General features: G+C 69.3%; 783 protein-coding genes, 2 tRNA genes, 6 pseudogenes and 1 riboswitch (2 of these 792 cut by a window edge). Of the genes and pseudogenes, 400 read left to right on the top strand and 391 right to left on the bottom strand.

Annotation, left to right across the window (positions count from 1 at the left end):
• The 4 genes from QFZ27_RS36715 to asnB all read left to right on the top strand — a co-directional run.
• Positions 1-8,091, top strand: the 3' portion of a protein-coding gene (locus QFZ27_RS36715) for a type I polyketide synthase (protein ID WP_429231783.1). Its footprint begins 7,629 nt before the window's first position; only the last 8,091 of its 15,720 coding nucleotides appear in the window; the start codon falls outside the window, past its left edge; its stop codon occupies positions 8,089-8,091.
• Positions 8,081-12,448, top strand: coding sequence for an amino acid adenylation domain-containing protein (locus QFZ27_RS36710; RefSeq protein ID WP_429231782.1), 4,368 nt, complete (start codon positions 8,081-8,083; stop codon positions 12,446-12,448). The genes QFZ27_RS36715 and QFZ27_RS36710 overlap by 11 nt, the downstream gene beginning before the upstream one ends.
• Positions 12,449-12,844: 396 nt before the next feature.
• Positions 12,845-14,293 carry a serine hydrolase domain-containing protein gene (locus QFZ27_RS36705; protein WP_429231780.1) on the top strand — a complete coding sequence of 483 codons (1,449 nt, stop codon included), beginning with the start codon at positions 12,845-12,847 and terminating at the stop codon, positions 14,291-14,293.
• Between the two features lie 72 nt (positions 14,294-14,365).
• Positions 14,366-16,252: an asparagine synthase (glutamine-hydrolyzing) gene (asnB, locus tag QFZ27_RS36700; protein WP_429231778.1), complete on the top strand. Its 1,887-nt coding sequence runs from the start codon at positions 14,366-14,368 to the stop codon at positions 16,250-16,252.
• Between the two features lie 15 nt (positions 16,253-16,267).
• Here asnB and QFZ27_RS36695 read toward each other — a convergent pair whose 3' ends face one another.
• Both QFZ27_RS36695 and QFZ27_RS36690 read right to left on the bottom strand, forming a co-directional pair.
• Complete coding sequence (locus QFZ27_RS36695; RefSeq protein ID WP_429231777.1) at positions 16,268-17,215, bottom strand: prohibitin family protein; 948 nt, start codon at positions 17,213-17,215, stop codon at positions 16,268-16,270.
• Positions 17,212-18,843, bottom strand: a complete 1,632-nt coding sequence (locus QFZ27_RS36690) for a cyclic peptide export ABC transporter (protein ID WP_429231775.1) — start codon at positions 18,841-18,843, stop codon at positions 17,212-17,214. The genes QFZ27_RS36695 and QFZ27_RS36690 overlap by 4 nt, the downstream gene beginning before the upstream one ends.
• A gap of 695 nt (positions 18,844-19,538) precedes the next feature.
• On the opposite strand from QFZ27_RS36690, the gene QFZ27_RS36685 reads away from it, so the two are divergent.
• Both QFZ27_RS36685 and QFZ27_RS36680 read left to right on the top strand, forming a co-directional pair.
• Complete coding sequence (locus QFZ27_RS36685; protein ID WP_429231774.1) at positions 19,539-21,719, top strand: type I polyketide synthase; 2,181 nt, start codon at positions 19,539-19,541, stop codon at positions 21,717-21,719.
• Positions 21,716-28,246 carry an SDR family NAD(P)-dependent oxidoreductase gene (locus QFZ27_RS36680; RefSeq protein ID WP_429231773.1) on the top strand — a complete coding sequence of 2,177 codons (6,531 nt, stop codon included), beginning with the start codon at positions 21,716-21,718 and terminating at the stop codon, positions 28,244-28,246. Before QFZ27_RS36685 ends, QFZ27_RS36680 begins: the two co-directional genes overlap by 4 nt.
• Before the next feature lie 57 nt (positions 28,247-28,303).
• Here QFZ27_RS36680 and QFZ27_RS36675 read toward each other — a convergent pair whose 3' ends face one another.
• The 5 genes from QFZ27_RS36675 to QFZ27_RS36655 form a co-directional block, all read right to left on the bottom strand.
• On the bottom strand, positions 28,304-29,416 hold the full coding sequence (locus QFZ27_RS36675; RefSeq protein WP_429231771.1) for a serine hydrolase domain-containing protein: 1,113 nt from the start codon (positions 29,414-29,416) through the stop codon (positions 28,304-28,306).
• A gap of 5 nt (positions 29,417-29,421) precedes the next feature.
• Positions 29,422-31,011 (bottom strand): ABC transporter substrate-binding protein, encoded by a 1,590-nt coding sequence (locus QFZ27_RS36670; RefSeq protein ID WP_429231769.1) that lies wholly within the window; start codon positions 31,009-31,011, stop codon positions 29,422-29,424.
• A gap of 103 nt (positions 31,012-31,114) precedes the next feature.
• Positions 31,115-32,344 carry an NAD(P)/FAD-dependent oxidoreductase gene (locus tag QFZ27_RS36665; RefSeq protein ID WP_429231767.1) on the bottom strand — a complete coding sequence of 410 codons (1,230 nt, stop codon included), beginning with the start codon at positions 32,342-32,344 and terminating at the stop codon, positions 31,115-31,117.
• A gap of 12 nt (positions 32,345-32,356) precedes the next feature.
• Positions 32,357-32,674, bottom strand: a complete 318-nt coding sequence (locus QFZ27_RS36660) for a MocE family 2Fe-2S type ferredoxin (protein WP_429231765.1) — start codon at positions 32,672-32,674, stop codon at positions 32,357-32,359.
• 24 nt (positions 32,675-32,698) lie between these two features.
• On the bottom strand, positions 32,699-33,784 hold the full coding sequence (locus QFZ27_RS36655) for a fatty acid desaturase family protein (protein WP_429231763.1): 1,086 nt from the start codon (positions 33,782-33,784) through the stop codon (positions 32,699-32,701).
• Between the two features lie 143 nt (positions 33,785-33,927).
• Between QFZ27_RS36655 and QFZ27_RS36650 the strand changes: the two genes are divergently transcribed.
• The 3 genes from QFZ27_RS36650 (at position 33,928) to QFZ27_RS36640 (ending at position 36,874) form a co-directional block, all read left to right on the top strand.
• Positions 33,928-34,959: a LacI family DNA-binding transcriptional regulator gene (locus QFZ27_RS36650; RefSeq protein ID WP_429231761.1), complete on the top strand. Its 1,032-nt coding sequence runs from the start codon at positions 33,928-33,930 to the stop codon at positions 34,957-34,959.
• A gap of 41 nt (positions 34,960-35,000) precedes the next feature.
• The gene (locus tag QFZ27_RS36645; protein WP_429231759.1) at positions 35,001-35,837 is read left to right on the top strand and encodes a TIM barrel protein; all 837 of its coding nucleotides are present in this window, start codon (positions 35,001-35,003) and stop codon (positions 35,835-35,837) included.
• Positions 35,838-36,040: 203 nt separating this feature from the next.
• Positions 36,041-36,874, top strand: a complete 834-nt coding sequence (locus QFZ27_RS36640) for a sugar phosphate isomerase/epimerase family protein (RefSeq protein WP_429231758.1) — start codon at positions 36,041-36,043, stop codon at positions 36,872-36,874.
• A 242-nt stretch (positions 36,875-37,116) separates the two neighbouring features.
• Here the strand turns inward: QFZ27_RS36640 and QFZ27_RS36635 are convergent, their stop codons facing one another.
• The 5 genes from QFZ27_RS36635 to QFZ27_RS36615 all read right to left on the bottom strand — a co-directional run bounded on the left by QFZ27_RS36635 (position 37,117) and on the right by QFZ27_RS36615 (position 44,318).
• Positions 37,117-37,887 (bottom strand): hypothetical protein, encoded by a 771-nt coding sequence (locus QFZ27_RS36635; protein WP_429231757.1) that lies wholly within the window; start codon positions 37,885-37,887, stop codon positions 37,117-37,119.
• 298 nt (positions 37,888-38,185) lie between these two features.
• The gene (locus tag QFZ27_RS36630) at positions 38,186-39,214 is read right to left on the bottom strand and encodes a 3-oxoacyl-[acyl-carrier-protein] synthase III C-terminal domain-containing protein (RefSeq protein ID WP_429231755.1); all 1,029 of its coding nucleotides are present in this window, start codon (positions 39,212-39,214) and stop codon (positions 38,186-38,188) included.
• A gap of 41 nt (positions 39,215-39,255) precedes the next feature.
• Positions 39,256-41,046 (bottom strand): thiamine pyrophosphate-binding protein, encoded by a 1,791-nt coding sequence (locus QFZ27_RS36625; RefSeq protein ID WP_429231753.1) that lies wholly within the window; start codon positions 41,044-41,046, stop codon positions 39,256-39,258.
• A gap of 35 nt (positions 41,047-41,081) precedes the next feature.
• A complete protein-coding gene (locus QFZ27_RS36620; protein WP_429231751.1) occupies positions 41,082-42,692 on the bottom strand; it encodes a flavin monoamine oxidase family protein in 1,611 nt (536 codons plus the stop codon).
• A 51-nt stretch (positions 42,693-42,743) separates the two neighbouring features.
• Positions 42,744-44,318: a flavin monoamine oxidase family protein gene (locus tag QFZ27_RS36615; protein ID WP_429231750.1), complete on the bottom strand. Its 1,575-nt coding sequence runs from the start codon at positions 44,316-44,318 to the stop codon at positions 42,744-42,746.
• 253 nt (positions 44,319-44,571) lie between these two features.
• Between QFZ27_RS36615 and QFZ27_RS36610 the strand changes: the two genes are divergently transcribed.
• Entirely contained in the window at positions 44,572-45,321 is a 750-nt protein-coding gene (locus tag QFZ27_RS36610) for a response regulator (protein ID WP_429231748.1), read from the top strand.
• Here QFZ27_RS36610 and QFZ27_RS36605 read toward each other — a convergent pair.
• Positions 45,285-51,302 (bottom strand): AAA family ATPase, encoded by a 6,018-nt coding sequence (locus QFZ27_RS36605; protein WP_429231746.1) that lies wholly within the window; start codon positions 51,300-51,302, stop codon positions 45,285-45,287. The genes QFZ27_RS36610 and QFZ27_RS36605 overlap by 37 nt on opposite strands.
• Positions 51,303-51,692: 390 nt before the next feature.
• On the bottom strand, positions 51,693-52,697 hold the full coding sequence (locus tag QFZ27_RS36600) for a LacI family DNA-binding transcriptional regulator (protein WP_429231744.1): 1,005 nt from the start codon (positions 52,695-52,697) through the stop codon (positions 51,693-51,695).
• 165 nt (positions 52,698-52,862) lie between these two features.
• Here QFZ27_RS36600 and QFZ27_RS36595 point away from each other — a divergent pair, with 165 nt between their 5' ends.
• The 6 genes from QFZ27_RS36595 to QFZ27_RS36570 are packed head-to-tail and all read left to right on the top strand — an operon-like array spanning position 52,863 to position 59,609.
• Positions 52,863-54,404: a sodium:solute symporter family protein gene (locus QFZ27_RS36595; protein WP_429231742.1), complete on the top strand. Its 1,542-nt coding sequence runs from the start codon at positions 52,863-52,865 to the stop codon at positions 54,402-54,404.
• Complete coding sequence (locus QFZ27_RS36590) at positions 54,397-55,689, top strand: AGE family epimerase/isomerase (RefSeq protein WP_429231740.1); 1,293 nt, start codon at positions 54,397-54,399, stop codon at positions 55,687-55,689. The genes QFZ27_RS36595 and QFZ27_RS36590 overlap by 8 nt, the downstream gene beginning before the upstream one ends.
• 6 nt (positions 55,690-55,695) lie before the next feature.
• On the top strand, positions 55,696-56,460 hold the full coding sequence (locus QFZ27_RS36585; protein ID WP_429231738.1) for a 6-phosphogluconolactonase: 765 nt from the start codon (positions 55,696-55,698) through the stop codon (positions 56,458-56,460).
• Positions 56,453-57,223 carry a sugar isomerase domain-containing protein gene (locus QFZ27_RS36580; RefSeq protein WP_429231736.1) on the top strand — a complete coding sequence of 257 codons (771 nt, stop codon included), beginning with the start codon at positions 56,453-56,455 and terminating at the stop codon, positions 57,221-57,223. Before QFZ27_RS36585 ends, QFZ27_RS36580 begins: the two co-directional genes overlap by 8 nt.
• Complete coding sequence (locus QFZ27_RS36575) at positions 57,220-58,350, top strand: N-acetylglucosamine-6-phosphate deacetylase (RefSeq protein WP_429231734.1); 1,131 nt, start codon at positions 57,220-57,222, stop codon at positions 58,348-58,350. Before QFZ27_RS36580 ends, QFZ27_RS36575 begins: the two co-directional genes overlap by 4 nt.
• Entirely contained in the window at positions 58,347-59,609 is a 1,263-nt protein-coding gene (locus QFZ27_RS36570; RefSeq protein WP_429231732.1) for a neutral/alkaline non-lysosomal ceramidase N-terminal domain-containing protein, read from the top strand. The genes QFZ27_RS36575 and QFZ27_RS36570 overlap by 4 nt, the downstream gene beginning before the upstream one ends.
• 285 nt (positions 59,610-59,894) lie before the next feature.
• Here the strand turns inward: QFZ27_RS36570 and yghX are convergent, their stop codons facing one another.
• The 5 genes from yghX to QFZ27_RS36545 form a co-directional block, all read right to left on the bottom strand.
• The gene (gene yghX, locus QFZ27_RS36565; RefSeq protein ID WP_429231730.1) at positions 59,895-60,782 is read right to left on the bottom strand and encodes a YghX family hydrolase; all 888 of its coding nucleotides are present in this window, start codon (positions 60,780-60,782) and stop codon (positions 59,895-59,897) included.
• Between the two features lie 93 nt (positions 60,783-60,875).
• Positions 60,876-62,135, bottom strand: a complete 1,260-nt coding sequence (locus QFZ27_RS36560) for an ABC transporter substrate-binding protein (RefSeq protein ID WP_429231729.1) — start codon at positions 62,133-62,135, stop codon at positions 60,876-60,878.
• Between the two features lie 59 nt (positions 62,136-62,194).
• Positions 62,195-63,247 (bottom strand): aldo/keto reductase, encoded by a 1,053-nt coding sequence (locus QFZ27_RS36555; protein WP_429231728.1) that lies wholly within the window; start codon positions 63,245-63,247, stop codon positions 62,195-62,197.
• Between the two features lie 7 nt (positions 63,248-63,254).
• Positions 63,255-63,611 (bottom strand): TIGR04076 family protein, encoded by a 357-nt coding sequence (locus QFZ27_RS36550; protein WP_429231726.1) that lies wholly within the window; start codon positions 63,609-63,611, stop codon positions 63,255-63,257.
• Positions 63,604-64,314 (bottom strand): GntR family transcriptional regulator, encoded by a 711-nt coding sequence (locus QFZ27_RS36545; RefSeq protein ID WP_429231724.1) that lies wholly within the window; start codon positions 64,312-64,314, stop codon positions 63,604-63,606. The genes QFZ27_RS36550 and QFZ27_RS36545 overlap by 8 nt, the downstream gene beginning before the upstream one ends.
• 152 nt (positions 64,315-64,466) lie before the next feature.
• Here QFZ27_RS36545 and QFZ27_RS36540 point away from each other — a divergent pair, with 152 nt between their 5' ends.
• Genes QFZ27_RS36540 through QFZ27_RS36520 form a run of 5 tightly spaced genes read left to right on the top strand, consistent with a single transcriptional unit; the run spans position 64,467 to position 69,351 of the window.
• The gene (locus QFZ27_RS36540) at positions 64,467-65,267 is read left to right on the top strand and encodes an ABC transporter ATP-binding protein (protein WP_429231723.1); all 801 of its coding nucleotides are present in this window, start codon (positions 64,467-64,469) and stop codon (positions 65,265-65,267) included.
• A complete protein-coding gene (locus tag QFZ27_RS36535) occupies positions 65,267-66,004 on the top strand; it encodes an ABC transporter ATP-binding protein (RefSeq protein WP_429231721.1) in 738 nt (245 codons plus the stop codon). Before QFZ27_RS36540 ends, QFZ27_RS36535 begins: the two co-directional genes overlap by 1 nt.
• Entirely contained in the window at positions 66,001-66,912 is a 912-nt protein-coding gene (locus QFZ27_RS36530) for a branched-chain amino acid ABC transporter permease (RefSeq protein ID WP_429231720.1), read from the top strand. Before QFZ27_RS36535 ends, QFZ27_RS36530 begins: the two co-directional genes overlap by 4 nt.
• A complete protein-coding gene (locus QFZ27_RS36525) occupies positions 66,909-67,904 on the top strand; it encodes a branched-chain amino acid ABC transporter permease (RefSeq protein WP_429231718.1) in 996 nt (331 codons plus the stop codon). Before QFZ27_RS36530 ends, QFZ27_RS36525 begins: the two co-directional genes overlap by 4 nt.
• Positions 67,888-69,351, top strand: a complete 1,464-nt coding sequence (locus QFZ27_RS36520; protein WP_429231717.1) for an aldo/keto reductase — start codon at positions 67,888-67,890, stop codon at positions 69,349-69,351. The genes QFZ27_RS36525 and QFZ27_RS36520 overlap by 17 nt, the downstream gene beginning before the upstream one ends.
• A 13-nt stretch (positions 69,352-69,364) precedes the next feature.
• Here the strand turns inward: QFZ27_RS36520 and QFZ27_RS36515 are convergent, their stop codons facing one another.
• Positions 69,365-70,039 carry a GntR family transcriptional regulator gene (locus QFZ27_RS36515; RefSeq protein ID WP_429231715.1) on the bottom strand — a complete coding sequence of 225 codons (675 nt, stop codon included), beginning with the start codon at positions 70,037-70,039 and terminating at the stop codon, positions 69,365-69,367.
• 165 nt (positions 70,040-70,204) lie between these two features.
• Here QFZ27_RS36515 and QFZ27_RS36510 point away from each other — a divergent pair, with 165 nt between their 5' ends.
• From QFZ27_RS36510 to QFZ27_RS36495, 4 genes are all read left to right on the top strand, one after another.
• Positions 70,205-71,224: a 4-hydroxythreonine-4-phosphate dehydrogenase PdxA gene (locus QFZ27_RS36510; protein WP_429231714.1), complete on the top strand. Its 1,020-nt coding sequence runs from the start codon at positions 70,205-70,207 to the stop codon at positions 71,222-71,224.
• 39 nt (positions 71,225-71,263) lie between these two features.
• Entirely contained in the window at positions 71,264-72,247 is a 984-nt protein-coding gene (locus QFZ27_RS36505) for a Bug family tripartite tricarboxylate transporter substrate binding protein (protein ID WP_429231712.1), read from the top strand.
• A gap of 114 nt (positions 72,248-72,361) precedes the next feature.
• Positions 72,362-72,865, top strand: a complete 504-nt coding sequence (locus tag QFZ27_RS36500) for a tripartite tricarboxylate transporter TctB family protein (RefSeq protein WP_429231710.1) — start codon at positions 72,362-72,364, stop codon at positions 72,863-72,865.
• Positions 72,866-72,881: 16 nt separating this feature from the next.
• Entirely contained in the window at positions 72,882-74,393 is a 1,512-nt protein-coding gene (locus QFZ27_RS36495) for a tripartite tricarboxylate transporter permease (RefSeq protein ID WP_429231708.1), read from the top strand.
• A 4-nt stretch (positions 74,394-74,397) separates the two neighbouring features.
• Here the strand turns inward: QFZ27_RS36495 and rhmD are convergent, their stop codons facing one another.
• The 3 genes from rhmD to QFZ27_RS36480 are packed head-to-tail and all read right to left on the bottom strand — an operon-like array spanning position 74,398 to position 77,514.
• Positions 74,398-75,588 (bottom strand): L-rhamnonate dehydratase, encoded by a 1,191-nt coding sequence (gene rhmD / locus QFZ27_RS36490; protein ID WP_429231706.1) that lies wholly within the window; start codon positions 75,586-75,588, stop codon positions 74,398-74,400.
• 28 nt (positions 75,589-75,616) lie between these two features.
• On the bottom strand, positions 75,617-76,372 hold the full coding sequence (locus tag QFZ27_RS36485) for an SDR family NAD(P)-dependent oxidoreductase (protein WP_429231705.1): 756 nt from the start codon (positions 76,370-76,372) through the stop codon (positions 75,617-75,619).
• A 14-nt stretch (positions 76,373-76,386) separates the two neighbouring features.
• On the bottom strand, positions 76,387-77,514 hold the full coding sequence (locus QFZ27_RS36480) for a mandelate racemase/muconate lactonizing enzyme family protein (protein WP_429231704.1): 1,128 nt from the start codon (positions 77,512-77,514) through the stop codon (positions 76,387-76,389).
• A gap of 147 nt (positions 77,515-77,661) precedes the next feature.
• On the opposite strand from QFZ27_RS36480, the gene QFZ27_RS36475 reads away from it, so the two are divergent.
• The 9 genes from QFZ27_RS36475 (at position 77,662) to QFZ27_RS36435 (ending at position 85,263) form a co-directional block, all read left to right on the top strand.
• On the top strand, positions 77,662-78,852 hold the full coding sequence (locus tag QFZ27_RS36475; RefSeq protein WP_429231702.1) for a sugar ABC transporter substrate-binding protein: 1,191 nt from the start codon (positions 77,662-77,664) through the stop codon (positions 78,850-78,852).
• Positions 78,853-78,859: 7 nt separating this feature from the next.
• Positions 78,860-80,398 (top strand): sugar ABC transporter ATP-binding protein, encoded by a 1,539-nt coding sequence (locus QFZ27_RS36470; RefSeq protein ID WP_429231700.1) that lies wholly within the window; start codon positions 78,860-78,862, stop codon positions 80,396-80,398.
• The gene (locus tag QFZ27_RS36465) at positions 80,395-81,381 is read left to right on the top strand and encodes an ABC transporter permease (protein ID WP_429231698.1); all 987 of its coding nucleotides are present in this window, start codon (positions 80,395-80,397) and stop codon (positions 81,379-81,381) included. Before QFZ27_RS36470 ends, QFZ27_RS36465 begins: the two co-directional genes overlap by 4 nt.
• 2 nt (positions 81,382-81,383) lie before the next feature.
• Positions 81,384-82,103, top strand: coding sequence for a FadR/GntR family transcriptional regulator (locus tag QFZ27_RS36460; RefSeq protein ID WP_429231696.1), 720 nt, complete (start codon positions 81,384-81,386; stop codon positions 82,101-82,103).
• Positions 82,100-83,140, top strand: coding sequence for a Gfo/Idh/MocA family protein (locus QFZ27_RS36455; protein ID WP_429231694.1), 1,041 nt, complete (start codon positions 82,100-82,102; stop codon positions 83,138-83,140). The genes QFZ27_RS36460 and QFZ27_RS36455 overlap by 4 nt, the downstream gene beginning before the upstream one ends.
• Positions 83,140-83,286 (top strand): hypothetical protein, encoded by a 147-nt coding sequence (locus QFZ27_RS36450; RefSeq protein ID WP_429231692.1) that lies wholly within the window; start codon positions 83,140-83,142, stop codon positions 83,284-83,286. The genes QFZ27_RS36455 and QFZ27_RS36450 overlap by 1 nt, the downstream gene beginning before the upstream one ends.
• 74 nt (positions 83,287-83,360) lie before the next feature.
• The gene (locus tag QFZ27_RS36445; protein ID WP_429231690.1) at positions 83,361-84,173 is read left to right on the top strand and encodes a sugar phosphate isomerase/epimerase family protein; all 813 of its coding nucleotides are present in this window, start codon (positions 83,361-83,363) and stop codon (positions 84,171-84,173) included.
• Positions 84,170-84,934 carry an acetoacetate decarboxylase family protein gene (locus tag QFZ27_RS36440; RefSeq protein WP_429231688.1) on the top strand — a complete coding sequence of 255 codons (765 nt, stop codon included), beginning with the start codon at positions 84,170-84,172 and terminating at the stop codon, positions 84,932-84,934. The genes QFZ27_RS36445 and QFZ27_RS36440 overlap by 4 nt, the downstream gene beginning before the upstream one ends.
• 14 nt (positions 84,935-84,948) lie before the next feature.
• Positions 84,949-85,263 (top strand): L-rhamnose mutarotase, encoded by a 315-nt coding sequence (locus QFZ27_RS36435; protein WP_429231686.1) that lies wholly within the window; start codon positions 84,949-84,951, stop codon positions 85,261-85,263.
• Positions 85,264-85,273: 10 nt separating this feature from the next.
• Here the strand turns inward: QFZ27_RS36435 and QFZ27_RS36430 are convergent, their stop codons facing one another.
• The 5 genes from QFZ27_RS36430 to QFZ27_RS36410 all read right to left on the bottom strand — a co-directional run bounded on the left by QFZ27_RS36430 (position 85,274) and on the right by QFZ27_RS36410 (position 88,273).
• Positions 85,274-85,462, bottom strand: coding sequence for a DUF6726 family protein (locus QFZ27_RS36430; RefSeq protein WP_429231684.1), 189 nt, complete (start codon positions 85,460-85,462; stop codon positions 85,274-85,276).
• On the bottom strand, positions 85,459-85,602 hold the full coding sequence (locus QFZ27_RS36425; protein WP_429231682.1) for a hypothetical protein: 144 nt from the start codon (positions 85,600-85,602) through the stop codon (positions 85,459-85,461). The genes QFZ27_RS36430 and QFZ27_RS36425 overlap by 4 nt, the downstream gene beginning before the upstream one ends.
• 33 nt (positions 85,603-85,635) lie before the next feature.
• Positions 85,636-86,325, bottom strand: coding sequence for a DUF3313 domain-containing protein (locus tag QFZ27_RS36420; RefSeq protein ID WP_429231681.1), 690 nt, complete (start codon positions 86,323-86,325; stop codon positions 85,636-85,638).
• Between the two features lie 350 nt (positions 86,326-86,675).
• Positions 86,676-87,275 carry a TetR/AcrR family transcriptional regulator gene (locus tag QFZ27_RS36415; protein ID WP_429231679.1) on the bottom strand — a complete coding sequence of 200 codons (600 nt, stop codon included), beginning with the start codon at positions 87,273-87,275 and terminating at the stop codon, positions 86,676-86,678.
• 110 nt (positions 87,276-87,385) lie between these two features.
• A complete protein-coding gene (locus tag QFZ27_RS36410; RefSeq protein WP_429231677.1) occupies positions 87,386-88,273 on the bottom strand; it encodes a hypothetical protein in 888 nt (295 codons plus the stop codon).
• Positions 88,274-88,549: 276 nt separating this feature from the next.
• Between QFZ27_RS36410 and QFZ27_RS36405 the strand changes: the two genes are divergently transcribed.
• The 7 genes from QFZ27_RS36405 (at position 88,550) to QFZ27_RS36375 (ending at position 96,130) form a co-directional block, all read left to right on the top strand.
• Complete coding sequence (locus tag QFZ27_RS36405; protein WP_429231675.1) at positions 88,550-89,692, top strand: ABC transporter ATP-binding protein; 1,143 nt, start codon at positions 88,550-88,552, stop codon at positions 89,690-89,692.
• A gap of 15 nt (positions 89,693-89,707) precedes the next feature.
• Complete coding sequence (locus QFZ27_RS36400) at positions 89,708-90,814, top strand: extracellular solute-binding protein (RefSeq protein WP_429231673.1); 1,107 nt, start codon at positions 89,708-89,710, stop codon at positions 90,812-90,814.
• Between the two features lie 3 nt (positions 90,815-90,817).
• Positions 90,818-91,699: an ABC transporter permease gene (locus QFZ27_RS36395; protein WP_429231671.1), complete on the top strand. Its 882-nt coding sequence runs from the start codon at positions 90,818-90,820 to the stop codon at positions 91,697-91,699.
• Positions 91,699-92,496, top strand: a complete 798-nt coding sequence (locus QFZ27_RS36390; protein ID WP_429231669.1) for an ABC transporter permease — start codon at positions 91,699-91,701, stop codon at positions 92,494-92,496. The genes QFZ27_RS36395 and QFZ27_RS36390 overlap by 1 nt, the downstream gene beginning before the upstream one ends.
• 114 nt (positions 92,497-92,610) lie before the next feature.
• Positions 92,611-93,573 (top strand): aromatic ring-hydroxylating oxygenase subunit alpha, encoded by a 963-nt coding sequence (locus QFZ27_RS36385; RefSeq protein WP_429231668.1) that lies wholly within the window; start codon positions 92,611-92,613, stop codon positions 93,571-93,573.
• Positions 93,574-93,603: 30 nt separating this feature from the next.
• Positions 93,604-95,247: a phytoene desaturase family protein gene (locus QFZ27_RS36380; protein WP_429231667.1), complete on the top strand. Its 1,644-nt coding sequence runs from the start codon at positions 93,604-93,606 to the stop codon at positions 95,245-95,247.
• Positions 95,248-95,509: 262 nt separating this feature from the next.
• Positions 95,510-96,130, top strand: a complete 621-nt coding sequence (locus QFZ27_RS36375; RefSeq protein ID WP_429231665.1) for a cupin domain-containing protein — start codon at positions 95,510-95,512, stop codon at positions 96,128-96,130.
• 13 nt (positions 96,131-96,143) lie between these two features.
• On the opposite strand, the gene QFZ27_RS36370 is transcribed toward QFZ27_RS36375, so the two are convergent.
• From QFZ27_RS36370 to QFZ27_RS36345, 6 genes are all read right to left on the bottom strand, one after another.
• On the bottom strand, positions 96,144-96,347 hold the full coding sequence (locus tag QFZ27_RS36370; protein WP_429231664.1) for a hypothetical protein: 204 nt from the start codon (positions 96,345-96,347) through the stop codon (positions 96,144-96,146).
• A gap of 64 nt (positions 96,348-96,411) precedes the next feature.
• The gene (locus QFZ27_RS36365; RefSeq protein WP_429231662.1) at positions 96,412-96,630 is read right to left on the bottom strand and encodes an acyl-CoA carboxylase biotin carboxyl carrier protein subunit; all 219 of its coding nucleotides are present in this window, start codon (positions 96,628-96,630) and stop codon (positions 96,412-96,414) included.
• 164 nt (positions 96,631-96,794) lie between these two features.
• A complete protein-coding gene (locus QFZ27_RS36360; RefSeq protein ID WP_429231661.1) occupies positions 96,795-97,769 on the bottom strand; it encodes a 5-oxoprolinase subunit C family protein in 975 nt (324 codons plus the stop codon).
• Positions 97,770-97,779: 10 nt separating this feature from the next.
• Positions 97,780-98,649 (bottom strand): 5-oxoprolinase subunit B family protein, encoded by an 870-nt coding sequence (locus QFZ27_RS36355; protein WP_429231660.1) that lies wholly within the window; start codon positions 98,647-98,649, stop codon positions 97,780-97,782.
• Positions 98,650-98,673: 24 nt separating this feature from the next.
• Positions 98,674-100,032, bottom strand: coding sequence for an acetyl-CoA carboxylase biotin carboxylase subunit (locus QFZ27_RS36350; protein ID WP_429231659.1), 1,359 nt, complete (start codon positions 100,030-100,032; stop codon positions 98,674-98,676).
• Between the two features lie 10 nt (positions 100,033-100,042).
• The gene (locus tag QFZ27_RS36345) at positions 100,043-100,771 is read right to left on the bottom strand and encodes a LamB/YcsF family protein (RefSeq protein WP_429231658.1); all 729 of its coding nucleotides are present in this window, start codon (positions 100,769-100,771) and stop codon (positions 100,043-100,045) included.
• A 367-nt stretch (positions 100,772-101,138) separates the two neighbouring features.
• Here QFZ27_RS36345 and QFZ27_RS36340 point away from each other — a divergent pair, with 367 nt between their 5' ends.
• From QFZ27_RS36340 to QFZ27_RS36330, 3 genes are all read left to right on the top strand, one after another.
• Positions 101,139-102,050, top strand: a complete 912-nt coding sequence (locus QFZ27_RS36340; protein WP_429231656.1) for a LysR family transcriptional regulator — start codon at positions 101,139-101,141, stop codon at positions 102,048-102,050.
• 269 nt (positions 102,051-102,319) lie between these two features.
• A complete protein-coding gene (locus tag QFZ27_RS36335) occupies positions 102,320-102,967 on the top strand; it encodes a hypothetical protein (RefSeq protein ID WP_429231655.1) in 648 nt (215 codons plus the stop codon).
• A 144-nt stretch (positions 102,968-103,111) separates the two neighbouring features.
• Positions 103,112-104,308 (top strand): DUF3644 domain-containing protein, encoded by a 1,197-nt coding sequence (locus tag QFZ27_RS36330; RefSeq protein ID WP_429231653.1) that lies wholly within the window; start codon positions 103,112-103,114, stop codon positions 104,306-104,308.
• A 142-nt stretch (positions 104,309-104,450) separates the two neighbouring features.
• On the opposite strand, the gene QFZ27_RS36325 is transcribed toward QFZ27_RS36330, so the two are convergent.
• From QFZ27_RS36325 to QFZ27_RS36310, 4 genes are all read right to left on the bottom strand, one after another.
• Positions 104,451-104,933: a cell envelope integrity TolA family protein gene (locus tag QFZ27_RS36325; protein WP_429231652.1), complete on the bottom strand. Its 483-nt coding sequence runs from the start codon at positions 104,931-104,933 to the stop codon at positions 104,451-104,453.
• A gap of 197 nt (positions 104,934-105,130) precedes the next feature.
• A complete protein-coding gene (locus QFZ27_RS36320; protein ID WP_429231651.1) occupies positions 105,131-105,355 on the bottom strand; it encodes a hypothetical protein in 225 nt (74 codons plus the stop codon).
• Positions 105,352-106,041 (bottom strand): COG4280 domain-containing protein, encoded by a 690-nt coding sequence (locus QFZ27_RS36315; protein ID WP_429231650.1) that lies wholly within the window; start codon positions 106,039-106,041, stop codon positions 105,352-105,354. Before QFZ27_RS36315 ends, QFZ27_RS36320 begins: the two co-directional genes overlap by 4 nt.
• A gap of 61 nt (positions 106,042-106,102) precedes the next feature.
• Complete coding sequence (locus QFZ27_RS36310) at positions 106,103-106,996, bottom strand: MurR/RpiR family transcriptional regulator (RefSeq protein WP_429231648.1); 894 nt, start codon at positions 106,994-106,996, stop codon at positions 106,103-106,105.
• A gap of 165 nt (positions 106,997-107,161) precedes the next feature.
• Here QFZ27_RS36310 and QFZ27_RS36305 point away from each other — a divergent pair, with 165 nt between their 5' ends.
• Positions 107,162-108,004 carry a hypothetical protein gene (locus QFZ27_RS36305; protein ID WP_429231647.1) on the top strand — a complete coding sequence of 281 codons (843 nt, stop codon included), beginning with the start codon at positions 107,162-107,164 and terminating at the stop codon, positions 108,002-108,004.
• A gap of 192 nt (positions 108,005-108,196) precedes the next feature.
• Here QFZ27_RS36305 and QFZ27_RS36300 read toward each other — a convergent pair whose 3' ends face one another.
• The 11 genes from QFZ27_RS36300 to QFZ27_RS36250 form a co-directional block, all read right to left on the bottom strand.
• Positions 108,197-109,420 (bottom strand): ABC transporter substrate-binding protein, encoded by a 1,224-nt coding sequence (locus tag QFZ27_RS36300; protein ID WP_429231645.1) that lies wholly within the window; start codon positions 109,418-109,420, stop codon positions 108,197-108,199.
• A 99-nt stretch (positions 109,421-109,519) separates the two neighbouring features.
• Positions 109,520-110,560 carry a CobW family GTP-binding protein gene (locus QFZ27_RS36295; RefSeq protein ID WP_429231643.1) on the bottom strand — a complete coding sequence of 347 codons (1,041 nt, stop codon included), beginning with the start codon at positions 110,558-110,560 and terminating at the stop codon, positions 109,520-109,522.
• Positions 110,557-110,877, bottom strand: coding sequence for a hypothetical protein (locus QFZ27_RS36290; protein WP_429231642.1), 321 nt, complete (start codon positions 110,875-110,877; stop codon positions 110,557-110,559). The genes QFZ27_RS36295 and QFZ27_RS36290 overlap by 4 nt, the downstream gene beginning before the upstream one ends.
• Positions 110,878-111,040: 163 nt before the next feature.
• The gene (locus QFZ27_RS36285) at positions 111,041-111,922 is read right to left on the bottom strand and encodes a polysaccharide deacetylase family protein (RefSeq protein WP_429231640.1); all 882 of its coding nucleotides are present in this window, start codon (positions 111,920-111,922) and stop codon (positions 111,041-111,043) included.
• 34 nt (positions 111,923-111,956) lie between these two features.
• Complete coding sequence (locus QFZ27_RS36280) at positions 111,957-113,054, bottom strand: ABC transporter ATP-binding protein (RefSeq protein ID WP_429231639.1); 1,098 nt, start codon at positions 113,052-113,054, stop codon at positions 111,957-111,959.
• Between the two features lie 24 nt (positions 113,055-113,078).
• The gene (locus QFZ27_RS36275) at positions 113,079-114,314 is read right to left on the bottom strand and encodes an ABC transporter substrate-binding protein (RefSeq protein ID WP_429231638.1); all 1,236 of its coding nucleotides are present in this window, start codon (positions 114,312-114,314) and stop codon (positions 113,079-113,081) included.
• Between the two features lie 57 nt (positions 114,315-114,371).
• Positions 114,372-115,130 (bottom strand): SDR family NAD(P)-dependent oxidoreductase, encoded by a 759-nt coding sequence (locus tag QFZ27_RS36270; protein ID WP_429231637.1) that lies wholly within the window; start codon positions 115,128-115,130, stop codon positions 114,372-114,374.
• A gap of 8 nt (positions 115,131-115,138) precedes the next feature.
• The gene (locus tag QFZ27_RS36265) at positions 115,139-115,885 is read right to left on the bottom strand and encodes an SDR family NAD(P)-dependent oxidoreductase (protein ID WP_429231635.1); all 747 of its coding nucleotides are present in this window, start codon (positions 115,883-115,885) and stop codon (positions 115,139-115,141) included.
• Positions 115,882-116,733 carry an ABC transporter permease gene (locus QFZ27_RS36260; RefSeq protein ID WP_429231633.1) on the bottom strand — a complete coding sequence of 284 codons (852 nt, stop codon included), beginning with the start codon at positions 116,731-116,733 and terminating at the stop codon, positions 115,882-115,884. Before QFZ27_RS36260 ends, QFZ27_RS36265 begins: the two co-directional genes overlap by 4 nt.
• Before the next feature lie 3 nt (positions 116,734-116,736).
• Complete coding sequence (locus QFZ27_RS36255) at positions 116,737-117,621, bottom strand: ABC transporter permease (RefSeq protein ID WP_429231631.1); 885 nt, start codon at positions 117,619-117,621, stop codon at positions 116,737-116,739.
• Positions 117,622-117,638: 17 nt separating this feature from the next.
• Complete coding sequence (locus tag QFZ27_RS36250) at positions 117,639-118,721, bottom strand: ABC transporter ATP-binding protein (protein WP_429231629.1); 1,083 nt, start codon at positions 118,719-118,721, stop codon at positions 117,639-117,641.
• 369 nt (positions 118,722-119,090) lie between these two features.
• Between QFZ27_RS36250 and QFZ27_RS36245 the strand changes: the two genes are divergently transcribed.
• Positions 119,091-120,101, top strand: a complete 1,011-nt coding sequence (locus QFZ27_RS36245; protein WP_429231627.1) for a GntR family transcriptional regulator — start codon at positions 119,091-119,093, stop codon at positions 120,099-120,101.
• Between the two features lie 297 nt (positions 120,102-120,398).
• On the opposite strand, the gene QFZ27_RS36240 is transcribed toward QFZ27_RS36245, so the two are convergent.
• Entirely contained in the window at positions 120,399-121,328 is a 930-nt protein-coding gene (locus QFZ27_RS36240; RefSeq protein WP_429231626.1) for a LysR family transcriptional regulator, read from the bottom strand.
• Positions 121,329-121,813: 485 nt separating this feature from the next.
• On the opposite strand from QFZ27_RS36240, the gene QFZ27_RS36235 reads away from it, so the two are divergent.
• The 6 genes and pseudogenes from QFZ27_RS36235 (at position 121,814) to QFZ27_RS36210 (ending at position 129,338) form a co-directional block, all read left to right on the top strand.
• Positions 121,814-122,785, top strand: a complete 972-nt coding sequence (locus tag QFZ27_RS36235; RefSeq protein ID WP_429231624.1) for an ABC transporter permease — start codon at positions 121,814-121,816, stop codon at positions 122,783-122,785.
• Positions 122,782-123,696, top strand: a complete 915-nt coding sequence (locus QFZ27_RS36230) for an ABC transporter permease (protein ID WP_429231622.1) — start codon at positions 122,782-122,784, stop codon at positions 123,694-123,696. Before QFZ27_RS36235 ends, QFZ27_RS36230 begins: the two co-directional genes overlap by 4 nt.
• Positions 123,697-123,706: 10 nt before the next feature.
• Positions 123,707-124,681 (top strand): ABC transporter ATP-binding protein, encoded by a 975-nt coding sequence (locus tag QFZ27_RS36225; protein ID WP_429231621.1) that lies wholly within the window; start codon positions 123,707-123,709, stop codon positions 124,679-124,681.
• The gene (locus tag QFZ27_RS36220) at positions 124,678-125,667 is read left to right on the top strand and encodes an ABC transporter ATP-binding protein (RefSeq protein WP_429231619.1); all 990 of its coding nucleotides are present in this window, start codon (positions 124,678-124,680) and stop codon (positions 125,665-125,667) included. The genes QFZ27_RS36225 and QFZ27_RS36220 overlap by 4 nt, the downstream gene beginning before the upstream one ends.
• A gap of 37 nt (positions 125,668-125,704) precedes the next feature.
• Positions 125,705-127,461 (top strand): annotated as a pseudogene (locus QFZ27_RS36215) (ABC transporter substrate-binding protein).
• The gene (locus QFZ27_RS36210; RefSeq protein ID WP_429231618.1) at positions 127,458-129,338 is read left to right on the top strand and encodes a CocE/NonD family hydrolase; all 1,881 of its coding nucleotides are present in this window, start codon (positions 127,458-127,460) and stop codon (positions 129,336-129,338) included. Before QFZ27_RS36215 ends, QFZ27_RS36210 begins: the two are co-directional and overlap by 4 nt.
• 217 nt (positions 129,339-129,555) lie before the next feature.
• Here QFZ27_RS36210 and QFZ27_RS36205 read toward each other — a convergent pair whose 3' ends face one another.
• The 10 genes from QFZ27_RS36205 to QFZ27_RS36160 form a co-directional block, all read right to left on the bottom strand.
• Positions 129,556-130,368, bottom strand: coding sequence for a transporter substrate-binding domain-containing protein (locus tag QFZ27_RS36205; protein ID WP_429231617.1), 813 nt, complete (start codon positions 130,366-130,368; stop codon positions 129,556-129,558).
• A 39-nt stretch (positions 130,369-130,407) separates the two neighbouring features.
• A complete protein-coding gene (locus tag QFZ27_RS36200) occupies positions 130,408-131,136 on the bottom strand; it encodes an amino acid ABC transporter ATP-binding protein (protein WP_429231615.1) in 729 nt (242 codons plus the stop codon).
• 37 nt (positions 131,137-131,173) lie between these two features.
• Entirely contained in the window at positions 131,174-131,845 is a 672-nt protein-coding gene (locus tag QFZ27_RS36195; RefSeq protein ID WP_429231613.1) for an amino acid ABC transporter permease, read from the bottom strand.
• A 13-nt stretch (positions 131,846-131,858) separates the two neighbouring features.
• Complete coding sequence (locus QFZ27_RS36190; protein ID WP_429231611.1) at positions 131,859-132,542, bottom strand: amino acid ABC transporter permease; 684 nt, start codon at positions 132,540-132,542, stop codon at positions 131,859-131,861.
• Positions 132,543-132,553: 11 nt separating this feature from the next.
• The gene (locus QFZ27_RS36185; protein WP_429231609.1) at positions 132,554-133,462 is read right to left on the bottom strand and encodes an NAD(P)-dependent oxidoreductase; all 909 of its coding nucleotides are present in this window, start codon (positions 133,460-133,462) and stop codon (positions 132,554-132,556) included.
• A gap of 3 nt (positions 133,463-133,465) precedes the next feature.
• On the bottom strand, positions 133,466-133,903 hold the full coding sequence (gene rpiB / locus QFZ27_RS36180) for a ribose 5-phosphate isomerase B (protein WP_429232526.1): 438 nt from the start codon (positions 133,901-133,903) through the stop codon (positions 133,466-133,468).
• Between the two features lie 46 nt (positions 133,904-133,949).
• Complete coding sequence (locus QFZ27_RS36175; protein ID WP_429231607.1) at positions 133,950-134,693, bottom strand: FadR/GntR family transcriptional regulator; 744 nt, start codon at positions 134,691-134,693, stop codon at positions 133,950-133,952.
• A gap of 205 nt (positions 134,694-134,898) precedes the next feature.
• Positions 134,899-135,780: a transglutaminase family protein gene (locus tag QFZ27_RS36170; RefSeq protein ID WP_429231605.1), complete on the bottom strand. Its 882-nt coding sequence runs from the start codon at positions 135,778-135,780 to the stop codon at positions 134,899-134,901.
• Positions 135,781-135,940: 160 nt separating this feature from the next.
• The gene (locus tag QFZ27_RS36165) at positions 135,941-138,430 is read right to left on the bottom strand and encodes a circularly permuted type 2 ATP-grasp protein (RefSeq protein ID WP_429231604.1); all 2,490 of its coding nucleotides are present in this window, start codon (positions 138,428-138,430) and stop codon (positions 135,941-135,943) included.
• Positions 138,431-138,458: 28 nt separating this feature from the next.
• On the bottom strand, positions 138,459-141,758 hold the full coding sequence (locus QFZ27_RS36160; protein WP_429231602.1) for a transglutaminase family protein: 3,300 nt from the start codon (positions 141,756-141,758) through the stop codon (positions 138,459-138,461).
• A 153-nt stretch (positions 141,759-141,911) separates the two neighbouring features.
• Between QFZ27_RS36160 and QFZ27_RS36155 the strand changes: the two genes are divergently transcribed.
• The 7 genes from QFZ27_RS36155 (at position 141,912) to QFZ27_RS36125 (ending at position 149,619) form a co-directional block, all read left to right on the top strand.
• Complete coding sequence (locus tag QFZ27_RS36155) at positions 141,912-142,856, top strand: GlxA family transcriptional regulator (RefSeq protein ID WP_429231600.1); 945 nt, start codon at positions 141,912-141,914, stop codon at positions 142,854-142,856.
• Between the two features lie 95 nt (positions 142,857-142,951).
• The gene (locus QFZ27_RS36150) at positions 142,952-144,202 is read left to right on the top strand and encodes a sarcosine oxidase subunit beta family protein (RefSeq protein ID WP_429231598.1); all 1,251 of its coding nucleotides are present in this window, start codon (positions 142,952-142,954) and stop codon (positions 144,200-144,202) included.
• 10 nt (positions 144,203-144,212) lie between these two features.
• On the top strand, positions 144,213-144,482 hold the full coding sequence (locus QFZ27_RS36145) for a sarcosine oxidase subunit delta (RefSeq protein WP_429231596.1): 270 nt from the start codon (positions 144,213-144,215) through the stop codon (positions 144,480-144,482).
• Positions 144,479-147,439: a sarcosine oxidase subunit alpha family protein gene (locus QFZ27_RS36140; protein ID WP_429231594.1), complete on the top strand. Its 2,961-nt coding sequence runs from the start codon at positions 144,479-144,481 to the stop codon at positions 147,437-147,439. Before QFZ27_RS36145 ends, QFZ27_RS36140 begins: the two co-directional genes overlap by 4 nt.
• Complete coding sequence (locus tag QFZ27_RS36135) at positions 147,432-148,025, top strand: sarcosine oxidase subunit gamma (RefSeq protein ID WP_429231592.1); 594 nt, start codon at positions 147,432-147,434, stop codon at positions 148,023-148,025. The genes QFZ27_RS36140 and QFZ27_RS36135 overlap by 8 nt, the downstream gene beginning before the upstream one ends.
• 99 nt (positions 148,026-148,124) lie before the next feature.
• On the top strand, positions 148,125-149,150 hold the full coding sequence (locus QFZ27_RS36130; protein ID WP_429231590.1) for a calcium-binding protein: 1,026 nt from the start codon (positions 148,125-148,127) through the stop codon (positions 149,148-149,150).
• Complete coding sequence (locus tag QFZ27_RS36125; protein ID WP_429232525.1) at positions 149,095-149,619, top strand: M10 family metallopeptidase C-terminal domain-containing protein; 525 nt, start codon at positions 149,095-149,097, stop codon at positions 149,617-149,619. The genes QFZ27_RS36130 and QFZ27_RS36125 overlap by 56 nt, the downstream gene beginning before the upstream one ends.
• A 39-nt stretch (positions 149,620-149,658) precedes the next feature.
• Here QFZ27_RS36125 and QFZ27_RS36120 read toward each other — a convergent pair whose 3' ends face one another.
• Entirely contained in the window at positions 149,659-150,360 is a 702-nt protein-coding gene (locus QFZ27_RS36120) for a response regulator (RefSeq protein ID WP_429231588.1), read from the bottom strand.
• A gap of 138 nt (positions 150,361-150,498) precedes the next feature.
• On the opposite strand from QFZ27_RS36120, the gene QFZ27_RS36115 reads away from it, so the two are divergent.
• The 8 genes from QFZ27_RS36115 to QFZ27_RS36080 all read left to right on the top strand — a co-directional run bounded on the left by QFZ27_RS36115 (position 150,499) and on the right by QFZ27_RS36080 (position 159,678).
• On the top strand, positions 150,499-153,330 hold the full coding sequence (locus QFZ27_RS36115; protein WP_429231586.1) for an ATP-binding protein: 2,832 nt from the start codon (positions 150,499-150,501) through the stop codon (positions 153,328-153,330).
• Entirely contained in the window at positions 153,327-154,085 is a 759-nt protein-coding gene (locus QFZ27_RS36110) for a response regulator (protein ID WP_429231584.1), read from the top strand. The genes QFZ27_RS36115 and QFZ27_RS36110 overlap by 4 nt, the downstream gene beginning before the upstream one ends.
• Before the next feature lie 117 nt (positions 154,086-154,202).
• Positions 154,203-154,889 (top strand): N-acetylmannosamine-6-phosphate 2-epimerase, encoded by a 687-nt coding sequence (locus tag QFZ27_RS36105; RefSeq protein ID WP_429231582.1) that lies wholly within the window; start codon positions 154,203-154,205, stop codon positions 154,887-154,889.
• Between the two features lie 35 nt (positions 154,890-154,924).
• The gene (locus QFZ27_RS36100; protein ID WP_429231581.1) at positions 154,925-156,250 is read left to right on the top strand and encodes an ABC transporter substrate-binding protein; all 1,326 of its coding nucleotides are present in this window, start codon (positions 154,925-154,927) and stop codon (positions 156,248-156,250) included.
• Complete coding sequence (locus tag QFZ27_RS36095; RefSeq protein WP_429231579.1) at positions 156,250-157,152, top strand: carbohydrate ABC transporter permease; 903 nt, start codon at positions 156,250-156,252, stop codon at positions 157,150-157,152. The genes QFZ27_RS36100 and QFZ27_RS36095 overlap by 1 nt, the downstream gene beginning before the upstream one ends.
• Positions 157,149-157,970, top strand: a complete 822-nt coding sequence (locus tag QFZ27_RS36090) for a carbohydrate ABC transporter permease (protein WP_429231577.1) — start codon at positions 157,149-157,151, stop codon at positions 157,968-157,970. The genes QFZ27_RS36095 and QFZ27_RS36090 overlap by 4 nt, the downstream gene beginning before the upstream one ends.
• A gap of 9 nt (positions 157,971-157,979) precedes the next feature.
• Positions 157,980-158,825 carry a MurR/RpiR family transcriptional regulator gene (locus QFZ27_RS36085; protein ID WP_429231576.1) on the top strand — a complete coding sequence of 282 codons (846 nt, stop codon included), beginning with the start codon at positions 157,980-157,982 and terminating at the stop codon, positions 158,823-158,825.
• A complete protein-coding gene (locus QFZ27_RS36080; RefSeq protein WP_429231574.1) occupies positions 158,815-159,678 on the top strand; it encodes an N-acetylmannosamine kinase in 864 nt (287 codons plus the stop codon). Before QFZ27_RS36085 ends, QFZ27_RS36080 begins: the two co-directional genes overlap by 11 nt.
• A 15-nt stretch (positions 159,679-159,693) precedes the next feature.
• On the opposite strand, the gene QFZ27_RS36075 is transcribed toward QFZ27_RS36080, so the two are convergent.
• Entirely contained in the window at positions 159,694-160,899 is a 1,206-nt protein-coding gene (locus QFZ27_RS36075) for an MFS transporter (protein ID WP_429231572.1), read from the bottom strand.
• Positions 160,900-161,064: 165 nt separating this feature from the next.
• Here QFZ27_RS36075 and QFZ27_RS36070 point away from each other — a divergent pair, with 165 nt between their 5' ends.
• Positions 161,065-162,003 carry a cupin domain-containing protein gene (locus QFZ27_RS36070; RefSeq protein WP_429231570.1) on the top strand — a complete coding sequence of 313 codons (939 nt, stop codon included), beginning with the start codon at positions 161,065-161,067 and terminating at the stop codon, positions 162,001-162,003.
• Here QFZ27_RS36070 and QFZ27_RS36065 read toward each other — a convergent pair.
• On the bottom strand, positions 161,985-163,058 hold the full coding sequence (locus tag QFZ27_RS36065) for a tartrate dehydrogenase (RefSeq protein ID WP_429231568.1): 1,074 nt from the start codon (positions 163,056-163,058) through the stop codon (positions 161,985-161,987). The two genes, QFZ27_RS36070 and QFZ27_RS36065, sit on opposite strands and share 19 nt — an antisense overlap.
• 173 nt (positions 163,059-163,231) lie before the next feature.
• Here QFZ27_RS36065 and QFZ27_RS36060 point away from each other — a divergent pair, with 173 nt between their 5' ends.
• From QFZ27_RS36060 to QFZ27_RS36050, 3 genes are all read left to right on the top strand, one after another.
• A complete protein-coding gene (locus QFZ27_RS36060) occupies positions 163,232-163,942 on the top strand; it encodes a transcriptional regulator NanR (RefSeq protein ID WP_429231566.1) in 711 nt (236 codons plus the stop codon).
• Positions 163,943-164,250: 308 nt separating this feature from the next.
• A complete protein-coding gene (locus tag QFZ27_RS36055; protein ID WP_429231564.1) occupies positions 164,251-164,580 on the top strand; it encodes a hypothetical protein in 330 nt (109 codons plus the stop codon).
• 215 nt (positions 164,581-164,795) lie between these two features.
• Entirely contained in the window at positions 164,796-166,205 is a 1,410-nt protein-coding gene (locus QFZ27_RS36050) for an adenylate/guanylate cyclase domain-containing protein (protein WP_429231562.1), read from the top strand.
• A gap of 35 nt (positions 166,206-166,240) precedes the next feature.
• Here the strand turns inward: QFZ27_RS36050 and QFZ27_RS36045 are convergent, their stop codons facing one another.
• Together QFZ27_RS36045 and QFZ27_RS36040 are read right to left on the bottom strand one after the other, a co-directional pair.
• On the bottom strand, positions 166,241-166,681 hold the full coding sequence (locus QFZ27_RS36045) for a response regulator (protein WP_429231560.1): 441 nt from the start codon (positions 166,679-166,681) through the stop codon (positions 166,241-166,243).
• A 187-nt stretch (positions 166,682-166,868) separates the two neighbouring features.
• On the bottom strand, positions 166,869-167,258 hold the full coding sequence (locus QFZ27_RS36040) for a response regulator (protein WP_429231558.1): 390 nt from the start codon (positions 167,256-167,258) through the stop codon (positions 166,869-166,871).
• Positions 167,259-167,476: 218 nt separating this feature from the next.
• Here QFZ27_RS36040 and QFZ27_RS36035 point away from each other — a divergent pair, with 218 nt between their 5' ends.
• On the top strand, positions 167,477-171,007 hold the full coding sequence (locus tag QFZ27_RS36035) for a chemotaxis protein CheB (protein WP_429231556.1): 3,531 nt from the start codon (positions 167,477-167,479) through the stop codon (positions 171,005-171,007).
• Between the two features lie 65 nt (positions 171,008-171,072).
• On the top strand, positions 171,073-172,083 hold the full coding sequence (locus QFZ27_RS36030; protein ID WP_429231554.1) for a chemotaxis protein CheB: 1,011 nt from the start codon (positions 171,073-171,075) through the stop codon (positions 172,081-172,083).
• Between the two features lie 9 nt (positions 172,084-172,092).
• On the opposite strand, the gene QFZ27_RS36025 is transcribed toward QFZ27_RS36030, so the two are convergent.
• From QFZ27_RS36025 to QFZ27_RS36000, 6 genes are read right to left on the bottom strand one after another with little or no spacing between them, the layout of a single operon-like run.
• Positions 172,093-173,118, bottom strand: a complete 1,026-nt coding sequence (locus tag QFZ27_RS36025; RefSeq protein ID WP_429231552.1) for a Gfo/Idh/MocA family protein — start codon at positions 173,116-173,118, stop codon at positions 172,093-172,095.
• Between the two features lies 1 nt (position 173,119).
• Positions 173,120-174,187: an ABC transporter permease gene (locus QFZ27_RS36020; RefSeq protein WP_429231550.1), complete on the bottom strand. Its 1,068-nt coding sequence runs from the start codon at positions 174,185-174,187 to the stop codon at positions 173,120-173,122.
• The gene (locus QFZ27_RS36015) at positions 174,184-175,725 is read right to left on the bottom strand and encodes a sugar ABC transporter ATP-binding protein (protein WP_429231548.1); all 1,542 of its coding nucleotides are present in this window, start codon (positions 175,723-175,725) and stop codon (positions 174,184-174,186) included. Before QFZ27_RS36015 ends, QFZ27_RS36020 begins: the two co-directional genes overlap by 4 nt.
• Positions 175,722-176,375 carry a DUF2291 family protein gene (locus tag QFZ27_RS36010; protein WP_429231546.1) on the bottom strand — a complete coding sequence of 218 codons (654 nt, stop codon included), beginning with the start codon at positions 176,373-176,375 and terminating at the stop codon, positions 175,722-175,724. Before QFZ27_RS36010 ends, QFZ27_RS36015 begins: the two co-directional genes overlap by 4 nt.
• Positions 176,376-176,401: 26 nt before the next feature.
• Positions 176,402-177,340 (bottom strand): D-ribose ABC transporter substrate-binding protein, encoded by a 939-nt coding sequence (locus tag QFZ27_RS36005; RefSeq protein WP_429231544.1) that lies wholly within the window; start codon positions 177,338-177,340, stop codon positions 176,402-176,404.
• A gap of 60 nt (positions 177,341-177,400) precedes the next feature.
• On the bottom strand, positions 177,401-178,228 hold the full coding sequence (locus QFZ27_RS36000; RefSeq protein WP_429231542.1) for a phosphogluconate dehydrogenase C-terminal domain-containing protein: 828 nt from the start codon (positions 178,226-178,228) through the stop codon (positions 177,401-177,403).
• 102 nt (positions 178,229-178,330) lie between these two features.
• On the opposite strand from QFZ27_RS36000, the gene QFZ27_RS35995 reads away from it, so the two are divergent.
• Together QFZ27_RS35995 and QFZ27_RS35990 are read left to right on the top strand one after the other, a co-directional pair.
• On the top strand, positions 178,331-179,575 hold the full coding sequence (locus tag QFZ27_RS35995) for a ribulose-bisphosphate carboxylase large subunit family protein (RefSeq protein ID WP_429231540.1): 1,245 nt from the start codon (positions 178,331-178,333) through the stop codon (positions 179,573-179,575).
• Positions 179,576-179,849: 274 nt separating this feature from the next.
• On the top strand, positions 179,850-181,205 hold the full coding sequence (locus QFZ27_RS35990) for a four-carbon acid sugar kinase family protein (RefSeq protein WP_429231539.1): 1,356 nt from the start codon (positions 179,850-179,852) through the stop codon (positions 181,203-181,205).
• Here the strand turns inward: QFZ27_RS35990 and QFZ27_RS35985 are convergent.
• From QFZ27_RS35985 to QFZ27_RS35945, 9 genes are all read right to left on the bottom strand, one after another.
• Entirely contained in the window at positions 181,186-182,994 is a 1,809-nt protein-coding gene (locus QFZ27_RS35985) for a glycoside hydrolase family 36 protein (RefSeq protein ID WP_429231537.1), read from the bottom strand. The genes QFZ27_RS35990 and QFZ27_RS35985 overlap by 20 nt on opposite strands.
• Positions 182,994-183,980 (bottom strand): Gfo/Idh/MocA family protein, encoded by a 987-nt coding sequence (locus QFZ27_RS35980; RefSeq protein ID WP_429231535.1) that lies wholly within the window; start codon positions 183,978-183,980, stop codon positions 182,994-182,996. The genes QFZ27_RS35985 and QFZ27_RS35980 overlap by 1 nt, the downstream gene beginning before the upstream one ends.
• Complete coding sequence (locus QFZ27_RS35975; RefSeq protein WP_429231533.1) at positions 183,977-185,020, bottom strand: zinc-binding dehydrogenase; 1,044 nt, start codon at positions 185,018-185,020, stop codon at positions 183,977-183,979. The genes QFZ27_RS35980 and QFZ27_RS35975 overlap by 4 nt, the downstream gene beginning before the upstream one ends.
• Before the next feature lie 2 nt (positions 185,021-185,022).
• Entirely contained in the window at positions 185,023-186,306 is a 1,284-nt protein-coding gene (locus QFZ27_RS35970; RefSeq protein WP_429231531.1) for an amylo-alpha-1,6-glucosidase, read from the bottom strand.
• 37 nt (positions 186,307-186,343) lie between these two features.
• Positions 186,344-187,384 (bottom strand): ABC transporter ATP-binding protein, encoded by a 1,041-nt coding sequence (locus QFZ27_RS35965; protein WP_429231529.1) that lies wholly within the window; start codon positions 187,382-187,384, stop codon positions 186,344-186,346.
• A 27-nt stretch (positions 187,385-187,411) separates the two neighbouring features.
• The gene (locus tag QFZ27_RS35960) at positions 187,412-188,260 is read right to left on the bottom strand and encodes a carbohydrate ABC transporter permease (protein WP_429231527.1); all 849 of its coding nucleotides are present in this window, start codon (positions 188,258-188,260) and stop codon (positions 187,412-187,414) included.
• Complete coding sequence (locus QFZ27_RS35955) at positions 188,257-189,102, bottom strand: carbohydrate ABC transporter permease (protein ID WP_429231525.1); 846 nt, start codon at positions 189,100-189,102, stop codon at positions 188,257-188,259. The genes QFZ27_RS35960 and QFZ27_RS35955 overlap by 4 nt, the downstream gene beginning before the upstream one ends.
• Positions 189,103-189,323: 221 nt before the next feature.
• Positions 189,324-190,598 carry an ABC transporter substrate-binding protein gene (locus tag QFZ27_RS35950; protein WP_429231523.1) on the bottom strand — a complete coding sequence of 425 codons (1,275 nt, stop codon included), beginning with the start codon at positions 190,596-190,598 and terminating at the stop codon, positions 189,324-189,326.
• Positions 190,599-190,662: 64 nt separating this feature from the next.
• On the bottom strand, positions 190,663-191,724 hold the full coding sequence (locus QFZ27_RS35945; protein ID WP_429231521.1) for a LacI family DNA-binding transcriptional regulator: 1,062 nt from the start codon (positions 191,722-191,724) through the stop codon (positions 190,663-190,665).
• 204 nt (positions 191,725-191,928) lie between these two features.
• Between QFZ27_RS35945 and QFZ27_RS35940 the strand changes: the two genes are divergently transcribed.
• A complete protein-coding gene (locus tag QFZ27_RS35940; RefSeq protein ID WP_429231519.1) occupies positions 191,929-193,080 on the top strand; it encodes an ISAs1 family transposase in 1,152 nt (383 codons plus the stop codon).
• A gap of 163 nt (positions 193,081-193,243) precedes the next feature.
• Positions 193,244-193,543 carry a hypothetical protein gene (locus QFZ27_RS35935; RefSeq protein ID WP_429231517.1) on the top strand — a complete coding sequence of 100 codons (300 nt, stop codon included), beginning with the start codon at positions 193,244-193,246 and terminating at the stop codon, positions 193,541-193,543.
• 337 nt (positions 193,544-193,880) lie between these two features.
• Here the strand turns inward: QFZ27_RS35935 and QFZ27_RS35930 are convergent, their stop codons facing one another.
• From QFZ27_RS35930 to paaZ, 9 genes are all read right to left on the bottom strand, one after another.
• Positions 193,881-194,498 (bottom strand): glutathione S-transferase family protein, encoded by a 618-nt coding sequence (locus QFZ27_RS35930; protein WP_429231515.1) that lies wholly within the window; start codon positions 194,496-194,498, stop codon positions 193,881-193,883.
• 132 nt (positions 194,499-194,630) lie between these two features.
• Positions 194,631-195,809 carry an IS481 family transposase gene (locus QFZ27_RS35925; RefSeq protein WP_429231513.1) on the bottom strand — a complete coding sequence of 393 codons (1,179 nt, stop codon included), beginning with the start codon at positions 195,807-195,809 and terminating at the stop codon, positions 194,631-194,633.
• Positions 195,810-196,089: 280 nt separating this feature from the next.
• On the bottom strand, positions 196,090-197,217 hold the full coding sequence (pqqE, locus tag QFZ27_RS35920) for a pyrroloquinoline quinone biosynthesis protein PqqE (protein WP_429231511.1): 1,128 nt from the start codon (positions 197,215-197,217) through the stop codon (positions 196,090-196,092).
• The gene (gene pqqD / locus QFZ27_RS35915; protein ID WP_429231509.1) at positions 197,214-197,498 is read right to left on the bottom strand and encodes a pyrroloquinoline quinone biosynthesis peptide chaperone PqqD; all 285 of its coding nucleotides are present in this window, start codon (positions 197,496-197,498) and stop codon (positions 197,214-197,216) included. The genes pqqE and pqqD overlap by 4 nt, the downstream gene beginning before the upstream one ends.
• Positions 197,495-198,232: a pyrroloquinoline-quinone synthase PqqC gene (pqqC, locus tag QFZ27_RS35910; RefSeq protein ID WP_429231507.1), complete on the bottom strand. Its 738-nt coding sequence runs from the start codon at positions 198,230-198,232 to the stop codon at positions 197,495-197,497. The genes pqqD and pqqC overlap by 4 nt, the downstream gene beginning before the upstream one ends.
• Positions 198,233-198,245: 13 nt before the next feature.
• On the bottom strand, positions 198,246-199,163 hold the full coding sequence (gene pqqB, locus QFZ27_RS35905) for a pyrroloquinoline quinone biosynthesis protein PqqB (RefSeq protein ID WP_429231505.1): 918 nt from the start codon (positions 199,161-199,163) through the stop codon (positions 198,246-198,248).
• A 58-nt stretch (positions 199,164-199,221) separates the two neighbouring features.
• Entirely contained in the window at positions 199,222-199,302 is an 81-nt protein-coding gene (gene pqqA, locus QFZ27_RS35900) for a pyrroloquinoline quinone precursor peptide PqqA (RefSeq protein ID WP_034852526.1), read from the bottom strand.
• A 551-nt stretch (positions 199,303-199,853) separates the two neighbouring features.
• Positions 199,854-200,117 carry a type II toxin-antitoxin system prevent-host-death family antitoxin gene (locus QFZ27_RS35895; protein ID WP_429231503.1) on the bottom strand — a complete coding sequence of 88 codons (264 nt, stop codon included), beginning with the start codon at positions 200,115-200,117 and terminating at the stop codon, positions 199,854-199,856.
• An 80-nt stretch (positions 200,118-200,197) separates the two neighbouring features.
• Complete coding sequence (gene paaZ / locus QFZ27_RS35890; protein ID WP_429231501.1) at positions 200,198-202,222, bottom strand: phenylacetic acid degradation bifunctional protein PaaZ; 2,025 nt, start codon at positions 202,220-202,222, stop codon at positions 200,198-200,200.
• A 117-nt stretch (positions 202,223-202,339) separates the two neighbouring features.
• On the opposite strand from paaZ, the gene paaG reads away from it, so the two are divergent.
• The 3 genes from paaG to paaK are packed head-to-tail and all read left to right on the top strand — an operon-like array spanning position 202,340 to position 204,906.
• The gene (gene paaG / locus QFZ27_RS35885; RefSeq protein ID WP_429231499.1) at positions 202,340-203,134 is read left to right on the top strand and encodes a 2-(1,2-epoxy-1,2-dihydrophenyl)acetyl-CoA isomerase PaaG; all 795 of its coding nucleotides are present in this window, start codon (positions 202,340-202,342) and stop codon (positions 203,132-203,134) included.
• A complete protein-coding gene (gene paaI, locus QFZ27_RS35880) occupies positions 203,131-203,583 on the top strand; it encodes a hydroxyphenylacetyl-CoA thioesterase PaaI (RefSeq protein WP_429231497.1) in 453 nt (150 codons plus the stop codon). The genes paaG and paaI overlap by 4 nt, the downstream gene beginning before the upstream one ends.
• A gap of 21 nt (positions 203,584-203,604) precedes the next feature.
• A complete protein-coding gene (paaK, locus tag QFZ27_RS35875) occupies positions 203,605-204,906 on the top strand; it encodes a phenylacetate--CoA ligase PaaK (RefSeq protein WP_429231495.1) in 1,302 nt (433 codons plus the stop codon).
• A gap of 23 nt (positions 204,907-204,929) precedes the next feature.
• On the opposite strand, the gene QFZ27_RS35870 is transcribed toward paaK, so the two are convergent.
• The 12 genes from QFZ27_RS35870 to QFZ27_RS35815 form a co-directional block, all read right to left on the bottom strand.
• Positions 204,930-205,199, bottom strand: coding sequence for a type II toxin-antitoxin system RelE/ParE family toxin (locus tag QFZ27_RS35870; RefSeq protein WP_429231494.1), 270 nt, complete (start codon positions 205,197-205,199; stop codon positions 204,930-204,932).
• Entirely contained in the window at positions 205,190-205,357 is a 168-nt protein-coding gene (locus QFZ27_RS35865) for a hypothetical protein (RefSeq protein ID WP_429231492.1), read from the bottom strand. The genes QFZ27_RS35870 and QFZ27_RS35865 overlap by 10 nt, the downstream gene beginning before the upstream one ends.
• 63 nt (positions 205,358-205,420) lie before the next feature.
• Positions 205,421-206,503 (bottom strand): 1,2-phenylacetyl-CoA epoxidase subunit PaaE, encoded by a 1,083-nt coding sequence (paaE, locus tag QFZ27_RS35860; RefSeq protein WP_429231490.1) that lies wholly within the window; start codon positions 206,501-206,503, stop codon positions 205,421-205,423.
• A gap of 16 nt (positions 206,504-206,519) precedes the next feature.
• Positions 206,520-206,963 (bottom strand): 1,2-phenylacetyl-CoA epoxidase subunit PaaD, encoded by a 444-nt coding sequence (paaD, locus tag QFZ27_RS35855; RefSeq protein WP_429231489.1) that lies wholly within the window; start codon positions 206,961-206,963, stop codon positions 206,520-206,522.
• A 248-nt stretch (positions 206,964-207,211) separates the two neighbouring features.
• Positions 207,212-207,988, bottom strand: coding sequence for a 1,2-phenylacetyl-CoA epoxidase subunit PaaC (paaC, locus tag QFZ27_RS35850; protein WP_429231487.1), 777 nt, complete (start codon positions 207,986-207,988; stop codon positions 207,212-207,214).
• Positions 207,988-208,275: a 1,2-phenylacetyl-CoA epoxidase subunit PaaB gene (paaB, locus tag QFZ27_RS35845; RefSeq protein WP_429231486.1), complete on the bottom strand. Its 288-nt coding sequence runs from the start codon at positions 208,273-208,275 to the stop codon at positions 207,988-207,990. The genes paaC and paaB overlap by 1 nt, the downstream gene beginning before the upstream one ends.
• 14 nt (positions 208,276-208,289) lie before the next feature.
• Positions 208,290-209,273: a 1,2-phenylacetyl-CoA epoxidase subunit PaaA gene (paaA, locus tag QFZ27_RS35840; protein ID WP_429231485.1), complete on the bottom strand. Its 984-nt coding sequence runs from the start codon at positions 209,271-209,273 to the stop codon at positions 208,290-208,292.
• Positions 209,274-209,455: 182 nt separating this feature from the next.
• Positions 209,456-210,322, bottom strand: coding sequence for a phenylacetic acid degradation operon negative regulatory protein PaaX (gene paaX, locus QFZ27_RS35835; RefSeq protein WP_429231484.1), 867 nt, complete (start codon positions 210,320-210,322; stop codon positions 209,456-209,458).
• A gap of 12 nt (positions 210,323-210,334) precedes the next feature.
• Entirely contained in the window at positions 210,335-210,973 is a 639-nt protein-coding gene (locus tag QFZ27_RS35830; protein ID WP_429231483.1) for a TetR/AcrR family transcriptional regulator, read from the bottom strand.
• 121 nt (positions 210,974-211,094) lie between these two features.
• Positions 211,095-212,087 carry a YihY/virulence factor BrkB family protein gene (locus QFZ27_RS35825; protein WP_429231482.1) on the bottom strand — a complete coding sequence of 331 codons (993 nt, stop codon included), beginning with the start codon at positions 212,085-212,087 and terminating at the stop codon, positions 211,095-211,097.
• A 66-nt stretch (positions 212,088-212,153) separates the two neighbouring features.
• A complete protein-coding gene (locus tag QFZ27_RS35820; RefSeq protein ID WP_429231481.1) occupies positions 212,154-212,765 on the bottom strand; it encodes a LysE family translocator in 612 nt (203 codons plus the stop codon).
• A gap of 218 nt (positions 212,766-212,983) precedes the next feature.
• The gene (locus QFZ27_RS35815; protein WP_429231479.1) at positions 212,984-213,457 is read right to left on the bottom strand and encodes an Lrp/AsnC family transcriptional regulator; all 474 of its coding nucleotides are present in this window, start codon (positions 213,455-213,457) and stop codon (positions 212,984-212,986) included.
• Between the two features lie 157 nt (positions 213,458-213,614).
• Between QFZ27_RS35815 and QFZ27_RS35810 the strand changes: the two genes are divergently transcribed.
• Both QFZ27_RS35810 and QFZ27_RS35805 read left to right on the top strand, forming a co-directional pair.
• On the top strand, positions 213,615-215,705 hold the full coding sequence (locus tag QFZ27_RS35810; RefSeq protein WP_429231478.1) for a transketolase C-terminal domain-containing protein: 2,091 nt from the start codon (positions 213,615-213,617) through the stop codon (positions 215,703-215,705).
• A gap of 1 nt (position 215,706) precedes the next feature.
• Positions 215,707-217,089, top strand: a complete 1,383-nt coding sequence (locus QFZ27_RS35805; RefSeq protein ID WP_429231477.1) for a dihydrolipoamide acetyltransferase family protein — start codon at positions 215,707-215,709, stop codon at positions 217,087-217,089.
• Positions 217,090-217,246: 157 nt separating this feature from the next.
• On the opposite strand, the gene QFZ27_RS35800 is transcribed toward QFZ27_RS35805, so the two are convergent.
• From QFZ27_RS35800 to QFZ27_RS35765, 8 genes are all read right to left on the bottom strand, one after another.
• Positions 217,247-218,296 carry an S-adenosylmethionine:tRNA ribosyltransferase-isomerase gene (locus tag QFZ27_RS35800; RefSeq protein WP_429231476.1) on the bottom strand — a complete coding sequence of 350 codons (1,050 nt, stop codon included), beginning with the start codon at positions 218,294-218,296 and terminating at the stop codon, positions 217,247-217,249.
• The gene (locus QFZ27_RS35795) at positions 218,293-219,012 is read right to left on the bottom strand and encodes an SDR family NAD(P)-dependent oxidoreductase (RefSeq protein ID WP_429231475.1); all 720 of its coding nucleotides are present in this window, start codon (positions 219,010-219,012) and stop codon (positions 218,293-218,295) included. The genes QFZ27_RS35800 and QFZ27_RS35795 overlap by 4 nt, the downstream gene beginning before the upstream one ends.
• A gap of 224 nt (positions 219,013-219,236) precedes the next feature.
• Positions 219,237-220,337, bottom strand: coding sequence for a 5-methyltetrahydropteroyltriglutamate--homocysteine S-methyltransferase (locus QFZ27_RS35790; RefSeq protein ID WP_429231474.1), 1,101 nt, complete (start codon positions 220,335-220,337; stop codon positions 219,237-219,239).
• A gap of 17 nt (positions 220,338-220,354) precedes the next feature.
• The gene (locus QFZ27_RS35785; RefSeq protein ID WP_429231472.1) at positions 220,355-221,074 is read right to left on the bottom strand and encodes an ABC transporter ATP-binding protein; all 720 of its coding nucleotides are present in this window, start codon (positions 221,072-221,074) and stop codon (positions 220,355-220,357) included.
• Positions 221,067-221,819 (bottom strand): ABC transporter ATP-binding protein, encoded by a 753-nt coding sequence (locus QFZ27_RS35780; RefSeq protein ID WP_429231470.1) that lies wholly within the window; start codon positions 221,817-221,819, stop codon positions 221,067-221,069. The genes QFZ27_RS35785 and QFZ27_RS35780 overlap by 8 nt, the downstream gene beginning before the upstream one ends.
• Positions 221,816-222,787: a branched-chain amino acid ABC transporter permease gene (locus QFZ27_RS35775; RefSeq protein ID WP_429231468.1), complete on the bottom strand. Its 972-nt coding sequence runs from the start codon at positions 222,785-222,787 to the stop codon at positions 221,816-221,818. The genes QFZ27_RS35780 and QFZ27_RS35775 overlap by 4 nt, the downstream gene beginning before the upstream one ends.
• Positions 222,784-223,644, bottom strand: a complete 861-nt coding sequence (locus QFZ27_RS35770; RefSeq protein WP_429231466.1) for a branched-chain amino acid ABC transporter permease — start codon at positions 223,642-223,644, stop codon at positions 222,784-222,786. The genes QFZ27_RS35775 and QFZ27_RS35770 overlap by 4 nt, the downstream gene beginning before the upstream one ends.
• Positions 223,645-223,648: 4 nt before the next feature.
• Positions 223,649-224,818 carry an ABC transporter substrate-binding protein gene (locus QFZ27_RS35765; RefSeq protein WP_429231464.1) on the bottom strand — a complete coding sequence of 390 codons (1,170 nt, stop codon included), beginning with the start codon at positions 224,816-224,818 and terminating at the stop codon, positions 223,649-223,651.
• A 144-nt stretch (positions 224,819-224,962) separates the two neighbouring features.
• On the opposite strand from QFZ27_RS35765, the gene QFZ27_RS35760 reads away from it, so the two are divergent.
• On the top strand, positions 224,963-225,748 hold the full coding sequence (locus QFZ27_RS35760; protein WP_429231462.1) for an IclR family transcriptional regulator domain-containing protein: 786 nt from the start codon (positions 224,963-224,965) through the stop codon (positions 225,746-225,748).
• A gap of 7 nt (positions 225,749-225,755) precedes the next feature.
• Here QFZ27_RS35760 and QFZ27_RS35755 read toward each other — a convergent pair whose 3' ends face one another.
• Genes QFZ27_RS35755 through hppD form a run of 3 tightly spaced genes read right to left on the bottom strand, consistent with a single transcriptional unit; the run spans position 225,756 to position 227,893 of the window.
• The gene (locus QFZ27_RS35755; protein ID WP_429231460.1) at positions 225,756-226,337 is read right to left on the bottom strand and encodes a histidine phosphatase family protein; all 582 of its coding nucleotides are present in this window, start codon (positions 226,335-226,337) and stop codon (positions 225,756-225,758) included.
• A gap of 42 nt (positions 226,338-226,379) precedes the next feature.
• Positions 226,380-226,775 carry a Rieske (2Fe-2S) protein gene (locus QFZ27_RS35750; protein ID WP_429231458.1) on the bottom strand — a complete coding sequence of 132 codons (396 nt, stop codon included), beginning with the start codon at positions 226,773-226,775 and terminating at the stop codon, positions 226,380-226,382.
• Positions 226,772-227,893, bottom strand: coding sequence for a 4-hydroxyphenylpyruvate dioxygenase (gene hppD / locus QFZ27_RS35745; protein WP_429231457.1), 1,122 nt, complete (start codon positions 227,891-227,893; stop codon positions 226,772-226,774). The genes QFZ27_RS35750 and hppD overlap by 4 nt, the downstream gene beginning before the upstream one ends.
• 378 nt (positions 227,894-228,271) lie before the next feature.
• On the opposite strand from hppD, the pseudogene QFZ27_RS35740 reads away from it, so the two are divergent.
• Together QFZ27_RS35740 and QFZ27_RS35735 are read left to right on the top strand one after the other, a co-directional pair.
• A pseudogene (locus QFZ27_RS35740) lies at positions 228,272-228,445 on the top strand (helix-turn-helix domain-containing protein); the annotation flags it as partial.
• Positions 228,446-228,489: 44 nt separating this feature from the next.
• On the top strand, positions 228,490-229,461 hold the full coding sequence (locus QFZ27_RS35735) for an integrase core domain-containing protein (protein ID WP_429231455.1): 972 nt from the start codon (positions 228,490-228,492) through the stop codon (positions 229,459-229,461).
• A gap of 266 nt (positions 229,462-229,727) precedes the next feature.
• Here QFZ27_RS35735 and QFZ27_RS35730 read toward each other — a convergent pair whose 3' ends face one another.
• Positions 229,728-230,501, bottom strand: a complete 774-nt coding sequence (locus QFZ27_RS35730) for a ferredoxin--NADP reductase (protein WP_429231453.1) — start codon at positions 230,499-230,501, stop codon at positions 229,728-229,730.
• A gap of 218 nt (positions 230,502-230,719) precedes the next feature.
• On the opposite strand from QFZ27_RS35730, the gene QFZ27_RS35725 reads away from it, so the two are divergent.
• Positions 230,720-231,919 carry an amidohydrolase family protein gene (locus QFZ27_RS35725; protein ID WP_429231452.1) on the top strand — a complete coding sequence of 400 codons (1,200 nt, stop codon included), beginning with the start codon at positions 230,720-230,722 and terminating at the stop codon, positions 231,917-231,919.
• 4 nt (positions 231,920-231,923) lie between these two features.
• Here QFZ27_RS35725 and QFZ27_RS35720 read toward each other — a convergent pair whose 3' ends face one another.
• A complete protein-coding gene (locus QFZ27_RS35720) occupies positions 231,924-233,687 on the bottom strand; it encodes a calcium-binding protein (RefSeq protein ID WP_429231450.1) in 1,764 nt (587 codons plus the stop codon).
• Positions 233,688-233,920: 233 nt separating this feature from the next.
• Between QFZ27_RS35720 and QFZ27_RS35715 the strand changes: the two genes are divergently transcribed.
• Positions 233,921-235,432, top strand: a complete 1,512-nt coding sequence (locus QFZ27_RS35715) for a calcium-binding protein (RefSeq protein WP_429231449.1) — start codon at positions 233,921-233,923, stop codon at positions 235,430-235,432.
• Positions 235,433-235,442: 10 nt separating this feature from the next.
• Here QFZ27_RS35715 and QFZ27_RS35710 read toward each other — a convergent pair whose 3' ends face one another.
• From QFZ27_RS35710 to QFZ27_RS35640, 15 genes are all read right to left on the bottom strand, one after another.
• Complete coding sequence (locus tag QFZ27_RS35710) at positions 235,443-235,889, bottom strand: MarR family winged helix-turn-helix transcriptional regulator (RefSeq protein ID WP_429231448.1); 447 nt, start codon at positions 235,887-235,889, stop codon at positions 235,443-235,445.
• A 12-nt stretch (positions 235,890-235,901) separates the two neighbouring features.
• Positions 235,902-236,606 (bottom strand): ABC transporter ATP-binding protein, encoded by a 705-nt coding sequence (locus tag QFZ27_RS35705; RefSeq protein WP_429231447.1) that lies wholly within the window; start codon positions 236,604-236,606, stop codon positions 235,902-235,904.
• Positions 236,603-237,382, bottom strand: a complete 780-nt coding sequence (locus QFZ27_RS35700) for an ABC transporter ATP-binding protein (protein ID WP_429231445.1) — start codon at positions 237,380-237,382, stop codon at positions 236,603-236,605. Before QFZ27_RS35700 ends, QFZ27_RS35705 begins: the two co-directional genes overlap by 4 nt.
• A complete protein-coding gene (locus QFZ27_RS35695) occupies positions 237,379-239,265 on the bottom strand; it encodes an ABC transporter permease (RefSeq protein ID WP_429231444.1) in 1,887 nt (628 codons plus the stop codon). Before QFZ27_RS35695 ends, QFZ27_RS35700 begins: the two co-directional genes overlap by 4 nt.
• A gap of 174 nt (positions 239,266-239,439) precedes the next feature.
• Positions 239,440-240,642, bottom strand: a complete 1,203-nt coding sequence (locus tag QFZ27_RS35690) for an ABC transporter substrate-binding protein (RefSeq protein WP_429231443.1) — start codon at positions 240,640-240,642, stop codon at positions 239,440-239,442.
• A 52-nt stretch (positions 240,643-240,694) separates the two neighbouring features.
• Complete coding sequence (locus QFZ27_RS35685) at positions 240,695-241,279, bottom strand: amino acid synthesis family protein (RefSeq protein WP_429231442.1); 585 nt, start codon at positions 241,277-241,279, stop codon at positions 240,695-240,697.
• Positions 241,276-241,860 (bottom strand): amino acid synthesis family protein, encoded by a 585-nt coding sequence (locus QFZ27_RS35680; protein WP_429231441.1) that lies wholly within the window; start codon positions 241,858-241,860, stop codon positions 241,276-241,278. The genes QFZ27_RS35685 and QFZ27_RS35680 overlap by 4 nt, the downstream gene beginning before the upstream one ends.
• Complete coding sequence (locus QFZ27_RS35675) at positions 241,853-242,734, bottom strand: UPF0280 family protein (RefSeq protein WP_429231440.1); 882 nt, start codon at positions 242,732-242,734, stop codon at positions 241,853-241,855. Before QFZ27_RS35675 ends, QFZ27_RS35680 begins: the two co-directional genes overlap by 8 nt.
• Before the next feature lie 174 nt (positions 242,735-242,908).
• Entirely contained in the window at positions 242,909-244,393 is a 1,485-nt protein-coding gene (locus QFZ27_RS35670; RefSeq protein ID WP_429231439.1) for a 6-hydroxynicotinate reductase, read from the bottom strand.
• Position 244,394: 1 nt separating this feature from the next.
• Positions 244,395-247,151 (bottom strand): molybdopterin-dependent oxidoreductase, encoded by a 2,757-nt coding sequence (locus QFZ27_RS35665; RefSeq protein ID WP_429231437.1) that lies wholly within the window; start codon positions 247,149-247,151, stop codon positions 244,395-244,397.
• 1 nt (position 247,152) lies between these two features.
• Positions 247,153-247,989, bottom strand: coding sequence for an FAD binding domain-containing protein (locus QFZ27_RS35660; protein WP_429231436.1), 837 nt, complete (start codon positions 247,987-247,989; stop codon positions 247,153-247,155).
• 148 nt (positions 247,990-248,137) lie between these two features.
• On the bottom strand, positions 248,138-248,395 hold the full coding sequence (locus tag QFZ27_RS35655) for a hypothetical protein (protein WP_429231434.1): 258 nt from the start codon (positions 248,393-248,395) through the stop codon (positions 248,138-248,140).
• A gap of 128 nt (positions 248,396-248,523) precedes the next feature.
• On the bottom strand, positions 248,524-250,872 hold the full coding sequence (locus QFZ27_RS35650; protein ID WP_429231432.1) for a penicillin acylase family protein: 2,349 nt from the start codon (positions 250,870-250,872) through the stop codon (positions 248,524-248,526).
• Positions 250,873-250,886: 14 nt separating this feature from the next.
• Positions 250,887-251,999, bottom strand: a complete 1,113-nt coding sequence (locus tag QFZ27_RS35645) for an NADH:flavin oxidoreductase/NADH oxidase (RefSeq protein WP_429231430.1) — start codon at positions 251,997-251,999, stop codon at positions 250,887-250,889.
• Between the two features lie 120 nt (positions 252,000-252,119).
• Positions 252,120-252,812 carry a TetR/AcrR family transcriptional regulator gene (locus tag QFZ27_RS35640; protein WP_429231429.1) on the bottom strand — a complete coding sequence of 231 codons (693 nt, stop codon included), beginning with the start codon at positions 252,810-252,812 and terminating at the stop codon, positions 252,120-252,122.
• Positions 252,813-252,964: 152 nt separating this feature from the next.
• Between QFZ27_RS35640 and QFZ27_RS35635 the strand changes: the two genes are divergently transcribed.
• A complete protein-coding gene (locus QFZ27_RS35635; RefSeq protein WP_429231427.1) occupies positions 252,965-254,167 on the top strand; it encodes a multidrug effflux MFS transporter in 1,203 nt (400 codons plus the stop codon).
• Positions 254,168-254,291: 124 nt separating this feature from the next.
• Positions 254,292-254,654 (top strand): SPW repeat protein, encoded by a 363-nt coding sequence (locus QFZ27_RS35630; protein WP_429231425.1) that lies wholly within the window; start codon positions 254,292-254,294, stop codon positions 254,652-254,654.
• Between the two features lie 620 nt (positions 254,655-255,274).
• Here the strand turns inward: QFZ27_RS35630 and QFZ27_RS35625 are convergent.
• Positions 255,275-256,015, bottom strand: a complete 741-nt coding sequence (locus QFZ27_RS35625; RefSeq protein ID WP_429231424.1) for an SDR family NAD(P)-dependent oxidoreductase — start codon at positions 256,013-256,015, stop codon at positions 255,275-255,277.
• Positions 256,016-256,115: 100 nt separating this feature from the next.
• Between QFZ27_RS35625 and QFZ27_RS35620 the strand changes: the two genes are divergently transcribed.
• The 7 genes from QFZ27_RS35620 (at position 256,116) to QFZ27_RS35590 (ending at position 265,287) form a co-directional block, all read left to right on the top strand.
• Complete coding sequence (locus QFZ27_RS35620; protein WP_429231423.1) at positions 256,116-256,736, top strand: TetR/AcrR family transcriptional regulator; 621 nt, start codon at positions 256,116-256,118, stop codon at positions 256,734-256,736.
• 97 nt (positions 256,737-256,833) lie between these two features.
• Complete coding sequence (locus tag QFZ27_RS35615) at positions 256,834-258,705, top strand: ABC transporter ATP-binding protein (RefSeq protein ID WP_429231421.1); 1,872 nt, start codon at positions 256,834-256,836, stop codon at positions 258,703-258,705.
• A gap of 32 nt (positions 258,706-258,737) precedes the next feature.
• Positions 258,738-260,267, top strand: coding sequence for an ABC transporter substrate-binding protein (locus tag QFZ27_RS35610; protein WP_429231419.1), 1,530 nt, complete (start codon positions 258,738-258,740; stop codon positions 260,265-260,267).
• Positions 260,268-260,404: 137 nt separating this feature from the next.
• A complete protein-coding gene (locus QFZ27_RS35605) occupies positions 260,405-261,610 on the top strand; it encodes an integrase core domain-containing protein (RefSeq protein ID WP_429230682.1) in 1,206 nt (401 codons plus the stop codon).
• Positions 261,611-261,772: 162 nt separating this feature from the next.
• Positions 261,773-262,696, top strand: coding sequence for an ABC transporter permease (locus tag QFZ27_RS35600; RefSeq protein ID WP_429231417.1), 924 nt, complete (start codon positions 261,773-261,775; stop codon positions 262,694-262,696).
• A 3-nt stretch (positions 262,697-262,699) separates the two neighbouring features.
• Entirely contained in the window at positions 262,700-263,551 is an 852-nt protein-coding gene (locus tag QFZ27_RS35595; protein WP_429231415.1) for an ABC transporter permease, read from the top strand.
• Between the two features lie 2 nt (positions 263,552-263,553).
• Positions 263,554-265,287: a M14 family zinc carboxypeptidase gene (locus tag QFZ27_RS35590; RefSeq protein ID WP_429231413.1), complete on the top strand. Its 1,734-nt coding sequence runs from the start codon at positions 263,554-263,556 to the stop codon at positions 265,285-265,287.
• A gap of 155 nt (positions 265,288-265,442) precedes the next feature.
• On the opposite strand, the gene QFZ27_RS35585 is transcribed toward QFZ27_RS35590, so the two are convergent.
• Both QFZ27_RS35585 and QFZ27_RS35580 read right to left on the bottom strand, forming a co-directional pair.
• Positions 265,443-266,207 carry an SDR family oxidoreductase gene (locus QFZ27_RS35585; protein ID WP_429231412.1) on the bottom strand — a complete coding sequence of 255 codons (765 nt, stop codon included), beginning with the start codon at positions 266,205-266,207 and terminating at the stop codon, positions 265,443-265,445.
• 98 nt (positions 266,208-266,305) lie between these two features.
• Complete coding sequence (locus QFZ27_RS35580; RefSeq protein WP_429231410.1) at positions 266,306-267,847, bottom strand: serine hydrolase; 1,542 nt, start codon at positions 267,845-267,847, stop codon at positions 266,306-266,308.
• Between the two features lie 204 nt (positions 267,848-268,051).
• Between QFZ27_RS35580 and QFZ27_RS35575 the strand changes: the two genes are divergently transcribed.
• The gene (locus tag QFZ27_RS35575; protein ID WP_429231409.1) at positions 268,052-268,975 is read left to right on the top strand and encodes a S1/P1 nuclease; all 924 of its coding nucleotides are present in this window, start codon (positions 268,052-268,054) and stop codon (positions 268,973-268,975) included.
• A 9-nt stretch (positions 268,976-268,984) separates the two neighbouring features.
• Here the strand turns inward: QFZ27_RS35575 and QFZ27_RS35570 are convergent, their stop codons facing one another.
• Positions 268,985-269,590, bottom strand: a complete 606-nt coding sequence (locus QFZ27_RS35570) for an NAD(P)H-dependent oxidoreductase (RefSeq protein ID WP_429231407.1) — start codon at positions 269,588-269,590, stop codon at positions 268,985-268,987.
• A 153-nt stretch (positions 269,591-269,743) separates the two neighbouring features.
• Between QFZ27_RS35570 and QFZ27_RS35565 the strand changes: the two genes are divergently transcribed.
• Positions 269,744-270,280 (top strand): TetR/AcrR family transcriptional regulator, encoded by a 537-nt coding sequence (locus QFZ27_RS35565; protein WP_429231406.1) that lies wholly within the window; start codon positions 269,744-269,746, stop codon positions 270,278-270,280.
• A 258-nt stretch (positions 270,281-270,538) separates the two neighbouring features.
• Here the strand turns inward: QFZ27_RS35565 and QFZ27_RS35560 are convergent, their stop codons facing one another.
• Both QFZ27_RS35560 and QFZ27_RS35555 read right to left on the bottom strand, forming a co-directional pair.
• Positions 270,539-271,858 (bottom strand): IS4 family transposase, encoded by a 1,320-nt coding sequence (locus QFZ27_RS35560; RefSeq protein ID WP_429225272.1) that lies wholly within the window; start codon positions 271,856-271,858, stop codon positions 270,539-270,541.
• Between the two features lie 301 nt (positions 271,859-272,159).
• Positions 272,160-273,047: a LysR family transcriptional regulator gene (locus QFZ27_RS35555; protein ID WP_429231404.1), complete on the bottom strand. Its 888-nt coding sequence runs from the start codon at positions 273,045-273,047 to the stop codon at positions 272,160-272,162.
• A 110-nt stretch (positions 273,048-273,157) separates the two neighbouring features.
• Here QFZ27_RS35555 and QFZ27_RS35550 point away from each other — a divergent pair, with 110 nt between their 5' ends.
• A complete protein-coding gene (locus QFZ27_RS35550; protein ID WP_429231403.1) occupies positions 273,158-274,321 on the top strand; it encodes a mandelate racemase/muconate lactonizing enzyme family protein in 1,164 nt (387 codons plus the stop codon).
• 1,175 nt (positions 274,322-275,496) lie between these two features.
• Here the strand turns inward: QFZ27_RS35550 and QFZ27_RS35545 are convergent.
• The 12 genes from QFZ27_RS35545 to QFZ27_RS35490 form a co-directional block, all read right to left on the bottom strand.
• Positions 275,497-277,302 carry a gamma-glutamyltransferase family protein gene (locus QFZ27_RS35545; protein ID WP_429231401.1) on the bottom strand — a complete coding sequence of 602 codons (1,806 nt, stop codon included), beginning with the start codon at positions 277,300-277,302 and terminating at the stop codon, positions 275,497-275,499.
• A gap of 9 nt (positions 277,303-277,311) precedes the next feature.
• On the bottom strand, positions 277,312-278,184 hold the full coding sequence (locus QFZ27_RS35540; protein ID WP_429231399.1) for an ABC transporter permease: 873 nt from the start codon (positions 278,182-278,184) through the stop codon (positions 277,312-277,314).
• Complete coding sequence (locus tag QFZ27_RS35535; protein WP_429231397.1) at positions 278,181-279,128, bottom strand: ABC transporter permease; 948 nt, start codon at positions 279,126-279,128, stop codon at positions 278,181-278,183. The genes QFZ27_RS35540 and QFZ27_RS35535 overlap by 4 nt, the downstream gene beginning before the upstream one ends.
• Before the next feature lie 199 nt (positions 279,129-279,327).
• Positions 279,328-280,830: an ABC transporter substrate-binding protein gene (locus tag QFZ27_RS35530; protein WP_429231396.1), complete on the bottom strand. Its 1,503-nt coding sequence runs from the start codon at positions 280,828-280,830 to the stop codon at positions 279,328-279,330.
• Positions 280,831-280,854: 24 nt separating this feature from the next.
• Positions 280,855-281,928, bottom strand: coding sequence for an ABC transporter ATP-binding protein (locus QFZ27_RS35525; RefSeq protein ID WP_429231395.1), 1,074 nt, complete (start codon positions 281,926-281,928; stop codon positions 280,855-280,857).
• Positions 281,925-282,980: an ABC transporter ATP-binding protein gene (locus tag QFZ27_RS35520; RefSeq protein WP_429231393.1), complete on the bottom strand. Its 1,056-nt coding sequence runs from the start codon at positions 282,978-282,980 to the stop codon at positions 281,925-281,927. The genes QFZ27_RS35525 and QFZ27_RS35520 overlap by 4 nt, the downstream gene beginning before the upstream one ends.
• Complete coding sequence (locus QFZ27_RS35515) at positions 282,964-283,752, bottom strand: FadR/GntR family transcriptional regulator (protein WP_429231392.1); 789 nt, start codon at positions 283,750-283,752, stop codon at positions 282,964-282,966. The genes QFZ27_RS35520 and QFZ27_RS35515 overlap by 17 nt, the downstream gene beginning before the upstream one ends.
• 347 nt (positions 283,753-284,099) lie before the next feature.
• Positions 284,100-285,026: an aldo/keto reductase gene (locus QFZ27_RS35510; RefSeq protein ID WP_429231390.1), complete on the bottom strand. Its 927-nt coding sequence runs from the start codon at positions 285,024-285,026 to the stop codon at positions 284,100-284,102.
• Between the two features lie 10 nt (positions 285,027-285,036).
• Positions 285,037-286,977, bottom strand: a complete 1,941-nt coding sequence (locus QFZ27_RS35505; RefSeq protein ID WP_429231388.1) for a beta-galactosidase — start codon at positions 286,975-286,977, stop codon at positions 285,037-285,039.
• Between the two features lie 32 nt (positions 286,978-287,009).
• Positions 287,010-287,849, bottom strand: coding sequence for a carbohydrate ABC transporter permease (locus tag QFZ27_RS35500; protein WP_342239960.1), 840 nt, complete (start codon positions 287,847-287,849; stop codon positions 287,010-287,012).
• A gap of 11 nt (positions 287,850-287,860) precedes the next feature.
• Entirely contained in the window at positions 287,861-288,814 is a 954-nt protein-coding gene (locus tag QFZ27_RS35495) for a carbohydrate ABC transporter permease (RefSeq protein WP_429231386.1), read from the bottom strand.
• A gap of 27 nt (positions 288,815-288,841) precedes the next feature.
• Positions 288,842-290,152 carry an ABC transporter substrate-binding protein gene (locus tag QFZ27_RS35490; protein WP_429231384.1) on the bottom strand — a complete coding sequence of 437 codons (1,311 nt, stop codon included), beginning with the start codon at positions 290,150-290,152 and terminating at the stop codon, positions 288,842-288,844.
• 166 nt (positions 290,153-290,318) lie between these two features.
• Between QFZ27_RS35490 and QFZ27_RS35485 the strand changes: the two genes are divergently transcribed.
• Complete coding sequence (locus QFZ27_RS35485; protein ID WP_429231382.1) at positions 290,319-291,179, top strand: helix-turn-helix domain-containing protein; 861 nt, start codon at positions 290,319-290,321, stop codon at positions 291,177-291,179.
• 31 nt (positions 291,180-291,210) lie between these two features.
• Here the strand turns inward: QFZ27_RS35485 and QFZ27_RS35480 are convergent, their stop codons facing one another.
• Positions 291,211-291,975 (bottom strand): SDR family oxidoreductase, encoded by a 765-nt coding sequence (locus QFZ27_RS35480; RefSeq protein ID WP_429231381.1) that lies wholly within the window; start codon positions 291,973-291,975, stop codon positions 291,211-291,213.
• A gap of 127 nt (positions 291,976-292,102) precedes the next feature.
• Here QFZ27_RS35480 and QFZ27_RS35475 point away from each other — a divergent pair, with 127 nt between their 5' ends.
• On the top strand, positions 292,103-293,014 hold the full coding sequence (locus QFZ27_RS35475) for a LysR family transcriptional regulator (RefSeq protein ID WP_429231379.1): 912 nt from the start codon (positions 292,103-292,105) through the stop codon (positions 293,012-293,014).
• On the opposite strand, the gene QFZ27_RS35470 is transcribed toward QFZ27_RS35475, so the two are convergent.
• Positions 293,015-293,914 carry a phytanoyl-CoA dioxygenase family protein gene (locus tag QFZ27_RS35470; protein ID WP_429231377.1) on the bottom strand — a complete coding sequence of 300 codons (900 nt, stop codon included), beginning with the start codon at positions 293,912-293,914 and terminating at the stop codon, positions 293,015-293,017.
• A gap of 189 nt (positions 293,915-294,103) precedes the next feature.
• Here QFZ27_RS35470 and QFZ27_RS35465 point away from each other — a divergent pair, with 189 nt between their 5' ends.
• The gene (locus tag QFZ27_RS35465) at positions 294,104-295,036 is read left to right on the top strand and encodes a cation diffusion facilitator family transporter (RefSeq protein ID WP_429231375.1); all 933 of its coding nucleotides are present in this window, start codon (positions 294,104-294,106) and stop codon (positions 295,034-295,036) included.
• Here the strand turns inward: QFZ27_RS35465 and QFZ27_RS35460 are convergent.
• Complete coding sequence (locus tag QFZ27_RS35460; RefSeq protein ID WP_429231374.1) at positions 295,033-295,827, bottom strand: 2-keto-4-pentenoate hydratase; 795 nt, start codon at positions 295,825-295,827, stop codon at positions 295,033-295,035. The two genes, QFZ27_RS35465 and QFZ27_RS35460, sit on opposite strands and share 4 nt — an antisense overlap.
• A gap of 84 nt (positions 295,828-295,911) precedes the next feature.
• On the opposite strand from QFZ27_RS35460, the gene QFZ27_RS35455 reads away from it, so the two are divergent.
• The 5 genes from QFZ27_RS35455 to QFZ27_RS35435 all read left to right on the top strand — a co-directional run bounded on the left by QFZ27_RS35455 (position 295,912) and on the right by QFZ27_RS35435 (position 299,346).
• Positions 295,912-296,613 carry a GntR family transcriptional regulator gene (locus QFZ27_RS35455; protein WP_429231372.1) on the top strand — a complete coding sequence of 234 codons (702 nt, stop codon included), beginning with the start codon at positions 295,912-295,914 and terminating at the stop codon, positions 296,611-296,613.
• A 26-nt stretch (positions 296,614-296,639) separates the two neighbouring features.
• Positions 296,640-297,488, top strand: a complete 849-nt coding sequence (gene kduI, locus QFZ27_RS35450) for a 5-dehydro-4-deoxy-D-glucuronate isomerase (RefSeq protein ID WP_429231370.1) — start codon at positions 296,640-296,642, stop codon at positions 297,486-297,488.
• The gene (gene kduD, locus QFZ27_RS35445) at positions 297,485-298,240 is read left to right on the top strand and encodes a 2-dehydro-3-deoxy-D-gluconate 5-dehydrogenase KduD (protein WP_429231369.1); all 756 of its coding nucleotides are present in this window, start codon (positions 297,485-297,487) and stop codon (positions 298,238-298,240) included. The genes kduI and kduD overlap by 4 nt, the downstream gene beginning before the upstream one ends.
• Positions 298,241-298,422: 182 nt before the next feature.
• The gene (locus QFZ27_RS35440) at positions 298,423-299,013 is read left to right on the top strand and encodes a phage tail protein (protein ID WP_429231368.1); all 591 of its coding nucleotides are present in this window, start codon (positions 298,423-298,425) and stop codon (positions 299,011-299,013) included.
• 12 nt (positions 299,014-299,025) lie between these two features.
• Positions 299,026-299,346 carry a DUF6916 family protein gene (locus QFZ27_RS35435; RefSeq protein WP_429231366.1) on the top strand — a complete coding sequence of 107 codons (321 nt, stop codon included), beginning with the start codon at positions 299,026-299,028 and terminating at the stop codon, positions 299,344-299,346.
• On the opposite strand, the gene QFZ27_RS35430 is transcribed toward QFZ27_RS35435, so the two are convergent.
• Both QFZ27_RS35430 and QFZ27_RS35425 read right to left on the bottom strand, forming a co-directional pair.
• Positions 299,339-299,842: a hypothetical protein gene (locus QFZ27_RS35430; RefSeq protein WP_429231365.1), complete on the bottom strand. Its 504-nt coding sequence runs from the start codon at positions 299,840-299,842 to the stop codon at positions 299,339-299,341. The genes QFZ27_RS35435 and QFZ27_RS35430 overlap by 8 nt on opposite strands.
• Positions 299,839-300,645, bottom strand: coding sequence for a 6-phosphogluconolactonase (locus tag QFZ27_RS35425; protein ID WP_429231363.1), 807 nt, complete (start codon positions 300,643-300,645; stop codon positions 299,839-299,841). The genes QFZ27_RS35430 and QFZ27_RS35425 overlap by 4 nt, the downstream gene beginning before the upstream one ends.
• Positions 300,646-300,820: 175 nt before the next feature.
• On the opposite strand from QFZ27_RS35425, the gene QFZ27_RS35420 reads away from it, so the two are divergent.
• Positions 300,821-301,870: an aldo/keto reductase gene (locus tag QFZ27_RS35420; RefSeq protein ID WP_429231361.1), complete on the top strand. Its 1,050-nt coding sequence runs from the start codon at positions 300,821-300,823 to the stop codon at positions 301,868-301,870.
• Positions 301,871-302,043: 173 nt separating this feature from the next.
• Here the strand turns inward: QFZ27_RS35420 and QFZ27_RS35415 are convergent, their stop codons facing one another.
• A complete protein-coding gene (locus QFZ27_RS35415; RefSeq protein WP_429231359.1) occupies positions 302,044-303,252 on the bottom strand; it encodes an MFS transporter in 1,209 nt (402 codons plus the stop codon).
• 110 nt (positions 303,253-303,362) lie between these two features.
• Here QFZ27_RS35415 and QFZ27_RS35410 point away from each other — a divergent pair, with 110 nt between their 5' ends.
• Positions 303,363-303,965 carry a TetR/AcrR family transcriptional regulator gene (locus QFZ27_RS35410; protein ID WP_429231357.1) on the top strand — a complete coding sequence of 201 codons (603 nt, stop codon included), beginning with the start codon at positions 303,363-303,365 and terminating at the stop codon, positions 303,963-303,965.
• Between the two features lie 66 nt (positions 303,966-304,031).
• Positions 304,032-304,463, top strand: a complete 432-nt coding sequence (locus tag QFZ27_RS35405; RefSeq protein ID WP_429231355.1) for a GFA family protein — start codon at positions 304,032-304,034, stop codon at positions 304,461-304,463.
• 181 nt (positions 304,464-304,644) lie between these two features.
• Here QFZ27_RS35405 and QFZ27_RS35400 read toward each other — a convergent pair whose 3' ends face one another.
• Positions 304,645-304,998 carry a DUF1428 domain-containing protein gene (locus tag QFZ27_RS35400; protein ID WP_429231353.1) on the bottom strand — a complete coding sequence of 118 codons (354 nt, stop codon included), beginning with the start codon at positions 304,996-304,998 and terminating at the stop codon, positions 304,645-304,647.
• 86 nt (positions 304,999-305,084) lie between these two features.
• Positions 305,085-306,032: a LysR family transcriptional regulator gene (locus tag QFZ27_RS35395; RefSeq protein ID WP_429231351.1), complete on the bottom strand. Its 948-nt coding sequence runs from the start codon at positions 306,030-306,032 to the stop codon at positions 305,085-305,087.
• Between the two features lie 215 nt (positions 306,033-306,247).
• Between QFZ27_RS35395 and QFZ27_RS35390 the strand changes: the two genes are divergently transcribed.
• Positions 306,248-307,510 carry a VTT domain-containing protein gene (locus tag QFZ27_RS35390; protein ID WP_429231349.1) on the top strand — a complete coding sequence of 421 codons (1,263 nt, stop codon included), beginning with the start codon at positions 306,248-306,250 and terminating at the stop codon, positions 307,508-307,510.
• Here QFZ27_RS35390 and QFZ27_RS35385 read toward each other — a convergent pair.
• Positions 307,479-308,117, bottom strand: a complete 639-nt coding sequence (locus QFZ27_RS35385) for a TetR/AcrR family transcriptional regulator (protein WP_429231348.1) — start codon at positions 308,115-308,117, stop codon at positions 307,479-307,481. The genes QFZ27_RS35390 and QFZ27_RS35385 overlap by 32 nt on opposite strands.
• A gap of 101 nt (positions 308,118-308,218) precedes the next feature.
• Between QFZ27_RS35385 and QFZ27_RS35380 the strand changes: the two genes are divergently transcribed.
• Positions 308,219-308,959, top strand: a complete 741-nt coding sequence (locus tag QFZ27_RS35380) for an SDR family oxidoreductase (RefSeq protein WP_429231346.1) — start codon at positions 308,219-308,221, stop codon at positions 308,957-308,959.
• Between the two features lie 170 nt (positions 308,960-309,129).
• Positions 309,130-310,662, top strand: a complete 1,533-nt coding sequence (locus QFZ27_RS35375; protein WP_429231345.1) for an MFS transporter — start codon at positions 309,130-309,132, stop codon at positions 310,660-310,662.
• A gap of 178 nt (positions 310,663-310,840) precedes the next feature.
• On the opposite strand, the gene QFZ27_RS35370 is transcribed toward QFZ27_RS35375, so the two are convergent.
• Both QFZ27_RS35370 and QFZ27_RS35365 read right to left on the bottom strand, forming a co-directional pair.
• Positions 310,841-311,395 carry a hypothetical protein gene (locus QFZ27_RS35370; RefSeq protein ID WP_429231344.1) on the bottom strand — a complete coding sequence of 185 codons (555 nt, stop codon included), beginning with the start codon at positions 311,393-311,395 and terminating at the stop codon, positions 310,841-310,843.
• 164 nt (positions 311,396-311,559) lie between these two features.
• The gene (locus tag QFZ27_RS35365) at positions 311,560-312,441 is read right to left on the bottom strand and encodes a YihY/virulence factor BrkB family protein (protein ID WP_429231343.1); all 882 of its coding nucleotides are present in this window, start codon (positions 312,439-312,441) and stop codon (positions 311,560-311,562) included.
• 130 nt (positions 312,442-312,571) lie between these two features.
• Between QFZ27_RS35365 and QFZ27_RS35360 the strand changes: the two genes are divergently transcribed.
• Together QFZ27_RS35360 and QFZ27_RS35355 are read left to right on the top strand one after the other, a co-directional pair.
• Positions 312,572-314,899, top strand: a complete 2,328-nt coding sequence (locus tag QFZ27_RS35360) for a molybdopterin guanine dinucleotide-containing S/N-oxide reductase (RefSeq protein WP_429231342.1) — start codon at positions 312,572-312,574, stop codon at positions 314,897-314,899.
• A gap of 140 nt (positions 314,900-315,039) precedes the next feature.
• Positions 315,040-316,428 (top strand): M20 family metallopeptidase, encoded by a 1,389-nt coding sequence (locus tag QFZ27_RS35355; protein ID WP_429231341.1) that lies wholly within the window; start codon positions 315,040-315,042, stop codon positions 316,426-316,428.
• Positions 316,429-316,546: 118 nt separating this feature from the next.
• Here the strand turns inward: QFZ27_RS35355 and QFZ27_RS35350 are convergent, their stop codons facing one another.
• The 4 genes from QFZ27_RS35350 to gnd are packed head-to-tail and all read right to left on the bottom strand — an operon-like array spanning position 316,547 to position 320,166.
• On the bottom strand, positions 316,547-316,798 hold the full coding sequence (locus QFZ27_RS35350; protein ID WP_429231340.1) for a hypothetical protein: 252 nt from the start codon (positions 316,796-316,798) through the stop codon (positions 316,547-316,549).
• A 25-nt stretch (positions 316,799-316,823) separates the two neighbouring features.
• The gene (locus QFZ27_RS35345; RefSeq protein ID WP_429231339.1) at positions 316,824-317,654 is read right to left on the bottom strand and encodes an HAD family hydrolase; all 831 of its coding nucleotides are present in this window, start codon (positions 317,652-317,654) and stop codon (positions 316,824-316,826) included.
• Complete coding sequence (zwf, locus tag QFZ27_RS35340) at positions 317,651-319,180, bottom strand: glucose-6-phosphate dehydrogenase (RefSeq protein WP_429231338.1); 1,530 nt, start codon at positions 319,178-319,180, stop codon at positions 317,651-317,653. The genes QFZ27_RS35345 and zwf overlap by 4 nt, the downstream gene beginning before the upstream one ends.
• Before the next feature lie 2 nt (positions 319,181-319,182).
• Positions 319,183-320,166, bottom strand: coding sequence for a phosphogluconate dehydrogenase (NAD(+)-dependent, decarboxylating) (gene gnd, locus QFZ27_RS35335; RefSeq protein ID WP_429231337.1), 984 nt, complete (start codon positions 320,164-320,166; stop codon positions 319,183-319,185).
• Between the two features lie 141 nt (positions 320,167-320,307).
• Here gnd and QFZ27_RS35330 point away from each other — a divergent pair, with 141 nt between their 5' ends.
• The 7 genes from QFZ27_RS35330 to QFZ27_RS35300 all read left to right on the top strand — a co-directional run bounded on the left by QFZ27_RS35330 (position 320,308) and on the right by QFZ27_RS35300 (position 327,677).
• Positions 320,308-322,782, top strand: a complete 2,475-nt coding sequence (locus QFZ27_RS35330) for a glucan 1,4-alpha-glucosidase (protein WP_429231336.1) — start codon at positions 320,308-320,310, stop codon at positions 322,780-322,782.
• Positions 322,783-322,821: 39 nt separating this feature from the next.
• On the top strand, positions 322,822-323,640 hold the full coding sequence (locus QFZ27_RS35325) for an ROK family protein (protein WP_429231334.1): 819 nt from the start codon (positions 322,822-322,824) through the stop codon (positions 323,638-323,640).
• Positions 323,641-323,745: 105 nt separating this feature from the next.
• Positions 323,746-324,138, top strand: a complete 393-nt coding sequence (locus QFZ27_RS35320) for a hypothetical protein (RefSeq protein WP_429231333.1) — start codon at positions 323,746-323,748, stop codon at positions 324,136-324,138.
• A 74-nt stretch (positions 324,139-324,212) separates the two neighbouring features.
• Positions 324,213-324,437, top strand: coding sequence for a hypothetical protein (locus tag QFZ27_RS35315; protein WP_429231332.1), 225 nt, complete (start codon positions 324,213-324,215; stop codon positions 324,435-324,437).
• Entirely contained in the window at positions 324,428-324,835 is a 408-nt protein-coding gene (locus tag QFZ27_RS35310) for a hypothetical protein (protein ID WP_429231331.1), read from the top strand. Before QFZ27_RS35315 ends, QFZ27_RS35310 begins: the two co-directional genes overlap by 10 nt.
• 401 nt (positions 324,836-325,236) lie before the next feature.
• A complete protein-coding gene (locus QFZ27_RS35305) occupies positions 325,237-326,085 on the top strand; it encodes a hypothetical protein (RefSeq protein ID WP_429231330.1) in 849 nt (282 codons plus the stop codon).
• A 35-nt stretch (positions 326,086-326,120) separates the two neighbouring features.
• A complete protein-coding gene (locus QFZ27_RS35300) occupies positions 326,121-327,677 on the top strand; it encodes an ABC transporter substrate-binding protein (RefSeq protein WP_429231329.1) in 1,557 nt (518 codons plus the stop codon).
• Between the two features lie 7 nt (positions 327,678-327,684).
• On the opposite strand, the gene arfB is transcribed toward QFZ27_RS35300, so the two are convergent.
• A complete protein-coding gene (gene arfB, locus QFZ27_RS35295; RefSeq protein ID WP_429231327.1) occupies positions 327,685-328,101 on the bottom strand; it encodes an alternative ribosome rescue aminoacyl-tRNA hydrolase ArfB in 417 nt (138 codons plus the stop codon).
• 78 nt (positions 328,102-328,179) lie between these two features.
• Between arfB and QFZ27_RS35290 the strand changes: the two genes are divergently transcribed.
• The 5 genes from QFZ27_RS35290 to QFZ27_RS35270 all read left to right on the top strand — a co-directional run bounded on the left by QFZ27_RS35290 (position 328,180) and on the right by QFZ27_RS35270 (position 332,301).
• Positions 328,180-329,088: a LysR family transcriptional regulator gene (locus tag QFZ27_RS35290; RefSeq protein WP_429231325.1), complete on the top strand. Its 909-nt coding sequence runs from the start codon at positions 328,180-328,182 to the stop codon at positions 329,086-329,088.
• A 95-nt stretch (positions 329,089-329,183) separates the two neighbouring features.
• Positions 329,184-329,912 carry a gamma-glutamyl-gamma-aminobutyrate hydrolase family protein gene (locus tag QFZ27_RS35285; RefSeq protein WP_429231323.1) on the top strand — a complete coding sequence of 243 codons (729 nt, stop codon included), beginning with the start codon at positions 329,184-329,186 and terminating at the stop codon, positions 329,910-329,912.
• Complete coding sequence (locus QFZ27_RS35280) at positions 329,909-330,787, top strand: serine hydrolase (protein WP_429231322.1); 879 nt, start codon at positions 329,909-329,911, stop codon at positions 330,785-330,787. Before QFZ27_RS35285 ends, QFZ27_RS35280 begins: the two co-directional genes overlap by 4 nt.
• A 3-nt stretch (positions 330,788-330,790) precedes the next feature.
• Positions 330,791-331,792, top strand: a complete 1,002-nt coding sequence (locus tag QFZ27_RS35275) for a peptidoglycan-binding domain-containing protein (protein ID WP_429231321.1) — start codon at positions 330,791-330,793, stop codon at positions 331,790-331,792.
• Between the two features lie 62 nt (positions 331,793-331,854).
• Positions 331,855-332,301: a hypothetical protein gene (locus QFZ27_RS35270; RefSeq protein WP_429231320.1), complete on the top strand. Its 447-nt coding sequence runs from the start codon at positions 331,855-331,857 to the stop codon at positions 332,299-332,301.
• Here QFZ27_RS35270 and QFZ27_RS35265 read toward each other — a convergent pair.
• Genes QFZ27_RS35265 through QFZ27_RS35255 form a run of 3 tightly spaced genes read right to left on the bottom strand, consistent with a single transcriptional unit; the run spans position 332,298 to position 338,677 of the window.
• Positions 332,298-335,687 carry a DEAD/DEAH box helicase gene (locus QFZ27_RS35265; protein WP_429231319.1) on the bottom strand — a complete coding sequence of 1,130 codons (3,390 nt, stop codon included), beginning with the start codon at positions 335,685-335,687 and terminating at the stop codon, positions 332,298-332,300. The genes QFZ27_RS35270 and QFZ27_RS35265 overlap by 4 nt on opposite strands.
• Positions 335,688-335,741: 54 nt before the next feature.
• The gene (locus QFZ27_RS35260) at positions 335,742-336,407 is read right to left on the bottom strand and encodes a hypothetical protein (RefSeq protein WP_429231318.1); all 666 of its coding nucleotides are present in this window, start codon (positions 336,405-336,407) and stop codon (positions 335,742-335,744) included.
• A 14-nt stretch (positions 336,408-336,421) separates the two neighbouring features.
• Positions 336,422-338,677: an ATP-dependent helicase gene (locus QFZ27_RS35255; RefSeq protein WP_429231317.1), complete on the bottom strand. Its 2,256-nt coding sequence runs from the start codon at positions 338,675-338,677 to the stop codon at positions 336,422-336,424.
• Positions 338,678-338,781: 104 nt separating this feature from the next.
• Between QFZ27_RS35255 and QFZ27_RS35250 the strand changes: the two genes are divergently transcribed.
• Positions 338,782-339,264 carry a GNAT family N-acetyltransferase gene (locus tag QFZ27_RS35250; RefSeq protein WP_429231316.1) on the top strand — a complete coding sequence of 161 codons (483 nt, stop codon included), beginning with the start codon at positions 338,782-338,784 and terminating at the stop codon, positions 339,262-339,264.
• Between the two features lie 9 nt (positions 339,265-339,273).
• Here the strand turns inward: QFZ27_RS35250 and QFZ27_RS35245 are convergent, their stop codons facing one another.
• From QFZ27_RS35245 to QFZ27_RS35200, 10 genes are all read right to left on the bottom strand, one after another.
• The gene (locus tag QFZ27_RS35245; RefSeq protein WP_429231314.1) at positions 339,274-339,675 is read right to left on the bottom strand and encodes a nuclear transport factor 2 family protein; all 402 of its coding nucleotides are present in this window, start codon (positions 339,673-339,675) and stop codon (positions 339,274-339,276) included.
• Positions 339,676-339,783: 108 nt separating this feature from the next.
• Entirely contained in the window at positions 339,784-340,302 is a 519-nt protein-coding gene (locus tag QFZ27_RS35240) for a hypothetical protein (protein ID WP_429231313.1), read from the bottom strand.
• A 42-nt stretch (positions 340,303-340,344) separates the two neighbouring features.
• The gene (locus tag QFZ27_RS35235; protein WP_429231312.1) at positions 340,345-340,866 is read right to left on the bottom strand and encodes a pentapeptide repeat-containing protein; all 522 of its coding nucleotides are present in this window, start codon (positions 340,864-340,866) and stop codon (positions 340,345-340,347) included.
• A 57-nt stretch (positions 340,867-340,923) separates the two neighbouring features.
• Positions 340,924-341,856, bottom strand: coding sequence for a DMT family transporter (locus QFZ27_RS35230; RefSeq protein ID WP_429231310.1), 933 nt, complete (start codon positions 341,854-341,856; stop codon positions 340,924-340,926).
• 160 nt (positions 341,857-342,016) lie between these two features.
• Positions 342,017-342,943, bottom strand: coding sequence for an ABC transporter substrate-binding protein (locus QFZ27_RS35225; protein WP_429231308.1), 927 nt, complete (start codon positions 342,941-342,943; stop codon positions 342,017-342,019).
• A gap of 80 nt (positions 342,944-343,023) precedes the next feature.
• On the bottom strand, positions 343,024-344,019 hold the full coding sequence (locus QFZ27_RS35220; RefSeq protein WP_429231306.1) for an ABC transporter permease subunit: 996 nt from the start codon (positions 344,017-344,019) through the stop codon (positions 343,024-343,026).
• Positions 344,020-344,033: 14 nt separating this feature from the next.
• Complete coding sequence (locus tag QFZ27_RS35215) at positions 344,034-345,581, bottom strand: sugar ABC transporter ATP-binding protein (RefSeq protein WP_429231305.1); 1,548 nt, start codon at positions 345,579-345,581, stop codon at positions 344,034-344,036.
• Positions 345,562-346,821: an ROK family transcriptional regulator gene (locus tag QFZ27_RS35210; protein WP_429231303.1), complete on the bottom strand. Its 1,260-nt coding sequence runs from the start codon at positions 346,819-346,821 to the stop codon at positions 345,562-345,564. Before QFZ27_RS35210 ends, QFZ27_RS35215 begins: the two co-directional genes overlap by 20 nt.
• Positions 346,822-346,982: 161 nt before the next feature.
• Complete coding sequence (locus QFZ27_RS35205) at positions 346,983-348,371, bottom strand: sensor histidine kinase (protein ID WP_429231301.1); 1,389 nt, start codon at positions 348,369-348,371, stop codon at positions 346,983-346,985.
• Between the two features lies 1 nt (position 348,372).
• Entirely contained in the window at positions 348,373-349,032 is a 660-nt protein-coding gene (locus tag QFZ27_RS35200; protein WP_429231299.1) for a response regulator, read from the bottom strand.
• 143 nt (positions 349,033-349,175) lie between these two features.
• Between QFZ27_RS35200 and QFZ27_RS35195 the strand changes: the two genes are divergently transcribed.
• The 4 genes from QFZ27_RS35195 to QFZ27_RS35180 all read left to right on the top strand — a co-directional run bounded on the left by QFZ27_RS35195 (position 349,176) and on the right by QFZ27_RS35180 (position 354,552).
• On the top strand, positions 349,176-349,991 hold the full coding sequence (locus tag QFZ27_RS35195; RefSeq protein WP_429231298.1) for a MipA/OmpV family protein: 816 nt from the start codon (positions 349,176-349,178) through the stop codon (positions 349,989-349,991).
• Between the two features lie 136 nt (positions 349,992-350,127).
• Entirely contained in the window at positions 350,128-350,691 is a 564-nt protein-coding gene (locus tag QFZ27_RS35190) for an efflux RND transporter periplasmic adaptor subunit (protein WP_429231297.1), read from the top strand.
• Positions 350,642-351,295, top strand: coding sequence for an efflux RND transporter periplasmic adaptor subunit (locus QFZ27_RS35185; RefSeq protein ID WP_429231295.1), 654 nt, complete (start codon positions 350,642-350,644; stop codon positions 351,293-351,295). The genes QFZ27_RS35190 and QFZ27_RS35185 overlap by 50 nt, the downstream gene beginning before the upstream one ends.
• A gap of 14 nt (positions 351,296-351,309) precedes the next feature.
• Positions 351,310-354,552 carry an efflux RND transporter permease subunit gene (locus tag QFZ27_RS35180; RefSeq protein WP_429231294.1) on the top strand — a complete coding sequence of 1,081 codons (3,243 nt, stop codon included), beginning with the start codon at positions 351,310-351,312 and terminating at the stop codon, positions 354,550-354,552.
• On the opposite strand, the gene QFZ27_RS35175 is transcribed toward QFZ27_RS35180, so the two are convergent.
• Entirely contained in the window at positions 354,549-355,160 is a 612-nt protein-coding gene (locus QFZ27_RS35175) for a TetR/AcrR family transcriptional regulator (protein ID WP_429231293.1), read from the bottom strand. The two genes, QFZ27_RS35180 and QFZ27_RS35175, sit on opposite strands and share 4 nt — an antisense overlap.
• A gap of 156 nt (positions 355,161-355,316) precedes the next feature.
• Here QFZ27_RS35175 and QFZ27_RS35170 point away from each other — a divergent pair, with 156 nt between their 5' ends.
• The gene (locus QFZ27_RS35170; protein ID WP_429231292.1) at positions 355,317-356,072 is read left to right on the top strand and encodes an SDR family NAD(P)-dependent oxidoreductase; all 756 of its coding nucleotides are present in this window, start codon (positions 355,317-355,319) and stop codon (positions 356,070-356,072) included.
• 68 nt (positions 356,073-356,140) lie between these two features.
• Here QFZ27_RS35170 and QFZ27_RS35165 read toward each other — a convergent pair whose 3' ends face one another.
• The 4 genes from QFZ27_RS35165 to QFZ27_RS35150 all read right to left on the bottom strand — a co-directional run bounded on the left by QFZ27_RS35165 (position 356,141) and on the right by QFZ27_RS35150 (position 359,474).
• Positions 356,141-356,869 carry a class I SAM-dependent methyltransferase gene (locus QFZ27_RS35165; protein WP_429231291.1) on the bottom strand — a complete coding sequence of 243 codons (729 nt, stop codon included), beginning with the start codon at positions 356,867-356,869 and terminating at the stop codon, positions 356,141-356,143.
• A 10-nt stretch (positions 356,870-356,879) separates the two neighbouring features.
• Positions 356,880-357,791, bottom strand: a complete 912-nt coding sequence (gene metF, locus QFZ27_RS35160; RefSeq protein WP_429231290.1) for a methylenetetrahydrofolate reductase [NAD(P)H] — start codon at positions 357,789-357,791, stop codon at positions 356,880-356,882.
• Positions 357,788-358,738, bottom strand: a complete 951-nt coding sequence (locus tag QFZ27_RS35155) for an ArsR/SmtB family transcription factor (protein WP_429231289.1) — start codon at positions 358,736-358,738, stop codon at positions 357,788-357,790. Before QFZ27_RS35155 ends, metF begins: the two co-directional genes overlap by 4 nt.
• A gap of 109 nt (positions 358,739-358,847) precedes the next feature.
• Positions 358,848-359,474 carry an HAD family hydrolase gene (locus QFZ27_RS35150; RefSeq protein WP_429231288.1) on the bottom strand — a complete coding sequence of 209 codons (627 nt, stop codon included), beginning with the start codon at positions 359,472-359,474 and terminating at the stop codon, positions 358,848-358,850.
• Positions 359,475-359,540: 66 nt separating this feature from the next.
• On the opposite strand from QFZ27_RS35150, the gene maiA reads away from it, so the two are divergent.
• Genes maiA through QFZ27_RS35135 form a run of 3 tightly spaced genes read left to right on the top strand, consistent with a single transcriptional unit; the run spans position 359,541 to position 362,368 of the window.
• Positions 359,541-360,182 carry a maleylacetoacetate isomerase gene (maiA, locus tag QFZ27_RS35145; RefSeq protein WP_429231287.1) on the top strand — a complete coding sequence of 214 codons (642 nt, stop codon included), beginning with the start codon at positions 359,541-359,543 and terminating at the stop codon, positions 360,180-360,182.
• Positions 360,183-360,225: 43 nt separating this feature from the next.
• Positions 360,226-361,491 carry an MFS transporter gene (locus QFZ27_RS35140; RefSeq protein WP_429231286.1) on the top strand — a complete coding sequence of 422 codons (1,266 nt, stop codon included), beginning with the start codon at positions 360,226-360,228 and terminating at the stop codon, positions 361,489-361,491.
• Positions 361,478-362,368 (top strand): amidohydrolase family protein, encoded by an 891-nt coding sequence (locus QFZ27_RS35135; protein WP_429231285.1) that lies wholly within the window; start codon positions 361,478-361,480, stop codon positions 362,366-362,368. The genes QFZ27_RS35140 and QFZ27_RS35135 overlap by 14 nt, the downstream gene beginning before the upstream one ends.
• 2 nt (positions 362,369-362,370) lie before the next feature.
• Here the strand turns inward: QFZ27_RS35135 and QFZ27_RS35130 are convergent, their stop codons facing one another.
• Positions 362,371-362,781, bottom strand: coding sequence for a VOC family protein (locus QFZ27_RS35130; protein ID WP_429231283.1), 411 nt, complete (start codon positions 362,779-362,781; stop codon positions 362,371-362,373).
• 73 nt (positions 362,782-362,854) lie between these two features.
• Here QFZ27_RS35130 and xth point away from each other — a divergent pair, with 73 nt between their 5' ends.
• Entirely contained in the window at positions 362,855-363,634 is a 780-nt protein-coding gene (gene xth, locus QFZ27_RS35125) for an exodeoxyribonuclease III (RefSeq protein WP_429231282.1), read from the top strand.
• A 50-nt stretch (positions 363,635-363,684) separates the two neighbouring features.
• Entirely contained in the window at positions 363,685-364,245 is a 561-nt protein-coding gene (locus QFZ27_RS35120) for an SOS response-associated peptidase (protein WP_429231281.1), read from the top strand.
• Between the two features lie 34 nt (positions 364,246-364,279).
• Here the strand turns inward: QFZ27_RS35120 and QFZ27_RS35115 are convergent, their stop codons facing one another.
• The 5 genes from QFZ27_RS35115 to QFZ27_RS35095 all read right to left on the bottom strand — a co-directional run bounded on the left by QFZ27_RS35115 (position 364,280) and on the right by QFZ27_RS35095 (position 368,431).
• On the bottom strand, positions 364,280-364,732 hold the full coding sequence (locus QFZ27_RS35115; protein WP_429231280.1) for a hypothetical protein: 453 nt from the start codon (positions 364,730-364,732) through the stop codon (positions 364,280-364,282).
• Positions 364,733-364,889: 157 nt separating this feature from the next.
• Positions 364,890-366,191 carry an O-acetylhomoserine aminocarboxypropyltransferase gene (locus QFZ27_RS35110; RefSeq protein WP_429231279.1) on the bottom strand — a complete coding sequence of 434 codons (1,302 nt, stop codon included), beginning with the start codon at positions 366,189-366,191 and terminating at the stop codon, positions 364,890-364,892.
• Positions 366,192-366,195: 4 nt separating this feature from the next.
• Complete coding sequence (locus tag QFZ27_RS35105; protein ID WP_429231278.1) at positions 366,196-366,684, bottom strand: CoA-binding protein; 489 nt, start codon at positions 366,682-366,684, stop codon at positions 366,196-366,198.
• Positions 366,685-366,691: 7 nt separating this feature from the next.
• A complete protein-coding gene (locus QFZ27_RS35100; RefSeq protein ID WP_429231276.1) occupies positions 366,692-367,504 on the bottom strand; it encodes an enoyl-CoA hydratase in 813 nt (270 codons plus the stop codon).
• 105 nt (positions 367,505-367,609) lie between these two features.
• On the bottom strand, positions 367,610-368,431 hold the full coding sequence (locus tag QFZ27_RS35095) for a hypothetical protein (RefSeq protein WP_429231275.1): 822 nt from the start codon (positions 368,429-368,431) through the stop codon (positions 367,610-367,612).
• A 370-nt stretch (positions 368,432-368,801) separates the two neighbouring features.
• Between QFZ27_RS35095 and QFZ27_RS35090 the strand changes: the two genes are divergently transcribed.
• The gene (locus tag QFZ27_RS35090) at positions 368,802-370,289 is read left to right on the top strand and encodes a calcium-binding protein (protein WP_429231273.1); all 1,488 of its coding nucleotides are present in this window, start codon (positions 368,802-368,804) and stop codon (positions 370,287-370,289) included.
• Positions 370,290-370,412: 123 nt separating this feature from the next.
• On the top strand, positions 370,413-370,835 hold the full coding sequence (locus QFZ27_RS35085) for a PaaI family thioesterase (RefSeq protein WP_429231272.1): 423 nt from the start codon (positions 370,413-370,415) through the stop codon (positions 370,833-370,835).
• A gap of 7 nt (positions 370,836-370,842) precedes the next feature.
• Here the strand turns inward: QFZ27_RS35085 and QFZ27_RS35080 are convergent, their stop codons facing one another.
• Complete coding sequence (locus tag QFZ27_RS35080) at positions 370,843-372,690, bottom strand: calcium-binding protein (protein WP_429231270.1); 1,848 nt, start codon at positions 372,688-372,690, stop codon at positions 370,843-370,845.
• A 314-nt stretch (positions 372,691-373,004) separates the two neighbouring features.
• Here QFZ27_RS35080 and QFZ27_RS35075 point away from each other — a divergent pair, with 314 nt between their 5' ends.
• The 3 genes from QFZ27_RS35075 (at position 373,005) to rpsI (ending at position 375,291) form a co-directional block, all read left to right on the top strand.
• On the top strand, positions 373,005-374,147 hold the full coding sequence (locus QFZ27_RS35075) for a helix-turn-helix transcriptional regulator (protein ID WP_429231268.1): 1,143 nt from the start codon (positions 373,005-373,007) through the stop codon (positions 374,145-374,147).
• 201 nt (positions 374,148-374,348) lie between these two features.
• Entirely contained in the window at positions 374,349-374,807 is a 459-nt protein-coding gene (rplM, locus tag QFZ27_RS35070; RefSeq protein ID WP_429231267.1) for a 50S ribosomal protein L13, read from the top strand.
• 4 nt (positions 374,808-374,811) lie between these two features.
• Positions 374,812-375,291 carry a 30S ribosomal protein S9 gene (rpsI, locus tag QFZ27_RS35065; RefSeq protein ID WP_429231265.1) on the top strand — a complete coding sequence of 160 codons (480 nt, stop codon included), beginning with the start codon at positions 374,812-374,814 and terminating at the stop codon, positions 375,289-375,291.
• Here the strand turns inward: rpsI and QFZ27_RS35060 are convergent.
• A complete protein-coding gene (locus QFZ27_RS35060; RefSeq protein ID WP_429231263.1) occupies positions 375,209-376,153 on the bottom strand; it encodes a hypothetical protein in 945 nt (314 codons plus the stop codon). The two genes, rpsI and QFZ27_RS35060, sit on opposite strands and share 83 nt — an antisense overlap.
• A 91-nt stretch (positions 376,154-376,244) precedes the next feature.
• Positions 376,245-376,802: a helix-turn-helix domain-containing protein gene (locus QFZ27_RS35055; protein WP_429231262.1), complete on the bottom strand. Its 558-nt coding sequence runs from the start codon at positions 376,800-376,802 to the stop codon at positions 376,245-376,247.
• A gap of 85 nt (positions 376,803-376,887) precedes the next feature.
• Between QFZ27_RS35055 and QFZ27_RS35050 the strand changes: the two genes are divergently transcribed.
• The 3 genes from QFZ27_RS35050 (at position 376,888) to QFZ27_RS35040 (ending at position 379,809) form a co-directional block, all read left to right on the top strand.
• Positions 376,888-378,009, top strand: a complete 1,122-nt coding sequence (locus QFZ27_RS35050) for an aminotransferase class I/II-fold pyridoxal phosphate-dependent enzyme (RefSeq protein ID WP_429231260.1) — start codon at positions 376,888-376,890, stop codon at positions 378,007-378,009.
• 283 nt (positions 378,010-378,292) lie between these two features.
• Complete coding sequence (argC, locus tag QFZ27_RS35045; RefSeq protein ID WP_429231258.1) at positions 378,293-379,252, top strand: N-acetyl-gamma-glutamyl-phosphate reductase; 960 nt, start codon at positions 378,293-378,295, stop codon at positions 379,250-379,252.
• Positions 379,253-379,257: 5 nt separating this feature from the next.
• Complete coding sequence (locus QFZ27_RS35040; RefSeq protein WP_429231256.1) at positions 379,258-379,809, top strand: gamma carbonic anhydrase family protein; 552 nt, start codon at positions 379,258-379,260, stop codon at positions 379,807-379,809.
• 3 nt (positions 379,810-379,812) lie between these two features.
• Here the strand turns inward: QFZ27_RS35040 and QFZ27_RS35035 are convergent, their stop codons facing one another.
• Complete coding sequence (locus QFZ27_RS35035; protein ID WP_429231255.1) at positions 379,813-380,928, bottom strand: lysophospholipid acyltransferase family protein; 1,116 nt, start codon at positions 380,926-380,928, stop codon at positions 379,813-379,815.
• Positions 380,929-381,061: 133 nt separating this feature from the next.
• On the opposite strand from QFZ27_RS35035, the gene QFZ27_RS35030 reads away from it, so the two are divergent.
• Positions 381,062-381,262, top strand: coding sequence for a hypothetical protein (locus QFZ27_RS35030; RefSeq protein WP_429231253.1), 201 nt, complete (start codon positions 381,062-381,064; stop codon positions 381,260-381,262).
• 34 nt (positions 381,263-381,296) lie between these two features.
• On the top strand, positions 381,297-382,667 hold the full coding sequence (locus QFZ27_RS35025) for a tetratricopeptide repeat protein (protein ID WP_429231252.1): 1,371 nt from the start codon (positions 381,297-381,299) through the stop codon (positions 382,665-382,667).
• Between the two features lie 249 nt (positions 382,668-382,916).
• Here the strand turns inward: QFZ27_RS35025 and QFZ27_RS35020 are convergent, their stop codons facing one another.
• Entirely contained in the window at positions 382,917-383,645 is a 729-nt protein-coding gene (locus QFZ27_RS35020) for a DUF6065 family protein (RefSeq protein ID WP_429231250.1), read from the bottom strand.
• A gap of 100 nt (positions 383,646-383,745) precedes the next feature.
• Between QFZ27_RS35020 and QFZ27_RS35015 the strand changes: the two genes are divergently transcribed.
• Positions 383,746-384,516 (top strand): transporter substrate-binding domain-containing protein, encoded by a 771-nt coding sequence (locus tag QFZ27_RS35015; RefSeq protein WP_429231248.1) that lies wholly within the window; start codon positions 383,746-383,748, stop codon positions 384,514-384,516.
• A gap of 41 nt (positions 384,517-384,557) precedes the next feature.
• Here the strand turns inward: QFZ27_RS35015 and QFZ27_RS35010 are convergent, their stop codons facing one another.
• The 5 genes from QFZ27_RS35010 to coaA all read right to left on the bottom strand — a co-directional run bounded on the left by QFZ27_RS35010 (position 384,558) and on the right by coaA (position 387,234).
• Positions 384,558-384,788: a hypothetical protein gene (locus tag QFZ27_RS35010; RefSeq protein WP_429231246.1), complete on the bottom strand. Its 231-nt coding sequence runs from the start codon at positions 384,786-384,788 to the stop codon at positions 384,558-384,560.
• 25 nt (positions 384,789-384,813) lie between these two features.
• Positions 384,814-384,996 (bottom strand): hypothetical protein, encoded by a 183-nt coding sequence (locus QFZ27_RS35005; RefSeq protein WP_429231245.1) that lies wholly within the window; start codon positions 384,994-384,996, stop codon positions 384,814-384,816.
• Positions 384,997-385,098: 102 nt separating this feature from the next.
• On the bottom strand, positions 385,099-385,308 hold the full coding sequence (locus QFZ27_RS35000) for a cold-shock protein (protein ID WP_034847508.1): 210 nt from the start codon (positions 385,306-385,308) through the stop codon (positions 385,099-385,101).
• 214 nt (positions 385,309-385,522) lie between these two features.
• The gene (locus tag QFZ27_RS34995) at positions 385,523-386,272 is read right to left on the bottom strand and encodes a phosphotransferase family protein (protein ID WP_429231243.1); all 750 of its coding nucleotides are present in this window, start codon (positions 386,270-386,272) and stop codon (positions 385,523-385,525) included.
• Between the two features lie 2 nt (positions 386,273-386,274).
• Positions 386,275-387,234, bottom strand: coding sequence for a type I pantothenate kinase (coaA, locus tag QFZ27_RS34990; protein WP_429231241.1), 960 nt, complete (start codon positions 387,232-387,234; stop codon positions 386,275-386,277).
• 104 nt (positions 387,235-387,338) lie between these two features.
• A riboswitch (SAM-I-IV-variant riboswitch) is annotated at positions 387,339-387,448 on the top strand.
• A 44-nt stretch (positions 387,449-387,492) separates the two neighbouring features.
• Here coaA and QFZ27_RS34985 point away from each other — a divergent pair.
• Entirely contained in the window at positions 387,493-387,768 is a 276-nt protein-coding gene (locus tag QFZ27_RS34985) for a hypothetical protein (protein WP_429231239.1), read from the top strand.
• A 121-nt stretch (positions 387,769-387,889) separates the two neighbouring features.
• Here QFZ27_RS34985 and phaC read toward each other — a convergent pair whose 3' ends face one another.
• Positions 387,890-389,620 carry a class I poly(R)-hydroxyalkanoic acid synthase gene (gene phaC, locus QFZ27_RS34980; RefSeq protein ID WP_429232524.1) on the bottom strand — a complete coding sequence of 577 codons (1,731 nt, stop codon included), beginning with the start codon at positions 389,618-389,620 and terminating at the stop codon, positions 387,890-387,892.
• Between the two features lie 354 nt (positions 389,621-389,974).
• Between phaC and QFZ27_RS34975 the strand changes: the two genes are divergently transcribed.
• The 6 genes from QFZ27_RS34975 to QFZ27_RS34950 all read left to right on the top strand — a co-directional run bounded on the left by QFZ27_RS34975 (position 389,975) and on the right by QFZ27_RS34950 (position 396,661).
• Positions 389,975-391,003 carry an OmpA family protein gene (locus tag QFZ27_RS34975; RefSeq protein ID WP_429231238.1) on the top strand — a complete coding sequence of 343 codons (1,029 nt, stop codon included), beginning with the start codon at positions 389,975-389,977 and terminating at the stop codon, positions 391,001-391,003.
• Positions 391,004-391,046: 43 nt separating this feature from the next.
• Positions 391,047-392,270, top strand: coding sequence for an LL-diaminopimelate aminotransferase (locus QFZ27_RS34970; protein WP_429231236.1), 1,224 nt, complete (start codon positions 391,047-391,049; stop codon positions 392,268-392,270).
• Positions 392,267-393,559, top strand: coding sequence for a homoserine dehydrogenase (locus QFZ27_RS34965; RefSeq protein WP_429231234.1), 1,293 nt, complete (start codon positions 392,267-392,269; stop codon positions 393,557-393,559). The genes QFZ27_RS34970 and QFZ27_RS34965 overlap by 4 nt, the downstream gene beginning before the upstream one ends.
• 144 nt (positions 393,560-393,703) lie before the next feature.
• Entirely contained in the window at positions 393,704-394,675 is a 972-nt protein-coding gene (gene glpX, locus QFZ27_RS34960) for a class II fructose-bisphosphatase (RefSeq protein ID WP_429232523.1), read from the top strand.
• A gap of 66 nt (positions 394,676-394,741) precedes the next feature.
• Entirely contained in the window at positions 394,742-396,547 is a 1,806-nt protein-coding gene (recJ, locus tag QFZ27_RS34955) for a single-stranded-DNA-specific exonuclease RecJ (RefSeq protein WP_429231233.1), read from the top strand.
• 38 nt (positions 396,548-396,585) lie between these two features.
• Positions 396,586-396,661, top strand: a tRNA-Glu gene (locus tag QFZ27_RS34950).
• A 394-nt stretch (positions 396,662-397,055) separates the two neighbouring features.
• Here the strand turns inward: QFZ27_RS34950 and QFZ27_RS34945 are convergent.
• From QFZ27_RS34945 to QFZ27_RS34930, 4 genes are read right to left on the bottom strand one after another with little or no spacing between them, the layout of a single operon-like run.
• Positions 397,056-397,898 carry an N-acyl homoserine lactonase family protein gene (locus QFZ27_RS34945; RefSeq protein ID WP_429231232.1) on the bottom strand — a complete coding sequence of 281 codons (843 nt, stop codon included), beginning with the start codon at positions 397,896-397,898 and terminating at the stop codon, positions 397,056-397,058.
• 11 nt (positions 397,899-397,909) lie between these two features.
• Positions 397,910-398,905 (bottom strand): ABC transporter permease, encoded by a 996-nt coding sequence (locus QFZ27_RS34940; RefSeq protein WP_429231230.1) that lies wholly within the window; start codon positions 398,903-398,905, stop codon positions 397,910-397,912.
• Positions 398,902-400,476 (bottom strand): sugar ABC transporter ATP-binding protein, encoded by a 1,575-nt coding sequence (locus tag QFZ27_RS34935; protein WP_429231228.1) that lies wholly within the window; start codon positions 400,474-400,476, stop codon positions 398,902-398,904. The genes QFZ27_RS34940 and QFZ27_RS34935 overlap by 4 nt, the downstream gene beginning before the upstream one ends.
• Before the next feature lie 49 nt (positions 400,477-400,525).
• Complete coding sequence (locus tag QFZ27_RS34930) at positions 400,526-401,470, bottom strand: sugar ABC transporter substrate-binding protein (protein WP_429231226.1); 945 nt, start codon at positions 401,468-401,470, stop codon at positions 400,526-400,528.
• Between the two features lie 170 nt (positions 401,471-401,640).
• On the opposite strand from QFZ27_RS34930, the gene QFZ27_RS34925 reads away from it, so the two are divergent.
• A complete protein-coding gene (locus QFZ27_RS34925; protein WP_429231224.1) occupies positions 401,641-402,651 on the top strand; it encodes a LacI family DNA-binding transcriptional regulator in 1,011 nt (336 codons plus the stop codon).
• 42 nt (positions 402,652-402,693) lie between these two features.
• A complete protein-coding gene (locus QFZ27_RS34920; protein ID WP_429231222.1) occupies positions 402,694-403,017 on the top strand; it encodes an SMP-30/gluconolactonase/LRE family protein in 324 nt (107 codons plus the stop codon).
• On the opposite strand, the gene gcvA is transcribed toward QFZ27_RS34920, so the two are convergent.
• A complete protein-coding gene (gene gcvA, locus QFZ27_RS34915; RefSeq protein ID WP_429231221.1) occupies positions 402,959-403,864 on the bottom strand; it encodes a transcriptional regulator GcvA in 906 nt (301 codons plus the stop codon). The two genes, QFZ27_RS34920 and gcvA, sit on opposite strands and share 59 nt — an antisense overlap.
• Before the next feature lie 226 nt (positions 403,865-404,090).
• Between gcvA and leuC (QFZ27_RS34910) the strand changes: the two genes are divergently transcribed.
• The 9 genes from leuC (QFZ27_RS34910) to QFZ27_RS34870 all read left to right on the top strand — a co-directional run bounded on the left by leuC (QFZ27_RS34910) (position 404,091) and on the right by QFZ27_RS34870 (position 414,368).
• A complete protein-coding gene (leuC, locus tag QFZ27_RS34910; protein ID WP_429231219.1) occupies positions 404,091-405,539 on the top strand; it encodes a 3-isopropylmalate dehydratase large subunit in 1,449 nt (482 codons plus the stop codon).
• On the top strand, positions 405,536-406,159 hold the full coding sequence (leuD, locus tag QFZ27_RS34905; protein ID WP_429231217.1) for a 3-isopropylmalate dehydratase small subunit: 624 nt from the start codon (positions 405,536-405,538) through the stop codon (positions 406,157-406,159). The genes leuC (QFZ27_RS34910) and leuD (QFZ27_RS34905) overlap by 4 nt, the downstream gene beginning before the upstream one ends.
• Positions 406,160-406,169: 10 nt before the next feature.
• Positions 406,170-407,048, top strand: coding sequence for an isocitrate lyase/PEP mutase family protein (locus tag QFZ27_RS34900; RefSeq protein WP_429231216.1), 879 nt, complete (start codon positions 406,170-406,172; stop codon positions 407,046-407,048).
• A 61-nt stretch (positions 407,049-407,109) separates the two neighbouring features.
• On the top strand, positions 407,110-408,108 hold the full coding sequence (locus QFZ27_RS34895; protein ID WP_429231214.1) for an ABC transporter substrate-binding protein: 999 nt from the start codon (positions 407,110-407,112) through the stop codon (positions 408,106-408,108).
• Entirely contained in the window at positions 408,105-408,932 is an 828-nt protein-coding gene (locus QFZ27_RS34890; RefSeq protein WP_429231213.1) for an ABC transporter ATP-binding protein, read from the top strand. Before QFZ27_RS34895 ends, QFZ27_RS34890 begins: the two co-directional genes overlap by 4 nt.
• On the top strand, positions 408,929-409,681 hold the full coding sequence (locus tag QFZ27_RS34885) for an ABC transporter permease (RefSeq protein WP_429231211.1): 753 nt from the start codon (positions 408,929-408,931) through the stop codon (positions 409,679-409,681). The genes QFZ27_RS34890 and QFZ27_RS34885 overlap by 4 nt, the downstream gene beginning before the upstream one ends.
• Complete coding sequence (locus QFZ27_RS34880; protein WP_429231209.1) at positions 409,678-410,427, top strand: ABC transporter permease; 750 nt, start codon at positions 409,678-409,680, stop codon at positions 410,425-410,427. Before QFZ27_RS34885 ends, QFZ27_RS34880 begins: the two co-directional genes overlap by 4 nt.
• 183 nt (positions 410,428-410,610) lie before the next feature.
• Positions 410,611-412,476, top strand: a complete 1,866-nt coding sequence (locus QFZ27_RS34875) for an ABC transporter ATP-binding protein (RefSeq protein WP_429231208.1) — start codon at positions 410,611-410,613, stop codon at positions 412,474-412,476.
• 92 nt (positions 412,477-412,568) lie between these two features.
• Positions 412,569-414,368 (top strand): ABC transporter ATP-binding protein, encoded by a 1,800-nt coding sequence (locus QFZ27_RS34870; protein WP_429231206.1) that lies wholly within the window; start codon positions 412,569-412,571, stop codon positions 414,366-414,368.
• 88 nt (positions 414,369-414,456) lie between these two features.
• On the opposite strand, the gene QFZ27_RS34865 is transcribed toward QFZ27_RS34870, so the two are convergent.
• A complete protein-coding gene (locus tag QFZ27_RS34865; RefSeq protein WP_429231205.1) occupies positions 414,457-415,158 on the bottom strand; it encodes a GntR family transcriptional regulator in 702 nt (233 codons plus the stop codon).
• A 152-nt stretch (positions 415,159-415,310) separates the two neighbouring features.
• On the opposite strand from QFZ27_RS34865, the gene QFZ27_RS34860 reads away from it, so the two are divergent.
• From QFZ27_RS34860 to QFZ27_RS34845, 4 genes are read left to right on the top strand one after another with little or no spacing between them, the layout of a single operon-like run.
• Positions 415,311-416,462: an ABC transporter substrate-binding protein gene (locus QFZ27_RS34860; RefSeq protein ID WP_429231203.1), complete on the top strand. Its 1,152-nt coding sequence runs from the start codon at positions 415,311-415,313 to the stop codon at positions 416,460-416,462.
• A 2-nt stretch (positions 416,463-416,464) separates the two neighbouring features.
• On the top strand, positions 416,465-418,207 hold the full coding sequence (locus QFZ27_RS34855) for an ABC transporter permease (RefSeq protein ID WP_429231201.1): 1,743 nt from the start codon (positions 416,465-416,467) through the stop codon (positions 418,205-418,207).
• A 28-nt stretch (positions 418,208-418,235) separates the two neighbouring features.
• Complete coding sequence (locus tag QFZ27_RS34850) at positions 418,236-419,360, top strand: ABC transporter ATP-binding protein (RefSeq protein WP_429231199.1); 1,125 nt, start codon at positions 418,236-418,238, stop codon at positions 419,358-419,360.
• A gap of 11 nt (positions 419,361-419,371) precedes the next feature.
• The gene (locus QFZ27_RS34845) at positions 419,372-420,529 is read left to right on the top strand and encodes a mandelate racemase/muconate lactonizing enzyme family protein (RefSeq protein WP_429231198.1); all 1,158 of its coding nucleotides are present in this window, start codon (positions 419,372-419,374) and stop codon (positions 420,527-420,529) included.
• Between the two features lie 361 nt (positions 420,530-420,890).
• Here QFZ27_RS34845 and QFZ27_RS34840 read toward each other — a convergent pair whose 3' ends face one another.
• A complete protein-coding gene (locus QFZ27_RS34840; protein ID WP_429231196.1) occupies positions 420,891-421,019 on the bottom strand; it encodes a hypothetical protein in 129 nt (42 codons plus the stop codon).
• 324 nt (positions 421,020-421,343) lie between these two features.
• On the opposite strand from QFZ27_RS34840, the gene QFZ27_RS34835 reads away from it, so the two are divergent.
• Together QFZ27_RS34835 and QFZ27_RS34830 are read left to right on the top strand one after the other, a co-directional pair.
• The gene (locus QFZ27_RS34835; protein ID WP_429231194.1) at positions 421,344-422,375 is read left to right on the top strand and encodes a Gfo/Idh/MocA family protein; all 1,032 of its coding nucleotides are present in this window, start codon (positions 421,344-421,346) and stop codon (positions 422,373-422,375) included.
• Positions 422,376-422,405: 30 nt separating this feature from the next.
• Complete coding sequence (locus tag QFZ27_RS34830) at positions 422,406-423,134, top strand: GntR family transcriptional regulator (protein ID WP_429231192.1); 729 nt, start codon at positions 422,406-422,408, stop codon at positions 423,132-423,134.
• Here QFZ27_RS34830 and QFZ27_RS34825 read toward each other — a convergent pair.
• Positions 423,131-424,738, bottom strand: a complete 1,608-nt coding sequence (locus QFZ27_RS34825; protein ID WP_429231190.1) for a GH39 family glycosyl hydrolase — start codon at positions 424,736-424,738, stop codon at positions 423,131-423,133. The genes QFZ27_RS34830 and QFZ27_RS34825 overlap by 4 nt on opposite strands.
• Before the next feature lie 390 nt (positions 424,739-425,128).
• Between QFZ27_RS34825 and QFZ27_RS34820 the strand changes: the two genes are divergently transcribed.
• The 7 genes from QFZ27_RS34820 (at position 425,129) to QFZ27_RS34790 (ending at position 432,435) form a co-directional block, all read left to right on the top strand.
• Positions 425,129-427,033, top strand: coding sequence for an ABC transporter substrate-binding protein (locus QFZ27_RS34820; RefSeq protein ID WP_429231188.1), 1,905 nt, complete (start codon positions 425,129-425,131; stop codon positions 427,031-427,033).
• Between the two features lie 69 nt (positions 427,034-427,102).
• Positions 427,103-428,107: an ABC transporter permease gene (locus tag QFZ27_RS34815; protein WP_429231186.1), complete on the top strand. Its 1,005-nt coding sequence runs from the start codon at positions 427,103-427,105 to the stop codon at positions 428,105-428,107.
• A 4-nt stretch (positions 428,108-428,111) separates the two neighbouring features.
• A complete protein-coding gene (locus QFZ27_RS34810; protein WP_429231184.1) occupies positions 428,112-428,966 on the top strand; it encodes an ABC transporter permease in 855 nt (284 codons plus the stop codon).
• Between the two features lie 40 nt (positions 428,967-429,006).
• Positions 429,007-430,002: an ABC transporter ATP-binding protein gene (locus tag QFZ27_RS34805; protein ID WP_429231182.1), complete on the top strand. Its 996-nt coding sequence runs from the start codon at positions 429,007-429,009 to the stop codon at positions 430,000-430,002.
• Positions 429,999-430,850, top strand: a complete 852-nt coding sequence (locus QFZ27_RS34800; protein WP_429231180.1) for an ABC transporter ATP-binding protein — start codon at positions 429,999-430,001, stop codon at positions 430,848-430,850. The genes QFZ27_RS34805 and QFZ27_RS34800 overlap by 4 nt, the downstream gene beginning before the upstream one ends.
• Before the next feature lie 387 nt (positions 430,851-431,237).
• On the top strand, positions 431,238-431,474 hold the full coding sequence (locus tag QFZ27_RS34795) for a hypothetical protein (RefSeq protein WP_429231178.1): 237 nt from the start codon (positions 431,238-431,240) through the stop codon (positions 431,472-431,474).
• 73 nt (positions 431,475-431,547) lie between these two features.
• A complete protein-coding gene (locus QFZ27_RS34790) occupies positions 431,548-432,435 on the top strand; it encodes a GntR family transcriptional regulator (protein WP_429231176.1) in 888 nt (295 codons plus the stop codon).
• A 176-nt stretch (positions 432,436-432,611) separates the two neighbouring features.
• Here the strand turns inward: QFZ27_RS34790 and QFZ27_RS34785 are convergent, their stop codons facing one another.
• Entirely contained in the window at positions 432,612-433,592 is a 981-nt protein-coding gene (locus tag QFZ27_RS34785; RefSeq protein WP_429231174.1) for a hypothetical protein, read from the bottom strand.
• A gap of 730 nt (positions 433,593-434,322) precedes the next feature.
• On the opposite strand from QFZ27_RS34785, the gene QFZ27_RS34780 reads away from it, so the two are divergent.
• Together QFZ27_RS34780 and QFZ27_RS34775 are read left to right on the top strand one after the other, a co-directional pair.
• Positions 434,323-435,054, top strand: a complete 732-nt coding sequence (locus tag QFZ27_RS34780; RefSeq protein ID WP_429231172.1) for a class I SAM-dependent methyltransferase — start codon at positions 434,323-434,325, stop codon at positions 435,052-435,054.
• Positions 435,055-435,116: 62 nt separating this feature from the next.
• Positions 435,117-436,988: a hypothetical protein gene (locus tag QFZ27_RS34775; RefSeq protein WP_429231170.1), complete on the top strand. Its 1,872-nt coding sequence runs from the start codon at positions 435,117-435,119 to the stop codon at positions 436,986-436,988.
• A 526-nt stretch (positions 436,989-437,514) separates the two neighbouring features.
• On the opposite strand, the gene QFZ27_RS34770 is transcribed toward QFZ27_RS34775, so the two are convergent.
• The 4 genes from QFZ27_RS34770 to QFZ27_RS34755 all read right to left on the bottom strand — a co-directional run bounded on the left by QFZ27_RS34770 (position 437,515) and on the right by QFZ27_RS34755 (position 441,327).
• Positions 437,515-439,053, bottom strand: a complete 1,539-nt coding sequence (locus QFZ27_RS34770) for a calcium-binding protein (protein ID WP_429231168.1) — start codon at positions 439,051-439,053, stop codon at positions 437,515-437,517.
• 1,238 nt (positions 439,054-440,291) lie between these two features.
• Positions 440,292-440,507, bottom strand: a complete 216-nt coding sequence (locus tag QFZ27_RS34765) for a cupin domain-containing protein (RefSeq protein ID WP_429231166.1) — start codon at positions 440,505-440,507, stop codon at positions 440,292-440,294.
• Positions 440,507-440,707 carry a hypothetical protein gene (locus tag QFZ27_RS34760; RefSeq protein ID WP_429231165.1) on the bottom strand — a complete coding sequence of 67 codons (201 nt, stop codon included), beginning with the start codon at positions 440,705-440,707 and terminating at the stop codon, positions 440,507-440,509. Before QFZ27_RS34760 ends, QFZ27_RS34765 begins: the two co-directional genes overlap by 1 nt.
• An 11-nt stretch (positions 440,708-440,718) precedes the next feature.
• Entirely contained in the window at positions 440,719-441,327 is a 609-nt protein-coding gene (locus QFZ27_RS34755) for an isocitrate/isopropylmalate family dehydrogenase (RefSeq protein WP_429231164.1), read from the bottom strand.
• Between QFZ27_RS34755 and QFZ27_RS34750 the strand changes: the two genes are divergently transcribed.
• A complete protein-coding gene (locus tag QFZ27_RS34750) occupies positions 441,314-441,907 on the top strand; it encodes a GDSL-type esterase/lipase family protein (protein WP_429231162.1) in 594 nt (197 codons plus the stop codon). The genes QFZ27_RS34755 and QFZ27_RS34750 overlap by 14 nt on opposite strands.
• A 2,051-nt stretch (positions 441,908-443,958) precedes the next feature.
• Here QFZ27_RS34750 and QFZ27_RS34745 read toward each other — a convergent pair.
• Both QFZ27_RS34745 and QFZ27_RS34740 read right to left on the bottom strand, forming a co-directional pair.
• Complete coding sequence (locus QFZ27_RS34745) at positions 443,959-444,594, bottom strand: PIG-L family deacetylase (RefSeq protein ID WP_429231160.1); 636 nt, start codon at positions 444,592-444,594, stop codon at positions 443,959-443,961.
• On the bottom strand, positions 444,581-445,789 hold the full coding sequence (locus QFZ27_RS34740; RefSeq protein WP_429231158.1) for an ROK family protein: 1,209 nt from the start codon (positions 445,787-445,789) through the stop codon (positions 444,581-444,583). The genes QFZ27_RS34745 and QFZ27_RS34740 overlap by 14 nt, the downstream gene beginning before the upstream one ends.
• A 157-nt stretch (positions 445,790-445,946) precedes the next feature.
• Here QFZ27_RS34740 and QFZ27_RS34735 point away from each other — a divergent pair, with 157 nt between their 5' ends.
• The 6 genes from QFZ27_RS34735 to QFZ27_RS34710 are packed head-to-tail and all read left to right on the top strand — an operon-like array spanning position 445,947 to position 452,557.
• Positions 445,947-447,218 carry a sugar ABC transporter substrate-binding protein gene (locus QFZ27_RS34735; protein ID WP_429231156.1) on the top strand — a complete coding sequence of 424 codons (1,272 nt, stop codon included), beginning with the start codon at positions 445,947-445,949 and terminating at the stop codon, positions 447,216-447,218.
• A 52-nt stretch (positions 447,219-447,270) separates the two neighbouring features.
• Positions 447,271-448,167 carry a carbohydrate ABC transporter permease gene (locus QFZ27_RS34730; protein WP_429231155.1) on the top strand — a complete coding sequence of 299 codons (897 nt, stop codon included), beginning with the start codon at positions 447,271-447,273 and terminating at the stop codon, positions 448,165-448,167.
• On the top strand, positions 448,167-449,009 hold the full coding sequence (locus QFZ27_RS34725; RefSeq protein ID WP_429231154.1) for a carbohydrate ABC transporter permease: 843 nt from the start codon (positions 448,167-448,169) through the stop codon (positions 449,007-449,009). Before QFZ27_RS34730 ends, QFZ27_RS34725 begins: the two co-directional genes overlap by 1 nt.
• Before the next feature lie 2 nt (positions 449,010-449,011).
• Positions 449,012-450,514: an argininosuccinate lyase gene (argH, locus tag QFZ27_RS34720; RefSeq protein WP_429231152.1), complete on the top strand. Its 1,503-nt coding sequence runs from the start codon at positions 449,012-449,014 to the stop codon at positions 450,512-450,514.
• 1 nt (position 450,515) lies between these two features.
• Positions 450,516-451,613, top strand: coding sequence for an ABC transporter ATP-binding protein (locus QFZ27_RS34715; protein ID WP_429231150.1), 1,098 nt, complete (start codon positions 450,516-450,518; stop codon positions 451,611-451,613).
• Complete coding sequence (locus QFZ27_RS34710; RefSeq protein ID WP_429231149.1) at positions 451,601-452,557, top strand: carbohydrate kinase family protein; 957 nt, start codon at positions 451,601-451,603, stop codon at positions 452,555-452,557. Before QFZ27_RS34715 ends, QFZ27_RS34710 begins: the two co-directional genes overlap by 13 nt.
• Before the next feature lie 49 nt (positions 452,558-452,606).
• Here the strand turns inward: QFZ27_RS34710 and QFZ27_RS34705 are convergent, their stop codons facing one another.
• A complete protein-coding gene (locus QFZ27_RS34705) occupies positions 452,607-454,346 on the bottom strand; it encodes a D-apionate lactonase family protein (RefSeq protein WP_429231147.1) in 1,740 nt (579 codons plus the stop codon).
• 144 nt (positions 454,347-454,490) lie between these two features.
• On the opposite strand from QFZ27_RS34705, the gene nanR reads away from it, so the two are divergent.
• The 8 genes from nanR to QFZ27_RS34665 all read left to right on the top strand — a co-directional run bounded on the left by nanR (position 454,491) and on the right by QFZ27_RS34665 (position 462,130).
• Positions 454,491-455,198 carry a transcriptional regulator NanR gene (gene nanR / locus QFZ27_RS34700; protein ID WP_429231145.1) on the top strand — a complete coding sequence of 236 codons (708 nt, stop codon included), beginning with the start codon at positions 454,491-454,493 and terminating at the stop codon, positions 455,196-455,198.
• Positions 455,198-455,503: a putative quinol monooxygenase gene (locus QFZ27_RS34695; protein ID WP_429231143.1), complete on the top strand. Its 306-nt coding sequence runs from the start codon at positions 455,198-455,200 to the stop codon at positions 455,501-455,503. The genes nanR and QFZ27_RS34695 overlap by 1 nt, the downstream gene beginning before the upstream one ends.
• 60 nt (positions 455,504-455,563) lie before the next feature.
• A complete protein-coding gene (locus QFZ27_RS34690; protein ID WP_429231141.1) occupies positions 455,564-456,352 on the top strand; it encodes an HpcH/HpaI aldolase family protein in 789 nt (262 codons plus the stop codon).
• A gap of 4 nt (positions 456,353-456,356) precedes the next feature.
• Positions 456,357-457,412, top strand: coding sequence for an NAD(P)-dependent oxidoreductase (locus QFZ27_RS34685; RefSeq protein WP_429231139.1), 1,056 nt, complete (start codon positions 456,357-456,359; stop codon positions 457,410-457,412).
• A gap of 85 nt (positions 457,413-457,497) precedes the next feature.
• Entirely contained in the window at positions 457,498-459,153 is a 1,656-nt protein-coding gene (locus QFZ27_RS34680; protein ID WP_309793877.1) for an extracellular solute-binding protein, read from the top strand.
• A gap of 64 nt (positions 459,154-459,217) precedes the next feature.
• Positions 459,218-460,156 (top strand): carbohydrate ABC transporter permease, encoded by a 939-nt coding sequence (locus QFZ27_RS34675; RefSeq protein WP_429231137.1) that lies wholly within the window; start codon positions 459,218-459,220, stop codon positions 460,154-460,156.
• The gene (locus QFZ27_RS34670) at positions 460,156-461,016 is read left to right on the top strand and encodes a carbohydrate ABC transporter permease (RefSeq protein ID WP_309793879.1); all 861 of its coding nucleotides are present in this window, start codon (positions 460,156-460,158) and stop codon (positions 461,014-461,016) included. The genes QFZ27_RS34675 and QFZ27_RS34670 overlap by 1 nt, the downstream gene beginning before the upstream one ends.
• Before the next feature lie 13 nt (positions 461,017-461,029).
• Positions 461,030-462,130, top strand: a complete 1,101-nt coding sequence (locus QFZ27_RS34665) for an ABC transporter ATP-binding protein (protein WP_429231136.1) — start codon at positions 461,030-461,032, stop codon at positions 462,128-462,130.
• Between the two features lie 48 nt (positions 462,131-462,178).
• On the opposite strand, the gene QFZ27_RS34660 is transcribed toward QFZ27_RS34665, so the two are convergent.
• From QFZ27_RS34660 to QFZ27_RS34635, 6 genes are all read right to left on the bottom strand, one after another.
• Positions 462,179-463,807, bottom strand: a complete 1,629-nt coding sequence (locus QFZ27_RS34660) for a GMC family oxidoreductase (RefSeq protein WP_429231135.1) — start codon at positions 463,805-463,807, stop codon at positions 462,179-462,181.
• 7 nt (positions 463,808-463,814) lie between these two features.
• Positions 463,815-464,903 carry a mandelate racemase/muconate lactonizing enzyme family protein gene (locus QFZ27_RS34655; RefSeq protein ID WP_429231134.1) on the bottom strand — a complete coding sequence of 363 codons (1,089 nt, stop codon included), beginning with the start codon at positions 464,901-464,903 and terminating at the stop codon, positions 463,815-463,817.
• 28 nt (positions 464,904-464,931) lie between these two features.
• Entirely contained in the window at positions 464,932-465,924 is a 993-nt protein-coding gene (locus QFZ27_RS34650; RefSeq protein WP_429231132.1) for an ABC transporter permease, read from the bottom strand.
• Positions 465,917-466,915 carry an ABC transporter permease gene (locus QFZ27_RS34645; protein ID WP_429231130.1) on the bottom strand — a complete coding sequence of 333 codons (999 nt, stop codon included), beginning with the start codon at positions 466,913-466,915 and terminating at the stop codon, positions 465,917-465,919. Before QFZ27_RS34645 ends, QFZ27_RS34650 begins: the two co-directional genes overlap by 8 nt.
• Complete coding sequence (locus tag QFZ27_RS34640; protein WP_429231129.1) at positions 466,912-468,474, bottom strand: sugar ABC transporter ATP-binding protein; 1,563 nt, start codon at positions 468,472-468,474, stop codon at positions 466,912-466,914. The genes QFZ27_RS34645 and QFZ27_RS34640 overlap by 4 nt, the downstream gene beginning before the upstream one ends.
• An 82-nt stretch (positions 468,475-468,556) precedes the next feature.
• Positions 468,557-469,741 (bottom strand): ABC transporter substrate-binding protein, encoded by a 1,185-nt coding sequence (locus QFZ27_RS34635; protein ID WP_429231127.1) that lies wholly within the window; start codon positions 469,739-469,741, stop codon positions 468,557-468,559.
• An 81-nt stretch (positions 469,742-469,822) separates the two neighbouring features.
• On the opposite strand from QFZ27_RS34635, the gene QFZ27_RS34630 reads away from it, so the two are divergent.
• Positions 469,823-470,617: an FCD domain-containing protein gene (locus QFZ27_RS34630; protein WP_429231125.1), complete on the top strand. Its 795-nt coding sequence runs from the start codon at positions 469,823-469,825 to the stop codon at positions 470,615-470,617.
• 383 nt (positions 470,618-471,000) lie between these two features.
• Here the strand turns inward: QFZ27_RS34630 and QFZ27_RS34625 are convergent, their stop codons facing one another.
• The 7 genes from QFZ27_RS34625 to leuC (QFZ27_RS34595) are packed head-to-tail and all read right to left on the bottom strand — an operon-like array spanning position 471,001 to position 477,656.
• Complete coding sequence (locus QFZ27_RS34625; RefSeq protein ID WP_429231123.1) at positions 471,001-471,768, bottom strand: SDR family NAD(P)-dependent oxidoreductase; 768 nt, start codon at positions 471,766-471,768, stop codon at positions 471,001-471,003.
• A 41-nt stretch (positions 471,769-471,809) separates the two neighbouring features.
• A complete protein-coding gene (locus QFZ27_RS34620; protein WP_429231121.1) occupies positions 471,810-472,616 on the bottom strand; it encodes an ABC transporter permease in 807 nt (268 codons plus the stop codon).
• A complete protein-coding gene (locus tag QFZ27_RS34615) occupies positions 472,597-473,451 on the bottom strand; it encodes an ABC transporter ATP-binding protein (RefSeq protein ID WP_429231120.1) in 855 nt (284 codons plus the stop codon). Before QFZ27_RS34615 ends, QFZ27_RS34620 begins: the two co-directional genes overlap by 20 nt.
• Positions 473,448-474,470 carry an ABC transporter substrate-binding protein gene (locus tag QFZ27_RS34610; protein ID WP_429231119.1) on the bottom strand — a complete coding sequence of 341 codons (1,023 nt, stop codon included), beginning with the start codon at positions 474,468-474,470 and terminating at the stop codon, positions 473,448-473,450. The genes QFZ27_RS34615 and QFZ27_RS34610 overlap by 4 nt, the downstream gene beginning before the upstream one ends.
• Before the next feature lie 57 nt (positions 474,471-474,527).
• Positions 474,528-475,643, bottom strand: coding sequence for a 3-isopropylmalate dehydrogenase (gene leuB / locus QFZ27_RS34605; RefSeq protein ID WP_429231117.1), 1,116 nt, complete (start codon positions 475,641-475,643; stop codon positions 474,528-474,530).
• Positions 475,624-476,223, bottom strand: coding sequence for a 3-isopropylmalate dehydratase small subunit (gene leuD, locus QFZ27_RS34600; protein WP_429231115.1), 600 nt, complete (start codon positions 476,221-476,223; stop codon positions 475,624-475,626). Before leuD (QFZ27_RS34600) ends, leuB begins: the two co-directional genes overlap by 20 nt.
• 2 nt (positions 476,224-476,225) lie before the next feature.
• A complete protein-coding gene (gene leuC, locus QFZ27_RS34595; protein WP_429231113.1) occupies positions 476,226-477,656 on the bottom strand; it encodes a 3-isopropylmalate dehydratase large subunit in 1,431 nt (476 codons plus the stop codon).
• A 217-nt stretch (positions 477,657-477,873) separates the two neighbouring features.
• On the opposite strand from leuC (QFZ27_RS34595), the gene QFZ27_RS34590 reads away from it, so the two are divergent.
• The 3 genes from QFZ27_RS34590 to QFZ27_RS34580 all read left to right on the top strand — a co-directional run bounded on the left by QFZ27_RS34590 (position 477,874) and on the right by QFZ27_RS34580 (position 480,861).
• A complete protein-coding gene (locus QFZ27_RS34590; protein ID WP_429231111.1) occupies positions 477,874-478,767 on the top strand; it encodes a LysR family transcriptional regulator in 894 nt (297 codons plus the stop codon).
• A gap of 133 nt (positions 478,768-478,900) precedes the next feature.
• Complete coding sequence (locus QFZ27_RS34585) at positions 478,901-479,920, top strand: ABC transporter substrate-binding protein (protein ID WP_429231109.1); 1,020 nt, start codon at positions 478,901-478,903, stop codon at positions 479,918-479,920.
• A 17-nt stretch (positions 479,921-479,937) separates the two neighbouring features.
• The gene (locus tag QFZ27_RS34580; protein WP_429231107.1) at positions 479,938-480,861 is read left to right on the top strand and encodes an SMP-30/gluconolactonase/LRE family protein; all 924 of its coding nucleotides are present in this window, start codon (positions 479,938-479,940) and stop codon (positions 480,859-480,861) included.
• A 629-nt stretch (positions 480,862-481,490) separates the two neighbouring features.
• Here QFZ27_RS34580 and QFZ27_RS34575 read toward each other — a convergent pair.
• Positions 481,491-482,549 (bottom strand): LacI family DNA-binding transcriptional regulator, encoded by a 1,059-nt coding sequence (locus QFZ27_RS34575; protein ID WP_429231105.1) that lies wholly within the window; start codon positions 482,547-482,549, stop codon positions 481,491-481,493.
• A 281-nt stretch (positions 482,550-482,830) separates the two neighbouring features.
• Here QFZ27_RS34575 and QFZ27_RS34570 point away from each other — a divergent pair, with 281 nt between their 5' ends.
• Genes QFZ27_RS34570 through QFZ27_RS34560 form a run of 3 tightly spaced genes read left to right on the top strand, consistent with a single transcriptional unit; the run spans position 482,831 to position 489,210 of the window.
• Positions 482,831-484,441 carry an ABC transporter substrate-binding protein gene (locus tag QFZ27_RS34570; RefSeq protein WP_429231103.1) on the top strand — a complete coding sequence of 537 codons (1,611 nt, stop codon included), beginning with the start codon at positions 482,831-482,833 and terminating at the stop codon, positions 484,439-484,441.
• Between the two features lie 43 nt (positions 484,442-484,484).
• A complete protein-coding gene (locus QFZ27_RS34565; RefSeq protein WP_429231101.1) occupies positions 484,485-486,590 on the top strand; it encodes a beta-galactosidase trimerization domain-containing protein in 2,106 nt (701 codons plus the stop codon).
• Positions 486,591-486,633: 43 nt separating this feature from the next.
• Complete coding sequence (locus tag QFZ27_RS34560) at positions 486,634-489,210, top strand: hypothetical protein (RefSeq protein ID WP_429231099.1); 2,577 nt, start codon at positions 486,634-486,636, stop codon at positions 489,208-489,210.
• 274 nt (positions 489,211-489,484) lie between these two features.
• Here the strand turns inward: QFZ27_RS34560 and QFZ27_RS34555 are convergent, their stop codons facing one another.
• Entirely contained in the window at positions 489,485-490,492 is a 1,008-nt protein-coding gene (locus tag QFZ27_RS34555) for a LacI family DNA-binding transcriptional regulator (protein ID WP_429231097.1), read from the bottom strand.
• Positions 490,493-490,653: 161 nt separating this feature from the next.
• Here QFZ27_RS34555 and QFZ27_RS34550 point away from each other — a divergent pair, with 161 nt between their 5' ends.
• The 8 genes from QFZ27_RS34550 to QFZ27_RS34515 all read left to right on the top strand — a co-directional run bounded on the left by QFZ27_RS34550 (position 490,654) and on the right by QFZ27_RS34515 (position 500,509).
• Positions 490,654-493,029, top strand: a complete 2,376-nt coding sequence (locus QFZ27_RS34550; protein ID WP_429231095.1) for a CaiB/BaiF CoA transferase family protein — start codon at positions 490,654-490,656, stop codon at positions 493,027-493,029.
• Positions 493,030-493,031: 2 nt separating this feature from the next.
• On the top strand, positions 493,032-493,838 hold the full coding sequence (locus QFZ27_RS34545; RefSeq protein WP_429231094.1) for a MaoC family dehydratase: 807 nt from the start codon (positions 493,032-493,034) through the stop codon (positions 493,836-493,838).
• A 74-nt stretch (positions 493,839-493,912) separates the two neighbouring features.
• The gene (locus tag QFZ27_RS34540; protein WP_429231092.1) at positions 493,913-495,025 is read left to right on the top strand and encodes a mandelate racemase/muconate lactonizing enzyme family protein; all 1,113 of its coding nucleotides are present in this window, start codon (positions 493,913-493,915) and stop codon (positions 495,023-495,025) included.
• A gap of 43 nt (positions 495,026-495,068) precedes the next feature.
• Entirely contained in the window at positions 495,069-496,670 is a 1,602-nt protein-coding gene (locus QFZ27_RS34535; protein WP_429231090.1) for an ABC transporter substrate-binding protein, read from the top strand.
• A 23-nt stretch (positions 496,671-496,693) separates the two neighbouring features.
• The gene (locus QFZ27_RS34530) at positions 496,694-497,629 is read left to right on the top strand and encodes an ABC transporter permease (protein WP_429231088.1); all 936 of its coding nucleotides are present in this window, start codon (positions 496,694-496,696) and stop codon (positions 497,627-497,629) included.
• Positions 497,629-498,510: an ABC transporter permease gene (locus QFZ27_RS34525; protein WP_429231086.1), complete on the top strand. Its 882-nt coding sequence runs from the start codon at positions 497,629-497,631 to the stop codon at positions 498,508-498,510. The genes QFZ27_RS34530 and QFZ27_RS34525 overlap by 1 nt, the downstream gene beginning before the upstream one ends.
• Complete coding sequence (locus QFZ27_RS34520) at positions 498,507-499,520, top strand: ABC transporter ATP-binding protein (RefSeq protein ID WP_429231084.1); 1,014 nt, start codon at positions 498,507-498,509, stop codon at positions 499,518-499,520. The genes QFZ27_RS34525 and QFZ27_RS34520 overlap by 4 nt, the downstream gene beginning before the upstream one ends.
• Complete coding sequence (locus QFZ27_RS34515) at positions 499,517-500,509, top strand: ABC transporter ATP-binding protein (protein ID WP_429231082.1); 993 nt, start codon at positions 499,517-499,519, stop codon at positions 500,507-500,509. Before QFZ27_RS34520 ends, QFZ27_RS34515 begins: the two co-directional genes overlap by 4 nt.
• Before the next feature lie 28 nt (positions 500,510-500,537).
• Here QFZ27_RS34515 and QFZ27_RS34510 read toward each other — a convergent pair whose 3' ends face one another.
• Positions 500,538-501,554 (bottom strand): LacI family DNA-binding transcriptional regulator, encoded by a 1,017-nt coding sequence (locus QFZ27_RS34510; protein ID WP_429231080.1) that lies wholly within the window; start codon positions 501,552-501,554, stop codon positions 500,538-500,540.
• 247 nt (positions 501,555-501,801) lie between these two features.
• On the opposite strand from QFZ27_RS34510, the gene QFZ27_RS34505 reads away from it, so the two are divergent.
• The 6 genes from QFZ27_RS34505 to QFZ27_RS34480 all read left to right on the top strand — a co-directional run bounded on the left by QFZ27_RS34505 (position 501,802) and on the right by QFZ27_RS34480 (position 512,035).
• On the top strand, positions 501,802-503,730 hold the full coding sequence (locus QFZ27_RS34505; RefSeq protein WP_429231078.1) for an ABC transporter substrate-binding protein: 1,929 nt from the start codon (positions 501,802-501,804) through the stop codon (positions 503,728-503,730).
• Between the two features lie 47 nt (positions 503,731-503,777).
• Positions 503,778-505,886 (top strand): alpha-amylase family protein, encoded by a 2,109-nt coding sequence (locus QFZ27_RS34500; protein WP_429231076.1) that lies wholly within the window; start codon positions 503,778-503,780, stop codon positions 505,884-505,886.
• Between the two features lie 24 nt (positions 505,887-505,910).
• Positions 505,911-506,897 (top strand): ABC transporter permease, encoded by a 987-nt coding sequence (locus QFZ27_RS34495; RefSeq protein WP_429231074.1) that lies wholly within the window; start codon positions 505,911-505,913, stop codon positions 506,895-506,897.
• Complete coding sequence (locus QFZ27_RS34490; RefSeq protein ID WP_429231072.1) at positions 506,897-508,072, top strand: ABC transporter permease; 1,176 nt, start codon at positions 506,897-506,899, stop codon at positions 508,070-508,072. The genes QFZ27_RS34495 and QFZ27_RS34490 overlap by 1 nt, the downstream gene beginning before the upstream one ends.
• A gap of 11 nt (positions 508,073-508,083) precedes the next feature.
• On the top strand, positions 508,084-509,832 hold the full coding sequence (locus tag QFZ27_RS34485; RefSeq protein WP_429231070.1) for an ABC transporter ATP-binding protein: 1,749 nt from the start codon (positions 508,084-508,086) through the stop codon (positions 509,830-509,832).
• Positions 509,833-509,920: 88 nt separating this feature from the next.
• Entirely contained in the window at positions 509,921-512,035 is a 2,115-nt protein-coding gene (locus QFZ27_RS34480; RefSeq protein ID WP_429231068.1) for a beta-galactosidase, read from the top strand.
• Positions 512,036-512,118: 83 nt separating this feature from the next.
• Here the strand turns inward: QFZ27_RS34480 and QFZ27_RS34475 are convergent, their stop codons facing one another.
• The 3 genes from QFZ27_RS34475 to QFZ27_RS34465 form a co-directional block, all read right to left on the bottom strand.
• Positions 512,119-512,871, bottom strand: a complete 753-nt coding sequence (locus QFZ27_RS34475) for an SDR family NAD(P)-dependent oxidoreductase (protein WP_429231066.1) — start codon at positions 512,869-512,871, stop codon at positions 512,119-512,121.
• Between the two features lie 218 nt (positions 512,872-513,089).
• Positions 513,090-514,157 (bottom strand): glycerol dehydrogenase, encoded by a 1,068-nt coding sequence (locus QFZ27_RS34470; protein ID WP_429231064.1) that lies wholly within the window; start codon positions 514,155-514,157, stop codon positions 513,090-513,092.
• 18 nt (positions 514,158-514,175) lie between these two features.
• Positions 514,176-515,192 (bottom strand): LacI family DNA-binding transcriptional regulator, encoded by a 1,017-nt coding sequence (locus QFZ27_RS34465; RefSeq protein WP_429231062.1) that lies wholly within the window; start codon positions 515,190-515,192, stop codon positions 514,176-514,178.
• A gap of 113 nt (positions 515,193-515,305) precedes the next feature.
• On the opposite strand from QFZ27_RS34465, the gene QFZ27_RS34460 reads away from it, so the two are divergent.
• From QFZ27_RS34460 to QFZ27_RS34440, 5 genes are all read left to right on the top strand, one after another.
• Entirely contained in the window at positions 515,306-516,400 is a 1,095-nt protein-coding gene (locus QFZ27_RS34460) for a sugar ABC transporter substrate-binding protein (protein ID WP_429231060.1), read from the top strand.
• Between the two features lie 10 nt (positions 516,401-516,410).
• Complete coding sequence (locus QFZ27_RS34455; RefSeq protein WP_429231058.1) at positions 516,411-517,433, top strand: ABC transporter permease; 1,023 nt, start codon at positions 516,411-516,413, stop codon at positions 517,431-517,433.
• 4 nt (positions 517,434-517,437) lie between these two features.
• Entirely contained in the window at positions 517,438-518,940 is a 1,503-nt protein-coding gene (locus QFZ27_RS34450; RefSeq protein ID WP_429231056.1) for a sugar ABC transporter ATP-binding protein, read from the top strand.
• A 268-nt stretch (positions 518,941-519,208) separates the two neighbouring features.
• Entirely contained in the window at positions 519,209-520,159 is a 951-nt protein-coding gene (locus QFZ27_RS34445) for an ABC transporter permease (RefSeq protein ID WP_429231054.1), read from the top strand.
• Between the two features lie 19 nt (positions 520,160-520,178).
• Positions 520,179-520,970: an SDR family NAD(P)-dependent oxidoreductase gene (locus QFZ27_RS34440; protein ID WP_429231052.1), complete on the top strand. Its 792-nt coding sequence runs from the start codon at positions 520,179-520,181 to the stop codon at positions 520,968-520,970.
• A gap of 255 nt (positions 520,971-521,225) precedes the next feature.
• On the opposite strand, the gene QFZ27_RS34435 is transcribed toward QFZ27_RS34440, so the two are convergent.
• Positions 521,226-522,086 carry an amidohydrolase family protein gene (locus QFZ27_RS34435; RefSeq protein ID WP_429231050.1) on the bottom strand — a complete coding sequence of 287 codons (861 nt, stop codon included), beginning with the start codon at positions 522,084-522,086 and terminating at the stop codon, positions 521,226-521,228.
• A 13-nt stretch (positions 522,087-522,099) separates the two neighbouring features.
• Entirely contained in the window at positions 522,100-523,086 is a 987-nt protein-coding gene (locus QFZ27_RS34430) for an aldo/keto reductase (protein WP_429231049.1), read from the bottom strand.
• Positions 523,087-523,433: 347 nt separating this feature from the next.
• On the opposite strand from QFZ27_RS34430, the gene QFZ27_RS34425 reads away from it, so the two are divergent.
• The 5 genes from QFZ27_RS34425 to QFZ27_RS34405 all read left to right on the top strand — a co-directional run bounded on the left by QFZ27_RS34425 (position 523,434) and on the right by QFZ27_RS34405 (position 528,081).
• Positions 523,434-524,642, top strand: coding sequence for an ABC transporter substrate-binding protein (locus QFZ27_RS34425; RefSeq protein WP_429231047.1), 1,209 nt, complete (start codon positions 523,434-523,436; stop codon positions 524,640-524,642).
• Between the two features lie 109 nt (positions 524,643-524,751).
• Positions 524,752-525,621 carry a branched-chain amino acid ABC transporter permease gene (locus QFZ27_RS34420; RefSeq protein ID WP_429231046.1) on the top strand — a complete coding sequence of 290 codons (870 nt, stop codon included), beginning with the start codon at positions 524,752-524,754 and terminating at the stop codon, positions 525,619-525,621.
• Positions 525,622-525,626: 5 nt separating this feature from the next.
• Positions 525,627-526,634, top strand: coding sequence for a branched-chain amino acid ABC transporter permease (locus QFZ27_RS34415; RefSeq protein ID WP_429231044.1), 1,008 nt, complete (start codon positions 525,627-525,629; stop codon positions 526,632-526,634).
• Positions 526,635-526,636: 2 nt separating this feature from the next.
• The gene (locus QFZ27_RS34410; protein ID WP_429231042.1) at positions 526,637-527,356 is read left to right on the top strand and encodes an ABC transporter ATP-binding protein; all 720 of its coding nucleotides are present in this window, start codon (positions 526,637-526,639) and stop codon (positions 527,354-527,356) included.
• Positions 527,353-528,081: an ABC transporter ATP-binding protein gene (locus QFZ27_RS34405; RefSeq protein WP_429231041.1), complete on the top strand. Its 729-nt coding sequence runs from the start codon at positions 527,353-527,355 to the stop codon at positions 528,079-528,081. The genes QFZ27_RS34410 and QFZ27_RS34405 overlap by 4 nt, the downstream gene beginning before the upstream one ends.
• Positions 528,082-528,097: 16 nt before the next feature.
• Here QFZ27_RS34405 and QFZ27_RS34400 read toward each other — a convergent pair whose 3' ends face one another.
• A complete protein-coding gene (locus tag QFZ27_RS34400) occupies positions 528,098-528,880 on the bottom strand; it encodes a FadR/GntR family transcriptional regulator (RefSeq protein WP_429231040.1) in 783 nt (260 codons plus the stop codon).
• Between the two features lie 4 nt (positions 528,881-528,884).
• Complete coding sequence (locus tag QFZ27_RS34395; protein ID WP_429231038.1) at positions 528,885-530,234, bottom strand: FAD-binding oxidoreductase; 1,350 nt, start codon at positions 530,232-530,234, stop codon at positions 528,885-528,887.
• Between the two features lie 240 nt (positions 530,235-530,474).
• Here QFZ27_RS34395 and QFZ27_RS34390 point away from each other — a divergent pair, with 240 nt between their 5' ends.
• Both QFZ27_RS34390 and QFZ27_RS34385 read left to right on the top strand, forming a co-directional pair.
• The gene (locus tag QFZ27_RS34390) at positions 530,475-530,645 is read left to right on the top strand and encodes a VOC family protein (RefSeq protein WP_429231037.1); all 171 of its coding nucleotides are present in this window, start codon (positions 530,475-530,477) and stop codon (positions 530,643-530,645) included.
• 490 nt (positions 530,646-531,135) lie between these two features.
• Positions 531,136-531,687, top strand: a complete 552-nt coding sequence (locus QFZ27_RS34385; protein WP_429231036.1) for a YbhB/YbcL family Raf kinase inhibitor-like protein — start codon at positions 531,136-531,138, stop codon at positions 531,685-531,687.
• 288 nt (positions 531,688-531,975) lie between these two features.
• On the opposite strand, the gene QFZ27_RS34380 is transcribed toward QFZ27_RS34385, so the two are convergent.
• Complete coding sequence (locus QFZ27_RS34380; RefSeq protein ID WP_429231034.1) at positions 531,976-533,394, bottom strand: isochorismatase family protein; 1,419 nt, start codon at positions 533,392-533,394, stop codon at positions 531,976-531,978.
• On the opposite strand from QFZ27_RS34380, the gene QFZ27_RS34375 reads away from it, so the two are divergent.
• Genes QFZ27_RS34375 through QFZ27_RS34365 form a run of 3 tightly spaced genes read left to right on the top strand, consistent with a single transcriptional unit; the run spans position 533,377 to position 534,433 of the window.
• The gene (locus tag QFZ27_RS34375) at positions 533,377-533,520 is read left to right on the top strand and encodes a hypothetical protein (RefSeq protein WP_429231032.1); all 144 of its coding nucleotides are present in this window, start codon (positions 533,377-533,379) and stop codon (positions 533,518-533,520) included. The genes QFZ27_RS34380 and QFZ27_RS34375 overlap by 18 nt on opposite strands.
• Positions 533,521-533,547: 27 nt before the next feature.
• Positions 533,548-534,114 (top strand): dihydrodipicolinate synthase family protein, encoded by a 567-nt coding sequence (locus QFZ27_RS34370; RefSeq protein WP_429231030.1) that lies wholly within the window; start codon positions 533,548-533,550, stop codon positions 534,112-534,114.
• Positions 534,098-534,433, top strand: a complete 336-nt coding sequence (locus QFZ27_RS34365; RefSeq protein ID WP_429231029.1) for a dihydrodipicolinate synthase family protein — start codon at positions 534,098-534,100, stop codon at positions 534,431-534,433. Before QFZ27_RS34370 ends, QFZ27_RS34365 begins: the two co-directional genes overlap by 17 nt.
• Positions 534,434-534,586: 153 nt before the next feature.
• Here the strand turns inward: QFZ27_RS34365 and QFZ27_RS34360 are convergent, their stop codons facing one another.
• The gene (locus tag QFZ27_RS34360) at positions 534,587-535,498 is read right to left on the bottom strand and encodes a LysR substrate-binding domain-containing protein (RefSeq protein ID WP_429231027.1); all 912 of its coding nucleotides are present in this window, start codon (positions 535,496-535,498) and stop codon (positions 534,587-534,589) included.
• 135 nt (positions 535,499-535,633) lie between these two features.
• Here QFZ27_RS34360 and QFZ27_RS34355 point away from each other — a divergent pair, with 135 nt between their 5' ends.
• The 6 genes from QFZ27_RS34355 (at position 535,634) to QFZ27_RS34330 (ending at position 542,821) form a co-directional block, all read left to right on the top strand.
• Entirely contained in the window at positions 535,634-536,323 is a 690-nt protein-coding gene (locus tag QFZ27_RS34355; RefSeq protein WP_429231025.1) for an SDR family oxidoreductase, read from the top strand.
• 280 nt (positions 536,324-536,603) lie between these two features.
• Positions 536,604-538,706 carry a type VI secretion system Vgr family protein gene (locus QFZ27_RS34350; RefSeq protein WP_429231023.1) on the top strand — a complete coding sequence of 701 codons (2,103 nt, stop codon included), beginning with the start codon at positions 536,604-536,606 and terminating at the stop codon, positions 538,704-538,706.
• A gap of 27 nt (positions 538,707-538,733) precedes the next feature.
• On the top strand, positions 538,734-539,255 hold the full coding sequence (locus QFZ27_RS34345; protein ID WP_429231021.1) for a hypothetical protein: 522 nt from the start codon (positions 538,734-538,736) through the stop codon (positions 539,253-539,255).
• A 12-nt stretch (positions 539,256-539,267) separates the two neighbouring features.
• Entirely contained in the window at positions 539,268-540,449 is a 1,182-nt protein-coding gene (locus tag QFZ27_RS34340; RefSeq protein ID WP_429231019.1) for a hypothetical protein, read from the top strand.
• Positions 540,439-542,052, top strand: a complete 1,614-nt coding sequence (locus QFZ27_RS34335) for a PAAR domain-containing protein (protein ID WP_429231017.1) — start codon at positions 540,439-540,441, stop codon at positions 542,050-542,052. Before QFZ27_RS34340 ends, QFZ27_RS34335 begins: the two co-directional genes overlap by 11 nt.
• A 4-nt stretch (positions 542,053-542,056) precedes the next feature.
• Complete coding sequence (locus QFZ27_RS34330; RefSeq protein WP_429231015.1) at positions 542,057-542,821, top strand: SMI1/KNR4 family protein; 765 nt, start codon at positions 542,057-542,059, stop codon at positions 542,819-542,821.
• Positions 542,822-542,947: 126 nt separating this feature from the next.
• On the opposite strand, the gene QFZ27_RS34325 is transcribed toward QFZ27_RS34330, so the two are convergent.
• The 24 genes from QFZ27_RS34325 to QFZ27_RS34210 form a co-directional block, all read right to left on the bottom strand.
• Positions 542,948-543,337, bottom strand: coding sequence for a DUF3060 domain-containing protein (locus tag QFZ27_RS34325; RefSeq protein WP_429231014.1), 390 nt, complete (start codon positions 543,335-543,337; stop codon positions 542,948-542,950).
• A gap of 187 nt (positions 543,338-543,524) precedes the next feature.
• Positions 543,525-545,024, bottom strand: a complete 1,500-nt coding sequence (locus tag QFZ27_RS34320) for a M23 family metallopeptidase (RefSeq protein ID WP_429231012.1) — start codon at positions 545,022-545,024, stop codon at positions 543,525-543,527.
• Positions 545,024-546,301 carry an ImcF-related family protein gene (locus QFZ27_RS34315; RefSeq protein WP_429231010.1) on the bottom strand — a complete coding sequence of 426 codons (1,278 nt, stop codon included), beginning with the start codon at positions 546,299-546,301 and terminating at the stop codon, positions 545,024-545,026. The genes QFZ27_RS34320 and QFZ27_RS34315 overlap by 1 nt, the downstream gene beginning before the upstream one ends.
• 17 nt (positions 546,302-546,318) lie before the next feature.
• A complete protein-coding gene (locus tag QFZ27_RS34310; RefSeq protein ID WP_429231008.1) occupies positions 546,319-547,947 on the bottom strand; it encodes a formylglycine-generating enzyme family protein in 1,629 nt (542 codons plus the stop codon).
• Entirely contained in the window at positions 547,940-549,154 is a 1,215-nt protein-coding gene (locus tag QFZ27_RS34305; RefSeq protein WP_429231006.1) for an ABC transporter permease, read from the bottom strand. Before QFZ27_RS34305 ends, QFZ27_RS34310 begins: the two co-directional genes overlap by 8 nt.
• 7 nt (positions 549,155-549,161) lie before the next feature.
• A complete protein-coding gene (locus QFZ27_RS34300) occupies positions 549,162-549,896 on the bottom strand; it encodes an ABC transporter ATP-binding protein (protein WP_429231004.1) in 735 nt (244 codons plus the stop codon).
• Positions 549,893-551,896 (bottom strand): vWA domain-containing protein, encoded by a 2,004-nt coding sequence (locus QFZ27_RS34295; RefSeq protein WP_429231003.1) that lies wholly within the window; start codon positions 551,894-551,896, stop codon positions 549,893-549,895. Before QFZ27_RS34295 ends, QFZ27_RS34300 begins: the two co-directional genes overlap by 4 nt.
• 5 nt (positions 551,897-551,901) lie before the next feature.
• A complete protein-coding gene (locus tag QFZ27_RS34290) occupies positions 551,902-554,184 on the bottom strand; it encodes a bifunctional protein-serine/threonine kinase/phosphatase (protein WP_429231002.1) in 2,283 nt (760 codons plus the stop codon).
• On the bottom strand, positions 554,181-554,891 hold the full coding sequence (gene tagF, locus QFZ27_RS34285; RefSeq protein ID WP_429231000.1) for a type VI secretion system-associated protein TagF: 711 nt from the start codon (positions 554,889-554,891) through the stop codon (positions 554,181-554,183). The genes QFZ27_RS34290 and tagF overlap by 4 nt, the downstream gene beginning before the upstream one ends.
• Positions 554,873-558,520 carry a type VI secretion system membrane subunit TssM gene (gene tssM / locus QFZ27_RS34280; protein ID WP_429230998.1) on the bottom strand — a complete coding sequence of 1,216 codons (3,648 nt, stop codon included), beginning with the start codon at positions 558,518-558,520 and terminating at the stop codon, positions 554,873-554,875. Before tssM ends, tagF begins: the two co-directional genes overlap by 19 nt.
• A 7-nt stretch (positions 558,521-558,527) precedes the next feature.
• On the bottom strand, positions 558,528-559,946 hold the full coding sequence (gene icmH, locus QFZ27_RS34275; RefSeq protein ID WP_429230996.1) for a type IVB secretion system protein IcmH/DotU: 1,419 nt from the start codon (positions 559,944-559,946) through the stop codon (positions 558,528-558,530).
• Between the two features lie 3 nt (positions 559,947-559,949).
• The gene (tssK, locus tag QFZ27_RS34270; protein WP_429230994.1) at positions 559,950-561,290 is read right to left on the bottom strand and encodes a type VI secretion system baseplate subunit TssK; all 1,341 of its coding nucleotides are present in this window, start codon (positions 561,288-561,290) and stop codon (positions 559,950-559,952) included.
• Positions 561,291-561,770, bottom strand: a complete 480-nt coding sequence (gene tssJ / locus QFZ27_RS34265; RefSeq protein WP_429230993.1) for a type VI secretion system lipoprotein TssJ — start codon at positions 561,768-561,770, stop codon at positions 561,291-561,293.
• A 161-nt stretch (positions 561,771-561,931) separates the two neighbouring features.
• Complete coding sequence (tagH, locus tag QFZ27_RS34260; protein ID WP_429230992.1) at positions 561,932-563,266, bottom strand: type VI secretion system-associated FHA domain protein TagH; 1,335 nt, start codon at positions 563,264-563,266, stop codon at positions 561,932-561,934.
• A gap of 48 nt (positions 563,267-563,314) precedes the next feature.
• Positions 563,315-565,975: a type VI secretion system ATPase TssH gene (tssH, locus tag QFZ27_RS34255; RefSeq protein WP_429230991.1), complete on the bottom strand. Its 2,661-nt coding sequence runs from the start codon at positions 565,973-565,975 to the stop codon at positions 563,315-563,317.
• 29 nt (positions 565,976-566,004) lie between these two features.
• Entirely contained in the window at positions 566,005-567,039 is a 1,035-nt protein-coding gene (gene tssG / locus QFZ27_RS34250; protein ID WP_429230989.1) for a type VI secretion system baseplate subunit TssG, read from the bottom strand.
• On the bottom strand, positions 567,036-568,847 hold the full coding sequence (gene tssF, locus QFZ27_RS34245) for a type VI secretion system baseplate subunit TssF (protein ID WP_429230987.1): 1,812 nt from the start codon (positions 568,845-568,847) through the stop codon (positions 567,036-567,038). The genes tssG and tssF overlap by 4 nt, the downstream gene beginning before the upstream one ends.
• Positions 568,840-569,334, bottom strand: coding sequence for a type VI secretion system baseplate subunit TssE (tssE, locus tag QFZ27_RS34240; protein ID WP_429230985.1), 495 nt, complete (start codon positions 569,332-569,334; stop codon positions 568,840-568,842). The genes tssF and tssE overlap by 8 nt, the downstream gene beginning before the upstream one ends.
• Entirely contained in the window at positions 569,321-570,145 is an 825-nt protein-coding gene (locus QFZ27_RS34235; protein WP_429230984.1) for a type VI secretion system accessory protein TagJ, read from the bottom strand. Before QFZ27_RS34235 ends, tssE begins: the two co-directional genes overlap by 14 nt.
• Before the next feature lie 28 nt (positions 570,146-570,173).
• Complete coding sequence (gene tssC / locus QFZ27_RS34230; protein ID WP_429230982.1) at positions 570,174-571,727, bottom strand: type VI secretion system contractile sheath large subunit; 1,554 nt, start codon at positions 571,725-571,727, stop codon at positions 570,174-570,176.
• Between the two features lie 9 nt (positions 571,728-571,736).
• On the bottom strand, positions 571,737-573,233 hold the full coding sequence (gene tssC, locus QFZ27_RS34225) for a type VI secretion system contractile sheath large subunit (RefSeq protein ID WP_429230980.1): 1,497 nt from the start codon (positions 573,231-573,233) through the stop codon (positions 571,737-571,739).
• Positions 573,234-573,238: 5 nt separating this feature from the next.
• Positions 573,239-573,772: a type VI secretion system contractile sheath small subunit gene (gene tssB, locus QFZ27_RS34220; protein WP_429230978.1), complete on the bottom strand. Its 534-nt coding sequence runs from the start codon at positions 573,770-573,772 to the stop codon at positions 573,239-573,241.
• Between the two features lie 54 nt (positions 573,773-573,826).
• Complete coding sequence (tssA, locus tag QFZ27_RS34215; RefSeq protein ID WP_429230976.1) at positions 573,827-574,957, bottom strand: type VI secretion system protein TssA; 1,131 nt, start codon at positions 574,955-574,957, stop codon at positions 573,827-573,829.
• Positions 574,958-575,102: 145 nt separating this feature from the next.
• Positions 575,103-575,582 (bottom strand): hypothetical protein, encoded by a 480-nt coding sequence (locus QFZ27_RS34210; RefSeq protein ID WP_429230974.1) that lies wholly within the window; start codon positions 575,580-575,582, stop codon positions 575,103-575,105.
• A 381-nt stretch (positions 575,583-575,963) separates the two neighbouring features.
• Here QFZ27_RS34210 and QFZ27_RS34205 point away from each other — a divergent pair, with 381 nt between their 5' ends.
• From QFZ27_RS34205 to QFZ27_RS34195, 3 genes are all read left to right on the top strand, one after another.
• Entirely contained in the window at positions 575,964-576,440 is a 477-nt protein-coding gene (locus QFZ27_RS34205) for an Hcp family type VI secretion system effector (RefSeq protein WP_342238667.1), read from the top strand.
• A gap of 75 nt (positions 576,441-576,515) precedes the next feature.
• Positions 576,516-577,346, top strand: coding sequence for a hypothetical protein (locus tag QFZ27_RS34200; protein WP_429230973.1), 831 nt, complete (start codon positions 576,516-576,518; stop codon positions 577,344-577,346).
• A gap of 11 nt (positions 577,347-577,357) precedes the next feature.
• On the top strand, positions 577,358-577,873 hold the full coding sequence (locus tag QFZ27_RS34195) for a hypothetical protein (RefSeq protein ID WP_429232547.1): 516 nt from the start codon (positions 577,358-577,360) through the stop codon (positions 577,871-577,873).
• A 44-nt stretch (positions 577,874-577,917) separates the two neighbouring features.
• Here QFZ27_RS34195 and QFZ27_RS34190 read toward each other — a convergent pair.
• The 13 genes and pseudogenes from QFZ27_RS34190 to QFZ27_RS34130 form a co-directional block, all read right to left on the bottom strand.
• Positions 577,918-578,139, bottom strand: a pseudogene (locus QFZ27_RS34190) (PAAR domain-containing protein); the annotation flags it as partial.
• A gap of 96 nt (positions 578,140-578,235) precedes the next feature.
• Positions 578,236-578,796, bottom strand: a complete 561-nt coding sequence (locus QFZ27_RS34185) for an SMI1/KNR4 family protein (protein WP_429230971.1) — start codon at positions 578,794-578,796, stop codon at positions 578,236-578,238.
• Positions 578,797-578,901: 105 nt separating this feature from the next.
• Complete coding sequence (locus QFZ27_RS34180; protein ID WP_429230969.1) at positions 578,902-579,090, bottom strand: hypothetical protein; 189 nt, start codon at positions 579,088-579,090, stop codon at positions 578,902-578,904.
• A gap of 78 nt (positions 579,091-579,168) precedes the next feature.
• Positions 579,169-579,561, bottom strand: a complete 393-nt coding sequence (locus QFZ27_RS34175; protein ID WP_429230967.1) for a T6SS immunity protein Tdi1 domain-containing protein — start codon at positions 579,559-579,561, stop codon at positions 579,169-579,171.
• Positions 579,562-579,585: 24 nt separating this feature from the next.
• Positions 579,586-579,978 carry a GAD-like domain-containing protein gene (locus QFZ27_RS34170; RefSeq protein WP_429232522.1) on the bottom strand — a complete coding sequence of 131 codons (393 nt, stop codon included), beginning with the start codon at positions 579,976-579,978 and terminating at the stop codon, positions 579,586-579,588.
• Positions 579,979-580,043: 65 nt separating this feature from the next.
• The gene (locus QFZ27_RS34165) at positions 580,044-580,517 is read right to left on the bottom strand and encodes an SMI1/KNR4 family protein (protein WP_429230965.1); all 474 of its coding nucleotides are present in this window, start codon (positions 580,515-580,517) and stop codon (positions 580,044-580,046) included.
• Between the two features lie 14 nt (positions 580,518-580,531).
• Entirely contained in the window at positions 580,532-582,148 is a 1,617-nt protein-coding gene (locus QFZ27_RS34160; RefSeq protein WP_429230963.1) for a PAAR-like domain-containing protein, read from the bottom strand.
• Positions 582,141-583,220, bottom strand: coding sequence for a DUF2169 family type VI secretion system accessory protein (locus QFZ27_RS34155; protein ID WP_429230961.1), 1,080 nt, complete (start codon positions 583,218-583,220; stop codon positions 582,141-582,143). Before QFZ27_RS34155 ends, QFZ27_RS34160 begins: the two co-directional genes overlap by 8 nt.
• 10 nt (positions 583,221-583,230) lie before the next feature.
• The gene (locus tag QFZ27_RS34150) at positions 583,231-585,555 is read right to left on the bottom strand and encodes a type VI secretion system Vgr family protein (RefSeq protein ID WP_429230959.1); all 2,325 of its coding nucleotides are present in this window, start codon (positions 585,553-585,555) and stop codon (positions 583,231-583,233) included.
• 187 nt (positions 585,556-585,742) lie between these two features.
• Positions 585,743-587,056 carry a PQQ-dependent sugar dehydrogenase gene (locus QFZ27_RS34145; RefSeq protein ID WP_429230957.1) on the bottom strand — a complete coding sequence of 438 codons (1,314 nt, stop codon included), beginning with the start codon at positions 587,054-587,056 and terminating at the stop codon, positions 585,743-585,745.
• Between the two features lie 151 nt (positions 587,057-587,207).
• A complete protein-coding gene (locus QFZ27_RS34140) occupies positions 587,208-589,487 on the bottom strand; it encodes a transglycosylase domain-containing protein (RefSeq protein ID WP_429230956.1) in 2,280 nt (759 codons plus the stop codon).
• Positions 589,488-589,690: 203 nt separating this feature from the next.
• Positions 589,691-595,438, bottom strand: a complete 5,748-nt coding sequence (locus tag QFZ27_RS34135) for an alpha-2-macroglobulin (protein ID WP_429230954.1) — start codon at positions 595,436-595,438, stop codon at positions 589,691-589,693.
• On the bottom strand, positions 595,438-600,555 hold the full coding sequence (locus QFZ27_RS34130; RefSeq protein ID WP_429230953.1) for a hypothetical protein: 5,118 nt from the start codon (positions 600,553-600,555) through the stop codon (positions 595,438-595,440). Before QFZ27_RS34130 ends, QFZ27_RS34135 begins: the two co-directional genes overlap by 1 nt.
• A gap of 494 nt (positions 600,556-601,049) precedes the next feature.
• On the opposite strand from QFZ27_RS34130, the gene QFZ27_RS34125 reads away from it, so the two are divergent.
• The 3 genes from QFZ27_RS34125 to QFZ27_RS34115 all read left to right on the top strand — a co-directional run bounded on the left by QFZ27_RS34125 (position 601,050) and on the right by QFZ27_RS34115 (position 610,056).
• The gene (locus QFZ27_RS34125) at positions 601,050-603,347 is read left to right on the top strand and encodes a FecR domain-containing protein (RefSeq protein WP_429230951.1); all 2,298 of its coding nucleotides are present in this window, start codon (positions 601,050-601,052) and stop codon (positions 603,345-603,347) included.
• Positions 603,348-603,451: 104 nt separating this feature from the next.
• Complete coding sequence (locus tag QFZ27_RS34120; protein WP_429230949.1) at positions 603,452-608,281, top strand: PKD domain-containing protein; 4,830 nt, start codon at positions 603,452-603,454, stop codon at positions 608,279-608,281.
• The gene (locus QFZ27_RS34115; protein WP_429230948.1) at positions 608,278-610,056 is read left to right on the top strand and encodes an adenylate/guanylate cyclase domain-containing protein; all 1,779 of its coding nucleotides are present in this window, start codon (positions 608,278-608,280) and stop codon (positions 610,054-610,056) included. The genes QFZ27_RS34120 and QFZ27_RS34115 overlap by 4 nt, the downstream gene beginning before the upstream one ends.
• Positions 610,057-610,132: 76 nt before the next feature.
• On the opposite strand, the gene QFZ27_RS34110 is transcribed toward QFZ27_RS34115, so the two are convergent.
• On the bottom strand, positions 610,133-610,501 hold the full coding sequence (locus tag QFZ27_RS34110; protein WP_429230946.1) for a YciI family protein: 369 nt from the start codon (positions 610,499-610,501) through the stop codon (positions 610,133-610,135).
• 345 nt (positions 610,502-610,846) lie between these two features.
• Positions 610,847-611,557, bottom strand: coding sequence for an SDR family NAD(P)-dependent oxidoreductase (locus QFZ27_RS34105; protein WP_429230944.1), 711 nt, complete (start codon positions 611,555-611,557; stop codon positions 610,847-610,849).
• Between the two features lie 135 nt (positions 611,558-611,692).
• On the opposite strand from QFZ27_RS34105, the gene QFZ27_RS34100 reads away from it, so the two are divergent.
• From QFZ27_RS34100 to QFZ27_RS34055, 10 genes are all read left to right on the top strand, one after another.
• Positions 611,693-612,616 (top strand): LysR family transcriptional regulator, encoded by a 924-nt coding sequence (locus tag QFZ27_RS34100; RefSeq protein WP_429230942.1) that lies wholly within the window; start codon positions 611,693-611,695, stop codon positions 612,614-612,616.
• Positions 612,617-612,702: 86 nt separating this feature from the next.
• The gene (locus QFZ27_RS34095) at positions 612,703-613,719 is read left to right on the top strand and encodes a LacI family DNA-binding transcriptional regulator (RefSeq protein ID WP_429230941.1); all 1,017 of its coding nucleotides are present in this window, start codon (positions 612,703-612,705) and stop codon (positions 613,717-613,719) included.
• A 59-nt stretch (positions 613,720-613,778) separates the two neighbouring features.
• Positions 613,779-614,720 (top strand): ABC transporter substrate-binding protein, encoded by a 942-nt coding sequence (locus QFZ27_RS34090; protein WP_429230940.1) that lies wholly within the window; start codon positions 613,779-613,781, stop codon positions 614,718-614,720.
• A 67-nt stretch (positions 614,721-614,787) separates the two neighbouring features.
• A complete protein-coding gene (locus QFZ27_RS34085) occupies positions 614,788-615,579 on the top strand; it encodes an ATP-binding cassette domain-containing protein (protein WP_429230939.1) in 792 nt (263 codons plus the stop codon).
• A 20-nt stretch (positions 615,580-615,599) separates the two neighbouring features.
• Positions 615,600-616,595, top strand: a complete 996-nt coding sequence (locus QFZ27_RS34080; RefSeq protein WP_429230938.1) for an ABC transporter permease — start codon at positions 615,600-615,602, stop codon at positions 616,593-616,595.
• An 8-nt stretch (positions 616,596-616,603) separates the two neighbouring features.
• Entirely contained in the window at positions 616,604-617,698 is a 1,095-nt protein-coding gene (locus QFZ27_RS34075) for a phosphotriesterase family protein (protein WP_429230937.1), read from the top strand.
• 3 nt (positions 617,699-617,701) lie between these two features.
• Entirely contained in the window at positions 617,702-618,466 is a 765-nt protein-coding gene (locus QFZ27_RS34070) for a glutamine amidotransferase (protein ID WP_429230935.1), read from the top strand.
• A gap of 170 nt (positions 618,467-618,636) precedes the next feature.
• On the top strand, positions 618,637-619,680 hold the full coding sequence (locus QFZ27_RS34065; protein ID WP_429230934.1) for an IS110 family RNA-guided transposase: 1,044 nt from the start codon (positions 618,637-618,639) through the stop codon (positions 619,678-619,680).
• A gap of 353 nt (positions 619,681-620,033) precedes the next feature.
• The gene (locus QFZ27_RS34060; RefSeq protein ID WP_429230932.1) at positions 620,034-620,954 is read left to right on the top strand and encodes a ribokinase; all 921 of its coding nucleotides are present in this window, start codon (positions 620,034-620,036) and stop codon (positions 620,952-620,954) included.
• The gene (locus QFZ27_RS34055) at positions 620,951-621,790 is read left to right on the top strand and encodes a BtpA/SgcQ family protein (protein WP_429230931.1); all 840 of its coding nucleotides are present in this window, start codon (positions 620,951-620,953) and stop codon (positions 621,788-621,790) included. Before QFZ27_RS34060 ends, QFZ27_RS34055 begins: the two co-directional genes overlap by 4 nt.
• 17 nt (positions 621,791-621,807) lie before the next feature.
• Here the strand turns inward: QFZ27_RS34055 and QFZ27_RS34050 are convergent, their stop codons facing one another.
• The 11 genes from QFZ27_RS34050 to QFZ27_RS34000 form a co-directional block, all read right to left on the bottom strand.
• The gene (locus QFZ27_RS34050) at positions 621,808-622,566 is read right to left on the bottom strand and encodes an SDR family NAD(P)-dependent oxidoreductase (protein ID WP_429230930.1); all 759 of its coding nucleotides are present in this window, start codon (positions 622,564-622,566) and stop codon (positions 621,808-621,810) included.
• Positions 622,567-622,602: 36 nt separating this feature from the next.
• A complete protein-coding gene (locus QFZ27_RS34045) occupies positions 622,603-623,376 on the bottom strand; it encodes an SDR family NAD(P)-dependent oxidoreductase (protein WP_429230929.1) in 774 nt (257 codons plus the stop codon).
• A complete protein-coding gene (locus tag QFZ27_RS34040; protein WP_429230927.1) occupies positions 623,373-624,656 on the bottom strand; it encodes a glutamine synthetase family protein in 1,284 nt (427 codons plus the stop codon). Before QFZ27_RS34040 ends, QFZ27_RS34045 begins: the two co-directional genes overlap by 4 nt.
• A gap of 96 nt (positions 624,657-624,752) precedes the next feature.
• Positions 624,753-626,165 carry a transaminase gene (locus QFZ27_RS34035; RefSeq protein WP_429230926.1) on the bottom strand — a complete coding sequence of 471 codons (1,413 nt, stop codon included), beginning with the start codon at positions 626,163-626,165 and terminating at the stop codon, positions 624,753-624,755.
• A gap of 179 nt (positions 626,166-626,344) precedes the next feature.
• Positions 626,345-627,016: a GntR family transcriptional regulator gene (locus QFZ27_RS34030; protein WP_429230924.1), complete on the bottom strand. Its 672-nt coding sequence runs from the start codon at positions 627,014-627,016 to the stop codon at positions 626,345-626,347.
• A gap of 26 nt (positions 627,017-627,042) precedes the next feature.
• Entirely contained in the window at positions 627,043-628,296 is a 1,254-nt protein-coding gene (locus QFZ27_RS34025) for a M20 family metallopeptidase (protein WP_429230923.1), read from the bottom strand.
• A complete protein-coding gene (locus QFZ27_RS34020; protein ID WP_429230922.1) occupies positions 628,296-629,489 on the bottom strand; it encodes an alanine racemase in 1,194 nt (397 codons plus the stop codon). Before QFZ27_RS34020 ends, QFZ27_RS34025 begins: the two co-directional genes overlap by 1 nt.
• 14 nt (positions 629,490-629,503) lie before the next feature.
• Entirely contained in the window at positions 629,504-630,274 is a 771-nt protein-coding gene (locus QFZ27_RS34015) for an ATP-binding cassette domain-containing protein (protein ID WP_429230920.1), read from the bottom strand.
• Entirely contained in the window at positions 630,271-631,227 is a 957-nt protein-coding gene (locus QFZ27_RS34010; protein WP_429230919.1) for an ABC transporter permease, read from the bottom strand. Before QFZ27_RS34010 ends, QFZ27_RS34015 begins: the two co-directional genes overlap by 4 nt.
• A 37-nt stretch (positions 631,228-631,264) precedes the next feature.
• On the bottom strand, positions 631,265-632,365 hold the full coding sequence (locus tag QFZ27_RS34005; protein WP_429230918.1) for a substrate-binding domain-containing protein: 1,101 nt from the start codon (positions 632,363-632,365) through the stop codon (positions 631,265-631,267).
• 14 nt (positions 632,366-632,379) lie between these two features.
• Positions 632,380-633,480: a substrate-binding domain-containing protein gene (locus QFZ27_RS34000; protein WP_429230917.1), complete on the bottom strand. Its 1,101-nt coding sequence runs from the start codon at positions 633,478-633,480 to the stop codon at positions 632,380-632,382.
• A 177-nt stretch (positions 633,481-633,657) separates the two neighbouring features.
• On the opposite strand from QFZ27_RS34000, the gene QFZ27_RS33995 reads away from it, so the two are divergent.
• On the top strand, positions 633,658-634,881 hold the full coding sequence (locus tag QFZ27_RS33995) for an ROK family transcriptional regulator (protein ID WP_429230915.1): 1,224 nt from the start codon (positions 633,658-633,660) through the stop codon (positions 634,879-634,881).
• Between the two features lie 24 nt (positions 634,882-634,905).
• On the opposite strand, the gene QFZ27_RS33990 is transcribed toward QFZ27_RS33995, so the two are convergent.
• From QFZ27_RS33990 to QFZ27_RS33935, 12 genes are all read right to left on the bottom strand, one after another.
• Positions 634,906-635,844, bottom strand: coding sequence for an ABC transporter ATP-binding protein (locus QFZ27_RS33990; RefSeq protein WP_429230913.1), 939 nt, complete (start codon positions 635,842-635,844; stop codon positions 634,906-634,908).
• Positions 635,845-635,860: 16 nt separating this feature from the next.
• Positions 635,861-636,496, bottom strand: coding sequence for an ABC transporter permease (locus tag QFZ27_RS33985; RefSeq protein WP_429230911.1), 636 nt, complete (start codon positions 636,494-636,496; stop codon positions 635,861-635,863).
• Positions 636,493-637,116 (bottom strand): ABC transporter permease, encoded by a 624-nt coding sequence (locus tag QFZ27_RS33980; protein ID WP_429230909.1) that lies wholly within the window; start codon positions 637,114-637,116, stop codon positions 636,493-636,495. Before QFZ27_RS33980 ends, QFZ27_RS33985 begins: the two co-directional genes overlap by 4 nt.
• Before the next feature lie 22 nt (positions 637,117-637,138).
• Complete coding sequence (locus tag QFZ27_RS33975) at positions 637,139-637,954, bottom strand: phosphate/phosphite/phosphonate ABC transporter substrate-binding protein (protein ID WP_429230907.1); 816 nt, start codon at positions 637,952-637,954, stop codon at positions 637,139-637,141.
• A 6-nt stretch (positions 637,955-637,960) separates the two neighbouring features.
• Positions 637,961-638,965, bottom strand: coding sequence for an ornithine cyclodeaminase family protein (locus QFZ27_RS33970; protein WP_429230905.1), 1,005 nt, complete (start codon positions 638,963-638,965; stop codon positions 637,961-637,963).
• Positions 638,966-639,030: 65 nt separating this feature from the next.
• Positions 639,031-639,918 carry a glycine betaine ABC transporter substrate-binding protein gene (locus QFZ27_RS33965; RefSeq protein ID WP_429230903.1) on the bottom strand — a complete coding sequence of 296 codons (888 nt, stop codon included), beginning with the start codon at positions 639,916-639,918 and terminating at the stop codon, positions 639,031-639,033.
• A gap of 35 nt (positions 639,919-639,953) precedes the next feature.
• The gene (locus tag QFZ27_RS33960) at positions 639,954-641,450 is read right to left on the bottom strand and encodes an HAL/PAL/TAL family ammonia-lyase (RefSeq protein ID WP_429230901.1); all 1,497 of its coding nucleotides are present in this window, start codon (positions 641,448-641,450) and stop codon (positions 639,954-639,956) included.
• A complete protein-coding gene (gene hutC / locus QFZ27_RS33955) occupies positions 641,447-642,199 on the bottom strand; it encodes a histidine utilization transcriptional repressor HutC (RefSeq protein ID WP_429230899.1) in 753 nt (250 codons plus the stop codon). The genes QFZ27_RS33960 and hutC overlap by 4 nt, the downstream gene beginning before the upstream one ends.
• A complete protein-coding gene (locus tag QFZ27_RS33950) occupies positions 642,196-643,047 on the bottom strand; it encodes a MaoC family dehydratase (RefSeq protein ID WP_429230897.1) in 852 nt (283 codons plus the stop codon). Before QFZ27_RS33950 ends, hutC begins: the two co-directional genes overlap by 4 nt.
• Positions 643,048-643,049: 2 nt before the next feature.
• Positions 643,050-643,850 (bottom strand): SDR family NAD(P)-dependent oxidoreductase, encoded by an 801-nt coding sequence (locus tag QFZ27_RS33945; protein ID WP_429230895.1) that lies wholly within the window; start codon positions 643,848-643,850, stop codon positions 643,050-643,052.
• On the bottom strand, positions 643,847-645,394 hold the full coding sequence (locus tag QFZ27_RS33940; RefSeq protein ID WP_429230893.1) for an acyl CoA:acetate/3-ketoacid CoA transferase: 1,548 nt from the start codon (positions 645,392-645,394) through the stop codon (positions 643,847-643,849). Before QFZ27_RS33940 ends, QFZ27_RS33945 begins: the two co-directional genes overlap by 4 nt.
• Positions 645,395-645,557: 163 nt before the next feature.
• The gene (locus QFZ27_RS33935; RefSeq protein ID WP_429230892.1) at positions 645,558-647,342 is read right to left on the bottom strand and encodes a trimethylamine N-oxide permease; all 1,785 of its coding nucleotides are present in this window, start codon (positions 647,340-647,342) and stop codon (positions 645,558-645,560) included.
• A 246-nt stretch (positions 647,343-647,588) separates the two neighbouring features.
• Here QFZ27_RS33935 and QFZ27_RS33930 point away from each other — a divergent pair, with 246 nt between their 5' ends.
• The 13 genes from QFZ27_RS33930 to QFZ27_RS33870 all read left to right on the top strand — a co-directional run bounded on the left by QFZ27_RS33930 (position 647,589) and on the right by QFZ27_RS33870 (position 662,596).
• Complete coding sequence (locus QFZ27_RS33930) at positions 647,589-649,958, top strand: trimethylamine N-oxide demethylase (protein ID WP_429230891.1); 2,370 nt, start codon at positions 647,589-647,591, stop codon at positions 649,956-649,958.
• Between the two features lie 92 nt (positions 649,959-650,050).
• Positions 650,051-650,731, top strand: coding sequence for a helix-turn-helix domain-containing protein (locus QFZ27_RS33925; RefSeq protein WP_429230889.1), 681 nt, complete (start codon positions 650,051-650,053; stop codon positions 650,729-650,731).
• Between the two features lie 66 nt (positions 650,732-650,797).
• Positions 650,798-651,694 (top strand): class II glutamine amidotransferase, encoded by an 897-nt coding sequence (locus QFZ27_RS33920; protein ID WP_429230887.1) that lies wholly within the window; start codon positions 650,798-650,800, stop codon positions 651,692-651,694.
• A 43-nt stretch (positions 651,695-651,737) separates the two neighbouring features.
• Positions 651,738-652,424, top strand: coding sequence for a GltB/FmdC/FwdC-like GXGXG domain-containing protein (locus QFZ27_RS33915; protein ID WP_429230885.1), 687 nt, complete (start codon positions 651,738-651,740; stop codon positions 652,422-652,424).
• Between the two features lie 12 nt (positions 652,425-652,436).
• Positions 652,437-653,765, top strand: a complete 1,329-nt coding sequence (locus tag QFZ27_RS33910) for an FMN-binding glutamate synthase family protein (protein WP_429230883.1) — start codon at positions 652,437-652,439, stop codon at positions 653,763-653,765.
• A 73-nt stretch (positions 653,766-653,838) separates the two neighbouring features.
• Entirely contained in the window at positions 653,839-655,146 is a 1,308-nt protein-coding gene (gene glnT, locus QFZ27_RS33905) for a type III glutamate--ammonia ligase (RefSeq protein ID WP_429230881.1), read from the top strand.
• A gap of 72 nt (positions 655,147-655,218) precedes the next feature.
• Positions 655,219-656,352, top strand: a complete 1,134-nt coding sequence (locus QFZ27_RS33900) for an aminomethyl transferase family protein (RefSeq protein ID WP_429230879.1) — start codon at positions 655,219-655,221, stop codon at positions 656,350-656,352.
• An 8-nt stretch (positions 656,353-656,360) separates the two neighbouring features.
• Positions 656,361-656,966, top strand: coding sequence for a dimethylamine monooxygenase subunit DmmA family protein (locus QFZ27_RS33895; protein WP_429230877.1), 606 nt, complete (start codon positions 656,361-656,363; stop codon positions 656,964-656,966).
• Positions 656,963-657,928: a PDR/VanB family oxidoreductase gene (locus QFZ27_RS33890; RefSeq protein WP_429230875.1), complete on the top strand. Its 966-nt coding sequence runs from the start codon at positions 656,963-656,965 to the stop codon at positions 657,926-657,928. The genes QFZ27_RS33895 and QFZ27_RS33890 overlap by 4 nt, the downstream gene beginning before the upstream one ends.
• A 23-nt stretch (positions 657,929-657,951) precedes the next feature.
• Entirely contained in the window at positions 657,952-658,992 is a 1,041-nt protein-coding gene (locus QFZ27_RS33885) for a heme-dependent oxidative N-demethylase family protein (RefSeq protein ID WP_429230873.1), read from the top strand.
• A gap of 47 nt (positions 658,993-659,039) precedes the next feature.
• Positions 659,040-660,377 (top strand): NAD(P)-binding domain-containing protein, encoded by a 1,338-nt coding sequence (locus QFZ27_RS33880; protein ID WP_429230871.1) that lies wholly within the window; start codon positions 659,040-659,042, stop codon positions 660,375-660,377.
• A 319-nt stretch (positions 660,378-660,696) separates the two neighbouring features.
• The gene (locus QFZ27_RS33875; protein WP_429230869.1) at positions 660,697-661,116 is read left to right on the top strand and encodes an FAD-dependent monooxygenase; all 420 of its coding nucleotides are present in this window, start codon (positions 660,697-660,699) and stop codon (positions 661,114-661,116) included.
• Positions 661,109-662,596 carry an FAD-dependent monooxygenase gene (locus QFZ27_RS33870; RefSeq protein WP_429230867.1) on the top strand — a complete coding sequence of 496 codons (1,488 nt, stop codon included), beginning with the start codon at positions 661,109-661,111 and terminating at the stop codon, positions 662,594-662,596. Before QFZ27_RS33875 ends, QFZ27_RS33870 begins: the two co-directional genes overlap by 8 nt.
• A gap of 83 nt (positions 662,597-662,679) precedes the next feature.
• Here the strand turns inward: QFZ27_RS33870 and QFZ27_RS33865 are convergent, their stop codons facing one another.
• The 3 genes from QFZ27_RS33865 to QFZ27_RS33855 all read right to left on the bottom strand — a co-directional run bounded on the left by QFZ27_RS33865 (position 662,680) and on the right by QFZ27_RS33855 (position 665,528).
• Positions 662,680-663,936, bottom strand: a complete 1,257-nt coding sequence (locus tag QFZ27_RS33865) for a cysteine desulfurase-like protein (RefSeq protein ID WP_429232521.1) — start codon at positions 663,934-663,936, stop codon at positions 662,680-662,682.
• Positions 663,937-663,970: 34 nt separating this feature from the next.
• A complete protein-coding gene (locus tag QFZ27_RS33860) occupies positions 663,971-664,648 on the bottom strand; it encodes an amino acid ABC transporter permease (RefSeq protein WP_429230865.1) in 678 nt (225 codons plus the stop codon).
• Positions 664,649-664,736: 88 nt separating this feature from the next.
• Complete coding sequence (locus QFZ27_RS33855) at positions 664,737-665,528, bottom strand: ABC transporter substrate-binding protein (protein WP_429230863.1); 792 nt, start codon at positions 665,526-665,528, stop codon at positions 664,737-664,739.
• 349 nt (positions 665,529-665,877) lie between these two features.
• Here QFZ27_RS33855 and QFZ27_RS33850 point away from each other — a divergent pair, with 349 nt between their 5' ends.
• Together QFZ27_RS33850 and QFZ27_RS33845 are read left to right on the top strand one after the other, a co-directional pair.
• Positions 665,878-666,669 carry a cyclase family protein gene (locus QFZ27_RS33850; protein WP_429230862.1) on the top strand — a complete coding sequence of 264 codons (792 nt, stop codon included), beginning with the start codon at positions 665,878-665,880 and terminating at the stop codon, positions 666,667-666,669.
• A 38-nt stretch (positions 666,670-666,707) separates the two neighbouring features.
• Complete coding sequence (locus tag QFZ27_RS33845; RefSeq protein ID WP_429230861.1) at positions 666,708-667,211, top strand: MarR family winged helix-turn-helix transcriptional regulator; 504 nt, start codon at positions 666,708-666,710, stop codon at positions 667,209-667,211.
• Positions 667,212-667,492: 281 nt separating this feature from the next.
• On the opposite strand, the gene QFZ27_RS33840 is transcribed toward QFZ27_RS33845, so the two are convergent.
• Together QFZ27_RS33840 and QFZ27_RS33835 are read right to left on the bottom strand one after the other, a co-directional pair.
• A complete protein-coding gene (locus tag QFZ27_RS33840) occupies positions 667,493-669,031 on the bottom strand; it encodes an indolepyruvate oxidoreductase subunit beta family protein (protein WP_429230859.1) in 1,539 nt (512 codons plus the stop codon).
• A gap of 5 nt (positions 669,032-669,036) precedes the next feature.
• Complete coding sequence (locus tag QFZ27_RS33835) at positions 669,037-671,190, bottom strand: thiamine pyrophosphate-dependent enzyme (protein ID WP_429230857.1); 2,154 nt, start codon at positions 671,188-671,190, stop codon at positions 669,037-669,039.
• Positions 671,191-671,368: 178 nt separating this feature from the next.
• Here QFZ27_RS33835 and QFZ27_RS33830 point away from each other — a divergent pair, with 178 nt between their 5' ends.
• From QFZ27_RS33830 to QFZ27_RS33755, 16 genes are all read left to right on the top strand, one after another.
• Complete coding sequence (locus QFZ27_RS33830) at positions 671,369-672,361, top strand: ABC transporter ATP-binding protein (protein ID WP_429230855.1); 993 nt, start codon at positions 671,369-671,371, stop codon at positions 672,359-672,361.
• 3 nt (positions 672,362-672,364) lie between these two features.
• Positions 672,365-673,198 carry an ABC transporter permease gene (locus QFZ27_RS33825; protein WP_429230854.1) on the top strand — a complete coding sequence of 278 codons (834 nt, stop codon included), beginning with the start codon at positions 672,365-672,367 and terminating at the stop codon, positions 673,196-673,198.
• A 3-nt stretch (positions 673,199-673,201) separates the two neighbouring features.
• Positions 673,202-674,005 (top strand): ABC transporter permease, encoded by an 804-nt coding sequence (locus QFZ27_RS33820; protein ID WP_429230853.1) that lies wholly within the window; start codon positions 673,202-673,204, stop codon positions 674,003-674,005.
• A 152-nt stretch (positions 674,006-674,157) separates the two neighbouring features.
• Positions 674,158-674,868: a GntR family transcriptional regulator gene (locus tag QFZ27_RS33815; RefSeq protein WP_429230852.1), complete on the top strand. Its 711-nt coding sequence runs from the start codon at positions 674,158-674,160 to the stop codon at positions 674,866-674,868.
• A 279-nt stretch (positions 674,869-675,147) separates the two neighbouring features.
• Positions 675,148-676,938, top strand: coding sequence for an ABC transporter substrate-binding protein (locus QFZ27_RS33810; RefSeq protein WP_429230851.1), 1,791 nt, complete (start codon positions 675,148-675,150; stop codon positions 676,936-676,938).
• Positions 676,939-677,197: 259 nt separating this feature from the next.
• Positions 677,198-678,196, top strand: a complete 999-nt coding sequence (locus QFZ27_RS33805; protein WP_429230850.1) for an ABC transporter permease — start codon at positions 677,198-677,200, stop codon at positions 678,194-678,196.
• A 12-nt stretch (positions 678,197-678,208) separates the two neighbouring features.
• Positions 678,209-679,117, top strand: a complete 909-nt coding sequence (locus QFZ27_RS33800; RefSeq protein ID WP_429230849.1) for an ABC transporter permease — start codon at positions 678,209-678,211, stop codon at positions 679,115-679,117.
• A gap of 47 nt (positions 679,118-679,164) precedes the next feature.
• Entirely contained in the window at positions 679,165-680,151 is a 987-nt protein-coding gene (locus QFZ27_RS33795; protein WP_429230848.1) for an ABC transporter ATP-binding protein, read from the top strand.
• A 1-nt stretch (position 680,152) separates the two neighbouring features.
• Positions 680,153-681,157: an ABC transporter ATP-binding protein gene (locus tag QFZ27_RS33790; protein ID WP_429230847.1), complete on the top strand. Its 1,005-nt coding sequence runs from the start codon at positions 680,153-680,155 to the stop codon at positions 681,155-681,157.
• A gap of 52 nt (positions 681,158-681,209) precedes the next feature.
• Positions 681,210-682,172: a mannonate dehydratase gene (locus tag QFZ27_RS33785; RefSeq protein WP_429230846.1), complete on the top strand. Its 963-nt coding sequence runs from the start codon at positions 681,210-681,212 to the stop codon at positions 682,170-682,172.
• Positions 682,173-682,186: 14 nt separating this feature from the next.
• The gene (locus tag QFZ27_RS33780) at positions 682,187-683,032 is read left to right on the top strand and encodes an NAD-dependent epimerase/dehydratase family protein (protein ID WP_429230845.1); all 846 of its coding nucleotides are present in this window, start codon (positions 682,187-682,189) and stop codon (positions 683,030-683,032) included.
• A 9-nt stretch (positions 683,033-683,041) separates the two neighbouring features.
• Positions 683,042-684,250 (top strand): D-mannonate dehydratase ManD, encoded by a 1,209-nt coding sequence (gene manD / locus QFZ27_RS33775; RefSeq protein WP_429230844.1) that lies wholly within the window; start codon positions 683,042-683,044, stop codon positions 684,248-684,250.
• 5 nt (positions 684,251-684,255) lie between these two features.
• Complete coding sequence (locus QFZ27_RS33770; protein ID WP_429230843.1) at positions 684,256-685,407, top strand: mandelate racemase/muconate lactonizing enzyme family protein; 1,152 nt, start codon at positions 684,256-684,258, stop codon at positions 685,405-685,407.
• Positions 685,408-685,551: 144 nt separating this feature from the next.
• Complete coding sequence (locus tag QFZ27_RS33765) at positions 685,552-687,525, top strand: hypothetical protein (protein ID WP_429230842.1); 1,974 nt, start codon at positions 685,552-685,554, stop codon at positions 687,523-687,525.
• A gap of 42 nt (positions 687,526-687,567) precedes the next feature.
• Complete coding sequence (locus QFZ27_RS33760) at positions 687,568-688,293, top strand: LolA-like protein (RefSeq protein WP_429230841.1); 726 nt, start codon at positions 687,568-687,570, stop codon at positions 688,291-688,293.
• A 23-nt stretch (positions 688,294-688,316) separates the two neighbouring features.
• On the top strand, positions 688,317-690,305 hold the full coding sequence (locus QFZ27_RS33755; protein ID WP_429230840.1) for a vWA domain-containing protein: 1,989 nt from the start codon (positions 688,317-688,319) through the stop codon (positions 690,303-690,305).
• Positions 690,306-690,346: 41 nt separating this feature from the next.
• On the opposite strand, the gene QFZ27_RS33750 is transcribed toward QFZ27_RS33755, so the two are convergent.
• The 3 genes from QFZ27_RS33750 to QFZ27_RS33740 are packed head-to-tail and all read right to left on the bottom strand — an operon-like array spanning position 690,347 to position 694,588.
• On the bottom strand, positions 690,347-691,963 hold the full coding sequence (locus QFZ27_RS33750; RefSeq protein ID WP_429230839.1) for a serine hydrolase domain-containing protein: 1,617 nt from the start codon (positions 691,961-691,963) through the stop codon (positions 690,347-690,349).
• A 22-nt stretch (positions 691,964-691,985) separates the two neighbouring features.
• Positions 691,986-693,449, bottom strand: a complete 1,464-nt coding sequence (locus QFZ27_RS33745) for a M81 family metallopeptidase (protein WP_429230838.1) — start codon at positions 693,447-693,449, stop codon at positions 691,986-691,988.
• Positions 693,446-694,588, bottom strand: coding sequence for an NAD(P)/FAD-dependent oxidoreductase (locus QFZ27_RS33740; protein WP_429230837.1), 1,143 nt, complete (start codon positions 694,586-694,588; stop codon positions 693,446-693,448). The genes QFZ27_RS33745 and QFZ27_RS33740 overlap by 4 nt, the downstream gene beginning before the upstream one ends.
• Before the next feature lie 142 nt (positions 694,589-694,730).
• Between QFZ27_RS33740 and QFZ27_RS33735 the strand changes: the two genes are divergently transcribed.
• Positions 694,731-695,342, top strand: a complete 612-nt coding sequence (locus tag QFZ27_RS33735; RefSeq protein ID WP_429230836.1) for a helix-turn-helix domain-containing protein — start codon at positions 694,731-694,733, stop codon at positions 695,340-695,342.
• On the opposite strand, the gene QFZ27_RS33730 is transcribed toward QFZ27_RS33735, so the two are convergent.
• Positions 695,332-696,204 (bottom strand): M55 family metallopeptidase, encoded by an 873-nt coding sequence (locus QFZ27_RS33730; RefSeq protein WP_429230835.1) that lies wholly within the window; start codon positions 696,202-696,204, stop codon positions 695,332-695,334. The genes QFZ27_RS33735 and QFZ27_RS33730 overlap by 11 nt on opposite strands.
• A 108-nt stretch (positions 696,205-696,312) precedes the next feature.
• On the opposite strand from QFZ27_RS33730, the pseudogene QFZ27_RS33725 reads away from it, so the two are divergent.
• The 8 genes and pseudogenes from QFZ27_RS33725 to QFZ27_RS33690 all read left to right on the top strand — a co-directional run.
• Positions 696,313-696,453, top strand: a pseudogene (locus QFZ27_RS33725) (ABC transporter ATP-binding protein); the annotation flags it as partial.
• A gap of 166 nt (positions 696,454-696,619) precedes the next feature.
• Positions 696,620-697,228: an ABC transporter ATP-binding protein gene (locus tag QFZ27_RS33720; protein ID WP_429230834.1), complete on the top strand. Its 609-nt coding sequence runs from the start codon at positions 696,620-696,622 to the stop codon at positions 697,226-697,228.
• Positions 697,225-698,151 carry an ABC transporter ATP-binding protein gene (locus QFZ27_RS33715; protein ID WP_429230833.1) on the top strand — a complete coding sequence of 309 codons (927 nt, stop codon included), beginning with the start codon at positions 697,225-697,227 and terminating at the stop codon, positions 698,149-698,151. The genes QFZ27_RS33720 and QFZ27_RS33715 overlap by 4 nt, the downstream gene beginning before the upstream one ends.
• Positions 698,152-698,326: 175 nt before the next feature.
• Entirely contained in the window at positions 698,327-700,258 is a 1,932-nt protein-coding gene (locus QFZ27_RS33710; protein ID WP_429230832.1) for an ABC transporter substrate-binding protein, read from the top strand.
• 97 nt (positions 700,259-700,355) lie between these two features.
• Complete coding sequence (locus QFZ27_RS33705; protein ID WP_429230831.1) at positions 700,356-701,393, top strand: ABC transporter permease; 1,038 nt, start codon at positions 700,356-700,358, stop codon at positions 701,391-701,393.
• A complete protein-coding gene (locus QFZ27_RS33700; protein ID WP_429230830.1) occupies positions 701,390-702,262 on the top strand; it encodes an ABC transporter permease in 873 nt (290 codons plus the stop codon). The genes QFZ27_RS33705 and QFZ27_RS33700 overlap by 4 nt, the downstream gene beginning before the upstream one ends.
• A gap of 14 nt (positions 702,263-702,276) precedes the next feature.
• A complete protein-coding gene (locus QFZ27_RS33695; protein WP_429230829.1) occupies positions 702,277-703,935 on the top strand; it encodes a serine hydrolase domain-containing protein in 1,659 nt (552 codons plus the stop codon).
• Positions 703,936-703,991: 56 nt separating this feature from the next.
• Positions 703,992-705,047 carry an Ldh family oxidoreductase gene (locus QFZ27_RS33690; RefSeq protein WP_429230828.1) on the top strand — a complete coding sequence of 352 codons (1,056 nt, stop codon included), beginning with the start codon at positions 703,992-703,994 and terminating at the stop codon, positions 705,045-705,047.
• Between the two features lie 23 nt (positions 705,048-705,070).
• Here QFZ27_RS33690 and QFZ27_RS33685 read toward each other — a convergent pair whose 3' ends face one another.
• Entirely contained in the window at positions 705,071-705,409 is a 339-nt protein-coding gene (locus QFZ27_RS33685) for an O-methyltransferase (protein WP_429232520.1), read from the bottom strand.
• Entirely contained in the window at positions 705,409-705,735 is a 327-nt protein-coding gene (locus QFZ27_RS33680; RefSeq protein ID WP_429232546.1) for a hypothetical protein, read from the bottom strand. Before QFZ27_RS33680 ends, QFZ27_RS33685 begins: the two co-directional genes overlap by 1 nt.
• An 86-nt stretch (positions 705,736-705,821) precedes the next feature.
• Between QFZ27_RS33680 and QFZ27_RS33675 the strand changes: the two genes are divergently transcribed.
• The gene (locus QFZ27_RS33675; protein WP_429230827.1) at positions 705,822-706,454 is read left to right on the top strand and encodes a TetR/AcrR family transcriptional regulator; all 633 of its coding nucleotides are present in this window, start codon (positions 705,822-705,824) and stop codon (positions 706,452-706,454) included.
• Positions 706,455-706,513: 59 nt separating this feature from the next.
• On the opposite strand, the gene QFZ27_RS33670 is transcribed toward QFZ27_RS33675, so the two are convergent.
• From QFZ27_RS33670 to QFZ27_RS33655, 4 genes are read right to left on the bottom strand one after another with little or no spacing between them, the layout of a single operon-like run.
• Positions 706,514-707,620 (bottom strand): autoinducer 2 ABC transporter substrate-binding protein, encoded by a 1,107-nt coding sequence (locus QFZ27_RS33670; RefSeq protein WP_429230826.1) that lies wholly within the window; start codon positions 707,618-707,620, stop codon positions 706,514-706,516.
• Positions 707,621-707,675: 55 nt separating this feature from the next.
• Entirely contained in the window at positions 707,676-708,620 is a 945-nt protein-coding gene (locus tag QFZ27_RS33665; RefSeq protein ID WP_429230825.1) for an ABC transporter permease, read from the bottom strand.
• A gap of 10 nt (positions 708,621-708,630) precedes the next feature.
• Positions 708,631-709,620, bottom strand: a complete 990-nt coding sequence (locus QFZ27_RS33660) for an ABC transporter permease (protein WP_429230824.1) — start codon at positions 709,618-709,620, stop codon at positions 708,631-708,633.
• Positions 709,620-711,149, bottom strand: a complete 1,530-nt coding sequence (locus tag QFZ27_RS33655; RefSeq protein WP_429230823.1) for a sugar ABC transporter ATP-binding protein — start codon at positions 711,147-711,149, stop codon at positions 709,620-709,622. The genes QFZ27_RS33660 and QFZ27_RS33655 overlap by 1 nt, the downstream gene beginning before the upstream one ends.
• 357 nt (positions 711,150-711,506) lie before the next feature.
• Between QFZ27_RS33655 and QFZ27_RS33650 the strand changes: the two genes are divergently transcribed.
• The 8 genes from QFZ27_RS33650 to QFZ27_RS33615 all read left to right on the top strand — a co-directional run bounded on the left by QFZ27_RS33650 (position 711,507) and on the right by QFZ27_RS33615 (position 718,688).
• On the top strand, positions 711,507-712,148 hold the full coding sequence (locus tag QFZ27_RS33650) for an SGNH/GDSL hydrolase family protein (protein ID WP_429232519.1): 642 nt from the start codon (positions 711,507-711,509) through the stop codon (positions 712,146-712,148).
• A gap of 151 nt (positions 712,149-712,299) precedes the next feature.
• Entirely contained in the window at positions 712,300-713,802 is a 1,503-nt protein-coding gene (locus QFZ27_RS33645) for a mechanosensitive ion channel family protein (RefSeq protein WP_429230822.1), read from the top strand.
• Positions 713,803-713,925: 123 nt separating this feature from the next.
• Complete coding sequence (locus QFZ27_RS33640) at positions 713,926-714,462, top strand: RrF2 family transcriptional regulator (RefSeq protein WP_429230821.1); 537 nt, start codon at positions 713,926-713,928, stop codon at positions 714,460-714,462.
• A 13-nt stretch (positions 714,463-714,475) separates the two neighbouring features.
• The gene (locus QFZ27_RS33635) at positions 714,476-715,126 is read left to right on the top strand and encodes a response regulator transcription factor (protein ID WP_429230820.1); all 651 of its coding nucleotides are present in this window, start codon (positions 714,476-714,478) and stop codon (positions 715,124-715,126) included.
• A gap of 74 nt (positions 715,127-715,200) precedes the next feature.
• Positions 715,201-715,617: a response regulator transcription factor gene (locus QFZ27_RS33630; RefSeq protein WP_429230819.1), complete on the top strand. Its 417-nt coding sequence runs from the start codon at positions 715,201-715,203 to the stop codon at positions 715,615-715,617.
• Between the two features lies 1 nt (position 715,618).
• On the top strand, positions 715,619-717,298 hold the full coding sequence (locus QFZ27_RS33625) for a sensor histidine kinase (RefSeq protein WP_429230818.1): 1,680 nt from the start codon (positions 715,619-715,621) through the stop codon (positions 717,296-717,298).
• A gap of 160 nt (positions 717,299-717,458) precedes the next feature.
• A complete protein-coding gene (locus QFZ27_RS33620) occupies positions 717,459-718,220 on the top strand; it encodes an SDR family oxidoreductase (protein WP_429230817.1) in 762 nt (253 codons plus the stop codon).
• Positions 718,221-718,259: 39 nt separating this feature from the next.
• Positions 718,260-718,688 carry a hypothetical protein gene (locus QFZ27_RS33615; protein ID WP_429230816.1) on the top strand — a complete coding sequence of 143 codons (429 nt, stop codon included), beginning with the start codon at positions 718,260-718,262 and terminating at the stop codon, positions 718,686-718,688.
• 39 nt (positions 718,689-718,727) lie between these two features.
• Here the strand turns inward: QFZ27_RS33615 and QFZ27_RS33610 are convergent, their stop codons facing one another.
• Positions 718,728-719,681 (bottom strand): LysR family transcriptional regulator, encoded by a 954-nt coding sequence (locus QFZ27_RS33610; RefSeq protein WP_429230815.1) that lies wholly within the window; start codon positions 719,679-719,681, stop codon positions 718,728-718,730.
• A 187-nt stretch (positions 719,682-719,868) separates the two neighbouring features.
• Between QFZ27_RS33610 and QFZ27_RS33605 the strand changes: the two genes are divergently transcribed.
• Positions 719,869-720,801, top strand: coding sequence for a ring-cleaving dioxygenase (locus QFZ27_RS33605; RefSeq protein WP_429230814.1), 933 nt, complete (start codon positions 719,869-719,871; stop codon positions 720,799-720,801).
• A 74-nt stretch (positions 720,802-720,875) separates the two neighbouring features.
• Entirely contained in the window at positions 720,876-721,520 is a 645-nt protein-coding gene (locus QFZ27_RS33600; RefSeq protein WP_429230813.1) for an alpha/beta hydrolase, read from the top strand.
• A gap of 489 nt (positions 721,521-722,009) precedes the next feature.
• Here the strand turns inward: QFZ27_RS33600 and QFZ27_RS33595 are convergent, their stop codons facing one another.
• Together QFZ27_RS33595 and QFZ27_RS33590 are read right to left on the bottom strand one after the other, a co-directional pair.
• Positions 722,010-723,350: a hemolysin family protein gene (locus QFZ27_RS33595; protein WP_429230812.1), complete on the bottom strand. Its 1,341-nt coding sequence runs from the start codon at positions 723,348-723,350 to the stop codon at positions 722,010-722,012.
• Between the two features lie 101 nt (positions 723,351-723,451).
• Entirely contained in the window at positions 723,452-724,294 is an 843-nt protein-coding gene (locus QFZ27_RS33590) for an HTD2 family dehydratase (protein ID WP_429230811.1), read from the bottom strand.
• Between the two features lie 221 nt (positions 724,295-724,515).
• Between QFZ27_RS33590 and QFZ27_RS33585 the strand changes: the two genes are divergently transcribed.
• Positions 724,516-725,835: an epoxide hydrolase family protein gene (locus tag QFZ27_RS33585; RefSeq protein ID WP_429230810.1), complete on the top strand. Its 1,320-nt coding sequence runs from the start codon at positions 724,516-724,518 to the stop codon at positions 725,833-725,835.
• 46 nt (positions 725,836-725,881) lie between these two features.
• Positions 725,882-726,547, top strand: a complete 666-nt coding sequence (locus QFZ27_RS33580; RefSeq protein WP_429230809.1) for a VOC family protein — start codon at positions 725,882-725,884, stop codon at positions 726,545-726,547.
• A 24-nt stretch (positions 726,548-726,571) separates the two neighbouring features.
• On the opposite strand, the gene QFZ27_RS33575 is transcribed toward QFZ27_RS33580, so the two are convergent.
• The 7 genes from QFZ27_RS33575 to QFZ27_RS33545 form a co-directional block, all read right to left on the bottom strand.
• A complete protein-coding gene (locus QFZ27_RS33575; RefSeq protein ID WP_429230808.1) occupies positions 726,572-728,359 on the bottom strand; it encodes an autotransporter domain-containing protein in 1,788 nt (595 codons plus the stop codon).
• Between the two features lie 353 nt (positions 728,360-728,712).
• A complete protein-coding gene (locus QFZ27_RS33570; protein WP_429230807.1) occupies positions 728,713-730,998 on the bottom strand; it encodes a beta strand repeat-containing protein in 2,286 nt (761 codons plus the stop codon).
• A gap of 157 nt (positions 730,999-731,155) precedes the next feature.
• A complete protein-coding gene (locus tag QFZ27_RS33565) occupies positions 731,156-731,284 on the bottom strand; it encodes a hypothetical protein (protein WP_429230806.1) in 129 nt (42 codons plus the stop codon).
• A 209-nt stretch (positions 731,285-731,493) separates the two neighbouring features.
• Positions 731,494-733,791, bottom strand: a complete 2,298-nt coding sequence (locus QFZ27_RS33560; RefSeq protein WP_429230805.1) for a beta strand repeat-containing protein — start codon at positions 733,789-733,791, stop codon at positions 731,494-731,496.
• 122 nt (positions 733,792-733,913) lie between these two features.
• Entirely contained in the window at positions 733,914-736,400 is a 2,487-nt protein-coding gene (locus QFZ27_RS33555) for a response regulator (RefSeq protein WP_429230804.1), read from the bottom strand.
• A gap of 43 nt (positions 736,401-736,443) precedes the next feature.
• On the bottom strand, positions 736,444-737,151 hold the full coding sequence (locus QFZ27_RS33550) for a response regulator (RefSeq protein ID WP_429230803.1): 708 nt from the start codon (positions 737,149-737,151) through the stop codon (positions 736,444-736,446).
• Positions 737,152-737,273: 122 nt separating this feature from the next.
• Positions 737,274-737,645 carry a hypothetical protein gene (locus QFZ27_RS33545; protein ID WP_429230802.1) on the bottom strand — a complete coding sequence of 124 codons (372 nt, stop codon included), beginning with the start codon at positions 737,643-737,645 and terminating at the stop codon, positions 737,274-737,276.
• Positions 737,646-737,820: 175 nt separating this feature from the next.
• On the opposite strand from QFZ27_RS33545, the gene QFZ27_RS33540 reads away from it, so the two are divergent.
• The 3 genes from QFZ27_RS33540 to QFZ27_RS33530 all read left to right on the top strand — a co-directional run bounded on the left by QFZ27_RS33540 (position 737,821) and on the right by QFZ27_RS33530 (position 742,496).
• Positions 737,821-740,454, top strand: a complete 2,634-nt coding sequence (locus QFZ27_RS33540) for a PAS-domain containing protein (RefSeq protein ID WP_429230801.1) — start codon at positions 737,821-737,823, stop codon at positions 740,452-740,454.
• A gap of 564 nt (positions 740,455-741,018) precedes the next feature.
• Positions 741,019-741,813: a reverse transcriptase domain-containing protein gene (locus QFZ27_RS33535; protein WP_429230800.1), complete on the top strand. Its 795-nt coding sequence runs from the start codon at positions 741,019-741,021 to the stop codon at positions 741,811-741,813.
• The gene (locus QFZ27_RS33530; protein ID WP_429230799.1) at positions 741,810-742,496 is read left to right on the top strand and encodes a reverse transcriptase domain-containing protein; all 687 of its coding nucleotides are present in this window, start codon (positions 741,810-741,812) and stop codon (positions 742,494-742,496) included. The genes QFZ27_RS33535 and QFZ27_RS33530 overlap by 4 nt, the downstream gene beginning before the upstream one ends.
• 150 nt (positions 742,497-742,646) lie before the next feature.
• Here QFZ27_RS33530 and aac(6') read toward each other — a convergent pair whose 3' ends face one another.
• Positions 742,647-743,093 carry an aminoglycoside 6'-N-acetyltransferase gene (aac(6'), locus tag QFZ27_RS33525; protein ID WP_429230798.1) on the bottom strand — a complete coding sequence of 149 codons (447 nt, stop codon included), beginning with the start codon at positions 743,091-743,093 and terminating at the stop codon, positions 742,647-742,649.
• Between the two features lie 196 nt (positions 743,094-743,289).
• Here aac(6') and QFZ27_RS33520 point away from each other — a divergent pair, with 196 nt between their 5' ends.
• The 3 genes from QFZ27_RS33520 to QFZ27_RS33510 all read left to right on the top strand — a co-directional run bounded on the left by QFZ27_RS33520 (position 743,290) and on the right by QFZ27_RS33510 (position 744,951).
• On the top strand, positions 743,290-743,565 hold the full coding sequence (locus tag QFZ27_RS33520; protein WP_429230797.1) for a hypothetical protein: 276 nt from the start codon (positions 743,290-743,292) through the stop codon (positions 743,563-743,565).
• Between the two features lie 82 nt (positions 743,566-743,647).
• Positions 743,648-744,061 (top strand): NAD(+)--rifampin ADP-ribosyltransferase, encoded by a 414-nt coding sequence (gene arr, locus QFZ27_RS33515; protein ID WP_429230796.1) that lies wholly within the window; start codon positions 743,648-743,650, stop codon positions 744,059-744,061.
• A gap of 140 nt (positions 744,062-744,201) precedes the next feature.
• Positions 744,202-744,951, top strand: a complete 750-nt coding sequence (locus tag QFZ27_RS33510; RefSeq protein ID WP_429230795.1) for a DUF899 family protein — start codon at positions 744,202-744,204, stop codon at positions 744,949-744,951.
• Positions 744,952-745,037: 86 nt separating this feature from the next.
• Here QFZ27_RS33510 and QFZ27_RS33505 read toward each other — a convergent pair whose 3' ends face one another.
• Genes QFZ27_RS33505 through QFZ27_RS33475 form a run of 7 tightly spaced genes read right to left on the bottom strand, consistent with a single transcriptional unit; the run spans position 745,038 to position 751,576 of the window.
• Entirely contained in the window at positions 745,038-746,030 is a 993-nt protein-coding gene (locus tag QFZ27_RS33505; protein WP_429230794.1) for a Gfo/Idh/MocA family protein, read from the bottom strand.
• On the bottom strand, positions 746,027-746,911 hold the full coding sequence (locus QFZ27_RS33500) for a sugar phosphate isomerase/epimerase family protein (protein WP_429230793.1): 885 nt from the start codon (positions 746,909-746,911) through the stop codon (positions 746,027-746,029). Before QFZ27_RS33500 ends, QFZ27_RS33505 begins: the two co-directional genes overlap by 4 nt.
• A 29-nt stretch (positions 746,912-746,940) precedes the next feature.
• Positions 746,941-747,777: a carbohydrate ABC transporter permease gene (locus QFZ27_RS33495; protein WP_429230792.1), complete on the bottom strand. Its 837-nt coding sequence runs from the start codon at positions 747,775-747,777 to the stop codon at positions 746,941-746,943.
• Entirely contained in the window at positions 747,777-748,694 is a 918-nt protein-coding gene (locus QFZ27_RS33490; protein WP_429230791.1) for a carbohydrate ABC transporter permease, read from the bottom strand. The genes QFZ27_RS33495 and QFZ27_RS33490 overlap by 1 nt, the downstream gene beginning before the upstream one ends.
• A 16-nt stretch (positions 748,695-748,710) precedes the next feature.
• The gene (locus QFZ27_RS33485) at positions 748,711-749,925 is read right to left on the bottom strand and encodes an ABC transporter substrate-binding protein (RefSeq protein ID WP_429230790.1); all 1,215 of its coding nucleotides are present in this window, start codon (positions 749,923-749,925) and stop codon (positions 748,711-748,713) included.
• A 17-nt stretch (positions 749,926-749,942) separates the two neighbouring features.
• Complete coding sequence (locus tag QFZ27_RS33480; protein ID WP_429230789.1) at positions 749,943-750,896, bottom strand: alpha/beta hydrolase fold domain-containing protein; 954 nt, start codon at positions 750,894-750,896, stop codon at positions 749,943-749,945.
• Positions 750,893-751,576 carry a GntR family transcriptional regulator gene (locus tag QFZ27_RS33475; RefSeq protein ID WP_429230788.1) on the bottom strand — a complete coding sequence of 228 codons (684 nt, stop codon included), beginning with the start codon at positions 751,574-751,576 and terminating at the stop codon, positions 750,893-750,895. The genes QFZ27_RS33480 and QFZ27_RS33475 overlap by 4 nt, the downstream gene beginning before the upstream one ends.
• A 113-nt stretch (positions 751,577-751,689) precedes the next feature.
• Here QFZ27_RS33475 and QFZ27_RS33470 point away from each other — a divergent pair, with 113 nt between their 5' ends.
• From QFZ27_RS33470 to QFZ27_RS33455, 4 genes are all read left to right on the top strand, one after another.
• Positions 751,690-752,490 carry a creatininase family protein gene (locus QFZ27_RS33470; protein WP_429230787.1) on the top strand — a complete coding sequence of 267 codons (801 nt, stop codon included), beginning with the start codon at positions 751,690-751,692 and terminating at the stop codon, positions 752,488-752,490.
• A 107-nt stretch (positions 752,491-752,597) separates the two neighbouring features.
• Positions 752,598-753,104: a ferritin-like domain-containing protein gene (locus QFZ27_RS33465; RefSeq protein WP_429230786.1), complete on the top strand. Its 507-nt coding sequence runs from the start codon at positions 752,598-752,600 to the stop codon at positions 753,102-753,104.
• Positions 753,105-753,127: 23 nt separating this feature from the next.
• Positions 753,128-754,171, top strand: a complete 1,044-nt coding sequence (locus QFZ27_RS33460; protein WP_429230785.1) for a manganese catalase family protein — start codon at positions 753,128-753,130, stop codon at positions 754,169-754,171.
• Positions 754,172-754,218: 47 nt separating this feature from the next.
• Positions 754,219-754,491 carry a hypothetical protein gene (locus tag QFZ27_RS33455; RefSeq protein ID WP_429230784.1) on the top strand — a complete coding sequence of 91 codons (273 nt, stop codon included), beginning with the start codon at positions 754,219-754,221 and terminating at the stop codon, positions 754,489-754,491.
• A gap of 55 nt (positions 754,492-754,546) precedes the next feature.
• Here QFZ27_RS33455 and QFZ27_RS33450 read toward each other — a convergent pair whose 3' ends face one another.
• Positions 754,547-755,002 carry an NUDIX hydrolase gene (locus QFZ27_RS33450; RefSeq protein WP_429230783.1) on the bottom strand — a complete coding sequence of 152 codons (456 nt, stop codon included), beginning with the start codon at positions 755,000-755,002 and terminating at the stop codon, positions 754,547-754,549.
• Positions 755,003-755,104: 102 nt separating this feature from the next.
• Between QFZ27_RS33450 and QFZ27_RS33445 the strand changes: the two genes are divergently transcribed.
• Positions 755,105-756,364 carry a mandelate racemase/muconate lactonizing enzyme family protein gene (locus QFZ27_RS33445; RefSeq protein ID WP_429230782.1) on the top strand — a complete coding sequence of 420 codons (1,260 nt, stop codon included), beginning with the start codon at positions 755,105-755,107 and terminating at the stop codon, positions 756,362-756,364.
• 15 nt (positions 756,365-756,379) lie between these two features.
• Here the strand turns inward: QFZ27_RS33445 and QFZ27_RS33440 are convergent, their stop codons facing one another.
• Positions 756,380-757,963, bottom strand: a complete 1,584-nt coding sequence (locus QFZ27_RS33440; protein WP_429230781.1) for an ABC transporter substrate-binding protein — start codon at positions 757,961-757,963, stop codon at positions 756,380-756,382.
• A 159-nt stretch (positions 757,964-758,122) separates the two neighbouring features.
• On the opposite strand from QFZ27_RS33440, the gene QFZ27_RS33435 reads away from it, so the two are divergent.
• The 4 genes from QFZ27_RS33435 to QFZ27_RS33420 are packed head-to-tail and all read left to right on the top strand — an operon-like array spanning position 758,123 to position 762,243.
• Positions 758,123-759,130, top strand: coding sequence for an LLM class flavin-dependent oxidoreductase (locus tag QFZ27_RS33435; protein ID WP_429230780.1), 1,008 nt, complete (start codon positions 758,123-758,125; stop codon positions 759,128-759,130).
• Between the two features lie 25 nt (positions 759,131-759,155).
• Positions 759,156-760,505 carry an LLM class flavin-dependent oxidoreductase gene (locus QFZ27_RS33430; RefSeq protein ID WP_429230779.1) on the top strand — a complete coding sequence of 450 codons (1,350 nt, stop codon included), beginning with the start codon at positions 759,156-759,158 and terminating at the stop codon, positions 760,503-760,505.
• The gene (locus QFZ27_RS33425; RefSeq protein WP_429230778.1) at positions 760,505-761,080 is read left to right on the top strand and encodes a GNAT family N-acetyltransferase; all 576 of its coding nucleotides are present in this window, start codon (positions 760,505-760,507) and stop codon (positions 761,078-761,080) included. The genes QFZ27_RS33430 and QFZ27_RS33425 overlap by 1 nt, the downstream gene beginning before the upstream one ends.
• Positions 761,077-762,243 (top strand): M20 aminoacylase family protein, encoded by a 1,167-nt coding sequence (locus QFZ27_RS33420; RefSeq protein ID WP_429230777.1) that lies wholly within the window; start codon positions 761,077-761,079, stop codon positions 762,241-762,243. Before QFZ27_RS33425 ends, QFZ27_RS33420 begins: the two co-directional genes overlap by 4 nt.
• A 126-nt stretch (positions 762,244-762,369) precedes the next feature.
• Here QFZ27_RS33420 and QFZ27_RS33415 read toward each other — a convergent pair whose 3' ends face one another.
• The 3 genes from QFZ27_RS33415 to QFZ27_RS33405 form a co-directional block, all read right to left on the bottom strand.
• Positions 762,370-762,879, bottom strand: coding sequence for a GNAT family N-acetyltransferase (locus QFZ27_RS33415; RefSeq protein ID WP_429230776.1), 510 nt, complete (start codon positions 762,877-762,879; stop codon positions 762,370-762,372).
• 63 nt (positions 762,880-762,942) lie between these two features.
• Positions 762,943-763,893 carry an ABC transporter substrate-binding protein gene (locus QFZ27_RS33410; protein ID WP_429230775.1) on the bottom strand — a complete coding sequence of 317 codons (951 nt, stop codon included), beginning with the start codon at positions 763,891-763,893 and terminating at the stop codon, positions 762,943-762,945.
• A gap of 96 nt (positions 763,894-763,989) precedes the next feature.
• The gene (locus QFZ27_RS33405; RefSeq protein WP_429230774.1) at positions 763,990-765,828 is read right to left on the bottom strand and encodes an amino acid ABC transporter permease/ATP-binding protein; all 1,839 of its coding nucleotides are present in this window, start codon (positions 765,826-765,828) and stop codon (positions 763,990-763,992) included.
• Positions 765,829-766,022: 194 nt separating this feature from the next.
• Between QFZ27_RS33405 and QFZ27_RS33400 the strand changes: the two genes are divergently transcribed.
• Together QFZ27_RS33400 and QFZ27_RS33395 are read left to right on the top strand one after the other, a co-directional pair.
• On the top strand, positions 766,023-766,952 hold the full coding sequence (locus QFZ27_RS33400; RefSeq protein WP_429230773.1) for an ABC transporter substrate-binding protein: 930 nt from the start codon (positions 766,023-766,025) through the stop codon (positions 766,950-766,952).
• 13 nt (positions 766,953-766,965) lie between these two features.
• Positions 766,966-768,042: an LLM class flavin-dependent oxidoreductase gene (locus tag QFZ27_RS33395; RefSeq protein ID WP_429230772.1), complete on the top strand. Its 1,077-nt coding sequence runs from the start codon at positions 766,966-766,968 to the stop codon at positions 768,040-768,042.
• A 9-nt stretch (positions 768,043-768,051) separates the two neighbouring features.
• On the opposite strand, the gene QFZ27_RS33390 is transcribed toward QFZ27_RS33395, so the two are convergent.
• Together QFZ27_RS33390 and QFZ27_RS33385 are read right to left on the bottom strand one after the other, a co-directional pair.
• Entirely contained in the window at positions 768,052-768,882 is an 831-nt protein-coding gene (locus tag QFZ27_RS33390; protein WP_429230771.1) for a phosphoenolpyruvate hydrolase family protein, read from the bottom strand.
• 16 nt (positions 768,883-768,898) lie between these two features.
• Positions 768,899-770,095 (bottom strand): Tm-1-like ATP-binding domain-containing protein, encoded by a 1,197-nt coding sequence (locus tag QFZ27_RS33385; RefSeq protein ID WP_429230770.1) that lies wholly within the window; start codon positions 770,093-770,095, stop codon positions 768,899-768,901.
• Positions 770,096-770,177: 82 nt separating this feature from the next.
• Here QFZ27_RS33385 and QFZ27_RS33380 point away from each other — a divergent pair, with 82 nt between their 5' ends.
• From QFZ27_RS33380 to QFZ27_RS33355, 6 genes are all read left to right on the top strand, one after another.
• Positions 770,178-770,837, top strand: a complete 660-nt coding sequence (locus QFZ27_RS33380; RefSeq protein WP_429230769.1) for a GntR family transcriptional regulator — start codon at positions 770,178-770,180, stop codon at positions 770,835-770,837.
• A 72-nt stretch (positions 770,838-770,909) separates the two neighbouring features.
• Positions 770,910-772,169 carry an ABC transporter substrate-binding protein gene (locus QFZ27_RS33375; protein ID WP_429230768.1) on the top strand — a complete coding sequence of 420 codons (1,260 nt, stop codon included), beginning with the start codon at positions 770,910-770,912 and terminating at the stop codon, positions 772,167-772,169.
• Positions 772,166-773,107, top strand: a complete 942-nt coding sequence (locus tag QFZ27_RS33370; protein WP_429230767.1) for a carbohydrate ABC transporter permease — start codon at positions 772,166-772,168, stop codon at positions 773,105-773,107. The genes QFZ27_RS33375 and QFZ27_RS33370 overlap by 4 nt, the downstream gene beginning before the upstream one ends.
• The gene (locus QFZ27_RS33365; RefSeq protein ID WP_429230766.1) at positions 773,104-773,931 is read left to right on the top strand and encodes a carbohydrate ABC transporter permease; all 828 of its coding nucleotides are present in this window, start codon (positions 773,104-773,106) and stop codon (positions 773,929-773,931) included. The genes QFZ27_RS33370 and QFZ27_RS33365 overlap by 4 nt, the downstream gene beginning before the upstream one ends.
• Before the next feature lie 4 nt (positions 773,932-773,935).
• Entirely contained in the window at positions 773,936-775,012 is a 1,077-nt protein-coding gene (locus QFZ27_RS33360) for a Gfo/Idh/MocA family protein (protein WP_429230765.1), read from the top strand.
• A 23-nt stretch (positions 775,013-775,035) separates the two neighbouring features.
• Entirely contained in the window at positions 775,036-775,416 is a 381-nt protein-coding gene (locus QFZ27_RS33355; RefSeq protein ID WP_429230764.1) for a cupin domain-containing protein, read from the top strand.
• 370 nt (positions 775,417-775,786) lie between these two features.
• Here the strand turns inward: QFZ27_RS33355 and QFZ27_RS33350 are convergent, their stop codons facing one another.
• Positions 775,787-776,002: a hypothetical protein gene (locus tag QFZ27_RS33350; protein WP_429230763.1), complete on the bottom strand. Its 216-nt coding sequence runs from the start codon at positions 776,000-776,002 to the stop codon at positions 775,787-775,789.
• Positions 776,003-776,267: 265 nt separating this feature from the next.
• Between QFZ27_RS33350 and QFZ27_RS33345 the strand changes: the two genes are divergently transcribed.
• On the top strand, positions 776,268-777,038 hold the full coding sequence (locus QFZ27_RS33345; protein ID WP_429230762.1) for an SDR family oxidoreductase: 771 nt from the start codon (positions 776,268-776,270) through the stop codon (positions 777,036-777,038).
• A 148-nt stretch (positions 777,039-777,186) separates the two neighbouring features.
• Here QFZ27_RS33345 and QFZ27_RS33340 read toward each other — a convergent pair whose 3' ends face one another.
• A complete protein-coding gene (locus tag QFZ27_RS33340) occupies positions 777,187-778,494 on the bottom strand; it encodes an efflux RND transporter periplasmic adaptor subunit (protein WP_429230761.1) in 1,308 nt (435 codons plus the stop codon).
• Between the two features lie 5 nt (positions 778,495-778,499).
• A complete protein-coding gene (locus QFZ27_RS33335) occupies positions 778,500-781,676 on the bottom strand; it encodes an efflux RND transporter permease subunit (protein WP_429230760.1) in 3,177 nt (1,058 codons plus the stop codon).
• Between the two features lie 476 nt (positions 781,677-782,152).
• Between QFZ27_RS33335 and QFZ27_RS33330 the strand changes: the two genes are divergently transcribed.
• Complete coding sequence (locus QFZ27_RS33330; protein ID WP_429230759.1) at positions 782,153-782,452, top strand: hypothetical protein; 300 nt, start codon at positions 782,153-782,155, stop codon at positions 782,450-782,452.
• 209 nt (positions 782,453-782,661) lie between these two features.
• Here the strand turns inward: QFZ27_RS33330 and QFZ27_RS33325 are convergent, their stop codons facing one another.
• The 9 genes and pseudogenes from QFZ27_RS33325 to fdnG form a co-directional block, all read right to left on the bottom strand.
• Positions 782,662-783,474 (bottom strand): endo alpha-1,4 polygalactosaminidase, encoded by an 813-nt coding sequence (locus QFZ27_RS33325; protein WP_429230758.1) that lies wholly within the window; start codon positions 783,472-783,474, stop codon positions 782,662-782,664.
• Positions 783,475-783,639: 165 nt separating this feature from the next.
• Positions 783,640-783,735 (bottom strand) — tRNA-Sec (locus tag QFZ27_RS33320).
• Positions 783,736-783,852: 117 nt separating this feature from the next.
• A pseudogene (gene selB, locus QFZ27_RS33315) lies at positions 783,853-785,637 on the bottom strand (selenocysteine-specific translation elongation factor); the annotation flags it as partial.
• A 44-nt stretch (positions 785,638-785,681) separates the two neighbouring features.
• Positions 785,682-786,476, bottom strand: a complete 795-nt coding sequence (locus QFZ27_RS33310) for a tetratricopeptide repeat protein (RefSeq protein WP_429230757.1) — start codon at positions 786,474-786,476, stop codon at positions 785,682-785,684.
• Positions 786,463-787,881 carry an L-seryl-tRNA(Sec) selenium transferase gene (gene selA / locus QFZ27_RS33305; RefSeq protein WP_429230756.1) on the bottom strand — a complete coding sequence of 473 codons (1,419 nt, stop codon included), beginning with the start codon at positions 787,879-787,881 and terminating at the stop codon, positions 786,463-786,465. The genes QFZ27_RS33310 and selA overlap by 14 nt, the downstream gene beginning before the upstream one ends.
• Before the next feature lies 1 nt (position 787,882).
• Positions 787,883-788,800, bottom strand: a complete 918-nt coding sequence (fdhE, locus tag QFZ27_RS33300; RefSeq protein WP_429230755.1) for a formate dehydrogenase accessory protein FdhE — start codon at positions 788,798-788,800, stop codon at positions 787,883-787,885.
• 49 nt (positions 788,801-788,849) lie between these two features.
• Positions 788,850-789,560, bottom strand: a complete 711-nt coding sequence (locus tag QFZ27_RS33295; protein WP_429230754.1) for a formate dehydrogenase subunit gamma — start codon at positions 789,558-789,560, stop codon at positions 788,850-788,852.
• Positions 789,557-790,501 (bottom strand): formate dehydrogenase subunit beta, encoded by a 945-nt coding sequence (gene fdxH / locus QFZ27_RS33290; RefSeq protein WP_429230753.1) that lies wholly within the window; start codon positions 790,499-790,501, stop codon positions 789,557-789,559. The genes QFZ27_RS33295 and fdxH overlap by 4 nt, the downstream gene beginning before the upstream one ends.
• Before the next feature lie 12 nt (positions 790,502-790,513).
• Positions 790,514-793,597, bottom strand: a complete 3,084-nt coding sequence (gene fdnG / locus QFZ27_RS33285) for a formate dehydrogenase-N subunit alpha (protein ID WP_488168141.1) — start codon at positions 793,595-793,597, stop codon at positions 790,514-790,516.
• A gap of 406 nt (positions 793,598-794,003) precedes the next feature.
• Between fdnG and QFZ27_RS33280 the strand changes: the two genes are divergently transcribed.
• From QFZ27_RS33280 to QFZ27_RS33225, 12 genes are all read left to right on the top strand, one after another.
• The gene (locus QFZ27_RS33280) at positions 794,004-795,125 is read left to right on the top strand and encodes a transglutaminase-like domain-containing protein (protein WP_429230751.1); all 1,122 of its coding nucleotides are present in this window, start codon (positions 794,004-794,006) and stop codon (positions 795,123-795,125) included.
• A gap of 16 nt (positions 795,126-795,141) precedes the next feature.
• A complete protein-coding gene (gene selD / locus QFZ27_RS33275; RefSeq protein WP_429230750.1) occupies positions 795,142-796,218 on the top strand; it encodes a selenide, water dikinase SelD in 1,077 nt (358 codons plus the stop codon).
• 165 nt (positions 796,219-796,383) lie between these two features.
• Positions 796,384-798,201: a S9 family peptidase gene (locus QFZ27_RS33270; RefSeq protein WP_429230749.1), complete on the top strand. Its 1,818-nt coding sequence runs from the start codon at positions 796,384-796,386 to the stop codon at positions 798,199-798,201.
• 15 nt (positions 798,202-798,216) lie between these two features.
• Positions 798,217-799,644, top strand: a complete 1,428-nt coding sequence (locus QFZ27_RS33265; protein ID WP_429230748.1) for a M20 family metallopeptidase — start codon at positions 798,217-798,219, stop codon at positions 799,642-799,644.
• A gap of 103 nt (positions 799,645-799,747) precedes the next feature.
• Positions 799,748-801,382, top strand: coding sequence for an ABC transporter substrate-binding protein (locus QFZ27_RS33260; RefSeq protein ID WP_429230747.1), 1,635 nt, complete (start codon positions 799,748-799,750; stop codon positions 801,380-801,382).
• Positions 801,383-801,425: 43 nt separating this feature from the next.
• Positions 801,426-803,060 carry an ABC transporter substrate-binding protein gene (locus tag QFZ27_RS33255; protein WP_429230746.1) on the top strand — a complete coding sequence of 545 codons (1,635 nt, stop codon included), beginning with the start codon at positions 801,426-801,428 and terminating at the stop codon, positions 803,058-803,060.
• A 4-nt stretch (positions 803,061-803,064) separates the two neighbouring features.
• Positions 803,065-804,135, top strand: coding sequence for an ABC transporter permease (locus tag QFZ27_RS33250; RefSeq protein WP_429230745.1), 1,071 nt, complete (start codon positions 803,065-803,067; stop codon positions 804,133-804,135).
• 8 nt (positions 804,136-804,143) lie between these two features.
• Complete coding sequence (gene nikC, locus QFZ27_RS33245; RefSeq protein ID WP_429230744.1) at positions 804,144-805,064, top strand: nickel transporter permease; 921 nt, start codon at positions 804,144-804,146, stop codon at positions 805,062-805,064.
• Positions 805,057-805,920, top strand: coding sequence for an ABC transporter ATP-binding protein (locus QFZ27_RS33240; protein ID WP_429230743.1), 864 nt, complete (start codon positions 805,057-805,059; stop codon positions 805,918-805,920). Before nikC ends, QFZ27_RS33240 begins: the two co-directional genes overlap by 8 nt.
• Entirely contained in the window at positions 805,917-806,705 is a 789-nt protein-coding gene (locus tag QFZ27_RS33235) for an ABC transporter ATP-binding protein (RefSeq protein WP_429230742.1), read from the top strand. The genes QFZ27_RS33240 and QFZ27_RS33235 overlap by 4 nt, the downstream gene beginning before the upstream one ends.
• Positions 806,702-807,745 carry a serine hydrolase domain-containing protein gene (locus QFZ27_RS33230; protein ID WP_429230741.1) on the top strand — a complete coding sequence of 348 codons (1,044 nt, stop codon included), beginning with the start codon at positions 806,702-806,704 and terminating at the stop codon, positions 807,743-807,745. The genes QFZ27_RS33235 and QFZ27_RS33230 overlap by 4 nt, the downstream gene beginning before the upstream one ends.
• A 12-nt stretch (positions 807,746-807,757) precedes the next feature.
• Complete coding sequence (locus QFZ27_RS33225; protein ID WP_429230740.1) at positions 807,758-809,212, top strand: MmgE/PrpD family protein; 1,455 nt, start codon at positions 807,758-807,760, stop codon at positions 809,210-809,212.
• Here QFZ27_RS33225 and QFZ27_RS33220 read toward each other — a convergent pair.
• From QFZ27_RS33220 to mdcA, 8 genes are all read right to left on the bottom strand, one after another.
• Positions 809,110-810,039 (bottom strand): LysR family transcriptional regulator, encoded by a 930-nt coding sequence (locus QFZ27_RS33220; protein ID WP_429230739.1) that lies wholly within the window; start codon positions 810,037-810,039, stop codon positions 809,110-809,112. The two genes, QFZ27_RS33225 and QFZ27_RS33220, sit on opposite strands and share 103 nt — an antisense overlap.
• Before the next feature lie 268 nt (positions 810,040-810,307).
• A complete protein-coding gene (gene mdcH / locus QFZ27_RS33215; protein WP_429230738.1) occupies positions 810,308-811,237 on the bottom strand; it encodes a malonate decarboxylase subunit epsilon in 930 nt (309 codons plus the stop codon).
• Positions 811,234-812,139 (bottom strand): malonate decarboxylase holo-ACP synthase, encoded by a 906-nt coding sequence (locus QFZ27_RS33210; protein ID WP_429230737.1) that lies wholly within the window; start codon positions 812,137-812,139, stop codon positions 811,234-811,236. The genes mdcH and QFZ27_RS33210 overlap by 4 nt, the downstream gene beginning before the upstream one ends.
• 1 nt (position 812,140) lies before the next feature.
• Positions 812,141-812,971 carry a biotin-independent malonate decarboxylase subunit gamma gene (gene mdcE / locus QFZ27_RS33205; protein ID WP_429230736.1) on the bottom strand — a complete coding sequence of 277 codons (831 nt, stop codon included), beginning with the start codon at positions 812,969-812,971 and terminating at the stop codon, positions 812,141-812,143.
• A complete protein-coding gene (locus tag QFZ27_RS33200; protein ID WP_429230735.1) occupies positions 812,968-813,810 on the bottom strand; it encodes a biotin-independent malonate decarboxylase subunit beta in 843 nt (280 codons plus the stop codon). The genes mdcE and QFZ27_RS33200 overlap by 4 nt, the downstream gene beginning before the upstream one ends.
• Positions 813,807-814,100, bottom strand: a complete 294-nt coding sequence (locus QFZ27_RS33195) for a malonate decarboxylase subunit delta (RefSeq protein WP_429230734.1) — start codon at positions 814,098-814,100, stop codon at positions 813,807-813,809. Before QFZ27_RS33195 ends, QFZ27_RS33200 begins: the two co-directional genes overlap by 4 nt.
• On the bottom strand, positions 814,088-815,158 hold the full coding sequence (locus QFZ27_RS33190) for a triphosphoribosyl-dephospho-CoA synthase (RefSeq protein ID WP_429230733.1): 1,071 nt from the start codon (positions 815,156-815,158) through the stop codon (positions 814,088-814,090). Before QFZ27_RS33190 ends, QFZ27_RS33195 begins: the two co-directional genes overlap by 13 nt.
• A gap of 6 nt (positions 815,159-815,164) precedes the next feature.
• Positions 815,165-816,805, bottom strand: a complete 1,641-nt coding sequence (gene mdcA, locus QFZ27_RS33185; RefSeq protein ID WP_429230732.1) for a malonate decarboxylase subunit alpha — start codon at positions 816,803-816,805, stop codon at positions 815,165-815,167.
• A 131-nt stretch (positions 816,806-816,936) separates the two neighbouring features.
• Here mdcA and QFZ27_RS33180 point away from each other — a divergent pair, with 131 nt between their 5' ends.
• Together QFZ27_RS33180 and QFZ27_RS33175 are read left to right on the top strand one after the other, a co-directional pair.
• Positions 816,937-817,620 (top strand): GntR family transcriptional regulator, encoded by a 684-nt coding sequence (locus QFZ27_RS33180; protein WP_429230731.1) that lies wholly within the window; start codon positions 816,937-816,939, stop codon positions 817,618-817,620.
• Positions 817,621-817,670: 50 nt separating this feature from the next.
• Positions 817,671-819,023 (top strand): SLC13 family permease, encoded by a 1,353-nt coding sequence (locus QFZ27_RS33175; RefSeq protein ID WP_429230730.1) that lies wholly within the window; start codon positions 817,671-817,673, stop codon positions 819,021-819,023.
• Between the two features lie 18 nt (positions 819,024-819,041).
• Here QFZ27_RS33175 and QFZ27_RS33170 read toward each other — a convergent pair whose 3' ends face one another.
• The 12 genes from QFZ27_RS33170 to QFZ27_RS33115 all read right to left on the bottom strand — a co-directional run bounded on the left by QFZ27_RS33170 (position 819,042) and on the right by QFZ27_RS33115 (position 831,839).
• Positions 819,042-820,004 (bottom strand): ABC transporter ATP-binding protein, encoded by a 963-nt coding sequence (locus QFZ27_RS33170; protein ID WP_429230729.1) that lies wholly within the window; start codon positions 820,002-820,004, stop codon positions 819,042-819,044.
• Positions 820,001-820,987 (bottom strand): ABC transporter ATP-binding protein, encoded by a 987-nt coding sequence (locus tag QFZ27_RS33165; RefSeq protein ID WP_429230728.1) that lies wholly within the window; start codon positions 820,985-820,987, stop codon positions 820,001-820,003. Before QFZ27_RS33165 ends, QFZ27_RS33170 begins: the two co-directional genes overlap by 4 nt.
• Positions 820,977-822,530, bottom strand: coding sequence for a gamma-glutamyltransferase (locus QFZ27_RS33160; RefSeq protein WP_429230727.1), 1,554 nt, complete (start codon positions 822,528-822,530; stop codon positions 820,977-820,979). Before QFZ27_RS33160 ends, QFZ27_RS33165 begins: the two co-directional genes overlap by 11 nt.
• On the bottom strand, positions 822,527-823,417 hold the full coding sequence (locus QFZ27_RS33155; RefSeq protein WP_429230726.1) for a polysaccharide deacetylase family protein: 891 nt from the start codon (positions 823,415-823,417) through the stop codon (positions 822,527-822,529). Before QFZ27_RS33155 ends, QFZ27_RS33160 begins: the two co-directional genes overlap by 4 nt.
• Before the next feature lie 9 nt (positions 823,418-823,426).
• Positions 823,427-824,212, bottom strand: coding sequence for an SDR family NAD(P)-dependent oxidoreductase (locus QFZ27_RS33150; RefSeq protein WP_429230725.1), 786 nt, complete (start codon positions 824,210-824,212; stop codon positions 823,427-823,429).
• Between the two features lie 7 nt (positions 824,213-824,219).
• Positions 824,220-825,074 carry an ABC transporter permease gene (locus tag QFZ27_RS33145; RefSeq protein ID WP_429230724.1) on the bottom strand — a complete coding sequence of 285 codons (855 nt, stop codon included), beginning with the start codon at positions 825,072-825,074 and terminating at the stop codon, positions 824,220-824,222.
• Positions 825,071-825,997, bottom strand: coding sequence for an ABC transporter permease (locus QFZ27_RS33140; RefSeq protein ID WP_429230723.1), 927 nt, complete (start codon positions 825,995-825,997; stop codon positions 825,071-825,073). Before QFZ27_RS33140 ends, QFZ27_RS33145 begins: the two co-directional genes overlap by 4 nt.
• Positions 825,998-826,016: 19 nt before the next feature.
• Positions 826,017-827,510: an ABC transporter substrate-binding protein gene (locus QFZ27_RS33135; protein WP_429230722.1), complete on the bottom strand. Its 1,494-nt coding sequence runs from the start codon at positions 827,508-827,510 to the stop codon at positions 826,017-826,019.
• 2 nt (positions 827,511-827,512) lie between these two features.
• Positions 827,513-829,012 carry an ABC transporter substrate-binding protein gene (locus QFZ27_RS33130; RefSeq protein ID WP_429230721.1) on the bottom strand — a complete coding sequence of 500 codons (1,500 nt, stop codon included), beginning with the start codon at positions 829,010-829,012 and terminating at the stop codon, positions 827,513-827,515.
• The gene (locus QFZ27_RS33125; protein WP_429230720.1) at positions 829,009-829,788 is read right to left on the bottom strand and encodes a GntR family transcriptional regulator; all 780 of its coding nucleotides are present in this window, start codon (positions 829,786-829,788) and stop codon (positions 829,009-829,011) included. Before QFZ27_RS33125 ends, QFZ27_RS33130 begins: the two co-directional genes overlap by 4 nt.
• A gap of 69 nt (positions 829,789-829,857) precedes the next feature.
• On the bottom strand, positions 829,858-830,865 hold the full coding sequence (locus QFZ27_RS33120; protein WP_429230719.1) for a Gfo/Idh/MocA family protein: 1,008 nt from the start codon (positions 830,863-830,865) through the stop codon (positions 829,858-829,860).
• Positions 830,862-831,839 (bottom strand): Gfo/Idh/MocA family protein, encoded by a 978-nt coding sequence (locus QFZ27_RS33115; protein ID WP_429230718.1) that lies wholly within the window; start codon positions 831,837-831,839, stop codon positions 830,862-830,864. The genes QFZ27_RS33120 and QFZ27_RS33115 overlap by 4 nt, the downstream gene beginning before the upstream one ends.
• A gap of 85 nt (positions 831,840-831,924) precedes the next feature.
• On the opposite strand from QFZ27_RS33115, the gene QFZ27_RS33110 reads away from it, so the two are divergent.
• From QFZ27_RS33110 to QFZ27_RS33075, 8 genes are all read left to right on the top strand, one after another.
• Positions 831,925-832,641, top strand: coding sequence for a FadR/GntR family transcriptional regulator (locus QFZ27_RS33110; RefSeq protein WP_429230717.1), 717 nt, complete (start codon positions 831,925-831,927; stop codon positions 832,639-832,641).
• A gap of 26 nt (positions 832,642-832,667) precedes the next feature.
• On the top strand, positions 832,668-834,236 hold the full coding sequence (locus QFZ27_RS33105) for an ABC transporter substrate-binding protein (RefSeq protein ID WP_429230716.1): 1,569 nt from the start codon (positions 832,668-832,670) through the stop codon (positions 834,234-834,236).
• A 146-nt stretch (positions 834,237-834,382) separates the two neighbouring features.
• The gene (locus QFZ27_RS33100; RefSeq protein ID WP_429230715.1) at positions 834,383-835,342 is read left to right on the top strand and encodes an ABC transporter permease; all 960 of its coding nucleotides are present in this window, start codon (positions 834,383-834,385) and stop codon (positions 835,340-835,342) included.
• 1 nt (position 835,343) lies between these two features.
• Complete coding sequence (locus tag QFZ27_RS33095) at positions 835,344-836,228, top strand: ABC transporter permease (RefSeq protein ID WP_429230714.1); 885 nt, start codon at positions 835,344-835,346, stop codon at positions 836,226-836,228.
• A 17-nt stretch (positions 836,229-836,245) separates the two neighbouring features.
• Positions 836,246-837,172: a dihydrodipicolinate synthase family protein gene (locus tag QFZ27_RS33090; protein ID WP_429230713.1), complete on the top strand. Its 927-nt coding sequence runs from the start codon at positions 836,246-836,248 to the stop codon at positions 837,170-837,172.
• Positions 837,173-837,179: 7 nt separating this feature from the next.
• On the top strand, positions 837,180-838,196 hold the full coding sequence (locus QFZ27_RS33085; protein ID WP_429230712.1) for an ABC transporter ATP-binding protein: 1,017 nt from the start codon (positions 837,180-837,182) through the stop codon (positions 838,194-838,196).
• A 2-nt stretch (positions 838,197-838,198) separates the two neighbouring features.
• The gene (locus QFZ27_RS33080) at positions 838,199-839,167 is read left to right on the top strand and encodes an ABC transporter ATP-binding protein (RefSeq protein ID WP_429230711.1); all 969 of its coding nucleotides are present in this window, start codon (positions 838,199-838,201) and stop codon (positions 839,165-839,167) included.
• Complete coding sequence (locus QFZ27_RS33075; RefSeq protein WP_429230710.1) at positions 839,164-840,096, top strand: dihydrodipicolinate synthase family protein; 933 nt, start codon at positions 839,164-839,166, stop codon at positions 840,094-840,096. The genes QFZ27_RS33080 and QFZ27_RS33075 overlap by 4 nt, the downstream gene beginning before the upstream one ends.
• A gap of 268 nt (positions 840,097-840,364) precedes the next feature.
• Here the strand turns inward: QFZ27_RS33075 and pdxR are convergent, their stop codons facing one another.
• Entirely contained in the window at positions 840,365-841,876 is a 1,512-nt protein-coding gene (gene pdxR, locus QFZ27_RS33070; protein ID WP_429230709.1) for a MocR-like pyridoxine biosynthesis transcription factor PdxR, read from the bottom strand.
• Between the two features lie 263 nt (positions 841,877-842,139).
• Between pdxR and QFZ27_RS33065 the strand changes: the two genes are divergently transcribed.
• The 10 genes from QFZ27_RS33065 to QFZ27_RS33020 all read left to right on the top strand — a co-directional run bounded on the left by QFZ27_RS33065 (position 842,140) and on the right by QFZ27_RS33020 (position 863,056).
• Entirely contained in the window at positions 842,140-844,407 is a 2,268-nt protein-coding gene (locus QFZ27_RS33065) for a calcium-binding protein (protein ID WP_429230708.1), read from the top strand.
• Positions 844,408-844,460: 53 nt separating this feature from the next.
• Positions 844,461-847,151, top strand: coding sequence for a beta strand repeat-containing protein (locus QFZ27_RS33060; protein ID WP_429230707.1), 2,691 nt, complete (start codon positions 844,461-844,463; stop codon positions 847,149-847,151).
• A gap of 251 nt (positions 847,152-847,402) precedes the next feature.
• Positions 847,403-851,557, top strand: a complete 4,155-nt coding sequence (locus QFZ27_RS33055; RefSeq protein ID WP_429230706.1) for a beta strand repeat-containing protein — start codon at positions 847,403-847,405, stop codon at positions 851,555-851,557.
• 254 nt (positions 851,558-851,811) lie between these two features.
• On the top strand, positions 851,812-855,906 hold the full coding sequence (locus QFZ27_RS33050; protein ID WP_429230705.1) for a beta strand repeat-containing protein: 4,095 nt from the start codon (positions 851,812-851,814) through the stop codon (positions 855,904-855,906).
• Positions 855,907-856,299: 393 nt separating this feature from the next.
• Complete coding sequence (locus tag QFZ27_RS33045) at positions 856,300-857,892, top strand: ABC transporter substrate-binding protein (protein WP_429230704.1); 1,593 nt, start codon at positions 856,300-856,302, stop codon at positions 857,890-857,892.
• A 2-nt stretch (positions 857,893-857,894) separates the two neighbouring features.
• Positions 857,895-858,872 (top strand): ABC transporter permease, encoded by a 978-nt coding sequence (locus QFZ27_RS33040; RefSeq protein WP_429230703.1) that lies wholly within the window; start codon positions 857,895-857,897, stop codon positions 858,870-858,872.
• Entirely contained in the window at positions 858,872-859,699 is an 828-nt protein-coding gene (locus tag QFZ27_RS33035) for an ABC transporter permease (RefSeq protein WP_429230702.1), read from the top strand. Before QFZ27_RS33040 ends, QFZ27_RS33035 begins: the two co-directional genes overlap by 1 nt.
• Positions 859,696-861,309 (top strand): ABC transporter ATP-binding protein, encoded by a 1,614-nt coding sequence (locus QFZ27_RS33030; RefSeq protein WP_429230701.1) that lies wholly within the window; start codon positions 859,696-859,698, stop codon positions 861,307-861,309. The genes QFZ27_RS33035 and QFZ27_RS33030 overlap by 4 nt, the downstream gene beginning before the upstream one ends.
• Entirely contained in the window at positions 861,306-862,253 is a 948-nt protein-coding gene (locus QFZ27_RS33025) for a 2-hydroxyacid dehydrogenase (protein WP_429230700.1), read from the top strand. Before QFZ27_RS33030 ends, QFZ27_RS33025 begins: the two co-directional genes overlap by 4 nt.
• A gap of 14 nt (positions 862,254-862,267) precedes the next feature.
• Positions 862,268-863,056 (top strand): class II aldolase/adducin family protein, encoded by a 789-nt coding sequence (locus QFZ27_RS33020; protein ID WP_429230699.1) that lies wholly within the window; start codon positions 862,268-862,270, stop codon positions 863,054-863,056.
• Here the strand turns inward: QFZ27_RS33020 and QFZ27_RS33015 are convergent.
• Positions 863,044-863,769: a GntR family transcriptional regulator gene (locus QFZ27_RS33015; protein ID WP_429230698.1), complete on the bottom strand. Its 726-nt coding sequence runs from the start codon at positions 863,767-863,769 to the stop codon at positions 863,044-863,046. The genes QFZ27_RS33020 and QFZ27_RS33015 overlap by 13 nt on opposite strands.
• A gap of 101 nt (positions 863,770-863,870) precedes the next feature.
• Here QFZ27_RS33015 and QFZ27_RS33010 point away from each other — a divergent pair, with 101 nt between their 5' ends.
• From QFZ27_RS33010 to QFZ27_RS33000, 3 genes are read left to right on the top strand one after another with little or no spacing between them, the layout of a single operon-like run.
• The gene (locus QFZ27_RS33010; RefSeq protein ID WP_429230697.1) at positions 863,871-864,902 is read left to right on the top strand and encodes a histone deacetylase family protein; all 1,032 of its coding nucleotides are present in this window, start codon (positions 863,871-863,873) and stop codon (positions 864,900-864,902) included.
• Positions 864,875-865,927, top strand: a complete 1,053-nt coding sequence (locus tag QFZ27_RS33005; protein WP_429230696.1) for a phosphotransferase — start codon at positions 864,875-864,877, stop codon at positions 865,925-865,927. Before QFZ27_RS33010 ends, QFZ27_RS33005 begins: the two co-directional genes overlap by 28 nt.
• Complete coding sequence (locus QFZ27_RS33000; RefSeq protein ID WP_429230695.1) at positions 865,920-867,200, top strand: aspartate aminotransferase family protein; 1,281 nt, start codon at positions 865,920-865,922, stop codon at positions 867,198-867,200. The genes QFZ27_RS33005 and QFZ27_RS33000 overlap by 8 nt, the downstream gene beginning before the upstream one ends.
• Positions 867,201-867,412: 212 nt before the next feature.
• On the opposite strand, the gene QFZ27_RS32995 is transcribed toward QFZ27_RS33000, so the two are convergent.
• Positions 867,413-868,441 carry a LacI family DNA-binding transcriptional regulator gene (locus QFZ27_RS32995; RefSeq protein ID WP_429230694.1) on the bottom strand — a complete coding sequence of 343 codons (1,029 nt, stop codon included), beginning with the start codon at positions 868,439-868,441 and terminating at the stop codon, positions 867,413-867,415.
• A 146-nt stretch (positions 868,442-868,587) separates the two neighbouring features.
• Between QFZ27_RS32995 and QFZ27_RS32990 the strand changes: the two genes are divergently transcribed.
• The 10 genes from QFZ27_RS32990 to QFZ27_RS32945 all read left to right on the top strand — a co-directional run bounded on the left by QFZ27_RS32990 (position 868,588) and on the right by QFZ27_RS32945 (position 880,908).
• Positions 868,588-870,504 (top strand): ABC transporter substrate-binding protein, encoded by a 1,917-nt coding sequence (locus QFZ27_RS32990; protein ID WP_429230693.1) that lies wholly within the window; start codon positions 868,588-868,590, stop codon positions 870,502-870,504.
• A gap of 316 nt (positions 870,505-870,820) precedes the next feature.
• Positions 870,821-872,257, top strand: coding sequence for an IS1182 family transposase (locus QFZ27_RS32985; RefSeq protein ID WP_429224230.1), 1,437 nt, complete (start codon positions 870,821-870,823; stop codon positions 872,255-872,257).
• A 137-nt stretch (positions 872,258-872,394) separates the two neighbouring features.
• Positions 872,395-873,381, top strand: a complete 987-nt coding sequence (locus QFZ27_RS32980; protein WP_429230692.1) for an ABC transporter permease — start codon at positions 872,395-872,397, stop codon at positions 873,379-873,381.
• Between the two features lie 10 nt (positions 873,382-873,391).
• On the top strand, positions 873,392-874,522 hold the full coding sequence (locus QFZ27_RS32975; protein ID WP_429230691.1) for an ABC transporter permease: 1,131 nt from the start codon (positions 873,392-873,394) through the stop codon (positions 874,520-874,522).
• Entirely contained in the window at positions 874,500-875,558 is a 1,059-nt protein-coding gene (locus QFZ27_RS32970) for an ABC transporter ATP-binding protein (RefSeq protein WP_429230690.1), read from the top strand. The genes QFZ27_RS32975 and QFZ27_RS32970 overlap by 23 nt, the downstream gene beginning before the upstream one ends.
• Positions 875,551-876,606, top strand: coding sequence for an ABC transporter ATP-binding protein (locus QFZ27_RS32965; RefSeq protein ID WP_429230689.1), 1,056 nt, complete (start codon positions 875,551-875,553; stop codon positions 876,604-876,606). Before QFZ27_RS32970 ends, QFZ27_RS32965 begins: the two co-directional genes overlap by 8 nt.
• Positions 876,599-877,447: a 5-deoxy-glucuronate isomerase gene (locus tag QFZ27_RS32960; RefSeq protein WP_429230688.1), complete on the top strand. Its 849-nt coding sequence runs from the start codon at positions 876,599-876,601 to the stop codon at positions 877,445-877,447. Before QFZ27_RS32965 ends, QFZ27_RS32960 begins: the two co-directional genes overlap by 8 nt.
• Entirely contained in the window at positions 877,444-878,208 is a 765-nt protein-coding gene (locus QFZ27_RS32955) for an SDR family oxidoreductase (protein WP_429230687.1), read from the top strand. The genes QFZ27_RS32960 and QFZ27_RS32955 overlap by 4 nt, the downstream gene beginning before the upstream one ends.
• 136 nt (positions 878,209-878,344) lie before the next feature.
• Positions 878,345-880,195: a GH39 family glycosyl hydrolase gene (locus QFZ27_RS32950; RefSeq protein WP_429230686.1), complete on the top strand. Its 1,851-nt coding sequence runs from the start codon at positions 878,345-878,347 to the stop codon at positions 880,193-880,195.
• A gap of 530 nt (positions 880,196-880,725) precedes the next feature.
• Positions 880,726-880,908, top strand: coding sequence for a CsbD family protein (locus QFZ27_RS32945; RefSeq protein WP_429230685.1), 183 nt, complete (start codon positions 880,726-880,728; stop codon positions 880,906-880,908).
• Between the two features lie 231 nt (positions 880,909-881,139).
• On the opposite strand, the gene QFZ27_RS32940 is transcribed toward QFZ27_RS32945, so the two are convergent.
• Positions 881,140-881,844, bottom strand: a complete 705-nt coding sequence (locus tag QFZ27_RS32940) for a DUF899 family protein (protein WP_429230684.1) — start codon at positions 881,842-881,844, stop codon at positions 881,140-881,142.
• Positions 881,845-881,988: 144 nt separating this feature from the next.
• A complete protein-coding gene (locus QFZ27_RS32935) occupies positions 881,989-882,603 on the bottom strand; it encodes a sulfite exporter TauE/SafE family protein (protein WP_429230683.1) in 615 nt (204 codons plus the stop codon).
• Between the two features lie 578 nt (positions 882,604-883,181).
• On the opposite strand from QFZ27_RS32935, the gene QFZ27_RS32930 reads away from it, so the two are divergent.
• Positions 883,182-884,387 carry an integrase core domain-containing protein gene (locus QFZ27_RS32930; RefSeq protein ID WP_429230682.1) on the top strand — a complete coding sequence of 402 codons (1,206 nt, stop codon included), beginning with the start codon at positions 883,182-883,184 and terminating at the stop codon, positions 884,385-884,387.
• A gap of 216 nt (positions 884,388-884,603) precedes the next feature.
• Here the strand turns inward: QFZ27_RS32930 and QFZ27_RS32925 are convergent, their stop codons facing one another.
• Both QFZ27_RS32925 and QFZ27_RS32920 read right to left on the bottom strand, forming a co-directional pair.
• Positions 884,604-885,230, bottom strand: coding sequence for a hypothetical protein (locus tag QFZ27_RS32925; RefSeq protein ID WP_429230681.1), 627 nt, complete (start codon positions 885,228-885,230; stop codon positions 884,604-884,606).
• A 31-nt stretch (positions 885,231-885,261) separates the two neighbouring features.
• A complete protein-coding gene (locus tag QFZ27_RS32920; RefSeq protein ID WP_429230680.1) occupies positions 885,262-885,534 on the bottom strand; it encodes a hypothetical protein in 273 nt (90 codons plus the stop codon).
• Between the two features lie 630 nt (positions 885,535-886,164).
• Between QFZ27_RS32920 and ltrA the strand changes: the two genes are divergently transcribed.
• Positions 886,165-887,643, top strand: a complete 1,479-nt coding sequence (ltrA, locus tag QFZ27_RS32915; protein ID WP_429225542.1) for a group II intron reverse transcriptase/maturase — start codon at positions 886,165-886,167, stop codon at positions 887,641-887,643.
• A gap of 221 nt (positions 887,644-887,864) precedes the next feature.
• Positions 887,865-889,163: an NAD-dependent epimerase/dehydratase family protein gene (locus tag QFZ27_RS32910; protein ID WP_429230679.1), complete on the top strand. Its 1,299-nt coding sequence runs from the start codon at positions 887,865-887,867 to the stop codon at positions 889,161-889,163.
• Between the two features lie 59 nt (positions 889,164-889,222).
• Here QFZ27_RS32910 and QFZ27_RS32905 read toward each other — a convergent pair whose 3' ends face one another.
• Complete coding sequence (locus QFZ27_RS32905) at positions 889,223-889,558, bottom strand: hypothetical protein (RefSeq protein WP_429230678.1); 336 nt, start codon at positions 889,556-889,558, stop codon at positions 889,223-889,225.
• Between the two features lie 169 nt (positions 889,559-889,727).
• On the opposite strand from QFZ27_RS32905, the gene QFZ27_RS32900 reads away from it, so the two are divergent.
• Entirely contained in the window at positions 889,728-892,595 is a 2,868-nt protein-coding gene (locus tag QFZ27_RS32900) for an ATP-binding protein (protein WP_429230677.1), read from the top strand.
• Between the two features lie 332 nt (positions 892,596-892,927).
• A complete protein-coding gene (locus tag QFZ27_RS32895; RefSeq protein WP_429230676.1) occupies positions 892,928-893,737 on the top strand; it encodes a sensor histidine kinase in 810 nt (269 codons plus the stop codon).
• Positions 893,738-893,745: 8 nt separating this feature from the next.
• Here QFZ27_RS32895 and QFZ27_RS32890 read toward each other — a convergent pair whose 3' ends face one another.
• Positions 893,746-894,105, bottom strand: coding sequence for a hypothetical protein (locus QFZ27_RS32890; RefSeq protein WP_429230675.1), 360 nt, complete (start codon positions 894,103-894,105; stop codon positions 893,746-893,748).
• A 180-nt stretch (positions 894,106-894,285) separates the two neighbouring features.
• On the opposite strand from QFZ27_RS32890, the gene QFZ27_RS32885 reads away from it, so the two are divergent.
• The 5 genes from QFZ27_RS32885 (at position 894,286) to QFZ27_RS32865 (ending at position 899,362) form a co-directional block, all read left to right on the top strand.
• Positions 894,286-894,657 carry a response regulator gene (locus tag QFZ27_RS32885; RefSeq protein ID WP_429230674.1) on the top strand — a complete coding sequence of 124 codons (372 nt, stop codon included), beginning with the start codon at positions 894,286-894,288 and terminating at the stop codon, positions 894,655-894,657.
• A gap of 244 nt (positions 894,658-894,901) precedes the next feature.
• Positions 894,902-895,954, top strand: coding sequence for an ABC transporter substrate-binding protein (locus QFZ27_RS32880; protein ID WP_429230673.1), 1,053 nt, complete (start codon positions 894,902-894,904; stop codon positions 895,952-895,954).
• A complete protein-coding gene (locus tag QFZ27_RS32875; protein ID WP_429230672.1) occupies positions 895,951-897,480 on the top strand; it encodes a sugar ABC transporter ATP-binding protein in 1,530 nt (509 codons plus the stop codon). The genes QFZ27_RS32880 and QFZ27_RS32875 overlap by 4 nt, the downstream gene beginning before the upstream one ends.
• Positions 897,477-898,418: an ABC transporter permease gene (locus QFZ27_RS32870; RefSeq protein ID WP_429230671.1), complete on the top strand. Its 942-nt coding sequence runs from the start codon at positions 897,477-897,479 to the stop codon at positions 898,416-898,418. The genes QFZ27_RS32875 and QFZ27_RS32870 overlap by 4 nt, the downstream gene beginning before the upstream one ends.
• On the top strand, positions 898,415-899,362 hold the full coding sequence (locus QFZ27_RS32865; RefSeq protein WP_429230670.1) for an ABC transporter permease: 948 nt from the start codon (positions 898,415-898,417) through the stop codon (positions 899,360-899,362). Before QFZ27_RS32870 ends, QFZ27_RS32865 begins: the two co-directional genes overlap by 4 nt.
• Here QFZ27_RS32865 and QFZ27_RS32860 read toward each other — a convergent pair.
• Positions 899,359-900,267 (bottom strand): amidohydrolase family protein, encoded by a 909-nt coding sequence (locus QFZ27_RS32860; RefSeq protein WP_429230669.1) that lies wholly within the window; start codon positions 900,265-900,267, stop codon positions 899,359-899,361. The genes QFZ27_RS32865 and QFZ27_RS32860 overlap by 4 nt on opposite strands.
• A gap of 106 nt (positions 900,268-900,373) precedes the next feature.
• Between QFZ27_RS32860 and QFZ27_RS32855 the strand changes: the two genes are divergently transcribed.
• From QFZ27_RS32855 to QFZ27_RS32835, 5 genes are all read left to right on the top strand, one after another.
• A complete protein-coding gene (locus tag QFZ27_RS32855; RefSeq protein WP_429230668.1) occupies positions 900,374-901,687 on the top strand; it encodes a type III PLP-dependent enzyme domain-containing protein in 1,314 nt (437 codons plus the stop codon).
• Between the two features lie 102 nt (positions 901,688-901,789).
• Positions 901,790-902,803, top strand: coding sequence for a succinylglutamate desuccinylase/aspartoacylase family protein (locus tag QFZ27_RS32850; RefSeq protein ID WP_429230667.1), 1,014 nt, complete (start codon positions 901,790-901,792; stop codon positions 902,801-902,803).
• Positions 902,804-902,837: 34 nt separating this feature from the next.
• Positions 902,838-903,872: a LacI family DNA-binding transcriptional regulator gene (locus QFZ27_RS32845; RefSeq protein WP_429230666.1), complete on the top strand. Its 1,035-nt coding sequence runs from the start codon at positions 902,838-902,840 to the stop codon at positions 903,870-903,872.
• 146 nt (positions 903,873-904,018) lie between these two features.
• Positions 904,019-904,519 (top strand): AP2/ERF family transcription factor, encoded by a 501-nt coding sequence (locus tag QFZ27_RS32840; protein WP_429230665.1) that lies wholly within the window; start codon positions 904,019-904,021, stop codon positions 904,517-904,519.
• A 296-nt stretch (positions 904,520-904,815) separates the two neighbouring features.
• Complete coding sequence (locus QFZ27_RS32835; RefSeq protein WP_429230664.1) at positions 904,816-905,907, top strand: peptidoglycan-binding protein; 1,092 nt, start codon at positions 904,816-904,818, stop codon at positions 905,905-905,907.
• 107 nt (positions 905,908-906,014) lie between these two features.
• Here the strand turns inward: QFZ27_RS32835 and QFZ27_RS32830 are convergent, their stop codons facing one another.
• From QFZ27_RS32830 to QFZ27_RS32805, 6 genes are read right to left on the bottom strand one after another with little or no spacing between them, the layout of a single operon-like run.
• Positions 906,015-906,698 carry an RraA family protein gene (locus QFZ27_RS32830; RefSeq protein ID WP_429230663.1) on the bottom strand — a complete coding sequence of 228 codons (684 nt, stop codon included), beginning with the start codon at positions 906,696-906,698 and terminating at the stop codon, positions 906,015-906,017.
• On the bottom strand, positions 906,685-908,325 hold the full coding sequence (locus QFZ27_RS32825; protein ID WP_429230662.1) for an ABC transporter ATP-binding protein: 1,641 nt from the start codon (positions 908,323-908,325) through the stop codon (positions 906,685-906,687). The genes QFZ27_RS32830 and QFZ27_RS32825 overlap by 14 nt, the downstream gene beginning before the upstream one ends.
• Positions 908,322-909,134 carry a creatininase family protein gene (locus QFZ27_RS32820; protein WP_429230661.1) on the bottom strand — a complete coding sequence of 271 codons (813 nt, stop codon included), beginning with the start codon at positions 909,132-909,134 and terminating at the stop codon, positions 908,322-908,324. Before QFZ27_RS32820 ends, QFZ27_RS32825 begins: the two co-directional genes overlap by 4 nt.
• Positions 909,135-909,139: 5 nt before the next feature.
• Positions 909,140-910,717 carry an ABC transporter substrate-binding protein gene (locus QFZ27_RS32815; protein ID WP_429230660.1) on the bottom strand — a complete coding sequence of 526 codons (1,578 nt, stop codon included), beginning with the start codon at positions 910,715-910,717 and terminating at the stop codon, positions 909,140-909,142.
• A gap of 31 nt (positions 910,718-910,748) precedes the next feature.
• Positions 910,749-911,585, bottom strand: coding sequence for an ABC transporter permease (locus QFZ27_RS32810; RefSeq protein WP_429230659.1), 837 nt, complete (start codon positions 911,583-911,585; stop codon positions 910,749-910,751).
• Positions 911,586-911,595: 10 nt separating this feature from the next.
• Complete coding sequence (locus QFZ27_RS32805; RefSeq protein WP_429230658.1) at positions 911,596-912,516, bottom strand: ABC transporter permease; 921 nt, start codon at positions 912,514-912,516, stop codon at positions 911,596-911,598.
• A 161-nt stretch (positions 912,517-912,677) separates the two neighbouring features.
• Between QFZ27_RS32805 and QFZ27_RS32800 the strand changes: the two genes are divergently transcribed.
• The 4 genes and pseudogenes from QFZ27_RS32800 to QFZ27_RS32785 all read left to right on the top strand — a co-directional run bounded on the left by QFZ27_RS32800 (position 912,678) and on the right by QFZ27_RS32785 (position 918,455).
• A complete protein-coding gene (locus QFZ27_RS32800; protein WP_429230657.1) occupies positions 912,678-913,586 on the top strand; it encodes a LysR substrate-binding domain-containing protein in 909 nt (302 codons plus the stop codon).
• Positions 913,587-913,606: 20 nt separating this feature from the next.
• Positions 913,607-914,149 carry a MarR family winged helix-turn-helix transcriptional regulator gene (locus tag QFZ27_RS32795; RefSeq protein WP_429230656.1) on the top strand — a complete coding sequence of 181 codons (543 nt, stop codon included), beginning with the start codon at positions 913,607-913,609 and terminating at the stop codon, positions 914,147-914,149.
• Between the two features lie 83 nt (positions 914,150-914,232).
• The gene (locus tag QFZ27_RS32790) at positions 914,233-915,345 is read left to right on the top strand and encodes an efflux RND transporter periplasmic adaptor subunit (protein ID WP_429230655.1); all 1,113 of its coding nucleotides are present in this window, start codon (positions 914,233-914,235) and stop codon (positions 915,343-915,345) included.
• Positions 915,342-918,455 (top strand): annotated as a pseudogene (locus QFZ27_RS32785) (efflux RND transporter permease subunit). Before QFZ27_RS32790 ends, QFZ27_RS32785 begins: the two are co-directional and overlap by 4 nt.
• Before the next feature lie 19 nt (positions 918,456-918,474).
• On the opposite strand, the gene QFZ27_RS32780 reads toward QFZ27_RS32785, so the two are convergent.
• Positions 918,475-919,704, bottom strand: coding sequence for an MFS transporter (locus tag QFZ27_RS32780; RefSeq protein ID WP_429230654.1), 1,230 nt, complete (start codon positions 919,702-919,704; stop codon positions 918,475-918,477).
• Positions 919,701-920,345 carry an ArsR/SmtB family transcription factor gene (locus tag QFZ27_RS32775; RefSeq protein WP_429230653.1) on the bottom strand — a complete coding sequence of 215 codons (645 nt, stop codon included), beginning with the start codon at positions 920,343-920,345 and terminating at the stop codon, positions 919,701-919,703. Before QFZ27_RS32775 ends, QFZ27_RS32780 begins: the two co-directional genes overlap by 4 nt.
• A 669-nt stretch (positions 920,346-921,014) precedes the next feature.
• Between QFZ27_RS32775 and QFZ27_RS32770 the strand changes: the two genes are divergently transcribed.
• Together QFZ27_RS32770 and QFZ27_RS32765 are read left to right on the top strand one after the other, a co-directional pair.
• Positions 921,015-922,013, top strand: coding sequence for a LacI family DNA-binding transcriptional regulator (locus tag QFZ27_RS32770; protein ID WP_429230652.1), 999 nt, complete (start codon positions 921,015-921,017; stop codon positions 922,011-922,013).
• Positions 922,010-922,746, top strand: partial view of an ABC transporter substrate-binding protein gene (locus tag QFZ27_RS32765; protein ID WP_429230651.1) — the 5' portion only. 289 nt of this gene lie beyond the right edge of the window; only the first 737 of its 1,026 coding nucleotides appear in the window; the start codon lies at positions 922,010-922,012; its stop codon lies off the right edge, out of view. The genes QFZ27_RS32770 and QFZ27_RS32765 overlap by 4 nt, the downstream gene beginning before the upstream one ends.

The following is a 922,746-nucleotide window of genomic DNA, read 5'->3' as shown; positions in this document are numbered from 1 at the left end:
GTGATCGGCACGGCCGAACTGACGGCCGTCGGCCTGCGCCAGCATCTGGCCGAGGCGCTGCCCGACTACATGATCCCGAACCACTTCGTGGCCCTGGACGCGCTGCCGCTGACCGCGAACGGCAAGGTCGATCGGGCGGCCCTGCCGCCGCCGGAACAGACGCGGCTGGCGCCGGGCAGCAGCTTCGTGGCGCCGCAGGATCCGACGGCGATCACGATCGCCCGCATTTGGCAGGAGGTCCTGGGCCTGGACCGGATCGGCGCCGACGACAATTTCTTCGCGCTGGGCGGCGATTCGATCAAGGCGCTGCAGATCGTCAGCCGGCTGCATCGGGCCGGCGTGCGCCTGACAGCGGGTCAGATCTTCTCGGCCAGGACCGTGGCCCGCCTGGCCGCCCTGGCGGCCCCCGCAGCGCCCGCCGCCGAGCCGGCCGCGCGACGCGACCAGGCCAGGCTGACGCCGATCCAGCACTGGCTGGTGAGCGATCTCCGGCGCGATATCGGTCACTTCAACAACACCGCCCTGCTGGCCAGCACCGACCCGGTCGATGCGGAGGCCCTGCAGCGTTCGGTCGACGCGGTGGTGGCTCACCACGATGCCCTGCGCCTTGCGCTCGACCTCACGGCGACGCCGCCGCGCCAGATCGTGACGGCGGCCGCCGCCGTGACAGTCGAGATCGTCGCACTCGGCGGCGTCGCGGAGCTGACCGCCCATGCGACGAAGCTGCAGCGCAGCTTCGATATCGCGCGGTCACCGTTGCTGCGGGTGGTGATCTACCGGCTGCCGGATGGCGACCGGGTTCTGGTGCTGTGTCACCACCTGGTGGTCGACGGGCTGTCCTGGCGCATCCTGCTGGAGGATCTGACCGAGGCTTATGCGGCGGCGCGCGACGGTCGCGCGATCGCGCTGCTGCCGACCAGCCGGGCCTGGCTCGACTGGGCCGGGATGCTGGAGGCCCATGCCGGAAACGCCGAGCTCCTGGCGGAACTGCCTTATTGGACCGCGGTCGACGCGACGCCGCTGCCCGCCTGGCCGCAGGATTTCGAGGACCCCATCAATGAGACGGGCGATGCCCGCCGGGTGCGATTCACACTCAATGAGCGGCAGACCCATGCGCTTCTGACCGAAGCGCCGCGCCGCCACGGCGCCCGGATCAATGCGATCCTGCTGACCGCCGTGGCGCGCGCGTGCCGCGACTGCTTCGGCATCGAACGGATCCGGGTCAGGCTCGAAGGCCATGGCCGGGAAGAGATCGTCCCCGGCGTCGATCTCAGCCGGACCATCGGCTGGTTCACCTCGATGTTTCCGGTGGTCCTGGACATCGCCGGTGCTGCGGACCTCGCGGCCGAGTTGCACCGCGTGGCCGAGACCCTGGACCGGGTGCCGAACAAGGGCATCGGCTACGGGATCCTGCGCTACCTGACCCCGGACGGCGCCAAGGCCCTGCGCGGGTTCGGCGGGGCGCCGGAGATCAGCGTCAACTATCTCGGCCAGTTCGATGCCGAGTCCGGCGGCGGCTTCAGCCTCTCCGACGAGAAGACGGGCCCGAATATGGGGCCGTCGGTGCCCCGCCAGGCGCTGATCGAGATCGAAGCCGTCGTGGTCGGCGGCCGGCTCGCGGTCGAGATCGGCTATGGCAGCCGGATTCACGCACAGCCGACCATCGATCGGCTGACGGCGGCCCTGCAGGCAGCGCTCGGCGCCCTGGCCGGCGATGAAGGCGGAGCCGGGTTGCCGGACCCGGTGCTTGCCGTTCTGGGTATCGACGAGCGCATGGTCGAGGCGGTGCTGCCGCTGTCCTCGCTTCAGGAGGGCATGCGGTTCCATGCCCTCAGCGGCGACCGCGCCTCCTATGTCCAGCAATTCACCTATCGCCTGACCGGTGACCTCGATCTCGGCTGCTTCGATGCCAGCTGGCAGGCATTGGCCGCCCGCCATCAGTCGTTGCGGGCCGCGATCGTGGAGTTGCCCGACGGGCGGCCGGTCCAGGTGGTGCTGCGGCAGCGTCCTTTGCCGGTCCTGGTCCGGGACATCAGCCATCTGCCGGCGGCCGGGCAGGCGGCGGCGCTCGCCGCGATGACCGCCAACGACCGCGCCCGAGGCTTCGATCTGGCGCGCGATCCGTTGATGCGGCTGAGCGTGCTGCGTCTCGGCCCGCAGGAATTCGAGGTGCTGTGGACCACGCATCACATCGTCGTCGACGGCTGGTCGCTGGGGATCCTGCAGCAGGAGCTGATGGCGATCTACGGAGCCCTCGCCGATGGCGGAACGCCGAAGCTTCCGCCGGCGCCGCAATTCGCCCGCCATCTGGGCTGGCTGGCGGCGCGCGACCCGCAGGCCGGCCGCGGCTATTGGGAGAAGGTTCTGGCGGATTGCCCGCCGCCGTCGACCCTGCCCGGGATCAATCCCGCCGGACGTCGCGCCGGCATCGCCGTGGAGGAGTATCGCTTCGAGCTGGACCTGGCTGAAACGGCCAGGCTCAGGGGCCTCGCCGCGCGCCTCGAGGTCACGCTCAACACGCTCGTTCAAGGCCTCTGGTCGGTGCTGCTCTCGGGCTTCGCCGGCTCGGACGACGTCGTTTTCGGCGCCGTGGTCTCCGGCCGTCCGCCCGAGCTTCAGGGGGTCGAATCGATCGTCGGCCTGTTCCTGCAGACGATCCCTGTCCGTGTCAGGTTCGAAGCCGACGACAGCTTCGCCACGCTGTGCCGCAGGGTGCAGCAGGCGGCCACCGAGGCCGAGCCCTTCCACCACCTGCCGCTGGCCGAGATGCAGCGCCTGGGCGGGCTGCGCCGGACCCTGTTCGACCATGTGCTGGTGTTCGAGAACTACCCGCTCGGCGGCGACGCCGGCGGCCGCTTCCGCATCGGCGAGGTCAAGGTCGCCGAGCACATGCATTACGATTTCAGCCTGGTGATAGATCCGGGCGAGGCGCTGCTGGCGACGTTCACCTTCAACCGCAACGTCATTTCGGCCGCCGAGTTCACCAGGATCGAGCGGGGGATCCGCGCTCTGGTCGCCGCCGTTCTGGCGGATCCCGACCAGCCGCTCGACCGGATCGACTTCGCCGCCGCGGAACCCCTGTCCGCGGACCCGCCGATGGCGGCCCCCGGGACGGTCCTCGATCTGATCGAGTGGCAGGTCGCCCTCGATCCGCAGCGCAGCGCGGTGGAGGAGGAGGGCAGGGGCATCAGCTACTGCGCCCTCGATGCCCGCGCCGCTGACCTCGCCCGAATCCTGAAGGCCCTGGGGGTCGGTCGCGGCGTGCCGGTGGCGCTCTATCTCCGCAACGGCATCGACTATGTGGCCAGCATTCTGGCGGTGCAGAAGGCGGGCGGCATCTTCGTTCCCCTGGACGTGGACTCGCCCAGCCGCCGTCTGGTCCAGCTGATGGAACGGGTCGTCCCGGCCGCGGTGGTGACCGACCTCGAGCTGCGCGATCACCTCGGCGAAGCGCTGGGCACCTTGCCGGACGGTCTGGTCGCCTGGGCGGCCGACGGCACGCTCCAGCACGCCGCCGAAGGGAGTGCGGACCAGAGCCTCGCCGAGCGGCCGCAGCCCGGCGACCCGATGTATGTTATGTTCACCTCGGGCTCGACCGGAGAGCCCAAGGCGATCCTCTCCGGCCATGAGGGGCTGCACCATTTCATCGCCTGGGAGCAGGCGGAGCTGGGCGTCGGCCCCGGCGCGCGGGTCAGCAATCTCGCGCTGACCACCTTCGATGTCAGCCTGCGCGACATCTTCCTGCCGCTGGCGTCGGGTGGAACGATCTGCGTGCCGCCGCCCGCCGCCCGGCGCGATGCCGCGCTGCTCGCCGCTTGGCTGGCCGAGGCGGAGGTGGAGGTCGGCCATGTCGTGCCGAGCCTGTTCCGCTCGACCCTGAAGGAGCTCGAGCAGAAACCGCGACCGCTGCCGCGGCTGAGGCATCTCCTGTTCGCCGGCGAGACGCTGTGGGGCAGCGACGTCGAACGGGCCCGCCGGGTGCTCGGGCCCGATGTGGCCCTGCGCAATCTCTACGGCCCGTCCGAGACGACGCTGGCCAAATGCTGCATGAGGATCGGCGCGGCGCCGCTCGATCCCGCCCGGGCCGTGCCGGTCGGCAGGCCGCTGCCGGGAGTCCAGGTGCTGGTGCTCAAGGACGGCCGGCCGGCACCGGCGGGAGCCCTGGGCGAGCTGCACATCGTGCCGCCCTTCCAGCCGCTCGGCTATTTCCGCGACGAGGCCCGGACGGCGGAGAGCTTCGTCGCGGCTCCGGAGGCCTTGGGCCTGGCGGCCCTCATGTACCGCACCGGGGATCTCGGCCGGGTTCTGGCCGATGGCACGATCGAGGTCTGCGGCCGGCTGGACGGCCAGGTCAAGGTCAACGGCGTCCGCATCGAGACGGCAGAGATCGAGAGCGCGGCCAGGGCCAGCGACGAGATCGACCAGGTCGCGGTGGTCGCCCATCGCCGGGCCGACGGCGACAGCGCGCTGGCCTGCTACTACACCGAAAAACGCCCCCTCGATGAAGGCGTGCTGCGCGAGCGTCTGGGACAGGTGCTGCCCCAGGCCATGGTGCCGCATTTCTTCCTGCGGCTGGACGCCTTCCCGCTGAACATCAACGGCAAGATCGACCGTCGCGCCCTGCCCAAGCCCGAGGAACTGATCACCGACCGGATCCGCTACGAGGCGCCGGAGGGACCTGCCGAGACCCGGATCGCGGCGATCTGGGCCGAGGTGCTGGGGCTCCCCCGCGTCGGCGCCAATTCGCCGTTCTTCGAGATCGGCGGCGATTCACTGCGGGCGATCCGGCTGCTGTCGCGGGTCAACCAGGCGTTCGAAGGCGACCTGTCGATCGCCGCGTTCTTCGAGCAGCCGACGGTGCGCGGCATGGCTGCGGCCCTGAGCGGCGTCTCCGTTGCCGCGGAAGGGCGGATTCCGGCGGTGGCGCCGGCCGAGGCCTATCCGCTGTCCCATGCCCAGCGCCGGCTTTGGGTCCTGGACCAGTTCGGCGGCAACCCGGCCGCCTACACCCTGCCGGCAGCCTATCTGCTGGACGGGCCGCTGGATGCCGCGGCGCTGACCGGCGCCTTCGAGGCGCTGGTGGCGCGGCATGAGGCGCTGCGGACCGTCTTCGTCGAGATCGACGGCGAGCCGTACCAGACGATCCTGGCCGAGCCCGGCTTCCGGGTGGAGTGCGTCGATCTCTCCCATGACTCCGACCCGGAGGCGGCCGCACGCGGGCTCGCCGCTCGCCATGCCGCCCACCGCTTCGATCTCGCCCGCGGCCCGCTGCTGACGGCCAGCCTGCTCGCGCTCGGGCCCTCGCGGCACGTCCTGCTGGTCAATGTCCACCACATCGTCAGCGATGCCTGGTCGGTCACCGTGATGGTCGAGGAGCTGCTGCGGCTGGTCCGCGGCGAGGCGCTGCCGCCGCTGCGGATCCACTACAAGGACTATGCCATCCAGGAGGCCGCGGCCCTGCGCACACCTACCGCCGTGGCAGCCCGGAGCTGGTGGCATCGCCAGCTCAGTGATCTGCCCGAGCGGGCCGAGCTGCCCAGCGACCGGGCGCCGCCGAGCCTGCCGAGCTTCGACGGCGATCGGGTCGGCGTCGTACTGGATTCGGCGGTGCTGGGGCGGCTGCGCGAATTCGCCCAGGCCGGCCGCAGCACGCTGTTCACCGGACTTCTCACCGCCGTGCTGGCTTTGCTGCATCGCTACACCGGCCAGAGCGACCTCGTGGTCGGGACTCCGGTGGCCTGCCGCGACGATCCCGATCTCGAGGCCCAGGTCGGCTTCTACGTCAACACCCTGGCCCTGCGCGTGGCGTTGGCCGAGGCAGAGACCTTCGAGGGGCTCTTTGCGAAGGCCAAGGACAGCCTGACCGGGGCGCTCGACCACCGCAGCCATCCGTTCGATCTGCTGGTCGATGAGCTCGACCTGCCGCGCGACAGCCGCCGGCCGCCTCTGTTCGATGTCATGGTGGTCTTTCAGGACAGGCTGCAGCGCAGCTTCGCCCTGGACGGCATCGAGATCTCTCTTTTCGCCGATGACGGCAACGTTGCAAAATTCCCGCTGGTCTTCGAGTTCGTCGAGACAGCGGCGGGCGTCGTCCTCAATCTCGAATATTCCACCGATCTGTTCGACCGGGATCGCATCGAGCGGCTGGCCGGTCACTTCCAGCGCCTGTTGGCGGCCGCGGTCGCCGATCCGGCGCGGCCGGTGACGGCGCTCGACCTTTTGGAAGAGGAGGAGCGGCGCCTGCTGCTCGGGCCCGACACGGCGACCGCGACGCCGCCGGACGCGACCGTGCCCGCTGCCTTCGCGGCGGTGGCCGCGGCCCGGCCCGCCAGCCTGGCGGTGATCCATGAGGATGTCGGCCTCACCTATGCCGAGCTGGAGGGCAGGGCCAACGCGCTGGCGCGGGCCCTGGTCAAGGAGCACGGCGTGCGCCCCGGCGACATCGTGGCGGCGCTGCTCGATCGTTCCGAGCGTCTGGTGGTGGCCTTTCTCGGCATCCTCAAATGTGGGGCGGTCTATCTGCCGCTTGATCCGACCTACCCCGAGGAGCGGCTGCGCTACATGCTGGGCGATGCCGCGGCCAAGGTGGTGGTGACCGAGGCGGCACATGTCGCCCTGGTGGCGGACGGGGAGCACCGCACGCTCGACATCGGCCGCCTGGGCTCGGTGGCGGTCGCCCGGGCGCCGCGCCCGGCGCCAAGTGCCGGCGATCCGGCCTATCTGATCTACACCTCCGGCTCGACCGGCCAGCCCAAGGGTGTGGTGCTGGAGCATCGCGGCGCGGTCAATCTGGCGGCCGCCCAGCATCTGAGCCTGGGCATCGAGCCGCGTCATCGGGTGCTGCAATTCGCCCCGTCCTCGTTCGATGCCTCGGTCTGGGAAATGCTGATGGCGCTGCTGAACGGCGCCACGCTGGTGATCGCCGGGCCGGACCGGATTCGCGATCCGCTCGTCTTCGCCGACTATCTGCGCCGGCACCAGGTGACGGTCGCGACCTTGCCGCCGACCTATCTCGCCGAGCTTGACGACGCAGCGCTCGATCCGCTGGAGCTGCTGATCACCGCGGGCGAGCCGCCCAGGCCCGACCAGGCGTTGCGGCTTGCCGGCCAGCTTGCCTATGTCAACGCCTACGGGCCGACCGAGACCACCGTCTGCGCCACCTGGCATCGCGTGGATCCGGTACTCGACCGCGACCGGCCGATCCCGATCGGGCGCGCGATCGCGAACACCCAGGTCCTGGTGCTGGATCCGCACGGCAATCTCGCCCCGATCGGGGTGCCGGGCGAGATTCATATCGGCGGCCTCGGCCTGACCCGAGGATATCTCGGCCGGCCGGCCCTCACCGAAGCCGCGCTGGTCGCCCATCCCTTCGCCGCGGGCGAGCGGCTGTATCGCAGCGGCGACCAGGGCGTGGTGACGGCGACGGGCGAGATCCTCTACCTCGGCCGCAAGGACGGCCAGGTCAAGCTGCGCGGCCACCGGGTCGAGCTGGGCGAGATCGAGCGGGCGATCGAACGTCATCCGCAGGTCGCCCATGCGGTGGTCAGCCTGTACCGCAACGGCACCGGCCCCGATCTGGTGGCCTATGTGGTGCCGGAGGGGCAGGCGTCGGCCGCGACCCTTCGCGACAGACTCGTCCGCAGCCTGCCCGACTATATGGTGCCGGCCCATTGGGTGTTGCTGGACGCGCTGCCACTGCTGCCGAATGGCAAGCTCGATCACGCCGCCCTGCCGCCGCCCACCGCTGCCGCGGCGGATGATGGCGAGGTGGCCGACGGCCCGTTGGAGGCGCTTGTGGCCCAGACCTGGCGCGACGTGCTGGGCCGCAACGGCTTCGGGCGGCATGACCGCTTCTTCGAGCTCGGCGGGGATTCGATCAAGGCGATCCAGGTCGTCGGCCGGCTGCGCCAGGCCGGACACCGGATCGACATGCGGGAGTTCCTCGAAGGCCCGACCGTGGCGGCGGTGTCCGCGCGGCTCGCTGCAGCCGCGCCGGCACCCGAACCGCCGACGTCCCGCGGTCCGGCTGACCTCGCTGCGCATGTCTCGCTGAGTGCCGAAGAATTCGAGGGGCTGCTCGGTGGCGAATGACACGGCGCCCAGGCTGTCGCGGGAAACAGTCGAGCGGATCTACCCGTTGCGGCCGCTGCAGCAGGGCATGCTGTTCCATGAGCTGTCGACGCCGGAGGCGCCGCCCTATTTCCGGCAGGTCTCGTTCACGATCGACGGCGCCTTCGACCCGGCCCTCTGCGAGGCGACGTGGAACCGGCTGATGGAGCGGCACGAGCTGCTGCGGTCGGCTTTCGACTATGAAACCACGTCGCAGCCGCTCCAGATCGTGCTGAAGCGGCAGACCGTGGAGTTCGGCTTCGAGGATCTCGAAGGGGCCGATACGGCGGCGCGGATCCAGGCATGGCGCAGCGCGGATGAGAGGCGGGGGTTCGACCTGCGCCGCGACCGGCTGATGCGGATCCAGCTGTTCCGCCTGGGGCCCGATCGCTTCGAGATGATCTGGAGCCACCCGCATATCCTGCTCGACGGCTGGTCCGGCGCCATCCTGCTCGATGAATTCGCCCGGATCTATGCCGCCGCCCGATCGGGCAGATCGCCGGATCTGCCGGCGCCGCCGGACCCAGGGGACTACCTGGCGGCGCTGGCGGACCGCGATCCGGCCGCAACGCGCCGCCATTGGGCGACCCTGCTGGCGGATTATGACGAGCTCGCCACCCTGCCGCGGCCGCCCCACCGCCGCGCCCGGCCGCAGCCGGCGATGCATCGCTTTCGCATCGGTGAGCGCGAGACTGCCGCCGCAGCGACTCTGGCGGCGCGCAGCGGTGTCACGCTCGGCACCGTGCTCCAGGCGCTCTGGGGCATTCTGCTCGGGCGCTGGGTCGACCGCCGGGATGTCGTCTTCGGCACGGTGGTCTCGGGCCGCTCGGTTGCGATACCGGGTGTGGAGCGCCTGGTCGGCTGCTTCATCAACACCGTGCCGGTGCGGGTCCGCCTGTCCCCGCGGCAGGGTTTCGCCGGATTGCTGCAGGCGCTGCAGCGCCAAGCGCTGGACGGCCTCGCGCATGACCACGCCGGCCTCGCCGAGATCCAGGCGGCCTCTGCGGTGCCGGACGGGCTGCTCGACCATCTGCTGGTCCTCGAGAACTATCCGGCGGCGGAGGACGGCACGGGCGATACCGGATTCCGGGTCACCATGGCCGAGCCGCTCGAACAGGCCAATTATGATTTCGGCCTGATGGTGCATGCCGGCGCCGCGCTCGATGTGACCCTGCCCTATGATGCGGCCGTCTTCGCTCCTGCCCGGATGTGGCAGATCGAGGCGCAGCTGCGTGCACTGGTGACGCAGGTGCTGGCCGATCCCGATCGGCCGGTGGACGACCTGGACGTGCTGGGTGCCGAGGAGCGGCAGGCGCTCGCGGCCGGCGCTGCCGGGCCGGCCGTGCCCTGGCCCGAGACGGCGACGCTGGTCGACCTCTGGCACGCCCAGGTCGATCGCACCCCCGACGCTGTGGCCGTGTCGGCCGGCGATGAGCGGCTGAGCTATCGCGAGCTGGACCGGGCGGCGGACGATGTCGGCCGCCGGCTCCTGGCCGACGGACTTGCGCCGGAAGAGGTGGTGGGCGTGCTGGCGGATCGCGGGATCGGCCGGATCGCCGCCCTGCTGGGCATCCTCAAGGCGGGTGGCGTTTACCTGCCGCTGAGCCCGGCTTTCCCCGACGGGCGCATCGGGTTCATGCTCGACGACACCGAATGCCGCAAGGTGCTGACCGACACGGCCGGGGCCGCGCGGCTGGCGCCGCTGCGCCCCGGCGTCGCCCGTCCGATTGCCGGCGTAGCCGCAGCCGGGGGACGGTTGGGCCGAGCGTCGCCGCGGAGCCTGGCCTACATCATCTTCACCTCGGGCTCGACCGGCCGGCCGAAGGGCGTGGCGGTCGAGCATCGCGGCTTCGTCAACATGATCCTGGCCCAGATCGCGGGGTTCGGTGTCGGTCCCGACGATGCTGTCGTGCAGTTCGCCTCCTGCTCCTTCGACGCCTCGCTCTCCGAGATCTTCATGGCGCTGCTGGCCGGCAGCCGGCTGGTGCTGGCGCCGGAGGCGACGATCCGCGACGGCGCCAGGCTGCTGGCGCTGATGGCGGCGGAGCGGGTGACGGTGGCGACGCTGCCGCCCTCCTATCTGCGGGCGCTCGACGGCGCCGATCTGGGCGGCCTGCGCGTGCTGCTCACGGCAGGCGAGCCGCCCGACGAGCGCGACGCCAGGCACTATGCCCGCAGGCTGCGCTACTTCAACGCCTATGGTCCGACCGAAGCCTCGGTCTGCGCCAGCTGGCACGAGGTCGATCCGGACGCGGCCTATCCGGACGGGATCCCGATCGGCCGGCCGATCGCCAACACCCGGATGATGGTGCTGGACCGGGCCGGCCGATCGATGCCGGTCGGCGCGGTCGGCGAGATCTGCCTCGCCGGGCCGGGGCTCGCCCGAGGCTATTTCGGCCGGCCGGGCCTTTCGGCGGAGCGCTTTGTCGAGCTGGACGGCCGCCGGGTCTACCGCACCGGCGATGCCGGGCTGGTGCAGCCCGACGGCACGGTGGTCTATCTCGGCCGCCGCGACAACCAGGTGAAGTTTCACGGCTATCGGGTCGAGCTCGGCGAGATCGAGAGCCTGCTGCGCGGTCACCCGGCCGTGGCCCAGGCCACCGCCGTCGTGCGCGACGAGCCGAAGCGGATCGTGGCCTATGTCGTCCCGCGGAGCGAACTCGATCCGGCCGCGCTGCGGCACGCCCTGGCGGCGGAGCTGCCGCCCTGGATGGTTCCGGCCGCAGTGGTCCTGCTGTCCGAACTGCCGCGCACCGTCGCCGGCAAGATCGACCGCAACGCCCTGCCGGCGTTCGAGCGGCAATCTGCCGTCGACGAGGCGCCGATGACCTCGGCGGAAGCGGCCGTGGCCGAGGCCTTCGCCGCCGTGCTGGGCGGCGGTCCGGTCGGCCGGCGTGGCTCCTTCGTCGGATCGGGGGGCGATTCCCTGCGCGCCATCCAGCTGCTGGCGCGGCTCCGCCGGGACGGCTTCGCGCTCAATCTTCGGGATCTGCTCGCTGCCGATACGGTCGCCGCGGTCGCGGCCGTGGCGGCGACCGCGGAGGCCGGCGGGGATGATCGACCGGTCACGGGATCGCTGCCCCTGACCCCGATCCAGCGCTGGCTGTTCGGCGCGCACAGCCGGGGGTTCGAGCATCTCAATCACCTTGTCCTGCTGCACGCCACGGCGCCTTTGGACCGGGAGGCGCTCGCCGCGGCCGTGGATGCCGTCTGGCGGCATCACGACGCGTTGCGCCTGCGCAGCCGCCAGGACGCCGGCGTCCGGATCCAGGAGATCGCCGCCCCGGAGCCCGGGCCTGGTGTCCGGGAGGTTGACCTGCGCCAGCTGTCGGATCCCTGGCCGGCGCTGACGGCCGACGCCACGGCGCTCCAGGCGGGCTTCGATCTCGGCCGTGGGCCGCTGTTCAAGGCGGTGCGCTACCGGCTGGCGGAGGGTGACCTTCTGCTGCTGACGGCGCACCATCTGGTGGTGGATGCGGTGTCGTGGCGCTTCATTCTCGAGGATCTGTTTGCCGGCCTCTGGCAAGCAGCGGCGGGCAAGCCGATCGTCCTGCCCGGCAAGACCACCTCCTACCGCGCCTGGGCGATGGCGCTGGACGGCTGGAGCCGGAGCGCGGCGCTGGAGGCGGAACGGCCTTATTGGGCGGAGATCGATGGGGCCGTCGTGCCGCCGCTGCCGGCCGACGCTCCGGTGGTCGAGCATGGCTACGCCGAAACCGAGACCATAAGCGTGGACCTCGCCGCAATCCCGTCCGGCGTTCCGGACACGCGGATCGTGGCGCGGCTGCTGGCCGCCCTGGCCGATGCGCTGCATGGCTGGGATGGCCGGAGGACGGCGCGGGTCATGCTGTCGAGCCATGGCCGCAACCCGCCCGTGCCCGGCATCGATCCCAGCCGCACGGTTGGCTGGTTCACCGCGGATTTTCCGTTCCTGATCGACTGTCCCGGCGGCCCGGCCGCGGTGCCGCGGATCGAGGCGGCTCTGGCTGCCGTGCCGTCGAAGGGACTGGGCTGGGGTGTGCTGCGGTGGCTGTCGCCGAACCCGATCGGCGGGATCGAGGCGGAGCTCAGTCTCAACTATCTCGGCACCGCCGTGCCGGAGCTCGACCCGGCGTTCCGGCTCAGTGATCGGCTGCCGAATGCGTCGATCGGCACCATGGAGCGCCGCCGCCTGATCGAGCTGGAGGCTTGGGTGGCGGCGGGACGGCTCCGGCTCGGGCTGCGCTACGTCCCCGGACTCCATGCGCCGACAACGATCCGCGCATTGGCGCAACGGCTCGCCGCGAGCTTCGCTGCCGGATCAAAAACCGAAGTGGATCGTAAGATATCGGCGCGTTGAAGAAGATTAAGACAGGCGAACGTCAAGATCTTTGTGCTTTTGAGAAAGAACGCCTTGGACGATCGATATTGCCACCATGGGGAGACGCAGATGAAACCCGGAATGTCGAATAAGTCACCCTGGCTTTTGCCGCTGGCTCTATCCGTCGCAATGACGCCAGCCGCGCCCAGTTGGGCCGAGGCGCTGCCTCTGACCACATCAAGGGCCGCGCCGGCGATTGCCGGTCCGACTGCGACCCTGGCCGCCCCTCGAGGCTCCGCCGAGGAGGTCAGCCCGATCGTCCCCGGCTATCCGCCGGCAGTCTGCGCTGCGCCGCCGATCTCCGGGCCAATCGTCGAGAAGAAGACGGCATCCAATGTACAGCCGAGCCGACCCTTCCCAGCGACCTGGCAGAAGGTGCTGGACAGCTTCACCGCCAATGGCCGCGTCCCCGGCGCCGTGATCCTCGTCAAATCGCCGGACTGGGGGGTAAGGGTCGGCACCACCGGCTATGCCAATCTGGAGACCAGGACCCCGATCAGGCCCGACATGCAGTTCCGCGTCGGCAGTGTCTCCAAGATCTTCACCGCGCAGACGATTCTGCAGATGGAACAGGAGGGCAAGCTCAAGCTCACCGATCCGGTGCTGAAATACCTGGACGACGACGGCATCGTCGCCGGAATCCCGTATATCGACGAGATGACCATCGGCATGCTGCTGCAGATGACCACGGGCATCACCAACTATCTGGCCGACAGCGATATTGGCTTCTCGCCCCAGATAACGCCGCAACGGCACTTCGATCCCGATCAATTGATGAGCGGGTTGAGCAACAACGGCCCGAATCCGCCGCTGCCGTCCGACTTCGCACCCGGCGCGACTTATCCCAATCCTTATTGGGCGACCCTCTACGGGAGCGCGCCGCCGGAGCCGCCGCAATATCCCTACTGGTACTACTCCAACTCGAACTACATCCTGCTGGGCAAGATTGCCGAGAAGGTCAGCGGCCAGAAGGCGGAGCAGGTGATCCAGCATTACGTCATGGATAAGCTCGGCATGCGGGACACCTATTTCGCGACCAACGATCAGCAACTGCCGCAGATGCATGGCTATACCAAATGGGGTTCGATCCCCTATCCGCAGCAGGTCTACAAGGATTGGTGCGACGTCACCGCGACGAATCCGACCTATGCCTGGACGGCGGGGGCCATTGTCTCGACGCCCTGGGATCTGCTGAAGTTCGGAGAGGGGATGTTCCAGTCCGACCAGTTGCTGAACCAGGGCACGAAGGAGAAATGGTTCACCTTCGTCTCGGCTGACATCCATATCGGCTGGCAGCCGATGGACTACGGCGTCGGCGGGCTGATGCAGCCGGCGCGGTCCTATGGCAGCGCCCGCGGCCATGGCGGGGCGTTTCCGGGCTACAAGACCCTGCTCTACTACTTCTTCGACGCGGACACGTTCTTCGTGCTGGCCTCCAACACCTGGGACCAGGAATGGGAGGCCAACATGCTCGACCAGATCATGCCGCTGGTCTCGTCGGCCGTGACCACGCCGCAGCCGAGCGAGGACATGCAAGGGGTGCACCTCACCAAGTTCGGCGGGGCGAACCTGGCCTGGCAGGCCGGCCGAATCTACGGAACGAGCTACAACGTCTATTGGGGGACGGACGCCGACCAGGTCGATCGGGCGAGCCCCGACGCCCATGACGGAGTGGAATTCAGGAACGTCCCGGGAGTCGGGACCGACGTGATGCTGAAGCCGGGCACCACCTATTACTGGCGGGTCGACACGGTCGCGGAGGACCAGGTGATCCCGCTGGTGAACGGGCCCTTGTGGAAATTCACCACAGCTGCCGCCCAGTAAGATCTGAAGGAGGCGCCGTCCTCGACACCCGGTGTCGGGGACGGCGCCGTTGTGCGGGTTCAACAAGGCGGGATGGCGGCCAGGATGTGCGGCATCGTCGGACTCTTCAGCTCGGACCGGGACCGTCCGATCGACCCCGGCCATCTGGGTGCCATGACCGGCAGGCTGCGCCATCGCGGCCCGGATGACGGCGGCTCTTTCGCCGCCGGGGGAGTGGCCCTCGGCTTCACCAGGCTCTCGATCGTCGATCTTGCGACCGGCAACCAGCCGCACCACAGCGAGGACGGCCAGATCACCTCGGTCTGCAATGGCGAGATCTTCAACCATCGTGAATTGCGGCAGGAGCTGGAGCGGCGCGGTCACAGCTTCCGAACTCGCTGCGATGTTGAGGTCCTGGTTCACCTCTACGAAGAATACGGCAGCGACTTCGTCGGCCGGCTGAACGGTCAGTTCGCCTTCGCCCTCTATGACCGTCGCCGGCATCGGCTGCTGCTCGGCCGCGACCATGTCGGCATCGCCCCCCTGTTCTATACCGAGGTGGGCGGCGAGCTCCTGTTCGCCTCCGAAATCAAGGCCTTGCTGGCGCATCGCGGCGTCGAACGGCGCGTCGATCTCGCCGGTCTCGACCAGATCCTGACCTTCCCGGGCATGGTCAGCCCCACCACCATGTTCCAGGGTATCCACGCCCTGCCGCCGGGCCATGTGCTGGAGGCCGGCTCCGGCCGCCCGGCCCGCACCTGGCCCTACTGGGATCTGGTCTATCCCGAGGCCGCCCGGCCGGCCGAACGGCGCGATCCGGCGTTCTATGTCGCGCGGCTGGAGGAACTGCTGCTGGCGTCGGTGCGCCGCCGGCTCGATGCCGATGTCCCGGTCGGGTTCTATCTGAGCGGCGGCCTGGATTCGAGCCTGATCGGCGCCCTGGCGCAGGCGGCGGCACCGGACCGGCGGTTCCATTCCTACTCGATCACCTTTCCGCAGGCCGACATCGACGAGCGCCGGCCGCAGCGGCTCATGGCCGAGCAGTTGGGCACCCGGCATCACGAGATCGAGTTCCCGCCGGCCGAGATCATCCGCCGGCTTCGTCAGGCGGTGGCGGCAGCCGAGGCACCGCTGAAGGAAGCCTACAACACCTGCTCCTTGGCGCTGTCGGCCATGGTGCGCGAGAGCGGCCACAAGGTGGTCCTGACCGGGGAAGGGGCGGACGAGCTGTTCGCCGGCTATGTCGGCTATCGCCTCGATGCCACCGGCGGCCGGATCCCGGGGACGGCCGACCCCCTTGAGGCGATGCTCGAGGAGGAGGTCCGGGCGGAGCTGTGGGGCGATCCGGCCTTCTTCTACGAGCGAGACTACCGCCTGTTCCGCGAGACCAAGGCGGGGCTCTATTCGCCTGCCGCCGCGGCGGCGCTGCCGCAGTTCGAATGCACGCTGTGGTCGCCCATCGACCGGTCATGCCTCGCCGGGCGCCACCCGCTGCACCAGCGCTCCTATGCCGATTTCAAGCTGCGGCTGGCCGACCATCTCCTGGCCGATCATGGCGACCGCGTCTCCTACGCCAATTCGATCGAAGCCCGCTATCCATTCCTCGATATCGAGGTCGTGGAGTTTGCTCGCTCGATCCCCCCCGACCTGTTGGTCCGGCAGGATACCGAGAAGTGGCTGCTGCGGGAGATCGCCAGGAAATACCTGCCGCCGGCGGTTGCCGGGCGCGAGAAATTCAGCTTCGTGGCGCCCGGTTCGCCCTATCTCCTGGCCCAGCGGGTCGACTGGATCGACGATCTGCTGTCGCCCGCGCTGATCCGCCGGCAGAATTATTTCGACGCCGAGACGGTGGAGCGCCTGCGCCGGCAGCATCTGGCCGGGAACACGCGGATCAACACCACCTTCGACACGGACGTGCTGATGCTGGTGCTGACCTTCGGGCTCTTCCTGGAAGAGTTCGACATGCCGGGCTATGCCTAGAGCGGCGCCGGGCGATCACTTCTCTCCATTCAGCAGCACCGGCAGCTGATTTTCGCCGGCGCCCATGACGATGATCTTGGCGTTGGGTGACGCAGCGAGGCGCTCGGTCGCCTGGATGCCGCGCCATTTCAGCATCGAGATGCGCGATTTCTCCTCGAACTCGCGAATGCCGTCGGCCTCGATCGACCATTTCTGCCGTTCCATGTCGGCCTGCTTCAAGATGAACTCGTAAGCGAGAGCCTTCTGCTCCTGGGCCAGCTTTTCCTGGATCTCCGCCGCCAGCCGTTCCGGCAGGGCGATGCGCGTGATCAAGACCCGGTCGAGGTCGACCCAATGGGACTGCACGGCGCTCCTCGCGGCGTCGTCGACCTTGGCGGAGAGGCCGGTTTCGCCCAACACCCGAAGCTCGTCCGGCTTGAATTGACGGATCACCTGGCGCAGCGCGGCGACCACGTCCGGCCAGACCACGGTCTCCCGGTAGCGCGGGCCGACCGATCTGTGCAGCATCGGCAGATCGGCCGCCCGTGGCGCGAAGCGCGCAGTGACGTCGAGCGAGACCTCCAGCCCATCGGCGGTGAGGACCGCCACGGTATTGTGCATCTCCTGCAGGCGGGTGTCGTAGACCGTCATGGTGTCCCACGGCCAGATCGCCGGATAGCCCTCGCCATAGACATGGCCCATATCGGTGCCGCCGTCGAAGCGGGACCAGCGTATGCCCAGCTGGCCGGAGCCGATCGGGATGAAGATGCTGCGCCACAGGTAGAACAGGACCAGCGCTGTCCCCAAGCCGGCCAGCCACAGCCGCAAGGCCCGGCGCGACATGCCTGGCGGGAGGGGCGGCGAGTCCGCCTGGGTGTTCGCGGGCGCGGCCTGGCGATCCGGCAGCCGGCCGAACCATCGCCGCAGGCTGCGGCACAGGAGGCGGATCGCCGTGTGCAGATCCGACCGAGGGCGGGCGTTCATGATTCGGGGTTCCGCCGGACTGACTGCACCTTGCCGAGCTCCATCTTCACCACGGTGTCGGCGATGCGGAAATACTGGTCGTCATGGGTGGCGACGATCAAGGTCTTGCCGCGGTTCTTGAGCTCGGGCAGCAGCGCTTCATAGAAGTAGCGCCGGAAATCGGGATCCTGGTCTGCCGCCCATTCGTCGAAGATCAGCACCGGTCGATCCTCCAGCAGGGCCACGACCATGGCGATGCGCTTACGTTGTCCGGTTGAGAGGTCGAGGGTGCTGAACGTGTCGCCGCCATAGCGCACCTTCTCGCCGATGCCCATGTGCCGCAGCTGGTCTTCGACCGCCTCGACCTCCACGGCAAGGCCATAGAGCTTCCGGAACAGATGGAAGTCGGTGTAGATCGCGCTGAAGAGTTCGCGATAATCCTGCAGATTGCTGCGTTCCAGCGCCACTCCGTCGATCGAGATGCCGCCGCCGGTCGGCTGGTACAGGCCGGCGAGCACCTTCAGGAAGGTGGTCTTGCCGCTGCCATTGCCGCCGATGATCATCGTGATCTCGCCGCGTGGCACGGCCAGATCGATCGGGCCGATGCGGAAGGCCTGGGGATCCGCCGCCGCATAGCTGAATCCGAGGGCGTGGCATCGAATCTCGCGATGGAATTGCAGCGGCTGCTCGCTGGCGACGACCCGGCCGACCTCGGCGTTGACGCGGTCGATTTCGGCCTCGATCCGGGCGATCGAATCCGCCGCCTGGTTGCATTTGGCGAAGGCGGGCATCGCGGTGACGATGGTCGACAGCGGCCCGATGATGAACAGGACCGCTGCCACCAGCTGCGGCACGGCGGGGGCGAAACCTTGCACGATCCTCGGCAGGAAGAAGACGATGATCGCGATCAGCACGTAGAAGAAGCACTGCGAGAAGACGGCGTTCTTATTGTAAAGATCGGTCGTCTTGATCTTCAGGTCGCGCATCACCTGCGCCACCTGGCGAAGGTCCAGGAGGACGGCCCGGCCGCGCGCCTGGTTGAGCTTGACCTCCTTCAGGCCGTCGACCAGATCACTAGTCATGCCGAAGAAGCGCACTTCCTCGCCGACGCTGGCCTGAATCAGCCGCATCATCTGCTGCTGCCGGGAGATGTAGATCATGATCCCGGCCCCGATCACGCCCAGGATGGTGAGGAATGCCGGCAGCGAAACCGTCATGACATAGATCGCCGTGCACAGCACCATCACCACGGACTGCGCCGCCGCAACCAGCAGCCCTTGGGATTCCGAGATCAGGGTCGTGTCCTGAGTGATGCTCTGGAAGATCCGGGCCTTGCCGACCTGGTGCAGCAGCAGCAGCTCCGATCCCGCGATCTTTTCGACCAGGCGGATTCTGATCCGCGTGATCATCTGCTCGAAGATCCGGGTGGCGGAATCGAAGGTGTATTTCAGCCCGACCACGTAGAGCGCCATCGCGATGGCGAACAGCACCAGGTAACGGAAATTCAGGGTCTCGTAGGAGGCGGTTTGGGCGGCCTCATTGATCACCGCCAGCATCATGGCGTTGGCCGCGCCCGACACCACGACCGCGATGATCATGTCCCGGCGCGACCCCGCCGCTTCGCGGTTCAGGAGATCGATCAGTGCCATCGGCCAGACGCCCGCGCGCGCGCCGGAACCGTCGACAGGAAGGCTGAGATCGTCATGATGTCATCGATTGCATGAGAGCCGTTCCAGAACCTGGCTGCCGGGCGCGTTCCGGCGGTGTAATGCCGATGAGGATTGCCTGAGAATCTTCGGCCAAAGCCACGACGGCCGGGCCCTTCAAATCCGCTTTCGCCCGGCGGCGGCTGCGCCCCCGACCCGACATCGATCAAGATCACCATCCTCAAGGTCTTTTCAACCAATAAATGGTCGTCCACGTCGGGAATGTAATATAAATCCATAAACATTGCTTCAATTTAGACGCGATATTGTGCCTTACAAATACACTTGTCGGGAAACGCGATGTGCGTTAGTCAATTCGGTATAGACTGAGATCGCGGCGCCGGTTCGCCGGAAGCTGTCCGGGATGCCCGTATTGATACCGATTCGATAAGATCGGGGGCAGGTGAGCTATTGTCCTGAAAATTGCATAGGGAGATTCGTTGCGAATACGGACTTCAATACAGACTTCAATACAGACTTCATTATAGCGATTAGGAAGGATTGATGGTGTCATGTATTGATGCCGTGCGCTCCTTTGAGGGGCTGCCTGGTCGTCGCGCGATACTCGCACATCTTCGGCCGACGTGGGCCCTTCAATGTGACATCGACGGACCGACAGTCCGCCGGCGGGAGCGGTCATGCTAGAGCGCTCGGTGCCAGCGCCCGGCGGGCGCGAGATTGTGCCGGACGAGGTCATCGCCATCGTCGGCGCCGCCTGCCTCTATCCCGGTGGGTGCGACGACCCGGACGCGTTCTGGGATTTTCTGCGGCGCGGCGGGTCCGCCGTGAGCGAGGTCCCGGCCAGCCGCTGGGCGCGTGATTTCTACGACCCCGACCCGGACCGGCCCGGCAAGACGGCCTCGCGGTGGGGCGGGTTCCTGCCCGACCCCTTCCCTGGCGCCTTCGATGCGGCGTTCTTCGACATCTCACCCAAGGAAGCCGCGGCCCTGGATCCCCAGCAGCGGCTGCTGCTCGAAGTCGGCTGGCGGGCGCTGGAGGATGCGGGGGTCGCGCTCGACCCCGACCGCGGCAAGCCGTTCGGCGTGTTCGTCGGCATCAGCACCACGGACTATCATGGCGCGAAGCTGTGGCAGCCCGGCAGCACCACGATCGACCCCTTTACCGCGACGGGCGCGTCTTTCGCGGCCGCGGCCGGTCGGCTCTCCTATGCGTTCGGCTTCGACGGCCCGAGCCTCGCCGTCGACACCGCCTGCTCGTCCTCGCTCGTCGCCCTGCACCTGGCGTGCCAGGCGATCCGGCAGGGGGAGTGCGAGGCGGCGCTGGTCGCCGGCGTCAACGCGCTGCTGACGCCCAACCTCTTCATCTGCCTGACCAAGATGGGCCTGCTCTCGCCCGACGGCCGCTGCAAGGCGTTCGACGCCGCGGGCAACGGCTACGTCCGGGCGGAAGGCTGCGGCGCCGTCGTCCTGAAGACCCTCGGCCAGGCGCAGCGTGACGGCGACCGGATCCTGGCGCTTTGCCGCGGTTCCGCGGTCAACCAGGATGGCCGCAGCAATGGCCTCACCGCGCCCAGCCGCAAGGCGCAGGAGCGCGTGATCGGCCAGGCGCTGGCCCGGGCCGGCGTGTCCGGCGACAGCATCGCCTATGTCGAGGCGCACGGCACCGGCACGCCGCTCGGCGACATGATCGAGCTGAGTGCGCTCGCCGGCACCTACGCCGCCGGCCGCGACCCGGACTCCCCGCTGCTGGTCGGGTCGGTCAAAACCAATATCGGGCATCTCGAAGCCGGTGCCGGCATGGCCGGCCTGATCAAGACAATGCTGTGCCTGCGCCGCGGCGAGATCCCCGCCCATCTGCACCTGCAAACGCCGACCCCGCATCACCCCTGGGACGAGGTGGCGCTCACCGTCCCGACGGCACTGACGCCGTGGCCGGGAATGGCCGGGCCGCGTCGCGCCGGGATCAGTTCCTTCGGGTTCAGCGGCACGAACGCCCATGTCATCCTGGAGGAACCGCCGGCACCCGAGGCACGGGAGATGCGACGGTCGGACGCCGTGCTGCTGCCGCTGTCGGCCCGCAGCCCGGCCGCACTCGAGGAATTGGCCGCCGCCATGGCCGGCTGGCTCGAAGCCGTTCCGCGCAACCTTGCCGATGTCGGCTTCACCCTCGGCGCCGGCCGCACGGCCTTTGCCCACCGCCTGGCCGTGGTCGGCAGCACCGCGGCGGAACTGGCCGCGGCTCTGCGCGGCACCGCTCCCATTCCGGCCGACGGGGATTCCTGGCGCCGGCGGCTGAGTGAGCTGGCTGCGCTCTGGACCGCGGGCGAGGAGGTCGACTGGGCGCGGCTCTACCGGCCTTTGGGGGCCGGCAAGATCGCACTGCCCGGCCATCCATTCCGGCGCCAGCACTATTGGATCGACCCGGTGGTCGGCGCCCCGATCGCTGCCGGCGCCCGGGCCGCAGCCGCGCCGCAGCCGCCGGCACCCCGGCCGGCGATGTATGACGGGCCGGACGGGATGCGGCGGCGGATCGACGATATCGCCCGCAGGGTCCTGAGCGACCAACCGCTGGCATCGCTCGATCCCGAGCTCCCCCTGGTCGAGCAAGGTTTCACGTCGCTCATGGGGCTCGAGCTGCGGCGGGAGCTGGAGGCGGAGCTGGCCACGCCGGTGCCGGCGACGTTCCTCTACAACTATCCGACCATCATCCGCATGGCGGAGTTCTTCCTGGCGGACCGGTCGTTCCCGGCCACGGCCGCCGCCGCTCCCCCGCCGGCGGACGGGGACTACGATTTTCTCGATGAGCTTTCCGTTGAAGATCTGGCCACCTTGATCGAACGCGAGGTCGATTTGCCATGAACGATATCCAGACGCCTGCGAACCCCGCGGAAGCCCTCAAGAAGACCTTCATCGCACTGAAGCGAAGCCAGGCCCGGGTGCAGGAGCTGGAGGCCCGGCAGGGCCAGCCCGTGGCGATCGTGGGCATGGCCTGCCGGCTTCCGGGCGGCGCCAATGATCCCGAGGCGCTGTGGGCGCTGCTGCGCCGGGGTGAACACACCTGCACGTCGGTGCCGCCGGAGCGCTGGGCGACCGATCGCTTCTACGACCCGGCCGCGGATGCGCCGGGCCGCACCCATGCCGGCCGCGCCAACTTTATCGACCTGCCGGTCGACGGCTTCGACGCGCCGTTCTTCGGCATTTCCGCCAAGGAAGCGACGAGCCTCGACCCGCAGCAGCGGCTGCTGCTGGAGGTGAGCTGGGAGGCCATGGAGGATGCCGGCCTCGACCCGGCGGGGCTGCGCGGCAGCAAGACCGGTGTCTATGCCGGGATCTCCAGCGACGACTATGCCCAGGCGCATCGCCATTCGGGCCGGCTCGACCTGATCGACGGCTATGCCCTGACCGGCACCTGCTTCGCCCCGGCGGCGGGCCGGCTGTCCTACACCTTCGGATTCGAAGGGCCGAGCATGGCGGTCGACACCGCCTGCTCGTCCTCGCTGGTGGCGGTCCATCTCGCCTGCCAGAGCCTGCGCAGCGGCGAAACCGACCTGGCCCTGGCGGCCGGCGTCAATCTCATCCTGTCGCCGGTGTTCCACATCGCCTCCTCGAAGCTCGGCACGATCTCGCCCGACGGGCTGTGCAAGACCTTCGATGCCTCGGCCAACGGCTATGGCCGCGGCGAGGGCTGCGGCGTGGTGGTGCTGAAGCGCCTGGCCGACGCCCAGGCGCAGGGCGACCGGATCCTGGCCGTGATCCGCGCTTCGGCCGTGAACCAGGACGGCAAGAGCAACGGCCTGACCGCGCCCAACGGGCTGGCTCAGGAGAAGGTGATCCGGCAGGCGCTCGCCAGCGCCCAACTGACCCCGGCCGACATCGGCTATGTCGAGGTGCACGGCACCGGCACAGCGCTCGGCGATCCGATCGAGGTCGAGGCGATCGGCCGTGTCATGCAGAACAATCGCCCGGCCGAGGATCCCGTCATCCTCAGCACGGTGAAGGCGAATATCGGTCATCTCGAAGCGGCGGCCGGCATCGCCGGCCTGATCAAGGCGGTGCAATGCCTGCGGCACGGCGAGATCCCGCCGCATCTCCATCTGAACAACCCCAGCCCGCACATTCCCTGGGGACAATATCCCTTCAAGGTCGCGACCGAGCTCACCCCCTGGCCCGCTGCCGGCAAGCCGCGCCGGGCCGGCATCAGCTCGTTCGGCTTCAGCGGTACCAACGCCCATGTCATCCTCGAGGAGGCGCCGGCCCGCCCGGACGCCGTCACGGAAGCGGCCGGCAGCCAGCTGCTGCCGCTCTCGGCCCGCACCCCGGAGGCGCTGCGCGAGGCGGCCCAGCGCTGGGCCGACTGGCTCGAGGCGCCGGACCAGCCGCTCGCCGACGCCTGCTTCACCGCCGGCGCCGGGCGCAGCCATTTCGCCCATCGCCTGGCGGTGACCGGGACCGGCGCCGACGACCTCGCCGCCGCGCTCCGCAGCCATCTCGCCGGCACCGCCAGGCGCCAGGTCGCCGTCGCCACCGCGCCCGGCAACAGGCCCAAGGTCGCCTTCCTCTTCACCGGCCAGGGCTCGCAGCGTATCGGCATGGGCCGGGCGCTGTATCAGAACCAGCCGGTGTTCCGCCGGGTCATCGATGAGTGCGATGCGGCGCTGCGCGACCCGCTCGGCCGCTCGCTGGTCGAGCTCCTCTACGGCGGCGCGGCGACCGAGGAGGAGTTGAAGCAGACCGGCCTGGCCCAGCCGGCGATCTTCGCGGTGGAGCTCGGCCTCTGCCGGCTGTGGCAGTCCTGGGGCGTCGAGCCCGACATCGTGTGCGGCCACAGCATCGGCGAATATGCGGCCGCCCATGTCGCCGGCATCCTCAGCCTGGCCGACGCGCTGGCCCTGGTCGCCGAGCGCGGCCGGCTGATGCAGCTGTTGCCGCCGGGCGGCGCCATGGCCGCGGTCTTCGCCGACGAGGCCGCCGTGGCGGCCGTGCTGGAGACAGCGGGCGGCGACGTCTCGATCGCGGCGATCAACACGCCGCGCGAGGTGGTCATCTCCGGCCCGGCGGACGCGGTGGCGGAGGCCCTCCGGCGGTTCGAGGCGGCCGGGGCGATGGCGCAGCCGCTCCGCGTCTCGCACGCTTTCCACTCGACTCTGATGCGGCCGATGGTGCCTGCCTTCGCGAGCACGGCTGCGGCGAGATCCTATGAGGCGCCGCGGCTGCCGGTCGTGTCGACGGTGACCGGCCGCAAGATCGAGGCGGGCGATCTCACCAGCGCCCGCTATTGGGCCGGCCAGATCGAGGCGCCGGTCCGGTTCGCCGCTGCCACCGAGACGCTGGCGGCCGAGGGCGTCACGGTCTTCCTCGAGGTCGGGCCGACCCCGATCCTCACCGGCCTGGCCCGCCAGACCCTGGCGGCCGAGGGCCATCACTTCCTCGGATCGCTGAAGCCGGGAGAGGATGACCGGCGCCAGCTTCTGCAGAGCCTGGCGGTGCTGTATGCCGAGGGCGCGGACATCGATTGGGCGGCCGTCGCCATCGGCACCGAGGCCCGCAAGGTCGCGGTGCCGGGCTATCCGTTCCAGCGCAGGAGCTACTATCTCCCGCCGATCGTCGATGCCGCTGCGGGCGACACCGCCGCTCCGGCGCGCAACGCCCATCCCTATCTCGGCCAGCGCATCCGTTCGGCGGTGCTGCCGGCCGGTACGGAGCTGCACCAGGCGATCTTCACCGCCGAGCAGCCGAAGTTCCTGAAGGACCACCAGATCTTCGGTGAGATCATCTCGCCGGCGGCCGCGCATCTGTCGATGGCCTTCTCTGCCGCCGGGGCGGGGAGGGCGCTGGAGGATGTCGCCTTCACCGCTCCCCTGGTGATCCAGCCGGACCAGCCCCGCACGGTCCAGCTCATCGTCGACGGCGGACCCCAGCCGGCATACCGGCTGGTGAGCCAGGCGGCGGACGAGCCTGGCGACCCCTGGGTCACGCACAGCACCGGCCGGATCGCAGCGTCGGCGGCCGAGCCGCCGGCGCGGGCCGATCTTGCGGCCCTGCGCGATCGCTGCCCCGACAGCATGGCGTCGTCCGACTTCTATGCCCTGATCGAGACGTTCGGCTATCGCACCGGGCCGACCTTCCAGTGCGTTCGCGAGATCCGCAAGGGCGAGAACGAATCCGTCTGCCGGGTCGAGGCGCCGTATCGGATCGACGAGGGTGCGATCCATCCCGGCCTGATCGACTCGCTGCTGCAGACCGTGCTCCCCGCCTGTGAGACCTCGGCGGCCCGGATGCTGACCGGCGAGAGCGTGCTGATCCCGCTGCACATGGCGACGGTCCGGATTCTCGGCCCGCTGACCCAGCCGCTGCACTGCCACACCCGCGTGACCGTGACACGTGACCTGGTGAAGAGCGAAATCACGGCCTATGACGGCGAAGGCGCGCCCCTGCTGGAGATCACCGGCTTCCTGCTGAAGCAGACGAACCGCGACACGCTCTATCAGGGCCTTCGCGCGGACGACCGCGGCGTGATCCACCTGCAGGACTGGCGGCCGGTGCCGCTCGCCGACCAGCCGGCGCCGCAGGACGGGCTCGGCTGGGTCGTGGTCGGCGGCCCGGACGGTTGGGGCGAGGCCCTGGCATCGCAGCTGCGCCGGCAAGGGGCGGATTGCCTGGAGTTGATCCCCGGCAAGGCGCTGGAGCGCGTCGGCGACAGCCGCCATGCCTTCGATCCCGCCGATCCGGACGGGCTGCTGGGTGTTCTCCTGCCCTGGCTCGCCGGACATGGCGCCCGCGGCATCAACCTGCTCTTCGCCCATCGCGGCACGGGCGAAGGGCCCGGCGCGGAGTGCCAGGATGCCTGCGGCCTGCTCCTGCCCATCGTTCAGGCGATCGGCGCGGCCGAGGGGCGCGAGCGTCTCCGGCTCTGGCTCCTGACCAGCCAGGCGCAATCGGTGGCGCGCGAGGATCACGGCGCGGCGTCGCCGTCGGATGCGGCGCTCTGGGGCTTCGGCCGGGCGATCTCGCGCGAGATGCCGGAGATCTGGGGCGGCCTGATCGACCTCGAAGCCGGGCCGTCACCCGCCGGGGTCGCGTCCGTGCTGGGCCTGGTCCAGGCGCCGGCCGGCGAGGACCAGCTGGCGCTGCGCCGCGGCAACCAGGCCTTCGCCGCCCGGATCGTCGGCGCGTCGGCCGGCGCTGCCGGCAAGGACGGGGCGCGCCGGCTGCCGCAGACCGGTGACGACGACGCCTATTTCCTCGACAAGGGGCCGCGTCAGACGCTCGACGACCTGGTCTTCCGGACCCGGCGGCGGCGGCCGCCGGCGGCCGGCGAGGTCGAGGTCGCCATTCTCGCCGCCGGGCTCAATTTCCGCGACGTGCTGAACGCGCTGGGCCAGTACCCGGGAGAGGCCGGGCTGCTGGGCTTCGAGGCCGCGGGCACGATCGCTGCCCTCGGCGAGGGGGTCGACGATCTTGCCGTGGGCGACGTCGTGATCGTCATGGCCGCTCCCGGCTGCATCGCCAGTCATGTCACGGTCGCCCGCCACCTGGTGGTGCGCAAGCCCCGGTCGCTCAGCGTGGTCGAGGCGGTGACCCTGCCGGCCACCTTCCTCACCGCGCATTACGCCCTGAACCACCTGGGCGGGATGCGGCGGGGCGACCGCGTGCTGATCCACGCCGCGGCCGGCGGCGTCGGGCTGGCCGCCGTGCAACTCGCCCTCCTGGCCGGGGCGGAGGTCTTCGCCACGGTCGGCTCGGCCGAGAAGCGCAGGCATCTCGAGGCGATGGGCGTCACCCATGTGATGAACTCCCGCACCACCGATTTCGCGTCCGAGATCCGCGACCTGACCGGCGGCCGCGGGGTGGACATGGTGCTGAACTCGCTGTCCGGCGATTTCATCCCGGCCAGCTTCTCGGTGCTGGCGCCGAATGGCCGCTTCCTGGAAATGGGCAAGATCGGCATCTGGGACGAGGCCCGGGTGCGGGCCCAGGATCCCAGCTGGCTGTACCGGCCCTTCGATCTGGCCGCGGTGGTGGTGGAAGATTCGGCGCTGGTCACCGGCATGTTCGACGACCTGCTACGGGTGTTCGAGGACGGCCGGCTGCGGCCGCTGCCAAGCACGGTCTTCCCGCTGGTCGAGGCCGAGGAGGCCTTCCGCTTCATGGCCCAGGCCAGGCATATCGGCAAGATCGTGCTGAGCCGGGAGGAAGAGTACCGGTGCGAGGTGATCGAGGCGCATGGGCTGGTGCGGCCGGACGCCGCCTATCTCGTCACCGGCGGTCTCGGCGCGCTGGGCCTGCGGGTCGCCGGCTGGCTGGTGGCCGAGGGCGCCCGGCATGTCGTCCTGACCGGACGCCGGGGACCCGGCGAGGCAGCACAGCGGGCGCTGGCGGAGCTCGAGGCCCAGGGCGCGACGGTCACGGTGGTGGCGGCCGATGTGGCATCGGCGGCGGATGTCGATCGCGTGCTGGCCACGATCTCGGCGGATCTCCCGCCGTTGCGCGGCATCATCCATGCTGCCGGGGTGCTCGACGACGGCATGATCGCCGATCTCGACCGGGCGAAGTTCGACCGGGTCTTCGCGCCCAAGGTCGCGGGGGCCTGGAACCTGCACCGGGCGACCCTCGATCTCGACCTGGACTTCTTCGTGCTGTTCTCCTCGGTGGCCGCGGTCATCGGCAATCTTGGCCAGGCCAACTACGCCGCGGCCAACGCGTTCCTGGATGGTCTGGCAGTGCTCCGCCGCCGCAGCGGGTTGGCTGCGACCAGCATAAACTGGGGGCCATGGGCCGAGGCGGGCATGGCGGCGGAGCTCGACACCGACCGGTTCGCGGCGCAGGGCATCCGGGCCCTGGCCCCGGCGCAGGGCTTGCGGGTGCTGAAGCATGTCCTGAAGGAAAACCTGGTGCAGCCGATCGTGGCCGACATCGATTGGGCCGCCTACGGCGCGCATCACGGGCTCGACGGCAAGGCCGGGCTGTTCGCCGCCCTGGTCGCCCAGGCCGATCGGCCGGCGGCGGGCGCGGCGCCGGCGGTCGCGGTCCGCGCCATCGTCGAGGAGCTGGGCGCGGCGCTGCCGATCGAGCGCGAGGGGCTGCTGCTCGCCTATCTCAAGGATCTGGCCCGCCAGACCCTGGGCTATGGCGATGCGGAGCCGATCGCGCCGGACCAGCCCCTGGTCGAGCAGGGGTTCGACAGCCTGATGTCCGTCGACATGCGCAACCGCCTGAACAAGAGCCTCGGCTGCGCGCTGCCGGCCTCGCTGCTGTTCGACTATCCGACGCTGGAGAAGATTGCCCGCTACCTGCTCAAGGATGTGGTCAAGCTCGAGGCCGAGGCGGCGTCCGCCCCGGCTTCGGCGGCCGCGCTGATGGATGAGCTCGATCGGCTGATCGGTTAGGGGAACGGACCAGGGAGGAATCGGTCGAGCGACGGTTGATCCGGAAAGGGGCGGTCCTCAGGCGAGGGCCGCCTCCAGGATCTGGTCGAACGTCTCGTGCAGTCCGGAGGCCCGGAAGCTCAGCCGGTTGCCGGCCCCGGTGTTGGTCAGCAGGGCCGCGCTGATCCCGCTGTCGCGATGATGCTGCATCAGGGAGACGTAGCCCGGGATGCTGCCCTGGTGGCCCAGGGTCTGCCGGCCGGCATAGGCCGACAGGAACAGCCCGGCCCCCGATTCCCGCATCCGGGTGCCGGGGAACCCGGCCGGCCAACGGTCATCCGCCATCTGCGTCAGCCACTCGGCCTCGAACAAGCGGCCGCCGAACAGCCCGTCCAGGAACAGCGCCATGTCCCGCGGCGTCGACACCATGTCGCCGGCGGCATAGGCGCCGGAGAACGGGAACAATTCGGTGGAATCCTGCAGCTCGTCCGAATAGGGCAGGATCCCGTCCATGGCCCACATCTCGCCGCCCTGCTCCAGCGACAGGGCCGCGCCCGTGGCCGGCGGTGGACGATGGTAGTGGCCCCGCGCCAGCCGGTCCTCCGGAAACGGCTCGCCGGCGGCGCAGAAGCTGTCGGACAGGCCCAGCGGCTGCAGCACCTCGCGGCGGATCTGGCCGGCCAGGCTGTCGCCGGTCGCGGCCTCGATCACCATGCCGGCCAGGACATAGCCGGTGTTGCTGTAGCTCGCGACCCGGTGCGGCTCGTCCTGCGGCCGTGCCCGGAACGCCAGGTCGATGATCGCCTGCGGCGTCCATTGGAGACCGGGCGTCATCGGCATGTCGAACTCGAACTCCGGCAGGCCGCTGCGGTGGTTGATCAGGTCGCGCACGCGGATCCGGTCGCCCTTCGGCAGGTCCGGGAACCAGCGCGCCGCCGGATCGTCCAGCCGCACCTTGCCCGCCCGGGCCTGCCGCAGCAGCGTGGCGGCGACGAAGGTCTTGGTGCAGCTGCCGTTCTTGAACAGATGCGACGGGCTGACCGGGACGCCGCGCGCGCGGTCCGCCAGGCCGGCCACGGCCGTCACGGGCGCGCCGCCGCCCGCCATCACGGCGGCGGAAGCCCCGACGATGCCCTGCGCCACGAAGGCGTCGAGGATGCGCTGCATCCGCGCCTGCAGATCTTCCGACATGCGCGCTACTCCGCCAGATCAACCTTCGCGAAATTCTGGCGCCCGAACGGGTCCAGCACGTAGTTCAGCACGCCCTTGCGGATCGGCATCGAGACGATCGAGCTGGCGATCGGCACCAGCGGCACCTGCTCCTCTACGATCGTCTGGGCCTTGACGTACAGCGCCGCCCGCTTAGCCTGGTCGGTGAGTGCGCGGGCCTGGTTCAGCAGGTCGTCGAACGGCTTGTCGCACCACTTCATGCGGTTCTGTTCGCCGCAGGCCAGGACGAAGGTCAGGGTGTTGTCCGGGTCGCCGTTGTCGCTGGTGCCGCCCAGCAGCAGAGCATCATGCTCGCCCGCCTGGGTGCGGTTGAGATAGGCGCCCCATTCCATGCTGACGATCTCGGCCTTCACCCCGATCGCGGCCCAGTCGGCCTGGATCATCTCGGCCATGCGGCGGGCGTCGGGGTTGTAGGGCCGCGACACCGGCATGGCCCAGAGCGACAGGGAGAAGCCGTCGGGATATCCCGCCTCGGCCAGCAACGCCTTGGCGGCTGCGGGATCATAGGGATAGCCCTTGAGGTCCTTGGCCGCCCCCCATTCGACCGGCGAGAGCGCGGAGTTCACCAGCGTGCCCGCCCCCTGGTAGACGGCATCGACGATCGCCGGGCGGTTCAGCGCCATGGCCAGGGCGCGCCGCACCCGGACATCGCCCAGGGGCTTCTTCCCGACGTTGAAGCCGAGATAGCCGAGATTGTCGCCCGGCCGCTGCAGTACCTCGATGGCCGGGTCCTTCTTCAAATCCGGCACTGCCGTGGCCAAAGGCTGGGTGGTGACCTGGCATTCCCCCGCCTGCAGCTTGGACACCCGGACGGTCGCGTCCGGCACGATATCGAACACCAGCGTGTCGATCGGCGGCTTGCCGTCCCAGTAATGCGGGTTCGCCTTGAAGCGGATGCGGGAATCCGGGTCATAGGCCTGCAGCACGAAGGGCCCGGTGCCGACCGGCGTGTTGTCCAGCACCTCCGGCGTGCCCTTCGCCACCATCGCCTCGGCCATCTCCAGCGACTGGATCGACGCGAAATCCAGGGCGACGGTGGCCAGGAAGGTGGCGTTCGGCGCCTTCAGGGTGAAGCGCACGGTCAGGTCGTCGACCTTCTCGACCGACTGCAGCATCGCCCCAAGGCCCAGCGCCTCGAAATACTCGTAGCTGGAGCCGCCGAGGGCGTGGAACGGGTTGTCAGCCTGCCACTGCCGGGCGAAGGAGTAGACGACGTCGTCCGCGTTCAGGGGCCGGGTCGGGGTGAAGGTGGCGTTCGGCTCGAACGCCACGCCCGATCGCAGATGGAAGGTGTAGATGCGCCCGTCATCCGACACCTCCCACCGCTCGGCCAGCGACGGCGTGACCTCGGTGGTGCCGGGCTTGAACCGGACCAGGCGGTCATAGATCGTCCGCGCCACCGCATCCATGGTGGAATCGGCGCTGGCGAACATCGGGTTGAAGCTCTCGGGGCTGGCCTCCGAGCAGTAGACCAGCGTCTTCGCCGCGGCCGGCGCCGCCCCTGCCGCCAGCACCACCGCAACCGCGGCAACCAGCCGATGCTTCAGCATCGCCATCATCTTCTCCCTGCCCATTGCATCGCGCTGCCAGACCGGAAGTCGGCAACGATTTTTCTTAAGCGCTAATTTTTTCGACTATGGGAGAAGCCGTTTCAGCCGGTCAAGCGACCTCAGGGGCCTTGGTTCGGGCGGCCAGCAGGGTCTTCAGCCGGACCGCCGGCGAGGCGAGCGCGTCGGGATCGGGGGCCGCGCGATGCGCGATCAGCATCTCGGCCAGCCGGATCTCGCGGGCGATCTTGCCCAGGGGCCCGACGCCGCTGGCGGCGACCAGCCTTCCGTCCGCCGCCAGGTGGAACAGCAGCTGCGCCCCGTCGCCAAGGTCCCGCGCGACCATCGTCCGCCCTACATCGGCCAGGCCGGCGATCTGCAGCGTCAGCTCGTATTGGTCCGACCAGAACCAGGGCACCGCCGCGATCGCCTCGCCGCGGCCCAGCATGTTGCGCGCGGCCAGCGCCCCCTGGTCCTGGGCGTTGCGCCAGGCCTCGATCCGGATGCGGCGGCCGGCATACAGCGGATGGGCGCAGGCGGCGCAGTCTCCGGCCGCGAAGATGACGGGATCGGCGGTCGCCAGCGTCGCATCGACGGCGATGCCGTTATCGACCGCCAGGCCGGCGGCCTCCGCCAGCGCAGTCTCCGGCACCACGCCGATGCCGGCGATCACCGCATCGGCCGTGATCCGGCTGCCATCAGCCAGCACCACGGCGTCCGGCTCGATCCGCTCGATGTCGATGCCGGTGCGGAGGTCGATTCCGGCGGCGCGGTGCCGGTCGGCGATCACCGCGGCGATCTCGGCCGGGACGCCGCGCATCAGGATGCGGGGCTGGGCCTCGACCAGGGTCACGGCGCAGCCGCGCGCGACCGCGGCCGCCGCCAGCTCCAGCCCGATGAAGCCGCCGCCGATGATGACCAGCCGCACCCCGGGGCGCAGCAGCGGACGCAGCGCCAGGGCGTCGTCGAAGCGGCGCAGATACAGGGCCTGCTCATGGCCCGGCAGGGTCAGCCGCCGCGGCCGCGCCCCGGTCGCCAGCAGCAGCCGGGAATAGGGCAGGGCGCGCCCGTCGGTCAGCACGACGGCGCGGGCTGCGCGGTCGATCGCCGTGGCCTCGGTCCCCAGCACCAGCGCGATGTCCAGCGCGGCGGCGCGATCCTGGCTCAGGACGGTGGTCGCAACCGGCTCCGTCTCCGCCAGCAGCGCGGCCTTGGAGAGGGGCGGGCGCTCGTAGGGCGGATGGATCTCGCCGCCGACCAGCGTGATCGGGCGGTCCCAGCCCTCCTCGCGCAGCGCCGTCGCCGCCCGGGCCCCGGCCTCGCCGGCGCCGACGATCACCATCCCGGCCATCCGTCAGGACCCGAGCCGGAGGAAGACCTGCCCGCCCTCGACCTTCACCGGATAGGTGTTGAGGGCGACGCAGACCGGGGCGCCCTTGGCCGCGCCGGTGGTGAAGTCGAAGCGGCCGTTGTGCTTGGGGCATTCGATGATCGTGCCCATCACCAGCCCGTCGGCGAGGTGCACCTGCTCATGCGTACACAGCCCGTCGGTGGCGAAGTAGCGGTCGTCCTCGGTGCGGTAGATGGCGAAGCTGCGGCCGCCATGGTCGAAGCGGATCACGTCCTCCTCATCGATCTCATCTGCCGCGCAGGCCGCGATCCAGCCATCCATGCTCTATTCCCTCGTCTATGCGCGTCATTCGGCCGGCGCGGCCTGGGCGGCCCCGATCGCCGGCCCGGGCGTCGCGCCGGCGGGCAGCCGCCGCACGGCATGGTGGCGCGGGTCGCGCAGCTGCCGCAGCAGGGTCGGGATGATCTCGCGATAGGCGGCCCAGCAGCTCGGATAGGGCGGCGGGCAGTCATGCTTCATCGCCGCATGCAGCTTCGGCAAAGCGTGGTAGGGCACCATCGGGAACATGTGGTGTTCCACATGGTAGTTCATGTTCCAGTACAGGAACCGGAACACCGGGTTCATGTAGACGGTGCGGCTGTTCAGCCGATGGTCCAGCACGTCCTCGGCCAGGCCGGCATGCTGGGTCAGGCCGAAGAACAGGACCATCCCGCCGCCATACAGGGTCGGCAGCCCGACAACCATGGCGGGCAGGATGCTGCGCAGCGCCAGGCAGGCGGCGATCACCGCGGCGAAGATGCCGAGGTAGATCCGGGCGATCAGGAACACCTTCCAGCGCTCCATCTCCGGGATGAAGGTCTCCTCCTCCGCCGTCAGCCGCCCGCCCGCGTGCACGAACAGCTTGCGGATCGCGACCTCGCTGCTCTTCAGCATGAAGAGGTTGAGGACGATCTTCAGGACGCTGGGCGGGCGCGGCGCGGCGATCTCGGGGTCGCGGCCGACGATGATGGTGTCGGTGTGGTGCCGGGTGTGGCTCCAGCGCCAGACCGTCGGCTCGCGCAGGATCATGAAGCAGGCGATGTGGTAGACGGCGTCATTCATCCAGCGCGTCTTGAAGGCGGTGCCGTGGCCGCATTCGTGCCAGCGGCTGTCCGAGGCCGAGCCGTACAGCACGCCATAGGCCGCGAAGAACGGCACGGCCCACCAGCTGCCCCAGAAGACCCCGCCAAGCCCGCCGGTGATCGCGAGCGCCGCGAACCAGATCAGCGTATCGCGGATCGCCGGCCCGTCCATCCGGCGCATCAGCTCCTTCATCTCCTTGCGCGGGATCGGCGAGGCGTACCAGGCGGCCCCGGGCAGCCCGGCCTCGACCGCGCGCCGGCTCTCCACCCCGACCAGGCTGTAGTCCCTCCGGCCGATCTCTCCCGGCATGGCGTCCTCCTGCACCGCTTGTCCGCGGATGTGCAGGGAGCGTAACCCGCGGCTCCGCCTGTCTCAATGCGGTGATGATAGAATCTATCATTTCCCATCATCACGTGGCAGGCTGCCATGATCGGATCTGACAGCGGAAGCAGATGAGCAGGCGCCCCACCATCACCGACCTCGCCACAGCGGCGGGCGTCAGTGTCGCCACCGTCGACCGGGTGCTGAACCAGCGCCACCCCGTGCGTGAGGGCACGGCCGAGCGGGTACTGCGCGCCGCCGAGGCGATCGGCTACCACGCCACCACGCTGCTGCAGCAGCGGCTGCGGGGCGAGTTGCCGGTCCGCACCTTCGGCTTCCTGCTGCAGAAGCGTGAGGTCGCCTTCTATCAGCAGCTCGCTGCGGATCTTCAGGCCGCCACCGCCGCCTGTACCGCGGTGCGCGGCCGGGCGGTGGTCGAGTTCATGGAGGAGCTGTCGCCGGCGACCATCGTCGAGGCCCTGCGCCGGGTCGGCGCCCGGGTGGACGCGCTGGCCGTGGTCTCGGTCGACCATCCGCATGTGTCGGAAGCGATCGCCGATCTGCGGCGCGACGGCGTTCCCGTCTTCGCCATCGTGACCGACCTGATGGCCGAGGAGCGGGCCGGCTATATCGGCCGCGACAACCGGAAGGAGGGCCGCACCGCCGCCTGGATGGTGGCGAAGACGGCACGGGCACCCGGCAAGGTCGGCATCATCGTCGGCAGCCACCGCTATCTGTGCCAGGAGACGGCGGAGATCTCGTTCCGCTCCTATTTCCGCGAGCACGCGCCGGAGTTCCGGCTGCTGGAGCCTTTGATCAACCTCGAGGATGCGCGGATCGCGCGCGAGGCGACGCACGACCTGATGGCCGGGAACCCCGATCTGGTCGGCCTCTACATCTGCGGCGGCGGCACCGAGGGCGTGATCGACGCGGCGCGGCAGGAGACGGCGCATGCGCCGGTGGCGATCGTGTGCAACGAGCTGACGGCCAAGACCCGCGCCGCCCTGATCGACGGCGTGCTGACCGCGGTGATCTCGACCCCGACCCCGCTCCTGGCGGCGCGGGCGGTGGACGCGATGGTGCGCGCGATGGAGGCGCCCACCCCCGAGCCGCCGGGCCAGATCCTGGTACCGTTCGAGCTGTATGTGTCGGAGAATATTTAGGGTCGGCGTGCCTGCCGGTTGAACAACCAGACGGTGACGGGATGGAGACGGATGTCGTCGTGGCGCTGAACCACATGGTGGCGCCGGCCTCGGATGTGCCGCGGTTCTTCGACCTCGCCGCGGGCCTCGGTTGCCGCGGCGTCGAGATCCGCAACGATCTTGGCGACGGCACTGTCGCCGGCGGCCTGGCGGCGGCGGAGGTGGCGCGGCTGGCGGCCGGGCGCGGCCTGACCATCCTGTCGATCAACGCGCTGCAGCGCTTCAACGACTGGACCGAGGCGCGGGCCGAGGAGGCGCGGGCGCTCGCCGATTATGCTGGCCGTTGCGGCGCCGGGGCGCTGGTGCTGGTCCCGGTCAACGACGCCGGCTGGCAGCCGCCGCCGGAGGAGCGGCGCGCCGGGCTGTGCCGGGCGCTGTCGGGCCTGGCTCCGATCCTGGCCGGGGCCGGCATCCTCGGCCTGGTCGAGCCGCTCGGCTTCGAGATCTGCTCGCTCCGCTCCAAGCGCGAGACCGTGGCTGCGATCGATGTGCTTGGACTCGGCGACCGGCTTCGGCTGGTGCACGACACCTTCCACCATCACGTGGCGGGCGAGCCGGATCTGTTTCCCGATCGCACCGCGCTGGCCCACATCTCCGGCGTCGAGGATCGCCGCGTGCCCCTGGCCGAGTTGCGCGACGCGCATCGGGTGCTGGTCGGGCCGGCCGACACTATCGACAATCTCGGCCAGGTTGAGGCGCTGCGCGCCGGCGGCTATCGCGGCCCCGTCTCCTTCGAACCCTTCGCCGCCAGCGTCCACGCCGATCCCGACATTGCCGGTGCGCTGCGGGGCAGCATCGACCATCTGGCTGCAAGACAGGCTCGGACAGCGACCGAATGAAGGAGATCCATCAGCGAGATCCGCGAGCCTGTGAGAGGATTTGCGAGATTCCATCATCGACTGATTGAGCCGCCCGGCGGCGCGATCTACCGTCGCCGGCATCGACGCCTGCTGTCAGGACATCGTGAAGGGCGGCGTCATCGCGCCGAGCAATACTGCCAGCGCCGCCGGCGCAAGGCCTGAACGCAAGGAGGGGCAGGGGAATGCAGCGGCTATTGGTGCTTCAGTCGCTCTGGGCGATGGAGCGGCGGCACACCGACGGGTTCGAGCGCACGGTCGAGGCCAATATCGAAATGATCGCCGGGGCCGGCTTCGACGGCATCAGCACGCCCTGGACCGATCGGGATCTGGTCCGCCGCATGGCGGGCGGCCTGCGCTCCGGCATGGTCGCCGAGGGCGTGTGCTTCCCGAAGACGGTCGACGAGCTGAAGCCGGTGCTCGAGATCGCGGCGCAGTTCCCGGTGCACCACATCAACCTGCAGCCGGATGTCCGGCCGCGGCGGCTGGAGGACTGTGTGCCGCTGATCGAGGGCTGGCGGCGCCTGGCCGAGCAGGTGGAGTTTCCGGTGCTGATCGAGACCCATCGCGACCGGATGACCACGGATCTGTACTTCACCCTCGACCTGCTCGACCGCTATCCGGAGCTGCCGCTGCTGGCCGACCTGTCGCATTTCCTGGTCGGGCGGGAATTCGCCTGGCCGGTATCGGACGAGAACCACGCCCTGATCCACCGGATCCTGGAGAATTCCTGGGCCTTCCACGGCCGCGTCGCCTCGCGCGAGCAGGTGCAGATCGAGATTTCCTTTCCACACCACAAGCCCTGGGTGGACCTGTTCCTCGACTGGTGGGGCGATGGCTTCCGCAGCTGGCGCCGCCGTGCCGCGGCGGATGCGACCCTCTCCTTCACCTGCGAGCTGGGGCCGCAGCCCTATGCCATCACCGGGCGGGACGGCAACGACACCACCGACCGCTGGGCCGAATCCCTGACCCTCGCCGGGCTGGCTCGTGACCTCTGGGCCGAGACGGCCGCAAGGTAGCGGGCCGCACCGCGCGGAGACGGGCCGATGGTGTCATGCCAGTGGCCCGAAGTATTGACCCGTCATGGCGAGCCGCGCGGGGGCGTGGCATCCAGCGGCACCAGCCCCCTGGATGGCCACGTCGGCTTCGCCTCCTCTTGAAGAAGTTAAAACTTTCTTTCCATTCCGGGGCCGCGCAGCGGCGTGAGATGCTCGCCATGACGGGGAAGGGAGGGAAGAGTCGGTCTCAACGCCCGCCGGCGTCAGCCGGTCGCGGCCATGGCGTTCTTCTGCCAGGAGGACAGCGACGTCAGGGTCGCACCGGCCTGCGCGACCAGAAGCTTGTCGAGCTCCGCTGCGATCCGAGCCAGGCCGGGCACGTCGTCGGACCAGGATTTGATCCAGCCGACCATCGCCCGGGCCAGGTCTGGGCGCTGCTCGCGAAGCAGCGAGGCGATGGCGCATTCGGTCTGAAGGGCCTGCTCGACGACCGTCATCGCGCGGGACGGCAGGTCCCGCATGCTGTCCAGCGACGTCTCGACGGGCTGGCGGCCCGGCAGATGGATTCGGGTGCCTCCCATCGCCGGGGCGGCATCGAAGATGAAGGCCGCCGGCTGCGGCCCGTCGGGCGCGGTCATGGCGATCGCCTGGAACCGGCCGTCCACTTCCTCGGCGAACACGGTCACGCTCGCCGTCGTGCCGTCGCGATAGTCGAGATTCAGGGAGGCATAGCCGTCCGACTGGATCCGGCGGGCCACGATCACCAGCTCGGTCCGGCGCAGGGTCCAGTCGAACCGGTCGGGGATGCGCAGCACATCGGCGCAGATGGTCACCAGCGGGGGATCGAGATCGGCGGCTCGCAGCGCCGCATGGATCTCGCCGAGGTCGAGATGCATGGCGCGGAACGCGGCTTCGTTCGCTCCGACCGCCCGGCTCGAGACACCGGCGATGCCGCCGCGGGTCTCGATGGCATCGAACAGTGCCGCCAACCCGTCCGATGGCGGCTTTCCCCCCGGCGCGATTCTGTTGTGCATGAAGGCCTCCAATTTTTTCGGCCGCCAATCGGCGGCCCACCGCCGTCCGCACGCTCCAGTCGCGCGACAATATTCCGCCGATGCCACCCGGGGAACTTGGCGCAGTATTGCGCGGCTCAGCTTATGCTCGTGTATAGGCGCCGCAACGTTCACAGCTGTGACTGGGGTATGAACCACCATTCGCACCGGACGACATAGCGAATAACTGGCGGCGGAAACGACGGTGGGCTTCGACCGCATCGATCGAACCCGGCCCTGGTCGAAGCTGGAGGAGGGCCCGACGCCAGCGCCCGCCGGATCAGACGGCGACCTGTCCCCGGGCGCAGCGGCGGCGCAGCAGCACAGCCGAGGTCTGCTGCTGCAGGCCGATGGTCAGCAGCACCAGGTTGTCGCGGGCGATCTCGGAATAGAGCGCCGCCAAGGTCACCGGCACCGAGGCCGAGGTCATGTTGGCGTATTCGGTCAGCGTCGACAGATACTGGCCCGGCCGGATCGCCTCGGCCCAGGCGCCGCTCAGCACCGACGAGGCCTGGTGTGTGATCAGCGTGATCTCGTCGGCCGCCAGCCCGTTGCGGCGCAGCAGCCGGTCGACGATCCGCGGCGGGATCTTGGCGCCGTACTCCTTGTACGACGCGGCCCCCTCGTCGCCGATATACATCAGCGGGGTGGTGAAGCTCTCGGCCAGATAGGGCGGCGGCGGGTCGATCGTGCCGGCCGGCCGGGCGCTCATATGCATGGCGCCGAAATAGCCGGTGTCGGTGTCGGTCACCACGTCGACCAGGGCGAAGCGCTGAGGGTCGTCGCTCACCGCCATCACCGCGGCGCCGGCGCCGTCGGCGGCGCCGATGCAGGTCGCCTCGTGGTAGCTGACATGCCGGCTCCAGTTGCAGCCGCAGACGACCAGCGCGTTGCGCAGGCCGCGGCCGGTGCGGATCAGCGCCTCGGCCAGGACCAGCCCGTCATTGAAGATGGTGAACTCGGTCCCCAGCGGCAGCACCTGGCAGCGCGGCGGCAGGTTCAGCGTCTGGTGCAGCGCCACCAGGTCGTTCGGACTGATGTAGTCGGCCACCGAGGCGGCGCCGACAAGCAGGTCGATGTCGCCGGCACCCAGCCCGGCATCGACCAGGGCGGCGGCGGCGGCCTCGGCCATCAGCCCGATCAGACTCTGGCCCGGCGCCAGGATCCGGCGCTGGTCGAAGCCCTGGAACAGGTCGGTGTGCGGCGGCGGATGGGCCTTGATCCAGTCGAAGACCGGCGCATCGTTGGTCCGGACCTGCTCCGGCACCGCGAAGCCGACGCCCTTGATGCGGGCGGTGTTGTCAACCATTCACGAATCCTTCCGCGAAGTCTGGGGTGCGACGGGCATGCTCAGGCCTGCGGCGGGGTGCGGTAATAGGGCGGCACCTCGGACCGGTCGATCTCCAGCACGATCACCTGCGGCCGGCGGTACAGATCGGCCTGGCCGATCGCCTTGGTCAGGGCGGCGCGCAGCTGCTGCGGGTCGCGCACCGTGTAGGTCGTGGCGCCCAGCCCGGTGGCGAAGGCCACCAGGTCCGGCGCGCCCAGCTTATAATAGTCGGTCCAGGACGGCTCGGGCGGCTCGGGGAAGAAATGCGCGTTGCCCTGGCTGACCATCGCCAGGTCGTTGTTGTCCATGACAATCCAGACGGCGCCGATGCCGTAGCGCGCGGCGGTCGACACCTCGCTGCCATGCATCAGGAAGGCGCCGTCGCCGGTGATCGCGACGCAGGTCCGGTCCGGCGCGCCGAGCTTGCCGCCGACCACCGCGCAGGTGCCGAAGCCGAGCGGCCCGGTGTCGAGCGATAGGTGGAGTTGGGTCGGCGGGTCGATCGCCAGGTCGTTCAGCGTCCAGCCGACGCAGTTGGCGCAGTCAATGAAGATGTGGCTGCCGGTGGGCACCACCTCGTTGATCACCCGCATCGCCGATTGCGGCAGGATCGGGCTGGCCTGGGACTCGCGCTTTTCCGGGTCGTACCACGGCGCATGGTTGTCCCGGATCCAGCGGATATAGGTCTTCCGCTCCGCCACCGCGGCCTCGTCCGGTTGGCGCCGCGCCGCCAGCTCGCACAGATCGTCGATGAACTGGCCGAGCTCGCTGACGATGCCGAGTTCGATCGGGAAGACCCGGCCGATCACCGCCTGGTCGGCATCGACCTGGATCAGCGGCCCCTGCGGCAGCAGGGCGGTGTTCCAGTTGCCGGTAGCCAGGTTGCCCAGCACTGACCCCATCACCATCAGCGCGTCATAGGCCAGGCCGCCGCCGGCCGCGGCGAGATACAGGCTGGGCCAGATGCAGCCGGCCAAGCCGGTGTTGCGCAGCGCCAGCGGATGGGTCTCCGGAAACAGCGCCTTGCCGTCGGGCGAGGTCATCACCGGGATGCCGAAGCGCTCGACGAAGGCGATGAACTTGTCCCGGCGCTCGCCCTGCATCGCGAAGCGGTTGCCGTTGCCGAGCATGATCAGCGGCCGCTTCGCCCGCAGCAGCAGGTCCAGCGCCTGGTCGGTGCGGGCGCGGTCGCTGGCCTGCGGCACGGTGCGGTAGTTCCGCCAGCTGTTCGGGAACGGGACCGGCTTGGCGGGCGTCTCGTTCGAGACGTCGACCGGCAGGCTGATATGGGTGGCGCGGAACGGGATCGACAGCGCGTCGCGCAGCGCCTGGGTGAACAGGGTGGCGAAATCGTCCGGGCTGGCGATCATGGCGCTGTACTGCACCGAGGCCTGGTACACGGCGTCGACGTTCAGCGTGCCGTCGACGCCCTGCTGCAGATAGCCCTTGCCGAAATAGCTCTCGGCCACCTCGCCGGTGATGGCCAGGACGGCGGAATGGTCGGCCTGCGCGTTCATCACCCCGGTCAGCGCGTTGACCGCACCCGGGCCGGTGGTGGCCAGGACCACGCCCAGCCCGCCGGTGACGCGGTGCAGCCCGTCCGCCATGTAGGCGGCGCCGGTCTCGTGCCGGCAGACGATGTAGGTGAATTCGTCCTCGCGTAGCCGCAGATCGTTCAGCAGATACATGATGCCGCCGCCGGGAATGCCGAACAGGTAGCGGACATCCTCGAGCTTCAGATAGTCGAGCAGCAACTGCGACACCGTCCGGTCGGTCACTGTGCGGTAGTAGGTCGTGCTCTGCTGCAGCATCACGAGGGTCTTTCCGGGCGAGAGAGGACTGGAGGTCAGGCGGCGGAGGCGGGGGTGAAGTCCGGGGCGACCAGGCCGAAATGCGTGGTCAGCATCATCTCGGCGGTCTGCAGCGCGCCTTCGACCCAGCCCTGGTAGGTCGAGTAGGACTCGCCGCAGATATAGACCTCCTCGTCGAGCACTGGCTTGACGATCAGCGGCATCACCGCCGCGGTGTCGACGCCGATGTTCCAGGAATGCCAGCCGCCGCCATAGGGGTCGTCGCCCCAATCGCGGAAGGCGGCGGCATAGGGCTCCGGCGCGTCGGTCACGCCGTGCACCTCCTGCAGTTGGCGATGCGCCTCGGCCACCATCAGCGCGCTGATCCGGTAGATGTCGCCCAGCTTCGGCTCGCCGCCGGTGACGAAGGGGTTGTGGCGGCCCTCGAAGGGCGGACCGCTGTCGCGCACCCCCTCCCAGTAATCGACCGAGATGCCGTCGGTATAGGCCGCAACCAGCAGCGAGTTGTGGTTCCGCGGGTCGCCGCCGGGCATGTCGCCCTCGGTCTCGAAATAGTAGATCTGGCGCAGCGGCAGGTCGGTGACTGAATCGCCTGAGGTCAGGCCCAGCTGGTGCCACCAGGGCCGCGGATAGGCCAGGGCGAATTTGTACAGCGCCTGGCCGGTGACGGTGGCCAGCAGCTCGGCCACGCCGGGCTTGGCGAAGAACTCGCTCGGCCCGGCACGGTCCAGCGGATGCTCGGCGATGCGGTCCAGCGACCGGCGCGGCATGGCCAGGATCAGGCGGCGCGCCAGGACGACGCGGTCGTGGCCGGCGAGGTGGTCGTGTATGATCAGGGCGTACAGCCCGTCCTCGCGCCGGCTGAAGGCGATCAGCTCCCGCCGCAGATGGACATGGCCGCCGGCCGCCGCGAACTGGTCGCGCAGGCGCCAGGGCAGGGCCTCGTAGCCCTCGGGCAGGTGGACATAGGGGGTCTGATCCGGCGGGATCGACCAGTCCTCCATGTACCAGGGGATGGCCTCGGCCGCGTTCCAGTTGGTCAGCACCGTGTTGAAGCCGCCGCCGGCGAGGGCGAGGTTGTAGGCCTCGACGCTCAGCAGGTTCAGCAGCACCTGCCAGAAGCCGTGCTGGCGCAGCGGAAAGCCGTTCAGGGTGGCGGCGGCGCAGGCGGCGCGCAGCTCCGCGCTGCTCATCTTGGTGGCGCCGGGGATGATCGTCTCGATCGCCTGCACCACCAGCTGCGACGGCGACTTGCCGCGCTCCTGCTCGGTCAGCCAGTACGGCACCGTCGCGGCGTCGTCATACTCGCGAATCTGGAAGCGGTGACTGCGCAGATAGGCCAGGTTCTGCGCCCCGCCCATCGGGAAGGGCTCGGTCTGGAAGCCCAGATGCTTGACCAACCCCATGACCAGCAGTTGGGTGGTCATGATCCGCATCCCGCCCAGCTCGGCCGGCACATGCGGCATGCCAGGCAGGCGGACCGTGTCGAGCCGCCCGCCGATCCGGTCGCTCATCTCGAACAGATGGATGCCGGCTGCCGGGATCTTCGAGTCCGGCGCGGTGGCCAGCCGCCAGGCGCTGTACACGCCGCCCATGCCGCCGCCGATGATCGCACAGTCGATGACGCTCTCGGATTCTGCGCCCATGATCATCGCTCCGTCTGCAAGGATGGTTGTGCGGCCGCTGCGGCGGCCATGTCAGATGCTCACGATCTGGTCGACCGCCTCCAGCGAGGCGATCAGCGAGCCCTGGATCCAGGCCTGGTCGAGCGAGCAGTGCTCGCCCGCGAAGAACACCCGGCCCTCCGGCTTCTTGCCGTCGAGCCAGATCGAGCCGAGCTGTCCCGGCAGCAGGAAGGCGAAGGCGCCGGCCGACCATTTGTGCGACTGCCAGCAGATCGACGCGGAATCGACCACCAGATTGTCGTCCAGGATCTCCGGATGGTACCGGGCGATGCCGCGGCGCACCGCCTCGACCTGCGCCGCCGGCTCCATCAGCCCGAGGCGCAGCGCGTCCGAGCCCCAGCAATAGGCACCGAGCAGCGCCCCCGGCATCGAGGCATCGGCGTTCGGCGCGGGCCCGGTGCGCTCGTCATGCGCCGGGCCGGTGTGCGGGTTCGACCAGGGGCGCGGCGGCAGCGGGCCGCGCTCGACCTGCAGGTGGTCCATCGGATAGTAGGTCTGGCGCTGCAGCCCGTCGGAGATCGAGGCGCCGCCATAGATACCGTAGCGCGACTGCCAGAACCGCTCGCGGCAGTCGAGGATGACCTTGGTCGAGGCGGCATAGGCCATCTGGCTGATTGACAGGCGCTTGCCGTAGCTGAAGCCATCCAGCTGCATCCGGCGCATGACGCCGAAGGGCAGGGTGCACAGCACGTAGTCCGCGGTCAGCGTCTGCGGCCCTTCTGGCCCGGTGTAGCCGATCTCGACGCTGGTCTCGGAGGCCAGGCTGATGCGGGTGACCTCATGGTTCGGCAGCACGGTGCCGGGGCGCAGCATCGCTGCCAGCGTGTCGGGCAGCTGGCTCATGCCGTCCTGCAGCGTGGTCAGGTTGTTGCCGGTGCCGACGATGGTGTCGCGGATGAACATCGTCACCGCCTTGTCGAACCAGACGGCAAGGCTGGTATAGGCGCCCACCAGCTGCTTCACCGACTGCGGCAGCACCGTGTCGAGGAAGGCGCCGAGCGACAGGTTGTCGAGGTAGCGCAGCCGGTCGGTGGTCATCTCGCCCTTGAACAGGCTGTCCTGCTCGAATGGGGTCAAGGGCGCGATGGCGTTGGCCAGCACCCAGCCGAAGATGGCGCCGCCGGGGTCCTGCGGATAGGCGCCGTCGGGCGACGGCGGGGTCTCCGGCAGGCCGTAGCGCGGATAGATCCGGCTGCGGTCCTCGCCCAGCCGGCACACGACGTCATGGATGTCGAGGAAGTTCTGGTCGACGCTGTTGACGAACGGGATCAGCCGGCCCGTCAGGCCGGCCCGGTCGATGTAGTAATGGGTGTAGTCGTGCGAGCCGGGGACGCGCATCGCCCCGAGCTCGTTGTAGCTGCCATCCTTGAAACGGTGGGTCAGGATGCGGCCGCCGACGCGCTCGCTGCCCTCGAGGATCGTGGCGATGTGGCCGAGCTGCTGCAGCTCATAGGCCGCCACCAGGCCGGCGATGCCGGCGCCCAGGATCACCACATGCTTGGTGCCGTGCCCGGCATTGTCCTTCCGGATCCGCTGCAGCATCTCGGCGATCGGGACATGCGGATAGGTGCTCTGCTGCTGGGACATGCTGGCCTCCGCCGATTCGAGCGGGGGACCCAATAGATCCACCCCGTTCGCATTAAATTTTAGGAAAAATCTTCCGAATCCTGCTTCGGCCGGCGACTGTTTCCTGCCGCCGCGACACGTTCGGGTGCCGAATCCTACTGACTCTGGTAGCATGCCGGACGGGGCGGGATGTAAACCAGATTTGAACGGCCGTTCGCATTCATCCGCTACGCGCCTCGACAAGGAACGGCTGCGGGGCAGGGCAGGATCGTTGATGAGCACCAGGATGGTGGAGATGACGGGCGGCGCCGCACGGCGCGATCGCCTGATCGTGGTAGAGGACGACCCGGTCACGCGCACCATGATCGCGCGCTATTTCGCGGAAGAGGGCTTCGAGGTGGAGGAGGCGGCCACGGGCGCGGAATGCCGCCGCGCCATGAAGCGCATGCCCGCCGACCTGCTGTTCATAGACATCCAGCTGCCGGACGGCGACGGCTTCGACCTCGCCCGCGAGATCCGGTCGACCAGCGCCGTCGGCATCATCTTCGTCACCCAGAAGGACAGCGAGGTCGACCGCGTCGTCGGGCTCGAGCTGGCCGGCGACGACTATGTGACCAAGCCGGTGAAGCTGCGCGAGCTGCTGGCCCGGTCGCGGGCGCTGCTGCGCCGCCGGGGGCTGGAGCGCGACGCCGCGCGGCACAACCCCGTGGTCACCTTCGATTCCTGGCTGCTGGACCAGACCCGGCGCGAGCTGACCACCCGGGACGGCACGCCGGTGCGGGTGACGCGCGGCGAGTTCGACCTGCTGGCGGCGCTGGTGCAGGCCAATGGCCGGCCGCTCAGCCGCGACTACCTGGTCGAGGTGATCAGCAACCGCGACACCGAGGTCGGCGACCGCACGGTCGACGCACTGGTCGCCCGGCTGCGGCGCAAGCTGCAGACGCCGGCCGGCGGGCCGCCGGTCATCGTTACCGTGACCGGAGTCGGCTACAAACTGGGCGTCCGCACCGACGCGCGGGGCTGAGCCGACCGCCGCATCTCCGCCATCAGGGCGTCGACCGACAGGCGGCGGAGCGGCCCCAACGCCGCCGCCATGTCCATCAGCCCGTCGATCGGCGCGTCGTTGCCGGCGCAGACCTCGATCGCGGAGGCGTGACGGGCCAGGCGGATCAAGCCCAGCGCGCCGGCCGAGCTGCTCAGGCGATGGGCCAGGCGGGCCAGGTCGCGGCGGTCGCCGGCCTCGGCCGCGGCGCCGATCGCCCCGATCAGCGGCCGCGAGACCCGATGGAACATCAGGGCCAGCCGCGCCAGCTCGCGGATGCCCAGGATCTCATGGCGCTCGTCGTAGAACTCCTGGTCGACCAGGGTGGTCGGATCGGCCGACGCCAGCGGTGATTCGGCCGGCGGGCGGGAGTCCGAGACGGCGGCCAGCATGCGCTGCAGCGCGGCCAGTTGCAGCGGCTTGCCCAGGATGCGCTCGATCCCGGCCAGGGCGCAGCGCTGCCGGCTGCCGTCGGTCAGGTCGGCGGTCAAAGCCAGGATGTGCGGCGGCTCGCGGTCGCCCGGCAGGGCCCGGATCCGCCGCGTGGCCTCCAGCCCGTCCATGCCCGGCATGTGCAGGTCCATCATCACCACGTCGAAGGCGGCGGCCGCTGCCGCCTCGATCGCGGCCTGGCCGCCATCGGCCAGGGTGACCCGGTGGCCCAGCCGGCCGAGCAGCCCGGCGGCCACGGCCCGGTTGATTGGATCGTCGTCGACCACCAGCACCGACAGCGCCGGGCCGGCCACGACCGGCGCCGGCGTCTCCGGCTTGGCCGTGCCCAGCGTCACCGGCACCGCCAGCCGGAAGGTACTTCCGGCGCTCGGTGCGCTCTCGACCGTCAGCGTGCCGCCCAGCAGGTCGGCGATCCGGCGGCAGATCGCCAGGCCCAGCCCGGTGCCGCCGTAGCGCCGCGCGATCGACGAATCGGCCTGGATGAAGTCGCCGAAGATCCGCTCGTGCATGTCGGGAGCGATGCCGATGCCGGTGTCCGTCACCGCGACACGCAGCATCGACCGCCCACCCGGCATCGGGGCGAGCCCGACCGTCACCTCGATGCCGCCTTCCGCGGTGAATTTGACGGCGTTGCTGAGCAGGTTGATCAGCACCCGGCCGAGGCGCCGGGGATCGCTGCGCAGGATCGCCTCCGGCGGCGCGTCGATCGACAGGGTCAGCCCCAGCCCCTTGGCCGCGATCTGGGGACGGATCAGCTCGACCGCGTCGGCCACCAGCCGGTGCAGGTCGAAATCATGCAGGTCGAGCGCCTCCTGGCTGTTCTCCAGCCGGGCGTAGTCCAGGATTCCGTCGATCAGGTCGAGCAGGGACTTGCCCGAGTTCTCGGCGATCTCCAGGTAGCGGCGCTGCTCCTCGCCCAGGCGGTCGCGGTCGAGGATCTGCAGCATGCCGAGCACGCCGTTCATCGGCGTCCGGATCTCATGGCTGACCACCGCCAGGAAGCGGGACTTCGCCTGGTTGGCGACCTCGGCGGCGCGCTTGGCCCGGCGCGCCTCGCGCTCCTTAGTCACCGCGCGGTTGCGGGCGGCGGCGAGTTCCGCGGTGCGCTCGTTCACCTTCTGCTCGAGTCCTTCATTCGCCCGCAGGAGATCCGTGCGCGCACCGTCCAGGGCGGTGAACAGCCGGGCATTCGCCAGGGCGATCGCGGCCTGCCCCGCCAGGACCTGCACCACCTCGAGCCGGCGCGGACTGAAGACGCCGGTGGCGAGGTTGTTCTCGAGATAGATCAGGCCGTCGACCTGGCCGCGCTCATCCAGCGGGGCGCACAGGATCGAGACGACGCGGTTGGCCTGGATGTAAGGGTCCCGCAAGAATTCGGCCGAATGCTGTGCGTTGTCCAACACCAGGGCTTCGCGGGTGCGCAGCACATAGGACAGGACCGATCGGGGCACGGCGCTGCTCTCCTCCAGCCGCCCATACCCTTCGCCGGCCGGCACCGAGATCTCCCGGTCGCGGCCGATGGCCTCGACATACAGGCCGTCGTCGCGCCGCAGCACCAGGACGCCGTAGGACGCGCCGGCGCTCTCCTGGATCGCCCCCAGCACCCGCTGCACCAGCTGGCCCAGGTCGATCTCGCGCGAGATCGAATGCGCCGCCCGCAGCACCGCCCGGAAATCGATGTCATCCTCGCCGGCCGGGCTGCCGGCCTCGCGCAGCGAGGCGCGGCCGGCGCGCGACCGCATCGCGAGCCGCGGGAATTCCCGCTCCAGCGCGGCTACCTTGGCGGCGGCGCCCCAATAGCCGTACAGCGTCGCCGCCTCGCGCAGATGGGCCGTGCCGGCGACGTCGTTGCCCAGGCCCAGGCAGAAGCGCCCGGCATATTCGTTCGCCAGCGCGGCCTGATGGGTCAGCTTGGCGGCCTCGGCCCGACGGATGGCGTCGCCATAGAGGCCGAGCGCGTCGGCGGTGCGCCCCTCGGCCCGCGCCAGCTCCGCCTCGACCAGGCTGTTCATGGCGCCGAAATTGTGCGGGCTGAGCTCGCTCCAGCCCCGCAGCCGACTGTGCTGCGCTGCGAAGTCGTCGCCGCGGTCGCCGTCATCCGCCAGCGCCGCCAGCAGCAGGAAGGCGACGCCGTCGGCTTCGGCCGCGAGGCCGGCCGCGCCGGCCAGGTTCGCCAGCGTCGGGCCGATCAGGCGCCGGGCCGCCGCGAGATCCCGGAACAGCAGGGCCAGCTGCAGCCGGCGGATCAGGTAGTTGGCGCGGGCGACCAGATCCAGCGCCTGCAGATGGGCGTCTTCCTCCGCCTCGCTCCGGACCCGGTCGCGAGCCATGCTGGTGGGCGCCGGCGTCCGGCCCATCAGCGCGGCGGCGAAGTCGACCTGCATCCGGCAATGCTCGGCCGCCGTCCGGTTGCGGTCGCCGATCAGCTGCAGATGCTCCTCGCCGATGCGGGTCACTTCGGCCAGCCCCCCGCCGCTGCCGAGCAGGTGGATGACATAGGCCGAGGCGTGATAGGAGCCGAACTGGATGTCGCCCATCTCGAATCCGGCGCGGATGCCGTCGAGGTTGAGCTGCAGCGCCCCCGCCAGCGGGTGCAGCCAGTGCCGCAGGAAATAGGCGTAGACGAAGGTCACGCTGGCGGTCAGCGGGTGGCCGAGCCGGGCGTCGAGGGCGATCGCGGTCCGGGCGAAGGCGTCGGCCATCACGCTGTCGCCGGTCATCCCCCGCAGCGTCAGTGCCAGGGTGACGATGATCCCGGGCGCCAGCGTGTCGCTGCCGTGCTGCAGCATCAGATTGGCGTTGCGCAGCGCCATCAGCGCGAACAGCGCCGGCTGCAGCGTGTTGTGCGCGTCGGGGGCCAGGCGGAACAGGATCTGCATCGCTGCCGCCAGGCGCCGGTCTTGCAGGGGCGGCAGGTCCAGCAGCACCTCGGCCGGGCGCCCGGCCATCAGCCGCTGGAACTCTGCGAATTCTGCACCGACGGCCTCGCGCTGCTGCTCCACGGTCACCGGCAGCTCGATGCCGACCAGGCGCAGCGCCCGGCGGCCGACCTCGATCGCCTCCCGCTCCATCAGCCGCGCGTCGAGCGACACCAGCTGCAGCATGGCCAGCTGCAGCCGATGCTCGTCGTCCTTGAGCCGGGCGGCCAGCACCTCGACCTCGCGGTCGAAGGCGGCGTGGTCCTGGGTCAGCATCCGGCATTCGGCCAGCAGCAACGCCGCCTCGGCAATGTCGGCATAGCGGGTGTCCCAGAGCTCCGGGTCGCTCAGGCGCAGCCCGGTCTCGGCGTAGTCGCGGGCCGGGGCGAAGGCGGCCGCCATCCGGGCCTGCCGGGCCGCGATCAGGTTGATCTCGGCGCAGCGCGCCCGCAGCGCCGGGTCGTCGTCCAGCCCGCCCGCGGCATTCAGGTGCCGGGCGATGGCGAAGGCGGCGCCGGGCAGCTGGGCCTCGCCGGTCCGCTCCAGCAGCAGCAGGGCGATGCGGCGATGCAGGACCTCGGGATCCTCGGCCAGCCGGTCGGCGGCCTCGCGGATCCGGTCATGGGCGAAGCCGACGCCGCCGTCGCGGACCACCATCAGCCCTTCCGCCACGGCGTCATCGAGGATTCGCCGCAGCGGCGCGTCGTCGAGGCCGAGCACGGCACCGAGCAACTCGGCATCGACCTGCATGCCGAGGCAGGCGCTGGTGGTCACCACGCGCCGCAGCTCCGCCGGCAGATGGCCAATGCGGTCGGCCAGGAAGCCGACCACGTTGTCGGTCGCCTCCACCGCCGCGATGCGGTCCAGGTCCCAGCGCCCGGACGGGCCGATCGCGCCGGTGTCGCGCAGATGGCCCAGCAGCTGGCGGGCGAACAGCGGGTTGCCCAGGGTCTTGGCGTGCACCAGGGCGGCGGCCGCCGCCGCCTGGTCCGGCTGGCCGCGATAGGCGGCGACCAGCATGGCCTCGATATCCGCCGGCGCCAGCGGCTGCAGGCCGATGCGGCGCAGCCCGGGCAGCGCGTCGAGCACGTCCTGCAGCGCCGGTTCCAGATCCCCGTCGCGGCAGGTGCCGATCAGCAGCAGCCCGCCGGCGGGCGCGGCGGCGCAGATCGGGCCCAACAACTCCAGGCTGGCGCCGTCCGCCCATTGCAGATCGTCCAGCAGCAGCACCAGCGGATGGTCCGGCGCGGCGAAGGCGGCGACCAGGTCCTGCACCGCCTGCGCCAGCCGGCGCCCGGCCTCGGCCGGGGCCAGGACGGCCGCCGGCGGCTGCGGCCCGATCAGCCGGTCCAGCCCCGGCACCAGCTCGGCCAGCGCGCTGGCGCTGCGGCCCGTCCGGTCCAGCAGCTCGGCGCGCCAGGCCGCGACCATGGCGTCGGGTTCGGTCAGCACGCCGCGCACCAGCCCGGCGAAGGCCTGGACCAGGCCGAGATAGGGTTCGTCGCGCTGCTGCTCGAACTTGCCGGCGGCGAAGCGGCCGCCGGCCTCGGCCACGCGGTCGCGCAGCCCGGCCGCCAGCGTGCTCTTGCCGATGCCGGGGGCGCCGGTGACCAGCGCGGCGCCGCTGCGGCCGGACCGCGCGGCGTCGAACGCCGCCTGCAGCTCAGCCAGGGGGGCGGCCCGGCCGTACAGGATCGTGCCGTCGCCGAAGCTGTCGCCGCCGGCGGCGAGGGCAAAGGCGGCGATACGCCCGCTCGCGGCACCCGCGGGCGCGAAGCCGGCGCGGCAGCGTCCCAGATCGGCCGCCAGGTCGGCGGCGCTGCGGTAGCGGGCGGCGGCGTCCTTCAGCAGCAGCGTCGCCACGATCTCCGCCAGCACCGGCGGAAACCCCGGCAGCAGCGCATCCAGCGGCTCCGGGCGCCGGGTGAGATGGGCGTGCAGCAGCTCCAGCCGCTCCTCGCCAGCGAAGGGCGGCCGGCCGGCGAACAGCTGGTACAGCACGGCGCCGAGCGAATAGAGATCGGCACGGTGGTCGATCGGCCGGTTCATCCGGCCGGTCCGCTCGGGGGCGACGGTGGTCAGGTCCTCCACCGCCGGCAACGCCTCGGCCGGAACGGAATCGCCGCGGTCGAGCAGTACGGCGCCGCCGAAATCGATGTAGTTGACCCGGTGATCCGCCGGGTTGAGCACGATGTTGTGGGCCGACAGGTCGCCGTGCAGCACGCCGCGCTCATGCACATGGGCGAGGCCGATGGCCAGGGCCTCCGCGACCGCGATCCGGCCGGCGAGGTCCGGCGGCGCCATGGCGATCCAGTCGGACAGCGTGATCCCGCCGATATCCTCCAGCACCAGGGCCGGCCCCTCCGGGCCGTCCGGTTGCAGCCCGACCGGACGGACCACGAGATCGGAGTCGAAGCGGGCCAGGATCTCGTGCTCGCGCCGCAGCCGGTCGACCAGGCCGACCGCCGGCTCGCCCAGCGCCTGCTTCAGGATGACCGGGCGGCCATCGTCGAGGACGGCCCGGATCACCGTGGTGGTGGCGGTGCGGTGGATGACCTCGCGGCGACGAAGGCGATGGGCGGCGTCCGACACGGCTGTCATCTCCCCGGGGCGAGGCTGGCGCTGCCCTCGATCAACCTAGAGTAGCACTCCGTCGACGCTCCCGCGATCCGGCGGCTTTTCGCTGGAGGAGCGGCGACGGCAGTGTCATGCTGGACGGTATAGTCCACCTGCATTCGACGACGCCATGATTACGCCCCGGCCTCAGGCCAACGACAATTGCAACCCCGCAGATGCTTTCGAGCTGCAGCTGGACGAGGTGAAACGCCGCTTCGTCGCCAAGATCGCCAGCACCGTGCGGGGAGACCGGATTCCGGGCGTTCCATGCGCCGCCATGCCGGATCGGTTGGTCCCGGAATCGTCCGACCATCTCTGACAAGGCGCCGGAAAGGGCTTCGGCGTGGGGATGCGGTCGCCTGCCGGTCAGCGGCGGCCGGGCGGCTCCGCCGTGGTCGCGCGGACGATCAGCTTCGTCGCCAGCCGTCGCGCCGTGCCCGAAGATGAGCCGGACTCGATCTGCGCCAGCAGCATCTCGATGGCCGCCCGGCCGGCGTCGTTCGAGCGTGAGGAGATGGTGGTCAGCGGCGGGTAGGTGCGGGCGCCCAGCACGTCGTCGCAGCCGATCACGCTGAACCCGGCCGGCACCTCGATCCCCAGCCCGGCCAAGCCGGCCAGCAGGCCCTGCGCCACCAGGTCGTCGAAGGCGATCGCCGCGGTGGTCCGGGCCGACAGCACCGCCGCGGCTGCCACCATCCCGCCCTCATAGGACGGCCGCTCGGCAGCGACTTCGACGGCCTCGATCCCGAGCTCCCCCGCCGTCCGCAGCACCGCCGACCGCCGCTGCTGGTTGGACCAGGAGGAGGGGGGGCCGCCGATATAGGCGATGCGCCGGTGTTCCAGCGCCTGCAGGTGGCGGACCGCCGCGGCGGTGCCTGGGGCGCTATCGATCAGCACCCGGTCCAGCCCCTCGATGTCGCGATTGACCAGCACCACCGGCCGGCGGCCGCGCAGCGCCCGTATCGCATCGTCGGCCAGGCGCGACGAGGCCAGGACGAAGCCGTCGACCTGCGCCGCCATCTTTCCGGTCAGCCGTTCCTCCCGCGCCGGGTCCTCGTCCGAATCGCCGAGGAAGACGCACAGGCCGGCGGCATCCGCCCGCGCCTCCGCGGCCCGGATCAGCGGCGGGAAGAACGGGTTGGCGACGTCCGGCACGATCAGCGCGATGTTGCCGTAGCGGCCGGTCGACAGCGCCCGCGCCACCAGGTTCGGGGCATAGCCCAGCCGGACGGCCACGGCCATGACATGGGCCACGGTCGCCGGGCTCAGCATCCCGGGCCGGCTGAAGGCGCGCGACACGGTCGACCGCGCCACGCCCGCGGCGCGGGCCACCTGCTCGATCGTCGGGATGGATTTCGGCGGCTGGTCCATGGGTGCCCGCTGGTTCGCTGCCACAGTCTTAGCGCGGCGGAGCGAAATGGTACATCGCTTGAAAATTTGATCGTGCAATCGGTTGCGGCTTGACATGCAACCGGTTGCATAACACCTTTGCGCCAGAAGGCCCGCAACGATCGGGCCGGCAGCAAGGGGGACTTCATGGGGACGTTCGACTGGGTGGTGCTGTGGGCCTATTTCCTGCTGATGATCGGCATCGGCGTCTGGGCCCGCAGCCAGATCAAGACGGCGGCCGACTTCTTCACCGCCGGCGGCCGGATGCCCTGGTGGCTGTCCGGCGTGTCGCACCACATGTCCGGCTACAGCGCCGCGGTGTTCGTCGGCTATGCCGCGATCGCCTACACGGCAGGCTTCACCCTCTATGTCTGGTGGGCGATCGGCATCGCCTTCGCCATGGTGGTCGGGTCGGTGCTGTTCGCGCCGCGCTGGTCGCGGCTGCGGCAGCGCCTGGCGATCATCTCGCCGCTGGAATACCTGTCGACCCGCTACAACGTCCCGACCCAGCAGGTCCTGGCCTGGAGCGGCGGGGCGCTGAAGGTGTTCGATGTCGGCGCCAAATGGACCGCCACGGCCCTGCTGCTGAAGGTCTTCGCAGATGTGCCGCTGGTCTGGGGCGTGCTGCTGACCGGCGGCGTCACCCTGATCTATTCCACCATCGGCGGGCTGTGGGCCGATGCGCTGACCGATTTCAGCCAGTTCGTCATCCAGCTGCTGGCCGGGGCGGTGATGTTCTTCGCGGTGCTGGCCAAGCTGGGCGGCGTCTCGGCGCTGTGGACCATCTGGGACCAGCTGCCGCCCGGCCATTCCCAGCCGTTCAACGGCCAGTACACGATGGTCTTCGTGCTGGTCTATCTGCTGATCAACACCCTGTCCTACAATGGCGGCACCTGGAACCTGGCGCAGCGCTTCATCGCCGCGCCGACGGGCGGCGATGCGCGCAAGGCGGCGCTCTTGTCCGCGGCGCTGTATCTGGTGTGGCCGCTGATTCTGTTCTTCCCGATGTGGGCGGCGCCGATCCTGCTGCCGAACCTGGACCAGCCGCAGCAATCCTATGCGCTCTTGACCCAGAGCCTGCTGCCGACCGGCCTGGTCGGGCTGGTGCTGGCGGGCATGTTCGCGCACACCATGGCCATGACCTCCTCCGACGCCAACGCCGTCTCGGCCGTGGTCACCCGCGACATCCTGCCGGTGATCTGGAAGGGCGCGCGGACGATGTCCGGCCGGACGGAGCTGTTCGTCGGCCGGCTCAGCACCTTCCTGTTCATCGCCCTGTCGATGGGCATCGCGCTGACGGCCGACAGCTTCGGCGGCGTGCTGGGGCTGATCATCCTGTGGTTCGGCGCGCTGGTCGGGCCGATCGCGATCCCGATGCTGTTCGGCATGCTGCCGGCCTTCCGGCGCTGCGGCCCGACCGCGGCGCTGGCGTCCTGGGCCACCGGCCTGATCGTGTTCGTTCTGGTGAAATACGTCTTCGTGGGCGAGATCAAGGCGCTGAACCCGGACTGGACCACCTCGATCACCGTGGCCGGGCCGGTGCTGTGCTCGCTGGCCGTGTTCATCGTGATCGGCCTGGTGGCGCCGTGGCGGAACGCCGAGGCCGATGCCCTGATCGACGCGCTGGAGAGCGACGAGACCGCGGTGGCCGGCATGCCCGCCCAACGCCCGAGCGCCAGCCGTGCCTGAGGCCGTCTCCATCGCCGACCCGGCGGCGCTGCGCCGGGCCACCGCCCGCCACCTTGTCGACGACGTCCTGGCCTGGTGGCTGGCCAACGGCCCGGACGACCGCCATGGCGGGGTGTTCACCTGCTGGTCGAACGATGGCGGCCGGATGCTGTCGCGCGACAAATACACTTGGTCGCAGGGGCGGTGGGTCTGGCTGATGGCGCGGCTGGCCCGTGCCGGGCGGCTCGGTCTGGTCGAGATCGACCGGGTCGCCTGCCTCGACCGGGCCCACCGCACCGCAATCCTGCTGCGCGACCACGCACTGCTGCCGGACGGCAGCACCGCCTATCTGCTGGCGCAGGACGGCACGCCGAAGCCGCTGGCGCCGGGGCAGGATCTTCACGCCAGCGTCTTCGCCGACCTGTTCACCACCCTCGGCTTCGCCGCACTGGCGGCGGAGAGCGGGGAGGGGGAGTGGGGCGAGATGGCGGAGGAACTGCTGGCGAATGCCGCCGGCCGCATCGCTGCCGGCACCGCGCGCACCGAGCCCTATCCGATCCGGGCCGGCTTCCGCGGCTTCTCGCTGCCGATGATCCTGGTCGGCGTCGGGGCCGAGGTGGTGGACGCGACCGGCTCCGCAGCCGCCGCCGAAACGGTGCTGGGCGCGGTGCGCGAGATCGAGGCGGACTTCCTGGCCGGCGACGACATCGCCGAGATGGCGCCGGCGTCGGCGGACGACGCCGACACGCTGCTGGCCCGCCATCGGACCCCGGGCCATGTCCTGGAGGCCTGCTGGTTCCTGCTGCGGGCCGGGCAGTCCCTGCGGCGCCGGGGCATCGCGGCCGAGTCCCGGCTGTTCGATGCCGGTATCCTCGCCGACATCGCCATCCGCGCCGCGGCGCTGGGCTGGGACGAGGACCAGGGCGGGCTGCTGCGCTATGCCGACCGCGACGGCGGCGCGCCGCGCGGGCGGCGGACCGGCGACCGCTATGAGGACCTCGTCATCGACACCTGGGATACCAAGCTGTGGTGGCCGCACGCCGAGGCGCTGTACACGCTGGCGCTGCTGCATATCGAGACCGGGCGGGCCGACCTCGCCGCCTGGCACGACCGGCTGGCAGCCTATACGTACCGCGTCTTCCCCGCTGGCCCGGGCGGCGAATGGGTGCAGATCCGCGACCGCGCCGGCGCGGCGCTCGACAAGACGGTGGCGCTGCCGGTGAAAGACCCGTTCCATATCGCCCGGGCCTTGCTGCTGATGATCGAAAGGCTGGCGGAGGTCCTGCCGCCGGGCCAACGGAGCTAGTTGCACATGACCCTGCCCGCACCCGCCCCGATCGGCGGCATCGATGTCCAGGTCCATCCCAGCCGCGCCGCGATGGGCCGGGCCGCCGCATCCGTCGTGGCGGCGAAGCTGCGGCGGCTCCTGCGGGATGGCGGGTCCGCCCGCATGATCTTCGCCGCGGCGCCGAGCCAGGCCGAGATGCTCGACGCGCTGGTGGCGGAGCCCGGTATCGACTGGGGCCGCGTCACTGCCTTCCACATGGACGAGTATATCGGCCTGGCGCCGGATGCGCCGGCGCGCTTCGCCCTGTGGCTGCGCCGGTACCTGTTCGACCGGCTGCCCTTCGGCGCCGTCCATCTGATCGACCCCGGCGACGATCCGGCAGCGGCCGCCGGCGCCTATGCCCGGCTCCTGTCGGAAGCGCCGATCGACATCGTCTGCCTCGGCATCGGCGTGAACGGCCACCTCGCCTTCAACGATCCACCGGTGGCCGACCTGACCGACCCGCTGGACGTGAAGGTGGTCGAACTCGACAAGGTCTGCCGCCAGCAGCAGGTCGATGACGGCTGCTTCCCTCGGCTCGACGCCGTGCCGACCCATGCCATCACCCTGACGGTGCCGCGGCTGCTGCGGGCCGATCGCCTCGTCTGCGTGGTGCCGGGCGCTGCCAAGCGCGAGGCGGTGCGCCGCGCCCTGCACGACCGCATCGGCGCCGCCTGCCCGGCGACGGCGCTACGCCGGCACCCTGCCGTCACCCTGTTCCTGGACCCGGAGTCGAACCCCCATGGCTGACATCGACGCCGACGCCCTCTGCGCCGCCTATCTCGACCGTACGCATGACCTGATGCGCGCGATCCTGGAGACCGAGCGCGACAGCCTGGACCGTGCGGCCGCCCGGCTGGCCGACCAGATCGAAGCCGACCGGCTGGTCCATGTCTTCGGGCCCGGCGGCCATTCCAACCTGGCGGCGCAGGAGATCTTCTTCCGCGCCGGCGGGCTGATGCATGTCTCGGCCATCCTCGACGAGGGCACGCTGCTATCGAACGGTGCCCTGCGGTCGATGGCGATCGAGCGCACGCCCGGATACGGCCGGGTGGTGATCGCCGACCGCGGCCTGGGGCCGGACGACCTGCTGATCCTGGTCAACGCCTACGGCATCAACGCCGCGCTGATCGACGCGGCGATCGAGGCGAAGACGCGCGGCGCCTTCGTCATCGGCGTCAGCTCGCGCGGCCATGCCGACCAGACGGCCGCAGACCATCCCGCCCGCCACCCGACCAAGCAGAACCTGCACGACCTGGCCGACATCGCCATCGACACCAAGGTGCCGGTCGGCGACGCCGTCGTGCGGATCCCGGGGGTGGGGGAGCCGGTGGCGGCCGTGTCCACTTTCGCCAACGCCTTCGCGCTGAACTGCCTGGTCATCCGCACCATCGCCAGGCTGGCCGAGCGCGGCATCGAGCCGCCGGTCTGGCGCAGCGGCAACGCGCCCGGAGGCGACGAAGCCAATGGCCGCTTCATCGGCCGGTTCCGCGGCCGGGTCCGGTCGCTGTGATCACCGGCCGCGACCCGGCCACCGGCCGCAGCCTGGCGGTCACGGTCGCGGACGGGCGGGTGGCCGCGATCGAGGACGGCCCAGCGGGCGAGACGGCCTGGCTGTCGGCCGGGCTGGTCGACCTGCAGGTCAACGGCTTTGCCGGGCACGACCTGAACGGCGGCGGCCTGGTGCCGGAGACGGTGGCGCGGCTGGCGGCGGTGCTGCGGGAGGGCGGCGTCACCAGCTTCCTGCCGACGCTGATCACCGCGTCCGAGGCCTCGATCACCGCGGCGCTGTCCGCCATCGCCGCCGCCCGCGCGGCCGACCCGCTGGTCGCCCATGCCATCCCGGCGGTGCATGTCGAAGGGCCGCACATCTCGCTGGACGACGGGCCGCGCGGGGCGCATCCGCGCGACCAGGTGCGGCCGCCGGACCTCGCCGAGTTCGACCGCTGGCAGGCAGCCTGCGGCGGGCTCCTCGGCCTGGTCACCCTGTCGCCGCACCATGACGGCGCGCCGGACTATATCCGCGGCTTGGCGGCGCGAGGTGTGCATGCCGCGATCGGCCACACCGACGCCTCGCCGGCGCAGATCGCGGCGGCGGTGGAGGCCGGGGCGACACTGTCGACCCATCTCGGCAATGGCATCGCCGCGACGCTGCCGCGCCATCCGAATCCGATCTGGTCGCAACTGGCCGAGGACCGGCTGACCGCCAGCTTCATCGCCGACGGCCACCACCTGCCGGCCGAGGTGCTCAAGGCGATGCTGCGAGCCAAGGGGCTGAACCGTGCCGTGCTGGTTTCCGACGCTGCGGCGTTGGCCGGCCTGCCGCCCGGCCTCTACGACCAGCCGATCGGCGGCCGGGTCGAGCTCACGGCCGACGGGCGGCTCGGCCTCGCCGGCACGCCCTTCCTCGCGGGCGCCGCCCGGCCGCTGAAGCAGGACGTTGCCCTCGCCATCGAGGCGGCCGGTCTCTCGCTGGCCGATGCCCTGCGCCTCGCCACCGTCAATCCCGGCCGTTTCGTGGGCGGACGCGGCGTGCTGGCCGTGGGCGCGCCGGCCGATTTGATCCGCTTCTATTGGGCCCCGGGCGACCGGGACCTGGTGATCGACACCGTCCTGGTGATGGGCGAGGAGCGGCCGTGAGCGAGCTGGTGCCAGCCGGCGCGGCGGTGATCGACGTGACGCCCCCGGCCGGCCTTGCGATGTCCGGCTTCGCCGCCCGCACCAGCCCCGCCACCGGCATGCATGATCCGCTGACCGTCCGCGCCGTGGCGGTCGGCGAGACGGCGCTGGTGGTCGCCGACGCCATCGGCCTGCATGAGGACAGCTGCCGCCGGATCCGCGACCGCGCCGGCCTTGCCGACGGCCATCTGATCGTCGCCGCCACCCACACCCATGGCGGCCCCGTCGCCATGCCGGGACGCCTCGGCCCGGGGCTGGACCCGGCCTGGCTGCAGCGGCTGGAGGATGCCTGCGTCCGCGCCGTCGCCGAGGCCCGTGCCGCGCGGCGGCCGGCCCGGCTGGGCTTCGGCCGGGGCACGGACCCGGGCATCGCCCGCAACCGACGCCACGCCGGCGGCCCGGTCGATCCGGCGCTGCCGGTGCTGCGCATCCGGGAGGAGGGCGGGGCGCCGATCGCGGTGCTCACATGCCACGCCCTGCACCCGGTGGTGCTGGGCGCCGACAACACGCTGTTCACCGCCGATTATCCCGGCGCGGTCCGTCGTCACCTGGAGGCGGCCCATCCAGGCGCCGTCGCGATCTTCCTCACCGGCTGCACCGGCGACATCAACACCGGCCATCCGGCGCATGCCTCGATCTCGACCGCGCCGCGGCTGGACCGAACCTTCGCCGAGGCCGAGCTCATCGGCGCCCGGATCGCGCAATCGGCGCTGCAGGCCTTGGAGCAGCCCCTCGGCAACGACATCCGCGCCGCCTGCACCGAGCTGATGCTGCCGCTGGCGCGCACCGAAACCGAGGCGCCGGTTGTCCTGGCGGATGCCTGGCGTCGGGAGGCTGCGGCGGCAGATCCGGCTCGGGCCGCCCTGCTGCGCTGCTGGATCGACTGGGCCGAACGGGTGGCGTCCCGTCCGCTCACGCCATGGTCGGCGCGGGTCACCCTGTTCGACTGGAGTGGCGCGCGGCTGATCGGCCTGCCGGGCGAGATCTTCGCCCGGACCGGGCTCGACCTTCGTCGCGCGCTGGACGGCGATTCCTTCGCCGGCCGCACCATGACCTTCGGCTTCGCCGATGGCTGCCCCGGCTACATCCCGCCCGCCGGCGAATACCGGCACGGCGGCTACGAGGTGGATGAGGCGCACCGCTATTACGGCCTGCCGGCCGCCTTCTCGCCGGGTGCGGCCGAGAGGCTGGTCGAGGCCGCGATCGAATTGGCAAGGTGACCGTATTGCACGGCGAGACCTTTTCAGACCATCGCGCCATCTGGGCCTGATCTATCCCTTCTATCCTCCCCCTCCCCCTGCGGGAGGGGCAGGGGGAGGGGCTGCGCGCGTCCGCGCGCAAATGTAAGGGGCACCGAACTCGCCGTCCGTGCCGGTGTGCGACAGTCTGGGCCGGCTCGAGCCGAGAGAACCCCCTCCCCCAACCCCCTCCCGCGAGGGGAGGGGAGGGGGAGAGTGGAAAGCAAGGGGCGGTTCAGGCAGTCAAATTTGAAAGGTCTTGCAGCCTCAAGCCAGGTACTTCTTGAACCAGGCGATCGTCCGGTCCCAGGCCAGCTTCGCCGCCGCCTCGTCGTAGCGCGGCGTGGAGTCGTTGTGGAAGCCGTGATTGGTGCCGGGATAGATATAGGCCTCGTAGGTCTTGCCCGCCGCCTTCAACGCCGCCTCATAGGCGGGCCAGCCCTGATTGATGCCGGTGTCCAGCTCGGCATAGTGCAGCAGCAGCGGCGCCTTGATCCGCGGCACGTCCTCCGCCTTCGGCTGCCGGCCGTAGAAGGGCACGGCGGCGGCCAGCTCGGGATAGGCGACGGCCGCGGCATTGGCGACGCCACCGCCATAGCAGAAGCCGGTGATGCCGACCTTGCCGGTGGTCAGGTCGCTCTGCATCAGGAATTCGACCGCGGCGAAGAAGTCGTTCATCAGCTTCGCCGGGTCGACCTTCTGCTGCAGGTCGCGCCCCTTGTCGTCATTGCCGGGATAGCCGCCGACCGAGCTCAGCCCGTCGGGGGCGAGCGCGACGAAGCCGGCCTTGGCCACGCGCCGCGCCACATCCTCGATATAGGGGTTGAGGCCCCGGTTCTCATGAACCACGACCACGCCGGGGACCTTGCCGGTGGCCTTGGCCGGGCGGACCTGGTAGGCGCGGACGTCGCCATTGCCCTTGGGCGACGGGTAGGTGATGTACTCGGCGACGATATCCGGGTCGGTGAACTCGACCTGCTGTGCCATGGCGTAGTTCGGGCTCAGCGAGGCGAGGATCCCCGCCGCGCTCAGTCCGGCGACGGCAAAGGCGCCGGCGCGGTCGAGGAACTCCCGTTTCGTGATCCTGCCATGGACGTAGTAGTCGTAGAGCTCGAGCAGCTCGGGCTGGAAGTCCTGTGCGGTAAGACGGGTCATGCAGCGCTCCCCTTTCCGTTCGGGCCGCCTCGCGACTCCTGAAGCGGCTCCACGTCCTCACGTTCGTCGCGGCCGGACCCGTCGGTTACAAAATCATTTCGCCAGCTCGGCCCGGATCTTGTCGACCTCGGCGGCGCTCATCTCGCCGACCGTGGTGACCTTGCCGTCCTGGATCCGCCACAGCCGGAACGGGCCGGTGATGTCGCCATACTTGTCGAAGCTGACCGGGCCGATGACGCCTTCGTATTTGATCGGCTTGCCGTCCTTGATCAGCTGCAGCGCCTTGGCGAACTCCGCCTTGCCGGCATGGATCGGCGTGCCGCCTTCGGCCACCACCTGCGGGATCGCGGCCTTGATCGCCGCGGCGTCGGCTTTGCCGGCCTTGGCGATGGCCAGGCCGACGATGGCGCCGGCGTCGTAGGAGCGGTCGGCCGCCGGCGCGTCCGGCTTGATGCCGCCGGAGAACGCCTCGTAGGCGCCGTAGAAATAGTCGGTCGAAGCCGTCTTGCTGGTGCCGGAGGAGGTGCCGTAGGTGTCGTTCAGATACTGCGCGCCGACGGCTTCGATGAAGTCGTTCGAATTCATGCCGTCATTGAGCAGCAGCTTTTGCGGGCCGCCGCCCGAGATCCAGGCGCGGGCGATGGTGGCGCCATCGACCGGGGTGCTGACCAGGTACAGCGCCTCCGGCTCGCCCGCCATCGCCGCGCTGGCCTCGGCGGAATAGCTCGACTGCTGCTCGTTGTAGGGCGTGGTCGAGGTGATGGTGCCGCCCAGCTTGGTGTAGGCGGCCGAGAACTCGCGGACGATGTTGACGCCGAAATCGTTGTTGACGTGGATGATGGCGATCTTCTTCAGGCCCTGGTCGAGAGCGTATTTCGCCGCTGCCGTGCCCTGCAGCGCGTCCGAGGTGATGGTGCGGAAGAACACGCCGTTGGTCTTGCCGTCGCGGCCGAGCGCGGTCAGCGTCGGCGAGGAGGAGGCGGGCGACACCTGCACCACCCCGGCCGGTGCCGTCACCGAGGTCAGGATCGGGATCGACACCGAGGAGATGATGCCGCCGATGATCACCGGCACCTTCTTGATGTTGACCAGCTGCGTCGCCTGGTCGACGGCGACGGTGCCCTGGCTCTGGCTGTCGCGGGTGTCGGTCACCAGGTTGCAGCCGGCAGCGCCGCCGGCCTCGTTGATGTCGCGGAACGCCATCTCGACGGATTTGGCGCCGGCCTGGCCATAGGCGCCGGCCGGGCCGGTCAGCTCCATCACCAGCCCGACGGTGATGTCGCAGGCGGCGGCCGGCAGCGCCGGCGTGCCGATAACCGCCACCAGGGCGGTGGTCAGAAGGATCCGTTTCATTGTTGTACTCCCTGTTTGATTGGACCGGCGACCTGCCGCCGGCAGTTGTTTGACGAAGCTCACGCGGCACCCTTGTTCAGATTGTACTTCATGATCGCGCCGTGGCGGCCGTGGCGGTCGCGCTCCAGCGCGAAGACGTCGCCTTCGATCTCCCGCGCCCCCGCCAGTGCCTCGGCGATCAGGGCATGGTCCTCCTCGGTCAAAGCGAGGCTGGCGACGGCGAGGTTCGCGGCCAGGTGGTCGCGGTTGCGGGCGCCGACGATCACCGCCGCCACGCCCGGCCGCCCGAGCATCGCGGCGCTGGCCACCGTGGCGATGTCGGTGCCGTGCCGGTCGGCGACCCGGCGCAGCGCCTGCAGCAGGGCCTGGAACAGGTCCCAGCCACCGAAATCGTCGATGATCAGCTTGTATTTGACCAGCGACCGGTTCTCCAGCGCCTCCACCGCCGGCTCCGCCACGCCGAGCCAGCGATCGCCCAGAAAGCCGCCGGCGACGGTGCCGTAGCACAGGAAGGAGACGTTGTGCTCGGCCGCAGCCCGGGTCATCCGCCGCTCCGGCCGGCGGTCGAGCAGCGAATACTGCACCTGCATGGTGGCCAGCTTCACGCCGGCCTGCACGATCTCCAGCATGTGGTCGGTGTCGAAATTGGTGCCGCCGATCTTGTGGATCTTGCCGGCGCGGTGCAGCTCCTCCAGCCACAGTGCCGCCTCGCGCCAGCGCGGCGCGTCGTAGTCCCACCAGTGGAACTGCACCAGGTCCAGCCGCTCCACCCCCAGCCGCCGCAGCGACTGGTTGATCACGCTCTCGACATCGGCCTTGCGGATGTGCGGCAGCACCTCCAGGTCGGGCACGAATTTGGTGTGCACCTTGATCCGGTCCAGCGCCTCCGCCCCGCGCAGGTCGCGATACTGCCGCCGGAAGCGGCCGATCATCTCCTCGACGCCGGTGTAGATGTCGGCGCAGTCGAAGGTGGTGATGCCGGCATCGGCAAAGGCCATCATGTCGGCCACCGGGTCGTCGCTGCGCACTGCGCCATGGCCGCTCGACAGCTGCCAGCCGCCGCGGATCACGCGCGAGATCTCGTAGTCCGGGGCCAGCGGGAATCTTTGCATGGTCGCCTCACTCGTCCTGGAGCGGCAAGGGCACCGCCGTGGTCGCGGCATGGCTGAACCGGCGCTTGCCGGTCCGGGTGATGCGGAAGCGCGACGAGCAGTTCGGGTCGGGGCAGGCGACCTCGGTATCCGTCGTCATCCAGTCATGGGCATGGGTCGGCCGCTGCTTGGCCGGCAGCAGCGGCAGCAGCGCCGCCAGCGAGTAGATCGAGAAGCCCTGGCCGGGCGGCAAATGCAGCATCTCGCCACGCAGCTCGAAATGGTCGCCGACCTTGGCGCCGCAATAGATCGGCCCGTCCTCGGGCGCCACCACCTCGACCCGCAGGTCGTACAGCTCGAAGCTGTCGTCGGGCGTGTCAGCCATAGGCTCTCTCCTCGGCATCCGCGGCATCCAGCCGCCCGCGGATCAGGCGGAAGGACCGGGTGATGTCGTCGGTCAGCGCCCGGGTCGACCCGCCGGCATCGCCGCGCTCCAGCGCCGCGATCAGCTCCCAGTGGAAGTGGGTGGCCGGGATGTCGCGCTGCTCGTCATGGATCTGCGCCGCGGCGCGGACATAGGGGCCGGATTGCAGCCACAGGCTCTCGACGATCGGGATCAGCACGGCCGACCCGGCGGCGCGGTAGATGGCGAAATGGAAGTCGTGGTTCAGCTCCGATGTCCGGTGCGCCTTGTCCACCTCGTCGCTGCGGAACGCCTCCTCGCACGCCACCGTCAACTGCCGCAGCCGGTCGAAATCCGCTGCCGACAGGTTGGGCAGCGCCAGCGCCGTCACCTGGCCCTCGATCAGGCAGCGGGCGCGGGCCAGGTCGTCCAGCCGCTCGCGGGTGATCAGCGGCACCCGCACCGAGCGGTTTGGCAGTGCCTCCAGCGCCTGCTCGGAGACCAGCCGACCGAGCGCTTCGCGCACCGGCATGGTGCTGGTCTGCAGCGTCTCGGAAAGCTCGACGATGCGCAGCACCTCGCCGGCATCGAACATGCCGTGGATCAGCGACCGGCGCAGCTCTGCATAGACCCGGTCGTGCAACGTCTCGCGCCCGACCGGCGACAGCGTCCGGCGCCGGCTCATGCGGTCGCGTCCGTGCTGGGCACTGTGGGCTGGTCCCGATCGGGCAATGAACCCTCCAGGCTGTCGTTCTGACTGCCCCCAATTTTCTACTTGCCAACCAGCCGCGTGTAAACTTTGATCAAACATCATCGATCAAAATTGGTCCGAGGCGGATGCAACCAGCCGCACATGCCCCGAACGCTTCCGCCGGCGCGCCCGTGATCGAGGGGCGCGACCTGGTCAAGCAGTTCGGCGGCCTGCGCGCGGTGGACGGCATGTCGATCGCGCTCGGCCGCGGCGAGATGCTGGGGCTGATCGGCCCGAACGGGGCCGGCAAGACCACGCTGTTCAACCTGTTGGCAGGCAGCCTGGCGCCGAGCGCTGGCACGATCCGGATCGCCGGCCGCGAGCTGTCGCGCCGGGGGCCGGAGCAGCGCATCGCCCATGGCGTCGCCCGCACCTTCCAGATCCCGCGCCCCTTCGCCGAGATGACGGTGCTGGAGAATGTGCTGACCGGCGGCCAGCGCCAGGCAGGCGAGCGGATCTGGCTGAACCTGGTCCGGCCCGGCCGCGTCGCCGCCGAGGAGCGAGCGGCGGTGGCGAAGGCGCGGGCGCTGCTCGACTTCGTCACCCTGTCGCATCTCGAACATGAGCCGGCGCGGGTGCTGTCCGGCGGCCAGCGCAAGCTCCTGGAGCTGGCGCGGGTGCTGATGGCCGACCCGCAGGCGATCCTGCTCGACGAGCCGGCGGCCGGGGTGAACCCGACGCTGCTCGAGCTGATCATCGACCGGATCCTCGAGCTCAACCGGCAGGGCCGGTCGATCCTGCTGATCGAGCACAATATGGAGATGGTGGCGCGGCTGTGCGGCCGCGTCGTGGTGATGGCCTCGGGCCGCTACCTGACCGAGGGCGCGCCGGAGGAGATCGCGCGCAACCCGGCCGTGGTCGACGCCTATCTCGGCGGGGTGGCCTGATGGACACCGCCGCCCTGTCGACCCGGGGCATCGTCGCCGGCTACGAGCCGGACCTGCCGATCGTGCGCGGCGTCGATTTCGGGGTGGCGCGCGGCGAGCTGGTGGTGCTGCTGGGGCCGAATGGCGCCGGCAAGTCGACCCTGGTCAAGGCGATCGCCGGGCTGGTGCCGGTCCATTCCGGCACGATGGCGCTGGGGACCACGGACATCACAGTCGTGCCGGCGCATCAGAAGATCCGCCACGGCCTGGCCTTCGTGCCGCAGACCGAGAACATCTTCGCCACCCTGTCGATCCACGACAATCTGCGCGCCGCGGCCGACATCCTGCCGAAGGACCGGCGCGCCGGTCGCATCGCCGCGCTCTATGCGATGTTCCCCGACCTGGCGGCGCGGCCGTCGCTGCGGGCCGGGCAGCTGTCGGGCGGCCAGCGCCAGATGCTGGCGGTGGCCCGCGCCCTGGTGGTGGAGCCCTCGGTGCTGATCCTGGACGAGCCCTCGGCGGGCCTGTCGCCGAAGATCGTGGCCGAGGTCTTCGCCCGGCTGCAGGCGATCAACCGGGCCGGCGTCACCATCGTGCTGGTGGAGCAGAACGTGAAGGCAGCCCTGGCTATCGCCGACCGCGCCGTCATCCTGGTCGAAGGCCAGGTGCGCCACGAGGGGCCGGCCGCCGGCCTCGCCGACGACCCGATCGTGGCCGAACTCTATCTCGGCGCCCGCCGCCACGGGGCTTCGCCATGAGCCCGCAGGTGCTGATAGACGGGCTGATCACCGGTGCGATGATCGGGCTCGGCGCGATCGGCGTGACCCTGACCTACTCGATCCTGCGCTTCGCCAATTTCGCGCATGGCGAGCTCTTGTCCTGGGGCGCCTATGCCGCGCTGGCCGCCGCCGGCGCGCTCGGCAGCGTCTCCGGCGGACTGCTGACCCCGATCGGCCCGTTCTCCTTCGGCTGGGCGCTGCCGATCGCGGCCGTGATCGCCGTGGTGCTGACCGGCGGGCTGGCGCTGCTGGTCGACGCGCTGCTGTTCGGCCGCCTGCGCGACAAGCGCAGCAGCATCATCATCCTGGTGATGGCCAGCTTCGGCGCCGCGCTGACGCTGCGCAGCCTGCTTGAATTCATCTTCACCTCGAAGCCGGCCTACTACACCAAGGCGCTGCAGATCGCGTTGCCGCTCGGCGGCGGCCTCAGGGCCACGCCGGACCAGCTGCTGTCGCTCGGCGTCGCCGCGATCCTCGTCCTCGCCGTGCACCTGATGCTGACCCGCACCGCGACCGGCCGGGCGATGCGCGCGGTCAGCGAGAACCCGCAGCTGGCCGGCGTCGTCGGCATCGATGTGCGCAATGTGGTTCGCACCGTCTGGCTGATGGGGGCGGGGCTGGCCGCAATCGCCGGCATCTTCGCCGGGCTCCTGGTCCAGATCCGGCCGCAGATGGGGCTCGACCTGCTGCTGCCGCTGTTCGCCGCGGCAATCCTCGGCGGCATCGGCAGCGTGCCGGGCGCCATGCTGGCGGGGCTGGTCGTCGGCCTGGCCGAGGCGGTGGCCGTGCCGCTGGTCGGCGGGGAATGGCGCGCCGCCGTCGCCTTCGTCGTGCTGGTGCTGGTGCTGCTGGTCCGCCCGCAGGGCCTGTTCGGGAGGGCGGAATGAGCGTCGAGCTGGTCGCCTATGGCTGCTTCTTCCTGACCATGGCGCTGACCTATGCCGTGATGTGCCTGGGCCTCAATCTCCAGTGGGGCCAGACCGGGCTGTTCAATGTCGGCGTCGCCGGCTTCGTCGCCATCGGCGCCTATGTCTCGGCGCTGCTGACCACGCCGGACGCGCCCGACCGGCTCGGCGGCTTCGGCCTGCCGATCGTCGTCGGCTGGCTCGGCGGGGCGCTGGCCGCGGCGCTGATCTCCTTCCTGATCGGGGCGCTGACCATCCGGCTGCGGGCCGACTATCTCGCCATCGCCACCTTCGGCGTCGCCGTCACCGTGCAGCTCTGTGCCCTCAACCTGATCCCGGTGACCGGCGGGCCGTTCGGCATCGGCTTCATTCCGCGGCCCTTCGCCGATCTGGCCGGCGACCCGCTGCTGTTCGGCCTGGCCAATCTCGGCGTGCTGGCCGCGGTCGTCCTCGGGCTCTACCTCGCGCTGGAACGCCTGGTGCGCAGCCCGTGGGGCCGGGTGCTGCGGGCGATCCGCGAGGACGAGACCGCGGCCCGGGCCCTGGGCAAGAACGCGCGGGCGTTCCGGCTGCAGGCCTTCGCCATCGGCGGCGGCATCATGGGCCTGGCCGGGGCGGTGCAGGCGCATTTCATCGGCTTCATCGCGCCCGACAACTATCTGCCCCGGCTGACCTTCCAGGTCTGGGCGATGCTGATCGTCGGCGGCTCCGGCAACAACCGCGGCGCCATCCTGGGCGCGGTCTTCGTCTGGGGCCTGTGGGCGGCCTCGGGCGGCGCCATTTCCGCGCTGTTCCCGCCCGACCAGCAGGCCCGCGCGGCCGCGCTGCAGATCGTCATGATCGGCGTCGCCCTCTGCGCCGTCCTGCTGCTGCGCCCGCGCGGCATGCTGGGCGAGGACCGGGTGGTGTCGCGCCATCTCGGCCGGCTGTCGCGCCGGACCACCAAGGAGACATCCCGTGCCGGCAACCCCTGAGCGCATCGATCTCGGTCCCGGCCTCTCGATCAGCCGCCTGGTCTGCGGGCTGTGGCAGGTGGCGGACCTGGAGAAGGACGGCACGATTCTCGACCCCGAGCGCGGCGCCGATGCCCTCGATGCCTATGCCCGGGCCGGCTTCGACAGCTTCGACATGGCCGACCATTACGGCAGCGCCGAGCTGATCGCCGGCCGGCTGCTGGCCCGCCACGGCAAGGGCGCCGGGCGGCCGCTCGCCTTCACCAAATGGTGCCCGGAGCCGGGGCCGATGACCGCCGAGGTGGTCCGCCGCGGCGTCCAGGAGCGGCTCGACCGCCTGGGCGTCGACCGGGTCGACCTGCTGCAGTTCCATTGGTGGAGCTTCGAGCATCCGGCCTGGCTCGACGCGCTGCACGAGATGGCGCGGCTGCGGCAGGAGGGGCTGATCGGCGCCATCGGCGTCACCAATTTCGACGCGGCGCATCTGGCGGTGGCGCTGGCCGATGGCGTGCCGGTGCTGACCAACCAGGTGTCGTTCTCCCTGGTCGACCGCCGCGCCGCCGGTGCCCTGTCCGAGCTGTGCCGGGCGAAGGGCGTGAAGCTGCTGGCCTATGGCACGCTGTGTGGCGGCTTCCTCTCCGACAAGTGGCTCGGCCGGCCGGAACCCGCGGCGATGCCGGATTGGAGCCGGTCGAAATACAAGCGCTTCATCGACACGGCGGGTGGCTGGGACGTCTTCCAGGGCATCCTGAGGGCCGCTGCCGACATCGCGCGGAAGCACGGCGTCTCGGTCTCCAACGTCGCGACCCGCTGGGTGCTGGAGCATGAGGCGGTGGCCGCCGCCATCATCGGCGCGCGGCTGGGCGAGAGCGAGCACCGCGACGACAATCTGAAGGCTTTCGGCTTCGCCCTCGACGCCGAGGACAGAGGGCGGCTCGACGACGCCTTCGCCGCGGCGACGGCGATCCCCGGCGATTGCGGCGACGAGTACCGCCGGCCGCCCTATCTCACCGCCTCGGGCGACCTCAGCCACCATCTCGACGCCATCCCGTCGATCTTCACGGCGGAGCCGGTGCCCGGCCGGCCGGACCGGCTGCGGGTCTCCTCCGGCAGCGTGTGGGAGCCGATCGCCGGCTACAGCCGCGCCGTGCGGGTGAAGGACACCATCCGCGTCTCCGGCACCACCGCCACCCATGGCGGCGACCGCTGCGTCGCGCCGGGCGATCCCGGGGCGCAGACCACCTACATCCTCGACAAGATCGCCTCATCCATCACGGCGCTCGGCGGGTCGATGGAGGACGTGGTGCGCAGCCGCATCTATCTGCGCGACGCCGAGAAATGGGAGCCGGTGTCGCGCGCCCATGGCCGGGTCTTCGGCGCGATCAAGCCGGCCAACACCCTGGTCCAGGCCGGTGCTCTGGTCGGCGACTACGAGGTCGAGATCGAGATCGAGGCGGTCGTTTCCTGACGGGGCAGGGCAGTCAGATCGAGTCCCGCACCCGGTTCCAGCTCTCCGCCATATGGCGGCTGAGGATCGCGGCCAGGCGCTCCGGGTCGCGGGCTTCGAGGGATGCAATCATCTCCTCGTGATCGGCCACGGCCGCGGCCCATTTCTCCTCGCTGCCGTTGCCGATGAAGCGGATCCGCTTCAGCCGCGACTGCAGGATGCCGTGCACCGTCACCAGCGCCGCGTTGCCGGACAGGCGCAGGATGGCGGAGTGGATGGCCTGGTTCAGCTTGAAATACTCCAGCCGCTGGCGCCGGCCGTAATATTCGAGCATACGGTCGTGCAGGCCGCGGACCTCGCGGATACCGTCGTCTGACGCATCGGCGCAGGCCAGCCGGCCGGCCTCGGCTTCCAGCAGGCCCAGCACCGCCAGCATGTCCTGGATCTCCTTGGCGGAAAAGCGCTTGACCACGGCGCCGCGGCCCGGGACCAGGTCCAGCAGCCCTTCGCTGGCCAGGTATTTCAGCGCCTCGCGCAGCGGCGTGCGCGACACGCCGAGCTGCGCCCCCAGATGCCCCTCATGGATCCGCGCGCCCGCCGGCAGCACGCCTTCGATCACCATGTCGCGGATGCGGCCCACGATCTGGTCGTGCAGCGACGGGCGGGCGATCGGGCCGCTATCGGCCAACGCGTCCTGCAGAAGTTCCATCCCGTCCTCGCACCCCGCCGGCGGCATCGCCCGGCCAGCCCAAGCATGGCGAATAAGCCCCACGAAGGTCAATCTCAGCATTCTGTATGCAGAGTGCAGCATGCTTGATGTGTGCATGCATGACTGCTACGGTCCCTCCAGAAGCAAGAAGATTTGGGGAGCACCGTGGCAGCCCAGCCCGACATCCGCCGTCCCGTCATCGCCCTCGCCATGGGTGATCCCGCCGGCATCAGCCCGGAGCTGACCGCCCGCCTGCTGGTTCTGGACGAGCTTCGCGCCGCGGCCCGGTTCGTCGTGTTCGGCGACCGCCGCATCCTCGACGTCGGGGCCCAGGTGGCCGGCGTGACGCTGGACCTCGAGGTGACCACCGAAGAGAAGGCGCCGGGCGACCGGCCCGTGCTGGTCGATCTCCGCCATCTCGACCCGGCCGAGGTGACGCCGCGCGAGGCGACGCTGGCCGGCGGGAAGTTCGCGTCCGAGAACTTCCGCCACGCGCTGAAGCTGGCCGCCGCCGGCGGGGCCGACGCTGTGTGCTTCACCCCGTTCAACAAGCAGGCGATGCGCTACGCCACGCCCGGCTATGACGACGAGATCCGCTTCGTCGCGGATGCCATCGGCTGGTCCGGCGCCGCCCGCGAATTCAACATCCTCGACACGATCTGGAACGCGCGGGTCACCTCGCACATCCCGCTCTCGGCCGTGGCCGCGGCGATCACCGCGGACGGCATCCGGGCCGAGCTGGCGCTGACCGCCGGCTGCCTGCGCGGCGCCGGGATCGATCGGCCGCGCATCGCCGTGGCCGGGCTGAACCCGCATGCCGGCGACGGCGGCAATTTCGGGCGCGAGGAGATCGAGGTGATCGGCCCGGCGGTCCGCGCCGCGGCGGCGGAGGGCCTCGACGTCGTCGGCCCGTACCCCGCCGACACCGTCTTCCTGCGGGCGCCGAAGGAAGGCTGCCACGCGGTGCTGACCATGTATCACGACCAGGGGCAGATCGCGATGAAGCTGATGGGCTTCGACCGCGGCGTCACCATGCTCGGCGGCTTCCCCTTCCCGATCTGCACCCCCGCCCACGGCACCGCTTACGACATCGCCGGGAAGGGCATCGCCGATATCGGCGCCAGCCGCGCCGCGGTGCTGCTGGCCGTCCGCATGGCGGCGCGGCGGCACGTCCCGCCGGGCTGATCCGGCCCATCAATCACAAGCAAAGGGAGGAAACGGAACATGCTCAAGAAACTGACCCTGGCCTTGGCAGCGTTGCTGCCGATGGCATCCGCCCAGGCCTGGGAACCGCAGAAGCCGATTGAATTCGTCGTCACCTCCGGCCCCGGCGGCGGCACCGACAGTTTCGCCCGGGCGGTGCAGGCGATCATCGTCAAGCACAAGCTGGTGGACCGGCCGATCATCGTCAGCAACAAGGGTGGCGGCAGCGGCGCCGAGGGCTTCGTCTACGGCAAGGGCGCTGCCGGCGACCCGCACAAGCTGGTGTTCGGCACCAACAATGAGTACCTGCTGCCCTACGTCGCCAATCTGCCCTATGCGCCGGAGGACTTGACCCCGGTGGCGGCGATGGCGATGGACGAGTTCGTGCTGTGGGTCAACGGCGAGTCGCCGTACAAGTCCGCCGCTGAGCTGCTGGCCGCGGCCAAGGAGACGCCGGGCGCGATCCAGTTCGGCGGCAGCCAGTCCAAGGATGTCGACCAGACCCTGGTCACCATGGTCGGCGAGGCCACCGGCACCCGCTTCACCTACATCCCGTTCAAGAGCGGCAACGAAGCCGCGGTACAGCTCGCCGGCGGCCATATCGCCGGCAACACCAACAACCCGAACGAGAATCGCGGCCAGTGGCAGGCCGGGATGGTGCGGCCGCTCTGCGTCTTCGCCACGCAGCGCCTGCCGGCCGGCCCGAAGGTATCCGGCGATCTCGGCTGGGCCGACATCCCGCTGTGCCGCGACGAGGGCATCCCGATCGACAGCTACCAGATGCCGCGCGCGGTCTGGCTGCCCGGCGGCGTGCCGGCGGAGGCGACTTCCTTCTACACCGACCTGCTGCGCAAGGTCAGCGAGACGCCGGAATGGCAGGACTATCTGGCCAAGAGCTCGCAGAGCGGCCGGTTCCTGACCGGCGACGAATGGCAGGCCTATATCCGCGCCGAGCAGGACCGGGTGCGCGCGGTCTACCAGAAGCAGGGCTGGCTCGCCGGCTGACGGGGAGGCCGCTCCGCAAGGGGAGGCTTTCTCAGAGTTCGATCACCAGAACTGACGCGTGTTTTCCACTCTCCCCCTCCCGCAAGGGGAGGGGGAGGATGCCGGGGATAGCCGATGTCTGAACATCATGGACCTGAAACCGGCCGCATCTCCCGCTTCGCGATAGAATGCGCGGCCTCGGCGGCCACCGGCGCGGTCGGCGTCGCGGTCGCCATCGGCGGGCTGCAGGGCGGCATCGGCTGGAACGAGGCGGGGCCCGAGCCCGGCACCTTCCCCTTCGCCGTCGGCCTGATCATCGTCGCCGGCAGCCTCGGCACCCTTGTCCAGGCGATCCGGTTGCGCAGCCGCGACGTGTTCCTCGACAGCGTGCGGCTGCGCCGGGTGGCGGCCTTCTTCGGTCCGATGGCGGCCTTTGTCGCGCTGTCGCTGCCGCTCGGCCTCTACGTCGCCTCGGCCCTCTACCTCGCCGGGGTGATGGCATTGCAGGGCGGCTACCGGCTGCGGACGGCCGTGCCGGTCGGGCTCGGCGTCGCCGCGCTGCTGTGGCTGGTGTTCGAGACCTGGTTCCAGGTGCCGCTGCTGAAGGGCCCGGTCGAGACCTGGCTCGGCCTGGCCTGACATCCGGAGACGCCTCGTGGACAACCTCGCTCATCTCGTCGACGGCTTCGGCACGGTGCTCAGCGGCTACCATCTGATGCTGATGGTGCTGGGCGTGATGCTTGGCATCCTGGTCGGGGTGCTGCCCGGCCTCGGCGCGCCGAACGGCGTGTCGCTGCTGCTGCCGCTGACCTTCGCCATGGACCCGGTCTCGGCCATCATCCTGCTCAGCTGCATGTATTGGGGCGCGCTGTTCGGCGGATCCACCACCTCGATCCTGTTCAACATCCCGGGCGAGCCGTCCTCGGTCGCCACCACCTTCGACGGCTATCCGATGGCCCGGGCCGGCCAGGCGGCGCGGGCGCTGACCCTGGCCTTCCTGTCGGCCGGGTTCGGTGCCCTGGCCGGGGTGGTGGTCATCACCCTCCTGTCCGGCTGGGTGGCGCAGTTCGCGTTGCGCTTCAGCTCGCCGGAATTCTTCGCCGTCTACTTCCTGGCCTTCACCTCCTTCGTCGGCATGGGCAGCGGGTCGCCGGCGAAGACCCTGGTGTCGATGATGCTGGGCTTCGCCTTCGCCACGGTCGGGATGGACACCGTCTCCGGCAACCTGCGCCTGACCTTCGGCCTCGCCGACCTGATCAAAGGGATCAGCTTCCTGGTCGCGGTGATCGGCCTGTTCGGCATCGGCGAGCTGATCCTGACCATGGAGGAGGGGCTGCGCTTCGACGGCATCCGCGCCCGGGTCGGGCTGCGCGATGTCGGCCGCGCCATGCGCGAGCTGCCGCGGCACTGGCTGGCGCTGCTGCGCAGCGTGCTGGTCGGCTGCTGGATGGGCATCACCCCGGGCGGGCCGACCGCCGCCAGCTTCATGAGCTACGGCCTGGCCCGGCGCTTCGCCCGGCGCAGGGAGGCCTTCGGCAAGGGCGACCCGGCCGGCATCGTCTCGCCCGAGGCCGCCGACCATTCCGCCGGCACCTGCGCCATCCTGCCGATGCTGGCGCTGGGCGTGCCCGGGTCGGCCACCGCCGCGGTGATGATGGGCGGGCTGATGATCTGGGGCCTGACGCCCGGCCCGATGCTGTTCATCGACCAGCCGGACTTCGTCTGGGGCCTGATCGCCAGCATGTATCTCGGCAATGTCGTCGCCGTCGCCCTGGTGCTGGCGACCGTGCCGCTGTTCAGCGCCATCCTGCGCATCCCCTTCGCCGTGATCGGGCCGGTGATCGTGGTGGTGTGCTTCGCCGGCGCCTATACGGTCGCCAACTCGCCCGTCGACATGGGGCTGGTGCTGGCCTTCGGCATTGCCGGCTACGTCTTCAAGAAGCTGGACTACCCGATCGCACCCCTCGTGCTCGCCATGGTGCTGGGCGACAAGGCCGAGGATGCGTTCCGCCAGTCGATGATCATGTCCGGTGGCGACCTGTCGGTGTTCTGGTCGAACGCCCTGGTCGGCAGCATCACCACGCTGGGCCTCGCCATGCTGGCCTGGCCGTTGATCGCCCGCGTGATCGGCATGGCCCGGCGTCCGGCTCCGTCCACTCCGGCCTGATGGGTCAGAATCCGGAGGCGTCGAACCGTCTCAGCGGGGCGTCCGGATTGAGCTCCAGCCCGAAGCCGGGGGCGTCAGAGACGTCCAGCCGGCCGTTCTGCGGCACCGGCTCGTTTCGGAACAGGCTGCCGAACACCGGCTGCACGCTGCGCCCGTCCGGGCTGTTCGCCACATACTCGCAGAACGGCGCGTTCGGCTGCGACATCACATAGTGGTAGCTGTACGGGCCGCTGCCATGCGGCACCACGGGAATGTCGTAGGCGGCGGCGTGGGCGGCGATGCGCAGCAGCTCGGTCAGCCCGCCGGCCCACATCACGTCGGGCTGCAGGATGTCGATGGTCCGGCCCTCGATCAGCCGGCGGAAGCCATAGCGGGAATATTCGTGCTCGCCGGTGGTGAAGCGCGTGGCGGGCAAAGCGCGCTTGAGCAGGCCGTAGCCCTCGACGTCGTCGGGGTGCAGCACCTCCTCCCACCAATGGATGCCGAGATCGGCGCAGGCGGTGGCCAGCTCAACCGTGTACGGCACGTCGAGCGCCATGTAGCAGTCGACCATCAGCGGGAAGTCCGGCCCCACGGCGGTGCGGTGCCCGGCCAGGAATTCGCGGTTCGCCCGCACCCCCTGGCGGCCGTCGGCGGGACCGTGCGGCAGCGGCACCTTGCCGCCCCAGAAGCCCATGCGCTTGGCCTCGGCCGGCAACGGGCCGGTGCAGTAGAAGCTCAGCTCCGGCTTGGTCCGGCCGCCGATCAGCTTGTAGACCGGCTCCTGCCGGATCTTGCCGACCAAGTCCCACAGCGCCAGGTCGACGACGCTGATGGTGGCCAGGGGCAGGCCCTTGCGGCCATAGAACATGCTGGCGCGGAACATCTGGTCCCACAGCAGGTTCAGGTCGCGCGGGTCGGCGCCGACCAGGAAGCGGCGGAAATGCTTCTCGATCAGCCAGCAGGCCGGCGGGCCGCCGAAGCCGGTGGCGAAGCCGATGCGGCCCTGGTTGTCCTCGATCTCGACCAGGATCGAGCCGAGCACGTCGATGCCCCAGCTCAGCCGCGACGCCTTGTAGGGCGCATAGCCCGACATCGGGTTGGCGATCAGCGAGTCGATGATCCAGTGGCCGCCCTTCTGGCGGTGATAGTCGCCGCCGTCCCCGGTGCCTTCGATCAGATGGGTGCGGATATCGGCGATGCGCGGTGCGGTCATGATGGTGTCCGGAGGGTGGCGGGAACGGCTAGCGCATCAGCTGGCCGCCATTGACGTCGAGGGTGTGGCCGGTGACGTAGCCGGCCCAGTCGCTGGCCAGGAAGGCGACGCAGCGCGCCACCTCCTCCGGCGTCGCGGCGCGGCCGAGCGGGATGGTCGCCAGGAAGCGGGCCAGCGCGTCCGGGGCCACGCCGTCATGCAGCATCGGCGTGTCGGCGGCGCCCGGCGACACGACATTGACCGTGATCCCCTCTGCCGCCCACGCCCGGGCGAAGGATTTGGCCAGCGCGATCACTCCGGCTTTGGTCGCGGCGTAGATCGCGGAGCCGACATAGCCGCCGGTGTGGGCGCCCTGGCTGGCGAACAGCACGATCCGGCCGCGCCCCTGCGGCGCCATCGCGGCATGGGCGGCGCGGCAGAGATGGAACGGCCCGGCCAGGTTGACCCGCATCTGCCGGTCGATGGCGTCGTCGCCGACCTCGTCGATCGGCTGCCGGATCATCAGCGCCGCCGCGTTCACCAGGATGTCCAGCCGGCCATAGGTCTGGGCGGTGGTCTCGACCAGCGCGCGGCAGGCCACCGGATCGGCCAGGTCGAACACGGCCGGCGCGATCCGGCCCTCCGCCCCCTGCCGCGCGGTCTCGGCCACCCCGGCGGCGTCTCGGTCGGCGGCGGTGACGACGCAGCCCCGCCGGGCCAGCAGCAGCGCCGTCGCCCGGCCGATGCCGCTGGCCGCGCCGGTGACGATGGCGATGCGCCCCGCCAGGCCGAGATCGTCGGTCATGTCCGGTCGCTCCGTCACAGTGGCAGCCGGTATTTGTCGATGCAGGCGGGGCGCGGTTCGACGCCCAGGCCGGGGCCTTCGGGCGGGCGCACCAGCCCATCCGTGTGCCAGATCGGCGTGTCGACCAGCTCGTGCTGCATCGGGTTCTCCAGCGGCTTCAGCTCGAACAGCCGCGCCGCCGGGCTGGCGACCGACAGATGCAGGCTGGCGGCGCTGGTGACCGCCGTGCTCCAGGCATGGGCGTTGACGGCGATGCGCGCGGCCTCGGCCAGCGCCGCCACCTTGCGGAAGCCGGTGATGCCCTCGGCCCGGGCCGGGTCGACGCCCAGCACGTCGACCAGCCCGGTGCGGATCAGCCGGGCATAGCCGGCCACGGTCCATTCCCGCTCGCCCGTCGCGATCCGGGTGGTGACGGCGGCGCGCAGCCGGGCCAGGCCGTCGAGGTCGTCGGGATGCAGCGGCTCCTCCACCCAGTCGATGGCGAAGGCCTCGAAGCGGCGGATGGTGGCGATGGCGGTGGCGGTGTCCCAGCGCACGCCGTTGCCGATATCGATCATCAGCCGGGCGGCGGGCCCGGCAGCCTGGCGCACGGCGCGGACATAATCGACATCGTGATCCGGGTCCTGGCCGACCCGCGACAGGCCGCGCTTGCCGAAGCCCAGCTTGGCGCCCTTGAAGCCGCGGGCGATGTGGCCCGCCACCTCGGCCGCGCCCTCCTCGATGGTGGCGCGATTGACATGCATGCTGGCGATCGCCGGCAGCGACTCGTGCACCCGGCCGCCGAACAGGCGCCACAGCGGCAGCCCGGCCGCCTTGCCGCAGGCGTCCCACACCGCCATGTCGATACCGGCCAGCGCCATGGTGGCCAGCCCACCTTCGCCGTACCACCAGGTGTGCCGCTTCAGCGCCAGCCACACCGCCTCGGGCTCGCGCACATCCATACCGGCAACCACATCGGCCAAGCCGCTTTGGATCAGCGCGGCGACGGCGCGGCAGGCCTCCGGCCACATGGCGATGCATTCGCCCCAGCCGGTCAGCCCGCCCTCGGCCTCCAGCCGCAGCAGCACGGTGTGCCGGATGTTGCCGTGGTCGTTCGGCTCCGGATAGCGCAGCACGATCGGGGTGATGCCCTGGATGCGCATTGGTCTCCTCCCACCGGCCGCTTCGGCGGCTCCTTCGCCCAGGTTCCGAACACCCTCTTGCCAGGGCGACGGAACCGACACTAGGATGCCTCAAAAGAATTGGCCTGTCCAATTTACCAGTGGACCGGAACTGAGGGGAGGAAAGGGATGATCCGCGCGCACCGCTTCCGGGGTTTCGCCGTCGCCGCCGTTGCCCTGCTTGCCGCCGGCGCCACGGCCCGGGCCCAGGATTTCCACGGCTTCGACCCGACCGCGTTCTCCGGCGCCATGCTGTCGGCCGACCAGCTCAAGGCCATGGTGGCCGATGCCAAGGCGGCGACTCCGCCGCGCAACGGCTCCGGCTACGTCATCGGCTTCGCCAACCTGCAGCGCGACATCTCCTTCGGGGTGAAGGTCGAGGGCGGCATCAAGGCCAATGCCGACGCCGCGGGGGTCGAGCTCGCCGTCGCCGATAACCGGCTGGACGGGCCGACCGCCCTGGCCAATGCCGAAAGCTTCGTCCGCCGCAACGCCGATTTCGTCATCGAATTCCAGACCGACGTGAATTTCGGCCCGACGGTGATGAACCAGTTCGACACTGCCGGCATCAAGGTCGCGGCGATCGACATTCCGATGCCGAACGCCACCTTCTTCGGCGCCAACAACCCGCGCTCCGGCTTCATGGGCGGGTCCTACCTGGCCCAGGCCGCGGTCGCCGAATACGGCGCCGACAAGGTGGCGCAGGGCTATCTGGTGGTCGGCGAGCTGCCGCAATCCGGCGCCATCCCGGCGATGCGCACCGGCGGCCAAGTCGCCGGCTTCCAGGCCGAGCTGCCGGATTTCCCGGCCGACCATATCCTCAAGATCGACACCAAGAACACGCTGCAGGAGAGCTTCCAGCAGATGAGCAACCTGATCGGCCGCATCCCCGCCGGGGTGCCGATCATGGTGACCGCGATCAACGACCAGGCCGCGACCGGCATGCTGCGCGCCGCCCAGCAGGCCGGGCGCGAGGCCGACACCATCGTGGTCGGCATGGGCGCGGACGAGACCGAGACCCTGGCGAAGGAACCGCGCTTCGTCGCCTCCGTCGGCTACTTCCCGGAGCGCTACGGCAACTACCTGATCCCGATCGCCCTCGCCACCCTGGCCAACAAGCCCCTGCCGCCGGCGGTGCTGGTCAACCACGTCATGGTGACCAAGGCGAACATCTGCGAGTTCTACCCAGACGCGGCCTGCGCCAAGGACGCCAAGGTCCTCGACTACAAGTTCCCGCAGGAGGCTTTCGCCAAGCACCTCGCCGCCCTGCGTGGGCTGGAGGAGCTGAAGGGCTACGAGACCCTGATCCCGAGGGAGTGACCCACGCATGGCCAGCCCCGCCCCCCGTCTCGAAATGCACGGCATCCGCAAGGCCTTCGGCGGTGTCGACGTGCTGCGTGAGGTCGAGCTGACGGTCGCGGCGGGGGAGGTGCTGGCGCTGCTCGGCTCGAACGGCGCCGGCAAGTCGACGCTGGTGAAGATCCTGGCCGGCAGCTACGGCCGCGACGCCGGCACGGTGCGGCTGGACGGGGCCGAGGTCAGCTTCGACCAGCCGCGCCAGGCCGTCGCCGCCGGGGTGCGCCTGCTGCCGCAGGAGATCTCGGTGATCCCGGACATGACCGTGGCCGAGAACATCTGCATCGGCGATCTGCCGATGCGCGGCGGCCCCGGCTTCCGGGTGGTGGACACGGCGGCGATGCGCTGCCGGGCCGAGGAGCTGCTGCAGCAGCTGGGCTATCCCGGCATCGACCCCGCCGCCCGGGTCAAGGGCCTGAGCGTGCCGGAGCAGCGGATCGTCGAGATCGCCCGCGCCCTGGCGGGCAAGGCGCGCGTGCTGATCATGGACGAGCCGACGGCGTCGCTGACCGAGCAGGAGGCGGCGACCCTGTTCGCCATCATCCGCCGGCTGAAGGCGCAGGGCGTCGCGGTGATCTACATCTCGCACTATTTGTCCGAGGTGTTCGCGGTGTCCGACCGCATCGCCGTGCTGCGCGACGGCCGCAACGCCGGCTGCTTCCGCACCCATGAGGCGACGCCGGCCGAGGTGCTGCGCGCCATGCTCGGCGGCGTGGTCGACGACCTGTATGGCGCCGGCCCCGCGGCACCGCCCGGCGAGGCCGTGCTGGCGGTCGAGGGCTTGAGGATCCCCGGCGAGATCGAGGATGTCGACCTGACCGTCCGGGCCGGTGAGATCGTCGGCCTGTTCGGGCTGGTCGGGTCCGGGGTCGAGACTCTCGGCCGGGCGCTGTACGGCGCGCTCGGGCCGGTGGCGGCGCGGCGGGTGGCGATCGGCGGCACGCTCTACGCGCCGCGCAATCCGCAGGCCGGCAAGGCCGCCGGCATCGGCTTCATCGCGGCGGAGCGCAAGCGCGAGGGCATCGTCGCCGAGCTGACGGTGCGCGAGAACATCGCTTTGCCGTTCCTGGAGCGCTTCCACGCCGGACCGCTCATGGATGTGGCGGCGGAACGGCGTCATGCCGAGGGCTGGATCGATCAGCTCGGCATCCGCACGCGCGGCAGCGAGCAGCGCCTGCGCACTTTGTCCGGTGGCAACCAGCAGAAGGTCTGCATCGCCCGCTGGCTGGTCGACGGCATGCGCCTGCTGATCCTGGAGGAGCCGACCCGCGGCGTCGATGTCGGGGCGCGGCGCGAGATCTATGCCGAACTGCGGCGGCTGGCGGATGCCGGAAGGGCGATCCTGGTCCTGTCCTCCGATGTCGAGGAGGTGGCGGGCCTGTGCGACCGCGCCATCGTGCTCGACCGCGGCCGGGCGGTGGCGGAATTTTCGCGCGGCCGCGAGCCGGCGGAGCTGATGGCCGCAGCCGGCGGACCAGCCGTGGCGGAACACGGGGAGCTGAGGGCATGACGACGATCGACACTTCCCGCCACTCCCGGAGCTTCGCCCGCGGCGCGCTCGGCCGGTCCTGGTCCGGCGTGGTGGTGCTGCTCTTGTTCTACGTGGCGCTGCTGGTCGCCTTCTCGCTGCTGTCGCCCTGGTTCCTGTCGTTCAACAACATGATGAGCATCGGCTCCAACGTCGCCTTCATCGGGCTGATGGCGGCGACCGGCACGCCGCTGATCATCGCCGGCGGGCTCGACCTCTCGGTCGCCGCCGTGGCCGGGCTGACCGGGGTGGTGCTGGCCCTGCTGCATGGGGCCGGCCTCGACATCTGGGTGGCGGCCGTGGCGGCCGTGCTGTGCGGCGCCGCGATCGGCCTGGTCAACGGCATCTTCACCACCGGGCTGCGGCTGAATCCGCTGATCGTCACCCTGGCGACCATGAGCATCATCACCGGCAGCGCCCTGGTGATGACCGGCGGCCTGACCCGGCCGCTGATGGTGCCCGGCTTCAACTGGATCGGCAGCGGCCGGCTGTTCGGCGTCCCGGTGCCGCTGATCCTGATGCTGCTGTGCTACGGCGGGCTCTGGGTGGTGCTGGCGAAGTCCCGCTTCGGCCGCTTCGTCTACGCCTCGGGCGGTAATCCGGAGGCCAGCCGCCTGGTCGGCGTGCCGGTGGCGCGCACCCAGATCACGCTCTACGTCCTGTCCGGCATCAGCGGCGCCGTCGCCGGGCTGGTGCTGGCGGCGATGCTGGGCGCGGCGGCGCCGGATGCGGCGGGCAAGCACCTGCTGACCGTGATCGCCGCCATCATCCTCGGCGGCACCAGCCTGTTCGGCGGCCGCGGCAGCGTCTGGGGCACGCTGCTGGCCGTGCTGATCCTGGGCACGCTGAACAACGGGCTGACGCTGCTCGACGTCTCCAGCTTCTGGCAGGACGTGACCCGCGGCATCGTGCTGCTGCTCGCCGTCAGCCTCGACCAGATCCGCAGCCGGGCGGCGGGGGATTGAGCATGGTGACGGGCCTCGACACCGTCGCCCCGATCGAGCGGCAGTCGGTCGCCGAGCAGGTGGCGAAGAAGCTCATGGAGCTGGTGCGCACCGGCAGCCTGAAGCCGGGCGACCAGCTGCCGCCGGAGCGCGAGCTGGCGCAGATCCTGCAGGTCAGCCGGCCCAGCGTGCGCGAGGCGCTTCGGGGCTTGCAGATCCTCGGCGTGGTCAAGATGCGGCAGGGCGGCGGCGTCTACGTCACCGCGCTGGAGGCGCTGGACCTGCTGGCGCCGCTGCAGTTCCTGCTCGAGCTGAACGCCCCCACGGTCGATGCGCTGCACGAGGCGCGGATCCTGGTCGAGGGCACCATCGCCGGGCTGGCGGCGCAGCGGATCGACGCCGCCTCGCTGGCCCGGCTGCACGCCCTGCTGGCGGTGCAGCGCAGTGTGCTGCGCGACCCGGTCGGCTTCCGTGTCTCGGACATGGAGTTCCACCGCATCATCTACGCCGCCTCCGGCAACCCGTTCCTGGAGCGTGTCGGCGGCTCCTTCTTCGTCCTGGGCATGGAATACCGGCGCATCGCCTCGGAGACGCCGGGCGTGCTGGAGCGCAGCTTCGCCGACCATGAGGCGATCCTGGCGGCGCTCGACGACCGCGACGCCGCGGCGGCGGGGGAGGCGATGCGGCGCCACATGACCAGCGTCTACGAGACCACGCTGGCGGCGATGGAGAAGGCGCGATGACGAGGAAAGCGCGGATCGCGGTGGTCGGCGCCGGCTGGTGGGCGGCGCAGAACCACATCCCGGTGCTGCAGCGGAATCCCGATTGCGAGCTGGTCGGGGTGAACCGGCTGGGCGCCGCGGAGCTGGCGGCGCTGCAGCAGCGCTTCGGCATTCCGGACGCCTCGGAGGACTACCGCGAGCTGCTCGACCGGGTGAAGCCGGACGGGGTGGTGGTGGCGTCGCCGCATGTGCTGCATCACGAGCACGCCGCCGCGGCGCTCGACCGCTTCTGCCACGTGCTGGTGGAGAAGCCGCTGGCGACAAGCTCTGAGGACGCCCGCGACCTGGTCGCCCGGGCCCGCCAGGCCGGTCGCGCCATCCTGGTGCCCTATGGCTGGAACTTCCTGCCATGGGTGCGCCAGGCACGCCGGCTGGTCGGCGAGATTGGCACGGTCGAGCATGTCGTGCTGCAGATGGGCTCGGCGCTGGAGGACCTGTTCGCTGGCCAGCCGATGGCCGAGACCCATGGCCACATGTTCCGGCCGCCGCCCTCGACCTGGGCCGACCCGAAGCGTGCCGGCGGCTATGGCTGGGGCCAGCTGGTGCATGCGCTCGGCCTGCTGTTCCGCATCGCCGACCTGGCGCCGCGCGAGGTCTTCGCCATGACCGGCGCCTCGCCCACCGGGGTCGACTACTACGACGCCGCGACAGTGCGGTTCGAGGGCGGCGCCACCGCGGCTCTGTCCGGCGCCTCCACCGTGCCGAAGCATCGCGGGCCGCATATCGACCTGCGCATCTACGGCTCGGAAGGCCTACTGCTGCTCGACATCGAGCGCGAGCGGCTGGAGGTGCGGCGCCGCGACGGCCGCGACACCACCGTGCCGATGGCGCTGGGCGCCGGCGAATACGGCTGCGAGCGGCCGGTCGACGTCTTCGTCGACCTCTGCCTCGGCCGCGATGTCGAGAACGACGCACCGGGCGAGGTCGGCATGCGCGCGGTCGAAGTGCTGGACGCCATGTACCGCTCCGCCGCCAGCGGCCAAGTCGAGAGGGTGTGATGCTGACGGCGCATTTTGCGTTGCCTCTTCCGCTCGCAAAACCTTTTCAGCTTCCAAACACCGTCATTGCGAGCGAAGCGAAGCAATCCCAGGGGCCGCTCGCACCGGCCCTGGATTGCTTCGTCGGCTTCGCCTCCTCGCAATGACGGCGAGGGTCTTCGGCCGGTGGACTGGCGTGTTTCGCCTTGAAACGATCGTGCTTTAGGGGAGTGGCATCACCGTGAAACTCTCGCTCACCTCCTGGTCCCTGCGCGCCTGCTCGCTGCACGAGGCAGCCGGAATCGCCCGGGCGCTCGGCATCGGCGCGCTCGATCTCGGCTATTTCTATGGCCCGGCGCTCGACAAGGCGGCGCTGCTGGCCGATCCGGATGGGATGGCGGAGACAATGCGGGCGCTCGGTGTGCACGTGCCGAGCTTCTACCACCTGTTCGGCGACAGCCTGTCCGACCGCAACCTGGCCGATCCGCGCCACCGCGACCGCAACCTCGCGGATTTCCGCAAGGCGGTGCAGTTCTGCGCCCGGGCGGAGATCGACACCATCTTCGTCCTGCCCGGCGTGTGCAACCCGGGGCAGGGACGGGCGCAGGCGCTGGAGGAATCGGCCCGCTCGCTCAACGCCCTGGTGCCGATCGCCCTCGAGGCCGGTGTGACGCCGACGATCGAGGCGCATGTCCACTCGTTCCTGGAAACCCCAACGCTGGTGGAAGAGCTGCTGGGCCGGGTCGAGGGGCTCAAGCTGACGCTCGACTACGCCCATTTCGTCTGCCTCGGCTACCGGCAGGAGGAAATCGACCCGCTGGCCCGCCACGCCGCGCATGTCCATCTGCGCCAGGCCCGGCCGGGGGCGCTGCAGGCCAAGGGGCATGAGGGCACGATCAACATCGAGGCCCAGCTGGCCACCCTGCGCGACGCCGGCTTCCAGGGGCATCTCGCGCTCGAATATGTGCATCAGGACTACATGGCGACCCTCCATGACGACGTGCTGACCGAGACGATCCGGATGCGCGACCAGGTGCTGGGGTGGCTGGCATGACCGGGCGCCGGCTGACGGTCGAGCAGATCCTGCAGGGCGGCTTCTCGACCCCCTGGGATGCGCCGATGGTGCCGCCCTTCCCGTTCAGCTTCCGCGACGTCGAGGTGCTGACCCTGGCCTGGCGCACCGATCCAGAGGCGGTCGAGCGGCTGCTGCCGCCGCCGCTGGAGCCGACCAGCGACGTGGTGCTGGCGCATATCTACAAGATGAACGACACCGACTGGCTCGGCCCTTACGGCGAGTCCAACATCATGGTCGGGTGCCGGCTGCCCGGGACCGGCGAGGCCGGGTCCTACTCGCCCTATCTGTTCCTGTCCTCCGACATCGGCGTCGCGCATGGCCGCGAGGTGCACGGCCAGCCGAAGAAGTCCGGCATCCCCACGCTGGAGGCGCGCGGCGACGCCTGGGTCGGCACCGTCGCCCGCAACGGCATCGACGTGATCACTGGCACGCTGGCCTACAAGCAGCGGCGCGACCGGATCGAAAGCCTGGCCGCGCATTTCGACTTCGCCACCAACATCAACCTCAAGGCGATCGACCATATCGACGGCCGGCCGGCGATCCGCCAGCTCACCGCCCGGCGCCTGGCCGAGGTGGCGGTGCATGAATGCTGGAGCGGGCCCTGCACCGTCGAGCTCAGGCCCAACATCCAGGCGCCGGTCTACCGGCTGCCGGTCAGGGAGATGCTCGACGGCTTCTACTGGCGCGCCGATTTCACCCTGGCGCCGGGCCGCATCCTGCACGATTACCTCGCCGCCTGACGACGGAGACCGCGATGACGCAGCACGCCTGGATCCTGGAAATCCGCCCCGGCTATGAGGAGGAGTACAAGCACCGCCACGACGAGATCTGGCCGGAGATGGTGGCGGCGCTGCGGGCAGCCGGGATCCGCAACTACTCGATCTTCAAGCACGGCCTGGCCCTGTTCGGCCATTTCGAGACCGACGACCTCGACCGCACCGTCGCCGCGCTGCGCGACGACCCGGTCAACCGGCGCTGGGGCGAATACATGGCGCCGATCATGAAGGTCGAGATCGACAGCCGCACCGGCTTCCCCTTCCTGCTGCCGCTGCAATGGCACATGGATTGAGTGGGCCTGCTCAGTCGATGGCGTCCGCGGTGACGTCCAGCGGCGCGGCAGCGACATGGCCGGCCACCGGCACCACCTTGACCACGGCGCCGGTGGTGCGGAAGGGCAGGGCGACAAGGCCGCAGCCGGACAGCCCGGCGGCCACGGCCAGGATCAGCAGCGCGGCCATGGGGCGGCCGGATCGAGGGCGGCGGGTCACCGGCTTTTCTCCTTGCCGGCGGCGGCCCGGGGCGTGTGCGGCAGGCGCCGCCGCCGCGGCAGGACATTCGCGGCATAGCCCCACAGATACAGCCCGGCGCACAGCAGGATGCTGCCGAGCCAGAGCATCTCGAAGATCATGGTGAACCTCCTGTGTGACGATGGCGGTTGCGGTCACTTCAGCTGTGCGACCAGGGCGTCCGCGCCCTTCTCGAGGCCGGTCTTCGCCGCCGCCAGCGAGCCGAAGGTCGCCCCGATGTTGAACGACCCCGGGTATTGCTTCGAGACGAAGGCGTTGAGCAGGCGGTTGCTCGGCGCGTCGTAGATCTCGACCGCGTAGATCACGGCCCCGGTGAACGAGCCTTCGCCGCCGCGCACCGCCTGCACCCCGTTGTAGAGGCCGCCGCCGATATCGATGCGCGAGACGGTGCTCAGCACCGGCGTGCTGGTCGACGCCCCGGTCAGCGTCAGCCGCAGGCGTAGGGTGCCGGGGGCGGGATCGCCGGCCAGCGTGAAGCGGGTCTTCAGCTTCTCCACGAACGCGGTCTGCATGGTATGGGCCAGTTCGACCTTGTCCGCCTCGGACATGTCGCCGAACTGGTTGTCCGGACCCCGGTAGATCACGATCGGGTCGATGATCATCCGGTTGTAGCTGCGCCAGTCCACCGGGGTGGCGTAGCGGAACGGGATGTGCCCGGTGTCGTCCTGCGGGTTGGGCGCCAGCTGCGCCGACGACGACGCGATGCCGGAATAGGGCACCGGATCGGCGCTGCCGCAGCCGGCCAGGGCGATGCCGACGGCCGCGAGCGACAGCCACGCCCCGGCAGGGATCGGCCGTCGCGGCCTCTCGGGGAACGCATGCATTCAAGTCTCCATGTCGAAGTCTGCGGCCGGCCGGTGCGCCGGGCCGTGAGGCGCCGTTCTCCGCCGGGAAGGCCCGGAGAGTGCGTTACCGCCGATGCGAGGAATGGGGTGCCGACGGCGCCGCCGTCGGGGTCAGGCCGGTGTGGTGATCAGGGCCGCGGCTGCCTCGGCCCGTCCGGGACGCTCTCTAGCGGGAACCGATCGCGCCGAAGCCGGCCCGGGCTGGCTGTCCCCCGGTTCCGCCGATGCCGCGTTCCCCTGCCGGGTGCGGAGCACGCTGTGCCATGCCGTCGTCCTCTCGATCTCGTGTGAGGACACCTTAACAACGGATTTCCGAATTTGCAAACCGTCTAGTCGGTTTTTTTGATGGATGCCGATCGGCGTCGGGGCGGGAGAGCGGGCGACCGCACGTCGTCGATCAGGCGGTCGAACAGCCGGTCGCGCTCCTCCGCGGACAGGGGGCAGGTCCCCAGCAGCGTCGTGATGTGCAGGCCCCTGGCCGCCATCCAGCGCAGGACCGCCAGCTCCGGATCGGCGGCCTCGGCCTTGACGGCCTTGAGCGCCTCGGCCTCCGCCTCTCGGTTGATGGAGAGGAGGTCTGGGTTCTCGGCCACCGCGCCGAGGATGGCGAGGAAGGCCGAATGCGGCGTGGCGATGGATTCGCGCAACGTCGCGATCTGCGCTTCCAGAAAGGCACCGGGCCTGTCGGGGCCGATCCCGGCCAGATAGTCCTGGGTGAACTTGCCGAAGCGCTCGGTCAGGTGTTCCAGCAGGGCGGTCACCACCGCTTCCTTGGTGCGGAAATGATGCATCACCCCGCCCTTGCTGATGCCGCTCTCACGCGCGATGGCGTCGAGCGTCAGCCGCCCGGGACCGTCGCGGGCGATGATGGCGAGCGCCGCCTGAATGGCGGCGGCGCGGGACCGTTCGGAACGGGTGGCGTTGTCCATGCTCTCTCACAGGGCCGGGGCGGCTCCGGGCCGCCGGGCGGATCTCGTCCGACAGACATAGCGCGCCGGGTGGGGAAAAAACAGACTGTGAGGTCGGTTTGTGCGTCCGGCTAGGGCGCCGCTTCGGCGTCCAGCCGGCGGCGCTCCTGCAGCCGCTCGCGGATTCGGGCGGTCCGCCGGGCCTGGCGCAACTCCTCGCGGGTCGGCTGCCACCAGCCGCGGGTCTGCTCGGCCGGCCCGGCCTCCACGCGGGCGGGCCAGACGCCGATCAACTCTTCCAGCGACGGACGGCGCCAGCGGGCCCAGACATAGTCGCCGGCGGCCGGGTCGGCATGGGCGTAGATGCCGGCCGGGTCGGGGACATCGGCGATCTCGCCGTCGGTTTCGGTGAACACCAGCATGCCGAACCGATCGGTCATCACCGGCAGCTCCAGCGGCGGCGGGTCGCCGGCCAGCACCGGATAGCGGTGGCGGCGGCGCTCGGCGGCCAGGATGGCGGCGCGGCGCTGACGCTCCGGGGTCCATTCGGCCAGCCGGCGCTTGCGGCGCTCCTCCGGCTCGTTGCGGCGGGCCGCGGCCTCGATCTCCGGCCAGCGCCGCCACAGCTCGTCATAGGACCGGAACGGCACATGCCAGGTCTTTGTCTCGGCGTCCCACCGCGACCAGGGGATGGCGTGCATCTGGTCGACGACGGTGCGGGAGTAGGGGGTGCGGACCAGCAGCTCGTCGGCTATCTCGAGATAGCGGCTCTCGATCGGGTCGAATTCATGGGCGTCGCGGCCCTTGGCGTCGGCATGGTCGGCGCCGTCCGGCAGTTGGTCGGCCAGGAAGCGGGTCAGCCGGCGCTCGGCGGTGGTGCCGGGGATGAACCACACCCCCTCCGCCTCGCGCCAGCGGGCGCGGGGGAACGCCGCCATCAGCCGCTGCATCATGGCCCGGTCATAGGGCAGCCGCGCCTCGATCCCCGGCTTGTCGCCCTCGACAGGCCGGATCGTCACCCGGCTCAGGATCCCGCTTTCCGCTTGCATGCCGATTTAGATGGGGGCGCCGCGCCGTTCCGTCGATGAAACCGCAGCGGACGGGGCGAGTCCAGCCTAAGCCGATTGCCCTATTTTCACAGGATTGAAAATGAGCATTTGCCCTGGACGGAAGCAACGATCCTCCGCGGCGATCAGAACTCCGCATCTATGCAGTCTTTCTGACCCTTGACACGCTCCGCCATCGCCTTCAGGCTTATTTCACAAGAATGAAAAAGATCGCAGGAGGCAGGATCGATGCTGATGCGGGCCGACCGATCGCAAGCCCCCAAGGCTGCCGCGAGGGCACATGGCCTGGCGCTGACCCGGCTGTCGCGCCGCTACGGCCCGGTCCGCGCCGTCGACGACGTCTCGCTCGACATCCCGGGCGGTCAGTTCCTGACCCTGCTCGGCCCCTCCGGCTCCGGCAAGACCACGCTCTTGATGATGATCGCCGGCTTCGTTGCGCCCAGCGCCGGCCGGATCGCGGTCGATGGTCGCGACGTCACCGCTGTGCCGCCGGAGAAGCGCAATTTCGGCATGGTGTTCCAGGGCTACGCCCTGTTCCCGCATATGACCGTGGCCGAGAACATCGCCTATCCGCTGCGGGTGCGCGGCGTGTCGCGGGCGATGATCGCGGAGAAGGTCGCCGGCGCCATCGCCCGGGTGCGGCTGGACGGCTTCGACGACCGTTACCCCAGGCAGCTCTCCGGCGGCCAGCAGCAGCGCGTCGCCGTGGCCCGCGCCTTGGTGTTCGACCCCGACATCGTGCTGTTCGACGAGCCGCTCGGCGCGCTCGACCGCCAGCTGCGCGCCGAGATGCAGCTGGAGCTGAAGACGCTGCACCGCGACCTCGGCGCCACCTTCATCCTGGTCACCCACGACCAGGACGAGGCGCTGTCGATGGCCGACCGGGTGGCGGTGATGAATCGCGGCCGGCTGGTCCAGGCCGGCGCGCCGGACGAGCTGTATGAGCGGCCGCGCACCCGCTTCGTCGCCGAGTTCCTGGGCAAGAGCAACTGCATCGCCGGCCGCATGGCCGGCCGCGACGGCGAGCTGATCCGGCTCGAGACCGGCGGCGCCGCCGTGCTGCATCGAGGGTCGGCGACGCCGCCACAGGGCCGCGGCGTGCTGCTGGCGCTGCGGCCGGAGAAGCTGCGCGTTGCGGCACAAGAGCCGCGCGAGATGGCGAACCGCGTGCCCGGCCGCATCCTCGACATCGCCTATCTCGGCGCCACGCGCCAGGTGGTGGTCGGCACTGACGCCTTCGGCCCGCTGACCGCGACCGGCTTCGCCTGGGAGGCGGCGCCGGATCTCGGCCTCGGCGCGGCCGCCTGGGTCGGCTGGGCGCCGGAGGCCACCGTTCTGATCGAAGACGAAGCCGACGACCGATCGGCCTGAAACAGGGGGCACATCATGACGGCATCACGGTATCGCGCGGATCTTGCGGCCATCGCGGCGGAGCGGTTCGCGGCAGGACACATCGACCGGCGCAGCTTCCTGGCCGTGCTCGGCGCGCTCGGCGTTACGCCGCTGCTCGTTTCCGGCCCGGCCAGGGCCGCGGCGCAGGAGGTGGTGGTGGTCAATTTCGGCGGTGACGCCGTGCCGGCCTGGGGCAAGGCCTGGGGCGACCCCTTCACCAAGGACAGCGGCATCAAGGTCACGGTGCTGGGCGCCGAGCCGACGCCGGGCGCGATCAAGGCGATGATCGAGAGCGGCAACGTGGTGTGGGACTGCACCGACGCCGACGGCTTCTACCTGCCGATCCTCAGCAAGCAGGGGCTGATCCAGCCCTATGACTATTCCAAGATCGACAAGGCGAAGGTGCGGCCGGAATTCACCTTCGAATATGGCTGCGCCGCCTACATGTATTCGACCGTCAACGCCTTCAGCCTGGAGAAGACCGGCGGCAAGACGCCGAACGGCTTCAAGGACTACCTGAACTTCAAGGACTTTCCGGGCAAGCGCGCGATCTACAAATGGCTGGTCGGGTCGCTGGAGGCGGTGCTGCTCGGCTCCGGGGTCGAGCCGGACAAGCTGTACCCGCTCGACGTGAAGAAGGCTTTCGCCATCATCAAGGACAACCGCGACCAGTTCCTGCTGTGGGGCGGCGGGGCCGAGAGCCAGCAGCTGTTCCGCGAGGGCGAGGTGACGATGGGCCCGATCTGGTGCACCCGCGCCTCGGTGCTGGACCGGGATTCCGGCGGCAAGATCACCTGGACCTGGGACCACGGCATCGTCGCCCCCGGCGTGCTGCCGGTGCTGGTGAAGAACCCGGCCGGCCAGGCGGTGTTCGACTTCATCGCCTCGACCCAGACCCCGGAGCGGCAGGTCGAGCTCTTGAAGCTGCTCGGCAACGGCCCGGCCAATCCGGCCGCCAGCGCCAGTCTGTCGCCCGAGCTGCAGAAGATCGATTGCGGCTACGAACCGAACTACAAGCGCCAGATCCCGATCGACAGCGCCTGGTACGCCGAGAATTACGACACCGTGCAGAACGACTTCCTCGACCTGATCGCGAGCTGAGGGATGACGGCACGCGCCGCCTTCGACAGCGCACCCCCGGCCGTCGCCCGGCGCCGGACGCCGGCGTCGGCCTGGGGGCTGGTGCTGCCGCTGATGGCGGCGCTGCTGCTGCTGTACCTGCTGCCGCTGGCCAACATCCTGTGGATCAGCGTCACCGACCCGGCGCCGGGCCTCGGCAACTACCAGCGGCTGGTGGAGTCCGGCGCCATGCAGCGGGTGCTGTGGACCACCTTCCGCGTCGCCGCCTGGACCACGCTCTGCGCCGTGGTCCTCGGCTACCTCGTCGCCTATGTCATGCTGCACGCCTCGCCGCGGCACCGGGTCTGGATCACCGCCTTCGTGCTGGTGCCGTTCTGGGTCTCGGTGCTGGTTCGCGCCTTCGCCTGGCTGACGCTGCTGCGCAGCGAGGGGCTGGTGAACGGGGCGCTGGCCGGGCTCGGCCTAGTCACCGAGCCGCTGCCGCTGGTGCGCAATGAGTTCGGCGTGCTGGTCGGCATGGTGCACTACATGGTGCCCTACGCCGTGCTGCCGCTCTATGCCGGGATGAAGGGCATCGACCCCGCCCTCGGCGCCGCCTCGCGCTCGCTGGGCGCCGGGCCGCTGCGTACCTTCGCCCGCGTGTTCCTGCCGCTGTCGCTGCCTGGGATCTTCGCCGCCAGCCTGCTGGTCTTCGTGCTGTCGCTCGGCTTCCTGGTGACGCCGGCGATCCTCGGCGGCGGCAAGGTGGTGATGATCGCGGAGTATGTCCGGCTGCAGATCTTCCAGACCGTGCGCTGGGGCGTCGGCACCATGATGGCCTCGGTGCTGCTGCTGTCGGTCCTGGCGCTGATCGCGGCGCTGTCCCGCGTCGTCGATGTCCGCCGGCTGTTCGGGGGAGGGGCCTGATGCGCTGGTCTTTCCTGGTCGCCCTGTGCTGGGCCGTGCTGCTGTTCCTGATGCTGCCGACCCTGGTGGCGATGCCGCTGTCGGTGACGCCGAACCGCTATCTGTCGCTGCCGACCGACGGCATCTCGTTCCAGCACTACGAGACCCTGTTCGGCGACGACCAGTGGCGCTCGGCGATGCTGCAGAGCCTCGGCATCGGCCTCGCCGTCACCGCGCTGTCGGTGGCGCTGGGCACGCTGGCGGCGATCGGGCTGTGGCGGCTGTCCTCGGCGCTGGGCGAGTTCGCCCGGATTCTGGCCCTGGCGCCGCTGATCGTGCCGCCGGTGGTCTCGGCGCTGGCCTTCTACCGCTTCTTCGCCGGCATCGGGCTGCTCGACAGCTTCGCCGGGGTGATCCTGGCGCACACGCTGCTGGCCGCGCCCTATGTCCTGGTCACGGTCTCGGCCGCTTTGGCCTCGGTCGACCCGCGCCAGGACCAGGCGTCGCGCTCGCTCGGCGCCTCCCAATCCCAGACCATCCGCTGGGTGATCCTGCCGCAGATCCTGCCCGGCATCCTGGCCGGCGGGGTCTTCGCCTTCCTCACCTCCTGGGACGAGATCGTGGTCACCCTCTTCATCGCCGCCCGCGCCGTCTACACCCTGCCGCGCAAGATGTGGGACGGCATCAACGAGCGGGTCGACCCGACCATCGCGGCGGCGGCGACGGTGCTGCTCGCCGTCACCCTGCTGCTGGTTCTTCTGCAGTTCATGCGCGCCGGCCGCGAGCCGGCGGCGACCGACCGAGAGGTTGCGCCATGACGATGACGAGCCCCGCCGCGCCGGACGGCTTCACCTGGACCCTGCCCGCCGCCTGGTACCGCGACCCGGAGCGCTACGAGCAGGAGCGCCAGCGCATCTTCGCCCGGCCACTGGATGCTGTTCACCTGGTCCGCCCGGCTGCGCAACCCGGGCGACTACGTCACCGGCACGGTCGCGGGCTATCCGGTCTTCGCGATCCGGGGCGAGGACGGGCAGGTCCGCGCCTTCCACAATGTCTGCCGCCACCGCGGCGCCCAGCTGCTGACCAAGCCGGAGGGGCAGTGCCCGCGCCTCGTGGTCTGCCCCTATCACAGCTGGAGCTACACGCTGGACGGCAAGCTGAAGCGGTCGCCCGATTTCGGCTCCGCCCCCGCCTTCGACCCGGAGGAATGGGGCCTGTACCGCATCGCCGCCGAGGAGTGGCGTGGTCTGGTCTTCCTGCGCATCGCGCCGGAGGGCGAGGGGCTGCGCGAGTGGCTGGGCCCGATCGACGCTCTCGCCGCCGATTATCCGCTGGAGCAGCAGCACTGGTTCGCCGAGAAGAACCGCGACTGCGAGGTCGACTGGAAGACCTATGGCGAGAACTATCTCGAATGCTACCACTGCCGGACCATGCATCCGGGGCTGTGCGCGTCGCTGGACATGGAGCGCTACCGCATCGACGTGCATGACGGGATGTTCCACCTGCACGCGCCGAAGCGGGACGGCGGGCTGACCCGCGGCGTCTATTTCTACCGCTTCCCGTTCCTGATGCTGAACCTGTACGACTGGGGCAGCTCGATCGCGACGCTGGAGCCGCTGGGCGCCGGCCGGCTGCGCCACATCAACTGGTATTTCTTCACCGATGTGTCGCCCGGGAAGGCGGCGGAGAACCGCCAGTCGATCGAATGGTCGGCCCAGATCGTCAGCGAGGACCTCGACATCATCACCGGGGTGCAGCGCAACCTGAACGCCGGCATCTACCAGCGCGGCCCGCTGTCGCCGAAGCACGAGCACGCCGTGCACGCCTTCCAGGACATGGTCCGCCGCGGCATGGCAGACCATCCCGCCCCGGCCCACCGCGCCGCCGCCGAATAGCCGCCCTTTCGCCGAGAGACCGATCGCACCATGACCACGACCGCCATCCCCCAGGGCAGCAGCACGACGGCCAAGCGCTACGACGCCATCATCATCGGCGCCGGCCACAACGGCCTGGTCTGCGCCAACTATCTCGCCCGCTCGGGCCTCAAGGTGCTGGTGCTGGAGCGCCGCAAGGTCCTCGGCGGCGCCGCGGTGACGGAGGAGATCGCGCCCGGCTTCCGCGCCTCGATCTTCTCCTACCTGATGAGCCTGCTGCACCCGCGCATCATCCGCGACTTCGAGCTGAAGCAGCATGGGCTGGAAGTGCTGCCCTGCTCGGACATGGTCTCGCCGGTGTCGAACGACGACTACATCGTCTTCTCCGACGACATGGCCAAGACCCAGGCCAGCTTTGCCAAGTTCTCCAAGAAGGACGCCGCGATCTATCCCGAATTCGACCGCTACCTGCAGGAGGCGGCGCAGATCGTGCGCAAGCTGCTGTGGGAGACGCCGGTCGACCCGGCGCGGCGCGACTGGCGCGGCTTCCGCGACGGCGCGTCCCTGCTGTGGCGGCACCGCAAGATCGGCCGCAAGATGTATCGCGTCGCCGACATGCTGAGCATGAGCGCCTACGACTTCCTGCGCGAATGGTTCGAGGACGACCGGGTGATGGCGGTCCTGGCCTATTACGCCTCGATCGGCACCTTCGCCGGGCCGAAGACCCCGGGATCGGCCTACGTCATCATGCACCACATCATGGGCGAGCATGAGGGTGCGGGCGGCTGGGGCTTCATCAAGGGCGGCATGGGCGCGATCACCCAGGCGCTGGCCTCCTACGGCCGGACCATCGGCGTCGACCACGTCACCGAGGCCGAGATCAAGGAGGTGCGGCTGACCGGCGACCGCGCCACCGCGGTGACGACGACCAAGGGCGACACCTATTCGGCCCGGATCATCGTCTCCAACGCCAGCGCCAAGACGCTGTATCTCGACATGATCGGCGAGGCGCATCTGCCGGCCGAGGTGCTGCGCGAGATCCGCGGCTACCGCAGCTTCTCCACCGCCTTCAAGATGAACATCGCCTGCGAGCGGCCGCCGCAATACCGCATCCTCGACAAGGTCAGGGCCGACGGCGCGCTGGGCAATTTCAGCTACCCGACCTACATGCACGTCGCGCCCGACATCGACTATCTCGAGCGCGCCTATGACGATGCGAAATACGGCTGGTATTCCAGCCGCCCGTTCCTGACCCCGGTGGTGCCGACCATCGTCGACGACAGCCTGGCGCCGCCCGGCAAGCATGTCGTCAACCTGTTCGGCGGCCACGCCCCCTACACGCTGAAGGGCGGCGACTGGGCGACGGAGAAGGAGAATTTCCGCAAGACCGTGTTCGACACGATCGAGGAATACGCGCCCGGCTTCTCCAACGATGTGATCGAGGCCCAGCTGCTGGTGGCGCCGGACATCGAGCGCATCGTCGCCCTGCCGCAGGGCCACATCTTCCATGGCGAGCTGTCGACCGACCAGCTGTTCTTCCAGCGCCCGGTCTCCGGCTATGCCGATTACCGCACGCCGTTTCGCGGGCTTTACATCTGCGGCTCGTCGATGCATCCGGGCGGCGGCGTCTCCGGCATCCCGGGCCACAACGCCGCGCGCGAGATCCTGCGCGACGTCAAGGCCCTCCGGGCGTGAGGCGGAGACGGATATTGGCCGACGAAAGCAACAGGCGGCTCCTCTCATTTAAGTCCCCCCTCCCCTTGCGGGAGGGGGGCAGGGGGAGGGGTCTGCGCGCGTCCGCGCGCGAATGCGCAGAGGACCGGACTTGCCAGCCGTATCGGTTTGCGACAGTCCAGGCCGGGTCGAGCCGAGAAAACCCCCTCCCCCTAGCCCCCTCCCGCGAGGGGAGGGGGGACTCGTTCTGCTTCAGCTGGGCGGCAGGGGCAAAGGTGGGGCCATGACCGAAGGCGAGAACAGCGATCCGGAGCTGAGGGTGGCGGACTCCGATCCGGCCTCCGGCGACCCGGTCGACACGATCGGGCCGCAGATCCGCGAGCTGCGGCAGCAGCGCGGCCTGACCCTGACCAGGCTGGCGGCCACCACCGGCCTGTCGGTCGGCCACCTGTCGCAGGTCGAACGCGGGCTGTCGACGCCGACGATCCGCCAGCTGCAGCTGATCAGCAGCGCCATGGGCGTGACCATCGGCTGGTTCTTCCGCGATCCGACGCCGCGCGAGGACGAGGACCGGGTCGTGGTCCGCGCCGGGCGGCGCAAGGTGCTCGACATGGGCGGGCTCGGCCTGACCGACGAGCTCCTGGTGCCCAACCTCGAGGGCAAGCTCGAGCTGCTCCTGTGCACCATCCAGCCCGGCGCCGGCAGTCCGGACAGCTACACCCATGAGGGCGAGGAGGCGGCCTTCATCCTGTCCGGCGCGCTGGAGCTGTGGATCGACGAGAAGCTCTACGTGCTCGGCGCCGGCGACAGCTTCGCCCTGGCCAGCACCCGGCCGCACCGCTACCGCAACCCGGGCCCCGGCATCACCCAGGTGATCTGGGCGATCACCCCGCCCAGCTTCTGAGCCTGCCGCGCCGTCACTCCGCCCGGCGCCGCTTCTCGCTGTGGTTGACGACATCGCCGACATCGCCGAAGGCGATGGCGTTGCCCTGCTCCGGGATGATCTGCTGCTTCTCCAGATCGACCTGGGCGACGACGATGTCGTCCGTGTCGCCGTTGGAGTTCGTCACCTCCAGCCGGTCGCCGGGCCGGCTGCGCTTCAAGATCACGAGCGGATCCATGGTGGGCTCCCTTGCGGTGCGTTCCACCAGTCAACACGCCCAACGCCATCCCGGTTCGGCCCGGTCAGCCGATCACCACCACCGTCTGGTCGGCATCCAGCCCCTCGGCGCCTTCCTCGACATGGACGGAGGCGACGGTGCCGGCCACCGGCGCCTCGTGCGGCACCTCCATCTTCATCACCTCCATGATGAACAGCGTGTCGCCGGCCGCCACCGCGTCGCCGGGCTTGACCAGCACCTTCCACATATTGCCCGCGGTCTGGGTCTTCACTTCGGTCGCCATGGTCTTCCCTGTCGTCAGATGTGTTCTCTGGGTGTCATCACCGGGCTTGACCCGGTGATCCAGGGGCCACGAAGAACTGCTCGGGCCGCCCTGGATTGCCGGGTCAAGCCCGGCAATGACAGGAAAAGTGCAGCAGCCGGGACGGGTCCCAGCCGCTTGCCCGCCTACGCGGTCTCGATCGATGCCTCAGTGCACAGCTCGCGCAGCCGGCGGGCCATGGCCTGGGCCTCGTCGACCGAGACCGCCTTGAAGTTGTAGATCTCGCCCGGCCGCGACTGGCCCAGCTTCCAGAACGCGGCCTGCGGCACGGTGTAGGGGTTGATGAAGCCGCCCATCGACGGGCCGTCATTGACCAGGATGATCGGCGTCTGCCCGGCCAGGTTGATGGCGCCCAGCGGATAGCCCTGGTCGATGATGTTGGACGGCAGCGACCCGTGCTCCGGCGCCTTGTCCGTCGCCTTGTCGGTGAAGCTCCATTGCGGCCCGTCCAGGCGGAAGCCGGTGCGGTCGGATTTGGCCGAGAGCTTCCAGTCGGCCGACAGGAAGCGCTCATGCCCGGCGGCGTCGATCCAGTCGTCGTTCGGCCCGGCCACCACCTCGACGGTCCAGCGCTTCGCCTTGGCGAAGTCCGGCCGCGCCTCGGCCTTCACCCGGCGTCCGGGCTTGCCGGCAGCGTCCGCCACCGGCACCGACTGGCCCTCCTTGATCGCCCGGCCGTTCATGCCGCCGACCCCGGCCTTGTGGAAGGTGGCGCGGGCGCCCAGCCAGGGCTCCGTCTCGATCCCGCCGGCAACCGCGATGTAGGTCCGCGCCCCGGTGCGGGCGAAGGCCATGGCCAGGGTCTGGCCGGCCTTGACCGCCACCGACTGCCACATCGGCAGGGGCTCGCCGTCCAGCGCCGCCTGCATGTCGGCGCCGGTCACGGCGATCACGCCGTCGCGCTGGAACTTCAGCGTCGGGCCCAGGAACTGGCATTCGAGGCCGGCCGCGCCGGGCGCGTTGCCGACCAGCACATTGGCCAGGCGGAAGGACCAGGAATCCATCGGCCCGGAGGGCGGGAAGCCCTGGTTCCAGAAGCCGATCCGGCCCGGCCAGTCCTGCACCGAGGTCTCGAGCCCCGGCTTGATCACCTCGAGCATGCGGGCCTCCTCAGAACCGGCGGGCCAGGTCGAGCGACCCGACCCAGCGCTTGTACTGGCGCACGGAGAATTTCTGGTATTCCACGACGTTGTAGACGTAGCTGCCGTCGGCGACGCGCCGCTCGGCCTCCTCGAACTCCTCGACCGTGCAGGGCACGAACTTCACCCGGTCGCCGGGGCGGAACAGGCAGATCGAGTCCGTGAACACGTCGAAGCGCTTCTCCGGGTCCCAGATCGGCACCGGGATGCGGCCGAAGATCTGGTAGCCGCCGGGCAGGTGCTCCGGGTAGATCGCGGTCGAGGCGCCGCCCATCCCGACCGTGCCCTTCGGCGTCCAGGTCCGTGGCGGGTTGTATTTCGGCGCGGTCAGCTTGCAGCGCGGGTCCAGCGCCATCATGAAGGGCAGCCCGGGCCAGAAGCCCAGCGACGCCACCCAGTATTCGGTGCCGGAATGGACCCGGACGAACTGGGCCACATCCGACAGCCCGTTCAGCTCGGCCACGAATTCCGGGTCGGTCTGCTTCGGCGCGATCTTGGCGATGTAGTCCTGCACGCACTCCCGGGTCCAGGGGTCGAGATAGACCGTCGGGAAATAGAAGATCCTGCTCTCCAGCTCGATATCGTCGGACGGGCCCAGGGCGGCGATCAGCCGCTCCAGCTCGCGCGACAGGTCGGCATAGGAGATCTCGTCCGGCTCGTAATGGATCAGCATCGAGGCGAAGCAGGGCGCGGTCTCGATCACGCCCTTGGTCTTCTGCTCGGCGATGGCGGTGGCCAGGCCCTGGGCCATGAAGTTCAGCTCGAGATTCATCTCGTTGCCGAACTCGATCAGCATGTACCGGTCGCCCCCGGGCCGGAATGCCGGCGTCTCGTAGATCATCCCTGTCTCCCTGCCTGCCCTGGCTCAGCCGATCAATTCGGCCTTGTAAGTGTCGACGAAGCTCGTGGTGGTGCGGCCCGCGCGGAACGCCGGGTGGCCGATCACGCGCGCCAGGAAGGGCGCGTTGGCCACCAGCCCCTCAACCTCGACCCGCTCCAGCGCCGCCAGCATCCGGTCGATGGCGGCGGTGCGGTCCGGCCCGTGGGCGATGATCTTGGCGATCATCGGGTCGTAGAACGGCGTCACCGCATCGCCCTGGCGCACGCCGGTGTCGACGCGGATGCCCGCCATGCCCTCCGGCAGGGCCAGCCGCGCCAGCGTGCCGGGCTGCGGCAGGAACATCTTCGCCGGGTTCTCGGCATAGAGCCGGCATTCGATGGCGTGGCCCTGCTGGCGGATGTCCTCCTGCTGCAGGGAAAGATCCTCGCCGGCGGCCAGGCGGAGTTGCAGCGCCACGAGGTCCAGCCCGGTCACCGCCTCGGTCACCGGATGCTCGACCTGGATGCGGGTGTTCATCTCCAGGAAGAAGAAGGCCTCGCTGTCGGCATCGACCACGAACTCCATGGTGCCGGCGCCGCGATAGCGCACCGCCTCGGCCAGCGCCGCCGCCGCCGCGGTCATCCGGGCGCGGGTGGCGGCGGAGATGCCGGGCGAGGGGCTTTCCTCCACGATCTTCTGGAACCGGCGCTGCACCGAGCATTCGCGCTCGAACAGATGGATGGCGCGGCCGTCGCCGAAGCCGAACACCTGGACCTCGACATGGCGGGCGTTGCGGACGTAGCGCTCCAGGAACACGGCGCCGTCGCCGAAGCTGCGCGCCGCCATGCCCTGGGTCGATTCCGCCACCTTGCGCAGGTCGGCAGGCGCGTCGACCATGCGCATGCCGATGCCGCCGCCTCCGGCCGAGGCCTTGACCAGCAGCGGATAGCCGACCGTATCGCCGGCCGCCTCGATGCCCTCCAGATCTCCCTCGGCGAAGCGCCGGCTGCCGGGCAGCACCGGCACCCCGGCGCCCTCGGCCAAAGCCCGGGCGCGGGCCTTGTCGCCCATCGCCTCGATCGACTCGGGCGTCGGCCCGACCCAGGTGAGGCCGGCCTCGGCCACCGCCCGGGCGAAGCCCTCATTCTCGGCCAGGAAGCCATAGCCGGGATGGACGGCATCGGCGCCGCTGCTGCGGGCGGCTTCCAGGATCACACCGATCTTCAGATAGCTCTCGGCCGGCTTGGATGGGCCGATATGAACCGCCTTGTCGGCCAGGGCGACATGCAGCGCGTGAGCATCGGCGTCGGAGTGCACCGCGACGGTGGCCAGGCCCAGCGCCCTGGCGCTGCGGATGATGCGGCAGGCGATCTCGCCGCGATTGGCGATCAGCAGCGTCTTCACCGTCCCGCCCTCACGCTGCGCGCAGAAACGGGCCGATGGCGTCGCGCACGGCGCGCGCCACCTCGACCGCGTTCGGCGTGTCGGAATGGATGCAGATCGAATCCGGCGTCACCGCGATGTCCTTGCCGCCCTGCGACGCCACCTTGCCCTCGGTCAGCGCCCGCAGCGACCGCTCCGCCGCGCGCTTCGGGTCGATGGCGCCGCGCGACCGCACGATCACCAGGTACCCGTCGTCGCCGTAGTCGAGATCGGCATAGAACTCCGACACCATGCGGTGGCCGCGGCTCTGATACACCGTCTCGTGCAGCGTCCCGGCCATGCCCAGGATCGGCACCCGGAACACGTCGGCGGCATCGCAGATCGCATGCGCGATCGGCTCCTGCTGCGCCGCCATGCCGTACAGCGCGCCATGCGGCTTGATGTGGTTCAGCCGCATGCCCTCGGCATCCAGAAAGCCCTTCAGCGCGCCGATCTGGTAGATGATGCAGTTGGCCAGCTCGTCGCGGCCGATCTTCATCTCGCGCCGGCCGAAGCCCTGCAGGTCCGGCAGCGACGGATGGGCGCCGACCCGCACCCCATGCTTGCTGGCCAGTTGCACCGTGCGGCGCATGTGGTTGAAGTCCGAGGCATGGAAGCCGCAGGCGACATTGGCGACCGAGATCAGCGGCATCAGCGCGTCGTCGTCTCCCATCCGGTACAGGCCGAAGCCCTCGCCCATGTCGCAGTTGATCTCGGTCATGCGTCAGGGCCTTTCAAACCGCCTAAGGGCACGCCGGTGCGGTGGCGCGGACCGCGCATCGAGGCCTCTCTGTCTGGATCCGGCCGCTTGGCCGAAGGGCGATGCCGTTCGGGTCCGGGCCGGTTGCTGGCCTATCATTGCTCTGCGCCGCGCCCCTGTGAAATAGTATCTTCTTCAGACCGATATCTGATTTTCCGATATCACTCGACTTATGGCTGTGGAGAGATCGCTTGAGAATGCGCTGGCGTGAGTCGGCTGGTGGTGGTTTCGAGAACCGGCGCGCAGCGGACGTTAAAGTCCGTGAGCACCGGAAGCGGAGAAAACGCCATCAGACGGCCGCGCCAGTAGCATTATCGGGCGGTCTCTCGTGAGTTTCTCGTTTAGGCAAGTCCGCTACTTCATCGCCGCGGCGGAGCTCGGCCAGATCAGCCAGGCAGCGGTGGAGCTGAACGTCTCCCAATCGGCGGTCACGGCGGCGATCCGCCAGCTCGAGGACCTGCTCGGCACCCGGTTGCTGTTCCGCCACGCCAGCGGCGTGTCGCTGACCCATGAGGGCGGGCGCTTCCTGCCGCAGGCCCGGGCGATCGCGGCGGCGGTGGCCGAGGCGATGCGTGTCTCCGGCGACGCCGCGCCGGTCGAGGGCCGGGTGCGGGTCGGCGTCACCTACACCGTGGCGGGCTATTTCCTGCCGCCCTACCTGGCCCGCTTCCGCCGCGCCTATCCGCAGGTGACGGTGGAACTGCGCGAGGCCCACCGCACAGCGATCGAGGACGGGCTGGTGCGCGACGAGCTCGACCTCGCGGTGATGCTGACCTCGAATCTGGAGAACACCGACCAGATCGCGGCGGAGACGCTGTTCCGTTCCGCCCGCCATCTCTGGCTGCCGGTCGACCACCCGCTGCAGAAGGCGGAGCGCGTGTCGCTCGCCGACGTCGCGCGCGAGCCCTACATCATGCTGACGGTGGACGAGGCCGCCTTCACCGCCAAGCGCTACTGGGAGCGCACGCCGCACCAGCCGACCATCATGTTCCAGACCTCCTCGGTCGAGGCGGTCCGCTCGATGGTCGCGGCCGGGATGGGGGTGACGATCCTGTCCGACATGGTCTACCGGCCCTGGTCGCTGGACGGCCAGCGGATCGAGAAGCGCGCTTTGGCCGAGCCGGTGCCGACCATGGATGCCGGCCTGGCCTGGAAGCGCGACCTGGCGATGACCCCGGCGGTGCGCGCCTTCCGCGACCATCTCGGGCTCGCGTTCCACCTGCCGGCGGCGGGGGGATGAACGGCGGCAAAGGGCGGATTGCGGGCCTAGGGAACAGCCATGAGTCGCCACGCGCCTCGTGTCCGCAGAGCGGCAATTCCGATCACTGGACAGGTGCCATTGGCCGCACTTGGGCCAGTTCGAAACTCAGAACGGCTCGTATGAACAGAAATATCTCCACTCGCCTACAATAGCACCGATCTGCTAATAAGTGATTCGTTAGGTATCCGAATATAAAATGACCACATAGGATGTAAATTAATTTGGTAACTCCCGGGGGGCGAAGAAAAGTGACGTTCGATGACGCTATGCGAGCTGCTGCTTTGGTCGCAGAGAACGCAGTTGAGACCACTACGGCGAAATATGCAGCGGGTGGATTGCCGGCGGAGCCGGAGATTAGCACATATCTGATCGCGCAGCTCGATGCAAGATTTGGAGGAAGACGGATCGGCGGCTTGAGTTGGTCCAGTTCCATCGTAAGCAACGGTAGTGGCAAAGCGGCCGATGAAAAGCGTATCGGTGCTGACATACTACTTCATGTCAAACTGGATACGCCCACGCAGAAGTATAGTAAGGGCGTTCTAATTCAGGCAAAGAGGGTTGGTGCATCCGAAGACACCTCATCCACCAAGCTTGCTGAGCTACACGGCCAGTGTCTGCGGATGCTCGACCACACGTCTGCATCCTTTGTGATCAACTACACGAAGTCGGAGATGCGGGTCGGCCCAGCGACGCGATTCGCCGGCACCACAAATCCACAAATCCATAAGCAGTGCACTTGGACGTCGTATCGATTCTTCTTAGAGATTTTTAGATGCCCAGTGGGTGACCCGCGCATCCACAGTGGGAGCGTATTGGACCTCCCTCCGCCGCACATCATCCACCTTGAGGCAAAGGGGCACCTCACGCACCATAGTGAAGGCCAGGAAGTATTTTGATCGCGCCAATCGCGACATCGAGGATACTGAGGGGTGACGCAAGGGCGACTCCATAGCTTGGACGGGGACATCCTTGCTGGCGTGTTGCCGCGGAAATCAGTCTCAGTTCTTCACAGATAGACAGATGGATTGCGGGAGACGCGAATGGCGGGGGAACAAAAAAAGGGGCTGACGGACCTCGAAAAACGCATAGTAAAGGCGCTGTTTGCAAAGGGCCGGCGCAATCAGGATATCCATGCTTGGATCAACAGTGGTCGGCAGACGGCCGTCAACTTCGGCCGTGTCTCAAACGTAAAGAGCGACGCGAACCAGAAGCCAGCGACCGACGACGAGGTCGCCTACTTCATGCTCCACCGGCAGGCGTACGACAGCCAGACCGGTCTCAATCGGTATGACGATGAGCGGCTCATTCGCGCGCGTGAGGCGATGATCCTCGCGGTGCAGGTGTTCAACAGCGCCGGGCTAAAGTTCAAGACTGAGGTTTTCACCATGCTTGCGAACGTGGCATGGACCTATCTCATGCACGAGTACTACATGCGCAAGACGACGGTACAGATCGTCAACGAGCAAGGCCAGTCCATGGCGCTTAGCGAGATGATCGCCCGGCAGGATTGCCCGCTGAAGGACGGCGTGAAAAAGAACCTCAACGCATTGAAGATCCTCCGAGACCGGGTCGAGCATCACCTGCTTGGCAAGGCAGATCTAAAATGGCTCGGCATGTTCCAGGCGTGCTGCCTCAACTTTGATCGGACAATCTGCGAGATCTTTGGGGACAGGCTCACGCTGGCAAACGATCTCTCATTCGCACTGCAGTTCGCGCGCATGAATCTCGACCAGGTGACGCAGATCAATAAGTACGAGCTGCCGGAGCATATCGCGGCGGTCGACGCGCTGATCACCGAGGGCATGACGTCGGAGCAGATCAACGACACCGATTTTCAGTTCCAGGTCGTCTACACGCTTACCGCGGCGCCGAAGTCGAAGGCTCATATCCAGTTCGTGAACCCTGACTCGGCTGAAGGCAAGGAGATCCACAACGTCCTTTCAAAGAAGGTCGCGGCGGATGAGCTCTATCCATATAAGCCGAGCAAGGTGGTGAAGCTGGTCGCGGCGAAGACCAAGAAGGGTTTCACTTCACACAATCATCTGCAGGCGATTCGCAAGTACAAGATTCGACCGAAGAACGGCTCGGCTCAGCCGGAAAATACCGACAAAGCGTATTGCATCTATCATGCGGCCCATAAGGACTACACCTACTCAGATGCGTGGATGGAAAAACTGGTCGAAGCGGTGAAGGACGCGCAGGAGTTCGCCGCCATTAGGGCGGTGAAGGTGAAATGATGGCTCTATGACAATGTCATCGGCGACGTTTCCTTCCGCAAGATAGAGGGCAGGTGCCAAACTCATGACGTGCTTCCGGTCGTGAGGCTGCAGTGGCCGCTCAGGATCGAATCCGGCCAAGCCGCCCCTCCGCTCGACCAGGTCAGAACAACTCCCTCGCGTCGAAGACCAGGATGAAGCTCCCGTCCGGCCACCCGCCCTGCGGGACCGGCCAGGGCTGGCAGACAGGGTTGACCACCGCCCGCAGGGCGGCACGAGCCCAGGCCGGGCTGCCGCCCTCATCGGCGATGGAGGCCGCGCCGGGCGGGATCGTCCCGTCGGGGTTGATCCGGGTGACGCGGATGGAGACGACGGATCTGGTGGGACCCTCGGGGGAGCCGACGTTCCAGCACTGTCTGACCTTGTCGCGGATCGCGCCTTCATCTCCTTTCGACAGGACCGGCTGCGGCTGCGCCCGAGGGGTCGGGAACGCGTACGGCGCTTTGCCGACATTGGTGGCGATCGCCGTCGGCGCGCCCGATGCCGGCGACATCGGCGCCGGGAGCAGCGGCGCGGGCTGCGCCTGGACGCAGGCCGTCAGGATCAGGCTCAGCGCGACGCAGCGCGGGATCGTGGACAACGGCATTGCGGTTCGCCCTCCTCGTCATGCCGCCGCGATCGGCGCGGGCGACCGGTGAGTATGGCCGACCCCGCGGTGCCCAGGAATGGATCCTCATGCGCCGCGGCCCGGCGGAGCCGCCCGCCCGAATGGCGGTGACAGCGCTTTTAGCAGGCCTTCGCCTTACCACTGCGCCGGAGTTGGCTGTCGCATGGCGGCTCCGATCACCCCCCGCCGCGGCGCTTCGCCCGCGCCGCCCGGGCCAGGCTCTCGGCCAGGATCAGCAGGCAGCCGAAGAGGATCAGCAGCCCGCCCTCCAGCCCCGGCAGCCCGGCCCAGCGGACCGCCGCGGCGACGGCGGCGATCAGCGCGATCGCGGCCAGCGCCAGGGCGCCGTCGTCGATGAACAGGCCCAGCAGCTCGGCCAGCACGCCCTTGATCGCGGTCATGGCGCCACCTCCCGGGCCGGCGCGCCGGCGGGCGGCCGCAGCAGCCGGACGGCGGCGAAGGACACGGCCGCGACCACCGCCAGGATGCCCAGCAGCGACAGGTCGGCACCCGGCCAGTCGGCGCCCAGCCCCTCGCCGGTCCAGAACACGCCGAAGGACGTGAGCAGCAGGCCGACGGCAAATTTCAGCGTGTTCTCCGGCACCCGCGACAGCGGCTTGTGCACCGCCAGCCCGATCACCAGCACCAGCAGGCACGCGGCTGCGGCGCCGAGGCTGGCATAGCCGGTCAGGCCGCGCCCGGCGCCAACGGCGACGACGATGAACACGACCTCGGTGCCCTCCAGCAGCACCGCCTTGAACGCGGCGATGCCGGCCAGCCAGTCGGCGCGGCGCTCGGCGCTGCGGCGGCGCAGCTGGTCGGTTTCGGCGGCGAAGGCGCGCGCCTCGTCGCGCAGCGCGATCAGGCCCGACGCCCGCAGGATCGCCTTCCGCAGCCAGCGCAGCCCGAACAGGATCAGCAGCGTGCCGATGACGAATTGCAGCGCCTCGATCGGGATCAGCTCCAGCAGCGGGCCGAGCAGCAGGACCAGCACCGCCAGCACCCCGAGGGCGGCCGCGGTGCCGATGAAGGCCGGCCGCCAGCTCTGCGACAGGCCGACGGCCAGGATGATGGTGAACGCCTCCACCACTCGACGAAGGAGCCGAGGAAAGCGGCGGTGACGGTGGAGAGGATGGCGGTGGTATCGGTCATGGCGTCCGTTTCGGCCCCCGTCTCAGCCAGAGCTTGTCGATCTCGCCGCGCAGGGCGCCCAGCGTCTCGAGGCCGGCCAGCGCGCGCTCGCGGTCGCGGGCGGCCAGGGCGACGACCAGCGCCTCGATCAGCAGCATGGTGCCGGCATGCATCGATAGATGGTCGGCCCGGCCGCGCGGCACCGGCAGGATCTCGGCGACACGGTCGCGGACGAAGGGGCCGAGGCTGTCGCTGACCAGCAGCACCGGCACCCGGTGCCGCTCGGCGACATCGAGTGTCACCGCCACCTCGCGGTAGATCGGCGCATAGGCGATCAGGATCAGCGCGTCGCCCTCGGCGACCCGCAGCAGCCGGTCGGCCAGGCCAACGCCGGTCGCGGCCAGCGCTTCGCTGGGCAGCCCGATGCGGCTGAACTGCAGCGCCGCATATTCGGCCAGGCTGCCGGACGGCCCGATGCCGAAGACATGCCGGCGCCGGGCGGCGGCCAGGATCTCGACCGCATGCGCAAAGGGCTGTTGGAATTCCGGCCGGGCCAGGACCTCGGTGGCCTCGCGATGGATCGACAGCACGTGCTGCAGCGCGCCGGCCGCGTCGCCGCCGACGTCATCGAGGGTGCGGCGCATGCGGCTGCCCGGCGTCGTCGTCCCGGTGAGGTCGGCCAGCAGCGCCTCGCGCAGCTGCGACAGCCCCTCGAAGCCGAGCGACCGCGCCGTCCGCACCACCGTCGCATCGCTGGTGCCGGCTCGCGCCGCGATCTCCGCGGCGGAGGAGAGCAGGGCGGTTTCCTTCTGCGCGACGAGGAAGCGCGCGACCCGTTGCTCCGCCGGCGACAGCCGCTCGAGCGCCGCCTCGACGCGCTGGTCGATCGGGAGTGGGGCGGAGTCGGTCACGTCTGGACACGCTGATGTTGCGATTGCTACAAACACTCATACACGAAGCAGTTGCTACAGAGAAGTGTGGCGATCCAGCCTGGCGCCGCCTGCACCGGCCCCTGGACCGGTTGTTAACGCAATGTTCATTGCGCGCCCGCCTCGATCTCGTTCATGCTATGTTCTATGGAAAGAGGTGCAGAGTCCGAGCTCGACGTCCAGGCCCATTGCCGCAGCCTCGCGCTGCAGCAGATCGGGATGCTGACGCGCATCGCCGAGATCGGCATGAGGCTGGTCGAGGCGGAGGGCGCCAAGGCCATCGCCCAGGCCGAGCGGCCTGAGACCGTACCCGAGGCCGAGGCGCCCCGGGCCGATGCCCCGGCGGCCGTGGATCACGGCCTCGCCTTCGCCCGCCATGCCCGCACGGTGCAGCGGGCCCTGGCGCTGCGCAGCCGCGCCGCCGCCGATCTCTGCGCCCGCGACAAGGCCGACCGCAAGGCCCGCCGCGCCCGCCAGCGCGACCATGTCACCGGCGCTCTTGAAGCCCTGATCTGGAACCCCGCCCAGTCGACCCGGAAGCTCGACGAGGCCGATCAGTACACCAACAAGCTGCACGAGCGGCTCGACGAGCTCTACCGCGACGAGGAGGACCGGATCGAGGACCGGACGGTCGGTTCGGTGATCATGGGCCTGGCCTGCGGCCTCGGGCTGTCGGACGAATGGCGCCGCCGGGCCGCCGACTGGTCCGATGCGCCGTACCCGCCGCCGCCGACCGGCACGCCGGACGAGGTCCGGCAGCGGCGCCGGGCCAGGCTGGTCGAGTTGATGCAGCAGACGCTCGACGCCATCTCCGACCGTAAGAAGGCCGCGGCCCTCCAGGCCGGGCTGGAGGGCTGGCTCAAGGAACCCGATGTCGAAGCGTTGATCGACGCCGAGCCGCCCGCCCCGGCCGCCGAACGCCTCTGCCGATCGCTCGGCATCGACTTCCCCGGCGACTATGAGGAGCCGGTCGAACCCGACACCGGGTGACCGGCCGCGAGGCTGGTCGGATAGGCCGGGCCACCCCCTCACTCGAAATCGCTGCGCGATTTCGACCTCTCCCCAAGGAGAGGTGAATGGAGCGCCGTGCTTTTTTCCCTCTCCTCGGGGAGAGGGAGGGGCCCGTCGCGTTGGCGACGGGAGGGTGAGGGGGCCGGCCGCGCCGCTGCGCGGAATCCGGCCTCAGCTCCCCGTCAGCTCCGACCAGCGGCGGGCGAGGTAATTGTGCTCGTCCATCACCGTGTTCCACACGGCGATGCGGCTGGCGCGGCGCCAGTAGGAGCCGCCGGAGCGAACGGCACCGGCCTTCACCGCCACCCGGCCGTCGGTGCCTTCCAGATCCTTGGCCGCCGGCTTGCCCTCGTACCAGTAGTCCCACTCGGCCGGGTCCAGGAACGGGCGCACCCGCTTCGGGATCGACATGTAATAGCCCTGCCGGGCCATCACCGCGCCGGGCCAGCCGGACAGCCACCAGTTCAGATAGGCATAGGCGACATCCAGCGCCCGGCCGGACAGGGGCGCCGCGATGCACAGGCCGCCATGCCAGGCGCGATAGCCCTCGCGCGGCGCCGCCTCGCGCACCGGCACGCCCAGGCCGGACAGGGCGACCGCGGCCGGGGCCCAGCTGCTCTGGATCGCGGCGCGATGGTCGACCATCAGCCGCTTGGCGTCGGCCATGGTCTGCCAGAAACCGCAGAAATGACCCTGGCGCTTGCGCGCGATCAAGATGTCGATCAGCCGGTCGATCTCCGCCAGCGTCATGTTGCCGATATCGGCGAAGCTGGCCTCGCCGCGGGCCTGCAGCGCCAGCGCCGCGTCGAACACGCCGATCGCCGGCTCGTCGACCAGGGCGACCCGGCCGCGCCAGCGCTCGTCCAGCAGCCAGCCCCAGCTCTCGGTGTCGTAGGGCTGGCCCGGCGGCACCACGGTCGGGTCATAGGCGAAGGCGTCGACATTGTGCACCGCCGGCAGCATGCTGATGTGGCGCGACGGCTGCGGCCCCAGCGACCGGTCGGGCTGGACGTACAGCTTCTTCACCGGCGCGTCGCCGCGGCCGATCATGGCGTCGGCGCTGAGGCGGCCGGTCTTGGTCAGGTCGTTGACCTCGGCCCAGTGGGTGATACGGCCCGTGTCGATCGGCTGGATCGCCTTCCAGAACCAGACGATGTCGAGGCTGTGGAAGCACTGGTCGTAGATGTCGAAGGCGCCGGGCTGGGTCGCCGCCTTCTGCTGCGCGCCCAGGAAATCCAGCGTCTCGTAGCCGATGGTGATGCCCAGGTCGGCCTCGGCCCGCTCGCGGATGCCGTCGAGCAGTGTGATCTCGGTGCCGAGCACGCGCAGATGCGGCCGGCCCTCGGTGTGCACCGCCGGCTTGCTCAACACGATGTCGGCTGCGTCCGCGGCCATGGTCCGTCCCCCGGGCGAAGTCGTATTAGAAGCGGATTTGCCGGCGGCTGGCCAGTGCGGCGGAGGGTCCGCCCCCGGCGCTGGGTCCGTTCGGCCGGGTCACGCTGCGACCGTCGCGGGGTCGGCGAAGGCGGCCTGGAAGGCGGCGAAGGACCGCTCGATCTCGGCCCGGGGAATGCCGCGGGTGATGAACACCAGCCGCGACCGCCGGTCCGCGTCCGGCCAGGCATCGAGATGGCTCGGCGCATGCACGATGTGCTGTGCGCCCTGGACCACGACCGGCGTGTCGGTGCCGGCGACGCGCAGCAGCCCCTTGACCCGCAGCACGTCGTCGCCGCGGCTGTGCAGCAGCAGGGTCAGCCACAGGCCGAACACGGTCCAGTCGACCCGATCCTCGACCTCCAGCACGAAGGCGGCGATGTCCGGGCCGTGCCGGTTGATGTCGTGGCCGTGATGGTGGTCGCCTCCGGCCGCGCGCGCCAGGTCGAACCAGCGGCGGATCTCGGCCGGCTTGGTGGCGGGGTCGAAGGCGTCGCCGCCGACCAGCTCCTCCGCCGGCGGCGGGGCGTTGGCCGACCGCCACAGCGGCACCGCCGGGTTGATGGCCTGGAGCCGCACCTCCAGCGCCGCCACCGCCTCGGGCGACGCCAGGTCGGTTTTGGTTACCAGGATGCGGTCGGCCACCGCCGCCTGCTTCGCCGCCTCGGGCTGGCGGTCCAGCTGCGCCAGACCGTTCACCGCATCGACCGTGGCGATCACGTTGCCCAGGCGGAAATGGTGGCGGATCACCGGCTCGCTCATCACCGTCGCCAGGACCGGGATCGGGTCGGCCAGGCCGGTGGTCTCGACGATCAGCCGACCGAAGGCGGGAATGGTGCCGGCCTCGCGCCGGTCGTACAGGCCGCGGATGGCGCGGCCCAGGTCGCCGCGGATGGTGCAGCAGATGCAGCCGCTCTGCATCAGCACCACGTCCTCGTCCACCGCCTGCAGCAGGTGGTGGTCCAGCCCGACCTCGCCGAACTCGTTGATCAGCACGGCGCAGCCGGCGAAGCCCGGATCGGCCAGGATGTGGCGCAGCAGCGTGGTCTTGCCGCTGCCCAGGAAGCCGGTCAGCACGTTGACCGGGATCGCCCTGCTCATCTGCCGGTCCCCGCGATGCGGTCGAGCAGGACGGGGTCGAGCGGGTCGATGGTCCCGCCCCGCATCCGTGCCGCCGCCGCCCACACCGCCGGTAGCGTGTCGACGATCTCGCGCTGGCCGGTCGGGCCGCTCAGCACGAAGGCGCTGCCCTGCCAGTCGTCCAGCCGCAGCCCGAACAGGGTCAGGATCCGGTTGGCGGCGGCGGCGCGGTGCAGCCGCTCGGCCCGGCGGGTGCGGCCGGCGCCGAACACCTCCGGCCGGGCCGATTCCGCCGTCCAGTGCTCCTCGCCCCCGAGCATGCCGCACACGCCGCACATGGTGACCTGCTCCTCCTGGCCGACAGTACGCCCAATCCCAAGACTGTCATGCCCGTCCTCGGACTTGATCCGAGGATTGACCCGGGCATCCAGAGACTGTCGACATACTCTGGATTGCCGGGTCAAGCCCGGCAATGACAAGATAAGGGAAATGCCTTCCGGATTACTTCTTCCTCGGCGACCTTTTGGCGAAGTCGTCGGCCATCTCGTCCATGGTGACGAAGCGCACGCCGGGGTGGCGGATCATGTGGTTGTACAGCCGCTCCAGCATCAGCAGCACCTGCGGCCGCCCGGCGACGTCCGGGTGGATGGTGATCGGGAACACGGCGTACTCGTACTCGCGGTAGACCCAGTCGAACTGGTCGCGCCACATCTCCTCGATGTGCCGCGGATTGACGAAGCCGTGGCTGTTCGGCGACTTCTTGATGAACATCATCGGCGGCAGGTCGTCGAGGTACCAGCTGGCCGGGATCTCGATCAGGTCGGTCTCGACGCCGCGCTTCAGCGGCACCATCCACTCGCTCGGCTTCTTCGCGAAGTCGATCTTGGTCCAGCTGTCGCCGACGCGGACATAGTAGGGCTCGAAGTCCTTGTGCATCAGCGAGTGGTCGTACTTGATGCCCTTCTTCAGCAGCAGCTCGTTGCTGACCTGGCTGAACTCCCACCACGGCGCGACATAGCCGGTCGGCCGGCGGCCGGACAGCTGGGTCACCAGCTCGATGCACTTGTCGAGGACCTCCTCCTCCTGCGCCGGGGTCATGGCGATCGGGTTCTCGTGGCTGTAGCCGTGGATGCCGATCTCGTGCCCGGCCTCGGCCACCGCCTGCATCTGCTCCGGGAAGGTCTCGATCGAATGGCCGGGGATGAACCAGGTGGTCTTGATCCCCAGCCGGTCGAACAGCTTCAGCAGGCGCGGGCTGCCGACCTCGCCGGAGAACAGGCCACGCGAGATGTCGTCCGGCGAATCCTCGCCGCCATAGGAGCCGAGCCACCCGGCCACCGCGTCGACATCGACGCCGAAGCCGCACAGGATCTCTTTCGCCATCAGGGGTTCCTCCTCTTGCTGGGCTGCCGCCGCGTCACGCGGCCGCCCGGATCACGGTCGCCTCGCCCGGCTGCCAGCCGAGCACGATCTCCTCGCCCGACCAGCCGGCGGCGTATTTGTCGACATGGCTCTCGACCCCGATCTCGCGCCCGTCCGACAGGCCGATGGTCAGGTGCAGCGCATGGCCGGTGACGGCCTGGCCGATCAGCCGGCCCGGCAGGGTGTCGCCGCGCCCGGCCAGCGCCGCGCCCTGGGCGGCGCCGACCACGTCGATCGCCTCGGACGGCACCACCACCGCGGCGGCGTCGCCGACCTTCAGCGTCGGGTCGTTCAGCGTGCCGTGCAGCGGGCCGAAGCCGGTCACGACCCGGGCCACGGCGCCGTCCCGCGCCTCCAGCCGGCCCGGCAGCACAGTGTTGCGGCCGATGAAGCGGGCCACGAACTCGGTCTGCGGCCGGCGGTAGATCTCCTCCGGCGGGCTGATCTGCTCCACCCGGCCGCGGTTCATCACCACGATGCGGTCCGACAGCGCCAGCGCCTCGGACTGGGCATGGGTGACGAAGACGAAGGTGATGCCGATGTTGCGCTGGAGCAGCTTCAATTCGGCCTGGATCGACTTGCGCAGATTGGCGTCCAGCGCGCCCAGCGGCTCGTCCAGCAGCAGGATGTCGGGCTCGACCACCAGGCCGCGGGCCAGGGCGGTGCGCTGGCGCTGGCCGCCGGACAGGCCGCTGCTGCGGCGGTCGGCGATGTCGGTCAGGTCCAGGACCTGCATCATCCGGTCGGCCTTGGCCCGACGCTCCGCCGCCGGCAGACCCTTCACCCGGAGGCCGTATTCGATGTTCTGGCGCACGCTCATGTGCGGGAACAGGGCGAAGTTCTGGAAGATGGTCGAGGTCGGGCGGCGCTCGGGCGGCAGGTCGTTGATCCGCCGCCCGCGCACCAGGATGTCGCCGGCGCTGATGTCCTCGAAGCCGGCGATCATCCGGAGCGTCGTGGTCTTGCCGCAGCCCGAGGGGCCGACGAAGGAGATAAACTCCCCCTTCGCCGCGCGCAGGTCGAAATCGATCACCGCCGGCGTGCCGTCCGGATAGGTCTTGCCGACGCCGGCGAGCTCGAGATCGTAGGTCACTGTGCGTCCCCTCGCTTCACCGCGTCAGGCGTTCAGGAACTCGTCCCATTTCTGGGTCACGTGGTCGTACTGGTCCGGCCACTGGTGCCAGTAGGCGACATGGGCGGCGCGGGTCTCCAGCGAGCCGCCGTCGCGCAGGTCGCCCTCCTTGATGCCGCGGTCGGGCGCCCCGACCCAGGGCTTGCCCTCGTACCAGAAGCCGTATTTCTCCGGCGCCATCACCGATTTGATGTTGGTGGTGGGGGAGTAGTAGCCCTGCTCCGACACCGTGATCGCCGGCGGGCCGGACAGCCAGTAATCGGCATAGGCCGAGACCGCCGCCTGGTTCGGCGAGCTGGCGATCAGCGACACGCCGATGGCCCAGGCGCGGTAGCCCTCCTTCGGCACGGCGTATTTGCAGGGCTTGCCCTGCGCCTTCACCGCCATCACCGCCGGCTGCCAGGCGTCGCACACCACCATCTCGCCCGAGGCCATCAGGTTGACCAGCTCGCCGAAATCGCCCCACAGGGCGCGGAACTGGCCGTCCTTCTTCTTCGACACCAGGAACTTCATCGCCTCGTCGATCTCGGCCTCGCTCGGGTTGCCGGGATTGGCGACCTGCGACAGGCCCAGCGAGTTCATCGCCATGATGGCCTGGCCCAGCGCGATCAGCGGGTCGGTGTTCAGCCCGGACCGGCCCTTGAACTTCGGGTCGAAGATCGCGGTCCAGGTGTTGGCCTCCTCGTCGGACACCACCGACGGGTTGAAGCCGATCGAATCGTAATTGTAGACCGCCGGCACCATCCACAGCTCGGTCTGCGCCTCGTCCTTCCAGATCTGGCCGACGATCTGGGCGCCGCGCGGCCATTTCGGATTCGGCTTGGTGAAGGTGTCGCGGATGTTGGCCCAATTCTTGAGACCCGAGGCGGGGATGGCGGTGACGTTGTTCGTCTGCACCACCGAGGGCAGCCGCTCGCCGATCACCTCCCAGCAGTCGTAGTCGGTGGCGCCGGACAGGATCTTGGTCTGAGCGTCGGGGAAGGTCGCCGCCGTGCCCTGGGTGCTGCCGACGCCGGAGGCGGTCTTGAAATCGGCCAGGATGCGATCCTGCACCGTGACCGACAGGCCGATCGTGCGCAACTGCTCCTGCGCCAGGGCGCCGGCCTGGGCATAGGCGCGGCGCGAGTTGAGGAACGGCGTGCCGCCGCCCATCGCCAGGGCGGTGGCGCCGATCGTGCCCTGCAGGATCTGCCTGCGGCTCAGATGCGGAAACTGTGCCATGTGTGCTCTCCCGTTATCGTGAAAACCACCCGAAACCGGCCCTTCTCAACGGGGCCGTCAGTAGCGTCCGACCAGCAGGCCGCCATCGACGACGATGGTCTGGCCGGTGATGTAGCGGGCGGCCGGCGAGGCCAGGAACAGCGCCACATCGGCGATGTCGTCCGGTTCGCCGACCCGGCCCATGGGGATGAACGCGGCCGCCTTCTCCAGCCCCTCGGGCCCCAGCGAATGCTCGCGCGACAACGCCTGGGCGGTGCGGATGTAGCCGGGGGCGATGCCGTTGACGCGGATGCCGCTGCGCGCCAGCTCCACCGCCAGGCCGCGCACCAGCCCGACCACGCCGGATTTGGCGGCGGAGTAGTGGACGTGCTCGTCCCAGCCATAGGCCACGCCCATGATCGAGGACAGGGCGACGATGGCGCCCTGGCCGCGGGTGCGCATCCCGGGCAGGGCGGCGCGGACCACGCGGAAGATGCCTTTCAGGTCGACGTCGAAGGTGCGGTCCCACTTGGCGTCGGTCATCTGCGACAGCGGCACGCGGTGGGCGATGCCGGCATTGGCGACCAGCGCGTCCAGCGCGCCGTGCCGCGCCTCGACATCGGCGACCACGGCGTTGACCCGCTCGGTGTCGGTGACGTCGAGATGCTGGAACTCGCCGCTGCCGCCGGCATCGCCGATCGCCTTGGCGGTGGCGCGGCCCTCGGCCTCCAGCACGTCGGTCACGACCACATGGTGGCCGGCGCCGGCGAAGGCCAGGGCCGTGGCCCGGCCGATGCCGATGCCGCCGCCCGTGATCAGGGCAACCTTGCGGGTCATCATTCCTCCTACAGCATCACGTCGCCGGAATTGGGCCCCAGCGTCTGGCCGACATAGATCCCGGCGGCGGGGGAGGCGAGAAAGGCCACGGTCTCGGCCACATCCTCCGGCGCGCCGAAGCGGCCGAGCGGCAGCTGCGCCTTCTTCGCCGCCCGCCACTCCGCGGACAGGGCGCGCACCAGCTCGGTCTCGATCGGCCCGGGCGCCACCGCGTTGACCCGCACGCCGCGCGCGCTGACCTCGCGCGCCAGCGCCTTGGTCAGGCCGATGATCCCGGCCTTGGCGGCGCTGTAATGCACCAGGTCGACCCCGCCGATCTGGCCCAGCTGCGAGGCGATGTTGACGATCACCCCGTCGCCGGCCGCCAGCATCGCCGGCAGGGCGGCGCGGCAGCACAGGAAGGTGCCGCGCAGATGCACCGCGATCATCCGGTCCCAGTCGGCCACCGCCAGCGCCTCGAAGGGCGACTGGTGGACATGGCCGGCGTTGTTGACCAGCAGGGTGCAGTCGCCGAAGGCGTCGCGACCGGCGGCGAAGACGTGCTCTACGGCCTCGGAGTCGGAGACATCGGCCCCGACGGCCTCGGCCCGCCCACCGGCGGCGCGCAGGGTCGCCGCGACGGCCTCGGCCCGGTCGACATGCAGGTCGGCGATCAGCACGGCGGCGCCCGCCGCAGCCAGCCGCTCCGCGATCGCCTTGCCGATGCCGCTGGCGGCGCCGGTGACGATGGCGACGTGCTCGGCCAGCGCCCTCATCGCAGCTCCTCCTGGATCGCCATGCGCTTGGCCCGGCGGACCGACAACGCCATCAGCACCCCGTAGACGGCGAGCAGGGCGAAGGAGAACAGGGTGGTCAGCACCCCGAAGGCGAAGATGTTCGGATGGATCTCGACCGAGAAGGTGCCGTAGATCGTCAGCGGCAGGGTCTGGCCGCCGCCGGCGGTGAACAGGGTGCGCGGGAACTCGTCGTAGCTCAGGGTGAAGGCGAACAGCATCGCGCTCAGTACGCCCGGGAAGATCAGCGGGAAGGTGATCTTGCGGAAGGTGCGGGCGGGGCTGACGCCCAGGCTCCACGACGCCTCCTCGATCGACCGGTCGAAGCGGTTGAAGATCGCCAGCATGACCAGGAAGGCGAAGGGGAAGGTGTAGACCACATGGGTGACGAAGGACGTCCCCCACCACGCCCGCGGTATGCCCAGCTCATTGGCGACCAGGGCGACGCCCAGCCCGACCAGCACGCCGGGTACCATCATGCCCAGCACGATCAGGTAGAAGATGATGCCGGAGCCGCGGAAGCGCGACCGGAAGGCCTGGGCCGACAGGGTGCCGAGAATGGTGGCCACGACCATGGTCATGAAGGCCAGGGTCAGGGACCGGACCAGCGCGTCGCCGATCGCCAGCGGCGCCACGCGCGACGGCGGCGCCCAGCCGAACAGGTGCTGGTACCAGTAGGTCGACCATTCGATGATCGGGAATTGCGGCCCGCCCTCGGGCCCCGACTGGAAGCTCAGCGTCGCCAGCACCGCCAGCGGGCCGTACAGGAACACGATGAACAGCGCCGTGAACGTGATCAGCGCGGTGCGGAGAAGCGGCTGCCCCTGCATGGCCTACAGCTCCTTCCGCAGGTCGACCAGGCGCAGCAGCCCGGCGACAACGATGCCCATCACCACGGTCAGGATCACGCCGACCACGGCGGCGAAGGCCCATTTCAGCGACCCGACCTGGGTGACGATGATGTTGCCCAGCATGTTGACCTTGCGGCCGGACAGCGCGGCGGCGGTGGCGAACTCGCCCAGCACCATGACCGACACGAAGATCGCGCCGACGATCACGCCCGGCAGGCTCAGCGGCAGGATCACGGTGCGGAAGATGCGGCCGGTGCCGGCGCCCAGGTCCCGCGCGGCCTCGATCAGGCTGGGCTCGATCCGCGACAGCATGAAGGCGATCGGCCCGACCATGAACACGACATAGATCTGGGTCATGCCGATGACGACGCTGAGCTCGGTGAACAGCAGGCCGGCCACCGGCTCCGACACCACGCCCAGCTTCATCAGCAGGATGTTGACCGCGCCCTCGGTGCCCAGCATCGGGCGCCAGGCCAGCACCCGGATCAGGAACGAGGTCCAGAACGGCACGACGCAGACCACCAAGAGGACGGTCTGGACCGTCTTGTTGCGGACGAACAGGCCGATATACAGCGCGACCGGGTAGCCCAGCGCCAGCGTCGTCGCCAGCACGATCAGCCAGATCCGGACCGTGGTCCACAGCGCCGACAGATAGGTCGAGGTGCCGAAGAAGGTGGCCCAGTTCTTCAGGGTCAGCGTCGGTTCGATGGTGAAGGTCTTCTGGGTCCAGAAGCTGACATAGACCATCATCGCGATCGGGACGACCAGGAAGGCGGTCATCCACAAGGCGCCTGGCGCCGCCAGCAGCGCCGCCACCCGCCGCCCGGTGCGCCGCCGCGGGATCGGGGCCGGTGCGGTCTCGGTCATGGTCTCCGCTCCGGCGCTCATCGCCGCCCCTCGCGGAACACGAGGGCCTCCGCCGCCGGCCAGCGCAGCGTATAGCGGCGCCCGGCGTCGAAGCTCCCCGGCCGGCGGTGGCTCAGATGGTATTCGACCTCGACCGGCCGGCTGCCGGCGACGTCGAACAGATAGGTCACCCGGGCGCCGGAATATTCGCTGGCGATGAAGCGGCCGGGCAGGGCGGCCTCGCCCGGCGCCGCCGGATCCGTCTCCTCGACCACCGTCACCTTATCGGCGCGGATGCAGTAGGCAGCGGCGCCCGCGGTGGATTCGCCCGGCAGCGGCAGGGCGGCCTCGGCGAAGCGGAAGGCGCCGTCGCCGACAATGCCTTCGAAGATGTTGTAGCAGTTCAGGAAGCGCGCGACGCGGACCGAGCCGGGCCGGTTGTACAGGGTCTGCGGCGGGCTGATCTCGGCGATCCGGCCGCGGTCCAGCACGGCGGTGCGGTGGCCCATCGCCAGCGCCTCCTGCTCGTTGCCGGTGACGTGCAGGAAGGTGCCGCCGAGCTGGGCCTGGATGCGCTTCAGCTCGATCATCATCCGCTCGCGCAGATTGGCGTCGAGCGCGCCCAGGGGCTCGTCCAGCAGCACGATCTTCGGATCGGTGACCAGGGTGCGGGCCAGGGCGACGCGCTGCTTCTGGCCGCCGGAGATCTGGCTGACGGCGCGGCCGCCCAGGCCAGTCAGGCCCAGCAGCTCCAGCGCCTCGCCGACCCGGCGGCGCACCTCCGCCTCGTCCGCCACCGGGCCGCGGCTGCGGTGGCGCAGGCCGTAGGCGACGTTGTCGAAGACGGTCATGTGCGGGAACAGGGCGAACCCCTGGAACACGAAGCCGATGCCGCGCTCATGCGCCGGCATCGACAGGATCGACCGGCCCTCCAGCCGCACATCGCCGTCATCCGGCGTCTCGAAGCCGGCGACCACCCGCAGCATGGTGGATTTACCCGAGCCGCTGGGGCCCAGGATGGACAGATACTCGCCCGCGCCGACCGCCAGCGACAGGTCGCTCAGCGCCGGCGCGCCGCCATAGGCCTTGGTGATGCCGCTCAGTTCCAGGAGCAGAGTCATGCGTCCCCGAATCTCCCCAAGCCGTGCCCTGAGCCCCGCCATCTTGTCCGCGTCGTTCGGCGTCGCCGCTGTGCGGTTTCGATGCGAGGCTCGCGAAGCCTAGTCAAAAATGATTTTGGTATGCAATAGTCTTTTTGTGGTGACTGAAAGCTTCGCCATGTCGCGCGATTTGGTTCCTATCAGCCTCGTCAGGGCTGTCTGTCCAAGTTTCGGGCAAGCTCTGAGACCCAGCGTGGCGCTTTGGGTATGCGATAGTCATTTTTGCTGCGCCGGTGCCTGCGTGATGGGCAGCGGGCTCTTGCGCCGGGGCGCCGCGGGGGCCATCAGAGGACGGGGATCACCGGGACTGGCGGGACGCTGCTGCAGGACATGACGGACACGGCGACGAACGCGTCCCCGCCGCGGCTCTACGAGATCGTCGAGCGTGCGCTGCGGTCGTCGATCGGCGTCGGGCGGCTGCCGGCCGGGCTGGTGCTGCTGGAAGGCCCGATCGCCGAGGTCTTCCAGACCAGCCGCGCCCCGGTGCAGCGGGCGCTGGCCCGGCTGGAGGCGGACGGGCTGATCCACCGCTTCGAGGGCCGCGGCTTCCTGGTCGGGCCGGAAGCCGCCGGCGTGGCGCCGCTGCGCGCCGACATCCGCGGCTTCGGCCTGGACGCGGCGGAGGAGATCGACGAGGCGCAACAGTCCCGCGCCTCGTGGGAGCGGATCTACGCCACCGCCGAGCGCCAGATCGCCTCCTGCCTGGTGTTCGGCCGCTACCGCATCGTCGAGGCCGAGATGGCCGACCATTTCGGCGTCAGCCGGACCGTGGTCCGCGACGTGCTGGGCCGGCTGCAGGAGCGCGGGCTGATCGAGAAGAACGCCAGCTCGCACTGGATCGCCGGGCCGCTGACGGCGCGGGCGATCCGCGAGCTCTACGAGATGCGCCGGCTGCTCGAGCCGCCGGCCCTGGTCAGCGCCGCGCCGTCGCTGCCGCATGGCGAGGTCGAGGCGATGCTGGACCGGCTGCGCCGGGCCGAGGCGGCCGGGCCGTTGCCCGAGATCATGGACGCGGTCGAGGAGGACCTGCATGTCCGCTGCGTGCTGGCGACGCCGAACGCCCGGCTGGCCGACGCGCTGCGCCACAACCAGCTGCCGCTGCTGGCGACCCACGCCTTCACCCGCTCGCTCGGCATCGCCGACGACCAGCCGATCCTGACCGAGCACCGCCTGGTGCTGGAGCTCTTGGCGCAGGAGGCCTGGCCGGCTGCCGCGGCGGTGCTGGAGACGCATCTGCAGGCCGCCGAGCGCCGCGCCGTCGCCCGGCTGAAGACGTTGGCGGTGATCCCGGTCCCGGCCAACCTGGCGCCGTACCTGACCAAGACGTCGGAGCATGGGTAGGCGCGATACGCAGGCACTTTGCCCAACCGCATCAACGTGTTGCCTCTCCCGCTTGCGGGAGAGGTCGGAGACGCGAAGCGGCTCCGGGTGAGGGCGTGCGGCGGCAACGCCGGGATCACTGTTTCAGGACCGGGCAGATCGCGCGCTCGCTCATGGCGAGGTCCGCGAGCTTGGTGAGGCCGCTGGCCCTCACCCGGAAATCCTCCGGATTTCCGACCTCTCCCGCAAGCGGGAGAGGCAATGTGCTTAAAATGCCCTCCGTCGTTCTTGCCCATCATTGCAAAGACCTTGCGCCCTCTATCCGGCCTCCGGCCGGAACTCGCTTTCCAGCCCGCGCAGCAGGTCGAGCAGGCGGCGGCGGAAATGCTCGGCGAAGCGGTCGGCGGCGCGGGAGCGGGGCTGGCCGGCGGCGAAGGCCAGGCCGAACTGGTTCCACAGCCGCGGCCGGAACGGCCGGATGGCGATCGGCAGCTGCCGGAAATGGCTGGCCATCAGGGCGTTGACGATGGTCACCCCCAGCCCCTGCGCGGCGAAGGCGCAGGCCGAGCCGACCGAGTGGGTCTCGACCCGCACCTGCGGCCGGAAATGCACGCGCCGGAACATCTGGTCGATCTCCGCCCGCGCCGGGCGCTGCCGACCCAGCAGCACCAGCGGCTCGCCTTCCAGGTCCTCGACCGACACTACCGCCTTCTCGGCCAGCCGGTGGCCTTCCGGCATGACGCAGACGCTGGTGGTGCGGGCGATCGCGACCGTGTCCATCCCGGCCTCGCCGGTCGGCAGCCGGACGAAGCCGAGATCGGCCTGGCGGGTCAGCACTGCGCGCTCGGTCTCGTGATAGGCGCCGGACAGGATCTCCAGCGCGACATTGCCGTGGTCAGCCAGGAACTCCTCGACGATCAGCGGCAGGATGGTCTGCGACATGCTGTGCGGCACGCCGATGCGCAGCAGGATCTGGTCGGAATTGCCGGTCCGCAGCGCCTCCGCCACATGCTGCACCCGCTGCACCCCGTCGACCGCGTCCTCGACCGAATCGAGCAGGCCGATCGCCTCCGGCGTCGGGATCAGCCGGCCCTTCTCGCGGGCGAACAGCTCCAGCCCAAGCTCGGCCTCCAGCTGGGTCAGCAGGCGGCTGACCGCCGATTGCGACAGGTCCAGCCGGGCGGCGGCGGCGGTGGTGGAGCCGCTGCGCATGATCGCCTTGAAGGCCTCGAGCTGCTTGACGTTCATGCCGTCTGGACCGATATCCGCGACACGAAGCATGGAGTCGGGCCCGGCCAGCGCATGAAATGCGCATAGCCTGATGCGGATTCCGCATGATGTTGCGGGCTGTTCTCTCCCACGCCTAACGTCCCCCTCGCCACGCCGGGTCCACCCGGCAGGCCCATCATAAGCGAAGCAGGGACGCAGATGCGGGATTCGCGCGCCGGGACGGGTACCAGCATTTCTCACACTGCCTGCGTCCTGCGCCGTCGCCACAGGCCGGCAGGGCAGGAGAGCGGCGCAGCGCGATGCGGTGGCATCGGGCAAGCCGTTCGACGCACCCTGCCGGCCTGTGGCGACGGCCCGGAGGGTCGCCTTGCGACGGCCGCCTGCGAGGGCGGGCCGCTCAACCGTATGGCCAGATACGCTTTTCGCGTCCCGCCCCCGCATTCGACTCGTCGCAAGGCGACGCAGGGCGCAGGCAGTGTGAGAAATGCTGGCTGGGGCCGGCCATGACCGTCTTCATCATCCGCCGGCTGGTGCAGAGCGGCTTCGTGCTGCTGGTCACCTCGGTCCTCGTCTTCCTTGGCGTCTATGCCATCGGCAACCCGATCGAGATCCTGGTGCCGGCCGACGCCTCGCAGGCCGAGATCGCCCAGGCGGTCCAGTCGCTCGGCCTCGACCAGCCGCTGTGGCGGCAATACCTGACCTTCCTCGGCAACGCGCTGCATGGCGACCTCGGCCGGTCCTTCGTCTTCAACCAGCCCTCGATCAGCCTGATCTTCGAGCGACTGCCGGCGACGCTGGAGCTGGCCTTCATCGCCCTGCTGCTGTCGCTGGTGATCGGCATCCCGCTCGGCGTGCTGTCGGGGCTGAAGGCCGGCAGCGGCTTCGACCGCACGGTGATGACCGGCTCGATCCTCGGCTTCAGCCTGCCCAGTTTCTGGCAGGGCATGATGCTGATCATGGTCTTCTCGGTCATGCTCGGCTGGCTGCCCTCCACCGGCCGCGGCGCCACCGGCGAGATCCTGGGCCTGCACACCAGCCTCGCCACCTGGGACGGTTTCACCCATCTGATCCTGCCGGCAATCAACCTGTCGCTGTTCAACGTCTCGCTGATCATCCGCCTGACCCGCAGCGGCATGCGCGAGACCCTGCCGCTCGACTTCGTGAAGTTCGCCCGGGCCAAGGGGCTGACCGAGCGGCGGGTCATCTTCGTGCATGTGCTGAAGACCATCCTGATCCCGATCGTCACCGTGATCGGCATGGAGTTCGGGTCGCTGATCGCCTTCGCCACGGTGACCGAGACCATCTTCGCCTGGCCCGGCGTCGGCAAGCTGATCATCGACAGCATCATGCGGCTCGACCGGCCGGTGATCGTCGCCTACCTGCTGATCGTCGTCGCCATGTTCATCGTCATCAACCTGGTGGTCGACATCTTGTACTCGGTGCTCGACCCCCGCGTCCGGCTGTCCGACGCATGAGCGACATCGCCACCCCGAAGATCCGCCGGCCGCTGCTCGGCGACGGCATCCTGGCCCAGGCGCTGCGCGGCATCCTGGGCAGCAAGGCCGCCACGCTCGCCGCCATTGCCTGCCTGGCGCTGGTCGCCGTGGCGATTCTGGCGCCCTGGATCGCGCCGCAGGACCCCTACGACCTGGCCTCGCTCAGCATCATGGACGGCCGCCTGCCGCCGGGCAGCGAGAGCATGGACGGCTGGACCTACTGGCTGGGCACCGACGCCCAGGGCCGCGACATGCTGTCGGCGATGCTGTACGGGCTGCGCACCAGCCTGGGCGTCGGCGTGCTGTCCGGCGTCTTCGCCCTGGCCGTCGGCACCACGCTCGGCCTCGTCGCCGCCTATTTCGGGGGGAAGATCGACACGCTGGTCATGCGCGTCGTCGACCTGATGCTGGGCTTCCCCACCATCCTGGTCGCCCTGATGATGCTGGCCGTGCTGGGGCAGGGGGTGGGCAAGGTCATCCTGGCCCTGGTGGTGGTGCAATGGGCCTATTTCGCCCGCGCCGTCCGCGCCGCGGCGCTGGTCGAGCGCGGCAAGGAATATGTCGAGGCGGCGCAGTGCCTGGGCTTGAGCAAGGCGCGCATCCTGTTCAGCCATTTGCTGCCGAACTGCCTGCCGCCGGTGATCGTGATCGGCACCATCCAGGTCGCCCATGCGATCGCCGCCGAGGCGACGCTGAGCTTCCTCGGCATCGGCCTGCCGATCACCGAGCCGTCGCTGGGCCTGCTGATCGCCAACGGCTACCAGGTGCTGCTGGCCGGGCTGTACTGGATCAGCGTGTTCCCGGGCCTGCTGCTGCTGGCCCTGATCTTCTCGATCAACATCGTCGGCGATCGCCTGCGCGAGGCGCTGAACCCCCGGCTGCAGAAGTGAGGGCGCGGAGATGACCGTGCCCACGCTCAGCGTCGAGAACCTGCAGACGCATTTCTTCACCAAGGCGGGCGTCGTGCGCGCCGTCGACGGGGTCAGCTTCCGGGTCGACCGCGGCGAGGTGCTGGGGCTGGTCGGCGAATCCGGCTCCGGCAAGTCGATCACCGGCTTCTCCATTCTTGGCCTGGTCGATCCGCCGGGCCGGGTGGTCGGCGGCCGCATCCTGTTCAAGGGCGAGGATCTGGCGGCGCTGCCGGCGGAGCGGCTGCGGCAGCTGCGCGGCAACCGCATCGCCATGATCTTCCAGGACCCGATGATGACCCTGAACCCGGTCCTCAGGGTCGAGACCCAGATGGTCGAGACCATCCAGGCGCATGAGCGGGTGTCGCGGGCCGAGGCCGTGGCGCGCTGCCGCGACGCGCTCGGCCGGGTCGGCATCCCGTCGCCGGAGGAGCGGATGCGCGCCTATCCGCACCAGTTCTCCGGCGGCATGCGCCAGCGCGTGGCGATCGCCATCGCCCTGCTGCACAAGCCCGACCTGATCATCGCCGACGAGCCGACCACGGCGCTGGACGTCACCATCCAGGCGCAGATCCTGGCCCAGGTGCAGACCTTGTGCCGCGAGACCGGCACGGCGCTGATCTGGGTCAGCCACGACCTCGCCGTGGTCGCCGCCTTGGCCGACCGGATCTGCGTCATGTATGCCGGCCGCGTGGTCGAGACCGGCACGGTCGACGAGGTGATCGACCGGCCGGCGCATCCCTACACCATCGGGCTGATCGGCTCGGTCCCAGGCGACCGGCCGCGCGGCGCGAACCTGTTCCAGATCCCCGGCATGGCGCCGTCGCCGCTGTCGCTGCCCGAGGGCTGCGCCTTCCGCCCGCGCTGCGGTCATGCCAGCGAGGCCTGCCTGGTGGCCCCGGAGACGACCCGGCGGGGCGACCGCGCCTTCCGCTGCTTCCACCCGCAGTTGGAAGAGCGCGCATGACCACGCCCCTGATCGAGGCCGCAGGCCTGGGCAAGCGCTTCACCAAGCGGCTGGACTATGCCGAGAAGGCGGCGCGCTTCCTGGGCGCGAAGGTCGAGGAGCGGACGGTGCACGCCGTCGACGGCGTTGACCTCGCCATCGCGCCCGGCGAGGTGCTGGGGCTAGTCGGCGAATCCGGCTGCGGCAAGTCCACGCTGGGCCGGATGATGGCCGGCATCCTGCCAAAGAGCGACGGCGTCCTCCGCTGGCGCGGCGGGGACATCGACGGGCTGGCCGGCGAGGCGGCGCACGACGCCCGGCTGAAGGCGCAGATGATCTTCCAGGACCCCTTCGCCTCGCTGAACCCGCGCAAGCGGGTGCGCGACATCATCGGCGAGGCGCCGCGGGTGCACGGGCTGGTGCGCCGGCGCGAGGCCGATGGCTACGTCCAGGAGGTGATGCGCCGGGTCGGGCTGGACCCGGCCTATCGCGACCGCTTCCCGCACCAGTTCTCCGGCGGCCAGCGCCAGCGCATCGGCATCGCCCGGGCCCTGGCGGTGAAGCCGGACTTCCTGGTCTGCGACGAATCCATCGCGGCACTCGACGTCTCGATCCAGGCCCAGATCCTGAACCTGTTCCTGGAGCTGCGGCAAGATCTGGGCCTGACCTACCTGTTCATCAGCCACGACCTCGGCGTGGTCGAGCATATCAGCGACCGGGTGGTGATCATGTATCTCGGCCGGGTGGTCGAGACCGCGGCGACCGCCGAGCTGTTCGACCGGCCGCTGCACCCCTACACCGTGGCCCTGCTGAACGAGGTGCCGCGGCTCAGCAACCGCAAGCGCAAATTCGAGACGATCAAGGGCGAGATCCCGTCGCCCCTGCATCCGCCGAGCGGCTGCCATTTCCACCCGCGCTGCCCGATGGCGACCGACCGCTGCCGCACCGAGCGGCCGGCCCTGCGCCCGGTCGCGCCCGGCCACCAGGCAGCCTGCCACCTGATCTGAGGCGCAAAGCGCCCGAAACCGAACAGAGGAGAGTGAGATGATGTGGACGCCGGCATGGATGAAGCAGAGAAACGCGTTGCCTCTCCCGCTTGCGGGAGAGGTCGGAGCCGCGTTGGCGGCTCCGGGTGAGGGCTCTTTGTCGAGGCCCGGGCCAGCCCTCACCCGGTCGTCCTGCGGACGCCCGACCTCTCCTGCCACGCGGGAGAGGCAACGCAAAGATGGCCGGCTGTTGCACACGATGGCCTTGGCTCTGGCGCTCTGCTGCACCGGCTTCGTCTCAGCCCAGGCCGCCGACCTGACCATCGGCACGGCGACCGAGCCATCCGCCATCGACCCGCAATTCTCGCGCACCGGCAACAACCAGTCGATCTCGCAGCACATGTTCGACCGGCTGGTGCAGACCGACCAGAACCTGCAGGTGCAGCCGGCGCTGGCCCTGTCCTGGACCTCGGTCGACCCGACGACCTGGGAGGTCAAGCTGCGCCCCGGGGTCAAGTTCAGCGACGGGTCGGAGCTGACGGCCGACGATGTGATCTTCTCGATGGACCGCGCCAAATCGGTGCCGAACAGCCCGGCGCCCTTCACCGGCGCGGTCGGCAGCATCGCCGAGATGACCGCGGTCGACCCGCTGACGGTCCGCTTCAAGACAAGGCGCCGACACCGCAATTCATCGAGCAGGTCGGCCTCGTCTACATCGTCTCGAAGAAAGCATCCGAGGGGAAGGCGACCAGCGACTTCAACTCCGGCGCCGCCGCTGTCGGCACCGGGCCCTATGTGTTCAAGCAATGGGTGCCGGGCGACCGGCTGGTGCTGGCGCCGAACCCGAACTACTGGGGCGACAAGCCGGCCTTCGAGAACGTCACCATCAAGTTCATCTCGAACGACGCGGCGCGGATGGCGGCGCTGCTGTCCGGGTCGGTCGACCTGATCGACGGCGTGCCGCCGAACGACGTCGCTACGGTCGAGAGCAGCGGCAAGGCCAAGGTCTACTCCACCACCTCCGGCCGGCTGATCTACCTGGCGCTGGATTCGGCGCGGGACCAGAGCCCCTTCGTCACCGGCAAGGACGGCCAGCCTTTGGCCGCCAACCCGCTGAAGGACAAGCGGGTGCGCCTCGCCATCTCCAAGCTGATCAACCGCGACCTGATCATACAGCGCCTCTTGAACGGCTCCGGCACGCCGGCCGGACAGATCGTGCCGGAAGGGCTGGGCGGCTATGCGGCCGATGTGAAGCCCGAGGCCTATGACGCCGCCGGCGCCAAGGCCCTGCTGGCCGAGGCCGGCTACGGCGACGGCTTCGGGCTGACGGTGCATTCCTCGAACGACCGCTTCGCCGGCGACGCCGACATCGCCCAGGCGATCGGCCAGATGCTGGCGCGCGGCGGCCTCAAGATCGACGGCGTGGTCACCCAGCCCTACAACGTCTATGCCGGCGCCGCCTCGAAGCAGGAATACAGCGCCTTCATCTTCAGCTTCGGCAACAGCAACAGCAACTCCGCCAACGCCCTGACCAATGTGCTGGCGACCTATGACAAGGAGGCCGGCAAGGGCGCCTTCAACCGCGCCCGCTACTCGAACCCGGAATTCGACGCGGTGCTGAAGCAGGCGCTGGCGGAGTTCGACGAGGCCAAGCGCAACCAGCTGCTGGAGCAGGCGGCGCGGATCGGCTTCGGCGATGTCGGCATCGTGCCGCTGTACTTCCCGACCGTGCACTGGGCGGCACGCAACGGCATCACCTACCGCGCCAACAAAAACGAATGGACCCTCGCCACCTATGCGGAGGCGGCCAAGTGAGTGAGATCCAGGTGCTGCGCGACCGGATGGTGACGCTGCGCGACGGCGTGCGGCTGGCGACCGACGTGTACCTGCCAGCCGGCCATCGCATCGGCGTCGACGCGCCGCTGCCCACGATCCTGGAGCGCACGCCCTACGGCAAGACCGAGCTGTCGCGCTCCGAGATCGGGGTCGGGACGGACGGGCCGATGACCCGGCCGCAGGTGGCGGCGCATTTCGTCCGCGCCGGCTACGCCGTGGTCTACCAGGATTGCCGCGGCCGCCATGGGTCCGAGGGGGTATTCACCAAATACACCTCCGAAGGGCCGGACGGTTACGACACGGTCGAATGGATCACGGCCCAGCCCTGGTCGAACGGCAAGGTAGGCACCATGGGCCTGTCCTACGCCGCCCACACCCAGTTCGCGCTGGCCTGCCTGAACCCGCCGGGCCTGGCCTGCATGGTGGTGGATTCGGGCGGCTTCTCGAGCGCCTTTCAGTGCGGCATCCGCCAGGGCGGCGCCTTCGAGCTGAAGCAGGCGACCTGGGCCTTCAACCAGGCCAAGGAAAGCCCGGCGGCGCTGGCCGATCCCAAGGTGATGGCGGCGCTGGAGGCCGAGGACATCCGCGCCTGGTTCGCCGCCATGCCCTGGCGGCCCGGCCATTCGCCGGTGCGCGCCGTGCCGGAGTACGAGGCCTATCTGTTCGAGCAATGGACCCAGGGGTCGTTCGGCGATTACTGGAAGCAGCTCGGCATCTATGCCGAGGGGTATTATGACCGCTTCCCGGACGTGCCGATGGTGCTGATGTCCAGCTGGTACGACGCCTATGTCCGCACCACGATGGAGAACTACGCGGCCCTCAGCGGCCGCACGGCCCCGGTGCAGCTGATCATGGGGCCGTGGCTGCACGGCAACCGCAACACCACCTTCTCGGGCGACACCGAATTCGGGCCGGCGGCGACGATCGACGGCAACGTCACCGAAAGCTGGCTCGACTTCCGTCGGCGCTGGTTCGACCGCTGGCTGAAGGGCATCGGCAACGGCGCCGAGGCAGAACCGGCGGCGCGGCTGTTCCTGATGGGCGGCGGCAGCGGCCGGCGCACGGCAGAGGGCCGGCTGGACCATGGCGGGCGCTGGATCGCGGCGCCGGACTGGCCGCTGCCCGGCACCGCCTTCACCGATTACCACCTGCACGAAGACGGCCGGCTGGACCCGGCGGTGCCGGAGGCGGCGGAGGCGTCGATCGCCTATCAGTCCGACCCGGCCGACCCGGTGCCGAGCATCGGCGGCGCCTTGACCTCCGGCCAGCCGGTGTTCGAGGGCGGCGGCTTCGACCAGACCGAGGGCGACCGCTTCTTCGGCAGCCGCCGGCCCGGCCTGCCGCTCTCCGCCCGGACCGATGTGGTGGTGTTCGAGACCGAGACTTTGGCGGAGGACCTGGCGGTGATCGGGCCGATCGAGGTCCGGCTGTTCGTCTCCTCCGACGCGCCGGACACGGATTTCACCGCCAAGCTGATCGACGTGCATCCGCCGACCGCGGACGACCCGAAGGGCTTCGCCCTGAACCTGACCGACGGCATCCTGCGCTGCCGCTATCGCGGCAGCTGGGAGAACCCGTCGCCGCTGGAGCCGGGCCGGGTCTACGCCATCACCATCGAGCCCTTCGCCACCGCCAACCTGTTCAAGGCGGGCCACCGCATCCGGCTCGACATCGCCTCCAGCAACTTCCCGAAATACGATGTCAACCCGAACAGCGGCGAGCCGGAGGGAACCGGCCGGCTGAAGCGGGTGGCGACCAACCGGATCCATCTCGACCGCAGCCACCCGTCGCGGATCGTGCTGCCGGTGGTGCCGGTGGAGAGCCTGACGGACCTGCCGAAGCCGGGGGAGGGGTGATTTCAGAGGGCGCCGCCAAAAGAAAAATAGTCCCCCTCCCCTAGCGGGAGGGGGCTAGGGGAGGGGGTTCTCTCAGCTCGATTCGGCCCCGACTACGGCGGTCTCAACCCGACGGCAAGGTCGGTCTCTAGACTCATCGCGCGCGGACGCGCGCAGACCCCTCCCCTGCCCCCCTCCCGCAAGGGAAGGGGGGACTAAAATTGGGTAGTACTTTGCCCTACTGCAGCATCGCCTCGGGCAGGGGCGAGCCGTGATATTTCTGGTAGATGTCGTTCAGCTTGCGGTTCTTCAGGTTGGCCGAGATCCACTCGTTCAGCTTCTCCATCAGCTTCGGCTCGCCCTGGCGCACGCCGATGGCGAGGTCGAAGGTGCGGATCAGGAACTTCGGCTCGAAGGCGCGGTCCGGCGCCTTCGCCTTGATCTGGTTCACCAGCGTCGCCGAGGTGGCGACGATCTGGGCCTGGCCGGAGACGGCGGCGGTCACCATGGTCGCGTCGTCGTCGTAGCGCACCACCTGGAAGCCCTTCTCCGCCGCCAGCTTGGTCAGCTCCGTGTCCTGGGTGGTGCCGCGGGTGACGGTCACCGATTTGCCCTGCAGGTCCGGCCAGTCCTTGATCGGCGCGTCCGCCGGGGCGCCGATCACCGATTGCAGCGCGGCATAGGGCTTCGAGAAGTCGATCACCTTGGCCCGCTCCGGCGTCACCGACAGGGTCGAGATGATGATGTCGGCCTTGCCGGTCTGAACGTTCGGGATGCGGGTGGCGCCGGTGGTCTGCACGAACTCCAGCTCCAGCCCCCAATCCTTGGCCAGCAGTTGGGCGGTCTCGACGTCGGAGCCGGTCGGCTTCATCTGGTCGTCGATCATGCCCGAGGGCGGGATGGCCAGGTCGGTCGCGATCCGGATCTTCTTGGCGGCCATGATGTCGTCCAACAGGTCCGCGCGGGCTGCCCCGGCGCCCAGGGGCAGGGCTCCCAGGCTCAGGGCGCAGGCCAGGGCGATCGCCCGGCCCCAGCGGATTGACGGCTGCATCTGCGTCTCCTCCATGTCTGTGTTGGTTGGTCGCCGGGCCTACAGTTCGTTGGCGACGAACTGCTGCAGCTCCGGCGTTTCGGGGGTGGCCAGGATCCCGGCCGGTCCCTGCTCGTGCACGCGGCCGCGATGCATGAAGACGATCCGGTCCGCCACGCGGCGGGCGAAGCCCATCTCGTGGGTGACCATGATCATCGTCATGCCGCGTGCCGCGAGGTCCTCCATCACCTTCAGCACCTCGCCCTTCAACTCGGGGTCGAGGGCCGAGGTGACTTCGTCGAACAGCATCACCTTGGGCTGCATCGCCAGCGACCGGGCGATGGCGGCGCGCTGCTGCTGGCCGCCCGACAACTGCTCGGGATAGGCATCGGCCTTCTCGCCGAGGCCGACCTGGTCCAGCACGCCGCGGGCCAGCGCCCGGGCCTCGGCCCGCGGCACCTTCTTCACCGAGACCGGGGCCAGGGTGATGTTCTGCTCGATCGTCAGGTGCGGGAACAGGTTGTAGCTCTGGAACACGATGCCGACGTCCAGCCGCAGCCGGCGCAGGTCGATCTCCGGGTCGCTGACCCTGTGGTCGCAGACCGTGATCTCGCCGCCGTCGATCGTCTCCAGCCGGTCGATGCAGCGCAGCGCGGTGCTCTTGCCCGACCCGCTGCGGCCGATCAGGGCCGTGACCTGGCCCTTGTCGACGGCGAAGGACACGCCGTCGAGCACGGTCAGGTCGCCGAAGCTCTTGCGCACGTCTTGCAGCGTCACCATCGCAGTCATCGCGTTCTCTCCCTGGTATTTCTTGAGCTCGGCCCGGTCAGGCGAGGACCGGCTTCAGCCGCGGCACGCGGCCCGTCCGCCGCTCCAGCCTCCGGCTCAGAGCCGAGATCGGGAAGCACATGGCGAAGTAGAGGACGGCGATCACCATGTAGATCGCGAAGGGCTGGAAGATGGAGTTGTTGACGATCTGCCCGGCCCGGGCGAGCTCGACGAAGCCGACCACCGAGGCCAGCGAGGTGTTCTTGATGATCTGCACCATGAAGCCGACGGTCGGCGGCGTGGCCAAGCGGATGGCCTGCGGCAGGATCACCTTGAACAGGCGCTGGCTGCGGCTCAGCGCCAGGCATTCCGCCGCCTCCCATTGCGGCTTCGGCACCGCCTCCAGGCAGCCGCGCCAGATCTCGCCGAGATAGGCGCTGACATAGATCGTCAGCGACACGCCGGCGGCCAGCAGCGGCGGCACGTCGAGCCCGAGCGTCGGCAGCCCGAAATAGGTCAGGAACAGCAGCACCAGCAGCGGGGTGCCCTGGATCAGCTGGACGTAGCCGCCGACCGCGACGCGCAGCAGGCGGCTCGGTGCGATGCGGCCGAGGGCGACGCCGAAGCCGGCCACGCCGCCGCCGACAAGCGCCATCAGCGACAGCACCAGGGTCCACAGCGCGCCCTGCAGCAGGAAGTCGAGATGGTTGAGGTTCAGTCCGGTCTGCATGGCGTCCTCGCGGTCAGAGCGGCGTGCCGAGCCGGCGGCGGCGCGGGAACAGCGCCAGGCCCAGCCCCCAGAAGCCGGCGCGCATGAGGAGCGAGAGGGCGATGTAGAGCAGCGCGACGACGATGTAGGTCTCGAAGGCGCGGTAGGTGTCGGACTGGATGAAGTTGGCGACCGCCGTCAGTTCCTCGGCCGAGATCTGCGAGACGACGGAGGAGGCCAGCATCAGCAGCACGAACTGGCTGGTCAGGGCGGGATAGACCCGCTCCATCGCCGGGCGCAGCACCACATGCCAGTAGATCTGCACCCGCGACAGGCCCAGGCATTCCCCGGCCTCGATCTGCCCCTTGTGGATGGAATCGAAGCCGGCGCGCATGATCTCGGCAGTGTAGGCGCCGACATTGATGGTCAGCGCGATCACCGCCACGGTGACGGCCGGTAGCGACAGGCCCAGGCTGGACAAGCCGAAATAGACGACGAAGATTTGCACCAGGAAGGGCGTGTTCCGGATCGCCTCGACATAGATTCCGCACAGCCGCGACAGCCAGGCCGACCGGCCGCGCCGGCCGATCGCGCACAGCGTCCCGACGACGAAGCCTAGAACCGTCGAGGCCAAGGCCAGGCGGATGGTCAGCCAGGCGCCGTCCAGGAACATCGGCCAGCGCTCGAGCACGACGGAGAAATCGAGGGACACACCCATCGCCGCCTCCTCTATCCGCCGCCGGGGGAGGGGGCCTGCCCGCTCATGCGGTCATAGACGCGGAACAGGGCCTGGTTGCCGTTGCCGCCCTCGCCATGGGCGCGGGCGTCGAGATACTGGCTGGTGACCAGCGCCGTGGCGGGCAGGGGCACGGCCTGGCCGAAGGCCAGCTCCTGCACCAGCCGCAGATCCTTCAGCATCAGGTCGATGCGGAAGCCGGCGCCGGCATCGCCGGCGATCATCGCAGGCCCCAGCCGATCCAGCATCCAGGAGGCGGCGGAGCCGCCGAGCAGCACCTCGCGCATCTGGTCCAGGTCGACGCCGCAGGCCCGGCCCAGCGCCAGCGCCTCGCAGATCGCCTGCAGGTTGATGCCGCAGATCAGCTGGTTGCACAGCTTCACCGTCTGGCCGGCGCCGCTGTCGCCGACATGGGTGATGGTGGTGCCCATGCCGCGCAGCACCGGCAGCGCCCGGTCGAAGGCCGCGCGGCTGCCGCCAGCCATGATGGTCAGGGTGGCGGCGCGGGCGCCCTGCGGCCCGCCGGAGACCGGGGCGTCCAGCAGGTCGATGCCGGCGGCGACGAGGTCGGAATGCATCCGCCGCACCGCCTGGGGCGCGATCGTGCTCATGTCGACCACCAGCCGGCCGCGCGGAGGCGCCGCCAGCAGACCGCCGGGGCCGTACACGACCTCCTCCACCTGCGGCGTGTCGGGCAGCATGGTGACGGCGATGTCGGCGCCCTCGGCCGCCTCGGCCACGCTGGCAGCGGGGATGGCGCCCTGCGCCGCCAGGGCGTCGACCGCCGCCGGCACCACGTCATAGGCGCGCACCGCATGGCCGGCGCGCAGCAGGTTGGCGGCCATCTCGCGGCCCATGGTGCCGAGGCCGATGAAGCCGACCGTGTGCTTGGGCTCCGCCATGGCTCAGCCCTCCCGCTCCAGCTGCGCCAGCTTGTCGACCCGGCGCTTGAAATCCTCACTGGGCTCGAACTCGGCGGCGAGATAGGCGGCGACCAGGTCACGCGCGAGCCAGGGGCCGACGATCTGGGCGCCGACGCACATGACGTTGACGTCGTCATGCTCGACCGCCTGATGCGCCGAATGGAAATCGTGGCAGACGGCGGCGCGGATGCCGCGGATCTTGTTGGCGGCGATGGCCGCGCCGACGCCGGTGCCGCAGATCATCAGCCCGCGGTCGGCCGCGCCGCTCGTCACGGCGGTGCAGACCGCCCGGGCGATGTCCGGGAAGTCGACCGGATCGGGAGTGTGGCTGCCCACATCCGTCACCGCATGGCCGAGGCCCGCGACGAAATCGGCGATCTCTCGCTTCAGGGGAAAGCCGGCATGGTCGCAGCCGATCACGATCTTCAACACGGGTCTCCTCGTCTTGTCGGTTTGGCCGGGGCCGTCAGCCTTGTGGCCTGGGCGTCTCGAAGGCCTTGCGGCGGTACTCGTCGCCGATCTCGAAATGGCGGCGCAGCAGCTCGTCCGAGCGCTGCACGTCGCGCGCCACCAGCGCCTCGAAGATCCGGTGGTGGTGGTCGATCAGGAAAGATCGGATGCCCGGCACCTTCAGGATCAGCTCGCGCCGCCCACGATGCGACCGGTGCACCAGGTCGGAGATGGCGGCGTAGACGCTGCGCAGCGTCTCCGACCGGGCGGCCTGGACGATGCCGTTGTGGAAGTCGAAATCGGCCTCGCCGCCCGCCACCGGGTCGTCGATCGTGGCCTCGATCCGCTGCAGCGCGGCCCGGATGCGCTCGAAATCCGCCAGGGTGGCGCGGCGGCAGGCCAGGCGCACGGCCTGGCACTCGATCGCGATCCGCGCCTCCATCACGTCGTCGATGGCGTCGGACTGTTGCGCCAGGGCGAAGGTGAAGAACTCGCCCAGCGTCGACGCGTCCGGCTGGCGCACGATGGTGCCGACGCCGTGCCGGATCTCGACCGCCCCCAGCATCGCCAGTGCCCGCAGCGCCTCGCGCAGCACCGGCCGGCCCACGCCCAGCAGCGCCGACAGGTCGCGCTCCGGCAACAGCCGGTCGCCGGTCTTCAGCGCGCCGGACAGCAGCTGCTCGCGCAGGAAGGCGAACACCTTGGCGTAGCCGCCGGGGGCGTCATCGGGATCGCGGGTGAGCTTGATGAGGTCGGTCATAGTGCTCTTACCGTGGTAAGACCACTTAGCGGCAACCGATGGCCGGAGTCAACCACGCCGTCCCGGCAGCCTTTCTCGTCATGGCGAGGAGGCGAAGCCGACGTGGCCATCCAGAGGCTGGTGCCGCCTGGATGGCCACGCCCTTCGGGCTCGCCATGACGGAGAGGGGGGCGGTTGCCGTGGTCTTAGTGGAGAGGCGCCGGTCTCAGGCGACCGGGACGACGTCGACCTTCACGGTCAGGGCCTGCGACCCGGCGCCGAGGATGACGCCGTCGATCGGCGACACGTCGGCATAGTCCCGGCCGTTGGCCAGGACGATATGGTCGTTCTCGACCAGCGCCGCATTGGTCGGGTCGAAGCCCAGCCAGCCGAACTCCTCGCCGCACCAGGCCGACACCCAGGCATGGGTGGCGTCGGCGCCCTCCAGCCGCTTCTTGCCGGGCGGCGGCAGGGTGCGCAGATAGCCGCTGACATAGGCCGCCGGCAGGCCGACGCCGCGCAGGCAGGCGATCATGATGTGGGCGAAGTCCTGGCAGACGCCGCGGCGGGCCTCGAAGGCCTCGATCAGCGGGGTCGACACCGCCGTCGCCTTCGGGTCGTAGGTGAAATCGGCCTTGATCCGCCGCATCAGCTCGGTCGCGGCCTCCAGGATCGGCCGGCCCGGCGGGAAGCTGACATGGGCATAGGCCGACAGCGGGCCGAGGATCGGCACCAGCCGGCTCGGATACAGGTGATGCGCGGGGGAGGACGGGGCCAGCGTCGCGGCGGCGAAGGCGCGCTCCCGCACCTCCTCCCAGGGCCGGCTCACCTGGCGCAGCAGGTCGCCGGTGTCGCGCGTCACCTCGACCCGCGATCGGGCGTCGACCCGCAGCTCGCGATGCGCCGCCTCGATCGTGACGGTGACGACGTCGTTGCCGAAGAAGCTGCGCCGCGCGGCGGAGGCGGCGGGCACCGGCCGCACCTCGATCGCCCGCGACAGCACTCGCTGCTCCGGCCGGTCGCTGGGCAGCAGGCGCAGCACGCAGCGGGCGAAGCTGACTGGCGTCTCATAGGCGTAGGTCGAGAGGTGACGGATGTCGTAGATCATGGCGGAGAGCCGCAAGGCAAGGCCGGCTGCCTGTCTTTATTGTCATGCCCGGGCTTGACCCGGGCATCCAGAGACTGTCGACATCCTCTGGATTGCCGGGTCAAGCCCGGCAATGACAGAAGAGAAGCACGGTCAGGCCAGTTCTCTCCGCTCGACGGCATCAATACAGCCCCGTCAGCTTCTCGGGCCGCGCGGCGTTGCGGCCTTGCAGGAAATAGCGGTCGGCGATCGCCTCGGACAGCTGCATTAGCTTCTGCTCGAAGCCCAGGATCTGGCTGTTGTCCAGGGATTCGGCCTGGGCCGCCGACAGGGTGCCGGAGATGATGGTGGTCAGCCGCAGCGGCGCCTCCGGCATGCCGTCCTCGCGCAGCGACGGCAGGGCCTTCAGATGCTCCAGCAGCCGCTCGACCTGGAACGCCACCGCCCGCGGGTTGAAGGGGTCCAGCACCACCATGTCGCGCACCGGCGCCAGGGCCGGCCCGATGACGTAGCGCGACCGGTAGCTGATCTGGGAATCGACGAGGTCCAGCAGCGCGTCGAGGTCGTCGATGGTGGTGTCGGGCTCGGCCAGGTGGCGGGCGAAGCGGCAGGTGTTGATGCCGCGCTCGATCCGCCGCCCCATGTCGAGGAAGCGCCAGCCGGCGACCTGGTTCATATTCTCCTGCGCCAGGCCGGACAGGGCGGCGATCACATGCAAGGCCCGGTCGGCGCGGTGGAAGGTCTCGCCCTCCGGCAACTCCGCCTCGCCGGGCAGGCCCAGCCGCTCCTCCAGCTCTGCCAGCAGCGGCCAGGAATCGGCGGACAGCCGCTCGCGGATGCCGGAGGAGGCGCGCCGCGCCGAGCGCACCAGCGAGATCGCGGCGCCGTAATTCTCGGCCTGGTTCAGGGCCGCGGCGGCGACGGCGCTGGCGCTGTCGCCCGGCTTCGGGCGGGGCACGGCGCCCCAGGCCACCAGCAGCTTCTGCAGCCGGTCCAGCGTCTGGCCGCTGCCATGGATGGCCGGGTCGGCCTCGACCAGGCTCGAGCACAGCCGCCGCACCAGCCGCAGCGTCGCCTCGGCGCGTTCGAGATAGCGGCCGAACCAGAACAGGTGGTCGGCGGCATGGCTCGGCAGGTTGCCGGCGATCCGGCGTATGGGCACGCGGTCCTGCCGCGGCAGCAGCGACGTGGCCTCGACCGGTTTGTCGGCAAGGATCCAGACATCGGCGGTCTGCACCCCCTGGCCCATCGACACGGCGCGCGCGTCGAGCCGGTCCGAGATCCGGCAGAAGCCGCCCGGCATCACCTTCCAGCCGTCCGGCGTCGCGGCGGCGAAAACGCGCAGCACGAAGGGCCGCGGCACCAGCTTGCCGTCCTGCCAGGCCGGCGTGGTCGACAGCCGCGCCACCTCCTGCCCGACATAGTCCACGGGACGGGTCCGGATCGCCGCCTCCAGCCGCGCCCGCTGCGCTGCCTCGGCGCCGAGCACGGAGGACTGGCCGGGGAAGCCGGGGACGGTGGCGCCGAAGGCGGCCGCGACCGCCAGCTCGGGCAACGCGGCCAGCACCGTGTCCCGCTCCTGCGGCTGGCCGCACCACCAGGTGGCGACATTGGGCAGCTTCAGGTCCTCGCCGCGCAGGCGGCGGCACAGCGCCGGCAGGAAGCTCAGCAGGATGCGCGCCTCGGCCAGCCCGGCGCCGGGCATGTTGGCGACCACCACCTGGCCGCCGCGGATCGCCTCCAGCAGGCCCGGCACGCCCAGCCGCGAGGATGTGTTGAGCTCCAGCGGGTCGCAGAAATCGGCGTCGACCCGGCGCCACAGCACGTCGGCGCGCTTCAGCCCGGCGATGGTGCGGACATGAATCCGGCCGTCATGCAGCACCAGGTCGTCGCCCTCGACCAGCATCAGGCCGAGGTAGCGGGCCAGATGCGCCTGCTCGAAATAGGTCTCGCTGTAGCGGCCGGAGCTGAGCAGGCAGATCCGCGGATCGGACCGGTCCGCCACCGCTGCCAGCCCGGCGCGCAGCGCGCCGAAGAACGGGGCCAGCCGCTCGACATTCATCTCGTGGTACAGCGCTGGCAGGGCGCGGGACAGGATCAGCCGGTTCTCCAGCGCATAGCCGCCGCCGGACGGCGCCTGGGTGCGGTCGTTCAGCACCCACCAGCGCCCGTCCGGGCCGCGGCCCAGATCGGCGGCGTAGAGATGCAGGTACCGCCCGCCCGGCGGCGCCACGCCGTGCAGCGGGCGCAGAAAGTCCGGGCTGCCGGCGACCGCCGCGGCGGGCAGCGCCCCCTCCGCCACCAGCCTGCCGTCGCCATAGAGGTCGTGCAGCACGGTCTCCAGCAGCTCGGCCCGCTGGATCACCCCGGCTTCGATCTCGCGCCATTCCGCCGCCGAGACCAGCAGCGGCACGCGGCTCAGCGGCCAGGACCGCTCGCTGGCCTCGCCATGGACGCGGTAGGACACGCCGGTGTCGCGGATGTGCCGGTCGGCCGCTGCGAAGCGGCGCTCGGCCTCATCCGGTGCCAGCCTGGCCATGACGTCCAGAAAGTCCCGCCAATAGGCGCGCGGCTTCCGGTCCGGGCCGATCAGCTCGTCCGGCACGCCGGGCAGGGGGGTGTAGCCGGCAATCCAGTCCTGCAGGCGCCGGGCCGCGGTCCGGGCCGTCATCGCATCCTCCCCGGCGCGCAGCGGAAGCTCACCGGCCAACAGGTGTTCTCAAATCCAAGGTCAACGGAAATTCGCTCGTTCGCTCTTCGGGGGGCATGGCCATCGGCCCGGGAGTATGCCCGTGATCCTGGAAGCGCGCGAGCCGTCGCGCTTCGGCTTCGTACGAATTTACCGGAAATGTGTCGTAACTCCGGCCGCCGGGATGGGCGGAGTGGTAGACGAAGCCGCCCAGCGACCGGCCGTTCCAGGCATCGATCACGTCGAAGGTCAGCGGGGTGTGGACCGGGATGTTCGGGTGCAGGCCGCTGGGCGGCTGCCAGGCCTTGAAGCGGATGCCCGCCACCGCTTCGCCCGAGGTGCCGGTGCCGTTGAGCGGCAGGCGGCGCCCGTTGCAGGCGATGATGTGGCGGCCGGGGACGAAGCCTTCGGCCCGGATCTGCAGCCGCTCGACCGAGCTGTCGACGTAGCGGGCGGTGCCGCCGCCGGCACCTTCCTCGCCCATCACGTGCCAGGGCTCCAGCGCCTGGCGCAGCTCCAGCGCCACGCCGGCGCGCTCGGCCCGGCCCAGGATCGGGAAGCGGAACTCGCGCTGGGCCTCGAACCAGTCCGGATCGAAGGCATAGCCGGCCCGCTTCAGGTCGGACAGCACGCCGAGCATGTCCTGCCAGACGAAATGCGGCAGCATGAAGCGGTCGTGCAGCGCGGTGCCCCAGCGCACCAGCCCGCCCTGCTGCGGCTCGCGCCAGAACCAGGCGAGCAGGGCCCGCAGCAGCAACTGCTGGGCCAGGCTCATGCGGGCGTCGGGCGGCATCTCGAAGGACCGGAACTCGACCAGGCCCAGGCGGCCGGTCGGGCCGTCCGGCGAGTACAGCTTGTCGATGCAGATCTCGGCGCGATGGGTGTTGCCGCCGACATCGACCAGCAAGTTGCGGAACAGCCGGTCGACCAGCCACAGCGGCAGGGGGCCGGCCTCGGGCGGCGGCACCTGGGCCAGGGCGATTTCCAGCTCGTACAGCGAATCGTGCCGCGCCTCGTCCACCCGCGGCGCCTGGCTGGTCGGGCCGATGAACAGGCCGGAGAACAGGTAGGACAGCGCCGGGTGGCGCTGCCAGTACACCACCAGGCTCTTCAGCAGGTCGGGACGGCGCAGGAAGGGCGAATCCGCCGGGGTGACGCCGCCGAGGACGACATGGTTGCCGCCGCCGGTGCCGATGTGGCGCCCGTCGGTCATGAACCGGTCAGTGCCCAGCCGGGTCTGCCGCGCCTCCTCATACAGGCCGGCGGTGATCTCGACCGCCTCGCGCCAGCTGGCGGCGGGATGGACATTGACCTCGATCACGCCGGGATCCGGCGTCACCTTGATCACCTGCAGTCGCGGGTCGTGCGGCGGCGGGTAGCCCTCGATCTGAATCGGCAGGCCGGCCTCCGCGGCGACGGCCTCGATCTCGGCCAGCAGCTCGAGATAGTCCTCCAGCCGCTCGACCGGCGGCATGAACACGCACAGCACACCGTCCCGCGGCTCGAAGCTCAGCGCGGTGCGGACCACGTCCTCGACCGTCGGATCCCGCTGCGGCGCGACCGGCTGCCGCGGGGCGGTGCCGCCGGCCGCCACCGCCGGGCGGGGCTGATGGAAATCCGGCAGCGACGGGTGCTCGTCGAACGGATCCTGCGGCACGACCTCGGGATAGTCGTCCTTCGGCACCCAAGGCAGCGAGCTCAGGGGCAGCCGCAGCCCGACCGGGGAGTCGCCGGGGATCAGGAACAGCCGGCTGCGGCGCAGGGCCCAGCGCTCGCTCATCCAGCGCCCGCCGTGCCGCGCGGCCCAGCGCTGCACCGGCAGGACATAGCCGGTGGGGGCGGCGAGGCCGCGCTCGAAGGTCCGGATCATGCGGGCACGCTCTTCCGGGTCCGCGATCTTCGGGTCCCGGAGGTCGACATTGGCCGGCAGCTCGGCCTCCTTCAGCAGCCAATGCGCCGGGTCCTCATAGGCCGGCATGACATAGCCGGCGAGGCCGAGCCGTTCAGCCACCCGCTCGGCCAGGCGCTCGGCTTCGGCGGCGCCGGCCTTGGCCGGGCGGGCGGCCTCGGTCGCGAGCAGGCCGGGGTCGCGCCAGACCGGCTTGCCGTCGCACCGCCAGTACAGGCCGAAGGCCCAGCGCGGCAGGCTTTCGCCCGGATACCACTTGCCCTGGCCGTAATGCAGCAGGCCGCCCGGGCCGAAGCGGGTCCGCAGCCGTCGGATCAGGTCGTCGGCGAAGACGCGCTTGGTCGGGCCGACCGCGGCGATGTTCCATTCCGGCGATTCGAAATCGTCGATCGAGACGAAGGTCGGCTCGCCGCCCATGGTCAGGCGGACATCCTGAGCGGCGAGGTCGGCATCGACCTGGTCGCCCAGCCGGTCGAGCGCCTGCCAGGCCCCGTCCGAGAACGGCATGGTGATGCGGATCGGCTCGATGATCCTCGACACCTCCATCGCGAACTCGAACTCGACCTCCGCCGGCTCGACCACGCCGCTGATCGGGGCGGCAGAGCGGTAATGCGGCGTCGCCGCCAGCGGGATATGGCCTTCGCCGCACAGCAGGCCGGAGGTGGCGTCGAGGCCGATCCAGCCGGCGCCGGGGATATAGACCTCGGCCCAGGCGTGCAGGTCGGTGAAGTCCTTGTCGGTGCCCTTCGGCCCGTCCAGCGGGTCGATATCGGCCTTGAGCTGGATCAGGTAGCCGGAGACGAAGCGGGCGGCCAAGCCGAGCCGGCGCAGGATCTGCACCAGCAGCCAGGCGGAATCGCGGCAGGAGCCGGCGGCCAGCGCCAACGTCTCGTCCGGCTCCTGCACGCCGGGCTCCAGCCGGACCAGGTAGCGGATATCGTGCTGCAGCTGGGCGTTGAGCCCGACCAGGAAATCGATGGTGCGTGCCTCTTCTTGAGGCAGCCCCGCCACGAAAGCAGTCAGGCGCGGGCCCGCCGGCTCGGGCTCCAGATAGGGCGCCAGCTCGACGCGCAGCTCCTTGGGATAGACGAAGGGATAAGCCTCGGCGTAGGGCTCCATGAAGAAGTCGAACGGGTTGATGACGGTCATCTCCGCCGTCAGGTCGACCTCGATCGCGAACTCCGTCGCCTTCTCCGGAAACACCAGCCGCGCCAGCCAGTTGCCGTGCGGGTCCTGCTGCCAGTTCACGAAATGCTCCGCCGGCGTGACCGTCAGCGAATAGCTCGGGACCTTGGTGCGGGAATGCGGCGCCGGGCGCAGCCGGACGACCTGCGGCCCGAGCGCCACCGGGCGGTCGTAGCGGTAGCGGGTGACGTGGTGTAGGGCGGCGACGATGGACACGGACGCTCCTGCCTCGGCTGGACTACGGGACGTCCCGCTGTCAAAGAGTGAGACTGTGCGCGTCTGCAAGCAAGAAGCATGCAAGCGCCGGCCGAGGCTTGACCCGGAGCGGTCGATCGCGTCCCCTTCGCCCGGGCGGCAGGAGGGATGCGGATGGAGGGGGCGTACACGGTCGGCTTCCTGCTGATCCCGAACTTCCCGCTGATGCCCTATGCCGCGGCGATCGAGCCGCTGCGCGCCGCCAACCTGCTGGGCGGGCGGGACCGCTACCGCTGGCTGCATTTCAGCCCGGACGGGCAGCCGGTGCGTGCCTCCAACGGCATCGCCATCGCGCCGGACCGGCCGCCGGAAGCGATGGGCGAGGCCGACCTGCTGGTGGTCTGCGCCGGCACCGGGATCGAGGGCTTCGACCATCCGCCGACCCTGGCCCGGCTGCGCAACCTGGCGCGGCACGGCACGGCCCTGGGCGCGGTCTCCGGCGGCCCCTATCTGCTGGCCCGGGCCGGGGTGCTGGACGGCCACCGCTTCACCCTGCACTGGGACCACCACGCCGCCTTCGCCGAGCGCTTCCCGGAGCTGGAGCCGACCGGCCATCTGTTCGAGATCGACCGCGGCCGGCTGACCTGCTCCGGCGGCATCGCGGCGCTCGACCTGATGCAGGCGCTGATCGGCCAGCGCGACGGCCCGGCCCTGGCCGCCCGGGTCGCGGACTGGTTCATGCACACCCAGCTACGCCATGGCGACGACCCGCAGCGGCTGGACCCGCGCCGGCGCTTCGGCGTCAGCCATCCTGGCCTGCTGGCGGCCCTGGCGAAGATGGAGGAGCGGATCGAGGAGCCGCTGTCGCGGCCGGAGCTGGCGGCGATCGCCGGCCTGTCGCTGCGCCAGCTCGAACGCCTGTTCCGCGACCGGCTCGGCCGCAGCCTGGCCGAGCACTATATCGACGTGCGGCTGCGCGCGGCCCGGCGCCACCTGCGCCAGACCACGCTGTCGGTGACCGAGGTGGCGCTGGCCTGCGGCTTCGTCAGCGCCAGCCATTTCTCGCGCAGCTACCGCACCCGCTTCGGCCATCCCCCGGCGAAGGAGCGCGAGGGCTGACCGGCTTGTCCTATTGGGACATGCCGGTGGCGCGCTGAGGCAAATCGCGATCCGGGTCTGCCGGATACTGCTGGCGATCCTGGGACGGAGGCTGCGTGCGCTATTCGATCTTCTCGGTGCTGGGCCAGGCCCTCAGGGGCCAGAAGGGCTGGACCCCGGCCTGGCGCGACGCTTCGCCGAAGCCGGATTACGACGTCATCATCGTCGGCGGCGGCGGGCACGGCCTGGCCACCGCACACTATTTGGCCAAGGAGCACGGCATCATCCGCGTCGCTGTGCTGGAGAAGGGCTGGATCGGCGGCGGCAATGTCGGCCGCAACACCACCATCATCCGCTCCAACTACCTGCTGCCCGGCAACATCCCGTTCTACGAATGGTCGATGAAGCTGTGGGAGGGGCTGGAGCAGGATCTGAACTACAACGCCATGGTCAGCCAGCGCGGCGTCCTGAACCTGTTCCACTCCGACGCCCAGCGCGACGCCTATGCCCGCCGCGGCAACGCCATGCGGCTGCACGGCGTCGATGCCGAACTGCTGGACCGCGAGCAGGTGCGGGCGTTGGTGCCGCTGCTCGACTTCGACAATGGGCGCTTCCCGATCCAGGGCGGCCTGCTGCAGCGCCGCGGCGGCACGGTGCGGCACGATGCCGTCGCCTGGGGCTATGCCCGCGCCGCCGACAGCCGCGGCGTCGACATCGTCCAGAACTGCGAGGTCACCGGCATCGCGGTCGAGGACGGCGCCGTGGTCGGGGTCGAGACCACCCGCGGCCGTATCCGCGCCGGCAAGGTCGGCTTGGCCTGCGCCGGCAACTCCTCCCGCGTCGCGGCCCTGGCCGGCCTCAAGCTGCCGATCGAGAGCCATGTGCTGCAGGCCTTCGTGTCGGAAGGGCTGAAGCCGCTGGTGGACGGCGTCATCACCTTCGGCGCCGGCCATTTCTACGTCAGCCAGTCCGACAAGGGCGGGCTGGTCTTCGGCGGCGACATCGACGGCTACAACTCCTACGCCCAGCGCGGCAACCTGCCGGTGGTGGAGGATGTGGTCGAGGGCGGCCTCGCGATCCTGCCGCAACTCGGCCGGCTGCGCCTGCTGCGGCAATGGGGCGGGTTGATGGACATGTCGATGGACGGCAGCCCGATCATCGACAAGACGCCGGTCCGCGGCCTCTATCTCAACGCCGGCTGGTGCTATGGCGGCTTCAAGGCGACGCCGGCCTCGGGCTGGTGCTTCGCCCACACCATCGCCCATGACGCGCCGCATGCGCTGAACGCGGCCTACCGCCTCGACCGCTTCGCCACCGGCCACCTGATCGACGAGAAGGGTGTCGGCGCCCAGCCGAACCTGCACTGAGGACACGACCATGCGGATCCCCTGTCCCCATTGCGGCGAGCGCCCGGCGGAGGAGTTCAGCTATCTCGGCGACGCCACGGTGCGGCGGCCGGCGCCCGATGCCGGCATCGACGCCTACGTCGACTACGCCTATCGCCGTGACAACCCGGCCGGGGCGCTGGCGGAATACTGGTATCACGGCGGCGGCTGCCGCTCCTGGCTGGTGGTGACCCGCGACACGCGCGACCACCGCATCCTCGGCGCCGTCGACGCCCGGGCCCGAGGGGAGGTTCGGCGATGACCTCCTTTCGCCTCCCGGCCGGCGGCCTGATCGACCGCTCGGCGACGCTGCGCTTCCGCTTCGACGGGCGCGAGCTCGCGGGCCATCCCGGCGACACCCTGGCCTCGGCCCTGCTGGCCAACGGCGTCGGATTGACCGGACGGTCGTTCAAATATCACCGCCCGCGCGGCATTCTCTCGGCCGGGGCGGAGGAGCCGAACGCGCTGGTCGAGCTGCGCCGCGGCGCGCGGCGGGAGCCGAACAGCCGCGCCACGGTGGTCGAGCTGTTCGACGGGCTGCAGGCGGACAGCCAGAACCGCTGGCCGTCCCTCGGCTTCGACCTGATGGCGGTGAACGGGCTCTTGTCCCCCATCTTCGCCGCCGGCTTCTACTACAAGACCTTCATGTGGCCGGCCCGGTTCTGGGAGAAGGTGTATGAGCCGCTGATCCGCCGCGCCGCAGGCCTCGGCCGCGCCGCCACCGAACCCGACCCGGACCATTACGAGAAGGCGACGATCCACTGCGATGTGCTGGTGGTCGGCGCCGGCCCGGCCGGGCTGACGGCGGCGCTGGCGGCAGGGCGGTCCGGGGCGCGGGTGATCCTGTGCGACGAGGGCGCCCGCCTCGGCGGCAGCCTGCTGTCCGAACGCCGGCCGGTCGGCGGCCGGGCAGCGCCGGATTGGGCGGCCTCGGCCGAGGCCGAGCTGGCAGGCCTGTCGGAGGTCAGGATCCTGCGCCGCACCACCGTGTTCGGCGTGTTCGACCACGGCACCTATGGCGCGGTCGAACGGGTCGGCGACCACCTGCCGGTGCCTGAGCCGCACGCCCCGCGGCAGCGCCTGTGGCGCATCGTGGCCAGGCGCTGCGTGCTGGCGGCCGGCAGCCTGGAGCGGCCGCTGGTGTTCGGCGACAACGACCGGCCCGGGGTGATGCTGGCCGGCGCGGTCCGGACCTACCTGAACCGCTACGCCGTGGCACCGGGCCGCCGCGCCGTGGTCTTCGCCAACAACGACACCGCCGGCGCCGTGGCCGCCGACCTCGCCACCGCCGGGGTGGCGGTGGAGGCGATCGTCGATGCAAGGCCGGGATCGACGCTGCAGGCGGCCGGCACGCGGCTCCTGGCCGGCGCCGTGGTGACCCGCGCCGTCGGCGGCGCGCGCGGCCTGCATGCGGTCGAGATCCGCGACGCCGCGGGCGGCCCTTCGACGCTGCCCTGCGATCTGCTGGCCATCTCCGGCGGCTTCAGTCCGAACGTCCACCTGACCTCGCATCTCGGCGGCCGTCCCGCCTGGTACGCAGCGCTGGCCGCGTTCGTCCCGGGCGATTTGCCCGCCGGCATGGACGTGGCCGGCAGCGCCGCCGGGACGTTCGACCTGGCCGGCTGCCTCGCCGGCGGCGGCCGGGCGGGGGCCGAGGCGGCGAAGGATTGCGGCTTCGACGGCGGCCGCTTCGACCCGCCGCAGACGGCGCCGGAGGCGACCGGCGTCAGCCCGCTCTGGCGGGTGAGCGGTGGAGGCGGCAAGCGCTTCGTCGACTTCCAGAACGACGTCACCGACAAGGACATCGAGCTGGCCGAGCGCGAAGGCTTCCGCGCTGTCGAACACCTGAAGCGCTACACCACCCTCGGCATGGCGACCGACCAGGGCAAAACCTCGAACGTCAACGCCATCGGCATCATGGCCGAGATCACGGCGCGGGATATCGACGCGATCGGTTCCACCCGGTTCCGCCCGCCCTATACCCCGGTGTCGCTGGGCGCCTTCGCCGGCCACGCCCGCGGCCACGACTTCCGCCCGACCCGCCTGACCCCGTCGCATGACTGGGCGGCGGAGCAGGGGGCGGTGTTCGTCGAGACCGGGGCCTGGCTGCGCGCCCAGTACTTCCCGCGGCCGGAAGAGAAGGACTGGCTGGAGACGGTCAGCCGCGAGGTGCGGCAGGTCCGCTCCGCCGTCGGGATCTGCGACGTCTCCACCCTCGGCAAGATCGACCTGCAGGGCGCCGACGCGGCGGAGTTCCTGAACCGGCTCTACATCAACACCTGGACCACGCTGCCGGTCGGGAAGGCGCGTTACGGCCTGATGCTGCGCGAGGACGGCATCGTCATGGATGACGGCACCACCTCGCGGCTGGGCGAGGACCGGTTCCTGGTCACCACCACCACGGCCAATGCCGCCAAGGTGTTCCAGCACATGGAGTTCTGCCACCAGTGCCTGTGGCCGGAGTTCGACGTGCAGTTCACCTCGGTCAGCGACCAATGGGCCCAGTTCTCCGTGGCCGGGCCGAAGGCGCGCACGCTCCTGGCCCGGATCGTCGACGCCCCCTTCGACATCGGCAACGAGGCGTTCCCCTATCTCGCCGCGGCCGAGCTCATGGTCTGCGGCGGCATCGCCGCGCGGCTGTTCCGCATCTCCTTCTCGGGCGAGCTGGCCTATGAGGTCGCGGTGCCGGCCCGCTACGGCGACGCGCTGGCGCGCCGGCTGATGCAGGCGGGTGCCGATCTCGGCGTCACCGCCTACGGCACCGAGGCGCTGGGCGTGATGCGGATCGAGAAGGGCCATGCCGCCGGCAACGAGCTGAACGGCCAGACCACCGCCGCCGATCTCGGCCTCGGCCGGATGATGTCGATCAAGAAGGACTATATCGGCCGGGTCCTGGCCGAGCGGCCGGGGCTGGCAGACCCGGCGCGGCCGGCCCTGGTCGGCTTCCGGCCGGTCGACCGGTCGCGGCGGCTCCGGGCCGGGGCGCATTTCATCCCGAACGGCGCGGCGGCCACGGCAGCCAACGACCTGGGCTACATGACCTCCGTTGCCTACTCGCCGGGGCTGGGCCACTGGATCGGCCTTGGCCTGCTGTCGGGCGGCCCGGCGCGGATCGGCGAGACCCTCCGCGCCTGCGACCCGGTGCGCGGCGAGGAGGTGGCGGTCGAGGTGGTGTCGCCCGTGTTCCACGACCCGGAAGGGGAGCGCCTGCGTGCCTGACCTCACCCCCCGATCCGCCTTCATCGGCCTCCCCGCCCGGTCCGGCCGCGCCGAGGGCGAGCCCGGCGTCACTGTCCGATCACGCGACGATCTGGCGATGGCGAAGCTGATCGCCTGCGAGGGCCGGGCCGGCGATCTCGCCGCCGCGGTCCGCGCCCGTTTTGGTCTGGAGCTGCCGGCCACGCCGAAGCGGGTGGAGCAGGGCCGCCTCGCTGTCATCTGGTCCGGCCCCGGCCAATGGCTCGCCGTGGCCGAGGACGGGCACGACCTGACCCGTGAGCTGACGGAGACCGTCGGCGCCTTCGCGGCCGTGAGCGACCAGAGCGACGGCCTCGCCGTGCTGCGCGTCTCCGGCCCGCACGCCCGCGACGCGCTGATCAAGGGCGTCGGCCTCGACCTGCATCCGCGCGCCTTCGGCCCGGGCGACGCGGCGGTGACCGTGATCGCCCATATCGGCGCACAGCTCTGGCAGCTCGACGACCGGCCGACCTACGAGATCGCCATCTACCGCAGCTTCGCCGGCAGCCTCTGGCGCTGGCTCGAAGCCTCCGCGGCGGAGTTCGGCTGCGCGGTCGAGGCCAGCTGAAAGGGTCCAGAGCTCGCGACACGGCTGAAACAGCCGCGCCACGGCCATGAAACATCCCGGGTTTCTAGTGCGCTCGCCGAACAAACCCAGGAGGTTACAATGGCACAGAAGAAGGCGGGCGGTTCGCCGATCCACGGCAACGCCGATTTTACGGGATGGGCGACGCTTCCCGTCCATGGAACCGCGGGGGCGGACAAGCTCACCGGCGGCGGCCTCGACGACAGTCTCTACGGTTATGGAGGCGACGATGAACTGTCCGGCGGCAGCCGCAACGACAGGCTCGATGGCGGCGCCGGTCTCGACGAGATCTATGGCGGCGCCGGTGAGGACCTCATCGATGGCGGTGCCGACGCCGACCATATCTATGCGGGTTCCGGCAACGACCTGATCCGCGGCGGCGTCGACGGCGACCACCTGGATGGTGGCGCCGACACGGATACGGTGTCCTACGAGGACGTGGCAGGGGGCGTGAAGGTCGATCTGGCCAAGGGAACCGCACAGAGCCGAACCGATGGCGGGTCGCAGGATACGCTTGTCGGCATCGAGACCATCATCGGCTCGAGCAGCGGCGGCGATACTCTATCCGGGAACCAGGCCGCCAATGTCATCAAGGGGCTCGGCGGGAGCGACCAGCTGTCCGGGCAGGGCGGTTCCGATACGCTCCATGGCGGTACCGGCGGCGACACCCTGCACGGCGGAGACTTTGCCAATGACGATACCGCCACCGCGGACGCGCTGGGCGACGGGAACGATCTCCTCTATGGGGAGGCGGGCGATGACTGGCTGACCGGCGGGTTCGGCGACGACACGCTCTATGGTGGTGCCGACAACGACTACCAGACCGGCGGCCTCGGCCGCGACATGCTCTCTGGCGGGGCCGGCGACGATTGGCTCTTGGGCGGACAGGGCGCGGACCATGTCGACGGCGGCTCGGGGATCGACGGGGCTTCCTACACGTCTTCCCGCTCTGGAGTCGCGGTGAACCTGTCGACCGGCGTTGCCTATGAGGGCGCGGACGTCGATTTCCTTTTCGGTATCGAAAAAGTAAACGGCGGATTCTACGGGGACGATCTCCACGGCGGACGGGGCCGCCAACCGGCTCAACGGGTGGGGCGGCAACGATGAGCTCTACGGCAAGGCCGGCAATGATGTCCTCATCGGCGGCGCCGGACGGGATCGGCTGGTCGGTGGGGGCGGAGCGGACGATCTTTACGGCAACCTTCATGACAGCGGCCATTACGAGAACGTGATGTCCGGAGACGTCTTCGCCTTCCTGAGCACCAGCGATTCCACGGTCATCGGGATGGACGTGATCCACGACTTCAACCGTGGCCATATCGGGGCTCCGGGGCAGCCGTCGGAACCGGGCGACAGGATCGACCTCTCGGCGATCGACGCGAACACGGCGGCGACGGGCAATCAGGCCTTCGCCTTCGTCGGCGACCAGGATTTCACGGCCGCCGGTCAGGTCCGCTACCACTTCAGCGGCGGCAATACTTATGTCGCGGCGAATATCGGCGGCAGCCTGGCGGCTGAGTTCCTGCTCGAGATCGAGGGCATCGTCAACCTCAACGCGTCGGACTTCATCCTGTGATGCGAACGCCGGGCACCGGGGTTGCCGCGTGCCCGGCGGTCATCCGTTGAAGATATAGCCGACGCCGCGCACCGTGCGGATCAGCGCAGGCCCGCGCGGGTCCACCTCGAGCTTGCGCCGCAGGCGCATGATCCGGCCGTCGATGCTGCGATCATAGGGGTCTTCCGCCCGTCCGGGCGCCAGCTTCAACAGGTCCTCTCGCGAGAGCACGCGGCCGCGGTGGGTGACGAAGGCGACCACGAGATCGAGTTCCGTCGACAGCAATTCGACCGGCACCCCGTCCTCGCCGAGGAGCTGGTATGTCGCGAGATCGAGGCGGTAGGGGCCGAAACGGCCGTCCGCTTCCCGGGCGGAAACGAGGGCGGCGCGGCGGCGCAGGACGGCCGACACCCGGGCCGCAAGTTCCTCCAGGTCGAAGGGCTTCGTGACATAGTCGTCCGCCCCTCCTTCGAGGCCGACGACACGGTCGATCAGCGACCCCGCGGCGGTCAGCATGATGATGCCGAGGGAGTGCTGCTCCCGCAGAAACCGCGCCAGCTCGAACCCGCTCTCGCCGGGGAGGGACACGTCGAGCAGGGCCACTTCCGATCCCGGCGCATACCCGTCCTCCGCCAGCAGGCGGCGGAATTCCCGGCCGTCCCCGGCCTCGCGGACCCGGTATCCCAATCTGGCGAAGTGCTCGCGAAGCATGCCCCTGAGCGGTGCTTCGTCATCGACGACGATCAGGCCCGGCGTGTCCATCCCCCAACGCTCCCGCCAACGGCCGTCGCTTCCGGTCGATGCACCGCGACGGCATCGAATTGAAACCGTCCGGCCGCAGTATGGCAAGATCTTGACCGGGTCATGTGCCGGCGCGCTGACCGATCGGGAGGGGGACGGATGAATAACGGGACGGACGGGCCTCCGGTGCAAGGCGGCCCGCGGCAGTCGACGGAAACGACGTTCGGCCGTGGCGTCCGAGGACTGGCTCGACGCTCGGCTCTCCTGATCCTGGCTCCTTTGCTGCCGCTCCTCCTGTTCATCGGGTTCCTTGCCGCGCAACTCTATGCGGATCAACGCCGGACGGTGCTCGCCGACATCGCCAGCCAGACCGGTGACCAGCGCGCTGCGCTCGAAACGCTTCTCGACGCACCGAGCACTCACGTGCAGCGCCTGGCCGCGTTCATCGCCGACCGGCTTGCCGACGGCGTGCCGCGCGGGCCTTCGCCGATGCGGTCCGTCATCCGCCGGTCCGTCCAGCCGATCGGCGGCGCGGCGATCGACGGCTATTTCACCGAGCATCTGGCGACCGAGCAGGGCGCGCGGGGGATCGGCTTCGTCATGGCGGAACCGAGGCTGATCGACGAGCTCGCCCCGCGCTACGGAGAGGTCGACGCAGTGCTCGACCTGCTGGAGCCGATCCGGCTCGGGCATCTCACCTCGCCCTATCTGCAATGGACGTACTTCTTTTCCGAGAGCCGCCAATTCGCGGTGCTCTATCCACCTTTCCCGTCGGCCGAGGTCTTGGCCAATTCGGTCGCGGGGGGCGCTCGACGCATCGAGGACATCCTTGCCGACTGGAACGACTACGACATCTTCCGCCTGGGCACGCCCGACACAAACCCGGAGCGCAAGCTATATTGGACGAAGCCCTATCTCGACGCCGCCGGCGCCGGCTGGATGGTGAGCCACGGCGTCCCGGTCTATGCCGCCGATCGCTTCCTCGGCGTCATCGGCACCGATGTCGTGCTGCGGCACTTCGAGACTCTTCTCGCGGGGCTGTCCCAGGCGCCGGGCACCGTGGCGGTCGTCAACGCGGAAGGTCAGGTCCTTGCCATGCGCGGGGCCGACGCGCCGCCGTCCCAGGCACCCTGGCCGATCGCCGCAATTCTTCCGGAGGACGCCGCGCGGCTGCCGCTCGCGGACATCTTGGCGCCATCGGAGGGTTTTCGATCGGTCGCCGGCGTGAACCTCCTGGTGCAGAAGGCCGGCGCCGAGCCGTTCTGGCTGGTCCACAGCATCCGGGAGCCGGAGCTCCGCACCGCGCTTCTCGCCCGCCTCGCTCCGAGCGGCGTGGTGCTGCTGGGCGTGATCGCCAGCCTGGCCGTCGCCGTTCTGGTCCTCTCCCGCTATCTGGTCCGGCCCGGTCTGATGCTCGTGCGGCACAGCCAACGGCGTATCGAGGAGCGCGAGGCCGAATACCGGGCCCTGATCGAGACACAGACCGAGTTCGTGGTCCGCTTCCAGCCGGACAGCCGTGTGCTTTTCGCCAACCAGGCCTTCTGCCGGCACGTCGGAATGGGCCGGGACGAGATGATCGGCGAGATTCTGACAGATCACATCACGATCGAGCCGGAGGACGAGGCCCGTCTGCATGAGGCCGTCGCAAATCTGACGCCGGAGAAGCCGACGATGCTGTTGGAACTGCGCGTCACCCAGTCCGACGGGCGGATCTGCGACGAGGAATGGGTCGAGACGGGAATTTTCGATGCCGACGGTCGGCTGCAGGTGATCCAGGCCGTCGGCCGCGACGTCACCGAGCGCAAGGAGACTGCGAGGGCCCTCGAGCGCCAGCGCGAAGCGCTTCATCAGAGCGAAAAGCTTGCGGCGTTGGGATCCCTGCTCGCCGGCGTCGCCCACGAACTCAACAATCCGCTTTCCGTCGTGATCGGCTATTCGCAGATGCTCGTCGAGCTGGCGCCGGATGCGGCGACGCGGGAGCGTGCATCGCACGTCCATGCGGCCGCGGACCGCTGCGGCCGGATCGTGAAATCGTTCCTCGCAATGGCCCGCGCCAAGCCGCCCGAGCGGCGGCGCCTGTTCATCGGCGATGTGATCTCCGATGCGCTGACTCTCGCAAACTATGCGCTGCGAACCCACTCGGTGAAGGTCACCTGCGACGTCCCCGACGACCTCGCATCCGTGAACGGCGACCGTGACCAGCTTCATCAGGTCTTCGTCAATCTCGTCGTCAACGCCCAGCAGGCGCTGGCCGCCAACCTCGGTCCGCGGCAACTCACGATTTCCGCGCGCACCGAGGGGGCGGGGGTGGTCGTGGAGGTGACGGACAATGGCCCGGGCATGACGGAGGAGGTACGGCGTCGGGCGTTCGAGCCCTTCTTCACGACCAAGCCGCAGGGCGTCGGCACCGGAATCGGGCTTTCCGTCAGCCGCGGCATCATCGACGCGCATGGCGGGGCGCTGGAACTGACGAGCGCACCCGGATGCGGCGCCACCTTCACCGTGCGGATCCCGGCGGCCTCAGGGCTTCATGTCGTGGACGACGCGGAGCACGACCTGTTGCTGGAGGGGCCTGTCGAGGGGCAACTGCTGGTGGTCGACGACGAGGAAGAGATAGCCGAGTTGATTGCGGATCAGCTCGCGCGCGATGGGCTGATCGTCGATGTCGCGACCAACGGCCAGGTTGCCCTCGATCTGGTTCGGGCCCGCGCCTACGACCTCCTGATCGTCGATCTCCGGATGCCGGACATGGACGGTCCGCAGCTGATCAGCCGACTGAAACGGGTCGCACCGGCATTGCTGTCGCGCGTGATCGTCGTGACCGGCGATGCGCTTGCTGGAGAGCTCGATGCGGTGGTCTCCACCCACGGCTTTCCCGTTCTCGAAAAGCCGCTCGACCTCGACATGTTGAAGCGCGAGGTCAGGCGCAAGCTTCTCTCGGCCGCTTCCGAGCCTGAGGACCGAGGAATCCACGAGGCCCACGCGTCATGACGCCCGCCCAGCCGCATGTGATCGTGGTCGATGACGAAGCAGGGCTTCGTGCGCTCCTGGCCGATTATCTGTCGCTGAACGGCGTGTCGGTCCGGACGGCCGACGGCGGAGCGGCACTCGACGCCTGTCTCGCGGAGGCCCCGGCCGACATCGTCGTCCTTGACCTCAACATGCCGGAGGAAGGCGGTCTGGCGATCGCGCGGCGCCTCCGCGGCGCCGGCAGCGATATCGCCATCATCATCCTCACGGCCGCGGCGGAGCGGGGTGCCAGGCTCGAGGCATTTGGGCTCGGGATCGACGATTACGTCGCGAAGCCGTTCGAGCCGCGGGAACTGCTGGCACGAATTCGCAGCGTAATGAGAAGGCTCTCCAGCCGTCCGGGCAAGCCTGCCGCGCGGCGCGTGCCGGTCGGAACGCATCTCTACGACTTCGACGCCAAGTCCCTCGTCGATTCCGCCGGGAAGCAGGTCGGGCTCACGACACGCGAATGCGAAATGCTCGAAGCGTTCCTTCGCCATCCGCGTCAGCCCCTTTCGCGTGAACGCCTGTCCTGGCTCGCCCATGGCGAAGCCCTGGAAGCGGGAACCCGCAGCATCGATCTCAGGGTGATGCGCCTGCGCCGAAAGATAGAGGCCCACCCCGACGCTCCGCGGCTGGTACGCACCGTCCCAGGCGAAGGCTATCTGTTCGACCCGAGCGGCGGGTTGGGAGCGGAGAACGTCTTCCTCCTCCGGAGCGAAGGTCGGAGGAATTGATCGCGCAGCCTATCTCTGGCTGAAAAGGCCGCGCGGCCATCATGCCTGAAGGTGAAGAAATTTTTCATCTGGCTATTTATCTTGATGAAAATAACCAATCATCATTAGCATGACGGCATGACCGATGCCGCCCACGTCCTTGCCGTCCTCGACCGCCTGCGCGGCCGATTGATCGTGTCCTGCCAGCCGGTGGGGGGCGGGCCGCTCGACCGCACCGAATTCGTGGTGGCGCTGGCCCGGGCCGTGGTCGGCGCCGGCGCCGCCGGCCTGCGGATCGAGGGGGTGGAACGGGTCGCCGCGGTCTGCCGCATCGCCGGGGTGCCGGTAATCGGCATCGTCAAGACCGCCCTGGCCGACAGCCCGGTGCGGATCACGCCGCACCTCGCCGATGTCGACGCGCTGGCCGAGGCCGGCGCCGAGATCATCGCCTTCGACGCCACCCACCGCATCCGCCCGGCCACAGTGGGGGCGCTGGTGGCCCGCATCCACGGCCATGGCCGCATCGCCATGGCCGATGTCTCGACCCGGGCGGAGGGCCGGGCGGCGGCGGCGGCCGGCGCCGACATCGTCGCCTCGACCCTCGCCGGCTATGTCGCCGGGCCGGAGCCGACCGAGCCCGACCTGGCCCTGGTCGCCGACCTCGCCGCGGACGGCTTCACCGTGATCGCCGAGGGCAATGTGCGGACGCCGGAGCATGCCGCCTCGGCCCTGGCCGCGGGGGCGCATGCCGTGGTCGCCGGCTCGGCCATCACCCGGCCGGAACATGTGACGCGCTGGTTCCTCGAGGCCCTCGGCACGGGCTGAGGGGCTCCTTCACCAAAACAAACAGGGGGCAAACCATGACGAATATCCTGCGCAAGACCCTGCTGGCCGGGCTGGCCCTGTCGGCGTTCTCCTCCGCCGCCATGGCGGGCGAGGTCACGCTGCTGTTCTGGCCGGGGCCGGAAAGCGAGGCGATGCAGAAGGTCCTGGATGCCTACAATGCCGGGCCGGGCCAGGCCGACGGCGTCACCGTCAAGCAGCTGCTGTTCAGCCGCCAGGGCTATTTCGAGAAGGAGCAGGCGGATCTGGCCGCGGGGTCGAGCGAGTTCGATCTGGCGTTGGTCACCACCTACACGCTCGGCCGCTACGCCCCCTATCTCGACCCGATCGACGCCCAGGTCCCGGCCGAGGCCAAGGCCGCCTTCGCGCCGGTGGCGCTGCAGTCGCTGACCCTGGACGGCAAGCTGTACGGCGTGCCGACCGACATCTCGGTGCATTTCCTCTACTACCGCAAGGACCTGGTCGACCGACTGCTGTCCGACCCGGAGTGGCAGAAGCGCTACGTCGCGATCGCCAAGGAGAAGCTCGGCCGCGAGATGCAGCCCAAGGCGCCGGACGACTGGAGCTGGGACGACTGGATCGCCGCCGCCCTGTTCTTCAGCGCCGCCGACAACCCGGACAGCCCGACCCGCTTCGGCACCGTGCTGCAGATGAAGAACCTGATCTTCAACGTGATGCTGTGGCAGGCGACGCTGGTATCCAATGGCGGCGACTGGCTGGCCGACGGCAAGCCGGCGATCGACAGCCCGGCCGCGCGCACGGGGCTGCAGGTCTACAAGACCCTGATCGACGCCAAGGCGACGCCGCCGGGGTCGATCAGCTACGAGTATCCGGAGGCCAACGCCGCCTTCCAGGCCGGCCAGGCGGCCACCATGCTGCAGTGGAACGCGGCCTTCAACGAGCTGAACGACCCGGCGAAGTCGCCCACGGTCGCCGGCAAGATCGGCCTGGCCCCGCTGCCGGCCGGCAGCGCCGGGCACAAGAGCCACGTCCACTCCCTCGGCATCGGCCTGAACAAGGCCTCGAAGAACAAGGCCGACGCCGGCAAGGTCGTGGCCTGGCTGGCGACCAAGGACGCGATGACGGTCTACGCCCAGGCCGGCGGCACCCCGCCGGTGCCGGAGATCCTGAAGGCGATGGCGGCGAACCGGCCGGAATTCCCGCTGGTCGGCGATTTCGTCGACCGCTACGGCTTCGTCGTCACCGGCGGCACCGCCGCCTATGCCGTGCCGGTCTATGAGGTGCTGGCGGAGAAATTCTCCGCCTTCTGGGCCGGGCAGCTCGACCTCGACACCGCGCTGAAGCAGGCGGCCGAAGGCATGGCCGAGCGGATCAAGGGCTGATGGCGCCCATGACGGCGGGAGCCAGGGCCGGGCGCCGGCCCTATGAGGGGCGCTGGGACGGGCTGTGGCTGCTCGGGCCGCTGCTGCTGTTCCTGGCGCTCCTGCTCGGCTTCCCGGCCGTCGCCAACCTGGTCTACAGCCTCAGCGAGGTGCGCTTCACCGGCCTGTGGTCGCCGCGCTGGGTCGGGCTCGACAATTACGCGACGGTGCTGGCCGACCCGGCCTTCTGGGGTGCGGTCGGCTTTTCCGCCCGCTTCGCCGTGGTGGTCACCGCGGTGCAGCTGGTGCTCGGCTTCGCCCTGGTGCTGGCGCTCGACCCGCTGATCGCGAAGCGCCGCTGGCTGATGGCGTTCCTGCTGCTGCCGATGATGGTGTCGCCGGCGCTGCTGGGCGTGATGTACCGGCTGATGCTGAACGACTTCGTCGGCGTCATCCCGCAATACCTGCAGCTGGTCGGGTTCAGCGGCAACCTGCTGGGCGTCGACTGGGCCTTCACCACCGTCGCGGTGATCGAGGTGCTGCAATGGACGCCCTTCGCCTTCCTGGCGCTCTTGACCGCCTACCAGGCGATCCCGGGCGACCTGGTGGAGGCGGCGCGGATCGACGGCGCCGGGTCCTGGGCGGTGTTCCGCCGCATCACCCTGCCGCTGATGGTGCCGGCCTTGGCGATCACCGGCTTCATCCGCTTCATCGACAGCTTCCGGGTGTTCGACCACATCTATGTGCTGACCGGCGGCGGCCCCGGCACGCTGACCCAGAGCCTGTCGATCTACATTTACCGCACCTTCTTCCAGCAGGATCGGATCGGCCCCGCCGTCGCCGCCTCGATGCTGCTGCTCCTGGCCTCGATCGTGGTGCTGCGCCTGCTGATGGCGCAGATGCTGAGGGGATCGCGGGGATGACGCGCCTCGTCTCAGGCCTGCGCTGGGCCGTCTTCCTGCTGGCGGTCCTCATCCTCAACATCCCGGTCATCGTCACGCTGCTGACCTCGCTGAAGACGACGCTCGACATCAACGCCTATCCGCCGGTCTGGCTGTTCGCGCCGACGCTGGAGCATTACGGCACGGTGCTGACCGACCGGTCGCTGGACTTCCCGCGCTACCTGATGAACTCGACCGTGATCGCGCTCGGCGGCACGGTGCTGGCGCTCGGGCTCGGCGTGCCGGCCGCCTACGCCATGGCCCGGCTGGGGAAGGGGACGACGACCATCCTGCCGGTGGTCACCAACTTGCGGGCCCTGCCGCTGGTGATCTTCGCCATCCCCTTCTACCTGCTGTACCAGGCGCTGGGCCTGCTCGACACCCGGCTCGGCCTCGCCTTGATCTCCTGCATCATCAACCTGCCGCTGGCGCTGATCCTGTTGGTCGGCTTCCTGCAGGACCTGCCGCAGGAGATCGAGGAGGCGGCGCGGGTCGACGGCGCGTCGACCTTCGCCGTGCTGCGGCACATCGTGCTGCCGCTGGCCCGGCCGGTGCTGGTCGCGGTCGCCATCCTCAGCTTCATCTACAGCTGGAACGAGTTCCTGTTCGGCCTGATCCTGACCACCCGCAACGCCGTGCCGGTGACGGTCGGCGCCACCTTCTTCATCACCTCCTGGGGCGTGAAATGGGGCGCCACCGCCGCGGCGATGATGCTCAGCGTGCTGCCGCCGCTCTTGCTCGGCCTGGTCAGCTACCGCTATCTCGGCCGGGCGATGCTGGCCGGCGCGGTGAAGGGGTAGGATGGAACCATGAGCGAGACCTCGACCCTCGGGCGCAAGGTGCTGGCCAGCCTGCGCGCCGCCAATCCCGGCCTGTCGCCGGCTTTGGGCCGGATCGGCGACTATGTGCTCGAAGGGCCGGAGCGGGTGCTGTCGCAGACCGTGACCGAGCTGGCCGAGGCCTCCGGCTCCTCCGAGGCCTCGGTGATCCGCTTCTGCCGCGAGCAGGGCTTCCCCAGCTTTCAGGGCTTCAAGCTGGCGCTGGCCACCGAACTGGCCTCGGCCCAGCCGGCGCGGGCGGAGGAGGCGGGGCGGCACGCGCTGTTCCGCATCGTCGACCGCGCGGTCGACGCGCTGCGCCAGACCGAGGATCTCTTGGAGCCGGCGGCGGTGGAACTGGTGGCCGACCGGCTGCGCGCGGCGCGGCGGGTGCTGGTGTTCGGCGTCGGCGCTTCGGCCATCACCGCGCGCTACGCCCAGTACAAGCTGGCCCGGGTCGGGCTGCAGGCGGTGGCGCATGACGACCCGCACATGGCGGCGATGGCGACCGCGGCGCTGGGCGACGGCGACGTGGCGCTGGCCGTCTCCAGCTCGGGCTCCACCCTCGACGTCGTCCGCGCCGCCACGCTGGCGAAGGAGGCGGGCGCCTTCCTGGCGGCGATCACCAACCGCACCAAGAGCCCGCTGACCGCCCTGGCCGATGTCGTGCTGTTGGCCTCGACGTCGGAGACGCCGCTGACCGGCGGCGCGCTGGCCTCGAAGATAAGCCAGCTGGTGATCGTCGACATGCTGTTCGAGACCATCGCCGACCGCGACCCCGCCGCCCGCGACGCCATCCGCCGCACCGCGCAGAGCGTGACCGACCGTGGGTATTGAGCCCGCCGTCACCGTCGTCGATCTCGGCGGCACCAAGATCGCCGCCGCCCGGGTGGCCGGGGCCAGGGTGCTGGAGCGGCGCCAGGCGGCCACCCCGCGCGACGGCAAGTTCGAGAGCCTGGTCGAGGCCGTCGTCGCCCTGGTGGCGGGCTGGGCCGACGGGCCGGTCGGCATCGCCACCACCGGCCTGGTGCGGGACGGCAAGCTGTCCGCCACCAACCCCGGCACCCTGCCGGTGCCGCCGGACTCGCCGCTGGTCGCGGCGCTGCAGGACCGGCTGGGCGTGCCGGTGCGGGCGGTCAACGACGCCCAGGCCGCGGCCTGGGGCGAGTTCCGCCACGGCGCCGCGCGGGGCGTCGGCTCGATGGTGTTCCTGACCGTGTCGACCGGGGTCGGTGGCGGTCTCGTGTTGGACGGGAAGTTGCGGGTCGGGCCGGGCGGGCTGGCCGGGCATCTCGGCCATGTCGTGGCGGTGCCGGACGGACCGCTCTGCGGCTGCGGAAGGCGCGGCTGCGTCGAAGCTGTCGCTTCCGGCCGTGCGCTGGCCGTCATGGCGACCGCCGAATTCGGAGAGGAGATGGACGCGCCGGCTCTGTTCCGGCGGGCGGACCCGACCGCAACAGTGCTGATCGACCGCGCCGCCGCCGCCATCGCCCGGCTGCTCTCAGACCTGAAGGCCGCACTGGACCTCGACCTCGCGGTGATCGGCGGCGGCGTCGGCCTGGCGGACGGGTTCCTCGGCCGGGTCGAGCATGCGCTGGCGGCCGAGCCGCGGCAGTTCCGACTGCCACTGCGCCCGGCCGCTTTGGGTCACGATGCGGGGTTGATCGGGATGGCCGACCTGCTGGGCTGACCAGCCCCGCTGTTCTCAGGCCGCCGCCGCGGCCGTCCGCGGCCGGATGCCGGCCGTGATCATCGCCGCGGCCACCAGCAAGACCAGACCGGCACCGGTGAACACGCCCAGCGCGCCGCTGACGTCGAAGATGGCGCCGCCGGCCGCGGCCCCGGTGGCAATCGCCAGCTGCACCGCCGCGACCAGCAGGCCGCCGGCGCTTTCCGCCTCGTCGGGAACCGTGCGGGTCAGCCAGGTCGACCAGGCCACCGGCACCGCGCCGAAGGCCACGCCCCACAGGGCGACCATCGCCGTGTTCGCCACCGGCGCGCCGCCGCCCACCGCCACCAAGCCGAGCCCGAGGATGCCCATGGTCAGCGGCATCAGCATCATGGTCAGGCGCATGCTGCGCTCGAGCAGGATGCCGCCCAGGAAGGTGCCCAGGAAGTTGGCGATGCCGAAACCCAGCAGGATGCCCGACACGCCGGTGATGCCGACGCCGGTCACCGTCTCCAGGAACGGCCGGATATAGGTGAAGAAGGCGAAATGCCCGGTGAACACCAGCAGCACGGCCAGCATGCCGAAGCCGACCTGCGGCCGGGCCAGCACATCGACCAGGGTGCGCAGCCGGGTCGTGCCGCTCGGCGCCATCCGCGGCAGCGTCGCGAACTGCACCGCCAGGGCCAGCAGCCCCAAGACAGCCGCGATCAGGAACACGCCGCGCCAGCCGATGATGTCGCCGAAATAGCTGCCGAGAGGCGCAGCCGCGACGGTCGCGGCGGAGACGCCGCTGAACAGCAGCGACAGGGCGCGGGGCACCAGCGCCTCCGGCACCAGCCGCATCACCGTCGCAGCCGACATGGTCCAGAATCCGCCCAGCGCCACGCCCAGCACCACCCGCGCCAGCAGCAGGGCGGGCAGGCCGGGGGCGAAGGCGACCAGCAGGTTCGACACCGTCAGCAGGATCGAGAAGGCCAGCAGCACGATACGCCTGTCGATCCGCCGGGTCACAGTCGAGACCAGCAGGCTGGTCACCAGCGCCACCACCGCGGTCGCCGTCACCGCCTGGCCGGCCAGGCCCTCGCTGACACCGAGATCCGCCGCCATCGGCGTCAGCAGGCTGGCCGGCAGGAACTCCGCCGTCACCAGCCCGAACACGCCCAGCGTCATCGAGACGACCGCGCCCCAGGCCGGCTCCTCCCGCGCCGGCGCCACGCCCGTCCGCTGTGTTCCCTCACTCATGGGGATCGTCCTTTGAAGAGGTTTTGCTGTGCAGTGCAGCGGAAGATAGGGTGGACTCTCCGGACGATCCATGTCAGACACTCCGGAATGCTTGATCATTCGTCCGAATTGCGTTCCGCTCCGCGGGGACCCTCGGCTGATCTCGTCAGTGAGCTGCTGCTGGGCATGCGCCTGTTCGGCGTGAACTACCGCCGCATCGCGCTGGTTCCGCCCTTTGGCATCGGCTTCGGCACCGTCGAGAACCGGGCCCAGTTCCATTTCGTCGCCCGCGGCCCGGTGGTGCTGCGCACCGCCGACGGCACGCTCCACACCCTCGGCTCCGGCGACGCCGTGCTTCTGCCGCGCGGCGGCCCGCACGAGCTGCTCTCCGGGCCGGACCAGGCCAGCCGCGACATCTCCACCTTCGAGACCAAGACGCTGTGCAAGAGCGTTGCGGTGATCCGGTCCTGCCCGGAGGGCTGCGAGCCGGGCTCGGGCATGCTGATCTTCAGCGGCTGCATGGAGTTCGACCTCGGCGGCATGCACCCGCTGGTGGCGTTGATGCCGGAGGTGATGCTGGTCGGCACGCTGCTCGACCGTCACCCCGAGATCCTGCCGATGCTCGAGGCCATGGCGCGCGAGGCCTGCGACGAGCGCGCCGGCTTCGCCGCGATCCTGGCGCGGCTGGCCGATGTCGTCTCCGCTTCGATCGTCCGCGGCTGGGTCGAATGCGGCTGCGGCGACGCCAAAGGCTGGATCGAGGCGCTGCGCGACCCGCGTCTGGGCCGGGTCATCGCCGCCATGCACCGCGACCCCGGCCGGGACTGGACGGTGGCCGAACTGGCGGCGGAGATGGGCGCCTCGCGCTCGGTCTTCGCCGAGCGCTTCCTGGCGGTCACCGGCCTGACCCCGCTGCGCTACGTCGCCGATCTGCGGATGCGCCTGGCCGCGCAGTGGATCGGCCGCGACCGGATGCCGATCGAGGCCGCGGCCCACCGCCTCGGCTACGGCTCGCAGGCCGCCTTCAGCCGGGCCTTCAAGCGCGTGGTCGGCCGGTCCCCCGGGGCGGTCCGCACCGCCCCCGCCGGCACCGCGGCCGCCAACGATCAGACGTTCGAGCTGTAGATCGCGTCGACCACCGCGTCGGTGACCTCTTTCGTGGTGGCGGTGCCGCCGACATCCGGGGTCAGGATCCCGGCCGCGGTCACCTGCTCGACCGCCCGCATCAGCCGCCCGGCCGCTTCGGCCTCGCCGAGATGCTCCAGCATCTGCGCCGCGGTCCAGAAGCTGGCCACCGGGTTGGCGATGCCCTTGCCGGTGATGTCGAAGGCCGAGCCGTGGATCGGCTCGAACATCGACGGGAAGCGCCGCTCCGGGTCGATGTTGGCGGTCGGCGCCACGCCCAGGCTGCCGGCCAGGGCGCCTGCCAGGTCGGACAGGATGTCGGCATGCAGGTTGGTGGCGACGACGGTGTCGATGCTCTGCGGCTTCAGCGTCATCCGCACCGTCATGGCGTCGACCAGCATCTTGTCCCAGGTGACATCGGGGAACTCCCCCGCGACCTCGGCCGCGATCTCGTCCCACATCACCATGCCGTGGCGCTGGGCGTTCGACTTGGTGACGACGGTCAGCAGCTTGCGCGGCCGCGCCTGCGCCAGCCGGAAGGCATAGCGCATGATCCGGGTGACGCCGACCCGGGTGAAGATCGCGACCTCGGTGCCGACCTCCTCCGGCAGGCCGCGATGGGCGCGCCCGCCATGGCCAGAATACTCGCCCTCGGAGTTCTCGCGCACGATCACCCAGTCCAGGTCGCCAGGCCCGGCATGGCGCAGCGGCGAGGTGATGCCGGGCAGGATCCGGGTCGGCCGGACATTGGCGTACTGATCGAAGCCCTGGCAGATCGGCAGCCGCAGGCCCCACAGCGTGATGTGGTCCGGCACGTCGGGCGCACCGACCGCGCCGAAATAGATCGCGTCGAACGGCTTCAGGATCGCCAGCCCGTCCGCCGGCATCATCGCGCCGTGCTTCTTGTAGTAGTCCGAGCCCCAGTCGAAGCTGGTGACGGTGAACCGGATGTAGCCGAGCCGCTGCTGCAGCGCCTCCAGCACCGTGATGCCGGCGCCGATCACCTCGGGGCCGATGCCATCGGCGGGGATGGCGGCGATCGCGTGTTCGCGCATGAGCGGGTCTCCAGGATCCAGATGCGCTATCCTTGCCCGACGAAGGCGCCGCGGCCAGCGTGGCGACGGCGACAGGACGACGCGGCCGACGATGCCGGCAGGCGGTTTCGATGGTATGATCATCGTTCCAGAACGGCCGCAGCGTCGAGCGGTCCAGGCAGGAGCTTCAACTGGTGCGGGATTCGGCCGAACCCATCGTCCGCCGGAAGCTGTGGCACGAGGTCTTCGATCGCCTGAGGACCATGATCACTCGCGGTGAGCTGGCGCCGGGCGACGCCATGCCGTCGGAGCGCGACCTGATGGACCGCTTCGGCGTCGGCCGCCCGGCGATCCGCGAGGCGATGCAGGCTCTGGCCAATATGGGCCTGATCACCATCAGCCATGGCGAGCGCGCCCGGGTGCGGCAGCTGACGGCGAAGTCGCTGTTTCAGCAGGTCGACCTGTCCGCCCAGTTCCTGCTCTCGGCCTCGCCGGACAGCCTCGAGCATCTGAAGCAGGCGCGCCGCTTCTTCGAGCGCGGCATGGTGCGTGAGGCGGCGGAGAAGGCAGCGGACGCCGACATCGCGGGGCTGGAGGAGACGCTGCGCGACCAGAGCGGCAAGCTTGACGACCCCGCCGCCTTCATCGCCGCCGACATGCGCTTCCACAGCCGGATCGCGGCGATCTCCGGCAACCCGATCTTCGAGGCGGTCAGCGAGGCGATGCTGGGCTGGCTGCGCGAATACCACACCGAGATGCTGATCTGGACCGGCAAGCAGAACGTCACCTTGGCCGAGCACCGCGAGATCCTCGACCACATCCGCCGCCACGACCCGGATGCCGCCGAGGCGGCGATGATCCGCCACCTCGACCGGTCGGCGGTCCTGTACGCGCATCACGGGTAGGGAGCCGGACCAGACTGCCTGGTCCGGCTGAAGCGCCATACCTGACCACCCGGTCGGCATCCCATCCCGATGACGCCGTCCGTTTCCAGTCCGGTCAAGCTACACGCAAGCGCCGCGCCACCGACACCATCGTATAGTTTCGTGACGGTGAGGACTCGGGCACGATTCATGTGTTGCCGCGCTTTGCCCGCGCTGCTCCGCAGGGCCTCAGCCTTTATCATTTGAGGCGGCCGTATTGCTCACTGCGCAATGGGGCCTACCTGGCTAGTCGTCGACCTCGAAGATCACCAGAGACCTTGGAGAAGAAGATGATCAAACTATTCGTTGCGCTTTCAGCGGTGGCGCTCCTCGGGCTGACCGGAGGATGCGCTGAGCAGAGGATACCCACGGCACAGGCCGGCGGGACCGGCGGCTGCGAGCAGGTCGGGACGACCGGGTGCAAGCCGGATCCGTCTTTTGGCCACAACGCACAGGTGGGCTGCGAGCAGGTCGGAACCACCGGATGTAAGCCGGATCCTGCCTTTGGCCGCCAGGCACAGGTGGGCTGCGAGCAGGTCGGGACGACCGGCTGCAAGCCGGATCCGTCATTCGGGCGCAATCGTCCCCAGCCCCCCGTTATGCCGCCGATCACGCAGTAATAACCACTAGCAGGCCGGTGCTCGACAGCGGTCATTACCGAGACTGTAATGACCGCGTCTCGCCCTTTACGGCAGACATGATGTCCGCTCTTGTCCGCTCTTGTCCGCTTGCGGCCGAACCCGGCCGGTCGGCGGATCGGAGCGAGTCCGAGATGGCGACCCGAAGCGCCGCCAACGCCTTAGCGTTTTCTTCGAATTCGGCGTAAAATCGCGCCATGAGCGAAACCCAGGCCCTGTTCGCGGCCCTGCGGCAGCTGGCCGACGGCGAGGCCGTGGCCGCGGTGGAGCGGCTGGTGCAGGACGGGCCGGACCGGGCGCTTTGCCGCATCAACGTCTTCGACTTCGCGGCCGAGACCGGGATCGATGTCGAACGCGTCATCGCCGTGTTCCTGCACGCCTCGCGCCTCGGGCTGTTCGAGCTGTCCTGGAACGTGCTGTGCCCCGGCTGCGGCGGCGTCCTCGACGCCGGCACCACGCTGAAGTCCCTCGACCACGACGAGTACCACTGCGCCCTCTGCGCCGCCGGCTACGAGGCCACGCTCGACGAAATGGTGGAGGTGGCCTTCACCGTCAGCCCGCGGGTGCGCCGGATCGGCGCCCACGACCCCGACACGCTGCCGCCGGTGGAATATTGCCGCCAGTTGTTCTGGGGCTCCGGCATCGATCTGCCGGCGAATTTCGAGCAGCTGATCGAGGACATCACCCTCGACTTCGTCGAGCTGCCGGCCGGCGAGAAGGCGCTGCTGTCGCTGCAGCTGCCGGCGGAGTTCCTGATCGCCTTCGACCCGGTCAGCCATGCGACCCAGTTCCTCGATGTGAAGGGCGAGCCCACGCGCGACCGTCAGTCGCTCAGCTTCATCATCGATCCGGTGCACCGGCTGAACGAGACCGTCGTACTGCGGCCCGGACCGCTGCGCCTGTCGGTCGAGAACCGCACCAATCGCCGGGTGCTGGCCGGGATCTGGATCGCCGGGCACGCGCTGCACGAACTGCTGGGCCGGCGCAAACCGTTCCTGACCGCCAAGCGCCTGCTCACCAACCAGACCTTCCGCGACATCTACCGGACCGACACGCTGGACGTCGACCAGCGGCTCAAGATCACCAGCATGACCTTCCTGTTCACCGATCTGAAAGGGTCGACGGCGCTGTATGAGCGGGTCGGCGACCTGGCAGCCTTCGACCTGGTGCGGGCCCATTTCCGCGTGCTGCACGAGATCGTCGCGGCCGAGGCCGGGGCCGTGGTCAAGACCATCGGCGATGCCGTGATGGCCACCTTCCCGACCCCCGACCGAGCGGTGGCCGCCGCGCTGCGCATGCGCGACGCCATGGGCCGCCTCAACGACGCCCATGCCAGCAGCGAGGACCTGGTGCTCAAGATCGGCATCCACGAGGGGCCGTGCCTCGCGGTGGCGCTGAACGAGCGGCAGGACTATTTCGGCCAGACCGTCAACATCGCCGCCCGCGTGCAGGCCCTGGTGAATTCCCGTGCCATCTTCGCCACGGAGCCGGTGGTGACGGATTCCGGCACCGCCAGGCTGCTGCAGGCCAGCGGCATCGAGCCGGTGGCCCAGCGCCACACGCTGCGCGGCATCGAGGCCGAGGTGACGCTGTACGAGATCCCGTAAGGTCCGGGACCGAAGCGCCGGCCGTCGGCCGGGCTTCACCCGTTGAGCAGCGCCTGCACCGCGTCCAGCAGGGCGGGCTGGGACACCGGCTTGCGCAGCACTGCCTCGGCCGGCATGTGCTCGATCTGCTGGTCGCTGTAGGCGGTCATGAAGCAGAACGGGATCCGACGCCGCCACAGGATCTCGACCACCGGATAGACCCGCAGCCCGCGGCGCAGCCGCACGTCCAGAAGCGCGCCGTCGAGCTGCTGCGTCTCGGCCAGCGCGATCGCCGCGTCGAGCGTCCCGACCGGGCCGACCGGGTCCAGCCCCATGGCGTAGATCGCCTGTGCCACGTCGTCGGCCAGCAGCACCTCGTCCTCGACGATCAGGATCCGCTTCGCCGCGCCGTCGCGGCGGACGGGGTGGGCCCAGCTGAACATGGCGGCGGAGGCGATGTCCGCTCCATGCTCCACGAAGGACATCCCAGCTTGCATCTGTGGTTCTCCACCCTGAACTTGATAAACGCTAAGGTAATTATTCTTATATTTATTATAGTACGATCGGTCTTGATTTGAAAGACGGTCGTTTATTAACAACGGATAGAATACAATGGGCAGATCGGGTGCGGCTCGGCCTGATCGGCAGGCCAGCTGAGCCGAAGCATCGGCGTCCTGCTCCGCGTCAATCGCTGTGGACGGGCTCGGGCGCAGGACGGGCGGAGACCAGCCGGGCGACGCAGTGCTCCAGATCGGTCTGATCGAAGGGTTTGCGCAGCAGCCTCTCGCCGGCGCAATCCGGGTCGATCTCGGTGTCGCGATACGCCGTCGTCAGCACCAGCGGGATGCCGCGGCGGCGCAGGATCCCGACAACCGGATAGACCCGCTCGCCGTGCTGCAGATGGACGTCGAGGATGGCGGCCGACAAGTCTTCGGTCTCGGCCAGCTGCAGGGCGCTCGGCAAGTCGCCGATCGGGCCGACAACCTCATGGCCCAGAGTCCGGACAGTCTCCTCGATCAGCATCGCCACGAGGAACTCGTCTTCGACGATCAGGATTCGGGCGGAGGGGGACATCCTTGCGCCTTCGTTTTGCAGTTGCCTCACCTTGGCAACAGGCCGGAAGGGTGTAGTGTTACCCTTTGTCGTATATTCGGCCGGGCGATACCCAATCCCGATTGGCCGGATCATGAATTTCCGACCGTCGCCCGAACGGAGATCGTAGCGTGCCGACCCGCGCCAAACCCGCCGCCGCCGGCCGGACCGACCGCCGCTTCCCTTCCAGGCGAGCATCGATGCGTCCGAAGCCGCCTGCAAGCGCTTCCTCGACTTCGTCGGCGCGGCTGATCGTGGCGATGGGCGCGTCGGCCGGCGGGCTGGAGGCGTTCGAGCGCTTCTTCCTGCACATGCCGTCCGATAGCGGCATGATCTTCGTGGTGGTGCCTCATCTCGACACGCACCACAAGAGCGCGATGGCGGAGCTGCTGGCGCGGTACACCCGGATGCCGGTGATCGAGATCACGGACCGGATGGCGGCGGCGGCGGACCGCATCCATGTCATCCCGCCGAACGCGACCCTGACCATGCAGGGCGACAGCTTCCGACTCCGGACGCCGCGCAGCCACAGCTCCACGATCGACCCCTTCTTCCTGTCGGTGGCGAAGCAGCATGGCGATCAGGTCGCGGGGATCATCCTGTCCGGCAGCGGCAGCGACGGATCGCTCGGCCTGAGGGCGATCAAGGAGAATGGCGGGCTGACCATGGCCCAGGCCGGCGAGACCTCCCGCTACGACAGCATGCCGCGCAGCGCCATCGCCACCGGCCTGGTCGACTTCATCCTGCCGGTGGAGGAGATGCCGGCACAGCTGGTCCAGTACGCCCGGGACCTGGCCCGGTCGAAGGCCGACGGGGCGGTGCCGTCCCTGCAGCAGGCCCGGCGTCACCTGGTGCAGATCTTCACCCTGCTGCGGGCCGGCACCGGGCATGATTTCAGCCAGTACAAGAACAGCACCTTCATCCGCCGGGTCCAGCGCCGGATGCATGTGGCGCAGGTCGCCGCGCTGGCCGATTACGTCGAGCTGCTGCGCCGCGAGCCGCGGGAGGTCGAGGCGCTGTTCCGGGACCTGCTGATCGGGGTTACCCAGTTCTTCCGGGACGCCAAGGCCTTCGAGATTCTCGAACGCGACGTCATTCCGAAGCTGCTGGAGCACAAGGGTCCGGACGATCAGGTCCGGGTCTGGGTGCCCGCCTGCGCCACCGGCGAGGAGGCGTATTCGATCGCCATCCTGTTGCGCGAGCGAATGATGAGGACCGACGCCGCCCCGAAGGTCCAGATCTTCGCCACCGACATCGACGACCACGCCCTGGCGATCGCCCGGGCGGGGCTGTACCCGGCAGCGATCAGCGGGACCATGTCGCCGGACCGGCTCGGGAAGTTCTTCATCAAGGAGGACAGCGACTATCGGGTGGCGAAGGAGATCCGCGAGATGTGCATCTTCTCGGTGCACAACGTGATCAAGGACGCGCCGTTCTCGCGGCTCGATCTGATCTCCTGCCGCAACCTGCTGATCTATCTCGACGCGACGCTGCAGAGCCGCGTCCTGCTGCTGTTCCATTTCGCCTTGCGGCATCGTGGCTACCTGTTCCTGGGGCCGTCGGAGAACGTCACCCAGCATCCCAAGCTGTTCACCAAGGTCGACGGCAAGCTCCGGCTGTTCAAGGCGCGGGAGGCGGATGTCGGACGCCAGCCGATCGAGTTCCCGCTGGCCACCTCGATCTACCGCAGCCCGCTGGAGCCGGACCGGCCCCACGGGTCCCTGCCGCCGACGATCCGGGACACCGTGAGCCGCCGGGCGCAGCGCGTCGCCGAGGCTTATGCGCCCGCCTGCTTCGTCGTCGACGACGGCTACGAGATTCTGCATTTCTCGGGACGGACCGGCCGCTATCTGCAGCCGTCGCCCGGCGCCGCCAGCCTGAACCTGTTCAGCATCGTCGACGCCGGACTGCGCCCGGACCTGCGCGCCGTCATCCATCAGGCCGTCACCACCGGCCGCAGGGTGATCCGGGAGAATGCCTCACTGCCGGTCGATGGCGGCTTCCAATCGCTCAACCTGATCGCCGAGCCGCTGGCGACGGGCGATGGCGACGCGAAGTTCTGCATCGTGGTCCTGCAGGAGGTCGGGGCGCCCAAGCCGCTCGGCTCCGTCAATGTCGAACCGGTGTCGGACGCGCAGAAGGACGAGTTCATCCGGCATCTGGAATCGGAGCTGATCGCCACGCGCGAGCGGTTGCAGACCACGATCGAGGAGCTCGAGACCTCGAACGAGGAGATGAAGTCCTCGAACGAGGAGTTCCAGTCGGTCAACGAGGAGCTGCAATCCGCTAATGAGGAGCTGGAGACCTCGAAGGAGGAGCTGCAGTCGGTCAACGAGGAGCTGGAGACCGTCAACGCCGAGCTCAACTCCAAGATCGAGAGCCTCGACCGCGCCATCAGCGACCGCAAGAACCTGCTGGAAAGCACCCAGATCGCGACCCTGTTCCTGGACAACCAGCTGCGGGTCCGCAGCTTCACCCCTGCGATCACCGAGATCTTCCATCTGATCGGCAGCGACGCCGGCCGGCCGATCACCGACATCGTGTCGCGCCTCAGCTATGAGGGATTGCCGCGCGACGTCGGCCGGGTGCTGCGCACCCTGACCCGGCTCGAGCAGGAGGTGGCGCTGTCCGACGGCTCCGCGAGCTACATCATGCGGATCCTGCCGTACCGGACCGTCGACGACGTCATCAACGGCGTCGTCATCACCTTCATCGACATCACCGAGCGCAAGCGCAACGAGGAGTCGCTGGCCCGTCTGGCGGCGATCATCGCCCATTCCCATGAGGCGATCATCGGCACCTCGCCCGACGGCACCATCACCACCTGGAACGCAGGCGCCGAGCGGATGTACGGATACGGCGCAGAAGAAGCGGTGGGGCGCTCCCTGTCGTTCCTCAGCACACCCGAGCAGCCGGGCGAGATGCGCCAGATCTTCGACCGCCTGAAGCGGCCGCCAGGGCAGCCCAGCATCGTCGATACCGAGCGCGTGGCCAAGGACGGGCGGCGGATCTTCGTCTCCTACACCGCCTCGCCGATCCGCAACGAGGCGGGACGGCTGGTCGGGGCGGCGCTGGTCGAGCGCGACACCACCGAACGGCGCCAGGCCGAGCGGCGGCAGCAACTGCTGCTGGCCGAGCTGAACCACCGGGTCAAGAACACGCTGGCCAGCGTGATCTCGATCGCGGCGCGGACCCGGCAGACCAGCGACTCCCTCGACAGCTTCGGCCGGTCCTTCGAGGGACGCCTGCAGTCGCTGGCCGCCGCCCATGAGCTGCTGGCGGAGAACGTCTGGGCCGGGGTCGATCTGCGGCAGCTTCTGGTCGAGGAGCTGAAGCCGTATCATGAAGGCAAGGATCCGCCGGCGTTTTCCGGCGGCGACGTCTTTCTGCCCGCGCGCGCGGCGCTGGTCTTCGCGATGTCGTTGCACGAGCTGGCGACCAACGCCGCGAAATACGGCGCGCTGTCCAGTCCCGGCGGGTCCATCAAGGTCGGCTGGCGCATCGTCAAGGTCGACGGCGCCGCCCTGCTTCGCCTCGACTGGTCGGAGCGCGGCGGCCCCAAGGTCGAGAAGCCGGCCCGCGAGGGCTTCGGGCTCAGCTTCGTCAAGCGCAGCATCGCCTATGAGCTGCACGGGACGGCCGAGCTGACCTTCAAGCCCGGCGGCCTGCACTGCCGGGTCGAGGTGCCGATGTCCGAGCTGCGGCGCGACCCCGAGCCGGCGTCCGGCTGATCGCGGAACGCTCCCGCCTCCGCTGCGGTTGTCCAGACAGCGAGCGTGGTGCCGGAAGGTAAGGCATGCCTCATCATGACATCGTGGCGATCGGCGCATCGGCCGGCGGCCTGTCCGCGCTGAAGCGCGTCGTCTCCGGGTTGCCGGCCGGGCTGGATGCCGCGGTGCTCGTGGTGCAGCACATGAAGGGCGACCAGCACAGTGAATTGCCCGCCATCCTGGAACGCGCCGGACCCTTGCCGGCTGGTTTCGCCGAGGATGGCAGGCCGGCAGCGCGGGGCCGGATTCATGTCGCCCCGCCGAACCACCACCTGCTGCTGCAGGGCGACACGCTGCGCCTCAACCGCGGTGCCTGGGAAAATGGCGTCCGGCCATCGGTCGACACCCTGTTTCGCAGCGTCGCCGTGTGCTGCGGTTCGCGCGGCATCGGGGTGTTGCTGACGGGATATCTCGATGACGGCAGTGCGGGTCTGCGCGCGCTGCGGCGCTGCGGCGCCCTCACCGTGGTCCAGGACCCGGCCGACGCCGAATACCCGGACATGCCGCGCAACGCCCTGGAGATGACGGAGGTCGACCATCAGGTCGCGCTCGACGCCCTGCCGGCGCTGCTGGCCAATCTGGTCGCGACCCCCGCAGGCCCGCCGCAGCCGGTGCCGCCGGAGGTCCAGCTGGAGGCGGACATCATGGCCAAGGGATACGAAGATGACATGAGCCTACTCGACCGGCTCGGCGACCGCTCGGTCTTCACCTGCCCCGACTGCGGCGGCGTGATCTGGGAGCTGCAGGACGGTGACGCCCTGCGCTATCGCTGCCATATCGGCCACTCCTACTCGGCCGCGTCCTTCGGCAGCGCCCTGTCGGGTGAGGTGGTGCGGGCGATGGAGACCGCCCTGCGCACGCTGGAGGAGCGCTGCCGCATGCTCCGTCGCCTCGGCCAGCAGTCCGTGCGGCAGGGCCAGTCCAAGGCCGCCCGGCTGTGGTCGGAGCGGGCAGCCGTCTTCGGGCAGCAGGCCGAGGCCATTCGCGCGGCGCTGCTGCGGATCCACGCGACGGAGCAGCCGGACCGGCCGCGATAGACAGGGCGGTCACAGCAGGTCCGCCAGGTCCATCGTCCGCCCGGTCCCGGCGCTGCGATAGGCGGCCTCGACCAGGGCCAGGGTCTTCAGGTTGTCGCGGCCGGAGGTCGCGGGCTCCCGGCCGGTCCGCAGGCAATCCACCCAATGCTGCTGGATCGCCGCCACGCTCTCCTGAATGTTGTGCCAGGGGCGGCTGGCCCAGGGCAGCAGGCGAGGCGAGACGTCGAGCGTCTCGCTGCCGTCGCGGCCGGTGACGACCATGCAGTAGCCCTGGCCCAGCCGGATGGTGCCGGCGCTGCCGTCGACCTCGACCAGCGTTTCCGGGAATGGCTCGACCTGCAGCCGCGTGGCGTAGGAGCAGTCGACCACCGAGGTCACGCCGCCTTCATGGTCCAGCAGTATGGTGGCGACATCCTCGCCGCGGATCGCCGGGTTGACCCGGCGGGTGCGGGCGGTCAGGCGGGTGGCGCCGCCGAACAGGAAGCGGGCGATGTCGAGGCTGTGGATGCCGAGATCCTCGATGATGAAGCGCTCGCCGGTGGCGAGGTAGGGCTGGCCGGAGAACACGTCATAGGCCGAGCGGAACGAGACGCGGCCCCAGAACACCTCGCCGATCCGGCCGGATTCGATGACTTGGCGCACGGCCTGGATCGGCGACTGCCAGCGGAAGTTCTCATGCACCATCAGGGGCACGCCGGCGGCCTCGCAGGCCGCGACCATGGCGCGGGCGTCGTCCAGCGTGGCGGCGAAGGGCTTCTGGCAGATCACCGGCACCCGGTGCCGGGCGGCGAGATCGACCAGCGGCCGGTGGCTCGGCACCGTGGTGGCGATGTCGACGAAGTCCGGCGCCTCGCGCGCCAGCATCTCTCCGGCATCGGCGTAGAGCCGGGCGATACCGAAGTCGCGGCCCGCCGCCTCCAGCCGGGCCGGGTCGCGGTCGCACAGCACCGTGATCTCCGCACCCTCGACATCGCGCCAGGCGTGCAACTGGTTGGCAGCGAAGAAGCCGCAGCCGATCAGGGCGCCGCGCAGCATCTCAGCCCTCCCGCGCCATGCGGCGCAGCACCACGCGCTGCTGCAGCCGGCGCTGCGCCTGGTCGACCACCACCGCGGCGATGATCACCAGCCCCTTGATCACCGTCTGCCAGAACGAGCTGACGCCCATCATCACCAGGCCGTCCGACAGGATGCCGATGACGAAGGCGCCGATGATGGTGCCGCCGATCGTGCCGCGGCCGCCGGACATCGAGGTGCCGCCCAGCACCGCCGCGGCGATGGCGTTCAGCTCGAAGGTCTCGCCCGTCGCCGGGTGCGAGGCCATCAGCTGCGAGGAGATGATCAGCCCGACCAGCGCGGCGCAGAAGCCGGAGAACATGTAGACGAACAGCTTCACCCGGTTGACCCGGACGCCCGAGAGACCCGATGCGCGCTCATTGCCGCCGACCGCGAAGATGTGCCGGCCCAGCGGCGTGCGCGCGGCCAGATAGGCGGCCCCGGCGGCGACCAGGATCAGCAGCCAGATGCTCACCGGCAGGCCCAAGAGCGTGCCGGCGCCGAGCGTGGCGAAGCCGGTGGTGCCGTGCTCGGCCTTGCCCGCGAGGTTGGGGAAGGTGCTGCCGTCGGACAGCAGCATCGCCGCACCACGGGCGACGTAGAGCGTGCCCAGCGTGGCGATGAAGGGCGCCACCTTCAGCCGGGTGATCAAGAGGCCGTTGATCGCGCCGATCGCCACCCCGAGGGCCAGGGTGATCAGCATGATCTCCGGCACGTTGAAGTACAGCGTATAGCCGAAGCCGAGGGCCGACAGGTCGATGCCGTTCAGGATCAGCCCGCCCGCCACCATGCCGCACAGCCCGACGATCGACCCGACCGACAGGTCGATACCGCCGGTGATGATGACGAAGGTCATGCCGATCGCCAGGAAGGCGTTCAGCGCCACATGCTTCGACATCAGGATCAGGTTGGCGGTGCTGAGGAAGTTCGGCGCGATGGCGGAGAACACGATCAGCACCGCGAACAGCGCGATGAAGGTGCGCAGCTTCATCAGATGCAGGGCGATGGCGTCGCCGCTCCAGCCCTCGGCCGCCTTGTCCACTGCCATCATGCGTGCGCCTCCCTCAAGACTTGGTCCGGCCCGTGCCCGGCGGCCGAGGCCGCGACGATCCGGTCTCCGGTCGCCGTGGCGCGGTCGAAGGTCTCGACCAGCCGGCCGTTGCTCATCACCGCGATGCGGTCCGACAGCGCCATCACCTCCTCGAGATCCGAGGTGGCGAACAGGATGCCGAGGCCCTGGGCGGCGAGGTCGCGCATCACCCGGAAGATCTCGGCCTTGGCGCCGACATCGATGCCGCGGCTGGGCTCGTCCATCAGCAGCACGCGGGGGTTGGTCATCAGCGCCTTGCCGATCACCACCTTCTGCTGGTTGCCGCCGCTCAGCGTGCTGACCTCGATGCCCGGATCCGACACCTTGATCGCCAGCTCGCGGATCGAGCGCCGCGCCGCCTCGTTCTCCGCCCCTCGCCGCAGATGGAAGCCGCGCAGAAACCGGCGCAGGCTGGACAGGGTGAGGTTCTCGGCCACCGACAGGATCGGCACCAGCCCGTCGCGCTGCCGGTCCTCCGGGATGATGGCGAGGCCGCGGCGGATCCGCCCGGTCACGTCGCGCGCCGTCACCCGCTCGCCCTCGAGATAGATCGCGCCGCGGGCATAGGGGTGGCGGCCCATGATGCAGTCGAACAGCTCGGTCCGCCCGGCGCCCATCAGCCCGTACAGGCCGAGGATCTCGCCCGCCCGCAGCGACAGCGAGACATGGTCGACGGCATAGCCGCCGGTGGCGCGCGGCAGGCAGATCGCCTCGGCCCGGAACACCTCCGGCCCCGGCGGCCGGTCGCCTGGCGCCGCGAAATCCTTCATGGCGGAGCCGACCATCTGACGCACGATCCAGGGCACGTCGATCTGCCCCATCCGCTCATGGCCGGTAATCCGGCCGTCGCGCAGCACGGTGATGAAGTCGCCGATCCGCACCAGCTCCTCCAGCCGGTGCGAGATGTAGACGATGGCGACTTGCTGCGCCTTCAGCTCGGCGATCACCCGGAACAGGATCTCGACCTCGGCTGCGCTGAGGGCCGAGGTCGGCTCGTCCATGATCAGGATGCGGGCATCCTGCGCCAGCGCCTTGGCGATCTCGACGATCTGCTGCTGGCCGATGCCCAGGTCGCCGACCTCGGCGCGCGGGTCGATGTCGTGCTCCAGCCGCCGCAGCAGCTCCGCCGCCCGGCGGTTCTGGCCGCGATGGTCGATGCCGCGCAGCCCGCCGGTCAGCTCGCGGGCCATGAAGATGTTCTCCGCCACCGACAGGTTGGCGCACAGGTTCAGCTCCTGGAACACGATGCCGATGCCGTGCCGCACCGCGTCCTTGGGGCTGTGCAGCACCGCCGGCCGGCCATCGACCAGGATGCGGCCCTCGGTCGGCTGCTCGACCCCGGCGATGATCTTCATCAGCGTCGACTTGCCGGCGCCGTTCTCGCCGACCAGGACATTGACCGCGCCGCGATGCACGGTGAAGTCGACGCCCTTGAGCGCCACCGTGCCGGGATAGACCTTGGCCACCCCCTCGACCTGGAGGGCAGGGGCCTCGGTCACGGCGCCGCCCCCAGGCTCAGCTCGGCCGGGGTGACCAGCGGCTTCGCCTTCGGGTCGTCCAGGGTGAAGACGCCCAGCAGCTTTACCGTCCGCCCCACCAGCTTGTCCCGCGGCAGGCCGGCCAGCGTGGCGTTGTAGATGTGCGCGTTCAGCGCCTTGCCGAACTTGGCGTATTCGATCTGGTTGGCGAAGCTGTTGAACGAGAGGAAGTCGATGCTGTCGCGCAGCGGCGTGCCCTTGAACACGGGGCCGATCTGCACGGTCAGGTCGGCGGTGCCGTCGCCGTCGGCATCGACCTCGATGGTCGCCGCCCGGGTGCCGGTGTCGGCCGCCGTGATCCTGCCCTCGACCGCCGCCGCCACGGTCCAGGGCATGCTGTCCACCGCCCGGTAGCCGAAGCGCTTCCCGGCCTCGTCCGGGGCCAGCGCCCGCACCTCGGCGAAGGGCCCGGCCTTGGCCTTGAGGTAGGGCAGCAGCTTCGGCTGCCAGATCTCCTCGACCGTCTTCTCCGGGTCGAAGGCCGGGTTGTCGAAGGAGGTCGCGACGCTGCCCGCCGCCGAGGCCACCTGCGGCGGCTCGTTCTTGACGAGCTTGCAGGCGGCCAGCGGCAGGCCGGCGGCCAGGATCGCGATCACCAGGCGTCGGGCCATCTCGGATCTCCGGACTCGGCCGTCCGTCACTTCATCGCGAAGGATTCCAGCTTGCCGGCGTTGTCTGGCGTGATCAGCAGGCAGTCCATCAGCTGCTTCTCGGGCTGGCCGGTCTTGCCGGTCTTCAGGTACTGGTCGGCCTGCTCGACCGCCAGCTCGGCCTGGCGGTAGGCCGGCTGCAGCACGGTGGCCTTGATCCCGCCCTGCCGGATCGAATCCCGCACGTCGTTGCTGCCGTCGAAGCCGACCAGGATCACGTCGGTGCGGCCGGCGGCGGTCAGCGCCGCCCAGGCGCCCATCGCCATGGTGTCGTTGCCGGAGATCACGCCCTTGATGTCGGGATGGGCCTGCAGGATCGACTCCATCTTCGCGAATGCCTCGGTCTGGCTCCAATTGGCCGACTGGCGGGCGACCATCTTCAGGTCGGGATAGTCGTCGATGACGTCGTGATAGCCCTGCGAGCGGATGCCGGCATTGGTGTCGGCCTCGCGCCCGACCAGCTCGGCATAGTTGCCCTTCTCGCCCATCAGCTTGACGAACTCCTGCGCGCCCAGCTGGGCGCCCTGGTAGTTGTTCGACACGATCTGCGCCACGGCGACGCCGGTGACGTTGATCTCGCGGTCGATCAGGAAGGACGGGATGCCGGCATCCTTCGCCTTCTGCACCGCCGCCACCGTGGCGTCGGCCCCGGCATTGTCCAGGATGATCGCCTTGGCGCCGCGGGCGATGGCGGTGTCGATCCGCTCCATCTGCTTGTTGGCGTCGTCGTCATGGACCAGGACGATGGTGTCGTAGCCCAGCGCTTCGGCTCGCTTCTGGGCACCCTCGGCCTCCGCCTTGAAGAACGGGTTGTCGTGCGACGGGGTGATGACGGCGACCAGGTCCTTCGCCTGGGCGGCGACGCCGAAGCCGAGGGCCAGGGTGCCGGCGATGCCGGCCGCGAGAAGCGCCTTGGTGAAACGCATATGATCCTCCCTGTGGATGTCGTTGGTTTCGCCTGGTTCGGGCCTGCGGCCCGCCGGATCTCAGGTGATGCGCTGGATGCTGGCCGCGATCTCGTCCGGCTCGAACACCCGCTTCCAATCCGGCCGCATCAGCACCGGCTTGCCGAACTCGATCGCCTTGTTGCAGGCGTCGGAGAACACGCCCTCGCGCTCGTCGAAGATGACCGAGGCCAGCACGTTCAGATGGCCCAGCAGGAAGTCGCGGGCCGCGTCGTATGCCACGCCGCGTGCCACCACCTCGTCCATCGCCTCGCGCATCACCACCAGCAGGGTGGCGCAGACGGTCTCGGACAGGCCGGGCTCCAGCAATGCCATCTGCTCGACCGAGACCCGGTGCGAGCGCATCACCGGCGCCCAGATCACCTTGGCGACCTCCTCGCCCAGGGCATAGGCCTCCTCCGGCCCCTGCATCAGGGCGGAGACGATGTGCTGCTTGGCCGCGATGCCGCCGAAATAGTCGGTCTTGGCGGCCATCTCGGTCTCGTCGTTGAAGATCGGCGGATGGCAGGGGTGGGTGACGAAATAGGTCAGGTCGCTGCGATCCGGCAGGTGCCCGGCGAAGGGCGCGGCGGCGTCCAGCGCGATCACCATGGTGCCGGGACGGAGCTGCTTCTCGATCCCGGCGGCGACCTTGCCGATCAGCGTGTCGGGCACGGCCAGGATGACGACCTCGGCGCCGTCCAGCGCCGTATCGGCCGGGACGCAGTCGACGCCGAGCCTGGCCTTCAGCTGGGCCCGGCCGGCCTCGCCGACCTCGACATGGCGCACATCGAAGCGCGACCCCTTCAGGTTGCTGGACAGCCGGAAGCCCATCTTGCCGCCAGCCCCGAACAACGCGATCGACGTCATGGGCGCTCTCTCTTGTCAGTTCCTTGCCGAGACGAGTATGACAACTGGTATGATGAGTCAATCAGCATGATTTGACCATCGGCTGAAGGGGGAGGGCAGGGGATGGAGCGCATCGAGGCCGACTACCTGATCGAGACGGCCTATGACCCGCGGGCGGCGGCCGAGGCGATGGCGGGCGAGCAGTCCTCCGGCACCTTCGTGGCGGTGCCGGGCGAGACGCCGGCCCTGAAGGAGCGGTCGGCGGCGCGGGTCGAGCGGCTGGAGGTTGTCGGCGACGCTCCGGCGCCGTCGCTGCCCGGCGCGGGCGGCAAGGGACCCATCATCCGGGCGCGGATAACCCTGTCCTGGCCGCTGGCCAATCTCGGCCCGTCGCTGCCGAACCTGATGGCCACGGTGGCCGGCAACCTGTTCGAGCTGAAGCAGTTCTCCGGCCTGAAGCTGCTCGATATCCGCTTGCCGCCGGCCTTCGCCGCGGCCTATGCCGGGCCGCGCTTCGGCATCGCCGGCACGCGGCGCCTGGCGGGGGTCGAGGGCCGGCCGCTGATCGGCACCATCGTCAAGCCCAGCGTCGGGCTGGGGCCGGAGGAGACGGCGGAGCTGGTGCGCACTTTGGCTGAGGCCGACATCGACTTCATCAAGGACGACGAGCTGCAGGCCGACGGCCCGGCCTGTCCGTTCGAGGACCGCGCCCGGGCCGTGATGCGGGTGATCAACGACGTCGCCGAGCGCAAGGGCCGCAAGGTGATGTTCGCCTTCAACCTGACCGGCGACCTGGACGAGATGCGGCGCCGGCACGATCTGGTGCAGGCGCTGGGCGGCACCTGCGTCATGGCCAGCGTCAACTCGGTCGGCCTCGCCGGCATGATCGCGCTCGGCCGCCACAGCGTGCTGCCGATCCACGCCCATCGCAACGGCTGGGGATACCTGTCGCGCCACCCGCTGCTCGGCTTCAGCTTCACCGCCTGGCACAAGATTTGGCGGCTGGCCGGGGCCGACCACATCCATGTCAACGGCCTGGCCAACAAGTTCTCTGAGGATGACGACAGCGTCATCGCCTCGGCCCGGGCCTGCCTGAACCCGCTGTTCCCGGACAAGCCGTGCCCGATCATGCCGGTCTTCTCCTCCGGCCAGACGGTGCGGCAGGCGCCGGGCACCTGGCAGGCGCTGGGCTCGACCGACCTGATCTTCGCCGCCGGCGGCGGCATCATGGCCCATCCCGCCGGACCCGCGGCCGGCGTCGCCGCCCTGCGCGACGCCTGGGAAGCCGCGGTCGGCGGCGTGTCGCTGACGGATCACGCCCGCACCCGCCCGGCCCTGGCCCAGGCGCTGGAGGCGTATAAGGGATGAGAGATCTTCTCGTACTGGCCTTTGCCTATTTTAGTCCCCCCTCCCCTTGCGGGAGGGGGGCAGGGGGAGGGGTCTGCGCGCGTCCGCGCGCGAATGCGCCTTCGATGCGCCTCAAAGCCCAGTCGGCTTTCCCGTGCCTTGATCTGAGCCCATCCGAGAGAACCCCCTCCCCCTACCCCCCTCCCGCGAGGGGAGGGGGGACTCGTTTGCATTCCGTAGAGGTCCGTTGCCGCCTTTCGCTATGCGTGCACCCGACGGAGCAGGGACCCCTCCCATGACCTCTCTCCCCGCCGGCCCGCTCGTCTCCTGGTACGGCGACGACTTCACCGGCGCCGCCGCGGTGATGGAGGTGCTGACCTTCGGCGGCGTGCCCTCGGTGCTGTTCCTCGACGTCCCGACGCCACAGCGTCTCGCCGCCTTCGCCGGCTATCGCGGCATCGGCATCGCCGGGGTGGCGCGATCGAAGGATCCGACCTGGATGGAGCGGCACCTGCCGCCGGTCTTCGACACCCTGGCCGGGCTCGGCGCGCCGATCGTGCAGTACAAGATCTGCTCGACCCTCGATTCCGCGCCGCAGGTCGGGTCGATCGGCAAGGCCGTCGACCTCGCTTTGCCGCGGCTCGGCGGCGCTTGGCACCCCTTCGTGGTCGCGGCGCCGGCGATCGGGCGTTGGCAGTGCTTCGGCAATCTCTTCGCCGCCTTCAATGGCGCGGTGCACCGCCTCGACCGGCACCCGACGATGAGCCGCCATCCGGTGACGCCGATGCATGAGGCCGATGTCCGGCGGCACCTGGCGCCGCAGACCGACCGGGCGATCGGCCTCGTCGACCTCACCGATCTCCGCTCCAGCCAAGGTGAGACAGCACTCCAACGGGAAATCGCCGCGGGCGCCGATATCGTCGCCTTCGACGTGGCGGACGATACCGACCTCGCCGCGGTCGGCGGCCTGATCTGGCGGAACCGCGGCGAGCGGCTGTTCGCGATCGGCTCGCAGGGGCTGGAATATGCGCTGCTGGCCCATTGGCGGCAGGCCGGGCTGATCGAACCGCCCCCGCCGGCGCCGAGCGCCGGGCCGGTCGATCATGTCGCGATCGTCTCCGGCTCCTGCGCGCCGCAGACCGCCGCCCAGATCGACCATGCGCTGGAGCGCGGCTTCCAGCCGATTCCGGTCGACGCCCGCCGCGCCGTCGACGCCGCCGCCTGGGCCGGGGAGATCGGCCGCGCGGTCGAGGCGGCGCTGGCCGCGATCGGCCAGGGGCGGGACCCGCTGCTGTTCACCGCCCGCGGCCCGGACGATCCGGCCGTGACGGCGCTGAACCAGGCGCTCACCGCCTCCGGCGCCGATCCGGGCGTGGTCAACGAACGCATCGGCACCGGCCTCGGCACCGCGTTGAAGCAGGTGCTGCGCCAGGCCAAGCTGAAGCGCGGCATCATCGCCGGCGGCGACACCTCGGGCTACGGCGCCGGCGTTCTCGGCATCCACGCCCTCACGGCATTGGCGCCGACCGTTCCCGGGGCGGCGCTGTTCCAGGCCCATGGCGACGATCTGGCGGACCTACAGATCGCGCTGAAGGGCGGCCAGATGGGCGCGCCGGACTACTTCCTGCGGATCAAGGCCGGCGGCGGATAGACGTCTCGTGCGGCCGCAGCGACACGGCGCCGATCCCCGGCACCGTGCCCTCGAAGGGGTGGTCGCTGGCGTTGAACAGGCTGACCATCTCCCCGCCCGGCCCGCCGCGCACCCGCTGCACGATCAGGTCCGGGTCCGGCCGGCCGATGGCGGCGCCGCCGAGGCGCGGGAATTCGCAGGGCCGCGTCTCGCCGTCCGCCAGCAGCTCGCGCAGCAGCGCCTTGCGCGCGGGCGAAATCTCGCCGAGATGGTCGCTGGTCATCAGCACCCCGCCGGCCAGCCCGGCGAACCGCGCCAGGGATTCGACCTCGAGGTCCGACAGCTCGTGGAAGCGGTCGCGCAGCAGGATGCAGTCGGGGTCGGCCTGCCACAGGATGCCGTTGGCGAAGCTGCGGGTGGTCTGATCGCGCAGCAAGGACTCCGCCGACTGATGGCCGCTCCAGGACACGCCGATGTCGCGGCCGATGCGCACCGCGTCGACCAGCCCCACGGGGGCGAAGATCGGCGAGCCGCAGCCGAGCCATAGCGCGTCGCCGATCTCCTCGCGGATCAGCCGGGCCATCCGCATCCAGATTTCGATCCGGGTCAGCCCGTCCCGGTGCCAGCGGGCCCGGTCCGGGCCGAACTCCGACCCCGCATTCATGAAGTCGGTCTTGAAGTAGCGGCAGCCCCAGTCCCGCGCCCAGGTTCGGAAGACGCCGCGGATATAGGCCTCGGCTTCAGGACGGGTGACATCGAGGACGTAGTATTCCTCGCTGCGCTTGTGCCAGCGGAACTCGCCGTAGAATTTGGAATAGACCAGCGGTTCGTCGCGGTCGCGCTGCTGCACCACCCAGTCGGGATGGTCGCGGTACAGCCGGCTGCGATTGCCGACCAGGAAGGGCGCGATCCACAGCCCGGGCACGAAGCCGGCGGCGGCGATGTCGGCCAGCAGCGGCGCCATGCCGCGCGGGAATTGCGGCTTCACCTCCAGCCAGTCGCCCATCTCCGGCGTGAACCCGTCATCGATCTGGAACACGCGCAACGGCAGCCCCTCGGCCTTCGCCTGCTGCGCGCCCTTGAGATGGTCGAGCAGATTCTCCTCGGTGATGGCGGCGTAGAGGCTGTACCAGGAGCACCAGCCGGTGATGCGCTGCTCGGAGACACGTGGCGGCAGGGGCGAGGCCTCCGCCACCGCCCGAGCCCAGGCACGCAGGCCTTCCTCCACCTCCGCATGCTCGAACAGCGCGAACCATTCGGACACGGCTTGGCCCTCATGCGGGGCGTGGTCCCACAGCGTTTCGAGCACGATGGCGAAGCCGTCCGCCGCCGGCCGATAGCCGAAGCGGTGCTGGAACCGGTCGTGGCGCAGCGCGCCGAGCACCACCCCGCTGTCGCCCTCGCGCGGCAGCAGCTGGGTCATGGCAAATCCGGTCCGCGCCTTCTCGTCGCGATCGAGCCGGTCGGGCGTGACGAAGAAGCTGCCGTCCCAGCTGTGATAGCCGGTGCGCAGGAAGGCCCGGGCCGGCCCGGCCTGGCCGATCGCGATGCCCAGCGCCGACAGCGGCCGGTCGGTCGGCCAGCCCTCAAGCACGAAGCGAATGGCGAAGCCTTGCACGCCGCCGAAGTCGCGGCGCTCTATCTCCAGCCGGAACCGCCCGTCCCCGGCCGGCCATTCCGCAACCCAGCCCCCGGCCTCCTGCCGAATGGCCGGCGCCCCGCCGACCGCCTGCCCGTCGATCACCGGCACGATCTCCGCGAGGCGAAGAGTCGAGCCCTGGAAGGCGATGGCGTCGGCGTCGAACCGCATCAGAACGCCACCTCCCGCCGCTCCTCGGCCGAGCGCAGCGCGGCGAGGGCCAGGTGCAGCGACCGGGCGCCGTCGCGGATCGGGGTGCGGGCCGGGCGGCCGCTGCGGATCGCGTCGACCAGGTCCAGCAGCTGGGCGGCGAAGACGTCGCGGTCGCCGGCGATGCGCTCCGCCGCCGGCTCACCCCCGGTGCGGGTCAGGGTCGCGGTGTTCCAGTCGGTGAAATGGCCGGTCAGCCGCTCCGCCACCAGATGGATCTCCTTCTCCCAGCGGCCCGGCACGGCGCCGTTGGTGGCGTTCAGAAGGGCGACGCGGCCATCGTCATAGCCCAGCAGCATGGCGCTGAGATCGTCGCTGTCGTAGCGCTCGACCCCGTGGTGGAAGAAGGTCGCGGTGCGGGCATAGACCGTCGCCGGGTCGCCCAGGAAATACCGCGCCAGGTCGATCATGTGGATCAGCTGCTCCACCATCTGCCCGCCGGATTTCCCCTTCTCCCGCCACCACGGCGCGTGCAGCGCGTTGCAGTGGAAGCGGGCGGAGTAGAGACCGGGCCGGCCGGTCTCGCCGGCGGCGGCCAGCGCCGACCAGCGCTCCACCGCGGCGCCGAAGCGGCCCATGAAGCCGACCTGGGTCCGGATGCCCGCGGCCTCGGCCGCCGTCACCATGCGGTCGGCATGGTCGCCGTCCAGCGCGATCGGCTTTTCCAGCAGCAGGTGGATGCCGTGCCGCGCGGCGCTCTCGACCTCGTCGGAATGGGCGAAGGGCGGCAGCGCGACGATCAGGATGTCCAACGCCGCCTCATCGAGCATGCGCTCGCGGTCGGTGTAGCCCCGGCCGCCATGCGCGGCGGCGAAGGCGCCGGCCTTATCCGGGTCGCGGCCGCAGCAGGCGACCAGCATCGCCGCCCCCGGATGGGCGGCGATCGCCGCGGCGTGGCGGGCGGCGATGCCGCCTGCGCCGAGGATGCCCACGCGCAGCGGCTTCATGCGTCGTCTCCGAAGGTCAGCACGGTCTGCAGCGCGTCGGGATCGCCGCGGTCCAACCGATCGAACAACGCCGGCGCCTGCCGGAACGGCATCTCTGCCGTGATCAGCGGCAGCAGGTCCAGCAGCCCCTCATGCTGCAGCCTGACCGCCGTCTGCCACAGCCGCGGCTTCGACCAGCGGTAGCTCGCGCCGGGGGCGACGCCGGAGATCTGCGAGCACACCAGCTGCACCCGGTTGTGATGGAACTCCTCGCCCAGATGCAGGCCGCGCGCCTCGCCCTGGAAGAAGCCGAGGGCGATCACCCGGGCCGAATAGGCCACCGCCCGGATCGCCTCGGCCAGCGCCGCCGGAACGCCCGACACCTCGATTGCCACATCCGCACCGCGCCCGCCGGTCTTCTCCTTCACGATCTCGGCGACCGACCCCGCGGCAGGGTCCAGCGCCTCCGCCGCCCCGAGCCGCAGCGCCGTCTCGCGCCGCGACGCCACCGGGTCGACCGCGATCACCTGCGCGCCGGAGGCCCGCGCCGCCTGCGCCACGATCTGCCCGGGCACGCCGAGCCCGAACACCACGACGACATCGCCGATCCGGATCTCCGCGTCATGCACTCCGTTCAGCGCGACCGCGCCGATATGCGAGAAGATGCCGATCCGCGGGTCGGCGCCCTCCGGCAGCACCCGCACCGCCTCCCGCGCCGCGACATGGTGGGTGCGGTGCCCCCAGGTGCCGTAGACGTGCTGTCCGGGCCTGAGATCGGCGACGCCGCTGCCGATCTCGACGATCTCGCCCGCCTCCTCATAGCCGAGGTTGCGCACCGGATAGTCCCAGCTCGGCGCATCGCCGGCGCGGAACAGCCGGCTGGCCTCGTCCCAGCGCTTGGCCATGAACGGGCTGGTGCCGCGGTATTGCGACAGCTCGGTGCCGGCGCTGACGCCGGAATACAGCGTCCGGATCCGCACCTCCTCCGGCCCGAGCGGCGGGTGCTCGAAGGTCTCGAAATCCAGCGCGCGCGGGCCGCGCAGCAGCAGGGCGGTCGGCATGGTCAGGCGGCCGCCCGCTTGCGCACCAGCTCGGCGACCATCGCCGCGGTCCAGGTGAAGTTGCCGCCGCCCAGCCCCTCGCCGGTGACCGGGTCGTAGTATTCGGCGAAGCCGCCCTCGATCAGCTTCAGGCTGTCCTGGTGCACGGTGTCGGCCGCCTCGGTCAGGCCGCAGCGGAGCAAGCCGTCGGCGACCAGGTAGTTGACGATCAGCCACACCGGCCCGCGCCAGTAGCGCTTGGGCTCGAAGCGGGGATCGGCCGGGTCGTGGCTGGCGATGCCGAAGCGGGTCGCGCCGCGCCACTCGGCGATGCGGGCGGCCAGCGCCCGCTGCCGCTCCGGCGTGCCCAGCCCCGCGAACAGCGGCAGCAGCCCGCCGACGCTGCGGCTCTCGACCAGCTCGCCGGTCACGCGGTCGAGGCACAGATACTGGCCGTGCTCTTCGCTCCACAGCCGCTCGAAGGCGGCGCGCGCCTTCGCCACCCGGGCCCGCGCGGCGGTCGCAAGCCCGGTCATCCCGAGCGCCTCGCCGAGTGCGGCAATATCCTCGTCCGAGCGGATCAGGATGGCGTTGAAGCCGGGGTCGACCACCCGGAAGGGCGAGGCGTCGTGCAGCTTCGCATTGTCCCAGCCGAGCCCACGGAAGCGCTGCACCAGCCACAGATAGCGGTCGTACTCCGCCTTGTGCGGGCGCTGGGCGGCGTCGACATGGCTGGTGTCGCGGCGCTGGTACGGCTCGACCCCGTCGGTCGGCACCCGCGTCAGGGCGGCGTCCCAGTCGCAGGAATTGTCGCGACCGGATTCCCACGGGTGCAGCAGGGCGACCAGGCCGGTGCCCTCCGGGTCGCGGGCGGCGTAGAACCAGCGGTGCCAGGCATCCGCGGCCCCGATCAGCACCCGCGCTTTGGCCTCGGCCAGCACCGTGTCCTTCGCCTCCTCGTACAGGCGCCGCAGCACGAAGCCCAGCACCGGCGGCTGGGTGATGCCGGAGGTCGGAACCGGCCGGCCGGTCCGCCACACATCCGGGCCCGGGAAATAGCCGTCATCGTCAACGTGGAAGATGATGTGCGGGATCATCCCGTCCGGCCATTGATGCTCGGCCAGGGTCTCGATCTCGGTCCAGGCCCGGGCTTCGTCGATATGGCGCTGGCCCAGCGCGGTCAGGCAGGAATCCCAGTTCCACTGGAACGGGTACAGCCCCTTGGTCGGGACGGTGTAGGTGCCGCGGTCGTTCTCGGACAGAACGGTCGCCGCCCGTTCGAATGCGGTGCTGTCGTCGAAGGTCACAACGGGGCTCCGGTGAGGCTCAAAGAGGGATGGGTTGTCATTGCAAAGCGAGGCCGGTCTCGGCGTCGAACCAGCGGCCGCGGCCGGGCTTCGGCCGCAGGCTGATCGCCTGGCCGGGCTCGACCGCGTGCTCGTTGTCGACCACGGCGCGGAACAGGTGGCCGGCGACATCGACGGTCAGCAGCTTGTGCGGCCCCAGCGGCTCGACCACCCGGATGGCGCCGGGCAGGCCGTCGCCGCGGATCTCGACATCCTCGGGGCGGATGCCGAACTCGATCCGGCCGGACGCGGCCTTCGGCGGCTCCAGCGTCAGCCCGGCCACCTTCAGTCCGGCGCCATTCGGCTCGGCCGGCAAAAAATTCATCGGCGGGTTGCCGATGAAGCTGCCGACGAAGCGCGTCGCCGGGTCGGCATAGACCTCGGTCGCCCGCGCCGCCTGGACGATGCGGCCCTGGTTCATCACCGCGATCCGGTCGGCCAGGCTCATCGCCTCGACCTGATCGTGGGTGACGTAGATGGTCGTCGTCCTGCTCTCCTGCAGCACGCCCTTCAGCTCGGCCCGCATCTCCAGCCGCAGCAGCGCGTCCAGGTTGGACAGCGGCTCGTCCATCAGCAGCACCGCGGGCTCGACCGCCAGCGCCCGGGCCACGGCGACGCGCTGGCGCTGCCCGCCCGACAGCTGGCCGGAATAGCGCTGCAGCAGCTGGTCGATATGCATCATGCCGGCGGCGCGCCTGACCTTCCGGTCGACATCGGCCTCCGGCACCTTCTTCATGCGCAGGCCGAAGGCGATGTTCTCGAACACCGTCATGTGCGGGAACACGGCGTAGTTCTGGAACACCATGGCGATGCCGCGGTCGCGCGGCGCCAGCCCGTCGACCCGCCGGCCGCCGATCCGCACCTCGCCGCTCGTTGCCGTCTCCAGCCCGGCGACGATGCGCAGCAGCGTGGTCTTTCCGCAGCCCGACGCGCCGAGCAGCACCAGGAACTCCTGGTCGCGGATGGTGAGGTCGATCGTGTGCAGCGCGGTGTAGCTGCCGAACCGCTTCTCGACGCCCTTGATGTCGATGTCTGCCATGTCGGGATCCTCGTTGGAAACGGCCTCTTACCTGTTCGCTATGCCCCACAGGGAGAACAGGTACTTGCGGATCAGGAAGAGGAAGATCAGCGCCGGCACCACCAGCACCAGCGCCCCGGCGAATTTCAGCGGCAGGGGCGAAACGTCCAGGCTGGTCAGCAGGAAGGCGGTCAGGGTCTGGTTCTGCACGGTCAGCACCGAGGCCGCGAACACCTCGTTCCAGGAGGTGACGAAGGCGAAGACGCCGGAGGCCGCGATGCCCGGCAGGGCCAGCGGCACGACGATCTTCAGGAACGCCTGGACCCGGGTGCAGCCCAGCGTCCAGGCCGCCTCCTCCAGCTCCACCGGGATGCTGGTGAACAGCGAGAAGGTGATCAGGATGGCGAAGGGCAGGGCCAGCACGGTGTGCACCAGGGCGAGGCCCCAGATGGTGTCGTCCAGCCCGGTGCGGATGTAGAAGATCGCCAGCGGCAGGGCCAGCAGCGGCAGCGGGAAGGCCCGGGTCATCAGCACCAGCAGGCGGAAGCTGCCCTTGCCGCGGAAGCGGAACCGCGCCAGGGCATAGCCGGCCGGGGCGCCGATGCCGATCGACAGGATCATGGTCAGCCCGGCGACCAGGATCGAGTTCAGCAGCGCCCGGGCGACGCCGGCGTAGTTCCAGAAGAAGGACAGGCTGTCGACATCGAAGGTCGGGACGAAGGCCTTGGGCCAGCCGGTCACCGCCTCGCGTGAGTTGAAGGCGTTCACGGCCAGCAGGTACAGCGGCACCAGCACCCACAGGCACAAGAGGATCGTCGATATCCGGATGCCCCAGCGGCTCGGCGCGGCCTCCTGGCTGGCCGGGACGGCGAGGGTGTCGGGCGTGACGGCGGTCATCGGGTTTCCTTCCTCTCGCCCAGCGCCCACAGGAAGACCAAGGTGAAGCCGATCGAGATGCCGAGGATGACCATGGCGTAGGCCGAGGCCCCGGCGCGGTCCTGCAGCGCGAACTGCCAGTTGAAGGTCTCGCCCATCAGGATCGGCAGGTTGTTGCCGGCCAGCACCAGGACGATGGCGAACACCTCGAAGGCCAGGATGGTGCGCAGGATCAGCGCGGTCTGCAGGCTGGGCCGCAGCAGCGGCAGGGTGATCCGGACGAAGCGCTTCCACGGGCTGGCGCCGAACACCTCCGCCGCCTCGTAGTATTCCTTCGGGATCAGCGACATGCCGGCGACCAGGATCACCAGCACGATGGCGGTGGCGCGCCACAGCTCGGCGATGATGATGGCGGCGAACAGCGCCACGATGCTCTGGTAGCTCAGCAGCAGCTTCGGCCCGGGGATCAGCCCGACATAGTAAAGGACACTATTCAGGAAGCCGTTCTGCTCGAGGATGGCCAGCCAGATCAGCCCGGCCGCGAGGTCGGAGATGCCGAGCGGGATGGTGAAGATGTACAGCGCCACGTCGCGGCCGCGCTTCAGCGCCATCACCAGGCTGGCCATGGCCAGCGCCAGGGCGATCTGCAGCGGCACCAGGATCAGCGTCAGCACGAAGGTGTTGCGCACCGAAGGCCAGAACTTCCAGTCGCGCGCGATCGACTGGAAGTTGCCGAAGGACAGGTGGCCGTACTGGGTGAAGGCCTCCACCGCCACCTGCCCGAACGGCACCAGGAAGAAGCCGAGCAGGAACACGGTGGCCGGGGCCAGCAGGATATAGGGCAGCAACCGGGCGTCGCTCATGGCGGGCTCCGTCGGTCAGGCGCGGTGGGGTGGGCAGAACAGGTCGCGAGAGCAGATTGCCTCTCCCGCTTTCGAGGCCGTGTGGAAATGCGCTGGCGTGAGTCGGCTGGTGGTGGTTTCGAGAACCGGCGCGCAGCGGACGTTAAAGTCCGTGAGCACCGGAAGCAGAGAAACCGCCATCAGACGGCCGCGCCAGTAGCGTTTACGCATGGCCTCGGCGCTCACTGCACCTTGCACGGGCCTTCCCCCACCGGATCCGGGGCCCAGCACGGCGCGCCCTTCTCGTCGAAGATCGCCTGCAGGCTCTGCGCCTGCTCGTCCAGCACCTCGCGCACGTCCTGGCCGGACAGCACGATGCGCTGGAAGGTGTCGCTGAACACCTTGTTGTAGCGGCCGCCGGCGTCGCCCAGCCCCATCGGCAGCAGCACCGGCAGGGAATCCTTGGCCGCGCTCTGCGCCGCCACCACCGGCTGCAGCATCTTGATGCTGACCGGCACGTCGTCCGGCAGCTTGACCTCGACCACCGGGAAGAAGCCGGTCGCCTTCATCATCGCGACCTGGTTCTCGGGCTTCTCCATATGCGCGACCAGGGCCTTGGCGTCCTCCGGCGAATTGCTGGTCTTGGGGATGCCGATGCCGGTCAGCACCGGCATATGGCCGCGCCCGGCCGGCCCGGCCGGCACCGGGAAGACCACGAACTCGTCCGGCTTCTGGTTCAGCGCGTCCTTCAGCCGGGCGACATGGTCCCAGGCCACCCAGACCTCGCCGGTCAGCAGCGGCTCCTGCATGAAGGCGTAGCCGGTCGAGGCCGGGGTGACCGAGGTGGTCCAGAAGTCGCGGAACGATGTCCACATCGCCTCGGCCTCGGGCGACTTGAACTTCACCACGGGCGACCCGGTGTAGGACGGGTACAGATAGCCCTGGAAGAAGCGGTGCATCAGCCCCTTCGGCCCGGCCGGGAAGCCGATCTTCGGGGATCCCGCGGCCTCGGCCATCGCCTTGCCCCAGGCGGCCAGCTGGTCATAGGTCAGGGCATTGATGTCGGCGCCCTGCGGCAGGTATTGCAGCGCCTGCTTGTTGGCGGCCATGACATAGGTCGCCTGCATCCAGGGCAGGTATTTCTGCTCGGCCGTGCCGAGCTTGCCGAGGTCGAGATAGGGCTTGGTGATGGCGCCGTCGGGCACGATGCCGGCCAGGTCGACCAGCCCGTCCGGGATGCTGGCGAACTCGCCATGCAGCCCGCCGATCACGGTGACGGCGCCCGACCCGGCCTTCAGCTCGGCCTGGATGCGGGTCATGAACGGTCCCGGCTCCTGCGCCGAATAGGTCACCGGCTTGCCGAAGCCGGCCAGCACGCTCTCGCGCATCGCCTGCGATTCCTCGACCGGCGTGGCCTGGGTCGACCAGAAAAGGATCTCCTGGGCGCCGGCGGCGCCGGCCAGGCCGAGGCCGATCAGGCCGGCGGCAAAAGCGGCGGCTGTGGTCCGGATGGTCATTCCTGTCCTCCCTCTTGTCTGCGGCCGGCATCGATGGTGCCGGTCCAATTCGCGCCGGCCCTGGTCACCCGGGGCGGGCGCGTTTCCGTGGCTTCGGGGCCGGGCCGTGGCTGGCCCGGTCGACGAATTTCACCTCGGCGAGGCGCGGCTGCACGCCGTCGAATCCTTTCTCGATCACATCCACCACCATGCCGGCGATGACCGCGGCGCTGCGCTCGATGTCCTGGTCGAAGGTCGACAGCGGCGGCCGGGCATAGGCGGCGATCGGCACGTCGTCGAAGCCGACCACCGACAGGTCGCCCGGGATGCGCAAACCCGCCTCCTGCGCCGCCTCCATCACCGCCAGCGCCAGCCGGTCGGTCATGCCGATGATGGCGGTCGGGCGCGGCGTCAGGGCGAACAGGCGCTGCGCCGCGGCGATGGCGGCGGCCCGGTCGGCGACCGGCACCGCCGGCAGCCGCTCCGGCGCCAGGCGGATGCCGTGCCCGGCCAGGGCGCCCTCGAAGCCGCGGCGCCGGAACTCGGCATAGCTGTAGGGCTCGCTCGGCCCCAGCAGCGCGAATTCGCGGTGGCCCAGCGCATGCAGCCGGTCGACCAGCCCGGCGAAGGCGGCCTCGCCGTCGGTGTCGAACCAGGGATAGGCCGGCGGCGGGGCCAGCAGCCGGCCATGGGCGACGAAGGGGAAGCGCCGTTCGATCAGATAGCGCACCCGCGGGTCGTCGTGGGTGACGCGGTTGATCACCACGGCATCGATATGGCCGCCATCGACCACGTGCCTCAGCACCGTCAGGTCGTCCTGGCCGCGCGGCACGGCAGCCAGGAACAGGTCACGGCCGCGCCCGGCCAGCCCGTCGGCGACACCGGAAAGGAACTGGCCCAGGAAGTCGTCCATGAAGCTGGGGGCGCTGATCGGCAGCAGCACGCCGACGATGTTGGTGCGGCCGGAGACCAGCATCCGGCCGATCCGGCTGGCGACATAGCCATGGGTGCGGGCAGCCTCCTCGACCCGGCGGCGGGTCTCGGCGCTGACATCGGAATAGCCGGCGAGGGCGCGCGACACCGTGGTCGGCGACAGGCCGAGCTTCGACGCCAGCTCCTTCAAGCGGATCTGCCGCTGCGCCGTCACCCCGCAGGCCTCCCTGTCCCGCATTGTCGTCCCAAACGATTTGGATTGCGCACAGGCGTTCTCCAAAACGTTTTGGAAGTGTGGTGCGGATTCGAAATCTGGTCAAGCGGTCGGGTACTGCGGGCAGGGCAGCGAACTCAAGTTACAGGTGACAGGGGGGAGAAAGGGTGAATCGCTGGAGGCGGATGATTCGGAGCCGCCGAGATGAGCGAAGAGCAGGGGAGTGCGTGGCCGAAGTCGCGGCTGCGGGCGTTGTTGGAGCATTTTTCGACGATCGAGGATCCGCGGGACGTGCGTCGGATTCTGCATCCGTTGCCGGAGATCCTGCTGCTGGTGGTGTGCGGGACGCTGGCGGACTGCGACGACTATGAGGGGATCGCGTCGTGGGGCGAGGCTCATCTGCCGTTTCTGCGGCGCTATCTGCCGTATGAGCACGGGGTGCCGGGCGAGCGCTGGCTGACGATCCTGATGAACCGGATCAACCCGGCGCTGTTCTCGGCCGCTTTCAGCGACTGGGTGCGCGAGACCTGGCCGGAACGGCCGGAGTTGGTCGCCATCGACGGCAAGACCTCGCGCCGCAGCCATGACCGGGCGGCGGGCGCCGGGCCGCTGCATCTGGTCTCGGCCTTCGCCACCACCCGCCGGCTGGTGCTCGGCCAGGAGGCCGTGCCCGACAAGGCCAACGAGCTGGCCGCGATCCCCGTCCTGCTCGAACGGCTCGGCGCCGAGGACGGGCTGAAAGGCGCCCTGGTCTCGATCGACGCCATCGCCACCAATGCCGACATCGCCACGGCCATCCGAAAGGTCGGCGCCGACTATCTGCTGGCGGTCAAAGCCAACCAGCCGACCCTCAGGGCCGAGATCGAAGCCGGCTTCGCCGCTGCCGAACCTCACAGCCTCGATACCGACATCGATCTCGACAAAGCCCATGGCCGCATCGAGCACCGCCGCGTCGATGTGCTCCGCGAGGTCGACTGGCTCTCCGGCGAGCTCCGCCTGCCCGGCGTCGCCTGCATCCTCCGCGTCCACGCCAAGGTCGAACTGGCCGACCGCTGCCGCCAGGACACCCGATACTTCATCTCCTCCGCCAGCCTCTCCGCCACCCAGGCCGCCGAGGCCGTGCGCGGACACTGGGCCATCGAGAACCGCCTGCACTGGGTCCTCGACGTCACCTTCCGCGAAGACCAGTCCAGGCTCCGCAAGGGACACGGTGCCCAGAACATGGCCGTCGTCCGACACTTCGCTCTCAACCTCCTACGCAACGCCCACGATAAAAAATCTCTCAAACTCCGCCGCAAAATCGCCGCCTGGTCCCCTGAATACCTCAGCTCGCTACTCTCCATGCCAGACCGGTAACTTGGATTCGTAGCCCTGGTACTGCGGGACCCCTCCACCGTCATCGCGAGCCCCGCAGGGGCGTGGCGATCCAGCCTGCCGCCGCCCGAGCCGGGAATTGAGCGGAGTCAGTTAACACATTGTTTTCTTGTATTAATCTGCGATCTTGTTCATGCTATGTTCTATGGACAAGGCGCAGACCGTTTCGGGCGTGGAGAGGCCCGCTTCCACCGGGGAGCGGACTGAGCGGCATCTGCGCCTGCTCGCCCGTCTGGCCGAGATCGGCATGGAGATCGCCGAGAAGACCCGCAGCGATGCGGTCGAGGCGCCCGAGCCCGGGGTCGACTACTGCGCCCGCTTCGCGACGGCCGCCCGCGCGGTGCGGCTGTCGATGCTGTTGGAGGACAAGCTGTCCCGGCAGCGTCCGGCCTGGTCAGTTCGAGGCGTAGCTGGCGCGGAGGACGCGGAGGACGAGAAGGGCTGAGACGAGGACGAGGAGCCTCCGCCGTTCGATCCGCCCGCGCCTCGCCCGGCCGGCACCGGCCGCCGCAAGCCGCCGGACACAGGGTGAGCGCCGGCGAACTCACCCGCGCTTCACCAACCGCCAGCATTCGCGAACGCAGCCTTCCACACTCCCCCTCCCCCTGCGGGAGGGGGTTGGGGGAGGGGCTGCGCGTGTGGTCTAGCCTACTCCCGAAGCCGGCTGAACTCTGGAGAACGATCGCCGGTTCTGGCCGCGCCAAACCCCTCCCCCTGACCCCCTCCCGCAAGGGGAGGGGGAGGACAAAAAGCATCTGGTAACGGATGCGCCGATGGACCCATTACACTGCCAGCCCGGCAAACGGATCGCGCCAGGCGTCGATCCGGTTCAGCCGGTCGTGCCAGCGCATGATGTTGGCGTAGTGCGTCACCGGGATGGCGCCGGCTTCGGCGAAGGGCAGGGCGGTCGCCACCCGGAAATCGGCATAGGTCGGGCGGTCGCCGACCAGCCAGGTGCGATCGGCCAGGATGTCGTTCAGCACCGGGCCGCAGGCGGCCAGATCCTCGGCCGCGTTGTCCAGGGCGGTCTGGTTTGCCGGCCGGGACATGAATTGCGGCCGGATCAGGTTCTCGAAATAGAACACGTCCCCGGCCCGGGTGAAGTGGTGGGTGCCCCAGCTGACCCAACGCAGCATCTCGACCATGCGCTCGTCGGTCGGCCAGAACTCGCCGCCCGCCAGGGTCGACAGGCGATAGGCGATCGCATCCGTCTCCCACAGCGGCGCGCGGCCCTCCTCGGTCAGGATCGGCACCCGGGTGTTCGGGTTGAGTGGCCGGAACTGCTCGCGATAGCGCGGGTTCATCGGGCTGGCGCGCACGAACTCGACCGGCGAGCCGAGATGCTTCGCCACCGCCACGGCGACGCGCGGATTGAGGTTCGGGGAATAATAGAGCTTCACGGCGCTGCCTCCTGAGCGGGTCGCGGGTCGATCGCCTCGCAACCATGGTCGCGCGGGGGCCGGCGGAATCGACAGCGCTGGAGATCGTTTCAGAGTGCGGGTCTCTGCCTCTCATCCTCCCCTTCCCCCTGTTTAGACCGGGGACAAGGTGGACACCTGTTCGGGGACATGGTGAACAGGTTGGGCCATGTTCTGGCGCAGGTCGACCTGCGCCAGAACATGGCTGCGATAGCACAGATCGAAGAGGCCGTCGGTGTCGGTGGCGCGCAGTGCGACGTGGCGGCCGGCGAAGGCCTTCGAGCAGTTGATCTTCTGCCCTTTGAAGCTGATCCAGCCGGTGTCCTGCACCTTGCGGATCTGGGCTTCGGGCTCGTAGTCGGGCGGGGTGATGGCCTCGGGCATTGTGCGCGGGCTCACTTGGTAGCGCTTGGAGGGCGTCTCGAGCTCGATCGCCTGGTGCGGCCGGTGGGTGTTGTAGACCTCGCGCCAGGCGTCGAAGGCGGCCTGGGCCTGGGTGAGGTCCCGGAACCGGTAGCCGTCGAGCACCTCGGACTTGAGCGTGCGGTGGAAGCGCTCGTCCTTGCCTTGGGTTTGGGGATGGTAGGGCCGGCCGTGGCTCACCGCGACGCCCAGGTCGAGCAGCCAGACGGTCAGCACCGTGTACTGCGCCGACCCGCCCGTGCCCCAGGGCGGGCCATTGTCCATCAGCATCCGCCAGGGCAGGCCGTAGCGTCGGAACACCCGGACCAGTCGCTCCTGCACGGTCTCGCTCGTCTCGTTGCCGCAGGCGCCGATCTCCAGCGAATAGCGGGAGTGGTCGTCCAGCACCGTCAGCGGATGGCAGCGCCCCGCCTCCAGCGCGAAGTGGCCCTTGAAGTCCATCTGCCACAGGTCGTTCGGCGCCGCATGCTCGAACCGCACCCAGTCGCGCCGCTCCCCCGCCCGCGGACCGTCCAGCTTCCCGTGCCGCCGCAGAATCTCGGTGATCGTCGAGACCGCCGGCGGCACAAGTCCCTCCCGCTCCAGCACTCGGCGGATCTTCCGGCCGCCCCAGGCCGGATGCGCCGCACGCTCCGCCAGCACCCGCGCCTCCAGCTCCGCCGGTGTCTTCCCCGGACTGCCTCGCGGCCGACGCGACCGCTCCGCCAAGCCCTCGGCTCCTTCCTCCCGATAGCGCTCCAGCCATTTGTACCCTGCTGTCCGACCGACACCGAACCGACGGCACAGCTCCGATATGTTCGCATCCGGCATCAGCGCCAGCCGGCAGAACTCTTCCCGTTGCGACATGCGCGAACACTCCCGAAACGGCATACGGCCTCCTTCGCCTCATGCCGTAAGTGTTCACCATGTCCCCGAACACCTGTTCACCATCTCCCCGGTCCATACACCTTCGCGGGAGGGGTAGGGGGGGAGGGGGCTGTCGATCAAAGAGAGCCGGCGGCAATCATCCAGGCCGATTGCCGGCTCTGGCGATGTTTGATTCCAGCCCTGGCAGGACCAACCCCTCCCCTGGCCCCCTCCCGCAAGGGGAGGGGGAGAGTAAAAACCTCATCGTCTGAATAGAAGGGGGCGCAGCAGGGTGGACCCGCAATTACCCCTGCCGGACCGGCTCCGCGGGCCCCCGCATCCGGCGATAGACGAAATCCGGCGGTGCCTCGCTGTGCGCCGCGGTCTGCGCCAGGCCCAGCATGGTGTCGTGGAACGGCGACAGCACGCAGGCCGGGTCGGTGGCGTCGGCCTGGCCGGTCAGTGCCAGGGCCTGGCAGCGGCAGCCGCCCCAGTCGACCTCACGCTGGTCGCAGCTGCGGCACGGCTCCGGCATCCAGGCGGTGCCGCGGAAGCGCTGGAACGCGTCCGATGCCGCCCAGATCCGGGCCAGCGGCTTGTCGCGCACCGATTCGAAGCCGAGGCCGGGGATGGTCTCAGCGGCATGGCAGGGCAGCACGCGGCCGGCGGGGGTGATGTTCAGGAAGCGGCGGCCCCAGCCGCCCATGCAGGCCTTCGGCCGGCGGGCATAGTAATCCGGCACGACATAGTCGATCACCAACGCGCCGTGCAGCCGCTGCCGCGCCGCCTCGACCACGGCGCTGGCGGCGTCCAGCTGCTCGCGGCTCGGCATCAGCGCGTCGCGGTTGTGCAGGGCCCAGCCGTAATACTGGACATGCGCGACCTCGATCCGGGCGGCGCCGAGCTCGACCGCCAGCTCGATCATCTCGCCCAGGCGGTCGAGATTCTGCCGGTGGACCACGGCGTTCAGGGTCAGCGGCAGGCCTTCCTCCCGCACCCAAGCGGCGAAGGCCAGCTTCTTCGGCTGCGCCCCGGGATAATGGCCGATGCGCTCGGCCGACTGCACATCGGTGTCCTGGATGCTCAGCTGGGCGTGGTCCAGCCCGGCCTCGACCAGGCCGTGGAAGCGGTCGCGGTCTATGGCGACGCCGGAGGTGATCAGGTTGCTGTACAGCCCCGCGTCACGCGCGCCGCGGATCAGCACCTCCAGGTCGCGTCGGACCGTCGGTTCGCCGCCGGAGAAATGCACCTGCAGGATGCCCAGCTCCGCCGCCTCGCGGAGCACCCGCAGCCACTCCTCGGTCGACAGCTCGTCCCGCGCCCGGTCCATCTCCAGCGGGTTGGAGCAGTAGGGGCACTGCAGCGGACAGCGATGGGTCAGCTCCAGCAGGGCGGCGAGCGGGGGCTCGGGGCGGGGGGCGATGTGGTTCATGGCGCCAGGATCCGCTTGGCCGTCAGGTCGTCGATCAGCTCCACCACGTCGCTCTCGACCTCGCCCGGATCGGCCTCGAAGCTCCGGGCCAGGTCGGCGACGATCTCGGCGACGGTGGCGGTGCCGTCGCAGCGCCGGACGATCTCATGCGCGGTCTCGTCCAGCAGGATCACCCGCTCCGGCGCCAGCACCACCCAGCTCTGCCGCGCCTCGTCCCAGCGCATCCGCGACCCGGGCGCGAGCCGCGGGCGGGAAAGTGCGGCTTCGGGCGCTGTGCTCACCGCCGCCCTTCGGGCACGAAGGCGCCGGGCGGGATGTTGCCGGGCTCGACATAGGCGTGGTGCAGCGCGTCCAGCTGGGCCCACAGCACGTCGCATTTGAAGATCAGCGCGTTCATCACGTCCTGCTGCTGGTCCGGACGCCGAGCCTCGCGCTTGACGTAGTCGAGGGCGAAATCGGCGTCGCGCGGCGCCTGCGACAGGCGCTTGTCGAAATAGGCCAGGGCTTCGCGCGACACGAAGTCGTAATTCGCCAGCATGCCGGCGACGCGGTTGCCGATGATGCCCGGCGCGAACAGCTCGGTCAGCGACGACGCGACGGCCTCCAGCAGGGTGCGGTCGCGCACGAAGCGGACATAGGCATCGACCGCGAAGCGGGTGGCCGGCAGGATGCCGCGGCCGTCGATCACCGCGGCCCGGTCCAGGCCCAGCGCGTCGGTCAAATGCAGCCAGCGGGCGATGCCGCCTTCGCCTTCCTGGTCGCCGTCATGGTCGACCACCCGCTGGCGCCAGGCGCGGCGCAGCTCGGGATCCTCGGCGCGCGACATCAGGGCCGAATCCTTCAGCGGGATGCGGCTCTGGTAGTAGTAGCGGTTCAGCGCCCAGGCCTGCACCTGGCCGCGATCCAGCTTGCCGCCATGCAGCAGGGCGTGGAAGGGGTGGCGGTCATGGTACCGCTCGCGCCCGATCGCGCGCAGCGCCGCTTCGAGCTGGTCGGGGGTCATCAGGTCAGCCATCGGCTCGTCGTCCTCACAGCGCGATCTCCATGCCGTCCTCCGCCACCTCCCAGCCGGATCGGGCCAGGATAGCGCGTTCGGGCGAATCCTCGATCAGGACCGGGTTGGTGGTGTTGACATGGATCAGGACCCGGCGCTTTGCGTCAATGTCGGTGAAGGCGGCGATGGTGCCGTCCGGCCCGTCGATGCTCATATGGCCCATCCGCCGGCCGGTCTTGGTGCCGACGCCGGTGGTGATCAGCTCGTCGTCGCGCCACAGCGTGCCGTCGAAGAACACCAGCGGCGATCCCTGCAGCCGGGCCCGCAGCTGGGGCGTCATCGCGGCGCAGCCGGGGATGTAGTGGAACCGCATGCCGTTGGCGGCGATCTCCAGCCCCAGCGTCTCGTCCGGCGCGCCGGACAGGTCGTCGCCGGCCTGGCCCTCCAGATACAGTGGCACCTTGCCCGGCACCGGGAAGGCGGTGACGGTCAGGCCCAGCCCGCCGCCGGGGCCGGCGATGGGGAAGGGGCCGGTCTGCGCCACCGCATGGCGCTCGACGGAACGCGGGCTCAGCGCGTCGAAGATCGGGTTGGCGGCCAGCGCGGCCAGCACCGGCGGCGCCGCCCACAGGGCGAAGGGCTGGGATTCGCGCATCGACAGCAGCCCGGCGACATGGTCGATCTCGCCGCTGGTCAGGATCACCGCCGCGATCGGGGAATGCCGCAACCCGTCCTGCGGCCACAGTGCCGGCGTGGCCGCCACCTGCTGCCGGAAGTCGGGAGAGGCGTTCAGCAACAGCCAGCGCTCGCCGTCCGCACTGACGGCGAGGGAAGCCTGGGTGCGCACCTTGGCGCGCAGACTGCCGGTCCGCACCCCCCTGCTGGTGGGCGCGTTGCAGTTCCATTGCGGAAAACCTCCGCCGGCGGCGGAACCGAGGACGACGATGCGCATGGTCTCAGCCCCGCTTTCCGCAGCCTCGCCGGATCCGCCGCGTGGCGGAGGGTGTCCGTTACACGGTCGCGCAGGCGTAGGCGTTGATTTCGCAGCCCACGGAGATTTCGCGGATCTTCGGTGTCTTCCAGCGCTTCATGAGGCTCCTCCGATCAAGGGTCAGCTCTCTCAGGGTGACGCCCCGGCCGAGCCTTTGGTTCCCGGACGGACGCATCACCGGCATGATGCGCCTTCCACGCGTCAGGGGAATACTACTTTAGAGCCATTCCAGGCGTTTCTTGTCGCAGCGACGGGCGACAAGGCCCGGCAGTTCACTCGGTCCGGGGGACGAGTTGCGCCCGCCGTTGCTTCCGCAGTTCGAGAAAGCGGTCCCGTATCGCGCGAAACAGCCTGGGCGGCAGAAATCCATAAGTGGCGCCGGCCGGCCCTTTGTCTCGTGGGAACCGCAGATCGGGTCCAGGCCAATAGAACACATTGGCTTCGGTCAGAATGACCCATGAACGCTCACCGTCGAGCCTGAGATGCTCTTTGACGGCCAGCGGGATTTCGATGCCGTCTTCCGGCCGGGCCGGCGCCGAAGGAGCACCGCGCAGGGCCGATCCTTCTCTCCCTCCTCCCGGCCGGCGCGGGCAGCTTCCTCCCAGAGATAGGCATAACGGATGACGAGGCCGGGCGCCGGCGTCGGCCAGGTCACGAGGGCTTGTCATCCAGCAAGGAGTCGAGATGGGCATGCTCTGCCGGGACTTCGGCGCCCGCGATCAGCTCGGCATCCTCGTCCGTCACATCTTCGACCCGAACCACGCGACGATCCCGGCTCTTGAGGCGCTCATATTCCTCGGCCGAGAGCATGACGAGCCGGTCTCGCCCATTCTTGGTGATGGTGACGGGTTCAGAGAGGGCGCGATCCGCGAGGGCGCCCCAGCGCTTGATGAAGTCTGCGGTCGTGACACGCATGCAGCAACCACCATATTTGAACTATCTGCAAAATATGGATTCTGCAGATAGTTCTCAACCCTTGGAGACTCTTTCCTCCATTAAGCCGCCGCCGGCCGCGCACTCATCGTCAGCAGATCATAGCGGGCGACGGTCTCGTCGGCCTGGTTGAACACCTCGACGTCCCAACGGACCTCGCCGTATTCCGGCATGCGGGCGGCGGTCTTGCGCTTGACCGTCAGCCGCACGCGGATCGAGTCCCCGGGCGACACCGGCTTCAGGAAGCGCAGGTTGTCGAGGCCGTAATTCGCCAACAGCGGCCCGGGCGCCGGATCGACGAACAGGCCGGCAGCGAAGGACAGGATCAGATAGCCATGCGCCACCCGGCCGGGGAAGAACGGGTTCGCCTTGGCCGCCTCCTCGTCCATATGGGCGTAGAAGGCGTCGCCGGTGAACGCGGCGAAATGCTCGATGTCCTCGATGGTGATGGTGCGGGCGGCGGTCTCCACCGTCTCGCCGACCGCCAGCTCCTCATAGTTGCGGCGGAACGGATGGGTGGCCGGGACCGGCGCCGGGGCGCCCTGCAGCCAGGTCCGGGTCAGGGCCGACAGGCGGGCGGGCGATCCCTGCACGGCGGTGCGCTGCAGGTAATGGTGCACGCCGCGGATGCCGCCCAGTTCCTCGCCGCCGCCAGCGCGGCCGGGGCCGCCATGCACCAGCCCGGGCAAAGGCGAGCCATGGCCGGTCGACTCCCCGGCGCAGTCGCGGTCGACCACCAGGATGCGGCCGTGGAACGGCGCCAGGCCGAACACCAGCGCCTCGGCCACGGCGTCGTCATGGGTGAAGACCGAGGCCACCAGGCTGCCCTCGCCGCGGCGCACCAGCTCGACCGCTTGGTCCAGGCTATCATAGGCGATCACCGTCGCCACCGGCCCGAAGGCCTCGACGCTGTGTACCTTGCGCGCCCGGGCCGGATCGGTGCAGCGCAGCAGCACCGGGCTCATGAAGGCGCCGCCCAGGCCGTCGGCCTTCGGGTCGCCGACCACCACCTCGGCCTCCGCCGCCAGCTCGGCGATGCGGGCGCGGACGTCGTCGCGCTGGGCGATGCTGACCAGCGGGCCCATCCGCGTGCCCTCGTGCCGCGGGTCGCCGATGGCGAGGCCGGACAGCTTCTGCGCCAGGGCGGCGATGACGTCGCGCTCCAGCGCGCGCGGCACCAGAATGCGGCGGATGGCGGTGCATTTCTGCCCGGCCTTCGCCGTCATCTCGCGCATCACCTCCTTGACGAACAGGTCGAACTCCGGCGTGCTCGGAATCGCGTCCGGGCCCAGCACCGCGGCATTCAGTGAATCCCGCTCGGCGACGAAGCGCACGGCGTTGCGCGAGATCGCCGGGTGGTTGCGCAGCGTCTCCGAGGTCTCGAGCGACCCGGTGAAGGCCACCAGGTCCTGGCCGGTCAGGTGGTCCAGCAGGTCGCCGGCGCTGCCGGCCACGAATTGCAGGGCGCCCGCCGGCAGGATGCCGGACTCGACGATCAGCTTGACCAGCGCCTCGGCGACATAGGCGGTGGCTGAGGCCGGCTTGGTGATCACCGGCACGCCCGCCAGGATCGCCGGCGCCAGCTTCTCCAGCAGACCCCAGCACGGGAAGTTGAAGGCGTTGATGTGGACCGCCACGCCGGTCAGCGGGGTCAGCACATGGACGCCGATGAAGCTGCCGCCTTTGGACAGCCGCTCGACCCCGTCCTCCAGCAGGAAGCGTTCGCTCGGCAGCTCGCGGCGTCCGCGCGAGGCATAGGCGAAGATCGTGCCCAGACCGCCATCGATGTCGATCAGGTTGTCGCGCCGCGTCGCCCCGGTGTCGGCGGCCAGCGCATAGAGAGGCTCCTTGCGCTCGGAGAGGTACAGTGCCAGCGCCTTCAGCAGGTCGGCGCGCTGATGGAAGGTCAGCCGCCGCAGCGCCGGGCTGCCGACCTCGCGGGCATGGCGGACCATCGCCGCGAAGTCCAGGCCGCGGCTCGACAACCGGGCCACCACCCGCCCGTCGATGGCACTGGCGATGTCGGCCAGCCCTTCGGTCGGGGCGGTCCACCGGTCCTCGGCGTAGTTCTGCAGGATGGCGATCATGGCGTCCTCCCGATCACCCGGTCGGTTGGCGATTGACAGGCCGGGTTGCGGGCCTAAGAATTAACCGATCGATCGTTCAATTCAATAGGCCCGGCGCAACCGGCCCGCTCGAGGAGGATGCCCGTGGAGCCAACGGTCCTGGTCGACCGCCGCGACGGCTGGAGCGTCCTGACGCTCAATCGCCCCGACCGGCTGAACGCCTTCACTGAGGAGATGCATCGCGCTCTGGCCGAGGCGCTGGCCGGGATCGAGGACGATGCCGGTTGCCGGGCGGTGCTGCTGACCGGGGCTGGGCGCGGCTTCTGCGCCGGGCAGGACCTCAACGACCGCGCCACCAGCGGCGAAGCGCCCGATCTCGGCGCCACGCTGGACGGGCTGTACAACCCGCTGATCCGCCGCCTGCGGGCCCTGCCGAAGCCGGTGGTGTGCGCCGTCAACGGCGTCGCCGCCGGCGCTGGCGCCAACATCGCTTTGGCCTGCGACATCGTGCTGGCCACGCGTTCCGCCAAATTCATCCAGTCCTTCGCCAGGATCGGCCTGGTGCCCGATTCCGGCGGCACCTATGCGCTGCCGCGGCTGGTCGGCGCCGCCCGCGCCCGCGGCCTGGCGCTGCTGGCCGAGCCGCTGCCGGCGGAGAAGGCGGAGGAATGGGGCCTGATCTGGAAGGCGGTGGACGACGACGCGCTGAGGGCTGAGGCCGAGGCGCTGACGGCCCATCTCGCCATCCAGCCGACCCAGGGGCTGGCGCTGATCAAGCAGGCGCTCGATGCCTCCGCCGGCAACAGCCTCAACGCCCAGCTTGACCTCGAGCGCGACCTGCAGCGCCGAGCCGGGCGCATGCCGGACTATGCCGAGGGCGTTCGCGCCTTCATCGAGAAGCGGCCGGCCAGGTTCACGGGGCAGGCGGAATGAAGGCGACGACGGGAGCGGAGGCCGAGGCGGTCGCCCAGGCCGCGGCCGAGACGATGTGGCGCGACGACGGCGCCAGCCGGGCGCTGGGCATGGAGATCCTGGAGGTCGGCCCTGGCCGGGCGCGGCTGGCCATGACCATCCGCCCGGACATGACCAACGGCCACGGCACCGCCCATGGCGGCTTCATCTTCACCCTGGCGGATTCGGCCTTCGCCTTCGCCTGCAACTCCGCCGGCGAGCGCACGGTGGCGGCGCATTGCAGCATCACCTTCCTGCGCCCCGGCGCGCTCGGCGACCGGCTGGTTGCGACGGCGCGGGAGGTGTCGCGCTCCGGCCGCTCGGGCCTCTACGACGTCAGCGTGGCGGTCGGCGAGACGGTGATCGCCGAGTTCCGTGGCCATTCCCGCACGGTCGGCGGCTGGTTCATCGACCGGCCGACTGAAGGCTAAGAAGAGCACAGGGAGGGCACGATGGCGACGATCGCGGGGCTGGACGCGGCCGAGCGGGCCTCGCGCGACGAGATCATGGCGCTGCAGCGCGACCGGCTGTCCTGGTCGCTGCGCCACGCCTATGACAATGTCCCGCACACCCGACGGACCTTCGACGCGGCCGGGGTGCACCCTTCCGATTTCCGCGACCTGCCGGACCTGGCGAAGTTCCCCTTCACCACCAAGCAGGATCTCCGCGACAACTACCCCTTCGGCCTGTTCGCGGTGCCGCGCGAGCGGCTGGCCCGCATCCACGGCTCCTCCGGCACCACCGGCAAGCCGATCGTGGTCGGCTACACCCAGGCCGATCTCGACATGTGGGCCTCGGTGATGGCGCGGTCGATCCGTGCCGCCGGCGGCCGGCCGGGGATGATGGTGCATGTCGCCTATGGCTACGGCCTGTTCACCGGCGGCCTCGGCGCCCATTACGGGGCGGAGCGGCTGGGCTGCACCGTGGTGCCGATGTCGGGCGGCATGACCGAGCGCCAGGTCCGGCTGATCACCGATTTCCGGCCCGACATCATCATGGTGACGCCCAGCTACATGCTGGCGCTGCTGGACGGCTTCCGGGCCCAGGGGCTCGACCCGCGCGACAGCTCGCTGCGCTTCGGCATCTTCGGGGCGGAGCCCTGGACCAACGCGATGCGGCAGGAGATCGAGCAGGACTTCGCCCTCGACGCCACCGACATCTACGGCCTGTCCGAGGTGATCGGCCCCGGCGTCGCCCAGGAATGCGTCGAGACCAAGGACGGGCTGCATGTCTGGGAGGACCATTTCCTCCCTGAGGTGATCGACCCGGTCACCGGCGCGGTGCTGCCGGACGGCGAGATCGGCGAGCTGGTCTTCACCTCCCTGACCAAGGAGGCGTTCCCGGTCATCCGCTACCGCACCCGCGACCTGACCCGCCTGCTGCCCGGCTCGGCCAGGCCCGGCATGCGCCGGATGGAGAAGGTCGCCGGCCGCTCCGACGACATGATCATCCTGCGCGGCGTCAACGTCTTCCCGACCCAGATCGAGGAGGCGCTGCTGGCCTGCGACTGGTGCGGCGGCCATTTCGTCATCGAACTCAGCCGCCCCGGGCGGCTGGACGAGATGACGGTGCTGGCCGAGGCCCGGCCGGAGGCCTGGGATGGAGCGGGCCTCGTTGTTGCGGCCGAGCGGCTGACGCTGCGGATCAAGGATACGGTCGGGATCTCCGCCCGGGTGGTGATCCAGCCGCCCGGCACGATCGAACGCTCGGCGGGCAAGGCCAGGCGGGTGATCGACAAGCGGCCGAAGGGGTAGGGGGCGGGCTCCGCGGATCGGCGTCAGCGGTCCTGCGCTCCGTGCCATATCCGGAGGATTTCAACTGCGGCCGGCGTGATCCGATAGACAATCACATAGGGCCAAAAGGCTGTGAGTTCCCGAGTCTGAGGGACGATCCCAGGCCGGCCTCGTTCAGGGAGGTACTCAAGCCGATCACATGTCGCGATGAGCTGGACCGCGACCCGGGTGGCCGCGAACGGGTTGTGCTCGCCGATATAGCTTCGGATGTTCGCCAGATCCGCCAATGCGTCCGCAGTGAGGACTACGGGCATTCAGGCGGTGGCAGCTCGTCCTTGGTGCCCCAGGACAGCAGCCAGCGCCGCACGTCCTCATACGGGACAACCTTGCCCGCGTCGGCAGATGCAATCCCTTCCTGGATCGCCTTGCGCTTGGCGGCGATCTCAGGATCCTCGGGCGGATCGATCTGCACGGGCTTCGTCATACCCTCAAATATAGGCTCGATACGGCCGGATGACCATGCCGAGGTTCACGGTCACATCTGGTCGTAGTCGACCACCACCCGGTCGGTCTTGGGATGGGACTGGCAGGTCAGGATGAAGCCGGCCTCGAGCTCCCAGGGCTCCAGCGAGTAGTTCAGGTCCATCGCCGCCTCGCCCTCGACCAGCTTGGCCCGGCAGGTCGAGCACATGCCGCCCTTGCAGGCATAGGGCAGGTCCATGCCGGCGCGCAGGGCCGCGTCCAGGATGCTCTCGCCGTCGGCCACCGGCACCTCGCGGCGCTTGCCGTCGACGGTCAGCACGGCGGTGCGGCTTGGCGCGTCGGGCGCAGGGGCGACCGGCTTCGGCCGCGGCCGGCCGCCGAGGGCGGAGACGAACAGTTCGACATGCACCTTCTCCGGGGCGACGCCCAGCTCCGCCAGCACCGCCGCGATTTCTCGGCTCATTGCTTCGGGGCCGCAGAGATAGACCTCGTCGACCGCCTCGGCCGGCACCACCAGCCGCAGCAGGCGACGCACCTTGTCGCCGTCCAGCCGGCCGGAGAGGATCGGCAGGTCCTGCTCCTCCTGCGACAGCACGTGGAACACCGAGAGCCGGCCGAGGAAGCGGTCCTTCAACTCCTCCAGCGCCTCGCGGAACAGGATCTCGGCGGTGGAGCGGTTGCCGTAGAACAGGAAGAAGCGGCTGTCCGGCTCGCGCGCCAGCACGCCGCGCAGGATCGACAGCACGGGGGTGATGCCGGAGCCGGCGGCGAAGCCGACATGGATCCGCGGCCGATCGAGGATGCAGGGCACGCCGAAGCGGCCGGTCGGGGTCATCACCTCGATCGCGTCGCCGGCCGTCAGGGTGCGGTTGACCCAGTCGGAGAAGACGCCGCCCTCGACCCGCTTCACCGCGATCCGCAGCTCGCCGTCGTCGGGGCCGGAGCAGATCGAATAGGAGCGGCGCAGATCCTCGCCGTCGATGGTGGCGCGCAGGGTCAGGTACTGGCCGGGCGCGAAGCGGTAGTCGGCGTCGAATTCGCCCGGCACGTCGAAGGCGATCGAGACCGCATCGGCCGTCTCGCGCCGCAGGTCGCGGATGGTCAGGCGGTGGAAGCGCGGCGCGGCGGCGGACATCGATGGCTCCCGGCCGTCAGTGGCACTTGAAATAGTCGAAGGGCTCGCGGCAATCGGTGCAGCGCCACAGCGCCTTGCAGGAGGTCGAGCCGAACTCCGACAGGCGTTCGGTACGGGCCGAGCCGCACTGCGGGCAGGGCACGGATTCCTCCCCGAACAGGGCGCGTCGGCCACCGCCATCCTGCGGCGGGGCGACACCATAGGCGGCCAGCTTGCGCCGCCCTTCCGGCGTCAGCCAGGCGGTAGTCCAGGCCGGCGACAGCACGGTGCGCACCTGCGCGCCGCCGATGCCCGCGCGCTCCAGGGCCAAACCGATCTCCAGCGCGATCACGTTCATCGCCGGGCAGCCGGAATAGGTTGGGGTGATCGCCACCTCGACCTGCCCGTCGCGCACCGTCACGTCGCGCAGGATTCCGAGATCGGCGATGGTCAGCACCGGCAGCTCCGGGTCGACTACCACGGCCGCGGCCTCCCAGGCGCGCCGGCGAAGCGCCGCCGTTTCTTTCTGAGTCCCCCCTCCCCCTGCGGGAGGCGGGTAGGGGGAGGGGGGTGTCTCAGCCCGAACTGCCGGAGCGTCGGGATGGGTCGGCTCAGACGCCGATGGCGGCTTGGACTCTTCGCGCGCGGACGCGCGCAGGCCCCTCCCCCTATCCCCCTCCCGCAAGGGGAGGGGGGACTTAGAAGGAGCAACTGAGATAGATGGCGTCGTCACCACTTCGCCCCCGGATAGGTCCGTGGCAGGACCTGCATCTCGCTTAGCAGATGGCCGAGATGTTCGCTGTGCCGGCCGTCGCGGCCGCCGCGCTGGGACCAGCCGGCGGAAGGGGTCGCCAGTGTCGCCTCGGCCAGCACCGCGGCCACGGTCGCGGACCAGGTCTCGCGCAGGCTCTCCGGATCGACCGCGACGCCCTGCGCGACCAACTCGCTTTCGCCCTCGTCCGCTACGAACGCCTCGCCGGTGTAGGGCCAAAGCTCCTCCACCGCACCTTGAGCCCGGGCGTGGCTCTCTGGGGTGCCGTCGCCGAGGCGGATCACCCATTCCGCGCTGTGGCGCAGATGATAGGCGCTCTCCTTCTCCGACTTTGCGGCGATCGCCGCCAGGGTCGGGTCGGCCGAGCCCGTCATCGCCCGCCAATAGGGGTCGGCGAAGGCGGAGTAGAAGAACTGCCGGACGATGGTGCGGGCGAAGTCGCCATTCGGCTGCTCGACCAGCAGCAGGTTGCGGTACTGCCGCACGTCGCGCAGATAGGCGTAGCGGTCCTCGTCATTGCCGGCGGCCTCGACTTCGGCGGCATAGGTGTAGAGGGCGCGGGCCTGGCCGATCAGGTCGAGCCCGATATTGGCCAGGGCCATGTCCTCTTCCATCATCGGCGCGTGGCCGCACCATTCCGACAGGCGGTGACCCAGGATCAGGGCGTCGTCGGCCCGCGCCAGGGCGTAGCGGACCAGCGGCGTTTCGGCGACGGTGATCGAGCCAGCGGCCATCACATATGCCCGATCTCGTCGGGCACGTCGTAGAAGGTCGGGTGGCGGTAGATCTTGCTGGCCGCCGGCTCGAACATCAGGCCCTTGTCGGCGGGGTCGGAGGCGGTGATGGCGTTGGACGGCACCACCCAGATCGACAGCCCCTCGCCGCGGCGGGTGTAGAGGTCGCGCGCCGCCTGCAGCGCCATGGTCGGGTCGGCCGCGTGCAGCGACCCGACATGCTTGTGCGCCAGCCCGTTGCGGCTGCGGATGAAGACTTCCCAGAGCGGAAAATTCTGCGTGGTCATGGCGTCTTCTCCCGTCAGGCGGCGGCGCGGATGCGGCGCTTCTCGGCATAGGCCAGCGCGGCTTCGCGCACCCAGGCGCCGTCGTCATGGGCCTTGCGGCGCGCCGCCATCCGGTCGCGGTTGCACGGGCCGTTGCCGGCCAGCACCTGCTTGAACTCGTTCCAATCGATGGCGCCGTGCTCCCAATGCCCGGTCTCGGCGTTGAGTTTCAGCTCCGGATCGGGCGGGAACAGGCCGATGAACTGCGCCTGCGGCACGGTGGCGTCGATGAACTTCTGGCGCAGCTCGTCATTCGAGAAGCGCTTGATCTTCCATTTGGTCGAGGTGTCGCTGTGCTGGCTGGCCGAATCCGGTGGGCCGAACATCATCAGGCAGGGCCACCACCAGCGGTCCAGCGCGTCCTGCGCCATCGCCTTCTGCTCCGGCGTGCCGCGGGCCAGCGTGACCATGATCTCGTAGCCCTGGCGCTGGTGGAAGGACTCCTCCTTGCACACCCGGATCATGGCGCGGGCATAGGGGCCGTAGGAGCAGCGGCACAGCGGGATCTGGTTCATGATCGCGGCGCCGTCGACCAGCCAGCCGATGGCGCCGATATCGGCCCAGGTCAGGGTCGGGTAGTTGAAGATCGAGGAGTATTTCGCGCGGCCGGACAGCAGCTGGTCCACCAGCTCCTCCCGCGCCGTGCCCAGCGTCTCGGCCGCGGCGTAGAGGTAGAGGCCGTGGCCGCATTCGTCCTGCACCTTGGCCAGCAGCGCCGCCTTACGCCGCAGCGTCGGCGCCCGGGTGATCCAGTTGCCCTCCGGCAGCATGCCGACGATCTCGGAATGGGCGTGCTGGGAAATCTGGCGCGTCAGGGTCTTGCGATAAGCCTCCGGCATCCAGTCGTTCGGCTCGATCCGGTCCTCGGCGTCGATCCGCTCCTGGAAGCGGGCGGCGAGGGCGACGTCCTCGACAGGCTTGGCAGCGGGATCGGTGGTGTTGAGGGCCTGCGTGTACATGGCGTCCTCCCTGATCTTGACCAGATCATATGTCACAGAAAAATTAGTGGTCAAGATTTTTCGTAACATATTGAGGCATGGGAACCGCTCCCCGTCATCGCGAGCCGACGCGGTGATCCAGGGCCGCTCGGGCTGCCCTGGGTCGCCTCGCTTTCGGCTCGCGATGACGAATAGGGGCTTTACTATCGGAACCGCTGCAGCAGCTCCGGCCCGGGTGGGGGCAGGGGGCCGGATTCCGCTTGGCCGTGGGCGTCGAGCCAGCGTTCCGAGGCCGGCAGCAGACGGTGGTAGAGGTCGGCGCAGAGGGCGCGGGCGGCGGTGCCGGGCCAGTCCGGCGGCAGCAGGTCGGCCGGCAGCACCGGGTCTCGCAGGACGATGCGGCGCCAGGCATGGATCAGGAGGATGCGGGCGATGAAGCTGTCCTGGTCGGACAGCGCACCACCCCCCGCCAGCGCCGCGCGCAGCGGCTCGAACCCCTCGAGGAAGCGGCGATAGGCGGAGGCGGTCTGGTCCAGCGGCCAGCTCAGCGCCGCCAGCCTGCGCCGTGTCTCGGCATCGGCCGAGGCGTCCAGCCGCAGCGTGTCGGCCACCGCCGGCGGGATCGCGGTCCCGGCCGGCGCCACCCAGACGCCCGGCGCGGCGCTGCCGAAGCCGGCGTCCTGCAGGGCAGTCCGCGCGGCCTCCCGGTCGCCGCCATTGCCCAGCAGCACCAGCTCGAAGCCACTGCCGGGCGGCGGCGGATGGGCGTTGTAGATGTGCTCGGTGGCGGTCCGGAACGTCTCCCGCCCGTGCTCGGCCAGGCGGTAGAAGCTGTTGCGGCCGATCCGGCTGCGCTCCAGCCAGCCATCGGCCGCCAGCCGCGACGTCGCCGTCCGCACCACCCCGTCGCCGATGTCGAGCGCGTGCAGGACGGCGGACAGGGTGCCGAGCCACAGCGACCCGCCGCGCGGCACGATCGCGTCACCATAGATGGTGATGATGATCGACCAGGTGCGCGACGGCTCGGCCTTCAGGCTCTCCAGGATCCGGCGCAGGGCGGTGCGGGGCATGGTGGGAGGCGGTCAGGCGGTTTCCATCCGCCGGCGGGCCTTGTCCTGCACCGCGGCCACGGCGTCGGCGGCGCCGGACAGGACCAGCTGGGTCGCCAGCCGGGCATAGTCGGCGCGGCTCAGCCCCTTGCCTTCGCGGAACCAGAGATAGTGCCAGTTCAGCATGCCGAACAGCGACATGGTCAGCGGCATCAGCAGCGTGCGGTCGGATCCGACCTGCGGCACCGCCGCGGCCAGCGCGTCGGCGAAGATCCGCACCAGCGTCCGCTCCATCTCCTTCAACTGCTCCTGCTGCTCCGGCGGCAGCAGCTTCAGGCTGGTGATCTGCACCTGGTGCTCGGCATCGGCGTCGCGATAGGCGTCGAGCAGGGCGGCGACGATCGCATGCAGCCGCTCGCGGGCGCTGGCCCGGGTGGCCGCGGCCTCCTCCACCGCCGCGACCAAGGTCGACAGATGGTCGGCCAGGATGTCGAACAGCACCGCGTCCTTGTCGCGGTAATAGTGGTACAGCAGCGCCTTCGAGATGCCGCAGGCCTCGGCGATCTTGGTGATCGAGGCGCCGGTGAAGCCGTGCCGGGCGAACAGCTCCGCCGTCCGGTGCAGGATCGCCCGCCGCTTGTCGTCGTAATCATGGGCGCGGGTGCGGGCCATGGCCTCCGGTCCGTTCACGTGTTGTCGACGCGACCAGCCTCGGGGCATCGCGGCCGCAGATCAAGAATTCTCTGAACGCTCGATCAATGAATTCCCGAGATGCCGTCGGCGGGCGGGGCGATCATCCGTCCGATGCGTCGCCGCGCCAGGGCCTGGTCTTCCCGAGCGTGTCGGCCATCACGGCGCCGCGTTCGCCCATCGGCTTGTCGCCGTCGACGGTGCTGTCGCGGGCGGTCTGGTGCTCCATCTCGGCGTTCAGCTCGGCGCCGATCAGGAAGACGACGGTCGAGAGCCAGATCCAGGTCAGGAAGCCGACCACCGCCCCGAGCGATCCGTAGGTCGCGCCATAGCTGTCGAAGCGGGCGACGTACCAGGAGAACAGCATCGATCCGCCGATCCAGACCAGCGCCGCGAGCGCGCTGCCCCAGCTGATCCATTGCCAGCGCGCCTCCCGGCGGCTCGGTCCGAACCGGTACAAGAGCGACAGCCCGACGACTGTCAGCACCAGCAGCGCGGGCCAGCGCAGCAGCCAGACCAGAGTGCCGGCAGTCGATCCGAGGCCGACGAAATTGAGAACGACCGGCACGACGACGACGCCGATGAGGGCGAGGACGACGAAGACGAGGGCGAGCGCGGTGAACAGCAGCGAGATGGCGTTCAGCCGGAAGAAGCCGCGCTTCTCGGTTTCGTCATAGACGACGTTCAGCGCATCGAACAGCGCCTTCATCCCGGCATTCGCGCTCCACAGCGAGATGGCGAGGCCGGCGAAGAAAGCGAAGCCCAGGGCCTGCGGCGGTTGGCTGGCCAGGCGGTGCAGCTGGCCGCCGATCACCTCCATCCCGCCGCTCGGCAGGATGAAAGCCAGCTCGGCGATGTCCCGCTCGACCGTGGCGGGGGCGGCCACGAAGCCGTACAGCGACACGATCACGCCGATCGCGGGGAACAGGGCCAGCAGGGCGTAATAGGCGACGCCGGCGGCGAGGGCGAAGACGCGGTCGTCGTCGATCTCGGCCCAGACCCGCCACAGGATATCCAGCCAGCCGCGCCGCGGGATCTCGACCGGCGACCGTGCGTCGCGGCCGCGCCCGTCTTCCGTCGACAGCGACGTTGCCATCGCGTTCCCCACCGATACCGGACCTCTCAGGTCGAACGGCAGGGAGAGCGAGGGCGTTCCGTGGGATCAGCGCTCGGCCAGGGCCAGCTTGGCGCCGAGGGCGACGAAGGCGGCGGCGAAGCTGCGGCGCATCCAGGTCATCACCCGCGGCCGCGAGATCACATGGTCGCGCATCGCCGCGGCGAACAGGCCGTAGACGGCGAAGACCGCGAAGGTCATCAGCATGAACACGCCGCTCAGCTCCAGCATCCGGGCCAGCGGCTGGGCCTCGCCGGCGCTGACGAACTGCGGCAGGAAGGCGACGAAGAAGATCGAAAGCTTCGGGTTCAGGATGTTGATCAGGATCGCGGTCACCGTGACCTGCAGCGCCGACCGGCCGCCGACCTGCTTCTCGACCTTCAGCGCGCCGTGCTCGCGCAGCGTGTTGAAAGCCATCCACAGCAGATAGGCGACGCCGAGATATTTGAAGATCTCGAAGGCCAGGGCGCTGGTGTGCAGCAGCGCCGCCAGCCCCAGGATCGCCGCCGCCATATGCGGCACGATGCCGAGGGTGCAGCCGAAGGCCGCGATCACGCTGGCGCGCGATCCCCGGGTCAGCCCGGCGGCGATGGTGAACAGCGCGCCGGTGCCGGGCGAGGCGACGATGATGAACGAGGTGATCAGGAACTCGATGCTCACGCCGGCACTCCTCCCCAAGTCTGCGGCCGCCACGATGCCCGGGCGCGGCCGGACGGGCAAGGGCGGCCTACACCGGGATCGCCATCCCCCTTTTTGTCATTGCCGGGCTTGACCCGGCAATCCAGAGGCCACCCAGAGCGGCGTCGACATTTCCTGGATGCCCGGGTCAAGCCCGGGCATGACAAAAAGGGGTGAATTGGAGCAGCGGCTCCAAAGCCTCAGACCGGAATCGCCACGCTGTTCTTGATCTCGCGCAGGGCGAAGTTCGAGCTGATGTGCTGCACCGCAGGGCTGGTGAACACCACCTCCTTCAGGAACTTCTCGTAGTCCAGCGGGCTGCGGGTGACGATCCGCAGGATGTAGTCGGCCGAGCCGGTCATCGAATAGAACTCCAGCACCTCCGGCCGCTCGGCGATCTTGCGCTCGAACGCCTCGATCTCATCGCCATTGTGCTTGGCCAGGGTGACATGGGCGAAGGCGGTCTCGCCGTAGCCCAGCCGGGCGGGATCGACCCGGGCGACGTAGTCCTTGATCACGCCGCGCTCCTCCAGCGCCTTCAACCGCCGCCAGGTCGGCGAGGTCGACAGCCCGACCGCATCCGCCAGCTCCTGCACGCTCTGACGGGCGTTGCGCTGCAGCGCCGCCAGGATGGCGCGCTCGAACCGGTCCAGCTCCTCGGCATCCGCAGGCATGAAACCTCCTCGATCCTCATGATCCAGGCAAATCATACCTCACATTGGCGCGATCTGCGCCGACATCGGCAAAACTTTTCCCCGAATCCGTCGCATCCTTTTCCTGGAGATGCGCGCCTAGCGCGTCCGGTCGGAAACCCAGCAGAAGGACGACCCGGTGACCGCTCTCGCCTTCCAGCAGCCCCGCCTCCTGGCGAATGCGCCCGACCCCGGCTTCGACTGGCGCCGCGTCGCCCATCTGCTGCACCTCTCCCGCGCCCTCGACGCGCTGGAGGAGACGGTGCTGGCGCCGCAGAAGAAGGTGTTCTACCAGTTCTCCGCCCGCGGCCACGATCTGGCGCAGATCCTGCTGGGCACCCGGCTGACCGACCCGCGCGACGCGGTCTGCGGCTATTACCGCTCCCGTCCGATCCTGCTGACCCTGGGCGTCGACCTGGTGGACGCGCTCGGGTCGTCGATGGCGCGGGACGGGGGCTATTCCGCCGGTCGCGACATCGGCGTGGTGTTCAACTTCCCGAATCCGGCCGGCCCGTCGGCGCTACCGATGTGCGGCGGGGTCGGCACCCAGTACACCCCGGCCGCCGGCTGGGCCCAGGCGCTGGAATACGGCCGCACCGTGCTGCATGACCCGGCCTGCGACCGCGCCATCGCCGTGGTGCTGGGCGGCGACGCCTCGGTCGCCACCAACGGCTTCTGGTCGGCGCTGACCATCGCCACCACCCAGCGCCTGCCGGTGCTGTTCCTGATCGAGGACAATGGCTACGGCATCTCGGTGCCGTCGCGGTTCCAGACCCCGGGCGGCGACATCGCCGCCAACCTCGCCAGCTTCCGCGGCCTGCACATCCTGGCCGGCGACGGCACCGACCCGGTCGAGGCGGCGCGGCTGGCCGATGCCGCCGTCGCCCATGTCCGCGACCGCAAGGGCCCGTGCCTGCTGCGGCTGAGCGTGCCGCGGCTGGAGGGGCACAGCTTCCAGGACACCCAGGCCTACAAGCCGGCCGAGACCGTGGCGGCGGAATGGGCCCGCGACCCGCTGCCCAAGTTGAAGCGGTTCCTGGTGCCGGCGGTCATGGAGGCAGCCGAGTGGGACGCGCTCGCCGCCGAGGCCGGGGCGCAGGTCGAGGCTGCGCGGGCCCGGGCCGAGGCGCGCGCCGCCCCTGATGCCGCCACGGTGACCCGGCATGTCTTCTCCGAGGCCGAGCCGCAGGCGATGGGCGGCCTGCGCGGCGAAGGCATCGTCCCTGCCGCCGGCAGCGACACGCCGCAGCCGGACGGACCGCGGATCAACATGGTCACCGCCATCCGCCGCGTCCTGGACCACGAGCTGTCGGTCAATCCGCGCATGGTGTTGCTGGGCGAGGACATCGGGGCGAAGGGCGGCGTCCATGCCGTGACGCTGGGCCTGCAGGAGAAATTCGGTGCCGACCGGGTGATGGACACCAGCCTGTCGGAGGAGGGCATCGTCGGCCGGGCCGTCGGCATGGCGCTGGCCGGGCTGCTGCCGGTGCCGGAGATCCAGTTCCGCAAATACGCCGACCCGGCGGCGGAGCAGATCACCGATTGCGGCACGATGCGCTGGCGCACCAACAACCGCTTCGCCGCGCCGATGGTGCTGCGCATGCCGGTCGGGTTCCTGAAATGCGGCGACCCCTGGCACAGCCAGACCAACGAGGTGCAATTCGTGCACGCGCCGGGCTGGAAGGTGGCGGTGCCGTCCAACGCCGAGGACGCGGTCGGGCTCTTGCGCGCGGCGCTGCGTGGCGACGACCCGGTGATGTTCCTCGAGCACCGCGCCATGCTCGACGCCGCCTGGGCCAGGCGGCCCTATCCCGGCGACGGGTATGTGCTGCCCTTCGGCCAGGCCCGGACCACGATGGAAGGCAGCGACCTTACCATCGTCACCTGGGGCGCGATGGTCGAGCGGGCGGAGGCGGCGGCGCGGGCCAGCGGCCGGTCGGTCGAGGTGATCGACCTGCGCACGCTGATGCCGTGGGACAGCGCCGCGGTGCTGGCCTCGGTGACGCGCACCCGGCGCTGCCTGATCGTGCATGAGGACCTGCGCACCGGCGGCTTCGGCGCGGAGATCGCGGCGGTGGTGGCGGATGAGGCGTTCATGGACCTCGACGCCCCGGTGGCGCGGTTGACCATGCCGGACATTCCCAGCCCGCACAATCCGGTGCTGCTGGAGGCCGCGGTGCCGTCGGTCGACGGCATCCGTGACAAGATCCTCGCGCTGACCGGATTCTGACATGGCCGACATCATCGAGGCGGCGGCGGTGGACGTGCTGGCGCCGGTCCAGCAGGAAGGCACCAAGGCGGCGGTGCGCGGCTGGCTGGCGGCCGTGGGCGACACGGTGCGCGAGGGCGATCCGCTGGTCGAGCTGGAGACCGACAAGGTCACGGTCGAGGTCCCGGCTCCGGCCTCCGGCACGCTGGTGGAGATCGTGGTCGAAACCGACCAGGACGCCGCGCCGGGGGCGGTGCTGGGAAGGATCGGAACCGCCGCCGATGACAGTTTCTTAGTCCCCCCTCCCCTCGCGGGAGGGGGGCAGGGGGAGGGGGCTGCGCGCGTCCGCGCGCGAAAGGCCGACGACCTCGACACGTTGAATCAACCCGGCGTTGATCCCAGCGGCGACAACCCCCTCCCCCTATCCCCCTCCCGCGAGGGGAGGGGGGACTCGGATGGAGCGAGCGGAAGCGCGGAAGCGTCCCCTGCTGCGAAGTCCATCGCCGAGTTCGACCCGGCGCTCCGCCTGTCGCCCTCGGTCCGCAAGCTGCTGGTCGAGACCGGACTCAATCCCGCCGGGCTGAGCGGCAGCGGCAAGGACGGGCGGCTGACCCGCCAGGATGTCGAGGAGGAACTGGCCCGCCGCAAGGCCCGGCCGGCCGCCCCGGCCGCCGAGGCGAAGCCGGCTCACGGCGGTGCCATCCTCCGCTCCCGCCGCATACCGCACGATTCCATGCGCCGCCGCATCGCCGAGCACATGGCGCATTCCGTGGCCACGGCACCGCATGTCACCGCCGTGTTCGAGGCCGATTTCGGCGCCGTGCTGGCGCATCGCCAGGCGCACAAGGCAGCGTTCGAACGCCAGGGCGTCGCCCTGACCGTCACCGCCTATCTGGTCCAGGCCTGCGTCGCGGCGATGAAGGCGGTGCCCACGGTGAACAGCCGTTGGCACGAAGACGCGCTGGAGGTGTTCGACGACGTCAATATCGGCATCGGCACAGCGCTCGGGGAAAAGGGGCTCGTGGTGCCGGTGGTGCACCAGGCGCAGTCGCTGTCGCTGCTCGGCATCGCCGCGCGGCTGCAGGAGGCGACGGCTCTGGCCCGGTCCGGCAAGCTGGCGCCGGCCGATGTCCAGGGCGGCACCTTCACCATCTCGAACCACGGCGTCTCCGGCTCGCTGCTGGCGGCGCCGATCATCATCAACCAGCCGCAGGTCGCGATCCTCGGCGTCGGCAAGGTCGAGAAGCGGGTGGTGGTGCGCGAGGTGAGCGGTGCCGACGCCATGCTGATCCGGCCGATGGCCTATGTCTCGCTGACCATCGACCACCGCGCTTTGGACGGCGCCCAGACCGACGCCTGGCTGACCCGCTTCGTCGAGACGATCGAGACCTGGCCGGCGGAGTGACGGCACGGCCGGCGCCGCCCCCTCACCCGAAATCGCTGCGCGATTTCGACCTCTCCCCAAGGAGAGGCAAGGGGAGCCGTCCTCCTTTCCCTCTCCTCGGGGAGAGGGAGGGGCCCGCCGCGTTGGCGGCGGGAGGGTGAGGGGGAGAGCTGGCGGTTCAGGCCGCGATCGATCCCGAGGCACGAGCCTGCCGCCGCAGCAGCATCACGTCGCCGAACTCATGGCCGCGATAGCCCTCGGCGGCGAGGGCGGCCGGCAGGCCGTCCAGCACCCCGTCTGGGGCGAAGGCGCGCAGCAGTTCGAAATGGCTCTCGCCCGGCTGGTGCATGCCGGTGAGAAGGGCATCGACCACACGCAGCCGCGTTGCGGGACCGATGCGGTTGGCGGCGATGCCGTCGCCGGCCCGGATCGTGCCGTCGGGTACCGCCGCGGCTTCGAGGGCACGGACCACGGTGGTGCCGATGGCGACCACCCGTCCGCCCGCCGCTCTCGCCCGGGCGATCGCCGCGGCGGTCGGCTCCGGGATCCGGTAAGGTTCGTCGAAGGGCAGGCGGCGGTCGAGCGCCGGGTCGCCGGTCGAGGAGATGCCGGCGGCATGGGTCAGCGTGGCGAAGCCGACGCCATGCTTCCGCCAGGCGGCGAGCAGCGCCCAGTCCAGCGCGAAGCCGGCCGAGGGCGGCTCGAACGCCACCGGATCGGCGGCGATGCGGGTCCAGACATCCCACAGCGCCAGCGGCTGCGGCACATGAGCGTACTGGATCGGCCGTCCGTGCCGCGCCAGCCCAGCCAGCACGGCGTCGCGGCGGCCGAGGAAGCGCAGCTGGAGCAGCCGCGGGTGGTCCAGCATGCGCTCGACCACAGCCGCCAGCGGCCCGAGCGCCAGCGGGTCGCCGGCGGAGAGCGGTGGCGGCGCCGGCCGATCCTCGGTGCGGATGCGGTGGTCGCCGGCGCCGAAGGCCACGGCCACGAAACGTGTCGGGTCGCTCGGCGTCACCCAGCCGGCCAGCCGCAGCTCGACCGGGTTCTCGCTCTCGTGATGCCAGCCGCGCAGGCTCGCCGGCAGGGTGGCGGCATCGTTGGCGACGACCAGGTCGCCTGGAACCAGCAGCGTCGCCAGGGCCGCGCGCGGCAGGTGCCGGGTCCGGCCCTCGGCGTCGACGGCGCAGAGCCGGGCGGCGGGCCGGTCGGGACTATCGGCGGCGATCATGCGTCCACCCGCTGCTCGGTGGCGCGGCCCGAAAGTGCGGCCAGCACCGCCTGCACGATCTCCGAGGCCGAGAGCTCGGGCATCTTGAGGGTCGAGGGATCGGCGTCGGGCACGGCCAAGGCGTGCAGCGGCGTGTCCATGTCGCCTGGGTCGATCGACAGGAAGCGCACACCCTCGTCCCGGGCCTCCTCGGCCCAGATCGCCGTCAGGTGGCGCAAGCCCGCCTTGCTGGAGCCGTAGGCGCCCCAGCCGGCATAGGCGCTCACGGCGGCGTCGCTGGAGATGTTGACCACCACCGCGCCGCGGCCCTGGCGGGCGGAGGCGGCGAGGGCGCCGAACAGCGCCTTGGTCAGCCGGAACGGCCCGACCAGGTTGACCGCCAGCGCCTGCTCCAGCGCCTCGCATTCGGTGTCCGCCAGAAGGGCGAGCGGGATCGGGCCGAGGCTCGAGGCGTTGTTGATCAGCACGTCGAGCCCGCCCAGCCCGGCGGTGATCTGCAGCGCGATCGGGTGGATGTCCTCCTTGCGGCCGACATCGCCGACGATGCCCTGGGCGCCGGTCTCGCGCGCGGTGCGGGCCACGGCCTCGGCGTCGCGGGCGACGAAGGCCACGCGAGCGCCCATCGCGGTCAGCAGCCGCACCAGGGCCAGCCCCAGGCCGGAGGTGCCGCCGGTGACCGCCACGCGCAGCCGCCGCAGATCGGTGTCGATAAGCATGATGGATGCTCCTGTCGTCGGGAGCCTCCATCGGTACAAGTTCAAGCGGGCTTTAGGTCAAGAGAGTTTCGTAAGGAAAGGCTTGGTTAATTATGGCGCAGGCACCGCAACCCAAAACCGTCATGGCGAGGCGCGGAGCGCCGTGGCCATCCAGGGCTGCTCGCATTGGCCCTTGGATGGCCACGCCCCTTCGGGGCTTGCCATGGCGAAGGAGGGGAGGCCGCCTATCCCCAAACCTCCCGCGCGATCTCCACGATCATCGTCAGCTTCGCCCATTGCTCGTCCTCGGCCAGGACGTTACCCTCCTCGGTGCTGGCGAAGCCGCATTGCGGGCTGAGGCACAGCTGGTCGAGGTCGACGAACTTGGCTGCCTCGTCGATCCGGCGCTTGATGTCGTCCTTCCTCTCCAAGGTCCCAGTCTTGGAGGTCACGAGGCCCAGCACCACGGTCTTGCCCTTGGGCAGGAAGCGTAGCGGCTCGAACCCGCCGGCGCGCTCGGTGTCCCATTCCATGAAATAGCCGTCGGCGCCGATCTCGTTGAACAGCCGCTCCGCCACCGGCTCGTAGCCGCCCGAAGCGATGAAGGTGGAGCGGAAATTGCCGCGGCAGAGATGCATGGTGATGGCCATGTCCTTCGGCCGGCCGGCGATGGCGGCGTTCAGCATGGCGGCATAGATCCCCGGCTGCTTGACCGGGTCGTCGCCGCGCTCGGCCAGCATGCGCCGCTGGTCCGGGTCGCAGAGATAGGCGAAGCTGACATCGTCGAGCTGCAGGTAGCGGCAGCCTTCTGCGGCGAAGGCGGCGACCGCGCCGGCATAGGCCCGGCCGAGATCGGCGTAGAACGCCTCCATCTCCGGATAGACGGTCGCGTCGATCACCTGCCGGCCGCCGCGATAGTGCAGCATGCTGGGCGACGGGATCGTCATCTTCGGCACCCGGGCGGTGTTCGCCTTCAGGAAACGGAAATGCTCCAGCATCGGGTGGCCGGTGAAGCCGAGCTTGCCCGTCACGCGGATGCCCTTCGGCTTCACCTGGGCGCCCTGGAACTGGATGCCGTGGTCGGCCCAGTAGCCCTCGACGCCGTCGAGATGCTCGAGGAAGTCGAAATGCCAGAAGGCGCGGCGGAACTCGCCGTCGGTGACGGAATCGAGGCCGATCTCCTCCTGCCGGCGGATGATCTGGCGGATCTCCTGGTCCTCGACCGCATGCAGCTCGCCGGCGGAGATGGCGCCCTGCTCGTGCTGGGCGCGGGCGGCCTTCAGGGGTGCGGTGCGCAGCAGGCTGCCGACCATGTCGGCGCGGAAGGGCGGGGTCTGGCGCGGCATCGGGGTTCCTCCTTGGGTCAGGCGTGCAGGCCCTTGCGGGTCACGCCGAGATGGCGGGTCAGGGCGGCCTCGTCGGCCTTCAGGGTGGCGCTTGGCGCGGCATGGACGATGGCGCCGCGCTCCAGGATCACCGCCTGGTCGGTGACGGACAGGATCTTCTGGGCATGCTGCTCGACCACGACAGCCGCGACGCCCTCGTCGCGCAGGATGCGCTTCAGCGCGGCCAGCAGCTCCTCGACGATGATCGGCGCCAGCCCCTCGGTCGGCTCGTCCAGCAGCAGCAGCTTCGGATTCAGCATCAGGGCGCGGGCGATGGCCAGCATCTGCTGCTCGCCGCCGGACAGCTGGCTGCCCAGGTTGCCGCGCCGCTCCTTCAGCCGCGGGAACAGGGCGTAGGCGCGCTCCGGCGTCCACGGGCCGGGGCGGGCCACCGCGGTCATGTTCTCCTCGACCGTCAGCGACTTGAAGATGTTGCGCTCCTGCGGCACCCAGCCGATCCCGGCCAGCGCCCGGTCCTCCGGCCGCGCCCGGCTCAGGTCGCGCCCGGCCAGGGTCACGCTGCCGCCGAAGCGGCGGGTGACGCCGATGATGCTGTTCAGCAGCGTGGTCTTGCCGGTGCCGTTGCGGCCGAGCAAGGCCAGGGCCTCGCCCTCGGCCAGGGTCAGCGACACGCCGGAGACGACGACGGCCTCGCCATAGCCGGCGACGAGGTCGCGCAGGGCCAGCAGCTCAGCCATCCACCGGCTCCCCGAGATAGACCGCGCGCACCCGGCTGTCGGCGGCGATGGCGTCAGGCGGGCCCTCGGTCAGCAGCGCGCCGTTGACCAGCACCGAGATCCGGTCGGCGAAGCTGAACACCAGGTCCATGTCGTGCTCGATCAGCAGCACGGAGACGTCAGACGGCAGCTCGGCGATGGTGGCCAGCAGCTCGTGCCGCTCCGCCTCCGGCACGCCGGCCGCCGGCTCGTCCAGCAGCAGCACGCGCGGGCGGCAGGCGAAGGCGGTGGCGATCTCCAGCAGGCGCTGCTTGCCATAGGCCAGGGTGGCGGTGCGTTCCTGCAGCATGTCGGTCAAGCGAAAGCGGTCGGCGATGGCCAGAATCTCGTCCAGCACCTCGGCCTTGCCGCCGGCCACCCGCCACCAGTCGCCGCCGCTGCCCAGGCGCTCGGCCACAGCGAGCCCGATCGTGTCGAGCGGCGTGATCTCCGCGAACAGCTGGTTGATCTGGAAGGTGCGGGCCAGGCCGCGGCGAACCCGCAGATGCGGCTTCAGGCCGGTGATGTCCTCGCCGCCCAGCAGCACCCGGCCGCCGCTCGGGGCCAGCACGCCGGTCAGCAGGTTGACGAAGGTGGTCTTGCCGGCGCCGTTCGGGCCGATCAGCGCGTGCCGGGCCCCGACCTCGATCCGCAGCGACACGTCGTTGGTGGCGACCAGCCCGCCGAAGCGCTTCTGCAGGCCGATGGTCTCCAGCGCCGCGGTCATCGCCCGCCTCCGAAGCGGGAGAGGAGGGCGGCGGCCGGTCGGCGCACCCCCTGCACCAGCCGGTCGCGGCCGACCAGCACCAGCAGCACCAGGAAGGCGCCCAGCCAGAACGACCAGTATTGCGGCGTCAGGCCGGAGATCCAGTCCTGCAGAAAGCGGAACAGCACGGCGCCGACCGGCCCGCCATAGAGATAGCCGGCGCCGCCGATCACCAGCACCAGCAGCACGTCGGCCGAGCGGTGGAAGTCGAACACGTCGAGCGAAACGAACTGGGTGGTCTGGGCCAGGAGCGCCCCGGCGACCGCGGCATAGGCGGCCGACAGCGTGTAGATCCCGATCAGCCGCCGCGCCACCGGCACGCCGACCGCGGCGGCGCGCAGCCGGTTGTCGCGGATCGCCTTCAGCGACAGGCCGAAGGGCGAATGCACCACCCGTCTGACGAACAGGAACAGCACGAACAGCACCGCCAGGCTGTAGCCATAGGCGGTGGTGCCGTAGAGATCGAACTCGAACCAGCCCAGGATCGGGCCGACCACCATGCCGTTCAGCCCGTCGGCCCCGCCGGTCAGCCAGGCCGCCTGGTTGGCGATCTCGAACAGCAGCAGCGAGATGCCGAGCGTGACCATCAGCCGGGTGAGGTCGCTGCCGCGCAGCACCAGGAAGCCGGAGGCGAAGCCCAGCACGGCCCCGGCCGCCGCGGCGGCCACCAGGCCCAGCAGGGGCTCGCCGGCGACATGGATGGTCAGCAGGCCGGCGACATAGGCGCCGAGGCCGAAGAAGGCGGCATGGCCGAGCGAGACGATGCCGGCATAGCCGAGGATCAGGTCGAGCGAGAGCGCGAACAGCGCCAGGATCGCGATCTCGTTCAGGATCAGATGCTGGTCCGGCAGCAGGAGCAGCGCGGCCAACGCCGCCAGCCAGAACAGGGATTCCGGCCAGCGCCAGCGGGCGCGCGCCGTGGCCATCATCGGCTGCCTCCGCGGGCGAACAGTCCCTGCGGCCGCAGCAGCAGCACCACGATCATCACCGTGTAGATGACGAAGGATCCGGCGGCGGGCACGTAGTACTTGCCGGCGACGTCGGCGATGCCGAGCAGCAGCGCGGCCAGGAACGGGCCGGTCAGGCTGGAGGTACCGCCGACCGTCACCACGATCAGGAAGTAGATCATGTATTTCAGCGGGAAGGTCGGGTCGACGCCCAGGATCTCGGCCCCCAGCGCGCCGCCGAGCCCGGCGAGGCCGCTGCCGACGGCGAAGGTGGCGGCGAAGACGGTGTCGACCCGGATGCCCAGGCCGCGCGCGGCTCGTGGATCATCGACCGCGGCGCGCAGCCGGCTGCCGAAGCGGGTGTAGGCCAGCACCCCCTGCAGCGCCAGCACCAGCACGCCGCAGATGACGATGATCAGGGCGCGATAGATGCCGATGCCGACGCCCAGCACCTCGACCCGGCCGCGGAGATAGTCGGGCAGCTGGATGATCTGCTGCTCCGACCCCATCAGGTAGTCGGCGGCGGCCACCGCCATGAACACGATCCCGATCGAGAACAGCACCTGGTCGAGGTGGCTGCGGCGGTAGAGCTGCCGGTACAGCGTCCGCTCCAGCACCAGCCCGGCCGCGGCCGCGGCCAGGAAGGCCGCCGGCAGGCACAGGAAGAACGGCACCTGCCAGCGGCTCATCAGGATCGCGGTGACATAGCCGCCGAGCATGGCGAAGGCACCATGCGCCAGGTTGATGAAGTTCATCAGACCCAGCGTCACCGACAGGCCGCAGGCCAGCACGAACAGCAGCATGCCATAGGCGATGCCGTCGAACAGGATCGTCCCCATGGCGCTACTTCGCCGCCTTGACCGGGTCCTTCACCGCTTCGATGGTCGCGAACTCGACATTGTACAGCGCGCCGTTCTGCTTCTCGACCTTGCGGACATAGATGTTCTGGATGATGTCGCGGGTTTCCGGGTCGATCGAGACCGGGCCGCGCACGCTGGCCCAGCTCATGCCCTTCATGGCGTCGACCAGGCCCTGGCCGTCGGTGGCGCCGCCGGTCTTCTTCAGCGCCTCGAAGATCAGATGCATGCCGTCATAGCCGCCGACCGCCATGAAGTTCGGCCGCAGCCCGGGATTGGCGGCCTGGAAGGCCTGGACGAAGGCCTTGTTCTCCGGGCTGTCATGGGCGGCGGAATAGTGGTGGGTGGTGATGGTGCCCAGCGCCACGTCGCCGATCTTGTCCAGCAGCTCGTCATCGGTGACGTCGCCGGTCGCGATCAGCCGGATGCCCGACTTATCCAGGCCGCGCTCGACGAACTGCTTCATGAACACGGCGCCGAAGCCCGAGGGCACGAAGACGAACACCGCATCCGGCTTGGCGTCGGCCACGCGCTGCAGGAAGGGCGCGAAATCGGGGTTCTTCAGCGGCACCTGCAACTGCTCCACCACGGTCCCGCCGGCCTTGCCGAAGCGCTCGGCGAAGGCCTTCTGCGCATCCAGACCGGGGGCGTAGTCGCTGACCAGCGTGACCACGGTCTTGATGTCGTTCTGGGCGGCCCAGTCGGCCAGCGGCATGGTCACCTGGGGCAGGGTGAAGCTGGTGCGGACGATGAAGGGCGAGGCCTCGGTGATCACGGCGGTGGCGGCCGCCATCACCACCTGCGGCACCTTGGCCTGGGTGGCGATCGGCGCCGACGCCAAGGCCAGCGGGGTCAGGCCGAAGCCGGCCAGCACCGACACCTTGTCCTTCACCACCAGCTCCTGCGCCAGGCGCTTGGTGACGTCGGCGGTGCCGGTGTCGTCCCGGACGATCAGCTCGACCGTCTTGCCGGCGACGGTGGTGCCGTTCTGCTGCAGGTACAGCTTCGCCGCGGCCTCGATCTCCCGCCCGGTGGAGGCGGAGGGGCCGGTCATCGGCAGGATCAGGCCGATCTTGACGGTGTCCTGCGCCGCGGCCGGCAGGGCCGCGAGCAAGGCGGCGGCCAAAGCCGCTGCGGTGAGGTGGCGTCGGTGCATCTTGGTTCCTCCCCTTTGCCGGTCGATAGACTCTAGCGCCGGTGGATCGATCATCGCCGATCCCCGATCTTCTTCCTCTGATCTCTTGTGCCGGGCCCCGGGTGTGGTCAAGAATCCGTGCGCATAGCGGCACTCTTGTTCGCATTGCGAACAAACAGGGAGGAAGTCCTGCGCGAGGAGCAGGTCGTCTCGTTCCGCAAGGGGCTGGACATCATCCGCAGCTTCGGCGCGGGGCACCGGCGGCAGACCATCACCGAGGCGGCGTCGCGCACCGGCATGACGCGGGCGGCGGCGCGGCGCTTCCTGCTGACCCTGTGCGATGCCGGCTATGCCCGCAGCGACGGCAAGCATTTCGAGCTGACGCCGGCGATCCTGTCGCTCGGCCACAGCTTCCTGTCCGGCATGGGCGAGATCGAGCGGGTGCGCGACGCGCTGCTGGGTCTGACCCGAACCTTGGGCGAATCGGCCTCCGCCGCCATGCTGGACGGCACCATGATCACCTATGTCGCCCGGTCGCCGGCGGCGCACCGGATCATGACCGTCGGCCTCGGGGTCGGCACCCGGCTGCCGGCGCATGCCACCTCGATGGGCCAGGCCCTGCTGGCGGCGCTGCATCCGCGCGAGCTCGAGCGCTATTTCGAGGCGGCGGTGCTGGAGCGGTTCACCGGGCACACGCTGACCACCCGCGCGGCCCTGGCGGCACGGCTGACCGAGGTGCGCGGCCGCGGCTACGCGCTGGTGTCGGAGGAGCTGGAGACCGGGCTGAACTCGATCGCGGTCGCGGTGCCGGGCGGCATCTCCGCCGGCAACCTAGCGATCAACCTCAGCGCCCCGGCCGGGCGGGTCGGGGCGGAGGAAATGCGCGAGCGCTTCCTGCCGGCGCTGCAGGAGGCCTCGCGGGCCGTGGCCCTGGCGGTCCAGCGCGGCTAGAGCGGGACTACCTCTGGTTCCAGCGCCGGATGACGGGCTCGGTGAGGTCGTGCTCATAGCCGAGGACGCTGAGGCTGGCTGTGTCCAGCACGAAGCGCGATCCGTCGTCCGGCGGCAGGCCGATCCAGCGCGCTGCGAGGACCCGCAGGAAATGGGAGCTCGAGAACACCAGGACCGTCCCGGCCACCTGCCGGAACTGGCCGATCACCGCATCGGCCCGGGCACCGACCTGCGCCGCATTCTCGCCCTGCGGGCAGCCGTCGCGGAACAGCTGCCAGCCCGGGCGCTCGGCCAGGATCTGCTTGGTGGTGATGCCCTCATAGGCGCCGTAATCCCACTCTGCCAGATCGTCCTTGATCACGGCGCCGTCCCCGAAGCCGGCCAGCGTGCAGGTGGTCCGGGCTCGCAGCGACGGGCTCGACCAGACCGCCGCGAAGGCCAGGCCCTGCAGCCGGCCGGCGACGCCGCGCGCCGCCGCCTCGCCCGCTTCGGTCAGCGGGATGTCGGTCCGGCCGGTGTGCCTGCCGGACCGGCTCCACTCCGTCTCGCCGTGCCGGACCAGATACAGTTCGGGAAAGGGGCTGCTCATGGGCTCGTCTCTCGATCGCGCGGACTCCGTGGAGAGGCGATCCTAGCCCATCATGATCGTGCCGTCGGCCTCCACCCGCACCGGGATCGGATCGAGCCCGCAATCGGCCGGGCCGGAGATGGGGCTGCCGTTCCCGGCGTCGAACTCGGCGAAGTGGTTGGAGCAGACCAGGCGTTGCCCGTCCGCGCTCAGCACGCTACTGCCGCGCCAGGTCAGCGGCAGGAAGGCGTGCGGGCAGGCGTCGAGGAACGCGCGCACCGTTTCGCCGCGGCGGACCAGCAGCATCGAGAAGACGCGGCGGCCGGCGCCGAAGGCGAGGGCGCGGACGCCCGGATCCTCGATCTCGTCCAGGCGCCCCAGCACCGTCGCCGGTGCCGGGGCGTGCGGATGCCGGCGCCAGGCCGGCCCGTCGTCCGGCGCGAAGGGATTGCCCGTCACGCCGCGTCGCTGTCGGCCGACAGCACGCCGCGCCGGATCTGGTCCTCCTCGATGCTCTCGAACAGGGCGCGGAAATTGCCCTCGCCGAAGCCGTCATCGCCCTTGCGCTGGATGAACTCGAAGAAGATCGGGCCGATCACGGTCTGCGAGAAGATCTGCAGCAGCACCTTGGTGTGGGCGCCTTCGACCACGCCCTCGCCGTCGATCAGCAGACCCAACTCGCGCAGCCTCTCGACCGGCTCGCCATGCTTCGGCAGGCGGCCGTCGATCTTCTCGTAATAGGTGTCGGGCGGGGCCGGCATGAAGGCCAGGCCGTTGCGGTCCAACTGGCTGACCGAGGCATAGATGTCGCGGCTGCCCAGCGCCACATGCTGGATGCCCTCGCCCTTGTAGGCGCGCAGATATTCCTCGATCTGGCTCTTCTCGTCGGCGCTTTCGTTGATCGGGATGCGGATCTTGCCGTCGGGGCTGGTCAGGGCGCGGGAAAACAGGCCGGTCAGCTTGCCGCTGATGTCGAAATAGCGGATCTGGCGGAAGTTGAAGAGCCGGCTGTAGAAGCCGACCCAGACATCCATCTGGCCGCGATGCACATTGTGGGTCAGGTGGTCGACATAGTAGAGACCGGCAGGCTCGGGATGCGGCTCGGCCGCGCCGATCCAGTCGAAATCGACGTCGTAGATCGAGCCCTTGGCGCCGTAGCGGTCGACGAGGTAGAGCAACGACCCGCCGATGCCCTCGATCGCCGGAATCCGCAGCTCGCCGGCATTGACCCGGGTCTCGACCGGTTTGGCGCCGAGCGACACGGCGCGCTTAAACGCATGATCGGCATCGGCGACGCGGAAGGCCATGGCGCAGGCGCAGGGGCCGTGCTTGCGGGCGAAGTCGCTGGCGAAGCTGTCCGGCTCGGCATTGACGATGAAGTTGATGTCGCCTTGGCGGTATAGCGTCACTCGCTTCGACTTGTGCCGCGCCACCGGCACGAAGCCCATGGTCTCGAACAGGGCGCCCAGCTTTTCCGGCTCGGACGAGGCGTATTCGACGAACTCGAACCCGTCCGTCCCCATCGGGTTGGACTCGGTGATCTCGGCCGGCGGGGCGTCGTGCGGATAGGGGCCCATGCTGCTCTCCTGGCGTGGCGGTCCGTCAGGGATGATAGCAGGGAGGGCGCGGTCGTTCCGTGCGAAACAAGGGGTGGCCAATGCTATCCATGCACGTTTCGCGCTCTGGATAGGTCTTATGTGCATGAAACGCGCATCCTCCCCACCTGTCATGCCCGGGCTTGACCCATGGCTGTCCGGTTAAGCTTTTTGGGTTGCAGATCTAGGCGAGGAACTAGACTTTTATTGTCATTGCCGGGCTTGACCCGGCAATCAGGGGCCACCGAGAGCTGCTTTGGAAGCCCCTGGATCCTCGGGGGTATGAACCGGGCAGATCGTTGACAGAATAGACCGGTCACATGGTTGACAGTCCACATTGTCGGCAGGGAGGAACTGCCGATGCCCTGGAAGGTCGGAACCGTGACGGACGAACGGATACGCTTTGTTGTAGCAGCGCAGAGCGGCTCGGCATCAATGACGGCGGTTTGCGCCGCGTTCGGGATCAGCCGCGAGACGGGCTACAAATGGCTGGCCCGCTATGCGGGTGGGGGTCTGGAAGGTCTTGCGGACGGCTCGCGGGCTCGCCACACCCAGGGCGGCGCGCTGGCCGGTGAGGTGTGTTCGGTGCTTCTGGCGATGCGGGCTCGCAGCCGCATTGGGGGCCGAAGAAGCTTCAGGCGGCGCTGGCGCGCGAACGTCCCGAGCTCGGTTTGCCGGCGGCGTCGACGATCGGCGACCTGCTGAAGCGGCATGGGCTCGTGCCGGCTCGCCCGATCCGTGCCCGCGGTGTGGAGCAGCATCGTGCACACTCGGCCGCGACAGTGCCGAACGATGTCTGGGGGATTGATTTCAAGGGCTGGTTCCGGACGGCTGACGGGGCGCGGTGCGATCCGCTGACGGTCAGCGACACGGTGAGCCGCTATCTGTTGCTGTGCGAGATCGTGGCGCCGACGCTGCAGGGCGTCTGGCCGGCCTGCCAGCATCTGTTTGCCGAACATGGGCAGCCGCGGGCATTGCGCATGGACAACGGGTCGCCGTTCGGGTCGAAGGGCGCTGCCGGGCTGACCAAGCTGGCGGTTCTGTTCATCAAGCTCGGCATAGCGCTCGAGCCGATTACGCCAGGCTGTCCAGGTCAGAACGGCCGGCACGAACGGATGCACCGGACCTTGAAGGATGACACCTCCAAGCCGCCGGCCGCGTCGCTCGAGGAGCAGCAGGCGCGCTTCGACCAGTTCCGCCGGGAATTCAACGAAGTGCGGCCGCACGAGGCGCTCGACCAGCAGACGCCGGCTTTGGTGCATCGGCCGAATGTCCGTCGCTATACCGGCCGGTTGGACGAGCCCTGGTACGACGCCGACCACAGCGTGCACCGGGTTCTCGCGCAGGGATATATCCGCTGGCAAGACGAGCTGATCTACATCTCCGAAGCCCTGGCCGGCGAATGGATCGGCATCGCCCCGCTGCCATCCGGCGACCATGTCGCCCGCTTCGCCGACATCGACCTGGGACTGATCACTCAAGTGTCGACAAAATTCGTCCAGTTTGGCGCGCCCCGGCCGGGGCGCGCCAAACCGGAACAAACCGCGTAAACTGTCAGCCATGTGACCGGTCTGAATTGTCAGCCATGTGCCCGGCCCTACAGGGTCAAGCCCGAGGATGACAATTAAATAAACACGCTTCGGTTGTGATTTTTCCTCAACCGGACAGCCGTGGGCTTGGCCCGGGCATCCAGAGGCTGTCGACATCTTCTGGATTGCCGGGTCAAGCCCGGCAATGACAGCGGAGGGGGAGGAGGCGAAACGAAGAGGCCGCCGAATTGCTCCGGCGGCCCTGGTCCTCGCAGCGGGACTGCGTCTTATTTCTCGACGAAGGCCTTCTCGATGACGTAGTCGCCCGGCTCGCCGTGGTTGCCCTCGACGAAGCCGCGCTCCTCCAGGATGATCTTGAGATCGGCCAGCATCAGCGGGCTGCCGCACAGCATGACGCGGTCGTGCTCGACCGCCAGCGGCGGCAGGCCGATATCCTCGAACAGCTTGTTCGAGGTGATCAGGTCGGTGATCCGGCCGCGGTTGCGGAACGGCTCGCGCGTCACCGTCGGATAGTAGATCAGCTTGCCGCGGATCTCCTCGCCCAGGAACTCGTCCTGCGGCAGCTCCTGCGCGATCAACTCGCCATAGGCCAGCTCGGCGATCTGGCGGCAGCCATGCAGCAGCACCACCTTCTCGAACCGCTCATAGGTCTCCGGGTCGCGGATCAGGCTCAGGAACGGCGCCAGGCCGGTGCCGGTGCCCAGCAGGTACAGGTTGCGGCCGGGCTTCAGGTTGTCGAGCACCAGCGTGCCCGTCGCCTTGCGGCCGACGATGACCGGGTCGCCTTCCTTCAGATGCTGCAGGCGCGAGGTCAGCGGCCCGTTCTGCACCTTGATCGAGAAGAATTCGAGCCCGTCCTCGTAGTTCGGGCTGACGACGCTGTAGGCGCGCAGGAGCGGCTTGCCGTCGACCGGAATCCCGATCATCGTGAACTGGCCGTTCTTGAAGCGGAACGTCGGGTTGCGGGTCGTCTTGAAGCTGAAGAGCGTGTCGGTCCAGTGATGGACGCTGAGAACGCGCTCCTCATTGAAGTTGCTCATGCCTCGTCACCCTTCGCTCGCGACTACGCGCAGAATGTGGGAAATAGCCTCGCCGCTGTCGAGCCGATGCATGTAGATTCTTCCGGCGAAATTTGCAAGCCGGCCTTGCTGCGGCATAATTTGTTTGTATACTAACAATAAATGCGGACGGCTGCGCTGTCAACCGCCCGCGACAGGTGAGGCGCCCCGGCCGCGGGGCAGCGACGAAGGAACATCTCATGGCGCATGACGAGCCGCAGAAGCCGGCCGGCCCGGCCAAGCTGGTGATCCGCAACATCGGGCTGCTGCTCAGCGGCAAGCTGGAGGCGCCGATCCTCGACGCCGACACCGTGGTCGCGGTCGACGGCCGCATCACCGCGGTCGGGCGCGAGAAGGATGTCGACACCGAAGGCGCCACCACCCTGATCGACGCCCATGGCACGACGCTGGCGCCCGGGCTGATCGACAGCCATGTCCATCCGGTGATCGGCGACTGGACGCCGCGCCAGAACCAGATCGGCTGGATCGATTCGAGCCTGCATGGCGGCGTCACCACCATGATCTCGGCCGGCGAGGTGCATCTGCCCGGCCGGCCGCGCGACGTGATCGGGCTGAAGGCCCTGGCGGTCACGGCACAGCGCAGCTTCTCCGCCTTCCGCCCCTCCGGCGTGAAGATCCATGCCGGCGCGCCGGTGATCGAGAAGGAGATGGAGGAGCAGGACTTCAAGGACCTGGCCGATGCCGGGGTCACCCTGCTCGGCGAGATCGGGCTCGGCGGGGTCAAGGACGGGCCGACCGCCCACCGCATGGTGCAGTGGGCCCGCAAATACGGGATCCAGAGCACGATCCACACCGGCGGCCCGTCGATCCCCGGCTCCGGCCTGATCGACAAGGATGTGGTGCTGGAGACCGACGCCGACGTGGTCGGCCACATCAATGGCGGCCACACCGCCCTGCCGGACGGGCAGATCCGCTGCATTTGCGAGGGCTGCAAGCGCGGGCTGGAACTGGTGCACAACGGCAACGAACGGGCGGCCCTGTTCACCCTGCGCACGGCCAGGGAGATGGGGCAACTCGAGCGCGTGATCCTGGGCACCGACGCGCCCGCCGGCTCCGGCGTCCAGCCGCTCGGCATCCTGCGAATGATCGCGATGCTGTCCTCGCTCGGCGAGGTGCCGGCCGAGACCGCCTTCTGCTTCGCCACCGGCAACACCGCGCGGATGCGCAAGCTCGACTCCGGCATCATCGAGCCCGGCTGGTCGGCGGATTTCGTGTTCCTCGACACCGCCCAGCACTCCGCCGGCACCTCGCTGCTGGAAAGCGTGCAACTCGGCGACCTGCCGGGCGTCGGCATGACCGTGATCGACGGCGTGGTGCGCAGCCAGCGCAGCCGCAACACCCCGCCGGCGACCCGGGTGCCGGTGGTGGTGAAGGGGTAGGGGCCTACAGCACGAAGTCGGCGGCGGTTAGCGGGACGTCGACGAAGATCTGCACCAGGAAGTCCGTGCGCGTATCGCCATCTACATCCGCCCTGACCAGGGCGCTGCGCCCGGTCCCGACCGGCGTGATCAGCAACTCGGCCCCCGCGCCGGTGAAGGCCCCGGTGACGATGGTGAAGGCGGTGTCGCCATTGGCGGTATCGCCGTCGGCGTCGATCGCGCCGAGATCCATGACGTCGCCCTCGGCTTGAGAGAAATCATGGATCTTCTCCCGGAAGTTGGCGTCCGAGGTGACCGTGGTGTCGGCCAGCGAGGTGTAGAGGAAGCGGTCGGCCCCGGTGGCGTCGTAGAGATCGTCGCCATGGAGATCGTCATTGCCGGCGCCGCCGATCAGCGTGTCGTCGCCGGCGCCGCCCTGCAGCCCGTCATGGTAGGCCCCTCCGTCCAGGGCATCGTTGCCGTCCCCGCCGTAGAAGTAGTCGGCATAGTCCGCCCCGGTGGCGATATCGTCGCCTCCCAAGCCGTTGAAGCTGTTGATCGCGCCCAGGCCGCGCAGGATATTGACGCCGTCATCGCCGGTCACGTCGATCCCGCGCAGCCGGCTGCCCTCGATGATCTCGATCCCGCTCAGCACATCGCCCTCGGCATCGCCGCCGGTGCTGACGCCGGTGGTCAGGTTGATCGTCGGACCGACCGGGCTGTCGGCATAGCTGACGAGGTCGATGCCCGCGCCGCCGTCGAGACTGTCCGCCCCGGCGCCGCCGTCGAGCACGTCGTCGCCGTCGCCGCCACTCAGCGTGTCCGTGCCGATGGCTCCGAACAGGATGTTGTCGCCCGCATCGCCGGTCAGGGTGTCGGCGAAGCGGCTGCCGCGGAGGACCTCGATGGCGTCGCCGAAGCTGTCGCCGTCGGCGTCGCCGCCATGGGCCGTGCCGGCGGCGAGGTCGATCGCGATCCCCGCTTGGCTGTGCGCGTAGTCGACCGTGTCTGTGCCGACCCCGCCGGTGAGGCTGTCCGCGCCGGCGCCACCGTCGAGGACGTCGTCCCCGGCGCCGCCGTCGAGGGCGTCGTCGCCGTCCAGGCCGTTCAGCGCATCGGCCTCGGCGCTGCCGGCCAGGCTGTCGGCGAACAGGCTGCCGTCCAGGATCTTGACCCGGTCGAGGAATTGGTCACCTTCGGCGAAGCCGCCATGGGCGGTGCCCGCAGCCAGGTCGATGGTCACCCCTGCGTCGCTGTAGGCGTAGCTGACGAGGTCCCGACCGGCGCCGCCGATCAGACTGTCGCCGCCGCGGCCGCCGCGTAGGATGTCGTCGGCGTCGCCGCCATCGAGCAGGTCCTCGCCATCGCCGCCGTTGAGGATGTCGGCGCCCGCCAGGCCGCGGAGAACGTCGTCTCCGGCCAAGCCGCGCAGCGCGTTGTCGTTGGCATCGCCGATGAGGGTGTCGTCGAACAGGCTGCCGCGGACGATCTCGAAGCTGTCGAGCAGGACATCGCCCTCGGCGGCGCCGCCATGGGTGACGCTGGTGGTCAGGTTGACCGAGACGCCGGCGGCGCTGTCGCCGTAGTTGAGGATGTCGACGCCCGCTCCGCCGGTCAGAGTGTCAGCGCCGGCACCGCCATAGAGGTTGTCGTCGCCGTCGCTGCCTTCGAGCCAGTCGTCGCCGTCCAAGCCGCGCAGCAGGTCGGCGCCGCCGAGGCCGTAGAGGCTGTCGTCATCGTCGCCGCCGAACAGCCGGTCGTCGCCTTCGGTGCCGATCAGGATCGTCATCTCCCCCTCCCAATGCATTGGACTATGTCGGTCGCCAAGCGATCCGGTGCATGAAATCTTATTCTGCTTTGCAGTTTAAAGATTTCGGCTGGTCGGAGTCCATGGCCGTCATATGAAATCTTCTTCGGGTCGATCATCTCGTGCCGCTGGCTTCTCATCCGTTCGGACGATGCGGCGCGCGATCCGGCCGGATAGAATCGGTTTCCTGCGGGGCGGCAACCGGGTGGTGATCCATGGTCCAGATCTATGGCGACGACAATCCCAACAGCCTCAAAGCCACGGATACCGCCGATTACCTATATGGCCTCGGCGGCGACGACAGGCTGACCGCGGTGGGCGGGTACGATGTCCTCTTCGGCGGCGCGGGCGACGACCTGCTGATCGTCACCGGCACCGACGGCAGGAACGAGTACCTCGGCGGCGATGGCATCGACACCGTGGACTATTCCGGAGTTCACGGGGTCGGTGGCGCCTCCGTCACGATCGACGAGAGGTACTTCGGCGGCGCGGGGGCAGCCAACGCGGACAGGATCTACAGGGACGTCGAGAACATCATCGGCACGGAATACGATGATCGGCTGACCGGATCCGACACCGCCAACATCCTGAGGGGCTCCGTTTACGACAGCCTTGTCAGCGGCGGTGATGACGATCTCCGCGGTGCCGGCGGCGATGACGGACTCTATGGCGGCCAGGGGGATGACCGGCTGTACGGTGGCGCCGGCGGCGATCTTCTGGATGGGGATTCCGGCGTCGACCTGATGCACGGCGACGACGGAGAGGACCTGCTGGTCGGCGGAGATGGGGCCGACATCATGTTCGGCGACGCCGGGGCGGACATCCTGCTCGGCGGAGCCGGAGCTGACATCCTGCTCGGCGGTGCTGGCGTCGACACGGCTTATTGGCACAGCGCCGCCGGCGTGACCGTGTCGATCGGCAACTACGGCACCGGCGGCGATGCCGAGGGAGACCTGGTCGGGCCGGATGTGGAAAACCTCGCAGGCTCGACCTATGCCGACACCCTGACCGGCTCGGATGTCGCCAACATTCTCCGGGGTGAGCCCAACTCTGACGGGGCAGGCGCCGACGACACCCTGTCGGGCCTCGGCGCCAACGATATGCTTCTTGGCCTTGGCGGCAACGACGTGCTCCGCGGCGGGACAGGGGCCGACCGGCTCGACGGCGGCCGCGGCATCGACACGGCCAGCTACTACACCACCTCGTTCGGGGTCGTGGTCAATCTCGTCAGCGGCACCGGCAGCGGCGGCGACGCCCAGGGCGATACGCTGATCGGGATCGAGAACCTGTCCGGCAGCCAGGGCAACGACAGGCTGGTCGGGAACACCGGGGCCAACACCCTGCAGGGCTGGGCCGGCAACGACATTCTCGCCGGGGCCGGCGGCAAGGACACGCTCACGGGCGGCGCCGGGGCCGACCGCTTCATCTATGGCAGCGTGGCGCAGAGCGTGGTCGGGGCGAATGCCGACCGGATCACCGATTTCAGCCACGCCCAGGCAGACAGGATCGACTTGGCGGCGATCGACGCCAGGACCAATGTCGCCGGAGACCAGGCCTTCAGCTTCATCGGCACCGCCCTCTACACCGGCGTCGCCGGCCAGTTGCGCTATGTCGCCGCCGGCGGCGTCACCACCATTGCCGGCGACGTCAACGGCGACAAGGTCAGCGATTTCCATATCACCCTGACCGGCAACATCACCCTCGTTGTCGGTGATTTCGTGTTGTAGCGCCGGCCGTCTAGCTCAGCCGGCGCAGCAGGGCGATCAGGGTCGTCCGTTCGGCCTCGTCCAGCGGGGCGAGGGTCTCTTCGGTGATGCGGAGCGCGTTCGGCGCCATGCGTTCGGCCAGGGCCTGGCCGGCGGGACTCAGCGCCACCTCCAACCGGCGGCCGTCCTCGGGGTCCGGGCGGGTCTCGATCAGGCCGCGCTTGCCCAGCCGGTCGACCACGCCCTTGATCGTCGCCGCATCCATGGCGGTGCGGCGGCCGAGACGGTTCTGCGAGCAGGGGCCGCGCTCCAGCAGCTTGGCCAAAACCGCCCATTGCGTCGCGGTGAGGTCCTGCTCGCCGATGCCGGAGGCGAAGATCGCGGCGTGGCGCTGGCTGACCTGGCGCAGGATGAAGCCGATCTGGTCGTCGAGGATGTATGGGCCTTGCCCGCGTGTCGCGGAAATGGTGATGGTCATGGCGGCTTCCTATCACACCGCGAGATAGGCGTCGCGGATCTCCGGCTGTGCCTCCAGCTCGGCCATGGTGCCGCCGAAGCGGATGCGGCCGGTCTCGATGATGTAGGCGCGGTCGGAGATCAGCCGCGCGAAATGCAGGTTCTGCTCGGACAGCAGCACGCTCAGGCCCTCGCGCTTCATCGCCAGGATGGCGTCGGCCATCTGCTCGACGATCTTCGGCGCCAGTCCCTCGGACGGCTCGTCCAGCAGCACCAGGGACGGGTTGCCCATCAGCGTGCGGGCGATGGTCAGCATCTGCTGCTCGCCGCCGCTCATCCGCCCACCGGGGCGCCGGCGCATCTCGGCCAGGTTGGGGAACAGGGTGTACAGCCGCTCCGGCGTCCAGCGCGGCGCGCCGGGCCGCGGCGGCTGCAGCCCGACCGCCAGGTTCTCCTCCACCGTCAGGTCGGTGAAGATCCGCCGGTCCTCCGGCACATAGCCCAGGCCGGCGCGGGCGATCTCATGCGTCGGCTTGGCGGCGATGTCGGCGCCGCGGAACAGGATCCGGCCCTCGCGCCGCGGCACCAGCCCCATCAGCGCGCGGAAGGTGGTGGACTTGCCGGCGCCGTTGCGGCCGAGGAAGGCGACCACCTCGCCGGCTCCGACCTCGAAGCCGACATCGAACAGGATATGGGCCGGGCCGTAATGGGCGTTGAGGCCGGAGACCGAGAGCGTCATGCGGACACCTCTTCCCGATGCCGGGCGTCGTAGACCAGGCCGTCGCCGAGATAGACCGCGCGCACCTGCGGGTCGCGGCGCACCGCCTCCGGCGATCCCTTGGCGATCAGCGCGCCGCGGTTCAGCACCATGATCCGGTCGGCATGCTCGAACACCACGTCCATGTCATGCTCGGTGAACAAGACGCCGATCCGCCGCTGCCGCGCCACTTCGGCGGTCAGGCGCATCAGCGCCACCCGCTCCCGCGGCGCCATGCCGGCGGTCGGCTCGTCCATCAGCAGCAGCTTCGGCGCGTTGGCCAGGGCGATCGAAAGCTCCAGCCGCTTGACGTCGCCATAGGCCAGCTCGCCACAGGCCCGCTCCGCCGCGTCGCCGAGCCCGACGAGGTCGAGCAGCGCATCGGCCTCGGCGCGATAGGCGCGGCCGGCGAAGCCGAGCCCGAACCGGCGATGATGCGACAGCAGCGCCACCTGCACATTCTCGCGCACCGTCATCGAGGCGAAGGTGGCGGCGATCTGGAAGGTGCGGCCGACGCCCAGGCGCCAGACCCGGCGCGGCGCCAAGCCGGTGATGTCACGCCCGTCCAGCCGGACGCGGCCGCCATCGGGGCGGATCTGGCCGTTCAGCATGTTGAAGCAGGTGCTCTTGCCGGCGCCGTTCGGGCCGATCAGCGCCAGGATCCCGCCGGCCTCGAGCGTGAAGTCGACGCCGCGCACCGCCTGCACGCCGGCATAGGATTTGGCCAGGCCCTCGACCTGCAGCAGTGGCGCGCTCATTCCGCGGCCTCCGCCGGCGCGGCGGCGGCCGAGACCGAAGCCGGGGGTTTTCGTCGGCGGCCGCGCAACTCCTCGACGAAGCCGACGAGCCCCTTGGGGAAGGCCACCACCAGCAGCACGATGATGCCGCCCAGCACCAGCTTCGACAGGTCGGTCTGGCTCACCAGCCAGATCGCCAGCGCCTTGTAGACGATGGCGCCGATCACGGCGCCCGACGCGGTCTCGATGCCGCCCAGCAGCACCATGACCAGCCCGTCGATCGACAGCGGGATGCCGAGATTGTCCGGAAAGACGCTGCCCTTGAGGAAGGCGAACAGCGCCCCGGCCAGCCCGGCCATGGTGCCGGCGACCAGGAAGGCGACCCATTGCACCTTGGGCCGGCCGATGCCGATCGCCTCCGCCCGCTGGGTCGAATCCCGCACCCCGCGCAGGGCGAAGCCGAAGGGCGAGAAGGTCAGCACCCGCAGCAGCGCGATGCCGGCCGCGGCAATGCCCAGCGCCAGCCAATAGAAGCCGGCCGGGTTCGACGCCCAGGACGACGGCCAGATCCCCAGCATGCCGTTGTCGCCACCGGTGACCTCGACCCATTGCGTGGCGACAGACCAGGCGATCTGGGCGAAGGCCAGGGTCAGCATGGCGAAATAGACGCCGGACAGGCGGACGCAGAAGGCACCGAACAGGGCGGCGCCGAGCAGGCCGAACAGCGGGCCGGCCAGCAGCGCCGCCTCCATCGGCAGGCCCAGCGCCTTGACCGCGAAGGCGGCGCCATAGGTGCCGAGGCCGAAATAGGCGGCATGGCCGAAGGAGGCGAGGCCGCCGGTGGTCATCAGGAACTGCAGGCTGGCGGCGAACAGGGCGAAGATCGCGATCTCGGACGCCACCGCCAGGGCGTAGCCGCCGGCCACCGTCGGCAGCAGCGCCGCGGCAACGAGCGCGGCCAGCAGGGCGATGCGCTCGCCCGGGGCAAAGGGGCGCCAGGGCCGGACGGCGATGCCGATGGTCGGCCGCGCCGGCCCCTCCGCCTTGCCCAGCAAGCCCCAAGGCCGCACCACCAGCACGCAGGCCATCACCAGGAACACCAACACCAGCGAGATGGTGGGGAAGACCAGGATGCCGAAGGCGTTCAGCTCCGACACCAGCACCGCGGCGATAAAGGCGCCGGGCACGTTGCCGAGGCCGCCGATCACCACCACGACGAAGACCTCGACGATGATGCGCAAATCCATGGTGTGGGTGACCGCGTCGCGCGGGATCTGCAGCGCCCCGCCGAGCCCGGCCAGGAACACGCCGAGCGCGAAGACGCTGGTGAACAGCCATTTCTGGTTCACGCCCAAGGCGGCGATCATGTCGCGGTCCTGGGTCGCGGCCCGCACCAGCACGCCCCAGCGGGTGCGTCGGAACAAGAGCCACAGCAGGCCCAGCACGACGGGGCCGAGGACGATCAGGAACAAATCGTACAGCGGCAGCCTCTGGCCCAGGATCTCGACCGCGCCGCGGAAGCCCGGCGCGCGGCGGCCGACCAAATCCTCCGGCCCCCAGATCAGCACCACCAGGTCCGCGACCATCAGGGTGACGCCGAAGGTGGCGAGCAGCTGGAACAGCTCCGGCGCCCGGTAGATCCGGCGCAGCAGCACGATCTCCAGCAGGGCGCCGAGCGCGGCCACGATCAGGGCCGCTACGATGAGGCCGCCCCAGAAGCCCAGCGCGCCGGAGAAGCGCTCGGTCAGGGTGTAGGCCAGGTAGGCGCCCAGCATGTAGAAGGCGCCGTGCGCGAAGTTCACGATCCGCGTCACGCCGAAGATGATCGACAGGCCCGACGCCACCAGGAACAGCGAGGCGGCGCTGGCGAGTCCGGTCAGGAACTGGGCGACGAGGAAATCCACCAAGCCTCTCCCGTTATTCTAGTCTTCTCCCGCGAGGGGAGACATGAAGCTGACTCTCCGCCCTTTTTTCGTCATGGCGAGCCCCGAAGGGGCGTGGCCATCCAGCGGCTCGATCTCTGGATGGCCACGGCGCTGCGCCTCGCCATGATGGATCTATATTTCCGCCCGCTGGCGCTACTCCGCCGGCCGCAGCTTCGCCACTTCGGCGTCGCTGGGCAGGTACTGGGCGCCGTCGCGGTAGTGGAAGTCGGTCATCACGCCCTTGCCATCCTCGACCGTGGTCTTGCCGACGAAGGCGCCGAGGGTCGACTGGTGGTCGATCTTGCGGAAGGTGATCGGCCCGAACGGGCTGTCGACGCCGATGCCCTCGGCCGCCGCGATCATCTTGTCGGGGTCGGCCGACCCGGCCTTGGCCAGGATTGCGGCGATCGACTTCATCGTGGTGTAGCCGACGATCGAGCCGAGCCGCGGATAGTCGTCGTACTTGGCCTGATAGGCCTTCAGGAACGCGTCATGCTCCGGCGACTTGATCGCGTACCAGGGATAGCCGGTGACGATCCAGCCCTCCGGCGTCTCGTCCTTCAGCGGGTCGAGATATTCCGGCTCGCCGGTCAGGAAGCTGACCACCGACCGGTCCTCGAACAGGCCGCGGGTGTTGCCCTCGCGCACGAACTTCACCAGGTCGGCGCCGAAGGTGACGTTCAGGATCGCCTCGGGCTTCGACGCGGCCAGCGCCTGGACCACCGAGCCGGCGTCGATCTTGCCCTGCGGCGGCCACTGCGCGTCGACCCATTCGATGTCCGGCCGCTTGGCCGACAGCAACTGCTTGAACACCGCCACCGCCGACTGGCCGTATTCGTAGTTCGGCGCCACCGTGGCCCAGCGCTTGGCCGGCAGCTTCGCCGCCTCCTCGGCCAGCATCGCCGCCTGCATGTAGTTCGACGGGCGCAGCCGGAAGGTGTAGCGGTTGCCGTTGGCCCAGGTGACGGCGTCGGTCAGGGGCTCCGCCGCCATGAAGAACACCTTCTTCTGCTTGGCGAAGTCCGACACCGCGAGGCCGATATTGGAGAAGAAGGTGCCGGCCAGGATGGTCACGCCCTCGGACGAGACCAGCTCGTTGGCGGCGGTCACCGCGTCGGCCGGCTTGCCGCCGTCGTCCTTGGAGACGACGACCAGCTTCTGGCCGTTCACCCCGCCCGCGGCGTTGATCTCCTCGATCGCCAACTGCCAGCCCTTGCGGTAGGGCTCGGTGAAGGCCGGCAGCGCGGAATAGCTGTTGATCTCCCCGATCTTGATCTCCTGCGCCCCGGCGGCTGCCGGGGTGCCGAGCGCGGCGAACAGCGCCAGCGCCGCCGCGACGTGAAACCTTGCCTTCATCCCTGTCTCCTTCGTGTCCTTGTCGGTCGGGCTGCCTTCTGGTTTGCCCGATTCAGCGGAGGCCGTCCTCTCCCTTGATCTCGCTCGTCTTCAGCCCGCCGACCCGGGGCAGGGGGCGGCCGCTGTCGGTCACCGCCACCGCGACCACGATCTCGCCGGCCCGCGGCGCATCGGCGATGCGCACCTCCATGCCGTCGAAATGGCTGCGGACATAGGCCGCGTCCTTGTGGCCCAGCGGGATGTCCAGCGCCACGCCCGGGCCGCCGCGCTTCTTCGAGGACGGGATCAGCGCCGCGCCCTTGCCCAGCACGCGGCGCACCGGCATGCCCAGCTTCGGATGCAGGATCGCCGCGGCATGCTCCAGCTCGCCATTCTCGCCCACCGCCGCGGCCTTGCCGTAGCTCTCGGCGCGGGATCCCTCGATGCCCAGCGCCGCCACCGCCCTCTCGGCCAGCAGGGCGCCCAGTTCCTCGCCGATTTCGAACAGCTCGGTCAGGTCGTCGACATAGCGGCCGGCGAAGGGGTTCTCGATCACCGCCACGGCGGCGGCGCGGCGGGTCGGCGGGACGACCTGTCGGCCCATCTCGGTCACCGTCTCCTCGACCACGGTCACGATCTTGCGGATCTTCGCGCTCATCGCAGGCCGTCCTCGCCCTTGATCTCGCTGGCCTTCAGCCCGCCGACGCGGGCATGGATGCGGGCGCCGGTGGTCATTACCAGCACCAGCGCGATCTCGTCCGCCTTCGGCCCGTCCGGCACGCCCACCTCCATCGCGTCGAAATGGCTGCGGACATAGGAGGCGTCGATATGCGTCACCGGCACGTCCAGCCGTGCGCCGGGGCCGCCGACCTTCTTGGCCGAGGCGACGATCGCCTTGGCGCCGCCCAGCGCCTCGCGCATGGCGTAGCCGCCGGGGACATGCCACAGCGCGCCATGCTCCAGCTCGCCGGCGGCGCCGACGATGGCGCCCTTGCCATAGCCTTCGATGGCCTTCGGGTCGCCGCCCAGCGCCGCAATCAGCTGCTGCGCCATGGCCAAGCCCAGCGGCTTCAGGTCGTCCATGAAGCCCGCGATCTCCTCGACATAGCGGCCGGCGAAGGGGTTGCGGATCACGGCGATGATGGCGCCCCGCCGCAGCGGCGTCGCGGCCGGCGGCCCGCCCTCGTGGAAGATCTCCTCGACGGTGACCAGGCGCTTGCGGATCTCGACCTCAGGCATGGATCAGGCTCTTTGCTTGCGTAGGGGTTTGCGGGCCACCCAGCCCCACCGTCCGCGTCTCGCCGGCCAGATGCAAGGCGGCGGCGCGGATCAGGCCGCGGGCGATCAGGGTGTCGGCGACGGCGGCGCCGGCGGCCAGGGCGGCATCGATCTCTGCCGGGGCCAGCGGGCCGACGCCGCGGGTCACCGGGCGGTCGCCCAGGTCGCTGTCGGGCTGCAGCTCTCGCGCCGGCACGCGGGCGATCGCCGGATGGCCGGGCAGGTCGACGGCGTTGGCCACCACCGTGGCTGCGGCATCGGCATCGGCGGCGCCGACGGCGAGGATGGTGACGGCATCGGCGATGCCCAGCGAGAAGCTGCGGCCGCGCCAGCCGCTGGTGGCGATGCCGCGGATCCCGTCCCCGGCCGCGAGCACGGTGGTGCCGAACAGGCCCGGCCGGTCGGGCCGGTCGACCAGGCCGATTGTGAAGCTCTGCCCCGGCGCCAGGTGCAGGGCGATGTCGCCGCCATTGTTGACATAGGCCCGGGCCAAAGGCGCCGCCACGGTCATCGCCGCCAGCACCGCCTCGGCCACCGCGCCGGCCACCGCCGCCATCGGGGTGATGAAGCTTTCGGCGGCATGGGGCGCCACCGCGTCATGCATGCGGCGGGCGACCGGCCCCCGCAACGGACAGCGGTCCGGCCGCGCCGGAGAGCGCAGCAGCGCCAGCTCATCGCACAGCTCGTCCAGCAGGCCGGTGAAGCGCCGTGCCGCCGCCGCATAGGCCGCCCGCACCGCCGCCGCCGTTCCGGTCGCCTCGACGATCAGGTCGATCGGCCCGTCCTGCAGATGCAGGCGCCGCCCGTCGGGCAACAAAGCGATCTTAGCCCGCATTTCTCACCCCCCTTGCGCCCTGCGTCGCCTTGCAGCGGCCGTCTGCGGGCGCGGGCCGCTCGACCGTATGATCCGATACGCCCTTCGCGGCCCGCGCCCTCATCCGACTCCCTGCAAGGCGACGCAGGGCGCAAGGGGGGTGAGAAATGCGGGCTGGACGGCGCGCCATCGGCGTCAGCCGTGCGACCGCTTCGCGCCTTCCGGCGCGAAGGGCCAGGGGTTATCGCGATGTCCCGGCACCTGCCGCCGTGCCATGTCGACACCGAGCGAGGAGAGCGGGCGGACATGGTCCATATGCCCCTCCAGCGCCTCATAGTCGGACAGGCGCAGGGTGAACTCGATCGGCGCCACCAGGGCCGGGGTCGGGACATATCCGAAGGCGTTCTCCGGCACCCTTGTCACATCGACCATGAAGGTGATGCCGCCGCCGGGCCAGACATAGACCGGGGCGCCGCCGCAGGTGACGTAGGTCAGCGCCTGCTTCACCGAGCGGGTAAGCCGCACCGGGTTCTCGGTGACGCCGGAGCGCAGCGAGCCGCCGGCCCCGCCCATGAACAGCACGGTGCACAAGGCCGGCTCGCAATTCTCCTCGATCCGCGCGATCGACTGCCGCAGCGCCGCCGGCAGCTCCTGCTGTACGGGCGTCAGCGCGTCGTCCAGCTCGTAATAGGCGAAATGCTCGCCGGTGGTGCTGACCATCAGCATGGTCAGGCCGGGCCGCGCCGCCTTGGGGTTGAACGGCCCCAGGATCGACAGCGGGTCGGAGATGTCGGTGCCGCCCCAGCCGGTGCCGGGCTGCGCCACCTGGAAGTAGCGGCCGGGGGTGGAGCGGCGGCCCTTCATGTGGATGCCGGTCTCGGCGATGCCCAGCATCTTGCCGGCCTGGTGCTCCGACAGCACGCCGGTGATGTGGTCGTCGACCACCACCACCTCGTCGACCTTGCCGTGCCACTGCTTGGCGAACATGCCGATGGTGGCGGAGCCGCAGCCGACCCGCATCCGCTCCTCGGCCGCGCCGTTGACGATCGGCGGCCGGCCGGCCTGGACGATCACGGTGGCGCCGTCATCGATGGTCAGCTCGACCGCGCGGCCGTTGCTCAGCTCCAGCAGGGTGTCGCAGGTGACGCGGCCTTCCTTCTTGCTGCCGCCGGTCAGGTGATGCACGCCGCCCAGCGACAGCATCTGCGACCCGTACTCGCCGGTGGTGACGTGGCCGACCGGCTCGCCCTGGGCCCGCACCAGGCTGCGCTCCGGCCCCAGATGGCGGTCGGTGTCGACCTTCACCTTGACGCCGCAATAGCTGAAGATGCCCTCGGTCACCACCGTGACCATGTCGACCCCGTCGACCTCGGCCGAGACGATGAAGGGGGCCGGCTTGTAGTCCGGATAGGTGGTGCCGGCGCCGATCGCGGTGACGAAGGTCTCCGGCCCGCGCACCAGCTTGCCGTCCCAGTCGCCGACGCGGCTGAACGGCACCACGCTGCCGCCCTGCTGCAGGGTGCGGTCCAGCACCACATGCGGGTCGACCCGGACCAGAGTGCCGTCATGGTTGGCGTAGCGGTCGCAGGCTCCGGCGGCGCCGGGCTTGATGTAGCACATCACCGGGCAGGCATCGCAGCGGATGCGGCCGTCCTCGGTCTTTTCCGTGGGCTGGGACATGTCAGTCCTTCTGTCCGGCCGCCAGGATCGCGGCGCGGATGCGGTCCGGCGTCGCCGGCACCCGGCGGATGCGCACGCCGGTGGCGTCGTGGATGGCGTTCAGGATGGCGGGGGCGGTCGGGATCAGCGCCTGCTCGCCGATGCCCTTGGCGCCGAACGGGCCGACCGGGGCGGCGTCCTCGATCAGGATCGATTCCACCGGCGGCATGTCGCCGGCCGAGGGGATCAGATAGTCGTGCAGGTTCTCGCCGCGGCCGGGATGGAACTCCTCCATCAGCGCCAGCCCGAGGCCCTGGGCGGCGCCGCCCTCGATCTGGCCCTCGACCAGGGTCGGGTTGATCGCCCGGCCGACATCGTGCGCGGCGGTGATCTTCAGCACGCGGACGGTGCCCAGCTCGGTGTCGACCTCGATCTCGGCCATATGCGCGCCGAAGCCGTAGACGGCATAGGGCACGCCCTGGCCGTCCGCGTCCAGCGGACTGGTCGGCGGGTCGAAGGTGGCCTCGGCGGCCAGGACATAACCGCGCTCGTCCTGCGGCAGGGCCGCCAGGTCCAGGCTGCGGGCATGCTCGCCTTCGGTCACGGTCACCCGGCCGCCGGCGAAGGCGATGGCGGCGCCCTCGCCGGCATTGGCCAGGCGCAGCAAAGCGCGGCGCAGGTCGCGGCCCGCCAGCTCCGCCGCCTTGCCGGTGACGAAGGTCTGGCGCGAGGCCGAGGTCTTGCCGCAATCCGGCGTCAGGTCGGTGTCGGCCGAGACCAGGTCGAAGCGGTCGATCGGCGCGCCCAGCGCATCGGCGCAGATCTGGGTGACGACGGTGTTGGAGCCCTGGCCGATATCGACCGCGCCCTGGTGCAGCGCGATCCGCCCGTCCGGCTTCAGCCCGATGCGGATGGTCGACGGGTTGGGCAGCGAGGTGTTGCCGCAGCCATACCACATGCCGGCGACGCCGGCGCCGCGGCGCAGCGGGCCGGCGGCGGATTTGTTGAAGGCCTCCACCTCGTCCTGCGCCCGGCGCCAATGCGGCCGCAGCGATTCCAGGCAGGCGCGGATGCCGGTGCCTTCGCCCAGCACCTGGCCGGTCACGGTCGGCTGGTCTGGGCGCAAGGCGTTGGCGATGCGGAACTCCAGCCGGTCGATGCCCAGCCGGTCGGCCAGCTCGTCATAGAGCTGCTCCTGCGCCACCCCGGCCTGGGGCACGCCGAAGCCGCGGAAGGCGCCGGCCGGCACCAGATGCGTGTGCACGGCGCGGGTCAGCGCCCGGTAATGCGGCACGTAGTAGGGGCCGGAGGCGTGCACCGGCACCCGGTTGGCGACCGTTGGGCCCCAGGAGGAATAGGCGCCGGTGTTGAAGTCGCCGATAAAGTCCAGCGCCACCAGCTTGCCGTCCCTGGCCGCCCCGACCCGGGCGCGGATGCGCGACGGGTGGCGCTTGGTCGTGGTCATGATCGACTCGCTGCGGGAATAGACCATCCGCACCGGCCGGTTCAGATGCCAGGCCGCGATCGCGATGAAAGGCTGGATCGACAGGTCCAGCTTCGAGCCGAAGCCGCCGCCGACCGCGGTCGGGATGATCCGCACCGCCTCAGGCGCGATGCCGAGGATCTTGGCGACGTCGTCGCGGTCCATATAAGGCGCCTGGGTGCAGGCCTGGATCTCGATCCGGTCGCCGACCCGGCGGGCGAAGCCGGCCTCCGGCTCGATATAGGCGTGCTCGACGAAGCCGGTCTCGAACTCGCCCTCGACCACCACGTCCGCCGTCTCCAGCGCCGCCTCGACATCGCCGCGCACGACCCGGCCGCGCACCAGGATGTTGCCGGCGCGGTCGGCATGGACCAGGTCGGCGCCCGGCGCCAGCGCAGTGTCGATGGTGGTGTGGGCGGGCAGCGGCTCCCAGATGACCGGGAAATCCGACAGGTCGAGCGACTCAATCGCCCAGCTCTCGCCGACCACGGCGGCCACTGCCTCGCCGCGGAACCGGGCCTCGGTGTCGGCGAAGGCCGGCTGGTCGGCGAAGGGGCCGATCACGCCGAAGCGGTTCTCGCCCGGCACGTCCCTTGCCGTGAACACCCGGACCACGCCGGGATGGGCGGCGGCGAAGCCGTCGATATCGCAGAAGGTGAAGCGGGCGCGGTGATGCGGGCTGCGGATGGCGCGCAGGGTCAAGGCGCCGGACGGGGTCTCGTCGGCGCCGAACACGTCGCGGCCTTCGACCTTGCGGCGGCCGTCCAGCCGGTCGATCCGGGCGCCGACGGCGTGGCCCGCCGCCGGCCCCTCGGCCGCTGCGGGCTCGACCCGGGCGTCGAGGATGGCGGCGACGATCTTGCGGTAACCGGTGCAGCGGCACAGCACGCCGCCGATCGCGTCCATCACCTCGGCCTCGGCCGGCTCCGGGGTCCGGTCCAGCAGGGCGGCGGCGGCCACCAGCATGCCGGGGGTGCAGATGCCGCACTGGGCGGCGCCGTGGCGCAGGAAGGCGGATTGCAGCCGGGACGCCGTGGGCGACTGCGCCGGCAGCCCCTCGATGGTGGTCACCCGGCGGCCCTCGACCTGGCCGGATGCGACCAGGCAGCCGCAGACCGGGGCATCGTCCAGCAGCACGGTGCAGGCGCCGCAATCGCCGGCGTCGCAGCCGACCTTGGTGCCGGTCAGGCCCAGATCGTCGCGCAGCAGGCGGGTCAGCCGGCCGGCGGGATCGGCCGGCACCTGCACCGGGCGGCCGTTCAGGGTGAAGCCGAGCACGGGGCGGGCGTCGAGCATCTCAGATCTCCGCCGCACAGGCATCGAGGCCGCGGCGCACCAGGGTCAAGGCCGCATCCAGGCGGTAGGCGGCGCTGGCACGGACATCGCCGATCGGCGACAGCGGCGCCAGATGCTCCGGCCGGGCCAGCGCGCCGAGGCCGGGCCGCGCCGGGGCGCCGACGAGATCCTGCTCCAGCGCTGTCAGCCGCTGCGCGACGGCGGAGCAGGAGCCGACCGCGATGCGCGCCTGGGCGACCCAGCCGTCGGCGTCGGCCGCGACCACCGCCGCCACCATGGCGATCGAGATCACCAGATAGCGGCGGGCGCCGAGCTTGAGGAAGGCCGAGGCGCCGGCATCGATGGTCCGCGGCACGATCACCGCGGTGACGATCTCGTCGTCACGCCGGGCGGTGCGGCGGTTGCCGGAAATGAAGTCGGGCAGCGGCAGGGTGCGGCTGCCGGCCCGCGAGCGCAGCTCCACCGCGGCGTCCAGGGCCAGCAGCGGCGGCACGCCGTCGGCAGCGGGGGAGGCGTTGCACAGGTTGCCGGCGATGGTGCCCAGGTTCTGGATCTGCACCGACCCGACCTCCCGCGCCGCCGCCTTCAGCGCGTCGAAGCAGCGCGGCAGCGGGGCGGCGATGATGGTGCTCCAGCTGGTGCGAGCGCCGATGCGGATTTCGCTCTCGGTCTGGACAATTCCGTCCAGCTCCGCCAGCCGCGAGATGTCGATGATCGGCCCGGCCAGCGGCCGGTCGCCCGCCGCCGGAAAAATGTCCGTTCCGCCCGCCAGGATGCGGCCGCCCGGCGCCGAAAGCGCCGCCACCGCCTCATCCAGCGTGCCTGGCCGGAGGTACATAGGGGAACTCCCTGGCCTGATCCTGTTCCGACGACCCGCCGTTCTCCAGCGGATATTTCGTTCGTATACAAACGATCTTCATCCGCGATGAGAGGGCTGTCAAGGCGGGATCGGCGACCAGGGCACTGAGGTGGATTACGACCGGCGCTCAGCGAGCCGGATCGGATGAGCCGTCGTCAGTGGTGTTGGCCCACATCGTGTCGAAGACACTCTTCGGCAGGGGGCGACTTGCTGTTTCGCTGAGGCTGACGCCATGTTTCCGTCGCAGGCGATCGGCTGTCTGCATCGGCGTTTCGGACTGGTCGGGGCGTTTGGTTGTGTTCTTTGTAGCCATGCCGATCGCCTCCGTGATGCTCACGGTCCTCAGTCTTCTTTGCACCAACTCGCCGAAATAGTGACTCGTCATGGCGAGCCCCAAAGGGGCGTGGCCATCCAGCTGCACCAGCCTGGATGGCCACGCCGGCTTCGCCGGCTCGCCATGACGGTGAAGGGACCGGAGAGCCGATCTCAAAGGCTGTTGGCATCCACCAATCGTCAGCGCGTGGGCTGCGGCACCAGCCTGATCCGCTCTCCCGCCGCCTCTTCCACCGCCGCGCGGCTGTAGAGCAGCGGCACCTGCTCGCCGCGGGCCCACAACGGAGCGAGGTCGCGGTAGTGCGGGGAGCGCGGGTCGCCGGACTGGCCGGGGGTGTTGATGCAGGTGCTGCGGTCCCAGTCTCCGACATCCATGACGATGCGGACCGAGGCGCCATGCGTCACCCGGAAATCGTCCGGGCGATAGGCGGCGTGCATCACGGTGGAACTGCTGCCGCCCTTCGCCAGCGGGCCGACATCCAGCTCGGCTTGGCGGTCGGGCGCCATAGCGCTGGCCGGATGCTCGAAATAGCCGTGATGCAGATCGCCCCAGCGCCAGGCCGACAGATCATCGCCCAGCCGTCGGATCCCGTCCCGCACCGCCTCGGCGAGCGTCTCGATCAACAGTGCGTCGCGCGCTGCTTCCGGATCGGCGCCGAAGCGCGCATCCGGTGATTCCAGCGCCGCCAGGATGCCGCCGACATCGCCCGGGGCCAGCAGCCGCCGGATCGCCGGGTCGGGCACCAGCCGGGCGAACAGCGCCGGCTTGAGATGCTTCGTCCACCATAGCTCGAACAGCGCCGCGGCGGCGGAATCGGACTCCAGCCGGGCGTCCCAGCCGCGCAGCAGGTCCAGCCCACGAGCTGCCTCGCCGTCCGGCGCCGCGAGCGGCGCCAGCAGGCGCTGCATCCGCCGCGCCGGCACCGACAACGTGTCGGCCTGCAGCGCCCGGGAATCGGCGAGGCCGTGGCGGTCCTGGTCGGTCAGCACCTCGCGGATGCGCACGGCCCGGCTGTCCTCCAGCCATTCGAAGCCCACCGGCCGGTCGTCATGCGGCCAGTCCGGCGGCAGGTTCAGCTCGTTGGCGGTGGCGACGAAGCCTTCGGGAGGATTGACCAGCACCGGCATCAGCGCCGGGTCCATCATGCCGTCCCATTCATGGCTGCCGTCGCCCGGCACCGGGGCCAGGCCATGCCAGTTCGGCCGCCGCGGCACATGGCCGGCCGGCAGCCAGGCGATGGTGCCGGCGGTGTCGGCATAGACCTGGTTCACCGAGGGCGTGCCCCAGCGCCGCATCGCCGCCCGGAACTCGTCGAGATTGCGGCTGCGCATGCCGGACAGGCTGGCGAGATAGGCGGCCGAGCCCGGCTCGAACCACACCGACCGCACCGCCACAACGCTGCGTCGCGTCGGGCCGGCATGGACCACCGGCCCGTGCCGGGTGAAGCGCAGGCTCCGCACCTGCTCTGGCGCGCCCTTGACGGCGAAACGCTCCTCGACCGACCGCATCCGCTCCCAGCCTTCGCCGTAGCGATAGGACTCCGGGTCCTCCGGCCGGGTCTCGTAGAGATACACATCCTCCTGGTCGGCGCCGAAGATGGTCAGGCTGAAGGCGGCGGTGCCGTTGTGGCCCATCATGATGCCGGGCACGGACGGCTCGCCGGCGCCGATCGCGTCGAAGCCCGGCGCGGTCAGGTGGACCAGGTAGCGCAGCGACGGCACGGCATGGGTGCGGTGCGGATCGGTGGCCAGGATCGGCCGGCCGGTCGCGGTGCGACTGCCATGCACCGCCCAGTTGTTCGACCCCTCATGCTCCTGGGCCCGCAGCACCTCGCCGAGATCGGTGGCCACCCGCCACAGATGCGCCTCGTCCAGCGTCGCGGCCAGGCGCTCCGGCGGGAAGGTCACCGGCGCCATCGCCAGGCGGAACAGCTGCAGCGCGTCCGGCGGCACCGCCTCGGGGTCGAAGCCCGGCACCGGCCCGACCTCGACCAGCGGCTCGATCGCCTTGCGCAGCCGGTCGGTGGCGGGATCGGCCCCGGCCAGGACATGGGCGCGCGCCAGCTCCGACAGCGCGTTGCGGGTCAGGCCGTGACTGCGGATGCGGACCACATCCTCCGGCCGCCAGTGCGCCGGCCGGGTGTCGAACAGCCGGAACTCCTGCGGCAGCCGCTCCGGCTCGCGCTCGACGAGGTCGACATAGGCGTTGATGCCGGCGGCGAAGCGGGTGCAGATCGCCGCCGCATCCTCGGCATAGGCGGCCCATTCCGCCGCCATGTCGCCGCGATACAGGAAGTGGCGGCTGGCGACGTCCTGGGCCAGATAGCCGGGGCCGAAATCGGCGGCCAGCAGGCCCAGGCCGCGCTTGCGCCACAGGTCGATCTGCCACAGCCGGTCGCGGGCGGCGTTGAAGCCCTGCAGGAAGAACAGGTCGTCCTCGCTGGCCGCGGTCAGATGCGGGATGCCCCAGCGGTCGACCAGGATCTCGGCCGGGGCGGTCAGGCCCGGAACGGCGATGGTGTCGGTCATTCCGGGCCTCCCACTTATTCCGCGGCTTGCAGCAGCTTGCGGCCGGGCCAGGTCTTGACGCCGGCGCGGGCATATTGCGGCGGCAGGGTCAGCTCGGCGCCCAGCGCCTCGGCGGCATGCCAGCCCCAGCGCGGGTCGTCCAGCACGGCACGGGCCAGCGCCACCTGGTCGGCATCGCCGCGGGTGATGATGCCCTCTGCCTGATGCGGGTCGACGATCATGCCGACGGCGCGGGTGGCCAGCCCGCTCTTCTCGCGGATCTCGCGGGCCAGCGGCACCTGGTAGCCGGGGCCGACCGGAATGCGGGCATGGGCGGCGTTGCCGCCCGAGCTGGCGCAGATGAAGTCGAAGCCGAGCGCCTTCAGCTCGGTCGCGAGAACCGCGGCCTCCTCGACGCCGAAGCCGCCCTCGACCCATTCCGAGGCGCTGACGCGGACGCCCAGCGCGATACCGGCCGGCACCGCGTCGCGCACCGCCCGCGCCACCGCCAGCGGGAAGGCGCGCCGCCGCTCGGCATCGCCGCCCCAGCGGTCGTCGCGCCGGTTCGACAGCGGCGACAGGAAGCTATGCAGCAGATAGCCATGGGCCATGTGCAGCTCGATGGCGTCGAAGCCCAGCCGCACGGCGCGCCTGGCCGCGGCGACGAAGGCGGCCTTCACCCGCTCGAGGCCGGCCTCGTCCAGCGCTTCCGGCGTGTGCCAGCCGGTGTCGAAGGGCAGGGCCGACGGGCCGTCAGTCGGCCAGGGATCCTGGTCGGGGCTGAGGGCGCGGCCGCCTTCCCAGGGGCGCTGGGTCGAGGCCTTGCGGCCGGCATGGGCCAGCTGGATGCCGAAGCGGGTGCCGGGCAGGGCGACGGCGCGGGCCGCGGCCAAAGCGCGGGCGATCGACCGCTCATTGGCGTCGGAATAGAGGCCCAGGCAGCCATGGGTGATGCGGCCGCGGCGTTCGACGCCGGTCGCCTCCACCACCACCAGCGCGGCGCCGGACATGGCGAGGCTCATCCAATGCTGCAGGTGCCAGTCGGTGGCGCTGCCATCGTCGGCGGAGTACTGGCACATCGGTGCCACCACGATCCGGTTGGGCAGCGGGATCGGGCCGAGGGCCAGCGGGGAGAAGAGAGCGGACATGGGCGATCGCTCGATCGGTTACGGGGCACGACGTTCGACGGCGTCGGACGAGATGTTATGTCAGATCTTTCACTCCGCACCAGCCATCGCCGCAGGGCAGGTCCGACCGGCTTGCCGGTGTCAGTTGGGGCGGGCGCGCTGCGCCACAGCGGGCGGCGGCGGGGCGGCCGGGCCGAAGGCGCGCAGGAAGGTGCGCACGGCATTCATGACCCCGATATCGATCTCGGCCTCCGCCGGCTTGGTGCCGAGCATGTGGGAGATGTGGAAATCGGCATGGATCAGGGCCAGGAACTGGCGCGCCGCCAGGTCCGGGTCCTCGATCCGCAGATAGCCGGCATGGGCCAGCCTGGCGAAGCGGGCGGCGATCGCGGCCCAGGCGGTGCCGGGCCCGTGCTCGCGCCAGGCGGCGAACAGCGCCGGATAGCGTTCGCCCTCCGACTGGATCAGCTTGCGCAGCGCGCCGCCGTCACGGTTGTACAGGCAGTTGCGCACCAGCCGGCCGGCGAAGGCGGCCATCTCCGCCTCCAGGTCCCGCGGACGGTCGGGGAAGGTGGTCAGGGTCGAGAACAGGCCGGCATTGCAGCGCTCGGTCATCTCCCGCACCACGGCGACGAACAGCGCCTCCTTGTCGCCGTGGTGGTTGTAGATGGTCTGGCGCGACACGCCCGCCTCGGCCGCGATCAGGTCGATGCTGGCGCCGGCGAAGCCGTCGCGGCAGAACACCGCCGCGGCCGCATCCAGCACCGACGCGTGCTTGGCGACCTGGCCGCGCCGGGGCGGCACCGGCCGCCCGATCTGTTCTGACTCCCGCATCGCCCCATCCTAAGGGGGCTTGACGATTTGGACAATACTGTCCAAAGTTTTGGACAGAGAGTCGCGGCGATCGCCCGAAGAGGCGGCGCGCGTCTCGCTTCCATCACCCGCCCGGACTCCGTCCGCCGGCCTCCGATTCCGGAAGACCGCTCATGTCCTCGTCGCTGCTGCGCTACGCGATCGTGCTCGGCCTGCTTACCGCCATGGGGCCGTTCGCGATCGACATGTACCTGCCGGCGCTGCCGGAGATCGGCCGCGATCTCGGGGCCGGGACCGAGGCGGTGCAGGCCAGCCTGATGGTCTTCTTCATCTCGCTCGGCGTCGGCCAGCTGGTGTTCGGGCCGCTCTCCGACATGTTCGGGCGCAAGCTGCCGCTCTATATCGGCCTCGCCGTGTTCCTCGCCGGCAGCATCGGCTGCGTCTTCGCGCCGGATATCGAGACGCTGATCGCCTTCCGCTTCGTGCAGGGGCTCGGCGCCTGCGCCGGCATGGTGATCCCACGGGCGGTGGTGCGCGACCTGCACACCGGCACCGAGGCGGCACGGCTGATGTCGCTGCTGATGCTGGTGTTCAGCGTCTCGCCGATCCTGGCGCCGCTGGCCGGCAGCTTCGTGATCGAGGCGGCGGGCTGGCGCGGCGTGTTCTGGGTGGTGACGGTCCTCGCCGCCCTCGGCATCCTGCTGCTGGCGCTGTGCCTGTCCGAGACCCGGCCGCGGGCCCATCGGGTGGAGAGCAGCATCGCCGGCGCGCTGTCGGCCTATCGCTCGCTGCTGACCGACCGGCAATTCCTGGGCCTCACCTTCATCGGCGCCTTCGGCATCGCCAGCTTCTTCGCCTATCTGGCCAATTCCTCCTTCGTGCTGATCGAGCATTACGGCCTGTCGCCGCGGCTCTACAGCGTGTTCTTCTCGATCAACGCCGTGTCCTTCATCGGCGTGTCGCAATGCACCGCCTGGCTGGCCGCGCGCTTCGGCTTCGGCCGGATCGTTCGGGTCGCGGTCACCGGCTACGCCGCCGCCATGGTGGTGCTGTTGGCCGTCACTTTGGCCGGGGTCGACCAGCTGGCCGTGCTGGCTGGGCTGCTGTTCATCGGCTACGGCTTCCTCGGCCTCGTCATCCCGACGACCTCGGTGCTGGCGCTGGAGGATCACGGCGCCGTCGCCGGCACCGCCTCCGCCCTGATGGGCACGCTGCAATTCGTCACCGGCGCGGTGGTGATCGCGGTGGTCGGGCCGTTCTTCGACGGCACCTCGCTGCCGATGGTGGCGGGCATCACCACCTGCGCCGTCATCGCCTTCGTGCTGGCCCAGATGACCCTGAGCCGGAAGCGGCCGGTCGAGGTGCCGGCCGAATAGCCGGCGCCATCCGTGACTTGCCGACTCCTTGAAATCCGAAGCGAACGAAACCAGATCATTGGGAACTCCGCGCAGTCGCGCGAAGCGTTGTTGCTCGGTTGATCTTCACATGTGGAGGTTGGTCATGGCTGCTGCAACGACGGAAGACAGGAGGCCGCAGGACTGGGCCAATCTGGTCTTGGCGGTCGTCCTGTTCATCTCTCCCTGGGTGGTTGGCTTTGTGGGCGCTACCGTGCCCACCTGGAACGCTTGGATCGTGGCCCTGGTGCTCGGCCTCATCACGATCGCGGCGCTCTCGGCCTTCGCCGAATGGGAGGAGTGGGTGAACCTGGTTCTCGGCGTCTGGCTGATCGTCGCCCCCTGGGCGCTCGGCTTCGCCGCCAGCATTAACGCCATGTGGACCCATGTGGTCCTCGGCGTGCTGGCAGTGGCCTTGTCGGCCTGGGCGCTGTGGGACTGGCGTCACACCCCGCATGCCCATGCCTGAGGCGTGAGGCCATAGCCTGTGAGGCCCGCTGCCGTGAGACAGCGGGCCTTTTCGTCGGCGTTGGTGCCGCCGTCGACGGCGATCGACGACCCGGTCATCCGGCGCCCGCCTTGCCGGCCAGATGGTCGACCCCGCGGGCGTAGATCCCGGGCCAGACCGCGGGTCAGTCCGATCAGCGCCGCCTCGTCAGTCGGCGAGGCAGGATCGATCAAGACGATCCTCCCGCCGCGGTCCAGGGTCCGGCCGAATAGTCGGCGTCGCCAAACTTATGGATTAATTGCAATTTTAGACGAATACATATAAATTACTGTTAACTCCGCGCAATCGCGCGAAGCTTTATGGCTTGGTTGATTTTCAAAACAGGAGGTTGGTCGTGGCTGCTGCGCCGGTGAAAGGCAGGAGGCCGCGGGACTGGGTCGATCTGGTCCTGGCGGTCGCCGTGCTGGTCTCCCCCTGGATGGCTGCCGCGTGGACGCGTGTCGTCTTCGGCGCGCTGGCAGTGGCCATGTCGGCCTGTACGCTGTGGGATTGGTGTTGCCCTCCGCGCGCTCGGGCCTGAGGCGTGGGCCGCACATCTGAGACCCGCTGCCGCAAGGCAGCGGGTCTTTTCAATCGGGGAGCTACGCGTTGACGCCGCCATCCACCGCGATCGACGCGCCGGTGACCCAGCGGCCGCCTTCGCCGGCCAAATGCGCGACCATCGCGGCGACGTCCGACGCTTCGCCGTAATGGCCGAGGGCGATGTGTTGGCGCTGCCCCTCCGCGCCGGGCCCATGCGCCGGGTTCATGTCGGTGTCGGTCGGGCCCGGGTGGACGATGTTGGCGGTGATGCCGCGCGGGCCCAGGTCGCGCGCCAGGCCGCGGGTCAGCCCGGTCAGCGCCGCCTTGGTCATGACGTAGAGCGTCATGTTCGCCCCGCCGGCATAGTCGGCGAGGCATGACCCGATCGAGATAATCCGCCCGCCCTGGCCGAGGTGCCGGGCCGCCGCCTGCGCCGCCAGGAAGCTGGAGCGGACATGGATCGCCAGGACGCGGTCCAGCTCGTCCTCGCTGACCTCCTCGAACGGGCCGTAGGGGAAGACTCCGGCATTGTTGACCAGGATGTCGATCCGGCCGAGCCCGGCCACGGTCCGCTCCACCGCCGCCCGCGCTGCCTTGCCGTCGGTGGCGTCGGCCGCGATCGCCAGGCCGCGCCGGCCAAGGGCCTCGATCCGCCCTACCACGGCCTGCGCCTTATCGGTTGAGGCGGAATAGGTCAGCGCCACATCGGCGCCGTCCTGCGCCAGCCGCTCCGCGATGGCGGCGCCGATGCCGCGGCTGCCGCCGATGACCAGCGCGACCTTTCCCGATAGTCCGGACATGGCAGTCTCCATTTCTGTGTTGATCGATACATAATATCTAGTGAGCTTGTTTGGGCCTGTCCAGTGAATTATATATTGTACGACACAGAAAGGATCTGCGATGGCCGAACGGGGCCGTCCCCGCAGCTTCGACCGGGCCGCCGCCCTGCGCCGGGCGATGGAGGTGTTCTGGGCGCGCGGCTATGACGGCGCGTCGATGGCCGATCTCACCGCCGCGATGGGCATCAACTCGCCCAGCCTCTACGCCGCCTTCGGCTGCAAGGAGGCGCTGTTCCGCGAGGCGCTCGAGCTCTATGAGTCGGGCGAGGGCGGCTCGGCCTCGCGCTCGCTTGAGGATGGGCCGACGGCGCGGGCCGGGGTCGAGGCGATGCTGCGCGAGAACGCGACCGCCTACACCGCGCCGGACCGGCCGCCCGGCTGCATGATCGTGCTGGCCTCGGCCGTCGGCATCCCGGCCAGCCCCGAGGTGCGCGACTATCTGGTCGAGGCCAATCGCCGGTCGGTGGCGCAGATCAAGGCCCGGCTGGACCGCGGCGTGGCCGAGGGCGACGTGCCGGAAGGCGTCGACACCCAGGCCATCGCCGCCTATTTCGCCACCGTGCTGAACGGCCTGACCATCCAGGCCCGCAACGGCGCCGGCTGCCCGGCGCTGCAGGCCGTGGTCGACAGCGCCATGGCCGGCTGGGACGCGCTGACGGCGCCGCGGCGAAGAGCGGGTTGACAGGGCGACGGCAGGGCTTCGACAGTTCGCCGTCGAATCTCCGGGCAGAGGCTGGCATGCAGGGCAAGGTGAACGGACGCGCGCCGGCGGCCACGCTGTGACCGGCGTCGTCGAGACACTCGACGCGCCACGCTCGGGCGCGGCCGACGGCGCCTTGCTGTCGGTGCGCGACCTCACCGTCACCTTCGACACGCCCACCGGGCCCTTCGTCGCGGTGCAGTCGCTCGGCTTCGACCTCGCCCCCGGCCGCACCCTGGCCATCGTCGGCGAATCCGGCTCGGGAAAATCGGTCACGGCGCTGTCGCTGATGCGGCTGGTCCGGCATGTCGGCGGCGTGATCGCCGGCGGGTCGATCCGGTTCCGGCCGGAAAGCGGGGCGCCGATCGACCTGGTGCAGGCGCCGGAGGGCCGGCTGCGCCAGATCCGCGGCAACGACATCGCCATGATCTTCCAGGAGCCGATGACGTCGCTGAACCCGGTCTTCACCATCGGCAACCAGATCGTCGAGGCGCTGGTCCTGCACCAGCATCTCGGCCTGCGCGAAGCGCGGCGGGAGGCGGAAGCGCTGCTGCGCCGGGTGCGGCTGCCGGATGCCGGGGCGATGCTGGGCCGCTACCCGCACCAGCTGTCGGGCGGCATGCGCCAGCGGGTGATGATCGCCATGGCGCTGTGCTGCCGGCCGCGCCTGCTGATCGCCGACGAGCCGACCACGGCGCTGGACGTCACCATCCAGGCCCAGATCCTGACCTTGATCCGCGAGCTGCAGCGCGACCTCGGCATGGCCGTGCTGTTCATCACCCACGACATGGGCGTGGTGGCGGAGATGGCGGACGAGGTGCTGGTGATGTGGCGCGGCCGCAAGGTCGAGCAGGCGCCGGTGCGCGAGATCTTCCGGGCGCCGCAGCACCCCTACACCAGGGCGCTGCTGTCGGCCGTGCCGCGGCTGGGCAGCCTGGCCGGCGAGGACCTGCCCAAGCGCACGCCGCTGATCGTGCTGGACGGCGACACGCCGCGCAGTGTCGGCGAGACCCGGGTGCAGGACACCGCGGACACCTCGGCGCCGCTGCTGTCGGTCGACCGGCTGACCACCCGCTTCGACGTCAAGAAGACGATGCTCGGCCGCGTTACCCACCGGGTCCATGCGGTGGAGGAGGTCAGCTTCGAGGTCTATCCCGGCGAGACGCTGGCGCTGGTCGGGGAATCCGGCAGCGGCAAGTCAACCATCGGCAAGACCCTGCAGCAGTTGGTGGCGCCGACCTCCGGCTCGATCCGCTTCGAAGGGCAGGACGTGCTGGCGATGGGCGCGGCGGAGCGGCGGCGGCTGCGCCAGAAGATCCAGTATGTGTTCCAGGACCCCTTCGCCGCGCTCGACCCGCGCAAGAAGGTCGGGCTCTCGATCGCCGAGCCGATCGTCACCCACCGGCTGGCGGCGGACCGCGCGGCGGTGACCCGGCGGGTGCATGAGCTGCTGGAGCGGGTCGGCCTGCCGGCGGCCCGGGCCGGCCGCTACCCGCATGAGTTCAGCGGCGGCCAGCGCCAGCGCATCTGCATCGCCCGGGCGCTGGCCAGCGACCCGAAGCTGATCATCGCCGATGAATCCGTCTCCGCCCTCGACGTCTCGATCCAGGCCCAGATCGTCGACCTCTTGATGGAGCTGCAGGCGCGGCAGCGCCTGTCCTACCTGTTCATCACCCACGACATGGCGGTGGTGGAGAAGATCAGCCACCGCGTCGCCGTGCTGTATCTCGGCCAGATCGTCGAGATCGGCCCGCGCCGGGCGGTATTCGAGACGCCGCGGCACCCCTACACCAAGCGGCTGCTGGCGGCGGTGCCGGTGGCCAATCCGGAGCGGGCGGTGCCGCGCGCGGTGTCGGAGGGCGAGATCCCCAGCTCGACCCGCGCGGTCGGCGACGAGCCGCCGATCCTGCGGCTGCAGCCGGTCGGGCCGGACCATTTCGCGGCGATCTGAGCCGCCATCACGACAGAACAGGGAAGGCGATGATGCTTAAAGGAACCATCGGAAGACATGCCCTCGGCCTGGCGCTCGCCGCGGCACTATTGCCGGCCGCGGCGTCCCAGGCCCAGGCGGCGGGGACACTGACCGTCGCGCTGCGGCAGGACCCCGGCAGCTGGGACCCGATCGACACCTTCCTGGTGGCCTGGGGCTCGGTCGGCAGCCAGATCTTCGACGGGCTGGTGATGCGCGGGCCCGACCTCAAGCTGGTGCCGGGGCTGGCGACGAGCTGGGAGTTCCTGGACGACGCCAACCGCATCCGCTTCCACCTGCGCGAGGGTGTGACCTTCCAGAACGGCGAGGCCTTCGACGCCGCCGCGGTGAAGTTCACCTTCGACCGGCTGCTCGGCGCCGAGGGCGCCAAGGGGCCGCAACAGTCGAACTACAACTCGATCGACCATGTCGCGGTGGTCGACGACCACACGGTCGATTTCGCGATGAAGCGGCCGGACCCGGTGCTGCTGACCAAGCTGGCCGGCTACGGTGCCATGATCGTGCCGCCGAAATACCTCGCCGAGAAGGGCGACGACGCCTTCAACAGCGCGCCGATCGGCACCGGCCCGTTCAAGGTCGTGTCCTACGAGCCGAAGGTCAGCCTGACGCTCGAGGCCAATCCGAATTACTGGGGCGGCGCGCCGAAGATCGACAAGCTGGTCTACCGCTTCATCGCCGAATCCTCGACCCGGGTGGCCGAGCTGCAGGCCGGCCGCGTCGACGTCGCGACCCAGGTCGAGGTCGCCCAGGTGCCGGTGATCGAACAGGACCAGAAGCTGCAGATCGTCAGCGTGCCGGGCCCGACCGTCTACGCCATGCGCTTCAACACCAAGGACCCGCTGACCTCGAAGGAGGACGTGCGCAAGGCGATCATCATGGCGGTCGACCGCGACACCATCGTCAAGACCGTGCTGGCCGGCCAGGCCGAGCCGATCGTCAGCTTCCAGAGCCGGCTGTCCTTCGGCTATCCGCCGGATCTGAAAGCTCTGCCCTTCGACCCGGCCGGCGCCAAGGCCCTGCTGGCCCAGGCCGGGGTGAAGCCGGGCACGCCGCTGCAGCTCGACTTCCGCGGCGACAACGCCACCCTGCGCGAGGTGCTGCAGGCGGTGGCCGGCTACCTGCAGATGGTCGGCTTCAAGGCGACGCTGAAGCCCTATGAGAGCAATGTCTTCCTCAACGACATCGTGCCGAACGGCAAGACCGGCGCGCTGTTCCAGGAGGGCTGGGGCGGCTGGACCTTCGACTACGACAACACCGCCTATCTGATGTACCACACGGGCGAGAAGTGGAACCCCTACGACAGCATCCCTGAGCTGGACGCGATGCTGGAGGCGCAGCGCAAGACCTACGACCCGGCCGAGCGCGAGAAGACGCTGCAGGCGGTCGCCGGCTATGTCGCCGACAAGGCGATGGAGCTGCCGCTGTACAATTCGAACACCATCTACGGCGTCAGCAAGCGGGTGCAGAACGCTCAGCTGCCCTCCGACGAACGGATGCGCTTCGTCGACGCGACTGTGGAATGATGGTGCCATCGGGTCGTTTTCCGTTGCCTCTCCCGCTTGCGGGAGAGGTCGGAGACGCTGTCCAGTCCGGATAGAGAGGTAACAGAATAGACCGGATGGATGGGTGACAGCTCTACTTCGGCAGGGAGGGCCTGCGGATGCCTTGGGAAGAGAGCTGTGCCATGGATCAGAGAGTGTCGTTGATCGGGGACTGGCTGGGCGGGGAGTGGACGGTGGTGGAACTGTCGGAGCGCTACGGGATCAGTCGGAAGACGGCGTACAAGTGGATTGATCGGTATCGGGCGGAGGGTTCGGCGGGGCTGTCGGAGCGGAGCCATGCGCCGCGAGTGCACGGCCGAGCGACGCCGGTGGAGTTGGCGGCGGCGATCATCGAGCAGAAGCTGGCGCGGCCGAGTTGGGGTCCGCGCAAGATCATCGCGAAGCTGGAGGAGCGCTATCCGGAGGCGGCCTGGCCGGTGCCGTCGACGGCTGGGGAGATCCTGAAGCGGGAGGGTCTGGTGCAGCCGCGGCGTCGGCGTCATCGGGTGCCGCCGACGCTGGGCGGTCTGACGGTGGCGGAGCGGCCGAACCAGGTCTGGGCGACAGACCACAAGGGCTGGTTTCGGCTGGGCAATGGCGAGCGGTGCGAGCCGCTGACGATCGGCGACGGCTATGCGCGGTATCTGCTGGGGCTGACGGCGGGCGACAGCACCCGGGGTGAGGAGGCGCGAGCGGAGTTCGAGCGGAGCTTCGAGGAGAATGGCCTGCCCGAGATCATGCGGTCGGACAACGGTTCGCCGTTCGCCTCGCCCGGGGTTACCGGGCTGACGCGGCTGAGCGCCTGGTGGGCGAAGCTGGGCATCCGGCACGAGCGGACGGCACCGGGCAAGCCGCAGCAGAATGGACGTCAGGAGCGGTTCCATCTGACCCTGCGGGAGGCGATTGAGCCGGCGGCGGCCGACCGGGCGGCCCAGGCTGCACGCTTCGCCGAATTCCGGGCGTATTACAACCACGAACGGCCGCATGAAGCCTTGGGGCAGACGCCGCCGGCGCGGCACTATCAGCCGTCGCCGCGGCCGTTGCCGAAGCGTCTGCCGGAGCCGGAGTATCCCCGGGAAGCCGATATCCGCCGGGTGCGTTCGAACGGCGAGATCAAGTGGGCGGGCGACTTCCTGTTCGTGTCCGAGGTTCTGGTCGGCGAATGGGTCGCCATCGAGGAACGCGAAACCGGCGAGCTGCGCATGCGCTTCTACAACACGCCGATCGGGGTGATCGACCCCCAGCAGAAGCGACTGCGTCGGGTTGGGGCGCCTGCGCGCAGGCGCCCCAACCCGACGCAGCTGTCACCCATCCATCCGGTCTAAAATGTCACCCATCTATCCGCTGGACAACGCGAAGCGGCTCCGGGTAAGGGCTGTTTGTCGAGGCCCGGGCCAGCCCTCACCCGGTCGTCCTGCGGACGCCCGACCTCTCCCGCCAGGCGGGAGAGGCAACGCAAAAGGTGACTGTCCGATAGGGCTCCACCCATGATCGGCTTCGTCGCCAGGCGGGTGGCGCTCGCGGTGTTCGTGGTGCTGGTGGTGACGCTGCTGGTCTCCTGGGCGATCCGGCTGACCGGCGACCCGGCGGTGATGCTGGCCCAGGGCGCCGGCAGCGTGACCGAGGAGGATCTGCAGCGGATCCGCATCGCCCTCGGCCTCGACCGGCCGTTCCTGGTCCAGTATCTCGGCTTCCTGCAGGGACTGCTGACCGGGGATCTCGGCCGCAGCTTCCTCGGCGGCACCCCGGTCACCCTGCTGGTCGGCCGGGCGCTGCCGGCGACGCTGCTGCTGGCCTTCGTTTCGCTGCTGGCCTCGATCGTCCTGTCGATCCCGCTCGGCATCCACGCCGCCGTGCACAGGGGAAGGGCGGTCGACCAGGGAATCCGCATCCTGTCGCTGGTCGGGCTGTCCTTCCCGAACTTCTGGCTGGCGATGATGATGGTGCTGGTCTTCTCCATCGCTCTCGGCTGGCTGCCGCCGAGCGGGATGGAGGACGCGTCCAGCCTGGTGATGCCGGCCGCCACCATGGCGATCATCCTCACGGCCACCAATGTCCGGCTGGTGCGCACCGCGATGCTGGAGACGCTGTCGGCGCAATACGTCATGGTCGCCCGCAGCAAGGGCCTGCGCGAGCGGGTGGTGCTGTACAAGCACGCGCTGCGCAACTGCGCCATCCCGCTGATCACCTATATCGGGCTGCAGTTCGGCGGGCTGGTCGGCGGCATCGTGGTGGTCGAGCAGGTCTTCGCCTGGCCCGGCATGGGGTCGCTGGCCTTCGACGCCATCGCCGCCCGCGACTATCCGGTGCTGCAGGCGGTGATCACCGTGCTGGCGATCCTGATCGTCGTCATCAACCTCGCGGTCGACATCGCCTATGGGCTGGTCGATCCGCGCATCCGCACCGAGTAGCCGATGGCCGTGATCGAAGACCGCCGGCCCTGGTCGCGCCGCCTGCGCAACCTGGAATTCATCCTGGGTGCCGTGCTGACCGGCCTCATGGTGCTGGTGGTGCTGTGCGCCGGCCTGCTGTTCCCGGACGGCGGCGAGGGCTTCGACCTGACCGCCCGGCTGCTGCCGCCGTTCCACTCCTGGGCGCATCCGCTCGGCACCGACCCGGTCGGACGCGACGTGCTGGCCCGGGTGGTGACGGGCGGCGGCATCTCGCTGACCGTCGGCTTCGCCTCGGTGGCCGGCGCCGTGGTGCTGGGCACGCTGGCCGGCCTGGTCGCCGGCTACTATCGCGGCCTCTGGGACCTGGTGCTGATGCGCTGTGCCGACGTGCAGCAGGCGCTGCCGTTCATCCTGATCGCGCTGACCTTCATCGCCATTCTCGGCGGCGGCCTCGACCGGCTGATCTTCTTCATGATCATCTCGCAATGGGTGCAGTACGCCCGGCTCGTCCGCGGCTCGGTGCTGTCGCTGCGCGAGCGCGACTTCGTGCAGGCGGCCGCGGCGATCGGCGTGCGCGACCACCGCATCATCCTCGACCACCTGCTGCCCAATGTGATGGGCCCGATCGTCATCCTGATGACGCTGAACGTGGCCAACAACGTCCTGCTGGAGAGCAGCCTGACCTTCCTCGGCCTCGGCGTCGACCCGCTGATCCCCAGCTGGGGCGGCATGCTGGCCGACGGCCGCACCTATGTGCAGACGGCCTGGTGGATCAGCGTCTTCCCCGGCCTCGCCATCATGCTCACCGTGCTCGGCCTGAACCTCCTCGGCGACTGGCTGCGCGACGTCCTCGACCCGACCGGAAAGATCTGACCATGACCGTTCTCCTGGACCGCGAGGCGCCGCGGACCCTCGACGCCCTGCTGCGCGACCTGTCCGACGGCCATCAGGGCGCGGCGGTGGAGGCCTGGCTGTTCGAGGACGAGGCGGCGCGCCGCGAGGCCGAGACCGCCCTGGCCACCGCCGGCGTCTCGGCCCGGCTGCGCAGCGCCTACAAGCCGCTGCTGCACGCCTTTCTGGAGGAGATCGAGACGGAAGGCCTGGCTTCGGCTGTCATTCGCTATCCGGTGCATCCCGCCGCCGTGGCCGACCGCTTCCTGCTGGAGGCCTATCCGTTGGCGGCGCTGCTGGAGGGTGTCGAGCTGCGCTTCGAGCCGGGCGACGAGACGCTGCGCTACCGGGTGGCCCTGACCTACAGCGACGGCCGCACCGCGACGACCGAGGTCTTCGCCCCGAACCATCTCGGCCTCGACCATCTCGGCACCGCCTGCCTGTCGCCGACCGGCTGGCGGCGCGTCATCGGCCGCCCCGGCGGCCAGCCGGATCGGGACGAGCGGCTGGAGACCGAGGTCGAGGGCTTGTTCCGCACCGTGGTGGAAGCGGTCCAGGCCCATCCCTGGGGCAGCGACGAGCCCTATTTCGAGCGGCTGTCGATCACGGTGGAGACGCCCGCGATCGAGCGGGTGCTGCCGTTCCACGAGGAGGCGGTCAGCCTGCACGAGGCGCTGCACGAGGACCTCTACTTCACGCTGCTCGAGCTGTTCCAGCGCCATTCCGGCCGGCCGCTCGGCGACCGCGGGCTGCGGCCCGGCCAGATCGTGCCGGAGATCCGGGCCGGCGCTCCCCGGGTGCGGGTCGAGACCGGGCCCTTCGACCTGTCGGACGAGGCCGGCGATTGGCCGGAGCAGGCGCTGGAGACGGCCGAGGCGCCGCTGTCGATCGCCCAGCTGCACCGCGAGTTAGCGGCGCTGGGCGGGCAGCCGATCCTGGCGCGGTCGCGGCAGGGCCGGGCGGTGCCGGGGCTGATCCGGCCAGGGTCGCGCCCGGCGGTGGTGGTCACCGGCGGCCAGCACGCTAACGAGACCACCGGCCCGGTCGGCGCCCTGCGCGCCGCGCAGGCGCTGCTGCAGGACCCGGAGAACCATCTCGCCCTGATCCCGCTGGAGAACCCCGACGGCTACGCCCTGCACCAGCGCCTGTGCCGGGACAATCCGCGGCACATGCACCACGCCGCGCGCTACACCGCGCTGGGCGACGACCTCGAATATCGCACCGGCGACGGGCTGTACGAGCGCGCGGCGCGCAGCGAGGCGATCGCGCGCACCGGGGCGCAGTTGCATGTCAACCTGCACGGCTATCCGGCGCATGAATGGACCCGGCCCTTCACCGGCTACCTGCCGCGCGGCTTCGAGATGTGGACCATCCCGAAGGGCTTCTTCCTGATCCTGCGCCACCATCCGGACTGGGCGGAGCCGGGCATGGCGCTGATCGAGGCGATCACCCGCCGCCTGGCCCGGATCGAGCCGCTGCTGGAGCTGAACCGGATGCAGCTCGCCGCCTATGGCGCCCATGCCGGGGCCGGGCCGTTCACCGTGGTCAACGGCATCCCCTGCCTGATCGGCCCGGACGAGCGCCACGTGCCGCCGCTGACCCTGATCACCGAGTACCCGGACGAGACCATCTACGGCGACCGCTTCGCCCTGGGCCACAAGGTGCAGATGGAAACGGTGCTGGCGGCGGTCGAGCACCATGCGGGGGTGGTGGCGTAAGCCGGCTCTCATCGGCACGGCCGGAGCCACCCCCTCACCCGAAATCGCTGCGCGATTTCGACCTCTCCCCGAGGAGAGGTGAAAATTCCCTCTCCTCGGGGAGAGGGAGGGGCCCGGCCGCAGGCCGGGAGGATGAGGGGGCTGGCTCCGGCCTCTCACGTCCTGGTGATCGACACCCCGCCATCCACCAGCAGCGCCGTCCCGGTGGTGAAGCTCGACTCGTCGGACGCCAGGTACAGCGCCGACCGCGCCATCTCCTCCGGGCTGGCCAGGCGCTTCATCGGGTACAGGCCGGTGATGAAGTCGCGCTCCGCCTGGGTCTTGGCGAATTCCCGGTACATCTCGGTCTCGGTGCCGCCCGGAAGCAGCGCATTGACGCGGACGCCCTGGCCGCCGAACTCGACCGCCAGCGCCTGCACCAGCCCGATCAGGCCGGACTTGCTGGCGGCGTAAGCGGCCACGCCGGGGAAGCCGACCGTGTAGCCGACGAAGGTCGAGGTGAAGATCAGCGAGCCACCGCCGCGCCGCAGCATCGCCGGGATCTGGTGTTGCGCCGCCAGGAAGCCGCTGGTCAGGTTGGCCTCGATCGTTTCGCGCCAAGCGGCTGGCGACACCTCCGGCGTCGGCGCCATCGGCCCGACCATGCCGGCATTGTTGAAGGCGATGTCGACGCCGCCGAACCGCTCTTCGGCCAATGCCACCAGCGCCGGGGCAGTGGCCTCGTCGGTGACGTCGCCGGCCAGCGCCGCGGCCCGGCCGCCGGCCGCTTCGATCTCCCCGACCAGCGCGTCGAGCTCCGCCTGACGCCGCGCCCCGGCCACCACGGCCGCGCCTTCGCGTGCGAACAGCACCGCCGCGGCCCGGCCGATGCCGGAGCTGGCCCCGGCGACGATCGCCACCTTGCCTGCCAACACACCCATCTGGTCTCTCCTTCCGTCGTTCGATGCGACGGAAGATGGCGGGTGCGCGGCCCGGCCTCACTCCGGTTCTTGCCGCGCAATCGCCGCGGCGCGCCGGGTCACTGCGGGATGCGTGCCAGCACTCCCAGGCCGTCATCGTCGAGGTCTTCGATCGTCACTTGGTCGGCCGTCTGGTCCGGGCCGAGCCGGAAGGTGACGGCCGCCAGGGCGTCCGGAATCTCCGCCGAAGGCGAATAGACGAACAGGTCGCGGTCGAAGTGGCGGAGCGGGAACTCGGCCTGCTGCTTCGGCCCAAGCGCGAGCCAGAGCGTGCCCTGCCGGTCGGTCACGGTGGCGGTGCCGAGATAGGCGTTGGCATAGCTGCCGGCATTGGCCGACAGGGGCAGGGCCGGAGAGGGCGAGGCCGGCGGCGTGCCATAGCGCGCCTGGGCGGCTGCAACCGCCGGTCCGAACAGCCCCTCATAGGCCTGGTTCCATTTGGCGGTCCAGTCCTCGGTCACACGGCCATCGAAGACCTGATCGAAGAAGCTGTCGGCGATCCCCTCCGGCACGCCGGTCGGGAAGGCGTTGGTCAGCACCACGATGGCGATGTCGTCGTCCGGGAGCAGCGTGACCAGGGTACGGGCGCCGGTGCTGAAGGCGCCGGCATGGCCCCACTGCAGCCCGTGCCGGCCATATTCGACAACCCAGCCCAGGCCGTAGAAGGAGGCGGCGCCGGTCACCGGATTGGCGCCCCGCGCCATCACCGGCTCATGCGTCGCGGCCAGCGCCTCCGGCTGGATCAGCTCCTTGCCGGCATGGCGGCCGCGGCCGAGCTCCAGCCGCAGCCACTGCGCCATGTCGCGCGCGGTCGAGCTGACGCCGCCGGCCGGGGCCTGCGCGTCCGGGTCGCGCTTGAGCTTCGCCTGCCAGTCGTCACCGACGCGGATATGCAGCTCGGCCCGGTTGGCCCGGGCCAGGAAGTCGGCGTGGCGCGAGCTGGTCATGGTCATCCCCAGCGGGCCGTAGACCAGCTCTTGGGCTGCATCCTCCCAGCTCATCCCGGCCACCTTCGCCGCCGCCACCGCGCCTTCGGTGAGGCCGAAATTGCTGTAGGAATAGGCCGAGCGGAAGCTGCTGGCCGGCGTCACCTGGCGCAGCCGGTGCAGGATCTCGTCGCGGTCATAGCCCAGCGCTTCCAGCTCGTTGCCGGCTTCGCCAGGCAGGCCGCTGCGATGCGAGAACAGGTCGCGGATCGTCAGCTGCCGGGTCGGATAGGCCTCTGCCAGGGCGAAGCCCGGGTCGATATCGGCGATCCGGCTGTCCCAGGTGACGACGCCCCGGCCGACCAGCGCCGCAACGACGGAGGAGGAGACCGGCTTCGAGCACGAGGCCAGCTGGAACACGGTGTCGGCATCGACGCTCTCGGGCTTTCCCTCCTGGCGCAGGCCGAAGCCCTTCAGGAACACGACCCGGTCGCGATAGACCACGGCGATCGAGAGGCCCGGCACGTCGCCATGGTCGACCGCCGCCTGGGCCATCTGCTCCAGCTTCGGCAGCGCCGCCTGCACCGCTTCCTCGGTCACGGCGGCAAGCGCGGCCGTGGCCGGCGTCAGGGACAACGCGATCGCGATCGCGGCGGATAGGCGGCTGAGACGCACGGATGTAACCCCCTTGGTCGCGACGGCGGCGCCGTCGCACTCCATCATGCCTGCCGGACGCCGTGGGGAACAGCGTCGGCGACAGCCGTTTCCGATCGGATGAGGGCCTCTCCGCCGGCAGCGATCCTCCGCCGCAGTGACGCCGTCTCCTGTTTTCCGTCACCATGGCTTGTGCCGGCGCGGCCAAACTCCGGAGGTGCCCAGATGCGAACCCTCGTGGTCCACCTCAAAAGCTGGAGGGCGGCCGGGCTCGGCGCCGCGCTGATGCTGGCGCTGCTGATGCCGCACCAGGCGTCGGCCTGGGTGCGCGAGGGCCACATGGCCACCGGCGCGCTGGCTTACGACATCCTGGAGCAGCGCGACCCGGAGGCGATCGCCGCCGTGCTCCGGCTGATGCAGGCGCATCCGGACCGGGCGCGCTTCGACTCCCAACTCGGCGGCCTGACCGGCCGCGACGGCGAGCGCCGGATGTTCGAGCTGATGGCGATCTGGCCGGATGCCGTGCGGGGCACCCCCTATGCCTATCCGAGCTGGCATACCAGCCAGCGGATCGTGTCTTCGGCAGGCAGCGTGATCCCCTTCGCCTTCGGCGGCGCCCAGTTCGAATTCGGGCGCAACCTCGCGGTCACGCACGACGCCGCGGCCTCCGACGCGGACCGGGCCGTCGCGCTGTGCTGGGTGATGCACATCGTCGGCGACATGCACCAGCCCCTGCACACGGCGATGTGGATGTCGTGGCGGTTCCCGATCACCGATGCCGGCGGGCAATGGGCCTGGGTCCGCCCTTCGCCGGATGCCGAGCCCGAGCGGCTCCATCGGTTCTGGGATGCGGCGGGCCATCCGGCCGAGCTCGTCCTCGCGCCGCCGGAATCGCTCGAGGCCAAGCTGGAGCAGGATCCGCCGACCGAGACGCTGGATCCGGAGACCGCCTTTGCCCATTGGGTGGCCCATGCCCGCGAGCTCGCCTATGAGGTTGTCTATGCGCGCGGGAGGCTGCGGGCGGGCAACTCGCCCGGTTCCGCCCGCGTGCTCTCCAGCGATTATGTCGAACAGGCCCAGGCGGTCAGCCGGGTCCAGCTCACCGCCGCCGGCCGCCGGATCGGGGCGCTGCTGTCGGGCCTGCGCTGACGGGCGGCGTCAGGCGGCCTCGACCTGCTCGGCCGCCTGGAACAGCCTGCCGCCGATGGCGCGGGCAGTGTCCAGATGGGCGCCCGGCTCCTGCGTGTCCGGGGGCAGCAGCAGCTCGGAGGTGACCACGGGGGCGCCGCAGAAGTCGAAGATGCCATGGTCGATCTGCGTCTTCATGGCGCCGGAATAGCCATGCCGCTGATAGGTCCCCTGGCCGGCGCCGCCGAGGGCGACGAGATGGACCGGCAGACAGCCCAGCTTCTTCTCCAGCTTGCCGCCGGGGATCTCGTCATAGGCCCAGCCATTGGCGAAGACCCGGTCGATCCAGCCCTTGAGCAGCCCGGGCATCGACCACCAATAGACCGGATAGACCAGCACCAGCGCGTCGGCGCGGTCGATCCGCGCCTGCTCGGCCAACACGTCGGCCGAGGGCGCCGCCTGCTTGAGATGGACGGCGTGGTCGTTCGCGTTGAAGCGCGGATCGAAGCCTTCCGCCATCAGGTCGGCGATCTCGGCGGAATGGCCGGCCAGGGACACGCCCTCGGCAAGACGGGCGGCGACGGTGTGGGTCAGCGATCTGGGATCGGGATGCGCGACGACGATGAGCGCGTGCATGCCGGCAGCTCCTGGTGATTGCGGGGAAGGCGGAGGTCTTATATACTTCTAGTAAGTTACGTTTGGTATATAGCCATGTCAAGCACCGGAACGAGAGAAATCGATCCCCGGCCGCGCCGCCGCCTGTCGCGGGAGGAGCGGCATCGCCAGCTCATGGACGTCGCCTGGCGCGTGGTGCGGGAGGAGGGGACGGACGCCCTGACGCTCGGCCGGCTGGCCGGGCAGGCCGGCATCACCAAGCCGGTGGTCTACGACCATTTCGGCACGCGCACCGGCCTGCTGATCGCGCTGTACCGGGAGTTCGACGACCGCCAGACGGCGCAGCTGCAGGCCGCGCTGCGGACCGGCGAGCCGACCTTGGCCGGCCGGGCGGCGGTGATCGCCTCCGCCTATCTCGACTGCGTGCTGGCTCAGGGCCGCGAGATCCCGGGCGTGGTCGCGGCGCTGACCAGCTCGCCGGAGCTGGAGCGGGTCAAGCGCGACTGCGACGCCGCGTTCCGGGAAACCTGCCGCGCCGCCCTCGCCCCCTTCGCGAAGGGCGGCGCCATCGCTCCGGCCGGCCTTTGGGCGATGCTTGGCGCCGCCGAGGCCCTGTCCACCGCCGCGGCGAATGGCGACCTCACCGCTGAAGGGGCGCAGACGGAATTGGCCGGGACCATCGTCGCGATGGTGGCCCGCAACCGGGGCTGAGGGGATGTCGAGCGTCCCCGCGTTGTCTCTCCCGTAACCGAGGCCTTTTCAGAATAACTTCCGCCCTTCCGGCATCGACATTTTATCCTCCCCCTCCCCTCGCGGGAGGGGGTAGGGGGAGGGGGTCTCTCGGCTCGATCCGACCTGGATCATCGAAGGACCGGACGGATGGCGATCTCTGTTCACTGCCCATGCGCGCCGACGCGCGCAGACCCCTCCCCTAGCCCCTCCCGCAAGGCTAGCGTGAGCACACATCTTTCAGTTGCCAGGTGGCCGAGGCTGAGCGAGGGCGAAGCCGATGGCGATAGCGTCGAAGCGTTGGAAGCCGTTGTGCATGGTAATGGGTCCTGGGGGACGCTCGGAGGCATACCCCTTCCAGCCTCCGAGGCGAGCGATCAGCCAGGAGGCCCAGGCGAGGGTTTCGGGCGGGAACGGGTTTTTCTGCTTCAGGGTCTTGCCTTCGAGGGATCGGACCAAGGCCTTCAGGACAGGCATGTCGGCTGGTCGGAACACTCGCGCGGCCGGGATGAGGGCGCCGGCCTGTCCGCGGGCGTGGACGCATTGCATGACGCGGATGGCGGCGATCAAGGCGGTGGCGGCGAGGTTCTCAAGGGCATCGCCATCGGCGATGAAGCTGTCCTCGATGGCGATGCCCCGGGATTTGAGGGTGCGGAACACCTGCTCGACGATCCAGCGCCGGCGGTAGAGCTCGACCACGGCGACGGCCTGGTCGAGGGTGGTCACGACATGGCTGGTGTAGAGCCGCCAGAGGATCGGTGTCTGGCCGGGCGGCGGGTCGATCTCGCTGACCTCGACCAGGTTGAGGGTGAGGTCGCGCGGGTCTTTGGGATCGGCGCCGGTGGCGGGCTGGCGCAGACGGACGGAGCCGAAGCGGACCGCCAGGGAGACATGGCGCGCCGGGCGGCCGGGCCGGGCGTCGAGGTCGAAGCCGATCCGCCCGGCCTCGGGCCAGGCGGCGACGGTGTCGTGCAGGCGCGGCCGCTTGCGCCCCTGGCCGGCGAGCGCCCGGTCATGATGGCAGCGCACCAGCAGATGGGTGTGCAGACCATCGGGGCCGGCCTCGGGAAGGCGGGCGAAGAGTTCGTAGATGTCGGCTTCGCGGTCGGCGACGACGGTGGCCAGCGGGGTCTCGGCCAAGACGGCGCGGGCGGTCCTGACGGTCGCGATCCAGCGGTGGCTTTCCTTGGTTTCGATGGGCTGCGCCTGATAGTCCTCGGCCTTGGCCTTGTGGCGCCGCCAAAGGGTCGCTCCGGCCAGCCCCAGCAGGGTGCCGTCGGCGGCATCGACGGCGATGGCGGGATGGACGAACAGGCCGACGTCGCGGCCGTTGCCGACCCGCCCGAGGCCGCGCTTGCGGCCGGCCTTGCCCTCGAAGTTGATCTCGGACGTGTCCTCGATCAGCAGGACGTGCCGGCCGGCAGCCGCCACCGCGGTCTGCGCCGCGGCGGTGGCGACGATCTCGGCCGCAGTCACCTTGGGATTGCGGAAGAACCGCGTGGTCGCGACCATTTCGGCGCGGTTGTCGGCGAGTTGGCGCATGGTCGCGGTGAGGCGCATGCAAAGGCGCTCCAGGATCCACCCCCCCTTTGCTCCAGGCGGTGGTCCCTGAAGTATCCCAGCCCCTCGCTCGCCATCGCCGACCCCTCCCGAATCAACAACAGCAGGGATAGAATCACAGACGATTCAGAGCGTTCAAGCCCCCACCTCCAGCCAGCACAACGCCTCGCCTGCTGCAACAAAAAGATGTGTGCGCACGCTAGCCCGCAAGGGGAGGGGGAGGATTAAAGGCATAGTCGAGCCGGGTGGCCGGATTCTGAAATGAGCTTGCCTGCGGGAGAGGCAACAACTCACCGCGCAATCAAGCGAAGGCAGCCCAGAAGGCCTCGGCGGCCTCGCTCTGCCGTGACACCGGGCGGAACAGCCGGATCTCGACCGGCACGCGATGCTCCGCGCCGCCGGCTTCGACCAGCAGGCCGGCGGCGACGTCCTCCTCCGCCAGGGTCTGCGGCAGCCAGGCCAGGCCGTCGCCGTTCCGGGCCATCGATTGCAGCGTGGCGGCGAGATGCGAGGTGAAGACCGGCTGCAGCGCTGGCCCGTCGCCCGCGGCCTCCCGGGTTCCCGCCAGGATCCGGCCCAGCCCGGACTGGTCGCTGTAGCCGAGATAGCGGGGCGGCGTCGCGCCGCCGAGGGCCCAGCGCGGCGCCCCATTGTCGTCGGGGGCGCTGAGCGGCACCAGCACGTCATGCCCGGCCACGATACTGCGGAACGGACGCCCGTCGAGGCGCGTGGCCATGCTCGGATGGACGTGGCACAGCAGGAAGGTCACATCACCGCGGATCATCATCTGCTCGCAGGCCTGCAGGCTGTCCGAGACCAGGTTGAGGCTGCCCAGCCGGGCGGCCGCATCGGTCCGGCGGATCCATTTCGGGAAGAAGGTGAAGGACAGGGCGTGGGTGGCCGCGATCGACAGCGGCGGCGCGCCCTTGCGCGCGGCCTCCAGCGTGTCGCGGCGCAGCTGGTGCAGGGCCCGCACCAGGATCTCGGCCTGGGCCTGGAAATGCTCGCCGGCCGGGGTAAGCGCGACCTGATGCGTGGTGCGCAGGAACAAGGGCGCGCCGACCCAGCCCTCCAGCGCGCGGATCCGGCGGCTGAAGGCCGGCTGGGTGACATGGCGCTGCGCCGCCCCGCGGGAAAAGCTCAGCGTCTCCGCCAGCGCGAGATAGTCCTCCAGCCAGTTCAGGTCCATCGGTTATGCCGATCCCTTATAAGCAATCCTGACATTGGCATTGGCGGTGCCGGCCGTCGAGTCGTACTCCTGGCCACGAACCGCGCCTTCCGACACAAGGAAATCCAGCAATGCGCATCGTCGACGTCGTCGAGGTCACCAAGCCGATCGCCTCTCCGATCCGCAATGCCTATATCGACTTCTCCAAGATGACCACCAGCCTGGTGGCCGTGGTCACCGACGTGGTGCGCGACGGCCGCCGGGTGGTCGGCTACGGCTTCAACTCGAATGGGCGCTACGGCCAGGGCGGGCTGATCCGCGAGCGCTTCCGCGACCGGATCCTGGCGGCGGAGCCGGCCAGCCTGCTCGACGACGAAGGAAGCAATCTCGACCCGCATCGGATCTGGGCGGCGATGATGGCGAATGAGAAGCCCGGCGGGCATGGCGAGCGCTCGGTCGCCGTCGGCACCATCGACATGGCGGTGTGGGACGCCGTCGCCAAGATCGCCGGCCAGCCGCTGTTCCGCCTGCTGGCGCAGCGGAAGGGGCGCGAGCCCGACCCGCGCGTCTTCGTCTATGCCGCCGGCGGCTACTACTACCCCGGCAAGGACAATTCGGCGCTGCGGGCGGAGATGCGCGGCTATCTCGACCGCGGCTACACCGTCGTGAAGATGAAGATCGGCGGCGCCCCGATCGCCGAGGACCGCGGCCGCATCGAGGCGGTGCTGGCGGAGATCGGCAGCCAGGCGCGGCTGGCGGTCGACGCCAATGGCCGCTTCGACCTCGAGACCGCGATCGCCTATGCCAGGATGCTGCGGGATTATCCGCTGTTCTGGTACGAGGAGGCCGGCGACCCGCTGGATTACGCGCTGCAGGCCGCGCTGTCGGAGTTCTATCCCGGGCCGATGGCGACCGGCGAGAACCTGTTCTCACACCAGGACGCGAAAAACCTGCTGCGCTATGGCGGGATGCGGCCGGACCGCGACTGGCTGCAGTTCGACTGCGCCCTGTCCTACGGGCTGGTGGAGTATCTCCGCACCCTCGACGTGCTGGCGCAGCTCGGCTGGTCCCCATCGCGCTGCATCCCGCATGGCGGCCACCAGATGTCGCTCAACATCGCCGCCGGCCTCGGCCTCGGCGGCAATGAAAGCTACCCGGACCTGTTCCAGCCCTATGGCGGCTTCCCGGACGGGGTGCGGGTCGAGGCCGGCCACATCGTCATGCCCGACCTGCCGGGCATCGGCTTCGAGGGCAAGTCCGACCTGATCAAGGTGATGCGGGAGCTGGCGGAGTAGGGGCTCGATCGGCGAGAGCCTTTCAGAATCCCAATGCCGTCATTGCGACCCCGGCCTTGAGCCGGGGGAAGCAATTCAGGGTCGCTGGCATCGGCCTCTGGATTGCTTCGTCGGCTTCGCCTCCTCGCAATGACGGTGAGGGATGGGGTGTTGTAAGAAGGTCCTGCTGGCGGCAGACGCAACCCGCTGTTCCACCGCCGGAAATGCGATCGCGGTAGTATTACCGGCGGCGCTTGTTCATGCTGTGTTCCATGGAGATGAGGCCCCAGGATTGCGGATTGGATGACGGGCCGATCGATCCGGACCTGGCCTGGACGCGATGGGCGCTGGGCTCGCTGGGCGAGCTGGTCGAGATCGGCCGGCGCTCGGCCCGGATGACGGCGACGGAGCAGATGGCGACGCCGATCACGCGGACCAAACCGGATTTCGCGCTGGCGCAGGTGCGCCTGGCCCGCTCGGTGCGGCTGTCGATCGCGATGAGCCAGCGGGTCCGCGAAAACTATCAGGATCGCAGGGACGGCAAGGCGAAGCCCACGCCGGCTGAAGAGGCTGTGGCGTCCGAAACTGCGGCAGCCGAGGCCGCGCCGGCTCCTGAGCCGAAGGATGACGAGCCGCGGACGGAGGCTCGTGAGTCCCTGACCGAGAGCGAGCGCCCGGAGGCCGAGCTCGAACCGGCCGAAGAGGCGGAGGAGCGCCGCGACCTTGATCCGGCCCTGCTGTCGCGGGACTGGGACGGCGCCGCCGCTGCCGAGATCACTGATGGCCTCCTGACGCCCCTGCGGAAGTCGCGGCGGCTCGGCCCGAGCCCGACTGGCCTCGTCCATCGGATGAGTCCGGCACCGGCCGGCCTTGGCCGAAGCCGTGGAAACCGGACAGCAGTTGAGTGCTGCGTCGCTCACTGCCTTCACCGATCACTAGCCTGCCCAGCCATCCACTCTCCCCCTCCCCTTGCGCGGGAGGGGGGAAGGGGGAGGGGCTGCGCGCGTCCGCGCGCGAATGCCCTGGCTGGACGCCAGATCAGGCGCCGGCTGCTGCCGGTCCTGGCTGCGACACCCCCTCCCCCTGCCCCCTCCCGCGAAGGGAGGGGGAGAGTGGAAAGCACGCTTCGATTCAGGCAATCGATTCCGAAAAGGTCTTGTAATGGGAGAGGCAACGCGCTCCGACGTCGCCTGCTCCTACCGCCCCGCCGCATAAGCCTGCATCAGCCGCGGCGTGGCGGCGGCGTGCAGCAGGCCGTCGGCGTCGCGGGATGCGGCGACCAGGCGGCCGACGGTCCAGGCCGGCGCCTCTTCCAGATCGTGGCCGCGGCGGCGCAGCTCGGCCAGCACCTCGGGGCCGAAGCTCTCCTCGGCCAGCAGATGGCCGGGCTTGCGCTCGCGCGGATAGAAGGAGCTCGGGAAATGCGCCGTGTGGAACATAGGCTGCTCGATTGCCTCCTGCAGGTTCAGCCCATGATGGACATGGCGCAGGAACAGCTGCAGCTGCCACTGCTCCTGCTGGTCGCCGCCGGGCGAGCCGAACACCATGTACGGCTTGCCGTCGCGCAGCGCGAGGGACGGGGTCAGGGTGGTGCGCGGCCGCTTGAAGGGCTCCAGGCTGGCCGGCAGGCCAGGCTCCAACCAGAACATCTGGGCGCGGGAGTTGAGCATGAAGCCGAGCTCCGGGATCACCGGCGAGGATTGCAGCCAGCCGCCCGACGGCATCGCCGCCACCATGTTGCCCCAGCGGTCGACCGCGTCGATATGGACGGTGTCGCCGCGCCGGGCCGACAGCATGTCGGCCATGGTTGGCTCGTTCGCCGCCAGCTCTTCCAGGCTGGTGCCGCTGACCTTGGACAGCCGCTCCAGCGCCGCCATCACCCGGTCGACCTGGGCCTCGTAGCCCGGCACCCGGCCCGGCCGCAGCTCGCGCGAGGCGGTGGCGCCGATCAGGCCGCGGCGGGCGTCGTTGTAGACGTCGGACAGCAGCGCCTCGATCGGCACGTCGACGAAATCCGGGTCGCCATAATAGGCCTCGCGGTCGGCGAAGGCGAGCTTCATCGCCTCCGTCACAGTGTGCACGAAATCGGCGCTGGCCGGGCCCATCGACGCCAGGTCGATGTCCTTCAGCAGGGCCAGCGTCTGCAGGAACACCGGGCCCTGGCCCCAGGGCCGGATCTTGGCCAGGGTGTGGCCGTGATAATCATAGCTCAGCGGCGGCTCGTAGAGCGGCGCCCAGCGGGCCATGTCGTTGCCGGTGATGACGCCGCGGTGGCGCCGGCCGCTCTCGTCCATCACCTCGGTGTTGCGCGAGAACCGGTCGATCGCCTCGGCCACGAAGCCGCGGTAGAACGCGGCATAGGCCGCGTCGGCCTGGCGCTGGCGGTCGCCGCCGGCGGCCTCGGCCTCGCGGATGATCCGCTTCCAGGTCTCGGCCAAAGCCGGGTTGCGGAACAGCTGCTTGGCCTTCGGCGCCGCCCCGCCCGGCAGGAACACGGCGGCGGAGCTCGGCCATTCGGTCTCGAAGAAATCCTTCAGCCCGGCGATGGTGTCGGCGACGCGCGGCAGCATCGGATGGCCGCCCTCGAGATAATGGATCGCCGGCTCCAGCACGTCGCGCACGGTCAGGTTGCCGTAGTCGCGCAGCAGCACCATCCAGGCGCCGAAGGAGCCGGGGACGACGGTGGCCAGCAGGCCGTTGCCGGGGATCAGATCCAGCCCCTCGCCCTTGTAATGGGCGATGGTGGCGCCGGCCGGGGCGGTGCCCTGGCCGCACAGCACCTCGGTCCGGCCGGTCTCCGCCGCATGGAACACCACCGGCACGTCGCCGCCGGGGCCGACCAGATGCGGCTCCACCACCTGCAGCACGAAGGCGGTGGCGACGCAGGCGTCGAAGGCGTTGCCGCCGCGCTCCAGCATGGCCATGCCGGCGGCGCTGCCGAGCCAGTGGGTCGAGGTGACCATGCCGAAGGTGCCGAGCAGCTCGGGACGGGTGGTAAACATGGGTGTCTCTCAGCTTTCGCGGGGGTCCAGGGCGTCGCGCAGACCGTCGCCCAGCAGGTTGAAGCCCAGCACGACCAGGAAGATCGCGCCGCCCGGGAAGATCGACATCCAGGGCGCCTGGGACATGAAGTTCTTGGCGGTGTTCAGCATCGAGCCCCAGGACGGGCTCGGCGGCTGCTGGCCGAGGCCGAGGAAGGACAGGCTGGCCTCGGCGATGATGGCGGTGGCGATGGTCAGCGTCGCCTGCACGATCAGCGGCGGCATCACATTCGGCAGGATGTAGCGGATGATGATCCAGCGATGGGGCAGGCCGATCGAATGGGCGCCCTCGACATAATCCTCGGTCTTCACGCTCAGCACCTGGCCGCGGGTCAGGCGGATGAAGATCGGCATGGCCGACAGGCCGATCGCGATCATGGCGTTGGACAGGCTGGGGCCAAGGAAGGCGGCCAGCGCGATCGCCAGGATCAGGAACGGGATGGCCAGCATCGCCTCGGTGGCGCGCGAGATGGCGCCGTCGACCAGCCCGCCGTAATAGCCGGCGATCAGCCCGAAAGGCACGCCGACGGCCAGCGCGATGGCGACCGAGATCACCCCCGCCATCAGCGAGGCGCGGGCGCCGTAGGCGAGGCGGGTGTAGATGTCGCGGCCGAGATCGTCGGTGCCGAGCCAATGCGCGGCCGACGGCGCCTTGCGGATGGCGGTGAAGCTGGTCTGCAGCGGGTCCTGCGGCGTCACCAGCGGCGCCAGCACGGCGAGCAGGACGAAGGCCAGCACCAGGATGGCGCCGACCACCGCGCTCTTGTTGCGCAGGAATTTCTGCAGGCCGCGGCTGCGCCGCTTCCGGGCGGGGGTTTCGGTGCCGAGAGCCGTCACGGTCATGACGGGTACCTCAGCCGCGGGTTGATCAGGATGTACAGGACATCGGCCAAGAGGTTCATGGCGATGAAGCCGATCGCGGTGCACAGCACCACGCCCTGGACCACGGCGTAGTCGCGGTTGAACACGGCGTCGACGATCAGCTTACCGAAGCCGGGGATGGTGAAGACCTGCTCGGTCAGCACCGCGCCGGCCAGCAGCTCGCCGAACAGCAGCGTCACCAGGGTGACGATCGGCACCAGCGCGTTGCGGAAGGCGTGCTTCAGCACCACGGCAGGGCCTAGGAGACCCTTGGCCCGGGCGGTGCGGATGTAGTCCGACCGCAGTACGCCCAGCATGGCCGACCGGGTGTGCCGCATCAGCGTCGCGGCCAGCGCGTTGCCGAGCACGAAGGACGGCATCAGCATGGTCTTCAAGCTGAGCCACAGGTCCTGCGACGGCGACACGTAGCCGGAGGCGGGCAGCAGCCGCCACTCCACTGAGACCAGCAGGATCAGCATGATGCCGAGCCAGAAATTCGGGATCGACAGGCCGGACAGGGCGAAGATGTTGGCGCCGTAGTCGACCGCCGTGCCCTTGTACACCGCCGCCAGGATGCCGGCCGGGATGCCGATTAGCAGGGCGAAGACCATGGCCATGGCGGCCAGCTGGATCGTCACCGGCAGCTTCTGGGCGATCAGCTCGGTCACCGGCGCGTCGGTGCGCAGCGAGATGCCGAAATCGCCCTGCACCACCTGGCCGATCCAGGCGAAATACTGCACCGGGATCGGGTCGTTCAGCCGGTACTTGTCGCGCAGATATTCCAGGACTGCGGGGTCGCGCTCCTCCCCCGCCATGGCCAGCACCGGGTCGCCCGGCAGCAGCTTCTGCAGGGCGAAGACCAGCATCGACACCAGGATGATGGTCGGCAGCGCCACCATCAGCCGGTGCAGGATGATCCGGGTCATGGCCAACCTCCCGCCTCGCCCAATCCATCCTCCCCCTCCCCCTGCGGGAGGGGGTAGGGGGAGGGGGTGGTTCCGCCGGAGCCAATGTGTCCCGCCTGGCCCAGCCGGCGCGGGCGGAGAGACACCCCTCCCCCCGGCCCCTTCCCGCAAGGGGAGGGGGAGGGTTGAAGGAGCATGGCGGGAGAGAGCGCGAGCATCCTCAGCCCTCGATGCTCATGCCCCGGAGGCGGATCATGCCGTCGGGATAGGCGGTGAAGCCCTTCACCTTCTGCGACAGCACGAACGGCCAGGGCTGGTAGTAGGTGTAGATGATCGGCAGCTCGTCCTCGAGGATGGCCTGGGCCTGGTCGTACAGCGCCTTGCGCTTGGCCTGGTCCGGCGTCTGCCGGGCGGCGTCGAGCAGCTTGTCGACCTCCGCGTTGCAGTATTTGCCGTCGTTCAGGTTGCCTTTGCAGGTGACGAAGGCGTGGATGTTGCCGTCCGGGTCGACGCGGCCGGACCAGCCGACCTGCTCGGCCTCGAAATTGCCCGACGCCGCCTCCTTCATCATCGCCGCGAACTCGGTGGCGCGCAGGGTGATGTCGAAGCCGGCCTCGGACGCCATCGCCTGGATCAGCTCGGCGATCTGCTGCGCCGTGGTGCCGGTGCCGAACACCAGCTCGAAGGCCACCCGCTCATGCCCGGCCTCCTTCAGCAGCTGCTTGGCCTTCTCCAGGTTGCGGGCCCGCACCGGGAACTTGTCGCTGAAATAGGGGCTGGCCTGGGGGAAGGGTTGCTGCGCCGGCGGGTAGATCCCGGCCCCGACCACCTGGTTGATCGCCTCGCGGTCGATCGCCAGCTCCAGCGCCTGGCGCACCCGCTTGTCCTGGCCCAGCGGATTCTTCGCCCGGTCGCCGTTGCCGGTGTTGATGGTGATGCCCTGGTAGCCGATGCCGGTGACCGGGACGAACTGCAGCTTGGCATCCGCCTTCACCGCCTCGACGTCGGACGGCGCCAGCCGCTCAAGCATGTCGAGATCGCCGGCCTTCAGATTGGCCAGCCGGACCGTGGTGTCCGGGATCGGCTGGAACACCACCTTGTCGATCTTGTAGTTCGCAGCGTCCCAGTAGCCGGCGTATTTCTGCAGCACGATACGGTCGTTCTGCACCCGCTCGACGAAGCTGTAGGGGCCGGAGCAGACCGGCTTCTGGCCGAAGCCGTCGCCGGCGAAGGCCTTCGGCGCCAGCATCATGCCGGCGCGGTCGGACAGCTGGGCCAGCAGCGTCGCGTCGGGCCGCGACAGCTTGATCGCCACCGTCTTGGGATCGACCGCGACGACATCGGCGACCGAGGCCAGCTCGCTCTTGCGCAGGCTGTCGGGCAGGGTGCGGGCGCGATCGAGATTGGCCTTCACCGCCGTGGCGTCGATCGGCTCGCCATCCTGGAAGGTGATGCCGTCGCGCAGGGTGAAGGTCAGGGTCAGGTTGTCGTCGCTCCAGGCCCAGCTGGTCGCCAGCTTCGGCACGAAGCCGAGCTCGGGGTTGATGTCGATCAGCTTGTCGCAGAGCGAGGCGAAGACGATGCGGCCGACGAAGGTGCGGGCCCGGTGTGGGTCCAGCACGTCGGGGTCCTCGTTGAGGCCGACCCGCAGCGTGGTCTGGCCATAGGCCGTGCCGCTGAGCAGCAGGCCGGCGAACATGAGAAGAATGGGGCGTGCGCGCATGGAATGAGCCTCCTGTTCGGTTTCTTATGGACGGGCCGCGGCCTGGCGGGCGCGGTAGAGCGACAGTCGCGCCGCCAGGTTGGGTGGCGTCGGCGGCGCGGCCAGGGCGCCGGCGCCGGCATCCTGGATCTCGCGCCAGAAATGGCAGGCGACGCTGCGCCCCGGCTCGGCCTCCTCGACCTGCGGCCGGACCTCGGAGCAGATCGGCTTGGCATGCGGGCAGCGGGTGTGGAAGCGGCAGCCGGGCGGCGGCGCGGTCGGGCTGGGCACGTCGCCCTGCAGCAGCGTCTTGGCTTGGCGTCCCGCCGGGCTGGGCACCGGGATCGCCTTCATCAGCGCCTGGGTGTAGGGGTGCAGCGGCGCGTCGAACAGCGCATCGACCGGTGCCTCCTCGACGATCTCGCCGAGATACATCACCGCCACCCGGTCGCTCATGTGCCGGATCACGGCCAAGTCGTGGGCGACGATCACCAGGGTCAGGCCGAAGCGCTCCTTCAGCTCCTCCAGCAGGTTGATCACCTGGGCCTGGATCGAGACATCCAGCGCCGAGACCGGCTCGTCGCCGACGATCAGCACCGGCTGCCCGGCCAGCGCCCGGGCGATGCCGATGCGCTGGCGCTGGCCGCCGGAGAACTCGTGCGGGTAGCGGCCGGCATGCTCCGGCAGCAGCCCGACGATGCGCAGCAGCTCCGCCACCTTGTCGCGCCGCTCCGCGCCGTCGCCCAGGCCGTGCAGCCAGATCGGCTCGCCGACGATGTCGCCGACCGTCATCCGCGGGTTCAGCGAGGCATAGGGGTCCTGGAAGATGATCTGCAGCTCGCGCCGCAGCGCCCGCATCTCCTTCGGCGGCAGCGCCGTCAGGTCTCGGCCGCGATAGATCACCTGGCCGGCGGTCGGCTCGATCAGCCGCAGCAGCAGCCGGCCGAGGGTCGACTTGCCGCAGCCGGATTCGCCGACCACGGCGAAGGTCTCGCCCGGCCGGATCGCCAGCGACACGCCGTCGACCGCATGCACCAGCGGCGAGCCGCCGAACAGGCTGCGGCCGCCGCCGAAGCGCTTGACCAGGCCCTTGCCTTCAAGAAGCGGTGCCTCGGTCATGCGGCGCTTCCCTGGTTTTCGGGGGCGGCATGCTGTTCCAGCGGCGCGAACCAGCAGGCGGCGTGATGGTTAGGCCCGACCAGCTTCGCCGGCGGCGTCTCGGCGGTGCAGCGCGGCTCGGCAAAGGGGCAGCGCGGGGCGAAGCGGCAGCCCGGCGGCATGCGGTCGGCCGGCGGCACGGTGCCGGGGATGGTGGCCAGGCGACCCTCGCGCCGGCCGAGCGACGGCACCGACCCCATCAGCCCGATAGTGTAAGGGTGCTGCGGGTCCTCGAAGATGGCCTCGACCGGGCCGGATTCGACGATGCGTCCGGCATACATCACCGCGACATGGTCGGCGACCTCCGCCACCACCCCGAGATCATGGGTGATCAGGATCATGGCGGTGCCGGTCTCGTCCTGCAGCCGTCGGACCAGGGCCAGGATCTGGGCCTGGATGGTGACGTCCAGCGCCGTGGTCGGCTCGTCGGCGATCAGCAGCTGCGGGTCGTTGGCCAGGGCCATGGCGATCATGGCGCGCTGGCGCATGCCGCCCGACAGCTGGTGCGGATAGGCGTCCAGCCGCTTCTCCGGCGCCGGGATGCGCACCAGGCGCAGCATGTCCAGCGCCCGGCCGCGGGCCTCGGCCTTGCCCACCGCCTTGTGCCGGCGGACGCCCTCGGCGATCTGGTCGCCGATGGTGAAGGCCGGGTTCAGGCTGGTCATCGGCTCCTGGAAGATCATCGCCATGCGGCTGCCGCGCAGGTCGGCGCGCTGCCGGTCGGTCAGCCGGAACAGGTCGCGGCCCTCGAACCGGGCGTGGCCCGCGGTGATGGTCGCCACCGGCGGCAGCAGGCCCATCAGCCCCAGCGCGGTGATGCTCTTGCCGCAGCCGGATTCGCCGACGATGCACAAAGTCTCGCCGCGGGCGACGGTGAAGGAGACGCCCTCGACCAGGTTGCGGCCGGGCGACAGGGACAGGGCGAAATCCTGCACCTCCAGCACGGTCTCGCGTGCCGGCTCCGCGGCGGCGGCCGGGGCGTGGGCGACGCGGAGGTCAGAGACCGAGGCCATCGGCCGCCTCCGCGCTCTCGCTGTGGTGGACGGCCCGGTCCTGCACCGCATCCTGCGGCGCCGGCTCGCCATGCATCGCCGCCTCGAGATTGGCCTGCAGCGCCAGCAGGTGGCGCCGCATCGCCGCCTCGGCCCCGGCGCCGTCATGCCGGGCGATCGCGGCGACGATGTCGCCATGCTGGCTGGTATAGGCGCGCAGGCGGATGCGGTTGCGCGCCGCCTCGCGCAGCCGCCGCCAGGACGGCGACTGGCGGATCCGGTCGATGCAGTCGAACAGCGCCAGCAGCAGGCCGTTGCCGGCGGTCTCGGCGATGTGGCGGTGGAAGGCGCTGTCCCACAGCTCGTGGCCGTCGCTGTCCATGCTGGCCGCGGTCTTGCGCTCGATCCGGCGCAGCGCGGCAACGCTCTCGGGCGACGCCTTCAGCGCCGCCAGCCGGGCCAGCGCCGGCTCGATGTTCAGCCGGGCCTCCATCACCTCCAGCGGGCTGGTGCGGTCGGCCAGGGACGCGATCAGATGCGGCTGCACCGGCGGTCGCTGGCCGGCGAAGGTGCCCTTGCCCTGGTGGCGCCAGATCCGGCCCTCGGCCTCCAGCACCTCCAGCGCCCGGCGCACGGCGCGGCGGCCGACGCCGATTTTCCCGGCCAGGTCGCGCTCGGTCGGCAACTGCCATTCGGCGCGGTCGCCCTCTTCGTCCAGCAGCGCGCGCAGCCGCTCCAGCGCCACGCTGGAGTTCGACACGCCGCGAGGAGTGGGTGAAACCACTTCAGCCATTGGTCTCCCAAAGGCCGCGTCCGCCATTCCGGCTCCGAGCCATCTGCCAGTCCCTGATGTGCTTGAGGACGCCCGGCCCGCCGATCCTGAGGATCGATCATGACGCGCGACGCCGCTTCATCTTGCCGAACAGCCAAGCGCAAAGGGAACCAATTTGCAAATGGTTTCCTGGGTGGTCGCGCAGATGTGTAGACCGGGTTCGCGGCGCGGGAACCCAAACCACGGATCGCTTACCCACAAAATGTCATGCCCGGGCTTGACCCGGGCATCCAGAAGCTGTCGACGATCTCTGGATTGCCGGGTCAAGCCCGGCAATGACAGTGTTAGGGGCCGGCCCTATGAGCGCCCTACGGCTGGTCCCGCTTCAGGTCCAGCCAGTCGCGCTCGCTCTCGGTCAGGTCGGCGGACAGGCCCTCGATGTTGCGGCGGCTCTCGTCCAGCGTGCGCGGGCCGGACAGGGCGAAGGTGGCGAAGGGCTGCGACAGCACCCAGGCCATGGCGATCTGCACCGGGCTGGTGCCCTTGGCCTCGGCCAAAGCGAGGGTGCGGCGGCGGCGCTCGAAATTGTCCTCGGCGTGCCAACAGCGCGCGATCTCGGCCTCCTCCGACGCCCGGGACGGGTCGCCGCGCTCAGTGAAGAAGCCGCGGGCGGTCGAGGACCAGGCGAACAGCGCCGTGCCGCTCTCCTCGAGATAGCGCAGCCACTCCGGGTCGCGGGCCGAGACGCAGCCGGCCCAGACCGGCTCGATCATCCGGGCCAGGGCCAGGTTGTTGCTCAGCACCGTGAAGCCGATCCTGCCGGCGCGCCTGGCATAGTCATTGGCCGCCCGGAACCGCTCCAGGCTCCAGTTCGAGCCTCCGAACACGCCGATCCGGCCTTCGCGGTGCAGCGCGTCGAGCACGTCGACGAACTCGCCGACCGGCACCTCGGGGTTGTCGCGGTGCAGGAAGTAGATGTCGACGCGCTCGGTGCGCAGCGCCTCCAGGCTCTGCTCCAGCTGGCTCCGCGCCGCCTCCGGCGTGCAGTTCGGCGTGTGTGCGCCCTTGCCGATCAGGACGATGCGGTCGCGCACGCCGCTTTTCGCCAGGTACTCGCCGAACAGCGTCTCGCAGCCGCCGCGCATGTAGATCCGGGCGGTGTCGAAGCAGTTGCCGCCACGCTCGATGTAGTCGTCGAACAGCGGCGTCGCCTTGGCCAGGTCGTCCTGATTGTCGACGCCCATCACCATCCGGGCCACCGGCTTGGCGACACCGGGGATCGTGCCGTAGATCATCTTGCTTCCCTTATTCCGCCCGCCAGCAGGCCACGCCTTGCGGCGGCACCACCGGCCCACCCAGCAGATAACGGCTGGCATCCTTCACCGGTGCCGCCCAGTCGGCCTCGCCATAATTGAAGGCGAAGGTCAGGCCGCCGCGGCGGCGCAGCCGCACCGCCTCCGGCAGTTCGGTCAGCTCCAGCCCGACGCTGCCCAAGAGATCGCGGACGATGCCGCGCAGCAGCGCCGGGTCCGGCCAGCCGGCCAGGTAGAAGCGGTTGCCGTCGCCGACCAGGGCGGGCGAACCGTCGGCGAAGCTGGCCTGCGCCGGCAAGTCGGTCTCGAGCCATTCGCGCCAGCGCCGGATCGATCCGGTCAGGCCGGGCCCTTCGACCGGCTCCACCAGGTTGGGGCGCAGCGAGGCGACCTGGGTGACCTTGAGCGGCAGCAGTTCCTGCAGCAGGCCGGGCGGGAGTCCGTCCGGAATGGCGAAGTCACGGGTCTTCGACCCCGTACGCGGGCCGAACAGGATGATCGCATCGGTGGCGGCGAAGGCCTGCAGCGCCGCCTCCGACACGGTTGCCAGGGACGGCACCACCACCGCCTTGTAGCCGGCCAGCGACGCGCCGGGGCGGACGAAATCGACATCCAGGCCCAGGCGGCGGATCGCCTCATACCAGCGGAACGCCAGGTCGGTGTAGCGGAAGTCGCGGCCCTGCGGCTGGATCCGGGTGATCCAGGAGGTCTCGTAATCGAACACCAGCGCCACCGGGGCCTGGCCGGAGGCGGGCAGGGCGCCCAGCCGCGCCAGCTCCTGCCCGACCTGCGTCGCCTCCTGGCCGCCCGGGGACAGCTCGCGGTCCGGCCGGTTCAGCCCGGCATGCATCTGCTCCTGCGCGAAGGGACATTGCCGCCAGCGGAAGTAGCTGACCACCTCGGCGCCATGGGCCAGCGCCTCCCAGCTCCACAGCCGGACCATGCCGGGCTTCGGCACCGGGTTCCAGGCGGCCCAGTTCACCGGGCCGGGCTGCTGCTCCATCACCCACCAGCGGCCTCGGCCGACGGCGCGGTACAGATCGTGGTTGAACGGCGCCAAGTCGGGGTGCGAGGTGCGGGCCCAGCGCGCCCGCTCGTCATCGTCGCAGGCGATCTTCTCCAGCGTGCCCAGCGGGTAGCTGTCCCAGGACGCGATGTCGAGGTCCTCGCCGACCGGCCAGTGGTCGAACTCCTGGAAGAACCCCATGAAGTTGTGGGTGACGAAGCGGCCCGGCGAATGCTCGCGGATGATCTCGACCTGCATCCGGTTGTAGGACGCGACCTGGTCCGAGGCGAAGCGCCAATAGTCCAGCCGCGCCGCCGGGTTGGTCTCGGTCACCGCGCCGACCGGGGCGATGATCTCGTCGAAGCTGCCGGCCTCCATCGACCAGAACACGTTGCCCCAGGCCTGGTTCAGCGCGTCCGGCGTCTGGTAGCGGTGGCGCAGCCAGGTGCGGAAGGCGGTGACGTCCTCGGGCCCGTAGGACAGCACGGTGTCGTGGCAGCCGAACTCGTTGTCGGTCTGCCAGCCGGCGACCGCGTCATGGCTGCCGTAGCGCCGCGCCACCGCCTCGGTGATCCGGGCGCTCTCCTTGATCCAGGTGCGGCTGGAGAAGCTGGTGTGCCGGCGCGAGCCGAAGCCGCGGACCTTGCCGTTCTCATCGACCGGCAGGATGTCCGGGTGGCGGTCGACCAGCCATTTCGGCGGCGTCGCCGTCGGCGTGCACATCACCACCTTCAGCCCGGCGGCACCCAGCGTGTCGATGGCGCGGTCCAGCCAGGCCCAGTCGAAGCGCCCCGGCTCCGGCTCGATCCGCGACCAGGCGAATTCGGCGATGCGGACGAAGCTGATGCCGACCTCGCGCATCCGGCGGGCATCGTCCTCCCACCACTCTTCGGGCCAATGTTCCGGGTAATAGCAGACGCCGAGCATTCGGAAGCCTCGTCAGGAGCGAAGGGTGGGGGCTACTTGACCGCGCCGGCGGTGATGCCGGCCACGAAATAGCGCTGCAGGAAGATGAAGACGACCAGCATGGGCAGGGTCAGCAGCGTGGCCCCGACCATCAGGGCGCCCCAGGGCACGACGTTGAGGCCGATCAGGCTGCCCAGCGCCACCGGCGCGGTGCGGGCGCCCGGCTGGGTCGCGACCAGCAGCGGCCACAGATAGTTGTTCCAGGAGGCGAGGAACAGGATGATCGCCAGCGCCGCCATGCTGGGCCGCACCAGCGGCAGGGCGATGGAGAAGAAGATCCGGCCCTCGCGTGCGCCGTCGATGCGGGCGGCGTCCAGCAACTCCTGCGGCAGCGACAGGAAGGTCTGGCGCATGAACAGCACGCCGATCGAGTTGAACAGCGGTGGCACGATCACCGCGATCCAGGTGTTCGACAGGCCCAGGTCGCGGGCCACCAGCACATATTGCGGGATGATCACCACGGCATAGGGCACGGTCAGGGTCGCCACCAGCAGGCTGAAGGTCGCCTGCTTGCCGACGAACTGGAACCGGGCGAAGGCGTAGCCGGCCATGCTGGTCAGCAGCAGCGACAGCACCGCCGAGACGGTGGCGATGCCGATCGAGTTCAGCATCGCCCGGCCGAAGCTGGCCGTATCGTCGAGGAAAGCCCAGTTCTCCAGCAGGTTGCCGCCCGGCGTCAGCGGCAGCTCCGGCGAAAAGATGGCGTAGTCCGGCAGGGTGGCGAACACCACCATCAGGTACAAGGGCGCCAGCCACAGCAGCGCCACGGGTGCCATGCCGCCGGTCAGGGCCCAGGTGCCCCAGCGCCGGCGCGATCCGATGGTGCGGAGCATCGCCATCCTCCTCAGGCCTTCCGGCCGCGGGTGAGCATGAGGTTGAGCGCCGCCATCACCGCCGCCATGGCCGCGATGGTGTAGGCGATCGCCGCGGCGTAGCCGAAGTTCAGGCTGACGAAGCCCTGCTTGTAGAGATAGGTGCCGAGCGTCTCGGTGGCGCCGCCGGGCCCGCCGCGCTCGGTGATCAGCCAGGGTTCGGTGAACAGCTGCATGGTGCCGATGATCGACAGCACCAGGCAGAACACCACGATCGGCTTCAGCAGCGGCAGGGTGATGCGGAAGAAGCGGTCGACCGGGGACGCGCCGTCGATCGCCGCCGCCTCGTACAGGTCGCGCGGGATCGACTGCAGCCCGGCCAGGAGGATGATGGCGTTGTAGCCGGTCCAGCGCCAGGTCACCGCCACCATGATCGTGGCCATCGCCGCGTTCGGATCGTGCAGCCAGTCGATCGGCGCCAGGCCCAGCGCCGCGAGGCCGTGGTTGACGGCGCCGAACTGGCCGTTGAACAGCAGCCGGAACACCACCGAATAGGCGACGTCGCTGACCACCACCGGGGCGAAGAAGGCGAAGCGATAGATCGGCCGCAGCTTCAACAGCGGCGAGTTCAGGGCCAGCGCCAGCAGCGTGGCCAGGACCAGCATCACCGGCACCTGGACCACCAGGATGGTCAGGGTGTTCTTCAGCGCCTCCTGGAAGGCGCGGTCGACCAGCAGCCGCCGCCAGTTGATCGCCAGATTCCACGCCCAGGGATTGACCCGCGTGTTCTGCAGCGACAGCAGCGCCGAATCGATGATCGGCCAGCACCAGAACACGGCGAAGACGAGGAGGTAGGGCAGCAGGAACCAGTACGGCGCCAGGGCGTGGCGCCGGCGCCGCCACCCGCCGCCGGCTTCCGACAGGGCGGCGGCCGGGGCCGCGCGTGTCTGTGGGGGCCGGAGGCCGGCTCGGGTGGCGGTTCCCATCACGCGGCCTCCGTCACTCGGCCCCCATTACTCGGCGACCGGCAGGCCGGTCGCGGCCGAGATCTGCTCGGCCGCCTCGTCCAGGGTCTCCTTGGCGGATTTCGAGCCGCCCTTCAGATAGGCCAGCAGGATGCCGTCGGCGATGTTGTCGGCCTCGGCGAAGTACTGGGTGCCGCGCGCCGGCTTGATCTGCGACAGGGTGGACAGCACCACCTCCCAGACCTTCTGGCCGCCCCAATAGGGCAGCGGCTGCTGGACATAGGGATCCTGGATCGCGTCCGGCAGCGTCGGCACCAGGCCCGAGGCCTTGAGCTGGGTGATCTGGCTGTCCGGCCGGCCGTTCGCGAAGTTGATGAAGGCCAGCGCCGCTTGCGGGTTCTTCGAGGAGGCCGGGATGGCCAGCGACGAGCCGCCGATATTGGCGGCGCGGTTGCCGCCGGATTCGAAAGCCGGCAGCTGGAACACGCCCCATTTGCCGCTCAGCTCCGGTGCGTTGCCGCGGATCGAGCCCTCGTACCAGGCGCCGAAGACCGAACTGGCCAGCCGGTTGGCCTTGATCGCCTGCAGGCTGCCGTCCCAGTCGCCCTCCATGAACAGTCCGGCGTCGGTGATCTTCTTCACCGTCTCCAGCGCCTGGACGCAGCCGGGCTGGTTGACCGTGATGTTTTCGCCGCTGTCGTCGAAGAAGGCGCAGCCGGCCTGATTGGCCAGGATGCGGAACCAGGTCGTGCTGGTCGCGCCGCTGTTGGTCGACAGGAACTTGACGTCGGGCCCGGCCTTGGCCTGCACCGCCTTGCCGGCAGCGATGAAGTCGTCCCAGGTCGCGATCTTGGCCGGGTCGACGCCGGCGGCCTCGTACATGTCGCGGCGGTAGAACACCACGGCCGGCCCGGAATCCCAGGGCATGGCGTAGATCTTGTCGCCGACGGTCAGCTCCGCCAGCTTGAATTTCGGGAATTTGGCGAGGAGGTCGGCCTCCTTCGGGTCGAGCGACTTCAGGTCGGCGAAGCAGTCCGGGAAGCGGGCCCAGAACACCTCGGATTCATGGTTCTCGACCGAATAGACGTCCGGCATGTTGATGCCGCCGGCGGAGCAGCCGGCCAGGCCGCGGTCATAGACCGGCTGGTTGCCCAGGTCCTCGACCGTCACCTTGACGTTCGGATATGCCTTGTTGAAGTCGGGCACCACGGCCTTCAGCGCCGTGGCCGCCACGTTCCAGCTCCAGACCGTGATCTCGCCCTTCACATCCGACTGCGCCATCGCCGGCGCCGTCAGGGCTAAGACGGCCGCGCCGGCCAAGCCGGACATCATGCCGGCGATCCTGCCGAGTCTGCTCATAGGTCCTCCCTCATATCGTGTCTGGTCCGGCCGACGGGTCCAGCCTGCCATAGGCGGGACCGTCTTCGCGGAGCTTATCGTCGCCTTGCGCCTGGAGTATGAATCCGATGGTTTCCGCATGTCGTCCCGATCAGAGGCGAATTCTTCCGGGATCCTAAGGTCGACGATGAGCCGAGCCCAGACTGCGCGCATACCGAGGCTGCCGGGCCTGTCCGAGCGGATCGTCAGCGCCGACACCAGGCGCGAGGTGCTGGTGATGCGGCGGGCGCACCAGCACAGCCAGATCGAGCTGAACCTGATGCTGGAGGGAGCGGCGACCTATCTGTTCAACGGCCGGCGGGTCACCATCGGGGCCGGCGATTTCGTGTTCTTCTGGGGTGCCATCCCGCACCAGACCATCGAGGCGTCGAGCCCGGCCAGCTTCGTCTGCCTGTACCTGCCGATCGAGATGTTCCTCAGCGCCGCGTTGGGGCCGCGGCTGAAGAGCGCTGTGCTGGGCGGCAGCATGATCGGCGACCGGGCGCCGCTGCCCTTCGACGCCGCCCAGTTCGAGCACTGGCATGCGGAGCTGACCCTTGGCGACGACTTGGTCACCGCCCTGGTGCGGCAGGAGATCGAGCAGCGGCTGCGGCGCAGCGACCTGTGCGGCTGGGACGTGCTGAGCGACACCGGCGACGGCGCCGCCGCCTCCGAGGGCCGGCACGCCAAGGTCTGGGCCATGGCCGGCTTCATCGCCGCCCATGCCAGCGAGCCGATCTCGGTGTCCGACGTGGCGGCCTCGGTCTGCCTGCACCCGAACTACGCCATGGCGATCTTCCGCGAGGCGCTGGGCCTGAGCATCGGCGGTTACCTCACTCGCCAGCGCCTGTATGTGGCGCAGGCGCTGCTGCTGTCGACCGACACCGACATCGTCACGGTCGCCTTCGAGGCCGGCTTCGGCTCGGTGTCGCGCTTCTACGAGGCCTTCAGCCGCCACTTCGCCATGCCGCCGCGCCAGTTCCGGATCCTGTACCGCGGTGGTGGGTGAGGGGCGGAGGCCCGCCCCTCGACGGATTGTCTCACCCCCGCGCGATCGAGATGCCGCCATCGACCAGCGAGGCGGTGCCGGTGACAAAGGAGGCATCGTCCGACGCCAGGTAGAGGACGGAGCGGGCGATCTCCTCCGGCGTGCCGGCGCGCTTGAGTGCGTGCAGGCTGCTCAGATGGTCCCGCGCCTCCGGCGTGGCGTTCGCGGTGCGATACATGTCGGTGTCGACCGCGCCCGGCAGCACCGCGTTGACGCGGATGCCTTGCGGGCCGAACTCGGCGGCCAGCGCCTGGGTCAGGCCGATCAGGCCGGACTTGCTGGCAGCGTAGGCGGCGACGCCGGGGAAGGAGAAGGTGTGGCCGACGAAGGTCGAGGTGAAGATCACCGACCCGCCGCCATGCTTCGCCATCTCGGCGATCTGGTGCTTCGCCCCCAGGAAAGCACCGGTCAGGTTGATCGCGACGGTGTCGCTCCACCCGGCCTCGGAGACGCCGGTGCTGGCGCCGCTCTCGCCAAGCGTGCCGGCATTGTTGAAGGCGATGTCCAGCCGGCCGAAACGTTTCGCCGCCAGTGCTACCAATGCCTTGGCATAACCTTCCGAGCGGACGTCACCGGCCAGCGCTACAGCTTGGCCGCCCGCGGCCTCGATCTCGGCGACGAGATTCGTCAGTTCGGCCTCGCGACGGGCACCGAGCACCAGTTTTGCGCCTTCCCTGGCGAACAGGATGGCGGTGGCACGGCCGATGCCGGCACTGGCGCCGGTGATGATCGCGACCTTGTGTTCGAGACGGTTCATCTTGGGATCTCCTGGATCGGGGCGGGTCCGACACCCGCCGTCGCCACAGAACGTATGTCGCAAGAAAATCGGAAAGAAGGCGATAGATCTGTTAGTATGATTCAGCTTTCCTGAATGATGAGAGTCGATGGACCGGCTGCGCGCCTATGAGATCTTCGCCACGGTGGTGGCCAAGGGCAGCTTCACCCGTGCCGCCGACGCGCTCGACACCTCGCCAGCCAACGTCACCCGCTACGTCAACGAGCTCGAGGCTCATCTCGCCGTCCGCCTGCTCAACCGCAGCTCGCGCCGGCTGTCGCTGACCGAGGCGGGGCAGGCGCTGGCCGAACGGGCGAGGGCGATCCTCGACGAAGTGGCGGAGACCGAGGCGATCGCCTCCTCCGCCGCTCTCAGCCCGCGCGGGCGGCTGCGCGTCAATGCGCCGGTCAGCTTCGGCAGCCTGCATCTGGCGCCATTATGGCCGCGCTTCCTGGCCCGCCATCCGGAGATCGAGCTCGATGTCGATCTGGTCGATCGCATCGTCGACCTGGTCGGCGAGGGCTACGACCTCGCGGTCCGGATCTCGCGGGCCGGATCCCAGGAGCTGGTTGCCCGCAGGCTGGCCGCCTCGCGCAACATCGTCTGTGCCGCGCCGGACTACATCGCCCGTCGTGGTGCGCCCCAGACGCCGGCCGACCTCCTGAACCACGACTGCATCGGCTACAGCGGTGCCGCAACCGCCGACGAATGGCACCTGGCCGATGAGTCGAGTCAGCCACATACCGTGAAGGTGCCTTGCGTCATGCACAGCAACAACGGCGATACGGTGCGCGCCGCGGCGCTGGCCGGGCTCGGTATTATCTGGCAGCCGAGCTTCCTGATCGGCGGCGACCTGCGGCAGGGCCGGCTGGTGCCGCTGCTGCCCGGCTACCGGATGGCCGATATCGACGTGCTGGCAGTGTATCCGAGCCGCCGCTATCTCAGTGCCAAGGTGCGGGTGATGGTCGACTTCCTGGCCGAGGCTTTCCGCGGCACCCCGCCCTGGGATCGCGACTCGTGACTACAGCCCGTCGCTCAGGCCCCAATGTGCGCTCCACCGCGGGTCGGCCTCGTCGCGGACGTCCTGGAAGCGGATGTCGGCCGACAGGCGCATGATGCCGGCCGGGTCGTCGTTGCGGGTCGCGGCGTGGATCATGTAGGGGCTGTGCAGCACCACGTCGCCGGCGGCGTAGTCGGCGGCCAGCCACCGGCTGCCGAAACGCTCCGCCATCGCCGGGAGGTCCTTCGAGATCCAGCCGGTCTCGGTCATGTTGCGGTTGTAGGCGCTGATCCGCTCCCCCGGCGACAGCTCGGCGTTCTTGCGGCCGAACTCCGCCTCCATCTCGCGGCCCAGCCGGTGCGAGCCTTCGAGATACAGGAGGCCGCCCATCCGCACCGGCACGTCGCCGATCGGGATCCAGGCGGTGACCAGCCGGTCGGTGCCGGCGCGCAGATAGATCAGGTCGTAATGCGCGCCGGTCGCGGCCGGGTCGCCCGGCCGGGTGAAGCGCAGGATCTTGCGCCGGTGCAGGGTGGAGGTGCCGCCGATCAGGCGGTCGATGAAGCGCCACAGCTCCGGCATCAGGCAGAAGGATTCGAAGGCGGAGGAGCGCACCAGCTCCATCAGCCGGCCGCGCAAGGCTGCGTCGGCCGGGCGGTCCGCGGCCTTGCCCTCGACGGGATTGGGACCTTCCGCCAGCAGGCCGAACTCGGCGAATTGCGCGAAGACGTGGCGGCGGAACTCCAGCACTGCCGCGCGCGGCAGCAGCGAGCGCAGCCAGAGATAGCCCTCGGAGTCGTAGCGCGAGCGCAGGGCGGCGAGATCCTCCGCCGGATCGCTCGGCGCCAGCCAGCCCAGCCGCGCCGGGCTGCAGTCCAGCGCATAGCCGTTCGATGACAGAGCGGACGGCAGAGCGCCCATCCCTTCCTCCCGCGACGAATGCGCCTTGCGGCGCTTGGCGCCTATGATGCACTCCATGGCCTGGAGTGTCGTCACGTCGCCGCAGCTTTTCCTCCGGAATCCTCAGGTCGAGGCTTGGAGAGATATGTCCTGGTCCGAGATGAAGCCGCCGGTTCTCCGCCTTTGCCCTGGAACAGAAGGCGGCCGCTGATGGACCGCGCCTCCCAGGCCGCGCTGGCCAGCGTCTTCGTCGGGGCGCTGGTGCTCGGGCTCAAATTCCTGGCCTACTGGTTCACCGGCTCGATCGCGCTCTATTCCGACGCGCTCGAGAGCATCATCAACGTGGTCGCGGCCGGCGCCGCCTTCATCGCGCTCAGGGTCTCGTCGCAGCCGGCGGACGCCAACCACCCCTACGGCCACACCAAGGCCGAATATTTCTCGGCGGTGTTCGAGGGGCTGCTGGTGGTCCTGGCCGCGTTCTCGATCCTGCGCGAGGCGTATGCCGGCCTGCTCGACCCCCAGCCGCTCGACGCGCCGGCGCTGGGCCTGGCGATCAGCGGGGTGGCGTCGGCCATCAACGGCGCCTGGGGCTGGGCCCTGCTGCGCTGGGGCCGGAACCTCCGCGCCCCGGCGCTGGTGGCGGATGGCCGGCACGTGCTGACCGACGTCTACACCTCCGGCGGTGTGCTGGTCGGGGTCGGGCTGGTGGCCCTGACCGGCTGGCAGATCCTCGATCCGATCCTCGCCGCGATCGTGGCGCTGAACATCCTATGGTCCGGTTACGCCATGGTCCGGGATTCGGTCGGCGGGCTGATGGACGAGGCGGTGCCGCCGGAGACGATGACTCGCATCCGCGAGGCGATCGCGCGCACCGGCGGCGGCGCGCTGGAGGCCCACGACGTCCGCACCCGGCATGCCGGCCGGATGACCTTCATCGACTTCCACCTGGTCGTGCCCGGCACGATGACGGTCTCCGAAGCGCACGACATCTGCGACCGGATCGAAGCGACGCTGAAGCAGGACATCGGCGCCGACACGATCATCAGCATCCATGTCGAGCCGGAGGAGAAAGCCAAGCACGCCGGCGTGGCCATCGCCCGGAACCAGCCCCGCCAAACGGAAGCTTCAACCAGCGAGACCTAGCCGCGAGCGGCGGTGACCAGCACGTCGACAGCGCCGACGCCGTCGAACTCGGCTTCGGCCCGGGCGCCCGGCTTCACCACATGGACGCCGGTGGTCATGCCGGTCAGCACCCAGCTCCCGGCGAGCAACGAGCGGCCGCGGCGGCCGAGATGCTCGGCCAGGAAGGCGAGGGAGGCGATCGGCCCGCCGCCGGCGACCCGGGCAGCGCTGCCCTCGCCGACCACCACGCCGTCGACCCGCATCCGCACGGTCCAGTCGGACGGCGCCCGGCTGTCCCAATCGGCGATCTCGAGGCCGAGCACGAGGCCGGCATTGTTGCCGAAATCGCTGGCCACGGCGCCGGGGCCGAGGTCGTTCAGCGTCGCCAGCGGGCTGCCGGCGATCTCCATCCCGGCATGGACCGCGGCCACGAAGGGCTGCATCTCCTCAAGGGTGCGCGGCCGGGCCTCGGCCGGGATGTCGCGACCGATCCGCAGCACGAACTCGGCCTCGACCGCGCCGAAGCCGCCGGGGATCACCGGCGTCTCCACCCGGCGCTCGCGGGCGTCGCGGAAGTTGCGGGCGAACACCGGTCCGGCCAGGCGCGGCGCGTCGTAGCGCGGCCGCCAGGTCTCGGCGATGCCGGCCACCTTCCAGCCGACCAGCGTATCGGTCCACAGGCCGATCGCCTCCTCCTGCACCGCATAGGCGGTGGGCAGGTCCGGCGGCAGCGTGCCGGGATAATCCGGCAGGGCGCGGGCGGCGCGGCGCGCCTCGGTGAAGGCGATGGCCAGGTCGCGGCTCGAACTCATGGCAGGCTCCGTCGGCTTATTTGGATTCTTGTGTATGGTAGTATGGGCTGTTATGCAAGACGGCAACGGCATACAGGATCCGGCGTGAAGATCGACCCCGCCCACGGCTTCGAATCCGCCGCGCACCGGCTGGAGCGCGAGTTGCGCCGCGCCATCGTGGCGCTGGAGCTGGCGCCCGGCGCCCGGCTGTCGGAGCAGGAGATCGCGCAGCGCTACGGCGTGTCGCGCCAGCCGGTGCGCGAGGCGCTGATCGCGCTGGCGAAGACCCGGCTGGTCGAGGTGCAGCCGCAGCGCGGCACGGTGGTGGTCAAGCTGTCGGTGCGGCGGATGGCCGAGGCGCGCTTCGTCCGCGAATCGGTCGAGGTGGCGCTGGTGCGGCGGGCCTGCGAGGGCTTCGACCGGTCGAGCCGCGAGCGCATCGACGACCTGCTCGACGCCCAGGCCAAGGCCGCGTCGCGCGGCAACCACAACGATTTCCAGCGCACCGACGAGCTGTTCCACATCGCCATCGCCGAAGGCGCCGGCTGCGGCCTGGCCTGGATGGCGGTGGAGGACCTCAAGGCGCATATGGACCGGATCTGCACCCTGACGCTGCCGGGCGCCGAGGCGATGCTGCCGCTGGTCGACCAGCACCGCGCCATCATGGCGGCGATCGACGCCCGCGACGCGGACGCGGCGGAGCGGGCGATGCGCCATCACCTGACCGAGATCCTGCGCGCCCTGCCGCGGATCGAGGCCGAGCACCCCGAATTGTTCGACGAGCCCACCCCGGGCCGAACCCGCTAGACGCGAATCCGATAGACGAGGACAGCATGAGCGACGCCCCGACCACCCGCCAGGCGGTGCATTACGAGCAGGCCGAGATGCTCGACGGTGAGGATCTGCGCCGGCATTTCCTGATCGAGCAGCTGATGACGCCGGGCATGCTGAGCGCCACCTACACCCATTACGACCGCATGCTGGTGATGGGCGCGGTGCCGACCGACGCCCCGCTGGTGGTCGGCGAGGATCTGGCCAGGCTGGTCGGCAGCGCCACGCTGCTGGAGCGGCGCGAGCTCGGCCTGATCAATCTCGGCGGGCCCGGGCGGGTGACCGCCGACAGCACCGTGTACGAGGTGGGGTCGCAGGACGCGCTCTATCTCGGCAAGGGCATCGCCTCGGTCGCCTTCGCCAGCGTCGACCCGGCCAATCCGGCGAAGTTCTACATCAATTCGACCCCGGCCCATGCCGGGCTGCCGTCGCGGGTGATCGCCAAGAACCAGGCGATCGTGAAGGAGCTCGGCGCGCCCGAGACCAGCAACCGCCGCACCCTGCACCAGTACCTGCATCCCGAGGTGCTGCCGACCTGCCAGCTGCTGATGGGCCTGACCCGGCTGCACAGCGGCAGCGTGTGGAACACCATGCCGGCGCACACCCATGACCGGCGGATGGAGGCATATTTCTACTTCGAGCTGCCGGCCGATGCGGTGGTGATGCATTTCATGGGCCGGCCCGCGGCCACCCGCCACCTGGTGGTGCGCAACGAGCAGGCGGTGCTGTCGCCGCCCTGGTCGATCCATTGCGGCGCCGGCACCGCATCTTATGCCTTCATCTGGAGCATGGCCGGCGACAACCAGGCCTTCACCGACATGGACTTCGTCGCCATGGGGGACCTGCTGTGAGCCTGTTCGACCTGTCGGGCCAGGTGGCGCTGGTCACCGGCGCGCGTACCGGTCTCGGCCGCGGCATCGCCCTGGCGCTGGCCGAGGCCGGGGCCGACATCGCCGGGCTCGGGTCGCGCCCGATGCCGGAGACGGCGGCGGCGATCGCCGGCACCGGCCGCCGCTTCGTCGAGGTGGTGCGCGATCTCGAGGATTCCTCCGGGCTCGACGCGGTGGTTACCGACATCGTCGCCCGGCTCGGCCGGATCGACATCCTGGTCAACAACGCCGGCATCATCCGCCGCGCCGACCTGCTGGAGTTCAGCGAGGCGGACTGGGATGCGGTGATGGCTGTCAACCTGAAGAGCGCCTTCTTCCTCAGCCAGGCCGTCGCCCGCCACATGGTGGGGCAGGGCATCCGGGGCCGGATCATCCACATCGCCTCGGTACTCTCCTTCCAGGGCGGCATCCGGGTGCCGTCCTACACCGCGGCCAAGCACGGCATCGCCGGGCTGACCCGGGCGCTGGCGAACGAGCTGGCGCCGAAGGGCATCACCGTCAACGCCATCGCCCCCGGCTACATGGAGACCGACAACACCGAGGCGCTGCGCGCCGACCCGGTGCGCACCCGGCAGATCCTGGACCGCATCCCCGCCGGCCGCTGGGGCGTGCCGCAGGACCTGGCGACGGCGACGCTGTTCCTGGCCTCGCCGCACAGCGGCTACGTCACCGGCACGCTGCTGCCGGTCGATGGCGGCTGGCTGGCGCGGTGAGGTTTTTCTGTTGAATTTATGTCGAATTAATGTCATAAAATCATATTCAATCGATTCAGATTGAAACTATATTTCCTTTCGTTTTATCTTCGCTGCTGCCGGTTCCACGCCGTCCCCTCGATGGCGTGGAACCGGCATCACGCGTTTGTCGCATTGTGACCCATTTTTCAGGAGCATTTCGGATGGAACCTTTCCTCGCCACGATCATGGGCTGGGCCCCGAACTTCGCGCCGCGCGGCTGGGCCTACTGTGGGGGCCAGATCCTGGCTATCGCGCAGAACACGGCGCTGTTCAGCCTGCTCGGAACCACTTATGGCGGCAACGGCCAGACCACCTTCGCGCTGCCCAACCTGTTCAGCCGGTTCCCGATCGGCGCCGGCAACGGCCCGGGGCTGAGTCCTTATGCCCTCGGCCAAGTCGGCGGCGTCGAGAACACGACGCTGACCGCCAACAACATGCCATCCCATGTCCATGCCGCGGGGACATTGGCCGGGCAACAGACGGTGACCAGCAATATCGGCAGCACCTCCCAGACGACGGCTGTCGCCGGCTCGATCCTGGGTGCGCCGAACTTCCTGGACAGCACCTCCGGCTCGACCGTCAACGTCAACACCTTCGCTGCCGGCGGCTCCACCCCGGCGGTCGCCCTGGCGATCCCGGTCACCGGCAACACCGGTCCGGCCGGCAACACCATGCCCTTCTCGATCCTGCCCCCCTATCTGGCGATCAACTGGATCATCGCGCTGGAAGGCATCTTCCCGCCGCGCAGCTAAGGGAGCGCCGCGATGCTCGCCGAGCTCAGCTTCGACGACTTCAAGGACCACCGTGGCCAGACCTTCGTGGTCGAGGGGCCGGGCGGGCGGGTGGAAGCGACGCTGGTCGCCGTCCGCCTCTCGCCCTACGAGTCGCCGGGCCTGCTGCGGCGCCACCCCTTCGCGATCCTGTTCACGGCGCCGCCGTCGCCCGATCTCGGCGCGCAGGTCTACAATATCCGGCACCCGTCCAAGGGGCTGATGGAGGGCGTCCTCATCAGCCCTGTGGTGCCGGCGGCGATGGACGCGCCGAAGGCGCAAGATCTCCGCTTCTACGAGGCGGTGTTCAACTGAGCAGGGCGCGGTCGATCGCGGCCAGGATCCGGTCCCGCAACGCATCGAGCCCTCGGGCGAGATCGCGATGCTCCCGGACCAGCGCCGCGATCGACCGCCTTTCTTCCGAAATCAGGCCGGAGCCGGAGCTGACCGCATCGGCCAGCCGGGTCTCGGCCGCGTAGCGGCGATGGTCCAGCGTGCCCAGCGCCGTGTCCAGGCGCATCCACTCCGCCAACAGCTCCGCCGCCGCATCCACGTTTCGCGCTTGCAGCGCCTCGATCGCCCGCCGCAGCGGCAGCCGGGCGCCGGTGTGGCTGCAGGCCAGCTGGGTGTCGCGTCGCCCGGCCGGGCACAGTGCCGGGCGGGCATAGCCCTCGGGCTCGACCGCATGGGCCAGGGGCTGCCCGGCTTGGTCGCGCGGCACCGCCTCATGCACCATGCCGCAGGCCACCGCATGCGAGGCTGCGATCCGGTCGCGCAGCCGGCCCAGCTCGTCGGCGGTCTCGGCGATCACGCCGCCTCCCGCGCCGCAGCGGCATCGAGATGGATCTCCGGATTCCGGCAGCGATGCAGGATGGTGGCCGGCCAGGTGGGCTCGAAGTCGCGGCTTTCCAGCAGGCGCCGCATCGCCTGCCGCTTGTGGGCGCCATGGAGGATCATCAGCGCCGCCCGCGACAGGCCGGCGATGGTGCCGAGGCCGACGGACACGCCGCGGCGCGGCACCTCGGCGATGACGGCGAAGCCCGGGAAGGTCGCCATGTTGTCGCGCCGCGTCTCCTCCGCCAGCGCGACGATGGCGGTGCCCCCCTCGGCCGGGCTGCCCGGCGGGTTGAACGCGACATGGCCGTCGCTGGCGCCGCTGGCCAGCAGGAACAGGTCGATGCCGCCGGCGTCGCGGATCCGCCAGTCATAGGCCTCGGGCTCGGCCGGAGCCGGGCACCACACGCTCGTCGCCGGCAACTGCCGTGGCGCCGGCAGCTTGGCGTTCAGCACGGCCCGGATCTCATGCTCGGCAAAACGGCGGCAGCTGTAATGCGCCCGCGGATCGCACAGCACTGGCCCGCTGGGCCCCTCGACTAGGTACTCGTCCATCATCACCAGCACCAGGCGCGACAGGTCGAACCGGGTCATCCCGGCCAGGGCTCCGAGCGCGGCATAGACCGGCGCGGCCGACCGCCCGGCCGGACAGCCCAGCAGATAGGGCCGGCTCTCCTCCGTCGCGCGCTCGATCCCACCCAGGATGCGCTGGGCGACGGCGCGGCCAAGCGCGTCCGGCGTCGGATGGACGGTGACCGGGATGGCGATGGTGGATCGCATAAGCGGGTCCTGGCGGCCGACCGGGGCTGAAGCCAGTGTGACAGGCCGGCGCCCGGCCGCGCAATCGCGACGCCCATTCAGCATCCGTGGCGCTGAACGCGATCTGATCTTTCCGTTGGCACGCTGAAACCGGCAGGCTTAGGACTGGCCGACCCCGACACAAAGAGGCGCCGTCATGGAATACCGTCTGCTCGGCCGCTCCGGCCTCAAGGTCTCCACCATCACCCTCGGCACCATGACCATGGGCGGGAAGGGCAATTTCGCCAAGGTCGGCAATGCCGGCGTCGACGAGGCGCGGCGGCAGGTCGACCTGTGCCTCGACGCCGGCGTCAACCTGATCGACACTGCCGATGTCTACTCGGCCGGCGGGTCGGAGGAGATCATCGGCGAGGTGCTGGGCGGCAAGCGCAAGGCCGGCGTGCTGATCGCCACCAAGGCGCGCTTTCCAATGGGCAACGGCCCGAACGACCGCGGCCTGTCGCGCCACCATCTGATCGAGGCCTGCGAGGCCAGCCTGAAGCGCCTGCGCACCGACGTGATCGACCTGTACCAGGTCCATCAATGGGACGGGCATACCCCGCTGGAGGAGACGATCGACGCGCTCGACAGCCTCGTCCGCCAGGGCAAGATCCGCTACATCGGCGCCTCGAACTATTCCGGCTGGCACCTGATGAAGGCGCTCGGGGTCAGCGACCGCACGCATCGCCAGCGCTTCGTCAGCCAGCAGATCCACTACACGCTCGAGGCGCGCGAGGCGGAGTACGAACTGGTGCCGGTGTCGATCGACCAGGGCCTCGGCATCCTGGTCTGGAGCCCGCTGGCCGGCGGCCTCCTCTCCGGCAAGCACCGGCGCGGCGTGACGCCGGAAGGCACGCGCCAGCTCGCCGGCTGGGGCGAGCCGCCGATCCGCGAGGAGGACCGGCTGTGGGCCATCGTCGACACGCTGGTCGGCATCTCCGAGGCGCGCGGCGTGTCCGGCGCCCAGGTGGCGCTGGCCTGGCTGCTCGGCCGGCCGGCGGTCACCTCGGTGATCATCGGCGGCCGCACCGAGGCCCAGCTGAAGGACAATCTCGGCGCCGCTGATCTGGTGCTGACGGCGGAGGAGCGGGCGCGGTTGGACCAGGTCAGCACGCTGCCGGTGCTGTACCCCTACTGGCACCAACTGCGCACCGCCAAGGACCGCCTCGGCCCCGCTGACCTGTCGCTGCTGGGCCCGCATCTCTGATTTCGACGTGCTGCCTACATTACCTCTCCCACGTGGCGGGAGAGGTCGACAGCGCGCAGCGCTGGCGGGTGAGGGCTGGCCCAGGCCTCGACAAAGGGCCCTCGCCCGGAGTCGCTTCGCGTCTCCGACCTCTCCCGTAAACGGGAGAGGCAACAGGAGATGCAGGAGCCGGCCTATGCCGGGACGCAGGCCGCCCCGGCCGGCGCCCGGCCGCGCAGCCAGCGTTGGCCGATGAGCGCGATCGTCAGCGCCGCGGCCCCGGCCGCGACCGACACCGAGAACCCGGCCGAGGCGCCGAATTCGTCGATGATCCGGCCGGAGGCGGAGGAGCCGGCGGCCATGCCGATGCCGATCCCGGTCATCGCCCAGGTGATGCCCTCGGTCAGCTGCGACGGCGGCACCAGCCGCTCGATCAGCCCCATGGCGGTGATGATGGTGGGCGATACCGCGGCGCCGGCCAGGAACAGCACCAGCGCCAGCGCCGGGATGCTGTCGACCACCAGCAGCGGCAGCGTGGTCAGCGCCGCCAGGCCGATCGCCAGGACGAACTGGGTCGGCAGCGACAGCCGCGGCTTGATCGCCCCGAACACCAGCCCGACGATCAGCGATCCGGCGGCATAGGCGGCCAGCACCAGGCTGGCGGCGGCGGTGGCGCCATGCGCCTCGGCGAAGGCGACGGCGGTGACCTCGGCGGTGCCGAAGATGGCGCCGACCGCGACCATGGTCAGCCCGATCACCCGCACCGACCCGAGCCGGACGACGGAACCGCCGCGCCCGGCCTCCGGCGCGTGCACCGGCGGCTCGGTCGCCTTCAGCCGGCTGAACAGCGCCACCCCGGCGGCCAGCAGCAGGGTGGCAGCCAGCGGCCCGGCCTCCGGAAACACGGCGACGCTCAGCCCGATCGCGATGATCGGGCCGGTCATGAAGATCACCTCGTCGACCACGGATTCGAAGGCGAAGGCGGTGCGCAGCCGCGGCGTGTCGCGGTGCAACTCGGTCCAGCGTGCCCGCACGAAGGCGCTGAGGCTCGGCATCGCACCGGCGCCGATGGCGAACAGAAACAGGGTCCAGTCCGGCGCGCCGAACCGCGTGGCCAGCATCAGCCCGGCCATCGCCGCCACGGTGACGATCGTGGCCGGGACCGCCACCCGGCCCTGGCCGTGCCGGTCGACCAGCCGGGAGATCTGCGGCGCGATCAGCGCGTTCGCCAGCGCGAAGGTGGCGGAGACGGCGCCGGCCAGCGTGTACTCGCCGCGCGCCTGCGACAGCATGGTGACGATACCCAGCGTCATCATCGCCAGTGGCAGCCGGGCGATGAAGCCGGCGGCCGAGAACGCCTTGGCGCCGGGGGCGCGGAAGATCTCGGCATAGGGGTTGGTCATGGCGGCCTCCGCTCCGGGCAGCAACACTTGCATACGCACCGTATGTGAATAGATAATTGCATGCGCGCCGTATGTCAATTAGCATACGCACCGTATGTAAGAGGAGGCCCATGGCGCACCGACCGCGCAGCGAGATGATCGCCGAGACCCGCGCCAAGCTGCTGGCTGCAGCTCGCCATGCCTTTGGCACCAAGGGCTATGCCGAGGCGTCGATGGACGACTTCACCGCCGAGGCCGGGCTGACCCGCGGCGCGCTCTACCATCATTTCGGCGACAAGAAGGGCCTGCTGCGGGCGGTGATCGCCGAGATCGACGCCGAGATGAACGTGCGGCTGCGCGAGGTCTCCGGCCGCGCCGACACGCCCTGGCAAGCCTTCTCGGATGAATGCATCGCCTATCTCGAGATGGCGCTGGAGCCGGAGATCCGGCGCATCGTCCTGCGCGACGGGCCGTCGGTGCTCGGCGATCCCTCGACCTGGGGCAGCCAGTCCGAATGCATCGCCCTGATGGCCGACAGCCTGCGCCGGCTGGCCGAGGACGGCGTCATCGTTCCGGTCGATCCGGAGACCACGGCGCGGCTGCTCAACGGCGCGATGCTGCACGCCGCCCAGTGGATCGCCAACGCCTCCGACCCGGAGGCCGCGGCGCGGCATTCGGTCAAGGCGTTCGGCGCCCTGCTGTCCGGCCTGCTGCAAGTCCGAGGCTCCCGCTAAGGCCTCGCGGAGACGAAGCCCCCGATCCGGTGTTGTCCTCGAAGCGACCAGGGAAGGAGGGACCGGATGAGCGATTATCCCGTGCTGCGGCCGGAGCCGCGGATCGATGCCGACGGCGTGCGCCTGCGCCAGGGCGGCTGCAGCTGCGGCGCCGTGCGCTTCACCCTGCGGGGAGAGCCGCTGAAGGTCGGCATCTGCCACTGCACCGAATGCCGCAAGGCCACCGGAGTGGTGGCGATGGGCTATGCCGACTGGCCGCACGAAGCCTTCACCGTGACCGGCGAGGTCCGGACCTATCGCGGCCGCAGCTTCTGCCCGGTCTGCGGCTCGCGCCTGTTCCATCCATCGGAAGGCAAGGACACGGTCGAGATCCTGCTCGGCGCCCTGGACGACGCGCCGGGCGACCTGCGCCCGACCCGCGAGGGCTGGATCATCCGCCGCGAGCCCTGGCTGGCGCCGGTCGCCAGCGCCGGCCAGTTCGACCGCGACCCGGTGTGAGCGGACCGGATTCCTCCAAAGCCGCCATGGCGAGCCCCGCAGGGGCGTGGCCATCCGGGGTGGCCGGGCCTGCTCCGGTTGCAGCACTGGATGGCCACGCTTCGCTCGCCATGACGGTATAAGGACGAGAGTCTGCCCAAATCGTATCGAGATACGGGTCCGCCGGTCTGGATTCCGTTCCCTACAACTCGACGAACACCTCGAACCCGCCATAGATCATGCGCTTGCCGTCGAAGGGCATGGTGGAGGGGTCCCCTTTCAGCCGTGGGTCGGCCATCACCTTCTTGTTGATCTCGTCGCGCGCGGCGCGGCTTTCGTAGACGATCCAGGCGAAGATCACGATCTCGTCCTCCTTCGCCATCACCGAGCGCGGGAAGGAGGTCAGCTCGCCATAAGGCGTGTCGTCGCCGATGCATTCGACGTAGGCCAGCGCGCCGTGGTCCTTCCACACTGTGCCAGCGTTGCGCGCCATCTCCTTGTACTCCTCCAGCTTGGCCTTCGGCACCGCCAGAACGAATCCATCTGCGTAGGACATCCCGGGTCTCCTCCGTTGGGTTGGACCGAACATAGGACGACCGAGGAGGCTGGGAACCGACAGGCCGGGCGGATTTTCTCAGCCGCTCACCCCGGCGCCCCTATATACGCCGTCGTTCCCGGGCGCAGCGTGTCATGCACGAACTGGATGAAGGCGCGCAGCTTGGGCAGGGCCTGGGCCCGGCTGGGGTAGTACAGGAACAGGCCGGGGGTGCCGGGGCAGAACTCCTCCAGCACTGGCTCCAGCACCCCGGCGGCGACCTGCTCCTGCACCGCCGGCGCGGCGGTGTAGGCCAGGCCGATGCCCATCTCGGCTGCCATCAAATTCAGTCCACCGCTGTTGACGATCACCGGGCCGGCCACCGCGATGTCGAAGGCGCGGTTGCCGTCGACGAACTCCCAGCGATAGATCGGCCCCTGCGGCGTGTGGCGGGTGCCGATGCAGGCGTGGCGATGCAGGTCCTCCGGCCGCTGCGGCCGTCCGTGCCGGGAGAAGTAGGCGGGCGCGCCGACCACCGCGAACTTGAACGGCGGCGTCAGCCGCACCGCCACCATGTCGGCCTCCAGGAGCTCGCCCAGACGGATGCCGGCGTCGAAGCCCTCGGCAACGATATTGGCCAGGCTGTCATCGGCGAAGATCTCGATCTGCAGTGCCGGATGGGCGGCGCGGAACTCCACCAGGATCGGCTCGGCCAGGAAGTGCACAAGCGCCCGCGGCATGTTCAGCCGCAACAGGCCGGTCACCTCCTCGCCCAGGCTCTGGGCCGCGTCGAAGGCGGCCAGGATCTCCGCCAATGCCGGCCGGGCACGCTCGACGAAGCGTTGCCCGGCCTCGGTCAGCCCCACCTTACGGGTGGTGCGGGTCAACAGCGCCACGCCCAGCCGCGCCTCCAGCCCACGGATGGTCTGGCTGATCGCCGAGGGGGACACCCCCAGTTCCGCCGCCGCGGCGCGGAAGCTGCGGCGCTCGGCGACACGCAGCACGGCGATCACGCCGTCCAGCTGGCTGCGCTCTATTGTGAAGGGTTTCTTCATGGCCACTGCAGATTATTCCGGATAGCGAGACAAAGCGAGGCGCCATAGCCTCTGCATCACGGCCGGGACGCGGTCGGTGGCCGCGACGCAACGCCGCTGCCGTACCCTGCCGCCGAGGCTCATATAAGCGGAGCGCACCGCTATCGCGTTCCCCTGACCTTCTCATTGTCATTATGATACAGGGGGAGTCGGCCTTGGACCCGCTGGGAGACCTCATGCCCTGGATCGCCGCCTGCAGCGTCGCCGGACTGTTCGGCCTCATGCTGGTCGAGCGCCTGCTGCCGATCCTGCCCTCCTACGGCCTGCTGGTCGCGGTCGGGGTGGCGGTCGGCGAGGGCTACTGGTCGCTGCCGCTGGCCCTGGCGATGACCGTGATCGGCGGCATCGCCGGCTGCGCGCTGTTTTACGGGCTGGGCTGGGGCCTTGGCGAGGCGCGGGCCGGGGCGCTGCTGCGCCGCACCGCCGGCTTCTTCGGCATGCGGCCGGCGCGGGTCGACCGCTGCATCGCCTGGCTGCGTGACCGTGGGGCGGTCTTCGCGCTGGTGGCGCAGCTGGTCCCGACCGTGCGGCTGGTGGTGCCGGGTGTCGCCGGGCTGCTGCGGGCCCGCCCCGTGATGTTCTTCACTGCGACCGCCCTCGGCATCGGGCTGTGGAACGGGCTGTTCATCGGCACCGGCTATGCCGCCGCGTCGCTGATCGAACCGAACCCGAACGCATCCTCGCTCGCGCTGATGGTGCTGGTCGCGTTGCTGTCTCTCGAGCTGATGGGCACGATGATGTGGCGTAGCTTCTCCCGCCGGCGGCAGGTTGCCGTCTCCTCCGCCGGCGCGCCGCCGGTCCTGATGTCGGGCGCCGCGATGTCGCCGCGGCCGGCGACCGGCCCCTCGCGCCGGCAGGACGCGGCCGACGACTTCGCCTTCTTCCGCGCCTGGCTGAAGGCGCCGCTGCGGGTGGCCGCCGTGGTGCCCTCGGGGCGGGCCCTGGCCGCCGCGATGACCGCCGAGATCGGGCCGGAAACCGGGCCGGTGATCGAGCTCGGGCCCGGCACCGGAGTCTTCACCCGGGCGCTGCTCGGCCGCGGCGTGCCGGAATCGCGGCTGGCGCTGGTCGAGGCCGGGCCGGATTTCGCGGCGCTGCTGCGCCAGCGCTTCCCGGCGGCGCAGGTGCTGTGCATGGACGCCGCCCGGCTGGGCACCGCCGATCCGTTCGACGGCGAGAAGACGGGCGCCGTGGTCAGCGGCCTGCCGGTGCTGTCGATGCCGGCCAAGACGGTGATCGGCATCCTCGACGGCGCCTTCCGCCATCTGCGGCCGGAGGGTGCCTTCTACCAGTTCACCTACGGGCCGCGCTGCCCGATCCCCCGCGCCATCCTGGACCGGCTCGGGCTCAAGGCGGTGAAGATCGGCAGGGCGGTGGCGAATGTCCCGCCGGCCTCGGTGTACCGCATCACCCGCCGCTGGCCGCGCCCGCCGGCCTAGGGGCAACTGCCACCATCGCGTCCCAGGCCGCCATGGCGTGGTCGATGATGGCGTGCATCTCGCGGCGGCCGGTGCCGTCGCGGGCCTTGATCGACAGGCCGGCCAGCACGGTCGAATAGAAGCCGGCCACCGGGCCCAGATCGACGCCCGACGGAAGCTCGCCGGCGGCCGCGCCTTGTTCCAGCCGGCGCAGGATCATGCCGCAGGCTTCCTTGTGCAGGTCCAACAGATGGGCGCGCACCCCCTCATGCTCCGGCGCCGTGTTGATGGCGCCGAGGATGACGAAGCAGCCATTCGGCAGGCTGAGGTCGGTGAAGGCGTCGGCGTTGTCGCGCAGCATCGCCTCGATTGCCCCGCGCGCCGTGCGCTCGCAATCCAGCGCCCGGCGCGTGGCCGAGCCCTCGGTGGCGCGGTACAGCGCGATCGCCTCGCGGAACAGCGCTTCCTTGCTGCCGAAGGCGGCGTAGAGGCTGGGCGCGGCGATGCCCATCGCCGCGGTCAGGTCGGCCATCGACACGCCTTCGTAGCCATGCCGCCAGAACAGCTCCATCGCCCGCCGCAGGGCCACATCCCGGTCGAAACCGCGGGGTCGGCCGCGCTCTGCCATCTCCGTTCCTTTCTTTAACGATCAATAAATAATTCCCTTGACCTCGGAATGCAACTGCTCCAGCTATTTGTTTATCGATCATTAAAGATATGGAGCATCCCATGGCCGATCTCTCCGGGAAGGTGGCGCTGGTCACTGGCGCCAGCCGCGGCATCGGCGCCGCCATCGCCCGCCGCCTGGCGCGGCAGGGCGCCGACGTGGCCCTCACCTACAGCGCCTCGCCCGACAAGGCGGCGGAGGTGGCGCGCGACATCGAGGCGGCCGGCCGGCGCGCTTTGCTGATCCAGGCCGACAGCGCCGACCCGGCGGCCGCAGCGGCGGCGGTGGACCGGGCGGCAGCAGGGCTCGGCCGGCTCGACATTCTGGTCGCCAATGCCGGCATCGCCGTGCACAAGCCCTTCGCGGAATTCACGGTCGATGAGTTCGACCGCAGCATCGCGGTCAATGTCCGCGGTGTCTTCGTCGCCGCCCAGGCCGCCGCCCGGCATCTGCCGGAGGGCGGGCGGATCATCGTCATCGGCAGCAACCTGGCCGAGCGCGTGCCCGGGGCCGGGATCACGCTCTACACCCTGTCGAAGACGGCGCTGACCGGCCTGGTCAAGGGGGCCGCGCGGGACCTCGGGCCCCAGGGCATCACCGTCAACCTGGTACAGCCGGGCCCGACCGACACCGACATGAACCCGGCCGACGGCCCGCGCGCCGACACCCTGCGGTCGCTGATGGCGATCCCGCGCTACGGCACCGGCGACGACATCGCCGGGCTGGTCGCCTGGGTGGCCTCGGCCGAGAGCCGCTTCGTCACCGGCGCCGCCCTGACCATCGACGGCGGCATGTCGATCTGACGGTCCCTCCCGAAACTCTACTCCGGCGGCCGTCTGACGCGGTTTTCTCCGCTTCCGGTGCTCATGGACCCAAAAGTCCGCTGCGCGCCGGTTCTCGAAAACCACGCCAGCCGACTCACCAGAGCGAGTTTCTCAACGGACCTTAGTCCTCGCATCACAGGAGCGACGAGATGACCGCACGCGCCATCCCCGATGACACCGACAACGGCGCCTGGGTGCTGGGCGCCGTCTGTCTGGCCGGGCTGATGATGCCGCTCAGCTTCACCGGCCCGGCGGTGGCGCTGCCGGCGATCGGGCGCGAGCTCGGCGGCAGCCCGGTGGCCCTGGCCTGGGTGGTGAACGCCTTCGTGCTCAGCTTCGGCAGCTTCGTCATGGCGGCCGGGGCGCTGGCCGATCAGCTCGGCCGCAAGCGCATGTTCGGCATCGGCGTCGCCGGCTTCGCCCTGCTGTCGCTGGTGCTGGGCTTTGCCCCCTCGGTGGTGGCGCTCGACCTGCTGCGCGGCGCCCAGGGCATCGCCGCTTCGATCGCCATGGCCGGCGGCGCCGCCTCGCTGGCGCAGGAGTTCGAAGGTCCGGCCCGCACGCGGGCCTTCAGCCTGCTCGGCACCAGCTTCGGCATCGGCCTGGCCTTCGGCCCGATTCTGGCCGGCGTGCTGGTCGAGACGCTGGGCTGGCGCGCCATCTTCCTGACCGGCACCGCGATCGGACTCATGGTCCTGGTGTTCGGCCTGCCGCGGATGCGGGAATCGCGCGACCCCGGCGCCACCGGCGTCGACTGGCTGGGCCTGTTCAGCTTCACCGCGGCCCTCGGCCTCCTGACCTTCGGCATCATGCAGGGGCCGCAGGATGGCTGGGGCAGCCCGGTGGTGCTGGCCCTGCTGCTCGGCGCCGCGGCGATGCTGGCGGCGTTCGTCGCGGTCGAGACCCGGGTGCGGCGGCCGATGCTGGACCTGTCGCTGTTCCGCTACCCGCGCTTCGTCGGGGCGCAGTTCCTGCCGATCGCGACGGCGGTCTGTTTCGTGGTGCCGCTGGTGCTGCTGCCGGTGCGCTTCATCGGCGCCGAGGGGATGAGCGAGATCGAGGCCGGCGGGCTGATGATCGCGCTGTCGGCGCCGATGGCGGTGGTGCCGTTCCTGGCCGGGATGCTGGCCCGCCGGATCCCGGCGGCGGTGCTGTCGGCGGTCGGCCTGCTGATCGCCGCGCTCGGCCTTGCCTGGCTCGCCGCCGTCCCGGTCGGTGCCGGGGTCGCGACCCTGGCCCTGCCGATGCTGGTGGTCGGCATCGGCACCGGCCTGCCCTGGGGGCTGATGGACGACCTGTCGGTCAGCGTCGTGCCGCGCGAGCGCGCCGGCATGGCCACCGGCATCTTCTCGACCATGCGGGTGGCGGGCGAGGCGCTGGCGATCGCCGCGGCCGGCGCGTTGGTGGTGGCGCTCGGCCAGTCCGGGCTGGACCGTGCCGCCGGCGGCGAGGCCGGGGTGGCCGACGCGGTCAACGCCCTGGCCGGCGGCGACATGGCCCGGGCCGAGGCGCTGCTGCCCGGCCTCGGCCGTGCCGTGCTGGCCCAGGCCTATGGCGCCGCCTTCCAGGCTATGCTGGCCGCGCTGGTTGCCGCCACCCTGGCGGCGGCGCTGGTCGCCTACATGCTGCTGCGGCGGCGGGAGGCGGTGTCGCAGAGAACCGAGGTCTGCGAAGTCCAATAGCCAGCTAACATTCTGCGTTGCCTCTCCCGCCTGGCGGGAGAGGTCGGGCGTCCGCAGGACGACCGGGTGAGGGCTGGCACCGGCCTCGACAAAGAACCCTCACCCGGAGCCGCTTCGCGTCTCCGACCTCTCCCGCCAGCGGGAGAGGCAACGCAATCAGAGTTGAACCGGATAGATCCTACGACGCGTCCGGGATCAGCTTGGCGCGCAGCGACCGACGCGCCTCGTGGTCCAGGCGCTGCAGCGCCTCGCGGATCTGCTGGGTGATGGCGCCGGCCTCGGCATCGGGATTGCGGAAATAGGCCTGCGCCTCGGCGATCATGATCGGCAGCGCGGCGGCAGCGGCCTTGGCGGCGGCGGCCGGCGACGAGGCCTTCGCCGCCATGCCGCGGATGCTGGTGGCCAGCTCGGCGGCCGAATTCTTCCAGCCGGCCGGGCCGGTGTCGGACAGGTCGGTTGCGGCCTCCTCGACGATCTGGTCGATCAGCACACCCGAATCGCGCGCCCCGGACCAGGAGGCGGCAAGGCGCCCGTCACGGTCGCGCACCTCGGTCCAGCGGAAGGTCTGGCGTTCCTCGTCGGTCAGGATGCGTTCGACCCGCGCGAACATGCCGGTCACCGGCCGGGTCCAGCCTGCCGGCAGCGCCGCCAGCTGTTCCCTGACCCTGGCATCCACGCGTGCGCCGCAACTCTTCAGCATCTGCTTCAGCCGCTGGGGGGCCCGCTGCTTCATCGCCATCTCTCCTCGCTCTCCCTCTCTGCACGCCCCGCCGCATTGCTCCCATGGTTCCGGGACGCCACGACCTTCGGTGTTTTAATCAAATGGGCTTCGCCCACCAGAATCAAGTCACAGCGTGTCGCTGATGGCGAGTCATTCCTTGGGTTGACACGCGCCCCTCAGGAGTCGCGCCGGATTCTGCGATCCCGCTCGCGCTCGATCTCGGAATTCAGCTCGGCACCGATCAGGAAGATCACCGTCGACAGCCAGATCCAGGTCAGGAAGCCGATCACGGCGCCGAGCGAGCCATAGGTCGCGCCGTAATTGGCGAAGCGGGCGACGTACCAGGAGAACAGCATCGACCCGCCGAGCCAGATGGTGGCGGCGATGATGCCGCCCCAGTTCAGCCAGTGCTCGCGCCGGCCGCCGGGGCCGTAGCGATACACCAGGGTCAGGGCGGCGATCGTCGCCAGGTACAGCGCCGGCCAGCGCAGCAGCCAGATCAGCGTGCCGGCGACCGAGCCGAGGCCGACGAGGTTCAGCACGATCGGCACCGCCACCACCACCGTCAGGGCCAGCGCGGCGAAGACGATGGCGCAGACCGTGAACAGCAGCGACACCATGTTGAGCCGCACGAAGCCGCGCCGCTCCTCCTCGTCATAGGCCACGTTCAGCGCATCGAACATCGCCTTGACCCCGGCATTGGCGCTCCATACGGAAATCGCGAGGCCGGCGAAGAAGGCCAGGCCCAGGCTCTTCGGCGGCTGGCTGGCGATGCGCTGCATCTGCCCGCCGATCAGCTCCAGGCTGCCGGCCGGCAGGATCAGGGCCAGGTCCTCGATGTTCCGCTGCACCGTCGAGACGTCGGCGACCAGCCCGTACAGCGAGACGAACACGCCGATCGCCGGGAACAGCGCCAGCAGGGTGTAGTAGGCGACGCCGGCGGCCAGCGCGAACACCCGGTCCTCGCCGATCTCGCCCCAGACCCGCCACAGCACGATGCCCGTGCGGCGCGCCCTGCGCTTCCACCGCCGCTCCGTCGTCCTGGTCTCCGCCGTCATGGCGATTCGGCGCTCCCTTCCACCCTCGCAGACCATAGGTGTTGGCGGCCATGACGGAAATCCGGTTGACGCCGCAATTTCGCCTGCGACCATCTGGGCTGCTTGCCGCGACCGATCCGGGAGAAGTGCCGTGCCCCGTCTGAGCCCGTCCTCCAGCCACTACGGCGCCGTCATGGCCGTCGTCGAAGGCGACAAGATGGTCGGCATTCAACCCTATGCCAGCGACATCGACCCGTCGCCGATCATCAATTCGCTGCCCGGCATGGTGCACAGCAACCTCCGCATCCCGCAGCCGATGGTCCGGGCCGGCTGGCTGGCCGACCGGCACCGCAGCGACGGCAGCCGCCGCGGCGCCGACGCCTTCGTGCCGGTGTCGTGGGAGACGGCGCTGGCCCTGGTGGCGGGCGAGCTGGAGCGGGTGCGGACCGAGCATGGCGCCGAATCCATCTATGGCGGCAGCTACGGCTGGGGCAGCGCCGGCCGGCTGCACAACGCCCCGACCCTGCTGCGCCGCATGCTGGGCTTCACCGGCGGCTACACCGCCTCGGTCAACAACTACAGCTTCGGCGCCGCCCTGCCGCTGATGCCGCACATCATCGGCGACTTCAACCGGGTGCTGGTCGAGACCACCGACTGGCGCAGCATCGCCGGCGACGGCCGCCTGGTCGTGGCCTTCGGCGGCATGCCGCCGCGCAACAGCCAGATCGCCTCGGGCGGCACCGGCAAGCACCAGCAGCGCGACTGGAACCGCCGCAGCCGCGAGGCCGGGGTGCAGTTCGTCTATATCGGCCCGGTGCGCGACGACATGGCGGAAGAGGCCGGAGCCGAATGGCTGGCGCCGCGGCCGAACACCGACACCGCGATCATGCTCGGCCTGGCCCACACGCTGGTGGCCGAAGGGCTGTACGACCGCGGTTTCGTCGACCGCTGCACCACCGGCTTCGACCGCTTCCTGCCCTATCTCATGGGCCAGTCCGACGGCACCCCGAAGGACGCCGACTGGGCGGCCGCGATCTCCGGCCTGTCCGCCGACACCATCCGCGGCCTGGCGCGGCGCATGGCGTCGCAGCGCACCATGATCAGCCTCAGCTGGTCGCTGCAGCGCGGCGACCATGGCGAGCAGCCCTACTGGATGGGCACGGTGCTGGCGGCGATGCTGGGCCAGATCGGCCTGCCCGGCGGCGGCATCGGCTACGGCTACGGCGCCGAGGCCAATGTCGGCTCGGCCAGCGACGGCCGCAGCCGCGCCCGCATCATCCCGGGCCCGAACCCGACCGGCCGCTACATCCCGGTCGCCCGCATCTCCGACCTGCTGCTGCGGCCGGGGGAGACCGACGACTACAACGGCCACAAGATCACCTATCCGGACACCCGGCTGGTCTACTGGGCCGGCGGCAACCCGTTCCACCACCACCAGGACCTCAACCGCCTGCTGCGAGCCTGGGCCAAGCCGGAGACGGTGATCGTGCAGGAGCCGTGGTGGACCCCGGTCGCCCGCCGCGCCGACATCGTGCTGCCGGCCACCACCAGCTTCGAGCGCAACGACATCGGCGGCGCCGCGCGCGACCCCTACATCCTGGCGATGCCGCAGGCGATCCCGCCGGTCGGCCAGTCGCGCAGCGATTTCGACATCCTGACCGAGCTGTCGGACCGGGCCGGCGCCCGCGAGGCCTTCACCGAAGGCCGCGACGAGATGGGCTGGGTCCAGTCCTTCTACGAGGGCGACCGCCGCACCGCCGCCGAGGCGGGGATCGAGCTGCCGGGCTTCCAGGAGTTCTGGGAGATCGGCCATGTCGAGCTGCCGCTGTCGGCCAAGCCGAAGATCCTGCTCGAGGCCTTCCGCGCCGACCCGGTGGCCAACAAGCTGCCGACGCCGAGCGGCCGGATCGAGGTCTTCTCCGACCGCATCGCCGGCTTCGGCTATGACGATTGCCCGGGCCACCCGACCTGGTTCGAGCCGGCGGAATGGCTCGGCGCGCCGGAGACCGAGCGCTTCCCGCTGCACCTGATCTCGAACCAGCCGAAGACCCGGCTGCACAGCCAGCTCGACGCCGGCGTCACCAGCCGCAGCGAGAAGGTGGCCGACCGCGAGCCGGTGTGGATCCACCCGGCCGACGCCGCCGCCCGCGGCATCCAGGACGGCGACGTGGTGCGGCTGTTCAACGACCGCGGCGCCTGCCTGGCCGGGGCGCTGGTCACCGACCGGGTGATGCCGGGCGTGATCCAGCTCGCCACCGGCGCCTGGTACGACCCGGAGGTGCCGGGCGAGGTTGGGGCGCTGTGCAAGCACGGCAACCCGAACGTCCTGACCCGCGACCACGGCACCTCGCGGCTGGGGCAGGGCCCCAGCGCCCACACCTGCCTGGTCGAGATCGCCAGGCTCGAAGGTCCGGCCCCCCGCGTCACAGCCTTCGACCCGCCGGTGATCCTCGACCCGAGGGCCGAGGCGGCGGAGTAGCGGGCTCGAAGGCCCGCCTCCTTCTTTGTCATTGCCGGGCTTGACCCGGCAATCCAGAGGATGTCGAGACCTTCTGGATGCCCGGGTCAAGCCCGGGCATGACAGTTTAGTCAATAGCCTATGCATTTGCGGAGGCAGGCATGACACGGGACGCGGCGATTGCCGGGGCGGTGCGCTATTTTGACGAGGGCGGCTTCAGGGCCGATCTCGACCGCCGCATCGGCATCCGCACCGAAAGCCAGGCGGCGGATCGCGCGCCGTTGCTCGATTACCTCCAGCGCGAGATCGGGCCCAGCCTGGCCCGGCTCGGCTTCGACCTGCATCTGGTGCCCAACCCGGCCGCGCCCGACGCCCCGGCGCTGATCGCCCGGCGGCAGGAGGGCGACGGCCTGCCCGGCGTGCTGTGCTACGGCCATGGCGACGTGGTGCTGGGCGCGCCGGAGCGCTGGCGGGCCGGGCTCGATCCCTGGCGGATCACGGTCGAGGGCGACCGCTGGTACGGCCGCGGCACCGCCGACAACAAGGGCCAGCATTCGATCAACATCGCCGCGATCGAGCAGGTGCTGCAGGCCCGCGGCGGCCGGCTCGGCTTCAACATGGCCGTCCTGGTCGAGACCAGCGAGGAGATCGGCTCGCCCGGCCTGGACGAGATCTGCGCCGCCAACCGTGACCTGCTGACCGCCGACGTGCTGATCGCCTCGGACGGGCCGCGGCTGGATGTCGGCCGGCCGATGATCGCGCTCGGCACCCGCGGCGTGATCAATTTCGACCTGCGCCTGACCCTGCGCGAGGGCAGTCACCATTCCGGCAACTGGGGCGGGCTGCTGCCCAACCCGGCCACCATCCTGGCCAATGTCGTCGCCGCGCTGGTCGATGCCCGTGGCGCCATTCGCGTGCCCGGGCTGCGGCCGCCGCCGGCGCCGGAGTCGGTGCGCCGCGCTTTGGCCGATGTCGCCATCGCCCGCGACCCCGAGGGCTCACCTTTGGCCGAGAGCTGGGGCGAGCCGGGACTGAGCCCGGCCGAGCGGGTGTTCGGCTGGAACGCGCTGGAGGTGCTGGCCTTCACCGCCGGCACGCCGGACGCGCCGCAGAACGCGATTCCGCCCTCGGCCCGGGTGCATTGCCAGCTGCGCTTCGTCGTCGGCACCGACGTCTCGGACCTGCCCGGCACGGTCAGCGCCCACCTTGAGGCGCAGGGCTTCCACGGCATCGAGGTCAGCGAATCCGGCACGCCGATGCTGGCGACGCGGCTCGACCCCGACGACCCCTGGGCGCGCTGGGCCGCCGCGTCGATCGCCGCCACCACCGGCGCTGTGCCGATGGTGCTGCCCAACGTCGGCGGGTCGCTGCCGAACGAGGTCTTCGCCGGCACGCTCGGCCTGGCCACGGTCTGGGTGCCGCACTCCTATGGCGGCTGCCGCCAGCACGGCCCGGACGAGCACCTGCTGGCCCCGCTCGCCCGCGAAGGGCTGCAGATGATGACGGGGTTGTTCTGGGACCTGGGCGAGGCCGGCAGGCCGAAGTTCTGACGCCTCTTCATCGTCATGGCGAGGCGCGCAGCGCCGTGGCCATCCAGAGATCGAGCCGCTGGGATGGCCACGCCCCTTTGGGGCTCGCCATGACGGTCACTGTTTCGGGTTGCAGATATCAAAGCCTGCGAAAAGTGCTGTCATCGACAAGGGCGCACAGCTTCTTACCAAGAAAATACTCATGTGTTTGCTTGAACAGTAAAGTGGCCTCGACCTCAAAATCGCCTTCGTCTTGGTAAAGAAGAACGCGTTCGCCTTCCTTTAAGCCGAGCTGGGCGGCTTGTTCCTCAAGCCGTTTGCCATCATACCAAAGGATCCAGTAACGACCATCCTCTGTGCCGTCGTTGAAGTCACAATAGACCCGCAACACGTCCGCCTCCCGAGGTTTACCAACGTCAGCCCCTCCGCGGCCCCCGAGGCAGCAGGAACCGGTTCACCGCCTGCGCGAAGCCCTCGGCGTCGTTGCCGGCAGTGGTGAAATGCGCCAGCGCCTTGACCTCGTCGATGGCGTTGCCCATGGCGATCGACAGCCCCGCAGCCCTGAACATCGGCACGTCGTTGGCGGCGTCGCCGATCACCGCCACCTCCGCCGGATCCACCCCCGCCGCTGCGGCGATGCGGCCGACCGCGTGGCCCTTGTCGGCCTCGGGGTGGTTGATGTCGAGGTAGTAGCGCTGCGACCGGGCGGCGATGGCGCTGCCGGCGAGCAGGCCGCGCAGCTCCGCCTCGCAGCGCGCCAGCCCCTCGAAGTCGGCGGAGGCGCCGACGATCTTGCCGGCGCGCGCCAGATAGGGGTCGAGATCGGCGACGATGGTCGGCTCGAACCCCACCGTGCGCCGCTCCAGCGGCACATACTCCCCGTCCGGATCGGTTGCGATCCACTGGCCGTCGGCGAACACCCAGGGATCGGCGCCGAAGCGGCGCAGCGTCGCCAGCGCGGTCCGCGCCGCCGGCTCCGGCACCGTCAACTCCGACACCACGCTCATGTCCGGCCGGAAGATGGTGCCGCCGTTGAAGCCGCCCAGCGGCAGGGCCAGGCCCAGCTGCCGGATCAGCCCCGCCAGGCCGCGCGGCGGCCGGCTGGAGACAATCGAGAAGCCGATGCCGGCCTCGCCCAGCCGCCGCACCGCCGCCACCGACGCCGGGGTCACCACCTTGTCCGGGTCGGCCAGCGTGCCGTCGACATCGGAGATCAGCAGGGCGATGCGCCGGGCGGGAGTGGTCACCTGAGCGGTAGCCATTGGAACCCGTCGCGCGCCAGCAGTTCGTCGGCACAGGCCGGACCGTCGCTGCCGGCCGGGTACAGGTCCGGCGGCCCGGTCAGCCCGGCCCAGAGCTTCTGGATCGCCTGCACCTCGAACCAGCCGGCCTCGATGTTGTCGGCGCGCTGGAACAGGGTCGGGTCGCCGGTCAGGCAGTCATAGATCAGCGTCTCGTACCCGGTCTGCGGCTCCGCCTTGAAGTGTTCGGCATAGCGGAAATCCATCTCGACCTGGCCCAGCCGCATCTCGCGCCCCGGCACCTTGGCGGCGAAGCGCAGCGAGATGCCCTCGTCCGGCTGGATGCTGATCACCAGCAGATTCGGGGTCGGGGCGTTGACCGCGTCGCGGAACAGCACCGCCGGCGCCTTCTTGAACTGGATCGCGATCTCGGTCCGCCGCACCGCCAGCGACTTGCCGGTGCGCAGGTAAAACGGCACGCCGGACCAACGCCAGTTGTCGATCGCCAGCTTCATCGCGACGAAGGTCTCGGTGCGGCTGTCCGGCGCCACATCCGGCTCCTGCCGGTAGGCCGCGCGCGGCTTGCCCAGCACCGTGCCGGCATCGTACTGGCCGCGCACCACCACCTTGGCAGCGTCCTCGGGCGACAGGTCGCGCAGCGCCTCGACCACCTTGGCCTTCTCGGTGCGCACCGCGTCGGCGTCGAAGGAGTTCGGTGCTTCCATCGCCACCATGGACAGCAGCTGGAACAGGTGGTTCGGCACCATGTCGCGCAGCGCCCCGGTGCCGTCGTAGAAGCGGCCGCGCCGCTCCACCCCCACCGTCTCGGCCGCGGTGATCTGCACGCACTCGATATGGTCGCGGTTCCAGATCGGCTCGAAGATGCCGTTGCCGAACCGGAAGGCCATGATGTTCTGGACCGTCTCCTTCCCGAGATAGTGATCGATCCGGTAGATCTGCCTCTCGGTGGCGACGGCCAGCAGCTTGGCGTTCAGGTCCTTCGCCGAGGCTAGGTCGGTGCCGAACGGCTTCTCCACCACCACCCGGCGGAAGCCGGTGTCGCTCTCGTCCAGCAGGCCGGCGGTGGACAGGGCAGTGGCGATCGGGGCGAAGAAGCGCGGCGCCACCGCCAGGTAGAACACGGCGTTGGATTTGCCGGTGGCTTTCTCTCGTTGGGCCAGATGCTCCGCCAGCTTCTGGAAGGTGCCGGGATCGGCGAAGTCGCCGGTCAGATAGTGGACGCCCGCGGCCAGCCGGCCCCAGGCAGCCTCGTCGATGGCTCCTTCGATGCCGATCGTGTGCAGGGCCTCGCCCAAGGTCTTGCGGAAGCCCTCGTCGGTGTTCTCGACTCGGTCGACGCCGAGGATCTCGAAGCCCGAATCCAGCAGCCCCTCGCGTTCCAGATGGTACAAGGCGGGGGTCAGCAGGCGCCCGGTGAGATCCCCCGAGGCGCCGAAGATGACGAAGGTGCAGGGCGGCGCCGCCGGGGTGCCGGCCGGCTTGGCGGGGGAGGGCGAGATCATCGCGGCCATGGTCAGCCGCCCGCCGCCCGTTCGACATGGCCGCCGAACTTGTTGCGCATCGCCGACAGCAGCTTCTCGCCGAAGGTATGCTCCTGGCGCGAGCGGAAGCGGACATAGAGCGCGGTCGACAGCACGTCGGCCGGCACCGCCTCCTCCAGCGCCGCCATGATGGTCCAGCGGCCTTCGCCGGAATCGGCGACCGACCCGGTGTAGTTCGACAGCGACTCGTTCTCGGCCAGGGCGATGGCGCTGAGGTCGAGCAGCCAGGACGAGACGACGCTGCCGCGGCGCCACACCTCGGCGATGTCGGCCAGGTTCAGGCTGTAGCGCTCGGCCGCGGGCAGCTCGGTCGAATCCTTATTTTTGAGGATGTCGAAGCCCTCGGCATAGGCCTGCATCAACCCGTATTCGATGCCGTTGTGCACCATCTTGACGAAGTGCCCGGCGCCGGCCGGCCCGGCATGGATGTAGCCCTTCTCGGCCCGCTGGTCGCGGCCCTCGCGGCCCGGCGTGCGCTCGACCGTGCCCACGCCCGGCGCCAGCACCTCGAAGATCGGGTCCAGGTGGTCGACCGCGGCCTTGGTGCCGCCGATCATCATGCAGTAGCCGCGCTCCAGCCCCCAGACGCCGCCGGATGTGCCGACATCGACATAGTGCAGATCCTTCGGCTCCAAGGCCGCGGCCCGGCGGATGTCGTCCTTGTAGAAGCTGTTGCCGCCGTCGATGATGATGTCGCCGGGGCTCAGCAGGCCGGCCAGCGCCGTCACCGTGTCCTCGGTCGGCGCCCCGGCCGGCAGCATCACCCAGACCGCGCGCGGCGCCGTCAGCCCGGCCACCAAGCCGGCGAGATCCGCCGCCGGCTTGGCGCCGTCTTCGACCAGCGCCTTGATCGCTTCGGCGCTGCGGTCATAGACGACGCATTCATGGCCGGCGCGCATCAGTCGCCGGGCGATGTTGCCGCCCATGCGGCCGAGTCCGATCACCCCGAGCTGCATTCCGTCGATCCTCTCGTTTCCTTCCGGTGCGCTGATGGTAGCGTACCAGCGCGTGATGACGCGATGGTGCGCCCGGACCGCGCCGGTTTCGAGTCTGAATGACCGGGGATGCGGCGATCGGGCGCCGCGGGAGGAGATGCAATGGATCGAGGCGATCGGCCGGATCGAGGCGAGCAGCCACCGGGCGCGCCCGGCGGGCCGGCGCGGTGGACCTCCAGCGCCAAATCGGGCGTCGGCACCGCGCTGTCCGGCACCAGCCGGGTCTGGTTCACCCTCAGCCACGGCATCCTGAACGAGATCTATTTCCCGCGGATCGACACCGCCTGCGTCCGCGACCTCGGGCTGATCGTCACCGGCCCCGGCGGCTATTTCGCCGAGGAGAAGCGCGATTCGCGGTCGGAGACCCGGATGATCGAGGCCGGGGTGCCGGCCTTCCGGCTGGTCAACACCGCGCTGGACGGGCGCTGGCGGATCGAGAAGTCGGTGCTGGCCAATCCGCGCGGCCCGGTGCTGCTGCAGGAGATCACCTTCACCCTGCACGAGGGCGAGCCCGCCGACCACCGGCTGTTCGCCCTGCTGGCGCCGCATCTGATCAATGCCGGCGCCGACAACACCGGCTGGGTCGACGACTACAAGGGCACGCCGATGCTGTTCGCCCGCGGCACCGACGGCGTGTCGCTGGCGCTGGCCGCCTCGGTGCCGTGGCGGACCTGCTCGGTCGGCTATGTCGGCGCCTCGGATGGCTGGCAGCAGCTGTTCCAGCAGGGCGAGCTGAACCCGGCCTGGCGCCGAGCCGAGAACGGCAACATCGCCCTGGCCGGGGAGATCGACCTGGCGCAGGCCCCCGGTGGCCGCTTCCTGCTGGCGCTCGGCTTCGGCGAGCGGCCGGAGGAGGCGGCGCACCACGCCCTGGCCGGCCTCCAGAACGGCTTCGCCGATGCGCACGACCTCTATCTCGAGGGCTGGCGGCGCTGGCAGGCCGGGCTGCTGCCGCTCGACGGCACCGCCGGCTCCGGCGCCACCGCCTACCGCACCAGCACGGTGGTGCTGGCCAGCCACCAGACCATCGAGTTCCCCGGCGCCACCATCGCCTCGCTGTCGATCCCCTGGGGCTTCCACAAGGGCGACGAGGATCTCGGCGGCTACCACCTGGTCTGGCCGCGTGACCTGGTCGAGACCGCGGGCGGCTTCCTCGCCGCCGGCGCGGTGACCGAGGCCAAGGCCATCCTCGGCTACCTGCAGGCGATCCAGGAGGCGGACGGCCACTGGTCGCAGAATGTCTGGCTCGACGGCACCCCCTATTGGAACGGGGTGCAGATGGATGAATGCGCCTTCCCGATCCTGCTGGCGGACATGCTGCGGCGCGAGAGCGCCCTGGCCGGGGACGAACTGGCCCGCTTCGTGCCGATGGTCCGGCGCGCTGCCGGCTTCATCCTGCGCAACGGCCCGGTCACCGGCCAGGACCGGTGGGAGGAAGATGCCGGCTATTCGCCCTTCACCCTGGCGGTGGAGATCGCGGCGCTGCTGGCCGCGGCCGACATCCTCGAACCCTCGAGTGCCGAGGAGGCGCGCTGGCTGCGCGAGACCGCCGACATCTGGAACGACGAGGTCGAGCGCTGGACCTTCGCCGAGGGCACGGCGATCTGCAGCCAGCTCGGCCTCAAGGGCTATTATGTCCGCATCGCCCCGGCCGACTCGGCGGATGCGGCCTCGCCGCTCGACGGCTACGTGCCGGTGAAGAACCGGCCGCCGGGCGACGATGCGCGCAAGGCCGCGCTGCTGATCAGCCCGGACGCGCTGGCCCTGGTGCGCTTCGGCCTGCGCGCCGCGGACGATCCGCGCATCATCGACACGGTGCGGGCGATCGACGCGGTGCTGAAGGCGGATCTGCCGCAGGGCCCGGTCTGGTACCGCTACAATGACGATGGCTATGGCGAGCATGCGGACGGCGCGCCCTTCGACGGTACCGGCGTCGGCCGCGCCTGGCCGCTGCTGACCGGCGAGCGGGCGCATTACGAGCTGGCGGCCGGCCGGATCAAGGAGGCGACGGCGCTGCTGGCGACGCTGGAGCGCTCGGCCGGGGAGGGCGGGCTGCTGCCGGAGCAGGTGTGGGACGACGATGACGTGCCGGAGCGCGAGCTGTTCCGCGGCCGCCCCTCGGGCAGCGCCATGCCGCTGGTCTGGGCGCATTCCGAGCACATCAAGCTGCTGCGCTCGCTGCGCGACGGCCGGGTGTTCGACCTGCCGCCGCAGCCGGTGCAGCGCTATCAGGTCGACAAGGTGGTCTCGCCGGCCCGGTGCTGGCGCTTCAACCAGAAGCGGCGCGCCCTGCCAGCCGGCAAGATCCTGCGCCTCGAGCTGCCGGCCGCCGCGACGGTGCGCTGGACCCTGGACGACTGGGGTACGACCCGCGACGACCCGACCGAAGCGACCCCCTTCGGCCTGCATGTCCTCGACCTGCCGACCGCGGCCGCGCCGGCCGGCACGCGCATCCGCTTCACCTTCCAATGGCGCGACGCCGAACGCTGGGAGGGCGCCGATTTCCTGGTCCTGGTCGACGGCGAGACCGGCATCGCGGCTGGCCACGCGGCGGCCGGTGCTGTCGGTGGAGGTTGACGCTGCCGGAAACCGGCCGACATGCTGATGAGAGCCAACATGGAGGAACGCGTGAAGCCTGGCATCCTGGCGATCGATGTGGGGGGCACGGGGCTGAAGGCCGCCGTGATCGACGATCGCGGCCAGATGCGGTCGGACCGGCAGCGTGTGCCGACGCCGCATCCCTGCCCGCCGAAGCTGTTCCTCGACACCGTCGCGGCGCTGGTCAAGCCGCTGCGGGAATTCGACCGCATCGCCGTCGGCTTTCCCGGCGTGGTCCGCGACGGGCGGGTGATCACGGCCCCCAATCTCGGCACGGAGGACTGGGCCGGCTTCGTCTTGGCCTCCGCCCTGTCGAAGCGGCTGGGGGGCGCCCCGGTGCGGATGGTCAACGACGCCGAGATGCAGGGCCTGGCCCTGGTCGACGGCAGCGGGCTGGAGCTGGTGGTCACCCTCGGCACCGGCGTCGGCACGGCCCTGCTCCGCGACGGCGTGCCGGCGCCGCATCTGGAGCTGGCGCACCACCCGCTGTCCAAGGGCGGCAAGACCTATGACGAATATCTCGGCAACGCTGCCTACGAGAAGATCGGCAAGAAGCGCTGGAACAAGCGGGTGAAGCGGATGCTGGAGGTGCTGGAGATCCTGCTGCATCCGGACCGGATTCACATCAGCGGCGGCAACGCCAAGCACATCGACTTCACCCTGCCGAAGGGCGTCACCATCGCCTCCAACGATGCCGGCATCGAGGGCGGCGCCGGCCTGTGGCGCGAACCGGCGGCCAAAAGCCCGCCGGCCAAGAGCGCCCCTGCCAAAGGTCCGCCAGCCAAACGTCCTGCGGCCAAGCGCCCGCCTGCCAAACGCGCGGCGGCCAAGGTCTGACTGGCCGGAAGACGCCGGGAGCTGAAGCCCCCGGCGGCGCCCGCTCAGGCCGCGAATGCTATGAGAGGGCGATCGAACCCCACGAGCGCTGAGGATGAGCGACGCATGCGAACGGTGGGAACCGCGCTGGTGCTCATAGGAGCTATCGCGCTGTCGGCTGAGGGCGCCCGAGCGAACCAGGCCCCATTGGCCGACGCCTGCTACGGGGCGGTGCTCGATGCTGCAACGGCATACGCTCTCGGCAGAGTCCAGCTCGAAGCGGAGGATGAGAAGACGGGCCATCCCGGGATCGCCAGTCGCGTCAAAGCGATTCAGGACGAGCTGACACACCAGATGGGCGCCGCGCTCGATGCCGGGTGCTCATCCGCGCCGTTCGAGGAACTGATCGCGTGCCTTCAATCGAAAAGCGACGGGAGCGGCAAGAATGTGCTCAAGGCCAGTGAGTGCGTGGACCAGGTGACTGGGAGACGGGACGACCCTCGCATCGAGGGGGAATAGCCGCAGATCAGGCCAAAGCGGCGCGGCGGCGCGTGAACGCGATGCGGTATTGGGTTAACGCGTGATTCTTGTTCATGATACGTTCTGTGGATGAGGCGCAATCCGAACCGATCCGGCCGACCGAACCCGACATGCATTGGACAGGCTGGGCGCTGAGCACGCTGCGCGAGGCGGCCGAGATCGACATGCGCTGCAAGCGGCTGACCGAGCGGCAGCAGGAGAGGTCCCATCACGACCCGAAGGCGCCGCCGCCGGCTTTCGGCCTGATCCAGGCGCGGCTGACGCGCTGGTGCGTCTGACGGTCGCCCTGACCGACCGGATCCGCACCGGCTTCATGACCCGGCGGGACGAGCGCGCGGCCCGAATGGTCGGCGAGGCCACGGCACAGCCCGAGCGCGGGGTGGACGCCGAACGCATGCGGTCGATGGCGTGGGAGTCGCTGGTCGAGGACGAGATCTTGGACGCGCAGATGGACACGCTGTCGGCCGAGGAATTCGTGCGGGAGGTCTGCCGCAAGATCGGCCACCCGCCGGTGCGGCTGCCGCAGAGCTGGGACGAGGGCTGCGAGATGACGCCCGTCCCGCCGCGGGAGACCGAAGCGGCCGACCGCGAGACTGCGGACGATTGGTCCGTCGAGCCGGCCGACTCCGCCACCGGCCGGCATGTGCCGGAGCCGCCGGACCCGGACAGCAGCTGAGCGCTGCGTCCCTCGTCACGCCTGCCGATTTCCAAGCCCAACCCAGCCTTCCACTCTCCCCCTCCCCCTGCGGGAGGGGGTTGGGGGAGGGGTCTGCGCGCGAATGGCCTAGCGGGAGGTCGGATCAGGCATAGGCCGCTTACATCGGTCCCGGCTGCACCAACCCCTCCCCCTGCCCCCTCCCGCAAGGGGAGGGGGAGAATTGAAGGTGGCGGCATGCGAAAGATCCGTCCGGCGCCTCGCTTCGGAAGTGGCAGGCGATCCCGTCCGAGGGGCCACAGGTTCGATGTGTTTCCAGATGATGAAAGGACATCAGGGCCGGTCGGCCTTCCCAAGAAGCTGCTTTTCATTGATCTAAAAATATGCCTCACTCATCCTACAGCAGGGGCAGGGGAGGCGTCATGGCGCGGCCGCACGGGCACGGAAAGGTGCTGACGTCCAGCGATTTCGGGGCGACCACGGTCTATGCCTGCGGTCTGGACCAGCGCTTCAGCTACTGCGCCTATGTGCCGGAGGGTTACGACGAGGACGGCACCGACCGCTGGCCGCTGGCGGTGATCGTGCACGGCACCGAGCGCGGCATGCAGAGGTACCGCGACGGCTTCGCCGATTTCGCCGAGCGCCACGGGGTGATCGTGCTGGCGCCGCTGTTCCCGGTCGGCATCACCGAGCCGGGCGACCTGTCCAGCTACAAGCTGCTGCGCGCCGGCGACCTGCATTACGACGCCGTGCTGCTGGCCATGATCGCCGAGACCCAGGCCCGCTACCGGGTCGCGGGCGACCGGGTGCTGATGTACGGCTTCTCCGGCGGCGGCCACTTCACTCACCGCTTCCTCTATCTGCATCCGGAACGTCTGCTCGGCGCCTCGATCGGCGCGCCCGGCGTGGTCACCCTGCTTGACTTCGAGCATGACTGGTGGGTCGGGGTGCGCAACTTCGAGGCGGTGTTCGGCAAGCCGCTCGACCTCGACGCCATCCGCCGGGTGCCGGTGCAGATGGTGATCGGCGGCGACGACACCGAGACCTGGGAGATCACGATCAAGCCGGGCGATGCCTGGTGGATGCTGGGCGCCGACATCGCCGGCCGCAACCGCCAGGACCGGATGCGGTCGCTGCGCCGCAGCCTGGAGGCGCAGGGCGTCGCGGTGCAGCAGGACACCATCCCCGGCATCGGCCATGACGACCGCCAGCTGCTGGGCGCGGTGAAGAGCTTCTTCGGGGAGGTGCTCGCGCGGCGACAGGCGGTCTGAGCTTCGGAACCAACAACGACAAACAGGGGGCAGTGATGAAGGCGTTGTTCGGCGGGCTCGCGCTCGCCCTGATCCTGGCTGCCGGCGCGGCGGCCCAGGACACACCGCGCGACGGCGGCACCATCACCGTGGCGCTGAATGCGGATATCCGCAGCAGCGAACCCGGTATCAACCGCGACGGCAACACCGACACGGTGATGCAGCATGTGGTCGAATCCCTGGTCGGCTACCGCGAGGACCTGACCGTCGGCCCGGCCCTGGCGGACTCCTGGACTGTCACGGATGACGGCCGCACTTACGACTTCAAGATCCGCAAGGGCGCGGTGTTCCACAATGGCAAGCCGGTCACCTCGGCCGAGGTGAAATGGAGTTGGGACCGGCGCTGGGCGACCGACAGCTGGAGCTGCCGACCGATCTTCGACGGCACCGCCGGGCTGAAGGTCGCGGCGGTGGAGACGCCGGACCCGCAGACCATCCGCTTCCGCCTGGCCGAGCCGAACGCCCTGTTCCTGGCGCAGCTCGCCAATATCCAATGCTTCGCCACCGGCACGATCAGCCCCGACAGCCTCAACCCGGACGGCAGCTGGAACGCGCCGGTCGCCACCGGCCCATACAAGCTGGCCTCCTGGAAGCGCAGCGAGACGGTGGTGCTGCAGCGCTTCGCCGACTACAAGCCGCTGTCCGAGCCCGGCAGCGGCTATGCCGGCGCGCGTATCGCCCATGCCGACACCATCCGCTTTCAGATCGTGCCCGACCCGGCGACGGCGGAGGCGGCGCTGGCCACCGGCGGGGTCGACCTGCTGCCCAGCCTGGCGCCGGGGCAGATCGACCAGGCCAAGGCCAATGGCGGGACGGTCGAGACCGCCCAGGGCCTCGGCTGGTCGGTGATCCTGGTCCAGACCGCCGATCCGCTGCTGTCCGACATCCGCATCCGCCAGGCCATCGCCCATGCGCTCGACCTGAAGCAGATCGCCCAGGCGCGGACCTACGGCCTGGCCGAGGCCAATCCCTCCGCGGTGGCCCGCAGCAGCACCTTCTTCGACGACAGCTTCCTCGACTGGCCCGCCTACGACCCGGCCAAGGCGCAGGCGCTGCTGCAGGAGGCCGGCTACAAGGGCCAGCCGATCACGATCCAGACCAACAAGCGCTATGACGGCATGTACGACAACGCCGTGCTGGTCCAGGCGATGCTGGCCGCGGCCGGGATCGATGCGCGGCTGGAGGTGCTGGACTGGGCGACCCAGCTCGACAACTACACCGCCGGCAAGTTCCAGCTGCAGTCCTTCTCCTTCTCGGCCCGGCTCGATCCGTCGCTGCTGTACGGCATCCTGATCGGCAGCAAGGCCAAGAACCCGGGCCGGCAATGGGACGACCCGAAGGCGGCGGAGCTGCTGGCCCAGTCGATCCGCACCGAGGATCCCGCCAAGCGCAAGGACGCGCTGAAGCAGCTGCACGCGCTGGCGGCGCAGCAACTGCCGATCATCGGCCTGTATTACGACCCGGCGGTCGACGCGGTCGGGCCGAAGCTGAAGGGCTACAAGCCCTGGGCCGCCGACAAGCCGCGGCTGTGGGGCGCCTGGAAGGTGGAGTAGGCGGCGCTCAGTCCTCGCCCGGGCTGCCGCGCATCCGCTTCACCGACGACCGCTTGCTCTTGCTGTCGAGCCGCCGGATCTTGCTGCCCAGCGTCGCCCGCGTCGGCCGGCGCTTCTTCGGCGCCACTGCGGCGCGCTGGAACAGGTCGACCAGCCGGGCTACGGCCTCGGCCCGATTGCGCTCCTGGCTGCGATACTCGCGGGCAGTGATCACCAGCACGCCGTCCTTGGTCAGGCGCTGCCCCGCCAGGGTCTCCAGCCGCGCCCGCATGTCCTCCGGCATCCCGGCGCGGTCGATCGGATAACGCAGCTGCACCGCGGTCGCGACCTTGTTGACATTCTGCCCGCCCGGGCCGGAAGCGAGGATGAAGCTCTCCTCGAAGTCGCGCTCGTCCAGCGCGATGCGGGCGGTGATCCGGATCATGGCCGGACCCTCGCACGGCCGGCCGCGCTTGTCATGCCTCCGCCGCTGTGCCATCCCGGTCCGGGCGGAGGAGACTCGATGACCATCAGGCTGAGGCATATCGAGGCGCTGCAGGCGGTGCAGAAGGCCGGGTCGATCACCGGCGCGGCCGAGCTGCTGAACGTCTCGCAGCCGGCGGTCAGCAAGCTGCTGCGCCATGCCGAGGACCAGCTCGGCCTGCGCCTGTTCGAGCGGGTCAAGGGCAAGCTGGTCCCGACCCGCGAGGCCAAGCTGCTCGAGGTCGAGATCGACCGCACCTTCGCCGGGCTGGAACGAATCTCCAGCATCGCCGCCAACCTGCGGCGCGGGCGCGAAGGCCATGTCCGCATCGCCTGCCTGCCCAGCCTCGGCTTCGGCTTCATGACCGAGCAGATGGCGTCGTTCCACCGCCGCCACCCCGGCGTCAGCTTCGACCTGCGCACCCACCACACCCGCGAGATCCTGGAGCTGATCGCGACCAACAGCCTCGACCTCGCCATCGCCTATGAGCCGGTGCTGCCGCCGGGCATGCGCAAGATCTCGATCGGCACGTCGCGGCTGGTGCATCTGTCGACCACGCCGCTCGCGCCCGGCGAGGTCGCGGAGATCACGCTCGACCGGATCGACGTCGAGACCTTGATCGGCGTCGACCCCGACACCTCGATGGGTGTCACCTTGTCGGACGCCTTCAACCGCGCCGGCATCCGCTATGCCCCGCGCAACCTGATCCAGACCTACTACCTGGCGCTGCCGCTGGTGCGCTACGGCGCCGGCTCGGCCATCGTCGACGAGCACACCGCCCAGGCCTGGGCCGTGCCGGACGTCACCGCCCGCGTGATCGTGCCGGAGATCACCCTGCCGATCACGGCGCTGCACCACGAGAACTATCCGCTGTCGCAGGCGGCGCATCTGTTCCTCGACCACCTGACGGGCAAGCCGACGCAGCGCACCCGCAGTGCCAGGCGATAACGCCCGATGCGGGTCCCATAACCGACCGGAATTTGACAGCCGCCGGGCCGCCGGGCATCACCGGAGGACCCGTTCCGCTTCCGCACAGGACGATCATGGCCAAGCCCGTCATCGGAGTGACCCTGGATGCCGAGGAGGCGGGCGGCTATTCCTCCTCGCCATGGTACGCGCTGCGGCAGAACTACTGCGGATCGCTGGCCGAGTACGGCGCCGTGCCGCTGGCGCTGCCGCATCTGGTCGATGCGGCCGACCGCTACCTCGACCTGTGCGACGGCATCGTCGTCACCGGCGGCGGCTTCGATGTCGACCCGTCGCTCTGGGGCGCCGGCTCGGTGCACGAGACGGTGAAGACCAAGCCGGTGCGCACCCAGTTCGAATGGGCGCTGGTCAAGGGCGCGGTGGCACGGAACAAGCCGGTGCTCGGCATCTGTGGCGGCGAGCAGCTGATGGCGGCGGTGCTGGGCGGCACGCTGGTGCAGCACATCCCGGCCGAGATCGACAATGCGCTGGACCATAGCCCGGAGCGCAAGATCCACGATCCGGCCGGCTGGAAGGCGGCGCATGAGGTCGAGGTCAGGCCCGGCACGCTGCTGGCCCGCATCACCGGCGCGGCCCGCTTCGGCGTCAACAGCTCGCACCACCAGGCGGTGAAGACGGCCGGACCCGATCTGGTCATCTCCGGCGTCGCCCCCGACGGGGTGGTCGAGGCGGTGGAGCATCCGGGCCAGCGCTTCTGCCTCGGCGTGCAGTGGCACCCGGAGTATCTGCGCAGCGAGGCCGACCGCGCCGTGCTCGCCGCCTTCGTCGCCGCGTGTGCCGAATGACGGGCGCCGCGCTGGTCCAGGATCTGCTGGACGAGTTCAAGGGCGAGGTCGGGCCCGAGGATTTCGGCCTGACCTTCCGGCTCTACCCCGGCCGGCTGCGCGACGGCGCCGTCGACCGCTACTCGGACGGGCCGGTCTTCGGCCATCGCGACGAGGTCGCGGTTTATCCGGCCAGCACCAGCAAGAGCTTCTATCTGGTCGCCTTCCAGCATTGGGTCGAGACCGGGTTGCTGCGGCCGGACGACGAGGACCTGCGGGCCCTGTCGGCGATGATCCGCCAGTCCAGCAACGACGCCACCACCTACCTGTTCGGCCGCATGACTGGCACCACGCCCGGCGGCAAGCTGCCGGAGGCGGAGATGGCGGCGTGGTGGGACAAGCGCCAGGCGATCCAGCGCTGGTTCGAAAGCTGGGCCTGGCCGGAATTCGACCGGCTGCGACTTTGGCACGGCACCTACGAGGATTCGCCCTATGGCCGCGAGAAGGCGGCCCGCGCCCATGGTGGCAACCTGATCGCCCCGCGCGCGGCGGCGGCGCTGCTGCACGGCATCGCCGCCGGCCAGCTGGTCTCGCCCGCCGCCTGCGGCCGGATGATGGACCTGCTCGACCGCGAGCCCGAGCGCGACCCGGAGCGCCTGCCGCCCGACTATTCGGATCAGGTCCGCGGCTTCCTCGGCGCCGCGCTGCCGCGCGACGTCCGGCTGTGGTCGAAGGCCGGCTGGACCGGCGAGACCCGGCACGACATGGCCTATTGGGAAACCCCCTCCGGCCGCAGCGTCGTCGCCGCGGTCTACACCGTCGGCGGGCATATGTCGCAGAATCGGCGCTTTCTGCCGGCGGTCGGCGCCCGGCTGCACGCGCTGCTCGAGGCGTAGAGGATGCCGATGCCGCCCGTCTGGCACGATGACGACCGCTCGCCGAACTACGCTCATCTGGCGGCGCCCTTCGCCGACATCGTCTTCACCGCGGATGCCGGGACCTTCGAAGACCTGTGCCGCCTGTCCCGCTTCCGGCCGCGCGGCGCGAGGATCCTGTTCGGGCTGCGTGGCTGCGCTCTGGCTCAGCCGGACTCCGCCGGCCAATGGGGCGAGGTGCTGCAACTGCGCGAAGCCTGGCCGGACCATCACGTGCCGCGCTGCGTCCTCGGCGTCTGGGACCGGCCGGCGGGGCGGCTGATCGCCTGGCCCGGCTCGACCGTCCCGAACGCGCACTACATGCGCCGCCAGGCCGAAGCTCCGGACCGGCGCATCGCCAACATGCTGGCGCCCGGGCTGCATCCTTATGTGGTCGGCCCGCATGTGCCCGCCGGCCGGCCGGCGGAAGAGGGGGCGTTCCAGCTCGACCGCACCGTCGAGGTGCCGGTCTGGCGCTCGCTCGATGCCGCCGGCTACGACCTGACCGGCCGCTTCGACATCTGCGTGCCGGAGGACAACATCCACGCCGCCGGCTGGCCGGGCGATGGCATCGAGTTCTCCTCGGCCGGCTGCCAGACTCTGCCGGGCCGGCACTTGCCGCCGGCCGACCCGACCGGCGACTATGCCGCGTTCCGCGCGGCGTCCGGGCTCGCTGCCAGCCCCGACCTGGCCGAGACCGGCCTGGCCTTCGACGATCTGCTGGTCACGGGCCGGCATCTGCGCCTGGTGGCGGAGCAGGCCCCCGGCCTTGCCCGCCTGATGCCGGGGTCGAGCGGCCATGAGGTGCGGCTGCTGCAGGATGCCTTCATCGGCCTCGGGCTGATCCCCGACTGGGGCTTCACCGCCGGCGTGTTCAACGGCTTCACCGCCAAGGCGCTCTATGACTGGCAGGCCGCTTCCGGCCGGATCGCGGACGGCGTGCTGCGGTCGCAGGAGGCGGAGGCGCTGGGTTTCCCGCTCGGCTGAGCGACAGGGGTTCCCGTCGACGCGGCGGCATCTAGTTTCATCGAAAACCGATGAGATTGTCGATGAAGGCGCTGCAATTCCTGGCCGTGGTGCTGACCGCCCTGGCGCTGGTCCCGGGCGGCGCGCACCTGCTGGCGATGCCGAACAAGCTGGGCCTGGATGAGACCGCCTATTTCGCGGTCCAGGGGATCTATCGCGGCTGGGCCCTGTTGGGCATCATCCTGGTGGTGGCTCTCGCGGCGGATCTCGCCCTGGTGGTCGGTGCGCGGCGTCAGCCGGCACCGTTCCGGCTGGCCCTGGCCGGCGTCTTGTGCCTCGTCGCCACCCTCGCGGTGTTCTTCCTCTGGACCAATCCCGCCAACCAGGCCACGGCGAACTGGACCGCCGTTCCCGACGACTGGATGGCGCTGCGGCTGCAATGGGAATACTCCCACGCCGCCAACGCGCTGCTGACTCTCGCCGCGCTGTGCCTGGTCACGCTGTCCGTGCTGCGCTGGCGGCCCGGCTAGGACGCGGCAATCAGGTTGCCCAGCGCATCCAGGAATTCCTGCGGCGACATCCGGCGCAACTTGTCCCGGGCCGTCCGGAAATACGGCTTGCCGCCCCACAGGTCTCGATCGCCGATGATGTAGAAGCCCCGTTTCGCCCGGGTCGCGGCGACGTTCAGCAGATTGGGTTTCGACGATGCCCAACTGGCGCTGTTGTCGTGTGCATGATCCGCGCCTAGCACCATCAGCACCAGGACCTCCTCCTTGCCCTGGAAGGTGTGGACCGTGCCGATGCGTTCCTTGCACCAGTTGGCGAGGTCCGTCCTTTTGGGGACGGCCAGGCCGAGCGGATCGAGCTCCGCTTTCCAGCACTCGATATCGCCGAGCCGCCTCGTCAGGGCCTGCTTGACGCTGCGGAACGGTGAGATGAGATAAAGGGACGGCAGCGCGCCGCGACCGAGGCGATAGAGATCCAGCACGGCTTGTACGGCGATCTCGATCTGCTCGGGAACGACCTGCCTGCCCTCTCGGACGGGACCCGGGACATCGATCCAGCCCGTATATCCGTCCTCATCCGGACGGGTGGCGAAGATCATCTTGCCGTCATAGGCGATGGCGTTCGCGATGTCGAACATGGTCCTGGCGCAGCGCCGATGGACACGCAAGGGGCTGCCGATCCAGATGGTCTCGTCCTGGTCATTCGCGGGAACCATCGCCCCATAGGGGTTGGCTCGATCGGCGAGTTGCTGCACCGACACGCGATTGGGCGCATATCGCCCCTCCTGGACCGCCGCGACACCGTCCGACAAGGCCTCGATCAGCCGCGTCGGAACCGCGTACACGGGCTCGATCTGCAGCGGATCGCCCACCACCACTGCGCGCCTGGCCCGCCACAACGCACCGACCGCAGCCTGGGGCGGGGCTTGGCCGGCCTCGTCGATGAACAGCCAGCCGATGTCGCCCGGTCCCAGGTCCTGGAACTGGCGGCCGAAGGACGCGAAGGTCGAGGACACGACCGGAACGACCATGAACAGGCTCTGCCAGATCAGCCTGGCGTGGTCGGCGTCGACCGGTCGCCCGCCCTTCAGCATCCGGCTGATGGCGGTCAGATTGCCGCCGAAGCCATGCCCGCCTTTGTCCTTGTGCCTGCCCGCCTCCGCCAGCCACGCCTCGTGCAGGGTGAGTGCGGCTTTGGACAGGCTCGAACGCAGCTCGGCGAGGCGATCGTCATGCCAGAGCCCACTCTCCTGGATGGTCTCCCTTTCCAGGCCCGCCAGTTCCGAAAGCCCCAAGCGGTCTTGCAGATCCTTCCAACGTTCCTGCTTGCGCGACCAATCCGCCGTTGCCGCATCGCGCGCCGATCGGGCCGTTTCGAGTGCCGCCGTGGCTGTGGTGAGCGTCGCCAAGGCGGAGGCCGCCTGCGCTTCCAGCACCCGCAGGCGCCTGCGGCGAGACAACTGCTCTTCGGCATTAGCCCGGCGGCTCTCTTTGAAGGCTCGATGCTCGGACCGCCGAAACAGCCAGGCCAGGCGACCAGGCGCCTGCCGGTCGATCAGCCGTTCCTCCTCGGCGAGATCGACCAGCTTCCGCTGGCATTGGGCGAGTTCGGCCTCGATCGTGGCGAGTCTCGCCGTGGCGGCTTGCTGCGCCGCCTCGGCCGCTTCTGCCTTCGCTGTCGCAGCGCTCAGGATGTCCGTCGCATCCGACGACAGCATCTCGGCGGCGATGTCGGCTTGTTCCGCCAGCACCGCGATCTGCGCCGACACGGCTTGATCCGCCTCGCGGAACGACCGGGCAGCGGCGGCGAAGGACGGGCCGTCGTAAGCGTCGATCCATTCGCGGATGGTCGCCACCGGATCTCGCAGGGCGGGCTTGCGGCCCCGCTGCTCCACCCTGAAGAACACCCGGTCCGCAAAATCCCGGCGGTTCGCGAACTTGCCCAGGGCGCAGGAAATCAACCCCCAAGGCGCATCATCGGGGTCGGCGGGTTCCTTGAATCTCCCGTTTCCCTGCTGGACCACGACCTTGTGAGCGACCGGCCGCAGATAGCCGGCAGTCCTCCAGCCCTCACCCAGCGCCCTGCGTTTCGGCAGATCCTTGGAGATGTTCTCGACCGCCGTGTTGTTGGAGGAGCCGACCACCATCTCATGGCCGACGAGCTCGGGAGAAAGCTGACGGATCCAGGCCGGATCATCCGACCGCGTGAAGGCCGCACGGATCGAGGCGTCGATCATGGTGTCGGCGACCGTCTCGAAGCCGGCCAGAGCCCGCGCCCGACGGACGATGATCTCGGCGATGATGTCGCCGAGCAGAGTGGTCTTGCCGGTGCCCGGCGGACCATTGACCGAGAACACGCCGTCGGAGCCGAGGTGTGCGAACGCAGCGTTGATCGCGAATTGCTGCATCAAGCTCATCGCCTGTCCCGGCGTTCGCAACCAGCGCCCTGCAGGCAGCCGGCCCGGATGCAGCATATCGAAGATCGCCCGACGTCCCGCTTCGGAGTACAGGTCGGTCCTCTCCGACACCGGCGGATCGAGATAGGCGGCCAGGGCAGCCGGGACCTGGCCTCGGCGCAGCGCAGCCATCGCCCGCTCCAGATCCCGGATGTAGAAGCTGTTCAGGATGTCGATCTCGGCATCCATGGCGACGATCTCGTCGTCGTCGCCATCAGTCGGCTTCTCACCGGCTTCGGCGGGCTCCCGGCCGATCTGATCCGCCGCTCGGGGAGCCGGTTCTGATTTCTCAGAGATCCTTTTCTTCTTTGTTACGACCTGCAGCACGGCGGCATCCGAGTGCTCGGGGGAAAAGCCGGCCCAATTCTGGAGCAGCCCGATGAGGGAGATGAGATCAGAGCCGCTCAGTCCCGGTGCTTGGTCGTCACCCGCTTCCAGCAGCCGTTTGGTCTCGGCACCGCGCAGGCGTTCGCCGAGGTCAGCGAAGGCATCGGCGCGGTTCTGGTCCGTCAATGCGTCCCAGTCCGCTTGGCCGGCGCGTCCGATCGCCCACGGCACCGTCGACACCGAAACCGAATCGAGATCCGGCACGCCGCCCGGCGTCAGCTTCAGCCTGGCGAAGCAGGTATCGCCTTCGGTGTCGGCGCGTTCGGCATCTTCGCTTTCCTCGTTCCCGGCGACCGCTTTGCCGCGCAGCCCTTTCGCGAGCTGGTCGATTTCCGCCTTGGCGAAGACCCCGAGATAGAGATTGAACCCTGCGATCTCCTCGTCCTCGCCGATGGAGACATCCCAGAGATCGACGGCGGTCGTCTTGGCCAGCGTGGCATAAGCGACCGCAATGCACTCACCTCTCTTCTCTTCGGTGACTTGCTTGAGATCGAAGGGAATGAAGAACTCGATCCTGTGCCAGTAAGCCAGAATCTCGAGAAGCTTTGTGGTCTCGGCTTCGGGCATGGCTGCTTTCCGCGGAAGAGTTGGCTTGTAAGCGTCAGCGTGCCGCCGCTTCCGTTACTGCCCGCCGCTCTTCAGCACCAGCGGTGACAGGTCGGTGATCTGGTCCTTCACCGCCGCAGCCAGCCCGGCCGGGCAGGCGGTGCCGACGCCGGACAGGTTGCACAGGCGCAGGTCGTCGATGTCGGCGCCGCCGGCGGCGATGGCCTCGGTCGACAGCGGCAGATGCGCCTTGTCATAGGCCGCCAGCGGCCAGATCCGGCGGGCGATATAGATCGCCTCGCGGCCGACGGCGATGTGCAGCAGCTGCATCTCGCCCTGGCCGTCGCTCAGGCGCCGGGTGCAGCCGAGCGCGGTGCGGACGGTGCCGCCCGGGTCGGTCCGGACCTGGCCCTCGACGATGTCGTCGCAGGCTTGCCTCAGGGCGTCGGCACTGTCGCGGATGAATTCGGCCGGGTCGCTGTTGCCCAGCCCGCCGATGCGGGTCACGGTGATGCTGCCGTCCGCGGCCTTGGCCGGGTCATCCTTGCGCCACTCGACGATAGTGGTGCTGCCCTCGGTACCGGCGAAGCTGCGGGCCCAGCCGGACGGCAAGGTCAGGGCCAGGATCTCGCCGTTGCCGCCGGGCAGGACCAGCGTGCTGCCCGTCTCCGCCGTCGCCGTGCCGGACACGGCCAAACCGGCGAGCAGCGCCAGCGCCGCGCCTCGAACCATCATCTTCATCCTGCTTGTCCTACTCAGCCTGCCTCGGCGGCGGGGACGACGAAGCTGTCCATCACCCGCTTCTCGCCGGAATGCTCGAAGGCGATGGTCAGCTTGTCGGTGTCGACGCTGCGGACCTCGCCATAGCCGAACTTCTGGTGGAACACCCGGTCGCCGACATTGAACGCACGGGCCGGGCGCGGCCGGGACTGGACCTCATAGCCGCTGCCTTCGATCACCGTCGGGGCGCGGCGCATGAAGCCGCCCTGCGGCGGTGCCGTCCACAGCCGGGTCGGCGCCGTCTCGGCGAAGCGGCCATAGCCGGTGTCGCCGAAGCCGGTCTCCGAGGTGACCTCGACATGGGCGTCCGGCAACTCGCCGACGAAGCGCGAGGGCAGGGCGGTCTGCCACTGCCCGTGGATGCGGCGGTTGGCGGCGGCGGAGACATAGGCGCGGCGCTTCGCCCGGGTCAGCCCGACATAGGCCAAGCGCCGCTCCTCCTCCAGCGCCGCGATGCCGCCGTCGTCGAGGGCGCGCTGGTTCGGGAACACCCCTTCCTCCCAGCCCGGCAGGAAGACATGGGCGAATTCCAGCCCCTTGGCCGCATGCAGGGTCATCAGCGTCGCCTGCTCGCCGGTCTTGCCCGTCTCGTTCTCCATCACCAGGCTGACATGCTCGAGGAAGGCCTGGAGGGTCTCGAAATCCTCCATGGCGTTGATCAGCTCCTTGAGGTTGTCCAGCCGGCCCGGGGCCTCGGGCGATTTGTCGGCCTGCCACATGGCGGTGTAGCCGCTCTCGTCGAGCACCGTCTGGGCCAGCTCGACCTGCGAGGCCTGCTCCGACAGGCGGCGCCAGCGCTCGAAATCGCCCATCAGGGTGCGCAGGGCGCCGCGCGGCTTCGGCTTCAGCTCGTCGGTCTCGATCAGCCTGAGGGTCGCCTCGGTCAGCGCCACGCCCTGGGCGCGGGCGACCGTGTGCAGCATCTGCACGGTGGCGTCGCCCAGGCCGCGCTTCGGCACGTTGACGATGCGCTCGAAGGCCAGGTCGTCATCCGGCTGCGCCACCACGCGCAGATAGGCGATGGCGTCGCGGATCTCCTGCCGCTCGTAGAAGCGCGGGCCTCCGACCACGCGGTAGGGCAGGCCCAGGGTCAGGAACCGCTCCTCGAACTCGCGCATCTGGAAGCCGGCGCGGACCAGCACCGCGACCTCGTTCAGCCCGACCTGCTGGCGCTGCAGCCGCTCGATCTCATCGCCGACCCAGCGCGCCTCCTCCTCGCCGTCCCAGACGCTGCGGACGATGACGGATTCGCCGCCCTCCGCCTCGGTGAACAGGGTCTTGCCCAGGCGGCCCTGGTTGTGCGCGATCAACCCGCCTGCCGCGCCCAGGATATGGCTGGTGGAGCGGTAGTTCTGCTCCAGCCGGATCACCGCGGCGCCCGGGAAATCCTGCTCGAAGCGCAGGATGTTGCCGATCTCGGCGCCGCGCCAGGAATAGATCGACTGGTCGTCGTCGCCGACGCAGCACAGGTTGCGGTGCTTCTGGGCCAGCAGGCGCAGCCACAGATACTGCGAGACGTTGGTGTCCTGGTACTCGTCGACCAGGATGTAGCGGAACCGGTCCTGGTAGTCGGCCAGCACCGCCGCATGCTCCTGGAAGATGGTCAGGTTGTGCAGCAGCAGATCGCCGAAATCGCAGGCGTTCAGCGTGCGCAGCCGCTCCTGATAGGCGATGTACAGCTGCAGCATGCGGCCCTGCGCCACCTCGCCGGCATCGGCCGGCTTCAGCTTCGCGGGCGTCAGGCCGCGGTCTTTCCAGCGCTCGATCACGCCCAGCAGCACCCGGGCTGGCCAGCGCTTCGAATCGATGCCGTCGGCCTCGATCAGCTGCTTGATCAGCCGGATCTGGTCATCGGTGTCGAGGATCGAGAAGTTCGAGCGCAGCCCCACCAGCTCGGCATGCCGGCGCAGGATGCGGGCGGCCAAAGCGTGGAAAGTGCCCATCCACCAGCCCTCGGTCGGGGTGCCGAGCAGGTGGGCGACGCGCTCGCGCATCTCGCGGGCGGCGCGGTTGGTGAAGGTGACGGTCAGCACCTGGCTCGGCCAGGCTTTGCCGGTCGACAGGATATGGGCCAGGCGGGTGGTCAGCACCCGCGTCTTGCCGGTGCCGGCGCCGGCCAGCACCAGCACCGGGCCGTCCAGCGTCTCGACCGCCTGGCGCTGCGCCGGGTTCAGATTCTGCAGGTACGGCGGCTCGAAGCCGGCCGGCATGTTCCGGGAAAGTTCGACCATGTGTTGTCTATAGCATGACCGGGCTGCGCCGAAACCGCTGGCGTCGGGTTGACGCAGCCCGGAGGCGCGTCGAGGATCGCCGCGACCCGAACCGAGAGCCTGCCATGACCGACCTCGTGATCCGCCCCGCCGAGCCCCGCGACGCCAAGGAGATCCTGGCGATGATCACCGAGCTGGCGGTGTTCGAGAAGGAGCCGGACGCGGTGCTGGCGACCGAGGCCGACCTGCTGCGCGACGGCTGGGGGCCGACCCCCAAATTCGAGGCGCTGATGGCCGAGCGCGACGGCCGGGTGCTGGGCTTCGCGTTGTTCTTCTCCAGCTACTCGACCTGGGAGGGGCGGGAGGGGATCTATCTCGAGGACCTCTATGTCCGTGACGCCGCCCGCGGCCTCGGCGTCGGCCGGGCGCTGATCGCCCGGATCGCGCAGCTGGTGGTGGCGCGCGGCGGCAAGCGGCTGGACCTCTCGGTCCTGACCTGGAACCCGGCGCGGGAGGTCTATGACCGGCTGGGCTTCGAGCACAAATCGGACTGGACCGGCTACCGCCTCACCGGCGAGAAGCTGGCGGCGTTGGCGAAGGCGGGTTGAGGCGGATCGTCAGGCTGCAGGGGCCGCGGGATAGCGCGCGGTGTCGCTGAGGCCCGAGATCCGCCAGCGCCCGTCCACCCGGGCCAGGCTGACGATGTTGGTGCCGTTGTGCCGGACCTCGCCGTCCACGCGGAAATCATAGGCGCACCAGATGACCGCGATGTCGCCCTCGGTCCGGACGACCGGATCGTAGATCCGCTCCTCCAGCACCGAGGTGCCGTCCTTCGGGAAGATGTCGAGCAGGGCGGCGATGGTGAGCTGCCGGACCTCGCCGTTGCTCACCCGCGTCATCATTCCGTCCGGCAGGACCATCTCGAGCAGCGAGGCCGGCCGGCGCTCCTGCATCCCCTTGAGGAAGGACTGGAAAACGTCCAGCACCTCCTGCTCCTCGGCGGTCAGCTGCTGCGCCATGGCGCGTCTCCGATTGAATCGGCGCTAACGCTAGGCCGATCCGGGCACGGGGGTGCATGGAAAAGGGCTACAACGGACATATTGGACGACCGCCAGCGCGCGCGCCGGCTACCGGTTCCGCTGCCGGAAGTATTCCAGGATGATGCAGACGACCACCGGCACCAGGTTGAGTGCGACGATCGTCCCGGACAGGCCGGTGTCGAGATAGAAGCCGAGCGACAGCGCCCCGCGGAACGGGTCCAAGCCGATCCCCCAGGAGGGCGTGATCGACATCGCCGTGGCGCCGGCGACCAGCGTCACCGGAAGCCGCGCGATCATGTGGAAATGATAGGCGATGCCGGCGGTGTAGAGGATCGGGATCTGGCTGGCCTGGACCAGCAGCGACAGGGCATAGCCGAGGCGGCTGCGGTTCCACAGAAGGGCGCCGGCGGCGATGCAGAGCAGCATCAGCAGCGCTGCGGCCAGCAGGACCAACCACTGCGTCACGGCGATGATCGCAAGGCCGTCGCGATAGATCCGCTCGCCGATCTCGGTCAGGCCGGCAACCCCGCCGACGATCTGGATCACCGCGATGACGCGGTCGAGGGGAAGGGCGGGACGCCGGGTGGAACTGCCGGTGCTGGTCATCGCTTCGCTCGGTTCATGCTTCGGAGGCCGCGGCCCGTTGGGCTATTCGCACAGCCCGATCGAGCCTTCGGCGCAGATCTTGGCGCCGTCGGTCCAGGTGGCGCCGGACAGGTCGGCACCGCGGAACACGGTGCCGCGCAGCTCCGCCCCGGTCAGGATGGCGCCACGCAGCTTGGCACCGACGAAGCGGGCGTTGCGCAGGTCGCTCTTGCTCAGATCGGCGCCGGTCAGGTCGGCATCGGTGAAATCGGAATTTCCGAGGCGCGCGGAATCCAGCTTGGCGTCCTTCAGGCTGGCATTGGTGAACTTGGCGCCATACGCCTCGGCGCCGGTGAAGATCGCCCCGTCCAGCACCGCCCGGGTCAGGCTGACTTCGCGCAGCTGGGCGCCGGACAGATCGATGCGGCTGAGCGGCCGTTCGTCCAGCAGGCAACGCCGCCAGTTGACGCCCGGTGCTGCAGCATCGGTGCAGCCGGCAATCGCGGCCGTGGCCGGACCGAGCAGCAGGGCGACGGAGAGGACGAGGGCCCGGGCGACTCGGGAGCCGAAGGATGCGACCGACATGGCCGGACAGTCTCCGATTCCGGCGACCCAGCGCAAGCGCGCCGGAGTCACAGCGGGTCAGATCGATTTGCCGACCGGGCGGACGATCCGGCGCTGCCGCTCGCGGAAGGCGATGAACAGGGCGGAGCCGACGATCACCGCGGTGCCGAGCAGCTCGATCGGAGTCGGGAACTCGCCCCAGGCGAGGAAGCCTAGGCCGAGAGCGAAGATCAGCGAGGCATAGTCGAAGGGCGCGATCACCGAGGCCGGGGCCAGCTGATAGGCCTTGGTCATCAGGATCTGGGCGATGCCGCCCAGCACCCCGACCGCGACCAGGATCGGTATGTCGATCAGGTCGGGCCAGACGCCGATGAAAGGCAGGGTGACGGCGCCGGCGATGGCGCCCGACAGGGTGAAGTAGAAGACGATGGTGACATTCGGTTCGGTGTCGGCCATCTTGCGGATCGAGACCATGGCGAAGGCGGTGGCCAGCGCCCCGCCCAGAGCCACCAATGCCCCGAGCGAGACGCCGGTGGCGGGGCTCGGATGCACCACCAGCAGCACCCCGATGAAGCCGATCACCACCGCGCTCCAGCGATAGATCCGCACGGTCTCGCCGAGCAGCGGGATGGCGAGGATGGTGATGAACATCGGCGCGGCGTAGCCCAGCGCCGTCGCCGTCGCCAGCGGCAGCAGGCTCAGCGCGGTGAAACCGCAGAACATCGAGACGAGGCCGGAGCCGGAGCGGCGGAGATGCCCGCCCAGCCGCTCGGTGCGCAGCACCCGGAAGCCGCCGAGGCGGTACACCAGCCACAGCACCGGGATCATGGCGAAGAAGCTGCGGACGAAGACGATCTGCCCGACCGGATACTGGTCGCCGAGCTGCTTGATCAGCGCCGACATGCAGGTGAACAGGGCGGCCGAGGCCAGCTTGTAGCCGATGGCGGGCAGAATGGAGGCCGGGGCCGCTTCGTCAGCGGACCCTTTCGGTTCGGCCTGGGAGATCGTCATCGGAAACGGGGCCTGTTGCGGCTCGATCGTTCCTTCAGAGTTACGCCGGAGGACTCGGCAGGGCCATGCCCGATCGCGCCGGGGCTGCCATGCACGGCGATGTCGGACGGGGGGCCTGGATTGGGTCCGCAGTCCGCGGACCCAATCCAAACGGCGAGGCTTACTCTCCGGTCCAGCCCTTGTAGTCGTTGACGTTGTCGCGGGTGACCAGGGTCGAGGGGATCAGGGTCGGGTCCTGTGCCGGCTTCTGGCCGTTCAGAAGGCCGACACCCTCCTGCACCGCCTTGCGGGCCATGAAGAACGGGTCCTGGGCCGAGGAGGCCTGGACCAGGGTGTTGCCCTTCAGCGCGGCGACGATGTCCGGCGCGCCGTCGACCGAGGTGATGACGATGTCGCTGCGGCCGAGCTGCTTGGCGGCCAGGTCGGCGCCGATCGCGGTCGGGTCGTTGATGGCGAAGACGCCGTCGATCTTCTCGAACCGGGTCAGCAGGCTCTGCATCACCGACAGGCCGCCGTCGCGCGAACCCTTGGCATCCTGGTCGCCGGACAGGATCTTGAGGTCCGGCAGCTTGTCCCAGACGTTGTGGCAGCCCTTGACGCGGTCGGTCACGGCCGAGACCTGGGGGCCGTTGATGATGACGACGTTGCCTTTGTTGCCCAGCTTGTCGGCGATGTACTTGCAGGCGATCTCGCCGGCCTGGACGTTGTCGGTGGTCACCGTGGCGTCGGCGCCCTCGGCCGCGGTGTCGACCGCGACCACGATGATGCCGGCGGCCTGCGCCTTCTTGATCGCCGGGCCGATCGCCTTCGGATCGCCCGGGTTGAGCAGGATCATGTCGACGCCGGCGGCGATGAAGTTGTCGATCTGGGTGAACTGCTTGCCCAGGTCATAGTCGTAGCCGACGGCCTGGACCTCGACATCCGGATTGGTCTTCTTCGCCTCGAACTCGGCGCCCTTGGCCAGGGCGGTGAAGAACGGGTTGCCCATCGAGCCGAGCGAGACGCCGATCTTCTTGAGATCCTTGGCTTCGGCAACGCCGACCGAAAGCGCCAGCGCGACGCCGGCGAGCAGGATGTGTTTCAGCACGTAATTCCTCCCCTGGTCTGTGCGATTGGAGCCGGCGGGCGACCAGAGGTCCCGCCGACCCGTTCCGGAACGCGGGAAACTCAGGTCCGGGCCGATCCCTGCAGGCGCAGGCGATCGAGCGCGACGGCGCCGATGATGATCAGGCCCTTGATGATGTACTGCCAGACGTCGGGCACGCCGACCAGGATCAGCCCGTTCGACAGCACCGCGATGATCAGCGCCCCGATCAGCGTGCCCCAGATCGAGCCGATGCCGCCGACGAAGGAGGTGCCGCCCAGGATCACCGCGGCGATCGCGTCGAGCTCGTAGCTGGTGCCGAGCTGGGTGCCATTGGCGGCGTAGAGCCGGGCGGCCGACATCACCCCGCCGAGGCCGGCAAGCAGGCCGGAGGCGCCGTAGACGAACAGCAGCACCCGCCAGACCTTGATGCCGGACAGCCGGGCCGCGTCCGGGTTGCCGCCGACCGAATAGATGTGCACGCCCAGCACGGTCCGCCGCAGCACCAGCCAGGACAGGACGATCACCAGGAAGGCGATGATCACCAGCCAGGGCACGCCGAACAGCGTGGCGTTGCCGATGAAGTCGAAGGCCAGGGACGGGTTGAACACGGTGGTGTCGTCGCCCAGCAGCCGGGCGATGCCGCGCACCGCGGTCAGCGAGCCGAGAGTGACGATGAAGGGCGGCAGCCGCAGGAAGGCGATCAGCCCGCCATTGGCGAGGCCGAAGACGAGGCCGCACAGCAGGCCCAAGGGGATGCCGAGTAGGCCGGCATCCGGGATCAGCGATCCCAGCACCGCGACCATGGCGGCGGCCGCCAGGATCGAGCCGACCGACAGGTCGATGCCGCCGGTCAGGATGACGAAGGTCATGCCGGCGGCCAGCACCGTGTTGATCGAGGCCTGCTGCATCACGATCGAGGCGTTCTGCCAGGAGGCGAAGCGGCCGTTCATCGCATAGAAGGCGATGCACAGCAGGATCAGCACCGGCAGCATGCCGACGGTCCGGATCAGGCCCTGGATCATCAGCCGGCGTTCGGCGTCGCGGTTGACGGCGGAGGTTGCGGCGTTGTCGGCCATGGAATGACGATCCCTTACTGGACGGTGACGGGGTCGGTGATGCCGGTGGCGAGGGCCATGATCGCCTCCTGGGTCAGGGGGCGGCCGGAGGCGCCGCCGGCCTCGCCCTCGATCCGGCCCTCGCGCATCACCAAGGCGCGGTCGGCGATGCCGATCACCTCCGGCAGCTCCGAGGAGATGACGATGATGCCGATCCCGGCCTTCGCCAGCCCGTCGATGATGCGGTAGATCTCCGACTTGGCACCGATGTCGACGCCGCGAGTCGGCTCGTCGAGGATCAGGATGCGCGGCTTGGTCTCCAAGAGGCGCGACAGCAGCACCTTCTGCTGGTTGCCGCCGGACAGCGCGCCGACCGTGACCTCCGGATTGGCCACCCGGATCTTCAGCGCGGCGATGGCGTCGCGGGCCCGGACCTTGGCGCGGGCGCGGTCGAGGATGCCTCCGGCGCCGGCATCGGTGCCGCAGACCACGAGGTTGATGTTGTCCTGCACCGACATGTCGAGGAACAGGCCCTGGCCCTTGCGGTCCTCGGTCAGGTAGGCGATGCCGGCGGCGATGGCGTCGCCCGGCCCGTGGATCCGCAGCGTCTTGCCCTCGAGGGTTATCTCGCCGGAAATCTTCGGCTCGGCGCCGAAGATCAGCCGCGCCAGCTCGGTGCGGCCGGACCCGACCAGGCCGGCGATGGCCAGCACCTCGCCCTCGTGCAGCTCGAAGCTGCAGCCGCGCACCCGGTGCCCGTCGGCGATGTCGCGGACCGCGAAGATCACCCGGCCGGCGCTCTGATGCGCGTCATGCTCCTTCTTGTAGAAGCCGGAGATGTCGCGCCCGACCATCATCCTGACCAGGGCCTCGGCGGACAGGCCGTCGCGGTCCAGCGTGCCGACATAGCTGCCGTCCCGCAGGACCGAGACGCGGTCGGACAGCTCGTAGATCTCCGACATCCGGTGGCTGATATAGATGATCGCCAGCCCCTCGGCCTTGAGCCGGCGGATCAGCTCGAACAGCCGGTCGGTCTCGCGCGCCGACAATGCCGTGGTCGGCTCGTCCATCACCAGGATGCGGGCCTGGGCGTGGATGGCGCGGGCGATCTCGACCAGCTGGCGCTCGGCGATCGACAGGGTGCCGACCAGCGTGGTCGGGCGGAAGCCGGCGCCCAGCCGCTTCAGCACGTCCTCGCAGCCGGCCAGCATCGCCTTGCGGTCGACGAAGGGGCCGGATTTCGGCTCGCGGCCGAGATAGATGTTCTCCGCCACGCTCAGATTGGGCGACAGGCTGAGCTCCTGGTAGATCACGGCGATGCCGAGTTGCTTGGCGGCGAGCGGCCCGGCGATCGTCACCTCGCGGCCGTCGAGCCGGATGGTGCCGCCGGCATCGGCCTGGTAGGCGCCGGACAGCACCTTCATCAGGGTCGACTTGCCGGCGCCGTTCTCGCCCATCAGGGCGTGGATCTCGCCGGGATAGACGGTCAGGTCGACCCGGGTCAGCGCCTTCACCCCCGGGAAGGTCTTGGAGATGCCGTGCATCTCCAGGATCGGCGTGGGGCTAGTCTGCGGCTGCAGCATGGTCGCGCCATCCTCTCTCGTCGGCACTGCGGGTCAGGATCGAGGCCCGCGGCGAGAAGCTGAAGAACATCGGCAGGCTGGCGGCGCCGATGGCGCCGGCATCGCAGCCGAAGGAACCGTGCAGCAGGCGCGGCGGCTGGCCGGCCTCCGGCACGGTGGTGGCCAGCCGCGCCTGCAGCCGGCCGATCAGGGCGTCGATCAGCCCGTCGTCGATATCGGCGTCGATGATCACGCTGCGCACCTCCAGCAGGGCCGTGGCGGACCAGATCGCGTCGGTCAGCGCGTCGACGCAGTCCCCGACCCATTCCGCCACCGGTGGCCGGCCGGCGGCGATCGCGGTCTTCAGGTCGGCGCGGCTGCCGCCGGGCAGGCCGTGGAAGACGAGGTGGCGCGACAGGGCGTTCAGCGAGGCCCGGGTCAGCAGGATGTCGCGGCCGTCGGCGGGGGAGGGGGCGGAGGCGAGGCGCCCCGGCCCGACCGGCAGCAAAGCCACGTCGCCGGCATTGCCGGTGGGGCCGCGCAGGCAGTCGCCGCCCAGCACCACGCCGCCGCCGATGGCCGGGCCGATGAACAGGTACAGGAAGTCGTCGATGCTGCGGCCGATGCCGTAGAACAGCTCGGCCACGGCGGCGGCGGTGCCGTCGTTCTCGCCGAAGACCGGCAGGCCCGTCGCCGCCTCCAGCATCGCCGCGAAATCGGCCGTGTCCCAGGTGGCGAAATCCGCCGGCGGCAGATCCAGCTGGTGCAGCCAGGCGCCGAGATTATAGGGCTGGGCCAAGCCGATGCCGGCCAGCTTCGGCCGGTCGGCGGGGGTGAGGACGGACAGCAGCTCGGTTACGTCCTGGCGGGCGATGCGCAGCGCCTCGGCCGGGGCGGGCAGCAGCCCGTCATGGCTGCGGCGGGCGATCACGGCGCCGCCGAAATCGATCAGCACCGCCTCCATGCCGCGCCGGTCCAGCCGCACGCCGATGCCGTAGGCGCCCTTGGTCGCCAGCCGGTACAGGGTGGCCGGCTGGCCGCGGCGGCCGCCGTCGTGCCGCTTGCCGAGCGAGACGATCAGCCCATCTTTTTCGAGTTGTGCGATGATGCCGCCGATCGCGGTGTTGGTCAGGTCGGCCAGCCGGGCCAGCTCGGCCTTCGACGCCTCGCCGGCGCGGCGCAGGGTCTGCAGCACCAGCCGCTCATTGTAGCGGCGGAGCTGCACCGAATTCGTGCCACGGCGGATGGCGGACCGTCGCACTTCCTTCCTCTCCTCCCGGGCCGGGCTTATTAATTGAACGCGATGGAATTAATCCCGACGGGCTGCCCGCGTCAAGGGACAGTTTCTCTCGTTCTTGTGTGGGGCTGCGACAGGAGCTCTCCGTCGCTGCGCAGCGGGCCGCCGGAGGCATGCCGGAGCCGTCATCCATAGTGCGAGGTCCGGAGGTCCGGCGGCAGCACCGGTGGCGGCGCGCTCGGCAGTCGCAAGCGGACGTGCAGCCCACCGAGCGCGCCCGGCTCCAGCCGATCCACCGTCACATCCATGCGCCGGCACAGCTCGGCGACGATCGAGAGGCCGAGCCCGACCCCGTCACCGTCGGAGCGCCCGAGCCGCTGGAACCGCTCGAACGCGCGCTCGAAGGCCTCCTCCGACAGGCTGGGGCCATCATCCTCCACCACCAGGTCGGTGAAGGCCGGCTGGCCTCGGGCGACCGTGACGATGACCTTGCCCGGCGAGGCGGCGTACTTCACCGCATTCTCGACGAGGTTCCGCAATACGATGGCCAGCAGCTCCCGGTGGCCCGTAACGGCGGCTGAGCGGGGCGATTCCAGCGTGACCTCCACGTCGCGCGCGTTGGCCGATGGCACCAGCTCGGCGATGGTGGACTGAACGAGCTCGACCAGATCGATGCGGCTCCCGGGGCGCCGCGTGAGATCGATCGATTGTGACCGGGCGACGTCGAGGAGCTGCGCGACCAGACGGCCCGCCCGGCTTATGGCCTCCAGGATATTGGCGAAACGCGGCTGGATGCGCTCGGGCAGGTCACCGTCGAGGGCTTCCACCTGTGCCCGAATCGCGGTCAGCGGGGTGCGCAGCTCGTGGGCCGCGTTCGACACGAAGTCGCGCTCGCGTTCCAACACCAATTGCAGCCGCGCCATCAGGCCGTTCAGCGCGTGAGCGACCCCTCGCAGCTCGCTCGGGGCCTCCGCCTCGTCCAGCGGCGCGAGGTTCTCCTCGCTGCGGTCGCGGACCTGGTCGGCGAAGGCGCCGAGCGGCTTCAGGCCCGAGCGGATGCCGATGGTCATGGCAAATCTGACCAATGCCGCCGAGATCAGGACATATCCCGCCACCAGGCCGGCCACCTGAAGAGAGGAGAAGAATGGCTCATACGTGTCGACGCCGATCACCACCCGTGTGCCGGTACGCTCGTCCTCGAAGCTGTTGATGGTCACCGAATCACCGTCGATATCGGCTGTTCCCTTCACGGGCAGAGCCAGAAGTTGTTCCGCCGGCAGCGGCTCCGAGGCATAGAGCAGTTGCCCGTTCCGGCTGATCACGACCAGGTAGTCGTGGAGGTCGACTTTGAAGTCGGAGCCCTGTTGCGGCGTGGACCGCGGAAACACCGTCGGCGACGCCGGCTGTGTCGACGCGAAGGCCAGCATCAGCTGTGCCGTGTGAGCGGTCCGGCTGTGGAACGACTCGTTGTACTCCAACGCGACGGCGGCCACGATCAGGAGGGATGCCGGCGCCCAGACCGCCGCGATCAGCCAGGCCAGCCGGCGCTGCAGGCGCGCACGGATCGACGGCATGCTATTCCCTCGGCAGCATGTAGCCGACCCCGCGGATCGTCTGGATCAGATCGGCGCCGAGCTTGCGGCGGATCTGCGAGACGAACACTTCCAGCGTGTTGCTCTCGGCCTCCCCGCCCCAGCCATAGAGATGGTCCTCGAGAACGTGCCGGGTGAGCACCCGACCCTGGTTCTCGACGAACATCAGCAGCAGCGCGAACACCTTGGGCGTCAGCGAGATGCTTTCGCCGCCGCGCTGCACGGCGAAGGACGCGGGATCGATCCACAAATCCCGGTACTGCAGGGCCTCCGACCGGCGGTCGCCGCGGCGACGGGCAAGCGCGCGGCAGCGGGCCATCAGCTCCTCCATGGCGAACGGCTTGACCAGATAGTCGTCGGCGCCCAGGTCGAGGCCGCGCACCCTGGTGTCCAGCTCGTAGCGTGCGCTCAGGATCAGGACACGAAGGTCGTGGCCGGCGGCCCGCTGCTCCCGCAGGATCTCAAGGCCGTCCCGGTCCGGCAGGCCGAGGTCGAGGATCATCAGGTCGAAGGCGTCCAGCTCTGTCATCCCGTCGAGGCCGGCGGCGTCCTGGAGCCAGTCGACGGTCATGCCGGACCGGGTCAGGCGTGCGCGAATGGCATCGCCGATCAGCGGGTCGTCCTCGACAAGCAGGATGCGCATCACTCACTCCCGGTGGCTCGGGCGACAGCATCCCATCGGAACCTGAAACGAAGCTGAATCGCCGCCTTCGTCACGTTCAGGTCCGGTTCAGGTCCCGCTGGCAGGGTCGGCGCCGCATCCGACCTAACATAGGCGAAAACAAGATGAGACGCGCATTCTTCGGCCGTGGGCTGTTCCCGGCGGCGATCCTTTGCGTCACCGCGGCGGCCCAGACGGCGGCGAGACATGCGGTGGCTCAGGACCAGCCTCCGGCGGAATGGTCGTTCACACTCGGCGGCGGCGGCATGTATGCGCCGGATTACGAGGGGTCCGACGACTACACGGTGTTGCCGTTGCCGTTCGTGGAGATCTCCTGGCAGGACCGGATCCGGCTGACCACCGAAGGGGGGCCGGGGATCTATGCTACCCCGTTCATGACCGACGGCCTGAGGTTCGACCTCGGCGTCCGGTACGACTTCGGGCGTTCCGAGGACGACAACGACGCCCTGAAGGGGCTCGGCGATCTCGATGTCGGCGCAGTGGCGGTGGTCCGCTTCGGCTACCAGGCCGGTCCCGTGAATCTCGGCCTGGAGGTTGCCCGCGACCTGACCGGCGACCGCAACGGCCTGACCGCCACCGCCGAGGCGGAGTATACGATCCAGTTGCTCGACGACGTCCGGCTCAGCGTGACCCCGCACCTCACCTGGGCCGACGACGAGTACATGAGCAACACCTTCGGCATCACCGCGGCCCAGGCCGAACGATCCGCCCGCGGGCTCGCAGCCTACGACGCCGGCAGCGGCCTGAAGGACGTCGGCATCAATCTCGGCGTCGGATACATGATGACCGACTCGATCTACGTGATGGGCCAGGTCGGCTACAGCCGGCTGCTCGGTGACGCCGCCGACAGCCCGTTGGTCAGCAGCGAGGGCAGCGCCGATCAGCTCTCCGCGATGCTCGGCTTGACCTACCGCTGGTAGCGGAGCGGGGGCGGAGATGCGCTCTCCGCTCCCACCCTCCCCAAGCCTGCCGGACGACGGTTTGATCGAGGATCGGTGAGGTGAGATGGTTTCGTTGTTCTGTCGTGGCGGTCGACTGAAGCCTCGGAGGCTTCTGTTGTTCTGCGCCTGCGCGGCGGTTGCGGTCATCTTGGATTTCGGCGTCCTGGCCGAAGAAGCGGCAAGGCCGGACCAGCAGCGGATGCTGCCGTCGATCGTCGTCACCGAGGCCGTGGAGCGCAGGATCGGCGATCACGTTCTGGCGACCGGTTCGATCGAGGCGGTCGAGGAGATCCATGTCTCGCCGCTCGTGGACGGGCTGCCGATCCGGACCTTGATCGCCGATATCGGAGATCGGGTCGAACAGGGCGGCACACTGGCGGTCCTCGATGACGAGGCGCTGCTTCTGGAGAAAAGCCAGCTCGAGGCCAGGCTCGCCAAGGCAGAGGCCGCGCTCATCCAATTCCAGGCACAGCTTGTCGAAGCCGAGGCGAATTCGGAGGAGGCGACGCGTGTCGCCGATCGCGCCGAGCTGCTTTCGGCCAACAAGACGGTCTCGCGGGCGGAGGTCGATCGGCTGAAGGCGCTGGCCACCCGCCTCGGATGCCCGCCGCCGTTCGGCCGAGCAATCCTTGAGCATTGCGGCAGCGGATATCAAGCTGGCCCGCGCGCAGCTCGATGACATCGACCTGCGTCTCGCCCGCACAGCCATCAAGGCACCCGTCGGTGGCGTGATTTCTGCCAGGAATGCCAAGGTGGGCGGCGTCGTCGCCGGCAGCGGGCTGCCGCTTTATACGATCATCCGCGACGGCCTCATCGAGATGAAGGCCGAAGTGGCCGAAGCCGACCTCATCAAGCTCGCGGTCGGGCAGCCCGCAATGGTCAAGCTCGCAGGCAGCAGCACGACCGTCCCGGGGAAGATCCGCATGGTGAGACCGACGGTCGATCCGCAGACGCGTCTCGGCACCGTCCACATCACCGTCGCCGATGCGGCCAAGGCCCGGGCGGGCATGTATGCGAGCGCAACCATCATAGCCGAAGAGAGGCAGGCGGTCGTCCTGCCGCGAACGTCCGTCACGTCAGCGCACGGCGTATCCACGGTCCGCAAGGTCGAAGACGGCGTGGTGCGGCTGGTGCCGGTGACGGTCGGCATCCAGGACGGGTCCTTCGTCGAGATCCTCTCGGGCCTCGAGGCGGGTGAGCAGGCGGTGGCAAAGGCCGGCGCCTTCGTGCGCGACGGTGACCGGATCACTCCGGTCAAACCGGCCCAGCCGTTCACCAACTGACCGGATTCGAGACCATGAACCTCTCTGCCTGGTCGATCCGCAATCCGATCGCGCCGATTCTGATGTTCCTCGTGCTCGTCGTGCTGGGCTGGCAATCGTTCAACGCCTTGCCGATCACGCAATTCCCGAACATCGACGTCCCGATCGTCTCGATCGTGGTCACGCAGAGCGGCGCCACGCCGGTCGAACTCGAATCCCAGGTCACCAAGCTGATCGAGGACGAGGTCGCCGGCATCTCCGGCGTCGATCATATCGAATCGACGGTCACCGACGGGCGATCCACGACGTCCGTCACCTTTCGCCTGGAGGTGCCCACCGCCCAGGCCGTGCAGGATGCCAAGGATGCGGTCGACCGGATCCGCGGCGATCTTCCGGCCGCGATCGATCCCCCGATCGTATCGAGAGTCGAGTTCGAAGGTCAGGCGATCCAGACCTTTGCGGTCTCCTCACCGGGCATGACGCTCGAAGAACTCTCCTGGTTCGTCAACGATACGATCAGCCGGGCCATCCAGGGGCAACGTGGCATCGGCCGCGTCGAGCGCTACGGCGGCTCCGATCGCGAGGTTCGTGTCGAGCTCGATGCCGATCGCCTGGACTCCTTCGGCATCACCGCGGCCGACGTCAACGGGCAGCTCCGCCGGATGAACCTGGATCTCGGCTCCGGCCGCGGCCAGGTCGGCGGCAGCGAACAGGCGATCCGCATGCTGGGCGATGCGCGCGACATGGCCAGGCTTGCCGACATGATGATCTGGCTGCCGAACGGCCGCTTCGTCCGGCTGTCCGAACTTGGCCAAGTGGCCGATACCGTCGAAGAGCCTCAGTCGTTTTCCCGCTTCAACGGGAATCCGGTCGTCACCTTTTCCGTGTTCCGGGCCAAGGGCGCCAGCGAGGTGAGCGTCGCCGAAGTGGTGGCCAAGACGCTCGACGACATCCGCGCAAAGCACCCGGACGTCACCATCGAGACGGTCGACAATGCGGTCTCCATCACCCATGGAACCTATGAGGCCGCACTCGACTCACTGATCGAGGGCGCGCTCCTCGCCGTCCTCGTCGTGCTGGTGTTCCTGCGCAACTGGCGATCGACCCTGATCGGGGCGATCGCCTTGCCCCTGTCGGCCGTTCCGACCTTCTGGGTCATGGATCTCCTCGGCTTCTCGCTGAACCAGGTCAGCTTGCTCGCGGTAACACTCGCGACGGGAATCCTCGTCGACGATGCAATCGTGGAGATCGAGAACATCACGAGGCACATCCGGATGGGCAAGTCGCCCTACCGCGCCGCGATCGATGCCGCGGACGAGATCGGCCTCGCGGTGATCGCCACCACCTTCGCACTCATCGCGGTCTTTCTGCCGGTCTCCTTCATGCCGGGCATCCCCGGGCAATATTTCATCCAGTTCGGCCTGACGGTCGCTGTCTCCGCGTTCTTCTCTCTCCTGGTCGCTCGCATGATCACGCCGGTCATGGCGGCCTATCTGATGCGCCCGGCGGACACCGGCGACAACCGCCGTGGCGGTGACGACAGCCGCATCATGAAACTCTATACAGCCCTCATCGGCGCAACGACCCGCTGGCGCTACACGACACTGCTCGCCGCCCTCGGCTGCCTGGCCGGTTCCGTTTACGTCATGGCCCAGATCCCGGGCAGCTTCATACCGCCGGAAGACGACTCGCGCATCACCCTGTCGATCGAGCTGCCGCCGGGCGCGATGCTCGAGGATACGGAGCGGACGACGACGGCGATCTACAACCGGATCAAGGATGTCCATGGCATCGAGAACGTCCTGGTGCTCGGTGGCGCTTCGCCGCGCGGCGACCTCGACCTGCGGCGCGCCACTGTCGCCGTGCTTCTCGAGCCGCTCGATCATTCTCTCTTCACCAAGGTCGTCAACACCGTGGTCGGCTGGAGCCGGGCATTGGAATTCTACTTGCCGAAGCCGCCATCTGCTGGCCGCACCAAGCCTCAATCGCAGATCGAAACGGAGATCCTTGGTCGACTGCATTCGATCCCTGATGTTCGCATCTTCAAAGTCAACGACGAGGACACGCACGACCTGCCCTTCAACCTGCTGTCCAACACCGAAGCGGATCTGGACAAGGCGGTCGCGATTCTGGAGACAAAGCTGCGCGGCGATCCGCTGTTCATCGATGTCAGCACGGATGGTGCCCTGCCCCGGCCGGAACTGCAGATTCGGCCGCGCGACGACCAGATGGCTCGACTTGGCGTCATGCCGGAACAGATTTCCCAGGTCATCCGCGTCGCCACCATCGGTGATATCGACGAGCAGTTGACGAAGATTGCGCTCGACGGGCGGCTGATCCCGATCCGGGTGCAGCTCGGCAGTGACTTCCGCACCGACATCGCCGCGATCCGCAACCTGAAGGTTGCGACCGGGTCCGGATCAACCGTTCCGTTGTCCAGCGTCGCGGACATCGACACTTCGGAAGGGCCGAGTTCGATCAGGCGTTATGACCGCCTCCGGGTCGTCGCGCTGGGCGCGAACCTGCCGGCCGGCGTTGCACTCGATACCGCGTCCGAACGCTTCAAGGCGCTCGCGGCCGAGGCCGGCCTTCCGGCCACCGTCGAGGTCCTTGAAAGCGGCGATGTCGAGCTGCAGGCCGAGGTTCAGCAGAGCTTCGCCGACGTGATGATCCTGGCCCTGATGCTGGTGCTGGCCGTCTTGATCCTGCTCTTCAAGGACGTGGTGCAGCCCTTCACGATCCTGTTCTCGCTGCCGCTCGCGATCGGCGGTGTCGCGGCCGGCCTGATCCTGACCCAGAACGTGCTCTCGATGCCGGTGCTGATCGGCATCCTCATGCTGATGGGTGTCGTCAGCAAGAACGCGATCCTGCTCGTCGACTTCGGCTTGGAGATGATGCGCCAAGGCATGGACCGCCCGGCCGCGATCATCGAGGCCGGGCGCAAGCGGACGCGGCCGATCGTCATGACCTCGATCGCGATGTCCGCAGGCATGCTGCCTTCGGCCCTCGGCGTCGGCGAAGGCGGCTCCTTCCGCGCCCCCATGGCGATCGCCGTCATCGGCGGCATCATGGTTTCGACGGTCCTGAGCCTCGTCGTCGTCCCCTCCGTCTTCCTGATCATGGACGACCTCTCCCGGCTGCTCGCCCGCGTGTTCGGCGGCTTGGTCGGCAAGAAGGACGAGGAAGACCTGCCGCTCGATCGCGAGGCGCCCACCAAGCTTGGCGCCGGCGGCGAGAACTGCGCCCCGACGCCCGGCGCGCTTCTCACCAAGGTTTAGGATGACTTTCCGGAAGATGTGGAACCACCTGTAGGCCACGTGGACAGCGCCTGCTCGGCAACGGCCTCCAGCATCTCGCGGCTGAAGCCGGCTTTGGCCTGCACCGCCATGCCGTGGGTGACAGCCATCACGAATGCCGCAAGGGCATCGGATCTGGCCGTCTGCGGCAAGTCGCCCTCGGCCTTCGCCCGTTCGAAGCGCTCACGAATCTGCGCCTGAGCCGCCGCGCGAAACTCGATCAGCGCCTGCCGCACGGGTTCCGCCTCATCCGATCCCGCCAGGGCCCCATTGATGCCGAAGCACCCCGGATGTTCGGGAAAGCGCGTGTTGAGGTCGGCTGCATTGTACAGGATGTGCGCAGCAACCTGGCGCGCCGTGGGGAGCTGGAGCGCCTCCGGAACGTAGCCCAGATATCGCTCGGTATAACGAGCCAGGGTTCGGCGAAAGAGCGCTTCCTTGTTGCCGAATGCGGAGTAGAGGGCGGGTCGCTCGACGCCGGCAGCCTCGGTCAGGTCGGTGTAGGAGGCGCCCTCATAGCCCTTGCGCCAGAAGACGCACAGCGCGGCGTCGAGCGCTTTCTCCACGTCAAATTCGCGATGGCGCCCCATCAGGCCAATCCAGCTTTTTTCATAATGACCATTATTAAACCGTTTGACAGCCGTTGTCGAGATTTCATACCAACCGTTATCGTAACTTACGTTACGGAACGGATGGCCGCTCGCCCGGTTCGATCGGCGGCCTGATCGCGCACAGAAGGGATCCTCATGTCCAACATGCTGAAGAACAAGGTCGCCCTCGTTACCGGCGGCTCGCGCGGCCTCGGCGCCGCCGTGGCGGAGGCGCTGGCCGACCATGGGGCGGACGTCGCGATCAGCTATGTCGCGTCGGCTGCGAAGGCCGAAGCTGTGGTCGAGAAGCTCAGGGCGAAGGGTGTCCGGGCTCTCGCGATCCGGAGCGACCAGGCCGACACGGCTGCGGCCAAACCGCTGGTCGCCAAGGTGGTGGCACATTTCGGCAAGCTCGACCTCCTCGTCAACAACGCGGCGATCGCCGTGCAAGGCAAGACGGTCGACGATCCCGATCTCGACACGGTCAACCTCGATCGCCAGTGGCAGATCAACGTCATGGGCGCGGTGGCGACCACGCGCGCGGCAGCGCTGGTGCTGCCGGATGGCGGCCGGATCATCTTCATCGGCTCCCTCCTGGGCAGCCGCATCCCGTTCGCCGGCGTCGCCGACTATGCGGGGACCAAGTCCGCGATCGCCGGATATGCGAAGGGCGTCGCCCGCGATCTCGGCGGACGCAATATCACGGTCAACATCGTCCAGCCCGGCATCATGCCGACCGACATGGCGGCGGCGGTGCGCGACAAGCTGCCCGACGCGATCATGGACCTGCACCCGATCCGTCGGATCGCGACGCTCGAGGAGGTGTCGGCCCTCGTCTGTTTCCTGGCGGGTCCGAACGGGGGCTACATCACCGGCGGCGTGATCGACGTCGCCGGCGGCCTGCAAGTCTGAGCGTCGCGGCAAGATCGCATCGGCTCATGCCGGCTCTGAACCAGAGCCGGCATGCTGCGACAACCGGTCTATGAGTTTGCGGCCTGGGCTGCGTCCGGCAGCTCGGCGATCCGCCACAGGCCCAGCGCCTTGTCGCGGTAGGCGCCGCCTTCCTCGGTGCAGCCCTCGACGATGACGCGATACGGCACCGGCAGGCCGAAGGGCGGGCGTTGCAGGTTCAGCGGCCGCCAGTCGCCGTCGGCGATGACGCGATTGCCCTGCAGCTCCAGGAAGGTGGTGGTCAGCAGCCAGGTCGAGCCGGAGCGGCGGAGATTGGCGAAGGCGGCGGCGATGCTCTCCGCCGAGAGATGTACCAGGCAGTCGCGGCACAGCACGACATCGGCCTTCGGCAGCGGGTCGCGGGTCAAGTCCAGGCGCAGGAAACGGCGCCGGCCGGTCTCGCCGTAGCGCACGATGTTCTTGGCGACCAGGTCGGCGACGATGTCGCCGCCGGCATAGGCGATGCCTTCGAGGTCGACGCGGCTCATCCAGCCGAAATCGCCGCAGGGCAGGTCGAGCAGCGAAGCGGCGCCGAGCTCGCGCAGCAGGGCCGGGATCGCGGCGCGCAGCTGGGCGGTGCCGTCGAGGCCGGAGCCGAGGCCTGAGCGCGACTCCTCGGCGCCCCAGACATTGTTGCGCCAGATGTAGTCGAAGGTGTCGGCCAGGCCGAGGTCCTTCAGGGCACCGGTGTGCCGGCGGTAGACGCGCTGGGCCAGGGCCTCCGGCCGGTCGGCGTCGGAGAGCGGCTTATCGGTCATCGCGGAGCTTTCAGGCGGCGCAGGCCTGGGCGCGGCGGGGACGGATGCCGAGGAAGCGGCAGATCGCCAGGGTCAGCTCGGCCCGGTTCAGGGTGTAGAAGTGGAACTCCTCCACCCCATGCGTCTGCAGCAGGCGGCACTGCTCGACCGCGACCGAGGCGGCGACCAGCTGGCGCGTGTCCGGTGTCTCGTCCAGCCCCTCGAACAGCATCTCCAGCCAGTCCGGGACGGCCGCGCCGCAGGCGGTGGCGAACTCCTTGGTCCGGGCGAAGTTGGTGATCGGCAGGATGCCGGGCACGATCGGCAGGCCGATGCCGGCTGCGGCGGCACGGTCGCGGAAGCGCAGGAACGCCTCGGTGTCGAAGAAGAACTGGGTCAGGGCCCGGTCGGCGCCGGCATCGGCCTTGCGCTTCAGGTTGTCCAGGTCGAAATCGGCCGAAGGCGCCGCCGGATGCGTCTCCGGATAGGCCGCGATCGAGATGTCGAAGTCGGCGATGCGGCGTAGCCCCGCCACCAGGTCGGCGGCATAGGCGTAACCGTCCGGCCGCACCTCGTAGGGCGCGCCGCCGGGCGGGTCGCCGCGCAGCGCCACGATGCGGCGGATGCCGGCGGCCCACAGGGCGCGGGCGACCTCGTCGATCTCGTCGCGTGACGCGCCGACGCAGGTCAGGTGCGAGGCGGTGGGAAGGCCGCTGCCGTCCTGGATCTTGGTGACGATGCCGAAGGTGCGGTCGCGGGTCGTCCCGCCGGCGCCGTAGGTGACCGAAACGAAGTCCGGGGCCAGCGGCGCCAGCCGCGTCACCGTCTCCATCAGCGTCGCTTCCGCCGCCTCGCTCTTCGGCGGGAAGAACTCGAAGCTGACGATCGGGTCGCGGCGGGAGGAGTCCGCCGAGGCGTTCGCGGGAGAGAGAGAGGTCGTCATGCTGCGGCCTTCCGTTGCGCCGCCCGCCTGGCGGGCCAGATGGTGACAGTCAGGGGGGCGCCGGGCAGATGCACCGGCGATTCGGTCTCGAAGCCGGCCCGCTGCAGCCAGCGGGCGAAGATGTCGTCGGGGAAGCCGAGCCAGCGATGGGCGTGCTCGCTGCGCAGGTTCTCGACGTCATGCGGGGCGAAATCGGCGACGACCAGCCGGCCGCCGGGGCGAAGCACCCGTGCCGCCTCGGCGATCGCCGCGGCCGGATCCTCGAGATGATGCAGCACGTGGTGGACCAGCGCGACATCGAAGGATTCGCCGGGCAGCGGCAGCTGGTACAGGTCGCCCTGGCGCACCTGGCAGCGGCGCTGCAGGCCGGCGCGCTCGATATTGGCGCGGGCCACCGACAGCATCTCGCGCGACAGGTCGATGCCGACCGCGCGCCGCACCCGCTCGCCCAGCAGGATCAGCATGCGGCCGCTGCCGGTGCCGAGGTCCAGCAGGTCGCCGATCTCGCCGGGCGGCAGCAGGTCGAGGATCGCCTGTTCGACCGCGCTGTCGGCGATGTGCAGGGTGCGGATCTCGTCCCAATGCGAGGCGTTGTCGCGGAAGTAGCCGGCGGCCATCTCGGCGCGCTGGCGCTTCACCGCTTCCAGCCGCTCCAAATCCAGCCCGACCGTGGCGTCGGCGTCGGGGATCAGGTCGACCAGGCTGCGCGCCAGCTCGGCCACGGCGCCGCTCTCGGCCAGCCGGAAGAAGGCGAAGGTGCCCTCGCGGAACCGGTCCAAGAGGCCAGCCTCGGCCAGCAGCTTGAGGTGGCGCGACACGCGCGGCTGGCTCTGGCCCAGGATCTGCGTCAGGTCGGTGACCGACAGGTCGCCATGGGCGCACAGCATCAGGATCCGAAGCCGTGTCGGCTCGGCCGCCGCTTTCAGCCCCTGCAGCAGACGCTCCACGACCCTCAGGCCTCCCGCTCGACACTGTTCATGCGAGATACGATACCAAACTCTCAGCAAGACATAAACATGTCTTTATGTGTTTGTGCAAGGAGGAGGGCCCAACCGCCTAGAGCGCGCCCATCTCGGTCAGTTCCCGCCGCGCCTGCTCCGGCGATTCGAAGTGGATCGTACGCATGCCGACGGCGCGGGCGCCGACGACGTTGCCGGGGTTGTCGTCGATGAAGATGCAGTCGCGCAGATCCAGCCCGAAGCGGCTCTCCAGCAGCCGGTAGATCCGCGCATCCGGCTTCAGCAGCTTCTCATGGGCCGAGACGATGACGCCGTCGAACCAGCCCAGGAACGGCCATTTCGTCAGGGCCAGGGCGAACTTCTCGGCCGAGAAGTTGGTGATGGCATAGACCTTGTCGCCGCGGTCCTTCAGCCCCTTCAGGATCTCGACCGTGCCCTCGATGACATGCGGCACCATCTCCTCCCAGCGCTCGTCGAAGGCGCGGATCAGGGGTTCGTGATGCGGGAACTCGGCAACCTTGGCGGCGATTGCCTCGGGGAAGGGCGTGCCGCCGTCCATCGACAGGTTCCAGTCATGGGTGCAGACTTCGCTTAGGAATGCTTCCATCGTCGCTTCGTCCGCGAACAGCTTGCGATAGAGATGCCGCGGATTCCATTCGAGCAGCACGGCACCGATGTCGAAGACGACGGTGGGGCGCCCCGAGGGCGGGTGTGACGAGGACATGGCAACTGGCTCCGCTTCGGGCTATGTGGATTCGCTGGTAGCACGCGGGGAAAGCTGACCCAAGCCATGAAGCTGCACACCTATTACCGCTCATCCGCCGCCTTTCGGGTCCGCATCGCCATGGCGCTGAAGGGGCTCGACTACGATTCGGTGTTCCACCATCTGCGCCGGGGCGAGCAGGCGGTGGAGCCCTATCGTTCGCTGAACCCGCAGAAGCTGGTGCCGGCGCTGGAGGGCGAGGGGCCGGTGATCACCCAGTCGCTGGCGATCATCGAGTATCTGGAGGAGATGCATCCCGCGCCGCCTCTGCTGCCGCCCGACCCGGCGGGCCGCGCCCGGGTGCGGTCGATCGCCCTGTCGATCGCCTGCGAGATCCATCCGCTCAACAACCTGCGCGTCCTGCGCTACCTGCGCTCGCCGCTCGGCCATGACGAGGCGGCGATCGAGGAATGGTACCGCCACTGGGTGGCCGAGGGGCTCGGCGCGCTGGAGGCCCAGCTGTCGCGCTCGCCCCAGACCGGCGCCTTCTGTCACGACTCGATGCCGACCATCGCCGATTGCTGCCTGATCCCGCAGCTCTACAACGCCCGCCGCTTCGACTGCGACCTCAACCCCTATCCGACGCTGCTCGGCATCGAGGAGCGGGCGGTGGCGCTGCCGGCCTTCGCCGAGGCGGCACCCGAGCGCCAGGGCGACGCCGAGGCCTGAGAGCCGACCTCCGCCGGATGTGGCGGCAATGACGAGGGCCCGCATGACGACCGAGACGAGCGACACCAGCCCGACCGCCTGGTTTCAGGAGATGTCGCCGCCGGAGCGGCGGACCTTCTGGGCCTGCTTCGCCGGCTGGGGCCTGGACGCAATGGATGTCCAGATCTACAGCTTCGTGATCCCCACCATCATCGCGCTGTGGAGCCTGACCAACGCCCAGGCCGGCCAGATCGCCACGGTGACGCTGCTCTGCTCCGCCGTCGGCGGCTGGGCCGCGGGCCTGCTGGCCGACCGCATCGGCCGGGTGCGGACGCTGCAGCTGACCATCCTGTGGTTCTCGGTCTTCACCTTCCTCAGCGGCTTCGCCCAGAGCTTCGAGCAGTTGCTGATCGCCCGCGCCCTGATGGGCTTCGGCTTCGGCGGCGAATGGGCCGCCGGCGCGGTGCTGATGGGCGAGGTGATCCGGGCCGAGCATCGCGGCAAGGCGGTCGGCACGGTGCAGTCGGGCTGGGCCATCGGCTGGGCCATCGCGCTGATCGTCAAGACCATCCTGTTCCTGGCCTTCGACCCGTCGGTCGCCTGGCGCTACCTGTTCTTCATCGGCATCGTGCCGGCGATCCTGGTGTTCTTCCTGCGCCGCTTCGTCGACGAGCCGCCGGTGTTCGCCGAGACGCAACGCCGGATCGCCGAGACCGGCGACCGGCCCGGCCTGCTGGAGATCTTCTCCGGCCCGGTGCTGAAGATCACCATCCTGACCTCGCTGCTGACCACCGGCGCCCAGGGCGGCTACTACGCCATCACCACCTGGCTGCCGAGCTATCTCAAGGGCCAGGGCCTGTCCGACATCGGCAGCAGCGGCTATCTCGCCGTGGTCATCGCCGGGTCGTTCACCGGCTATCTGGTCGGCGCCTACCTCGCCGACCGGATCGGGCGGAAGATGCTGTTCTTCGTGTTCTCGGCCTGCGCCATCGTCATGGTGTTCGCCTATACCAGCCTCAACCTGAGCAACGAGGTGGTGCTGCTGCTGGGCTTCCCGCTCGGCTTCTTCGGCTCGGGCTATTTCAGCGGCGTCGGCGCCTTCCTGACCGAGCTGTTCCCGACCCGGGTGCGCGGCTCCGGCCAGGGCTTCGCCTACAACTTCGGCCGCGGCGTCGGCGCCCTGTTCCCGATGCTGGTCGGAACGCTCAGCGCCAGCATGCCGCTGGGCCGGGCGATCGCGATCTTTGCCATCGGCGCCTACGCCCTGCTGTTCATCGCCGCGCTGGCGCTGCCCGAGACCAAGGGAAAGACCCTGCATGCCGATGGCTGAGCCGCTGCCCACCGCACCGCTGTGCCAGGCGCCGGACCCGACGCCGCGGCCGCCGCGCCGGATCCTGCTGCCGCCGGGGGCGTGCGACACCCATGCCCATGTCATCGGCGGACCGCCCGGCTATCCGCTGGTCGGCAGCCGCAGCTACACCCCGCCCGAGGCGCCGGCAGCCGCCTATCTCGGCATGCTCGACGCCGTCGGCATGGCCCGCGGCGTGCTGGTCCAGGTCAGCGTGCACGGCACCGACAACCGGCTGATGGTCGAGACGCTGGAGGCGAACCGGGGCCGGCTGCGCGGCATCGCGGTGGTCGGGGCCGACGCGCCGGATGCGGAGCTGGCCCGGCTGAAGGAGGCCGGCGTGGTGGGGCTGCGCCTCAACGTGCTGTTCGGCGGCGGTATCGGCTTCGACCAGCTGGAACGTCTCGGCGACCGCTGCCGCGAGCTCGGCTGGCACCTGCAATTCCTGCTCGATGCCCGGGCGCTGCCGGAGCTGGCGCCGCGGCTGGAGCGGCTGCCGGTGCCCTTCGTCATCGACCATATGGGCCACATGCCGGTCTCGGCCGGGATCGACCATCCGGGCTTCCAGGCGCTGCTCGGCCTGCTGCGCCGGGGCAAGGGCTGGGTCAAGCTGTCCGGCGCCTTCCGGGTCTCGACCGCCGGCCCGCCCTATGCCGACACCATCCCCTTCGCCCGCGCCCTGGTCGGGGCCGCGCCGGACCGGATGGTGTGGGGCAGCGACTGGCCGCATGTCGCCCATCCCGGCGCCATGCCGAATGTCGGCGACCTGCTCGACCTGCTGGCCGACTGGGTGCCAGACCCGGCGCAGCGCGATGCCGTCCTCGCCGCCAACCCGGCCCGGCTGTACGGGTTCGGCTGAGCTTACGGGATGTGCGCGAGCTCCAGCTTGATCCCGTCGGGGTCGGCGAAGAACACCGCGTAATAGCCCGGGGCGTAGCCGTATTCGGTCGGCGTATCCAGGACGGTCAGGCTATGCTTCAGCAGCAGGCGGTGCAGCGCGTCGACCTGCTCGCGGCTGTCGGCGTGCCAGCAGATGTGATGCAGCCCGGGAGAGTACCGGTCGTGGCCGGGATAAGCCCGATCGGCCTTGGCGGCGACCAGGGTGAAGCGTTGCGGGGCGCCGCTCTCGGGCGCGTCCCAGGCGGCGCGGTCCCAGTCGATCTTCACCAGACGGAACCCGAGGAACTCCATCACTGGCCGATAGAGCGCCGCCGAGCGCTCGATATCGGTCACCGTCAGATAGATGTGGCTGAGCGAACCGAGCCTGGCCATGCGCGTCCTCCGGAACAGAAGCCAGATGTCCCGGAGTCGGAACGGGATCGGCCGCGCCGCCGTTCCGCAGCGCATGAGAGTCGCGACCTTCAACGTCAACGGCATCAACGGCCGCCTGCCGGTGCTGCTGCGCTGGCTGGCCGAGGCGGCGCCCGACATCGTCTGCCTGCAGGAGCTGAAGGCGCCACAGGAGCGGTTCCCGGTCGCTGCGATCCGTGCCGCCGGCTATGGCGCGATCTGGCATGGCCAGAAGGGCTGGAACGGCGTCGCCATCCTGGCGCGCGGCGCCGATCCGATCGAGACGCAGCGCGGCCTGCCGGGCGATCCCGACGACAGCCACAGCCGCTACATCGAGGCGGCGGTCGCGGGAATGCTGGTCGGCTGCCTCTATTTGCCGAACGGCAACCCGGCGCCCGGCCCGAAATTCGACTTCAAGCTGCGCTGGTTCGAGCGGCTGGGCGCCCGCGCCGCCGAGCTGCTCGCCACCGGCGCCCCGGTGATGCTGGCCGGCGACTTCAACGTCATGCCGACCGACCTCGACGTCTACAAGCCGGAGCGCTGGGTCGACGACGCGCTGTTCCGGCCGGAGGTGCGGGAGGCGTTCCACAAACTGGTGGCACAGGGCTGGACCGATGCCTTGCGCAAGCGCCACCCTGGCGAGCGCGTCTACACCTTCTGGGACTATTTCCGGAACGCCTATGCCCGCGACGCCGGTCTGAGGATCGACCACTTCCTCCTGAGTCCTGCGCTGGCCAGGCGGCTGAAGGCGGCCGGCGTCGACCGGCATGTCCGCGGCTGGGAGAAGGCCAGCGACCACGCGCCGACCTGGATCGAACTGAAGAAGGCCCGGTAAGCTGACGGGAAGGGAGGGCGACGCCGATGTGCAACGAGTACAGCTCGAGAGTGGACGTCGCGACGGTCAACCAGGACTTTGCGGCTGCGGGGATCGCGCTCCGCGCCTCCGAGGGCATGCCGAACCTCGAGGCCCGGGACAGCATCAGGATCACCGACACCGCTCCGATCATCCGCATGGTCGAGGGCGGGGCTGGCGACCTGGTGCAGCGGCGCTGGAGCTGGCCGGGGCCGGGCGGCAGGCCGGTGTACAACTTCCGCTCCGACGGCCGTGAATTCGCCACCGGCCGCTGCCTGATCATCGCCGACGGCTTCTACGAGTTCACCGACCCGGCAGAGCCGGGGAAGAAGCGGAAGGACAAGTGGCTGTTCACCAGGGCGGGACAGCCCTGGTTCTGCATCGCCGGGATCTGGCGGGCCGCACCCGATGTGGGCGAAGCCTTCACCATGCTGACCACGGCTCCCGGGCCGGATATCACGCCCTATCACGACCGCCAGGTCGCCATCCTGGACCGTGCCGACTGGGCCGCCTGGCTGGACCCATCGATATCGGCAAAGACCCTGCTGCAGCCGCTGCCGGCAGGAAGCCTGACGGTCGAGCAGGTCGGCTAGGTCTCCAGCAGCACCGAGCCGCTGGCGTGCACGGTCAAGAGCCGACGGGCTTCATCTGCAGCACCGGGGCGGCGTTGTTCTGGCGAACCAGGGCGGGGCCGCCGACACCCGCGGGAACCAGGGTGATGTTCACCGGCGATGTGTATTTGTTGTCGGCACCACTGGCGGAATCGATCGCCCAGCCGATGCCGCCGCCCAGGATGATGTTGCCGACGGTGGCACCGGCGACATCCGACTTGTTCATGAAGGTGGCCGTCTGAAATCCCGCCTTCTCGCAAGAAATTGTGATGTCGTGCTTGGTCTTCTTGATGGTCGTGGCCGCCGGCGTCACCGGAATGGTCGCAATCACGGTGCCTTCTCGCTCAAGCCGGCACATGGCTCCGGGTGGGTTGGTGTTGACCGCGACTTCCTGGGACGTGCCTTCGATGATGGAGGAACAGGCGCTGAGGCTCACCGCTGCGGCGAGCCCAAGTAGAAATGCCTTCATTTATATCCCCGATGCTAAAGTTTGTGAGTTGCAAATTTGGTAAAATTCAACTCAACATATTATTGTATGTAAGAGAATAGGAAGTAAAGAGCTGTCGCCGTCCTCGGCCCACATCGGCCGAATCCGCCAGAGTGGCGGATCCGGCCCGCGCGAGACGTCAGATCCCGGCCGCCGCCCGCAGCGCCTGGTCGAGGTCGGCGATGATGTCGCCGACCGATTCCAGGCCGATCGACAGGCGGATCACCTCCGGCCCGGCGCCGGCGGCCTTCAGGCCCTCCGGCGTCAGCTGGCGGTGGGTGGTCGAGGCCGGGTGGATGATCAGCGACCGGGCGTCGCCGATATTGGCCAGGTGGCTCAGCAGCTCGACGCCCTCCACCACCTTGACGCCGGCATCGAAGCCGCCCTTGACGCCGAAGGTGAAGACCGAGCCCGCGCCGCGCGGCAGGTATCGCCTGGCCAGGGCGTGGTATTTCGACGACGGCAGGCCGGCGTAGTTCACCCACTCGACCGACGGGTGGGTCGACAGGAACTCCGCCACCTTCTGCGCATTCTCGACGTGCCGGTCCATCCGCAGCGCCAGCGTCTCGATGCCCAGGAGGGTGAGGAAGGCGTTCATCGGCTGCTGGTTGACGCCCAGGTCGCGCAGGCCGACGGCATGGCCGTAGAAGGTGTAGGCCAGGTCGCCGAAGGTCTCGTGGAAGCGCAGGCCGTGATAGCCGGGCTCCTCGCCGGTCAGGCCCTTGAACTTGTCGGACTGGGCCCAGTTGAAGCGGCCGGAATCGACCACCACGCCGCCGATCGAGGTGCCGTTGCCGGACAGGAACTTGGTGGTGGAGTGGACGACGATGTCGGCGCCGTGCTCGATCGGCCGGCACAGATACGGGGTCGCCATGGTGTTGTCGACGATCAGCGGCACGCCCAGGTCGCGCGCCACCTTGGCGATCGCCTCGATGTCGCTGACCACGCCGCCGGGGTTGGCCAGGCTCTCGATGAAGATCGCCCGGGTCTTGTCGTTGGCGGCGCGGCGGGTGTTCTCCGGGTCGTCGGCATCGACGAAATGGGTGACCCAGCCGAAGGCGCGCTTGAAGCTGTTGCCGAGCTGGTTGATCGACCCGCCATACAGCTTGTTGGCGGCGACGATCTCGGCCCCCGGCTCCATGAACGGGAACAGCGCCAGCAACTGGGCGCCGTGGCCGGAGGCGGCGGCGATGGCGCCGACCCCGCCTTCCAGCGAGGCGATCCGCTCCTCCAGCACCGACACGGTCGGGTTGGTCAGCCGGCTGTAGATGAAGCCCAGCTTCTGCAGGTTGAACAGCGACGCCGCGTGCTCGGCATCCTCGAAGACGAAGGATGTGGTCTGGTAGATCGGCGTCTGCCGCGCCCCGGTGGTCGGGTCCGGCCGGGCGCCGGCATGGATGGCCAGCGTCTCGAAGCCGGGGCCGCTGCTGTTCTCGGACATGTCCCTATCCCTTTTTCTGCATCTTCGACGAGATCACGCGCGACGAGGTGCCCATCCAGCTCAGCTCGCCGTTCAGCCGCGCCCATTCGATCTTCGGGCAGCGGTTCATCACCACCTGGATGCCGGCGGCCTCCGCCTTCGCCGCGGCGGCGTCGTTGCGCACGCCGAGCTGCATCCAGATCACCTTGGGCTTGACCGGCAGAGCCAGCGCCTCGTCCACCACCCCCGCCGCGGCCTCGCTGTTGCGGAAGATGTCGACCATGTCGACCGGCACCGGCACGTCCGCCAGGCGGGCGTAGACCGTCTCCTTCAGGATGGTCTGGCCGGCGACGCCGGGATTGACCGGGATGACCTTGTAGCCCTTGCCCTGCAGATAGGTCATGGCGAAGTAACTGGGGCGGTTCCAGTTCGGGCTGGCGCCGACCATGGCGATGGTCTTCACCCCGCGCAGGATGCCGCGGAGATAGGCGTCCTCGTAGCGCTCGTGATCCATTCCGGTCTCAGCGCCCCTGCCAGACGGGCGGGCGCTTTTCCAGGAAAGCGTCGATGCCTTCCTCGGCGTCGCGGGCCAGCATGTTCCGCACCATCACCTCGCTCGCATATTCATAGGCGCCCTGCAGCCCCAGCTCCGCCTGCTCGTAGAAGGCTTCCTTGCCGATCGCCAGGGTCAGCGGCGATTTCGCCGCGATCTGCCGGGCCAGGGCCATCGTCTCCTCGGCCAGCCGGGCGGCCGGAACCAGCCGGTTGACCAGGCCCAGCTCGCGCGCCCGGTCGGCGGTCACGGCGTCGCCGGTCAGCAGCATCTCCATCGCCGGCTTGCGGCCGACGGCGCGCGACAGCGCGACCATGGGGGTGGAGCAGAATAGGCCGATATTCACCCCCGGCGTGGCGAAACGCGCCTCGGACGAGGCGACGGCGAGGTCGCAGGTGGCGACCAACTGGCAGCCGGCGGCGGTCGCCATGCCCTGGACCTGGGCGATCACCGGCTTGGGCAGCCGCGTGATCGCCAGCATCAGGGCCGAGCACTCGGCGAAGACGCGCTCGTAATGCTCGCGGCCCGGGTCGGCGCGCAGCTCCTTGAGGTCGTGGCCGGCGCAAAAGGCCGGGCCGGATGCAGCCAGGATCACCACCTTGACCGATTCGTCCTGGCGGATCGCCTGCAGCTCGGTCTCCAGCGTCAGCATCAGCGACAGCGACAGGGCATTGCGCGCCGCCGGGCGGTTCAGGGTCAGCACGGTGACGCCGTCGGCATCCTGCCGCAGCAGCAGGGCGTCTTCCGCCGGGGAGGCGGCGGGCAGCGGGTCGGCGGACATGGCGGTTCCTCGGGTCCGGTCGGTGCGGCACGCACTCTACCCCGACGCCCGGCGGATGAAACAGCCACGAAGTCTCCTCCGTCCTGCCGCCGCGGCGTTCGGCCCTTACCCGGTGTCGGGAGCGTCCGGGTCTTCGAGACAGAGGAAGTGGTCGACGCCGAGGGAGCGGCAGAGGCGGTCGGCGACGGTGAAGGTGGACTTGTTGTCGAGCCACTCGATCACGTCGGCCTCCTGCAGCCGTACCGCCAGCCCGGCCCTGATCCCGGGGATCCGGGTCGGGTCGATGTCGGGGAAGGCCCGCTCGGCCTCGACCTCGGCCTCGCTGCCGACCGACCGGGCCGGGTTCGGCAGTCCCGGCCAGCCGGGCGCCCAGCGCCGCCATTCCTCGGCGATCCCCAGGCCGCAGGCCAGTCCGGCCATCACCGAGCCGAGCGGCCGGTCCTCGACCCGGACCTCCTCGCCCTCGTAGAGCTCCTCGATCCGTTCCTTGAGCTCGGCCTCGAGAGCGTCGATGCGGGCCTCATCCTGGAATTCGTCCCCGATCATGAAGCGCAGGGCGTGCTCGACCTCGTGGCAGTGGCGGTCGCGGCGGGCTTTGCGGGCGGCCTCGCGCTCGGGGGCCTCGGCCTTGTCGCGGGCGCAGAGCCGGTCGGCGGCGCGGGCGCGCTGGGCCAGCGAGCGCTGCACCGAGTTGGAAAAGCGGCTGAAGGCCAGCCCGGCCTCCTGGGCCTCGGCCCGGGCCGCCTGCACCGCGGCCACGTCGGCCTTCGGCTCTGCGGCCCGGGCCTGGGCGGCCAGCGCACGGGCGCCTTCGCCCTCGGCCAACTGCATGGCGATCCCGGCCAGGCGCGTGAGCGTCCGGACCTGCTGCAGCGCAAGGCTGCGGCAATAGGCCTGGACGTCGAGATCCTCTGGTGCGGGCTCCATAGAACGTATGATGAACGAAGACCGGCAGATCGCGCAATGAACATTGCGTTAACGACTCGGCCTGCTCGGTCGCTCGGCTGCTCCGCGAGGGGTGAAAGGCCGACATGCCGACCTGGTTCGATGAACGTCGCCAAGGAGCGAAAAGCAAAGGCGGACCCGAGCAATTTCCGCTGGATTCCGTCCCCGAGGTGGCCTTTTCTTTATCCTGGGATGCTGTAACGGAGGTTCAGGGCTCTCTCGACCGACTCGCTGACGCGCCCGGGCTGGCGACGCCAGTCGACCGGCGCTCCAAAGCATCTCACCCCATTCCGACTTCTTGCGGATCCGTGACGGCGTCACGGGGCGCGAACCTTTGCGGAGATCATTGGAGATGGCGAACTTCACCGGAACTGCCGGCGCCGATTTCTACCCCGGCACGGCCGATGCCGACACGGTCAGCGGCCTGGGCGGCAACGATGTGCTCAATGGCGCCGGCGGCAATGACACGGTCAATGGCGACGACGGAGACGACCTCGTCGCCGGAAATGCCGGGGACGATGCTCTCCATGGCGGGGCGGACCAGGACGTTCTCGTCGGCGGGGATGGCAACGACACCCTCGACGGCGATGACGGCAATGACACCCTCAACGGCGGCGCCGGGGCAGACATGCTCAGTGGCGGAGGCGGCAACGATTTCGTCGATTACTTCGACTCGCCGGCTGCCGTGACCATCGACCTCGAATCCGGCGCTGCCGGGGTCGGCGGCCACGCCGCCGGGGACACGTATTCGGGCATTGAGTATCTCAACGGCAGCAACTTCGGCGACACGCTGCGGGGCGACGCGGGCAACAACCAGCTTTGGGGCTGGGACGGCGACGATGTCCTGTCGGCCGCAGGGGGCGACGACCTCGTCAATGCCGGCGCCGGCGCCGACCGTCTCGCCGGCGATGCCGGCAATGACCAACTGAACGGGGGTGTCGGCGACGACCGGCTCGACGGCGGTGCCGGCGCCGACGCGCTCAATGGCGGGGTCGGCACCGACCTCGCCGATTACAGCCTCTCCACCGCGGCCGTGACGGTCAATCTCGCGGCCGGCACCGGTGTCGGCGGGGATGCCGAAGGCGACACGCTGCAGGCGATTGAGTTTCTCACCGGCTCCGCCTTCGGAGATCGCCTCAACGGCAGCACGGGTGCCAATGTGCTCGACGGCGGCGCCGGCGACGACCGGCTCGTCGGCGGGGCGGGCAACGATCGGATCGATGGCGGCGATGGCAACGACACCATCGAGGCCGGGGCCGGGGCCGACGCCATCACCGGCGGAGCCGGCATCGACACGGCGTCCTACAGCGGCTCTGCCGAAGGAGTGAGCATCAGCCTCCAGGCCGGCACCGGCTTGGGCGGCGACGCCGAGGGCGACACCCTGACCGGGGTGGAGCAGGTGGTCGGCTCCGCCTTCGCCGACAATCTGGCCGGCGACGCCGGCAACAACACCCTCTGGGGCGGCGCCGGAAACGACGTGATCGCCGGCGGGACCGGAGCCGATTTCCTGAAGGGCGGCGCCGGCAACGACAGCTTCGTCTACAGCGCCATCGGCGACAGCACCGTGGCCGCGTCCAGCAAGGACACGATCGCGGACTTCGCCACCGGCGACCGGATCGACCTCGCCGGCATCGATGCCGACGGCAACGCGGCCAATGGCGACACCGCCTTCAGCTTCGGCACCGGCGGCTTCACCGGCGCCGCGGGCGAGCTGCGGGTGGTCGGTTTCGCCGATGGCCGCCAGGGCGTCTATCTCGACGTTGACGGCGACAAGATCCAGGATTCGATCATCACCGTCTATTCCGACCATGCCCTGACCGCGGTGGATTTTGTGCTTTAGCTCCGACCCGCGAGCCGACCGATCGACCATGCTGCTCGATCCCGGTGATGGCGGCTGCGAGCGGAGGCTTGCGGCGGCCGCCGCGCTCCGCCCTACTGGCGGAAACCGGAAGGGGAGGGCGCGATGCAGCCGGCAATCGAGGCCGAGACCATGGAAGCCATCATCCGCGAGGGCGTGCCGCTGATCGGCGCCTTCGGGGTGACGGTCGCGGCGCTGGGCGCGGGCACGGCGACGCTGGTGATGCCCTGCCGCGAGGACTTCGTGCGACCCGGCGGCACCATCACCGGCCCGGCCCTGTTCGGGTTGGCCGATGTCGCGCTCTACGCCGCCGTGCTCAGCCGGATCGGGCGGGTCGAGCTGGCGGTCACCACCTCGATGGCGATCAACTTCCTGCGCCGCCCGGCCTTGGTGCCGGTGATCGCCGAGGCCCGCCTGCTCAAGCTCGGCAAGCGCCTGGCCTATGGCGAGGTGCTGCTGTTCTCCGAAGGCGAGGACGAGCCGGTGGCCCATGCCACCGGCACCTACTCGATCCCGCCGCGCGGATGACCGGCCGCTACAGCACGAAATCCCCGGACTGCAATGCGAGAACCCGCGTCAGCACGATGTGGAAGTCGGATGTGCCGTCGCCGTTCACGTCGCCGGCGATGATGGTGGAAGGGCCGGAAGCGATGTAGCGCAACTGCCCGGCGACATGGCTGAAAGCCGCCGCGCCGATGAAGCTGAAGGCCTGGTCGCCGGCCGCCGTGGTCTTGGCGTCGATGGCCGAAAGATCGATCCTGTCACCTTGCGACCGGGTGAAGTCGGTGATCCGGTCGGCATTCGCGCCGACGGCGCTGTGCCACGCGGCAGAGAAGCTGAAGCGGTCGGCGCCGGCGCCGCCGGCCAGGGTGTCCCGTCCGGCCCAGCCGTTCAGTACATTGGCGCCGCTGTCGCCCGTGATGGTGTCGCTGCTGGCCGAGCCGGTGACGTTCTCGATGCTGGTGTAGACGTCGCCGAGCGCTTCGCCGGACGATCCGACCCGGATGCCCAGATTGACCGTGACGCCGGCGGCCGCCGTCGCATAGGAGGCGGTGTCCAGCCCGCTGCCGCCGTCCAGGGAGTCCGCGCCGCCGCCGCCGCGAAGCGCGTCGTTGCCGCCTTCGCCGCGCAGCGTGTTGGCGCCGGCGTTGCCGGTCAGCAGATCCGCGCCCTGGCTGCCGGTGATGTGCTCGATGCCGAAATAGGTATCGCCCTGGGCATAGCCGCCGGCGCCTGTGCCGGTCGCGAGGTTGGCGATGACGCCCGTGGCGCTCTCCCAATAGGTCGCAATGTCGGCACCGTTGCCGCCGTCCAGCCGGTCGGCGCCCGATCCGCCCCGCAGGACATCGTCGCCGTCAAATCCGAAAAGACTATCGTTGCCGGCCAGGCCCGACAGCACATTGTTGCCAACTGCGCCCGAGATGGCATTGGCCAGGCCGTTGCCCGTGCCCGACAGGTTGAGGCCGAGGGCATATTCCACCAGGACGAGATTCTCGATCGCTTCGAAACCGGCGAGCGACAGCGACAGCGAGAGCGAGCCTTCGATCCCGTCGATGCCGCCGCCGGCATACTCCCTGATCTCGTCGAGAAACACGCCGGCCGGGGAGAAGTCTTGCGCGCCGACGACATAGACGTCGCCATCGGCGCCGCCGTCGAGATAGTCGACCCCGCTGCCGCCGGTCAGCCGGTCGAAGCCCGCCGAGCCATAGAGTCGATCGTCGCCCGCGCCGCCCGCGATCGTGTCGTTCCCTTCGTCCCCGGAACAGCTGTCCTCGTCGTCACCACCGTCGATCTGGTCGTTCCCATCGCCGGCGCGGATTTCGTCATCGCCCGTACCGCCGTAAAGGCTGTCGTTGCCCACGGCATAGCGATAGACGAAATCGTTGCCGGAGCCGCCATCCATATAGTTCGTTCCGTCTCCATCGGAGCGGATGTAGTCGTCGTCGCCGCCGCCGTAGATGTAGGTCGTCAGCCCAGATGCGGTGTCGTGGCCGATATAGATATCGTCGTTTCCCGCATCTCCGGAATACAGGCCCGAATTGCCTAGCCTGTCGTCGATGCGGTCGTCGCCATAGCCACCAAAGAGCTGGTCGTCGCCGCTGTAGCCGTCGATGTAGTCGTCGCCGTAGTCGCCATAGAGCTTGTCGTTGCCGTCATTGGAGTCGCCGTAGGAGGTGCCGCCGTCGAGATCATCGTTGCCGTAGCCGCCATGGATCGTGTCATCGCCGAGATCGCCATACAGAGTGTCGTCGCCGTAGCCGCCGTCAATCAGGTCGGCGCCGGAATCGCCCCGAACGAAGTCGTCGTCGCCATAGGCGTTGATTTCGTCGTCGTTTACAGTTCCGTTCAGGATGTTCTTGTTGCCATCGCCATTGATCGCCATGCCAGCCGTCCCGTCTGCTTTGTTGCTGCGGTGAAGCCCGGTCATCTTGCCTTAGCACGGCGGCGTCGGCGTCATCCGAACAGAGGATGCGCGGCAAGGCAAAGGGCGCGATCCTGGGAGCTTTGGCCACGCTCCGACGCCACTGGTCGAAAGCGAGTTGGCGGTCAACGCCACCGGCACCTCTTCGGTCCCGCCGCGCCCCTAACTGGCTTGCCAGTTATGGCAGGCTGCCACAAAGCGGTCCCGAGGATTGCCATCTTCTGCCCGTCTTGTGCCCTCCTTTGCGCATTCGCGTGATTTCCGGTGGGGCAAGCATGTTGGCCGAAGCGGTTTCCGGTGCTGTCGAGCGGATCTATGATGCGGCCCTGCGGCCGGAGGGATGGAGGGACGGCCTCGAAGCCGTGCGCCGGCTGGTCGGGGCCGACCATGCGGTGCTGCTGACCCGGGAGGCGGGACGGGCGGCCACGGGCCTCGGCGTCGGTGTCGACCGCGATCCTTTGAACCGCTTCGCCGAGGCGGCATCCAGCGGCGGCCCGGCGGAGGCCTGGCTGCGCTCGATCCCGGCGGAACGGACGGTGGCGTCGTCCAGCCTGGTGGCCGATTCCGACTTCCTACGCACCGAGATGTACAATGAGATCGTCCGGCCGATGAACGGCTTCCGCGCCGGCGTCTTCGCCTGGCGCGGGCGGACTCGGTCGCACACCGTCGCCGTCTGCCGGCCGCCCAAGGTCCGGGATTTCGCGCCGGCCGAGCTGCAGGCGCTGCAACTGGTGATGCCGCATTTCGCGGCGGCGCAGCGCCTGCGTCGCCGCCTCGCCGCCAGCGAGCTGCAGGTGGCGGAAAGCCGGTCGGCGCTGGAGGCGCTGGACAGCGGCGTCATCCTGGTCGACCGCGATTGCCGGCCGCATTTCGTCAACCGGCGCGCGGCGGAGATCGCCCGCCGGCATCGCGGCCTGCGCCTGTCCTCCGCCGGGGTGGCGGCGGCGCTGCCGGCAGAGACCAATCTGCTGCGCCAGCTGGTGGGCGCGATGTCGGCGATCGTGACACGGCCGGCCGAGGCCGCCTCACCACGATCCGCCGCGGCGGCCTCGGCCCGGCTGTGCCTGTCGGATCCGGAGGGCGGGGCGCCGCTGGTGCTGACGGTCGCGCCCGTCACCGCAATCGATCCGGCGGACGGGCGCTGCGGCCCGGCGCGGGCGGCGATCTTCATCGCGGCGCCGGATGCCGCGCGGTCGGTCGACGAGCGCGCGCTGATCGCCGCCTTCGGCCTGACCGGGCGGGAGGCGGAGGTGGCCGCGCGCCTGGCCTCCGGCGCCACCATCGGCAGCCTGGCGGAGGCCTGGGGCATCAGCGCCAACACGGTCCGCGGCTATCTCAAGGCCGTGTTCGACAAGACCGGCACCCATCGCCAGGCCGATCTGGTCCGGCTGGTGATGCAGGGCTTCGCCGCGGCGTGATGATCACTATAGTGCCGAACGCCAGCGATCCTGCGGCTTACGAAGAAGGTATTCGAATACCGTTCCGCTAAGTGACTGTCGGATCGCCGCTTTTTTCCGTTGACGCGGGCAGGCTGGCCGCGTAGACAGCCGCCTCTCGCCGGGCCCCTCCCCAGGGGTGTCCGGCGGCATCCGTTCCCGACCCTCGATCAAGGGCCCGTCATGAAGACATATTCCGCCAAGCCCGCCGAGGTGGAGAAGAAGTGGATCGTGGTCGACGCCGACGGCGTCGTTCTCGGTCGGCTTGCCAGCATCATCGCGATGCGCCTTCGCGGCAAGCACAAGACCATCTTCACCCCGCACGTCGACACCGGCGACAACGTCATCGTCGTCAATGCCGAGAAGGTCCGCCTGACCGGCAACAAGCGCCAGGACAGCATCTTCTACTGGCACACCGGCTATGCCGGCGGCATCAAGGGCCGGTCGAAGGGCCAGATCCTCGACGGCGCCCATCCGGAGCGTGTGATCGAGAAGGCGGTCGAGCGCATGATCACCCGCGGCCCGCTGGGCCGGAAGGTCATGGGCAACCTCAAGGTCTATGCCGGTGCGTCGCATCCGCACGAGGCGCAGCAGCCCGAGGCGCTGGACGTCGCTGCCATGAATCCGAAGAACAAGAGGTAAGGCCGTGGCCGATCTGCAGTCCCTCTCCGATCTGAAGCCGACCCTCGAAGGTGCCGTGGCCGAGGCCGCCGCGCCGGTGGAGCCGAAGCGCGACGCCCAGGGCCGTGCCTACGGCACCGGCCGCCGCAAAGACGCGGTCGCCCGCGTCTGGATCAAGCCGGGCACCGGCAAGGTCACGGTCAACGGCCGCGACCAGGAGATCTACTTCGCCCGTCCGGTGCTGCGCATGCTGCTGAAGCAGCCGTTCGAGGTGTGCGACCGGGCGAACCAGTTCGACGTCGTCTGCACCGTCAAGGGCGGCGGCCTCTCCGGCCAGGCCGGCGCGGTCCGGCACGGCCTCAGCCGCGCGCTGGAGCATTACGAGCCGGGCCTGCGCCCGGCGCTGAAGGCGCACGGCTTCCTCACCCGCGACTCGCGCGTGGTCGAGCGCAAGAAGTACGGCAAGGCCGGTGCCCGCCGGAGCTTCCAGTTCTCCAAGCGCTGATCCGGGTTTCGGATCCAATGTTCGGAAAGGGGCGCCTTCGGGCGCCCCTTTGTCGTTCCGGGGGGCGTCTTCGCGGCGAGGGCGTGATCGCGACCAGAGTCGGGGTCACCACGGCCGGGCTGGCGGGTCCGGCCGGGGCAGGGGCGGCCACCGTGGTTGCCACGGTCGGGATCACCGCCGGCTTGGTCGGCTGGATGGCGGTGACGCCGGCGAAGCGGCGGCCGTAATCGCTGATCCGCACGCCATTGTCATCGGCCGGGTCGTAGGCGCCGGAGGTGGCGATGAAGCGCTCGGTCCCGTCCGGCCCGCCCAGATGCATCATGGCGCGCAGCCCGTCCCAGGTGATGGGCACCCCGGCGACATAGCCGCCGATCCGCCGGTTGAGGCCGCGCTGCGCGATCTCACGGTCGAGATGGGCGAGGTGCAGGCGGAAGGCCGCGACCTGGGCCGCGGGCGTGTCGAGGAAATCGCCGATCGAGCGGACCCCGGGATAACCGGGGATGTGGAAGGTGCCGCGCCAGCGGTTGCGGGTGTCCTCGGCCGACAGGGGTTCGCCCGGATCGTAGATGCCGGCGATCGCCGCCGCCGAGTCGCCGAGCTGGAACAGCCCGGCATAGCCGCCCTTGTTCATCTGCAGCGGATCGTGGCTGCTCTCGGCCGCGGCCAGCAACTCGGCGAAGGCGTGGTCGCCGGAATGCGGAATGTCGGCCGGAACGTCCGGGCGGAGCGGGATGCCGGGGGTAACGGACGGGACCGAGGAGACAGCCAGCTCCGGCGCCGGAGGATAGGTGGCCGGCGCGGCCGTCATCAGCAGGCTGCCGGCGACGATGGCCAGCACGGCGTTGCGTCGCGATGGGGTCATCCGATCGCCGCTCTGGTAGGGTCCGCGGCCCGCATGGTGACGGCCGAAGCCAGGCGAGGCAAGCATACTTTGTCGGGTGAGGCAGTGTGACTCAGCCCCGGCCGCCCGGGCTGACCACCTTGACGAAGCGCACCGGCCCGCCTTCCGCCCGATAGGCGTAGGGCCGGTCGCTGGCCAGGCGCAGCGCGTGGCCGGCGGGGGCGGCGAGGGCGGTGCCGTCGACCTCCAGCACCAGCGTACCCTCAAGCACTCGGATCAGCTCGACCGTCCCGGCCGGGTCCGGGCTGGCGTCGTAGCGGGCGCCGGCCGCCAGCGCCCAGTCCCACAGCTCGGCCCGGCCGCCGGAGGCGAGCAGTCGGGCGCTGCCGGCCTCGGACTGCCACATCGGCACGAATTCCTCCGGCGGGATCGCCCGTGCCGCGGCCGCCGCCTCGCCGCCCACCAGCTCGCCGAAGCCGATGCCGAGCGCCGCCGCGATCTCGGCCAGCGTGGCGATGCTCGGATTGGTTTCGGCCTTCTCGATCAGCGCCAGCATGCGGGGCGACACGCCGCTGCGCTCGGCCAGCGCCGCCTGGCTCAGGCCGCGGATTTGGCGTTCCTGGCGCAGCCGCCGGGCGATCCGCTGCAGCACCTCCTGCGACGATGTCACTGACGCCATCTCCATTCGCATCTTGTTACCGATCAATATGTAATATATTGCAGTACGCATGGCGACGGATTTCGGGGATGCGGCGATGACCTTCCAGCCTTTCGAGCTCGAGCATTGGCAATCGGAGTGGGAGCACACGGTCGAGTACAACCTGGCCGACAGCTCGGTGCGCTGCGCCGCGGTGCGCGAGGTGCTGAGGCCGGACACGGTCGACCGGCTGCTCGACCAGGTGCTGTTCTACCCGCAGGTCAACGGCACCGATGCGCTGCGGGCCCGGATCGCCGGACTCTATGACGGCGCCACGGCCGACCAGGTGCTGGTCACGGCGGGCGCGTCCGAGGCGAACCAGATCCTGTGCCAGACGCTGCTGTCGCCGGGCGACGAGATCGTGGTGATGGAGCCGGGCTACCGCCAGGTCTGGGGCATCGCCCGCAATCTCGGCTGCACGGTGAAGAGCTTCCCGCTGCTGCCGGACGATGGCTGGCGACCGGATCTCGATGCGCTGGAGGCGGCGGTCGGGCCACGCACCCGGATGATCGCCATTGTCAACCCGAACAATCCGACCGGCAGCATCCTGACGGCGGCCGAGGCGGCGCGGATCACCGCCATCGCGGCCAAGGCCAGCGCCTGGCTGCATGTCGACGAGGTCTATCGCGGCACCGAGCGGCTGGCCGATACGGAGACGCCGAGCTTCTGGGGCGGGTACGCGCGGACGGTGGTGGTCGGCAGCCTGTCCAAGGCCTATGGCTTGGCCGGGCTGCGGGTCGGCTGGCTGCTCGGGCCGAAGGCATTGGTCGAAGACGCGTGGCGCCGGCACGAATATGTCGTCATCGCCACTGCCGGCCCGTCGATGCTGCTGGCCGAGCTGGCGCTGGAGCCGGCGACCCGCACCCGGCTGATGGCCCGGCAGCGCGAGCTGTCGCGCCGCGGCTGGGAGGGGCTGGAGCGCTGGATCGGTGCCAACTCCGACCTGGTCTCGGCGGTGCCGCCCGCGGCTACGGCGCTGGGCTTCGTCCGGGTCCATCTCGACCTGTCCTCGGTCGCGGTGGCCGACGCCATCCGCCGCCGGTCCTCGGTGCTGGTGGCGCCGGGCGTGTATCTCGGCGCCGAGCACCATCTGCGCATCACCCATGGCTACGAGCACGCCCCGGCCGCGTTGGATCGCATCGCCACGGTGCTGCGGGAGTTGAAGGCCGGGCGGAGCTGAAGGCCGACGCTTCGCGTTTCGGGGATCTGAACGAATCCGGCCTCCAATTCACTGTCATCCTCGGGCTTGACCGAGGATCCAGGGGCGGCCAGAGCGGCTCTCCGTGGCCCCCTGGATTGCCGGGTCAAGCCGGCAATGACAACAAAGGGGAAGGGCGAAGAACCTCAGCCTCAGGTCCCCAAGCTGTCGTCCCGCAAATATCGGCCATGACCGCGACGCCGGTTCGGCTCCGCCCGCGGATGTGTTAAGTTATCACCTCCGATCTCTTTCCGAGGGCAAGGCGATGCCGGCGACGGTGTTCATCGATGGCGAGGCTGGTACGACGGGGCTGCAGATCCGCGACCGTCTGGCCGGCCGTGCCGATGTCGAGATCGTCAGCCTGGCGGACTCAGAGCGCAAGGACCCGGCAGCCCGGCGCCGGCTGCTGAATTCGGTCGACGCCGCGATCCTGTGCCTGCCCGACGACGCCGCGCGCGAGGCGGTGGCGATGGTCGAGAACCCGGATGTGCGGGTGATCGACGCCTCGACCGCCTATCGCACCGCCGAAGGCTGGACCTACGGTTTCCCGGAGCTGGCGCCTGGTCAGGCCGAGGCGGTGGCGGCGTCCAGGCGCATCTCCAATCCCGGCTGCTACCCGACCGGCGGCATCGCCCTGCTGCGGCCGCTGATCGACCGCGGCCTGGTGCCGGCCGACCATCCGGTCACGATCAATGCGACCAGCGGCTACACTGGCGGCGGCAAGAGCCTGATCGCCCGTTACGAGGCCGAGAAGAAGGGGCCGCCCTTCTTCCTGTACGGGCTGAAGCTGGCGCACAAGCATGTGCCGGAGCTGCAGCGCTGGTCCGGCTTGGCGCATGCGCCGATCTTCGTGCCCTCGGTCGGCCATTTCGCCCAGGGCATGCTGGTGTCGCTGCCGCTGCAGCTGTGGTCGCTGCCCAAGCAACCCACGGCCGTGGACCTGCATGCGGCGCTGGCCGAGCACTTCCAGGGCCAGGCCTTCGTCTCCGTCGCGCCGCTGGCCGACAGCGAGGCGCTGGGGGAGCTGGAGCCCGAGGCGCTGAACGGCACCAACCAGCTGCGCCTGTTCGTCTTCGGCAATGCCAAGGAAAAGCAGGCGCTGCTGGTGGCCCAGCTCGACAATCTCGGCAAGGGCGCGTCGGGCGCCGCGGTGCAGAACCTGAACCTGGCGCTGGGCCTTGCCCCGACCGCCGGGCTGCTGCCGGCACGGTCGCAGGCGGCCTGAGCCCCATGGCTGCAGGCGCGGTGATCCTGCCCTATCGCGACAGGCAGCCGCGGATCGCGCCGGACGCCTTCATCGCCCCCGGCGCGGTGGTGATCGGCGATGTCGAGATCGGGCCGGGCACCAGCGTCTGGTTCGGCTGCGTCATCCGCGGCGACATGCAGCCGATCCGAATCGGCGCCCGCACCAACATCCAGGACGGCACGGTGATCCATGTCGCCTCGGCGGACGGGCCGACCCATATCGGCGACGACGTCACCGTCGGCCACATGGCGCTGATCCATGCCTGCACGCTGGAAAACCGCAGCTTCGTCGGCATGAAGGCCTGCGTCATGGACCGGGCGGTGGTGGAAAGCCGCGCCATGGTCGCGGCCGGGGCGCTGCTGACCCCCGGCAAGCGCGTGCCGGCCGGCCAGCTCTGGGCCGGCGGCCCGGCCCGGTTCGTGCGCGCCCTGACCGACGAGGAGCACGAGCACCACCGCAAGCTGGCGGAGGGCTATGTCGCGCTCGGCGTCGAATACCGCGCCAATGTGGTGCTGGATTCCGGGTCGGCGCTGTAACCCTCAGTCCTTCAGCGCCGCCAGGCTGGCCTTGTAGGCCCGCACGCGCTGCCGCAGCTTGCGCGGGCGGGGCATCATCCAGCGCTTGTGCAGCCACAGCCACTGTTCCGGGCGGGCGCGGACCCAGCTCTCAACCACCTCGTTCAGCGCGATCGTCGCCGCCTCGATATCGGCCTTGCGGTCGTCGGTGTGCCGGATTGCCAGCGCCGGCTCGAACACCGCGCGGTAGCGGGCGCCCCGCAGCCGCTCGATCCGGACCGGGATCACGGCGCAGTCGAGATGGTAGGCCATGGCCACGGCGCCGGGCGAGGTCATGGCGTCATGGCCCATGAACGGCACCTTCAGCCCGCCATTGTAGCGCTGGTCGACCATCATCCCGAGCACGCCGCCGGCGCGCAGCACCGACAGGGCGCGCTTGGCGTCCGACCCCTCCATCCGCTTCTCCAGCATGATGGTGCCGACCGAGCTGCGAATGCGGTGCAGCAACCGGCCGACCAGCGGGTTCTTGGGCGGCCGGGCGATGGCGGTGAAGGGCACGCCGTGATTGGCGGCAACGGCAGCTCCGACCTCCCAATTGCCGAAATGGCCGATCGCCATCACCACGCCGCGGCCGCCGTCGCGGGCGGCCAGGAAATGCTCGATCCCTTCGACCTTGATGCGCCGGGGGCGCCGGGCCTCGCTGCGGCGCAGCTGGCCGAGATGCGGGAACTCGGCGATCACCCGGCCCAGATTGTCCCACATGCCACGGACCACGCGCTCGCGCTCGGCGGCCGACAGCTCCGGCATCACCAGGCGGAGATTGGCGTCGGCCCGGCGTGAGGCGCCCAGGCGCGGCCCGAGGGTGCGGCCGACCCAGCCGCCGAGCGCGGAGGCGATGCCCAGCGGCAGCGCGCGCATCAGCCCGTACAGGGCATAGAGGGGCAGCGCCTGCGTGACCGTGGTGAGGTGGCGGCGGCCGTGGCGCCGATAGTGCTTGCGGATGCGCCGGATCCGCGCCGACCAGCTGGATCGGGTGGGGTCCGGAGAATCGTTCGTACGCGTGATGGGTGCCTCGGTTTTGCTGGGGCCCGGTTCTCGAGCGGTCCGCGGCGGCGTTCGTTGCGAGCCTACTCGTCGCATGAACGCCTGTACGGTGCCAGATGTTTCGCGTTTCCGGACATTTCTGTGACGTCGGACCTGCCGTGCGCTGCGAGGCTTGCGTTGGACCGGCGAAGGGCCATATCACGGCGGCCCAGCCCGAAAGGAGAGGCAGATGAAGACGCCCGCGCCCAAGGCCGGGCCGAAGCGGCGCGATCCGCATGCGCTGATCGCCCGCCGGCTCGGCCACAAGATCGTCCCGTCCGGCAAGCTCTACAGCCGCAAGGACAAGCACCGAAGCCCCCGCCGCCCGGACGGGGGCTTCGCCATTTCCGGGGTGACGCAGGTTACAAGCAGCGCGGGGCGGACAGGCTAGGCTATCCTGATCCAGAGCATGAGAGGATCGGGTCATGGGCCTTCACGACAGCCGCGGCGTTCCGGTTTCGACCACCAGCCGCGCCGCGCTCGACCGATACGAGGCGGCGGCCGAGCGGCTGCACAGCTATTTCCGTGATCCGCTGGCGGAGATCGAGGCGGCGCTGGCCGAGGATCCGGGCTTCGTCATGGGGCACTGCCTGCGCGGCACGCTGATGGCGCTGGCGACGGAGAAGGCGGCCGAGGCGCCGCTGCGCCAGAGCGTCGAGGCGGCGGAGGCGCTGGCGGCCGGGGCGAATGAGCGCGAGCGCGGCCACATCGCGGCGCTGCGGGCCTGGCTGGACGGCGACTTCGCCGGTGCGGTCGAGGCCTGGGGCCGGGTGGCCGAGGCCTGGCCGCGCGACGGGCTGGCGCTGCAGGCCGCCCATCTCGGCGACTTCTATCTCGGCCACACGCAGCTGCTGCGCGACCGCATCGCCCGGGCGCTGCCGAGTTGGGACGAAGCGGTGCCGGGCTATGGCTACATCCTCGGCATGCACGCCTTCGGCCTGGAGGAGGCCGGCGACTACCGCGCCGCCGAGGCCACCGGCCGCCGGGCGGTGGCGCTGCAGCCGCGCGATCCCTGGGCGATCCATGCCGTCGCCCATGTCATGGAGATGCAGGGCCGGCTGCCGGAGGGCGTCGACTGGTTGACCGGCCGCACCGGCGACTGGGCGCCGGACAACATGTTCGCCTTCCACAATTGGTGGCACCTGGCGCTGTACCATCTCGACCTCGGCGAGACCGCGACGGTGCTGCGGCTCTACGACGAGGCGATCCGGCCGCAGCCCTCGCCGGTGGCGCTGGAGACGCTGGACGCCACGGCGCTGCTGTGGCGGCTGCATCTGCGCGGAGTCGACGCCGGCGGCCGCTGGGCCGAGCTGGCCGAGACCTGGGCGCCGATGGCCGAGGACGGCTATTACGCCTTCAACGACATGCACGCGATGATGGCCTTCGTCGCCACCGGCCGCGACGCCGATGCCGGCCGGCTGCTGGCGGCGCAGGCCCGAAGCGCGGCGGCGGGCGGCACCAACGCGGCGATGACGGCCGCGGTCGGGCTGCCGGTGTGCCGGGCGCTGCGGGCCTTCGGCGCCGGCGACCATGCCGCGGCGGTCGAACTGCTGGCCCCGGTGCGGGCGGTGGCGCACCGCTTCGGCGGCAGCCACGCCCAGCGCGACGTGCTGAATCTCACCCTGGTGGAGGCGGCGCTGCGCAGTGGCCAGGCGGATGTGGCCCGGGCGCTGGCGGCGGAACGCACCGAGGCCAAGCCCGGCAGCCCGTTCAACTGGCGCCTGACCGCCCGGGCGCTGCGGCTGGGGGGAGATGAGGTGGGAGCGGTGGTGGCCGAAGTCCGAGCCAACGGCTGAAGGAATAACGCGTTGACCCTCCCGTTTACGGGAGCTTCTCGGCCCGCCTTTTTAGTCCCCCCTCCCCTTGCGGGAGGGGGGCAGGGGGAGGGGGCTGCGCGCGTCCGCGCGCGAATGGGAAAGGGACAGACTTCGCCGTCTGGGCCGGATCGCCAGAACTCAGGTCGGCTCCAGCGGCTCAAACCCCCTCCCCCTAACCCCCTCCCGCGAGGTGAGGGGAGGGGGGACTCATTTTCTTCTTCCGCCGGGTCACCCCTCCCTGAACGGTTTCAGCCGCAGCTTGGTCTGGTGCTGCGGGACAGGCCTCCCGTCCGTGTCCAGGCCGCGGTAGTAGCCCTTCTGCCATTTCGCCTCATTGGCCTCGGTGCCGGGTACGCTGAGATCGGCGAGGAAATCGGTGCGGCCCTGGTGGAAGGCCCAGTAACGCGCCTCCAGTGCCGGGTCGTCGGACAGCGGCCGGATCTCCGGCTCCACCGCCTCGACCGTGTCGCGCGCCAGCGGAAAGAACAGGCAGAAGGGCTCGCCGGCGGAGAACTCGACCAGATGGTTCGGCCGGGTGAAGCGCCAGTTCATGGTGAAGCCGTAAGGCGACCAGTCGGTCTCGACCACGCCGGTCAGCGGCGCGATGCCGTCCTTCGGCGCGTTGGTCGGGCCGGAGACCCAGAGATTGCAGCCCGGCTCGGTGCGCAGCAGCAGCGGCACGTGGAAGGTCAGGATGCCGCTGCCGAAATGGCCGACCGCCGGGGCCGCACCGTCGCCCTCGGTCTCGACCCGCACGGATTCCGGCGCCGTGCCGCCGTCCCACCAGGCCCGGATCGGGCTCGGGCACAGGATCTCCCAGCCATGGGCGTTGGCGATGTTGAGCGGCAGGCAGCGATAGGCGAAGCCCTCCGGCGTCGCCGACATCCAGTCGCGGGTGGCGGGGGCCGGCCGGATCTCCGGATGGGTCCCACCGATGGTGTAGGCGATCAGCTTCATGACGGCGATGGTAGCGGCGACCGGCCGCGCGGACGAGGCTGTTGGTGGCGTCCCATTCGTCCGACTAAGATCCTTCCCGAATCATACCCTGGGAGGAATCATGCGCCTGCTCGCCGCCGCTCTGCTGCTCGTCCTGCCCACCGCCGCGGCCGCGGCAGATCGCGTCGACACGCTCGACGCGGTGGCCAAGGCCGGGGTGCTGAAGGTCTGCACCACCGGCGACTACAAGCCCTTCACCTATCTCGACCCGGCCAAGGGCGAGTATGAGGGCATCGACATCGACATGGCCAAGGATCTGGCCGCCGCGCTCGGGGTGAAGGCGGAGTTCGTCAAGACCAGCTGGAAGACGCTGATGGCGGATTTCACCGGCGGCGCCTGCGACATGGCGATGGGCGGCATCAGCGTGAGCTTGCCGCGCCAGAAGCAGGCCTTCTTCAGCATCCCGATCGATGTCGACGGCAAGACGCCGATCACCAAATGCGAGAATGTCGACAAGTTCCAGACGGTGGAGCAGATCGACCAGCCCGGTGTCAGGGTGATCGAGCCACCGGGGGGCACCAACGAGGCTTTCGTGCGTGAGAGGATCAAGTCGGCAGAGATCACCATCTTCCCCGACAACACCAAGATCTTCGATGAGATCCTGGCCGGCCGGGCCGATGTGATGATCACCGATGCCAGCGAGACCCGGCTGCAGCAGAAGTTGCGCCCCGGTCTCTGCGCCGTGCATCCGGACCAGCCCTTCACCTTCGCCGAGAAGGCCTATCTGCTGCCGCGCGGCGACGTGGTGTTCAAAGCCTTCGTCGACCAGTGGCTGAATCTGCGTCTGAAAGACGGCAGCCACGCAAAATTCAGTGCGGTCTGGATGGGATGAGGTCGAGAGGCGGCGGCTTTCGGGCCGCCGCGCCTGATCGGCTACTGGCCGCGCAGGCGGGTCATGGTCTTGATCGGGCCGCGGGGATTGCCGGACATCTCGGCGATCTTGCGGTCCTGGGCCTCGATGAAGGCCCGCACGGGGGCCTCGCCGTCCAGCCCATCGGCCTCGGCGCGCGGCACCTTGCGGTTCGAGCTCAGCGTGCCGTCCTGGTAGACGACGTTGAACAGCACGAAGGTGCTGTCATTGGATTGTTTCTTGCTCCGGGCCATGTGGGCACTCCGGTGACGGTTCGGGTCAGGACGGGTCGGTCTCGCCGTCCTGCGGCGGCGTGTCGCCGTCCTGGGGTGCGTCGCCCTCCTGGGTGGCCTTGCGGCGGGCGGCCTCTTCCTCGCGCTTCTGCAGCTTTTCCTGCTTCTTCTGTTCCTTGGCGCGGTTGCGTTCGCTGCGCTGCTGGTTGTAGTTCGGCTTGAACGGCATGACGGCCTCCCTCTGGCGCGACGCTTCCGCATCGCCGGTCTGTCACAAGAAAAGGAGCGCCCGACGGCGCGGGCGCTCCTGTTCCGCTCCGCAATCGAAGGCTCAGACGGCCTTCAGATTCTCCGCCGAGGTCTTGCCGCGCTTCGGGTCGCGCTGCTCTTCGTAGGAGATCTGCTGGCCTTCGTTGAGGCCACGCAGCCCGGCGCGCTCGACGGCCGAGATATGGACGAAAACGTCCGGGCCGCCGCTCTCCGGCTGAATGAAACCGAAGCCTTTGGTGCTGTTGAACCACTTCACGGTGCCGATCGGCATCGCTTTTCCTCCAGTTGAGGGGTTGGCGCCACGCGGGACTGCGCGACGCATCAAACGGGAAGGGGAAAGGCGAGGGATCCGCGGCCGCGAGGGCATAGCAGGCCGGCCGTCCGAACCAGAATGACCCCCTAAACATGGGGGACGGCGGACGAATTGGCAAGTTCGACGGCAAAATCGGCCCGGACGCAGCCATTTGCGGCCCTTCCAAGCCGGCTCACGGCAGCGATCCTGACCCGGCCATCGCCATCAGCGCCTCGGTCTCGTCCGGCACGCCCTCGGCCAGGCGGGCGGCGGCGACGAAGGGCAGCCAGGCGAGAATCCGGTCCCGGCCTTCGCCCGCAGCCACGGCGTAGGTCTCAACATAGGCCATGGCCAGGTCGGGCGCCACCGGCCGGATCAGCACATAGGAGCGGCAGACATCGGCCGCCGGGTCGCCGGTGCAGGCATCCAGCCAGTCGACCACGACCTCCCGGCCCGGCGGCCCCAGGATGTTCCAGGGGTGGAAGTCGCCATGGCACAGGCGGTCGCCCTCCGGCAGCGCGGCCAGGCCGTGCAGCAGCCGGCGCCGCAACGCCTCGTCCGGCATCCCGGCGATATTCGCCGCCAGCCTCGCCTTCAGGCTGCCGAGATGCGTCCCTGGCCGGCTGTGGATCGCGATCTGCAGCCGGGCCATCCGCTCCAGGCAGGCTGGCACCTGGTCGGGGCTACGAATCGCGTCGGCAAGGGATGGACCTTCGGCCCGAGTCATGGCGATGCCCCAGCGGCCGTCGACCTGCCCGACGACATGGACCGACGGCACGGGCAGCCCGAGCGATTCGACCAGCGCCAGGATCGAGGCCTCGCGAAACGCCGCCCGCTTCGGCGCCTTCGCGGTTTTCCGGTACAGCTTGACCACCCGGTCGCCGGCGTCGAAGACCTCGGCCTCCTTGCCCGATCCGATCAGGGGTCCGAGGCGCAGGTCCATGGCTACATCCGGCGCAGGGCGACGGCGTCGACCGAGTGGTCGGCGGATTTGTGCAGCACCAGCCGGGCGCGCTGCCGGGTGGGAAGGATGTTCTCGCGCAGGTTGACCCCGTTGATCCGGTCCCAGATCTCGCGGGCGACGCGGCGGGCCTCCGCCTCCGGCAGGTCGCGCTGGTGATGGAAGTAGGAGGAGGGGTCCCGGAACGCGGTACGCTGCAGCAGCAGGCGGCGCTCGACGAACCAGCGGGCGATGTCCTCCTCCTCGGCGTCGACATAGACCGAGAAGTCGAAGAAGTCGGAGGTGACGACCGAGGCCCTTGCCGGGGCCTGCAGCACGTTCAGCCCCTCGAAGACCAGGATGTCCGGCCGGCGGATCACCTGCTTCGCGCCGGGCAGGATGTCGTAGGCGAGATGGGAATAGACCGGCGCCTCGACCTCCGGCCGGCCGGACTTCACCGCGGCCAGGAAGCCGATCATACGGCGCAGGTCATAGCTCTCAGGGAAGCCCTTGCGGCGCATCAGCCCGCGCTCCTCCAGCACCGTCTTCGGCCACAGGAAGCCGTCGGTGGTCACCAGCTCGACCCGCGGATGGTCGGGCCAGCGCGACAGCAGCAGGCGCAGCAGCCGGGCGAAGGTGCTCTTGCCGACGGCGACGCTGCCGGCGATGCCGATGATGTAGGGCGGCGGCGGGCCGGGCCGGCCGAGGAAGGCGTCCTGCACCCCGTCGAGCGCTCGGGCGGCGGCGACGTGCAGGTTCAGCAGGCGGGACAGCGGCAGCAGGATGTCGGCGACATCGGCCGGCGACACCGGCTCGTTCAGCCCGCGCAGCTCGGCCAGCTCGGCCTCGGTCAGCGCCATCGGTGTCGAGGCCCGCAGCGCCGCCCATTCGGCCCGGGTGAAGCGGTCATAGGCGTTCGGCCGCGCTGCGAAAAGATCGGGCACCGGCCGGGAGGGATCGGACATCGCTGGCTCGCCGCTGGAGGACGGGCCAGGGTCGGACGATCCGGGGGGCGGAGGCAAGGGCACTCTATCCCTCTTGCGCCGCGCCGCGGCCCGCGCTAAACCCGGCTTCGCATCCAGAGCTGGGCTGACGCCCACGCCAACCTGCCTCCCGGGCAAGGTGGTGGCCTCTCGCAAGAGGGGCGATGCGGCCGGACCGGCAACCAAACGGGTCGAAAGCCGCGCGTCAGCCCTCCTCGCAACCGCGATGGAGGGTTTTTCATGTCTGCATTCCGTTCCGCCGAGATCCCGCTGGCCAATCCCGGCGACACCGTCGAGCGGCTCGACGAGCGCCCTTGTCCGGCCCCGCGCGACCCGCATCGGCGCGAGATCCTGTACGCCGTGGTGCATCGCGGCGCCGGGCTGTGGACCCATCTCTACCGCGTCGTCCTCGCCGCCGCGTCCCGGCCCGAGATCCATCTCGACCGGGTGCTGGAAGGCGACCGCCTGCCCGAGCTGCGCCGGGCCTATGGGCGGGTGGCGGTCCTGGCGGCTTAATTCACTGCGACAGTTCCGAAACCGTCATGGCGAGGCGCGAAGCGCCGTGGCCATCCAGAGACCGGTACCGCCTGGATGGCCTCGCCCCTGCGGGGCTCGCCATGACGAGAGTGGGGTGGCCTCAGGTCGCCCGCACATAACGCCCGGGAGCGTCCTCGATCGGGGCCAGCCCGCCGTCGCCCGGCTGCCGGGCCGGGACCTGGCCGCCGGCGTGGCGGGCGATCCATTTCTGCCATTCCGGCCACCACGAGCCCTCGACCTGCTCGGCGGCCTGGAGCCAGGCTTCCGGGGTCTTCGGCGTCCGCGTGTTGACCCAGTGGCAGTACTTCTTCGCCGCCGGCGGGTTGACCACCCCGGCGATGTGGCCCGAGGCGCTGAGGCAGAAGCGCACCGGTCCGCCGAACAGCTGGGTCCCGGCATAGGTCGAGGCCCAGGGCGCGATATGGTCGTCGCGGGTCGACAGCATGAAGGTCGGGGTCTTCACCGTGGTCAGGTCGATCGGCACCCCGGCCAGGGTGATGCCGCCGGGCTGCGCCAGCCGGTTCTCCTGGTACATGTTGCGCAGGTAGAAGCTGTGCATCGCGGCCGGCATCCGCGTCGCGTCGCTGTTCCAGTACAGCAGGTCGAAAGGGAAGGGGTCCTTGCCCAGAAGGTAGTTGCTGACGACGAAGGACCAGATCAGGTCGTTGGCGCGCAGCAGGTTGAAGGTCGTGGCCATCGCCGAGCCTTCGAGATAGCCCTTGCCGGACATCTTCGTCTCGATCGTCCGCAGTTGCTCCTCGTCGACGAAGATGCCGAGCTCGCCCGGATCGGTGAAGTCGGTCAGCGTGGTCAGGTAGGTGGCGCTCTTGACCCGGTCCGCCTCGCCCTTGGCCGTCATCCAGGCCAGGGTGCAAGCCAGCAGCGTGCCGCCCAGGCAGTAGCCGATGACGTTGACCTCGCGCTCGCCGGTCGCCTGCTCGATCGCGCCGAGCGCCGCCAGCGACCCCTCCAGCATGTAGTCGGCGAAGCTCTTGTCCGCCAGCTGCCCGTCCGGGTTGACCCAGGAGACGACGAAGACGGTGTGGCCCTGCTCGACCGCCCAGCGGATCAGGCTGTTCTGCGGCTTCAGGTCGAGGATGTAGAACTTGTTGATCCAGGGCGGGATGATCAGCAGCGGCCGCCGCGCCACCGTCTCGGTCGCCGGGTCGTACTGGATCAGCTGCATCAGCTCGGTCTCGAACACCACCTTGCCGGGGGTGACGGCAATGTTGCGGCCGATCTCGAAGGCGCTGCGGTCGGTCATGGTGATGGCCAGCCGGCCCTGGCCGCGCTCCAGGTCGGCCAGCATGTTCTCGAGGCCCTTGACCAGGTTCTCGCCGCGCGACTCCACCGTGCTGCGCAGCACCTCGGGGTTGGTGGCGACGAAGTTCGACGGCGACATCGCGTCGATGAACTGCCTGGTATAGAAGTCGACCTTCTTCGCGCTCTTGGCGTCCAGCCCCTCGACCTCGCGCACCGACCCCTGCAGCCAGCGCGCGGTCAGCAGGTAGGACTGCTTGATGAAGTCGAACACCGCGACCTCGCTCCAGGCCGGGTCCTTGAAGCGCTTGTCGCCCTTCTCCGCCGCCACCACCGGCTCCGCCTCCTGGCCCAGCATGCGCTGGGCGGTGCGGCTCCACAGCGTGGCGTAGTCCTGCCACAGCGACATCTGGGCCTGCATCAGCCGGGTCGGGTCGGCCATCAGCCGCTGGGTCATGGCCAGGAAGGCCGAGCCGATGTTGAGCGGGTCGAGCTCCGGCGCCTCGGTGCGGCCCTGCTTCTCCAGGAAGGCGGTGATCAGCCGGGCGCTGCGCTCGCCGATCTCGATCATCCGGCGGCCCAGCTCGGCGGGGTCCGCTGCGGGCGGGGTCTCGGGCGCGGGCGTGCCGGGTTTGGCCTGGACGGTCGGCTCGGCTTCGCCGGACTTCGTCCGGGCCTTGGGCTCCGCTTCGCCGGACTTCGTCCGGCTCTCAGGCACAGCTTCGCCGGACTTCGTCCGGGTGGGGGCGGTGCGGGCGCGCTCGGTCATGAGGAAGGATCTCCGGTCTGCGGCGGCGTTGCCCGAGGCGCGGATTCGGGTGTCGAATGCCGCTTATCTGCCACTTTGCACGGCCATCCTCTTTCCAGTCCACCCTTTCAACGAAGTGTGCTAGGCACGTGCCCCATGCGTCGCACCGGCTCTCTCATGATCACTTCCGCCCGCCCCGGCCTTCCGGTCCGTGGCGCCGTTGTCACCGTCGCCCTGGGCCTCGTCCTCGCGGGCTGCGGCGGCCGCATCTTCGACGGCACGCCCTATGCGGGCGACGTCCAGGCCTCCGTGCCGAAGGTCGAGACCGCCGAGGTCACGCCGCTCGGGCCGGCCGAGCCGGCGCCGGTGCCCAGCGTCGGCGGCCCCCTGGGCACGGCGCAGGCGGGCGACACCAAGACCTATTCGCTGCCGGCCATGGCGCAGACCGACGCCGACCGCGCGGCGATGCAGCAGGCCCGGGCCCAGCAGGCGCAGCAGCAGGCCGGGGCGCAGCAGCAGCGCCGGGCGCAGATCGAGGCGCAGCGCCAGGCCGCCTTCCAGCGGCAGCAGCAGGCCGCGCAGCAGCAGGCGGCGGCGCAGCAGGCACAACAGCAGCAGCCGACCGGCACGGTGGCGCCGTTGACCTTCGGCCAGCGCCGCAACACCGCCGCCCCGCCGGCGATGGACTCGATGCCGCGCCCGGCCTCGGAACAGGCCTATCCCAATCTCGCCACGGTGCCGGAGAAGCCGACCGACCTGCCGACGCCGGAGCAGCAGGCCGCGGTGCGCAGCCAGCTCGAAGCCGACCGCGCCGCCTCGGGCGCGCCCGGCGCGCTCAGCTTCGGCAACAAGCCGGCCGGCCAGGCCGCGGCAGCTCCGGCGGCGGAGGCGAAGCCGGCCTTCAGCTTCAACAACCGGGTCGCCGGCACGGTCAAGTTCGACGGCGGCAGCACGGCGCTGCCGGCCTCGGCCAACAGCACCATCGAGAATGTCGCCAAGACGGCGCAGAGCCCCAAGCTGCGGGTGGTCGGCTACGGCGCCGGCGACGGCGCGGCCCAGGCCAAGGCGCGGGCCGAGGCGGTGGCGGCGGCGCTGCGAGCGGCCGGCGTCGATCCGGCCCGAATCGTCACTGGCGGCTCGGCCGACACCCGGCCGAACATCACCGACGGCCAGGCCGCCCGCGTCGAAATCTACCTCGCCCAATAAGCTCTGCACCGGACGCCCCGACGGGCGTCGGGGGGATACGTCGATGACCGATCAGGACTTCCACCGAATCAAGCGCCTGCCGCCCTATGTGTTCGCCGAGGTGAACGCGATGAAGGCGGCGGCGCGAGCTCGGGGCGAGGACATCATCGATCTCGGCATGGGCAATCCGGACGGGCCGCCGCCGAAGCATGTGATCGAGAAGCTGACCGAGGCGGCGCAGAACCCGCGCAGCCACGGCTATTCGACCTCGCGCGGCATCCCGGGGCTGCGCCGGGCCCAGGCCGCCTACTACCAGCGCCGCTTCGGGGTCGAGCTCGATCCCGAGAGCGAGATCGTCGTCACCATCGGGTCGAAGGAAGGCCTGGCCAACCTGGCCCAGGCCATCACCAGCCCGGGCGACATCATCCTGGTGCCGAACCCCAGCTACCCGATCCACATGTTCGGCTTCATCATCGCTGGCGCGTCGGTGCGGTCGCTGCCGCCGGTCGCGCCTGGGGGCAGCTTCCTCGAGGTGCTGGAGCGGGCGGTGCGGCACAGCGTGCCGAAGCCGACTGCGCTGGTGCTGAACTACCCGTCGAACCCGACCGCCGAGGTGGTGGATCTCGAATTTTACCGGCCGATCGTCCAGTTCTGCCGCCAGCACGGCATCTGGATCCTGTCCGACCTGGCTTATGCCGAGATCTATTTCGACACGGCGCCGCCGCCTTCGATCCTGGCGATCCCCGAGGCGCGCGACATCGCGGTCGAGTTCACCTCGCTGAGCAAGACTTATTCGATGGCCGGCTGGCGCATCGGCTTTGCCGCCGGCAACAAGCGGCTGATCGCGGCGCTGGCGCGGGTCAAGTCCTATGTCGACTACGGCGCCTTCACCCCGCTGCAGGTGGCGGCGACGGCGGCGATCAACGGGCCGCAGGATTTCGTCGACGAGATGCGGGCGCGCTATCGCCTGCGCCGCGACACGCTGATCGAGGGGCTGCGCGCCGCCGGCTGGCCGGTGGAGAAGCCCGAGGCCAGCATGTTCGTCTGGGCGCCGATCCCGGAGGCTTTCGCCAGCATGGGGTCGCTCGCCTTCTCCAAGCTGCTGCTGGAGGAGGCCGGGGTGGCCGTGGCGCCGGGCGTCGGCTTCGGCGAATACGGCGACGGCCATGTCCGCATCGCCCTGGTCGAGAACCACCAGCGCATCCGCCAGGCCTGCAAGGCGATCAAGACCTTCCTGAGCCGGCGCCGCAACGACCCGCAGCCGGTCAGCCTCAAGGCGGTATCGTGACCCCCGTGCTTCGCATCGGCATCGCCGGCCTCGGCACGGTCGGCGGCGGCGTGCTGCGGCTGCTGCAGGCCCATGCCGACCTGCTGGCCCAGCGCAGCGGCCGGCGCATCGTCGTCGCCGCCGTCTCGGCCCGCGACCGTCATCGCGATCGCGGTGTCCCGCTGGACGGGGTGCGCTGGTACGACGACGCGGTGGCGCTGGCCGCCGATCCTGAGATCGACGTGGTGGTCGAGCTGATCGGCGGCGCCAACGGCATCGCCAAGGCGGTGTGCGAGACCGCGATCGGCCATGGCAAGCAGGTCGTCACCGCCAACAAGGCGCTGCTGGCCGTGCATGGCGCCGACCTCGCCGCCCGGGCCGAGGAGGCCGGCGTGGCCCTGGCCTTCGAGGCGGCCGTGGCCGGCGGCATCCCGGCGATCAAGGGGCTGCGCGAGGGGCTGGCCGGCAACCGCATCGACGGCGTGTTCGGCATCCTCAACGGCACCTGCAACTACATCCTGACCGAGATGCGGACCACGGGCCGCGAGTTCTCGGAGGTGCTGACCGAGGCGCAGAAGCTGGGCTATGCCGAGGCCGATCCCAGCTTCGACGTCGACGGCGTCGACGCCGCCCACAAGCTGGCGGTGCTGGCGGCCCTGGCCTTCAACGCCCGGGTCGAGTTCGACGACCTGCACATCGAGGGCATCCGCCAGATCTCGGCGCTCGACATCGCCTATGCGCAGGAGCTGGGCTACCGCATCAAGCTGCTCGGCATCGCCCGGCGCACCGACGAAGGGCTGTCGCTGCGGGTCCATCCCTGCATGGTGGCCGAGGCCTCGCCGATCGCCCATGTCGAGGGTGTGTTCAACGCCGTTGTGGCGCAGGGCGACTTCGTCGGCCAGGTGATGATGACCGGCCGCGGCGCCGGCGCCGGCCCGACCGCGTCGGCCGTGGTCGCCGACCTGGTCGATCTCGCCCGCGGCCTGAAGGTGTCGGTCCTGGGCATCCCGGCCGCCCGGCTCGAGCGCGCCGTGGTGCTGCCGATGGATCATCGCCGCGGTGCCTACTATCTGCGGCTGATGGTGGTGGATCGGCCGGGCGTGATCGCCGACGTGGCCGCGGCGATGCGCGACCAGCAGATCTCGGTCGAAAGCCTGCTGCAGCGCGGCCGGTCGCCGGGCGACGCGGTGCCGCTGGTGATCGTCACCCATGAGACGGACGAGGCGGCGATGGCCCGGCTGCTGGCGGCGCTGGGCGCGCTGGACGCGGTGCTGGAGCCGCCGCATGTCATTCGCATCGAAGACTTGTGATCATTCCCGGTACCGGCTGCGGTTGAAAGCCGGTACACCCGTCGCACGATGTGTCCGCCGCCGCCCGCAAGGGCCGGATGCGGCGGAGACGAGACCGAGAGGATCGGAGAGACGATGAAACGGCCGGAAACCAAGTCCCAGGTGATGGACCGCAACCTCGCGCTCGAGGTGGTGCGGGTGACGGAAGCCGCAGCCCTCTCCGCGTCGCGGCTGATGGGCCGCGGCGACGAGCGCCAGGCGGACCAGGCGGCGGTCGACGCGATGCGGCAGGCGCTGAACAGCCTGGCGATCGAGGGCGAGGTGGTGATCGGCGAGGGCGAGCGCGACGAGGCGCCGATGCTCTATATCGGGGAGAAGGTCGGCGCCGGCGACGGGCCGGAGATCGATATCGCGCTGGACCCGCTGGAGGGCACCACCATCACCGCCAAGGGCGGCCCGAACGCGCTGGCGGTCATCGCCATGGCCAACAAGGGCGGCTTCCTGAAGGCGCCCGATGTCTACATGGACAAGATCGCGGTCGGCGGCGACCTGCCGAAGGACCTGATCGACATCGATTCCAGCCCGGCGCAGAATCTGAAGGCGCTGGCCCTGGCCAAGCGGGTCTCGGTGTCCGACCTCGTGGTCTGCGTGCTGGACCGGCCGCGGCATCAGGAGTTGATCGCCCGCGTGCGCGAGGCCGGCGCCCGGATCATGCTGATCTCCGACGGCGACGTCTCCGGTGTCATCGCCACGTCCACGCCCGAGGCCGGCGTCGACATGTATCTCGGCACCGGCGGCGCACCCGAGGGCGTGCTGGCGGCCTCGGCGCTGCGCTGCATCGGCGGCCAGATGCAGGGCCGCCTCTTGTTCCGCAACGATGACGAGCGCGAGCGCGCCAAGCGCCAGGGCATCGAGGATTTCAGCCGCGTCTACGGGCTGATGGATCTGGCCGGCGGCGACGTCATGTTCGCGGCCACCGGCGTCACCACCGGCCCAATGCTGCGCGGCGTCCGCCTGATCCCGGGCGGCGCGATCACCCATTCGATCGTGATGCGGTCGAAGAGCGGCACGGTCCGCACCATCGAGGCGCGCCACGATTTCCGCCGCAAGGCCGGGTTCGAGTTCGTCGGCGGCTAAGGCCGGCGGATGGCGGCCGACGGGGGCGGCCGGGGAGGGGCTGGCGATGACCACAAGGCGGGGGCGGTGAGCGCGCCGGCGCTGTTCGGCGTCGAACGCTCCGCCAAGGGCGCGCGCTGGATCGGCCGCGCCGCCGACGACCGGCTGGCGCTGGCCCTGTCCCAGCGCCACGCCCTGCCGGAGATCGTCGCCCGGGTGCTGGCGGCGCGCGGCGTCGGGCTGGACGACGCGCCCGCCTTCCTCAATCCGACGCTGCGGGCGCTGCTGCCCGACCCCTCGGTGCTGCGCGACATGGACCGCGCCGCCGAGCGCATCGCCCGGGCGGTGACCGGCGGCGAGGGCATCGCCGTGTTCGGCGACTATGATGTCGACGGCGCCACCTCGACCGCGCTCATGACCCGCTATCTGCGCGCGGTGGGGGTCGAGCCGCAGATCCACATCCCCGACCGCATCGCCGAGGGCTACGGCCCGAACGCCCAGGCGCTGGAGAAGCTGCGCACCGGCGGCGCCGGGCTGGCGGTGACGGTCGATTGCGGCACCACCGCCTTCGACGCGCTGGAAGGTGCCGCGGCCTCAGGCCTCGACGTCGTGGTGATCGACCACCATACGGCGGAGCCGCGCCTGCCCAAGGTGTCGGCGGTGGTCAACCCGAACCGGCTGGACCAGGATCCGGGGCTGGGGCAGCTCGCCGCCTGCGGCGTCACCTTCCTGGTGCTGGTGGCGCTCAACCGCACGCTGCGCAAGGCGGGCGTGTTCGCATCCTCAAGTGGAGTTGGGCGGGCGGAGCCGGACCTGATGGCGTTGCTCGACCTGGTGGCGCTTGGCACCATCTGCGACGTGGTGCCGCTGACCGGGCTCAACCGGGCGCTGGTGGGGCAGGGGCTGAAGGTGTTGGCGCAGCGCCGCAACACCGGCCTGGCCGCCCTGGCCGATGTGGCGCGGGTGACCGAGACGGTCGATGCCTATCACGTCGGCTACATCCTGGGGCCGCGGATCAATGCCGGCGGCCGCATCGGCCGGGCCGACCTCGGCGCCCGGCTGCTGGCAACCGAGGACAAGGCCGAGGCGGCGCGGATCGCGGCGCTGCTGGACGAGCACAATGTCGACCGCAAGACGGTCGAGGCCGAGGTGATGGCCGCGGCGATCGCCCAGGTCGAGGCCGCGGATTCGGGACCCGTGATCGTGATCGCGGGCGAGGGCTGGCACCCGGGCGTGGTCGGCATCGTCGCCGGCCGGCTGCGCGAGCGCTACGGCCGTCCGTCCTGCGTCGTCGGGGTCGAGGGCGGCATCGGCAAGGCGTCGGGCCGTTCGGTGCCGGGGGTCGATCTCGGCGCCGCGGTGATCGCGGCGCGCCAGGCTGGCCTTCTTTTGTCGGGCGGCGGCCACCGCATGGCGGCGGGCTTCACCGTGCGGCAGGAGCGAGTGGCCGAACTGCGCGCCTATCTGACCGAGCATATCGACGGCCAGGTGGCGGCGCAGCCGGGGGAGCCGATGGTGCCGCTGGTCGAGCTCGACGGCACGCTGGTGGTCGAGGCGGCGACGGTCGAGCTGGCGGAGACGCTGTGCCGTCTTGGCCCCTACGGCGCCGGCAACCCGGAGCCGCGGTTCGCCCTGCCGCGGGTGCGGGTGGTGGCGGCGTCGGTGGTCGGCAGCGGCGGCCATGTCGCCTGCACCTTGGTCGGGCCCGATGGCGGCCGGCTGCGGGCGATCGCCTTCCGCTGCGCCGACCAGCCGGTGGGCCAGGCGCTGCTGCGCCGCGACGCGCTGCTGCATGTTGCCGGCACGCTGCGGCTGGACCGCTGGAACGGCAATGTCCGGGTGCAGCTGTTCATCGACGACGTGGCGCCGCTCTGGGGGGCGGAAAGCGCTTGATTTCCGCGGCCGCTGCGGTTAGGTCTCTGCGCCGCGCCGACCCCTTCGTCTAGAGGCCTAGGACACCGCCCTTTCACGGCGGTAACACGGGTTCGAATCCCGTAGGGGTCGCCACTTCGGTACAAACCAAGTACCTCTGAGCTCGGCCTGGGAAGCGGCAAGCTGTGCAGCAGCGCGCTTCTCGAACCCGTAATGCCATTGAGCGCTCATGGCTCGGTGCCGACGATCCCCGCGACCCGGCCGGCTTCCCGAAGCGGACATCTCCGATGATCCGACCTCGCCCGGAAGCGGACCCCGCACCCGGAGGCCGGATCGCCACTGGTCCCGTCCTCGCGCGTCTGTGCGACTATAGGGGAGGCTGTCCAGCCGCAGCCTCGGGTCGCCTCCGGTTGTGACCGCTTCAGGAACCCGGCTATGACGGCCTGTTTCGGGCATGCCGCCGGGCGGGGCGCCGCCGAGGCCAGCCGGACGGCTCGACCCGAACGCCGGTGCTCTTCCCGATCCCGGTCTATGCCGCCTTCACGATCCGGAATCCTTCGATCTCCCTGACCACGGGCAGGCCGCTCCAGCGGTCGCTGTCGTGCAGGATGATCAGGCGGCTCATGTCGCCGTCGATGGCGGTGTTGATCCGGTCTATCGTCTTCAACTGCTCCCACACGCTGCCGACGCCGTTGGCCAGGGGCACGTAGACGCCGTCATGATTGTGGCCGCAGACATTGCGCGCGGCGTAGACGCAGTCGCCGGAGACGACGAGGCGGCCGCGGACGGTCTCGAGGATCACGAATTGCTGGCCCAGCGTGTGGCCTTCACCCAGGCGCAGATGCAGCCCGGGCAGGATATCGTCGCGGTCGCCGTCGATCAGATGCAGCCGGTGCTCGACCGAGGCGTCGAAGGCCCGCCTCAGATCATCCGGGTTGATGATCTGGGTCAGGAAGCCGAAGCGCGGGGGCAGGGCCATCGCCTCGACCCAGCTCAGGATCTCGCGCTTCTGGATGTAGATCTGCGCGTTCGGGAACTTGCCGATCGAGCCCATATGGTCGAAATGCGCGTGGCTCAGCACGATGTCCGTGACCGCCTCCGGCGCCACCTCCAGCTCGGCCAGCATGCGCAGCGGCGAGATCCAGTCGGGGATGCCGAAGCGCACGCTCATCTCCGCGCCGCTGCCCTCCTTCATGAAGCCGGTGTCGACCAGGACGATCCGGCCGGCCCGCCGGGCCAGCACGAAGGAGAAGGGCAGGTCGACCACGCCCTCGTCATGGGTGCCGTGGACCAGGCTGGCCATCGGCTGGTCCTTCGAACGGGCGAATTCGACGATATGGACGTCCCAGGTCGGGTTCGATGACGATGGCATGCCGAGATCTCCTAGCGTTCCGCAATCGTCCGCCCGAGGCTGGAAAGCCCGACGGCGATGATGAGAATGGCGCCCTGCAACACGTACTGGGAATAAGTTGGGGCGCCGAAGATGTTCAGCCCGTTGAAGCCGAAGGCAATGATCAGGGCACCCACCATCGTGCCCAGAACATGGAATTCGCCATCGCGCAAGGTGGCGGAGCCGAGGAAGACGGCGGCGAAGGCGGTCAGCAGATAGCTGTCGGCGGCGCTGGTGGTGCCGCTGCCCAGGCGCGAAGCGAGCAGGATGCCGGTCAGTGCCGCGCACATGCCGGAGACGACGAAGCCCAGCGTCTTGATGCGGTCGACATTGATGCCGGCCAGGCGCGCCGCCGCCGGGTTGCCGCCGACCGCCTGGATTTCCTGCCCCAGCGCAGTGCGCTCGACGAGGATCCACAGGGCGCCGAGCACCAGCGCCATGATGATGATGTTGTTGGGAATGCCGAACAGCCAGCGGCCAAGCGAGATCTGCAGGAACGCCTCCGGCACGCCCGAGACGATCGGGACTCCGGCGGAATAGGCGAAGGACAGGCCGGTCAGGATGGTGCCGACGCCCAGGGTGGCGATCACCGAATTGACCTTGATCTTGGTCACGATCACGCCGTTGACCAGGCCGATCAGTGCGCCGAGCGCCAGCACGATCAGGATGGCGACCGGGATCGGCAGGCCGTTGCCGACGATCAGCCCGGTGACCAGCACGCCGTGCAGGCTGGCGGCGAAGCCGATCGACAGGTCCAGCTCGCCCACCACCACCGCCAGGGTCAGCCCGCCGGCGATGATCATCGCCAGGGACGCCTGGTTCAGCACATTGGTGAAGTTGTTGACCGTCGGGAAGGCGCGGGGGGAGAGGACCGAGAACGCCAGGATCATCAGCACCAGCCCGAGGATGGTGGCATAGCGGGCGAACAGGCCCAGGGCCAGCTTCGACTGCGGCGACAGACGGCGGCTCGCGGCGGCGGTCTGCGTCATCGGACACTCCTTTCGGCCATGGCCCCGGCCGCGGCATTGCCGGCGGCGTAGCTGGCCTCGACAATGGAATTGCGCGTGATCGCGCGCCCCGTCAGCTCCCGTACGATCCGGCCTTCGGCCATGACCAGGACGCGGTCGCACAGATCGGGCAACTCGTCCGGTTCGGACGAGATGACCAGGATGGACATGCCGCGGGCGGCGAGGCCGCGCAGCAGGCGATGGATCTCGCCGCGGGACCCGATGTCGACGCCGCGCGTCGGCTCGTCCAGGATCAGGACCTTGGGCCCGCGCAGCAGCCAGCGGCCGATCACCACCTTCTGCTGGTTGCCGCCGCTCAGCCGCCCGACCGGCGTGTCGATGCCGCGGGTCTTGATGGCAAGATCGCGGACGATCTTCAGCGACGACGCCTCCCGCCGCCGATGGCTGATCAGGGGCAGCGCGGGAGCGCGGATGATCTGCCGCAGATTGGCGATCTGCAGGTTGAAGGCGACGCTCTTGGTCAGGACCAGCCCCTCGGCCCGACGCTCCTCCGGCACCAGCCCCAGCCCGGCCGCGACCGCCTGGCCGGGGCTGCGCGGGGCGAAGGGCGCGCCGTCCAGCACCATGGTCCCGGCCTCGGCCCGGTCCGCGCCGTAGATCAGCCGCGCCAGCTCGGTGCGGCCGGCGCCGACCAGCCCGCCGATGCCAAGCACCTCGCCGCGGCGCAGCTCGAAGCTGACGTCCTGGACCCGGGGTTGGCGGGCCAGGCCCGACACCCGCAGCACGACGTCACCGCCGGCCCGCGCGCCGCGGGCCGTGTCCGCCGGCCTGGTCTCGCCGCCGACGATGGCATCGACCAGCGCGGCCCGGCTCAACGCATCCTTGTGGATCTCGGCCACCGACCGGCCGTCGCGGAACACGGTGACGCGGTGGCACAGCCGCAGGATCTCGTCCAGCCGATGCGACACGTAGAGGATGGCGACGCCGGAGGCGGTCAGATCCCCGATGATGCCGAACAGCCTCTCGCTCTCGCTCGCCGACAGCGATGCCGTCGGCTCGTCCATCACGATCAGCCGCGCCTTGCGCACCAGCGCCCGGCAGATGCTGATCAGCCAGTTCTCGGCGATCGACAGCCGCTTCGCATCGGCGTGCAGCGACGCGGTGATGCCGACCCGACGGGCGATCGGCGCCACGTCCCGTTCGATCGCCGCCCAGTCGACCATGCCCAGGCGACGCTTCTTCGGGACGCCGAGCATGATGTTCTCCAGCACCGTCATGCCGGGAACGAAGGCCAGTTCCTGATGGATGAAGCCCAAGCCCAGGGCGGTCGCGTCCTGCGGCGAGGCGATGGCCACGGCCGCGCCGTCGATCCGCACCTCGCCGGCATCCGGGTGGGTCAGGCCGGCGAGCACCCGGATCAGCGTCGACTTGCCGGCGCCGTTGGCCCCGACGAGGCCATGGACCCGCCCGGCGTCGAGGGAGAGCGAAACCCCCTTCAGCGCCTGGACGCCACCATAGGATTTCGCCACGTCCCGGGCGACCAGGAAGGGCGCCGGGCCCGCCGGGGCCCGGGGATGGTCAGGGGTGTTCATGCGGAGCCCGGCATCAGGCGCCGCCCGACCGTCTTTCGCCGCCGGCCGCTCACTTGCCCAGCGCCTCGGGATGGTCCTTCACGAACTGCTCGACCGTGTCCTTGGTGACCAGGACGGCGGGCACTTCGACCGCCTTCGGGGTCCAGCTCGCGCCGGCGGCTTTGATGTCGACCAGCAGCTTCACCATCTGGTAGCCCTCGGTGTAGCTGTCTTCCCATGCCGTCGCGTCCATATGGCCGCTGCGGATGTTCTCGATGGCCTGGGCGTTGCCGTTGACGCCGTACACCTTGACGTCGTCGCGACCCTGCTGCCGCAGCGATCCGATGGCGCCGATCGCCGGGTCGTCCCAGCAGCCCCAGATCGCCAGGGGCTCGTCGCCCTGCGGGTGGGAGGCCAGCCAGGCATTGGCGTATTCCGCGCCGTCCTGGAAATATCCGGGGATCCGTACTTCGTTCTTGGTGACGGTGATGCCGGGGCTCTTGGCAACGATCTCGTCGAACAGCGACTCCCGGTTCCGGCAGACCTCGCCGGTCCGGTAGGTGAGGGCCAGGACACTGCCCTTGCCGCCGAGATCGGCGACCAGCTTGTCGATGACGGGTTGGGCCAGCGGGGCGCCGGATCCGTTGGTGGCGGCCACGCTGCTGCCCAGCCCGCCGCCCCAGGTCACGACCGGTATGCCCGCATCCTTGGCCGCGGCCAGGCCGGCGCCGATTGAGGAATAGGGGAACACCATGTCGACAACCGCGCCGGCGCCGCGCTGCACGAAGTTCTGGATCGCGGCATTGGCCTGGTCGGCGTTGCCGGCGGCGTCGATCACCGACACCTCCCAGCCCAGCTCCTTCGCCGCCGCGGTCGCACCGGCGATGTAGCGGACGTTGTTGGCCTCGGTCGCGGCGATTGAAACGACGCCGAGCAGCGGCTTGTCCTGTGCCACGACAGCGCCGGCCGGCAGCACCAGGATTGCGGCGAGGATGCCGAGCAGCGGGGTTTTCATGATCTTCCTCCCATCGCGGCGCGTCGCGCAAGAGCCAGCGAACGCCATCTAACCGTTTCGCTAAACTCCGCAATCTTGTTCGCTCATGCAAGCCTAAAATTCGATATATGCCTGCTGGACAGGGAGTTCACTATCGGCGAAAGTTGGCGAAACGATTAGTTGAGCGTTCGGTGGCAACCATCAAAGATGTCGCACGGCTGGCGGAGGTCTCGACCGCCACGGTCTCCGCCGTGGTCAACGAGACCGCCTATGTCAGCCCGTCGCTGCGGACCCGCGTGCTGGCCGCCATCAGCGAATTGAAGTATGCGCCGTCGGCGGTGGCCCGCAATCTGAAGCGAGGGCGCAGCCAGTTGATCGCGCTGGTCGTGGCGGATCTGGCGAACCCCTTCTTTGCCCGCATCGTCTGCGCGGCCGAAGCGGCGGTCGCCGCCTGGGGCTATTCGCTCGTCGTGTTCAACAGCGATGAAAAGCCGGATGCGGAGCGCCGGGCCCTGTCCCGGATCAGGATGCTGTCCTGCGACGGAGTCGTCCTGGTTCCGGTCGGGCTGCCGTCGCACTATCTTCGGCGGGATTTCGAGGGCAATTCGATGCCCATGGTCCTGTTCGGCCGCACCGTCGACGACGACCGGTCCGACACCGTGACGCTCGACAACGTCTCGGCGGCGAAGCAGGTCACGAACTACCTGCTCGACCTCGGCCACCGCCGGATCGGCACGATCACGGGGCCCCTGCACCTGACCACCGGCCGTGGCCGGCTCGACGGCATGGTGCAGGCGATGGCGGCCCGTGGCATTGCCCCACAGCCCGAGCATGTCCGCAGCGGCGAGTTCCGGGAGGATGTGGCCTATTCCGTCGCGCGCGAATTGCTTTTGCTGCCCGACCGGCCATCCGCGCTCTATGTTGCCAACGGTGTCATGGCCCTCGGTGCGATGCGGGCCATGGTCGATCTCGGCCTGCGCTGCCCGGACGACATCTCGATTGCATCGACCGACACCATCCCCGGGATCGGCGGCCTGCGGCCGCGGCTGACCCGGACGGAGCATCCGGTCGGCGACATGACCAACGAAGCGCTGCGGCTGCTGGTCGACCGGATCGACCGGGGCCTGGGGCTGCCGCCGCGCAACGTTGTGTTCCAGCCCGCGCTGGTCCTGGGCGACAGTTGCGGCCCGATCAACCAGTAGACGTTAATCGGGCATAGGTTGAGGTCAGCAGGTAAGGCCGCTATGGGTCGGGCGAGTGAAGGCAACGCCGGGTGCAACATCTGCGTCGCCACGCTGATCACCGGCTGCATCACCGTGATCGCCCCGGACGGCACCGTGCTGAACCAGGTCATGCTGCCGGAGGACCCGATCGTCACCAACATCTGTTTCGGCGGGCCGGACCGGAGGACCGCCTACATCACCCTGTCCGGCGCCGGGCAGCTGGTGGCGATGGACTGGCCCGAGCCGGGCTGCCGCTGGCGTCCTCTCGATAGGAAGGGCCGGGCGATCAACCGGACTCCTCCATCGCGCCGGCTTCCTGCAGGATCCACTGCTCGAACGCCTTGATCAGTGGGGCGCTGCGCTGTGGCGGGGGATAGACGAGGTAGTAGCCGCTGCCGGTCTTGGCCCGCAGCCCCAGCGGCTCGACCAGCCGGCCGGTGCGCAGATCCTCCTCGACGAAGGCGCGCTGCGCCATGACGATGCCGAGCTCGTCGACCGCCGCCTGGTAGGCCAGCGCCGAGTTCTCGAACTTCAGCCCGCTGTTGCCGTCGACCGCCGTCACCCCCGCCGCATCCAGCCAGGTCGGCCAGTCGTCGGGCCGGTGGAGGGAGCACAGCAGGACGTGGCGCGACAGGTCGGCGGGGTCGGCCGGCGTCCCGGTCCGCTGCAGCAGGCCGGGGCTGCACACCGGCAGCAGGGTCTCGCCGAACAGCCGGCGGCAGGCCAGGCCGGTCAGCGGCGCCGGGCCGGAATGGATGCAGATGTCGATGTCCTCGCGATCGAAATCGACCGTCTGGTGCGATGTCGTGATCTGCACGTCGATGTGCCGGTTCAGCGCATGGAACCGTGCCAGGCGGGGCACGAACCAGCGGATGGCGAAGGTCGGCGGCAGCTTGATTCGCAGGGTGTTGCCGGCCGGACGATGGTGCCGCAGGCGGTGCACCTGGGTCTCGATCTGGTCGAAGGCGGTGCCCAGCACAGCGGCCAGGGCCGCGCCCTCCGGCGTGATCTCGATGCCGCGCCGGATGCGCGCGCATAGCCGCAGCCCCAGCCACTCCTCCAGCTGCGAGACATGGCGGCTGACCGCGCCCTGGGTGACCGACAGCTCCTGCGCCGCGCGGGTCAGGCTGCCGTTCCGGGCAGCGGATTCGAAGGCGCGTAGGGCGTTCAGCGGCGGCAGGCGGCGGTTCATTTGCTCTGAGTTTTCCTGAGATAAATATGAGCAAATTGACTCTATTCGTCGCGGAGAGCGGGCGCTAGCCTGCATCATACGCATGGCACTGCCTGTCGATTTCTGCAGGGCACGAGCCATGAGGGACCGCGCCGGGACGGCCTGCCGATGCAGGCGCCGGCAGGGAGGACCATGATGCCAGCCTCGCGCCAGCCCTTCTGCCCGCCCTGGCGGGACCTCCCCGGCCATGACCGGTGAGCCGCGCGGCGCGGCGCCGCTGCCCCCCTTCAAGCCATCAACCGTCTTCGAGAAAATCTGGGCCTCTCATCTCATCCGGCGGCTGGACGACGGCCGCGACCTGATCTTCGTCGACCGGCATGTGCTGCAGGAGACGACGAGCGCGCCGGCCTTCGAAGGGCTGCGCCGGGCCGGCCGCGCGGTACGGCATCCCGAGCTGACGGTCGCGACCCAGGATCACATCGTCTCGACCGCGCCGGGTCGCACCGAGGACAGCAACCCGACCGGGCGCGAGCTGCTGGGGCTGATGCGCCGCAACTCCGGTGAGAACCAGATCCGGCACTTCGGCGTGGACGACCCGCGCCAGGGCATCGTCCATGTGATTGGGCCGGAGCTCGGCCTGGCGCTGCCCGGCTGCGTCCTGGCCTGCGGCGACAGCCACACCTCCACGGTCGGCGGCCTCGGGGCCATCGGCATCGGCGTCGGCACCAGTGAGGTCGAGCATGTTCTGGCGACGCAGACCCTGGCCATGGCGCGGCCGCGGCGGATGCGGGTCCGGTTCGAGGGCAGGGCAGGGGACGGCGTCACCGCCAAGGACCTGATCCTGCGGGTGATGGGCGAGCACGGCATCGCCGCCGGCCGCGGCTGCGCCGTCGAATATGCCGGGTCCGCGATCGAGGCGCTGTCGGTCGAGGCACGGCTGACCCTCTGCAACATGTCGATCGAGCTCGGCGCCCGGTTCGGCCTGGTGGCGCCGGACGAGAAGATCATCGACTACGTCCGCGGCCGTGAATTCGCGCCGCGCGGCGAGGCGTTCGATCAGGCGGCCGCCGTCTGGCGGGCGCTGCGCACCGATGACGGTGCCGAATTCGACCGCGAGGTCGCCATCGACTGCAGCCGCGTGGCGCCACAGGTCACCTGGGGGACCTCGCCGCAGGATGTCTCGGGCGTTGACGAGCGGGTGCCCGATCCCGCCGGCTTCGCCGACGCCAAGCGGCGCGACCTTGCCGCCGCGGCATTGCGCTACATGGGGCTGGAACCGGGCACGCCGCTGGACAGCATCCCGATCGACGTCGCCTTCATCGGCTCCTGCACCAATTCGCGGCTGTCAGACCTCGAAGCCGCCGCGGCGGTGGCGCGGGGGCGGCGGGTGGCGCCCGGCGTGCGGGCGCTGGTCGTACCCGGGTCGATGGCGGTGAAGGCCGAGGCGGAGGCGCGGGGGCTGGACCGGGTGTTCCGCGACGCCGGTTTCGAGTGGCGCGATGCCGGCTGCTCGATGTGCGTCAGCATCAACGAGGATGTGGTACCGCCCGGCGCCCGCTGCATTGCCACTTCCAACCGCAATTTCGAGAACCGCCAGGGACCGCGCAGCCGCACCCATCTGGCCAGCCCCGCCATGGCCGCCGCCGCCGCGCTCAGCGGCCGCATTGCCGACGTCCGAAAGATGCGCCCAGCATGAGACAGCCTTTCACTGCCGTCGAAGGCGTCATGGCGACGATGCTGTCGGCCAACATCAACACCGATGCGATCATCCCCTCCGCCTGGCTGCGCACGGCCACCGCCGACTATGGCCGCGGCCTGTTCGGCGGCGACCGCTACGACGCGGACGGGCGGGAACGGCCGGATTTCGTGCTGAACCGCCCGCCCTTCCGGTCGGCGCGGATCCTGCTGGCCGACGAGAATTTCGGCTGCGGCTCGTCGCGGGAGGCCGCGGTCTGGGCGCTGCTGCAGTTCGGCATCCGCTGCGTGCTGGCCCCCAGCTTCGCCGACATCTTCTACGAGAACGCCTTCCGCAGCGGCCTGCTGGCCGGGCTGGTCGAACCGGCGACGCTGGCGGCGCTGGCGCAGTCCGCTGGCCGCCATGCCGACCGTCCGGTTTTCCGCGTCGACCTGCCGTCGCGCCGGATCACCGCGCCCGATGGCACCGGCTACGATATTCGCGTGCCGGCGTCGCTGGCCGATCCGCTGATCCGTGGCGATGACGCGATCGACACCACCCTGCGCCATGCCGACGAGATCGAAGCCTATTACATCGCCGCCGGCGCCGAGCGCGCCTGGCTCTACCCCGCCGCCGAATAGGGATGAGACCGTGACGAGACCGTCCTTCCGCCATGCGCTCGAGCGCGAGACGCCGCTGGTCACGCCGCTGGCGCATGACGCCCTGTCGGCCCGGCTGATCGAGGATGCCGGCTTCAACGCCTTCACGGTCGGCGGCTCGGCCCTGCTGGCCGCGCGACACGCCTACCCCGACATCGGCCTGATCGGCCTGACCGACATGGTGGACGGGCTGCGCGACATCGCCGCCGCCTCCTGCCTGCCGTTCCTGGCCGATGCCGATGACGGCTATGGCGACGTCAAGAGCGTGGCCCGCACCGTCGCCGCCTATGAGGCCATCGGCGTCAGCGGCTTCCTGCTCGAGGACCAGGATCGCGACCGCAAGCAGCAGCGGGCCGAGAAGGCCGCGGCGGTGGCGGACGAGGCGGTGATCGAGGCCAAGCTGCGCACGGCGCTGGCGGTCCGCCGCAACCCCGAGACCTTCGTCATCGGCCGCACCGACGCCTACGGCCCGCTCGGCCTCGACGCCGCTATGCGCCGGGCGGAGCGGTTCCTGGCGCTGGGCGTGGACGGCGTCTTCATCGCCGGCCTGCGCACCGAGGCCGACTACCGCCGGGTCGGCGCGGCATTCAAGGGCGCCTTTCTGTCCGCCGCGATGTTCGAAGGCGGCGACACGCCCTGGCTGTCGCCGGCGGATCTGGGCGCCATGGGCTTCACCCAGGTGTCGTATCCGTCCAGCCTGCTGCTGCGCGCTGTCGGTGCCCTGCAGGACGGGCTGTCGGCCTTGCGCCGCCATGCCGACGGGGTCGAGGCGCTGACGCCCATCGCCCAGGCGGCACCGGCACGGGCCGCACTGGACCGGGCCGTGAAGCTGTCCGGCTGGCGGGCGATCGAGACGGCTGCGGAGGCATAACCGCGGGATCATCGCCGGTGGCGGACCATCCCGCCGCCGGCAGACAACAAGGGAGGATCAGATGGGAAGAGCGTTCTCGAACCTGGCACGGATCGCCGCGGCCTGCGTCCTGGCCGGAACGGTCGCCACCGGAGCCGCCCGGGCCGACGACATCGTGGTCAGCAACTATGGCGTCTCGGCCAACGGCATGCCCTTCGCGGTGGCCATGGCCAAGGGCTTCTTCAAGGAGGAGGGGGCGGACGTCACCGGCATCCTGTCCTCGGCCGGCGGCGGCACCACGCTGCGCAACATGCTGGCCGGCAGCGCGCCCTATGCCGAGGTCAACCCCAACGCGGTGATCGCGGCGATCCAGCAGGGCGCCGACGTCAAGATCATCAGCGACAACGTGCTGACCGTCGCCGAGTTCGTCTGGGCGGTGAAGCCCGACTCCCCGATCAAGACCATCGCCGACCTGAAGGGCAAGAAGGTCGGCTACACCAACCCTCGCTCCACCAGCCAGGCACTCGCCACCCTGGTGCTGCAGTCCGCCGGGCTGAAGACCGAGGATGTCGAACTGGTGAAGACCGGCGGATTCGGCGAGGGCATCGCCGCGCTGGACACGGGCCTGGTCGACGCCGCGCCGGTGCCCGAGCCGCTGTGGTCGAAATACAAGGATCAGTACCGGTCGATCGCGCGGGCGACCGAGATCCTGCCGCCGATCGCCAATGTGGTCGGCGTCGCCTCGATGTCGCAGGCGGACAGCAAGGGCGACTTCATCCGCGGCGTCATCCGCGCCCGGATCAAAGCCGTGCAGTTCATGAAGGATCATCCGGACGAGGCCGGCGACATCGTCGCCAAGGCCTACAACCTGGAGCCGGAGGTGGCGCGGAACGCCGTGCGCGCCCTGATCTCCAGCAAGACCGACGGGCTCGACTACTGGGGCTCGGGTCAGATCCATCTCGGCGGGCTGGAGAAGGCCATCGAGGTGCAGAAGATGGTCGGCGCGATCTCCGGCGACGTCGACGCCAAGAGCCTCGTCGACACCCGGTTCCTGCCGGACGATCTGAAGGCACTGCAATGAACATGATGACCAACCTGGCCCAGGTCTCGCTGCGGGGTGTCGACAAGGTCTTCCCCCCGCCGGGCAAGGCGGCGGAGCCGATCCACGCCCTGGGGCCGATCGACCTGGAGCTGCGGCGCGGCGAGTTCTTCTCCGTCGTCGGGCCGTCCGGCTGCGGCAAGTCTACCCTGCTGGAGCTGATCGCCGGGCTGTCGACGGCGTCGCGCGGCGAGGTCGCCTTCGAGGGACGGCCGATCGCCGGGCAGATCCCGGACGGCGTCGGCGTGGTGTTCCAGGAGGATGCGTCCTTCCCCTGGCTGTCGGTGGCCGACAACATCGCCTTCGGCCTCAGGCGGATGAAGCTAGGCAAGGGCGAGCGCGAGGCCCGGATCGAGCGCGCGCTGGCCATGATGGGCCTGGGGCCCTTCGCCCGCAGCTACCCGTCCCAGCTGTCGGGCGGCATGCGCCAGCGCGTCTGCATCGCCCGCACCCTGGTGACGGAGCCGCGGCTGATCCTGCTGGACGAGCCCTTCGCGGCGTTGGACCAGCAGACGCGCCTGCTGATGGGCGACGAGGTGCTGAATCTCTGGCGCAAGACCGGCGCCACTATCTTCCTGATCACCCATGCGCTGGACGAGGCGACCATGCTGTCCGACCGCATCGGCATCATGTCGGCCCGGCCCGGGCGGCTGATCGACATCGTCGAGACCGGCTGGCCGCAGGACCGCGACAGCCGCATCGTGCAGGAGGAGCGGTTCGGCGCGATCACCGCCCGGCTATGGGGCGCGCTGCGCGAAGAATCGATCAAGGCCATCGGCAGGCCGGGCGGCGGGGGCCAATCGTGAAGCCCGCGGCGCTCTGGCGGGTCGGCCTCGTCGTCGGCCTCGTCGTGCTGCTGGAGGTGCTCTGCCTCGCCGGCGTGATCGATAAGCTGACCATGCAGCCGCCCCATGTCATGGCCATGGACATCTGGCGGATGCTGGCCTCGGGCTCGCTCAACGCGGCGATCGCCAAGACGCTGGGCAACGCGGCCATCGCCTTCCTCCTGGCCATGGTCATCGGGATCGCCGCCGCGATCGGGATCCATCGCTTCAGGGCGGTGCGCGAGGCGCTGGATCCGCTGTTCGCGACGTATTACGCGATCCCGATCTTCGCCTTCTATCCGCTGCTGATCATCCTGTTCGGCCTCGGCGACGCGCCGGAGATCTTCATCGGCACGGCGCTCGGCGTCGTCGGCGTGATCGTCAACACGCTGAACGGGCTGGATCGCGTGCCGCGCGTGCTGATGAAGACAGCCCGGATCGCCCGCTTCGGCACGCTGGCGACGGCCTGGCGCATCACCTTGCCCTATGCCTCGCCCTACATCCTGTCGGGCGCCAAGCTGGCCGTGGCCTATTCGCTGATCGGCATCATCGGGGCGGAGTTCATCATGTCGTCGAGCGGCATGGGCTACGAGATCAGCTTCGCCTACAACAATTTCGACAATGCGACCATGTACCCGCTGATCGTCCTGGTCCTGGTGGTGGCGGGTTCTTTCAACGCCGCCCTGGGCCGGTGGGAGAAGGCGCTGATGGCACGGCGGGGGCTGGTATGACCGCATCGTCCTTCCGCTCGCTGCGCAATGGCGCGGTGCTGATCCTGGTCCTGCTTGCGATCTGGCAGTGGCTGTACTGGATGGTCGGCGACGTTGCCCTGCGCTCGCCGCTGCAGACCGTGATGTTCACGGCGAAGCTGCTGGGCTCCGACAGCTTCTGGCTGCATCTGGCGGAGACGGCGACGGCCTTCGGCGTGGCGCTCGCGCTTTCGGTGGTGCTGGGGCTGGCGATCGGCTTCATCCTCGGCATCAACCGCTTCGCCAATGATGTGTTCGAGCCGATGCTCGTCACCGCCTATTCCGTCCCGAAGATCACGCTGTACCCGATCCTGCTGCTGATGTTCGGCCTGGGAATCTCGGCCAAGATCGCCTTCGGCACCATCCATGGCGTGATCCCGATCGCACTGTTCACCGTCAGCGCCGTGCGCAACATCCGCCCGGTGCTGGTGAAGACTGGGCGGGTGATGGGGCTGCGGCCGTTCGAAATGGTCACCCGCGTGCTGCTGCCGGCGGCGATGCCGGAGATCTTCTCCGGGCTCAGGATCGGCTTCTCGCTGACCCTGATCGGCACACTGCTGGGCGAGATGTTTGCCTCGCAGCGAGGCCTGGGCTTCCTGCTGATGAACGCGATCGGCCTGCACAACATCGACGTGATCATGGCCCTGACCTTCCTGCTGACGCTTTTCGCCGGGACCGCGAGCGTCCTGCTGCTCCATGTGAACCGGCGACTGCAGAGCCCTGCCTGATCAGTTCCGGCGCTCTGCGCCACCTGCTCGGGGCTGAATTGGCCGAACGTGACAAGTCCTCGTGCGGAGGTTCCGGCCCCTTGAACTCGCCGCCAAAAAGGTGCGTTATGGCGCGAAGAACGGAACTGCCCGACCGAGCCTCGGCTCCTTACCGGCAGTGTGTTGGAAGCACTGGATCGCCCCGTGAGCACCGATACGATCGCGAGCGCGCCTAGGCGCGATAACTCGCGTGCCCATATTGCATCGGCCCAATGGGGCCGCGGAGTCAGCACACTCCTTCGCATCACCCGCATGACGTTGCGCCATCCTTGGCAGGTCGGCATCGCCATCGGGTCGACGTTCATTGCCGCGACGCTGCAACTGTTCATCCCCCGTCTCCTCGGCCAGGCGGTCGACCAGGCGCGCGGTGTTCTCGCGGCCGCAGGTGGATCGACGACTCAGGCTGAAACGGCCCTGATGACGACCGCACTGGTGCTGCTCGCCATCAGTGTCTTTCGCGGCCTCTTCACGATGCTGCAGAACTATTTCGGGGAATCGGTCGGGCACCATATCGGCTACGAGTTGCGGCTCGCCTGCTACGAGAAGTTGCAGCGCCTGAGCTTCAGCTTCCACGACCGTGTGCATACCGGTGACCTGATCACCCTCGGCATGCTGGATCTCGAAGGCGTGCGCATGTTCTTCAGCACCGGGGTCGTGCGGCTGGTGCTGCTGACGGTCTTGATCGGCGTCGGCGCCTATCTGCTCCTGAGCACGGATCTGGTTCTCGGCCTGCTGAGCCTGAGCTTCGTGCCGTTCGTCGCCTGGCGCTCCTCGGTGACTCAACTCCGCATGCGCGCGACCTGGCTTACCCTGCAGGATCGGATGTCCGTCCTGAGCCGGGTCATGGAGGAAAACCTCGGCGGCATCCGCGTCGTGCGTGCATTCGCGGCCCAGAAGCACGAGCTCGAGAAGTTCGACCGGGCCTCGCAAAGCGCCCTCGGAATCGGGCACGAGCGCGTGGATCTTCGCGTGGTCAACACCTCCGCCATGAACTTCTCCTTCTTTCTCGCGATGGGGCTGGTGCTCTGGGTCGGCGGCAACAGGGTCATCGATGGCGCGATCAGCGTCGGAACGCTGGCGACGTTCCTGACCTTCACGACCATCCTGCAGATGCCGGTACGCCAGTTGGGTCTTCTGGTGAATTCCTTCGCCCGCGCCTCGACCTGCGGGACCCGTCTCTTCGAGCTGCTCGATCTCGATCTCGCCATCAAGGACGAGCCGGGAGCCAAGGACCTCGTGGTGACCGACGGCGTCCTGCGGTTCGAAGACGTCGATTTCCACTATCCGGGGGCCGGGGAGCGGAAGGTCCTGTCCGGCGTCAGCTTCGAGGCGCGGCGTGGCGAGACCATCGGCATCGTCGGATCCCCGGGGGCAGGCAAGTCGAGCCTGGTGCACCTCATCCCGCGCTTCTACGACGTCACTGGCGGCAGGATCACGATCGACGGGCAGGACATCAGCAAAGTCACGCTCAACTCCCTGCGGCAGGCGGTCAGCATCGTGCAGCAGGATTCCTTCCTGTTCACCACCTCGATCGAGAACAACATCGTCTATGGCAATCCGTGGGCGAAAGACGACCAGATCGCGCGTGCCAGCGAATCCGCCCAGCTGCACAACTACATCCTCGGGCTGCCGATGGGCTACGGCACCGTCGTCGGCGAGCGCGGCGTCTCCCTCTCCGGTGGGCAGCGCCAGCGCCTGTCGATCGCGCGCACCCTCATGCTGAAGCCCGCCATCATGGTGTTCGACGATTCCACCGCCGCGATCGATGCCGGCACCGAGCAGCGGATCCGCAGTGCCATGCGGCGCTTCGCCAAGGACCGCGTGACGCTGGTCATCGCCCATCGGTTGAGCTCGCTGATGCACGCCGACCAGATCCTGTTCATCGAGGATGGCCGCATCGTCGAGCGCGGCACCCATGAGGAGCTGATCGCGAAAGGCGGCCGATACAGAGCGCTCTACGACCTCCAGGTGCGTCCTGGCGACGACACCTCGCAGCAGGCGGTGCCCTGATGTCCGATAAACCCGAAGACAGGGACGAGGCCGGGGATTCGCGCGGCCGTCCACCGCGGGCCGTCGTCGGATCTCATCGTCCGGAGGAGGAAGTGTTCGGTGCGGCCTTCGACGGGCGCATCGTCCGCCGCATCTGGCAATTCGTGTATCCGTATCGCCGAAAGATGGTTGTCGCGGTCGCCGCGGTGCTGCTCTTCACCCTGAGCCAGGTCGCCATCCCGCTGATCATCCGCTTCGCGATCGACCATGGCATGGCGACCGGCAGCCGCGGCGCCCTGACGGGGGCCGCGATCGCCTTCGCCGCCGCGATCCTGGTCAATTACGGCGCGAGCTGGGTGCAGGAGACGGTCGTCGGCAAGGCGGCGGAGGACGTCCTGTTCGACATGCGCCGCGCCATGTTCGCGCATCTGCAGCGCGTGTCCCTCTCTTTCATGGACAAGACGGAGGTCGGCCGGCTGATGTCGCGGCTGCAGGGCGACGTCAACTCCATGCAGGAATTCATGGAGACGTCGGTTCTTTCCGTCGGCGACATCGCGCTCCTGGCCGGCATCATCACCGTGATGCTCCTCCTGGACGTCCGGCTGGCCCTTCTCACCCTGTCGGTGATGCCGGTGTTGTTCGTCGTGCGCCTGTGGTGGCTGCCGCGGGCCCGCGACGCCTTCATGGCCGCGCACGAAACGAATTCGGTGGCCAACGGCGCGCTCGCCGAGGGCATCCACGGCGTGCGCGCGGTCCAGAGCATGGGCCGTCAGCAGCTCAACCTGCGTCTCTATGACGACAAGGCCCACGGCAATCTGCGCACCCATCTCCGCGCCGCGAAATATGCGCAGGTGATGGTGCCGATCGTGGACACGCTGACCGGCGTCGCCATGGCGGTGGTGATCGTCGTCGGCGGCTCGATGGTCCTGGGCAGCACCCTGGACATCGGCATCATGGTCGCCTTCCTGTTCTATATTCAGCGCTTCTTCGACCCGATCCGTTCGCTGACCCTGCAGTACAGCGTCATGCAGCGGGCCATGGCCTCGGGCCACCGCATCGCCGAGGTGCTCGACATTCCCGTGGAGATCGAGGACCGGCCGGGCGCGATCGACCTGTCGCCCGCCACGGACGGGTCGGTCGAGTTCAGGGATGTGACCTTCGGCTATCGATCCGGCCAACCGGTGCTCAAGAATGTGAGCTTCCGCGTCAATCCGGGCGAGACCGTCGCCCTCGTCGGCCCCACGGGCTCGGGAAAGTCGAGCGCGATGGCGCTCGTGCATCGTTTCTACGATGTCTGGGACGGCCAGGTGATGGTCGGCGGTCATGATGTGCGGGACCTGACGCAGGAGTCGCTCGGGCAGCAGGTGGCCATGGTTCTGCAGGAGCCGTTCCTGTTCTCGGGATCCGTCTTCGAGAACATCCGCTATCACAAGGTGGATGCAACCCTGGACGCGGTGATCCGCGCCGCGAAGGCGGTGGGCGCCCACGAATTCATCGCGCGTCTGCCGGACGGCTACGAGACGGTTCTGGACCAGCGGGGCGGCAATCTCTCGATCGGGCAGCGCCAGCTCATCAGTTTCGCCCGGGCCCTGGTGGCCGATGCCAGGATCCTGGTCCTGGACGAGGCGACGGCGAATATCGACAGCTACACCGAGATGCTGATCCAGAAAGCGCTGGTCACCTTGCTGAAGGGGCGCACGGGCCTCGTCATCGCCCATCGCCTGGCCACGATCCGCCACGCCGATCGCATCATTGTGCTGCAGAACGGCGAGACGATCGAAGCGGGCATGCATGACGAGCTGATGGATGCCAAAGGACTTTACGCCCGGCTCTACAACATGAACTACGCGTCGTTTGACGACATCCCGGACGGGGTCGTCATGAACCAGGCGCCGGTGGGCATGGCGACCTGAATCTCGGGCCCGCCACCGGAGCCGCGAGCATCCTCTTGCTCCATCTCGACCGGGCTCCAGGGGCCGGCCTGACCGCGGGCTCCCAGTCTCATGGTCTCGGCGAGAACGCGCCCTTATCCGCGATCCGGGCCAGCAGGCGGTCCCGGGCCGCGGTGACATGGTCGAAGACGGCATCGCCCGCCGCGGTTGGATCCCGGGCCTCGAAGGCCCGGATCATCTTTTCGTGCTCGGTGATGACCGCGTCGTACATGTCCGGGCTGTAGCCGCCCAGGCTGTCCGCCACCGTCCGCACCACCCGGGTGCGCCCCTCCAGGATCTGCTCGGCCTCGGGGTTCCGGGCGATCTCGTAGATCCGCTTGTGGAAGATGATGTTCTCCCGCGACGCCACCATCGGCTTGCCGGACCGGATCAGGACGCTCAGATCCTCATGCAGCCGGCGCAGCGTGGCGATGTCGATGTCGGTCGCCCGCTCGACCGCGCGGTGGGCCAGCATCGACTCGATGCCGACCCGGATGTCGTAGATGTTCCGGATATAGCCTTCGGTGATGGCTTCGATCCTGAACCCGCGATGGGCCAGCGAGATCAGGATCCCTTCGCCTTCCAACTGGCGCAGCGCCTCGCGGATCGGCATGTGGCTGACGGCGTAGCGCGACGTCAGGGCCTCGATCGTCAGATGCGTCCCCGGGACGAATTTCCCCGACACCAGGTCCCCGATGATGGCGCGCTTGACCCTCAGATAGGTCGGCTCGTTCAGCGGGGCTTCGGGGGTGGGGCTCACCCATGGGTCCACGGTCTTCTCCTGCCGTCCATCTCATAGGCCAGAGTATCGGCGATGCGGCGTTGACGCGCAAATATATTTGCGCAAATGTATTATCCGACAAAGCGGACGCCCATAGGCGCCGTCGCCAAGCAGTCTGGCCAAAGAAAACCTGGGAGGACGTCATGGCTCATTCCGACGATCGCTCGCGCTTCGGTTCGCAACATGCTTGGTCGCGCCGCAGGGTGCTGCAGGGAGGCGCGCTGGCCGGGCTGGGCGCGCTCGGCCTGTCCGTCACGGGGAGATCGGGCCTCGCCCTTGCGGCGTCGCCGGAGCCGGATGCGGGGCTGGTCGCCGCGGCCAAGGCCGAAGGCACCCTGACCTATTATCACACCACCGCGATCGACCCGACCGCGGTGTGGACCAAGGTCTTCACCGACAAATACGGGATCACGACGCAGAACGTCCGCGGTCCCAGCTACCCCCTGTTCGAGCGCTGGCTGACGGAGGAGCGCGTCGGGCAGAACATCGCCGATCTCGTCCAGATCACCGACACCGTGCTGATCGAATCCGCCCATGCCGAGGGGCTGATCGCGGACTACACACCGGCCTCGGCGGCGGGCATCCGGCCGGAGATGAAGAAGGACGGCGTCTGGTACACGGTCTTCGTCAACGCCATGGGGATCGCCTGGAACTCCGGCAAGGTCACGCCGGAGGAGGACAAGCTGATCCGCGAGGGTGGTTGGAACGTCCTGACCGACCCACGCTGGGCGGGCCGGATCGCCACCGGCACCCCGGCCTCCGGCGGCAGCAGCTACTCCTACGTCTACATGTTCCTGGGCGGGAAGCGCGACCAATTCGGGCCGGACTTCGTGGCGAAGATGGCGGCGCTGAAGCCGCAGATCTATGAGAGCAAGTCGCCGATGTACGACCGCCTCGCCGCGGGCGAGCACGCCATCGTCGACCAGGCGTCGCAGAGCGACATGGGCGGCTTCTACCTCAAGGGGGCGCCGATCCGCTGGATGTTCCCGGATCCGACCCCGGCGAATCTGACGGTCCAGACGATCTCGGCCAAGGCCCCGCATCCAAACGCCGCCCGGCTGTTCCAGGAATGGGCGATGAGCGCCGAGGGCCAGGCGGCCTGGTTCAAGGTCGCGGGCGTCGCCTCGGCCCGGGAGGACACCGTCGATCCCCGCAAGGCGGCGAAGGCCGACTGGTACAAGGAGGACTGGTACGCCGATCCCAAGGAGCTCTACATCGACTATCTGAGTGACCCGGGCTACGTCGACCCGGCGAAGCCGATCATCGCCGAGTGGAACCAGATCTTCGGCCGTTGAGGATGGTCCTCTCCGCGCCCGCGCTGAAGGTAGGGGAGCCCGCGGCCAGCGGTTACGCCGCGCTGCGCCGGCGTCGGCGCGGGCTGGCCCTGCCGCTGGCCCTGGGTCTTCTCCTCGCCGTGCTGGTGCTGGTCCCGATCGTGCTGATGTTCGTCGGCGCGGTGCGGACCGGCACCTTCGTCGACCCGCGGGCCCAGTTCTCGCTGCGCAGCCTCACGGCGGTCTACACGACGTTGCCCTATCTGAAGATCCTGGCGGTCACGGTCGGGGCTTCGCTGCTGGTGTCGCTGGTGGCCTGCGTCATCGGCATCGGCCTGGCCTGGCTGCTGGCCCGGACCGACCTGCCGGCCCGGGGGCTGATGGAGAACGCGGTGATCGCGCCTCTCTACCTGTCGCCCTTCGTCGGGGCGCTGGCCTGGCTGATCCTCGCCTCGCCGAATGCCGGCCTGCTGAACGTCCTGGCGCGCGATCTGCTCGGTGTCCAGGGCACCATGATCAACGTCATGACCGCGGGCGGGGTGATCCTGGTCATGGCGCTGTACAATGTGCCCTACGCGTACATGACGGTGTCGGCCGCGCTGAAGGGCATGGACCCGTCGATGGAGGAGGCGTCCTACCTGAACGGCGCGGGCACGCTGGCGACTGCGCTTAAGATCACCTTTCCGGTGGTCCGCCCGTCGATCGTCTCGGCCTTCTTCTTCGTCTTCGTGCTGACCTGCGGCACCTTCTCGATCCCGGCGGCGCTCGGCGGCACGCAGGCGCTGCCCTTCCTGGCGGTCGACATCTACCGGGCGGTCGCGACCTTCCCGCTCGACTACGCCCGGGCGGCGGCGATCGGCACGCTCTTGTTCTGGATCTCGCTGATCGGCGTGTTCTTCTACCGCTTCGCCTCCCGGGTCGCGACGCGCTTCGTCACCGTGACCGCCCGCGGCTACCGCACCCGCCTGGTCAAGCTGCGCGGCTGGCGGTGGCCGGCGATCCTCCTGATTCTCGTCTACGTCACCCTCGCGATCATCCTGCCCTATCTCGCGCTGCTCTACGTCGCCTTCACCAGCTTCACCTCCTCCTCGATCCTGGACGCGACCTTCACCCTGGACAATTTCCGGTCGGTGGTCGGGTCGGTGGCGGTGCAGCAGTCGATCGGCAACACGCTCCTGGTCGGGGTGCTGTCGCCGACGCTGTGCGTGCTGCTGGGGATTGTCATCGCCTATGCGGTGCGGCGCCTGCGCGTGCGCGGCGGCGGCGTCCTCGACTATGTCGCCATGTTCCCGATCGCCGTCCCCGGCATCGTCTTCGGCACCGGCATCTTCTGGACCTATCTGATGACGCCGGCCTACGGGACGATCTGGATCCTGGTGATCGCCTTCGTCGCGTCCTACATCCCCTTCGCCTACCGCATGGTCGACACCTCGATCATCCAGATCGACAAGTCGCTGGAGGAGGCGTCGGCGGTCTGCGGCGCATCGCACTGGCGGACGGCGTGGCAGGTGACGTTCCGGCTGATCCGCCCCGGCGTGCTCTCGGCCTGGATCCTGGTCTTCATCTTCTCGATCCGTGAGATCAGCGCCGCGATCCTGCTGGCGTCGCCGAGCAACAAGGTCCTGTCGGTGATGTCCTGGGACTATCTCGAATTCGGCAACGTCCAGAACGCCGCGATCATCGGCCTGCTGCAGACGGCCATCCTGATCGCCGGGATCGTCGTGGGGCGCTACGTCCTGCGCGTCCGGCTGTCCCAGGCCGTGTGAGTGTCGACCGCAACCCCGAGGGACCACCATGGCCAAGCTCAGCGTCGAAGGCCTCGTCGTCGCCTATGGCAGCGTCACCGCCGTCCGCAACGTCAGCTTCGACGTCGAGGATGGCGAGTTCGTCTCGCTGCTGGGGCCGAGCGGATGCGGCAAGACCACGACGCTGCGCTGCATCGCCGGGCTCGAAGGCTCCTCGGCCGGCACCATCCGGATCGGCGGCGAGGTGGTGGCGGCGGATGGCCGCGACGTGCCGCCGGAGAAGCGCGGCATCAACATGGTGTTCCAGTCCTATGCGGTCTGGCCGCACATGACGGTGTTCGAGAACGTCGCCTACGGCCTGCGGACACGGCGCGAGCCCGCGGCGACGATCACGGCCAAGGTCGGCGAGGCGCTGAAGGTCGTCGGGCTCGACGGCTTCGCCGCACGCTACGGCACCGAGCTCAGCGGCGGGCAACAGCAGCGCGTGGCGCTGGCGCGCGCCGTCGTCACCTCGCCGCGGCTGCTGCTGTTCGACGAGCCGCTCAGCAACCTCGATGCCGGCCTCAGGGACCGCATGCGCTTCGAGCTGGTCGAGCTGCAGCGGCGGCTCGGGCAGACCTCGCTCTACGTCACGCATGACCAGTCGGAGGCGATGCTGATGAGCGACCGGATCATCCTGATGAAGGACGGCGAGATGATCCAGTCCGGCACCCCGCGGGACCTCTACGAGCGGCCGGCCAGCCGCTTCGCCGCCGAGTTCATCGGCAACGCCAACATCCTGGACGGCAGCATCGTCCGCTCGGCGGGCGACGGCCGCGCGCTCGTGGCCCTGAGCGGCGGCCCGACCATCGAGGGGCAGTTCCCGCGGCCCGATTCCGTCCGGCCGTCCGGGCCGGTCCTGGCCTGCATCCGGGCCGAGAGCGTCCTGCGGGTGCGGGACGCGGAGGAGGGGGCCAACGGCTTCGACGCCGAGGTGGTGTCGGTCAGCTTCCTCGGGCCGGTCGTCACCTGCCTGCTGCGCATCGGCGGGCTCGCGCTTCGGGCCGAGCTGCCGGCCCGCAACTCGCCTGCCGCCGGCGAGACCATCCGCGTCCGGATCGATCCGGACGCCGTCATCCTGATTCCGAACGGCCAGGCGCCGTCCGCCCATTCTTCCTGCCCAACCTCTTCCTGAAAGACAGAGACATGCGCATCGAGAGCGTCGAGACCATCCTGGTGGACAGGTACCTGTTCGTCGAGATCCGGACCGACAACGGCCTCGTCGGGCTCGGCGAAGGCGGGGCCTGGGGCTTCCACGAGGCGACGGCCGGCGCCGTCCTCCGCTTCAAGGATTACCTGCTCGGCCAGGATCCGCTGCGGATCGAGCACCACTGGCAGTACATGTACCGCTGGGCGCATTTCCGCGGCTCGGCGGTCATGGCCGCGATCAGCGCCATCGACATCGCCCTGTGGGACATCGCCGGCAAGCATTTCGAGGCACCGGTCCATGCCCTGCTGGGCGGCAAGGTGCGCGACAAGGCCCGCGCCTACTACCATGTGTTCGGCGAGACCAAGGAGGAGCTGTTCGCCGGCATCGAGGACGCCAAGAAGATCGGCTTCACGGCGGTCGGGCACCTGACGCCGTTCCTCGACAGCCGGCGGGAGGAGCCGTATTTCCAGACCCATGTCGAGAAGATCGCCGACGCGGTCGACACGGTGCAGGAATACCGGCGGATCGCCGGGCGGAAGATGGACCTGTGCATCGAGATCCACCGCCGGATGACGCCGTTCGAGGCCGTTCAGCTGGGACGGGCGATCGAGCCGTTCCACCCGCTGTTCATCGAAGATCCGATCACGCCGGACAATCTCGACGAGATGGCCTATGTCGCCGACAAGATCTCGATCCCGATCGCGACCGGCGAGCGCATGACCTCGCTGTGGGAGTTCCAGATGCTGCTGGCCCGCAACGCGGTGCAGATGGTCCGGCCGGATGTCTGCATCGTCGGCGGCATCTCGGGCGCCCGCAAGATCGCGGCGCTGGCCGAGGCGTCGCATGCCGGGGTGGTGCCGCACAATCCGCTCAGCGCCGTGTCGACCGCGGCCTGCCTGCAGATCGCGGCGACCGCGCCGAACTTCGTGCTGCAGGAATTCCCGAACGACACCTGGGACGTCACCGACAAGCGGCCGGAGTCGGACAGCTTCCTGGTCGGCGCCGCGCGGCATGACGGCGAAGGCTTCCTGACCATCAGCGACGAGCCGGGGATCGGTATCTCGCTGCGCCCCGATGCCGCCGAGAAGTTTCCGTACCGGCCCCGCAAGATCCACACGCGGCTGCACAAGGACGGTTCCGTCGTCGACCAATAGGTCTGCCCGCTGCAATGACCCGGCAACAACCGGCGACCGGCGGTCCGCACGCGTCGTCTCTCCCGCTCAATGAGTCCTGTCTGAAGACGTCTCGCAAGCGGGGCGGTCCGATAATCCTACACCAGCGGGCATGAGCCCCCCGCAGCCACCTTTGTTGTAACTCGATAAATATCGAGGTCTGATCCAGAGCCCCGCCCCAGAAAGGCGGGGCCTTCTGCATTCTGCGACGCGTCCGAAAGAATAAGCCCAACTTGCTCTCGGGTGTCGGTCCTCGCGCGCGACGGTGGAAGCTCATCGGGCCTGGGGCTTCCGGAGGCGGCAAGGGACGACTAGACTCATCGGATCGTCCGCCCCGGAATGATCAGTGCCATTCGCCGTTTACCTCGATCTTGATCCACACAGCGCCGCCGCCCTGGCGCCGCTGATTGAGGCGGTCGAACGCGCCGATCCCGACGCGATGACGCCGCGACGCGCTCAGGTTGCGCCGCACCTCTCACTTGCTGTCTACGAGCGCCTCCCGGCGGCCATTGCCGTGTCACTCCAACACTTCGCTGACGCGCAGCCTGCGCTCGGTGTCGCCCGTCCGGCTGGCCATTGGGTCGGTCCCAATTAACAGTGCTTGGACGATTGTCAATAAATGCGCATTTATCCTACTTGCTGACAGCGTAGGACTGTACCCGCCAATGCCTTCATTCTATCACATTTTTCGGCGATTCTTCGATATGCGTCGAGTTGGGCGAAAGAGATTTTCATCAGTTGATTATTGATAGAATACAATCCGGGGCGGTGCAGCAGAAGCTTTCAAAAAGGGCCGATGGCCATGCAAGCAACCCCAGTTCGCCGCGTCGGCATGATCGGAGCCGGTTGGGTGACCGGCTACCACCTGCCGGCATGGGCCCGGCAGCGACATCGGGCCGAGATCGTCGCCATCGCCGATCCGTCCACCGAGGCGGCCGGGCGCCGGGCGGCTGAATTCGGCATCCCGCAGGTCTATGGCAGCGCCGAAGAGATGCTGGATGCCGGGCGTCTCGACGCCGTCGACATCTGTTCGCCGCGCGAGACGCATGCCGCCATGGTCCGGCTCGCGGCCGGCCGGCAGCTCGACATCCTCTGCCAGAAGCCGCTCGGGACCGATTTCGCCGAAGCCGAGGCGGTCGTCGCCGGGGTGGCGCCCCCGGCGCGGCTGATGGTGCATGAGAACTGGCGGTTCCGCGCCTACTACCGGCGGTTGAAGCAGTGGCTCGACCAGGGCGCCGCCGGCGACATCCGGCAGGCGAGCTTCGAGTTCCTGTCCTCGGGCATGATCGCGGGGCCGGACGGGTCGCGGCCGGCGCTGGTGCGGCAGCCCTTCTTCCGCACGCAGCGCCGCCTGCTTGTGATGGAGGTGCTGATCCATCATCTCGACACGCTGCGCTACCTGCTCGGCGAACTCGAGATCGTCGCCGCGCGGCTCGAGCGCAGCACCGACACGATCGTCGCGGAGGATGTGGCGGCCGTGGTGCTGCGCCGGCCGGAGGATGGCCTCGTCGTCACGGTCACTGGAAACCTTGCCGCGCATGGGGCGCCGCCGATGCCGCGCGATCACCTGCGCCTGTTCGGCACGTGCGGCACGATCGAGCTGCTGGGCTCGGCGCTCAGCCTCCGCGGCGTCGAGACGCGCGACGAGGCGTTCGATCCGGACGCCACCTACCAGGGGTCGTATGACGCGGCGATCGGGCACTTCCTCGATGGCCTCGACACCGGCCACGCCTTCGAGACGGCGCCGGACGACAATCTCCGGACATTGCGGCTGGTCGAGGAGATCTATCGCCTGAGCCGGTTCGATCCGGCAGCCGAACCGCGATAATGTTGCCAGACCGGCCACGAGGAGGATCCATTGCCGGCCACGGATGACGCCAGGGAAGCGCCCGAGGAGCACGACGACCGCACCATCGCGCGGGCGCTCGAGGAGGACATCATCTTCGGCCGTCTCGCGCCGGGGACGCGCCTGACCGAGGACATGCTGCTGGCCCGTTTCCGGGTGACGCGCCACTTCGCCCGCCAGGCGCTGGTGCAGCTCGAGGGCATGGGCGTGGTCGTGCGCGAGCGCAACAAGGGCGCGACCGTGCGCTCGCTGTCGCCGGGCGAGGTGCAGGAGATCTATGCCGTGCGGGAATTGCTGCAGCGCCAAGCGGCCCTGTGGATCCCGCTGCCGGCGCCGGATGCGCTGATCGCCGAGCTCACCGCCATCCACGAGGAGCACGGCCGGCACATCGAGGCCGGGTATCTGCGCGGCGTGCACGAAGCCAATGACCGGTTCCACCTGACGCTGTTCGGCGCCTGCGGCAACGCGCATCTGGTCCAGTCGATCGTGCTCTATATGCGGCTGAGCCTGCCGGTGCGTGCCAACTCGATGAGCGACAAGGCATCGCTTCGCATGGCGCATGAGCACCACCGGCTGATGATCGAGATGCTGAAGGGCCGCGACAACTGGGTCCTGGCCCAGCTCTGCGTCGACCATCTGCAGCCCAGCAAGCGGAATTACCTGGCCATGTCAGCTGACCCGGGCCGGCAAGCCGGCGCGCGCGCCCCGGGGAGGAGGGCGCGCGCCGCCGTCCGGATCTAGGCTTCCAGCCGCAGCAGGGAGACGCCCTGGCGCGGCAGGGTCGTGCGCAGCAGGATCCTGCCGTTCTCGACCGTGACGGCGCCGACAGCCTCGATCTGCGCCAGCTGGCCGGCTGCCTCGAGCTTGCTGTACTCGGCGCCGGTCGGGCTTTGCGGGCTGCCCATGGCCTTCCAGACGCCGAACGCGTTGGAGTGCGCCTCGTCCATCCGGTAATGGCGGAGCGCGGGCGCCTTGCCGGTCCAGCCGTTGACGGCGATGGTCACCTCGGCCGCCGGGCCGGCCTCGTCGTCGTCGTCATGGTAGTGGTAGACGAGGATGCTGATGCCGGTGTCGTCGCGGGTCGCGACGACATTGACATCGGGTTCGCCGCGAACGCTGTTGGCGACCACATCCGCGAGGTCGCGGCGGTGGGTGCTGGTGGTCTCGAGCCAGTCGCCGCCCAGCATGCCCAGCATGCGGAAGGCGTTGAGCACCGCCTTGTCGACGCCGTTGGTGGCCAGGTCGCGGAAACCGTCGAACCAGGGCTGGTCGTCGAACAGGAAGGCCCAGGTGACGGCGCCTTCGATGGTGAGGTTGGCGCGGCTGGCCAGCTCATAGGTGCGCAGCATGCTTTCGACCACATAGACGCCGTAGAGCGGCCCGTTCCGGTACCCGTTCTGGGGATGATACCGGGCCGAGCAGGCGGCGCAGCCTTCCGGGTCGGACTCGCCGATGACGATGGCCAGGTGGGTGAGCGAGGGGAACTCGTTGATGATCCCGAGATGGGTGTCGATGTCCTTGAGCTGCTTGTGCACGCCCATGCGGACATGATCCTTCCAGACCACCGGATTGCCCTTGGCATGGAAGGCGATGAAGTCGATCGGCGAGTTGTTGTCGACCACGTGCTGCAGGAATTCGCGCAGGAAGGTCTGCGCCTTGGCGCTGGCGAAGCCGCCGCAGACATGCGGGCCGCCGACGCGGGCCTTTGGCAGGGCGCGCTTCACGGCCCGGGCGCTGGCGTCGTACATCTCGCAGAACTGCGGGATCGTGCCGGTCCAGTAGTGCCCGTCGGGCTCGTTCCAGACCTCCCAGGGCCAGGTTTCGACCGTGTCGCGGCCGTAGCGCTCGGCGAGATGGTTGGCCCAGGCCTCGATCAGGTCGCCCCACTTCTTCAGGTCGTTCGGCGGCGCGGCCCACCCGGTCGTGATGGTCGCGTACTTGTCGTTGGGCCGCCAGTGATGCCGATAGTCGCCCTCCGCATCCGACAGCGCCTCGGGCGTGAAGCCGATCTGGACCAGCGGAATGTTGCCAGCCTCGACATAGGCGTCGAAGATCTTGTCCATGACGGTCCAGTCATAGACCGGCCTGCCATCGGCATCTTCGGTGTAGGCGTTGGTCGAGCCCCACTTCAGGGCCGGCAGCCCGTCGCCGCTGGTCAGCAGGTTGTGGGTCCGGATGCGTGGCGGCTCGGGGCTCAGGGCCGTCAGCTCCTTGAGCAGCTTCTTGCCGTGCTCGGAATAGGTGTAGTTCGGCTCATCGTAGCCGAACCAGTTCCAGAGCGGCCTGTACGGCCCGGCGCGGCGGTCGACGTGAACCGCGATGCTCACGGCGAAAGAGCTGGTCATCTTTGATCCTTGCTGGCGCTGCTGCGCCAAACCTCTGCCGGAGGTCTGGCCGATCGCTGTGTCGGGACAAGGCGCAGCCCCCCTTCCGAAGAGGTTCGCCTTCGACGCGGTACGTTATGAGAGATCGCAGTTTTGTCAATAATGTGTTCGGACTGGCTGCGCGGGCGAGTCTTAAAATTCCAATATTTCGGGCATTTTTTTGGGGATCTCCGCTAACAAGGGTTGCCGTGTCGCGGAGAAAATGTCGATAAATGCCTTCGTGAGTTCGTCGGCCACCGAACCGCCCCAGGACCTGGTCCCGCGAGTGCGGAGGGCGGGTTCGGGACTTCAAAGCCTCTCGTCGATCCGACGAAAACCGAGGCTCGAATGAGAGCTGGGAGGAGCAGGGAGATGAAATTTCTCAGGACGATCGCATTGGCTGTGGCCGCGGTGGCGACGCTGTTGCCGTTGCCGGTCATCGCGCAGGATTTCATCGCCGGCATCCCGCGCAACGAGGCCCTGATCATCCAGGGCACTCCGGCGCAGAATGCCGACTGGTTCAACGTCTGGGCGCCCGGCGGCGGCGGTGCGGCCAATCTCAACGGATTGCAGCAGCTGAGCACCGACACCTTCTGGTTCATCAACCCGGAGGGCGGTCCGAAAGCCTGGCAGAATGCTCTCGCCACCGAGCCGCCGATCTACAATGACGATTTCACCCAGATGACGGTGAAGCTCCGCGAAGGCGTGTACTGGAGCGACGGCGTCGAGTTCACCGCGGGAGACATCGTGTACACCGTGCAGACGCTGATCGATCACCCCGGCATGAACTGGTCGGCGGCATTCGGGGTCAACGTCGCATCGATGGAGTCGCCCGACCGCAACACCGTGATCTTCCACCTGAAGGCGCCGAACGCGCGCTTCCATTCGCTCTTTACCGTACGCTGGAACGCGGCCTGGATCATGCCCAAGCACGTGTTCGAGAAGGTTGCCGATCCGCTGGCCTACAACAACAACCCGCCGGTCTCGCTGGGTGCCTATGTGCTGCACAGCTACGACAAGGGCGGCCTCTGGACCATCTGGAAGCTGCGCGACGACTGGCAGCGCACCTCGATCGGCATGGACTGGGGCCAGCCGCAGGTGAAGTATGTGGTGTATCGCGCCGCCGGCAATCCGGAAGCCCGCGTCATCGAACAGCGCAACCACAACCTCGACGTGATCAACGACATCGCGCCCGAGGGCATGTTCTCGATCATGAAGGACAACCCGACGGGCGCCGCGTGGCTCCCCGGGTTCCCGTTTGCGCATCCCGATCCGACGCTGCCCTCGGTGCTGTTCAACACCAAGAAGCCGCCGTTCGACAACAAGGACGTCCGGTGGGCCCTGGCGCTGCTGATCGACATCCGGGCCGTGGCCCTCGGCTCCTATCGCGGTGCCGCGAACCTCTCGGCTCTCGCCACGCCGCCGACGGGTTCGGCGCTGGACGACTATTTCGTGCCGATGCAGGACTGGCTGACCAATTTCGAGCTCGACACCGGCACTCGCAAGTTCAAGCCGTATGATCCCAACATCTCCGAAGTGCTGGCCAAGATGGTTCGCCCGCAATGGGGCGACCAGATCCCGAGCGATCCGGAGCAGCTGAAGCGCGTCTTCGGCTTCGGCTGGTGGAAGCAGGATGCGCAGGCGGCCGCCGAGCTGCTGCAGAAGGCCGGCTTCAGCAAGCAGGGCAATCGCTGGATGAAGCCCGACGGCACACCCTTCTCCATCCGGGTCCAGGTCGAAGGCGATGCCATCCCGACGCTGGCTCGCGCCGGCACCGCCATTGCCCAGCAGTGGAGCCAGGCGGGGATCGACGCCAAGGTCGACGTCGCCGGACCGACCAACGGCCAGCGCCTCGGGACCGGTGATTTCGAGACCGCCATCTACTGGTCGATCGAGACCTGGGGCGGCCATCCCGACCTCAGCTTCTTCCTCGACAGCTACCACTCCCAGTTCATCAAGCCGCTGGGCGAGATCCAGCCGCCGCGCAACCTGCAGCGCTGGGGAGACCCGCGCCTCGACCAGATCATCGAGCGCAACCGGAAGGTCGCGTTCGACTCGCCTGAGGTAAAGGCGCTCGGCCAGGATTTCCTCAGGCTTGCGGTCGAGGAAATGCCGATGATCCCGCTGATGGCCTACAACAAGTTCGCACCCTTCGACACGACCTACTGGACCAACTATCCGAGCATCGACAATCCGTACTCGGCCTCGGGCCCGAACTGGTCGAACATCCGCTACATGGTGGTGAGCCTGAAGGCCAAGACCCCAGCGGCGCAATAACCTTAAACGCACCAGGACCAGCCGGATCGCCGGCTGGTCCGCTCCGATCCTGACGATCCGGGAGGCGGGATGAGCGGCTTTCTCATCTATCTGTTGAGACGACTGGGCCAGTTCCTGCTCGTTGTCTTCGCCGGCGTGACGCTGTCGTTCCTGATCGCGCACTTCTCGCCGGTCGATCCCATCGAGCAGACGGTATCGCTGCTGACCAGCTTCGGCAGCACCGATCCGCGTTCGGTCGAGCTGCTGCGGGAATCGCTGCGAGAGCTGTACGGCACCGACGGGTCGCTGCTCGACCAATACGTCACCTTCTGGAGCCGCGTGCTGACCGGGGATTTCGGCCCGTCGCTCTCGGCGTTCCCGACCCCGGTGATGACCGTGATCGGTCGTGCCCTGCCGTGGACGTTCGGGCTGCTGACTCTCGCGACGCTGTTCTCCTGGACATTGGGGAATCTCTTCGGCGCTCTCGCCGGCTACTTCCGCGGCAACCGCGTCCTGAACGCCGTCGGCGTCCTGGTGATGTCGATGCAGCCGATCCCCACCTACATCGTCGGCCTGACCCTGATCATCGTCTTCGGCTATGTCTGGCCGGTCCTGCCGATCAGTGGCGGAGCCCAGCTGAACCTCGAGCCGGGATTCACCTGGGACTACATCTCCTCGGTGATCGTCCACGGCTCGCTGCCGGCATTGACGCTCGTCTGCGTCGGTCTCGGTGGCTGGTTCATCTCCATGCGCTCGCTGGTCTCCAACCTCGTCACCGAGGATCACGTGGTCTATGCCGAGCTCGCCGGCGTGCCCGGGCGGACGATCTTTTCGCAATACGTGGCGCGGAACGCCATGCTGCCCCAGGTCACGGGCCTGGCGCTGACGCTGGGCCATGTCTTCGGCGGCGCGGTGATCGTGGAGTTCGTGTTCAACTATCCGGGGGTCGGCAAGCTGCTGATCGCGGGCATCTATGCCGGCGACTACAGCCTCGTGCTGGGTGTCACCACCATCGCCGTCATCGCTGTGGCGGCCGCGATGCTCGTGATCGACATCCTCTATCCGCTCATCGATCCACGCGTGAAGCTGGGATAGCGCCGTGAAAATCCTGTTCGGGCTGCTGCGCTACAACCGCGAATTCCTGCTCGGGACGATCTTTCTCTCGATCATCCTCGCGCTCGTGATCGCATCGTTCTTCTCGCCCTACGACGAACTCACCACCTATGTGGTCATCCCGGACATGCCGCCCTCGGCGGAGTATTGGCTCGGCACCACCTCGCGCGGCCAGGAGGTGTTCTGGCAACTGGCCGCGGCGATGCGCAACACGCTGCTTTTCGGGATCGTCGTTGCGGCGATCAGCCGTGCCATCGCCATCGCGGTCGGCCTCACATCGGGCTATCTCGGCGGGCGGGTCGACCGGGTGATCATGACCGTCAACGACACGCTGAACGCGCTGCCCAACATCCCGATCCTGCTGCTGCTGGTGTTCGTGCTGCGCGACCAGATGACCTGGCCGATCCTCGCGGTCACCGCCGCGCTGCTGGGCTGGCAGCACGACAGCCGGCTGATCCGTTCGGTGGCGCTGTCGCTGCGGAACCGCGAATTCACCCGCCACGCGGCGTTCTCGGGCATGCGGACCGGGCAGATCCTGCTCCGCGAGCATCTGCCCTACGTCATGCCGATCGTCTTCTACACCACCATGAACAATCTGATCTGGGCCATCGGCCTCGAGGTGACGCTGTCGATCCTCGGCTTCTCCGACATCAACCGGCCGACCATCGGCGGGATGATCTACTGGGCCAATGCCCATTCGGCGATGGTCGCCGGCATCTGGTGGTGGATCGCGGTGCCGATGATTTTCGTCGCGATCCTGTTCCTCGGCCTGTTCATGCTGGCCATGTCGGTGAATGAATACATCGATCCGCGCAGCCGGCTCACCCGGATGGGGGCCTGACATGCACGATGTTCTGAGCGCAGAGGCCAGGAATGCTGCCATGGCCCGCCCCAATGCGCTGACGGTCGAGGGGCTCAAGGCTTATTATGTCAACGAGCATTTCGGCATCCGGCGCGAGGTGCGGGCGGTCGACGACATCAGCCTGACCGTGCGCCGCAACGAGGTCTACGGCATCGCCGGCGAGTCCTCGAGCGGCAAGAGTTCGCTGATCAAGACGCTGGCCGGCGCCATCCGGCCGCCCATGCGGGTGATCGGCGGCTCGGTGACATTCGATTTCGGCGGCAGGACCATCGACGTCTACGCGCAGCGCGAACAGCTCAAGCCGGCGCGCTGGCGGCATCTGAGCTACATCATGCAGGGGTCGATGAACGTCCTGAACCCGGTGCGCCGGGTGAAGCACTCGTTCCGCGACTTCGCCTATCGCCACATGGGCCTCGGCCGCGCCCCCTTCTGGCACAAGGTGAGGCAGCATCTCGAGAGGCTGGGTCTCGATCCCGACGTGCTCGAAGCCTTTCCGCATCAGCTTTCGGGCGGCATGCGCCAGCGCATCACCATTGCGCTGGCGACGGTGTGCGAGCCCGAGTTCATCATTGCCGACGAGCCGACCACCGCTCTCGATGTCCTGGTGCAGCAGGACGTGCTCCGGCTGATCAAGGACGTGCAGGCCCGCATCCAGGCCTCGATCATCTTCGTCACCCACGACATGAGCGTCCATGCCGCGATCACCGACCGGCTGGCCATCATGTATGCCGGGAGGCTGGCGGAGGAGGGGGCGACACAGGCGCTGTTCGACCGACCGCAGCATCCCTACACCGCGCATCTGATCGGCAGCCTGCCCCGCATCGGCGACGTCCGGGTGCGCAAGAGCCTGCCCGGCAAGCCGCCGGCGCTCTCCGATCCGCCGGGCGGGTGCCGCTTCCACCCGCGCTGCCCGCTCGCCGTCGACCGCTGCGCCAAGGAGGTGCCGCCGATGCTGCCGAGCGCGACCGGTGGGCGCGTTGCCTGCTTCCGCGCCGGGGAGGTCGGTGCGCCATGACCGATCTGCTTACGCTGGATCACGTCACCAAGGTCTTCCCGGTCGGCGGGTTGTTCTCGCGCCGCTCGATGAAGGCCGTGGACGATGTCAGCCTGGCGCTCGCCGCCGACAAGCCCGAGATCTTCGCCATCGTCGGCGAATCCGGCTCCGGCAAATCGACCCTGGCCAAGATGATGCTCGGCAACGAGGTCCCGAGCGCGGGGCGGCTGCTCTTCGACGGAACGGATGTGGCCACCATCAGGGGCCGGGCGGCGCGCGAGGCCTTCATGGCCCGGGTGCAGCCGGTGTTTCAGAACCCGTTCGAGGCGTTCAATCCGCTGACCAGGCTGGACCAGTACCTGTTCGCCACGGCGAACCGCTTCCGCAAGGCCAGGACGAGCCGGGATCGCGAGGCGGTGGCGGATGCAGCGCTTCAGCGCGTCGGCCTGTCCCTGGCCGAGATCCGGGGCCGATACTCGCACGAGCTGTCCGGCGGTCAGTTGCAGCGTATCGCGGTGGCCCGGGCGCTGATCCCCGGGCCCCGGCTGATCGTCGCCGATGAGCCGGTCTCGATGGTCGATGCCTCGCTCCGCATGTCGATCGTCAACCTGTTCCGCGAGCTGCGGGATGAGCTCAAGGTGTCGATCATCTACATCACGCACGACCTGGCGACGGCCTACTACATCTCCGACCGCGTCATCATCATGCAGAAGGGCAAGGTGATCGAGAGCGGCGATGCCCGGACCGTGCTGGAACATCCCACCCAGCCGTACTCGATTGCCTTGAAGGGCGCTGTGCTGCCGCCAGACCCGGCAGCGGCCTCGGCCATCATCCGAAATCGCCAAGCTACCGTAACGGCCATTGCCTGACGGGCAGGGTGCAACTCCGTCGGCTGGGCGAATCTAGCGGCCTATCGTGAGCGGGAGCAGATTTCCAGGTGCGGTGGTCGTCCTGTCGAGTGCACGCGATCCGGCGAATATCCGGTCTGGAGATGCTGACGCTATCTCCGCCTATGGCGCCCTCCCGCCTGAGGTGGGCGGAGCAAATTCTGAAGCGGCGGCGGCGCGCGTCGAGCTGATTCGGGTAGTCCCCTGGTTGAACGTTCGCCTCAGTTCGTAAGCACGCTGAGACGTGCACTTGCCGAGGGCAGCCGTCGCTGTCGGATGGCTCGCCCCCGGGGCTGCACTCATCCGTCCGCAAGCTCGGGGGCGGTGTCGTGCATCAGCAGCCGCGTCGGCCGGAAGGCGATCCCCGCCGTGCTGCGCCGGGTCGAGAGCCACGCCAGGAACGTGCGCGATGCTCTCGGCGACCGGGGTGCCGGCATGGCGGACGGCATTCTCGATCAGGATCCGCATCGACCACGGGAAGCAGGCCAGGTCCCCGCCGAGCAGTCGCGGCAAGTCGACGAATCGAAGATGCTGACCACCCAGGTCGACAGTGCTAGACGGCATCGTGCAATCGCCGGGAGCAAGGGGTGGAGATTTATTGCATGATGATAGATCAGAGTGCAATTGGCGGCGCGCCGTCGACTCTTGCCCGGACAGGCCGGCGTGAGCAGGAGGTTGGATGCCGCCATCACCGCTGACGCCGCAGATCGCCGCGCGCATCGTCGACTATGCCCGCGACCAGCCGCTGCGGGCGAACGACCATCTGCCGGCACAGAAGCTGGCCGACCTGTTCCGCGTGTCGCGGTCCCCGGTCAACGATGCGCTGAAGTTGCTGGAGGCCCGGGGGGTCGTACGGCGCGAGGCCAACCGCGGCTTCTTCCTGGCGCAGGACCCGGCGGCGCTGGCCGCCCACGGCACCGCCGATGCCAGTCCGGAGGCGGGGGAGGAGGCATATTTCCAGCTCGCCGACGACCGCCTGTCCGGCCGGCTGCCGGACCGGGTCAGCGAGAACGAGATCATGCGGCGCTACGGCCTGTCGCGCAGCGAGGCGATCCGCATCCTGACGCGGATGGCGCGCGAGGGCTGGGTCGAGCGTCTGCCCGGCAAGGGCTGGGGCTTCCTGCCGGTGCTGACCTCGATCGAAGCCTACCGCATGGCCTACCAGTTCCGCATCGCCATCGAGCCCGCCGCCATCCTGCAGCCCGGCTACTCGGTCGATGAGGAGGCGTTCCGCCGGGCCCGGGTGCAGCAGCAGGCGCTGCTGGACGGCGACTACCGCACCCTGTCGCGGGCCAAGCTGTTCGAGATCAACTCCCAGTTCCACGAGATGATCGTCGCCGGCTCCGGCAACCTCTATTTCATCGAATCCCTCAAGCGCGTGAATGCCAGCCGGCGGCTGGCCGAGTACCGCAAGACCATCGACCGCAGCCGCCTGGTCGGCCAGTCGCTGGAGCATCTGCGCATTCTCGAGCTGCTCGAATCCGGCGACCTCGCCAAGGCCGCCGAGTTCATGCGCTTCCACCTGGACTATGCCCTGAAGCTGAAATCCGAGGGCACCCTGGGCTAGGCCCGGCACGGTCCCGCGGCCGATGGCAACGATACAGACCCCTCCCCTTTGCCCCCTCCCGCAAGGGGAGGGGAGGATAAAAGAGGCGGATTGGCCTGAACGGCTGTGTTCCGAACAGCGCTCGCCTTCGGGACACACCACGCGCATGCCTGCGGCCACGGCGACCGGTCCTCCGGTCAGCCGTGGCGACGGATGTGGGCGGGCATCTGCGGGTGGCGGCGGGCGTCGCGCCCGGTCTCGCGGCGGCGGTGTCCGGCCCGGTCGGGATCGGTCCATTGTCGCCGGTCGCCGGGCGGCGCCGTGGCGGGCGGCCCGGTGTCGCCGGGTGGCCCGGAGCCGCCGGACGGCCGGTCGTCCCCGGGCCTGCCGGCATCCTCGGCCGCGCTGGCGCGACGGACATTGTAAGAGCCTCGGTGCGGCGCCGGGCCGGAGGCCTGGCGCTTCGGACCGGCGCCGGCAGTCCCGGCTTTCGCCACGGCGGCGGGGCCGCCGGCCGGAGGAGTTCCGCGGGGCGGGAGGCCGAGGGCGCGGCACAGGCTGGCGATCAGGGCCTCGATCGGCAAGGCGGTGTCGGCGAGGTCGACGTCGATGCGCTCGTCCTCGGTCAGCCGTTCCCAGAGATCGGCGGTCATCCGCTCCCGGGCCTCGGTGTCGGGAGCCGCGGCGATGGCCTGGGCGACGCCTTGGGCGACGGCCTGGCGCCGGTCGTCCTTCTCGGCCTGCAGCCGATCTTTGGCGACCTGGGCCTGACGCTGCGCCTGCTCCCGCTGCTCACGCAGCTTCATCTTCAGCGCGATGGCGCGGCGGATGCCGAGGAACAGACTGCTGAAGCAGGTCTCCGCATCCCCGCCGCGGTCGAGATCGCCGGCCTTGAGGGCGGCGACGCCCAGGGCCTGGAAGGCCTGGGCCAGCGCAAACGCGAGCTCCATCAGCCCGGACAGCATCACGGCCTCGTCCGCCGGCGCAGTCGCGGCGTCCTGCCGCTGCCGGCGCAGCCTGGCCTTGAGCGCGACGACGCGGCGGATGGCGAGGAACAGGCTGCTGAAGCGGGCCTCGGCCTTGCCGGCGCGCTTGAGATCGCCGGCCTCCAGGGCGGCGAGAGCCTGGGCCTGGACGGTCCGGGCCATCTCCAGGGCGAGCTGGGTCAGCCCGGACAACACCTCGATCTCCCGGACAACCTCATCCGCGGCCGTCGAGGCGGCGGACGGAGTTCCGACTGTGATGGGATCGACCATCCCTGCATTAGAACATAACGGGAACATAGAGTCAAGGAAAGACCGCAAGCGCCATCGTAAACGCGGTCCTGGGGCGGGAGCGGCGGCATGATCAGCGTCCTCGGATTCGCCTGCGGTCTCTTCAGAGCGATCCGATCCAAGTCATTATAGCCGGGGGCGCGCTTTCAGATGACGGGCCACCGGTTCTGGACAGCGCGTCAACCGACCGCAAAGCGCGATCTCCGGCCACCGCAGTCTGCTCTCCGAAGCGGACCTGACCGCATGCGACCCCAAGCGGACAGTCCGGGCAGGGGAACTTGAACGTCTGGTCCTGTCCCCGTTGTGGACCGTCGCTAACCAGTAGTGTCCAGGATCTTCTGCAAATAGGCCAGGGCCGCTGGTGTTGGCGGTGCGGAGCCAACGACGGGCGATGTGCTGGAGACCCCGTGGCTGCATCAGTTCATCGCCAACAAGCGCAGGCGCCGCAACAGCCGGGATGTCGTTCAACCAGACCGGATCCCCGCACCACAAGGCGCCAGGACGACACAGCGCAATCGAGCCGGTCGGGTACCCAGCATCCACTTTGGGTTCTGATCCTACCGCTCTTTGCTGAATCGTCGCCAAGCGGCTCGTCCCCTTATGCTTCGCCTTCCCCGGGAGAGGGTAGCTTTGCATGAGCGACGTTGCCGAGATCTCGCAGTATGAGCGCAACCAGAATTTCAACAAGCTCACTAAGTTTATTCATTCTGGGAGATACACATCGCTCCTCCGCCTTGCGAGCGAGCTCAGCGCCGCGATCAAGGAGCGCCCGATAAGGGCGCTCGATATCGGATGCGGCCCGGGCACGGCCGTGGGGCCGCTGCTCGGTGCCTTCGATGTCGACTACACAGGCATCGACCTCAGCGACAAGTACCTCGAGGCGGCGCGCCGCAACCATGGGCATCGTCCGAACTGCAAGTTCGTGCAGGCGGATGCAGCCGATCCGAGCCACTATCAGCCTGACAGCGCCGACATCGTGTTCGCGCTGGAGACCCTGGAGCACATCCCCGAAGGCGCCGTCGTCCGTATCATCGAGAATGTCTGCCGCATCGTGCGGCCGAAGCTTTTCGTGGTGACGGTACCGGTGGAGGTGGGGCCGGCGGTTTGGATCAAGAACGGCGGCTCGGCTCTGATGGGCTACAATCGTGGCTCCGGCACCCTGCGCGAGACGTTCTGGGCCGGGCTCTATCAGATGGACCGCATTCCGACGCACACGGTCTGGCATATCGGCTTCGACTGGCGCTGGCTGGCGCAGACGATCCGACACAATGCGCCGATCAGAGAAGTCAGCGGTCTGCCATTCTCATGGCTGCCGCGTTGGCTGGCGCCGAATATGCTGATGGTGGCTGAGCCGCAGAAGCAATGACGAGGCGAGGGAGCATAAGCGTCAAGCGTCTCGTCTGCGCTGCGCTCCTCCTGATGTGTTCGGTGGCGACGGCGTATCCAAGCGCGTCCTGGGCTGCGGACCCAGCAAGATGGCTCTCCGAATCTCGGTTCGTCGTCTCGTCGATGGAAACTGGCCCGGTCGGCTACCTCGAAGCATGGGGCGGCTCGGAATTCGGCTACGCCTATACCTTTTCGATCTCGGACGCGCCTGCGGATGTGACTGTGGATGTCGACACCGGGATGCTGTCGATCGGCGCGCCGCTCGCCGTCGGCACATATGGGTTCAAGACATCCGTGCGAAACCGAGGGGACACCTCGAGGGTCGCGGATTTCCCGGTCACGCTCGAGGTGGTGGCCGGGGTCACCGCCCGCCGCACCAAGAGCGCCATTCTTCACCGGGATTATGTGGTCGACTCCAGTGAGTACGGCACGCCGGTCGGCGCCGACTACACCGAAGTCCTGATGAAGATCCGGCGCGCCATCGTCCTCGACCAGAAGGCGGTGGGAGACGGCAAGCTGAGGGCGGCGATCATCTTTCATGGCGGGCGCCAGTACGACTATGTCGACAATCGCTGGACCTTCGGTATCCAGCACCTCGAAATCCGGAGCGACGCCCCCGGCGTCCGCGCGACGTTGCGCAACATCGTGTCGAACAACCCTTACCATATCGCCTCGGCCGCCTTGCAACTGGGGCGCCAGTACTTCCAATGCGTCCAGCCGGCCGGGGAATGGATCTGCGAGCAGCCGAGGTCGATCGGCTACAAGATCGACACCACGGACGCCGGAGACGATGCCGTGATGCTGAAGGACGCGAGCGACGCGCGCAATCTCCCGATCGGCCGCTACGTGATGGTCGGCTCCTATGACCAGCAGATGTACGGCTTCCCCCCCAATATCCGCTATTTCGAATATGCGAAGGTGCTGTCGGTCAGCGGCCGGAAGGTCGTCCTGGACCGGCCTCTCCGGCACAGACACAAGGACAATTACTGGGAGACCCTGCAGGATCCGAATTCCCTCGGTGTCGCGCGGATTTATGCGATCGATCGTGACGACCAGCGCCTGACATTGCGCGCCCGCATCAAGGACATCGAATTCCTGGTCAATCCCAACAGCGAGACGGTCCGGCTGGGAGGCAAGCTCTTTGGTGCTGCCCTCGACATGAGCTTCGAGAACTGCGTCATCCCCCATTTCGTGCCGACACAGGCCCGATTCGCTCGGGTCGCCGGCGGATCGGTGCGGGATGGCGAGCTGGACAAGCTGGTCAGCATGGTCGTGTTCGACGGCACCACGACTGCAGGCCTGCATGAAGGGACCGGCGTGGACTATCTGCTGTTCAAGAACTCCAATGTGACCAGCGGCTACGGGCTCGCGCCACGCCAGCTGCGCGCCATCGATTCAACCCTTCGCGGCGTTGAGCACGCACCGCTGACGTTCAAAGGATCGTGGACGACGCAACAGGTGGACGTCAGCGGCGGCGAATTCGCCGGCGCCGGGCCGATCCTTGCCGAATGGCCACCTGAAAGCCTGGTCGTGGGCCAGGATGGGGTGAGCTGGGACACCCGGCGGCTGACGGTCCCTGCGTTATCCTCATCCGATGCGAAGAAGATTTGGGGCCGCGCCGCCTGGGAAGGCGCCATCATCTATGCGGACGCGGTGCGGTCGCCGAATTGGGGCGTCATCACCGATATCACCGGCGAGGCCGACTCCATGTACTTCGACATTGATTGGAAAGCGGGCCCCGGCCCGGTGGCGGGAACCCAGCTTTACGTGCCGAGGCTGCACGATCTCACCATCAGGGCCGCACATACCGCGTCGGGGCTGTCGTGGAACGATACCAATGCCGGCCGACAGACCACACCCGCGGGCGCCCGGCAATTCCCGGAAGGCTATCCAACGGCCCTGTCGGGCTTTTAGGGATCCCGGAGGCGTTGGCCGGGGACATCGCCGGCCGCATTAGGAGTGACATTTTTGTTCCAGATCCAGCGCACATACTTGGACCTGCCCCACTTGGGGTGAAATGGGCGTTCTGGCAGCGCGGGCAGACAATCGACAGACGGCAGCCCTGGACTCATTCGCAGCGCTCCTATCAGCACTTCCGCCCCCGCGTCCCTTGCTCTCGGCGCGATCCGGCCCTCTCTTGCAGGCGATAAGATCGGCCGCTTTCGGGCGCAATGCGGACATTCTGCTCGCCGGCCCCGACCTTCCGCTTTCCGCCCTTCGCGGACGGCCAGGCCGGCCGTGGACTGCCGGAGAGCGGCCATCGCGCCGGACGCCGAAGAGCGGACATGACCGCATGCGACCCGAAGCGGTCATCCCAGCCCTTGCGTTCGGATGACCGCTTCAGTCGCACACCGGCCAGCCGAGGTCGACCGCCAGCGGTCAGCTCACAGGCCCGGATTTCATCTGTCGCACATGCCGCGACGACGACGAAACGTCGCCGCTACAGGATGAAGTCGCCGGCGACGAGGACCAGGTTGCCGGCGAGCTGGATATGGAAATCGGAGACGCCGTCGCCGTTGACGTCACCGGCGATGGTGGTGATGCCCGGACTGGTGTTTACGGCGCGCAACTGGCCGGCGCCGGTGTAGAGGCTGGAGCCGATGAAGGTGAAGGCTTCGAAGCCGCGGACGCCGGTGTTGGCATCGATCTCCGACAGGTCGATCCTGTCGCCTTGTACGTGGCTGAAATCGGAGATCCGGTCGGCGTTGGCGCCGGTGAGGCTGTCATCGATCGTCGAGAAGACGAAGCGGTCCGCCCCGGCGCCACCGGCCAGCACATCCTTGCCTAAGTTGCCCTTGAGCACATCGTTGCCGTTCCAGCCCTGCAGGGTGTTGGCAAACTTGTCACCGGTGAGTTGGTCGTTGCCCTGGCTGCCGGAGAGGATCTCGAAGCCCGTCAGGATATCGCCCTCGGCGTCGCCACCGTGGACTGTGCGGGTCGCAAGGTTGACCGTGACGCCGACGGAGCCGTACCAGTAGCTGACGGTGTCGCTGCCATCGCCGCCGTTCAGCCTGTCGGCGCCGGCCCCGCCGCGGAGCACGTCGCTGCCGCCCCGCCCATAGAGTTCGTCGTCATCGCCGGCGCCCTCGAGGACGTTGGCGCCGGCGTCGCCGGAAATGTAGTCGTTGCTCTCGCTGCCATACACATTCTCGATTTCGGCGAACCGGTCCTCGGTGTCGAGGAGATCGATGGCGGCGCCATCGGGGTCGGTCTCGAAGCGCACTTGGTCGATCCCGGACCCTCCAAAGCAACTGGTGACTGCGCTGCTGACGATCAGGATGTCATCGCCGGCATCGCCCCGCACGAGGCCTCCGCTCGCCACCAAAATGTCATCGCCGTCGTCTCCAATGAGGAAACCATCCGGGTGCCCGCCGATCAGGGTGTCGCCGGAGTTCGAACCCCAGACCCTCTCGATGCTGAAGTAAGCGTCACCCTGGGCGTCGCCGCCAAAGCCGATGTGGCGCAGGAGGTCGACCTTCACGCCCGCCGACGAGTCGCTGAAGTTCACCCTGTCGATGCCATCGCCGCCGTCGAAATGGTCGGCACCGGCCCCTCCTGACAGGGTATCGTTAAAGTCCCCTCCGATCAGCACGTTGTCCCCGTCCGACCTGGCGTCCAAGTTCACGTCCTGAGCGCGACCAATGGCGCTGGCGTCGAGCACGACCTTGCCATTCACATCGGACTGGGCGATGACCGAGACCGGGCCGTACCCGAAGGGGAAGATATTCTGGCCAAGGGTGAGGTGGACACCTCCGGTGGCGGATCGGGCGATGACGGTGTCGAAGCCGGTGATGCCGGAATAGCCATTGAGGTTGAGGTCGATGGCTCCCTCGATCTCGAAATCGAGCTTGCTGCCGTAAATTGACGCCGAGACCGTGTCGGTCTTATCGAAGAAGTCGAGATTGTAGACGAACGCCGTCTCACGGCCGCCGACCGTGCCAGTCTCGGCACCATCGACGGAAAAGATGTAATTGGCCAAAACCAACCTCCGCAATCGACTTAATTCGCGGAGGTAAAGTAGCTGTTGGCGCGTCGCAGGCGAAACCGACCCATCCGGCTGAGATCCGGTACTTTTGGCGGATCACCGGCTTGGGACCTTCGAAAGCCGCTCCGGGAGAGACGCGCCGCTGTGACCGCTCCCGACCCGCAGTGCGGACATTCTGCTGGCAGCCCTGAGATTCCGCTTTCCGCCCTTCTCGGCCGGCAAGCCCAATCGAGGCCGTCCGAAAGCGGCCGTCGCGCCCGACGCCGGAGAGCGGACATGACCGCACACGACCCAAAGGCGACGGTGTACAGCGACGGACTTCGGGACGATACTCAGGGCATAAAATCGATCGATTGCTGAGGGAGTTGGCGAATTGATAACGCGCCGGATGATTGGATCTCTCATTTCAGGGTCCTTGTTAATTTTTGCGACGCGCGGAGCAATTGGGGCACCGCGAAGCTTGCGGACAGATATTACTATAGCTGCGCAGTGGATATCTGCGGCGCTGCTAAGTTCTGGCTATAACGCAGACTTCAAGCCGAACAGCATTTCCGAGGTGGAGCGGTTCTTTCGCGAGCAGACGACGAGCGGAGAGCCCACTCCAGGCGGTCTTCTGGCACAGGATCTAGGAGATTGGATCACGAAGGACAATGATCCCGAAGGGGAAATCAACGCTACCCTCAAGCTCGGAAATGGAGTGGTCTGCTGGCCGATGCAGCGGGTCATGAAGCGACTACGCAGCAGCGAGGAGAATCTGGCGGATTGGGCAGAGGGGATTAGGCGAGCCTAGTTCCGCTTTCCGCCCAATGCTGTCGGCGCGGCCAGTCGGATCGCGCCGAAGGCCGCCAGGGGCTTGGCTTCCCTCGATACTCGAACACGCTGCAACCGGGGAATCGCTGATAGTCTCTTCCGGTGGCCGGGTCCGCTATCGGGCCTGGATGGTTCGCTGGAGATGTCCGCTTCGGAGCAGCCGATCGGGCCTCGAACCGTCCGCTCAGGGTCGGATCCAGTCAGTGGCGGGGCCGGCTGTTGCAGCCGCCCCAGCCATCATGGATCAGGGTTCGTTGGCGGCTGGCGGAGCCTGATCGAACAACCTGTATTCCTCCTCATGCGGCGGCCAAGCCGGCCACAGGCCACCCCGGTCGTGCCCGAGCCCATGAACGGGTCGAGCGCCGCCTGGCCGCAGAGCGGGAGCAGATCGCTCATCAGCCGCGTCGGCTTGCCGGTCAGCCTCACCGCCGCTCGGCGTCGATCCGCCGGGTCTCGCCGGTGGCGACCAGGGTGCGGGTGGCGTCGACCGAGGCGTAGGTCCAGAAGATCCGCAGCCGTCCCGGGCCGGCATTGACGAAGCGGTGCGGCACGTCGGCCGGCACCCAGGTGGTGTCGTGCACGCCCATGCGGTGCGTGGCGCCGGCGATCTCCACCAGCGCCTCGCCCTCCAGCACCATCACGCTCTCCTCGCGTTGTGCGTGTGCAGCGGGATGGCGCCGCCGGGGGCGAATTCGGTGATGCCGTTGAGCAGGCTGGTCGAGCCGATGCCGCTGGTCACCAGCGGCACCGTCCGGGCGCCGCCGCCGCGCTCATGCGGAACAATCTCCGCCGGGCGCAGGATCGCGGCCTGCGGGCCAGCCTGGGTCGTGTCGGTCATGTGCGTCCCCCTCAGCCGGCGACGGCGGCGACGACCGCCGCGGTGAATTCGGCGGTGCCGCGGCTGCCGCCCAGGTCGCGGGTGCGCGTCGCCGGGTCGGCCAGCACGGCCTCGACCGCATCCTCGATCAGCCGGGCGGCCTCGGCCATCCGGGCGTTGCCGTCGCGGCGGGCGCGCCAGTCCAGCAGCATCGCGGCGGACAGGATCAGCGAGGTCGGGTTGGCCAGGTTGCGGCCCTGGATGTCGGGGGCCGAACCGTGCTGCGCCTGGGCGACGCAGACCGTGTCGCCGGCGTTGATCGACCCGCCCAGCCCCAGGCTGCCGCACAGCTCCGACGCCTCGTCGGACAGGATGTCGCCGAACATGTTGGTGGTGACGATGACGTCGAACCGGTCGGGGCTGCGGATCAGATGGGCGGCGGCGGCGTCGACGATCAACTCGTCCAGCTCCACCTCCGGGAAATCCTGGGCCACGCGGCGCACCTCGCGCAGGAACAGCCCGTCGGTCAGCTTCAGCACATTGGCCTTGTGCACGGCCGTGACCTTGCGGCGCCGGCCGCGGGCGATCTCGAAGGCGGTGCGGGCGACCCGGGCGCTGGCCCGCGCGGTGATCTTGCGCACCAGCGTGCTAGAGGCGGGGCTGGAGGGATCGGCCCGGGTGATCGCCGAGGGCCTCGGCGGGCGTACCACCATGTTCGACGATCACGGGGCGGCGGCCGACCGCAACGGCGCGCGCATCCTGCCGACGCTGCTGGGCAGCCACTACCCGCTCGACCTCGTGATCATCCTGCTCGGCACCAACGACCTGAAGCCGCATGTCTGCGGCACCGCCCTCGGCGCCGGCTCCGGGATCGAGCGGCTGGTCGAGATCGCCAGGACCTATCCCTATGGCCCGGACGCCGCCGTCCCGAAGATGCTGATCGTGGCGCCGCCGCTGTTCGGCGAGACCGTGGGCGGGGACTGGCAGCCGGCCGGGGGCCGCAGCATCGCCGAATCGCAGAAGCTGGCGCCGCGCTACCGGGACGCTGCGGAGCATTGCGGCTGCGCCTTCTTCGATGCGGCAGGCGTGGCGGTTGCATCGCCGATCGACGGAGTGCATCTCGACGCCGGGAACACGAGGGCGATCGGAACCGCGTTGGCTCCGGTCGTTCGACAGCTCTGGCGTGACGCTGGTACGACCATGTGTCCCAGGACGCGATGATCGGCCCCCACCGGGCTTCGGATAATCACTGAACTCGGCGGCGGCTGGAGCGGGCCTGCCGTCGCAATGTCGAGGCGATGTGGCTGATGTGTCGGCTCGCGCCGTGCCCGAAATGATGCGGGCCATTCGCACCACAGCTTCGTCGAGGGCCGCGTGTCCGAGATGACGAACCTGTTCGACCGTTCGCTGACGCACTGAGTGGACCGCATGGGAGGCAGGCCGCGTCTGGATGCGTCGGTCAGGCCCGCTGCATCAGGTTGGCCATCAGCCGGAAGGCGCCGGGTACCAGCCGATCCAGCTGGTGATGCAGGGCCAGGGCGACATGAGTGTGGCGCCCCTGCCCGAAGCGGCCCGACAGCAGCCCGCCTTCCAGCGGTGCCTCGCCCGCGTCGCCGGTGGCGAGCAGCGCCTCGTAAGCGGGGTCCCATCGGCTGGCAAAATACAGCCCTCGCTCCTTGTCCCAGCCGGCCCAGTCCGTCTCCCCGATCGGGTTGGGACCGGTCAGCAGCAGGTGATCCGGTCGCAGCACCCGGACCGGGGCTGCCGGATCGGTCACCCGCCAGCGATAGGAGGGGTGGCCGATGGTCAAGGGCGCCAAGGGCGTCGACTGCGGAGTCCAGGCGTCGATCGGGCGATGATACAGCGTGACCAGATGGCCGCCGTCCCGGACCCAGCGGTGCAGGCGCGCGGTCGCGGCGGCCAGGTCCGGCCGGGTGCGGAAGGCGAAGACGCCGACCAGGATGGTGTCCCAGGCGCCGAGGTCGCCGCCGGTCAGGGTTTCGGCATCGAGCGGATCGACGGCAAGGCCGATCTGGCGCAGCCACGCATCGGCGCGGTCACTGCCGCCGCCGACGACACCGACGCGAACACCGTCAGGCAGGGCGACCTCGAGCGTGCGCAGCCGCAGGATTGCCGGGGCCGCGCGAACCACTGCCCCATGATGGGGGTGGTTCATGCGCCGGACGCCCCAACCCGGCTGGCCGTCGACGGTGACAACGGCTTCGTGAAGGCCGGCGCCGACCGGCGGGGTCAGGACCGCCTCGATCGATGCGACCCCGGCATTCCCGGGCACGGCGACCGAGGCGGCCGCCGACGTCTCCCAGCCCGCGGGGGCCGTGACGCCGACCCTCCGCTGCGCCGCTGGGGTCCCACGAAGGCTCTGCAGCGTCAGGCCCAGGGGCCGTGGGGCCGACGGGCGGGCCAGGTTGACGACGATGGCATCGGACGCCGGGGTCACGGAGGCGGCGGGCAGGACCCGGACCGGCTCGTCGAGATCGATGGTCGCTGTCGCCCGGACCCCGGCCAGGGTGAAGGCGATCTCGACCGAGACCAGGCCATTGCCGCCCAGCGGATCGAAGCCCGGCGCGAAGGGAAGGGTGATCGGGGCGTCGTCGGGAACGCGGACCCGGAATTGGCCCGTCGCGCTGCCGGTCTCCCAGGTCCAACCGCCGGGGAGCCGCGGCGCCATCGCAATCTCCGTGGCGCCCGTGTCGGCGGCGTACGGTGCCGTGATGCCGACCGTCCCGCCGGGCTCGATCTCGGCAGGTTCGGCAAAAGCGCGGACATCCAGCCCTGACGCCGCGAACAGGATCTGCCCCAGCTCGCGTTCCTTGCGACGCAGCCGATGGTCCAGGACGGAGGCGGCGTGCTCGGGGCGGGATGCCAGGGCCCCGCGGGTCGCGGTCAGGGCCTGGGCCGCCGCCGCGGCGACGGCATCGCTGTCCGGCCAGGCAGCGATGGCCCGGTCGATCGCGGCCTGGGCCGTCCGCAGCCATGTCTTGCACTCGATGCCGTCGACGGCGTCGGCCAGGGCCGCAACCGTGGCGGGCAGCCCGTCCAGGATGGAAGCCTCCGCCGCCGGCATCCCGGGCGCGGCATGGGCCCGATGCAGCGGCCAGGGGGAGGGGGCCGCCTCGCGCCACACCCCCATGCCCTGGGTGCGGTGCGCCAGCCGCGACCACTGGCCGATCTGGGCATAGGTGGCGCCGGTGACCGGATCGCGTTCGCCGGCCTGCACCGCCACGGTCGCATCGGGCGGCGGCAGGTCGTCGTCATAGGACGCGCTCTTGCCCGACCAGGCGGGCAGATAGAATTTCGCGACGGTCCAGGCCGGCAGGCCGGCGGCCAGGTGCTCCGGGAAGGCGGCGGGATCGCCGGCCAGCTCGACGGCCTCCCGGCTCGCCTGCGTCATCGCGCGCGTGGTGCCCGTGCTGGCCCGGCACGTCGAGGAAGGTCGGAATGACGATGTCGGGCCGCTCGGTCCGGATGGCGCGGACCAGACGCTCCACCACCCGCTCATGGCCCCAGCGCCGCAGCGTGTCGATGCCGCTCTTGGAGAAGCCGAAATCATGCACCGGGTCGTCCGGCCCGTGGCCGATCCAGGTGACGCCGGCATCGAGAACGCGGGCTGCCTCCTCCATCTCCCGGCTGCGCAGCGCCGCCAGGTCGCCGCCGCGTTCCGGCCCGATCGCGTTCTGGCCGCCTTCGCCGCGGGTCGAGCACAGCAGCACCACGCGAACGCCGTCGCGCAGCGACAGGGTGGCGAGCATGGCGCTGCTCTCGTCGTCCGGATGGGCGCCGGTGTCGAGCAGGGTGACGGTGCTCTTCAGCCGCGAGAGGGCGCGATGGAGCCGCAGCACGCTCGGCTGGGCCATCTGACGGCGGATGAGGGCCTCATCGGCGAGCATGGGACGAGCCTCCAGAGTCTCGGGCGGTGTCACGGGCGCGAAGCACGGCGCCGAAATCGGGTGTCACGGTTTCGAAAACGGGCAGCGCTGCGGCGCCCAGCGCCGGCGTCAACCCGCCGGTGGTGCCTCGCAAGAGACGCGGGACCGACCGGCCGGAGCGGTGCGACACGGTGTTCGGCAACGGTCCGATCCCGGCGATCAGCCGGTCCAGCACGGCGTCCGGCAGGCGACCGCCGAACACGATGGCCTCGGGATCGAACAGGTTCTCGAGCATGCCGACCATGATCAGCAGCTTCTCGGCGGCGATCTCGATCCAGGCATCGAGCCGCGGATCCCCGTCGCGGATCAGGGCGTCGAGATCGGCCGCGCCGCCCAGTTGCTCGGCCAGCGAATGCAGCGAGGCGTAGCGTTCGAGGCAGCCCCGGCTGCCGCAAGGGCAGGGGCGACCGCGCGGCTCGACCGTGACATGGCCCAGTTCGCCGGCATTGCCGAAGGCCCCGGTGTAGGGCTGCTCGCCCAGCACCAGCCCGAGGCCGACGCCGGTGCCGAAATGGACCAGGCAGAAATCCCTCAATTCGCGCGCGACGCCGTGCAGCCGCTCGCCCACCGCCGCCGCCGTGGCGTCGTTCTCGACCAGGACCGGCATCCCGATCGCTTCGCCGAGGAAGGCGGCGGCGTCGATCGCCAGCCAGCCGGGCATGGCGGTCGGGCCGACCGAACTCAGCCCCTCGATCCCGAACGGGCCCGGCATGACCACCCCGGCGCCGAGGATTGCGGTGCGGGCGACGCCGGCCGAGTCCAGCAGCGCATCGACCTCGCGCCGCAGGTGGGGGCCGATGGCGGCGGGGGTGGGGTCTTCGATCGTGGATGTGCGGCTGGCGAGGACGCGTCCGGCCAGATTGACCAGGACGGATTGCTGAAACCGCGGCGCGATCTCGACGCCGATGGTGAAGCCGCCATCCGGATTGACCTCGTACTCGATCGGCGGCTGGCCCCGCCCGCTGCGTCGGCGGCCGGCATCGCGCAGCAGCCCTTCGGCCAGCAGCGCGGCCGTGATGTTCGACACGGCCTGGGTGGTCAGGGCGGTGCGGCGCGCGATCTCGGTGCGGCTGACCGTGCCCTGCAGCCGCACGGTCTCCAGCACCACCCGGCGGTTGTAGGATCGGGTCTTGCCCGAATTGTTGCCGATCGCCATGCGGCCCGTCTCCCGGAATCTCCGGTACAGGGTGCTGCGGCCATTATAATAATTCAACTGTGTTGAGTTATTGACTCGGGCTTTCGGCCTGTGATCGAGTGGGAACGAGACCAAATGGGCTTCGGCGCCCGAACAAGACAGGGATGGAGGAGGGGAGATGGCACGGTTCGGCGGCATCCGGCGCATGGCGCTGGCGACGGCCTTCGCGCTCGGCCTGGGCGGCGCGGCTTCGGCGGCGCAGGCGGTCGAGATCGAATACTGGCAGTACTTCTACGATTCCCGGGTCAAGGCGATCGACACGCTGATCGCGAAGTTCGAGGCCGACAATCCCGGCATCACGGTCAAGCACACCAACTTCCCCTATGCCGACTACCAGACCAAGGTCGCGGCCGCGATCCCGGCCGGCGAGGGGCCGGACGTGGTGCAGCTGTTCTACGGCTGGCTCGACAATTTCGTGGCGGCCAAGCTGATCCAGCCGCTGCCGACCGACACCTTCCCGCATGACGCCATCGAGGCCGATTTCTTCCCGATGGTGAAGGCGATGAAGCGCGGCGACGACTATTACGGCCTGCCGACGGCGGTCCGCTCGCTCGCCATCTTCTGGAACAAGCGGCTGTTCGAGGAAGCCGGGCTCGACCCAGAGAAGGGGCCGGCCAATCTGGACGAGCTGGTCCAGTTCGCCCAGAAGCTGACCAAGAAGGACGGCGGCGGCAACCTTACCCAGGTCGGCATCACCATGGACATGGCCGGCCAGGACCACCAGTGGTGGCGCGAGGTCCTGGTCCGCCAGTTCGGCGGCGATCCGTATCTGAACGACTACAAGACGGTGAACTACGCCGATGCGGCCGGCGCCAAGGCGCTGCAGTACTATCTCGACTTCCAGACCAAGTACGGCGTCAGCCAGCTCGGCTTCATGGACGAGGCCCAGGCCGCCTTCAAGGCCGGCCGCGCCGGCATGACCATCGACGGCTCGTTCCGCCTCGGCTCCTTCGACGCCGTGCGCGGGCTGAAATACGGCGTCGCCGAGCTGCCGGCCGGGCCGGACGGCACGCGCTCGAACTACGCCAGCTACTGGGTGAATGCGATCACCACCAAGGCTCAGGGCGAGAAGCTGGAGGCGTCGAAAAAGTTCCTGGCCTTCCTGACCTCGCCCGAGGCGATGCAGATCTGGCTCGACACGGTGGGCGAGCTGCCGGCCCGTCGGTCGGTCGCGCTCAGCGACAAGAACATCGCCAACCCGGTCTACGCCCCCTTCATCAAGGGCCTCGACTACGCCCACACCACGCTGTTCGTGGACGAGGCGGGGCAGCGCCAGGTGTCGATGGACATGGTCAATCGCGCGGTGCTGCAGAACCAGCCGGTCGACGCCACCCTGGCCGAGGCCGCCAAGGCCGAACAGGCGATCATCGACCGCCACCAGGCCAAGTGACCGGAACCGGGTGCGGGGCCGTGACCATGCGGGAAACGGCACGGGGGCCGGCATGAGATCCCCCGTCGCCGGCCTGTCGGTGCGGGCCAAGCAGGTGGTCTGGGCCTGGAGCTTCCTGGCCGTGCCGGTGCTGTTCTACGCCGTCATCCGGTTCTGGCCGACGCTGGACGCCTTCTGGCTGTCCTTCACCGACTGGAACCTGCTCGGCACCCCGAACTTCGTCGGGTTCCGGAACTACATCCGGCTGGTCCAGGACCCGCTGTTCTGGAAGGTGTTCGGCAACACCTTCCTGTACCTGCTGATCGGCACCCCGCTCAGCCTGCTGATCGCCTTCGTCGTGGCCTACCAGCTCGACAAGGTCCGCTTCATGCACGGCTTCATCCGGGCGCTGTACTTCCTGCCGTTCCTGACCACGGCGGTGGCGATGGCCTGGGTGTGGCGCTGGTTCTACCAGCCGGTGCCGATCGGCGTGTTCAACAACGCCCTGGCCAGCATCGGTCTGCCGCAGCAGCCCTTCCTGCGCTCCACCGTCCAGGCGCTGCCGGCGGTGCTGGCGCCGGCGATCTGGTCCGGCCTCGGCTTCCAGGTGGTGATCTTCATGGCCGGGCTGCGGGCCATCCCGATCAGCTACTACGAGGCCGCCCGGGTCGACGGCGTGTCGCGCCGGACTATCCTGTGGGAGATCACGCTGCCGTTGCTGAAGCCGACCTTCGTGTTCCTGGTGGTGTTCAGCTCGATCGGGTTCCTGCGCATCTTCGACCAGGTCTACAACATCACCAACAACGACCCCGGCGGCCCGCTCAACTCGACCAAGCCGCTGGTGCTGATGATCTACCAGACCGCCTTCAACGCGTTCGACATGGGCTATGCCTCGGCCCAGACCGTGATCCTGTTCCTGGTCCTGCTCGGCATCTCCATCCTGCAGCTCCGCATCCTGAGGGACCGCTGATGGCGACCGCGACCGTGATCATGGGCCGCCGGATCCGGCCCGGGCGGGTGGTGGCCTGGACGCTGCTGATGATGGGCGGCATCGTCATGGTGATGCCGATCCTCTACATGCTCGCCACCTCGTTCAAATTCCCGCACGAGGTCTACGACCTGTCGCTGATCCCGAAGGAGCCGACGCTCGAGAACTACGCCTATGTGCTCGAGGACGGGCGCTTCTTCCGCTGGTTCCTCAACTCGCTCGGCATTTCCGTCACCGTCACCCTGTCGAACGTCTTCTTCGACAGCCTGGTCGGCTACACCCTGGCCAAGTTCCGCTTCCGCGGCCGCTACCTGATCTTCATCGCCATCCTGTCGACGCTGATGATCCCGACTGAGATGCTGGTGATCCCGTGGTACGTGATGGCGAAGACCTTCGGCTGGCTGGACAGCTACTGGGGCATCATGTTCCCGGGCATGATGACGGCCTTCGGCACCTTCCTGATGAAGCAGTTCTTCGAGACGGTGCCGGACGACTTCCTGGAGGCGGCACGGATCGACGGGCTGAACGAGCTCCAGATCTGGTGGCAGATCGCCATGCCGCTGGTGACGCCCGCCTTGTCGGCCCTGGCGATCTTCACCTTCCTCGGCAACTGGACCGCCTTCATCTGGCCGCTGATCGTGACCACCAGCCGCGACTTCTACACGCTGCCGGTCGGGCTCACGAGCTTCGCGGTCGAGCAGCAGATCCAGTGGGAACTGATCATGACCGGCGCCGCCATCGCGACGCTGCCGACCCTGATCGTGTTCCTGGTGTTCCAGCGCTACATCGTCCGCGGCGTGGTTCTCGCCGGGCTGAAGGGGTGATCATGGCGATCAAGGACGAAAGCCGCTTCCCGGCGGCCGTCTATGCCGAAACGGTGCTGGCGCCGCTGTTCGAGGGCGCGAAGCGGCACTATCGCGACCATTTCCAGCGCGTCGACCGCGCCCATCTGGTGATGCTGGCCGAGACCGGCGTGCTCGACGCCGCCACCGCCGCCGCCATCGGCGGGGCGCTGGTCGATATCGAGCGCGACCTCGATGTCGAGGCGCTGACCTACACCGGCGAGGTCGAGGACTTCTTCTTCCTGATCGAGGCCGAGCTGAAGCGCCGACTGGGCCCCGACATCGCCGGCCGGCTGCACACCGGCCGATCGCGCAACGACATCGACCACACCCTGTTCAAGCTGGCGCTGAAGGGGCGGATCGACACGCTGGCGGCCAAGGCGCGCGGCCTGGCGCAAAGCCTGCTGGACACCGCCCGGCGGGAACGGGCGACGCTGATCGTCGCCTACACCCACGGCCAGCCGGCGCAGCCCACCACCTTCGGCCACTACCTCGCCGCCGCGATCGAGGTGCTGCTGCGCGACCTGGCGCGGCTGCAGGCGGCCCGGGCCATCGTCGACCTGTGCCCGATGGGCGCGGCGGCGATCACCACCACCGGCTTCCCGATCGCCCGGCACCGCATGGCGGAGCTGCTGGGCTTCTCGGCACCGCTGCAGAACTCCTACAGCTGCATCGCCGCGGTCGACTACGTCACCTCGACCTATGCCGCGCTGGAGCTGATGATGCTGCATCTCGGCCGGCTGGTGCAGGACTTCCAGTTCTGGTCCAGCTTCGAGGTCGGGCAGCTCTACGTCCCGAACGCCTTCGTGCAGATCAGCTCGATCATGCCGCAGAAGCGCAACCCGGTGCCGATCGAGCATCTGCGCCTCCTGGCGTCGCATGCCATGACCCGGGCGCGGTCGATGCTGACGGTGATGCACAACACGCCCTTCACCGACATGAACGACAGCGAGGGCGAGACCCAGGGCCAGGGCTATGCCGCCTTCGACCTCGCCGGCCGTGTGCTCGACCTGCTGTCCGGCCTTGTCGCCGCCGTGTCGATCGACGGCGACAAGGTCCGCCGCAACATCGACCGCAGCTGCATCACCGTGACCGAGCTGGCGGACAGCCTGGTGCGGATCGAGGGCCTGTCCTTCCGCCAAGCGCATGAGATCGCGGCAGCCACGGCGAAGGCGGTGGTCGCCGCCGGCGCCAGCCTGGCCGAAGCCGGCTTCACCCCGTTCGGGCAGGCCTTCGCCGAGACCTGCGGCCGGCCGAGCACGGTGGACGAAGCCCGGTTCCGCGAGATCGTCTCGCCGGAGCATTTCGTCGCCGTCCGTGCCCGCTTCGGTGGCCCGGCGCCGGAGCCGCTGGACAAGGCCTTCGCCGGCTATGCCGCCGTGCTGGAGACGTTCGCGGCCAATGCCGCCACCGCGGCCGATCGCGAGAAGGGGGCGTCCGCCATGCTCGATTCGTGCTTCGACATCGTGATGAAGGGTCAGGGCTGAGATGGCCGACGTCTCGCTGCGCCGCATCGTCAAGACCTACGGCAAGACCCCGGTCATCCATGGCCTCGACCTCGACATCGCCGATGGCGAATTCGTCGTGCTGGTCGGCCCGTCCGGCTGCGGCAAGTCCACCACACTGCGCATGATCGCGGGGCTGGAGGAGATCGACGGCGGCGAGATCCGCATCGGCGGCCGCGCCGTCAACACGCTGGAGCCGAAGGACCGGAACATCGCCATGGTGTTCCAGAACTACGCCATCTACCCGCACATGACGGTGCGTCGGAACATCGGCTTCGGCCTGCGCAGCGCCCGGCTGCCGCGGGCGGAAAAGGACCGGAAGGTGGAGGAGGCGGGGACGCTGCTGGGCCTGACCCCCTATCTCGACCGCCGCCCGTCCGAGCTGTCGGGCGGCCAGCGCCAGCGCGTCGCCATCGGCCGTGCCATGGTGCGCGACCCTGCGGTGTTCCTGTTCGACGAGCCGCTGTCCAACCTCGACGCCCAGCTGCGCGGCCAGATGCGGCTGGAGATCAAGAAGCTGCACCAGCGCCTGGGCAGCACCATCGTCTTCGTCACCCATGACCAGGTCGAGGCGATGACCCTGGCCGACCGCATCGTGGTGATGCGCGACGGGCATATCCTGCAGGTCGGCAGCCCGGCCGAGCTTTACCACCGCCCGGCCAACGTGTTCACCGCGCGCTTCATCGGCAGCCCGCCGATGAACCTGCTGCCGGGGCAGGTCGCGGTGGTCGACGGGCGCACCGCCGTGGCGCTGGATGGGGGCGGGGCGGCGCCGCTGCCGGCGGCGGCCGCGGGCGTCGCGCCGGGGCGCCGTGTCCTGCTGGGTGTCCGGCCTGACGACCTGGCCCTGGCCGAGAGCCCGGCGCCGGCCGATTCCTTCGTGATCGAGGGCGTGGTCTCGGTGGTCGAGCCGCTGGGGCCGGAAACCCTGCTGCATGTCGATGCCGCTGGTGCGGCCGTGGTCGGCACCGCCCCGGGCCGGCGGCCGCCGCCGGTCGGCCGCAAGGTGCGGCTGGCCGCAGCCAACGACACGCTGCATCTCTTCGACGCCCAGAGCGAGCAGACATTGTGCCTGGCCTGACCGCCGTGCCCGCCGAAGGCTTCGTCCTCTGCGTCGGCCGCCTCTATTCCGATCTGGTCTTCACCGGGCTCGACGCGATGCCGGAGCCGGGGCGGGAGCATTTCGCCCGGGACGTCACGCTGGTGCCGGGCGGCGGGGCGTTCATCACCGCCGCCCATCTCGCCGGGCTCGGTCGGCCCGCGGCGCTGGCGGCCCGGATCGGGATCGACCATTTCGGGCGGGGGCTGGATGGCCCGCTCGCCGCGAGCGGGGTCGATCTGCGCTGGCTCGACCGCGCGGCCGATGCCGGGCCGCAGCTCACGGTCGCCATGGCGGTCGACAGCGATCGCGCCTTCCTGACCCGCCGGGCCGGCGGGGCCGAGCCGGCGACCCTCGACGCAGCATTGGCCAGCGGGTTGGCGGTGCACATGCACATTGCCGAACTGGCGACGTTGAGGGAGATCCCCGACCTGGCGCGTCGTGCCCGTCGGCAGGGCTTGACCGTGTCGCTGGATTGCAGTTGGGATCAGGCGGCCATCGACGACCCGGACATCCTCCGGCTGCTCGACGGAATCGACCTGTTCCTGCCGAATGAGGATGAGGCGATGGCCCTGACCGGCGCTGAAACGGTCGATGCCGCCCTGGCCTTCCTGGCGGCGCGGATTCCGGTCGTGGCCGTCAAGCTCGGCGCCAAGGGCGCCGTGGCGCAGGCGGGGAAGGACGCGTCGCGGATCGCGGCGCCCTCTGTCCCGGTCGTCGACACCACCGGGGCGGGCGATTCCTTCGACGCGGGTTTTCTCGATCGCTGGCTGGCCAAGGCTCCGCTCGGGAGCTGCCTTGCCTGGGGTGTCGCCTGCGGCAGCCTTTCGGTGCAGCAACCGGGGGGCGCCTGTCCCGCCCGCCGCGCCGCCATAGAGGCACTGGCCCTCGATCTTCAGGCCACCGCGACGACCGCAGCGGCTTAGGATCGGCGCCGGATCGCAACCCGCTACAATTGCCTGTCGGGCCGATCCGTCACTTGGGGCGGAGCAGCCAGCAGACCGCGAAGGGACCGATGTCGAGTCCCTCGACCGGATGCTCGACGAAGCCGTTCGGCATCAGCACCTCGGCGCTCCGCCAGCCTCCCTCGGGCAGCGCCAAGGCGATGCGCTCGTTCCGAAGATGGGCGATGCAGAGCGCATCGTGGTCGACCATCTCGATCAGAAGGCCGCGCAGGCGCGGATGGCCGGTCCAGTGCAGGGCCGATGCCGGCCGGCCCGCACAATGCGACAGGCGGCTCAGGAGGTGCGCCGCCGGTGTCCAGGCACCGTCATCGGCAATCAGCCCTTTCGGCCCTGACGGTTCGAAGAACGCCAACGTCTCGACGTCGGGGTCGAGGAAGCCCGCGACGGTGCCGGCCAGCCAGGCGGCGGCGATGACCTGTCCTTGCCGTGGATCCGGCGCGGCGGAGCGACGGCGGCCTTCGGGCGAGGCGGCATTCGGGTTGGTGCGCAGGCCCAGCGTCATCGGACCGATCTGAAGGCGCCGGACCGGGAGCTTGGCCTTGGCGGAGGCGAGGATCTCCTCCAGCGGCTCGGTGGTCTCGCCGATGGTGTCGTCGTCCGACCCATGCACCGTGGGATTGGACGTCCAGGCCAGATAGTCCCCCGCCGGCCAACGGGTCATGCGGTTGAGCTCGGTGAAGAAGGCCCCCGTACCCGCCCCGATGATGGTGCCGGGCAGGATCTCCCGGGCCGCCGCGACGGCCGCATCATCGGCGTCCCATAGCGAAACGCCGATGGCCGGCCGGTCGATCAGGATCGGCGCCAGACCTTCCAGGATCGCGCGGGAGCCGGCCGCGGCGCCGCCTCTGATATCGATGCGCAGCGGTCCCGGCACGGCCGAGACCTTCGCGCGCACCTCCTCCAGCCAGGCGGGTTCGGACGGGTCGATCTCGATCGCGGTGAAGCCAAGGCCAAGGGGGCGGATGGTGTCGGCCTGTGCAACTGCGATCGGGCCGGGCGGCAGGCTGGTGCCGAGAACGGGAAACGGTGCCGTCTTCCGGACGGCTGGCCCGCTGTCCTGCGCGGGTACGGCCGCGGTCGCCCGGGACAGAATCTCGAGCCTGACGACCTGCTCGACGGCCGACGACGGATCGATCCGGTACGGATAGGGGCGGGCGAGGGGCCGGCAATAGGTCTTGTACGAGGCATCGGTCCAGTTGCGCTGGTCCTCGGTCTCGAACACCTCGCCCTCGAACACCAGGCGCAGGCGATGGCCGGCCGCGGTCTCGTATTCCATCGCGGCGATGTCGAAGAACGGCTGGTGCGGCGAGACCAGGTCGGGGAACCGCGTCTCCTCGATCCGGCCGTCCGCATGGGTCACGGCCACCGGGCGGCCGCGGGCGGCCCCCAGGCTGTGGAGCACGACGAAGCCGGTCCGGTTGGTGTCGAAGCCGGATGCCGACGAGGCCCGGGCCCTGGCCTCGACCATGCGGTCGGTGACGGTCCAGTTGACCGTCCAGGCCAGGTCGCCTGCGGCCGGGTCGACGGAACCTCCCGCGGTCGCCGTCACCCGCCCGTCCTGCCGCTGCAGGAGAGCTTCCGCGGGCAGATCCGCCGTCCCCCAGTTGACGTCGCGCACGACGAAGCCGATGCCGCGGAACAGCTCCTCCCCATCGAGAGTGATCTCGCGGGCGAAGGCGCCGTTGCGGTCGAGCCGGAGATCGAGCCCGCCTTGGGAGAGGCGCCCGGAAGAAGATGCGTCCGCAGTCATGCTCGACCTCCTGACAGTTCGGGTGAAGCGAGTGACGGAACGGGCGAAGCCTCGCCCACCGCCGCGATGCAGCATGGAATCCCTTTGACGAGGGCGCGTCGGCGCGCCTAGCGTAGCGCGAGACTGGTATCAAAGGTATACCAAATGGCCACGGTCGCGATCCGTCGCCGCAAGCTGTACGAGGATGTGGCGGAGCATCTGGAGCGCATGATCCAGGACGGCTCCTACGCGCCGTCGGATCTCCTCCCATCGGAACGCGACCTGATGCGGCAGTTCGGGGTCGGCCGCCCGGCCATCCGCGAGGCGCTGTTCCATCTCCGGAAGATGGGGCTGGTGGAACTCCGGTCGGGGGAGCGGGCGCGGGTGACGCAGCCGACGCCGCAATTCGTGATCAGCGCCTTGTCCGGCACGACGCGGCACATGCTCGCCGCACCGGGCGGGGTGCAGAATTTCCAGAGCGCGCGCAGCTTCTTCGAAACCGGCCTTGCCCGCTACGCCGCGTCGCACGCCACCAAGGAGGACCTGTCGGATCTCGAAGCCGCGCTCGCCGCCAACCGGGAGGCGATCGGCGACCTCAAGCGCTTCCAGGAGACCGATGTCGGCTTCCACTACGTGCTGGCGGTGATCCCGCGCAATCCGATCTTCATCGCCATCCACGAAGGGCTGGTCGAGTGGCTGCTGGAGCAGCGCAAGACCACGCTGAGGGCCGGCGGCTACGAGATCGCCTACGAGGCGCACCGGGCGATCTTCGAGGCCGTGACCGCCCGCGATCCCGATCGCGCCGAACGGGCGATGCACGAGCATCTCAACTATGTCGCCCGCCGCTACAACGAAATCGTCGGGGGGGAGTGATGGGGGGCTATGTCGTGCTGGTCGAGTTTCGCTTGAAGAGCGGGTCCCGTGGCGATTTCCGGCCGCTGGTGGACGAGAACGCCAAGACATCGACACGCGACGAGGCCGGGTGCCGTCGTTTCGACGTGATCGAGCCCGCGGGCGATCCCGATGCCGTCCTGCTCTACGAGATCTATGACGATCGCGCCGCCTTCGACGCGCATGTCGCGTCCCGGCACTACGTCAGGTTCGACGCCGCAAGCGCCGGCTACGTGGTCGACAAATCGGTGACGGTTGGCGAACTCGTCTGCGAGGGGGCGCTGTAGAGGTTTCGAAAAACGCCGCCCAGGACCGTCAGGCCGGGCGAAGCAACGGGAGGAACCGGAGTGGCATACGAAGACCTCAGGACCATGGCCGGCACCAAGGCGCCGAAGTTCGGGCACTTCATCGTCGAATTCGCAACGCCCGGCATCGGGCACATCTTGAAGTCGGCGGGCTGCGACTTCGTGCTGTTCGACCTCGAGCACTCAGGCTTCCACTTCGAGACCGTCAAAAGCGCGATGCGCTACTTCGAGGCCGCGCAACTGCCGGCGATCGTGCGGGTCCCGTCGCGCGAATACCACCACATCGCCCGGGCAATGGACATGGGGGCAGAAGGGCTGATGCTGCCGATGGTCGGGTCGGCCGCCGAGGCGCGCGAGATCGTGCGGTCGATGAAGTACCATCCGGCCGGCGGGCGGGGCGTCGCCCTCCAGGTCGCGCATGACCGGTACAGGCCCGGTGCCGTGACCGAGAAGTTCGCCGCCGCGAACCGGCGCTCCACCCTGTTCTGCCAGATCGAGACGGCGGACGGCGTGAAGAATGCGGAGGAGATCGCCGCCACCGAGGGCGTCGATGCGCTCTGGGTGGGGCATTTCGACCTGTCCGTCTCGCTCGGCATCCCGGGCCAGTTCGACCATCCCGACTTCAGGAACGCCATCGACCGGACCATCGCGGCCTGCGAGAAGCACAAGAAGGCGCTGGGCCGCCTGGTGCCGACGGTCGCGCAGGGCATCGAGCTCAACGCCGCGGGCTTCGACTTCATCTGCTACTCGGGCGATGTCTGGGTGCTGCACGATGCGCTGGCGGATGCGATCACGCGTCTGCGTGAAGGCGCGAAGACCGGGCGGGGCTAGGGCGATGGCCGGACCGTTCCGCGTCGCGCTGTCGGGCGATTTCCGCAAGCCCGACGGAACGCCGACCTATCCGGACTTCGATCTCGCGCCGCTTCGCTCGGCGCCCGGGGTCGAGATGCTGTTCCTGGACGTCGCCGACCCGTTGCGCGCGGAGCATCTGGAGGATGTCGACGCGCTGATCCTGCTGACCCACCGCTTCACCGCGGAAAGCGTGCCCAGGAGCGGCCGCCTCGCCGTCGTCGCCCGCTTCGGCGTCGGCTACGACACGGTGGATGTGGACGCCTGCACCCGGGCCGGCATCGCGCTCGTGATCACGCCGGACGGGGTGCGCCGGCCGGTCGCGGTGTCGATCATCACGCTCATGCTGGCGCTCACCGGCAAGCTGCTGGTCAAGGACCGGCTGACGCGCGAGGCCGCGGCCGGCTTCGCCAGGCGGTCCGAACACATGGGCATGGGCCTCGTCGGGCGCACGCTCGGCTCGCTCGGGATCGGCAATATCGGCGCCGAGATGTTCCGGATGGCCAGGCCGTTCGACATGACATTCATCGCCCATGACCCCGCGGCGGATCCGGCCGTGGCGGCGGAGCTGGGCATCGAGCTCGTCGGGCTCGACGACGTGTTCCGCCGCGCCGACATCCTCTCGGTCAGCTGTCCCCTGACCCCGCAGACCCATCATCTCGTCAATGCCGACCGGATCGCGCTGATGAAGCCGACGGCCTATGTGATCAACACCGCGCGCGGGCCGATCGTGGACCAGGCAGCGCTGACGCAGGCCCTGCAGGCACGGCGGATCGCCGGCGCCGGGCTCGACGTGCTGGAGCAGGAGCCGCCGGACCCGGACGACCCGATCCTCAAGCTCGACAACGCCATCCTGACACCGCACGCCCTGTGCTGGACCGACCAGTGCTTCGCCGGCAACGGCGCCGCGGATGTCCGCGCCGTGCTGGAGGTGCAGCGGGGGCGGGTGCCGCGGGGCGTGGTCAACCGCGCTGTGCTCGACGCGCCCCGCTGGCGCGAAAGGCTGGCGGAATTCGGCCGGCGCTTCGGCGCGGGACCTTGAGGACGACGCTCCCCTCCAAAAGGGGAGAGATCGATGGAAAGCAGCCGGCGCTGACGACCGGTGGATCCAGGGAGGACTGGCGAGCATGAACGATCGGACGAGACGCGAATTCGAAGCCGGCCTGGCAGCCGACGTCGACGCCTGGCTGCGGGGCGAGCCCACCCGGCGCAGCTTCATCAAGAGATTCGGACAGATGACCGGGATGCTGGCCGTGTCCGGGCCGCTGCTGGCCTCGATCAGCCGCTCGGCCCTGGCCCAGGCGGCCGCCCAGCTGGCGGATCCGTCGACGCCGCTCGGCCAGGCCCAGGCGGCGGCCCTCAAGGCCTCCACGGAGGGGCCGGCGGATGGTTCGGCCTATCGCGCCGTGCAGGCCGCCAAGCAGTTCCCGGACGTGACCCTGACCATGACCTACGAGTCCGGGCTTCAGGCGCTCGACCCGCGGCATTTCTCCGGGCCGCTGTGGGAACAGCTGACCGGGATGAAGTCGAATGTGGTCGAGCTGTCGCATCCCGACCAGTACTCGAAGCCCGTCGCCGAGCACATCGCCGGGTCCGGGGCCTACGACATCCTCGACATCGAGCCAGCCTGGACCCCGTCGCTCGCCGATGGCGGCGTCATCGCGCCGCTCGACGACTATATCGCCAAGCACATGAACAAGGCGGATTTCGACGATTATCACCCCCTGTTCAAGGCGTTGCCCACCTACAAGGGCAAGATCTGGGGCGTGTTCGACGACGGCGACATGTTCGCCCTCTACTACCGCAAGGATGTCTTCGACGATCCGAAGCTCAAGGACGCCTACAGCCAGAAGTTCGGCAAGCCGCTGGCGGTCCCGAAAACCTGGGAGGACTATGCCCAGGTCGCCCAGTTCATCACCGACCAGATGGCGCCCAACCTCTATGGGGCGGGACACTTCCGCAAGGCCGGCAGTCCGGGCAACCAGTACGACTTCCTGCAGCAGTTCCGGGCGAACCGGGGCGAGCTGTTCGACGGCGACATGAAGGCCGGGCTGGCCTCGGCCGCCGGCATCAAGACGCTGGAGAACATGATCGCCGCCAACAAGGCGTCGATCCCCGGCAACAACGAGCTGGATGCCGTGTCGCTCTGGGCCGCCTTCCTGCAGGGCAAGGTGGCGATGATCTATTCCTGGCCGCCCAGCGGCCGGATGGCGGCGAACTATTCGCAGAGCGATGCCGCCATCAACTTCATCCCGCGCTCCACCATCGCCGGCAAGGTCGGCTACGCCGTCGTGCCGGGCAATCCGGAGCATGCGACCGGCTACAGCAAGGCGCTCGCCGCCGATTCCGAGAATCCGGAGGCCGCCTACCTGTTCATGCAATGGGCGACCTCCCCGCCGGTGTCGCTGGCCCGCACCATGCTGCCCTATGCGCTGCGGGATCCCTACCGGCTGTCGCACTACAAGTCGGAGCTGTACGGCGCCCTCTGGCCGGATGCGAAGGACTACCTTGCCAACCTCTGCAACTCGGCCAATGTCGGGTTGCTCGACATGATCATGCCCGGCTGGCAGGACTACGCGCTCAGCCTGGATCGGATGTGCTCCTCGGTCTGGGCCGGCACCGATCCCAAGGCCGCGCTCGAGACCGCGGCGGCGGAGTGGGACCAGACGACCGAGCGCCTGGGCACCGACAGCCAGAAGGCGTTCTACGCGGAATACAAGAAGCTGCCCGGCTCCTCGGCCGACCACACGGTCGAGGCGCTCGGGATGGCCGTGAAGCTGTGACGGCGCGGGCGGCGGCGGGCCTCGGCTTCGCCGCCGCCATCCTGCATCATCCACGGACAGCCGCATGACGACCGACGCCACCTCGATCGCTCCGCCCCGGCGCCTGCCGCGCCGACGAGCCGGCTTGTCCGAATGGAGCGACCGCCACTTCAAATGGCTGCTCGTCGTCCCGGCGGTGCTGCTGATCCTGTCCCTGTCGATCTATCCGCTGGTCTTCTCGCTCTGGGTGTCCTTCGTCAATTATGACTTCCAGATCCCCGGGCACGCCTTCGTCGGCCTGAAGAACTTCTCGATGGTGGTCTTCGATCCGGTGGCGCGGTGGTCGCTGGTCCTGACGATCCTGCTGTCGGCGGCGAACGTCGCCATCGAGCTGGTGCTGGGCCTGGCGCTGGCGCTGGCGATGGTCCGCAGCTTCCCGGGCCGCGGCCTGGTCATGTCCGTCCTGATCATCCCGCTGTTCATCAGCCCGGTGATCGTCGGCCAGGCCTGGGCCCTGCTGCTGCAGCGCCCCTTCGGGCCGATGAACTACCTGCTCGGCGAGCTCCTCGGGCGTGAGGTGACGATCGGCTGGCTGACCGAGAGCCCGTGGCTCTACTTCGCCCTGATCCTCGCCGATGTGTGGCAATGGACGCCGTTCATGTTCGTGATCCTGCTTGCGGGGCTCACGGCGATCCCGCCCAACCTCTATGAGGCGGCCGAGCTCGACGGCGTCGACGGCTGGCAGGCATTCCGGCTGATCACGCTGCCGCAGATCGCCCCGATCATCATGCTGGCGATCACCTTCCGCCTGCTCGACGCGGTGCGCCTGTTCGACACCATCTTCATCATGACCGCGGGCGGGCCGGGCACGAAGACCTACACCAGCTCCTTCTACCTCTACACCGTCGGCTTCACCCAGTTCCACCTGTCGCAGGCGACGGCGGGAAGCTGGATCCTCCTGATCCTGACCGCCCTGCTGGTCGGGCTTCTGGTGAAGCGCCTGGTGAAATCGGAGCCGGCCTGATGACGCAGACCCTGACGACGCGGCGTGCCATTCCCCGCAGGCGACGCCGCCGGCCGGCGATCGGCCGCTTCGTGTTCCTCGGCCTGTTCATGCTCTTCGTGCTGGCGCCGATCTACTGGATGTTCGTCACCTCGATCAAGCCGAGCGACGACTACCTGGCCATTCCGCCGGTGTGGTTCCCGGCGGAGCCGACCACGGTGCACTACACGGCCGCGCTGTTCGCCTATCGCGGGCTGCAGGGCATCGTCAACAGCCTGGTCGTGTCGCTGGCGGCGACGGTCCTGTCGGTTCTGGTCGGCACGTCGATGGCCTACAGCCTCGCCCGCTTCAACACCGGCGGGAAGCACCTGTCCTTCTGGATCCTGTCGCAGCGCTTCCTGCCGCCGATCGCCGTGGTGCTGCCGATCTTCCTGATCTACCGCAGCGTGGGCCTGCACGACACGCGGCTCGGCCTGATCATCGCCTATACCGTCTTCACCCTGCCGGTGTCGGTCTGGATGATGCTGGCCTATTTCCGCAGCATGCCGCGTTCGATGGAGGATGCGGCGCTGGTCGACGGCTGCACGCAGTGGCAGGCCTTCTGGCAGGTCGCGGTGCCGCTGGCGGCGCCCGGCATCGTCGCCGCCGCGGTCTTCGCCTTCATCGCCTGCTGGACCGAGTTCTTCTTCGCCCTGGTCCTGACCAGCCGCTCGGCCTTCACGCTGCCGACGGTGTTCCGGGCCTTTCTCGGGTTCCAGGGTGCCCAGTACGGCGAGGCGAGCGCCCTCGCCATCGTCTCTCTCGCGCCGTCGATCGCGCTCGGCGTGCTGGCGCAGCGGCATCTGGTGCGCGGGCTGACGCTCGGCGCCGTGCGTGGATGAAAGGGGCTCGCCGATGGCCGACGTCAAGATCAGCGGGCTGCACAAGCGCTTCGGCCCGTTCCATGCCGTTCAGGGCATCGACCTCGAGATCGCCGACGGCGAGTTCACGGTGCTGGTCGGCCCCTCCGGCTGCGGCAAGAGCACCCTGCTGCGGACCATCGCCGGGCTGGAGGGCATCAGCGAGGGCACCATCGAGATCGGCGGCGAGGTGGTCAACGACATGCGGCCGCGCGACCGCGACGTGGCCATGGTGTTCCAGGACTACGCCCTGTATCCGCATCTGACGGTCGAGCGGAACATCGGGTTCGGGCTGCGGGCGCGGAAGATGCCGGCGGATGAGATCGGCCGGCGCGTCGGCCGGGTTGCCGGGATGCTCGGCATCACGCCGCTGCTCGGCCGCTATCCGCGGCAATTGTCGGGCGGCCAGCGGCAGCGCGTCGCCATCGGCCGCGCCATCGTGCGCGAGCCGCAGATCTTCCTGTTCGACGAGCCATTATCCAATCTCGACGCGCAGCTGCGCGACGAGATGCGCGGCGAGATCAAGCGCCTGCACCAGGACATCGCCACGACGATGATCTATGTCACCCACGACCAGATCGAGGCGATGACGCTGGCCGACAGGATCGTTCTCATGCGCGACGGCCGGATCGAGCAGATGGGGTCGCCGGCCGAGCTGTTCGAACGGCCGGTCTCGCTCTTCGTCGCGGGGTTCCTCGGTTCGCCGAGGATGAGCTTCCTGCCCGGCAGCGTGACACGTGCAGACGGCAAGGCCGGCATCCTGGTGGACGGCCGGGAGGTTCCGCTGCCTTTGCCGGCGGGTCGCCTTTCGGATGTGACAGAGGCCGGGACCCGCGTGCTGCTCGGGCTTCGGCCGGAGCATGTGGTGCGAGCGCGGGACGAGGGGGCCGCGCCGGGCGCGATCCGGATCGACGCGACCATCGAATTGCTCCAGCCAACCGGTTCCCGGACCTTCGCGACCTTCCGCCTGGGCGCCGCGCAGGCCATGGCGGAGCTGCAAGCCCATGACGTCGGCTCCGCAGGCGAAACCATCGGGCTCGAGATCAACCTGAACCGGGCCTCCGTGTTCGACGCGGGAACGGAGCGGGCCTTGTAGACCGGCAGTCGGAACGGTTCCTCGAACTCAGCAGCGGTGCTCCGGATCTCACTGCTTCTGCCCGGCCATGATGAACTCGGCGCATCGGCTTCCCATCATCAGCGCCGGTGCGTTCGTGTTGCCGGCATTGATGTTCGGCATCGCCGAGAGGTCGCAGACACGCAGGCCTTCGATGCCGCGGACACGCAGCCGTGGGTCGAGAACGGCCAGCCGGTCGCCGGTCGGCCCCATCCGGCAGGTCCCGCTGGGATGATAGTTCGTCTTCACGAAGCGCCGGCAGTGCTCCATGACGGCTTCGTCGCTGAGATCCCTGGGGTCGGGAATGGCCACCCGCGCGATGTGATCCGACAGCGGCCGCGTCTGGAAAGCACGCAGAAAGAAGCGCTGGCCCTCGATCATGGCACGGGCATCGGCGGGATCCTTCAGCAGATTGGGCGAGACGAGGGGCATGTCGGCCGGATTCGCCGAGGCCAGCCGCACGAAGCCGCGCGACCGCGGCTTCACCACCACGGTCGTCACGGTGAGCCCGTAAGTGTCCTCGACCAGGCCGAGCGTGTCCCGGTCGACATAGACAATGGGTACGCAGAAGGCCTGGATGGTCGGTTCGGCCCCTGGATCGGTTGGGTTCACGAAGGCGCCGGCCTCCACCCCAGCCGAGGTGATCGGCCCGGTGCCGAACAGCTTGAACTGCAGGCCGTTCAACAGCATGCGCCAGCCGACGCTCTGCTTGTGGTAGCCGTGAGGCCCGTTGGCCATGGCGACGATCGGCACCTCCGGATGGTCGATCAGGTTCTCGCCGACACCCGGCAGGTCGACGATGCAGTCGATCCCGTGCTCCCGCAACTGGTCGGCCGGCCCGATGCCCGACAGCATCAGCAGCTGCGGCGTGACCAGCGCACCGGCCGCGACGATCACCTCGGCTTCCGCGAAGGCTGTCTGCTCCCGGCCCGCGGCATCGCGATAGGTCACCCCGGCCGCCCGGCCCGCGGCGATCTCGATGCGCCGGACCCGTGCGTTCAGCCGGACCGCCAACCTGGGGTCGCCTTGCAGTGGCGCGATGAAGGCATAGGCCGCGCTGCTGCGCTTTCCGCGGCGGTTCATGAACTGGTAGAAGCCGACGCCCCGCTGGCCCGGCCCGTTGAAGTCGTGGTTGAAGGGCTCGCCGAGCGCCTGCACGCTCTGCACGAACCAGCGCGAGACATCGTTGATATGGCCGGGATCCGACACCAGCAGCGGCCCGTCCGCGCCGTGCCGCTCGTCGTTGAGCCGGTTGTTGCCCTCCATGCCGCGGAAGTGGGGCAGCACGTCCGCCCAGGTCCAGCCCGGATAATCGTTGTCGCCGCGCAGCAGCTGGTGCCACGCGTCATAGTCCGACGGCCGGCCGCGCATATAGACCTGGGCGTTCACCGACGAGCCGCCCCCGAGCACATTCGCCTGGGGGATGTCATGCATCCGGCCGTTCAGATGCTCCTGCGGCACCGTGCGGTGATAGCGCATGAACTTGCTGCCGTTGATCATCTTGAAGATGCCCGGCGGCATGTCGAGCAGGGGGTGCCGGTGGGAGTGGCCGGCCTCGAGCAGGAGCACGCGGGCGCCGGCCTCCTTGACGAGGCGGGCCGCGGCGACGCAGCCGGAGGAACCGCCCCCGACGACGATATAGTCGAAACGCTCGGTCATCGTTCGGTCAGGCTCTGATCTTGTCCAGCCCCGCCCAGTCGAAGGCGATGCCGTGTCCCGGCCGGTCCGGCGCGATGGCGAAGCCCTCCTCGACCCGCAATGGTTCGGCAATGTAGCGCTCGAGCCCGAAGCCGTGGGCTTCGAGGAAGCTGCGATTCGGGCAGGCGGCGAGCAGATGCACAGTCACGTCATGCGCGCCGTGCGTCGTCACCGGAAGGTTGAAGGCCTCGGCCAGCCGGGCGATCTTCATGAAGGGCGTGACGCCGCCGCAATTGGTCACGTCCGGCTCGGGATAGGTCACGGCTTCGGCGGCGATGTACTGCTTGAACTCCCATAACGTGCGGAGGTTCTCCCCGGCCGCGATCGGCACCCCGCCGTCGCGCACGATGCGGGCGTGGCCGGCCGGATCGTCCGGGATGGTCGGCTCCTCGATCCAGGTCAGATCATAGGGCTGCAGGGCCCGGGCAGCGCGGATCGCCTGGTCCACCGTCCATTTCATGTTGGCGTCGACCATCAGGGGGAACTCCTCTCCCAGATGCGCGCGCATCGCCTTCACCCGGGCCACATCCTCGCCGAGACGCTCGCGGCCGACCTTCATCTTGATGGCGCGGAAGCCCTTGGCGAGATTGCCGTCGGTCTGGCGCAGGAGGTCGTCCAGGGGCAGGTCGAGATCGATGCCGCCGGCATAGCACGGCACCTTCGGATCGAACCCGCCGAGGAAATTCCAGAGAGGCAGGCCGGCGCGCCGGGCTTTGAGGTCCCACAACGCCATGTCGAAGGCGGAGATGGCGAGGACGGTCGGCCCGCCGCGGCCGCCATAATGCAGCGCCCACCAAGCCTTCTGCCAAAGCCGTTCGATATGGTCGGCCTCTTCGCCCGCGAAGATCTCCGGCATCTCGCGGGTCAGGATGGCGTCGATCGCTGCCCCGTTCCGACCCACCGTATAGGTGTACCCGACTCCTTCGGCCCCGTCGGCATCGCGGAGGCGCACGGTGTTGAGCTCGAAGGCGCGCATCTCGCCATGCATGCTGTCGGTGAGCACCGTCGAAAGCGGGATGCGGTAGAAGCCGGGCTCGATCGCCGCGAGCTTGGCCATGGCTGTATCCTTACATGCTGCAGGAAGGTCAGAGCGCGTCGTCTCCTCGCGCGACGAGGCGCGACTGGATGATGACGACGAGAAGCAGGAACGCGCCCCGGATCACCGACTGCCAATAGGCGGAGAGGCTGATCCAGCCGAGGCCGTTCTCGAAGTTCAGGATGTTGAAGATCAGGCCGAGCAGCAGCACGCCAGCGAGCGTCGCCCCGACCGAGCCGACGCCGCCGGTCAGCAGCGTGCCCCCGACCACCACCGAGGCGATGGCGAAGAGCTCCCAGCCGGCCCCCTCGATCGGCTGGCCAGCGCCGAACTGGGCCGCCAGGACCACCCCGGCAAGGCCCGCGAGCCCGCCGCTGGCGGTGTAGACGAGCAGCTTCACCCGCCGCACCGGCAGGCCCATGAGACGGGTCGCGTCCTCGGCGCCGCCGACCGCCAGCACGTAGCGGCCATGGGCGGTGAAGTTGAGGATAATCGCACCGGCGGCATAGGCCAGGATGGCGATCCAGGCCGGGGTGGGAAAGCCGAACAGGTCGCCCTGGCCGAGCTCGATGAAGCTCGTGTCGTAGGACACCGACACCGATTGGTTGCCGGCGAGCAGCAACGCCGCCCCGCTCGCGCCGAGCATGGTGGCCAGCGTCGCGATGAAGGGCAGGATGTTGAGCCTGGCAATGACAAAGGCATTGACCAGCCCGACCGCGAGGCCCGCCCCGATCCCGCCGAGCAGGCCCGGCACGATGCCATAGGGCGACAGGAGGGCCGCCACCACGCTGCCGAACGCGGCGGTCGAGCCGACCGAAAGGTCGATGCCGCCGGTCATGATGACGAAGCACATGCCGAGCGCCACGAGCGCGAACATCGAATTGTAGCGCAGCACCGAGAGCACGTTGTAGCTGCCGAGGAAGTTGTCGTATCGCCAGGCGCCGAACAGGATCAGCGCCAGCAGGGCGAGGACCACCCCGTAGCGGCCAACGGCCGGCACGATCGAGCGCCGGGCCGGGCGGCGGATGGCAAGCTCAGCCATGGCTTCTTTGCCTCTGCAGCCAGACGGCGAGGACGATCAGGCCCGCCTTGACCAGGAGCGCCGCCGCGTCCGGCACGCCGTTGGCGAGCAGGGTGTAGCGGACGAGCTGGATGATCAGGGCGCCGACCAGCGTGCCCAGCACCGTCGCCCGCCCGCCGGTCAGCAGCGTGCCGCCGACCGCGACCGCGGCGATGGCGTCAAGTTCCATGCCCAAGCCGACGAGATTGGCGTCGCTCGCCGAATTGATGGCGATGACGATGAGGCCGGCGACGCCCGCGCACAGCCCGCTGATGGCGTAGACCCGCCGCTTTACCCGCGCGGCGGGAATGCCGGCCAGCCGCGCGGCCCGTTCATTGCCGCCGACGGCGAGGATCTCGCGGCCGAACACCGTCCGCCGCAGGGCCCAGGCCGCGGCGATGACGAGGACGACCATCAGGATGGCCTGGAACGGGATGCCGAACACGCGGCCGAGGCCGATGAACTGGAAGTCCGGCGCCTTGAACACCTGCAGATTGCCGTTGGTCATCACCTGCGCGATGCCGCGGCCGGCGATGAACAGGACCAGGGTGGCGATGATCGGCTGGATGCGGAAGCGCGTGATCAGCCAGCCGTTGAACCAGCCGAAGGCGCCCGCGACGAGGACCGGAATCAGGAAGGCGAAGGCGATCGCCAGGGGCTGGGGCAGGGCGGCCAGCCTGCCCATGAAGATGAGCGGCGCGAGCGCGCCGGCGATCGCCATCAGCGATCCGACCGAAAGATCGATACCGCCCGTGGCGATGACCAGCGTCATGCCCACGCCGACGATGACGATGGCGCAGACCTGGGTGAGGTTGACGTTCAGCGTCTGCCAGGTCGCGAAGTTCGGCGTGATCGCCAGGTTGACGACGATGAGAAGGATCAGCGCGACCAAGGCGCCGTGGCGCACCAGCAGCGCGGGAATGTCGAGGCGCCTCGTGCGCGGCGGATTCGGGGTGGCGGCGGCTTCGGTCATGACGCCGCCTCTTCGGCCGGCCCGTGCGCCATGGCGGCCATGACGGCCGGCTCCGACAGGTCTTCCTGCGCGAGCTCGGCGACCGTCCGGCCTTCGCGCAGGACGAAGGCGCGGTCCGCCCCCTCGATCACCTCCTCGAGCTCGGACGAGATCATCAGCACCCCGAGCCCCTCATCGGCGAGCTCGCGGATAAGGGCCTGGATCTCGGCCTTGGCGCCGACGTCGATGCCGCGCGTCGGCTCGTCGAGGATCAGGAGCTTCGGATTCATGCACAGCCAGCGGGCCAGCAGAACCTTCTGCTGGTTGCCGCCGGACAGCTCGCGGATCGGCTGCTCCGGGCTCGCACATTTGATCCCGAGCCGTCGGATGAAGCGGTCCACGATCTCGCGCTGGCGCACCTCGTCGAGAACGCCGCCCTTCGACAGATGCGGCATCAGAGCGAGGGTGAGGTTCTCGCGCACCGACATCGCCGGCACGATGCCGTCGAGCTTGCGATCCTCCGGGCAGAAGCCCATGCCGGCGCGGATCGCGTCGGCCGGCCCTGCGATCGGACCCGCGGCCCCGGCGACGGAGATCGTGCCCGCATCGGCGCGATCGGCGCCGAAGACGACGCGCGCCGTTTCCGACCGCCCGGAGCCGAGGAGGCCCGCGAGACCCACGATCTCGCCGGCGCGCACGTCGATGCTCACGTCGCGGACGCGACGCCCGACCGCCAGATGCTCGACCGTGAGCAGGCGCTCTCCTGCCTTGCCGCTGGCGGTGTCCGCGCCGAAGGCGGTTGCGCCCTCGCGCGCCACCTCGGCCATCTCGCGGCCCAGCATGGTGGTGACGAGAGCGAGCCTGCTCATCTCCCCAAGCGGCCCGGTCCGCACCGTCTGGCCGTCGCGCATCACCGTCACGCGGTCGCAGACGGCATACAGCTCATCCAGCTTGTGGCTGACGAAGATGACGGACACGTCCTCGCGCTTCAGCTGGCGGATGACCTCGAACAGGGTCGCGACCTCCTGGTCGTCCAGCGAGGAGGTCGGCTCGTCCATGACGACCAGACGGGCGTCGAAGCCGATGGCGCGGGCGATCGCCACCATCTGCTGCGTCGCCGTATTGCAGGACATCAGGGGCCGACGGACGTCGACATCCACCTTGAAGCGCGCCAGCAGCGCCTCCGCCTCCCGGTGCATCGCGGGCCAGTCGAGCAGCCCAAACCGCCGCCGCTCCCGGCCGAGGCAGATGTTCTCGGTCACCGAGCGATACGGGACGAGGTTGATCTCCTGGTAGATGGTGCTGATCCCGGCGGCCTGGGCAGCCTGGGGAGAGGCGAATTCGACCGGCGCTCCCTCGAACAGGGTCTCGCCGCTATCCCGCTTATAATAGCCGGTGAGCACCTTGATCAGCGTCGATTTGCCGGCGCCGTTCTGGCCGATGAGCGCGTGCACCTCGCCCCGGCCGACCTCGAGCGAGGCGCCGGCCAGCGCGGCGATGCCGGCGAAACGCTTGTCGATGCCGCGCATGGCGAGCAACGGCGCCGCCGCGATGGACTGCTCGGTCGAGGGGAGTGTCATCTCGTTCTGCCGCTTTCTGGCCGCTCGCCGGCCCCATGAGGGCTGCCCGCCATGGGGTCGGCACCGGCCTCTGCTTTTGCGGTCAGTAGGCTTCGGAAATCAGTTGCGCGGCGTTCGCTTTGTCGAAGAAACGGTCCTCGTTGATCACCTTCGGCGGAATGGTCTCGCCCTTGGCATAGCGCGTCAGGACCTCGAAGGCCTTCGGCCCGAATTTCGGGTTGCACTCGACCGTCGCCAGCATCTTGCCGTCGATAATCGCCTGCAGGGCGTCGCGCGTGCCGTCGACCGACACGATCACCACATCCTTGCCCGGCGCCTTGCCGGCGGCTTCCAGCGCCGCGATCGCACCGATCGCCATCTCGTCATTGTGCGCGTAGATGGCGGTCGCATCCGGATGGGCCTGCAGCAGCGTCTCCGCCACCTGGCGGCCCTTGTCGCGCGCGAAATCGCCGGATTGCGAGGCGATGATCTTCATGCCGGGCCGGTCCTTGATGTAGTCCTCGAAGCCCTTGCGCCGGTCATTGGCCGGCGAGGCGCCGACAGTCCCTTCGAGCTGGATGATCTCGGCTTTGCCGTTCATCGCCTTGTCCAGCGCCTCGGCGGCGCGGCGCCCCTCCTCGACGAAGTCCGAGCCGATGAAGGTGAGATAGTCGCGGCCCGGCTGGGCCAGGGACGGATCGACGCTGCGGTCGAGGAGGATGACCGGGATGCCAGCCCGCTTGGCGGCCATCACCGCCGGGATCAGCGGCTTCTCCTCGCGCGGCGCCAGGAAGATCAGGTCGACGCCCTGCGCGATCATGCTGTTGACGTCGGCGACCTGCTTGGCGGCCGAGCCGGCGGCATCGGTGTAGACGAGCTGGTGGCCGAGCTTCGCCGCCTCCGACTTCATGCTTTCCGTCTGCGCGATGCGCCAAGGGTTGTTGCTCTCCGTCTGGGCGAACCCGACCTTGTACTTCTCCTTGACCGCGAGCTTGGGCAGATCCTGGGCGAGCGCTTGGCCGAAGCCGAACGCCAGCGGCGCAGCGCCGGCCAGAAGCGCCAGGACAATGCGTCTCTTCATCTCGTTTCCTCCCTGTGTGCCTGCGGTGTGCCCGCACGCCATCCTCGAACCGTCCTGCGTGATCGGAACCATGGCCCGACGGCAGGTCCGGACGATCGTTCGTTGTCCACGTCCGGTTCCATTTGGATGAACCAAAGCAAGCCCGAACAGCGACGTCCTGTCAAGGCATCTGCCGAAAGATGGAGTGGCTCCGTCGATCGTGGCCAAGTTTGGTCCGATCAAACTTGACTTCTAGGTGCGGTTCGCTCATTCCAAAAGGAGCAAATGACCGGCGTCCGGGGTGTGTCCATGAACAATGTGCTGACCGAACCGGGTGTGGTGCAGCGGCAGCTCGGCCGCGCCTCGGATGCGCTCGCCGAACGGCTCGCCGCCCTGATCGCGGCCGGCGAATTCGAGGATGGTGACCGGCTACCGCCCGAACGCGACCTGATGCAGCGCTATAGGGTCAGCCGGACCGTGGTACGCGAGGCGATCGCCAGCCTCGCCAATCGCGGCCTGCTCCATACCCGGCCGGGCTTCCGCCCGGTGGTCCGGAAGCCGGACTACGACCGAGCTCTCGACACGATCGGCCAGTTCGTCAAGCACCTGCTTGGCGATGAAACCGGCGTCCGCAACCTGTTCGAGACGCGCATCTTCATTGAGAGCGGGCTTGCGCGCGCCGCCGCCCGGAATGCGCGGAAGCAGGACATCGAGGCACTGGGAGCAGCCCTTGAGCGGAATCGTGCGGCCGTCGGTGACGGCGAGGCCTTCTACGACACCGATGTCGCCTTTCACGCCGTGCTCTACCGGATCCCGCGCAATCCGATCTATCCGGTGCTGCACAAGGCCTACGTGGAATGGCTTATCCGGCACTGGTGCGAAATGCCGCGCGCCGCCGACATCGACCGGCTGAACTTCGCCGGCCACGCCGCGGTGTTCGAAGCCATCGTCGGCAGGGACCCGGACGCGGCCGAACAGGCGATGAGGCGCCACCTGGAAGTGGCCTGGGAACTCGTCCGCTCGACCTTCCCGAACGGAACGGAGGCGGCCAGTGCCGGCGAAGCGACAGGCTCGAAGCCGGACCAGCGCAGCACCCGTCGGTGACAGTGCTGTCCCCGAGCTTGGATACGGAGCCGCCCCTGTCTGGGACTCCGCTTCGATGCCTGCGATGCCGGCCGAGAACCCGGGTTCAGCGGCAGAAGCATCGGTCCCGGCGCTGAGGCCATATCGGGCCTCGGACCGCTCGATTGCAAGCGTGGGGCAGCGGGCAACGTGCGTGCGAGCACGCGTGATCGTATTTCATTGCGGGTCCGGGTTTGACAGGTCGGGTGCCGGCCTCACGCGCTAACAGCGATAGCCAGCTTATATGCGTATCGGTGGTATCCTGTCCCCGCAACCGCCTTTGTTATAACTCGATCCACATCGAGATCTGATTCAAAGCCCCGCGCCAAAGAGGCGGAGCTCACACATTCCGATACTCCGGTCGCTCAATACGTTGCCCGGCCACCGGACAGGTCGAACACCGCGCCGGTGGTGAAGGAGTTCTCGGCGCTCACGAGCCAGGCGATCATCGCCGCGGCCTCCGCCAGCTCCAGAAACCGCCCGCGCGGGATGCGACTGAGCATGTACTTGATGTGGTCCGGCGCCTGAGCCATCGCACCGGGCGTCCGGGCGACCGCCGGGGTGACGCAGTTCACGGCGATGTCGTGCCCGGCCAGCTCCTTGCCCAGCGACTTGGTCATGGCGATGACCGCGGCCTTGGCCGAGCTGTAGGCGGACGCGTTCGGGTTGCCCTCTTTGCCGGCGATCGAGGCGACGTTGACGATGCGGCCGTAATTCTGGGCGATCATCACCGGCGCCACCGCCCGGCAGCAGTGGAAGGTGCCGTTGACGTCGACATCCAGCACGCTGCGCCAGGCGTCGAGCGGATACTCCGCCAGCGGCGCGTTCGGGCCGACGATGGCGGCGTTGTTCACCAGGATGTCGATGCGCCCCAGCGCCTCGACCGTCCCGGCCACCGCGGCCTGCACGCTGGCATAATCGGCGATGTCGACGCGCATCGCGAGGATGTCGTCCCGGCCGGTGGCGGCGGCGAGCTCGCGCTTCGCCGGCTCCAGCCCGTCGCCGTTGACGTCCCAGATGACGAGCCGGGCGCCGGAGCGCAGGAAGCGGTCGGCGATCTCGCGGCCGATGCCCTGGGCGCCGCCGGTGACCACGGCGACACGGCCGTCGAGATTGATCGAGTTGAGCTGCACGGAAGGACCTCTGGTGAAGGGATTGCGGTGCGGGCGCCGGCTCAGGCGTTGGCGCCCACGGTCTGGCCGGCCGTCGGCCGCCAGCGCATGAAGCGTTCCTCGAACAGCGACACCGCGGTGTCGAGCACGAGCGCGAAGACGGTCAGCAGCAGGATGCCGGCGATCACCGAGTTGATGTCGAACACCCCCTCGGCCAGCAGGATCAGGTAGCCGATGCCCTTCTCCGAGCCGAGATACTCGCCGACCACGCTGCCGACAAAGGCGATGCCGACGGCGTTGTGCAGGCTGGAGAACACCCAGCTCATCGCCGACGGAATGTAGACATGGCGCAGCAGCTCGCGCGAATTCGCGCCCAGCATCCGGGTGTTGGACAGCACCACCGGACTGACCTCGCGCACCCCCTGGTACACGTTGAAGAACACCACGAAGAACACCAGGGTCACGCCCAGCGCCACCTTGGACCAGATGCCGAGCCCGAACCACAGCGCGAAGATCGGCGCGAAGATCAGCCGCGGCATCGAGTTGAAGGCCTTGATGAACGGGTCGGTCACCGCGGCGAGGAACGGGTTGAGCGCGAGCCAGAGGCCGATGCCCAGGCCGAGGACCGTGCCGATGGCGAAGGCCAGCAGGGTTTCGAGAAGGGTGGTGTAGAGGTGCAGGAAGACCGAGCCGGTGGAGAACCAGATCCACAGGCGCCGCGCCACCCCCAGCGGATCGCCGAAGAAGAAGGTCGACAGCAGCCCGGTCGCGGTGGCCAGCCACCAGAGGAACAGGCAACCGAACAGCAGGGTCAGCCGGGTGGCCAGCACCAGCGTGTGGTTGCGAGGGTCAAGAGCGGTTGCGCGCATAGCTTTTCAGCACCTCCCCCTTCAGCACGTCCCAGATGGCGGCGTGCAACTGCAGGAACCGTTGCGTCATCCGGATCTCGGCGACCTGGCGCGGGCGCTCCAGGTCGATCTCGAACTCCGCGATCGGCCGCGTGCCCGGCCCGGCCGACAGCACCAGGACACGGTCGGACAGCGAGATCGCCTCCTCCAGATCGTGGGTCACGAACACGACCGACTTGCGGTCGGCCGACCAGATCTGCAGCAGCTCGTCCTCCATCAGCTGCCGGGTCTGGATGTCGAGCGCGCTGAACGGCTCATCCATCAGCAGGATGCGCGGGTTGAGCGCCAGCGCCTGGGCCAGGCCGGCGCGCTTGCGCATGCCGCCCGACAGCTGGTGCGGGTACTTCTTCCCATGCCCGTCCAGCCCGACCCGCACCAGCCACTCGCGGGCGATCTCGCGGGCCTCGGCCTTCGGCTTGCCATGGAACAGCAGGCCGGCGGCGACGTTGTCCTCCGCCGACTTCCACGGCATCAGCGCATCCACCTGGAACAGGTAGGACGCGTCCCGGTTCAGGCCCTGGGCCAGGGGCTGGCCGAACACGCTGAGCGTGCCGGAGGAGGGGCGCATCAGCCCCGCCGCCACGTTGAGCAAGGTGGACTTGCCGCAGCCGGTCGGCCCGACGACGGAGAGGAACTCGCCTTCCCGCACCGTCAGGCTCACGTCCCGCACGGCCGTATAGGTCTTGCCGGCGCCCTCGTTGCTGGCGAAGGTGCAGGTCACCCCGTCGAAGCGCAGCGCGTGCGGCGCGCTCTCCGCCACGGGCCGCTCGTCGATCTTGCGGGCCGCGACGCTCATGGGGCCCGGCCCGCGGCCTTGCCGGCGAAGCTGTTGTCATAGGTGGCGCCGAGGTCGATCGACGCCGACCCGATGCTGGGATCGAAGGCGGTCAGCACGTCGCGCACGGTCTGCGCGCCCTCGGCCGACAGCGTGCCGGTCTGCGACAGGCAGCGGCGGCTGTTCTCGAACGCCTTGGCGTAGAGGGCCTTGTCGTCGCCGACATATTCGGGCGGGACATTGTCGGCCACCTGCTGCGGCGTCGCCTGGGCGATCCAGTGCTCGGCGCGGACGATGGCGTTGGTCACCGCCTGCACCGTCTTCGGGTTCTCCTCGATGAAGACCTTGGTCGTGTACAGGCTCGATTCCGGATAGTCGGAGCCGAACACCGCCTTGTTGCCGGCTTCGGTGCGCATCTCGGCCAGCGGGATCAGGTCGCTGCTGTCCATCAGGATGGTGGCCGAGGGGTCGTTGACGATCAGCGCGTCGATCTGCCCGGCCCGGATCGCCGCCACGGCGCCGGCGGCCTGGCCGACGCCGATGATCGACACGTCTTCCGGCTGCAGCCCCGCCTTGTGCAGGATGTAGTTGAGCGCCATGTGGGTGCTCGATCCCGGCGCGCTGACGCCGACCCGCATCCCCTTCAGGTCGGCGACCGAGTGCACCTTGCCCTCGTTCTTCCTGGCGATGCCGAAGATCCAGGCGGGGCAGTTCACCTGGGCGGCGAAGGTGACCAGGTTCTGGCCCTTGGCGGCCATGGTGATGGTGTTGGAGTAGGCGCCGGCGACGACGTCCGTGCTGCCGCCCATCAACGCCTCCAGCGCCTTCGACCCGCCGGAGAAGGCGGCGATGGTGACGTCCAGCCCCTCATCCTTGAAGTAGCCGAGCTGCTTGGCCACCAGCATGGGCAGGTAGGTCATGCCGACCGAGGCGGCGCCGATATGGACCTCGGATTTCTCCGGCTGGTCCTGGGCGATCGCGGCCACCGGTCCCGATAGGACCAGGGCTGCGCACAGCGCAAGCGTGGTTCCGAGCTTCACCTGTTTTCCTCCATCTGTCGTGTTGTTGTTGCTTGATGTCTGGTGGCGTGCAGCTGGCTAGGCCGCCAAGGCCTGGACGACGGCGTCGCCCATCTCCTCGGTCCCCACCCGCCGGGTGCCGGGCTGGTGGATGTCGCCGGTGCGGTAGCCCTGTGCGAGGACAGAGCGGACAGCCCCTTCCACCCGCCGCGCCTGGTCCTCCAGGTCGAAGCTCTGGCGCAGCATCATCGCCAGCGACAGGATCGCGGCCAGCGGATTGGCCAGGTCCTTGCCGGCGATGTCGGGGGCCGAGCCGTGCACCGGCTCGTACAGGCCCTTGCGGTCGAGGCCGAGCGAGGCCGAGGGCAGCATGCCGATCGACCCGGTCAGCATCGCCGCCGCATCCGACAGGATGTCGCCGAACATGTTGCCGGTGACGATGACATCGAACTGCTTGGGATTCCGCATCAGCGCCATCGCCGCGGCGTCGATGAACAGATGCGACAGCTCCACATCGGGATAGTCCTGGCCGACGCGGGTCACCACTTCGCGCCACAGCTGCATCGCCTCCAGCACATTGGCCTTGTCGACCGAGCAGACCTTGCGCCGGCGCTGCCGGGCGGTGCGGAAGGCGACATGGGCGATGCGCTCTATCTCGGATTCCGAATAGCGCATGGTGTTGATGCCGACGCGCTCGCCCGAAGCGCGGGTCTCGATGCCGCGCGGCTTGCCGAAATAGACGTCGCCGTTCAGCTCGCGCAGGATCATGAGGTCCAGCCCGTCGACCACCTCCGGCTTCAGGGTCGAGGCGCCGATCAGCTCGGGGAACATGAAGGCGGGGCGGAAATTGGCGTAGAGGGTCAGCGCCTCGCGCAGCTGCAGCAGCCCGGTGCCCGGCCGGCGCTCGCGCGGGATGCTGGCCTCATCGGCGACGCCGGCGGCACCGAACAGGATCGCGTCGGACCGCCGGGCCAGGGCCAGGGTTTCGTCGGGCAGCGGCACGCCATGCGCATCGACGCCGGCCTGGCCAATCGGGGCCTCCTCCGTCTCGGCCTGGGGCGCCACCACCCGCAGCACCTTCTCCGCCTGGCGGACCACCTCGGGGCCGATGCCGTCGCCGGCCATGATCGCGATCTTCACGGACTCTCTCTCCTTGGTCTGGAACCGGGGGCGGCTAGAGGCTGCCGCCGTCATAGCTGCGCTCGAACGCGTCGATCCGGGCGGACTGCGCGAGCGTGTAGCCGAGCTCGTCGACGCCGTTGACGAGGCAGGATTTGGCGAAGGCCTCGATCTCGAAGGGGTGGCGGCCGCCGTCCGGCAGGACCACCTCCTGCGCCGGCAGGTCGACCGCCACCACAGCACCCGGCAAGGCCTCCAGCTGCGCCAGCAGCGGCGTCACCACCGCCTGCGGCAGCACGATCGGCAGCAGCCCGTTCTTCAGGCAGTTGTTGAAGAAGATGTCGCCGAAGCTGGGGGCGATCACGGCCCGGACGCCGTAGTCGTGCAGCGCCCAGACCGCATGCTCGCGGGAGGAGCCGCAGCCGAAGTTGCGGTCGGCGACCAGGATGCGGGCGGGGCGGTAGGCCGGGCGGTTGAGGATGAACTCCGCCACCTCCGACCCGTCCTTGCGGAAGCGGGATTCGGCGAACAGGAACCGCCCGAAATCCTCGGAGCGCAGCTTCTGCAGATACTGCGCCGGGATGATCTGGTCGGTGTCGCAATTGACCCGGGCGATCGGCACGGCCACGGCCTCGAGCCGTTCGAAGCGATCCATGCTCAGCCTCCCGCCAGCAGCCGGCGGACATCGGTCAGCCGGCCGGTCACCGCCGCCGCCGCCGCCATGGCCGGGCTCATCAGATGGGTGCGCGCGCCCGGCCCCTGCCGGCCGACGAAGTTGCGGTTGGAGGTCGAGGCGCAGCGCTGCCCCGGCGCCACCGTGTCGCCGTTGGTGGCCAGGCACATCGAGCAGCCGGCGAAGCGCCAGTCGAAGCCGGCCGCCGTGAAGATCCGGTCCAGCCCCTCGGCCTCGGCCTGCGCCTTGACCTGCTGCGACCCCGGCACAGCCCAGGCCTCGACCCCCGCCGCCACCTTGCGGCCGTCGACCACCGCCGCGGCGCTGCGCAGATCCTCGATCCGGCCATTGGTGCAGGAGCCGATGAACACCCGGTCGATGCCGATCTCCTCCAGCGCCGTGCCGGGGACCAGCCCCATATAGGCCAGCGCCCGCTCCATGCCGTCGCGTCGGCCGGCATCGGCAATCTCGGCGGGGTCGGGGATCCGGGCGGTGATCGGGGCGGCGTCCTCGGGCGTCGTGCCCCAGGTCACCATCGGGGCGATCGCGGCGGCGTCCAGCGCGACCTCGCGGTCGAAGGCGGCATCGTCATCCGATCGCAACGCCTGCCATTCCTGCACCGCCCGGTCCCAGGCGGCATCCTGCGGCGCGTAGGGTCGATCCGCCAGATAGGCGAAGGTGGTGTCGTCCGGCGCGATCATTCCGGCCCGGCCGCCGGCCTCGATCGACATGTTGCAGACCGTCAGGCGGCCTTCCATCGACAGCGCCCGGATGGCGCTGCCGGCATATTCCAGGACATGGCCTGCAGCACCGGCGACGCCGATCTCGGCGATGATCGCCAGGATGATGTCCTTGGCGGTCACGCCCGGCGCCAGCGCGCCATCGACCGAGACGCGCATGCGCCGCGGCCGGCGCTGCCACAGCGACTGTGTCGCCAGCACGTGCCCGACCTCGGTGGCACCGATGCCGAAGGCCAGCGCGCCGAGCGCGCCATGGGTCGAGGTGTGGCTGTCGGCGCAGACGATGGTCATGCCCGGCAGGCTCAAGCCCTGTTCCGGGCCGACCACATGGACGATGCCCTGGCGCGGGTCGCCGAGGCCGAACAGGGTGATGCCGGACTCCGCCGCGTCGCGCTCCAGCGCCTCGATCATGGCCCGGCGCTCGGGGTGGTTGATCGCCGCCATGTCCCGCCGGTGGGTCGGGACGTAATGGTCCGGCGTGCCGAAGATGCGGTGCGGCGCGCGGGGCTTCAGCCCGCGCTGGCGCAGCATGTCGAAGGCGGTGGCGGTGACGTCGTGGATGAAGTGGCGGTCGACGAACAGGAGGTCCTGGCCGTCCCCCCGCGTCATGATCCGATGCCGGTCCCAGATCTTGTCGAACAGGGTCTGCGGCGTGGTGCTCGCGTCCGGGCTCACGGCTTCCTTCCCATGCGGCGGCATCGTGAAGCGGCGGGTCTTCGGGACCGGTGCGCTTCGAGGCGTTGGCGGCTCGATTTCCACCATGCTGCCGCAGGCCGCGTCCGGTCCGGGAATCGTGATCGGCAAGCCTGCCATCGCGAACGGCGATGGCAGAGCTGCACGGATCTGTCACAGTGCCGGACGCCCATCGCCCGGCCGGCCCGCGGAGCGCGCCATGCAGTTCGACTTGCTGTCCCTGAAGCTGTTCGTCGCGGTCTGCGAGCACCGCAGCATCGCCCGTGCGGCCGAGGTCGAGCACATCGCGGCCTCGGCGGTCAGCAAGCGCATGTCGGATATGGAAAAGCGGATGGGGTCGCCGCTGTTCCACCGCAGCAACCGGGGGCTGGAGCTGACCTCCGCCGCCCATGCGCTGCTGCGCCACGCCCATATCGTGCTGCGCGACCTGATGCAGATGGAGCGCGAGCTGGTCGACCATGCCAAGGGCATGCGCGGCCAGATCCGCCTGCATGCGAGCGTCTCGACGATCGTGCAGTACCTGTCGAATGACCTGCGCGATTTCCTCGCCCTTCATCCGGCCATCCGCATCGACCTGGAGGAGGGGCTGAGCCGTGATGTCTGCCGGGCCGTGTCCGAGAACGCCGCCGATATCGGCATCTTCGGCGGGCCGCTGCTGTTCCCCGACCTGCGCATCCTGCCCTATCGCAGCGACCACCTCATGGTGCTGATGCCGAAGGATCATCCGCTATGCGGCGCGGAGAAGCTGACCTTCGCCGAGATCGCCCAATACGAACTGGTCGGGCCGCAGACCGGCAGCTATCTCGATTCCCTGGTCATGCGTGCGGCGGCCGAGCTCAGCCAGCCGCTGCGGCTGCGCATCCGGGTGAACGGATTCGAGCCGGCCCGGAGCATGGTCGAGGCCGGGCTCGGCATCGCCCTGGTCCCGGAGCTGCATGCCGCGCGCTACACTGAGACCGGACAGGTGGTGGCGGTGCGGCTCGACGAACCCTGGGGCCTGCGGCACTGGAAGATCTGCACGCGGGACGCGGCATCGCTGCCGCCGCCGGTTCAGGTCCTGGTCCAGCATCTGACCACGCGCGGGACGATCTAGGCGAGGCCATCGCCATCGGCGACGGCGGCCTTCCCGATGGCGTCGACAGCCGGCCGCGGGGACCGTGCACAGTTCCCTCCAAGATGGCCGGTGCCCCCGGGGGGTAACTCGCCGGCAACAACGGGAGGGTCTGATGAAGCGCATCGTCGCCATGTCCCTGTGCTCCGCGCTGCTGCTCGCCTGGACCGGCGCCCAGGCCGCGCCGGAGAAGACCGAGATCCACCTCGCCGCCGCAGGGGTGGGCTTCCCCTATCTGCCCTTCCTGGTCGCGGCGCAGCGCGGCTACTTCAAGGATGAGGGCCTCGACGTGCAGATCGGCGTGTTCGCCGGCGGCTCCAAGGCGCTGGAGGCGCTGATGGGCGGCAGTGCCGACATCGTCGCCGGTGCCTATTCGAACACGATCAGCATGGCGGCCAAGGGCCAGCCCCTGGTGTCCTTCGCCATCCAGGCGAACTGCCCGGACTGGGTGTTCGGGGTGACCCGGGAGAACCGGGACAAGATCAAGTCGATCGCCGACCTGAAGGGCAAGCGGATCGGCGTCAGCGCTCCGGGCTCCAGCTTCCACATGGGCGTCAACTACCTGCTGACCAAGGCCGGGGTGGATCCCGACGACGTTTCGATCGTCGGCATCGGCGCGTCCTCCGGCGCGGTCGCGGCGGCGAAGGCCGGGTTGGTCGACGCGCTGATGACCAATGATCCGGTGGCGACGATCCTGGAGGAGAGCGGCGACCTGACCCCGCTGATCGAGATGCGCAGCGAGGAGGGCAACCGCACGGCCTTCGGCGGCGACTATCCTGAGGCTGCGATCTACAGCACGCGGGAGTTCGTCGAGGCGAATCCGAACACCGTGCAGGCGGTGGCCAACGCGATCGTGCGGGCGGAGCGCTGGATGGCCGCGGCATCGCCGGAGCAGGTGGCCGAGAGCGTGCCGAAGGACTACATGGTCACCGACAAGGCGCTGTTCGTCCGGGCCTATTCGAAGCTCAGCCGTTGCCTCTCACGCGATGGCATGATGACCGCGGAATCCGCCGCCCTGGTGCGCGACGTGCTCGCAGCGTTCGACCCGGCCATCGCCGATGCGCAGATCGACCTGAACGCGACCTACGACAACCGCTTCGTGCAGAACTATGCTGCCAAAGCCGCGCAGCCCTGAAGCTACGGAGAAGCAGCATGCCGGATATCCGCGTCGTCGCCAGCGGGCTCCAGTTCCCGGAAGGACCGGTGGCTGAGGCCGACGGCTCCGTCCTGCTGGTCGAGATCCAGCGCGAGACCGTCAGCCGGGTCCGGCCCGACGGCACGGTCGAGGTCGTGGCGCAACTCGGCGGCGGGCCGAACGGCCTGGCGGTGGGGCCGGACGGCGCGCTCTATGTCTGCAACAATGGCGGTTTCCTGTTCCAGACCATCGCCGGCTACAACCGGACCCGCCGCGGCGTCCATCCGCACTACACCAGCGGCCGGATCGAGCGCCTCGATCTCGCCACCGGCGAGGTCCGCACCCTCTACGACCGTTGCGGCGACCATCCGTTGCGCGGCCCGAACGACATCGTCTTCGACCGCTCCGGCGGCTTCTACTTCACCGACTACGGCAAGCACCGCGAGCGCGACCGCGACCATGGCGGCCTGTACTATGCCCGATCCGACGGCTCCTACATCGTCGAGGTCGCCTATCCTATGGAGACGCCGAACGGCGTCGGCCTGTCGCCGGACGATTCGACCGTCTATGTCTCGGAGACCGAGACTGGTCGCCTCTGGGCGTTCGACCTTGAGGCGCCGGGGCAGCCGAAGCGGCAGCCGTTCCCGTCGCCGCATGGCGGCAGGCTGGTCTGCGGCCTGCCGGGCTACCAGCGCTTCGACAGCATGGCGGTCGATGCGCATGGCAACATCTGCGTCGCGACGCTGATCACCGGCTGTATCACCGTGATCGCGCCGGATGGCACCGTGCTGCGCCAAGTCGCGTTGCCGGATCCGATCGCCACCAACATCTGCTTCGGCGGGCCGGACCGGAGGACCGCCTACATCACCCTGTCCGGCATCGGGCAGTTGGTGGCGATGGAATGGCCCGAGCCGGGGCTCCCGTTGGCCTATTTCCGATAGCGTCGTGGCCGATCTGGATCAGTCGTACGACATCGCATCTGAGCGTAGTCGGTTGCGTGTCCGCGATTTGAACCTGCGAGAGCGATGGTTGAAATCGCGAGTATGGTTTGAAGCAACCACCGGCAGCGTGGAATGGCAGTCTGTCGCATCGGTGAGGATCCCCGGCGATGATCACCATCGCCAGCGGGCGCTATCATAGGGCTGTGGCGAAGACGTAGTTCTCATCTTTATCCACCATGGCTCGCCAGTTCGGTTCAACACTCAGTACCTCTGAGCCCGCGCTGGCGAAATCGCGGCCAGCTCCGCCAGCCGGTCCTTGAGAGCCGGATCCCTCAGGTCGACGATGCCGCTTTCGATCGCCTGATAGAGGCGCTTCAGCTTCGCTTCTGCTTTCGTTGTCCGCTGCGGAACGAGGCCGCCATGCTCCAGAACATGGCGCGCAACCTGGAGAGCCTCGATTTTCCTCGCTGCCCTCGATGCTCTCGGACCTCGAGCGGATTGGCGGGCTGATGGACGAGGCCCGGGGCTCGCCTTCCGGGTCGAGGCCGTCGAGGTGCGGTTCGATGAGATCTATCCGCAGCAATACGGGGCGGACACCACCGGCGAGCAGCTCGCCACCGATGCTCGCCCTACGGCGCGTTGCGACGATCTGTGCTCCGGCGCATCATCACCTCGGTGCCGACGTCGACGATGCGCTGATCAGGAGCTTTGCCCGAAAGAACCTCCCGGATCGTCGCGACCGCCGAGTGGCCGACGCGGTAGCGATAGGTGCGGACGCTCGACAGGCCCGGCTCCGCCGCCTCCATGAACTCCAGGTCGTTGAAGCCGGCGATGCCCATGTCATGGGGCACCCGGATGCCGCGCTGCAGGCATTCGAACAGCACGCCCAGCGCCAGGATGTCGTTGTTGCAGAACACGGCGTCGAGTGCCGGATCCGCGGCGAGCGCCCGCCGGAACAGCTCGCGTCCCAAAGCGGGCGTCGCGAATTCCAGCATCGGCCGGCCGGTCGCCGGGCTGACCCTGTCCGCCAGATGCGGCAGGGTCGTGTCCGAGATCGAATGCACCAGCTCCGGCCGGTGCAGCCCGGCCGCCGCCAGCGCCTTCTGGTAGCCGCCCCGGCGCCCGGCGGACCGGCTGTTCATCCAGCCGCTGAGGAAGGCGATGCGCGAATAGCCCTGGGCGATCAGGTGCTCGGTCATCCGCCGGCCGGCATCCTCATGCGAGAAGCCGATGATCCGGTCGATCGGATCGGGCGACAGGTCCATGATCTGGACCACGGGACAGCCGGCGGTCTCCAGCATCCGCCGGGCGTTCGCCGTCTGGTTGACGCCCGACACGATCATCGCCGACGGCTTCTGCCGCAGGAACAGGCCGACCAACCGCTCCTCCTCCCGTGGGTCGTAGCGGGTGTTGCCGACCTGGATCTGCAGCTCGGTGCCGTCGACGCCGTCATAGATGCCGCGCAGCACATCGGCGAACACCACCTGGGTCAGCGACGGCACCAGCGCGCCGATCACGCCGCTGCGGGTGGAGGCGAGGGCGCGGGCGCTGAGGTTGGGGACGTAGTTCAGCTCGCGGATGGCGTCGTTGACGATCCGCCGCAGCGATTCCGACACCCGGTGCGGCTCGCGCAGCACCCGGGACACGGTGATCATGCCGACACCGGCATAGGCCGCGACATCGGCCATGGTCGGAGTGCCGCCGCCGCGGCTCTTGCGAGGCTTCTCGGAAATGGTCGTCTCCTTCCGGTCCGTCGGCAGTATCGGGGTGGATTGCGGCCGAATTCAAGCTGCTCACCGTCCTGGCGGCCTCTGATCTGAAAGAATAAAATAATTCTCTGATCGGTATCTTGACTCTGCGAAAATGGCAGCGCTACCATCGACAGATCACAGGCAAAGACCCGCGGCAATCCTCATCAATTTGAGGAGGCGGACCTGTTTGCCTCAAAAAATCCGATGGGGAGGAACCTATGCCTTTCACCAGGCGGGACGTTCTCGGGGCATCGGCTGCGCTGCTGGGGGCGGGCCTGACGGGAACCCTCGGGACCAGGGCCTCCGCCCAGTCGACCGACACCATCCGCATCGCCTTCGCCGCGCGCAACAACCGCACGCTCGACCCCTCGAACTCGATCCAGGGGGCGGACAACTGGTCGATCGTGCACATCCACGACACGCTGGTGGCTTCGCCGAACGGCCGCTTCGCCGAGCGGCCGGAGGAGTTCGTGCCGCAGCTGGCCGAAAGCTGGACGATGTCGCCCGATGCCAGGACCTGGACCTTCAAGCTCCGCCAGGGTGTCCAGTTTCACAAGGGCTATGGCGAGCTGACCTCCGACGACGTGGTGTTCACGCTGAACCGCATGCGCGACCCGAAGCAGGTCGGCGGCAACAAGGTGCTGTACCAGAACATCACAGACGTGCAGCCGGACGGGAAATACGGGGTGACGATCTCGCTGCGCCAGCCCGACCCGCTGCTGCTCAGCGGCACCATCCAGGACTATTCCTGCGTCATCCTCTCCAGGAAAGCGGTGGAGGAGAAGGGCGAGGCGATCCAGCGCGACCCGGTCGGCACCGGCGCCTACCAGTTCGTCAGCATCGATCCCGACCCGTCCAAGGGCATCATGATGACGGCCAACCCGGATTATTTCGGTGGGGCGCCGGTCACCAAGAACCTGCAGGTGATTTACATCCTCGACACCACCTCGCGCACCCTGGCGCTGCTGTCGGGGGACGTGCACATGATCGAGGGCGTGCGCGCGCCGGGCTGGGTGCCGGCGATGCGGCAGAAGAACCCGAACCTGCTGTTCGACGTGGCCGCGCCGGGCAGCCTGTTCACCATGAGCTTCAACCTGACGCGCAAGCCGCTGGACGACCTGCGCGTCCGCCAGGCCTTCGCCCATGCCATCGACCGGGACGCCATCGTCGCCGCCATGACGCCGATCAGCCGCCGCACCTACGGCCTGAACGCGCCTGTCTTCCCCGGCGGCTACGCGGCGGACACGGTTCCGGAGGAGCTGCGCTACGCGTTCGATCCGGACAAGGCGAAGGCGCTGCTGGCCGAGGCCGGCTACCCCGACGGCTTCACTCTCGACGCCTATACCAGCCAGCGCGAGGACTACTCCGCCGCGATGCTGGTGGTGCAGGAGCAGATGCGCAATGTCGGCGTCGCCATCAACCTGCAGGTGATCGACCACACCACCTTCCACGCCAACAACCGCAAGGACATGAACGCGCTGCCGCAGAACTCGTCGGCCTATCCGCCGGTGCCGACGCTGCCGCTGGCCGACATCCTGTCCAAGGTGGCCGAGGTGAAGTCCGACGGCAGCGGCGGTGCCAACTACTCGCATTACGGCGTCGCCATTCCCGGCATCGACGACCTGCTCGACAAGGCGGGGAACGAGCCGGACTACGACAGGCGCCTGGCACTGATCCAGGAGGCCGAGCGCAAGGTGATGACCGACCTGCCGGTGCTGCCGATCGCCACCAACGGCTATCTCATCGCCCGCGATCCGCGGGTCTCGCTCGGCTACGAGGTGTCGTCCGGCTACGCCTATTGGCGGCTGGACAAGGCGAAGATCGCCTGAGGCGCCGTCCCTCGCCTGAGCCATGCTCCGAGAAGGAACGACCATGACCGAAACCGCCCTTCGCTCCGGCGGCGCCCCCGGCGACAGGCGCGTCCTCGCGCCGGGCACCTTCTGGTACGACACCATGCGCCGCGCGGGGCAGAACAACTTCAACGAGCGCGATCCCGAGACCCTCGATGTCGAGGCCTGGATCGACTACTGGAAGCGCCTGAAGATCGACACGCTGCTGCTGAGCGGCGGCGGCATCATGGCGTTCTACCCGACCCGGGTGCCGTACCATCACCGCAGCCGCTATCTCGGCGACCGCGACCTGTTCGGGGAGTTCGCCGCCGCGGCCAAGCGCGAAGGCATGCGGGTGGTGGCGCGGATGGATCCGAACTGGTGCTATGCCGACGGCGCCGAGGCCCATCCGGAATGGGTCGCGCGCACCGCCGACGGCAAGCCGGTGCACCATCCGGAGGTGCCGGAGCTGGTCCGCACCTGCATGTTCTCGACCTTCTATACGGAGCAGATGTCGGCGATCTATCGCGAGATGAACGCCCGCTACGACATCGACGGCTTCTTCACCAATGGCTGGCCCAGCACCAACCGCCGGCCGCATTGGTACAACACCGCGCACCAGCATCTGGCGGGGCTGCCGCCGCAGGAGTTCTACCGGATCTACGAGGACCGGGTGCTGGAGATCTGGAAGCTCTGGGACGCCGTCGCCAAGGAGCGGTCCCCGGAAAATGTCTATGTCGGCAATCTCGGCGGCGGCATCCGGGCGGTCACCGATGTCATGGAGATCGCCAAGGTCGCCGGCTGGTTCAACGCCGATCACCAGGGCCGCAACAACCAGACCCCGGTCTGGGACTGCGCCCAGCAGGGCCGCGTCGCCCATGCCGTGATGGACGGGCGGGCGGTGACCAACGTGACCGGCGGCTACGCCAATGCCGACCCGTTCTGGCGCCACACCACCAAGGCGCCGGAGGAAACGACGCTGTGGATGGCGCAGTCCACCGCCAGCGGCATGGTCCCCTGGTACCATTGGCTGGGCGGCGCGCCCGACGACCGGCGTTTCCGCCGCACCGGCGAGGCCTTCTTCAGCTGGCTGGCCCAGCATGAACGGCATTTCCGCAACACCGCGCCGGTGTCGAACCTCGCCGTCGTGTTCTCGCAGCGGACCAACGCCTTCTACCAGCCGCCCGGCGGCGGCGACGTCACCGACTACCTGCAGGGCTGGTACTACGCCCTGCTCGAGGCCCGCATCCCGTTCGAGTTCCTGCATGAGCAGAACCTGACGCCGGGGCGGCTGGAGAGGTTCTCTGCGGTCGTCCTGCCGAACACGGCGATGCTGTCCGACGCCCAGGCCAAGGCGGTCGAGGACTATGTCGCCGGCGGCGGCGCCGTGGTCGCGACCTTCGAAAGCGGCTGCTTCGACGAATGGGGCCATCGCCGCGGCACGCCGGCCCTGGCCCGGCTGTTCGGGGTCGATGTCGCCGGCCCGCCCTTCTCCGCCCCGCAGGGCGAGCACCGGCACCACCGGCGCGGGCATCTCGCGCGCATCGAGGGCGATCATCCGATCCTGTCCGGCTTCGGCGACACCACGCTGCTGCCCTATGGCGAGTTCCGGCTGCCGGTTGCGCCCGGCGGGGCGGGGCTGCTGAGCATCGTCGAGCCCTATGCCGCCTTCCCGCCGGAGATGGTCTACACCGACACGCCGAGGACGGAGGAGACCGCCCTCTCGGCGCGGCAGCACGGGCAGGGGCGGGTGGCCTGGTTCTCCGGCGACATCGACCGGTCCTTCTGGCTGTCGACCAATGGCGATCTCGCCCGGCTGATGGCGAATGCGGTGCGCTGGGCGCTCGACGGCCGTCAGCCGGTGCGCATCGAAGGGCAGGGGCTGGTCGACGTCTTCCCCTGGCGGACGCAGGACGGCTACGCCCTGCACATCCTCAACTACACCTCGCCGAACATGATGCGCGGCTGGGTGCGCGAGACCTATCCGCTCGGCCCGCAGACGGTGAGCTTCGAGGTCGCGCCGGGGCGGACGATCAAGGCGGTGGAGGCCCTGCGCGCCGGCCGCAGCGTGCCCTTCACCCAGACCGGCACCACCGTCCGCTTCACGCTCGACGGCATCGCCGACTACGAGGTCGCCGCGCTGAGCTGAGCGTGCGGCGACCGATCGACACCAGGACGGCACGAGGACCCCCATGGCTGCAGAGACTCCCGTTACCCTCCTCATGCCCGACACCGTCGCCGCCCCGGTCCACTGGGCGGCGGAGGAGCTGCTGCGCGCCCTGCGGCAGCGCGACGTTGAGGCCGCGATCGGCACGGCGCCCGAAGGCTTCACCATCCGCGTTGCCATGGGAGACGATCGCGACGCGTCGGCGGCGGCTTCCGCTGCGTCGGTGACGCTGCCGGAGACGGCGGAAGGCCTGGCGCTGCTGCGGGGGACGGACGGCATCGTCGCCTGGGGCTTCGACACCCGCGGCCTGGTCTATGCGCTGACCGAGCTGGCCGACCGTGTCCGTCATGCCGAGGGCGATCTGTTCGGCCCCGACCTGCCGCTGGTGGAGCGGCCCTCGGCCCGGATCCGCAGCATCGCCCGCCTGTTCTGCTCGGAGGAGGAGGACAAGGGCTGGTTCCACGACCGCCAGTTCTGGCACGACTACCTGTCGATGCTGGCCAGCCAGCGCTTCAACCGGTTCGCCCTGACCCTGGGCATGGGCTACAACTACCCCTACCACAACAACTTCATCCGCGACGTTTACTTCTACTTCCCATACCCGTTCCTGCTCGATCTCCCCGGCTACGGCGTCGACGTCAAGGAGCTGACGGCGGAGGAGCGCGAGGCCAATCTCGATACCCTGAAGTTCATCGCCCGCGAGACGGCGCGGCGCGGGCTCGACTTCCAGCTGGCGCTGTGGACCCAGCGCTATGATTTCGACGACGTCCCGAACGCCAACTACACCGTGCGCGGGGTCACCCGGGACAATCTGGCGCCCTATTGCCGCGACGCGATCACCGCGCTGCTGAAAGCGGTGCCGGAGATCACCGGCCTGACCTTCCGGGTGCATGTCGAGGGCGGCATCCCCGAGGGCGATTACGCGTTCTGGGAGCAGGCGTTCAAGGGCGTGGCCGCGGCCGGCCGGCCGGTCGAGATCGACATGCACGGCAAGGGCCTCGACCACGAGACCATTAGCCTCGCCCGCGCCTCCGGCATGCCGATCACCGCGTCGCCGAAATACATGGCCGAGCATATGGGCCTGCCCTACCACCAGTCGGCGATCCGGGAACGCGAATACCCGCCGGAGGTGGCGCGCAGCGAGCGTGAGCAGCTCAGCGAGGGATCGCGCAAGTTCCTGCGCTACAGCTATGGCGACCTGCTCAGCAAGGACCGCGACTGGAAGGTGCTGTACCGGATCTGGGCCGGCACCCAGCGCGTGCTGCTGTGGGGCGACCCGGCCTTCGCCGCCGGCTATGGCCGCAGTTCGACCTATTGCGGCTCGGACGGGGTGGAATGGTGCGAGCCCGGCTCGTTCAAGGGCCGCATGGGCACCGGCGTGCCCGGGCAACGCTTCCACTACCAGAAGCAGGGCCTGGCGACGAAATACGACTGGCAGAAGCACGCCTATCTGTACCGGGTCTGGGGCCGGTTGCTGTACAACCCGGAGGCCGATCGCGACGGCTGGATGCGCCATCTCCGCCGCACCTGCGGCGACGCCGCGGAGGCCTGCGAGACCGCCCTGTCGCTGGCCAGCCGGGTGCTGCCGCTGGTCAGCCTGACGCATGGGCCCTCGGCCTCGAACAACCATTACTGGCCGGAGATCTACACCAACCTCCCCGTCGGCGCGGTCGGCCATCACCAGGCGTATCGCCGCGACATGGACGGGCCGGTCCGCTTCGGCAACGCGCCGACCTTCGACCCGCAGCTCTTCGCCACGCCGCGGGAATTCGCCGAGGCGCTGCATGAGGGCCGCGTGGACCGGCGCTACTCGCCGCTCGACGTCGCCGACTGGCTGGAAAAGCTGGCGGAGGGCTGCGACACCGCGCTGGTGTCGCTCAAGGGCAGCAGCACCTTCGAGACGCCGGACGTCCAGCGCATCGTCATCGATGCCGGCATCCTGTCCGGCATCGCCCGGTTCTTCGCCCAGAAGTTCCGCGCCTCGACCTGGGTCGAGCTGTTCCTGCTGTCCAGAGCGGCGGTGACGCTGGACCGGGCCGAGGCCCATCTGAAGCGGGCGGTGCTGGCCTGGCAGGGCATCGCCGACATCGCCCGCGACATCTATCATGACGACCTCACCTACGGGCCGCAGAGCTGGCTGCGCGGCTCCTGGCAGCAGCGGCTGCGGGAGATCGAGATCGAGCTGACCGACCTGCAAGCGATGCGGTCGGAGGCGCCGCATGAGACGGTCCATCCCGACGATCGGACCAGGGCCGCGATCGCCCGGCTGCAGGGGCGGGTGCCGGTGCGCGGCCTGGCGGCGGGCGTCACCGCCTCGGCGATCTTCCGGCGCGGCGAGGCCCTGGCGGTGCGGGCTGACCTGGCGGAAGGCGGCGAGCCGGTGCTGCACTACCGCCACGTCAACCAGGCGGAGCGCTGGCGGACGATGCCGATGCGGCGGGGCGGCGACGGCTTCGCGGCGGTCATCCCGCCCGACTACACGGACTCGGCCTTCCACCTGCAGTTCTATGTCAGCGCGGTGGCCGGCGAGCGGGTGGTCCTGGCGCCTGGGTTGCGCGACGACCTCGCCAACGAGCCCTATCTCACGGCGCTGCAGGTGTGAGATGACGTTGGCCCGCCGCGCGATTTTGGTTCGAACGGATCCCCATTTTAATCCCCCCTCCCCTTGCGGGAGGGGGGCAGGGGGAGGGGGCTGCGCGCGTCCGCGCGCGAAAGGCTGGGAACCTCTCGGCCATCACATCGTGGCCTTTGGATCGACGCCAGAGCCGGCCGACAGAACCCCCTCCCCCTATCCCCCTCCCGCGAGGGGAGGGGGGACGCAAGAAAGAACGAGATGTAGTTCCTGCAGGCCGGCGGCTCCGTTCCGCCGTCCCCTCTCAGCCCGCCGTGGTCTTCCGCACGATCAGCTCGCCCGGCAGCAGATGGACATTGGTCCCGGCCGGTTCCGCCTTGCCGGTCACCAGCTGCACTGTGCGCTCGACCATCGCGTCGAGGGGCTGGCGGAAGGTGGTCAGCGAATAGCGCGGCCATGCGGCCATGGCGATATCGTCGAAGCCCGCGACCGCGATGTCGCCGGGCACGGACAGGCCGATCTCGTCGCGCAGCGCGTCGACGCCGCCGATCGCCAGGATGTCGTTGGCGAAGAAGATCGCCTCGGGGCGGCCGGTGCGGGCGACCTCGAGCGCCGCGCGGTAGCCGGCCTCGTAGCTGTACTCGCCGCCGGCGGCGGAGGCGGTCAGGGTCATGCCCAGCTCAGCAAGGCGGGCAATGAAGGCGTGCTGCCGCTCGAGATTGGCGCTGGCATGCGGCACGCCGGCCACGAACGCCACCCGGCGATGGCCCAGCGCGTGGAAATGGTCGGCGATGGCGCGGGCGCCCTCGGCATTGTTGCAGCACACGCTGGTCAGGCTCGAATCCGGCACCGTGCGGTTGATCATGATAGTCGTCCGGCCCTCGGTCGCCCAGGTCAGCGCCGCGCCGGAGAGGGGGGCGGCCGAGACGATGACGACGGCGTCGACGCTGTACTGCCGCAGGGCCGCCAGCTGCTGCCGGATGTCGGCGCCATGGGTCAGGTTGAACAGCAGGCTCTGCTGCCCGACCTGTTGCAGGCCGCGCGACAGCTTCTCGATCAGCACCGGGTAGAACGGGTTCTGCATCGCCGAGACGACGATGCCGACGATGTTGCTGCGCCGCTTCGACAGGGTGCTGGCGATGGCGTTGGGGCTGTAGCCCAGGCTGTCCGCCATGGTCAGGATGCGCTGCCGCATCTCGCTCGAGATCGAGGCGCCGGGCGTGTAGGCGCGCGAGACCGCGGACTGGCTGACGCCGATCAACCGGGCCAGCTGGCGCGCGGTGATCGGTTTGCGCAGGTCTCCGGAACTCAAGGTCGCTTCCCCTCGCTGTCGCCGGCCGCAGCCATAGCACGGGCGCGGGCGGAATCGCGCCCCGGCCGTGATCGCCTGCAGCACTCTACGGAGGTGTTGCATACGGATGCAAGACTCGATACCGTCCCGGTCAAACAGAGAGCCGGGGAGGCAGCGTCGCCATGTCAGCACTGACCGGCCTGAGCGTCATCGACCTGTCCGAAACCGTCGGCGGGCAGTACTGCGCCAGGCTGCTGGCCGATTCCGGCGCGGAGGTCGTGCTGGTCGAGCCGCCGCAGGGATCGGCCCTGCGCCGCATGCCGCCGCTCTCGATGAAGGACAGCCGAGAGTCGCTGCTGTTCTTCCACCTCAATACAGGCAAGCGCTCGGTCAGCCTCGACCGGAGCAGCACCGCCGGGCGCGAGGCCCTGGACGGGCTGCTGCGCCGCGCCGATGTCGCGATCCTGCCACCGGGGGGCAAGCTGCGCGATGTGCTCGATCTCAATCCGCGCTGCGTCGCCGCGGTGGTCAGCGCCTTCGGTGCCGACGGGCCGCTCGCCGCGTGGAAGGGGCCGGAGATCGTGCTGCAGGCCCTGTCGGGCATGATGCACAACAACGGCGCCCATGGCCGCGAGCCGCTCCATGGCTGCGGCCGCCGCGCCTCCTTCGCCGCCGGCCTCGCCGCCTATGTCGGCGTCACCGCAGCCCTGTTCGCCCGCGAGCGCAGCGGGCTGGGCCAGACCGTCACCGTGGACGAGGCCGAGACCGCCGCGGCGATGTGCTTCCCCTATGTGCTGCAGCACATCTACAACGGCACGGTGAAGGGCCGGGGCGACCCGAACATCCCGGCCGGCCAGGTGCGCTGCCGCGACGGCTGGGTCTGCATCTGGATCTACAATCACCGCTGGAGCGCGGTCTGCCGGGCGCTCGGGCTCGAGCATGTCGAGCGCGACGAGCGCTTCGCCACACCGATCCCGCGCCGCGCCCATTGGGCGGAGCTGTTCGCGATCATCCAGGACAAGGTCGCGGATCTCAGCGCCGAAGACCTTGTCGCCACGCTGCAGCAGGAAGAGGTGATCGCCGCCAAGGCCTATCGCCCGACCGAGCTGCGCGGCAGCGCCCATCTCGCCGCGCGTGGCTATTGGGAGGCGGTGGAGGGGCGGCCGATCCTCGGGCCGCCTTGGCGGCTGAGCCGCACGCCACGCCGGGTCCGCTCGAGCGCGCCGCAACTCGGTTCCGACAATGGCTGGAGACCAGCGTCGGCGGCCATACCGCCGGGGGCCGGCGCCGTCCCAGCAGCAGCCGGTCCGCTGGCGGGCCTGCGCGTGCTCGAGCTGACGACGGCCTGGGCCGGGCCGATGGCGGGGCGGGTGCTGGGCTTCCTCGGGGCCGAGCCGATCCATGTCGAATCCCCGACCCGGGTCAACTCCTGGCGCCTGAACAAGGAGGTGCCGAACCCGGTCAACTTCCCGGACGGCGTCCCCGGCGACCGGCCCTATGACCGCGCCTTCCACTTCAACTCGCAGAACGTCAACAAGCTGTCCTGCATCCTCGACCTGAAGACGGGGGAGGGGCGCGACATCATCCGCCGCCTTGCGGCGGTCAGCGACGTGGTGATCTGCAACTTCCGGCCCGGCACGCTGGCCAGGCTGGGGCTCGACTACGACAGCCTGCGTCGGATCAAGCCGGACATCATCGTGGCTGAGCTGCCGGCCTTCGGCGCCGACGGGCCGATGGCGCGCTACGCCGCGCTGGGCCCGACCATGGAGATGTCGACCGGCATGTCCAGCATGATCGGCTATCCGGACGGCCAGCCCGAAACCACCGGCCCCTCCTATCTCGACCCGATCGGCGGGTTCAACGCCGCGGCTGCCATCCTGACGGCGTTGCTGCACCGGCAGCGGACCGGCGAGGGGCAGTACATCGAGGTGCCGCAGGTCGAGGCTGCGATGCAGCTGATCGGGCCGGAGCTGCTGGCGGCGATCGAATCCGGCCGGGACCCCGCGCCGAACGGCAACCGCTCGGCCTATGCCGCGCCGCACGACGCCTTTCCGGCGCGGGGCGACGACCAGTGGGTGGCGATCGCGGCCGGGACCGAGGCGGAGTGGCAGGCGCTGTGCGGCGTGGTGGGGCAGGCCGGCCTCGCCGCCGATCCGCGCTTCGCCACGCTGGCGGCACGGCAGCAGAACATCGAGGCGCTGACCGCGATCATTGCCGACTGGACCCGGAGCCAGGACAAGCATGCGGTCGCGGCGCGGCTGCAGGCGGCTGGCGTTCCCGCGGCGCCGGTGCAGACTCCGCACGACTTGGCGCGCAGCGAGTACCTGGCGCATCGCGGCTTCTTCACGGTGCTGGAGCATCCCGACGCCGGCCGCCACCCGCATCCCGGCCTGCCGATCCATCTCGACGCCACGCCGGGCAGCCAGCGCCGGGCTGCGCCGCGCTTCGGTGCCGACAACCACCGCGTGCTGCGCGACATCCTCGGCTTGACGCCGGCGGAGATCGCGGCGGTCGAGGCCAGCGGCGCGATGGCGACCGAACCCCGGCCGGGAGCCTGACCATGGCCGATTTCCCCCGCACGCTGCGCATCCCGATCCGCCTCGACGACGATCCCGGCTATCGCGGGTCGGTGCATGACGATGCGGTGGCGCGGCGCATGGGCTTCAAGGCGGCGCTGGTGCCGGGGGCCTTCGTCTACGGCCATATCAGCCGCATCGCCGTCGACGCCTGGGGTGTCGATTGGCTGCGGCACGGCCTGATGGGCGCGCGGTTCCGCCGGCCGGTCTATGATGGCGACGTGCTCACGGCCGAGGTCTCGGCCCTGGCGGACACCGGCGCGGACCGGCGATCCGAGGTCAGCCTGCGCAACGAGAGCGGCGAGGAGGTCGCGACCGGCTGGGTGGGAATGCCGCTCGAGGATCCGGCGCCTCCACCGGTGGCGGACTGCCCGGTCCTGCCGCTGCCGGATCCGCCGCAAGCGATCGAGCCCGGCGGCATGGCAATCGGGACGCGCCTCGGCTCGCGCAACGCGGTGCTGACCGATGAGGAGTTCCGCCGTTCGCTCGCCGCCTTCGACGAGCGCCACCCGCTGTACCTCGCCGGCGGCTTGGTCCATTCCGGCTGCCTGATCCGGCGGACCATGTTCGACGCCAACCGCAGCTTCCGCTTCCCGGCGCCGGTGGTGTTCGTGTCCGGCGAGGCCCAGCATTTCGCGCCGGTGTCCCCCGGCCAACGGCTCGCCACCTCCGGCACCGTCACCGCCGCCTATGAGCGGAAGGGCCGGCACTATTTCGAGACCGAGGAGCTCCTGGTGGTCGACGGCGCCCGGGTGGCGGCGCGGTTCCGCCGCACCTCGATCTATGCGTGACCATCCGGGTGCAGCGGTGTTGCATACGGATGCAAATAGAGTAAGGTAAACCAACTCGACGCGGGAGCGAAACTGTGGCCCCAAGCGCGAAGATCAGATCGGTCGAAGCCTTCCAGGTCAGCTGGCAGCCCGGCGACCCGCCCGGCCGCCGCAGCGCCCTGGTGCGGATCGCGACGCAAGACGGCGTGGTCGGCTGGGGCGAGGCCTCGCCGATGCAGGGTGGAGAGCACTCGATCGGCATCATCGAGCGCGACCTGGCGCCGGGGCTGGTCGGCGCCGACGCCTTCGACACCGGGGTGCTGTACGACCGGCAGCTCCACCGCAACATCAAGCTGGGGCCGGAAGGGGCGCTGACCGGCGCGCTGGCCGCGGTCGACATCGCGCTGTGGGACATCAAGGGCAAGACGCTCGGCCTGCCGGTGCACAAGCTGCTCGGCGGCGCCTGGCGGGCCGACGTGCCGTTCTACGCGTCGATCGGCGGCAATGCCGGGCGCACGGTGGACGAGACGGTGCGGGTGGTCGAGGCGCGCTGGCGGCGCGAGACGCCGGCGGCGATCAAGATCCGCCGCGACGGCGACCGCTCGCTGCTCGACCTCGACATCCCCGGCGACATCGCCAAGGCCCGGGCCGTGCGCCAGCTGGTCGGCGACAGCTTCCCCTTGGCCTTCGACGCCAACAACGGCTACTCGGTCGGCGGCGCCATGCGGGTCGGCCGCGCGCTGGAGGAGCTCGGCTACGTCTGGTTCGAGGAGCCGGTGCAGCACTACGACGTGCGCGGCATGGGCGAGGTGGCGCAGCGGCTGGACATCACCGTCTCGGCGGCGGAGCAGACCTACACGCTGCAGGCGCTGGTCGACATGATCCATGCCGGGGTGCGCATGGTGCAGCCCGACATCGTCAAGATGGGCGGCATCACCGGGCTGATGCAATGCGCCGCGATCTGCCATGCCCATGGGGTCGAGCTGGTGCCGCACCAGACCCAGCCCACCATCGGCCATGTCGCCAACCTGCATGTGCTGGCGGCGCTGATGCATCTGACCAAGCCGGCGGAATACGCCGACGCGTCCGGCCGGATGGATATCGGGTTCAAGGACCCGCCGCGGCCGGTGGACGGCCGCTTCGCGGTGCCGCAGGGCCCGGGGCTCGGGCTCGAGGTCGACGAGGCGGAAATCAACAAGCGGCGCTGAAAGCGGTACGCGCGGGCGCCGATAAGCGACAGGGGAGACGGCCATGGGATTCAGCAGGCGAAATGTGCTTCGGCTCGGCGTCGCGACCGCGGCGCTGGCGGGCTTCGGCGGCGCCCGGGCGCAGGATGCGTCCCAGAACGCGGATGTGATCCGCATGGGCATCGCCGCGAAAGGGCCGCGCTACAGCGACCCGAACCTGACGACCCAGGGCTCCGACAACTGGGCGACCGAGCAGATCTACGAGCAGCTGGTCCGCCCGGAGGACGGCACCTTCGCGATCAAGCCGGAGGAGTTCCTGCCGACGCTGGCGACCAGCTGGACCTCGTCGCCGGACGCCAAGACCTGGACCTTCCAGCTGCGCCAGGGGGTGCAGTTCCACAAGGGCTTCGGCGAGATGACCTCGGAGGACGTGGTCTACTCGTTCAAACGGGCGATGGCCTCGGGTACCAACGTCACGATCCTGTCGAACATCGCCGATGTCGTGGCGAACGGCCCCTATCAGGTTACCATCACCCTGAAGAGCCCGGACGCGCTGTTCCTCGGCACCTCGGTGTTCAACAACAACACCTCGATCGTTAGCAAGAAGGCGGCCGAGCAGATGGGCGAGGCCTTCGGCACCGATGCCGTCGGCACCGGCCCCTACGAGCTGGTGAAGTTCGACACCCAGGTCGGCACGGTGATGAAGCGCCATGATGGCTATTGGGGCCCGAAGGCCAAGATCAGCACCGTCGAATGCGTCTATATCGCCGACACCTCGGCGCGGACGCTGGCCCTGCTGTCCGGCAACATCGACATCATGGAGGCGGTGCGCGCCCCGGGCTGGGTCGCCTCGATGCAGCAGCGCGACCCGACGCTGAAGATCGACATGACGGTGCCGGGGTCGTTCAACACCCTGCACATCAACCTGACCCGCAAGCCATTCGACGACCTGAAGGTGCGGCAGGCGCTGATGCATGCGATCGACCGGCCGGCGGTGGCCCAGGCGCTGGCGCCGATGGGCGGGACCATGGCGGGGCTGCAGCCCGATTTCTTCCCGGCCGGCTTCAAGACCGAGGATCTGCCGGAGGAGCTGCGCTACCCCTACGACCCGGACAAGGCGAAGGCGCTGCTGGCCGAGGCGGGGTTCCCGGACGGGATCAGCTTCCCGTCGCTGTGCAGCCAGCGCGAGGATTATGCCTCGACCATGCTGATCGTGCAGGAACAGATCCGCCTGGCCGGCTTCAACATGGATCTCAGGATCGGGGATCACACCGCCTATCACGCCGACAACCGGTCGGACAAGAACACCCTGGCGATGCATTCCTCGAGCTACCCGCCGATCCCGACCCAGCTGTATTTCCAGCAGCTGTCGAAGCAATCCGAGGTCAAGTCGGACGGCAAGGGCGGCGGCAACTACAGCCATTACGGCGTGGTCATGCCGGGCATCGACGACCTGCTGGCCCAGGCCCTGGCGGCGACCGACTTCGCGACCTATGACGGCATCTGCCGCAAGATCGAGCTGCAGGTGCTGCGCGACCTGCCGCTGATCGGCCTGTCCACCCTGTCCTTCACCACCGCGCGCCGGGGCAATGTCGATCTCGGCTATCCGGTGAAGAGCGGCTATGCGCGCTGGCGCTTCCACCGGGCGACCAAGACCGTCGTCTGACCCCGCAGGGGAGGGGCCCCGCCATGGTGCGGTATCTGATGTGGCGATTGCTGGATGCGGTTCCGACCATCCTCCTGGTGCTGACGCTGGTGTTCGTCTGCATGCGCATCCTGCCCGGCGATCCGGCGCTGGCGGCGCTGGGCGACAACGCGCTGCCGGACCAGCTCGCGGCGTTCCGCGAGAAGATGGGGCTGAACGTCCCGCTCTGGCAGCAGTACCTCAACTTCCTCGGCGGCGTCCTGACCCTGGATTTCGGGCGGTCGCTGATGAACAACACCTCGGTCCTGCAGCTGCTGATCTACAACCTGCCCTATACGATCGAGCTGACCATCGTGGCGATGGTGATGGGCGTCGTCGCCGGCATCCCGCTCGGGGTGCTGGCGGCGACCCACCGCAACCGCACGGCGGATTCCGGCGTCCGGGTGTTCTCGCTGATCGGCTACGCCATCCCGGACTTCTATCTCGGCGCGCTGCTGCTGATCACCTTCTCGCTCAATCTCGGCTGGTTCCCGATCAATGGCGGCGGCGACGGCTTCGTCGACCGGCTGCACCACATCGTGCTGCCGGCGCTGACCCTGGCCTTCGTCAAGGCAGCCTTCCTCGGACGGCTGACCCGGACCTCGCTGCTCGAGGTGTTCGGCAAGGACTATGTGCGGACGGCGCGGGCCAAGGGCGCCAGCGAGCGCCGCGTCATCTACCGGCACGGGCTGCGCAACGCGCTGCTGCCGCTGTCGACCGGCATGGGGCTCAGCCTGCTGGCGACGCTGTCCGGGTCGGTGGCGATCGAGCTGGTGTTCAACCGGCCCGGCATCGGCAAGCTGCTGATCGGCGCGATCACCGAGCGCGACTACGCCGTCATCCAGGGCGGCGTCATCGTCTTCGCCCTGTTCGTGGTGCTGGTGAACCTGCTGATGGACCTCGTCTACATCGTGGTCGATCCACGGATCCGGGTGACGTGATGGCCGCGATCATCGACACCGCCGAGATCATCGCCCCGGCCCCCAACCGGCTCGCGATCCTGCTTCGGATCATGGTGGGCCGCCCGGCCACCATCTTCGCCGCCCTGATCATCGCGGTCTTCCTGGTGGTGGCGGTGCTGGCGCCCTGGATCGCGCCCTACAACCCGCTGGCGCAGAGCATCCTCAAGATCAACCAGACCCCGTCCTGGGCGCATTGGCTGGGCACCGACCAGTTCGGCCGCGACGTGCTGTCCCGGATGATCTACGGGTCCCGCAACTCGCTGATCTTCGGCCTGCTGTCGCCGGTCCTGGCGGCGATCGTCGGGACCACGCTCGGCGTCGTCGCCGGCTATTTCGGCGGCGCGGTCGACCGCGTCATCTCCCGCCTCGTCGACCTGCTGCTGGCCTTCCCGGAGCTCTTGCTGGCGATCATCATCGCCGCGGCGCTGGGCGGCGGCTTCTGGAACGTGGTCGCGGTGCTGACCGTCGCCTTCGTGCCCGGCTTCGCCCGCGTCGCCCGGGCCCAGACCCTGTCGGTGAAGCAGGAGCCCTATATCGAGGCCGCGGTGGCGGTCGGCGTCAGCACGCCGGTGATCATCTTCCGCCACATCGTGCCGAACATCGCGGCGCCGATCGTGGTGCTGGTGACGCTGTGGGTCGCCTCGGCCATCCGGCTCGAAGCCTCGCTCAGCTTTCTCGGGCTCGGCACCCAGCCGCCGAACCCCAGCTGGGGCAACATCATCCGCGACGGGCTCAACAACCTGTTCGGGTCGCCTTGGCCGATCATCGGCGCCGGCTTCGCCATCACCTGCGTGGTCCTGGCCTTCAACCTGTTCGGCGATGCGGTGCGCGACGCCCTGGACCCGGAGACCGCCCCGTGACCGCGCCCCTGCTCAAGGTCGAGAACCTGGCCGTCGAATTCGGCCCGAAGGCGGCGCCGCTGCGGGTGGTCGACGGCGTCGGCTTCGAGATCCAGGCCGGCGGGTCGCTCGGCATCGTCGGCGAATCCGGCTCCGGCAAGTCGATGACCTCGCTGTCGATCCTGCGCCTGATCCCGGAGCCGCCGGGCCGGATCGCGCAGGGCCGCATCCTGTTCAACGGCGTCGACCTGCTGACCCTGCCGCGGGCGAAGATGCCGGAGATCCGCGGCCGCGACATCGCCATGATCTTCCAGGAGCCGATGAGCTCGCTGAACCCGGTCATGACCATCGGCGACCAGATCGGCGAGGCCATCCTGCTGCATGAGCATGTCAGCCGGGAGGAGCGCCGCCGCAAGACCGTCGAGATGCTGCGGCTGGTCGGCATGCCCGATCCGGAGCGCCGGCTCGGCGCCTATCCGCACCAGTTCTCCGGCGGCATGCGCCAGCGCGTGATGATCGCCATGGCCATCGCCTGCAACCCGAAGCTGCTGATCGCGGACGAACCGACCACGGCGCTGGACGTGACCATCCAGGCCCAGGTGCTGGACCTGATGAAGAAGATCAGGGCCACGCTGAACACGGCGGTGCTGCTGATCTCGCATGACCTCGGCGTCATCGCCGATATCTGCGAGCGGGTGATCGTGATGTATGCCGGCCGGGTGGTCGAGGATGCCGATGTCCGCTCGATCTTCCGGCGGCCGTCGCACCCCTATACCCAGGGGCTGCTGCAGTCGATCCCGCGGCTGAACGACGATCGCCGCCGGCTGTACCAGATCGCCGGCTCGGTGCCCCAGGCCGGCAGCCTCGGCGCCGGCTGCCCGTTCCAGCCGCGCTGCCCATTGCGGGTCGACCGCTGCGCCATCGAGCGGCCGCCGATGTTCGACTTCGGCCCGCAGCACCGGGCCGCCTGCTGGGTCACGGCCGCGGCACTGCCGGCCGTGCCGGCGCCCAGCGCGAGGGCCATGCGATGAGCGAGACCCTGGTCCGGGCGGAGGGGCTGACCAAGACCTTCCAGGATGGCGGCGGCCTCAGCTTCGGGCGGCCGCGCCCCGCGGTGCGCGCGGTCGACGAGGTCTCGCTGGAGATCCGCCGCGGCGAGACCCTGGCACTGGTCGGCGAATCCGGCTGCGGCAAGTCTACGCTCGGCCGGCTGCTGCTGCGGCTGATCGAGCCCAGCGCCGGCCAGGTCTTCGTCGACGGCACCGACCTGACCGGCCTGTCGCGCGGCCAGATGCGGGCGATGCGCCGGCAGGTCCAGATGATCTTCCAGGACCCCTATGGCTCGCTCAGCCCGCGGCGCAGCGTCGCCGACATCGTCGCCGAGCCGCTGGAGGTGTTCGGCCTGGTGCGGTCGCGGAAGGAGCGCCGCGACAAGGTGGCGGAGCTGCTGCGCCAGGTCGGGCTGCCGCCTTCCACCATGGACCGCTATCCGCGCCAGTTCTCCGGCGGCCAGCGCCAGCGCATCGGCATCGCCCGCGCGATCTCGCTCGACCCCGCCTTCATCGTGGCGGACGAGCCGGTCTCCGCCCTCGACGTCTCGATCCAGGCCCAGATCGTCAACCTGCTGCAGGACCTGCAGGAGCAAAAGAACCTGTCCTACCTGTTCATCGCCCATGACCTGGCGGTGGTGCGCCACATCGCCGACCGGGTCGCGGTGATGTATCTCGGGCGGATCGTCGAGACCGGGCCGAAGGCGGCGGTCTACGGCGCGCCGCACCACCCCTACACCCAGGCGCTGCTGTCGGCCGCGCCGGAGCCGGATCCGGACCGGCCGCAGAAGCGCATCATCCTGCAGGGCGACGTGCCGAGCCCGTCGGCGGCGCCCTCCGGCTGCAGCTTTCGCACCCGCTGCCCGCTGGCGCAGGAGGTCTGCGCCCGCGAGCGGCCGCCGCTGGCGCCGGTCGGCAACGGCCATCTCGCCGCCTGCCACTTCGCCAAGGCCAACCCGATCCCGATCTGAGGGCGCCCGCACGATCACTCCCGGAAAACTAAAAAGCAGCCGGCACGATCGGGGCTGCCACCTCGGGTGTCGTTCTCGGACCGCAGGACGCGCGCTCGATGATGCGGCCCGTGATCTGCACGCGCACGGAAATGTCGGCCGGGATGCGCCCGTTGATCCGGTCGTCGAGCAGGCGCACGCAGGCGGCCCCCATCTGCTGGCCGAAGACCTTGACGGTGGTCAGCTGGGGCGAGATCTGGGTGGCGGCGGAGTAATCCCCGAAGCCGACGACCGAGGCGTCCTCCGGGATCCGGTAGCCGAGCCGCATCAGCTCCGACATCACCGTCAGCGCGAGCCCGTCATGGGCGCAGAAGAAGGCGGTCGGGTGGAACCCGTCCGCATGCGCGGCGCGCAGGTGCTCGGTGAAGCGAATGTCCGCATCGAACTTCATCTCCCGGAACTCCACGTCGGCATGCCTCTCCAGGACTTCCCGGACGCCGTAGAAGCGCTCGACACGCCCGCGGTAGCCGGGTGTCCCGTGCACATAGACGATGCGGCGGTGACCGAGGGTCACCAGGTAGTTTGCGACGGCGGAGCCGGCCTCATGATCGGTGCCGCCGACATGGTCGGCCTGTTCGAGCGGCTCGAGCCAGCCCTGCCGTACGATCGGCTTGCCCAGCGCATAGGCCCGGGCGAAGCCCTCGCGGCCATGCGGTCCGACCAGAACGGCGCCGCTGCACGACCGCACGATGGCCTGGATTTCGTCGGGCCGATGGGTCCAGCTCATGTTGAGGCGATAGCCCAGTCTTTGGGCCTCCGACTGGGCGCCGTTCTGGATCAGCAGGTGCAGCTCGCTGTTGATGAGATCGGTGTCGTGGAAGATCACCCCGAGGGTGAGCGAGTCCGGCTCGGTGCTGGGACGCGCATAGCCGAGTTCCGCCGCCACCTGCTGCACGCGGCGACGCGTCTCGTCGGACACCCCGCTTTTGCCGGCAAGAGAGCGCGATACCGCGAATTTCGACAGGCCCGTGCGTTGCGCGATGATTGCCAGCGTGACCTTGGCCATTGCCGATCCTGTGTCCCAGCCCCGGTCCGTTCTAGCACCGGGACATAACGAGACATAAAGGTTTTGTTCAACTTGCTTCCGGATCTTTCCCAGGAAGGCAGGGCCTTGTGGGTTGCTTCATCGACAACGATCAAGCTGAGAGACGATTTTTTTGGGCATAACGCTTTACCTAACAAAAGGACTTATGAGAGCCTTCGTTTGTCACGGCCACTTCCATAACCGGCCGGGCAGGGAGGAGGAAATCAAGATGGTGAGATTGAGCCGCAGGGCTTTCATCGCCACCGGTTCCGCCGTCGCCGGATCGCTGGTGCTGCCCAGATTTGTCCGAGCCGCCGAGATCAAGGAAACAGCCTTCCTGAAGGACCAGGTGGCTGCCGGCAAGCTGCCTCCCGCAGCGCAGCGACTGCCGGGCAATCCGCTGGTCGTCACGCCGCTGGAGCGCGCCGGCCAGCAGGGCGGCGACTGGAAGCACGCCCTGGTCGGCGGCGGGTCGCTGTCGATGGTGGTCCGGTATCAGGCCTATGAGCCGCTCGTCCGCTTCAATCCAGACTGGTCGGGCCTGGTCGAGAACGCGGCCGAGTCCTGGAGCGTCAATGCCGACGCCACCGAATACACCTTCCGCCTGCGCAAGGGCCACCGATGGTCGGATGGGCATCCGTTCACGACCGAGGATGTCCAGTTCTGGTACGACGCCTTCTTCACCGACAAGGACACCAACACCGGCGGCAACAGCTGGTGGTTTGCCGACGGCAAGCCGGCCCGCATCGAGGTGATCGACGAGACGACGTTCAAGGTCGTCTTCCCGTCGCCCAACGGCTTCTTCGTGCAGAACCTCGCCTGGGCGCAGCAGGACCAGCTGACGCGCACGCCGAAGCATTACCTGCAGCAGTTTCACGCCCGCTACAATCCGGATGCCGACAAGCTCGCCAAGGAAAGGGGGCTCGAAAGCTGGATCGCGCTGTTCCAGCGCGAGATCGGCCTGGCCGACGACAACACCTTCTTCCAGAACCCGAGCCGGCCGACGCTCAACGCCTGGATGTTCATGGTGGCGCCGGGGCAGAGCACCGAGCAGGCGCTGGCGGTCCGCAATCCCTATTACTTCAAGGTCGATCCGGAGGGCACCCAGCTGCCCTATTTCGACCGCGTCGTCTATCAGATGGTCGCTGATCCCGAAGTCCTGCTGCTGAAGGTGCTGCAGGGCGAGATCGACATGATGGACCAGTACATCGCCACGCCCGCGAACAAGCCGGTCCTGTTCGACGGCCAGGAGAAGGGCGGCTACGGCTTCTATACTCTGAAGGAGACCGCCGCCAATGTGATGGTCTTCCAGCTCAACCTCAACCACACCGATCCGGTCAAGAACAAGCTGTTCAACACCAAGGAGTTCCGCCAGGCACTCTCGATCTCCGTCGACCGGCAGGCGCTGATCGACGCCGTGTTCGTCGGGCAGGGTGAGCCGGCGCAGGCCTCGATCCGGCCCGGCGACCCGCTCTATGTCGAGCGGCTGGCCAAGGATTTTACGCAGTACGATCCCGACGCGGCCAATGCAATGCTGGACAAGATCGTCCCGAACAAGGACGGGGACGGCTATCGGCTCGACGAGTCCGGGCGGCGGTTGACGGTCATCTTCGAGCTCGACCAGACCCGCACCACCTTCCTCGACATGTTCCAACTGGTGGTTCCCATGTTCCAGGCCGTGGGCATCGACGCCCAGGTGCGCAGCATGGACCGCTCCCTCTGGGAGACGCGCGTGCGCCGCGGGCGCGACTTCGATGCGACGGCGCATCAGTTCGGGGCGAACAGCGGCATCGCCGCCATGCTCGATGCCCGCTACTTCGTGCCGTTCTCGACCAACTCGCTCTTTGCGCCCGCCTGGTCGCTCTATTATCTCGACCCGAAGAATCCCGATGCGGTCGAGCCGCCGCCGGACGTCAAGGCGCAGCAGGATCTCTACAAGAAGCTGCTGGCCACGGGCGATCCCGAGCAGCAGAAGACGCTGATGCGGCAGATCCTGGAGAACGCCGCGGATCTGTTCATGACCTTCGGCGTCAGCCTGCCGCCGGACGGCTACGGCATCGTCAAGACCAACATGGTGAACGTCCCAAAGACCATGCCGAACTCCTTCGGCTGGCCGACCCCGGGTCCCGCGCGGCCGGAGCAGTTCTTCAAGGCCTGACCGGCGCCCTTCGTTGCACCTTTCGACCGACACACAGGAAGCGAGACATGCTGCAGACCGTTGCGCCGTCGGCCGGAGGCCTGAGGACAGCCGACTGGTACAGGTCGGCGACGCGCTGGACGCAGCTCACGCTGGCCGAGGACGATCCCATCCGCTTCGACCCGGAGTTCTGGATCGACCTGTTCCGGCGCAGCAAGTCGAACGCGACCTGCCTCAGCGCTGGCGGCTACATCGCCTATTATCCTTCCAAGGTGCCGTTCCATTATGTGAGCCGGTATCTGGGTGACACCGACCCCTTCGGCACGCTGGTCGAGGGTGCCCGGCGCCTCGGCATGCACGTCATGGCGCGGGTCGATCCCCATGCCGTCCACCAGGATGCGGCCGATGCCCATCCGGAGTGGATCGCGGTCGACAAGGACGGCAACCGGCGCCGCCACTGGGCCTATCCGAGCGTCTGGGTCACCTGCGCCTATAGCGACTATAATTTCAAGTTCATGCCGGACGTGCTGCGTGAGATCACGCGCGGCTACGACATCGACGCGATCTTCGCCAATCGCTGGCAGGGGCACGGCGTCTGTTACTGCGAGACCTGCCGGCGGAACTTCCGCGACGCGTCCGGCCACGACCTGCCGCTCGACGCCAATCCCGAGGATCCGGCCTGGCTGGCCTGGACGGCCTGGCGGCGCACGGTGCTGAGCCGCCTCGTGATCGAATGGGACGAGGCGATGAAGGCGATCAAGCCGAACACCAGCTTCATCCCCAACATGGGCAGCGTCTCGTTGATGGAGTTCGACCTGAAGCTGATCGAACGGCACTGTCCTTTCCTCGTTGTCGACGACCAGGGCCGGCGCGGCACCGAGCCGGTCTGGATGTCCGGCCGCAACGGCAAGCGGATGCGGGCGACCTTCCGCGAGCGCCCGGCGGTCCTGATCACCTCGATCGGGCCGGAGGAGAAGTACCGTTGGAAGGATGCGGTGACCACGGGCCCGGAGATCCGGTCGTGGATGCTCGACGGCGTGGTCCAGGGCATGCTGCCGTGGTTCACCAAGTTCAACGGCGTGGTGCCGGACAAGCGCTGGGTCGGGCCGGTCGTCGAGAGCTTCGGCCTGCACGCCGCGCTGGAGCCGGTCCTGTCGGCGACGCGGCCGGCGGCGGAGATCGCCATCCTGGACCCGGCCACCACCCTGCGGCACCACGGGCCGGAGACGCGCAAGGAGGCGGAGGCCGACGATCTCGGCTTCTACCAGGCGCTGGTCGAGGAGAAGCTGCCCTTCGAAATGCTGTCGGACCAGGCGATGACGCCCGAGCGGCTGGACCGGTTCAAGGTCGTGATCCTGGCCAACGCGACCTGCCTGTCCGACGCGCAATGCGCCGCGCTGGAGGCCTATGTCGCCCGCGGCGGCAGCGTGGTCGCGGCCCATGAGACCTCGACGCGCGACGAGAACAACCGCCCGCGCGGGACCCTGGCGCTGGGCGGCCTGCTCGGCGTGACGGTGACGAAGCCGTCCCGGGGGCCGGTGCAGAACAGCTATGTCGCGGTCAACGGCCGCCATCCGATCGCCGAGGGCTATGGGGGGGCGACGCGCATCATCGGCGGCACGCATCTGACCGCCATAGAGGCTGCGGCCGATGCCGAGGTGCCGTTCCTCACCGTGCCGGATTTTCCGGACCTGCCGATGGAGGAAGTCTATCCACGCGAGGCGCCGCAGGGGGCCGCGGTGGTGGCCCGGCAGCATCCGGGCGGGGGGCGCACCGTCTACATCCCCTGGAACATCGGCGGGATCTTCTGGGAGGTGCTCGCCGCCGACCACCAGCGGCTGATCGCCAACGCGGTCCGATGGGCGCTGGGCAAGCGGCCGGATGTCGAGGTGACCGGGCGGTCGGTGCTGGATGTCGCTTTGCGCGAGGGCGAGGATGGGCTCGTGGTCGCGCTGCAGAACCTGACCAACCCGATGATGATGAAGGGGCCGACGCGGGAGATCTATCCCGTCGGGCGGCAGGAGGTTTCGGTGGCGATCCCCGCCGGCCGCTCTTTCGCCGAGGCGCGGCTGCTCGTGGCCGGGGCGAAGGCGGAGGCGCGGGTGGAGGCAGGCCGGGTGACGGTGACAGTGCCGGGGATCGACCTGATCGAGGCCGTGCACATCACCTGGGCCTGAACAGGAGAGGAGGCGCGGGCGGACATGCTGCGCTATGCCATCAAGCGCCTGATCTACATGGTCCCGACCCTGTTCGGGATGTCGATCATCGCGTTCCTGATCATCCAGCTTCCGCCGGGCGACTATCTCACCTCGATGATCGCCATGATGACGGATTCCGGCCAGAACGTGGATCCGGCGCAGGTGGCGCGGCTCAGGGAGATCTACGGCTTCGACGATCCCGTCTGGCTCCAGTACTGGAAGTGGATGAGCGGCATCCTGTTCCGCGGCGATTTCGGCTATTCCTTCGAATGGAACCGGCCGGTCGCCGACCTGATCTGGGAACGCATGGGCTCGACGCTGGCGATCTCGTTGGCCTCGCTGCTCTTCGTCTGGGCCGTCTCGCTGCCGATCGGCATCTATTCCGCCATGCGCCGCCATTCGCTCGGCGACTACGGCTTCACCTTCCTCGGCTTTCTCGGTCTCGCAGTGCCGAACTTCATCCTGGCGCTGACGCTGATGTATCTCTCCTACAAGTATTTCGGCCAGAGCGTCGGCGGGCTTTACTCGCCCGAATATATCGATGCCCCGTGGTCCTGGGCCAAGATCGGCGACCTCGCCGCGCATCTGTGGATCCCGATCATCATCATCGGCACGCACGGCACCGCGGCGCTGATCCGGATTCTGCGGGCCAATCTCAGCGACGAGCTGAACAAGCCCTATGTGATCACCGCCAAGGCCAAGGGCCTGCCCGAATACCGCGCGGTGCTGCGCTATCCCGTGCGCATCGCGCTGAACCCCTTCGTCTCGGCCATCGGCTGGGTGCTGCCGGAGCTGATTTCGGGGGCCACCATCGTGGCCATCGTGCTCAACCTGCCGACGGCCGGGCCGCTGCTGCTCCGGGCCCTGATCTCGCAGGACATGTACCTGGCCGGCAGCTTCATCCTGCTGATGGGCGTGCTGACGCTGATCGGGATGCTGGTCTCCGACATCCTTCTCGCGCTGCTCGATCCACGGATCCGGTTCACCTGATGAGCGAGCACATCTTCATCGACGGGCCGGCGGAGACGGCACCCGCCGTCACCCTGCTGAAGCCAAAGACCAACGGGGGCGAGATCGCCGCCGCCGGGCAGTGGGCGCTGATCTGGCGGCGCTTCGCCCGCAACAGGGTGGCGGTCGCGTCGGGGATCGTCATCGTCATCTTCTATCTCGTCGGCGCCTTCGCGGAGTTCCTGGCTCCGGCGCTGCCCGATGCCGCGCGGCCGCAATTCACCAATGCGCCGCCGCAGAAGATCCGGTTCTTCGCGGCCGAGCCCGACGGCGGCTCGCGTTTCCTGCCGCATGTGACCGGCTACTCCATGCAGTTGGACCAGGCCTCGCTCCGCCGCACCTATGTCACGGACGAGGCCAAGGTCGTGCCGATCGGCTTCTTCGTGAAGGGTCCGGCCTATCGGTTGTGGGGCCTGATCCCGATGGACCGGCATCTCATCGGTCCGGTGCGGCCGGGCGACACGATGTATCTGCTCGGCACTGACAAGCTCGGCCGGGACCTGCTGAGCCGGCTGATCTACGGCACCCGTGTCTCCATGTCGATCGGGCTGATCGGCGTCTGCATCAGCCTGCTGCTCGGCGTCACCCTCGGCAGTCTCTCCGGCTTCTACGGCGGGGCGGTGGACATGGTTGTCCAGCGCATCATCGAGGTGATCAGCGCGATGCCGACCATCCCGCTCTGGCTGGGGCTGGCGGCCGCGATCCCGCTCACCTGGTCGCCGCTCCAGGTCTATTTCGTCATCACCCTCATCGTCTCGCTGTTCGGGTGGACCGGGCTGGCGCGCGAGGTGCGCGGCCGGTTCTACGCCCTGCGGGGCGAGGACTTCGTCACCGCCGCGTGGCTGGACGGGTCGGGCGAGCGCCGGCTGATCTTCCGGCACATCCTGCCCTCGCTCACCAGCCACATCCTCGCGGTGGTGACGCTCGCGGTCCCGACCATGATCGTGGCGGAAACGGCGCTGTCCTTCCTCGGCATCGGGCTGAAGCCGCCGGTGGTCTCCTGGGGCGTGCTGCTGCAGGAGGCGCAGAACGTGCGCACCATCGCCGGCGCGCCATGGCTTCTGGTCTGGCCGGCCGGCGCCGTGGTGCTGGCGGTGCTGGCTTTCAACTTCCTCGGCGACGGCCTGCGCGACGCCGCCGACCCCTACGATTCATGATGGGGGCGGCGATGGGACTGATGACGGCGGACCGGCCCGCCGCGGACGCCGACAAGGCCGATGTGGTGCTGCGGGTCGAAGGGCTCAGCCTCGACTTCAACCTGCGCACCCATATCCTCCATGCGGCGCGGGAGGTCAGCTTCGAGCTGAAGCGCGGCAGGACGCTCTGCCTCGTCGGCGAAAGCGGCTCGGGCAAGAGCGTGACTGCGCGGGCGCTGCTGCGCATCGTCGACCGCAAAGGACGGATCGCCGGTGGCCGCATCCTGCTGCGGAGGGATGGTAGCGAGATCGACATCGCCGGGCTCAAGGAACGCAGCCCGGAACTGCTGAAGATCCGGGGCGGGCGGATCGGCCTGGTCTTCCAGGAGCCGATGAGCTCGCTTTCGCCCGTGCACACGATCGGCTCGCAGATCGTGGAGGCGCTGCGGCTGCACCGCCGGCTCGGCAAGCGGGCCGCGCGCGACGCTGCCATCGAGCTGCTGCGCCAGGTCGAGATCCCGCATCCCGACCGGATGGTCGATCGCTACACCTTCGAATTTTCCGGCGGCATGCGGCAGCGGGCGATGATCGCCATGGCGCTGGCCTGCGACCCCGACATCCTGATCGCCGACGAGCCCACGACCGCGCTGGACGTGACCACCCAGGCCGAGATTCTCGACCTGATCAAACGGCTGCAGGACAGCCGCGGCATGGCGATGCTGCTGATCACGCACGACATGGGGCTGGTCGCCGAGATCGCCGACGAGGTCGCGGTGATGCATTACGGCCGCATCGTCGAGCGCGGCAGCGCCGACGACATCTTCCACGACCCGCAGCACCCCTACACCCGCGCGCTCCTGAATGCGACGGTGAAGCTGGAGGACAGCCGGCGCGCGCTGACGAGGCCGGCGGCCGTCGAACCGGTCGAGGCGGCGCCGGTGCTGTCGCTGCGCAACGTGTCGAAGGTGTATGGCCGCGGCGACCATGCGGTCACGGCGGTGGACGATGTCAGCCTGGATCTCCTCCCGGGAGAAAATCTCGGCATCGTCGGCGAGAGCGGCTCGGGCAAGACCACGCTCGGCCGGCTGATCCTGCGGACGATCGAGCCCAGCGCCGGCCGCATCACCTATGTCGACGGCGACGGGCGGCCGGTGGAGGTGACGGGGCTCGGCAAGCCGGGGCTCAAGGCGTTCCACCGCGACGTGCGGCTGGTGTTCCAGGACCCCTTCGCCTCGCTGAACCCGCGGATGACGGTCAAGCAGATCATCGGCGACCCGCTCTATGTCAGCCGGACGGCGCGCGGCGCGGCCCTGACGAAGCGCGTCGCCGAGCTCATGGACCTGGTCGGGCTCGACCCGCTCGCCATGGAGCGCTATCCGCACGCCTTCTCGGGCGGGCAGCGGCAGCGCATCGGCATCGCCCGCGCCCTCGCGCTCGACCCGCGCATCGTCATCGCCGACGAGGCGACGGCGGCGCTCGACGTCTCGATCCGCTCGCAGATCCTCGACCTGCTGCTCGAGCTGCAGCGGCGGCTGAGCCTGAGCTTCGTCTTCATCTCGCACGACATCTCGGTGGTCCGCTATTTCTGCGACCGGGTCGCGGTCATGCATCGCGGGCGGCTGGTGGAGTTGGGCCCGGCCGAGGAGATCTGCACCACGCCGCGCGAACCCTACACCCGCAGCCTGATCTCGGCCGTGCCAAGCCCCGATCCCCGCCGGAAACGCATGATGCACCGCACCCGATTCACCCCCGAGGAAGCGTTGGCCCGCAAGACGAGCTAGCGCCCGAGGGATCATCACGCCGCCGGTTGACGCGGCGGGCGCAGGTTGCGCCCGCCGAAGGACGAGTATTGCGCGAGAGGAGCGCCCCATGCCCACGGACAAGGTCCCGCAGATCCCCTTCGGAGCGGTCTATTTCCGCAAGTCCAACCCGCCGCCGGAGGATTGGCAGCGGGACTACCGGACGGCCGCGGAGGACGGGCTCAATACCTTCCGCCATTGGTTCATGTGGAGCGTCATCGAGCGCCGTCCCGGAGTGTATGACTGGGACGATTACGACCGGCAGATGGATCTGGCGGCCGAGAACGGCCTCAAGACCATCATTGCCGAGCTGACCCATACGGTTCCCGATTGGGCCTACCGCAAATTTGCCCATGCCCGGCAGGTCCGGATGGACGGGCGCCCGCTCACCTCGAATATGGGCGTCAGCGCGGCGGTGGGCGGCTTCGCCAACAATGGCGGCGGGGCAGGGGCGCTGACCATGAACTGCCCGGAGGTGAAGGAGGCGGCCGGCGCCTTCCTGACGGCGCTCGCCACCCGCTACAAGGGGCATCCGGCGCTGCTCGGCTATGATGTCTGGAATGAGGTCAACTACGCTGCCGATGTCGACTATTCGGATCACGCCAAGGCCGCCTTCCGCGACTGGCTGAGGCGGAAATACGGCGACCTCGAGACGCTGGCGCAAGCATGGCACCGCTACTCCTATGCCGAATGGGAGGACATCGAGCCGCCGGCCGAGATCGCCGCCTATCCAGAAGGCCTCGATTGGATCGACTTCCGGCGGGACAATTTCTACGGCCAGATGCAGTGGCGCATCGACACGATCCGCGCGGTCGACCAGGACTGCCTGATCGCCGCGCACGGCATCGCCGGCGCCATTCCCAACATGGCCGCGAATGGCTGCGACGATTGGCTGGCGGCCTCGAAGGTCGAGATCTACGGCATGACCTGGGTGCCTGCGCGCAAGGGCAACCAGCCCTGGCGCAATTTCTATGGAGCGGACCTCACGCGGGCGGCATCCCGGGGCAAACCGTGGTGGCATGCGGAGCGGCAGGGCGGCCCGCTCTGGCTGCAGCCGCAGGTGCTCGGCCGCGACAAGGAGGATGGCCGCGTCGCCGAGCCGGAGGACATCCGCGTCTGGACGATGACCTCCTTCGCCGCCGGCGCGACCGGTGTCCTCAACCTGCGCTGGCGGCCGCTGCTCGACGGGCCGCTGTTCGGCGCCTTCGGCTCCTACGCGATGGACGGCTCGCGGACGCCGCGCTCCGACATGGCGAGCGCGATCGCGAAATGGGCGAACGCGCCGGAGCAGAAGGACGTGTTCGCGGCGCGGCCGGTGAAGGGTGATATCGGCCTCCTGGTCATCCCGGAAGCCCAGGCCTGGGACCTTCTGCTCAACCACCGCCACCGGCCCGAGACCTATGCCGAGGCGATGTGGGGCGCCTATCGCGGCTTCTTCGACAACGGCATCCAGGCGGACTGGGTGCATGTCGACGACATCGAAGCTTATGAAACGATCTACGCGCCGTACCCGATCATGCTGACGGCGGCACATGCGCAGAAGCTGGCCCGCTGGGTGGAAGCGGGCGGCACCCTCATCAGCGAGGCCTGCATCGGCTATTTCGGTGACCGCGGCAAGGTCGGCATCGTGCAGCCGAACCACGGGTTGGACCGTGTCTTCGGGGTGCGGGAGCACGAGGTCGAGTTCATGCCCGACATCGGCGACCGCATCCGCTTCGCCTATGCCGGCCGCACCGTGACGGGCGGCGGGTTCCTGCAGAGCTACACGCTGGAGGGCGGGACCGAGCGCGGCCGGTTCGCCGACGGGCGGCTTGCGATGGTCGAGCACACCCATGGTCGCGGGCGGACCCTGCTGGTCGGCGCTCATCCGGGAATCGGCTACTTCAAGACCTCGGGCGAGGCGAACCGGAGCTACTTTGCCGACGTCTTCATCTGGACCGGCAGAGAGCAGCATGTCCGGCTCTCGAACAGCGCGATTCAGGCCAGGCTGCATGAGGGCGAAGCGGGCAAGATGCTCTGGGTGGTGAACCCGACGCGTGAGACCCAGCGTTCGACGGTCACGCTCGCAAGCCGGTACGGGACGCTCCGTTTCGGCGAGACTCATTGGGCGGCCGAAAGCGCCCGGTTCAGGGATGGCGAAGTGGTGCTCCCGCCACGAGACGCTCTGGTGGTCCGGCTCGTCTAATTGCAAATCGGAGTGCTACGGAGGCCTGCCTCGACACGGTGGACGGTCAAGGATGCGCTCCTGCAGCCAGCGGAGCCTTGGGCTCAGCCGGTCACGTAGCCGCCGTCGACCGGGATGTCGGCGCCGGTCAGGAAGGCGGCGGCGGGGGAGGCGAGGAACAGGGCGGTGCCGACAAGGTCCTCGGCCTCGCCCCAGCGCTTCAGCGCCGAGCGGGCGGCGATCCGCGCCGCCGCCTCCGGGTCCGACCACAGCGGCCTGGTCATGTCGGTGCGGTGGTAGCCGGGCGAGATGGCGTTGACCCGGATGCCCTCCGGCCCGAAGGCATGGGCCAGATGCCGGGTCAGCCCGACCACGCCGGTCTTGCTGGCGCCATAGGCAGGGACGCTGGGATCGGCCAGGTAGCTCAGCATCGACGCGAAGTTGATGATGCTGCCGCGGCTGGCCGCCAGATGCAGCCGCGCCGCCATCGACAGGCGCATGACGCTGTGCAGGTTGACCTCGATCACCTCGAGATAGGTGGCCTCGGTGAACTCCGCCTCCGGCCGGGCGATGCCGGCGGCGTTGACCAGGATGTCGAGGCCGGGCAAGGCGCCGACGAAGGCGGCGATCGCCGCCGGGTCGCGCACGTCCAGCGTGGCGAAGCGGATGCCGTCGTTACGGCCGTCGGCCCGCGCCGCCGCAAGCTTGGCCTCCGAGCTGCCGGTGGCGGTCACCTCGGCCCCGACATCGCGGAAGCCGCGGGCTACGGCCAGGCCGATGCCGCTGGACGCGCCGGACACCAGCACGCGTTTGCCGGCGAAGAGGTCCGGCCGGAAGGTTGCGTTGATTTCGTCCACGATGGTCTCCGGTTGGTCGTCGATCGGTTCAATCAGACAGATGACGCGGCAAAAGCCATTCCCTTGCAGGTCATGGCCGCTCTGGCGACGTTCCCTCGTTGTCATCCTCGGGCTTGACCCGAGGATCCAGGGGCCATCGAGAGCGGTGCCTGTGGCCCCTGGATTGCCCGGTCAAGCCGGGCAATGACAACAGGGGGAAGGGGCTTCCTCCCTTGTGTTCACACCAGCTCGCGCAGGACGCGGACCACCATCTCGGCGGTCATCGGCGTGGCCTCGTTGTGCATGATCTCGCCGGGGCGGCAGGCGCGCTCGGCCACGATCCGCAGCTTGGCCTCGGTGGCGTCGATGATGCCGATGTCGCGCAGCCGGGTCGGCAGCCGCACCGCGGCGCAGAAGTCGCGCACCCGGCGGTACTCCGCCTCTGGCACGCCCTGAAGCTTCAGCTCGGCCAGCACGCCGATCGCGACCTTCTCGCCATGCAGGTGGTGGTGGACCTCCTCCAGCTCCGACAGGCCGTGATGGATGGCGTGGGCGCCGGCGACGCCGCCGGATTCGAAGCCGAGGCCGCTCAGCAGGATGTTGGCCTCGATGATCCGCTCGAAGGCCGGGCCCGGGACCTTGGCGTCGCATTCCGCCAGGGCCGCGACGCCGAACTCGAACACCGTGTCGCGGCACAGCCGGGCGATCTCATAGGCCAGCGGCACGCCGCGGACGCCCAGGCAGTTCAGCGCGCCGCTGCGGCGGCAGGCCTCGGCCTCGTAATATGTCGCCAGCGCGTCGCCGATGCCGGCGGCCAGGAAGCGGGCCGGGGCCCTGGCGACGATCTCGGTGTCGACGATCACCAGGTCCGGGTTGCGCGGCAGGAAGTAGTCGTGATCGACCGACCCGTCCGGCTTGTAGACCACGGCCAGTGCGCTGCAGGGCGCGTCCGAGGCGGCGATGGTCGGCATCACCACGCAGGCGGCGCCGGCCTCATGCGCCGCCGCCTTGGCGGTGTCCAGCGCCTTGCCGCCGCCGACGCCGAGCACCACCCGGGCGCCGGCGGAGCGGGCGGAAGCGGCCACCGCCGCGATCTCCTCCTTCGAGCATTCGCCGCCATGGCGGATCAGCTCGACCGTCAGATGCCCGTCGCAGGCGCCGCGCAGCGTGCCAGCCAGCAGGTCGTACACGCCGCGGTCGAGCACGATGACGGCCCGGTCGCCGAAGCCGGCCAGCTCCGCCCCCAGCCGGGCGACGATGCCGGGGCCCTGCAGATAGCGGCCGGGGAAGCGGGCGCCGATGATCATGGTCGTCTCCTCTTCGGTTCAGGCACGCCGCGCCGTGGTGCCACGCTCGATCAGCATCGCCGGCACCACGATCCGGTGCTCATGCGGCTCGGGCGGGGCGGCGGTGGCAGCGCGCAGGATCTTCAGCGACTCGTCGACCATGCGCGCGCCGTCATGCACGAAGGTGGTCAGGTCGTAGCCGGCATAGCCCGCGGCCGGGATGTCGTCGAAGCCGGCGATCATGACGTCGTCCGGCACTGCGAGGCCAAGGTCGCGGCGCAGCGCGTCGATGGCGCCGATCGCCACCAGGTCGTTGGCGCAGAAGATCGCATCCGGGCGGTCCGGGCCGGCGCACATCTGCAGCGCCGAGGCGTAGCCGCCTTCGTACCGGAAATGGCCGCCGATCACGTCGGGCTCGGGCAGGCCCAGCTCGCGCAGCCGATCGCGGAAGCCACCGAGCCGGTCCTGGTTCGCGGGGCTGTCGGCCGGGCCGGCGATATAGCCGAAGCGCCGGGCGCCGCGGGCCACGAACAGATCCGCCGCCGCCCGCGCCGCGCCAGTGTTGTCGCAGCAGACCGAGGACAGGAAGTCGTTCTGTGCCGGCGTGTTGAAGGAGATCACCGGGATCCGGAACCGGGCCAGCGCCTCCGCCGTGTCCGGCGCCAGCACTGCCAGCGCGCTGACGATCGCGTCGACCCGGTAGCTGGCCAGGCGCGGGATCGCCGCGTCGAGCGAATGACCGCTGTCGACATGCAGCAGCAGCACCTGCCAGCCGCCGGCCTGCAGCCGGCTGGTGAACTGCTCCAGCACCGCGGCGTAAAACGGGTTGTACATGCCGCCGATGACGATCGCGACCAGGTGCGAGCGCTGGGTCAGCATGATCTGCGGGATCAGGCTGGGCCGGTAGTCGAGCTCCTGCGCTGCCGCCAGCACCTTGGCCCGGGTTTCCTCCGACACGCTGGCGCCTGGCTTGTAGGTGCGCGACACCGCCGATTGCGACACCCCCGCCAGCCGCGCCACGTCGGTGGAGGAGGCGTATTTCTTCGGTCGCGTCATCGCGGCTCCATAGATACGACGTTTTCCAATTGACGGCGGAACCGGTCGATGCATAGCTAGTCACACCTAGTGCATAGCTAGTCAACGCAAAAATATATCAGGGAGAGACGATCATGAAGGATGGACGCATTCCGTTTTCCATGTCTCTGACCCGGCGGGGCGCGCTGAAGGGCGCCGCGGCGATCGGCGTCGGCCTCGCCGCGCCCGCCGGCTTCGTCCGCCGCGGCTTCGCCGCCGACAAGCCGACCTTGGTGACCTCGATCCGGTCCCTGTCCAACCCCTACCACGCGGCCTGGAAGCAGGGCGCCGAGACCTACGCCAAATCGGTCGGGCTCGAGCTGGTCACGCTGGTGACCGAGGGCGACAGCGAGAAGGGGCTGGCTGACATCCGGGCGATCCTGGCCAAGACCGGCGGCAACATGGTGCTGAACCTGGACCCGAACGACTCGGCCGACGCGACGCCGATCGTCGAGGCCTGCGCCGCCGCCAAGGTCTATGTCATGTCGCAGTGGAACAAGCCGGCCGACCTGCACCCCTGGGACCACAACCCGTACTACGTGGCCTTCGTCACCTTCGACGGCGAGCGCTACGGCGCCGAGACCGGTGAGGCGCTGGTGAAGTCGATCGGCGGCAAGGGCGGCATCCTGGCGCTGGGCGGCATCATCTCCAACACCGTGGCGATCGCCCGCAAGGCCGGGCTGGACAAGGTGGTTGCGGCCCATCCGGACGTGAAGCTGCTCGACTTCCAGGTCGCCGACTGGCAGTCGACCAAGGCCTATGACGTGGTCGCCGCCTGGCTGACCCGGTTCGGCGACGAGATCAAGGGCATCTGGGCCGCCAATGACGACATGGCTGTCGGCGCGCTCGAGGCGCTGCGGTCCGAGGGGCTGGCCGGCAAGGTGCCGGTCACCGGCATCGACGGCATCAAGGCGGCGGTCGAGGGCGTGAAGACCGGCGAGTTCGCCGCGACCGTGTCCTCCGACCCCTACTGGCAGGGCAGCATGGGCCTGGCCATCCCCTACGCCGCCTCGCTCGGCAAGTTCGACCCGGCCAAGGAGCCGAAGGAGCACCGCGAGTTCTACGGCCAGGGCATCGTGGTGACGAAGGAGAACGTCGAGGCCTTCTACAAGTCGAACATCGAATCCGAGCCGAAGATCGACTACGCCGACCTATGGGGCCGGGTCACCGGCCAGGTCCGTCCGGGCTGACGGAGGTCCCGTGTCCGTGCAGTCCCACACCGCACCGGCGGCGGCCGCGGCCCGGCCGCGCGCCACCGCCGGCCGGGCGAAGCTGGAGCGGCGCCTGCGTCTGGCGGCGCCGCTGATCGTGCTGGTCGCGCTGTGCCTGCTGCTCGGGCTGGCCAATCCGAACTTCCTCAGCACCGGCAACTTCGTCCGGGTGGCCACCGCCGCCTCGATCCCGCTGGTGCTGACGCTCGGCGCCACCTTCATCATCCTGCTCGGCAGCATCGACCTGTCGATAGAAGGCATGCTGGCGGTGGCGGCGATCGTGCTGACCCTGCTGGTGGCGAATGATTCCAGCGGTGGGGCCGGCCTCGGCCTCGCCGCCGTGCCGGTCGCCGTCGCCGCCGGCACCGCCATGGGGCTGCTGAACGGCGCGCTCCATGTCGGCCTCAGGATCCCGTCCTTCATGGCCACGATCGGCAGCTGGTTCATCGGCCTCGGCACCGCCACCATCCTGCTCGGCGGCGGCTCGGTCCGGATCCTCGACCCCGACATCCGCGCCCTGGCCCTGACCCGGCTGGCCGGGATGCCGCTGTCGGTCTGGATCGCGCTGGCGGCGCTGGGCGTGGCTTGGGTGATCCAGACCCAGACCCGCTTCGGCCGCCATGTCTACGCTATCGGCGGGGGCGAGGACCTGGCGGCGCTGTCCGGCGTGCCGATCCGGCGCACCAAGGTCATCGCCTTCGCCCTGGCCGGCACCTTCTACGGCCTGGCCAGCGTGCTGGCGGCGGCGCAGCTGGGCCTGGCCAATGCCGAGATCGGCACCGGCCGGCTGTTCACCACGATCACCGCCGTGGTGGTCGGCGGCACCTCTCTGATGGGCGGGCAGGGCGGTGTGCTGAACGCGCTGATCGGCGTGCTGATCGTCGCCGTCCTGGCCAACGGCATGGTGCTGCTGGGCATCCCGCCCTATCTGCAGCAGGCCGCCCAGGGCCTGATGATCATCGCCGCGGTCGCGCTGTCGCTCGACCGGTCGCAGCTTCGCATCGTGAAGTGACGCCATGCTGCAGGCCATCGCCCTCCAGAAATCCTTCGGCAGCGTCCAGGCGCTGAAGGGTGTCGATGTCGAGATCCGGCCGGGCGAGGTGGTTGGCCTTGTCGGCGAGAACGGCGCCGGCAAGTCGACGCTGATGCGCATCCTGGCCGGGGTACAGCAGCCGACCGGCGGCGAGCTGCGCCGCGACGGCCAGGCGCTGCATCTGGCCGATCCGCGCCAGGCCAATGCCCGTGGCATCGCCATGGTGTTCCAGGAGCAGTCGCTGCTGCTGAACCTCAGTGTCGCCGAGAACATCTTCCTGGGTCAGGAGCGGGAATTCATCCGCCTCGGCCTGATCGGCTGGCGGCGGCTGAACGCCGCGGCGCGCCGGCAGCTGGAGAAGGTCGGGCTCGACATCGACCCGGCGACCCGGGCGCAGGACCTCAGCTTCGCCGCCCGCCAGATGGTCGAGCTGGCCAAGGCGCTGGCGCTGGAGGACCGGGTCGAAGGCGACCTGGTGATCCTGCTGGACGAGCCGACCTCGGTGCTGGAGCAGGCGGAGATCGACCTCTTGTTCGCCCGAATCCGGGCGTTGAAGAGCCGGGCCAGCTTCGTCTTCGTCTCGCACCGGCTGGACGAGGTGCTGGCGATCAGCGACCGCATCTACGTCATGAAGGATGGCGGCGTGGTCGCCGAGATGCCGGCGGCGGAGGCCGACGGGCCGACCCTGCACCGGATCATGGTCGGGCGCGAGGTCCATGCCGAATACTACCGGGAATCGGAACAACGTCCGCCGCAGGACGAGATCGTGCTGCAGGCCAGGGGGCTGTGCTGCGAGGGCAAGTACCGCGACATCGACCTGAGCCTGCGCCGCGGCGAGGTGCTGGGCATCGCCGGCGTCATCGGCTCGGGGCGGGAGGAGCTGGTGCGCAGCTTCTTCGGCTTCGTCCAGCCCACGGCGGGGACGCTGGAGGTCGGCGGCAAGCCGGTGCGCTTCGGCTCCCCGGCCGACGCGGTCGGCCACGGCATCGGGTTCATCCCCAGCGAGCGCCGGGTCGAGGGGCTGGTGATGATGCTGTCGGTCGCCGCCAACATGACCCTGGCGCGGCTGGAGGTGGCAGAAGGCCCGATGGGGCTGAGCCGCGGCCGCGAGCGCGCCTTGGCGCAGGACTGGACCCAGCGGCTGGCGATCCGCGCCGCCGGGCCGGACGCGGCCTGCCTGTCGCTGTCGGGCGGCAACCAGCAGAAGGTGGTGCTGGCCAAGTGGCTGACGGCGCAGTCGCGGATCCTGATCCTCGACCACCCGACCCGCGGCATCGATGTCGGCGCCAAGGAGGAGGTGTTCCGCCTGATCCGGACGCTGTGCGCCGAGGGCCTCTCGGTGATCCTGATCGCCGACACGCTGGAGGAGACGATCGGCCTCAGCCACACCGTGCTGGCGATGCGCGACGGCGCCATCACCGCCCGGCTGAGCGCCGAACCTGGCCGCAAGCCGGCCCAGGTCGACCTGATCGGACACATGGTATGAGCGCGCTGGGACACAGGCTCGCTGCTGCAGAAATCATCCTCCCCCCGCGGGAGGGGGTAGGGGGAGGGGGCTGTCTCGACCGGAGCCGGCGGTCGGCCAGCCTGTCACCGTTCTGGCCGCGACGCCCTAGCCATCCGCGCGCCGACGCGCGCAGACCCCTCTCCCTACCCCCTCCCGTAAGGGGAGGGGGAGATCCTGAAGGTGAAGCGCCTCGGGTGGCGGGAGAGGCAACGCGCGTTCTGATCCTCCCATCGGCGGAGGCCGCGCCATGACCCGCCTGCTCGATCCCGCTTCCCTGCGCAGCGCGGCGCCGGCGCTGTTCCTGCTGCTGCTGGTGGTGGCGATCGCCATCGCCGAGCCGGGCTTCGGCACGCCGGATACGCTGCTGATCGTGCTGGCCGACACCACCACCCTGTTCACCCTGGCCGCGGGGGTGACCTTCGTCATCCTGCTCGGCAGCATCGACCTCTCGATCCCGTCGGTGGCCTCGCTGTCGACCGTCATCGTCGCGCTGCTGCTGCCGCAGATCGGTGTCGGCGCCTTCGCTGTGGCGCTGGCCGCGGGGGCCACGGCCGGGCTGGTCAGCGGCGTCGTCCATGTCCGGCTGCGGGTGCCGTCCTTCATCGCCACCCTGGCCTCGGGCGGCGTGGTCGGCGGTGTCGCGCTCTACATCTCCGACGCCCGCAACATCGCCATCCCGGCCGAGACGCGGGCGCTGCTGGACTGGATCACCGGCAGCACCGCCGGCGTACCCAACATCATCGGCGTCGGCGTGGTCGCGCTGGCGATCGGCGTCTACCTGCAGCGCTACAGCCGCTTCGGCCGCTACAGCCTGGCGATCGGGGCGGGGGAGCCGGCGGCCTGGGCGGCCGGCATCCGGGTCAACCGGCACAAGATCCTGGCCTTCGTCCTGTCCGGCGCCTTCGCCGCCCTGGCCGGCATCCTGCTGGCGGCGCGGCTGGCCAGCGGGTCGCCGACGGTCGCCAACCAGCTGCTGCTGCCGGCGATCTCGGCGGTGCTGGTCGGCGGCACCGCGATCACCGGCGGCATCGGCGGCATCGGCCGCACCCTGGTGGGGGCGCTGACCGTCTCGGTCGTGCGCATCGGCATGACCTTCCTCGGCGTCAACATCTTCGCCCAGCAGATGGTGTTCGGCACCGTCCTCATCCTTGCCGTGGCCATCACCCTGGACCGCGGCAAGATCCTGATCGCGAAGTAGAAGGGCAGGGGGAACAGCCATGGATCTCGGCTTGGGCGGCAAGGTCGCCATCATCACCGGTGCCAGCGTCGGCATCGGCTTGGCCGTGGCCGACGGGCTGGCGGCCGAAGGCGCCCATATCGTGCTGGCCGCCCGCCAGGCCGAAAGGTTGAAGGCCGAGGCCAAGGCGCTGGCGGACCGGCACGGCGTGCGCACCCTGGCGGTGGCCTGCGACGTCGCCACCAGCGCGGGCACCGATGCGCTGGTGGCAGCGGCAGAAAAGGCATTCGGCGGCGCCGACATCCTGATCAACAACGCCGGCACCGGGTCGAACGAGACGATCCTGGAGGCGCCGGACGAGAAGTGGCAGGCCTATTGGGACCTGCATGTGATGGCGGCGGTGCGGCTGGCGCGCGGCCTGGTGCCGGGCATGAAGCGGCGCGGCGGCGGCGTGATCCTGCACAACGCCTCGATCTGCGCGGTGCAGCCCTTGTGGTACGAGCCGATCTACAACGTCACCAAATCGGCGCTGATGATGTTCTCCAAGACCCTCGCCACCGAGGTGGTGAAGGACAACATCCGCGTGAACTGCGTCAATCCGGGCCTGATCCTGACCCCGGACTGGATCAAGACCGCCAAGCAGCTGACCGCGGACAGCGGCGGCGACTGGGAAGGCTACCTGCAGGGCGTGGCCGACGAGCACGCCGCCATCAAGCGCTTCGGCACGCCGCAGGAGCTGGCGCATTTCTTCGTCTTCCTGTGCTCCGACAAGGCCAGCTACAGCGTCGGGTCGACCTATTTCGTCGATGGCGGGATGCTGAAGACGCTGTAGCCGGGCGGGCGTCTCTTGCGAGTAGCCCCTAAGATCCACTTTGCAGTCCCTCCCCGTCATGCGAGCCCCGCAGGGGCGTGGCCATCCAGAATGGTGGGGTTCGTTCCGGCTGCAGGACTGGATGGCCACGCTTCGCTCGCCATGACGAGGAAGGGGCCGAGAGTCGATCTCAAAGGCAGCAGGTATAAGAGCAAGAATCGACAACCGGGTGGCCGTCCCTGGCCATCCCGCCGTCGAAATTCCCGCGCCCCGGCGTCAGTCGTACAGGCTGGGCAGCCGGTAGGCCTCGATCGCCGAGCGGCCGAAGATCTGGTCCCGCTCGGCCTCTGTCAGAGGCTCCAGGCAGGTCCTCAGCGCGCCGACGACCTGGCCGTAGCTGCCGGCGACCAGGCAGACCGGCCAGTCGGTGCCGAACATGCAGCGGTCGACGCCGAAGATGCGCAGCGCCTCGGCCACATAGGGCGTCAGGTCGTCCGGCGACCAATGCTCCCAGTCGGCCTCGGTGACCATGCCCGACAGCTTGCACCAGACATGGTCGCGGTGGATGGCGAAGCCGCGCATCAGCGCCGCCCAGGGCTCGAAGCCGCCGCCCTTGATGTCCGGCTTGGCGATGTGGTCGAGGACGAAGCGCAAGTCCGGGAAGTCCGCCACCGTGCGCAGCACCGCGGGCAAATGCGGCAGCTTCGGCACCAGGTCGTAGACCAGCCCGGCATCGGCCACCGCACGCAGGCCGCGGCGGACGTCGTCGCGCAGCAGCCAGTTTGGGTCCGCCTCCTCATGGATCAGGTGGCGGATGCCGACCAGCCAGCGCCCTTCCGGCGAAGCCTTCAACTCGGCCAGGGTCTCGCCCACGTCCGGGTCGGTCAGGTCGACCCAGCCGACCACCCCGGCGACGAACTCCGTCGCCTCGGCGGTGCGGATGAAGTCCCAGGTCTCGCCGAGGTCGTTCCAGGTCTGCACCAGCACGGTGCCGGAGACGCCGTTGCCCTGCAGCGCCGGCCGCAGGTCGGCCGGCGCGAAGACCCGGCGGAGCGGGGCGAAGGGCCCGCTCAGCCAGCCATAATCGCCCTTGTCCGGGTCCCAGAAATGCTGGTGCGAGTCGATGGTGATGGCCATGGGCCCGCTCCGCTCACCAGCGCTGATGCACGAAGGGCTTGATGTCCTGGTCGTAGATCGCGCGCAGCTCGGCCATCGTCGCTTCCGGCAGTGCGGGCAGGGCGGCGGCCTCGGCGTTCGACCGGGCCTGCGCCCCGTTGCGGGCGCCGGGAATGGCGACCGTGACGGCGTCGAACATCAGGATCCAGCGCAGCGCGAACTTGGCCATGGTGGTGTCGCCGCCGACCAGCGGCCGCACCCGCTCCACCGCCGCCAGGCCCTTCTCATAAGGCACGCCGGAGAAGGTCTCGCCGACATCGAAGGCCTCGCCGTTGCGGTTGAACTGGCGGTGGTCGGTGGACTCGAATTTGGTGTCGGCGCGGAACTTGCCGGACAGCAGGCCGCTGGCCAGCGGCACCCGGGCGATGATCGCGACCTGCTTCTCCTGCGCCAGGGCGAACAGCCGCTCCGCCGGGCGCTGGCGGAAGATGTTGAAGATGATCTGGATGCTCTGGACGCCCGGATACTCGATCGCCTTCAGCGCCTCCTCGACCCGCTCGACGCTGACGCCGTAGTTGCGGATCTTGCCCTGCTCGACCAGCCGGTCCAGCGACCCGAACACCTCGGGGTGGTAGTACAGGTCGGTCGGCGGGCAGTGCAGTTGCACCAGGTCCAGCGTGTCGACCTGCAGGTTCTTCAGGCTGCGGTCGATGAAGCCGGACATGGTCTCCAGGCTGTAGCCCGCGACCTCCTGCTTCGGCAGGCGGCGCCCGGTCTTGGTGGCAACGAAGGGGCGGTCGCCGCCGCGCTCCTTCAGCACCCGGGCGATCAGCTGCTCCGACCGGCCGTCGCCATAGACGTCGGCGGTGTCGAGGAAGGTGACGCCGGCATCCAGCGTCTCGTGCAGCGCCGCCAGCGCGTCGGATTCGTCGACATGGCCCCAACTGGCCCCGATCGCCCAGGCGCCGAAGCCGATCTCGCTGACCTTGCGACCGGTCCGTCCGAAGTCCCTGCTGCGCATCCCCGCCTCCATGCAGTTGCCTTGATCGATCAGGTCGCAGGGTTATCATACAACCTTCGATGTCCTGGCAAGTGTGATCTCGGGATCAGCTGCTGATACCAGCTTGTATCGACCACCGTCATGGCGAGCCCCGCAGGAGCGTGGCCATCCAGCGGGAGCGACTCTGGACGGCCACGGCGCTGCGCGCCTTGCCATGACGTTCTTGAGCATGGCGACGTCTCTTTGCGAAACCCGCCATAGCTTTGACCTTCATCGCCGATCGCCACCCTTGACACATCAGGCAAATCAGGTCGTATGGTTGTATGATAACCATGTAATTAACAGAGGCTTTCGGGAGGCTTCGCTCGATGACGACATTCTCCAGAGGACATCTGCTTCTCGCTTTGGCCGCCTGCGCACTGGCCGGGCCCGCCATGGCCGAGGACACGGTCAAGATCGGCGTGGTGGCGGCCGAATCCGGCTCCTTCGTCTCGGCCGGCCACACCCTGCCGGCCGGCGTCAGCCTGGCGGTGAAGGAGATCAACGATGCCGGCGGCGTGAAGGTCGGCGACAAGACCTACAAGATCGAGCTGGTGCGCCGCGACGACCGCACCGACATCGGCACCGCCGTGGCGGCGACGCAGGAGCTGGTGCGCGATGTCGGGGTGAAGGCGATCTTCGGGTCGGAGTCGCATGACTTCACCCTGGCCATGGCCAAGATCACCCAGCCGGCCAAGATCCTGCACTTCGCCGGCAACAGCACGCTCGACACCATCCTGACCGACGCGGCGGTCGCCCCGGGCGGCGAGGCCCACTACCTGTTCCAGTCCGAGCCGCGCGAGTTCCAGCGCAGCGGCAGCACCGCCCGCGGCGTGCTCAGCCTGCTGCAGCCGCTGGTCGACCACCCGATCAAGAAGTCGGTGATCATCGCCGGCAACGACGCCACCGGGCAGTTCCTGTCCTCCTACTACATCAAGGCGCTGAAGGCGGAAGGGCAGGAGGTGCCGGACATCATCTTCTACCCGCCCGACACCACCGACTTCTCGCCGATCCTGACCCGGGCCAAGAGCCTGAATCCGGACGTGGTGCACTTCTGGTACAACGGCGACTCGACGCTGACGGCGCTGCCGCAGGCGCTGGAGCTGGCGGTGGCGCCGAGCTACTTCCTGTTCGGCGTCGACCCCGGCATCTGGAAGGAGCGGGGGCTGTCGGCCGACGTGCCGGTGGCGATGAGCTGCGTGCCGGTGTGCTGGGGCGAATCCTCCAACGCCAAGGCCAAGGCCTATTTCGACGCCTATTTCGCGGCCGGCGCGCCGAAGGGCGTCACCTCCTCGGTCTCGCTGCTCTACTACGACTACGTCCACATGCTGGCGGAGGCCTGGACCAAGGCCGGCAGCTTCGACCCGGACAAGGTGGTCGACGCGCTCTTGGTGCTGCACCACCAGGGCGTGGTCTCGGATGACCTCAGCTTCAACGCCCACCACCAGGTGACGCACGCCACCGAGGTCTGCGTCGCCGACCCGGAGGGCAAGATCTCCTGCGCCATGCAGCAGCCACCGGCCGACGCGCCGATGTGACCCGACCCCGGCGGCGTCTCCCAGCGCCGCCGGCATCCGCCTGCCGAAGGGTAGTCCTCCCCACCCGACGCCCTCCGGCAGGCCGACCCCCCTCGCACCGGGACCCGCCTTGGACATCCTCCTGCAGCAGATCCTGAACGGGCTGTCGATCGCCAGCGTGATCACGCTGATCGCGGTCGGCGTCACGCTGATCTTCGGCCTGACCGGCATCATCAACTTCGCCCATGGCGAGTTCCTGATGGTCGGCAGCATCGTCACCTGGCTGGCAGTCGGCGCCGGCTGGGGCTTCCCGCTGGCGCTGGTCGCCGGCATCGCCACCGTCGCGCTGCTGGGCCTGGTGCTGGAGCGCGGGCTGTTCCGCTTCACCCTCGACCGGCCGACCAACGGCTTCATCGTGTCGCTGGGGCTGATCGTGGTGCTGCAGCACATCGTCATCCTGTTCTGGAACGCCAACCAGAAGAGCATCCCGCGGCCGCTGACCATGATCTGGGACGTCGGCGGCGTGCGCATCGCCGCGGTCCGGGTGATGGTGATCGTGATCACTGCCGCGGTGGTGGCGCTGACCTTCTTTATGATCACCCGCAGCCGCTATGGCCGCGCCCTGCGCGCCAGCGTCGAGGACCGCGACACCGCGGCGCTGATGGGCATCCCGGTGCGGCGCTACATCACCGGCGTCTTCGTCTTCGGCAGCGCCCTGGCCGGCCTCGGCGGCGGCCTGCTGATCGCGCTGTTCCCGATCACCCCCTTCACCGGTGGCACCATCGTGATGAAGGGCTTCGCCGTGGCGCTGATCGGGGGCCTGGGCAACCTCACCGGCGCCGTGGTCGCCGGGCTGATCCTCGGCCTGGTCGAGGGCTTCAGCGCCGGCTACGGCCTGTCGGAATGGACCGACGCCTATTCCTTCGCCCTGATGATCATCGTGCTCCTGGTCCGGCCGCACGGCCTGTTCGGCGGCACCTCCGGCCCCCGAGTGACATGATCCCGATGCATTCCCGTTCGCCCCTCAGGGGACTGGTGCTGGCGCTGGTCCTGTTTGCGCTGCTGGCGCTGGTGCCGGCGCTCGGCCCCAGCAATCGCCTGCTGTCGCTGGCGATCACCGCCGGCATCAACATCGTGGCGCTGTACGGACTGTCGGTGCTGTTCGGCCAGACCGGCATCCTGTCGATGGGCCATGCCGCGCTGGTCGGCGTCGGCGCCTACACCGCCGCCATTCTGGCCCGCGACCTCGGCCTGGACTTCTGGGCGGCGCTGCCCTGCGCCGCGGCGACCACGGCGCTGCTGGCGGCGGTGGTCGGCTTCCCGTCGCTCCGGGTCAGCGGCCATCATTTCGTGATCCTGACCTTCGCCTTCGGCCAGCTGCTGACCATCGTCCTGACCAATGGCGGCGACTTCACCGGCCGGGCCACCGGGCTCGACCTGGGGCAGCCGGTGCAGCTGTTCGGCCTCGGGCTCGACCCGCTGCCGCAATTCTACCTGCTGACGCTCGGCTTCGTGGCGCTGGCCGCTGTCGCCAGCTGGGTCATCGTCCATTCCCGCTACGGCCGCACGCTGCGGGCGATCCGCGAGAACGAGAAGCTGGCCGCCTCGCTCGGCATCAATGTCGGGCGGCACAAGATCGGCGCCTTCGTCGTCAGCGGCGTCTTCGCCGGCATCTCCGGCGTGCTGCTGGCCTATTTCCTGCGCCACATCTCACCCAGCCAGTTCGCCTCCTTCCCCAGCATCTACCTGGCGCTGATGGTGATGATCGGCGGCGCCCGGTTGCTGCTGGGGCCCCTGGCCGGCGGCATCCTGGTGGCCTTCCTGCCGGAGCTGTTCGCGCTCGACCCGGTGCAGTCCCGCATCCTCTACGGCATCTGCCTGATCGCGGTGATCCTGCTGCTGCCGAACGGCGTGATCGGCGGGCTGCTCGATTTGTGGCGCCGGCTGGTGCCGCAGCGCGATCCGGCGGAGCGGACCTCCAGCAAGCCGGCGCGCGCCGAAGGGGAGGGCTGAGCATGGGCGCGCTCGAGATCCGCGGCCTGCGCAAGCAGTTCGGCGGCGTCGCCGCTTTGGCCGGGGTCGACCTGACCATCGTCGAGGGCGAGATCCTCGGCATCGTCGGGCCGAACGGGTCGGGCAAGACCACGCTGTTCAACGTCATCACCGGCGTGCACAAGCCGACCGCGGGCACCGTCACCTGGCGCGGCCGCGACATGACCGGGGTTCCGGCCCATGCCGTGTCGCATGCCGGCATCGCCCACACGTTCCAGCAGGCCATGGCCTTCCCCGGCCTCAGCGTGTTCGAGAACGTGCAGATCGCCACCGAGCATTGCCGGTCGTCGGCGGAGGCCTTCCCCTGGCCCACCCCGGACGACCTGATCGGCTTCGTTGGCCTGCAGGCGCTGCGGCACGAGACCGCCGGGGTGCTGCCCTTCGGCAGCCTGCGCCTGCTCGGCATCGCCCTGGCGCTGGCGACGCAGCCGGCACTGCTGCTGCTGGACGAGCCGGCGGCAGGCCTGAACGACAAGGAGACGACGGCGCTGGTCGATCTGGTGCGGCAGCTGTCCGGCCACGGCATCAGCGTCTGCGTCATCGACCACGACATGAGCCTGATGCAGCGCCTGTGCCGCCGCCTGGTGGTGCTGGATTTCGGCAGCAAGATCGCCGACGGCCCGACCGCCGAGGTGCTGGCCGACCCCAAGGTGCTCGAAGTGTATCTGGGAGGGGCGCTGTGACCCTGCTGCAGGTCTCCGGCGTCACCACCGGCTACGGCCCGACCACGGTCAACCGCAACGTCTCGCTGGCGCTGGGCCAGGGCGAGATCGCCACCATCCTCGGTCCCAACGGCGCCGGCAAGACCACGCTGCTGCGCATGATCGCCGGGCTGGTGAAGCCGCGCGGCGGCAGCGTCGTTTTCGACGGCCGCGACGTCACCGGCCAGCCGCCCGACGCCATGGCCAAGCAGGGCGTGGTGCTGGTGCCGGAGGGGCGGCGCATCTTCGCCGAGATGAGCGTGGAGGAGAATCTCCTGCTCGGCGCCTATGCCCGGCGCGACCAGGCGGCGGTCGACGCCGATGTCCGGCTGATGGAGGAATTCTTCCCGATCCTCGCCGCCAAGCGGCGGGACAAGGGCGGGTCGCTCAGCGGCGGCCAGCAGCAGATGCTGGCGATCGCCCGCGGTCTGATGGCCCGGCCGCGCGTTCTGCTGCTGGACGAGCCGTCGCTGGGCCTGTCGCCATTGATGGTGAAGGAGATCAAGGCCATCATCCTGGCCATCGGCGAGCGGTTCGGGGCCTCGATCCTGCTGGTCGAGCAGAATGCGGGCCTTGCCTTGGGTGTGGCCACGCATGGATATCTGATGCAGCAGGGCCGCATCGTCGCCTCGGGGCCGATCGCCGAGCTGAGGAACGCGGAACTGATGCGGGACCTCTATCTCGGCGGGGCGCCGGCCTCCGCCTGAGCCGCGCGCCGACAGCTCAGCGGCGCGCGCCGGCGGCGGGAACGGCCGCAGCCTTCCGGGCCCGGCGCGGGGCGGGCAGAGCGGTCTCGTCGGACGGCAGGCCGACGCGCTGGGCCGCGCCGTTCAGATGGGCCTGCATCGCCCATTGCGCCTCGATCCCGTCCTGCGCCTCGATCGTCACCAGGATGCGGTCGTGCTCGCTCAGCGTCGCCTGGGCCATGTCCTCGGACGGGTGCTGGTCGCCGGCCGCGAGGATGCTCTGGCGCACCCGCTCGGCGACGAACCCGATGAACTGCACCAGATAGTCGTTGCGGGTCGCCGCCGCGATGGCGCGGTGGAACTCCAGGTCGGCCTCCAGCCATGCGACGCTGCCATAGGGCGAGGCGGTCATCGTCGCCAGCGCCTGGCGCATGGCGTCGAGATCGTCGGCCGTCCGCCGGTCGGCCGCCAAAGCGGCGGCGCGGACCTCGAGCGCGCCGCGCAGCTCGAACAGGCTGCGGAAGGCATCGCCATCCTGCTGCAGCGTGGCGTGGTCGATCTTCAGCACGGTCGATTTCGGGGCCTCGGCAACGAAGGCGCCGCGCCCCTGCTGCGACCACACCAGCCCTTCCGACCCCAGCCGGGCGATCGCCTCTCGCACCACGTTGCGGCTGACGCCGAAGGTCTCGGCCAGCGCCTGCACGGTCGGCAGCTGGTCGCCCGGCTTCAGCCGGCCGCGGGCGATCTCGCGCGAGATCGAGCTGGCGACCAGGGTCGGCAGATGCGGCCCGCGGCTGACCTTGTCGAGCTTCAGCACCATCGCATCATATGTCCTGCATTGCCGAGTCCCCTGGCAGGATACGCCCATTGCTGAGGATATGCTTTGGGTCCAGCGCCTGCTTCAGCCGGGTGGCGAGGTCCAGCGACACGGCGTCGATCCGCTCCAGGAAGGCGTGCTGCTTGACCCGGCCGATGCCGTGCTCGGCACTGATGCTGCCGCCCAGCCGGTCGACCACCTCGAAGATCAGTTCCTCGGCGCTGTGGAACAGGACGTCCATCGCTGCCGGGTCCTGGCCCTGTGGCGGGATGACGTTGAAATGGACATTGCCGTCGCCGACATGGCCATAGGCCAGGGCCATCGCCTCCGGATGCTTGCCGCGCACCGCCTGCAGCGCCGCAGCGATGAAATCGGCGATCCCGGAGATCGGCACCGACACGTCGGTGCGCAGGTAGCGCCCGCCGCGGCCCTGGGATTCGACCATGGTCTCGCGATACAGCCACAGCCGCTCGCCCTGGGCGCGGCTGGAGGCGACGACGCCGTCGCGGATGATGTCGTCGGCCCCGCCCAGGAAGCTTTCCATCAGCCCGCGTAGGTCGACCGTGCCGCCGCATGCGGCTTCGATCAGCACATAGGCGGGGTAGGCCTGCGACAGCGGATCCGGGAAATCCGGCCGGGCGCGCAGCGCCACCTCGATGCCGTCGCGCAGGATCAGCTCGAAGGCGGTCAAGAGGTCGCTGCAGCCCCGCCGCGCCCGGGCGTACAGCTCCATCGCATCCTCGACCGAGGCCAGGCCGACCAGCGCGGTCTCGACCTGGGTCGGCTTCGGGAACAGCTTGAAGGCGACGGCGGTGACGATCCCCAGCGTGCCCTCGGCGCCGATGAACAGCTGCTTCAGGTCATAGCCGCGATTGTCCTTGCGCAGCACCTTCAGCCCGTTCCAGACGCGGCCGTCGGCCAGCACCACCTCCAGCCCCAGCACCAGGTCGCGGGTCATGCCGTAGCGCAGCACGTTGAAGCCGCCGGCATTGGTCGAGACGTTGCCGCCGACCCGGCAGGTGCCCTGGGCGCCGAAGGTGATCGGCAGCAGGCAGTCGACCGCGTCGGCCGCGGTCTTCGCGTCCTCCAGGATGCAGCCGGCCTCGACCACCATGGCGAAGTCGATCGGGCTGATCTGGCGCACCGTATTCATCCGCTCCAGGCTGACCACGACCTCGCCCGGCGCCGCCACCGCGGCTCCGACGAGGCCGGTCAGGCCGCCCTGCGGCACCACCCGCAGCCCGGACTGCCAGCAGTGCCGCATCAGGGCCGACACCTCCGCGACCGACCGCGGCCGGGCCACCGCCAGCGGCCGTCCAAAATGGTCGCCGGACGAATCGCGGCTGTAGCGCGCCATATCCTCCTCCCCGGTCAACAGCGCATCGCCGGGCAGGATGTCCCTTAGCGCTGCGATCGCATCTGCGTGCGGCGGGCATGAGGATATGGTCAATTGCGACTCGGAATTTGTGGCTGGGCAACAAAGAGTGTCGTACTGTTATCATACAAGTGAACGCGGTCTTCAAGCCGTGATGACGCCACGATGAACGCCGGCGCCTGATAGCGCTGGCGACGGACACCGCCCTTGGAGAGTACCCCGATGAGCGAGACGCAAGGCCGCTTCCAGATGATGCGCACGATGATCCGTGTGTTCGACCTTGAGAAATCGATCACCTTCTATACTGGCGTGCTCGGCATGCGGCTGCTGCGGCGGGAGGATTTCCCGGAAGGACGCTTCACTCTGGCCTTTGTCGGCTATGTCGTTGGGTAGTGGATTTCCTTTGCAAACGCCTCAGTGATTGCTGCTGGCGAAAGCTACGGGCTTCGGTTTGGAAATCCACAGACCGCTTCGAAATGCCGGCAAAAGCGATCCAGTGCACTCCAATCCAGTGCACTCCATTGGTATGGTGGATCACGACGGGACGTCCGTATCGTGTCTGCTCAGGATAGGCCCGCTCCTCCGAAGCAGCCATTCCGGCCAGCCCGATCCGGCTCGCGTGCGTCATGACTTTTGGCAAGTTCAGTGAGAGCTTAAGGCTGTGAGCTCGCTTTCGTGCTCTAGCCGTCAGGCTAGTATTCCCTCGCCATGGGATGTGCCGCACCGCAGCTTTCGACTGATCGACGCAGCATCGGTGTCTCCGATAACCTTCGCTCGCTGGGTATGATGGTCCGACGGGGACCAGGCAAGACGTGCCGTGGTGCCATGGCGCTTTGAGAAACCGTCGATCCACTGGTAGCCCCTCAAAGCCATGGAGAACATCATGCGGATCGGTATCGCGGTCATGTACGTCGCTCTGGCGGCAGCGCCGGAATCCCCGGCGGCAGAATTCCGGCTGACGAGCCCGGACGTGACCGACGGCGGCACCTTGGCCAAAACCTTCGTGCTGAATGATTTCGGCTGCACCGGTGGCAACGCGTCACCGGCCCTGGCCTGGTCGGGCGCGCCGGCGGGAACGAAGAGTTTCGTCGTCACCGTCTACGACCCGGACGCACCAACCGGCAGCGGATGGTGGCACTGGGTCGTGGCAGACATTCCGGCGACCGCCGCATCGCTGCCGCGCGGCGCCGGCGGTTTGGCCGGAACGGGGCTCCCTATCGGAGCGACGCAGGGCCGAACCGATTTCGGCACGGCTTCCTATGGCGGCCCATGCCCGCCCCAGGGGGATGCGCCGCATCGCTATGTCTTCACCGTCCATGCCTTGCCGGTGGCACATTTGCCGGTCGATCCGCAGATCTCAGCGGCCATGGTTGGCCTCGCCCTGCACACTACCGAGATCGGCCGCGCCAGCCTGATCGCTCAGTATGGGCGCTAGTTTTCGGCGGACGTTGACCGGTCGATCGCAACTATACGTAATCAAAATTGAAGATTAGAAAATGTATGGATGGTCGCGCGTGGCCTTGCGATCGAAGGCAATAAGTCCTTCCGAGACCGCCCGTCAGGACAGCGCAATTTCCGCTATGGCCGGGAAGGCGCAGAACCCTGTGGATTCGTGTGCCGTCTCCTATCGAGATGCCGACGCGACGTCTCCTTATGGCGCCCTCCGGCCTGAGAAGGTGGCGTGATTCAACGAGAACGAGGCTGTGCGCTACGCCGAGAAGCCTCACTGCCAAGCGATTGAATAGACGACGACCGGCACGGGAAACCCCTTCATTGACCGGGACCCAAGCTCGCTCACGCCAAACCGGTCGGGGAGCATGTCCCGAACAGTCCGGGAAACGAGAATCGAGTCCGGATCGGCGGACTGGCAAAGGCGTGCGGCCAAATTGACGGTGGTGCCGAACAGATCGTTGCTGTCGGTGATCGGCTCCCCAGCGTCGAGCCCGATCCGCAGCCGGAGCTTCTCGGTGCTCGCAAGATTGAAGGCCTCGAAAGCCCGCAGTATGCCGCAAGCGCAATCCGCCGCCGCAACGACGTCGCCAAACGCCGCCATGATCCCATCCCCGGTGTGCTTGACTTCGCGGCCCGCCTGGTCCTGCAGCGCTCGACGAACCAGAGCGTCGTGAGCGCGCACCATTTCCACCGCTCGGGCATTGCCCAGCCTTGTTGCCATGGCCGTCGAACCGACGATGTCGGTGAACATGACCGCCCGGAAGGCAGTGTCGTGCGGCGTCGATGTCGCCTGGCTTGTGGGGGACGGGTCGGTGACGCGGCCGAGAAAGGCCTCGACTGCCGAGAGGTCTACGGCGATCACATCGACCGCCACATTGCCGTGGGCTTCCGCGTGCACCTTCATCGCCGTCTCGATGTCCGGGGCATCGATCAAGCAGAATCCCGTGCCGCGCGCTTCGTCAAACCAGTAGGTCTGAAAGCGCACCCCATAGTGTGACTGGAGTTCGAGGTCCTTGCGATGTGCCTCGGCGATATCGGCGGCCGTGAGTCCTCTGAGATCGTGCCGGTCCAGGAAGATCGGCATCGGCGCCTCCCTATGCCACTCCTGGAGATAGTACGCTTCCGGACGAAGATGCGGGAGATCCCCTCGGCGGGCGCACGTTAGGACCAAGCTCACATCAGGTCGAGGGGTGTTGAGCAGCTGCTGCTCCCACAGGAAGGCGATGCCACTGCCCGCCGCATGCTCCTTGAGCAATTCCACGAACTCGGCGGTATGCTCGGCTCGCGCATGGTCGCGCAGCCATTCGGACGCAAGCGCCAGCCACGTCATCACATTGGCGCCGGCGGCGATCATACGCTGGATGGCTACCTCATGAGCCTCGAGGGAAACCCCGCCGCATGCATCGGTGACCACCGTCACGTCCCAACCGTCTCCGAGGGCGTGGATCACCGGCATCGCGACGCAGATCTCGGTGTAGAGGCCTGCGATGATCAACTGCTTGCGGCCCGTCGCCTTCACGACATCGACGACCTTCTTGTCTTCCCAGGTGTTGAGGGTGGTGCGATCGATCACTTCCTGGTCGGGGAAGACATCGGTGATCTGCGGAAAGATAAAGCCGCCACGATCAGAGATGACGCTGGTGATAATGGTCGGGACGCGAAATGCTTTGAGATGCGGCTGTCGGCCCATGCCGTGCCGGAAGACGACCTGCCGCGCATGGCGGAGGAGGCGCATGCGATCCGCCGGCTGCTCGACAACAACCCGCGCGACCTGACGCGCGACGACATCCTGGCGATCTACCGCGCGGCCTATTGAGCCGGGCGCGCCAGACACGGAGGAAACATGATCACCGGTCCTTTCGTCGCCATCGTCACCCCGTTCGACCGGGACGAGGCGGTGGATCTCGCGGCGCTGCGCCGTCAGGTCGGCCGTCAGGCCGCAGCCGGGAATGGCGTGTTCTGCGCCGGCACCAACGGCGAGTTCTACGCCTTGTCGGTCGATGAGAAGGTGCGGCTGGCCGAAACCTGCGTCGCGGCCGCTGACGGCCGGGTGCCGGTGCTGGCCCATATCGGCGAGATCTCCACCGGCCAGACCATCGCCCTTGGCAGGCAGGTCCAGCGGCTGGGCGTCCAGGCAGTCTCGGCGATCACGCCGTCCTTCATCGCCTGCTCGCAGGCCGAGCTGACCGACCATTATCGGCGCGTGGCCGATGCGCTGTCGGTGCCGCTGTACCTCTACAATCTCCCGGCGCGCACCGGGAACACGCTGGAGCCGGACACCGTCCGGGCGCTGGTCGACCATCCCAACATCATCGGCATCAAGGACAGCGCCGGGGTCGCAGGAGAGCCTCGACGCCTTCCTGGCGATCGCCCGCGGCCGCCCGGATTTCGACGTGCTGGTCGGGCCTGATTTCCTGGTGCTGCACGGACTGCGCCACGGCGCGGCGGGCTGCATCTCCGGCCTGGGCAATGTCTGCCCGGTGACCCTCAACGCCCTCCATGCCGCCTTCATCCGCGGCGATCTGGCGGCGGCGGAGGCGCATCAGGCCCGGTTCAGGGCCCTGCGCCAGGAGCTGTATGGGTTGGGCTTCCCGCCGACGATGGTCAAGCGCGCGCTGAGCCATGCAATGCCGGAGGTCGGCCGCAGCCGCGGCCCGGTGCTGATCATCGAGGCGGTCGACCGCCGGATCGCCGAGATCTCCCGGGCCCATGTCGAGGCGGCGGAGTAGCGGGCGGGACGTCCAGCGCACGATCCCGCTGGTGACGGCCTCTCTTGGAGCCTGAGCCTTGGATGCGCCCGGTGGGGCACGGAGGTTGAGAGCGTCGCGCTTCTCGCTCTGCCGAAACAACCCGATGCGGGGTTCAGCCAGCGCCGGGTAGGATCAGCGGGGCGCCGGCCATGAACATTGCTTCTTTGCTTCATCGACCATCCACTCGATCACCATATCGCGGGCAGCCGATTTGCGATGGCGAGGCCATACCAGGTAGAAGTTCGATGGACCGAGAAGCGATCGCTCCAGGATACGGATCAGGCGGCTTTCGGCCATATCCCGTGCAACGAAATTCCGGTTCGCGAGAACGACGCCTTGCCCGGCGATCGCGGCCTCGATCGCGTGTGACGTCTGGCTGAAACTGATCCCTTTGAACGAGGTCTGGTCGCGCGGTCCGAGATGTTTCTCAATGAACTCCGGCCAGAAGTTATGGGAATCGTGAAGCAGCGTGTAGTCCGCAAGTTCCTCCGACGTCCTTGGCGACCGCCGCGCAGCCAGCAACATGGGGCTGCCGACGGCGATGATCTCTTCTTCGAACAACAGCTCGGTCGCCAAACCCGGCCCGAACGGCGGTCGTCCATATCGGACGGCCAGGTCGACGCCGTCCGCCTGGAAGCCGGACATGCGTTCGGTGGAGAGGACATGCAGGGCAAGGTCCGGATAGCGCGCCGTGAAGTCCGGCAGGCGCGGGATCAGCCATTTGGACGCGAATGTCGGGGTGGTGCTGATCGTGAGCCTGACCGGTTGCGGTCTCAGCTCGTTCGTCGCTCTTGCGATGATTTCGAAGGCGCGCCGGATATCCGCGATATAACTTCGCCCCTCGCCTGTCATCGCCAGGGTCCGCGGTAGCCGCTCGAACAGCTTCACGCCGAGTTCGGCTTCCAGTCCCCGGACCTGCTGTGCGACCGCTCCCTGAGTGACACCGAGTTCCTCGGCCGCCAACCTGAAGTTCAGATGACGCGATGCGACCTCGAAGGCCTTCAGGGCATTGAGGGAGGGAAGCTGTCCGGGAGAGTTGCTCATCGATAGTTTTTCTACTGCTACATGAGAGTGGAACTGTTTCGTCGCCGCCTGAGAGAAATGCTATTTTAAGAGGCAGGAATAGGCAATCTTCGGGCCAGGCCCGAACGGAAGGATTGGACGATGTCAGTAGAAAAAGTGGCAATCATCACGGCCGGTGGCAGCGGCATGGGCGCGGAAAGCGCGAGGCGTCTTGCCGCCGACGGATACAAGGTGGCCATTCTGTCGTCTTCGGGTAAGGGTGAAGCGCTCGCCGCCGAACTCGGCGGCATCGGTGTCACGGGCTCGAACCAATCCGTCGACGATCTCAAGCGCCTGGTCGACGCGACGATGGGGGCGTGGGGCCGCGTCGATGTCCTGGTGAACAGCGCTGGCCATGGCCCGCGTGCTCCGATCGTCGAGATCACCGACGAACAGTGGCACACGGGATTGGACGTCTACCTGATGAACGTCATCCGTCCGGTCCGGCTCGTCGTTCCCATCATGCAGAAGCAGAAGTCCGGCGCGATCATCAACATCTCCACGGCCTGGGCCTTCGAGCCGTCGGCCATGTTCCCGACATCGGCTGTGTTCCGGGCGGGGCTTGCTGCCTATACGAAGATCTTCGCCGACACCTATGCCGCGGACAACGTTCGCATGAACAACGTCCTGCCCGGCTGGATCGACAGCCTGCCGGAGACGGATGAGCGCCGCGTCGCCGTGCCGATGAAGCGCTACGGCACAAGCGCCGAAATCGCTGCGACCGTCGCCTTTCTGGCTTCGGCAGGGGCGGGCTACATCACCGGCCAGAATCTCAAGGTCGATGGCGGTCTGACCCGGTCGGTGTGATCGGCGGCGAGGCTGTGATCCTATTGCCGTGAATTGCAGCGTCCGTCTGTCTGAGCTTCTCTAACAATTAAACGGAATACAAAAATTATCAAGTTCATATATCGAGAATTCATGCAATATCACTAAAGTGAACATTGTTTTACTTATTGGCGGAAAGTAATTTTCGCCTGTCCTCTGGTGATAGAAATTTTCCTAGTCAGTGACTGGAATCTGCTGTCGTGATTTGTTATGGTCGATTCTCTCGGGGAGTTGGGCTTCATGTCTTGAATGGAAGCGGGAGATGCCGTCCTACGATTATGTCGGAACATTGACGCAGGTTGGGCGTCTTCTGGCCATCGAGACGCCGATCGGTCCGGATGTCTTCCTGCTCGAGGGGATGGATGGCGAGGAGGAGCTCTGCGGCCTCTTCTCGTTCCGGCTCCGCGTCCGCTCGAAACGCCAGGATGTGACGCCGGCGGAGATGATCGGCCTGCCGATCTCCTGGACGCTGGAACTGCCGGGCGGCGCCAGGCGGGAATGGTCCGGCGTGGTCGGTGCGCTCGATGCCGGCCCCGCGCTGGGCGACGGCATGCGCGCCTATACCGTCACCGCCCATCCCTGGATCTGGCTGTTCGGGCACTCCTCCGACTGCCGCATCTTCCAGCACAAGACCACCCAGCAGATCCTCGAGACGATCTTCGAGGAGGCGAAGATCCGCGACTATGATTTCGGGCCGGTGATCGGCGTGAAGCCGGTGCGCGAATACTGCGTCCAGTACAACGAGACCGACCTGGACTTCATCTTCCGCCTGCTGGAGGAGGAGGGCTGGGCCTGGTGGTTCCGGCACGAGCCCGGCGAAGACGGGGCGCCGGGGCGGCATGTGCTGGTGGTCGCGGATGGACCCCATGCCTGGACGCCGGGCGACGAGCCGGAGATCCGCTACGCCACGACCAATGTCGATCTGAACAACGTCACGGCCTGGACCCGCCGCTTCAGCTTCCTGCCGGGACGGCTGGCCGAGGCCGACTGGAATTTCGAGACACCGCGATCGCCGCAGATGCAGGACCAGCCCTCGCTCGCGCCGGTCAACGCCAACAAGCTGTTCGAGCTCTATCGATGGGGCGGCCGCTTCACCGATCACGACCGCGCGAACCAGGCGACCAAGCGGCGGATCGAGGCGCATGAGGCGCAGTTCGAGATGATCGAGGCCGAAAGCGGCAATCGCCGCGTCCGGCCGGGCCAGGAGTTCACGCTGTATGGCCATCCGGCCGCGGCCGAGAATGCGGGCTACGCCGTCGTCGCGGTCCGTCACGCGGCGCAGGACACGACCTACGCCGCCGGCGGCGCGGCACCGCCCGGCTACTCCAACCGCTTCACCGCCATCCCCGCCGCCGTGCGCTACACGCCGGCACAAAGGACGCCACGGCCGCGGATCGACGGCATCCAGACGGCCATCGTCGTCGGTCCGCCCGGAGAGGAGATCCACACCGACCAGTACGGCCGGGTCAAGGTCCGGTTTCCCTGGGACCGCTACGCCAAGGGCGACGACAGCGATTCCTGCTGGCTGCGCGTGTCGCAGCCCTGGGCAGGGCGCAACTGGGGCGCCCAGACCATCCCGCGCGTCGGCATGGAGGTCTTGATTGCCTATGTCGAGGGCGATCCCGACAAGCCGATGGTGGTGGGGGTGGTGCCGAACACGGATCAGATGCCGCCGCTGTCGCTGCCCGCGAACCGGACCAGGACGTCGCTGAAGACCGCATCGAGCCCCGGCGGTGCCGGCTTCAACGAGCTGAGCTTCGAGGACCAGGCCGGCGCTGAGGAGGTCTTTCTGCACGCCCAGAAGGACGCCAGCGAGATCGTCAACAGCAACAAGTTGCTGACCGTCGGCAACGCCTATACGGCGGCGGCCCAGACGCTGCACATGACGACGGTGCAGGCGTCGCAGACCATGATGACGCCCGCGGACATCGTGCTGCAGCACCTGGGCAGCATGATCCGGATGGACGCCAGCGGCATCACCATCTCCTTCGGTAGCGGGCATGCGATCCAGCTGAGCGACGCCGGCGTCCAGATCCGCTCGACCGCAAAGGTCCAGGCCGTGCAGGGCGAAGCGGCCAATTTCGTCTCGATCGACGGCGATGGCGTCTACACCAAGGGCAAGACCGTCACCCAGGATGCGGCCGGCGAGGGCGCCCACCAGATCCATATGAGCGCCGACGGCATCGGCATCCATTCCGACGCCGTGGTGCAGGCGTGGCAGGCCGACGACAACTTCGTCTCGATCGACAAGGACGGCGTTGTCACCGGCGGCCGCAACAGCATCAAGAAGCAGGCCGCCGGCTCGACCCTGGAGATGAATGGCGAGGGCATCTCGCAGAAGGGCCCCCTGATCCGGCTGAACTGACCCGACCGCAGCAAGAGGGAGGACCAGATGGTCTTTGGCGGAGCCAAGATTTCGGCGCCGGCCATGGCGGCCGCCCATGGCATGAAGGAAGTCACTCTTCACCAGGCCACCAACAAGCAGGTGCGGCCGCTCGTGGCCCAGGCGGCTGGTGGCCCGCCGGCCGCCGACCCGGCCGCGATACCGGCCGGGTCGATGGAGCTGGCGGGGCACATGCTGCCGACGTCCCCGGATCTGGTGCCTTTTCCCGAGGTGCCGCGCGCCCGGCCTGCCAAGTTCACCGGGCTGCCGCGAGCGCCGGCGATGCCGCAGATGCCGACGGAGTCGGCAAGGCCCGGCCCCCAGACGGCCCGCCCGAATCCCGCGATCCCCTCCGGCGGCACGCCCGCCGACCCAGCCGCGGCGGTGGCCGATCTATCGGCACCGCCCCGAAAGGCATCGGCTGCGGCCGGTCGACGCCCACCGGCGGCCGCCCCGCCCCACGATCCCCTCGACGAGGCGACGATACGGCCCGGCGGGTCGCGCCCCAACGGCCGCAAGCGGTCTGCCTGACGGGATTTCGCCATGCCCCTGACGGCGTTCTTCTCCGAGCAGCTGGATCAGCTCGAGGACTTCATGGACGAAGCGGGTCCGGTGGTCCGCATCGTCCTCGTCGACCCGGAGATGCGCGGGGTCCTGCTCCGGATGCTGGGCGGGCTGGACGAGCAGGACGATTTCCTTCACCTGCTGATCGCGCATGCCGAGCCCTTCCGCGATCCGGCCGGCTGGTTCGGCAGCCTGCTGGACGGCCTGGATGCGCAGATCGAGCAGCATGCGGACGCCCTGGCCGAAGCCGGCATCGGGCTCGCGGACGATGCCGGCCTGTCCGCGCCATGGCGGTTCCTGCGGCGCGCGGAAGGCCTCGCCGATGCCCTGCCGGACAAGGTCGGCAGCCTGGTGTTCCTGATCGATCCCGAGGCCATCGAGGATCGGGACGGCTTCACCCGGTCGATCGCCTTCCTGGCCGACAAGGTCACCAGCCCGAGACTGAAATTCATCGTCCTCCATGGCCGGGGAGACCCTTTCCTCAGCTCCATCGAGGCGGATCGTCCCGGCGTGAGCCGCCAGGTCTTCTGGTGCTCGCCGGAGGAGATGGAGCGGCGGGTGAACGCCACGCTGGAGCGTTCCACCCAGACATCCCCATCGGATCACCGGCGGGCGCTGCTGATGGCCGCCGGCTTCGCCTTCTCGAACCGGGACTACCCGCGGGCCGAAGCGCTGCAGCGGCAGCAGCTCAAAGCCGCGGAGACGGCCGACGAGCCGCTGGAGCAGGCGATCGGGGCCTATGGTCTCGGCAACACGCTTCTGGCGGAGCGGCGGGCGGAGGAGGCGGTGGAAGCCTTTCTGCGGGCCTGCGACCTCTGCGTCGCGCATCAGCTGAACGAGCTGGCGCCGATGGCCTACACCAATCTCGGCGTCGCCTTGCACCGCCTCGGCAGTTTCGACCAGGCCTTCGAGGCGCTGCGCGTCGGCAGCCGGTTCTTCCGGGTGCAGGGCAACCGGCCGGGCGAGGCCTTCGCCTGCGACAATCTCGCGGCGATGCATCAGGAGTTGGGCCGGCCGGACGAGGCCGCCCGGGTCTGGCGCTATGCCCAGGGCCTGTATGAGGGCATCACCAACCCGGCGCTGCAGGATGTGCGGGAGGCCGGCCGCGCGGACATCCGCGCCAAGCTGGAACGGTTGGGACGGGCCGGAAATGGCCCTTGATCCGAACGCCGTCGGCGGGGTCATCACCCGCGGCGGCAACGCGGCGCACACGGCCCAGTCCCCGGCCGGCGGGCCTAACCCGCTAGACGTCTGGACCCACACCGGCGAGGGCTTCGGCCAGCAGGGCGCGACCAGCTCGATGGATCTGAGCCATATCGGCTCGACCCCGGTCGGCGATGTCCCGGGCGCCATGAAGATGCAGGCCGGCAGCTTGGTCGAAGCGCTGAAGGCGGTCAAGGACGCCGATGGCGCCCTGGCCACGACCGGCGGCGTGTTCGGCGCGCTGACATCGGCCGAGCAGTTGATCTCTATCCCGTTCTCGGCGATTCCGTTCCCGGCCCTGCCGGCGGTGCGCATCCTCGACTTCGCCATCGGCCTGCCGCACGCCCACACCCACCCGCCGAACCTGATCCCGCCGGCGCCGCCGATCCCGCTACCGAGCTTCGGCCCGGTGATTCCGATCCCATTCCTGTCGGGCGCCAGCACGGTGCTGATCAACGGCATGCCGGCGGGGCGCTGCCTCGACATGGGGCTGGGGATCTGGTGCGGCGGCTATTTCCCGATGTTCGAGATCTTCCTCGGCTCCTCCTCGGTCTGGATCGAGGGGATGCGGGCGGCCCGGATCGGCGTCGACATCACCAAGCACTGCGTGTTCTCGTCGTTCAAGGTCGGGCCGAGCGATCCGCCGCTGGGCGTGCCGATCGGGACCACGGTGACGGCGAGCCCGAACGTCATCATCGGCGGCGTGCCGATGCCGTCGCTGATGGCGATGGCGATGGGCGCGGCGATGAAGGGGGCGTTCAAGGGCCTCGGCAAGGCGGCCGGTGCGGCCAGGCAGGCGCGGGCGGCCTCGCGGGCGGAGAAGCCACCGGCGGCCCGGCCGCCGCAGCGGGCATTGCCGCCGGCCCCGGAGAGGCCAGCGCTGCCGGCTGCACCAACCAAGTCCTGGCCGCCCCGTTCCCCGGCGGCCTATGCGGCGGCCCAGCAAGTGCGGGAGGCGGTTAGGAGGGTCAACGCCTGGAGCAGGGGTAGAAGAACTTTCGTCGTCGATGGAGCAGGCGAGACGTCGGTGCTTCGAAGTGAATTGATAAGCCCGCCTGGTGCCGCGCATGTCTTCGTTCATGCGGATGGAAGCGTTTCCGTGGGCCTCTCGGGGGATGCGGGGCGGGCAATCGCCCGTGATGTCGAGCGCGAGCTGAACTCGCAGGGGAGACGCTTCACCGTCGACGGCTCAGGCAACACAATGGTGGAGCCGGACCCCTCTCGTGGCCTGAATTCCCAAGGACAAACCAATTGGCGCGTGAGCGGCGAGGCCGACCCCAACCTTCCCGTGGGGCGCCATCCCCGGCGCATGCTGGATCCGCGGAACTGCGCCGAGCCGCGGGCGGCATCGGCCGCTCGCCGATCGGACAGCCCGATCGTCGGGAGCGAGACAATCCAGCTTTCGGAGGGGAAGAACAATTACAAGCTTCCGAGCGAGCAAAGATATGTATCCCCCGAAACCGGACAGAAGGTAAAAGATCAGATGAAGCCGTGTCGCAACTGCGATCTCAATAAGCATGAGATTATGCGCCATGCGCGTCGCGGATCGTCAGGAGAGTAGGACGATGAGCTGGGTCGACGAACTGAAATCCCGCATTCTGGAATTCGATCCGGGCTTCCTTTCAGGGATCAGGCCGGCCGCTGCGGGCGATACTCTGGAACTGACTTCGATACTCAGAACGAGTCTACCCAAGGATTACCGAGAATTTCTAGCTGCGATGGGCAAATCAGATGGTGGTTTATTTTATACTGAAAGGATAGACAGCTCGATCGACGCGGTCATCTCATATTGTGAACGCATCCTGGAAGAGACCACAGAGCACAGCTTCGAGCGCTGCATCCCGATTGCTGTCGGAGTGGACTTCGAGGGGCTGGGGATTATTGCAGCACCGGATGGAGGGGATCGTAACGTCGTCTTCCTGAGCGACGGCCAGCCGGGCGACTATGCCCATAGAAGCTTGCCGGCGATGTGCTTCTCGCATGGCTTCATGTTCGAACAGTGCGCGACCGGCTCATGGGTGATGATACGTTCGCCGACAGGCCGTCCTGAGGCACGCAGAGCGGCCCAAATGTTGGAAGATGCCGGCTACGCCCGTCAATGGTTCAGCAGCGCCAGGCAACTGCATCTCCGGCAGGACAACAAGCTGATTACCATTCTCGCCGACGACCCGGGGCAGCCGCTGATTTGCGTCGGCGCACGGGAAAGATCGGCCATCGAAGCCGCCGTCGGAGATCTTTCGCAAATCATGGGTGACTTCGAAACCGAATGGACCGAGGAGACGACGCTGCCCCAGGCCCGCCAATATATGCTCGAGGCTGAAGAGCCGTAGGTATTGATCCGATCTACGGCGATCTCGTCGCCAGGGAGGCGGCTATCGCGCTCCATCCGGGTTCGGTCGGAGGCCCGCCCGCCCGGCAGACGCCGGGAACCGGTCGGGCCGCAGCGCCGGCCGCCGTCAGCGCCGGGGCTGTTCGCCGCCGAGCGGGGCGATACGGTTGTCGCTGCCAGCGTCGACGATCGAAGGCGTCTCGGACTTCTTCGTCCAATAGACCTGGTTCTGCGATCCGGACACGGTCAGCGTGGCGCCTGCGGCCAGTCCGATCGAGACGATGTTGCGGTCGCCTTCGAGGATGAGCGAACGGCACTTGCCCGCAAGGGTGTAACGCTGGTCGTCGGCGCGAATGACGACGTCGCGGTCGGCGCAGGCGATGGGCTGGCGTTCGGCCGCAGCCTGCAGGATCAGGATCTCCGCCTGCGATGGAGCACCAGGAACAATCGAAAATCCGAGCATGGCTGCGATACCGGAGATCATCCGGGTCATCCGTCGACTCTTGATCGCGGTCATCGGCTCCTTCCCCTTCATGGCCGGTGAGCTCCATGGTCGGTCCGATCCGACCTGATCCGCGGCAGCTCCCGACAGGTTCCTGTAAGAATACTGTGCCTGTCGTGGGAACGGATGAACATTGTTCGAATGCGATCATGTCGCCGGATGCGGGCAGCCGCGTGTTTTTCCATCGGCGGGTCCAAAATCTTCATTTCCGGAACGCGATAAGCAGGACCTCCTTCAGGGCCTGGCCGGTCTCGAGGAAGGGCATCGGGTCGACCGCGGCAGCTCCGCGCCGGATCTCGTAGTGCAGATGGGCCCCGGTCGATTCGCCCGTGGAGCCGAGCGTGCCGACAACGGTCCCCGCCGTGACCGGATCGCCCACGCCGACCGCGAGGGACCGCATGTGCGCGTATCGGGTGACCAGCCCGTCCGCATGCTGGATCTCCACCATGTTGCCATAGCCGCCGGCGATGCCCGACCGCAGGACCCGGCCCGCACCGGTGGCGAAGATCGGCGTTCCCGCCGGGGCGACGAGATCGACGCCCATGTGCATGATCGTCAGGCCGGTGATCGGATGGACGCGCACGCCGAAAGGGCTCGACTTCTGATACGCGACTCGCAGGGGCGGCGCTAACGGCAGCCCCGGCAGGCGAGCTGCCAGAAGGCGGGCATGGGCGTCGAGCACGGCGGGCGAGAACGGGTCCGCGATCAGGGCGGGGCCGGCCGGCGGCGGCAGGTCGAGCCGGTCCAGGGCGCGGTCGACCGCCGCGACCGCCACGGCCAAGCGCACGGTCTGCGCCAGGCGCCGGTCGGTGGCCGCGACATCTGCCGATGACAGGCCGAGCGCTGTAAGGTCCGGGCCGGCCACGGCGACCGGGGCGGGCGGCTCCGTCCGCGGCGGTCGAGCCCGGTACGACAGCGCCAGAGCGACCGCCAGCACCGTGAGCACGGCCAATGCCCCGACGCCCAGAAGGAGCGGAAGCGGAGCCTGTCCGGCGAGGCGAGTGCGTCCGTCCGCAGGCGATCGATCGTGCGACGGTGATGCCGGCTGTGATACGCCGTCATGCGGGGCGGTCCGCGTGGCCAGCACAAGCACCGCCGGCTGAGGCGCGTCCGGTGTGGCGGCGTGCGCGGCCAGTCGCCGGGCCACGGCATCGGGCGGCTCGTGGAGTAGGGACGCATCGACGGGCCGCGCCATGCCGGTCGACAGATCGCCAGAGGCCAGGACGAGCCGGTCTCCGGCTTCCAGGTGGATGCGAGTCACCTCCGGGTGGGAAGTGGTCTTCGCGGGTGGAGATCGACCGTCGAAGGGGAGAGAAGCGAGGCCGTCCGGCCCGAGACGGTAGAGGCCGCACGCGCCGGTCCGGACGCACATCACATGCGGCAGGCTGACGATCGCGGCCAGGATGGACACGCCCTCGGATCGCCGGCGGGACTGCTGCCGGTGACTGGACCGAAGCGCTTCCCGCTCGACCCGCCGGCGAACCGCCCGGGCCAGCTCCGCCCGGCTGAGCCCGGCCGGCAGCGCTGCGAGATCTCTCAGCACGGCCGAGGCCTCGTCGCGAAGACCCGGAGTGTCGCTCCCCGGCACGGCCAGGGCCCAGAGCCCGACCTCCGGCCGGCACAGCGCGTGGGGCGCCCCGGCGATGCCGGCGTCGCAGGCGGCGCGTGCTGCCGCGCCCGGCCGGGGGGCGACCTCCGGCATCAGTCGAGCGGCGAGGTCGATGGCGGCGCATCATCCGGCAGCCCGCCGGCCGAATCGACGAGCGGACGCGCCGCGTCGATCAGCGCCGCGAAGCCGGGCAGGTCCGCGCCGTCGCCCGTGAGGAGCCAGGCATAGCGGCGGTCGATCGCCGACCATGGCCTGGTGCCGCCGACGGCCTCGGCCAGGGCCGAAAGCCGCGCCGCATCCGCACCGCTCGCCCGGTCGAACAGCGTGGCCTGGCGCGCGGCGATGGCCAGGCGCAGGAGCGGTCCGGGCGATCGGGTCAGGGCGTCGATGACCTGGCGCGTGTTGTCGGTCCGGGCCGGCAAGATCTCGAGATCGTCCAGAAGGCTGTCCCAGGCCCTGGCCGCGTCGTCGAGATACAGCCCGAGCACGGTCGCGGCGAGCGTGCGTCCGACAGTCTCCGGCCGTTCGCCCTCGCCCAGCACCCAGGCATCGGCCTGCAGTGCGCCGGAGAGGTCGGCCAGCGCCGGCGCCATCACCCGATGAAAGCCGTCCGCGGTGAGCAGGCCCGGGATCGGCGTGGCGAGGGAAGCACCGGACCGGCGGGCCAGCGCCCAGCTGTCGGCCCCGAGGACGAGATCGGCGCGGAACGGCGGCAGTGCCTGCGCCGCCTCGGAGCTCCGGATCGCGGCATAGGCCCGGACCGCGAGCGGCGTCTGCCGGAGGCGGGTCCGGACCCGGTCGATTGCCCCGGCGTCCACCCGGGGCACGAGGCGCGGCTCCGCGGCCAGGGCCCGGTTCAGGTGGTGCGCCAGCCGCTCGCGTCGGTCGGCGGCGGGCTCGGTTATCGACCAGTCGATCGCGGCCCAGAGGCGGACCAGATCGTCCTGTCGCGGCACATTCGCGTCACCGAGGGCGAGGACCGCCTTCAGCCCTTCGAAGGCGAGCTCGGGCGCGACCTCCGGGCGCTCGATCCGCTCGAGAATCCGGCCCGCCAGCCGCCACAGAAACCCGTCGCGCAACAGGTCGCGGTCCAGTCGCTGGGCTTCCGTCCGCAGTTCGTCGAGAGTCGCGGCGTTCAGGCCGGTCCGTCGCCACCAGGCGGGCGGCGCGCCGGCGAGCGGGGAGGCGGAGAGGCGGTCCAGCGCATCGAGGGCGACGGCCGGATCGTCCGGCGACGCGGCGGGGTCGGGAGCGACGGCGCGGGCCTCCGCTATCGCCGACCGCGCCTCCCTGGCGAGCTGCCGATTGTCGATATGGATGGCGGCCAGGAGAGCGGCCGCGACGACGAACCCGCCCGCCAGCACCGCCATCCATGTCCGCCGCCGGGTCATCGGGTCAGGTCGTCGACAAGGCTCTGGGGCTCGGCGGCGCCGTTATCGCGCATCCGCTGCATGTGCAGCACGAAGATGTCGACATAGGGCAGCAGCGAGTCGGAGCCGCGGGCGTGCAGCTCCGCCTTCAGCGTCGGCACCTGCGCCTGAACCACCTCGTCCGAATAGTCGCCGGCGGTGCTCAGCACGGTGTCGACATAGATCTCGCGCGAGGTGCGCACCGTGTCCTCCAGCCCGGAACGCTGCTTCTCCATCTGCTGCATCTGCGCCTCGGCATCGCCGAGCGCCTTGCGGGTCTGGGTATCCTGGCGCCGTGACTGCAACTGCCGCAAAGCGGGGCGCGCCACCTGCTCGATCGCTTGGCCCACGGCCAGCAGGCGCTGCTGATCGGTGCGCAGCTTGTTGCCGAGCAGCGCCCCGACATTGACCAGCGACCGGACCGTCCGGTTTCGGGCGTCGTTCCGGTCCACCAGCGCTTCCCGGATCGATTGCCCGACGCCGTGCAACTCGGCTTTGACGGCCTCGTCCCCGGCCTCGTCGGCTAGGCGATCCAGCGTGCTCAGGGCCGAATCCTCACGCCGGGCATTGGCCGGGCTCTCGCTCGACGACGGCATGGCGCGCCATTCGCGCTCGATCTCCGCCAGCCGCTCGGGCGAGGTGATGACCGGGGCGGCCACTGCCAGGCGGAGCCCGAGCTGGCGGGTCTCGGTCGCCTTGCCGCTGCTGCCGGCGTAGTAGGGCATCTCGACCCGCATGCCGGAGCGGATCTGGTCGAGCGGCATGGTGAAGTCGCCGCCGCGGACGATGAAGCCGCCGGCCTGACCGTGCAGTCGGCCGCGCCGGTTCAGCCGGAACGGCTCGAACATCATCTCCGATGCGTTGCCGAGGATGTCGTGGAGGCCGTGCGGATTGGGCTTGAGCAGGCCGATCGGATGCAGCTTGCCTTCCGCCGAGCCGGTGCCCTGGTACCAGAGATACTCGGCCGGAACGCCGCTCGGCATCGGAAACCGCGATGCCAGGAACGTTTCCGACGACACCGACATGCCGCCGCGGGCCGCATACTCCCATTCGTCCTCCGTCGGCAGGCGGGCGAAGCCGGGGGTTCCCGATTCCGACGGCAGCACGTCGCGCGCATGGGTGATCAGCCATTCGGAATAGCGTTGGCCGAAGGCCACGGCGTCGAACCACGAGACCTCGGTCTGCGGCACGCGCGTTCGCATCGTCGGGTTCGGGCACTCGCCGCCGGCCAGCGCGTCCCATTGCGCGCGGGTGACCTCGTACTTGCCCATCAGGAAATAGCGGACGCCCGGCGTCGCCGCGTCGGTGAAGGAGCCGGCGATGACCTCGAAGCGGCGGTCGCTGAGGAAGCCCAGCTCCGGCTGGGCGTCGCCGAGCTGGACCCGGACGTCGTCGAGAACGCCGGCGGAGGGCAGGTCGATGCGCCGGAAGGTCATCGCGCCGCCGCAGGGCAGGGGCAGCACGACATCGCCGGGTGCCGGCGATGGATTGTAGGACTCCTCGGGCCAGGTGATGGTCTCGGCCGCCCGGCCCGGGGCGGCGATTGCCAGCCAGGCCGCGAATCCCAGAAGCGCGGCGCGCAGGGGCCGGGCGGGTCGGTCAGACATCACGAAGTCCCTCGGACGGTTGGATGCGGGCGGCGAGCAGGCCGCCCCAGCTCGCCGACAGCAGCGCGGCCAGGATCGTCGCCGCCGCGGCGATGCCGAAATGGACCAGCAACAGGCGGCAGATGCGTTCGCCGGGCTGCAGACTGCCGGCGAAGATGGTGTTAAGTGCGGTGGCCGCGCCCTGAAAGACGAGTCCGGCGAGGACCACGCCGAGCACCGCGATCAGCACCGCCTGCACAACCGGGAAAGCGACCAGGGACCGCGTCGGCAGCCCGATCAGCCGCAGCATCGCCAAGTCCCGCCGCTTGCGCTCGACATGGCCGCGCAGGCTGGCGGCGAGGGAGACCAGATAGCCGAACGCGCCGCAGCCGGCGATCAACCAGAAGGCAATGCCGAGATTGCGGTCCATCAATTGCATCTGCGCGATCTCGGCCGAAGCCGTGCGGACCTCAACGCCTCGTTCCTTGAGCCGCGCCTCGATCGCGCCGACGTCGTAGATCGAGCGGGCATAGAGGCGGAACCGCGCGAACACGCGGTCCGCGGTTGGCGGCGGCACGCCGGTCCAGCCCCGGTCGCCGACGGCGAAGCCGTCCCGCCAATCCTCGGTGGCGGTGAGGAGGTCGAGCGGCGCCAGCAGGGCGTCGGCTGGCGCGATCGGCGCGTCGGTGATGCCGGAGACGGCGAGGGCCAGACGCTGCGCCTCGAGACGGCCGTCGCGCTGCCGCGTGATCTCGGCGGTGAGCCGGTCGCCCACAGCCGTGCCGAGGCTGTCGGCCAGCCGGCGGCCGAGCACGACCGCATCCCCGGCCGGCGGCGCATTGCCGGCGAGCAGCGGATCGCCCGGCCCCGACGGCAGCAACGCGACGCCGGAGAGGGGGCGGCCGCCGCCATCCGCCTTGCGCAGCCGGGTGAAGCTGGCGGCGATCGAGCGGGTCGCCGGCACGATGAAGGCGACCCCATCCTCCCCGGCCAGGTCGCGGAAGAACGCCGCGTCGAACCGGCCGCTGCCGGCCGGCACGATCTCGCGGTTGCGCGGATCCTCGATCAGCCGCTGGGCCAGGGTGTCGATCAGGCCGAAGCGCATCCCGAACAGGACCAGCAGCGGCGCCAGCACCGCGGTGAGGCCGAGCACCTGGCACAGCACGATCCGCCAGTCATGGCCGAAATCCCTGGCGGCGAGGCGCGCCGCGAGCGCAATCCGTCGCATGACCGGCTCAGGTCCAGAAGTAGGCGCGCACGGCATCCTGCTCGCGCCGCAGGGCATGGCCGAAGGTCCGGTATCCGCCGGCCTCGGCCCTGGCCCAGTCATGCGAGGCGATGATCGCCGTGGTCTTCAACTGCTGGACGGTCTCGATCAGCAGGCCGAACACCTGCTCCGCCGTAGGCGGGTCGAGCGACGCCGTGGGCTCGTCCGCCAACAGGATGTCGGGCCGGTGGGCGAGGGCACGGGCAATGGCCACGCGCTGGCGCTCGCCGACCGACAGGCGGCGCGGCTGGACGTCGAGCAGCCGTGCGAGGCCGAGCCGACGCGCCAGGGTGCGCAGATGCTCCAGGTCGTGCCGGCCGGCCACGCGGGCGGTCAGGGCGATGTTCTCCCCGACCGTGAGATAGGGCAGAAGCCCGCCGTTCTGCAGCACATAGCCGATGCTGTTGGCCCGCAGCGCCGCGAGGGCATCGTGCCGCCGGCGGCGCCAGAGCAGGGCCAGGTCGACCGGCGAGCCCTTGCCGCCGGCCAGATGGAAGGCGCCGGCGCTGTCGGGGGCCAGCGTGCCACCCAGAAGATCCAGCAGGGTCGACTTGCCGGAGCCGGACTGGCCGGTCAGGAACCAGATCTCGCCGCGCTGGACGACGAGGTTGCTGACATGCAGCTCGAAGGCGGCGCTGCGCCCGCCGCGGCGCAGCGTCACGTCGCGCAGGGCGTAGACCGGCGGGGGCGCCAGGACGTTCATGGCAGGGCGTCGAGCGGGATCGGAGAGACGGCATCGCCGCCGCTGCGGTCGCCGTCGAGGGCGATCCACAGATCGGTGTTGTCGTAGATCTGCCGATACAGCGCGACCTTTGCCTCGAGGTCGTCGAGGAACTGGCGCTGCTGGCCGAAGCTCCAGGACAGCCAGTCGTCCTCGCTCAGCTCCATGATCCGGCTGCGATAGGGCAGGCCCTCGAGGTATTCGCCGATCAGGCCGAGATCGGCCAGCCGGCGGGCATTCTCGCCGCCGACGCCCTCCGGCCGCCGGGCCATGGTCGCGGCGGCGCTGCGCAGCTGGCGGAAGAAATCGTTCGGCGCCACGCGCGTCGACTCGCCGGCGTCGATGATTGCCTTCAGCGTCGCCTGCAGATCCGACAGCTGGTTCCGGCTGATCAGCACCCGCACGTCGAGCGCCTTGCGGGCCGGGTTGGCGATGTCACGGTCGGAGACCCAGGCCGAGAACAGGCGAGGCGGCTGGTTCCCCTCCATCCGGCCGAGATAGGCGAGCTGCATGGCGCGACCGACAAGTCCGGCGCGGGCGAAGGCGTTCTCGCTCGTCTCTGCCGCCGGCTTCGCCGGGGATGCCGCCGCGGGTGACCCATCCACAACCGCGGCCTGGGGGGCCGTATCCATCTGCCGGAGGATCGTTTCCGAGATCCGATCGATCACCGTGCCGAAGGTCCGGACGTCGCCGCCCTCGACCGGGAAATACAGGCTGCCGATGTTCGGGTAAGCGGTCATCGGCGTGTAGGCGTCCTCGGCGGCCGCGTGGTCCGCCTTGCCGGCCGGCGTCTCCAGATGGATCACCATCAGCGCCGCGCCCTTGGACTGGGCCAGGAGGCGAAGCTGGTCCGGGTCGAGATGGGTCGAGGAATAGGGATCGCTGGCACGCCGCGGGCTGGCGTCGCTGACCAGCACGACGAAGCGGCCGGCGACGCCGGTCCAATCGATGTCGTCGAGCGCGGACTTCACGCCGGCCAGAGCATCCTCGCGGAAGTCGAGATTATCCGCCGTCGAGGCCGATGCGGCGTCGAGGCGTCCTAGGAACGACGCCCGGTCGTGCCCGTCGGCCAGGGTCGCGAACACCTTGGTGATGTAGCCGTCGGGCGAGCCGTCCGGCATCACGTCGCGGAAGCCGACCAGGCCGAAGCTGACCCGGTCGCCCTCCTCGGACGCCGCGAGCTTCGCGGTCAGCGCCTCGATGGTGGCGCGGGTGCGGGCGACATAGGGCTCCATCGATATGGTGGTGTCGACGACGAAGACCACGCCGGCGCGGTACCCCTCCAGCAGCTTGGCCGCCTCCTCGGGATCGGGCTTGGCCGGCTCGGGCTGGTCGGGCTTCTCCTGCAGCGATGTCGCGGCGACCTGGAGCGCCAGCCCCGAGAAGCCGCTGGCGAAGTAGCCATCGGTCCAGTTCAGGATCGGCAGCAGATAGAAGGTCTTGGCCGGGTCGATCCAACTCGGTGGCTCGATCGCCGTCACCGGGCTGTCCGCGGGCAAAGCGCGGGTTTCGGCGGCTTGGCGAAGCGTCGCGGCCCGGGCGGCGGCGTCGGGTGATTCCATCAACGTGAGAAGCGGATCGGACTCCTTGAAGAACAGCGCGCGGTCGCGGTTCACCGGGTTGGCGAAGAGGACGACCATGGTCTGCTTCCAGTCGATCGCCTCTGCCGCCGGGATCCACCCCAGCGTCCGGCCGCCCGGCGTTGTGCCGATCTCGATCCAGTCGGCGTCCCCGCTTTTCGCCCGGCCATAGACGAAGAGCATGGACAGTGCCGGGATCTCCGGGCCTGCCGAAGCCCCGCCCGGTTCGGCCGTGGCCTTGGCACCCGGACGGGTCAGCACGCGCTGCCACAGGCTCGTCGTCCCCGGCATCAGCAGCGGCGTCCGGGCTTCGGCCGGTGCGGATGGGGTCTGCGCCGCCGCCGTGCCGGTAGCGAGCGTCGCCGACAGCCAGACCGCGAGGATGCGGGCGAGGGGAGCCATTCGGATCATGGTTCGGAACCTGCGTTGCCGAGGGCCTGGAGACGCGGCCGGGCATCCTCCATCCCCCGTTCCAGGGCGGTCGAATAAAACTCTCGGGCCTTGGCCGGGTTCGGCGCGGTGAAGGGGTGGGGCCCCCGGTCCCAGGAGGCCGGATCGTAGAAGCGGGCGATGCCGAGCGCGGCCTCGCCGCTGCCGTGCCGCGCGGCCTCCTCCCACAGGACCAGCGCGGTGTCCGCGTCGCGCTTCTCCTGCAGGAAGCGCCGCCCGGCCAGATACAGGTCGTGCGGCGGCAGGTCCAGGAGCCGGGGCAATTGCTGCCGATCCAGGGGCGGAGCAGAATCCTGACGGATTGCGGCCCCGGCCTCGGCCGGGGTCTCCGCGTTCGGCTGCGCCGCTTTTGGCTGCGCCGGCTCCGATGGCACCAGTGTCGATCGCGGCGGTTCAGGCCGCGGCGGTTCCGATCGCACCACCTCGATGGCAGGGGCGGATGTCGCCGTCGACGGCTGCGGTTGCAAAGGCGCAGTCCGGCGCCATTGCCACCAGACGCCGCCGGCCATGATTAGGACGAGACAGAGGAGGGTGGCGATTGCGGCGACCCAGCGCCATGGCGTCCCGGCCGACGGCGCCGGCCCCTGTCCGGAGGTGGCGGTGACGAGCTCTCGCATCGATTGCGGCCGGTCGAGCGGATCGGGCTCGAGCATTCTCGCGATCCGGGGGGCGAGGCTCGGCGGCACACCGTCGAGCCGCGGGACGGTCCGGCGGGCGTTGACCACTGCCATCATCGACCGGCCCATATCGAGCGGCCGGCCGCGGGCGGCGGCGGCGAGCACGAGCCCGAGGCTGTAGATATCGGACCGGGAATCCACCTGGGCGCCGAACAGCCCGACCTGCTCCGGCGACGCCCAGGAGAACTTGCCGGCGAAGGCGCTGCCGACCACGGTCTGGGCGTCCGGATCGGAAAGCTTGGCGATGCCGAAGTCGATCAGCTTGGCGCCACCGAGCCGGCCATGCTCGAGCAGGATGTTGTCGGGGGACAGGTCGCGGTGGCAGATGCCGATGTCGTGCGCCTCGGCGAGCCCGGAGGCCAGACGGTCGCGCAGGGCCACCACCTCCTCCGGCGTCAGCGGCCCGTCGCGCAGCCGCTCGCTCAGGGACGGGCCATCGACATACTCCATGACGAGGTGGAGGCGCCTCGACTCGTCGCGGAACAGCCCATCATAGCTGACGATGGCGGCGTGCCGGATCTTGCGCAGCGACTGCGCCTCGCGCAGGAACAGGGCGACGATCGCCTCGTCACCCATCAGCTCGGGCAGGATGATCTTGATGGCGTGCCGCGTCTGCTGGTCGATGTGCTCGGCTTCGTAGATCTCGCCCATGCCGCCGCGGCTGATCAGCCGCACGATGCGGTAGGTGAACAGCACGGTCTCGCCGGGCGACAGCTCGGTCGCAGGCTTCGGCCCCCTCGGCGGTTCCGGGACTCTCGGCAATGCATCCTCGGACCGGCGCTCGGGCCCGGCGGTCACGACCAGCCTCCGTTCGGCCGGCGCGGCGGCACGGTGCGTTCCTCGTCGTCCTCGCAGTCCAGGATCACGACAGTGACATTGTCCGGCGCCCCGCGGCCGAGGGCCAGGTCGACCAGCGCGGTCGCCGCCTGTTCGGGCGGCATGGCGTCCAGCAGGTTGGCGATCTCGCCCTCGGAGACGACGCGCGATCAGGCCGTCGCTGCACAGCAGGAAGACGTCGCCCGGCAGCACGACGCTCCGCTCCATTTCCAGCTCCAGCGCATCCGTCGCGCCCACCGCCCGGGTGATGACATTGGACTGGGGATGGTGAAGGGCCGCCTCCGGCGACAGCACGCCGCTGTCGACCAGCTCCTGCACATAGGAATGATCTCGCGTGATCTGCCAGAGCTGCCGGTCGCGCAGCAGGTACAGACGGCTGTCGCCGGCCCACAGGCAGACGAAGCGGCCGGCATGGATCAGCAGCACGATGGCGGTCGACCCGATCGTCCCGCCGCCCCGCGCCGCCTCCTGCCGCAAGGCGTCGTGGACTTCGGACAGCCGGGCGTGGACGTCGCCCATGAAGGCGGCTCCGGAGTCGGGAACCTGCACCCGGTCTAGGGCCTCGACGATCATCCGGCTGGCCTGATCGCCGCGTCGGTGGCCGCCCATGCCGTCGGCCACCGCCCACAGGCCGATCTCCGGCCTGGACAGGAACGCGTCCTCGTTGTGATGCCGCACCGCGCCCGCATCGGTGCGGCCGGCCGATCGGAACTGGAAGCGCTTCACCGGGCGGGCTCCGCAGCGAAGCGCGCCGGCATGAACGCCCGGGGCCAGATCGTGGGCGGCGGCAATCCGTCGCCGGCGAGGTACCACCCCTCCGAAGCCGGGCCGGTCCAGAAGCGGGCTGGAGCCGTCGATGACGCTGCCCCCAGGCGCAGCACGGCGATGCCCAGCCCGTCGGCCCCCACCCCGTCGGATGAGGACAGCGGCGCTCCCTGCCAACCTTCGCCGATCTCGACCGGCGGCCGATCGTCATCCGTGAGCGGCGGGGGGGCGAGGCCTTCGACCGCGGCTTCCCACGCTTCCGGCGCCGTGGTGTCGTCGAGCGCGGCGAGCGCGGTCCGCTCCAGCGCGTCGAACCATCCGGCGGCGAACAGCGGCGCCTCCGGGCCTGGATCCGCGCCGAGCGGCGAGGCCAGGGTGAGGGGGAAATAGCGCCCGACCCGGTCCACGCTGGGCATCAGAACCCCCGCCATCGCCGGACCCGCGCTGCCCGCCGGCAGCAGGAAACGCCAGACCGGCGCAGTCAGGAAGCTGTCCAGCCAACCGTCGCCGAGCGCCTCGCGCGTCGCCGCCATGCCGCGCTGCAGCCAGTCGTCCCAGGGCTCGACGAAGCTGTGGGGCAGCCGGCGGGTGACGAAGTCCCCGAGCCAGGGCAGCTTGCCGAAGATGCCGGGGCTCTCGACCGCCGCGATCAGAAGGCCTGCGGACATTGGAACTCCCTCAGCTGCGGCAGCGTGAAGGGGTTGAGGACGCTGGCGGTGCGGATCTCGAAGGTGGCGTTGTCCTTGCCTTCGCTGATGGTGAGGCGGAACCGGTCGCTGGCCGAGGCGCCGGCGATGCGGGAGCGGTCGACCAGCCGGAACAAGGCCCAGGGGCCGTCCAGGGTGATGCCGCCGCTCGGCGAGCCGTCGACGGCGGTGAAGGAGACGCGGACCTGGCCGGCCCCGGTGCCCGGCCAGCGCATCGACGCCGGGCGGACCGGGCCGTGGTCGTAGGAGACGGTCTGGCCGTTGATGTCGAGTGTCACGCTGGCCGCCTCGGGCGACAGGTCGACGGGCTCGATCTCGAAGCCGATGCTGGGCGCCGTGCCGCCTTGCGGGAAGAACGCGTCGCGGATCCTGGCAGCCTTCTCGAACTGCGCCAGCGTGCTGTCGGCGATGCCGAGATCGACATTGTTCAGCTTGGCCCAGCGCCAAGGATTGCGTGAGGTATCGGCATATTGCGCGAGGTTTCCGGAGAAGAAGCCGTCGATCAGCCCGCCGGGGGCGAACAGCCGGCCGAAATCGTCCAGCTTCACATCCTGCCTGGCGCCGCGGGCGAGCGGATAGCGCCCGGCCAGCGCCGTCTGGCACAGCGGCCGGCCGCTGGTGTTCCAGTCGGCGTTCAGGGTCTGCCGCGCCCCGCCGATGGTGACGTTGGAGGTGGCCTGGGCGATCTGCTCGGCCCAGCCGCGCATCGCCTCCGGCGCCCGGCCGGCCGAGGCGGTGAGCTGCTGTGCCAGGGCCCCGAGCTCGGCATTGGCCGCGGCCCCGGCGGCGCCCGGCGTCATGGCGCTGCGGTTCATCTGGCGATAGACGTCGGCCAGCGTACGGATCATGTCGTCGAGCGGCGCCGCGGCGCCGTTCGGGCCTTCGACGAAGGCGTGCAGGTCGCGGAATCGTTCCTCCACATAGGCGCCCGGCAGCGGCGCGGAGTCCGATGACGGCGAGGCGGCGGCGCCGAGGCGCGTCCGGGCATAGTCCTGGGCGAGCAGCGAGGCGATCCGGCCGCTCATGCCGAGGCGGTTCTGCGCCACGGTCTCGGCCTGGGCGGCGGCGACATTGGCCACCTGCTTCTGGCCGGCGCTGAGCTCCGGCGCGGCCTGCCCTGCGGCGGCCGAGGCCTCCTTGGTCAGCGCCGTCTCCTGCGCCGCCCCGCGCAGGATCGCGGCCAGGGGCGAGCTGGGGCCGGACAGGATGTTCAGGACCTCGACCGCATGCGCCCGGCTTTCGAACGGGACCACGCGGATGTCGGCCAGGAGCGCGTTCCAGGCCGAGATGTAGTCGTTGTAGTAGAGCTGCAGCGCGTCGCTGGCGATCCGGGCCACGGTTGCGTCGTCCGGCTCCTCCGCCCCCACCTGCGGATCGGTCACCCAGCGGTCCGCGGCCACCAGGCGGGCTGCGTCCTCGATCTCCGTCAGCACCACGTCGTGGAAGCCGCGATAGGTGAAGATCCCCGGCACGCCCTCACCGAGGCTCTTGTTCGAGGCCCGGACCAAGGCGCGCGGGGTCTCGGGCCCGCCATGGTCGCTCACGGTCCAGACCGGCAGGGCGGCGGCGTCGGGGCCGGCGGCGAGCAGCGCGTAGGCGCGCTGCGCCGGGGGCGTGGCGGCGATGATGCCGCGGACCCGTTCCACAAGCCGGCCGTCGATCCCGATTCCGGCCAGGGGCCGCTCGAGCAGGGCGGCGGTGTGGGCTTCGACGGATTGGCGAAGGGCGACGTTCTGCTCGCCGGGATAGCGCTGCGCGAGATCGATGCGCAGCCATTCCAGGATCGTGGCGGCATCCACCTCCGGCGCCTTGCCGCCGAGCATCAGGTAGCTCTTCAGCGCGACATAGGCGAGGTCGGAGGGCTGCTGCACATTGCGCAGGATGTCCTCCAGCCGGAGCACCAGACGCGGCAGCAGGACGGTGTTCAGGGCGTGCCGGTAGGCCTGGACGGTGCCCTGGGACAGGGTGTCGCCCTGCCACAGGCCGAAGCGCAGCGACCATGGCGCCGGATCGCTCTGCCGCTCATAGCCGGTCGGCGTCGCGCGCAGGGCGTCGAGGGCGGGCAGGACGGAAACCAGGTCGGCGTCGCGGACCGGCCCTTTGGCGTCGCCCAGCTTCGCGGCGTAGTCGTCAAGGCCGTCCTGCGCCGAGGCGATCAGGGCCTGGTTGCCGATGTAGCTGAAGGTCCAGGCGGCGGTCAGCGCGACCACGGCCACGGCGGCGGCGGCCGTCACGCCCCAGCGGACCCAGCGCAGGCGGCGCTCGAGCCGCGGATTGGTCGAGACGATGTCGGCTTCGGCGAAGACCACCTTGCGCAGCAGGTCGGTCAGGAAGTAGCTGCGGCCCTGGCCATGCGCGGCCGTCATCTGCTGGCGATCCAGGCCGAAGGACCGCGCCATCGCCCCCATCAGCCGGTCGAAGGGCGTTCCCTCCTGGGTGCCGCTGGTGAGGTAGACACCCCGCAGCAAGGGCCTGGCGTCGTATCGGCTGGGGCGGAACGCCTCGGTCAGGAACTCGTGCAGCGCATCGCGCATCGAGGCGACCTGGGCCGGAAAGCCGTAGACCAGGCTGCGGTGCTGGATGTCCGGCTCCTGGTGCAGCCGCTCGACCACGCGGTCGTTGAGCCGATCGACCAGGAGGTCGAACTCGCGCAGGAAGTCCGGGACAACGCCGGTCTCGCCCTTGCCTTCGTCGAGGGCGAAGGTGACGCCCCAGACCTGCTCACGCTCCTCGCGGCCGAGATTGTCGAAGAACTCCGAGAACCCGGCCAGGAGGTCGGCCTTGGTGAACAGGACATAGATCGGGAAGCGGACGCCGAGCTCGTCCGTCAGCTCCTGCAGCCGCTGGCGGACGGCGCGGGCGTGGGCCAGGCGCTCGCTGTCCGGCATCAGCGCGACGTCGGAGATGCTGACGCAGACGATGGCGCCGTTGATCGGCTGGCGCGGGCGGTTGCGCCTGAGCAGGCCGAGAAAGCCCTTCCAGGCCGCGGCGTCCCGCGCGGCATGGCTGTCCTGGGTGGTGTAGCGGCCGGCGGTGTCGATCAGCACCGCCTCGTTGGTGAACCACCAGTCGCAGTTCCGGGTGCCGCCGATGCCGCGGATCGCGTTCTGGCCCTGGCCGGTGCGGTCGGCGAGCGGGAAATCGATGCCCGCGTTCAGCAGCGCCGTGGTCTTCCCGGCGCCGGGCGGCCCGATCAGGACGTACCACGGCAGCTCGTACAGCCAGCGGCGGCGGCCTTTGCGGCCGAGGCGCGTCTTGCGCAGCACCGCGAGCGCCTCGGCCAGCCGGTCGCGGATCGCCCCGATCTCCTCATCCGCCGCATCGGCCGGCACGGCGGATTGCTCCGCCGCGACCTCGTCGACCAGCTTCGCATTCGCCCGCTGGCTGCGCATGGCGGACCAGGCGATCACCAGCGCCCACAGCACCAGCATCGCGGCGATGATGACGACGCGGACCAGGGCGTCCTCGAGCGGCCGCACCTCCGCCACCGCGATCAGCGGGCCGACGAACCAGATGATCGTCGACAGCAGCAGCACGCCGACCAGGGAGACGAACCAGCGGGCCGTCAGGATGGAGACGATCTTGCGCATCACGGCGTCAGCCGCCCTTCGTGGGCTTGAGGAGGACCACCTCGATCCGGCGGTTCTGGGCCCGGCCGTCGTTGGTGTCGTTCGGGACCAGCGGGACCGTGTCCGCCTTTGCTTCGACCGAGAAGCGGGCGTCGTCCTGGACCCGGCCCGCCAGCATCCGGCGGACGGACTCCGCCCGGGCCAGCGAGAGCTGCCAGTTCGAGGGGAAGCGCAGGGTCTTGATCGGCTGGTTGTCGGTGTGGCCTTCGACCACGACCTGGCCCGGCTCCGTCTTCAGCGCGTCGCCGATACGGACCAGGATCGGCTTGCGGTCGTCGGTCACCGTGTCGCTGGCCGAGGCGAACAGCCCGTTGCCGTTGATCCGGACGCGGGTGGTCTGCTGGTCCTCGACGACCGTGACCAGGCCTTCGCGGATTTCCGGCTCGAGAAAGCGCTTGAGACGGCTGCCCGAGGTCTCCTTGACGATCTGGGGCGGTGGTGGCGGCGGTGGCGGCTCGACCGGCGCCGGCCGCTCGATCACCACCGGGCCGACCGGCGGCACCCGGGCGGCCGCCGTCATCACCGGCTGCAACGTCCCATCCAGAAGCCATTGATAGGCGAAGAAGGCGCCCAGCAGGATCGCGCCGGCCGCGGCGCCGACGACCCAGAGCGGCACCAGGCGCGACAGCCGCCGCCCGGTCGGGGCGACGCCGGCCCAATGTGGCGACAGGGCGCGCTCGCGATGGTCCCGCCGCCGCCGGATCGCGCTGTAGAGGGAATCCTTGGTCTCCGACAGCCGGGCCGGGCCGCGCGGATCGATCCGGTAGCGGCCCTCGAAGCCCAGCGCCAGGCAGACGTAAAAGAGTTCGAGGATATCGAGCGTCCGCTCCGGATCCTTCATCAGGTGGTCGAGAATGTCGAAGAACCGCTCGCCGCCCCAGGTCTCGTTGTAGAAGGTCGAGACCATCGACTGCTTGGTCCACACGCTCTGGCTGCCCCAGGGCGTGTTCAGGACGAGGTCGTCGATGGTGGCGCAGAGCCCGTAGCGGGCGGCCCGGATCGCGTCGGCCGTGGCGCCCGTGGCCAGGGCGTTGCGCTCGAAGGCGCGGATCTCGGCGATGACGCGCTCGCGCAGCAGCGGCACGTCACGGTGGACGGCGCGATTCTTCAGCCGCACCGCGAGCGCGAACAGGGGCGTGGCCGCCTGGATGACCTTGTTCACCCCGGTCGGCGCGATCGGCGCCGCGCCGTCGAACTCCGGCATCGCCACGCCGGCCGCGAGGCGGGGGCGGGGCTGAGGCGCCGCGCGCGGCACCAGCGTCTTCTCTCCGTCCCCGGCCGGGACGCCGCCGGTGACCACCGCCGCCGGGCGCGCGCCGCCGGGCCGCGGCCGGATCACGGTGCGGTCGGCATCCTGCGGGTCGGCGAACGGATCGTCATCGACCATCGGCTATCCCCGCTGCGCCTTGATGGCCCAGCATTCGAGCTGCAGGTTCGGGAACTCGCCCGCGACATGCACCGCCATGCCGCCGGACGATTTGAGATCGGTCCAGTGGCGGCTGTTCCGGTCCAGCTCGAAATAGATCACGCCCGGATGGTAGGGCAGCTGGCGGGGTGCCACCGGCAGCGGCCGGATGGTGACGCCGGGCAGCGCGGCGTTGACCAGGTTCCGGATCTGCTCCACCGGCCCGATCTTGATCTGCGTCGGGAAATGCCGGCGCACCGCCTCGGCCGGCACGTCGGCGCGGACCGCGAGGATGAAGGCGGCCTGGTCGAGCAGCGTCCGGTCATGGATCTCGGCGACGCGGATGCCGTACCGGCGCTCCTCGAGCGGGATCGGAACGGCGCTCTGCTCGAGCACCGCGGACAGCGCCTGGCGCAGCTCGATCATCACCGCCTGAAAGCAGTGCTGCAGGTCGTCGTGGCGGTAGGGCGGGAAGGCGACCGGCCGCTTGTCCCGGCCGGTGAAGGTCGAGATCTCCCCCGCCAGCTCAAGCATGGCGGCATAGAGCCGCTCGGGATGGATGCCGGAAGCCGCAGCGACATGCGCGAACATCGGCTCGGCGCGGTTAACCAGCTGTAGCAGCAGGAAATCCGCCACCTCGGCCACGCCGCGCGCATCGGAGGCGTTGACCCGGCCGGCCAGGGCCTCGCCGCGATGATGCAGCAGTCCGACCAGCTCCGAGACGTAGCCGGAGAGGCTGGCCGAGGCGTCATGCGCCAGACAGGGCGGGATGTATCTGTCGTCGAGGACGATGGAGCGGTCGGCCCGGACCTCGGCGATGCGCGCGAGGCCGAGGCAGACATAGCCCGACCGGTCGTCGGTCTCGAGCAGGTATCGCAGCCTCAGCCGGGCCACCTGCATGGCCGCCACCGCCGGGGAGAAGGCGTTCGCATCCGTCGCCTCGAACTCCGTGGTGGCGTAGCGCGCCGTCGCATTGGCCTCGTTGTGGTCGATGTCCGGATTCCCCGGCTGCCGGACCGGCACCGCCAGATAGACGATGGCGTTCTTGGTGTTCTCCGGCACCGTCAGGGGCGGGGGATGGTCGGCATCCTCCGGCACCGAGAACGGCGTGCCGTCGTCCAGCACCCCCGACACCCCCGAGACGGCGAATTTTCCGGTGCCGAGCAGGTCGCGATTGACCCGCAGCTCGCGGATGCCCCAGCCGTAAGGTAGCAGGCCGGCGACGCGGGCGCGGACCAGCTTCTCGACATAGCGGTCGAACTGCTGGAAATGGTGGGTGCGGAGGAACATGCCCTCCGCCCAGACGACCTTGTTGTCCCAGCTCATCTAATCCTCGACCTTGATCGAGATGTCGGCGGCGCCGACATGGATCGCCACCGCGTCGACATCGTCGGGATCGACGCTTTCGACGGCGCGCCACTTGGCCCGGTCGATATCGCGGAAGCCCGCCACCACCCCGATCTGATGGGCGGCGGGGTCGAACTGCACCGACAGCGTCCGGGACTTGCCCGGCGTCAGCAGCATCTGCTCGCTGCTGATCAGCGTGTCCCCGAGCGCGGCCTGGGGGTTCTCGGTCAGCTTGAAATAGTCGGCCTGTTCCAGCGCCGCCCCCGATTTCAGCTGATAGATCCGGACCAGGATCGGCGACGGGCGGTTCGAGGCGTCGGGATTGACGCCGGGAGCGGCGTCGACGGTGATCGTCGTGTCCCCCGGCTTGAAGCCGAGCGTCCGATCGACCATGTCGCTGATCGCCCCGACGGTGCTGCACCCAGCCACCAGCCCGGCCACGCCCAGCACCGCGATCATCAATCGGTCGATAGCATTGCCGTCCTGTGTAGCAGGCGTTTTATCCTGAGGCCAGACCGCCAGGAAAAAGCCCGTCCTTCTGTCCATAGCCGGCATGCGTTACATCCTCATTACGGGTACGCATTCTGCGCTGTTATTATGATCGTAGAATTTTATTGTGATTACTTCTGAGCGGGGTCACTCAGTCGTTCGTAACCTTCGGCGAAGGATTTGCCGAACAGGTCCCGCACGTTTTCGGAAGCCCGGTCGGACATCTGCTGGTGCAGGGCGGCATAGGCATCCCAGAGCCGGGCCTTGCGGGCCGCCGGCAGGACTGCGCCCAGCCCGCCGGAGGCGCCGCCCGCGGATTCCGCTACCGCGTCCGGCGACAGCCGGTCGAGCAGATGCCGCAGCGCCGCCTCCATGCCGCCGATGGTGCCGATCTGATGCCGGCGAAGATCGCGGAACCCTTCCTCCATCGCATCCGCCCCTTTGGCGAAGGCGGGAAGCGGCGGCGACAGGATGGCGGTGATCGCCTCCTCCACCGAGGTCGCGAATTTCAGCGGGTTGTTGTTGCGCGGCTGGATCGCCGTCCGTTCGATCCGGAACTCCGTCTTCAAGGAAGACCGGGCGTCGAGCGCTTCGAGCAGCCCCTGCACGCTGCTGCGCAGGATCTGACCGATCATGCGCGCCAGCTCCTCGCTGCGCTCCGCCGGAAACTGGGCGGGATCCAGGCCGGCCGCCTCGAGGATGAGACGCAGCGGATCGGGGCCGGTGGGCGTGGCCGGCGCTGCCTCGGCCACAGGAGGCGGCGGCTGCGGTTGCGGCGGCGCGGGCGGGGATGGCGGCGTCGGAGTGTCGTGCCAGTCCCGCGGGATCGGCCGGACCGGCGCGGGCCTCTCCGCCGGTGCCGGGCTGTCCTCGGCCCAATCCTCCGGAATTTCCCGGAACTGCGGTGCCGGGGTCCGGATGGCGACATGATGCGCCGGAGTATGGTCGGGCTCGGCTGCGCCGGCCCAGCCTTCGTCGGACGCGACCTCGAAGAGGGAGCGGCGGGCCTGCGTCGGCACCGGCCGCCATCCCGTCGCCTCCGGCCGATGCGGGGGCAGCTTCGCGCCGCCCGCCGTATCGACGCCGAAGGGCATGGCCATGGGATCGTCGATATCGATCGAATGGCTGGCGGCCGGGGCGTCCGCGCCGGACAGGCGGACCAGGAAATGGTAGTCGCCGACCGCGATCCGGTCGCCGTCGGACAGCACGACGCTGCCGGAGCGGCCGACCGGCGTCGTTCCGCCATTGACGAAGGTGCCGTTGGTCGACAGGTCGAACAGCACGTATCGCCCGTCGACATAGTCGATCAGGCAATGGTTCTTCGAGACGAACCGCGAGCCGTCCTCCAGCACCCAGTCGTTGTCCTGGCCGCGCCCCAGGGTCAGGCCGCAGCGATCGAGGGTCCGGGTGGCGTCGCCCCCATAGGGGCCGGAACCGCCGGCGGTGAGGTCAAGGGTCAGCTTCATGACCGAGGAACTCGGGAGAAGGTGCGAGGGAGCACAGTCCTGACCGCGCTATGAGACACGATATTGGATCGCGCCGTGGGAGTCGACGGATACGGACACCGCCTGGACAGGAGCGGAATCCGCCATACGGGCGAGACATTCGGCGGCCAGCTCGGGCAGAACCGTGTTCGCCAGGATCTGCTCGACGGCCCGGGCGCCGATTTCGCTCTCGGTCGCGCGGGCCAGAAGCTCGTCGATCAGGCTGTCGTCGTAGCTGAAGCGCGCGGCATACGCCTCCTCGATGCGCCACCGGATCCGGTCGAGCTGCAGCCGGGCGATGCCGCGCATCGTGTCGTCGTCCAGCGGCAGGAAGGGGATCACCGACAGGCGGCCGAGGAAGGCCGGCTTGAACGCCTTCAGCAGCTCCGGACGAAGCGCCGCGGCGAGGTCGGCGGGGGCAGGGGCCGTGTCGGGATCGGCGCACAGCTTGGCGACGAGGTCGGTGCCGACATTCGAGGTCAGGATGATCACGGTGTTCTTGAAGTCGATGTCCCGGCCTTCGCCGTCCCGCAGCATGCCCTTGTCGAACACCTGGTAGAATATGTCCTGGACGCCGGGATGGGCCTTCTCCAGCTCGTCCAGCAGCACGACGGAATAGGGGCGCCGCCGCACCGCCTCGGTCAGCACCCCGCCCTCGCCGTAGCCGACATAACCGGGCGGCGACCCGAGCAGGAGCGAGACCTTATGCTCCTCCTTGAACTCCGACATGTTGATGACCGTCAGGTTCTGCTCGCCGCCATACAGCAGATCGGCCAGGGCCAGGGCGGTCTCGGTCTTGCCGACGCCGGAGGGGCCGAGGAACAGGAACACGCCGATCGGCTTGCGCGGGTCGGTCAGCTTGGCCCGGGCGGTGCGGATGGCCCGGGCCACCGCCTCCAGCGCATGGTTCTGGCCCACCACCCGCTCGCGCAGGCGGTCCTCCAAGGCCAGGATCGACCGGATCTCGTCGGACACCATGCGGCCGACCGGGATGCCCGTCCAGTTCGCGACGACCGCGGCGACCGCCTGGGCGTCGACCTCGACCGGGATCAGCGGAGCCTCGCCCTGCAACTCGCCCAGAGCCCGGCGGGCCTCGGCATATTCGGCGCGCAGCGCCGCGACGTCCTCGACGTCCTCGGACGAGGTCTCCGTCTCGGGGCCGAGGCCCTGGGCCGTCTCGATCCGGTCGCGCAGCCCGCGGATCCGGTCGACGAGGGCGCGCTCCTCCTCCCAGCGGTTGCGAAGCGCCTCGTGCTCGGCCGCGGCCTGGTCGCGCCGGGACTGCAGCTCGGTGATGCGCCCCGTCTCGCCGCTCGTCGCCTCCTCGCGCCGCAGGATGGCGATCTCGGCCTCCAGCCGCTCGATCTGCCGCCGGCGCTCCTCGATCGCCTCGGGCGTGGCCGCCTGGGCCATGGCCACCCGGGCGCAGGCGGTGTCGAGCAGGCTCATCGACTTGTCGGGCAACTGGCGGCCGGCGACGTAGCGGTGGGACAGCCGGACGCAATCCTCGACCGCCTCGTCCAGGATGCGGACCCCGTGATGCGCCTCCAGCATCCGTACGACGCCGCGCATCATGTCGATGGCGGCGGCCTCGCCCGGCTCGTCGACCTTCACCACCTGGAAGCGGCGGGTCAGGGCCGCGTCCTTCTCGAAGTACTTCTTGTATTCGGACCAGGTCGTGGCGGCGACGGTCCGCAGTTCGCCGCGCGCCAGGGCCGGCTTCAGCAGGTTGGCGGCATCGCCTTGCCCGGCCTGGCCGCCGGCGCCGATCAGGCTGTGTGCCTCGTCGATGAACAGGATGATCGGCCGCGGGCTCGCCTGCACCTCCTCGATCACCGATTTCAGGCGGTTCTCGAATTCGCCCTTCACCCCGGCGCCGGCCTGCAGCAGGCCCAGGTCGAGCGTGCGCAGCGAGACGTTGCGCAGATCCTCCGGGACGTCGCCGGCAGCGATCCGCAGGGCGAAGCCTTCGACCACGGCGGTCTTGCCCACCCCGGCCTCGCCGGTGAGGATCGGGTTGTTCTGCCGCCGCCGCGTCAGGATGTCGATGACCTGCCGGATCTCGCCGTCGCGGCCGAGCACCGGGTCGAGCCGGCCGGTCCGCGCGCGCTCCGTCAGGTCGATGGTGTAGCGGTCCAGCGCCTCGGTCCGCCCCGCGCCGGCCGGCTGCGGGCTGGCGCCGTCGGTTCGCGCCGTTGTTTCGACGACCTCGGCCTCGGCCGAGGCGGCGGCGATGCTGGCCAGCCTGCGGCGCAGCTCGTCGGGCGGGATGCGGGCGAGGGAGGGCGACGCCGCGCGGGCATGCTGGCCGAGCGTCTCGTCCGACAGCAGCGCCACCAGGAGATGCCCGGAGCGGATCTGCCCGTTGCCATATTCGAGCGTGGCCAGAAGCCAGGCTTCGCGCCCGAGCGAGACCAGGGACGGCGACAGGGCAGGGGGATGGGCGTTCCCGGTCTTGAGCCGGTCGAGGGCGCGGGCCAGCTCGGCGGCGACCCGCTCGGGTGCGATCTCGTAGTGGCGCAGGCAGGCCGCGACGTCGGACCGCTCGTCCTCAAGGAGCTTGGTCAGCCAGTGCTCGATCTCGACGTTGAACTGCGATCGCGACAGGGTCAGGCCGGCGGCGCCTTCGAGGGCGCGGCGGCACGGCGCGTTGAGCTTGCCGACGAGGGATTTCAGATCGATGGCGGCCATGCGGGGGCTCGTGTTGCGTGCGGCGGTGATCAGATGTCGTCGAGTTCGAAGACGGCGTCGGACAGGTCGGCCGGCGGCGGCTGGGACACGGCCCAGCTGGTCCAGCCGAGCCTTGACGCCTCGGGGCCGAGCCGTGGCTCCGGCACCTCCCGGCGATCGAGCACGACGCGCAGGTTGAAGCTGAGGCCGGGCCCGACATACAGCCGGGTCAGCTCGGCCAGGCGGCGGACCTCGTCCGATCCCGGCAGCAAGGTGCGGAATCGCGCCCAGGACACCGGGCCGACCCGGATCTGGAACTTGCCGCGGCGGTCCCACACTCTGTCGCCGGCGACCGCGTCGATCCCGAGCTGGCAGAAATTGCCGTCCGGCGTTGCGGCGGTCGGCAGCGCGCTGCGCTCCTCCGGCGGCAGGGGTAGCCAGCTTCCCTCGAATGGCTGCACCGCCACGGGGAGGCCGAGATAGTCGCCAAGCAGGGCCTCCAGCGCCGCCGCCGAGCGGGGCCAGCGGGCGAAATGCCCGGCATAGTGGATGACCGCCTCGTCGTCGACCGCCAGGCGCCGCTGCAGATGCGGCGTGCCCAGCCCGACGAGGGCGCGCAGGGCGCCGGAGATCTCGTCCCCGGCGCCGCCCGAACGCTCATAGGCCACCGGCAGCCGGTACTTCGCCCAGGCGCGGTAGAAGAACGAGGCGAGCCGATGCTGGAACAGGTCGAGGAACGCCTGCAGCGCCGGGCGCTTCTGGCGGGCCGCGCGGTTGACCTCGGCCGTCAGGTGGCTGGGCAGGACGCCGGACGGGCCGGTCAGCCCGAACAGGGTGACGGCCAGCCGGGGCGGCCCGCCCTCCTCCAGGGCAGGCGGGTCGAACCGGGCGACCGAGCCCGCCGGAAAGGCGAGAGCGGTGGTGCCCGTCAGCCGCACGGCCTCGCCGGCGGGTGCCAGGTCCTCGCCGATCGGGCGGCCACGGCCGTCCGGCCCCGGGTCGCGCTTCCGGGCCGCGGTCTCGAGCAGGCGGATGGCCTGAAAGGCCTCGATGCTCCAGGGCTTCCTGGTCAGGCGGTCGATCACAGCAGCACCGTCTCCCCCGCCCGGGGCGGCCATCGCCGCAGCGGCTGCGAGCGGCCGCGGATGACGGCGGTCAGCCGCGAGAAGGAATTGATGCTGCAGTACAGCCCGAGGAAGCGCTCCAGCACCGAGGCGAAGAGGTAGAGGCCGGAGGCCGTGAAGCGTTCGCCGTCGAACTCGACGGTGATGTCGACGCCCCGGGCGAAGCCGCCGAGCGCGTCGCCCGACAGACGCGCCGAACCGCGGCGGCCGGAGACCTTCAGCAGGCTGTCGATCACGGCCCGCGTCTCGGGCGAATCCCGGAAGTCGTAGAGCTTCAGGATCTCGCGCAGCGCCTCGATGCCGTCCGTGTCGTCGGTCAGCGACAGGTGGTTGAGCGCGAGATGCGAGACCAGCCGCCAGCGGCCGCGCTTGCCCAGGGCCGGGCGCAGCGTCGGCGTCGGCGGCGTCAGGCAGAGGACCCGGTCGATCGCGGGGGATGAATCCGCCGCGCTCAGATGCGGATGGCCGCCACCGAAGGGCAGGCGGATCGGCAGGTCCCGGTTCAGGCACAGGAGGTCGACCGAGAGCGTCGTCTTGGGCGACGACACCGGGTCGAAGGCCTCGTCGACCAGGGACAGGAAGACCTCCGTCCCGTTCTCGCCCTGCCCGCCGGGCCGTCGTGCGGCATGCCAATAGGCCCGCCGGGCGCCGGCGTGCCGAAGCGCGTAGAACGGCTCGAAGGCGGTCACCTGGCCGCGCTCGTCCGAGCTTTCGACCTGGTCGATCGAATAGACCTCGGTCGCCATCGGCCGCCGGGAGTCAGGGACGACGCGATACTCGGTGGTGGCCTGGCTGACCGTGATCGGCTCCGCCCGCAGCGGGAACAGGTTGACGATCGGGGTGCAGCCGAGGGCCAGGGACTCGATCCCGATGCTGCGCTCCAGATCGGCCGATCCGCGGCGCAGATAGAAGAAGATCTCGATCCGGCGGCCGGCGGCCAGCAGCGTCTTGGCCTCCAGCCCGTCGAGGTCGAAGAACAGGAACTTCTCGGGGAAGGCGAAATATTCGGTCAGCAGCCGATAGCCGAGATGCGACCGGGCCGGGTATGGCAGCAGCCCTTCGTCGGGGCCGAAGCCGACCGGCTTGATCGCTGCAGCCGGCAGGATCGCCGGGCTGGGGTCGGTCGGGCCGTCGGCCACCGCGATCGACAGGCAGTCATTGTGGATCAGCTCGTACAGCGGCAGCGCCTGCAGCGCCGGGCCGGACAGGTGAAAGCGCAGGGTCTCGACGCCGAGCGAGGAGAAGGTCGTCGCCTCGTTCAGGCAGCGCAGGCCGACGCGCAGGATGGCGGAGGCGCCGACGGCCCGTGGATTGGGCGGCGCCGCCATCGGCCTGGCGCCGAAGGCGACCGTGTCGATCGCGATCGGCCAGAGGGTCAGCGGGTACCCCGTCCGGAACTGGCAGGCCTCGCCGTCCACGGTTTCGGTGCCGACCTCGGTCCCCGGCGGGACGCGATAGGCGCCCCGCATATCCGCCCGGCAGTCGAACCGCGCGATCGCCATCGACGGGATCGGCGCCGCGTAATGCGGGTACAGCACCCCGATCAGCGCGTCGGTCAACTCCGGGAAGTCGTCGTCGAGCTTGGTCCGGATCCGCGCGTTAAGATAGGCGAAGGCTTCGATCAGGCGGGCGACGAAGGGATCGTCCGTCGCCTCGCCGCTCAGCCGCAGCCGCCCGGCGATCTTCGGATGCGCGTCGGCGAACTCGCCGGCCAGGCGGCGGATATAGGTCAGCTCGCGCTGATAATGGGCGAGAAGGTCTTCAGCCATGGCTGCGCGAGGTCACCGAGAAGCTGCGGCTCACCGGTTCGAGCACCGAATCGAAGGTCATCGGCTCCGGCGACGGTTCGGCATGCATCAGCGCGTCGATCCGCAGCCGCAGCGTGCGGTCCAGGCCCTCGGTGTTGTCGAGCAGGCGGACCGTGACGGAGCGGAACCGCGGCTCGAACCGGCGGATGGTGGCCTCGATCACGGCGCGGAAGCGCTCGCGGTCCTCGGCGGAGGTCATGGACAAAGCCGTGAAGTCCGGCAGGCCGTAGCCGGTCAGGGCGGATCGAAGCTCGTCCCAGGCTTCGGGCCAGGCGATCGGCCGCGCCCGGGTGTTCAGCAGGTTCTCCAGGTCGCGCCTGACCCCGTTGCGGATATCCGCCAGGGACCGGGCTCCACGCTGCACGCCGCCGCGCATGGCCGGCTCCGCCTCGTCCGCCAGCAGGCGGTCGAGCACGGAGAGCAGGAGGGCGCCGTCATCCTTCGCCATGGGCCGCCCCGGCGTCTGGCGCGCGGGCTTCGAACCGGCCGGCCTGCAGGATCGGCACCGCCGCCTCGCCCGCCAGCCAGCAGCGCTGCCCGATCCCGAGGGCCGGGGTGCCGGTCCCGCCCTGCCATTCGGTGACCCGGCCCAGCTTGGCGCCGTCGTCGGCGTCCGCGGCCGCCCCGGCATACAGCACCGGCAGGTAGACATCGCCTTCCGGGCCGTCCGTGACGGTCATCGAGGCGCGCCGCCACAGCAGGTCCCGCCGCCGCTCCGGCGCGTGGAACTCGATCGCGGCGACGCGCTCCATCGGCACCCAGTAGTACTTCCCGGTGCTGGTCAGCACCTCGAAGACCGGCGCGACGAGGTCGTCGATGTCCCGCAGGTCGTCGATCTCGGCATCGTCCAGGCGGCCAGGGCAGGGCGGCCGCAGGGCTTCCGCCTCAGCGGCAAGGCGGCCGGCCTCCTCCCCTTGTCCATCGCGCAGGGCCAGCCCTGCCTCGAGCAGGCGCTGCAGATGCGGGGCCGGCGGGTCCAGGAACTCCGGCAGCCGCCCGGCGGAGAAATGCTCGGCCCTGGCCTGGGCGGCGCGGATCAACTGGCGGAACAGGGCCAGGCCCAGCGCCACCCCGGGATCCTGGTCGGCGACGATGTCGAGCTGGCGGTCGGCCCGTTCGAAATCGCCGGCGAAGCACAGCAGCTCGGCCAGGAAGACCCGCTTCGCCGTGACGCCGGGCGCGGCCTTCACCTCGGCCAGGGCGGCGGCGAGGGCCCCGGCCAGGCGGCCGGCCTGGAAATGCTCGGTCGCAGAGGTCATGTCGGATCCTCGACTCGTTTCGGCGGCATCATGCGGCCTGGCCGGCATGGGCGATTTCGGTGACCAGGCGGAAGCTCGACGCCACCTGGTCCAGCTGGAAATGCGGCCGCAGATGGATGACGCAGCCATACAGGCCCGGCCGCCCGGGCAGCTCGCGCACCGAGACGTCGACCTCGCGCAGCGGATAGCGGGCGCGCTGCTCGCTGGTGGCGGTGTCGCTCGCGATCGAGTAGCCGAGCAGCCAGCGGCGCAGGAACTCCTGGCAGTCCTCGACGGTCTGGAAGGCGCCGATGCGGTCGCGGCCGATCACCTTCACGTAATGGGCGAAGCGGCTGATGCAGAAGATGTACTGCAGCATGGCGGACAGCCGGGCGTTGGCGGTCGCCGCCGGCTGCCGGCTGTCGCCCTTCGGCCGCTGCAGCGACGGGTTGCCGTGGAACACCGCATGCGGCGTATCCCGCGCCCGGGAGAGGGCGATGATGCCGAGATCCGTCAGGTCCTTCTCGATCGCATCGGTCAGCTCGACATCGAGGGCGATCTTGGTGCCGACGCCCGGCCGGTCGGTGCCGAACGACATGCTGGGCAGGTCGGTGACCAGCCCGCCGCTGCCGCCCTGCGCGGCGGCGCCGCGGATCTCGGCGAACCAGCCGAACTGTTCGAAGGCGCGGATCAGCGTGCCGGCGAAGGCGAAGACGGCGGGGGCCCAGCAATAGCCGGAGAGGTCGGGGGCGGAGGCGTCCTCGCGATAGCGGAAGCCGTCGGCCCGGCTGCCGTCGTCGGCCCAGGGCAGCCGCATCAGGACCCGGGGGGCGGTGAGGCCGAGGAACCGGGCCTCCTCGATCTCCCGCAGCCCGTGCCAGCGGACATAATCGGGGGTGCGGAAGCCGGGCGCGAGGTCGATCGGCTGGCCCAGCTCGGCGAAGCTCGTGACGCCCAGCAGCGTCGGATGCGCCCCGGCGATGAACGGCGCGAAGGCGGCCGCGGCGATCTGCGCCATGCCCCGCAGCCCCGCGACATCGTCGGTCGGGTGGCCGGGCGCCGGCTTGTGCCGGATCTCGTAGGCGCCGACCAGGATGCCGAACGGCTCGCCGCCGGGTGTGCCGAACTCCTGCTCGTAGACCTTCTGGAACAGCTGGCTCTGGTCGAACTCGATCGCCCGCTCGAGATCGCGGCAGACCTCCGCCCAGCCGATGTCCAGCAGGCGGATCTTGGCGGCGGTGCCGGCGGCGCCGTCGACCAGATAGGCGACGCCGCGCCAGTTCGCTTCGAGCTGCTGCAGCCTGGGCGCGTGCAGGATGGCGTCGAGCTGCGCCGAGATCAGGGCGTCGATCCGGGCGATCTCACGGTCGATCGCCGCCAGCAGCGCCCGGCGGTCGCGCAGCAGGCGCGCCGCCTCCGCCCGCCCGAACCAGAGGACGAGCGCCTGCGCCCGGCGGGGCTCGGCCAGGAACGTGACGACGGGACCGGCCCCGTCGGCGGTGTCCCGGCCCCCGCCGGCGAAGATGCGGTCGATCAGGTCCGGCCCAAGGCCCGTCCGGTCATCACCGGACGGCCGGGTGCGCGCCGTTGCCCCTTCCGGCATCGGCCGGGATCAGCCGTTGCCGCCGGCGTTCGGAATGCGCGCCACCATGCGCAGCGAGGTGGTCAGCTCCTCCATCTGCAGCCAGGGCCGCAGCCAGGCGACCGCGTTGTAGGCGCCGGGCGAGCCCGGGATCTCCTTGACCGAGATCTTGGCCTCCGCCAGCGGGTAGCGGGCCTTCATGTCCTGGCTGGCATCCTTGTTGTTGTTGACGTAGTTCATGATCCAGCGGTTCAGCCAGGCCTCGCAATCCTCCGCCTCGAGGAACGAGCCGACCTTGTCCCGGGCCATGACCTTCAGGTAGTGGGCGAAGCGCGACGTGGCCATCATGTAGGGCAGCCGGGCCGAGATGGCGGCGTTCGACGTCGCCTCGGGCCGGTCGTACTTCTTCGGCTTCTGCGTGCTCTGGGCGCCGAAGAACACCGCGTAGTCGGTGTTCTTGTAGTGGCAGAGCGGCAGGAAGCCGAGGCGCGACAGCTCGGCCTCGCGCCGGTCGGTGATGCCGATCTCGGTCGGGCATTTGTGGTCCGGATCGCCGTCGTCGCTGACGAAGGTGTGGAACGGCAGGTCCTCGACCTTGCCGCCGCCCTCGGCGCCGCGGATGGCGGTGCACCAGCCGTACTGGGCGAAGGCGTCGGTCAGCCGCGTCCCCATCACATAGGCCGCGTTCATCCAGCAGTAATGGTCGTGCTCCATCGCCCGGTGGATGCCGTCGGCGTCGATCGGCGCCTCCTCGTAGTCGAACTCGTCGATCCGGCGGGTGCTGTCGCCATAGGGCAGCCGGGCCAGGACCCGGGGCAGGGTCAGGGTGACGAAGCGGCTGTCCTCGCTGTCGCGGAAGCTGCGCCACTTCGCGTATTCCTGGGCCTCGAAGATCTTCTCCAGGTCGCGCGGCCGCGACAGCTCGGTGTAGTCGTTGAACCCGAACAGGGCCGGGCCCGCCGCCGAGACGAAGGGAGCGAAGGCCGCCGCCGAGACCTGGCTGATGTGCTGCAGCAGCTCGGCATCCTCGGGGTGGTTGGAGAACTCGTAGTCGCCGATCAGCGCGCCATAGGGCTCGCCGCCGGGGGTGCCGAACTCGCTCTCGTAGATCTTCTTGAAGATCTGGCTCTGGTCGAACTCCACCGCCTTGTTCAGATCGCGGTACAGCTCGCGCTTCGAGACGTTCATGACACGGATCTTGAGCATGGCGCTCGTCTCCGTGTTGCTGATCAGGTGGTGCAGCCCGCGCCAGGAGCCTTCGAGCTGCCTGAACTTCTCGTGATGCATGATCGCCGCCAGCTGGCGGGACAGCTGCTCGTCGATGACCTTGATCGCCTGGTTCAGGGTCGCGGTCAGGTTGCGGTCGTAGGTGACGGTGCCCTTGAGCGCCTCTTCCGTCAGGGTGCGCAGCAGCTCCTGCGCGCGCTCGGGCTCGGTCTGCCGCGTCGCCGAGATCGCCTGGTCGAGCAGCGTGGTCGTCTCGACGACCGGGGCGGCGGTCTGGGTCTGGGACTTCTCCACGGCCATGGCCCTTACTCCTTCGTTCCGCCGTCGCCCGCGTGGGGCGCACCCTGGGTACCGAGCTCATGCGAGAGCCGGGACAGCTGCTCCTTGTTCTGCAGCACCTGCTCGAGCAGGGCCTCGAGATCCTCGGAGCGGTCGATCTTGGTCATCAGGTCGCGCAGCCGGTTCCGGGTCTCCAGCAGCTTGCGCAGCGGCTCGACCTGGTGGACGACCGAGGCCGGCTCGAAGTCCTCGAGCGACTTGAAGGCGAGGTTGACGGAGAACTCGGTGCCGTCGTCCTTCAGCGTGTTCTCGACCCGGAGATTGAGGCCCGGCGCGATCCGCGCCATGACGTCGTTGAAGTTGTCGCGATCGATCTGCACGAATTTGCGCTCGCGCAGCGGTGCCAGCGGCTGGGTCGGATCCCCGGAAAAATCGCCGAGGACACCCACCACGAAGGGCAGTTCCTTCTCGATGACCGCGCCTTCGGTCTCGACCTGGTAGGTGATGTGGACGCGCGGCTTGCGGACACGCTCGAGCTTGTCGTGAATGCTGGACATCATCACCTCGACCTCGTCTTGTTCAATGCGTTGCTCCCGAGACGTTCGCCCGCGGCATCACCCGCCGCGGGACCTGATGCCGGCGACCACCAGAAAATCCCCCCGGGCGGCATCGTCCCGGATCAATTCGTCGATCAGATCGGGCAGCGGCAGGCGGGCCCGCCGCACCGCCTCCTGCAGCGTGTAGGAGATCGGCGCCTGCGGCTCCATCCGGCGGAACCAGGCGGCGGCCTGCTCGATCAGGCGAAAGGCATCCTCGCGGTCGCGGATCCCGCCGGCCGGGAACTCTGCGGCGGGCGCCTCCGGTCCGGACCGGTCGGGCTGTGGCCGCGAGGCCGGCGGGGCGGCCGCGGCGGCACTGGGCGGCGCGCCGATCGCCTGCCGCAGCGACTGGCCGCGGTCGCCGAGGGCCAGGAACAGGGCATCGCGGGCCGCCTCCAGCACGTTGCGGATGTTCGAGCTCGGCGGAGATTCCGCGCCGCACAGCTGGTCCAGGCCGTGGCACAGCTGCAGGAAAGCGTCCTGGGCGCCGACGATGTCGGCCAGCGTCGTCGACACCTCCGTCGCGTCCATCGCCTGGGCCGCGGCGGTGACGGCGTCGAGATCCTGGGCGCCGGCGGCCAGGCGCTGCTGCCGCCGGTCTTCGTCCAGCGCGGCGACCTCGCCCGCCTGGATGATCTGCCACAGCGCATAGTCGCCCTGCTGACCGCGAATCAGGGGAATCTTCCGGATCGGCCGGATCAGCGTGCCCTCGGCGCCCTCGCCGTTCAGCCCGGTGATCGGGCGCAGGCGCGTCGCCAGTCCGTCCTCGTCGGGGGCCGGGTGCAGGCCGTCCCAGTGCCGCTCGACCAGGGCGTGCAGCAGCCGGAAGCCGTCGCGCAGCCCGGCATAGCCGTGCAGCCGCGTCAGGCCCTCCACCATCATGGCGGCGACCTCGAGGTCCTTCGACTGCCCCGCCAGGATCTCGCTTGCGGCGGCGACGATCTGGCGCCACTCCGCCGTCGGCGGCGCCGCGTCCTCCTCGGCGTCGGCCGCGCGCTCCTGCGTGCGGGCCTGCGCCCGCAGGTCCCGCAGGCGCTGGAATGGCGCCGCGGGCGGGCCGTCCGAGCGCGGGTCTGCGCCGGTCGGGCTCGACCCCGGAACCGGCGCCAGCAGCGCCTGGATGTTCAGGACCTCAGGAGTTTGCACCGGGCTGCTCGCTTACTGACGATCGCACCACAGATCTGTCTATAATAGGCCGGAGTTCCCTGGAACATAGGCATATCCTAGCGAGTGGGAGCGGCGAAGCGGCATCCAGCCCACATTAGGGAAATGATCCGACAGGCCATGCCCATCACCAGGATGGGGGAAATTCGCTGATCGCCAGGACGGCCGGGACCGGACGGCTGGAGGTGTCGACCGACGCCACCCAGACGGCATAGGTGCCGTTCTCCGGCCGCTCGAAGGTCAGCGCCGGGTTCATGCCGCCATCGGTGGTGTCGTCGGCGCACAGCCACTGTCCGCCTGGGGTGTGGACGAGCAGCGCGGTGTCCGATCCGGCGGCGGCATAGAGGGTGAGGGGGCGCTTCCCCTCCCTGAACTCGACCGTCACGTCGGGGCGCTCGGCGGTGATGTTGCCGATGCAGTCCCGGCCCATGCGGGAGACGGAGTAATGGCCGCCGGCGACGACGCCGATGGGAAAAGGATCTGTTTTGAACTCGCCCTCGAGAGCGAGGGTTTTGTAGTAGGGCGGCGCCTCCGGGTTGGGCGGCGGCAGCGGCGACTCGGGCTGCTGGGCCAAAACGAGGCCGAACGGCAGGGTTGCGCTCGCCATCAGGGCGAGAATTGTCCGACAAAACCGCACCAGGGACCTCCTTCGAGCTTGCTAGTATCGATTATGCGCTAAATGTCTTTCGCCTTCCAGAATCCTTAATCCTGTGTATAGATGCATCTGTCTCGAGCGAGCTTGAGTCACACCAGGGGGATCTGGACTGAAATGTGACGCTGATGTGTCAGGGCCGTCCCGCAGATTATAGGCGGTGTGGGTGGGCACAGGCCGGACACAACAGCGATCATCTGCAGTTTGGGAAGTGATTCCAGGGAAGTTCATGGCCCGAGGTGCTCTGGATTGCCGGGGCCCTCGTGTTGAGGCCGGACCCCTGTTTCGGATGAGGCTGTTCTCATTTTATTTCCTATGAAAGGAGACTGAGGGACCATGGCGATCTACGTGCAGATCGACGGCATCCAGGGCGATGCCACCCAGGAGAACCACAAGAAGTGGATGGATGTGGCGTCGTTGAACTGGGGCGTGCACCGCGCCGTCTCGACGCCGTCCGGCTCCTCCCAGAACCGCGAGGCCTCAGAGCCGGTGATCGGCGAGATCCGCCTGACCAAGGCGATGGACGGCGCGTCGCTGAAGCTGTTCGAGGCTGCCGCAACCGGCAACCAGGGCAAGGCCGTGACCATCCACCTGGTCACCACCGGCAGCCCGGGCAGCACCTACATGGAGTACAAGCTGACCAATGCGCTGGTCAGCGGCTACCAGATCAACACCACGGGCGACCGCCCGGTCGAGGAGGTCACGCTGAACTTCACCAAGGTGGATCTGAAATACACCACCTATGACGAGAACCATAAGCCCGTCAGCAACCAGGTGGCGAGCTACGACGTCGGCACCACGCTGCGCGGGTGAGCGGACTGCGAGGGTGATTGGCCGGCCGGGACCCGCGGGTCCCGGCCCGTTCCCCATTCGCGAAAGGTGATGCCGATGATGTCGATCAAGCCTCCGGTCACCGCCTTGGCGCTGTCCCTGCTGGCGGCGGCCTGCGGCCAGGAGATCCCCGATCAGAAGGCGTTCCCGGGCTACGCCAAGGGGCCGGAACCCGCGGCGCAGGCGTCGCCGCAGGTCGCCGAGGCGGTACCCCTGTCGGCCGAAGCCCTGGCCCGCAAGACGGAGACCTCGCGCCTCACGCTCGACCGCACGGTCGAGACCATGCGGCAGCGGCTGACGCAGCTGAAGCAGCAGATCGTCGAGTCCAGGGCCGGCCTGGACAGCCAGGGCGGCCGCCGGGTGAATCCGGAGCAGTATGCCGAGCTGCAGAAGGCCGAACGCCAGGTCAGCCTGGCCCTCGGCCGGACCCGCATGTCGACCAGCCGGAACGCCGCCACGGTGCCCGAGCAGGCCTCGACCATCAATGATCTGAGCGGCCTGATCGTCTCGGTCTCCGGCCTGGTCCACACCATCGGCGAGGGCGAGCCGGTGGCGGCGCCGACGCTGCAGGCGCGCGCCGGGCTGTCGCCGGATGTCGACCTGAGCCGGATCCGGGCATCGCGGCCGCTGACGGAAACCCCCGCGGGCGCCGCGCCGAATCCGGTTCCGGCGGCGCCCAACCCGATCCCGGCGCCGGGCCCGATCCCGGCGCCGGCGGCATCGAGCCCCGCCCCGGCGCCCGTCATCGGCCTATCGCCGGATGTCGATGCGAGCCGGATTCGGGCGTCGCGGCCGCTGACCCAGGAGACCCCGGTCGCGGCGCCGAACCCGATGCCGGCGCCGGCGGTGCCGAGCCCCGCCCCGGCGGCCTCCATCCCTGTGAGCTGAGGGAGACGATCATGCGCGCTGATCAGATGTTGGAACTGGTCCGAGCGACTCTGCGCGAGCTCGACGGTCCGGCCTCCCGCTCCGCGGCAGAGGCCGCCGGCACGGCGGCGGAGACGCTGCGGCGCCAGCGCCAGGCCATGGTGCTGGAATCGGCCGTCTCCGAGCTCGGGCCGTCGCTGCCCGGCTTCCGCAGCCGGCTCGCCTGGCGGCTCCCCTCTGGGGCGGCCGCGCCGGCGCAGGACGAGGCGCTGGCGGCCCAGGCCTGCCGCATCGCCCGCGACCGCCTGGCCGGGGCGGAGAAGGGCGGCGGGGCGCTGCGGCCGTCGCGCCTGTTCGACGCCGCTTTGGCACGGCTGATCCCCGGCATCGACGGGGCGGAGATCCGATCGGTTGCCCTGAGCGGCGGCCGTCCGGGGCGCAGCCCGCCCGATTCGGCCGAGTCGCGGCCGGCCGGCGCCCGCCTGCTGGCCGCCCTCGCCGTGATCGCCGTGACGCTGCGGGACGAGGAGCGGGCGGCAGCGGCCTGATCGAGCTGACAGGCCGGCCAGTCGATCGGGACGTCGATCCGGACCACGGGCTTGCCGTTGATGCGCACGATTCCGGAGCCTCCGGTGATGGTATCGGGAGGCCCGATGCAGGTGCATTTGTCGCCACGCACCGCAACCGGAACGTCGTTGAACCGCACGAAGCTCCGCTGCGGCTGGGCGATCGCGCCGCCGACATGCGGCTTCGGCCCGGGCTCGGCCGCCGGGCAGATGTGGTGATGGCCGACGAGCGCGATGGGCTTGCCCATGATGTCTTCCTTCCTCAGGCGGCGAGCCGCGCCGCGCCGCGCCGCCACGACCTGGCCTGAATGCCGGTTCTGCCAAATCGCCGAAAACACTGACTCTCAGAATTCCAGCTTCCGTTCCAAATGTGCCAGACCGAGGCGGTGCCAGTGGGTGTAACCATCCCTGGTTTCATTGTCATAGAGACTGTCCATGAACTCACGAAATGAGCTCGCCAGGAGATAAATGGCATCATTGCCTTCCTCGCCCCATCCCGAAAGCGAATGCAGCCACGTATAGATCTTGCCGTAATCTTCCTCTCTAAGTGACAATAGAATTTCCAGCCCGCCAGGATCCGAGCCGATCATCAGCATCTGCGGCGGGTTTCGGCCATTAAATACGCCTCCATTCCAAATTTCTTCGATGTAACTCCAGTCATATAGAGGGTCAAGATATGTGACCGGTTCAGTCGATGGATATTTATCAATTGGGACGGTGTATCTGAACATGGGTGGATAAACGCGACCACCATTGTATTTTGTGATGAACCGCCGATAGTCGGGCGGAACAGGAATATTGTTCCTCTTCTCCCATGCGTCGACGACCAGCGGGGCGGCATCGGGAACATCAGCCCAGGTTCGTCTCTGCGATCCCTGCTGAGCCGGCCTGATCAGAATCTCCATGAGGATCTCCTTTCTCAGAATTCCGTCATCCGGCTTCCTAAGATCGTAACAAATGTCGGAACCGGATTGATGCCGACGATGGAAGATCACATAAGTTGATGGGCATTAATCATCTGACAAAGCATAGGCGATTTCGGCCAGAAGGAAGCTTCCGAAATCGTCAGCTATCTTCTCCGACCCACCGGACATCCCTTGAACTGGCAATTCCAAAACGGCTCTTTCTCCCTCGGCGTCCGTCAGCGATAGATCGATCACATAGTACGGCCCGTCGTCAGACATCTCGATACGCAGCATTGAGTGCGTGATGTGATTATTTTCACGAGAGCGCGCTGTAATATCACGCCTAGTCTGCTCTCGAATGCAGAAAACATATCATCCGCAGCGCCATTTCCTGGACGATATTGATTCTCCGGAATCGAGAATCAGTTGAATGACGGTATCGATAGTTGGCATTTCGTGTTCTTGTCGCCGATCGGCCTCAGCGATGGGCCGCACAGGCTCAGCCCCCTCGACTCCAACCCGTGCGAGCCGGAAGGCGTCGAGCTGGGCGAGGATGGTGAAGTGCTCCATCGCTTTCACGCGGCGGATGTTCTCGATCGTCCGGTGCGGACCGAAAATGTCGGAGATCGCCAGCGCCGGGAAAAAGCCGTAGCACTCACCAGGCTCGAGCCGGCCGTATTTCTCCTGGCAGCGCCGGTAAAGCGGGTCGCCATATTGATCCGGGAAGTCTATTATCTCTAAATCCGGGAAAAATCCTGCTGCCACATGTTCGGCGGTTGCAATGGGTTTTCAATCCTTAACGGTAAGGGCGCGACAAAACACGAATCCTTCGGCAAAATCTATATTAAAATCATAATATTTGTTCGACCAAACATAGATATCACCAAATGCGGAATAACCGATTGCGTGGCAGTCTTTATAAGAGATTTCCCGATCGTTGCTAAAAACAAGAGCCATAATGGATTTAATTTCGTCAGAATGGCATGTATAAAATAGGCCATCTGCAAAACTGCAGAAGCCTATTTCTTCAAACATATCTACTAACGGTGAAGGCAAAATCTCGCGTGCGCGCTGAATCTCGGCGTGTGTGGCTGAACGAAGCTTGTGGACTGGCCTAAAGCTTCTTGGTTGACCGTCGGCTGCGCCCGGGTCAGGTCCTGCCGCGGCGTCTCGAAGTTCCAGTCCGATTCGGCCACCGCGCCGGGCTTGAAGGCCCAGCGCCGCGATGTGAAACGCTATGATTCAACCTAGCCGTCTGACAACGCAGAGGTGATTTCGCCGAGAAGGAAGCTTCCGAAATCGTCAGCTATCTTTTCCGATCCACCGGATATTCCTTGAACTGGCAATTCCAAAACGGCTCCTTCTCCCTCAGCGTTTCTCTGTGATAAATCGAGAACATAGAACGGACCGTAACCGGACATCTTGATACGCAACATTGAGTCCGTGATGTGACCCTTTTCACGAGAGCGCTCTGTAGCCCAGAGGACGCAGGGAATTGACTCTGCATTGAGGCCACTCTTCGTGATGCCATAAAATTGGTGCCCCATAAAGCTGAGCGTACCCATCTTCGCAAGAAAGTATCTATAAGACGGTGGGAATCGCACGCCTAGTCTGTTCTCAAATGCAGAAAGCATATCATCCGCAGCGCCATTTCCCGGACGATATGATTCTCCGGAATCGAGAATCAGTTGAATGGCCGTGTTGACGTCACTTATAGACATCTTGTCCTCTTCGGTCAGAAATCCTTAGCTCTTGTTTTCCAGTATCCTCGCTTCCATGTATTGAATGGTCCTCGATTCATTGATGGCGGCGCGCTACTGTAACGATGACGAATTCCGTCTGAGCCAATATAGGATTTGTCGTATTGATTATTGTACATATGAAGTTCCCGATTGTAATTTTGATGCATGCTCTGTGATACCTCCGCCATCGAGCCGGGTTCGTCCTGAGTTAAATGGTGAAGATTTATTTCTTCTCCATCGGGCCCGATTGGTGCATCGCCATCGGCCATCCGTTCACGGTTCGTCCGCCCTTCAGCATCTCGCCTATCTGGATCGATCAGGTCATCTCTCTGATATACTCTTCTGCCGTTGACGTCCTTGGCAACCCATCTTCTCGTGCGCGTGACCCTGACATTCTCATCGGGCGTCGCCCGCTCGATCTCCTCCGCCGCCTGTTCCGTTTTTCGGGCGGCCGGCACGACGTCCTCGGCCACGCCGGCGGCGCTGGCGGCCGCGCCCTCGGCCGCGCCGACCTTGCGGGCGACACCGGCCGCGGTGGCGGCCTTGCCGGCCACGGTGATCGCCCCCTTTGTCGCCAGGGCCTCGACCCCGAGCCTGACCACGTCGAAGGTGCCATGGCCCAGCGCCTGCGCCACCCCGCCTTCCTGATAGGCCTGGACATAGGGGTCGGAGACGCCGTGCCAGACCGCGCCGGCCGTGTTCTGGGTGTTCTCCCAGCCGCGGCCCAGCGTGCCTCCCGGGTCGTTCCACAGGTTCTGGCCGACCTCGCCGGTCCATTGGGCCGCCCCGGTGACGCCGCCCACCACGCTCTCCCCGGCCGAGCCCAGCGTCCCCAGCGGATCGTTCCACAGATCGGACGCGATGCTCTTCGCCCCCTCCAAGGCGTCCGATCCGACCTTCTTCGCCCCTTCCCAGGTCTCGCCCGCATTCTCGCTGAAGCCGTCCGCGAACCGCTCGCCGGCGCCGCGTGTGTCGGTTCCGTTGCCTCCGCCGCCATGGGTCGTGTTGTCCCCCGCCATCCGGACTTCGCCGAATGTGTTCCCCCGGTTCATATAGAACCGGTCCTCGTTCCGGATGACCGGCTGTCCCTCCGCCCGCACGGTTCTCGAATGGTCCAGCGGCTCGGCGATGTCTCCCACCGTGCCCGACTTGATGCCCTTGGCCGATCCCGGCTCGTCGCCATGGGTGCAGGTGGTGTTCGAGCGCAGCACGAAGGCGCGCTCGCCGGTGAAGAACACGGTCGGTGTCGTCTTCTCGTCCTCGCCCGGAATGGCGTAGACCGAATAGGGGATCGGCGGGGTGGAGGAGCCGACCGGGGTCTTGCAGACATCCGGCGTCAGCGACAGCACGATCGGCTTCGAGGAATCGCGGATCGCCTCCTTCGGCGTCGTCGTCCACTGCGCCTGCGGCGGGGGCTCCTCCTTCTTGGTTGCTCCCACCCGATACGGTTTGCCGAGCTCGTCCGCCTCGGACAGGGCGCCGATGGCGGGCGTCCAGTCTTTGGCCTGGGATAGCGCCTGGAAGCGATCGATCAACGAGCCGTACCGGGCCGCCACATCCGGCGGCATGCTCCCGATGTCGACCGGATACGACCCACGGCCATCAATCATGGCCCGTCTCCGCCGGAAGGGGCTGCCGGCTGGCTGCGGACATCGGTTCCGCCGGCCCCAATAAATGCGCTTCGACGGCCCGCACGCCCTCCCGCCAGGCGAAGCCGACCCGCCAGGTCAGAGTCACGCGCAGCGGCAGTTGCACCACGTCGATGTGGACGCCGTCGAGCGGCATGGCGAGGATCTCGGTCTCGCCGATCTTCCGATGCGCTGCGCAGACCAGTCGCAGCCCCGGCAGGGAGAAAGCCAGGAGCGGTGCGTCAGGGCGGAGATTGGCCAGCCGGATCTCTTCGTCGCCGTGCAGCCACGGCGTGAAGATCAGATCGGGATGAGCGCAGTTGTAGAAGCGGTAGTCGAAATCCGGCGGCAGGAACGGGTGCCGGGTCGCCAGCCAGGTCTCGTCATAGGTGCCGGTGTACTGCTCCCGGAATCGCCACCACGGCGCGATCGGGGCCAAGCCCTGCGGCTGATAGGCTTTCTGCCATTCCGTGATCGGCTCGTCCGCGGCCTCGATCTGCGGTGCGGGCAGGGGCCGGTCTTTCAGGCTCAGCTTCGGGTCCAGCAACCCGGGGCCGAGCGGATTGAAGCGGTTGCAGTCCTGCGGCCCGTCATCCTCTGCTCCCTTGGGGATAGGACCGCCATGGGCGAGATAGTAGCTGAGGGGCACCTCGGACACCGGGGCGGCTTCGCCCAGGCGCCAGCCATCCCCGTCAGGCTGCCAGTGACGAGGGCCATGGACCCGGAGCAGCTTCTGCCGGTCTCCGACCTTGATCCCGGCCAGCCATGAAGGCTGCGGCTCGCCGAACGGAGCATGGGCGCGGGCCAGCACCGTCACGTCGGTGCCGGGCTTGAACGGGACGAAGTCGGCCTGGCGCAACAGGTGGGCGCGCTGGCCTTCCCCCGCATACTCGTCCTTGAGCAGGAACGGCGTCTGGCTGCCGGACGGCGCCAGCGCCTCGCCGGGACGGATGTCGAAGGTGCCACGCAGCGCCAGGACGCCGTTCAGCTCCGAACGCGCGTTGTACTGCTTGAACGCCAGGCCGGGGAACGGCGTGTTGTTGCGGAATTCCATGCGCCGGCGCTCAGTTCAGGTCGATCGTCTTGCCGTTGACCTGAACCGGCCCGCTCATGGTGATGTTCAGGTTGTCGCCGAGGATGCGGATCGAACCGTCGGCCCGGAGGGTCAGCTTCGACTTGCCGACCTCGAGAACGAACTCCTCTCCCACCTTGACGACATAGGCCTGTCCGACATTGACGGTCTTGGCGACGCCGACCTGTTCGTGGCGGGCGACGCCGACGGTGTCGGATTTGAAGCTGCCGACCACGGTGTTCATCATGCCGGGCAGCGAGAACAGCTGGTTGACCGAGGAGCCGAGGCCGGTGCCCGAGGCCTGCAGCGCGGCGCCGGCGTCCTGGCGCGTGCTGGGGCCGGCCACCAGCCCGGAGAGCGCGTTGAGGGCGGGACCGGCGAGGAAGCCGAGCGCCGAGCCGCCGATCTGCCCGGCGAAGCTCTGCATCAGCGCCGGGGTCGCGGCCAGGGCGCCCGCGGCGAGGCTGCCGGCGATGCCGCCGCCGGCGGGCGCCGCTCCGCCGCCCCCGCCCGAGAAGGCGCCGCCCCGTTGGGCGATGCTGGTGGCCTGGGCGATCAGCCCGGCCGAGGAGCCGGCGAGCCCGGCGACATTGGCCAGGAGGCTGGGGGCGCCGCCGCCGGCGCCGCCGACCGTCAGGTTCATGCTGCCGCCGATCTCCTCCTTGTGGTTGGAAGCGACGTTGATCGCCTTGCTGGCGCCGATGCTCTCGACCTTGTCGTTGTCGACCCGCTTCACATGGTTGTTGCGGACCTTCACCGTGTGGTCCTTCTGGGCGTGGAGGAACAGGTTCTCCCGGCCGGTGTCGTCCTCCATCGAGATCTCGTTGTTGCCGACATAGCCCTGGGCCTTGTGCGACAGCGAGCGCCAGGTCGAGCGCGTCTTGTTGTCGGGGAAGGCGTAGGAGACCATGTTGTCCGGGTTCGGCGCGGTGCCGATGCACAAGGGCTTGTCCGGGTCGCCGTCGACATAGGTGATGAAGGCGGTCATGCCGATGCGCGGCTTGACCTGCAGGCCGTGATTGGCGCCGGAGACGGCGTGGCAGACCTGGATCCAGCAGCTGTCGCCGTCGCGGCGTTTGGCGTAGCGGTCCCAGTGGAACGCCACCTGGATCCGGCCGTACTGGTCGATCCAGATCTCCTCGCCCGGCGGGCCGACCACGGTCGCGGTCTGCACCCCCTCGATCTTCGGATGCGGGGTCTTCTGCTCGGGCACGAAGGGCTTGTTCGCCGGCATGGCGACGAAGCGGTTGGCGTAGCTTGGCCCCTCGGTCGCGGCATCGGGGGCGTAGGTCGGGTCCCTGGCCTCGTGGTCGACCGAGACCACGGTATAGTCGCCGTTCTCGGCCGCGACCGGGTGGCCGTACAGGGTGAAGCCCTGGCCCGGGGCGACGCGGCGGTTGCCGCTCTCGGCCGCGACCGTGTCGAACGCCGCCTCATGCACCTCCATGCGCCGCCGGGTGATGTGGTCGGCCCGGCCCTTCTCCAGGAACCGCCCGCCCCAGCGGTACATCTCGAACGGCTTGGAGGTCTTGATCGGGTTGACCGTCGGCTGCGCCCGGGTCAGGTCCTGCCGCGGCGTCTCGAAGTTCCAGTCCGATTCGGCCACCGCGCCGGGCTTGAAGGCCCAGCGCCGGGTCCAGACGGTGACGTCGTTCAGGTCGACATTGGTCGTGGTGTAGCGCAGCCGCGGCTCCTCGCCCGGCGCGAAGGCGCGCGGGCTGTCGGCGACGACCAGCACGTGGCGGCCCGCCCCGCCATCCTGGCCGGCCTCGTGCCGGAACCACCAGCACCAGCCTTCCTCCTCCAGCAGTCGGAAGACGAAGTTCAGGTCGGTCTCGTTGTACTGGACGCAGTACCCGCGCGGCTCCTTCGGCCCGGTGACGGCGCCGAAATCATAGTCGCGGATGCCGGCCTCGCCGAAGATGGTCTCGAGGATCTGCTGCGTTGTCCTGTGCTGGAAGATGCGGCAGTCGGAGGTATGTCCGAACAGCCACAGCCAGGGCTTCGCGGTGACGGTGTAGGCGCGCATGCCGTCGCCGACGGCATGGCCAGCCTCGATCGCGCCGACCACGCCGGACCAGGTCCGCCGCATGCCGCCGGGCAGCTCCAGGGTCCAGGACAGCGGCAGGCCCACCACCTCGTCCGGCGTGATGTCCTGGCGCTTCGAGCGCACATGCAGCCGGAAGTCGAACAGGTCGCACAGCGTTTCCTGCCCCTGCATCCTTTCCAGGAGCAGGACGTCCTGGCCCAACGGCGTGTCGATCGTCAGCAGCCGACCGGCCTGCGTCAACGAACCGACGTAATCGTAACCCCCCATAACGACGGCTCCGACTGCATCGAAATCTGTTCAACTTGTCGCCAGATCGGGCGCCTTTGGCAAGCCGAGAGATAGGATCGCAGTCGGAGTCAGGCATTCCGCCGAGTTGGAGGGTCGATATTTGTGGCTGTTTTGTTGCAAAAAGGGACCGCCGACCTATTCGATCGGCCGATTCTCGTGGCGCGCGTCAGCCGCGCTCCGGCGCACCCGTGACTCGCCAGATCACGTCGCCCACATCGTCCGCCACCAGCAGCGAGCCGTCCGGGCCGATGGTCACCCCCACCGGCCGGCCATAGGAAGCGCGCTCGTCAGGGGACAGGAAGCCGGTCAGGATGTCGCGCACGGGTCCGGCGGGGCGTCCGTTCACGAACGGCACGAAGGCCACCTTGTAGCCGCTCAATTTGCTGCGGTTCCAGGAGCCGTGCTGGCCGATCGCCATGCCGTCGGGGAAGCCGGGCAGCGTGCCGGCTGGAAGCCAGCACAGGCCCAGCGACGCCGTGTGCCCGCCCAATGCGAAATCCGGCGTTATGGCCGATGCGACCAGCGCCGGATCCTGCGGCACCCGGTCGTCCACGATCCTGTCCCAATAGCAATAAGGCCAGCCGTAGAAGCCGCCGTCGCGCACCGATGTCAGATAATCGGGCGGCGTCTCGTCCCCCAGCCCGTCGCGCTCATTCACCACCGTCCAGAGAGAGCCCGTCGTCGGCTCCCACGCTATGCCGACGGGATTGCGCAGGCCGGAGGCGAAGATGCGGACCTGGCCGCTCTCGAGGTCCAGCTCGTGGATGGCGGCCCGGCCTTCCTCTGCCGCCAGCCCGTGGTCTCCGATATTGCTGAGCGAGCCGACGCCGACATAGAGCTTCCGTCCGTCGGGGCTCGCCAGCAGGCTCCGCGTCCAGTGCCCGCCGGGCTTGAAGTCCGCCAGCTTCCGCCCCGCCGCGCCGATGCGGGTGTCCCCGGGCGTGTACGGGAATGCGACCACGCCATCGGTGTTGCCGACATAAAACGTGTCGCCGAGCTGCGCCATGCCGAACGGCTGGTTCAGCCCGGCCAGGAACACCTCACGAGTCTCGGCGACGCCGTCGCCGTCAGCATCGCGCAGCAGCGTGATGCGGTTCGGGCTTTCGCCCACCGCGGCCGCGCGCTTCATCGTGCTGTACATGGCGTAGTCGAAGACGGAACTGATGCCCCCCGGCGTGCTGAGCGCCTCGGCCGTGAGCACGTCGCCATTCGGCAGGACGTGGATCCAGCGCGGATGCTTCAGGCCCGCCGCGAAGGCGTTGACCTGGAGTCCCGGCGCGGCGATCGGCGTCTGCCCCGCGGTCCATCCCCTTGCTGTCGGCATCTTCAGCGTCGGAATGCTGCCCTGGGGCTTCGCCGGCGGAATCGCCGGCGTGCTGCCGAAGGCCGGCGCCTTCGGGCCGTCGTGCCGGTGCCGCAAATGGATCGCTCCGGCGCCGACCAGCGCGACGACTCGAGCAAAGATGCCGGACAAGCTCATTGCGTTCCCTTACTTGCGTGAACACGGGCGACACAAGCGCCGCGAGATTGGTACCAACGGTCTGTCAGGTTACAGGCATGCCGTGAAGGCCATCTGCGACGATGGCGGGATCGAACCTAGGCTGAACGCGGGATGGGCGGAAGGCCGTTGCTTATTCCACGACGATCCGCACCGGGCGCGACTCCCCGTCCTGCAGCGGCAGGCGCAGCTGGAAGTGGTGCGCGCCGGGCGTCAGCGGCCAGTACACCGTCTCGTCCGGCCGCGCGGTGCGGAACGGCAGGCCGTCGACATACCAGACCACCTGGGAGACGCCCGGCGCCGCCGCGGCCTTCAGCGCCAGCCGGTCGAGCGCCGGCGGCATCTCCGGGTTGCGCCAGATCCGGGCGTTGTGCTCCGGCATCGTGATCGACAGGCGCGGCGGCCCGGCGGTGCCGATTGCCGGACCGTCCGGCGCCCTGGCGACGGCAGGGGCCACGGCAGGCGGCACGGCGGCGTCGGCCCTGACCCATTCCACCACCCGCTGTCGGCAGAAATCGGGGGAAGGACCGCCGGCCGGCACGCACAGCTCGACCGGCTTGTAGGCCCGCGGCGCCGGGAAGCCGGCGTCCAGCAGGTCGCCGGGCCGGGCGCCGTGCAGCGCCATCAGCACATCATGCGCCAGCTTCGCGGCCGACCCGGCGCCGGCGACCTGGCGCATCGTCCCGGCATCCGGCCGGCCGAACCAGACCCCGACCATGTAGTCCTGCGACCACGCCACCACCCAGGCGTCGCGATATCCTTGTGACGTGCCGGTCTTCAGCGCCACCGGGAACGGGAATTCGGTGGTGCCGTAGCGCGGGAAGCTGGGCAGCCGCGCCATCGGGTCGGACAGGAACAGCGTCACCAGCCGGGCGATGTCGGGCGACAGCACCCGGCGCGGCGGCGCCAGCGGCTGGCCGCGGTACCACACCAGGTCGCGCAAGGTCCCGTCATCCGCCAGCGCGCCATAGGCCTGCACCAGCCGGTCCAGGCTGGTCGGCAGCGACCCGATCGCCATCGACAGGCCGAAATTCTCCGCCGGCACGTCCAGATCGTGCAGCCCCAGCTCGCGGAAGAAGCGGAAGCCGCTGTCCAGCCCGACCCGGCGCAGCAGGTTGGTGGCCGGGATGTTGCGCGAATTGGCCAGCGCCTGGCGCGGCAGCACCGGGCCCAGGAAGCTGCGGTCGGCGTTGGAGATGCCGGACGCGCCCTCGGGCATGTCGGCCATCACGTCGGTCGGGCTCAGCAGGGTGCGTTGCATCGCCAGGGCGTAGATGAAGGGCTTCAGCGTGCTGCCGGGCGACCGCACGGCGCGGCTGAAGTCGATCGACCCGCCATTGGCGCCGCCGTAGCGGGCGGAACCGACATCGGCCAGCACCTCGCGGCTGTCGCGCCGGGCCACCACCACGGCCACCTGCTGCGCCCCCATCGGGGACAGGGCCCGCAGCTGGCGCCGCGCCGCCGCCGTCACCGTCTCCTGGATCCCCAGATCCAGCGTGGTGCGCAGCCGCGGATCATTGGCCGGCAGGGCCTCGGCGCCGTTCCGCGCGATCATCTGGCGCAGCCGCAGGATGGCGGGCACGGCATCGGGCCGGCGCGGCGCCGGCGGCAGGCGCAGCCCGGCCAGCTGGACGGTGGCCAGCGCCAGCTCCTGCGGCCCGATCACGCCCTGGCCGGCCAGCTCGTCCAGCGCCCGCTGGCCGCGCTGCTTGGCTCTCGCCAGCCCGTCCGGCCGACGCGGATTCATCAGGCTGGGCGCCTGCGGGATGGCGGAAAGCAGGGCGATCTCGGCCCAGCTCAGATCCGCCACCGGCTTGTCGAAGTACCAGCGCGCGGCATGGGCGATGCCGTGGCTGCCATTGCCGTAGGGTACCAGCCGCAGGTAATGCGCCAGCAGCGCCTGCCGGTCATAGCGCTGGGTCAGCACCAGTGCGGTGCCGGCCTCGACCGCCTTGGACCACAGGTTGCGCGCCGCCGGCTGCTGCATCCGGGCGATCTGCATGGCGATGGTCGAGGCGCCGGACCGCACCCGGCCGCCCTCGATGTTGTGCCACAGGGCCCGGGCCACGGCGCGCGGATCGACGCCCGGATGGTCCCAGAAGCGCCGGTCCTCCAGCGCCAGCGTGGCGCGGACGACCCGGTCGGGCAGGGGATCGACGGTCCAGTAGCCGTAATCGACGAAGCGTCTGCCGTCTGCCGCGCGCTCCTCATGGCCGATCTGGGCGACGAACTCGCCCTGCCGGTCGTACAGGATCGGGGTCGGCGCCGGCGCCTCCAGATGCGCCCGCTGCGCCACCTGCACGGCGAACACTCCGAACACGGCGAGGCCGAGCGCCAGCATGCCTCGGCTGACCCAGCGCCGCCACCGGCGGCGGGGCGGGGAGGACCCGACGGCAGGATCGGGGGCCGGCATTTACGCCCGTCCAAATCTGTCCCCCCTCCCCCCGCGGGAGGGGGGTAGGGGGAGGGGGTTCTCTCGGCCAGGACTGAAGACTGCCTGCTGCAGGTCCAACCTGTTCGCGCGCGGACGCGCGCAGACCCCTCCCCCTAACCCCCTCCCGCAAGGGGAGGGGGGACTATTTTGGGGATGGCTGGGGGCGCTCATCGTCGTTCGCCTCACGGGCTGACCACGATCCGGGCGCCGGCGCTGGCGCCGTAAACCCCGGCCCGGTACATCATCTCGGCCTCGCCCGGCGGCTGGATGAAGCTGCCGGCCACCTGCGCCCGCAGGCGGAAGCGCAGGGTCAGCGGGCCCTTGTCCAGCCGGTCGTAGAACACCCGCACCTCGTCGTCGCCATAGCTGGCATAGCTCGGCGGCACCGACGGCGCGGCCGAGGGCGCGGCCTCGGCCGGCGCCGTCGCCAGGTTCGGGTTCAGCGGCTCGAACCCGGCCGCGATCGGCAGGCGGATGGCGACCTGGGTGCGGGCCTCGGGGTTGATCAGCTCCGCCACCTCCTCGACCACCTCGCCGGCGGCGACATGGATGGCGCCGTCGCCGCCCGGGTCCAGCCGCTCCAGCGGGCCGGCGGCCGGCACGCGGTACAGTTGGCGGGTCAGGACGAAGCCGTCCTGCACCGGCGTCGCCGCCGATCCCGGCGCCTTCGGCAGCCAGCGTGCGTCGGCCAGCGCCACCACCGGCTGGCTGCCCTGGTTGGTGACGCCGATAGGCCCGGCCTGGTCGATGCTCCAGCGCAGCACCGGCGCGTCGGGCTCCAGCGTCCCGGTCTGCTCGCCGCCGGGCAGCGAGGCGGTGACCGGCACCGACCCGCTCGGCGCCACCCACGCGGCCGCCAGCGCCCGCAGCGCCGCCGCGTCGGCATTGGTGCTGCCCCAGCCGGAGCCGTCGCCGAGGCCGATCAGCCCGGTGCGCAGCACGCCCGCCACCGGATCCTCCGGCGCGGCGCGGGCGACCGCCAGCAGAACCTCGGACAGGGTGCGGGTCTCGGACGGCAGCACCATCGGGTCGGCCGGCCGGTCCTGCAGCCCGGCATAGACCGGCCGGCCGTCGCGCGACAGCAGCCGGACATTGGCCTTGACCTGGTCCAGGAGGCCGGCGACCCGGGCCGGGTCGGCATCCGGCGCGGCGGCGACCACCCCGGTGATCTGGGCCAGCGATTCCAGCGGCAACAGGGAGGCCCGGCGGCTCAGCTCCGCCAGATAAGCCGGGTCCGCGGTGCCGCCGGCGGCCAGGGCCGACAGGGCGGCGACCCGCTCGCGGACATCCTCGCCGGTGAGGAAGCGCGGATAGTCGGAGCGCAGGGCCTGCTTCAGCACCTGGGCCAGCCGGTCCTTCAGGGCCGGGTCGACGGTCTCGCCCGCCTGCTCCGCCTGCACCACGAAGCGGTAGGCGGCCGCGGTCAGCATCACCGAGCCGCGCGACTTCGGCCAGAACCCCACCCGCCCGTCCTCGTCGGTGGTGCGGATGATGCTCTGGATCGTCTTCTGCACATCGGCCGAGATGCGGTCCTGCAGCCCGGCCGCGGCGAGCACCGGGGCGTAGGGCTTCAGCGCCAGCTCGGAGCTGGCCAGCGCCATCACCTGCTCGGTGCAGCCGAACGGATACTCGGCCAGGGCGTTCAGCCCGGCGACCAGCCGCACCAGCGACGGGTCGGCCGCCAGCGCCACCGAGGCCGAGTAGGAGCCGGGGCGGACATCGCCGGGCGCGGCCAGCAGGGCCTGGGTCGCGCCCGGCGCCAGCTCGACGATCCGGCGCTCGCGCAGCGGCGGCCGGTCCGGCCGGATCGGCAGCGCGATCTCGACCGCATCGCCGGCCTTGTCGGCGTCGCGCTGCAGCAGCAGGCGCAGCTTCGCCGTGTCCTTGCCCGGCGTCGGGTCGGGCACCGAGACCGGGAAGCTGATCCTCGCCGGCCGGTTGCCGTCCCAGGCGAAGGCGCGGTCCTTCGACCCCTGCACGGTCAGCCCGTCGACGCTGATGCCGGCGCGGCCGGAGCCGCCGGGGCCCTCGACCACGCGGCCGACCAGCCCGGCGTCGAAGCTGTCGCCCGGCCGCACGAAGCGCGGCAAGGCGGGCTGGGCCACGATCGGCTGCCGCACCTTGACCTCGCCGGTGCCGAATCCGAAGCGGTCAGGCCCGCTGGTGACCACGGCGCGCATCTTGTAGACGGTCAGCGTGTCCGGCAGCTTGACCTTGATCTTGGCGGTGCCGTCCGGCCCGACCTGGACATGCGGCAGGTAGATCGGCACCGGGTTGAAGTTGCGGCGGACGGAGATGTTCTCCACTCCCCATTCGTCGGTCGCCTCGTCGCCGCCCGGCACCTCCTCCAGCGGGATCACGCCGAAGGCCATGTTGCGGGTGTCGCGTGCCGCCATCTGCGACATGCGGGCGACGATGAACTTGGGCAGCGGGTCCAGCGGCTGCTCCCGGGCCAGAGACAGCACCGCCTGGTCGACCATCCAGAAGGTGGCCTCGCCGGCCAGCGGCCTGCCCTTCAGGTCGGCCAGGCGCAGCGTCACCTCGATCTCCTGCGCCGGGCGGGCGCTGGGCGGCGCGTCCAGCGTCACCGCCACCTGGTTCTCGACCGGGGTGACCTTGACCCAGGCGGTGGTGGCCAGCGTCACCGGCTTGCCCTGGTCGAACGGCGCGGTGGGGGCCTGGGCCTCACCCGGCAGGCGCCCGCGCATGATCAGGAAATGCACCGGCAGCCGCGGCATCTGCGCCTTGCGCACCGGCACGGCATAGCGGCCGAAGCCGTTGGCGATGTCGACCCAGTCATAGCGGAACCGGCCTTCCGGCTCCTCCACCACGGCCAAAGCGCGCGCGGTCTGGAACGGGCTCTCGATCACCAGCGTCGCGGTCTCGCCGGGGGCGTAGGACTCCTTGTCGGCGGTGACGGTGACGTTCTGCCCCGGCGGGCGCGACCAGGTCACCGGCGTGTCGCCGGCGGCAAACAGGTCGACCTTGACCGACTGGCTGCGGCCGATCTTGTCGGCCGCCTCGACCGAGACGATGTAGACCCCGGCCTCCGGCAAAGCGAAATGCAGCGCCTGCACCTCGGCGGTGGACGTGACCTTGCGCTCCTCCAGCGTCTCGTCGATCACCTGGGTGACATACTTGGCCGAGCCCTGGCTGAAGTCGCTGGCCTGCAGCACCGAGTTCCAGTTGCGGTGGATCAGCTTCACCGTCATCTCGACGCCCGGCAGCGGCTTGCCGGCGGCGTCGACCGCCAGGATCTCCGGGTCCAGCGCATCCGCCTTGGGCAGGTAGCGCGGCACCTTCAGCCCCAGAGTGAAGGGCGGCAGCGCCACCACATGCTGGGTGCTGCGGATCTGCATGTCGTCGTCGCCGGTGACCGTGGCCTCGACCACATAGCGGCGCGGTTGGGCGGTCGGCTCGATCGTCGGGTCCAGCGTGATCTGGGCCGACCCGCCGGCATCGGTCTTGCCGTCCTGCTGCAGCACGGGGGTGGAGCGGAACTCGTGCTCGCCCGAGAAGCGGGAGTCGCTGGAGAATTGGAAGCCCTCACGCCCCGGCGGGGTCCAGCTGTACGGGAACTGCGTCACCCGCCACTTGATCGGGCGGTCGGCCAGGAGGCCGCCGGCGAAGTAGCGGGCCAGCAGCGAGACCTGGAGCTGGCTGTCCAGCGGCGCCGAATCCGGGCCGTTCAGCAGCACCTCGAAGGTCGGAAGCTTGTAGGCCTCCTTCTTGAACGGCACCTGGCCGCATTCGTCGCCGTCGGGGTCGACGAAGCGGACGCTGTAATCGCCGGTCGCCGTCGTGGTCTCTTCGAAGCGCTGGTAGAAGCCGCCATTGCCGTCCAGCGTCACCGGCAGCCGCCATTCCTGGTCGTCCGGGCCGTTGAGCACGACCTCGCCCTTGCCATTAGCAAAGGACAGGCCGCCGCCGAGATAGGACCGGACGAAGCCGCGGATCTCCACCGCCTCCTCCGGCCGGTAGATCGGCCGCTCGGTGAAGACGTGGCACAGCATCTGCGGCCGCTCGCGCCGCGCCGCGACGTCGCCGAAGCCCCAGGCCAGCCAGGGCTCGTCCGGCTTGGTCCAGTTCTCCTGGGCGTATTGCGCCGGGCCGTTGTCCGGCTCCAGCACCAGCGTGTCGGTGCCCTTGGTCACGACGATGCGCCGGATCTCCGGCTCGTCGGCATAGGCGCCCTTCGGCGCCCAGGCGAAGCCGCCATCGGCCCCGGTGACGCCGTGGGCGAGTGTCACGAACTGGTCGTCGCGCACGCCCTCCAGCCGGATCTCGGCGCCGTCCACCGGCCTGGCGGTGTTCAGCGAGGTGACGGCGAAGCGGATGCGCTGCGGCTCCTCCACCGTCGACAGGGTCAGGTCGGTCACCTGCAGCCGCAGCCAGCGCCGGTCGGCGCCGTCGACCGGGCGCAGCCCGACCAGATAGGTGCCGGGCTGGCTGGCGCCGGCGATCTTCGTCAGCAGAGGTTTCAGGTCGAGGCCGAACTTGGCCGAAAGGCCGCCGCGCAGCGACGGCAACGGCACCAGCTCGGACACGGCCGGCGAGCCCAGCGCGGCGATCCGCTCCGCCATCGCGTCGCGGTCGATCGCCGCCGCGTCTTTCCATGGAGAGGGCTCGTTGCCGGCCAGGGGCGGCGTGGTGTCGTCCTGGGTGGTCAGGCCCTCGGCCGGGAACGGCCAGAAGTCGCGGCCCAGCGGGTCGATGCGGTGGATGCGAATGTCGGCGCGGTCGTAGCCATGGCCGCGCAACGGCACCATCTGTGGGCCGAAGCGCTCGCTGATGCCCTGCCCGGCGTCCCAGGCCAGGGCCGGCAGGTCGGGCGGGAACACGAAGCGGGCATCGGTGGCGGGGCCGGACAGCGGCCGCCCGCGCACATCCTTCAGGCTGCCGGGGTCGACCCGCAGGGTATAGACCGTGTCAGGCAGGAACCGGCCGGTCAGCGTCAGGTTTCGGCCGTCCGGCTCCAGCGCCAGATCGTCGACCGCCGGGGTGATGCGGAACACGTCGCGGGCGCGCACGGCGTCCAGCGCCTCCGGCTCGTTCGAGAAGCGCAGGCGCAGCCGGCGCTCGCCGGTCGGCTGCGCCTCCTCGCCCTCATAGGCGGTCGGTTGGCTGCAGCGCAGCACGCCATCCTGCTGGTCCTGCTGGAAGCTGCGCCCACAGGCGGTGTCGGTGACCGTGAACGGCGCGGCACTGCGCAGCCGCAGCTCGAAGATCGGGTCGTCCAACCCGGCCGCATCGGACAGGCGCAGCCGCAGGATCGCCATCCGTCCGTCCGGGATCGGCTGGCGCAGTGTCACGACATAGCCCTGCTGGGCGCCGCGGTCGGCGCGCTCCAGCGCCTTGATGGTGAAGTCCTGCGCGGTCAGCTGCTGGCTGCCCTGGCCGTCAAAGCCCGGCAGGGGGCGCAGCTCGATGGTCAGCAGCCGGGCCAGGGCCTGGATGTCGACCGGGTCGGCGAAGGTCAGGCCGATGGTGTCGAGGTCGGCGATGCCATCCGGCTGGTCGGCCGGGCTGGTGGCCACCGGCGTCGGCAGCAGCGGCACCAGCTCGGTGGCGTGGCCGGCGGAGGTGACGGTGACGCGGCGCAGCGGCTCCCACGGCTCGCCCGGCCGGAACTGCAGCACGCGGGGCCCCAGCCACTGCCAGGCGCCGGGCTGGTCCGGCGACAGCGTGGCGTATTTCGCCGGTTCGTCCTCCGGGCCGCCGGCGCGCGGGCCGGTGTCGCGGTCGAAAAACACGGTGACCGGGTCCCAGCGGCGCAGGAACCGCTCCGGCACCACCTGGGCGCCGTCGGCGCGCTGGATCTGGTCCAGCGACGCCGGCGGGGTCGCGGCTGTCTGTGCCAGGGCCGGGCTGGCGCCCAGAAAACTCGTGGCCGAGGCGAGCAGGGCGAGGATGAGGGGAAGGCGGGTCATCACTTGCCTCTCGCATTCGTCGCCGGGGCCAGCCCGGCGAGGTCCAGATAGCCGCGGATCACATCCTCGGGCGGCCCGCTCGGCCGGGCCTTGATGCCGACCACCGCCGGCCGCACCAGCGTCGCCGGGGCGTCGGGCGGCACCTGCGCCTCGATCAGGTAGCGGCCGGGGGCCAGACGGCGCATCTGCACCACCCCGTCGCCCAGGGGCTTGCCGTCGGCATCAAGCAGCCGCACCCGGGCCCGGTCGGGCTCGGCCCGGATGCCGATGCCGATGTCGCTGTCCTTCTCGACGGTGAAGCCGAACAGCGCGGTGCCGCCGGACGCGACGGTGACGGCGTCGCCGACGCCCTCGGCCAGCGGCGCGATCGGCGTCGCCACCAGCTCGATCGAGCCGGACAGCGTCCCGTCCTGTGGCGAGAACAGGCGCAGCAGCGACGCATCCTGGAGGTAGCGGTGGAACTCGGCCCCGGCCGGGAACAGCTCCGGCGCGTCGCCATCGGCGGCCAGGATTACCGGCGCGGTGGTGCGGGCGGTCAGCAGCGCGGGCTGCGGCGATCGCACCCGCAGGGTCATGGCCTCGCCGGACAGCGGCAGGATGCCGGGCAGCGGCGCGTCCTGCAGCTCCGGCTGCGGCCACGGCCCGTATTCGTTGGCCTCCATCCAGGCGGCGACCAGGCCGGCATCGTGGCGCAGCACCACCAGCCCGGGGCCGGTCAGCGGGATCCGGCGGCCGCTGGCGACGCGCCCGTCGCGGCCGATCACCGTGGCCTCGGCGGCCCCGGCCACGATCAGCCGGTGGCCCGGGCCGGTGCCGTCCGGCAGCGCCAGCAGCACCGTGCCCTCGGCGCCGAAGAAACGCTTCATCACCGTGTCGGTGGCCAGTGCCGGGGTCGGCGAGGGATCCGGGATCTGCGCCAGCGTCACCGGCGCGGGTTTGGTGCCGGTGTTGACCAGCAGCAGGTCGGTCCAGCTGCCGTCCAGCGACCAGCTGGCGGGCGCGTCTCCGGTCCAGGCGGTCTCGGCATTGGTGCCGCGCCAGCCGGCGACGGCGGCGACGCCGGCCGGCAGGTCCAGCCGCAGCCGCTTCGCCCCCGCGGGCAGGGTCACCGGCAGGGCGCTGCCCGGGGCCAGCGTGTCGGACAGCTCGGCATCGGCGTGGCGCTCGACGGCGAGGGTGAGGTCCAGGCCGGTCAACTCCAGCCGGAGGGCGCCGGCGCCAGCGGCATTGCGGATGGTCAGCGGCATGGAGGGAGCGCTCAGGGCGAAGGCCTCGCCCGGGGCCACGCCCATGCCGAGCCCGGCATCGAGACCGGGTTGGCCGTCGCCGGAGCGCCCCAGCCAGGCCCGCAGCCGGCCGGGCTGCGCCTGCGGAGCCGGCAGCGTCGCGGCCTCGCCGGCGGCGAGATCCAGGGCGGTAGGATGAGACGGATCTGCGGCGAGCGGCGCCAGAACCGGCTTGGCCGGCTGCGCCGTGCGCCCGAGCAGCCACAGCCGGTCGGATTGCGGCGCCAGCACCGGCGCGGTCAGCGGCCGCAGCGCCCGGCCGGGGGCGGAGCCCTGCCACAGCCCGCCGTCGAGATCGGCGCCGTCGATCCGCTCCAGCCCGGCGCCGGGGGCGGCGACCAGGGCGGTGGCCAGGGTCTGCGGCAGGCCGTCCAGCGGCAGCGGCGCCAGGGCGACCGGGCCGGGCAGCTGCGGCTGGGCATCGACCAATCGGGCGGCGAAGCGAACCGGCTCGCCGCCGCCATCGACGGTCCAGACCGAGGCGCGCCAGGGCCGTGAGGCGTCGCCATCGGCCGGCACGGCCACGGCGGGCGCCAGGCCGCGGTCGATCGCCACGCTGGCCCAGGCGCCGTCGGCACCCTGGCGCTCCAGCGACAGCGTCAGCTCGGCGGAGGAGCTGGCGGCGGCGACCATCAGGCTGCCGGCGGCGGCCGCCGGCATGGTCAGGCGATGCACCGTCGGCCCGGTCAGCTCGACCATGCCGGACGGCTGGGCCGCGCCTGTGGCGTCGCCCTCGGCCGGCAGCGACAGCCGCAGCTCGGTGGTCGGCTGCGATTCGTCATAGTCCTCGGAGTCATCCGAGCTGTCGCTCGAGGACGCCGCCTCGACCGAGGCCAGGTCCAGGCTGTAGTGGCCGGCCGGCAGGTACTGTGACACGGCGATGTTCCAGTCGCCGTCGCGGTCGTCGAAGCGGCCCAGCACCTGGCCCTGGGCGTCGCGCAGCACCGCCTTGACGTCGAGGGCGCCGAAGCTGGTCAGGCTGACCACCCGGTCGGTCGCGACGCTGAACGGCACGGTCGAGGGCAGCGGGAGGTCGCGCACCGCGCCCGGCTGCAGCTCTTCGGTGTGCAGCGACAGGGTATAGTCCAGCCGGTCGTTGCGGCCCAGGCTGGTCGCCTCGACCCGGTAGCGGCCGGCCGGCAGCTCGCCGGCGAAGGAGGAACTGCTGGTGAACCGGGCCACGGGCGCGGCGTCCGGCGTGTCCAGCCGGCGCAGCTCGGCGACCATGCCGTCGCTGAGGCTCAGGCTGGCCTTGGCCGGGCCGGCCAGGGTGAAGTCCCACCGGTCCGGCTGGCGCGGATCGCCGCGTCCCGCCGGCTCGCGCCATTGGAAGGCCTGGTTGGCGTCGAAGGGCAGCGGGTGCGGGCCGTGACCCTCCAGCGCGACCTCCGGCTCGATCCGGGTCAGCCGGGCCACCACGCGGGTGTCGACCGCCTCGGGCAGGATCATCAGGCGGTAGCGGCCGGCGGCCAGCTCCTGCTCCAGCCCCGACAGGTCGCCGGCGGCCAGCAGCGGCCAGCCCTCGGCATCCTCCAGCCGGGCGGTGAAGCTGCGGTCCAGCCCCAGGATTTCCAGCCGGTATTGGCCGTCGGCCGGGATCTCGACCGGGAACAGGACGCCGCTGCCGGCGGGCAGGGCGGCACGCACGGTGCCGGCGGGCACCAGCGCGGCGCCGGACAGCATCGGGACGGGGCGGGCGGTGATGCCCAGCCGTCCGGTGCCATCCTCCGCCTTGGCGGTGACGCGATAGCGGCCGGCCCGCAGATACTGTTGCAGCAGCATGTTCTGACCGGCGCCATTGGCCGAAGCCTCGCCCAGGGAGTCGATGAAGGGCGTGCCGATCGATCCGCTGGTGCGCAGCCGACCCAGCGTCTCGACCCGGTACAGGCCGCCATCGGCGACGGCCAGGGCGAAGCTGCGCTCGCCCTCGCGGTCCAGGTCGAACCAGGCGGGCTTGCCGGCCTGCAGCGCCGTCAGCGGCGGCGGCGGGCTGACCGCCGGGTCCGCCAGCGGCGCCGCGGGCGGCCGCCAGGACAGGATCGTGGTGCGCGGCTTGTCCGGCGCCGGCAGGGTCAGGTCGGCCCCGGTGGCGCTGGCCTTGACCGGCGCGGGCTTCAGCTCGGTGGTGCCGGCGCCGACCTCGGTCTGCAGCAGCGTGCCCTCCGCCGGGTGCGTCAGCGACAGGCCCAGCGCTTCCCCGGCGCCCTGGGTCACGGCCAGCGGCCCGTCGGCGAGGTCGAGCGGCCAGGGCCGGGCCGACAGCGCGACGCCTGCGTTCGGCCCGCTGTTGGCGGCCAGCCGCAGCGTCTGACCCTCCGCCAGGTTCTGCGGGCCGAAGCCGACAACCGGATCAGCCGGCTGCAGCGGCCGGCTGTCCTGCGGCACCAGCCCGGGCGGCCCGACGGTGAGATCGAGGATGCCGGTGGCGCCGTCGACCGGGTCCAGCTTCAGCCTGTACCAGCCGGCCGCGAGGTCCCAGGACGGGGCGGCGCCGTCGGTGCGGGCGGCCAGCAGGTCGCCGCTCGGGACGGTGATCGACGGCTTGATGGCCGGGCCGTCGCTGCGCAAAGCGATCGGGCCGGGGGCGGTCACCTGCAGCAGCAGCGTGCTGGGGCCGCGCAGGTTGAAGCGCTGGCGCCAGGCTGCGCCCGGGCCGATCTGCGGCGCGTTGCTGCCGACCGTGACGGCCGGCTTGTCCTTCTCGGTGCGGACCAGCGCCAGGGTGGCCGGCAGCTCGTCGCCGCCGAAGCCCGCGGTCGGGGCCGACAGCCACCACGACCCGGCCTGCGACACGCTCATGCCGTCCGGGGCCTCAATCGCCCGCAGCTGGAAGGCCTGGCCGGCCGCGCCGGTCAGCTCGACCACGCGGTCCCCCGGAGTCTTCGACGCGGCCGAAGTGGCCGAGGCCGTCGGCTCGCGGCTCTTCTTGTCGATCGTGCCGCCGGACACGGCGCCGGTGCCGTCCAGCACCCGCAGCCCGGCCGGGGCGGCGGCGGGCAGTGCCAGGCGGAACCGCCGGGCGCTGCCGTCGATCCGGTACAGGTCGCGGCCGAACGGCCCGATCGTGCCGCCGACCCAGCCGGCCAGCAGCGCGTCCGACGCGCCGAAGCGGATGTGGAAGGGCTGGCTGGTGTCGCCGTCGGCCCAGGTCGCAGCCGGGCCGCCATAGGCGGTGACCAGGTAGGTGCCCGGCTCGAGAGCGTCTTCGAAGGTGATGTCGGTCATCGGGTGGCCGGCCACCGGCTCGATGGTCCGCATCCGCCCGGTCTGCGGCACCAGGTCGGTGCCGTTCCGCCAGAAGCGCAGATCGGCCAGGCTGCGGCCCGCCGCCTCCAGGCGCAGGAAGCCCGGCGCCTCGACGGCGACCCAGAAGGAGCGCTGCTGCAGGTCGGCCAAGGTCATGCTCTGCACCACGCCGTCGCGCGGGCGCAGAACCGGCGCCTCGGCCTCGCGGAAGGCGGCGACGGTCAGCGCGGCCTCTCCCTCGGCCCCTTTGGCGCCGAACAGCCGCAGCTTGTAGGTGCCGATGTCCAGCAGCACGTCCAGCCGGCCGTCGGTGGCTCCGGCGTCGCCCGACAGCTCCGACGGGCCGGTCAGCATGTCGACCAGTTGGATGGCGACGCCGCTCTGGCTGCGCACGCGGATCGAGAACCGGCCCGGCTGCAGCACGCGCAGCAGCGTGTCGTGCCGGCCGGCGGCGGGAAGCTTGTCCCGATCGACCGTCGCGGCCGCAGCCGGCGGCGCGGCGGGAGTCGCAGCCTGCGCCAAAGCGGGCGGGGCGGCCAGTGCGGCCAGCAGGCCCAGCAGCCTGATCCAACGACGGGCATTCATGGCATCACCCCCCAGTCCGGATCGTCGGACCGCCTCCGCTGCACCATTGTTTCAACGGGATTCATGGCATTTCAATGATCCTCGGCACGGTGCGTCGTCGAGATGGCTCCATCGCCGCCCCGGCGGCCTTCGCCCAAAACGCCACCATCTCCGTGTCGTGTCGGCGCCGGTGAGGTTCGGCGCCTCCCCGGGGCCGGGGCGGACTCGCGAAAGCGACATCTCCCGGGCGCCCGGCGACATGGAGCGCGACGGCACGGTGCTGCCTCTCTACATAGATACCTATTAGATTGACGTTTTGCAGCTTTGTGAGATAATTATTGATAATTCTTGATAGTTAGAACGAAAGAAACTGCCGCAGTCTGGCGGCCTGCTCCAGGGGAGCCAATAAGCCCTTCAGGAGAGACGCTGAGACCCTTCTCCAATTACGGGGGTAATTCGTGGGTTATGCCGCTCTCGCCAGATCGGTTGGACGGACAGCTCTTGATGGGCTGGCCGTGGCGGCGCTTGCCCTGACGGGTGCGATCCCGGTCGCCTGGGCCGAAACCGTCGAAATCCGTCTCGAGGCGAACCAGAGCATCCGGCAGATCTCGGAGCGGTACCTCGGTGACCCCGATCTCTGGCCTGAGATCCTCAAGGCCAGCAACCTGGCATCGGTTGCCCAGCTCTCGCCCGGCCAGCCGCTGCGGGTGCCGGTGGATCTCGTCGCCGCCGCCATGCGCGCCCTCGAGCGCTGTGCCGACCAGATCAGGCTGGCCAACCTCGCAGGCGCCCAGCTGTTCGCGCCGGACGAGATCGGCAGGGCCGTCGATCTCTACGACCGGGCGCTCGGCCGCCGGGTCGAGCGCGCCTGGGGCGACGCCAAGGATCTCGCCCTTGAATCCCACTCGGAGGCCACAAAGGCCCTCACCCTCTCGGAAGAGCGGCGCGACGAGGCCGCCGAGGCGCTGCTGAGCGACCGCAACGGAGAGGTCGAGGCGCAGAAGCCGAAGGACCTGGCGTGGAACGACGCCCAGCTCCGCGCCGTGCTGGTGGAGGAGGAGAAGGTCCGCACCCTGTCCGACTCGACGGCCCAGCTGACCTTCCGCGACGCCAGCCGGCTCAGGCTGAACGCCAATTCGAACGCGATCATCCAGGAGATGCGCTACGACCCGCTGACCCGGCATGAGGAGGCGAAGGTCAGCCTGGTCGAGGGCGACTTCTACGCCCTGCTCGGCAGCGACAGCGAGCGCACCAGCTTCGCCGTCGATATCCCGGAGGCGAAGGCCCGCATCGAATCCGGCGACTTCTGGGTCAGCAGCAACGCGTCCGGCGCCAGGTTCACCAACTACGACGATCGTCCCGTCGCCGTCGCGGCCGGCGGCGAGACGGTGGTGCTCGGTCGGAACGAGGGGCTCGTCCTCTCCGCCAAGGGCAAGGCCGGCGAGAAGCGCGACGTGCTCGGCGCGCCCCGGCTCTCCGCGCCGGCGAATGACGGCGTCGCCTACAACAGCGCGGCCGATCTCGCCTGGGCCGGCCCCGAGGGCGCCGGAGGCTACTGGCTCGAGATCGGTGCCGACCAGTCGTTCGACACCATGCTGGTGTCCGAGTTCGGGCTGCAGAAACCCGCCTTCCGCACCGAGCAGCTGCCGCCCGGCGAATACTACTGGCGGGTCTCGGCCCTCGACTCCTTCGGCCTGCCCGGCGAGCGCAGCGCCCCCTGGCGCTTCACCATGGTGATCGACAAGGTCGCGCCCTTCCTGCGGATCGAGGCGCCGGGCGAAGGCGCGATCGAGCGCGACGCCGCGATCGAGATCCGCGGCGAGACGGAGCCGGGGACTGTCGTCTCGGTGAACGGCCGTCCGGTCGAGGTCAGCGCCCTCGGGCGGATCGCCGGGCCGCTGGCGGCCAGCGAGGGAGAAAACCGCCTCGAAATCGTCGCGGCCGACCCAGCCGGCAATGTCACCCGCCTGCTGCGCAGCTTCAGCCACATGCCGGACCGGTCGGAGGCGGTCGTGCTGGACGCCTCGATACCTCGCGATCCGGCGGGCCGGATACTGGCCGGCGGCGATGTTGTTTCCCTCGCCGGCAGCACGAAGCCGGACTCCCGGATCGATATCGTCGGCGCCGACGGCGGCTTGCGCGGATCCGCGGCCAGCGATCCGGCCGGCCGCTTCGCCCTCAACATCGCGCTCGGCGCCGATGAGGACTCGCTCTCGATCGTCGTCACCGCCCCTTCCGGCTTCAGCACCGCGCAGAAGCTCGACATCGTGGTCGACCGCGAGCGGCCGACGATCACACTTTCCGAGGAGCTGCCCCGGCTCACCGCCTCTGAAACCGTGTTCGTCAAAGGGCAGGTCGCCAAGGCCGGCGCGACGCTGCTCCTCAACGGCGGCGAGGTCGTGCTGAAGGACGGCGCCTTCGACGAGATCCTCAATCTGCACGTCGGCGACAACCCGATCGAGCTGGTCGCCACCGACGGGCTTGGCAACACCGACGTTGCCCGCTTCACGGTCACGCTCGACGAAGAGCCGCCCCGGCTGGTCGCGGCCAAGCTCACGCCCGAAACCGGCGATGCCGGCTCCTTCGCGGCGCTCGAGGTCCGCGCCTCCGACGCCTCGGGACTCGCGGCGACCGCGCTCGCAACGGTGGGGTACGGGGCGGAGGCGGCCGACGGCGTGCTCCGGTTCAATCGCGCCACGCAGACCTATCAGGGCTCGATCCCGGTTCCGCGCGGAAGGCTGAAATCGGCGGCGGTCAGGCAGGTCGAGCTGACGGACGCCGCCGGCAACCGGCAGTCATACCGCATGGATTGAGCGGGAGATCATCAGGGAAGGTGTGGGCGGGGGCGATGGGCAAGACGGCGGGACATCCAGGGAAAACAGCGTTCGGCATCGCTCCGGTCATGCTGATGGGGGCTATGCTGGCGGGGGCATGGGCGTCGCCGGCGCAGGCCGAAGAGAGGCCGGCCCTGATCACCTTCGGCCGGGATGCGCCCACCCGGGAAGGCGATTTCTACCGCGAGCAGACGATCTATGTCAGCGTGCCGGAAGGCTCGACCGAGCGGCTGTGGATCAATGTGTTCGATCCCGGAATCGGCCCGGAATTCGACCAGACGATGGGGCCGGCCGGGGCGAACCGGACCCGCTATGCGGTGTTCGGCGGCTCCGGCACGTTTGCGATTCCCCCGCTGGTTCCCGCCGTTCCCTCGCCCGAGCAGTCGGCTGCGGGCACGCTGATCGCGGAGAAGACCTTTGGCGCGGAGCCGGAGGCGATCGGCCAGTGGCGGAATGTGGCCGTCGTCGATCCCCGCCAGGGCGAAGCCGTGGACGGGCGGCGGATCTTCCGCCTTCTGGTGCAGGGGCTCGAGGGGGCGGCCGGCAATGTCTATGACGTCGCGGTCAGCGCCCGCGAAACCCGGCAGGTGGAGCCCGAGGGGCTGGAGATCTTCGCGTACCGGCCGGTGGTCCGCGTCCCCGATCAGAAGACCTTCGCGCAGCTGCGGTTCCGCCCGCCGGCAGGGTCCGACCGGCTGGTGGTCCACGGCTTCGATCTGGCCCATGGATCCCTGCAACTGACGACCGCCTTCTCCTCGGTTCCGCTCAAGGCGTCCGGCCAGGATGAGTGGCGGACGACCGAGGTCTCTCCCGTCCCGGGCACGCCGGGGGCGGAGGCCGCTCTCGACTTCGGCCGGGGCGTGGAGATGCCGAACGACGCCACCTTCATGATCGCCGATGCCGCGGGCGCGCCGGTGCGGTTCGAGCTTCCGGTGACGCTGTGGCCGGCCCTCGTCCGGCCGAAGCCGGCGGTCGACCGGGTCGATCTCGCGGCCTGCGGGTCGGTCTCGTTCGATGCCGGCAGGTCCGTCGACCCGAAAGGCGGTCCGCTGACCTATCGCTGGGATTTCGGCGACGGCGCCACCGCCGACGGTCCGCTGGTCCGCCACGACTATGCGGCGCCGGGCCGGTACCAGGCCCGTATCGAGGTGCTCGGCTCCTCCGCCAGGATCGGCGACGGGGCCGCAACCGATCTCCCGGTCGACGTGCAGGTGCCGCCGGAAGCCCGCATCGCGTCCCCTGCATCCGCGGCAACGGGCGCCGAGGTCACGTTCGACGGCAGCGGGTCGGTGGCCGGCAGGCTGCCGATCCGGCGCCTGACCTGGCACTTCAACGACGGAGCCACCCTCGCCGGCGCCAAGGTCACCCGGCGCTTCGACAAGCCGGGCCGGTATCTCGCCAGCCTGACGGTCGATGACGGCTCGCGCGAGCCCTGCGGCGCCGACACCGCGGAGGCCTCGATCGTCGTCAACACGACGCCGGTCGCCGTCGCCGGCCCCGGCCGCCGCGTCGCGATGGGCGAAAGCATCGCCTTCGACGGCCGCCGCTCCTTCGATCCCGACGGCCGGATCACGGCCTATGCCTGGGATTTCGGCGACGGCACGGGCAGCACGGCCGCCGAGCCGCCCCATGCCTATGACAAGCCCGGCACCTATACCGTCGCGCTGACCGTCACGGACGACGCCGGCCTGCCCAATTCGACGGCATCGGCCACGGCCACGATCGTGGTCAACGCTCCGCCGCTGGCCGTTGCCGGCCTCGACCGGACCGCCGCCATCGGCGAGCCGCTGGTGTTCGACGGCTCGGCCTCCAGCGACCCGGATGGCCGCCTCCTGGCCTGGGACTGGGATTTCGGCGACGGCCGCTCGGGGACCGGGGAACAGACGACCTACGCCTTCAGCCAGCCCGGCCTCTATCGGGTCAAGCTGACCGTGCGGGACGATTCCGGCACCGATTCGGCGACCAATGAAAGCACGCTCAGCGTGCGGGTGAACGCCCCGCCGGTCGCGCTGGCCGGCGCCGATCAGCTGGTCACCGCCAGCGCCGTGACCTTCGACGGCACCGCCTCCACCGATGCGGACGATGCGATCGCGGACTACGCCTGGGATTTCGGCGACGGCAGCACCGGCACCGGACCCCGGCCGACCCATGTCTACGAGACCCATGGCCGATATCAGGTCCGCCTGACGGTGACCGACCGGTCGGGAACGAAGCTGAACGCGGCGGCCGACAGCCTGACCGTGGTGGTCAATGCCCGGCCGGTCGCCGACCCCGGGCCCGACCGGATCGTCGCCCCCGGCGAAAAGGTGGTGTTCGACGGCAGCCGCTCGCTCGACCAGGACGGCGACATCACCGACTACCGCTGGGACTTCCGCGACGGCAGCGTGGCAAAGGGCCGGGTCGCGTCGCACAGCTTCGCCCGGCCGGGGATCTATGACGTCAGGCTCGCAGTGGCCGACGACAGCGGCGATGCCGATGCCGTCGACTACAAGGAGGCCAGGATCACCGTCAACGCCGCGCCGGTAGCCGACCCGGGCGCCGACCGTATCGCCGCGCCCGGCGACGTGGTCCGGCTGAGCGCCGCGAACTCCTATGATCCGGATGGCAAGATCGTCAGCTATCGCTGGGATTTCAGCGACAGCGGCAAACCCGTATCCACCGCCCAGGTCGAGCGGACATTCACCGAGCCCGGGCTCTACACCGCCCGCCTCACCGTGGCCGACGACAGCGGCGCGTCCAACGGCTTCGAGTCCCGCGAGGTCGAGATCGCGGTCAATCACGCGCCGGTTGCCGACCCCGGCGATGATGAGGTGACCGAAAGCCTGGTCGTGTCCTTCGACGGCACCGCCTCGGTCGATCCGGACGGGGATGCCCTGACTTATCGCTGGGATTTCGGCGACGGCGCCTCCGCCACCGGCGCGACGGTGCAGCACACTTATGCCGTCGGGGGCACTTACCCGATCATCCTCGTCGTCGATGATGGCAAAGGCTTCCGGAACTCGGTCGACCAGGCCGCCCGATCCCTGATCATCCACAAGCCGCCGATCGCGAATGCCGGCGGCAACCGCGAGGTCTGCACCGGCGACGTGATCACCTTCGACGGATCGAAATCCGTCGATCCGCAGGGCGGTGCGCTGCGCTACACCTGGGATTTCGGCGACGGGACCAGCTCCGGCATCGTCAACCCGACCAAGACCTATCGCAGCGAAGGGGTCTATCCGGTCACTCTGTCGGTGAAGGACAGCGCCAACCTGTCGAACAGCGACGGTGTCGACCGGATCTCGGTCAAGGTCGATCAGGGCCCCTATGCCGATGCCGGGCCGGATATCGAAGCCTGCGCGATGTCCCCGATCGATTTCGACGCCTCGCGCTCCTTCGACCCGAACGGGACGATCAAGCGCTACGACTGGGATTTCGGCGACGGCAAATCCGCGATCGGTGAGAAGCCGAACCATATCTACGAACATCCCGGCGATTACCGTGTGTTCCTGAAGATCGAAGGCCAGCGCTTCGGCAAATGCGATCCGCACTCCACCGACGAGATGTCGGTCCGGATCCTGCAAGGGCCGGTCGTCAAGATCGTCGCCCGGGCGTCGGCGCCGCTCGGCCACGTCACCTTCGACGGTTCGGGCTCCGCCATGCCGGGCGGCAGGATCACCGGCTGGAGCTGGGATTTCGGCGACGGCAAGACCGCCGAGGGTGCGGTCGTCACACACCGCTTCACCGAACCCGGCCGGAAGAAGGTCACCCTGACCGTGACCAGCGATTCGTCCTCGCCCACCTGCCAGCGGGTGGCCGGCACGCATGTCGTGGACATCAACGCCCCGCCCGTCGCCGTGATCACGGCGCCCGAGAGCATCTCCCAGGGCGAGGAGCTGCTGCTCGATGCCGGGCGATCGCATGATCCGGACGGGGCGATCGCCGCCTACAGCTGGGATTTCGGCGACGGCGAGACGGCGACCGGGGTCCGGGTCAACCATCGTTTTACGACCGCCGGCATCCGCAAGCTGCGCCTGACGGTCGCCGACGAGGCCGGCGTGGAGAACTCGTCCGCGACGGTCGAGCAGATGCTGGTGGTGCGCCCGCCGCCCGCGCCCGAGATCGGCCTGCCGGCGGCGGCCTGCATGGGCGAGGATGTCCGCCTTGTCGTCGACCCCGCCGCGAAGCCGGCTGGTGCGGGCTGGCGTGACGCCGGCGTGAAGGACGGTGCCCGCACCTTTGTCCGGCGGTTCGAGCACCCGGGCCGCTACGACGTGACGGTCATCCCCGATGACGGCCATGCCCTGGCGGTCAGCCGCCGGCCGCAGACCCGCATCCTGCACGTGAACCGTCCGCCGGTGCCGGTGCCGGGCCCGCAGCGCCTGGTCTGCCCGATGACCGAGGTCGCCTTCGACGGCACGTCGTCCTACGACGATGACGGCCAGATCGTCCGCTATCGGTGGGATTTCGGCGACGGCGAGAGCGCCCAGGACGCGAAGGCCACCCATGTCTTCGCAAAGCCGGGGACCTATGATGTCGTGCTGACCGTCACCGACGACACGGAGTCGAGCTGCGCCGCCGCCAGCCGGTCGACGCGGGTCGTGGTCAACACGCCGCCGATCGCCGATGCCGGACCGCCTTTCGAAGCCTTTGTCGGCGGCGCGGCGGATGCCGTGCTGCTTGACGGCTCGCGCTCCAGTGACCCTGACGGCGGTGCCCTGACGCAGGTGTGGCGGCTCGGCGACGGCACGGTCGAGACCGGCGAGCGCGTCCGCCACCTGTTCCGGCAGACCGGCGAGATCCCGGTGGCGCTCACGGTCACCGACAGCTCGGGGCTGCCCTGCGGCGTGGCGACCGACGACACTGTCGCCACGGTCCGCCGGCGGTCGCCGCTGCAGGTGACCGAGACGCCCGCGCCCGGACCCCAGGAGTGAGCTCGCTGTCCTGGATCCTGTCGCTGAGCCTTCGCCGCAAGCTGCTGCTGTTCTCCGCGCTGATCGCGGCGCTGCCGCTGCTGTTCGCCGGGCAGTCGCTGATCCGGATCGCCCGCGACGAGATGAAGAGCTCGGCCAATGAGCGGCTCGTCACCACGGTCCGCGAGGTCACCGGCCAGATCGACGACATCTATGAGCGTGCCTGGCTGGCCCCCCTCCTGATGATCCGCAGCGCCGTCGACAGCGAGCAGGCGAGCGTCGGCGAGAAGGTCGCCATCCTCACCCATGGCATTGCCCAGCTGCCGGATATCGTCGCGCTGCAGATCACCCTCGATGGCGGCCGCCTGCCGCTGGTGATCTCGCAGAACCGGTTCAGCACGACGCTCACGGAAGCGGGCATCCAGCCTTTGGACGTGCTGCGCGTGCCGCCGGAGGTGATCCTCGCCGCGATGCCCGATGCGGGAACGGCGGCGCGGGTCACCGCCGTCGATTACGAGCCGAAGACCGATTCCTGGCTCGCCACCGTGGTCCTCCCGCTCGACAGCCGCTTCAGCGGGGCGCGGTCGGTGCTCTCGGCGCGGATCGATCTGCGCCGCATCCGGGATTTCATCGCCAGCCAGCCGTTCCGCCAGGTCGGCACGATCACCACGGTCGACGCGCGGGGGCGGAAGCTGTTCGACCCGGAGCTGGACGAGGCCGGCGGCGTCAAGCAGCTGAGCCGGCGCGAAATCGTGAGCAAGGCCCTCGCCGCGCGCGTGGGCGATCAGGCCCGCGCCATCAGCGTCGACACCTATGCGCGGCCGGACGGCACCGCGATGCTCGGCACCTTCGCCTTCGCCCGCAGCTTCGATTGGACCGTCATCGTCGAGCAGAAGGAGGCCGATGCGTATTACGCCGCCGACGTCATGATCGAGAGCCTTGTCTATTGGGTGATCGGCGGGCTCGCCGTCGCCGTGCTGGGGGCGGCGGTGTTCGCCCACCGCATCAGCCGCCCGATCCTCTCGATCGGAGAGGCGGCGAACGAGGTGGCCAAGGGAAACTACCGTATCCAGGTCCGGAACGTGCGCTCCAGGGACGAGATCGGCGAGCTGGCGAAGCGCATGAACAACATGATCGTGCAAATCAACGAACGCTTCGAACTGGCTAAATTCGTGTCCCACGGCACGATGGATGCGATCCGGCAGTCGGACGAAGCCGGCGTTCGCCTGGGCGGCAGCCGCTGCGAGGTCGCGATCCTCTTCGCCGACATCCGCGGCTACACGGCCTTCGCCGAAAGCCGCGACCCGGAGACGGTGGTCGAGACGCTGAACTTCTATCTCGCGGCCCAGGCCGATCTGGTGGCCGCCCACAATGGCGACATCGACAAATTCGTCGGCGACCAGGTCATGGCCGTGTTCCAAGGCCCGACCATGGCCGCCGACGCCCTGCGCTGCGCCGCGGCCATGCAGACGCACATGGCCGACGTTTCGGCCGCCAGCCCCGACCGGGATCTCGCGATCGGCATCGGTATTGATATGGGCGAGGTGGTGATGGGCGCGATCGGCGCACGGAATCGCATGGACTTCACCGTGCTCGGGGATCACGTCAACATTGCCGCCCGCCTGTGCTCCGCCGCCAAGCCGGGACAGACGCTCGCGACCATCGCCGTGGTCGATGGTGCGACTGGCCTGGACCTGCCGCTCGCGTTCCGGGCGCTCGACCCGATCGCTCTCAAGGGCAAGAGCGCGCCGCTCAGCGTCTATGACATCCAGCCGGCGAGCCGCGCGGTTGCCTGAAGCGACCGGGGGCCTGCAGCCTGGCCCATGTCAATGGAAGCGCCGCTGCGAAGGCCGCCAGCGCGGCGTCAGAGCCTCATTGCCAATCAGCCATCTCGTACAGCGGCCGGATTTCGATCTCGCTCGGTCCCGGCATGGGATTGGGGCAGCGCTTCACCCAGGCGACCGCCTCGTCCATGTCCTTGACGTCCCAGAGCCAGAAGCCGGCGACCAGCTCCCGGGTCTCGGCGAAAGGCCCGTCGATGACCGTACGGCCGGGACCGTCGAATGCAACGCGCTTGCCCTGCGAGGAGGGCTTGAGGCCGTCGGCCATAACCAGGATGCCGGCCTTGCGCAGCTCATCATTGTATCTGCCCATCGCCTCCATCATCGCCATGGTCTCGGGCGTGGGGACAAAGCCCTTTTCGCTGTCGTCGGTCGCCTTCACCAACACCATCACGCGCATCGTCCGTCTCCTTGTCAGAACCGGCCGCAACGGCCTGGTACCGGAACGACGAACGGGGTTTCCGGAAATCGACATTGCCCGGCACTTTTTTGCACCGAGTGCGGCTGGCTGGCGAACCACGAACACGCAGCAGGCACGGACCGATCCCCTCAAAATGGGGGATCGACTGCCCCTGGCAGCGCGGCGCTAAATACGCGCGGATGCCGTGGTCTTAGGCGCCATCCAGTCCGACCCGGGGCTATCCCCACCACGCTCCGGGTCGGACTGAATCCCGGCAGCCCCGGTCACAGGTCGCGCAGGTCGGGGCGATAGTCCTATCTTCGCCGGGAATTCGGCGGGCACAGATCACCACGGGACAGTGCGGCCCAGATAGTCGAGATACTGCAGGCCCGGGGTTTCCTGCTTCGCGATGAGGACGTTCACCAGGCTGGGAACGCTCTCCTCGATGGAGAGCCTTGCGTGCGGGCCGCCCAGCTCGGTGCGGACCCAGCCTGGCGCCATCACCACCATGGCGCGCGATGTCCCGGCCCGGCGGGCCGCAAAGCTTCGCATGAACATGTTCAGGGCCGCCTTGCTGCCGCGATACAGCTCTCGCTGGCCGGTCTCGTTGTTGCCGATGCTGCCTTGCCCGGACGACATCACCCCGATCAGACCCGTCGCGGCAACGCAGGGCTCCAGGCTCTCGATCACCCGCATCGGGCTCAGCGAATTGGTGACCATGACCTGGACGAAATCATCGGTCGATACCTCGCCGATCGTCTGCGTCGGGTCCCGGTTGGCGATCCCGGCATTGACGAACAGCATGTCGAACATCCGGCCGGACAGGCGGTCGCGCAGCGCCGCGATCTGACCGGGCTCGCAGATGTCGAGCATCTCGATCTCGACCCGGCCGCTGTACTCGTCCGCCAGGTCGTGCAGCGAGGTTCCCCCACCGCGCACCGTGCCGACGACGTTCCATCCCTGTTTCAGGAACTCGGCCGCCATGGCATGGCCGAGACCGCGTGACGCGCCGATGAGCAGAATGGTGCGGCGGTGCTGATCGATGGAGAGGGGCATGGGCTCGATGCCTTCGCTGGTGACGCAGGCCGCTGATATGACGGACCGTGCCGGTTTGCACCAGACGCACAGGAATCAATGAATGATTGCATCTGACGCTATGCTTGGCCGGGCCGATGGGGCTATCCCAGGGCCATGCAAAGCGTGGATCTCAACCTCCTCGTCGCGCTGGACGCGCTGCTCGCCGAGCGCAGCGTGACCGGAGCGGCCCGCCGGCTCGGTCTGAGTCCCTCTGCCATGAGCCGGACGCTGGCGCGGCTTCGCCTCGCGACGGGTGATCCGCTGCTGGTACAGGCCGGCCGTGCCCTCGCCGCCACACCCTATGCCGAAGAGTTGAGCAGCCGTGTCCATGCGCTCGCCCATGACGCCCAGGCGGTGCTTCGGCCGGCCGCCGGACGGTTGGACCTTGCCGCACTGCGTCGAATCTTCACGATCCGCGCCGGCGAGGGGTTCGTGGAACTCCTGGCTGCTCCGCTGATGGCGGCAATCACCGCTGTTGCCCCGCATGTCCGCCTCCGCTTTGCGCCGAAGCCCGACAAGGATGCCAAACCGCTTCGGGAAGGGCTGATCGATCTGGAGATCGGGGTGCTCGGGACCGCGGCGCCGGAAGTACGGACCCAGTTGCTGTTCCGGGACCGGCGTGTCGGCGTCGCCCGGACCGGGCATCCGCTTCTGGCGGCCGGCAGTGTGACGCCGGAACGCTATGCCGCCTGCAGCCATGTCGTGGCGTCGCGCGAGGGGGATTTCTTCGAGCCGGTCGACGATGCGTTGGCGGAGCTGGGCCTGAAGCGGACGGTGCTCCTCGTCGTTCCGGGGCATCCCGATGCGATGCGGGTCGCCCGCCGTTCGGACCTGGTCGCGGTCGTGCCGCGGTCGTGCCTCGGCAATGCCCTGGCGGCCGATCATGCCGCCAGTCTCGGGCTCGAGAGCTTCGAATTGCCGGTCCGGACGCCGGAATTCGCCATATCCGCCATCTGGCATCCGCGCCTGGATGCCGACCCCGCGCATCGCTGGCTTCGCGACACCATCATGGCGGTGGGCCGGAATGCCTATCCGTGAGCGCATGCCATTTCGCGGTTGTCTGGACGGGCTGAAACCGGTTTACTAAACCGGTTTCAGCAGCTAGCGTGATGGTCGGAGGCAGGATGGCGACCATACGCGACGTCGCGCGGGAGGCGGGTGTTTCACCGGCCACGGTCTCGCGCTACCTGAACCGCAATATCGAGCTGCCGGCGGAGACCGCCGGGCGGATCGATGCCGCGTCGAAGCGGCTGGACTATCGCCCGAACCTGCTGGCCAAGCGCCTCAGCCTCGGCAGCTCCGAGACCATCGGCCTGGTCACGCCCGAGATCGCCAACCCGTTCTTCGCCGCGCTGGCCGCGGCGGCAGAGGCCGAGGCACGGCACGCCGGCTTCTCGATCCTCTTGAGCAGCACCGGTGGCGACCTGGAGATGGAGGCCGCCAGCATCGACCGGCTGGCCGCCCGCCATGTCGACGGCCTGCTGGTGCTGACCAACCGGGTTGATGACGGCCGCCTGCGGGACCTGATCGACGGGCGCACCGACGTCGTCCTGCTCGACGAGGACGTGCCGGGCGCCAGGGTCACCCGGATCTTCGTCGAGAACGAGGCCGGCGCCTGTGACGCCACTCGCCACCTGATTGCGGCCGGGCATCGCCGCATCGCCCATATCGGCGGGCCGGAGCAGCTGCTGAGCAGCCGCGAGCGCTTCGCCGGCTTCGCCCAGGCGATGGCCGGGGCCGGGCTGGCGGTCGCGGACGGCATGGTCCGGTTCGGCGCCTATGAGCGGGAGTTCGGGCGCGACGCCACCCGGGCGATCCTCGCCGAGGGCCGGCCCACCGCCGTGTTCAGCGGCAGCGACTACATCGCCATCGGCGTGCTGCAGGAGCTGGCGACCCGCGGCCTGTCTGTGCCGGGCGACCTTTCGCTCGCCAGCTTCGACGACATGCCTTTCGCGGACCTCCTCAGCCCACCGATCACCACCGTGCGCCAGCCGATCGAGGCACTCGGCCGGCTCGGCATCCGGACGCTGCTGGCGCAGATCCGGGGCGAGGAGACGCCGCCGATCCAACGCCTGCCCACCGAACTGGTGATCCGAAAATCCGTCGGACCGCCGCCGGGGCAGGCCAACGCGGCAGGCTGATCGCGACACCTGCCGCCGGGGAAGAAACGCGACAACAACACCACGCAGAGGAGAGCTTCATGACCCGACTGAACGCACTGATGTCCGCCGCGGCGCTGGCCGGCACGGCGATGCTGGCCTTCACCGCCCAGGCGCGGGCCGAGACCATCGCGCTGGTGACCATCAACCAGCAGGCCCTGTTCTTCAACCAGATCAACCAGGGCGCGCAGAAGGCGGCCGATGCCGCCGGCGCCAAGCTGGTGATCTTCAACGCCAACAACGTGCCCAGCGCCCAGAACGACGCGATCGAGAACTACATCACCCAGAAGGTCGATGGCATCGTGCTGGTGGCGATCGACGTCAACGGGGTGAAGCCGGCGATCACCGCGGCCAAGCAGGCCGGCATTCCGGTGATCGCGGTCGACGCCCAGATCCCGGACGGCGACAACGCCGCCTTCGTCGGCGTCGACAACCTCAAGGCCGGCGAGGAGATCGGCAAGCACACCGCCGACTACGTCAAGGCGCAGATGGGCGGCAGCGCCAAGCTCGGCGTCATCGGCGCGCTGAACTCCTTCATCCAGAACCAGCGGCTGGACGGGTTCAAGAAGGCGCTCGCCGCCTCGGGCGTGAAGGTCGACATCGTCGACACGGTGGACGGCCAGAACGTCCAGGACGTCGCCCTGACGGCGTCGGAGAACCTGATGACCGCCAACCCGGCCATGACCGCGCTCTACGCCACCGGCGAGCCGGCGCTGATCGGTGCCGTCTCCGCCGTCACCAGCCAGGGCCGCACCGGCGACATCAAGGTGTTCGGCTGGGACCTGACCGCCCAGGCGATCGCCGGCATCGATTCCGGCTGGGTCGCCGCCGTGGTGCAGCAGGACCCGGCGACCGAGGGCAAGGTCGCAGTCGAGAGCCTGCTGAAGCTGAAGAAGGGCGAGAAAGTGCCGGCGATCATCAACGTGCCGGTCACCATCGTCACCAAGGCCAATGTCGACCAGTTCCGCGGCATGTTCAAGTAACCCGCCGAGGCTGCCCCTTCGCCCGGAGGGGCAGCCGCCGTCGCAGCGATCAAGCATGGAGGGACTGTTGGACGAACCCGTCCGCGTCCGCATGAGCGGCATCTGCAAGCGCTATGGCGCGATCCAGACGCTCGAGAATGTCGACCTGACCCTGCGCCGCGGCGAGGTGCTGGGGCTGGTCGGCGACAACGGCGCCGGCAAGTCGACGCTGAGCAAGGTGCTGTCCGGCGCCGTGATCCCGGATGCCGGCACGATCGAGATCGACGGCGCCGCGGTGCACTTCGACAGCCCGGCCGATGCCCGCCGGCACCATGTCGAGATGGTCTACCAGGATCTGTCGCTGTGCGACACGGTCGACGTCGCCGGTAATTTGTTCCTGGGGCGCGAGCCGCGGCGCGGCATGCTCGGCCTGTCCTTCCTCGACAAGGGGCGGATGCATGCCGAGGCGCGGACGATGCTGGACGGGCTGGGCATCCGCATCCCCAACACCTGGCTGAAGGTCGAGAACCTGTCGGGCGGCCAGCGCCAGAGCATCGCCATCGGCCGCGCCGCGTCCTTCGACCCCAAGGTGCTGATCATGGACGAGCCGACCGCGGCGCTGGCCGTCGCCGAGGTCGAGGCGGTGCTGGAGCTGATCCGCACGGTCAGCGCCCGCGGCGTCAGTGTCATCCTGATCACCCACCGGCTGCAGGACCTGTTCCTGGTCTGCGACCGCATCCAGGTGATGTATGAGGGCCGCGCCATCGCCGAGCGAAACATCGCCGACACCAATATCGAGGAGGTCGTCGACCTGATCGTCGGCCGCAAGTTCACCGCCCGCTCGGCCCGCATGGCCGCGGGCCCGGAGGCGCGGGCATGAGCGCGGCGGGGAGCAATGCGATGACCGAGGAGCGGGGCGCGGCCAAGGCCGACCGGCCGCCGGGGCTGCGCCACCAGGTGATGGCCAATGGCGGCGTCGCCAGCATCTTCCTGTTCTTCCTGGCGGTCTGCATCCTGTTCGGCCTGGTCACGGACGCCTTCCTGACCGAGGCGAACATCCTGAACATCCTGCGGCAGAGCGCGCCGCTGCTGATCGTCGCCACGGCGATGACCTTCGTCATCACCACCGGCGGCATCGACCTGTCGGTCGGCTCGATGCTCGGCCTGGTCGGCGCCCTGTCGGCGGTGGCGCTGCAGGCCGGCGTGCCCTGGCCGCTGGCCCTGATCGGCCTGGTGCTGCTGGGCGCCATGATCGGCGCGGTGCAGGGCTTCTTCATCGCCTATGAGGGCATCCCGGCCTTCATCGTCACCCTGGCCGGGCTCGGCATCATCCGCGGCGTGGCGCTGCTGATCACCCAGGGCTATTCGATCCCGGTCGATCCCGGCAGCGCCTTCGTCATCATCGGCCGCGGCTGGGTGGCCGGGCTGCCGCTGCCGGCGATCATCGCGGTCGCGGTGCTGGCGCTCGGCGTCCTGATCTTCACCCAGACCCGGTTCGGCCGCTACGTCACCGGCATCGGCGCCAATGCCGAGGCGGTGCGCCGCGCCGGGGTGAACATCCGGCGGGTGACGATGCTGGTCTATGTCCTGTCCGGCGCCGCCGCGGCGCTGGCCGCCGTTGTGATCGCGGCGCGGCTGGGCAGCGGCTCGGCCAATGCCGGGGCGGGGTTCGAGCTCGACGTCATCGCCGCGGTAGTGCTGGGCGGCACCAGCCTGTTCGGCGGCCGGGGCACCATGATCGGCACCGTGCTGGGCGCCCTGACCGTGGCGGTGATCGGCAACGGCCTGATCCTGGCCCATATGTCGCCGTTCCTGACGCCCATCATCACGGGCGTGATCATCCTGATCGCGATCTGGCTCAACTTCCGGATCTTCCGGACCACGACCCGCCGCTGAGGGCCACCATGACGACCACAGAAAGCACCATCGGCGTGCGCTCCGGCCAGGTCATGACCGTGCTGGGGCCGATCCCGGTCGCGGCCATGGGCGTGACCCTGATGCACGAGCACATCCTGCTCGACACCTCCAGCTGGTGGCGCCGGCCCTGCTGCGCCAGCCATATCGCCCTGGCCGAGAAGCCGATCGACATCACCATGATCGGCGAGCTGCGGATGAACCCGTTCCTGAACCGGGACAACTGCTTCCTGCTCGACACCGACCTGGCGGTGGAGGAGCTGGGCAAATTCGCCGAGCTGGGCGGCGCCACCGTGGTCGACCCGACCTGCCTCGGCATCGGCCGCGATCCGGAGGCGCTGCAGCGCATCAGCCGCCGCACCGGGCTGAACATCGTCATGGGCGCGGGCTATTACCTCGGCCAGTCCCATCCCGCCGAGGTGCGGACCATGGACGCCGACACCATCGCCGAGATGATCGTGCGCGACGTCGGTGGGGCGCCGCCGCCGGAGGATGATGACGCGCCGGTGATCCCGGCCGGGCTGATCGGCGAGATCGGCGTCAGCAAGGACTTCACGGCCGAGGAGGAGAAGTCGCTGCGCGGCGCCGCCCGCGCCGCGCGCCGCACCGGCGTGCCGCTGTCGATCCACTTGCCGGGGTGGGAGCGGCTGGCCCATCGCGTGCTGGACGTGATCGAGGAGGAGGGGGCGGATCTGCGGCACACCGTGCTGTGCCACATGAACCCGAGCCACTCCGACCTCACCTACCAGCGGGCGCTGGCCGACCGTGGCGCCTTCCTGGAGTACGACATGATCGGCATGGACTACTATTATGCCGACCAGAAGGCGCAGTCGCCGAGCGACGAGGAGAACGCCCGGGCGATCGTCAGCCTGATCGAGTCCGGCCATGAAGACCGGCTGCTGCTGTCGCAGGACGTGTTCCTGAAGATGATGCTGACCCGCTATGGCGGCTTCGGCTACGGCTACATCCTGAAGCATTTCGTGCCGCGGCTGCGCCGGCACGGCGTCGATCGCGCGACGATCGACCGGCTGCTGATCGACAATCCGCGGCGCGTCTTCTCCGCCGCCCACAACACCAAGGCCTGACTTATGGCGAAGCACAAGATCCTGCTGGCGGGCGAATCCTGGGTCTCGACCGCGACCCACATCAAGGGCTTCGACCAGTTCCCGACCGTGACCTACCACCAGGGCGCCGAGCCGCTGCTGGAGGCGCTGAAGGACTCGCCCTTCGACATCCACTACATGCCGGCACATCTGGCGCAGCGCGACTTCCCGCAGACGCTCGAGGGCCTGCAGGCCTATGATGCCGTGATCCTGTCCGACATCGGCGCCAACACGCTGCTGCTGCACCCGGACACCTGGGTCCACAGCAAGCGCACGCCGAACCGGCTGAAGCTGCTGCGCGACTATGTCCGCGGCGGCGGCGGCCTGCTGATGTTCGGCGGCTATTACAGCTTCCAGGGCATCAATGGCGGCGCCCGCTTCCACAAGACCGCGGTGGAGGAGGCGCTGCCGGTCGAGATCCTGCCGGTCGACGACCGTGTCGAGGTGCCGGAGGGCTTCGATCCGAAGCTGGTCGCCGACCACCCGATCCTGGCCGGGCTGCCGGGCCCGTGGCCGGCGCTGCTCGGCTTCAACGAGGTCAGGCCGAAGCCGGGCGCCCAGGTGCTGGCCACGGTCGGCGCCGAATACGGCGACCTGCCGCTGCTCGTGATCGGCGAGTACGGGACGGGCCGCACCCTGGCCTGGACCTCCGACATCGGCCCGCACTGGCTGCCGCCGGACTTCGCCGCCTGGGACGGCTATGGCCGCCTGTGGTCCCAGGCCCTGGCCTGGACGATCGGGAAAGGCTGAGGAGCCGCTGGTGCCTTCACTCTTCCCTTTATTGTCATGCCCGGGCTTGACCCGGGCATCCAGGGAATGTCGATGCCGCTCTGAGTGACCCCTGATGAGGTGGACGGCCCCCGAACGGCATCAGTGTGCCAGGATGAGGCTGTCAAAGATCTCATCGAAGGAGGCCGTCCGTGACCGAGATTACGCGCATTGGGATGGACACGTCGAAGAGTGTTTTCCAGCTGCACGGGGTGGATGCAGCGGAGCAGGTGGTGCTGCGGAAGAAGCTGCGGCGTCAGGACGTGCTGAAGTTCTTCGCCAAGCTGCCGCCGTGCCGGGTGGGGATGGAGGCCTGTGGTGGATCGCACTACTGGGCTCGGGAGCTGCAGGCGCTGGGCCATCAGGTGGAGTTGATCCCGCCGCAATACGTCAAGCCGTACGTGCCGCGCGGCAAGACCGACGCGGCGGATGCCGAGGGGATCTGCGAGGCGATGAGCCGGCCGAAGGTGCGGCAGCGCCTGGTGCCGGTGAAGAGCGCCGAGACCCAGGCGGCTTTGATGCTGGCCGGGCTGCGCGAACGGCTGGTGCGGCAGCGGACCCAGCTGATCAACACGATCCGCGGCTATGCCTCCGAGTTCGGGCTGGTCGCCGCCAAGGGCCCGGCCAAGATCACGGCGCTGTTGCGGCGGATCGAGGAAGATCCGACGGTGCCGGAGACGGCGCGGGCCCTGTTCGCCGAGCTGGCCTGCGAGCATGCCCGGCTCGAGGTGCAGGTCGAGGCCGCCGACGCCCGGCTGATGGCCTGGCACCGGCAGGACGAGGCGAGCCGTCGCCTGGCCGAGATCCCCGGCATCGGGCCGGTCGGCGCGACCATCCTGGTGCTGAGGGCGCCCGAGCCCCAGCGCTTCGGCTCCGGCCGCGACTTCGCCGCCTGGATCGGCCTCACGCCCAAGAACCACAACACCGCCGGCAAGCAGCGGCTCGGCGGCATCACCCGCGCCGGCGACGAGGCCTTGCGCAGCCAGCTCGTGGTCGGCGCCACCTCCGTGATCCGGCAGGTCAGCCGCGGCACCAGCCGCTCGGCCCCGCCCTGGCTGCTCGATCTCGTCGCCCGCAAGCCGGCCAAGCTCGCCGCCGTGGCGCTGGCCAACAAGATCGCCCGCATCGCCTGGAAGCTGATGGTCTCCGGCGAGCGTTATCGCCCCCAACCCGCCGCCGCAACCCTCGGCGCCTGAGAGCTCCGCGGCGAGCGGGAGCCCTCACGGGCTCGCCCGCTCCCGCTGAGGCCGGACCTGCAAGCTGACGAGCAGATGATTGGGATCGATCGATCCAAGCCGGGAGACACTCCGTGCAATCCAGTGGCGCCTCAACGTCTCGCCCCTGTCTGGAACTCCCGCCGTGGATATCATCTTGGCCAGCGGTCATCGCGACCGCACTCAACAGGCCGGACATATGGATGCTAGCGATCCGCTCCCTGACCATGCCCAAATGCCTTGCAGGCAGGGGGCCGTCCACATATGGATTGCCGGGTCAAGCCCGGCAATGACAGTGGAGGAGGGGAGCCGGCTCTGATACGCCGGACATCACCATGACCGTCCACGTCGTCGGCAACGCCTGTCTCGACACCCTCTACCGGCTCCAGCGCTTCCCGGAGCCGGGGGAGACGGTGGTGGCCGACGGCATGGCAGAGGATCTGGGCGGGAAGGGGCTGAACCAGGCGGTCGCGGCGGCGCGCACCGGCGCCCGGGTCCGGCTGCTCGCGGCGATCGGCTCCGACCGGCCGGGCGAGGCGGTGGCCGAACGGCTGGCAGCGGAGGGGATCGACGCCGCCGGGCTGATCCGGCTGGATTGTCCGACCGACCGGTCGATGATTCAGGTCGACGCCGCCGGCGAGAACACCATCGTCAGCGTCACCGGCTGCGCCGACCGCTTCGCCCCGCCGCAGGGCACCGACCTCGACGCGGCGCTGCGGCCCGGCGACCTGCTGCTGATGCAGGGCAACCTGCGCATCGCGGCGGTGCGCGACGGCTTCGCCCTGGCCCGCAAACGCGGTACCGGCACCGTGCTGAATCCATCGCCGATCCGCGACTCCTACGCCACCGTTCTGCCGCTGACCGACCTGCTGGTGGTCAACCGGGGCGAGGCCTGCCGGCTGGGCGGCGATGCCGACCCGCACCGGGCGGCGCAGGCGCTGCTGCGCCGCGGCGTGCCCATGGTCGTGGTCACCCTCGGCGCCGCCGGCGCCTCGCTGGTCACGGCGGAGGGGCGGCGGGACTTTCCCGCCCCCGCGGTGACGGCGGTCGACACCGTCGGTGCCGGCGACCTGCTGTGTGGCGTGCTGGCCGGGCTGCTCGACCTCGGCGCCGCGATCGAGACGGCGCTGCCCGTCGCCATCCAGGCCGCCGCCATCGGCGTGACTCGGCCGGGCGTCCTGTCTTCCTTTCCGACACGGGCGGAGATCGCAGCGATCCTGCCTGCTGGCCTGGCCCGAGGAGGGGCCGAGCGATGACCGAGACCAAAGCGGTGGCCGAGAATCGCGGCCACGCCATCCGCGACATCTTCGGCCGGACCAAGGCGGTGATCGGCGTCGTCCACCTGCTGGCGCTGCCCGGCGCGCCGCAGTATCGCGGTGGTGGGGTCGACGCGATCGCCGACCGCGCCATGGCCGACGCCGAGGCCTATCTGGCCGGCGGCTGCGACGGGGTCATCGTCGAGAATCACGGCGACATCCCGTTTTCCAAGCCCGACGACATCGGGCCGGAGACGGCGTCGCACATGGCGGTGATCGCCGACCGCATCCGGCAACAGTTCGGCAAGCCGATCGGCATCAACGTGCTGGCCAACGCCGCGGTCCCGGCCTTCGCCATCGCCTCGGCGGCGCAGGCGGCCTTCATCCGGGTGAACCAATGGGCCAACGCCTATGTCGCCAATGAAGGCTTCGTCGAGGGCGAGGCGGCGCGGGCCCTGCGCTACCGCGCCCGGCTGCGGGCCGACGGCATCCGCGTCTTCGCCGATGCCCATGTCAAGCACGGCGCCCACGCCATCACCGGCGACCGGCCGGTGGAGGAGCTGGTGCGCGACGTCGAGTTCTTCGACGCCGACGCGGTCATCGCCACCGGCCAGCGCACCGGCCACGCGGCCGATCTCGACTACATCCGCACCATTGCCGGCGCCACCACGCTGCCGTCGCTGGTCGGCAGCGGCGTCACGCCGGACAACGTCAACGCCATCCTCGACGTGGTCGACGCGGTGATCGTCGCCAGCGCGCTGAAGCGGGACGGGGTGTGGTGGAACCCGGTCGACCCGGAGCGGGTGCGCCGCTTCATCGCCGGCATCGACCGGTAGGGTCAGAGACCGGTCTCTCAGCCCAGCTTGCGTTCCTGCAGGATATTGCCGCCGTCCACGACGAGCAGCGAGCCGTTCACATAGCTCGCTTCGGCCGAGGCCAGAAAGGCGACGGCCGCCGCCACCTCGTCGGGCGTTCCCGCCCGGCCGGGCGGCGTGTGCCGGGCCGCGATCCGCTCTTCCTCCGTCGAGGCCCCGGTCTCGATCCAGCCCGGCGCGACCGCATTTGCGGTCACCCCGTACCGGGCGACCTCGAGGGCCAGGGCGTGGGTCAGCCCCACCATCCCGGCCTTTGCCGCCGAATACGCCGCCTCCCCGGGATTCGAGACCAGGGGACCCGTCACGGACGCGACATTGACGATGCGGCCGCCCCGCCCGCTTTCCGTCATCGCGCCGAGGAAGGCGCGCGTCACCAGGAACGCCGTCTTGAGGCTGACGTCGATCCCGGCGTCCCAGTCGGCTTCGTCCAGTTCCAGGAACGGGCGCTGCACAGCGGGCGCGGCCACCGAGCCCATGCCCGCATTGTTGACCAGGATATCGACGGCGCCCACGTCCTGGCGCAGGCGCGAGACTTCGGCGGCCTTGGTCAGGTCCGCGGTGTAGGAGGTCACGTCCAGGCCTTCCGCCCGCAGTTCCGAGGCCCGGGCATGGATGCGGTCGGTCGCGCCGGTGATGAAGACGGTGAGGCCCTTGTCCGCAAGCCTGCGCGCGATCGCGATGCCGATGCCGTCCCTGGCGCCGGCGCCGGTGACGAGGGCTGTGGTGAAGACGGTCATCGCATCGGCCTCCCGGGTCTCGCAGACGAATGGGCCTCAGTAGCCGGCGGTGACGCCGAAATCGATCGGCAGCGCCACCCCCGTGATCGGCGCCGCCTTGTCCTCGCACAGGAACTGCACCAGCCGGGCCACCTCCTCGGCCCGGATGAACCGCGCCGACCGGCCCTGGGGATAGTGCTTGAGCAGATTGGCCCGATAGCCGTCCTGGTCGCCGCCGCCATAGATCTCGGCCTGCCGCTCCAGCATCGGCGTCGCCACATCGGCCGGGCAGACGGCGTTGACCCGGACGCCCTGCGGCGCCAGCTCCAGCGCCAGCGCCTTGGTCAGGAGCACGAGCCCGCCCTTCGAGGCGCAGTAGACGGCAGCGCCGTTGTTGCCGACCAGGCCGGCATCCGATGCGATGTTCACCACCGCGCCGCGCGACCGCACCAGATGGGGAATGGCCGCCGAGATCATGAAGAAGGCGCCCTTGAGATTGACGTCGAGGACGCGGTCCCATTCGTCTTCCGCGACCTCCGCCGAGGGTCCTTCGAGCCAGATCCCGGCGGCGTTGACCAGCACGTCGATGCCTTGGCCCCATGCCGCTGCCTGCTCGACCGCGCGGCGGCATTGCCCGACCGATCGAATGTCGAGCTCGATCACGGTGCCGTCGGCCTTCATCTCCGCCAGCACGGCCGCGGCAGCCTCGATGCGATCCCCCGGCAGATCGGCGATGGTGATCCTGTCGCCCGCGGCGGCGAAGGCCCTGGCGATCTCGATCCCCATGCCGCCGGCCCCGCCGACGACAACGACGTGGCGGCCAGCCTTCATATGACGCCTCCGTAGTAGGCGAACTCTTCCGCGGTCACCTCGGCGGCGAAGCGGACATATTCGGCCCGCTTGAGCGCGACGAAGACGGCGGCGAGCCGTTCGCCCAGCGCGTCCTTGATGAAACCGGACCCGGCGGCCCGTTCGATCGCCGATCGCCAGTCGGGCGGCAGCACGCCGTCGTCGCCGCTGCTGTAGGAGGACGCTTCCGCATCCGGCTGAAGCCGGTTCCGGATGCCGTGGCGCATGCCGGCGAGAACCGTCGCCGCCACCAGATAGGGGTTGGCGTCGACGCTGGGCGATCGATGCTCGAAATGCCGGTTCGCCGGGCTGCCGGCGGGCACCCGGATCGCGACGCTGCGGTTGTTGCGTCCCCAGGTCGGGGCCGTCGGGGCGTAGCTGTTGCGGGCAAACCGGCGCCAGGAGTTGAGGTTGGGGGCGAACACCAGCATGGACTCCGCCATGGTCTGCTGCACCCCGGCGATCGCGTGCCGCAGCAGCGGCGCCAGGTCATCGCCCTCGTCGGCGAAGAGGTTGCGGCCCGACGAATCCGCCAGGCTGGCGTGCAGATGCATGCCGGAGCCGGCGCGGTCGGCGAACGGCTTGGCCATGAAATTCGCCCGCATGCCGTGGCGCAGGGCCAGGCCCCGGACCAGGCGCTTGAGCATCACCAGGTCATCGGCCGCGCGCAGGCCATCGTCGCGATGGCGCAGGGTCAATTCGTACTGGCCGGGGGCGTATTCGGAGATCAGCGTCTCGACCGGCAGCTTCTGCACCGCGGCGCAGTCGTAGAGCGCTTCGGTGAAGGGGGTGAGCTGGTCGAGCGCGTCCACGCTGTAGACCTGGTTTCCGCGCGGATGATCCCCGGTCAAAGGCATCCGCGCGGCCCTCGGCTTGCCGAAGGCGTCAGGCTCCGCGTCGAGGAGATAGAACTCCAGCTCGAATGCCAGGACGGGGGACATGCCCATCGACCTGCACCGCTCGATCTGGCCCGCCAGAGCGTGGCGCGGGTCGGCCGCCATCGGCGAGCCGTCGAGCTCGTACAGGCTGACCCGGACCTCGCCGCGCCGGGGCGAGGTCCAGGGCAGTTCCACGAGAGAGCCGGGAATGGGCCAGGCCGAGCGGTCGGCGTCGCCGTCATCCCACACCAGCCCGGTCTCCTCGACATCGGCGCCGGAGACGTCGAGCCCCAGGATCGACCCCGGCAGGTGGCGGCCGGAGCGGAAGAGCGGGCAGGAGCTCGTGCCGCCGGATGATCTTGCCGCGCGCCACGCCGTTGGCATCGATCAGCACGAGGTCGAAGGCCGCGATGTCCTCATGCTGCGCCAGGAAGGCCTCGGCTTCCTCGATCGGCGCGGCGCCGATGGGCCGGGCACCGCTCATTTGGCCACCGCCCCAGCCATCAGTCGCGACAGGACCTGCCCGAAGCCGGCGACCAGCCCTGCCACCTGCGGTTCGGAGGTCGTCGGCGCCACCAGGACCATGTTGTGGAACGGAGTCAGAAGATAGCCGCGGTTGAGCAGCGCGAGATGAATCGCCTTCTGGACCACGGGAATGGCCGCGGCGCGGGCTTCGGCCGCATTCCTGACCAGGCTGGGTGCGAACACGACCTCCAGCCTGGCGCCGACGCGGCTGACATGCCAGGGCAGTCCGGCGTTTTCGATCGCGGCGGAGAACCCCGCTTCGATCCGATCGGCGAGCCTGTTCATCGTCTGGTAGGCCGCGCCGGTCATGACTGTCTCCAGGCACGCTCGCAGGCACGCCAGCTGCAGCGCGCTTCCCGACAGCGTCGTGCCGATTCCGGAGTGGCCGATGCCGCTCTTGGCGGCCCGGACGGCGTCGAGCCGGCCCGCGATCGCCTCGGTCATGCCCCAGACCGCCACGGGCACGCCGCCGCCGACGGGCTTGCCGACGACAAGGATGTCGGGCTCGAGCCCATGGATCTTGGTGTAGCCGCCGAGCCCGGTCGAGATCGTGTGCGTCTCGTCGATGTGCAGCAGCGTTCCGTGCGCCCGGGTCAGCTCGCGCAGCGCTGCGTGGAATCCGGCCTGCGGCAGGATCATGCCGCAATTGGTCATCACCGGCTCGGCAACGACGCTCGCGATCTCACCGGTCGCCAGCGCGGCTTCGAGGGCGGGTAGGTCGTTGAAGGGGATGCAGACCGTGGTCTCGGCCAGGTCGACCGCCTGGCCCAGCAGGTTCTCGCGGCCGACCGTCCGCCCGTCCTCGATATCCACCAGCGTCTCGTCGGCCGCGCCATGGTAGCAGCCGTCGAACACCAGGATCTTGCGCCGGCCCGTGACGGCGCGCGCGACCCGGAAGGCGAAGCGGTTGGCGTCGCTGGCCGTGGCCGTCACCTGCCACCGCGACAGGCCGAAGATCTGTGACAGGAGGCGGCCGACCACGCCAACATCCCCGGAGGGCAGCATGGTGGTGAGGCCGATCTCGGCCATCCGCGCCAGCGCGTCGACAATGGCCTTCGGCCCATGCCCGAACATGGCGCCGGTGTCGCCCAGGCAGAAGTCGACGGCGGCGTTGCCGTCGATGTCGGTTACGTCGCTGCCCTTGGCGGTGGCCAGCACCATCGGGAACGGCATCGGCCAGTCGCGCATCCAATGCAGCGGCACCTGGTTGAGGAAGCCGGACGAGGTGTCGTCGAACACGGCCTTGCTGCGAGGGTGCCGGTCGACGAAGGTCGCGGTCTCTTCGGCGAGGATCCGGTGGGCAGCGGCGGATATCGCAGCGACGCTCCCGCGAGCGCCATGCTGCGGGCTGGACTGGCTATCGAGCACTCCGGATCCCCTGTGTCGTCGAATTGTGATCACAATGCTTCGGGAAAATGGCGGCTGTCAACCTTGAGCGGGGCTGTTTCATTGCAGGGCAAGGCTTCGCCGGGATGATGGTCAGGCTGGTTCCATCATCTGGCGGCATTGTCGAAAAATGTGATCACAAACTGCGGATTGCCGATGGTTCAATATGCCAGCGTCTGACGCAACAGATGCATGGCATCCAGGATGTCGGCCCGGATCGCGACATCGAGGGCATCCTGGTCGCGTCGCCTGATGGCCTCCAGGGCCATCTTATGCTTGTCCACGATCGTCGGGGTCTCGCTCATGTCGTACACGCTGCGCATGAACGGGCCGAACTGCATCCATACGCTTTCGAGCAGCGGAACGAAGACCTGCGACCCGCCGGCGCGGTAGAGCTCGAAGTGAAACCGGTAGTTCTCCAGCATGTAGGCGTCGGCGTTGCCCAAGCCGTAGTTCGAATTCATGCTGGCGTCGGACGCCTCCATCCTGGCGAGACGGTCCGCATCGAGATGAGGAAGCGCCCAGCGGGCACAGGGCGGTTCGAGCTGAAGCCGGGCCTGCATCAACTCCTCGAACCGCTGCCGTGTCAGGTCCGGGACGCTGACGCGCCCGTTGCGCCTGACCTCCAGCGCCCGCTCGCCCGCGAGCCGATTGATGGCTTCGCGCACTGGCATCAGCCCGACGTCGAGGCTGGACGCTATGCCGCGCAGGCTGACACCGGTGCCGGGCTTGAACCGGCCGGCGATCAGCTGCTCGCGCAGCGTCTGGTAGACCTGCTGCTGCTGCGTCGCGAGATCCCGCATGGGCCATGCACCGTCGATGTTCAGGTCCACGCCTACAACACTCGGTGGATGCCGGGCTAGCCCGCCGTGCCGCAGTACCGGGCCACGAACAGGGCGAAGGCCTCGACCCCGGCCAGGTATTCGGCCACCGGCACCCGCTCCTGGAAGGTGTGGCAGTTCGAGATGTCGCCCGGCGCGCAATAGACCGTCGGGATGCCCAGCTGGTTCGCGGTGAAGGACCCCTCGGACCAGAAGGGCGCGCCCTCGATCGCACCGCGGCCCGGCATCGCCGCCCGCACCGACTCCTGCAGCAGCGCCACCGGCGCCGCCGTCGGGTCGGTCTCGAACGGCATGCCGCCGACTGGGTGGTCGCGGCCGGCCGGGAAGGCGATGTCGACCGTCACCTCGGGGTCGGTGACGGCGCCGCGGATCACGGCCTCCAGCTCGTCCTTCGCCCGGCCGAGATCCTCACCCGGGCGCAGCTTGCGGATCAGGCTCAGGCTGCAGCGTTCCGGCACCGCGATGTAGCCGCCGGCCTCGATCCCGGTGACCAGCAGGAAGCCGCGCCCGATCAGCTCGTGCTCGCCGCGGCCTTCGAGGTCGGCCGAGTGGCGCCACAGGGCCGACAGGATGGCGTGGCCGGCCTTCAGCGCGTCGACACCCTTCTCCGGCATGCCGAAATAGGCGGACCGGCCGGTGACCGCGATCTCGGCGATGAAGAAGCCGATCTGGGCCGGGAACACGGCCAGTTTGGTCGGCTCGACATAGATCGCGAAATCGGCGTTCGGGATCTCGCCGCGCCGGATCTTCGGCACCACCGCCTTGATCCCGGCCGAGACGCCGGTGCCCGGCTCGCCACTCTCCTCATCGGCGATGAAGACGAAGACGATGTCGCCGTCCAGGGTGCAGCCGGCGCGGTCCAGCGTGGCCAGCGCCGACAGGCCGGTGCAGATCCCCGCCTTCAGGTCGCCCGAGCCGCGGCCCCAGATCTCGCCGTCGACGATGGCGGCGGAGAACGGATCTTCGCGGACGTCGCCGGCCCAGTGCTCCTCCCAGCCGCGGACATGCACGGTGTCGAGATGGCCCAGCACCATCAGGCGCCTGCCTTGGCCCTTGCCCTTGCGCACGCCCCAGACCACCGGCCGACCGGGCAGGCAGTCCTCGACCGTGACGCCGTCGCAGCCCAGGCGCCCCAGCTCGTCGGCCACCAGCGCGCCGAACGCCGCCTCGGTGCCGGTGACGCTGGGGGTGCGGATGGCGCGCTGCAGCAGGTCGACCGCGGCCTCGGCGTCGATCGCGGCGCGGATGCGGGTGTGGAGGTCCTCGGCCATCACGTGAATGCCGCCTCGCGGCCCTCCGGGGTCCAGATGCCGCGGACCTTGGGCTCGCCGCTATGCACGCCCTCGACCGGCACGATAGTGGCGCGGCGGACGAAGGCCTGGGCCCGGAAGCCGTAGATCACCGTGTCGCCGACCCGCACGGTCTGCCCGGCCTCGGGTTGCAGCTTGCCGTAATAGTCGATCATCGCCGGCGCCGGGATCGTCGCCGGCACCGCCTGGCGCAGCGCCGCATCGGCGTCGCCGCCGACCAGCGCCTTGACCGGATAATCCTTGAACACCGGGTCGACATAGAGGCCGCCGCCGAAGCAGAACGGCGTGCCCTGGTGGATGTGCGAGATCTCGCTGAGATACAGCATCGCCGGGTTCTCCGGCAGGTCGCGGATGGCGTGCAGCGGCGTGGTGCCGGTCAGGGCATGGCCCGGCTCGACCTGGGTGGCGCCGGCCTCGGCCAGCACCTGCATCACGGCGGCCGAGTTGGTGCCGGGGGTGTTGACCACGAGGTCCTTGCGGCCGGTCGCCGCCAGCCGCCGGGCCGTCGCCTCCAGCGTGCGCAGGTTCGGGGTCGGGGTCACCACGCCGGTGGCCTCGTCGAACAGCAGGGCCGGGAAGCTGGTGATGCCGGCGAAGCGGCCGCCCGGCCGCTCGTCCAGCAGGTCGGCCACGCGCTCGATCTCCTCCGCCGCGAAGCCGCCCTCATGGCCGTCATAGAAGCGGTCGCCCTGGGCGAAGATGCGGGCGACCAGGCCCTGCACATGACCGCCCGCCGCCGCGGCATCCGCTGCCTCGGCCGCTTTCTCGGCGTTGAACACGGTCCAGATCTCCGGCCGCATCCGGGCGCCTTCGCGGGCCTCGCCGCGCGGGACCTGCGACAGATGGCCGAGATGGCCGAGCCTGTGGCCGGCGCGATGGATCGGCCGGGCGCAGGCCATGTCGACGGCGACGAAGCGGTCGATGCCGCCGGCCCGGATGGCGTCCAGCGCCGGGGGGTTGCGGCCGAACTGCTTGGTCATGGCGTAGACGGTCAGGCCCAGCCCCTTCGCCGTCGATGCCAGCGCCGCCGCATTGGCGCGCATGGTGTCGAGGTCCAGCAGGTAGGAATTGGCCGGCACCGCGCCGGACTGGTGCAGCGTCACCGCGGCCTCGACGAAGGCGCGGTTCTTGGCGATCAGGGCGTTGAGAAACATCGGCGGGGTCCCGGTCAGGCGGCGGCGCGGACGGCGCCGGTGATGAGGTCGACGAGGTCGCGGGCGGTGACGTCCGGGATGCGGACATCCCCGGCCTTGCGGCCGTGGCGCAGCACCACGGCGCGGTCGCAGGTCTCGATCACATGCTGCATGTTGTGGCTGATCAGCAGCACGGCGACGCCCTGCGATTTCAGCGTCAGGATCAGCTCGTTGACGTGCTTGGACTGCTCCACCCCCAGCGCGGCGGTCGGCTCGTCCAGGATGACGATGTGCTTGCCCCAGCCGACGGCGCGGCCGATGGCGACGGCCTGGCGCTGGCCGCCGGACAGCCGCTCGATCGGCACGCCGGACGGCGGCACGCGGACCTTCAACTGCTCCAGGATCCGCGTCGACTCCGCCGCCATCGCCCGCTTGTCGAGCCAGCCCAGCGCCCGCAGCAGCGGGTTCGGATGGAAGATCTCGCGGTGCAGGAACAGGTTGGCGGCGACATCCAGCTTGCCGACCAGGGCCAGTCCCTGATGCACCGTCTCGATGCCGCAGTCGCGGGCATCCTGCGGCGTGGCGATCTGCACCTCGCGGCCGTCGACCCGGATGGTGCCGGCGGTGGCGCGGTACAGGCCGCTGATGCAGCGCGTCAGCGTGGTCTTGCCGGCGCCGTTGTCGCCCAGCAGGGCCAGCACCTCGCCGCGCCGGACCGCCAGGTCGACGCCGGACAGCGCCTCGACCGGGCCGAAATGCTTCGACAGGCCCTGGACCTCGAGCACCGGGAGTTCATCGGTGGTCATTGCCGGGTCTCCCGCAGGCTGATCGCGACGGCCAGGATCAGGATTACGCCACGCGCGATCATCTGGTCGGACACGCTGAACCCCATCAGGATCAGCCCATTGTTGAGCACGCCCAGCAGCCAGGACCCGACCACGGCGCCGATCACCGAACCCTTGCCGCCGAACAGGCTGGTGCCGCCGATCACGACCGCGGCGATCACGGTCAGCACATCGGTCTCGCCCAGCGTGTAGCGGGCGCCGTGCAGCCGTCCGGCGTACAGCATCCCGGCCAGGGCCGCGGCCATGCCGGTGACGACGAAGACGCCGATGGTCACCCGCATCGTGCTGATGCCGGCGGCCCGCGCCGCCTGCACCTCGCCGCCGGTGGCCAGCACCCGACGGCCATAGGCGGTGTTGTTCAGCGCCAGATGGCCGATCACCAGCGCCGCCAGGGTCCAGACGAACAGCACCGAGACCGGGCCGATGTCGCCGGAGCCGAAGACGAAGGTGTAGGGGGCGCTGGTGATCGGCACCGATTCCAGGTTGGTCAGCACCCGGGCCAGGCCGGTGATGATGCCCATGGTGCCCAGCGTGACCAGCAGCGCCGGGATGCGCAGCGTCACGGTCAGCAGGCCATTGACCAGCCCGACCAGGGCGCCGGTCAGCAGGCCGGCCGGGATCGCCAGGGCCAGCCCGGCCTCGCGCATCACCACGGCGGTGACCAGCGCCGCCAGGGCCACGGTGGCGCCGACCGACAGGTCGATCTGGCCGGCGCACAGGGCGAAGGTCATGCCCACCGCCATGATCGTCACCGGTGTCGTCTGCCGGATGATCGTCATCATGTTCCCGGGCGTCAGGAAGCCCCGGTCGGACAGGGCGATGGCGAAGAAGGCGAGGATCGCCACGAAGCCGATATAGACGACGAAGGCGCTGAGCTGCCCGCCCCGGAACAGCCTGGCGACGGCGGTGGACATGGGAACTCCTGTGCTCCTGTGCGCGAAAGGGCAGGGGCTATTGCAGCGCCGTCTTGACGGTGTCGGGCAGCGGCTTGTGCAGCGACTGCTCCCAGGCGGCGGCGAGATTGGACTTGGTCGCCTTGACCAGCCCGACGGTGGAGAAGGGCGGCGCCGCCTTGCCCAGGAGGCCGTAGGCGGCGAGGGTCGCCATCGCCTGGCCGACCTCGTAGGGCATGTCGGCGACGGTGCCGTACACCGACCCGCCCTTGGCCATGTCGAGCGCATTGTTGGCGCCCAGGTCGTGGGTGACGATCTTGACGTCGGTGCGGCCCGCCGCCCGCAGCGCCTCGACCACGCCTTCCGCCGCCACATCCCAGGCGACGTAGATGCCCTTGATCTCCGGGTGCTGCTGCAGCATCGCCGAGGCGATGTCGAAGGTCTGCGGCTCGGCGGTGAAGCCCTTGGCGTCGACGATGACCAGGCCGGGGTGGTCCTTCTCCAGCACCGCGCGGAAGGCGCCGTCGCGGTTGTTGGTCACGAAGAACTCGGCGTCGTGATAGATGAAGCCGACCGCGCCCTTGCCGCCCAGCGCGTCGTTCATCAGCTGCGCCGCGGCGCGGCCCATGCCGATATGGTCGCCGGTGACGATGCCGACATAATCCTTGCCGGCGACGAAGCCCTGGGCGCCGTTGTCGGCCAGCACCAGCTTGACCCCGGCCGCATTGGCCCGGCGGAAGGCCTCGGCGCCCGCCACCGGGTCGACGATCAGGGTCAGGATCGCGCTCGGCTTCAGCGCCAGCGCGGTCTCGACGTCATTGGTCTGCTTGGCCGGGTCGAACTGCGCATCGGCGCGCGCGACCACGGCGATGCCGAGCTCCTTCAGCCGGTCCTCGGCCCCGGCGGAGAGGGCGTTGTACCATTCACCCGACCCGGCCCACAGCCGGGCCGCGCTGTAATGGCCGGCCTGGACCTTGGCAACCTCCTCCGGCGTCAGCGCGATCTGGCCGGCCGGGGTCGCCGGCTCGCCATTCGGGCTGGTCTCGGGCTTGCCCAGGTCGAAGCTGCTGGGCGTGTCGTAGAAGGGCTTCTGCGCCGCGGCTGGAACCGCGGTGAGGGCGACGGCGGTAAGCGCGGCGGCGGCGAGGGTGCGTCTCATGGCGGCTCCTCCCGTCACTTCAGCGCGTCGGCGACGGCATCGGGCAGCGGCCGGTGCAGCGACCCTTCCCAGCCCTGGGCCAGGTTGGCCTTGGTCACGGCGACCAGGCCGACGGTGTTGAAGGCCGGCGCCGGCTTCTTCAGCAGGCCATAGCCGGCCAGCGTCGCCATCGCCCGACCGATCTCATAGGGCTGGTCGGCGACGGTGCCGTACATCGACCCGCCCTTGGCCATATCCAGCCCGTTGGTGGCGCCGAGGTCGTGGGTCACCACCTTGACGTCGGTCCGCCCCGCCGCCCGCAGCGCCTCGACCACGCCCTCCGCCGCCACGTCCCAGGCGACATAGATGCCCTTGATCTCCGGATGCTGCTGGATCATCGCCGAGGCCAGGTCGAAGGTCTGCGGCTCGGCGGTGAAGCCCTTGGCGTCGACGATCACCAGGCCGGGGTACTTCTGCTCCAGCGTCGCCCGGAAGCTGTTGTCGCGGCCGTTGGTGATGAAGTACTTGGCGTCGTGATAGATGAAGCCGACCGCGCCCTTGCCGCCCAGCGCGTCGTTCATCAGCCCGGCCGCGGCCGTGCCCATCCCGGCGATGTCGTCGGTGACGATGCCGACATAGTCCTTGCCCGCCGTGAAGCCCTGCACCGGGTTGCTCAGCAGCACGGTGGTGACGCCCTTGGCCACCGCCGGCTTCAGCGCCGCGGCGCCCTGCACGGGATCCAGGATCAGGGTCAGGATCACGTCGGGGCTCAGCGCCATCGCGGTCTCGATGTCGTTGGCCTGCTTCGCCGGGTCGTATTGCGCGTCGGCGGTGGCGACGACCTCGATCCCCAGCTCGGCGAAGCGCGCCTTGGCGCCGGCGGTGACGGCGTTCACCCAGTCGCCGCCGCCATGCCACAGCAGCGCCGCCTTGTGCCCGCCGGCTTTCAGCGTGCCGATCTCGGCCTCGCTCAGGCTCAGGTCCTTGGCTGGAGACGGCGCGCTGCCGTCCGGGCCGGGCAGGGGCGCCGACAGGTCCAGCGCCAGCTTGTCCTTGAAGAAAGGCTCTTCCGCCAGGCCGGCGGCGGCGGGGGCGAAGGCGGCCAGCAGCGCCGCCAGGGCCAGGGTGCGTCTCATCGTGCTCTCCCCGTTTTCTTGTCCCGGTCTCGACCGCCGCGGCGCCCGGAAAGGGGCCCTACGATCCGATCGGGTCGCCCCAACAATGCGCGATCGGGATCGGGTCGTCAATTAGGCTATCAATTTGACTTATAAATTTTCGAAGCCTAGCTTCAGCGGTGCAAACAGGGGAGCGCCATGCTGCTGAAGGCGACCAATATCGAGCAGGCCAAGCTGATCAACCTGTGGGTCGTGTTCGATGCGGTGCGCCTGCACGGGCCGCTGTCCCGGGCCGACATCGCGCGGCTGACCGGCCTGTCGAAGCAGACCGTCTCCAACCTCGCCGACGAGCTGTACGAGGCCGGGCTGCTGCGGCCGGAGGGGCGCAAGGTCGCTGGGGTCGGCAAGCCGTCGATCCAGCTGGCGATCAACCCGGACGGCGGCTGCACCATCGGCCTGCAGCTCGACCGCGGCCAGGTGGTGGCGGTGGTCGCCGACCTGGCCGGCCAGGTGCGCCGGCGGGCGGTGCAGCCGATCGACACGTCCGGCCCGGACCAGGCGGTGCCGCGGCTGAAGCAGCAGATCGACGCCATCATCGCCGAGTCCGGCATCGCCCGCGACCGGCTGCTCGGCGTCGGGCTGGTGATGCCCGGGCCGTTCGAGGTCGAGGGGCTGGGGCCGACCAGCCTGCCCGGCTGGGACGGGCTGGCCATCGCCGCCGACCTGGAGGCCGCGATCGGCCTGCCGGTGTCGCTGGAGAACGACGCCACCGCCGCGGCCAGCGCCGAATGGCTGTACGGCGCGGCGCGGTCGCTCTCGACCTTCGTCTACGTCTTCCTCGGCATCGGCCTCGGCGCGGGCATGATGATCGACGGCCGGCCGTTCTCCGGCGCCGCCGGCAATGCCGGCGAGTTCGGCCATGTCATCGTGCATCCCGGCGGCCTGCCGTGCGACTGCGGCAACCGCGGCTGCCTCGAGGCCTATCTGTCGCTCAACGCCGCCTTCCGCGACCTGGCGGGGCAGGGGCTGGCATTGGAGTCGATCGAGGCGTTCGAGCGCGAGATCGCGCCGGACGACCCGCGCCTCGACGGCTGGCTCGAGGCCGCCATCGAGCCGTTCCGGATCGGCCTCAACATGCTGGAGAACATCTTCGACCCGGAGGCGATCCTGCTCGGCGGCGACGCGCCGGACTGGCTGCTGGAGCGGCTGGCCGAGCGGGTGCAGCCGCTGTACCGCTCGCTCGGCTCGGGCCGGCGCCGCCGCTGGCCGCGGCTGATGCGGGCGACGCTGGGCCGCGACGCCGCCGCCCGCGGCGCCGCCGTGCTGCCGCTGTTCCGCACCCTGAATCCGAGCTATGTCCCGCTCAGCGCGCCCGAGAAGCCCGCCGCGCTGCGCCTCCGGATCAGCACCGCCCTGTCGTAGCGGCCGCGAGGGCCGGATTGCGCGCTATTGGTGCGCGGACAGGACGGCTTCCCGCGACAGGTACCCGATCCGCGAACCGTCGGCGGCCTTGACGTCGAGGCCGGGGAGATCGCCGGCCAGGATGAGAGCCAGGGCATGGTGGAGGCTGGCGGTGGGGGCAACGGAGTCGCCGGAGTCCTGCAATGCCGGCGGTGCCATGGCGCCCGCGACCTCGATCAGGCTCAGCCGCTTGATCGCCCGGTCGGGGCCGAGGAAGCTCTCGACGAAATCATCGGCGGGCCGGGCCAGGATCGCCGCCGGCGTGTCGTATTGCAGCAGCCGGCCGTCGCGCATGATCGCGATCCGGTCGCCCATCTTGATGGCCTCGTCGAGATCATGGGTGACGATGACCACCGTCTTGCTGACCTTCCGCAGGATCTGCCGGAACTCGTCCTGCAGCCTGACGCGGGTGATCGGGTCGATTGCGCCGAACGGCTCGTCCATCAGCATGATGGCGGGGTCGGCGGCCAGCGCGCGGGCGAAGCCGACGCGCTGGCGCTGCCCGCCGGACAGCTCGTGCGGCAGGCGGCTGCGCATGACCGCGGGGTCGAGGCCGACGAGGTCGAGCAGCTCGTCGATGCGCCGGTCGGTCTTCGGCCGGTCCCAGCCCAGCAGCCGCGGCACCGTCGCGATGTTCCGGGCGATCGTCATATGCGGGAACAGCCCGACCTGCTGGATGACGTAGCCGATGCTGCGCCGCAGCTCCTTCGGGTCGGTCTGGGCGACATCGCGGCCGTTCACCAGCACGCGGCCGGACGTCGGCGTTTCCAGCCGGTTGATCATCCGCATCGTCGTCGTCTTGCCGCAGCCGGACGGGCCGATCAGCGCGACCGTGGTGCCGGCCTCGATCTCCAGATCGAGGCTGTCGACGGCGTGGCGGCCGCCGCCCTCATAGGTCTTGGTGACGTGATCCAGTCGTATCATCGGCGTGTTCCGAGGGTCATCGTCTACGGGCGAAGGATCGTTCCAGCCAGCCGAACAGCAGCTCGGCCAGGATGGCGAGCAGGGCGATGGGCAAGGCGCCGACCAGCAGGCGCGGCATGTTCATGATGGCGATGCCGGCGTTGATGAAGTCGCCGAGGCCGCCGCCGCCGATGAACGACGCCAGCGCCGCGCCGCCGATGACCTGGATCGCGCTGGTCCGGACCCCCGCCAGGATCGAGGGGACGGCCAGCGGCAGCTCGATCTGCCACAGGATGTCGCGCCGCCCCATGCCCATGCCGTTGGCAGCATCGAGCAAAGCGGGGTCGATTTCCCGGATGCCGATGATGGTGTTGAGGAGCAGCGGCGGGACCGCGAGCACGATGAGGGCGACGACCGAGGGCAGCAGGCCGATGCCGAGGAACGGCATGGCCGCCGACAGGATCGCGAGGCTCGGGATCGACCGCAGCGAACCGGCGACATTGATTGCGGCGAAGGCGGCGCGCGGCGCCCTGGCGACGAGGAATCCGAGCGGCATGGCGATGACCAGCGCGATCCCGAGCGAGATGGCGCACATCAGCAGATGGCGGTTGAAGGCGCTGAAGAACACGCCCGGATTCGCCGTGATCCAGTGGAAGGCGTCGACCAGGATCATGCCGCCGGCCTTCCGCTGCGGCGGCGCAGGATCTTCTCGATCGACGCGAACAGGTAGTCGGTGGACAGCGCCAGCGCCGATGTCAGGAGGCCGCCGGCGATGATCTTCTCCGGAAACCGTTGGTCGATGCCTTCGAAGATGATGACGCCGAGGCCGCCCGCATTGATGTAGGCGGCTACGGTGGCGATGCCGATCACCGTGACCGCGGCGATGCGGATGCCGCCGACGATGAAGGGCATGGCCAGTGGCAGCTCGACCTCCCAGATGCGGCGGGCGGTGCCGTACCCCATGCCGTGCGCGGCATCGAGCACGTCGCGCGGAACCGCCTGGAAGCCGAGCCCGATATTGCGGATCAGGATCATCAGCGAATAGGCGGCGAGGCCGGTGATGGCCGGTTCCGCGCCGATCCCCATGATCGGGATGAACAGGGCGAACAGCGCCAGGCTCGGGATCGCGAACAGCACGCCGGTGACGATGACGATCGCGCCGAACGTCCGCGGCCGGCGGGCGGCCCAGATGCCGACGATCAGCGAGATGACCAGCGCGATCCCGACCGAGGAGAAGACCAGAGCGAGATGCTCGAGCAGGGCTTCGAGCAGCCGGTCGATGTTCTTCGGCACCCACTTCATCGGGCGGCGACTTTCACCATGATGCCGCCAGCAGCCGGTCGGAGTCCTGCGCCCGTTTCGGCAGGGAGTCGTAGGCCGCGACATCCGGCGTGGCGAATTGCGAGAGGCCGAGCGACGCCAGGATGCGGCGTCCCCGATCATCGTGGTGCGCCCGCAGCAGCGCTCGCCGGAGTATCGAAACCGTCTCGGCCGGCTGCCGGCGCGAGGCGACGAGCAGGGGAACAGGGGTCACCTGGGTCGTCGCGATGATCCGCAGCGGCGCCAGGGCCTCCGGCTCATGCGTCTCAAGCAACTGCCAGGCATAGGCGTCGATCGCGCCGACATCGATCCGGCCGGTCGCGATCGCGTCGACGACGCCGTTCGGATTGAGCAGGGGGCCGATCGCTGTCACCGGTGACTTCGGTCTCGGCAAGCCGGCGAGGAAGGCGCGCGGCGCGTGATAGCCCGACTGGGAATCGCGCACCGTCCAGCCCCAGCGCAGGGCCGGAAGGTCGGCGGGATCGAACGTCGCATCCCGGGCGGCGACGATATGGCTCGCATAGAGCGGGCGGCCATCCGCCCATGGGGCGGTCGAGACCGGGGCCGCCAGGGCGACCGGCCGCTCATCGGCCGAGAGCAGGGAGAAGGGATAGCCGCACATGAAGGTCGCGCCCAGATCCGGCCTGGCCCAGAGCTCCGACAGCGGGGCGGGAGCGGCATGGGCAATGACCTCGAGCTGGATGCCGGACTCCTCCGACAGCCAGGCGAACAGGTCGTCCCAAAGCCCGCGGACCTTCGGGCCGACATTGTACATCCGGGAGCAGGCGATGAGCGGAGGGACGGTCGCCATGGCCGGTCACGCGAACCGCAGCCGCTGGCCGATCTTCAGCGCCCTGGCCTTGTCGACCATGGCCGCGCCGAGCGCGACATCGGTGGTGCTGAGGCCGCGGTGCCAGAACAGGATGGTCTCGCCGTCGCTCTCGCGGCCGGGCTTCAGGCCGCAGACGATCTGCCCGATCTCGGCATGCAGCGTTTCCGCCGTGACCTTGCCCTCGTCGACATGGCGGCGCAGCGCCCCGAACGGCCGGCCTGGGCCGCATTGCCCCCAGTCGTCGACCACGACCTTGTCCATGATGTCGGTGAGGTCGAATTCCAGCGCGCTCATCGTGCCGTAGGGCACGACGAAGGCGCCCTGCTTCACCCATTCGGTCCTGAACAGCGGCGTGGGTTCGGGCAGCCGGCTGGCCTCGACCATGATGTCGGCGCCGTCGAGGCAATCCTGCCAATTGTTCGTGACGATGATCCTCTTGCCGAGATCCCGTTCCAGGCGCTCCGCAAAGGCATTCCGGCTTTCCGGGCGGCGGGAGTGGATGCGGATCTCGGCGAAATCGAACAGGTGATCGAGCAGGCGGACATTCCAGTACGAAGTGCCGCGGGCGCCGATATGGCCGAGCACCTTGCTGTCCTGGCGGGCAAGGTATTTCGCGCCGAGCGCCGTCACCGCGCCGGTGCGCATGTCGGTGATCGCGGTCGCGTCGACGATCGCCTTCGGCACGCCGGTGTTCGGATCGAACAGGTTCAGCACCGCCATCTCGGAAGGCAGGCCGAGCTTGTAGTTGTCGACGAAGTCGCCGACCACCTTGACCCCGGCATATCCCAGCGATTTGACATAGCCGCGCAGCACGTTGAAGTGCCCCTTGTCGGAGCTTTCGGGCACCAGGTGAACGCGCGGCTCGATCACCGTCTCGCCGCGGCCCTGGGCGTCGAGCGCCTTTTCCACCGCCGCGAGGATCTCGTCATTGCTGAGCGCCAGCGCCTTGGCGTCGAGCGCGTTCAGGTAGTCGATCCAGATTTCCTGCATTCCCGTTCTCCAGCGATGCGCGATCCGCGAAGCGGCAGGACCGGCTCCTGCCGCTTCGTCGGATGTCAGGGCAGCAGCCCTTTTTCCTTCAGGAAGGCCTCGGCGACGTCCTTGGCCTCCTCATGGTCGTTCTCGACCTTGGCGTTGAGGACACGCATGGTGGCGTTGTCCAGATGGGACCCCAGCGAGTCCAGGATCTCCGCCACCTTCGGGTTGGCGTCCAGAACCTGCTGGCGGACGACCGGGGCGACGTAGTAGGGCGGAAACAGGCCCTTGTCGTCGTCCAGCGCGACGAGATCCTGGGCGCCGATCTGCCAGTCGGTGGCGGCGCCGTTGACGACATCGACCTCCTTCTGGGCCAGTGCGTCGTAGCGCAGGCCGAGCTTGGCGAACTGCTTGAATTCCTTGAATTCCGCATCGTAGACGCGCTTCAGGCCGGGCAGGCCGTCGGCCCGGTCCGGGAATTCGGCGCCGCCGCCGAACACCAGCGTGTTCGCCACCTTGGCCAGGTCCGACAGGCTCTTCAGGCTGTCGGCGTCCGCGGTGTCCTTGCGGACGACGATGACATAGCCGTTGTTGATGCCGGTGGGCTTCAGCCAGGTCAGGTTGAACTGCTTGGCATAGAAGGCCTTGACCTCGTCATAGACCTTCGCCGCATCGGTCGACATCGTGCCCTTGACCACGGCGGAGAGGGCGGTGCCAGTGTATTCCGGATAGAGGTCGATCTCACCGGTGGTCAAGGCCTGATGGGCGATCAGGGTGCCACCGAGGTTGATCTTGCGCTCCACCTCGAAGCCGGCGTGCTCCAGCAGCGCCGCATACATCTCGGCCAGGATGTACTGCTCGGTGAAGTTCTTGCTGCCGACCTTGATCGGGTCCGCTGCTGCGGCAGGCTTGAAGGCAATCGTGGCCATCACCGCGGCGGCGACGGCGGACAGGATCGACAGTCTCATCTTCATTCTCCCTGCTTGTTCTGTGTGAAGATCTCTCAGGAATTGCGGATGAGCTCCGCCATTCGTTGGAAATCCGCGCTCTGGGCGCGGTCCTCGACCAGTGGCGGCACATTCTGCCGGACCAGCCGGTAGGCTTCCCCCGTGCCCGCGCCCAGCTCGGTCTCCACGCCGCGCAGCTCCGCGGCCTGGGCGGACACGATGAGCTCGATGGCAACCAGGAAGCGCAGCCGGTCGATGATCGCCTCGGTCTTCGCCAGCACGGCGGGCGCCAGCGACGCCTGGTCCTCGACCCCGTCCGCCACCGGAATGGGCGTCAGCGAGGCCGGCAGGGCGAGGTGGCGAATCTCCGCTTCCAGGGCCGAGACCGTCTTCTGGACCGTGCCGAACCCCGTCCGGCTGCCGCCGAGCGGCGTCAGGAACCGCGGCAGGTCCGACATCCCGGCCGACATGATCTTCATCGTGCGGTAGGCAGTCGCCGCCGCGCCATGCGCCATCGCCTGGCCCAGCCGCTCCCAGGCCAGCACGAAGGCGGTCATGTCGAAATTGCCATGCGACAGGATCAGCCCTTCCGGCTCCAGCACCACCGGGTTGTCGCCGGAGCTGGCGATCTCGATCTCGGTGGCGGCCCGCGCCTCGCCGATGGCGTGCAGCAGCGCGCCCCAGACCTGCGGCGCGCAGCGATAGCTCAGCGGATCCTGCACCCGCCGCGCCGCCCCCTCGGCCAGCAGCGAGCTGCCGGCCAACAGTATGCGCAGCCGTGCCGCGACCATGCGTTGGCCGAAGGCCGGCCGCGCGGCCAGCGCGCGGTCGTCCAGCGCGGTCACATTGGCCCGGAAGGCTTCGAAGTTGAGCGCGACGGCCGCCAGCGACCAGTCGAACAGCCGCTCGACATCCGCCAGGCACAGGCAGGCCTTGCCGACCGACAGGCTGTTGGCGACGACGATGGCGTGGCCGTCCTTCGGGGCCAGCCGCAGCGGTTCCAGCCCCGCCCGGCGCAGCGCCTCGCCGGCCGCCATCACCTCACCGCCGAACTCGGCCTCGCCGTCGCCGAGCAGGGCGCGGCCCAGATGTGCGAGCGGCGCCAGATCGGCCGCGCCGATCGACCCCAGCGACGGCACCACCGGATGAAACCCGGCATTCAGCGCCGCGACGAGGCCGGAGAACACCGGCAGCGACACGCCGGCGCCGCCGGCCGCCATGCCGGCGATGCGCACCGCCATCATCGCCCGGACCGCCTCGCGCGGCAGGGCGGGGCCGACCCCCACGGCGCGGCCCAGCGGGACCCGTTGCTGGAACGCAACCAGATCGTCCGTCGCCAGGCGCGTGTCCACGCCGGCGCCGAGCCCGGTCGTCAGGCCATAGACCGGCACATCCGATGCGACGTAGCGATCGACGACGGCCCGGGCGGCCAGGATCCGCGCCTCGACCTCGGGGGAGACCACCACGTGGGCATCGCGCCGGGCGATGGCGACGATGTCGGCGACCGTCGGCGCCGCGGCGGTGAAGGACACGATGGGGGCGGCCGCGGTCACTCGTCTCTCCCGTTCAGAAGGGCGGCCGTCCTGGCCAGGCCCGAGCGCGCCTCCAGCCGGTATTTGTCGCCGGGGTAGGACAGCAGCGCGCAGGTCACCACCGCCGCGCCGGACCAGGTGCGGCGGAAGACCCTGAGGCATGGCTGGTCGGGCTTGCTGCCCAGCAGCTTCCGCACTTTGGCATCGGGCCTGACCGCTTCGACGAAGTGCTCGAACGCGGTGATCGGCGCCACCTTCGTCAGGTATTCGTTCGGGGTGGTCCGGGCGAAGTCGTTGGCCAGATACTCCGGCGCCACGATCGGGTTGACGTAGCGCTCCTCGACCTGGATCGGCTGGTCGTCCTCCAGATGGACGATCAGCGTATGCATCACCTCGACGCCAACTGCGAGATCCAGGGATTGCGCGATGGTTGCATCCGCCTTGATCCGGTCGGCGATCAAGACCTTCGCCGTGTGGCGATGACCGCGGCCGGAAATCTCGTCGGCGATGTTCCGGATCTGCAGCAGATCGATGTCCTGCCGCTGCGACGAGACGAAGGTGCCGAGGCCGGTGGCGCGCGTCAGCACCCCTTCGAACATCAGCTCCCGCAGCGCCCGGTTGGCGGTCATGCGGCTGACGCCGAACGAGGCCACCAGCTCGCTTTCGGAATAGACGCGGTCGCCGGGCTTGAACGTGCCTTCGGCGATCCGCGCCATGATCGCGTCCTTGATCCGCAGGTAATGCGGCGCCTCGCCCGCCGGCTTGGTCATGCCAGCCTCGCCGTGCCGAAATCGAGGACGGTCACACCGCGCGCGGGAACCCGGGCGCGGAACCCGATCTCCTGCCCCTGCCGCCAGATGTCGAATTCCAGCCCGTCGCCCGGCAGCACCGGCGCGGTGAAGCGGGCGGCGATGAAGCCGACATCCGCGAGCGCTCCGGACCCGGCTGTCCGGCCGATCGCATAGCCGGCATAGCCGAAGGTGCAGAGGCCATGCAGGATCGGCCGCGGGAAGCCCGCCCGGGCGGCATAGGCCGGGTCGGAGTGGAGGGGGTTCAGGTCGCCGTTCAGCCGGTACAGCAGGGCCGCATCCTGCGGCACGGCGATCGCGAACAGGGCATCCGGCGCGCGGGCCGGAACCGACGCCAGCGGCCCCGGCGGCGTTCCCGCCGATCCACAGCCTCCATCGCCGCGGCAGGCATTGGTCTGCGCGATGGTGGCGACCGGTGCCTCGTCCGCCAGCGTGACGATCGTCCGCTCGAAGGTCGCGAACATGCCCTTCTCGGGGCCGCGATCGACGATCGCGGTCATGCGGCTCCGCGACAGCAGCGGGGTGTCGATCGGGATCGGCCGATGGATCGTCAGGCGGTGCTCGGCATGCACCAGCCGCTGCCAGTCGATGCCGGCATCCTGCAGCCACGGGCCGGGATGGGCGACGACATTCGCCAGGGTTGGGGCCGGCAGGAGATCCCGCTCCTGAGTGCGCCGCAGATGGGCTTCGTCCAGCGGCTCCATGCCGTAACCGACGCTGAGCGCATAGAGGATGGCGTCGCGCGCCGCCACGGTCTGCCGGACTTCCGGGGCAGGAAACGCCATGATCGCGCGGGCCGACGCGGCCATCGTCAGGCTCCGCTCCTGGCGGCGGGCTTGCGCGCGCCACCGGCGAGGCGGATGCCGCCATCGACTGACAGCAGCTCGCCGGTGACGAACTCCGCGCCCTCGATCAGCCAGACCACCGCGCCCGCCACATCCTCCGGCGTCGCCACCCGCCCGAGCGGTGCCGTGGTGGAGAAGCGGGCGGCCAGCGCGTCATAGGCGTCGGTGCCCAGGGTCTGGCGCATCCAGCGGGTGTCTATGATGCCGGGGCAGACCGCGTTGACGCGGATCTCCGGGCCGCAGGTGCGGGCCAGCGCCTTGGTCAGCGCGTTCAGCGCCCCCTTGGACGCCGTATAGGCCAGCGAGGAGCCGCCGCCGGTGAAGGCGACGTTGGAGGAGACGTTGACGATCGCCCCGCCGCCGCCGGCGCGCATCGCCGGAAGGACCGCGCGGCACATCTGGTAGGCGCCGACGACATTGACGCCGAAGACCTTCTGGAAGTCGGCAGCCGACAGCGTCTCCAGGTCGAAGGGATCGGACGTCACGGTCACGGCGGCGTTGTTGACCAGGGCATCCAGCCGGCCCCAGCGATCGACGGCCTTCGCCGCCATCGCCCGGCAGGCCGCATCCTCGGCGACATCCGCCTGCACCACCTCAACCTCGGCGCCGAGCGCCCGGCAGGCGGCGGCGGTCTCCTCGGCCTCGTCGCGGCTGCGCGAATAGTTGACGACGACCCTGGCGCCCCGCTCAGCGAACATCCTGGCGCAGGAGGCCCCGACGCCGGTCGCCGATCCGGTGACGATGACGACGGCACCGTCGATATTCATGGGGTGTCCTTCATGGCGGATTCGCGGAACAGACGGGCGTCCATCTCCGCCAGCCGGTCCGCGATGGCGATGCCCGGCGGCAGGCGGCCGATCACCTGCGCCTTCGCATCGACGCCCGGCGCCACCTCGGTCAGGGTCAGACGGCCATCCATGACCTGGAACACCGCACGCTCGGTGACGACGACCTGCCGCTGGCCCGCAGGCGCCGCGGCGGGGTCGGAGCTGACCTGCCCGACCTTCTCGACGATCTTGCAGGACCGCCCGTCGACGGCGATCGAAAGCCGGCCGTCTTTGACCGCGATCTCGGCGCCGCCATGCGAGAACGAGCCCATATAGACGACGGCGCCCGCCGTCTGGGCGATGTTGGTGAAGCCGCCGACGCCGACGATGGATTGGCCGAACCGGCTGACATTGACCGCGCCGCGGATGTCGACCTCGGCCATGCCGAGGAAGGCGATGTCCAGGCCGCCGCCGTCATAGAAGTCGAACTGGGACGCCTGCGGGATGATCGCGCTGGGGTTGACCGCGGCGCCGAAGGACAGCTCCTCGGCCGGGATGCCGCCGATCACGCCGGATTCGATCGTGACGGTATAGCCGTCGAACTGCTCTTCGCCGGCGATCCGGCCGATGCCGGCGGCAATGCCGATGCCGAGATTGATGGTCGGGTGGTCCCGGCCCAGCAGCTCCAGGAAGGCGCGGCGCTGGATCACCTTGTCGACCGACAGCGGCAGCGGCGCGAGGCGGCTGGCGGCGGCCCGGTGCCGGCCGGTATAGGCGATGTTGTCGGTCTCGCCGAAGCTGACCCCGTGCTCGGCGGGATCGTCGCAGACCACCACATAGTCCACCAGCATGCCCGGGATGCGCACATCCGTGGCCGGCAGCGAGCCTCGCTCGGCGATGCGCTTGACCTGGACGATGACGATGCCGCCGGAGTTCCGGCCGGCCTGGGCCATGGCCAGCACATCGACGGGAAAGGCCTCGTCCTCCAGGGTGATGTTGCCGTCCTCATCCGCCGAGGTGCCGCGCAGCAGCACGCAGTCGAGCGGCATCGCCGGATACAGCAGCCATTCCTGGCCGCGCAGGCTGACCCGCTCGACCAGCTCGGCCGTCGTCCGCGTATTCAGCCGGCCGCCGCCATGGCGCGGGTCCATGAACGAGCCGAGGCCGATGCGGGTGACCACGCCGGGCTGGCCGGCGGCGATGGCGCGATACAGCTGGGCGATCACCCCTTGGGGCCAGCAATAGGCGTCGATCTTGTCCTGCAGCGCCAGCGCGCCGAGGCGGGGGGTGCCGCGCCAGCCGCCGGCGACCACGCGCCCGACCAGGCCCTCATGGCCGAAATGGCCCATGCCGCGGGTCTTGCGGTCACCGGTGCTGGCGGCGAACAGCAACGTCAGATCGCGTGGGGCGCCTTCGGCCAGATAGCGCCGCTCGACGGCGGCCGAAATCGCCTCGGGATGGCAGCACCCGCCGAAACCGGACGCGGCGACGGTCATGCCGCTGTGCAACAGCCCTGCCGCCTCGGTGGAGGTGATGACCCGCATGGCGCCGACCCATATGTCCGACTAGCCTGTATATACAGGCGCGATCGATGCCCATTTGCAAGGCACAAAAATGCATTGCTTAAAAAGTCATCTATGAGGGGTCGAACGCAAAGGGCCGGCCGACCTTTCGAGGTCGGCCGGCCTGTTGCCGAAGCTGCCGTCGTCAGGCCGGCAGCTGGAACGCCCAGTTGGCGACGAGCACGATCGCCAGCCCTCCGGCGAGGGTCAGATAGGGCAGCATCCCGGCCTTTTTGGCCCCGAGATCCTGGCCGACCAGGCCGAGATCCGCCATCGCGCCGGCCGGGAATTTGCCGCCATCGCGCACATAGTGGCGGAAGGCGAACACCGGCAGGATCAGGGCCGCGAAGGCGAAGCCGACCCACAGCGCGTTCTCATAGCCCCAGACCTTGGCGCCGGCGCCGAGGAACAGCGCGTTGACGAAGGCCAGCACCGTGTTCAGCCCGATCAGCCAGGTCGGGGCCTTCCAGGGCCGCGCGATGTGGCCGGAATCGATCCGGTGGATCCAGCCGGAGTTCAGGTTCAGGAAGTTGAACACGATGTAGCCGACATTCGACACGGCCAGGACGAAGAAGTAGCCGCCGACATCGGACGCGATCGCCAGCAGGATCAGGTTGAAGCTGAAATCCGTCCACATCGCCCGGGTGGGGGCGCCCTTCTCGTTCACATGCTCGAGATATTTCGGCAGCCAGCCGTCCTTGGAGCCCTGGTACAGCGTGCGCGACGACCCGGCCATGGCGGTCATGATCGCCAGGAACAGGGCCAGGATCATCAAGGCGACCAGGATCTGGGTGATGATCGCGCCGGCGCCGATCAGCCCGCCCAGCACCTCGGCGACGCCGGTGCCGTCGACGATCCCCGGCGCCAGCATGCCGGCATGGCCGAGCACGCCCTGGAAGGTGAAGGGGATCAGGAAGAAGAACAGGCAGCAGGCCAGGCCCGAGTAGAAGATCGCCTTGAACGTGTCGGTCTTCGGGTTCTTGAGCTCGCGGGTGTAGCAGACCGCAGTCTCGAAGCCGTAGGTCGACCAGGCGGCGATGTAGAGGCCGCCGAGGAACAGCGTCCAGCCGCCATTGCTCCAGGTGCCGTCCAGGCCGGCATAAGCCGCGGTCGGCGGCACCAGGCCGGTGATGTTCGCCGTCTGGATCTGGCCGCTGAAGATCGGGTAGAGGCCGATCAGCAGTAGCGGCACCAGCACGATGATGGCGAGCCATTTCTGGACGCTGGCGGTCTGGGCGATGCCGCGATGCTGGATCGCGAAGATGATCAGCATCAGGATCGCGCCGATGAAGAAGGTTGCGTTGATGTTGGCGGTGGCCAGGAACGGGATGCCGAAGCTGGCCAGCGACCAGGTGCGGATCGTCGGCGTCAGGGCCGCGACGGCATCGGTGCCGAGCAGGGCCTTGATGGCGTCGTCGGACGTCGCGCCGGCATGCGCCGCGAGCCATTCCGCGACGCGCGGGCTGTCGGCCGTGACCGAGGCGGCGTGGGCGGCGATCCAGTCCAGCACCGCCTGCGAGTCGGCGCCCGGGATCGGGAAGAAGGCGTTGAGGATGTAGCCGGCGGCGATGGCGCAGCCGAGCGACAGCACCGGCGACCAGGCGAACCAGTTGCACCAGACCGACAGCGGCGCGATGAACTTCGAATAGCGCAGCCAGGCGGTCGCGCCATAGACCGAGGCGCCGCCGGACTTGTTGCCGAACATGCCGGCGACTTCCGCATAGGTGAAGGACTGCAGAAAGCCCATCACCATCGAGATGATCCAGACCACGAAGGCCAGCTTGCCGGTCGTGCCTGCGATGCCGCCGATGGAGAACAGGACGAGCGGCGGCACGCCTGCGGCCACCCAGAACGCGCCCTTCCAGTCCAGGGCGCGGATCAACTTGCCTTCGGTGCTGGTCGTGATCGCACCGTCCAACACATCTGCCATTGGTGATGCTCCCCGTCTCTAGTCCAGGACGCTTCTTCGTGCGTCTTCCTGGATGTGCCTCCCTCGGCGCGCCTCGCCTGCGCCCTTGCCATTGTCCTGGTGATCCGCGTTCCCCCTGCGGATCCTCCTCCAACGCCTTTATGCATAGTGAAGAACTTTTCTCCTCGGTCAATATGACTTTACTTTGAACCTGCATTTTGCAACCTTCGCTGCGTGCTCGACCGCGCCATCTCCCGCGAGGGTCCCATGCGAGATCTCGGTCCGATGACGGCCGGCGTGCGCCTCGCCTCTCCCAGCCTGGTCCTGACTCCCGGCATCCGGACGCTGCCCCCGGGAACCGAGCGCTACCGCATCCGCGGCGGCGGTTCGCTGGTCATCCGGATCGAGGCCGGCGACCGGGTGACGGTGACCGACACCGAGGGCGGCCAGGCCTGCGAGCTGTCGTTCCTGGACGAAGGCGGACGCTTTCTCGCCGCCGGCCTCGGCATGGCTTTTACCGGGACTGCCGAAGGCCTGAAGGCCAGCCTCGCCGCTGGCGGGGACGGGGCGCTGCGCACCCGGGCGGCCCTGGCCCGGCGCGGCGCCGATCTCGCGGCCGCCGGCGCTGCCCGCCTCTTCGGGCCGGGCTCCAGGCCGGGCGAGCAGGCCGACCTCACCATCGCCGGAACCGGCCTGCTGATCGCGGCGGCGCCGGCCATCGCCATGCTGCCGCAGGACCAGGACACGGCGACGCCGATCGAGATCCGGGTCCGGCGCATCCGCCCGGTCCGCGACTACGCCGCGGCCCTGCCCGAACCGCTGGCCGACCCGATCGAGGACATCCGGATCCGGGCCGGCACGGCCTCCGCCTATCTCGTCCGGGCCGGCGAGTTCATCCAGGTGATCGATGTCTACGGCCGGCAATGCACCGACTTCCAGGCCTTCTCGGCCCGCAAGGTCGACAAGGGCCTCGACCTGGCACTGGATTCAACCGTCACCCGCACGCTGCTCGGCCGCAGCTATCCGCTGCCGGGCCTGCCGTCGAAGGCCTTCGACCGGGATTTCGAGCCGCTGGTCGAGATCGTCCAGGACACGGTCGGCCGGCACGACGCCTTCGCCACCGCCTGCAACTCCCGCTACTACGACGACATGGGCTATCCGGGGCATGTGAACTGCACCGACAACTTCAACGCCGCTCTGGCGCCCTATGGCATTGCGGCGCGCAAGGGCTGGGAAGCGCTGAACTACTTCTACAACACCAATATCGACCACAATAATCAGCTCTACCTCGACGAGCCATGGTCGCGCCCGGGCGACTATGTGCTGATGCGGGCGCTGACCGACCTGGTCTGCGTCTCCTCCTCCTGCCCGGACGACATCGATGCGGCGAATGGCTGGGACCCGACCGACATCCATGTCCGGACTTTTTCCGGCCGAGAGACCTTCACACGAGCGGTGGCCATTCGCATGACGCCCGACGCCGACCCCGAACTCACCCGCGAGACCGCCTTCCATCCCCGCCTGTCCGCCTTGACGCGGGACTATGGCGAGTATCGCGGCTATTGGCTGCCGAACCGCTTCGCCGGCGAAGGGCCGGTGGCGGAATACTGGGCCTGCCGCGAGAAGGCCGCGGTGATCGACCTGTCGCCGCTGCGCAAGTTCGAGGTGACGGGCCCCGACGCGGAGGACCTGCTGCAATATTGCCTGACCCGCGACGTGCGCAGGCTGTCGACCGGCCAGGTGGTCTATTCCGCCATGTGCTACGAGCACGGCGGCATGATCGACGACGGCACGCTGTTCCGGCTCGGCGACCGCAACTTCCGCTGGATCGGCGGCGACGATGCCAGCGGCCTCTGGCTGCGGCAGCAGGCCGAGGCGAAGGGGTTCAAGGCCTGGGTCCGCTCCTCGACCGACCAGCTGCACAACATCGCCCTGCAGGGGCCGGCCAGCCGCGACATTCTCAAGGACATCGTCTGGACCGCGCCGCGCCAGCCGACGATCGCCGAGCTCGAATGGTTCCGCTTCAGCGTCGGCCGCATCGGCGGCTTCGAAGGCGCCCCTGTGGTGGTGTCGCGCACCGGCTATACCGGCGAGCTGGGCTACGAAATCTTCTGCCATCCGAAGGACGCCGCCGCCGTGTTCGACGCGGTCTGGCAGGCCGGGCAGCCGCACGGCCTCACGCCGATGGGGCTGGAGGCGCTGGACATGCTGCGGATCGAGGCCGGGCTGGTCTTCGCCAATCACGAGTTCACCGACCAGACCGACCCGTTCGAGGCCGGCATCGGCTTCACCGTGCCGCTGAAGTCCAAGACCGACGATTTCATCGGCCGCACGGCGCTGATCGAGCGCAAGGAGCATCCGCGCCACCGGCTGGTCGGCCTCGACGTGCAGGCCAATGACGCGGTCGGCCATGGCGACTGCATCCATATCGGCCGGGCGCAGATCGGCGTGGTGACCAGCGCCACCCGCTCGCCGATCCTCGGCAAGACCATCGCCCTGGCGCGGATCGACGTGACCCATGCCGCGGTCGGCACTGCGGTCGAGATCGGCAAGCTCGACGGCCATCAGAAGCGCCTGCCGGCCGTGATCGTGCCGCTGTCGCATTACGACCCGAAGAAGACCCGGCCGCGGGCCTAGACGCCGCGGACGTGTCCTTTCCCCAGAGTTGAGGGAATTTCACTATGGCGATAGCGTTGCCGCCGGATGCGACTCTTCGCCAGGACCCATCGATGACGAACAAGACCAAGGATTCGGCGCGGCCGAAGTCAGCGCGCGGCCATGCCGTTTTCTCGCAGAACCCGCATGCCGTGCGCGAGCCGAAGGACAACAATCTCGAGATGGCGATCGGCCACGAGGTCCGGGCCTATCGCAAGAAGCTGGGGATCACGGTGACCGATCTCGCCGCCGCCACCGGCATCTCGCTCGGCATGCTGTCGAAGATCGAGAACGGCAACATCTCGCCGTCCCTGACCACGCTGCAGTCGCTGTCGCGGGCGCTGGGCGTGCCGCTGACGGCCTTCTTCCGCGGCTATGAGGAGCCGCACAACGCGGTGTTCGTCAAATCCGGGCAGGGTGTTGAGCTCGAACGGCGCGGCACGCGCGCCGGCCATCAGTACAACCTGCTCGGCTATATCGGCAGCGGCGCCAGCGGCGTGGTGGTCGAACCCTACCTGATCACGCTGACGGCGGATTCGGACGTGTTCCCGACCTTCCAGCATGAGGGGCTGGAGTTCCTCTACATGCTGGAGGGCGAGGTGGTCTACCGCCATGGCGACCAGCTGTTTCCGATGCAGCCGGGCGACAGCCTGTTCTTCGATGCCGATGCGCCGCACGGGCCGGAGGTGCTGGTGAAGCTGCCCGCCCGCTATCTCTCGATCATCAGCTACCCGCATCGCTCCGGGAAAGGTTGACTTGCCTTGAAGGAAAAATTTATTCTTCATAATTGAGGCGTTCGAACGCAAGCGGAGGGTCCGGCCATGTGCGGGATTGTGGGTCTCTTCCTGAAGGACAGGGGGCTCGAGCCACAGCTCGGGGCGATGCTCTCATCCATGCTGGTGACGCTGACGGACCGCGGGCCGGACAGCGCCGGGATCGCGATCTATGGCGACGCCGATCATCGTCATGCCAAGCTGACCGTGCAATCCGCCGATCCGAAGCGCGACTTCGCCGGCCTGGCGGGTGAACTGCAGGGCGCGCTCGACGCCCCGGTGTCGATGCAGGTGAAGAGCACCCATGCCGTCATCCTGCTGCCGCAGGACAAGCTGGAGGAGGGCAGGGCGGCCGTCGCGCGGCTGCGCCCGGATATCCGGGTGATGAGCGGCGGCGACGCGATCGAGATCTACAAGGAGGTCGGCCTGCCCCGGGACGTGCTGTCCCGCTTCGAGGTCGCCGGGATGTCCGGCACGCACGGCATCGGCCACACCCGAATGGCCACGGAATCCGCCGTCACCACCCTCGGCGCCCATCCGTTCTCGACCGGCCCCGACCAGTGCCTGGTGCACAACGGCTCTCTGTCGAACCACAACAACCTCCGCCGCACCCTGAGGCACGGCGGCATGGCGTTCGAGACCGAGAACGACACCGAGGTCGCCGCCGCCTACCTGACCGCGGAAATGGCCAAGGGCAAGAATCTCGGCCAGGCGCTGGAAGGCGCGGTCGACGACCTCGACGGCTTCTTCACCTTCGTCGTCGGCACCAAATCCGGCTTCGGGGTGGTGCGCGACGCCATCGCCTGCAAGCCCGCGATCATGGCTGAGACCGATCGCTACGTCGCCTTCGGGTCCGAATACCGGGCCCTGGTCAGCCTGCCCGGCATCGATGCCGCCCGGGTCTGGGAGCCGGAGCCGGCGACCGTTTATTTCTGGGAACGCTAGGCGCCGCGGCGCGGCCTCCACCCTTTCATCTCAGGGCGACACGATGCCAACCTACGACCTCGCCGCGACCCCCCTTCGCGACCTCAACCAGGCCCTGCACGACATCGCCCCGGGCGACAACGACCGGCAGTTCAGCGTCCTCAATCCGCGCGGTCACCATGCCGTCGCCGTCGGCGTCCACGCGCCGGTGACGATCGATGTGATGGGCAGCGTCGGCTACTATTGCGGCAGCATGAATGACGAGGCGACGATCACCATCCACGGCTCCGCCGGGCCGGGCGTCGCCGAGAACATGATGTCCGGCACGGTCGTGGTCAAAGGCGACGCCAGCCAGTATGCCGGGGCCACCGGATGCGGCGGGTTGCTGGTGATCGAAGGCAACGCCTCGTCACGCTGCGGCATCTCGATGAAGGGCATCGACATCGTCGTGCGCGGCAGCATCGGCCACATGTCCGCCTTCATGGGACAGGCCGGCAACCTCGTGGTGCTGGGCGACGCCGGCGAGGCCCTGGGCGATTCCCTCTACGAGGCGCGGATCTTCGTGCGCGGCAAGGTCAAGAGCCTCGGCGCCGACTGTGTCGAGAAGGAGATGCGGCCGGAGCACTTCGAGTTGCTGGCCGGGCTGCTGGACAAGGCCGGCGTCACCGATGCCCGGCCGCAGGAGTTCAGCCGCTACGGCTCATCGCGCAAGCTCTACAATTTCCACGTCGACAATGCCGACGCTTATTGATCGGGGTCCGTCATGAGCTATCACAACCCGCCCACCGAACCCCGGATCTCGGCCACCTTCGACGAATACACGATGTCGGAGATTCGGCGCGCCGCCGCCACCGGCATCTATGACATCCGCGGCGGCGGCGCCAAGCGCAAGCTGCCGCATTTCGACGACCTGCTGTTCCTCGGCGCCTCGATCTCGCGCTACCCGCTCGAGGGCTATCGCGAGAAATGCGGCACCGACGTCGTGCTCGGCGCGCGCCATGCGAAGAAGCCGATCGAGCTCAAGATCCCGATCACCATCGCCGGCATGAGCTTCGGGTCGCTGTCCGGCCCGGCCAAGGAAGCGCTCGGCCGCGGCGCGACCATGGCCGGGACCTCGACCACGACCGGTGACGGCGGCATGACCGAGGAGGAGCGCGGCCATTCGGAGCGGCTGGTCTACCAGTACCTGCCGTCCCGCTACGGCATGAATCCCCGCGACCTGCGCCGCGCCGATGCTATCGAGATCGTCGTCGGCCAGGGGGCGAAGCCCGGCGGCGGCGGCATGCTGCTGGGCCAGAAGATCTCCGACCGAGTGGCGGAGATGCGCACTTTGCCGAAGGGCATCGACCAGCGCTCGGCCAGCCGCCATCCCGACTGGACCGGGCCGGACGATCTCGAGATCAAGATCCTCGAGCTGCGCGAGCTGACCGACTGGGAAAAGCCGATCTATGTAAAGGTCGGCGGTGCCCGGCCCTATTACGACACCGCGCTGGCGGTCAAGGCCGGCGCCGACGTCGTCGTGGTCGACGGCATGCAGGGCGGCACGGCGGCGACGCAGGAGGTCTTCATCGAGCATGTCGGCATGCCGACGCTGGCCTGCATCCGCCCGGCCGTGCGGGCGCTGCAGGACCTCGGCATGCACCGCAAGGTCCAGCTCATCGTCTCGGGCGGCATCCGCAACGGCGCCGATGTCGCCAAGGCCCTGGCGCTCGGCGCCGACGCCGTGTCGATCGGCACCGCGGCGCTGATCGCGATCGGCGAGAACGACCCGCGCTGGGCGGCAGATTACGCGGCGCTCGGCACCACGGCCGCCGCCTATGACGACTGGCATGAGGGGCGGGATCCGGCTGGCATCACCACCCAGGATCCGGAGTTGATGAAGCGGGTCGACCCGGTCGCGGCCGGCCGCCGCCTCGCCAACTACCTCAAGGTGATGGCGCTGGAGGCGCAGACGATCGCGCGGGCCTGCGGCAAGAACCATGTGCACAACCTGGAACCCGAAGATCTCTGCGCTCTGACGGTGCCTGCCGCCGCCATGGCGCAGGTGCCGCTCGCGGGCACGGACTGGATTCCCGGCAAGGGGGGCTACTAAGGGCAGCCGGGCGAACCAGCCCGGCCAAAGCCTAAAACCAAGATGTCTCTGGGAGCTCACTGGGAGACCGAGCATGACGCTGGACCTTGCTGCCTTTGCCAAAGACAAGGGCATCAAATATTTCATGATCAGCTACACCGACCTGTTTGCCGGCCAGCGCGCCAAGCTGGTGCCGGCGCAGGCGATCGCAGCGATGCAGGAGGAGGGGGCGGCCTTTGCCGGCTTCGCCACCTGGCTCGACATGTCGCCGGCGCATCCCGACCTGTTCGCCGTGCCGGATGCGTCCTCGGTCATCCAGCTGCCGTGGAAGAAGGAGGTCGCCTGGGTGGCGGCCGACTGCAGGATGGACGGCGCGTTGGTCCCCCAGGCCCCGCGCAACGTGCTGAAGCGGCTGGTCCAGGAGGCCGAGGCCGAGGGCAAGCGGGTGAAGACCGGCGTCGAGGCCGAGTTCTTCCTGATCACGCCCGACGGCAGCCGGATCTCGGATGACCGCGATACGGCGGCGAAGCCCTGCTACGACCAGCAGGCGGTGATGCGCCGCTACGACATCATCACCGAGATCTGCGACCACATGCTGGAGCTCGGCTGGGGCGCCTACCAGAACGACCATGAGGATGCCAACGGCCAGTTCGAGATGAACTGGGAGTACGACGACGCGCTGCAGACGGCGGACAAGCACTCCTTCTTCAAGTTCATGGTCAAGTCCATCGCCGAGAAGCACGGGCTGCGCGCCACCTTCATGCCGAAGCCGTTCAAGGGGCTGACCGGCAATGGCTGCCACTGCCACATCTCGGTCTGGGACACCGGCGGCCGGACCAACGTCTTCGCTGACAAGGCGGCCGAGTTCGGTCTGTCGGCGGAGGGGCGGCACTTCCTCGGCGGCATCATGAGGCATGCCTCCTCGCTGGCCGCGATCACCAACCCGACGGTCAATTCCTACAAGCGCATCAACGCCCCACGCACGATCTCGGGCGCGACCTGGTCGCCGAACTCCGTCACCTGGACCGGCAACAACCGCACCCATATGGTCCGCGTGCCCGGCCCCGGCCGGTTCGAGCTGCGCCTGCCGGACGGCGCCGCCAACCCCTATCTGCTGCAGGCGGTGATCATCGCCGCCGGCCTCGAAGGCCTGCGCCACCGCTGCGACCCCGGCCCGCATCACGACATCGACATGTACAGTGAAGGCCATCTGGTGAAGGACGCGCCGCGCCTGCCGCTGAACCTGCTCGACGCGCTCCGGGCCTATGACGCCGACGAGGGCCTGAAGCAGGCGGTCGGCCCGGAATTCTCCGCCGCCTATCTCAAGCTCAAGCATCAGGAATGGAACGCCTACGCGTCCCACTTCACCCAGTGGGAGCAGGACACCACCCTGGATATCTGAGCTTGTCAGGGCGCCAATCGTGCCTATGATGAAGAAATAAATATTCTATAGAGTGAAAACAGGGGACCGGACATGGCTCTATCGTGGCGCTTTTCGGCTCTCGCGGATCGGCATCGCGCGCTGGGGTCGAAGCTCGAGGACTGGAGCGGCATGGGCACCGCCTGGACCTACGACAAGGACATGTCGGAAGAGCATGTGGCGGTCCGCACCAAGGCCGGCCTGATGGATGTGTCGGGCCTGAAGAAGGTCCATCTGGTTGGCCCGCACGCCATCGCCGTGCTCGACCACATCACTACCCGCAGCATGGCCAAGATCACTCCCGGCCGGTCGGTCTATGGCTGCATGCTGAACGACCGCGGATATTTCACAGAGGATTGCATCACCTACCGCACCGGACCGAATTCCTGGATGCTGGTGCATGGCTCGGGCTCCGGCCATGAGGAGGTGGTCAAGCAGGCCGCCGGCCGCAACTGCGCCGTGCTGTTCGACGACGATATCCACGACCTGTCGCTGCAGGGCCCGCTGGCGGTCGACTACCTCGCCAGGCACGTCCCCGGCATCCGCGACCTGAAATATTTCCACCACATGCAGACCACGCTGTTCGGCGCGCCGGTGATGATCTCGCGCACCGGCTACACCGGCGAACGCGGCTACGAGATCTTCGTCCGCGGCCAGGATGCCCCGCTGGTCTGGGACACCATCCTCGAGGAGGGCAAGGGGATGGGCATCATCCCGTGCTGCTTCAGCGTGCTCGACATGCTGCGGGTCGAAAGCTACCTGCTGTTCTACCCCTACGACAATTCGCAGATGTATCCCTTCGCCGATGAAGGCCCGGGGGATTCGCTGTGGGAGCTCGGCCTCGACTTCACCGTCAGCCCGGGCAAGACCGGTTTCCGCGGTGCCGAGGAGCATGCCCGCCTCAAGGGCAAGGAGCGCTTCCGCATCTTCGGCATGCTGATCGACGCCGATCGCCCGGCCGATGCCGGCGACGAGGTCTGGGCCGACGGGCGGAAGGTCGGTGTCGTCACCTGTCCCTGCTATTCGTCGCTGACCCGGAAGTCGATGGCCATCGCGCGGCTCGATGTCGACAAGGCGGTGCACGGCACGAAGCTCGAGGTGCGCGGCAAGGCGTTGGAGGCGTCCGCCATCGCCCACACGCTGCCCTTCGACGACCCGGAGAAGAAGAAGCGGACGGCCGTGGGCTAGGGGCGGCCATGCTGGTCGCAGGCATCAAGAGCCGGCCGGTCTATAAGGGCCTCGTCCTCCAGCCCCATGCCCGGCGGCACATCTTCGTCCTCGAAGGTGAAGGGGCCCTGGCCCTGCTCGACCAGCGGGCGGCGCTGGACGGCCCGATCCTGTCCCGCAGCGAGATCCTCTATGCGCCGGGCGGCTCGCCGGGCAGGGGGCATGACCAGGCCCTGCTTGGCCTCGGCGCCAGGGCGTTCTGGGCGGCGCCCACTGTCCCGACGCTGCTGTTCCGGCTGAACGGCACACTGGCGACCGCGCGGATGGGCACGCGCCTCTACCTCTCGGGCACCGAAGGCTTCATCGGCCAGGCGATGGCGGTGGCCCTCGACCGCGGCATGGATTACGCCTCGGTGCTGACCGAGCATCGCGGCTCGCTCGCCCGGCGCGTCCAGTGCGTGCATTGCAAGGGCATCACCGAAGGCGTGACCACCAGCGTCTTCCCCTGCAGCCATTGCGGGCTGGCGCTGCTGGTGCGCGACCACTATTCGCGCCGGCTTGCCGCCTTCCAGGGCGTCAATGTCGATGCGGAGGAACCGGGCAGCGCCCCGGCCCCGGAGGAGGTGTTCCGGTGAGCGGCGGCATCGAGATCCCCGTCCGCGTGGCCCGGATCACCCCGGTTGCCGAACGGGTCAAGCGCTTCCGCTTCGAGCGGCTGGACGGCGCGCCCATGCCGCATTTCTCCGGCGGCGCCCACATCATCGTGGTCATGGACGATGGCGGTCATACGCGCCGCAATGCCTATTCGCTGATGTCGCCGCCGCATGACGGATCGGGCTACGAGGTCAGCGTGCTGCATGTCGAGGATTCGCGCGGCGGGTCGACCTTCATGCATGAGCGGCTGCGGGAAGGCGACGAGCTGAAGATCAGCCACCCGGTCAACCTGTTCCAGCCGGATTGGCGCGGCCGCAAGCACCTGCTGATCGCCGGCGGCATCGGCATCACGCCGTTCCTCGCCATGATGCAGCAATTCGCCCGCGAAGGCCGGGATTTCGAGCTGCACTACGCCATCCGCAGCCGTGACCGCGGCGCCTATTGGCAAGAGCTGGTCGAGCGCTACGGCCCGCATCGCGTCTCGGTCTATTGCGATGCGGAGGGCGGCGCCGTTCCGCTCAGCCGCCTGCTCGACAGCCAGCCGCTCGGCACGCATCTCTATGTCTGCGGCCCCTCCGGGATGATCGACGGCGTGCTCAAGGCGGGCGTGGAGGCCGGCTGGCCGGCCGAGAACCTGCATTCCGAGCGCTTCCTGGGGTCGCTGCCCGGCAAGCCCTTCGCCATCCGGCTCACGCGCTCCGGCAAGACCGTCCAGGTCGGCCGCCATGAAAGCATGCTGGAGGCGATCGAGGCGGCGGGCGTCGACGCGCCGTTCCTGTGCCGTGGCGGGGCCTGCGGCCAGTGCGAGGCCGCGGTCGTCGCTTGCGACGGCACGCTGCTGCATCACGACGTCTATCTGACGGACGAGGAAAAAGCATCCGGCCGCAAGGTCATGGTCTGCGTGTCCCGCTTCGAGGGCACCGCATTGCATCTCGACCTGTAGCCGGAGCGGACAAGGAGGCCGATATGGCGATCGTCTTCAGGCAGGAGACCTTCCGCGACGATTTCAGCTACCGCAACAGCCCGGCGACCATCCGCCGGTTCCCGTTCCCGTTCCACGAAGACAGCTACATGTACGCCGTCAACATGGAGCCGCATGTGCGCGGCGAGACGGGCACGGTCTACGAGACCCTGATCGACGTCGACGAGCACTACGTCGCCGAGATGCGCGACCGCGAGTTGGTGCTGACCGAGGACCCGCTGCGCTGCCAGGCCCTGCCGCACATGTTGAGCGCGCAATGGGACACGCTGGAGCTGCTGATGGAGCAGCAGGCCGAAGGATATCCCGAGCATTTCAGCCTGACCCGGGACGGCGACCGCTGGCGCTGGATCAACCGGCCGCTCGGCATCGACGACAGCTTCATCTTCGGCAACCCGTCGACGCTGCCCTATGAGCCGTTCGAATACATCACCCGGCAGGCGCAGGGCGATTTCTGCATCGTCGACCAGCGCAACGGCAACCTCTGGATGGATGCCGGCATGGTGACGACCCAGGCCGACTGGTCGCTCGATTTCGACATCGGCATGAACTTCATGGAATGGCACGGGCCGGTGCCGCTGGCGCATCAGATCGGGGTGTTCGACCGCGCCCTGAAGTTCCTGCTCAACCTGCAGCAGGGCAAGCCGGTGCGCCGGTTCAACTGGACCATGACGATCAACCCGCGGCTCGACACCAGCCCGGAGAACTATCCGAAATGGGGCCCGGACCGGACCACCGTGACGCCGCAGAATGTCGGCGAGAAGGTGCATCTGCGGGTCGAGCTGCAATCGCTGTGGCGGCTGCCGCGGTCGAACGCGATCCTGTTCGTCATCCGCTGCTATCTGATCAGCATGAACGAGCTGGTGACCGTGCCGAAATGGGCGCGGCGCCTGCCGCGCGTGCTGCGCACCCTGCCGCCGGAGCTGGTCGACTACAAGGGGCTGACGCGCTACCGCGAGGACACGATCAAATGGCTCTCGGCCTATGATGACGGCACCCCGACCAGCCCCGGGATCTGGCCGGATTGAACGTCGAAGACACCAAGAACAGCATGCCTGCAACAGGGGATTGATCCATGACCAGAGTGGCCGTTATCGGCGCCGGCCCGTCCGGCCTCGCCCAGCTGCGGGCCTTCCAGTCGGCCGCTCAGAAGGGCGCCGAGATCCCGGAGATCGTCTGCTTCGAGAAGCAAGCCGATTGGGGCGGGCTGTGGAACTACACCTGGCGCACCGGTCTCGACGAATACGGCGAGCCGGTCCATGGCAGCATGTACCGCTATCTCTGGTCCAACGGCCCGAAGGAATGCCTGGAATTCGCCGACTATTCCTTCGAGGAGCATTTCGGCAAGCCGATTGCCTCCTACCCGCCGCGGGCGGTGCTGTGGGACTACATCAAGGGCCGGGTCGAGAAGGCGAATGTCCGCCCCTGGGTGCGCTTCAGCACGCCGGTGCGCATGGTCCGGTTCGACGACGCCACCAAAAGATTCACGGTGACGGCCCACAACCGCATCGAAGACCGCATGTATGACGAGGAATTCGACTATGTCGTCGTCGCCAGCGGCCATTTCTCGACCCCGAACGTCCCCTATTTCGAGGGCGTGAAGACCTTCAACGGCCGGGTGCTGCACGCCCACGACTTCCGCGACGCGCTCGAGTTTAAGGGCAAGGACATCCTGATCGTCGGCCGCAGCTACTCGGCCGAGGACATCGGCTCGCAGTGCTGGAAATACGGCGCCAGGTCGGTGACCACGAGTTATCGCTCGAAGCCGATGGGCTTCAAATGGCCGCAGAATTTCGAGGAACGCCCGCTGCTGGTCCGGCTCGAGAACCGCACCGCGCATTTCCTCGACGGTTCCAGCAAGGACGTCGATGCGCTGATCCTGTGCACCGGCTACCAGCACCATTTCCCCTTCCTGCCGGACGAGCTGCGCCTGAAGACCGCCAATCGGCTGTGGAGCGACAGCCTGTACAAGGGCGTGGTCTATGACCGGAATCCGCAGCTCTTCTACATCGGCATGCAGGACCAGTTCTACACCTTCAACATGTTCGACGTGCAGGCCTGGTGGGCCCGCGACGTCATGATGGGCCGCATCGAGCTGCCGCCGGAAGACGAGCTGAAGGCGAATTTCGCCAGATGGCGCGCCCGCGAGGAGACGCTGGCGGATGCCGAGCAGATGATCTGGTTCCAGGGCGACTATGTGAAGGAGCTGCTGGCCGAGACGGATTATCCCAGCTTCGACATCGAGGGCACGAACAAGACCTTCATGGAGTGGGAGCACCACAAGGCCGAGAACATCATGGGCTTCCGCAACAACGCCTACCGGTCGCTGATGACCGGCACCATGTCGCCGACGCACCACACGCCTTGGCTGGAAGCGCTCGACGATTCGATGGAAGCCTATCTGGGAGGCTGATCTCCGCGGCGGGCCGGGAAGCCGCAGCCAAGTTGACCGAGGCAACTGCGCGATGGCAGCCGGATCCGCCGCCCGCCTGATGGCGCAGCAGCGTTGATCCGCCTCGGCACGGCACCTTCCATGGCAGGTGGGTATCCGCTGCCTTCCGGCCAGGGCGTCGCCGGGAGTCAGGGTCGCCTGTCCGCTATCGCGTAAAGTATCCGGCATCCTCCATACTGCGTCATCAACGGACACTTCGGGATAGGACGCACACTCCGTAGAATCTCCTCCGAGCCGTATGCGATGGCTGAGAGGTCTGTGGCGCTGAAGAGGACGCAACATGCAGTTTCACCTGAACGGCTTCCGCTCCGGGGATCCCATGGTTTTGGAAGCTGCCCCGAACGACCCGCGAGCGGATGTCGTCGATGTGATGATCATCGGCTGTGGCCCCGCAGGGCTGACACTGGCCACGCAGCTGGCGCATTTCCCATCGATCCGCACCCGCATCGTCGAGCAGAAGCATGGGCCGCTTTCACTGGGGCAGGCCGACGGGGTCGCCTGCCGCACGATGGAGATGTTCAACGCCTTCGGCTTTGCCGACCGGGTGATGAAAGAAGCCTATTGGGTCAATGAAACCACCTTCTGGAAGCCCGGCGGGGGCGAGACACGGCAGATTGTTCGCCACGGCCGTATCCCCGATACCGAGGAGGGGCTTTCCGAATTTCCCCATGTGATCCTGAACCAGGCCCGGGGTGCATGACTTCTATCTGGAACGGATGCGCCATGCGCCGGGCCGCCTCGTTCCCGATTACGGCCTGCGCCTGGTCGGTCTCACAATTCCCGATGATCCCGCGGAACCGCTGACCGTTCGCCTGCAATCGGTCGACGCGACGGGCGAGGACGGGATCGAAACCGTCCGGGCGCGCTATGTCGTGGGCTGCGACGGCGCCCGAAGCGGCGTCCGCAAGGCGATGGGGCGCGAATTGCACGGGGAATCGGCCAATCAGGCCTGGGGCGTGATGGACGTTCTGGCCTATAGCGACTTCCCCGACATCCGGCTGAAGAGCGTGATTCAATCGCCGAACGACGGCAACATCCTGATCATCCCGCGCGAGGGCGGCTATCTCGTGCGGCTCTATATCGAACTCGACAAGCTGGACGAGGATGAACGGGTCGCGGCGAAGCATATTAGCCAGGACCATTTGATCGCGGCGGCGCAGCGCATCCTCGATCCCTATGTGCTGGACGTGAAGCAGGTGGCCTGGTGGTCGGTCTACGAAATCGGACAGCGGCTCTGCGACAAGTTCGACGACGTCCCGGTCGGGCAGGAAGAAACGCGCCTGCCACGGGTCTTCATCGCTGGCGACGCCTGCCACACCCATAGCCCGAAGGCAGGGCAGGGCATGAACGTCTCCATGCAGGACGCGTTCAATCTGGGGTGGAAGCTGGCCGCCGTGTTGCAAGGTCTGGTGATGCCCGCATTGCTGCACAGCTATTCGGCGGAACGGCAGAGGATCGCCAAGGAACTGATCGATTTCGACCGCCAGTTTGCCGAGATGTTCAGTGCCAAGCCGAAGACCGAGGACCACGAGGACGGTGTCGATCCGGCCGAATTCCAGCGGTATTTCATCAAACAGGGGCGCCTCACGGCGGGCACTGCAACGCATTATGAGCCCTCCGCCCTGACCGGGACGGGAACGCATCAGCGTTTGGCCGAGGGATTCGTGGTCGGCATGCGGTTCCATTCGGCGCCGGTCGTCCGGCTGGCGGATGCCAAGCCCATGCAGCTGGGACATGTGGCGGAGGCCGACGGCCGCTGGCGGATCTACCTGTTCGCCGGGACGGACGGATTGGCGCCGGGCTCATCGCTGGTCGGGCTGTGCGATTTCCTCGCGCATGATCCGGTCTCGCCGATGCGCCGTCACACGCCCGCCGGCGTGGACAACGATGCGGTCTTCGACATTCGCGCCATCTTCCAGCAACCGCATCAGTCGCTGTCGATGGATGCGTTGCCGGAGCTGTTATGGCCCTGCAAGGGACAGTTCGGACTGCGCGATTATGAGAAAGCCTTCTGCGCCGATCCGAAGGCAGGCGACATCTATCGGATGCGCGGCATCGATCGCGAGCAGGGCTGCATGGTGGTGGTTCGTCCGGACCAATATGTGGGGCAGGTGCTGCCGCTCGACGCCCATGCCGAGCTTGCCGATTATTTCGCGCGGATCTTGACCGCTCGCGCCTGACGAAAGCGGGTTCTGACGTTTACTCAATCATTTAGATTTAATGTTTCCGATCTGGCAAGCCATCCAAAGTGGGAAGGGCGGGATCACCCGGTCCGGCGCAGATAGGCGGCCAGCTCTTCACCGAAGCGCCGCACCTCGCCGAGCGTGTTGTAGTGGACCATCGAGGCACGCAGCGCGCCGGTCGCCATCGGCAGGCCCAGCCGCTGCATCAGCCGCGGCGCGTACATGTGACCGTCGCGGATGCCGATGCCGGCGTCGGACATCGCATCGGCGATCGCCTGGGGTGAGCGGCCGGGGATGTTGAAGCAGATCGTCGGCACGCGTCCTTCCACGCGGGTCTCGTCGGCGATGCCGTAGATCGTGGCGCCGCACGCCTTCAGCTGGCGCAGCATCTCGCGCGACAGCTCGGCCTCATAGGCCCGGATGGCGGCCATGGCGGCGACGATGTCGTCGCGCCGCGACCCGTTCGACGGCCAGGCGAAGCCACGGCCGAGGGCTTCGAGATAGCGCACCGAGGCGTCCATGCCGGCGACGTTCTCATAGACGAAGGTGCCGGCCTCGACCTTGTAGGGCGGCTCGTCCGGGATGAAGTCCTCGCGGAAGGTCGGCAGCCGCTTCAGCGCGTCGAAGCGGCCCCACAGGAAGCCCATATGCGGCGAGAAGTTCTTGTAGCCGGAGCAGACCAAGTAGTCGCAGCCCCATTCCTGCACGTCAATCAGCCCGTGCGGGCCGTAATGGACGCAGTCGACGAAGACCTCGGCCCCGACGGCCTGCGCCGCCCGCGACACCGCGGCGATGTCGACGATGGTGCCGATCGAATGGGCGGTGGCGGTGCAGGCCACCAGCCGCGTGCGCGACGACAGCAGCGGCACAAGGTCCTCGACATGCAGGGTGCCGTCCTCGCGCATCCGCCACCAGGCGAACTTCGCCCCGGCGCTCTCCAGCGCCAGCCAGGTGGCGATGTTGGCGTCGTGGTCCATGTCGGTGACCACGATCTCGTCGCGTTCGCCGAGCGTCTGGCCGATGCCGAGGCTGACCAGCCGGATGAACGAGGTGGCGTTCATCCCGAAGCAGATCTCTGCCGGCTGGTACGCGTTGACCAGCAGCCCGACGCTCTCCCGCGCCTCGGCCACCGCGCGGTCGACGGCGCGGCTCTTGTCGTAGCGGCCGCCGCGCTGGACGTTGTGGTCGACCAGGTGGCGGGTGACGGCGTCCAGCACGCTCTGCGGGATCTGCGCCCCGCCGGCATTGTCGAGGAAGATGAAGTCGCCGGCCTTCTGCAGGGCCGGGAACTGGGCGCGCACCGCTTCGATCGGGAAAGCGCTCGCGTCGGTTGGCATGTGAGTCACGATAGTCTCCGTTGATAATGCGCGGTCAGGCCCGGCCGGCGCGGCGCTTGGCGCGGCTCTCGAGATGGCCGATCAGCCGGACCAGCGGCCACAGGAAGGCGAGATAGATGATCGCGGCGCCGATCAGCGGCGTCGGGTTGGCCATCTGCGCCTGGGCGTCGGTGGCCTGCTTCAACAGGTCCGGCATGGCGACGACCGAGGCCAGGGCCGTGTCCTTGAACACCGACACGCAGTTGCTGGTCAGCGGTGGGATGATGACGCGGATCGCCTGCGGCAGGATGACCTTGCGCATCGTCAGCCAGAACGGCAGGCCGAGCGCGGAGGACGCCTCGAACTGCCCGCGCGGGATGCTCTCGATGCCGGCGCGGCAGACCTCGGCGGTGAAGGCCGCCAGCACCATCGACAAGGCGAGCGTGGCGGAGACAAAGGAGGACAGCCGGATGCCGATGAAGGGCAGGGCGTAGTAGATCAGGATCAGCAGCACCAGGATCGGCAGCGCCCGGAACACGTCGATATAGCCGATCGCCAGCAGCCGCAGCGGCCGCGGCGCGTAGAGCCGGGCCAGGCACACCAGCAGCCCGGCCAGCGTGCCGAGGACGATGCTGGTGCAGCCCAGCAGGACGGTGTTGCCCAGGCCGCGCAGCAGGATCGGCACGGAGCGCAGCAGCACCGGCCCGTTGAAGAAGGTGTCGATCAGTTCCATGGTCCGGACCGGATGGCGCAGCGGGAGGGCCGGGCGCAGCGCCCGGCCGGGTGGTGTGCCGGAGAGGGCCGGGCGTGCTGCCCGGCCGTTACTGGGCCTGCGGGATCGGCCCCGGTGTCACCGTGCTGCTGCCCGGCTCCGGATCGACCCCGAACCAGGTCTTGTGGATCGCGGCCAGGGTGCCGTCGGTCTTCATCGCGCTGATGGCGTCGTTCACCTTGGCCAGCAGCGGATGGTTCTTGCGCGTCATCATGGCGAAGCGCTCGCCGGTCGGGATGCGGACCAGGATCTTCAGCGCCGGCATCTGCTTGATCGCGTATTGGAACCCGGCCAGCTCGCCGGCGCCGCCGTCGATGCGGCCGTTCTGCACCTCCAGCAGCAGGTCCTGCTGCGCGTTGTAGCTCTTGACCTCGGCGAAGCCGAGCTTCTCGGCATTCGCCTTGGCATAGGCCTCGCCGGTCGATCCTGAGATCACGCCGATGGTCTTGCCCTTCAGGTCGTCGAGCGAATGGATCGGCGAATCCGCCTTGCCGACGATGGTGCCGTCGCTGTCGTAATAGGGCTGGGTGAAGGCCTGGTTCTGCAGGCGCTCATTGGTGACCGAGATCGAGGAGATGGCGAAGTCGATCCGGCTGGAGCTGGTGGCGGCGAACAGCGCCTGGAAGCCGAGGTCCTGGAACTCGACATCGACGCCGATGCGCTTGGCCACCTCCTTGGCGACGTCGACCTCGAAGCCTTCGAAGGCGCCGCTGTCGGTCTTGTACTCCCAGGGCGGATTGGCCGGGTAGGCCCCGACCGTGATGGTCTCGGCCAGCGCCGGCGATGCCGCCGCGACGCCGAACGCGACCAGGAGTCCGAGCGTCCCGAAGAATTTCATCATGCGTGCCTCCTCTGCTGCCCCGCATCGCGGGTGTTCTTGGCTTTTCGTCGCTGAAGAGGCTGGCGCTGTTCCGGCCGGGTGCCGTCCGCTGGCTGGGCGGGCAGGCTGAAACGCCGCCTCGTTGGCCGCGCTATGTGACCACGGAGGATATCCCCGATCAATCGGATTGTTTTAGGTCTGAAGCTTCTCCTATGCGATTCCATGCTTTTGGATGGCTGTGTGCTGTAACACCCGGTTGAGATCGTTGTGATTGCAGATATTCTAACTTAAGGTTTGGCAGACGGCACCCGCGATCCGACCCGCCGACAGGGAGCAGGGCGACCGGGCAGAACCGAAACGGGAGGCAATCATGGCAACCGATCATCTCGCCGGCTTGGCGGCGTCACTGCTCGACGGCTCGATCAGGGTGGTCGACCTCACCGCGCCGCTCGGGCCGGAGACGCCGGTCATCCAGCTGCCGCCCGAGATCGGCAAGGCCACGCCGGCGGTGAAGGTCCACCAGATCTCGCATTATGACGAGAACGGCCCGTTCTGGGCCTGGAACTGGCTCGAGCTCGGCGAGCACACCGGCACGCATTTCGACGCCCCGGTGCACTGGATCACCGGCCGCGACCACGCCGACGGCACCACCGACCGCATCCCGCCGAAGAGCTTCGTCGCGCCGGTCAACGTCATCGACCGCTCCAAGGAGACCGCGGCCGACCCGGACTATCTGCTGACGGTCGACAGCATCAAGGCGTGGGAGGCCGAGCACGGCGCGATCGAGGCTGGGTCCTGGGTGGTGCTGCGCACCGACTGGTACAAGCGCAACGGGTCGTCGGGGACCTTCCTGAATGCCGACCAGAACGGCCCGCACTCGCCCGGCCCGACGGCGGAGGCGATCGAATACCTGCTGTCGAAGGGCATCCTCGGCTGGGGCTCCGAGACGGTCGGCACCGATGCAGGCTCGGCCGGCGGCATGACGCCGCCGTTCCCCGCCCACAACCTGCTGCACAAGGCCAACCGCTACGGCCTGGCCAGCCTGTGCCATCTCGACCAGTTGCCGCCGAAGGGCGCGGTCCTGATCGCGGCGCCGCTGAAATTCGTCGGCGGCACCGGGTCGCCGGTGCGCGCCCTTGCGCTGGTGCCGCGGGCAGGGTAGGGGCCGGCCTCGCAAGACGGGAAGCGGATGGGAGCGCGATGACCGACAGATTTGCCGGAACGGTGCTGCGTGGGCCGGATCAGGGCGAGACGCGCCCGACCCTGGGTGAGATCGGCCTCAACCAGTTCGCGCCCTATCTGATGAACCGGGTGATGGCGCGGTGGAACGCCAACATGTCCGACGCGCTGAAGGCGCACGACATGACAACCACCAAGATGCGGGCGCTGGCCATCCTCGGCATCTCGTCGACGCTGACGATCAACGAGCTGTCGGTTTATGCGGTGACCGAGCAGTCGACCATGAGCCGCACGCTCGATGCGCTGGAGGAGCAGGGCTATATCCGCCGGCAGCCGCGCGCCGAGGACATGCGGGTCCGCGACATCGCCATCACCGAGGAGGGCCGGGCCGTCTTCGACGCGGTCTGGCCCACCATGTACGGGCTGCTGACGCAGATGTTCGAAGGCGTCGGCGACGACGAATACGTCGCCTTCGTCGCCACCCTGCACAAGATCCTGCGCAACATCCGCAAGCATGATATTTGATGCCGGCGAGCCGCTGAATCCCTCGTTATCGAGAGCCGTTTGCCTCTCCCGCTTGTGGGAGCCTTTCGGAGTAGCCTGATCCCTTTTTTAGTCCCTCCTCCCCTTGCGGGAGGGGGGTAGGGGGAGGGGGCTGCGCGCGTCCGCGCGCGAATGGGTAAAGGACTGACTTCGCCGCCAGGGGCTGGATCGCGACAGTCCAGGGCGGTCCTGGGCATCGAGAACCCCCTCCCCTGCCCCCCTCCCGCGAGGGGAGGGGGACTCGTTTTTGCTTTCGGCCGATGTCACAGCGTGGCGATGGTCTTCAGCGCGCCGTCCAGGGCGGTGCCGTCCTCGTCGGCCAGGGCGGCTTGGCGCAGCCGGCGCAGCCAGGCGGCGCCGTCGTTGCGGCCGACCAGCAGGGGCAGGCCGGACAGCGCCCGCTCGAACTTCGACTCGCCGCGGGCATGCGTGTCGGAATAGCCCTTGACCAGCCGCCGGCACTCCAGGACCTCGACCGCGAGGTCGTAATTCACCCGCAGCGTGTCGAGGGCGGTGGCGAGCCAGGCGTCGCGATGCGCCGTCTCGCGGGCATGGCGCAGCGTGCCGCGGCGGACCCTGCGCAACGCCGAGACGGCTTGCAGCCCGAGGAACCAGAAGATCGTCCCGGTGCGCACGCGCCGGCCGCGGCTGACCAGCCGGTCGAGGCGCACGAAGAGGTTCGGCCGCGCCTCGATCCAGGCGCCGAGCGCCCTCGGCAGCGTGCCGCAGACCTCTTCCATGCGCGGATGCATGTATTCCGTCGCATAGACGATCTGGTCCGGTCCGGCGCCGACCTCGCGGCGCACGCGCTCGAACCGGTGCGAGCGGACCTTCAGGTCGGCGACGCGGATCACGTCGTCATAGGCCATTGCCACCGCCACGTATTTCGCCGCCGTGACGGTGAAGGCGTGGTCCCTGGCGGCGCCGCCCCGCGCCCGGTCCTCGGCATGCAGCCGGGCGAGCAGCGTCAGGTACTCGTCCGCATAGGCCGGGTCCTGATAGTCGGTCAGCCGCTTCACGCCGGCGAACAGCATCGGGTGGGCAGCCGCGGGAAACTCCTGCGCGATGCGCTGGACCAGGCGGTCGAGCGCGGGGTGTCCGGCGGCCGCCGGCAAAGCGTCGAAGCGCTTCCCCGGCGCACGGGCGACGGCCTCGGTCCCGGGCACGGCGGCCCGGTCGCAGGCGGCGCGGAAGGCGGCAATGCTGGCGTCCACGCCCCGGCCGCCGGCGCGGATCGTCGCCTCGAACGCCTCGCGGGGGAACGGCAGGGCCTTGGCCCCGGCCAGGGCGCCGAACAGGGCGGCGGAGATCATGCTGCCGCTGCGGCCGGCCAGCGCCTCCATGTCGAAGGCGATGGTGCGCTTGGCGGCGAAATCGGTCGCGTCGACCACGGCCACGGGGTCGCCGGTGCCGTCGCCCGGCTTCTCCTTCTCGACCACGGCGAAGGACCGGTGGGTCGACGCGATCAGCGTGGTGCGGTCGGGCGTGACCAGGCCGCGCAGCATCGCGCGCCCGGCCTCCATCAGCTCGGCCGCCAGCACCACGTCGACATCGCCCGGCGTCGGCATCAGGGCGAAGACCGGGGTGGCACCCGGCTTCGCGGCGATCATCTCGATATAGTAGATGGTCGCGCCGGTGCGCTGGGCCACGCCGGGGACCGAGGTCGACTGGGCGGCCCAGCCATTGGCCTCGGCCAGCGCCACGATCCAGTCGGCCAGAACCCCGCCGCCCTGGCCGCCCATGGCCAGGATGGCGACGGCCAGCGGCCGGTCCTGCGACAGCAGCGAACGATCCGGCGCCACGGCGCTCATTCGGCGAAGACGATGCGGCGGCTCTCGCGGCGGCGCTGCAGCCAGCCGATCACCGCCCCGCGCAGCCGCGCCAGCAGGCGGTCGGCCCGGGTCGGGTTCTGGATGATGTCGGCCCGGTAGAAGGACGGGCACAGGATCGCGGCCTCGGAGACCTCGCCGCAATTGCCGCAGCCGACGCAGGACTGGTCGATGGCGGCGACCGGATCGTCCTTCAGCGGGTCGTCGGTGTGCTTGACCGACAGCGACGGGCAGCCGGACAGCCGGATGCAGGCGTGGTCGCCGGTACAGACATCCTCATCGACCCCGAAGCGCTGCTTCACCACGCGCCGCCCCTCCTTCACCGCCTTGGCCAGCAGCGGCTTGATCCGGCGCTGCTTGTTCAGCATGCATTCGGAGGAGGCGACGATAATCTTCGGTCCCGGCTCGGGCGTCGTCAGCGCTTCGCGGAAGGTGTCGCGCAGGCGGGCCACGTCGTAGGTCCGGTCGATCTGGCGCACCCATTTGGCGCCGATGCCCCGGACCGCGTCGGTGATGGCGTTGTTGGTCTGGCGCCGCGGGTTGTGGGCGCGGGACGAGGGGATGTCCTGGCCGCCGGTCGCGGCGGAATAGTAGTTGTCGACGATCAGGATGACGCCGTCATGCTTGTTGAACACGGCGTTGCCGATCGAGGAGGCGAGGCCGTTGTGCCAGAAGCCGCCATCGCCCATCACCGAGATCGCGCGCTTGTCCGCCTTGACGTTGAAGGCCGAGGCCGAGGCAGGGCCGAGGCCGTAGCCCATCGTCGTGGCGCCGATGTTGAAGGGCGGCAGGATCGAGAACAGGTGGCAGCCGATATCGGCCGAGACATGGTGCTGCCCCAGCTCCTTCTCGGTCAGCTTCAGCGCGGCGAAGATCGGCCGTTCGGGGCAGCCGGTGCAGAAGCCGGCGGGGCGCGGCGGCACCACCGCGGCCAGCGTCTTGACGCGCTGGTCGGCCAGCACCGCCGAGGCGTCCGGGGGCGGCGGCCGGTTGCCGAGCAGCATCGGCGCGTGAGCATCGAGGAAGGCCGAGAGCCCCTTCATCAGCACCGGGGCGGTGTATTCGCCGCCCATCGGCAGCACGTCCTTGCCGGCGACCCGGGTCTGGATGTCGCGGCGCTTCAGGATGGCGTTGAGCGACTGCTCGATATAGTCGGGCGAGCCCTCCTCGACCATCAGCACCGCGTGTTTCGACGCGCAGAACGCCGCGAGCTCGTCGTCGATCAGGGGATAGGCGACGTTGAGGACATGGATCGGGACCAGCGAGCGCCCGTAGATGTCGGCTAGGCCGAGCAGCTGCAGCGAGCGGATCAGCGAGTTGTAGAGCCCGCCCAGCACGACGATGCCGACATCGCCCTCCGCCGGGCCGAAGGTCTCGTTCAGCCGGCGGCTCCTGATGAACTCGACCGCCGCGGGCCAGCGCTGCTCGATCTTCTCCTTCTCGTGCAGGAAGGAGGCGGGCGGCAGCACGATCCGGCTCGTGTCGCGGACCGGGTTCTCCATCGCCTGCCGCAGCGTGAAGGCCGGGCGCTTGTTGTCGCGGGCGGTGAACTGGCCATGGACGTGGCAGGTGCGGATGCGGACCTGCAGCATGACCGGGGTGTTGGTGGCTTCGGAGAGCTCGAAGCCGGTCTCCACCGCCTGCACGATCGACGGCAGGTTCGGCCGCGGGTCGAGCAGCCAGATCTGCGACTTCATCGCATAGGCGTGGCTGCGCTCCTGCATGATCGAGGAGCCTTCGCCGTAATCCTCGCCGATGATGATGAGCGTGCCGCCGGTGACCCCGCCCGAGGCCAGGTTCGACAGCGCGTCGGCGGCGACATTGGTGCCGGCGGTGGACTTCCACGTCACGGCGCCGCGCAGCGGATACATCACCGATGCCGACAGCATCGCCGCGGCCGCCGCCTCGGAGGCGGAGGTCTCGAAATGGACGCCCAGCTCCTCCATCACGTCCCGGGCGTCGGACAGCACGTCCATGAGGTGGGAGATCGGGGAGCCCTGATAGCCGCCGACATAGGCCACGCCGGATTGCAGCAGGGCCTTGGTGATCGCGAGGATGCCTTCGCCCTTGAAGGTCTCGCCCTCCCCAAGCTTCAGATCCTCGACCTCCCGGGCAAATGAGCGCTCGGCCATGGCGTTCCTCCGCCGGCGACTCCCGGCGCAAATTATTTGCAAAAGCATATTTCGGGACGGGTCATTGTTCAACACGCGATCGGCCGGAGCGGTCGGGAGGCGCGCCGGGCGCGATCGTTGACCCGGCGGAAGCGGCACCATAGTGTCGGGCCCTTCCTTCGATAGTCCGGGGGCCGCCATGGCCCAGATCCTGGTTCAGGGCCTGGCGAAATCCTATCGCGTGGCCGAGCGTGACCCCGGCGTGCTGGGCGCCATGCGCGGACTGCTGCGCCGGCGCTGGCGCACGGTCGAGGCGCTGAAGGATGTCAGCTTCGCGCTGGAGCGTGGCGAGCTGCTGGGCTTCATCGGCCCCAACGGCGCGGGCAAATCGACCACCATCAAGATCCTGTCGGGGATCCTGCGGCCCGATTCCGGCCGTGTCGAGGTCGACGGCCTGGTGCCGTACCGCGACCGTATCCGGCATGTCGGCCGGATCGGCGTCGTGTTCGGCCAGCGGACGCAGCTGTGGTGGGACCTGCCGGTGGCCGACGGCTTCGACCTGCTGCGCGACATCTATCGGGTCGATCCGCAGCGCTACCGGGCGACCCGCGACGAGCTGGTCGGGATGCTGCGGCTGGAACGCCTGCTCGACCAGCCGGTGCGGCAGCTCTCGCTCGGCCAGCGCATGCGGGCGGAACTCGCCGCGGCCCTGCTGCACGAGCCGTCGATCCTGTTTCTCGACGAGCCGACCATCGGCCTCGACGCGCCCTCAAAGCTGGCGGTGCGGGACTTCGTCAAGCGGCTGAACCGGGAGCGCGGCGTCACCGTCCTGCTCACCACCCACGACATGCACGACATCGAAGCGCTGGCGGAGCGGGTGATCGTCATCGGCCATGGCCGGGTCCTGGCCGACAGCGCGTTCGACGCCCTTCGCGCCAATGTGCTGGCCGAGCGCCGGCTGTTCGTGGACTTCGCCGGGGACGCGCCCGATCTCGTGCTGCCCGGCGCCGAGGTCCGGGTCCGCAGCGGCCGGTCGGTCGAACTGGCCTTCGATCCCCGGGTGACCGGCGCCCCGGCCCTGATCGCGGCGATCACGGCCGAGCATGCGGTCGAGGACATTCATGTCGAGCAGCCGGCGATCGAGGAGGTGATCGCCCGGTTCTACGACCTGCACGGCGCCGGCGAGGCCTGACCCGTGGAAGCCCTCCGCCCCTACAGCGCCGCCTTCGCCTCGCGCTTCCTGCTGATGATGCAGTACCGGGCGGCGGCCCTGGCCGGCTTCGCCACGCAATGCTGGTTCGGCGCGGTGCGCGTCATGGTGCTGGCGGCGTTCTACCTGGGCGCGCCCGAGGCCGCGTCCCCGGCATCGCTCAGCCTGTCCCAGGCCGTGACCTATACCTGGCTGGCCCAGGGCCTGCTGGCGCTGCTGCCCTGGATGGCGGATCCCGACATCGCCGTTTCGGTGCGCACCGGCGCGATCGGCTACGACCGGCTGCGCCCGGTGGACGCCTATGCCCTGTGGTACGCCCGCACGGCCGGCTGGATGACAGCTCGCGTCGTTCCCAGGGTGGCACTGATGATCCTCGCCGCCGGGATCGCCCTACCCCTGATCGGCCAAGCCGAATGGGCCTGGCAGCCGCCGCCGAGCGCCTCCGCCGCCCTGCTGTTCATCCTTTCGCTGACCCTGGCGGCGACGCTGTCCTGCGCCGTGGTCATGCTGATCAACATCGTCGTGGTGGCGACGCTCAACGCCCGCGGCGTCAACACCCTGGCCGTGCCGGTGATTGTCGTCTTCTCCGGCTCCCTGTTGCCCTTGCCGCTCTATCCCGACGCGATCGCCGCGGTGCTGTTCGTACAGCCCCTGGCGGGTGTCCTCGATATCCCCAACCGGATCTACGCGGGCGCGCTGACGGGCGTCACGGCATGGGCCGGGATCGGGTTGCAGGCGTTCTGGACCTTCGCCCTGATCCTCTCGGGCAGGCTGTGGCTGGGCTGCGTCATGCGCCGCCTCGAAATCCAGGGAGGGTAGGGGATGAACGGCCTCACCTTGCTCGGCCGTTATTTCGCGGCGTCGATCCGCAGCCAGATGCAGTACCCGGCTTCGGCGCTGATGCTGACCGTCGGGCAACTGGCCGCGACCGCGATCGAGATCGTCTCGATCTGGGCGTTGTTCGACCGGTTCGGCGCGGTGAAGGGCTGGAGCTTCGGCGAGGTGATGTTCTTCTACGCCCTGATCAACATCAGCTTCTCCGTCGCCGACTTCATCACCCGCGGCTTCGACGTGTTCGGCACCGACTTCGTGCGCACCGGCGACTTCGACCGCCTGCTGCTCAGGCCCCGCTCGGCGACCCTGCAACTGGTGGGCCACGACTTCCGCATCAGCCGGTTCGGGCGGTTCCTGCAGGCGGCCGTCATCCTGGCGGTCGCCACCGCGTCCTTGCACTTCGCCTGGACCCCGCAGGCCGTCATCCTGGCCCTGTGGACGGTGGCCGGCGGCACCGCCTTCTTCGTCGCCCTCTTCATCCTTCAGGCGGCGATGGCGTTTTGGACCATCGAAAGCCTCGAAGCCGTCAACGCCCTGACCTATGGCGGCGCCTATGCCGGCCAGTTCCCGATGGGCCTCTACGCCCGCTGGTTCCGCAGCTTCCTGACCTTCGTCGTGCCGCTGGCCTGCGTGGCGTATTACCCGGTCCTCGCCATCCTGGGGCGGCCCGATCCCCTCGGGGCGCCCGACTGGCTGCTGCCGGTCACGCCGGCGGCGGGATTTGCCTTGCTGGCCCTGGCGTTCCTGGCCTGGCGGCACGGCGTGTCGAAATACATGTCCACCGGCAGCTGAGTCCGGGCTGTGCCGGATCGAAACGGCGAGTTTCGGACAAGGAGAGCCTCGCCCTGTTCGGGCTCGACATTTCGTGTCGACTCCGACAAAGATCGTACACGAAATTAAAAAGATCGCGTGTCGAGCTCCGAGGCTGGACAGGGAGGCGGGCGTTGGGAGGCAGCGCAGAGGCGCAGTCCACGAGCATCGGTCTGGACCTGCCGGCGTTCCAGCCGCCGGACCGCGAGGCTTCGGTTTATGAGGCGATCCGCGAGGACATCATCTCGGGTCGCATCTCGGCCAATGCCCGGCTGATCGTTGCCGACCTCGCCGAGCGGCACGGCACCTCGACCAACCCGGTGCGCGAGGCGCTGCAGCAGCTCCGCGGCGAGGGCTTCGTTGTGATGATGCCCAATCGCGGGGCGCGCGTGCGGCCGATCGACCAGGATTTCATCCGCGACATCTATGAGATCGAGGTCCTGATCGAGCCGGCGCTGACGCGCTGGTTCGTCGGCATCGCGACCGAGGCCGACATCGCCGTGCTGGAGGCGCTGCATGCCGAGATGCTGCGGCTCAATTACTCGGACCCGGTGCGGCATGGGCTGCTCGACACCCAGTTCCACCACACGATGTATGAGCGCCACTACAATCGGCACGCGGTCGATCTGTGGTGGAAGCACCGCGAGATCCTGCGCGCGATCAGCCGGCGGCTGCCGATCTCGCTCGGTCGTCAGGCGACGGTGATGCGGGACCATCAGGACGTCCTGGACGCGATCAAGGCCCAGGACGCGGACGCGGCGGCAGCCGTGATCGCCCGCCATGTCGAAGGATCCGGCCGCCACATCATCGAGCAGATGCGGGCGGCGCGCCGTATTGGCAGTTGAGCCGGTCGCGAAACTGACCTAGGCTGCCGATAAATATAAAGATGCGAATTGCTTGAAGGCGAGCAATATCGCTGCAGGAGGAAGAAAGCAGGAAGTCACAGGACGCAGAGTTTCTGGACGAGAAACTTGTATTTACTCGATCGATGACTTTCGGTCGGGCTGTGATGTCTTTTGACTTTGTGAGGGTGGGGAAGCGCATCGTCGCACCGCAACGGCGCCCAAGAGGTGCAAACAGCGACATTTGCACCATTCGACAATCACAGGGAGGAGATCTGTCTTATGGTCAGTCTGAAACGCCTCGCCGGCGTCGTGCTCGCCGCGGCGGCGATGATCGCGCCGGCCGCGGTCTTCGCGCAGAGCGCCGGCCTGCCGGCCGCGCAGGAAATCACGCCCAAGGGCGCGCTGCCGAACGTTCCCCGCAACCAGACGCTCATTCTCGGCTGGGGCGTCGCCGGCGGCACCTCGATCGGCACCACCAACCCCTGGGTGCTGCCGGGCTATACGCATCAGGAAGGCAACAACCTGCTGTTCGAGCCGCTGATGTATTTCGCCATCTTCAAGGGCGAGTTCGTGCCGTGGCTGGCCGACAGCATGGAGTACACGCCGGACTTCAAGTCGCTCGAGATCAAGCTCAACAAGGACGCCAAGTGGAGCGACGGCAAGCCGGTCACGTCCAAGGACGTGGTCTACACCTTCGAAGGGCAGATGAAGTATGAGACGCTGCCCTACCACGCGCATTTCGAGCAGTTCGTCGACAGCGTCAGCGCCAAGGACGACCTGACCGTCGAGGTCAAGTTCAAGCAGCCGGCGCCGCGCTTCAAGTTCGAGGTGCTGACCGAGAAGTTCGACACCGGCCTGCCGATCGTGCCGGCGGAATGGGAATCGGCCCAGCCGAACCCGACCGCGGCCGTCGGCCTCGACGCCATCCCGCATTCCGGCCCCTACGACGTCGTCGCCTGGAACGCCAACCAGAAGATCATGGACCTGCGCCCCGACTGGTGGGCGGTGAAGGCAGGGCGGATGGCCGAGCCGGCGGTCAAGCGCGTCGTCATCGTCAACGTGCTGAACCAGCCGATCGACACGGTGGCCCAGCGTCTGGTGAACAACGAGTTCGATTCCTCGGTCGACATGCGCGCCCAGGTGATCGGCAACATCGTCGAGCAGAACAAGGACATCCAGTCCTGGACCGGCGCGGAATCGCCCTTTGGCTATCTCGATTGGTGGCCGAACTCGCTGTGGATGAACACCCAGCTCGAGCCCTACAACGACGTGCGGGTGCGCAGGGCGATCAGCCTGGCGATCGACCGCGACCGCATCGACGAGGTGCTCTACGATGGCGCCAAGATCGCGACCATCTATCCGTTCCCGCTGTACCCGAACCTGCAGAAATTCGCCGACTCCGAGGCCGTGAAGGCCGAGCAGGCGAAGTACGAGCCCGGCAAGTTCGACGTCGCGGAGAGCGAGAAGCTGATGACCGAGGCCGGCTTCGCCAAGAACGGCGACGGCCTGTGGGAGAAGGACGGCAAGACCTTCGACGCCACCATCCAGGCCTTCGAGACCATCCATGGCGACATCGCACCGGTCCTCGCCGAGATGCTGCGCCAGGCGGGCTTCGACGCCAATGTCAACTTCGGCACCGATGCCTTCCAGAACATGGTGGACGGCAAGGCCGGCCTCTATCTCTTCGGCCACGGCGCCAGCCTGTACGATCCGTTCGAGGCCATGAACCTCTTCCATGGCAAGTACAGCAACACGATCGGCTCGGCGGCCGGCAACAACCGCTTCTCGCGCTACAAGAACCCGGAGTTCGACAAGATCCTCGACGAGATCTCGCCGCTCGACTCCAACGATCCGAAGTTCCAGGAGGGCGCGGCCAAGGCGCTCGGCATCTACTGGCGCGACGTGATCGACGTGCCGGTCATCCAGTGGCTGCACCGGATCCCGTACAACAACCACTACTGGAAGGGCTGGCCCAGCGCCACGAACCTCGCCGGCGGCACCAACGGCGCGTTCTGGGCCCATACCGGCCTGCTGGTGATCGCAGCGCTGCAGCCGACGGGCGCGCCGTAATGGCTGGAGCCCCCTCCTTTCTTGTCCCCCCTCCCCTTGCGGGAGGGGGGCAGGGGGAGGGGTCTGCGCGCGTCCGCGCGCGAATGCGCAGAGACCAGGTCCCGGGGTCAGAGCCGGATCGCCAGAATTCAGGCCGATCTCAATGGCGAGAGCCCCCTCCCCCTAACCCCCTCCCGCGAGGGGAGGGGGGACTCGTTCTTCCTCTGGTCGACCGATCGGATCCGAACCCATCCGGCTCCAAGACAGCAGGATCGTCGCAGTGACCCTCAAACTCGTCATCAAACGCCTTCTGTTCCTCGTCCTGGTGGTCTGGGCCGCTTCGACCATCGTCTTCTTCATTCCGCGCATCTCGAGCCGCAACGCGCTGCGCGAACGCTTCGGCGAGCTGGCCCGCACCGGCGGCTTCTCGCCGGCCGATCTGGAGAAGATCATCGCCTCGATGCAGCAGCAATTCGGGCTCGACCAGCCGCTGTACCACCAGTACTGGACCTATCTCGGCAACATCCTGCGGATGGATTTCGGCTATTCGCTGTACCGCTATCCGTCGACCGTGGCCGACCTGCTGGCGCAATCGCTGCCCTGGACCATCGGCCTGCTGCTGGTGACGACGATCCTCAGCTTCGTCATCGGCAACCTGCTGGGCGCCGTCGCCGCCTGGCCGCGGGCGCCGCATTGGCTCCGGGCCTTCGCCACGCCCTTCATCCTGCTGACCGGCGTGCCGCCCGTGATCATGGGCATCCTGCTGCTGTTCTTCATCGGCTTCCGGTTGAAATGGCTGCCGCTCGGCGGCGCCTACTCGGTCGGGGTGGTGCCGACCTTCTCCCTCGACTTCATCCTCGACCTGCTGCGGCACCAGGTGCTGCCGGCACTGGCCCTGATCTTCGGCTCGGTCGGCGGCTGGGTGCTGTCGATGCGCGGCATGGGCGTCACCATCCAGGGCGAGGACTATGTGAACTTCGCCGAGCACAAGGGCCTGACCGGCGGCCGGATCTTCCGCGACTATTATCTCCGCAACGCGATGCTGCCGCAGGTGACCGGGCTGGCCCTGGCGCTCGGCACCGTCGTCACCTCAGCCATCATCGTCGAGGGGCTGTTCGGCCTGCCGGGCATCGGCAGCATGCTCAATCTCGCCATCCGCGCCAACGATTTCCCGACCATCTACGGCATCGTGCTGTTCATCACCATCGCCGTGGCGGTGCTGATGACGGTGGTCGAGTTCCTGTACCCGCTGCTCGATCCCCGCGTCCGGCATTCGTGAGGAGCGAGAGACATGTCGATCGCCGCGCTCTCGCCGCCCGCCGAAACCAGGTTTGAACGCCCCGGCAGCCTGGTCCTGGTGCTGCGCTATCTGCGCCGCAACAAAGGGCTCGCCTTGGGCGTCCTGATCCTGCTCGGCCTCGTGGCCTTCACCGTCATCGGGCTGCTGACGATCAACCCGAAGGACGCCGACCCGCTGTCGGTGGCGGCGAAGAAGCCGCCGAGCCTGAAATACCCCTTCGGCACCGATTTCTTCGGCCGCGACCTGTTCTCGGCCATGGTGGTGGGCATGTGGCAGACGGCCTTCATCGGCTTCGTCGCCGGCGGCCTCGGCACGCTGATCGGCGTCGTGCTCGGCTTCATCGCCGCCTATTTCGGCCGCTGGATCGATGCGATCATCCGTACGGTCTGCCAGATCCTGACGCCGATCCCGGTGCTGCTGATCCAGGTCGTGATCGCCGGCTCGCTCGACAAGCGCGACGTCACCATCCTGACCATGGCGCTGATCGTGGTGCTGCTGGCCTGGATGGGGCCGACCCTGGTCATCCGCGCCCAGGTGCTGACGATGAAGGAACGGCAGTTCGTCGCCGTGGCCAAGCTGTCAGGCGTCAGCGATCTCGGCATCATCTTCAAGGAGATCCTGCCCTGCCTGCTGCCCTTCATCGCGGCCGCGTTCGTGGCGCAGGTGTTCTCGGCCGTGTTCGCGGCCTTCTACCTCGCCGTGCTCGGGCTCGGGCCGCTGCGCGAGCCGCTGCTCGGCAACATCATCTGGGCGGCGCAGTCGCAGGGCGCCTTCTTCAACGGCTGGTGGTGGTGGCCGATCATCCCGTCGGTCGCGATGATCCTGATCCTCGGCTCACTCGCCCTGATCAATATGGGTCTGGACGAGCTGGCCAACCCCCGCGTGCGCAGGTCGGAGTGACGGCGATGGATGTGACGCTCGCGCCGCCCCGGGACAGGGCAGGGACCATGAACCGACCAGTCGCGGCAATCCAGCCGGTCCTCGATGTCCGCAACCTCGAGGTGACCTACTACACCGATTCCGGCCGCGCCAAGGCGCTCGACGATGTCAGCTTCACGCTGAATGCCGGCGAGAAGCTCGGCATGGTCGGCGAATCCGGCTCGGGCAAGAGCACGCTGGCGCTGGCGATGATGCGGATGATCAAGCCGCCGGGCCGGATCGAGGGCGGCGCGGTGATCATCGGCGGCGCCGACCTGATGGCGCTGGACGCCGAGGGCATGCGCCAGGCCCGCCTGTCCCGCATCGCCTATATCCCGCAGGGCGCGATGAACTCGCTCAACCCGGTGATGCGGATCGGCGCCCAGATGGTCGACGCGGTGAAGTCGCATCTGGCGGGCGAATCCCGCGGGGCCATCGAGGCGCGCTGCAAGCGGGCGCTGCAATCGGTCGATCTCGATGTCGGTGTCTACCGCATGTATGCCCATGAGCTGTCGGGCGGCATGAAGCAGCGCGTCTGCATCGCCATCGGCATCCTGCTCGACCCCCACGTCATCATCGCCGACGAGCCGACCAGCGCGCTCGACGTCGTCACCCAGCGCCAGGTGATGGAGACCATCGACAACGTTCAGAAGGCGATCAACGCCGCGGTGATCCTGATCGGCCACGACATGGGGCTGATGGCGCAGTTCGTCGACAAGGTCGCGGTGATGTATGCCGGCCGGCTGGTCGAGGTCAGCACGGTCCGCGAGATGTTCACGGACCCGAAGCATCCCTATTCCCAGGCGCTGATCGACAGCCTGCCGAGCCTCGAGAACAAGGGCGTCTTCCGCGGCATCCCCGGCCTGGCGCCGTCGCTGCTGCGGCTTCCGGGCGGCTGTGCCTTCCATCCGCGCTGCGCCAGGGCCATGGCGGTCTGCAGCACGGCCCGGCCCGAACAGCGCATCCTGGCCGGCGGCCGCGGCGTGACCTGCCACCTCTATGATGGGGACGCCTGAGATGGCCGATCTGCTGCGGCTCGAACACGTCTCGAAGACCTATACCCGCGGGCTGGTCAACGCGCAGACGACGGTGGCGCTGCGCGACATCTCGCTGACGCTGAAGGAGGACGAGCCGACGATCCTGACCGTGGCCGGGGAGAGCGGCAGCGGCAAGACCACGCTCGCCATGCTGCTGCTCGGCTTCATCGCGCCGTCGACGGGCCGGATCATCTATCGCGGCAAGGATGTCTCGACCCTCCGCGGCAAGGAGAAGATGGCCTATCGCCGCGAGGTGCAGGCAGTATTCCAGGACCCCTTCGCCGTGTTCAACCCGTTCTATACGGTCGACCATCTGCTCACCGTGCCGATCCGGAAGTTCCGCCTGGCGACGTCGAAGGCGGACGCTCGCCGCAAGATGGAGGACGCGCTGACCGCCGTCGGGCTCCGGCCGGAGGACATCCTCGGCCGTTTCCCGCACCAGCTGTCTGGCGGCCAGCGCCAGCGCATCAATGTCGCCCGCGCCCTGCTGCTGAATCCGCGGCTGCTGATCGCGGACGAGCCGGTGTCGATGGTCGACGCGTCGCTGCGCGCCACGATCCTGGAGACGCTGCGCAACCTGCAACGCGACCACGGCGTCTCGATCATCTACGTCACCCACGACCTGACGACCGCGTATCATATCGCCAAGTCGATCATCGTGCTGTATCGCGGCGCGGTGATGGAAGCGGGGGATGTCGACCAGGTGATCAAGGACCCGCAGCATCCCTACACCCAACTGCTGGTGGATTCGATCCCCTGGCCCGATCTCGACCGGCGCTGGGGTGCCCAGCCGATCAAGGCGCGCGAGGCCGGTGTCGGCACCGGCGGATGCCGCTTCCGGCCCCGCTGCCCGAGGGCGATGGAGGCCTGCGGCGCGGAGCCGCCACTGTTCCGGATCGGCGATCGCCAGACTGCCTCATGCTTCCTCTACGATCGCCAGCCGCAGGTCGCGCAGGAGCGCCTGTCGGAGCTGCTGCCCGCCTGACTTCGCCGAACGTCCCCTTTCACTGCCCAGCCTCTCCGGGATCCTCACGACCATGCTCGAAATCGCCGAATTCATCAGTCCCACGCCGACGCCCGTCTGGAAGCTGGCGAAGCAGGCCGGGGTGGATCTCGCCGTCGGCGGCCTGCCGCCCGACGACCTGCTGCAGGGCGAGGCGCCCTGGGATTTCGGGCCGCTGCAGCGCCTGAAGCAGCGCTACGAGGCGGCCGGCTTCACCCTGAAGGTGATCGAATCCCGCCCGCCGCTGAACAAGGCCAAGCGCGGCCTGCCGGGGCGTGACGAGGAGATCGCGACGGTCTGCACGCTGCTGCGGAACATGGGCCGGCTCGGCATCCCAGTCTGGTGCTACGAGTGGATGACCGATTTCAACTGGGTGCGCACCAACCTGGCGACGCCGTCGCGCGGCGGGTCGGTGGTCACCAGCTTCGACATCGCCGACGTCCCGGAGGATCTCACGAACAATCCGCCGATCGGCGAGGACGAGCTCTGGGTCAATCTCGACTATTTCCTCAAAAAGGTCCTGCCGGTCGCCGAGCAGGCCGGGGTGAAGATCTCAATGCACCCGGACGACCCGCCGCTGTCGCCGATCCGCGGCGTCGGCCGGATCATGCGCAGCATCGACAACTACCGCCGTCTCGTCGAGATCGTGCCGAGCCCGATGAACACGATCACGCTGTGTCAGGGCAACTTCACGCTGATGACCGACGACCTGCCCGGCGCCATCCGCGGCTTCGGCAAGGCGATCTCCTTCGTCCATTTCCGCGATGTGCAGGGCACGCCGGAGGCGTTCCGGGAGACCTGGCACGATGCCGGCAAGACTGACATGCTGGCCTGCATGCGCGCCTATCGTGACATCGGCTTCGACGGCGTGCTGCGCCCCGACCATGTGCCGACGGTGGAGGGCGACAGCAACGAGCAGGCCGGCTACTCCGCCTTCGGGCGGCTCTACGCCATCGGCTACATCCGCGGGCTGCACCAGTCGGTCTACGGCGCGTGAGCGGGGAGGGGACGATGGACACCGCAGAGACTATCAAGACCATAGCGCTGACCGGCGGCAGCGGCCGGATCGGCCGCGCCATCGCCGCGGCGGCCCTGCAGGCCGGCCACCGCGTCGTCAGCATCGACCGCGCCGCGCCGGCCGAGGCGCAGGAGAACATCCGCTTCGTCCAGGCCGATATCGGCGACTACGACGCGCTGGTCGACGCCTTCCGCGGCTGCGACGCCCTGATCCACATGGCGGCCATCCCGTCGCCGGGCAACCATCCCGACCATATCGTCCACAACAACAACGTCACCGGCAGCTACAACGCCCTGCGCGCCGCGATCGAGGTCGGCGTCACCCGGATCGTCCAGGCCTCCAGCGTCAATGCGATCGGCCTGTCCTTCAGCCGCGAGGCGCATTTCGACTACCTGCCGCTCGACGAGGCGCATCCGAACTACACCGAGGAGCCGTACTCGCTGTCGAAATGGATCTGCGAGCAGCAGGCCGACACCTTCGCCCGCCGCTACAGCGACCTCCGCATCGCCAGCATGCGCTTCCACCTGGTGGTGGACGAGCGCGCCCAGGCCGGGGCCGTCTACGGCTTCGCCACCAAGGAGGCGTCGAAGCATCTCTGGGCCTACACGCTCTACGAGGCGGCGTCGCGGGCCTGCCTGCTGGCGCTCGATGCGCCGTTCCAGGGCCATGAGGTGTTCTACATCACCGCGCCGGACACGGTGATGGATATCCCCAGCCTGGAGCTTGTCGCCCGCTTCTTCCCGGACGTGCCGATCCGCGGCGACCTCAGCGGCAACCGCAGCTTCTTCTCGACGGCCAAGGCCGAGCGGCTGCTCGGCTGGCGCCACGACCCCGACTGAGGTGCTTTCATGAAGATCAAGGACGTCAAAGTCATCGTCTGCTCGCCCGGGCGGAACTTCGTCACCGTCAAGATCGTCACCGACGAAGGCCTGTACGGCGTTGGCGACGGCACGGTGAACGGGCGCGAGCTCGCGGTGGTCAGCTATCTGCAGGACCATGTCGCGCCGCTGCTGATCGGCCGCGATCCGGCGCAGATCGAGGACATCTGGCAGTATCTCTACCGCGGCGCCTATTGGCGGCGCGGGCCGATCACCATGGCGGCGATCTCGGCTGTCGACATGGCGCTGTGGGACATCAAGGCCAAGACGGCGAATATGCCGCTGTACCAGCTGCTCGGCGGCGCCTCGCGGCAGAAGGTGATGATCTATTCGCACGCCCAGGGCATGAGCATCGAGGAGACCGTCGACGCTGTTGGCCGGAAGCGCGACGAAGGCCATGTCGCGATCCGCGCCCAGGTCGGCATCCCCGGCCTGCCCGCGATCTACGGCACCGGCAAGGGGTCGAAGCAGGGCACCGGCCTGGCCGAGGCGCTGCCGCATGAGGAGGTGTGGTCGACCGCGAAATACATGGGCCACATCCCGAAGCTGTTCGCCCGGCTGCGGGACGTCTACGGCGACGATTTGCATCTGCTGCACGACACGCATCACCGCCTGACGCCGATCGAGGCGGCCCGGCTGGGCAAGGATCTGGAGCCGTTCCGGCTGTTCTGGCTGGAGGACCCGGTCCCGGCCGAGCTGCAGGAGGGCTACCGCCTGATCCGCCAGCACACGACGACGCCGATCGCGCTGGGCGAGGTCTTCAACACCATCTGGGACGCGCGGCTGCTGATGGAGGAGCAGCTGATCGACTACATCCGCGCGACCTCGGTCCATGCCGGCGGCGTGACTGGGCTGCGGCGGATCTTCGATTTCGCCTCGGTCTACCACATCCGCACCGCCTGCCACGGGCCGATGGACGTGTCGCCGGTGGCGATGGGCGCCAACGTGCATATCGATCTCTGGGTGCCGAATTTCGGCATCCAGGAATTCTCCGGCTACACCCCGCTGATGCACGAGGTCTTCCCGCATTCCTGGAGGCAGGAGGGCGGCTACCTCCACCCCGGCGAGGCGTCGGGCCACGGCGTCGACATCGACGAGGATCTCGCGGCGAAACACCCCTATCAGCGCTCCTACCTGCCGGTGAACCGGCTGGAGGACGGCACCCTCTGGCACTGGTGACCGACATGAAGATCTCCGCCATCCGCGCCTATCCGGTCTGGGTCGGTACGCGCAACCAGCTGATCGTCAAGGTCGAGACCGACGAAGGCCTGTCCGGATGGGGCGAAAGCGGCCTCTCCGGCCGGGAAAAGGCGGTGGTCGGCGCCATCGAGCACTACCGCGAATTCCTGATCGGCCGCGATCCGTTCCGGATCGGCGCGCTGTGGCAGGAGATGTATCGCAGCCAGTATTTCGAGGGCGGCCGCGTCCTGCAGGCGGCGATCTCGGCGATCGACATCGCGCTGTATGACATCCTCGGCAAGGCGCTCGGCGTGCCGGTCTACCAGCTGCTCGGCGGCAAGCAGCGTGACCGGATCCCGACCTTCGCCACCACCTCCGCCCCGCCGGGCGAGGAGATGATCGAGCAGGCGCGGGCGCTGATCGCCGCCGGCTGGACCGCGATGCGCCTGTCGCCCTCCGGTCACCAGGGCGGCGAGATCTACGAGCCGCGCGAGCACATCGCCACGACGGCGAAATGGTGCGTCAGGGCGCGCGAGGCGCTGGGCGACGATGTCGTGCTCGGCATCGACCTGCATCACCGCCTGTCGGTGGCGGAGGCGGCGAGCTTCTGCCAGAAGATGCCCTCCGGCACGCTCGATTTCCTGGAGGAGCCGATCCGCGACGAGACGCCGGAGGCCTATGAGGCGCTGCGGCGGATGGTCGACGTGCCCTTCGCGATCGGTGAGGAATTCGCCTCCAAATGGCAGTTCCTGCCCTACATCGAACGCAACATCCACCAGTTCAACCGGATCGACGTCTGCAATGTCGGCGGGCTGACCGAGGCGATGAAGGTCGCCGGCTGGAGCGAGGCGCATTACGTCGACATGATGCCGCACAACCCGCTCGGGCCGATCTGCACCGCGGCGACGGTGCATTTCGCCGCCGCGGTGCCGAACTTCTCCTGGCTCGAGACCCGGACCTCGGCGGCCGAGCAGCTCGGCTTCGACAATGCCGATCTGTTCCCCGTGCAGCCACGGATCGAGAACGCCCATTATCCGGTGACGGACGCGCCCGGCCTCGGCGTCGAGGTGAATGAGGAATTGGTCAAGCAGCAGAGCTTCAAGTTCTGGGAAGCGCCGCATCTGAGGCGCAACGACGGGTCGGTGACGAATTGGTAGACCCGCTCGACGGACCCGCCTTCGACGTCGTAGATCCGCGCTTCGCCGCTCATGAAGTGAACACAATTATGCTAAATATTAACGGCTCGGCCCCGCCCGGGATCCAGCTCCGCGGCGCGTCGGTGCGTTGGGATGGAGGGAAGGGTGATCAGCCGTCCTTGCCTGCTGCGTGCGCTGGCGCTGTCGATGGCCAGCCTGGTGATCGGGCTCGCCCATGCCGGTCCGGCAGGCGCGGCCGGCCCGCCGGGCCAGCCCGGCATCTTCGTCGAAGCCGTCATCGAAGGCCTGACGGGCGAGGTGACGGGCCTGCCCGAGCTCGACGAGCTGACCACCGTTCCCGGCTATCCGGTGATCTTGCGCGGGGTGGCGCCGCCCGCCCTCTACGGCAAACCGCTGCAGATCACGGTCACGCCGCCGCAGAAGGCGGAGCCGCCGGACGGGACCGAGGCGCCGCAGGAGATCCCCGACAATGACTGTCCGGCCAATGTCATCTTCGTCGGTCCGATGGAGGCCTTGCCGCCGACGGTGATCGACGTCGTCGCCGATATCGACGGCAGCTTCGAGACCGAGTTCACGCCGAAGACGATCGGCACCCATGAGGTCGAGGTCCGCGACCCCGAAGGGGGGCAGACCGGCGACACCAGCTTCGACGTCTCGGATCTCAGCGACTTGGTCGATGAGCCCGACTGCGCCAAGAAGGACGCGACCGACAAGCACGGGATCGAGGCCGAGGCGGAGCAGTTGACCGAAACGACGGGGGCGATCATCGACGCGCTCGCCGGCAAGCTCGACGACCTTCCCGCCAGCCCGGCGAAGGACGAGGCGAAGGCGAAGCTGACCGAACTTCAGAATGCCATGAGGGCCTTGCGGGCTCAGGGTGCATCGCCGGAATGGGTGAACGGCGTGGGCCATCTGGTGACGCTGCAATCCGTCGCGTCGGAGATGCGGGTGGCGACCATGGGTCTGTCGGCGCGCCTGAAGGGCTGGCACGCCGTTGCGAAGCGCGCGAATGCCCGCGCTTCCACGGTGCTTGCCGAGGTGACGCGTGGGAATCTGCTGTGCGACCAGCTCGATGTCGCCATCAACGGCCTCAAGGCGGTCGACTTCTTTCTCGGCCTGCTGACCAAGCCCATCGCCTATTTCGCCGATTGGGCGGTAGAGAACGTGCCGACGAAGCTGGTCGGCATGATCCCGGCGGTCAAGCGCACCAAGGCTGGCACCGAGGCGGTCGAGACCTCGTGGAAGGGCATCACCACCTTCGCGCCGATGCGCGAGGATGCGGCCAAGGGCCACTTCAAGACCGAGTTCACGGTCGGGCTCAACAAGATGGCCTATGCGCTGAGCGCCTTCATGGTCAGCCGCATGTTCGAGCGCTACTGCCAGACTTTCCAGGGGCCGGTCACCGGCAAGATGACCGCGGAGTTCCGCCAGTACGGCAACGTCTACTGGAACTATACGGTCGAGATCAAAGGCGAGATCATCCTGCGCTATCCGAAGGGGGCGAAGGGCGATGCGATCGCGCTGACCGGCGAGATCGTGGGCAATGCGATGTCGTTCCGGTCCTGGGACAACGCCATTCCCGTGCTGTTCCCGGAGCTGGCGCAGGGCACCGTGCTGAAGATGGCGCGCCAGGATCCGATGGGCCTCGGCGACATCAAGGTGCTGAACGAGACGCGGCTGAAGGACAAGAAGATCCTGGGGCAGGACATCCCCAACTTCAACCCGCTGACCACGATCATCGACCAGGGCGGCATCACGGTGCGGGCGGGCTTCACGCCGAACTTCTTCCGCGTGCCGGTCCGAGGCGATCTCAGGGGCGACACGTTGCGGCTCGAGGTGCAGCCGGCGGCGGTCGATTTCGACGATGCGCGTACCAAGGTGCTGGTCCTCATGCTGCCGGTGCTGTCCATGCGGATCACCCTGCAGGACTACGCCCTGCCGTTCAAAGGCGCCCAGTTCATGATGTTGCGCGCGATGAACGACGGGCCGGCGGAGTTCGCCGTCCAGCGCTCCGGCACCACCATGACGATCATGCGGCAGTTCGAGCGCCGCAAGCAGAGCGACGATACGACGGGCGTCTACAATCTTTCGATCAAGGCCTGCAACCCGTCCTGCTGAGGGACGCCGTTCCGGTCATCCGGATGTTCTTGGGGGTTCGCGATGCGGATACCGGTTCTCCTGGCAGCCTTGGCGGTCCTGCTGGCCGCGCCCGCCGCCCGGGCCGAGACGGACGCCGGCCAGCTGTGGCAGCGGGTCGTCGCCGCCTATGATGCCCTCGGCACCTATTCCGACAGCGGGGAAATCGTCACCGAGTACGGCTCCGACACCGCGGTGCAGATTCGCGAGAAGCATCGCTTCAAGACCGCGCTCAAGCGGCCGCGGCAGTTCTATTTCGAGTTCGACGAGGATCCCGATGCGGGCGCCGACCGTTTCGTCATCTGGTGCGAGGGGGCGGAGTTCAACACTTGGTGGCTGACGACCAAGGTCCATGACGTCTACCCCCAGGGCAAGGGCATCGACGCCTTCGCAGTGGCCTCGCTGCCGACCAAAGGCACCGCAGTCCTGGTCCCAGGCCTGCTGTTCGGATCGGCCGGGCTGCAGGGCCCGCTGCACAGCCTCGAGGATCTGCGGCTCGACGGCACCGAGCGGATCGGCGGCCGCGACCACATCAAGCTCAGCGGCATCGTCCGCGAGAAATACGGCACCAGCTACGTCTCGAGCGAATATCCCGCCACCTTGTGGATCGACAGCGAAAGCCTTCTGATCCGCCGGATCCTCCAGGACACGACGCTGGGCGGCGGCGGCATCAACCGCAGCACGACGACCCTCGATCCCGTCGCCGATCCGGTGGTCGACGATGCGGCGTTCCGGTTCTCGCCGCCGTGAGCGGCGCCTTCGGGAGCCGGGCGATGGCGTGGCGAAGCCTCCTGCTGCTCGCATCGCTCCTGCCCTTCGCCGCCGCGCGGGCGGAGGTGCCGCGGCCGACTGTCATCGTCGTCGATGCTTCCGGCAGCATGAGCGCCGCGATCGGTGGCGTCCCGCGGCTCGACGCGGCGCGCGGCGTGCTGGGCGAGATGCTGGCGCACTGGCCCGCGGCCGCGCCGGTCGGCCTCGTCGCCTATGGCCATCGCCGCAGCAGCGACTGCGGCGACATCGAGGTGCTGTCGCCGATAAGCCCGCCCGACACGGCGGCGCTGGGGCGGCGGCTCGCGACGCTGCGCGCCCGCGGCAAGACTCCGCTCGCCGCCTCGCTGCAGCAGGCCGCCGGCATGCTGCAGGCCGCGGGCGGCGGCGGCACCATCATCCTGGTGACCGACGGGATCGAGACCTGTCACCCCGACCCCTGCGGCGTGGCCGCCGCCCTGCGGGCCGCCGATGCGGCCCTGTCGATCCGCGTCATCGGCTTCGCCGTCGAGGCGAAGGACGAGCAGCAGCTGTCCTGCATCGCCTCGGCCGGCGGCGGCGACTATCGCACCGCGGCCGATGCCGACAGCCTGCTCGCCACGCTGGACACCGCCGCGCGCGCGGCGACCGCCCCCGCGCCGGAACCGGAGCCCGCGCCGGTCCGGGTCGAGCCGGCGCCGGCGGAAGCGCCGCCGCCCGTCCCGGTGCCGGAGCCGGTGAAGACCGCGCGGGTCGGCATCGTCGCCATCGTCCCGGGGGAAGGTCCCATCTCCGACCTGGCGCTCGACTGGCGCGTCGCCGGCGGTGAAGGGCCCGAACCCTTCCGCTACGAAGGCCGGACCAGCCTGGTCGAGCTGACGGTGCCGGCGGGCCGCTATGCCATCGACGCCGCGATCGGCAATGTCCAAGCGCATCGCGATGTCGAGCTGTCCGGCGAGGCGGCCCGGATCGAGGTGCCGCTGGCGGCCGGACGCCTCAAGGCGCAGGCGGTGCCGTACCAGGGCGCCGAGCCGATCGGCGAGGGGCTGCGCTGGACGCTGACGCCGCTGGACGGCCAGGCGGCGGTCGAGATGCCGGCAGTGGCCAAGCCGGCGCTGCTGCTGGCGGCCGGGCGCTACCGCCTCGCGGTCGAGCATCAGGGGCGGCGGTCGGATCAGGAGGTGACGGTGGCCGCCGGCCATCCGCTGGATCTCGCTGTCAGCCTGCGGCTGGGCGAGTTGAAGCTGTCGGCCGCGCTGACGGAGGATGGCGAGCCGCTGACCGACTGGCGCGGCCTGGCTTGGCGCGCCCTGGCGCCGGACGGAACCGCCGCGGCCGAGGCCATGCAGGAGGCGGCGCCGCTGTTCACTCTGCCGTCCGGCCGCTACCGCGTCGAGCTTGCCGTCGCCGGCACCACCGTCCTTCGCGATGTCGAGGTGGAGGAAGGCGCGCAGCGGGAGGCGCGCATCGTGGTTCCGACCGGCAGCCGCATCCTTGCCGCCGCCCTCGGCCCCGGTGCCGATCCCTTCACCGACTGGCGCGATACGAGCTGGACCGTCACGGCGGTGGATGCGATCGGCATCGCCCCCGGAACGGCGCTGATGCAGGACCAGCCTGTCGCCAACCCGACCGTGCCGCTGCTGCCCGGCCGTTGGCACGTCGCGGTGAAGAGCGGGTTGGCGACAGCCGAGCGGGATCTCCTGGTCGCGCCGGATACCGAAGAGACGGTACGGCTCGACCTGCTGGCCGGTCGCCTCGGCGTATCGGCGCGGCCGGAAGAGGGGGCGCCGCCGCCGGTGAACATCGTCTTCGAGTTCTATCCCGTCGCCGCCGACGGCAGCCTCGGGCCCGCAGCCTTCTCGGGCGGCAGCAGCGAGTCCGTGGAGACCATCCTGCCGGTGGGCCGCTGGCATGTCTCGGCGGTCGCCGAGGACAACCGGCGCGCCGAAGCGACGGTCGACCTCGCTGCCGGGACCGAGAAGCTGCTCGAGATGACCTTGACCGACGGACAGTAGCGGGTCGCCGATCTGGATGCTGTCGGCCTACGCCGGGGACGTCAAGCCGCGCGGGCCAGCAGCAGATGCTTGGTGCGGTCGTTGTTCAGCACGATGCCGTCGGCCATGAGGCGGACCGTGAACTCCCAGCCGCCCGCCTCGATCGCCGGGGGCGGGGTATCGGCGAGAACCCTGCGCGGCAGTGCCAGATGCAGGTCCGGGGCGCGAGCCTCCAGCGCCGTCTCCCACACGCCATGGGGCGTGCACAGGCGCAGCACGGTCTCGCCCGCCTGCTTGCCGATCTCGGCCTCGAAGCCGGTGGCGGCGTCGGCGTAGCGGCCGGCCAGGCCGGCGGCTGCCGGCAGGGCGGTGTCGGACAGGCGGCGGAAGCGCCGCGGGTGGCCGAACCAGCTTGTGTCCATGTCGCCGTCGTCGCGCGGCGTGAACTCCAACGGCACGATGCCCCGCTCCGGCACGAAGGTGCCGTCGCCGACCTGCTCGATCGGTATGCCGCCATTCCCGTTGCTGATGAAGACGGGCTGGCCGTCCTTGACGGCCACGCCGAACACATCGTCGCCGCCCTCGGCCCGGTACAGGCCGACAGCCCGCTTCAGCCGCTCTGTGGCCGCTTGCGTCCGCGGCGGGCCAACCTCATCGCCCTGAACCACGTCCAGGATCCGGCGGGCCAGGGAGAACGGGCCCATGTCGTCGGTGTTGCCGAGGATGACGATGCCGATCCCGGCCTCCGGGAAGCGCACCGATTCCGAGCGGCCGCCGGCGACGCCGCCGCCATGGCCGATGCTGGCCAGGCCGCGGTAGCGGCAGGTGACAAGGCCCAGGCCGTAGGGCGACGGGATGCCGTCGATCACCGCGCCGGGCGCCGACATCCGGGCGATCATCTCCGGCGAGCCGACCTTCGGCGCGTCGAGATTGGCGAGCCAGACCTTCATGTCCTCGATCGTCGAGACCATGCCGCCTTCGCCGCCCAGCACCGTGCCCCATTGCGCCTTGTGCCAGCCATCCGGGCCGCGGGTGTGGTGGTCCGCCAGCCGCGGCAGGATCTGCGAATCCCGGGGCATCAGCCGGGTGTCGCGCATGCCCAGCGGCCCGGTGATGCGCTCCTCCAGCAGCTGGTTGAACGTCTTGCCCGAGACCTGCTCGATGATCTCCGACAGCAGGAAGAAGCCGGTGTTGCAGTAGATCAGGTCGGTGCCGGGCCGGAAGTTCACGCCGCCATGCCCGCCGATGATCCGGCGCGCCCAGGCGCGGGTCGACGGCGCCGCGATCGGCAGCCCGCCCAGGATCATGATCTCCAGGAAATCGCGCAGGCCTCCGACATTGGCGGCCAGGTGGCGCAGCGTCACCGACTCCGGATATTCCGGCAGCCAGGGCAGGTGGCGGCGGACGTCGTCCTCCATCGACAGCCTGCCCTCGGCCTCCAGCATCAGCGCCAGCAGCACGGTGAACTGCTTGGTCTGCGACCCGATGCGGATGACGGTGCGCTCGTCGATCGGCACGCCATGGGCAATGTCGGCCATGCCGTAGCAGCCGCGATGGATCTCGCGCCCGTGCCGGGTGACGCTGACCGCGGCGCCGGGCGAATTCGGCTGGGCCCAGCGCGCGAACAGCGCGTCGATCCGGGCGCCGAGGTCCGGGGGCAGGGGGCTGTCTTGGGTCATGGCGTCCTCCCGGAAGTCGGTGTCAGGCGAAGGGATTCTCGACGCGCGGCCAGAACGGCAGGCGGCGCTTGGTGTAGGGGATATCACCGAAGCTGGGCGGGATCGCCCCCGGCGTGGTGACGTAGCGGATCTCGGCCGCGATCGGGGCGAAGCCGGCGTGGAAATGCTGGGTCGACTTCACCACCACGATCGCCTTGCGGGCCGGGTCGATGCCGAAGGCGGTGAAGGCGTCGGGCGCGAAGGTCTGGCTGCGCAGGGTCACCAGCACCAGGTCGACCTCGTTGGCGGCCTGGACCCAGACGCCGCGGCCCAGCGGCGCCCAGTCCTCGCTCAGCCCGGTCTGGCGCAGCTCCGGCAACACGCGCTTGATCGTGACCCGCAGGTCGACCGGGTCGCCCGAGGCCGGGCCGCATTTGCCGCCGATGCGCAGGTCGAAGACGGCACCCTCGCCGGCCTCCTCGCACAGCGCCACCGCCTGCGGGTCCCAGTAGCAGCCGCTGACCACGTTGCCGATGCCGCGGTCGACGATCCGGCGCAGGATGAAGGTGCTGTCGCCGGGCGCGCCGCCGCCGGCATTGTCGGCCACATCGGCCAGCACCACCGGGCCGCGCGGCGCCGCCAGGGCACGGTCCAGCGCCTCGTCCACCGTGTCGTGCGGCGTCGCCGTGGCGTGGCGCAGGTCCCAGATCTCCCGGCTCAGATCCTCGGCCACCCGGCGGGCCCGGTCGCGGTCGCCATCGGCCACCACCAGCATCCGGGCACCGACATCCTCGACATCGCCCCAGGGAAAGCCGTGGCCGAAGGTGACCGACAGGATGCCGTCGCGGCCCTCCAGCGCCTGCATGCGGGCGACGAAGCCGCGCATCGGCTCGATCGGCGTGCGCCACATGCCGATCATGCGGCAGTCGTGCAGCGCCATCACCGGCCGGATCTCGCCGCGCTGGGCGCGCAGGCACAGCTCGTACAGCTCGACCGCCCGCGGCTCCATGTCGGTGTGCGGGTATTCCTTGAAGCCGACGATCGCGGTGCAGGCCTCCACCATCCGGTCGGTCAGGTGGCAATGCAGGTCCAGCTCCATGCCGACCGGCACGCCGGGGCCGACGATGGCGCGCACCTGCTCAGCCGTGTCGCCCTCGCAATCGTCATAGCCGTCGGCCACCATCGCGCCGTGCATCAGCAGCAGTACGACGTCCACCGGACCGGCCTGCCGCAGATCCGCGAGGATGTCGTCACGCAGGCTCTCGTACAGCGACCGGATGGTGCGCCCGGCCGGTTGAGCGATGGCGGTGACGCTCTCGACCACCTCGTGGCCGTCGCGTTCGGCCAGCCGGCGCCAGGTCTTCTGGCAGATCGTCTCGGCGACCGTGTCGTCCAGGCTGGCGTCGCGCCGCCGGTAGGTCTCCGGCGCATAGAAGCTGGCGGCGCCGGTCGGCAGCGGCGAATAGGTGTTGGTCTCGGTGACCAGGGCGGCGATGAAGATCTTCACGGATGCGGCTCCATAGGACCGGCGCGGAACCGGCCGGGGGCAACGGCGGCGGCAGTGACGCCCAGCCGGGCGAGGTCCTCGGGCACCGGGTCGCCGCGCAGCAGCGCCGCCCCCAGCCGGGCCATGGCCGGCGCGGTCTGGAAACCATAGCCGCCCTGGCCGGCGCACCAGAAGAAGCCCGGCGCCTCCGGGTCGAAGCCCAGCACCGGGGTCTTGTCGGCGACGAAGCTGCGCAGCCCGGCCCAGCGATGGGTCAGCCGCCGGATCTGCAGCGTGGTCGCGCGCTCGATCCGGTCGACCGCGATGGCGACATCGATCTCCTCCGGCTGGGCGTCACAGGGCGGGCTTGGCGTCTCGTCGGCGGGGGAGCCCAGCAGCTTGCCGGCGTCCGGCTTGATGTAGAAGGTCTCGTCCAGGTCGACCACCATCGGCCAGCCGTCGACGGCATGGCCCGGCGCGTCGAACAGGAAGGCGGTGCGCCGCTTCGGCACCAGCCCGACCGGCGCGACCCCGGCCAGGGCGGCGATCGCATCGGCCCATGACCCGGCGGCATTGACCACGATGCCGGCCTCGACCGCACCGGCTGTGGTCTCGACGCGCCAGCCGCCGCCGGGCAGCGGCGCCAGCGCCGTGACCTCGGCGCCGGTGCGGACCTCGCCGCCGCGCCGCCGCAGGCCGCGCAGCGACCCCTGCAGCAGGCCGTTGGTGTCGAGGTCCAGCGCCTCCGGCTCGAACACCGCGCCGCCGACGCGGTGCAGCACCGGGAACCGGGACACGGTATCGGCGGCGCCGAGCTCGCGCACGCTCGGAACCAGGGCCGCCAGCGCCTCTGCCCGGCTGCGGATCGCCCGCTCCTGGCCCGGTCGGCCGACATGCATGGCGCCGCGCGAGCGGGTCAGGACAAAGCCGGCGAAATCCTCCGGCGGGGCCTGCAGGAATTCGCGGCTGCCGGTCGACAGGGCGCGCACCACGGCATTGCCATAGGTCTCGGAGAACAGGGCGGCGGAGCGGCCGCTGGAGTGGTAGCCGGCCTGGCTCTCGCGCTCGAGCAGCAGCACCCGGCAGCCGTCCGCGACGGCCCGGGCCAGCGACGCGCCGGCGATGCCTCCCCCGATCACGGCGATGTCGACGACATCCATCCGGCAGCTCCTCATTTGGCCGAAGATTGTGAGGCGATAGCGTTTATGTCAAATAGTTTATCGTATCGGAAAATTCGTGGTTCTTGCGATAAGGCAGGCACTCGACATAGGGTGATCGACCAACCACCGGCCGGGTCCGCGCATGTCCTCCAATCAGCCCAAGCTCGGGGAATGCCTGAAGGCGCTGCGGCGTCGGCATGGCTGGACGCTGCAGGACGTCAACCGGCGGACCGGGGTCGCAGTCTCGACCCTGTCGAAGGTCGAGAACGACCAGATGTCGCTGACCTACGACAAGCTGCTGCAGATCAGCGAAGGGCTTGGCATCAACCTGGCCGAGCTGCTGGCGCCGCCGGCGGGATCGGGGGCGGCCCTGGCCCGGCGGTCGATCAGCCAGCCGGGCGAGGGGCTGCTGCAGATCACCCAGAACTACGACTACCTGTATCTCTGCACCGAGCTGCAGCGGAAGCGGATGGTGCCGGAGATCGGCCGGGTGAAGACCCGCGACATCGCCGAGTTCGGCCCGCTGATCCGCCATTCGGGGGAGGAGTTCATCTACGTCCTCGACGGGGCGATCGAGGTGCACACCGACCACTACTCGCCCGTGCGGCTGGAAAAGGGCGGCAGCATCTACATCGACAGCACCATGGGTCATGCCTACATCTCGGTGGGCGAAGGCGACGCCACGGTGCTGGCGGTCTGCTCCAGCCCCGACCCCGACCTGGAGGGCACGCTGCGCTCGCTGTTCACGATCTGAGCCGTGCCCGGCCACAAGGCCGGGCACGCTGGGCTGAATCGTTGCCGTGGCGCTTCAGCCGAGCAGGAACATCAGGAATTTCGACATGTCGATGGCATCCTCCGCCTCGTAGCGGATGGTGTAGGTGTCGACCTGGGTGATGAAGCGCAGATAGGCCAGGTGCTCGACCTTCAGGCGGTCGCGGAAGCGGACCTCGAGTGCGAGGGGGCCCTTCAGCCGGAACGGCTTGGCCTCGCCGATGCGGGCGATCGACCGCTTCACCCCCGGCCCGGACCGCCGCATGGGCCGCCGCCGGCATCAAGGTGCGGGCGGAGCGCGTGCCGTACGCCCATTTTACCGTCGTCGTCTCGATGTCGCCGAGGATGTCGCGGATCTCGGCGGTCGCCACGTCGTCGCCCGAGGCGTAGATCACCGGCACGCCGTAATGGCCTGCGATGGCGGCGTTCAGCCCGGCCTCGTTCAGCACCTGGCCGTTGACCCGCACCTCCTGGAAGGAGCCGCCGCTCAGCGTGTGCGCCAGCACGCCGGAGGGGTTGCTGCCGCCGGCGTGATAGCCGATCAGCAGCGCGCCCGCGAACTCTCCGACTTCGATGCCCTGCATCATGGTCAAGGGCCGCGGCCAGCTGCGCACCAGTTGCACGCTCTCCGGCAGCTTGTCGATCTTCAGGCTCTCGCCGTTGCCGTGGGAATCGCTGATCACGATCCCCGTCGCCCCGGCTTCCTGCGCGGCCTCGCAGGCGGCGACCACCGTGTCGGTCATCCAGTCGCGAGCGCGGTCGTACTCGAAGCCCTCGGGGCTCGTATGGTCGCGGGTGACGACGCCGACGATGCCTTCGATGTCGGCGGAGATGTAGAGACGCATTGCTTCCTCCCGGCTTGTCCGTCGATGCCTTGTGCGTGAGACACTTGTTGCATACGGCATTTTTTAGCGTATAGGAAATATCTTCTTGCCAAGCATCGGAGCCCGCCCGTGAATGTCGATTGCGTGCTTGAGGTCGAGAATCTCCAGGTGTCGTTCTTGCTGGGCGGGGGCGAGACCCTGCGCGCCGTCAAGGGCATCTCGTTCCACATCAAGCGGGGCGAGACGCTGGCGCTGGTCGGTGAATCGGGCAGCGGCAAGTCGGTCACCGCGATGACGATCATGCGGCTGGCCGAATATGACGGCGCCAAGCTGGTCGGCGGGTCGGTCCGCATGCGCCTGGCGGGGGGAGAGGTGGCCGACTTGGCCCGGCTGCCGCAGAAGCGGATGAAGGACGTTCGCGGATTCCGACATCTCGATGGTGTTCCAGGACCCGATGGCCAGCCTGAACCCGGTGTTCAGCATCGGCTTCCAGATCGTCGAGGCGATCATGCGGCATCAGAAGAAGAGCGCGGCGGAAGCCCGCGCGATCGCGTTGAACGCGCTGAAGCTGGTGCGGGTGCCGGAGGCGGAGAAGCGGCTGGACCAGTATCCGCACCACCTGTCCGGCGGCATGCGGCAGCGGGTGATGATCGCCATGGCGCTGTGCTGCCGCCCGTCACTGATGATCCTGGACGAGCCGACCACGGCGCTGGACGTCACCATCCAGGCCCAGATCCTGGACCTGGTGCGGGCGCTGCAGCGCGAGATCGGCATGTCGGTGCTGTTCATCACCCACGACATGGGCGTGGTGGCCGAGATGGCGGACCGCATCTGCGTCATGCTGAGGGGGGAGATCGTGGAAACCGGGACGGTCTACGAGGTGTTCGAGACGCCGCTGAACGCCTACACCCGCGCGCTGCTGGCCGCAGTGCCGCGCCTGGGCAGCATGGCCGACAAGGATGAGCCGGAGCGGTTCCCGCTGGTCGAGACCAGCGATGCCGTCGAGACGTCTGGCGCCGTCGGCGTCGAGGCGGTGTCGGCATGACGCGCGACCCGCTTCTGGAGGTCGAGAACCTGACCACCCGCTTCGACCTGCGCTCCGGCATCTTCGGCAAGGTGACCGGCCGGGTCCATGCGGTCGAGAACGTGTCGTTCGAGATCTTTCCGGGTGAGACGCTGGCCCTGGTCGGGGAAAGCGGCTGCGGCAAGTCCACCATCGGCCGCAGCATCCTGCAGCTGGACCGGCCGGTCTCCGGCTCGATCCGGTTCGAGGGCCGCGAGACGCTGGGGCAGCCGGCGCGCGAGATTCAGGCGCTGCGCCGCCGGGTGCAGATGGTGTTCCAGGACCCCTTCAGTTCGCTGAACCCGCGCATGACCGTGGGGCAGGCGATCGCCGACCCGATGCTGGTCCACGGTGGCCTGTCGCGTGCCGAGGTCCGGGATCGCGTTGCCGAGCTGCTGCAGCGGGTGGGACTGACGCCCGAGCATGGTCGGCGCCACCCGCACGCCTTCTCCGGCGGCCAGCGCCAGCGCATCTGCATCGCCCGCGCGTTGAGCACCCGGCCGAAGCTGGTGATCGCGGACGAGGCGGTCGCATCGCTCGACGTCACCATCCAGGCCCAGGTCATCAACCTGCTGATGGACCTGCAGGCGGAGACCGGGATCTCCGTCCTGTTCATCTCGCACGACATGGCAGTGGTGGAGCGGATGGCCCATCGCGTGGCGGTGATGTATCTCGGCCAGATCGTCGAGATCGGCAGCCGGCGCGAGGTCTTCGGCAACCCCCGGCACAGCTACACCCGCAAGCTCTTGTCCTCCGTCCCGGTCGCCAATCCGCGGGAACGGCCGGAGAATCGCCTGCTGCTGGCGGACGAGATCCCGAGCGCCGTACGGCCGCCTGACTTCGAGCCGGTGTTCCTGCCGATGCAGCAAGTGTCCGACCGGCATTTCGTGCGCGCGGAAGCCTGAGGTCACCCATGACCTGGGGTTATATTCCAATGCGCTAAAGGTTTTCCGAAAGACGGAAAATTGGGTGTATTCGGTATGGTTTAATCGTCAGGCGTAAGACACACTGCCGGACAGATCGCCGTTCCCAGGCGACTTCATAAAGGGCGAAATGCCCGTCAAAACAGGAGGCTTCTCGATGAAGAGTTGGATCGGCCCCAGCCTAGGCATCGCCTTGCTGGCCCTGTCCGGCGCGGCGCAGGCCGAGCTGAAGAACCCCGGCACCCTGGTCTATCTCTGGACCAGCGACATCCGCACGCTGGACCCGGCCTATATGGCCGACACCCCCAACACCTTTGTGTCGATCAACACCCATATGCGGCTCTTGAACTACAAGGGCAGCGAGATCTCCGAGTTCGTGCCGGCCCTGTCGACCGAGGTGCCGTCGCTGGAGAACGGGCTGATCAAGCCGGGCGAGAACGGGTCGATCAGCTACACCTTCCCGATCCGCAAAGGCGTCCACACCCACAAGGTCGGGATCAAGGGGGCGGATGGCGCCATCGCCTGGAAGCTGTATGACGAGCTGACCGACCAGGAGAAGGCGGCGATCGTCCCCGGCTATGGCGAGCTGACGGCCCAGGACGTCAAGTATTCGCTGATGCGCGCCATCCTGCAGGGCGACAGCTGGATGGCCAATGCGGTGACCGAGATGATCACCGCCGGCAAATACGCGAACATCGAGGCCTGGGCCATGGACCTGGCCGGGGTGAAGACCTTCGCCGAGGTCGATGCCGCCGGCCTGGTCAAGGTGCACGATGCGCTGTCGGACAAGATCAAGGTCGATGGCGACCGCGTGACGATCGTGCTGGACGCGCCGTTCCCGGCCACGCTGGGCATCATGGCGCTGCCCTTCGCCACCTCGATCCTCGATGAGGAATGGACCCGCGACCAGGGCGACTGGGACGGCACGGCCGGCACCTGGAAGGCGTTCCACAAGCCCGAGCTGGGCACGGACAAGCTGTTCGAGGTCGAGAACGGCAGCGGCCCGTTCATGGTCGAGGACTGGGACCGGTCCCAGAAGAAGATCACCATGAAGCGGTTCAACGGCTACTGGCAGGGCCCGGCCCAGCTGGAGCGCGTCGTGCTGCGCTCGGTGCCGGAATGGACCACGCGGCTGCTGCAGCTCGAGGCCGGCGACGCCGACGTGGTCGAACAGGCCCCGGTGGAGTTCCTGGAGGATCTGGCGTCAAAGCCCGGCATCAAGGTGACCGAGGGCCTGCCCAAGGTGTTCGGCCGGTCGATCTTCTACGTCTGGCCGGTCAGCGCGGTGGACAACCCGGCGATTGGCAGCGGCAAGCTGGACGGCAAGGGCATCCCGCCCGACTTCTTCAGCGACATCGATGTGCGCAAGGGCTTCAACTACGCCCAGGACTACCAGCTGCTGCTGGACGACGTGCTGCTGGGCAAGACGGTGCAGCTGCGCGGCCCCACCGTGCGCGGCATCATGGGCTACCGGCCGGACAGCCCGGTCTACATCTTCGACCCGGAGAAGGCGGCGGAGCATTTCAAGAAGGCCTGGGGCGGCCAGGTCTGGGAGAACGGCTTCGAGCTGACCGCCTATATGAGCGAGGGCAACACCGCCTATCAATCGGCGCTGTCGGTGCTGCAGCAGAACCTGGCCCGGATCAACCCGAAGTTCCGGCTGAAGGTCCAGCAGCTGCAGGCCGCCACCTTCGCCGACAAGGTCTATGGCGGGGCCGAGCCCAGCGCGCCGATGGCGATCATGGGCTGGGGCCCCGACTATTCCGATCCGGGCGGGCCGCTGGGCGCCGCGACCTACTACCTGTCCAGCACCGGCCTGGTCGGCGGCATGGTCGGCGAGGGCTATCGCCAGCTGATGCGCGACAAGTTCGATCCGCTGCTGAAGCAGGCCTGGACCACGGTCGACCCGGTGGAGCGCGAGAAGCTCTACGCCAAGCTGCAGGACATGAGCCACGACTACGCCACCACCCAGTTCCTGTGGGAGGAGTTCGGCTACATCGTCACCCGCGACTGGGTCGACGGCTATGTCCACAACATGATCGAGTACGGTGCCTGGGACTTCTATCCCATCTCGAAGGAGGAGAAGTAGCCCAGGTCCCGGGGCAGGGGGCGCCGGCAGGGCCGGCCGCGCCCCCTTTCATCCTGGTCTCGGCTCGACTCCTCCCCGCCACTGTCCGGGATTGCCCATGCTGGCCTATGCGATCCGACGCCTGTCCTTCATTCCCATCGTCTTCTTCGCGCTGACGCTGATGATCTTCGCGATGCAGATGATGCTGACGCCGACCCAGCGCGTGATCACCTATGTCGGCAGCCCGGACGCGCTGAAGGGCGGCGCGGCCCAGGTCGCCGCGCTGATCGAGAAATACGGCCTGAACGACCCGTTCTACCTTCAGTATGGCCGCTGGATCAGCAACATCCTGCAGGGCAATCTCGGCTGGTCGGAGACGGCGCGCATGCCGGTGGCCGAGGCGCTTGTCTCGCTGTTCCCGGCGACGCTGGAGCTGGTGCTGCTGGCCTTCGTGCCCGTCGTCCTGGGCGCGATCTGGCTGGGCAGCCGGGCCGGCGCGCATCTGAACCGGCCGGTCGACCACGGCATCCGCCTGTTCACCGTGCTGGGCTGGTCGTTCCCGGTCTTCGTCTTCGGCCTGCTGATGCTGATGGTGTTCTACGGCTCGCTCGGCTGGTTCCCGCCGGGCCGGCTCAGCCAATGGGCGCTGACCGAGACCGCTGGCGACGGCTTCCGGCACTGGACCGGGCTGAACACGGTCGACGCGCTCTTGAACGGCAACCTGCCGGTCTTCCTCGACTCGCTGCGCCACGTGATCCTGCCGGTGCTGACGCTCAGCTATGTCAGTCTGGCGTCGATGACCCGGATCATGCGCACCTCGATGCTGGAGGCGCTGCGCCAGGACTATGTCCGCACCGCCCGCGCCAAGGGGATGAGCGAGCGGGTGGTGCAGAACCGGCACGCCCGGCGCAACGCGCTGCTGCCGGTGGTCACGCTGGCGGGGATGGAGGTGGCGGCGATGCTGGGCGGCGTCGTCATCACCGAGACGATCTTCGACTATCACGGCCTCGGCCAGTTCGCGGCGAAAGCGGCCGCGAACCTGGATTTCCCGGCCGTGCTGGGCTTCGCCCTCTATTTCGCGCTGGTGCTGGTGGTCCTGAACCTGATCGTGGACCTGCTGTACCCCCTGTTCGACCCGCGGGTGAGGCTGGCATGAGGATCGTCGGGTATCTGCTGCGCAACCCGCTGTCGCTGCTGGGCATCCTGGTCCTGGTCGGCTTCGTCGTCGTCGCCGCCCTGGCGCCGGTGATCGCGCCGCCGGAGCCGTACCAGACCTCGCCCTACGAGATCCCGCGCAACGGCTTCCGCGCCACGCCGCAGCCGCCCTCGGCCCGCGCCCTGCTGGGCACCACCGAGGGGCAGTTCGACATCTATTACGGCCTGGTCTGGGGCACCCGCACCGCCTTCAAGATCGGCCTCGGCGTCGTCCTGATCTCGACCCTGATCGGCGGGGCGGTGGGCGCCGTGTCGGCCTTCTACGGCGGCATGGTGGACGAGGTGCTGATGCGCGTCGTCGACGTCTTCCTGGCCATGCCTCTGCTGATCGCGGCGATGGTGCTGACCACGCTCCTGGGCAAGGGCATCGGGCCGATGATCATCGCGCTGACCGCCTTCGGCTGGATGAACTACGCCCGCGTCATCCGCAGCGAGATCCTGCGGGTGAAGGAGCTGGACTACGTCAAGGCGGCGCGGTCCTACGGCACGCGCGACATCCGGCTGCTGCTGCGGCACATCCTGCCGAACGCCTTCTTTCCCATGCTGGTGCTGGCCACGATGATGACGGGGTCGATGGTGCTGACCGCCTCCGCCCTCAGCTTCCTCGGCGTCGGAGTCGAGCCGGGCTATGCCGATTGGGGCCAGCTGATCAGCTATTCCCGCAACTGGATCGTCGGCCGCGGCGACAGCCCGTTCCGCTACTGGTACACGCTGGCCTTCCCCGGCGCCGCGATCTTCCTGTTCGTGCTGTCCTGGAGCCTGCTGGGCGACGCCCTGCGCGACATCCTCGACCCCCGCCTCCGGACCTGAGAGGAGACCACCGAATGGACACCCGTGCCCTGGCCGCCGGCCTGGAGGAAGCCATCGCCCATGAGGTCGCGGACAAGGCGCTCCCGTCGATCTCCTACGCCGTGGTCGACCGCGACGGCCTGCTGGCCACCGGTCATGTGGTGCGGCCGGATCTCGGCCACCGGCTTGACGGGCATTCGCTGTTCCGGATCGGGTCGCTGACCAAGATGTTCACGGCGATCGGCATCATGCAGCTGGCCGAGAAGGGGCTGCTGGACATCGATGCCGACGTGTCCAACTATATCCCCGGCTTCCGTCCCGTGAACCCGTTCGCCGGGCGCGAGAGCGGCCCGTACGGCGCCCAGGTGTCGCTGCGCAAGCTGATGAGCCACACCGCCGGCCTGGTGCGCGAGCCGAAGGACGGCCATTACCTCGACGACCGGCGCCCGGGGCTGGCGGTGACGGTCGAGGGGCTGAAGACCTCGGTGCTGAAGGAGGATCCCAGCGCCGGAATCGTGCACTATTCCAACGCCGCCATCGCCGTGGTCGGCGCGGTGCTCGAGCGGGTCAGCGGCATGGGCTATGCCGACTACGTCGCTCGGCACATCTTCGAACCGCTGGGCATGGCCGAGAGCAGCGCCGACCTGGCGCCGGAGTTGCGGACCCGGCTGGCCCCGGCCTCGATGTGGGATATCGACCGCGACTTCCCGGCGCCGGTCTTCGACCTCGGCGGGTCGCCGGCCGGCGCCATCGTCTCGACCGCGCCCGACATGGCGAAGTTCGCGACCTGCATGCTGCGCGGCGGCTTCGCCCCGGACGGGCGGTCGGTGGTGTCGCCCGCCAGCCTGAAGCAGATGTGGACGGTGATGGGCCGGCCGGCGGCCGGCCACAGCAGCAACAAGGGCTATGGCCTCGGCTTCGGCGTCGGCGATCTCGACGGGTGGACCTGGATCGGCCACGGCGGCGCGGTCTATGGCTATGCCACCCAGCTGCTGGCGCTGCCGCAGGCCGGGCTGGCGGCGCTGATCTTCAGCACCCTCGATTTCAGCAACCAGATCGGCACCCGGCTGGCAAGGCGGGCGCTGCGGCTGGCCCTGGCGTCCCGCAAGATGGGGCGGGTCCCGGCGCCGCCGGCGAAGCATCCGCCGCTGACCGCGGCCCATCTGGCGGCGCTGCCGGGCCTCTACCGGGCCGCGGATGGCAGCGAGAGCGTGGAACTGCGGGAGAAGGACGGGCGGCTGTACCTGATGGGCGAGGGCGTGCCGCTGGAGCTGAAATGGCGCGGCGGCGACACCTTCACCATCGACGGCCGGATCTATGGGGAGGAGGCGGAGTATCCGCATCTCGAGCTGAGCTTCAGCGCCGACGGCATGCTGGGCTGGAAGGGCAAGGACTGGACCCGGCGCAACACCGCGCACTCCGACGCACCGGCCGAGCTGGCGCCGCATCTCGGCGTCTACGGCCCGGACTTCAACCCGACGCATCTGTTCTACGCCGATGGCCGGCTGAAATGCCTGATCGAGTACTTCTGCACGCATGACTGCGAGCAGCTGCAGGACGGCAGCTGGCGCATGCACGGGATTCTCTACGAGGGCGAGACGCTGGAGCTCGCTGCCCGGGACGAGGAGGGCCGCATCGGCATCCGCGTCGGGCCGATGTTCCTGGTGCGGCACGCGGAGGGAACGGCCGGATGACTGTCGCCGCGCTATAATGCCCGGCAGAAGCGAGGCAACAGCGCGGGGAGGATGTCATGCGGCTGATCGGGACCGGACCGTTGACCGAGGTGGTGGAGCGGATCTTCGCCGCGGGCGGCTGCGGGACGGAGGAGGCAGGGCGCATCGCCCGCCATCTCGTCGACAGCAACCTCTGCGGCCATGACTCGCACGGCGTGGTGCGCACCAGGCGCTACATCGATTTCCTTCGCGCCGGCACGGTCGTCCCCGGCCGCAGCGCCGAGCTGGTGTTCGACGGCGGCAGCCTGCTGGTCGTCGACGGGCAGTTCGGCTTCGGCCAGACCATCGGCGAGCAGGCCACCGACCTGCTGGCCGAACGCGCCAAGGCGCATGGCATCGCGCTGGTCACCATCCGCCGGTCCGGCCATCTCGGCCGATTGGGCGACTGGGCCGAGCGGCTGGCCGGGCACGGCATGGTGTCGCTGCATTTCCTGAACACCACCGGCCTCGGGCTGATGGTTACGCCGTTCGGCGGCAGCGACCGGAGACTGTCGCCGAGCCCGATGGCGGTCTGCGTGCCGGTCGAGGGCCGCGACCCGATCCTGCTCGACATCACCACCGCCATGACCGCCGAGGGCAAGCTGCTGGTGGCGAAGAACAAGGGCGAGACCGTCGGGCCGGGGATCATCGTCGACAAGGCCGGGCAGCCGACCACCGATCCGGCCGATTTCTATGCCGGCGGTGCGATCCTGCCCTTCGGCGGCCACCGCGGCGCCGGTCTGAACATCCTGACCGACATCCTGTCCGGCGCGCTGTCGGGCGGCGGCTGCACCGCCCCCGGCGTCACGGTGCTGGAGAACACCATGACCAGCATCGCCATCGACGTGAACCGACTGCCGGACCGCGCCGCCTACACCGCTGAGATCATGCGCTTCTGCGATTGGGTGAAGGCATCGCCGCCGGCCGATCCGTCGGCGCCGGTGCTGCTGCCGGGCGAGGTCGAAGCTGCGACCCGCCGGCGCCGCGCCGCCGAAGGCATCCCGATCGACGATGCGACCTGGGGCGACATCCGCGCCGCCGCGGCATCCGTCGGCCTGCCGGAGGCCGAGATCGAGGCGATGGTGCCGGCTTAGCGGCCGGCGCGCGGCGATCGGCCTCAGCCGATCCGCATCGACAACTCGACATCCTCGCCGAACGGCGTCGACAGGTAGCCGCTCGCGGGCGAGCGTACCCGCGCCAGATAGTCGGGGCTATAATCGGCGTTGTCGGCGACGATGAAGGCACCCGGCCTCAGGCGGCTCTCCACCAGGCTCAGGATCTCGGGATAGAGCGCCTTGGCGCCGTCCAGCAGCAGCAGGTCGATCGTGTCGGGGAGGTCGGAGCGCAGCGTCTGCAGGGCGTCGCCCACCCGGATCTCCACCAGGTCGATCAGGCCGCCGGCCGTCAGGTTCGCCTGAGCCCGCGCCACCTTGGACGGCTCGAACTCGCTGGTGATCAGGCGGCCGCCGCCATTGTCGCGCAGGGCCGCAGCGAGGTGCAGGGTGGAGATGCGAAGGAGGTTCCGAACTCGACGATCGTCCGCGCGCCGCAGCCCCGCGCCAGCATGTACAGCAGCGCGCCGGCGTCGCGCGATACGGCGAGCGGGAAATCCTTCAGCCGTCCGTAGAAGTCGAGATACTCGGTCTTGCTCCGCATCAGCCGCGCATGCTCCTCGGAGGAGAGGTCGGCGAAGTCGGGGCTCGCCGCCGGCGAGGTTTCCTCGGCCTGCTCGAACAGGCGCGCCAGCAGCGGGGCGAGCGGGGCGGTGGTCAGGGTGGTCATATCGGTCTCCGGTCAGGGTTTGCTTGTGCCGGATCAGAAATACGACTAATTCGTCAGGTTCCCTATTCGCGTTGCCGCGGCCCACCATGACCGATCGCCGAAACGCCCGGATTTCCTTGCGCAAGCAGCCCCAGCAGGCTCGCTCGGCCGATCTCGTCGCCGCGATCCTGGAGGCTGCTGTTCAGGTTTTGGCGAAGGAAGGCGCCCAGCGTTTCACCACGGCGCGGGTGGCCGAGAAGGCGGGGGTCAGCGTCGGGTCGATCTACCAGTACTTCCCGAACAAGGCGGCGATCCTGTTCCGGCTGCAGAGCGACGAATGGCGGCAGACCACAGATCTGCTGCACACCATCCTCGAGGACCGCCGGTCACCGCCGCCGGAGCGGCTGCGCACCCTCGTCCACGCCTTCCTTCGTTCGGAATGCGAGGAGGCCGCGATGCGCATGGCGCTCGCCGACGCGGCTCCTCTCTACCGCGACGCTCCCGAGGCGCGGGAGATGAAGGAGTCGGGGCACCGCACCGTCGAGATCTTCATGCGGGAGGCGCTGCCCAAGGCCTCGGATGCGACGCAGGCCCTGGCCGGCGACCTGATCACGACGACGCTCAGCGCCGTCGGGAAGCAATTCTCGGAAACGCCCCGGACCCCGGCGGAGATCGAGGCCTATGCCGACGCCATGGCCGACATGGTCTGTGCCTACCTCAAAGGCCTCGGGACTGGCTGAGGCGGCCGATGCGCTGCCCTGCCTAGTGCAGACGCGATGCATCGGCCGCTGCCGCGGTCTCAGAAGTCGAACTTGTCGATGTTCTCCTTGGTGAAGACGAAGGGCGCCCCGAGCAGGATCTCGCTGCCGTTGACGACCTGCAGGTCGCCGAGCTTGCCGGCCTTCACCGAGGTCGCGCCCGGCTTGAGCGTGCCGTCGGCCGCGGCCCGCAGCACGTACATCGCGGCATAACCGAGGTCGACCGGGTTCCACAGCACCACCGACTTGACGCAGTCCTTCGCCACATAGGGCTTCATGGCGTTGGGCGTGGCCAGGCCGATCACGGCGATCTGGCCGCATTTGCCGGCCTGGGTCACCGCCTCGGCAGAGGCCGGGGTCGCCACGCTGGTCATGCCGACGATGCCCTTGAGCTCGTCGCCATGCTTGTTGATCAGCGTCGTCGCCTGGTTGAAGGACAGGATGTTGTCCTCCTGCGCCTCGACCGTCTCCAGCCACTTCAGCTTCGGATGGCACTTCTCGGCATAGGCCGCCATCTCGGCGATCCAGCGCGCCTGGTTCGGCGTGGTGAAGGTCGAGGTGACGATGGCGAAGGAGCCTTCCTCGCCGATCTCCTTCGCCAGGTTGTCGATCAGCGACTTGGCGATGCCGTTGAACTCCGCCTGGTTGACGAACCACTGGCGGGCGTCGGGCGTCGAATTGGCGTCGTAGCCGACGACGTTGATGCCCTTGGACAGCGCCTTCTTCAGCACCGGCGCGATGGCGACCGGATCGTTGGCGGCGAACAGGATGCCGTCGACGCCGCTGGTGATGGTGTTGTCGATGAAGGTGATCTGCTCGTCGATATTGGCCTTGGTCGGGCCGTCGGTCTTGGCTGTGACGTTGCCGAGCTCCTTGGCCGCGTCGGCGATGCCCTTCGAGGTCGCGTTGAAATAGCCGATGCCGATCAGCTTCGGAATGTCGACCACGGTCAGCGGCTTGCCCGCGCGGTCCGGCGCGCCGGTCGGGGTGCCGCCGTCATAGGGCTTCGCCGCGGCTGCGGCAGCCGTCGCGTCGCAGGCCAGCGGGCTGGTCGGCAGGTCGTCGCCGCCCGTCCAGGCCGAATCCGCCCGCGCCGCACCGGCGGCAAACAGCACGCCGAGCGCCAGGGCCCAAGTCGTCCGCTTCATGTCCATCTCCTCCACTGTTTGCGGGCCGGAATCCGGCGAGGCCCGCGTTTCTTGGTCAGCCGTCGCCGTCGCGGCGGAACAGGTTGCCGGCGAGAATGGCGAGGATCAGCACCACGCCGATCACGACGATGGTGCCGTCGCCCTTCACCCCGGCCAGGGACAGGCCGTTCTTGATGGCCTGCATCAGGATCAGGCCCAGCACCGTGCCGACGATCGTGCCCCGCCCGCCGAAGATGCTGGTGCCGCCCAGGACGACCGCGGTGATGACGTCGAGCTCCAGCCCTGTGCCCATGTCCGAGCGCGTGGTCGACACCCGCGACACAAAGACCACGGCGGCGAGCCCGGCCATCAGCCCCGAGCCGGTGTAGATCAAGAGCTTGGTGCGGTCGACGCCGATGCCCGAGAAGCGGGCGGCGGTCTCGTTGGCGCCGACCGAATAGGTCGAGCGGCCGAAGGTGGTGAGGCCGAGGATCACGGCGGCGGCCACCGTGACGACCAGCAGGATCCAGAGCTGCGAGGGCACGCCCAGCGCCTCGCCCTGGCCGAGGCCGAAGAACCATTCCGGATAGCCGCGCACCGAGCGCGCCTGGCTGATGCCCTCGGCCAGGCCGCGATAGAGGGCGAGGGTGGCCAGGGTGGCGATCAGCGGCGGCACCCGGAAGCGGGTGATGATCAGGCCGTTGACCAGCCCCGCCACGGCGCCGACGACCAGCGCCAGGGCCATGGCGGCGGGCAGCGGCAGGCCGAGGGTCTTCCAGAACACGCCGAGCAGGATGGCGCAGAGCCCGAGGATCGATCCGACCGACAGGTCGATGCCGCCGGTGACGATGACGAAGGTCATGGCCAGCGCCACCAGCCCGACCTCGGCCATCAGCCGGCCCTGGTTCAGCAGGTTGTCGATGGTGAAGAAGCGGTCGGACTGGGTGGCCAGAAGGGCGAGGGCGATCGCGACCAGGATGGCCAGGATCGTCTCGTGCCGGAGAAGGAAGCGCAGCGACACCGGCGTCTCCTCAGATCGCGACGCGCCGGCGCCGCACCATGTCGGCGAGCACCGTGACGAGGATGAGGAGGCCGAGCACGGCGCGCAGCCAGTAGGCCGACACGTTGAGGAAGATCAGCGCCGAGCCGATGGTGGCGAACAGGAGGGCGGCGAGGGTCGAGCCGATCACCGTGCCCATGCCGCCCAGGATCGACACCCCGCCGATGACCGCCGCGGTGATGACCGTGAGCTCGAGATTGGGCGGCACGGTCGATTGGATGACCTGGAGCTGGGTCGCGAACAGCACGGCGGTGATGCCGGCGAAGACGCCGTGGATGGCGAAGACGGCGACGGTCGTCCTCTCGATCCGGATGCCGGTCGCCCGCGCCGCCTCGGCATTGCCGCCGATGGCGTAGATCGACCGCCCGAAGGCCGAATAGCGCATCCAGAAGGCGGTCAGGAGCGTCAGCACCACCATGAACCAGATCGGCAGCGGCAGGCCGAGGAGGCGCTTCTGGGCGATCAGGTAGTCGGCCGGCAGGTTGGTGATCCAGGCGCCGTCGGTGACGCTGATCAGGCCGCCCTTCAGGATCGACAGCATGCCCAGCGTCACCACGATCGACGGGATGCGGGCATAGGCGACGAGGCCGCCGACGCAGGCGTTGACCACCACACCGGCAAGGATCGGCGCGGTCCAGGCCACCCAGACCGGATAGCCGCCGACCGCCAGCGTGCCGGAGAGGGTGGCCAGCACGCCGATCAGCGAGCCGACCGACACGTCGATATGGCCCGAGATGATGACCAGGGACATGCCGAGCGCGGCCACCGCGATATAGGCGTTGCTCGAAAAGATGCTGGTCAGGTTGGTGTTGCTCAGGAAGCGGGGATTGACCGCGCCGACCACGACAAAGAGCGCGACCAGGGCGCCGAGGATGACCAGCTCCTGGCCATAGGCCCCGAGGAAGCGGCCGACCCGTCCGCTCCGGGCCGAGGAGCGGGCCGCGGCAGTGATCATCGTCATCAGGCGGCCTCCGCCGTGTCGCCGGATCGCGTCATCGCCGCGCCGACCGCATCGGGCGTCGCCTCCGCCCGGTCGAAGGCGGCGGCGATGCGCCCGCCGCTCATGACCAGGATACGGTCGCTCATGCCCAGCACCTCGGGAAGCTCGCTCGAGATCAGCAGGATGGCCAGGCCCTGGGCGGCAAGCCCGCTGATCAGGGCATGCACCTCGGCCTTGGCACCGACATCGATGCCGCGCGTCGGCTCATCGAGGATCAGGATGCGCGGCTCGGTGGCCAGCCATTTCGCCAGGACCACCTTCTGCTGGTTGCCGCCGGACAGCTGGCGCACCGCCTGTTCGGGCCCGCGGGTGCGGATGCCGAAGCGCTTGATGGCGTCGCGGGCGAGCGCGCTTTCGCGCCGAAGGTCGACGATGGAGGCCTTGGCGATCCGGCCGAGCACGGCCAGCGACACGTTCTCGCGCACCGTCTGCGGCCGGATCAGGCCCTGCAGGCCCCGGTCTTCCGGGACATAGGCGATGCCCAGGTCCCGGGCCTGGCCCGGCCCGCCGATCACCACCGGCTTGCCGTCCAGCAGGATCTCCCCCGATGTGGCCGGGGTGATGCCGAAGACGGTGAGCGCCAGCTCGGTGCGGCCGGAGCCGACCAGCCCGGCGATGCCGAGGATCTCGCCGGCGTGCAGCGATAGCGAAATGTCCTGCACGGTCGTGTTGTACGAGACGTTGCGCAGCTCGAGCATGGTCCGCCCGATCGCCGCCTCGCCCTTGGGGAACAGCTGTTCGATCGAGCGGCCGACCATCATCGACACCAGCGTCTTCTCGTCGACCTCGCCGATCGGCCTTGTGCCGATCAGGGCGCCGTCCCGCAGCACGGTGACCCGGTCGGCGAGGGCGAAGATCTCCGCCATGCGGTGGCTGACATAGACGATGCCGACGCCCTGGCCGCGCAGCCGGCGCACCACGTCCATCAGCCGCTTGACGTCGGCGTCCGCCAGAGCCGCCGTCGGCTCGTCCATGATGACGAGGCGGGCGTTCCAGGACAGGGCCTTGGCGATCTCGACCCGCTGGCGGTTGGCGACCGAAAGGCTGCCCACCCGAAGGTCGACGTCGAGATCGTGGCTGTCGAGCGAGTCGAGCAGCTCGCGCGCCCTGATCCGCATCGTCTCCCAGTCGAGCCCGCCCCAGGACCGGCGCGGCGCATGGCCGAGGAAGATGTTCTCGGCGACCGTGAGCTCGGGGAACAGCAGCAGCTCCTGATAGACCGTGGCGATGCCGGCCTGCTGCGCCTCGCGCGGCGAGGAGAAGCTCGCCGGCTTGCCGTCGACGCGCAGTTCCCCGGCATCGGCGCGATGGACGCCGGCGAGGATCTTGATCAGGGTCGACTTGCCGGCACCGTTCTCGCCGAGCAGGGCATGCACCTCGCCGGGACGCACGTCGAAGCTGATGTCCTTGAGCACCGCCAGCCCGGCGAAGGATTTGGACACACCGGCAAGTTCGACGACCGCGGTCGTGCCGGCGTCAGCGAGCGTCAAGGCCGGCCTCGCAGCAGAGCGGTTGAAGCCGACGCAGCCGGGAGAGCTTCGCTCCGCCGAGGCTGTTCTTTGCCCTGGTCCGCATGGGTGGTGCGTCCGTCCCTGTCGATCCGGTTGCGAGACCGTCATTGTCCTGGAGATCGAGGCGCGGAGCGCCTCGTCCCTGATCGAATCATCAGACCATAAAGAGGGTATACTGTCACCTCCTCCAAGGAGGCGCTCCGCGCCCTTCGGGGATACGACACCGGGGATTGACGGTGCTAAACGTCACCCCGCGACCGCCAAGAGCGACGGCGCGTGGTCTCGTCGCTGGAGCGGCCGGCGCGGGCAGCTGACGGAGAGACGAGCTTGAGCGACGTGAAGACCATCCTTGCCTTCGGCGACAGCCTGACCTGGGGCGCCGATCCCGTGAGCGGCGGCCGCCACCGTTTCGAGGACCGCTGGCCCAGCGTGCTCGAGGCCGGGCTGAACGGATCGGCCCGGGTGATCGCCGAAGGCCTCGGGGGGCGGACGACCATGTTCGATGATCACGACGCGGCGGCCGACCGCAGCGGCGCCCGCATCCTGCCGACGCTGCTCGGCAGCCATTACCCCCTCGACCTGCTCATCATCATGCTCGGCACCAACGACCTCAAGCCGCATCTCTGCGGCACCGCCTCGGGCGCCGGCTCCGGGATCGAGCGGCTGGTCGAGATCGCCAGGGCCTATCCCTATGGCCGGGACGCCTCTGTCCTGCAGGTGCTGATCGTGGCGCCGCCGCTGTTCGGCGAGGCCGTGGGCGGCGACTGGCAGCCGGCCGGCGGCAGCAGCATCGCTGAATCGCAGAAGCTGGCGCCGCGCTACCGGGAGGCGGCGGAGCGTTGCGGTTGCGCCTTCTTCGACGCGGCGGACGTGGCGGTGGCGTCGCCGGTCGACGGCGTGCATCTCGACGCCGCCAACACCCGGGCGATCGGCCAGGCGCTGGTGCCGGTGGTCCGGCAACTGTTGGCGCAGCGCTGACGACGGTACCGCGGTCCGGCCCACCTATGCCGCGGTATGGGCCGACCTCTCCGTCGGGCGGATCGCTCCGGGCCGCAGCCGCGGGGTAGGTTTGTCCGTCGACCGGCGTGAGCATCCCGCTCTTCCGTCGCTGGCCGGAACAGGACATGCGATGGATCAGATGTCCGCCTCGGCACTGCTGGCGTCCCCGCTCGCGCATCTCGATCTGGTCGGGCTCGCCGGGATCCTGGTGTGGCATCTGATACCGAGGCAGCGATCGACCACCCGGCTCGTGGTGCAGATCGGGTTCTTCGCGGTGATGACCGCGATCCTCCTGCACAGCAACATCTCCCCCTTCATCCTGGAAGGGCATCGGACTGCGGAGGACGGCGCTCTCCTCGTTGTCTCGGCCCGGCTGCTGTGGTGGGTGCATCTGGCCTGGGCGATCATTGGCTTCATCCGCATCTACCTTGTCCTCGACCGGCATCCCCGCGAGGCGCGGCTGCTGCAGGATCTCATCGTCGGCACCGTCTATCTCGGCGTGGCCCTGTCGATCCTGGCCTTCGTCTTCGGCATCCCGATCGGCACCCTGGTCGCCACCTCCGGTGTCGTCGCCATCATCCTGGGCCTCGCCCTGCAGAACACGCTGGGCGACGTGTTCTCGGGCGTCGCGATGACGCTGGGCCGGCCCTTCGCGATCGGCGACTGGATCGTGCTCAGCGACGGGACGGAGGGGCGGGTGGTCGAGAGCACCTGGCGCTCAACCCATCTTCTGACCGGCTCGAACAACATCGTCGTGCTGCCGAACAGCGTCCTCGCCGGGCTCGGCCTGACCAATGTCAGCCGCCCCGACGAGACGCATTCGGTGTCGCTCATCCTGCGTGTCGCCCCGACGCGGATGCCGGTGATCATCGCGGATGTGATGCAATCGGCCCTTCTCAGCTCGGAATCGACCCTGAAGGAGCCGCCGCCGACAGTTGCGTTGAGGGGGCTGGACGCGACTGCGTTGGAGCTCGAGCTGAACTTCCGGGTGGCCAACCCGGCGCAGCGGACAAAGGCCAAGAACGAGGTCCTCGACCTCGTCTACCGCCATTGCAAGGCGGCCGGGCTGCTGCTGGCGCTGCCGCCGAATGCCGTGATCGCCCCCCAGGAGCTGCCAACGGAGGAGACGGCGCGTCCGCCGCAGGTCTCGCCGGCGGAGCTGATCGAGGCGATGCCGATCTTCGCCGCACTCGCCTATGAGGAAAAGCGGGCGCTCGCCGACACGGCCGTCACGCGGGAGTACCGCAAGGGCGACGTGATCATCCGTGAGGGCGAGGCGCTGTCCTCGTTGATGATCGTCCGCGCCGGCATCGTCGTCATGCACCGCGACGGCAGGGAAGCCGGCCGGCTCGCGCCGGGCGATTTCTTCGGCGAGACCGGGCTGCTGGCCGGCATGGCGGAGGCCTGCACGCTGGAAGCCCTCACCCGCGTGACCGTCTACGAGATCGATCAGGCAGCCTTCGGGCCGCTGATCGGGAACCGCCCGGCGCTGGCGGAGGATCTCGCCTTCAGCCTGTCCGCGCGCGCCGAGAAAGCCCAGGCGCATGCCGGCGCGGGGCTGACGCATGGCCGGAGCCATCATTTCTTCCTGGGAGCCATCCACACCGTCTTCCGCAAGAGATCGGCCGGCTGACGCCCACGCGGCTGCCCACGCCGGTTGCCATTCGTTCCGATGCGGGCGTTCGACACGAACTTGGACTGAATCTGTCCGTGTTTGCCGTTGCGGCTCGCTACTCGGATTGTTAGAGTCCGAGTTATGGCCCACGTCACCGTCAGCGTCGAATACGGCATGCATTGCCTGCTCTGGCTCATCGACAAGGGCGAGACCCCGCTGAGCTGCCGTGACCTCGCCGATCTGCAGGGCCTGTCGCCGACCTTTCTCGCCAAGATCTTCGCCAAGCTGGAGAAGGCCGGGATCGTCCGGGCGACGGAAGGCGTGCGCGGCGGCTACGTGCTCGCCAAGAAGCCGGAGGACATCAACGTCCTCTCGATCGTGGATGCGATCGAGGGCCGCAAGCCGCTGTTCGATTGCCAGGAGATCCGCGGCCGCTGCGCCGTGTTCGGGGACAGCCCGCCCGGCTGGGCGATGGCCGGCACCTGCTCGATCCATGCCGTGATGCTGCGGGCCGAGAAGGCGATGCGGGACTCGCTGGCCGCCCAGTCCCTGGCCGATATCGCGACGGCCGTCTACCGCAAGGCACCGCCGGAATTCTCGAACGACCTGCAGGAGTGGATCGACCGCCGGGTCGACGGCCGCGGCCGCAGATCCGGGGTTGCTTCAACCGCCTCATAGATCGGATTCGCTCATGAACACGGTCGCCGCAACATCCGAGCGTCCATTGGTGCTGATCGTCGATGACGACGAGGCGGTCCGCTCCGCGCTCCAGGAGCTCATGTTCTCGGTCGGCCTCGACGCCGCCGGCTTTGCCTCGGCGCGCGAGCTGCTGGACACGACGCTGCCGGACCGTTCCGGATGCCTCGTCCTCGACGTACGCCTGCCCGGAACCAGCGGCCTCGACCTGCAGCAGCAGCTCGCCTCGACCGGCAAGAACAAGCCGATCGTGTTCCTGACCGGCCATGGCGATATTCCGATGACGGTCCAGGCGATGAAGGCCGGCGCCATCGATTTCCTGACCAAACCGGTGCGCGACCAGACCTTGCTGGACGCCGTCACCGCCGGCATCGAACGCGACGTCACGCAGCGGGCCAAGGCCCGGGTCGCCCGGCAGCATGTCGATCACTACAAGAGCCTGACCCGGCGCGAGCGCCAGGTGCTGCATGCCGTGGCGCTGGGACGCTTCAACAAGCAGATCGCCTTCGACCTCGGCATCAGCGAGGTCACGGTCAAGCTGCATCGCAGCAACGTGATGAGAAAGATGCATGCCATGTCGGTCGGCGAGCTCATCCGGGCGTGGGAAGCCCTTCCCGCCGAGCTTCGCGGCGAAGATCCGACCTAGACCACGGGATAGTTATAAACCGGCTGCGGATGGCGTGACATGGCCGTCGAACCGCGTCGATAGAGGCCGATCGCTTGTCCAAGCTGCCAGTTATTGCGATCGTCGATGATGACGAAGCCATGCGCGACGCGCTGTGTGAGCTCGTTCAGGTGATGGGCTTCTCGACCGAGGCGTTCGATTGCGCGGCCGCCTTCCTCGCGGACCTCGCGCCCGGACGGTTCGACTGCCTGATCACCGACGTCAGGATGCCGGGGATGGATGGCATCGATCTGCAGCGCCGGGTGAGGGCCCTCGGCTCGGCCATGCCCGTGGTCATGATCACCGCCGCCCCCGATCCGGCGGGGCGGGCGCGGGCGCTGGCGGGCGGAGCCTGCGCCTATCTGGCGAAGCCGGTTGATGACAGCACGCTGCTCGATCACCTGCGGTCGGCTCTGGGCCGGGACGAAGAGCCCGGCGAACAGGTCAACGGAGACGATTCACCCGGAGGTTGACATGGACGAGATGCTTCCTTCGGCCGGCGAGCCTGACTGCAGGACCATGCCGGAACCGGACGCGCCGTACCGCGAGTCGCCGTATTGGGAGCTCGACACGGCAGGCGCCCGGATGCTCATCAACGCCGGCTCGTCGGACGGCGAATTGCACCCTGCGAACTGGGTGGCGGAGGTGCTGGGGGGCTCGCGCGTCGTGGACCTCAATGAGTGGGCCGAGCGTCTGGTGGGGGGCTTTGCGGGTCGCAACGAGATGCTCGGCCGGCCGATCTCGGATTTCTGGCCGCCCGAGAGTCAGCCCGACCTCGCCGAGCTGATCGCCACCGTTGCGGCCAACCGGACCCCTGACGTGACGAGGACGCGCGAGATCAGCTCGCTGCTGCTGCAGAATCCCGTGTTGACGGTGTGGCGTTCGCAGGAGAGCGGCGCCGACAGGGTGTTTGTGGCCGTGAAGGGCGTGGTGAACGACCGCCGTTCCTACTGGTCGCTGCGGGCGAGCGAGGAACGTTATCGCAAGCTCATCCACCACATGCCCAACCCGCTTCTCCGGGTCGATGCCAGGATGATGGGCCGGGTGTTCGCGCGGCTGAGGGCGGACGGCGTCCTCGATATCGAGTCATACCTCGATGCCCATCCGGAGCTGATCGCCACGGCCGAGCAGAGCGTGCGGATCACCGAGGCCAACCCGGCCGCGGCACGGCTGTTCGGCGCGGGGAGTCCGACGGATCTCATTGGCCCGGTGGAATGCCTGTTCAAGGCCTCGCCCGAGACTGCCCGGCGGGTCGTGATCGCGCATTTCGACGGGCGCCGCAGTCACGCCGAGGTGATGAAGCTGCGCACGTTCGACGGCCGGTTGCTGGACGTGCGGATCGCGGTCACCTTTCCGACGCCGCCGGAGCAGTTGGATGTGACGGTCGTCGGCCTGGAAGACCTGACCGACCGGCTCCGCACCGAAGCGCAGCTGCGCCAGCTTCAGGCCGATTTCACACGTGCCGCCCGCATCTCGACCCTCGGCGAGCTCGCCACCTCGATCGCGCATGAGGTGAACCAGCCGCTCGCCGCCATCTTCACCAATGCGGAGACCAGCCTGCGCTGGCTGTCGCGCGACGAGCCGAACCTGGCGAAGGTGGTCCAGCTGACGTCCCGGATCGTGGCCAGCGCCCGCCACGCCAACGAGATCGTCCACCGCATCCGGGCGATGACGGCGAAACACGCGCCGGAACGCCTGCCCCTGGACCTCAACGAGGTGGTCGACGAGGGGCTGTTGTTCCTGCGCCATGACATCGATGCCCGTTCGATCCGGTTGTCGACCAGGCTCGGGCTCGGCCTGCCCCGCGTGATCGGGGACCGGGTCCAGCTGCAGCAGGTGGTCGTCAACCTGCTGGTCAACGGCGTCCAGGCCATCGGCCAGGCCAAGGACGGCCGGGTCGAGCTGAGCACCGGGCTCGGCGCCGGCGGCGAGGTCGTCTTCGTCATCCGGGACAACGGGCCCGGCATCCCGGAAGACGATCTCGACCGCATCTTCGAAGGCTTCTTCACCACCAAGGAGGAGGGGATGGGCCTCGGCCTCGCCATCTGCCAGTCGATCATGACCGCGCATGGCGGCGGCATCGCCGCCTCGAACCGCCCCGAAGGCGGTGCGTGCTTCCGGCTCTGGCTCCCAGCCGAACCCGATCCGAGCTGACCTCTCCCAAAGGACAGGATATCCCATCCTTCGGTGTACCGGACTACCGGCCGGCACAATGGTGGAGGGGTCGTGAAATCCACGATCATTCCTCTCGTTTCCAGGCGCTGGCCGTGACGCAAAGGCGGCGCCCGGTGCCCCGTTCGCGAGAGGTGAATTCATGAAGATCGTCGTCATCGGCGGGACCGGCCTGATCGGTTCGAAGGTCGTCGCCAGGCTGACCCAGAGAGGCCACCAGGCCCTGGCCGCCGCGCCGAGCACCGGCGTCGACACCATCACCGGCAAGGGGCTGGACGAGGCATTGATGGGCGCCGATGTCGTCGTCGACCTGGCCAACGCCCCGTCCTTCGAGGCGGGGCCGGCAATGGAGTTCTTTCAGACCGCCGGCCGCAACATCACCGCGGCGGAGGTGAAGGCCGGCGTCCGGCATCACGTCGCGCTGTCGGTCGTCGGCACCGAGCGGCTGCTGGACAGCGGCTATTTCCGCGCCAAGCTGGCGCAGGAGAGCCTGATCAAGGCGTCGCCGATCCCCTACACCCTGGTCCGCGCCTGCCAGTTCTTCGAGTTCATCCGCACCATCGCGGATATCTCCATGGTGGATGGCGCCGTGCGCCTGCCGCACACGCTGTTCCAGCCGATGGCGGCGCAGGACGTCGCGGCCGCGGTGGCCGAGGCGGCGCTGGCCGCGCCGATGAACGGGATGCGGGAGGTCGCCGGGCCCGTCCCGGTCCATCTCGACGACATGATCGCCAAGGTCCTGGCCTTCGACAAGGATCCGCGCCCGGTGATCACGGATCCGGCGGCGTCGTATTACGGCATCAGGGTGGATGACCGGTCGCTCATGCCCGGCCCGGATGCCCGCCTCGGCTCCACCACCATCGACTGGTGGCTCGCCAATGTTCCTCCGCCGCCGAAGAAGTAGCCGGCGGCAACAATCCGCGGCATTCGAGAGGATCCATCAATGCTGAAGACACTCTGCATCGGCGTGGCCGTGCTGATGGGGTTCCTGGCCCTGGCGAACGGCGTCTTCATGCTGGTGTCGCCGGACGCCTGGTACTTTGCGGTGCCCGGCGTGACCGACACCGGTCCGTTCAACCAGCACTTCATCCGCGATATCGGCCTGATTTTCCTGTTCGTCGGCACCGCCTACCTGGTCGGTGTCATGGAGCCGCGCTACCGCGTCATCTCCTGGGCGGCCCCCACGCTCTGGCTGGGCGGCCACGCCCTGTTCCACTATTGGGAGGTCGCCGTCGGCATCTGCGGGCCGTCGGTGCTGATCCGCGACTTTCCGGCCGTCACCCTCCCAGCAGCTCTTGGCGTGCTCCTGACCCTCTGGGCGACGGCAGACGCCCGCTCAACCAGCTTCGTCCTGAGAGAGACCTACCGATAACCCCACGCTGAACATCTTCCCGCGGCGGCGCTGTCCCGATCACCGGGCGGCCGCCGTCTCCGCTGCCGGAATCGCTGCGACGGGCCGGTCGCCTTCGAACAGAGGCCGCGACTTGCCGATTTCGCCCGCCAGGTAGTCGAGGAACACCCGCACCCGGGCCGACTGGCGCAGGTCGGGATGCGTCAGCAGCCAGAGATCCGCCGCGAAATCCGGGTCGGGTGCGGCCAGGCGGGCCAGCGTCGGGCGGACATCGCCGATGAAGCAGGGCAGGTGGCCGATGCCGATCCCGCCCTCGACCGCCTCGGCCAGGCCGAGGACCGTGTTGATCCGGTACACGATCCGCTCCGGCGCGACGTGCTGCCGGACGAAGCGCACCGCCTTGAGCGCCGCCAGATTGTCGCCGAGCGACACCCATGGCCGATCGGCCAGGTCGCGCGGGGCAGGGCGCTCGGGCCGCGGGAAATCCGCCGCCCGCCCGTACAGCGCCCAGGCGATGCGGGCGACCCGCCGACCCACCAGCGTTTCGGGTGGGTTGTCCGTGGCCCGGATCGCGACGTCGGCGTCGCGCTTGGACAGGTTCAGGGGCTCGTTGCTGAGCACGACGTCCAGCCGCACATCGGGGCATTCGTGCTGGAACCTCGCGAACAGTGGGGTCAGCAGGTGGATCAGCAGGGAATCGTTGGTGGTGACCCGCAACTCGCCGGCCGGCGAGATGGTTCGGCCCGCGACCTTGCGGGTAAAGCCGGTGATGCCGTCGTCGAGGCGGGTCGCCAGCTCCACCATCTCCTCGCCGACCGCGGTAAGGCCATAGCCGGTGCGATGCCGCTCGAACAGCGTCGCGCCGAGAGCCTGTTCGACCTGCCCGAGGCGACGGAACACCGTGGAGTGGTTGAGGCCGAGCTGGGCGGCGGCACCGGGCAGGCCTCGGCCGTCGGCAATCGCCTTGATCAGGCGGAAATCGTCCCAGGAGATGTTGCCGAAGGGCTCGCCCATATCCTCGATCCTGCGCGTCGTGAACAGCCTCCAGTCAGGCCGATCCTTTTCCCTGATGCAAGGATGATTGCCGAAATGCACTCGTATCCTTGCATGGACGCAAGCGGTTGGCCATCGGCCCGGACCATGATCGGTATTATCTGAAGGTCACGAGCGAGCCGTCGGGGCTCGCAACCGGAGACACATCATGCGCAGCAACGGCATTCATCACGTCACGGCGATCGCGGGACCCGCCCGGCGCAACCTCGACTTCTACACGCGGGTGCTCGGGCTGCGTCTGGTGAAGAAGACGGTCAATTTCGACGATCCCGGCACCTATCACCTCTACTATGGCGACGAGGCCGGCCAGCCCGGCACCATCCTGACCTTCTTCCCCTGGGCCCATGTCGCGCCGGGGCGCCTCGGCAGTGGCGAGACACAGGAGACGGTGTTCCGCGTGCCGGAGGGGGCGATCGGCTACTGGGGCCAGCGCTTCGTCGAGAAGGGCGTGCCGCACCAAGCCGTCGAGCAGCGCTTCGGCGAGACCGTACTGGCCTTCAAGGATCCAGACGGCATGCGCCTGGCTCTGGTCGCGGTGCCGGGGATCGGGACTGAGCCCGGCTGGGCCGGCGGCGAGGTTCCCGCGGAGCATGCGATCCGCGGCTTCCACAGCGTCAGCCTGCTGCTCGAGGACACGGCTGCGACCGGCGCGGTTCTCGACGACGTGCTCGGCTTCACCGAGATCGGGCGGGAAGGGGCCGTGGTCCGCTACCGGGCCGACGACACCGCGATCGGCGGCATCGTCGATCTGCAGGCGGCGGGCGGGGCCCTGCCCAGCCGGCCCGGCGCGGGGTCGGTGCACCACATCGCCTTCCGTGCCGCGGATGACGCGGCCCAGGCCGAGATGGTGAAGCGGCTGGCCGACAACCACCGGCTCATCACCACCGAGCAGAAGGACCGCGCCTATTTCCGCTCGGTCTATTTCCGCGAGCCGGGGCGTGTCCTGTTCGAGATCGCTACCGACATTCCGGGCTTCGCGGTCGATGAGCCGGCGGCCACGCTCGGCCAGGCGCTGAAGCTGCCGCGCTTCCTGGAGCCGCATCGCGCCGAGATCGAGCGGGTCCTGCCGGACGTCGCCTGACATCCAGAGATCAGCCTTTGCCGGACGCCCCCGCGGCGTCCGGTCCTCTTCCCGCCAGACATCGGAGCTGCGCGATGACCCAGTCATTCATCCATCGGTTCGAGCCCGGCACGGAGCCGGGCTCGCCGCCGCTCCTGCTGCTGCACGGCACGGGCGGCGACGAGGCCGACCTGCTGCCGCTGGGGCGTGCCGTCGCCCCGGGCTCAGCGCTGCTGTCGCCGCGCGGCAAGGTGCTGGAAGGCGGCATGCCGCGCTTCTTCCGCCGGCTGCGGGAGGGCGTGTTCGACGAAGAGGACGTCCAGGCCCGGGCGCATGAGCTCGCGGATTTCGTCGCCGAGGCTCGCGCGGCCTATGGCCTGCCGGCCCCGGTGGCGCTCGGCTTCTCGAACGGGGCCAACATCGCCACCGCCATGCTGCAACTGCGGCCGGAGGCTCTGGCCGGCGCCATCCTGCTCAGGGCGATGGTGCCTCTCGCCGATCCTCCGGCTGCGGAGCTGCGGGGCAAGCCGGTGCTGCTGCTGTCGGGTCAGTTGGATCCGATCGTGCCGGCCGACAATGCGGCGCGCCTCGCCGGGCTGCTCAGGGAGGCCGGGGCCGTTGTCCGGCACCGCGTCCTGCCGTCCGGCCATGGCCTGTCGCAGGCCGATGTCACGGCCGCCGGCGTCTGGCTGCGGGAGCTCGCGTCGGCATCGTCTGGCCTGGTCCATCAGCAGGGCTGAGAGACACCAGCCGAACTCAGCGGGCTTCGACAGGCCGGGAGGCAGCCATCGCGATGCAGCCCGGTCCATCGAAGGGCCCGGCCGTCGCGATGGCCACCGGACGGGTGAGAAGATGGACGGGGGCTTCGTCCCCCGTCCCGTCCGCTGCATCGGACGCAAGCGAGAAGCCCAGCACCGCGACCAGGGACAGAATGGCGAAACCGCAAATGGCCGCCGTGACCCCTGTTGCCGCCGCAGGGGTCGGACGCGGGAGGGGGGTGCCGGTTCCTTGGGCGTGCCGCATGATCTGCCTCCACTCCATTTCCGAATTTCGGCATCGAAGCTCGGAGACCGGGAGGTGCGCAGGCCCAGGCTCTGCGATCGCTCCCTGTCGTCATGAAGGCTAAGGCTGAAGCCGCGTCCGCCCTATTGCCCATAGGCGTCTCCGGTGCTGGGCATTGGTTGGGGCGACCTATACCTTGGTTTGGGAAAAGACCGTCCGGCCGCCGCCTAGCCGGATGCAGGCTGCTTCCGGTCAGCCTCGGCCGACGCCAGCAGCTTGTCCACGCGGCGTCCATCCATATCCACGACCTCGAAGCGCCATCCCTCCCAGCTGAAACGATCGCCCGCGGCCGGGAGCCGGCCGAACTGGTGCAATGCAAATCCGGCGACCGTGTTGAAGTCGCGGTCCTCCGGCCAGCGCCGGATGTGCAGCCGATCGAAGGCCTCGGCGGCCGAGGTCAGGCCGTCGATCAGGTATGAGCCGTCCGCGCGCATCACGATGCCCGGTTCCTCGCCCGCCTCGGGGATCTCACCCGCAATGGCCTCGAGCAGATCGGTCTGGGTGACGATCCCTTCGAGGGTGCCGTATTCGTCCATCACCACCGCCAGACGGACCGGCTTGGACTTGAACTGCTCCATGACCTTCAGCACCGGCGTCGCCTCGTGCAGCGCCACGACATCCCGAATGGTGCTCAGCGGGTCGAGCGGCTGACCGTCGATCACCTGGTCGAGCAGGTCCTGCTTGCGCACGACGCCGACGATCTCGTCGATGCTGCCACGGCTGACCAGGAGCTGCTCGTGACGGCAGGCCCGGATGGTCTTGAGGATCTCCTCCCGGCTGTCGTCGGCATCAATCCACTCCACTTCGGGCCGGGAGGTCATGATGTCCCGGACGCGCCGCGTGCCGATGCTGAGGATCCGGTCGGCATATTCCTGCTGCGCCGGATCCAGCAGGCCCGCCTCCCGGCTCTGGGCGACGATGAGCCTCAGCTCCTCCGGCGAGTGCAGCATCTCCTCGCCGGTGCCGGGCTGCAGCCCGGCCAGGCGCAGCACGCCGTTGCCGAGCCCGTTCAGGAACAGGATAGCCGGGCGGAACAGGAACAGGAACACCGAGAGCGGCCGCACGACCCAGAGGGCCGTGACCTCGCTGCGCTGGAGCGCCAGGCTCTTCGGCGCCAGTTCGCCGAGCACGATGTGGAGCGCGGTGATGATGAAGAAGGCGATCGCCACCGCGATGGCGTGGGAACCGGATTCGGCGATCGAGGCGGGCAGTCCTTGCAGCAGCGGCTCGATCAGGTGGGCCAGCGCGGGCTCCCCGATCCAGCCCAGCGCCAGGGACGAGATGGTGATGCCGAGCTGGGTCGCGGCGAGGTGGGAGTCGAGGCGATCGACCGCCCTCTTCAGCGCGCCGGCATTGGCGCGGCGCTGGGCCACCAGCTCGGTCACGCGGCTCCGCCGGATGGCGACGAGGGAGAATTCGGCGGCGACGAAAAACCCGTTGGCGAAGACGAGTAAAAAGACAGCGATGATCTTCAGGATGTCGATCGTATTGCCGTCGATGTCGGACATTGTCTCCTTCTCTTCCGCGCCGGTGACGGCGCGAATCGTTTGCAGATGCCGGTCGATTGAACCACAGCCGCCCGATCGGGATGAACCGCTTTGCGGAAGGCTCAGGCCCAGCCGGCCTCCGCCGTCATCGCCACCGGGCCGTTCTCCCGGGCCGTCCACAGCGTCAGCCTGTCGCCGTTCTCCTTGGCGTGCAGGATGACGGTGTCGTCGTCGAACAGCGGCGACAGGCTGCGGAAGTCGAACCGCGCCGGCGGCGTGCCGCGGATCTCCGCCGCGAAATGCAGCAGCAATGTCGCCTGCAGCGGCCCGTGGACCACGAGCCCGGGATAGCCTTCGACCTCGTTGGCATAGCGCCGGTCGTAATGGATGCGGTGGCCGTTGAAGGTCAGGGCGGAATAGCGGAACAGCAGGAGCGGGGACGCATCGACCCGGCGCCGGTGCTGGCCGGGCTCGGCCGGGGCCGGGGCTGCCTTCGCCGCGCCGCCGTCGAGGCCGCGATAGACCAGGTCCTGCCGTTCCTGCAGCAAGGAAAGCCCATCCACCTCGATGCTGTGATCGACGGTGACGAAGCACAGCAGCCCGGTGCGGCCCTCCTTGGCCATGACATTGCCGATGCGGGAGACGCGCCGGACGCTGTCACCGACCCGCAGCTCGCCGTGGAAGGTCACGCTGCCGCCGGCCCACATCCGGCGCGGCAGCGGCACCGGCGGCAGGAAGCCGCCGCGCTGCGGATGGCCGTCCGGGCCGAGCGAAGCGGTCGGCGCGGCGGGCTGGGCCAGGCAGAAATGGATGAGGCGGGGCACGGCCTTCCCCTCCTGCGGCGGATCGCCGAGAAGATCCAGCGTCGCCCGGAACTTGCGGACGAGATCGGCGGTGACGATGTCCTCCGCCACCTCCTCACGCCCGATCCAGGAACGCAGGTGATCGATGTCGAAAGTGGTCATGCGGTCGGCTCCTTCATTCAATCATCGACCGTCAGAAATCGGCGCCGCCTTGTACAGCAGGGTCTCTGCAGTCCTGAAACAGTCGGCTTGAAAAGTCTCGCGGCGCGCATAGTGCTGGCAACAGCCAACAGCGCCTCACAGCAGCTAACGGGCGAATATCCGGCCGCTGCTTACATTCCGTGTCAGCCAATCGTCGTTCCATCCATGAAAGGAGATCGTCGATGCGCGGAACAGCCAACGGCGAAACGATCGATCACGACCGCCGCCGATTCCTCAGCACCGTCGCAATGGGCATCGCCGTCGTGGGCGCCGCCAGCCTGCTTCCGGCCTATCCGGCCGCCGCGGCCACGGGCGACGCCATCCGACCGTTCCGCGTCGACATCGCCGAGGCCGACCTCGTCGAGCTGCGCCGGCGCATCGCCGCGACGCGCTGGCCGGACCAGGAGACGGACCCGTCGCAGGGCATCCCGCTGGCCAAGCTGCGGCCGCTGGTCGAGCATTGGGGCACCGGCTACGACTGGCGGCGCGCGGAAGCGACGCTGAACGCCCTGCCGCAGTTCATCACCACGATCGACGGCCTCGACATCCACTTCATCCATGTCCGCTCGAAGCATCCCGGCGCCCTGCCGGTGATCATCACCCATGGCTGGCCGGGATCGGTGTTCGAGCAGCTCAAGATCGTGGGCCCATTGATGGACCCGACTGCCCATGGCGGGTCCGCCGCGGACGCCTTCGACGTGGTGATCCCGTCGATGCCGGGCTACGGCTTCTCCGGCCGGCCGACCGACACCGGCTGGGGTCCCGACCGCATCGCCCGGACCTGGGCGGTGCTGATGCAGCGCCTGGGCTATACCCGCTACGTCGCCCAGGGCGGCGACTGGGGCTCCCCGGTCTCCAGCGCCATGGCGCGCCTGGCGCCGGCGGGGCTGCTGGGCATCCACATCAACCTGCCGGCGACAGTGCCGCCGGAGATCATCAAGGTGCTGGCCGAAGGCGGGTCTGCGCCCGCCGGCCTGTCCGACAAGGAGCGCGCGGCGTTCGACGCGCTCAGCACCGCAGCGAAGAAGGGCAACCGGTCCTACGCCACGATCATGGGCACCCGGCCGCAGACGATCGGCTACGGCCTGGCGGATTCCCCTTCCGGCCTGGCGGCGTTCCTGCTCGGCCATCCGGGCTTCTCGTCCTGGACCTGGGACGGCAGCGATCCCGAAAAGTCGCCGGACGAGGTGCTGGACGACATCACCTTGTACTGGCTGACCAACACCGCGACCTCGGCGGCGCGGCTGTACTGGGAGGTCGGCGGCCGCAGCGTCGTGTCCGCGGCCGCGGAGAAGACCGCCGAGATCGCGCTGCCGGTGGCGGTCACGGTGTTCCCGGGCGAGACCTATCTTGCCCCGGAGAGCTGGGCCCGCCGCGCCTACCCCAACCTGACGTATTTCCACGAGGTCGGCCAAGGCGGACACTTCGCCGCCTGGGAGCAGCCGGAGCTGTTCTCCGCCGAGGTCCGAGCCGCGTTCCGGCCGTTGCGCCGGCTGCCCTGACACGAGCGCGTCGCCGTCTCGACCCACCCAACTTTAGGAGTTCGACATGAGCAGCACCCAGACCCAGAACGAAACCGTGACCCCGGCCGCACGGCCGGTCGACTTCAAGCTCGAGATCGCCGTCATCCCGGTGTCCGACGTCGATCGCGCCAAGCGCTTCTATAGCGGTCTGGGCTGGCGGCTCGACGCCGATTTCGCCCGTGACGACGGCTTCCGCGTCCTCCAGTTCACGCCGCCGGGTTCGCCGGCCTCGGTGATCTTCGGCAAGGGCGTCACCTCGGCCGCGCCCGGCTCGGCCCAGGGGCTGTACCTCGTCGTCTCGGACATCGAGGCGGCACGCGCCGACCTGGTCGCCCGCGGCGTCGAGGTCGAGGTCTTCCACGATGCCGGCGGCGTGTTCCACCAGGCCGGCCGGACCGGCCGCCTCAGCGGTCCGGATCCGGAGCGGCGCAGCTACACCTCCTTCGCCTCGTTCAGCGATCCGGACGGCAATGGCTGGCTGTTGCAGGAGGTCACCGCGCGGCTGCCCGGGCGCGTCGCGGGGGACACGACCTTCGGCTCGTCCCGCGATCTCGCGGCCACGCTCCGCCGCGCGGCGGCGGCGCATGGCGAGCACGAGAAGCGGAACGGCGGGCAGCACGACGCCAACTGGCCGGACTGGTACGCCGAATACATCGTCCGCGAGCAGGCCGGCCAGGAGCTGCCCCTCTAGGCGAGGTAGTTCCTGGACAGAGGCTCAGAAGCTGACGCGCAGGCCGCCGGTGGCGGCCTGGCTGCGATAGCCGTCGGCGAAGCTGCCGTCGTAGCGCAGGAACAGGTTCACCGCCTGTGCCGCGAGGGTGACGCCGACGCCGATCCTGGCCTGGTCGCGCGGGGCTCGGGCGCCGTCCACGGTGAACTCCGCGTCCGAGCCCTCGAACCGCCCGTCGAAGGACCGGTCCGTGTCGCCGACATCGTGGCTCCACGCCGCCCGCAGCGACAGGCCGAGCGGGGCGCCCAGGCCGAGATCGAAGCGATGGGCCAGCTCCGCGCCCAGCATGCCCTGGGCCGAGGTGACGGTCTGGCCGCCGATCTGGAGATTGACGGCGCCGGCCCCGGTCTCGGTGATCTCATCCTGCCCGACGACGATGGTCTGGAACGCCGCGAAGGGCGTGAGGTCGGTGCTGTCGCCCAGCGCCAGGCGGTAGCCCGTCTCGATGCCGGACAGGAACAGGTTCGAGTCCGTGTCGGCGGCGGCGAAGCGGTCGAGGCCGGGGAAGGAGATCGTCCGGCTGACCGAACCCCAGCCATGGGCGTAGCCCAGCGCGCCGTCGACATACCAGGCGGCGGGCGAATAGCTGGCATAAAAGCCGACGGAGACGGTGGTCAGGTCGCCGTCGCCCGACAGCTTCCGGGTGTCGAAGCTGCTGGACGACAGGGCCAGCGCGCCGCCGACGGCGAGGGCGTCGTCCAGGCGATGGTCGAAGCCGATGGCGACGCCGAGGATGTCGAAATCGACGTCGTGCGTGTCGCCGTCGCCCGACAGCCGGCCGAAATTGCCCAGCCCGGCGACCCAGGCATTCGTCGTGCCGGGTCCGGCGGGCCCTGCGGCAGCAAACCCGCCGGCCGTCGGGCCGCCGCCAGCTCGGGACTGGCGCATCTGCTGCTGCAGCACGGTCAGGAAGGCCTGGGCGCCGGCGATCTCGACTGAAGGCAGGTCGGCGTAGATCTCGCCGCTCAGCTGCTGCAGCGCCGACCGCAGCGGGTCGTCGTCGCCATAGTTCAGCAGGTCGAGGCTGTTGTAGACGTGGTCCATGTCGCCGAACAGCTGCGGCGGCGTGGCGCGGTCCAGCGCCTTGGCGATCGCGCCGGCATTGCCGCCGCCGGCCCGCGGCACATAGGCCAGCGCCTTGTCCCCGATCAGCTGCCGGTTGGTGTAGGCATCGGACGGCAGGAACTGCGGGTTGGCGCAGTTCGGATCGTCGGTGCGCCCGATCAGCAGGCCCTGCGCCGTGCCGCCGCCGCCCCAGGGACCGCCGACCGGGATCGACGGGGGATTGGCGGGGAAGTTGCCCAGGATCGGCGCTCCGTTTCCGGTCAGGATGCAGGTTCCCGCCGGCACGCGGACGATGGTCAGCGAATCCGGCAGATAGGGCAGGGCGAGCCGGTCCTTGATCTCCGCCGCCGTCATCCCGCGCACCGTGTCGGAGCCGGCGATGAAGCCGCCGACCGGCCGGGTGGTGCCTTCGGTGTAGACGCGGACATACTGCGTGTCGGCCGTGGTCCGCACCACCGCCGCCGGGGCCGAGTTCACGAAGGATTCGGTCGGCGCGGTGCTGAAGATATAGGCGTTGGCGTCGGCGCCGGTTCTGACCGAGGGGACCGAGGATCCGTCCCGGCGGTAGACGAGGCCGGACAGCACGTCGCCTGGAGGGAGCGGCAGCGTCTGCGCCAGCGCCGGGGCTGCGCACCCGATCGCCAGCAAAGCCGAAAGAACCGCGCCCGCGCCCCATCCGGCACGCCGTTTCCCTGCACCGTGCAGCATCCTCCTGGCCTCCTGTCTGTCTCTGGGTCCGTCGCTTCGATCCCACCTGTCCGGATGCCCAGGCCCGGCGCGAAATGCGTCGCATCGCCGAGACCCATGGGGTCCGGCCGGCCCGGCTATCGGATCGCTATGGGATATCAAGCCAAACACGTGACGAGAAATACTCTGATAATCGAATCATCTTAGACGATATATCGGAGGAATTGGCGCATGTCGAAGTTCTATTGAGAGAATTACAATAAAGCAGTTGTTTTTAATTTGTCTGAAAATGTTGATTTTAGCTTTGAGTGATGATGGGCGCGGGCGGCTTGGTCGGCCGCCCGCGCCCCCGTCTTGCAAGTGCCGGCGATGCCCTACAGCACGAAGTCGGCCGCGACCAGGGCGATGCCGCCGGTCAGGACGATGTGGAAGTCGGAGGCGCCGTCGCCGTTGAGGTCGCCGGCGATGGTGGTGGTGCTGCCGACCACGGAGTACCGGAGTTGCCCCGCGACGCCGGTGTACAGGCCGGCGCCGATGAAGCTGAAGGCCTGCTCTCCGGCGGCGCCGGTGTTGGCGTCGATCGCCGACAGGTCGATCCGATCCGCCTGGGCATGGCTGAAATCGGTGATCCGGTCGGCATCGGCCCCGACCACGCTGTGTGCCGCGGAGCTGAACACGAAGCGGTCGGCGCCGCCCAGGCCGGTCATCGTGTCCTTGCCCGCCCCGCCGTTCAGGGCGTTCGCCGCGCCGTTGCCGGTGAGGGTGTCGGCGCCGGACGAGCCGGTGACGTTCTCGATGTTCGCGTAGGTGTCGCCCTGGGCGTCGCCGCCGGTCCCGCCGGTGGCCAGGTTGACGGTGACAGCCGCGACGCTGCCGGCATAGGAGACGGTGTCGACGTTGTTGCCGCCGTCGAGCGCATCGGCGCCGGCGCCGCCGACGAGGGTGTCGTCGCCGCCATATCCGGCCAGCGCGTTGGCGCCGGCATTGCCGGTCAGGGTGTCGCCGAGCTGGCTACCGTTGACGTTCTCGATGCCGGCATAGGTGTCGCCCTGGGCGTCGCCGCCGGTCCCGATCCCGGTGCTCAGATTGACGGTCACGCCGGTGGCGCTGTCGAAATAGGAGGCGAGGTCGATGCCGACGCCGCCGTCGAGCGCATCCGCGCCGGCGCCGCCACGGAGCAAGTCGTTGCCGCCGAACCCGGCCAGCGCGTTGGCGCCGGCATTGCCGGTCAAGCTGTCGCCGAACTGGCTGCCGTTGACGTTCTCGACGCCGAAATAGACGTCGCCCTGGGCATCGCCGCCCGCACCGGTCCCGATGGCCAGGTTGGCCGTCATGCCCAGGCCGCTGTCGAAATAGGAGGCGGTATCGACACCGGCGCCGCCATCGAGCGTGTCGCCGTCGAGGCCGCCGCGGAGGAGGTCGTTGCCGCCATGGCCGTAGAGCGCGTCGAAGCCGGCACCGCCCGCGAGGGTGTTGGCCAGCCCGTCGCCGCCGAGGACGTCATTGCCGTAGCCGCCTTCGAGGTTCTCGATGCCCTGCAGGGTGTCGCCCTGCGCGTCGCCGCCGGCAGCCAGGGCCAGGGAAAGATCGACCCAGACGGCACCGAGGCCGAAGGCATAGCTCGTCGTGTCGATGCCGGCGCCGCCGTCGAGCAGATCCGCGCCGGTTCCGCCCTTCAGCACGTCCTGGCCGTCACCCCCCAGCAGCACATCCGCCCCGCCGACTCCGCTCAAGGCATCGTTGCCACCATTGCCGACCAGCCAATTGGCGAAGCCGTCCCCGGTCAGGGTGTCACCGCCGACAGCGGAACCGTGGATGTTCTCGAAATCGGAAGTGACCACATCGTCCGCGACCGTGGTGCTGCCGGATAGGGCGATCAAGAACAGGTCGGCTGTCACGCCAGCGGCGCTGTCGATAAAACTCAGAGTGTCGATGCCGAGGCCGCCGCTCAGGGTGTCGGCACCGGCGCCGCCTTGCACGATATCGTCACCTTCGCCGCCGCTCATGCTGTCGGCTCCGTCGTCGCCCCGCAGCACGTCGTCACCGGTCTCGCCAATCAAGAGGTCGTTGTCGGCGCCACCCACCACCGTGTCGTTCCCGATGCCGCCGACCAATATATCGGCGCCGGCGAGCCCGATCAGGACGTCGTCGCCGGCCGACCCGGACAGCCCGTTGGCGGCGGCCGAGCCGGTCAGGACGTCGTTGTAGCCGTTGCTGCCCTCGAGGTTCTCAATATCCGTGCCGACGATGTCGCCCTGGGCCTCGCCGCCGATCCCGATTCCGCCGATCGCCACGATCACGGCGGCCGAGCTGAGGGCATAGGTGGCGGTGTCGAGACCTTCGCCGCCGTTCAGCGTGTCGGCGCCGTCGCCGCCCTCCAGGACATCCAGGCCGTCGCCGCCGTTCAGCGTGTCGGCGCCTGTACCGCCCTTGAGGGTATCGCCGCCAGCGTCGCCGTTGACGACATCATCGCCGTCGCTGCCGTCGACGAAGTCGTTGTCCGCACCGCCATTGGCGGTGTCGTTGCCCGCGCCGGCATAGATGAAATCGCCCCCGGCATCGCCGAAGAGCTGGTCGTTGCCGCCGAGTCCGGAGATCGAGTCGTCGAAGATCGAGCCGCTGATGGTATTGTCGGTTTCGTCGCCAGTGAAGACAGCCATGGGTTCCCCCTTCAGGATCGGGCCGTCCGGTCCGGCGGCCAGTCGAGGCGCAAGATATTCGGCGATCGTATCGGCAGGATGTCGCGGCGCCGGGAGAATTGTATCGTCGGTATCACGGCGGGACTTGGCTGCGGCCGGCGCCTGGCCGCCGTTGCGATCACCCCAGGAACCCGAGCAGGATGGTGCCCGAAAGGGTGGTTCCGGTGACGACCGCCGAGAACGACAGGCCGCCGTGCCACAGCAGCCCGGCGATCAGAATTGCTGCCAGGATGAGAACCAAGACCATACCCAGCTCTCCTTCCTCACCGGAATTGCAGAACGGCTTCAGCCGCCGGACGCTGATTCCGGCCGCCGGCGGGAAGCGTAGCCGCCGGATGTATCGGCAGGATGTCGCGGCACCGGGAGAATTGTATCGTCCGTATCGCGGCCGGGCTCAGCCGCGGCAGAGAAGATCGCCGCGGCCGATGCCCCGGCCGCGGCGAGGTCCGGTGCCGGTTACAGAACGAAGTCGGCCGCGACCAGGCCGATGCCGCCGGTCAGGACGATGTGGAAGTCGGAGGCACTGTCGCCGTTGAGGTCGCCGGCGATGGTGGTGGTGCTGCCGACCACGGAGTACCGGAGTTGCCCCGCGACGCCGGTGTACAGGCCGGCGCCGATGAAGCTGAAGGCCTGGTCGCCGGCGGCGCCGGTGTTGGCGTCGATCGCCGACAGGTCGATCCGATCCGCCTGGGCATGGCTGAAATCGGTGATCCGGTCGGCATCGGCCCCGACCACGCTGTGTGCCGCGGAGCTGAACACGAAGCGGTCGGCGCCGCCCAGGCCGGTCATCGTGTCCTTGCCGGCGCCGCCGTTCAGGGTGTTCGCCGCGCCGTTGCCGGTGAGGGTGTCGGCGCCGGACGAGCCGATGACGTTCTCGATGTTGGCATAGGTGTCGCCCTGGGCGTCGCCGCCGGTCCCGCCGGTGGCCAGGTTGACGGTGACAGCCGCGACGCTGCCGGCATAGGAGACGGTGTCGACGTTGTTGCCGCCGTCGAGCGCATCGGCGCCGGCTCCTCCGATAAGGATGTCGTCGCCGCCATACCCGGCCAGCGCGTTGGCGCCGGCATTGCCGGTCAGGGTGTCGCCGAGCTGACTGCCGTTGACGTTCTCGATGCCGGCATAGGTGTCGCCCTGGGCGTCGCTGCCCGTGCCGATCCCGGTGCTCAGATTGACGGTCACGCCGGCGCTGCTGTCGTAATAGGAGGCGGTGTCGATGCCCACGCCGCCATCGAGCGCGTCTGCGCCGGCGCCGGCACGAAGAACATCGTTGCCGCCGAACCCGGCCAGGGCATTGGCGCCGGCATTGCCGATCAGCGTGTCGGCGAACTGGCTGCCATTGACGTTCTCGATGCCGGCATAGGTGTCGCCCTCAGCGTCGCTGCCCGTGCCGGACCCGGTTCCAGTGGCCAGGTTGGCGGTCACGCCCATGCCGCTGTCGAAATAGGAGGCGAGGTCGATGCCCGCGCCGCCATCGAGCGTGTCGGCGCCGAGGCCGCCGCGGAGGACGTCGTTGCCGCCAGCGCCGGAAAGGGTGTCGTCACCGCCGATGCCGGTCAGGGTGTTGGCGCCCGCATCGCCGGTCAGCACATCATTATAGCCATAGGTGCCTTCGATGTTCTCGATGCTCGAGAACACGTCGCGCTGGGCGTCGCCGCCGATGGCCAGGCCGGAGGCGAGATCGACCCGCACGCCACCGGAGTCGTAGTTGATGCTGTAACTGATGGTGTCGACGCCGGCGCCGCCATCCAGCACATCGGCACCACCGCTGCCGCGCAGCAGATCGCTTCCGTCACCGCCAAGCAGCACGTCGTCGCCGGCCATCCCGTTCAGGATATCGTCGCCGCCCAGGCCGACAAGCCGGTTGGCTTCGATAGCGCCGGTCAGCGTGTCGCCGAAGCTGGCCGAGCCGATGAGATCCTCGACGGAGGTCGTATCGCCCGCGGCGTCGCCGCCCGAATTGATGAACGTCGTCAGGTTGACGGTGACGCCGGCGCCACTGTCAAAATAGCTCGCGGTGTCGATGCCATCGCCGCCGACCAGGTAATCCGCCCCGGCGCCACCATGAATGAAGTCGTCGCCGACTTCGCCGAAGATGTTGTCGAAATCCGCGCCGCCATCCAGGATATCATTGCCATTGCCGGCTTGGATGAAGTCATTCTCGCTACCCCCCGATATGACGTCGTCGCCATTGCCGCCGTAGAGAGCGTCGTAGCCGCCGAGGCCGTTGAGGATGTCGTTGCCGCCCGAACCGGTCAGAATGTTGTTGTCGCTCGATCCGGTCAGGATGTCGTCATAGGCGTTGGTGCCCTCGATATTCTCGACATCGGCGCCGATCACGTCGCCCTGCGCGTCGCCGCCGGAGCCGATGCCGCCGATCGTCACGGTCACGCCGGCCGAGATGTCGGGAATGGCGTAGGTGACGCCATCGATGCCGGCCCCGCCATTGAGGATGTCGGCGCCGGCGCCGCCTTCGAGTGAGTCGAGGCCGTCGCCGCCGTTCAGCGTGTCGGCGCCGTCATCGCCCTCAAGCGTATCATTGCCGGCATCACCGTTCAGGGTGTCGTCGCCGCCGTTGCCACCGATGAAATCGTTGTCGGCACCACCATTGACCAGGTCGTTGCCGGTGCCGGCAAAGACGAAGTCGGCGCCGGCATCACCGAAGATCTGGTCGTTGCCGCCATTGCCGAAGATCGAATCCATTTCGATTGAGCCGTTGATGATGTTGTCGTTGTCGTCGCCATTGAAGACAGCCACTTGAATATCCCTTCCGGATCGGGCCGTCGGACGCGGCGGCCTGCGGAAGACAATAGCCGCCGGCCGTGTAGCGAGGATGTCGCGGCGCCGGGAGATTTGTATCGTCGGTATCGCGGCCCGGTTCAGCCGCGGCCCGCGATCTCCGCCTCGACGCGCCGCAGCTCGGCCGCGATGCGGTCGGACCGGTCGGCCAGGTCGGCGGCCTGTGCCTTGACGCCACGCTCCAGCGCTTCCGCGGCGTCGCCCAGGGCGCCGGCGCCGACGATGCGGGCGGAGCCCTTCAGGCGATGCGCCTCGGCCACGACATCGGCCGCCCGGCCCTCGGCGATGGCGGCCTGGATCGCCGTCGCCGATGCCCTGGCCGCCGCGACGAAATCCGCCAGCATGGTGGCGATGGTCCGGGTGTCGTCACCGAACAGGCTGGCGAGGGCCTTCGGGTCGACGGCGCCTGCCGTTTCCGTGGGAACGGCTGCCGCCTCGGATCCGGCCGCCGGCATCCAGCGCTGCAGCACCTCCTGCAGCCGGGCCAGCTGCACCGGCTTGCCGATATAGTCGTCCATCCCGGCGGCGCGGCAGCGTTCGGCCTCGCCGGCCAGGACATTGGCCGTGACGGCGACGATCGGGATCCGGCGGCGGGCGCCTCTGGGGGCGCCATTGGGCGCGGCTTCGGCCTCGCGGATCCGGCGGGTCAGCTCGAAGCCGTCCAGCACCGGCATGTGGCAGTCGGTGAGGACCACGGCATAGGACCCGGCGGCCCAGGCCGAGAGGGCCTCCTCGCCATCGGCGGCGGTGTCGGCGGCGCAACCGAGCAACTGCAGCTGCCGGACCAGCACCTGGCGGTTCACCGGATGATCGTCGACCACCAGCACCAGGCGGCCGCCGCGGCGCGCCTGGTCCAGATCCGCCTCGCCGGGCAGCGTGGCCCGGGCCAGCTCCCGCGGCTGGTCCACCGCTTGGGCGATGGCGAGATCGAACGTGACCCGGAAGGTCGCGCCGCGACCGGCCTCGCTGTCGATCGAGATGTCGCCCCCCATCATGGTGGCCAGCCGGCGGGCGATCGACAGGCCCAGCCCGGTGCCGCCGAAACGGCGCGTGGTCGAGGCGTCGGCCTGCGCGAAGGGCTGGAACAGCCGGCTTTGCTCGGCCGGGCTGATGCCGATGCCGGTGTCGATCACGGCTATGGCGATGCGGGCGCGGCCGGCGGCCCGCCGCGCCAGCGACGCCTCGATCCGGACGCCGCCGGTCTCGGTGAACTTGATCGCGTTGCCGGCCAGGTTCAGCAGGATCTGGCGCAGCCGGACGGGGTCGACCAGCAGCAGCTCCGGGATCGCCGGATCGGCCGTGGCCTGCAGGGTCAGGCCCTTGTCGCGGGCCTGGGGGCTCAGCGCGCTGATCACGCCGTCGATCGCGGCGCTGATCGACACCGGCGTCCATTCCAGCTCGAGCCGGCCGGCCTCGATCTTCGAGAAGTCGAGGATGTCGTTGACGATGCGCAGCAGCGTGCGGGCCGACTCCCGGATCACCTGCAGCGACTGGCGCTGGCCGTCGTCCAGGCGCGACTGCTCCAGCACCTCCAGCATCCCCAGCACCCCGTTCATCGGGGTGCGGATCTCATGGCTCATCACCGCCAGGAACTCGGATTTGGCCCGGGCCGAGGTCTCGGCCGCCTGCCGGGCCTCGGCCATCACCTGCTCGGCCAGCCGCCGCTCGGTGATGTCGTAGGTCCAGGCGATGGTGCCGGACTGGCCTTCGAAGACGATGCGCTCGAGCGACAGCAGACCCCAGAAGCGGCCGCCCTGGCCGGTGCGGAACTCGACCTCGGCGTCCTGCACCTGCCCGGTCTCGCGCAGCGCGGCCTCCAGCCTGGCGGCGTCGCCCGGGTCGGCGTAGAGGCTGCGCGGATTGCGGCGGAACGCGGCCTGGCCGGCCAGGCCGAACAGGTCGAGGTGGCGCTGGTTGGCGAACAGGAAGTTGCCGTCGCGGCCGTAGATGGCGATGCTGATCGGGCTGCGGTCCAGGATGTCGCGCAGCAGCCGCTCGCTCTCGCGCAGCGCCGCCGTCCGGTGCGCGACCGTGTGCTCCAAGGCGTCGTTGGCCTGGGCCAGCTTCGCCCGCCCGTCCTCGATGGCGCGGATCTGCTGATAGGCACGCAGTGCCGACACCATGGTGGTCAAGAGCCGGGTCTGGGTCAGCTCAGTCTTCGCCTTATAGTCGTTGATGTCGTAGGCCAGGATCACGTCCTGCTCCGGCGCCTGACCGGGCTGGCCGGTGCGCAGCACGATCCGGGTGGTGGCGTTGCCCAGATCCTCCCGCACCCAGCGGGCGAAGCGCAGGCCGGAATCCTCCGTCTCCATCACCACGTCCAGCAGGATCAGCGCCACATCCTCGGTCCGGCGCAGGATCTCCATCGCTTCGGCCGCCGTATAGGCGTCGATCAGCGCGACGCCGCGCCCGGAGAAGGTGAAGCCGTCGAGCACCAGCCGGGTGATCTGGTGCACCTCGGCATCGTCGTCGACGACCAGCACGCGCCACGGCTCGGATGGCGCGGCCGCCTCTTCCGGCGCGTCGTCCAGCACCAGGAACTCTTCCGGCGTCTCCTTGCCCGTCATCCCGTCCCCCTTCGTCGCCGGTCCGCTGCCCGGCCGTCCCCGATCAGTCCCCGTCCGGGGCGTACATGTATCCGGCGCCCCGCACCGTCCGGATCACCTCCGGCTTGCTGGGATCCATCTCGATCTTGCGGCGAATCCGGGTGATCCGCAGGTCGATCGACCGGTCGAAGGGTTCCATCTCGCGGTTGCTGGTCAGGTCGAGCAGGCGGTCCCGGCTGAGCACCTGGTTGGGATGCTGGGCGAACACCTTGAGCAGCGCGAATTCCGAGGCGGCGAGGGCGACCCCGTCGCCGTCGAGCGTGGTCAGCCGGCGGGCGTCGAGGTCCAGGATGCAGCGGCCGAAGCGCAGGCGGCCGTTCGCGGCCGGGGGTGCCCCGTTCCGCCCGCTGCGGCGCAGCACGCTCTTGATCCGGGCGGCCAGCTCGCGCGGCTCGTAAGGCTTGACGACATAGTCGTCGGCCCCGGTCTCCAGGCCCACCACGCGGTCCACCGTGTCGGACGCCGCCGTGACCATGATGATCGCGATGTTGCCGCGTTCCCGCAGGAAGCGCGCCACCGCGAAGCCGTCCTCGCCCGGCATCTGCACGTCCAGCAGGATCAGGTCGACCGGATCGCGGCGCGCCAGCAGCGCCCGCAGTTCCGCGCCGCTCTCGGCCCCGCTGACGCGATAGCCCTGGCGGGACAGGTACTCCTCCAGCACCCGGCGCTGGAACGCATCGTCGTCGACCACCGCGATATGTGGCTGGATCATGCATAAGTCCCGATAGCACCGGTCGGAAGCCCCGAACCCGACCGGCTCGCACATGATCCAGTATGCCATGTCTCGCGGGGCGTTGCAGCGCTGCTGCGTGGCCGTCGACACCGCGAAATCTTCTATTTCACGCGGGTCCAGACCTCGGCGCCCAGCGTGGTGCCGCGCTGCATGTCGGCCCAGACCCCTTCGAGGTTGCCGTTCTTCGGCGACATGGCGAAGACGAAGCCGCCGTTGCCCAGCACGCCGCCGACCGCCAGGGTCTTGTCCAGGAACACGCCCCGGCCCACCGACTTGGAGCCGCCGACGGTCCAGGTGATGAGATAGGTCTGGCCGGTGGCCTCGACCACGGCGACACCCGAATACTTGCCGCCGCCGGGGTTGGTGCCGTCGACCTGGTAGGTGCCGGCGACGCTGCCCTGGGCCATGGCCGGCAGCGGCGAATGCAGGAAGGCCGCGGTCAGGGCGGCGATGGGCAGGACGATGCGGAACATGGTAACCCCCGGTTGGTGTGGCGCCGGACGACCCCGGCTGCTGGTCCGCATCATGGCGCCGCCGCGTATCAGCTTCATGTCGCGCCGCCGGGTTTTTGGTATCGTCTGTATCGCCCCAGCCGACGGGGCGCCTTGCAGCTGGGGTGTCGGGCGGGTGCGGAAGGACGGTATCAGCGTGACGGCCGCCAGCCGATCGGGAGAGCTGCCGTCGAGACCGGTCCTCGATCCGGTGCTCGATGCCATTGCCGCCATCCTCGGCGCCGGCTTCTGCCTGCTCGATGCCGAGGACCGCCTCCTGGCCTGGAACGACACCTATCTGAAGCTGTTTCCCGAGGAAGCCGACCTGCTGCGCCCGGGCCTGCCCTGTGAGGCCACGATCCGCCGCTTCTTCGAGACCCATCTGGAGCCGGCCGAACGCCCGTTCATCGACCGCCACGTCGCTGCCGCGCTGGAGCGCCATCGCAACCCGCCCAGCACTTACACCCGGCAGTGCAGGGATGGGCGTTGGCTGTCGCTCGAGGTCAGGCGCCTGCCCGATGGCCGGCTGCTCAAGCTCTTCACCGACGTGACGTCGCGCCATGACGGCGGCGCCATGAAGGAGGCGATCACCGCGGTCGATGTCGGCCTGATCCGCTATGCCGGCGACGGCACATTCCAGACCGCCAACCGGGCCGCCAGCGTGCTGTTCCCGGCGCTGGTCGGGCAGTTCCGCTCCGGCAGCACCCGGGCCGACCACATCCGGCTGCTGGCCAAGTCCGTCCTGGCCCCGGGGGAGGCGCCGCGGGCCGAGCGGCTGCTGGCCATGCCCCAGCCGGACACGGCCCCGCACGAACCGGCGGTGCTGCGCGACCGCGACGGGCGCTGGCTGCAGTTCGAGGAACGGCGCCAGGACGATGGCGGCGTGCTGATGATCTGGCAGGACGTGACCGCCCGGATCGACGCCAAGGCCGAGCTGGACGGGCTGCGCCTGCGGATGACCGATGCGATCGAGTCGGTGCATGACGGCTTCGTGCTGTTCGACGCCGAGGACCGGCTCGTGCTGTGGAACGACGCCTATTGCCGCCTGTACGGCCTGGCCGAGGGCGACCTGCGGCCCGGGACGCCGTTCCGCACGCTGATCGAGACGGCGATCGAGCGCGGCCTTTATGCCCAGTCCGGCGAAGTCGTCGACTGGATGGGACGACGGCTGCGGCACCATCGCGGCGACGCCCCGCCGCTGGACATGCCGCTGGCCGACGGCCGCTGGATCCGCATGACCGAGCGGCCGACGCATGAGGGCGGCATCGTCGGCATCCATGTCGACATCACCGACATCAAGCGGCGCGAGGCCGCGGTCAGCGACAGCGAGCGGCGGCTGGCCGCGACGCTGGCCGAAGCTGCCCGCCGCACCGCCATGCTGGACGCGATCGGCTATGCCGCGACCCAGATCATCGGGCGCAGCACCTGGCGGGCCGGCATCCAGGAGATGCTGGCCCGGCTGGGGCGGGCCACCGGCACCGACCGGACCTACATCTTCGAGGTGCGCGACCGGCCGGGCGGCGGCTTCACCAGCACCTACAGCTACGAATGGGTGGCCGATGGCGTCCCGGCGCTGATCGGCGACCCGAAGATGCAGGACCATCCGCTGCCCGGCGACCCGTCCGTGCTGCAGGCGCTGATCGAGCAGCGCCTGACCGGCGAGGTCGCCCTCAGCGGCTGGAACATCGGCAGCGAGCTGGAGCAGATGGAGCTGCGGCGCCAGGGCGTGCGCTCCAACCTCAAGGTGCCGATCCTGTTCGGCGGCCGCTGGTGGGGCACCATGGGCTTCGACGACGTCCGCGAGGACGAGCGGTCCTGGCTGCCGGACGAGATCGACGTGCTGAAATCGGCCGCCAGCCTGATCGGCGCCGCGATCGAGCGCGGCCGCATGGACGAGGAACTGCGCCGCAGCGCCGCCGATCTGGAGCGCCGGGTCGAGGAGCGGACGGCCGAATATGTCCGCGTCAACGAGCAGCTGCAGGGCACCGTCGCCGATCTCCGCCGCACCCAGGCCGAGCTGGTGCAGGCCGAGAAGATGGCGTCGCTGGCCCAGCTGGTGGCCGGCGTGGCGCATGAGATCAACACGCCGGTCGGCACCGCCCTGACCGCCGCCTCGCATCTGGAGGAGCGGGCGCGCAGCTTCGCCGCGGTGGTGGCCGGCGGGCAGATCCGCCGCTCCGAGCTTGAGCGCTTCGTCGACCGGGCCGGGGAGGTGTCGCGGCTGCTGCTGTCCAACCTGGAGCGCGCGGCCGGGCTGATCCGCGAGTTCAAGCAGGTCGCGGTCGACCAGACCAGCGCCGAGCGCCGCAGCTTCGATCTCGGCGACTATCTCGAAGGGGTGCTGGTCAGTCTCGGCCCCAACTACCGCCGCACCCCGCACAGCGTGACGCTGCGCTGCCCGCACGGCATCGTCATGGACAGCTTCCCGGGCGCGGTGTCCCAGGTGGTCACCAACCTGGTCATCAACGCCCTGGCCCATGCCTTCCCGGAGGGCAGGGCCGGGTCGGTGACGCTGCTGGTGGCGCCGGGGCCGCAGCCGGGGCGGGTGATCCTGGATTTCGCCGATGACGGAGTCGGCATCCCGCCGGAGAATATCGGCCGGATCTTCGACCCGTTCTTCACCACCCGCCGCGGCACCGGTGGCAGCGGCCTGGGGCTGCACATCGTCTACAACCTGGTCACGGCCAGCCTGGGCGGGCAGATCACGGTCGAGTCCGCCCCGGGGCAGGGCACCCGCTTCACCGTGATCCTGCCCCTGGTGGCGCCTGGGCCGGTCAATGGGGGCGGGTGAGGTGGGCGCATCGGCCCTTTTGGCGCGGTCCGGCCGGCGGGCGGGGGGCTGAGGACCGCCGCCCGCCTGCGTCAGCGAGGGTGGGAAACCACGTGTGGGAGTCCTGAGCCTGTCGGGCATTCAGCCTCCGATCGCCCCTGTCACCCATATTCTTCTGTCTCAGTCCAGAGGTGCAGTCCAAGTCGCCGACCCGCGAACTTTATGCACTGCCAGAGCGCCGGGAGACCGGCAAGGAGTAGGTGGTGGAAGTCCACTGCGATGAAGGAGTAGCGATCCACATCGGCCCCGAGCCGTGCGTTGTTGTCCGTGAGGGCAGGAGCGAAGCGTCGGCAGGGGAGAGCATAGGCCAGCCATCGAGTCGCGAAAGGCACAAATCCGGGCGCCGACGCCGTTGACAGGGTGGAAGGCAACATGGACGGGCGCGTCATGCGAGCACCCGTCCGGCCCGGCGTGGTCGCAGACCCTGGCATGTGCAGACGCTCCTTGTTCGGGAACCGGGAGGTCCCGCGTCCGACCGCCGTGTGGTGCGGCGGCCCGCATCGGGAAGGTGAGGAGCCGTAGCCGATGATGCACGGGCGCGGGACGTCAGACGCCGCCATAGTAGCTGTGAAGCCGACGAACAAGGCGGAGCGATCCGCTGTGGAGCCGGTGGAGCCAAGGGCGGCGACCGAGGGGAATGCGGGCCGGAACCGCACGCGCCGGGCGCAGAACCGGGCAAGCGTGTCCCAGGCGCTGGACCGCATACGGCAAGCCGCAAGGCAAAGGAAGAAGGAGAGGTTCAACGCGCTGTTCCACCATCTCAGCCTGGCCCTGCTCGAGGAGGCGTTCTTCGATCTGAAGAAGAATGCCGCTCCCGGCGTCGACGGGCTGACATGGCAGGACTATGAGGCAGATCTGGAGCGCAAGCTCGCAGACCTGCACGCCCGGGTCCAGCGGGGCGCGTATCGGGCGCTGCCGAGCCGGCGGGTCTTCATTCCCAAGCCGGACGGCCGGCAGCGGCCGCTGGCGGTTGCCGCCCTGGAGGACAAGATCGTCCAACGGGCGACAGCCGCGGTGCTGAATGCGATCTATGAGGAAGACTTCCTCGGGTTCTCGTATGGGTTCCGACCCGGGCGCGGGGCGCATGATGCGCTGGATGCGCTCGTGGTCGGGATCACCAGCACCAAGGTGAACTTCATCCTGGACGCCGATATCCGCAGCTTCTTCGACACGGTGAGCCAGCCCTGGCTTGTCCGCTTCCTGGAGCACCGGATCGGCGACCCGCGCGTCCTCCGCCTGATCCGCAAATGGCTCAGGGCGGGCATTCTTGAAGACGGGGTCGTGACAGCCAGTGACCAGGGGACGGACAAGGGTCGGTGATCTCACCGCTCCTGGCCAACGTCTACCTGCACTATGTCTTCGACTTGTGGGCCCATCGCTGGCGACGGCGAGAGGCCACGGGCAACGTCATCATCGTGCGCTACGCCGACGACATCGTCGTCGGCTTCGAGCACGAGGCGGACGCCCGGCGCTTCCTGGAGGCGATGCGCGAGCGGTTCGAGGCGTTTGCGTTGTCGGTGCATCCGGACAAGACCCGCCTGATCGAGTTCGGCCGCCATGCGGCGGCCGACCGCGAGCGGCGCGGGCTCGGCAAACCGGAAACCTTCGACTTCCTGGGCTTCACCTTCATCTGCGGGCGATCGCGGGCGGGCAAGTTCCTGGTCAAGCGCAAGACCCGGCGCGATCGCATGCGGGCGAAGCTGCAAGCCATCAAACAGGAACTGCGGCAACGCATGCACCAGCCCATCCCCGATCAGGGCAGATGGCTGGGGCAGGTCGTCAAAGGCTACTTCAACTATCACGCCGTGCCGACCAACAGTCAGGCGCTGGTCACGTTCCGCTTCTTCGTCACCGAACTCTGGCGGCGAACGCTTCGGCGGCGCAGCCAGAAGGACAGCATGACCTGGACGCGGATGACGCGGCTGGCCAATGACTGGCTCCCCAAACCGCGAGTCCTACATCCCTGGCCACAACTGCGCTTCGCCGTCAAACACCCAAGGTAGGAGCCGTATGCCTTAATCGGGCACGTACGGATCTGTGCGAGGGGCGCTCAGCAATGGGCGTCCCTACCGCGATCCGTAATGCACGTGGGTGACGACCGCTTCTGGGCGAATGGCCGCGACCCGCCCGTCCGGTTTGGGCGGAGAGTGGTCCTACAGGCTTTTGCGAAAGAAGACGACGCGTCTTGTTTCCTCGAAACCTAGCGCCGCATGAAACTTGTGGCTCACGACGTTGTCCAACAGGGCATCGGATGCGAACTCGGCACAGCTGATAGACTTGCCCCATTCGGCAATTGCATCGCAGAGCAGTCGCGCCGCGCCCTTTTGCCTGTGGCCGGGCAGGACATAGATTCCTTCAAGGAAGAGAACGGGAGAGGTTTTGCACCCATTGACGTAGTCACTGCGCAGCGAGCCTTCAGCAAATCCGATCACTTCGCCTTCATCGGTTTCGCAGATGAACGCGACAGCTCGGCCGTCTCCGGCCAGGAAAGTGCGAACCACGTCGTTCCGATGGTGTTGGACGGAATAGTCCGGCCAAAGTGCAGCACGTAGCCGCGCCCACGGCTCAACATAGTCCATGGTGCTCCGCTGGATCTTCATCGTCTCACCTTACGCCGCAGTCCGCGTGTCTCCAATGAGTCGAATCAGGTCATGTCCGTTCTCCGGCAGCGACCAGGATGGCCGGTTTGGGCACCCGCAGCCGGCCTAACCGTCCGAGTAGGCGGAAAGCAGACAGTGGCTTCGTCGCCAGCCAGATCCCATCTATGGTCGTGATGAGGTTGCAGAGGAGATCGACGTGGCACCGCAGGGCAGTGATCCAAGCGAATGGGAGCCTGTGATCGCTGCACGCAAAGAGGCCTATCTGGCAGTGCGCGCAGTCCTCGAACAACGTCGCAGTAGCTCGGATGCTCAACCTCTCAAGGTAGCCGAACTGGAGCAGATAGTCGGCGAACTTTACCAAAACTGGTTTCGGGCGGACTTCCCTCGCACTGCCACGCGAATCATGCGGGACACGATTGAACGGGTGAAGTTTCGGTCGGCTAACGATTCGAGCCTTCCTTCAGGAGCCTGAGTCCGGACCGGGTGACAATGCCGAACCGCATCTCCGGCACACTGTCATGCCGTCGCTCGGCAGGAGGAAAGGCACCGAACCGATGACCGTCGCCGACGACACGACCCCGCAGCAATTCTACCACGGCACCCGGGCCGACCTGAAACCGGGAGACCTGATCGCGGCCGGCTACAGCTCCAATTACGGCACGCGGAAGCAGGCGTCCTGGGTCTATCTCACCGGCACGCTCGACGCAGCCATCTGGGGCGCTGAGCTGGCCTCTGGTGACGGGCGGGAAAGGATCTACATCGTGGAGCCGACCGGTTCGATTGAGGACGATCCCAACCTGACGGACAAGAAATTTCCCGGCAATCCGACGCAGTCCTATCGGTCCCGCGACTCCCTTCGGGTCACAGGTGAAGTCACGGAGTGGCAAGGCCACACCCCCGAACGACTGAGGGAAATGAAGGAGCATCTCGAACGCTTGAAAGCGCAAGGCATCGAGGCGATCGACTGATCCCATGTCTCTCGAATAGCAGGTTCTTCCGCGCGGATGGACGCGGCCGCATATAATCCCGCCATACTTGTCACTCTTACCGCTTCGACGTTCGGCGCTACTCTTTCTCCCGACCTGCCAGGTCAAGCAAGGAGAGCGAGATGATGAATGACACCAAGCGAGAGCGCCCTGCCGCGCCCAGGATCGTCGATCGCAGCACCTTCCAGGCGGAGCTGGACGCCTTGCGGGTTCGAGAGAAGGCTTACACGAGGGAAGGCGATGCCCTTGCGGCCGCCCGTCGGCGACTGCCCATGGTCAAGGTGGACGGCGCCACGCCGCTCATCGGCGACCATGGTCCGGTGATGCTGCTGGATGCGTTCGAGGGACGCCGGATCCTCATCGCCTACTACTTCATGTGGAACGCCGGCCGCCCGGCGGCGGAGCAGTGCGAGGGCTGCACGCTCTACACATCGCAGGTCCGCGAGCTGTCCTTCCTGCAGTCCCGCGATGTCACCTACGCCACGATCTGCCAGGGCCCGTATGAAGAGAGCGCCCGGTACCGCGACTTCATGGGCTGGAAGATGCCCTGGTACGCGGCCGACCGGGGCTCGCTCGAGACGCTCCTGGTTGGGCGCCGGGTGGGCATGATGCACGTCGTCTGCTACCTGCGGCAGGGATCCGACGTGTTCGAGACCTATTGGACAACGCAGCGCGGCGTCGAGGTGGTGGGCAACAGCTACGCCCTGCTCGATCTCACGGTCTATGGCCGGCAGGAGCCGTGGGAGGACTCTCCGGCCGGCTGGCCGCGGTGGGAGGGCGAGGATTTCTATCGCGTCGGTGACCGTCCCATCGTCCAATGGCCTCGCGTGAAGGCCGGGCATTCCGATGATCTGGGGACCGGCGGGCGGTGAACCAGAGGCGGCGGCGGCTCGGCGGACTCACGAGATCGACTCTGCGGTTCCTTTCCATGACGGATCAATCTTTTGGGCCGCCGGCACTACCCCTCGACCTGCCGCCGCAGGGTCTCCAGGTGCCGCATGGCGGTGACGCCGTCGCGGATGGTGGGGGCGTCGGCCGCCTCCCCGCGGAAGGCCTTCAGCGTCACCTCCAGCAGGGCGTGATAACCCTTCACATCCTCATTGGCGGCGGCGGTGAAGTTGGGCGACCAGGTCAGCGCGTCCTCGGCGCCGGACAGGGTGGCGCCGAGGTCCTGGGTCTTGAAGGCCGGGTCGCGGTAATAGGTCACGTCGATCACGTTGCGCACCTCCAGCCGGCGGTGGTCGCCCATGACCTGGATGAATTCCATCGGCGTGCCGCGCGACTGCACCGTGCCCATGACCACGGTGCCGATGGCGCCGCTGTCGAAGCCCAGCGCGATGTGCATCAGCAGGCGCCCCGGCCCGCTCTCGACCTTGCGAGCGGAGATCTCGCGGATCGGCGAGGCGGCCAGGAAGGCCGGGAGGTCCATGTAGTGGACGCAGTGATGCAGGAAGAATCCCGAATAGTCGACCGCGCCGCGGAAATAGGTCGGCGCCGTCATGTAGGAGCCGTAGAAGCCCAGCACCGGGCCGAACTCGCCGCCGCGGACGATGTTGCCGGCGATGCGGTTGCCGATCGACCAGCGCTTCATGAAGCCCAGCACCAGCGGCTTGCCGGCGCGCTCCGACGCCGCCAGCAGCTCCTCGGCCTGGGCGAGATTGCCGCCGGGCGGTTTCTCCATGAACACCGGCAGCCCCTTGGCCAAGGCGGCGAGGCCGATGGCGTGATGGGCCGCCGGGCCGACCGCCATGCCGACCGCGTCCAGCCCGGGATGGGCCAGCAGGTCGCGATGGTCGGCATAGGCCGCGCAGACGCCGAACTGGCGGGCGGCGCGGGCCAGGGCGGCGCCGTCGACATCGCACAGCGCCGCCAGCTCGACGTCGTGGCGCAGCAGCTGCGGCAGCAGCATCTGGCTCGCATGGGTGCCGCAGCCGATCCAGCCGATCTTCATCGCCGGTGCCCTCCCATCGCCAGCGCGCCGCGCAGCAGGGCGAGGCTGTGCGTCAGCTTCGCGGTCTCGTCCTCATGCGGCGGCCGCCATTGTGCGATCGGCACGCCGAAGCGGTCGTCGTCGCGGCGGAACGGCTCGACCGAGATCGGCCCCTGGTAGCCGACATCGGCCAGCGCCCGCGCCACCGCCACCCAGTCGGTGGCGCCGGTGCCGACGAAGCCGCGGTGGTTCTCATTGGCCTGGAAATGGACGAAGCGGCCGCCGGCCAGGCGGATCGCCTCGGCGATGTCCGCCTCCTCCATATGCATGTGGAAGGTGTCGAGCATCAGCCGCACCTCCGGCCGGCCGACCCGGTCGATCAGCTCCAGCCCCTGGTGGGTGGTGCACAGGATGTCGGTCTCGAACCGGTTCAGCGGCTCGACCGCCAGCACCACCCCGTGGTCGCGCGCGGCGTCGGCCGACCGGCGCAGCCCGTCGACGCACCAGTCCTGCCGGCGCAGGCGCAGATCTTCCGGCACCGGGACCGGAGGCCGGCCGGCGAAGACCAGCGGATTGCCGTAGAGCGGGCCGCCGACGATGCGCGCGCCCAGCGCCTCGGCACAGCCGGCGGCGTAGCGCAGGTATTGGACCCCGGCCTCCCGCGCGCCGGCATCGTCGCCGGTCAGGTTGCGCTGCAGGTTGACCCGGGCGGCGAGGACGACGGACAGGCCGGCGCCGGCCAGCGCCCGGCGGGTCTCGGCGAGGTCCAACTCGCCCGGCTCCGGCACCAGCAGCTCAATGAAGTCGTAGCCCATGGCGCGGATCCGCTCGAACCAGCCGAAATGCTCGGCGGTGAAGGGGCGCGCGACCTGCATGGAGATCAGGCCGATCGGGTTCGGCATTGTCGGGATCACTTTCGGTCGAGGGTCGGTCATCCCTTCACGGCGCCTTGGGTCAGGCCGCCGATCAGGCGTTTCTGGACGAACAGGAACAGGATGGTGGCGGGCAGGGCGCCGACCACGCCGCCGGCGGTCAAGAGGCCCCATTCGATCTGGTACTCGCCGATCAGGGTCTGGATCGCGACGGTCATGGTGCGGACGCTGCGGCCGCCCAGCGTCAGGGCGTAGAGGTATTCGTTCCAGGCGGTGATGAAGATGTAGATGCCGGTCGCCACCAGCCCGGGGCCGCACAGCGGCAGGATCACCCGCCACAGCGCGCCGAGGCGGGAGCAGCCATCGGTCATCGCCGCCTCGTCGAGGCTCTTCGGGATGGCGTCGATGTAGCTGGTCATCATCCAGATGGCGAAGGGGATGGCGACGGTGGCGTTGGCGATGATCAGCGCGATGTGGGTGTCGAGCAGGCCGAGCCGCCGCATCAGCACGAACAGCGGCAGGATCAGCAGCACGACCGGGAACATGTTGATGACCAGGAACTGGACCATCAGCAGCCGGCGCCCGGCGAAGCGGAAGCGGGAGAAGGCATAGGCGGCGGTGACGCTCAGCGTCAGCCCGACCGCGACCGTGCCCAGCGCCACGATCAGGCTGTGGCCCATGTTCAGGAGGAAGCTGGTGCGGCCGAACAGCCGCTCGTAGCTGGCGGTGGTCCAGGCCGACGGGTTGACGGCGACGCCGCGGCCGACGATGTCGTCGGGCGGCGTCAGCGAGGTCAGCGCCATCCACAGATAGGGGCCCAGCGCGAAGACCGCGATCAGCAGCATCGGCAGGTGGACCAGGGCGAAGCGCTGCCAGGGGGAGCTGCGGGTGACCATCAGTCCATCGCCCTCGTGGTGCGCCGCAGATAAACCAGGACGAAGCCGGCCAGCAGCAGGGTGAAGATCACCGCCAGTGCAGAGCCATAGCCGAAGTCGAGATTGGTCCGGGCCTTGATGAAGGCGTAGAGCGGCAGGGTGTGGGTGGCATAGCCCGGGCCGCCGCCGGTCATGACGAAGATCACGTCGATCGAGTTGGCGACCCAGATCAGCCGCAGCAGCGCCGCGGTCGCGATCACCCCGGCGATCGAGGGCAGGGTGATCCGCCAGAACTGCTGCCAGGGCGTGGCGCCGTCTATCGCCGCGGCCTCGTACAGGTCGCGCGGCACCGCCTGCAGCCCGGCCAGGATCATCACCGCGAAGAACGGGAAGCCCTGCCAGGTCAGGGTCAGGATGATGGCGTAGAGCGAGGTGCCGGGATCGGCCAGCCAGGGGAAGGCGCCCTGCAGCATGCCGAGGCGCACCAGCACGTCGTTCAGCACCCCGGCATTGGGGTCGTAGATCCAGCGCCACATCAGGGCGATGACGACGCTGGGCAGCGCCCAGGGGATGATGACCATGGCCCGCGCCAGCGGCCGCCACCAGAAGCGCTGGTTCAGCAGCAGCGCGGTGACCAGGCCGAGCAGCAGCTGGGCCGGGACCGTGATCCCGACCCAGAGCGCGGTGTGCTGCAGCGAGGTCCAGAACACCGGGTCGGCCAGCGCCTTGGCGAAGTTGCCGAGCCCGGCGAAGGGCATCTGGGTCGGCCGGAACAGCACGAAGTCGTGCAGGCTCAGCACCAGCGCCTGCAGCATCGGCAGGAACACGATCAGCAGGGTGACCAGCACCGCCGGGCTCAGCAGCACATAGGGCAGGATCCGGGTCCGCGCCCTGCCGCGGACCGGGGCCCTCTGGGCTGTCGCCAGGGTCATCGACATCAATCCCGTCCTCGCCTTACGGGGCGTAGAGCTGCTCGATCTCCCGCATCATCTGCTCCGGCGTGATCTCGCCGGTCAGGGCCCGCTGCATCGCCGCTGGCCACACCGTGTTGACGAAATCCGCGGTCTGCGAGACGGCCGGCAGGCTGTGGGCGAAGGGCAGGGACTGCACCGTGGCGTCGACGAAGCGCTTCTCGTGTAGCGTCCAGTTCGCCGCGCCGCTCTTGGTCACCGGCAGCTGGCCGGTCGCCTTGTTGAACTCGACATTGGCGTCGCCGCTGGCCAGGAAGGCGATCCACTTCCAGGCGGCGTCCTTGTCTTCGGCCGAGGACAGCACGGCCAGGGATTCGTCGCCATAGGAGGTCCAGCGGCCGCCATTGCACTCGGGCACGGGGGCGGCAGAGACCTTGTCGCCCAGCGCCTTCACCATGCCGGCGGAGGAGCCGATATGGTGGATCGTCATCGCCGTGCGGCCCTGCTGGAAGGCGGCGATGATCTCCTGGAACCCGTCATTCGGGGCCGAGGGCGGGAACAGCTTCTGGTTGCGATAGAGGTCGACCAGCCAGCTGTTGGCGGCGATCACCGGCTGGCTGGTCAGCCCGCCCTTCTCGAACTTGGCGCCGGCCGACAGCACGAACGGCCCCCAATGGTCGTAGCCGCCCTTGCCGCCGCGGAAGCCGAAGCCCCAGATGTCCGGCTGACCGTCGCCATTGGTATCGCGGGTCAGCGCCTTCGCCGCCTTGGCGAAGTCGTCGCAGGTCTTCGGCGGCTGCAGCCCGGCCTCGGCGAACAGGTCGGCGCGGTAGTAGAGGTAGGAGACGACATACTGCACCGGCAGGTAGTATTGCTTCCCGTCCGGCCCGCCATTGATCTTCAGCAGGTCGTCCTGCAGGTCGGCCTTGCCGTCCCAGCCGGCGACCCGGTCGTCCAGCGGCTCCAGCGCCCCCATCTCCACCAGCCGCGGCTGGGCGAACAGCTTCACCATCGCCGCATCCGGCGCGTTGCCGCCGGCGATGGCGGTGTAGAGGTTGTCGTAATAGCTGTTCCAGGGGATGTTCTCGGCCTCGACCTCGATCCCCGGATTGGCCGCCTCGAACCTGGCGACCAGATCGGCCACCGGGTTGTCCGGATTGTCGAAATGGTACCAGAAGCGGACCGTGCTCTCGGCCTGTGCCGTCCCGGCGGCCAGCGCCAGCAGCGCGGCCAGGGCCGCGCCCTGCATCTTCCTCATGACGTCTCCTCCTCCGTTTATGCGTTTTCGTTGAAGCGCCGGGCCCAGGCCCCGGCTTCGGCGAAAGCCGTTCGGGCCTCCGCCAGCGCGCTCGTCATCTGCATGAAGCCGTGGACGACGCCGCGATGCACCCGCACCGGATCGGCCCGGTCCAGTGCCTGCAGCCGCGCCCCGAGCGCCAGCGTGTCGCCGAGCAGCGGATCGAGCCCGGCGGCGTTGAGATAGAGCGGCGGCAGCGCCCGCAGCGCAGCGTCCGTTGCCGCCAACGGCGAGACCTGCGGCTCTCCCCAGGTGGTGGGATCGGGCGCGTACCAGTCGCGGTACCGGGCCATCTTGGCGGTGGTCAGCCCGTATCCGCCGGGGCCGAAGCGCCGGTGGGAGTCGGTGTCGTGGTCGACGGCATAGACGCCGTAGAACAGCAGGCCGAACTCCGGCTGCGGCCGGCCGGATTCCTGTTCGCGGAGCATCAAGGCAAGCGCGAGGTTGGCGCCGGCGGAGTCCCCCGAGATGCCGATCGGACCGGGGAGACCGAGCACCTCCGGCAGCGCCCGCCAGGCCGCCACGGCATCGTCCAGCCCGGCGGGGTAGGGGTGCTCCGGCGCCAGGCGGTAGTCGATGCCGATCACGGCCATGCCCGTCGCCTCGGCCAGGCAGCGCATCGCCCGATCATGGGTGTCGAGGCTGCAGAAGGCCCAGCCGCCGCCATGGACATAGAGGATCGCGCCGCGCGCCGAGGGCGGCCGGAACAGCCGGGCCGGGCGGGGACCATCGCCGCCCGGCAGCATCAGCGCCGTCGTCTCCATCGCCGGCAGGTCGCGGTTCCAGCGGACATTGCCCGCCTCGGCCTGCGCCCGGCCCTCGGCGGCCGACAGCGTCATCGGATCCGGCAGGTGCCCGTCCTCGGCGGCCAGCCGGGCCATGATCGCCGCCATCTCCGGGTTCGGCACGTCGTTCGGATCGAAGCCGGTCATGCCGTGCGGCCCTCCGCGGCCGTGCCGAAGATCGACGGGCCGACATCGACGATGGTCTCGATGTGATGGCCGATGGCAGACACCGCGGCGGCCTCGTCGCGCGCGGCCAGCGCCTCGACGATGCTCCAGTGCCGCCGGGCCGTGGCTGTCAGGTCGCGCCGCTCGCCGCTGCGGGTGATCTTGAAGCGGTGGTTGTGCAGGATGCAGCGGTGCAGCAGCGGCTCCACCGCCGGCAGGCCGGCGGCCCGGAACAGGCGGCGGTGGAAGGCGCGGTCCAGCTCGGTCTGGCCGTATTCGTCGCCGGCCAGCGCCTTCGCCTCCATGCCCTCGATCAGGGCGGTCAGGTCCGGCAGCAGGGTGGGGTCGGGGCGGCGCAGGGCGCGGGCGATGCCGCGGGTCTCGATGCCGTGGCGCAGCCGGAACATCTCGACCGCCTCATCCTCGGTGCAGTCGGCGACGCGGGTGCCCCGGTGCGGCAGGCGATGCACCAGCCCTTCCTCCTGCAGCGCCAGCAGCGCCTCGCGCACCGTGCCCTGGCTGCATTGGAAGCGCTGAGCCAGCTCCAGCTCAAGCAGGGCGATCCCGGGCGCGACCTCGCCCAGCATGATCATGCGCTTGAGGCCGTCGAAGACCTCCGCGCTCTTGCCGGGCCGCATGCCGTCCTGGGCGATGGCGAGCATATCGCTCCCTGAGCTCGAATTATCGTTATTGATAACGATATCGATAATGGAGGCGAATGCAAGCTTGTTTCATCGTGGTCAGGGGCAGGTCGTCGCTGGAGGGAGCGCGGGATATGGTGTTTCATGGATCGATGGCCTCGCCTCCCTTCACCCCCGGCCCCGGCCGCCTGGCCTGGAGCCCGTCGCCGGAGCTCGGCGACCTCGGCAAGGCCCGCGGCGCGGTGCTGGTGCCGACCGGCGCGGTCGAGCAGCACGGGCCGCATCTCGCCACCGGCGTCGACATCTGGCTGGCGACCGCGGTGGCGCTCGGCGTCGCCGGCCGCGACCCGTCGGTCCGGGTGGCGGAGCCGATCTCCTACGGCTCCTCGGCGCATCACCTGGCCTTTCCGGGAACGACCAGCCTGCGGCCATCAACCTTCATCGCCATCGTGGTCGATGTCTGCCGGTCGCTGGCCCGCGACGGGTTCTTCCCGATCGTGCTGAACGGCCACGGCGGCAACCGCGGCGCGCTGCAGGTGGCGGTGGCTGAGCTCGGCGCCGACGGCGTGCGCAGCGCCGCCTTCTCCTATTTCGACCTGATCCGCGAGGACGCGGCGGCGATCCTGCCCGATGCCGACCAGGGCTGCGGCCATGCCTGCGCGCTGGAGACATCGCTGATGCTGCACCTGTTCCCCGGCTCGGCGCGGGCGGAGGCGATCCCGGCCGGCGGCACGCCCTCCTGCTGGCCCGACCCGCATCTCTATTCCCCCAGCCCGATCACGGTCTGGCGCGGCTTCGAGGAAATCAACCCGAACGGGGTGATCGGCCGCCCGTCCGACGCCACCGCCGAGGCCGGGGCGAAGCTGTACGAGGCCGCCGTCACCCGGTCGCTGGAAGCGGTGCTGCGCCTCCGCGACAGCTACGCCCGGGCCTGAGCCGGGGGAGCAAGGCCGTATCACCCGCCTGGCCGATCGACTGAAGCGGAACGCGTTGGCTGCCGGCGCCATTGGCACCCTAGCGATTCCCCTGACAGGAGACGGCCATGACCGACGCCCGCGAGCATCTTGTTCACTGGCTGCGCGACGCCTATGCGATGGAGAGCCAGGCGGTCTCGCTCCTCGAAACTCAGGCCAGCCGGCTGGAGACCTATCCGCAAGCCCGCGCCAAGGTTCAAGCGCATCTCGAGGAAACCCATCGCCAGCGCGATGCGGTCGAGGAGTGCCTGAACAAGCTGGGCTCCGACCCCTCCGCCCTGAAGGACCTGACCCAGAAGACCATCGCCAATGTCCAGGGCATGTTCCACGCCATGAGCGAGGACGAGGTGCTGAAGCACGCCCTCGGCAGCTATTCCTTCGAGCAATTCGAGGCGGCGAGCTACCGCATGCTCGCAGCCGCCGCGCGGGAAGCCGGCGAGCCCGGCATCGCCGAGACCTGCGAGCGAATCCAGCGTGAAGAGGAGGATATGGGCGACTGGATCTGGGAACAGATGCCCGCCCTCACCCAGGAGTATCTCGGCCGTTCGGAAATCGGCGCCACCGCCAAACGCTGACGTCTCACCCGGAAAGGCAGACCATGTTCATTCATATCAAGCAGCTGCAGTTCAACGCCCGGGTCTCCGAGCCCGATCCCCGCTTCGCCAGGCTGCTGCTGGAGCAGTTCGGCGGCGGCAACGGCGAGCTGAAGGCGGCGATGCAGTACTTCGTCCAGGCCTATGCCGCCCGCAAACCCTATCCCGACAAATACGACCTGCTGATGGACACCGCGACCGAGGAGCTGTCGCATCTGGAGATCGTCGGCGCCACCATCACCATGCTGCTGAAGGGCGTGAACGGCGAGCTGAAGAACGCGCTCGACGTCAGCGGCCTGCCGAGCCTGGCCGAAGGCGGCAGCGCGGCGCGGGATAGTCTTATCCACGAGGCCCTGGCGATGCCGCACTTCGCCACCCTCAGCGGCGGCGGTCCGCTGCTGGAGGACAGCCAGGGCAATCCCTGGAGCGGCGCCTATGTCAACGCCAATGGCGACCTGACGGTCGACCTCCGCTCCAATATCGCCGCCGAATCCCGCGCCAAGATCGTCTACGAGTACCTGCTGAAGTTCACCGACGATCCCTATGTGCGCGAGACCCTGCGGTTCCTGATGACCCGCGAGATCACGCATTTCCGGCAGTTCGAGGCCGCGCTGGAAACCATCCAGCCGAACTTCCCGCCGGGGATCCTGCAGGGCGACCCGCGCCATGTCGCGACCGCCTACAACATGTCGCAGGGCGAGGACCAGCGCGGCCCGTGGAACGAAGGCGCGGAGGGACCGTTCGGCCGTGACTGGCTGTACGTCGCCGACCCGGTCGCCAATGTCGGGGTGACCCAGGGCGAAGCCTTGCATGGCGACCGCGACGTCGAGGCCGAAACCGACGGCGACAAGGTCGAGAAGAAGCTGAGCCAGCAGCGCAGCGGCGAGATCTCGGCGGCTGAGGGCGAACCCGGCGACCCGTGGACAAACTATGACGACATCCCGCATCCGATGTCCTGGGACCCTTCGGACGACGCGCCTTCGTCCGGCGGCAGGAAGGCGCGCGGCAAGAAGAACGGGCACTCCGGCCGGGCCGGCCGGACCCATTGATCACCGGCCGCCCCGGGCGATCCGAGGAACAGGGCAGGAGCGATACCATGGTCGAGACTGACGGCAACACCGGGTCCCCCGCGGCCAGCCCGGACGGGACCGGCATCGGTTTGGAACAGGCGGCCGGCAAGGACGCCTCGATCACCGAGGCGAAGCTATGGCAGCTCCGCCGCGACATCGCCAGGCTGCGGGAGGATGTCGCCGCCATCGCCGAGTCCCGGGCCGCCAAGGCTGCGGGGCTGGTGCGGCGCAACCCCTGGTCGGCGATGGCGGCGGCGCTCTGCGTCGGGGTCTGCCTGGGCCGCAGGACGCATCGTTAGCTTCTACCAAGATGCGGCCCGATCGATCGGGCCGCATCTCGGGATGCCGGCTGCTTCAGTCGGGCAGTTCAGCCAACGGGCGAAAGGAGGAGACGAGCTCCGCCGAGACCCGGGCGATCAGCTCCCTCAGCTTCCGGTTCCGGATAACTTCCCGGGCGTCGTCGACCTTGAACCAGCGGACGGCGCGCTCGCCCAGTTCCGGAAACCGCTCCAGGCGCCGCTCCACGGTCATGACATAGACGGCCACCTGGCAGCGGATCTGCCGCCGCGCCTTGCGCTTGCGATGGCGGTAGTGCCCGCGGGACCGGCCCTCGATCGCCCCGATGGCGCCGGCCTCCTCGAACGCCTCGCGGGCGGCGGCTTGATGCGGGGCCAGGCGCCTCATCGGATTGCCCTTGGGGATGATCCACTTCCGCGAACGGCGGCTGGTGATCAGGAGGATCTCGAGGGTACCATCCTCGTCGAAACGGACGGGAAGCGCGCCGACCTGCGGCCTGATGGTCACCCCCATGGATCGGTCCTTTCATGCTGTCCGATCGGTCAACACTCCGGACGGCCGGACAGTTCGGGCAGAAACCTCAGACCTTGATCGGCGCCTCGAGAACAGGTTCAGATGGCGGCGCATTTCGACAGCACTGTCAGCGTGCTGCTCGCCGGCGGCAGCAACGGGGCGACGATGAAGATCAGCAGGATCGAGACCATCCGGGTCAAGCAGCATCCCCAACTCTGCTGGGTCCAGGTCCATGGCGATGACGGCCTGGTCGGGCTGGGGGAGACCTTCTTCGGCGCGGCCGCGGTCGAGGCCTATCTGCACGAGACCGCGGCGCCGCTGCTGCTCGGCCGCGACGCGCTGGCGATCGACCGGATCTCGCAGGCGCTGATCCCTTATGTCGGCTTCGCCTCGACCGGCGTCGAGATGCGCGGCAACTCGGCCGTCGACATCGCCCTGTGGGACCTGTTCGGCAAGGCCACCGGCCAGCCGATCGCCCAGTTGCTCGGGGGCTTCACGCGTAACGAGATCCGCACCTACAACACCTGCGCCGGCACCGCCTATATGAAGGAGGGGGGCCAGACCGTCGCCAATTACGGGCTGGACAAGGACCCCACCCGCTACGCCGATCTCGATGCCTTCATGACCCGTGCCGACGACCTCGCCGAGGATCTGCTGGCCGAGGGCATCACGGCGATGAAGATCTGGCCTTTCGACGTCGCGGCGGAGAAGACCGGCGGCCAGTATATCAGCGCCGAGGACCTCAAGGCCGCGCTGCAGCCCTTCGAGAAGATCCGCAGGCGGGTCGGCGACAAGATCGACATCATGGTCGAGTTCCACTCGATGTGGCAGCTGCTGCCGGCGATGCAGATCGCCCGCGCGCTCGCGCCCTACAACACCTTCTGGCACGAAGACCCGATCCGGATGGATTCGCTGGCCGACCTCAAGCGCTACAGCGAGGCATCGATTGCGCCGGTCTGCGCCTCGGAGACGCTGGCCACGCGCTGGCGCTTCCGTGACCTGCTGCAGACCGACGCGGCCGGCATCGTCATGCTCGACCTGTCCTGGTGCGGCGGCATTTCCGAAGCCCGGAAGATCGCCGCCATGGCCGAGGCCTGGCGCCTGCCGGTGGCGCCGCATGACTGCACCGGACCGGTGGTGCTGGCAGCCTCGACCCATCTGTCGCTGAACGCGACCAACGCGCTGGTACAGGAAAGCGTGCGGGCCTTCTACCGCACCTGGTACTGCGACCTGGTGACCGCGGTGCCGGAGGTGACCAACGGCATGATCACCGTGCCGCCGGGGCCGGGGCTGGGCCTGGAGCTCAGCCCCGATCTCGACCGCCGCTTCACCGTCACCCGGCGCGTCAGCGCGTCGGATTAGCCGGCCCGACAGCGATCACTCGGCCTTGACCACGGCGGCGTAGCTGGTCTTCGGCTGCAGGATCAGGCCTTCGACGGTGGCGCGGTGCGCGGCCACCAGGGTCTGCTGGAACAGCAGGACATAGGGCCCCTCGGCCTGCACCTCGCGCTGCAGTTGGCCGTAGAGGGCGGCGCGCCTGGCCGCGTCCGGCTCGCGCAGCGCCTCGGTCACGGTCCGGTTCCAGTCGGCATCTTCCCAGCGGTTGCGCCAGGCCAGAGTCTTCGGCGCGTCGGCGTCGTTGACATCCCGGTCGAAGGCGAAGGCGTCGGCATTGCTGTGCGGGTCGCGGTAGTCCGGCACCCAGGTGCCGATGTAGATGTCGTGCTGCCGGGCGCGATATTTGGTGATGGTCTGCTTGCCGTCGCCGGGCAGGATCTCCAGCCGGATACCGGCCTTGGCGAAGCTGGCCTGCAGCGCCTGGGCGATGTCGGCGAAGGGCGCCACGTTGCGCACGTCGATGGTGACGGCGAAGCCGTCGCCCAGGCCGGCGCGGGCCAGCAGCGCCTTGGCCCGGTCGACGTCCAGACGGTACGGCGCGTCGTCGATGGCGCCGAGATAGCCGGTCGGCAGGAAGCTCTGATGCGCCGTCCAGGTGCCGCTCAGCAGGCTGGCCTCGATGCCCTGGTAGTCGACCAGCCATTTCAGCGCCTCGCGCACCTCGGGCCTAGCGAGGTTCGGGTTGGACTGGTTCAGGCCGAGATAGAGCAGCGGGTCGCCGGCCTCGCTCTGTAATGCCACGCCGGGCGCATCCTTCAGGGCCAGGATCTGGTCGCGGGTCAGGTCGCGGGCATAGTCGACATCGCCCTTCTCCAGCAGCAGCCGCTGGCTGGCCGGCTCCGGCACATGCAGGATCACCAGGTGCGGCGTCTTCGGCCCCGTGCCTTGCCAGTGCGGGTTGCCCTCCAGCACCACCCGCTCATTCGGCACCCAGCGCTGCACCGCATAGGGGCCGGTGCCGGCGCTGTGGGCCTTCAGCCAGCCATTACCGAGGTCACCCTGCGCCTCGTTCGCCTGCACGGTCTTGGCGTCGATCACCGAGGCCACGGTGGCGGTCAGGGTGTTGAGGAAGAAGGTCGGCGCCACCGGCCGGTCGATCCGGAGCTCCAGCGTGCGGTCGTCGGCCGCCCGGATCCGGTCCGCGGCGTTGTCGGCAGTGAAGCCGAACTGGGTCAGGATGAAGGCCGGCGATTTGTTCAGCCGCACCGCACGCTGCAGCGACCAGGCGGCATCCTGCGCCGTCACCGGGTTGCCGCTGGCGAAGGCCTGACCGGGCTTCAGCGTGAAGCGGTAGGTCAGCCCGTCATCGGCGACCGACCAGGATTCGGCCAGGTCGCCGACGATCGTCGGGTCGGTGGCGCTGCGATAGCTGACCAGCTGGTCGTACAGGTTGCCGGTTACCTCGCCGACGCCCGGCTCGAAGGCCTCGGCCGGGTCCAGCGAGATGAACTGGTCGATCTGCTTGGCCACGACGATGGTGTCGCGCGGCGTGCCGGCGAAGGCGGTGCCGAGGGCAGGCAGAAGCAAGAGGGCGCCGAGCAGCGGCGCCGTGAGGCGTCTCATGGAACTCTCCTGGAGCGGATCAGATTGGACGATATAAGTTTGTTTAATTTATATTCTATTGACAGTAGAGTGTGTATTTATTGAGATAACAACACGAATCTTCGTGTCCATGACGGCCCGTCATGGCGCTGCCCGCACGTCATCCCGGGGATGATCGGCATGAGTTATCTGTTGAGCCTGCTCGACAAGAGCCCGGTCGCCGACGGCGAGGGCGCGACCGAGGCGCTGGCGCGCACCGTCGCCCTGGCGCGGCGGGCGGAGCATTGGGGCTTCCACCGCTTCTGGGTGGCTGAGCATCACGACACGCCGCGGCTGGCCAGCCCCTCGCCCGAGGTGCTGATCGCCTATCTTCTGGCCCACACCACGCGCATCCGCGTCGGGTCCGGCGGCGTCATGCTGCAGCATTACAGCCCGTACAAGGTGGCCGAGAACTTCAACCTGCTCGCGGCGCTGGCGCCGGGGCGGGTCGATCTCGGCGTGGGCAAGGCGCCGGGAGGGCTGCCATTGTCGACCCGGGCGCTGCAGGCCGCGATCGACCCGCAGCGCAGGCCGTCCTTCGCCGAGCAATTGGCGCAGCTGGACGCCTTTCTCGACGACACCATCGCCGACGCCGACCCGCTGGCCGGCGTCGTCGCCACGCCCCGGCCGGCCGTCAAGGCCGAGCGCTTCCTGCTGGGCGCCAGCGTCGAGAGCGCGCAGCTGGCGGCGGCCGAGGGCTGGGCCTTCGTCCATGCCGGCCACCTGAACGGCGACCCGTCGCTGCTGGAGCGCGTCTTCGCCGCCTACCGCGCCGTCGGCGACGGCAGGGCGCCGCTGCTGGCCGTTGCGGTGATCGCGGCCGACACCGAGGCGCGGGCCGAGCGGCTGGCCGCGGGCCTGCGCATGTTCAAGGTGCATGTCGACACCGGTCAGAGCGTCACCGTCGGCAGCGTCGCCCAGGCCGAGGAGTTCGTCCGTCAGGCCGGCGCCCGCGAATACCGGATCGAGGAGAAGACGCCGAGCGTGATCCACGGCACCGCCGAACACGTGCGGGCCGAGCTGGAGCGGCTGCACCGGCAGCACGGCGTGCGCGAATTCGTCATCGACACCCCGATCGCCGACGGCGAGGAGCGCCTCGCCTCGGTCGAATTGCTGGCCCGGGCGCATTTCACCGCCGCCGCGGCCTGAGCCCCGCATCCAAGGACATCATCCGATGAGCAAGCGTCAGATCACCTTCGGCGTCATGCTGCAGGGCCCCGGCGGCCACATGAATGCGTGGAAGCACCCCAGCGTGCCGGCCGATGCCAGCGTCAATTTCGGCTTCTATCTGGACAATGCCCGCAAGGCCGAAGCCGCCGGCATCGCCTTCGCCTTCATCGCCGACGGCCTCTACATCAACGAGAAGTCGATCCCGCACTTCCTGAACCGGTTCGAGCCGATCTCGATCCTGTCGGCGCTGGCTGCGGTGACCTCGAAGATCGGGCTGGTCGGCACGCTGTCGACCTCCTACAGCGACCCGTTCACCGTCGCCCGGCAATTCGCCACCATCGACGCCATCAGTGGGGGGCGGGCGGGCTGGAACGCCGTGACCTCGCCGCTCGAAGGCTCCGGCCGCAACTACAGCCGCGAGCATCCGGAGCACGGGCTGCGCTACGAGATCGCCCAGGAATATCTCGAGGTCGTGAAGGGCCTGTGGGACAGCTGGGACGACGACGCCTTCATCCGCGACCGCGCCACCGGCCGCTTCGTCGACTTCGCCAAGATGCGCCGGCTGGATCACAAGGGCCGGTTCTTCTCGGTCGAGGGTCCGTTGAACATCGGCCGGTCGGCCCAGGGCCAGCCGGTGCTGTTCCAGGCCGGCGCCTCGGATGACGGCATCCGGCTGGCCGGGCACCATGCCGACGCGGTGTTCACCAATGGCGGGCCGATCGAGGACGCCAAGGTCTTCTACAGCCGGGTCAAGGACAGTGCGGTGGCGCATGGCCGCCGGCCCGACGACGTCAAGATCTTCCCCGGCATCGGCCCGATCGTCGGCGCCACGGCGGCCGAGGCGGAGGAGAAGTACCGCGCTGTCCGCGATCTGCTGTCGGTCGACGAGGCGCTGCTGTATCTCGGCCGCTTCTTCGACCATCACGATTTCAGCCAGTACCCGCTGGACGGGCCGTTCCCGGACCTGGGCGACATCGGCAAGAACAGCTTCCGCGCCACCACCGACGGGATCAAGCGCACGGCGAAGGAGCGCAACCTGACCCTGCGCGAGGTGGCGCTGGAGACGGCGACGCGGCGGACCCTGATCGGCACGCCGGAGACGGTGGCCGACGAGCTGATCCGCTGGGTGGAGGAGGGGGCGGCCGACGGCTTCATTCTCGGCTTCCCGGTGCTGGGCCAGGGGCAGGATGATTTCATCCGCCACATCCTGCCGGTGCTGCAGGAGCGCGGCCATTTCGACCCGGTGCTGCGCGGCACCACCCTGCGCGATCATCTCGGCCTGCCCTATCGCGAGAGCCGCTATGCCGGAGAGCCGGCGCGGGAGCGGGCGGTGGCTGGGCAGGGCGGCCGCTGATGGCCGACTCCATCCGTATCGCCGGCCCGGACGACGCGCCGGCCGTGCTCGACCTTCTGCGCGCGGCGTACCAGCCCTTGCGCGAGATGGGCATCCGCTTCACGGCAGTGACCGCCGATCTCGAGCTGGTGCGGCGCACGGTCGAGCGCCACACCACCTTCCTGCTGGAGCGCGACGGGGGGGCGGTCGCCACCGTGTCGGTACGCTTTCCCTGGCCGGTCGGAGAGAGGCACCTGGCGAGCTACCCCTTCATCCACTGGTTCGCGGTGGCGCCGCGACTGAAGCGGCAGGGCGTCGGCTCGGCCCTGCTGCAGCATGTCGAGGACGACTTCCTGCGCGACCGCGTCAAGGCGCCGGCCGTGTACCTGGCGACGGCGACGCGCCACCCCTGGCTGCGCGGCATCTATGAGCGCCGCGGCTACCAGGCGTTCCACCGTCAGCCCAGCAGCCGGGGCGAAGAGATGGTGTTTCTGCGCAAGATCCTGCTGCCGGAGATCTACCGCGACCTCGAGGTGGCCGAGCTGAAACGGTCGGAGACGGAGGGCCTCGCGCTGGTCCAGGCGGGGGCGGCATGACCGGATCCGATATCGCCGCGGGCGTCGAGACGCATCGCGAGGCGATGGTGGCGCTGCGCCGCGACCTGCACCGCCACCCGGAGCTGGCCTATCGCGAGCGGCGCACCGGCGACCTGGTGGCGCAGGCGCTGACCGCCTGGGGTTACGAGGTCCATCGCGGCCTGGGCGGCACCGGCGTGGTCGGCACGCTGGCTCTGGGCAACGGCTCGCGCCGCATCGCCATCCGCGCCGACATGGACGCGCTGCCGATCCTCGAGGCCACGAACCTGCCCTATGCCAGCGGCACGGCCGGGGTGATGCATGCCTGCGGCCATGACGGGCACACCGCCAGCCTGCTGACCGCCGCCCGGGTGCTGGCCGAGCGGCGCGGCTTCTCCGGCACGCTGCACCTGATCTTCCAGCCGGCGGAGGAGGGCGGCGCCGGCGCCCGGCGGATGATCCGGGACGGGCTGTTCGAGCGCTTCCTCTGCGACGCCGTCTACGGGCTGCACAACTGGCCCGGCGTGCCGCTGGGACAGTTCGGCTTCATCGCCGGCCCTGCCATGGCCGCGGTCGACCGGGTGACGATCCGCGTGGTCGGCCGCGGCGGCCATGGCGCCGTGCCGCAGCAGACCATTGATTCAGTGGTCGCTTCGGCCTCGCTGGTGATGGCGCTGCAGAGCGTGGTGTCGCGCAATGTCAGCCCGCTCGACGCCGCGGTGGTGACAGTCGGCGCCATCCATGGCGGCACCGCGGCGAATGTGATCCCGGACGCGGTCGAACTGCAGCTGACCGTCCGCACCTTCCGGCCCGAGGTGCGGGACCGGATCGAGGCGCGCATCACCGCCCTGGCGAAGGCCCAGGCCGAGAGCTACGGCGCGGTCGCCGAGATCGAGTATCTGCGCGGTTATCCGGTGCTGGTGAACCATGCGGCGGAGACGGAGTTCGCGCGCCAGGTGGCGGCGGAGCAGTTCGGCGCCGACCGGATCGAGGCCGTGTTCCCGCCGATCACCGCCAGCGAGGATTTCGCCTACATGCTGGAGGAGCGGCCGGGCAGCTATCTCTTTCTCGGCAACGGCGACAGCGCCGCGCTGCACAGCCCGCACTACAACTTCAACGACGAGATCCTGCCCGTCGCCGCCCGCTACTGGGTGGCCCTGGCGGAGCGGTACCTGGTGGCATAGGGCTCTCGCTCCTCATCGTCATTGCGACGTCGGTCTTGAGCCGGGGAAGCAATCCAGTGGCCGCTCGCACCGACTCCTGGATTGCTTCGTCGGCTTCGCCTCCTCGCAATGATGGTGGAGCGTGGATCACGCCGTCCGGCGCACCGCCGGCGCCAGGGCGCTGATGTCCTTCTCGAAAGGCAGCTTGCCGTGGATCTCGGGGTCGATCGCGGTGTCGAACAGGGCGGTGTAGCCGGAGCGGAGATACAGGTTCGCGGCCTCCGGCTGGCGGAAGCCGGTGGTCAGGTAGATCCGGCTGTAGCCCTGCCGCGCCGCCTGGGTCTCCAGCTCCACCAGCACCCGGCGCGCCAGGCCCTGGCGGCGCAGGTCGGCATGGGTCCAGACCCGCTTCATCTCCGCAGTGTGCTCGTCATAGCGCTTGAAGGCGCCGCCGGCGATGGCGGCGCCGTCGCGCAGCAGCAGCAGGAAGGCGCCGTCCGGCGGTGCGAACAGCTCGGCCGGATAGCGGCTCATCTCCGCCCCGGCCGGCTCGCCCCAGTAATCGCCATAGCGGGTTGCGTATTCCCAGGTCAGGGCTTGGATCAGCGGCTGCGCCAGCGGGTCCAGCGGCGTGGTGTAAAGGAAGCTGTCGGTCATCGCGGTGTTGCCTGTTCGGGGCGGGGAAGGGCGGCCGCGACGGTCGCGGCCGCAGGTTCTGGCTCAGACCTTCGGCAGGCCGGGCGGGTTGGTGCGCGACTGCTCGATCGCCTCGTCGGTCAGGTTCCAGCGCTCCAGCGCCGCGCGGTATGTGCCGTTGGCGATCAGCGCGTTGATCGCCAGGGTCAGGGCGTCGGCCAGGCCGGCACTCTTGCGCGTGGTGATCGCGATCTCCGCCGTCAGCGGCCAGCCGCCGTTGATGATTCCGACCGGGCGGGTCTTGCCGCTGACCGCCGCGGCATAGGCCAGGCGGGAGTTCGGGTTGATCTCGACATCGGCGCGGCCGGAGGTCAGCGCCAGCTGGGACGCGCCGTTGTCGTCGAAATACAGGAACTCCGCCGGCTTCAGCCCCGCCGCCACATTCTGGCGGTCCCACTCGACCACGATCTTCTCCTGGTTGGTGCCGGCGCCGACGATGACCTTGAGCCCGGCGATGTCCTTCGGCTCCTTGATCGACTTGATCGGGCTGTTCAGCGCGACATAGGCGCCGAGCACGTCCTGGCGGTAGGAGGAGAAGTCGAAGCGCTGCTTGCGCTCCTCGGTCACCGTGACGTTGCTGATCACGGCGTCGAACCTTCCCGAGACCAGGCCCAGCGGCCAATCGGCCCAGGCCACCGGCACGAACTCGACCTTCCGCCCCAGCGCCTCGGCCACCAGCGAGGCGAGATCGGCATCGGTGCCGACCACGGTCTTGGCGTCCGAGGCATAGGTGTTCAGCGGCGGGTCGCCGACGCTGACGCCGACGGTGAACACCCCGTCCTTGACGAATTTGAAGTCGGGCGAGACGGCGGCGGCCGCCGCATCGACCTTCTGGGTGTGGATTCGGCCGGTCTGCTCCGGGGTGAGGTCGAAGGCCTTGGTCTGCGCCTCGGCGCCCGTTGTGGTGAGGAGGGCGGCGGTGAGAAGGGCGGCGATGCCGATGGCTGCGGCGGCCGCATTCCGGCGGATGGACATTGGTGGGCTCCTGATCTCTGGTCTGATGGGGCCGGCCATGGGACGGCCGGCGGGCAGCGGCGGCGTGGGGAACCCGGCGGCGGGGCCGGGAAGCGGCTAGAGCACTTTGGCCAGGAACTCGGCGGTCCTGGGGTGCTTGGGCGCGGTGAAGACCTGGGATGGCGGGCCCTGCTCCAGGATCCGGCCGGCATCCATGAACACGACGCTGTCGGCGACCTCGCGGGCGAAGCCGATCTCATGGGTGACGATCACCAGCGTGGTGCCGGACTTGGCCAGGGCGCGGATCACGTCCAGCACCTCGCCGACCAACTCGGGGTCGAGGGCGGAGGTCGGCTCGTCGAACAGCAGCACCTTGGGCTTCAGCGCCAGGGCGCGGGCGATGGCGACGCGCTGCTGCTGGCCGCCGGACAGCTGGCGCGGATAGGCCTGCGTCTTGTCGCTGAGGCCGACGCGGGCCAGCAGGATCAAGGCCTCCTCGGTCGCCTCGGCCTTCGACCGCCAGCGGAGCGCGACCGGCGCCTCGATCACGTTCTCGAGCACCGTCAGATGCGGAAACAGGTTGAAGGTCTGAAACACCATGCCGACATCGGCCCGGCGCTTCAGGATCTCGGCCTCCTTCAGCTCGTACAGGATGTCGCCGCGCTCGCGATAGCCCAGCAGCGCGCCGTCGACGGTGATGAAGCCGGCATCGACCTTCTCCAGATGGTTGATGCTGCGCAGCAGCGTCGACTTGCCGGAGCCGGAGGGGCCGAGGATCACGGTGACGTCGCCGGACGGGATGGTCAGGCTGACCTCGTCCAGCACCTTCAGCGACCCGAAGCTCTTCGACACGCCCTGGATCCGCACCTCGCCGCGGCCGGCGGACAGGGGCTGCCAGACGGGCTGGGGCGGCACCGGCGCCGCGACGACCGGCAGGGCCGCGACAGGCTCGGCCGCGACCGGCTCGGCCTGGCGGCCGGCGCGCCACGCGCGCAGCCGCTGGATCGGCGTCGGTGGCAGGGTGCGCAGCGCGCCGCGGGCGAAGTGCCGCTCGATGTAGAACTGGATGACCGACAGCACGATCATGATGATCAGGTACCAGACGGTCGCGACCATCAGCAGCGGGATCACCGCCAGGTTGCGGCGGTAGATCACCTGCACCGTGTAGAACAGCTCCGGCAGGGCGAGCACGTAGACCATGGACGTGCCCTTGGCCAAGCCGATCAGCTCGTTGAAGGCGGTCGGCAGGATCGCCCGCATCGCCTGCGGCAGGACGATGCGGAAGGCCTGGCGGCGCCGCGGCAAGCCCAGCGCCGCCGCGGCCTCCAGCTGGCCCTGGTCGACCGACAGGATGCCGCCGCGGATGATCTCGGCCGAGAAGGCGGCCTGGTTCAGGCTCAGGCCCAGGATCGCCGCGGCGTAGGGGCCGAGCAGCGAGACCGTCGGGTATTCGAACACGATGTCGGTGAAGGGGATGCCCAGCCGCACCGACTCGTACAGGTAACCCAGGTTGAACAGGATCAGCAGCAGCACGATCAGCGGGATCGACCGCAGCAGCCAGATGTAGCCCCAGGCCAGGCCGGACAGCAGCGGCGACTTCGACACCCGGGCCAGCGCCAGCCCGGTGCCCAAGAGGAAGCCGAGAGCGGAGCCGACGGCCGTCAGCAGGATGGTGCGGCCCAGCCCGTCCATCACCGGCTCGGCGAAGAACCACTCGGCGAAGACACCCCATTCCCAGCGCTCGTTGGTCAGGATCGAGTGCAGCACCGCGATGATGACGGCCGCTGCGGCGAGGCTGCCGGCGGTGCGGCCGGGATGGCGGGCGCCGACGACCCGGTGGCGGGAATAGTCCCGCGCCTCCGCCTGGTCGCGGCGCCGGATAGCGTCGGGCACGGCGTCCGCCAGGCGGGGCAGAAGGCGCGGGCGGTCCTGCAGGTCGATGTCTCGGCTGGTCAAGGGCTCTCGCAATCGGCTGTCGCTGCCTGGGTGCGCCGGACCGCCTGCCGGTCCGCCAATCAGATACAACAGTTAAAATCTGCATAAATTGCAGTTTCAACATATCTATTGCGCATATGTAATTTCCTACTGTCAACTGAGTCCGTACATTGACCGGCATGATCGTCATCGACCGCGGCCCCAGGAGGGACAGAATGTTCGGATTGGTCTCCAGACGGGCGGTCGCCGCCCTGGTCGTGGCCTTGGCCGCCGGCGTCGCGCCGGCCCTGGCTCAGAGCCTCGACCTCAGCCCGGAGCAGCCGGGCCGCCTGCGGGCCGAGAAGGACGCGGCGATCGCCGCCACGATTCCGAAGGATTTCCGATTCGCCGAGGACGGCGTCCTGACCGTGGCGGTGGCGCCGGGCCAGCCGCCGATCGCCACCTATGCCACCGATGCGCGGACCGTCATCGGCGCCGATCCGGACCTGGCCCAGCTCGTCGCCGACCTGCTGGGGCTGAAGCTGAAGATCGTGGCGGTGGCCTGGGCGGACTGGCCGCTGGGCCTGGCCTCGGGCAGGTACGACGCCGTGATCTCCAATGTCGGCGTGACCGAGGAGCGCAAGCAGCGCTTCGACTTCTCAAGCTACCGCAAGGGCCTGCACGGCTTCTATGTGAAATCCGACAGCCCGATCGCCACGCTGAAGGAGCCGAAGGACATCGCCGGCCTGCGGATCATCACCTCGTCCGGCACCAATCAGGAGCGGATCCTGCTGGAATGGGACCGGCAGAACGTGGCCCGGGGCCTGGCCCCGGCCGAGCTGCAATACTATGACGACCAGGCCGCCTGGGGTCTGGCGATCCAGGCCGGGCGGGCCGACGCCCTGTTCAGCGTCAACGCGTCCCTGGCCTATCAAGCCCGCGACGGCAGCCTCAAGCCGGTCGGGACGGTCAGCTCCGGCTGGCCGCTGGATGCCGAGACCGGCATCACCACCCGCCGCGGCAGCGGCTTGGCCGATGCCTTCACCGCCGCGATCAACGCGCTGATCGCGGACGGCAGATACGCCGGATCGCTGGCGCGCTGGAACCTCTCCGCCGAGGCGATCGACCGGTCGCGCACCAACCCGCCCGGCCTGCCGAAGTTCTGACGAGGACCGCATCATGGCATCGATCGACCATGCCGGGTTCCTGACCCCCGGCAGTTTCCCGGAGGCCGACCCGCAGGACGGGCTGGAGAAGGCGCTGCGCCTCTTCGCCTACGGCGAGCGGCTCGGCTTCGACAGCGCCTGGATCCGGCAGCGGCATCTCGAGCCCGGCGTTTCCTCGGCCGCCGTGTTCCTGGCCGCGGCCAGCCAGCGCACCCGCCGCATCCAGCTCGGCACCGCGGTGATTCAGATCGGCTACGAAAGCCCGTTCCGGCTGGCCGAGGATCTCGCCACCGTCGACGTGCTGTCGGGCGGGCGGCTGAATGTCGGGCTCAGCGCCGGCGTGCCGCCGCATGCCGATCTGCTGGGGCCGCGGGTCTTCGACGGCGACTGGACCGGCTACGACCTATCCTATGGCCGGGTGGAGCGCCTGGCCGACAACCTCCGCGGCGCCTATCTCGGCGAACCGGACCGGGTCGTGGTCAACGCCGCCGGCCGGCACCGACCCCGGCTGCAGCCCGTCGCCGAGGGGCTGGTCGACCGGCTGTGGTATGGCGGCGGGTCGTTGCGCTCCGCCGGCTGGGCCGGACGCGCCGGCCTCAACCTGCTGATCGGCAACGTCACCTCGGGCGAGGACACCGACGATTTCTTCGCCGCGCAGCGGCGGCAGCTCGACGTCTATCGCGAGGCCTGGCGCGGGGCGCGCCCGGCCCGCGTGGCCCTGGGCCGGGTGATCGTGCCGTTCGACAGCGCCGATGACTGGACCCGGGCCCGTTATGCCGAATACGCCGCTGGCCGGCGCGAGCGGACGCTGGCGCCGCAGGGCGAGCGGAGCACCCTGTTCGCGCCGGATCTGGTCGGGACCTCGGACCAGATCCTCGAGGCCCTGGCCCGCGACCCGGTGCTGGCCGAGGTGTCGGAGCTGCGGCTGGAGCTGCCCTACGAGTTCCGGCCCTTCGAATACGAGCAGATCCTGGGCGACGCGGTGCGCCACATCCTGCCGCAGCTCGGCTGGCAGGCGCCGGGCCGCGATAGCCCGCTGCCTGTGCAGGACCGCAGGGTCCCGGCGGCCTGGGTGCCGCAGGGAAAGTGAGCCTGGCTGTCAGAACGAGACCTGCTTGAAGGCGCGGGTCTGGGCGGTGAGGGCCTGTTCGGTGGGAAGGCGCTCCATCGAGCTGGCGCCGTAGAAGCCGTGGCAGTGGCGGCAGCGCTGCAGGACATAGGCGGCATCCTCGGGCATCGCGATCGGGCCGCCATGGCACAGCACGATGATGTCCGGCCGCACCGCCAGCGCCGCCGCGGCCCACTCATCGACCAGGGCGACGCAATCGTCCAGAGTCTTCGCCGTCTCGGCGCCGATCGACCCGCCGGTGGTCAGGCCCATATGCGGCACGATGATGTCGGCTCCGGCTTGCGCCATCGCCACCGCCTCCGCGGCCGAGAACACGTAGGGCGTGGTCAGCAGGTCGAGGGCATGGGCGCGGGCGATCATCTCGACCTCGAGCCCGTAGCCCATGCCGGTCTCCTCCAGGTTCTGGCGGAAGGTGCCGTCGATCAGCCCGACGGTCGGAAAGTTCTGCACCCCGGCGAAGCCCATGGCCTTGAGCTCGGCCAGGAAATGATCGGTCAGCAGGAACGGATCGGTGCCGTTGACCCCGGCGATGACCGGGGTGTGCTTCACCACCGGCAGCACCTCGCGCGCCATCTCGACCACGATCTCGTTGGCGTTGCCATAGGCGAGGAGGCCGGCCAGCGAGCCGCGGCCGGCCATGCGGTAGCGGCCGGAGTTGTAGATCACGATCAGGTCGATGCCGCCGGCCTCCTCGCATTTGGCGGAGAGGCCGGTGCCGGCGCCGCCGCCGACGATCGGCTCGCGGCGCTCGACCATGCCGCGGAACTTGGCCAGGAGGTCGGCGCGGGCGAAACGGGTCATTCCGGGATCCTCAGGATCAATGATGGGCGATGGCGCGGAACTCGCGCACCAGGGCGGCGGCGAAGTCCGGGTCGTTGATGTGCAGCGGCAGCTCGATCAGCCGCCGGTCGGCGGTCTGCCGCAGGTCGCGGCCCAGCGCCTGGAACAGGGCTTCGTCGGCGACGGGGTCGTGGAAGGGCTGGCCCGGCGCGTCGATGGCCGAGACGCCGCCGAGCGGCAGCAGGACCCTTACCGGCCCGGGGCAGAGGTTGAGCCGCGCGGCGATCCAGGCGCCGATCGCCGCATTCTCCTCCGGCGTGGTCCGCATCAACGTCACCTGGGCGTTGTGGACATGCAGGCGCCGGCCGCGGAATTTCTCCGGCACCGTCTCCATCGCCCCGAAATTCACCATGTCGACGGCGCCGGTCGACCCGACATAGGGCAGGCCGGTGCGGGCGATGGCGCCGAACCGGTCCTCGGTGCAGGGGAAGACGCCGCCGACCAGGAAATCCGCGACCTCGGTGGTGGTGGCGTCGATCACGCCGCGCAGGAATCCGCCATCTGCCAGCTTCTCCATTGACTGGCCGCCGGTGCCGGTGGCGTGAAACACCAGACAGTCATGGTCCTGCTCCAGCAGGCGCCGGACCTCGGTGACACAGGGGGTGGTGACGCCGAACATGGTAATGCCGATCGCCGACCGGTCGCCCGCGCCGGACGCGGCCCGCCATGTCGCCATGCCGGCCACCGCATGGGCGGCGTTGGCGATCACCCGCCGGCTGATCGCGTTGAGCCCGGCGATGTCGACCACCGAATGCATCATGGTGATGTCCGTCGCCCCGACATAGGGTGCGACATTGCCGGAGGCAACGGTCGACACCATCAGCTTCGGCAGCCCGACCGGCAGGGCGCGCAACGCGGCCGTGACCAGCGCGGTGTTGCCGGTGCCGCCCAGGCCCAGCACGGCATCGATGTCGTCGCGCGTCGCCAGGTAGCGGGTCAGCGCGGCCGCCATCGCCGTCACCGCTACGCCGCGGTCGCCGGCGCCCAGCACCGCGGCGGCGCCCTCCGGATGATGGCCGGCGACCTCGGCCGCGCTCACATCGGCCGCCTCACCGCCGCCGCGGGTGCCGACATCGACCAGCTGCGCCGCCACGCCGGCCGCCCGGACGCAGTCGCGGGCATAAGCCAGCTCCGCCGCCTTCGTGTCGCAGGTCCCGATCACCAGCACCGCCATGTCTCTTCCCTCCCTGTCGTTCAGTTTCCAAAAAGCATATTGCATATTGTGTATTATTCACAAGCCGGATAGGGTGGCCCTCATGAGCGCTGAAAAACACCTCACCCTCCGCGAGCGGATCCGCGACGAGCTGGTCCGCATGATCGTCAGCGGCGAGCTGCCGGCCGGGGCCGCGATCGACGAGAAGAAGCTGGTCGAACGGCTGTCGACCAGCCGCACCCCGTTCCGCGAGGCGATCGGCACGCTGGAGCGGGAAGGGCTGATCGAGATCCGGCCCTATCGCGGCTTCTTCGTGCGCCAGCTGTCGCGCAAGGATGTCGAGGACCTGTACGACCTGCGCGAGACGCTGGAGGCGATGGCCGCCCGGCGGGCGGTCGAGCGCGCCTCGGATGGCGACATCGACCGGCTGGCCGCGATGCTCGACCGCGCCGTCCAGGCGCTGCGGGCGGACGACATGGCCGCCTATGCCGCCGAGGACCGGCGCTTCCACGAATTCATCGCCGAGCTGTCGGACAACCACGCGCTGGTTGACACGCTGTCGCGCCTGGCGCTGCAGATCCAGATGTGCCGGGTGATCGCCAACCGCAGCCGGGACTTCGCCGAGCGCGCGGCGGACGAACGCGACCGCATCCTCGGCGCCTTCCGTCAGCGCGATTCCGGCCTCGCCGCCCGGCTGATGGCCGAGCACATCGCCGATGTCCGCCAGTCGGTGATGGCGCAGCTGATGGCCGAAACCGGCTGATCGTGTCGGGCCGGCCCGCCAAGAGGCCAAGGTCCGATTAACAAAACCCGATCAACAAGGGAGGATCTGGGAATGCTGAGACGTCTCGGCCTGTGGCTGGCTGTCGCCGCCGCCATCGCCGCCGGCCTCGCGCCGGCCAGGGCGGAAACCCTCAAGATCTGGGGGCCGGAGCAGATCACCGACCCGGTGATCGCCGATCTCTGGACCGGCCTGAAGGCCGATTTCGAGAAGGCCAATCCCGGCGTGACGGTGGAGTTCATGGTGCCGACCGGCACCATCTCCAACGGCGCTGTGCAGGCGGCGATCCAGTCCGATGCCGGGCCCGATTTGGTGCTGACCAATTCCGGCGTCGGCCGGGTCGGCATCGTCGCCAAGGCCGGGCTGGTGGTGCCGCTGACCCGCTACTACGACGAGCGCGGCTGGAAGGCGCAGCTGTATCCCTGGCTGTACGACACGCTGAAGGGGCAGTTCGGCGGCGAGATCTACGAGATCCCGGACGGGCTCGACGTCATCGGCGTATTCTACCACAAGGACATGTTCGCCGAGCACGGCTGGACCATGCCGGACAGCTATGAGGGCTTCCTCAAACTGCTCGGCGAGATCAAGCAGGCCGGCATCCAGCCGTTGACCGTCGGGCCGCGCAACAACGCCAATGGCGGCCACCTGTTCGGCAACCTGCTGCAGGCGTCGGCCGGCCGGCAGGTCGTCGGCGAGGTCCTGGCGGGCAAGCGGCCCTGGACCGACCCGGCCATGGTCAAGGGGGCGCAGCGCCTGGTCGACCTGGTCGCCGCCGACTACGTCCAGCCGCAGATGGTCGGGCTCGACCTCGACGCCGCCGCCCGGCTCTGGTTCACCAGGCGGGCGGCGATGATGGTGGCCGGGCCCTGGTTCACCAACAACGCCCGCAAGGCCGGCTTCGACATGGCCAATGCCGGCTACGCGACGATGCCGTCCGACCTCGCCGGCGAATCCCTCGCCACCGGCGGCGTGGGCTGGAGCTGGATGCTGCCGAAGACCTCGCGCCATCCCGACCTCGCCCTGAAATGGCTCGACTACATCCTGTCGGATGCGGTGATGACCCGGCGGGCCTCGCATGCCAGCAGCTGGATGGTCTATCCGCGCGCCCTGGCCGGTCTGAAGCCGACCCAGCCGGTGCTGGCCAGCGTCTTCGCCGCGGCCGACAAGGGCGTCGGCTACAACCCCAGCGTCTACATGCCCGGCAATGTCCTCGAGGCCTACATGCAGGTCATCCAGGGCCTGATCGGCGGCCAGATCGGGGCCGAGGCGGGCATGGCGCAGATCGACGGCCAGATGCAGCAGGCGGCGAAGTGACGGTGCTGCCCGACAGCGCGACGCGGCGGGTGCCGGGCGGGCGGCGGTTCCTGGCCAGCACCGCCCGGCCGGGCGGGGAGGGGCTGCGGGCCGCCATCCCGTTCCTGCTGCCGGCGGTCGGCCTCTACGCCCTGTTCACCCTGCTGCCGATCGCCGACACGCTGCGCCTCAGTGTCACCGCGGCCGACACCGGCGCCGGTGCGGCGGCGGACGGAGGCCTGCAGAACTACGCCCGGCTGGCCGGCGACCCGATCTTCTGGCAGGCGCTGCGCCAGACCGTCGTCTGGCTGGTGCTGCACCTGGTGTTCGCGGGAGGCCTGGGTTTCGTCCTGGCCCTCGCGATCTCCGGGCTCAAGGTCGGGCGCATCTTTTACCGCTGCGCCTTCTTCCTGCCGCATGTGGTGTCGCTGGCGGTGGTCGGCGTGATCTGGAGCAAGATCTACGACCCCTATTTCGGCCTGATCAACGGCGCATTCCACACCCTCGGCCTGGACAGCCTGGCCCGCGGCTGGCTGTCGGAGTCGTTCCTGGTGCTGTTCTCGATCAACCTCGCCAGCAGCTGGCAGGGCTTCGGCCTGTACATGCTACTGTTCATCGCCGGGCTGCAGGGCATCGACCGCACCCTGTACGACGCGGCGGAGGTCGACGGCGCCACGGCCTTCCAGAAGCTGCGCCACGTCACCATCCCGGGGCTGCGCGAGGTCATGACCTTCGTCGCCTCGCTGGCCCTGATCAACGGGCTGAAGGGCTTCGCCACGATCTGGGTGATGACCCAGGGCGGGCCGTTCTACCGCAGCGAGCTGCTGACCACCTACATCTACAAGCTGGCCTTCCAGTTGCAGGATCACGGCCGTGCCGCAGCGCTCTGCGTCGTGCTCAGCTTGATGGCGATCGCCATCACCGTCGGCTTCAACCGCTGGCGGGAGCGGGTGCGATGAGCCGCCGCCGCTCCGATCGCTGGCGGGCGCTGGGCCTGCTGCCGCCGCTCGCCTTCCTGCTGGGGCCGTTCCTGTGGCTGCTCGCCTCCAGCCTGAAGACCGAGGCCGAGATCGCCACCGCCGATCCCTTCGCGGCGCCGGACCGGCTGATGTGGGTCAACTATGTCGACGCCTGGCGGATCGGATCGTTCGGCGAGCTGATCCTGAACAGCCTGGCCAATGTCGCGGCGGTCGTGGTGCTGATGATCGTGGTCTGCGCCCCGGCGGGCTACGCCTTCGCCAAGATGCGGTTCCGCGGCAGCGAGGCGCTGTTCTACCTGCTGATCCTCGGCCTGACCGTGCCGATCCAGGCGATCGTGATCCCGCTGTACCAGCTGCTCTCGGGCCTCGGGCTGCTGGACAGCCTGGCGGGCATCACTCTGGCCCAGGTCGGCAACGGCATCCCCTTCGGCGTTTTCCTGATGCGGAACTTCTTCCGCAACGTGCCGCATGAGCTCTTGGAGGCGGCGCGGGTCGACGGCTGCGGCCACGGCCGCATCCTGCTGCGGATCTTCCTGCCGATCTCCGCCCCGGCGGTGCTGGCCCTGGTGGTGATCAGCGCGCTGGGCACCTGGAACGACTTCTTCCTGCCGCTGGTGGTGCTGATCTCGCCCGAGGTGCAGACCCTGCCGCTCGGCCTGGTCCGCTTCGCCGGGACCTATTCGACCGATCACCGCCTGGTCTTCGCCGGCACGGTGATCTCCTTCCTGCCCATCGTGCTCCTCTACATCGCCACCCAGCGCCGCTTCACCGAAGGCCTGACCCAGGGTGCCCTCAAGGGATGACCGCATGACCAGCATCACCTACAATTTCGAGTATGAGCGGCGCCTCAAGGCCTGCTTCATCGGCGCCGGCGGCCATTCCTACCGCAACATCTACCCCTCGCTGCGCTACGCCCCGGTCGATCTCGCCGCGGTCTGCGACGTCGATGGCGGCCGCGCCGCCCAGTACGCCCAGCTGTTCGGGGCCGGCCACAGCTACACCGACCACCGCGAGATGCTGGCGGCCGAGACGCCCGACGTGGTGTTCATCGTCACCAGCTACCATCCGGACGGGCGGGTGCAGGCGACCGATCTGGCCCAGGACGTGCTGGCCGCCGGCGCCCATGTCTGGATGGAGAAGCCCACGGCCGCCAGCCTGGCCGAGGTGCGCGACCTCGAGGCGGCGAGCGAGCGCCACGGACGCTTCGTCATGACCGGGCTGAAGAAGATGTTCTTCCCGACCATCGAGAAGCTGAAATCGATCATCGACAGCCCGGAGTTCGGCCGCGTCTCTTCGATCGCCGTGCGCTATCCGCAGGCGCTGCCGCCGCCGGAGCGGCGGGGCGACCTGGTGGCGATGCGGAGCTTCCTCGACCACATCTACCACCCGGCCGCGATCCTCCTGCATCTGATGGGGCCGGTCGACCGGATGAGCTACGAATGGGAGCCGGCGAACGGCGCCGCCGTGGTGTCGCTGCGGTTCAAGAGCGGCGCCATCGGCAGCCTGCACTTCGCCGCCGGCCAGTCCGGCACCAGCCCGCTGGAGCGGGTCGAGGTGATCGGCAACCGCGCCAATGCCGTGGTCGAGAACGGCGTCAAGCTGACCTATTACCGGCGGGCGGCGCTGCCCAGCTACGGCCGGGCCGCGTCGTTCATCCAGGGCGACCACGAGGCCCCGATCGTGTGGGAGCCGGAATGCTCGCTGGGCCAGCTCTACAACAACAACCTGTTCTATCTAGGCTATGTGCCGGAGATCCTGCATTTCTGCGACAGCGCCTTGTCCGGCACGCCGCCCGCCAAGGGCACGCTGCAGGACGCCGCCCGGATCATGGCCCTGTTCGAGGCCTTCCAGCGCACGCCGGCGGGCGTGACCGTCAGCCTCTGACCCTTCTTCGGAGTTCGACTTCCATGACCACCCATCCCTGCGTGGCCGATGCCGCCCGCCGCGAGACCGCGATCCTCGACTGGGGCCGCCTCGACTGGCTCGTCACCGGCGCCGCCATGCCCGGCGCCGAGATGACCTTCGGCCTGGTGACGATCAAGCCGGGCAAGCGCAACCCGCTGCACTCCCACCCGAATTGCGAGGAGGTGCTGTACGTCGTCTCCGGCCGCTGCGAGCACCGGCTGGGCGACGAGCTCCTGGCGCTGGAGCCCGGATCGGCCATCCGGATCCCGCGCGGCGTGCCGCACTGGGCGCGCTGCGTCGGCGACGAGCCGCTGCAGGCGATCATCGCCTTCTCCTCCGGCGACCGGCGGGCCGACATGCATGAAGAGGACGGGGTGGCGTGAGAGAGAGAGAGAGAGAGAGAGAGAGAGAGAGAGAGAGAGAGAGAGAGAGACCGCCCGACAAAAAAGAGTCCCCCCCTCCCCTTGGCGGCGGGAGGGGGGCAGGGGGAGGGGTCTGCGCGCGTCCGCGCGCGAATGCGCAAAGGGCAGACTTCGCCATCGGGGCCGGATCGCCAGAGACCGGGCCGGCTCTGAGCTTCGAAAACCCCCTCCCCCTACCCCCCTCCCGCGAGGGGAGGGGGGACAAAAAGAGGAATGGCTTCAGCTATTTTGAAGAGGTCCCGCCAAGCGGGAAAGGCGACGCGAAGACGCTCGGCGTCCTGCCAGCCCCCCGCGAATGCGGTGGCCTGACCCGACCTCAGTTCATCCCGCTCTAGCTCAGGGCCAGCACCAGCAGGACCAGAACGACGACGAGCAGCCCAACCAGGATCGGCAGCGTCCAGCGCGAGCCGCCCTCCTGCTCCGGCCCGCGCGCAAGGCTGATGTCCTGCGCCCGCTCTATCACCCGCTGGCCCTCGGGCTCTTCGCCGGGCAGCTGTCTGGGGGAATCCGGCCTGTAGCGGCCCGGCACTTCTTGGTCCGAAACCATCTCCGCCTCCTCGGCGGCCATTGCGTCGACAAAGCAATGGCTGCCGGCGCGCCTGGGTTCCAGGCGTGCTGCGGCGGTCGACCTGCTGCCGCGCCATCATGAGCAAACTGGCGGTCTTGAGATCGACTCTTCGGTTCCTTCTCGTCATGGCGAGATGCGGCCCTCGGATTTGATCCGGAGGGCCGTGGCCATGACGGGGCAATATCTCAGGCCGCTGGTATAAGAGCCGTTGCAGATGAGTTTCGAGACGGGAAGGAAACCGGGAATGCCGGGGAGACTGGAAGGGCGCGTCGCCATCGTGATCGGGGCGGCGCGGGGCATCGGCGCGGCGATCGCCGAACGCTTCGCTGCGGACGGCGCGCGGGTGGTGATCGGCGACACCGATCCCGAGGCCGGGGCGGCGACGGCGGCGCGGCTGGGTGCCGGCTTTATCGCCACCGACATCAGCCGTGGCGAGGATGCCGATGCCATCGTGGCGGCGGCGGTCGACGGCTTCGGCCGGCTCGACATCCTGGTGCAGAACGCCGCGATCTACCCCTGGACCCTGATCGAGGACATCGAGCCCGAGGAGTGGGATCGGGTGATGGCGGTCAACCTGCGCGGCACCTATCTCGCCGCCCGGGCGGCGCTGCCGGCGATGCGGGCGGGGGGAGGGGGGCGGATGATCTTCACCTCCTCGATCACCGGCCCGCGCGTCACCAGCCCGGGCCATGGCCACTACGCCGCGACCAAGGCCGGCATCAACGGCTTCCTCAAATCGGCGGCGCTGGAGTTCTCCGGCTACGGCATCACCGTCAACGGGGTCGAGCCCGGCAACATCCTGACCGAGGGCATGCAGCAGCACCGCAGCGCCGAGTTCATCGCCATGATGGAGCGCGCGGTGCCGCTGGGCCGGCTCGGCACGCCGCAGGACGTGGCCGCCGCGGTGGCCTTCCTGGCCTCGGACGACGCCGCCTACATCACCGGCACCACCATCATCGTCGACGGCGGCCAGACCCTGCCGGAAGGCCACGACTTCCGGCTGAAGCCCCGATAGGGGGAATGCGTCGACCATGCTCCGGCGTGCCCGCGATCCGCCAGATCACATCGCCCGGGCCAGGATGAATCCTGGCCAATGATGGGTGCCGACGGGCGGGTGGGCTCATGCAGACCCGGTCGACTGGCTCGAGACTTGGCACGAGATATCAGCCCGACGCGTTTGGAGAGCCGGATGGCGGCCGATCGACAGTGTGGGCAATCTCGGATGGCTGTGTCGCCGCAACCTGCACGCGCATACCGTCGCGCAGGTTCACGGGCGGGTTCAGGACCACCTGATCGCCCTCGTTCAGCCCGGCCCGGATGTCGAGGCTGGCGCCGTTATCGGCCAGCACGTCGAGATGATGCAGCTGCAGCGTGCCGTTCGAATAGACGGCGGCGGAAAGCCCGTTCTGGTCGAAGATGACCGCCTGCGACGGCAGCACGATCACGGGGCTGGGCCGCGGGATCGCCAGCCGGACGATGCAGTACAACCCGGCGGTGAGTGCCCCATCGGAGTTATCGACATCGACCTCGGCCAGCAGCGTCCTGGTGCCTGGCTGCAAAGAGCCGGCGGTGCGCGCGACCCGGCCATGGAAGACACGGCCGGGCAACTGCGGCACCGTCACCTCGGCATCCTCACCATCCTTGAGCGCGAAGTAGTCCTCCTGCGGCACGAAGATCTGGATCCGCAGCGTGCCGGTCTGCACCAGCGACAGCAGTGGCGTGCCGGAGGCACTATCCGCCGTGACCAGCGTGCCGACGTCGAAGTTGCGGCTGGCGACAACCCCGTCGAACGGGGCCACCACCCTCTCGAAGCCGGTCAGCTGCTGGAGCCGCGCCACGTCGGCCTGCTGGGCGACGATGCTGGCTTGGGCCGCGGCGACCGCTGCGGTGGTGGCAGCCTGGCTCGAGCTGTCGGTGTCGCCCTGCTCCTTGCTGGCCCAGCCCTGCTGCACCAGCCGCGTGGTGCGCTGGTTGGTGACCACCGCGAGGTGCTCATTGGCCCGGTCCTGCGCCAGGGTCGCCTGGGTCTGGGCCAGCTGCGCCGTCGCCTGGCCCAGTTGCTGGTCCAGATCAGGCGCCGCGATCACCGCCATGACGTCGCCCGCCTTGACATGACTGCCGATGTCGACGTTGCGGGTGGCGATGTAACCAGTCGCGCGGGCGTTCACCACGGTGCTGGTGAAGGCATCGGTGGTGCCCGGCAGCTCGTCGATCTTCGGGCCCTGCACCGTGGTAACGGCGACCGTGCGAACGATCGGCCGATCGTCACGGATCTCGTTGCGCACGGTCGTCGCCTGGGCGTCGAGCACGCTGCGGCTCCACAGGCCGAAGCCGACCGCCCCGCCGATCGCGACGATCGCCGTCAGCCCGAGGAATCGAGCGATCCGCCGCCGCCCCGGTGTCGGGCCAGCCGGAGGAGCGGTGTTCTGATCCGTGTGGCCGGTGGGGCTGTCGATGGGATGCTGGTCCAAGATGGTCACTCCGCGACGGGGGACGAGACGGGCCGCTGCCGCCTGGATCCCAGGCCGGCGATCAGGGCGTAGAGGAAGGGCACGAACAGAAGGGTGGTCAGGGTGCCTGCGCTGACGCCGCCGATCACCGCGCGGGCCAGGGCGGCGTTCTGCTCCTCGCCGGGGCCGCCGATTGCCATCGGCAGCATGCCGACGACCATGGCCGCCGCCGTCATCAGCACCGGCCGCAGCCGGGTGACGCCCGCGGAAAGCGCGGCCTCGAAGGGCGGGTGCCCGGCCCGGCTCTGATCGCGGGCGAAGGTGACCAGCAGGATCGAGTTCGCCGAGGCCACGCCCACCGCCATGATCGCGCCCATCAGCGACGGCACGCTCAAACTGGTGCCGGTCACGAACAGCATCAGGACGATGCCGCTCATGGCGCCGGGCAGGGCCAGCAGCACCGCCAGCGGGTCGCGGAAGCTCTGATAGTTCACCACCATCAACAGGTACACGGCTATGGCGGCGAAGGTCAGGCCGAGGCCGAGATCCCGGAAGGCGGAGTCCATGCTGCTGATCTGGCCGCGGATCGCGATGGTATTGCCGGGCTGCAGGGTCTTCTGTGCGTCGCCGACGATGGACTGGATCCGGGTCGCCACCCGGCCGAGGTCCTTCGCGTCGACGCTGGCGTAGACGTCGTAGACCTCCTGGATGTTGCTCTGGTTGAACACCGACTGCACTCCGGCGCGCTGCGGCGCCGCGATGTTCCCCAGCAGGTTCGGCACCACGCCGCCATCCGCAGTGGTAGCGGCGCCGATCGGCGTGTTGTTCAGGTCGTTCAGGCTGGCGACGCGGTACTCCGGCGTCTGAACGGCGAGGTAGTAGGCGATGCCGCTCGCCGGGTCGGTCCAGAAGTTCGGCTGCACCTGGGTCGACGAGCTGAGGCTGATGTTCACGTCATTCGCCACCTGGGTCATGTTCAGCCCCAGCTGCTGTGCGCGGGTGCGGTCGACCGTGTAGTCGAGCTCCGGCGCCTTCAGCTCCTGCTGCACATGCACGTCGACCAGGCCGGGGATCCCGGCCAGCCGGTCGCGCAGGGTCTGGGCCATGGCCTGGTTGCCGGCGACGTTGCGGCCGGCGATCTGGACGTCGATCTGGCTCGGCACGCCGAAATTCAGCACCTGGGTGACGATGTCCGATGGCTGGACGTAGAACAGCGCGTCCGGGAACTGGATCGGCAGCTGGCGCCGCAGCGCCTGGATGTACTGCTCGGTCGGCCGGTGGCCGGGGTTGAGCTGGATCTGGATCACGCCGTCATTGGGGCCGATCTCGGTGCCGTCGGTGAAGGCCAGGTTGTAGGAGCGTTGCGGCAGGCCGATGTTGTCGATCACCAGGCCGAGATCCTGCTGCGGGATCTGGCCCCGGATCACGTCCTCGATCCGGCTGAACTCCTCGGCGGCGGTCTCGATCCGGGTGCGTGGCGGCAGGCGGACATGCAGCTGGATCATCCCGGCGTCGACCGCGGGGAAGAAGTCGTGCCCCAGCATGGTGAACAGCCCTCCGGCGCCCGCCAGCACCGCCAGCGCGACGCCAAGCGTGATCGCGCGGCGGCGGATGATGCCGGCCAGCAGCCAGGCGTAGAACTCGCGGAACCGGTTGAACTGGCGGTCGAAGGCCGCATGGGCGCGGGACAGCGCCGTGGTCTTGCCGGCCTCGCGCCGGCTGTGCTCGCCGCGCAGCAGCAGCCGGATGATGATCGGCGTCAGCGTGCGCGACAGGCCGTAGGACGCGATCATGGCGAAGACCACGGCCAAGGCCAGCGGCGTGAAGATGTAGCGGATCGCGCCCTGCATGAAGAACACGGCGACGAAGACGCAGCAGATCGCGGAGGTCGAAATCAGGGTCGGCAGGGCGATGCCGGCCGCGCCCTCCAGCACCGCGTCGTCGAAGGGCCTTCGCTCCTCCAGCATGCGGTAGGTGTTCTCGATCGTCACCGTGCTGTCGTCGACCAGAATGCCGACCGCCAGCGCCATGCCGCCGAGCGTCATGATGTTGAGCGTCTCGCCGAGCGCCGACAGCACCGCGATCGAGGTCAGGATCGACAGCGGGATCGACACCATGACGACGATGGTCGCCCGCCAGGACCCGAGGAAGATCAGGATCATCAGCGCGGTCAGGCCGGCGGCGATGGCGCCTTCCCGCAGCACGCTGTCGATCGAATCCTGGACGAAGGTCGACTGGTCGAACAGCAGGCCGATCTTGAGGCCGGCCGGTGCCGCCGCCTGGATCGCCGGCAGTGCGGCCTTGACCCGGTTGACGACGTCGAGCGTCGAGGCGTCGCCATTCTTGATGATGGTCAGCAGCACCGAGCGCTGGCCGTTGGCGCGGACGACGTTCGACTGCACCTGCCAGCCGTTGTGGACATGCGCCACGTCATGCAGGAACACCGTCGTGGCGCCGTTCTGGCGGATCGGCACATCCTCCAGCGCGTCCAGCGTCGGCGCCATGCCGTTCAGATGGACGATGAACTGCTGGGTGCCCAGCTTGGCGTCGCCGGCGGGCAGCGTCAGCGACTGGGCGTTGACCGCGTTGACCACGTCGGCAGGGGTGATGCCGTAGGCGCGCAGCTTGTCGGGGTCGAGATCGACCATGATCTCGCGATAGCGGCCACCGGACGGCGTCGGCAGGGTGATGCCGGGGATCGGCGCCAGGGCCTGGCGCATCTGATACAGGCCGTAATCGTAGAGCTGCTGCTCGTTCAGCGTGTCCGATGTCAGGCTGAGCTGCAGCACCGGCACGCTGGTGGCGTTGAACTGCACCACGACCGGCGGCTGGATACCGGTCGGCATCAACGCCCTTGCGGTGTTCGTCGCCGATACGATCTGGCTGATCGCCAGATCGATGTTCACGTTTGGCTGAAAATAGATCTTGGTGACGGAGAGACCTTCCAGCGTCTGGCTCTCCATGTTGCGGATATTGCTGACGTTCGAGCTGATGTAATATTCGCCATAAGTGGTGACCCGCTGCTCCATCTCCTGCGGTGTCAGGCCGGTGTACTGCCAGATCACCGTCACCACCGGCACGTTGACGGACGGCAGCACGTCGCGGGGCGTCACGACGATGGCGCTGATTCCGAGAAGCAGGGCCAGGAGGGCGATGACGTAGAAGGTGTAGGGAAAGCGCAGGGCGAAGCGGACGATACCCACGGCCAGGAATCCTCGGATCGAGCTTCGGCGCCGTGGCACCGGCAGGGAAGGGCAGCGCGGCCGGAAAGGTCACGCCGGGCTCGAAGCCGCTGTCGCCGCAGACGTGACGGCCGGTCGTCGGTACCGACGAGCCAGCAATCAGCCAAACGAGGCGAAGCCAGCCTCTTGATGATGTCTTGGGCGTTGGTCACCCGTGCCGCGACCGGGCACGTCCGCGGACATCGACGCCTGCTCCCCCTTCCGGAGCCGGTCCGTGCCGCTTTGGTTGTGACAAGTCACATATGTGGCGCCGTCGTTCCGCCGCCTCTGTGTTTTTATCCATTCAGCCATGCGGAAGATCATCGTGGAGGTCCGTCGGCAGGCTCCAGGGATACAGGCATCGGAAAGCGGCGGAACCGCTGGGTCGGCGCCGGGCTAGCGGCGCAACATCGCACTGCGCGCGGATGGCAATTGGAAGCGGGTCGAGCGGTGCAAATATGACGGACATGAACCCATGGATCCATCTGGCGCTGGCCGCCAGCCTGTCCATCGCGACCGCACCGGCCGCCATGGCGCAATGCATCGTCAGTCAAAATGCCGTCGGCACGTCTTGCGCCGGCGGTATCGGTTCGCGGCCGCTCATCGGCCACTCGATGCGGCCGCTCACGAGGATCACCCCACCCCCGCAACTGGCGCCGTTCCGGGCGATACCGATCCCATCTCCGCGACAGGCGCAGACCACGGGGGCACCGAATACCTCGCTGATGCCGAATACTTCGCTGCCAGGTGGCCTGTAGTCGCTCGCGATCACCAACCTCCAAAGGGTCGAGGCTGTGTGGAAACGCTGGCGCGTGAACGCCGGATGGGCTGCGATGTGGCCGTCGGGACTGGCTGGTGCGGCGGCCGAGCGCCAGGCGCGGTCATGTCCGCTTCGCGGCTGCGACGACTGGTTTCGGGTGCCCTTTGCTGGGGCCGCCCGGCTTCGGCCGAATCCGCCGTCAGCCGCTCAGCACCACTTGTACTCGTAGTCCGGCGACCCGGCCGGCACCACGTCGCGGTCGCGGTAGATGATCGAGATCCTGCTGCCGCGCGCGGCGCAGGCGGCGTTGAAGAAGCCGATCGGGTCGACCGGGTTGCCGTCGGCGTCCCGGTCGTTGTCGCTGTACTCGATCTCGTAGACCTGGTTGCCGTAGATTTCGGTGAAGACCTCGCATTCCGACCACATCTGGCATTCCTCGACGATCGCGAAGTCGAAGCCGATCTGCGACACGCCGATCGGCGCCAGCTCGCTGGTGTTCTTCTGCGCGATGGCGAGGTTGGCGGCATGGGCACGCTGCACCAGCAGCTTGGCGAAGGCGGTGTTGTGGGCCTTGGTCAGCACGCTCTTCGAGCGGGTCCAGGAATCGAGGTTGTCCGGCTCCACCGCCTCGAAGCCGTCGGCCGCGCATCTGTCGATCCACGGCCCGATGATCGCCATCAGCGCGGTGCGCTTCGCCGCCGTCGAGGTGTCCAGCAGGTATTCGTCCGGCCACTCCGGATCGATCACGTATCTGCCGTTCTTCCTGACCAGCAGGTTGGAGTGGTTGGTGGTCCACCACACCGCGTCGTCCGGCTGGGTCTGGAACGCGTTGACGTAGCAGATGCCGTACTTGCCCGGGGCGGGCGCCGCCAGCCGGTCGCGGTCGACGATGGCAATCCCGGCCGCGGCGGGGTAGGCGCCGCCGATCTGGTAGTCGAACTGCCCGTTCGCGGTCGGGCGGGTGAAGGCGCTCGCGGGCGTGGCCGCAAGGATGCTCGCCGCGGCGACGGCAGCCGCCATCGTCCGGAACCACGATGCATGCATGGGGGGCGTGACCTCTCTGCCGTCCCCGCCTCGAGCCGGTCGCTCTGGCGTGGGGGCCGGGCCGGGTAGCGGCTGGGGCAGGTGCCGTTGGGATGTCTATCCTGCCCCGCAGGGTCAACAGTCATGATCGGGGCGGCGGAATGGCGGAAGAGAGTGGGAGTCGAACCCACCAAGGACCGGCTCGCGGCCCCTCCCGGATTTGAAGTCCGGACGCCCCACCGGGGACGATTCTCCTCCATCACCCTCGGCCGGCGGCGCGCCGATCGAGGGACGAAACAGGTCCAGCCGATGCCGGTTCAGCCGGCGCAGATCGCCCCGCCGCAGCGTCACGCCGTGGCGGTCGAAGAACTCCAGGATCTGAATCGCGACCTTGCGACCGCTGTCCACCTGATCACGGAACTGCGCCGCAGTGAAGCCGGTCTCGTGCGCCTCGCCCAGCGCCACCAGGATGCCGACGATCTCGGTGACGGTCGGGCGCAGGAAGAAATGGTCATGCGCCATCTCGTCGACCCGGCCCATCCGGCCGGCGCGCTTCAGCAGATGGCGGATCTCCGCCTCGTCGGTGCCGGTCTCGCCGGCGATGTCGCGCACCCGCGGCGGCCGGAACCGCGCAGCACCGCCGAGGCGCGGAGCGATGTCGGCCCACAGCGCCTCGTCGGCCTCGGTCAGATGCGCCTCATGGCCGGTCAGCCGGACCCAGGCGCCCTCCAGCGCCACCTGGCCGGCCCGCGCCAGCCCGCGCAGCAGGCCGGCGAAGGCCGGGGCCGGCAGGCGCGGCTGCGACTGCAGGCGCAGCCGCTCGAAGCCGATGCCGGGCAGGTCGGGGTTGTCGCGGTGGAAGGCGTCCAGCGCCTCCAGCAGCCCGTGGGTCAGCCGCGTCCAGTCCTCCGCGGTCAGGGCCAGCAGCTGCTCGCCCGCCGCGATCCGGACCAGGCCGAGCCGGTCGGCCAACTCCTCCATCCGGCCGGTCCCCAGGGCCCGGTCGCGGCCGAAGCCGGCCAGGTCGACCAGCCGCGGCGGCACCGCCAGCAACTCGGCCAGCGCCGCCTCCGGATCGTCCAGCGCCAGCGCCGCCAGCTGGGCCAGGCGCTCGGGCCCCCGCCGCTTGCGCGCCGGCGCCCGCAGGTCGACCAGGCGGCCGCCGCCGACGGTGCGCTGGGCCGAGGTGTCGCGGACGACGTAGCGATCCCCCGCCGCGGCGGCGACCGGCCGGTCCAGCACCAGCTGGACGAAGGCCTCGCCGCCCGGCGGGATCGGGTCGTCGCCCAGCAGCACGATCCGTGCCCCGGTCTCGGCCGCGGCGGTGTGGAAGCGCACCGGGAACCACTGCCCGATCGGCCGGCGCTCGCCCGGCAGCACCCGCAGCACCGCATCGATGCGCTCGGTCGGGGCGTGCAGGGCGGGGTCGAGCACCACATCGCCGCGGGCAAAGGCCTCGCGCGTCACCCGCTCGCCCGCCAGGTTCAGGGCGCAGCGCTCGCCGGCGCGGCCGCGCTCGGCCGGGCGGTTCTGGGCATGGATCGACCGCACCCGCACCGGCAGGCCGGACGGGCTGGCCACCAGCTGGTCGCCGACCGCGACCGACCCCGACAACACCGTGCCGGTGACCACGGTGCCGGCCCCGTGCAGGGTGAAGGACCGGTCGACCGCCAGCCGGAACCGGCCCGACGTCTCACGCCCGGCGAACTCCGCGACCCCCAGCGCCAGCCGGTCGCCCAGCTCGGCGATGCCCTCGCCGGTCATGACCGAGACCGGCAGGATGTCGGCCCCGGCCAGCGCGGTGCCGGCCAAGGCCGCGTGGATCTCCGCCGCCACCGTCGCGCGCCGGTCCGCGTCGGCCAGGTCGGCCTTGGTCAGGGCGACCACGCCGCGCGAGATGCCGAGCAGGTCGATGATCGCCAGATGCTCGCGGGTCTGCGGCATCACGCCGTCATCCGCCGCCACCACCAGCAGCGCGAAGTCGATGCCGGAGGCGCCGGCCAGCATGGTGTGCACCAGCCGCTCATGCCCGGGCACGTCGATGAAGCCCAGCACCTCGCCGTCGGGCGTCGGCTGGTAGGCGAAGCCGAGGTCGATGGTGATGCCGCGGGCCTTCTCCTCCTTCAGCCGGTCGGTGTCGACGCCGGTCAGCGCCCGCACCAGCGCGGTCTTGCCGTGGTCGATATGGCCGGCGGTGCCGATGATCACGGCGTCGCCTCCGGCACGGGCCGGCGGGCCAGGGCCTCGGCCTCGGCGATGCCGGCCGGATCGAGCGCGGTCCGGGCAGGCCCGAGGAACCGGCCGGCCAGCGCGCTGCCCCCGGCGGTGCCCCGCAGCAGCCAGGCCAAGGCCTGGACCGGATCCTTGGGCACGCCGGTGCCGAGATGATAGGCCGCGCCGAGCATGGCCTGCGCGTCGGGCTCGCCGCGATCGGCGGCCATATGCCACCAGCGCACCGCCTCGGCCGGGTCGCGGGCCACGCCGAGCGCGTTGTGGTGCAGCATGCCCAGCCGCGTCATGGCCGCGGCGACGCCCTGCTCGGCCGCGCGCTGCGCCCATAGCCGCGCCTCGGCCGGGTCGAACAGAGCGCCGTCCTCCACCAGCATCCAGCTCAGCATGTCCTGCGCCGCGGCATCGCCCTGCTCGGCGGCGGCGCGGTACAGGGCGGCGGCCCGGCCGTCGTCCCGCGCCACGCCGTCGCCGCGGAAATGCAGCGTCGCCAGGTTGCGCTGGCCGACGGGGTCGCCGGCCTCGGCCGCGAGGCTCAGCCAACGCACGGCGAGGGCGAGATCGCGCTCGACCCCCAGCCCCTCGGCGAAGCAGGCGCCGACATTGCTCTGGGCCCGGGCCACGCCCTCACGGGCGAGCAGGCCCCAGATCGCTAGCGCCGCCGCATGGTCGCCGCCGCGCGCCGCGGCCGAGGCGGCGGCCAGCTGCTCGTCGACGGTGGGGGAGGGCGGCGCCGCGCGGCCGGCCCGAAGCCGGTCAAGCCAGCTCATCGCTCCCTCCGGGCGCGAGCGCGGCGAGAGAGGCCAGGAAGCCGGCCTCGTCCTCCAGGCAGCGCAGGTCGAGGAGGAGGGCTCCGTCGGCGATGCGCCCGACCACCGGCATCGGCAGCCCGCGCAGCGCGGCGGCCAGGGCGTTCAGCGCCCGGCCGCTGTCACCCGGCGGGGTCAGGGCCAAGGCGGCGCTCGGCAGAGTCTCCAGCGGCAGGGCGCCGGAGCCGATCTGGCTGGCACAGGCCCGGACCGTGACCGTGGCGCGCCCGGCCAGCGCCTGCTCCACCGCGGGCAGGATCCGCCGGGACTGCGCCTCGATCTCATCGGTTTTTCGCGCGAGCAGGCGCAGGGTCGGCAGGCGCTCGGCCAGCCGGGCCGGGTCGCCGTACAGCCGCAGCGTCGCCTCCAGCGCCGCCAGCCGGATCTTGTCGACCCTGAGCGCCCGCTTCATCGGGTTGCGGTTGATCGCGGCGATCAGGTCGGCGCGGCCGACGATGAACCCCGCCTGCGGCCCGCCCAGCAGCTTGTCGCCGGAGAAGGTGACGAGGTCGGCGCCGTCGGCCACCGCCTCGCGCACCGTCGGCTCATGTGCCAGGCCGATCGCCGCAAGGTCGGCGAGGGTGCCGGAGCCGAGGTCGTGCACCAGCGGGATGCCGTGCTTCCGCGCCAGCGGCGCCAGTTCCCGCGCCTCGACCTCGGCGGTGAAGCCGGCGATGCGGTAGTTCGAGGTGTGGACCTTGAGGATCAGCCCGGCCTCAGGCCCCAGCGCTGCCGCGTAGTCCTTCGGGTGGGTCCGGTTGGTGGTGCCGATCTCGCGCAGCACCGTGCCGGCCCGCGCCATGATGTCGGGCATGCGGAAGGCGCCGCCGATCTCGATCAGCTCGCCGCGCGAGATGATCGACTGGCGCCCCTGGCCGAGGGTGTTCAGCACCAGCAGCACCGCCGCGGCGTTGTTGTTGACGACCGTAGCGTCCTCGGCCCCGGTCAGCTCGCGCAGCAGGTCCCGCAGATGGTCGTCGCGCTCGCCGCGCTGGCCGGTGGCCAGGTCGAACTCCAGCGACACCGGGCTGCGCATGGCCTCGACCGCCGCCTCGACCGCCGCCTCAGCCAGCAGGGCGCGGCCGAGATTGGTGTGCAGCACCGTGCCGGTCAGGTTGAACACCGGCCGCTGGGTCGACCGCGCGCTGGCTGTCAGCGTCGCCGCGGCGGTCGCCGCCAGACCCTCGGCGTCGGGGGCGGGGGCGCCGGCGCGCACCGCCTCCCGCGCCACCGCCAGGGCGCCGCGTACCGCGGCCGTGGTCTGGGCATGGCCGAAGGCCGCCAGCGCCGCCGCCGCCGCCGGCGTCTTCAGCACCTGGTCGACCGAGGGCAGGTCGCGCAGGCGGGCGGGGGCGTCGCCGGCCACGTCAGTAGCCCAGCAGGAACGGGTTGAAGCCGCCGCGCTCGTATTCACCCTGCTGCTGCATCAGCAGGTCGAGGTCGAGGCTGGCGGCGTCGTCCGCCACCGGCTCCAGATCCGCCTGCTTCACCTGGTACAGCACCTTCACATAGCGGAGGCAGCTGTCGCAGGTTTCGGCCTTCACCGTGCCGGCGCCGCTTTCGACCTCCTGGTAGCCGATGCCCTTGCTGCCGCCGCACAGCACGCATTGAATCCGGACCTGGTGCCAATAGGTGCCGCACAGGCTGCAGGCGCAGAACCGGATGCCGTGCATGCCGCGCCAGCCGACCACCATGGTGCTGACCGGCGGCCCGCCGCAGCAGGGGCAGGCGCCATTGCCGACCGGCTCCAGCGTCTTGGCGTCCAGCCGCGCCGCCATCCGGACGAACTGGACCTGCAGCACCGCCGCGACATAGACGTGCTCGGCCAGGGCATCGGCCGGAATGGCGCCGGCCAGAACCGCCCGCACCATGGCCTCGCCCTCCGCCCGGCCAGCCCCGCGCACACGGTCCAGCGCTTGAGCCGCGGCCGGAGGCATCGCGATCTCGGCCGCGGCGCCGGTGAAGCGGTCGAAGGTCGCCGCGAAGGCGGCATCGGGCGTGAAGCCGGTCCGGTCCAGCGGTGGCATGCCATGGGTCCGGGCGCGCGCCAGCACCGCCGCGTCGGGCATCGCCGGCTCGGGCAGCTCGTCCTGGATCCGGTACTGCAGCTCGGCCAGGTCGGACAGGAAGCGCAGATACGGGCCGATCTCGCTGCGCGCGGCCAGGGTCCGCAGGCGCAGGGTGCGGTCGATGAAGACCTGGTGCGGGTCGGGCAGGCGGGCAAAGGGCGGCGCCGCAACCTCGCCGATCACGGTCGGGTCGGGCCGGGCCGTATCGTCACTCATTCTCTGTCCTCACGAACCCGACGGGCCACGTGACTCGTCTGTGGCTGGCCTAGGGAGCCGTCTTGTTGTCCGTGCCGGGCCGCCGCGCCACCAGCTCGCGCAGCCATTTGCGATGGTGCCGCCAGGCCCAGCCGCCGGTCACCCGGCCCCTGGTCATGGCGCCGATGGTGCCACGGACCCAGATCGCCGCATAGACGTGGATGATCCAGACGCAGATGATCACCACCGCCGCCAGGGCGTGCACCAGGATGGCGATGCGCTTCTGCTCGATCGTGCTGAACGGGTAGAAATACTGGTCCCAGACCACGAAGCCGCTGCCAATCAGGACGATGATCAGGATCGACATGCCCCAGAACACGAATTTCTGGCCGGCATTGTACTTGCCCAGCTCGGGCAGGTTCTCCTCGCGCCCGGCCAGGACGTCGCGCGCGCGGCGCAACCAGGTGTTGTCCTCGCTCTTCCACAGATTGGCCTTCCAGAAGCGGATGAACAGTCCGACGAAGGAGAAGAACAGCACCACCCCGATCCAGGGATGCAGCGTCCGCGTCATCTGCCCGCCGCCGAATAGCGCGGTCAGGAAGAACAGCCTGGGATGGAACATCGCCAGGCCGGATAGCGCCAGCAGCACCAGGCTGGTCGCCGTGATCCAGTGGTTGATCCGGGCGCCGACCGTGTAGCGGTCGACCGTCACCGGCTTGCCCGGATGGACGCTGTCGCCCGGTTCGACATCGTCCGGCCTGCGGTCGGCGGCGGCGGTCATGGGCGTCGCTCCTCCGTCAGCTCCTCGGCGTGCTTCTCATCCTCGGGCGACACCCGGTTGGCGCCGGCGAAGAGATGGTGCAGCACGCCGGCAACCGCGGCGAAGCCGATGGCGCCGAGCCCGACCACCTTGGTCACGCCCTTCCAGGCCTCGACGATCGGGCTGATGCTCGGGTTGTTCGGCAGGCCGGCATAGATCTCCGGCTTGTCGGCATGGTGCAGCACATACATCACATGGGTGCCGCCGACGCCGGGCGGGTCATACAGCCCGGCATTGTCGAAGCCGCGCGACTTCAGGTCCTTGATCCGGAAGTCGGCCCATTCCTTCATCTCGTCCTTGGTGCCGAACACGATGGCCTGGGTTGGGCAGGCCTTCTGACAGGCCGGGCCCTGTCCGACCGCGATCCGGTCGGAGCACAGCGTGCATTTATAGGCCTTGTGGTCGGTCTGCGAGATGCGCGGGATGTTGAACGGGCAGCCCTTGATGCAATAGCCGCAGCCGATGCAGTTCTCGTGCACGAAATCGACGATGCCGTTCGAATACTGCACGATGGCGCCCGGCGCCGGGCAGGCCTTCAGGCAGCCCGGGTCCTCGCAATGCATGCAGCCGTCCTTGCGGATCAGCCATTCGAGGTTCTGGGTCTCCGGGTTCTCCCATTCGGTGAAGCGCATCAGCGTGAACATGTCCGGCGTCAGGTCGGCCGGATTGTCGTAGACACCGAGATTCTCGCCGACCGGCTGGGCCTGCGTGTCGTTCCACTCGATGCAGGCGGACTGGCACGCCTTGCAGCCGATGCATTTCGACACGTCGATCAGCTTCGCCACCTCGGTCTGCCGCACGGCGGCCGGGGTGATCGTGGAGGCCGAGCGCCGGATCAGATCCTGGTCGCCGAACTTCGGGGCGCCCGGGGCGACGGTGGGGTTGGGGATCGGGGCGAACATGTCTCTTCTCCCTCACGCCACCGGCGGCCCGGACGAGGCCTCGATATTGACGCAGAAGGCCTTGAACTCCGGCGTCTCGATGTTGGCGTCGCCGACGAACGGCGTCAGGACATTCGCCCCAAAGCCCTTCCTGGCGGCGCCGATGAAGCCCCAATGGATCGGGATGCCGACGATGTGGACGGTCTTGCCGTCGCAGGTCAGCGGCCTGATCCGCTTGGTCACCACCGCCTTGGCGAAGACCGAGCCGCGCTTCGACCACACCCGCACCCAGCCGCCTTTGGCGATGCCCTTCTCCTTCGCCAGCTCCTCCGAGATCTCGACGAAGAACTCCGGCTGCAGGACCGCGTTCACATGGTTGTTCTTGGTCCAGTAGTGGAAATGCTCGGTCAGGCGGTAGGAGGTCGCGGCATAGGGGAAGTCCGGCGAGCCGATGTCCGCGAACTGGGCGAAGTCGTCCGCGAACACCCGTGACGCCGGGTTGCCCCGCACCTTCGGCGCGATGACATTGGCCACCGGGCTCTCGAACGGCTCGTAATGCACCGGGAACGGGCCTTCCCGCATCATGCCGCGGGCGAACAGGCGCGAGACGCCTTCCGCGTTCATGATGAACGGCCCCACATCCTCCGGCTTCGCCGTCGGCGAGATGTCGGGGACGTCGTAGCCCGTCCACTTGCTGCCGTTCCATTCGATCAGCTTGCGTGACGGGTCCCAGGGCTTGCCCGAGACGTCGCAGGAGGCGCGATTGTACAGGATCCGCCGGTTCGCCGGCCAGGAGAACGCCCAGTTCGGGAAGGTGCCGGTGTCGTCCGGGTCGGAGTTGTCGTGCCGGGCCATCATGTTGCCGGCCTCGGTGAAGCTGCCAGTATAGATCCAGCAGCCGCTGGCGGTCGACCCGTCGTCGCGCATCACCGCGAAGTTCGGCAACTGCTTGCCGGCCTCGACGATCTTCTTGGTCGGGTCGGCCGGGTCGAACAGATCCACCAGGGCGGACCCGTTCATCTCCTTCGCCAGCTCCTCCGCCTTCGGCTCGCCCGGATCGGCATAGGCCCAGTTCAGGTTCAGGATCGGGTCGGGGAAGGCCCCGCCCTCCGTCTTGTACATCGCCTTCAGCCGCAGATGGATCTGCGCCATGATCCAGGCATCGGTCTTGGCCTCGCCCGGGGGCGTGCCGCCGGGCCAGTGCCATTGCAGCCAGCGCCCGGAATTGACCAGCGACCCCTCATCCTCGGCGAAGGAGGTGGTGGGCAGCTGGATCACCTCGGTCTGGATCGAGGCGGTGGCCGCATCGTTGTAGACGCCGTGGTTCTCCCAGAACCGCGCCGTCTCGGTCTCCAGCGGGTCCATCACCACCAGCAGCTTCAGCTTGGCCAGCGCCTCGGCCAGCTTGGCCTTGTTCGGGAAGGCCTGAAGCGGGTTGAACCCCTGGCAGAAATAGAGGTTCATCTTGCCCTGCTTCATCAGCTCGAAGGCCCGCAGGATGTCGTAGTTGGCCACGTCGAGCTTCGGCAGCCAGTCATAGGCGAAGTCGTTCTCCGGCGTCGCCGCCGCGCCGAACATCGCCTTCTGGAAGCTGACGAAGAACTTCCGGTAGTTCTGCCAGAAGCTGGTCTGGTTCGGCCGCAGCGGCTTGAAGCCGCGGGTCGACATATAGGTGGCGAGGTCCTTCTCGGTGTCCCTCGGCAGGTTCATGTAGCCGGGCAGCGAATTCGACAGCAGCCCGATATCGGTCAGACCCTGGATGTTGGAATGGCCGCGCAGCGCGTTCATGCCGCCGCCGCGGATGCCGATGTTGCCCAGGATCAGCTGCAGCATCGCCATGGTGCGGATGTTCTGGGCACCCTTGGAATGCTGCGTCCAGCCCAGCGCGTACATCGAGGTCATCGCCTTGGTCGGCGACGAGCACTCCCCGACCATCTCGGCCACCTTCAGGAACTTGTCCTTCGGCGTGCCGGTGATCCGCTCCACCATCTCCGGCGTGTAGACGGCGACGTGCTGCTTCAGCAGGTTCCAGACGCAGCGCGGATGCTGCAGCGTGTCGTCGACCACGGCATAGCCGTCGGGACCGATCTCGTAGTCCCAGGTCGATTTATCGTAGTCGCGCTTCTGCTCGTCATAGCCGGTGAACAGGCCGTCGCTGTAGCTGAAGCCCTCCTTCACCAGGAAGCTGGCGTTGGTGAAAGCCTTCACATACTCCCACTGCACCTTGTCGTTCTGGATGCACTGATTGATCAGGCCCAGCAGGAAGGCGATATCCGTGCCCTGCCGGATCGGCGCGTAGAAATCCGCCACCGACGCCGAGCGGGTGAAGCGCGGGTCGACGACGATCAGCTTGGCGCCGCGGTTGGCCTTGGCTTCCGTGACCCATTTGAAGCCGCAGGGATGGGCCTCGGCGGCATTGCCGCCCATGATGACGACGAGATCGGTGTTCTTGATGTCGGTCCAGGAGTTCGTCATGGCTCCACGGCCAAATGTCGGGGCGAGACTCGCCACCGTCGGGCCGTGTCAGACGCGCGCCTGGTTGTCGAATGCCAGAATACCGGTGCTGCGCACCACCTTGTAGGTGGCGTAGGCGGTCTCGTTGGTGGTGGCCGAGGCCGCGAGGAAGCCCGTGGTCAGCCACCGGTTGACCGTGGTGCCGTCCTTGTTCTTGGCGATGAAGTTCGCGTCGCGGTCTTCCTTCATGGCCCGGGCGATCTTGTCCAGCGCCTCGCCCCAGGAGATCCGCTCGAACTTGTCGCTGCCCGCGCGCCGCAGCATCGGGGTCTGCAGCCGGGTGGCGGACTTGACCGTGTCCAGCAGCGCCGCGCCCTTCGGGCACAGCGTGCCGCGGTTGGTCGGGTGGTCGGAGTCGCCCTCGATATGGGTGATCTCGGCCCGCTCGCCCTTCCGCAGGTCGCCCTTGGAATAGAGAATGATGCCGCAGGCCACCGAGCAATAGGTGCAGGTGTTCCGGGTCTCGGTGGTGTTGGCGAGCTTGAACGGCCTGATCGCCGCGGCGTAGGCCGCTTCGATGTCGCCGAAGCCGAAGGCCCCCAGCGTCGTTCCCGCCACACCCGCGCCGGCCCCTTTCAGGAAGCCGCGGCGCGAGAGCTTCATGTCCATCCTGGGCCTCCTGGAAGCCGGTTCCGCAAAAGACGAGCCAGACCTGGAAAATGCTACGCTTGGAACGGTTCCAAGTCAAACGGGCGTTGGCGTCCTATACCTTGGTATTGCTTCGCTATTACAATAGCTTATTGCGACCCATCATGTAGGGCAAAGCCACGGGTCGCGCGGCAGGCTCCGGTTGACCTGCGGCCCGCCTTCGCCGTCTAATCGCTGCCGTGGCGTACTCCAGCGCTCCCGCGTCGCGGGGCTGCATCGATGCCGACAGGCCGGTCCGGCCGCCCGCAGGGTGGTGCGATGGTGTTTGGCCGCTGGTGCCGCCGTCTTCCGTCATCCCCGAATTCCCGCAGCCGGCCGTATCGGGCCGCCCGCGCCTGGGCGCAGATCAGGAGCGCAAACCATGAGCAGCCGTCGTGATGTCCTCCGGGCGGGCGTCGCCCTGTCCGCCGCCTTGGCAACCCCCGCCTTGGCCAAGCGGGCCCTGGCGGCCGACCCGGTCTTCGCCCCGTCGCCGGGCGACTGGCGGCGGTTCACGCTGACGACCAGGATCGCCCCCACGCGCCCCGCCGGCGGCGCCGGGCCGATTCAGGCCTGGGTGCCGCTGCCGTCGATCGAGGAGGACGTCTGGATCCGTCCCGGCGACACCCGCTGGACCACCAATGCGGCGTCGGCCACGGTCGAGCGCGACGCGGCCTACGGCGCCGCCATGCTGCATCTGGTCTGGGCCGACGACGAGGCGGCGCCCAAGGCGGAGGTGATCAGCTCCGCCGCGCTGCGCGACCGCGCGGTGGCGTTGGCGGGGCCTGGGGCGGCGCAGCCGCTGACCGATGCGCAGCGGCAACTGTATCTCCGGCCCACGCCGCTGATCCCGACCGACGGCATCGTCAAGGAGACGGCGGATCGGATCACCGCCGGCGCCGACGGCGATCTCGCCAAGGCGCGCGCGATCTATGACTGGGTGGTGCAGAACACCTTCCGCGACGCGGCCGTCCGCGGCTGCGGCCTCGGCGACATCGCCACGATGCTGCAGACCGGTTATCTCGGCGGCAAATGCGCCGATCTCAACGCCCTCTATGTCGGCCTGGCGCGCGCCTCCGGCATTCCCGCGCGGGACGTGTACGGCATCCGCGTCGCGGCCTCCCGCTTCGGCTACAAGAGCCTTGGCGCCAACAGCCCGGCGGTCACCAAGGCGCAGCATTGCCGGGCCGAGGTGCATCTGGACGGCTTCGGCTGGGTCCCGGTCGATCCCGCCGATGTGCGCAAGGTGGCGCTGGAGGAGCCGCCGGGCGGGCTCGCCCTCGACGACCCCAAGGTCGCGGCGGCCCGGGGCAGGCTGTTCGGCTCCTGGGAAGGCAACTGGATTGCCTACAATGACGCCCATGACGTGGCGCTGCCGGGCAGCACCGGCCCGGCGCTGCCCTTCCTGATGTATCCGCAGGCCGAGGTCGCGGGCGTCCGGATCGACTGCCTCGACGCCGACACCTTCGCCTACAGCCTGGACGCGGCCGAGATCTCGGTCTGATCGAAAGGAAGACCCCATGGTCCTGGCACCCCGAGACAGCGACAACGCCCCTGGCCCGATCCGTCTGACCAGCCTGGCGCATGGCGGCGGCTGCGGCTGCAAGCTGGCGCCCGCCGTGCTGCAGCAGCTGCTGGCCGGCCAGCCGGAAGCGGCGCCGTTCCGCCAGCTGCTGGTCGGCACCGAGACCGGCGACGACGCCGCGGTCTGGCAGCTCGACGACGAGCGCTGCGTCATCGCCACCACCGACTTCTTCATGCCGGTGGTCGACGACCCGCGCGATTTCGGGCGGATCGCCGCCACCAACGCCATCTCCGACGTCTACGCCATGGGCGGCCAGCCGATCTTCGCGCTGGCCATCCTCGGCATGCCGCTGGGCAAGCTGCCGGCGGAGACGGTGCGCGAGATCCTGGCCGGCGGCGCCTCGACCTGCGCCGAGGCCGGCATCCCGGTCGCCGGCGGCCATTCGATCGATGCGCCGGAGCCGATCTACGGCCTGGCCGTGATCGGCACCTGCCGGCCGTCGGAGCTGCGCCGCAACTCCGGCGCCCGGCCCGGCGACGCGCTGATCCTGACCAAGGCGCTCGGCGTCGGCATCTATTCCGCCGCCTTCAAGAAGGAGGTGCTGTCGGCCGAGGGCTATGCCGAGCTGATCGCCAGCACCACCCAGCTCAACCGCATCGGCGCCACGCTGGGACGGGAGGCAGCGGTGCACGCCGTCACCGACGTCACCGGCTTCGGCCTGCTCGGCCATGCGCTGGAGATGGCGCGCGGCGCCGGCGTCACGCTGGCGATCCGGCAGGACGGACCGGCCCTGTTCGCCCAGGCCGAGGTGCTGGCGCAGGACGGTTTCGTCACCGGCGCCTCGCATCGCAACTGGGCCAGCTACGGGGCGGAGGTGACGCTGCCGCCTGACCTTCCGGAGTGGCGCCGCCACCTGCTGACCGATCCGCAGACCTCGGGCGGGCTGCTGGTCGCCTGCGCCGCCGATAAGGCGGACGAGTTGCTCGCCCGCATCATCGCCGCCGGCCATCCGGCCGCCCGCCGCATCGGCACGGTCGAGGCCGGCCCGGCCGGCATCCGCATCGAGGCGTGAGGCTTCACGCCGTGAGAATTTATACCGAAGCGGAATAGACCAAGGAAAATTATGAATTGGCCGGTCCCCTCTGCTGGACGACATCATGACCATAATTTGAGCGTGCCCATTTGATGGGCGCAGGGCCGGCCGCGAAGGCCGGCGGCTCGGGCAGGGGGCAGTCACGTGTCTGACGACGGCGCCATTCCGGCGGATTCGGCGACGATCCGCCCCTATCTCGACATTCCCGGCGCCAAGAGCCCGGCGCTGTCGCCCGATGGCGGGCTGCTGGCCTTCCTCGGCGACCGGACCGGCTTTCCCCAGATCTGGCTGCAGCCGGCCGCGGGCGGGGCCGCCTGGCGCGTGGCGGAGACGCCGGAACCGGTCGGCGCCTTGGCCTTCAGCCCGAAGAGCCGGGACCTGGTCTTCACCCTGGATTGCGGCGGCGACGAGCGGCACCAGATCTGGCTGCTTCCGGGCGCCGACGGCACGCCGGTGGCGCTGACCGACGACCCGACCGTGGTCCATGTCTGGGGCGCCTGGTCGCCGGACGGGACGCGGATCGCCTATGCCTCGAACGCCCGCGACCGCTTCCACATGGACATCCATGTGATGGAGGTCGCCACGCGGCAGGCGCGCTGCGTCTATCAGGGCGAGCTGTTCCGCGAGGTCATGGCCTTCTTCCCGGACGGCCAGGCGCTGCTGGTGCGCGATTCCACCCGGGCGACGATGGACCAGGATCTGTTCCGGCTGGACCTCGCGACCGGCGCCTATGAGCGGCTCCTGCCGCATGACGGGAAGGCGCGCTATGTCGCCGCCAAGACCCGGAAGGACGGCAGCGGCCTGTATCTGCTGACCGACCAGGGGCGGGACTTCCAGGGCATTGCCTTCCTGTCCTTCGCCGACCGCAGCCTGGAATGGGTGGTGGCGCCCGAGGGGCAGGACATCGACGCCATGGCGCTGTCGCCCGACCAGGGCCGGCTGGCCTATGTGGTGAATGAGGAGGGTTGGACCCTTCTCCTGGTTCGCGACCTCGCCAGCGGCGCGGAGACGGCGGTGGCGGGGCTGCCGCCCGGCGTGATCGGCTCCGTCTCCTGGCGACCCGACGGCACCGGCCTGGTCTTTCCGCTGGAAGGCGCGGCGACCCCGCCCGGCATCTGGCAGCACGACATCGCCGCCGGCACCGCGAGCCGGGTGACCGACGCCCCGACGAGCGGCCTGATCGGCGGCTTCGTCGAGCCGGAGGTGCAGCGCATCGTCAGCTTCGACGGGCTGGAGGTGCCGTTCTTCCTGTATCGGCCGCGGGGCGAGGCGCCGGCGGGCGGCTTCCCGGCGATGATCATCGTCCATGGCGGGCCGGAGGCGCAGTGGACCCCGACCTTCCGCGCCGACATCCAGTACATGCTGGCGCGCGGCATCATGGTCGTGGCGCCGAATGTCCGCGGCAGCACCGGCTATGGCCGGCCCTACCACCAGGCCGACGATGCCGGGCTGCGCATGGACAGCGTCGCCGACCTCCGGGCCGTGCGGCTGGCGCTGGGCGCGCGGGACGATGTCGACGAGGCGCGGATCGGCGTCTTCGGGCGGTCCTATGGCGGCTTCATGGTGCTGGCGGCGCTGACCGAGTATCCGGAGCTCTGGCGCCTCGGCATCGAGTTCTACGGCATCGCCAACTTCCACACCCTGCTGCAGACCACCGGGCCCTGGCGCCGGCGCCTGCGGGCGGCGGAGTACGGCGACCCGGTCGCCGACAAGGACCTGCTGGAGCGCATCTCGCCGATCCACAAGCTGGACCGAATCCGCGTGCCGCTGCTGATGGCCCAGGGCCTCGACGACCCGCGCGTGCCGCCGGGCGAGAGCGAGATGATCCATTCCGGGCTGCGCGGCCTCGGCCGCCCGGTCGACTACATCCGCGTGCCCCATGAAGGGCACGGCTTCGCGCGGCGGGAGAACCGGCACGACGTCTTCGGCGCCGTCGCCGCCTTCCTCGACCGCCATCTCTGATCGAAAGCGAGAACCATGCAGAATTCCGACAAGATCTGGCAGCTGGTCGACGCCAAGCGGACGGAGTTCGTGGCGCTGAGCGACCGGATCTGGGGCATGCCCGAGATCGCCTACACCGAGTACCGCTCGGTCGCCGAGCACACGGCGATGCTGCAGGCCGAGGGCTTCAAGGTGACCGAGAGTCTCGCCGGCATCCCGACCGCGGTGATGGGCGAGGCGGGCCGGGGCGGGCCGGTGATCGCCATCCTCGGTGAATACGACGCCCTGCCGGGGCTGAGCCAGGAGGCCAACATCGCCGAGCCCAGGCCGATCCCCGGCAACGGCTACGGCCATGGCTGCGGCCACAACATGCTCGGCTCCGCCGCCCTGCTGGCCGCCACCGCGGTCAAGGACTTCCTGGCCGCCACCGGCCGGCCGGGGCGGGTGCGCTACTATGGCTGTCCGGCGGAGGAGGGCGGGGCGGCCAAGGCCTTCATGGTGCGCGCCGGCGCCTTCGAGGATGTCGACATCGCCATCACCTGGCACCCGGCGTCGCTGACCCGGGTCGACGAGGCGCTGTCGCTGGCCAACACCCGGATGGACTTCCACTTCACCGGCCGCGCCTCGCACGCCGCCGCGGCGCCGCATCTCGGCCGCAGCGCGCTGGATGCGGTCGAGCTGATGAATGTCGGCGTCAACTACATGCGCGAGCACATGCCGTCCGACGCCCGCATCCACTACGCCATGATCGATTCCGGCGGCATCGCGCCCAATGTGGTGCAGGCCTCGGCCAAGGTGCGCTACGCCATCCGGGCGCGCGACCTGGCCGGCATGCTGGCGCTGAACGAGCGGGTGAAGAAGATCGCCCACGGCGCCGCGATGATGACCGAGACCTCGGTCGCGATCTCGATCATGAGCGCCGTCTCCAACATGCTCGGCAACACGCCGCTGGAGGAGGCCATGCACCAGCACCTGCTGCGCCTCGGCCCGGTGCCGTTCGATACGGCGGATCGCGACTACGCCGCCCAGATCCAGGCGACGCTGAGCGAGGAGGACATCCTCACCGACTATCGCCGCGTCGGCGTGCCGCCGCGCAAGGACCTGCCGCTCTGCGACTTCATCGTGCCGAAGGATTCCCGGGGCGAGCCGATGATCGGGTCGACCGATGTCGCCGATGTCAGCTGGGTGGTGCCGACGGTGCAGGCGCGGGTCGCCACCCATGCCATCGGCACGCCGGGCCATTCCTGGCAGATCACCGCCCAGGGCATGGCGCCGGCCGCGCATAAGGGCATGATCCATGCCGCCAAGGTCATGGCCGGCACGGCGCTGGACGTGATGAGCGACGAGCTGCTGATGAAGCGGGCCAAGCAGGACCACCAGGAACGGACGGCGGCCACGCCCTATGTCTGCCCGATCCCGGCGGAGGTGCAGCCGCCGCTGCAGCCGCGGCCGAAGGCAGCCTGATCCCGCGGGACGAAGCCGGCCCGGAGAACGAGGCCGGCACCCGGACGAAGGTCGCGGAGGACGCCGGACAACACCAAACAGAACAAGCACGGAGGCTCGATCCATGTTCGCCCGTCCGATCCCGGCGCCGCCCGGATCCCGTCCGTTCCGCCGCGCCCTCGGCGCGGTCTGCGGCGCCGCCATCCTCGCAGCGCCCGTCGCCGCCGGGGCGGCCACGCCGTCGAACGCGCTGGTGATGGCCTGGAACATCGACGCCATCAGCACCTTCGACCCGGCCCAGATCGGCGAGGTGGTGACCAATGAGATCGTGCAGAACACCTGTGATTCCCTGGTCGATTTCGATCCGGCGGACGAGACCAAGGTGATTCCGCTCTTCGCCGAGAGCTGGGACGTGTCGGACGACCGGCTGCAGATCACCTTCCATCTGCGCAAGGGCGCGACCTTCCCCTCCGGCAACCCGGCCACCGCGGCCGAGACCGCCTGGTCGATGCAGCGCGTGGTCAAGCTCGGCTTCGGCAATGCGGCGACTCTGACCGAATACGGCTTCACCAAGGACAAGGTCGAGACGCAGATCACCGCGCCCGACGACGCCACGCTTGTCATGAAGCTGGACAAGCCCTACCCGACCAACCTGGTGCTGCAGGCGATCGCCGCGAACCGAGTCTCCGCCACCATGGACAGGCAGATCATCCTGGCCAATGAGGTGAACGGCGACCTCGGCAACAAGTATCTCGCGACCCACACCGAATGCGTCGGGCCCTACCGGCTGGCGCAGTGGAATGCCGGCGAGGCTGTGGTGCTGCAGGCGAACGACAAATACTGGGGCGAGCCGCCGGCGCTGAAGCGCGTGCTGATCCGTCATGTCGCCGAGGCGGGAACGCAGCGCCTGCTGCTGACCCAGGGCGATGTCGATGTCGCCCGCGACCTGACGCCGGAGGACATGAAGGACCTGGAGAGCTCGCCGGACGTGTCGATCGTCCGGGTGCTGAAGCCGCAGCTGTTCTTCTGGACCTTCAACAACGCCGACCCGATCTTCTCGAACGAGAAGGTCCGCCTGGCGATGCGCTACCTGATCGACTATGAGGGCCTCGGCAAGACGGTGATGACCTACACCGGCGTGCCGCGGGCCAGCTTCGTCCAGATCGGCGCGGTCGGCGCGCTGGACGAGAAGGAGGGGCAGCCTTTCTCGCTCGACCTCGACAAGGCCAAGGCGCTGCTGGCCGAGGCCGGCTATCCCAACGGCTTCAAGGCCACCGTCTTCATCGGCACCCTGCCGCATTCCGGCCCGATCGCGCAGAGCGTGCAGCAGAATGCCGCCAAGGTCGGCGTGGAGCTGACGCTGGAGCGGATGGCCAACGCCCAGCTGTTCAGCCGGGTGCGCGGCCGCGAATTCCAGACCGCGATGCAGGCCTGGCAGACCGGCGTGCCCGACGCCCATGGCAACGCCTCGCGGCTGGTCTACAACCCGGACAACCGGGCCGAGGCGAAGCTGACCCAGTACCCGGCCTGGCGGGCGGCCTTCTATTCCGAGGATGCGAACAAGAAGGTCGACGCAGCGCTGCTGGAGCCGGATCCGGAGAAGCGGAACGCGATCTACCGCGACCTGCAGCTGCAGATCATGCAGCAGGGGCCGATGGCCATCATGTTCCAGATGTACAACCCCGCCGCGATCCGCAAGTCGCTGAAGAACTGGACCTGGAACGGCTTCCGTACCTACTACGATCCGGTCAGCAAGTAGCGGCGCCGGACACCGATTTCCGCACAGCACGGAGGCTCCACCGATGCTCGCTGCTCCGAATCCGGCGCCGCCCGGATCCCGCCCGCTTCATCGCATCCTCGGCGCGGTCTGCGGCGCCGTCCTCGGCGCGGCGCCGTTCGCCGCCGGGGCGGCCACGCCGTCGAACGCGCTGGTCATGGCCTGGAACGTCGACGCGATCAGCACCTTCGACCCGGCCCAGATCGGCGAGGTGGTGACCAACGAGATCGTGCAGACCACCTGTGACCCGCTGGTCGATGTCGATCCGGCGGACGAGACCAAGGCGGTGCCGCTGTTCGCCGAAAGCTGGGATGTGTCCGACGACCGCCAGCAGATCACCTTCCATCTGCGCAAGGGGGCGGTGTTCCCCTCCGGCAACCCGGTCACCGCGGCCGACACCGCCTGGTCGATGCAGCGCGTGGTCAAGCTCGGCTTCGGCAACGCGGCGACGCTGAACGAGTACGGCTTCACCAAGGACAAGATCGACGCCCAGATCACCGCGCCGGACGACAGCACGCTGGTCCTCAAGCTCGACAAGCCCTATCCGACCAACCTGGTGCTGCAGGGGATCGCCGCGAACCGCGTCTCCTTCACCCATGACCGCCAGACCATCCTGGCCAATGAGGTGAACGGCGACCTCGGCAACAAGTACCTGACGACGCGCACCGAATGCGTCGGCCCCTACAGGCTGGCACAGTGGAACGCCGGCGAGGCCGTGGTCCTGCAGGCGAACGACACGTACTGGGGCCAGGCGCCGGCGCTGAAGCGCATCCTGATCCGCCATGTGGCGGAGGCGGGGACCCAGCGCCTGCTGCTGACCCAGGGCGATGTCGACGTGGCGCGTGACCTGACGCCGGAGGACCTGAAGGACCTGGAGAGTTCTCCCGACGTGTCGATCGTCCGGGTCCTCCGGCCGCAGCTCTTCTACTGGTCGTTCAACAACGCCAACCCGATCTTCGCGAACCCGAAGGTGCGCCTGGCGATGCGCTACCTGATCGACTATGACGGCCTGGCCAGCACCGTGATGTCGAATATCGGCGTGCCGCGGGCCAGCTTCGCCCAGATCGGCGCGGTCGGCGCGCTGGATGAGACCGAAGGGCAGCCCTTCTCGCTCGATCTCGACAAGGCCAGGGCGCTGCTGGCCGAGGCCGGCTATCCGAACGGATTCAAGGCCAGCGTCTTCATCGGCACCCTGCCGCATGCCGCGCCGGTCGCGCAGAGCGTGCAGCAGAACGCCGCCCGGATCGGCGTCGAGCTGACGGTGGAGCGGATGGCCAATGCCCAGCTGTTCAGCCGGGTGCGCGGCCGGGATTTCGAGACCTCGATGTCGTCGTGGCAGACCAGTGTGCCCGATGCCCACGGCAACGCCTCCCGGCTGGTCTACAACCCGGACAACAGGCCGGAGGCGAAGCTGACCCAGAACCCGAGCTGGAACGCCTCCTTCGCCTCCGCGGACGCCAACCGGACGGTCGAGGCGGCGCTGCTGGAGCCGGATCCGGAGAAGCGGAACGCGCTCTATCGCGACCTGCAGCTGCAGATGATGCAGGAGGGGCCCTTCGCCTTCATGTTCCAGACCTACAATGTCGCCGGCATCCGCAAGACGCTGAAGAACTGGCGCTGGAACGGCTTCCGGACCTATTACGAAACCGTCTCCAAGTAGCGCCATGGTCGACGCTCCCATCGCCGCCCCCCGCCCGATCGCAGCCCCAGGACGGAGCGCGCTGTCGTCCTGGGTGCTGGCGGCCGGCCGGACCGTCCTGTCCGTCGCCGTCACCCTGTTTGGCCTCGTGGCGCTGACCTTCTTCATCGGGCGGATGCTGCCGCTCGACCCGGTCGCCGCCATCCTCGGCGACAACGCCACCCAGGCCGCCTATGACGCGGTGTACCGGCAGCTCGGGCTGGACCAGCCGATCTGGATCCAGTTCCTGCGCTACCTGCGCGACATCGTCAGCCTCGACCTCGGCACGGCGCTGACCACCGGCAAGCCTGTGGTCGAGGACATCGCCCGGGTGTTCCCGGCGACGCTGGAGCTGGCGACGGTCGCCATCATCATCGGCACCGGGCTCGGCATCCCCTTCGGCGTGCTGGCGGCGATGTACCGCGACAGCGCGGCGGACCACATCGTCCGCGTGGTCGGCCTCTTGGGCTATTCGGCACCGACCTTCTGGCTCGGGCTGATGGGGCTGGTGCTGTTCTATGCCACGCTGGGCTGGGTCGGCGGGCCCGGCCGGATCGATTTTACATACGAGTTCGACATCGAGCCGATGACCGGCTTCCTGCTGCTCGACACCGCGCTGCAGGGGCAGTGGGAGGTGTTCGGCAACGTCTTCAGCCACGTCATCCTGCCGGCCTCGATCCTCGGCTTCAGCGCGCTGGCCTATATCAGCCGGATGACGCGCAGCTTCATGATCGAGCAGCTGGGCCAGGAATATGTGGTGGCGGCGCGGGTCAAGGGCCTGTCCTGGGCCCGCACCGTCTGGATCCACGCCTTCCGCAACATCGCGGTGCAGGTGGTGACGGTGGTGGCCCTGTCCTATGCCTTCCTGCTGGAAGGCGCGGTGCTGACCGAGACGGTCTTCGCCTGGCCCGGCTTCGGCCGCTACCTGACCAACACGCTGCTGGCCGGCGACATGAACGCGGTGGTGGGCTGCACGCTGCTGATCGGCGTCATCTTCGTGACGCTGAATCTGGTGTGCGACCTGCTGTACCGCATCTTCGACCCTCGCACCCGATGAGCGCGGACATGCCCAGCGACATCGCTTTACGACCCGGCTCGATCAGGGCCTGGCTGCACGCCCCGGTCCCGGCCTCGCCGATGCAGGCCCGCGCCCAGCAGCTCTGGCTCAAGTTGCTGCGGCTGGTGGGCAACCCCCCGGCGCTGCTGGGGCTGGTCATCCTCCTGGTCATCGCGGTCATGGCGATCTTCGCGCCGCTGATCGCGACCCACGACATCTACGCCCAGGACCTCACCACCCGGCTGCAGCCGCCCTCGGCCGCGCATTTCCTAGGCACCGACGAGCTCGGCCGCGACGTGTTCAGCCGCATCGTCTTCGGCGCCCGGATCACGCTCTACATCGCCGTGCTGACGGCGCTGATCGTGGCGCCGATCGGCCTTCTGATCGGCACCACCTCGGGCTATCTCGGCGGCTGGGTCGACATCGTGCTGATGCGCGTCGTCGACATCTTCCTGGCCTTCCCAAGCCTGGTGCTGGCGCTGGCCTTCGTCGCCGCGCTCGGGCCCGGCATCCAGAACGCGATCATCGCCATCTCGCTCGCCGCCTGGCCGCCGATCGCGCGGCTGGCGCGGGCCGAGACGCTGTCGATCCGGTCCTCCGACTACATCGCCGCGGTCCGGCTGCAGGGGGCGTCGTCGCTGCGGATCATCCTGTCGCATGTGGTGCCGATGTGCCTGCCCTCCGTGGTGGTGCGGATCACGCTCAACATGGCGGCGATCATCCTCACCGCCGCGGGGCTCGGCTTCCTCGGCCTCGGGGCGCAGCCGCCCAGCCCGGAATGGGGGGCGATGCTGTCCAGCGGCCGCGAATTCGTGCTGACCAGCTGGTGGATCGCGGCGATCCCCGGCTGCGCCATCCTGCTCACCAGCCTGGCCTTCAACCTGTTCGGCGACGGGCTGCGCGACATCCTGGATCCCCGCCATGGCTGAGCCGCTCCTGCAGGTCGAGGACCTGCGCATCGACTTCTCCGGCGGCCGCGGCACCATCCAGGCCGTGCGCGGCATCTCCTTCGCCGTCGGGCGCGAGAAGGTCGGCATCGTCGGCGAATCCGGCTCCGGCAAATCGCTGACCGGCCGTTCGGTCATGAAATTGACGCCCAAGGCGGCGCGGGTGACGGCGCGGCGGCTCGACTTCGACGGCATCGACCTGCTGGCGGCCTCGGAGCGGCGGATGCGGGCGATCCGCGGCAACCGCATCTCGATGATCCTGCAGGACCCGAAATTCTCGCTGAACCCGCTGATGCGGGTTGGCAAGCAGATCACCGAGGCCTACCGGCTGCACCACCGGGTCGGCGCGCGCGTCGCCCAGGCCCGGGCGCTGGAGATGCTGGACGCCGTCCATATCCGCGACCCGGAGCGCGTCTTCCGCCTGTTCCCGCACGAGGTCTCGGGCGGCATGGGCCAGCGGATCATGATCGCGATGATGCTGATCCCCGAGCCGGACCTGATCATCGCCGACGAGCCGACCTCGGCGCTCGACGTGACGGTGCGGCGGCAGGTGCTGACCATCCTGGACGAGCTGGTGACCCGGCGCGGCACCGGGCTGATGTTCATCAGCCACGACCTCAACCTGGTTGCCGATTTCTGCGACCGGGTGCTGGTGATGTATGCCGGCCGGATCCTGGAGGACCTGCCGGCGCGGGAGCTGCACCGGGCGCAGCATCCGTACACCCGCGCGCTGCTCGACAGCCTGCCGCAGCTCGACCGGCCGGTCGACACGCTGCAGGTGCCCAGCCGCGACCCGGCCTGGCTCGACGGACCGACCTTCGCCGGAGCCGCGGCATGACGGACGCGATCCTGGAGGCGGTCGGCCTGCGCGTCACCTTCGGCTCCGGCGCCGCGGCGATGACCGCCGTCGACGACGTCTCCTTCGTCCTCCGGCAGGGCGAATCCTTCGGGCTGATCGGCGAATCCGGCTGCGGCAAGTCGACCGTGCTGCGCGCCCTGGCCGGGCTCAACACCGGCTATCAGGGGTCGATCCTGTTCCGTGGCCGCGAGGTGCCGCGCAAGCGCGACAAGGCGTTCTTCCGCCGGGTCCAGATGGTGTTCCAGGACCCCTATGCCTCGCTGCATCCGCGCAAGATGGTACGGGCCGTGCTGTCCGAACCGCTCAGGATCCACGGCTTCGACCGGCAGGAGCAGCGGATCGACGCGGCGCTCGACGCAGTCGGCCTCGGCCGCGGCTTCCGCTACCGCTACCCGCACGAGCTGTCGGGCGGGCAGCGCCAGCGCGTCGCCATCGCCCGCAGCCTGATCATCGAGCCGGAGATCCTGCTGCTGGACGAGCCGACCTCGGCCCTCGACGTCTCGGTCCAGGCCGAGATCCTGAACCTGCTGAAGGCGCTGCGGCGCGAGCGCGGCCTGACCTATCTGATGGTGACCCACGACCTGCCGGTGATCGCCCATCTCTGCGACCGCATCGCCATGATGAACGGCGGCCGCATCGTCGAGGAGATGACGGCGCAGGGCGTCCGCGCCCGCCAGGCGCAGGACGCCTACACGCGCAGCTTCCTGGAGGCGAGCACCGGCTACCGGCCGGCGTCCGAGGTGGGGGAGGCGGTGGCACCGTGAGACTGTTGAGCACAGCCGAACTGGCCGAGGCCTGGCCCGGCGCGATCTGGGAGATGGTCGAGGACATCCGGTCCGCCGGATGGTCGCTCGAGCATCTCGACCGGGTCTGGACCCATGCCGACGGGATCGGCACCGCCGCCCTGATGATCGTGCAGGGCGGGCGCGTGATCGCCAGCCGCGGCGACGTCACCCGCCGCTACCTGTGCCATTCGATCCGCAAGAGCTTCCTCAGCGCGCTGATCGGCACGCATCGGGGCGACGACGCCATCGACCTGTCGCTGACCCTGGACAAGCTCGGCATCGACGACTGCGAGGGGCTCAGCGAGCGCGAGAAGCAGGCGACGGTCTACGACCTGCTGACCGCCCGGTCCGGCATCTCCCATCCGGCCGGCTACGAGACGCCCTGGATGAAATCGTTGAAACCGCCGCGCCATGCCCACGCGCCGGGCACGGTGTGGTGCTACAGCAACTGGGACTTCAACGCGCTCGGCACGATCTACACACAGCTGACCGGTCTTGGCATCCACGCTGCCTTCCACGACCGGATCGCGGTGCCGCTGGGCCTGCAGGATTTCCGTTTCGACGCCGAGCAGGCGGATGGCTGGCTGCAGCCCGATCCGTGCTCGGTCCACCCGGCCTATCCGTTCCGGATGTCGACTCGCGACCTCGCGCGCTTCGGCCTGCTGTTCCTGCGCGACGGCCGCTGGGGCGATCGCGAGGTGGTGCAGCAGAACTGGGTCGCGGCCAGCGTGCTGCCCTATTCGGACGCGGGGACGCGCGGCGCCTATGGCTACATGTGGTGGGTGGCGCGGCAGGGCATCGCCTTCCCGGGCGTGATCGTGCCGGAGGGCAGCTACAGCGCCCAAGGTGCCGGCGGCCATGTCTGCATCGTCATCCCGCCGCTCGATCTCGTCATCGTCCACCGTGCCGACACGGAGAAGATCAACGGAAAGGCGGCGGGACCGGAGGTCAACCGGTTCCAGTTCGGCCGACTGCTCGCCCTCATCCTGGACGCCCGCAGGGCCGGCATGGCCGCCTGAGCCGGAGGAACCATGGCCAGCATCATCGAGGCGATCGCGCGCTGGAGCCGATCCGGGGTCGAGTTCGGCGATCTCGCCCGTCTCCGCGCCCGCCATGCCATCGCCGACACCATCGGCTGCATGCTGGCCGGGGCCGGCGACCCGTCGGTGCAAGCGGTGCGCGCCGCCTTCGCCGGCTCGATCGCCGACGGACCGCGCTGCACTCTGGTCGGGGGTGGGCAGGCGGCCGAGGGGTTGTCGGCCCTGGTCAACGGCACCGCGGCGCATGCGCTCGACTACGACGACAACTTCCGGCCCGGTGCCAGCCACGCCTCAGCGGTGCTGGTGCCGGCGCTGCTTGGCCTGGCGCTGGCCCGGGGCACGTCCGGGCGGATGCTGGTCGACGCCTATCTGGTCGGGCTGGAGGCGCAGGCCGCGGTCGGGCGCGGGGTCAACCCGTCACACTACGCCGCCGGGTGGCACTCCACCTCGACCGTCGGTTGCATCGGCACCGCGGCAGGCGTGGCCTGGCTGCGCGGCCTGGACGAGGCCGGCATCGCCCGGGCGATGAGCCTCGCCGTCAGCATGGCCGCCGGGGTCAAGGGGCAGTTCGGCACGCCGGCCAAGCCGCTGCATGCCGGCCTGGCGGCGCGCAATGCCGTCGAGGCCGCGGCGCTGGCGGAGTGCGGCATGACCGGCCGTCTCGACATCCTGGAGGCGCCGCAGGGCTTCCGCGAGCTGTTCGGCGGGCCGGCCGCCACGGGCTGGGACGGGGTCGCAATCGGCGCGCCGCATGTGATCGAGAGCGAGGGGCTGATGCCGAAGCGCCACCCCTGCTGCGGCTCGACCCACAACGCGGTCGACATCGTCCTCGACCTCCGGGCGCAGCACGGCTTCGCGGCGGGAGAGGTGGCGGCGGTGGAGACGCTGGTCGGCGTTGTCAACCAGCGCAATCTCGCCTATCCGCGGCCGGAGGACGAGATGCAGGCGCGCTTCTCGATGCAGTACTGCGTCGCCCTGGCGCTGCTGAAGGACCGGTTGGAGCTGTCGGACTTCACCGCAGCGGCAGTCGGGGCGAAGCCGGCGCGCGAACTGCTCCCGCGCATCGCCATGACTTCCCATCCGCCGGAGGATGAACGGGGGCGGCCGCTGCCGCACCGGGTCACCATCCGCCTCGCCGACGGCCGGGTGCTGTCGGGCGAGCGCGGCGAGGCCAAGGGCACCATCGCCGATCCGTTCGACGACTTCGACCGCCGGGCCAAGTTCGCCGATTGCTGCCGCGGCACGCTCGACACCAGCGAGGCCGACCGGCTGCATGACCGCCTCGACCGGCTGGACGAGGAGGGCGACCTCGCCTTCCTCGAACAGCCGTTGGCGCAGGCTGGTCAGACTGCCGAGATCCGGCGGGGCAGGGGCACCGTCTCCGGTTCGTCGGGAATGGCCGACCAGAACCGGTCGGCGCAGGCGCGGGTGGCGGAGGCCCGGTAGAGGCGGATCTCGACATCCAGCGCCCAGCTCGGGTTGCCGGCCCGGACCAGGGCGCCGGAGCGCAGCTCCTCCGCGATCAGGCTTTCGGGGATCCAGGCCAGGCCGCGCCCGGCCAGCGCCATGGCCTTGAGGCCGGCCGACATGGCGTTCTCATAGACCACGGCGAGCGGCAGCGGGCGCCCGGCGAACAGCTTGACCAGGCCATGGCCGAAGAAGGAGCCGGTGCCGTAGCTGAGATACTGGATCGGCCCGCCGCCGCTGTCGATCGCGTGCAGCGGCCGGCCGCGGGCGTCGGGGGCGGAGACCGGGATGACCCGCTCCTCGCCCAGGCAGCGGTGCTCGCAATAGGCGATGTCGCTCATCAGCGGCACCGATTCATGGGCATAGGTCAGCAGGAAGTCGCAGTGGCCGTCGAGCAGGGTGGCGATGATGCCGGCGAAGGTCGGCCGCGTCTCGAAGCGGGTGCACAGCGGGCCGAGCTGGTTCTCCAGCCGCCGGATCCAGGTCGGGAAGAAGGTCAGGGACAGGGTGTTCAGCGTGCCGAAGGACAGCGTCTCCGCCGCGGCGTCGTGCCGGTGGCGCAGCTCGGTCCGGGTCTGGTGCACGAGATCCAGGATCTTTCGCGCCCGCGGCAGGAAATCCTGGCCTTCCGGGGTCAGGCGCACGGGATAGCTGGTGCGGTCGAACAGCGGCACGCCGATCCAGGTCTCGAGCTGCCGAATCCGGCGGCTGAGGGCGGATTGCGTGACGTGGCGCTCCTCCGCGGACCGAGAGAAGCTCGATGTCGCGGACAGGCTGAGAAAATCTTCCAGCCATTTGACTTCCATCAGGGGCCTCCGGGTTCGGGGCAGCTCCGACACGCGATCTTTGACGGCATGGGACTGTACGCCCGGACGGACGAGATGCGGTCCCGACCGTGCGATACTGCGTCATCCGCCGCGACTGTGGAACCGAGGCGCATGCAGGCAGCGTACCAGCCGGAGATCCGCCGGCTGCCGTAACGCTGCTGCAGGCTGGATGATCAGGGGGCAGGCAGGATCCTGAACCGTGATCAAGTCATAGGCAGGAAGGATCGAGGACGGGTGTCCTCTGCTCTCACCGGTCTCCGGCGCGGGCGGCGAAGGTCCGGGCGCCCGACAGCGACAGGCTCTCCATGCAGCGGCCGGGCAGGTCGGGGAATTCCGCCGCGGCCAGCCGGGTCAGGACCGTGCCGGGCGGCATCTCCAGGAAGGCCGTGGCGCCGTGCTCGGCCATCAGGGTGACGCTGTCGGACCAGCGCACCGGATGGGCCAGGTTGGTCGCCAGCTCCTCCCACACAGCGGCGGCGTCGCGCAGCGCCCGGGCCCGCCGGTTGCCGACCACGGGGATGCGCGGCGCCGCGACAGGGACCGACTCGATCGCTGCCGTCAGGGCCGCCGCAGCTCCATCCATCAGCGGACAATGCGACGGCACGGCCACGGCCAGCCGCTCGGCTCGCCGCGCGCCGGCCTGCTGCGCCGTCTCGATCGCGCGGTCGAGCGCGGCGTCGGCACCGCTCAGCACGAACTCCGCCGGCCCGTTGAGATTGGCGAGGTAGAGCGGGGCGGCCGGGCCGTGGATCGCGCCGATGATCGCCTCGACCCGGCGCTGCGGCAGGCCGGTCACCGCCACCATGCCGAACCCGGCCGGGCACGCCTGCTCCATCAGCCGCGCCCGGCGGTCGACCAGACGCAGCGCGTCGGCGAGGGCGAGGGCGCCAGCCGTCACCGCAGCGGCGAAGGATCCGACCGAGAGGCCGGCGACCATGGCGGGAGCGACACCCTCCGCCGCCAGGGCTCGCGCGGTGGCGACGCCGGCGACGAGCAGGCCGAGCTGCACCGCCACCGTCGATTGCAGGGCGGCACCGCCGTCCAGTTCCAGGATCTCCCGCCCGAGCACCGTGGTCGCCTCCTGCAGCGTCGCCGCGACGGATGGATGGTCCGGCAGCCGATGCAGGAAGCCGGGGCTCTGCGCCCCCTGGCCGGGGAACAGGAAGGCGATGCTCATGCGGGCTCGGCCCAGGGATCGCGGACCAGCCGCGGGCCGGTGGGGGTCTTGACCACGGCGAGGCCGCCCGCGGCGATCTCGGCCAGGCTGCAGGCGCCGAGTGGGGTTTCCATCGCAACGTCGGCTCGGATCGGTAGTGTTGCCAGGGCAGTGAGCAGACGACGGGCCTCGCCGGAGCCGAGGCGGCTGGATGCACGCAGGATGATGTCCAGATCGCTGTCCGAGTTTGCCGTCGGCTGGCCGGTGGCGAACTCGAAGCCGACACTGCCGGCGGGTCCCCAATTCCAGCCATCGAGCAGGGTGGCGACGGCGTCGAGAGCGGCCAGCGCCGGAATCTCGGCCAGGCGCCGATGCCCTTGCCAGGCTCGAGCGGCGGCCAGATCCTCCGGCGTGCGGCGCTCGACGACTGCCCCTGGCGACAGCCAGGCGGCACACCGTTCGGAGCGGCCCGAGCCGCGGATGCCAACCGGCAGCAGGCCATCGAAGGGGAGCGCCCTGCGCACCACCACCCAGGGCGCCGTTATCAGAGACGCCGCGGCCCAGTCGGGAAGGTTCCGGGCAAGCTCGGCCATGACCGCCGGCTCGACCCGCAGCAGGTCGTGTGGCTGGAATGCAACGTGCCGCTCACGCTGCCCCTCTCGCGAAAGCCTTTCATCCTTCCCCTCCCCTCGCGGGAGGGGGTAGGGGGAGGGGGTATCGATGGCGAGAACCGACGCGGGGTCATCCAGGAGTTCTATGGGGTTGTGCCGACGCTCGACTTCGGTTCCGGCGGCGCCAGACCCCTCCCCCTTCCCCCCTCCCGCAAGGGGAGGGGGAGAGTAAGAGAGAGAGGTCGGTCCAAACGGAGGAACTGTCTTTCCTGCAGGCGGGAGGGCCGACGCGAGCGGGAGGCGGTCGCTCATCTCACGCCGCGTCCCATTGCTCGGCCAGGCGCCGGCGCACCTCGATCGAGGCGGGCCGGCCCTGCCGCGCCGCGGGAGAGGTCAGGCGCGAGGACAAGCCGCGGTCGCCGGATGCCCGGATGTCGGCCACCGCCGCCGCCAGCTCGGCCCGCACCCGCTCGACATCCGCGGCGCCCGGTGCCTCGGCCGACACGCCCTCGATCAGCCCATGCAGCAGCCCGAGCCCGGCATAGGCGCGGATGCCATAGGCCATCGGCGGGACCTGCTCGCCCAGCCGGTCGAGCTCGGCGAGCGTGCGGCGGGTGACGCGCGCGGCGGCCTCGCGGCCCATCGCATGCACCAGCACACCGTCATCGGCCAGCGCCAGGATCCGGTTGGCCTGGTAGCCATGGGCCAGGAAGGCGCCGGACATCGCCTTGCCGACCAGCAGCGCCACCACGGGATGGCCGGTCAGCCGGGCGGCGGCATAGGCGTCGGCCGCCGCGGCGCAGGCCAGGTGGATGCCCAGCATCTCCTCCTGCCGGCCATAGGCCTGGCTGGTGACGTCGACCACCGCGATGATCGGGCGCTTGGCCCCGTCCCGATCTGCTTCGATCACGGCCCGCACCGCGGCGGCCAGGCCCCAGCCTTCCTCCAGCCCGACCTCGCCATGCCGGGCCCGCGGGAAGCGGTTGGCCGGGTCGGGCACCACGGCGATGAAGCGCGCCGCCTCGCCGCCCAGCGGCGCGTCGGCGGTCAGCACGGTCGACGTGCCCTCGACGGCGGTTCCCGGGCAGGCCAGGACTGAAAGCCAGATCCGGCCCCTGCTGTCGGATGATGCCGTGGTGCTCATGACACGCTCTCCTCGTCCCAAAGGTCTCTCAGTCCCTCCGGCGTTGGCGGCGCGGCGGGGTCGATCGCCGCCAGCCGCGCCCGGTAGAGCTCGACCGCCGCGCTGCGATGCTTCGGCAGGCCGGCGGCGAAGGCGGTGCGCACCGCGTCGGCGATCGCCCCGGCATCGTCCTCGACCAGCGTGTCGACGAAACCGGCGGCCCGGCGCTGCTCGCCGCCGATCAGGCTCCAGATCAGCTTGCGGTCGGAGGAGTCCAGCTCCTCGATCCCCGCCTCCTGCTCGATCACCTCCGGCCCGTTCATGCCCAGCCGGGCCTGCCGGGTGACGATCAGCGTGCTGCACAGCGCCGCCGCCAGCGACATGCCGCCGAAGCAGCCCACCATGCCGGAGATCACCCCGACCACCGGCACATGCGGCCGCAGCGCCAGGATGCCGGCCTGGATCTCGGCGATGGCGGCGAGGCCGAGATTGGCCTCCTGCAGCCGCACGCCGCCGGTCTCGAACAGGATCACCGGCCGGGTCGGAATGCCGCGCTCATGGTCGGCCAGCGCCCGCTCCAGCGCCCCGGCGATCTTGGCGCCGGCGACCTCGCCCATGCTGCCGCCCTGATAGGCGCTCTCGATCGCGGCGACCACCGCCGGCTGGCCGTCGATCCGGCCGCGGGCCAGCACCACCCCGTCATCGGACTGGGTCGGGATGCCCTGCAGCGGCAGCCAGGGCGAGACCAGCCGGTCGAATGGCCCGAGGATCTCACGGACGCTGCCGTCGTCCAGCAGGGCGCCGGCGCGGTCGCGGGCGGTCAGCTCGATGAAGCTGTTGCGGGTTGCGATGGCGTTCATGACTTCGTCGCCTCCACCGCCTGCTCCAGGCGCAGCGCCACCATGCCGGGCGTGGCGCCGAAATCGTTGATCTCGACCGCGGCGGCGACGCCGTGGCGGGCGATGAACCGGTCCAGCACCGCCCGCCACACCGCGCCGTAGCCGTCGACGCTGGTGGTGACGCGGATATGGGCGTGGCCGTCCGGCGAGGGCTCGATCAGCACCTCGAGGTTGCCGGAGCCGACGACGCCGACATGGGCGCGCTTCGGCACGGTTGCGGTGGCGGGGTAGTCGAAGCTCAGGCGTTCCATGGGGCGAAGCTCCGGTCGATGCGGTCGAGGAACAGGGCGGCGGCCAGCAGGTCCGCCGAGCCGCCGGGCGACACCCAGCGAGCGAGAAGGTTGGCGTCGAGCGCCTGCAGCGCCGCACGGCCGGCCAGGACGGCGGTGCCGCCGGCGGCCAGCACGGCGCGGGCACCGGCCTGCGCCGCTTCCAGTGCCGGGCGGCCGCCGCGATGCAGCAGGCAGGTGTCGTCGAGCGACGCCATGACCGCCAGCAGCGCGTCCAGCCGGGCCTCGGTCTCCGTGGCACCGGCGGCGCGGCTGGCCCGCAGGGCGGGGAGGGCGATCGTCACGACATGCGGGAAGCCGGTCTGGGCCTCACCGCGGGCGCCGGCTGCGCCATGCGCCTGCCGTGCCTGCTCGCCGTTGCTCGATGCCTGCGGCGCGAAGCGGTCGGGACAGCGTGCGATCGCGGCGGCCGTCTCAGCAATGCGGCGGGGGCCGGCCGGACCGGCGATCACCGTCCCGGCCAGCAGCAGCCCAAGCGCCCAGATCGCGCCGCGATGGGCATTGCTGCCGCCGGTCGCCGTCATCATGTGGATCTCCCCGGCGCGGCCGATCGCGGCCAGCTCCTCGCGCAGCGACGGGTCCGGCTGGCGGCCTTGGGCGGCCTCGGCCATGGCGCGAAAGGCCGGGCGCAGGGCCTGGGCGGATCGGCGCAGCGTTTCCAGGTCGAGGTCGCGATGCGCGCCGGAACCGCGCCGGTCGACCAGCCCTGGCTTCGGGGTCAGCTCCGCCTCCTCGACCAACGCCCAGGCGGCGAGATCGGCGAGGATGTCGGGACTTACGGCATTCGCATGCCGTTCTGTTCTAGTCCCCCCTCCTCTTGCGGGAGGGGGGTAGGGGGAGGGGTCTGCGCGCGTCCGCGCGCGAATGGTCAGGTTGTCGAACTCGCCGTCCGCGTCGGCCGTGCCGGCCTCTAACAGTCCGGGCCGGCTCAAGCCGAGAGAACCCCCTCCCCCTAGCCCCCTCCCGCGAGGGGAGGGGGGACTAAAGGAGGGTGATGTGCGGGTGTCGATCTTGCCCATGGCCGGTCACCAGCTGCGGAACCGGGCGGGCGGCCGGTACAGCCCACCGGACCAGTCCACCAGATCGTCGATCGAGCGCGCCGCCAGCAGCGAGCGGTTCGCCTGCAGCCGGCTGACGCCGATATCCTCGGGATAGGCGACGATGCCGCGGGCCCGGAGGTCGGCGGTGCGCTTCGCCTCCGCCCGCCGGCCGATCTCGGTGGCGCCGGCCACGGCGGCGATGGCGGCGCGGCGCTCCTCGCCGCCCTCGGCCTTGTAGAGATAGGCGATGCCCTCCTCGGTCACGACATGGGAGACGTCGTCGCCATAGATCATCACCGGCGCGATCGGCATGCCGCTGTTGCGGCCGACCTCGACCGCGTCGAGCGTCTCGACGAAGGCCGGCACGCCACCCGACTTGAAGGTCTCGACCGTCTGCACCACCAGCTTGCGGCCGCGGGCGACCGGTGCCTTCGAGGTCATCAGGCTGAGCCAGGCGTCGCTGGCGTGGCGGCGGCCGCGCGGGTCGTGGCCCATGTTCGGCGCGCCGCCGAAGCCGGCCAGCCGGCCGAGCGTGACGGTGGAGGAGTTGCCGTCCGCATCCATCTGCAGGGTCGAGCCGATGAACAGGTCGACGCCGTACTGCCCGGCCAGCTGGCAGAACACGCGGTTCGACCGCAGGCTGCCGTCGCGGCCGACGAAGAAGACGTCCGGCCGGGCGCGGATATAGTCCTCCATCCCGACTTCGCTGCCGAAGCAGTGGACGCTGTCGACCCAGCCGCTTTCGATCGCCGGGATCAGCGTCGGATGTGGGTTCAGCGCCCAGTTGCGGCAGATCTTGCCCTTCAGCCCCAGGCTCTCGCCATAGGTCGGCAGCAGCAGCTCCACCGCCGCGGTGTCGAAGCCGATGCCGTGGTTGAGGGAGGTGACGCCGTGCCGCTCATAGATCCCGCGGATGATCATCATCCCCATCAGGATCTGCAGCTCGCCGATATGGCGCGGGTCGCGGGTGAACAGCGGCTCGACCGCGAAGGGCCGGTCGGCCTCGACCACGAAGTCGACCCAGGAGGCGGGGATGTCGACCCGCGGCAGCTCGTCCACGATCTCGTTGACCTGGGCCACCACCACGCCGTGGCGGAAGGCCGTGGCCTCGACGATGGTCGGCGTGTCCTCGGTGTTGGCGCCGGTGTAGAGATTGCCGTGCCGGTCCGCCTGCTCGGCGCAGACCAGGGCCACCTGCGGCGTCAGGTCGACGAACATCCGGGCATAGAGCTCGACATAGGTGTAGATCGCGCCGATCTCGAGCTTGCCGTCTTCCAGCAGCTGCGCCACGCGCAGGCTCTGCGGCCCGGCGAAGGAGAAGTCGACCTTGCGGGCGATGCCGCGCTCGAACAGGTCGAGATGCTCGGGCCGGCCGAGGGTCGAGATCAGCAGGTGCAGGTCGTGGACCTTGGCGGGGTCGAGCGCGGCCAGGGAGCGGGACAGGAAGTCCGCCTGCTTCTGGTTGTCGCCTTCCAGCGCGACGCGGTCGCCCGGCTCGATCAGCGCCGTCAACGCCTCGCCGACCCGCTCCGGCTTCAGCACCGGGCCGTCGGCGAAGGCCGCCGCCCGCTCCAGGCGCCTCTGCTTCCGTGAGGCCAGGGTCGACCAGGTCCGTGCGGTTTCCATCGGTCTCTCCGCAGTGGCGTATACAGATACCGTTTCTGCCGTCGAATATGAATACGGAGATTGCATGTGGCAAGGCGTTGGAATACGCTGGTGCTATTAAATCCAATTAACGTGCACGGGAGGCTCCGGATTTGGCCCCTGAGGATACGCCCGTTAACGATCGCGCCTCGCTGTCGGAGCGGATCCGCCTGGCGCTGACCGACGAGATCTCCACCGGCCGCATGCCGCCGGGCACGGTGCTGGACGAGGCGCAACTGGCCGAGACCTACGGCGCCTCCCGCACGCCGGTGCGCGACGCCGTGCGCCACCTGGCCGCCGCCGGGCTGGTCGAGATCCGGCCGCGCCGCGGCATCGTCGTGCTGCCGATGACGATCGAGACCCTGTCCGAGATGTTCGAAGTCACGGCCGAGATCGAGGCGATGTGCGCGCGGATGGCGACCAACCGGATGACGGCGCTGGAGCGCGGCCGGCTGATCGAGCTGCACGAGGCGTCGGAGGGGCTGCTGCAGTCCGGCGACATCGCCGGCTACGACGCTTTCAACCTGGCCTTCCACGAAGGCATCTACCGCGCCACCCACAACGGCTTCCTGGTCGAGCACGCGCTGCAGCTGCGCGCCCGGCTGCTGCCGTTCCGGCGGACCCAGCTGCGCTATCCCAACCGCCTGGGCCAGTCGCGCGACGAGCATGGCGGGATCCTGCGGGCGATGACCCGCGGCGACCCGGACGAGGCCGCCTTTGCCATGCGCGAGCACATGCTGAACGCCGGCAGCGCCCTGGCGCGCTTCCTGACATTGGAGCCGGACCGGACGGGCTGACGCCTCCGGGGACGGGGCCGCCGATAAACCAGAACGACGGGAGAGGAAACGTGTCTGCGCAGATCGCATCCATCATCGGACTGGTGGTGATGTTCGTCATCGCCACCGCCCTGCCGATCAATATGGGCGCCCTCGGCTTCGCCATGGCCTTCCTGGTCGGCGGCGCCTTCGTCGGCATGTCGGCCACGCAGATCCTGGCCGGCTTCCCGGGCGACCTGTTCGTCACCCTGGTCGGCATCACCTATCTCTTCGCCATCGCCCAGAACAACGGCACGGTCGACTGGCTGGTGCATTATTCGGTGCGCCTGGTCGGCGGCCGCATCTCCGCCATTCCCTGGGTGATGTTCGCGGTCTCGGCCGTGCTGACCGCCATTGGCGCGGTCAGCCCCGCGGCGGTCGCGATCATCGCGCCGATCGCGCTGCGCTTCGCCGCCCAGTACAAGATCCACCCGATGCTGATGGGGCTGATGGTGGTGCATGGCGCCCAGGGCGGCGGCTTTTCCCCGATCAGCATCTATGGCGGCATCACCAACCAGGTGGTGCAGCGCGCCGGGCTGCCGGGCGACGAGATCGTGCTGTTCCTGTCCAGCCTGGCCTTCAACGCCGCGGTGGCGCTGGTGATCTTCTTCGTGTTCGGCGGCCACCGCCTGCCGGTACGGCGCCCTTCCGAGCATTTCGAAGGCCTGGTCGATGCCGTCCCGGCCGGCGCCTCGGTCCCGGTCCGCGGCCATGGCGGCACGCCGGCGCGGCCGGCCGGTCCGCGGCCGGGAGCGGTGCATCGCGAGGGCGAGGACCATCACGTCACGCTCGACCGCGAGCAGGCGCTGACCCTGGCCGGGCTGGTGGTGCTGGCCGTCGCCTCGCTGGCCTTCAGCCTGAATGTCGGTCTGGTGGCGATGAGCGTCGCCGTGGTCCTGGCCCTGCTGTGCCCGCGCGGGCAGAAGGGCGCGGTCGACAAGATCAGCTGGTCGACCGTGCTGCTGATCGGCGGCGTCATCACCTATATCGGCGTGCTGCAGAAGACCGGCGCGGTCGACTATGTCGGCGGCGGAGTCTCGGCCATGGCGGCGCCGCTGCTGGGCGCGCTGCTGCTGTGCTACGTCGCCGGCGTGGTCTCGGCCTTCGCCTCCTCGGTCGCGGTGCTGGGCGCCACCATCCCGCTCGCCGTGCCGCTCTTGATGCAGGGCCATCTCGGCGTGCCCGGCATGGTGGCGGCGATCGCGATCTCGACCACCATCGTCGATGTCAGCCCGTTCTCGACCAACGGCGCGCTGGTGGTGGCCAACGCGCACGGCATCGACCGCGACGCCTTCTTCCGGCAGATGCTGATCTACAGCGCCATCGTCGTGGTGGTCGGCCCGCTGCTGGCCTGGCTGGCGCTGGTGGTGCCGGGGCTGCTGTAGCCCGGCACCACGCTGCCGTCATCCCGCCCGGACCAGGCAGGCGGCCTCGGTGCCGCCCTCGGCCGGGCGCAGCGCCGGGCGGATGGCCGCGCACTCCTCGACCCGGATCGGGCAGCGGCTGACGAAGGGGCAGCCGGCGGGCGTGGCCAGCGGGCTCGGCAGGTCGCCGGACAGGATGATCTTGCGGCGCTGCCGCTGGGCCCGCGGGTCAGGCAGCGGGATCGCCGACAGCAGAGCCTCGGTGTAGGGGTGGCGCGGTGCGGCGAAGACGGCGTCGGTGTCGCCCTGCTCGACGATGGTGCCGAGATACATCACCGCCACCCGGTCGGCGATGTGGCGCACCACCGACAGGTCGTGACTGATGAACAGATAGGCCAGGCCGAGCTGGTCCTGCAGCCGCACCAGCAGGTTCAGGATCTGCGAGCGGATCGAGACGTCCAGCGCCGAGACCGGCTCGTCGCAGACCAGCAGCTTCGGCGACAGCGCCAGGGCCCGGGCGATCACCACCCGCTGGCGCTGCCCGCCCGACAGCTCGTTGGGATAGCGCTGGGCGTAGCTGGCCGGCAGGCCGACCAGGTCCAGCAGCTCCGCCACGCGCCGGCGCCGCTCGGCGCCGGGCGTGCCGCGGATCGCCAGTGGCTCGGCGATGCTGGCGTCGATCCGCATCTTCGGGTCCAGCGCGGCGCTGGGGTCCTGGAACACGATCTGCATCGCGCCGGCCAAGGCGCGGCGCTCGGCCGGGGCGGCATGGGTGACGTCGCGGCCCTCGAAGGCCACGGTGCCGCGCGTCGCCCGCTCCAGCCCCAGGATGGCGTAGCCGGTGGTCGACTTGCCGCAGCCGCTCTCGCCGACCAGCGCCAGGGTGTGGCCGGCCTCGAGGTCGAGCGAGATGCCGTCCACCGCCTTGACCACGGCGCCCTTGGCCGCACCGCGGACCGGGAAATGCACCGCCAGGTCGCGGACCGAGAGGAGCGGGGTCATGCCAGCGCCTCCACGCGGTCGCCGTGCCAGCAGGCCGCCAGATGCCCGGGATCGCCCAGCGCCGGCTCCAGCGGCGGCGCCTCGGCGCAGCGCTCATCGGCCAGCGGGCAGCGGGTGCGGAAACGGCAGCCCTGCGGCCAGCTCGCCGCGTCCGGCACCGCACCGGCGATGGTCTTCAGCTCCTCGCGGCGGGGGCCGTCCAGCCGCGGCACGGTGGCCAGCAGCAGCTTGGTGTAGGGGTGGGCCGGGGCGTCGAAGATGGCGTCGACCGGCCCGCTCTCGACCACCGTGCCGCCATACATCACCGCCACCCGGTCGGCCATGTCGGCGACCACGCCCATGTCGTGGGTGATCAGCAGGATGGCGCTGCCGGCCTCGGCCCGCAGCGATTTCAGCAGGTCCAGGATCTGGGCCTGGATGGTGACGTCCAGCGCCGTGGTCGGCTCGTCGGCGATCAGGATCTCCGGTCGGCAGATCAGGGCGGAGGCGATCATCACCCGCTGGCACATGCCGCCCGACAGCTCGAACGGGAACTGCCCGGCCCGCCGCTCCGGATCGGCGATGCCGACCCGCGCCAGCATGGCCACGGCCTCGGCCCGGGCAGCGGCGGCCGAGGCACCGCGATGCAGCCGCAGGCTCTCCGCCACCTGGTCGCCGACCCGGACCAGCGGGTTCAGCGACGCCACCGGCTCCTGGAAGATCACCGACACCCGGTTGCCGCGCAGGTCGCGCAGCGCAGCCTCGGGCAAGCTGAGAAGATCGGTCCCCTCCATGCTGATCGCGCCGCCGGCGACGCGCGCGGCGGCGGGCAGCAGGCGCAGCACCGACAGCGCCGTCAGGCTCTTGCCGCAACCGCTTTCGCCGACCAGGGCCAGCACCTCACCGCGGCGGATCGACAGCGACACCCCGTCGACCACGGACCGGCCGCCGATGGCGACCCGCAGCCCGTCGATGGCGAGCAGGGGCGGAGCGTCAAGCGACATCGGCCGGTCCTCCGACCGCGACGCCGGACCAGGGGCTGGTCGGGTGCGCCATGCCGACCGTCTCTCCGGTATCCGGATCGCGTGACGCGGCGGAGGCGATGGCGAAGTTCACCGGATACAGCGTGTCCTCGACGATCTCGACCGGGAAGTCGCGGGCTACGGCGGCGGCGACGTCGGGGGCGGCCTGGGCGTTCACCTTGATTGTCGGGGTACTGGCATCCACGCGCGGCGTGTGGAACGCCTCCTCCAGCGTCATGCCGTAATCGACGATGTAGGAGATCAACTGCAGCAGGGCCGGGAAGATCGACCGGCCGCCTGCCGCGCCGATCGCCAGTTCCGGCCGGCCGTCGCGACCCAGGATCAGCGGGCACATATTGGCCAGCGGCTGGGCGCCTCCGGCCATCGAGTTCGGCTGGCCCGGCCGTGGGTCGAACCACATCATGCCGTTGTTCATCAGGATGCCGGCGCGCGGCAGCACCACCTTCGACCCGAAGCGGGACAGCAGGGTGTTGGTCAGCGAGACCATGTTGCCCTGCGCGTCGACCACGCTGACATGGCTGGTGCAGCCGGGATCGCGGCTCAGGCCTGCATGGCCCATGCCGGTCAGGCGGCGGCGATAGGCCTCGCGCGCCGCCCGGGCATAGGCCAGCGCCGCCCGAGCGTCGGGTTTGTCGCCCCAGCCGGTCCGCGGCGCCAGCAGGTCCAGCGCCTGCAGCAGGCTCGGCCCGCCGCTCAACCCCGGCATGGCCCAGACGTCCCGGCCGCGATAGGCGCCGCGCAGCGGCTCGGCCCAGCGGGGCTGGTAGGCGGCGAGGTCGGCGGCGGTGATGCGTGACCCGGCCTCGGCCAGGTCGGCCGCCAGGTCCCGCGCGGTTTCGCCCTCGTAGAAGTCGCGGGGGCCAGCCTGCGCCAGTCGCCGCAGCATCCGCGCCTTGGCCGGCATCGGACGGTGCTTCCCATCCACCGCCTTCGGGGCCTCGCCGTTCTCCAGCAGCAGCGCGGCCGTCGGCGCGAAACGACCCAGGGCCGCGGCTTCGATCGAGATGCAGAAGGCGGCGTACCAGTCGATCTCCAGCCCCCGCTCGGCATGGTCGATGGCTGGCGCCAGCGCCTCGGCCCAGCCGATGCTGCCGAAGCGCTCCAGTGCCGCGGCCAGGCCGGCGACGGCGCCAGGCACGCAGATCGAGGGGCCGCCGATCAGGTTGCGGTCCTCGACCACCGACGGCCACTGGAACCAGTTGCCGGTGTCGGCCCCTGCCAGCGGATAGTCGGCCGGGTCCAGCGCCGCCGGGGCCCGGACGTTGAAGTCCAGCGCCGAGACCGCGCCGCTCGAGCCATCGGCATGCAGCAGGAAGCCGCCGCCACCGATGCCGGACAGCCAGGGCTCGACCACGCTCAGCACCAGCGCCGCCACCACCGCCGCATCCATGGCGTTGCCGCCGCGGGCCAGTGCCGCCGCGCCGGCCTCGGCGGCATAGCGATGCTGGGCCGCGACCAGGCCATGTCGGCTGCGGATCTCGGTCTTGCGGCCGCTCACATTCATGCCTTGCGCCCGAAGCGGCGCGGCTCCACCGGGCCGGGGATGTCGGAGGCGGCGACGAACCGCCCGGCATTGACCGAGCCGGCGTGATACGCCGCGACCTCGCCGACCGTGGCGATCCAGACGCCGGGTGCCGTGGTGACCCGCTCCAGAAGGCGCTCCAGCAGCCGCAGCCGCTGGGCCCGGCCGGAGATCCAGTCGTGCACGGTCAGCATGAACAGGCCGTTCAGGCAGCGCAGGCCTTCCCATTCGTCCAGCCAGCCCTCCAGGATCGGACCCGGCGCCTCGGGCGGCCACTGGTCGGTGCCGCCGCCGGAGAATTTGAAGAACACGGCGTCGTCGATCGCCCATTGCACCGGCACCTCGACCACGCCGTCGATCTCGTAGGGGTGGTCGGCGCCCGCCAGCGAGCTGTCCCAGAAGCCGTGCCGTCGGATCTCCGCCAGCATGTGCGGGGTCATCTCCCAGGCCGGCGAGCGGAAGCCCTTCGGCACCGCGCCGGTCTGGCGCCGGAACACCTCGATCGCGGCCTCCAGCGCGCCGGTGAACTCGGCGTCGCTGCTCTGCGCCACGATTTCGTGGAAATAGCCGTGCAGGCCGATCTCGTGGCCGCGCTGCAAGAAGGCCGGCAGCAGCTCGGGGTTGGCCTCGGCCACCGCGCCGGGCACGAAGAAGCTGCCTTTGATGCCGAAGCGGTCAGCCAGGTCGAGCAGCCGCCAGATGCCCAGCCGCGGCCCGAAGCGGCGCTGCTCCAGCTGGCCCAGCGAGCGCGTCGCCTCCGGCGCCCGCTGCTGCCAGAGATAGGGCGAATCCGCGTCGACATCGACGGTGAAGCAGAAGGCGCTGTCGCGGCCTTCCGGCCATTGGTAGCGCGGCCAGGGCTGGACCATCGGTTCCTCCTACAGCGGCGACTTCTTGGCCTGGTACACGGCCATCGACCCGATCGAATTGCCGCCGTCGACCGTCAGCGTCGACCCGGTCATGTAGGCGGCGGCCTCGCTGGCCAGGAACAGCACGGAATTGCCGACATCGGCGGCGGAGGACGGCCGGCCGAGCGGGATCGACCCGCTGGTGGCCTCGACATGCTCCTCGGTCAGCAGGCTGACCTTGCTGCCGGCGATGAAGCCGGGCTCGACCGCGTTGACGCGGATGCCGAACTCCGCCAGCTCCAGCGCGAAGCCCTTGGTTAGCCGGTCCAGCGCCGCTTTCGACACGCAGTAGGGCACCACGGTTCGCCGCATCTTGCGCGACGCCCCGGAGGAGATGTTGATGATGCTGCCCCGGACCTGGGCCGCGATCATCTGCTTCGCCAAAGCACGGGTCAGCAGGAACGGCGCGCGAAGGTTGACGTCGAAGATCCGGTCCCATTCCTCGACATCGATGTCGAGCAGGAAGCCGCTGGGATAGACCCCGGCGTTGTTGACCAGGATGTCCGCCGTGCCCCAGCGGACGGCGATCTCGGCGGCCAGCCCGTCGATCTCGCTCTCCTGGCGCAGGTCGGCCGCGTAGCTGAAGCGGTCGCCCTTCAGGTTCATCGCCAGGCGGTCGAGGTCGGGTTCCGAGGTGTCGGTCAGGCACAGGCTGGCGCCGGCCTCGGCGAAGGCGGCGGCGATCCAGCTGCCGACCACGCCGCAGGCGCCGGTCACCACCACGCGCTTGCCGTTCAGATCCTGGGGGATGTTCATGGGGGCCTCATCGGCTGTGGGGGGCGAGACGGTCGCGCAAAGCGTCGCCGATCAGGTTGGCGGCGAGCACCAGGAGGAACAGGCAGAGGCCGGGGAAGGTCGCGATCCACCAAGCGGTGGCGACGTAGTTGCGGCCGGTCGACAGCATCGCGCCCCAGCTCGCGGTGGGCGGCTGCACGCCGAGGCCAAGGAAGGACAGCCCGGCCTCGAACAGCACCATCAGCCCGAACTCCAGCGTCGCCACCACGGTCACGGCGCCCAGGATGTTCGGCAGGATGTGGCGGAACAGCACGCGCAGCGGCCCGGCGCCCATGAAGGCGGACAGCCGGACATAGGGCCGGCCGGCGATCGACAGGGTCTGGCCGTAGGCGACGCGGGCGTAGCGCGGCCAGCGCGTCAGGGCCAGCACCAGGATGACGTTCAGCAGGCCGGGCCCGACCACGGCGACGGTGATGATGGCCAGCAGGATGGCGGGCACCGACAGGAAGACGTCGACGACCCGCATCACCACCAGCTCGACCGGGCCGCGCAGATAGCCGGCGAGCATGCCGAGCACGGTGCCGATGACGCCGGAGATCAGCACCGACAGCACCGCGACCAGCAGCGAGACCCGGGCACCCCAGACCAGGCGGCTCAGCAGGTCGCGGCCGAGCTCGTCGCTGCCCAGCAGGTAGTGGACGTTGCGGGCGACGGTGCCGGGCGGCTTCAGCCGGCCGAGCAGGTTCTGGGCGTTCGGGTCGTAGGGCGCGACCAGCGGTGCCAGCACCGCGGCCAGGGCGAACAGCGCCAGGATCGCGATGAAAGGCGCGGCACGTCGCAGCGGGCGCCTTGCGGCCGGGGCCGTGTCGACGGCGGCGCTCATCGCGCGTTCCCCAGCCGGATGCGCGGGTCGACGGCGGTGTAGAGGAGATCGGTCAGCAGGTTCAGCGCGACGGTGACGAAGGACCCCAGCAGCACCACCCCCTGCACGATCGGAAAGTCGCGGGCCAGGATCGACTGCACCGTCAGCTGCCCCAGCCCCGGCCAGGCGAACACCGTCTCGACGATCACCGCGCCGGCCAGGAGGTTCGAGATCTCCAGCCCGGCGACGGTGATGATCGGGATCGAGGCATTGCGGGCCAGGTGGCGCAGCAGCAGGCGCCCGGTCCCGGCGCCGCGGGCCCGGGCGGTGCGGACATAGTCCTTCGACAGCTCCTCCAGCAGGGCGGTCCGCGTCACCCGGGCGAAGGTCGCCATGCTGAGCAGGCCCAGCGCCACCGACGGCATCACCAGATGGTCGATGCCGCCGGTGGAGGAAGGCGGCAGCCAGCCCAGCGTGACGGCGAAGACCAGGATCATCAGGATGCCGCTCCAGAAGGTCGGCATGCTCTGCGCCGCCAGCACCAGCCCGGCCAGCAGCCGGGCCGTCCAGCGGTCGCGCCAGAGCGCCAGCGCCACCCCGACCGGGATGCCGATGCCGCAGGCCACCAGCAGCGCCCCGGCCGCCAGCGCCAGGGTGTAGGGCAGGCGCGAGGCGATGATGTCCAGGACCGGCACGGACTGCACCACCGACCGGCCGAGGTCGAAGCGCGCGATCTCGCCCAGGAAGGACAGGTATTGCACCCACAGCGGCCGGTCGAAGCCCAGCGCATGGCGCAGCGCCTCGATATCCGCCTGGGTGGCGGTATCCGGCACCAGCAGATAGGTCGGGTCGCCGGTCAGGCGCTGCAGGAAGAAGATCAGCGTGGCGACGCCGAAGATCGTCAGCAGCGCCTGGCCCAGGCGGCGGAGCAGGAAGGCGGTCATGCCCGATACCGGTCCTCCGTCATTCCGACCAGGACATGCGGTTCAGGAACAGGCTTTCGTTCGGCGTCGGCGTCCATTGCAGCGGCTTGGCGGCGCCGTAGATCGCCACCGTCTGGAACAGCGGCACCACCGGGATCTCCTTGGCGATGAAGGTGCTGACCTTGCGGTAGTCGGCCAGCCGCTTGTCGCTGTCCAGCGTCGCCCGGGCGTCGTCCAGCCAGCCGTCGAGCTCCTTGTTCTCGACGATGGTCCAGGGATTGCCGGAGTGGAACAACTGGTACAGCGCCCCGTCCGCATCCTGGCAGGCGCAGGAGGACCGGCTGACGGCCAGGGTCGGGCCGCCCTGCGCGCCCTGCTGGATCAGCTTCAGGAAGGTCGGCGTGTCGACCAGCTTGATGCTGGCATCGAAGCCGACATCGGCCAGCTCCTGCTGGATTGCCTGCACCACCCGCTGGTCGAAGAAGGCGCCGGTGGCGATCTCGACCTGCGGCGAGCCCCCCACCTCGGCCACCAGGGCCTTGGCCTTGTCCGGGTCGTAGGGCAGGCCGGGGATGTCGTCGAACCAGCCGAAATGCGCCGGCGTCAGCATCTGCCCGATTGGCTTGTCCAGGCCGCCGAGGATGCCTTCGGTGATGCCCTCCTTGTCGACGGCATAGGCCACGGCCTGGCGCAGCCGCGGGTCGTCGAAGGGCGGCTTGGTCGGGTTCAGGCGCAGATAAGCCAAACGTTCGGTCAGCGTATAGAGCCGCTTGCCCTTGCCCGAGGCCTCGAGCTGCCCGGCCAGGTCGGAATCGAGCGACATCGCCAGGTCGGCGCTACCGGCCTGGATGTCGGCCAGCCGGGTGGCGGCGTCGGGCACCGCCCGGAACACCGCGGTCGCGAACGGCCCCTTCTGGCCCCAATAGGCGTCGTTGCGGGTCAGGGTGACGGCGACGCCGCGCTGCCAGCCGTCGAACTTGTACGGGCCGCTGCCGACCGGCTTCAGGTTGAAGGCGTCGTTGCCGACCGCCTCGACCACATGCTTCGGCACGATCGACAGCTTCACCAGCTGCGCCAGCAAGGCCGGGTAGGGGCCGGCGAGGGTCAGCACGACGCTGTGCGGCCCCGTCGCCTCGGCCTTCACGATCTTGTCGAACTGGCCCCGTTGCGGGCTGGCGAGCTTCGGATCGATGATCCGGCCGACGCTGTAGGCGACATCCTCCGGCGTCAGCGGGCTGCCGTCATGGAAGGTGACGCCGTCGCGGACCTCGAACTCGACCCGGGTGTCGGACAGCACCTTCCAGGCGGTCGCGATCTGCGGGACGATCTCGCCCTTGTCGTCGCGGGTGACCAGGTTGTCGAAGATGTTGCGGTAGACGTAGTAGCTGTCCGGGTTCCACTGCAGCTGCGGGTCCAGCGTCGACGGCTCGTTGACCAGGTCGACCACGAAGCGGTCCTTGGCCTCGGCGAGCGCGGGCACCGCAACCAGTGCGAGCACCGCGCCGAGCAGGCAGGCCTTGAGTCTGCTTGCCATCGTCAGTCGGTCCAGGACATGCGGTTCAGGAACAGGCTCTCATTCGGCGTCGGCTGCCAGTTCAGCCCCTTGGCGGCGCCATAGATGATCGCCGCCTGGTACAGCGGCAGCGCCGGCACCTCGGTGGCGACGATCTCGTTGACCTTGGCGTAGCGGTCGAGGCGGGTGGCCTCGTCCAGGGTCGAGCGCGCCTCGACCAGCAGCTTGTCGACCTCGGCGTTGCGGTAGTTCGACCAGCCGCTGCTGCTGTGCAGCAGGGGGAACAGCACGCCGTCGGCATCCTGGCAGGCGCAGGACCAGCGGCCGAAGGTGATGCTCGCGCCTTCCTGCGGCTTGCCCTGCGACCGCTTCAGGTAGCTGGCCATGTCGGTCATCGTGATCTTCACGTTGATGCCGACCTCCGTCAGCTGCTGCTGCACCGCCTGGACGATGCGCTGGTCGTAGACCGGGGCGGTGGACAGCTCGGCCTCGACCTTCGCCGCGTCGCCGGCCTCGGCCACCAGCGCCTTGGCCTTCTCCGGATCGTAGGGGAAGCCCTCGATGCCCTCGGTCCAGCCGACATGGGCGGGGGTCAGCAGCTCCGCCACCGGCTTGTCGTAGCCGCCCAGGATGCCCTCGGTCAGCCCCTGCTTGTCGACGGCATAGGCCACGGCCTGGCGCAGCTTGAGGTTGTCGAAGGGCGGGTTCATCGGGTTCAGCCGCAGATAGGCGACGCGCTCGGTCAGCACCACCAGCGGCTTGACCTTGTCCGAGCCCTGGATCTGCGCGGCCAGGTCGCTGTCGAGGGTGACGACGAGATCGGCGGTGCCGGCCTGCAGGTCGGCCACCCGGGTGGCGGCGTCGGGCACGGCGCGGAACACCGCGGTCTGGAACGGCCCCTTCGGTCCCCAATAGGCGTCGTTGCGGGTCAGGGTGACGGCGACGCCACGCTGCCAGCTTTCGAACTTGTACGGGCCGCTGCCGACCGGCTTCTGGTTGAAGGCGTCGTTGCCCACGGCCTCGACCACATGCTTCGGCACGACCGACAGCTTCACCAGCTGGGCCAGCAGGGCGGGGTAGGGGCCGTCGGTCTTGATGCGGACCGTGGCCGGGCCGGTCGCCTCGGCGCCGGTGATCTTGTTGAACTGGCCCAGCTGCGGGCTGGCGAATTTCGGGTCGGTGATGCGGCGGATGCTGAAGGCGACGTCCTCGGCCGTCAGCTTCTGCCCGTCATGGAAGGTGATGTCGTCGCGGATCTGGAACTCGATCTCGGTGTCCGAGAGGTATTTCCAGGAGGTCGCGACCTGAGGGACGATCTCGCCCTTGTCGTCGCGGGTGACCAGGTTGTCGAAGACGTTGCGGTAGACGTAGTAGCTGTCCGGGTTCCATTGCAGCTGCGGGTCCAGCGAGGACGGCTCGTTCACCAGGTCGACGGTGAGCCGGTCCTTGGCCATGGCCGGCGCCGCCGCCAGCATCATCGCCCCGAGCGCCACGCCCAGCCATCCGCTTCTGATCCGCGTCATGTGATGTCCCCCTGTTGTTGTGGCCGATCCGGTCGCGCCGCGCGCGCCGCCGGCCTGGTTTGTCGCTGACGCCTGGCGCTCCCCGCCACGTCGAGGGACGAGGACAGGGTGAACAGGGCGTCGGTGGCGAAGTCCTGGAAGGAAGCGATCGCGGCCGCGATCTCGCGCTGCGCCGCCTCTGTGTTGCCGGCGGCGAGCGCGGCGACCAGCGGTTCCCGCCCGATCGGCCGGTGGTGCCGCCCGGCGAGGTCGAAGAAGGCCGTGACCCGGTCCGCCTGGTTCCAGGCCTGGTCCAGCCAGCCGCCGACCAGCCCGCCGGCCTGGGCGGCCAGCTGGTCCAGGATCTGGCGGTCGGTGGCGCGCAAGGTGACCAGGGCTTGCCGGTCCTCGCGCCCCTGCAGCGCCGCTCCCATGCGGGTCATCGCGATCAGCCGGGTCGCGACGTCCGGCGGCAGCCGAAGCTCGGCCAGGCCGGGCTCGATCGCCTTGCGGGCGCGGATCACGTCGCCGATCAGCGCGCCGGTGACCGGCGCCACCCGCCAGCCGCGGCGCGGCTCGACCGCGACCAGCCCCTCGGCCGCCAGTGTGGTCAGGGCGGTGCGGACGGCGGCGCGGCCCAGGCCGAAGCGCTTGGCGAGCTCAGGCTCCGAGCACTCGGCATCCGGCCGCAGCTCGCATTCGATGACGGCCCGGCGCAGCCGCTTCAGGGCGAAAGCCGTCTTCGGCTCGGCGCCGGGTGCCCGGATCTGGGCGAAAGGCGAGGACGGATCGTACATGCCGGGCAGCGTGGCATTGTACGTGACATCTCACAAGACGAATCTGAGATTTTACACAGCTATCCTGAATTAGGAATTCTTGTCAGGGGCGGCTGCCAGCGCAACTTCGCGGCGGGACCGTTCGGCCTGCCCAGCCGCTTCGATGCAGGCTATGAGATGTCGGGCGTAGCGCCCATTCGCCGGGTTCGGCGCGGTGCCGGCGATCAGGGCGAGCATCGCCTGCCATTCCCGCTCGACCGCGCGCTGCGCCCAGTCCGGCTCGATCGAATTCGGCACCGGCGTCCAGATGCCGCCACGGCCGATCATCACGCCCTGGTCAAAGTCGAGGCACAGGGCCCCGGCCTCGCACACCAGGTCCATGGCGAAGCCGACGCCGCCGTCGCGATAGCCGACGCTCGCCACCTGGCCGATCCGGCCATCGGCGAAGCGCAGCAGCATCAGCGCCGTGTCGTCGGCCTCCTGGTCGTGGAAATGGGTGCCGGCCATGGCCGAGACCGACGCCACCGGGCCATCCATCAGCCAGACCAGCCGGTCGAGCGCATGGATTCCCGCGGTCAGCAGCATGCCGCCACCGGTCTTCGGCGACAGGTGCCAGGGCTGGCGGTTCGCCTCCATCCACAGCTTGATCAGCCAGCTGCTGCCGAGCACCGGACGGCCGATATCGCCGGACGTGATGATCTCCCTTGCGACGAGGCAGGGCAGGGCGAAATGCAGCACGTGCCCGACCATCAGATGGATTCCGGCCCTGGCCACCGCGGCGTTGATCGCGTCGCATTCGGCGACGGTCGGCGCCATCGGCTTCTCCAGCAGGATGTGCTTGCCAGCCTGGGCCGCGGCGATCGCCATCTCGGCATGGAGATGATGCGGCGTGGCGATCAGCACCGTGTCGACCGCCGGGTCGTCCAGCAGCGCCTGCCAACGGGCATGGGCATTGCCGCCATGCTCCCGCGCGAAAGCCCGGGCGGCGTCGATGTCCTGGCGACAGACCGCGGCGACCCGCGCGCCCGGCACGGCGGCGATGGCCCGCGCATGGATCGCGCCGAAGAAGCCGGCGCCGATGATGCCGATGCCGATCATAAAGCGGCCTCCTGATAAGCCCGGTCGATCAGGCGCATGGCCTGCAGATAGTCGCCGATCCCGACGGATGGTGCCGCGCCGCGCGCCAGGTGGTCCAGCGTGTCGGCCATGAAGGCCTTGTACCGGTCCGCCGGCGGGATCGGCGTCAGGTCGCGCATCCGCCCGTCGTCCAGCGTGGCGACGCGGCAGCTATCGCCGCGGTCGAGCAGATAGGCGTTGCGGGCCGAGACCCGCCATTCGAAATCGCCGCCCGGCGCCATCGAGGCATAGGTGTAGCCGGCCTCGACCGTCGCGATCATGCCGTCCGGCGCCCGCAGGGTGACGATCGCGTACTCTTCGACCGCCTCGCCATGCAGGCGCCGGTCGACCGCGGCCGAGACGATGGCGAGATCGGCGCTGCCGGCCAGGGCCAGCGCGGCGTCGATGCCGTGGATGCCGAGGTTGCGCAACGCCCCGCCGCCGCCGATCGCCGGGTCCAGCACCCAGGGCACGCCGTCCAGCCGGTAGCGCTCGGGCGGCCCGTTCACGATCCGGAACTGGGCGTGCGAGATCGGGCCGAGACGACCCGCGGCTCTCAGCGCCTCGATCTCCGCCCAGATCGGGCCGCAGCGGTTGGGAAGGGGAACGGCAGCGAAGAGATTCTTCCGGCGCACCGCCCCGGCCAGCGGTTCCAGCGCGGCAGTCGACACCGCGGCCGGCTTCTCCAGCACGATCGGCAGGCCGGCCTCGATGCAGGCCAGGGCCAGGTCGGGCACCTGGTCCGGCCGGCCCATGACCACGGTCAGGTCGGGCTTGATGGCGATCAGCGCCGCGAGCGTGGGCTGGTGGGCCACCCCGTGCTCCGCGGCGAATCCGGCCGCGACGGCAAGGTCCGGATCCCAGGCCGCGACCACCTCGGCGCCCGCAGCACGGGCCGCCTCCAGATGCATGCCCGCATGCCAATGCCCCACGCCCGCCAAGGCCACCCGGGCCATCCGACCCTCCCTTTCAGCTTATGGCCTTGACAGATATCCTACAAGTCGGCAACCATCAAGCCATGCTGATCCGGGGATGCCGCCGATGAAGGAGATCAAGCCGCTCGCCCGGCCACCCTTGCTCCATGTCTCGGTGCAGGAGAGCCTGAAGAGCTACATCGACGACAACGCCCTCAGCCCCGGCGCGCCGCTGCCGCCGGAGAATGATCTGGCGCAGCAGCTCGGGGTCAGCCGCAACTCCGTGCGCGAGGCGATCAAGGCGCTGGAATCGCTCGGCATCCTGGAAACGCGGCGCGGCATCGGCGTGTTCGTCAAGGCGTTCTCGTTCGAGCCGCTGCTGGCCAACCTGGCCTATGGCCTGGGCGGCGCGCTGCGCGAGGTCGAGGAGGTGCTGGAGATCCGCCGCGTGCTCGAGGTCGGGCTGATCGGCAAGACCATCGAGCTGATCGGCGAGGCGGATCTGGCGGAGCTGAAGGACACGGTCGAGCGGATGCGCCGCCGGGCCGAGCGGAACGAGAGCTTCGCCGAGGAGGACCAGCAGTTCCATCACCTGCTGTTCCGCTGCCAGAACAACCGCATGCTGACCAGCCTGATCGACGTGTTCTGGATGGCCTTCTACAAGGCGTCCGACTTCGTGAACCTGGCCAATGTCGACCCGATGGCGACCTGGCGGGACCACCAGGAGATCTGTGCCGCGATCGAGGCGCGCGACGGGGCTGCGGCCCGCAGCCGGCTCGACCAGCACTATGACGGGATCGCCCGTCTCCTCGCGACCCGGAAGGGCGCAAAAGCAGAAAACTGAAAGGGGAGGACATGATGAGATTCGGGATGCTGGCATCCGCGCTGGCGCTTGCCGTTGCCATGGCTTGGGCGCCGGGTGCACCCGCCGTGGCGCAGGAGCCGTCGACGATCACCGGCGGGTTCGATGTCGGACCGGGCGGCTTCCAGGGCAACTTCAACCCGCTGTCGGCCACCGGCGGCTTCACCTGGCTCAGCCTGTATTTCGAGCCGCTGGTGATCAACGACGCCAAGCTGGAGAGCATCGTCGGCGATTTGGCGTCGAGCTACGAGGTCAGCGCCGACAAGCTGCAATACACCTTCAAGCTGGCCGATGCGAAATGGCATGACGGCCAGCCCTTCACCTCGGCCGACGTCAAGTTCACCATCGACACCGCGAAGAACGGCGCCACCGGCACGGTGTTCGCCGCCCGCCTCGGCGCCATCGCCTCGGTCGAGACGCCGGACCCGAAGACCGCGGTGCTGAAGCTGTCGGCGCCGAATGCCGGCCTGCTGGCGACGCTGACCCAGCTGATGATGCTGCCGCAGCACGCGCTGAAGGACATCCCGTCGGCCTCGCTGGCCAAGCATGAATGGTGGTCGAAATCGCCGATCGGCACCGGCCCCTACAAGTTCTCGCGCTACGTCACCGACCAGTATGTCGAGCTCGCCGCCAACCCCGACTATCGCGGCGGCAAGCCGGTGACTGACCGGATCATCAACCGCTACTTCGCCAACACCGCGGCGGCGGTGGCGGCGCTACGCTCCGGCGAGATCGCCTTCAGCTATGTCGAGGCCGACGACGTCGCGACCTTCACCGGCAACGATGCCTTCAAGGTGATCGAGGGCAATTCCTACGTCGTCAACTACCTGGGCTTCAACCAGGAGGTGCCGCTGTGGAAGGACGTCCGCGTGCGCCAGGCGGTGATGCACGCCATCAACCGCGACGCCATCGTCCAGAGCCTCTACAAGGGCGCCGCCGAGATCGCCAATTGCGGCTATGTCGCCGACCATCTGCTGCCTCAGGGCATCGACGGCTATGCCTATGATCCGGAGAAGGCGAAGCAGCTGCTGGCCGAGGCCGGCTGGGACCAGATCAACGGCAGCAAGCCGATCCCGCTGCTGACCTACTACAACAACCCGCTGGCCTCGAACGTGCTGGCCGCGATGCAGGCGATGCTGGCCCAGGTCGGCATCAACGTGGTGCCGCGGGCGGTCGACACGCCGACCTACAACGCCACCATCTATGCCCAGAACCCGGACTGGTCGCAGTTCCCGCTGGTCTATGCCGGGCTGCAGAACGGGCCGGACCCCAGCGCCATCAACATCGGCCTGAACGAGAAGCAGATCCCGCCGGCCGGCGCCAACTTCCTGCGCATCCGCATGCCGGAGGTCACCTCGGCCTTCGACGCGGCGCTGAACGAGACCGACGATGCCAAGCGGGCCGAGCGCTACCAGGACGTGTGCAAGGCGATGAACGCCAACCTGCCCTGGGCCACCATGTGGGTGGCCAAGCGCTACGGCGTCGCCTCCGCCAGGCTGAAGGACTTCGTCTGGACCCCGGCTCCGGCCGGCGGCCCCTTCGCCGCCCATCCCGAGAAATGGGCGCTCGGCAACTGAGACTGGGTCGATGAAAAGATCGTCATTGCGAGCGCAGCGAAGCAATCCATGGTGCAGCACGAGCGGAGGCATGGATTGCTTCGTCGGCTTCGCCTCCTCGCAATGACGGTTTTTACACTGCAGAGGCGGGCTTATCGGGACAGGACATGCTGAACTTCTGCCTTCGTCGCCTCGCGGTCGGGGTCGGCATGCTGATCGCGCTCAGCGTGCTGATCTTCATCCTGCTCCGGCTCGCGCCCGGCGACCCGATCGACGCCTACATCAACCCGAATGTGGCGATGTCGCAGGAGGAGATGGCCGCCGTGCGCGCCCGTCTGGGCCTCGACCAGCCGCTGCCGGTGCAGTACCTGGCCTGGCTCGGCGGGGCGCTGCGCGGCGATCTCGGCTTCTCGCTGCAGCGCAATGGCGAGACCGTGCTGGGCCTCGTGGCGCAGCGGATCGGCCCGACCCTGCTGCTGATGGGGACGGGGCTGGCGATCGCCATCGTCGTCGGCATCGGCGCCGGCATCATCGGTGCCGTCCGCCGCAACTCGGCGACCGATCTCGGCCTGTCGGTCACGGCCTTCCTCGGCATCTCCAGCCCGGCCTTCCTGACCGCGCTGGTCGGCCTCTACGTCTTCTCCGTGCTGCTGCGCTGGGCGCCGTCCGGCGGCATGCTGACCCCCGGCGCGCCGTTCTCGCTGGGCGACCTCGCCAGCCACCTGATCCTGCCGGCCCTGCTGCTGTCGATCGGGCATGCCGCGCTGATCATGCGCTACATGCGCGCCTCGCTGCTGGAGGTGCTGAACCAGGACTATGTCCGCTCGGCCCGCGCCAAGGGAGTGAAGGAGTTCTGGGTGGTGGTGAAGCACGCGCTGCGCAACGCGCTGCTGCCGGTCGTCACCCTGATCGGGTCGACCATCGGCATCGCGGTCGGCGGCGCCATCTTCCTGGAGAGCGTGTTCAACTGGCCGGGCATGGGCCTGCTGCTGGTCAGCGCGGTGGAGACCCGCGACTATCCGGTGATCATGGGCGCGACCCTCGTGGTCGGCGCCTGCGTGATCCTGGCCAACCTGCTGACCGACATCGCCTATGCGGCGATCGACCCGCGGATCCAGGTGGCCTGACATGGCGGTCGTCGACACCTCACGCTCCCGCGGCGGCAACGGCCCGCTGGCCCGCGCCTTCCGCCGCTTCGCCGCCAACGGCGCGGCGCTGGCCGGCCTCGCCATCCTGGTGCCGATGCTGGTGCTGATCGTCTGCTATCCGCTGATCCTCGGCCACAAGCCGAACGACATCGACCTCCTGGCCCTCAACAAGGGCCCCGGCGCCGCGCATTGGCTCGGCACCGACGGCGTCGGCCGCGACATCCTGGCCCGCCTGCTGCAGGGCGGGCGGATCTCGCTGCTGGTCGCCGTGGTCTCGGTCGCGATCTCGGTGGTGATCGGCTTCCTGGTCGGCTCGGTCTCGGCCATGGCCGGGCGCTTCACCGACGCCGCGATCATGCGCTTCGTCGACCTCGCCATGACCCTGCCGCCGGTGATCTCGCTCCTCGTCCTGGCCTCGATCACCGGCGCCGGCATCGTGCCGACCATCATCGTGATTTCGCTGCTGTCCTGGCCGGTGCTGGCGCGGATGGTGCGCGCCCGGCTGATGGAGCTGCGCGAGCGCGACTTCGTGGTGGCGTCGCGCGGCATGGGCGCCGGCCTCGGCCACCTGCTGTGGCGCCACGGCCTGCCGAACTCGATCGACATCCTGGTGGTCTACGCCACGCTGCAGATCGCCGCCGCCATCCTGCTCGAGGCCGGCCTGTCCTTCCTCGGCCTCGGCGTGCCGCCGCCGGAGGCGAGCTGGGGCAACATGCTGAACGCCGCCCGCAGCACCGTGGTGCTGGAGCAGTACCCCTGGCAGTGGCTGTTCCCGGGCGCCGCCCTGGTGATCACCGTGCTGGCCATCAACTTCGTCGGCGACGGCCTGCGCGACGCCTTCGACCCCCGTTCCGAACTCAACTGACCGAAAAGTCCTTCATCATGGCATCAGCTCCAGCCTTCCAGGGCGTCGTCCCGCCCGTCGTCACCCCGCTGACCGCGGATTTCCAGGTCGACTATCCGTCCTTCACCCGCGTGCTCGAGCACCTGATCGGCGGCGGCGTGCACGGCCTGTTCGTGCTCGGCTCCACCAGCGAGGTGGTGTTCCATGACGAGGCGACGCGCCGGAAGATCCTGGAGCATGCGGTCAAGGTCGCGAACGGCCGCGTGCCGGTGCTGGCCGGCGTGATCGACCCGACCACCGACCGCGTCATCGGCCACGCCAGGGTGGCGCAGTCGATCGGCGTCGCCGCCGTGGTGGTGACGGCGCCGTTCTACGCCCGCACCAGCGCTCCGGAGGTGGTCGACCATTTCCGCTACATCCGCGAGGCCATCGACGTCCCGGTCATCGCCTACGACATCCCGGTCTGCGTCCACGTCAAGCTGGACCGGGCGAGCGTGGTGACGCTGGCGCGGGAGGGCACCATCGCCGGGCTGAAGGATTCCAGCGGCGACGATGGCAATTTCCGCTTCGCTCTGCTGGACCTGGCCGACAGGCCGGAGATCGCGATGATGACGGGGTCGGAGATCGTCTGCGACTCCGCCCTCGCCGCCGGCGCGCACGGCATCGTGCCCGGCCTCGCCAATGTCGACCCGCATGGCTATGTCCGCCTCTACGACCTGTGTCGCAAGGGCGACTGGGCGGCGGCGCGGGCGGAGCAGGAGCGGCTGTGCCGCCTGTTCGAGATCGTCTGGGTCAGCCTGCCGCGCACCAGCGCCGGATCGGCCGGGGTCGGCGGCTTCAAGACCGCGATGCGTCGCCTCGGCATCATCGACACCAACGTCATGGCCCGGCCGCAGCGGGCGCTGAACGATGCCGAGGCCGCGAAGGTCGAGGCCATTCTGCAGGCGACCGGCCTGCTGGCCTGAGGGAACGATGGCGGAGGCTCAGCACCCCATCCTCGACGTCCACGGGCTGCGGACCGTGTTCCGCATCCGCGGTCGCGAGGTGACCGCGGTGGCGGATCTCGACCTCGCCATCGGCGCGGCGGAGACGGTCGCGCTGGTCGGCGAGTCCGGCTCCGGCAAGTCGGTGACGAGCCTTTCCATCATGGGGCTGCTGCCGGCCAAGGCCGGGCGCGTGGCCGCGGGGTCGATCCGGTTCCGCGGCAAGGACGGGCGGGATCGGGACCTGGCGACGTTGGACGGCGAGGCACGGCGGCGGATCCGGGGCAACGACATCGGCATGGTGTTCCAGGAGCCGATGACCAGCCTGAACCCGGTCTACACCATCGGCGACCAGATCGCCGAGCCGATCCGCATCCATCTCGGCCGCGACCGCCGGGCGGCCTGGGCCGCGGCGGTCGAGCTGCTCGACAGCGTCGGCATCCCCGACCCGAAGCGGCGGGCGGCGCAGTATCCGCACGAGCTGTCGGGCGGCATGCGCCAGCGCGCCACCATCGCCATGGCGCTGGCCTGCGACCCGACGCTGCTGCTGGCCGACGAGCCGACCACCGCGCTCGACGTCACCATCCAGGCGCAGATCCTCGACCTGCTGCGCCGGCTGCAGGACCAGCGCGGCATGGGTGTGCTGTTCGTGACCCACAATCTCGGCGTGGTGGCCGAGATCGCCCATCGCGTGGCGGTGATGTATGCCGGCCGGATCGTCGAGACCGGGCCGGTGCGCGAGGTGTTCCGCCACCCGCGCCACCCCTACACCATCGGCCTCCTGGCCTCGGTGCCGAAGCTGGGCGAGGCGACGCGGCTGAAGGCGGCGGGCGAGAAGCTGGCCACCATCCCCGGCATGGTGCCCAGCCTCGCCGCCATGCCGCCCGGCTGCGCCTTCGCCACGCGCTGCCCGCATGTGGTCGAGGCCTGCCGCGCCGCCGTGCCGGCGCCGGCCGAGGTCGGCCCCGGCCACACCAGCCGCTGCATCCGCTGGCAGGAGCTCTGACCATGGCCGATCCGCTTCTCGCCGTGCGCGGCCTGGCCAAGCATTTCGGCCCCGGCACCTTCGGCCGCGGCCCGCTGGTGCGCGCGCTCGACGACATCAATTTCGACGTCGGCCGCGGCGAGGTGGTCGGGCTGGTCGGCGAATCCGGCTCGGGCAAGACCACGATCGGTCGGTCGGTGCTGCGGCTGATCGAGCCGACGGCCGGGGAGGTCGTGTTCGACGGTCAGGACCTGATCAAGCTGTCCGGCGCCGCGATGCGCCGGCAGCGGCGGCGGATGCAGTACATCTTCCAGGACCCCTTCGCCAGCCTGTCGCCGCGCATGACGATCGGCGAGATCCTGACCGAAGGCCTGGCGATCCAGGGCATCGGCACCGGCAGCGAACGGCTGGCCAAGGCGCGGGCGGCGCTGGAGGCGGTGGAACTGCCGGCCGATGCGGTCGAGCGCTACGCCCACGAGTTCTCCGGCGGCCAGCGCCAGCGCATCGGCATCGCCCGGGCCCTGGTGCTGGAGCCGGAGTTCCTGGTGGCGGACGAGCCGGTCTCGGCGCTCGACGTCTCGGTGCAGGCGCAGATCGTCAACCTGCTGCGCGACCTGCAGCTGCGCCTCGGCCTGACCATGCTGTTCATCTCCCACGACCTCGCGGTGGTGGAGTACATCTGCGACCGGGTGATCGTGCTGTATCTCGGCCGGATCATGGAGATTGCGCCGAGCGAGCGGCTCTACGCCGCGCCGAAGCACCCCTACACCCGGGCGCTGCTGTCGGCGATCCCGGAGCCGGACCCCGACCGGCCGCGCCAGCGCCAGATCCTGAAGGGCGACATCCCCAGCCCGGCCAACCCGCCCTCGGGCTGCGTCTTCCGCACCCGCTGCCCGCATGCCGTCGAAGCCTGCGCCCGCGAGGTGCCGAAGCTGGAGGAGGTCGAGCCCGGCCACTTCAAGGCCTGCATCAGACAGGACGTCAGCCGATGACCGGGAGGGACGACGTGCTGCGCGGCAACTGGGCGACGCTGCTGCTGCCGATCGCGGCGGATGAGAGCATCGACTTCGGCCGGCTGGCCGAGGAGATCGACCTGCTGGTCGCGGCGCGGGTCGACGGCATCTACTCGAACGGTACCGCGGGCGAATTCCATAACCAGACCGAGGCGGAATACGCCGCGATCCAGGCGCTGCTCGCCGAGAAGTGCCGGGCCGCCGGCATGCCCTTCGTCATCGGCGCCTGCCAGCCGGATCCCAGCCTGGGGCGGGAACGGGTCAAGCTGGCGCGGGACCTCGCGCCGGCGGCGATCCAGGTGGTGCTGCCGGACTGGTGGCCGGTGACCGAGGCGGAGGCGCTGGACTTCCTCGAGCTGATGGTCGAGGGGGCCCGCGGGGTGCCGCTGATCCTCTACAACCCGCCGCATGCCAAGCGGGTGCTGGCGCCGGACGAACTCGGCCGGCTGGTGCGGGCCGTGCCGGCGGTGGTGGGCATCAAGCTGGCGGATGGCGACGACGCCTGGTACGCGGCGGCGAGGCAGCATTTGTCCGGAACCGCGCTGTTCGTTCCCGGGCACCACCTCGCCACCGGCATGAGGCACGGCATCGCCGCCGGCGCCTTCTCCAACGTCGCCTGCCTCAGCCCGGCGGGGGCGCAGGCCTGGACCGACCGGATGGCGAGCGATCCGGATGCGGCGCTCGACCTGGAGCGCCGGATCTGCCGCTTCATGGACCAGCATGTCGTGCCGTTCCGGGCCCAGCACGGCTACTCCAACGCCGCGCTCGACAAGCTGCTGGCCGCGATCGGCGGTTGGGCCCCGGTCGGCACCCGCCTGCGCCGCCCCTATCGCTGGATCGACGAGGCCGAGGCCCTACGCCTCCGCCCGGTGGCGCGGTCGATGATGCCGGAGCTGTTTCCGGAATAGGGCGCGATCGTTTCAAGTCGAAGCGGCGCGTTGCGTCTCCCGCAAGCGAGACCTTTTCAGAATTCGATCACTTGAACCGACGCATACTTCCGCTCTCCCCCTCCCCCCGCGGGAGGAGGGGGAGAATAAAGGGGTGGCCGGGTCAAATAGCGGTGTTCTGAAAAGATCCCGCAAGCGGGAGAGGCAACGCGAACTACGCCCAAGAAACATGCCGTAGTCCCGCAAGGGGAGGGGGGGACAAGGAAGGAATGGGTTCGGCCTTCTATTGTCACCCGACCCCGGCCTGCAGGGCGCCGTGGCGTTCGGCGCGGACCAGCCGGGCCAGCAGCTGGATGCCGGAGTCGATGCGGTCGACCGGGATCGAGGAATAGCCGAAGCGCAGGAAATTCTCCGGCGGCAGCGGGTGGTCGAAGAACACCGCCCCGGGGTCCAGCAGCAGCCCTTGCGGCGCGCCGGCGGCGGCGACCGCGGTCATCGACACGTCGGCCGGCCCCTCGGCCCACAGCGCGGAGCCGCCGGCCGGCAGCCGGAACTCGAACTCCGGCAGATGGCTGCGCAGGCCTTCGCCGATCGCGTCGGCGCGCTCGCGATAGGCGGCGATCAGCCGCTTGATCGCGGCATCGTGGTGGCCCAGCTGCAGGAACAGCGCCAGGGCGCGCTGGTTGTTGGACGGCGGGTGCCGCGCCGTCAGCCGCCGCATCGCCCGGGCCTCCGCGATGAACTCCGGCGCCGCCACCACGTAGCCCAGCCGCAGCCCCGGGGCCAGGGTCTTCGAGACGCTGCCGACATAGATCACCCGGTCGTCGCGATCGAGCGCCTTCAGCGCCGGGGTGGCCTCGCCGACGAAGGTCAGCTCGCTGTCGTAATCATCCTCGACGATCACCAGGTCGTGCACCGACGCCGCCTGCAGCAACTCCTGCCGCCGCGCCAGCGGCATGGTGACGGTGGTCGGGTTCTGGTGGCTCGGCTGCACGAACAGCATGTCGCATTCGGCCAGGCTGCCGGTCGGCCGCAGCCCGTGATGGTCCATCGCCAGCGGCTGGATGCGGGCGCCGAACTGCCGGCACAGGTTGCGGATGTCGGGATAGCCCGGCTGCTCGATCCCGGCCGTCCGCTCCGGCTTCAGCAGCAGCGATGCGGCCAGGTACAGCGCTTGCTGCGCCCCGATCGTGACCAGGATCTGCTCCGGCGACACCCAGATGCCGCGGCGCGGCAGGATCCGCTTCTGCAACTGCTCGATCAGCAGCGGGTCGTCGGCGTCGACGCGGTCGCCGGCCCAGTCGCGGATCGCGACCGAGCGCAGCGACAGCTGCACCACCTCGCGCCACTCGGCGATCGGGAACAGGGTCGGGTCGGGCTGGCCGTAGACGAAGGGGAAGCGGTAATTGTACCAGTCGACCGGCTTCATCACGTGCCGCGTGCGGGACGGGCGGCTGGTCAGCCGCCCGGTCCAGTCCGGCCGGCGGATCGGCGCATCGGGGCGCACCCCGGCCGCGCGCGCCGCATTCTCCAGCGCCGCCGGGTCGACCATGTGCCGCGACCGGCTGTGCGCCGAGATGAAGTGCTCCTGGGTCAGCTGGTCATAGGCCTGGATCACGGTGTTGCGGCTGATGCCCAGGATCTCCGCCAGCCGCCGCGACGAGGGCAGCTCGGCGCCCGGCGGCAGCCGCCGGTCCAGCACCGCCTGGGCGATGGCGCCGCGCAGCTGGGCCTGCAAAGTCAGGTCGGGCCGCCGCGCCAGCGTCAGCAATTGCCGCCACAGAATGTCGTCGGCCGCCACGCGCCTCTCCTGCGCCCCCCAACCCCAGATTGAATAAGATCGTATTTCATCCCCTGGCGCAATCTGGACTCATCGACAGGGGCCATCTGGACTCATCGGAACCTCATCTGGACCCATGGTCTGTCGAATCTGGACCTAACCAGGTATGCAAGAAATCTGCTAAATCCTGACCGTCCGCACCTACCCGGCTCGCCGGGCGCATTTGGCTGTTCGGCCGCCCCGCAGAACGGGCGGCACCGACCCGACAAGCAGGAGGACGTCCCGTGACCCAGACCATCAACGGCACCGCCTTCAACGACACCCTCTTCGGCACCGATCCTGGCGATCCGGCCAACCCCGACGGCATCGACATCTTCAATGGCCTCGCCGGCAACGACCTGCTCAGCGGCAATGGCGGCGACGACATCCTCAACGGCGGCGATGGTGCCGACGGGCTCTTCGGCTTCGGCGGCGCCGACATTCTCAACGGCGGCACTGGCGGCGACGCTCTCCACGGCATGGACGGCGACGACCTGCTCAGGGGTGGCGCCGGCGCGGATTGGCTGGATGGCCAAGCCGGCGTCGACACCGTCGTCTATGACGACGCCACGGGCGTGCTCAACGTCAACCTGACGGCGGGCATCACCGGCGGCTGGGCCCAGGGCGACACGCTGACCGGCATCGAGAATCTGACCGGCGGGGCCTTCGCCGACACCCTGCGCGGCGATGGCGTGGTCAACGTCCTCGACGGCGGCGCCGGCGACGACCTGCTCGAAGGCCGCGCCGGCGCCGACACCCTGCAGGGCGGCGCCGGCACCGACACGGCGACCTATGTCCAGTCCACCGCCGGGGTCACCGCCGACCTGCGGACCGGCACCGGCTCGGACGGCGACGCCGCGGGCGACGTGCTGCTGAACATCGAGAACCTGACCGGCTCGGCCTTCGCCGACATCCTGCAAGGCAATGGCGTGGCCAACGCCATCGACGGTGGCGTCGGCAACGACCTGATCAACGGCTATGCCGGCGCCGACGTCCTCAACGGCGGCGACGGCGTCGACACGGTCTATTACGACGGCTCGGCCGCGGCGGTGACCGTCGACCTGCGGAGCGGCACCGGCACGGGCGGCGACGCCCAGGGCGACGTGCTGCAGACCATCGAGAACATCGTCGGCTCGGCCCTCGCCGACATCCTGCAAGGCAATGGCGTGGCCAATGCCATCAGCGGCGGTGCCGGCAACGACCTGATCAACGGCTATGCCGGCAACGACGTCCTCAATGGCGGCGACGGCATCGACACGGTCTATTACGACGGCTCGGCCACCGGCGTGCAGGTCGACCTGGCAGCGGGCACCGGCGTGGACGGCGACGCCCAGGGCGATAGCTTGAACGCGATCGAGAACATCGTCGGCTCGGCCTTCGCCGACCGGCTGTACGGCGCCGCCGGCGCCAATGCGCTGGCCGGCGGCGACGGCGACGACACGCTCCGCGGCGCGGCCGGTGCCGACGTCCTGAACGGCGGCAACGGCTCGGACTTCGCCAATTACCAGGGCTCGATGGCGGCGGTCGTGGTCAACCTGCTGACCGGCGCCACCTCGGGCGGCGACGCCGCGGGCGACACGCTGACCGGCATCGAGAACCTGTACGGGTCCAGCAATGCCGACCAGCTGACCGGCGACAACGGCCGCAACATCATCGGCGGCGAGCTCGGCGACGATACGATCGTCGGCAATGGTGGCGACGATGCCCTCTCCGGCGAGGCCGGCAACGACGCGCTCTCCGGCGGCGACGGCAATGATCGCCTCGTCGGTGGCGCCGGCATCGATATCGTCCATGGCGGCACCGGCAATGACTCGATCGACGCGGGCAGCGAGGCCGACCAGGTCTTCGGCGAAGCGGGCCATGACAACCTCTATGGCGGTGCCGGTAATGACAGCCTCGACGGTGGCGACGGCAACGACACGCTCGAAGGGGCGGCGGGACCCGACACGCTGATCGGCGGCATCGGCATCGACACGGCGAGCTATGCAGGCTCGGCCGCCGGGGTGTCGGTCAACCTGGCGACCGGCATCGTCTCCGGCGGCGATGCCGCGGGCGATGCGCTGAGCGGCATCGAGCAGGTGATGGGCTCGGGCTTCGCCGACACGCTGACCGGCAATGCCGGCGCCAACACGCTGTGGGGCATGGGCGGCGACGACGTGCTTACCGGCGGCGGCGGGGCCGATGTGCTGAAGGGCGGGGCCGGCACCGACCGCTTCGTCTATCTGGCCATCGGCGACAGCACCGTGGCGGCCGCCGGCAAGGACACGATCCGGGACTTTTCGGCCGGCGACAAGATCGACCTGTCGGCGATCGACGCCAATGGCCCCGGCCCCGGCGACACCGCCTTCACCTTCGGCATCGGCGCCTTCACCGCCGCCGGGCAGGTCCGGGTGCTGGATTTCGGCGGCGGCCGCTACGGCGTCTATCTCGAGACCACCGGCAACCGGGTGGAGGATTCGATCATCACCGTGTTTTCCGACCACGCCCTGACCGCGGCGGATTTCGTGCTGTAGCCGGCCACCGCCGGCGGCGCGAGGCGCGCAAACCCGACAAGCAGGAGGCTTCCGTGACCCAGACCATCGACGGCACCCCCGGCAACGACACCCTCACCGGGACCAATCCGGGCAATCCGGCCAACCTCGACGGCATCGACATCATCAACGGCCTCGCCGGCAACGACACGCTCGCCGGCCTGGGCGGCAACGACATCCTCCAGGGCGGCGCCGGGGCCGACACGCTGGCCGGCGGCGACGGCAGCGACACGGTAAGCTATGCCCAGTCCACCGCCGGGGTCACCGTCCGGCTGTTCTACCAACCCGAGGCGGTCGGCGCGGGCGGCGACGCCCAAGGGGACAGGTATTTCGGCATCGAGAACATCATCGGCTCGGCCTTCGATGACGTCCTGACCGGCTATGTCTTCTTACCCAACCTGCCAATCGGAAGCAGCATCCTCGACGGTGGCGCCGGCAACGATCTCCTCTCCGGAGACGGCGGCGCGGACACCCTGATCGGCGGCGCCGGCATCGACACGGCCTATTACGATCGCTCGGGCGGCGGCGTGCGGGTCGACCTGTCGGCCGGCACCGGCACGGGCGGCGATGCCCAGGGCGACACGCTGACTGGGATCGAGAACCTCGTCGGCTCGAACGCTGGCGACACCCTGATCGGCGACGGCGGAACGAACGTCCTGGACGGCGGCGGCAATGATGTTCTCACCGGCGGTGCCGGCGACGATCGGCTGGTCGGGCGCGGCGGGGCGGACCAGCTGCAGGGCGGCGACGGCAGCGACACGGTCGGCTATGGCGTGCACGTCATCGCGGTCCAGGTCAACCTGGCCACCGGCACCGGCTCCGGCGCGGCCCAGGGCGACACCTTCAGCAGCATCGAGAACGTCAACGGCACCCCGGTCAACGACACGCTCACCGGCAGCGCCGTGGCCAACATCCTCGCCGGCGGTGCGGGCGACGACCTGCTCGAGGGCGGTGCCGGGACCGACACGCTGGACGGCGGTGATGGCATCGACACGATCTCCTACAACGGCTCGGCCGCCGCGGTGACTGTCGACCTGCGGAGCGGCACCGGCGCGGGCGGCGACGCCCAGGGCGACGTGCTGCAGAACATCGAGAACATCGTCGCCTCGGCCCTCGCCGACATCCTGCAAGGCAATGGCGTGGCCAATGCCATCGACGGTGGCGTCGGCAACGACCTGATCAATGGCTATGCCGGCGCCGACGTCCTCAACGGCGGCGACGGCGTCGACACGGTCTATTACGACGGCTCGGCCGCGGCGGTGACCGTCGACCTGCGGGCCGGCGCCGGCACGGGCGGCGACGCCCAGGGCGACGTGCTGCAGAACATCGAGAACATCGTCGGCTCGGCCCTCGCCGACATCCTGCAAGGCAATGGCGTGGCCAATGCCATCAGGGGCGGTGCCGGCAACGACCTGATCAACGGCTATGCCGGCAACGACGTCCTCAATGGCGGCGACGGCATCGACACGGTCTATTACGACGGCTCGGCCGCCGGGGTGCAGGTCAACCTCGCCCTGGGCACCGGCGCGGGCGGCGACGCCCAGGGCGACACCTTGAGCGGGATCGAGAACATCGTCGGGTCCGGCCTCGACGACCGGCTGTACGGCGACGCCGGCGTCAATGCGCTGAGCGGAGGCGCCGGCGACGACCAGCTCCGCGGCGGGGCGGATGCCGACGTGCTCGACGGCGGCAACGGCTTGGATTTCGCCAACTACCAGGGCTCGACGGCGGGAGTCGTGGTCAACCTGCTGACCGGCGCCACCTCGGGCGGCGCCGCCGCGGGCGACACGCTGATCGGCATCGAGAACCTGTACGGGTCGAGCAACGCCGACCAGCTGACCGGCGACAACGGCCGCAACATCATCGGCGGCGAGCTCGGCGACGACACCCTCGCCGGCAATGGTGGCGACGACGCGCTCTCCGGCGAGGCCGGCAACGACGCGCTCTCCGGCGGCGATGGCAATGATCGCCTCGTCGGCGGCGCCGGGGTCGACACCATCCTTGGCGGCATCGGCAACGATTCTGTGGATGCCGGCAGCGAGAACGACCAGGTCTCCGGCGAGGCCGGCCATGACAACATCCTGGGCGGCGCCGGCAACGACCAGCTCGATGGCGGCGATGGCAACGACACCCTCGAAGGGGCGGCGGGATCGGACACGCTGATCGGCGGCATCGGCATCGACACGGCGAGCTATGCCGGCTCGGCTGGCGGGGTCTCGGTCAACCTGGCGGCTGGTGCGGTCTCCGGCGGCGACGCCGCGGGCGATACGCTGACCGGCATCGAGCAGATCCTGGGCTCGGGCTTCGCCGACACGCTGACCGGAGACGGCAACGCCAACACGCTGTGGGGCATGGGGGGCGGCGACGTGCTTACGGGCGGCGGCGGTGGCGACGTGCTCAAGGGCGGGGCCGGCACCGACCGCTTCGTCTACGCGGCCCTGTCCGATAGCGCGGCCTCCGGCCTCGGCAAGGACACGATCCGGGACTTCGCCACCGGCGACAAGGTCGACCTATCGGCGATCGACGCGGATGGCAATGCGGGCAACGGCAACACCGCCTTCAGCTTCGGCACCGGCGGTTTCACTGGCCAGGCCGGGGAGATCCGCATCGTCACCGTCGGGGCGATCCAGGTGGTCTATGCCGACGTCAATGGCGACAAGATCCAGGACTTCGCCATCAACGTCACCGCCGACCACGCCCTCACCGCGGCCGACTTCGTGCTGTAGCCGGCCTCCCTCGTCATCGCGAGGCGCGCGCCTCGGTGATCCGGGGCGGCGGGCCATCTGGACCCATCGATAGGTCCCATCTGGACCCATGGAATCCGCATCTGGACCCATGGGTTTGTCTGATCTGGACCTAACGGAATATGTAGCACTCCTGCTAAATCCTCCTCAGCGCGTGACTGCCCGGTCCCCCGGGCTCATCCGGACGCTCCCCTCAGGAAGGGTGGCGCCGACCCGACAGTGGAGGATGTTCCGTGACCCAGACCCTCAATGGCGATGCCGGCAACAACACCCTCACCGGGACCGATCCGGGCAACCCGGCCAATCCCGACGGCATCGACATCATCAATGGTTTCGACGGGAACGACACGCTCACGGGCCTGGGCGGCAACGATACGATCTCGGGCGGCCTGGGCGCCGACATCCTGGACGGCGGCGCGGGCTTCGACACGCTCACCTTCGCCAACGCCACCGGGGGGGTGTGGGTGAACATCAACGGCGGCGCCTTCGGCGGCGAAGCCGTGGGCGACACCATGACCGGCTTCGAGGCCATCATCGGGTCCAACTTCAACGACATCTTCGGGGGCGACGGCGGGAACAACACCATCAGCGGCGGCACCGGCACCGACATCATCTCGATCAGCGGCGGGACCGATTTTCTCGACGGCGGCACCGGCGGGGACTTCCTCGACTGCCGCACCTCCGGCTCGGCCGTGATCATCAACGTGGCCACCGGCATCGGCGGCGGCGGGGCCGCGGGCACCACCTTCGCCAATTTCGAAAGTATCATCGCCACCAATTTCAACGACGTCCTGACCGCCGCCGTGGGCGGCTCCACCCTGGGTGGATTGGGCGGCGACGATACGATCAATGGCGGTGATGGGAACGACACCCTGGTTGGTGACGATTTTCTCAACGTCCTCGGCACCAGCGGCGTCGACTCGCTGAGCGGCGGCGCCGGTGACGACTATCTCCAGGGCGGGGCGCTGGGCGACGTCCTGAACGGCGGCGCCGGCAGCGACACCGCCGGCTACGAGAACTCCAGCGCCGCGATCATCGTCAATGTGGACAACGGCGTCGCGTCCGGCGGCCATGCGCAGGGCGACACGCTGATCGGGGTCGAGAACGTGATCGGCTCGACATTCGACGATTTCTTCGGCGTCAGCGCCGCGGCCAACTTCTTCGACGGCCGCGCCGGCACCGACGCGGTGACCTATGGCGGGTCCACCGCCGGGGTCATCGCCAACCTGAACGGCGGCATCGGCGTCGGGGGTTGGGCCCAGGGCGACACCTTCGCCAACATGGAGAACCTGATCGGCTCGAACTTCGACGACACCCTGTACGGCAACGGCGTGAACAACATCCTCGACGGCGGCGACGGCAACGACGTGCTCGAAGGCCTGGTCGGCGCCGACACCCTGCAAGGCGGCAACGGCAGCGACACGGCGGCCTATGTCTTCTCCGCCGCCGGGGTCAACGTCAATCTAACGACCGGCATCGGCCTGGGCGGCGATGCCGGGGGCGATAGCTATAGCGGCATCGAGAACGTCACCGGCTCGGCCTTCGCCGACGCCCTGAACGGCGACGCCGGGGCCAACACCCTCAACGGCGGTGCCGGCGACGACGTGCTGCAGGGTCGCGGCGGCGCGGACGCGCTGCAGGGCGGGGGCGGCATCGATACGGCGACCTATGGCAATTCGGCGGGCGGGGTGACGGTCAACCTCGCACTCGGCACCGGGCTGAGTAGCGATGCCCAGGGCGACACGCTGACCGGCATCGAGAATGTCATCGGCACGGCCTTTGCCGACACGCTGCTCGGCGACACTGGCGCCAATGCGCTCACGGGGGCCGACGGCGACGATACGATCCGCTCCGCCGCGGGGAACGACGCCGTCAGCGGCGGCAACGGCAACGACCTGATCAACGCCGGCGCCGGCGCCGACGCCATCGACGGCGGGGCGGGCGTCGACACGGTCTTTTACGACAGCTCGACCGTCGGGGTGGCCGCCAACCTGGCCACCGGCACCGGCGGGGGCGGCGATGCCCAGGGCGATACGCTGACCGGCATCGAGAACCTCGTCGGCTCGGGCTTCAACGACACGCTGACCGGCGACGGCGGCGCCAATTCATTGACGGCCGGCGACGGTGACGACGTGCTCCGTGGCGGGGCCGGCGCCGACGTCCTCAGTGGCGGCAACGGGGTGGATAGCGTCGAGTACACCGGCTCGGCGGCGGTCTCGGTCAACCTGCTGACCGGGACGGGCACGGGCGGCGATGCCCAGGGCGACACGCTGTCTGGCATCGAGAACGTCTTCGGCACCCTCTTCGCCGACACCTTTACCGGCGATGCCGGGGCGAACATCCTCGCTGGCGGCGACGGCGACGATGTGCTGCTCGGTGGCGGCGGCGCGGATCAACTGCGCGGCGGCAACGGCGTCGACACGGCGAGCTATGCCGGATCGGCCACGGCCGTCCAGGTCGATCTCTCGGCCGGCACCGGCACCGGCGGCGACGCCCAGGGCGACACGCTGACCAACATCGAGAACGTCACCGGCTCGGTCGTCAACGACACGCTGACCGGCGATGCCGGGGCCAACGACCTGCGCGGCGATGTCGGCGACGATGTGATCCGCGGCGGCGCCGGGGCCGACCGGATCGGCGGCGGCGCCGGGGTGGACAGGGCGGATTACAGCACGTCCGCGGCCGGGGTGACGATCGACCTCGCGGCCGGCACCGGCACGGGCGGCGATGCCCAGGGCGACACGCTGTTCTCGATCGAGTCGGTCGCCGGCTCGGCCCTCGCCGACACCCTGACCGGCGGTGCCGGGAACGACATGCTGCTTGGTCGCGCCGGGGATGACGTGCTGCATGGTGGTGCCGGGGCCGATGGGCTGGACGGCAGCAGCGGCGTCGACACGGTCTATTATGACGCATCGGCCGTCGGCGTTCAGATCGACCTCGCGGCCGGCACCGGCAAGGGCGGCGATGCCCAGGGCGACATCCTGATCAGCATCGAGAACGTCACCGGCTCGGCCTTCGGCGACGCCCTGAATGGCAATGACGACGCCAATGTCCTCAACGGCGGCGACGGCGACGACTCCCTCAACGGTCATGCCGGGGCGGACGCGATCAATGGTGGCCTGGGCATCGATACGCTCTACGACAATTCGTCCGTCGGCGTGCAGATCAACCTGGCGACCGGCACCGGCACGGGCGGCGATGTTCAGGGCGACACCTATAGCGGGATCGAGAATGTCGTCGGCTATATTTTTGCCGACAAGCTGACCGGCGACGGCGGCGCCAATGCGCTGAACGGCGGCGCCGGGGACGACGTGCTGCATGGTGGCGCCGGGGCCGATGTCCTGGCCGGCGGTGCCGGGTCGGATTTCGCCAACTACCAGGGCTCGACGGCGGCGGTGTCGGTCAACCTGCTGACCGGTGCGACCTCGGGCGGTGACGCCGCCGGCGACGCGCTCAGCGGGATCGAGAACCTCTACGGGTCGAGCAATGCCGACACGCTCACCGGCAGCGATGCCCGCAACATCATCGGCGGCGAACTGGGCGACGATACCCTCGTCGGCAATGGCGGCGACGACTCCCTTTCGGGCGAGGGCGGCAACGACAATCTCAGCGGAGGCGTCGGGGCCGACCGGCTGGTCGGCGGCGACGGCATCGACATCATCCATGGCGGCGCCGACAACGACTCGGTCGACGCCGGAACCGGCAACGACCAGGTCTTCGGCGAGGCCGGGAACGACAACATCCTCGGCGGCACCGGCAACGACCAGCTCGATGGCGGCGACGGCAACGACACGCTCGAAGGCGCGGCCGGGGCCGATGCGCTGATCGGCGGCGCCGGCATCGACACCGCCAGCTATGCCGGCTCGGCCGCCGGGGTGACGATCAACCTGGCGACCGGTGTCGTGTCCGGCGGCGACGCCGCGGGCGACACGCTCAGCGGCATCGAGCAGGTCCTGGGCTCGGCCCAGGCCGACACGCTGACCGGCGACGCCAACGCCAACACCCTGTGGGGCATGGGCGGCGGCGACGTGCTCACCGGCGGCGGCAACGGCGACGTGCTGAAGGGCGGCGCCGGCGCCGACCGCTTCGTCTACATCGCCCTGTCCGACAGCGCGGTGTCCGGCCTCGGCAAGGATGCGATCCTGGACTTCACGACCGGCGACAAGATCGACCTGTCGGCGATCGACGCCGACGGCAACTCCAGCACCGGCGACACCGCCTTCAGCTTCGGCACCGGCGACTACACCCGCCATGCCGGCGAACTGCGGGTGGTGACCTACGGCCAGGTCCAGGTGGTCTATGTCGACGTCAACGGCGACAAGGTCTCCGACTTCGCCATCAACGTCACCGCCGACCACGCCCTGACCGCCAGCGACTTCCTGCTGTAGCCGGCCTTCCGCGTCATCGCGAGGTTCGCCCCTCGGAGTGATCCGGGGCGGCGGGCCATCTGGACCCATCGATAGGTCCCATCTGGACCCATGGAATCCGCATCTGGACCCATGGGTTTGTCTGATCTGGACCTAACGGAATATGTGGCACTCCTGCTAAATCCTCCTCAGCGCGTGGTTGCCCGGCCCGCCGGGCTCATCCGGACGCTTCCCCGGAAAGGGCTGCGCCGGCCCGACAGACAGGAGGATGTTCCGTGACCCAGACCCTCAATGGCGATGCCGGCAACAACACCCTCACCGGGACCGACCCGGGCAACCCGGCCAATCCCGATGGCATCGACCTCATCAACGGCGGCGACGGCAACGACACGCTCACCGGCCTGGGCGGCGACGACACGATCAATGGCGGCACCGGCGACGACATCCTGGACGGCGGCGCGGGCTGGGACACGCTCACCTTCGCCGACAACCCCGGCGGGTTGTGGGTGTATCTGAACCGCGGCGCCTTCGGCGACGACATGACCGGCTTCGAGGCCATCATCGGATCCGCCTTCAACGACATCCTGAGGGGCGATGGCGGCGCCAATTCACTGGCCGGCGGCGATGGTGACGACCTGCTCCGTGGCGAGGCCGGCGCCGATGCCCTCAGTGGCGGCAATGGGGTGGATAGTGCCGAATACACCGACTCGGCGGATGGGGTCTCGGTCAACCTGCTGACCGGGATGGGCACGGGCGGCGATGCCCAGGGCGACACGCTGACCGGCATCGAGAATCTCTTCGGCACGACCTTCGCCGATACCTTCACCGGCAATGCCGGGGCGAATATCCTCGCTGGCGGCGACGGCGACGATGTGCTGGTCGGCGGCGGCGGCGCGGATCAGCTGCGCGGCGGCAATGGCGTCGACACGGCGAGCTATGCCGGGTCCGCCGTGGGCATCCAGGTCGATCTCTCGGCCGGCACCGGCGCGGGCGGCGATGCCCAGGGCGACACGCTGACGGCGATCGAGAACCTGATCGGTTCGAACTTCGACGACACCCTGTACGGCAACGGCGTGAACAACATCCTCGACGGCGGCAACGGCAACGACGTGCTCGAAGGCCTGGTCGGCGCCGACACCCTGCAAGGCGGCAACGGCAGCGACACGGCGGCCTATGTCTTCTCCGCCGCCGGGGTCAACGTCAATCTAACGACCGGCATCGGCCTGGGCGGCGATGCCGGGGGCGATAGCTATAGCGGCATCGAGAACGTCACCGGCTCGGCCTTCGCCGACGCCCTGAACGGCGACGCCGGGGCCAACGACCTGCGCGGCGATGTCGGCGACGATCTGATCCGCGGCGGCGCCGGGGCGGACCGGATCGGCGGCGGCGCCGGGGTGGACACAGCGGATTACAGCACGTCCGCGGCCGGGGTGACGATCGACCTCGCGGCCGGCACGGGCACGGGCGGCGATGCCCAGGGCGACACGCTGTTCTCCATCGAGACCGTCACCGGCTCGGCCTCGGTCGACAAGCTGCTCGGCGACGGCTTCGCCAATGCGCTGAACGGCGGCGCCGGGGACGACGTGCTGCGCGGTGGGGCCGGGGCCGATGTCCTCAACGGCGGCAACGGTTGGGACACCGCCGACTACACCGGCTCCGCGGCGGCGGTGTCGGTCAACCTGCTGACCGCTGCCGTCTCCGGCGGCGACGCCCAGGGCGACACGCTGCTGAGCATCGAGAACGTCATCGGCTCGGCCTTCAACGACACCCTGGACGGCCATGGCTTCGACAATGCGCTGACCGGTGCCGACGGCGACGACATCATCCGCTCCTACGCGGGGAACGATGTCGTCAGCGGCGGCAACGGCAACGACCTGATCAACGCCGGCAGCGGCGCCGACGCCATCAACGGCGGGGCGGGCATCGACACGGTCTTCTACGACAGCTCGACCGTCGGGGTGGCCGCCAACCTGGCCATCGGCACCGGCGCGGGCGGCGACGCCCAGAGCGACACGCTGACCGGTGTCGAGAACCTCGTCGGCTCGGGCTTCAACGACACGCTGACCGGCGACGGCGGCGCCAATTCACTGGCCGGCGGCGATGGTGACGACCTGCTCCGTGGCGGGGCCGGCGCCGATGCCCTCAGTGGCGGCAATGGGGTGGATAGCGTCGATTACACCGGCTCGGCGGCGGTCTCGGTCAACCTGCTGACCGGGGTGGGCACGGGCGGCGACGCCCAGGGCGACACGCTGTCCGGCATCGAGAACGTCTTCGGCACCCTCTTCGCCGACACCTTCACCGGCGATGCCGGGGCGAACATCCTCGCCGGCGGCGACGGCGACGATGTGCTGCTCGGCGGCGGCGGCGCGGATCAGCTGCGCGGCGGCAACGGCGTCGACACGGCGAGCTATGCCGGATCGGCCACGGCCGTCCAGGTCGACCTCTCGACCGGCACCGGCACAGGCGGCGATGCCCAGGGCGACACGCTGTCCGGCATCGAGAACGTCTTCGGCACCCTCTTCGCCGACACCTTCACCGGCGATGCCGGGGCGAACATCCTCGCCGGCGGCGACGGCGACGATGTGCTGCTCGGCGGCGGCGGCGCGGATCAACTGCGCGGCGGCAACGGCGTCGACACGGCGAGCTATGCCGGATCGGCCACGGCCGTCCAGGTCGACCTCTCGACCGGCACCGGCACAGGCGGCGACGCCCAGGGCGACACGCTGACCAACATCAAGAACCTGATCGGCTCGGTCTCCAACGACACGCTGATCGGCGATGCCGGGGCCAACGACCTGCGCGGCGATGTCGGCGACGATCTGATCCGCGGCGGCGCCGGGGCCGACCGGATCGGCGGCGGCGCCGGGGTGGACACGGCGGACTACGCCGGCTCGGCCGTCGGGGTGACCATCGATCTCGTGGCCGGCACCGGCACGGGGGGCGATGCCCAGGGCGACACGCTGTTCAGCATCGAGACCGTCACCGGCTCGAGCTTCGCCGACAAGCTGTATGGCGACGGCGGCTCCAATGCGCTGACCGGCGGGGTGGGCAACGACGAGCTTTACGGGGGGGCGGGCACCGATGTGCTGAACGGCGGCACCGGCACGGATGCGGCCGGCTATTTCGACTCCGGCGCCGCGGTGACGGTGGACCTCGCGGCCGGCACCGGCACCGGCGGGGATGCCCAGGGCGACGTCCTGAGGAACATCGAAAACCTCGGCGGCAGCGTCTTCAACGACATCCTGAGCGGCAATGCCGGTGCCAACCAGATCAACGGCGGGGGCGGCAACGACACCGTCGCCGGAGCAGCCGGCGCCGACACCCTCTATGGCGGCAACGGCAATGACCAGATCGACGGCGGCGCCGACGCCGATGCGATCAGCGGCGCCGTGGGCACCGATACGCTGAGCGGCGGCGCCGGCAATGACGCGCTCAATGGCGGTGCGGATGCCGATGCGATCGATGGCGGCGCCGGCATCGACATCGCAGACTACAACGGCAGCGGCGTCGGGGTGACGGTCAACCTGGCGACCAACATCAGCACCGGCGGCTACGCCCAGGGCGACACGCTGACGAATGTCGAGAACCTGCAGGGCAGCGCCTTCGGCGACACCCTGACCGGCGACGGCGCGGCGAACACGCTGCGCGGCATGGACGGCGCCGACGTGCTCAATGGCGGCGACGGCTGGGACACGCTCGAGGGCGGCAACGGCGACGATCAGCTGAACGGTGGTGCCGGCGGCGACATCCTGCGCGGCGGCGCGGGCGCCGACCATCTCGTTGGCGGCGTCGACGCCGACATCGCCAGCTACTGGGACAGCGCGGTGGGCGTGACGATCAACCTGCAGACCGGAATCAACACCGGCGGCACGGCCCAGGGCGACACCATCGCCACCAACATCGAGACGATCAACGGCAGCAGCCATGACGACGTCATGACCGGCAACGCCCTGGCCAACGCGCTGATCGGGTTCGATGGTGCCGACACCCTCGGCGGCGGCGGCGGCGCCGACACCCTGCGGGGGGGCACCGGGGCCGACACGCTGAACGGCGGAGCCGGCTCGGATTACTTCAGCTACATCGCCGCTTCCGAGAGCACCGCCGCGGCCGCCGACACGATCCAGGACTTCCAGGCCGGGGATCTGATCTCCCTGCGGCTGATCGATGCCGACGGCAATACCGGGAACGGCGACACCGCCTTCAGCTTCATCGGCGCCGGCGCCTTCTCCGGCACCGCCGGGCAACTGCGCTGCGAGATCGCCGGCGGCACCACGACGATCTCGGCCGATATCGACGGCAATAGCGTCGCCGACATCGTCATCCGTCTCACCGGAGCGATCACACTGCAGGCCTCGGACTTGCTGCTCTAGTGGAACAGCCGGGCGGCGAGCTGCAGGGCGGTGCTGATGCCCCGTTGTTCATACGCCCGGCGGCGATAGGTCGGCACGCTGGTCGCGATGCCCGCCCGGTCAGCGCCGGGCCGCCGTCGCCGCCTTCGCCTTTGCTGCATCGGCGCTATGCCACCGGCCTGGAGTAGCGATGCGGCGGGGCGCCAGCAGTGGCCGGCCTGATCAAATCCTGGGCAATCCGCCCCGGATCGATCCAGCCGGCCCCGATCGCCGACCGCCCCGCCCCCACGGCCCTTGACCGTCGAATTATGATGCATCAAACATGATGCGCCAGATGGCACGGGATTTGCAAAAGCCGGATCTCGGGCGGCGGGACCTGACCGGCCGGCCAGCAGCACGGGAGGCGATCGAAGAATGGACAGCCATGGTCTGACGCGGCGGCATCTGCTCGCCACCGCCGGGGCGCTCTCGCTCCTCAGCCTCGCCGAGGCCAGGGCCCAGGGTGTGGTGCCCAAGGCCGGCGGCACGCTGACCACCGTGATCACGCCGGAGCCGCCGCTCCTGGTCCCGGGCGTGAACAACCAGGGGCCGACCCTGATCGTCGCCAGCAAGATCTATCAGGGGCTGATCAGCTACGCCCCGGACCTGACGCCCCTGCCGGCCTTGGCGAAGAGCTGGGAGCTGTCGGACGACAAGCTGACCTACACCTTCCATCTGCAGCCGAACGTGACGTTCCACGACGGCAAGCCGATGACGGCCGACGACGTGATCTTCTCGATCATGAAGTTCCACATGGAGCTGGCGCCTCGCGCCCGCGGCGTGTTCTCGAAGATCAAGGCGGCGGAGGCGCCGGACCCGCAGACCGTCAAGCTGACGCTGGATTCGCCGTTCGAGCCGTTCCTGCTGATGTTCGACGTCACCACCTGCGCCATCGTGCCGAAGCACCTCTATGACGGCACCGACTATCGCAACAACCCGGCGAACCAGCATCCGGTCGGCACCGGCCCCTTCGCCTTCGACGCCTGGCAGCGCGGCAGCTTCATCCGGCTGAAGAAGTTCGCCGGGTACTGGAAGCCCGGGCAGCCCTATCTCGACCAGATCATCTACCGGATCGTGCCGGACAGCCAGAGCCGGGCCCTGGCGCTGGAGACCGGCCAGGTCCAGATGACCCAGTTCAACGACATCGAGCCGTTCGACGTGCCGCGGTTCCAGCAGCTGCCGACCGTGATGGTCGAGACCACGGGCTGGGAATACTTCGCGCCGCTGATGTGGCTCGACCTCAACAACCGGGTGAAGCCGCTCGACGACGTCCGCGTGCGCCAGGCGATCAGCCACGCGCTCGACCGCGACTTCATCGTCAAGCGGCTGTGGTTCGGCGTCGGCAAGCCGGCGACCAGCCCGATCGCCTCGGCCACCCGCTATCACGACCCCGACGCCAGGCTGCAGGCCTACGACCTCGAGGCGGCGGCCAAGCTGCTCGACGATGCCGGGCTGAAGCCCGACGCCAACGGCGTGCGCTTCACCATCAAGCACCTCGCCATCCCCTATGGCGAGATCTGGTCGCGCCTGTCGGAATACATCCGCGCCTCGCTCGGCAAGGTCGGCATCCAGGTGGTGCTGGAGACGACCGACGCCGGCAGCTGGGCCAAGCGGGTCGGCGACTGGGACTACGAGAGCGCGATCAACTTCGTCTACCAATACGGCGACCCGACGCTGGGGGTCGAACGCACCTATGTCAGCAGCAACATCAAGAAGGTGACCTTCGCCAACACCGAGGGCTATTCCAACCCGGCAGTCGACAAGCTGTTCGAGACGGCGCGGATGTCGGCCGACTCCGAGGTGCGGAAACAGGCCTTCTATGATGTGCAGAAGCTCCTGACCGACGAGGTGCCGGTGGTCTGGCTGATGGAGATGAGCTTCCCGACCATCCATGACCGCCGGGTGACCAACCTGATCACCACCGGAACCGGCGTGCACGCCTGTTTCGACGACGTCTTCATCGCCTGACCATGGCGCGGCTCCTGCTCCTGCTCGGCCGGCGCCTGGTCAAGATGGTGCTGGTCGTGCTGGCGGTCGCGGTGGTCAGCTTCCTGCTGATCCATGCCGCTCCCGGCGACCCGGCCAGCGTCATCGCCGGCCAGTCCGGGGCGGCGGACCAGCAGCTGGTCGACCAGCTGCGCCAGCAATTCGGCCTCGACAAGCCGTTGATCACCCAGCTCGGCATCTATCTCGGCCACGTCGCCCAACTCGACCTCGGCTTCTCCTATCCGCAGCAGCGCAGCGTCGCCTCGCTGATCCTGGAGCGGCTGCCGGCGACGCTGCTGCTGACCGGCACCGCCTTCCTGCTGGCTCTCCTGGCCGGCGTGGTCGCGGGCGTGATCGCGGCGCGCCATGCCGGGCGCTGGGTCGACAGCGTGGTCACGGTCGTCGCCCTGTGCTTCTACGCCACGCCGATCTTCTGGGTCGGGCTGATGCTGGTGCTGGTGTTCAGCGTCTGGCTGAACTGGCTGCCCAGCTTCGGCAGCTCCACCGTCGGCGCCGACCTGACCGGAATCGCCGCGGTGCTCGACATGCTGTGGTACCTGACCCTGCCGGCGGTGACGCTGGGCCTGTTCTACATGGCGGTCTATGCCCGGATGACCCGCGCCTCGATGCTGGAGGTGGCGGACCAGGACCATATCCGCACCGCCCGGGCCAAGGGCGTGCCGGAAGGGCGGATCCTGCGCCGGCACGTGCTGCGCAACGCGCTGCTGCCGATCGTCACCCTGGCCGGCATCCAGGCCGGGCAGCTGGTCGGCGGCGCCGTGCTGGTCGAGACCGTCTTCGCCTGGCCCGGCATCGGCCGGCTGGCCTTCGACGCGCTGCTGGCCCGCGACTACCAGCTGCTGCTCGGCGTCTTCCTCTGCACCTCGGTGCTGGTGGTGCTGTTCAACCTGGTGACCGACTTGCTGTACCTGGTGATCGACCCGCGGGTGGAGGCGGTGTGATGGCCCGGGCCTTCCTGCGCCACAAGGGCGCCGTCATCGGCCTCCTCTTCCTGGTCGTGCTCGGCCTTGTCGCCGTGCTGGCGCCGCTGCTGTTCCCGTTCTCGCCCTGGGACATGCAGGGCGCGCCCTTCACCCCGCCGGGCGAGGACCATTTCCTGCTCGGCACCGACTCGCTCGGGCGCGACGTGGCCGCCGGCATCGCCTATGGCGCCTCGGTCTCGATGCTGATCGGCGTGGTCTCGACCCTCGCGGCCGTCGGCATCGGCGTGCTGCTCGGCGCCCTGGCCGGCTATGCCGGCGGGTGGGTCGACGATCTGGTCATGCGCTTCACCGAGATCTTCCAGACCGTGCCCGGCTTTGTCCTGGCCATCGTCGTGGTCGCGATCCTGACGCCCAGCCTGGGGTCGATCGTGGTGGCGATCGCCGTCGTCTCCTGGCCGCCGGTGGCACGGGTGGTGCGGGCCGAATGCCTGTCGCTGCGCCGCCGCGAATTCGTCCAGGCGGCGGAAGTGCTGGGCCGGTCGCACGCCGCCATCATCTGCCGCGAGATCCTGCCCAACGTCGCCTCCTCGGTGGTGGTGCTGGCCAGCCTGATGGTGGCGACCGCGATCCTGCTCGAATCCTCGCTGTCCTTCCTCGGACTCGGCGACCCCAACCTGATGTCCTGGGGCTTCATGATCGGCAGCGGCCGCAGCGTCATCCGCCTGGCCTGGTGGATGAGCGTCTTCCCTGGCGTCGCGATTTTCCTGACCGTGCTGTCGCTCAACCTGGTGGGGGAGGGGCTCAGCGACGCCCTGAACCCGCGCCTGGCGAGGAGGCGGGGATGAGCCTGCTCGAGATCACCGGCCTCACCGTCGGCCTGCCGCCGGGCGGCGACCGGCCGGACGCCGTGGCGGACGTCTCGCTGAGCCTGGCGGCCGGCGAGATCCTGTGCATCGTCGGCGAGAGCGGGTCGGGCAAGTCGGTCGCGACCGCCGCGGTCACTGGCCTGCTGCCGAAGCAGCTGCCGGTCCGGTCCGGCCGCATCCTGTTCGAGGGCCGCGACCTGCTGGCGCTGAAGCCGGAGCAACTGCGCGCCCTGCGTGGCGCCCGCATCGGCATGATCTTCCAGGAGCCGATGACGGCGCTGAACCCGCTGATGCGGGTGGCCGACCAGATCGCCGAGGTGCTGCAGGTGCACGGGCAGCGCCCCGGCAACCGGGTGGCCGAGCTGATCGACGCGGTCGGCCTGCCCGATCCCGCGCGGATCGCCCGGTCCTACCCGCACCAGCTGTCCGGCGGGCAGCGCCAGCGGGTGATGATCGCGATCGCCCTGGCGCTGGAGCCGGCGATGCTGGTGGCCGACGAGCCGACCACGGCGCTCGACGTCACCACCCAGATGCAGATCCTGCGGCTGATCAAGTCGATCCAGCGCCGCCGCGGCATGGGGGTGATCTTCATCACCCATGATTTCGGCGTGGTGGCCGAGATCGCCGACCGCGTCGCGGTGATGCAGCACGGCCGCATCGTCGAGATCGGGACGGCGCAGGAGGTGCTGAACGCACCGGCGCACCCCTACACCCGCGCGTTGATCCGTGCCGTGCCCCGCTTCGAGGGCCAGGCGCCGGGCGGCGCGGCCGTCGGATCGGAAATCCTGGTCGCGGCGCGCGGCATCCGCAAGACCTACCGCTCGCACGGGTTGTTCCGGCGGCCGGCGACGACGGCGATCGACGGCGCCACGATCGAGATCCGGCGCGGCGAGACGCTCGGCCTGGTCGGCGAAAGCGGCTCGGGCAAGTCGACCCTGGCGCGGACGCTGGTCCGGCTGGTGCGGCCCGACGACGGCAGCATCGTATTCGATGGCGCCGACCTGCGGCCCCTGTCGCGGTCCGGCTGGCAGCCCTACCGCAAGCGCATCCAGATGGTGTTCCAGGACCCCTTCGCCTCGCTCAACCCGCGGCGGCGGGTGGGCGAGATCATTGCCGAGGGGCCGATCGCCCATGGCGTGCCACGGGCCCAGGCCGAGGCCGAGGCCTTGGCGCTGCTCGACCTGGTGCGTCTGGACCGCGCCGCCGCCGACCGCTACCCGCATGAGTTCTCCGGCGGCCAGCGCCAGCGCATCGGCATCGCCCGGGCCCTGGCGATGAAGCCGGAGCTGCTGGTCGCGGACGAGCCGGTCTCGGCCCTCGACGTCTCGGTCCAGGCCCAGGTGCTGGACCTGCTGCGCGACCTGCGCCGGCGCCTCGGCCTGTCGATGCTGTTCATCACCCACGACCTGCGCGTTGCGGCCCAGATCTGCGACCGGGTCGCGGTGATGCGCCGCGGCGAGATCGTGGAGCAGGGCGACATCGCCGCGGTCTTCGCCGCCCCGGCCCATGACTACACGCGCGAGCTGCTGGACAGCATCCCGGGCCGGCACTGGACGCCGCCGGCCCTGGCGATGGAGCCGGCGGCATGAGACACGCGGTGTCCAGCGCGCCGACCGTCCTCCTGCTCTCCACCACCCTCGATCTCGGCTATCTGGTCGAGCCGATGCGTGACGCGCTGCCCGGCGCCGATGTCCGGCTGTGGCCGGATGCCGATCCGGACTCGGTGGAGATGGCGATCTGCTGGCGGCCGCCGGCGGGCGTGCTGGCCGGCATGCCGCGGCTGCGGTTGATCCATTCGATCGGCGCCGGGATCGACCACATCACCGCCGACCCGGACCTGCCGGACCGGCCGCTGTGCCGGATGATCGACGGCGCCATGGCGGCGGGGATCCGCGAATACGTCCTATGGTCGGTGCTGTATTTCCACCGCGACTTCGACGTCGCCGCCCGCCAGCGGGCGCAGCGGCTGTGGCGGGCGCGGGCGCCGGTCCCGGCCGGGGAGTGGACGGTCGGCGTGCTGGGGCTGGGTGCGATCGGCCTCGGCGTCGCCGCGGCCCTGCGCGACCTCGGCTACCGGGTGCGCGGCTGGTCGCGCAGCCCGAAGCAGGTCGACGGCGTGGAGTGCTTCGCCGGGCCGGAGGGGCTGGTGCCCTGCATCGAAGCCTGCGACGTGGTGGTGTCGATCCTGCCGCTGACGGCGGATACGCGGCGCCTGTTCGACCGCGAGGTGCTGTCGCGGCTGAGGCCCGGCGCCGCCTTCGTCAATGTCGGCCGTGGCGAGCAGCTGGTGCTGGACGACCTGCTGGGCCTGCTCGACGAGGGACATCTGCGCGGCGCCGTGCTCGACGTCTTCGAGGTCGAGCCGCTGCCGCCGGACCATGCCGCGTGGGCGCATCCGGCGGTGGTGGTGACGCCGCATATGGCGTCGCGCACCGACCGGCGCGACATTGCCCGCCAGGCGGCGGAGAATTATCGCCGCGCCGTCGGCGGGCAGCCGCTGATCGGGCGGGTCGAACGCGAACGAGGCTATTGAGGGAGGAGGCCCGGATGGACGGACACCTGACGGCGGTGCCGACCGGCATGAGCGAGGCGGAGTGGACGACGCGCTGCGACCTGGCGGCGCTGTACCGGCTGGTCGCGCATTTCCGGATGACCGACCTGATCTACACCCATATCAGCGCCCGGGTGCCGGGACCGGAGGACCATTTCCTGATCAACCGCTACGGCGTGCTGTTCGAGCGCATGCGCGCCAGCGACCTGGTCAAGATCGACCTCGACGGCCGGGTGGTGGGCCATGTGGTGGGCGGCGCCGATGCGGCGATGGACCAGGAGGTGAACGCCGCCGGCTTCACCATCCATTCGGCGATCCACGCCGCCCGGCATGACCTGGTCTGCGTCATCCACACCCACACCGCCGCCGGTATTGCTGTCTCGGCGCAGAAGCAGGGCCTGCTGCCGATCAGCCAGCACGCGCTGAAATTCTACGGCCGGCTGGCCTATCACGGCTATGAGGGCATCGCCCTCGACCTCGACGAGCGCGACCGGCTGGTGCGCGACCTCGGCGACCGCCAGGCGATGATCCTGCGCAATCACGGCTTGCTGGTGGCTGGGCGCAGCATCCCGGAGGCGTTCAACCAGATCTACTATCTTGAGCGCGCCTGCCAGGCGCAGATCCAGGCCCTGGCCGGCGGGGCGGAGCTGGTGCTGCCGCCGGAGGAGGTGCGCCTGCACACCGCCGAGCAGTTCCGCCGCGGCGCCACGCTGGAGCATTGCGAGAAGGGATGGAAGGCCGCGCTGGTCCTGGTCGAGGACCAGAAACCACCCTACTGGTCGTGAGGCGGGGCCTCGGCCTCCAGCACTTTACGCTGCAGGATGACCTCGCCGCCCTTCAGGATGTCCTGCGCGATCGCGCGCCGCGCCGCCGGGCCGTCGCCGGCGCGGATCGCCTCCAGCACCGGATAGTGATGCTCGATCATCGACCGGCCGCCGGCCTCGTACAGCTCGGAAATCAGCGGCCCCATCCGCATCCACAGCGGCTTCAGGATGCCGGCCAGCGTGGGCAGCCCGGCGATCGCCGGCAACGCCAGGTGGAACTGCTCGTTCAGGGCGATGGCGGCGGCGGTGTCGCCGCGGCGGATCGCCGTCTCGTTCTGGCGGATCAGCCGTTCCAGCAGCTTCAGGTCCTTCGGCGCCGCCCGCGCCGCGGCCCGCTCCGCCGCCAGCCCCTCCAGCTCGATCCGGATGTCGCGGATCTCAAGATACTGCGGCAGGGTCAGGGACGGCACCCGGATGTCGCGCAGGCTGCGCAGGATCAGCACCTGCTCCTGCACCAGGCGCAGGATGGCGTCGCGCACCGGCGTCACGCTGGTGCCCATCTGCTGCGCCAGGGGGTCGCGGATCCGCAGCCGCTCCCCGGGGCGCAGCGCTCCTTCCATCAGCGCCGCGCCCAGCTTGGCGTAGACGATGTCGCCCAGATTCTCGTGGTCGATCGCATCCAGGCCCGGCACCGGGCGGGGCTTCTCGGTCGTCGGCGGCGTCGTGCTGTCCATGCGGCGGGGATGGTGCGAAAAGTCGTGATGATGCATCATACATCAGTGACGCCAGGGCGGTCGAGGCCGGCCCGCTGCCCTTCGACGAATGGGACGATCAGATGAAGGTCTTCTGGAACGACATCCAGCGCAGCCATGCGCCGCAGTTCTTCCTGCAGCGCGGCCAGCTGCGCCGCAACTTCGAGGTGCCGGCCCGGGCCGAGGCGCTGCTGGCCGCGGTGCATGAGATGAAGCTCGAAGTGGTCGAGCCGCCGGCCGTCGACCGCGCCGCGCTGCAGTCGGTGCACGCGCCGGACTATCTCGACTTCCTGGAGCAGGCCTGGGCGGAGTGGTCGGCGCTGCCCGATCACGGGCCCGAGCTGGTGCCGAACATCCATCCGAGCCCGGAGATGCTGGCCCAGGGCGCCAGGCCGTCCGGCACCATCGTCGGCAGGCTCGGCTGGTACACCGCCGACACCTCCTGCCCGATCGGGCCGCAGACCTGGGCGGCCTCCGTCGCAGCCGCCGCCTGCGCCGTGGCCGCGGCGGACGAGGCGGCGTCCGGCCGCGCCGCCTATGCGCTGGCCCGCCCGCCCGGGCACCACGCCTACGCCGCAAGGGCCGGTGGCCACTGCTACCTGAACAATGCGGCGCTGGCGGCGCAGCGGCTGCGCGACCGCGGCGCCAGGCGCGTCGCCGTGCTCGACATCGACGCCCATCATGGCAACGGCACCCAGGGCATCTTCTGGGACCGGGCGGATGTCTTCGTCGCCTCGGTCCATGGCGACCCGAACCGCTATTACCCCTGGTATGTCGGCCATGCCGGCGAGACCGGCGGCGGGGCGGGGGAAGGGGCGAACCTCAACCTGCCGCTTGCCCTCGGCACCGGCGACGAGGGCTGGCTCGCCGCGGTCGACCAGGCGGTGGCGGCCGTCGGGCGGGCCAGGGTCGATGCGGTGGTGGTCAGCCTCGGCTTCGACGCCTCGAAGGATGAGCCGCTGGCGGCGCTGCAGGTGACCGAGGACGGCTTCGCCCGGGCCGGCGAGAAGATCCGGGCGCTCGGCAAGCCGGCCGCGATCATCCAGGAGGGCGGCTATGCCGTCGACAAGCTCGGCCGGCTGCTGGCGTGCTTCTTCGACGGCTTCTCCGGCTGATGGCGGCGGAGCATCTCTCGCTGCAGGACGCCGAGCGGCTGGTCCTCGACCATTACGGCATCGAAGGGCGCGCCGAGGCCCTCAGCAGCGAGCGCGACCAGAACTTCCGGATCGAGACCGCGGCCGGGCTGCGCGTGCTGCTGAAGGTCGCCGACCCGGCCGAGGAGCGGCTGGTCACCAACTTGCAGACCGCGATGCTGCAGCATCTGGAGCGGGCGGATCCCGGTTTGCCGGTGCCCCGGATCCTGCCGGCGCGGGACGACGCCGCGGAGATCGAGCTGGAGGCCGGCGGCACACGGCGGGTGGCCCGGCTGCTGTCCTTCCTGGACGGGGTGCCGTTGCCGTCGGTCGCCGCGCGCTCGCCGCGCCAGCGCCGGCGGATCGGCGGGCTGGCCGGCCGCACCGCCGCGGCGCTGGCCGGGTTCCGCCACCCGGCCGAGGCGCATGGGCTGATCTGGGACATGGCCGGCGCGGCCCGGTTGCGCGACCTGCTGGGCGAGATCGAGGATCCGGACCGGCGGGCGCTGGCCACCGCCGCCCTCGACCGTTTCGACGGCACGGTGGCGCCGGCCCTGGCCGGGCTGCGCCGGCAGATGGTCCATGCCGATGCCAACCCCAGCAACATCCTGGTCGACCCGGCCGATCCCGACACGGTCACCGGCCTGATCGATTTCGGCGACGCGGTGCGCACCGTGCTGGCCACGGACGTGGCGGTCGCCGCCGCCTACCACCTGGCCGATGCCGACGATCCGCTGGGGCCGGCCGGCGAGCTGATCGCCGGCTACCACGCCGCCCTGCCGCTGCGGGCGGAGGAGATCGAGCTGCTCTGCGACCTGATGGCGACGCGGCTGGTGATGATCGTGGTGATCGGCGCCTGGCGCGCCCGCCGCCATCCGGAGAACCGCGACTACATCCTGCGCAACAACCAGACGGCCTGGGCGCGGCTGCGGCGCCTGGCCGATCTCGACCGGCAGGCCGCCGCCGACTGCCTGCATCGGATCTGCCGCGAGGACTCCCATGGCTGACGACCGCACCGCCGCTTTGCGCGCCCGCCGCGACCGGCTGCTGGGCCCGGCCTACCGCCTGTTCTACGACGAACCGCTGCATGTCGTGCGCGGCGAGGGCGTCTGGCTGACCGGCGCCGACGGCGGCCGCTATCTCGATGCCTACAACAACGTCGCCTCGGTCGGGCATTGCCATCCGCATGTCGTCGGCGCGCTGGCGCGGCAGGCCGCGGTGCTGAACACCCACACCCGCTATCTCTCGGAGGGCGTGCTCGACTACGCCGAGCGGCTGCTGGCGACCTTCCCGCCGGAGATCGGGCATGTGATGTTCACCTGCACCGGCAGCGAGGCCAACGACCTGGCCCTGCGGGTGGCGCGCACCGTCACCGGCGGCACCGGCGTCATCGTCACCGACTGGGCCTATCACGGCGTCACCGTGGCGCTGGCGGAGATGTCGCCGTCGCTCGGCAGCGCGGTGCGGATCGGCGACCATGTCCGCCTGGTCGCGCCGCCGGACGCGTATCGCGAGCCGGGCGATGTCGGCCAGGCCTTCGCCGCCCGGGTGACGGCCGCGATCGAGGACATGCGCCAGAACGGCATCACGCCGGCGGCGCTGCTGGTCGACACCATCTTCTCCAGCGACGGCGTCTTCGCCGATCCCGCCGGCTTCCTGGCCCCGGCCGCGGCGGCGATGCGGGCGGCCGGCGGGCTGGTGATCGCCGACGAGGTGCAGCCCGGCTTCGGCCGCTCCGGCGGGATGTGGGGCTTCGCCCGGCACGGATTCGTCCCGGACATGGTCACCATGGGCAAGCCGATGGGCGACGGCCATCCGATCGCCGGCATGGCGGCGCGGCCGGAGGTGCTGGCCGAATTCGGCCGGCGGACCCGCTACTTCAACACCTTCGGCGGCAACCCGGTCTCGGCGGCCGTGGGCATGGCGGTGCTGGACGTGATCGAAAGCGAGGGGCTGGTCGCCAACGCCCGCGACACCGGCGCCGTCCTGGCCGAGGCGCTGCGGGCGCTGGCCAACCGACATGCCGCCATCGGCGATGCGCGCGGCGCCGGGCTGTTTCTCGGGGTCGAGCTGGTGCGCGACCGGGCGACGCGCGAGCCGGACGGCGCGCTGGCCGCGCGCGTCGTCAACGGCCTGCGCCGCCGGCGGGTGCTGGTCAGCAGCTGCGGCCGGTATGGCAACGTGCTGAAGCTGCGCCCGCCGCTGGTCTTCGGCCGCGAGCATGCCGAGATCCTGGTCGACGCGCTGGACCGCACTTTGGCGGATCCGGACGGGGCGTAGCCGAGAGTCCAGCGTGCCCGGTCGTTGCCTCTCCAGGCAGGACCTTTTCACAACATGCACCCCTCGCCGTCATTGCGAGGAGGCGAAGCCGACGAAGCAATCCATCGTCCCGCACGAGCGGCTGCATGGATTGCTTCGCTGCGCTCGCAATGACGGTGTTTAGAATTGTGAGGAGCTCTTGCTTGTCGGGAGACGTTCGGCGTGGCCTGCTCCTAAGTGGTCGCGCGCTCGACCAGCTCGGGCTCGATCACGATCGAATGCTGCAGGCTGCGGCCTTCGATCCGGTCGATCAGCATGCGCATGGCGGCATCGCCCAGGTCCTGCTTGGCGACATGGATGGTCGACAAGGGCGGGTTCACCAGCCGGGCCGGCAGGATGTCGTCGCAGCCCAGCACGGCGATGTCGCCGGGCACCGCCAGCCCCGCGTCCCGGATCACCGACAGGGCGCCGATCGCGATCAGGTCGTTGTAGCAGATCACCGCGTCGATCCCGGCGCCGCTGTCGGACAGCCGCCGGGCGGCGGCGATGCCGCCCTCCAGGTCGGGCGTCGCCGATTCCTCGGCCGCGAGGTCCAGCCCGTGCTCGGCCAGGGCGTCGAGGATGCCGGCGCGGCGCATCCGGCCGCTGTAGGAGGTCGCCGGGCCGCCGATATAGGCGATGCGGCGGCGGCCACGGCCGATCAGCAGCCGGGTCGCGGCGGCCAGGCCGGTGCGGAAGTCGATCTCGATCGTGCCGGCGACCCGGCGCGGCATCGGCCGGTTGATCAGCACTGCCGCCCGGTGCTGCTCGATCGCCTGCTGCAGCCGCTTGTCCTCCAGCCGGGCGCTGCAGACGATGACGCCATCGACCCGGCGGTCCAGCAGCGTCGCCAGCACCTCCGCCTCGCGCTCCGGGTCCTCGACCACGTTGCAGGTCAGGAGGGTGAAGCCGCGGGCCCGCGCCGCCAGCTCGGCGCCCTTGATCACCTCCGGGAAGAACGGGTTGCCGATATCGGGCACCACGATGCCGACGGTGTAGGAGCGGTCGCCCTTCAGCCCCTTGGCGAAGGTGTTGGGCCGGTAGGCCAGGCTGGCCGCCGCCGCCAGCACCCGGGCCCGGGTCTCCTCACTGGCGCCGCCGCGGCCATTCATCACCCGCGACGCCGTCATGGTCGAGACGCCGGCCGCCGCCGCCACATCCGTCAGGGTGGCGCCCCGGGGCAGGGGTTTCGGGCCGTTCTGCATGTTATCGTTAACTGTCACGCTCGCTACGCTCTGGCGAGGTTGGGCATTCAATCAAAGGAATACGTAGAACTTCCTTGGACCGCAAGTGGGATTGACGAACGTTAACGTTAACGATATTGAGTCGGACATAAGGTCGAAGACCAACCCAGAGGGAGGACTCCAGGATGGGCGCCGGAACACGCGCGCTGTGGGGCGCGGCTCTGATCCCGATGCTTTTCTTTGCCACGGCGGCCGCGGCCGCCGATTACCGTGAGGCACCGGTCCTTGCCGCCGAGGTGACGGCCGGCAAGCTGCCGCCGGTGGCGCAGCGGCTGCCGGAGCACCCGCTGGTGGTGACGCCGCTGGAGAAGGTCGGCAAATACGGCGGCACCTGGCGGCAGGCCGTGGTCGGCGGCTCCGACGGATCGATGGAGCGGACCATCGGCTATACCCGGCTGGTGCGCTGGAACCCGGCCTGGACCGATGTGGTGCCCGACGCCGCCGAATCCGTCGAGGTCAACGACGACGCCACCGTCTTCACCTTCCATCTGCGGAAGGGCATGAAGTGGTCGGACGGCCAGCCCTTCACCGCCGACGACATCATGTTCTGGTACCAGGACGTGCTGATGAACCCTGAGCTGACGCCGTCGGCGCCGCGCTGGCTCCGGGCCGGCGGCAAGCCGGTGACGGTGGAGAAGATCGACGACGAGACCGTCCGCTTCAGCTTCGCCGCGCCGAACGGCCTGTTCCTGCCGGCGATGGCGACGCAGCTCGGCTCCGACATCCTGGCGGCGTCGCCTGCCCATTACCTCAAGCAGTTCCACAAGAAGTACAACCCGGACGGCATCGACGCCCTGGTCAAGGCGGCCGGTGCGCCGAACTGGACGACGCTGTTCCAGAACCGGACCGCCTATCAGAACGCCAGCCGCTGGCGCGATGTCGGCCGGCCGGTGCTCGACCCCTGGGTGCTGACCGTGGGCTACAGCGGTACCAGCCAGGTGGTGGCGGTCCGCAACCCGTATTTCTTCAAGGTCGATACCGAGGGCAACCAGCTGCCTTATATGGACCGGGTCACCTATGACGTGGTCGGCGACACCCAGGGGCTGGTGCTGAAGGCGATCAACGGCGACCTCGACATGCAGGCCTACGGCCTCGACGGCATCGAGAACCAGGCGGTGATGGCCCAGCATAGGGAGCAGGGCGGCTATCGCCTGTTCCGGGCCCGGCCGGCCTATTCCAACTCGATGCTGATCTGCCTGAACCAGACGGTGAAGGACGAGAGCCTGCAGAAGGTGTTCCAGAACCGCGACTTCCGCATCGCCCTGTCCTACGCCATCAACCGCGACGAGCTGAACGAGCTGATCTATGCCGGCCTGTCGCGGCCCTACCAGGCGGCGCCGCGGCCGGACATGGCGCTGTACGACGAGACCATGGCCACCCAGTACACCGAATACGACCCGGCCAAGGCCAACCAGCTGCTCGACGCCGCCGGCTTCGACAAGAAGGATGGCGACGGCTTCCGCCTCGGCCCCGACGGCAAGCGCATCTCCTTCGACATCGATGCCCTGGCTTCGCGCAAATACCATGTCGATGCGCTGGAGCTGATTCGCAAGTACTGGCGCGACGTCGGCATCGACATGCAGGTCAAGGCGATCGAATCCTCCTTCGCCTTTGCCCGCCAGCTGGCCAACGACCAGCAGGGCCTGGTCTGGCTCGGCGGCGGCGGCTACGACTTCCTCGGGCTGCTCGACCCGAAATGGTACTTCCCCTACGAGAACCAGTCCGCCTTCGCCTCGGCCTGGGGCATCTGGTACCAGAACCCGAAGGACCCGAACGGGGTCGAGCCGACCGGCCCGGCGCGCGAGCAGCAGGAGCTCTACGAGCAGCTCAAGGCCCAGCCGACCACCGCCCGCCAGATCGAGGTGATGAAGAAGCTGTTGGCCATCACCCGCGACCAGTTCTGGGTGATCGGCACGGTGATGCAGCCGGACAATGTCGGGGTGGTGAAGACCAACATGCACAACGTGCCGGAGGCGATGCCGGACACGGTCTTCTACATGACCCCGGGGCCGACCAACCCGGAAACCTACTTCTACGAGTGAGAGGCTCGTAGCGATGCATCCCATGCCGTCATGGCGAAGGCCTTCGGCAGGCGCCTGCCGAAGAGAAAACGAGTCCCCCCTCCCCCTGCGGGAGGGGGGTAGGGGGAGGGGGTTCTCTCGGCCGGGTCCAGTCTCGACCACCGCGATACGGCTTGAACGGCAAGTCGGCTCCGTTGCGCATTCGCGCGCGGACGCGCGCAGACCCCTCCCCCTAGCCCCCTCCCGCAACAGCCCGTGTGGAAACCCACTGGCGGGGGATTCTAGAGGCCGGTCCGGTGTGATCTACTGCTTCGACAAGACATTCGGAGTGGCGGTGATGGTTCATGTGACGGGGGAGTCGCGGTATCAGCGGTTGCTGATGGCACCGAGCCTGGACGAGATCGTCGCTGCCGAGCATCCGGTGCGGGTGATCGACGCGTTTGTGGCCACGCTGGACCTGAGGGATCTGAAGTTCGGCAAGGTGGAGGCGGAGAGCACGGGCAGGCCGCCGTACCATCCCGGCGATTTGTTGAAGCTGTACATCTACGGCTACCTCAATCAGATGCGGTCGAGCCGGCGGCTGGAGCGGGAATGCGTGCGCAACCTCGAAGTGCACTGGCTGGTCAACCGGATCACCCCCGCCTTCAAGACCATCGCCGACTTCCGCCGCGACCATGTCGCGGCCATCACCGGGGTGTGCCGCGCCTTCATGCAGTTCTGCCGCGGGCAATCGCTGTATGGCGGTGAACTGGTCGCCATCGACGGCAGCAAGATCGAGGCCGTGGCCAGCCGCAAGAAGGTGCTGACGCCGGCGCTGCTGGAGAAGCGGGCGGCGGCGCTGGACGCCAAGATCGCCGAGTATCTGGCGGCGATGGACGAAGCCGACCGCCAGGAGGCGGCGACGGAGGCCGGACCGACCGATGTGGCCCGGGCCCTGGCGGTGCTGCAGGCCAAGCGCGACACGGTCCAGGCCCAGGCCAAGGCCCTGGCCGGGGCAGGGCTCAGTCAGACCGTGACCAGCGAGCCCGACGCCCGCTTGATGAAGACCGCCCGCCATGGCCATCAAGTCGCCTACAACGCCCAGAGCGCGGTCGACGGCAAACACGGCCTGATCGCCGCCTTCGATCTGACCCGGGACTGCAACGATCAGACCCAGCTCCTGCCGATGGCCCAGGCGGCCAAGGAGAGCCTGGCGGTCGAGACCCTGACCGTGGTCGCCGACACCGGCTATTCCAACGGCACCCAGGGCCAAGCCTGCGCCGAGGCCGGCATCACCGCCGTGGTGCCGCGCCAGACGGTCGTCAATCCCAAGAACGCCGATCTGTTCTCCCGCGACGCCTTCACCTACGACCCGGCCCGCGACTGCTGGACCTGCCCGGCCGGCGAGATCCTCACCCTCGTCTCGGTCTCCCAACCCGAGCAGAAGAACACCTATGCCACTCCGGCCTGCGCCGCTTGTGCCATCAAGGTCCAATGCACCAGGGGCAAACGGCGCAAGGTCACCCGCCACTTCCATGAAGACGCCCGCGAGGCCATGCACCGCCGTGCCGTCGAGGATCCCGGCTGGATGCAGCGCCGCCGCGAACTCGTCGAACACCCCTTCGGCATCATCAAATGGATGATGGGCTATCCACGCTTCCTGCTCCGCGGCCGGCGCAAGGCCAAGGCCGAACTCGCCCTCATGGTTCTCGCCTTCAATCTCAAGCGAACCATCACCACCCGCGGCGTCCCACTCCTCCTCGCCGCCCTCCAACCCACTCCCGCCGGGCCATGACTGGCCCACTCGACCTAAATCTTCTGTCCCCTCTGACCCCTCAAGCAAATCCCCACACTTCTCACACGGGCTGGCAAGGGGAGGGGGGACAAGATTGGAACCATGGCCCGCGCCGCCGGCGAACATGGGAGGCCGCGATGCTTCGCTTCCTGCTGCGCCGCCTGACCTACATGGCCGTGACGCTGGCCGCGGTCTCGGTCGTCGTCTTCATCGTCATCCAGCTGCCGCCGGGCGACTTCCTGACCAGCTATGTCGCCCGTTATTCCGAACAGGGCGGGTCGGTCGACACGGCGATGCTGGAGTCGATGCGGGCCCAATACGGGCTGGGCCAGCCCTGGTATGTGCAGTACTGGCGCTGGATCTCGAACATCGTCTTCGAAGGCGATTTCGGCCAGTCCTTCGACTGGAACCGGCCGGTCTCGGTGCTGCTGTGGGACCGGCTGGGCATGACCCTGCTGCTGTCCTTCATCACCCTGATCGTGACCTGGGCGGTGTCGCTGCCGATCGGCATCTACAGCGCGGTGCGGCGCTACTCGACGCTCGACTACCTGGTCACCTTCCTCAGCTTCCTCGGCCTCGCCATCCCCAGCTTCCTGCTGGCCCTGGTGCTGATGTTCGTGCTGTCGCGCAGCTTCGGCGCCGATGTCGGCGGCTTCTTCTCGGCCGAATACATCAACGCGCCGTGGAGCTGGGGCAAGGTCGCCGATCTGGCGGCGCATCTGTACCTGCCGGTCTTCGTGCTGGCGGTGCACGGCACCGCCTCGCTGGTCCGGATCATGCGGGCCAACCTGCTGGACGAGCTGAACAAGCCCTATGTCACCACCGCCCGCGCCGCCGGACTGCCGGAGATGACGGTGCTGCTGCGCTATCCGGTGCGGGTCGCGCTCAACCCCTTCGTCTCCACCATCGGCTGGATCCTGCCGAACCTGGTCTCCGGCACCGTCATCGTCGGCGTCGTGCTCAGCCTGCCGACCGCGGGGCCGCTGCTGCTCGGCGCGCTGCTGACCCAGGACATGTACCTGGCCGGATCCTTCATCCTGATGCTCAGCGCGCTGACCATCCTCGGCAGCTTCATCTCCGACCTGCTGCTGGCGTGGCTCGACCCGCGCGTGCGGCACGGCTGAGGGAGGATTCATGACCATTGCCGACCCCGCCGCGATCCCCGCCCCGCGCCGCGCCACGACCGCGGAGAAGGGGCAGTGGGCGCTGATCTACCGGCGCTTCCGCCGCCACCGCCTGGCGTGGTGGAGCGGGGTGGTGGTGATCGCGATCTACGCCGTCGCCGCCTTAGCCGAATTCGTCGCGCCGTATGGGCCGGAGACCTACAGCTCGCGCTACACCTACGCCCCGCCGCAGCTGCTGAAGTTCGGCGGCCATGATGCCCAGGGCAATTTCGTGCTGGCCTATGTCAACGGCATCAAGAGCACGGTCGACCCACTGACGGTGCAGCGCACCTATGTCAGCGACCCGAAGGCGGTGATCCCGGTCGGGCTGTTCGTGAAGGGCGAGCCGTACCATCTGCTCGGCCTGATCCCCTGGGACCGGCACCTGATCGGCCCGGTCGACGCCAAGGCGCCGTTCTACCTGTGGGGCGCCGACCGGCTGGGCCGCGACGTGCTGTCCCTGACCATCCACGGCGCCCGGGTGTCGATGTCGATCGGCCTGGTCGGGGTGGCGATCAGCCTGTTCCTCGGCATCCTGCTCGGCGGGATGTCCGGCTATTACGGCGGCTGGATCGACGAGGTGGTGCAGCGCACCATCGACCTGTTGAAATCGATCCCGACCGTGCCGCTGTGGATGGGCTTCGCCGCCGCGATCCCGACCAACATCGCGCCGCTGATGGTCTATTTCTGGATCACCGTGATCCTGTCGCTGATCGGCTGGACCGACCTGGCGCGCGTCGTCCGCGGCCGCTTCCTGTCGCTGCGGACCGAGGATTTCGTGCTGGCGGCGCGGCTCGACGGCTGCTCGCAGCAGCGGGTGATCTGGCGGCACATGGTGCCGTCCTTCACCAGCCACATCATCGCCTCGGTGACGCTGGCGATCCCGGCCATGATCCTGGCCGAAACCGCGCTCAGCTTCCTCGGCATCGGCCTCAAGCCGCCGGTGATCAGCTGGGGCGTGCTCTTGAAGGACGCGCAGAACCTGCTGGCCGTCACCACCGCGCCCTGGCTGTTCATCCCGGGCATCGCCGTCGTCGTCGCCGTGCTGGCGCTCAACTTCCTGGGGGATGGGATCCGCGATGCCGCCGACCCCTACAACTGAGCCGCTCCTGCGGGTCGAGGACCTGCGGGTGCAGGTCGGCACCGATGACGGGGTGATCCGCCCGGTCGACGGCGTCAGCTTCGAGCTGGCGGCCGGCAAGACCCTGTGCATCGTCGGCGAATCCGGCTCGGGCAAGAGCATGACCGGCCGGGCGCTGATGAACCTGCTGCCGGAGCGGATGCATATCGCTGGCGGCAGCATCGCGTATCGCACCGGGGCCGGCCCGGTGGTCGACATCGCCGCCCTGCCGCCGCGCGGCCCGGCGATCCGCGCCATCCGCGGGGCCGAGATCGCGCTGGTGTCGCAGGAGCCGATGGCGGCGCTGTCGCCGGTGCACACCATCGGCCAGCAGCTCGACGCCGTGATCCGCCAGCATATGGGGCTGGGCCGCAAGGCGAGGCGCGAACGGGCGCTGGAGTGCCTGGCCGATGTCGGCATCCCGAAGCCGGCCGAGCGGCTGGACAGCTATCCCTTCGAGTTCTCCGGCGGCATGCGCCAGCGCGTCTGCATCGCGCTGGCGCTGTCCTGCGGCCCGCGGCTGATCATCGCCGACGAGCCGACCACCGCGCTCGACGTCACCACCCAGGCCAATATCCTCGACCTGTTCAAGAAGCTGCAGGCCGAGCACGGCCTGTCGATCCTGTTCATCACCCACGACCTGGGCGTGGTCGCCGACGTCGCCGACCAGGTGGCGGTGATGTATCTCGGCCGGGTGGTGGAGCGCGGGTCGGTCGACCAGCTGTTCTACGACCCGCAGCACCCCTACACCCGGGCGCTGCTGCAATCGGTGCCGACTTTGTCGCGGCAGCGCGTGCACCGGCTGGCGGCGATCCGCGGCATGGTGCCCTCGGCCTTCGACCGGCCAACCGGCTGCCCGTTCCATCCGCGCTGCGACCAGGCGGTGGCCGGGCTGTGCGACCGGCACGACCCGCCGGAGACGGCGCTGGGCCCCGGCCGCGGCGCGCGCTGCGTGCTGCTGGAGCAGCCGGCGGCCCCCCGATCCGAGGTTCAGACGCGGAGCGTCCAGCATGCCTGAGCTCGCTCCCGAGAACCTGGTCGAGCTGCGCGACCTGCGCATGGAGTTTGCGCCGCGCAAGCGGCTGTTCCGCTCCGGCATGGCCAATCCGGTCCGCGCCGTCGACGGCGTGTCCTTCGACATCCGCCGCGGCGAGACGCTGGGGCTGGTCGGCGAATCCGGCTGCGGCAAGTCGACCGTCACCCGCTGCATCCTCGGCGCCCACCGGCCGACCGGCGGCACGATCGCCTATCGCGACCCGCAGGGGCGGGTGGTCGACCTGGCGGCGCTGACCGAGGCGCAGCGCCGGCCCTACTGCACCGACCTGCGCTTCGTGTTCCAGGATCCGCAGGCGTCGCTGGACCCGCGCATGACCGTGGTCGACCTGGTCGGCGAGGTGCTGCGCGTCAACCGGCTGGCGACCGGCCGCGAGATCCCCGGCATCGTCGCCGGGCTGATGGAGCGGGTCGGCCTGCGGCCCGAATACGCCCACCGCTACCCGCACGCCTTCTCCGGCGGTGAGCGCCAGCGCATCGGCATCGCCCGGGCGCTGGCCACCCGGCCGCGGCTGGTGATCCTGGACGAGGCGGTGTCGGCGCTGGACGTCAGCGTCCGGGCCCAGACCCTGAACCTGCTGAAGGACCTGCAGGAGGAGTTCGGGCTGACCTATCTGTTCGTCAGCCATGACCTCAGCGTCATCCAGTACATCTGCGACCGCGTGGTGGTGATGTATGTCGGCCAGATCGTCGAGAGCGCGCCGATCGACGCGCTCTATGCCCGGCCGCGTCACCCCTACACCGAGGCGCTGCTGTCGGCCCTGCCGGTGCCGGACCCGCGGCGCCAGCGGCAGCGCCGGCGCATCCAGCTGAAGGGCGAGGTGGCGGACCCCGCCAACCGCCCCACCGGCTGCGCCTTCCATCCGCGCTGCCGCTTCGCCACCGAGCTGTGCCGGACCACTGCGCCGCCGCTCAAGCATTTCGGCGGCCATGCGGCCGCCTGCCACTACGCCGAGGAGCTCGACCTCCGCGGCGTCCTCTCCGACCCGAACCCGCAGGTCGCCCATGCCTGACATCATCCGCCGCCACGACAACGGCAATCGGCCGATCCTGCATCACGACGCCCGCATGGCCAGCGTGCATTTCAACCTGGTCCGGCTCGGCCCGGGGGAGGTGTTCGAGACCCGGCTGCCGGAGCATGAGGCGATCCTCGCCGTGCTGTCCGGCACGGTGGACATCGCGGTCGACGGCGAGGCCTTCGCTGCGGTCGGCCGCCGCGCCGACATCTGGTCCGGCCCGGCGGATTCGGTCTACGCCCCGGTCGGCAGCGCCATCCGCATCGCGGCCGGCGCCAAGCGTGCCGAGGTGGCGATCGGCGGCGGCGTGACGACGGAGCGCCACCCCGCCTTCCGCATCCTGCCGGAGGAGGTGGTGATGGTCGAGGTCGGCTCGCCGGAGACGCACAGCCGGCGCCGGATCTTCCACATCCTCGGCCAGAACGGGCAGGGGCGGGCGGGGCGGCTCCTGGTCAGCGAGCTCTATGCCGATGACGGGTGCTGGAACGGCTATCCGCCGCACAAGCACGACACCGACGTGCCGGGCCAGGACGGGCCGCGCGAGACCGCGCATGACGAGCTGTACCATTTCCGCTACGACCCGCCCTCCGGCTTCGGCGCCCAGCTGATCTACCAGGACACGGGCGAGCCGGAGGCGTTCCTGACCCGCGATGGCGACACCTTCACGGTCGATCGCGGCTATCACCCGACCGTCACCTCGCCGGGCCACCGCGCCTACATCTTCACCGTCATGGCGGGGAAGACGGAGCGCGGCCTGGTGCAGTATTTCGATCCCGAGCACGCCCATCTGATGGACCGGATCCCCGGCATCCAGGCGATGCGGGAGAAGTTCCGATGACCACCCTGTTCGACCTGACCGGCAAGCGCGCTCTGGTCACCGGCTCCTCGCGCGGCCTCGGCTTCTCGGTCGCCGCCGCGCTCGGCCGGCACGGCGCCACGGTGATCCTGAACGGCCGCGACGACGGCCCCCTGGGCCAGGCGGTCGGCAAGCTGCGCGACGAAGGCATCGGCGCCCATGCCGCCCGGTTCGACCTGACCGACGCCGAGGCCGCCGCCGCCGCCATCGGCCAGGCGGTGCAGTCGGTCGGGGCGATCGACATCCTGGTCAACAATGCCGGCGTCCAGCTGCGCAAGCCGTTCCTCGACTTCGCCATCGAGGACTGGCGGATGATCCTCGACGTCCACCTGATCGGCAGCGTCGTCGCCGCCAAGGCGGTGCTGCCGGGGATGGTCGAGCGCCAGGCCGGCAAGATCATCAACATCTGCTCGCTGATGAGCGAGCTGGGCCGGCCGACCATCGCGCCCTACTCCTCGGCCAAGGGTGCGCTGCGCATGCTGACCCGCAACCTCGCGGTCGAGTTCGCCCGGCACAACATCCAGGTCAACGGCATCGGCCCCGGCTATTTCGCCACCGAGCTGAACCGCGCCCTGATGGACGACCCGGAGTTCGACGCCTTCGTCAAGCGCCGCACCCCCGCGGCCCGCTGGGGCCATCCGGACGAGCTGGGCGGCGCCGCCGTGTTCCTGGCCTCCGGCGCTTCCGACTTCGTCAACGGCCAGATCATCTATGTCGATGGCGGCCTGCTCGCGTCGGTGTAGGCGCGGCCGCAACAGGGAAGACCTGGGGAGATCGGGGAGCTGATTTTGGGTTGCCTCTCCCGCCTGGCGGGAGAGGCAATCCGATTGCGCGTGTGTAAAGCAGCCGCTCGCGAGAGCGGAGACCAAGGAGACGCTTGTGACCGCCACCCCGATCCGGGTCGACCTGAACGGCCCCGCCCGCCCGTGGAAGCGCTTCTGGCGCAGCACCGGCTTCTCGCCGGCGGAGCTGCTGCTGGAGCCGGAGATGCAGCAGGCGCTGGCCCATCTCGGTGCCGTGCCGAACCGCGGCATCGAGTATCTGCGGGTCCACTACATGCTCGACCTGGTGAAGGCGGACCGGCTCGGCGCCTATGACTGGACGCTGCTGGACCAGGCGCTGGACGCCATCATCGGCCACCGGCTGCGGCCGTTCTTCGAGCTGATGGGCAATCCCGGCAAGCTCTTCACCGACCTCAACCAGGACGCGCAGGTGCGGCACTGGCGCGACCTGGTCGAGGCCCTGGCCCGGCGCTGCATCGAGCGCTACGGCGCGGCGGAGGTCCGCAACTGGTACTTCGAGACCTGGAACGAGCCGGACATCTGGTGGAAGCTGGGCGGCGAGACCGGCTTCAACAACTACTACGACGCCTGCTCGGAAGGGCTCAAGGCGGTCGATCCGGCGCTGCGCCTGGGCGGGCCGGGCGTGGCGCGGCGGGTGCCGGCGATCTTCCGCAGCTTCCTGGCCCATTGCGACACCGGCACCAACTTCTTCACCGGCGAGACCGGGGTGCGGCTGGACTTCATCTCGGTGCATGAGAAGGGGGCGGTGAAGCATCCGGAGGACCTGACCCCGGACACGGTCGGCATCTGCCGGCACGAGATGGAGGCCGTCAGCTACATCCGCGAGCACCATCCGCGCTTCGCCGGCCTGCCCTTCATCAACGATGAATGCGACCCGCAAATCGGGTGGGAGCATTATCACAGCTGGCATGCGATGCCGTATTTCGCCGGGCTGATCGCCAAGGTGATCGACCAGCACCAGCGCCTGCTGGTCGAGGCCGAGGGCGTCGACTACGACATCCTCAGCAACGACAACGGCTTCCTGGGCCGGTGGGGCCAGCGCACGCATCTGGCCTTCTTCGGCGCCCGCCAGTTCGACGCGGCGCAGCGTGACTGGGTCACCGACCTTGCGGCGCTGGCGGACCGGCGCGCCAAGCCGGAGCCGTTCGACTACGTCAAGAAGCCGGGGCTGACGGTGATGGAGCTGCTGGCGCTGCTCGGCGACCGCCGGGTCGACGCGCCGGGCGCGCTGGACCCCGACCGCACCGGCCTCGGTGTCATGGCCACGCCGACGGCCGGCGGTGCTGCGGTGCTGCTCTACAACAGCGTCGACCGGATCTGGCGGTCGGGCGCCAGCCCGGTGGCGCTGGAGGTCGCGGGCCTGGCCCCCGGCCGCTACGCGCTGGGCTTGTTCGAGATCGCGCAGGACAAGGGCGACCCGTTCTCGGTCTGGGAAGCCCAGGCCCGGGCACTGCCGCATCCGGAGCAACTGGCGGCGCTGAGCACGCCGAATGCGGCGCAGCTGGCGGCGATGCGCGCGGCGCAGGAGCCGACGCTGACATTGCGCGAGGTCGAGATCGGCGCCGATGGCCGGCTGACGCTGGACCTGGAGTTGCTGCTGCACTCGGTGGCGCTGGTGGTGCTGGCGCGGGAGAGCGCGGCGCAGGCGGGTGTGCCGGCGTTGAATCTCCGGGTGCGGCGCGACCGCGGCCTGAACGGCCCCAACCAGCTGCTGTTCTGGGACCCGCCGGCCGGGGAGGGCGTGCGCCTGTTCGACGTGCTGTGGAGCGTGGCGGAATCAGGGCCGTTCGAGCCGGTCAATCCGGTCCGCCTGCTGTCCAGCATGTATCTCCACGCCGTCGAGCGGCCGGGCGGATTCTACCGCATCCGCACCACCGACCTGGCGGGCCGGGAGCTCTCGGTCTCGGAGATCGTCGCGGCGGGCTGACTTCCGGCGGCGGCGCTCAACTGCTGTCGAGCAGGGCGCCGGGGCCGTTCTCGAGGCAGAGGTCGGAGTCGGGTCGAAGCCGAGAGAGCGGCACCGGCGGACCATGGCCTCGCCGGTGCTGGCGGTGTCGAGCAGCCTGTCGATGTCGGGTTCCTGCAGCCGGACCGCCAGCCCGGCCTTGATGTCGGCGACCCGGGCGGGGTCGGCGGCCTCGTCGATGGCCTCTTCGGTCATGGCGACGACCGCGGCCCGGCGGCTCTCGCGCTCGGCCCGGATCTCGGCCGGGCTGCCGGCCGGCAGGCCCGGGCGGCCATTCTCGTAGCGCGGCCGGTAGCGGCGCCATTGCCGGACCAGGCCGAGGCCGCAGACGAGCCCGGCCACGACCGACGAGACCGGGCGGTCCTCGACCGGGTCGTCCTTGTCGCGATAGAGCTCGTCGAGCGCGTCCCAATACGAAAGCCGCAGGCTGCGGGAACCAGCCGGGCCGAAGCGCCATTGATCCTGTAGGGCAACTCGCAGGAGAGCTGAAAATGGACAAGGATCGAATTGCAGGCGCCGGCAAGCAGGCCAAAGGCGCGGTGAAGGATGCCGCCGGCAAGGTCATGGGCGACCGGAAGATGCAGGCCGAAGGCAAGATGGACAAGGCCGAAGGCAAGCTGCAGAAGGAAGTCGGCAAGGGCAAGGACGCGATCCGCGACGCCAGTCGTCACTGATCCTGTTCTGGTCAAACGAGGCCCGTCACCTTAGTGGTGGCGGGCCTCTTTGCCTTCGGGGCGAACCCGCGTCGGAGATGTCGACCATCCGGCGGCATGACAGCCACCGAACCGTTCCCCCGGGTGATGAAGGCCGCCATCCGGACGGCCTTCACCATGCGAAGGGCCCTTGTGCCGCAAGGCCCGCGGAAGCTCGCCGCCATGGCGTCCTTGTAGGACAGCCGATGCGGCTCAGCGCTTGCCGGTTCCCAGGTCGTCGGAATGCCCGGCCTTCAGGCGGGGCCACTGGGCGATCGGGCGTCCATCGATACGGTAGCTGTGCTCGTCGTCCCGCCGTGGCCAGCCGGCCGGCGAGTCCTCCCACGTCTCCTGCCGCCCGAAGACCGTGAGATCGAGCAAGGCGTAGTTGTTGCCCATCACCTCGACGCCGCGCATCGTCGTCCAGTAAGTCTCGAAGACGTTGGATCCCTGCCGCAGATAGCAGACGATGTGCATCATGCCCGCCTGGCGTCCGACCAGGAGAGTGTCGAGCGAGTCCTGGGCCGAGTACCAAGGCATCTCCCAGCCCATGAAGTCGCGGTACCTGGCGCTTTCTTCGTAGGGGCCCTGGCAGAACGTGGCGTAGGTGACGTCGCGGGAGCGCAGGAAGGACAGCTCGCGGACCTGCGACGTATAGAGGGTGCAGCCCTCGCACTGCTCTGCCGCTAGCCGGCCGGCGTACCACATGAAGTAATAGGCGATAAGCTGCCGGCGACCCTCGAACGCGTCCAGCAACGTCACTGCGCCATTCTCGCCGGTCAGCGGCGTCGTGCCATCCACCTCGACCATGGGCAGCCGCCGGCGGGCGGATGCAATAGCATCGCCTTCCCGCGAGTGAGCCTTCTCTCGAACCCGCAGCGCGTCCAGCTCGGCCTGGAAGGTGCTCCGATCGACCACCGCAGGGACTCCAGGTTCACCTCTCATGGGGTTTTTCACCGCTCAGCTCCTCTCTTCCTTCGACCTGATCGGTCGCGGGATAGACCTAGGGCTGGATATCGAACGATGGGAGCTACAAGTGTGACGGGATTCCGAATGTCCCGGTCATTTGTGCTGCCAGAGCTTCACGGCCGAGATGGCCAGGATCGCCGCCAGGATCGGCAGCAGAACCGCACCCGGCACGACGCCCAGCAGCAGGCCTCCGATGTAGCTGCCGACGACGGACCCCGCGGCCATCACCAGCAAGAAGGTCCGATTGCGGCCGAGGACGCTGAAACTCCGATCCTGACTGTAGCGCGCGAAGCCGACCAGCATCGTCGGCAGGCTCACGGCAAGGGAGAGGCTTCCCGCCAGCTTGATGTCCGCCCCGAACAGCAGCACCAGGGCCGGGATCAGCAGTTCGCCTCCGGCGACGCCCAGGACGGCTGCGAAGATCCCGATGCCGAAGCCGGCGACGACACCCGCCACCAGCTGCGCCGGGCCGCTGACCAAGGCGGCTCCGCCCGTGACCTGGTGCCCGAGCAGCAGCACGGCGGCGATGACCGCGAGCAATGCCGCGATCACCTTGTAGAGCGTTTCCGAACGCAGGCGGGTTGCCCAACCGGCGCCGAACCAGGCCCCCAGCAAGCTGCCCGCGAGCAGATTGGCGATGATCAGCCAGTGGGACAGGACCTCGTCCACCGGAACCGCCCGCGTCCTGAACAGCAGCGCCGAGGCCACGACGACCCAAGCTCATGGCCTTGTTCAGGATGACCGCCTCCAGCGCGACGAAGCGGAACAGGCCGATCAGCAGCGGCAGCCGGAATTCGGCGCCGCCCAACCCGATCAGCCCGCCAAGGGTTCCGATCGCCGATCCCCCAAGAAAACCTGCCGGAAGGCTGCGCCGAGACGCTGCGGGTCGGGTCTGGTCCATGCGCTATAGTTAGCTGGACATAACGCATCGGCGCAAGCCGCCGTCCGGGATCGCAAAGAGTGAGCAGGGCCCGGAGAGCAGACGCCTGCCCCACGCCGTCATGACGAGCCTCCCACGCCACTATGCGGCCCCGGAAGGGAGAAGAAGGGCGGTGCCACAAGCCCATTGCCTCTCCCGCATGGCAGGAGAGGTCGGGCGTCCGCAGGACGACCGGGTGAGGGTTGGCCCGGGCCTCGACAAAGGGCCCTCACCCGGAGCCGCTTCGCGTCTCCGACCTCTCCCGTAAACGGGAGAGGCAACGCAAAGTGTCCAGTCCGGATAGAGAGGTAACAGAATAGACCGGATGGATGGGTGCCGGCTCTACTTCGGCAGGGAGGGCCTGCGGATGCCTTGGGAAGAGAGCTGTGCCATGGATCAGAGAGTGTCGTTGATCGGGGACTGGCTGGGCGGGGAGTGGACGGTGGTGGAACTGTCGGAGCGCTACGGGATCAGTCGGAAGACGGCGTACAAGTGGATTGATCGGTATCGGGCGGAGGGTTCGGCGGGGCTGTCGGAGCGGAGCCATGCGCCGCGAGTGCACGGCCGAGCGACGCCGGTGGAGTTGGCGGCGGCGATCATCGAGCAGAAGCTGGCGCGGCCGAGTTGGGGTCCGCGCAAGATCATCGCGAAGCTGGAGGAGCGCTATCCGGAGGCGGCCTGGCCGGTGCCGTCGACGGCGGGGGAGATCCTGAAGCGGGAGGGTCTGGTGCAGCCGCGGCGTCGGCGTCATCGGGTGCCGCCGACGCTGGGCGGTCTGACGGTGGCGGAGCGGCCGAACCAGGTCTGGGCGACAGACCACAAGGGCTGGTTTCGGCTGGGCAATGGCGAGCGGTGCGAGCCGCTGACGATCGGCGACGGCTATGCGCGGTATCTGCTGGGGCTGACGGCGGGCGACAGCACCCGGGGTGAGGAGGCGCGAGCGGAGTTCGAGCGGAGCTTCGAGGAGAATGGCCTGCCCGAGATCATGCGGTCGGACAACGGTTCGCCGTTCGCCTCGCCCGGGGTTACCGGGCTGACGCGGCTGAGCGCCTGGTGGGCGAAGCTGGGCATCCGGCACGAGCGGACGGCACCGGGCAAGCCGCAGCAGAATGGACGTCAGGAGCGGTTCCATCTGACCCTGCGGGAGGCGATTGAGCCGGCGGCGGCCGACCGGGCGGCCCAGGCTGCACGCTTCGCCGAATTCCGGGCGTATTACAACCACGAACGGCCGCATGAAGCCTTGGGGCAGACGCCGCCGGCGCGGCACTATCAGCCGTCGCCGCGGCCGTTGCCGAAGCGTCTGCCGGAGCCGGAGTATCCCCGGGAAGCCGATATCCGCCGGGTGCGTTCGAACGGCGAGATCAAGTGGGCGGGCGACTTCCTGTTCGTGTCCGAGGTTCTGGTCGGCGAATGGGTCGCCATCGAGGAACGCGAAACCGGCGAGCTGCGCATGCGCTTCTACAACACGCCGATCGGGGTGATCGACCCCCAGCAGAAGCGACTGCGTCGGGTTGGGGCGCCTGCGCGCAGGCGCCCCAACCCGACGCAGCTGTCACCCATCCATCCGGTCTAAAATGTCACCCATCTATCCGCTGGACAGGCTTCGCAAGGCTCGAGTTTAGTACTTCTTCAAGCGCGAAGTGGGGCCATCCACTCCCACGGCCGATCAGGATGATAACCACCGAATCGTTCCTCGGGTGGTGGAGGCCGCCATCCAGGCGGCCTCCACCACGCGAAATGCGCTTGTGCCGCAAGGCCCCGCGGGCGGAAGAAGCGAGATGCGACGCGTCTAGATCCGAGTGTCGCCGCGGCCATACAGGTCGCGCTCGCGAGCGATTTCCTCCGGCGTGTAGGCGGGCGCGGCGGGATCGTATCGTGTCCAGCCTGATGTGCGGTATGCCTCGCCGCGCGCGGCGGCATCGACCGCTCCGTTTTCCAGGAAGATCTCCTCGACCCGGGCCGCCTGATCCTCTTCGACCTGGACGGTCAGAAGCGTGCCGCCGCGACGGACGCCCTCGGCATAGACATGGGCCGAATTCTCGTCGACGCCGGAATCCGTCATGGCGCCGATCAGCCCCCCGGTGGCGCCGCCGGCCACGGCCCCGGCCGCCGCACCTGCCAGCGTAGCTGCCAGCCACCCCGCGGCGACGATCGGGCCGACGCCGGGAATGGCCATGATGCCAAGCCCCGTCAGGAGCCCGGCGCCACCGCCGAGCACCGTGCCGATGCCAGCCCCGGTCCCCGCGCCGGACGCGGCGTCCGAGCTGTCGGACGTGGTGTCCCTGGCTGCATACTCCGAACCGTGGGCAAGCAGGCCGATGTCATTGTGCGAAATGCCGAAGGCTTCGATGTCGCGGCGTGCATCCGCGGCATCCTGTGGATTGTCGAACAGTCCGGTGATCGTGACCCGGGACATGGCTATCTCCTGATGATGCGATGGAAGGCCGTCACTGGGTGGCGACGTTGCCTTGGTAGTCGAGGCCGACCTTGACGCTCTTGCCGTCCTTGGACGCCGTCGCCCACCAGATGCCTGAATCGTCCTTGGTCAAGCCGGCGACGCCGGTGAACCCATGGTCCTCCAGGCGGGATTGGGCTTGCGCCTCAGTGAAGCTGTTGGCGCCCTTCTGCAGGCCCGTGGTGGAGGGGAGAACGACGCCCTGTTTGGCGTCCGTCGCGGCGCCGGGATCGGTCGATGGGGTGGTGGTCTGAGCCGCTGCCATCGGTCCGCCGACACCCACGGAAAGAAGAGCAGCGAGAAGTGCTGTACGGAGCATCAGAAATCTCCGGAAGTAGGGTCTCTCCCGGGTCGGGAGAGTCAGTGCAAAAGCAACAGGTCCTTCATCCGCACCGTTCCGTATGGCATTGAAATTAAATACAAATTATCAAATGATAAAATGCTGTCGAACGGGCGGCAGAAAGCGCGTGCAATTCGCCGTCCGGTCGCGCATTCAAGCCGAGCTGCTCTGCTCACCAGAGCCGCGTTAATTGTGCGCTGTCAGAGCGCCGGGAGACCGGCAAGGAGTAGGTGGTGGAAGTCCACTGCGATGAAGGAGTAGCGATCCACATCGGCCCCGAGCCGTGCGTTGTTGTCCGTGAGGGCAGGAGCGAAGCGTCGGCAGGGGAGAGCATAGGCCAGCCATCGAGCCGCGAAAGGCACAAATCCGGGCGCCGACGCCGTTGACAGGGTGGAAGGCAACATGGACGGGCGCGTCATGCGAGCACCCGTCCGGCCCGGCGTGGTCGCAGACCCTGGCATGTGCAGACGCTCCTTGTTCGGGAACCGGGAGGTCCCGCGTCCGACCGCCGTGTGGTGCGGCGGCCCGCATCGGGAAGGTGAGGAGCCGTAGCCGATGATGCACGGGCGCGGGACGTCAGACGCCGCCATAGTAGCTGTGAAGCCGACGAACAAGGCGGAGCGATCCGCTGCGGAGCCGGTGGAGCCAAGGGCGGCGACCGAGGGGAATGCGGGCCGGAACCGCACGCGCCGGGCGCAGAACCGGGCAAGCGTGTCCCAGGCGCTGGACCGCATACGGCAAGCCGCAAGGCAAAGGAAGAAGGAGAGGTTCAACGCGCTGTTCCACCATCTCAGCCTGGCCCTGCTCGAGGAGGCGTTCTTCGATCTGAAGAAGAATGCCGCTCCCGGCGTCGACGGGCTGACATGGCAGGACTATGAGGCAGATCTGGAGCGCAAGCTCGCAGACCTGCACGCCCGGGTCCAGCGGGGCGCGTATCGGGCGCTGCCGAGCCGGCGGGTCTTCATTCCCAAGCCGGACGGCCGGCAGCGGCCGCTGGCGGTTGCCGCCCTGGAGGACAAGATCGTCCAACGGGCGACGGCCGCGGTGCTGAATGCGATCTATGAGGAAGACTTCCTCGGGTTCTCGTATGGGTTCCGACCCGGGCGCGGGGCGCATGATGCGCTGGATGCGCTCGTGGTCGGGATCACCAGCACCAAGGTGAACTTCATCCTGGACGCCGATATCCGCAGCTTCTTCGACACGGTGAGCCAGCCCTGGCTTGTCCGCTTCCTGGAGCACCGGATCGGCGACCCGCGCGTCCTCCGCCTGATCCGCAAATGGCTCAGGGCGGGCATTCTTGAAGACGGGGTCGTGACAGCCAGTGACCAGGGGACGGGACAAGGGTCGGTGATCTCACCGCTCCTGGCCAACGTCTACCTGCACTATGTCTTCGACTTGTGGGCCCATCGCTGGCGACGGCGAGAGGCCACGGGCAACGTCATCATCGTGCGCTACGCCGACGACATCGTCGTCGGCTTCGAGCACGAGGCGGACGCCCGGCGCTTCCTGGAGGCGATGCGCGAGCGGTTCGAGGCGTTTGCGTTGTCGGTGCATCCGGACAAGACCCGCCTGATCGAGTTCGGCCGCCATGCGGCGGCCGACCGCGAGCGGCGCGGGCTCGGCAAACCGGAAACCTTCGACTTCCTGGGCTTCACCTTCATCTGCGGGCGATCGCGGGCGGGCAAGTTCCTGGTCAAGCGCAAGACCCGGCGCGATCGCATGCGGGCGAAGCTGCAAGCCATCAAACAGGAACTGCGGCAACGCATGCACCAGCCCATCCCCGATCAGGGCAGATGGCTGGGGCAGGTCGTCAAAGGCTACTTCAACTATCACGCCGTGCCGACCAACAGTCAGGCGCTGGTCACGTTCCGCTTCTTCGTCACCGAACTCTGGCGGCGAACGCTTCGGCGGCGCAGCCAGAAGGACAGCATGACCTGGACGCGGATGACGCGGCTGGCCAATGACTGGCTCCCCAAACCGCGAGTCCTACATCCCTGGCCACAACTGCGCTTCGCCGTCAAACACCCAAGGTAGGAGCCGTATGCCTTAATCGGGCACGTACGGATCTGTGCGGGGGGCGCTCAGCAATGGGCGTCCCTACCGCGATCCGTAATTGTCCTGGTTCGGCCATTGACTTGATGTAGGAAAGCAGATCACTATTTCAGCCGATAGTGGATCCGTCATCTGCAATTACCTGAAAGATTACTCGCTGACCATAAGATCTGGGTAGTCCCGTCATTCGACGGGATCCACCCATGCGATACGGCGCATGGTCGCCGATCCCATCTGCCCCTGGGCATCGTCGCATCCCCGAAGCTCAATCTTCTTCGGTTCTGACGTGGGTCGCCGGACGTTTTTCAAGGAAGGTGCTGATGAGGATACTTGTCACCGGGGGAGACGGGTTTTGCGGCTGGCCCACGGTCCTGCACCTGTCGCGGCAGGGACATGAGATAGTGATGATCGATAGCCTGGTGCGCCGAAGAATCGCCGACGATCTGGGAGCCCAGTCGCTCGTGCCCATCGCCTCGGTCGAGGAGCGTCTCGGTCAATGGCAAGCCGTCACAGGCAGGAAGGTCGGTTTTCTCCGGCTTGATGTCTCTCGTGAAGCCGATCGGCTGAAACGCGTGGTCGGAGAGTTCCAGCCTGATCATGTGATCCACCTTGCGGCGCAGCGATCGGCACCATATTCGATGTCCTCCCCGACCGCCGGGGCCTACACTCTGGAAAACAACATTCTCGCCGCGCATGCCTTGCTTCAGGCCGTCGCGGCACAGGCAAAGCCTGCAAGATTCATCCATCTGGGTTCTATTGGCGTCTATGGCTATAACGATCACACGCACTTGATTCCGGAAAAAGTGACCACGTTCTCCTACGCCGATAATTCGGGGGCATTGCACTCGGTGATTGGCCGATTCCCAAATAGCCCGACTTCGCTCTATCACACCTCAAAAGCGATGCTGACGACCCTGCTGGATTATTATGTCCGGATGCAGGGGATCGAGGTGATTGATTTGCTGCAGGGTATCGTCTGGGGCACACAGACCGCGGAGACTTCACTCGATCCGGCACTGGTCAATCGTTTCGACTACGATGAGCAGTATGGGACCGTTGTGAACCGCTTTATCGTGCAAGCCTGCTCCGGGAAACCCCTTACAGTCTATGGATCAGGCAATCAGACACGCGCCTTTATCCATATAAACGACATGGTCCGCTGCATAGATGCCGCAATTCACCGGGAAATGGGCGAGTTTCGTGAAGTGACAATCATGCATCAGGTCGCCGAGACAAAGACCGTCCTTGAAGTTGCGCAAACTATCGCGCGACACACGGATGCCGGAATTGTTCATATTCCAAACCCCCGGGGCGAGAACGAAAAGCATGCGCTCCATCTTGAGCTGGCGGGGTTTCGGGAGCTGAATCTGGAGCTGAGAACGATGGACGCGGCGATCGCGGACGAGATCGCCGGTGTTGTCAGTATGCGTCGAGACATCATCGACCTGGACTCGATGATGCCAAGCATCATTTGGAACACACGGGAACGGCCCACCAGCTGACATGCGAACCCGTGGCCTCCCAGTGGCGGCGGCTTCTGGGCCTCGCGATGACGGAGTGGTCAGGGGCCCCCGAGATAGGCGAATTTCTGCCGCAGCTGCGTCAGGTCGCGTTCGAACTGCTCCAGGGGATAGTCGATCTCGGGCGCGGCGCTGGCGTCGGGCTGGTCGGGCAGGGCCGGGTCGATCCGCCGGATCGGGTCGATCATGGTGTCGGCCTTGGTCACGACGTCCGGCTCCTGCCGCGCCCCCTCGTCGGCCTGGAGCTGCTGGACGGCGAAACGGATGTTCCACCGCTCGCGCGAGGTCATCCTGTGGCCGGCTTGCCAGCGCTGCAGCCATTGCTCGAGCTGGCCCAGCGCATAGCGCAGCTCGGCGTCTCGGTCGGTGCCGGGCATCGCCCTCTCTCCCCTTCGGTCGCTCAAAGGACATGGCGGCGGCCGGGCGCTCCGGCAAGCCAGGCGTGCCCGGCGGGCCAGCATCGACCGGTAGGGCCGGAATGGACAAGCCCGAGCCGCACCCATACTCTGTGGTCCAGCTAGACATTACCAAAAGGGGTTCAACGCCGTGGTCGACGCGTCCGCCTCGCGCGAACGCGCCTATTCGTTCGGATCTTTCCGCCTCCTCCCGTCCCGGCAACTCCTTCTGGAGGGGGAAAGACCAGTGCGCCTGGGCAATCGGTCGCTGGAGATTTTGACCGCGCTCGTCGAACGTCCGGGCGAGTTGGTCACCAAGGCAGAATTGATGGCCCGCGTCTGGCCCAACGTCGTCGTCGAAGAAGCCAATCTCAGAGTCCAGATCACGGCGCTGAGAAAGGCGCTCGGCGAAGGTCGGCCCGGGCATCGCTATGTCACGAGCGTTACCGGCCGCGGCTATTGCTTCGTCGCGCCGGTGGAGCCCTGCGAGCCGGCGCCGGTGGCTCAGAGCTCCGCCGTCCAGCGCAAGCACAATCTGCCACCTTCCTTGATCCGGACGATCGGCCGTGCCGATACCCTTGGTGCGCTGCTGAAGCATCTGCGGCAGCACCGGCTGGTCTCCATCGTCGGGCCTGGCGGCATCGGCAAGACAACCGTTGCACTTGCCGCAGCCGACGCCCTGATGTCCGCCTATGATCATGGCGTCTGGTTCGTCGATCTGGCGCCGTTGCGCGATCCTCAACTCGTGCCGGCCACTCTGACCTCCGCGCTCGGGCTGGAAATTCGGTCACGGGAGGTCGTCGAGGGATTGATGAACCATCTGCAGGATAAGCGTTTGCTGATCCTGCTCGATAACTGCGAGCACGTCATCGGGGCTGCGGCCGCCGTGGCGGAGCAGATCATGACCCGCGCGCCAAACGTGGACATCCTGGCGACCAGCCGTGAACCGCTGCGATTGAGACAAGAGCACGTGCATCGCCTGCTGCCGCTGGCAAGCCCGCCCCGCCGGTCCGACCCGACGGCCGCGGAGGCGCTCAGCTTTCCGGCGGTGCAGCTCTTTGTCGAACGCGCAACGGCGAGCCGGGAGGATTTCGAGCTCAGTGATGCCGAGGCGCCCATCGTTTCGGATATCTGCCGCAAGCTGGACGGGATCGCACTCGCGATCGAGCTCGCGGCCGCCCGCGCCGATGCCTTCGGGATCCACCAGCTCGCGGCTCTTCTCAATGACGGGTTCCGGCTGGGGAACCAGGGGCGAAGGACCGCTCCGGCACGGCAGCAGACTTTGGCCGCGACACTCGACTGGAGCTACAGGCTCCTGTCGGAGGATGAGCGCGTCATCCTGCGACGCCTCTCCGTATTCACCGGCGATTTCACGCTCGAATCCGCCCGTGCCGTGGCCGCGGGCGGTCACATCGCTGGCCCTGAGATCGTCGGAGGCGTGGCGAACCTGATGGCGAAGTCGCTGATCTCGGCGGATGTCAGTGACGTCGCCGTGCGTTACCGGCTGCTCGACACGACGCGCGCCTATTCGATCGAAAAGCTCCGCGAAAGCGGAGAAGCTCCACTCGCCTCGCGGGCTCACGCCGAGTTTTACCGTGACCTCCTGGATCGAGCGCGGGCCGAGTGGGCACTTCGCTCCACCGACGAGTGGCTGGCCATCTATCGTCAGGAGGTCGACAACATACGGTCGGCGCTCGATTGGGCATTCTCGGCCGGCGGCGATCCGGCAATCGGCGTCTCGCTTTCCGTCGCCGCCGCAATACTGTTGTTCGACCTGGGCCAGCTCTATGCCTGCGTGGCGAGTGCCGAGCGGGCGCTCGAAGCAATCGAGGCGGACCCTGGTCATGATCTGCATAGCGAGATGCGGCTGCGCTCGGCGCTGGGAGCGGCCGTGGTCTATACGCGGGGCCCTGGCGAAGCCACCGATGCGGCCTGGTTGCGCGCCCTTGAACTCGCCACCGAGCTCGGCGAAGCAGACTATGAGGCACGGGCGCTATGGGGCTTATGGAATGCGAGGCTTTACGGCGGCTCGCCACGAGCCGCTTTGAGCTTTGCGGAACGCTTCTGCGATCTGGCAGCAAAACGCGGCGACACGGCAAAGCTTCTGATGGGGCAGCGCATCACCGCCATCTCGAGGCATTATCTTGGTGAGCAGGCAGAAGCCAAACACAGTCTTGAATATATGCTTTCGCGCTACGAGCGTGATCTGCATCGATGGCATACGGCCGGCTTTCGCGTGGACCACAGAATTGTCGGACGCGCGAATCTTGCCCGCGTTCTCTGGCTGCAGGGCGCGCCCGACCAGGCGCTGAGCATGTCGCAAGGGTCGCTGGCAGACGCTCAGGCGCTCGGCCATGTCATGACGCTGCAATACGTCTTGAGCGAGACCGCGATTCCGCTCGCGCTGCTGGTGGGCGATCTGGACGCGGCAGGGCGCTTGACCACGTTGCTGGTCGATCTCGCCGCCAAACACGGCTTCGTCATCTGGGAGGCCTGCGGCCGCTGTTTCGAGGCGATCCGGCTGGTCCGGTCGAGCAATCCCGGACCTGGGCTGCCGCTCCTGCGAGCGGCGGTCGCGAAGCTGCGGCATACCGGGTTCGAGGCCCATATCACCTTCATTCTAAGCATGCTGGCCGAAGCGATGTGCGATGCCGGCGAGATCGAGGAGGGGCTGGTCGCCGTCGATGAAGGGTTGGTTCGGTGCGAGGCCCATGAGGATCGCTGGTGCATATCGGAACTCTTGCGCGTGAAGGGCCGGCTCGCCTGGGCCAAAGGATCGATTGCGACGGCGGAGGAGACCTTCCAGGAAGCCTCGGCCTGGGCGCGGCGGCAGGGCGCCCTGTCATGGGAACTGCGGGCCGTCACGTGCCTGGCTCAGCTTCGGCACCAGAGCGGCAAGGCCGCGGAGGCCTGTGAGCTCCTTTCCTCCGTCTATGATCGTTTCACGGAGGGTTACGACACGAACGATCTCAGGACAGCCGGCGCATGGATCGGCACGCTTCGGCCGCATCTGGACTGATGGGCTGTAAGCCCGGCACCATCGTGAAGATGGTGGCCTCGACACGCCGAGCCCGCTGCGGCTTTACCTGTTTTTACAAGAGTAAACTCACGGCCATCCAGCGTCGTGCGTATCATTACGGCATCCTGTCATGGAGCGACGCCCCGCTGTCGCTCATGTCGCGCTCGGCGGAGTACGGAAGATGAAGTGGCGAGTATCGTGCTCCGCAGCGCCGGACATCGCGCTCATCCGGTCTCGATCGCGATAACGCAGATCCGGTCCGACGACGTCGGGCCGCCGAATGACGGCCTCCATATCGAGGTCTTCGAGATCCGGCTTGAGAGGATCCAGCGATGCAAGCGTCGAGCGACGATCATGAGCCTGCCGGTGCCGAGTTCGGCCGGGCCACCGCCGGCATCGACATGGTCGCAATGATGGAGCTGTCTCACGAGAACCGGCTCGCGACCCTGGGTTATCTCGCCGCCTCGATCACCCATGAGATGAAGCAGCCCATCGCCGCAGCGGTAACCAATGCCATGGCAGGCCTGCGTTGGCTGGACCGCCCACGGCCCGATCTGGACAGGGCCCGGGCGGCCTTCGATCGTATCGTCCGGGACAGCCATCGCGCGAGCCACACGCTTGGCCGGATCCGCGCCCTGATCAGGAAGACGCCGCCCCGCAACGATCGGCTGGAGATCAATGATGCGATCCGCGAGGTGATCGAGCTCACCTCAGGCGAGACGAGGAAGAACGCCGTCTCGGTGCGGACGGACCTCATGGACGGCTTGCCGCCGATCGAAGGTGATCCGGTCCAGTTGCAGCAAGTGGCCCTCAACCTGGTCATCAATGCGGTCGAGGCCATGAGCGAAGTCGGCCGGGGGGCGCGAGAGCTGCTGATCGGCACCGGCAGGACCGAGGCCGGCGACGTACGCGTGACGGTGCGGGATTCGGGGCCGGGTGTCGACCCGAGCCGCATGGACCGGCTGTTCGAGGCCTTCTACACGACCAAGCCCGGCGGGACGGGCATCGGCCTGGCGATCTGCCGCTCGATCGTCGAGGCGCATGGCGGCCGGCTGTGGGTCGAGGTGAATCAGCCGCGAGGAGCCGTGTTTCAGTTCACGGTGCCCGCCCAGCCGGAGAGCGCTTCGGCGTCGGGTCCATAGCCGTCTGACTAGGCGTGCCCGACCGGGCGGCCTCCGTGCCAGCTCAGATATTCGTATTTCGGCCGCAGCAGTTCCATGTCGCGCTCGAACTCCGGCAGCGAGTAGTCGGCGGCAGACGCATCGCCTGCCTCGACCAGGGCTGAATGCTCCGGGTCGGCCGCGGCCAGCAGGTTGGCGATCTGCTCATGCGCCGAGGGCTCGGCGTCGTCATGGACCTCGCCCTCGTCGATGTGCAGCTCGCCGACCGCGCGCTTGAGCGCGGCCAGCTGGACCCCGTTCGGGGCCTGGCCGGCATTCCACCGCGCCAGCCAGGCTTCCAGCTGGGTCATCGCGTAGCGCAGCTCGTCGTCGCGTTCATTGGCGGGCATGTCGGGCTCCAGGCTATGGGCTCGATGGTGATGCACGCCTTCGGCGGAGGCGGCAAGGGCCTGGCGAGACGGTGGCTGCCCCGCGTCACGCATCATCCGGAAATAAGCAAGAAAGCTACTTGCACTCCTATGCCGCGCCGGCTGTTGCAATAGAAACGCAATACGGAGGAACGGCCGTTGGTGCCCGAGCGAGAACCCTGCGTCCTCGTTGTCGAGGACGAGTTCCTGACGGCGCTTCTGGTGGAGGAGGCGCTGGCCGAGGCCGGCATCCGCGTCCTGGGGCCGGCTGCGAGCCTGGAGGAGGCCGTCGAGCTGGCCGGACATGACGGCGTGGATGCCGCCCTGCTCGATGTCGAGCTGTCCGGCGGCGTCGAGGTCTTCCCGGCCGCGCAGATCCTGGCCGAGCGCAATGTTCCGTTCGCCTTCGTGTCGTCCTGCTCCCACGACCGCATCGAGGACAGGTTCGTCGCCAGGCCGATGCTGTCGAAGCCGTTCCAGGACAGTGAGGTGCAGGCCCTCGCGGCGAGGCTCCTGATGCCCAGAGGGCGGTGAGAACGGGGCGGCAGCACCGCCGCCCAGCCTTCGATCATCCTCGATGACAACGTTGTCTTGACAGAATCCTGCCGGCCCGTCTCTCTATGCGCGGGGATGATGTCGTCCCGTCGCCGGCCCGCAGCGGAAGATTGCGCCCGGCGCGGGCGGCGTCGCACCATCCCGGCTTCGCCCTGACGGGCTGCGCCGGGCGAATCGACAACGCACCGGCCCGCGACGGTCCGGATCAAACAGGGAGAGGATGATGACGAAGGACCTGGCGCGCCGCGCCGTCTGCGGTGCCGCTCTTGCGGTCGCGGCCCTGGTCGCCGCGACGGGGGCCGCCGATGCCGCCGCCAATTGCATCAAGGGTGACCGCAAGCCGCCCTTCACCGTCGGCTGGGCCAACATCTATTCCGTGCCGACCTGGATGAAGCAGACCGAAGGCACCATCGCCGGGATGGTGGACGAGCTGAAGGCCAAGGGGCTGGTCGACAAGCTGGTCATCACCGACGCTCAGGGCAACGCCAACACCCAGATCCAGCAGGTCCAGTCGATGATCGACGCCGATGTCGACGCGATCATCCTGATCGCCGGGTCGGCCACGGCGCTGGACCGCGTGGTCGCCGACGCCTGCGCCAAGGGCATCGCGGTGATCAACTTCGACAGCCTGGTGCAGACCGACAAGGTGACGGCGAAGATCAACACCGATTCGCTGGACTGGGGCCGCCAGGCCGCGGAGTGGCTGGTCAAGCAGATGGGCGGCAAGGGCAAGATCATCGTGCTGAACGGCCCGGCCGGCATCTCGGTCAGCGACGACCGCCGCAAGGGCGCGACGCCGGTGCTGGCGGCCAATCCGGGGGTCGAGGTGCTGGCCGAGACCAACACCGACTACAACGTCGCCCCGGCGCAGGAGGCGGTGACCAGCCTGCTGTTCGCCAACCCTGAGATCGACGGCATCCTGTCGCTGGGCGGCGCGCTGTCGGCCGGCGCGATCCTGGCGATGGACCGGCAGGGCCGTGCCTTCGTGCCGACCACCGGCGAGAACTACCGCCAGTTCCTCGAGCTGTGGAAGCAGCACGACATGAAGGGCTGGGCGACGATGCAGCCGAACTGGCTCGGCGCGCTGGCGGTCTACACCGCGGTGCAGGCACTCTCGGGCAAGGACGTGCCGGCCTTCGTCAAGGTGCCGCTGCCGGTGATCGACGACGCCAGCATCGACGGCTACCTGGCGCGGGCCGACAAGTTCCCGGCCGATGGCTACATCTTCTCCGAATACGACACGGCGCTGTTCGACAAGCTGCTGGCGGCGAAGTGAGCCTGGGAAGCGCGGGCGGCGCCGTGACGGCGTCGCCCATCCTGGCTGCCGAGGGCGTGTCCAAGGCCTTCTTCGGCAATCCGGTGCTGCGCGACGTCTCGATCGCGCTGCATCCCGGCCGGGTCCATGCCCTGCTGGGCGAGAACGGGGCCGGCAAGTCGACCCTGATCAACATCCTGTCCGGGGCGCTGCGGCCGGATGGCGGGTCGCTGACGGTCGACGGCCGCGGCGCCGGCCACCTGACCCCGCGTGAGGCCCAGCGCGCCGGCATCGCCGTGGTGCAGCAGGAGCTCAGCCTGGCGCCGCATCTGTCGATCGCCGAGAATATCGGCCTCGGCGCCTATCCGCGGCGGCTCGGGCTGATCGACTATAGCGCCCTGGCGGCGCGGGCCCGGGCGGCCTGCGCGCTGGTCGGGCTGGACGAGCCGCTGGACCTGCCGGTCGACGCCCTGTCGCTGGGCCGCCGGCAGATGGTCGAGATCGCCAAGGCGCTGTACCGCAGGCCGCGGGTGCTGATCCTGGACGAGCCGACCTCGTCGCTGTCGGCACATGAGGCGCAGACCCTGGCCCGGCTGGTGCGGCGGCTGCGCGACGAAGGCACGGCCATCCTCTACATCTCGCACCGGCTGAACGAGGTGCTGGATCTGTGCGACCACGCCACGGTGCTGAAGGACGGCAGCCGCACCGCCGACCGGCCGCTGGTCGGGGTGGATCCCGAGGGACTTGTCCGGCTGATGGTCGGGCGCGACCCGGGCGACCTGTTCCCGGCCTGGCAGCCTTCCGCCCAGGCCGAGACCGCGATCGAGATCCGCAGCTTCCGCGCCGGGGCGGCGCGGGAGGTCGACCTGACCGTGCGCTATGGCGAGGTGGTCGGCATCGGCGGGCTGGTCGGGCAGGGGCAGGAGGACCTGCTGCTGGGCCTGGCCGGCGCGCTGCCGGCGGCGGCCGATGCCGCGCGCATCGCCGGCGCCGACCGGCCGTTCGGCAAGGTGACCGAGGCGACGGCGGCGGGCCTGGCCTACATCCCGGCCGACCGCAAGAAGGAGGGGCTGCTGCTGCCGCACAGCATCGCCTTCAACCTGCTGCTGCCGACCCTGGCGAAGCCGGCGCGGGGCCTGCGCGATCGCGCCGGGGAGGCGGCGACGGTGGCCGATCTGGCGAAGCGCCTGACCATCAAGGGCGACACGGCGCGGCCGGTGCAAGCGCTGTCCGGCGGCAACCAGCAGAAGGTGGCGCTGGCCAAGTGGCTGCCGCTGGCGCCGCGCATCCTGCTGCTGAACGACCCCACGCGGGGCGTCGATGTCGAGACCAAGCGGGAGATCTACGTCATGCTGCGGGCGCTGGCGGCGCAGGGGAAGGCGATCGTGCTGCTCAGCTCCGACACGCCCGAGCTGGTCCATCTCTGCGACCGGGTGGCGGTGATGTTCGCCGGCCGCACCGTGGCGACGCTGGAGCGGCCGGGGATCAGCGAGGAGGCGATCGTCGGCGCCGCCATGGGTGTCGCGGCGCCGGGGTTGGCGGCATGAGCGCCGCACTCTATCGGGCCATCCAGGGCCGCCGGCACCAGGGGCTGCGCGGGCTGTACCTGATCGTGGCGCTGTTCCTGGTGCTCTACGTCGCGCTGTTCCCGGGGCTGGTCAGCGTCGAGGGCGTCGCCAAGTTCACCCAGAACTGGTTCCCGCTGGCGCTGGTGGCCATGGCCCAGGCGATGATCATGCTGACCGGCGGCATCAATCTCGCGGTCGGCGCCATGGTCAGCCTCGGCGCCGTGGTCGCCGCCACCAGCTTCGACGGGTTGCTCGGCGTGCCCGGCGGCGTGCTGGCCGTGGCCGCGATCGGGCTCGCGGTCGGGGCCGGGGCCGGGACGATCGTGGCGCTGTTCCGGCTGCCGGCGATCATCGTCACCCTGGCCGGGTCTTTCATCCTCGGCGGCGCCGCGCTGCTGGTGCTGCCGCGGCCGGGCGGCGACGTGCCGGACTGGCTGTCGGAGCTCCTGGCCGGCAACCAGCCGGTGGCGCTGCTGCTGCTGGGGCTGCTCGCGATCGGCTGGAAGCTGTACCTGGCGACGCCGATCGGCCTCGGCCTCTATGCGGCCGGCGACAACCCGGTCGGCGCCTACCGCTCCGGCGTGCCGGTCGACCTGGCCAAGATCGTGGCCTATGCGATCAGCTTCATGCTGGCGGCGCTGGCCGGGCTGTTCGTGTCGGCGCAGACCGGCTCCGGCGACCCGGTGATCGGCACGCCCTTCACCCTGAACTCCATCGCCGCGGCGGTGCTGGGCGGAGTCGGCTTCCTCGGCGGGGCCGGCACCATGCGCGGCGCCATCGCCGGCAGCCTGCTGCTCAGCGTCATGATCAACGTCATGTTCTTCCTGGGATTCCCGCCCGTGGCGCAATACATCGCCCAGGGGCTGATCATCGTCGGCGCCGTGGCGCTGCCGCAGATCCGCTGGAGGCGGGCATGAACGCGATCGCGACAAGGCTGCCGGCGATCCTGCGGCACAAGGCGGTGCTGGCCTGGCTGGTGGTGGCCGCGGTGTGGATCGCCGCCAGCCTGCTGACCCGCGGCTTCGGCGCCTATGGCCATCTGCGCTACCTGCTGGAGCTCGCGGCCGTGATCGGCCTTGTGGCCGCCGGGCAGACGCTGGTGGTGATCGGCGGCGGCATCGACCTCGCGGTCGGCGCGGTGATCACGGTGACGGCGATCCTGCTGCCGCTGTTGTCGTGGGATCCGACCGGGCTGGTCGGGGTGGCGGCGACGCTGCTGGTGGCCGCGGGGATCGGTTTCCTCAACGGCCTCGGCATCGCCGCGCTCAGGGTGCATCCGCTGATCATGACCCTGGCGATGGCGACGCTGCTGCAGGGCCTGCTGGTGATCGTCGCCGGCGGCAGCGCCATCACCGTGCGCAACCCGGTGGTGGAATGGCTCGGCTCCGCCCGCCCGGCCGGGGTACCGGTCGGCATCCTGCTGTGGCTCGTGGTCTCGGCCGGCGTGCTGGTGCTGCTGCACCGCACCGCTGTGGGGGCGCGGATCTTCGCCTTCGGCACCAGCCCGCTGGCGGCGCGCCTCTCCGGCGTCGATATCGGGCGGACGACGGTGCTGCTGTACACGCTGAGCGGGCTGATGGCGGGCATCGCCGGGGTGCTGGTGCTGGGCATGAACCGGCAGGGCTATGTCGGCATCGGCGATCCGTATCTGCTGACCTCGATCGCCGCGGTGGTGCTGGGCGGCACCTCGATCCTGGGCGGGCGCGGCACCTACGCCGGTACCATCCCGGGGGCGATCCTGCTGGTCACCATCACCGCGCTGATCACCGTGGTGAACGCCTCGCCCGGCTGGCGCAGCATCCTGTTCGGCGGGCTGATCCTGGGCCTGCTGCTGCTGTCGGGACGGGAGGCGCGGCGCTAGCCGATCCGGTACAGCCGGCGGGCGTTGTCGTGGAAAAGGGCCCGCTGCTCGGCCGGGGTCAGGTCGGCGGTGAAGGCCTTGAAGCCTTCCCAGACTTGGTCGAAGGAGGCGTGCAGCCCGGCCACCGGGAAGTCGCTGGCGAACAGCGACCGGCCGGGGCCGAAGGCGTCCAGGCAGGTCAGCACCACCGCGCGCAGGCTGTCCGGCGTCCAGTCGTGGTCATAGGCCACGAGGTCGGAGATCTTGAGATGGACGTTCGGCTCCCGCCCCAGTGCCGCCAGGCCGGCGCGCCAGCGGACCATGCCCGCCGGGTCGCGGTTGGCCGGGCTGCCGCAATGGTTCAGGATGAAGACCTGGTCCGGAAAGTCGCGCACCAGCCGCAGCGCATCCGCCATCTGGCCCGGATAGATCATCAGGTCGAAGGACAGGCCGTGCCCGGCCAGCCGGGCCAGGCCGCGGCGCCAGGCCGGGTCGTCCATTCGGTCCGGCCGGGCGGCGAAGCTGCGCGCCGGGTCGGGGTGCCAGCTCAGGATGTCGCGGATGCCGACGACCCGGGGAAAGGCGGCTTGTTGCTCGATCAACGCCGCCGCGTCCGAGGAGTCGAGCGGGACATGGGCGACGTAACGGCTGGCGATGCCGCCGGCCTTGACCTGCGTCTCCAGCCACTCGGTCTCGGCCACCGGATCGGCGGGGTCCCAGCCGGCCTCGACATGCACGGTCGCGACCACCGGCTGGTTGCGGGCGTCCGCTCGATAGTCCGCCGGCAGATAATTCCGGCGTAGCGGCGCGTTGTCGCCGAACACCATCTCGCCCCGCGCTGGGCGCAGCCAGGGATGGCGGTCCATCGCGAGGTCCCAGAGATGGTGGTGCGCGTCGACGATCGGGCCGTCATAGGGCTGGGTCACGAGGCTCTCCCGCAGGAGTTCCGTCCTGCTCGATGATAACGTTGTCTTGACAGATAACCCGCGGCTGCCGTCTAAGAAAGACCTAGCAGGGAGGGGAGCGGCGATCGTGGCCGACAGGATCATCTTGCGGGAAGCGGAGATGCTGCATGACGGCATCCGGGGCGTGCCCCCGGGCGCCGGGCCGATCCCGCTGGACGACGTGGCGGCGCAGGGCTGGCACCCGGCCGAGGGCACCATGTCGCTGCCGGTGCTGACCCTGGACCAGGACGCCTTCGCCGGCAACCGCGCGCTGATGCTGCGCTACGCGGCGGAGCAGGGGGCGGCGATCGCCCCGCATGCCAAGACGCCGATGGTGCCGGCGCTGGCGGCCTCGCTGGTCGAAGCCGGGGCCTGGGGCACGACGGTGGCCGACATTCGCCAGGCCGCGGTGATGCTGCGCGCCGGGCTGAACCGGCTGCTGCTGGCCAACCAGGTCGGCGGCCCGGGCGGCGCGCGCCGCCTGGCCCGGCTGCACGAGGCCTATCCCCGGGCCGAGATTTACGCCTTCGTCGATTCCCCCGAGGCCGCCGCGGCGCTGGACGCCGCCTGGCGCGAGGCGCGGCTGGCGCCGCTGCCGGTGGTGGTCGAGGTCGGAACCGGCCGGGCCGGCGCCCGCGACGTGGCGGCGGCGGAGCGGGTGATCGCAGCGGTCCAGGCCAGCGAGGGCCGGCTGCGCCTGGCCGGGGTCGGCGCCTATGAGGGCGCGGCGGCGACCGGGGATGCGGAGCGGACCCGGGCGGCGATCGCCGACCTCGCGGCGCTGACGGCCGAGGCGTTCGGCAAGGTCCGCGCCGCCGCCGGGCCGCAGGCACCACTGATCCTGACGGCCGGCGGCTCGGTTTATTTCGACATGATCGTGCAGCATCTCGGCCCGGTGGCCGCCGCCGACGGCCGCGCCCGGCTGGTGCTGCGCAGCGGCGCGATCTTCTTCCACGACCACGGCATCTACACGCGCGGCCTGGCGGCACTCGACGCCCGGCAAGGCTTCCGCCTCGGCGGCGCGGTGGCCAGCGCGTCGGACGGGTTTCGCCCGGCGCTGCGGCTCTGGGCCGAGGTGCTGTCGCGCCCGGCGCCGGGCCTGGCCATCTGTGGCATGGGTATGCGCGACGTCTCCTTCGACCAGGACCTGCCGATGCCATTGCGCCTGCACCGTGATGGCCGCCCGCTGGCGAGCTTCGCCCGGCCGGAGGAGGCGCGGGTGATGAAGCTGAACGACCAGCATGCCTTCCTGGTGCTCGGTGCCGGCAGCCCGGTCGCGGTCGGCGATGTCATCGAGTTCGGCATCTCCCACCCCTGCACCTGCCTCGACCGCTGGCGGGTGATCTGGGGCATCGACGGCCAGGGCCGCGTCCAGGCCGCCTATCCCACCAGTTTCGGCTGATCCGGCCATGGTCTTTGCCATCGCCCCGCCGTTCGCCGCTGAGACAACGTTGTCATAGCCATAGGTTGCCGCTCCGCCTGCGGCGGCGCCCCGAGGACCGAGATGCATACGGGTCTGTTCCACACCATCGATTTCGACGCCGACGGCCGCGTCCTCGACCATCTGGGAATACCCTTCTCGGTCGACCGGTCGCCCTATTTCCACGTCAAGGTGCCGGTCGCGCGGATCAGGAACGGCGACGGCCCCAGCGTGCTGCTGATGGCCGGCAACCATGGCGACGAATATGAGGGCGAGTTCGCTTTGGCCCGGCTGATCCGCCGGCTGGACCCAGCCCGGATGCGGGGCGCGGTGACCATCCTGCCGATGGCCAACGCGCCGGCAGTGCGGGCGTCGAAGCGCTGCTCGCCGCTCGACGACGGCAACCTCAACCGTGCCTTCCCGGGCAACCCGGACGGCACACCGACCCAGCGCATCGCCGATTTCCTCGAGCATGAGCTGTTCCCGCGCCACGACGTGGTGTTCGACCTGCATTCCGGCGGCACCTCGATGGCGCATCTGCCCTGCGCCCTGATCGAGCGCCATGCCGAGCCGGCACGGCAGGAGCGGGCGCTGGCGCTGATGCGGGCGCTGGGCCTGCCCTGGGGCTTCATCGCCGACAACGGATCGGCGGCGCCGACCTCGATGGGCGCCGCGGCGCGGGCCGGCATCATCGGCCTGTCCGGCGAGTTCGGCGGCGGCGGCACGGTGACGCCGGCGACGATGCGCGGGGCCTCGGCCGCGATCGACGCGCTGCTGCTGGCGCTCGGCATCATCGACGCGCCGCTGCTGGGCCCGGCGCCGGTGGCGGGGCCGATGCGCCTCCTGTCCCTGGCCCGGCACGGCCAGGCGATCTACGCCACCGCGCCCGGCTGGTTCGAGCCGGCGGTCGAGGTCGGGGCCGAGGTCCAGGTCGGGGACCTGGCCGGCTGGATGCACGACCTGGACCGGCTGGAGGTGGCGGAGGCGCCGCTGCGCTTCGGCGAATCCGGCGTGGTGATCTCGCACCGGTTGCACAGCCGGTGCGAACCGGGCGACTGTCTGATCCAGGTGGCCGAGGTGCCGGATTCCGGCCGGTGACCGGCGTGAGCCGCGGGGCGACGAAGAGGGGCGGATGACGGATTCGGAGAAGCGGCCGGCCCGCATCGACGAGGTCGCGCGCATTGCCGGGGTGTCGCCGATCACCGTCTCCCGCGCCCTGCGCCAGCCGGAGAAGGTGGCGGAGGACAAGCGCCGGCGGATCCAGGCCGCGATCGAGCAGACCGGCTACGCGCCGAACCAGGACGCCATCCGCCTGCGCTCCGGCGGTCGGCCGGCGGCGGCGACGTTGGCAGCGCCGTCGACCCTGGTCGCCGCCTTCGTCTCCAACATCGCCAACCCGCAATTCTCCCGTGCCGTGCGGGCCTGCGCCGATGTGCTGGAGCCGGTGGGCTACCGGCTGATGGTGGGCGAGACCGCCTATTCCTATGCGCGCGAGACGGCGATGATCCAGTCGCTGCGCGACCTCAGGCCGGCGGCGGTGCTGTTCACCGGCGTGATTGAGCTGGAGGAGAACCGCGAGGCGCTGCGCTCGCTCGGCGTGCCGGTGATGGAGACCTGGGCCTATCCGCAGGACCCGATCGACATGCTGGTCGGCTTCTCCAATTTCGACGGCGGGCGGCTGGTGGGTGAGCATTTCGGCGAGCGCGGCTATCGCCGCATCGCCTATGTCGGCCGCGGCGGCGGCCGCGGCGTGCTGCGGCTGCAGGGTTTCAAGGAGGGCTTGGCCAAGCACGGGCTGCGCCCGGCGGCGGAGCTGTCGGTCGACGGGCCGGCCGGCCTCGCCGAGGGGCGCAAGGCGATGGCGGGGCTGCTGGAGCAGGGCGAGCCGCTCGACGCGGCCTTCTTCGGCAACGACTTGCTGGCGATCGGCGCCTTGTCCGAGGCGCGGCGCCGCGGCCTCGCCGTGCCGGGCGACCTGGCGGTGGCCGGCTTCGGCGACATCGAGCTGGCGGAGGCGTTGGAGCCGGGTCTGACCACGGTGCGGATCGACAGCGACGACATCGGCCGCCGCGCCGGCCGGATGCTGCTGACCCGCCTCGGCGGCGGCGCGCCGGCGCGCAGCATCGAGCTGGTCGACCTCAGCCTCGTGGTCCGGGCGAGCGGGTAGGGGGGCGGACAGGGGACCGGCAGCCTGTCTCATTCGGAAGCGGTATCCGGTCGATCCTGCAAATCCGCGGCACAGTATGCGAGACTCCGCGGGTCGGTTTGGAGAGTCCGATGCGCGTCAGTCGAATTGACGACAAGGCGAAACGGATGCTCGGTTGGCTCGTCCAGTACTCCGTTGCTGGACTGCATACGCGCAAATTCTTCTCCGACCGGGCGTTCGGCAGCTCGGCCCGGGCCAAGGCCGCGGCCGAGGCGTTCGCCATGAAGGATCTCGAAGAACACCGGCAGATCAGATCGCTGCGCAGAATGCTGATCCGGCGCAAGAACACCCCGCACGGCATCCCGGGGGTCTCGCGCTATGCTCGCCCGCAGGGCACGACCGCCTTCTGGGTCGCCTATTGGACCCAGGACGGGGTACGGCACCAGAAGAAGTATTCGATCCTGCGCCATGGCGAGCGCGAGGCGCGCGAGCTGGCCTTCGCCACCCGCGCCGAGATGACCGCCGGCAACCTGGAGCGGCTGGCCGAGCTGCTCGAGATCCACGCGCCCGGCCGGTCGGCAGCGGCCGATCAATCATCGCCGCGGATCGGCTCCCCTGTGCCGGTGAAAGGGAGTATCGGACGACGAGGAGTGCGCAGGCCTTCCTGAGTCGTCGTGCAGGTGAGCGGGCCGTCAGCGACATGGTGCCGGCGCCGGTGAGTACCACGAAGGACGTATGGCTATTCGGAATTCGGGGAAGCTGAACCCCGTATCGGGCGCGCGACAGGGCAGGGGATGTACCATTGGGCCAGTCGCGATCGCCCGGGCAATGAGTCATCGTCCAGCAGCCCGCCGGTGAATTTCCCCTGCCAGGTCACCATCGGATGGGCCCGGGAGAAGGCGCCATGGGGGCTTGGCCGACGCATGGGGGCGCCATCTCGATCCAGCAACGGCGAGGAGGTTCGGTGAAATCACTGGCCGATGATGGGACCAGCCTCGGGCGTGAGCCGAACCCTATGCGCCGGGGCGCCGCCCGCCACGCGGTGGCGGTCCTGCTCGGCTTCGCTGTGGTCGGCTGCTCCACGCTGGACGACCTGGGGCTGGGCTGGGGCGATGCCGCTTCAGCCGAAGCGCCGCAGGAAGCTGCCACAATCATTACGCCGCAGGCCGCGCCGGCGGTCCCGGCGCCCGTCGTCAGGGCGGCCGCAGCATCGCCAGAGATCCCGGACGGTGACCCGGCAGCCCAATTGCAGCTGCCGGACAACGCTTCTCCCGAACTGCGCGATCTGGCGCGCAAGGCCATCGCCGGCGACGCGAACGCCGAGTATGGGATCGGCACCACCTTCGCCCAGGGCGTGGGCGTGCCGCAGAGCTACGAGCACGCCGCCTACTGGTACCGCCGCGCCGCCGACCAGGGCAAAGCCGATGCCGCCTATGCGTTCGGCTTTCTATGGGAGCAGGGTCTCGGCGTGCCGCGCGACGCGAGAGAGGCGATGAACTGGTTCCGCAGGGCCAGCGTCACCGGCAATCCGCGCGGCGCGTATGAGGTGGGCCGCCTCTATGAAGCCGGCGAGCTCGGGCCGCCCAACCCGGTGATGGCCGCCGGCTGGTACCGGATTGCAGCCAAGGCCGGCGACGAGCAGGGGAAGCAGGCGCTGGCGAGGCTGCAAGCGGCCCTGGAGGCCGGGCGTCTGGCACCGGCCCAGACCACTGCGGCCGCCGAGAGCCCGCAGCAGGTCCCGGACAATCGAGCGGCCCGGGTGCCGGCGCCGGCCGGCCCCAGCCAGATGGCAGCCATGTCTCCGCCGGCCGCGACCGCCGCGCAACCGGCAATCGCGCCTGACCGACCGGCCAACAGCGCCCAGATCAGGGAAATCCAGCTGCTTCTGGGGAAGCTGAACCTGGATGCCGGTCGGGCCAATGGCCGGCTCGGGCGCAAGACCCGGGCCGCCATCGCCACCTTCCAGCAGAGCCACGGCCTGCCGGTCACGGGGCGGCCCTCGGCGGCGCTGCTGGAGGCGCTTCGCACCGCCGCCGAACTGCCTCGCTTCGATTGACCGGGGCGGTCGGGGTGCCGGCCCTTCAGACCGCATTGATGACCCGCCACCGCATACTCCCGCGGCACCTTCCCCACCGTTCGACCCGGGTGGCGGCGAAGCGGGGATCAGCCTTGGTTGCCCTCCTGGTCGGCGGCGACCAGGCGGCTGGCGCCGGAGAGGTCGCCCAGCTTCTGCCCGGCCTGGGCGCGGGCCTGCCGCTCGGCGATCCGCGCCTCGCGGACGATCGCCTCGTCGGCCGCGGCCTCGGCCTCGCCGGGCGGCAGGACCAGCACGCCGGTGGCGTCGGCCAGGACGGCGTCGCCCGGCAGCACCGGGACGTTGCCGCAGGACACCGGCAGGTTCAGCGCCCCGCCCAGGTCGTTCAGCCGGGTGGTGATCGCCGAGGCACCGCGGCACCAGACCGGCAGCCCGGCCTCGCGGATCTCCTCCGGGTCGGTGCAGGGTCCGTCGAGCACCACGGCCACGGCGCCGGCCCGCTGCGCCGCCCGGGCGACGCCGCCGCCGAGGCAGGCGTGGCGGTCGTCGCCGAGCCGGTCGATCATCAGCACATCGCCCGGCCGCAGCAGGCCGATGGCATGGTGCAGCAGGGTCGAATCCGTGCCCGGGATCGCGACCGTGACGGCGGTGCCGACCAGCGTGCCGCGCACCGGCTGCAGCGGCGCGATGCTGCGGTGCACGAAGCCGCGATGGCGGAAATGGCCGATCGTGGCGATCTCGACCCGCGCCAGCTTCTCGGCCAGGGCCGGGGCGATCTGCGGCGGCACGGCGCCGATCTCATACTTTCTCATGCAGCCTCGTTCCTTCCGGCCCGGCGGCGTCCCGGCCCCAGTCGCGGCCAGGCACGGCCGACAGCAGCTCGCGCGTATAGGCCTCGCGCGGGGCGCCGAAGAGGGTGGCGGGCTCGCCCCCCTCGACGATGCGGCCCTGGCGCATCACGGCGATGCGGTCGCAGATCCGGCTGGCCACGCGCAGGTCGTGGGTGATGAACAGCATGGCGAAGCCGAGCCGCTGCTGCATCTCCGCCAGCAGGTCCAGGATCTGGGCCTGGACCGAGACGTCGAGCGCCGAGACGGATTCGTCGGCGATCAGCAGGTCCGGCTCGATCGCCAGCGCCCGGGCGATGCAGATGCGCTGGCGCTGGCCGCCGGAGAACTCGTGCGGGAACCGGCCGGCCGCCTCGGCGTCGAGGCCGACGGCCTGCAACAGCTTCAGGGCCCGGTCCCGCGCGCCGTCCCGGTCGAGGCCGTGGATCACCGGCCCCTCGGCGATCGCGGCGCCCACGCTCTGCCGCGGGTCGAGCGCGCTGTAGGGATCCTGGAACACGATCTGCACCCGCCGGCGCGCCGCCCGCAGCGTTTTGCCCTTGAGGGCGGAGAAGGAACCGGCGGCCAGCACGATGTCGCCGCGCTCGGGCTCGATCAGCCGGATGATGCATTGCGCCAAGGTGGATTTGCCGGAACCGGATTCGCCGACCAGCCCCAGCGTCTCGCCGCGGCGGATCTCGACATCGACGCCATCCACCGCCTTGACGCTGCGGCCGCCGCCGAACAGCCCGGATTTGCGGAAGGTCTTGGCGATGCCTTTGGCCGAGACCGCGACCGGGCCCAGCCCCGGCCGGGCGCGCCGCGGCTCCAGCTTCGGCACCGCGGCCAGCAGGTCCCGCGTGTAGGCCGCCTCCGGCCGGCGCAGCACGCGATCGCGCGGCCCTTCCTCGACCAGCCTGCCGTTCTGCATCACCGCGACCCGGTCGGCGATCTCGGCGACCACGCCGAAATCGTGGGTGATGAACAGGATGCCGGTGCCGTGCCGCTGCCGCAGGTCCAGCATCAGCCGCAGGATCTGCGCCTGGGTGGTGACGTCGAGCGCGGTGGTCGGCTCGTCGGCGATCAGGATGGCGGGGTCCAGCGCCAGCGCAGTCGCGATCATCACGCGCTGGCACTGCCCGCCGGACAGCTGGTGCGGATAGCTGTGATACAGAAGCTCCGGGTCGGGCAGGCGGACCTCGCGGAACAGCGCCAGCACGCGCTCGCGGATCTCGGCCGACGATAGCTTGGTGTGCAGCCGGAAGGTCTCGGCCACCTGGTTGCCGACGCGGTAGATCGGGTTCAGCGCGGCGCTCGGCTCCTGGAAGATCATGGCGATGCGGCGGCCGGCCAGGTCGCGCCGCTCCCGCTCGGAAAGGGCCAGCAGGTCACGGCCCTCGAACAGCACGCGGCCGCTCGGCGCCGGGAGGTTGGCCGGCAGCAGCCCCATCACCGCCAGCGCCGTCATCGACTTGCCGGAGCCGGATTCGCCGACGACGCACAGGATCTCGCCGCGGCCGAGCGCCAGCGACAGGTTCGAGACGGCATCCAGCCGCTCCGCCGCCGGCGGCAGCGGCACGCGCAGATCCTCGATGGCGAGCAGCGGCGTCATGCCGGCGCCGTCTCGACCCGGCGTGGGTCGCAGCGGTGGAAATGGGCGACGAAGCGGGCGGTGAAGCCGACGATATGCTCGACGATGCGGGCGCCGATCGCGGCGTCGGCCAGGGTCGGGTCGCCGCCCAGCATGCCGTCCGGATTGACCTCGGTGACGTCGAGCGGCATCTGCACCGGCAGCCCCTCGAAGCTGACCGCGGCGACGCCGTCGGTCGGCAGGCCGAAGGCCTGGGAGGGCGTCGCCGGGCGGACCAGGTCGGGCCGCATCAGCTCCGGGAACAGGTGCAGGTAGACCGAGGTCAGCGGGTCGCCGCCATGGCCGCGGGCCTGGCTGGCCTTGTCGCCGTGCAGCTCCCGCCACAGCTCCGGCGGTATCAGGCGCCAGATGTTCAGGGCCGCCACCGCCACGCCGCGCTGGCGCCGCAGGCGGCGCAGCGTCTGGTCGATCAGGGGCGCGTTCGAGCTGTGGCCGTTGAACACCACCAGATGCTCGATGCCGTGGTCGAGGAAGGCGGTCACCGTGTCCTCCAGCACGGCCGAGAAGGTCTCGGCACGCAGCTGGACGCCGCCCGGCACAGTGCGGAAGAAATCGGCATAGCCGAAGGGGACGGTGGGGGCGGCGATCGCATCCGCCGCCTCCGCCGCCAGCACCGACAGCCGCTCGGTCAGCATGAAGTCGCCCATCGGGGCGTGCGGGCCCTGCTCCTCCTGGCTGCCGAAGGGCAGCAGGACGACCGGGCTCTCGGCCAGACGCTCGCGGAACTCCACGAAGGTCATGTCCTTCAGGGCGTGCTTGCGCAGCGGCATCGGTCTCAGCCCAGCTTCAGGTAGCCGCCATACAGGCGCATGTCGCTGTCGCCGATCGGTGTCCACTGGATGTCGCCGCGATGCGCCCAGTTGTAGACGCTTTTCCACAGGTAGAAGCCGGGCGTGACCCGCTGCCACTCCTCGGACAAGGCGAGATAGGCCGCCTTGCGCTTCTCGAACTCGATCTCCTTCTCGAAGGCACGGCCGAGCTCGACGAATTTCTCGGTCGGCGTCCAGGTCTTCCAGCTCGCGGTGGAGCGGGTGGCGGTCGGGCCCCAGTCCAGCCACAGCGGCTGGTACGGGTCGCCCGGGATGAAGTCCGAGCTCATCGACATGTTCATCAGGTGATAGGGGCGGCGGTAGACCAGCTCGAAATTGTCCAGCACCTGCGCCTCGACATTGACGCCGATCTCGCGCCACTGCTCGACCATCACCTCGGCCGCAGCCTCGTAGTTCGGATAGAACTGCCGGGTGATGTGCCACAGCAGCTTCTGGCCGTCATAGCTGGTCTCCTTCACCAGCGCCTTGGCCCGCTCCGGATCGTAGGGCAGCTTCGGCTTCAGGTCGGGGTCGTAGAACTTGCCGTATTCCGTGAAGTTGAATGGCACCGCCGGGTGGAAGGTGCTGTCGCCGAACAGGGCCGTGACGATCTCGTCCATGTTGACGCCCTGGACCATGGCGTAGCGCAGCTTCGGGTCGACCAGCGGATTGTCCGGCGGGTCGGGCAGGGTGTTGAAGGCGAAGGCCGGGTAGTTCTCGACCTGGCGCCGGACCAGCTTGACCTCGGGATAGCCCGCCAGCGTCGGCTCCTGGTCGGTCGGGATGTTGACGATGAAGTCGAACTCCTTCGACACCAGCCCGGCCAGGCGCGCCGCGAATTCCGGCACGATCTTCCACACCAGCTGCTTCGCCGGCGGCGGGTCGCCCCAATAACCGTCGAAGGCGTCCAGCACCATCACCTCGCCGGAGCGGAAGGTGGTGACCTTGTAGGGGCCGGTGCCGATCGGCGCCTGGCCGAAGCGGTCGACCCCGACCTCGAGATAGTATTTCTTCGGCACCACCAGGCCGATATTGCCGGTCAGCTTGCCCGGGACGTTCGGGTCGGGCGTCGCGGTCTCGATCTCGATGGTATGGGGGCCGGTGGCCTCGACCCGCTTGAAGCCGGCGGTGAAGGTTTTGCCGCGCGGCTCGAACGGCTTCGGCCCCCACAGCCGGTCGGCGCCGAGGGTGAAGGCGACGTCCTCGGCCGTCATGTCCGTACCGTCGTGGAACTTCACGCCCTGGCGCAGCTCGATGGTCCAGACCGTGCCGTTCCGCTCCCACTTCGTCGCCAGCTTCGGCTGCAGCGCCAGGCCGTTCGGGTCGGAGAGGTAGTCGCGCTCAATCAGCGCCTCGTAGAAGTTCGGGAAGATCCGGTTCGAGGTGGTGCTGAGGCCGTTGATCGGCGACATCGTCTGCCACAGGTTGTCGACCGCGATGGTCAGCACCGGCCGGTCCGCCGCCCGCCCGTATCGCAGCGGCGTCGCCAGCGAGACGGCGCCGGCGCCGAGCGCCAGCTTGCCGAAACCGCGTCTTGTGAACATCGAAGCCTCCTTTGCTTGTTTGGTTCGGGTCTCAGGCGGTGCGGACGCGCAGCATCGGGTCCAGCCGGTCGCGCAGCCAATCGCCGACGATGCTCATCGACAAGGTGACGGCGAAGATCACCAGCCCGGGCCAGACCGCGATCCACCAGGCGCTCGACAGGTATTCGCGGCCGTCGCCGAGGATCTGGCCCAGGCTGGTCATCGGCGGCTGGATGCCGAGGCCGAGGAAGCTCAGCGAGGTCTCGAGCAGGATGATCTGCGGGAAGTTCAGCGTGACCTGGACGATCAGCGCGCTCGCCACATTCGGCAGGATGTGCCGCAGATACAGGCGCATCGGCGAGGCGCCCAGCGCCACCACCGCCTTGGCATAGGGCTGGCTGGCGGCGGACAGGACCACGCCGCGCGCCAGCCGGGCGTAGGATTCCCAGCCATGCAGCCCCATCAGGATGACGAACAGCGTCAGGCTGTTGCCGAAGAAGGCCAGCAGGGTCAGCGCGATCAGGATGAAGGGCAGGGACGCCTGGAAGTCGACCAGCATCATCAGCGTCTCCTCGACCCAGCCGCGGAAATGCGCGGCGATGAAGCCGATGGCGCAGCCGACCACGGCGCCGATCACCGTGCCGGCGACGGCGACCGACAGCGACATCTGCAGCCCGCCGACCAGCCGGGCCACCATGTCGCGGCCGAGCCGGTCGGTGCCGAGCAGATAGCGCGGGTCGCCGCCCAGGAATGCCGGCGGCTTGAGCCGGGCGAGCAGGTTCTGCTGGGTCACGCCATAGGGCGTCAGCCAGCCGCCGAACAGGGCCGCCAGCAGCGCCGCCGCCAGGATGGTGAACGCCGCTGCGAGGAGCCAGGGGAAGCGCCGCATCGCCCGGCCCTCAGCGCGCCGCGCGGATGCGCGGGTCGAGCAGCCCGTACAGCAGGTCGACCGCGAGATTGGCCGCGACCATGGTGACGGCGACCAGCAGCACCAGCGCCTGCACCACGGCGAGGTCGCGCGAGGTCACGGCGGTGACCAGCAGCCGGCCGATGCCGGGCCAGGCGAACACCGTCTCCACCACCACTGCGCCGCCGACCAGGGCGCCGAGATTGAGGCCGATGACGGTGACGATCGGGATGGCGGCGTTGGGCAGGGCGTGGCGCAGCACCCGGTACAAGGGCGGCGCGCCCTTCGCCGCGGCGGCTCGCATATAGGGCTTGTCCAGCACCTCCAGCATGGCCGAGCGGGTGAAGCGCGCCAGCGTGCCGGCGGTGTAGACGCCGAGGGTCGCGGCCGGCATCAGCAGGTGCAGGATCGAGCCGGTGCCCGAGCTCGGCAGCCATTGCAGGGTCAGCGAGAACAGCAGGATCAGCAGGATGCCGAGGAAGAAGTTCGGCAGCGCGAAGCCGAACACGGCAAAGCCCATCACCAGCCGGTCGAGGGCTGAGCCGCGGCGCAGCGCCGCGACGATGCCGGCCGGCACCCCGGCCAGGATGGCGACGGCATAGGCGGACAGGCCCAGCAGGACGGTCCAGGGCACGCGCTCGGCGATGATCTCGGTGACCGGCCTGCCGTCGCGGTAGGAGGTGCCGAACTGGCCCGACGCCATCTGCACGACATAGCGCAGATACTGCTCGGGCAGCGGCCGGTCGAGGCCCCAGGCCTCGCGGAACTGCGCGATCTCCTCGATCGTGGCGTCCGGGCCCAGCAGCGACTGCACCGGGTCGCCCGAGACCCGCAGGACGATGAAGGCGAAGGTCACGACGAACCAGAGCGTCAGGAGGGTCCGTGCAGCTTTCACCGACCAGAAGCGCACCATGCAGCAGCCTTCTCCGTTTTCGGGGGCGGGCAGGGCCGGTCTCGGGAAGGGGCCCGCGACCGCAAGGCAGCGGCCGATCCGGGGCATCGAAGGCGCTAGCGAACCACAGCGATCCCATGGGATCTATCACAAAAATACAAAGGCATTTATATCTCGTAGATATGAATAGGGGCATCGAGCTGCGGCATCTGAGCTACTTCGCCTGCCTGGCGGAGGAGCTGCATTTCGGCCGCGCCGCCGACCGCCTCGGCATGGCCCAGGCGCCGCTCAGCCAGCAGATCCGGCAGCTGGAGGAGCGGCTGGGCGTCCGACTGTTCGACCGCACCACGCGGCGGGTCAAGCTGACCGCGGCCGGCGAGATCCTGCTGCGCCACGCGCGCGACGTGCTCAGCGGCCTGGACCGCGCCATCTCTCACACCCGGGCGATCTCAGGCGAGCATGTCGGCCATCTTGTGGTCGGCGGCGTGCACCTGGCGCTGTCTCAGTTCCTGCCCGCCATCATCCGAGCGTTCCGCCAGGATTATCCGGCGGTCTCGGTCGACGTCGTGCCCCTGACCACGGCCGAGCAGCTCAAGACCCTGGACACCGGCGGCATCAACGTCGCCTTCATCCGGCCGACCACCGCGGCCGGCTTCATGCAGATGGAGCGGCTGTCGAGCGAGGGCTTCGTCGCGGTGCTGCCGAAGACGCATCCGCTCGCCGCCAAGCCCGACCTGTCGCTGCGCGACTTCTCCGGCCAGCCCTTCATCGGCTATGCGCCGATCCTCGGCGCCAGCTACAGCAACCTGGTGCTGGAGGCGTTCCGCCAGGCCGGGGTGCGGCCGATGGTGGTGCAGGACGCCTCGCACACCCTGTCGATCGTCACCCTGGCCGCGGCCGGCGTCGGCCTCGGCATCGTGCCGTCCTGGGTGTCGCACATGCCGCTGCCGGAGCTGGCCTACCGGCCGCTCGATGACCTGCCGCAGGCGGTGGAGCTGGCCATCGCCTGGCCCGCCGGCGAGACCTCACCGGCCGTGCTCGACTTCGTCCGCATCTCCCGACAGGTGGCGGCGCAGCGCCGGGCGCACTGACGCTGCGACCTCGTGGAGACGTGGGCGCTTACGAAGGACGCTGGCCTGGCACTCAAGTCGCGACGCTTGACGATACGTTCATATGCACCTATTTATCTCGCATGTCCTCTTCGCAAGCTCTCGACGACGAAACCGCCGATCTCATCGTCCGCACCTGCCTGTGCCAGCGCATCCAGCGGGCGGGGCGGGTCATCGGGCGTCGTTTCGACGAGGCGTTCCGGTCGCTCGGGATCAACAACTGGCAGTTCTCGGTCCTCGTCGCGCTCCGGCAGCTTCGGTCCCCGACCATCGGGGAAGTGGCGGAGGTGCTCGGGATGGATCGCACGACGCTGACCAAGAACCTGAAGCCGCTGGCCCGGCGCGAGTTTTTGCGCGTGGCCACCGACGAGCACGATGCGCGGGCGCGGCGCATCACCCTGACGAAGGCCGGGGAGGAGATCCTGGCCAGCGCCGGAGAGGGGTGGCATCGGGCCCAGCAGGCGGTCACGCGCGACATTCCTGCGGACGAGCTCGCGCAGCTGACGTCCTCGCTGGAGCGCTTCGGGTCTGTGGGCAAGGGCTGAACGATGGCCCCAAGACTCACAGCTTCGGCAGATACGTGCATATACACTGATTCCTGCCTGCCCCAGTCGTCGGAACCCCGCTCATGAACAAGACGCGCCTCCTGCTCTTCGTGGCTCTGCCGCTGCTGGCGATCGGCGCGGCAGGCGTCGTCGTGGTCTCCGGAGCGGCCGAAGAGCGGGCGGCGCAGGTCGATCCGCGCAGCGCTCCGCCGGCCGTCGCCATCGCCGAAGCCAAGCGGGTCGGGCATGTCGAGCGCGCGTTCACCGGCTCGATATCGGCGCGGGTGCAGAGCAATCTCGGCTTCCGGGTGCCCGGCAAGATCGTCGAGCGCATGGTCGACATCGGCGAGCGGGTCGCCGCCGGCCAGCCCCTGATGCGCATCGACGAGAACGACCTGCGCCTCGCTTTGACCGCCAGGCAGAACGCGGTGGCCGCCGCCCGCGCGATGGCGGTGCAGGCCCGCGCGGACGACAGGAGATACGCCGATCTCGTCGCGAAGGGATGGGCGACGAAGCAGCGCCATGAGCAGGCCAAGGCGGCGCTGGATTCCGCCGAGGCGCAGCTCGCCGCCGCCGAAGCCGAGGCCCGGGTCGCGGCGAACGAGGCCGGCTATTCCACCCTCGCGGCCGACGCGGACGGCGTCGTCATGGAGACGCTCGGCGAGCCCGGCCAGGTCGTCTCGGCCGGACAGGTGGTGGTGCGGCTGGCCCATGCCGGGCCGCGCGAGGCCATCGTCGCCCTACCCGAGGCGGTCAGGCCGGTCCTGGGCTCGCAGGCCGAGGCGACCGTCTACGGCCTCGACAAGCGGCGCTGGCCCGCCCGCCTGCGGCAATTGTCGGATTCCGCCGACCCGCAGACCCGGACCTACGAGGCGCGATACGTGCTGGACGGCGATGCGGCGTCGGCGCCGCTGGGCGCGACAGTGACGCTGTGGATCGCGGATGCCGATGCCGCCCAGGACGTCGAGGTCCCGATCGGTGCCGTTCTGGACAACGGCGGCAAGACCGGCGTCTGGGTGATCGACCAGGCCAGATCCACGGTCGGCTTCAGGCCGGTGACGATACGCCGGCTCGGCGAGGAGACCGCGATCGTGGCGGGCATCGAACCCGGCGAGCGGATCGCGGCGCTGGGCGCCCATCTCCTCCATGACGGCGAGACCGTCCGCATTCTGGTGGCAAAGGCGGAATCGCCATGAGCTTCAATCTTTCGGCGCTGGCCGTCCGCGAGCGCTCGGTGACGCTGTTCTTCATCATCGCGATCGCGATCGCCGGCGCCTTCGCCTTCCTCGAGCTCGGCCGCGCCGAGGATCCCGCCTTCACCGTGAAGACGCTGACCGTCACCACCGCGTGGCCGGGCGCGACGGCGCAGGAGATGCAGGACCTCGTTGCCGAACCGCTTGAGAAGCGCTTGCAGGAGCTGGCCTGGTACGACCGGGTCGAGACCATGGTGCGGCCCGGGCTGGCCTTCATGACGCTGACCCTGAAGGACAGCACCCCGCCCGCCGCGGTGCAGGCGCAGTTCTACCAGGCCCGCAAGAAGCTGGGCGACGAGGCCCGGAAGCTGCCCGCCGGGGCCATGGGCCCGTTCGTCAACGACGAGTATTCGGATGTCAGCTTTGCGCTGTATGCACTGAAGGCCAACGGCATGCCGATGCGCGCGCTGGTCCGGCAGGGCGAAGCGATTCGCCAGCAGCTCCTCCAGGTGCCCGGCGTCAAGAAGATCGACATTCTCGGCGAACGGCCGGAACGGATCTTCGTCGAGTTCTCCTATGCCAAGCTGGTCACGCTCGGCGTCTCGGCGCAGGACATCTTCGTCGCGCTGCAGCGGCAGAACGCGGTGACGCCGGCGGGGTCGATCGACACCGAGGGGCCGCAGGTCTTCATCCGCCTCGACGGCGCCTATGACGACCTTCAGAAGATCGCCGACACGCCGATCGCCGCCAGCGGCCGCACGCTCAAGCTCTCCGACATCGCCGATGTCCGGCGCGGCTACGAGGACCCGGCGACCTTCATCATCCGCCACCAGGGCGAGCCGGCATTGATGCTGTCCGCGGTGATGCAGGACGGCTGGAACGGCCTCGATCTCGGCCGCGCGCTGGAGGCGGAGACGGCGAAGATCGCAGGCAGCCTGCCGCTCGGGCTCAGCCTGACCAAGGTGACCGACCAGGCGGTGAACATCACCGAGTCGGTCGACGAGTTCATGCTGAAGTTCTTCATGGCGCTCGGGGTCGTGCTGCTGGTCAGCCTGCTCAGCCTCGGCTAGCGGGTCGGCATCGTCGTCGCGGCCGCGGTTCCTCTCACCCTCGCGGTAGTCTTCCTGGTCATGCTGGAGACCGGCCGCTTCTTCGACCGCATCACGCTCGGCGCCCTGATCCTCGCGCTCGGGCTGCTGGTCGACGACGCCATCATCGCCATCGAGGTGATGGTGGTGAAGATGGAGGAGGGCATGGACCGGATCGCGGCCGCGGCCTATGCCTGGAGCCACACGGCGGCGCCGATGCTGTCGGGCACGCTGGTGACGGTGGTCGGGCTGATGCCGGTCGGCTTCGCCCGTTCGACCGCCGGAGAGTATGCCGGCAACATCTTCTGGATCGTGGGCTTCGCCCTGATTGCCTCCTGGGTCGTGGCGGTCGCCGTCACGCCCTATCTCGGCGTGAAGCTGTTGCCCGAGATCAAGCCGGTCGAAGGCGGGCACCACGCCATCTACGACACGCCGAACTACCGGCGCCTGCGCCGGGTCATCGCCTTCGCCGTGCGCCACAAATTCCTGACCTGCGGCGCGGTGGCGATCGTCTTCGTGCTCTCCGTCATCGGCATGGGCGCGGTGAAGCAGCAATTCTTCCCGACCTCCGACCGTCCCGAGGTGCTGGTGGAGGTGCGCATGCCGGAGGGCACGAGCATCGAGGCGACGGAGCGGACGGTCGAGACGGTCGAGCGCTGGCTGGCGGACCAGCCGGAGGCGCAGATCGTCACCAGCTATGTCGGCCAGGGCGCGCCGCGATTCTTCCTGGCCATGTCCCCGGAGCTGCCCGACCCCGCCTTCGCCAAGATCGTCATCCTGACGCCGGACGCGGAGGCCCGCGAAGCCCTGAAGCACCGGCTGCGCACGGCCGTGGCCGAGGGGCTGGCGCCCGAGGCCTATCTGCGCATCACCCAGCTGGTGTTCGGCCCCTACACGCCGTTCCCGGTCGAGTTCCGGGTCATGGGGCCGGACGCCGGCGAGCTGCGCCGGATTTCCGAGCAGGCCCTCGCCATCATGCGGGGCGTGCCCGACGTGCGGCAGGCCAATCGCGATTGGGGCAACCGCGTGCCGACCCTGCGCTATGTCCTCGACCAGGACCGGCTGCGCCTGATCGGCCTGTCGCCGGCGGAAGCGGCGCAGCAGCTGCAGTTCCTGCTCACCGGCGTCACCGTCACGCAGGTCCGCGAGAACATCCGCACCGTCGACGTGGTGGCCCGCAGCGCCGGCGGCGAGCGGCTCGATCCCGCCCGCCTTGTCGACTTCTCGCTCACCAGCCGCGACGGGCGCCTGATCCCGCTCGACCAGATCGGCCATGCCGAGGTGCGCATGGAAGACCCGATCATGAAGCGGCGCGACCGGATCCCGACGATCGCCGTCCGCTCCGACATCGGCGAGGCCACCCAGCCGCCCGAAGTCTCGATGCAGGTCATGCAGGCCCTGCAGCCGCTGATCGCCTCGCTGCCCGACGGCTACCGCATCGAGATGGGCGGGTCGATCGAGGAGGCGGGCAAGGCGAATGCCGCGCTCGCCGCCGTGTTCCCGATCATGATCGCCCTGATGCTGGTCTTCATCATGCTGCAGGTCCGCTCCTTCTCGGCGACCGCCATGGTGATGCTCACCGCCCCGCTCGGCCTCGTCGGCGCCGTGCCGATCCTGCTCGCCTTCAACCAGCCCTTCGGCTTCAACGCCATCCTGGGGCTGATCGGGCTCGCCGGCATCCTGATGCGCAACACCCTGATCCTGATCGGCCAGATCAAGGAGAACCGGGATGCCGGGCTCGACGACTACCATGCGGTGGTCGAGGCGACCGTGCAGCGCGCCCGCCCGGTGATCCTGACGGCGCTGGCCGCCGTGCTCGCCTTCGTCCCGCTCACCCATTCGGTGTTCTGGGGGTCGATGGCCTACACGCTGATCGGCGGCACGGCGATCGGCACGGTGCTGATCCTGCTGTTCCTGCCGGCGCTCTACGCCGCCTGGTTCCGGGTGAAGCCTGCCGTTTCGCCTGAGCACGCCCTGGGTCACGGAAACCTGGAGGCGATCCCCGTTCCGGCCGGCGCCGAGTGACGGCGCGCATCGCGGCTGCTCACGACGCGCCGGCGTCGGCGATCCGTCTCTTCTCGAAACCGCGGAAGCTCTTGCGCGCCAGCGGCAGCAGCGTTGCCGCCAGATAGGCCAGCCCGGTCAGCAGCAGCGCGGCGTGAAGGCCGATGCCGCTGATCAGCGCGCCGCCGAAGAGCCCGCCGAACGGGATCAGGGTCCAGCAGAGTGCGGTGCTCATCGACGTGACGCGGCCGATCAAGGGCTTGGGGATCCGCTCGAACATCACGGCCGACAGGATCGGGTTGAGGAAGCCCGAGGCAAACCCGCCGATCGCCAGGGTGGCGAAGACGAGGGCGAGCGGCACGTCCACCGCGAGGACGAGGAAGCGCGGAAATCCGGTCAGGAGGAACGCGGCCGTATAGACGACGAGACGCGGCATCCGCTCGCCGATGGAGGCGGCGATGGCGGCACCCACCACGGAGCTGCCGGAGAACACCGCCAGCATCGCCCCCAGCAGTTCCGGGCCGTGCCCCGCATCCCGCGTCCAGACCGGCAGCAGAACGGCGTGAAAGGCCTGATCCAGGAGATTGGTGGTGGCCACCATGATGACGATGCCCATCAGCACCGCATCCCGGCGCAGGAAGGTCCAGCCTTCCAGCAACTCCCGGCCATAGGACGCCGTCGCCGCGGCCGGGGCGTGGCGCTGCACCGGAATGCCCACCCCGACGATCAGGGCGGCGACGGCGAAGGTGACGGCATTGAAGACCAGGGCCTGGGCCGGGCCGGTCACGGCGATCAGCGCGCCGGCGCCGGCCGCGCCCACCGTCGATGCCAGCCGTTCGATGGTGCCGACGACGCCGGTCACCCGTTCCAGCGGCACCGCCGCCCGCTCGGCAATGTCCGGCACCATCGATTGCTTGGCCGCGTCGGCCGGACCGCGCAGCACGCCGATGACGAAGACGATCGGAAGCAGGACCGGGATGGTGAGCATGCCCAGGAGATGCAGCAGGGGCACCAGCCCGACCGCGACCACCGAGGCCGCATCGCAGACGATGGCGATCCGCTTGGGGCCGGCGCGGTCGATCAGCGGGCCGCTGAGCGCCTTGGCGACGACATAGGGCAGCATCTCCATCATCGCCACCAGCCCGGTCGACATGGGGCTGTTCGTCGTGCTCAGCACCAGCCAGGGAATGGCGATCGTCGACAGCCTCGTGCCGGAAATGGAGAACGTCTCCGCGACGGCGAGGGCGAGAAAGGGTGCGCGTGCGCTCACGGCTCACCATCCTCGTCCCGGTGCGGCAGGCGGCCCGGATACGGGAAGGCGTGCAGCATGATGGTGAAGGGCGCCATGCCCGGAGGCAGCGGTTCCCCAAGGGGCGGGGCGGCCCGCATCGCCTCCAGCATGACGTCGGTCAGCCGCCGGGTCAGGGTCTCGGCCTGATCCGCCGTCAGCGGGATGATCACGTCGCTGGTCGTGCTCGCCTTGCGCCAAGGGGCCGGCAGCTCGGGATATTCCTCGACGGCCCGCTGCATCTGGCCGACCTGCAGGGATAGCGCTGCCTGGGTGAAGGCGACGCCGGCATCCAGTTCCGCGCCCTCGGCTTCGGTCTCGAGCACGGATGTCAGTTCGTGGCTGGCGCGCCACCAGCGGTCGCGGCGCGAGGGTCCTGGCGCGTCCTCGATGAAGCCGTACTGGGCCAGTTGGCGCAGGTGATAGCTCGTCGCGCCGCTGTTGAGGCCCAGCCGCGCCGCCAATTGCGTCGCGGTGGCAGGGCCATCGACCCTGAGCATGCCCAGCATCCGCAATCGAACCGGATGCGCCAACGCCTTCAGGGCCGTCGGATCGGGAACGACCTGGCTCACGGCGCGAGGCGCGGTCGCGGCGGCAGTCGGACCAAGGCGAGGGAATTTCATCCACCGAGCTTAATTTTACAAAGGCATGTTTGCAAAGGTTTCTTTGTAAACGCACGAAGGGTGCCCCGCTTGGCGTCTTCTCTTGATGGTGAAAATCTGACGCTTGCCGCCGGACGACGACAGCCGGTGTGGACGGGAAGCGGAAGTCACCAGAGGTGGTGACAAGACTCCGGACTTCGGCCAAGATGATCGGCGTCAGCGATCAGCCAGCGGCATTGCCGCTCTCGCATGTCCAATCTCTACCGAGAAATTTACGTCTGGCGGCGTGTCAATGCCGCCAAGTCGGTTCGTTATGCCTGCTTCGAGAACTTATATCGGAGGGGCTATTGTGTACTTGCGGCAGACTTCTTCAATTTTCCACTAGATCCTCGATTGCAGGCTTGTCAGGACCGCAACCTAATCGAGCTTTTGACGGAAGAAGACTTGTCGGAACGTTGCGAGTGGTTTTCTACGCTTCAGGAAGCCATCGAGCGCCATGACAGTGATTTTCAAAGCTTTTGGGACTCATAAGGTCCGCTTTGGGGCCGTCTCCCGCCATTCCCCGCGGGTGCCAAGCGTCAGATTTGCACGACGGTGCCGATAGCCGAAACAGCGCGCCGTTTCGGCTTGCGCCGCAGCCGCCCTGCATGGTTAATCGTGCAACCTGCTTAATCGTGATATCAGGAGCCGATGCCCGGCAAACCGCCCTCCATGCTCGATCTCGCGCGCCGGCTCGGCGTGTCGCGGGCGACCGTGTCGAACGCGCTGCGCGGCAAGGGGCGGCTGTCGCCCGAGCTGGCGGGGCGGATCCGCGCTCTGGCGGCGGAGCTGCGCTACGTCCCGGCCCATGCCGGCCGGGCGCTGCGCACCGGCCGCAGCGCCACCATCGGGCTGATCGTGCCGGATTTCGGCCAGCCGCTGTTCCCGATCTTCGCCCAGGCGATCGAGCGCGCCGCCAAGAGCCGCGGCGTCGCCGTGCTGGTCGGCGACAGCCTGGGCACGGCCGACGGGCAGGCGGCGGAGATCGCCAACCTGGTCGGCCGCGGCATCGATGCGCTGGTGATCATCCCGACCCGCGGCACCATGGTCGACGCCGCCGCCATCCCGGTGCCGGTGGCGGTGATCGACAGCGCCGCCACCCGCGGCAACACGGCGGCCAGCAACCATCGCGACGGCGGTCGCCAGGTTGCCCGCCACCTGATCGAACTCGGCCACCGCGACATCCTGCTGCTGGCAGGACCCAAGGATTCCAAGGTGTCGCGCGAGCGCACCGACGGCATGCGCGAGGTGTTCGCCCGGGCCGGCATCACCCCGCGAATCCGGCATTCCGTCACCAGCTTCGAGATGGGCGCTGAGATCGGCGCCGAGGTCGACCTCGCCGGCGTCACCGCCTGCGCCGCGGCCTATGACGCGCTGGCCGTCGGCTTCGTCACCGGCTTGGCCGCGCGCGGCGTGCGGGTGCCGCAGGACGTCTCGGTCACCGGCTTCGACGACCTGATGTGGGCGCGTATCGTCTCGCCGCCCTTGACCACCGTGCGGCAGGACCTCGCCGCCATCGCCGACCATGCGCTGGCCGTGGCCACCGGCGAGCGCCAGGGGGCACGGGTGTTTCCGGTCGAGCTCGTGCTGCGGGCTTCGACCGCCGCGCCACGACACGTCAACGACAACCGAAGAGGGGGTGCTTCATGATCCCGACCCGCATCGCCGCCGGCGCCGCGCTGGCTGTTCTCGGCCTCTCGCCCGCCTTTGCCGAGACTCCGACGCTGACCATCTCGGTCTACGGCATCGCCCAGGATGCCTATAAGAAGGACCTGTACGACCCGTTCGAGGCGAGCTGCGGCTGCAAGCTGGTGGTCGAGACCGGCAACAGCAGCGAGCGGCTGGCGAAGCTGGAGGCCAACAAGGCGTCGCCGGTGATCGATGTCGCCGCGATCGCCGACTTCAACGCGCTGGAGGCGGCGAGGAAGGACCTGATCCAGCCGATCGACGTGTCGAAGCTGTCGAATTACGGCGCGCTCTACGACCTGGCCCAGGACCCGCTCGGCGGCCATCTGGCGGTCGGCTACACCTTCTATTCGACCAGCATCGTCTACCGCTCGGACAAGGTCTCGATCGCCAGCTGGAAGGACCTGTTCAAGCCCGAGCTGGCCGGCCGCATCGCCCTGCCGAACATCACCACCACCCAGGGGCCGCTGGCGGTCTACATGATCGACAAGGCCGAGGGCGGCACCACGCCGGACCTGAGAGCCGGCATCGACGCCATCGCCGCGCACCGGGAGGACGTGGTCACCTTCTACGAGCGCGGCTCGCAGATCCCGCAGCTGTTCGAGCAGGAGGAGATCCTGGCCGCGGTGGTCGGCCGCTTCGGCTGGGCCAACATCAGGAAGCTCGACCTGCCGATAAAGTGGGCCACCCCGAGCGA

This window comes from Inquilinus ginsengisoli (genome assembly GCF_050434925.1).
Taxonomy (GTDB): domain Bacteria; phylum Pseudomonadota; class Alphaproteobacteria; order DSM-16000; family Inquilinaceae; genus Inquilinus; species Inquilinus ginsengisoli_B.
The sequence above is the reverse complement of the archived record's forward strand: the minus strand, read 5'-3'. Positions and strand labels throughout refer to the sequence as shown.

Coding starts and splice junctions, on each gene's coding strand:
- asnB (WP_429231778.1), top strand. CDS start 14,366: ATGGCGGCCAGGATGTGCGGCATCGTCGGACTCTTCAGCTCGGACCGG.
- QFZ27_RS36695 (WP_429231777.1), bottom strand. CDS start 17,215: ATGAACGCCCGCCCTCGGTCGGATCTGCACACGGCGATCCGCCTCCTG.
- QFZ27_RS36690 (WP_429231775.1), bottom strand. CDS start 18,843: ATGGCACTGATCGATCTCCTGAACCGCGAAGCGGCGGGGTCGCGCCGG.
- QFZ27_RS36685 (WP_429231774.1), top strand. CDS start 19,539: ATGCTAGAGCGCTCGGTGCCAGCGCCCGGCGGGCGCGAGATTGTGCCG.
- QFZ27_RS36680 (WP_429231773.1), top strand. CDS start 21,716: ATGAACGATATCCAGACGCCTGCGAACCCCGCGGAAGCCCTCAAGAAG.
- QFZ27_RS36675 (WP_429231771.1), bottom strand. CDS start 29,416: ATGTCGGAAGATCTGCAGGCGCGGATGCAGCGCATCCTCGACGCCTTC.
- QFZ27_RS36670 (WP_429231769.1), bottom strand. CDS start 31,011: ATGGCGATGCTGAAGCATCGGCTGGTTGCCGCGGTTGCGGTGGTGCTG.
- QFZ27_RS36665 (WP_429231767.1), bottom strand. CDS start 32,344: ATGGTGATCGTCGGCGCCGGCGAGGCCGGGGCCCGGGCGGCGACGGCG.
- QFZ27_RS36660 (WP_429231765.1), bottom strand. CDS start 32,674: ATGGATGGCTGGATCGCGGCCTGCGCGGCAGATGAGATCGATGAGGAG.
- QFZ27_RS36655 (WP_429231763.1), bottom strand. CDS start 33,784: ATGCCGGGAGAGATCGGCCGGAGGGACTACAGCCTGGTCGGGGTGGAG.
- QFZ27_RS36650 (WP_429231761.1), top strand. CDS start 33,928: ATGAGCAGGCGCCCCACCATCACCGACCTCGCCACAGCGGCGGGCGTC.
- QFZ27_RS36645 (WP_429231759.1), top strand. CDS start 35,001: ATGGAGACGGATGTCGTCGTGGCGCTGAACCACATGGTGGCGCCGGCC.
- QFZ27_RS36640 (WP_429231758.1), top strand. CDS start 36,041: ATGCAGCGGCTATTGGTGCTTCAGTCGCTCTGGGCGATGGAGCGGCGG.
- QFZ27_RS36635 (WP_429231757.1), bottom strand. CDS start 37,887: ATGCACAACAGAATCGCGCCGGGGGGAAAGCCGCCATCGGACGGGTTG.
- QFZ27_RS36630 (WP_429231755.1), bottom strand. CDS start 39,214: ATGGTTGACAACACCGCCCGCATCAAGGGCGTCGGCTTCGCGGTGCCG.
- QFZ27_RS36625 (WP_429231753.1), bottom strand. CDS start 41,046: ATGCTGCAGCAGAGCACGACCTACTACCGCACAGTGACCGACCGGACG.
- QFZ27_RS36620 (WP_429231751.1), bottom strand. CDS start 42,692: ATGGGCGCAGAATCCGAGAGCGTCATCGACTGTGCGATCATCGGCGGC.
- QFZ27_RS36615 (WP_429231750.1), bottom strand. CDS start 44,318: ATGTCCCAGCAGCAGAGCACCTATCCGCATGTCCCGATCGCCGAGATG.
- QFZ27_RS36610 (WP_429231748.1), top strand. CDS start 44,572: ATGAGCACCAGGATGGTGGAGATGACGGGCGGCGCCGCACGGCGCGAT.
- QFZ27_RS36600 (WP_429231744.1), bottom strand. CDS start 52,697: ATGGACCAGCCGCCGAAATCCATCCCGACGATCGAGCAGGTGGCCCGC.
- QFZ27_RS36595 (WP_429231742.1), top strand. CDS start 52,863: ATGGGGACGTTCGACTGGGTGGTGCTGTGGGCCTATTTCCTGCTGATG.
- QFZ27_RS36585 (WP_429231738.1), top strand. CDS start 55,696: ATGACCCTGCCCGCACCCGCCCCGATCGGCGGCATCGATGTCCAGGTC.
- QFZ27_RS36580 (WP_429231736.1), top strand. CDS start 56,453: ATGGCTGACATCGACGCCGACGCCCTCTGCGCCGCCTATCTCGACCGT.
- yghX (WP_429231730.1), bottom strand. CDS start 60,782: ATGACCCGTCTTACCGCACAGGACTTCCAGCCCGAGCTGCTCGAGCTC.
- QFZ27_RS36560 (WP_429231729.1), bottom strand. CDS start 62,135: ATGAAACGGATCCTTCTGACCACCGCCCTGGTGGCGGTTATCGGCACG.
- QFZ27_RS36555 (WP_429231728.1), bottom strand. CDS start 63,247: ATGCAAAGATTCCCGCTGGCCCCGGACTACGAGATCTCGCGCGTGATC.
- QFZ27_RS36550 (WP_429231726.1), bottom strand. CDS start 63,611: ATGGCTGACACGCCCGACGACAGCTTCGAGCTGTACGACCTGCGGGTC.
- QFZ27_RS36545 (WP_429231724.1), bottom strand. CDS start 64,314: ATGAGCCGGCGCCGGACGCTGTCGCCGGTCGGGCGCGAGACGTTGCAC.
- QFZ27_RS36540 (WP_429231723.1), top strand. CDS start 64,467: ATGCAACCAGCCGCACATGCCCCGAACGCTTCCGCCGGCGCGCCCGTG.
- QFZ27_RS36535 (WP_429231721.1), top strand. CDS start 65,267: ATGGACACCGCCGCCCTGTCGACCCGGGGCATCGTCGCCGGCTACGAG.
- QFZ27_RS36530 (WP_429231720.1), top strand. CDS start 66,001: ATGAGCCCGCAGGTGCTGATAGACGGGCTGATCACCGGTGCGATGATC.
- QFZ27_RS36525 (WP_429231718.1), top strand. CDS start 66,909: ATGAGCGTCGAGCTGGTCGCCTATGGCTGCTTCTTCCTGACCATGGCG.
- QFZ27_RS36515 (WP_429231715.1), bottom strand. CDS start 70,039: ATGGAACTTCTGCAGGACGCGTTGGCCGATAGCGGCCCGATCGCCCGC.
- QFZ27_RS36505 (WP_429231712.1), top strand. CDS start 71,264: ATGCTCAAGAAACTGACCCTGGCCTTGGCAGCGTTGCTGCCGATGGCA.
- QFZ27_RS36500 (WP_429231710.1), top strand. CDS start 72,362: ATGTCTGAACATCATGGACCTGAAACCGGCCGCATCTCCCGCTTCGCG.
- rhmD (WP_429231706.1), bottom strand. CDS start 75,588: ATGACCGCACCGCGCATCGCCGATATCCGCACCCATCTGATCGAAGGC.
- QFZ27_RS36485 (WP_429231705.1), bottom strand. CDS start 76,372: ATGACCGACGATCTCGGCCTGGCGGGGCGCATCGCCATCGTCACCGGC.
- QFZ27_RS36480 (WP_429231704.1), bottom strand. CDS start 77,514: ATGCGCATCCAGGGCATCACCCCGATCGTGCTGCGCTATCCGGAGCCG.
- QFZ27_RS36475 (WP_429231702.1), top strand. CDS start 77,662: ATGATCCGCGCGCACCGCTTCCGGGGTTTCGCCGTCGCCGCCGTTGCC.
- QFZ27_RS36470 (WP_429231700.1), top strand. CDS start 78,860: ATGGCCAGCCCCGCCCCCCGTCTCGAAATGCACGGCATCCGCAAGGCC.
- QFZ27_RS36465 (WP_429231698.1), top strand. CDS start 80,395: ATGACGACGATCGACACTTCCCGCCACTCCCGGAGCTTCGCCCGCGGC.
- QFZ27_RS36460 (WP_429231696.1), top strand. CDS start 81,384: ATGGTGACGGGCCTCGACACCGTCGCCCCGATCGAGCGGCAGTCGGTC.
- QFZ27_RS36455 (WP_429231694.1), top strand. CDS start 82,100: ATGACGAGGAAAGCGCGGATCGCGGTGGTCGGCGCCGGCTGGTGGGCG.
- QFZ27_RS36450 (WP_429231692.1), top strand. CDS start 83,140: ATGCTGACGGCGCATTTTGCGTTGCCTCTTCCGCTCGCAAAACCTTTT.
- QFZ27_RS36440 (WP_429231688.1), top strand. CDS start 84,170: ATGACCGGGCGCCGGCTGACGGTCGAGCAGATCCTGCAGGGCGGCTTC.
- QFZ27_RS36435 (WP_429231686.1), top strand. CDS start 84,949: ATGACGCAGCACGCCTGGATCCTGGAAATCCGCCCCGGCTATGAGGAG.
- QFZ27_RS36425 (WP_429231682.1), bottom strand. CDS start 85,602: ATGATCTTCGAGATGCTCTGGCTCGGCAGCATCCTGCTGTGCGCCGGG.
- QFZ27_RS36420 (WP_429231681.1), bottom strand. CDS start 86,325: ATGCATGCGTTCCCCGAGAGGCCGCGACGGCCGATCCCTGCCGGGGCG.
- QFZ27_RS36415 (WP_429231679.1), bottom strand. CDS start 87,275: ATGGACAACGCCACCCGTTCCGAACGGTCCCGCGCCGCCGCCATTCAG.
- QFZ27_RS36405 (WP_429231675.1), top strand. CDS start 88,550: ATGCTGATGCGGGCCGACCGATCGCAAGCCCCCAAGGCTGCCGCGAGG.
- QFZ27_RS36400 (WP_429231673.1), top strand. CDS start 89,708: ATGACGGCATCACGGTATCGCGCGGATCTTGCGGCCATCGCGGCGGAG.
- QFZ27_RS36395 (WP_429231671.1), top strand. CDS start 90,818: ATGACGGCACGCGCCGCCTTCGACAGCGCACCCCCGGCCGTCGCCCGG.
- QFZ27_RS36390 (WP_429231669.1), top strand. CDS start 91,699: ATGCGCTGGTCTTTCCTGGTCGCCCTGTGCTGGGCCGTGCTGCTGTTC.
- QFZ27_RS36385 (WP_429231668.1), top strand. CDS start 92,611: ATGCTGTTCACCTGGTCCGCCCGGCTGCGCAACCCGGGCGACTACGTC.
- QFZ27_RS36380 (WP_429231667.1), top strand. CDS start 93,604: ATGACCACGACCGCCATCCCCCAGGGCAGCAGCACGACGGCCAAGCGC.
- QFZ27_RS36375 (WP_429231665.1), top strand. CDS start 95,510: ATGACCGAAGGCGAGAACAGCGATCCGGAGCTGAGGGTGGCGGACTCC.
- QFZ27_RS36370 (WP_429231664.1), bottom strand. CDS start 96,347: ATGGATCCGCTCGTGATCTTGAAGCGCAGCCGGCCCGGCGACCGGCTG.
- QFZ27_RS36365 (WP_429231662.1), bottom strand. CDS start 96,630: ATGGCGACCGAAGTGAAGACCCAGACCGCGGGCAATATGTGGAAGGTG.
- QFZ27_RS36360 (WP_429231661.1), bottom strand. CDS start 97,769: ATGCTCGAGGTGATCAAGCCGGGGCTCGAGACCTCGGTGCAGGACTGG.
- QFZ27_RS36355 (WP_429231660.1), bottom strand. CDS start 98,649: ATGATCTACGAGACGCCGGCATTCCGGCCCGGGGGCGACCGGTACATG.
- QFZ27_RS36345 (WP_429231658.1), bottom strand. CDS start 100,771: ATGACCGAGATCAACTGCGACATGGGCGAGGGCTTCGGCCTGTACCGG.
- QFZ27_RS36330 (WP_429231653.1), top strand. CDS start 103,112: ATGGCGGGGGAACAAAAAAAGGGGCTGACGGACCTCGAAAAACGCATA.
- QFZ27_RS36325 (WP_429231652.1), bottom strand. CDS start 104,933: ATGCCGTTGTCCACGATCCCGCGCTGCGTCGCGCTGAGCCTGATCCTG.
- QFZ27_RS36320 (WP_429231651.1), bottom strand. CDS start 105,355: ATGACCGCGATCAAGGGCGTGCTGGCCGAGCTGCTGGGCCTGTTCATC.
- QFZ27_RS36305 (WP_429231647.1), top strand. CDS start 107,162: ATGGAAAGAGGTGCAGAGTCCGAGCTCGACGTCCAGGCCCATTGCCGC.
- QFZ27_RS36300 (WP_429231645.1), bottom strand. CDS start 109,420: ATGGCCGCGGACGCAGCCGACATCGTGTTGAGCAAGCCGGCGGTGCAC.
- QFZ27_RS36295 (WP_429231643.1), bottom strand. CDS start 110,560: ATGAGCAGGGCGATCCCGGTCAACGTGCTGACCGGCTTCCTGGGCAGC.
- QFZ27_RS36290 (WP_429231642.1), bottom strand. CDS start 110,877: ATGTGCGGCGTGTGCGGCATGCTCGGGGGCGAGGAGCACTGGACGGCG.
- QFZ27_RS36285 (WP_429231640.1), bottom strand. CDS start 111,922: ATGGCGAAAGAGATCCTGTGCGGCTTCGGCGTCGATGTCGACGCGGTG.
- QFZ27_RS36275 (WP_429231638.1), bottom strand. CDS start 114,314: ATGGCACAGTTTCCGCATCTGAGCCGCAGGCAGATCCTGCAGGGCACG.
- QFZ27_RS36270 (WP_429231637.1), bottom strand. CDS start 115,130: ATGACCCGCAAGGTTGCCCTGATCACGGGCGGCGGCATCGGCATCGGC.
- QFZ27_RS36265 (WP_429231635.1), bottom strand. CDS start 115,885: ATGAGGGCGCTGGCCGAGCACGTCGCCATCGTCACCGGCGCCGCCAGC.
- QFZ27_RS36260 (WP_429231633.1), bottom strand. CDS start 116,733: ATGCAGGGGCAGCCGCTTCTCCGCACCGCGCTGATCACGTTCACGGCG.
- QFZ27_RS36255 (WP_429231631.1), bottom strand. CDS start 117,621: ATGACCGAGACCGCACCGGCCCCGATCCCGCGGCGGCGCACCGGGCGG.
- QFZ27_RS36250 (WP_429231629.1), bottom strand. CDS start 118,721: ATGACTCTGCTCCTGGAACTGAGCGGCATCACCAAGGCCTATGGCGGC.
- QFZ27_RS36245 (WP_429231627.1), top strand. CDS start 119,091: ATGACGGACACGGCGACGAACGCGTCCCCGCCGCGGCTCTACGAGATC.
- QFZ27_RS36240 (WP_429231626.1), bottom strand. CDS start 121,328: ATGAACGTCAAGCAGCTCGAGGCCTTCAAGGCGATCATGCGCAGCGGC.
- QFZ27_RS36235 (WP_429231624.1), top strand. CDS start 121,814: ATGACCGTCTTCATCATCCGCCGGCTGGTGCAGAGCGGCTTCGTGCTG.
- QFZ27_RS36230 (WP_429231622.1), top strand. CDS start 122,782: ATGAGCGACATCGCCACCCCGAAGATCCGCCGGCCGCTGCTCGGCGAC.
- QFZ27_RS36225 (WP_429231621.1), top strand. CDS start 123,707: ATGACCGTGCCCACGCTCAGCGTCGAGAACCTGCAGACGCATTTCTTC.
- QFZ27_RS36220 (WP_429231619.1), top strand. CDS start 124,678: ATGACCACGCCCCTGATCGAGGCCGCAGGCCTGGGCAAGCGCTTCACC.
- QFZ27_RS36205 (WP_429231617.1), bottom strand. CDS start 130,368: ATGCAGCCGTCAATCCGCTGGGGCCGGGCGATCGCCCTGGCCTGCGCC.
- QFZ27_RS36200 (WP_429231615.1), bottom strand. CDS start 131,136: ATGACTGCGATGGTGACGCTGCAAGACGTGCGCAAGAGCTTCGGCGAC.
- QFZ27_RS36195 (WP_429231613.1), bottom strand. CDS start 131,845: ATGCAGACCGGACTGAACCTCAACCATCTCGACTTCCTGCTGCAGGGC.
- QFZ27_RS36190 (WP_429231611.1), bottom strand. CDS start 132,542: ATGGGTGTGTCCCTCGATTTCTCCGTCGTGCTCGAGCGCTGGCCGATG.
- QFZ27_RS36185 (WP_429231609.1), bottom strand. CDS start 133,462: ATGGCGGAGCCCAAGCACACGGTCGGCTTCATCGGCCTCGGCACCATG.
- QFZ27_RS36175 (WP_429231607.1), bottom strand. CDS start 134,693: ATGACCGACCTCATCAAGCTCACCCGCGATCCCGATGACGCCCCCGGC.
- QFZ27_RS36170 (WP_429231605.1), bottom strand. CDS start 135,780: ATGATCTACGACATCCGTCACCTCTCGACCTACGCCTATGAGACGCCA.
- QFZ27_RS36165 (WP_429231604.1), bottom strand. CDS start 138,430: ATGACGGCCCGGACCGCGGCCCGGCGCCTGCAGGACTGGATTGCCGGC.
- QFZ27_RS36155 (WP_429231600.1), top strand. CDS start 141,912: ATGGAGGGGGCGTACACGGTCGGCTTCCTGCTGATCCCGAACTTCCCG.
- QFZ27_RS36145 (WP_429231596.1), top strand. CDS start 144,213: ATGCGGATCCCCTGTCCCCATTGCGGCGAGCGCCCGGCGGAGGAGTTC.
- QFZ27_RS36140 (WP_429231594.1), top strand. CDS start 144,479: ATGACCTCCTTTCGCCTCCCGGCCGGCGGCCTGATCGACCGCTCGGCG.
- QFZ27_RS36130 (WP_429231590.1), top strand. CDS start 148,125: ATGGCACAGAAGAAGGCGGGCGGTTCGCCGATCCACGGCAACGCCGAT.
- QFZ27_RS36120 (WP_429231588.1), bottom strand. CDS start 150,360: ATGGACACGCCGGGCCTGATCGTCGTCGATGACGAAGCACCGCTCAGG.
- QFZ27_RS36115 (WP_429231586.1), top strand. CDS start 150,499: ATGAATAACGGGACGGACGGGCCTCCGGTGCAAGGCGGCCCGCGGCAG.
- QFZ27_RS36110 (WP_429231584.1), top strand. CDS start 153,327: ATGACGCCCGCCCAGCCGCATGTGATCGTGGTCGATGACGAAGCAGGG.
- QFZ27_RS36105 (WP_429231582.1), top strand. CDS start 154,203: ATGACCGATGCCGCCCACGTCCTTGCCGTCCTCGACCGCCTGCGCGGC.
- QFZ27_RS36100 (WP_429231581.1), top strand. CDS start 154,925: ATGACGAATATCCTGCGCAAGACCCTGCTGGCCGGGCTGGCCCTGTCG.
- QFZ27_RS36095 (WP_429231579.1), top strand. CDS start 156,250: ATGGCGCCCATGACGGCGGGAGCCAGGGCCGGGCGCCGGCCCTATGAG.
- QFZ27_RS36090 (WP_429231577.1), top strand. CDS start 157,149: ATGACGCGCCTCGTCTCAGGCCTGCGCTGGGCCGTCTTCCTGCTGGCG.
- QFZ27_RS36085 (WP_429231576.1), top strand. CDS start 157,980: ATGAGCGAGACCTCGACCCTCGGGCGCAAGGTGCTGGCCAGCCTGCGC.
- QFZ27_RS36075 (WP_429231572.1), bottom strand. CDS start 160,899: ATGAGTGAGGGAACACAGCGGACGGGCGTGGCGCCGGCGCGGGAGGAG.
- QFZ27_RS36070 (WP_429231570.1), top strand. CDS start 161,065: ATGCGCCTGTTCGGCGTGAACTACCGCCGCATCGCGCTGGTTCCGCCC.
- QFZ27_RS36065 (WP_429231568.1), bottom strand. CDS start 163,058: ATGCGCGAACACGCGATCGCCGCCATCCCCGCCGATGGCATCGGCCCC.
- QFZ27_RS36055 (WP_429231564.1), top strand. CDS start 164,251: ATGATCAAACTATTCGTTGCGCTTTCAGCGGTGGCGCTCCTCGGGCTG.
- QFZ27_RS36050 (WP_429231562.1), top strand. CDS start 164,796: ATGAGCGAAACCCAGGCCCTGTTCGCGGCCCTGCGGCAGCTGGCCGAC.
- QFZ27_RS36045 (WP_429231560.1), bottom strand. CDS start 166,681: ATGCAAGCTGGGATGTCCTTCGTGGAGCATGGAGCGGACATCGCCTCC.
- QFZ27_RS36040 (WP_429231558.1), bottom strand. CDS start 167,258: ATGTCCCCCTCCGCCCGAATCCTGATCGTCGAAGACGAGTTCCTCGTG.
- QFZ27_RS36035 (WP_429231556.1), top strand. CDS start 167,477: ATGCGTCCGAAGCCGCCTGCAAGCGCTTCCTCGACTTCGTCGGCGCGG.
- QFZ27_RS36030 (WP_429231554.1), top strand. CDS start 171,073: ATGCCTCATCATGACATCGTGGCGATCGGCGCATCGGCCGGCGGCCTG.
- QFZ27_RS36025 (WP_429231552.1), bottom strand. CDS start 173,118: ATGCTGCGCGGCGCCCTGATCGGCTGCGGCTTCTTCGCTGCCAACCAG.
- QFZ27_RS36020 (WP_429231550.1), bottom strand. CDS start 174,187: ATGATGGCAGTGGACAAGGCGGCCGAGGGCTGGAGCGGCGACGCCATC.
- QFZ27_RS36010 (WP_429231546.1), bottom strand. CDS start 176,375: ATGGCCCGACGCCTGGTGATCGCGATCCTGGCCGCCGGCCTGCCGCTG.
- QFZ27_RS36005 (WP_429231544.1), bottom strand. CDS start 177,340: ATGCGTTTCACCAAGGCGCTTCTCGCGGCCGGCATCGCCGGCACCCTG.
- QFZ27_RS36000 (WP_429231542.1), bottom strand. CDS start 178,228: ATGACGTCGATCGCGTTGTTCGGGGCTGGCGGCAAGATGGGCTTCCGG.
- QFZ27_RS35995 (WP_429231540.1), top strand. CDS start 178,331: ATGGAGCGCATCGAGGCCGACTACCTGATCGAGACGGCCTATGACCCG.
- QFZ27_RS35990 (WP_429231539.1), top strand. CDS start 179,850: ATGACCTCTCTCCCCGCCGGCCCGCTCGTCTCCTGGTACGGCGACGAC.
- QFZ27_RS35985 (WP_429231537.1), bottom strand. CDS start 182,994: ATGCGGTTCGACGCCGACGCCATCGCCTTCCAGGGCTCGACTCTTCGC.
- QFZ27_RS35980 (WP_429231535.1), bottom strand. CDS start 183,980: ATGAAGCCGCTGCGCGTGGGCATCCTCGGCGCAGGCGGCATCGCCGCC.
- QFZ27_RS35975 (WP_429231533.1), bottom strand. CDS start 185,020: ATGCCGACCGCCCTGCTGCTGCGCGGCCCGCGCGCGCTGGATTTCGAG.
- QFZ27_RS35965 (WP_429231529.1), bottom strand. CDS start 187,384: ATGGCAGACATCGACATCAAGGGCGTCGAGAAGCGGTTCGGCAGCTAC.
- QFZ27_RS35960 (WP_429231527.1), bottom strand. CDS start 188,260: ATGACCGCCGTCACGCCCGACACCCTCGCCGTCCCGGCCAGCCAGGAG.
- QFZ27_RS35955 (WP_429231525.1), bottom strand. CDS start 189,102: ATGAGCGACGCCCGGTTGCTGCCCTATATCCTGCTGGCCCCGGCCACC.
- QFZ27_RS35950 (WP_429231523.1), bottom strand. CDS start 190,598: ATGACCATCCGGACCACAGCCGCCGCTTTTGCCGCCGGCCTGATCGGC.
- QFZ27_RS35940 (WP_429231519.1), top strand. CDS start 191,929: ATGAGCGAAGAGCAGGGGAGTGCGTGGCCGAAGTCGCGGCTGCGGGCG.
- QFZ27_RS35935 (WP_429231517.1), top strand. CDS start 193,244: ATGGACAAGGCGCAGACCGTTTCGGGCGTGGAGAGGCCCGCTTCCACC.
- QFZ27_RS35925 (WP_429231513.1), bottom strand. CDS start 195,809: ATGCCGTTTCGGGAGTGTTCGCGCATGTCGCAACGGGAAGAGTTCTGC.
- pqqE (WP_429231511.1), bottom strand. CDS start 197,217: ATGAACCACATCGCCCCCCGCCCCGAGCCCCCGCTCGCCGCCCTGCTG.
- pqqC (WP_429231507.1), bottom strand. CDS start 198,232: ATGGCTGACCTGATGACCCCCGACCAGCTCGAAGCGGCGCTGCGCGCG.
- pqqB (WP_429231505.1), bottom strand. CDS start 199,163: ATGCGCATCGTCGTCCTCGGTTCCGCCGCCGGCGGAGGTTTTCCGCAA.
- pqqA (WP_034852526.1), bottom strand. CDS start 199,302: ATGAAGCGCTGGAAGACACCGAAGATCCGCGAAATCTCCGTGGGCTGC.
- QFZ27_RS35895 (WP_429231503.1), bottom strand. CDS start 200,117: ATGCGTGTCACGACCGCAGACTTCATCAAGCGCTGGGGCGCCCTCGCG.
- paaZ (WP_429231501.1), bottom strand. CDS start 202,222: ATGATCGCCATCCTGCAGAACTACGCCGAGGACCGGTGGACCGCCCCG.
- paaG (WP_429231499.1), top strand. CDS start 202,340: ATGCCCGTGGAGCCAACGGTCCTGGTCGACCGCCGCGACGGCTGGAGC.
- paaI (WP_429231497.1), top strand. CDS start 203,131: ATGAAGGCGACGACGGGAGCGGAGGCCGAGGCGGTCGCCCAGGCCGCG.
- paaK (WP_429231495.1), top strand. CDS start 203,605: ATGGCGACGATCGCGGGGCTGGACGCGGCCGAGCGGGCCTCGCGCGAC.
- QFZ27_RS35870 (WP_429231494.1), bottom strand. CDS start 205,199: ATGCCCGTAGTCCTCACTGCGGACGCATTGGCGGATCTGGCGAACATC.
- paaE (WP_429231490.1), bottom strand. CDS start 206,503: ATGTCCGCCGCCGCGCCGCGCTTCCACCGCCTGACCATCCGCGACCTG.
- paaC (WP_429231487.1), bottom strand. CDS start 207,988: ATGGCCGCTGGCTCGATCACCGTCGCCGAAACGCCGCTGGTCCGCTAC.
- paaB (WP_429231486.1), bottom strand. CDS start 208,275: ATGACCACGCAGAATTTTCCGCTCTGGGAAGTCTTCATCCGCAGCCGC.
- paaA (WP_429231485.1), bottom strand. CDS start 209,273: ATGTACACGCAGGCCCTCAACACCACCGATCCCGCTGCCAAGCCTGTC.
- paaX (WP_429231484.1), bottom strand. CDS start 210,322: ATGCCCCGCACCGCCCTGCGCCGGATCCTGGAGAGCCTGAAGGCCGAG.
- QFZ27_RS35830 (WP_429231483.1), bottom strand. CDS start 210,973: ATGGCCCGCACCCGCGCCCATGATTACGACGACAAGCGGCGGGCGATC.
- QFZ27_RS35825 (WP_429231482.1), bottom strand. CDS start 212,087: ATGGCAACGTCGCTGTCGACGGAAGACGGGCGCGGCCGCGACGCACGG.
- QFZ27_RS35815 (WP_429231479.1), bottom strand. CDS start 213,457: ATGCCTGCGGATGCCGAGGAGCTGGACCGGTTCGAGCGCGCCATCCTG.
- QFZ27_RS35805 (WP_429231477.1), top strand. CDS start 215,707: ATGGCCGACATCATCGAGGCGGCGGCGGTGGACGTGCTGGCGCCGGTC.
- QFZ27_RS35800 (WP_429231476.1), bottom strand. CDS start 218,296: ATGATCGCCGCCGATAGTCCCGACCGGCCCGCCGCCCGGCTCTGCGCC.
- QFZ27_RS35795 (WP_429231475.1), bottom strand. CDS start 219,012: ATGCTTATCGACACCGATCTGCGGCGGCTGCGCGTGGCGGTCACCGGC.
- QFZ27_RS35790 (WP_429231474.1), bottom strand. CDS start 220,337: ATGCCGCGCCAGACCCCGCCCTTCCGCGCCGACATGGTCGGCAGCCTG.
- QFZ27_RS35785 (WP_429231472.1), bottom strand. CDS start 221,074: ATGGCTGAGCTGCTGGCCCTGCGCGACCTCGTCGCCGGCTATGGCGAG.
- QFZ27_RS35780 (WP_429231470.1), bottom strand. CDS start 221,819: ATGACCGCGGCGCTGGAGACCATCGGCCTGCAGAAGCGCTTCGGCGGG.
- QFZ27_RS35775 (WP_429231468.1), bottom strand. CDS start 222,787: ATGATGGCCACGGCGCGCGCCCGCTGGCGCTGGCCGGAATCCCTGTTC.
- QFZ27_RS35770 (WP_429231466.1), bottom strand. CDS start 223,644: ATGGGGACGATCCTGTTCGACGGCATCGCCTATGGCATGCTGCTGTTC.
- QFZ27_RS35765 (WP_429231464.1), bottom strand. CDS start 224,818: ATGCACCGACGCCACCTCACCGCAGCGGCTTTGGCCGCCGCCTTGCTC.
- QFZ27_RS35755 (WP_429231460.1), bottom strand. CDS start 226,337: ATGAGCAGCCCCTTTCCCGAACTGTATCTGGTCCGGCACGGCGAGACG.
- hppD (WP_429231457.1), bottom strand. CDS start 227,893: ATGGGCCCCTATCCGCACGACGCCCCGCCGGCCGAGATCACCGAGTCC.
- QFZ27_RS35730 (WP_429231453.1), bottom strand. CDS start 230,501: ATGAGCAACTTCAATGAGGAGCGCGTTCTCAGCGTCCATCACTGGACC.
- QFZ27_RS35725 (WP_429231452.1), top strand. CDS start 230,720: ATGGCGCATGACGAGCCGCAGAAGCCGGCCGGCCCGGCCAAGCTGGTG.
- QFZ27_RS35720 (WP_429231450.1), bottom strand. CDS start 233,687: ATGACGATCCTGATCGGCACCGAAGGCGACGACCGGCTGTTCGGCGGC.
- QFZ27_RS35715 (WP_429231449.1), top strand. CDS start 233,921: ATGGTCCAGATCTATGGCGACGACAATCCCAACAGCCTCAAAGCCACG.
- QFZ27_RS35710 (WP_429231448.1), bottom strand. CDS start 235,889: ATGACCATCACCATTTCCGCGACACGCGGGCAAGGCCCATACATCCTC.
- QFZ27_RS35705 (WP_429231447.1), bottom strand. CDS start 236,606: ATGACGCTCTCGGTCTCCGGCCTCAACGCCCATTACGGCCCGGCCCAT.
- QFZ27_RS35700 (WP_429231445.1), bottom strand. CDS start 237,382: ATGAGCGCGCCACTGCTGCAGGTCGAGGGCCTGGCCAAATCCTATGCC.
- QFZ27_RS35690 (WP_429231443.1), bottom strand. CDS start 240,642: ATGAAGGCAAGGTTTCACGTCGCGGCGGCGCTGGCGCTGTTCGCCGCG.
- QFZ27_RS35685 (WP_429231442.1), bottom strand. CDS start 241,279: ATGAGCGCGAAGATCCGCAAGATCGTGACCGTGGTCGAGGAGACGGTG.
- QFZ27_RS35680 (WP_429231441.1), bottom strand. CDS start 241,860: ATGCCTGAGGTCGAGATCCGCAAGCGCCTGGTCACCGTCGAGGAGATC.
- QFZ27_RS35675 (WP_429231440.1), bottom strand. CDS start 242,734: ATGCGGGCTAAGATCGCTTTGTTGCCCGACGGGCGGCGCCTGCATCTG.
- QFZ27_RS35670 (WP_429231439.1), bottom strand. CDS start 244,393: ATGTCCCAGCCCACGGAAAAGACCGAGGACGGCCGCATCCGCTGCGAT.
- QFZ27_RS35665 (WP_429231437.1), bottom strand. CDS start 247,151: ATGCTCGACGCCCGCCCCGTGCTCGGCTTCACCCTGAACGGCCGCCCG.
- QFZ27_RS35660 (WP_429231436.1), bottom strand. CDS start 247,989: ATGTACCTCCGGCCAGGCACGCTGGATGAGGCGGTGGCGGCGCTTTCG.
- QFZ27_RS35655 (WP_429231434.1), bottom strand. CDS start 248,395: ATGACGAGTCACTATTTCGGCGAGTTGGTGCAAAGAAGACTGAGGACC.
- QFZ27_RS35650 (WP_429231432.1), bottom strand. CDS start 250,872: ATGACCGACACCATCGCCGTTCCGGGCCTGACCGCCCCGGCCGAGATC.
- QFZ27_RS35645 (WP_429231430.1), bottom strand. CDS start 251,999: ATGTCCGCTCTCTTCTCCCCGCTGGCCCTCGGCCCGATCCCGCTGCCC.
- QFZ27_RS35640 (WP_429231429.1), bottom strand. CDS start 252,812: ATGCGGGAGTCAGAACAGATCGGGCGGCCGGTGCCGCCCCGGCGCGGC.
- QFZ27_RS35635 (WP_429231427.1), top strand. CDS start 252,965: ATGTCCTCGTCGCTGCTGCGCTACGCGATCGTGCTCGGCCTGCTTACC.
- QFZ27_RS35630 (WP_429231425.1), top strand. CDS start 254,292: ATGGCTGCTGCAACGACGGAAGACAGGAGGCCGCAGGACTGGGCCAAT.
- QFZ27_RS35625 (WP_429231424.1), bottom strand. CDS start 256,015: ATGTCCGGACTATCGGGAAAGGTCGCGCTGGTCATCGGCGGCAGCCGC.
- QFZ27_RS35620 (WP_429231423.1), top strand. CDS start 256,116: ATGGCCGAACGGGGCCGTCCCCGCAGCTTCGACCGGGCCGCCGCCCTG.
- QFZ27_RS35610 (WP_429231419.1), top strand. CDS start 258,738: ATGCTTAAAGGAACCATCGGAAGACATGCCCTCGGCCTGGCGCTCGCC.
- QFZ27_RS35605 (WP_429230682.1), top strand. CDS start 260,405: ATGCCTTGGGAAGAGAGCTGTGCCATGGATCAGAGAGTGTCGTTGATC.
- QFZ27_RS35600 (WP_429231417.1), top strand. CDS start 261,773: ATGATCGGCTTCGTCGCCAGGCGGGTGGCGCTCGCGGTGTTCGTGGTG.
- QFZ27_RS35595 (WP_429231415.1), top strand. CDS start 262,700: ATGGCCGTGATCGAAGACCGCCGGCCCTGGTCGCGCCGCCTGCGCAAC.
- QFZ27_RS35590 (WP_429231413.1), top strand. CDS start 263,554: ATGACCGTTCTCCTGGACCGCGAGGCGCCGCGGACCCTCGACGCCCTG.
- QFZ27_RS35585 (WP_429231412.1), bottom strand. CDS start 266,207: ATGGGTGTGTTGGCAGGCAAGGTGGCGATCGTCGCCGGGGCCAGCTCC.
- QFZ27_RS35575 (WP_429231409.1), top strand. CDS start 268,052: ATGCGAACCCTCGTGGTCCACCTCAAAAGCTGGAGGGCGGCCGGGCTC.
- QFZ27_RS35570 (WP_429231407.1), bottom strand. CDS start 269,590: ATGCACGCGCTCATCGTCGTCGCGCATCCCGATCCCAGATCGCTGACC.
- QFZ27_RS35565 (WP_429231406.1), top strand. CDS start 269,744: ATGGACGTCGCCTGGCGCGTGGTGCGGGAGGAGGGGACGGACGCCCTG.
- QFZ27_RS35560 (WP_429225272.1), bottom strand. CDS start 271,858: ATGCGCCTCACCGCGACCATGCGCCAACTCGCCGACAACCGCGCCGAA.
- QFZ27_RS35555 (WP_429231404.1), bottom strand. CDS start 273,047: ATGGACCTGAACTGGCTGGAGGACTATCTCGCGCTGGCGGAGACGCTG.
- QFZ27_RS35550 (WP_429231403.1), top strand. CDS start 273,158: ATGCGCATCGTCGACGTCGTCGAGGTCACCAAGCCGATCGCCTCTCCG.
- QFZ27_RS35545 (WP_429231401.1), bottom strand. CDS start 277,302: ATGTTTACCACCCGTCCCGAGCTGCTCGGCACCTTCGGCATGGTCACC.
- QFZ27_RS35540 (WP_429231399.1), bottom strand. CDS start 278,184: ATGACCGTGACGGCTCTCGGCACCGAAACCCCCGCCCGGAAGCGGCGC.
- QFZ27_RS35535 (WP_429231397.1), bottom strand. CDS start 279,128: ATGACCCGGATCATCCTGCACCGGCTGATGGTGGCGCTGCCGACCATC.
- QFZ27_RS35530 (WP_429231396.1), bottom strand. CDS start 280,830: ATGCGCGCACGCCCCATTCTTCTCATGTTCGCCGGCCTGCTGCTCAGC.
- QFZ27_RS35525 (WP_429231395.1), bottom strand. CDS start 281,928: ATGACCGAGGCACCGCTTCTTGAAGGCAAGGGCCTGGTCAAGCGCTTC.
- QFZ27_RS35520 (WP_429231393.1), bottom strand. CDS start 282,980: ATGGCCTCGGTCTCTGACCTCCGCGTCGCCCACGCCCCGGCCGCCGCC.
- QFZ27_RS35515 (WP_429231392.1), bottom strand. CDS start 283,752: ATGGCTGAAGTGGTTTCACCCACTCCTCGCGGCGTGTCGAACTCCAGC.
- QFZ27_RS35510 (WP_429231390.1), bottom strand. CDS start 285,026: ATGATCTACGGCACGATCCCCGGTGTCGCCAAGCCGGTGGCCCGGATG.
- QFZ27_RS35505 (WP_429231388.1), bottom strand. CDS start 286,977: ATGCTCGGCGTCTGCTATTACCCGGAACATTGGCCCGAAGAGTGGTGG.
- QFZ27_RS35500 (WP_342239960.1), bottom strand. CDS start 287,849: ATGCTCCGCACCATCGGATCGCGCCGGCGCTGGGGCACCTGGGCCCTG.
- QFZ27_RS35495 (WP_429231386.1), bottom strand. CDS start 288,814: ATGGGAACCGCCACCCGAGCCGGCCTCCGGCCCCCACAGACACGCGCG.
- QFZ27_RS35490 (WP_429231384.1), bottom strand. CDS start 290,152: ATGAGCAGACTCGGCAGGATCGCCGGCATGATGTCCGGCTTGGCCGGC.
- QFZ27_RS35485 (WP_429231382.1), top strand. CDS start 290,319: ATGAGCCGAGCCCAGACTGCGCGCATACCGAGGCTGCCGGGCCTGTCC.
- QFZ27_RS35480 (WP_429231381.1), bottom strand. CDS start 291,975: ATGAACCGTCTCGAACACAAGGTCGCGATCATCACCGGCGCCAGTGCC.
- QFZ27_RS35475 (WP_429231379.1), top strand. CDS start 292,103: ATGGACCGGCTGCGCGCCTATGAGATCTTCGCCACGGTGGTGGCCAAG.
- QFZ27_RS35470 (WP_429231377.1), bottom strand. CDS start 293,914: ATGGGCGCTCTGCCGTCCGCTCTGTCATCGAACGGCTATGCGCTGGAC.
- QFZ27_RS35465 (WP_429231375.1), top strand. CDS start 294,104: ATGGACCGCGCCTCCCAGGCCGCGCTGGCCAGCGTCTTCGTCGGGGCG.
- QFZ27_RS35460 (WP_429231374.1), bottom strand. CDS start 295,827: ATGAGTTCGAGCCGCGACCTGGCCATCGCCTTCACCGAGGCGCGCCGC.
- kduI (WP_429231370.1), top strand. CDS start 296,640: ATGAGCGACGCCCCGACCACCCGCCAGGCGGTGCATTACGAGCAGGCC.
- QFZ27_RS35440 (WP_429231368.1), top strand. CDS start 298,423: ATGGAACCTTTCCTCGCCACGATCATGGGCTGGGCCCCGAACTTCGCG.
- QFZ27_RS35435 (WP_429231366.1), top strand. CDS start 299,026: ATGCTCGCCGAGCTCAGCTTCGACGACTTCAAGGACCACCGTGGCCAG.
- QFZ27_RS35425 (WP_429231363.1), bottom strand. CDS start 300,645: ATGCGATCCACCATCGCCATCCCGGTCACCGTCCATCCGACGCCGGAC.
- QFZ27_RS35420 (WP_429231361.1), top strand. CDS start 300,821: ATGGAATACCGTCTGCTCGGCCGCTCCGGCCTCAAGGTCTCCACCATC.
- QFZ27_RS35415 (WP_429231359.1), bottom strand. CDS start 303,252: ATGACCAACCCCTATGCCGAGATCTTCCGCGCCCCCGGCGCCAAGGCG.
- QFZ27_RS35410 (WP_429231357.1), top strand. CDS start 303,363: ATGGCGCACCGACCGCGCAGCGAGATGATCGCCGAGACCCGCGCCAAG.
- QFZ27_RS35405 (WP_429231355.1), top strand. CDS start 304,032: ATGAGCGATTATCCCGTGCTGCGGCCGGAGCCGCGGATCGATGCCGAC.
- QFZ27_RS35400 (WP_429231353.1), bottom strand. CDS start 304,998: ATGTCCTACGCAGATGGATTCGTTCTGGCGGTGCCGAAGGCCAAGCTG.
- QFZ27_RS35395 (WP_429231351.1), bottom strand. CDS start 306,032: ATGAAGAAACCCTTCACAATAGAGCGCAGCCAGCTGGACGGCGTGATC.
- QFZ27_RS35390 (WP_429231349.1), top strand. CDS start 306,248: ATGCCCTGGATCGCCGCCTGCAGCGTCGCCGGACTGTTCGGCCTCATG.
- QFZ27_RS35385 (WP_429231348.1), bottom strand. CDS start 308,117: ATGGCAGAGCGCGGCCGACCCCGCGGTTTCGACCGGGATGTGGCCCTG.
- QFZ27_RS35380 (WP_429231346.1), top strand. CDS start 308,219: ATGGCCGATCTCTCCGGGAAGGTGGCGCTGGTCACTGGCGCCAGCCGC.
- QFZ27_RS35375 (WP_429231345.1), top strand. CDS start 309,130: ATGACCGCACGCGCCATCCCCGATGACACCGACAACGGCGCCTGGGTG.
- QFZ27_RS35370 (WP_429231344.1), bottom strand. CDS start 311,395: ATGAAGCAGCGGGCCCCCCAGCGGCTGAAGCAGATGCTGAAGAGTTGC.
- QFZ27_RS35365 (WP_429231343.1), bottom strand. CDS start 312,441: ATGACGGCGGAGACCAGGACGACGGAGCGGCGGTGGAAGCGCAGGGCG.
- QFZ27_RS35355 (WP_429231341.1), top strand. CDS start 315,040: ATGACACGGGACGCGGCGATTGCCGGGGCGGTGCGCTATTTTGACGAG.
- zwf (WP_429231338.1), bottom strand. CDS start 319,180: ATGGCCGCGATGATCTCGCCCTCCCCCGCCAAGCCGGCCGGCACCCCG.
- gnd (WP_429231337.1), bottom strand. CDS start 320,166: ATGCAGCTCGGGGTGATCGGACTCGGCCGCATGGGCGGCAACATCGCC.
- QFZ27_RS35330 (WP_429231336.1), top strand. CDS start 320,308: ATGGATCGAGGCGATCGGCCGGATCGAGGCGAGCAGCCACCGGGCGCG.
- QFZ27_RS35325 (WP_429231334.1), top strand. CDS start 322,822: ATGGAGGAACGCGTGAAGCCTGGCATCCTGGCGATCGATGTGGGGGGC.
- QFZ27_RS35320 (WP_429231333.1), top strand. CDS start 323,746: ATGCGAACGGTGGGAACCGCGCTGGTGCTCATAGGAGCTATCGCGCTG.
- QFZ27_RS35315 (WP_429231332.1), top strand. CDS start 324,213: ATGATACGTTCTGTGGATGAGGCGCAATCCGAACCGATCCGGCCGACC.
- QFZ27_RS35305 (WP_429231330.1), top strand. CDS start 325,237: ATGGCGCGGCCGCACGGGCACGGAAAGGTGCTGACGTCCAGCGATTTC.
- QFZ27_RS35300 (WP_429231329.1), top strand. CDS start 326,121: ATGAAGGCGTTGTTCGGCGGGCTCGCGCTCGCCCTGATCCTGGCTGCC.
- arfB (WP_429231327.1), bottom strand. CDS start 328,101: ATGATCCGGATCACCGCCCGCATCGCGCTGGACGAGCGCGACTTCGAG.
- QFZ27_RS35290 (WP_429231325.1), top strand. CDS start 328,180: ATGACCATCAGGCTGAGGCATATCGAGGCGCTGCAGGCGGTGCAGAAG.
- QFZ27_RS35285 (WP_429231323.1), top strand. CDS start 329,184: ATGGCCAAGCCCGTCATCGGAGTGACCCTGGATGCCGAGGAGGCGGGC.
- QFZ27_RS35280 (WP_429231322.1), top strand. CDS start 329,909: ATGACGGGCGCCGCGCTGGTCCAGGATCTGCTGGACGAGTTCAAGGGC.
- QFZ27_RS35275 (WP_429231321.1), top strand. CDS start 330,791: ATGCCGATGCCGCCCGTCTGGCACGATGACGACCGCTCGCCGAACTAC.
- QFZ27_RS35270 (WP_429231320.1), top strand. CDS start 331,855: ATGAAGGCGCTGCAATTCCTGGCCGTGGTGCTGACCGCCCTGGCGCTG.
- QFZ27_RS35265 (WP_429231319.1), bottom strand. CDS start 335,687: ATGCCCGAAGCCGAGACCACAAAGCTTCTCGAGATTCTGGCTTACTGG.
- QFZ27_RS35260 (WP_429231318.1), bottom strand. CDS start 336,407: ATGAAGATGATGGTTCGAGGCGCGGCGCTGGCGCTGCTCGCCGGTTTG.
- QFZ27_RS35255 (WP_429231317.1), bottom strand. CDS start 338,677: ATGGTCGAACTTTCCCGGAACATGCCGGCCGGCTTCGAGCCGCCGTAC.
- QFZ27_RS35250 (WP_429231316.1), top strand. CDS start 338,782: ATGACCGACCTCGTGATCCGCCCCGCCGAGCCCCGCGACGCCAAGGAG.
- QFZ27_RS35245 (WP_429231314.1), bottom strand. CDS start 339,675: ATGGCGCAGCAGCTGACCGCCGAGGAGCAGGAGGTGCTGGACGTTTTC.
- QFZ27_RS35240 (WP_429231313.1), bottom strand. CDS start 340,302: ATGACCAGCACCGGCAGTTCCACCCGGCGTCCCGCCCTTCCCCTCGAC.
- QFZ27_RS35235 (WP_429231312.1), bottom strand. CDS start 340,866: ATGTCGGTCGCATCCTTCGGCTCCCGAGTCGCCCGGGCCCTCGTCCTC.
- QFZ27_RS35230 (WP_429231310.1), bottom strand. CDS start 341,856: ATGACGATCTCCCAGGCCGAACCGAAAGGGTCCGCTGACGAAGCGGCC.
- QFZ27_RS35220 (WP_429231306.1), bottom strand. CDS start 344,019: ATGGCCGACAACGCCGCAACCTCCGCCGTCAACCGCGACGCCGAACGC.
- QFZ27_RS35215 (WP_429231305.1), bottom strand. CDS start 345,581: ATGCTGCAGCCGCAGACTAGCCCCACGCCGATCCTGGAGATGCACGGC.
- QFZ27_RS35205 (WP_429231301.1), bottom strand. CDS start 348,371: ATGCCGTCGATCCGTGCGCGCCTGCAGCGCCGGCTGGCCTGGCTGATC.
- QFZ27_RS35200 (WP_429231299.1), bottom strand. CDS start 349,032: ATGCGCATCCTGCTTGTCGAGGACGACCCGCTGATCGGCGATGCCATT.
- QFZ27_RS35195 (WP_429231298.1), top strand. CDS start 349,176: ATGAGACGCGCATTCTTCGGCCGTGGGCTGTTCCCGGCGGCGATCCTT.
- QFZ27_RS35180 (WP_429231294.1), top strand. CDS start 351,310: ATGAACCTCTCTGCCTGGTCGATCCGCAATCCGATCGCGCCGATTCTG.
- QFZ27_RS35175 (WP_429231293.1), bottom strand. CDS start 355,160: ATGGGGCGCCATCGCGAATTTGACGTGGAGAAAGCGCTCGACGCCGCG.
- QFZ27_RS35170 (WP_429231292.1), top strand. CDS start 355,317: ATGTCCAACATGCTGAAGAACAAGGTCGCCCTCGTTACCGGCGGCTCG.
- QFZ27_RS35165 (WP_429231291.1), bottom strand. CDS start 356,869: ATGACCGATAAGCCGCTCTCCGACGCCGACCGGCCGGAGGCCCTGGCC.
- metF (WP_429231290.1), bottom strand. CDS start 357,791: ATGACGACCTCTCTCTCTCCCGCGAACGCCTCGGCGGACTCCTCCCGC.
- QFZ27_RS35150 (WP_429231288.1), bottom strand. CDS start 359,474: ATGTCCTCGTCACACCCGCCCTCGGGGCGCCCCACCGTCGTCTTCGAC.
- maiA (WP_429231287.1), top strand. CDS start 359,541: ATGAAGCTGCACACCTATTACCGCTCATCCGCCGCCTTTCGGGTCCGC.
- QFZ27_RS35140 (WP_429231286.1), top strand. CDS start 360,226: ATGACGACCGAGACGAGCGACACCAGCCCGACCGCCTGGTTTCAGGAG.
- QFZ27_RS35135 (WP_429231285.1), top strand. CDS start 361,478: ATGCCGATGGCTGAGCCGCTGCCCACCGCACCGCTGTGCCAGGCGCCG.
- QFZ27_RS35130 (WP_429231283.1), bottom strand. CDS start 362,781: ATGGCCAGGCTCGGTTCGCTCAGCCACATCTATCTGACGGTGACCGAT.
- xth (WP_429231282.1), top strand. CDS start 362,855: ATGAGAGTCGCGACCTTCAACGTCAACGGCATCAACGGCCGCCTGCCG.
- QFZ27_RS35115 (WP_429231280.1), bottom strand. CDS start 364,732: ATGAAGGCATTTCTACTTGGGCTCGCCGCAGCGGTGAGCCTCAGCGCC.
- QFZ27_RS35110 (WP_429231279.1), bottom strand. CDS start 366,191: ATGTCCGAGAACAGCAGCGGCCCCGGCTTCGAGACGCTGGCCATCCAT.
- QFZ27_RS35105 (WP_429231278.1), bottom strand. CDS start 366,684: ATGGATCACGAGCGCTACGAGGACGCCTATCTCCGCGGCATCCTGCGC.
- QFZ27_RS35100 (WP_429231276.1), bottom strand. CDS start 367,504: ATGTCCGCCGACCCGCTGCCCGCCGCCTCCCCGGCGGAAGACGCCCTG.
- QFZ27_RS35095 (WP_429231275.1), bottom strand. CDS start 368,431: ATGGAGCCCGCACCAGAGGATCTCGACGTCCAGGCCTATTGCCGCAGC.
- QFZ27_RS35090 (WP_429231273.1), top strand. CDS start 368,802: ATGGCGAACTTCACCGGAACTGCCGGCGCCGATTTCTACCCCGGCACG.
- QFZ27_RS35085 (WP_429231272.1), top strand. CDS start 370,413: ATGCAGCCGGCAATCGAGGCCGAGACCATGGAAGCCATCATCCGCGAG.
- QFZ27_RS35080 (WP_429231270.1), bottom strand. CDS start 372,690: ATGGCGATCAATGGCGATGGCAACAAGAACATCCTGAACGGAACTGTA.
- QFZ27_RS35075 (WP_429231268.1), top strand. CDS start 373,005: ATGTTGGCCGAAGCGGTTTCCGGTGCTGTCGAGCGGATCTATGATGCG.
- rplM (WP_429231267.1), top strand. CDS start 374,349: ATGAAGACATATTCCGCCAAGCCCGCCGAGGTGGAGAAGAAGTGGATC.
- QFZ27_RS35060 (WP_429231263.1), bottom strand. CDS start 376,153: ATGACCCCATCGCGACGCAACGCCGTGCTGGCCATCGTCGCCGGCAGC.
- QFZ27_RS35050 (WP_429231260.1), top strand. CDS start 376,888: ATGACCTTCCAGCCTTTCGAGCTCGAGCATTGGCAATCGGAGTGGGAG.
- argC (WP_429231258.1), top strand. CDS start 378,293: ATGCCGGCGACGGTGTTCATCGATGGCGAGGCTGGTACGACGGGGCTG.
- QFZ27_RS35040 (WP_429231256.1), top strand. CDS start 379,258: ATGGCTGCAGGCGCGGTGATCCTGCCCTATCGCGACAGGCAGCCGCGG.
- QFZ27_RS35035 (WP_429231255.1), bottom strand. CDS start 380,928: ATGCGACGAGTAGGCTCGCAACGAACGCCGCCGCGGACCGCTCGAGAA.
- QFZ27_RS35030 (WP_429231253.1), top strand. CDS start 381,062: ATGAAGACGCCCGCGCCCAAGGCCGGGCCGAAGCGGCGCGATCCGCAT.
- QFZ27_RS35025 (WP_429231252.1), top strand. CDS start 381,297: ATGGGCCTTCACGACAGCCGCGGCGTTCCGGTTTCGACCACCAGCCGC.
- QFZ27_RS35020 (WP_429231250.1), bottom strand. CDS start 383,645: ATGAAGCTGATCGCCTACACCATCGGTGGGACCCATCCGGAGATCCGG.
- QFZ27_RS35015 (WP_429231248.1), top strand. CDS start 383,746: ATGCGCCTGCTCGCCGCCGCTCTGCTGCTCGTCCTGCCCACCGCCGCG.
- QFZ27_RS35010 (WP_429231246.1), bottom strand. CDS start 384,788: ATGGCCCGGAGCAAGAAACAATCCAATGACAGCACCTTCGTGCTGTTC.
- QFZ27_RS35005 (WP_429231245.1), bottom strand. CDS start 384,996: ATGCCGTTCAAGCCGAACTACAACCAGCAGCGCAGCGAACGCAACCGC.
- QFZ27_RS35000 (WP_034847508.1), bottom strand. CDS start 385,308: ATGCCGATCGGCACCGTGAAGTGGTTCAACAGCACCAAAGGCTTCGGT.
- QFZ27_RS34995 (WP_429231243.1), bottom strand. CDS start 386,272: ATGGACCTGCGCCTCGGACCCCTGATCGGATCGGGCAAGGAGGCCGAG.
- coaA (WP_429231241.1), bottom strand. CDS start 387,234: ATGTCCGATCCCTCCCGGCCGGTGCCCGATCTTTTCGCAGCGCGGCCG.
- QFZ27_RS34985 (WP_429231239.1), top strand. CDS start 387,493: ATGTCTGCATTCCGTTCCGCCGAGATCCCGCTGGCCAATCCCGGCGAC.
- phaC (WP_429232524.1), bottom strand. CDS start 389,620: ATGATCGAGATCGGCGAGCGCAGCGCCCGGCTGATCACCGCCTTCCTG.
- QFZ27_RS34975 (WP_429231238.1), top strand. CDS start 389,975: ATGATCACTTCCGCCCGCCCCGGCCTTCCGGTCCGTGGCGCCGTTGTC.
- QFZ27_RS34970 (WP_429231236.1), top strand. CDS start 391,047: ATGACCGATCAGGACTTCCACCGAATCAAGCGCCTGCCGCCCTATGTG.
- glpX (WP_429232523.1), top strand. CDS start 393,704: ATGGACCGCAACCTCGCGCTCGAGGTGGTGCGGGTGACGGAAGCCGCA.
- QFZ27_RS34945 (WP_429231232.1), bottom strand. CDS start 397,898: ATGCCATCGTCATCGAACCCGACCTGGGACGTCCATATCGTCGAATTC.
- QFZ27_RS34940 (WP_429231230.1), bottom strand. CDS start 398,905: ATGACGCAGACCGCCGCCGCGAGCCGCCGTCTGTCGCCGCAGTCGAAG.
- QFZ27_RS34935 (WP_429231228.1), bottom strand. CDS start 400,476: ATGAACACCCCTGACCATCCCCGGGCCCCGGCGGGCCCGGCGCCCTTC.
- QFZ27_RS34930 (WP_429231226.1), bottom strand. CDS start 401,470: ATGAAAACCCCGCTGCTCGGCATCCTCGCCGCAATCCTGGTGCTGCCG.
- QFZ27_RS34920 (WP_429231222.1), top strand. CDS start 402,694: ATGGGTCGGGCGAGTGAAGGCAACGCCGGGTGCAACATCTGCGTCGCC.
- gcvA (WP_429231221.1), bottom strand. CDS start 403,864: ATGAACCGCCGCCTGCCGCCGCTGAACGCCCTACGCGCCTTCGAATCC.
- leuC (WP_429231219.1), top strand. CDS start 404,091: ATGACCGGTGAGCCGCGCGGCGCGGCGCCGCTGCCCCCCTTCAAGCCA.
- leuD (WP_429231217.1), top strand. CDS start 405,536: ATGAGACAGCCTTTCACTGCCGTCGAAGGCGTCATGGCGACGATGCTG.
- QFZ27_RS34895 (WP_429231214.1), top strand. CDS start 407,110: ATGGGAAGAGCGTTCTCGAACCTGGCACGGATCGCCGCGGCCTGCGTC.
- QFZ27_RS34890 (WP_429231213.1), top strand. CDS start 408,105: ATGAACATGATGACCAACCTGGCCCAGGTCTCGCTGCGGGGTGTCGAC.
- QFZ27_RS34880 (WP_429231209.1), top strand. CDS start 409,678: ATGACCGCATCGTCCTTCCGCTCGCTGCGCAATGGCGCGGTGCTGATC.
- QFZ27_RS34860 (WP_429231203.1), top strand. CDS start 415,311: ATGGCTCATTCCGACGATCGCTCGCGCTTCGGTTCGCAACATGCTTGG.
- QFZ27_RS34855 (WP_429231201.1), top strand. CDS start 416,465: ATGGTCCTCTCCGCGCCCGCGCTGAAGGTAGGGGAGCCCGCGGCCAGC.
- QFZ27_RS34850 (WP_429231199.1), top strand. CDS start 418,236: ATGGCCAAGCTCAGCGTCGAAGGCCTCGTCGTCGCCTATGGCAGCGTC.
- QFZ27_RS34845 (WP_429231198.1), top strand. CDS start 419,372: ATGCGCATCGAGAGCGTCGAGACCATCCTGGTGGACAGGTACCTGTTC.
- QFZ27_RS34835 (WP_429231194.1), top strand. CDS start 421,344: ATGGCCATGCAAGCAACCCCAGTTCGCCGCGTCGGCATGATCGGAGCC.
- QFZ27_RS34825 (WP_429231190.1), bottom strand. CDS start 424,738: ATGACCAGCTCTTTCGCCGTGAGCATCGCGGTTCACGTCGACCGCCGC.
- QFZ27_RS34820 (WP_429231188.1), top strand. CDS start 425,129: ATGAAATTTCTCAGGACGATCGCATTGGCTGTGGCCGCGGTGGCGACG.
- QFZ27_RS34815 (WP_429231186.1), top strand. CDS start 427,103: ATGAGCGGCTTTCTCATCTATCTGTTGAGACGACTGGGCCAGTTCCTG.
- QFZ27_RS34805 (WP_429231182.1), top strand. CDS start 429,007: ATGGCCCGCCCCAATGCGCTGACGGTCGAGGGGCTCAAGGCTTATTAT.
- QFZ27_RS34800 (WP_429231180.1), top strand. CDS start 429,999: ATGACCGATCTGCTTACGCTGGATCACGTCACCAAGGTCTTCCCGGTC.
- QFZ27_RS34790 (WP_429231176.1), top strand. CDS start 431,548: ATGCCGCCATCACCGCTGACGCCGCAGATCGCCGCGCGCATCGTCGAC.
- QFZ27_RS34780 (WP_429231172.1), top strand. CDS start 434,323: ATGAGCGACGTTGCCGAGATCTCGCAGTATGAGCGCAACCAGAATTTC.
- QFZ27_RS34765 (WP_429231166.1), bottom strand. CDS start 440,507: ATGGTGCTGGAGGGCGAGGCGCTGGTGGAGATCGCCGGCGCCACGCAC.
- QFZ27_RS34760 (WP_429231165.1), bottom strand. CDS start 440,707: ATGACCGACACGACCCAGGCTGGCCCGCAGGCCGCGATCCTGCGCCCG.
- QFZ27_RS34745 (WP_429231160.1), bottom strand. CDS start 444,594: ATGCTCGCCGATGAGGCCCTCATCCGCCGTCAGATGGCCCAGCCGAGC.
- QFZ27_RS34740 (WP_429231158.1), bottom strand. CDS start 445,789: ATGGCGATCGGCAACAATTCGGGCAAGACCCGATCCTACAACCGCCGG.
- QFZ27_RS34735 (WP_429231156.1), top strand. CDS start 445,947: ATGGCACGGTTCGGCGGCATCCGGCGCATGGCGCTGGCGACGGCCTTC.
- QFZ27_RS34730 (WP_429231155.1), top strand. CDS start 447,271: ATGAGATCCCCCGTCGCCGGCCTGTCGGTGCGGGCCAAGCAGGTGGTC.
- QFZ27_RS34725 (WP_429231154.1), top strand. CDS start 448,167: ATGGCGACCGCGACCGTGATCATGGGCCGCCGGATCCGGCCCGGGCGG.
- argH (WP_429231152.1), top strand. CDS start 449,012: ATGGCGATCAAGGACGAAAGCCGCTTCCCGGCGGCCGTCTATGCCGAA.
- QFZ27_RS34715 (WP_429231150.1), top strand. CDS start 450,516: ATGGCCGACGTCTCGCTGCGCCGCATCGTCAAGACCTACGGCAAGACC.
- QFZ27_RS34705 (WP_429231147.1), bottom strand. CDS start 454,346: ATGACTGCGGACGCATCTTCTTCCGGGCGCCTCTCCCAAGGCGGGCTC.
- nanR (WP_429231145.1), top strand. CDS start 454,491: ATGGCCACGGTCGCGATCCGTCGCCGCAAGCTGTACGAGGATGTGGCG.
- QFZ27_RS34695 (WP_429231143.1), top strand. CDS start 455,198: ATGGGGGGCTATGTCGTGCTGGTCGAGTTTCGCTTGAAGAGCGGGTCC.
- QFZ27_RS34685 (WP_429231139.1), top strand. CDS start 456,357: ATGGCCGGACCGTTCCGCGTCGCGCTGTCGGGCGATTTCCGCAAGCCC.
- QFZ27_RS34680 (WP_309793877.1), top strand. CDS start 457,498: ATGAACGATCGGACGAGACGCGAATTCGAAGCCGGCCTGGCAGCCGAC.
- QFZ27_RS34675 (WP_429231137.1), top strand. CDS start 459,218: ATGACGACCGACGCCACCTCGATCGCTCCGCCCCGGCGCCTGCCGCGC.
- QFZ27_RS34670 (WP_309793879.1), top strand. CDS start 460,156: ATGACGCAGACCCTGACGACGCGGCGTGCCATTCCCCGCAGGCGACGC.
- QFZ27_RS34665 (WP_429231136.1), top strand. CDS start 461,030: ATGGCCGACGTCAAGATCAGCGGGCTGCACAAGCGCTTCGGCCCGTTC.
- QFZ27_RS34660 (WP_429231135.1), bottom strand. CDS start 463,807: ATGACCGAGCGTTTCGACTATATCGTCGTCGGGGGCGGTTCCTCCGGC.
- QFZ27_RS34655 (WP_429231134.1), bottom strand. CDS start 464,903: ATGGCCAAGCTCGCGGCGATCGAGCCCGGCTTCTACCGCATCCCGCTT.
- QFZ27_RS34650 (WP_429231132.1), bottom strand. CDS start 465,924: ATGGCTGAGCTTGCCATCCGCCGCCCGGCCCGGCGCTCGATCGTGCCG.
- QFZ27_RS34645 (WP_429231130.1), bottom strand. CDS start 466,915: ATGACCGAAGCCGCCGCCACCCCGAATCCGCCGCGCACGAGGCGCCTC.
- QFZ27_RS34640 (WP_429231129.1), bottom strand. CDS start 468,474: ATGACACTCCCCTCGACCGAGCAGTCCATCGCGGCGGCGCCGTTGCTC.
- QFZ27_RS34630 (WP_429231125.1), top strand. CDS start 469,823: ATGAACAATGTGCTGACCGAACCGGGTGTGGTGCAGCGGCAGCTCGGC.
- QFZ27_RS34620 (WP_429231121.1), bottom strand. CDS start 472,616: ATGCGCGCAACCGCTCTTGACCCTCGCAACCACACGCTGGTGCTGGCC.
- QFZ27_RS34615 (WP_429231120.1), bottom strand. CDS start 473,451: ATGAGCGTCGCGGCCCGCAAGATCGACGAGCGGCCCGTGGCGGAGAGC.
- leuB (WP_429231117.1), bottom strand. CDS start 475,643: ATGACGGCGGCAGCCTCTAGCCGCCCCCGGTTCCAGACCAAGGAGAGA.
- leuD (WP_429231115.1), bottom strand. CDS start 476,223: ATGGATCGCTTCGAACGGCTCGAGGCCGTGGCCGTGCCGATCGCCCGG.
- QFZ27_RS34590 (WP_429231111.1), top strand. CDS start 477,874: ATGCAGTTCGACTTGCTGTCCCTGAAGCTGTTCGTCGCGGTCTGCGAG.
- QFZ27_RS34585 (WP_429231109.1), top strand. CDS start 478,901: ATGAAGCGCATCGTCGCCATGTCCCTGTGCTCCGCGCTGCTGCTCGCC.
- QFZ27_RS34580 (WP_429231107.1), top strand. CDS start 479,938: ATGCCGGATATCCGCGTCGTCGCCAGCGGGCTCCAGTTCCCGGAAGGA.
- QFZ27_RS34575 (WP_429231105.1), bottom strand. CDS start 482,549: ATGGCCGATGTCGCGGCCTATGCCGGTGTCGGCATGATCACCGTGTCC.
- QFZ27_RS34570 (WP_429231103.1), top strand. CDS start 482,831: ATGCCTTTCACCAGGCGGGACGTTCTCGGGGCATCGGCTGCGCTGCTG.
- QFZ27_RS34565 (WP_429231101.1), top strand. CDS start 484,485: ATGACCGAAACCGCCCTTCGCTCCGGCGGCGCCCCCGGCGACAGGCGC.
- QFZ27_RS34560 (WP_429231099.1), top strand. CDS start 486,634: ATGGCTGCAGAGACTCCCGTTACCCTCCTCATGCCCGACACCGTCGCC.
- QFZ27_RS34550 (WP_429231095.1), top strand. CDS start 490,654: ATGTCAGCACTGACCGGCCTGAGCGTCATCGACCTGTCCGAAACCGTC.
- QFZ27_RS34545 (WP_429231094.1), top strand. CDS start 493,032: ATGGCCGATTTCCCCCGCACGCTGCGCATCCCGATCCGCCTCGACGAC.
- QFZ27_RS34535 (WP_429231090.1), top strand. CDS start 495,069: ATGGGATTCAGCAGGCGAAATGTGCTTCGGCTCGGCGTCGCGACCGCG.
- QFZ27_RS34530 (WP_429231088.1), top strand. CDS start 496,694: ATGGTGCGGTATCTGATGTGGCGATTGCTGGATGCGGTTCCGACCATC.
- QFZ27_RS34525 (WP_429231086.1), top strand. CDS start 497,629: ATGGCCGCGATCATCGACACCGCCGAGATCATCGCCCCGGCCCCCAAC.
- QFZ27_RS34515 (WP_429231082.1), top strand. CDS start 499,517: ATGAGCGAGACCCTGGTCCGGGCGGAGGGGCTGACCAAGACCTTCCAG.
- QFZ27_RS34510 (WP_429231080.1), bottom strand. CDS start 501,554: ATGGCCAAGGTCACGCTGGCAATCATCGCGCAACGCACGGGCCTGTCG.
- QFZ27_RS34505 (WP_429231078.1), top strand. CDS start 501,802: ATGGTGAGATTGAGCCGCAGGGCTTTCATCGCCACCGGTTCCGCCGTC.
- QFZ27_RS34500 (WP_429231076.1), top strand. CDS start 503,778: ATGCTGCAGACCGTTGCGCCGTCGGCCGGAGGCCTGAGGACAGCCGAC.
- QFZ27_RS34495 (WP_429231074.1), top strand. CDS start 505,911: ATGCTGCGCTATGCCATCAAGCGCCTGATCTACATGGTCCCGACCCTG.
- QFZ27_RS34490 (WP_429231072.1), top strand. CDS start 506,897: ATGAGCGAGCACATCTTCATCGACGGGCCGGCGGAGACGGCACCCGCC.
- QFZ27_RS34485 (WP_429231070.1), top strand. CDS start 508,084: ATGGGACTGATGACGGCGGACCGGCCCGCCGCGGACGCCGACAAGGCC.
- QFZ27_RS34480 (WP_429231068.1), top strand. CDS start 509,921: ATGCCCACGGACAAGGTCCCGCAGATCCCCTTCGGAGCGGTCTATTTC.
- QFZ27_RS34470 (WP_429231064.1), bottom strand. CDS start 514,157: ATGATCATCGGCGCCCGCTTCCCCGGCCGCTATCTGCAGGGCCCCGGC.
- QFZ27_RS34465 (WP_429231062.1), bottom strand. CDS start 515,192: ATGACGCGACCGAAGAAATACGCCTCCTCCACCGACGTGGCGCGGCTG.
- QFZ27_RS34460 (WP_429231060.1), top strand. CDS start 515,306: ATGAAGGATGGACGCATTCCGTTTTCCATGTCTCTGACCCGGCGGGGC.
- QFZ27_RS34450 (WP_429231056.1), top strand. CDS start 517,438: ATGCTGCAGGCCATCGCCCTCCAGAAATCCTTCGGCAGCGTCCAGGCG.
- QFZ27_RS34445 (WP_429231054.1), top strand. CDS start 519,209: ATGACCCGCCTGCTCGATCCCGCTTCCCTGCGCAGCGCGGCGCCGGCG.
- QFZ27_RS34440 (WP_429231052.1), top strand. CDS start 520,179: ATGGATCTCGGCTTGGGCGGCAAGGTCGCCATCATCACCGGTGCCAGC.
- QFZ27_RS34435 (WP_429231050.1), bottom strand. CDS start 522,086: ATGGCCATCACCATCGACTCGCACCAGCATTTCTGGGACCCGGACAAG.
- QFZ27_RS34430 (WP_429231049.1), bottom strand. CDS start 523,086: ATGCGCAGCAGGGACTTCGGACGGACCGGTCGCAAGGTCAGCGAGATC.
- QFZ27_RS34425 (WP_429231047.1), top strand. CDS start 523,434: ATGACGACATTCTCCAGAGGACATCTGCTTCTCGCTTTGGCCGCCTGC.
- QFZ27_RS34415 (WP_429231044.1), top strand. CDS start 525,627: ATGCATTCCCGTTCGCCCCTCAGGGGACTGGTGCTGGCGCTGGTCCTG.
- QFZ27_RS34410 (WP_429231042.1), top strand. CDS start 526,637: ATGGGCGCGCTCGAGATCCGCGGCCTGCGCAAGCAGTTCGGCGGCGTC.
- QFZ27_RS34400 (WP_429231040.1), bottom strand. CDS start 528,880: ATGGTGCTGAAGCTCGACAAGGTCAGCCGCGGGCCGCATCTGCCGACC.
- QFZ27_RS34395 (WP_429231038.1), bottom strand. CDS start 530,234: ATGGCGCGCTACAGCCGCGATTCGTCCGGCGACCATTTTGGACGGCCG.
- QFZ27_RS34390 (WP_429231037.1), top strand. CDS start 530,475: ATGAGCGAGACGCAAGGCCGCTTCCAGATGATGCGCACGATGATCCGT.
- QFZ27_RS34385 (WP_429231036.1), top strand. CDS start 531,136: ATGCGGATCGGTATCGCGGTCATGTACGTCGCTCTGGCGGCAGCGCCG.
- QFZ27_RS34375 (WP_429231032.1), top strand. CDS start 533,377: ATGCGGCTGTCGGCCCATGCCGTGCCGGAAGACGACCTGCCGCGCATG.
- QFZ27_RS34380 (WP_429231034.1), bottom strand. CDS start 533,394: ATGGGCCGACAGCCGCATCTCAAAGCATTTCGCGTCCCGACCATTATC.
- QFZ27_RS34370 (WP_429231030.1), top strand. CDS start 533,548: ATGATCACCGGTCCTTTCGTCGCCATCGTCACCCCGTTCGACCGGGAC.
- QFZ27_RS34360 (WP_429231027.1), bottom strand. CDS start 535,498: ATGAGCAACTCTCCCGGACAGCTTCCCTCCCTCAATGCCCTGAAGGCC.
- QFZ27_RS34350 (WP_429231023.1), top strand. CDS start 536,604: ATGCCGTCCTACGATTATGTCGGAACATTGACGCAGGTTGGGCGTCTT.
- QFZ27_RS34345 (WP_429231021.1), top strand. CDS start 538,734: ATGGTCTTTGGCGGAGCCAAGATTTCGGCGCCGGCCATGGCGGCCGCC.
- QFZ27_RS34340 (WP_429231019.1), top strand. CDS start 539,268: ATGCCCCTGACGGCGTTCTTCTCCGAGCAGCTGGATCAGCTCGAGGAC.
- QFZ27_RS34335 (WP_429231017.1), top strand. CDS start 540,439: ATGGCCCTTGATCCGAACGCCGTCGGCGGGGTCATCACCCGCGGCGGC.
- QFZ27_RS34330 (WP_429231015.1), top strand. CDS start 542,057: ATGAGCTGGGTCGACGAACTGAAATCCCGCATTCTGGAATTCGATCCG.
- QFZ27_RS34325 (WP_429231014.1), bottom strand. CDS start 543,337: ATGACCGCGATCAAGAGTCGACGGATGACCCGGATGATCTCCGGTATC.
- QFZ27_RS34320 (WP_429231012.1), bottom strand. CDS start 545,024: ATGCCGGAGGTCGCCCCCCGGCCGGGCGCGGCAGCACGCGCCGCCTGC.
- QFZ27_RS34315 (WP_429231010.1), bottom strand. CDS start 546,301: ATGGCGGTGCTGGCGGGCGGGTTCGTCGTCGCGGCCGCTCTCCTGGCC.
- QFZ27_RS34310 (WP_429231008.1), bottom strand. CDS start 547,947: ATGTCTGACCGACCCGCCCGGCCCCTGCGCGCCGCGCTTCTGGGATTC.
- QFZ27_RS34305 (WP_429231006.1), bottom strand. CDS start 549,154: ATGCGACGGATTGCGCTCGCGGCGCGCCTCGCCGCCAGGGATTTCGGC.
- QFZ27_RS34300 (WP_429231004.1), bottom strand. CDS start 549,896: ATGAACGTCCTGGCGCCCCCGCCGGTCTACGCCCTGCGCGACGTGACG.
- QFZ27_RS34295 (WP_429231003.1), bottom strand. CDS start 551,896: ATGGCTCCCCTCGCCCGCATCCTCGCGGTCTGGCTGTCGGCGACGCTC.
- tagF (WP_429231000.1), bottom strand. CDS start 554,891: ATGTCCGCAGGCCTTCTGATCGCGGCGGTCGAGAGCCCCGGCATCTTC.
- tssM (WP_429230998.1), bottom strand. CDS start 558,520: ATGCGCAAGATCGTCTCCATCCTGACGGCCCGCTGGTTCGTCTCCCTG.
- icmH (WP_429230996.1), bottom strand. CDS start 559,946: ATGGTCGATGACGATCCGTTCGCCGACCCGCAGGATGCCGACCGCACC.
- tssK (WP_429230994.1), bottom strand. CDS start 561,290: ATGAGCTGGGACAACAAGGTCGTCTGGGCGGAGGGCATGTTCCTCCGC.
- tssJ (WP_429230993.1), bottom strand. CDS start 561,770: ATGATCGCGGTGCTGGGCGTGGCCGGGCTGGTGGCTGGGTGCAGCACC.
- tagH (WP_429230992.1), bottom strand. CDS start 563,266: ATGAAGCTGACCCTTGACCTCACCGCCGGCGGTTCCGGCCCCTATGGG.
- tssH (WP_429230991.1), bottom strand. CDS start 565,975: ATGGCCGCCATCGATCTGAAATCCCTCGTCGGCAAGCTCAACGCGCCG.
- tssF (WP_429230987.1), bottom strand. CDS start 568,847: ATGGCTGAAGACCTTCTCGCCCATTATCAGCGCGAGCTGACCTATATC.
- tssE (WP_429230985.1), bottom strand. CDS start 569,334: ATGGCGAAGGATGACGGCGCCCTCCTGCTCTCCGTGCTCGACCGCCTG.
- QFZ27_RS34235 (WP_429230984.1), bottom strand. CDS start 570,145: ATGACCTCTGCGACCGAGCATTTCCAGGCCGGCCGCCTGGCCGGGGCC.
- tssC (WP_429230982.1), bottom strand. CDS start 571,727: ATGCCGGAAGGGGCAACGGCGCGCACCCGGCCGTCCGGTGATGACCGG.
- tssC (WP_429230980.1), bottom strand. CDS start 573,233: ATGGCCGTGGAGAAGTCCCAGACCCAGACCGCCGCCCCGGTCGTCGAG.
- tssB (WP_429230978.1), bottom strand. CDS start 573,772: ATGATGTCCAGCATTCACGACAAGCTCGAGCGTGTCCGCAAGCCGCGC.
- QFZ27_RS34210 (WP_429230974.1), bottom strand. CDS start 575,582: ATGGCGAGCGCAACCCTGCCGTTCGGCCTCGTTTTGGCCCAGCAGCCC.
- QFZ27_RS34205 (WP_342238667.1), top strand. CDS start 575,964: ATGGCGATCTACGTGCAGATCGACGGCATCCAGGGCGATGCCACCCAG.
- QFZ27_RS34200 (WP_429230973.1), top strand. CDS start 576,516: ATGATGTCGATCAAGCCTCCGGTCACCGCCTTGGCGCTGTCCCTGCTG.
- QFZ27_RS34195 (WP_429232547.1), top strand. CDS start 577,358: ATGCGCGCTGATCAGATGTTGGAACTGGTCCGAGCGACTCTGCGCGAG.
- QFZ27_RS34185 (WP_429230971.1), bottom strand. CDS start 578,796: ATGGAGATTCTGATCAGGCCGGCTCAGCAGGGATCGCAGAGACGAACC.
- QFZ27_RS34180 (WP_429230969.1), bottom strand. CDS start 579,090: ATGCTGCGTATCGAGATGTCTGACGACGGGCCGTACTATGTGATCGAT.
- QFZ27_RS34165 (WP_429230965.1), bottom strand. CDS start 580,517: ATGTCTATAAGTGACGTCAACACGGCCATTCAACTGATTCTCGATTCC.
- QFZ27_RS34160 (WP_429230963.1), bottom strand. CDS start 582,148: ATGATTGATGGCCGTGGGTCGTATCCGGTCGACATCGGGAGCATGCCG.
- QFZ27_RS34155 (WP_429230961.1), bottom strand. CDS start 583,220: ATGGAATTCCGCAACAACACGCCGTTCCCCGGCCTGGCGTTCAAGCAG.
- QFZ27_RS34150 (WP_429230959.1), bottom strand. CDS start 585,555: ATGGGGGGTTACGATTACGTCGGTTCGTTGACGCAGGCCGGTCGGCTG.
- QFZ27_RS34145 (WP_429230957.1), bottom strand. CDS start 587,056: ATGAGCTTGTCCGGCATCTTTGCTCGAGTCGTCGCGCTGGTCGGCGCC.
- QFZ27_RS34140 (WP_429230956.1), bottom strand. CDS start 589,487: ATGCCGGCCCCCGATCCTGCCGTCGGGTCCTCCCCGCCCCGCCGCCGG.
- QFZ27_RS34135 (WP_429230954.1), bottom strand. CDS start 595,438: ATGACCCGCCTTCCCCTCATCCTCGCCCTGCTCGCCTCGGCCACGAGT.
- QFZ27_RS34130 (WP_429230953.1), bottom strand. CDS start 600,555: ATGAATGCCCGTCGTTGGATCAGGCTGCTGGGCCTGCTGGCCGCACTG.
- QFZ27_RS34120 (WP_429230949.1), top strand. CDS start 603,452: ATGCTGGCGGGGGCATGGGCGTCGCCGGCGCAGGCCGAAGAGAGGCCG.
- QFZ27_RS34110 (WP_429230946.1), bottom strand. CDS start 610,501: ATGCGCGTGATGGTGTTGGTGAAGGCGACCGACGACAGCGAAAAGGGC.
- QFZ27_RS34105 (WP_429230944.1), bottom strand. CDS start 611,557: ATGCCCCTCTCCATCGATCAGCACCGCCGCACCATTCTGCTCATCGGC.
- QFZ27_RS34100 (WP_429230942.1), top strand. CDS start 611,693: ATGCAAAGCGTGGATCTCAACCTCCTCGTCGCGCTGGACGCGCTGCTC.
- QFZ27_RS34095 (WP_429230941.1), top strand. CDS start 612,703: ATGGCGACCATACGCGACGTCGCGCGGGAGGCGGGTGTTTCACCGGCC.
- QFZ27_RS34090 (WP_429230940.1), top strand. CDS start 613,779: ATGACCCGACTGAACGCACTGATGTCCGCCGCGGCGCTGGCCGGCACG.
- QFZ27_RS34080 (WP_429230938.1), top strand. CDS start 615,600: ATGACCGAGGAGCGGGGCGCGGCCAAGGCCGACCGGCCGCCGGGGCTG.
- QFZ27_RS34075 (WP_429230937.1), top strand. CDS start 616,604: ATGACGACCACAGAAAGCACCATCGGCGTGCGCTCCGGCCAGGTCATG.
- QFZ27_RS34070 (WP_429230935.1), top strand. CDS start 617,702: ATGGCGAAGCACAAGATCCTGCTGGCGGGCGAATCCTGGGTCTCGACC.
- QFZ27_RS34060 (WP_429230932.1), top strand. CDS start 620,034: ATGACCGTCCACGTCGTCGGCAACGCCTGTCTCGACACCCTCTACCGG.
- QFZ27_RS34055 (WP_429230931.1), top strand. CDS start 620,951: ATGACCGAGACCAAAGCGGTGGCCGAGAATCGCGGCCACGCCATCCGC.
- QFZ27_RS34050 (WP_429230930.1), bottom strand. CDS start 622,566: ATGACCGTCTTCACCACAGCCCTCGTCACCGGCGCCGGCGCCAGGGAC.
- QFZ27_RS34045 (WP_429230929.1), bottom strand. CDS start 623,376: ATGAAGGCTGGCCGCCACGTCGTTGTCGTCGGCGGGGCCGGCGGCATG.
- QFZ27_RS34040 (WP_429230927.1), bottom strand. CDS start 624,656: ATGCCAACGGCGTGGCGCGCGGCAAGATCATCCGGCGGCACGAGCTCC.
- QFZ27_RS34025 (WP_429230923.1), bottom strand. CDS start 628,296: ATGGCCGAGGACCTCCACACCCGCATCCGCGCCGCGATCGACGCCGAG.
- QFZ27_RS34020 (WP_429230922.1), bottom strand. CDS start 629,489: ATGTTTCTCAACGCCCTGATCGCCAAGAACCGCGCCTTCGTCGAGGCC.
- QFZ27_RS34015 (WP_429230920.1), bottom strand. CDS start 630,274: ATGACCACCGATGAACTCCCGGTGCTCGAGGTCCAGGGCCTGTCGAAG.
- QFZ27_RS34010 (WP_429230919.1), bottom strand. CDS start 631,227: ATGTCCACCGCCGTCGCCAGGCTGTTCCGGGGCGGGCAGCTCAGCGCC.
- QFZ27_RS34005 (WP_429230918.1), bottom strand. CDS start 632,365: ATGAGACGCACCCTCGCCGCCGCCGCGCTTACCGCCGTCGCCCTCACC.
- QFZ27_RS34000 (WP_429230917.1), bottom strand. CDS start 633,480: ATGAGACGCACCCTGGCCCTGGCGGCGCTGCTGGCCGCCTTCGCCCCC.
- QFZ27_RS33995 (WP_429230915.1), top strand. CDS start 633,658: ATGCTGCTGAAGGCGACCAATATCGAGCAGGCCAAGCTGATCAACCTG.
- QFZ27_RS33990 (WP_429230913.1), bottom strand. CDS start 635,844: ATGATACGACTGGATCACGTCACCAAGACCTATGAGGGCGGCGGCCGC.
- QFZ27_RS33985 (WP_429230911.1), bottom strand. CDS start 636,496: ATGATCCTGGTCGACGCCTTCCACTGGATCACGGCGAATCCGGGCGTG.
- QFZ27_RS33975 (WP_429230907.1), bottom strand. CDS start 637,954: ATGGCGACCGTCCCTCCGCTCATCGCCTGCTCCCGGATGTACAATGTC.
- QFZ27_RS33970 (WP_429230905.1), bottom strand. CDS start 638,965: ATGCAGGAAATCTGGATCGACTACCTGAACGCGCTCGACGCCAAGGCG.
- QFZ27_RS33965 (WP_429230903.1), bottom strand. CDS start 639,918: ATGAGACTGTCGATCCTGTCCGCCGTCGCCGCCGCGGTGATGGCCACG.
- hutC (WP_429230899.1), bottom strand. CDS start 642,199: ATGACCAAGCCGGCGGGCGAGGCGCCGCATTACCTGCGGATCAAGGAC.
- QFZ27_RS33950 (WP_429230897.1), bottom strand. CDS start 643,047: ATGGCCGCGTCGGCCCGCGCGATCATGGCGTTTCCTGCCCCGGAAGTC.
- QFZ27_RS33945 (WP_429230895.1), bottom strand. CDS start 643,850: ATGAATATCGACGGTGCCGTCGTCATCGTCACCGGATCGGCGACCGGC.
- QFZ27_RS33940 (WP_429230893.1), bottom strand. CDS start 645,394: ATGCGGGTCATCACCTCCACCGAGGCGGCAGGGCTGTTGCACAGCGGC.
- QFZ27_RS33935 (WP_429230892.1), bottom strand. CDS start 647,342: ATGGCAGATGTGTTGGACGGTGCGATCACGACCAGCACCGAAGGCAAG.
- QFZ27_RS33930 (WP_429230891.1), top strand. CDS start 647,589: ATGCGAGATCTCGGTCCGATGACGGCCGGCGTGCGCCTCGCCTCTCCC.
- QFZ27_RS33925 (WP_429230889.1), top strand. CDS start 650,051: ATGACGAACAAGACCAAGGATTCGGCGCGGCCGAAGTCAGCGCGCGGC.
- QFZ27_RS33920 (WP_429230887.1), top strand. CDS start 650,798: ATGTGCGGGATTGTGGGTCTCTTCCTGAAGGACAGGGGGCTCGAGCCA.
- QFZ27_RS33915 (WP_429230885.1), top strand. CDS start 651,738: ATGCCAACCTACGACCTCGCCGCGACCCCCCTTCGCGACCTCAACCAG.
- QFZ27_RS33910 (WP_429230883.1), top strand. CDS start 652,437: ATGAGCTATCACAACCCGCCCACCGAACCCCGGATCTCGGCCACCTTC.
- glnT (WP_429230881.1), top strand. CDS start 653,839: ATGACGCTGGACCTTGCTGCCTTTGCCAAAGACAAGGGCATCAAATAT.
- QFZ27_RS33900 (WP_429230879.1), top strand. CDS start 655,219: ATGGCTCTATCGTGGCGCTTTTCGGCTCTCGCGGATCGGCATCGCGCG.
- QFZ27_RS33895 (WP_429230877.1), top strand. CDS start 656,361: ATGCTGGTCGCAGGCATCAAGAGCCGGCCGGTCTATAAGGGCCTCGTC.
- QFZ27_RS33885 (WP_429230873.1), top strand. CDS start 657,952: ATGGCGATCGTCTTCAGGCAGGAGACCTTCCGCGACGATTTCAGCTAC.
- QFZ27_RS33880 (WP_429230871.1), top strand. CDS start 659,040: ATGACCAGAGTGGCCGTTATCGGCGCCGGCCCGTCCGGCCTCGCCCAG.
- QFZ27_RS33875 (WP_429230869.1), top strand. CDS start 660,697: ATGCAGTTTCACCTGAACGGCTTCCGCTCCGGGGATCCCATGGTTTTG.
- QFZ27_RS33865 (WP_429232521.1), bottom strand. CDS start 663,936: ATGCCAACCGACGCGAGCGCTTTCCCGATCGAAGCGGTGCGCGCCCAG.
- QFZ27_RS33860 (WP_429230865.1), bottom strand. CDS start 664,648: ATGGAACTGATCGACACCTTCTTCAACGGGCCGGTGCTGCTGCGCTCC.
- QFZ27_RS33855 (WP_429230863.1), bottom strand. CDS start 665,528: ATGATGAAATTCTTCGGGACGCTCGGACTCCTGGTCGCGTTCGGCGTC.
- QFZ27_RS33850 (WP_429230862.1), top strand. CDS start 665,878: ATGGCAACCGATCATCTCGCCGGCTTGGCGGCGTCACTGCTCGACGGC.
- QFZ27_RS33845 (WP_429230861.1), top strand. CDS start 666,708: ATGACCGACAGATTTGCCGGAACGGTGCTGCGTGGGCCGGATCAGGGC.
- QFZ27_RS33835 (WP_429230857.1), bottom strand. CDS start 671,190: ATGGCCGAGCGCTCATTTGCCCGGGAGGTCGAGGATCTGAAGCTTGGG.
- QFZ27_RS33830 (WP_429230855.1), top strand. CDS start 671,369: ATGGCCCAGATCCTGGTTCAGGGCCTGGCGAAATCCTATCGCGTGGCC.
- QFZ27_RS33820 (WP_429230853.1), top strand. CDS start 673,202: ATGAACGGCCTCACCTTGCTCGGCCGTTATTTCGCGGCGTCGATCCGC.
- QFZ27_RS33810 (WP_429230851.1), top strand. CDS start 675,148: ATGGTCAGTCTGAAACGCCTCGCCGGCGTCGTGCTCGCCGCGGCGGCG.
- QFZ27_RS33800 (WP_429230849.1), top strand. CDS start 678,209: ATGTCGATCGCCGCGCTCTCGCCGCCCGCCGAAACCAGGTTTGAACGC.
- QFZ27_RS33795 (WP_429230848.1), top strand. CDS start 679,165: ATGAACCGACCAGTCGCGGCAATCCAGCCGGTCCTCGATGTCCGCAAC.
- QFZ27_RS33790 (WP_429230847.1), top strand. CDS start 680,153: ATGGCCGATCTGCTGCGGCTCGAACACGTCTCGAAGACCTATACCCGC.
- QFZ27_RS33785 (WP_429230846.1), top strand. CDS start 681,210: ATGCTCGAAATCGCCGAATTCATCAGTCCCACGCCGACGCCCGTCTGG.
- QFZ27_RS33780 (WP_429230845.1), top strand. CDS start 682,187: ATGGACACCGCAGAGACTATCAAGACCATAGCGCTGACCGGCGGCAGC.
- manD (WP_429230844.1), top strand. CDS start 683,042: ATGAAGATCAAGGACGTCAAAGTCATCGTCTGCTCGCCCGGGCGGAAC.
- QFZ27_RS33770 (WP_429230843.1), top strand. CDS start 684,256: ATGAAGATCTCCGCCATCCGCGCCTATCCGGTCTGGGTCGGTACGCGC.
- QFZ27_RS33760 (WP_429230841.1), top strand. CDS start 687,568: ATGCGGATACCGGTTCTCCTGGCAGCCTTGGCGGTCCTGCTGGCCGCG.
- QFZ27_RS33755 (WP_429230840.1), top strand. CDS start 688,317: ATGGCGTGGCGAAGCCTCCTGCTGCTCGCATCGCTCCTGCCCTTCGCC.
- QFZ27_RS33750 (WP_429230839.1), bottom strand. CDS start 691,963: ATGACCCAAGACAGCCCCCTGCCCCCGGACCTCGGCGCCCGGATCGAC.
- QFZ27_RS33740 (WP_429230837.1), bottom strand. CDS start 694,588: ATGGATGTCGTCGACATCGCCGTGATCGGGGGAGGCATCGCCGGCGCG.
- QFZ27_RS33735 (WP_429230836.1), top strand. CDS start 694,731: ATGTCCTCCAATCAGCCCAAGCTCGGGGAATGCCTGAAGGCGCTGCGG.
- QFZ27_RS33730 (WP_429230835.1), bottom strand. CDS start 696,204: ATGCGTCTCTACATCTCCGCCGACATCGAAGGCATCGTCGGCGTCGTC.
- QFZ27_RS33720 (WP_429230834.1), top strand. CDS start 696,620: ATGGTGTTCCAGGACCCGATGGCCAGCCTGAACCCGGTGTTCAGCATC.
- QFZ27_RS33715 (WP_429230833.1), top strand. CDS start 697,225: ATGACGCGCGACCCGCTTCTGGAGGTCGAGAACCTGACCACCCGCTTC.
- QFZ27_RS33710 (WP_429230832.1), top strand. CDS start 698,327: ATGAAGAGTTGGATCGGCCCCAGCCTAGGCATCGCCTTGCTGGCCCTG.
- QFZ27_RS33705 (WP_429230831.1), top strand. CDS start 700,356: ATGCTGGCCTATGCGATCCGACGCCTGTCCTTCATTCCCATCGTCTTC.
- QFZ27_RS33700 (WP_429230830.1), top strand. CDS start 701,390: ATGAGGATCGTCGGGTATCTGCTGCGCAACCCGCTGTCGCTGCTGGGC.
- QFZ27_RS33695 (WP_429230829.1), top strand. CDS start 702,277: ATGGACACCCGTGCCCTGGCCGCCGGCCTGGAGGAAGCCATCGCCCAT.
- QFZ27_RS33690 (WP_429230828.1), top strand. CDS start 703,992: ATGCGGCTGATCGGGACCGGACCGTTGACCGAGGTGGTGGAGCGGATC.
- QFZ27_RS33680 (WP_429232546.1), bottom strand. CDS start 705,735: ATGACCACCCTGACCACCGCCCCGCTCGCCCCGCTGCTGGCGCGCCTG.
- QFZ27_RS33675 (WP_429230827.1), top strand. CDS start 705,822: ATGACCGATCGCCGAAACGCCCGGATTTCCTTGCGCAAGCAGCCCCAG.
- QFZ27_RS33670 (WP_429230826.1), bottom strand. CDS start 707,620: ATGAAGCGGACGACTTGGGCCCTGGCGCTCGGCGTGCTGTTTGCCGCC.
- QFZ27_RS33660 (WP_429230824.1), bottom strand. CDS start 709,620: ATGACGATGATCACTGCCGCGGCCCGCTCCTCGGCCCGGAGCGGACGG.
- QFZ27_RS33645 (WP_429230822.1), top strand. CDS start 712,300: ATGGATCAGATGTCCGCCTCGGCACTGCTGGCGTCCCCGCTCGCGCAT.
- QFZ27_RS33640 (WP_429230821.1), top strand. CDS start 713,926: ATGGCCCACGTCACCGTCAGCGTCGAATACGGCATGCATTGCCTGCTC.
- QFZ27_RS33635 (WP_429230820.1), top strand. CDS start 714,476: ATGAACACGGTCGCCGCAACATCCGAGCGTCCATTGGTGCTGATCGTC.
- QFZ27_RS33625 (WP_429230818.1), top strand. CDS start 715,619: ATGGACGAGATGCTTCCTTCGGCCGGCGAGCCTGACTGCAGGACCATG.
- QFZ27_RS33620 (WP_429230817.1), top strand. CDS start 717,459: ATGAAGATCGTCGTCATCGGCGGGACCGGCCTGATCGGTTCGAAGGTC.
- QFZ27_RS33615 (WP_429230816.1), top strand. CDS start 718,260: ATGCTGAAGACACTCTGCATCGGCGTGGCCGTGCTGATGGGGTTCCTG.
- QFZ27_RS33610 (WP_429230815.1), bottom strand. CDS start 719,681: ATGGGCGAGCCCTTCGGCAACATCTCCTGGGACGATTTCCGCCTGATC.
- QFZ27_RS33605 (WP_429230814.1), top strand. CDS start 719,869: ATGCGCAGCAACGGCATTCATCACGTCACGGCGATCGCGGGACCCGCC.
- QFZ27_RS33600 (WP_429230813.1), top strand. CDS start 720,876: ATGACCCAGTCATTCATCCATCGGTTCGAGCCCGGCACGGAGCCGGGC.
- QFZ27_RS33595 (WP_429230812.1), bottom strand. CDS start 723,350: ATGTCCGACATCGACGGCAATACGATCGACATCCTGAAGATCATCGCT.
- QFZ27_RS33590 (WP_429230811.1), bottom strand. CDS start 724,294: ATGACCACTTTCGACATCGATCACCTGCGTTCCTGGATCGGGCGTGAG.
- QFZ27_RS33585 (WP_429230810.1), top strand. CDS start 724,516: ATGCGCGGAACAGCCAACGGCGAAACGATCGATCACGACCGCCGCCGA.
- QFZ27_RS33580 (WP_429230809.1), top strand. CDS start 725,882: ATGAGCAGCACCCAGACCCAGAACGAAACCGTGACCCCGGCCGCACGG.
- QFZ27_RS33575 (WP_429230808.1), bottom strand. CDS start 728,359: ATGCTGCACGGTGCAGGGAAACGGCGTGCCGGATGGGGCGCGGGCGCG.
- QFZ27_RS33570 (WP_429230807.1), bottom strand. CDS start 730,998: ATGGCTGTCTTCACTGGCGACGAAACCGACAATACCATCAGCGGCTCG.
- QFZ27_RS33565 (WP_429230806.1), bottom strand. CDS start 731,284: ATGGTCTTGGTTCTCATCCTGGCAGCAATTCTGATCGCCGGGCTGCTG.
- QFZ27_RS33555 (WP_429230804.1), bottom strand. CDS start 736,400: ATGACGGGCAAGGAGACGCCGGAAGAGTTCCTGGTGCTGGACGACGCG.
- QFZ27_RS33550 (WP_429230803.1), bottom strand. CDS start 737,151: ATGATCCAGCCACATATCGCGGTGGTCGACGACGATGCGTTCCAGCGC.
- QFZ27_RS33545 (WP_429230802.1), bottom strand. CDS start 737,645: ATGTTCCGCATCGTCCTGCCCATCGCCGCCCTGACCGCGGCCTTCCTG.
- QFZ27_RS33535 (WP_429230800.1), top strand. CDS start 741,019: ATGATGCACGGGCGCGGGACGTCAGACGCCGCCATAGTAGCTGTGAAG.
- arr (WP_429230796.1), top strand. CDS start 743,648: ATGACCGTCGCCGACGACACGACCCCGCAGCAATTCTACCACGGCACC.
- QFZ27_RS33510 (WP_429230795.1), top strand. CDS start 744,202: ATGATGAATGACACCAAGCGAGAGCGCCCTGCCGCGCCCAGGATCGTC.
- QFZ27_RS33505 (WP_429230794.1), bottom strand. CDS start 746,030: ATGAAGATCGGCTGGATCGGCTGCGGCACCCATGCGAGCCAGATGCTG.
- QFZ27_RS33500 (WP_429230793.1), bottom strand. CDS start 746,911: ATGCCGAACCCGATCGGCCTGATCTCCATGCAGGTCGCGCGCCCCTTC.
- QFZ27_RS33495 (WP_429230792.1), bottom strand. CDS start 747,777: ATGGTCACCCGCAGCTCCCCCTGGCAGCGCTTCGCCCTGGTCCACCTG.
- QFZ27_RS33490 (WP_429230791.1), bottom strand. CDS start 748,694: ATGTCGATGACCCTGGCGACAGCCCAGAGGGCCCCGGTCCGCGGCAGG.
- QFZ27_RS33485 (WP_429230790.1), bottom strand. CDS start 749,925: ATGAGGAAGATGCAGGGCGCGGCCCTGGCCGCGCTGCTGGCGCTGGCC.
- QFZ27_RS33480 (WP_429230789.1), bottom strand. CDS start 750,896: ATGACCGGCTTCGATCCGAACGACGTGCCGAACCCGGAGATGGCGGCG.
- QFZ27_RS33475 (WP_429230788.1), bottom strand. CDS start 751,576: ATGCTCGCCATCGCCCAGGACGGCATGCGGCCCGGCAAGAGCGCGGAG.
- QFZ27_RS33470 (WP_429230787.1), top strand. CDS start 751,690: ATGGTGTTTCATGGATCGATGGCCTCGCCTCCCTTCACCCCCGGCCCC.
- QFZ27_RS33465 (WP_429230786.1), top strand. CDS start 752,598: ATGACCGACGCCCGCGAGCATCTTGTTCACTGGCTGCGCGACGCCTAT.
- QFZ27_RS33460 (WP_429230785.1), top strand. CDS start 753,128: ATGTTCATTCATATCAAGCAGCTGCAGTTCAACGCCCGGGTCTCCGAG.
- QFZ27_RS33455 (WP_429230784.1), top strand. CDS start 754,219: ATGGTCGAGACTGACGGCAACACCGGGTCCCCCGCGGCCAGCCCGGAC.
- QFZ27_RS33450 (WP_429230783.1), bottom strand. CDS start 755,002: ATGGGGGTGACCATCAGGCCGCAGGTCGGCGCGCTTCCCGTCCGTTTC.
- QFZ27_RS33445 (WP_429230782.1), top strand. CDS start 755,105: ATGGCGGCGCATTTCGACAGCACTGTCAGCGTGCTGCTCGCCGGCGGC.
- QFZ27_RS33440 (WP_429230781.1), bottom strand. CDS start 757,963: ATGAGACGCCTCACGGCGCCGCTGCTCGGCGCCCTCTTGCTTCTGCCT.
- QFZ27_RS33435 (WP_429230780.1), top strand. CDS start 758,123: ATGAGTTATCTGTTGAGCCTGCTCGACAAGAGCCCGGTCGCCGACGGC.
- QFZ27_RS33430 (WP_429230779.1), top strand. CDS start 759,156: ATGAGCAAGCGTCAGATCACCTTCGGCGTCATGCTGCAGGGCCCCGGC.
- QFZ27_RS33425 (WP_429230778.1), top strand. CDS start 760,505: ATGGCCGACTCCATCCGTATCGCCGGCCCGGACGACGCGCCGGCCGTG.
- QFZ27_RS33420 (WP_429230777.1), top strand. CDS start 761,077: ATGACCGGATCCGATATCGCCGCGGGCGTCGAGACGCATCGCGAGGCG.
- QFZ27_RS33415 (WP_429230776.1), bottom strand. CDS start 762,879: ATGACCGACAGCTTCCTTTACACCACGCCGCTGGACCCGCTGGCGCAG.
- QFZ27_RS33410 (WP_429230775.1), bottom strand. CDS start 763,893: ATGTCCATCCGCCGGAATGCGGCCGCCGCAGCCATCGGCATCGCCGCC.
- QFZ27_RS33400 (WP_429230773.1), top strand. CDS start 766,023: ATGTTCGGATTGGTCTCCAGACGGGCGGTCGCCGCCCTGGTCGTGGCC.
- QFZ27_RS33395 (WP_429230772.1), top strand. CDS start 766,966: ATGGCATCGATCGACCATGCCGGGTTCCTGACCCCCGGCAGTTTCCCG.
- QFZ27_RS33390 (WP_429230771.1), bottom strand. CDS start 768,882: ATGACCCGTTTCGCCCGCGCCGACCTCCTGGCCAAGTTCCGCGGCATG.
- QFZ27_RS33385 (WP_429230770.1), bottom strand. CDS start 770,095: ATGGCGGTGCTGGTGATCGGGACCTGCGACACGAAGGCGGCGGAGCTG.
- QFZ27_RS33380 (WP_429230769.1), top strand. CDS start 770,178: ATGAGCGCTGAAAAACACCTCACCCTCCGCGAGCGGATCCGCGACGAG.
- QFZ27_RS33375 (WP_429230768.1), top strand. CDS start 770,910: ATGCTGAGACGTCTCGGCCTGTGGCTGGCTGTCGCCGCCGCCATCGCC.
- QFZ27_RS33365 (WP_429230766.1), top strand. CDS start 773,104: ATGAGCCGCCGCCGCTCCGATCGCTGGCGGGCGCTGGGCCTGCTGCCG.
- QFZ27_RS33360 (WP_429230765.1), top strand. CDS start 773,936: ATGACCAGCATCACCTACAATTTCGAGTATGAGCGGCGCCTCAAGGCC.
- QFZ27_RS33355 (WP_429230764.1), top strand. CDS start 775,036: ATGACCACCCATCCCTGCGTGGCCGATGCCGCCCGCCGCGAGACCGCG.
- QFZ27_RS33350 (WP_429230763.1), bottom strand. CDS start 776,002: ATGGTTTCGGACCAAGAAGTGCCGGGCCGCTACAGGCCGGATTCCCCC.
- QFZ27_RS33345 (WP_429230762.1), top strand. CDS start 776,268: ATGCCGGGGAGACTGGAAGGGCGCGTCGCCATCGTGATCGGGGCGGCG.
- QFZ27_RS33330 (WP_429230759.1), top strand. CDS start 782,153: ATGACGGACATGAACCCATGGATCCATCTGGCGCTGGCCGCCAGCCTG.
- QFZ27_RS33325 (WP_429230758.1), bottom strand. CDS start 783,474: ATGGCGGCTGCCGTCGCCGCGGCGAGCATCCTTGCGGCCACGCCCGCG.
- QFZ27_RS33310 (WP_429230757.1), bottom strand. CDS start 786,476: ATGAGCTGGCTTGACCGGCTTCGGGCCGGCCGCGCGGCGCCGCCCTCC.
- fdhE (WP_429230755.1), bottom strand. CDS start 788,800: ATGAGTGACGATACGGCCCGGCCCGACCCGACCGTGATCGGCGAGGTT.
- QFZ27_RS33295 (WP_429230754.1), bottom strand. CDS start 789,560: ATGACCGCCGCCGCCGACCGCAGGCCGGACGATGTCGAACCGGGCGAC.
- fdxH (WP_429230753.1), bottom strand. CDS start 790,501: ATGTTCGCCCCGATCCCCAACCCCACCGTCGCCCCGGGCGCCCCGAAG.
- QFZ27_RS33280 (WP_429230751.1), top strand. CDS start 794,004: ATGAGCAGCCGTCGTGATGTCCTCCGGGCGGGCGTCGCCCTGTCCGCC.
- selD (WP_429230750.1), top strand. CDS start 795,142: ATGGTCCTGGCACCCCGAGACAGCGACAACGCCCCTGGCCCGATCCGT.
- QFZ27_RS33265 (WP_429230748.1), top strand. CDS start 798,217: ATGCAGAATTCCGACAAGATCTGGCAGCTGGTCGACGCCAAGCGGACG.
- QFZ27_RS33260 (WP_429230747.1), top strand. CDS start 799,748: ATGTTCGCCCGTCCGATCCCGGCGCCGCCCGGATCCCGTCCGTTCCGC.
- QFZ27_RS33255 (WP_429230746.1), top strand. CDS start 801,426: ATGCTCGCTGCTCCGAATCCGGCGCCGCCCGGATCCCGCCCGCTTCAT.
- QFZ27_RS33250 (WP_429230745.1), top strand. CDS start 803,065: ATGGTCGACGCTCCCATCGCCGCCCCCCGCCCGATCGCAGCCCCAGGA.
- nikC (WP_429230744.1), top strand. CDS start 804,144: ATGCCCAGCGACATCGCTTTACGACCCGGCTCGATCAGGGCCTGGCTG.
- QFZ27_RS33240 (WP_429230743.1), top strand. CDS start 805,057: ATGGCTGAGCCGCTCCTGCAGGTCGAGGACCTGCGCATCGACTTCTCC.
- QFZ27_RS33235 (WP_429230742.1), top strand. CDS start 805,917: ATGACGGACGCGATCCTGGAGGCGGTCGGCCTGCGCGTCACCTTCGGC.
- QFZ27_RS33225 (WP_429230740.1), top strand. CDS start 807,758: ATGGCCAGCATCATCGAGGCGATCGCGCGCTGGAGCCGATCCGGGGTC.
- QFZ27_RS33220 (WP_429230739.1), bottom strand. CDS start 810,039: ATGGAAGTCAAATGGCTGGAAGATTTTCTCAGCCTGTCCGCGACATCG.
- mdcH (WP_429230738.1), bottom strand. CDS start 811,237: ATGAGCATCGCCTTCCTGTTCCCCGGCCAGGGGGCGCAGAGCCCCGGC.
- QFZ27_RS33210 (WP_429230737.1), bottom strand. CDS start 812,139: ATGAGCGACCGCCTCCCGCTCGCGTCGGCCCTCCCGCCTGCAGGAAAG.
- mdcE (WP_429230736.1), bottom strand. CDS start 812,971: ATGAGCACCACGGCATCATCCGACAGCAGGGGCCGGATCTGGCTTTCA.
- QFZ27_RS33200 (WP_429230735.1), bottom strand. CDS start 813,810: ATGAACGCCATCGCAACCCGCAACAGCTTCATCGAGCTGACCGCCCGC.
- QFZ27_RS33195 (WP_429230734.1), bottom strand. CDS start 814,100: ATGGAACGCCTGAGCTTCGACTACCCCGCCACCGCAACCGTGCCGAAG.
- QFZ27_RS33190 (WP_429230733.1), bottom strand. CDS start 815,158: ATGGGCAAGATCGACACCCGCACATCACCCTCCTTTAGTCCCCCCTCC.
- mdcA (WP_429230732.1), bottom strand. CDS start 816,805: ATGGAAACCGCACGGACCTGGTCGACCCTGGCCTCACGGAAGCAGAGG.
- QFZ27_RS33170 (WP_429230729.1), bottom strand. CDS start 820,004: ATGACCCCGCTCCTCTCGGTCCGCGACCTGGCGGTGCATTTCCCGGTC.
- QFZ27_RS33165 (WP_429230728.1), bottom strand. CDS start 820,987: ATGTCGCTTGACGCTCCGCCCCTGCTCGCCATCGACGGGCTGCGGGTC.
- QFZ27_RS33160 (WP_429230727.1), bottom strand. CDS start 822,530: ATGAATGTGAGCGGCCGCAAGACCGAGATCCGCAGCCGACATGGCCTG.
- QFZ27_RS33155 (WP_429230726.1), bottom strand. CDS start 823,417: ATGGTCCAGCCCTGGCCGCGCTACCAATGGCCGGAAGGCCGCGACAGC.
- QFZ27_RS33150 (WP_429230725.1), bottom strand. CDS start 824,212: ATGAACATCCCCCAGGATCTGAACGGCAAGCGCGTGGTGGTGACCGGC.
- QFZ27_RS33145 (WP_429230724.1), bottom strand. CDS start 825,074: ATGAGCGCCGCCGTCGACACGGCCCCGGCCGCAAGGCGCCCGCTGCGA.
- QFZ27_RS33140 (WP_429230723.1), bottom strand. CDS start 825,997: ATGACCGCCTTCCTGCTCCGCCGCCTGGGCCAGGCGCTGCTGACGATC.
- QFZ27_RS33135 (WP_429230722.1), bottom strand. CDS start 827,510: ATGGCAAGCAGACTCAAGGCCTGCCTGCTCGGCGCGGTGCTCGCACTG.
- QFZ27_RS33130 (WP_429230721.1), bottom strand. CDS start 829,012: ATGACGCGGATCAGAAGCGGATGGCTGGGCGTGGCGCTCGGGGCGATG.
- QFZ27_RS33125 (WP_429230720.1), bottom strand. CDS start 829,788: ATGTACGATCCGTCCTCGCCTTTCGCCCAGATCCGGGCACCCGGCGCC.
- QFZ27_RS33120 (WP_429230719.1), bottom strand. CDS start 830,865: ATGATCGGCATCGGCATCATCGGCGCCGGCTTCTTCGGCGCGATCCAT.
- QFZ27_RS33115 (WP_429230718.1), bottom strand. CDS start 831,839: ATGGCCCGGGTGGCCTTGGCGGGCGTGGGGCATTGGCATGCGGGCATG.
- QFZ27_RS33110 (WP_429230717.1), top strand. CDS start 831,925: ATGAAGGAGATCAAGCCGCTCGCCCGGCCACCCTTGCTCCATGTCTCG.
- QFZ27_RS33105 (WP_429230716.1), top strand. CDS start 832,668: ATGCTGGCATCCGCGCTGGCGCTTGCCGTTGCCATGGCTTGGGCGCCG.
- QFZ27_RS33100 (WP_429230715.1), top strand. CDS start 834,383: ATGCTGAACTTCTGCCTTCGTCGCCTCGCGGTCGGGGTCGGCATGCTG.
- QFZ27_RS33095 (WP_429230714.1), top strand. CDS start 835,344: ATGGCGGTCGTCGACACCTCACGCTCCCGCGGCGGCAACGGCCCGCTG.
- QFZ27_RS33090 (WP_429230713.1), top strand. CDS start 836,246: ATGGCATCAGCTCCAGCCTTCCAGGGCGTCGTCCCGCCCGTCGTCACC.
- QFZ27_RS33085 (WP_429230712.1), top strand. CDS start 837,180: ATGGCGGAGGCTCAGCACCCCATCCTCGACGTCCACGGGCTGCGGACC.
- QFZ27_RS33080 (WP_429230711.1), top strand. CDS start 838,199: ATGGCCGATCCGCTTCTCGCCGTGCGCGGCCTGGCCAAGCATTTCGGC.
- QFZ27_RS33075 (WP_429230710.1), top strand. CDS start 839,164: ATGACCGGGAGGGACGACGTGCTGCGCGGCAACTGGGCGACGCTGCTG.
- QFZ27_RS33045 (WP_429230704.1), top strand. CDS start 856,300: ATGGACAGCCATGGTCTGACGCGGCGGCATCTGCTCGCCACCGCCGGG.
- QFZ27_RS33040 (WP_429230703.1), top strand. CDS start 857,895: ATGGCGCGGCTCCTGCTCCTGCTCGGCCGGCGCCTGGTCAAGATGGTG.
- QFZ27_RS33035 (WP_429230702.1), top strand. CDS start 858,872: ATGGCCCGGGCCTTCCTGCGCCACAAGGGCGCCGTCATCGGCCTCCTC.
- QFZ27_RS33030 (WP_429230701.1), top strand. CDS start 859,696: ATGAGCCTGCTCGAGATCACCGGCCTCACCGTCGGCCTGCCGCCGGGC.
- QFZ27_RS33025 (WP_429230700.1), top strand. CDS start 861,306: ATGAGACACGCGGTGTCCAGCGCGCCGACCGTCCTCCTGCTCTCCACC.
- QFZ27_RS33020 (WP_429230699.1), top strand. CDS start 862,268: ATGGACGGACACCTGACGGCGGTGCCGACCGGCATGAGCGAGGCGGAG.
- QFZ27_RS33015 (WP_429230698.1), bottom strand. CDS start 863,769: ATGGACAGCACGACGCCGCCGACGACCGAGAAGCCCCGCCCGGTGCCG.
- QFZ27_RS33010 (WP_429230697.1), top strand. CDS start 863,871: ATGAAGGTCTTCTGGAACGACATCCAGCGCAGCCATGCGCCGCAGTTC.
- QFZ27_RS33000 (WP_429230695.1), top strand. CDS start 865,920: ATGGCTGACGACCGCACCGCCGCTTTGCGCGCCCGCCGCGACCGGCTG.
- QFZ27_RS32990 (WP_429230693.1), top strand. CDS start 868,588: ATGGGCGCCGGAACACGCGCGCTGTGGGGCGCGGCTCTGATCCCGATG.
- QFZ27_RS32985 (WP_429224230.1), top strand. CDS start 870,821: ATGGTTCATGTGACGGGGGAGTCGCGGTATCAGCGGTTGCTGATGGCA.
- QFZ27_RS32980 (WP_429230692.1), top strand. CDS start 872,395: ATGCTTCGCTTCCTGCTGCGCCGCCTGACCTACATGGCCGTGACGCTG.
- QFZ27_RS32975 (WP_429230691.1), top strand. CDS start 873,392: ATGACCATTGCCGACCCCGCCGCGATCCCCGCCCCGCGCCGCGCCACG.
- QFZ27_RS32970 (WP_429230690.1), top strand. CDS start 874,500: ATGCCGCCGACCCCTACAACTGAGCCGCTCCTGCGGGTCGAGGACCTG.
- QFZ27_RS32965 (WP_429230689.1), top strand. CDS start 875,551: ATGCCTGAGCTCGCTCCCGAGAACCTGGTCGAGCTGCGCGACCTGCGC.
- QFZ27_RS32960 (WP_429230688.1), top strand. CDS start 876,599: ATGCCTGACATCATCCGCCGCCACGACAACGGCAATCGGCCGATCCTG.
- QFZ27_RS32955 (WP_429230687.1), top strand. CDS start 877,444: ATGACCACCCTGTTCGACCTGACCGGCAAGCGCGCTCTGGTCACCGGC.
- QFZ27_RS32945 (WP_429230685.1), top strand. CDS start 880,726: ATGGACAAGGATCGAATTGCAGGCGCCGGCAAGCAGGCCAAAGGCGCG.
- QFZ27_RS32930 (WP_429230682.1), top strand. CDS start 883,182: ATGCCTTGGGAAGAGAGCTGTGCCATGGATCAGAGAGTGTCGTTGATC.
- QFZ27_RS32925 (WP_429230681.1), bottom strand. CDS start 885,230: ATGTCCCGGGTCACGATCACCGGACTGTTCGACAATCCACAGGATGCC.
- QFZ27_RS32920 (WP_429230680.1), bottom strand. CDS start 885,534: ATGGCAGCGGCTCAGACCACCACCCCATCGACCGATCCCGGCGCCGCG.
- ltrA (WP_429225542.1), top strand. CDS start 886,165: ATGATGCACGGGCGCGGGACGTCAGACGCCGCCATAGTAGCTGTGAAG.
- QFZ27_RS32910 (WP_429230679.1), top strand. CDS start 887,865: ATGCGATACGGCGCATGGTCGCCGATCCCATCTGCCCCTGGGCATCGT.
- QFZ27_RS32905 (WP_429230678.1), bottom strand. CDS start 889,558: ATGCCCGGCACCGACCGAGACGCCGAGCTGCGCTATGCGCTGGGCCAG.
- QFZ27_RS32895 (WP_429230676.1), top strand. CDS start 892,928: ATGCAAGCGTCGAGCGACGATCATGAGCCTGCCGGTGCCGAGTTCGGC.
- QFZ27_RS32890 (WP_429230675.1), bottom strand. CDS start 894,105: ATGCCCGCCAATGAACGCGACGACGAGCTGCGCTACGCGATGACCCAG.
- QFZ27_RS32880 (WP_429230673.1), top strand. CDS start 894,902: ATGACGAAGGACCTGGCGCGCCGCGCCGTCTGCGGTGCCGCTCTTGCG.
- QFZ27_RS32870 (WP_429230671.1), top strand. CDS start 897,477: ATGAGCGCCGCACTCTATCGGGCCATCCAGGGCCGCCGGCACCAGGGG.
- QFZ27_RS32865 (WP_429230670.1), top strand. CDS start 898,415: ATGAACGCGATCGCGACAAGGCTGCCGGCGATCCTGCGGCACAAGGCG.
- QFZ27_RS32850 (WP_429230667.1), top strand. CDS start 901,790: ATGCATACGGGTCTGTTCCACACCATCGATTTCGACGCCGACGGCCGC.
- QFZ27_RS32845 (WP_429230666.1), top strand. CDS start 902,838: ATGACGGATTCGGAGAAGCGGCCGGCCCGCATCGACGAGGTCGCGCGC.
- QFZ27_RS32840 (WP_429230665.1), top strand. CDS start 904,019: ATGCTCGGTTGGCTCGTCCAGTACTCCGTTGCTGGACTGCATACGCGC.
- QFZ27_RS32830 (WP_429230663.1), bottom strand. CDS start 906,698: ATGAGAAAGTATGAGATCGGCGCCGTGCCGCCGCAGATCGCCCCGGCC.
- QFZ27_RS32825 (WP_429230662.1), bottom strand. CDS start 908,325: ATGACGCCGCTGCTCGCCATCGAGGATCTGCGCGTGCCGCTGCCGCCG.
- QFZ27_RS32820 (WP_429230661.1), bottom strand. CDS start 909,134: ATGCCGCTGCGCAAGCACGCCCTGAAGGACATGACCTTCGTGGAGTTC.
- QFZ27_RS32815 (WP_429230660.1), bottom strand. CDS start 910,717: ATGTTCACAAGACGCGGTTTCGGCAAGCTGGCGCTCGGCGCCGGCGCC.
- QFZ27_RS32810 (WP_429230659.1), bottom strand. CDS start 911,585: ATGCGGCGCTTCCCCTGGCTCCTCGCAGCGGCGTTCACCATCCTGGCG.
- QFZ27_RS32805 (WP_429230658.1), bottom strand. CDS start 912,516: ATGGTGCGCTTCTGGTCGGTGAAAGCTGCACGGACCCTCCTGACGCTC.
- QFZ27_RS32800 (WP_429230657.1), top strand. CDS start 912,678: ATGAATAGGGGCATCGAGCTGCGGCATCTGAGCTACTTCGCCTGCCTG.
- QFZ27_RS32790 (WP_429230655.1), top strand. CDS start 914,233: ATGAACAAGACGCGCCTCCTGCTCTTCGTGGCTCTGCCGCTGCTGGCG.
- QFZ27_RS32775 (WP_429230653.1), bottom strand. CDS start 920,345: ATGAAATTCCCTCGCCTTGGTCCGACTGCCGCCGCGACCGCGCCTCGC.
- QFZ27_RS32770 (WP_429230652.1), top strand. CDS start 921,015: ATGCCCGGCAAACCGCCCTCCATGCTCGATCTCGCGCGCCGGCTCGGC.